The sequence below is a fragment of the Sorangium sp. KYC3313 genome, from assembly GCF_052075895.1.
Classification (GTDB): domain Bacteria; phylum Myxococcota_A; class Polyangia; order Polyangiales; family Polyangiaceae; genus Sorangium; species Sorangium cellulosum_B.
Genome location: NZ_CP197255.1, coordinates 4016494 through 4939239 on the forward strand (window position 1 = coordinate 4016494; position 922746 = coordinate 4939239).

Consider the following 922746-nt stretch of genomic DNA (forward strand, 5'->3'; position numbering starts at 1 on the left):
CCGCGACGGGCGCCGGGATCTCCGTGTCTGCCTTGTCGGTCGCAACCTCGAGCAGCGGCTGCTCGCGCTTGACGAAGTCGCCCTCGCGCACGAGCCACCTCGAGACGGTTCCCTCGACCACGCTCTCGCCGAGCTGTGGCATGCGAACTTCGACCATCGCTTCTCGCGCCTCCAACGCGCGCCGCCGTGAGCGCCCGTTTCACCTCTCCGAGCAAGGCGGCACGGTCGTATACGCCGCCCGCCCTTCGAGAGCAACGACACAGTGTTCGTCCGGTGTGCATCCTTTTTTGTGGGTCGCGTCGGTCGCGTCGGTCGCGTCGGTCGCGTCGGTTGCGTCAGTCGCGTCGGCTGCGTCAGTCGCGTCGGCTGCGTCGGCTGCGTCGGTCGCGTCGGTCGCGTCGGTCTCGACCACGGCGAGCCGCCTCCACCGAGGCACGCCTCCACCTGGGCGCCCCGGCGCAGAGCGGCTGGGATCGAATGTCGACGCACGTAGACGCTGGCGGGCCCCAGCCGGTACAAGGGCCCCGTGCGTGACGCCGCGCCGGATGCGACCGCAGCCCCCGTCCCCCTGGCCCCCTCGAGCGAGAGCGCGCGCGAGCGCCTCGCCGCCGGGCCGCCGCGCGTCGTCGGGGCGCGGGCGATCCGGGCGGCCTCGCTCGGCGTCATCGCCTTCCTGCTGCTGCAGGTGCTGACCTACGGCTACGGCCGCGATCAGGGCATCTACGCCATGGTCGCGCGCGCGGTGCTCGACGGCGGCATGCCTTACCGCGACGCGTTCGACTTCAAGCCGCCCGGCATCTTCCTCATCTACGCGCTCGCCCGCGCCCTCTTCGGCCCCGCGCAGTGGGGCATCCGCGTCCTCGAGGTCCTCGGCCTCGCCGGCATGTGCCTCGCGATGGCGTCGCTCGCCGCCCGCCTCTTCGGCGACCGGCGGATCGGGGTCGTCGCCGCGGCGCTCGCCGTGCTGGTGCACGCCCAGCTCGATTTCTGGCACACGGCGCAGCCCGAGTCGTTCGGCGGCATGCTCACCATCGCCGCGCTGCTCGTGGCCACGCCGCGCGGCCGCGACGGCGCGCCCCGCCCGGCGCCGCGCGGCGCCGCGCTGGTCGTGTCGGGCGCGCTCTTCGGCGCCGCCGGCCTCCTCAAGCCGCCCCTCGCCGGAGGCGGCGTCGTGCTCGCCGTCGCGCTGGCCGCGCCCGCCCTCGCCGAGCTCGCGCGGCGGGGCGCGGCGCGGGCCGCCGTCCAGCGCGACGGCGACGCCGGTCCGACCGCGCTCCAGGGCGAGCCGGCGCGCTCTGCGCCGCCTGCGTCCGGGCCGCTCCGATCGACGGCGGCCGCGCTCCTCTGGGCGGCGCTCCGGCCCGCCTTGCTCATCGCGCTGGGCGGCGTGCTCCCCGTGCTCGCCTGCGCCGCCTGGTTCGCCCTGAGGGGCGCGCTCGGCGATCTGTGGGAGGTCCTCTTCGTCTTCACGCCGCACTACACCGCGCTCGGGTGGCGCGGCGCGAGCGTGCTCGGCATGGCGTGGTACGGCGCCTGCGAGTGGCTCGTCCACTACTCCGGCCCGCTCGCGCTCGGCCTCGCTTGCCTGGTCGCGCTCCACCCCGAGCGCCACGAGCGGGCGGGCGTGGCGCTGCTCTCGGGCGTGATCGCCATGCACCTCGTCGGCGTCGTGATGCAGGCGAAGTTCTTCCCCTACCATTACGGCGCGACGTGGCCGCTCACCGCGATGCTCGCCGCGCTCGGCCTCTGGAAGGCGTGGCAGCGGTGCACCCGCTCCGGCGCGAAGGCGGCCGCGGCGGCGCTCCTCGCGGCGCTCCTCGCGACCGCCTTCGCCCGCTCCGCGACCAAGGACGTGGCCGACGACTACATCGCGCGCTGCGCCAAGCGGATCGCGGTGCTCGCCACGGGCGCGAGGGACCAGGCGCGCCTCGACCGCCTCGCGTCGGTCGCCGACGTCAACGCCGCGGCGAACCGGGAGGTCGCCGCGTGGCTGCGCGAGCGCGTCGCGCCGGGGCGCCCCGTGTTCGTGTGGGGCTTCGAGCCGGTGATCTACGACCTCGCCGATCGACCGCCGGCGACGCGCTACCTCTACAACGTCCCGCAACGCGCGGCGTGGGCCCGGCAGGAGGCGCGCGACGCGCTGATGCGCGACCTCGCCGCGAGCCCACCGGCCGCGATCGTGGTCGAGCGCCACGACGTCTTCCCCTCGGTGACCGGCGACGTGATCGACTCGCGCGACACGCTGAACGGGTTCCCTGAGCTCGCGGGGCTCATCGAGGAGCGCTACGAGCTCGCCGTGAGCATCGAGGATTTCGAGATCCACCTCGAGCGCTGAGCTCCGGAGCCCAGCCCCGGGCGGCGGCGGCGCGGCGCGCTGCCAGCTGCGCCGCGCCTTCAGGGGCAGGGCAGGGTGTTGGGCCTGCGAGGGGTGGGCGCCGCCGCCCCGAAGCGGCGGCCGTCGCGGAGGCCGTCGGCGCAGCGCTGGATCGACTGCGTCTGAGACAGCGCGGAGGTCGCGCCCTCGCTGACCTGGACGCGCCCCGGAGCGCCGGCGATCAGGGCGTTCAAGAGCTGCGCGTCCGGCTCGGCCGCCGGTCCGTAGACCAGCGCGTCGATGAGGCGCGCCGCCGTGGCCGGCGTGGACGTGGGGAACGCCGCGGGCAGCCCCTGGTACAAGGCGACCGCGTCCGGGCCGTTCCGCAGGGTGTTGGCCGGGAAGACGAGGGCGGGCGTCGGTACGACGCCGCTGGTGCCGACGAGCAGGAGCCCGCCCCCGTCCGTCGTGCCGTCGAGCTCGATCGCGAGGTAGGAGCCGTCGGTGTCCCCGTTGTAGAGCACGAGCGTGTAACCGGCGAGGCTCACGTACCGCCAGCCCGTGCTGATCTCGATGAACTCGAGCAGGTCGCCGCTGTCTGCCGTGTCGGCGTCGACCTCGGTGATCTGGAGCTGGATCACCGTCACCGGGAACGACGTCCACCGCGCCCCCGGCCGGTTCACGACGATGTCCGCCGGGCCGATCGGCGTCGCGTCCGAGAGCGCGGGGATCGTGATCTGCGTGTCGGAGTCGATCGTGAAGGGCTGCGGCGCGAAGCCCACGGTCACCCCCGTCGCCCCGGTGAAGCCGGAGCCGGTGAGCACGAGCGCGCCGCCGACGGCGATGATCGGATAATCGACGGAGGTCACGCTGGCCGGCGCTCCGCATGCAGGGCAGGACCTGCCGCCGCAGTCGATGCCGCCCTCGTCGCCGTTGTGCAGCCCGTCCTCGCACGTGGCGGCCTGGCAGACGTAGTCGGTGCAGACCCCGGTCGGGCAGTCCGAGCCGACGAGGCACTGCACGCAGACCCCGGCGGGGTTGCACAGCCCGCCGTCGGCCAGGGAGCACCAGGTGCCGGCCTCGACCGGGTCGTTGATCGGCGAGCCATCGCGGCAGGAGTCGACCGTGCACTGGCTGTGGTCGTCGCGCAGATCGTCGTCGTCGTCGACCTCCGTGACCGCGCCGTCACCGTCACAGACGCGCTCGCGACAGTCGCCGGCGATCTGCTCCTTCACGGGCGTCCCCGAGGCCACGGGCTCGGTCGTGCATCCACCGTCGACGCACCTCGCGACCGCGCACTCGCTGTCAGGCGCGGGGCAGTCGGTGTCGCCGGTGCACGAGACGCCGCCGCCGCCGCCGGAGCCGTCGATGCCGCCCGCTCCGCCGCCCCCGCCGGCTCCAGCGTCGCCTCCGTTGCCGCCGTTGCCATCGACTCCGCCGGCGCCACCATCGCTCCCGCCGTTGCCACCGCCGGAGCCACCATCGCCACCGCCGGAGCCACCATCGCCACCGCCGGAGCCACCATCGCCACCGCCGGAGCCACCGCCGCCGTCGCTGCTCCCGCCGCCGCCGTCGCTGCTCCCGCCGCCGCCGTCATTGCCGCCGGAGCCACCACCGCCGCCCCCTCCGCCCGTTCCTCCCTGTCCGCCGCTCCCTCCCGTGTCCTCATCGATGAGGCTGCGATCGGGCATCGTGACCATCTGGCAGCCCGCGGTGGCCACCAGCGAAAGGCTCAACACGAGCGCGGAAGCGTAACGATTCGATCTCGAAGTCATTGACCACCTGTGTGCAGATTGGCAGGGGCGCTCGACGCTTCCGGCGCTGCCCCGCGCTGCCCCGCGCGCGGGAGCGAGCGGGAAGGCGCATCCTAGACGCACGGGACGCCTGAAGAAAGCGCCGCGCCGCCGCGCGCCGGTCCGGATCGCGCTGGCCTGGCGGGCGCCGCGCTGCGCCTGCTGCGCAGCAGCTGTCCTCGCGCGCTCCCTCGGGCGGGCAGGTGGGGAGCAGCCCGCTGGCATGCTCGTTGATGGGTCTCGAGCGCGGGGTTGCGCTCCGCTGCGAGCGGGGGCGAGCATGGCGCCCCGGTCGCGGCGCGGCGACCGAGGAGCAAAGAGCATGCGGATCGCGATCGTTTCCACCCCGTTCATCCGGGTGCCTCCCTCCGGGTACGGCGGGACCGAGCTCTTCTGTCACGAGCTGGCCGAGGGGCTGTCGGCGCGTGGACACGAGGTCACGCTGTTCGCGACGGGGGATTCGGTGGTCAGCTGCCGCCGCCGGTCCCTTTACGGGAGCCCGAGCTGGCCTCCGGCGCCGGAAGACGAGGTCAACCACGTCGCCTGGGTCTTCTCGGAGATCGCCCGCGAGGACGGGTTCGACGTGATCCACGTGAACAGCCCGATCGCCGTCCCGTTCACCCGCTTCGTCCACGTCCCGGCGGTGCACACCCTGCACCACGCGCCCTGCGGCGAGAGCTCGCGCATCTACGCGCGCCACCCGGAGGTCGCGTACGTGGCGATCAGCGCGCGGCAGCGCGCCCTGGAGATCCCGCTCCCGCGCTCGTGCGTCATCCATCACGGCGTCACGCCGGCGCGTTATCCGCCGAGCCTGAGCGACGAGGGCTACCTCGCGCACCTGGGCCGTTACGCCGAGGAGAAGGGGACCCACCTGGCGCTCGACATCGCGAGGGCCGCGGGCCTGCCGATCAAGCTCGCGGGCCGCGCGCACCCCAAGGACCGGATCTATTATCTCCAGGAGGTCGCCCCGCGCCTCCGGGAGAGCGGGATATCGGACCTCGGGGAGATGGGCCACGACCGCAAGGTCGCGCTCCTGCGCGGGGCCCGCGCCGTCCTCTGCCCGCTCCAGTGGGAGGAGCCGTTCGGGCTGATCGCCATCGAGGCCATGCTCTGCGGCACCCCGGTGCTCGGCTTTCGCCGCGGCTCCTTCCCCGAGATCGTCGACGAGGGCGTCACCGGCTACCTGGCGCCGCCGGGCGACCTGTCGCGCCTCGCCGCGCTCGCGGCGGGCCTGGCCCGCTTCGATCGCGCCGCCTGCGCGCGCCGCGCGCGCGAGCGCTTCAGCAGCGCCGTGATGGTGGGCAAATACGAGGAGCTCTACCGGACCGTGACCGGCCCGCGGCGCGCCGAGGGCTCCCGGGCGGCGTGATCGCTGCGCGGGAGGTCGAGGGGCTCAGTTGACCTGGGGTGGGATGGCCACCTGGCACTCGTTGGCTGGCGTCATCCATTTGATGGCGTTCAGCCAGAAGCGCTCGACCTGATACTCGGGATGATCGACCCACTCGCTGTTGTAGGTGATCCACTCGTCGCCCCAGACCAGGACCCGTCCATCGCCTACCTCCAGCGCCTTCAGCACGTCGTTGCCATCGCCGGTCGCCAGCGTGGTGCCCTCGCCGACCACCGGGTAGCCGGTGTCCACGCCGACAGCCTCGATCCCGTCGAGCACCGGATGCCCTCCGCTCCACTCCGTGATGGGGACCGTGGCGCCGCCTCGCCTCGGGAGGATCTGCGCTGCGTCGTAGCCGACGCCGAGCGGAGCGAGCAGCGTGTTGACGTTCTCGCGCTCCCGGGTCTGGCCGTACCCGATCAACGTCATGAGGCCGCCGCCCTTCGAGATCCAGTCGCGGAGCGCCTCGACCTCGGCGTCCGAGTACGTGCGCCCGATGTCGCTCACGTCCTGGATGACGATGACCTGGTGCTTCGCGAGCTCCTCCGCGGTGAGCTCGGCGTCGTTCAGGCCGAAGGCGCCGTTGATGCTGCGCTCGTTCAACCAGGACTCGAAGACGTCGCCGTCGCCCCACCGGCCCGGCTTGCCCAGCGTGGCGATGCGGAGGCAGTCGCAGACGCCGTCGCCGGCGACGTCGACGTCGTCGACGATGCCATTGCCGTCGTTGTCCAGGCCATCGCAGGTGTCCTCGTTGCTGGGCGTGCCGCTCCCCGAGCTGCTGTTGCCGCTGCCGGCGCCCGTGGCCAGGCTGCCGAAGTCGTCTCCGCCGCTGCTCGAGGCCACGCCCCCGAGGTCGTCTCCGCCGCTGCCCGCGCTGCCCGCGCTGCCCGCGCTGCCCACGCTGCCCGCGCTGCCCGTCCTGCCGCCGCTGTCCCCGGTGCTGCTGGCACTGTCATTGCTGGAGCACGCGGCCGCTTGCAGCGCCGCAGCGATGCACGCGACCCGCAGCAGATGTCCGGCAGGGACCCGACCGAAGGACGACAGGCGAGATCTCGAGTTCATGGCTCTCTCCACGAAGTTAGGCGTCGATGGCGGCGAACCCTGGCGAGCCGCCGAAAGCATTCGAGCGAAGCTGCATGGTGTCTTCCGGGCGGGGCTTTGCGCAACGCGAAATAGCGGTTCGCATGACGAACATTGGGGTCGACCGTGGGAGCCATGGCCTCGTGGTGTGACGTCGCACAACGAGGCATTGTAAATTTCAAGCCCGACGCGGTCTTCGAGAGAGCTCGCGCCCAGGACCTCGTCGCCCAAGTTCATTCATGGCCGCGCGTCTCCGGTGGGCCCGCTCCCAGGGGGCCGGGCAGCTCGGCGGGACCTCACGCCCGACCAGGAAGGACCTGGCCTCGCGCGGCCAGGGCTCCCCTCAGGGTTGCACGAGCTCGACGCCGCTGAACTCGATGGGAAAGGTGATGACGGTCGTCACCCCGCCTTGCGGCGAGGGGAACTGCATCTTCTCGAAGGCATCGGCCACGCAGCGATCGACCTGCTGATTCTTCGCCGTCGACCTCACCACGTCGGCCCTGTTCACCCTGCCGGTCGGACCGATCGTCGCCTTGACGGTCACCTTCCCCGTGAACTTCGGCGAGCTCTTGACGCCGATCTTGTAGCACTCGTCGAACAGCTCGCCGTGCTTCTCCACGACGTCGCGGACCTGCGATTCGGAGATGTTGCCCCCCAGCGTGCCGGTCGCGGTGGCCGCGCCGGGCCTCACGTTGCCGTCCGGCCTCGAGGCGGCCGGCCGCGGCGGGGGCGTCTCGACCGGCGTCGCCGCCGCGGGGGCCTGCGCGTCCGGCGGGGGCGCCGCGGGCTTCGGCTCCGGGGGGGCCGAGGTCGTCGGCTCCGGGGACGCCGCGCCGGTCGGCCCCTCCGACGCGGGCTGCGCCGGCGACTGGGCGGCTGGCGGCGGGGCGCCGCAGCCCGCCGCGAGCGCGAGGATCAGAACCAACCCTGTTCCGCGAGAGCTCATGCCCGAAGGTAAAACCCGAACGCGGGGCCGTGTCCACGGGGATAGCGGCGCGCGCTCGCTCAGCGCAGCCGCAGGACCTCGACCTCCGACGCGCCGCCGCGATCCACGAGCTTCGGCGCTCGGCCGCGCTCGCGCGCCGTCATGGACGCCCAGAACACCTCCGTCCCTGGCCGCTTCCGGATCGGCACCGGATCGGCATAGAGGAAGCCCGTCCTCCAGCGCTGCGGCGAGATCGCCGTCGGCGGTCCGACCTCGCGGACGACCGGGTCCGCCATCGTCGTGGACAGCGGGGCGCGCTCGACGACCCGGGAGCGCACAGCGAGCACCACGTCGCTCGCCGCCGGGCCCCCCGCGCGCACGAAGATCGTGAGGAGCGAGCGGGCGCCCTCGTGGAACGTCGTCCCGAGCAGCTCCGTGCCGTCGTCGAACCGCGCCCCGATCGGCGCGAGCGCGGCGCGGATCTCCGCGAAGAGCGCCGCCGCGCGCGCGCCGTCGCCCGCGCCGAGCGCCATGTTGTGCGCGATCCGCTTCTGCTCCAGCGTCTCCGGCGGCGCGGCCGGCGGCTCCGCCGGCTGTCCGAAGTGCACGCGGAGCTCCCACGTGAGGAACGGATCCGGCACGATCTCGCGCTCGGGCTCGGTGCCCGAGACGAGGTACCAGGCGAGGAGCCCCGGCTCTCGCTCACGGAACGAGAACGCCTCGATGCCGTTCGCGCCGCTTGCCGAGAGCGTGCGCGCCCCGGCGCCCGCGCCGAGCACCCAGAACGGGCCCACCGCCGTCACGTCGAAGCGCTGCGCGAGGCTCGCCTGATCCCGGTCCAGCATGAACCGCGTGTCCACGAGGTAGGCGCCGCGCGGCGGCGCTTCCTTCGGCGGGGGTCGGCTGGGCGTCACGACGCGCCCGCCGAGCGCCCAGACCTGCGCCCAGGTGGCCTTCATGCTCTCGTGCATCGCGACGGGCGCGTCGGTCGGCGTCCCCGGCAGCCTCGGCGCGAGCCACCGCAGGAACGCCGTCTTCTCCCCGTCGGAGTCGATGAGGTGCCCCCGCTCGTTGAAGCGCCCGCCTGTCTCGCGCGCATAACGCAGCGCCGGGAGCCCGTCGCGCAGGACGGCGGCGAGCGGCACGAGCCACAGCGCGAGCGCCGCGAGCGCCGGCCCGCCCGACGGCGCGTCGAGCGCCGCCCCGGCGGACGGCGTCGCGACCCGGGCGGCTCGCCGCGCGGCGGCGGCGCGCTCCAGGAGCGCCGCGCCGGTGTCGACGAGGGCGGCGGCGGCGAGGGCGAAGTAAGCCGCGAAGTAATGCGGCCAGAAGATGTGGATGTCGGCGCCTTGCCGGAACACGACGTACTGCACCGCCGCGGTCGCGAGGTAGAGCAGCGGCAGCGCGTCGTGCTCGCGCCGGAGCAGGACGAGCCGCGCCGCGCAGACGATCGCGGCGAGCTTTCCGGCGGCGATGGCGATCGGCGTGAACGAGAGCTCGAGCCAGTACCGCCGGCCCTCGAGCACCTTGCCGAGCGGCTCGGCGTTCCCCGAGGAGCGGAGCCCGTAGCTCGCCAGCAGGTCGCCGAGCTTGCCGGCATGCTGGAAGAGGGCCAGGTAGAGCCCGGCCGTCAGCGCGACGATCGAGGCGGTGAGCACCCACCACGCGGCGTAGCGCCGCTCGGGGAGCGGGCCGAAGACGCGCCTCGGGAGCAGGTAGGCCCGGATCGCGCCGAACGCGAGCAGCCCGCCCGTGAGCACGAACGCGGGCCAGTCGGCGTGCATCCCGAGCGCGAGCCCGAGCGCGCTCACCGCGAGGTAACGGCGCCTGGATGTCTGTAACAGGCGGACGTAGCCGAAGAGCCCGAGCAGCGTCCAGGCCATGACCGGGACCTCGAGCGCGTTGAAGTTCGCGAACGACAGCGTGATCGGCAGGACGACGAACGACGCCGCCGCGGCGGCCCCTGCGGCGGGGCGGTAGACGCTCCGGCCGAGGGCGTAGAGCAGGGGCGGCGTCGCGGCGCTCAGGAGGACGGCGGGCAGGCGGCAGATCACGTCGTGCCGCCCGAGGACCTTCATGAACGCGGCCGTCGTCCAGAAGATCCCCCACGGGTGGTGGCAGTAGTACATCCCGGGCGGCGGCCGGCTCGCTGTGTACTCCCACACGGGTCCGGGGATCTTCCAGCGGAGCATGTTCTCCGCGATGATGCCGACGCTCGCCGACGACGCGTAATGTCCGGCGAGGACGGGTCCGAACATCTCCCACGCTGCCGCGAGCGCGAACCACGCCGTGGCGAGCGCGGTGACGGCGAGCGCCGCGCGGGCCTCGCGGCGGGACGCGGCGGGGAGGCCGCGCAGGTCGGTCGGATGGGGGGCGAGGCGCGGGGGCAGCAACGTGGGCGCAGCCTATCTCGTCGGCGGCGCCGCGCGGGCAGGCGGAGCGCCGAGGAGCGGGCGCCGCGCGCCGCAGCGGCGCGGGTCGATGCGCGCGCCCCGGTCGGGTAGGATGGGGACATGTCGACCGAGGCGCACAGGCAGGTTCATCGGCGGGCGCACCGTGACGGCAAGGAGCGTGATCCGACGTTCTATCCCGTGGAGAAGAAGATGGGGGAGGACTCCCTTCAGACGTGGATTGTGGAGCTCCTCCGTCCACTCATCGAGCGCTGGTACGAGGCGCTCGGTCGGCCGAGGTTCGTGGGGGCGGACCAGTTCATCTATTATCGGCAGTTCGATCCTTCCAAGGTCGTGGCCCCGGACGTGTACGTGCTCCCTGGCGTGCCGCCGGGCCGGCGCGTGCGGAGCTGGAAGGTGTGGGAGACGGGCATCGCCCCGAGCTTCGCGCTCGAGGTCGTCTCGTCCGACGAGCCGTACAAGGACTACGTGGACGCGCCCGAGCGCTACCGGGAACTCGGGGTGAAGGAGCTCGTGATCTTCGATCCCGACTGGGAGCGGGGCCGCGATCGGGTGCGGTGGCAGCGCTACCGGAGGCTGAAGACGCGCGGCTTCGTCCGGGTGGAGACGACGAACGTCGACCGGATCCACGCGCGCGTGCTCGGCTGCTGGCTGCGGGTGATCGGCGCGGGCGAGGAGGCGCGCCTCCGGCTGGCCACGGGGCCCGAGGGCGAGGAGCTCTTCCCGACCGCCGCGGAGGCGGAGCGCGCGGCGAAGGAGGCGGAGCGCGCGGCGAAGGAGGCCGCGCTGGAGCGCGTGGCGGCGCTCGAGGCCCAGATCGCGAGCGCCGCCGGGGCGAGGGGCAAGGGACCCGGGGCGCCGTGAGCCTCGCGCCAGACGTTGAGCTCTGGCGCCGCGCCTTGTGAGGCTTCTCCTTCGGTTTCGGAACAACACACGCCACTGACGAGGCGGAGCCGGCATATCGCGACCTCTGTGCACGGGCATCCGAGGCCTCTTTTCTGGTTCCGAGTCGATGGATCCCCCTCGGAGAGGGGAAGCCAGCACATCGCGACCTCTCCCGGCGGGCATCCGAGGCCCCATTTTCGGTTCCAGATCGACCGAACCCCCCCTCGGGAGGGGGAACCGGTACATCGCGACCTCTCCAGGATGGCCTCCCAGGGCCTCGGCTCGGTTCCGAGATGATAGCTTCCCGCCACCTTGGGTACCCCGTCCCCTCCGGCGGAGCCTCTGGCGGCGCCCGCTCCCGAGCGTCGCGCGCTCTCCGGCCTGCTCCGTCGCGGCGCGTGTCGACTGCGCGCCGCGGCGCGTGTCGACCGCGCGCCGCTCGGCGTGGCGCTCGCTCTCGTCGTCGTCGCCGCGTCCGTCTACGTGATCGCCGTCCCGCTCGCGGTCGTCCGCTACCCGCCGATGACCGACCTCCCATTCCACGCGGCCGAGACGGCGGCGTTCAGGCACTACCTCGACCCGGCGTGGCACTTCCGCGAGCAGTTCACGCTCCAGCCGCTCGCCGTCCCGTACATGTCCATGTACGCGCTCGGCGCCCTGCTGATGCTCGTCCTCCCTCCCGTGGCCGCGGTGAAGGTCGCGGCCGCGGCGATGCTCGCGCTCCTGCCCGCGGGCCTCGCCGTCCTCTTCCACGGCCTGAAGCGGAGCCCGCTCCTCGGCGTCCTCGGCCTGCTCCTCGTCTGGTGCAACCTCACCCACTGGGGCTTCCTCAATCACATGGGCGCGCTCGGCCTCTTCGCGATGGTCATCGGCCTGACGCTCCTGCTCCTCGATCGCCCCTCGCGCGGCCGGCAGATCGCGCTCGCGCTCGCGCTCGTCGCGCTGTTCTTCACGCACATCTTCCGCTTCCCGTTCGCGCTCGCCGCCGTCGTCGGCACGGCGATCGTCGTCTTCCCGGCGACGCGGCGGCTCCGCCCCATCGCGCTCCCGCTCGCGCCCTCGCTGGCCCTCTTCGCGGCGTGGCTCGTGGTCCGGACCGACACGCTGCACGCGGCGCCCATCGCGCCCGCGCTCCACTGGGAGCGGCTCCGCGAGGTCCCGTCGCTCCTCTTCACGAGCTTCACCGACCCCGCCGAGGCGGCGGCGGCCGGCCGGGCAGCGCGCTTCGTGCTCGCCGCGCTGCTCGTTTGCGCCGCCGGCGCCGCCGCACGGCTCGCCGGCGCCGGCGCCGATGCGGCGCGCTCACCCGAAGGCGCCAGCGCCAGCGCCGCTGCTGCGCGCTCACCCGCCGGCGCCGGCGCCGACGCGGCGCCCTCGCCCGCGGTGGACGCGCAGCAGCGGTCCTTCGCGCGCCTCGCCGCCCTCGTCCCGATCGCCTGCGCGATCGTGTTCCTGGGCCTGTTCCTGAGCCTGCCGCTGCAGATCGGCCTCTGGTGGTACGTCTACCCGCGCGAGATCGTCGCCGCGCTGTTCCTGGCGCTCGGCGCCTTCCCGGACCTGCCGCGATCACCCTGGCTCAAGGTGCCGGCCGTGCTCGCGCTGTCGGCCGCCCCGGTCTTCCTCGGCGCCGTGGTCCGCGACAACTACCGCCGATTCGACCAGAGCACGCGCGACTTCGACGCCATCATCGCCCGCGTCCCGCAGGCGCCGAGGCTGCTCTACCTCGTCTTCGATCACGGCGGCTCGACCCGGACGACGACGCCGTTCATCCATCTCCCCGCCTGGGTGCAGGCCACGCGAGGCGGCTGGCTCAGCTTCCACTTCGCCGTCTGGGATGCCTCGCCCGTCGCCTACAGGCCCCGCGAGGAGCCGGGCGCCGTCGTCCCGCCGTCCACGCCGCTCCGGTGGGAGTGGACGCCTTCGATATTCGACGTGCGCCGCCACGGCGCCTTCTTCGACTGGTTCCTCGTCCGCCGGCGGGCAGGGGCGGATCACCTCTTCGCGAAGGACCCGAGCATCGTCGCCGTCGACCACGTCGGAGACTGGTGGCTCTACCAGCGCAGCGGCGGGCCCTAGTGGGCACGCCGGCTCCGACTTTGGGTTACGATGTCGCCCATGCGCACCTCGACTGCGTCTGCCCTCGTCGCCGCCGGCATCGCCCTCCTCGCCGTGTGCGCCTGCGGCTCCGAGGACCCCGTCGGCCCTGGCGGCGCGGAGGGCGGCGGGCTCCCCGCCGGGCCCGTCTGCCCGGAGCCCACGCCGGTGCCCTGCGAGGACGAGGTCTTCCAGCAGATGAACCTCCAGGACACCGTGGCGCCCGGGGAGATCGTCAACGAGCAGGACGGCGCGGGCATCCGCTCCATCGTCGACGCCACCGCGGGCGGCCCCTTCGCTTCCGAGCCCGACGCCTACGTCTATGCCCGGTTCACGGACGCCGGCCTCGAGAAGGTCGAGATCTCCGACGAAGCAGCGCTCCAGTCCATGGACTGGGACATCGCCTTCCGCCGCTACATCGTGCGCATCAACAGCGGCCACTCCGGGCCGTCCTGCGTCACGGCGGCGCGCCTCCCGGGCACCCCGGACTACGATGGGATCATCGAGGCGCCCGGCGAGCCGAGGCTCCGCAGCGACGAGTATTTCACCGAGAGCTGCGAGCTCATCCCCGACGGCTCCGGGCTGGACTCCCCGGCGACGGCGCTCTCCGGCTACTGGACCTATCCCGGGTGCGTGAAGATGACCGGCCTCGTCTACGTGCTCCAGCTCGCCGACGGCCGGAGCCTCAAGCTGACCGTCACGCACTTCTACAACGAGCAGACGCAGGCGCAGTGCCAGGAGAGCGGGATGGTCCCGATGGAGGACACCGGCTCCGCCAACTTCCAGATCCGGTGGGCGTTCCTGCCGTGACGCGGACCGCCGGCGCGGTGCCCGCGCGGCGCGGCGGCCCGGCCCGCGCCGCGGCCCCGTGGCGCCGCCTGGGCCGCGCGGCGGCCGTGCTCGCGCCGACGCTCGCGGTCTGCCTCGCGCCGGCGCTCGCCGGCTGCGGCGCGGACGACGCGGCCGCGGCGCCGCTCGACGGGCCCGCCGCGGCGCCGCTCGATCGGCCCGACGCGCGCGGCACGAGCCTCCAGTTCCGGTTCGATCCGGACGACGTCGTCGAGACCTTCGCGTCGGCGTCCGGGAGCTTCCTCGTCCATTTCGCGCGCGAGGGGCGCTGCGCGGTGCCCGCCGAGGACGGCGACGCGACGGGCGTCCCCGACTTCGTCGAGGAGGTCGCCGCCGTCTACGACGAGGTCATCACCCACTACCGAGACGTCCTCGGCTTCCGGCCGCCGAGGAGCGACGAGGACCTGCCCGACAACGGCGGCGACGGCCGCTTCGACGTCTACCTCGTCGACTTCGCCGGCGTCGGCGACGGCGCGTTCCGGGTCGACGCCTGCGCCGAGGACGCCGGGGACCGCTGCGCCGGCTTCATGACCCAGGAGAACGACTACAGCGGCTACGGCTATCCGTCGACGCTGACGGCGAACCGGATCCTCGGGAGCCACGAGCTCTTCCACGCGGTGCAGGCGGGCTACGACCACGGCCAGGACACCCTGATCACGGAGGGGACCGCGGTCTGGGCGACCGAGTCGTTCGACCCCTCGCTGAAGGACTTCGAGGGCTTCGTCGACGGCTACCTCGCGAACGCGGATCGGTCGCTCGACGTGCCCTTCACCGGCCCCGTGGACCCCTTCAGCTACGGGAGCGCGCTCTTCTTCCAGTTCCTCGAGGAGCGCTTCGGAGACGGCACGGTCCGCGCGCTCTGGGAGCGCCTCGAGGACGGCGCGAACGGCGAGGCGGATCCGGTGTGGTTCGAGCAGCTCGACCCCTTGCTCTCGTCGCGGGCGCAGACGACGTTCGCCGAGGCGTTCGTGGAGTTCGCCGCCTGGAACCTGCTCACCGGATCGGCCGCGGATCCCGAGCGCTCCTACGCCGCCGGGTCCGGCTACCGCGGGCTCGCCCCGGAGGAGGTCGCCGCGCCCTACGCGGACGGGCTGCGCGTCTTCCACGCGTCGGCGCAGTACTTCAGCGTCTCCCCCGCCGGGCGCGCGACCATGACGGCCGCGCTCGCGGCGCCCGCGGACGATCCGGCGCAGCTCTCCGGCCTCGCGCTGCTGCTCGCGGCGCGGCGCGGCCGCGTGTACGGCGAGGTGGTGCGCGCCGGCGACGTCGCCTCCGGCGCGGCGCTTGTCGACATGGCGGGCGCCGATGACCTCGCCGTGATCGTGGTGAACGGCCTGCAAGATGGCGAATCGCGCAAGCCGACGCTGTGCATCGGCGCGCCGGACGAGGTCGCCGCGTGCCGGGCCGCCGCGGAGGCCACCGGCGGCGGCGGCGGCGCCGGTGGCGAGGCGCCCGCCGAGGGCGCAGCGGGCGGCGTCGACGACGGCGGGTGCGGCTGCCGCGTCGTGGCGCCGGCCGCCGCGGTCGCGAGCTCCGCCGCGTCCTTCGGCTGCGCGCTGGGCGCCTCGCTGCTCGCGCTGGCCGCGCGCCGGCGCAGGCGCCGAGCGGGGGCCTACGCGCCGGGCGACGCGCGCGGCGCGGCGCCGAGCGGCGCTCGGTGAGGCGCGTCACCCGGCGAGCGCGCTCCCCCGCCGACCCCGCGAGCGCTCGTCACGCCGTCAGCCCGATGCGCTACCCTGCAGGAGATGAGCGAGCCCCGTTCCGACGACGCATGCCCTCTCCTCCGCGAGGACGCCGAGGGCATTCTTTGTTTGGCCATCGAGGGCGATATCTCGGACGAGATCGCGCGCTCTCTCTGCGCCGTGTTCAGGCGCGTGGCGGACAGCGGCCGCGAGGTCCTGGTGCTCGCCGACGCCCGTGGCGTCGGGACCCTGACGGCGGCGGCGCGCAGCGCGCTGGCGGAAGAGCTGCGCGGCGTGCGCTTCAGCGGGGTCGCGGTCTTCGGGGCGAGCTTCTCCCTGCGCGTCGTGATCACGCTCGCCTCGAGGAGCGTGCAATTCTTCACGGGCGAGGTCTATCCGCTGGCGTTCTTCGACACGGAGGCCGAGGCGCGCGCGTGGCTGCGCTCCCAGCGAGACGCGCTCCGGGCCACGCAGCGGCAGGGCGCATGACGCCCGCCGCCCTCCGAGGCGCGCGGGCGACCCGGCGCATGCGCGGCCCCGAGCCGCGACCCGCGCGCTCGATCGGCCGCTTCACCGGTCGTCGCGCGGGTGGCGTCCGTGATCGAGCGAACGTCGTACCGCCACGCAACGAGCTACCGTGCAACGCCATGAGCGACCCCCGCATCGACGACGCAGACCCGGTCCTCCGCGAGGACGCCGAGGGGATCCTGTGCACCGCCATCGAGGGCGATATCTCGGACGACACGGCGCGCGCGATCGCCGCCGCGTGCAGGCGCCTGTCGGAGAGCGGCCGCGCGGTCCTCGTGCTCTCCGATGCGCGCCGCACCGGGGCCATCTCGGCGTCGGCGCGCAAGGTGATGGCGGACGAGCTCCGCAGCGTGCGCTTCGACGCGATCGCGCTGTTCGGCGCGAGCTTCGCCGTGCGTGTCGTCTCCACGCTCGCCGCGAAGAGCGTGCAGCTCCTGACGAGGCAATCCTATCCGGTCGAGTTCTTCGAGACGGAGGGCGAGGCGCGCGCATGGCTGCTCGCCCGGCGGGATGCGCTCCGGGCCGGGCGGCGGCCCGGAGCGTGACGTCCCCCTCAGCGGCGCGCGCGGGCCGCGCCGCGCCGGCGCGCCGCCGCGGCCAGGCCGAGGAGCGCCGCCGCCGCGAGGCCTCGCCGCTCGCCTGAGCCCGCGCCGGCCGGAGCGCACGCGCAGCCGGCGCGCTGGTCGCCGGCGCCCTCGCCGCCTCCCGAAAGCGACGGCGGCTCGTCCCCGAGCACCTCCCTGAGCGCCGCGACAGGGTCGATGATCCCGTGTCCGAAGATGGGATCGTGCCCGCTCTCGTCGGGGACCGCGTAGGGCGCCAGCCGCGCCGTCCGGATCATGACGTCGTAGAGCTCGCCCGCGGTCCGCTCGGGCGCGGCGCTCACCAGCAGCCCCGCGACGCCGGCGGCGACAGGGCACGCCGACGAGGTGCCGCCGAACCGGTCGGTGTAGTCGCTCGCGTCGTCCCCCTCGCTCCCGGCGATGTCGGTGCTCAGCGTCCCCGTGGGCGCGACGAGATCGATGGATCTCCCGCGGTTCGTGAACGGCGTCGCGTCTTCCAGGTGGTTGACGGCGCCCACGGCGAGGACGCCCCGCACGGCCTGGAGCTCGTCGTCGAGGATCTCCCGGTCGTCGTTGCCGGCGGCGAACAGGACGAGCGCCCCCTTCCCGCTGCGCCCGGCGTCGAACAGGCGGTTGATCGCGGCCTCGACCACCCTGGGGACGGGCATCGGGTCGGCGTACCCCCAGCTGTTCGACACGACGGCGGCGTTCACCTGCAGGGCGAACTCGAAGGCGTCGACCGAGGCGGAGATCGGCCGCGGCTCGTCGTCGATCAGCCGCACGCACCGCAGCCTGCAGGCGGGGCAGCCGCCCGCGATGCCCACGCCGTTGTTGGTGTCGGCGGCGATCAGGCCCGCGCAGGCCGTCCCGTGGTTCACGCTCTGCTCGCCCGGCTTGTAGGTGGGGTCGTCGTCGTCGTCGATGACGTCCAGGCCTGGATCCACCTTCGCGGCGAGGTCGGGGTGATCGAGGTCGCACCCGGTGTCGATGACGACGATGGACGTGGCCGCGTCTCCCTGCGTTCGCCCCCAGGCCTCTTGCATCCGGAGGTCGTCGAAGTACCACTGGTCCGGCAGGCGCGGGTCGTCCGGCGCGAACGGCGCGCCGTGCGCCTGGAGGCGCACGTGGAGGTCCGGGATCACCTCGCGCACGGAGGCCGGCCGCGCCGCGCCCTGGAGCCGCTGAGCGAGGTCGAGGCCGTCGCCGCCGCCGGTGTCCCTGACGAGCCACAGCCCGATCGAGGGCATCAGCGGCCTCACCACCTCCACGCCAGCGGCGCCGAGCGCGTCGAGCGCGTCCAGCGCGCCGGGCTCGACCTCCACGATCGCGGTCGCGCCGACGCTCGCCTCGACCGTCCGGCCGCCTGGATAGCGGAGCCGCACCGGCGCGAGCGCGCGCGGCGTCGAGGACGCGCCCAGCGCGGCCGGACCGAGCCGCTCGACGTCGACGCGGCGCCCGCCGTCCATGAATGACCGGGCGCTCGCTGCCGGACGCGCGCTCGCGAGGGCGTCGCCGGTCCCGGCGGCCGCGAGGAGGAGCGCCGCCGAGGAGAGCACGATCGAGGGCTTGTGTCGCATCGCTCTCCTGGATCTACCGGAGCGCGCGGCGTCCTACCAGGGCCGCCCTGGAGCGGCGCTCGGGCGAGAAAGATGAGACCGTCAACCGGTGCTCGGACAAGGAGGATACAGACCGCCAGGACGCCAGAAGACGCCAAAAAGAGAGATGTCTCCGGGGTCTCTTGGCGTCCTTGCCGCCTCGGCAGTTTCTCGCTTCGAGCGCCAGGGACTCTATCTCTGCTTCAGGTCCTCAGCGCGTACGGGGTCGCTCCGGTCGTCGCAAATGTGCTGCAATCTTCTCCGGAACAGCGGCCGACTGATAGGCATAAATTTGTGCGAATGAGGCTTCATCGATTGATGTTCGGTGCCGTGCTCGGCGTTTCGCTCGGATGCGGCGGGGGCAGCGTCGAGCCCGCTGGAGACAGCGGCGGCGCACCGCTCGGCGAGTTCGAGTGTCGGGTCGGGGCGGATTGCAACAACGACACGTGCAACCGGGTCAGCGATGCCGTCTGTTATGAAATACGAGGTGCCTACTGCGGATCCGACGAGGACTGCGCCGGCATCGACGGCGAAAGCGGCGGCGGGGGAGCGGGAGGCGGCGGCGCAGGCCCGCCGATCATCTGCGAGCTGCCGCATTTCACGTGCCCGCCTCTCCAGAGGCTGTCCACCTGCGTCCGCGGCTGCGAGACGGACGCCGACTGCCCTTCGACGCTGGCGTGCGCGCCGGATCATCGGTGTCGGGCGAGGTCGTGCGCCGCCGAAGCGGACTGTCCGAAGAACCACGTGTGCGATACGACCAGCGCGTGCGCCCGCACGGCGTGCTCGAGTGACGCCGATTGCGAGGGCTTCTGCGTGCTCGGGAGATGTGAGGAAAAGCCGGGGATGTGTTTCCTGAACTGACCCGCTTCGACGGAGTCCCAGCGGGGCTCCCGCAACGTCGTCCCTGATTCCGCGCCGCGCGACGACCCCCTCCCCGGGGGCCGGACGCCTCGGCAAGACCTCCCGCGCAGGACGACCCTGGGCGGCTCGCTGCTACCCCTTCCCCGGGCCCCGGATCACCATCGACACGAGCAGGTCCCTCATCTTCGAGAGCTCGTCCCGCACCGCTCCGTCGTCGGGGAGCGACGTCAGACGCAGCGTGACGCGCTCCAGGAACTGCTGCCTCGCCCTCTCGAAGCCCGGCACCTGCTGGTCGTGCAGCGCGCAGGTCACCAGCTCGTGATCGAGCAGCCGCCAGAAGAACTTGCCGTCGACGGTCGTGGCGCCGAGCCTCCCCGTGAAGCCGACCACCGCCCGCGCTCCCGCGTCGAGGAGCCTGTCGAACAGCGGCCCGTTCGCGGTCTCGCCACAGCAGAAATAGAGCACGCGACCGCGCGCCCAGAGCTCGATCTCCTGCGCAGGGCTCTCGTGCGAGAGCAGGATGCCGTCGGGCGACTCGTCGTCCACAACGCAGCTCGTCTTGCCGTGGGACGACACCACGATCGCCCGGAAGGGATTGCCGGTGCTCTCGGCGCGCGCGATCTGGCGGAGTAGCCTCCTCCGCTCCGCGCTGGCGCGTCCGAACGGTACGATGGAGAACTGCTCTCCCATACGCCCGTAGAGCTGCGTGCGCCCGGCCGCGAACCACGCGCTGTCCGGGTCGAAGGATGTGTCAATCGAGAGTACAGGTCGAGCCGTCATCCTACCTCCGTCGAAGATCCCCCGGTGAGCGTTGGACATCGCTCGTTCGCGCGCCGGACAGCGCCCGCTGCGCCGAGCAGCTGGCGTACGGCATCAGGCCCTGTCCATCGGCTTCTCCGCAGCATGCTCTCTTCCCGCGGCCATTCCGGACCCCTGCCACGAGACTCTCCGCAGGCTAGAATAACAACCGTAGGGACGCTCCTACTAGAAAAATCGCATTCGCTCCGACGAATTTCTCAGGTTTCGCTGACTTGTAGGGTGGCGCTGGGGCGTGTGTGCGGCTCAGGCTTTTTACGTCCGGCTTCAGCACGCGCGTGTTGCGTGAGGGTATCGTTTCTAGCAGTCGTCCAGTTGTCCAGGCGTCTCTGCGCTGGGTGTCCGGGCGCTCACGGCACCGGGGGCCACCGGGGAGAGGGGGGCTGGAGAGGCGGCGCATGGTTCAGGGGAGGGGCGCTGCGGCGTCGGTCTGGCCCAGGACGAGCCTGCGGGGCTCCCCCTGCTGCAGCGCGCGCATCCTCCCGTGCATCTGCTGCCCGAGCGCTTCGCGCGCGCCGTCGTCAAGGAGCTTCCTGACCTTGGGGAACAGGTGCTCTTCCTCCTCCTTGTGGTGGTGCTCGAGCTGCTCGGCGAGCACATGGATCTTGGCCCCGAACGTCTCGTCCGCGGCGTCGAGGGCCACGAGATCGGCCAGCACGCGCTTGATGGACAGGTGCTCCTCCAGCGACTCGAGGAGGATATCCTCGGTGCGGCGAGCCCGGACCGCCGGGTAGAAGTCCTGCTCTTCGATCGTGATGTGGGTGGCGAGGAGGTCGGCGGCAGCGGAGAACTGCGCCGCGGTGACGGAAGAGGCCTCCTTCAGCTCGGAGAAGCGCTGCTCGAGCTCGCGGTGGTGGCGTACGAGGAGATCGATGGCGTCCATGAGATCTCTATGGAGCGGATGCCGCCTGCGAGCAAGCGGGAGAGGCGCGCAGAGCCTGCCAGATCGAGACTCGCGGATTCAGCTGCCCCCTGGCGTCGGATCCGCAGCGCGGCGGCGACATGGCCCGTCTGCGGGGGTCGAGCGAAGAGGGATGACGATCCTGCGGTGGTTCGAGCCGCCGCCCGCAAGGTGCCTGTTTGCCCCAGGGAGCTCCCTTGCGGGCGGAAGGCCTCTCCTGACGCCGTGGATCATGGGCGCGATCTCCCGCTGTCTCTTTCTGTCTCATCGAGCCGCCGGCGAGCGGAGCGCGCGAGAGCCGCCCCTCAGGCGAGGTCGAACAGCAGCACCTCGCCCGCGCCCTTCCCGACGAGGTGGAGCGACTGGCCTGCTCCTCCCGCGCCGGGGGCTCCGATGGCCGCCGCGTCGCCGGCCTCGAGCAGCGTCCCGTTCAGCTCGACGCTCCCGCGCGCGACGTGGACCCAGGCGTTTCGGCCGGCCGGGAGCTCGTAACGCGCCTCTTCGCCTTGCCCGAAGAGCCCCGCGAACAGGCTCACGTCCTGGTGGACCGTGACCGAGCCCTCGCGCCCGTCCTGCGAGGCGACGAGCCGCAGCTTGCCCTGGCGCTCTTCCTTCGAGAACGCCTTCTGCTCGTAGCTCGGCGCAATCCCGCGCCGATCCGGCACGATCCAGATCTGCAGCAGGTGGGTCGGGCCCGCCTCCGAGGTGTTGTGCTCGCTGTGGTACACGCCCGTCCCCGCCGACATGCGCTGGACCTCGCCAGGGCGGATGATCGACCCGTTCCCCATGCTGTCCTTGTGCGCGAGCTCCCCCTCCAGGACATAGGTGACGATCTCCATGTTCTGGTGCGGGTGCATCCCGAACCCCCGCGACGGGGCGACGCGGTCGTCGTTGATGACCCGCAGCGCGCGGAAGCCCATGTGCTCCGGATCCTGGTAGTCGGCGAACGAGAACGTGTGGAACGACTGCAGCCACCCGTGGTCGGCATAGCCCCGCTCGCCAGAGCGCCGGATCACCATCGAAGAAGTGTTGTTGGCCATGACCTCAGCATGCGCCCGCCGATCCATCTTGTGAATCGGCATTGTTCTCATGGGGACCATCTACAAAGTAGATGGATGCCCCTGGGACACGGTCGCGTCAGACGACCTCGAGGTTGGTCGTCTCGGCGTCCAGCCAGGGCCCGCCTTTCGGGTGGATCACGAACGCGTCGAAGGTCGCGGCCGTCGCGCGCACGCCGGCCGGCCTGAGCTGGTCCTGGGGGACGATCGCCAGGTTCGGCGCGCTCACCGCCGGTGCGGTCGTCTTTCCGCCGAAAGCCTCCGACGCCGCGCGCATCACCGCCGCGAGCCGATCGGCGGTCGGCTCCGGCAGGAAGAGCGCGCCGAGCGTCGCCACCCGGTCGATCCCCCGGGCGGTCGCGATCTCCGACAGGAACACCACCGCGGCGCCGACGGCCCGGCCCGCCTCCTCGACGAGCAACAGCCGGCGCGGCCGTGGATCGCGGAGGGCGTGCTCGAGGTGCGCCGCGTCGGGCGCCGCCCACAGCACGCGCTCGCCGCTGCACGCCGCCATCACGGCGAGCACGTCCTGCACGGCCGATGCCGGCGCGGCCACGGCCCGCGGCGGCGCGGCGCTCGCCCGGGGGAGAAAGCCGTGGTTCCGGCACGCGGTGAGCTGCTTCAGCTCGAGACCCACCGCCGCCACCGCCTTGAAGAGCACGCGCTGCGCGGGCGCGGACCGCGCCTCCACGAACACCGCGATGGGCAGGCCGGTCGCCCGGAGGCCGGCGAGGAGCTCTGTGTACAGCCGGCTCGCCAGCCCTTGCCCCTGGAACTTCGGCCGCACGCTCACGAACGAGAGGACATATCCCTCCGACGCGGCGCCCCGGAACCGGAAGCGGCGCGGCGCGACGCCGATGAAGCCGGCCGGCTCGCCGCCCTTTCGCGCGAGCACGGCCTGCGGCGCCGGGCCGGGGAAGCCGAACTGCCACCTCAGGTAGCCGGCCGTGTAATGGAGGGTCGGCGGAGGCCACGCCTCGCGCAGGACGAAGCTGGCCTCGTCCGCCGCCGCGACCGGATCGACATGCTCGAACTGCATGGACACGAAGCCTCTCAGTGCCCCCAGGAAACGGACGTGCGAGCAAGCGGCGAAGCGGCGATGCGCCGCGCTACAGGGTCGCCATCTCGGGAGCGCGCCGCACGGGTTCGGGCCAGCCGCTCGGATCGTCGCCGTGCTGGGCCAGGAACGCGTAGACCCACCGCTCCAGGCCGAACGCGATGCACACGCTGTGCATCGGGCCCGCGCCCTCGACATCGCAGCTGAACGCGCGGCCGAAGAAGTCGGTATGGTAGTTCAGCGAGCCGGCCGCCACGCGCTCGCCCTCCGGGAGCATCAACGAGATCTCGTATTTCGTCTCGCTGCTGATCTGGAAGTACGTCTTGGCGGCCGCGTCCGGCGCGATGAAGAACGGGTCGCTCGCCGTCCGGATCTCGCCGGCGAGCCGGTGCTCGTCGAGGTAGCGCGCCACGATCTCGTTCCCCTGCTCGCGCAGCGCGAGCACGTTCTCCCGCGACCCGAGGAAGACGATCTCCCGCATCGTGAACTCCCAGAGCCGCCGCAGGTCGACCATCTTGCTCGACTCGTAGCGGAAGCAGCGGCCCGCGAGGGCGTAGCGCGCGCCGCCAGCCGGCAGCACCCGGTCGCGATTCGCCGCGTACACGTGGTAACAGACCGCCGGCGAGAGGCACACCTCCGGCTGCGCCATGTCGCTCAGCGCGCGCTCGTCGAGCGTGTCCCGGTCCTGATGCCGCGCCCGGAAATCCTCGATGAGCGGCATGTCCTCCGGCAGATGGCACGTGAACGTGACGATGTGCGGGAACGAGCGGAAGTAGTCGCACTTCGCCAGCGTCGCCGCCGGGATCAACGTCGGCACGAGGATCGGGCTCGGCGAGAACGGCGCGCCGAGCGCCTCCAGCGAGCGATCGAAGTAGCGGTAGAGCCGCAGCGGGATGCCCTCGAGGGCGACCTGGCCCTGGCCCATCTGCGTGATCCCGGCGGGGAGCGCGCCGCCCCGGAACTCCACCCGATCGCACGCCGGGCTGCGGTACACGAGCTTCCGCGTGAGCTGGCGCAGGCTGCGCTGCATGGTGCGCGCGAGGCCCTCCGCCGCCTTCGCGAGGTCGGCCGCGCGCTCCTCGGGGGCCTCGAACTCCAGCGCGGCGCCCTCGCGGACGAAGCGGATGTTCGCGATCTCCTTCGAGAGGAAGGCGATCTGCTTGGGTATCTCCTCCTGCGCCATCTCGGTCGCAGGCGCCGCGAGCTCGACGGTGACGACCCTCCTCACGGCGCGAGCTCCTGGATGAGGGAGCTCAGCGCGCGCGGCGTGCGGGCGACGCTGAACCGGTCGTCGGGGAGCGCGACGTTGAACTGGTCCTCCAGCTCGGTGAGCAGCTGGAGCGCTCGAACCGAGGAGAACCCCGCGTCGTAGATGTCGTCATCAGCCTTGATCGCGGCGGGCAAGCGGCCGACCGTGACGATGACATCGATCACCTTCTCCACCTCGATCACCATGAAAAAACTCCAGGGTTAAGATGCGCTGTCGGAGCCCGAGCGACGCGGAGCGTCGTCCGCGCCGTGCCGCCTCGCGCTCGCATCGGCGCGGTCCGCCGCGGGCGGCGGCGGCGGCTCGGTCCGCAGTGATGCCACCCGCCGGGCCGGATTGCCAGCGACGACGGTGTACGGAGGGACATCGGCCATCACGATGGATCCCGCCGACACCACGCTGCCCTCGCCCACCGTGACTCCAGGGAAGATCGTGGACCGGGTCCCGAGCCAGACGTTGTCCTCGATGACGACCGGCCGCACCTCGGCGTCCGAGGGAGGCAGGCCCCGCCTCCGGGCCTCCGGATCGCTCGGATGCCCGCTCGAGTCGAGGATGAAGACGCCCGCCGCGATCATGCAGTGCTTGCCGATGGTGACCGACTTGCCGACGACGATCCGGCAGCCGTGCCCGATCCCGGTGTTGTCGCCGATCCGCAGCGTGGGGCGGTCGCAGAACCGGGCGGCGAAGATGAAGTCGGTCTTGCCGTCGAGCACCACGTTATCACCGAGGATGATGTCGCCCCGCCCGTTGATGAAGTGGATGAAGGTCCCCGTCCGGACACCCTTGCCGTACTGCGCGCAGTGCGACTTGAAATGCGGCTCGCAGACGAGCACACGCGCACCGAAATAGTACACCTCGCGCGCGGCCTCGAACGCCATGCGCATCGGGACCACGAGCGGCCGCGGCGCGGGCAGGGTGAAGCTGCGGACCTGCCGGCGCACGTGGCGCATGGCGCGGGCGACGTCGTGATCGGAGGAGGCGAGGAAACGAACCAGATTCTTCATAGAGGGTCGCTCGGCGCGGACTGGTCCAGTCTGCGATGTTCAGCGGGTCGCACGCGGCCAGAAGGACGAAACGAACGCAGGGGGCCGGAGACTATAACCCGAAACTCGTCGCGCCGAACCTGCTCTTGAGCCGACCTATCTCTCTTGGGCCTCTCTTGGGTCTCTGCAGGGCCTCTGTTGAGCCGCTCTTCCGCCGCTCTCACGCTTCGTGGCAAACCATGCGCCAATCGACGTTGGCGAGTCGCCTGGTTGCAAGATTTTCAAATACCGTGACGGCGAGCGGACTTGGCGTCCTTGGCGACTTGGCGGCTTTTCTACCGCTCCGGGGCAACTTCCCGCAGCAGCGTCAGGTCGCGTCAGGGCCGGACGGAAGAGCGTCGGTGGGGCATTTTGCCTCCATGTGGGGCAAAACGCCCCGGAGCAGGGCCAGGCCCAGCGCGGCCTCGACAAGGGTGAGCGCCACGGCCCACGTCGTCGTCGAGGCGGCGATGGCGGCCAGGCGTGCGTCGCGCGTCGCGCCGGCCGCGAAGCCCTCGAAGAGCGCGGCGGCGAGCACGTCGCGCGTGCCGAAGCCTTGCGGCGTGATGGGGAGCGTCACCGCCACCATCAGGATCGGGATGTACGTGAGGGCGGCTCCAAGGGGAATGCGCACGTCGAAGAACCAGAAGGGGAGCCAGGTGCCGGCGAACAGGACGAGGAGATGCGGGATGCGCGCGGCGAGGGCGACGAGGTGGCCGCGCACGCCCGCCTCGAAGAGCGGGGCGAGGAGCTTCGCGCGCGCGAGCCGGGCGGGGCGGAGCGCGAGGATCGCGAGGTAGAGCGCGCCCGCGGCGAGGAGCAGGGCGGAGCCGGCGAGCGGCCCGCCGTTCGCGGGCACGGCGACGGCGCCGAGGAGGAGCAGGCAGCCGAGCCACGACGCGTACACGACGAGCGTCGCGCCGGCGACGCGCGCGAGCGGCACGGCGTGCACGCGCGCGAGGAAGACCGTGATGAAGGCTTGACCGACGTGGTGGTTGAGCAGCGACGGGAGGTAGGAGGCGCCGCGGAGCACGAGGAAATCGCGGAAGGCGACGGGCGCGATCAGGCGGCGGTAGACGAGGACGGTCGCGAACGTGTCGGCGCCGAGGAGCGCGAGGACGAAGAGGGCGGCGAAGGCGACGAAGAGCGGGGCATCGACGCGCGACAGGGCGGCGCCGAAGGCGTCGAAGTCGAGCCGGCCGAGGACGAACGCGACGAGCGCGGCCGCGAGCGCGAAGGGCAGGGCGCGGCGCGCGCGCCCCGCGAGCCGCGGCGCGGGACGCTCCTGCAGGTCGCCGTCGCGCGGGCGCGGGCTCGGTGACGGAGCGTCGGCGAAGGTTCCTGTGTGGGTCGAGGAGCGCAACGGCGGGACGGTAGCAGAATCCCCGCGCCGGTGGCCGAGCCGAAGCCGCAGGGAGCGGCGCGCAGCGACCGCACGGCGCGGCGACCGCGCCCGACATGGGGCATAGTCGTCCGCCATGTCCAAGTACGATTACGATCTGTTCGTCATCGGCGCCGGCTCCGGCGGCGTGCGCGCAGCCCGCATGGCCGCTTCCTACGGCGCCCGGGTCGCCGTCGCCGAGTCGCGCCACCTCGGCGGCACCTGCGTCAACCTGGGGTGCATCCCGAAGAAGCTCCTCGTCTACGCCTCGCACTACGCCGAGGACTTCGAGGACGCCGCCGGCTACGGCTGGACGATACCCGGCCACGGCGCGAGCGGGGACGGGCACGCCGGCCCGTCGTTCGACTGGCCGACGCTCCTCCGCAACAAGGACAAGGAGATCGAGCGCCTGAACGGCGTCTACGAGCGGCTCCTGAAGAACTCGGGCGCCGACGTTCGGCGGGGGCACGCCCGGGTCGTCGACCCCCACGCCGTCGAGATCGACGGCGTCAGGATCACCGCCGAGCGGATCCTCGTCGCGACCGGCAGCTATCCCTGGATCCCCGATCTCCCCGGGCGCGAGCTCGCCGTCACCTCCGACGACCTGTTCCATTTCCAGGCGATGCCGCGGCGGGTGGTCATCGTCGGGGGCGGCTACATCGCGGTCGAGCTCGCCGGCATCCTGCACGGCCTCGGCGCCAACGTGTCGCTGATCCACCGCGGCCTGCACCTCCTGCGCGGCTTCGACGACGACATCCGGGCGTTCCTGGCCGCCGAGATCCAGAAGAAGGGGCTCGACCTCCGCCTGGGCGCGAGCGTCGAGAGCCTCGCGCGGCAGGGCGACGCGCTCGTCGCGACGCTCGCCGACGGCACCGAGCTCGCGGCCGACTGCGTGCTGTACGCGACCGGGCGCCTGCCGAAGACAAGGGGGCTCGGCCTCGAGGAGGTCGGGGTGAAGCTCGACGAGGAGGGCGCGGTCGTGGTGGACGACGCGTTCCAGACGTCGGTCCCGTCCATCTATGCGCTCGGCGACGTGATCTCGCGCGTGCAGCTCACGCCCGTGGCCATCGCCGAGGCGATGGCGCTGGTGAAGACGCTCTTCCGCGGCGAGCGCGCGCGCGTGGACTACGCCGGCATCCCGACCGCCGTCTTCAGCCAGCCGAGCGTCGGCACCGTCGGCCTCACCGAGGCGCAGGCGCGAGAGCGCCACGACGTCGCCATCTACCTCTCGACCTTCCGCGCGCTCAAGCACACCCTCTCCGGGCGCGAGGAGAAGACGATGATGAAGCTCGTCGTCGACCGCGCGACCGACCGGGTGCTCGGCGTCCACATGGTCGGGCCCGACGCCGGCGAGATCGTCCAGGGGTTCGCCGTCGCGCTGAAGTGCGGCGCGACCAAGGCGCAGTTCGACGCGACGATCGGCGTCCACCCGACCGCGGCCGAGGAGTTCGTGACCATGCGCGAGCCGCTGCGGAACGCAGATCGCAGCCCCACGCCGATGGGGATCGCGCCGAGCTCCGCGTAGCCCGGGGTCACTCGGGGCGGCGTCGTCCGCGCCCGTCCGCTTCGGTCCGTCTGCGAGCGCTGGCGGTCGTCTCCGTCCGCTTCCGTCCGCTTCCGTTCGCTGATCCGAGGTCGCCCGCTCGCGTTCGCGCTCGGCGCGCTCCTCTGGTATGGACCGCGCGATGTCGTCCCACGCCTCGAGCCACTTGAAGCCGGTCGGCCTGCTCGCCCGCACCAGCGACCGATCGTTCTACGCCTTCAATGCCGTGCTCTCCGCGGCCGCGCTGGCGTTCCTCGCCTACATCCTCATCATCCGGCGGGGCGCGGGCGGCGCGGATCTCCGCTTCATGCCGCCGCTGAACGCCGCCTTGAACGCGACGGCCGCCACGCTCCTCGTCGCGGGCTGGATCGCGATCAAGCGCCGCGCGATGGTCGTGCACAAGTACCTGATGGTCTCGGCGTTCGCCGCCTCGTCGCTGTTCCTCGTCGGCTACCTCGCCTACCACTTCGTCCACGGCGACACGAAGTACCAGGGCACCGGGCCGCTGCGCGCCGTCTACTTCGCCGTCCTCATCTCGCACATCGTGCTCTCGGCGGGCATCGTGCCGCTCGCGCTGACGTCGTTCTACTTCGCCTACAAGGCGAACTTTGCGAAGCACGCCAAGGTCGCGCGGGTGACGCTGCCCCTCTGGCTCTACGTCTCCGTCACGGGGGTGCTCATCTTTTTCATGCTCCGCGGGAGCTCGCCAGCGGTTCCCTGAGCGGGGGCCCTCGCCGCGCGCGTGGTGGCCGAGCCAGTCGAGCTGGCTGTACCCGTCGAGGCGCTCGTCCCGCGACGGGTTGAGACGCCCTGAGAGATGCTGTCCCCGATGGTGAAGAGCCTCATGATGCCGTCCTCACGCGTTCCGCGTCGGAGCCCCATGGTATCCGAACGCGCGACGCCGGCGCTCAGCGCCGCTCCGCGCGTCTGCGCAGGACGGCGCTCGCGATGCGCACGGCGAACAAGAGCGCGAGCAGCGCCGCGTAGATCATCGGCTCTGTCGCGTCCTTCTTCACGCGGAGGAAGAAGTGCACGATCCCGAGGACGGCGGCGGCGTAGGCGAGGCGGTGCAGGCGCTTCCAGCGCGCGGCGCCGAGGCGCTTCAGCATGCGCGCGGTCGACGTCGCCGCGAGCGGGACGAGCGCGAGGAGCGCGACGAAGCCGGCGAGGAGGAAGGGGCGCTCCGTGATGTCCTCGACGATCGCGCGCACGTCGAGGCCCTGATCGATGAGCGCATACGTCAGGAAGTGGGCGCACGCATAGAAGAACGCGAGCAGCCCGAGCGCCTTGCGGATACGCAGCGGAAAGGTCCAGCCCGACACGAGCTTGAGCGGCGTCGCCGTCAGCGAGGCGACGAGCAGCAGGAGCGCGAGCAGGCCGAGCTGGTTCAGCGCCTCGGCGACGGGGTCCGGGCCGAGCGCCCCGGCCCCGGCGCGCAGGCCGAGCACGACCAGCGGGACCAGCCCGCCGGCGACGACCGCGGGCGGGAGCCAGCCGAGCTTCCGGCCAGCCGGCGCGCCGGCGGCCGCAGCGCGCGGCGGCGACATCGTCCTCGCTGGCGCGCGCATCATCAGAAGCTCTCCCGCAGGTCCATCCCGCTGTAGAGGCCGGCGACCTCCTCCGCATAGCCGTTGAACGGCAGCGTGGGACGGCGACGCAGCTCACCGATCCTCCGCTCCGTCGCCTGGCTCCAGCGCGGGTGATCCACCGCGGGGTTCACGTTCGCATAGAACCCGTACTCGTCCGGCGCGGCGCGGCTCCAGGTCGTCGCCGGCTGCCGCTCGGTGAGCTTGATGCCGACGATCGATTTGCACCCCTTGAAGCCGTACTTCCACGGCACCACCAGGCGAATGGGCGCTCCGTTCTGGCCGAGCAGCGATTTGCCGTAGAGGCCCACGGCCAGCATCGTGAGAGGGTGCATGGCCTCGTCGAGCCGGAGCCCCTCGACGTAAGGCCACTCGAGCACGTCGCTCCGCTGGCCGGGCAGCTGCTCTCGATCGAGCAGCGTGGTGAACTGGACGTACCGGGCGCGAGAGGTCGGCTCGAGGCGCCTGAGCAGCGCGCCCAGCGGGAACCCGAGCCAGGGGATCACCATCGACCACGCTTCGACGCAGCGCATTCGATAGACGCGCTCCTCCAGGGGAAACCATCGGAGGAGGGTGTCGAGGTCGATGACCTCGGGCTTCTTCACCTCTCCCTCGCACGCGATGGCCCAGGGGCGGAGCCTGAGCCGGCCGGCGTTCTGGGCCGGCTCCGACTTGCTCAGGCCGAGCTCGTAGAAATTGTTGTACGAAATGATGTCCTCGTAGGAGGTCCGCGCTTCGTCGGTAACGAACGGGTCTCTCGAGCTCGTCCCGGAGGACGACGCGCCGGCGGCCGGCGGCGCGGCCACGCTGCCGAGCGGCGCGGCGGCGCTGCCGAGCGGCGTGGCCTCGCCGCCGGGGGCGCCGCCCGCCGTGAGGCGCGCCGCGCCGCCCGTGAGCCAGACGAGGCCGCCGCCGATGGTCGACGCGGTGCCGGCGAAGAGCGCCGCGTTCTTGAGGAGCTCGCGCCGCCGCAGGTAGAGCGCTGGAGGGGTGATCTCGCCGGCGGGCGGTTCCTTGGGCAGCTTGCTCATGCCCCCATTCTACGATCGGGCGGGGCTCCGGTTGCGGTCGGCCGCGATCACGCGGCCCTTGACAGGAGGCGGAGCGCCGTGTGCGGCGCCTGGTGGAGCGAGGGCAGCGCGAGCATCTGGGCGATGCGCGTGGAGCGTCGCTCGATCCCGCGGCAGATCGCCGCCCGCTCGCTCCCGCCGCGCGCGGCGAGGAGCGCCAGGACGTCGTCCCAGACCCGCTCGCGCCACCGCGAGAGCATCTCCATGGACACCCAGACCGCGACCTCCGGCGCGGTCTCCAGGAAGAACGCGCTGAGGGGGCAGCCGTGCCGCGCGGTGAGGCGCGCGAGCGCCTCGATGACCGAGGCGCGGAGCAGCGTATTGACCTGATCGTGATCGTGCTTGAGCCGCGCGAGCATCGCCCGGTCGGCGCCGTGCCCGAACTCGACGATCGTCGCGTGGATCCCGAAGATCAGGTCGTAGTTGATGTGGGCGCTGAAGCCGAGCAGCGCGTTCTGCACGGGGGGCGTGAACCGCGACGCCGTGCTCGCGTACGCGATGTGCCAGGCGCCGCAGTCCTGCGCCGCGCCCCGATCGTCCCAGCCGAGCGTCTCGAGGTACCGCTCGCAGAACCGGCCCGCGAGCCGCGAGATCCACGCCGGCTCGAGGAACATGCCGTCGCGTCGCCCGACCTGGGCCGCGACGGCGCGCGTGACGATACCGTAGACGTCGGTGAAGGCCGCTCGCCGATCCCCCGCGGCGAGGAGCCGATCCGTCACGGTGTCGAGAGCAACGGCAGCATCGTGGACGCTCGTCGGATGCAGATTAAGGCCGTCGATGCAGCACCTCATGAAGTTCCCCTCCTACTTCTTCGCTCGTCCAAGAGACATGTCTGATGTTCGAACTCCCGCATCCGACCAGCCTCGCAGACCCCGGCGCGCGCCGGCGACGCGCAGCACGAACAGTGCAGCAGGGCGCCGTCAGGCGATCTGCCCGGCCCCGGTCGGTCTGGTTTGCGGTCCCGGTGCGCGTCGTTCCCATGTGGAAAGCGGATCTCCTGACCCGCCGGGAGAAAGGTCGCCGCGGCCGTTGCCTCTGGCTTCTCCTCCTGCCGGCCCTCCCCTCGAACCGGCTTCCGCAGAAGAGCGATACTCGATGCGATCCTTGACGCGCTCGCCGCGGGATGCCCCCCCCTCGCTGCGGCGCTCTAAGTTCGACCTAGTCTACGACATGGTGTGGGGTGACCACAATTGTCTTATGACGACTGATCCCGTTCAGGACAATTTCGAGGTTATTCCAACTCGTAACCTCGAACAAGTGCCTGTTGACCCTGACACGTTTCATTGCGACGCGGGAGAGCGCCACGGCATCTTCGCGGTTGCGCTGCTACTGGAGCGACGGCTCGTCACGCTCGGAAACCCCCCACTGGCATGGGCGCGAGTCGCGACGAGATGTTCTCGAAACATGCCGAGTGCTTATCCCACGTTGACTGTACGGTTGGAGCTCGCGATGTGAAGGTCGTTTAGGAAGTACCTGAGTCGGTGATCAGGAAACTCCTGGCCGGTTTTCCACAGGTAGCTCGCGAAATCTTGCGTTTTTGGTGAAAAATTGTACGAAAACACGCGATGATGGCGGTCTCGTGCCACACCCGCGGCGGCCGTCGGGATCGTGCTGGCGCATCCGCGGCACCAGGGCTCGCCTGTCATGCCGCGGGGCCCTGCTCGGGTGAGCCTCGTGCCGAGGCGCTGCAGCCCGCGCCTGCAGGCACCGGGGGCCGGCCGCACCGGCGGTGAGGGGCCGAAGGGCCGGCCTGACCCCGCGGACCCCAGGCGCACCCGTGGCGCGGCGCGTCGGGGCGGCGAGCCGGTGGTCAATCCGGGGCGCACCCGCCTTGACGGCGGGGTGACGGCGCCGGAGCGCCGCCGTTCATGACGTGCGGGAGGAGGGCGTTCGCTGTCGAGGAGAGGGGAGGGAGGGGAGGCGCCGCCGGCCTTGGGCGAGGCCGGCGGTGCGGCGCCTCAGCCGGTGCCGCCCTTGGCATGCACGTCGCGGTGGATCAGCGTCGCGCGCAGGTAGTCGCGGTTCATCTTCGCGATCATGTCGAGGGGGATCTCCTTCGGGCAGACCGCCTCGCACTCGCCGACGTTCGTGCAGTGGCCGAAGCCCTCGACGCGCATCTGGGCGACCATGTTGAGGCTCCGCTGATCGCGCTCCGGCTCGCCCTGCGGCAGGAGGTTCAGGTGCGTGAGCTTCGCCGCGGTGAAGAGAGAGGCGGACGCGTTCGGGCAAGATGCGACACAGGCGCCGCAGCCGATGCACGCCGCCGCGTCCATGGCGCGCTCGGCGACCACCTTCGGCACCGGGATCGCGTTCGCGTCCGGCGCGCTGCCCGTCGACACCGAGACGAAGCCGCCCGACGCGATGATCCGGTCGAACGCGCTGCGGTCCACCGCGAGGTCGCTTACCACCGGGAACGCCTGGGCCCGCCACGGCTCGAGCCACAGCACGTCGCCGTCCTTGTAGTGACGCATGTGCAGCTGACACACCGTCGTCCCACGGAGGGGGCCGTGCGCCTGGCCGTTGATCATGAAGCCGCACATGCCGCAGATGCCCTCGCGACAGTCGTGATCGAACGCGATTGGCTCCTCACCCTTGAGGATGAGCCGCTGATTGAGCACGTCGAGCATCTCGAGGAAGGACATGTGCTCGCTGACGTCGGGCACATCGTACGTGACGAACCGGCCCGCTTCGTACTTGCCCTTCTGCCGCCAGACATGGAGGGTGAGGCGCATTATTTGTAACTCCGCTGCGTGGGGTGAACCTCGTTGAACTGGAGCGGCTCCTTGTGGAGCTCCTGGGCCTGACCTTCGCCTCGCCATGCCCAGGCGGCGACATAGGAGAAGCGCTCGTCGTCGCGCTTCGCCTCGCCCTCGGGCGTCTGGTGCTCCTCGCGGAAGTGCCCGCCGCACGACTCCTCCCTGTCGAGCGCGTCACGACACATGAGCTCCGCCAGCTCGAAGAAGTCGGCGATGCGCGCGGCCTTCTCGAGCTCCTGGTTCAGGCCGGTGCCGGTCCCCGAGACGCGGACGTCGCGGTGGAACTGCTCGCGGAGCTCCGGGATCCGCGCGAGCGCGCCCTTGAGCCCGGCCGCGTTGCGCGCCATCCCGCACTGCTCCCACATGATCTTGCCGAGCTCGCGGTGGAACGAGTCGGCCGTGCGCGAGCCGTTCGCGCCGAGCAGCTTGTTCAGCCGGGCGCTCGCGTCGCGCTCGGCGTCCCTCACGGCGGGGTGCAGGTCGTCGACCCGCTCGAGCTTCGTCGACGCGAGGTAATCGCCGATGGTGTAGGGGATGATGAAGTACCCGTCCGCCAGGCCCTGCATCAGCGCGCTCGCCCCGAGCCGGTTCGCGCCGTGGTCGGAGAAGTTCGCCTCGCCGAGCACGTACAGGCCGGGGATCGTGCTCATCAGGTTGTAGTCGACCCAGAGCCCGCCCATCGTGTAGTGGATGGCCGGATAGATGCGCATCGGGACGCTGTACGGGTCGTCGCCGGTGATGCGCTCGTACATGTCGAAGAGGTTGCCATAGCGCTCGGCGATGGCCGGCTTGCCGAGGCGCCGGATGGCGTCCGAGAAGTCGAGGTACACGCCGAGCCGCGTCGGCCCAACGCCGCGGCCCTCGTCGCAGACCGCCTTCGCCGCGCGCGACGCGACGTCGCGCGGCACGAGGTTGCCGAAGCTCGGATAGCGGCGCTCGAGGTAATAGTCACGCTCGCCCTCGGGGATGACCTCCGGCGGGCGCGTGTCGCCCGGGTTCGTGGGCACCCAGATGCGGCCGTCGTTGCGGAGCGACTCGCTCATGAGCGTCAGCTTCGACTGGTAGTCGCCCGAGACCGGGATGCACGTCGGGTGGATCTGCGTGAAGCAGGGGTTGCTGAAGAGCGCGCCGCGCTTGTGGGCCCGCCAGATGGCCGTGGTGTTCGACCCCTTCGCGTTCGTCGAGAGGAAGAAGACGTTGCCGTAGCCGCCCGACGCGAGGACGACCGCGTCGCCGAGGTGCGTCTCGAGCGCGCCGGTGATCAGGTTGCGGGTGATGAGGCCGCGCGCCTTGCCGTCGATGACGATGAGGTCGAGCATCTCGGTGCGCGGGTACATCTTCACCTTGCCGAGGCCGATCTGCCGCTCGAGGGCCTGGTAGGCGCCGAGGAGGAGCTGCTGCCCCGTCTGGCCCCGCGCGTAGAACGTGCGCGACACCTGCGCCCCGCCGAACGAGCGGTTCGCGAGCACGCCGCCGTACTCGCGCGCGAACGGCACGCCCTGCGCGGCGCACTGGTCGATGATGTTCACGCTGATCTGCGCGAGCCGGTACACGTTGGCCTCGCGCGCGCGGTAGTCGCCGCCCTTCACGGTGTCGTAGAAGAGGCGGTAGATGCTGTCGCCGTCGTTCTGGTAGTTCTTCGCGGCGTTGATGCCGCCCTGCGCGGCGATGCTGTGGGCGCGGCGCGGAGAGTCCTGGAAACAGAAGCTCTTCACGTTGTAGCCGAGCTCGGCCAGCGTCGCGCTCGCCGCGCCCCCGGCGAGGCCGGTGCCGACGACGAGGACCGTGTACTTCCGCTTGTTCGCCGGGTTGACGAGCTTCAGGTTGAAGCGGTGCTGGTCCCACTTCTTCTCGATGGGACCTTCGGGGATCTTCGCATTGAGCTGCATGATGACGGAGGCTCCGGGCTCAGCGGACGATGCCGAACAGGACGGCCAGCGGGACGGATGAGAAGCCGGCGAAGAGCAGGATCGACGACGCGGCCGCGAACTTCTTGAGCGCCGGCGTGTAGCGCGGATGGCTGATGCCCACCGACTGGAACATGCTCCACGCGCCGTGGTAGAGGTGCAGCGCGAGCAGGCCCATCGCCACGACGTACGCAATCGCCGCGGGCGCCGAGCTGAAGCCCTTCACGACGTTGTCGTAGGCGTCGAGCGGCACGAAGTCGGGGTGCAGGGTGCCCGTCGTCAGGTGGAGCAGGTGATAGACGATGAAGGCGGCGAGGACGCCGCCGCTCAGCAGCATCGTCCGCGCGGCGACGTTCGGGTGCCGCTGCCCCTTCACCTGGTAGGGGACCGGCCGGGCAGCGCGGCTGTGCTGCGCGAGCGTCACGCCCGTGTAGACGTGGACGATGAGGGCGGCGAGGAGGACGATCCGCGTCCCCCAGAGCAGGGAGGGCGTCCCGTGGAGGAAGGCGGCATAGTCGTTGATCTTCTCCCGGCCGAGGAAGACCTGCAGGTTGCCGGTCATGTGGCCGATCACGAATCCGAAGAAGATGACGCCGCTCAGCGCCATCGCGATCTTCTTGCCGACGAGGTCCCGGTAGAAGGTCGCGGCGCGCTGGGCCCTGGCGGGGAGAGTCGATGGTGCAGCGGTGGGGCTCATCGCTCCCCTCCTTTAGTGGGGTGTGAACGCGTTCGCCAGAGGGAATCTTGAGCTCGATCGCCGAAGAATTTGCGGGCGCTCGCCGCAGATCTCGGTCTCGGCGCGGACGAGCGCGCCGCGCGCCTCATCCACATCCCGCGCGCGGGCGTCAGGCGGCGCAGGGGCCGAGCGAGCGCCGTACCTTGTGGCCGTAAAAGGCGAGCGCGAGCTCAATCGCGAAGATGCCGATGGCCTGCTCCTCCTGGCTGGTGAACGCCGGCAGGCGCTCGTCCCGGAGCACCACGAGGCCGCCAAACGAGCTCTCGCCCAGGCGGAGCGGCGCGACGATGGCGGCGCCGAAGCGATCGCCCTCCGCGGTGCAGAGCAGATCCGGCGCGTCGTCCGCGGACAGGCGGACAGGCGCGAGCGCGCCCTCGATGCGCCGGGCGAGCCGGGCGATGAACGCCGCCGACACCTCGGCGCCGGAGGTCGCCTGGTACAGGGTGGCCCCCTGATCGAGCGCCAGCGAGAGCGCCGCGCTGGTCGTATAGACGACCTTCGCCGCGAGATCCACGGCGCGCTCGGGGAAGTCGTCCCGCGAGAGGGACGCGACCAGGGCGGCGCTCGCCTGGTGGACGGCCGCCACGGCGTCGAGGTGGGTGCGCAGCATCGCCGCCTCGAGCAGCCGCTTCAGGTCGTCGACGTCGTAGGGCTTCTCCAGCATGTCGTATGCGCCGCGCTCGATGCACTCCACGGCGGCCTGCACGCTCGAGCAGGGGGCGCCGACGACGATCTCGAGGTCCGGCCCGAGCGCCTTGAGCGCGGCGACGGTCCCGGCGCCCTCGATGCCGAGCGCCCCCACATCGGCGACCACGAGGTCGAAGCGGCGCGCCTTGACGAGCTCGATCGCCGCGAGCCCGCTCTCGGCGCAGGTGACGTCGAAGCCGCCCTGGTTCAGCTCGAGCGCGAGCCTGTCGAGGACCCTCTTCTCGGCGTCTACCACCAGCACATGGGGTCGGGCCTGGCTCACTGATGCCTCCTCCTCTGGTCTACAACGGGTGCGCCGCGCCGCCTCGCCATCCGGCGCTGCCGTGATCGCGTGGCGACCGCGGCGGTCGTGGTGGAAGTCGCTCCGCCCGGCGGAGCCCTCTCCGCCCTCTACCACCCGTCCGAAGTCCGCCTAAGGTCCAATAGAACCGGTATTCCAGCGAAACGGAAGTCGAAGCGGCGTTGCCGCAGTCCTCCGTTAACAGGGGGCGGCGCCGCGCGCCCGGCGCAGATGTGCTCCGGTATGCCGACTCCTGTGGAGCGTGAGCGTTTCTCGCAGCGCTCCTCGCAGCGGGAGGCGCGCGATAGAGGCCTATTTCGCGGGAGGCGCTGTGGTGGTCGCGCGGCGCATGGCGGAGAGGATGTGGTCAATGATCTCGGGGACTCCTTGGCTCCGGTTGCACTGGGCGAACAGGAACGGCCCGTCGCCCCGCATCCTCCGGGCGTCCCGCTCCATGACGCCGAGGTCGGCGCCGACGTGCGGAGCGAGATCGGTCTTGTTGATGACGAGCAGATCCGACTGCGTGATGCCCGGTCCGCCCTTGCGCGGCACCTTGTCGCCGCCGGCGACGTCGATCACGTAGATCGTGTAGTCGACGAGCTCCCGGCTGTACTGGGCGGCGAGGTTGTCGCCGCCGCTCTCGACGATGAGGAGCGCGGGCGCGACGTGATCCATGAGGTCGTCGAGCGCGACGAGGTTGTGGCTGATGTCCTCGCGGATCGCCGCGTGCGGGCAGCCCCCGGTCTCCACCGCGCGGATGCGCTCCGGCGGCAGCGCCTCGTTGCGGTGCAGGAACTCGGCGTCCTCCTGGGTGAAGATGTCGTTCGTGACGACGCCGAGCGGCATCCTGTCGCGCAGCGCGCGGCAGAGCGCGAGCACGAGCGCCGTCTTGCCGCTGCCGACGGGCCCCCCGATCCCCACCGTGAACGCGCGCGCCGAGAAATCGCGGTCCTTCGGCGCATCCCGCTCGCTGAAGAGCCCCGGATGCGCCCAGTGCTCGTGCGTGTGCCCGTGCTCGTGCGTGTGCCCGTCTCCGTGCGCATGCGCGTGCCGATGGCCACCCCCGTGAACGTGGTCGTGGTCGTGGTCGTGAACGTGGTCGTGGTCGTGGTCGTGGCCGTTGTGCCCGTGCCCGTGCTCGCCGGGGTCGTGCATGCTGTCACCTCACGATTGAAAGAGACGCGAGTAGAGCCGATCCTGCGTGGCCCCGAAGAGATCGAGGAGCGGCGCCGGCTGCGCGAGCTCATCGATGCCGTGATCTTCACACTCATGGAGCACCGCGTCGAGGAGCGGCGCGCTCTCGAGTTGCAGTCGCTGTGCCTCCAGCGGCCCGATGAGCCCGAGGCGCACCGCCGCCGAGACGACGCCGCGGAGCGAGGCGTGCAGGTACACGGCCTGCGCGTCCTCGCGCGGGACGCCGAGCGCCGCGAAAGCCGCGCCGAACGCCGGCGCGTGGTGGCCCAGCGCCTCCCGCGCCCGAACGGCGGCGTCGAGGCGGCGGATCTCGGCGGAGGGGAACACGCGCGCGCTCGTCGCGAGGAACGCGCGGCCCTGCGTCCGGCTCGCCCGGTTCGCGACGTGGTTCACGAGGAAGGCGTCGCAGGCGTCGTCGACGGCCGCGATGTCGAGCGGGCGCTCGTGCGCAGCCCGCACGAGCGGCAGCGCGCCGAGGCCCACCTGCCAGAGCGCGCTCGCGACGAACGACGAGAGCGCGCTCCCGGGCCCGACCTCGCCGAGCTGGACCGCTGCCTCCAGGCCCGCGGAGTGCGCGAACCCTCCGACCGGGAACGCGGAGTCGGAGAGCTGGAGGAGGAGCCACCTGTTCATGCGCGCGGATGGAAGCGGACGGAAGCGGACGGGAACGGACGGGAACGGACGGAAGCGGACGGGAGCGGACGGGAGCCAACGGAAGCAGGCGGAGAGACGGGTGAACCCGCGGGCGCGGAGCGGCCTCCCCGCCTCAGAAGAGGCTGTACCTCTGCGCGAGGGGCAGGATCTTCGCGGGATCGCAGCGGAGGAGCTCGCCGCCGGCCCGCACCTCGTACGTCTCGGGATCGACCGTGATCGGCAGGAGCGTGCTGTTGAGGCGCATGTCGGCCTTGCCGATCCGGCGGCACCGGCGGACCGCCGAGAGGCGCTTCTTCAGGTCGAGCCGGCGGATGCTCCCCTCGTCCATGGCGCGGCTCGACACGAACGCGATGCTCGTCTCGCCGACCGCCGTGCCAAGCGAGCCGAACATCGGGCGCATGTAGTACGGCTGAGGCGTCGGGATCGACGCGTTCGGATCGCCCATCTGCGCCCAGGCGATGAGGCCGCCCTTGATCACGAGCTCCGGGCGCGCGCCGAACATCTGGGGCCGCCACAGCACGAGGTCCGCGAGCTTGCCCGGCTCGACCGACCCGATCTCGTGGGACATGCCGTGCGCGATGGCCGGGTTGATCGTGTACTTGGCCACGTAGCGGCGGATCCGGAAGTTGTCGTTGTCGCCCTGCTCCTCGGGAAGCCGGCCGCGCTGATCCCGCATCTTGTGCGCGGTCTGCCAGGTCCTCGTGATCACCTCGCCGACGCGGCCCATCGCCTGGCTGTCGCTCGAGATGATGCTGATCGCGCCGAGGTCGTGCAGGATGTCCTCGGCCGCGATGGTCTCGCCGCGGATGCGGCTCTCGGCGAACGCCACGTCCTCCGGGATGTTCCGGTCGAGGTGGTGGCAGACCATGAGCATGTCGAGGTGCTCGTCGAGCGTGTTGACGGTGTACGGGCGCGTCGGGTTCGTCGAGCTCGGGATGACGTTCGGCTCGCTGCAGATGCGCAGGATGTCGGGCGCGTGCCCGCCGCCCGCGCCCTCGGAGTGGTAGGAGTGGATCGTCCTGCCCTTGAACGCCGCGATGGAGTCGTCGACGTAGCCCGACTCGTTCAGCGTGTCGGTGTGGAGCGTGACCTGGATGTCCTCGTGCTCGGCGAAGCTGAGGCAGCAGTCGATGGCGGACGGGGTCGTCCCCCAGTCCTCGTGCAGCTTCAGCCCGACGGCGCCGGCGCGCACCTGCTCGAGCAGCCCCTCGGGCGACGAGGTGTTGCCTTTGCCCGTGAGGCCGATGTTGAGCGGCAGGACGTCCGTCGCCTGCAGCATCAGGGAGATGTGGCGGGCGCCCGGGGTGCACGTGGTCGCGTTCGTGCCCGTCGCCGGGCCCGTGCCGCCGCCGACGAACGTGGTGACGCCCGACGCGAGCGCCTCGTACCCCTGCTGCGGGCAGATGAAATGGATGTGCGCGTCGACGCCCCCGGCCGTGACGATGTGGCCTTCGCCGGCGATGACCTCCGTCGTCACGCCGACGACCATGCCCGGCGTGACGCCGGCCATCACCTTCGGGTTGCCGGCCTTGCCGATCGCCGCGATGCGGCCGCGCTTGATGCCGATGTCGGCCTTGTAGACGCCGGTCCAGTCGACGATGAGCGCGTTCGTGATGACGCAGTCGAGCGCCTCGTCGTTCGAGGCGCCGGGCATCTGCCCCATGCGATCGCGCAGCACCTTGCCGCCGCCGAACTTGCACTCGTCGCCGTAGGACGTGTGATCCCGCTCGACCTCGGCGATGAGGCCGGTGTCGCCGAGCCGCACCCGGTCGCCGACCGTCGGCCCGTAGATATCGACATAGTGCCGCCGCTGCATCCTGTGGCTCATGCCTGCTGCTCCTCCCGCGCGGCGTGCGCCGCCGCGTGCGGGTCGACCTGCACCAGCGTGATCGTCTTCTCGTCGCCCGGCTCGAAGCGGACCGCGGTGCCCGCCGGGATGTCGAGCCGCATCCCCGCCGCCGCCGCCCGGTCGAACTCGAGCGCGCGGTTCGCCTCCGAGAACGGGTAGTGGCTGCCCACCTGGATCGGCCGGTCGCCCAGGTTCTTCACGGGGAGGGAGAGCCGCCGCCGGCCGGGGGAGAGCTCGATCTCGCCGGGCTTCACGAGCACCTCGCCGGGCGTCACGAGCACCTCGCCGGCGGTCACCTCCCCCTGGCCCGCGGGCTGGAAGAGCGACACGTCGGGCACGGGGAGGAAGCTGCCGTAGAGCGCGAGCGCGAGATCGCCGTGCTCGAGCGCGATCGGGTGGTGGACGGTGACGAGCTTCGTCCCGTCGGGGAAGGTCCCCTCCACCTGGACCTCGGCGACCATCTCGGGGACGCCGGCCATCACCTGCGCGCGCCCGAGCAGGCGCCGGCCGACGTCCATGAGCTCGGCGACGCTGCGGCCGTCGCGGATCAGCTCGAGGATCTGCGTCGCGATGAGCGCGACGGCCTCCGGGTAGTTGAGCCTGACCCCGCGCGCGAGGCGCTTCTGGGCGAGGAAGCCCGCGCCGTGCAGCACGAGCTTGTCGAGATCACGAGGCGCAAGGTGCATGTTCGCCCTCTCTCCGGCGCGGCGACGCCGCGGCTTTGCCGGCGCGGCGCGACGCTACCACTTTCGTGCGAACGGATCATCACCGAGCTCACCCGCGAGGAAGCCGAGCGCGCCGCGGACGAAGCCGGCCACGCGCTCGACGCTCGTGCCCGCGACGCGCACGACGGCGCCGCCGCCCCGGAGCGGGCTGGCCGACGCGACGAGCTCGGCGCGCCGCTCGGGCGGCGGCCGCGGCGCGAGCAGCGCCTCCGCCGCGCTCGCGGCGCGCGGGCCGAGCGCGACGAGCGTCGCGAGCGCGTCGAAGCGCCCCATGCGCTCGGGCAGCGCGCCGTGCGCGGGATCGAGCCGCGTCGCGTCGAGCAGCACGGCCCGCCCGCCGCGGCTCACCCGGATGCGCGACGCGTACCGGTCGAACGCCCAGCGCTCGCCCCGCGCGCTCCGGCCCGAGGACAGCGCGTCGACGAGCACGAGCGACGCGTCGTCCGCGAGCGCGACGTCGATGTCCTGCTCGTACCGCGAGCCCGCGAAGCAGACGACCGGATCGGGGATCGCGACGAGGAGCCCGCCCGCTTGGACCTCGGCCTCGAGGCGCTGGCGGCTGACGAGGGGCGAGCGGTAGACCTTGGTCGAGGCCTGGGTGCTGAGCAGCGCGGCGGCCCCGCGCCCGACGCGCGCGTGGAGGTGGAGCTCGTCCCCGCCGACGAGGCCGCCGCCGAAGCTCGCGACGAACACCCACGCTGCCTGCCCGTGGTTGTTCGGAGCGAGCAGCTTGAGCGGGCTCCTGGCGAGCGCCTTCTCGAGCGCGGTGCGCGCTCCGACTCGCGCGAACACGAGCTCACCGCTGCCGGCCTTCCCTGCGCGCCGCGCGGGCGGCGGCGGGTCTCGCTGGGCGGCGGGAGGATCGCTGGGCGTGGTCACGGGCCGGCGTGCGTACCACGGACCGCGCCCCGGCCGCGAGGGGGCGCAGCGCACACAGGAGATGGGTACCTCACGCGACCAGGAACACGACCAGGGAGGTGGGGAGAAATTCGAATCATCTTCCCGATTTCCCTCCTTCGCCTGGACATGAAACATCCCGGACATGTGAGCATGCTGTCAGGACTCTCCCGAACATCACCACGGTGTTATGAGGGAGCCAGCCACTGCGTTCCTCCTGTCCCCGACGACAGCGCGTGTCCGGGGTGTCCGCCGGCCGCTGTGGGCGTTCCGTGACTCGCTGTGATGTCGTTTGCATGGATGACATGTTGCTTGACGGGAAAGCGCAGCTCGGGTCAGCTCGTCGGGCGGCCGGGGGGCCGCGGAGGGGGTCCGATGTTCATCGTCAGGAAGGGCGAAATGCCGCCGTGGTCTCGTCGATTCAAGGAAACGGCGTCGCGCCTGCTGGAGCGCCACGGCGAGACCCCGTTCGAGCTGCGCTTCTGGGGCGGCGAGCGGCTGCGCTTCGGCGCGGGCGCGCCCGAGTTCGCCGTGACGTTCAGGACGCGTCGGTCGCTCTGCGAGACGGCGCTCCGGGGCACGCTCGGCCTCGGTGAGGCCTATGTCCGGCGCGAGGTCACGTTCGAGGGAGATCTCGAGGACTCGCTCGCCGGGCTGTTCCAGCTCGCTCGGTCCGTGGAGGCGCGCCTGCCGCGCCTCGTGCCCGCGTCGTTGTCGTTCGACCGCGGCGTCTCGGGCGTGCTCGACGCGCTCCGGCTCGGGCTGCTCTCCGGGGCGGCGAAGCGCGAGAGGCTCGCCGTCGAGCGCCACTATGGGCTAGGCAACGACTTTTACCCTCTTTACCTGGACAGGCGCCTCCAGACGTCCTGCGGTTACTTCAGCTCTCCGGGCGAGACCCTCGACGACGCGCAGGCGCACAAGATCTCCCTCGTCGCGCGGAAGCTCGCGCTCCGGCGCGGGCAACGGCTCCTGGATCTCGGCTGCGGATGGGGGCACCTCATGTTCCACGCCGCGGAGGCGTACGGGGTGCAGTGCCTCGGCATCACCCTCTGCGAGAACCAGGCGAGGTACATCCGCGAGCAGGCGGCGGCGCGGCGGCTCCCGGTCGAGGTCCGCGTGATGAGCTGCGACGAGCTCGAGGACGAGCCGCGGTGGGATCGGCTCGTCTCCCTGGGCTCGATGTGCCATGCCGGCGAGCGTCGTATCGAGGTGTTCTATGACAGGGTGAAGGCGCTGCTCGCCCCGGGCGGCGTGTGCCTGCTCGAGAGCGTCACCAGAGAGCAGGAGTCGTCGCGGACCGACCCATTCCTGCAAAAGCACATCTTCCCGGGATACTGGCCTCCTTCGCTCCAGGGGATGGCGACGCGCGCCTCGGCGCGCGGCCTCGACGTGCTCGACGCGGAGAACCTGCGGCGCCACTCCGCGCTCACGGCGCGCTGCTGGCGCCGTAACTTCCTGGAGAACAGGGAGAAGATCGAGCGGGTCACCGGCTTCGACGGCACCTTCATGAGGACGTGGGAGTTCTATCTCGCGTGCGCGGCCGCCGCGTTCCGCAGCGGGCACCTCGGCGCCATCCAGATGGTGCTGGCGAACGGGGCTCCACGCGACTACCCCCTCGCACGCGAGCCCCTGTATGCCACGGAGGAGCCCTCGCCGCGGGAACGCGCGCCGATCGTCCCGGCCGTGCAGCTCAGTTCGTGGGGGGCGGCGCTGCCGTCCTGATCGGTCGGGCGCGCCCCGCGCGCCCCACGCGCCCCACGGGTGCCGGTGGGGCGCGCGTCCTCTGCGCGGAAGAGCTTGTTAAGCACGCGCGGCCAGCTATCAGCTAAGGATGAGCGAAAGGCTTGCGGCCAGCGCCCGTCGCGGCGCCGCGCCCTCGTGGTCCATGTCGCGCCCTCGCTCCACGGCGCGCCTGGTCTGCGCCGCCGCGGGGCTCGTTGCGCTCTGTCTCCTGCTCGCATCGTGTACCCAGGTCCGCTACATCGCGCAGGCGGGCGTCGGCCAGCTCTCGATGGCCTGGCGCGCCGAGTCGCTCGAGGACGCCGCCTTCGACGCCCGCAAGCCGTGGCGGACGCGCGCGCTGCTGCGCGAGGTCCCGCACATCAAGCGCTTCGGGGAGCGCCACGGGCTGACCCCGACCGGCAATTACAGGACGTATGTCGAGCTCGATCGCCCTGCCGCGGTCTGGGTGGTGAGCGCGTGTGAGCCGCTGCGGTTCCGCTCGAAGACATGGAGTTTTCCTATCGTGGGTACCGTCCCCTACATGGGGTGGTTCGATCTCCAGGATGCCAAGGCGTTCGCGGCGCCGCTCAAGGCGGCCGGCTGGGACGTCGACGTGCGTCCGGCGGGCGCCTACTCGACGCTCGGCTGGCTCGAGGATCCGGTCCTGTCCACGATGATCTCGGACGGGGACGAGGCGCTCGGCGACCTCGCCAACGTGGTGCTCCACGAGTCGCTGCACGCGACGCTGTACGTGAAGGGGCAGACGAGGTTGAACGAGAGCCTCGCGAGCTTCGTCGGGGACGAGCTCACCAAGCATTACCTGGACGAGCGGGTGGGCCCCTTCTCCGCGGAGAAGACGGCCTACATGAGGGAGCTGGAGAGGAGCGAGGTGCGGACGCGCGCGCTGCACGCGGCCTACGTCCACCTCAATCGGCTGTATGCGTCCCCGGCGCCCGACGCCGAGAAGCGGGCGGAGAAGGATGCGGTGCTGGCCCGGCTCAAGGCCGACATCGGGGCGCGCCGTCCGATCAACAACGCGTCGCTCGTGCAGTTCGGTGTCTACAACTCGGGGACTCCGGAGCTCCGGGCGCTGCTCGCGACCTGCGGTGGCAGCTGGCCGAGGTTCCTGGGCGCGTTGCGGAGGCTCGAACGCCACAGATTCTCCGCGCCCCAAGAGAACATCGCCCGTGTGGTCGAGCCGCTGATCGAGGCCGGCTGCAGGTAGCCCAGCGAGCTGCGCTGTGCGCCGCGAGCTACGCTATGTGCCGTGTGCTGCGCCGATGTGGGGTGAGCTGCGCGCCGCGCTGCGTATTGCGGGCTGCGCCGCGTAGCGCGCTGCGCCTTTGGCGGGGGGCACGTCGTCGAGATACGACGCAAAGCGTCGGTGGCAGCCGTCCCGCCCTCTTGCACTTCTTCGCTTCCACGGTGCAATGCGGGGCGTCCAGCGGCTCGATGATGAACGTATTCATGTCCAGGTAACGTTTGCGTTCTGGATCTGAACCCATCCCTGGATCGGACCAGTCCCTGCGGAAATGTATGACCGGTGCTGGCCTCCGGGGTCGCGCGCGCGCCTCGGAGGGAGGGTTTCAGCGGCAATTTTGGCTGCTGGGCGCCAGGGCGGCCGCCCCTCCGCCGTTGGCCCGCCGGTTGCTCTATGTATCCACCAGATGTCGCCCCTGCTTGTCGTCCTGTTTCATGAGGACTCGAAGAGGGGGGACCCTGGCATGACCTTCGCAATGCAGCCCCGGTCTTCGGGGGGGACGCCAAGCGAGGTGCTCTGCGACGCTGGCCGAGCGATCGCGACCCCGCCGTCACCCGAATGCCATGGCTCTTGCGGTATCGGGCTCCTTGATTGACTTGTCGCCGGGTGCCGGCGGAGAGCTTCGGTTCACGTGACGACAGACGCCTCACGAGGCGATTAAGGAGGGATGGTCGAGGCACGCGCGACGCGCGTCGCCCGTTGCGTTGGCTTGGTATGATCAGCTTGTCAGACCTCGGTCTGAGCTTTTCTTATCCGTTGTGCCGCTCTCGATGTTGACCCTGCTTCCCGCTTCGCTTCAGCTTCTCCCCTGCTTCGCTTGAGCTTGCCCGTCCGATTCCGGTTTGCGCTTTGCACTTCGCTTCAGCTTCATCTTTCGGTTTGACTGGCTTCTCGGATTGTCTTAATGTCCCGCCCGTCTTCGCTTTGTCTTCGCTCTTTACTTGTTTGCGCTTCGTATTGCTTTCCTGACTTCTCTCTTCTGACTTCTGATCTCTTCTGATCGCGGGCCTCTCCAGGACTCCGGTGGACTCCCCTCCACCGGCGCTTCTGTGCGGTCCCGGTGGGTCCGCGCAAGCGGGCCTCAGGCCGGCGGGTTCTTCCCGACCGGCCTTTCTTTTTTTGTGCGCACGAGCGCTTCCCCGGCGCGCCCTCGACGCCGCGAAGCTCGCTGCTGGCTGCGCCTCGGGCCTGAGCGCGGTTGTCAGCGGCCGTCGTCGCCGGGGGTGTGCCTGGGGTGGACGGTGGCAGAGACGATCTTCCACTCGCCGTCGATCTTCTCGAGCCGCAGCACCACGGGCAGCTCGTCGCGCCGGACCTCACGCCCATGCCGGGCGCCCGTGACCGTCGCGGTGGCGGTCACCTCCGCCGTCATGCCGGCCGGGTCGACCTGGATCTCCGTGCCACCCAGGCTCACCTCCGCGGTCTGATAGACGACCACTGCCTGGGTCGCCGCGTTCGCGAGCTCGTCGCGGCCGCGGAGGCTGTCGCCGATCTCGACGATGCGGGCGCTCGCCTCCTTCGCGAAGATCTCGGCGAACTCACCGCGAATGCGGCCGTGGCGCACCAGCGGATTCCGCTCGCCGTCGTCGATGCGCACCGCGTTCTCGAGCTGGGTGAGCCGGTCGCGGATCCGTTCCTCCTCGGAGGGCGACAGCAGCAGCGCCGCCGCGCCGAGGACGGCGCCGGCGGCGATGAGCCCGAGCGGGATCCAGCGTTTCATGCTGCAAGTATAGGCGAAGGCGCCGCGCGAGCGCGCGGGACCGCGGAGCCGCGGGACCGATCCCGCTGGCGCCCTCTGTCGGCCATCGCGGCCATCGCAGCTATCGCCCCACGATCGGCTCGAGGCACCGATCGCGCGCCTCGCGCAGGGCGCGGAGCTCGACGTCGATCCCCTCGCCGCTGCCCGCGTCGATGGTGAGCCGGTCGCCGCCGGTCGTGCCGAGCTCGGTGCAGGGCACGCCCGCCGCCCCGGCCTGCCGCGCGACCTCGGCCGCGTCCTCGGGCCGGACGCTCACGATGATCCGGCTCGGCGCCTCGCCGAACAGCGCCTCGGCGAGCGGCTCGCGCGCGCCGCCGTCCGGCGCGCCCGGCAGCCGCACGCGCGCGCCCACCAGCGCCGCCGGATCGTCGGCGGCGGCGCAGCACTCGCCGAGGGCGATCGCCAGCCCGCCCTCCGAGACGTCGTGCGCGCTCCGGAGGAGCTGCGGCCGCGAGCGAGCGAGCGCGAGGCAGAGCCCCTGGAGCCGCGCCTCGCGGTCGAGATCGAGCGCGGGGGGCGGCCCCTTCACCTCGCCCGTGTGGCGGGCGACGTACTCGGAGCCGCCGAGCGGGCCGCCGCGCGGATCGCCGAGCAGCAGCACGGTCAGGCCGGCGGCGGGGAACGAGGCCCGCAGCACGTCCCCCGCGTCCGCGACGAGCCCCACCACCGCGACCGTCGGGGTCGGCAGGATCGCGCGGCCGTCGGTCTCGTTGTAGAGCGACACGTTGCCGCTCACGACGGGCACCGACAGCGCGCGGCACGCCGCCGCCATGCCGTCGATGGCGAGCGCGATCTGCCGCATGATCTCCGGCCGCTCCGGGTTGCCGAAGTTGAGGCAGTCGGTGAGGCCGATCGGCTCCGCGCCGGCGCACACCACGTTGCGGCACGCCTCCGCCACCGCCATCGCCGCGCCCTGGAACGGGTCGAGCTCGCAGAGGCGCCCGTTGCAGTCGCTCGAGAAGGCGAGGAGCTTCTGGATCCGCTGGCCGTCCTTCTCGCAGGGGACGCGCACCACCGCCGCGTCGCTGCCGGGCCGGACCTCGGTGCCGCCCCGCACGATCTGGTCGTACTGCCGCCACACCCACGCGCGCGAGCCGAGGTTCGGGGAGCCCGCCATCTCGAGGAAGAGCGCGGACCACGAGGCCGGCGCCGGGAGGGAGCGCGGGTCGAACGCCCGGCGCGCCGGCAGCGAGGCGTCGTCGCGCTGGGGGCGGTCGTACTTCGGCGCCGCGTCGGTCAGGAAATCCACGGGCAGGTCGCAGACGACGACCGGGTTCCGGGCCACGCCGGCGGCCGCGCCGCCGAGCGGGTCGTAGCCGGGCGTGGCGCGCACGACCCACCGGCCGGTGTCGGTCACCTTGCCGATGATCGCCGCGTCGAGCTCCCACTTCGTGCAGATCTCGATGACGCGCGCCTCGCACCCGGGCTTCGCGACGAGCAGCATGCGCTCCTGGGACTCGCTCAGCAGCATCTCGTACGGCGTGAGCCGGGCCGCGCGCCGCGGCACGAGGTCGAGATCGAGGTCGAGGCCGCTGCCGCTCCGGCCCGCCATCTCGACCGATGACGAGGTGAGCCCCGCGGCGCCCATGTCCTGGACGCCGACGAGCAGGTCCTCCGCGAAGATCTCGAGGCACGCCTCGAGCAGGAGCTTCTCCATGAAGGGATCGCCGACCTGCACCGTGGGGCGCTGGCTCGGGCCGCCCTCGGAGAACTCGTCGGAGGCCATGGTCGCGCCGTGGATGCCGTCGCGCCCCGTCTTGGCGCCGACGTAGAGCACGTTGTTGCCGACGCCGCTCGCGCGCCCGTAGAAGATGCGGTCGGCGCGGACGACGCCGCAGGTGAAGGCGTTGACGAGGATGTTGCCGTCGTAGGCGCGATCGAAGAAGAGCTCGCCGCCCACGGTCGGCACGCCGATGCAGTTGCCGTAGCCGCCGACCCCCGCGACGACGCCGCGCAGGAGCTGCGGCGTGCGCGGGTGCTCCGGCCGGCCGAAGCGGAGCGAGTCGAGGTTCGCGATGGGGCGCGCGCCCATCGTGAAGACGTCGCGCAGGATGCCGCCGACGCCGGTCGCCGCGCCCTGGTAGGGCTCGATGTACGACGGGTGGTTGTGCGACTCCATCTTGAAGACGGCCGCGAACCCGTCGCCGATGTCGACGACGCCCGCGTTCTCGCCGGGCCCCTGGATGACCCGCGGGCCGGTCGTGGGCAGCCGGGCGAGGTGGACGCGCGAGCTCTTGTACGAGCAGTGCTCGCTCCACATCACGCTGAGCACGCCGAGCTCGGTGAACGTCGGCTGCCGCCCGAGGCGCTCGCGCGCGCGCTCCCACTCGCTCGCCGAGAGCTTGTGCGCTTGCGCGAGCGCGGGGTCGACCGGCGGATCGCCGGGGAAGGGGGAGGGGGCGTTGACAGGGGAGGCAGCGGCGGCGCTCATCGCGGCCTAGCTAGCGCAAGGACGGGACGAGGGGAAGAGCGGGTGGGCCCGTCTCCTGTGCGGGTGGGTCCCGCTCCGGGTGGGTCCCGGTCGGGGTCGCTCTAGGCGTCGCGCTTCACGAGCAGCGCGGTGAGGTCGTCGATCTGCTTGGCCGAGCCGGCGAAGCGGCGCACCTCGGCGAGGAGCGCGCCCAGGATGTCGGACGTGGGGCGCGCGTGCAGGCGGTGGATGAGGTCGCCGACGCGCTCCTTGCCGAATACCTGCCCGGCGGCGTCCTGGTACTCGTAGAAGCCGTCGGTCAGCAGCACGAGGAGATCGCCCGGCGCCATCACGAGGGGCGGCATCGGGGGCAGGTCGAGATCCTTGAACATGCCGAGCGGGACGGTCGACGGATCGCGCCACACGATCTGGCCCTCGGCCGCCCGGTAGTGGAGCAGCGGCCCCTGCCCGGCCGAGTGGAAGCGGAGCTGGTGCGTCGTCGGGTCGAGGATCCCGAGGAACGCCGTGATGAAGCGGTCGTTCGGCAGGTCCTCGAGGAGCTGCTGGTTCACGTGGTGCATGAGCGCGTCCATGTCGGCCGAGAGGCGCAGGCCGATGCGGAGCATCGCGCGGAACTGGGTCACGCTGAGGGCGGGGCCGATGCCGTGCCCGGCCGCGTCGGCGAGCAGCAGGAGCATCGGCGACATGTCCGCGCGCTCGTCGAGCCGGATGACGTCGTAGATGTCGCCGCCCGTGTCGTCCGCCGGCTTGCTGAACGCCGACAGCGAATAGCCGGGGCAGCGCGGCAGCCGCCGCAGGAGGATGTTCTGCTGGATGTCGCGCGCGATGGTGAGGTCGTGCTCGAGCTTCAGCTTGATCATGCGCTCCTCGAGCAGGAGCGTGCGCTGCACGGCGACGGCCGCCTGCGCCGCGAGCAGCTCCGCCACGTCGCGCTCGTCCGGGCCGAAGTGGTCCGCCTTCGAATTCAGCATCTGGAGCACGCCGACGAGCTTGTCGTCGAGCCCGATGAGCGGCACCGTGATGAGGGATTTCGTATGATACCCCGTCCGGCGGTCGATCTCCTGATTGAACCGCGGGTCGGAATAGCAGTCGTCGACGAGGATGGTCTGGCGCTTGCGCGCGCACTCACCGGCGATACCCTTGTCGATGCTGACGCGGATCTGGGCCTCGCCCGTGGCGACACGGGAGTAAAGCTCCTTGGCCTCCTCGTCGTAGAGGAAGACGCTCCCGCGGTCGGCGCCTATCACCTCCCGCCCCGTCTTGATGATGAGCTCGAGCAGCTCGGTGAGATCGCACGGCGCCGCGAGCTTGCGCGAGACGTCCAGGATCAGGATGAGCGACGACGCATCGATCAGGGAGGGAGTGCCCACGCGCATGCGGCCGGAGAGTTTGGGCTACGTGGAAATAGGGGTCAAGACATGGTCTCGCCCCGGGTGCTCATGACGACGTCGTCGCCAGCGCGTGCCCACGCCGCCGTTCCGCCGTTCCGGCAGGGTTTCGCCGCGCCGCCGCGCCGCCGCGCCGCGTTCCGGCGCTGTGGGGATCTCCGGCGTCCCTGGGCGTGCCCCGGCGCGCGTCGGTGTTCCTGACCTCGGCGCGGCCCAATTTTCGAGCGACGACGGTCGCGAGCGCCCCGGTGACGCTGCGAGATCGCCGTCGATGCCGCCGGCGCAGGGACCGGGGCGGTGGAGGTCGGCGCTACCACCTCGGCCCTACCTGTCCTAGAACACGCGGCGCACTCTCCTTGAAAGCGAGCTCTTCGATGAACCGCCTCCGCCTCGTCGCCCTCGTCCCGGCCGTTGCCCTGGTCGTGGCGGCCTGCGACGCGCCGCCCGCTCCCGCCGGCGCGGCGCCCGACGCCTCGCCCTCCGCCGCGCAGGCCCTGCCGCAGCCGGCCGCCGCGCCGCAGCAGCCGGCTGACGCGCCGCCGCAGGCGAGCGCCCCCGCGGCGGCCCCCGGCGCGGGCGCTCCGACGACGGCGGACGCGGCGGCGGGCGGCGGTGCGTCGGCCGACGCGGGCGCGCCGGCGGAGGACGCGGGCCGGAAGCGCGAGGACGCTGGCGCCGCGACGGCGGCGCGCGACGCGGGGACGGTCGTCGCCGACGCGGCAGCGCGCGACGCGGGCGGAGGGCGCGCCGAGGCGCCGGCGGCGACCTCCGCGCCCGCGCCCGGCACGGCGGCGCCGCCCGCGGTGCCGCCCGCCGAGGCGGGATCCGCGGACGCCGTCGCGGCCGAGGTCGACGCGATCTTCGTGGGCAAGAAGACGTACTCCGCCCGCTTCAAGCAGGAGCACACGCAGAAGGTCTCGGGGGCCGTCAAGAAGCAGAGCGGCGCGCTGTCGGTCCAGAAGCCGGACAGGATCTCGTTTCGCTACGATCCGCCGAACCAGAACCGCATCGTCTCCGACGGCGTGTCGCTCAAGGTCTACGTCGCCGAGGACCGGCAGATGTTCGTCACGCCGGTGCAGAACTCGGAGTATCCGGGCGCCCTCTCGTTCCTCATGGGCCACGGGCTCCGCCCGTCGTTCACGTTCACCTTCAACGACAAGGCGAAGTTCGAGGGCGGCCCCGTGCTCGTCGGCAAGCCGCGGGCGCCGACTCCCCACTACGAATTCGTGATGTTCTATATCGACAAGGCGCTCCTCGCGAAGAAGGACCCTGGCGTCGTGCGCCGCGTCCTCATCGTCGACGCGCAGGGCAACCGGAACCGGTTCGACTTCGAGGACGCGTCGCAGCCCGCGTCGATCGCTCCGGCGGAGTTCCAGTTCACGGCGCCGCCCGGCACCGACGTCAAGCAGAACGGATGACCCCGCACCTCTCGCTCTCGGAGCTCTTTCCCGACATCCATCCGGAGTGGATCCTCGCCGAGGACGGCGATCTCCTCGTCGTCGACAAGCCGGCTGGCCTGTCGACGCACGCGCCGGAGGCGGACCGGATCGACGACATGGTGACGCGCCTCCGCGCCTTCCTCCGCGGCCGGGGCGACGCGGAGGCGTACCTCGGGATCCACCAGCGGCTCGATCGCGACACGTCGGGGGTCCTGCTGTTCACGCGGCGGCGCGAGGCGAACGCGGCCATCGCGCGGCAGTTCGAGGGGCGCACGGTGCAGAAGACGTACGTGGCCGCGGTCTCCGGCTTCGGCGATCGGCCGCCGCGCGGCACCCTGCGGCACCGCCTCGTCCCGGCGCCGGGAGGTGCGATGCGCGCGCTCGCCGAGACCGGCGGGGCGCGGGAGGATCGGGCCGCGGGGCGGGAGGATCGGGCCGCGGGGCGGGAGGATCGGGCCGCGAAGCGGGAGGATCGGGCCGCGAAGCGGGAGGATCGTGCCGCGAAGCGGGAGGATCGTGCCGCGAAGCGGGAGGATCGTGCCGCGGGCGGCGTGCTGGCCATCACCCGCTACCGCCTCCTCGAGCGCCGCGGCGACCGCGCCCTGCTCGAGCTCCGGCCCGAGACAGGCCGCACGCATCAGCTCCGGGTGCAGCTCGCGGCGATCGGCCTCCCCATCGCGGGCGATCCGCTCTACGGCGGCCCCGAGGCCCCGCGCCTGCTCCTGCACGCCGCCGAGCTCCGCCTCGATCACCCGGCCACGGGCGCGGCCGCGACCTTCCGCTCGCAGCTGCCTGCAGTCTTCGAGGCGTGGCTCGCGGCCGCGCCGGCGGACCCGTACGCGGGCGGCGTCGCGGCCGTCGAGCGCGCCATGCGCGAGGCCGCCGAGCGGCGGTACGGGATCGCGCGCGCGGGGGACACCACGGCGCTCCGGCTCGTCCACGGCGCGGGCGACGGCCTCCCCTCCGTCTCCGTCGACCTGTACGGCGAGCACCTCGTCGTGTCGCTGTCCGGCGCGGGCGAGGGCGAGCCGGGCGCGCCGCCGCGGGATCTCGTGCTCGACGCGGCCCACCGGCTCGGGGCGAAGGGCGTCTACCTCAAGGCGCGCCCGAAGCACGCGAGCGTCATCGTCGACGCGCGGCGCGAGGAGTTCGCGCCGCGGCACGCCGTCCGGGGGGAGGACGCCCCGGAGGAGCTCACCGTCCTCGAGCACGGCTTGCCGTTCAAGGTGCGGCTCGGCGACGGGCTCTCGACCGGCATCTTCCTCGACCAGCGCGAGAACCGGCGGCGGGTGCGGGAGCTGGCCCGGGGGGCCCGGGTGCTGAACCTGTTCGCCTACACGGGGGCGTTCACCGTGGCGGCCGTGGCGGGCGGCGCGCGCGAGAGCGTGACGGTCGACGTGTCCCGGGGCGTGGTCGCCTGGGCGCGCGACAACCTCGCCGCGATCGGCGCGGACCCGGCGGCGCACGTCGTGGTCGAGGCCGACGTGTTCCCGTGGCTGAAGGCCGCCGCCCAGTCCGACCGGCGCTTCGACCTTGTCGTGCTCGATCCGCCGAGCTTCGCGACCACGAAGAAGAGCCGCTTCAGCGCGGCGAGCGATTTCGGCGCGCTTGCAGCGCTCGCCTTCCGCGTGCTCGCCCCGGGCGGCAGGCTGCTCGCCTGCACCAACCACCGCGGCATCGCGCGCGCCAGGTTCCGGCGCCATTTGCACGAGGCCGCGCGTGAAGCAGGATGCGACGTCGTGCAGATGAAAGATCTCCCCGATCCCGTCGATTTTCCCAGTGAACCAGGCGCGGAGTCCCACCTGAAGAGCGTCCTCGCCAGCGTGGCCGCGCCGTCCGCGAGGGCCCGAGAGGGCGCGCCGCCCGCGAAGGCAGGGAAGGCCGCGCCGTTCGCGAAGGCGGGGAAGGCCGCGCCGTTCGCGAGGGCAGGGAAGGCCGCGCCCACCCAGGGCGCGCGCCGAGGGCCCGCTCCGGCCCGGACGACCCGCCGAGGTGCGCGATGAGCCAGCGGCGTTTGCTCATCACGATCAGCTCGTACAGCTACCTCGAGGCTGCCTTCCTGGCCGCGGGCGACTTCGAGCGCGGCCTCGTCGAGCGCAAGAGCTTCCCCGACGGCGAGCGCTACCTGCGCGTCGCGGTCGACTGCTGGGGGCGCGACGTGGTCCTGCTCGGCGGCGCCCCTCGGGACCTCGACTGGCTGGAGATCTACGACCTCGGCTGCGCCATCTCGCGCGCAGGCGCGCGGTCGCTCTCCATCGTGATGCCTTATTTCGGCTACGCGACCATGGAGAGGGCCGTGAAGCCGGGCGAGGTGGTGACCGCGAAGACGCGGGCGCGGCTCATCTCGGCGATCCCCTCGTGCGACGCGGGCACGCGCATCTTCCTCTTCGATCTGCACACCGATGGCATCGAGTTCTACTTCAGCGACTCGCACGTGACACGCCACCTCTACGGCGCTCCGCTCATCACGCAGGCGGTCCGCGAGCTGATGGGCGATCGCCCGTACGTGCTGGCGGCGACGGACGCGGGCCGGGCCAAATGGGTGCAGAGCCTCGCCCGCGCCCTCGGGGTCGAGCCGGCGTTCGTGTACAAGGAGCGGAGAGGCGATGGCGTCGGCGTGACCGGCATCAACGCCGATGTCTCCGGCCGCGAGGTCGTCATCTACGATGACATGGTCCGCACCGGCTCATCGCTCGTCCAGGCGGGGCGCGCCTACCTCGCCGCCGGCGCATCCAAGGTCCACGCCGTCACGAGCCACCTCGTCTTGCCGGGCGACTCGCTCGAGAAGATCAGGAAGGCCTCCGTGTTCACGACGCTGCTCGGGACCGACTCTCACCCTGGCAGCCAGCAGCTCGCCGATGCGCCCGGCGCCCTCCGCTCGGTGGCGCCGCTCCTGGTGCGCGCGCTCGAGCGGGAGACCTAGGGCACCTCCGGCCCTACGTGAGGTTCGTGAGCGGCCCGGTGCAGTACTCACGCAAGCCGAACGTGGTCCGGGGGTCGCCGAACAGGTTCAAGATCGAGACGAGCAGGTCGTTGTGCGGGAGATTCGGGTACCGGACCCAGCGCCCGGTGCGCAGGCCCCCGCCGCCGCCGGCCAGCAGGAACGGCATGTCCGTCTTCCTGTGGGTCGGCGGATCCGAGATCTCGGAGCCGAAGAAGACGACGCTCTCGTCGAGCAGCGAGTGCCCGCCCATGTCGACCTTCGCCATCTCCTGCAAGAGATAGAGGTGCTGCTCCGAGTACCAGGTGTAGATGAGCTCGCACTCGGCCGGCCTGAATCCGCCCATTTCCTGGTAGAAATGGTGGTGCTCGGTCAGGTTCAGCCACGGCAACGTGTGCTTCGCCTCGGTGTCGCTCCACTGCAGGGTGCCGACCGCGGTGATGTCGCAGGCGAGCGCCATCACCAGCATGTCCGTCATCAGCTTGCCCACCTTGGGGATCGCCGCGTCGGTCGAGCTGTCCACGATGACGCCGGCGTCGTCCGCGTCGAGCCCCGCGCTCGGGTTGTAGTCGGACGTGTCGACCCTCGTCGGGGCCCGGCAAGCGCTCGTCGCAGCCGGCGTGCTGGCGAGGCTCTGCTCGATCTCGCGGATCTTCGTCAGGTGCTGGTCGAGCTTCTGCTTGTCGGCCGCGCCGAGCCTCGCGGAGACGGCGGCGTAGCGCCGGTCGACGAAGTCGAGGATCGATCGCTTCCGCGCGAGGCGGAGGGCGGCGTCGTTGCTGGCGCCGGGGTCCAGCGTGCCGAAGAGATCGGTGAAGATCTCCACCGGATCGAGGCGCGGCGGGATGGGGTTGTACGGCGCGGTGTCCTCGAAATTGGCGATGTTCATCGGCGACATCAGGCCGTGGGACTTGCCCGTCGCCCAGCGCACCGCGAGCTGGAGGCTCGCCTTCGCCCTCTGACCGGCGGAGATCCGGGAGGCGATCACCTGATCGATGGACGGCCCCCTCGCGTAGCCGGTCGAGGTGATCATCTGATCCGTGCCCGTGAGCCAGGCGATGATCCCGCTCTGGTGCTGCTCCCCGCGCGCGCTCTTCATGTCGAGGCCGTCGACGACGAGCAGCCGGTCCTGCACCGGCGCGAGCGGCGCCAGGATGGGGCCCAGCGTGAAGCTCGCCTCGGTGCCGGTCGGACGCCAGCGGTCGATCAAGGTCCCGCCGGGCGTGTAGACGGCGAGGAAGCGCCTGGCGGGGGCGGGTTGCGCGCGCGCCGGGCGCTCGGGTCCCATGATCTCCAGCCACGGGAGCGCGACGGCGATGGCGCCGGCGCCTCGCAGCATGGCACGCCGGCTCAAGCGGAATCTCGACATACCCTTCGCTCCTTTCAGGCAGCCATGTGGAGGAGACCGTCCGTCTGGGTGAGCTCGACGAGGAGCGCAGGTTCGTGACTTGCGGACCCAGACACGGTTCTCCCCCCTCACCCGCATCGGCCAAGCCGAGATCCCCTGATTCAACAACACCTTTTACGAAATGGCCAGGGGGATTGTCGTGCGGGGCCCACCACGATGCGGCTCACCACGAGGGCACATGCCGCCGCGCTGGTGCGAGGGGCGTGCGAGGGGCCACGTCGTCGAGCGCGCAGCGCGCAGCGCGCGGCGCCGAATTCCCTTGCCGGCGTCGATCGGCGCGTGGATGCTCGCCCCGGATGCGCGGCTCGCGCAGAAAGGATGAGCGTCGAGGCCATGGACGAGCTCGTACGACAGGTCGCAGAGAAGGTTGGCATCTCGGAAGACAAGGCCCGCGTGGCCGTGGAGACGGTGGTCGGCTTCCTGAAAGAGAAGCTCCCCGCGCCGCTCGCCGCCCACGTCGACACCGCGCTCGGCGCGGCGGCCCCCGCCATCGCCAACCTCGACGTCGGCAGCCTCGCGGGCTCGCTCGGCGGCCTTTTCGGCAAGAAGTAGCGGCATCTCCGCCGAGCGCGCCGCCGGAGCGCTCTCGACCGAAGTCCATCTCTCCTCTCCTGCTCCTGACCTGGACGACGCCGCCTCCACGCTTCGCGCGCTCCGGGTGGAGATGCGCTCATGTCCAGGACGTGCTCGCGCTTCGCTGCCTGGCGCGGCGTGAGCATGCGCCGATGGCGCCCCGGCACGTCACGGCTCCGTCCTGGTCCGGCGCGCGCGCGACCCGGCGCCGCGACCGCGGCCCCGATCTGGGTTGAGTCTTCGCATCCCCGCGAGCGCGGGCCCTCTAGCGGGCCGTCTCGGGCGCGGCGGCGGTCGACAAGCGTGGAGAACCGCGGGTTTCCTGGACGACGCGCGCGCAGCGATGGATAGCGGCTGCACAGGCGGGCTCCGGCACCGGGCTTGCGAGCATCGAACGCCTGGAGAAGCACCCGCCCACCTCCGTCTTCACGCGGGCGGTCCGCTTCCGCGAGGAGAGGAGCGATATTCCATGGCGTCCGTGATCGGCGGCGAAGCCGCGTTCATCGGGTCCTTGACCGAACTGATCGAGCTCAACTGGTCCACGGTGGACGCGCTCGCAGCAGCGCTCTCGCGGATGAGCCGACCAGGTGACAAGAGCCGGCTCGCGAGCTTCCTTCACGATCACGAGCGTCACCTCGAGGTGCTCGCCGCCCTGGCCCACGAGCTCGGCGAGCCGCCGGTGGAGAGCGCCGTCCGACCCAAGCTGAAGAGCAAGGCGCTGACGAACGGGATGGTCGGAGATCGCGCGATCCTCGAGGCGATGAGGCATTACGAGGAGGACAGCTGCGCTGCTTACGAGCGGATGATATCGTTCCGCGAAGGCCTCTCCGAGCGCGCGCGCGACGTCCTCCGGCACTCGCTCGCGGTGGAGCGGCGCCACCGGGACTGGTTCTCCGAGCAGCTCGACTCGCGACAAGGGCTTTTGCTGCTGCCGCTGTAGCGCGCGAGCGCCCTTTGGAAGACGCGGCTTTCTTCCGTCGTCTCGTGTATCATCGCGGCGATGATTCGCCCTCTCGTCCTTGCATCCCTTGGCGTCGCCCTTCTCCTCCTCGGCTGCGACGAGCCCCCGAAGCCCGTTACGGGAGCGGCCTCGGCCGCGCCTTCTGCTGCGAAACCCGCCGACGCGCCTCCCGCCGCGAGCCCCGCAGCCACGGCCAGCGCGCCGCCGAAGAAGCAAGAGGTGGTGTGCACCAAGAGCGATCCGGTGACCTTCTCTCATCCGGCGCTCGAGGCCAGGGTGCGGCAGCAGCTCCAGAAGCCCGAGGGGCCGATCAAGCGCGCCGAGCTCAAGAACATCAAGACCATGAACCTGTCGGACGCCCAGGGGCTCGACGAGCTCGATCCGTGCCTCTTCCCCGAGCTCACGGGTGTCAAAGGGCTCTACCTGCCGCCGGGCAAGATCGACGACCTCCGCCCGATCAAGGGCCTGCTCCGGCTGGAGTCGCTGCGCGTCTCGGCGACCCTGGTCAAGGACCTCTCGCCGCTCTCCGGCCTGGTCAAGCTCGACCGGCTCGACATCGGCCGCACGCCCGTCGCCGACCTCTCGCCGCTCGCCGGCCTCACCAGCCTCACCGAGCTCCAGCTCGATGAGACCGAGGTGACCGACGTGGGCCCGCTCGCCGGCCTGAAGAAGCTCGAGATGCTCCAGATGAAGCGGACGCGGGTGAGCGACGTGTCGCCGCTCCGCGAGCTCAAGAGCCTGAAGAACGTCTACCTCGAGGGCTCGCGGGTCGAGGACGCGAGCCCGCTCCGGTCGATCCCCGGGATCAAGATCCACGAAGGCTGAGGCGGCCGGCCCTCGCGCCGCCGCCGGCGTGCCGCGCGGAGCACTGCCGCGCGCGGGCCGCGCCGAGCGCCGCCATCGCGAGGAGCCCGAGCTGCCAGCCCGCCCCAGCGGAGCCCGCGGCGCCCGCGCCGGCCGCGCCGCACTCGCAGCGCAGCTGCCCGTGAACGCCGACGTTCGCGCCGGGCGCGCCCTCCTCCGCGTCTCCGGTGGCTGGAGCGCCCCCGGAGCCGGCCTCGCCAGCCCCGCCGGCGCCCGTGCCGCCGCCTTCGCCTGGCAGCGGCGGCGCGTCGATGACGTGGGGCACCGGCCCGGAGCCCTGCACCAGGAACGGGCGCGGCCGCAGCGCCGGCCCGAGCGGCAACGCGGCGAGCCTCGCTGCCGGCCACACGACGGCCTCGCCCGGATCGAGGTGCCACGCGCCGGCCACCTCGGCGTCCGGCACGGCCCGCCGCTCGGCGCCGTCGATCAGCCAGAGGGAGGCCGCGCCGTCGTCGCCGCGCACGAGCAGCGGCGACGATGGGAACGCGTCGCCCTCCGGCAGCGCCTGGAGCGCCGCGTCCGGCGCGATGGCGATGTCCCAGAACCGCGAGAACCCCCAGGCGTCCAGCGCGCCGTCGCCGCCGAGCGGCCGCCTCACGCCGGAGGGCAGATCGAGCGGGCACTCGAGGGCCCTCGGGCTCCCCTCGAGCTCCACCTCCTCGCCGCTCGATCCGTCGACCCCGTAGGCGTGGACCGCGTGGTCGCCCCCGAGCAGGCTGAGCGGCATCGGCGCCTCGAAGCCGTGCGCGCACGAGCCGAGCGGCTCGCAGAGGTCGTCGCGGCGCAGGTCCGCGGGGAAGCTGTAGCCCTCCGCGCCCTCCTCGGTCGCGGGCACGTCGAAGTAGAGCCGCGCGTCGCCCGGCGCGCTCTCCGCGTCCGGGTCGCGGGTCCACCCCGCGATACCGCTGCAGCCGGCGGCCTCGAGGGCGCCCTCGGGGGGCTCGTTGAGCAGCGCCTCGTACGAGGCGACGAGCGACGTGTAGGGCGGCACGTAGACCACGCCGACGCCGCTCACGGACTGCCGCACGTTGAAGTGCAGGTGAATGGTCGTCGGCGTGCTCCCGTAGACGTTGGACACCCGCCCGATGCGCTCTCCCCGCGACACGTCCTGGCCGGGCGAGACCTGGACATTCGACATGTGCAGGTAGTCGTAACGAGTCCCGTCCTCGCCGGTCAGGTAGACAGAGTAGCCGCCGACGCTCGTGATGGTGCCATCCACCACCGCGACGACCCAGTGTCTCCCCGCCTCGCACGTCGCCGGCCGGATGTCCTGCCCCTGGTGCCCTGTGCCGGAGGGGCAGAGAGGCATCTCCCACGAGCGCGACTCGCAGTAGTTGTCGTGCCACGGATAGGCGTAGTTGTCCGTATCGCACTGTCCACCGGCCGGGCCCGCGCTCCCGCCTTTGCCGTAGACTTGGGAGTTGGCGAACGCCGGGCCCTCCTCGAGCGGAAAGCGCATGGAGGGCGCATACACGACGTCGTCGGCGCGCCCCTCTCCCGAGCCTGAGAGGAGCTCGCCGGCCGGACGGTACGAGAACGGATCGGCCGCGGCGGCGCGCGGCGGGAGCGCGAGCGCGAGCGCGGCTGTCGCGATCAGCGAGGCCAGCGCGGCGGGGCGGGGGCGCGGCGGGCGGAGCGGGCGGAGCGGGCGGAGCGGGCGGAGCGGCGAGATCATGGCATGTCTCCCGCGGCCCTGGGCTCGTCGCCGCCCACATAGACGAGCCCCGAGGCGAGCTCGAGGAGGAGCGCGTCCGAGGCGCAGGCCGGCGCCTCCGGGGAGGCGCACTCGACGTCGAGCGCGTACGAGACGCCGTTCTCGATCCACGACGCGCTCCAGATACCCTCGTTCGCCGTGACGAACGCAGGCGCCCCGCGCACGGCGCGGGGCCCCCGGAACGGTGGAATGCTTGGATACTTGCGCGATAGGCGGGTCATCGTGAGCGAGACGGTGATCGCGTCCGTCTTTGCCCAGAACGAGGTCCAGTGCTCCCTGGCGACGAGGACGGGCGCCGCGAGGAGCTCGCGCCGCGACGGCACGAGCACCGGGACCCGCGAGGCCCTGGCGGCGTGGGCCGCCGTCTTCGGCAGCGCCGCGAGCGCGGTCCGGTCGACCGAGGCGGAAGGGGGCCAGGTAACGGCGGAGATCACCGGGGTTGCCGCCGCGGACAGCGGCTGGGCGGCCGCAGGGGCGGGCGGCGTCTCGGCGGGAGGCGCGGCCTGGTCGCACGCGGCGATCGCAACAGAGAGGAGGATAACAACAGCAGTGGGCGCGCCGCGCATGAGGCCTCGCGGAAGGGGACCCTCTATTCTAGTCGAAAATCGGCAGGTCTGCCCAAGAGGCGGTGGGGGGCGCGCAAGATGTCGCCAGGATGTGACCGGGACGCCTTGATGCTTTGCGTGATGGCGCCGTGGGAGAGCTGTCCGAGGGGGCTTCGGCTCGGCGTCCCCCCGTTCAGCCGCCGCTCGCCATCGTCAGCATGTCGTCCAGAAGGAGCTTGAGGTGCGGGCACTTGGCGTAAGCGACGCCGGGATCGAGCGCCCGGAACAGGTTGGTGCCGTCGATCACCTTTTTGTATCCCCTCTTCAGCTTCTCGCGATAGAGGCGATCAAGGAGTTTCGCTGGCGGCATGTCGAAGTTGACGGCCTCCGGCTGCGCGCACTTGCCCGGGAGCGCGCCGCGCACCTCCGCCGGAAGAATCGAGGGATTGGACAGCAGCCATGCCTCCGTCTCGTGCACCGCAAAATGCTGGCGGTACCTCGGATTCCGCACCTTGCTCTCGATGTCCTTTTTAAACCACGCGTATCGCTCGAGCGCCGTGGTCCTGTCCGCAGGGTAGATGGTCGGGCCGTACAGATCGAGCAGGCCGACCGCTCCCACGACACCCGCGCCCACTTTGCCGGTCAAGTTCAGCTCCACCTTCTTGGCGATCTCGTCATAGAAATCAGGCCAGCCCTCGAAGCGAACAGTCTTGATGCCGATGGGTTGCGGGACCCGTGGGTCGAGCCACCGCTTCAGGAACTCGGGTAATGCCTTCTCGGTGCGGCCCTCGACGAAGAGGACGATCTTCATACCATCCCCTCGAGCTCTCTCGAGCGGAACAGAGCGCCAAGCGTATATTGATCGAGCCACCGGCGGAGCTCATCCCCATCGATGATCGACAGACGTGTCTCGCCGTCCTGCCAGCGCGCCACCGTGGTCACTGGAGGCTCCCCGCCGAAGGCGTCTAGGAGCTGGTCAGAGTGCGTGGTCAAGACGACCTGGGAGCGCTCGGCCGCGTCGGCGGCGAGCTCTGCCACGATGGGCAGCATGCTCGGGTGGAGGCCCACCTCCGGCTCGTCGATCGCGATGAGATCGGCGGGACTGGGGCTTGCGAGGATGGCGAGCAGAAGGAGAAAGCGGACCGTGCCGTCCGACAGATCTGCGGCCGACTGCTCTGTTCGCAGAGACCTCCACCGGACACGGAGCTGTACACGCTGGTCCGCCGCCGGCGGGAAGACGAGCTCCTCGTAATCCTGGCTGAACGCCGCCCGCATCGCTTCATCGACCACCCTCTTGAAGTCGCGACTCCCCGTGTAGAGCGTGTGGAGCACCGGGATGAGGTTCTGCCCGTCCGCGGCGATACGGCGGTCCATCCTCGCCACGGCGGCCTGCCTGAGCGACGCCTGCTGATCGACGTGCACGTCATGATAGATCGACCAGCCCGATAACACGTCGCGGAACCCCAGCACCTGCGCGTTCCCAAACGGTCCTGCCAAGAGCGACAGCAGCGTCTGGTCGTCTGGTACGCTTCCCTCGTGCGCGGCCAGCTTGCGCTCCCGAGAATCGAACATCACAGCGTGGCCAGGACGCCTTTCAAGGAATTTCTTTGGTTCAGCTTTCTGGCCAATCTCCTTGAGATGATAGTTCGCCAGCTGCTCGTGCTCGATCCTGTACGCGCTCGTCCCACCGAGCCTCCGGAGGCGCAGCTCGTACGTCAGCGCCTCCTTGACGCGGTCTCGTCCTTCGCCGAGCGGGTCCGTCTTCATCGTCCAGGAGATCTCCTGCGCCGCACCATCCCAGAGGAGAGGAGCGATGCCACCCCACCGCAGCACCTCCTGAGGCAACTCGCCCAGTGCGCTTCTCTGGAGCAGTGCGAGCGCACGAAGCAAGTTTGACTTGCCAGAGCCATTGGGGCCGATGATGACGTTCAGTCGACCAGGCTGCCACGTCACGTCACGCAATGAGCGGAATCCAGCGATACTCAGCTTCTGGATACCCACGGTACGATCCTTTCTGTGAATTCGCTGTGCCGGGCGTGCTGGTCTGCGGGACAGGAGCTGCCGCCGGTGCCATCATCGAAGCGGCCGGCGTGTTCGAGCGCGTTGTAACACCGCCCCCTGGAGTTCGGCCAGCGCTGGACCCTCTCTGCCGGCCGACCGCCCCCTCAGAGCGTCGTCCCGCCCGCCGCGCGCGCGAGCGCCTGGTCGATCGCCCCCGGGCTGAACCCCACGAGGATCTGCCCCCGCACGTCGATGATCGGGATGCTCCCCCCGCGCTGGTGGCTCTTCGCGAGCTTGTCCTGCATCTCCGCGGCCGCGCCCGCGTCCTCCTCGATGTCCTTCACCACCGCGGCGATCCCCTTCGAGCGCAGGTAGTCCGCGGCCTGGTGGCACGGCTTGCACCACGAGGCGCCGTAGATGATCACCGTGACCCCCGCGAGGTGGCTCGGCGCGCCCGGCGCGCCAGCGCCCGCCGAGCCGCCGGGGCCCGGCGCCGCAGGCGGCGGCGCCGTCTTCGCGATGTGCTCGGCGCGCCGCTTCTCCAGCAGCGACTCCCATTCCCTCCGCGGCATCGTCCGGACCGCATACGTGCCGTCCGGCCGCTTCTGCGTCAGATCCGCGACGTAGAACGCGTCCCGCGTCCCCTCCGTCCGGTCCGAGAGCATGGCGCGGACGAGCGCGCGGCCCTCGGCCGGCACGTCGGCCGGATGCAGCTCGACGTGCGTGTCGCCCTTCTCGTCGATCCACGTCAGCATCAGGTTCGCCGTGTCGTCGCGGAGCTCGAGCGGCGGCAGCTCGGCGACGGCCTGCGCGGGCGTGGTGCCGTCGTCGCGCTTCTCCTTGCACGCCGGGCCGAGCGCCGCCGCGGCGAGCGCGAGCAGCACCCCCGCGACGCGAGCCCCCGCGACGCGCCCCCCCCGCGCGCCCCCCGCCCGCCGCTTCACGCCTCGCCTCCCGCCGTCGCCGAGGCCCCGAGCTCCTCGCTGAGCGCCATCCACTCCGCCATCGCCGCGTCGACGCGCTTCGCGAGCGCCTGCTCCTCGCGCGCCGCCGCCGCGAGCTTCGCCCAGTCGCCGCCCGGGTCCTGCTTCAGCGCCTCGCGCATCTCCGCGAGGTTCGCCTCGCCCGCCGCGATCTCCGCCTCCAGCTCCTTGACCCGCTTGCGCTTGCGCTCCGCCGCCCGCGCCGTCGCCTTGTCGCTCTCGAACGCCCGCCGGCGCGCCGCCGCGTCGCCCGCGCCCGCGTCGGGCGGCGGCGGCATCGTCGCGCCGCTCCGCCGCACCGCGCGGCCAGGCGCCTTCGCGCCCCGGTCCGCCGCCTCCGCCCGCGGCTCCTCGCGCGGCGGCGGCGCGCTCGCCGTCTTCCGCGCTCCCCGCGCGCCCTTCGCCCTCTCGCCCTCCTCGCGGGCGCGCTCCGCCGCCTCCGCCTCGGCCGCGAGCTTCTCGAGGTTGTCGCGGTAGTCGCGGAAGCCGCCGGGGTAGATGTCCACGCGCCCCTCGCGCACCGCGACGACGCGCGTCGTCACCGCCTCCAGGAACCTGCGGTCGTGCGAGACGAGCAGCACCGTGCCCTCGAAGCCCGCGAGCGCCTCCTCGAGGATCTCGGCGGCGGGGATGTCGAGGTGGTTCGTCGGCTCGTCGAGGAAGAGCAGGTTGCGCGGCTCGAGGAGCAGCTTGCCGAGCGCGAGCCGGCTCCGCTCGCCGCCGGAGAAGCCCTGCACCTTCCGGAGCGCGTCGTCCCCGTAGAACCGGAAGCGCGACAGGTACTGGCGTGTCGCGTCGACGTTCATGTCGGCCCGCACGCTGCGGATCTCCTCGACCGCGGTCCTCGACGGGTCGAGCGAGCCGAGGTGCTGGTCGAAGTAGCCCTGGCAGAGGTTCGTCCCGCGCCGCACGTCGCCCGCGTCCTCGGGCGCGCCCGCGCCGGCGAGCAGCTTGAGCAGCGTCGATTTGCCGGTCCCGTTGGGCCCCACGATGCCGACGCGGTCGCCGCGCCGCAGGAGGAGGTCCACGCCGGAGAAGAGCGTGCGCCCGCCGCGCGAGGCGCCGAGGCCGCGCGCGTCGAGCACGATGTCCCCGCTGCGCGGCGCGGGCGCGAACCGGAACCGGACCCTCTCGGCGGTCGCCCACACGTCCTCGGGCCGGTCGATCGTCTCGAGCTTCTCGAGCATCTTGCGCCGGCTCTGCGCCTGCTTCGTCTTCTGGCCGGCGATGTTGCGCCGGATGAAGTCCTCGGTCTTGGCGACGAACGCCTCCTGCCGCTCGGCGAGCTCCCGCTCCCGGGCGAGGTCCTCCTCGCGGGCGACGGCGTAGTCGCTGTACTTGAGCGGGTAGGCGCGGAAGCTGCGCTGCCCGAGCTCGAACGTGTGCGGGCAGACGGCGTCGAGGAACGCGCGGTCGTGCGAGACGCAGAGGAGCGCGCCGCCGAGGCCCGCGAGGTGCTTCTCGAGCCAGGTGATGGTCTCGATGTCGAGGTGGTTCGTGGGCTCGTCGAGCAGCAAGAGATCGGGCTCGATGGCGAGCACCACGCCGAGCTGCAGGCGCCCGCGCTCGCCGCCGGACAGGCTCGAGACGGGGCGATCCATGTCGGCGGGCGAGAACCCGAGGTGGGCCGCGATGATCTCCACGCGGCGCTCGAGGTCGTCGCCGCCCGCGATGTGGTAGCGGTCGGTGAGATCGCTGAGGCGGGCGAGATCGGCCTCGCTGCCGCTGGCGGCCGCGTGCTGCGCCGCGGTGAGGGCGTGGCGCAGCTCGAGCACCTCCGAGAACCCGGAGAGGAAGGCGTCGAGCACCGTGCCCTGGGCCGCGAGCTCGTGCGACTGCCGGAAGTACGCGAACCGGATCCCCTTGCGGATCACGACCGAGCCCGTGTCGGGGGTGAGCTCGCGGGTGACGAGGCGGAGCAGCGTCGATTTGCCCGCGCCGTTCGGGGCCACGAGCGCGGCGCGCTGGCCTTGCTCCAGGGAGAAGGTGATGCCCTGGAAGAGCCTGTCCGCGCCGTAACCGAAGCTGAGGTCGGCGACCTGGAGGACCGTCATTGCGGCCGAGTTCTAGCATGTGTCCGGCGCGCGCAAGGGCGCTCGGGGCGCGGGGCCCACGCCGCGCGGCCCACATCGCGTGGACAGCGTGGATGATCGTGGGCGCTCGCCGCGCAGGCGATGAAGAGGCGGGGGCGCGCCTCGCCCGCCCGGGCAGGCGAGGCGCTCGGGCTCAGCCCTCGGCCATGAGCGCCTTCACGGCCGGGCGCTCCATGATGCGGCCGAGCCATCCCTTCAGGTTCTTCAGCTCGGAGATGTCGATCTTGGCCGCCTGGAGGCCCCAGCCGAGCACGGACGCGAGGTCGAGATCCACCAGGGTACAGCGCTCGCCGGTGACGTACGGGCGGCCGTCGAGGCGGCCGTCGAGGATGCGGAGCAGGCCGCGCGCCTCGGTCATCGCCGCCTCGGCCTGCTTCGCGTCCTGCTGCTCCTTGGGGAACCAGTCGCTCGTGTTCTTGATGTAGCGGAACAGGGCGCTGGTCAGGTTGACCTGGCCCCAGACGAGCCACGTGAGGGCCATCAGCTGCTCGGGCGAGCCGGGGGCCGGCCACAGGCCCTTCTCGACGCCGTAGCGCTCGCCGAGGGCGATCTGGATCGCCGCCGACTCGAACATCGGGGTGCCGTCAATGACGAGGGTCGGCACCTGGCCATTGGGGTTGAGGGCGAGGAACTCCGGCTTCTTCTGGTCGCCGGCGCGCAGATCGACCCGGACGGCCTCGTGGGGGACACCGAGCTCGGCGAGCGTCAGGCGGATGCGCCCAGCGCTCGATTGGGGGGAGTAATAGAACGTGATGGTCATGGTTCGCCTCCGGCGCCCCTTCTAGTGGATCCGATTCGCCGCCGTCACGCTCATCGTGCATGGGACCGCCACGTTTCCTCGGGGCCCTGTCGAAACAGCGATGTTCCCACTTTGTCATGGGAAGCAAGAAATCGACAGAATCGGGCGGGGAGCGCGGGTGAGCGAGGGGGGTCGCTCAGGCGTCGATGGGCGTGAAGCGCGAAGAGGACAGTCGTCAGGACAACACGAGCGCTTCTTCTCTCCGGCCGTCTTCACGGTTTCACCACGCCCTCTCCGCGCGAAGCACAGACCTCGAACGACCGGACCTGATCCCGGCGCGGTGACATCACGTCAGTTCTCCTCAGCGGCGCATCCATCGCGATGGTGTCGTATCCTGCTGCACTGGAGCAGATCTTTCCTGTTGCGGGCGAAGAGGGGAGCGCGCCTCGCTCCCGCGGCACCGTCCTTGCCCGCAGCGGGGGCGCCGCGCCCCGCGCACTGCACTGGAGGCGCGCTCTGGAAGGAAAACACGATGCGCAAAATGCTTCTTCACTTTCACGTCGTTCCGATCCTCCTCGCCCTCGCCGGCGGCTGCTCCGGCGAGAGCAACCAGCAGCCCGACACCGGCGGCACGCAGACGGGCGGCACGCAGACCGGCGGTACGCAGTCGGAGCAGCCGCCGGGGCCGCTCGGGCCCGAGCAGCAGGCGGAGCTCAGCGCGCTGCTCGACGAGCAGGAGTCCTCGGCGAACATGACCGCGGAGGACTTCGCCTCGAGGTACGCTGTCCCCTTCGCCTCGGGCCTGCCCTACGCGCCTGCGGACGCCGAGGGCCTCTCGGTCGTCCAGGGCACCTCGCTCGCCCTCGACCAGGACGAGCTCGCGAAGCTCTCCGCGAACGGCTTCGTCATCTCGGAGAAGAAGACCTTTCCGACCTTCGCTTACGGCTACGCGAGCATCTACGCGCTCGACCTGCCGCTCTACGTCTCCGCCGACTCCATCCTGTACGCGGTCCACCGCTCGTACGACGCGATCCTGAAGGGCGTGGAGCTCGCCGCGCTCGCGCCCGAGCTAGGGGCGATGCTCGAGGAGATGCGCGCGCAGCTCGCCGCAGGGGCCGGCGGCGAGCTCGGCGCCGAGGCGCGCGCCGACGCCGACCTCTTCACGGCCGTGGCGCTCTCGCTGCTGAACGACGCGCCCGTCGCGCCCGTGGCGGGCGCCGACGCCGCGAAGATCGACGAGCTCGTCGCGGGCGCCAAGGCCCACCAGGGCGCGGGCAACGTGCGCCTCTTCGGCTCCGAGCGGATCATGGACTTCTCGCAGTTCGAGCCCCGCGGCCACTACACCGACTCGCCGGTGCTGCAGCGCTACTTCCGCAGCATGATGTGGCTCGGCCGCGTCGACTTCCGCTTCCTCGAGACCCAGCAGGACGGCACGCAGGTCCTGCAGCGGCGGCAGCTCGAGGGCGCCTATGTGCTGCGCGCCCTCGCCGACGAGAACACCCTCGCCCGGTACACGCGCATCGACGACACGGTCCAGGCCTTCGTCGGCGAGAGCGACACCATGACGCTGCCCGAGCTCGACGTCCTGCTCGCGGACCTCGGCCTCGCCGACGCAGCCGGCCTCGCCGGGCTCTCGGACGAGCAGATCATCGACGTCGTGGTGAAGAAGGGCCACGGGACGCAGCGGATCTCGAGCCACATCATGATCAACGGCCTCGGCAAGGGCACGATGCCCCTCTCGTCGAGCTTCGCGCTGCTCGGCCAGCGGTACGTCGTCGACTCGCACGTCTTCTCGAACGTGGTCTACGACCGGGTGAAGGGCGGCACCGTCAAGCGCATGATGCCGAGCCCGCTCGACGTGGGCTTCGCCGCGCTCGGCAACGATCAGGCGGGCCTGTTGCTCGCGCCCGAGCTCGGGCAGTTCCCCTACGCGCCGGACCTGCACATGATGCGCGTGCTCGTCGACGCGCACCCCGGCGACTTCTGGAGCAAGAACCTCTACAATCACTGGCTCGGCGCGCTGCGGGAGCTGTCGCCGTCGAAGGCGCTCGCCGACAACGCGGGGCTGCCGGCGGTGGCGAAGACCGAGGCGTGGGGCCGGCGCCTCCTGAACACCCAGCTCGCCTCGTGGGCCGAGCTCCGGCACGACACGCTGCTCTACGCCAAGCAGTCGTACACGGGCGGCGCCACGTGCGAGTTCCCGGACGCCTACGTCGACCCGTACCCGGCGTTCTTCGCGCGCATCGCCGATCTGGCCGAGCAGGGCGCCCGCGTGGTCGAGACGCTCGATCTGTCGGGCGGACCATCGCTGCCGGGCGCGCCGTCGTCGTCGCTGCTGGAGCAGCGGGTGCCGGCGTACTTCGCGCTCCTGCAGCGCGTCGCGCGGACGCTCGGCGAGATGGCCGAGAACGAGCGCGCCGGGGTGCCCCTCACGGCGGAGCACCTCGATTTCATCAACCAGGCCGTCCGGATCCAGAGCGGCTGCGGCTCGGACGTGGGGGCGGATGGCTGGTACGCCGAGCTCTTCTTCGACATGTCCCAGACCGTGATCCAGGACCCGACGATCGCCGACGTGCACACGCAGCCGACCGACGCGGGCGGGGCGCCGGTCGGGCGCGTGCTGCACGTGGGCACCGGCCTGCCGCGGCTCATGGTCGTCACCGCCGATCCCTGCGGCACGCCGCGCGCCTTCGTGGGGCTCGCCTCCTCGTACTTCGAGAAGATCACCGGGGACTTCCAGCGCATGACCGACGAGGCGTGGGCCGACGAGCTCCACCAGGCGACGCCTGACGACGTCGCCTGGATGAAGGACCTCGTCTCCCGCTGACCTCGCGTTCAGGGCTCGCGCCCGCAGGATCGAGCCCTGAAGTCTGTGCCGTGCTGTGCCGGCCAACCCGCCCGCGTGTCCGTGGGATCACGCCGAGCTGTGGAGGATCGCCGCCAGATGGCACAAAACTCTGCCCGGCGGCTCCGGACAGCCTCCGGGTTGAGTTTCAACTCTCCCGGCGGCTCCGGACAGCCTCCGGGTTGAGCTGAACGCAGCCGCCACGGTGGCCTCGCGCGCCGCTCCCCGGCGGCGCGGGGCGCGTCTCACGCGGCCGCGGCCGCCGCTCTCACGCGGCCGCGGCCGCCGCCAGGAACGCCTGCGAGAGCTCCGACGGCGCCGGCAGCGCCGCGCTCGCGAGCCCCCGCCGCGCCACCGCGAGCCAGCGCATCGGGTCGGCGACCGCGCCGCTCGCGATCGCCGCGAGCAGGCGGCGGCGCATCCAGTCCTTGCGGCGGTAGAAGCTCGTGCCGTGCTCGGCCGTCGGGCGCGGGACGTAGCTCGCCAGCGAGACGTGGGTCTTCTCGTGGAGCAGGAGATCCGCCAGCGCCGTGAAGGCGACCGCGTCGTCGCGCAGGAGCACCGCGGTGAGCAGCGCCCGCACCCGGGCCGACGCGAGGTTCACGCTGATCCCGCTCCCGTCGGTGTGCGCCATCTCGTCGGGGCCGTAGAGGTCCTGGTGCACCCAGATCGGCGACGCCGGGAGGTCCGCGGACTCGGAGATCGCCGCGTCGAGCCGCTCGATGATCGTCATGGCCGCGGCCACGGCGCGGACGCCGGGCACGTCGAGCGCGGTCTTGAGGAGCGCCTCGCGCGAGGTGCGGGGCATCGGGCACGGCGCGGCGCCCGGCGCCCGCGGAGGCGCCCCGGCGGCGGCCTGGAGGGGCTGCGACGCCGCGCCCTCGCTCGCGAGGCGCCGCCAGAACGCCTGCGCGAGCGGCTCGTCGAGCGCGAGGTACACGAGATCCCCGGGCCGCACGCCGGCGGCCTCCCGCCCCACGGCGGCGTCCGGCCCCGGACCGGAGGCGCCGAGCGGCCAGCGGGCGGTGCTGCGGACCTGGCTCGACGACAGCGACGGCGCGGCCTCCAGCGGGCGGAGCACGCCGGTCCGGTGCGCCTGGAGCAGCTCGCGCAGCGTCAGCGGCGCGCTCCGGTAGTGGACCTGGCCGAGCGGGGAGAGCGCCGCCCCCGAGGGCCGCTGGCCGGTGTCGACGACGATCGACCGGAAGAGGGGCGCGTCGAGCAGCCCGCTCGCGAAGCGGATGACCTGCTCGGGCGCCGCCACCGTGGGGGTGCGCGCGACCGGATCGAGCTCGTCCACCGCCTGCGCGGACGCGATCGTGATGCTCTCGCCGAGCAGCGCCGCGTGGAGGAGCCGGTCGAGGACCGAGGAGAGGCGGTGATCGACCGCGCGCAGGAGCTCGCGGTCGTACAGGGCGTCGCGCAGGACGAACCGCTCGAAGGCCGCGACGAGCGCCGCCTCGACCGCCGCGGACGCGGTCGCCGCGACCGCCGAGCGGCCCTTGTTGAGCGGCACGCCGAGCGGCAGCTCCGCGACCAGGCCGAAGCCCGCCGCCGTGATCGCCCGCGCCAGCTCGCGGTGAAGCCCGAGCTCGGGGCCAGGGAAGGGATCGATCCGCGTCGCCACCGTGAGCCCCTTCTGGGTGATCGTGAGCTGCGGCTCGATGCCGTCGCCCCGGCCCACGAACAGCTCGACCGCGCCGCAGAGCCCGCCCGACGGCGGGAGCCGGAGCGGCACCTCCGCGGCGCGGCGGAGGCGCCCGCGCGCCGTGTTGACGAGCGCGCCGTCCACGTAGATCCGCGCGACGGTCGCGTCGACCAGCCCCACCGCCGCGGTGACCTCCGCGGCGAGCGCGGGCCGCGAGATCGGCTGCGAGAGCGACAGCCTCACCGAGGTGCCCGTCGTCGGGCGGCGCGGCGGCTCGGAGGCGCGCTCGTCGACACGGCGCGCAGCGGCGCCCGCGCGGCCGCCGTCCGCGTACGGCGCGGGCGGGGGGCGGGGCAGGGACAGGAGCGTCCACGAGAAGTCCTCGTAGGGCGGCCCCCCGCCGAGCGGCGCGACGAGCAGCCGGTGCCCGCCCGAGGGCGTCGCCGTGACCACCTCGATCCACGGCGCGATCTCGAGCACGGAGAAGAAGCCGATCCCGTGCTCGCCGATCGCGTCGGGCTCGCCCGCCTTGCCGCTCCGGAAGGGCACGAGCAGGTCGGCGAGGAGCTCGGTCCGGCTCATGCCGCGGCCTTGATCGGTGACCGAGATCTCGCGCCCGTCCTCGGACGAGCGGACGTCGATGCGGGCGCCCGGCGGCGACGCGTCGAGCGCGTTCTGGAGCAGCTCGCGGAGCGGGCCGATCCGCGACGACGCCTGCGCGTAGATGGTGCGGGAGAGGATGCGCTGCGCGAGGTCGGGCACCGTCGCCTCGCCGCGGCAGGCGGCGACGAGCGCGAGGCGCTCCGCGCTGCTCGCCTGCAAGTAGGCCTCGGCGCGCCCGTGGATCCGCACGAGCAAGAGCTCCGAGAAAAGCCCGTACGAGATCTGGGTCATGGCTCGCCTCCAGACGTCCTTTCGCCGGGCCGGGGCGCCGCGAAGGCCGCCCCGTCCACGGGTTCGCCGACGATGAGATCGCGCTCAAGATCGGCCTCGCGCACCCCGGAGGCCCGGTCGAAGGCGGCCCGCAGCGCGTACCAGTCGCTCCAGCCCGAGGGGCGCCGCACCGCCGCGCTGTCGTCGCGGATGAGCAGGAGCCGGCGCGTGCCGAGGCACGGCAGCGGCCCCGCCGGCCGCCGCCCCGGGGCGTCGGGGAGCGGCGGCACGCCCGGCGCCCGGCGCGCCGCCGCGCCCGCGCCGCGGTCCGGCTGGAGCCGGCTCCGGCAGAGGGCGACCATCGTCGTGTGCGGGCTCGTCGCCCGCGCGACGAGCAGCGGCAGCCCGGAGAGGTCGCCGCGGCGCCGCGCCAGGGCCGAGAGCGTCTCCGGCGCGTCGATCTCGAGCTCGTCCTCGAGCAGCTCGCGCTCGCCGGGCAGGTGCGGCTGCCACTCGCGCTCCGCCCAGAAGCTCTCCGGCACGAACAGCCGCTCGGCCACGCTCGGCCCGAGGAACCCGAGCAGCGCCTCGCGCCGCTCGGGGGTCACCATGCAGCGCCCGGGGCCGAGCAGGGCGCGCGCGAGATCGAGGGCGACCTCGTCCCAGCCCGCGGATTGCAGCATGAGCGCGCTGATCTGGGCGGCCATCTCGGCGAGCCTGTCGCGCGTGCGCCGGCCCTCGCCGCTCGCCGCGGCGAGCTCGATGAGGCGCCGGTAGAAGGCCGTCGCGACCGCGGTGAACTCGGGCCCGACCTTGAGCGCGTCCCGCCCCTCGGTCAGCTCCACGGCGGCCGGGAAATCGATGAGCGCGAGCTCGGCGAGGGCGAGGCAGGCGTCGACCTTGACCCCGGCGTGGAAGGTGGCCGCCGAGATGCTCGGGAGCAGCCCTCGCCCGCCGACGTGGAACCGCGCGAGGAGCGCGTCGCCGCGCTCCCCCTCGAGGTGGGCCCGCGCCTCCAGCGCGGCCGCGCCGGGGGGCTCTGGCGCGACCGCGACCCGCTCCTGGATGAGCTGCCCGCCGGAGATCAGCCGGCCGTCGTTCACGGCCGCGCCGTCGAGCAGCACGAGGGCGCGGCTCGCGGGGAAGAAGTGGAGCGCGTCGCGCAGGTACGCGCGGACCGTCGCCGTCTCGAGCAGCGCCGAGGTGACGCGCACGCGCGTCCCGAGCAGCGGCGCGATCCGGCGCACCGAGCACATCAGGGCGGCGGTGAGCTCGGGCGACGCGCGGCCGCTGGCTTGCCCGAGCTCCTCCGAGGCGCTCGCAGGCGCGCTGCCCGCGTCGCCCGCGCTGGGCCAGGCCACGACGCGGATCGCCCATCCCTCGACGCCGTCGCCGGTGGTGACGTGCAAGCTGAAGCTCTCCGGATCCGAGAGCCCCAGCCCGAGCACGGAAAAGAACCCGACCCCGAACCGGCCGAGATCGATCCCTGGCCGCTTGTCCGTCGCGAACGGGATGAGCAGCCGTGAGAGGATTGCCCGGAGCCCCATGCCGGCGCCGGCGTCGCTGACCTCGACGCGCCCGTCGGTGACGGCGACGTCGACGACGGGCTGCGGCGCGCGGGCCGCGTCGGCCGCGTTGAGCACGAGCTCGATGAGCGGCCGGAGCGGATGCCCGAACTGCCGGCAGATCTCCTCGTCGAGGATCTTGAGCAGGTAGGCGCGGTCGATGGGCGGCTCCGCGAGGTCGCGCTGCCCCGCGCACAGCGCCTCGAGCGCGGGGCGGTGCAGGCCGACGGCGACGAGCTCGTGCAGCGCCCCCAGAAAGTACAGCCCGGCGTCGCCCGGCAAAGGCGCGGCGCGTCGGTTGCCGCCCCCGTCACCCCCCGCTCCGTAGTGCGCGTGCACGCTCGACTGCTCCCCCTCACGCCCGCCCTCGACATGCCCCTGCGCGAAGTGCGCGCACCCACCGTGCGAATGCGCGCCGAGTGAGCGCCGAGTGGCGGACGAGCGACGGCGCTTTCACCGCCCGTGCCGAGCCGAACCGTCGGGCGTCGACCGTCCGTCCTTCAGCGCGCGGCCGCCGGGGGCGTCGGCCTCCCGCCGCCTCGGCCTACCCGGCGGCTTGGTGCTCGCGCGGCGAGCTCGGCGCGCCGCGCGCTTCGTCCTCGTCCGCGCTGCCCGCGCCCTGGGCGTCGCCGAGCCGCGCCGCTGCCCCGCGGGGGAGCGCTGCGCCCTGGGGGAGGGTGGTGCTCAGGGGCAGCGGCGTGACGCTCTGGGGCGGCGGCGTGACGCTCTGGGGCAGATCGGAGAGCTCGGTCAGATCGGAGAGCGCGAGCGCGCTCCACTTGCCGGGGGGCGGGATCGACATCACCCCGTCGCGCTCCCGCTCCAGGCGCGCGTTCAGCTCGCCCCCGATGAGCAGCGCCAGCGCCAGGAGCCACAGCCAGAACAGGAAGATCGCGACGGTCGCGAGGCTCCCGTAGAACGTGGCGTAGCGGCCGAGCGTGGCGACGTAGAGCGAGAAGAGGGTCGACACGGCGGACCAGAGCACCACCGTGAGCACCGCGCCCGGGAAGATCCGGCGTCGCTCGATGTTCGGGCGCTGGATCGAGATCCTGAAGAAGGCGGCGACCATGCAGATGACGAGGCCCCCGGGGAGGGCGAAGGCGACGATGCGGGCGCCGGTCGATCCGGAGAGCGTGCCGATCAGCACGCCCACGCCGGCGACCACGGGCACCACGGCCAGGCTGGCCATCACGCACGCCGCCGCGATCGCCCTGCGCACGTACCAGGGGCGCTCGCGCGTGTTGTAGATCGTGTCGAACACGCCCATGGCGGTCGAGATCCCGGAGGACGTGATCCAGAGGAAGCCGGTGATGCTGATCGGCGCGACCGCCGACGACTGCGAGAGCCGGATGAGCTCCTCCGAGACGAGCTTCGCGACGTCCGGGGGCGCCGCCTGCAGGATGGGCCGCACCACCACATCCGACCACTGGTGGATCCGGCTGAGCACATAGCCGGCGAAGGCGGCCAGCGGGATCAGGCTGAGGAACGCGTCGAAGGCCATCGCGCTCGCGGCCCGCGGCCCGTTGTGGCGATCCAGGCTGACGATGACGCTCCACACCGCCTTCGCTGCGTGGTGGCGCGCGATCTGTTGCCGGATCGGAGCAGGCACGGAGGGCAGCGTCGCTCTCCCTCGTGCGGGGCGCAATACCATCCGCCCCGCCGCCGCGCGCGGCCGATCTCGGCACAGCGGCGATGTCCGTGCAGCGGGGCTCTGGCGCGCGCGCGCCTAGGCGTCGGTGCTCCTGTCGGCGGCGAGGAGGCTCTGTACGGCGTAGGGCACCGACTCGACGCCGGCGAGCTCGGCGAGGGCGTAGGCGATGTGCTCGCGGCTCGCGTGCGGCGGGATGCCGACGATCGCCCAGGAGCCGCCCTCGCCGCGCTGCAGGTTGCGCCCGCGCTCGACGCGCATCGCGGCGAGCGCGGGGTAGACGGCCACCGTCATCCGCTTCGGCCGGAGGCGGTCCAGCGTGCGCATGGCGAAGGCGATCCGGTCGAACTCGCTGGGGTCCCGGTACTCGATATGCCGCGCCCGGTCGATCTCCACATGATGGGCATCACGCTCGCGCACGTCGTGAGCATAGCCCAAGCAGGCCGCCGCGCCGCTCCGGCCTGCGGCCCCGGACGGCGGTTCGAGCTGGCTCGAGCGAGCCGCGGATGCCGGCGCCGGCCGGCCATGCTACGCGCCGAAGCGCCATGGACAGCCTCCCCCTGCTCGCCGATCACCCGTACGCCTCCTTCCTCGATCAGGTCGAGAAGCCCGCGCGCTACGCGGGCGGCGAGGTCGGCTCGGTCGTGAAGGACTGGGCGTCGGTCGAGGCGCGCGTCTGCCTGGCATTCCCGGATGTCTACGACATCGGGATGAGCCACCTCGGCTTCAAGATCCTCTACAAGCTGCTGAACGACGACCCGCGCACGCTGGCCGAGCGCTGTTATACCCCCTGGGTCGACATGGAGGCGCAGCTCGTGAAGCGCGGGCTGCCGCTCGTGTCCCTCGAGTCCGCGCGCCCGCTCAGGGACTTCGACGTCGTGGGCTTCTCCCTGCAGTTCGAGCTCACGTACTCCAACATCCTCACGATGCTGCACCTCGGCGGCGTCCCGCTGCGCGCGGCGGACCGCGGCGAGGACGACCCGATCGTGATCGCGGGCGGCCCGACGGCGACCCACCCCGAGCCGATCGCCCCCTTCCTCGACGCCATCGTCATCGGCGACGGGGAGGAGAAGGCGACCGAGGTCGCCCTCGCGTGGGCGCGGCTCAAGCGCGAGGGCGTGCCGCGGCGCGAGCGGCTCGTCGCGATCGCGCGCCTCGGCGCCGTCTACGTGCCCTCGCTCTACGCGACCCGGCTCGATCCCGACACCGGCTTCGAGGTCGTGGACCGCCCGCTCGCCTCCGGGATCCCGTTCCCGATCGAGCGCGCCCTCGTCGACCTGAACAAGTACCCGTTCCCCGACGAGAGCCCCACCGGCGGGCCCGAGGCCATCTTCGACCGCATGTCGATCGAGATCGCCCGCGGCTGCACCGAGGGGTGCCGCTTCTGTCAGGCCGGCATGATCTACCGGCCCGTCCGCGAGCGCGATCCCGAGCAGATCGTCGACACCGTGATGCGCGCGGTGCAGAGGTCCGGCCAGGACGAGGTCTCGCTCACGGCGCTCTCGACCGCCGACGTCTCGTGCATCTCGCCGCTCATCAAGAAGGTCACCGAGCGCCTCACCGCGGAGCGCATCTCGCTCGGCGTCTCGTCGCTGCGCGCCTACGGGCTCGAGCCCGACCTGCTCGACGAGCTCAAGCGCGTGCGCGCGACCGGCCTCACCTTCGCGCCGGAGGCGGGCTCCCAGCGGATGCGCGACGTCGTGAACAAGAACGTCACGGAGGAGCAGCTCCTCGAGACGGCCGAGCGCGTGTTCAGCCGGGGCTGGGGCAAGATGAAGCTCTACTTCATGATCGGCCTGCCGACCGAGACCGACGAGGACGTGCGCGGCATCGTCGAGACGGGCGCCCGCGCCGCCGGCGCCGGGAAGAGGGCGGCGGGCAGGGGCAAGCCGGTCGACGTGACGGTCAGCGTCTCGACCCACGTGCCGAAGCCCCACACGCCCTTCCAGTGGGCGGCGATGGACACGCTCGGCGAGGTCGGGCGCAAGCAGCAGCTGCTCAAGGATACCGTGCGGCCGTATCGCGCCGTCACGCTGAAGACCCACGAGGCGCACGCCAGCGTCCTCGAGGGCATCTTCGCCCGCGGCGACCGCCCCCTCGCCGACGTCCTCGAGCGCGCCTGGCGGCGCGGCGCCCGCTTCGATTCGTGGGAGGACAGGCTCGATCTCGCCGTGTGGGAGGAGGCGTTCACGCACGTCGGCGTCGACCGCGCGAAGTACCTCGGCACCCTCCCGGTGACGGCGCGGCTGCCCTGGGATCACATCGACGTCGGCCTCGAGGAGGGCTTCCTCGCGAAGGAGTACAGGAAGGCGCTCCAGAGCCGCCTCAGCCCGCCGTGCGGCAAGGTCGCCGGCACGTTCGTCCACCACACGAACCTCGACGACGCCAAGGCCGACGCGCGGCGGCTCGTCTGTTACGACTGCGGCGTCGCCTGCGACATGACGCAGATGCGCGAGGAGCGGCTCACCTTCCTCGATCGGCTCGGCGCCCACCGGCGCTCGCTGCCGGTGCTCACCGACGCAGGCGCCGCGCCGCCCGCGGCCGCCGCGGGTCCCTCTGGCGCGCCGGCGAGCGACGGCGGCGCGGAGCGGGCGAGCGTCGTTGCCACGGAGCAGGAGAGCGGCGGCGGCAGGGAGCCCCCGCGCGCCGAAGGGGAGGCGCCCCACCGCGCGCGGCGGATCGCGCCTGCGCCGAAGGGGCGCGGCGGCTTCCGCTACCGCTTCCGCTTCGAGAAGGCCGGGCCGATGGCGCTGCTCGGCCACCTCGACGTCGTGCGCGAGCTGCCCCGCGTGCTCCGGCGCGTCGGCGCGCCGATGACCTACACCGCGGGCTTCCACCCGAAGCCCGACATGACCTTCTCGCCGGCGCTCTCGCTCGGCGTGATCAGCCTCGATGAGTACGTCGACCTCCGCCTCGAGCGCGACCTCGATCCCGCCGCGCTCGACGCGCTCGTCGCCGCGATGTCGGCCGCGAGCCCGCGCGGGCTCGTGTTCCGCGGCGCCGTCCAGCTCGGCCCGGAGGACCCTTCCCTGAGCAAGCTCATCGCCGGCGCGCGCTACGCGCTCGCCTTCGCGCGCTCTGCGATCGGCGGCGACGCGGAGGCGCTCCTCGCCGCCCGCTGCAGCGCCGCCCTCTCGGCCGCGTCGCTCCCGATCCGCCGGGAGATCGACCGGCTCGCCAAGATGGTCGACGTGCGCCAGTACCTCGTGCGGGCCGAGGTCGGCGGGCCCGAGGTCCACGCGGCGCTCGCGCGCGCCGGGCTCGTCGGCGATCTCGTCGCCCTCGAGGTCGAGGTCGATATCCGCGGCTCGGGTGCGGTGAAGTCGTCCGAGGTCGCGGCGGTGATCACGGGAGAGCCGGGCGAGGCGCCGGGCGCGATCACGCCGCCGCCGCACCGCGCCGTGCGGCTTCAGCTGTTCGGCCGTACCCCGCCGGCGGGCTCCGCAGCGGGCGAGCGCTTCTCGCTCTTCGATCTCGAGCGGGCGCGCCGCGTCAAGCCGGCTCCGGAGCGAACACCGGCCCTCCCGCTCGCCGCGGACGCCGAGTGAGCCAGCCCGGGACGGCCGTGTCGTAAAGATCCTCCCGGCGGCGGTGGCGGCGGCGGTGGTGGAGCGCGGAGCGCGCGCGGGCGATCGCTCGGGGATCGGCTACGCTGCGCTTTGCTTTATGGAAAAGGAGGCTCACGAGACGGCGTGCTGCGCGGCGCGCCTGGCCGCGGCGGGGGCGGTCGGCGCGAGCGTCGCCCACGAGCTGCGCAACGCCCTCGCGGTCGCGGAGTCGTCGCTCTACCTGGCGCAGCGCGACCTCGACGATCGGCCTCGCCTGCTGCGCCACCTCGACCGGGTGACGTGCGAGATCCGCAAGGCGCACGAGGTCATCGGCAGCGTCCTCGGGCTGGCGCGCGGCGAGCCGCTGCGGCGCGAGCCGGCGCACCTCGGCCGGCTCATCGAGAGCGCGCGGCACGCGCTGGTGCTGCCCACGGCGGTCCGATTCGAGGTCGCCGTCGCGCCGGCCGACCTCACGCTCCTGTGCGACCCGATCCTGCTCGAGCGCGTCTTCTCGAACCTCTACCTCAACGCGATCGAGGCGTTTCACGAGGGGCCCGGCGGCGTGATCGTCACGCGGGCGTGGAGGGGCGACGAGCGCACGCACCTCGAGATCGAGGACAACGGCCCCGGCGTTCCTCCGTGCGTGGCCGACCACCTCTTCGAGCCGCTCGTGACCGCCAAGGTGAAGGGGACCGGCCTCGGCCTCGCGCTGAGCCGGGTCATCGTCGAGGCGCACGGCGGCGAGATCACCGCGACGGCGGGCCGGTGCGGGGGGGCGGCGTTCCGCATGTGGTTGCCGAACGCGTGACGGGCGCGGAGCGTGGCGAGCTCCCCGGGGCGAATCCCCGGCGTGCTATCGTCCTCTCATGCAGGTGAAGCACCGGACGGGGGAGCGGGGCCCTTTCCGCGCGGAGCACCTCCGCGCGGGGGATCCGTACGAGCTGTCGAACGGCCACCCCGTCTACTGCGCCCCCACGGGGGGGCGTGCCTCGGGGCCGAACCACCTGGGCAGCTCGGTCGTGGGGTGGGACCCGGCGGTCAAGGAGGTGGGCGTGGACACGGGGTACTCCCCGGATCCGGGCACCCTCCGGGCGCCGGACGTCGCGGTGGGGAACGTGCCCGACAGGCCGGGCTGGGTGAAGGGCGTGCCGGAGCTCGCGATCGAGTACGCCGACGTGGGGCAGGACGAGAAGGCGCTGAAGGAGAAGATCGCCGACCTGCTCGCGGCCGGTACGAAGCTCTTGTGGGTGGTGCGCCTCACCGGTCCACGGCGGGTCGAGGTGCACGAGCCGCGCCGGAAGGTGCGCGTCGCGCTCCCCGGGGAGCTGCTGAGCGCGCCGGGCATCCTGAAGAACGCGGTCCGGGTCGAGGCGCTCTACGACCGAAGCGAGGCGGAGAAGAGCACGCTGACCAACCTCCTCCAGCGGCGCGGATACGAGGATCTCGACGCCGTGCTCGATGCAGGGCGCGAGGAAGGCCGCGAGCAGGGGCGCGAGGAAGGCCGCGAAGCGGGGCGCGAGGAAGGCCGCGAAGCGGGGCGCGAGGAGGGGATCCTCGAGGGCAAGCGCGACGCGCTGAGGCGTGTCCTCGCTCGGCGAGGATTGCGGCTCACGAAGGCGGCCGCGGCGAAGATCTCGTCGTGCAGGAGCGAGCGGGAGCTCGACCGCTGGCTCGACCGCGCGCTCGTCGCGTCGGCCACGGCGGAGGTGTTCCGCCGCGCGGGGCGTTGACCCGGGCCCGCGCGCGCGCCGCACGGCTCAGGCGCGGCCGCGACCGCGGACGAGCTCGGCGATGGCCTCTCCCAGGCCCTCCAGCGTGAGCGCGAACATCGGGAAGATGGTCTTGATCGCGTCGACGGTCGGGTGGGGGTAGGGGCCGATCCCGTCGGGGTTCAGCCACACGGCGCGGTCGAAATGGTCGCGGAGCATCGTCAGCCAGGCGACGCCGGGCAGCCGCGCGTCGGGGTCGAACGAGGAGCCCGCGCCGCCGCCGGAGCCCGACGAGCCGAGCAGCTCGTAGGGCGCCATCGAGGCGTCTCCGACCATCACGAGCTTGTGGTGCTTGCCGCACTCGCGGAGGAGCTCGCGCACCGGGACGGGGTCGAGGAGCCCCTCGGTCCTGAAGACCCTCTCGTAGACGCAGTTGTGGAAGTAGTAGCTCCTCAGCTCCTTCCAGTGCGTCGCGCGCTTCGCCGCGCTGAAGAGCTGCGACACGAGCGCGGCGCTGGGATCCATCGAGCCGCCCACGTCCATCATCAGGATCACGCGCGTGTTCGGCCGGCGCGGGGGCCTCGTGACGATCTCGATCTCGCCCGCGTTCCTGGCCGTCGCGTCGATCGTCGCCTCGATGTCGAGCTCGCGATCGCCGCCCTCGCGCGCGAAGGCGCGCAGCTTGCGCAGCGCCACCTCGATCTGGCGCACGTCGAGCGTGAGATCGCTGCGGTAGGGGCGGTAGCGGCGGGCGTCGGCGTTCTGCACGGCGCCGCTGCGCCCGCCCGCGGGGCCGCCGACCTGGATGCCGCTCGGATGGAAGCCGCCGCGGCCGAACGGCGAGGTGCCGCCGGTCCCGATCCACCGGCTCCCCCCGTCGTGGCGCTCGCGCTGCTCGCGGAGGCGCTCCTCGAACCGCCGGAGCACCTCCTCCAGATCGAGCTCCTCGATCATCGCCCTCTCCTCGTCGGAGAGGGCGCGCATCTTGATGGGATCCCGGAGCCACGAGAGGAGCTCCTCCGTCACCGCCTTGGCCTCCACGTGCACGCCGCGGAAGTGCTGGGCGAACGCCAGATCGAAGTCGTCGAGGTGCGCCTCCGAGTGGACGAGCATCGCCCGCGCGACGTGGTAGAAGCCCTCGAGCGAGCTCTCGTGGAGGCCCGCGGCGAGCGCGCGCGCGAGGCCGACGGCCTCCTGGGCGCCGACCGGGACCTTGCGGGCCCGGAGCTCGTAGAGGAACGCGACGAACATCGCTAGGACCGGAACCGCCTGCCGCCCGCCAGCTGATCGGCCAGCGCGACCAGGTCCTGCTCCTTCTTGAGCAGCGCGCCGAGGAACGGCAGCGCCTTGTCGAGCTTCACCTCGCCCACGCCCGCGCTCCGCAGGACGGCGATCCAGTCGATGAGCTCGCTCGTCGAGGGGCGCTTCCGGATCCGCGTGTTCTTCCGGATCTCGTAGAAGACCTGCATCGCCTGGTCGGCGAGCGTCCGATCGAGATCGGGGTGGTGGACGCGGAGGATCTCCCGCATGAGCTCGGGCTCCGGGAAATCGATGAAGTGGAAGACGCAGCGGCGCAGGAACGCGTCCGGCAGCTCCTTCTCGTTGTTGCTGGTGATGATGACGACGGGCCGCTCCCGCGCGGCGATCTCGTCGCCGGTCTCGGCGATGCGGAAGCGCATCCGATCGAGCTCGTGGAGGAGATCGTTCGGGAACTCGAGGTCCGCCTTGTCGACCTCGTCGATGAGCAGCACGACGCGCGCCGAGGCGTTGAACGCCTTGCCGAGCGGGCCGAGCTTGATGTACCGGCGGATATCGCGGACGTCGCCGTCGCCGAAGCGCGCGTCGTAGAGCCGCTGCACGGTGTCGTAGACGTAGAGCCCGTCCTGGGCCCGCGTGGTGCTCTTGACATGCCACGTGATGAGCTCGGCCGACAGGCTCCGCGCGATGGCCTCGGCGAGCAGCGTCTTGCCGGTGCCGGGCTCTCCCTTGACGAGGAGCGGCCGCTCCAGGACCAGCGCGCAGTTGACGGCGGCCTCGAGCGCCTCGCTCGTGAGGTAGCGTTCGGTGCCGCGGAAGCGGCGGAAATCGGACATGCCGGAACGGTAGCACCCCCGCCGAGCGCGGCGGACCGCGCGGGATCAGAGCCAGTCGCGCGCGAGGTAGGCCGTCCACGAGGCGGCCCGCTCCCAGAGGGGGCGCTCGGCCCAGCGCGCGGCGGTGATCTCGTGGCAGTGGGCGAGGTCGTCGGCGAACATCCGCTCCATCGCGCCCGCGAACCCGCGGTGCGCGACGACGGCGTTCACCTCGAGGTTCATGCGGAGCGACTGGCTGTCGAGGTTGGTGGAGCCGACGGTGGACCAGAGGCCGTCGATGACCGCGGTCTTGGCGTGAAGGACGCGGCCGTGCCACTCGAACATGCGGGCGCCGGCGTCGAGGAGGTGGCCGTAGATCGCGCGCGACGCGAGCAGGACCGCGGGCACGTCGGTGGTGCCGGCGACCATGATCCTGACGTCGACGCCGCGGCGGGCCGCGGCGGAGAGCGCGTGGATGATCCGGAGCGGCGGCAGGAAGTAGGCGTTGGTGATGAAGATCCTGCGCCGGGCGCGCTCGATGGCGTGCCGGTAGGCGTCGCGGATGCCGTGGCGGTGCCTGCGGCGGGGGAGGTCGTTGCTGATGATCTGGACGGCGGGGTCGGGCCTGCGCGCGGCGTAGACGTAGCGCTCGTCGTCGATGGGGGCGCCGCCTGTGCGCTGCCACGTGCGCAAGAAGAAGTACTGGAGCTCGGCGGCGGCGGGCCCCTCGATGCGGAGATGGGTATCGCGCCAGCCGGCGCCGCCGTCCTCCGGAGCCGCGTAGTCGTCGGAGAGGTTGAGGCCGCCCGTGAAGGCGATCGCACCGTCGACGATGAGCGCCTTGCGGTGGTCGCGGCGGGCGACCTTCCCGAGCGGGGCGGAGAGGTCGAGGGGGCGGAAGGCGAGGGACCGGACGCCGGCGCGGCGGAGCCCGTCGAGGAAGGACGACGAGACGGAGGAGCCCCAGGCGTCGAAGAGGACGTTCACCTCGACGCCGGCCGCCGCGCGCTCCATGAGCGCCTCGGCGAAGCGCTGGCCGGTGCGATCGACCCGGAGGATGTACGTCTCGAGGCAGATCGTGCGCCGGGCGCCGGCGATGGCCTCGAGCATGGCCGGGTAGGTCTGCGCGCCGTCCTTGAGGAGCGCGAGGCGGTGCGCGCCGACCGTCATCTCGGCGAACGCGGGCGCGGGAGGGGGCTGGGACATGCGGCGGAGGCCAGGCTGCCCGGGACGAGGCGGCGCGATGATAGCGCGGACGAGCGCGTGACGCCCCGGCGTGATGCTTGGCCGGCGCCGGTCTCCTCTCGGCGACCCTGGCGCCTCGGTGATCCGGGCTGTCGAGCGCCCCGATCAGCCCGTCTTCTCGACGTACGTCATCACCAGGTACAGGATGACCTGCCGTTCTGATTGCCCTCCACGGGCAACGATGCGCCGAGCCCATCGCCGGAGACCAGCCCGGGCGAGCTTCGTGGCGTGTTCTGACGGACGGATTTCATCGCACCTGCCAGACGGGCATCCACGTCCAGATCGGGAACCACCAGAGGGCGACCGGCATGGTCAAAGAGCTTCCCGACGATGTCGGCCTGTTGCTCTCGGGAACATGCTCGTTCCGAGCCGCCCGCCGCCGCTGCCGGTATTCCTCGAGGTCGATCACTTGAGCACTCTGGGGGCGCATCCGCTTCACCTCCAACCCGTAGACACATCATCCGTTATAACGGATTGTCTGTCAAGCGACAGCTCGGCCATGACGCACGTGGGGCGGCACGCTGCGTTGACCCGAGGACGGCAGGGCGCCCTCGCGTCCGCGGCGCAAGGCTGCCGCTTCTTCGTTTATGCCGAAGAAATCGAGCTTCTCATCCCCCCTTTCCATGTTCACGGCGTCCGATGATGAGGTCGCTTGGCGACGACGCGTTGCGTCTTTTTTGAGATGGACGGATCAAAGCGCATCCGAAATAGTGGACGATGCGGAGGGTGGGCCACCCGAGGGATCGCTCGTCGCGCTCTTCCTCGTCGGCATCGCCGGCGCGGCCCGCCCGCGAGCGGTTCACCCGTGGCGGGGGAGAGGACGTTGGTGCTTTCCAGGAACATCCGGCGCGCGCCGCGCTCTGTCCTCCTATCGCAGCGCGGCCGCGGAGCTGGCGAGTGCGCCGCGACAACACGAACACACAAGGAGGCAGCCATGGCGGGCGTCGACGTGGGAGGTGGCGAGAGGCGGGCGCGAAACAGCGAGATCAACATGATTCCGTTCATCGATCTGCTGATGGTGACCATCGCCTTCCTGCTGATCACGGCGGTGTGGGTCACGAACTCGCGGCTCAGGACCAGCGCGGAGGTGCCTGCCGCCGCGGGGTGTGGTGAGGAGTGCCAGAAGGAGCCTCTCAGGACGATGCATGTCCATGTCGGCGAGGACCAGTTCAACCTCGTGTGGAAGCAGGGCGCGACTGTCCTGAGCGAGGTGAGCGTCCCCAAACGTCCTGTCGAGATCGGCGGGGCAGGTGCCACCGCGATCCGTTACAGAGAGCTCGGCGAGGCCATCCGCCGCGAGTGGGAGCGGAGCGGAGAGCACCGCGCCCCGAGCGACCGCCGCGCCGACCAGGCCGTGCTCCACAGCGACAACAAGACGCCGTTCCGTGAGCTCGTCGCCGTGCTCGACGCGATCAATGCCCCGCGCCGAACCGTCCTCCTCAATGATGGCCGTAGCGCCGAGATGCCAGCCTTCCTGGCCACCTTCTCGGCACGTTAAGAGCGGTGGTTGAGCGACGGGGGAAACGCGTTACGCGGTGAACTCGGTCGTCAGCGCTACCCAGTTCGAGGGCGGGCGGACGGCGTAGCTCAGCGCCAGGACCTCGATCAGCACCACCCGGTAGATCGCGTGGACGTCGTCGACGTCGACCTCGTGCGCGTTCGCCTCGAGCGCCGCGTCGAGGTGCTCCTGCACGAAGGCGAGGACGTCGGGCTGCTCCATCGCGATGACGTCGTCCGAGTCGACCGCCTCGGCAGGATCGTGGAGGCGGATCTGCTCGTCCAGGTTCAGCGACTCCTCGACGCCCGTGAGCGCCGTCTCGGTGACCTCGTCGAGGTCCTGACCGAACAGCTCGTCGAAGGCGAGCCAGATCGCCAGCGTCAGGAAATAGCCGAGGGCGAGCGCCGTCTCGTCGAGCGGGCCGGACAGCACCGAGGAGATCCGGTCCGCGAGCGCAGGCTGCGTCTGCTCGAAGCGCGTGAACGCGTCGTCGAGCTGCTTGCGCGAGTCGTCGTCATCCTCGGCGAGCTGATCCTCGATCTCGGACAGGACGCGCGCCGGCACCTGAGCGTACGAGGGGACGGGGCGAATGGCTGCGCGGCGTACCCACACGGGGACAACCTAGCACACGATGGCGCGGCTCATGGAGCGAGCAGCCGAATGCTCGACGCCGGGACCCATCCCTCCGTGGCGCCCCAGCGGACCTCCGCGAGCCCGCCCGATCTCCTGCCGACCTCGACCGACGCACCCTCGGGGATCGCGCTGTGCTCCGCGCGGGGCAGCGCGCGCCCGTCCTCGTCGAGGAGCCGGACCTCGGGGACCACCACCACGCCAGCCCGGGTCGTGAGGCGGAGGTGCCGCGCCGCATAGGTGAGCGGCACCAGCGCGAGCAGCGCGGCGAGCGCCGTCGGCGCAAGGACGCTGCCCGCGACGTGCGCAGGGCCGGCGGGGCGGCGCCGCAGGACCATGCCCAGGGCGAGGAGCAGCGACGCGAGGAGCGCGGCCGCCGCCCAGGTGCGCTCCGAGGCGAGGCCGACGATGACCCGGCCGAGCGTCGGGCGCACGTCGACCGCATCGGTGGCGCGGCGCGAGCGCCGGCGGGTGATCTCGGCGCGCACGAGATCCAGCGCGCGATCCGCGTCGGCGTCGCCCGGACGGAGCCGCAGCGCCTCCTCGAACGCGGCCGCCGCCCGGCCGAGGTCTCCGGGGCGATCCGCGCCCTCGCGGACGCGCGTGAGGTAGGCGAGCCCGCGGTTGTAGCTCGCGTCCGGGTGCACGAAGCCGCGGTCGGCGAGCAGCTCGAACGTGTCGATCGCCGCGCCGTACTCGCCGCGGCCGAGCGCGGCCGTGCCCTCCTGGAACAGCACCTCCGGGGGCTCCGCCGGCTGCGCGCGCGCCTCGCTCGACGGCAGCGCCGCCGCGAGGCCGGCAGCGAGGAGGAGCGCGCCGGCGAGGGGGCGCCTGCGGCGGCCGTTCACGCGGGCTTCCATCGCGAGAGCTCGGTCACGACGGCGCGGCCCTGCTCGACGAGCGCCGCGGCGGCGGCGCCGCCGCCCTCCTGCGCGGTCGGCTCGAACCGGATCGCCTCGCACGCGGCCAGCGCCTCGCAAGCGCGCGACGAGAGCGGCCCGGGGACGCCGCGCCTGCCAAGCTCGCCCGGGAGCTCCGCGAGCAGGACGCCGCGCGAGCGGAGGCCCGTCGCGGACTCGATCGCCCGGTGCACCGCGCGCTCGACCGCCGCGGCCGTCGCCCCGAGATCCCCCTGCGCGGCCGCCTCCTCCGCTTCGCGCTGGGCGATCGCCGCGAGCCGGGCGGGCGAGGTCGCGCCCGCCGCGCGGCGATCGCGCGCACGGCGCAGGAGCCGATCGCCCGCGCCGAACAGCGTCACGACGAGCGGCGGCGCGGCCAGGAGCAGCCAGAACGGCGCGCCGTCGAGGGGCAGCGTCGCGGGCGGGGCGTGCGGGCCGAGCGACGTGCGGAGCCCCGGCATGCCGGCGAACGGCTCGCCCCGGCCAGCGCCGTCGCCCTCGGCTCGAGGCGCCCCGGACGGCGGCCCGGACGACGCCGGAGGAGCCACCGGGCTGACCTGGACGACGCCGAGCTCGGCGCGCTCGACCACGTAGCGCTTCTGCGCCGGATCCCAGTAGGGGAGCTCGATCTTCCCGAGATTGACCGCGCCGCTCTCCTGGATCCGGACGACGTAGCCGAACGATCGGGTGCCGCCGATCGCGCCGCCGCGCGGCTCGATCGCGTCGCGCTTCTCCGGGTCGAGCCACTCGAGCCCGGTCCGCTCCGGCACCCGGAGCGACTGGGGGAAGTTGCCGGTGCCCGCGACCTGCACGGTCACGGCGACCGAGCCGCCCTGCTCGATCTGGCGCGGCTGCACCGTCGCCTTGAGCGTGAACTGACCGACGTCGCCGACGACATAGCCGGACGGGCGGCCGGCGAGGGGCGGCTCCGTGACCTTGACGACGACGTCGTTCGATTCGCGCAGCACGCGCGCGCCGATCCGGCGCGCGGTGATGCGCGTCTGCATGCTGCCCGTGTGCAGCTCGCCCGTCTTCAGCGGGAACAGCGCCAGCTTGTCGACGAGGCGGGCCGCGTAGCGGTGCCCGCCGACCCGCGTGTACACGGGCCGCTCGTTGCGGGGGTCCTCGAGGAGCGGGTGGCGAAGGAAGTCCGCGGCGGGCGCCGCGCGGGGCTCGGTCATCTCGGCGTTCTCGCGGAAGTACAGGTAGAACGAGACCGTGACCTGCTCGCCGACCACCGCGGTCGTCTTGTCGGGGATGGCGCGCAGGAACACCACCGGGTCCGGCTCGCGCGGCATCGCCAGCCCTGTCGCCTCGGGCTCGGGCTCGTCCTGGGTCGCCTCGTCGTCGAAGAGGCCGCCCGAGCCGCCGAACGGCCACGGGAAGCCCTGCAGCGGGCCGCCGGGCAACAGGAACGGGTTGTTCGGCCGGCGAGGCCGCCCGCTCGCCGGCGCGACCTTGATCATGATGGGAGCCGCCGGCAGGCGCCTGCCGTTCCACGAGATCGTCGGCCCCGGGATGGTGTAGCGGCCGGGCTTGTTCGCGACGATCTGCCACGTCGCGCTGATGCCCAGCTGCGTGATCATGACGCCGCCCCCGAGCTGGGTCTTCATCTGCGTCCCGATGCTCGGGCCGGAGACGATCGAGAGGTCGGGCGGGACACGCAGCTCCGGATCGGAGGGCATGCCGGCGCCGCGCTCGACGAGCGCCTTGACCTCGACCGTGAACGGCTCGCCGACCTCGACGTCGGTGGAGCTCGCGCGGGCCGAGAGCTCCGGCTGCTGCTGGGCGCGCGCGCGGAGCGGGGCGAGCAACGCGAGCAACGCCACGAGCAGCGCGGTCGCGAGCGGCGCGAGGCGCGGGGGGGCGAGCGCGAGCGGGCGCGTCACTTGTCCTCCATGCCGCGGCCGCGCCGCATGCCGGCCTTGTTCTTCGCTTCCTGCTCCTGATACGTCGGCGCCTCCTCGAGCTGGTCGAGGATGCGATCGTCCTGCCGGCCGGTCTGCGGCGGCTCCTGGGGCTGCTCGCGCGGCGGCTCGGGTGGCTCGGGTGAGCCGGCGTCGGGCGTCTGGTCCTGCGGGCCAGCGTCAGGGCTCTGATCCTGGTCGCCGCCGTCGTCGCCCGCGTCCTGGTCGCCGCCGTCGTCTCCCGCGTCCTGGTCGCCGCCGTCGTCTCCCGCGTCTCCCGCGTCCTGGTCGCCGCCGTCGTCGCCCGCGTCGGGCTCGGCGTCCGGCGGCGCATCGGGCTCGGCATCGGGCTCGGCGTCCGGCGGCGCGGCGTCCTTCTGGTCCTCGATGCGCCGCAGAGCGATCGCCCGGTTCCAGGCGGCGTCCCGGCCGACGCCGTCGCCGCCGGCCTCCTCGAGGACCCCGGGGATGATGGCCAGCGCCTGATCGTAATACGTCACGGCGTCCTCGTACTTGCGCCGCAAGAACTCGAGGTTGCCCGAGAGGTAGCGGGCCCGCGCGCGCAGATCGGCCGGCACGCTCGGATCGGCCCCGATCGCCTTCAGGAGGACCAGCGCGCAGTCGATCTCGATCCCGCGCAGCGCGTCGCTCTGCTCCTGCTCCGGCCCGCCGTCCGCGAGCTCCTCGTCACCGAACCGATGACCGTAGCGCTCGGCCAGATGGAACAGCGCCAGCCCGAGATCGAACGAGCCGTTCGGCTTCTGGCGCACGGAGTCCGGCAGCCCGATGCCGGCGTCGCTGCACGGGCCCGTCCCCAGGTAGCTCTGGAGGGCCTGCTCGGCAGACTCGAGGTTGCCCGCGTCGAGATCGCGGATCGCCTGGTCGACCGCCGGCGCGTTCCGCTCGAACGGGGACGTCGGATCCCACCCGCTGCACCCGGTCGCCGCAGAGAACGCGGCCCCGGTGAGGCACGCGGCGGCGAGCCCGATCGCGATCCAGCGCCCGCGGCGAGCGAAGAACCCGGCGAGATCCACGCGCTTGCGATCACGACGCGGCATGCCGCCCTCCCGCGTTCCCCCCGGAAGCCTGCCCCGCTCCCGCCCCGAGCGGGCGCCCCTTCAGCAACGCGGCGCGCTTCGGCGCGGCCTCGGGGCGCGTCGCCACGAAGCGACGGCGCGGAGCGTCCTTGAGGAACACCTCGGCGATGAGGAGCAGGATCGCGAGGCCGAGCGGGTAGAAGTAGACGTCCGCGTAGACCGTCTCGACCCGCTCCGAGAGCTCGCTCTTCATCTGCCGCCTGAGCTCCGCGGCGATCGTCTCGATGCCCGTGGTCCCCTTCTCCGCGCGGATGATCTGCCCGCCCGGCGTGGCCTGCGCGATCGACGCGAGCTGCTGCTCGCCCGACAGCGACAGCTCGGTCGTGAGCGGCTTGCCCTGGCGATCCGTCCGCCACCCGACGATGCGGCCGTCCTGGCCGATCTCCGGGATCGGCTCCGGCGTGCGCCCGCCGATCTGAACGACGTGGATCGTCGTGCCCTGGGCGCCGATCGCCTGGGCGACGCTCAGCGGGTAGCCCTCGAGGTCCTCGCCGTCCGTGACGAGCAGGATGATCCGCTTGTGCTCGGCGGACTTCGGATCGCGCCTCAGGAGCTCGTTCGCCTGGTCGAGCGCGCGCGCGATCGCCGTGCCGCCGATCGGCATGTCGTTCGGGTCGAGCTGGCGGAAGAACTGCGCGATCGCCGCGCCGTCGGCGGTCAGCGGGAAGCCCATCGGCTCGCCGGCGAACGCGACCGCGCCGAAGCGCGCGCCCTCGAGATCCTTGATGAGGCGGGCGACCTCGACCTTCGCCCGGAAGATGCGGGACGGCTCGACGTCGCGCGCGTACATGCTCTTCGAGTAGTCGAGCACGACCACCACGTCGACGTTGGTCGCCGGCACGAGCCGCGTGCCCTTGCCGTACTGGGGGCGCGCCGCGGCCACGAACGCGAGCGCCGTCGCGAGCACGAGCAGCACGCCCTTCCAGGCGCGGCGCTTCGCCGGATCGGCGGTCGTGAGCGCCTTCACGCGATCCTCGTCGCCGAAGCGCTTGATGGCGCGCGCCACGCCGAAGCCGCCCAGGATGAGCAGGAGGCCGATCAGCGCGGCAAACGCCGTCCCGAGCAGGAACCAGGGGGCCGCAAAGTTCACGGGAACCTCCGGAGCAGCCAGGCGCGCAGGAGCGCGTCGAGCCCGATCAGGAACACCCCCGGCAGGAGCAGGAACGGGAAGAGATCCTCGTACGCGGCGCTCGACGCCTCGAAGCGGGTCTTCTCCAGCCGGTCGAGCACGTCGTGCATGCTGTCCGCGAGCCCCTTCGCGTCGGTCGCCACGTACGACGCGCCGCCGGTCTTCTGCGCGATCTCCTGGAGCAGCGCGGGGTTCACCGGGAAGCGGTGGCGCACGTAGCGCGGCTGCCCGAAGAGATCGATGCCGTCCTCGACCTCGACCTCGTCGTCGGTGCCGATCTGGATCGTGTAGACCTTCGCGCCGAGCGAGGTCGCGAGGTGGGTCGCGTACTCGGGGGAGATGGCCCCGGCGTTCGAGTCGCCGTCGGTCAGGAGGATGACGACCTTCGACTGCGCGTCGCTCCTGCGCAGGCGCGCGACCGCGGTGCCGAGCGCGTCGCCGATCGCCGTCGCGCTGCCGTCGATCACGTTGAGCGTCATCTGCGAGACCATCTGCGTCAGCAGGTGGTAGTCGAGCGTCGGCGGCGACAGCACGTAGGCGGCCTTGCCGAAGACGACGACGCCGAGGCGATCGGTCCTCCTGCGGCTGATGAAGTCCTGGAGGACGAGCTTGGCCGTGTCGAGCCGGGTCAGCCGCTTGCCGCGCGGCAGCTTCGGCTGGCCAGGGAGGTCGCTCGCCCGCGCGTCGAGGATCGCGCGCATCGAGCCCGACAGGTCGAGCGCCACGACGATGTCGATGCCCTTGTCGTCCGAGCGCTGCTCGCGGAGCACGCTGACCGGCCGCCCCATCGCGAGGACGAGCAGCGCGAGCGCCACGGCGCGCAGCACGCCCGGCAGGTCGCGCAGGTGGCTGCGCAGCCCGCGCGGCCCGCGCGCGAGCGGCGCGACCGTGCCGAGCCGGAGCCGCGGCCTGCGCGCGTCCTCCGCGAAGATGCCCCAGTACCAGACGACGGGCACCGCGACGAGCGCGAGCAAGAACCACGGGTTCTGCCAGCTCGCCGAGGACCAGGCGTCGCGGCGCGCGAGGTAGGGGTACACGCAGGCGAGCGCGGCGACGACGAGCGTCGCGAGGAGGGCGAGCGCTGCGCGCTTCGTGCGGCTCAAGGCGCCTCCTCTCCCTCTGGCGCCCGGGACGGGCGAGCGGGCGGCTGCTGCCCGCCGGCGGGCGAGCTCCGGGGGCCGGCGCCGTCGCCCGGACGCGCCGCCGGCGGGGTCGTGCGGTGCACGATGCTCTCGCCGTCGTCGAGCGCCGTGAGGCAGTCGGCCTCGCTCGGCTGGAGGCGCGCGAACTTCACGAGATCGCAGTCGGCGAGGAACCGCGCGATCTGCGGCAGCACCGGCACGGGCGGGCGCACCCGCGCGAGCAGGTCCCGCATCTCGTCGCTCGTCGTCTCGAGGCCGTCGAAGCCGTACCGCGCGCCGAGGTACCTGCGCACGCAGTCGCTCACGAGGTCGAAGTACTCACCGGTCCGCCCCTCGCCGAGCAGGTCGGAGCGCCGGAGCGCCTCGAGCTCCTCGAGCGCGGCGACCCACGGCAGCTTGGGCGGCGGCGCGACCACCACGCGGGGCCGGCGCAGCCAGCGCCGGACCAGCCACGCAACGAGCAGCCCGAGCGCCGCGCCGATGAGGATGCCGGCCGTGAGCTGCTTCGCGAGCACCCACTCCTCCCGCTGCGGCCGCGGCGGCGGGTTCGGCTTGACCTTGGGGTCCCGCTCGTTGGCGATCGGGTCCTCGATCACGATCTCGTGCGGCCGGGTGCAGACGGTGACGAGCTCCCCGCTCGCGCGGGACACGGCGATCGGCACCGGCGGCAGCAGGAGGGCGCTCCTCCCGGGCTCCTTGGGCAGCGGGACGAACGGGATGACGAGCCTGGTCGTGGCGCCGGCGTCGGTGGCCGTCGTCGTGCTGGTCGGCCCCGCGCCCGCGTCGGCCTCCGGCAGGACGAACCCCGCCTTCTGGATCGCGCGCGCGGCGTCGCTGTCGCCCTGGACCTTGAAGCCCTCCGGCAGCACCGTCTCGCCCTTGCCGTGCGTGACCGTGATCTCGAGGTGGGCCGCGTACCCGCTGAACCCGTTCTTCGGGAACGTCTCCTCGATCCGGGGGCGCGTCGCGCCGGGCGGCACGTGCTCCGCGCACGAGGCCCACACGCTCTCGCCGCGCTCCGTGGCCGCCGGGGCCGGGGTCGGAGGCGGCGGCGGGGTGTCGTCAGCGGCGGGCCCTCCGGCGCCGCCGGCGTCCGGCTGCGATCGTGCCGGCGACGCGCACGCGAGCGCCGCCGCCAGCGCGGCCCACGCGAGCGGGCTCGCGCCGCGCGCGGCGCGGACCGCCGAGCGACGCGCCCTCATCGCCTGAGCCTCCGCGCCCGCTTGGCGAACAGGTCGCGCAGCGGGCTCACGAAGCTCTCGCCGGTCTTCACCACCACGGCGTCGAGCGCGAGCTTCTTGAACAGCTTGTCGCGGTCGCCCCGGAGCTTGCGCATGGCGGCGCGGTAGTGGTCGCGCACCGCCCGGTCGCCGGTGTCCACCACGACCTCTTCCCCGGTCTCCAGGTCCTCGAACGTCGCGAGCCCCACGTCGGGCAGCTCCTCGTCGCGCGGGTCGACGAGCATCACCGGGATCACGTCGTGCTTGGCGCTCGCGAGCGAGAGCGAGCGCTCGAAGCCGGAGGCGAAGAAATCGCTGATCACGAAGGCCACGCTCCTCCGCTTGGCGACCTTCACCAGCGTCTCGAGCGCGAGCTTCAGGTTCGTCCCGGTGTACTTCGGCTCGTGCCCGAGGATCTCCCGGATGACGCGCATCACGTGCTTGTCCCCCTTCTTCGGCGGGACGAGCTTCTCGATGGCCTCGGTCGCGAGCACGAGGCCCACGCGGTCGTTGTTCTTGATGGCGCTGAAGGAGCAGAGCGCGGCGATCTCGGCGGCGACGCGCGCCTTCGACGCGCGCCGCGTGCCGAACTGCTCGCTCTGCGAGGCGTCGACGACCAGCATGACGGTCATCTCCCGCTCCTCGACGAACACCTTCACGAACGGCTCGCTCATGCGGGCCGAGACGTTCCAGTCGATCCAGCGCACGTCGTCGCCGGGCAGGTAGGCGCGCACCTCGCGGAACGAGAGCCCTTGCCCCTTGAAGACGGACGAGTACGTCCCGGAGAGCTGCTCGTTGGCGAGCCGTTGCGTCCGGATCTCGATGCGCCGGAGCTGCTTCAGGAGCTCCGGCGGCAGCGGGTTCTTCGAGCCGGAGGCCTTGCTCACGGCACCTCGACCACCTCGAACACGCGCCGGACGATCTGCTCGGACGTGACCTCCTCGGCCTCCGCCTCGTAGGTCAGGACGACCCGGTGCCGGAGCACGTCGGGGCCGATCGCCTTCACGTCCTCCGGCGTGACGTAGCCCCGGTGGCGCAGGAAGGCGTGCGCGCGCGCCGCCAGCGCCAGCGCGATCGAGGCGCGCGGGCTCGCCCCGTACTCGATGAGGCTGCTCAGCTCCCGCATCCCCTTCTGCCCGGGCTCGCGCGTCGCGAAGACCACGTCCACGATGTAGTCCTTCACGCGATCGTCCATGTACACGTCGCGCACGACCTTGCGCGCGGACACGAGCTCCTCGGGGGTCGTCACCTTCGCGGCCTTGCCCTCGACCACCCCCGTCGTGCGGTCGATGATCTGCCGCTCCTCGGCCCGCGCGGGGTACCCGACCTTGACCATGAGCATGAACCTGTCGACCTGCGCCTCCGGGAGGCGGTAGGTCCCCTCCTGCTCGATCGGGTTCTGGGTCGCCATGACCACGAACGGGCTCGGCAGCGGGTAGGTCGTGTCGCCGATCGTGACCTGCCGCTCCTGCATCGCCTCGAGGAGCGCGCTCTGCACCTTCGCCGGGGCGCGGTTGATCTCGTCGGCGAGCACGAGGTTCGCGAAGATCGGGCCCAGCTTCGAGGTGAAGTCGCCCTTCTGGTGGTTGTAGATGACGGTGCCGATGAGGTCGGCGGGCAGCAGATCGGGCGTGAACTGGATCCGCGAGAACTTCGCGTGGATGGCGTCGCAGAGCGTCCGCACCGTCAGCGTCTTGGCGAGGCCCGGGACGCCCTCGAGGAGGACGTGGCCCCCGGTGAGCAGCCCGATGAGGATGCGCTCGATCATGTACGTCTGGCCGACGATGACCTTGCCGACCTCGCTCAGCAGGGTGTCGATGAAGGCGCTCTCTTTGGCGACCAGCTCGTTCAGGGCGCGTACGTCGTGCATAACGGGTGGGAGCTCATAGCAAGCCCGGCCGCCCGAGGACAACCGGCGCCTCTCGAATATTCCTCGGCGCGAGGCGGGGCCGCGGCGCGCGCTAGAAGCCGGGCTCGCGGAATTTGGCGCGCCCGGTCTCGGCAGGCGATCGGGAGCGAGGCGGGCTCGCGCTCGCGGCGGGGGTGGAGGACGGCGGCGCCGCGGGCGCGGTGGACGGGGCCGGCTCTGACACGTGCGCGGGCTCCGGGGCGCGCGGCTCGGCGGTGGCGACCCCCGGGCGCGGCTCCACCGTGACGGCCGGCGCCGCCGGCACCGCCACGGGCGGCGCGCCGGGGCCCTCCCCGAGGCCGATCCACAGGAGCGTCGCCGCCCCGAGCAACGCGCCCGAGGCGACGAGCGCCGCCGCGGTGGCGATCGTCCGGGCGCGGCGGCGCGGGTCCAGGCGCGAGGGGGTGCGCCCCCGCGCCCTGCCCTCCGCGGCGCGCAAGGCGTCCTTGATCAGCGCCGTGCGACGCGACGCGCGCGCGGCGAGCGCGTTGCGGATGTACCCCGTGACCTCGCCAGGGCGGCTGCCGAGGGTGGCGTCCACTGCCTCGAGCGCGTCCGCGAGCTCGGCCATCGTCGCGAAGCGCTCGGCCGGATCCTTGGCCAGCGCGCGCATCACCGCCGCCTCGAGCGCGGGGGGGTACCCGGGGACGAGGGGGCCCGGCGGATCGACCGGCTCGGGCCGCGCGATGCGCGCCATCGTCGCGAGGTCGTGGCTGGCGGCGAACGGGTGCGTGCCCGTCGTCAGCTGATAGAGCACGATCCCGAGCGCGAAGACGTCGGACCGCCGGTCCAGCTGCTCGCTATAGACCTGCTCGGGCGCCATGAAGAGGATCTTGCCCTTCATGTGCCCGGTGTTGGTCGTCGGGTTGTCCACCTGCGCCATGGCCTTGGCCACGCCGAAATCGGCGATTTTGACCGAGCCGTCCCGCGTGATCAGGATGTTGTGCGGCGAGACGTCCCGGTGAACGAGCCCGACCAGCGCCCCGTCGTCGTCCCGTAGCTCGTGGGCCGCATGCAGCCCGCGCGCCGCCTCGATCGCGATCCTCACCGCGACGGGCAGGGGGAGCGGGCTGCCCTGCTTGCGGGTGCTGCCGCCGAGCAGCGCCACGAGCGCGTCGCCGTCGATCCACTCCATCACGAAGTAGAGCACCCCGCTCTGCTCACCTTGATCCAGGATCGCGCACACATTGGGGTGCTTGATCCGGGCGGCGATGCGCGACTCCGTGAGGAACATGCGCTTGCAGCGCGGATCGCTGGAGAGCGCCGGCAGCATCGTCTTGACTGCAACGATCTTGTCGCCCGCCGCCCCGCCGCGCTCTCGGGCCGCCCACACCGTCCCCATTCCGCCCTGCGCGATGGCGATCAGCAGCTCATAGCGGCCGAGAAGCTGGCCTGGCACAAGATCGACGGGCGCTATCACAGCTCGTACCTGCGACTCCTGTGTCGTCGTGAGTCCGACCATGCTGAAGCTCTCACCGACAGTGGGAGAGCGTTCCAGGCGGGTCGTGCAAGAGCGTTCCAGGATCGGACGCCAATCTCAAACAATTTTCCAGTTGTCGAGGATCGGCCGGCGTGAGTACGGTTAGACTGCCTCTATCGCTTGGTGATGGAAGGAGGCGCGGGTGAAGCATCGGATCACCATCGGCGGAGTGGTATTCTTCGCCTTGGTCGGCGTCGGTCCGGCTGCGTTCGCCGAGCCTTCCCCGGAGGACGCCGGCCGCGCGCCGCCGGCCGCGGTCGCGAGCGACACTGCGGCTGTCGTTGCGCCCCACAAGCCGAGCGCCGCGGAGCTCGCGTCCGCGCGGCGCCTCTTCGCGCTCGGCCTCGCCGCGGAGGACAGCGGCCGGTGGGCAGAGGCGCTGGAGACGTACGAGCGCATCCGCAAGATCGTCGTGTCCCCGCCTCTCTGGTATCACCTCGGCGTCTGTCACGAGGCGCTCGGCCACGTCGTCGAGGCGCTCAACGCATTTGAGCTCGCCGCGTCCGGCGCGGCCGCGCGGAACGAGATCGCGCTCGCCAGGGAGTCGCGGGCACGACTGGAGAAGCTTCGCGTGAAGACGTCGCAGATCGTCCTGCAGCTGCCCGAGGACGCGACCGGCGTGCACGTCGAGATCGACGGTGAGCCGATCCACGCCGCGCTCGTCGGCGCGGCCATCCTCGTGAGCCCCGGGGCGCGGCGGGTCCTGGTGGCGGCCGAGAACTATGCGGCGCGGTTCGAGGCGACGGTGCAGGCCGAGACGGGCGCGGTCGTCGAGCTGCGGGCCGAGCTCGGCCGCAAGCGCTCGCCCGCGGTCCCGCTGTCGAGCGCGCCCGCGCGCCAGGCGCTGCCCAGCGCGCCCGCGCCCGGGCCGCGCGTCTCGCCGGTGGTCGTCGTGGGGACGGCGGCCGCGCTCGCCGCCGGCGCCGTGGTCACGGGCGCCCTGGCGTACGACGTGCGGCACAGCTTCCTGAAGAAGAACGAGAACCCTGCCCCGGGCTCGCTGGGCGAGCGGCAGGCGCTGCGCGACCGCGGGCAAGCGCTCGCCGTCACGAGCACGGTGCTCACCGGGGCCGCCGTTATCGCGGGCGGCTTCGCCACCTACCTCTTCTGGCCCTCGTCCTCCTCGCCTGCGGCTCCTCCGGACGCCGCCGGGCGGCGGCCCGCGCCCGCGCTGCGCGCCCCCCGCCCGGCGGCGCTCGCGCCATGGGTCGGCGCGGACGGCGCCGGGGTCGCCGTGCGGGGAGTGCTGTGAGCGGCGCACCTCGCCCCGGAGCGGGCGTCGTCGCCGCGCTCGCCCTCGCCTGCGCCGGCCTCGGCGCGTGCGCCTTCATCGCGCCGTTCCCCGACGTCGCGGCGGATCCCGTGCCGGTGGGCGAGGGGGGAGGCGGCGGCGGCGGCGGCGGCGGGGCGGGCGGCGGCGGCGAGGTTCAGGAGATCTGCGTCCCCCTCACCGAGGCGGCCTGCTACGCGGGGCCGCAGGGCACGCAGGGCGTCGGCCTCTGCGTCGCCGGCGTCGCCGCGTGCAGCGACGACGGGACGGACGTCGGCGCCTGCGTCGGCCAGGTGCTGCCCGCGTTCGAGAACTGCGCCACGCCCGAGGACGAGAACTGCGACGGGCGAGCGTGCACGGGCGACCCCGTGCACAGCGTCGCGCTCGGCGGCGCCGGCGCTCAGCAGGGCCTGGGCATCGCCGCCTCCGCCGACGCCGTCGTGGTGGTCGGCTCGGCGTCGGGCAGCACCGATCTCGGCGCGGGCCCGTCGGACGAGCTGGGCGCGCTCGGCGAGCCGGACGCTTTCCTCGTCTCGTTCTCCCGCGACGCCTCCAGGCGCGAGGGGCGGTTCCGGTTCGGCCGTCGCTTCGCGGACAGCGTCGCCCGGGCGGTCGCGCTCGCGCCGGGGGGCGATGTGGTGCTCGCGGGCAGCGCGGCCGGCGACGTCGATTTCGGCGGCGGCGTGCTCGAGGGCGCCGGCCGCCGCGCCGACGTCGTCGTGGCGCGGTTCGACGCGACCGGGGCGCACCAGTTCAGCCGGCGGTTCGGCGACGACGCCACGCAACACGCGGCGGCGGTCGCCGTGGACCAGGCGGGGAACGCCTTCATCACCGGCGAGTTCTCGGGCACGCTCGACTTCGGCGAGGGCCGCCGGGGCGAGCGGTTCACCCTGGAGAGCCACGGCAAGAGCGATGCCTTCCTGGTCAAGCTCGACGCTGCCGGCCACGTCGACTGGGCCAAGCGGTTCGGCGGCCAGGGAGATCAGGCCGGTACCGGCGTCGCCGTCGACGGCGACGGCGACATCGTCGTCGTCGGCTGGTTCAGCCGGGAGGTCGATTTCGGGGGCGAGAGGCCGCTCACCACCGACGCCATGACCAACCTGTTCGTCGCGAAGCTCGACCCCTCGGGCGACCACGTCTGGAGCAGGGCGGCCGACGCGACCAACGCGGCCGAGGCGGTCGGCGTGGCGATCGATGGAGCGGGCAACATCCTCGTGACCGGCTCGTTCCGGAGAACGATCTCCATCGGCGAGTCGCTGCTCACGAGCAATGGGGACAAGGACGTCTTCCTCATCCGGCTGGACGAGAACGGCGTCCTGCAGTGGTGCGAGGACTTCGGCGACGACGCCGACCAGGAGGGCGCCTCCGTCGCGGTCGATCTCGCGGGCAACATCCTCCTCACCGGCTCCTTCCTGGGGAGCCTCGACATCGGCGAGGAGGCGCACTCGGCCGTGGGCGCCGCCGACGTGTTCGTGGCGAAGCTCGACCCCGCCAGCCATCCGATCTGGTTGCGCTCGTTCGGCGACTCGGGCGAGCAGCGCGGCGCGGCCGTCGCCGTCGATCTGCTCGGCGATGGCTGGGTGACCGGCCGCTTCGACGGCCTCCTCGATCGCGGGGCAGCCACGGCCGCGAGCCAGGGCGCCGGCGATGCGTTCCTCGTGCAGATCGGGCCGTGAGCGCCGCTCGCCGGCGGCTCACTCGCCGGCGAGCGGGTAGATCGGCCGGATGTCGATCGGGATCCCCTCGAGGCCGCCGAGCGCGTGCTGCATCGGCTCCGAGACCTCTCCGTATCTGGCGAGGAGCTCGCCGGCGGCCTGCCTGTCGCCGCGGTGCTGCACCATGCAGAGGTCGCGGACGAGGCGGGTGATGGCGGCCTCGAGCTCCTCGGCGTCGACGGTGAAGCGCCGTGTCGCCGGGTCGAAGCGGGCGGCGCGCTCCTCGAGGAACCGGTTGATCTGGAGCGCGGCCCCCTTGCCGTGCGCCTCGGCCACGCCGAAGCGGGTGCTCCTGAAGAGCCCTGCGAAATAGGAGATGAGGAGCTTTCCCCTGAAATCGGCCGCGAAGTGGCCTCGCCGGATCATGAAGAGGACGTTGTAAGCGCCCATCACGTCGGCCTTGGCCTCCTCCAGCGCGGAGTACGTCGGGCCGAGCGCGATCCGCACCTCGACCCGCTCCCCGCCCACGGTCGTGAACGCAGGGCCGAGGCTGTGCGAGAGCTCGTGGAAGAGCGTCTCGTTGAAGAACGCGTCGGAGGACAGGTGATCGAGCTGCGCCGGGTCGAGGATGCGCTCGGCGATAGGGCGCATGATCAGCTCGAACTTCGTCTCGATGACGTTGCGGAGCAGGACCTTCTTGGCCCCCTTCTCGGCGCGGACGCGCTCGTCGTTCGGCAGGTTGAACGCGATCGTCTGGACCGATTTGCGGGCGTCGCCGGCGCTGAACACGAGGTCGACGACCTGGATGGGGCTCTCGCCGCCCCGCGCGGTCTTCACGTCCTCGGGGACAGGCAGGTTGCGCTCCATCTCCGGGAGGAGCTCCTTGTACTTCGAGAGCTTCCGGGAAGCGTCGGGGTCGCTCACCGTGACGAACGACTCGAACGAGGCCTTGAGGCCGAGGAGCTCGTCCTCGTAGGTCTCGTAAGGGCCGATGGTCACCTCGACGCGGCTGTCGAGGTCCATCCAGTCCTTGTCGGATGCATAGTAGTCGTCGGAGCGGAACGCGGCGGCCCGGGACCTCAGGAACCGTCTTAGGCTCTCGCTCGCGGTGAGCGCCGCGGCCTCCTCGAGGAGCGCGCCGGCGGGGCCGAGCCACGCGGCGTAGGCCTGGCTGTACGGCACGGCGACGAGCCGGCCCTGGTCCCGGCGGATGAGCGTGAACAGGCTCTCGAAGGCCTCCTTGTCGCCCGGGTGCTGCTCGACCCACGCGTTGAGCTCGTCGGCCGAGAGATCTTCCGGGTAGAAGCCGGCGCCGGGAGGATGGGGCCTGTCGATGGCGAAGGGGCGGTGGTGATCCTGCCTGTCCCACGGGCCGCGCATGATGTCGAAGTAGGCGAGCCTGTCCCGCCCCTCCGGGGTGCCGTCCGCGACGAGCTTCTCGCGGAGCTCCGGGTTCCCGGCGTAGGCCTGCCGATCGAACACGGGATCGAGCTGCCGCGAGGCCTCGATGAGCTTGCCGAGCGCTCTCCTCTCCGGCTCGGGCAGAGCGCCGATGTCCGCGGTGAGCCTGGCCGGCGCGAACTGCTTGACCTTCTCGGACAACATCGGGACCTCCTTATCTCGTGAGATGAGCTCCCCGGCTCAGGGGCGGCTCGCTGGGACCGGGTGGGCGTCGCGGTACTCGCGGATCGCCTGGGCTTCGTCGACGGCGTGCTTGAACCCCGTGGCGGCGCGGAAGGCGGCGCCGTCCACGACGACGGGGTACTTGATGTGGGTCAGCGCCGCGCGAGGGAGCTTCGGCAGGCCGAAGCGGCCGAGCGCGTTGCGCAGCACGAACTCGGGGAGGGGCACCGCCACCCGGCCCGCCGCCCGGATGATGAGCGACAGGGGCACAGGCTGCGGGCCAGAGACGTTGTAGACGCCGCGGATGCGCTTCTCGAGGGCGAGGCAGATGGCGGTCACGACGTCCCGCTCGTGCATGAACTGGAACAGCGGGTCGAACCCGAGCACGTACGGGACGCGGGGGCCTCGGAGGAAGCTCGCCAGCGTGCCGTGGCCTGTCGGGCCGAGCGTGTAGCACATGCGGAGAACGGTCGTGCAGAGCTCGGGAGCGCGCCAGAGCGCCGTGCAGGCGTAGAGATCGGCCGCGACGAGGTCGGCGAGCTCGGGGAAGGTGGACACCGCCATCGGAGGATCCTCCTCCGTGTGGTAGAGCGGCGATTCGGGGCCGGCGCCGTAGTAGGTGTGTCGGCCGACGAAGATCACGTGTTCGACCCCGCAGGCGCGGCTGTTGTCGAAGACGACGCGCGTGCCGCCGAGGTTGATCCGATACCGCTCCTCCGTCTGTTCCACGAGGTGCGTCACGGTCGCCATGTGGATGACGGCCTGGGGCCGGGTCTTGCGGAACACGTCCTCCGCGGCGCGCTTCTGCAGATCCACGTTGTGCATCTCGATGCCGGCCGGGGCGGTCGGCCACGGCCGCCGGTCGATGCCGATCACCTCGTGCCCCTCCTCGAGGAGGCGCGTCGCGACCATGCGGCCCAGCGGGCCGGTGATCCCTGGGATGAGGACCCTCATGCGTGCTCCTTCGATGAGGCGGGCCTGGGCGGCGTGGCGCCGCGCCAGTCCACTGCCAGCTTCCCGCGGCGCCGCTTTCGCCCGGCCTCGATGAGCTCGGCGATCCTCGCCTTCACCTGCTCGACGTGGCCCAGGATCACCTCGTCTTCCTCGGCGCCGGTCCCGGCGAACGTCATCGGCTCGCCGTACGTGATCTCCAGCTGGACCGGCAGCGGCGCCGGGATGAGGTACGGGGTGATCGGGATGTACGGCACGCCGAACAGCCGGCCGATCGTGTACGAGTTGGCGATGGTCGGCACCGCCTCGCCGCCGCCGACGAAGCCGAAGGGGATGACGGGCGTCCTCGTCTTCATCGCGAGCCGGACGAACCCCGATCCGAAGTGCACGAGCGAGTTGCGCTCGCTGTAGAGCTTGGCGGTGCCGCGCGCTCCCTCGGGGAACACCATGAGCAGCCGCTCGTCCTCGAGGAGGCGGCTCGCGTGCTCGGGGAGGCCGGTGAACTGCCCTGTGCGGCTCGACCAGAGCGAGGTGAAGGGGAGGCGATTGATGAATTTCTCCGCCATCCCCTCGGCCAGACGCGGAGGATCCATGGCGAAGAACATCGACGCGACCACCATCGCCCCGTCGATGGCGACTCCCCCGCAGTGATTGCCGACGAGCATCGCCCGCCCGCGCGCGGGGACGTTCTCCAGGCCCGTCACGCCCACCGAGAAGTAATGATGATAGAAGAAGTCCAGGAGGGAGAAGAAGAGACCCAGGTGCTTCCGGGAAATGCCGTACGGATCGACCCCGAAGCTGTTGAAAGGGATCTCCAGCCGCTGGACGCGCTGGGCAATCGAGTCGCTGACGAGCAGAGTCAAGGGTCACCCTCCGGGAGGCTTCGGCGCCCGGAGGGTATGCGCGATCGGGCGAGGAGCACAACCTCCGCCAACCGGCACAAGAGGCAGCCGGCGCGGCGGAGCCATGGACCACGCGCCGCGCGCCGGGCGCGCTCGTCGAGGATCGCTCCTCGAAACATAACGCGCCGCGGCGAACAACCGCCTGTACGTGGAGACCGCGAACGCGCGAGCGCAGTCGACGTATGTCGCGCTCGGAATGCGGCGTTCGCACGCGGAGCTCTACGATCTCGATTTGGCCTTCGGCTCGTCCTGAGGGGGCCGGCTCTCCTGGTTCGAGCCAGGGGGGACGACCGCGGCCATCGACGGCCAGGAGCCCTTGACGAGGGCTCGCATCGCGGCCGTCTTCAGCGCCACCTCCCCGGGATCGAGGAAGACGCCGAGGGCCTGGCGGATGTGAGGGAGCGTGCGGATGAGATCGGCTGGCGTCATCGCTTCGGGCGGTGACACATCGCTCCGCTCGCAGGCCTCCTGGATGAGCTTTCTGGCGAACGCGGGTGCGAGGCCACAGCACTCGACGACCTGCTCAAAAAGCGAGCGCATGAGCTGGTTCCCCCCGGGTAACGTCCGACGCGCGGCGCGTCTTTCACTTGGGCGAGCACATACCGCCCTACGACAAGAATAGCCTACCTCCCCTATCGCGCTCGTGAGGCGACCACTGACGTTCTGCTGTCTTCCGTGAGCATGTAGGCGATGCCGCGCGTTCAATGTGCGATAGCGCGACCCGGCGTCGCGCTATCGGCGCCGAGGTCGCGGGTGCTCGCGGTCGTCGGGGTGTTGGACGTGTCTCCATGGTCGGAGTGTTGGACGCGGCGGCGAAAAGGATCATGGCTCGGCCCGGGAGGCGCGCTGGATCCATGCGCACGTACCGTCTTGGGCTATCTCCGCGGTGACGTCGTGCGTCACAGCCCTGTGCGCGTCACAGGCCGGATGGCTTGAAGGGCGTCCGGGAGGACGTCCGCGGAGCGCTCCGCTTCGGCTCTGGCGCCTTTGGCGCGGTCTTCGGCGCCGCGCTCCGAACGGTCGATGAGCGGGTGGCCGGCTTCGCGGTCGGGGCCGCGGATCCGCTGGTCGCGCGCGTGTCGGGCCGGCTCGTCCTCGGCTTGACGGCCGCGGGCGGGGTTGCTCGGGAGATCGGCCGCGGGGCGGGGCTCGTCGCACGGTTGGCGGTGGGGGCAGGGACCTGCGCGGGCCCACCGGGCGTGGAGCCGTGGGTGGACCGGTCAGGGGCGGAGCCCTGGGCGGCTCCGCCGGGAATCACGCCCCGAGCGGAGCTGTCGGGAACAGCGCCCCGAGCGGAGCCGCCGGGGACCGGGGACCCGGCCGGGTCGCCGGGATGCCCGGGCGAGGCCGCCTGGACCGGCCCGCTGGCCGCCGCGGCCGCGGGGAAGAAGGACGAGATCCGGGAGACAGAGGCGTTCTCCGCCGTGAAGGGAACGGCTGGCTCTTGCTGGCCGGCGGCGAGAAAGGCGCCCGCCCCGACCGCGAGCGCGACAGCGCAGGCGCTGGCGAGCACGCGGCGGCGCACGATGTGGTGCCGGCCGCGGGAGACGGCCTCGGAGACGACGGCGCCCAGCCCCGGCGCGCTGCTCTCGGCGCCCGAGTTGTCCTGCGCCGCCCCGACGCTCCGCTGGGTCAGGGGAGCGCGCTGGCTCAGGGGCAGACGATCGCTCAATGGAGAGCGCGGGCTCAGGGGCAGAGGATCGCTCAACGGAGAGCGCTGGCTCAGCGGCGATCGCGCCGACCGGGGCGCCGACGCGGGGCCGCCCCGCGCGCTGAGCGGCGCGGTGAGGCTCTCCGGCGGCCCGCGCAAACCGACCTCCTTGATGAGCGCCTCCACCGCCCGGGGCGACGACACAGCGAGGCCCGGCGTCTGCGTGGCTGCGTCTTCCAGCGCCTCGGCGAACGCCGCGGCGGTCGGGAAGCGGTCGTCGGGGTCGGTGCGCAGCGCGCGCAGGCAGATCTGGTCGAGCGCGGCCGGCACCGACGGGACCACCCCGCGCGGACCCGCGGGCGCGCCCTGGAGGATCTGCGCGAGCAGCGCGCCGTCGTTGTCGGCCTTGAACAGGCGCTCTTCCGTGAGCATCTCCCAGAGCACCACGCCGGCCGAGTACACGTCGCTGCGACGGTCGACGTTCGCGGCCCGGATCTGCTCGGGGGCCATGTAGGCGAGCTTGCCCTTGAGCGCGTTGCCCCGCGTCGACATGAGCCGCGTCTCGGCGCGGGCCACGCCGAAGTCGGTGATGCGCGCGATGCCGTCGACGCCGACGAGCACGTTCTGCGGCGAGACGTCGCGGTGCACGAGGTTGAGCGGCTCGCCCTCGCCCCCCGTGAGCTCGTGCGCGGCGTGGAGACCCGCGAGCACGTCGAGGAAGATGCGGAGCACGATCCCGAGCGGGACGGGCCGCTTCGCCCGCGCGCACGTGCGGAGCAAGCTGTGCAGCGACGGCCCCTCGATGTACTCCATGACGAGGAACAGCGGGTCCTCGACGAGATCGAACGTCGCGACGACATTGGGGTGGCGGACCCGCGCCGCGAGGCGCGCCTCGTCGAGGAACATCGCGACGAACTCGGGCTCCGCCGCGATGTGCGGGTGCATCATCTTCAGGGCGACGAGGCGCTCGAACCCGCCGGCGCCCAGGGCCCGCCCGAGATACACCGTCGCCATGCCGCCTGACGCGATGGCGCGCAAGCTCTCATAGCGGCCCGCGTGCAAGGTCACGTGACCAGACTACACCATGCGTGATGCGTTCTCCACGACTCCCGCGCCGCTCGCGCGAGCCTCCTCCCACACGGCCGCGAGGAGAACCGGATTCTGTGTCGATGTGAGGTGCCCTGCGACCGAGCGCCGAGCCCAGGGGCGCCGAGCCCAGCGGCTCACGTGACCTGTCTCTCGGCGATCCAGGGCCGCGCGCGGCGCGGGAGCGCGATCAGCTCACGATCGGCAGCCGCCTGGCCGCCCGCCGTGGGCGCGCGCCGCCCTGCTCGCGCTCGCGCAATGCAAGGTCGTGCTCGATGATCGTCAGGGGGTTGTCGTAGGCCGGCAAAGGAAGATCCTGATTCTTCGCATAGACAGGGTGCCTGCCGTGCTTTTTGTACCACTCGGCCACCGTGGCGTTGGCCTTCATCTTCTCGAGGATATTCCGCCACCCAGCCCCGGTGTTGTACGCACAGAAGCTGATCTCGCCGAGCTGTGTTCCGTACGGAATGATGCACATCTCGGTGCGACGGAAGTCGTAATTGAACAGGTCCTGGAACCACATGCCCGCGACGAAAAGGACCCGCCACTCGTACTCGCGGGCGTCGCCCTCGCCGGCGTGCGCGGCGCCCGTCTGGCTCATGAACTGCTTCACGAGCGTCGCGAGGTGGAAGCCGGGCGGCGCGTTCTCCGGCTGGTAATGGCGCAGCAGCGCGGCGACGACCTGCGCCTTCGTGAGGGCGCGGCCGCGCCCCGCGTCGAAGATCGCGCGCAGGTCGGAGAGCAGCCCTTCGACATCGATGAAGTCGAGCAGCGGGACCATCTGCTTCGTCTTCTTGTGGACGAACAGCACGGTCCCGATCCCGCAGTTCGGGTGGCAGCCGCAGTTGATTTGCCCCCAGTCCTTGTCGGGGCCGTCGAGGAGGTCGGTCACGTTGCCGAAGGGGCTGAGCGCCGACAGGGGGAACCAGTCGCGCAGCGGGTCGGTCACGCCGGTCTGACGGGCGATGTCGTGCGCGAGGTGGCTCAGCGTATAGCGCTGCTGCTCGCGCAGCTCGTCGGAGATGTCCTCGTCGCGGCCGGTGAAGCTGACCGGCTGGAAGCTGACGACGGTGATCTTGTCGGCGTTCTGGACCGCAAAGTCGATGATGGGCCCCACCTGATCGTTGTTGACCCCGTTGACGATCGTCACGACCAGGATGACGTCGATCCCGGCGGCCGAGAGCTCCTCGATCGCCCGCAGCTTCACGTCGTAGAGGTTCCCGATCTTCCGGTGGCCGTTCGCGGCGTTCGTGACCCCGTCGAACTGCAGGTACGCCATCCGGAGGCCCGCTTCCTTGGCCTTCCTGGCGAAGCCCGGCTCGTCCGCGAAGCGGATCCCGTTCGTCGCGCACTGCACCGCGAAGTACCCCTTCTCGCGCGCGTACCGGATCGCGTCGAGGAAGTGCGGGCTCAGCGTCGGCTCGCCGCCGGAGAACTGGATCGACATCTGGCGGCGCGGGCGCACCGCCGCCGCGTCGTCCAGGATCCGCGTGATCTCCTCCCAGGAGAGCTCATGCACGTAGCCGACCTGATTGGCATCCATGAAGCACGGGTCGCACATCATGTTGCAGCGGTTCGTCAGGTCGACCGTGAGCACCGCGCCGCGACCGTAACGGATGGTGCTCGAACCGTGGTCGTGGATCCTGTCCTTCGTCATCTCGACGTCGCGGCCGCCGAAGAGACGCTCGATCCGGGCCAGGAACGCCGGGTCGATCGAGATCGTGTCCGAGAAGAAGCCATGCTTCGGGCACGTCTTCTCCATGACCACGCGCCCTTCGCGCGCGACGATGCTGGCGCGGATCTCCCCGGGCTTGTCCGTGATGAGCTTGGTCCAGTCCGCCCTGCCACTCAGGATCTCGGCGCGCGCCTCCTTGACGCAGCGCGGGCACAGGCTGTCCGTCTCGCGAGGCCAGCCGAGCGGGGGCTTCGTGCGCTCGCCGCCCCTCGGGATCGGCTTGTCGCTCCACTTCGGGTGAAACGGCCTGGGCTCGCCGCCGAGGCGGCTCAGTCGCTGCAAGATCGGCCACGCCTTGCCGGCGGAGACCGTGATGGCCTTTTCCAGTATCCGTACCAGGTCGATCAAGCGTCACCTCTCTCACAGCCGCATTTCGCGGCTGCACGGTAGGTCGACCTAGCGCGTGCTTCCATCAAATTCCAGGCTATCACGCGGCGCTGACACGGCTCGGCCTGGGGCGTGACAGCGGGCCGTCGATCGCGGGATAGTGCGGCGCAGCGAATGCGATTCCTCCCTGGAACCCCCCGCGCCCTGGGCCTCGCCGCGGCGCTCGCGGCCACCGCGATGGCGGGCCCGGCGGCGCCTCAGCCGGCTTCGCGGACCGCCCGGGCGCCGCGGGCCGCGGCGGAAGGCGGCAAGGCGCCCGCGGGGGCCGCGGCCGGCGCGACGCCGCTGCGCGGCAGCGTCGGCGTGCCCGTCGGCGAGCGGCTGCTCTCGTCGAGCGACCCGGCGGCGCGGCTCCGCGGCATCGAGCGCCTCGGGGCGATCGGCACCGAGGAGGCGGTGAGCGCGCTGCTCGCCGCGCTCGAGCAGCACGGCGCCCCGGGGGCGCGCGATCCCAGGGCGCGCCTCGCGGCGGTGCGGGCGCTCGCGCCGCACGCGCAGCGGGACAGCGTGCGCCAGCTCCTCGCGCGCGAGCTCTCGGAGAGCGCGCCCGCGCGCGGCGCCGCCTCGCCGCTCGGCGAGGTGCTGCGCGGCACCGCCGCCCTCGCGCTCGCGCGCACGGGCGAGCGGCGCGCCCTCGGCGTGCTCGTGAACGCGATCGTGCAGGGCGGGGCCGCGGGCGAGGCCGCCGCGCGCGCGATCAAGGCGCACCCGCCCGCGTCGCTCCAGCTCCTGCTCGGCAGCCGCAAGCGGCTCGAGCCGGCGCTCGCGAGCTTCCTCGGCGATCTCGGCGATCTCCGGGCGATCGCGGCGCTCCGGCCGATGCTCGAGGGCGGCGACAGGGCGGCGCAGGTGGCCGCGGCGCGCGCCCTCGCGCGCCTCGGCGACGAGGCGGCGCTGGCGAAGGCCCGCGCGTGGCTCCGCAAGCCAGAGCCGGGGCTCTTCGAGCCGACGGCGGAGATCCTCGTGTACCTCGGCGCGCCGGAGGCGGCGGACGCCGTGGCCGCGCTGCTCGGATCCGAGCTCGGGCGGATGGAGGGGCTCAGGCTGGCCGAGCTCGGGCCGGCGGAGCGGCTCGCGCCGGCGCTCGCGCGCGCCCTCCCGCTGCTCCCCGACGACGCGCGGCCCCGCGCGGTCGCGGCGATCGGCCGCGCGGGCGGCGCGGAGGCGGCGCGGCAGCTGCGCCGGGTCCTGAACGAGCGCCCCGAGCTCGCGACGGCGGCCGCGTTCGCGCTGGCGACGATGCCGGGGGCCGAGGCGCGGGCCGCGGTCGCGGAGCTCTTCGATGGCCCGCGCGCCGCGAAGGACGCGGACCTCCGCAGGCTCGGCCTGCGCGCCGGGGTGGTCCGCGGGCTCGTGCTGCGCGACGCGCCCGAGGCGCTCGAGAAGCGGCTGCTCGCCGCGCTCGCCGCGCCGAGCGGGTCGAGCGATCGCGCCGTCGGGGTGTTCGGCGCCGTGGCGCTCGGCCTCCGCGACGCGGTCGATGTCGTCGGCGCCTGCTCCCCGTCCTCGTGCGATCGCGCGGCGGTCCACGCGGCGGCGCGCGGCGCGCTCGCTCGGGGCGAGCGCGCCCTCGCCGCCCTCGCGCCGCTCTTCGCGGCGCTCGCCGCGCCGGGCGCCGGGTCGCCGCCCGGCGACGCGAGCGCCGCGAAGAGCGGCGACGCAGCGCCCGACGCGGCGGCGATCTCCGCCGGCGTCGCGCTGCTCGCGGAGCCCGGGGGCGGGGCGATCGCGACCTCGCGGCTCGCCGCGCTCGCGGAGGCGGGCGGACCGCTGTCGCCGCTCGCCGCCCGCGCGCTCGCGCACCGCGACGACGAGGTGGTCCGCGGCAGGATCGAGCGGCTGCTCGAGGGGGGCGATCCCGTCGTGCGCGCGCACGTCGCGCTCGGCCTCGGGAGCGACCCCATGCCCGACAGCGTCTCCCTCCTCGCCCGCGCGTACCGCTTCGAGGACGACCCCGCGGTGCGCCGCGCGATCGTCCGCGGCCTGTCCCGGCGCACCGAGGTGCAGCGCAGGCGCGTCCTCGTCGCGGCGCGGGATCTCGATCCTGACGAAGGGGTGCGCGCGCTCGCGCGGGCCGCCCTCTCCGGCGCCGACGCGCGGGCGCTCGATCGGCCCCGCTCCGCGCTGGCGACGGGCGTCGTGTGGGTGGCCATCGTCCCGAACGACCGGAGCGCGTCCGGGAGCGCTTCCTCGCGCCCGGCGCGGCTCGTCCGGCCGGATGGGCTGGCGGTCCCCGTCGTCGCCGATCCCGACGGCGTGCTCCTCGTGCCGGCGGTGCCGCCCGGCGTGAGCGCCGTCCTGCTTGCGCCGGCCGCACCCCCGGGGGACGCTGGCTCATGACGACGATGAGCAACGCGACGGACGAGGGCGCGGGCGTGGAATCACGCGCCGAATCACGCGCCGAATCGAGCGCGGAGCCCGGCGCCGCCGGGGCGCCGGCGAAGGGCGAGGCCGACCGCGCTCCGCGGAGCGGCGACGCGGGCGCCGGCGCGATGTCGTTCGAGGAGTCGACGCGCCGCCTCGCGAAGATCGTCGCGGAGCTCGAGGGCGGCGACCTGCCGCTCGAGCGCGCGCTCTCGCTCTTCGAGGAGGGCATCCGCCTCTCGCGGTCGGCGCAGGAGCGCCTCGATCGCGCGGAGAAGCGCGTCGAGGAGCTGCTCGGGCTGGACGCCGACGGGCGCTCGGTGACGCGCGAGTTCGAGAGCTGAGCGGAAGAAGGGCGACATGAGGACGGCGGCGGCGCTGATCATCGGCAACGAGCTGCTCAGCGGGAAGATCGCTGACGAGAACCTGGTCGTGCTCGCGGGCACCCTGCGCGCGCTCGGCGTCAGGCTGGAGCGGGCGGTCATGGTGCTCGACGAGCTCGAGGTGATCGCCGCCGAGGTGCGGGCGCTCGCGGCGTCGCACGACTGGGTCTTCACGAGCGGCGGCGTGGGCCCGACGCACGACGACCTGACGATCGCGGGCGTCGCGCGCGCGTTCGGCGTGCCGGTGGTCAGCGCGCCCAACATCGAGAGCCTCCTGCGCGATTACTACGGCGATCGGCTCACCGAGGGGCACCTGCTCATGGCCCGCATCCCGGAGGGCGCGCGGCTCGTGACCGGCGGCAGCGCCGCGTGGCCCGGCGTGGTGATGCGCAACGTGTGGATGCTGCCCGGCGTGCCGCAGATCTTCCGGGCGAAGCAGGCGCTCATCCAGGCGGAGCTCTCCGGCGGGGCGCCGTTCGTCTCGCTCGCGGTGTTCACGACCCTCGACGAGGGGCAGCTCAAGCCGATGCTCGACCGCGTGGTCGAGGCCCACCGCGACGTCGACATCGGCTCTTATCCGAGGTGGTCCGGCGTCGAGTACCGCACGAAGCTCACGTTCGACGGCCTCGTCGAGGCGAGGGTGCGCGCGGCGCGCGACGCCTTCGCCGAGAGCCTCCCCGCGGAGACGATCGTCCGCGTCGAGTGACGCGCGCCGCTCTCGCTCCGCTCGGCGGCGTCGGCGGCGCGGTGGCGCTCAGGTCGAGCCATCTGAGCGGCGCGCTCGATGCAGTCCGTGGCGGTGCCGTCTGTCCAGGCGATGCACCAGGTATCCATTGCCTTATCTCGACGTGTTTTCTCATGCCTTGAGGGTTTCTCCCCTCTCCGCTTCCCTGTCGCTCCAGCCCCCGCGTCGTTGCAGGCTCGTACTGCGGCCGTATAACGTTGGCCGCCATGAAACGCGGTTTCGCGGGCGCGTCGGGAGCGTCGATCACCGCTCTCGCGCTGAGCTGGGCGATGATCTCGTGCGGCGCCGCCGTCGGTTATTCCGACGACTGCGCCGAGGCCTTGAGCTGCGAGCCGCTGCCGGCCTCCCCGCTTCCGTGTGCCGGCGACCCTGCCACGGCGCCAGCGAAAGAGGAGTGCGGGGTGTTCGTCGCGAGCCACGGAGACGACGCCCGCACGGGGACGAGACAAGAGCCCGTGAGGACCTTGCAGCATGCGGCCCAGAAGGCGCTGCTCGAGGGCAAGCCGCACGTCTATGCGTGCGCCGAGGACTTCCACGAGGCGGTGCGCCTTCCGTCGGGCGTCGAGATCTGGGGAGGTCGCGCCTGCGGGCGCGAGGACTGGGCCTACCTCGGCGCGGAGCACCCGACCGTCGTCGCGCCGCCCGCCGGCCGCGTGCCGGTCCTGGTACACGCCCACGGCGCCGTCCTCTCGGACCTCTTTTCCAGCGAGCCGCGCTCGCTCCTGTTCGGCGTGCGGCTCGTGGCGGCGGACGCGACCGAGCCGGGCGGCTCGTCGATCGCGCTGGTCGTGACGGACGATGCCGACGTGGAGGTGAGGTGGAGCGAGATCCTCCCGGGCAATGGCGCGCCCGGCGCGCCCGGCGAGGACGCCCCGCTCGAGGTCGCGGAGGACGGCGCGCCTGGGAACCACGGCGCCGCGGTCTGCTCGGCGGAGCTCGTGCACGGCGCCTTGCCTACGGTGACGCTGTGCCCCGACGGCAGCACGTCGATTGGCGGTCGCGGCGGCATCGGCGAGCGCGGTTTCGGTGGCGATGGCGAGAACGGCGCGGTGATCGAGCGTGATCTCGCGATGGCTCCGCTGGCCGGCGGCCAGGGCGGGAAGGGGGTAGCCGGGACCGACGCGTGTGACGCGGGCGAGGCCGGACAGGACGGCGCAGCGGGCGCGTCGGGCGAGGGCGGCGAGCAGAAGGCCGCGCGCGCCAGCGCCGAAGGGTGGCACGGCGCCTGGGGCGAAGTGGGGACGCCTGGCACGATCGGCCGGGGCGGCGGCGGCGGCGGCGGAACGCGGGGGCGCGGTGTCTGCGCGAGCACGGAGCCCCAGGGCGGCGCGTCCGGCGGCTCGGGCGGGGGCGGCGGCTGCGGTGGTCGCGGGGGTGGCGCCGGGCAGGCGGGCGGATCGAGCATCGGCATCCTCACCGTGGGGGCGGAGGTGGTCGTCGAGCACTCGTGGATCGTTGTGGGGGCGGGGGGCGACGGCGGGTCCGGCGGACGCGGGCAGGCCGGGGGCTACGGGCGGGCGGGCGGCATCGGCGGAGCGGCCGGGATGAATGATCGGGGACAGGAGGAATATGCCTGCGAGGGCGGCCACGGAGGGCGGGGCGGCCCCGGCGGCGGCGGCGGCGGCGGGCTCGGGGGGTACTCCCTCGCCGTCGCCCGAGTGCACGGCGGCATCGATCTCAAGGCGAGCACCGTCGTTCAGCTGAACTCGGCGGGCAAGGGAGGGGCGGGTGGCGGCTCCGACCGACGGCTCGGCCGAGGAGACGATGGCCTCGCCCAGGAAATCTGGTCGTTGGAGCAGCTGATCGAGCCACCGCGGTGAACCGCGGCGTGCCCATGCCGAATCGCCGATTCACGAGGGAGAGCGATGCAACAGAGGGTGGTGGCGGGGGTGGTGGTGCTGTTGGCGGTCGCCTCTGCGGGGTGTGGAACGGCCGATCGCTGCGAGGGCGGGGTGGAGTGTGGTGGGGCAGCGCCGACGGAGGCCGACTGCCTCGAGGCGCTCGCCGCGCACAGGGCGGTCGACGGCTGCGGTGTCTTCGCCATCTCCGCATCGGTCCGGAGCGGGGATGGCACGATGGCGAGCCCGGTGACGTCGCTGGAGCGCGCGATCGAGCTCGCACGCGGCGGCCGGCGCCGCGTGTTCGCGTGCAACCGAGTCTACCGAGAGATCCTGACCATTCCCTCCGGGATCGACATCCACGGCGGGTTCGATTGCGATAGCGGCTGGCAGTACGACGCGGACTGGTCGCGGACGGTAGTCCAGGTCACGTGGACACAGGCCCCGCTGACCATCGTGCCGGACGAGGGCGAGCGCCAGGGATTCGACGACGGCGTCACGACGCTCACGGATGTGAACTTCAGACAAATCGGCCCGTTCGACACTCTCGATGGCGGCCAGACCGCGTACGGGATCGTCGTCGAGTCGAACGCGGCGGTGGAGCTGATCCGGAGCGACATCGTGGTCAGCCACGGCGCGAGAGGGCCCCACGGGAACAGCACGCGCGTCGACCAGCCGGAGCGAGCGCGCAACGGAGCGCCCGGGAACCCGGGGAACGACGCCTGCTCGGCCGGCACCGTGGCTGGCGGCGCGCCGGTCACCACGGTCTGCGACGACGGCTCCGTGTCCACGGGCGGCAAAGGGGGCGATGGCCACGCAGATCGCGGCGAGGCCGGGAGCGACGGGACGCCGCTTCCAAGCCCGAACCCTGATGGCCATGGCCTCGGAGGCAGCGGGGCGAGCGCGGAGGAGAGCGGGTGTAAGCGCGGGGAACCGGGGCAGGATGGGGATCCCGGCGCGGACGGCCGGAGCGGGCGCGGTCCGGGGCGGATGACCCTGGCGGGCTGGGTGGGTGAGAGCGGAACCGAAGGCAAGGCCGGCGCGCCCGGAACGCCCGGCGGGGGCGGGGGATCTGTCGGCGGCGCGGCCGTATGCGGCGCGTCCCCCAAAGGCGGCGCATCCGGCGGCTCCGGCGGCTCCGGCGGTTGCGGCGGCAACGCGGGCGGCGGGGGCGGCAGTGGGGGTGCCAGCATCGGCATCGTCGTCTTCGCGGGCGCCAGAGCGACGTTGCGCGAGGTCGCGATCCAACCGGGCAGCGGCGGGGACGGCGGCCGGGGTGGTCGCGGACAGAACGGCGGGTATGGCGGGCGCCGTGGAGATGGAGGGCAGCTGCAGGCAGATGGTTCTCGGGCCTGCGCGGGCGGCTCGGGTGGTCGCGGGGGTGACGGGGGGCACGGCGGCGGCGGTACGGGGGGGCCATCGATCGGCATCGCCTATGTGTCCGAGGATCAGCTCACCCTGGAAAACATCACCATCGAGCTCGGCGCGCCGGGCGAGGGCGGCTTGACTGACAAGCTGGACGGCGACAAGGGCGACGACGGCTTCGCCGTCGAAACGTACCGCTTCACACCGTGAGCCCGGCCGGCGTCGCGCCCGTCGGGCTCGTTCGGGATGGGGCAACCGGCGGATGGAAGCGGTAGTGGAGCCCATCGGGCAAGCGGATGACGACGGGTCTCCGCCGGATGACGACAGGTTCCACCTCGGATGACGAGGAACCCCCCGTCGGATGACGGCGGGTACCCGCCCCGATGACGACGTCTCCAGGGCGGATGACGATGGCTCGCCGCCCGATGCCGATGGGTTTCGTCCGGACGCTGATGGGCTCCAGCCACGTGCCGGCGGGTCCCGGCCCCGATGCCGATGTCTCCGCGCCGGACGACGATGGCTCCCGGGCGGATGACGACGACATCCACCTAAGCTGACGATGGTCCCCTCCCGGAATGACGACGCCCTATGCCGCGATGCCGACGATTGCGAGCCGCGCGCTTGCGGGGCGCATATCGTGCCTCGCGCTGTCGCCATTCACAGGCACGCTCCTTCTGGCGCTCGCAGGCGCCATGGGCCGAGACGATCCCCTCGACATCCCGCTCCCTGTGCACATAGCCTGCGCTGATGGTCAAACCTACCTCTCCTCCCGAAGAGACCATCGACAACGATCCCACGCTCGAATCCCTGGCCGAGCGGCTCGGCAAGCCGGAGCCCGGCATCATCGAGGCCTTGCTCGATGGCACGACCGAAGTCCAGCTCGTCGAGCGAGGGAGGCAGATCGCCTCCTCGCGTGTCTTGACGGACCTGCGCCGCCTGTACGCGACGGCGCACGCGTGCTGGTCGGGCGCGTCGAAGGACAAGCGGGAGAAGCTGCGCGGCTTCTCGCCGGAGCTGCTCGCGCTCGCGGTCGAGCAGGCGCTCGCGCTGGAGCGGCTGCTCGAGGCGCACGAGAGCGCGGGGCAGAAGAAGGACGCGGCGCGCGCCACGACGGACGCGGCGCTGCGGGAGCGGCACTCGCGCGCGCTGCTCCTGCGCGACCAGGCCTATGAGGTCCTTCGCGGCGTCGCCGGCTCGGGCAAGGAGGCGCGTGAAGAGCTCGCGCAGGCCGTCGGCACAGCGGAAGATCCGGGCGCTCTCGCGCGCGGGCTCACCCAGCTCGCCGCGCTCGGCAAGCGCTACCTCGCGCAGAAGAAGGGCCCCGTTGCCGTGCGCGCCAAGCTGATGCGGCTCGATCAGGACTACGTCGCGCGCCTCGAAGAGACCGCCGAGGAGCTCACCCAGGCGGCGAAGACCGCGGCCGCGCGCCCCGCAGGCCAGAAGGTCACGAGCGGCGACCTCGACCGGGCCGACGGCATCAACCTGATCCTGCTCGAGCAGATCGTGCGGGTGTTCGAGCGCGCCAACGAGCAGGATCCGACCATCCCGCGACTCGTGCCCATCGCGACGCGGCGGCTCTTCAGCCGGAGCACCAGGAAGAAGGCGACCGAGACGCCCGGCGGAGGCGGCGCGGCTGGCAGCGGCAGCGCCGGAAGTGGCAGCGCCGGCGGCGCGCCGCCGGACGAGGAGGATCCGGTCGAAGGCGATGACGCGCCGGTCTGAGCCGAGAGCGCTCTGATCGGAGCTGAGCGTCGACCGAGGGCTCAGGCTGCAACCTGGGCCCTCTTCCTTTTTGTCACGCCCTCGCCTGCGACGTTACGGGCGGACCCTCGCCGGTGGCCAGCTCGCATTCATTTCCCATGGATTTCCGTGGATCTGCGTGGCCGGCCAACATGCTCCTCGGCCGAACAATGTCCTACTGCTTTCGTGAGGACGCTTGCGCCTGAAGAACGGGCGGGCGAGCGTGCCCGGGCGAGAAAAATCGCGGGGTGGAGGCAATGAGATGAGAACGGTGCGATTGGCGACGATCGTCGCGGCGGCCCTTGCCGTTCTGACGTACGGGGCAGCGTCGTCCGGCTGCCTGTGGGATCGCGAGGACGAGCCCCTGAGCGGGAGGATCTGCGCGATACCGAACACCGGTGTTGTCGAGCACTGCGTCGATGCGAGCGAGGGCCCGGCCAGCGCGTGGAGCAAGGCCGAGGCGGACGGCGAGCTGCCGATCTTCATGTGGGCGCGGTGGTCGGGTCGCGTGAGGCCCGACGAGCTCATTGCGAGCGAGGCGGAGCTCGGGGCCTGGTTCGATACCGTCGATCGGGTCGTGTCCTATGTGCGCGACGAGAAGAAGCATGCCGAGTCGCTCCGGGCGACGCTCCACGGCGAGCTCGGCAAGCTGCTCCGGCTGATCAGGGATCGCCAGGAGGAGGCCCTCCAGGCAGAGCCGATCCATGCGGCCGACAGCTTCAAGGAGGCGATGACCGGCAAGGCGAGCGCCGAGCGGGAGCCGCTCATCGCCGCGATCGCGGCGGACAAGCAGGCGATGGCCGCCGTGCGGGGCATCCTCGATCGAGCCAGGGACGAGGGCGCGCCGCTGCAATCCAGGTACGCAGGCGCGGCGGCGCGCTTCGCCGCCTACCGCGCGACCGAGGCGGCGGAGACGGCGGCGTACGCGGCGCTCTCGGCGCAGGCGTCGCGATCGGCGATCGACGAGCTCGACGGTGTGGAGCAGGCGGTGCTCGCGGCGGCGCGCGAGGCGAGCCGCGCGCCGGGCGAGCTCGCCGCGGAGGTGATGACGCTGTCGGCGGAGCTCCAGGCGTTCGCTGTCTCGTCGGAGGAGGCGCTCGCGCCGCACAGGGAGTTCCGTGCGACGCACGGCGCGGTGGTGCCGGACATGACGTCGGGGGCGCTGCGGTCGCTGAATGCGATGCTCGGGTATGTGCAGCGGCGGGTCGCCCGGAGCGACGCGACGGCGACGGCGCTGCTCGGCGGGATCGCGCTGCGCCGGCAGGCGCTCGTCGCACTCCAGGGGGACGAGGGCGTGCGCGAGGCGAGCGCGCGGGCACGGAGCCGCAAGGCGTCCGAGGTGTTCGGCGAGGGAGCGCGCGCGCGGGTCGCGGCGCTCTCCGCGGCGCCGCCGATGAGCGAGAAGGTCGGACTACCGCTCCTGGCCGAGCGGTGCGGGGAGCTCGTGGCGCTGGTGCAGATGCGGCCGCTCTGCGAGGCGGCGTCGTCCTCGTGGCGAGAGGCGGGGTGCGCGGCGCTCCGAGGGCGGTTCGACGCCGCGGAGGCCGAGCTCAGGACGGGCTTGCCGCAGAAGATCGCGGCGGGCCTCGCGGCGCTGCGGGAGAAGGGGATGGGCGCGGCGGAGCTCGACGCAGCGCAGGCGAGGCTCGACGCGGGTGACGTGAAGGGCGCCGCGATCGCGTATGACGCCGCTGTGCGCGGCGCGGAGGGGACATGAGGAGCTCGAAGGACGTCGCGCTGCGCGGCCGGAGCTCCGTGGTGGTCCAGAAGCTCGTCGCGCTTGTCACGGCGCTGGCGGTGCTGGCGGTGCTGGCGCCGTCGTTCGCGTGGGCCGGCACGCCGTACACCATCCTCTGGAGCAGCCGCCAGGACGTCGACTCGTGCGCGAGCGGCGAGCTGGAGACCGAGGGCGACGCCATCTTCGAGGTGAACCAGACGCCCCTGCCCACCTACGGGATCCCGGGCGCGCTGCAGGTCGAAGGCGACGGCTCGCTGAGCAACACGCTCGAGGCGGGGTTCGACTCGGTGCTGCTCCGCACGGGTACCAACGCGTTCTACTTCGGAGTCCACACCGCGAACGGCAGCGATTGGTGTACCCACGCGCACGACGTGGTGCACCTCGTCTCCGAGCCGCTCGGGCTCAACAAACCGCTCTTCGACATCCGCCGCGATGGGACCGGCTTCGAGGGCAGCACCGTGGCCGACCTGGGCCTCGCGGAGATCAACCCCGCGCTCGCGCGCGACATCGCGGAGCTGGAGGTCGCGCTCGGCAAGCTGATGGAGGCGATCCTCCGGAACGCCGCCAGGGTCGCGGACCTTAGGGCACGGATGGACCTGCTGCGGCAGCTCGACACCGAGCTGCACGACCTGGTGAGCCGGCCGCTCGACGAGATCTCGCGGACCGACCTCGACGCGATCCTCGACCGGTACGAGGACGTGGTCGACCCGGCGACGCGGGCGGCGATGGAGCAGCTCGTCGACGACCTGAAGAAGAGCGTCAGCGACCTGGAGGGCGAGCTCGCGCGGCTGATGGACGAGTTCGGCGCGCAGGCGGACGAGGTGGCGGACCTCGCGACACAGGATGCGCGCGCTGAGGGATGGAACCCGGACGATCCGTGGGCGTACGCGCTCGGGGAGAGCGAGGTGCCGTGGGTCGAGGTGCCGGCCATCGCGGAGGTGGAGGGAGCGTTCGACGAGGGGAGAGACCCCTACGCGGCGTATGCGGACGGCGTGATCGCGGCGCTGGAGAAGGACGTGAGCGGCGACGTGGTGGTCGCGCGGGCGGACTTCGTGGCGAACGTGCGGGCGTGGCGGGCGAACAGCGCGGCGCTGGAGATCGCGCTGCGCGACCGGATGGGGGTGTCGCTTGCGGAGACGAACGCGTTCCTGAAGGCGCAGAACCGGATCACCGGGTTCGTGCGGAAGTTCATGGATGCGTCGGACTGGTTCATCGACACGCCCATCCCGGCCGACCTGCGGGCGCAGGTGGACACGGTACTGAAGCCGCGGTTCGATGCACTGGCGGACCAGATGAAGGACAGCCTGAACCAGTGGACGGGGGACGGGCTCGACCTGGAGCAGACGCAGCTCTACCAAACGATCAGCGCCTTCGCGGGGGCGATGTCGACGGTGGGCGAGGGGTTCGAGGCATACGCGGAGGTGATGCAGACGCTGGTGCACGCGACGACGCGCATCGGGGTGGGGTTCGTGCCGGTGGTGGGGCCGGCGCTCGACCTGTGCGAGGCCGTGACGGGTAAGGCGTGGTGCCTGCCGTCGGGGCAGGAGCTCAGCGACGAGGAGCGGATCTTCTCGGGGATGGGGTTCGGGCTCGGCGCGGTCGGGCCGATGTGGCGCGCGGTCAAGACCAGCAGCGGGCTGCGGCCGGCGGCGATCCGGGTGGCCGGGGAGATTGCCGAGATCGAGGAGGTGTTCGCCAAGATCGTGAAGACGAACCGCGTCCGGGGGTACAAGAACCTCACCGGGGCGATCACGAAGTTCGAGGTGAACATCTTCGAGAAGAAGGCGGCGAAGTTCCTGGTGGACGACGGCCGATCGCTCGTCGGAGTCGGCGACGACGGCGTGCGCACGGTAGTCGGCATTCCGAAGACCTCGCGCCCCAAATCCAAGGAAGCGATGGCTCCCGACTTCGTGTCGATATCCCGGGGGCACAAGCTGATCATCAGCGAGGCAAAAGGCGGAAAGATCTATGTTGACGACGTGCGCAACCAGCTGTCAAACGCGATGAAGGCCCTGAAGAAGAAGAGGCTCGATGGAGACGTGGAGCGGGTCGAGCTCATCATGGAGCAGGGGGCGGAGTTCGAACCGAAAAAGTACACGGTCAAGGATGGCTACCTGTTCGATTCGGACGAGGGAAAGACCGTGCCCCTGATAGACTTCGACAAGTTCATCATGGTGATCCGTCTATGAGCGAATCAGGCCCCCACTTTTTTGCGTGGTGTGACGAGGTAGAACGGCTCGATGCGTTCGCCGCGGCGCTATCGGCCCTCGTCATCCCGGGGGATCTCATCGGCCTGATGATGAGCGCGAGCATATCGTGCGAGACGCATTCGGTCGACGAGGTTCTCGCCATGGTCCGCGCCCACTTCGGAGGTTTGAAGAGCGCTCACATACTGTCCGGCGTGAATCTGCGCGATTCCGAGCGCGACATCTGTGCCGGCATCGCGTGCTACCCCGAAGAGAGCGAACGTCGCTCTCCAAGCGGCCCTCTCAAGCTGCGAATGTGCGAGAAGCGGGATTTCTTCCCGTTCGAGATCGCCGTGGGCAGTTACAGCCCACGCTTCGTGGAGGCCGAGGCCGCGGTCGCCTGCCACATGGTCCAGGGCGACATCGAGGATCTCCTGCTCCGCCTGTGTGCGTCGGACACGAGCGGGCGCGTGCCGACCGGCGCCTGCACGGACAAGGAGGACTGGATCGCTCCGGTCGAGATGTGCGCGACCTACAACGCGAACGCCGCGGAGCTCGCGCGCGACCTCGCCCTCTCGTGGGTGAGCCTCCACCATAAGGAGAGCGTCTCACGCATAGCGGGCATGTCGCTGGAGGCGCTGCACGCGCGCGTCGACGCCGCGCCGTGCGGCGCGCGCGTGCCGATGAAAGGGGGCAGCGAGCTCACGCGTTCCCTTTCGCGAGAGACCGTGCTCAAGGCGTTAGCGACACCGCCGGCTGCGCTGCTCGAAGCGCTCGAGGCCGCGGCGGTGCCCGACGAGGCGTGGCGCGCGGCCGAGCCACAGGCGCGCGAGATCATGGAGCTGCTCCGCCAGCTCGGGGAGGCGGCCGAGGGAGAGGGTCCGCCTGCCTTCCGGGCAAAGGTCACGTCGCGCGGGCACACCCGTTTCCTCGAAGAGCACGCGCCCTTCCACGTCCGCCGCCTCCCGAACGGCGGCGTGATGCTAGCGACCCACCCCTACCGCACGCTGTGGCCGCTCTGGTCCGACGCGCTCTTCGTGCTCGGCCTGATGTCCTGACAGTGGCCGCGAATGCTCTCGGTCCTTCGGGCGTCGCACCCAGGCGCGCATCTGCTGGACGGCGCACCCCTCCCTGAGCGCGCGGAGCGCGCGATTAGGGAGGGGCGGACCGCGCGCAGGCGCGGAGCGCCGAGCACGGGTCGGGGGTGGGCATCCGCTCTTTCGGAGCCGTCCGCCGCCGTTTCAGAACCTTCATCATCGACGATCAACACCGAGGGGTGGAACCCGGACGATCCGTGGGCGTATGCGCTCGGGGAGAGCGAGGTGCCGTGGGTCGAGGTGCCGGACATCGCGGAGGTGGAGGGAGCGTTCGACGAGGGGAGAGACCCGTATGCGGCGTATGCGGACGGCGTGATCGCGGCGCTGGAGAAGGACGTGAGCGGCGACGTGGTGGTCGCGCGGGCGGACTTCGTGGCGAACGTGCGAGCGTGGCGGGCGAACAGCGCTGCGCTGGAGATCGCGCTGCGCGACCGGATGGGGGTGTCGCTGGCGGAGACGAACGCGTTCCTGAAGGCGCAGAACCGGATCACGGCGGTCGTGCGGCGGTACATGGATGCGTCGGACTGGTTCATCGACACGCCCATCCCGCCGGACCTGCGGGCGCAGGTGGACACGGTGCTGAAGCCGCGGTTCGACGCGCTCGCGGACCAGATGAAGGACAGCCTGAACCAGTGGACGGGGGACGGGCTCGATCTGGAGCAGACGCAGCTCTACCAGACGATCAGCGCGTTCGCGGGGGCGATGTCGACCGTCGCCGAGGGGTTCGGGGCGTACGCGGAGGTGATGCAGACGCTCGTGCACGCGACGACGCGCATCGGGGTGGGGTTCGTGCCGGTGGTGGGGCCGGCGCTCGACCTGTGCGAGGCCGTGACGGGCAAGGCGTGGTGCTTGCCGTCGGGGGAGGAGCTCAGCGACGAGGAGCGGATCTTCTCGGGGGTGGGCTTCGGGCTCGCGGCGATCGGGCCGATGTGGCGGGTGATCAAGACTGCCAGCGGGCTGCGGCCGGCCGCGATCCGGGTGGCCGGGGAGATCGCCGAGATCGAGGAGTTTTTCGCCAAGATCGTGAAGACGAATCGCGTCCGGGGGTACAAGAACCTCACCGGGGCGATGACGACCAAGCCGGTAAACATCTTCGAGAAGAAGGCGGCCAAATTTCTAGTGGACGACGGCCGGTCGCTCGTTGGGGTCGGCGACGACGGCGTGCGCACGGTGCTCGGCATTCCGAAGGAGTCACCGACCGGCACCATCGAGGGGAAGGCTCCCGACTTCCTCTCGGTGTCCAGCGGGCACAAGCTCATCCTGAGCGAGGCAAAAGGCGGAACGATCGACGTCTTCGAGGTGCGCAATCAGCTCACGAACGCGATGGAGGCGGTGAAAAAGAAGGGGCTCGCTGGAGACGTGCAGCGGGTCGAGCTCATCATGGAGCAGGGGGCGGAGTTCAAGCCGGATAAGTTCATCGTGAAGGACGGCTACCTGTTCGACACGGACAAGGGGAAAACCGTAACCCTGAAAGGCTTCGACACATTCATCATGGTGATCCGGCTATGAGCGAATCAAGACCTCACTTCTTCGCCTGGTGTGACGAGCCAGAACGTATCGATGCATTCGCGGCGGCGCTATATGCGCTGGTGATTCCAGGGGATCTCATGAGCGTGGACCTGAGCACCGATATTTGGTGCAAGACGTCCTCCATGGACGAAGCGCTCGCGATGGTCCGCGCTCACTTCGGAGGAAGGAACAGCGCTCACGTATCGTCCGGCGTGATGCTGAGCGATTCTGAGCGCGTCATGGTGTTCAGCGCCGCGTGCTACCCTGAAGAAAGCGAACGTCGTCGTCCCTTCGGCCCGCTCAGCATGGCGGCGGGTGAACGCAAGTGGGATTTCTACCCGTACGAGATCGCCGTGGGCAGCTACAGCCCGCGCTTCGTGGAGGCCGAGGCGGCGGTCGCCTACCACATGGTTCAGGACGACGTCGAGGACCTCCTGCTCCGCCTCTGCGCGCCGGACGCGAGCGGGCGCGTGCCGACCGGCGCCTGCACGGGCGAGGAGGACTGGATCGCCCCGGTCGAGATGTGCGCGACCTACAACGCGAACGCCACGGAGCTCGCGCGCGATCTCGCCCTCTCGTGGGTGAGCCTCCATGACAAGGAGAGCGTCTCACGCATCGCGGGCATGTCGCTGGAGGCGCTCTGCGCGCGCGTCGACGCGGCGCCGCGCGGCGCGCGCGTGCCCATGAAGGGCACGCGCGAGCTCACGCGTTCGATCTCGCGCGAGACCGTGCTCAAGGCGCTCGCAACGCCGCCGGCAACGCTGCTCGAGGCGCTCGAGGCCGCGGCAGTGCCCGACGACGCGTGGCGCGCGGCCGAGCCAAAGGCGCACGAGATCATGGATCTGCTCCGTCAGCTCGGGGACGCTCCCGAGGGCGAGGGCCCGCCTGCATTTCGGGCAGACATCACGACGCGCGGGCACACGCGCTTCCTCGAAGAGCACGCGCCCTTCCACGTCCGCCGCCTCCCGAGCGGCGGCGTGGTGCTGGCCACCCACCCCTACCGCACGCTCTGGCCGCTCTGGTCCGACGCGCTCTTCGTGCTCGGCCTGATGTCCTGACGCGCATCGGGACTGGCCAGACTCGCAACTGCCTGGCGGCCGCCACCCTCCGCCGCCGCTCCGCCGCCTCGCCGGCGCGCGCGCCCCCGCGGCGCCCCGGGTCGGCAGGCCGGCCCGCCGCGTGCTTGTCGCCCGCGCATGAGCCCGTGGAAGCGCGCCGCCCTGCTGTCCGATCACCTCCCCGAGACGTGCACCGACGACCCCTCGGCGCTGGCCGCCTTCGTCGGTCCGCGAGAGCGAGCGCTCGAGGAGGGGATCTGGTCGCTGGGCGACGCCGACCTGCTCGCGATCGTGCTCGGCACAGGGCTGGTCGGCACCCCCGTGACGCTCGTCTCCGCCGCGCTCCTCTCGCGCTTCGCCGGGCTGGAGGGGCTGGCGCGGCTCGGCCCGCACGCGCTCGCCGAGCACCCCGGCCTCGGGCTCGCGAAGGCGCTCCGGATCGCCGCGTCGCTCGAGCTCGGGCGGCGCGCCTTCGAGCGCGCGGTGCGCCCGCGGCCTCCGGTGCGCACCTCGGCCTCGATCGCGGCGTGGTGCGCGGCGCAGCTCGGCCCGCTCGATCACGAGCAGATGTGGGTGATCTCGCTCGACGGCCGCAACGGGATGAGGGGAGCGCGCAGGGTCTCGCAGGGCGGGCTCCACGGGTGCTCCGTCACGGCCAGGGACATCCTGCGCGCCGCGCTCTCGGACGCGGCCTCGGCGCTCGTCTTGGTGCACAACCACCCGAGCGGCGACTCGGCGCCGTCGCCCGAGGACGTGGCCATGACCAACGCGGTCGCCGCCGCCGGCGAGGTGATCGGCGTGCCGCTCGTCGACCACGTCATCCTCGCGCCGGACGGGCACTACTCCTCGCTGCTCGATCTCGGGATGATCGCGCCCGGCGACGCGCCGCGCGCCGCCGCCCCGCCGAGCCGAGGCTAGGCGCGCTGGCCGACCAGGAGGCCGTGCCGCTCTCCGCCGGGCGCCCCGCCGGTGCCTGGCACGCTCGCGAACCGCAGCGTCGCGCCGCCCCAGTCGACCGAGGGGCTCCCCTTCAGCAGCGAGGTATAGAGCGCGCTCGCCTGCGTCATCGGGCAGCCGATCGCCTCGCGCACGAGCGTGAGCGACGCGCCCGTCGCGTAGCTGACCGGCGCCTGCCGGCCGTCCTCGCCGATCACCGTGACCTTGAAGACGTCGTCCTCGGCGCGCGCGGCGCGGTCCGGATCGGTCAGCGCGAGGTGCAGCGCCTCGATCGTCCCGCTCCCGGGGCCATTGTTCGGGGAGTCGAGGGTCACGTGGAGCTCGAGGAGCGGCGCCGTGTAGCGGACGATCTGCCGCGCCGCCGCGCCCTCTGCCGTCGCGGGCGCCGCGCGCGCCTCGCGGCGCCTGAGCTGCGCCTCCATGACGAGCGCCGACCGCGCGAGCTCCCGCTCCGTCTTGCCGAGCAGCCGGCGCGCGCGCATCTCGGCGAGCGCGCGCTGCAGCACCTCGCGGTTCCTCGCCGCCTGCTCGTGACTCCGCTCGCGCGCGAGCAGCGCCTCGAGCTCGCCCAGGGCTCGCTCGTGCTCCCCGATCGACGCGAGCGCGTCCGCGAGCGTGAGCCGGGCGTCGGCGAACGAGGGCGCGCGCCTCACCGCCTCGCGGTAGGCCGCGATGGCCGGCGCGATCTCCCGCCGCGCCTCGTGCGCGAGCCCGAGCGCGAAGGCCGCCCGCGCGTCCTCCGGCGCCGCGTCGCACGCGCGCGCGAGCCAGCGCGCCGCCTCGTCGTAGAGCCGCAGATCGTACAGCACCACCCCGAGCTCGCGCTGCGCCCGCGGATCGGGCGGCTCGATCGCCGCGCCCCGCCGGAGCTCCGCGGCCGCCTCGTCGAGCCGGCCGAGGCGGACCAGGGCGCGGGCGTAGGCGAGGCGCGCCTCGATCAGCTCCTCCCCTCCGCCGAGCTCCACCCCGCGCGCGAGCGCCCTCGCCGCGTCCGCCCAGCGCTCTTCCGCCGCGTACGCGGCCCCGAGCGCGAGCCACGCCCCCGCGTCGTCCGGCGCGCCCGCGACGTGCCCCTCGAGCTCGGCGATCCCGCCCGCCATGTCTCCGCGGCCCAGCAGATCGAGCGCGCGCGCTCGCCGCGCTCCGGACGACGTCATCGCGGCAGCGTACGCCGGCGCGGCGGCGCGGGTCGAGCGCCCGAGCGGGCGGGGCCTCACCCGCGGCGAGGCCTCACCCGCGTCTTCGGCGTCAGTAGCCCTGCGGGAGATCGCCCGCGAGGCACGAGACGGTGTTCGGCGCCCCGCGCGACGACCACTTGGCGCCGGTCGGCACCTCGCCGTCGAAGCGCACGCCCTCGCGTGGATCCCACGACGGCGTCTCGCCCGGGCGCAGGGAGTGCGTCCCGCTCTGGTAGAACGCGATGATGTACGTATGCCCCGCGACGCGGCAGCCGAGCCGCCTCGCGAGCGCCTGCGCGAAGGACCGGCCGGTGTGGCCGAAGGCGCTGCAGCAGCGGAGCCACACGAGGGCGTCCGGCCCCGCGAGCTCGGCCCTCACGGCGTCGAGCGCCTCATCGAGCGGCGAGCCGGGTCGGAGCGCGGCTTCGTCGAGCCGCGTCGCGCCCATGCGCATGTACCCCCAGCCGCCGTGCCCCCAGGCCTGCAGCGACGCGATCTTCCGGCCGCGCTCCCGCGCCGCGCGCGCCGCCCAGCCGAGCGCCTCGGCCCAGCTCGTGGCGGACTGCCATGCGTCGGCCGCGCCCGTCATGCGGTGCAGCAGCGCGCCGGCGCGCCAGATCGGCGTGAGTCCGATCGTCGCGCCCACGGCCTCGCCCAGGACCTCGAGGTCCCCGGTCTCGGCGGAACCGGCGGAGTCGACCGCTGCTGGGTGCGCGCGCGCCGCCGCGCCATCGCGCCGCCTCGCGCCGTTCGCCCGCCGCGCGCTACCCCACCCGACGTCGGTGTTATCGAAGAGAACGAGCCGCATTCAACCCCCCATTCTACGCGCTCCGAATGTACCGCCGCTCGCAACCGCGGCCACGCGGTCGATTCCCCACCCGCCCCCCGAGCGTCTCCCGACGCCGCACGCGGCGCGTCGCACGCGCCGCACGCGCCGTACGCCGGAGGCACGCCCCGGGCGCGGCGAGGGCGCGATGGATGGGAGGAGGTCGTCCGTCGACGTCCTCCACCGTCTAGTTCGCGGTGGGCGCAATCGGTAGTGATTTCCTCCCGCGCCCTCGGCTAGCCTGCCCGAACCGATGGGCCTGTCCGAAAACATCAGGTTTTATGCGGCGACCGACGTCGGCCGCATGCGGGACCACAACGAGGACAACTACCTCGTCGACAAGAAGCTCGCGCTCTTCGTGGTCGCCGACGGGATGGGCGGACACGCCGCAGGCGAGGTCGCGAGCGCCCTCGCCGTCCGCATCATCCACGAGGAGCTGAAGAAGGAGCGGGACCTCATCGAGAACCAGGCGCGCAGCAACGTGCGGCGCGCCGCGATGAAGGAGGTCCTCAGCCTGCTCGAGCACGCCGTCCAGCGCGCGTGCGCCCGGATCCACGAGGAGGCGAAGGCCGACACGACGAAGCGCGGCATGGGCACGACGCTCTCCGCGCTCCTCATCGCCGGCTCGCACGGCTACATCGCGCACGTCGGCGACAGCCGCATCTACCTCCTCCGCGAGGGCCGCATCCAGCAGGTCACCGAGGACCACACCGTCTACAACGAGCTCATCAAGCGCGGGAAGCTCACGCGCGATCAGATCGAGAAGGTCGCGCAGAAGAACGCGATCACGCGCGCCGTCGGCGTGTACGAGCGCGTCGAGGTCGACACGCTCACGATCGAGGTGCTCCCGGGCGACCAGTTCCTCCTCGCGTCGGACGGGCTCCACGGGTACATCGCGCACACCGCGGAGCTCGAGCCGTTCTTCGAGGAGGAGAACGGCGAGGTCGCCGCGAACGGCCTCATCGATCTCGCGAACAGGAAGGGCGGCAAGGACAACATCACCGCGATCCTCGTCCGGCTCGGCCAGGGCGACCACCGCGACAGCGTCCGCGCCCGGCTGCTCGCGCTGAAGCGCGACGTGCTCGCGAAGATGCCGCTCTTCGCGCGCCTGCAGGAGCGCGAGATGCTCCGGGTCATGCAGGTCGCCGAGGTGCTCTCGTTCGAGCCCGGCCAGATCGTGGTGCGCGAGGGCGATCGCGGCGACGAGCTCTTCATCGTGCTCTCGGGCCTCGTCCGGATCATCCGCGGCGAATCGGTGCTGAGCGAGGTCGGCCCGGGCGAGCACTTCGGCGAGATGGCCCTCATCCGCAGCATGCCGCGCTCGGCCACCGTCTCGGCCGTGGAGCAGAGCGAGCTCATCGCCGTCCGGCGCGCCGATTTCTTCGAGATCCTCCGCAAGGAGCACGAGCTCGCCGTGAAGCTGCTCTGGCAGTTCCTGGGGGTGCTCGCCGACCGGCTCGACCAGACGTCGCGCGACTTGAGCACCGCCCGCGAGGAGCTCGCCGCGGAGGACATCACGAGCGAGATCTTCCCCGACAGCGAGGAGGGGAAGAGCCCGTTCGCCCCCGAGGAGCGCTCCTCGGCGCGCTGAACGGCGCCCCCGCGGCCGCGCCCCCCGCGGCCGCGCCCCCGCGGCCGCGGCCGCGCGGAACGGAGCGAAACGGAGCGGAACGGAGCGGGATTGCTGCGGCGTGAGCGGCGGGGAGGGGCCGCGCGAGCCGGGCGAGCGATTCGCGGATTGACACCCTCCTACCCCGGCCGGTAGCGTCCGTCCGACGGATAACCATGAGCATGCACGGCAGAAGGTACTGCGAAGGCCATCTCGCTCGCGTCGCCATCAACGTGGCTGGGGGCTCGGCGTTCGCGTCGCTCGCGGCCCTAGCGGCGGCTCTCCTCGCGGCGTCCCCCGCGGCCGCCGACGAGCCGCGGAGCGCCACCGAGCCGCGGCTCATGATGGAGACCGGCGAGATCACGAGCGTCGTCGACGCCTTCGACGACGGCGACACCTTTGATTTGAACTTCAGCTTCGGCTTCGAGTACGCGTCGAAGAGCGCGAAGATCCGGCGCGAGACGAGCATCGCAGGGCCGGGGCTGTCGTCGGGCGGCTACACGTCGAACCTGCTCAACGTGGCGACCTACAACGAGGCGACGTCGAAGCTCAACTTGCGCCTCGACGTCGGCCTCTACCGGGACCTGGCGCTCTACCTCAGGATGCCGCTCATCCTGAACCACGCGCGCGAGCTCACCGATCTCAACGGCAGCGCCGGGGCGGAGGCGCAGGCCGTCGCGCTCGCGGGGGCCCCCGGGGAGCAGCTGTTCCAGATGCCCTTCACGTCGCCGAACCGGAGCGGCATCGAGTACCTCGCCGTCGGCCTCGACGTGAACATCATGAACCAGGCGCGCGACCGGACGAAGCCGACCTGGCTGTTCGGGATCGAGGGGCGCTTCCCCGTGAGCGAGCCGATGCACGCCTGCACCGAGTCGCCGAAGAGCGGCCAGGTGAAGTGCGCCGATCCGACGGACGTCAACCGGAACAACAGCAGCGACAGCGAGTTCGATGGGCAGAGCGTCGCCCAGCGCGACCCCGGCGTGTCGCGCGGCACCATCGGCCTCGAGGTCCACACGTACCTGTCGAAGCGGATCAAGTACGTCGAGCCGTACGGCGGGTTCAAGGCGCTGTTCGAGTTCCAGCAGGAGTCGAGCGACTACGGCCTCACCGACCTGAAGACGTCGCTGGTGAACCACCCGCCGCTCGTCGGCAGCGTGATGCTCGGCGTGCTGATCGTCCCCTGGGAGAACCGCGAGAAGTACACCGGGCTCACGCTCGATCTGCGCTTCACCGGCGAGTACCACTCCGAGGGGCGCGACTACTCGGAGCTGTTCGACGCGCTGGGCTCGAGCGACGCGGGCTCGCTGCGCCAGCCGCAGTGGGCGGCGTTCCGCGACAACGACGCGTACGACCCCGACATGTGCAGGACGGGCGATGCGAGGGCCTGCTCGCCGTCGATCGTCGACGTGGGCTCGCAGCGCACGTACTTCACGGGGCTCAGCGACGTCCAGCCGTACGGCTCGTACCGCGCCTCGGCGAGCGTGACGTGGCGGGCGGCCGAGCTCGTGAAGTTCCAGATCGGCGCGGGCTTCCGCCACGACGGGGGGCACGGCATCGGCGGCGACCAGCCGTGCAACTCCCAGTTCAAGGACAGCCTCGGGGCTGCAGGGCCTTGCCGCCGCCAGGACGCGGACGGGCGCCTCACCGTCACCGGCAGCCCGAACCCCAACTACCGCCCGACCATCAACGCGGTCGGCCGCCGCTTCTACGTCAACGACAGCAACACGTTCGACCTCTTCGCGAGCGGCACGTTCATGTTCTGATCGACGCCCCGAGCGGCGTGGCCACCGCGGCGAGCGCCGCCTCTGGCCGAAGCAGCAACCCCATGATCGACCCCTGGCACCTCCGCGGCGGCGCGGGCGCCCTGGCGCTCGCCGCGGCGCTCGCCGCGGCGCTGCCAGCGTCGGCTCAGCCTGAAGACGCGGCGTTGCCTGCGCGCTCCGGGGGAGACGAGCGACCGGCGCAGCCGCCGCGACCCGATCGGCCGTCGCGATCGGCCGTGGTGCTCGCGACCGCGGTCGCGCCCGGGGCCGACGAGCGCGCCGCGCCGCTCGCCAGCGCGCTCGACGCGCTCCTGTCGGACACGGCGCAGGACCTCGGCCTGTCGGTGGATCTGGCGGGCCGCGTCGCCTCGCGATCGCGCCCCGACGAGGCCGAGCTCATCGAGCGCGCGCGCTCCGGCGACGAGCTCCTCATCGCGCCGAGCCTCGAGCTGCACGGCGACGAGGTGGAGCTCAGGCTCGCCGTTGCGTCCGGCGGATCGAGGTCGCTGAGGGTGCGGGTCGAGCGCGTCGCGCGGGACGACCTCGCGGTGCGCGCCGCGGTGATGCTCCGTGATCTCCTGGCCGAGCTCGACGCCGGCGCCGCCGTGGCCCGTGCGTCGGCCCGCGAGGCGCCGTGCCCCGAGCGGTGCCGCGGGCGCCTCGCCACGCCGGCGCGCAGCATGGGCAAGGCGACGCTCGCGGCCAACGCGACGCTCTACGGAGGCCTCGTGGGCTTCTCGATCCAGCGATCGAGCGGCTCGGACGATCCGCGCCTGCTCTATCCGCTCCTGGCGGTCGGCGCCGGGATCGGGCTCGGCGGCGCGATCATCATCGCGGAGGAGTGGGACGTCGGCGTGGCCGACGCGTGGTACCTCGGGTCCGGCACGTGGTGGCCGACGATCGCGGGGCACCTGATCTACCAGGGCCGCTTCGCGCAGCACGCGGCGGATCCGGCCCAGGAGCGCTGGGCGTCCGGGCTGATCGGCGGGACCGCCGGGATCACGCTGGCGGCGCTCGGGCTCTCGCTGGGCCGGATGTCCGAGGGCGGCGCGCTGATGGCGCAGTCGGGCGGCGGGCTGGGGCTCATGCTGGGCGGGCTTGTCGAGTGGGCGGGGCGGGGCGACGTGCAGCGGACGCCGATCGCGGGGATGGGCTACGGCGCGGCGCTCGGCTGGCTGGCGGCGGCCGCGGCGGCCACGCAGCTCGACGTCACGCCGTCGGAGATCCTGGCGATCGACGTGGGCGCGATGCTCGGCGGGCTGGGCGCCGCCGCGCTGGCCAGCCCGCTCGTGTTCGAGTCCCCGACCGAGGCGCAGCAGCGGGCCTGGGTCGGCGCCACGGCCGCGGGCTTTCTGCTCGGGGCGGGCGTCGCGTGGTGCGTGACCCGCCCTGCCGACGCCGGAGCCCGCAGCGCGGGCCCCTCGTGGAACCGGTTCGGCCTGCCCATGTTGGGAGTGATAGGAGAGAGCGTGGTCGGGAGCCGGCGAGCGCCCGCGCTCGGCCTCGGGTGGCAGGGGGCGATTCCGTAGGAGCTATGAAGATCACGATCACCGAGCTGGATGCAGGGACGCGCCTCGACAAGCTGCTCGTGCAGCTTCTCCCCGGGCTGGGGCGCGCGGGCGCGAAGCGGCTGTTCTCCGAGGGGCGCGTGCGCGTCCTCGGCGTGGGGAAGAGCGGCGCCGGCCGGCGCGCGTCGAAGGGCGACGTGGCGGCGGCCGGCGAGGTGCTGGAGGTCGACGTCGAGCCGACGGAGGCCTCCGGCGCGGCGACGCCGGATCCTTCCGCGCCGCTCGACGTGGTGCTCGAGCGCGACGACCTGGTGGTGGTGAACAAGCCCGCCGGGGTGCCGACGGCGCCGCTCCATCCGGGCGAGCGCGGGACGGTCGCGAACGCGCTCGTCGCGCGGTACCCCGAGATGGCGGGCATCGGCTTCTCTCCGCGGGAGCCGGGGCTCTGCCACCGGCTGGACACGGACACGAGCGGCCTCGTGCTCGCGGCGCGAACGGCCGCGGCGTTCGCGGCGCTCGGCGCCGGGCTGAAGGAGGGGCGGCTCGACAAGCGCTACCTGCTGATCTGCCAGATCGGCGATCTTCCCGAGATGGGCTCGATCGAGGTGCCGCTCGCGCCGCACCCGAAGGACAAGAAGCGGGTCTACCCCTGCATCCACCCGCGCGACGTGGCGCGGTACGCCCCGAGGCCGGCCGCGACGATGTACAAGCGCGTGCGGCAGGTGGGGCTCTGGGAGCTCGTCGAGGCGCGGGCGCCGCGGGCGCTGCGGCACCAGATACGGGCGCACTTCGCGTCGGTGGGGCACCCGCTGGCCGGCGACGTGCTCTACGGCGGGCCCGCGGTGGAGGGGCTCAGCCGCCACGCGCTGCACGCGCACTACATCGGGTGGGGCGGCAGCGACGCGGTGCCTGCGTTCGTGGTGACGTCGCCGCTGCCCGCGGACATGGCGGCGCTGGTCGGCGAGGCCTGAGCCGCGCGCCGCGTCGCCTCAGGGCGCGCGCGCCTCGACGACGTGGCCGTCGACGTCGCGCGCCCGCGCCGTGATCTGGAGGTCGTTGGCCGACGCCGTCCCGTCGAGATCGCTGAAGCGGAACGCGATCACGTATGCCGCGGACTGCGCGTTGAACTTCGCCGGCTCGATCCGGATGCCTCCGAGGCTCTGTTCGTCGATGGTCGCGGCGTCTCCCTCCCCGGTATATTTGCGGTTCCACTCCTCGTAGTTGAACACGCGCTCCTCGATGACCTCCCCGGTCGATCGGCTGGACGTCGCGACCGCGAGCTCGACGAGGCCCGGGGAGATGCCTGGCAGGGTGGCCTCGACCTCGACCGAGACGCTCGACGTGGAGTCCTCGTCGGTGCGGCGCACGGAGAGCGCCGGGGGCAGCCCGTCCGGCGTGGGGAGGAAGCGGAGCGGGTGCACGCAGTACACCTTCTCGTGCCCTCCCTCGCGGATCTCGAAGTGCAGGTGGGGGAACAGGCTGCTGGCGGCGAGCCCGGTATAGCCGATGTGCTGACCGCGCCCGACCTGATCGCCGGTCTCGACGAGCGGCATCGCCAGGTGGATATAGGTGCTGTAGAGGCACGCGCCCGGCTGATCGCAGTGCTCGATCTGCACCACGACGTCCTCGAAATCCTGGTAGCGGCCTGCGCGGATCACCTTTCCGTCGGCGACCGCGTACACCGGGGTGCCCATGACGGTGGGGATATCGATGCCGCGGTGGAAGTCGTAGACGCCATCGCGCGAGGCCTGCAGGCGGGGACCGAAGCTCGACGACATCGGCTGGATCTCGTCCGTCCCCCCGATCGGCCACACGAGGTCTGGGCCTTCAGGCTCCGAGCCGCAGCCGGCGACGATCGCGGAGAGGGCCAGCACGGGCGCGAGAGACGATGGCTTCATGGTGGCGAGTCCGTGGCGCGCGGGCTCCGCGCAGGTGGCGAGTCCACGGCGCGGCGCCCACACGCAGGCTATCGAAGCAGCGCGCGGAAGTCGAGGTCAGGTGTGCTGTGATGGATCCATGCGGCGCCGCCATCGACGCCGCTCGACTCTTCGCCTGCGGAGCAGCGGGGTCCAGCTCGGGATCGCGCGCGTCGTCTCGGGGCGCGCCGATGGGCTGCGGCTCGCGGGCGGCTTCGCCCTCCGCCCTCGCCGGCCGCGGCGGCGCGCTCAGGGCGTCGCCGGGGCCAGCGCGTACGACCGGTGCGTCATCGTCACGCCGAGGCTCGTGAGCGCCGGATCCGCGGCGGTGCAACGCACGAAGCTCCAGTTGTTCGGCGTGGCGAACGCGAACCCGAGGGAGCTGTCGGCGACCGTGCCCTCCCACTCGATGAGCGACACGTCGTCGAGGAACGAGGTGGCCTCGCCGCTCGCCGGCACACCCGCCCTGAAATAGAACCGGACGGAGCCCGCGTTCGCCGGCGGGGTCAGGTCGACGGTGAACGGCTGCCAGCCGTAGGTGCCGGCCGCGCGCGTGAAAACGATGCTGTTCGACACGCTGGTCCCGCCGCTCGTGTACCAGTAGACCTGCACACGCATCGGGCCGGCGTTGTTTCCCTTCATGTAGCCGGTCAGGGTCAATTGGCGGCCAGGCTCGAACTTGACGCGGTTGTTCATGTAGGTCGAGGCCTCGGTCGTGTTGCTCGACTTGCGCAGGAACACCATCGCGCCGGTCCCGCCGTGGACGACGCTGTTCTCGATGTAGCGGTACTCGCTCATCGACCACATCGAGCCTTCGTGGGAGGTGTCGTCGACGTCGCCGTCCTCGAAGTCGCCGTAGAGCATGATCTCCCGGCCGTAATCGCAGCTCGCGGCGGCCGTCGTCCGGACGGCGGCGAGCGAGTCCGCCGGGTTCGAGCGCACGTGCGCGAGGGGGCCTGTGCGGCGGCTCGTGAGCGGCACGGTCCGCGTCTCGACGGCATCGCTCGTCGTGTACTGCGAGGGGCTGCTCGCCGCGGCGGCCCGCGGGCCGCTCGGGAACACGACCGCGCCGGTCAGGCCGTCCGCCGCCTCGCCGGGCGCGGGCGCCGCCGGCAGCGTGGTGGAGAGGTGGCCGATGTGGCGGATCGCCCGGCCGAGCCAGGCGCCGCCCACGAGCTTCGGGACGTAGTCCTCGTTCTGGAACGGGATGAGCTGCACGCGGTGCACCGCGCGGTTGCCGCTCGCGTCCTCGTCGATGTCGATGGCGGCGAGGTACGACTGGAACGTCTCGAAGACGTCCTGATCGAAGACCATGTTCCCGAGCGACATGAAGATATAGCGGGGGCCGGCGCCGGCGTTGTACAGCCCGATGCCGTGGATCGTGTGCGGGTGGTGCGCCACGACCATGCCGGCGCCCTTCTGGACGAGCTGGGTGAACCGCCTCCGCATGCCGGACGACGGATAGTCGCTGTACTCGATGCCTCCGTGCAGCACCGGGATGGCGAAGCGCCCGACCGCGTCCTCCGCCATGAAGTCGCTGATCTCCGTGAGGCTGAGCTCGAGCGCGCCGGCCTTGGGCGGAGGCCCGTCGGAGGCGGTGAGCGTGTACGCCGGGAGCGTCGTCCCGTCGTTGACGAGCTGGTTGAACCCCTGGAAGGCCACGTCGACGCCGCCGAGCGTCCGGTAGAGCACGGTGCCCTTCGCCATCGTCTTGTCGAGCCCTGCGCCGAACCAGTCGAGGCCGGCGTTCGGGACGGCGGTGAGCGTGTCGGCGACGCCTGCCCCCAGGTAATCGAACATGTGGTTGTTGCCGAGGCTCACGGCGTCGACGCCGGAGAGCGCGAGCGCCCTGACCGTCTCGGGGTAGGAGAAGAACGTGAACGACTTGTAAGGGTGGGGCGTCTGCGGGTTGGCAGTGACGGGGCACTCCAGGTTGACCTGGGTGTAGTCGGCCGACGAGAGGACGTCGCGCAGGAAGGCGAGGACGGCGCTCGCGTCGGCTTGCCGTGTCGCGGGGCGGATCAGGTCGCCCACCTCTCCCTCGATGCCGTCTTCGTCGCTGTCGATGAAGCGCCGGCCGAACATCGTGTCGCCTCCCACGAGGATCCGGGCGCGGCCCGCGCGCTGCTCCGTCAGCACGACGCGGCCGACCCCGGCGGCCGCCTCGGCGAGCGGCAGGTGCAGATCGGCAGGGACGATCTCGCTGGTGTACCCGTCGACCTCGACGCGCAGCAGGACCGAGCGCCGCGCGAGCGCCGCCAGCGTGAACGCGCCCGCGCCGTCGGTGAACGCGATCTCGCCGTGGTTGACCGCGCCGCTCCCCCAGCCGATGGCCGTCACCTCCGCCCCCGCGATCGGCGACCCCGCCTCGTCGACGACGACGCCGGTCACGTCGATGGGGGCCGCCGCGTAGGTCGCGTCGTACGCGGCCTCCGTGGCGTCGAACTGGAACGCCGCCGACGCATCGCCCGCGGCGAGCCAGGCGCAGGCCGCAGCGCACACCGACAGCGGCGCGGAGGTGATGACGCGGACAAGGGGTCTTTCTGCCATGTTCGCTCCCGATCGGTTGGGGCCTGTTCGAGGACGGATGACCTCGACAGGCGTGATGGGCGCCAGAGCTCCTTCAGGGCCGGCTCAACACGTGCAAAACGTACAGCGCGCAAACGTGTAAATGTGCCGTGTGACCAAACTCCGAGGTGACCAAGGCCGACGATGGGGTCGCGAGCGTCGACTGGCCGCTCAGCCCTCGCTGGAGAGGCCACGAGAGCGCCGACCCATGCACGATTCGATCCGTTTCAGCGATGGCGCTGGAGACAAGGACGATGATCTCGAGACTATCATGCTTCGATCATCGCTCGCTATACGCTCGCGTGGAGCGGCCGGCGATTTGTCCTCTTGTCCTCTAGTTTTCTTGCGGTCTTGTGGTCTTGCCGGCGTAGCAAGGTGTTCCTGCACGTGAAGGCGTGTGCATGGACGGTGCGCTGTGGCGATGCGCGCCTGTGTCGTATAGCGGCGTACTGCCCTGGGCTCGCTACCCGACCAGCGCCGAGCCCTTGGCGAGCTGCGCGCGGCCGATCACGGCCAGGAGATCGGTTTGGGTCACGATGCCGCGCAGGCGCATCCTGGCGTCGACGATCAGCGCTTCGTGCACGCGCCCGCGGGAGAGGAGCTGGAAGAGCTCGTTGATCGGCGTGTCCTCGCCGGCGGTCTCGAAAAAGATGGACGGCAAGTCGCGCACGGTGGCCTCGGGCATGGCCGGCGCGATCGAGACGTCGATCGCGCCGTGCACGACGCCTCGCTCGTCGACCACCGCGCGAAGTGATAACCCAGGCTCGTCACGGCCGGGCCGCCGATGACCGCCGTGAGCGCCACCGCGCCCGCGGGCGGGTGCAAGCACCGGAGCAGGCTCGTGACGGCGATGGTGACCGCGACCGCGACGGCGCCCGCGCACAGCGGATCGGGGATGACGCGCGCCGCCGTGACGCCGATGACGGCCGCCAGCACGTTGCCGCCGAGCACGGACCAGGGCTGGGCGAGCGGGCTCGCGGGGACCCCGAACACGAGCACGGTCGACGCGCCGATCGGCGCTATCAGGAGCGGCGCCGGCGCGGTCGGCCCCAGGCAAGTGTTCATCACGGCCCCGGTCACCAGCAGCCCGAGCAACCCCCCGACCGCGGCGCGCGGCGCGAGCGGGATCGGGACGATGGGCCGCGGCAGGGCGCCAGCGGTGCGCGCGAGGCGCTCGTGCTCGCGCCCCTTGAGCGCGACAAGGGCGCTGGAGTGTTATCCTGGTAGGGTGTGCGTCTCTCGCCGAGGCGCCGGAACACCGACGATGGTTGGCGAGGGCGATTGAGGAGGGCGATCGAGCGTGCCTCGTCGGTCTATCGGCGCGACCTCAGCCCGCCGACCAGGCTCGCCAGCGCCACGATGCCCCCGAGCGGGAGAGCGAGCAGCCCCGCCGCGGCGCAGTTCAGCAAGGTCGCGAGGGTCTCTGCCAGCAGCTGGGCCTTCTGCGCGGCGTCCGCGCTGCCTGATGCGATGGCGGACGCGAGCGCGACGGGCAGCGCGCCGCACGCGACGCCTCCCGCCGCGGCGAGGAGGCCGAGCGTCGTTCCATGACGCCAGCGGCGTTGCAGCAGGGCACGAAGGCCGAGCACGGCCGCGCCGAGGGTGACCAGGCCGAGGAGGATCATCAGCGCGCAGAGCGCGTGCGTCATGGCGTCGTCCTGCTTCGTTGCGTGGCGGCGGTCATCGCGGCGCGAGCCAGGCTGATGCGAACACCCGTCGAACGAAGCCGCCCGGTCGTCGAGGTGGCGGCGTCATCCTTTGGGCTCAGCTTTCTGGGCCTCTTCAGGCCCCATCCATTGGTCCCAGCCTCCGGCAGGCTCGCGGGCCCCGTACGCCGCGAGCCAGTCTCGCGCGGCCTGCACGATCGGCGCGGGCGCCTCGAGGCTCCACTCCCAGGTCTCGAGCAGCGCCCGCAGCCGGCGCGTCGCTTCCTCGGTGCGCAGAAATTCATGATCCTGGATGTTGGTGGTCGTGGGTTTCCAGTAGTCGAGGAGCGAGATGTACTTGTCGAACAGCCCGAGGAGCTGCTCCGGCGTGGGGCGTACGGCAGGGTTTCCTTGTGCGAGGTAGCGCGGCGCCGCGAAGGCGGGGATGAGGTTGAGCACCCCGAACAGCGTGCCCATCACCTCGCCCAGCTTGTCCCATGACGCCTTCCACCGCTCGGGCTCCTTGGTCGCGAATTCGTGGGCTGCTTCCAGGGCGGCCCTCCACTGCTCTTCGTCCGTGTGCTGAGGCATGGTGTTTCCTCACGGGGCCATGCAGATCGGCCCTACGAAGCCACCGAACAAGGACGAGAGGCCTCTCGCGCCGACGGCGATCGGCTTGCCGTCGAGCACTCCCAGCTCCAAGCAGACATACGCGCACCAGGAGCGAATCGCGAGATGGGACAGGAGCTCGCCGACCCAGGCGGGGCACGTGCTGCACCTGGCGTCGCCGCAGTCCGTGACGAAGCAGCGGTGCTTCACGGAGGGTAAAGTGGTTCCCCACGCGGCGTACTTGCAGGGGGTGGAGTAGGCGCACCCGAACTCGTCCGTGCACTCATAGCGAGGCGTGATCCCGAGGGGCAGCGTCGAGGGATCGAGCGTCGAGAGCCACCGATCGGCCTCCTCGGCGGCCGCCGGCATGTACTGCGTCATGAGCTCGCCGAGTGCGGCCTCGTCGAGTGTCGCCGGGTCCAGGCCGAGCGACTCGATCATTCCGGCCAAGGCGTACGTTGTGAACGTCGCCTTCGTGGACGCGAGGGCGAGCTCTTGCGGGTCACCCCGCATGAATGCCTCCTCGGCCAGCTCCTCCGGTGTCTTCGTCTCCTGGTCCGGCTCCTCCACGCTCTGGTCCGGCGCCGGTTCCTCCGGGACCGGGACGCCGTCCGGCGCCGAGTCGTCATCGCCTCCCGTGCCTGGGCCCACCCGGATGACACAGCCCGGGACCATCGCGTACCCAACGATCGCCAGCCCCATCGCCGCAAGCAGTCTGCTCAAATGGCGCCTGCTCATTGCCTCCTCCCCTTGTGTGGTCTCGAACCGTAGACTCGCCAGGCGCTGCGGCGCAACGTGGAACGGCGCGCGCTCAGCGGCGGCGCTCACACCGATCCTGAGAGGAACGAGAGCACGCCGGAGGGGCCTCGCTGCGTCTGAGGTGAACTGTGCGGTTCGAGGGGTCGGCTGAAGGCCGGCGGGCAGCGTGACGGGGCGACCGGATCGGAGGAGAACGGCGGCGTCATCGCGTGACGGAGGCGCCGGCCGCTCCCTTGGCTGGCCACGCCGGGCGCGCGGCCCTTAGATCGGCTCGGGCTCGCTCTCGTCGTTCTTCTTCTTGGCGGCGGCGCGGGCCCGCTGGTGCGCCCGCCGCTCTTCCTCGGCCGCGTCTTCATACGGTGAGAGCAGGCGATCGCGCAGGAGCGCGTGGGCCTCGTCCCTGTCGTCGTCGTACTCGGAGTGCACGTGGACCATGAGCGCGCCATAGGCCTCGTGCCACGCCTCGACCGCCTTGACGGCCGGATCCGCGCCCTTGGCCTCGGTGACGCCGAGCTTCCCGCCATAGAGTTCGGTCCAGCGCCGGAGCCGGCCTACCTCGGCCGAGAGCCCGAGTCGCTCCACCGCGGCGTTCACCTCCTTGCGGTCGAGCGCCTTGACCATCGCGCTCATGCGCACCCATTGCTGGGAGTGGGCGAGCCGCAGGAAGTCGGTGCCTGACGACAGCACCTCGGAGCGCACGAGCTCCGCGTCGCCGCGGCGCGCGGCCTCCTCGTCGGAGAGCGGCAGGATGCCCTCGTGATCGAACGCGCGCACGATGCTGTCGAGCTCACTGCCGAACGCCCCGATGCACCGGTCGGTGCCGCGATCGATCTCCGTCATCGTGGCATCGGTGCTCCCGAGCGCCTCGAGGACCTCGGTGGCTGCGAGGACGGACTGGATCGCGGTCTCGACCTTGGCGGAGAGCTTGATCTTCTTCGATTTCAGCGCCTCCCGGTGGGCGGCGAGCTTGGTCCCTGCGACGATACACCCGCTCGGCGGGAGCCGGCGGGCGAGAAATGCGGCTTTTCCCATGAAGCCTTGCTATCGCAACCTCGGGGGCAGGGCCAGGCGATGGCCAGATGCCGGCGCACGTCGGCGGCGGTCCCCCCACCGGGCGGAACCTGTCGGCGGCGGTCCCCCCACCGGGCGGAACCTGTCGGCGGCGGTCCCCCCACCGGGCGGAACCTGTCGGCGGCGGTCCCCCTACCGGGCGGAACCTGTCGGCGGCGGTCCCCCTACCGGGCGGAGCACGCCGGGAAGCGCACGCTCGCTGTACGCTACGCCGCAGCGGAGACGGCCTTCTTGCGGGGGCGCGGCGCGCGGGTCGCCCCGGCCGCGCCGGCGCCGGACGGCTTCGTCGGCATGGCGCCCGCGGGCGGGGTGGACACGGCGCGGACCAGCGCGGCGGCGATGGCCGCCGTCATCCTCGCGGTCGGCAGGCGCGGCGTGAACGCGAGCACGCGCTCGCCGGGGCGCCGGCCGCGCGAGGAACGGCCGCTCTTCGCGAGCCCCTCGACGGCGCGCTCGCACGGCGAGCCGGGGGCGACGCGCAAGAGGACCTCGGGCAGCCCGATGGCGCCGCCGGCGCCGGGCGCGTAGACGACGCCGACCTCGATCCCGACGAAGCCGGGGAGCGCCGCGCGCGGCGAGAGGCCGAGCCGGAGCTCGTCGGCGTCGGGGCTGCCGTCCGGGATGCGGAGGCGGCCGACGACGCGGAGCTCCTGCGCCCCGGCCGCGGCGCCGGCGGGCGCCTTCCGCAGGCGCCGCACGCGCCGCGCGACGTCGCGCAGGAACGCGACCGGCCGCGCCGCCGGATCGGCGGGGAGCTCGGCGAGCCGGCCGGTGCAGAAGATCGCGAGCAGCGCCGTCGCGTCGAGCGCGAGCAGGTGGGCGTGGTACGGCGAGGCGGCCGCCACGGCGTGGACGCCCGCGCCGAGCCCGGCGAGCAGCGCGACGAGCAGCGCCTTGCCGGCGCGCGTCGAGACGTCGAGGTAGACGCCGCGCGCCCGCGGCGGCTCGCGGAACGCCTCGGCCTCCGCGATGGGGAGCCACTTGCCAGGGCGCCGCAAGGTCGCGGCGGCGCGCTCCGGGCGGGGCGTGCGGTGCGCGGCGAGCGCGGTCGCCGCCGCCACGAGCGCGGCGCCCGGCGTGCCGTCCCTGAGCAGGAGCTCCAGCGCGACGCCGGCGACGAGCGCGAGCCCCGCGAGCGCGGCGCGCGGCGCGAGCGGGATCGGGACGAGGGGCCGCGGCAGGGCGCCCGCGGCGCGCGCGAGGCGCTCGTGCTCGCGCGCCTTGAGCGCGACGAGGGCGCTGTAGAGCGCGAAGAGGACCACGCCCGCGGCCACGTAGAGGGTGCGGCTGCGATCGGGGCTGCCGGCCGCGGCGTCCGAGAGGCGGCCGAGCGTGTCGGCCCCGGGCTTCGCCGCCGCGGGCTCGGGCTGGAAGGCGCGCGCGTCGGCGCGGATCGCCCACCGGATCGGCTCGGCCTTGGGGGCGTACGGGCGGAGCAGCTCCAGCTCGTCCTTGTCGAGCGCGCGGCGGAGCGTGGAGAGCGTCGTCGGCGCCGGGAGCGCGTCGGGGGACGCCTCGTCGGCCTGCGCCTCGTCGACGCGCGGCTCGTCGGGCGCGGCCGGGAGCGCGACGGTGAGCCGCGCCGAGTCGTAGCCGTCGTCCCAGACGGGGCCGCTCCAGGAGACGCGGGAGCTCGGGCCGTCCTGCCGGATGAGCCCGCGCTTCATGAGGTCCGTGCGGTAGCGGAAGAAGAGCACGAACACCCCGCGGCTCAGCCCCTTGCCGTCGAAGCGGGCCCGCATCGCCGCCGGGCGGCGCGTGCCGTCCTCGCGCGGCCGGAGGTCGGGCGGCAGGAGCTCGATCGCGACCGGCGTCGCGGACGCGAGCGAGCCCGCCTCCGCGGCCTTGAAGGGCACGGCGTAGCTGCCCTGATCGAGCTGGGCGTCCGGGTCGACGCCCTGGATGTCGAGCCCGCGGAGCGGCCCGCCCGAGATCTTCAGCGTGACCTTGTGCTCGACCGTGGCGGCGCCGGCCCGGTCGATCGACAGGCGCACGTCGTCTCCGGCGATGTGCACCTCGACCCACGCGCGCGCGGGGAGGGCGAACGCGATCGACATGAGCGCCGCCAGGAACGGGAGCAGCAGCGCCGGCCCGGGGCGGCGGGCGATGCGAGAGGGCATGGTGCAGGAGTCCCACGTCGCCGCGCGCGGGGCCAAGTTCCAGGGACGCCGCCGGCCGTCCCGCGCGGCCGCCGCGCTCACCCGCCGGGCCGGCGTCGCGCGCGGACTGGCGACTGCAAGGCGAGGGCGTCGATCAGAAGACGACGCCGAGCGAGAGCGACCCCATGAGCTTGATCTTCCCCGCCTTCTCGTAGAAGGAATACTGGTAGGGGCCCGCGGTGATCGTCACGGGATCGGCGAGCGCCACGCCGAGCCCGAAGCCTCCCGACATGGCGAACCCGCCGTCTCGGCTGAGCACGTTCGTGCTCCCCACCATGCCGCCGAGGACGACGCTGCTCACGTCGCCGCGGCCCTCGAGCCGCCCGGGAGGGGTGATGACCGCCTCGAACGACTCGTAGCCGATGCGGCCTTTCACCCAGAAGCCCCGCAGCGCCTTGCCCTCGACGTAGACACCGACGTCCGCCGCGAGCGCGTAGCCGGTCGTGTCGAGCGACGCGTCCTCGAGCGAGCCCCAGATCCACGACGGCGCGATCCCGAGGGTGAGCGGCCCGATGACGGCGACCTCGCCCTCGAAGGTCATCTTTCCAAACAGGAGATCCAGCGCGTTGTAGCGGACCGACCAGCGGCAGCAGGTGGACTCGGGGGGCTTCGGGGGCGGCGGGGGCCCGGCCGGCAAGGCGTAGCCCGGACCATAGCCGGGCGGCTGTTGAGGATAGCCTTGCTGAGGATAACCCTGCTGAGGGTAACCTTGCTGGGGGTAGCCCTGCTGAGGATATCCTTGTTGCTGCGGGTAGCCTTGCTGCTGAGGATACCCCTGCTGCTGGGGGTAGCCCTGCTGAGGATATCCCTGCTGCTGCGGGTAACCTTGCTGCTGAGGATACCCCTGCTGCTGAGGATATCCTTGCTGAGGATATCCTTGCTGCTGGGGATATCCTTGCTGCTGCGGGTAACCTTGCTGCTGCGGGTAACCTTGCTGCTGAGGATACCCCTGCTGCTGCGGGTAACCTTGCTGCTGAGGATACCCCTGCTGCTGAGGATACCCGGACGGCGCCTGGGCAGCTCCGCCGGGCTGCGCCTGGCCCTGCGGGAGCGGCTGAGCGTTCTGTTGCGCTGTCGCCGCTGGGGCGAGGAGGAGCGCGCCGAGGCCGAGAAGGAGGCCGCAAGCTGCCGGGCGGAGAGCTGCCCTGGACAAGGGCGCGCGCGCGGGGCCCAGACCCGTGGTGAAAGCGCAATCCATGGCGGTGGACTGTACCGAATCCCGAGCACGCCGGCTACACGCGCGCCGCGAACCGTCGCCGCGCTCGCGCGCGCGATCTCCAGCCTGTAATCTCCGTCCCGATGCCGCCAGTCCCCGAAGTCGTCGCCGTCACAGAACTCGCGCCCGGAAGCGCCGCCTCGAGCGGCGCCGCGGCCGTGCCGGCGGTCGATCCGAGCGCCGCGCGCGGCGCCGAGACACCCTCGGCCGAGCTCGATCGTGCGCTGTCCACGCTGGGCGACGCCGCGCTCGGGTTCGCTCGCATGCCGGCCCTCGAGAAGGCCTTCCTGCTCCGCTCGTCGCTCCCGGACCTGCTCGCCGCCGCGCGCGCCGAGGTCGAGGCGTCGTGCGCCGACCGGGGGCTCGATCCCGGCTCGGCGGCGAGCGGGGAGGCGTGGCTCGCGGGGCCTTGCGTCACGCTCTCGCAGGTGCGCCGCCTGGCCGAGGCGCTCGAGGACATCGCCGCGCGCGGGCGCCCCCAGCTCGGCCGCGGGGCGGTGCGCGCCCGCGCGGACGGTCGGATCGAGGTGGAGGTGTTCCCGGCGCGCCTGAAGGACACCGCCCTGCACGGGCCTCTCCGCGCGCGCGTGCTGATGCAGCCCGGGGCGACGCGCGAGAGCGTCCGGGAAGAGCAGGCGCGCTTCTACCAGCAGCGCGACCCCGAAGGGGGCGTCGCGCTGGTGCTCGGCGCGGACGACGTCGCCCGCGTCCCCCTCCGGGAAGCGCTGCACAAGCTCTTCGTCGAGGGGCGCGTCGTGGCGCTCGCGATGAGCCCGCGGATCGCGCCCCTCGGCGCGCTGGTCGAGCGCGCCCTCGCGCCGCTCGTCGCGCGCGGGCTCCTCCGCTTCGTCTACGGCGGCGCCGCGTCGGGCGCCTACCTCGCGGCCCACCCCGCCGTCTCGGAGGTCCACGTCACCGGCCCGGCGAGCGCGCACGACGCGCTCGTCTGGGGGCCGCCGGGCCCGACGCAGGCGCGCCGGCGGGCGTCGGGAGCGCGGCTGCTGGACAAGCCCGTCTCCTCCACGCTCGGCGGCGCCAGCCCGGTCCTCGTGATGCCGTGGCTCTACGGCGGCGACGAGCTCTGGTTCCAGGCGAGGTGCCTCGCGAGCCAGATCGTGAGCGGCGCGTCGCACGGCAGCCACGCCGCGAGCGTCCTCGTGCTGCCCAGGGGCTTCGCGCAGCGGCCGCTGCTCTTCCGGATGCTGCGCCGCGCGCTCGCCGCCGTGCCGCCGCGGCGCGCCGCCCACCCGGAGGCCGAGGCGCGGTACGCCGCGCTCACGGCCGGGCGCGCGCCGATCGAGCCCGAGCGCCTCGAGGCCTCCGCCGACGTGCCGCTGCCGTGCGGGGTCGCGCGCATCGGCGCGCCAGGGCCGGGCGAGCTCCCCTGGACGCTGATCGCCGGGCTCGCCGCGTCGGACGCCGCCGAGCCGCTGCTCTCGACCGAACCGCTCGGCGGCGTGCTCTCCGTCGTCGAGGTCGGCTCGAGCGATCCGGTGGAGTTCCTGGAGGCGGCGACCCGCTTCTGCAACGACCAGCTCCGGGGCAGCCTTGGCGCGACGATCGTGGCGCACCCGATGAGCGAGGAGGACCCCGCCGTCGGGGCCGCGCTCGACCGCGCGCTGCTCGATCTCCGGTACGGCGTGATCGCGGTGAACCAGGCGCCCGCCGCCGCGCACGCGGCCGTCGTCCCGCCCTGGGGGGGCCACCCGGGCTCGACGCTCGCCGACATCCGGAGCGGGCTCGGCTTCGTGCACAACACAACGATGCTCGCGCAGGTCGAGAAGACCGTCCTGCGCGCGCCGCTCACCGCCTTCCCGCGGCCGCCCGGCTTCTACGATCACCGGCGCTCCCACGTCGTCGGGGAGAGGCTCGCGGCCTGCGCGGTGGATCCAGGGTGGGGGAGCGTCGCGCGCGTCGTGGCCGCCGCGCTGCGGGGCTGATCCGGCGTCGCGCCCCCACCGCGATCTCGTCGCGTTCCCGCCTCGCCTCGATTCCGCCTCGATTCCGCCGCGCTGGCGCGGCGATCAGGAGGGGAGCGACGAGCGGAACTCCTTCACCTTCTCCACGATCTCGCGCAGCGCCTTCCGCGAGGCCTCCGAGGCGTCCTCGGCCAGCTTCTCGGCGTCGAGGAGCCTGGGCTCCAGCTTGTCCCAGGCGTCCTTCGCGTCCATGCCGGCAAGGTGGAGCCTGACGCGGATCTCGTCGCGCAAGGTCTGGAGCGACTCCAGGCTCTTGTTCAGATCGCTCTTCAGTTCCGATGTGATGTTGCCCATTCTTGTCCTCCCGAGGCTACGAGTGTCGATCGCTCCTCTCTGCTCGTGATGCATTGGCCGCGCCAGTTGGCGCGCTTCGACGCGGCGCGCGACGTTCACGCGTCCTGACCGGATCCGAGCCCATCCATACCGGGCGCAGCCGCCGCGCCCTCCTCGCGAGGTGTGGCAAAAGCGCCCAGGGACGTGCGTTTTGCCGCACCTCGGACGCGAGCGCGCGTGCGGGCGCTCAGGCGAGTTGCGCCTGCGCGCAAACGATGCCGTCATGATCGGCATAGACGAGCTCGCCGGGAACCCACGTGACCCCGGCGAACGTCACGGCGATGTCGCGGTCCCCCGCGCCCTTCTTGGCGCTCTTCCTCGGGTGCGTCGCGAGGGCCTTCACGCCGATCGGGATCTGGCCGATCGCCTCCGCGTCGCGGATGCACCCATGAACGATCACACCGGCCCAGCCGTTCTGGTGGGCCATGGCGGCGATGTTGTCTCCGAGGAGCGCGCAGCGGAGGGAGCCGCCTCCGTCCACGACCAGCACCCGCCCCTGGCCGGGCTCTTCGAGCGCCTTGCGGACGAGCACGTTGTCCTCATGGACCTTCACCGTGGTGATGCGCCCGTGAAACAGCCGAGCTCCGCCGTAATCCCGGAAGATCGGAGCGGCGACGAGGACGTCCGGGTGCTCGTCGCACAGATCCGTGGTCTTGATCGATGAGCTCATGAAGACTCCCTGTCCGCCTTCCTGGGTTGTCGACCGCCGGATTCAACCGCTCATCCGCCGCCGGTCACGAGGGCTCGTGGCGCTCGCCGTCCTTGGCGGAGGGGAGGGAGGCGCCGCCCTTGCGCCTGCCCGCGCCGGCGAAGGCCGCCGAGTCGACGCCATGCCGGGCGAGCCACCGGCGCAGCTGGTTCCGGTGCATCCCGAGCGAGCGCGCCGCCCGCGTGACGTTCCCCTGCTCGCGCCGCAGCGCCGTCTCGATGGCGAGCCGCTGCATCTCCGGCGGCGCCGGCGTGCGCCTCGCGACCTCCGTGATGTCGAGGCCCGCGGACGGCGCGAGATCCGCCACCTCCACGCCGGTGCGCCCGGCCGCGAGCGCCGCGAGGCCCGCCTGCCTCACCTCGCAGAGCAGCTCCCGCACGTTGCCCGGCCACGCGCGCAGCGCGCAGCACTCCAGGAAGCTGGCCCCCGGCGCGAGCCGCGCGCCGGTGCGCCTGAGCTCCGCCGCCACGAGCCAGGGGATCTCCTCGATCCGCTCCGTCAGCGACGGGATCCGCACCTCGGGCCGGCCGATCCGGTAATAGAGGTCGTCCCGGAACCGGCGCGCCGCGACCTCGCCCTGGAGATCCTTCAACGTGGCCGCGCACAGGCGGAACTCGACCTTGTGCGGGCGCGTGTCGCCGAGCGCGACCACCTCCCGGGTCTCGAGGACGCGGAGCAGCTTCGGCTGAACCGCCGGATCGAGCTCCGCGACCTCGTCGAGGAACAACGTGCCGCCGTGGGCAGCCTGGACATAGCCCTCGGCGTCGGCGGTCGCGTCCGAGTAGGCGCCGCGCCGCGCCCCGAAGAACAGCCGCTCCGCGAGGCCCTCCGGGATCGCGGCGCAGTTCACCGCGACGAAGGGGCCGCCCCGCCCCGTCGCCGCGTGGTAGGCGCGCGCCGCGAGCTCCTTGCCCGAGCCGCTCGGCCCGGTGAGCAGCAAGGTATCCCCACGCATCCCCGCGCGGTGGATCGCCTCGCGGACCTGCCTGAGCGTGGGGCCGACCAGCCCGTCCTCGTGCTCCAGGACCCCGCCGCGCTGGAACGGCTCGATGTCCGCGGTGAAGCGCAGCAGCGTGCTCCCGAGCCGGATCACGCGCGGGGGCGACGAGAAGACCTGATCCTCGATCTGCACCCCATCGACGAAGGTGCCGTTCCTGCTGCCGAGATCGGTGATCCGGAGACCCGCGCCCGACAGCGCGACGCGGACGTGCCGGCGCGACACCTGCTCGTCCTCGACCACCACCGTGTCGTCCGACGCTGCGCGGCCCAGCACGACCGCGCCGCCCTCGAGCGGGATCGGCGCGCAGGCAGGCTGGCCGCGGGCGAAGATGACCACCAGGCCAGGCGTCGCCCCCTCCGGCGACGCCGACGGCGCGGTGTCGGACGCCCTGATCGTCGACTGATCGTCGGCACCCACACCTCACGCATACATGATCCCACGCCGGCCCTGAAGGCTCTCGGGTATCGGCCAGTGTGGTTGAAAAAATCTATCGAAGCGCGATACCCGCGCCTCACTCGTCGTGGGGGTGCGGCTGCTCGTCGTGGGCGTGCCTCTGGCCGAGGCGGTCAGTACCGCAGCACCGAGGGGTCGACCTCTTGCGACCACGCATCGATTCCGCCCTGGAGGTTGTAAAGGTTCCTGTAACCCTTCGCGAGGTAGTGCTCGGCGGCCGCCTGGCTGCGGCCGCCGTGGTGGCAGTGGAAGACGATCCGCGCGTCCTTCGCGAGCGTCTCCAGGTACCGCTGCCCTGCCTGATCGAGGTGACGGGCGCCCTCGATCGTGGCGATCTTGCGCTCCTGCTCGGTCCGGACGTCGAACAGCTCGATCGCCTCGCCGCTGTTCAGCAGGGCCTTGAGCGCGGTCGACGAGATCTGCTTGACCTTCGGCGGCTCGTTCGGGCTCTCCAGCTTGAAGCCGCCGCCGGAGGGGCCCTCGACGAAGTCGATCGACAGCCCCTCGGCGCGCCGCGCGCTCGCGCGGTCGAGCAGGAACACCGCCCCGCCCGCCTGGGCCTCGACGTCGCCTGCCTGCCGCGGGCCGAAGTAAAGGCCGTAGTTGTAGGACGGGTCGATCTCGATGTGGACGAAGTCGGCCTCCGACTCTTTCGCGGCCGCGAACGCCGCGAGCGCCGCCGCGGTCACGCGGAGCGTGGGCGGCGCCTGCGCCTCGCCCTGCGAGAGCCCGAGCGCCTTCACGAGCTCCCCGGTCGCGTGCAGCTCCTTCACGATGTCGCAGCCGCCGACGAACTCGCCGCGGATGTAGAGCTGCGGGATCGTGGGCCAGCTCGAGAACTCCTTGATGCCGTCGCGCAGCGCGGGATCCGAGAGCACGTCCACCGTCTGGTACTCGGGGAGGTGCTCGTCGAGGAGGGTCACCACCGTGGCGGAGAACCCGCACTGCGGCATGGTGCGCGTGCCCTTCATGAACAGGACGACATCGCTCTCGCGAATGATGGTGGCGATCCTGGCCCGCATGGGCTCGCTGAGGCTCATGTGATTGCTCTCCCTGCGCGGCGGTGGCGGTGCGGTCGGCTCCCGCGCTCGTCCGCGGGCCTCTCGCTAGCATGAGCAAAGCACGGCAGCGAGGCCCTCCAGCCGGCCCCGCCCGCGTCGACCGAGGGCGGAGCGCGCCGCCTCCCTGCGCGCTCAGCGGCCGAGCAGGAGCCCGAGGACCGCCGCGATCGCGGCGAGGGTCGCGATGACGGCCGGCGCGCCGAGCTCGGCGCCGAGCGCCCGGAAGCGCCCGCCGCTCGTCGCCGGAGAGCGCGCGAGCGCTTCCGACGGGGGCGGCGGGACGCGGCGCACGCCCGGCGACGCCGCGCTGTCTTCGCGGAGCTCGACGAGGAGCTGATCGAGCGGGGCGTGCTCGCCGAACGGGCGCACGAGGCGGAGCGTCACGCCGCCGCCGAGATCGGGGGGGAGCCGGAGCCGCAGCGTCCTCGCGGCGATGTCCGCCGGGGCGCGGTGGGCGCCGCTCCGGGCGCAGCTGTCGCAGCCGCCGCCGTCGCAGCGGGCGCAGGTGACGCGGGCGGGCACGGCGATCTCGATGTCGGCGCCGTCGCGCGCCCACGCCGCCGGGACGGCGATCGCGAGGCGGCCTCGCGAGCCGTCCGAGGCGTCGAGGCCATCGCGGTCGATCAGCTGCGCGAGCTCGGCTCTGCCCATGGACCTTGTGTGCCGCACCCGGGCCCCGGCGCCAAGCGCCGGCGCTGGGTGAGACCCGCCGCCGCGCCGCGGATCACGCCACCCGACCGGCGCGCAGGACGCCCACCGCCGAGAGCAGGCACGCGATGGCGAGCAGCAACCCGCCGAGCGACCCGGGCCGCGTGCTCTCCTTCAGCCCCACCACGAGCACACGCGCGAGCTCGCCGTCCGGCACCTTCGCCGGGTCGGACAGGTAGCTGAACACCGCGCCGAGGTCGATCCACGTCGCGTGGATCGTCGCGACCAGCGTCGTCAGCCCCATGGCCGCGATGAACCCGAGCTTTCCGGGCTCCGGCCGCCGGGCGTACTGCAGCCCCGCGCCGACCGTGACCATCCCGAAGACCAGGATAGGCCACATCCCCCAGCCGCCCTCGACGAAGAAATCGAACATCGGTGCCTCCCTCTCGTCTGCTCTTCTCTGCCTGCCGCGTCTCGTCGCCGCCGCCGTGCGCGCCGGCCTTCACGAGCCCCAACGCGGCGCCGCGGATCCCGTGACCGGAAAACTTCCTTGTCACGCCTGCAGCCCTCGCGCGTTATGTCGGCGTGGAGAGGGAGGGCGCAGCAGCTCCGTCCGACGCCGAGCTCGCGGCGCGCCTGAGGCGCCGCGATCCGCGCGCCTTCGACGCGCTCTACGCGCGCTACCACCCCCGGATCTTCAGCTTCCTCGTGCGCCTCTCCGGCCGGCGCGACGTCGCCGAGGACCTGTTCCAGGACACCTGGCTCGCCGTCGCGCGCCACGCCGGCCGGCTCGCCGAGGACACCGATCTCGCCGCGTGGCTGTTCACGATCGCCAGGAACCGCTACCGGAGCCACCGCCGCTCCGCCTTGCTCGACCTCGCCCGCGCCGCGCTGTTCTCCCGCGAGCCCGCGCCGGCCGCGCCCGAGCCCGAGGGCGCGGCGGACGCCCGGGCCGACGTGGCGGCGCTGGAGGCGGCGCTCCGCGATCTCGCGGCGGCGCACCGCGAGGTGCTGCTCCTCGGGGCCGTCGAGGGGCTCGACACGGCGCAGGTCGCCCAGGTGCTCGGCATCCGCGAGGACGCCGCGCGCAAGCGCCTGTCGCGCGCCCGCGCCGAGCTTGCGGCCCGCCTGGAAAGGCGAAATGCTGAGCGGCCCCGGCGGGGATCGACGACCTCGATCTCCGCCGCGGACGCCGCGGACGCGCCGGATAGACACGCGCGAGGAGGTTCTCGATGAAGCCGTTCTCAGGAGAGGATCCTCTGGCGAGGGGCCTCGCCGATCTGCCGCCGGTCGCCCCGCTCGACCCGGCACGGGCCGACGCGGTCCGGCGCATCGCCCGCGCCGCGCTGGTGGAGGCGGAGCGCCCCGCGCCGAGCGCGCGGCTCTCGCTCGCGTGGTCGGCGGTGATCTTGCCGGGGCTCCTGCTGAGCTCGGGCTGCGTGTACGTGTGGGATTCGGTGCAGAAGATCGGGCAGATCTACGGGGGAGGGTAGCGGCCGGGCGGCGCCTTCGCCGCGCGGCCCGTGACGAGCCGCGCGGGGTGAAGCGGCGGCGCGCGGATCAGTCGCCGAGGTCGACGACCTCCAGCCCGTGGTACCAGAGCGCGCAGAGCGCGTTGTCGCCGGAGATCGTCACCTGCGAGACGTACGACGAGAGCTCGCCCTTCATCTCGAGCGTCAGCTCGTCGAGGTCGGCCGCGTCGAGCACCGAGAGCCCGGGCGGGTTGTAGCCGGCGAGGAGGAGGCGCGTCCCGTCCACGGCGCGCGGCCAGCCGGCGTCCGGGCTCGAGAGCTCCTTCGTCGCGACATCGATGCTGCCTTCCTCGAGCCCGCTGGCCACGAGGATCCCGGACGAATGCGCGCCCACGCCCACCGCGTCGCCCACGGCGTAGTACCCGGAGGTGTACATGAACACGCGGTCATCACCCACGAACACCTGGTCCAGGCGGGTGCCGTCGTCGAGCGTGTGCTCGTCCCGGAGGCTCGCGCTCGCGCTGCCGACGTCGAGCAGCTTGAGGGTGTGGCGCGTCCCGCGGCAGACGCCGGGGCCTTCGTAGTTCTGCCGGTTCGCCGGCACGAACTCGGCGTAGTAGCTGAACGCGCTGTGGCACTCCTCGTAGCCCGCGACGTTGAACTCGACCGTCTCGTAATCGGCCGTGAGCGCGCGGCCCGACGCGCCATCGAAGGCCAGCAGCGAGCCGGGCACGTTGACCGGCGTCCGCACGACCGCCGATGAGGGGTCGGCCACGTCGATGCGGTCGATGTAGAAGCGCGCCCTGGACGGGTCGTTCTGCAGCGGCACCCAGTGCGACGTCACCACGGTGGTGCCGTCGAGCTGGAGGCCTGTGTAGCCGGCGCCGTTGGGCAGGCGCAGCGAGCGGTGCGTCGGGCTCGACGGGTTCGAGAGATCGATGATCTCGAGCGACGGATCGCGGCGCAGCGGCGGCGGGGCGCCGCTGCCGTCCTCGTAGTAGTAGTACTCGTCCTCGACATTGCGGAGCACGAGCGTGCTCCCTGCCTGGACCACGGCGGCGCCCGTGGAGACGATCCCGCCGTAGTACCCGTAATAGTAGAGCGCGTTGCTGGTGAACGGCAGATCGCGCTGGCTCGCGATCCGCGGGGCTTCGGGGTTCGTGAGATCGATGACGGCGAGGTTCGTCTTCGTCGTCGTGTCGGTGTACGAGGGCCAGAGCAGGTAGGCGTACTGCCCGTGCGCGAAGAGCTGCGCGCTGTCGAGGCCGGACCCGTAGCAGTCGCTCTTCGCGCCGGAGGCCAGCGTCGAGAGGTCGAGCTTGCCGATCGGCTCGGCGCGCCCCGGGTCCGCGGCGTACACGACCTCGAACTCGGCGGCCTGTGTCCACCAGTCCGCGCCCATGCGGACCACGAGATCGCCCGTGGCGACCGTGTTGCTGACGACGGTTGACAGGGCCAGGTCGGCGGCCTTGACCGGGGCGTCGCGATCCTCGATGTTGAACGTCCCGACCTCCTGGTCGGAGACCGCGAAGAGCCGCGTGTCGTGGACGAAGGCGCGGCGCGCCTGGCCGCGCGCCGGCGCCGAGCCGCGCCTCGTGAGCGTGTCGGCCGTGAAGTCGATCAACTGGACGCCGCTCTGGTACAAGCCGCAGCCCTCGGCCTCGTCGATGTCCCAGCCGCTGTACGGCACGAGGATGGTGCCGAGATCGTCGAGGATGGTGAAGGCCTTGTGGATCTGGTCCTGGCCCTCGGCGAGGTTCGCCCAGTCGCCGCCGAAATGGACGCGCTCCAGCATCGTGGGCTTCGCGAGGTCGGAGACGTCGAAGAGCGAGACGTGGAGCGAGCCGCCCGTGGCGGCGTTGTCGAAGCCGACGGCGAACAGCCGGTCGCCGCGCGGCTCCATGTGGTAGACCCAGCCGGGCATCTCGAGCTCGCCGAGCTGGGCGGGGTGCTCCGGATCGCTGAGATCGATGGTGAAGAGCGGGTCGGTCTGCTCTGCCGTGATCGCGTAGGCGCGGTCGCCGTCGAAGCGCACGGAGCGCAGCGTCTCGGGCCTGGGCAGGGTGAGCTCGACGAAGCCGAGGGGCGTCAGCTCTTGCGAGGACGCGACGGCGAAGGTCTGGACGCCGGGCCGTGCGTTGGTCCGCCAGAGGCCGGGCTGGCTGACGACGCGGAGGACGCCCTCGTGCTCGTCCATCTGCCAGCGGCTCTGGATCTGGCCGACGGCCTCGACGCTCGCGCCCTCGACGAGCGCGCCGCCGGGATCGGAGATGTCGACGACCTGGATGGTGGAGTGCCCCTCGTCGGTGCCGTCCCACTCGATGCCCGCGATGTACATGCGGTCCTGGGTGACGCTCACGCTGCGCTGCCACCCGTAGTCGTTGGGGTCGTCGTCGTAGCTCAGCTGATCGACGACGGCGATCTCGGCGGGGGCGCCGACGGCCAGGGAGGTGATCGTCGTGTTCCGCGACTCCTTGCACCCCCAGCAACCGCCGTCCTCGAACGTGACGGTATAGAGCACGTCGCCCACGATGCGCGAGTCGGAGATGGCGCCCGGCAGGTCGAACGAGCCGATCTGCTGGATATCCGCCGGGTCGGAGACGTCGAGCGCCTCGATGTGGCTCGATTGCTCATAGGAGTACTCGCCGGTGGCCGCGTCGTAGATGTACTGGGTCCACGACGAGAACATCGCGTAGACGACCCCGTCGCGCAGGTACATCTCGAAGGGGATCCCGCTCGCCCGGTAGTGCCCGAGGAGGCTCAGCCGGTCGCGCTTGGAGATGTCGATGATGCTGAGCCCCGAGTACTGCGAGAGCGCGTAGAGCTTGCCGTCCTTGACCTGGATGATGTCGGCCTCGGTGATCGCGCGCTCGGCGTCGCCGTCGGCCGGGGGCGCGGTCGGGGCGCCGTCGCCTCCGGTGCCCGCCGAGCCCTCGCCTCCATCGTTGGCCGTATCTCTTCGACCGCCGGCCCTCGGATTGTCAGAGATGAAATCGGTCGAACCGGTTTCGGAGGAAGGCCCTGTCGAGCCTTTCCCGCAGCCGGTGAGTCCGGCCGAGGCCGCCGCCGTCGCGAGGACGAGCCAGCCGACGTAAGTTCGAGACAGGAAGGTCATGGTTCACCTCGTTGAGGACGAGACACAGGGCGTCATGTCTCCGCCGGTGCGCGTGCACTGTTCAGGTCCCGTGCCCGGCGCACTGAGCAAGTAACGGGCCACGCGGAACCCCGCGAAAAATCCAAGGAATTTGCCGGTATTCCCGTGGCTTGTGCCAGAGTGTGCGGCCGGCGGGCTGCCGGCGGTCATGGGCCTGCCCGCAAGGCGTGCGCCGTGGTGATGTTCGATGCCCTGGTCCCGGGGTGAGCTCTCATGACCTGGAGGCGGCTCACGCGGCTTGTGGGCAGCTGCTCGCCACCGCGGGAGCATCGCGCCTGCGCGCGTGGATGCGTGGGGGGCGCCGGCGCCGTGCTTGGCACGAGGTGTGAATCCTGGCGCCTGCGGCTGCCGAATGGCAGGTTCGTCTATCTCTTGATAGGAGGCTTGACGATGGATCTTTTCAGCAAACGTCACCGGCTTGTGGTTGCGATGCTCATGCTCTTCGTACCTTTGCTCACCGGCGCCAAGGGCAAAGGCTGTCAGGGCCCGATCGAGGGCGGGGGGGCTGGCCCTGGGGGAGGTGGGGTGGCGGGCGGCGAGCCGGCCTCGTGCCAGGTGACCGGCTGCAGCGGCCAGGTCTGCGCGGACGAGGACGTGGTGACGGACTGCGAGTACCGGGAGGAATATGCGTGTTACCAGGAGCACAGCGTGTGCGAGCGGGGCGCGTCGGGCGAGTGCGGCTGGCGGGCGACGCCGGAGCTCGAGGCGTGCCTTGGCGGCGGCGAGCCTGCGCCGTGCGTGGTGACCGGCTGCAGCGGTCAGGTCTGCGCCGATGCCGATGAGGAGGTGGTCACGACGTGCGAGTGGCTCGAGGAGTACGCGTGTTACAAGGAGCACGGCGTGTGCGAGCGGGGCGCGTCGGGCGAGTGCGGCTGGCGGGCGACGCCGGAGCTCGAGGCGTGCCTTGGCGGCGGCGAGCCTGCCCCGTGCGTGGTGACGGGCTGCAGCGGTCAGGTCTGCGCGGACGAGGAGGTGGCCACGACCTGCGAGTACCGTGAGGAATACGCGTGTTACAAGGAGCACGGCGTGTGCGAGCGGGGCGCGTCGGGCGAGTGCGGCTGGCGGGCGACGCCGGAGCTCGAGGCGTGCCTTGGCGGCGGCGAGGCTGCGCCGTGCGTGGTGACCGGCTGCAGCGGTCAGGTCTGTGCCGGCGCCGATGAGGAGGTGATCACGACGTGCGAGTGGATCGAGGAGTACGCGTGTTACAAGGAGCACAGCGTGTGCGAGCGGGGCGCGTCGGGCGAGTGCGGCTGGCGGGCGACGCCGGAGCTCGAGGCATGTATCGGGGCGGCTTCGGGCGACTAGGATGAAGATCGGCTGACCGCTGCGGCGGTGATGCTCTGCCATGATCACCCGCCGAGCGAAGGAATCTCGACCTGTGACCGCCTGAGCCCGGTGGTGGTCTGCGGGGGTGTGGACGGCGCCTGCTCTTTCTGGGAGTGAGGCCGCCAGTGGACCTCGAAGCGCGCAAAAGGGTTTTCCCTACTCGCTCACAAGCCGCAGCCCCACCGGCAGCCCCTCTCCAAAGAACGCCGCGCGCTCGGACTCCTCGACGGCCACCACCTCGCGCACCGCGTTGACCCACGCCTCGGGCGCGCCCACCTTGACGAGCCGCCGCTCCACCTCGCCGCGGACCCGGTCAGAGACGTCGCGCGCCCGGTCGCCGGTCCTGCGCGCGAGCTGCACCGCGGCCGGCGCCGCCGACGGCAGCTCGTGCCACTTCTCGCGCAGCAGGTGGTCTATCCACCGCTCGGCCGCCGCCGGCGACACCACATGGTGGACGCTCGCGTAGGCCGGAACGCGCGCGCCGAGGCGGCCGATCGCCGCCCAGAGCCGCGCGTCGCGGTCGGTCCATGTGCGCTCCAGGATCCACGCGCCGAGCTCGCTCCGCCGGCCGGCGGGCACGCGCTCGAGCGACGCGCAGAGCTCGAGCAGATCGTCGAGCGCCTCCGGCTTCACCCCCTTCGGCTTCTTCAGCCGCTGCTCGGCCGGGGCCAGGAACGGATCCGCCAGGTCCCGGATCGCGACCTGCAGCGGCTCGTCGAGGCCGCCCGCGATGCGGCGCCAGGCGATCCAGAACTGCTGCCAGGAGCGCGCCTCCTGCGGGAACGCCAGCCGCTCGGCGAAGAGCGGCGCGAGCGCGGCGACGCGCGCCGGGTCGCCCGCGTCGCCGAACCCGGGGCGGAGGCAGTAGCCGGCGAGCGACCAGAACACGCGCTCGTGATCGGCCGAGCGCCGCCGCGAGCGCGCGCTCGGGACGAGGGTGTCGAGCAGCGCCCGCGCGGTCTCCGTCGTCCAGGTGGCGCGCTCCCCGAGGACGCGCTCGAGCTCGCGCACCAGGTTCTTCGCCTCCCGCGGCGCCACGTCGGGCCGCCCCTTGCCGAACACCCGCTCGATCGCCTCCCGGGCCTCGTCGAGGCGCTTGCCGCCCGGCGCCGCCGCGGCGTGAGGCCTCGCCTGCGCCCGCTCCGCCGGGGCGCCGCCCTCGGCCTCGGCGGCGCGCGCGCCGCGGCCGTCCTCGCGCAGCTGGAACGCCAGCCGGAAGCGGCGCGGCGCCGCGGCGTCCACCTCGACGCAGGCGAGATCCAGGGTGCCGATCGCGGTGAGCTCTCCCTCGATCTGCACCCGCACCTCCGCCTGCTTGCCGGTCGCGGCGCGCGCCGCGTCCCCCGCGTCGAACGCCACCGCGATCGGCGGCAGCGCCTCGAACCGGTCGTCCTCGAGGGGGACGAGGTCGCCCGCGCGATCGACGCGCGCGTCGTCCGACGCGAACAGGTCGAACCGCACCGGGCGCCCCACGACGAGCGCGAAGGTCCGCCCGGCCGCCGCGTGGACGCTGCCCTCCTTCGCGCCGCGCGGCACGACGCAGACCGCTGGCCGCGGCCCCCCGCCGGCGGGCGGCTCGAGGCCGACGTAGTAGCCGCGCGCCGCGCCCCCCTCGATGCGCACGCCGCGGCCCGCGAGGGCGAGGCCGTACGCGACCGCGCCCCGCGCCACCGCGAGGTCGGGATCGGCGTGCGGGAGCAGATCGAGCGGCGGGCCGCCCCAGCGCTCGACGACCCGCGCGAGGCGCTCCGCGACGCGGCGGGCGCGGAAGACGCCGCCGTTCAGGAGCAGCGCGGTCGGCCCTCGCGCCTCCGGGGCGTGGCGCGCGAAGAACCAGGCCACGTGCCGGGTGATCGCGACGTCCCGCTCGTAGGGCAGGCCGAACGCGACGAGCCCGCTCCGCCCGCGCTGCGGCCGGGCGTCCCGCGGCGCGTCCGGGAAGAAGCCGTCCAGCACGACGCCCTCGACCTCGTCGCGGCCGAGGCGCGTCGTCAGCGCGCCGCCCACGAGCCGCGCGCCGTGCGAGAGCACCGTGACAGGCGCGTCGTCCGGCGGCGAAGGCGCGGCGCCGCCGGACGAGGCCCCGCCGGCGAGCAGGCGCTCCTTGGCGGCGCGGCAGGCCAGCACGAGCTGGCCGAAGCGCGCCGGGTCGAGCTTCTCCCCCGCGCCCACGAGGCGCGGCTCGCAGAGGTGGGCGAGCGCCAGGTCCATGTTGTCGCCGCCGAGCAAGAGGTGGTGGCCGACCGCGACGCGGGAGACCTCGGGGTTGTCCTTGGCCGCGCCAGCGCCCCGAGCGACCCGGATGAGCGACAGATCCGTCGTGCCGCCGCCGACGTCGCAGACGAGGACCATCGCCTCGCCGCCCGAGCGGTCGAGCAGGGCGTCGAGGCCCTCGGCGCCGGCGAGCCGCATGAAGTCGTAGAACGCAGCCTGCGGCTCCTCGAGGAGGCGCACCGAGAGGCCGGCGCGGCGGGCGGCCTCGACCGTGAGCTCGCGCGCGACCTCGTCGAACGAGGCTGGCACGGTGAGCACGACCTCCTGCGCCGCGAGCGGGCGCTCCGGGAAGGCGTCGTCCCAGGTGCGCCGCACGTGGGCGAGGATCCGGGCGCTCGCGTCGAGCGGCGAGACGCGCGGCAGGGCGGCCGCCTCCTCGGCCGCGCCCCACGGCAGGATGGGCGCCGTGCGGTCGACGGCGGGGTGGCAGAGCCAGCTCTTCGCCGAGGCGACGAGCCGCCCGGGGATCTCGCCGCCGCGCCGGCGCGCGTGCTCGCCGATCGCGAAGGGCGCGTCGCCGAACGGATCGGCGGGCGCCTCGCCGGGGAGGGGCGCGTAGAGCAGGGACGGCAGCAGCGGGCGCGCCTCGATCTCGGTGGCGGTCACGAGCTGCGGGATCGAGAAGACGCGGATCGCGCCGGGATCGGCGTCGCGCTCGGCCCACGCCACGACGGTGTGCGTGGTGCCGAGGTCGATTCCGACGATCAGGCTCGGGCTCTTCGCGGGGGCGGACATGCGTGCGCGCAGCAACGATACTGGATCGCCGCGGCGCATTCCGCAGGTCCGGCGCGCCGCCGCGCCGGCTCGCGCGCGCCGCGGCGCACTTCTTCCGGTTCTTCCGGGCGATTCCCCGTGCTAGAGCCGCGAAATGCGAGCGAACCGAGCGATCTGGCTTGTGGTCCTGGGCGCCCTTGCGGCGGGGTGCGGGTCGGCGACGACCGAGATGTCGGTGGCGGCGAGCGCGGCGCCGCCGCCTCCTCCTCCTCCCGTGGCCGTCCAGCCGGCGGCGCCTGCCGAGGCGGTCATCGAGGGGGATCGCATCAAGATCGCCCGGCCGATCTTCTACGACCTCGACAAGGACGAGATCCGGCCGGAGTCGTTCTCGGTCCTCGACGCGGTGGCGAACATCCTGCGGACCCACCCGGAGATCACCGCGCTCACGGTCGAGGGGCACACGGACAACCAGGGCAGCGTGGAGCACAACATCAAGCTGTCCGAGCGCCGCGCGAACGCCGTCGTCCGCTACCTCGTCCAGCGCGGCGTCGCGACGCCGATGACGGCGCCGGGGTACGGCGCCGGCGCGCCGCTCTGCTTCACGAACGACGAGGGCTGCCGCGCCATGAACCGGCGCGTGGAGTTCCGCATCAAGTCGAAGTGACCGGCCGGCGGCCGATCGAGGCCGCCCGCTCGTCGCTCCGGCTCCGACACGCCCCTCCCCGCGCCTGTACCCGAGCCACCCGGGCGCCGGAACAACAGGCCAGGTTACCACAGACCCTCAATCGAAATCGACTGATTTCGTCGGCGTATGACGCGTGTGACGCGTGTGACGCGTGTCACGCGTTGTGCGGGCGGCGGTCGCGAGGTTTGTTGTGAGGATGCCTGTCCTTCTGTGCGCCTGTGGGACAAGGGACTCCCAAAGATGCTTGTGCTGCAAATTTGTGTTGAACGGCGCCTCTCGATCGTACTTAATCTATCACGGGAATCCGCGCGCTGACTGCGACGCGCCAGGTCGAGCAACTCACTGCATTGCAAGGTGGATCATGGCGAGCGTTCGTCGTCGTATGCTGGAGATCGCTTGTCTCGTCCTTCCGGGGCTCGCGTGGCTTTCGCCGCGCACCGCCGATGCGCATCACGCCGACCATCTCAGGTGGGCGGAGAGCCTCGTGGACAACATCAGCCCTGAGAACAACGAATACAACTCGAGCCCCAGCTTCATCAGCTGGGCTGGCGTGGCCGGCGCGCGGCGCTACGCGAACCGGACGCAGTGCGCCACCTTCCTGACGGAGCTGCTCAAGCGGGGCTACGGCTTCACCGAAGCGTCGCTCGACCGCTGGCTGGGCAGCCGGAGCCCGAGCGCGGCCGCCTACTACGACGCCATCGTCGAGGAGAACGGATTCGAGAGGATCCACGACCCCAAGGACGCGCGCGCCGCCGACATCATCGCCATCCGCTACCCCGCTGGCGACTCGTCGACCGGGCACGTCGCGATCCTCCGCCGGGCGCCGAGGGCGAAGCTCCCCGTCAGCCCCCTCGTCGCGGGCACATTCCAGTTCGAGGTGAGCGTCGTCGACTCGACGAGCACGCACCACGGCTCGTCCGACTCCAGGTACGCCTCGAGCGGCCGGGGGGCCTCCGGCGCCGGCTACGGGACGATGCGGCTCTACACGAACACCTCGGAGACCATCGTCGGGCACACCTGGAGCACGGCCGCCGTCACGGCCTATTACCCCACGACGGTGCGCCAGGTGGTGATTGGCAGGCTGGTGTTCGAGGACGACGAGCGGTCGGATGACGACGACGCCGACGACCGGTGGTAGCGAGGGGCCGACGGCCACTTCCGCGTGTTCAAGGCTCGTCGCTGACGGATGCCCCTCGCTCGGCTGCACGCTGAAGACGGCGTCCGCCCCCCCGGGCCGCGGCCCCGATGAGGAGAGCGGCGCACCCGCCGCCGCTCGCCCGAGCCGTGGGATCTGCGTGGATCCCGGCCTCGGTTTACGTTCGACCCGTCGGTTGGTAGAGTCCTCTCCAGGAGGGCCGTATGCGCGAGCCGAGCGAGACGGGAAGTGCCGACGGTGGCCGTCGTGGCGTGCTGGGAGCGGTCGCCACGACCGCAGCGGCCGCGGCGATCGGGGCAGCCGGCTGCCCGTCGCCGGCGGCGCCTGCGGCCGGCGAAGCGCCGGCGCGCACGCTCGGGCGGACCGGCGCGCAGGTGGAGCCGGTGTCGCTCGGCGGCGAGGGGATCCTCCGGACGACCGGCCGCCACCGCGAGGCGGTGCCCGTGATCCTGGAGGCCCTGCGCCTCGGGGTCAGGTATTGCGACACCTCGCCTGCATACCAGCAGAGCCAGGACTACTACGGTGAAGCCTTCCGCGCCGCCGGCCCCAAGGCGCGCGAGCAGGTCTTCCTCGCCTCCAAGACCCACGCGCGCGATCGCGACGGCGCGCTGCGGCTGCTCGACGACAGCCTGCGTCGGCTCGGGACAGACCACCTCGATTCATGGCAGCTGCACGATCTGCGGGAGCTCGAGGAGCTCGACGCCATCTTCGGCAAGCGAGGCGCCATCGAGGCCGTGGAGCAGGCCAGGGCGGACGGCCGCGTGCGCCACGTCGGGATCACCGGCCACCACGACCCGCGGATCCTCCTGGAGGCGATGCGGCGTTATCCTGTGGATACCGTGCTCTGCGCGGTCAACCCCGCAGATCCGGCGCGGCTCCCGTTCCTGACGACCGTGGTCGAGGAGGCGCGGCGGCGCGGCGTCGGCGTCATCGGCATGAAGATCATGGCCGCGGGCCGCCTGCTCCAGGATCGCGCCGCGAGCGCGACCGAGCTCATCCGCTACGCGGCGAGCCACGCCGACACGGTGATCATCGGCTGCTCGTCGATCGCCGAGGTGCGCGAGAACCTGGGCGCGCGGTCCCTCTCCCTCCCGATGCCGCCCGCCGAGCGCGCCGCGCTGGAGGCGCGCGTCGCGCCGCGCGCCGGCCGCTACGACACGTTCAAGGCCGGTTGAAGCGGCGGATACGCGGCTCCGCGAGCGAGGCGCGGCCCGCGGAGCTGCGGTGTGTAAAATTTTCCCTTCACTGCAATCTTGGGTTGTCTGCCGCACACGAGCCATGCGCCAGCACGCAACAGAGCGCAACGGAGCGCAACAGAGCGCAACAGAGCGCGACGGAGCGCGACGGAGCGCGACGGAGTGCGACGGAGCGCGGCGTTCTTCCTGGCAAAACGCCGGCGAGCGCGCCCCCAGGCCCCGTTGACAAGCGGAGGTGCCGGGGTCTAGAGTGGCGGCCCTCTGAGCTCGCTCGGAGGCCCCAGGCCTGACAATCATCGGCTTATCCGACCCGGGGCAGCGCAGCCTCCGGGTTTTTTTCTGTCGCTATCCACGGAGACCGCGCGTCCATGAGCAATCAGTACGGCCACTTCGACGACGAGAGCCGCGAGTACGTCATCACCCGGCCCGACACGCCGCTGCCCTGGCTCAACTACCTGGGCTCGGACGAGATGTTCGGCCTCTGCACCAACACGGCGGGCGGCTACACGTTCTGGAAGGACGCCAAGCTGCGCCGGCTCACGCGCTACCGGTACAACAACGTGCCCATGGATCTCGGCGGGCGCTACCTGTACGTGAACGACGGCGGGGTCGTGTGGAACCCCATGTGGAAGCCCCTCAAGACGGCCCTCGATCGTTACGAGTGCCGCCACGGCCTGGGCTACACGAAGATCACGGGCGAGAAGAACGGCGTCGAGGTGGAGGTGCTCTACTTCATCGTTCCCGGCGAGAACGTGGAGATCTGGCGCACCCGGGTCACCAACAAGAGCGGCTCGAAGAAGGACATCCAGCTCTTCTCCTATCAGGAGTTCTGCTTCTTCGAGGCGCTCAACGACATGACGAACTACCAGCGCACCTACTCCATCGGCGAGGTGGAGATCGAGGGGAGCGCCATCTATCACAAGACCGAGTTCCGCGAGCGCCGCTCCCATTACACGCTCTTCGCCTGCACGCGCGCCATCGACGGGTTCGACACGAGCCGTGACGCCTTCTGCGGCAGCGTCCACCACGGCCTCCACGAGGCCCAGGTGCCGGCCAGGGGGAAGGCCACGAACTCCAAGGCGTTCGGCTGGAACCCGATCGGCAGCCACCAGGTGAGCCTCTCGCTCGAGCCCGGCGCGAGCGAGACCATGAGCTTCGTGCTCTCGTACGTGGACCACGGGGACCTGCCCAAGTTCAAGGCGCCCTTCGTCCTGAACAAGCAGAAGGGCAAGGAGATCCTCGCCAAGTACTCGGCGCCCGGCGTCGTGGACGGCGCGTTCGCCCAGCTGAAGGCGGACTGGGCCGGGATCCTCTCGAACTTCCAGGCCGACTGCCCGGACGAGCACGCGACTCGCATGCTCAACACCTGGAATCAGTACCAGTGCATGGCGACCTTCAACCTCTCTCGGTCGGCCAGCATGTACGAGACCGGCATCGGCCGGGGCATGGGCTTCCGCGACTCGAACCAGGATCTCCTGGGCTTCGTGCACCTCGTCCCCGAGCGCGCCCGCCAGCGCATCCTCGACATCGCGGCCACCCAGCTCAGCGACGGCACCTGCTACCACCAGTACCAGCCGCTGACGAAGAAGGGGAACGCCGACATCGGCGGCGACTTCTACGACGATCACCTGTGGCTGATCCTCTCCACGTGTGCGTACATCAAGGAGACCGGCGACAAGGGCATCCTCAAGGAGGCCGTGGGCTACGCCGACAAGCCGGGCTCCAAGGAGGACCTCCTTCACCACCTGGAGACGTCCATCGCCTACACGATGAAGAAGCGGGGCCCGCACGGCCTGCCGCTGATCGGCCACGCGGACTGGAACGACTGCCTCAACCTGAACTGTTTCAGCACCGAGCCGAACGAGAGCTTCCAGACCGCGGGCGACGTGAAGGACTCGAAGGCCGAGTCCGTGATGATCGCCGGCCTCTTCCTCTATGCCAGCCGCGAGATGGCCGCCCTGTACGACTGGATGGGCCAGAAGTCCGACGCCGCGCGCATGCGTGAGCAGTACGCCGAGATGCTGGCCGTGGTCGAGAAGGAGGCCTGGGACGGCGAGTGGTACCGCCGCGCCTACGACGCCGAGAGCCGGCCGGTCGGGAGCAAGGAGAACGAGGAGGGGAAGATCTTCATCGAGAGTCAGGGCTGGTGCGTCCTGGGCGGCGCCGGCGCGGACAACGGCCGCGCCAAGCAGGCGATGGAGAGCGTGCACAAGCACCTCTACACGAAGAACGGCATCGTTCTGCAGCAGCCCGCGTACTCGACCTATCACCTCGAGCTCGGCGAGGTCACCTCGTATCCGCCGGGCGTGAAGGAGAACGCAGGCATCTTCTGCCACAACAACACATGGATCCACCTCGGCTGGTGTCTCCTGGGCGAAGGGGAGCGCGCGCTGGAGTACTATCTCTCCATCTGCCCCTCGGCCAAGGAGAGCCAGATCGAGACCTATCGCGCCGAGCCCTACGTCTACGCGCAGATGATCGCCGGCAAGGACGCCCCGGTCTTCGGTGAGGCCAAGAATGCCTGGCTCACCGGCACCGCGGCCTGGACGTTCGTGTCCGTCAGCCAGGGGATCCTCGGCGTGCAGCCCCAGTACGACGGCCTGAAGCTGGATCCCTGCGTGCCCAAGGCGTGGAAGAGCTTCTCCATCTCCCGCCGCTTCCGCGGCGCCACCTACGAGATCAGCGTCAAGAACTCGGGGGTGTGCAAGGGCGTGAAGAAGCTGACCGTGGACGGCAAGACCGTCGCGGGGAACGTGATTCCCCTGTCGCTGGCCGGCTCGACGGTGCGCGTCGAGATCGAGATGGGCTGAAGGCCCTCTGTCGGAGCGCGCCGCGCGATGGCGGCGGCGCGCTCCGCGTGCGCTCGTCCTGTCCGCGCAACTGCACGTAACGCGCGCCGAGCCCGCGGCGGCGAGCGCGCCTGCGGCTCAGTCGGCCTGGGCTGGGCCGACCCACCTCCCGTTCAGCATGACCCGCTTCACGCGCCGCATCGCCCGGATGTCCGCGAGCGGGTCGCCTTCGATCAGGACGAGATCGGCGAGCTTGCCCGGCTCGACGCTGCCGAGCCGGTCGTCGGCGCGGAAGTACCTGGCGTTCTCCAGCGTGCCAGCGACGAGGACCTCCATGGGCGAGAGGCCGCTCTCGACGAGCAGCTCCATCTCGTGCTGGTAGGCCCACCCTCGCTCGGCGCCCGGCGCCTTGCCGTGGGAGCCGACGACCACCCGCACCCCGGCGCGGCGCGCCGCGAGGGTGAGCTTCATCATGTTCTCGAAGCCGCGCACCTGGGTCTCCGTCGCGCCCGCGTCGCCGGCGCGGCGCTCGAAGATGGCGAGCGTCGGGGTGAGGAAGGTGCCCCGCGCCGCGAGCAGCCCGAGCAGCGCTCGGGTCCGCGGCGCGCCGAGGGAGATGCCGCGAAAGACCTCGAAGCGCCCCGGAAAGCGCGCATCGTTGTCGGCGATCACCGACTGGCGGTAGCGCTCCGCCTCGCGCGGGGGCACGAGGGCCGTGCCGAGCGACGTGATGTGCTCGATGCCGTCGAGCCCGGCGCGGACCGCGGCCGCGGCGTCCACGGTCTCGAGGTGCGCGACGGCGATCACCCCGCGCGCGTGCGCGGCCTTGGCGACCTCCTCGACGAGCCCGAGGGGCAGGCGGAAATAGACCTTGATCGCCGACGCCCCGCGCTCGACCAGCTGATCGACGGCCCAGCGCGCCTCGGCCGCGTCGCGCACCAGCATCGCGCTCTCCGGATAGGCCGGATACGGCGCGTCGAGCAGCGGCCCCGCCAGGAAGAGCCGCGGCGTCGGGCCGAGCTTGCGGGCGGCGTCGTACGCCTCGATCCAGTTCCCTGGCTCGCGCAGCGAGGTGACGCCGCGCTGCAGGACGACGCCGGGCAGCCCGTCGTCGCCGTCGAGGTGGAAGTGCGCGTCGATGAGGCCGGGCAGCACCGAGAGCCCCGCGCCGGGGACGACCTCCGCGCCGGCCGGGACGTCGGTGGCGCCGCGGGCGCCCGCGGCGACGATGCGATCGCCGCGGATCACGACGATGGCGTCGCGCACCGGCGGCCCTCCCCGGCCGTCGATGAGCGTGGCCCCGACGATCGCCGCGCAGCGCGCGGCGTCCGGCCGCGCGACGGCGTTGATCTCCCGTGGGGGCGGGGGCTTCGGCTGCCCTTCCGGCGAGGGCCACTGCACGGACGTGCTTGCGCAGGCGCACAGGCCCGCGAGCGTCGCCGCCAGACACACGCGCAACACGCGCAACACGCGCAACACGCGCAACACGCGCAACACGCGCAACCGAATGCCCATCGTGCCCTCCCCCCGTGACGCGCGACGAGCCCCGCGCGTCGCCGTCGCTCCGCGGCGCGCGTGGGGCCGTATCGCTGGCGCCCGTCGCGCGCGATCGCAGCGCGAGGCCGGGCTCTGCGATCGCGCGCGACGCAGGCGCCGCGCCTCTGATCGTAGCAGATCCGTGCTCCAGGGCCGCTGTCACGAGCGCTTTCCAACTTCCACCTTCAAGTCGTCGAAGTCGAAGGCGCGCGCGCTCCCGGCGACGTCCGCCGCCATCTCCAGATTCGCTCGAGGCATCGAGATGGCGCAGCGCTGCGGTCAGCGCGCGGCGCGGGCGGCGGCGATCCCGGTGACGGCCTGGCGTTCCGTGGAGCACAAGGAGGCTCGGAACTCGCGACTTGCGGGATTCGGTGCCACGCTCGCGGCGAGCGTGAGCCGTGAGCCCCCCGCCACGGCGATGCGCGCGGCGCGCGGCGCGCGATTTCGGTGCTGTTCCGTCAGGACGTCGGAGTCAGGCGATCCCCGAGCCGCGGGCGCTGGTCGGCTCGTCCTCAACGCGCATGCCATGGTGTTTGGGGTCGCTCGACCGGGCGAGGCGCGGACAGCTGTTTTCGCGCGTCGCATGGAAGATAGTTGAGCGTCACAGCCTGGGTGGAGTAGTGTGCCGCCGCCGGCACGCGGGGGTTGTCGCGACCGGCGAGTCCCCTTGGGACTGACAGACGAAGCGACGATCGACGACGGGCGCTCGTTCGAGCGCGCCGGAGGACACCATGCGTAACATGAATCTTGTCAGCATTGGCTCGATGGCCCTCATCCTTGGCGCGACCGCCTTCTCCGCGGGGTGCGGGGACGACACCGAGACGACGGGCTCGGGCGGCGGGGCCACCGCGAGCAGCACGACCGGCGAGGGCGGCGGCGGCGGCACGGGCGGCAGCGGCGAGGGCGGCAGCGGCGAGGGCGGTGCCGGCGGCACGGGCGGCGGCGAGGACTGCGTGACCTGCTCGGCGCCCCTCCTCACCGAGGCTGATCCGGCGGACCTGTGCGAGTCCTCGATGCCGAAATACCAGGCGGTTACGCAGTGTATCTGCGAGACGTGTGGCGCGGCGGAGGGCGACCCCTGCTTTGCCGCGTGCGACCCGGAGACGGACGTACCAGCGGACGCCGAGTGCCAGGCGTGCGGCACCGCGGCGGCCACCACCGCTGAGGGCGCGTGCATCGAGCAGGGCACCGACTGTCTCCAGGACGGCCAGTGATCGCGACGCGCCGAGGTCTCGCGGATCCGTCCGCGCGACCTTCGGCGATTCGCGCTGCGGCCGCAGGGAGGGGCGGGAAGCCTGCCTCGCCCGCGGCCGTCGTTTCGCGCTCTCCGCTGTCGCTGCGGGCGCGGTGCGACAGGCGCCTGTCGGTGCGCGGGCGATCCCGCGGAGAGACCTAGTCGACCTCGCTCACCGTCACATCCACGTTCATTGTCTCGGCGGCGGCGGTGTAGAGCGTCCCCGCTGTCGGCGTTGCGTCCATGTAGTTGCGGCCGTAACCGACCCGCACGTGGTCGAGGCTGGCCAGCACGCCGTTCGTGGGGTCGAACCCCTTCCAGCCGATGTTCGGGATGTAGAGCTGCACCCACGCGTGGGTCGCGTCGGAGCCGGCGCGGCTCGCGCCGACGTTGCCGGTATAGACGTATCCGCACACGTAGCGCGCCGGAATGCCGAGCAGCCGCGCCATGCAGATGAACAGGTTCGCGAAATCCTGGCAGACCCCGCGCCGGTTCACGAAGACGTCATACGGGGTGGTCGCGAGGTTCGTCGAGCCCGGCACGTACCGGTATTCGCGGAAGAGCGTCAGGTTGAGCGCGAAGAGCGTCTCCATCAGGTCCGCGTCGTTCTGCTCGACGAACGACATGGCGTAATCGAAGAGCTCCTGGAGCTGGGTGTCGGGGAGCTCCGCCGGGCGCACGTACGGCGCGATGAGCGCCTGCTCCCAGGGCATCCAGACGAGGGGGAACGCGGGCCGGATCGTCTTCTTCGCGAACGCGAACGGATCGGCGTCGCGGAGCTCCACGATCGAGTCGGCCGAGATCGTCAGCGCGGTATACGGGGCGGTGATCTCGAAGCGTGTGACCCGGTTCCCGAAGACGTCCTCGAACTCCACGGTGGACACGTTGGGAGCGATCGTGAGCGTGTGCGAGAGCACCCGTTGATCCCAGTCGTGCACCGGGCAGAGATGCAGCTTGTGCACGCTGCGCTCCACCGGGCGATCGTAGGTGTATCTCGTCGAATGGACGACCCGGAGCCTGCGAATCGTCGGTGCCATGTCGGGCACCCCCGCGCTCACGCCTCGGCGCGCACCGACAGCTCGATCCGCCAGCGCTCGTTCGGCTTCTGCGCCTCGCGGGGGATCGCCTCCAGGAGCAGCGTCCCCACCTCGGTGACCGACGCGCGCAGCCGCACTGGCACCATGTCGCCCTCCCGGCGGCCCTCCGCGGGCAAGGTGACCTCGATCGGCGAGAGCTCCTCGAGCTCTCCGGGCTTCCAGTCCTCGAGCTCGGTCCCGGCCTGGTCATCCCGGCGCACCGACGAGCTGAAGAAGCGGAAGCGCACCGGCTCGCCGACCACCACGCTGAACTCCTGCGGCGGCAGCGTCGCCTCGGTGCCTTCCTCCATGCCGAACGGCGCGAGGCAGAGCGCCGTGATCGGCGGCTCCAGGCCGGGCACCGCGGGAACGGCCCCCTCGATGCCCACGTAGTAGGCCCGCGCCGTCCCGCCGCGGATCCGGAGCCCGCGGCCGCGCCGCGCGAGGCCGTAGGCGGCGGCGCCGCGCGCGACGGCGAGATCCAGGTCGTCGCTCGGGAGCACCCGCGGCCGGGGCGCGCCGTCCTGCTCGAGCCACGCGCCGAGCGTCGCGACGAGCCGCTCGCGCAGCGCCGCGCTCTTCATGACGCCCCCGTTGAAGAGCACCGCCGTCGGGTGCAGGAGGAGCGGCGCGCGGCCGGGCTCGGCGTTCGCGCCTCCCTGTGGGGCGAAGCCCGGAAGCTTCGACGTCGCGCCGGCCTGCCGCCCCAGGAACGCGGCCAGGTGGCGGGTGATCGCCGGGTCCTGCGCGTACGGGAGGCCGAGCTGCGTCAGGCCGGCGCGCGCGCGGGTCGCGGGGCGCGCGGACGAGGGGACCTCGGGGAAGAACCCGTCCACGAGCGTCCGGGTGATCTCGTCGCGCGTGAGCTCGGTCCGGATCGCCGCCCCGAGCAGCTTCGAGCCGCGGCCGGCGATCGCGATCGGCGCCTCGCTGATCGACGGATCGCCGAGCAGCCGCTCCTTCGCGACGCGCGCGGCGTGGGTGAGCGACGTCATCTGCCAGCGATCGAGCTCCTTGCCCTCGGCGGCGAGCTTCGCCTTCACGACGTGCGCGAGCGCGAGGTCCATGTTGTCGCCGCCGAGCAGGATGTGGTCGCCGACCGCCACGCGGACGAGCTCGAGCGAGCCGTCGCGCGGGACCGCGGCGATCGCGGAGAAGTCGGTGGTCCCGCCGCCGACGTCGATCACGAGCAGCACGTCGCCCGGGTGGAGGTGCTTGCGCCACGCCTCGCCGGCCGCGTCGATCCAGGCGTACACGGCGGCCTGCGGCTCCTCGAGCAGGGTGAGATCCTCGAACCCCGCGGCGCTCGCCGCCTCGACGGTGAGATCGCGCGCGGCGGCGTCGAACGACGCGGGCACCGTGATCACGATCTCCTGCTTCGCGAGGGCGAGCGCCGGATCGTCCTTCGCGAACAGGTGATCCCACGCCTCGGTGAGGTGCTCGAGGTACCGCCACGACGCCTCGACGGGCGAGATCTTCTCGATGTCCTCGGGCGCGCCGAGCGGGAGCGTCGATCCGCGCCGGTCGATGCCAGCGTGGCTGAGCCAGCTCTTCGCGCTCGAGATGAGGCGCGCCGGCGCGTCGACGCCGCGCGCGCGGGCGTGCTCGCCGACGGCGAAGCGCCGCTCGGCGTCCCAGGGCAGCGCCTGGGGGCCCTCGCTCTCGTGGGGGATGTACATGAAGGAGGGCAGGAGCGGTCGCGCCTCGAGCGTCCCCTGCGCCACGAGCTGCGGCGCGGCCATCACCTCGGGCGACGGCGTGAGCCGCGCGTCGGCTCCTTCCTCGGGCAGGCGCGCGTAGGCGAGCGCGCAGTGGGTGGTGCCGAGATCGATGCCGATGATGTAGCGCGCGCTCATAGCTCGACCTCCGCGGGGGCGATGATGCTGGCGTCGTGGCCGGCGACCGGCGTCGGCAGCGAGACGTCGTCGGCGCGCCAGCCCCGGTGGCGCAGCACCCCTCTGTAGGGCGCGGTCCCGGACACGTTGCCGATCAGCTTGATCTCGGAGGGGTTGTAGCCGGCCTCGAGCGTCACCTTCTCCCCCTCGTCCTCGCGCCGCACGGGCGCGAGCTTCGCGTGGCTGCGCAGCGCCTTGCGGCAGCCCTCGTGGACCATCCTCGCCGCCACGCCGACGTCCGCGTCGCCGAACGAGGCGATGTCCTGCTCGAGGAAATCGACGAGCCGCCCCTCGCGCTGGAGCAGCGAGAGCAGCTGGAGCGCCGAGCTCACCGCGGGCGCGGCGTGCGGCGCGGGGGCGGCGACCGGCGCGGGGGCGGGCTCGCTCGCCGCAGCCGCGGCGGCCTCGGGGGCCGCGGGCGCGCCGCCTGCGCGATCTCGCTCGAGCCGTCGCGGCTCAGCGCGCTCGGCCGGCGGCAGGGCGGCGACCGCCCCGCGCGCCTGCCAGGCCCGCGCGGCGAACTGGGAATCGAACAGCACGCGGAAGAAGCAGGCGAAGGCGAACCAGAGCCGCGTGGACCAGGGGAGGGGAGGATCGTGGAGGTCGGCCACGGCGAGAGCCTAACGCCGAGCGTGGGGATCGGCACAGAGACCGGCGCGCGGGGCAGGGGGGCGCCTGCCCCGCGCCGCCCGGGGCGACCCCGGGCCCCTCAGAAGGTCGCCCGGAGGACGGGGACGCGGACCTCGTGCCCCTGCGCCACGCCGAACTTGAACATCTCGTCCTGCGAGTAGAGCGGCTTGAACGAGAGCGCGGGCACGCCGAGCGCGACCCGGCGCGGCGTGATGTCGACGAGGCCGAGCCGGGGCGCTTCCCAGCGGGCCCGCCGGAGGATCCGCGCGGCGTCCGTCGTGAGCTGGACGTTGATCCCCGGCTGCGGGGGCTCCGCTGCCGGCTCGTTGCGGATCGGCTCGCTCTGGTCCGAGTCGGGGGGCTTGTACGCGGTGGCGTTCAGGGTGACGACGAGGGTCGGGATGACCAGCGCCATGCCGCCGGCGAGCATGTAGAGCGGCACCTCCGCGGGCGGATCCGCCGCCTCGACGAAGTAGCCGGCGACGCCGCCGCCCACCGCGCCGAGCCCGCCGAACACGAGGTACGGCCAGGCGCGCTCGACCCCGATCGCCCCCATGGTCAGCATCACGACCTCGCCGCCGAGCAGCGCGCCGCCGACGATCCCCTTGCCGTCGACGCTCACCGTGTCGCCCTCGCTCGCCTCCTGCGCGCTCGCGCGCCCGGCAGCGCCGGCGAGCACCGCCGCTGCCACCGACGCTCCTGCCAGACAATGCGCTGCCTTTCGATTCAAGCGGTTCATCGGCATCGTATTTTCCCCGTGTCGACTGTCGCGAAGCCTGCGAGGGCTCAAGCCATGGATCACCGCCGGCCTCATCCGAGCCTGGCGTCCGGGCCGGCCGGCTGGCGATCCCGTTTGGGCCGTCGAGCCGTTCTTGATTTGTGAACCGCTGGCGGAGTGAGCGGGTGCACACGCGCCTCGTCTCTCCTCCAGCGAAGCCGGTGCGCGAGCCTAGCACGGGTCTCAGCGCTTCGAACCGCTGCATTGCCGGTGCGGAGGATGGGTGGTATGGCTCCGACGCAAACCGGGCCGTGGCCCGCCGACCTGCCGCCGAGCGCGCGGCAGCCTTCAAGGGATCAACGCTATGGGCCGCATCGGACCGCTCGAAATCGCTCTCCTCATCGGCCTCGCCTTGCTCCTCTTCGGCGCGGGGAGGATCGCTGACATCGGGAAGGGGATCGGCGAGGGCATCCGGAATTTCAAGAAGGGGATCCGCGACGAGGACGACGAGGATCCCGCCAAGCAGCTGCCGGCGAAGCCCGAAGAGAAGCCAGAGGACACGCAGAAGCCCGTGTAGCGCCCGCGCTGGAACGCGGCGCTCGGGGGCGATCGGGGCGAGCGCGCACCGACGTTGGTCGACGCTCGCTGGAGCGCGTCTATACTCGATCGCCGTATGGCTCACCGACCCATGGAGCGCATCGCCAAGGCGCTCGTCGTCTCCGCCGCGTTCCCGCTGGCAGCGTACTTCGTCCTTCAGTTCGGCCCTGGCGGGCTCTGGCGCGGGTTCGAGCCTGCGCTGGCGGTCACCGGGCAGGTGGCCAAGGCGCCGTACGACCTCACGCGCCTCGAGGCCGTCAACGAGACGCTCAAGATGATCCGCGACAAGTACGTCGAGCCGGATCGCGTCAAGCCGAAGGAGATGCTGCTGTCGGCGCTCAACGCCGTCCAGCGCGACGTCGCGCAGGTGATCGTCCTCAACGAGGATCCCAACGAGGTCACCGTCCGCGTCGAGACCAGCGAGAAGAAGTTCCGGATCGACAACATCCAGGGCCCCTGGGACGTCTCCGCGCGCCTCCGTGAGGTCTTCACCTTCCTCCAGAAGAACCTCCGCGGCACCGAGGTCGATCTGCGGGACGTCGAGTACGCCGCGTGCAACGGCATGCTGCACACGCTCGACCCGCACTCGTCGTTCCTGAGCCCCGAGGCGTACAAGGAGATGAACCTCTCCACGTCGGGCGCGTTCGGCGGGCTCGGCGTCGTGATCTCGATCCGCGACCAGATGCTCACCGTCCTGAACCCGATGCCCGACACGCCCGCGGGCAGGGCGGGCCTCAAGCGGCTCGATCGGATCGTGAAGATCAACAACGAGTCGACGCTCAACATGCCGCTCGACGACGCTGTGCGGAGGCTCCGCGGCGATCCCGGCACCCCGGTCACCGTGTGGGTGACCCGCGACGGCGAGGGAGGGTGGCAGGGGCCGAAGGCCTTCGAGCTGACGCGCGAGGTGATCAAGGTGAGGTCCGTCGAGTCGCGCGCCCTCGAGGGCGGCGTCGGCTACGTCCGGCTCAAGACGTTCCAGGCGACCTCGACCGCGGAGCTCGACGCGGCGCTCGACGGGCTGCGCAGCAAGGGTCAGCTGAAGGGGCTCGTGCTCGATCTGCGCGGCAACCCGGGCGGCCTGCTCGACCAGGCCGCGCGCATCGCCGACAAGTTCCTCGCCGACGGCGTCATCGTGTCCACGGTCGGCGCCTCCGAGGGGCGCGAGGAGAAGCGCGCCAAGGGGCCGGGCACCGAGCCGCTGTACCCGATCGTGGTGCTCGTGAGCGGCAACAGCGCGAGCGCGAGCGAGATCGTGGCCGGCGCGCTGAAGAACAACGATCGCGCCGTCATCGTGGGCTCGCAGACGTTCGGCAAGGGCAGCGTGCAGCTCGTCTTCCCCGACGTCACGGCCGAGAAGGCGGCCCTCAAGCTCACGATCGCGCAGTACCTGACGCCGGGCGACATCTCCATCCAGGGCGTCGGCGTCACGCCGGACATCGAGCTCGATCCGATGACGGTCGACGATCTCGAGATGGATCTCACGGTCCAGAAGGACGGGCTCCGGGAGCGCGATCTCTCGGCGCACCTCTCGAACGCGCGCGCGGCGGCCGCGGGCAAGCCGTCCGAGGTCGTCCGTTACCAGCTCACGAGCGCCGAGCGCGAGCGGATGCGGGAGCGCGGGGGCGACATCGACGAGGACTTCGCCGTCGACTTCCCCATCCGCTTCGCGCGGGATCTCGCCGCGCGGATGCCGCCCTCCACGCCGAGGCTCCTGCAGCTCCGGGCGATGCACGACTACATCGAGCAGGTCGGCAAGGAGGAGCTCGGCAAGGTCGCGGCCGAGCTGACGAAGCTCGGCGTCGACTGGTCCGACGCGCCCGAGGGGGCCACGCCGGCGGCGAAGTCCGAGCTCGACGTGAAGGTCGAGACCGATCGCCCCAATGCCGAGGTGACCGCGGGGCAGCCGATGGAGCTCCGGGTCACGGTGAAGAACAACGGAAAGCAGCCGGTCTACCGGCTCCGCGGGACGACGGAGAGCGACAACCCGTACTTCGACAGCAAGGAGCTCATCTTCGGCAAGATCGGCCCCGGCCAGACGAAGAGCGCGAAGGCGCCGCTCGGCTGGTGCGAGGTCGAGGGGCGGAAGGTCGGCTCGACGAAGCCGAGGAAGGCGAACGAGAAGCGCGTCTGCACGATCCCGATGGACGCCCTCTCGCGGAGCGACGGCCTCAAGGTGAAGTTCGAGGTCGCCGCCGCGCCGGAGCCGCCGGCGGTCGAGATCCGGCCCACGGTGCGCGCGCTCGACCGGCCGCTCTTCCAGTACGCCTATCAGATCGCGGACGACCGCGAGGGCAACGGCGACGGGCTCATCCAGAAGGGAGAGCGGGTCAGCATGTACCTGACCGTCAAGAACGTCGGCAAGGGGCCGTCGTACGAGACGCAGGCGAACATCGCGAACCTGTCGGGAGACGGGCTCATGCTGCACGCGGGGCGCTTCGACATCTCGAACATCAAGCCTGGCGACGTGCGCAAGGTGGTCTTCAGCTTCGACGTGGAGCAGCACCTGTCGGAGCCCGAGGCGACCCTCACGCTCTCGGTCGGCGATCGCGATCTCCGCGAGTTCGCCAGCGAGAAGGTGAAGATCCCGATCTCGCCGCGCATCCAGCTGAGCGGCGGCGGCTCCACCATGAAGGCTGCGGCGGAGGGGGCGACCCTGCTCCCGTCGCCCGAGGCGAGCGCGCGCGGCTTCGGCCGGCTCCCGGCGGGCGCCGTGGTCAAGGTGCTCGGCGAGGCGCCGGGCGGGTTCCTCAAGATCGACCTCGGCGCGGGGCGCTTCGCGTTCGTCGCGGCGCGCGAGGTGGCCCCTGGCGGCGGGCCGGCCCCGGCGGCGGTCGCGTTCGAGGACCTCTACTCGCACGCGCCGCCGACGCTGGACATCGCCGCGGCGGCGCTGGCGACGACGGCCGGCACCGTGAAGATCACGGGGACGGCGTCGGACAGCGAGCGGCTGCTCGACACCTTCATCTTCGTCGGGTCGCGGAAGCTCTACTACAAGTCGAACCGCGACGGCGCCGACCCGAAGAAGGCCGAGTTCTCGTTCGAGGCGCCGCTCCGGCCGGGGGTCAACGTGATCTCCGTGGTCGCGCGCGAGACGCCCGACACCACGACGCGGCGCACGCTCGTCGTGCGCAAGGACGGGCCTGACGGCTCGATCCTGAAGACCCCGAAGTCCGACAACCCCGTGGACGATTGGATTGCGGACCGCGGCGGTGAGGAGTAGGTCGCTGGCAAATGGACGAAGGCGACGACAGCCAAGGCGACATGGACCACCGCGGTGACGGGCGTACAGGGCAATGCTCCGCCGGGCTGCCCTGCCCGGCGAGGATCTGGTAGCCTCATCACGTGGGACTCCTCGCCTGGCTCGGCCTGAAGCAGGGAGGCTCGTTCCCGAACCTCGACGCCCTCCTGACGGAGCTCCGCGCGGCGCTCCCGGACGACGAGGCGGTCGTCCTCCGCTACATCGCCACCGTCATCGTCCTGCTCGGCAAGGTCGCCTGCGTCGACGGCCGCTTCTCCGACAAGGAAGACGAGCTGCTCCGCGAGCTGCTCACGCACGTCGACGGGCTCGCGCCGAGCGGCGTCGAGGCGGTGTTCAACGCCCTCCAGGGCAAGCTGCCCGCGCTCCAGGAGGGCGAGGTCGACCGCTGTTACCGCGAGCTCAAGGCGCTCTGCAACGCGAGCGAGCGGGTGGAGGTCGTGCGCCTCTTGATCCGGCTCGCGGCGGCGGACGGCGCGCCCACGCCGGCCGAGCGGGCCGAGATCGAGCGCATCGCCGAGGAGCTCGGCGTCTCGCTCACCGACATCGAGCCCGACCTCGCCGTCGAGGCCGTCCATCAGGCGGGCTCCCTGGCGCCGCCGGACGACCGGAGCGATCCCGGCGGCGAGCCCCCGGCGTGAGCCGGGCGCAAGCGCGCTCGTCTGCTCCGTCTGTTCCGTCGCGCTCGATCAGTCGCGCGCGTCGCGCTGCTCGGCGCTGCCCTCGGGGCTCGGAGCGCGGCTCGCGAGGCCGAGCGCCCGTCGCTGCTTCAGCGCCGTGAGCGCCACGAACAGGACGAACAGGACGGCCCCGAGCACCGCCACGAGCACGCCGAAGTTGAAGAGGTAGTGCGCGCCCTGCGCGCCCCCCACCCCCATCAAGAAGATGCCGAGCAGCGCGATGCCCGCGCCGATGACGGGATCAGGGCCGACGTCGTTCTCCGACGTCGCACGCGAGAGCCCGCTCCCCTGGACCCCGGAAGCCTCGTTGCTCATCGGATGGCTCACACGGAGGAGCTTAGCAAACTGGTCCACCGCCCGAAACCCGCCCGCGCCGGACCCGGGCTATGCTGCGCGGGTGAGCACGCCCACCCACCCACGCAACGACCGTCCTTCTCCGCCCGCGCCGTCTGACTTCGCCGGGCGCCGCGTCATCTGCTTCGAGAGCCGCCGCGCCTCCGAGATGGCCTCGCTGATCCAGCGGTATGGCGGCGTGCCCGTCACGGCGCCCACGCTCCGCGAGGTGCCCATCGACAGGAACGAGCGCGCCCTCGACTTCGCGCGGCGCCTCGCGGGCGCCGAGTTCGACCTCGTGATCCTGATGACCGGCGTCGGGACCCGGGCGCTCGTGGCCGAGGCGGCGCCTGCGCTCGAGCCGAACCAGGGCGGCGGGGCGTCCGATGGCGACGGTGGCGCGGACGCCCAGGGCGTATCTCTCCTGGCGGCGGCGCTCTCGTCCGTGCAGATCGTCGTGCGCGGCCCCAAGCCGGCCGCGGCGCTGCGCGAGCTGGGCCTGACCCGCTTCACCACCGTCCGGGAGCCGAACACGTGGCGAGAGATCGTCGAGGCCGTCAGCGCGCTCGGCGACCTGCGCGGAAAGCGCGTCGCCGTCCAGGAGCACGGCGCGCCGAGCCACGAGCTCTACGCGAGCCTTGCGGCGGCCGGCGCGCAGGTCACGCCGGTGCCGGTGTACCGCTGGGCGCTCCCGGAGGACACGGCGCCGCTCCGGCAGGCGCTCCGCCTCATGGCGGACGGCGGCGCGGCGATCACGCTCTTCACGAGCCGCGCGCAGGTCGAGCACGCGCTCCTCGTGGCGGCCGAGGAGGGGCTCGTCGAGCGGCTGCGCGCCGCGCTCGCGCGGGGCGTGGTGGCGTCCATCGGGCCGGTCTGCACGGAGGCGCTGCGCGCCGAGGGGATCGAGCCGGATTTCGAGCCGGAGCACCCGAAGATGGGCCACCTGGTCAAAGCGGCGGCCGCGCGCTCGATCGAGATCCTCGTCGCGAAGGGAAATCAGGGCGACGCGCCCCTGCCGGCTCAGTCTTCGTAGTCGTCGTACGCCTCGTCCTCGTCGGTGGAGCGCGCCACGGTCGCCGGTCGGGGCGCCAGGCTGGGCTCTGCGCCGGCGGCCGCGCGCGCATCCATGTCGGCGTGGCCCCTGTCGATCAGCTCGGCGCGGTAGAGCACGCGCCCGTCCTCCGCCGTGATCTCACCGCCCACGTCGCCCCAGGTGAAGTCGTCGCTCTGGAGCGTGCGCATCGTCGCTTTCGTCTTGCCGATGCGCACGCGGAAGCTCGTCCGCTGGCACGGGATGGAGGCGCCGCCGACCTCGACGTTCACCGCCTCGCTGCCGAGCACGTCCTCGTTCTCGTCGGCGGCGAGCGCGGTCTTGGCCATCATCGCGTCGTAGGCCGAGAGGGTCGCCGGCCGCTCCGCGCCGTCGTCGATCCACGCCGCGCCGAGGATCTCACCGCGCCTGCTGGGCTCGTCGCTCATGCGGACCCGCAGCGCCTCGGCCTGCTTGCCGTCCTCGAGGGTCACGTCGACCACGAGGACGTCCCCCTCGCGCGCGACGACCCGCTGCGTGAGGAGCAGCGGCGTCTTCCTGAAGCTGCCCGAGAACCGGTAGGCCACATAATCGCCGGGCTTGCGCGCGCCCGGCGCCTGCTCGGCGATCAGGCCGCGCTCGCCCGGGCCCTTCGCGCGCTGCGGGACCTCGCGCCGCGCTTGCGCCGCCACCTTGGCGGAGGCGTCCTGCGGGCGACCGGAGCGAGCGTTCGTCTCGATCCCGGCGCCGCAGCCGGCAGCCAGGACCGAGGTGAGGGCGGCGAGGAGGAGCGGTCGGTTCATGCTCGTCCGGTACCGGAGAGCGCCCGCCGTGGCCCAATTTCTGGCGGTTCCAGGGCGCACCCGCGCGACCGCGCGCGGGCGGTGTTCAGGGCAGCTTGCCGCTCGGGAGCATGTCGTCGAAGGCGGCGTCGAACTCGTCGGCGATCATCTCGGCGCCGACGGCGCGCGCGGCCGGCTTCGGGACGTCGATGCGGCGCAGCCGCTCCGCCACGCTGCCGCGCGGGTCGCTGTAGCTCGGGCTCATCCTGGCGACGCGCTGGAAGTAGTAGAGCGCCTGCTCGGGGACGCCGCGCATCTCGTAGGCGTTCGCGATCTCGTAGGTCAGCGCGAGCTCCTGCTCGACCGTCTTGTGCGAGGCGTGCAGCCCGCGGATGAGCGCGTCGATGCCTGCCTCGATGTTGCCCATCTGGAGGTGGGTGACGCCGATCATCGATTGGCAGACGCACTCTCGCCCGGGGTCGCGGGAGGCGAGCTCGAACTCGCCGATGGCGTCGGCGTAGAGGCCCATCTCCTTGTAGGCGACGCCGAGATCGTAGTGCGTCGACGCGTCGGACTCGGAGATCTGCGCCGCGACGCCCGCCTTGAACTGCTCGAAGACGCTCTCGACGCTGATCTGCCGAGGATCGTCCTGGACGCCCGTCACCGAGCCCGGCACGACCTCGAGCTCGTCGATCATCTTGAGCGACTCGGCGATGTCGAACGCGCGATCCTCGTCCGGCCGCTCGCTGCCGCGCGGGACGGCCCGGGTGCCGCTCTCGTTGTCGGTCGCCGCCCGCACCACCACCCGCGCGTCCGAGGCCAGCTCCGTGACCTCGCGCAGCCGTTCCATCAGGAGCGGGTGGTTCGGCAGCCGCGCCAGCTGCTCCTCGAGGATGTTCCGCGCCTCGTCGAACATCCCGTGCTGCGCGAAGAACTCGACCTCCTCGAGCGCGTCCTCGTCGAGCGCGTCCGCGCGCCGCAAGGAGCCCGGCGGCACGGAGCGGCCCGACACCGGCCGGACCGACGCCGGTCGGCCCGACACCGGGCTGTACAGGGCCGGCGGCGGCGCGGCGAGCACGGGAGGGGGAGGTATCGACGACGCCGGGGGCGGAGCCTGGGACGCAGCGACGGCGAGGGGGTGCTCGGGCGCGCGGCTCGGGTTGACCGACGCCGTCTCCTCCTCCTCGTCGTCGATGGCCTCGAGCTCCTCGACCTCCTCGAGCTCCTCGACGTCCTCGATCGGGAAGCTCGGCAGCGGCGGCTCGTTCGCGAATGGATCGTCGAGGTGCGTGACGAGCTCGGGCCGCCGGGGGAGCGCCTCGACGACGCCGTCTTCATCGAGGGTGTACGCGGGCAGCGGCGCGTCGGGGTCGTAGAGGTCCTGGCTCGGCACCTCGGACGCATAGGCGTCGTTCTCACCGGCCGTCGGTGAGGCTTCCGGCCCGGCGGTGTCTTCCTCCGCGAGCTCCTCCTCCTGCGGCACGGCGTAGCCGAGCAGGTTGAGCATCTCCGTGGCCTGGGCGTTGCCGGGATCGAGGAGCAGCACCTCGTCGAGGAGCCTCGCCGCGTCGTCGACGGCGTCCTCGCTGGCCAGCTGCTGCGCGAACGCGAGCATCTGCTCGACGGCGGCGTCCTGGTCGCCCGCCTCGATCAGGACATCGCAGAGCTTCTCGCGCAGCTCTCGAGCGGCCGGCAGCCGGGCGACGCCGCCCTGGAGGAGGGCGATCGCCTTGTCGTACTGCCGGTCGCGCCGGAGGCTCTCGGCGTGCGCGACGAGCTGCCTCGGGCTCGCGATCGGCGACGTCGAGGGCTGCGACGCGCGGAGCGGGATCGGCACCGCGGACGCGGGCTCGTCGTCCTCGACGTCGAGCTCCTCCGCCTCCTCGTCCTCCTCCTCCTCGAGCTCGACGTCGATCGACGCGCGCGTGTTCCTCGACGAGGGCGCGATCTGGGAGGCGAGCTGGCGCACGCCCTCGTCGTTCGGGGCGCGCGTGATCAGGGCCGAGACGAGCGCGGTGAACTGGTCGACCCGCCCGGCCTCCTTGGCGATGCGCGCCGACTCCTTCTGCACCTCGATCGCCTTGGCCGGCTGCCCGAGCAGGTCGAAGGCGCGGGCGAGGAGCGCGAGCGTCTCCAGGTCCTTCGGGTTCTCCTTGAACGCGATCTGGAGCTTGGTCAGGGCCGACATCCCGTCGCTCGGGTCGCCGCGGTCGAGGTAGATCTCGGCGGCCATGCGGGCGAATCGGGCGTCGGGGCGGTGCTGCAGCAGGCGCTCGACCACCTTCAGCGCGTCGTCGCGCCGCCCGAGCTTGAGCAGGAGCTCGGCCGCCGTCCCGAAGCGCTGGATCGCGGCGTCGTAGTCGCGGACCCGGATCAGCGCCTCCGCGAGGCGGAGATAGGCGAGGGGGTTGTTCGGGTCGAGGTCGACGACCCGCTTGAAGATGTCGATCGCGTCGCGGTCGCGCCCCGCGCGGAGCAGGCGCGTCGCGACCTCGTCGTAGGCGGCGAGCGCGTCGCTCGTGAGCCCGAGCTGCGTGTAGATCTCCGCGAGGCGCGGGACGATGTGGCCGAAGCGATCCTCGTACTGCGGGACGTGCTTGTGGATGATCTCGCGGATCTGCTTGTAAACGGCGATCGCCTTGAGCGCGAAGCCCTGGAGGGAGTAGAACTGGCCGACGCGCTCGTAGGTGGTGATCGCCTCGACGTACTCCTCCGTCTTCAGGTAGAGGTCGCCGATCTTGAGCAGCGTGCGGACGTCCTTCGGATCGTCTGCGACCAGCTTCTGGTACTCGGCGATGGCCTTGTCGAAGCGCTTCCGCTCGACAAGCTTCTGCGCGGTCTGGAGTACCTTGTCGCGATCGACCGCCACGGCGATGGGAATCTCCTGCTGAGGGCAGCGAGGCGTTGCTCGGGCGCCTCGCCGGCATCCCTCACCTCGCCTAAAAAACACCTAGCCAATCCCGCCACCACGTACAAGCGCGCGGCACCGGAAGTTCCGGAAGCTACCGCGAAGGTGCTTGTTTGCAGTGTGCGGCCCCCCGGGGGCCCTGTCTGACGACGCGGCGACCGCCTGGCGCGGTGGCCGCGAGCCCCCGCCCCGGTCGGACGCGGGCGGTCCGGTCGAGGCGCGTCGAAGAGCGCGCCCTACCCTGTAGGAACGCGCTGAACGGCCGGGGATTCGCGAAGATCGCGGGGAAGGTGGCGAGCGCCGCCATTCCCGCGAAGACAGCGTTAAGCCTAGCAGTCGAGCGGCCTTGTTGCACATTTCGTGCGATCTTCTACGACCCGCCGACCCGCGGCCGCTTCGCTGGAGGTCGCGCGACCCCGCGATCGCCGGATGCGCCTGGTACGCCTGGTACGCCTGGTACGCCTGGTACGCCTGGTACGCCTGGTACCCATCGCGCGCGGGTGATGTACGCGCGCCGCGCCGGCGATGTACGCGCGCCGCGCCGGATGAAAGGGCAGGGGGTAGGTCGCGAGCTCGGCCGTCGCCGGGGGCGAGCGCGGGCGCCGGCGGGAGGGCGCTCCGGAGCGCCGCCGTTTCTCGACCGTCACGGCGAATGGACCTAGAGTTGGGCACCATGTCGCGCAGCCAGGCCTACCGTGCCCCGTTCGCTCCTGGAGAGGAAAATGCCGTCGATGCCGCGCTTTGCGAGCGGCTCCTCTCGGTCGCCCTGTCCAAGGGTGGTGATTACGCTGACCTCTTCTTCGAGTACCGCGCCGGAGGCGGGTTCACCTTCGACGAAGGGATCCTCAAGGCGGCCTCGCGCGGGGTGTCGATGGGGGTCGGCGTCCGCGTCCAGCGAGGCGACGCGACCGGGTACGCGTACACGGAGGACCTCACCTGGGAGGCGATGCGCCGCGCGGCCGAGACGGCGGCGCAGATCGCGACGGGCTCGGGCGGCAAGGAGAAGATCGAGCTCAGGCGCCGCGAGCTGCCGACCCGCTACGAGCTGCCCAGCATCTCGCTCGACGCCCCCGGGCTCGCGAAGCGCGCGCTGCTCGAGCGCGCGAGCGCCGCGGCGCTCGCCTACGATCCCAGCATCGTCAAGGCGGAGGCGAGCTTCGTCGAGGAGGTGCGCGAGGTCCTCGTGGCCACGAGCGACGGGCGGATGGCGCACGACGTCCAGCCGCTCATCCGCTTCGGCGTGCGGGCGCTCGCCGAGCGCAGCGGAAAGCGCCAGGAAGGCTCGAGCGGCGGCGGCGGGCGCATGACGACGGCCTACTTCGAGGGCAAGTCGCCGGAGTGGCACGCCGAGGAGGCCGCGCGGCAGGCGGTCGCGATGCTCGACGCCCGCGACGCGCCCGCCGGCGAGATGAACGTCGTGCTCGCCCCGGGCGACAGCGGCATCCTGCTCCACGAGGCGGTGGGGCACGGGCTCGAGGCGGACTTCAACCGCAAGGGGACCAGCAACTACGCGGGTCAGATCGGCAAGGACGTCGCGAGCCCGCTCTGCACCGTGGTGGACGACGCGACGCTCCTCCAGTCGCGCGGCACGATCAACGTGGACGACGAGGGCCACGAGCCCGAGCGCAGCACGCTTATCGAGAACGGCAAGCTCGTCGGGTACATGCACGACCGGCTCTCGGCCCGGCACTTCGGGCTCACGCCGACCGGCAACGGGCGGCGCGAGAGCTTCGCCGCCGCGCCGATGCCCAGGATGACGAACACCATCCTGCTCGCGGGCCCCCATGATCCCGAGGAGATCGTGAGGTCCGTGAAGCGAGGCGTCTTCGCGAAGAAGTTCGGCGGCGGCCAGGTCGACATCTCGAACGGCGATTTCGTGTTCTCGCTGACCGAGAGCTACCTCATCGAGGACGGCAAGCTGACCGCGCCCCTCAAGGGCGTGAACCTCATCGGCAACGGCCCCGAGGTGCTCCGGCGCGTCACCATGCTCGGCCACGACGTCGCCGTCTCCGACGGCATCTGGACGTGCGGCAAGGACGGACAGAGCGTCCCCGTGGGTGTGGGCTGCCCCACAATCAAGATCGATCTCATCACGGTCGGCGGAACGCGGATCGGCTGATTTTCAAGACTGGAACGTCAGGCGGAAGGTAAGCCCCGCAGCGGTGTTGGTGGGTTTAGCGCGGTGCGTCTTGCCGGCCCGTCGTGACACCCGTATACGGGGCGTTCATGGCGCGTCGCTCGTTCATAGCCATCGTTGGACACGGACCGGATCTGGAGCGCGACGAGGGTGCCGCATCGGTCTTGCGCTCGCTGGGCGCTGACGTGCGAACCCTGGATCTCTGGGACGATCCCCCGCGGCTCTTCCACGACGACGAGAGCAAGGCGCGGGCGATCGTCGTCGAGGCGCTCGACAGGCCGGACCTGGCCGCCGCGGCGCTGCGCGCGCTGCGCCGCGAGCCGCGCCTCGAGGAGGTCGGCGCGCTGGTCGCCGTGAGCGTCGCGCAGATCGCGCGGATCGAGCCGTCCAGCGGCTTCGACGACTTCCTGCTCGTGCCGTACGTGCCGGCCGAGCTCTACGCGCGCGTGCGCCTCGTCGAGTGGCGCCGCAGCGAGTTCGCGACCGAGGAGCGGGTGAAGGTGGGCGCGATCGTCATCGATCGCGCGGCCCACGACGTCTCGGTCGGCGGCATGCACGTGCCGCTCACCGCGAAGGAGTTCGCGCTGCTCTCGTACGTGTGCGAGCGCCGCGGAAAAGTTGTGTCGCGGACAGAGCTTCTCCGCCGTGTCTGGGGCAGCCAGTACGAGGGCGGCGCGCGGACCGTCGACATCCACGTGAGGCGTCTCAGGGCGAAGCTCGGCGCGGCGCTGCCGCTCGTCACGCTGCGCGGGGCCGGGTACCGCCTCGAGTCGCCGAGCCCCGGCGCCGGTGGTCCCGAGGGCGGCGATGCGAGCAGGGCGCTCCAGCGGAGCGGGGCCGGCGAGGAGGCCCAGGGCGACGAGCGCGGGGAGCTGCGCGACGAGGACGAGGACGAGGACGAGGACAGCGACGACGAAGGCGACGAGGACGAGGGCGACGAGGAGGAGGACGCGCAAGCCAAGCGGCGAGCGGCGCCCTCGGCGAGTGACGCCGCGCCGCCCGGGCGCGAGCGGCGCATCACCCGATGACGCCGCCGGTTCGCCGCGGCGGCGCGCGAGCGACCGCCGCCGGTGCGGCGCGCGGCGGCGGTCGCTCGCGCCCCGCCGGGCCGCCGATCGTCGCGATCAGCGTCGGGTGCCCCAGCGGGGTGGGCCCCGAGGTGGCCGTGGCCGGCGCGGCGTCCGTCGAGGGCGCGCGCTGCGTGCTCGTCGGCGATGAGGCGATCATCCGGCGGGCAGCGAGGCTCGTCCGGGTCGCGGCCCGGCGGCTCGTCGTCGTCGATGGGCGCGCCGCCATCGAGGAGCTCGCGCCCGGCGCGATCGGGCTCTGGGCGGGCAGCGCGCGGCTCTCGCGGCCGAGCGCGTTCGGCCGGCCCGAGGCCGAGGACGGCGCGGCGCAGCTCGCGTGGATCGACGCGGCGACGGATCTGGTCCGCGAAGGCGTCGCTGCGGCACTGGTCACGGGGCCCGCGTCGAAGCACGCGATCGCCACGAGCGGCGCGCCGGGGTCCGCGGACTTCCTCGGGCACACCGAGCACCTGGGCCGGCGGCTCCGCGCGCGCGAGGTCACGATGGCCTTCGCCTCGGGCAAGCTCGTGACCGCCCTCGTGACGACCCACCTGCCGCTGCGCGAGGTGCCGGAGGCGGTGAGCCCGCGCGAGGTGGCGCGCGCCGCGGTGTGGCTCGCGCGGCTGCTCGGCGATCTCGGCCGCGAGAGGCCGCGCGTGGCCGTGGCCGCGCTCAACCCGCACGCAGGCGAAGGCGGGCTCCTCGGCGACGAAGAGCAGGTGCGGATCACGCCGGGGATCCGCCTCGCGGCGCGGCGGCTTTCGCGCTCGGGCCCGGCGGCGGAGCTGACCGGGCCCGTCGGCGCGGAGACGGCGTTCCGGCTCGCGGCGCGCGGCGCGCTCGACGGGGTCGTCGCCATGTACCACGACCAGGCGACGATCCCGAGCAAGCTCCTGGGCTTCGGCGAGGCCGTGAACGTCACGCTCGGCCTGCCGATCGTGCGCACGAGCGTCGACCATGGCACCGCGTACGATCTCGCGGGAACGGGGCGCGCCGACCCGCGCGGCATGCGCGAGGCGATCGCGCTCGCGGCGCAGCTCGCGGCCGCGCGCGCGCGCTGACGCAGCGACGCGCCAAGCCGCGCGCGGGAAGCCGCGGCTCAGCGCGCCCGTGGGCGGCCGCCGAGGTGCGCGAGCAGCCGCTCGAGCGCCGGCATGCTCACGCCGCGCTCTCGGCCCATCTCGAGGACGGCGGCGCCCATCGCGAGGTGCTGCGCGTGGAGCTTGGGGCCGAAATGCACGTCGAGGAACCGCAAGAACTCCGGGGCCAGCAGGCGCACGAGCGCGATGCCCGGCTTCAGCGTGAGCGGCCCGATGCACCGGAGGAGGAGCTTCGTCCACGGGGCCACCTTGCCCAGCCGGTCCGCGAGCGCCACGGACTCCCTCGTGGCCTCGATCACGGTGCGGAGCACGCCGTCGTTCTCGAGGAGGGCGCTCGCCCCGCCGCCCGCGTCGATGGCGACGATGAGCGGGAAGAACGCGGTCGTGGTGGCCACGTTCTGCGCGCCCACGTCGGGCTCGAGCCGCGCCGGGACACCGGCGCTCGTGAGGCGGCGCGCGAGCTCCTCGAGCGGCGGTCGCTCCGCGGGGGCGCCTCCCTCTTCGTCGATGAGCGTGGGCGCGAGCTCGGTGATCCAGGCGCGGACCACGCCGCGCTCGTCGAGGTAGCCCGAGACGCCCGGCATCGCGGGGGTGATGCGGCGCTGGGCGGCCTCCTCGAGGTCGGCGCGCTGCCTTGGCAGGAGCGGCGTGAGCACCACGGCGGGCGCGGCCGGGGGGGCGCCGCGGAGCAGATCCGCCACCGACCTGCCGCCCGCCGCGCGCTGCGCGGCGCCGCCGAGGTCAGCGCGCGGGACGAGCTGATCGAAGCGCACGGTGATCAGGACGACGTCCGCGTCGGCCGGGATCTCGGTCGCGAGGCGCGGGCGATCGAGCGTGTCGCGCCGATCGGCGCCGTTCACCTGCTCGACCACGAACGGCCGTACGTCGCCGGCGCGCTCGGGCCGGACCACGAACGTGACGTCGTCTCCCTGGGCGGCGAGGCGCACGCCGTAGACCCGCCCGAGCGCCCCCGCGCCCACGATGGTGACCCGCATGGCTCTCCCGTAGCCTGCGCGGCGCTCGGAGAGAAGGGGGCCGTCGCCGCCGATCGCGGCCGATCCCTCAGAACGTCCGCTTCGAATCGATGAGGATGGTGACCGGGCCGTCGTTCTCGACGAACACGCGCATGTCGGCGCGGAAGCGGCCCGTGGCCACCGCGAGGCCGCGGGCCCGCAAGGCGGCCACGAAGCGATCGTACAGCGCCTCGGCGCGCACGGGCTCCATGGCGCCGTCGAAGCTCGGCCTCAGGCCGCGCCGGACGTCCCCGAAGAGCGTGAACTGGCTGATCGCGAGCACGCCGCCGCCGCGCACGTCCGCGAGCGCCCGCGACATCTTGCCGGCGTCGTCGCTGAACACGCGGAGGCCCGCGATCTTGCTCGCGACGTGGTCGGCGTCGGCGTCGGCGTCGTCCTTCGCGGCGCCGACGAAGGCCACGAGGCCGCGCTCGATCGCGCCGACCACCTGGCCTCCGACCTCGACGCGCGCGCCGAGCGCGCGTTGAACGACCGCGCGCATCGCTAGCGCTGCGCGGCCGCGCTTCGACTCGGCGCGGCGGCGGGCTCCGCCCCGGTGCCCGCGCTCAGCCCGAGCTCGCGCATCAGCTTGGCCGTGAGCTTGAAGTAGGTGCCGCGATCGTACGGCTGGTTGAGGATGTGGAAGTCCTTCCGGACGAGCCCCACGCAGCCGAAGCAGTAGGTGCAGCCGGTGCAGTCGACCGAGCGCACGAGGTACGACGACTGCGTGCACCGCTCGGACGCGACGCAGTGGCTGCACGCGATGAGATCGCGGCAGCCGCGGCAGTGCGTGCTGTCCGAGGAGCGCTGGGTGTCGACGCAGTAGTGGCACCGCTGCAGCGCCTTCGAGTTGCGGCAGAACGTGCAGTCGACGCAGCGCTCGCACGACACGCACGCGACGCACCGCTCGTTGCCGGTGCCCGTCTCGAACGTCTGGATCAGCTTGCGGAGCTCGGCCTCGAATTCCGCGCGCGTCATTCCGCCTCGCCGCTCGCTTCGGAGATGTCGCCGCCCGCGCCGCGCCGGGGCGCGCCGTCCGCGGCCGGGGCCTCGGGCCTGCCGCTCACCTGGCGGCGCAGCCGCTCGGCGGCCTCGCGCGTCGCGGGCTCCTCCGCGAACTCCTCGATGCGGCGGAGCCGCGACTCGAGCACGGCGCGCCGCTTCGGCAGCTCGCCGACGAGGATGCCCGCGAGCTCGTCGATCGCCTCCTGGATGCGCTGCTCGTCGCTGTGCTCGAGCAGCTGCAGGTACACGTCCTGCTCCGCGGGGAAGGTGTGGCCGGCGCGGAGGAACTCGTTCGCGGCCTTGGAGATGTTGGGCCGGCCCGACGCGCAGAGCAGCTTCGACAGGAGCCGCTGGCGCTCGATGGCCTTCGGGTCGCTCTGCGGAGGCGGCGCGAGGACGATGCGCCCCGGCGCCTTGGACGCGGCGTCGCGTCCGGACTTGACGCGCCCGCCCTTGCTGTCCTCTGCCTCCGGCTCCTTGCGCGGAGAGAACAGCGCCTCGAGCGCGGCGCGGTGTTGCTTGGCTGCCCGCCGGTCCTCGCCGCTCTGCGTCGGACGCGGCAGCCCCGCGCTGTTCGGCTGACCACGGCCATAGGCCGTGTGGAGCTCGGGATTGTGCCAGACCTTGGTTGCGTCTCTACGAATTCGCCGCATGTCGTGCCCCTGGTGACCTCGGAGCGATCATGGACGCGCCACCAGGTTCGGCTTCCGCATCCCGCGTGTGGCGCCCCGCTTGCATCGATGTTGTGGTGAATGAGGCTGGTGCGTGTTGGGCCGGGCGCTTCCCCCGCGATCCGCGATGGCCCGGACGATGTTGCGCAAGGGACGCGACGCCTATCTCCGCGCTGATCACGCTGGCTGCGTTGATCGTGAAGGTAGGGCCACGCCGCAGTGCATGGTGCGCCAGGCGATACCTGACCGCGGACCGCGTGACGAGGGGCTCTGCCCCCATGCACCCCGGAGCCGCGCTCACGACCCGACCGCGGTCGCGAGGCAGCTGGGTTCCTACCACAGCCTTTGGTCAGCGCCGCAGAAAATTGGGCTGCCCTCCGCACTTCATGCCATTCCTGTCCTCAGGGTTCGGTCCCTTCTGAGCTTGCCTTCCAAGTCTCCCTTCGGAGGTTGCCTTCCGAGCTTGCGAGCTTCCGCGAGGGGCGTCTCGGAGACGCTGTTTCGAGGTTGCCGGTCTCGTCCCAGGTCGATTCAAGAAGCGGACCGCTGACTGCCCTTCCCAATCCCACATCCTGCGGACGGGCGGCGACGCCGTGTCTGGGAGATCCGCTCCTTGACGGATGGCACTCGCACCCGACCCGACTGGAGCTTTCCATGATGAGCCTTCGATCCGTGAGCAGTGAAGGCGCGGCGCCGCGGGACGCAGGGGGAGCTGTGCGCAGGGGAGAGCCGCGTGCGCGCCTGAGGCGTGCTCGCGCGGCCGCGCTCTCGGTGCTGGTGAGCATCGCGGTGCCGGCGATCCTGGCGGGGCCCGTCTGCGCGGAGCCGCTGCCCAGGGCGCACGCCGCTGCCGGGAGGTCCGGGGAATCGAGGGAAGAGAAGAGCGAGCAAACCCGTCGGGATCGGGCGCCGGCGAGCCCCGCAGGCGTGGAGCAAGCTCCGCGAACGAAGACGCGGGAGAGCTCGCCCGATCGTCGCGCGAAGAGCGCCGCGGCGGCGACCGGTGACGAGAAGACGAGCGGGGCGGGGGGCCGGAACCGGAAGGGGAAGGCCCGTACCCGCAGGGAGGCGCCGCACGCGGCTGCAGCCGCGGAGGAAAACGCGGGCGGCTCGGCGAAGGCGGGCGGCGGGAAAAAGGGGGTCGCCAAGAAGAAGGCGGGCGGCGAGAGGAAGAAGGAGAAGAGGCGGGCGGCGCGCACGGCCGAGAGCAAGCGGCGCGGGGCGAAGAAGGGGGTGGAGCGGGAGGCGCCTCCGAAGCCGTGCCACGGACCGGTGCTCTCGATGGATCGCAGCGGGCTGGAGCCCGAGCGCCTCGAGCTGGTCGACTGCAAGGGGAAGCCGCGCGAGGAGGCCCGGCGTGCCCTCTCCTTGCTTGCGCGCCCGTGGGGCACGCCGCGGCCGATCCTGTCCGACGAGGGCGCGCCCGCGCGGAAGCCAGAAGCGGCGAGCCGCAAGGGGCGGCGCGCCGGCGATGCGCCGCGCGCCGCCGGGGGCAGGGCGAGCGGGGCGCAGGCAGGGGAGATCGCGCCCGGGGTGCGGCTGCTCGACCCCGGGCTGCTCTCCCGCATCGACGCGCTGGCGCGGCGGTACCCGGGCCGGCTCGTGTCGCTCGTGAGCGGGTACCGGCCGCAGAGCCAGGGCAGCCTGCACCAGACGGGCCGGGCGCTCGATCTGCGTATCGCCGGGGTGCGGAACGACGAGCTCGCAGCCGCCTGCCGCGCGCTCGCCGACACGGGCTGCGGGTACTATCCGAACAGCTCGTTCGTGCACGTCGACGTGCGCGCGCCAGGGACGGGGAGCGTCTCGTGGATCGATGCGTCCGGACCCGGCGAGGCACCCCGCTATGTGACCGCGTGGCCGCCGCCGCAGGACGAAGGGCGAGGGGCGACCGAGCGGATGCCCGGCGAGGACGCGGAGGAGGTGCTCCGGCGGGAGCGCGGCGAGAAGGAGAAGTCCGCGAGCGCGGCGCCGGAGAAGATGGCGGGCCCTGCGTCGGACAAGGTGAGCGCGGCGCCGGAGACGGCGGCGAGCGCGGCGCCGGAGAAGGCGAGCGCGACGCCGGAGAAGGCGGGAGCGTCGGAGACGGCGAGCGCGACGCAGGAGAAGGTGGGAGCGTCGGAGACGGCGAGCACGACGCCGGAGAAGGCGGGAGCGGTGCCGGAGAAGACAGGAGCGGTGCCGGAGAAGACAGGAGCGGTGACGGAGAAGGCGGCGAGAGGCACGCCGTAGTAGTGAGGCGGGATGGGTATCACGATTCCTCGCCGGCACGCCTCGGCGCTCGCCGGTACGTTCGGTCCGCTCGCGATCCATCGCCATGAAATCATGGCCGCGGGCGCGTCTTATCCCGCCTTCACGCTGGAGCTCGCCGACTGGATCTCGGTGGCCGCGATCACGGATGAAGGTCAGTTCGTCCTGGTGCGGCAGTACCGGCACGGGGTCGACGCGGTGACCATCGAGACGGCTGGCGGCCTCGTCGATCCAGGGGAAGAGCCGGCGGCCGCCGCGCCGCGCGAGCTCCTGGAGGAGACGGGGTATGCCGTGGAGTCGCTCGAGACGCTCGGGTGGGTGCACCCGAATCCTGCGCTCCAGGCGAACCGCTGCTTCCTCTACCTGGCGCGCGGCGCGCGGCGGGTCGGCGAGCCCGAGGGCGACGAGCACGAGAGCACCGAACCGGTCGTGATGAGCGCAGACGATGTGAGGGCGGCGATGCAGGACGGCCGGATCAGCCACTCGATCGCCGTGATCACCCTGCTGCGGGCGCTCGCCGTCGCGCGTGATTCGTGAGAACGGCCTGTCTGCCGACTCACGCGATAAGCTGCATTATCGACGCCCTGCGTGAGCGAGAGCGCTCGCGTCCTTGCGGGCCGGTTGACACGGTCGGACCCGTCGCTTCTTGATGCCCGTCCTTCGCGGGGCGCCCCTGGAGATCGGGAGCGGCGCGGCGGAGCGCAGCAATGGACCTCACGGCGAAGCCATGGAGACCCGATTGATGAGCCGTGTTCTTCGGCCGACCGCTTTCTTCTGTTCTTGTACTGGCGTTGTCCTGCTCGCGGGGTGCACGAGCTCCACGCCCGCTCCGCTCGACATGGTGGCCACCACGGACGACGAGGGCCGTGGGAGCGTCGGAGTCGGGAGCGCCGCCGCTGGACCTGGAGGCTCAGACCCTGCGCCGCGCGCCGGCTGTGACGAGCTCTCGGTCGAGCTCCAGAGTGCGCTCGACGCGGCCGTGGAAGCGCAGCGGCTCCCCGGCGCGGCCGCCGCCGTGCATCTCGGCGGGTGCAGCTGGCTCGGCGCCGCGGGGGTCGCGGACACCGAGGCCGACGTGGCCATTCAGCCCGGCGATCTCTTCCGCGCAGGGAGCATCACGAAGACCTTCGTCGCCACGCTGGCGCTGATGCTCCGCGCGGAAGGCCGGCTGTCGCTCGACGACGCCGTCTCGGCGTACGTCGGCGGTGTCCCCCGCGGAGAGCAGATCTCCGTGCGACAGATCCTGAACCACACGAGCGGCGTCGTCGACTACACGGCGCTCGACGAGTTCTGGACGGCGGCCTTCGACGACCCGACGCGCACGTGGACACCCGCGGAGCTCATCGAGCTCGCGGCGTCGAAGCCGCCGTATTTCGAGCCAGGGCGCGGCTTCGCCTACTCCAACACGAACTACATCATCGCCGGCCTGATCGTCGAAGCGGCCTCGGGAGAGCCCATCGGCGAGCTGCTCCGCGCTCGCGTCCTCGAGCCGGCGGGGCTCGCGCACACCTACCTCGACGGCGCCGAGGAGGCCCTGCCCGGCCTCGTGCACGGTTACGGGCGGAGCCGAGGGGAGCTCGTCGAGATGACCTCCGCGATCGACGCGTCCGCGGCCGGCGCGGCGGGCGCGCTGGTCTCGACCACGGGCGACCTCACGCGCTTCTACCGCAAGGTGCTCGACGGCACGCTGCTCGGCCCCGCCGAGATCGAAGAGATGACCGCGTGGGTCGACGCGCCCCTCGGCGAGGTCACCGGGTACGGCCTCGGGCTGTCGCGCCGGGAATCTCCGCTCGGCGTCCAGGTCGGTCACGACGGCGGTATCTGGGGCTTCACGTCGTCGTCTTATTACGCGGTCGACAAGGATGCTTCTATCACCGTGCTCGTCAATCTCGACGGCGGCGATGTCGGCAGGATCGTCGATGATCTGTCGAATGTCCTGATCACGCCCTGAGCCGGGAAGGGGGCCGTCGCGTCGATATCGACGCGTACGCGCGCAGGCCGGTACCGGCCGCTGTCCGCCGCGCGCACACGCGACGCCCCGCGGCGTGCGAGGCGAGCGCGCGGCGCCGATCCACGGTTATCAGGAACCCGCGCCGCCGTGCGTGGCACAAGCGGTCCGCCGCGAACGGGCCTCACGCTTGCATCGCCATGGACGCAGCCCGCACGGGATGACGCCCGGCAAGACGCTCGCATCGCGAAAGGATTCCGTGATGAAGCTGATGAAAGCGCTCGGGGTCCTGGCGCTGTCCGGAATGGCGCTCGGCACCGCGCAGATGGCTGCTGCGGGGAGCACGACGCCCATCCAAGATCTCGTGCTCGTCGAGGAGACAACGAGCGCGGACTTCCCCGGCGCCAGGATTCCCCCGGACGATGCCCCATATCATGGGAATTTCCGGCCGTTCAGGCCCTTCGGGCCGCACAGGCCGTATGGGCATTTCCGGCCGTTCAGGCCCTTCAGGCCGTATGGGCATCTCCGGCCGTTCAGGCCCTTCAGGCCGTACGGGGGCTTCTCTCCCTACGGGCAGCCCCGTGACCCCGGGCGATCCGAGGCAACGCCGGCAGAGGACCGCCCCGGGCCGATCATGCGCCTCGGAGAGCCTCGCTGACCTCGATCCGGAGCGGCGCCGGGGGCGGGTGGGTCCCCGTTCCTCGCGCCGCGGCGCGCCCGGCCCGATGGCGTATGCTGCGCCCGATGCGCTCTCACGACGCGGGCCGCCCAGGCGCCCCGCCCGCCGCCCCCTCGCCCGCCCAGCTCTTCCACCGCATCTTCGCGCTGCTCGCCGCCATGGAGGGAGCGCAGAGGGCCAAGGTCATCGACCTCGCGCGGCGCCTCATCCCGACGCTCACGGCCGAGGACATCCGCAACCCGCACGACTTCCCCGGCCTCGACGACCCCGACTGGCACTTCGAGGACGGGCAGCTCGCCGGCATCGAAGCCGTCCGGTTTGCACTCCGCGGCCTCGCGAGCGATGTTCTGGGGGATGGCGAAGGGCGCGAAGCGCGAGAGAGACACGAGAACGACGGCCAGCCCGGAGCGAGCCGCGAAGGCGGCGGCGCGCAAGGCGAATGAGGCGTTTTATCAGCCGTTCTCCACGCTCCGGCAGCTGAACAAGGCCAAGCCGGCGCCCGAGGCGAGGCCCAAGGCGACGGCGGCCTCGACCGAGGCGAGGCCCAAGGCGACGGTGGCCTCGACCGAGGCGAAGCCCAAGGCGAGATCGCCCGCGCCCCCGGGCGCAGGCGCGGCGCCGCGGGCAGGCGCCGAGCCGGCGCCGCGGCCCGTCGACCCCGAGACCTTCGCCATCTACATGGCGGGCGTCCGCGTGCTCGAGGATCGCGCGACCCGGATCCCGGTCACCGCCAGCCGCGTCGAGCGGGCCGCGCTCCCGACGATCGCGTTCGATCCGGACGAGGACGCGCGCTCGCGCATGCGCTCGCTCGTCATCGAGGGGATCAAGTTCGAGACCACGGACGACAGCGAGCGCATCGAGGGCCGGCGCCTCGACGTCGATCCGCGCGAGCTCAGGCGGCTCCGCCGCGCCCGCTACGCCGTCGACGGCACCCTCGATCTGCACGGCCTGAGGCTCGAGGCGGCGCGCGAGGCCGTCGAGGCGTTCGTCTGCAAGCGCCAGCGCGACGGCGACCGCGTCGTCGCCATCGTCCACGGCAAGGGCAACCACTCGCCCGGCGGCCACGCCGTGCTCCGCGGCGAGATCGCCGCCTGGCTGAGCAACGGCCGCGTCGCCCGCCACGTCGCCGCCTTCGCGACGGCCCCGGACGCGGAGGGCGGCGCAGGCGCGTTGCTCGTCCTGCTCACGCGATGAGGCCGGAGCCGCGCGCCGAGCCCGAAGGAGCGCCGGGGAACGGGCCGCAGCCGAAGGCGCGCGCGCCGCGCCGCGCCCTCGCGCCGGCCGCCGCGCTGCTCGCCCTGATACCCGCGTGCGCGCCGGCCCCGGCCGCGCCGCCCGGGCCGCCGAGGCCCGCGCCGCCCGCGCAGGCGGCGTCGACGCTCGGCGACGGCGAGCTCGGAGAATACCGCTCGGATCGCTTCGATCTCCGGCTCCCCCTGCCCGACGCGCGCGGCTTCCGCGTCGAGGACGGCGAGGGCCCCTGGCTCGTCGCGACCCACGCCGCGTCGTCGACGTCGCTGCTCGTGCGCACCTGGCGCGAGGACGGCCGCGCGAGCCGCGCGGCGTGCGAGGCGCGCGCGCGGCTCTGGCGCGATCTGCCGCGCCCCGTAGACGGCCTCACCGCCGTCGAGCGCCGGATCGACGTGCCGGAGGGGTTCGACACGGTCGTGGCGATCGGCGTCGCCGACACGCACTCATCGCCGCGAGCGCCGATCGACGGCTTCGCGGTCGCCTTCGGCGGCTCCGGCCGGCGCTGCTTCGCCTTCGTCGCGGAGACGCGCGCCGCGGGGCCCTCGGCGGAGCAGCTCGTGGCGGAGCGGCTCGCCGCGGTGGTCGAGATCTCGCTCGGCGGCCTCCGCCTGCTGCGCGAGATCGCGCCCGCCGTGCCGCGCGAGCCGCCGCCGTGAGCGGCCGCCGTGCGCCGCCGCGGTGAGCCGCCGGTTCAGCGGTAGACGCCGCCCCGCGCGCGGGATTCGAGCGCCGCGGCGAGCTCCTCCTCGCCGATCGACCAGGCCTCGGCCGACAGCGCGCGCGCCTCGACGGGCTGGAGCGCCTCCAGCGCGTGCGGCGCGAAGCGCAGCCGCGACAGCGACAGGAGGCGCTCGAGCGCCTCGGACGCCACGCCGCCCTGGAGCTCCTGCCGCCACGCGCGATCGATCGCCTCGAGCCGCGCGGGGCTCTTCCACGCGTCGGCGATCACCACGCGGCCGAGCCGCGCGTCGATGGCGTCGATCCCCGTGGGCAGCGCGACGATCGCCTGCTGCGCCGCGCGCGCCGGGTCGCCGAGGCCCAGCGAGAGCAGCGCGCGGGCCGCTTCGAGCAGCCGCGCCTCGTCGGGCCGGAGCGCGGCCCGATCGACCGACGGGAGCCGCTCCAGCGCGGCCGCGTAGCGCTCGCGGCGCGCGTCGTCGATCACCGCGGCCAGCGCGCGCAGGACCCTCGCCGTCGGGGGCGAGAACCACGGATCCGCGCCGGCGCGCGGGCGCTGCGCCGGGTCCTCGAGGTCGAGCGCGGCGGCGCGCCACACGGACGCGCGCGCGTCGAGGACGGCGCGCGTCGCCTTCACCGCGAGCGCGAAGAACAGGGCGGCCGGGAGCAGGCCCTTCACGCCCCAGATCTCGCTGAGGAAGTAGCTCGCCGCGACGAGCGACGAGAGCGCGAGGAAGAGCAGCAGCCGCCGCCGGCGCCTCGCGTCGTCGCCCGCGGCGCCGGCAGCCCCGTCCGTCGCGCCGACGAGCTCGGCGCACCACTCGAGCAGCCACGTGAAGGCGGATCCCACGTCTGCGGGATCAGGATGCCCTCCGCTAGGCCTCCGCGCGAGGCCTTTCGATCTCCGCGCAGAGCGCCCGGGTGAAGTCGCTCGTGCTCGCGGCGCCGCCAAGGTCGCGCGTGCGCACCTCGCCGGCCCGGTAGAGCGTCGTCAGCGCCCGCTCGATCCGATCGCCCGCGTCGTGCTCGCCGAGGTGCCGCAGCATCATCACGGCGCTCTGCACGAGCGCCGTCGGGTTCGCGTAGCCCTTGCCCGCGATGTCCGGCGCCGACCCGTGCACCGCCTCGAAGACCGCCGCGTCGTCGCCGATGTTCGCGCCGGGCACGATCCCGAGCCCGCCGACCAGGCCGGCCCCGAGGTCCGAGAGGATGTCGCCGTAGAGGTTCTCCGTCACGATCACGCCGAGCCGGTTCGGATCGCGGACCATCGTCATGGCCGCCGCGTCGACGATCATCTCGCCGAGCTGGATCTCGGGGTGCCCCACGGCCACCCGCCGCGCGCAGTCGAGCGCGAGGCCGTCGGAGATCTTCATGATGTTCGCCTTGTGGACGATCGTCACCTTGCTCCGGCCGTGCTTCTTCGCGTACCGGAACGCGAACTCCGCGATGCGCGTCGAGCCCCGCTCGGTCGTGAGCTTGATGCTCTGGGCCACGCCGGGCAGGATCATGAGCTCGAGCCCGGCGTAGAGCCCCTCGGTGTTCTCGCGCACGATGACCATGTCGACGTCGAACCGCGGGTCGACGCCCGGCAGGCTGCGGATCGGCCGCACGTTCGCGTAGAGGTCGAGCGTCTGCCGGAGCGTGACGTTGACCGAGCGGAACCCGCCCCCGATCGGCGTCGTCACCGGGCCTTTCAGGGCGATCCGGTTCTTCCGCACGGCGTCGATCACGGGGAGGGGGAGCGGCGAGCCCGTCAGCTTCGCGACCTCGATGCCCGCGTGGTGGATCTCCCAGTCGACGGCGACGCCGGCGGCGGAGACCACATCCTGAGTCGCCGTCACGACCTCCGGGCCGATGCCGTCGCCCGGGATCAGCGTGATGCGATAGGCCATGGGCCGTCCCATTAGCAGGTGCGCAGGCGGGAACAACGGACAAGCGCGCCTGTGTTGCGATGGCGCAACCACGCGCCGCGTCAGCGCGCCGCGCCTGGCGGAAGCGGGGACGGGGCCCGGCGACGGCGAGAGGCGCGCGAGGCGGCGGGTCGGGCGGCTCGATACGGCCTTTTACAATCGCGCGCGACCTCGGTAGGGTACGCGTCCGCACGGCCTGACAGGCCGCTGTCCCCTGGAACCGGGCGCGGGCCGGGCCATCGGCCCCAGCTCATGTTCACCAACTAGAGTGTAAGGAGCGTGCTCATGCACCCTCGTGTCTTGAAAGGTCGCAGAACCGCTTTCGCGGCCTTCCTGCCTGCCGTGATCGCGTCGTCCTCGCTGGGGTGCGGCTACTCCGAGGAGGAGTGGAAGGCCCAGCTCGACAAGTACAACCGCCTTCAGAGCCAGCACCAGACCACGGAGGGCCGCCTCGCCCAGACGCAGCAGGAGCTCGAGGCGGCCCAGGCGAGGGTCGCGGAGCTGACGAAGCAGCTGGAGGCGGCCGGCATCGACATCAGCAAGCTGAACGAGAACCTCCAGGCGACGAGCACGCAGGTGTCGCAGCTGAGCTCGACGCTGGAGGAGCGCGAGAAGGCGCTCGCGGAGTTCAAGGCCCGCGCCCGCCAGCTGGAGGCGATCAAGGCGCGGTTCGAGACGCTCAAGAAGAAGCTGGACGAGCTCACGAAGCTCGGCCTGGCGGTGAACATCCGGAACAACCGGATGGTCATCTCGCTGCCGGGCGACGTCCTCTTCGACTCCGGGCGCGAGTCGCTGAAGAAGGAGGGCAAGGAGATCCTCCTCAAGGTCGCGACGGTCGTCAAGAACGACAAGTCGCTGCTCCAGCGCGACTACCAGGTCGCCGGCCACACGGACAACAAGCCGCTCGCGGGCGGCCAGTTCCGCGACAACTGGGGCCTGTCGCTGATGCGCGCCCGCGAGGTGCTCGTGTTCCTCGTCAGCCCGGCCGACGTCAAGGGCGGCGGGGGCGCGCTCCCCGTCGCGAACTGGAGCGCGGCGGGCTTCGCGGACACCGATCCGGTCGCGACCAACGACACCGACGAGGGCCGGCAGAAGAACCGCCGCTGCGACCTCATCGTGGTCCCGAGCGTCGAAGAGATGCTCGACCTCCGGGCGATCACGCAGTAGCCCTCGACCTCGCGGCGCGCGCCGCCGTCCGCGGCGCGCTCTTCGACGATCGCGTCCGCGCCGTCAGGTCCGCTCAGGTCAGCTCGTGTGTCCACCGCCCGGCGATGGTCGGGCGGCCCTGCGAAACTCGCTCGGCGTCTGGCCGGTGACGGCGCGGAACGCGGCGGCGAACGCGCCGAGGCTCTGAAAGCCGACGTCCAGCGCGACCTGCGTGACGCTGGCGCTCGGGCTGGAGAGCAGGTCGATCGCCCGGAGCACGCGCGCGCGCGTGACGAAGCCGCGCCACGTGACGCCGGTCTCCTCGCGGAACCGCCGCCGCAGCGTGCGCTCGGTCGCCCCTGCGAACGCGGCGGCCCGCGGGAGATCGGCGCTGGAGACGTCGCGCAGCGCGCACTCGATCGCGCGCTGCACCGGCCGCGTCTTGCCGCGGGGCAGCCGGTACGTGGCGCCGCGATCGAGGAGCGGGCCGATGATATCCGCCATCGCCGCGAAGAACGTGTTGGCCGCGGCGTCGTCCGGACGCCGCGCGACCGGCCAGCGGCGCGCGTAGATGACCATCTCGCGCAGGAGCGCGGGGATCTCGAAGATCCTCACCGCCGCGAGGGGGGAAGGGAACGCGGCGGGCTCGAAATAGATCGAGACGATGGACGCGTCGCGGCAGGTGGTGGCGTGCCGCTCGCCCGCGGGGATGAGCGCGGCGAGCTGCGGGGGGAGCAGGAAGGACGCGTCCTCGACCTCGAGGCGCGCCGTGCCGGCCAGAGGGCAGAGCAGCTGGTGCCGCGCGTGGGTGTGCCAGCCGTACACGGCTCCCGGCAGCTCGTCTTCGTAGGAGAACGCGCGCGCGCCGGCATGATCGAGCCCGAGGCGCGCGAGGTGCTCGGTGGTCTCCGTCGGGGTCAGGACGCGGGCTTGCAAGGCGTGGCCTCTCGGCGGTGATCTTTGTCCGATCGCCGGCAGCCGTAAAGCCGGAGCGCGTCCATCTTCGAGCGCCATGAAGCAAGCGGCTCCCGCGGCGCACGATGCGTTGATACAGGAACAGTTCACCCGCCAGGCCAGGCCGTTCGCCGAGGTCCGGGCCCACTCGGCGGAATCCGCCATGGGGCTGCTGCTCGACGCGCTCGCCCCGGCGCCGAGCGACGCGGCCCTCGACGTGGCCTGCGGGCCGGGGATCGTCGCCTGCGCGCTGGCCCAGCGCGTGGCGAGCGTGCGGGGGCTCGACATCGTCCCGGCGATGCTGGACGAGGCGCGGAAGAGGCAGGCGAGCCTCGGCCTCTCCAACGTCACCTGGGAGCTCGGCGACGCGAGCCGGCTGCCCTATCCGGACGAGAGCTATCGCCTGGTCACGACGCGCTACAGCTTCCATCACCTGCTGGAGCCGCTCGTGACGCTGCGCGAGATGGCCCGCGTGTGCCAGAGGAGCGGGCGAGTCGCCGTGATCGACGTGGCGCCGGCCGAGGACAAGCGGGCGGCGTACGACGCCGCCGAGAAGATCCGCGATCCGTCGCACGCGAGCGCGCTCACCGAGCGCGAGCTCGACGCCCTGTTCGACGCGGCGGGGCTGGAGATCGAGACGACGACGCGGTACCGGCTCGAGGTGGAGCTCGAGGCCACGCTCCGGGCCTCCTTCCCGGAGCCCGGCGGAGCGGACCGGCTCCGGGCCCTCTACCGCGCCGACGTCGGCGTCGACGCGCTCGGCGTGGGCGCGGAGCTCCGGGGGGACGAGGTCCACTTCGCCTATCCGATCGTCATCCTGGTGGGCCGGAAGCGCGGCTGAGCCGAGAGGCACCTTCTGCCCGGCGACTCGACTCGAGGCGCCAGGGCTCCGCAGCTCAGGGGAGCGCCGCGGCCGGGCACGAGGGATCGGTCGTCGCCTCGACGTCGTCCACGTGCAAGGCCTCGTCGTCGAGCGGCGCATCGCAGGTGCCGCTGGCTCTTATCTTGAAAGAGATCGGCTGAGGCATGCCCGCCGTGCGCGGATCCAGGCAGATCGTCTGTTGCGTCCAGCGCTCGCTGGCAGCGAGGGCGCCTCCTGGCATCGAGGAGGCGGTCGCTGCGAGGAGGTGGCTCGTGCGGTACCAGAACTTCAGCGCCGGACCGGCGGTCCCCTGAGGCTCGGGGACGGTGAACACGGTGGAGGCCGAGGGCTCGCGGCACGGCTTTCGCACGGACAGCGAGAGCGAGACGTCGCCGGCGTGCGCGGCCGCCGCGTCGACCGCGAGCCTGGCGCTGCCGCGCGCAGGGTCCTCCGCGTTGAGGACCCATGTCGGCGAGAGGCCCGCGTCCGCGCCGGGGTTCTCGAAGCCGGGGTCGAAGAGCGGCGCGTCCCCGGGGCAGCGGTCGTCGGAGACGATGGCGAGATCATCCACCGTGAAATCCCGCTTGTTCTCCTCCATGCACGGCTGGCTGTGCCGGTTCCGGAACGCGAACGCGAGGCGGTGCGCCATGCCGAGCGCCCACCGGGGCAAGCAGGCATGCGAGACCTGCGCCTCGCCCGTGCCCGTCAGGGCCGTCAGCCGGTGCGTGCTCAGCATCACGTCGACGATCGCCCCCGGGCTGCCACGGCTCCAGATGCGGAGCGCCGGGCTCGGCAGCGCGGCGGACGGCAAGGGCGCCGAGAGCGTGCCCTCGAGCGAGGGAACCTGGCAGAAGAGCGTGGTGGCGAGATGTCCGCCCTTGCCGCCGCCCTGGCCCAGGCCGCCCTCGATCTCGGAGACGCCGCCCTCGGGGGTCGCCTTCCAGCCGGCGGCGCCTGCTTCGAAGTCGCCGTTCAGCACCTGGCCAGGCGGCGGGCACTCGTTCATTTCATCAGGCCGAAGGGCGACGTCATCGAACGTCAGCGTGAAGTCCTGTCCGGTGTCCTCATCGCACAGGGGAGAACGCCGGGCGGGCCCGAGGAGCAGCTCGATCGGCCTGCCGTAGGCGCGCTCTCCCAGGCACACCCGTTGCGGGGAAAAAGACGAAGAGGGCATGAGATCGAGGTCGGTGATCCCTCCGTCGATCCGGACCCCGACCCCCGGCGGGCCGAGGCAGTCCATCGCGAGCTCGCAGCCGACGCGCGCGGCGAACGTGAGGAGGAGCGGCCCGGCGCACGCGAGGTCCGGCATCGAGAGGCGCTGATAGAAGCCCGCCATCTGGCACACCGCGTCTCTCCCGATGATGCCGGCCCCGGGGTTGCCGTTGCCCTCGACCTCGGGGGAGACGAGCGCTGCCCCCGTGGTGCCCCACGTATCCGAGCGCTGGAATGAGGGGTCCTCCGGGCCTCCCCGCCAGTCGCAGTCGCAGTCGCCGTCGACCATCGGATCATCATCGGCGCTGGCACACTCCGAAACAACACATACGCTGTCTGCGCAGCGGAGCCCGCCGTCGCACTGGCCCAGAGGCCCACACGGACAGCCTTCCTCACCAGGAGGGCAGTCGGCGCCCCCGCCCGCCGCGCTCCCGGCGCTGCCGTCGCCTCCCGCCCCGCCTGCGCCGGCCGCGCCTGCCGCTGCGCCGGCAGAGCCCTGCTCCGTCCCGGAGCAAGCGCTCGCGAATGCGCCAAGCACGGCAGCGATACAGCAGGTCAGCGGGCGCGACCATCCCATCATCAATTCAAGCTAGCGGGGGAATCACGAGATCGCAAGGTAGACAGGATGTTTCCTTTTTCCTGGAGAGACATCGAGATAAGGAGAACTCTCAAGTCGTATCGGGCGAAGCCGGAGACGCGGACGTCCGCACGCTGAACTCGGGCTCATCAGCTCATCGGCGCATCGTGGCGCGGGCAAACATCGGTTGAGGAAGCGATGCGAGCGCGAGCGTCCGAGAGGCGGGCGCGCGTCTGACGGCCCGCGCGGCTCGTCGTGCGAGCGCAGGCGGTGTCCACGAGAGCTCCGCGGCGCGAGCCGGGCGACGACGCGCCGCGTGCTTGGCCCCGCGCCGAGCGCGTCAGCCGCCGGAGGCGGCGCCGAGCGCCGCGGAGGGCACGAGGCTCGAGACGGGGGTCCCCCCGGCATCCGCGCCAAGGAAGGCCCGCAGCTCGGCGAGCAGCGGACCTGACTCGCCGATGAAGGGGAGGTGATCGTCGCCCGGCAGCTCGACGTGGCGCGCGCCGCGGATGCGGCCGGCGAGGTCGCGCCCGGCCGCCGCCGGGACGGCCCGATCGCCCGCCCGGTGCAGCACGAGCGTCGGGGCGCTCACCCGGCCCAGCGCGGGCCGGACGTCGGCCGCCGCGTGTGCCCGGAGCATGCGCGCCGCCCCGCCAGGGCTCGCGCCGTGGCGCAGGTACGCGGCCCAGAAGCGCCGGAACGCGCCGTCATCCGCCGCGGACGGGGCCAGGCGATCGAGGAAGAGCGGCTCGCCCCAGCCGCTCCGCAGCGCGCGCTCGGCCTCCTCGGCGTCCTCGCCGGCGAGCCCGAAGAGGCACCCCGGCCAGGCAGACATCTGCGCCGCGCTCCCGAGCGCGATCAGGGCGCGCGCCCGCGCCGGGTGCGCCGCCGCGAGCAGCGCGCACGGCGCGAAGCCGGCGCCGACGCCGAGGAGCGCGGCGCGCGCCACGCCGGCCGCGTCCAGCACCGCCAGCAGATCCTCCGCCTGCTGCTCGGCCGGAGCGCCCGCGCCCTCGCGCTCGCTCATCCCGGTGCCGCGCTGGTCGAGCACGATGAGCCGCGCCCACGCGCCGAGCTCGGCGAAGAACCGGGAGATGTGCGCGCCCTCCCACGCGGCCTCCACGTGCGTCACCCACCCCTGGACCAGCACCAGATCGATCGGCCCGGCGCCCGCGGTCCTGTAGGCCAGGCTCGCGTCGGCGCTCGTGGCCAAGCGGGTCTCCGCGGCGGGCAGGCGCGCGGGCGCCCGCGTGGAGGAGACCACCCCCTCCCGCGCGGCCTCGAGCCCGCGCCGCATCGCCTCGGCGACCTGCGCGTACGCGCCCGCCCAGGCCCGCGCGGCGGCGGGCGACCAAGCGTCCCCTTCGAGCTCCTCGAGCGCCTCGAGCAGCGCGCGGCCCATGGCGTCGAGATGCTCGGGCAACGCGGCGTACGCCGCGTGGCGGCGACCGAGCGCCTCGAGCATCTCGACCAGCTTGTCCGGCGCGCGCAGGTTGTCGACCACGAGCTGCAGCGCCGCGGCGAGCTTGCGCCGCTGCTCGCGCATGTCCGGCGGGAACAGCGCCCGGAGCGCCGGCTCGCGGGCGAAGAGCCGCTCGTAGAAGCGCGTCACGAGCGCCTCGGCGCGCGGGGCGAGGCGCTCGAACGAGGCGCGCACGACGTCCGCGCCCGCGTCCTGCGCGCTCGCGGGGGACGACGCGGAGCGGACGATCTGGAACGCCCGGCAGAGCGCCTCGGTCTCCTCGAGCGCGGCCTGCACCTCCTCGGCCGACGCGAAGCGCGCCTCCGGCTCGCGCAGGACGCAGCGATCGATGACGGCCGCGAGCATCTCCGGGATGTCGGGGCAGAGCGAGCGCAGCGGCGGGAGCGCCCGCGCCGTCACCCAGCTGGCGATCGCGTGCACATCGAGCCCCGCGTGAGGCAGCCGGCCCGCGCACAGCTCGTAGAAGACCAGCCCGAGCGCGTAGACGTCGGAGCGGGGCGTGCCGGCGGTGCCCGCCCAGAGCTCGGGCGCGAGGTAGAGCGGCGTGCCCATCATCGTGCCGCCGTCGGTCAGGCTCGCGGTCTCGAGCGTGCCGACCGCGTCGAGCGCCACCGGGATCGCGGTCGTCAGGGCGGACATGTCCGTGAGCGCCCACGGCGCGGGCGCGACGGCGGAATTCGGCGCGGCGCGATGGCCCGCGTCGACGGCGGGGGCGCCGGGCCGGTCGGCGAGCTTGGCGAGGCCGAAGTCGAGCAGCTTCACCTCGCCGCTCGCGTCGAGCATCACGTTCGCCGGCTTGATGTCGCGGTGGAGGACGCCTCGCCGGTGCGCCGCGGCGAGCCCGCGCGCGAGGCCGAGCGCGAGGCGCAGCGCGGCGGGCCACGGGAGCGGCTTCGGGAGCAGCTCGAGCGGCTCGCCCTCGACGAACTCGTAGGCGATGTACGGCCGCCCGCGCACCTCGCCGATCCGGTAGACGGCGACGACGTTGGGGTGCTGGAGGCGCGCGATCGCGCGGGCCTCGACGCGCAGCCGCTCGATGGTCCTGGGATCGGGGCTGTCCGCCGCGACGAACTTGAGCGCGACGGGCCGGTCGAGGACCTCGTCGTGGGCGAGGTACACCTGCCCCATGCCCCCGCGGCCGAGCGGCCGCACCACGCGGTAGTCATCGAAGGCCGAGGGCGGCGCCCACGAGAGCGGGGGCGACGGCGGCCGCTCGCTCTCGCCGAAGCGCTGGTGCGTCGCGTGGAGGAAGAGCGGCGCCCCGAGGTCGCTCTCGCTCGGGCGCGTCGAGAGCCGCGCGCGACAGCCGTCGCAGCCGGCCACGTGCCCGCGGATGCTCGCCGCGTCGTCGTGCGGGAAGTTGCCCGCGAGCCAGGCGGCCAGGGCGTCGTCGGACGGGCACGGGATCATGCGCTGCTGTTCTCCGGAGCGGCATTGTCCGTGCGCGCTGTGGACAGCGCAATGGCCGCGCGGTCTGTGCCGCGCTGCGCTGCCCCGCCGCCGTGAGAGGCAGCACCTGTGCGCCTGCCCTGGCCGTGCGGTGCTGGAGCGCGCCGCGAGCCCAGCGCGCGAGCGCGCTCGCGCGCTGGACCGGCGCCGCCGCGGTGTCACGCTCACGGAGCGCGATGAGCGACCCGAAGCCACCGCCGAGCCCAGCGCCCCGGTCGGAGACGGTGCGGCAGGCGCTCCTGGAGGAGCTCCGCAGGGGAGCGGCGACCGCGTGGGAGCTCTCCACCCGCCTCGGGATGCGGGAGCGCGAGGTGGCGCCGCACCTCGAGCACCTCGCGCGCTCGTTGCGCGCGCGCGGCGAGCGGCTCTCGGTCGCGCCGGCGCGCTGCCTGCGCTGCGGCTACGCGTTCGACGAGCGGCGGTCGCTCGCGAAGCCGAGCCGCTGCCCGGCGTGCCGGGGGGAGCGCATCGAGGCGCCGCGGTTCCGGATCGACGCGGGCGAAGGGTGAGGCTCCCGGGCGGCGGCGCTCCTCACAGGGCCGGTCGCTCGGGCGGCTCCGGGCGCCCGCGCCGCGCGGCGCGGGCCTCCACCTCGCCGAGCAGCCGCGGGCCCGCGCGCTCGCCCGCGCCCGCGAAGAAGGCGCGGGCCTGGGCGAGGTCGCCGTGCGCCGCGTAGAGCTCGACGAGCTCTCGCTCCGCGGCCTCGTCGATCATCGCCTCCAGCGAGCCGGCGCGCGCGGGGCCGAGCTGCACGATGGCGCGCAGCGCCCTCATGGCCCCCCCGGTGGCGCTTCGGCCGCCGAGGCCCCGCAGGCTCCACGACTTCACGTAGAGCGCGCGCTTGCGGAGCGGCGCCCCCACGGCGCCGCGGAGCGCGCCGTCGCAGGCGCTCACCGCCTCGTCGAGGCGCCCCGCGGCGAACGCCAGGTCGGCCAGCGCGAGGTAGGCCTCGGCCGCCTCGCCGGACGCCGGGTGCTCGAGCGTGAGCTGGCGCAGCCGCGCCTCGGCGCCGCCCGCGTCCCCGCCGTCCTGGAGCGCCCGCGCGAGCGCGAGGAGCGCTCGGGGCCGCTGCTCCGCTGCGCGCAGCGCCGGCGCGTCGACCAGCGCGGCGTAGGCCGCCGCGACGCCCGCCCGCAGCCGCGCGGCCTCGGCTTCGAGCGCCGCCCGCCGCGCCTCGCCGTGCCCGCCCGCCGCGCCTGCCTCCGCGGCCTGGTCGAGCACGAAGAGCTGCACGCCGATCACGCGGTAGCGCCCCGCGAGCGACTCCGCCTCACGGAAGATCGGCTCGGCCGCCGCGCTCGCGCCTGGGTCCGCGCCGCCGCGCGCGGCGGGCGCCGGCGCTCCCACGCTCGCGCCTGGGTCCGCGCCGCCGCGCGCGGCGGGCGCCGGCGCTCCCTGCGCGGCGCACCCCGCCGAGGCGAGGGTGAGCGCCATGAACGCGGCGACCCGCCGCGCTGCGGCCCTGCGCCGCTCCGTGAGACTGCTGGTGGCCTTCGCTGCGCGCTCCACAACCCGTGACACTTCTTCTCCTCGTCACTCGCCGCCGGCAGAGAGGGCGAAACGCCGCGCGCCTCGTGCCGAACGGCGCGGGAAGATAACCGCGGGCGCCCCAGGGACCAGGGCAATCCACGGCGGACGCGCCGATTCTCTCCCTGAGCGGCGCGGAGAACAGCGCCTTTCGAGCGCTTTGCGCGGCGGCGCACACGCCGCGCGCGCGGGCGGGGCGATGCGCCGCAGAGCACGCACCTCCAGCACGCTCCGCCTCGGCCCATCCATTGCGTCTCGGCCTTCATCGCTCCGCGCCCGGACCAGCGCTTCACACCGGGCGGGGGCGCATCCGGATGGAGAGTCACGACATGGCGACAAAAGTGAACTGCCTCCCGTTCACGATCCCCACGATGCCGCGCCTCGGGCTCGCCGATCTGAAGGCGCGCTTCCGACGCCTCTCGCTCCTCATGTACGACACGAAGGTTCCGATCGCGACGCTGGAGAAGGAGGTCTATCCCTACCTTGCCCGTGGCATCGAGTTCGTCAATCCATGGCGGCGCGTGCGCGGGATCGAGACGTACCAGGTCGGCCTCTCGGGATCTCGCGTCGGCGGCCGTTTCGACCTCGACGTCTCTCAGTTGAGCGTCCGGCTCTCCGAGCCGAGTGACGCAGGCCGCGCCCTGGTCGACAGCACCTTGTACCTGAGGTTGTTCCCGCGCTGCGCGTACCCCGTGCGGGTGATCCTGACCTACGATTTCTGCATGATCGACGGCGGCGAGAGCTTCGAGATCACGCGCCACGAGGAGATGTGGCGCATCGGGGACATTCTTCGGTGCGCTCCGCTGCTCGGCCGCTCCTACGATGTCTTCCGTTCCTGCTCGGGTTACCTCTTCACCGGCGCGCTGCTCCTGTCCCGCGCGGTCGCTGTCCGTCCGTGAATCGTATGTAACCCGTATGTAACCAGGGACGTCCGGCTTGACGAGATCTGGACGCCGCGATGCACCTGTCCACGTGAGCTCCGGCTTCACCGCGACCACGACGACCACTCCCCGCACCGGCGGGGTTGGTCTCGTGTGCGTGCGGTGAGCTGACGAGCATACGAGGAACCAAGCCCCGCCGGGATCCGGACGGGGCACGTCGCTTTGCAGCGCTCCGTCTGGCCGGCCACCACCGACGGAGACTGACATGCTCGACGAAGACGATCATCGGTATCTAGGCCAGCGCCACGACCTGTTCCACATCCAGGAGGAGGCGCCAGGCATGGTGTTCTGGCACGCGCGCGGGTTCACGCTCTATCGCGTCCTCGAGGAGGCGGTCCGGCGCCAGATGATGCGTGACAGCTATCGAGAGGTCCGCACGCCGCTCCTCCTGCGGCAGGCGATCTGGAAGGCCAGCGGCCACTGGGACAATTTCTCCTCGAACACGTTCCGGCTGCAGGAGGACGATCACGCCGCCGCGCTCAAGCCCGTGAACTGCCCGGGTCACATGCAGATCGTGGCGCGCATGGCGCCGTCGTACCGGGATCTCCCGCTGCGGATCGGCGAGCTCGGCATGGTGCACAGGGACGAGCCGAGCGGCACGCTCCACGGCCTCTTTCGCCTGCGCCAGTTCACGCAGGACGACGGCCACATCTTCTATGTCGAGGAGCAGGTCGAGGCCGAGGTCGTGCGCTTCGCGAGCGCGCTGCGCGACTTCCATGCTGGCTTCGGCTTCCGCGACATGGTGGTCGGCTTCTTCCCGAGCAGATCGTCGTCGTTCCTGTGACGGACGCGCAGCGCGCCTATGCCGAAGAGGTCCTCCTCGGCTTCCAGCGGAAGGGGGTGCGCGCGATCCTCGACGCGGGGGACGACACGCTCTCGCGGAAGATCGCCCTCGCGCACGCGGCGGCGATCCCGCTCGTCGCGGTGATCGGGAGACGCGAAGCCGAGCGCCGCTCCGTGGCGATCCGTGAGCGAGAGGGCGGGCAGCAGCGCGAGCTGCCGCTCGACGAGGCCGTCGTCGAGGTGGCGCAGCGGTGCGCGCCGCTCGCCTGAGCGCGGGCCGGCGATCTCTCGGAATCGACGGGACCGACGCAACCGAGGGAACCGAACGCCGGTCCGCGTGTCGGAATGTCCCCGGCGCCCTGGTCTTCTCTGGCCGGGGACCTCCCGACAACCCTCGTTCACTCACGGAGCAGCTCGATGGGAACTCTGCCGCCCGGGCCGAAGTCGCTCAGCCTTGTGGATACCGTTCGCGCAGGATTCATTTCCTCCGAGCCCGTCTTCAGGCGCTACGCCGCCGAGTACGGCCCCACCTTTCGCCTGAGGTCGCCGAACGGGATACTGACCATCACGGGCGATCCGGAGGCGATCCGCGCGGTCTACACGGCCGACCCCGACGAGTTCGAGGTCTGGGGTGTCCAGCTGACGGAGCCGGTCTTCGGGACCTCGTCGGTGGTCGTGACGGCGGGCGCGCGGCACCGGCGCGATCGGCGGCTGCTCGCCCCGCCGTTCAGCGCCGGCGCGATGCGGGGTTATGGCGGCGCGATCGCGGACATCAGCCTGGACGTGGCGTCGCGGTGGCGGCCGGGCCGCTCGTTCTCGATGCTCGCGGCGACCCAGGCGATCGCGCTCGACGTGATCGTCCGCGTGGTCTTCGGCGTGAGGGGCGAGGCGCGCGTCGGCAGGACCCGCGAGGCCGTGCTCGGGCTCATCGAGTCGCTGAGCCCGAGCTTCATGATCATCCCTGCGCTCCGCCGCGACTTCGCCGGCTTCGGCCCCTACGCGCGCCACAAGCGCGCGGCCAGGGCGCTCGACGCGCTGCTCTTCGAGGAGATCCGGGCAAGGCGCGCGGAGGGGGACGCTTCGCAGGACATCCTGGGCCTGATGATGAGCGCCCGCCACGACGACGGCGCGGGCATGAGCGACGTCGAGATCGCGGACCAGCTCCGGGCGCTCCTGTTCGCTGGCCACGAGACGACGGCCATGTCGCTCGGGTGGGCGATGTACTGGCTGCACCGCGAGCCGGCCGTGCTCGCGCGCCTCCTCGACGAGCTCGACGCGCTCGGTCCCGCGCCTGAGGCGGACGCGCTCGCGTCGCTGCCGTACCTGGAGGCGGTGTGCCTGGAGGCGCTCCGCCTCCACCCGCCGGTGGTGGACGTGGCCCGCGTCGTGAAAAGGCCGTTCCAGCTCAAGGATTATACCATCCCGGCCGGCGAGGCGATCGCCGCCTCGCCGCTGCTCCTGCACGGCCGCGAGGATCTCTACCCGTCGCCTGAGCGATTCCGCCCTTCGCGGTTCCTCGATCGGAAATTCACACCCTTCGAGTTCATCGCCTTCGGCGGCGGCGCCCGCCGGTGCCTGGGCGCGGCGTTCGCGATGTACGAGATGAAGGTCGTCCTCGGCACGATCCTCAGGAGATACCGGCTCCGGCTCGAGAGTCAGGCGCCCATTCAGCACGTGCGCCGCGGGCTGACGATGGGGCCGAGCGGGGATGTGGCGATGATCCTGGAAGGGGAGCGCGAGCGAGCGAGGGTGGAAGGCCGCCCGGCTGCGGTCCAGGGCAACCCGGCGGAGCCGGCGCTCCGGTCCGCCGCGTCGCAGCCGGCAGGGCGGTGCCCCATGGGCTTCTCCTGAGCGTTGCTCACCGGGTCTCCTCACGCGCGGCCGGCCGGCGGTGCGCTCTGGCCTCATTCCGTCAGCTCATGCTCGCGGGGGCGCGGATCTGTCTGCCGGCGGCGCTCCACGACGAGCGGCAGCCCGTCCCGCGGCACGAGCGCCCGCTGGCCGCCTGCGCCCGCTTCGTACCCTGCGGGCAGGTCGAACCGGAACTCCCGCACCAGCGCCGCCAGCATGAGCTTCCTCTGCAGCACGGCGGTCCGCTCGCCGATGCACTTGCGCATCCCGAGCCCGAAGGACGGGCGGGTACAGCCGCAAGGTCTCCTGCACCACCGTCGACAGGATCGAGGCGCGCTCCACCTCCGCTCCCCGCCCGCCCATCCCCTGCGCGCCGATCGCGTCGAGCTCCTCCTCGAGGCGCCTTCGCACCTCCGTGCGCTGCGCGAGCTCGTACAGCGCCCATGCCGACGCCGCGGCCGTCGGCACGTGCGTCACCAGCATCATCACGACCTCGTCGATCAGGGCTTGTTCGTCGATCTGGCCGGCGTCCACCGCGCGCACGAGCGGATCCAGCAGATCGGTTGTCCCGCGGTTCCCGGCCGCCTTGCGGCGCTCTGCCGCCGCCAGGATGGACGCCGCGAGCGCATCCCTCGCCTGGCTATAGGCCATCTCGTCGTCTGCGGCGTGCCCGAGCCACGCTTCCACCCGGGGCAGCTCGGTCGCGATGCGCTCCACGACCTGCTCTCCCGACTCCCCGAGCAGCAGCATCGACGCGCTCCGCAGGGGGTCCGAGAACACCCTCTGGATCGCGGCCGGATCCGAGACGGCAAAGCACCGCTTGAGCCCCAGCCGGAACCGGAAGAAATCGCCGTACGCCAGGGTGCCGTCGAGCAGGAAGGCGAGGGGATCCGCGCGGAATTCCGGCCAGGAGCCGTGCAGAGGGTGCGCTTTCGGACCAGGGGATCGAATCATGGCCAGTTCTCCTGAGGGCACGGAGCCGTGATTTGCACGCAACGTGGTGAGGACGGCGCCAGCGTTCCGCGATCGAGGGCGCGGGAGTCGTTCAGGAAGACAGCTGGGCGCCGGGGCCCGAAGGCGCGCGGAGGCTCAGGTACACCGCCGCGTGGCTCAGGTCCGAAGGCGCGCGGAGGCTGAGATAGACCACCGGATACCCGAAGTCATAGGCTGACGCGCCGGGTTGCGCGCGCACGTGCTCCTCGTACGCCCTCGCGAGCTCCTGCGCGGTGCACGGGCAGCCCGCCTCGGCGGCGATCGCGAGGATGCGCGTCATATCCTCCCCAGAGCAGATCCCGCGCCAGCGCCGCGGGCAGGCGAAATGGCCGGCGATGGCGGCCCTCGAGAGGCCTGTTGTGCGCGTCCTCGCGCGGGTTGCGCGAGCGCTCGCGCAACTCGCGCAGCGGCGCCTCCCTCACGCACGGACGGGGCGCCGGTGTCGCTCGACAGACGAGAGGACCGGGCGCCGCCCCCTCGTCGCATGCTCCGGCGCGGCGAGGGGACTCTCGCCGGCCCTGCGATCCCACTTGATAATATTAGTTAGCCTTACTAACTAGTGGGGTGACCGACACGCTGACCGTCTTCACCACGTTGCTGCTCGCGCGGATCGCTCGCGTGGATCGCACCGCCTTGCAGCTGATTCAGGAGCGCCTCGCTGAGAGGGGGGTCACGCTCGCGGAGTTCCGCCTGATCGGCGCGCTGGTCGGAGAGCGCGTGGGGCTCACCCAGCGCGAGCTCGCCGAGCGGCTGCAGATCACGGCCGCGTCGCTCTCGGCCCTCGTCGGCCGCCTCGAAAAGAAGGGTCTCGTCGAGAGGACCCCCGACGAGAGCGACGCGCGCGCCTTCCGCGTGCGTTGCACGCCTCAGATCGCAGAGCACGACTGGGTACAGGACGTGGTGGTCGAGGTGGAGCACCGCGCGACGCGGGGCATTCCGGCCGAAGAACTGGAGACCACGGGGCGTGTCCTCGCCGCCATGATCGGCAATCTCGAGATCGACGACACGCCCGTTCCATCATGAGGAGAGAAAAATCCCTCTCCGTGTGCTTCCGCTCGGCGCGCCGCAGGATCGGCGCATGCGCAGGTCGCGTCTCATGATCTGCCCCCTCTGCGCGGGATGTCCGCCTCGCGATCGAGCAGCGCGCCGAGCGCGTCGAGCTTCTTCGCCCAGAATCGCTCGTAATGAGCGGCCCAGTCGTGGACCGCGCGCAGCGGCGCGGCTTCCACGTGGTAGAGCCGCGAGCGCCCCTCCCGGCGGGGCGCGACGAGCCCGGCGTCCCGCAGCACCCTGAGGTGCTGCGAGATCGCCGACTGGGTCACGTCGAACATCGCGCACAGCTCGGTGACCGAGCGCTCCCCGCCGGCCAGCGCGTCGAGGATCGCGCGCCGCGTGGGGTCCGCGATCGCGCGGAACGTCTCGTCCGGGGAGCGCGCGTTCGTCACCTCACGTCACCTCGCGCCACGTCGCACGACCTCACGTTGCCGCGGGGAAGTGCTTCTTGGCGCCGGCGTCCAGCTCCTCCTGCGTGGCCGCCTTCTTCCGTGTCGCGAGCGACCAGCGGTGGCCGAACGGGTCGGTCACGATGCCGTATCGATCGCCCCAGAACATGTCCGCGAGCGGCATCTCGACGCTGGCGCCCGCCTCGACCGCGCGCTTCCAGGTCGCGTCGACGTCGGGCAGGTCGAGGTGGAGCGTCACCGCGGTGCCGCCGAACGCCTTCGGCGTGCGGCTCACCCCGCCGCACTGCTCCGGGAAATCGTCGCTGAGCATCACGAGGCCGCCGTTCACCAGGAGGGCCGCGTGGATGAGCTTCTTGCCGTCCGGCGTCGGCTGTTCGGCCACCACCGTCGCGCCGAACGCGCGCCGGTAGAAGTCGATGGCCGCGCGGGCGTCGTCGACCGTCAGGTAGGGCGAAACAGGGGGAGGAGCGGGGGGTTCGTGGTTCGTGGCCATGCGCCGCATCCTATTAGTGGTCTCTAATATGTCAACCGACCGGCACGGCGGCGAGCTCGCCCGCTCGTGGACGGATCACGACCGTCCTTGGTGACGGGATCGCGGGCGCGCTGCACGGAATCGCGGGCGCGGCGCGCGGGAGCGGGCGAGCGGAGCCGGGGAATTCGCGTGCGAGGAGGTCTGATCACCCTCTACGCTGAGCGCCTCCTCGAACCGCGAAGGTTGCCATGAGCGATGACATCGTCGAGCTGACCACGAAGCACACGTACGGCACCTGGCGCGCCCAGCGCGGCTGGAAGCCGATCCATGTCACCCGCGCGGAGGGCTGCGCGTTCTGGGACGCGTCCGGCAAGCGCTACCTGGACCTGTCCTCGCAGCTCATCTGCTCGAACCTCGGCCACCAGAACGAGGCCGTGATCGAGGCCATCTGCGCGCAGGCGAGGCAGCTCGCCTACATCAGCCCGGCGCACACGTGCGAGGTGCGGGCCAGGGTGGCGCAGAAGCTCCTGGAGGTGATGCCGAAGGGGCTCGACAAGTTCTTCTTCGCGACGTCGGGCACGGAGGCGAACGAGGCGGCGTTCAAGATGGCCCGGCTCTACACCGGCAAGCACAAGATCATCGCGCGCTACACGTCGTACCACGGGTCCACCGCGGGCTCGGTCGCGGCGACCGGCGACTTTCGCCGCTGGTTCATCGAGCCGGCCGGCAAGATCCCGGGCGTGGTGTTCGGCCCGGAGGTGAACTGCTACCGCTGCCCGCTCGGCCGGAGCCACCCCGAGTGCGGCGTCGCGTGCGCCGACTACCTGGCTTACATGATCGACCACGAGGAGAACGTCGCGGCGGTGATCGTCGAGCCGGTCGTGGGCACCAACGGCGTCCTCATCCCACCGGCCGACTACCTGCCGAAGATCGCCGAGGTCGCGCGGAAGCGCGGCGTGCTCCTCATCGCGGACGAGGTGATGAGCGGCTGGGGCAGGACCGGAAAGTGGTTTGCGGTCGATCACTGGGGCGTGGTGCCGGATATCCTGACGACGGCGAAGGGCGTGACGAACGCGGCCGCGCCGCTCGGGGTCGTCGCGACCTCCCGCGCGATCGCGGACTACTTCGACGACAACATGTTCGCGCACGGCCACACCTACGAGGCCCACCCCCTCACGCTGGCCCCGGTGATCGCCGCGATCGACGAGTATCGCCGGCTGGACCTCCTCGACCGCGCGACGAAGATGGGAGACGTGGTGGGCGCGAAGCTCCGCGCCCTCAAGGAGAAGCACCCCTCGATCGGCGACGTGCGCGGGATCGGCCTGTTCTGGGCGGTGGAGCTCGTGAAGGACCGCGCGACCAAGGAGCCGTTCAACGTGCCGCAGGACAAGGCGGCCCGGCGGCCCCTGGTGGTCGACGCGGTGGTCGCCGAGGCGGCGAAGCGCGGGGTGTCCCTCATGGGGTGGGTGAGCCACCTGCTCGTGGCGCCGCCGCTCATCATCAGCGAGGCGGAGATCGACGAGGGGATCGCGGCGCTCGACGCGGCGCTCGACGTGGCGGATCAGCGGCTCTCGGGCTGAGGACCTCGGGCGCGAGGCGGCCCTTCACGGGCCGCCGGAAGAGCACGTCTGTGGCTGCCGCGAGGCGCGCCCGGCGAGGGGGGCGCGGCGACGTGCTAGGATCGTGGGCATGACTGCACGCACGAACGGCCTGCCGACCCGTCCTCCCCGGAACACGGGGCCGATCGAGCTGCGCGATTTCGGCCCGACCGGCCGCCGTCTGGGCACGCCCGACGATTGTTACGACGGCAGCCCGTGGGAGCTGCACCGCGGGGAGCTGATCGAGCAGATGGGGAGCAAGGATATCCATGGCATCGTGATGGCGCTCCTCGCCGCCCTCTTCCGCACGCACGCGCGCGAGGGCGTCACGGTGATGACCGACGTGTACTGCGATCTCAGCGACCCGGCAGGGCCGTCGCTCCGGGCGCCGGACGTGGTGGTGGTGGGCGATCTCTCGTCGCCGCGGAACGACGCCTACCGGGGCACGCCGGTGCTGGCCGTGGAGATCCGGGGCACGCAGTCGAGGCGCTACCTCGAGGAGAAGGTGAAGCTCTACCTGGAGCACGAGTGGCCGTGGGTGTGGATCGCGCACGCGGAGCGGCGGGAGCTCGAGGTCGTGCGGCCTGGGACGGCGTCGATCACCTACCGTCCGGGCGCGGAGGTGCCCCTCCTGCCGGAGCTGGGCAAGCACGGCCTCGGCGCCGTGCCGGTCGCGGCGCTGTTCGAGGAGCGCGACGCGGCGCGGTTCACGGACGAGTGGGTCGAGGCGCGCACCCAGGCGCGCACCCAGGCGCGCGCGATCCTCGCGGTGCTCTCGGCGCGGGGGCTCGCGGTGCCGGAGGCGGTGCAGGCGCGGGTGCTCGCGTGCGACGAGCCTGCAGCGCTGGAGCGATGGCTCGTCAGCGCGGCGACGGCGGCGAGCGGGGCGGTGTTCGCGGCGGCCGTGGATCGAGGGTGAGCCGGCGGCTGTCGGCCGCTCGGTAAGGGCGGCGGCCGAGGGCCGTGCGCTCCGGGGAGCGCTCCTCGGCGCGGAGCCAGCCCGTCACCGCGGCGCCGACCCCGCCGCCATCACCGCGACGGCGGCGCCGAGCCGCCCGCGCACGCGGCGGCGCGCGCGAGGAGCAGGTCGCGCTCGCGCGCGTTGCGCGTGAGCGACGCCGCGCGCTCGAGCTCCGCGCGCGCCTCGTCGAGGCGGCCGAGCTTCACGAGGAGGTCGCCGCGCACGCTCGGCAAGAGGTGGTAGCTCTCGAGGGAGCGCTCCGAGGTCAGCGCGTCGACGACGGCGAGACCCGCCGCCGGGCCGAACGCCATCGAGAGCGCGACGGCGCGGTTCAGCTCGACGACGGGCGACGGCGTGACCTGGGCGAGCGCCGCGTAGAGCGCCGCGATGCGCGCCCAGTCCGTCTCCTCCGCGGTGCGCGCGCGCGCGTGGCAGGCGGCGATCGCGGCCTGGAGCGCGTAGGGACCGCGCGCGCCGCCGAGCGCCTCGGCGCGCTCGAGCGCCGCGAGGCCGCGGCGGATCAGCAGGTGATCCCAGCGCGCGCGGTTCTGATCCAGGAGCAGGATGGGCTCTCCCGACGGTCCGACCCGCGCCCTGGAGCGCGAGGCCTGGATCTCCATCAGCGCGACGAGGCCGTGGACCTCCGGCTCCTGCGGCGCGAGCTCGGCCAGGATGCGGCCGAGGCGGAGCGCGTCCTCGCAGAGGGCAGGCCGCATCCAGTCGCCGCCGGCCGTCGCCGAGTAGCCCTCGTTGAAGACCAGGTAGATGACCTGCAGCACCGACGAGAGGCGGGGCGCGAGCTCGGCGCCGCGGGGGACCTCGAAGGGGACGCGCGCCTCGGCGAGGGTCCGCTTGGCGCGGACGATCCGCTGGGCGACGGTCGGCTCCGAGACGAGGAACGCGCGCGCGATCTCCTCGGTCGTCAGGCCTCCGAGCAGGCGGAGCGTGAGGGCGACCTGCGCCTCGGTCGAGAGGACCGGATGGCAGGCCGTGAACACGAGGCGCAGGAGGTCGTCGCCGACGTCATCGTCGAGCGCGGCGTCCAGATCCGGCGCTGCCAGCGCGTGCTGGGCCTCGATCTCGTGGCCGAGCTCCTCGTGCTTGCGCTCGAGCCGCTTGCTCCGGCGGAGCTCGTCGATCGCGCGGCGCTTCGCGGTGGCCATGAGCCAAGCGCCCGGCCTGTCCGGGACGCCCGACTCCGGCCACCGCTCGAGCGCGGTGACGAGCGCGTCCTGCGCGAGCTCCTCGGCGAGGCCGACATCGCGCACCATCCGCGCGAGACCGGCGATGAGCCTGGCCGACTCGATGCGGAAGACCGCGTGGATGGCGCGATGCACCTCGGGGGCCGTCACGGCGCCCGATCAGAACACCTTCCGCCGTCGGCGCAAGCCCCCCGCCGCCGGCGCAAGCCCCCGAGGTGCGCGGGGCTACTTCTTCTGCGCCGCCTGCGCGCGCAGGCGCTCCTCCTGCTCCCTGAGCTCGGGCGTGAGCGCAGGGCCGAAGTCGTCCGCCGTGAACACCTGGCGAATCTCGATCTCGGAGTCCTCGTACATCGGGTTGGGACAGCGCTTCACCCACTCGATGGCCTCTTCCTTCGACTTCACGTCCCAGATCCAGAAGCCCGCGATCAGCTCCTTCGTCTCGGTGAAGGGCCCGTCGACGACGGTCCTCTTGTCGCCCGAGAACCGGATGCGCGCGCCCTTCGCGCTCGGGTGGAGCCCCTCGCCCGCGACCATCACGCCGGCCTTGACGAGCTCTTCGTTGAACTTCCCCATCTCGGTGAAGAGCTGCTCGCTCGGCATGACGCCCGCTTCGCTGTCCTTGGTGGCCTTGATCAGGATCATGAATCGCATGGTCGTGTCTCCTTGCTTCCTTGGTGGAGCTGGGCTCCGGAGGGGCTCTTGCCCGGGGCGAACCGTGGCTTCATCGTCACGACGAACGGCGGGGCGCGGGATCGACACGCCGGGCGATCTTTTCTTGAGATACTTTCAAGTATTCGTAATTGTTGATGATTAGAGCGATTGGCCCGCCCGCCGCGCCGGTCCGGGGCCTCAGAAACGGCTGCGCAGCAGCGCGCCGCCGCCGCCCGGCAGGATCGCGGGCGCGAGGGCGACCGAGCTGCGCTGCTCCGGCGCCGTCAGGAGGAGCACCAGGCGGAGGGGATGGCGGGCTGCTGCGCCATGGTGGGAGGAGAGCGTAGCGGGGAGGTGGTGCGGAGTACAAGAGGCGGGCGGCCTCGATGGCCGCTCGCGAGCGCCCGACCCGGGAGGGCTTGCGCGATGACGGAGTCGACGCGATCCGCTCGCGACGTCCGCCGGAGAGCGCCTACGGCTCGGCCTCGATCCGCGCGGCGTCCTTCTTCTGCTGGAGCCTGTGCTTGATCGCCCCGAAGAGGACCGGCGCCACGGAGACGAAGATGATCAGGTAGACGACCCGCTCGATCTGCTTGGCGTCGAAGACCTTGCCAAGGAAGTAGCCGAGGAAGGTCATCGAGAAGACCCAGAGCACGCCGCCCACCACGTTGAACATCGCGAAGCGCCGGTACTGCATCTGCCCCACGCCCGCCACGACCGGCGCGAACGTCCGGGCGAACGGCATGAAGCGCGCGAGGATGATCGTCTTGCCGCCGTGCTTCTCGTAGAACTTCTGCGTCGCGATCAGGTGATCCTTCCGGAACAGGAGCGACTGCTCGCGCGTGAAGATCTTCGGGCCGGCGCGCCGCCCGATCGAGAAGCCCACCGCGTCGCCGATGATCGCCATCGCCATCAGCGTGACGTTCATCAGGAGCAGGTTCTGGAAGTTCGGTAATCCGAGCGGGTTGATGAGCCCCGCGTTGACCAGCACCCCGGCGGTGACGAGCAGCGAGTCCCCGGGCAGGAAGAACCCGATGAGCAGCCCCGTCTCGGCAAAGATGATGATCATCAGGACGGGGTAGCCGCCCCACTGGAGCAGCGACTCGAGCTCCCTCAGCCTGCTGAAAAATTCACGGAGGAGATCCACGGCCGCTCGATAGCTCACCCCGGCGGCCGCGTCGAACCCCGCGTGCGCCCCGGCCGCCGGCGCCGCCGTTCACACGGGCGCCGCCGGCGGTGAGTCGCCCTGCATCGCTGGCTGCCCCGTCGGGCTGCTCCCGCGGGTGAGCCCCTGGGCTCCCCGGAACCCCGAGGGCGAGCTCCCCCGGCGCGCCGCCCGTGGCCGCGCGCGCTACGGCGTATAGCGCGCCAGGTACTCCTTGAGGTGCAGCTTCCGGGCCGTGTTCTCGGACGACATGTAACGTATCGTGCCGAAGATCTCCCGCTCTGGACCCCAGGCCCGATCGTAGCGGCCGAGCACCCAGAAGATGCCCGAGGTCGAGTTCGGGTCGCGGCCGTCGAGCGCATACCGGTCGTTGAGCTCGATCATGATCTCGAGCGCCTCGCGCGGCGTCCGCGACCACTCCAGGATCTTCTTGCCCCAGAGCATCCGGAGGTAATTGTGCATTCGCCCCTCGCGGAGGAGCTCGACCTGCGACGCGTTCCAGATCCGGTCGTAGGTCGCCGCCGCCGCGAGCGCCTCGATCGGGTAGACGCGCGGGCGCCTGTCGCGCGCGTGCTTCTCGAGCGTCGCGAGCGCCCAGTCCGGCAGAGACTCGTACTCGGTCGGATCGCGCTTCCACGAGGGGCGCGGCCCGTCTCCCTCGCTCGCCCCGAGCGCGAAGGCGTTGAACCCGAGCTCCCGCCAGGTGACGAGCTGCTCGAGGAACGCCTCGGCCGAGGCGCTCATCCCCCAGAACCCCTCGCGGCTGCCGCTCGGCCGCTTCACGCCGTCACCGGGGCGGCCGAGTTGCTCGACGCGGAAGGCTTCGCGCCGCGCGACGGCCGCGAAGACCTCGTGCGCCGCGAGGTGGCCGAAGTGCAGGTACGGCGACAGGCCGCTCGTCGCGCCGGCGTCGGGGTGATCGCGCTCTTCCAGGTAGCGCGGCAGCCGCTCCGAGACGAAGCGCGCGAGCGCCTTGCCAGCCGCCTCCGGGCCGCCCCGGCAGGGCGCCGGCGGGACGGCGTGATCGATGGGGATCGCGGAGAGCGCCGCAGGATCGCCCCCGAGCAGCGCCGGCGAGGCCGCCGGCCACCTGCGCGCGATCGCGCGGGGGAGGGGAGCCGCAGGCCGGAGCTTCGCCCGCTTCAGCGGATCGGCCGCCGGTTGCGCGCCGAGGTGCTCGCCGAGCACCCGCTGCCAGAAGATGCGGAACGAGCGCGCGGTCGTGAACACCCGATCGGCCGCGCGCATCGGCAAGAGGCCGTTCGAGTCGACCTGCTCGAGGCGGACCGGCGCCTGCCGCGCCGCCGAGGCGACCATGCGCGGGAGGAAAAAGCAGGGGTAGTCGTCCGTGACCACCACGCACGCCCGCGCCGCGAGCGCGCCGAGCAGGCCCTTGCCGGCCCCGTCGGCGGGCTCGACGTAGGGGTGATGCGCGACGCCGGCGGCCGCGAGGCGGCGCGCGTTGTCGGCCATGCCGTCGATCACGAAGCGATGGATCCTGTCGCTCGCCCAGCGGTAGCCGCACCGCAGCGCCTCCAGCACGACGAGCGGTCGATCGAGCGCCATCGACCAGGCGATCGCGCGCTCCAGACCGAAATTGTACCGTGTCCGGCGACTCGCGATCATCCAGTAAAGGACGTAGTCGCCGCCCTCGCGGACAGGCATCGCGTTGCGGGTGCGGAGACGGAGCTCTGGGACGCTGCTGGAGATCACGACACCTCCTCCACGACCGGCCCGCCAGCGCGCCGCCGCGGCCCCGGCGCTCTGCTCTCTCTTCAGGACGAGCGGCGCTCTAGAAGCGCCAAACGGGTTGAAATTGCCTGAAAAACACGAAATTTCGAACCGCCAAGACGCCAAGAAGCCAAGAGCGCCAAGAAGAGAATCTCATCTTGGCGTCTTGATGTCTTGGCGGTTTATTTCTCGCTTGATCAACGTGACCGCTGCTCTAGCACGGCTCGGACACGGGCGCGCACATGCGTCTGGCGGTTTCATGTGGGAAAGGCCGGCGCGCGGCCCCGGCCGCTCGGGATATGCCCGCGCTTGCGCCGTGGTGAAGGCGGCTTCAGGTACCGCCGCAGCGGTCGTTCATCGGCGCACGAGCACGACGCGCGAGGAGGGGCAACATGGCTCTTGATCTCCATCATGGCGGCCGAGCAGCAGACGCACAACTACTACGTCAACGTCGGGCCGTTCTTCACGGACCCGGTGGCGCGGCTTCTCTACGCCGAGATCGCCTCGATCGAGGAGCAGCACGTCACGCAGTACGAGGCGATCATCGACCCCGAGGAGACCTGGCTGGAGAAGTGGGTCCTCCATGAGGCCACCGAGGTCTACAACTACTGGAGCTGCCTCCAGCAGGAGCAGAACGCCCGCGTGAAGCGGATCTGGGAGCGGTTCCTCGACTACGAGCTCGGGCAGCTCCACGTGGCCATCGACCACCTCAACCGGATCGAGGGGCGCGACGCGGCCGAGATCCTACCCGCCTCGCTCCCGGACCCGGTCTCCCACAAGAGCCACCGCCAGTTCGTGCGCGACGTGCTGTCCAGGGAGGTGCATCTGCGCGCCGTCGGCGAGGACATCGTCGATCCGCGGGTCGTCCCGGAGAGCGCCGCGACGATCGCCTACCGGCAGCAGATGAACTCCGCCGGCTCCCCCTCCGAGATCGTGGCCGCGGGCTACCGGTTCACGCCGGGCACAGAGCTCTCGCGGCGCGCCGAGCGCTCGGGCACGCGCCTCTACGAGGCGATGATCGCCAAGCACGACGCGGAGGGGAGCTTCGAGGGCGGCCCGACGCGCGCCGACCTCGAGGCGATCCGCGACGACGAGCTCCGGCACTTCGCGCTGCTGAAGCGCGCGATCGAGCGGCTCGGGGCCGATCCGACCGCGATGACGCCCGGCGCCGACGTCATCGGCCTGGCGTCGTCCGGCGTCCTCGCGGTCGCCGTCGAGCCGAGGATCAACCTCGGGCAGAGCCTGCAAGCATTGCTCGTCGCCGAGCTCACGGACAACGACAGCTGGCGGATGCTCATCGACCTGGCGATCGCCTGCGGCCAGGACGAGATGGCCGCCGAGTTCCGCGTGGCCGAGCAGCACGAGGCGCTCCACCTCGAGCGCGTGCGAGCGTGGCTGTCGAGCAAGCTCGCGCTCGACGCGCGCGGCGAGCCCACCAGCACGACACCGCAGCAAGCCGCCTGACACCGAGCCGGCACTCCGCCCCCGGATCGGGTGATCCGAGCTGGGCGGATCGCGGGCGCCTTCGGCGCGGCCCCGTAGACCGGCCTCCGGGATCTCGGTTATGACGCTCGGCGCGCGGGCCCGGCGCATGCGGGGTGCCGCCAGCGGCTCCGCGCCCCGGGTGAACCCATGGACTTGCCCCAGAAGCTCCGATCGCTGTTCCTGCTGCCCTTGATCGCGCCGCTCGCCTGCGGCGGCGCTCCGGCGTCCGCGCCGCCGCCTCCCCGACAGGCCGCCGCGCCGGCCCCTGCAGCGCCCGCGGCCGCGGCCGCCGGGGCCCCGGCCGCCGCGGCCCCGGCGGCGCCGACGAAGGCCGGGCCGCGCGTCGACGCGACGCTCATGCCCCGGCGCGTGCTCTTCGGCAACCCCGATCGCATGTCCCCCCAGATCAGCCCGGACGGCCAGCGGCTCGGGTTCCTGGCCCCCTCCGACGGCGTGCTCAACGTGTGGGTCGGCCCGGCCCAGGCGCCGGCGTCGGCCAAGCCGGTCACGAAGGAGCAGAGCCGCGGGGTGCGCACCTTCCTGTTCCCCTACGCGGGCGACTACGTCCTCTATCGCCAGGACAAGGCCGGCGACGAGAACTGGCACATCTACGCCGTCGAGCTCAAGACCGGGCAGATCAAGGACCTCACCCCCTTCGAGGGCATCTCCGCGATGTTCGAGGGGATGAGCCCCAAGATCCCGAACGAGATCCTGATCGGCATGAACGATCGGGACAAGAAGGTCCACGACCTTTACCGCGTCGACGTGCGCACCGGCGAGCGCAAGCTCGTGCGGCAGAACGACGGGTTCGTCGGGTTCGTCACCGATCATAACTTCAAGGCCCGGCTCGCGTCGCGGATGACGCGCGACGGAGGCCAGGAGTACATCGATCTGACCGGCAAGGAGCCGAAGCCCTTCGTCGCGTTCGGGCCCGAGGACGCCGTGACGAGCGAGGCGATCGGCTTCGACGCGGCCGGCAAGACGCTCTATTTCCGGGACAGCCGCGGCCGCGACACCTCCGCGCTCGTCACCCTCGATCCGCGGACCGCGAAGCCCGCCGTGCTCGCCGAGGACGCGAAGGCCGATGTCAGCGCCGTGATCGTTCACCCGAAGACGGGCAAGGTCCAGGCGGCGGCCTCCGAGCGCGAGCGCAAGCGCTGGCAGGTGCTCGACAAGAGCATCCAGCCGGATCTCGACGCCCTCCGCGCGGTCGCCGACGGCGAGCTCGACGTGCTGAGCCGGTCGCTCGACGACAAGCGCTGGACCGTCGGATACACCGTGTCGGACGGCCCGGTCCGATACTACCTCTACGACCGTGACGCGAAGAAGGCGACATTCCTCTTCACGAACCGCGCCGCGCTCGAGTCGCAGCCGCTCGTGAAGATGCGGCCCGTGGTCATCAAGGCGCGCGACGGCCTCGAGCTCGTGAGCTACCTGTCGCTGCCGCGCGCCGCCGACCCCGACGGCGACGGCAAGCCGGACAGGCCGCTCTCGATGGTGCTCCTCGTCCACGGCGGCCCCTGGGCGCGCAGCTCCTTCCGCCTCGATCCGATGCACCAGTGGCTCGCGAACCGCGGCTACGCCGTGCTGAGCGTCAACTTCCGGGGCTCGACGGGCTTCGGAAAGAGGTTTGTCAATGCGGGCGACCTCGAGTGGGCGGGCAAGATGCACAACGACCTGCTCGACGCCGTGGAATGGTCCGTCGCGCAGGGCATCGCCGACAGGGCTCGCGTGGCGATCATGGGCGGCAGCTACGGCGGCTACGCGACGCTTGTCGGCCTGACCTTCACGCCGGAGACCTTCGCCTGCGGCGTCGACATCGTCGGCCCCTCGAACCTCGTGACCCTGCTCCAGTCCATCCCGCCCTACTGGGCGCCGATGCTCGAGCTCTTCGCGAAGCGGGTCGGCGACCCCCGCACCGAGGACGGCCGCGATCTCCTGCGCACGCGCTCGCCGCTCTACCGCGCCGACCAGATCAAGCGGCCCCTCCTCATCGGCCAGGGCGCCAACGACCCGCGCGTGAAGCAGGCCGAGAGCGATCAGATCGTCAAGGCGATGACGAGCAAGGGCATCCCGGTCACGTACGTGGTGTACCCCGACGAGGGCCACGGCTTCGCCCGCCCGGAGAACTCCATGTCGTTCAACGCGATCGCGGAGACCTTCCTCGCGCAGTGCCTCGACGGCTCCTACGAGCCGGTCGGCGGCGACTTCAAGCGGTCGAGCGTCACCGTCCCCGTGGGCGCCGAGGTCGTCCACGGGCTCTCCGCGGCGCTCCCCCGGCCCTGAGCGCTCCGCTACGTCCGCTGCGTCGACGCGGTCCGCGTGCGCCGCCGCGCGTCTGGTTCGCTCACCGGGGGCGCGCTCGTCAGGTCGTCGAGCGTCTCCAGCAGCTGCTCCAGGTCGAACGGCTTGTTGATGATCCTCGTCGCGTCCGGGTGGTTCGGATCGATGCAGAAGCCGGGATCGCTGAGCGCCGTCACGAGCACGACCGGCGCCGCTCTCCCCTCGGCCACGAGCGTCTCGATGAGGCGCGGCCCGTCCAGGAACGGCATCACGCAGTCGATGACGATGGCGTCGGGCGGCGCCTGGGAGCGCAGCCGCTCCAGGGCTTCGAGGGGGTCGGTGTACCCCTCGACCTCGTACCCTTCCGCCAGCAGCACCTCCGCCAGCGTCTCGACGATCGCGTCGTCGTCGTCGACGACGACGATGCGCCGCTGCCTTCCTCGCTCCGAGTCTCCTTGGTCGTCTCGCTCGTCGCTCACGCTCACGCTCACCTCGGTGGAGAACCCCGGTGTCACTTCTGGGACCGGCCGCTCTCGCCGTCGACCCTCGTGGACCACCTCTGTGCGAATTGTTTACAGGCTCTCCCGGTGCTCGCTCCAAGCGCCCCGGCCTCCGCCGCCTCTCCGGCTCTTCCGCGGAGATCCCGGCGTAAAACTCAGCTCCGTGCCGGAGGCTGCTCGTGCGCCGGCGAGAGATCCGGAGAGCTCCCCATCCTCGTGCGCAGCTGGACGGGCCGCTGGCGCACCCGGAGGCGCATGTTGATGAGCTCGACGCCGAGCGAGAAGGCCATCGCGAAGTAGATATACCCCTTGCTGATGTGCTGGCCCATGCCGTCGGCCAACAGCACCACGCCGATGAGGAGCAGGAAGCTCAGCGCGAGGATCTTCATGCTCGGGTGGCGCTGGATGAAGGCGCCGATGCTCCCGGCGAAGACGAGCATCACGCCCACCGCGATGAACATGGCCACCATCATGATCGAGATGTGCTGCGCCATGCCGACGGCGGTGATGACCGAGTCGAGCGAAAAGACGATGTCGAGCAGCACGATCTGCGCGATGACGGAGGGGAACGACGCCTTCGCCTTCGGCTGCTCTTCCTTGGGATCGTCGACCTCGAGTTTATCGAACATCTCGTGGGTCGCCTTGCCAATCAAGAACACACCCCCGGCGAGCAGGATCAGATCACGCCCGCTGAAGTCGTGTCCGAGCAGGCTGAACAGGGTAGCCTTGAGTCCCATCACCCATGAGATCGCGAGCAGGAGGAGCAGCCGCATCCCGAGGGCGAGCACGAGGCCGATGCGACGGGCGAGCGGCTGCTGCGCCAGCGGCAGCTTCGCCGTCATGATGGAGAGGAAGACGATGTTGTCGATTCCAAGCACGATCTCCAGCGCGCTGAGGGTCGCCAGCGTGATCCAGCCGTCGGCGTGCAGAAAGGCGCTCATGTCGGGCATCGGGGTGGCGCTTTGTAGCATGGACAGCCGTGGCCGCCCGCCACGCCCGGACCATCGCCCCGCGCTCCGGTGGATCCTGGGCGATCTTGCTCCCGTGTTCAGGGCGCAGGGCGGCGGCGATTACGACGGATGCGTGAACGCAAAATACGTTGGCGGCGTTGGCGGCGTTGACGGTGGCGACAACGTCGACGGCGGCGACCCTGCACGGGCGACACACGTCGGCGAGCGCGGCACGGGCGGCGCTTGACGCGGGATGTTCACATCCGGTACAGAGGATATGGAAGTACGCGCAAGTGGATCTGCCTCCTTCCCGGCTTCCAGGTGAGCTCCTGCGGGGTGTTGGCGAGCTCGCCGAACAGCGCCGCGCTTCCTCGCCATGCTGGCGAAGCCGCATCGTCGCCTGTTCCTCACCTGGAACGCGTGGCCTCACGACAGAGGGGGCGCCCGCGTGACCGTGGTTCCGAAGGTCGGCTTCGGGCAGGACGCGCGCTGGGCCGCCGGCGGCAGCGCTGACGGGGGGCCTCTGGATCGGGCGCTCCTCGGGGGGGATCCGGCGGTCAGGGTGCCGGAGGCGTGCTGGCTGGACGGCGGCGCTGCCCGGCTGCGCATCGAGGGGCGCGAGCTGAGCTACCCGATCGTCCTGCTCGGCTCGATGGGCGCCTGGATCGAGCCCGACTATCGGACCTCGTTCCCTTTCGGCAGCGTCGTCCGGGTGCGCCTGTACGCCGGCGACGTCGAGATCGGTCCGCTCTCCGCCGTGCTGGTGCTCCAGTCGATGGGCCTGCGGGGGCCGCTCATCGGGCTGTCGTTCGAGGACGGAACCCCCTCGCGCGCGGCGGGGCAGATCCGCGACGTGCTGCGCGCCCTCGTCGACGCGGGCACGGCCAAGGCGGCCGCGGCGAGCCTGTTCAGGCCCTCGGCCACGGACGCGGGGCAAGTGCGCGAGATCATCGACGACCCCAGGAGGGTGCGCAACATCCTCGGCTTCCTCCTGCGGAGGAAGGGCGTCGTCTGCCGCGCCGAGAGCGCGCCGCCCCTCTGCGTGATGCTCAGCGAGGTGGGGGCCGGGACGGTCACGTGGTTCGGCATCAAGGGCTGGAGCGAGGACGCCGCGGTCGAGATCGCCGGTCAGAACTCCGTCTTTCGCTTCAACGTCCGCGCGGACGAGGTGCGCCCGGGCGAGCTCGTCTCCGCGCTGCCGGCGCGCGTGGAGCGCCTCCGCAAGAACCTGCTGCAGCGGGGCGTCGAGGCCGATCTCACCGCGCGCTTCCTGCACCCCCAGTGGCTTCACCTCCCGCCGATCGAGGCCGAGGTGGTCGACGTGTCCTTCTCGGGCCTGCGGATGGCGCTGACGAGGGGACACCCGCCGCTGCTCCCCAGGCACAAGCTCTCGCTGGAGCTCCCCGACGGCGACGACGGCGTCGTCCACCTGCGGGGCGAGGTGCGGTCGGTGTCGGTCGTGGAGGGCGCGGACACCCAGCTCTGCAGCGTGCACGTGACCGCCGCGCGGCGCGAGGACGAGCGGCGCTGGCTCAGGCTCGTGTCCCGCATCCTGCACGCGACGACCTACGGCGGGACCGCGTGGCAGGCGGAGCTCTGGGATCTCTTCGACTCGTCCGGCTATTTCAACCTCTCCGGGCGGCGGCCGGAGCACTTCGACGCCATCAAGCCGAGCTTCCTGACCATGGCGCAGAAGGCCGCGGCGGTGCCGCACCTCCTGTACAACGTGGCGTGTCTGTCCGAGCACGGGATCGAGGGCAATTTCTCGATCATGAAGCCATACCACAGCACGTGGATGATTCATCAGCTCGCGAAGCGGCCAAAGTCCGCGTCGAACCTGAGCTCCCGGCAGGTGCTCCGCGACATGTTCACCCGCTGCTTCGAGCACGCGATGGCCGACCCGGAGTGCCGCTGGATCATCGCCTACGCGGAGGCGCACGTCGCGTGGAACGAGCGATCGCTGTTCGAGTTCGCCCGCGCGCGCCACGAGACGGGCCACGTCCTGTCGCTGCCTTTCCGCCTGATGGGGGTGGACGCGCGCGCCGCGCCGCGTGCGCCGCGCGAAGCCGGCGGGCCGATCGAGATCGGCGAGCCGACCCCCGGGGAGCAGGCGGCGCTGCTCGGCCTCCTGTGCGCGACGTCGCCGCGCATGTACGTGGAGGCGCTCGATCTCGTGCCCGGCAGGCTCGGGATGGGGCCCTGCGTCGAGCGCTGGCGCAGCGCGGGCCTGGAGCGGGAGCGCGTGCTCCTCGTGGCGCGCCAGCACGGCGAGCCGCTGGCGGTCGCGATCCTCGAGCTCGGCGAGCTCGGCACGAACCTCTTCCGCCTCCTCGACTCGGTCCGCATCTTCCCGATGCGCCCCGGCGGAGACGCCGCGCTCGGCCCGCTGCTCGACGCGGCGTGCGGCTGGTTCCGCAGCCACGACAGGAAGTCGTTCATCTACTTCGGTGAGCGCGGCAAGCTGACGTTCGATGGCCCTGCAGGCTTGCACGACCTCGGCGAAGGACGGCTGTGGATCGTCGCCAGGGAGCTCGTCCCGGAGTTCGTGGAGCATGTCTACCGGCTCACCGAGCCGAAGCTGCGATAACGGCCTGGATCAGCGGCGGCGCGACGCTATGGTCTCTTGGTCTCGGTCCTCCAGGTGAAGCGGCATGTACCAGCTCAAGATCGACCTCATCAACGCGCTCATCGAGGTCACGTTGCAAGGCGTCGTGCGCGCGGAGGAGGCGCAGGCGTACGCCGCGGAGTACAAGAAGGCCCTCGGCTCGCTCTATGGCCGGAGGATCCGCGTCCTCGTGGACTTCCGCGGCTTTTCCATCGCCTCCGAGGAGGCGACGGAGCTCCTCCGCGACATCGCGGCGACCTCGACCGCGATGGGGGTGATCAGGGCCGCCGAGCTCGTGCAAAGCGATCTCGCGGCGCTGCAGGCGAGCCGGATCGCCCGTGAGGCGGGGACCGCGCAGCTCGTGCGGGTCTTCAAGGACGAGGGGGCCGCGCGCAGCTGGCTCTTCGGCGATCGCCCGGCGCCGTGAGGGCCGGCTGCGCGCGGGCCGCTGCGGCGCGCCGTGCGGGCCGCCCGCTCAGCGCACGACGAGCACGTCGTCGACGGGGCGGCGGAGGGAGCGCGCCGACACGGGGCCCGCGAGCGACAGGCGGAAGAGCAGGACCTCCGCCGTCGCGTCGGTGACGTCGAACAGCCGGAGATAGCGCTCCCGGAGCCCCGTCGCGGCCTCCGCCGTCTCCGCGTCGAGCCCCTCGCCGCCGCCCCGGATCAGCCGCGCGAACAGGTAAGGCAACGTCGTCATCGGGTAGACCGCGATGCCCAGCTGCGTCGCGGTGAGCCATGCGCGCTCGACCGCCCTGCCGCCCTGGAAATAGTCGGTGAGCCGGGCCCGCGGCAGGGTGATCAGCCCGACGGCCATCGCGCAGCGGACCGCCTTCTGCGCCATCTTCTCGAGCCCCCGGCCGCCGCCCCAGCGCCGCACGAGCTCCAGGGCGCGGTAATCCCGGCAGATCTTGAACCCCGCGAGATCGGTCGGCGAGAGCTCGAGCGTGCCGACGAACAGCCCGTCCCGGCGCGCCTCGGCCTCCGCCTCGGTCCAGCGGACCTCCCTCATCATGTCGGCGTGGGTCTGCCTCGCGAGCATCCGGAGCCGATCGCCGGCGCCGATGAGGGCGCCGATCTCGTCGAGCTCCGCCGGCGCCTCGAGCAGCCCGAGGCGCGCCCCGGGGATGGACTCGACCGCGGCGCGGAGGGCGGCGCGGTGCTCCTCTGCGAGCGGCGCCCGCTGGCCAGGGCGCCGGTTCGTGTGCCGGAGCCCGATGGCGTCCGCGAGGCCATCCATGGCGTGCTCCTCGGCGCCGGGGGGCGGCGCGCCGAAGAACGTGAACGTGGCGGCCAGGTCCTCGTCGCCCTCGCGCGGGAACGGCGTGACGCGCACGCTGAGCCCCTCGCGGTGCGCGGCGAGGACGACGTTCTCGGCGGCCGCGCCGAGCGCGACCACGCCGCCCGCGCCCTGGAAGTCGGCGAGCGACTCGGAGCGCGCGCGGTCGTGGAAAAGCCCGAGGCGACGGCCGTCGTGGACCCAGAGCCAGGGCTGGCAGTTGCCGCCCGAGGGCGCCGCGACGCCCGCCGCGACGAGCCGCCGCAGCCGCGCCGGGTCGAGGGCGACAGCGCCGGCCTCGGCGGCCGGGAGCGGGCCCGCCGCCGCGGCGAGGGCAGGGCCCGGCGCGCGCGGCGCGTCCGCGGCGGTAGGCTCCCCCTCGGGGCCGCTGATGAGCTGCTCCAGGTCGACATAGTACCGGCCCGACCGCACCGGCTCCCCGAGGGCGATCCGGCGCGCCGTGTCCGCGGCCGCCGCCCCGCCGTGGACGACCGCCGACCCGAGCTGAGGCCATGTGCTCACCGACTGCTGCACCTCGATGAGCGACGCGCGGAGCCGGACCGAGATCGCGTCTTGCCCGATGATCTGCATGACATAAGGCACCTTGTCCTCGGTCGACAGGCCGCGGAGGCGCTCGGGCGTGAGATCGCCGACGAGCCCATGGAGAATCGGCCGATCGCCCTCCAGATCGAAGCGCTCGACGTCGATGAGCCCCCGGTCGCTCGTCTCCATCACGACCGGTATGCGGCGGGCGCGCGCGTTCGCGCGGAGCAGGAGCTTGATATCGAGGCTGTCGCACTCGTCCACGAGGACATCGAGCTTGCCCCCGTCGAGCAGGAAGCGCTCGATATTGTCCTCCGTGACCCCCTCGGGGAAGCACGTCACGTGGAGGAACGGGTCGAGCTCGGCGATCTCGCGCGCCGTGGCGACGACCTTCGGCAGGTCGAGGTTGTGCGCGCCGGTCCGGATCCGGTTCAGGTTCGAGAGATCGAGGTGGTCGAAGTCCGCGAGGCGCAGCTCGCCGGCGCCCCGCTCGAGCGCGATGGTCATCGCCACGGACTGCCCCACCGAGAGGCCGACGACGCCGATGCGCCGGCGGGCGAGCGCCGCCTGCTCCTCGCCGCTGATCTTGTGCTTGTTCCGGTCGGTCCGCAGCTCGACGAACTCGGCCTCATCGAGCAGGTGCACGAGGCGGTGCGACCACGGATAGTAGACCCAGACTCCATAGGCCTCGATGGGGGCGCCGTTCAGGTGCTCTCCCACGAGCCGCGCGACGTCCCGCTCACCGAGGCGCTCCCGGGGGTGGCGTGTCTTCACGAGATCGGCGAGCTGCCGGTCGATCGTGTCGAAGATCTCGACCCGGGCGTCGTCGTGGAGCAGGCGGCCGAGCCCCTCCGCGTCGTCCTCGCGCGCCGGCCGGAAGAAGCGGGGCCGCCACGCGCCGTTCGGGGCCTCTCGCGAGGAGATGAGCTGCTGCCAGCGGGTCGTGTTCATCGCGGTGGTCCGGTCCCCTCCTGCCACCGTCCTACCACCCCCGCGCCCCGGGCGTCGCCACGATCTTCCCGGCGGCCCCGGGTCAGCGCGGCGCGCGGGAAGGCCGGCCCTCGATCTCGAGTCTCATCTTCGTGACCTTGTGTTGCACCAGGGCGGCCTCAGGCCCGGTGACCTCCAGATAGCGCAGCGCGGCCACGACGTCGCTGCCACGGAACGCCTTGACCCGCGGGTTGAACCAGCTGAGCGCAGTCCCGATCTGCCGGACGAGGAGCGCGTCCGTGCAGATGGCCACGGTGAGCGCGGTCTTGCTCACGTAGTCGTTGATGGATGCTCGCTGCTTCGCGTTGGGGCCCCCCCCGGCGGTCACCACGAGAGTCTTCGTGCAGCTGGGCGGGAGACTGCCCGCCGCCTGCATATACCCTTCCCATTCCTCGTCGCTCGGCGGTTCCCTGCCGTGGACGGCGATGAGCACGTGCTCCGTCGTGTCGAACAGCATGCTGGGTTTCGTCATCGTCTCACCGAGCGCGCACCGATCTTACGTCTGCGCACCGCCGAGCCGCCAGCGCGCACAGCCATCCCCTGGGATAGTCCTGCGTCTGGCCATCGGGCAAGGATCCGCGAGGTCCATGGGGTGCACCTAGGACGGTTCGATCGACGGAGCAACGACCACGAGCGACTTTCGATGCGGTGCTCCGGTGGACGGACCGCGCGCGTCGCGTCGCGCGCGACTCCTCCCTGACCGCGCGGACCGCGCGCGCGGCGCGACCGCGCCGGGCCGGCTCGACGTGGGGCGTCGCGGCGGATGGAGTCGCTCGAGCGGCATGGTCCTCTCGTTCGCGTCGTTCACGCCGCCCACCCAGGGCATACCCGAGTTATTTCCAATGTATTTCATGACGTGCTGCTGGGCAGTTGCACGGTGGGCCGCCAGCTGCTCTGTGGTCTATACTACGGGATGTGCGCTGGGGATCTTCCGCAGGCGGGTGCGGTGCGCGCCGCGTCGCACCGAGGCTTGACGGATGGCCCCCACCGCATGTAGCGCTCGATCGGTGGGCTGTGATGCCCTGCAGCCAGGGGCGGCGCCCGGCCTGTGGGTCGGGGCTGCCGAGTGACGACCTCGCCGGGGGGAAAGGTTTTTCACGATGCGTGTGCTGGAAAACTTCGTCGGCGGAGCCTGGTCTCGAGCTTCGGGGGCGACGCGCCTCGAGGTGAAGAACCCGGCGACCGGGGAATCTCTTGCGGAGGTGCCCCTCTCGACGGCGGCCGACGTCGACGCGGCGGTGAAGGCCGCGCAGGCGGCGTTCCCCGGCTGGAGCGCGACGCCGCCGGTGCAGCGGGCGCGCTACCTCTTCAAGCTGCGCGAGATCTTCGACGCCCATCGCGACGAGATCGCGGCGATCTGCACCTCCGAGCACGGCAAGACGCTGGCCGAGGCCCGGAACGATTTCGGTCGCGGCATCGAGAACGTCGAGCACGCGGCCGGCATCCCGGCCCTCCTGATGGGGCAGGGCCTCGAGGACGTCGCGTCCCGGATCGACTGCCACACGATCCGCCAGCCGCTCGGCGTCTTCGCGGCGATCACGCCGTTCAATTTCCCCCCGATGGTGCCGCTCTGGTTCTTGCCGTACGCGATCGCGACGGGGAACACGTTCGTGCTCAAGCCGTCGGAGCAGGTCCCGCTCTCGCAGCAGCGCATCTTCGAGCTGATCGAGCAGGCCGGGCTGCCGCCCGGGGTGGTGAACCTGGTCCACGGCGGCCGCGACGTCGTGAACGCCTTCTGCGCGCACAGGGACATCGCGGGCGTGTCGTTCGTCGGCTCGTCGGCGGTCGCGCGCCACGTGTACAAGAGCGCCGCGGAGGCGGGCAAGCGGGTCCAGGCGCTCGGCGGGGCGAAGAACTTCCTCGTCGTGATGCCGGACGCCGAGCAACAGATGACGGTCGCCAACGTGGCCGAGTCCATCTACGGCTGCTCCGGCCAGCGGTGCCTGGCCGGCAGCGTCGTCGTGTGCGTCGGCGACGCCTACGAGGCCGTGCGCGACGGGCTCGTGCGCCGCGCGAAGGGGATCGTGCTGGGCGACGGATCGAAGCCGGGCGTGACCATGGGCCCGGTGATCTCGGCGGCGCACAGGGACCGGGTGCTCTCGTACATCAACCAGGGCGTGGCGGAGGGGGCGACGCTCCTCCTCGACGGCCGGGACGCCAGGGTCGAGGGGTATCCGAACGGCAACTGGGTGGGGCCGACGGTCTTCGACGACGTGCGGCCAGGGATGGTGATCGCGACCGAGGAGATCTTCGGGCCGGTCGCGTGCCTGATGCGCGCGAACGACCTCGACGAGGCGATCGCGATCGCGAACCGGAGCGAGTACGGCAATGCGGCGTCGATCTACACGTCGAGCGGCCGCGCGGCGCGCGAGTTCCAGCACCGCGCCGCTGCCGGGATGGTCGGCGTGAACATCGGCGTCGCGGCGCCCATGGCCTTCTTCCCCTTCGGCGGCCAGAAGGGCAGCTTCTTCGGCGATCTGAAGGCGCACGGCCCGACGGCCATCGACTTCTACACGGAGCGCAAGATCGTCATCACGAGGTGGTTCTGATGGCAAGGAATGTACTTGGCGGGCTGATCCAGTGCTCCACCCCGATCGGCGACGACGGCGCCTCCGTCATGGCCATCCGGGACGCGATGTTCGAGAAGCACCTGCCGTTCATCGACGAGGCGGGGAAGAGGGGTGTGCAGATCCTCTGTTTGCAGGAGGTCTTCAATACACCTTACTTCTGTCCTTCGCAGGACGCGAAATGGTGCGATGTGGCCGAGCCCGTCCCCGGCCCGACGGTCGAGCGGCTCGCGGCGTACGCGAAGAAGTACAAGATGGTGATGATCATCCCGATCTACGAGCGGGAGATGGCGGGCGTCTACTACAACACGGCCGCCGTGGTCGACGCCGACGGCACGTACCTCGGCAAGTACCGGAAGACGCACATCCCGCACACGAACGGGTTCTGGGAGAAGTTCTTCTTCAAGCCGGGGAACCTCGGCTATCCCACGTTCCAGACGCGGTATGCGCGGATCGGCGTCTACATCTGCTATGATCGCCACTTCCCGGAGGGGGCGCGGCTGCTCGGCCTGAACGGCGCCGAGATCGTGTGGAACCCCTCGGCGACGGTCGCCGGGCTCTCCCAGTACCTCTGGAAGCTCGAGCAGCCCGCGCACGCCGTGGCCAACGGCTACTTCATCGCCGCCTCGAACCGCGTCGGCACCGAGGCGCCGTGGAACATCGGCAAGTTCTACGGGACGAGCTACTTCTGCGACCCGCGGGGCAGCTTCCTCGCGACGGGGAGCGAGGACAAGGACGAGCTCGTCGTCGCGGAGATGAACCTCGACCTGATCGAGGAGGTGCGGAGGACGTGGCAGTTCTACCGCGATCGCCGGCCCGAGACGTACGGCGAGCTCACGGAACAGCTGCCCTGAGGGCCCGGGGCGGCGGGAGGACGGCGAGGTCAGCCAACGAGCGCGACGAGCGCGACGAGCGATGCGAAGTCCACCGCGAAGACATCAGCAGCGCCGGGGCGCTGGTCGCGGCCGGCTCTCTCCCCCGGCGTTTCCCCCGCCATGGCGGCGCCGCCCCCCGGAGGGGACCCGCCGCGCGGCGCTCACCCGCGGAGGAGCAACATGGGCATCCTGATCAAGAACGGCGAGATCATCACAGCGAGCGACCGGTTCGTCGGCGACGTCTACTGCGAGGACGGGAAGATCGCCGCGGTCGGCGCGGGGCTGTCGAAGGAGCGCGCGGGGGACACCGTGATCGACGCCTCGGGGCAGCTCGTCTTCCCCGGCGGGGTCGACGCCCACGTGCACATGGAGTTGCCGTTCATGGGGACGGAGAGCTCCGATGATTTCGAGACCGGCACGGCCGCGGGCGTCGCCGGGGGCACGACCTCGATCATCGATTTCGTGATCCCGGCCCGAGGGCAGGCGCTGCTCGACGGGCTCGCGATGTGGAACGAGAAGGCGAAGAAGGCGGTCTCCGATTACGCCTTCCACATGGCCGTCACCTGGTTCGGCGACGATACCCTCAAGGAGATGGCCGTCTGCACGCGCGAGCACGGCATCCCGTCGTTCAAGACCTTCATGGCCTACCGCGGGGCCATCGGCGTCGACGATCCGGAGCTCATCCAGGTGATGGAGGCCGCCAAGGGCCTCGGCGCGCTCGTGACCGTCCACGCCGAGCACGGCGACGCGGTCGTCGCGCTCCAGAAGAAGCTCCTGAAGGAGGGCAAGACCCACCCGCGGTACCACGCGCAGAGCCGCCCCGCGCCGATCGAGGGCGAGGCGACGGGGCGCGCGATCATGCTCGCCCGGATGATCGGCGAGCCGATCTACATCGTCCACCTCACCTGCAAGGAGGCGCTCGCCGCGGTCACCGAGGCGCGGAGCCGGGGCCAGGTGGTCATGGCCGAGACGTGCCCGCAGTACCTCCTGCTCGACGACTCGGTGTACGAGAAGCCCGGCTTCGAGGGGGCGGCCTACGTGATGAGCCCGCCGATCCGGCCGAAGGGCCACCAGGACGCGCTGTGGGCCGCGCTCTCGTCGGGGCTCATCCAGACCGTGGCGACCGACCACTGCCCCTTCAACCAGGCCGGCCAGAAGGACATGGGCAAGGACGATTTCTCCCGGATCCCGAACGGCGCCGCCGGCATCGAGAACCGCCTCGCCCTGCTCTGGACCTACGGGGTGCTCGAGGGGCGGATCGACGTCCACCGCTTCGTCGATCTCTTCTCCACGCAGCCGGCCAAGATCTTCGGGCTGTACCCGCGCAAAGGCTCGATCGTGCCGGGCGGCGACGCGGATCTCGTGGTCTTCGACCCGAAGGGGAGGAGCACGATCTCCGCGAAGACCCACCATCACCGGTGCGATCGGAGCATCTTCGAGGGCTTCGAGGTGAAGGGGAAGCCGACGCACGTCATCGTCAACGGTCGGGTCCAGTGCACGGACGGCAAGCTCGACGTGCAGCGCGGCGCAGGGCGCTATCTACCCCGCCGGCTCGGCCCGACCCAGGGAGCCCAGGCCTTCTAGCCACCACCCACCATTCGAGAGGAGCCGCGCGAGCGCCAGCATGACCCGAGCCCCGATACGCCTCTCAGCCCTCCCGTCCGGCCGGATCGAAGAGCGATTCGAGGACAAGAGCCCGCGCTACACCGACGCCGAGGCGATCGCCGAGGCGAACCGGTGCCTCTATTGCGTCGACGCGCCCTGCATTAAGGCGTGCCCGACGGCGATCGACATCCCGAGCTTCATCCGGAAGATCGCGGCCGGCCAGGTGAAGGGCGCGGCCCGCACCATCCTCACGGCCAACCTGCTCGGCCAGTCGTGCGGGCAGGCCTGCCCCGTCGAGGTGCTCTGCGCGGGCGACTGCGTCTACAACGCGTGGGGGCGCGAGCCGATCGCGATCGGCCGCCTCCAGCGCTACGCGGTCGAGTCGGCCCTCGCGCGCGATCCGCGGATCTTCCGGGCGAAGCCGCCCACCGGCAAGAGCGTCGCGCTCGTGGGCGCGGGGCCCGCGTCGATCGCCGCGGCGGGCTACCTCGCCCTCGAGGGGCACCGCGCCGTGATCTTCGAGCGGAAGGCGATCCCCGGCGGCCTGAACACGCTCGGGATCGCGCCCTACAAGATGAAGGGGCACGAGGCGCTCCACGAGCTCGAGTGGGTCCTGTCGCTCGGCGACGTCGAGCTCCGCGCCGGCGTCTCGGTCGTCGCGCAGGCGGCCGGGCCGGGGGAGGTCTCCGCGCGCGACCTGGTCGCGGAGTACGACGCGGTCTTCCTGGGGCTCGGCCTGGGCGCCGATGCGCGCCTCGGCCTCCGCGGGGAGGACGGCGACGGCGTGGTGGGCGCGACCGCGTTCATCGAGCGGCTCAAGGCCGACCCGGGCCTCGACCTCGCGGGCGTGCGGCGCGCGGTCGTCATCGGCGGCGGCAACACGGCGCTCGACGTCGCCCACGAGCTGGCCCTGCTCGGGGTCGACGTGGCCGTTGTGTACCGCCGCTCCGAGGCCGAGATGTCGGGCTACGCGCACGAGCTCGAGGGCGCGCGGGTCGCCGGCGCGCGCCTCGTCGAGAACCGGGTGCCGGTTGAGGTGGTGCGCGAGGGCGGCAAGGTCGTCGCGTTGCGGATCGCGCCCGCCGACGCGGGGGCGCGGGGCCCCGCGCCGGGGCCGGCCGAAGAGGAGCTCCTGCCCGCCGACCTCGTCGCGGTCGCGATCGGGCAGAGCCGGGCGACGCAGGTGGCGCTCGCGTTCGAGGGGGTGGTGCTCGACCCGAGGGGGCGCGTGGTGGTCGACCCGGCGACGCACCGCACGGGCAACCCGAAGGTCTACAGCGGCGGCGACTGCGTGAACGGCGGCAAGGAGGTCGTCAACGCGGTCGCCGAGGCGAAGATCGCCGCGCGCGCGATGCACGAAGCGATGACGACGTGGGCGGGCGGCGCGGCGCCCGTGCCCTCACCGCAAGGGAGCTGAGCGATGGCCGACCTCTCTATCGACTTCGCCGGGATCAAGAGCCCGAACCCGTTCTGGCTCGCCTCGGCGCCGCCGACCAACACCGGAGATCAGGTCCGGCGCGCCTTCGACGCCGGCTGGGGCGGCGCCGTCTGGAAGACGCTCGGGAACCCGATCGTCAACGTGTCGAGCCGGTTCGGCGGCATCGACTACGGCAACACGCGGCTCATGGGGCTCAACAACGTCGAGCTCATCACCGATCGCCCGCTCGACGTGAACCTCAAGGAGATGCGCGAGATCAAGCGGCGTTACCCGGGCCACGCGCTCATCGCCTCGCTGATGGTCGAGACGAAGGACGAGTGGCGCGAGATCATCCGCAAGGCCGAGGACACGGGCGCGGACGGGCTCGAGCTCAACTTCGGCTGTCCGCACGGGATGTGCGAGCGCGGCATGGGCTCGGCCGTCGGCAACGAGCCGGCGGTCCTCCAGGAGATCGCGCGCTGGGCCGTCGAGTTCGCGACGACGCCGGTCATCGTGAAGCTCACGCCCAACGTCGGCGACATCCTGGAGCCGGGCGAGGCCGTGCTCCGCTCCGGGGCGCACGGCGTCTCGCTGATCAACACGGTCAAGTCGCTCATGGGCGTCGATCTGGAGCGGATGGTCCCGCTCCCGCGGGTCGGCGGCGCGTCGACGAACGGCGGTTATTGCGGGCCCGCGGTCAAGCCGATCGCGCTCCACCTGCTGAGCCAGCTGGCGCGCCACCCCGGCGTCGGCCGGCTGCCCATCTCCGGCATCGGCGGCATCTCGAACTCCCGCGACGCCGCCGAGTTCATCGCGCTCGGCGCGACGAGCGTCCAGGTCTGCACCGCGGTGATGCATTACGGCTACCGCATCGTCGAGGAGATGATCGAGGGGCTCAGCGACTGGCTCGACGATCACGGGATGCGCTCGGTGAACGAGCTGCGCGGCAGGGCGATCCCGCAGGTCCAGGAGTGGGGCGAGCTCGACCTCTCGTACCGCGTTGTCGCGGACATCAGCGCCGACAAGTGCATCGGGTGCCAGCTCTGTTACGTCGCCTGCATGGACGGGGCGCACCAGTGCATCCACCTGCCGGGGAGGACGGAGGCGGAGGCGCGCGCGGCGGGACACACCCACCTCCCGAAGGTCCTCCCGGATCGCGCGGTGTCGGCGGATCCGAGCGGGGACGCGGCGCCGTCGCGCGTCCCGTTCGTCGACGAAGAGGAGTGCATCGGCTGCAATCTGTGCGCGCTGGTGTGCCCGGTGCCGGGGTGCATCACGATGAGGGAGGTGCCTTCAGGCAAGCCCCCCGAGACGTGGAACGACCGTGTCCAGAAGGGGACGGACTTCGTGCCCGGCGGGCTGGAGTCGACCGCCCGCGCGCGGAGCTCGTGATCCCGGGCTCCTGGCCAGGCGGCCAGGAGCCCGCGACGACCGCGACCGCGCCGGGGCGCTGCCCGGGCTACGGGGCGAGCTTCACGACGATCGCGTCCTCGTGGTCGTACGTGCCCACGCCGATCACGTTGCCGGCGCTGTCCACGGCCAGATCGAAGATCTCGCCGCGGTCCGCGCTGCCGATCGGGTCGACCGACCACAGCACGGCGCCCGACGGCGAGAGCTTCGCGATGGCGCCGCGGGGGTTGACGAACACAGGTGTCGCCGTGGAGCGGGCGCGTGTTCCATGCCCCGTACCCCGCGGGGTCGAGCTTCGCGAGGAACTGGGTATTCCACAGCTCCATGGGGGCCGGCGCGCCGTTCTCGGCGAAGTCGATCGGGCCATAGGCGTAGCCGCCGAAGATCACGTTGTCCGCGCCGTCGACCGCGACGGCGCGCGCGCGCATCGACTCGTACCAGCCGTTGACGAAGCGCCTGCTCCAGAGGACGCTGCCGGGGGCGCACGGCGCGCAGCTCGGGCCCCCGCAGTCCACGCCGGACTCGGCGCCGTTCTGGATCCCGTCCTCGCAGGTGTCGTGGTAGCAGACCGTGAGCGCCGGCCGCTCCGTGGCGCTCGCGCTCTCGCTGCTCCGCAGGGTGCTCCGGGTCACCGCGTCCTCCTCGATCAGCACGCCGTGGTTGGCGAGCTCGCCGCTCACCCAGGCCTGCGCGAGCGCGGTCACGTCGACGTTCCGGAAGCCAGTAAGGCCGCGCCGGAAGGTCACGCACCGCGGGGCGCACGCGTCGCCATGCCCGTCGGCGTCGCTGTCCACCTGCGACGGGTTCGCGGCGCCTCATCGCAAGGTCCGCGCCCTCGCCGCCGACGGGGGCCGCGCCCCGGGCGGTCCTCCGTCGGCCGCGAGCGGGCGCCCACCGGGGCGCCGCGGGCTCGCCCCGGTGCAGCGCCGCGCGGCCGGCGTTTGCGAGCGACGCGCGGCCGCGTCCGATTTCGTGACACGCGCGGCGCGGTGACCGGAACAAACAACACGGAGGGCAGGAGCCCTCGCTGGAGGAACATGGTCCCGAAAGACGCAGCGACGATCACCCCGCGGAATCGCGGTCTCACGCCGAACGCCCAGGCGAAGCAGAGGCGGGCGGGCATGTCCGATCACGAGGAGCGGGCCGAGCTGCTCGCCGATCACCGCCCGGAGCTCGCGCGCCTGCTGCAGAGCCTCCCGGCCCGCAGCAGCGCCCCAGCGCCGCTGACGGGCTATCTCCTCTCCTTGCGAGAACCGACGGGCTACCTCATCGCGATCGGCCTGCAGCAGCGCGACCCGGCTCTCGAACCCGAGCGCATGCTCCGCGCCGCCCTGGCCGCGGGCGAGCGCGCGCCGATGCTGGTCGGCGTGATGGCGCGCTCGGCGATGGCCGAGAGCATCGCGCCGCTCGCGCCGGTCACGCGCGCGGTCGCCGCGCGCCTGAAGCGACCGGCCCCCTCCGGAACGCTGCGGGTCGTCGTCGCTGCGGCCGGCGGGGCGGAGCTCTTCACCGTGAAGCTCTCGGAGCTCACGTCCCCCTCGTCCGGCTCCGGCTGAGCGAGCTGCCCGCTCCGGCGCTCACTCGCTGGCGTAGACGCGCCGCTCCATCGCGTCGAGCCCCAGGTACACCACCCGGCCGTCGAGGCTCGCGCCCCCGCGCTCGGCGCCCTCGGGCGCCGGCCGGCGGTCGGCGGCCTCGTCGCCTTTGCGCAGCGCCTCGTACTCCGCGACGGAGACGCGACGGCACCCGTCGAGCGGGGCGTCGATCTCGAGGGCGGCCACGAGCGCCCCGGCCTCCGGCCCGATCCTGCCCGCGAAGAACTCGGCGCAGCAGCCCGAGCCGTAGCTGAACAGCCCGACGCGCTGCCCCTGGAGCGCGCGGGCCTCCGCGTTCAGCAGGGACGCGAGCGCCAGGTAGAGCGAGCCCGTGTAGATGTTGCCGATGCGCGACGGCAGATCGAGCGACGGCTCCACCTCGACGGCGAAGCTCTCGTCGGCGGCCTGCTCGGTCAGGCCGTCCATCGCCAGCCGGTGGCGGTGGGCCTTGCGGGCCATCTTGCCGTAGGGGACGTGATAGCAGGTGCGCGCGAGGGGATCGCCGTCGCCCGCCACGCGGCGCCACTCGCCGTAAGCCCCGGCGAGGGCGTCGAGGTAGCACTGCACCGAGTAGTGACCGTCGACGAGCGCCTCCTTGTGGTGGAGCGGCCGCCAGAAATCGTAGACGTCGCGCGCGTACGTGCCGGTCTGGCCGACCTCGATCTCGACGAGGCGCGGGCGCTCGCGCACGAGCAGCGCCACGGCGCCGGCGCCCTGGGTGGGCTCGCCCGCGGAGCCGAGCGCGTAGCGCGCCACGTCCGAGCACACGACGAGCGCGGCGCGGCCGCGGGCAGAGCCCGAGGCGATCCAGTCCACCGCGTTGAGGAGGCCCGCGGTGCCCCCGAAGCAGGCGTGCTTGGCCTCGAAGACCCGGCACGCGCTCGGCAGCCCGAGCAGGCCGTGGAGGAAGGAGGCCGCCGGCTTCGCGTGGTCCACGGCGGTCTCGGTGCCCACGACGCAGAGCCCGATGTCCGCGGGGCTCGCGCCCGACCGCTGGAACAGCCGGCGGGCCGCGTTGGCGCCGAGGGTGATCGGATCCTCGTCGGGCGCAGCGATCGCCATCCGGCGGGTCCCCAGGCCGGTCAGGTACTTGGAGGGGGCGATGCCCCGCGCCTCGGCGAGCTCGGCGAGCTCGACGAAGCGGCGGGGGACGGCGAGCGCGATCGCATCGATGCCGATGCGAGGAAAGTCATGACGTAGGCTCATACCTGCATCCTAGGGGCGCATTGTGCAGAGACCATCCAGCCCACGCGGAGCGTCCGAGGAGCCGAGGCGCCCGCCGCGCCGCGGCGCCGCGTTCCAGCTGGCGCCCTCGCTTCGCGCAACCGGTGGCGCGTGGCGCGTGGCCGCGCCTCCATCCACCGCGCCTCGCCGTGCGCACCACGTGGAATGACAAAGACGCTTCCATGATACATGTCATGGAACAGCCTCCGAGAAAAATCGCGGTCAGGTCAAAATCGTCACCACATCGCGTTGCAATTGTGCAATCTGAAATAGCGCGTTCATGCGCCCTAGCGGTCGAGGTTCATGTGAAGCTCTCCCGGTCTACCATGTTGGTTCCGCTTCTTGGGTTGGGTGTTCTGGTGATGACCGGCGCCGCAGGGTGCTCCTGCAGCTCCGGGGCGGAGGGCGACGCGGACGCGACGGCTGGAGCGAACGTCGGTGGAGCCGGCGGCGCGGGTGGGGGCGGCGAGGGCGGCGCGGGCGGGGGCGAGGGCGGCGCGGGCGGTGACGACGGGGGGATGATCGGCAACGGCTCCAGCGGCTCCAACACGGGTGGCAGCGGCCCCGTGACGCCCGATACGGCCTGTGTCGCCACGGTCGCCGAGGCCACGCTCACGAAGCGGCCGGTCGACATCGTGTTCGTCATCGACAACTCGCCCAGCATGGCGAACGAGATCATCAGCGTACAGAACAACATCAATGAGAGCTTCGCCTCGATCATCGGCGAGAGCGGCATCGATTACCGCGTCATCATGATCTCCGCGCACGGCGCTGCGGAGGTCGACGACTCGATCTGCGTGGGCGCTCCGCTCAGCGCCGCGAGCTGCACCCCGGTGCCGGAGGCGCCGGGGAACAACCCGCCCGTCTTCTACCATTACAGCCACGAGATCAGGAGCAACGACGCGCTCTGCGTGCTCCTCGGGAGCTACAACGGCGGCATGCCCGACCAGTACGACGTGGCGCCGTCCGGGTGGTCGGAGTGGGTGCGCGAGGACTCGTTCAAGGTGATCACCGTGATCACCGACGACCACGTGGGGTGCCAGACGACGCACCTCCCCCGCAACATCTATATCGACGACACGCGGCAGCCCTGGGAGGAGGTCGCCACGGACTTCGAGGAGCTGCTGTTCGGCCTGGACCCGGCGGTCTTCGGCGACGCGACCGTGCCCAACTACGTCTTTCACAGCATCGTCGGGCTCCACGAGAACACGGTCCCCACGGACGCCTACGCGCCCGACGCGGACGTGGTCGAGGAGACGTGCGGCACCGCCGTGGCGCCGGGCACGGGCTACCAGACGCTCAGCAAGAGGACGGGCGGCCTCAGGTTCCCGCTCTGCCAGACGGACTCTTATGACGTGGTGTTCCAGGCGATCGCGGAGGGCGTCATCACGGGCGCGGTGGTCGCGTGCGAGTTCGCGGTGCCGGACTCGCCGCCGGGGGAGATCATCGACCTCTCGACCGTGGTCGTCCAGTACACGCCCGGCGACGGGAGCGAGCCGCAATCGTTCGCCCAGGTGGCGAGCGCGGCAGCGTGCGCCCCGGGCTCCTTCTACATCGAGAACGACATGATCACGCTCTGCCCCGACGCGTGCCGGCTGGTCCAGGACGACGCCATGGCGGCGGTCGACGTCCTCTACGGCTGCGATCCCGAACCGGCGCAGTGAGCTCGTCGGCCGGGCGGCGGCGCCGGTGAGCGCGGCCGCCGCCCGCTTTGGGCCGGCGCGGGGCGCGTCGAGCGCCCTGCGCGGCGGCCTGGCGCGTCTCCCGCGCGAACGCTCAGAGACAGCAGCGGAAGCCGATGTCCGCAGACGGGGTGAGGCGATCCTGGTCCAGGAGCGCATCGCACCTGGCCGCCTTCAGCGTGTCGCGCGTGATGTCATCCTCGTCCTGCTGCGAGGCCCGCGAGCCGCCGCGGACGAGGCAATTGCCCTGCGCGTCACAGGAGTTCTCCCACTCCGCCACGTTGCCGCTCATATGAAAGAGGCCCGTGATTCCGCCTTCGCAGGGCGAGATCGGCGGGAGCGGGTTGGGGGGCACGGGCTTCCTGGCGAACTCGCCGCTCGAGTCGCCCACCTTGCAGGTCGCCTCACTATAGAGATCGCTGTACGGGTATTCGTTCACGCCCTGGCCGGAGCACGCGTTGAACCACTCGCTCCGCGTCGGGCTCGCGAAGTCGGCAGGCGAGTTCGCGCCTCCGCCGATCCTGCCGCAGAGGTGTTTGCCCATGTAGGAGCAGTACGCGTAGGCGTCGCACCAGTCGACGTGGGTGACGGGCACTCGCCCCTCCGTGTAGGGCCACCCGCTCGAGGGACGGTAGATGTTCCCCGCGCACTCCGCCGGCATGCCGGCGAGCACCGGGTTCGCCTGGAGGAAGAGATCGTACTCCTGCTTCGTCACCTCGTATTGATCGATGCAGTAGCTCCCGCCGCCGCTCACGGGCGAGATCACCATCCACGCCGGGCACGCGCAGACGCGGTTCGTGGCGTTGCAGATCGACGTCGCGCAGTCGGCGTTGGCGCTGCAACGCTGCCCCGCCGGGCACCGGGCGCTGCACCCCTCCGTGCCGCCGCAGTCGATGTCGGTCTCCTTGCCGTTCTTCACGCCGTCGCTGCAGGTCGCGGCCTGGCAGACCTGCTCGTGGCAGACGAGCTCGATACAGTCGGTCGATTTGGAGCACGCGTCACCGGGCGGGCAGCCGGGGCAGATCCCGCCGCAATCGACGTCGGTCTCCTGGCCGTTCTTCACGCCGTCGCTGCAGGCCGGCTCCAGACACTGGCCATTCACGCAGCTCGACGACTCGCAATCCGAGCCCGCCGCGCAGCCCTTGCTGGTCTTGCACGGCGGGCACGCCGGGTTGCCGTCGCGCGGCGCGGCGGCACCGCCGCAGTCGGTGTCCGTCTCGTCGCCGTCCTTCACGCCGTTGTCGCACCGCGCCGCCACGCACGCGCGCCCGGCGCCGCCGCTGCCCCCGCCGCCCTCCTCGCACCGCCCTGAGAAGCAGTCCGCGGCCTCGGCGCACGCCTGATCGACCCGGCACGGCGTTGCGCAGGCGCCGCCGCAGTCGACGTCCGTCTCGTTGCTGTCCTTCGCGCCGTTGGAACAGCTCGGCATCTCGGCGCCGCCTTGCCCGCCGGTGCCGCCCTGTCCGCCGGCGCCGCCCTGCCCACCGGCGCCGCCCTGCCCACCGGCGCCGCCCTGTCCGCCGGTGCCGCCGCCCTGTCCGCCGGTGCCGCCGCCCTGTCCGCCGCTGGTCGTGACGCCGCCCTGTCCGCCGCTGGTCGTGACGCCGCTCGAGGGCAGGTCCCCCGTCGTGGGAGGCCGGTATCTGTCTTCGCTGCTGCACGAGACAGACGCGGCGAGGGCCACGAGGGGAATCAGAACGACGGACGACCTGAGCATGGAGGTGCCTCCCTGTGTTCGAACACGAGGTCAGAGATAGAGGCTCAGCTTACTTGCGACGTCGCCTGTCCCGGGTGACAAAAAGATGCTCCCGCCCGGCGGCCGGAGTCACCGCCATGTGGGCTCCCCCGGACGGCGGATGGCCTCTCGCTCTCGCCCCAGCGCGGCTGGCGCTTCAGGGCGGCGCGTGTCCGTCGAGCCAGCCTTGCGCGAGCTCCAGGATCCGCGCGTTGTCGGGGACATCGCGCAAGAAGCGCTCGCGCCAGACAGGATCGCCGATCCTCCCGGCCCGCACGAGCAGCCCGTTGCGGGCCAGGGCGATGGCGCCCTTGGCCTCGGCCATCTGGCCCGTCGCGGCCAGCGCCTCGGCGTGGACCAGGCGCACCAGCGGGCCCTCCTCGTCACGGGGGCCCGACTCGAGCAGGGACAGGGCCTGCGTCGTGGCGGCGAGCGCCTCGCCGGCGCGCCCGAGATCGAGCAGCGCGCGCGCGCGCGCCGCGATGGCCACGGGGAGCCGCTCCGGCACCCCCCGCGCGAGCGCCTCGGCCGCCTGCGACTCCGCCTCGGCGAGCGCGGGCTCCCCCGCGAGGAGCAGGACGCGCGCGAGCTGGAGCCGGCTCTCGCACTCCCGCCGCCGGTCGCCGCGGCGCGTGAGCGCCTCGATCGAGCTCCGCAGGGCCGCCCTCGCCGCGTCGACCTCGCCCGCGTGGGCCAGCGCGAGGCCGAGGTTCTGCAGCGCGTTCGGGACCCGGTCGTCGAGCGCCATCCGCTCCGCCTCCTCGAGCCCGGCGCGGAGGACCCCCGCCGCCGCCTCGAAGTACCCGAACTGGACGTAGCAGAGGCCCATGTTGAGCCGCGCCCGGCACGCCTCGCGGCGATCGCCGATGTCCTCGAACGCGGCGAGCGCCGCGCCCATGCTCGCGATGCAGGCGCTCGGATCGCCGTTGTGCTGCCGGAGGAGCCCGTGCAGGTAGAGGAGCTTCGCCTCGATCATGAGATCCGCGGCCGACGCGTCCTCCGTCGCGCGCTCGACCGCGTCGATCAGCGCGTCGACGCAGGCGTAGCGGCCGCCGAGCAGGAGCACGATCGCCCCCTCGAGCAGGCAGGCGTTCCTCGCGATGCGCGCGCCGTCGAGCGGCTCCGTGCCGAGGACGACCATCATCCAGCGCTCGACGCGCTCGTAGTGGCCCTGCTTGTGCCCCGCCCCCGCGAGCTGCGTGAACGCCGAGAACCACGCCACGGAGCCCGGCGCGAGGTGCCGCGTCGCCTCGATCCCGCGCTGCTCCGCGAGGGCCGGCTCGCCGCGCCAGAGCAGCGCCTCGGCCTCGACCAGGCGGAGCGCGCCCACCGCGGCCGGATCCGGCCTGCAGGCGATGCCGCGCTCGGCGCAGGCGATCGCCTCGGCGAGGTCGTTGCCGCGGAGCGCGTTGTCGGCGGCGCGCAGGTACCACTCGGCGGCCTTCTCGGGCTCCTCGCCGCGCTCGAAGTGCTCGGCGAGCGCCCTCGGATCGCCCTCGCCGGCCGCCTCGAGGAAGCTGCCCGCGAGCGCGTGGCCGATGCGGAGGTCGCGCGCCGTCAGCATGCCGTAGGCCGCCTCGCGGACGAGCGCGTGGCGGAAGCAGTACTCCGCGTCGTCCCGCGGCCGCCCCTCGCCCCGCCGCGCGATCACCTCGCGCCGGAGCAGCTCCGCGAGGACCTGCGCGATGTCGGCGCTCCCGAGGAGCGCGGCGACCGCGCTCGACCTGAACGTCTCGCCGAAGATGCTCGCCGCCCGGAGGAGCCGCCGCGCCTCGGGGTCGAGCGTCTCCAGCCGCGCCTGCACCATGGCCACGACCGTCTCCGGCTGGCCCTCGCTGTTGCCCTCGGCGGCCGCGCGGATCTGCTCCTCGAGGAAGAACGCGTTGCCGTCGGCGCGCTCGACGAGCCTCCCCACGAGGTCGTGCGTCGCGTGCGCGCCCAGCGCCTCGCGCACGAGCCGCTCGCTCGCGCGGCGCGGGAGCGGCGTGAGGTGGAGCTCGTGGGCCAGCCGGCCCTCCCAGAGCTTCGGGAAGAGCCGGCGCACGTCGGGCCGTCCCAGCGCCAGCACGAGCAGCGGCATGTCCTTGAGCTGGCGCAGCGCTTCGTCGACCATCGTGACGGTGGGGAGGTCGCCCCACTGGAGGTCCTCGAGCACGAGGAGCACGGGCCCCGCGCGGCACGCCGCCTGGAGGAAGTCCTCCCAGGCGTGGCGGAGCTGGTCGCCCATCAGCACGGCGTCGCGCCGCGCGAGCCGGAGCTGCACGTCGTGCTCGTCGGGGAACGGCGCGCCGACGAGCTCGCCGAGGAAGGCCGCGACGCGGGGCGCGTCGATGCCCCCGTGCTGCTCCACGCGGCTCCGGACCTTGCGCTGCCGCGCCTCCAGGGGCTCGCCGTCGGCGACGCCGAGGGCGTCCCGGAGCGCGCTCGCGAGCAGGCCGAAGGCCGCGCCGGCGCCCATGGGGTCGCCCTGGCCGAGCCAGACCTCGATCCTGTCACCCCGCTCGCGGAGCTTGCGGATGAGCTCCTTTCGCAGGCGCGACTTGCCCATCCCGGCCTCGGCCGTCACGAGCACCGCGCCCGCGGCGCCCTCGTCGATGCAGCGATCGACCTCGGCCACGAGCATGGCGAGCTCGCGCTCGCGGCCCACGTAGGTGGTCGGCTTGCCGAGCAGCTGCGCGGTCCGCTCGTCGCGCGCCCCGTGCAGGACGCGGCCCGCGGCGTCCTCGGTGACGTCGAACCGCATGCCGATGAGGCCCGCGGTCACCTCGTCGATGCGGACGCCCGCGGCGGGGGAGCGGTCGTCGTGGGCGGCGAGCATCTGGAAGGCGCGGTCGATGAGCTCGCCGACGGGCACGCGCGCCGAGAGCTCCGCCCGGCCGGTGGCGAGCGCGACGGGCGCGCCGCCGAGCAGCTCCTGCAGCGCGAGCGCGCACCGGGCGGCCCGCGCCGCGAGGTCGGTCGGCGCGCCCGCGCCGGACAGCACGATGAGCGGCGAGCGGCCCTCGAGGAGCTCGAGCTCGCCGCGGTACTGCTCGGCCACGTCGTGCAGCTGCCAGAGCTCTGCCTGGCGCGGCTCGGCCGCGGCGCTGGAGCTGACGGCGCGCTCGCGGGTGACCACGAGGCAGGTCACGCGCCGCTCGCCCGTCGTGAGCTCCACAGCGCGCGGCGGGAACGAGCGGGGCCCGCCGACGCTGCTCTCGGGCGCGTCGATCGCGGCGAGCTCGGCCGCGACGGCGCTTCCATCGGCCGGCCGGTCCAGCGGGGATTTCGCCAGCATGCGGGCGACGAGATCGTCGAGCGCGGCGGGGGTGCCGGGCCGGAGGTCGCGCGCGCGGGGCGGCTCCTCGAGGAGGACCTTCATCAGCACGGCGAGCCCGGCGTTGCCGTGGAAGGCGGCGCGGCCGGTGAGGCAGCGGTAGAGGATGCAGCCGAGGGCGAACACGTCGGCGCGGGCGTCGACGCTGAGCTCGCCGCGCGCCTGCTCGGGGGCCATGTACCCGGGCGTGCCCAGGACGAGGCCCGCGGCCGTGAGCGGCTCGTCGGTGACGGCGCGGGCGAGGCCGAAGTCGATGAGGTGCACGCGCTCGAGCGAGCCGCCTTCGAGCAGCAGGTTGCTCGGCTTCAGGTCGCGGTGGACGAGGCCGAGCCTGTGGATGGCGCCGAGCGTCCTCGCGACGTGGAGGCCGAGCTCGAGGGTCTCCTCGAGGGTGAGGCCCTGGCGGGTGAGCCGGTCGGAGAGCGTCTCGCCGTCGAGCCACTGCATGGCGAGGAACGGCTGTCCCCACGCGGTGGCGCCGTGCGCGACGTAGCGCACGACGCCGGGCACCCGGGCGGCCGCGAGCGTGTGGGCCTCGCGCTCGAAGCGGACGAGGTGCTGGGCGCTCTCGGTGGTCAGGAGCTTGATCGCGACCGCCTCGCCGGTCTCCTGATCGCGGGCCCGGTAGACGGCCCCCATCCCGCCCGAGGCCGCGAGGTGCTCGATGCAGAACCGGCCGTCGATGATGTCACCTACCTGCATCGCTCACCGAGGACCCGGACGAGGAGCCTCGCCGGCGCGCAGCCTGCCAGCGGGGTGAGCGCTGCGTCCAGTGCTCATTGGAGCGGCGCGTCGCGGCCAAGCGGGCGTACGTCTTAAGGAAAAACCCGATCGAGGGGAGCGGTGGCGGCCGTCCGTCGGGTGGCGCGCGGCGCGCGGTGCGGTCCTGGGGCCCTGTGCGGCGGGGCTGGGGACCTCGCGCGGCGACGCGCGCTCGGGCCGCGGCGCTGCCGCGCCTTGGCGGCGTGGCTGTCGGCGCGGCGGGCGCTGCGCACCGGCCGCGCGCCGGCGTGGTAGGCTGCGACGCCGGTCGACTGGCCGACGGTGACCTCCATGCGCAACCCCCTGAGCTCCTCTCTCGTGCCCACCGTTCCCCCGGGAGCGGACGAGCTACCTTGCGACGATGGTGAGCCGATGGAAACCGAGCGCCACCGCAAGCAGATGACGCTGCTCATCGAGACGCTCGAGTCTGCGTGGCGGGACCGCACCGACTTTTACGTCGGCGGCAACATGTTCATCTATTTCAGCGAGCTGCAGGCGAAGAAGAACGACTTTCGCGGGCCTGACGTGTTCGTCGTTCTGGACACCGAGCGCAGGGAGCGGAAGTCGTGGGTCGTCTGGCAGGAGGGCGGGCGGACGCCCGACGTGGTCATCGAGCTCGTCTCGCCGTCGACCGAGGCGATCGACCGCGGGGAGAAGATGCGCACGTACGCGAAGCTGCTTCACGTGGCGGCGTATTACCTCTTCGATCCGCTGAGCGGCGTCATGGAGGCCTATGCGCTGGACATGGCGTCACGCTCGTACACGGTGGCGCCTCCTGACGCCGATGGGACGTTCCCGTGTCCGCCGCTCGGCTTGAAGCTCGGTGTTCGGCGCGGCGTCTACCAGGGCCTCGAGGCGGACTGGCTGCGATGGCTCGACGGCGAGGGACGGGTGCTGTCGAGCGCGGAGGAGGACGCGCGCGCGGCGCGGGAGCAGGCGCGCGCGGCCGCCGAGCAGGCGCGCGCGGCCGCCGAGCAGGCGCGCGCGGCCGCCGAGCAGGCAGAGGAAGAAGCGCGGCGCCGGGGGGACATGGAGCGGCAGCTCGCGGCGGCGCTCGCGGAGATCGAGCGGCTCAAGCGGGGGTGACGGTCCACGTAGGCCGTCGCCGCCGTAGGCCGTGGCCGCCAGACGTCGCGCCAGGGGCGGTGGGTGGCTTCGGGCCGCCCTGTCCCGAGGCGTTGAGCGCGTCCCTGCGCCGCTATCCCAGCAGCCGCTTCCACTGCTCCGTGAGCCGCTGCGTCGAGACCGGGACAGCCGCCTTCAGCTCGGGCGCGAAGAGCGACACCCTGAGCTCCTCGATCAGCCAGCGGAACGACTCCAGCTCTTCCGCGGGCACCCCCTTGTCGCGCAGCCCCTGCTGGTGCTTGAGGTAGTCCTGCCAGAACGGCAGCACCTGCGCGGCCTTGCTCTGGTCCTTCTGCGGCCCGTTGGGCAGCCGCTCGAGCCGGATCTGCGCGGCGCGCAGGTACCGGGGCAGGTGCGCGAGCCGGTCGACCGGGGCGCGCGAGAAGAGCCCGACCGGCAGCAGGAAGTCGACCTGCGTGCGCACGTCGTCGAGCGCCGGCCTCGACGCGCCCGGCTTGCCCGTCATCGACCGGAGCATCGCCTGCACGCGGTCGAGCTCGACGCCGATCTCCCGCGCCAGCCCCGCGAGCTTCCCGAGCACGCCCTGCAGCGACGCGCGGCCCTTGTCGAGGCGCGCCTGGAACGCGGCCTTCGTCCTCGGAAAGGCGCCGGGATCGCCGAGCTGGAACGCCTCGTCGAGCGCGCGCAGCGCGATCTGCCGGGCGAGGCCTGGCTCGCCCGGGGCCACCTTGGCGCCGAGGCCGCTCACGGCCACGGCGCTCCGCAGCGGCTGCTCGAGCTGGCTCATCTTGCCCCCGAGCTGCAGCAAGAGGAGCCGCCGCAGCCCGGCGCGCGTCGCCTCGGCCGCCGCGGCCCGCGAGGCGAGCACGCGCACCGACACGGACGTCTCGCCGTCGACCAGCGCCGGGTAGCCGAACACCTTGTGGCGCCCGGCGTCGACCTGGACGCGCTCGGGCAGCGCCTCGACGCTGAACGACGTGAGCCCGTCCCGCTCCAGGCCCGCCTTGCCGACCCTCGCCCAGGCCTCGCGCGCCCGGCCGGACAGCCGCTCCTTGAGCTCCCGGAGCTCGCGCCCCTCGCCGATCACCCGGCCGTCCTCGTCGAGCACGCGGAAAAAGAAGCGCAGGTACGGCGGCAGATCCTGGGGCCGGAACGCGTCGGCGGGCACGCGCTCGGCGGTGCGGTCCTCGACCGCGCGCGCGAGGACGGCCCGCAGCGGGCCCTGGAACGGCCGTAGCTCCGCCGCGATCTCCCGGGCGACCTCGCGGAGGGGGGCGAGCGGGACGAGCGCCTTGCGGAGCGATTTCGGCAGCGACTCGAGCAGCTGCGCGATCTTCTCGGCGTGCCACCCGGGGATCATCCACTCGAGCTCGTCGGGATCGGCCTGCGGCAGGAGCACGAGCGGCAGCGAGACGGAGATGCCGTCGTCGTCCTCGCCCGGATCGAAGCGGTAGGAGAGGGGCACGGCGGCGCCGTAGAGGTCGAGCGCATCGGGGAAGCGCTCGGGCGTGAGGTCCGCGGCCTCGTCGAGCAGGACGTCGGCGAGCGACAGGTGGAGCGCCCGCGGGTCCTCCGCCTCGGCCTCCTTCCGCCACGCCTCGAACGTCTTGCCGCTATAAACGCCCTCGGGCACGCGCCGGTCGAAGAAGAGCTCGAGCGCGTGCTCGTCGGCCAGCATCTCGCTCCTCCTCGCCTTGTCGCGCAGCCGGCTGACCTCCTCGAAGAGCCGCCGGTTCGCCTCCATGAACGGCGCGCGCGTCGTGTACTCCTGCCGGACCAGCGCGTGGACGAGGAAGATCTGGCGCGCGGACTTCGGGTCGATCGCCCCGAAGTCGACCCGTCGATCCTTTGCGATCGGCAGCCCGTACAGCGTCACCTGCTCCCGGGCCATCACGGCCGCGGGCTTCGCGGCCCAGTGCGGGTCGCTGTGGCTGCGCTTGCAGAGCGGCCCGGCCGCAGCCTCGATCCACGCGGGATCGAGGGCCGCCGCCATCCGGGCGAAGAGCTGCGACGTCTCGACCAGCTCGGCGGCCATGATCCACGCGGGCGGCTTCTTCGCGAGGCCCGACGACGGGTGGAGCTGGAAGCGCGTCTGCCGGGCGCCCAGGTACACCTTGTTCTCCTGGTTCCACATGCCGATGCGGCTGAGCAGGCCGGGCAGGAGCGCGCGGTGGATGGCGTCGCCCTTCGCGGGCGCGTCGCTCGGCGAGAACCCCATCTCCTTCGTGATCCGGCTGATCTGCCGGTGCACGTCGGCCCACTCGCGCATGCGGAGGTACGAGACGAAATGGTCGCGGCAGGCCTTCCTGAGCTGGTTCTGGGTCAGCCGGCCCTGCGCGTCCTGGTAGAAGCTCCACAGCTTCAGGAGCCCCACGAAATCGGAGGCCTCGTCCTTGAACTTCCGGTGCGCGTCGTCGGCCTGCTTCTGGGCGGCGAGCGGCCGCTCCCGCGGATCCTGCACGCCGAGCGCCGCGGCGATGATCAGCACCTCGGCGAGCGCCCCCTCGCTCTCGCCGCCCAGGACCATCCGGCCGAGGCGCGGGTCGAGCGGCAGCCGCGCGAGCTTCCTGCCGGTGTCCGTGAGCTCGCCCGCGCCGTCGAGCGCGCCGAGCTCCTCGAGGACCCGGTAGCCCTCGTCCACGGCGCGCTTCGACGGCGCGTCGAGGAAGGGGAAATCCTCGATGGCGCCGAGCCCGAGCGCCTTCATCTGGAGGATGACGCCCGAGAGGCCGACGCGCAGGATCTCCGGATCGGTGTACGCGGGCCGCGCCCTATCGTCCTGCTCGTCGTAGAGCCGGAAGCACACGCCGCTCTGCACGCGGCCCGCGCGCCCCTTGCGCTGGTCGGCGCTCGCGCGCGAGATGGGCTCGATCTGGAGCTGGGTGACGCCCGTGCGCGGGCTGTAGCGGTTGACGCGGGCGAGCCCGGAGTCGATGACGTACACGATGCCCGGGATGGTGAGCGACGTCTCCGCGACGTTGGTCGCGAGCACGATCCGCCGCCCCGGCAGGGACTGGAACACGCGCTGCTGGTCGCCCTGGGGGAGCCGCCCGTAGAGCGGCAGCAGCGTGGTGTGCGGCAGGCCGTGGCGCGTGAGCTCGGCCATGGTGTCGTGGATCTCGCGCTCTCCAGGGAGGAAGACGAGGATGTCCCCGCGCGGATCGATCGAGGTGATCTCCTCGACCGTGGCGGCGACGGCGTCGGCGACCTCGGCCTCTCCGCTCTCCGGGCGGCGGTGGATGACCTCCACCGGGTACGTGCGGCCGGAGACCTCGATGACCGGGGCGCCGCCGAAGTAGGCCGCGAACCGGTCGGTCTCGAGCGTCGCGGAGCTGACGATGACGCGGAGATCCGGGCGCCTCGGCAGCAGGCGCTTGAGGTAGCCGAGCAGGAAATCGATGTTGAGGCTGCGCTCGTGGGCCTCGTCGATGATGAGCGTGTCGTAGCCCGAGAGCCGCGGATCGCCCTGGATCTCGGCGAGGACGATGCCGTCCGTCATGTACTTGACGTAGGTGGCCGCGCTCGTCCTGTCCGAGAAGCGGATCTTGTAGCCGACCTCCTTGCCGAGCTCGACGCCGAGCTCCTTGGCGACGCGGGCCGCGACGCTGGTGGCGGCGATGCGGCGCGGCTGCGTGACGCCGATCCGGGCGGAGAGGCCGCGGCCCATGGCCAGGCAGATCTTGGGGAGCTGCGTGGTCTTGCCCGAGCCGGTCTCGCCCGCGACGATCACGACCTGGTGCGCCTCGATGGCCCGGGCGATGTCGCGCACCCGCGCCGAGATGGGCAGCTCCTCGGGAAAGCGGACCGGGCCCCCCGACGCGGGCGGGGACGAGGCCCGGCCGCCGGGGGCGGGCGGAGCGGGGGGTTGCTCTTGCGGAACGCGGTGGCTCACGGTGCGCGAGGGGGTAGCACCTCCCGCCGCGGGATGCCGTCCGAAGCGGCGCGCTCGCCACCCCGCGCGCCCGTCGACGGACCCCTGCGGACGAAGATGGAGGGATGCGCGCAGTACGGCGCGACACACGAGCGCGCGGCGCGGAATCGTCGGCATCGCCGCGGAGGGCGTCGTCACGCCGGGAGGGAGCGCGCAGGCAAAAGAAGCCGGATCGCTGCGTGAAGGTCAGAGCGGCTCGGTGGGTCGGTGGCGCGAACGGATGGTCGATTGGCGCCCGTTGCGAGTGTGGGCACGGTCGGCGGCGCCTACGTTGGGTCGCAGGAGATTCACCACATGACCAAGACGATTCTCATTACCGGAAGTTCGAGCGGAATCGGCCGCGCCACGGCCAAGTCGCGCGAACCGAAGCGGCGTCATCGTCAGCATCTCCTCTGGGGGCGGCCGCGTCACGTTCCCGCTTGGCACGCTGTACCACGGGACGAAGTTCGCGGTCGAAGGGCTCTCCGAGTCGCTCCACTTCGAGCTCGCGCCGCTCGGGGTTCGCGTGAAGATCGTCGAGCCGGGCGCGATCAAGACGGATTTCATGAGCCGCTCGCTCGACTTCAGCAACGACCCGCAGATCAGCGAGTACCAGCCGCTCGTGCAGAAGGTCTTCGCCGTGATAGGCCCCATGATGGAACAGAGGGCGCCGCCAGAGCAAATAGCCGAGGGCGTGTACGCTGCGACCACCGACGACTCGAAGCAGCTCGCCGGCAACGTGCTGCGCCGTGCTGGCCTCGCGGAGGATCTCCTCCAGCAGCCTTCCGTGCGGCTCGCGTCCGAGGACTACTACCGGCTCTGGGACGGCATCGAGGCTGAGCTGGGCGACGCGCACCTCCCGCTCCGCCTGTGCGAGGCGATCCGCAGCGAGTCGTTCTCGCCGCCTCTGCTCGCCGCGCTGCTCGAAGGGCTCCCAAGCGGCCTCGTTATGATGGAGACGATCGCGCGGCGCCTCGGGCTCAGCAAACGGACGCTGCAACGGCGGATCGACGACGAGGGGACGAGCTTCCAGCAGATCTTGAAGGAGACGCGCGAGGCGCTCGCGCGCCACTACCTGGAGGAGACTTCGCTGCCTGTCGCAGAGATCTCCTTCCTGCTCGGCTTCTCGGAGCCGAACTCGTTCTACCGCGGCTTCCGAGCATGGACTGGAACCACGCCAGACCAGGCATACTTCGGGCCACAAACTGCACCGCGACCACCTCCACCTCGATCTGGCGCGGCATCGGGTGGATGGCACGAGGCAGCACTTCATCGCGCATCGGGCTCATTGTAACGGGGCGTGACAATCGACCAATCGTGGTTGGCGCGGATCCAGATGCGTATGCCCTCCACGTAACGCGCCAGGTTCCGGTCGATGGTCGCAGAGAACGTAGGCAGGTGCTTCACCAGCTCCAGGAAGTGCTCGACTTGAGCATCGTGGATACCGGCGGCGCGCGCGTACGCTGCTTCGAGCTCGATGCGCTCTTCGTGCATGAGCACGACAACCAGATTGTGCACGTCGCGGTTGCTCGTCTCTTTGCGCAGCGAGTAAATGTCATTGGCAAAAGACGCGATGGCGTTGCCGGCGCGACGCACCTCCGCCACCAAGGGATGTTCTACGACCTCATCCGGCAAGAACAGGTCGCCGGCATATTCGATGAAGTCCCAGAACTCGTACATGGTGGACGTGTGCATGCGCATACCCTCGAACACCGCGCGGCTGGGTACGCGGTCGAGCTGGCGGTTTTGCGCTTCCCAGACACAGCCATCGATGTAGTTTTCGACGTGGCGGATGAGGCGCCGCCGCCAGAACGCAGGACAACCATCGCCGATGCGTCGCCAGATGTCCGCCAATGCCTGGGCAAATGGCGCATGCCCAACGGCAGCCGTGGGCCCTCGCAGCACCTCGTACACATCGAACAGCAGCCTCGAGACAACCTTCGGTCCGGCGCCGTTCAGTGATGTGTTCTCGCACACATCATCGAAGAAGAAGAGCCAGCTGTAGTAGTCGCAAATCGCCTGAAGCCGCTCGAAATACGCATCGGGGTAACAATGCGCGGCGAGCGCCGAATAGCTGCGCACCTTGTCGAGCGTTCGTGGCGATTCATCGGGGAGCAGGCCGCACTTGCGAGTCCATTCGAGGCAATCGTTCGCGAGCTGTGCCGCCTGCGGGTGGGGCGGCGTGGCGGGAAAAGGACAAAGTAAAGCTCTGTGCACAGCTTCCTCCTCGACACGGATTGGAAGCTGCTTGGCCCATGCGCTGGAACCGTTGGCGCTCCCACTCCGAGAGACGCTCCTACCACGAATCGCTTCCGACCGCAGCAGGTGGCAGGCGCATTGAATGAATTACCATGCCGCCCAACGTCGAGGCGATCCTGCGCAGGTTTCCGCGGAGCCGACGTCGGTGAACGACACCAGCAGGGTACAGCTGTACGGTAGGATGCCTTCCGCTTGGTGCTAAATATCTGTAATTACATGACTTTTATGCGTGAAAGACCTGCATGGCCGCATAAGGCGCGCTCTGTCAATGAGCTCGTACAGTCGGACTGCACGAGCCAGGAACGGCTCCGAGAATCTTGACTGGGCGTCGCCTGGGCCCGGCGGGAGGTCACCCATTTCGAGCGCGGCGTCCGCGCGTAGGTAAAAAAGCCGGATCGCTGCGCGAAGAAGTGTGGCGCGGCGAACCGAAGTGGTGGGACCGCGCGCGTCGCGATGCCTCGTTCATGGGTCGAAAGAGCGGGCCCCGCGCGGCGCAGAGCGCGCCAAGGGGCGCATCGGCGTGCCGCGCCCGCGATGCCGGCGCGTAGGTAAAAGAAGCTCGACGCTCCTGCCCCGGGGCCTCGCCGTGCTCATGGACGAGACCGTCGAGCGAGCGCTCGTGACCGACCTGCTCGTCTCTGCGGCCGTGCTCTCGACCGCGGCGCTCTTGATGAACCGGACCGCCGATCCGTCGGCGGGGTTCTGCGCGGCGGGCGCGGTGGCCGCGGCGGTCCTGCCGGCGCGCGTCCGGGATCTACGCCGCGGCGATGCTGGGTTCGCTGGCGACCGCGATCCTGCCGTGGCGGCGCGAGTCCGCGCCCCGCGCCGCCCAGGCGTCTCAGGATCGCGTCAAAGGGTCGTGATCGTCACGTCGTCGAAGCGCACGTCGCTCATCGCCCACGAGAACAGGGCGACCGAACCCCACGCGTACGTCACCTCGCTCGGCACCGCCAGCACCACCTGATCATTGACCTTGATCCGGTGCGTCGTCCCCTCGCGCTCGACCCGCACCGTCATCCATGCGTTCTGCGGCGGCACATAGCTCGTGTTGACCGCGAGCTCGGTGAAGACGCCGTTGTCCACCCGGACCAGGCGCGCGACGCTCAAGCTCGCGTCGAACATCACCCGGTAGTAGCTCGAGCCGGTGTCGTTGATGGCGTACATGAGGCCGAAGCCGTCGGGGTCGCCCGCGTAGATCTTCGCCGAGAGCGCTCCCTGCCCGAAGGCCGTGTGGGGCGCGACGAGGTAGGTCCCGCGCATGTCGACAGCTCCGTCGGCCGCGGTCTGGGGGTAATCGAACGCGCTGCCCGTCTCGGTCGCCGCGCCGCCTACCCCCCTCCAGCTCGGCGAGCTGTCGGTGATGCCCTCGTTGATCACGGTCCAGACGCTCGGCGCGACGCCTTGATCGAACGTCTCTCTGAAGGGGATGGTGCCCAGCTTGGCCACGTTGACCGAGCTCAGGTCCACGGTGACGACGGAGGCGGCCGCCTTCCCGCATGAGGTGGTCTTGATCTCCTCCCAGAGGACGTAATCGTGGGAGACCCAGGTGTGCCGCACCGACTGCAGGTTGACGTTCTCCACCGGGTAAAGCGACTGATCCTGGAGGCTCGCCGCGTAGACACCCTCGTATTCCTCCGTGAGCGTGCTCTTGGCGAGGTTGGGCAGGCCGTAGAGCCCGCCCCACGTGTCGTTGTGGAGGTCCTCCCATTTCTTGTAAGAATGCCCGCTCACCGAGGCCAGCTTGTATTGCCAGCCGAAGATCGAACCCGAGGAGAAATCGATCACGTCGAAGTCGTTCAAGGACTGAGAGGCCTGCTCGCTCACATCGAATCTGAAGCTCGTGGACGGCCCCTCGGCGCCCACGCCCGCGCCGACCGAGAACCCGTTCGACGTGGTGAACGTCGAGGACTCGTTGGCCGAGTGGGGCCTGTGGGCGTAGGGCGAGAGCCCCCCCGACAGGGGGCGGATCGAGTGCTGGAGGGTCTCCTGGAAGTAGCCGCGGTTGTTCCCCGAGTTCCACTTGAGCCCGCCGGGGTTGTACTGGGTGCCATTGCCCGCGAAGACGACGTATTTGCCCTCCGGCGCGTTGGAGGCGAGGAGCGTCACCGTGAAGTTGCGGTCGATGACGGAGCGCTGGCCGTCGTCGCCGCACTCCCAGTTGATGGAGGTGGGCGTCACGTTGTACGAGCGGTAGGTGCCCTCGGGCAGAGGCGCGGTCACGACCTGGGCGAGCGCGTAGGCCTTGTGGTCCGCGAGCAGGCCCTTGATCTCGGCGAGGAGCTCGCCCCGGGCAGGTAACGCCGTCTGCGCGACCTCGGACCTCGAGGCGATCCGCGGCTTTGCGTCGATGGTGATGGGCTCGGCCTCGGGCGCCGCGTCGAACAGCGCGTCGAGCTCGGCCTCGCTCCTTTCGAGCTTCTTTCCGAGCTCGGCCCGCTCGTCCGCGGTCATCCGGGCGTACCTCGCCTTCGCGGAGGCCGGCAAGCGCACCGAGCTGTGCTCCTCGGTCTCCTCGCCGGTGACGTCGCCAAAGACGCGCACGTCGAAGCGCTGGCCGCCCGGGCTGGGCGCCGCGTAGACGACTTGCGCGGACATCCCGATGCCCAGCGCCAGCGCGACCTTCTCGGCGTCGCGCGCATTCTCGAGGATCACAGGCACCCCCGCGAGGCGCGCTGCCCGGAGCAGGGACGCGTAGGAGCGGATGTCGTCGGCGCTCGCGGCCTCGGCGTCGATGAGCACGGCGGACGCCTCTGCCAGGCGGCTCGCGGGGCTCGGATCCGCGATGAGGTCCGCCCGGAACCTCGAAGGGGCGCCGTCCATGAGCTCCGCGAGCAGAGGGGCCTTTTCGCGTTGAATGGACGTGAGAGCGACGACAGGGCCCGTCGTGGCAGCGGCGGGCTTCGCGGCCGGGTCGCTGGGCTCCTCGGCGCCCGGCTCAGGGTCAATGAAAGGATCCGCCTGGGTCTCTGGGGCAAGGCCCCCGCAGCCCGCGACGGCGAGGAGGGTGAGGGCCAGGGGAGAGAGGCGAGCCAGAAAGGTGAATCGTCGCATGGGGGTCCTCCCGGAACATTCGTTGCAGGGTGAGGTCGGACGCGCGGGCGGTGGGGGCGCCGATGCCCCTCGCTCCACACGCCTCAAACCTTTTCCGTAAACGGAGAGGAAGACCCGACACGGGCTCGGTCGATTTCTGGATCGACCGAGCCCGCGCTCTCCGAGCCCCGCGGCGCGCTCGGCCAGGAGGGCGGTAGCGACGAGGGGTCCACCGCCGAATTCACGCGCCCGCGCCGGGCGGCGTCAACGTCCGCCTTGCCCGCGCGCGAGGCGCGCAGGGCGCGGACCGATCACGGCGGCGGTCACCGCTGCTCGCGAAAGAACTCGATGCTTTGCCTCATCGCGTCCGGCACGGAGGTGAAATGATCCCCTGCGACCGGCACCACCTTGACATCGAGCCCGCAGCGGCGCGGGCTCCGGCGCCGGCTCGGCGGTCTCCGCCGCGATCGGCGCGGCCGGCGCCGGCTCGATGCCAGCTGGCGCGGTGGGCCCGCGAGCTCCTGGGGCAGCGCGCGGCACCTCCTGGCAGGCGAGCGCCGTGAGCGCCGTGAGCGCGATGATGGGTCGAAGCCGAGGGCGCGTGATGAGGGGCATGTCCAAGCCATGATCTATATCAACCATGGTAGTTCGTGAAAGCCCCTCAAATGAGGCGCCATGCGGGCGTACCTGCCCACACGCGCTGCGCCGTCCCGGGCGCTCGAAGGCCTCGTGATGCCGAGCGGAAGACGAAAGAGGGAAGGTGAAGGTCGTCCCTCCCCGGTTTGAGCGAGGACGGTGCAGACTTTTCCTTCGCGCTTCAGGGCCGACAGCTGTTTTCTGAGCGCGTCCTTCTGCTTCTCGTTCGCGGCTGCATACGAGATGAATACGTCAATCGGGACAACCGCAGGAACCGCGAGGATAGCGTGACAGGAAGGAGCCAGGCGGACGAGCGGAGCGGGCTCTCATCAAAGCCTTTCCTTGTCATCCAGATGCTGGCGAGTCTGTACATCGAAGCGGGCTGGCTCCGAGGTGCAAGGCTTGCCCTCCGGTATCCGTCGTGTACGAGGGCCGGCTGCATCCGCGCCGGTCGAATGGCATGGAGCGCTGGAGACGCCACCGCGTCGTCCCAGACCGAACGCATCGACGAGGCGCCCGTCCCCGCCGGCCCTAGCCGGCCGGCGCGACCAATTTGCCGAGGGTGGGGAAGGAGACTTCAATCCTGTTCGTGGTAGGTTCACGCATTGCGCGCCTGCCCGATGGACGATGCAGCCCCGCTCGCATCCTTCGGCGGAGCCGTCCTCGAGCGCCGCGTGGACACGCAGGTGAACATTCTCGTTGATGGAGGTCCGATGATACGGATGAAGCTTCTTGGATTGTTGATGGCCGGCCTCTCGCTCTCGCTCGTGGCATGCGGCGATGGGGAGGGGAGCAATGGGGGCAAGGCCGGCGACGACACCGACACCGGCGGCGGAAGCGACACCAGCAGCGGAAGCGACACCGGCGGCGGAAGCGACACCGGCGGCGAGACCGACACCGGCGGCGAGACCGACACCGGCGGCGGAAGCGACACCGGCGGCGAGACCGACACCGGCGGCGGAAGCGACACCGGCGGCGGCACCGACACCGGCGGCGGAAGCGACACCGGCGGCGGCACCGACACCGGCGGCGGGACCGACACCGGCGGCGGAAGCGACACCGGTGGCGGGACCGACACCGGCGGCGGGACCGACACCGGCGGCGGGGATGCTCTCGACGGCGAGCAGCTCGGCGAGCTGACGGCCGCAGAGGCCCAGCAGGTGTGCGACGACGTCACCGAGGCACTGGATCTCTCGAAGGAGGACCTGTGCGACCTCACCGGGGTGCTCGCCAGCGTCGTGGATGGAACGGACTGCGAGACCGCCAGGGCGGATTGCATCAGAGCTCCGGAAACGCCCGAGTCGACCGGCTCGTGCGATACGGCCGGCTTCGTGGGGTGCACCGTCACGGTCGCGGAGCTCAAGGCCTGCATGATCGCCACGGGCGACGCCTTCGAGGCGATCACGTGCGAGTCGTCCATCGATGACTTCTCGCCGCAACCCGCGGCGTGCGCGGCCGTCTACGTGAAGTGCCCGGGGCTCCTCGCAGGCGGCTGAGCGCTCGTGAGATCGCCCCCACGGGGACGGCGGTCCTTCGGCGTGTCCATGGACGAGCTGACCGGTCGCGTGGTGACGATCGCGCCGCAAGTCTTCGTCAGCACGCTGGATGAGCGTTGGCTGGGGAAGGACACCTATGAGCACAAGCACATCGAGCGCGAAGGCCGACCAGTCTCCCAGCGTTGACGGCGAGCGCGACACGCCGCAGCGAGCGTATTGCTGCGCCTGCCGGTAGAGCGGCATCGCGTCCTCGAACTTCTCGACGACGATGCTGGCGAGCAGCCCCGGCCCCCCTCGTCGCCATCGCTTCCTCCTTGTCGCGATGGGGACTGGTGACCGGACCCGACGGGCTGGTCAGGATGGCGTTGGTCGGGCGGTTACAGCGCGACGCCGCCAAGCCCATCGAGCTCAAGGTTCTCGCCGAGGCGCGGCTCGTGCCCAAGGAGACGGCGAACTTCGTCCCGTAGATCCAGGCGTTTGCCATCGTCGCCGCCAACCGCGGGCGTTTCCGGCTCGACGATCTCGACCCGGTGGATCCGTTCGAGATCGGCGAGGTCGCCGTCCCTGCGGGGACCGAGGTGCGCACGATCGCCAAGGCAGCCGGCGTCTCCGTCGAAATGGTTGGCGATGGGCTCGAAGAGATACCCTCGCCCGCAGGGGAAAGCGCCGACCGTCCCCGGAGGCTCGAAGCGCTGGTGCCGCGCTGCGGGGAGGTTCGCTAGGCGTGAAGGCTCACTCGCGGGAGTCGAATTCGAATTCGTTGCCCTGCGTGACGATCCGCAGGCGGTCCTCTCTCTTGGGCCACATCTCGAGATCGATCTCGGGGAAATAGAGCCCCATCATGTTGTTGTTCGCGCCTCCCGAACCCTCGTCGTCTACACGGAAGTTGATGCAGAGGTGCTCTTCGCTGATGACGGGAAGCGTGACGCCAAAGCCGCTCAGCTGTCCGAATTCGATGCGGCACAGCCCGAAGCGGAGCTCATCGGGGTTGCGGGCCGTGACGGTGACGCGAAACGGCTGACCGAAGAACGTCGCGGAGAAGTGCCCCCAGTCCGCCGACTCCCACGCCCCGACCATGAGCGGCTGGTAATGCGTGAAGGGGAGGCCGTCGATTCGCTTCTTCAGATCGATGAGGCGCCCCGAGGTCCAGGCCGTTCCATGGGGAACGGTGATCGGGGCTCCGTCCACGAATCGGAAACCGTATTTGAGGATGAACTTGTTCCAATGTGAGATCTCGCCGTTGCGGTATGCGGCCTCGGCCGAGCCAGGTGCGGAAAAGACGCAGAGGGCAGTGAGTGCAATCCCAGCATGCAGGATGACGCGCCGTGGAGCGGAATTGGCGGAGCGGATAGCCGAGGTAAACATGTTCTCTCCCCTCGATTGGCGGTGGCGTCTGGGCTGACGCTCACCCTTCGATGTGAGCTTGGTACAACGCATGACAAATACTCCCTCTGTCGAACGGTTGCCGAGCGTTGCCCCGGTCCCGCCGGGCCATCGCCCGAGGGGGGTCTACAGCAACCTCCGATCCAGCAGCGCGAGGCCAGGAATGGCGCGGGCGCGGGACGGAGGCCTGCAAGCCCTCGGGCAATCGGTTGCGCGATCGAGCAAGAGGCGGGCGGGCGGCGTCCCTGGTCCGTGTCTCGGGTGACCTCGCCACCGGACGCAGGGGCTCGGTCAGAGCGCGTAGGTAAAAGAAGCCCGATCGCTGCGTGAAGAAGTATGGCGCGGCGAACCGAAGCGGCGGGACCGCGCGCGTCGCGACGCCTCGGTCACGGGTCGAAAGAGCGGGCCCCGCGCGGCGCAGAGCGCGCCAAGGGGCCCATCGGCGTGCCGCGGGCACACATCGCCCCCCGGGCGTTGGTCTGGCCCGGGATGTTCTTGCGGCTAGGGGGCGTCCCCGAGCGCCTTGCGGCGCAGGACGGTGCTCTTCATCGATGCCGGGTCGCGAAGGAGCGGCGAAGCTCGCTACGCAGCCGCTCGCCCCGGTACCCCGGCGGGAGGCGAGGCGCTCCGAAGCAGCGCGAGCATAGCTCACAGTTCCTCGCCGCCGACGAGCGCCACATCGCGGAATTGTTGCCGTTTTCGACCGGCCCCTGGGGTATAGCCTGCCAGCAGGATGGTAATCCATCTGCGATGATGGCTGGATGGCTGGATGGCCGGATTTTCCTCCGTCCGGCGCCATGCCCGGACGCCGCCGTCCACACGGCTGTAGGGCGTATCGGTACAAGGTCTGTCGTGAGTTGGCGTAGCCCATCATCGAATTGATTGTTGCGGCGCGCGGCCGAGCTGTAGGACAATCGTTCCGTGAATACGCTCGGCTCACATCTCCACGGGTTCGCGTTGTTCTCCCTGATGCTCGCCCTCGCTGCCGGGTGCGGCAGCTCGTCCGACGACGCCGACGCCCCGGCGAGCGGCGAGGGCGACGACGAACCGCCCCGGATGGTCGGGATGACGGCGGCCCACAACGCGGCGCGCGCCGCGGTCGACCCGCCTGCCGATCCGCCGCTGCCCCCGCTTTCGTGGTCGTCCGAGCTCGCCGCGGTGGCTCAGGCCCATGCCGATAAGTGTGTGTTCCGCCACAGCGCGAACGGCTACGGAGAGAACCTCTTCGCGACGTCGAGCGGCGCCTCACCGGCCCCCGAGAATGTCGTCGGCTCGTGGATCAGCGAGGCGGTCAGCTACGACCTCGCGAGCAACGCCTGCGGCGGCGCGACGTGCGGCCATTACACCCAGGTGGTCTGGGCCGACTCTCTGCGGCTCGGCTGCGGGATCGCCAGCTGTGCGGACGGCTCACCGTTCGAAGGGGTCAGCGCCTGGCAGTTCTGGGTGTGCACTTACGATCCTCCCGGCAACTTCGTCCCCTCTGTGCCAACGTCGGGTGAGACAGGCTCCCCCTGGAAATCTGTGGTGAGAGGGCGGAGAATGGACCTGACCCGTGCCGAAGCCTTCCCATCTCCGATCCGTCGATCCTACCCCCGCCCCAGCGGCGCAGGGCGCTGCTCCACGCCCGAGTGGCGTCGCCGTCGAGACTGTGCCGAAGCCGGGTAAGAGGCGGAAGTTCTCGGCGGCGGAGAAGCTGCGCATCGTTCGCGAGGCGGCCGCATGCACCCAGCGCGGCGACATCGAGGCGCTGCTGCGCCGCGAGGGCATCTACAGCTCCCTGCTGACGGCGTGGCGCAAGCAGCTCGCCCTCCACGGCAGCGAGGCTCTCGCGGGGCGTAAGCCCGGCCGCAAGCCGAAGCAGGACGCGAAGGATCGGCGCATCGCCGAGCTCGAGAAGCGCTCGGCCCGGCTCGAGGAGAAGCTCGCGCTCGCTGAGAAGCTCATAGATCTCCAAAAAAAAGTCTCTGCCATTCTGGGCATCAACCTCACGAACGACGAAGAGCGCTGATGGACGTCATCGAAGAGCTCGATGACCCGCACGTCCCCATCGCGCAGGCGTGTGCGGCACTCGGCATCAGCCGCGCCACGCTCTACCGGCAGACCCAGCCCGCGATGCCGCGTGCGCTGCACGGGAGCGCTCCGAGCCCACGCCGGCTCAGTGACCCCGAGCGGCAAGCCGTGCTCGATGTGTTGCACAGCGACGAGTTCGTCGACCAGCCCCCGCCGGAGGTCTACGCGACGCTGCTGTCGCGCGGCGTCTATCTCGCCTCCATCCGCACGATGTACCGCCTGCTCGCGGCGTCGGGCGAGAGCGGCGAGCGACGCGCGCAGCGTGGGCCGATGAAGCATGCCAAGCCGACGCTCACCGCCACGGCCCCCAACCAGATCTGGACGTGGGATATCACCAAGCTGCGCGGGCCGCTGCCTGGGGTCTTCTACTGCCTGTACGTCGTCCTCGACCTGTTCAGTCGCATGACCGTTGGCTGGCTGCTCGCCGAGCACGAGAGCGCCGAACTCGCCGAGCAACTCTTCGCAGAGACGGTCGCCCGCCACGGCGTCGAGCCCGGCTCGCTCACGGTGCACGCCGACCGCGGCTCCGCGATGAGGTCGGAGGGGCTCGCTCAGCTCCTCGGCTCGCTCGGCGTCGTTCGAAGCTTCAGCCGGCCTCACGTCAGCGATGACAACGCCTTCTCCGAGTCGCAGTTCAAGACGCTCAAGTACCAGCCCGACTATCCGGACCGCTTCGCCTCGCCGGCTCATGCACGAGCGTGGTGCCAGGAGTTCTTCGGCTGGTATAACGACCTTCATCAGCATTCTGGCCTTGCGCTCTTCACACCTGCTGATGTATTCTACGGCCGAGTCGAAGATGTCGCGGCTCGGCGCCAAGTCGCCCTCGACACAGCGTACGCCGCGCACCCGGAACGCTTCCCGAACGGTCCGCCCGTTGTGCGTCGGCCGCCCGCTTCGGTAGCCATCAATCCGCTGTCCGTTGACGACGCTGCCGACGAGGCCGCGGGGCCGCACACGGGCACGACCAGCGCCGCGGCCGAACCTGGCGCAACGCCCGCCGCTGTGACGCGGCCGCCCCGACCTCGACTGGTGGGGGCCCTGTGCCGGAACGCGCCCCTCAGCGCGATCTCCTCATAGGATTCTCGTCCGGCCTGTCTCAAACCCGTTGGCAACTTCCGACCCGAAGCGCGCCCCCTTGACCTGGCGTGCGCCGCCGCGTAACCATCGCCTTCGGTGGCTCCCGAGTGGAGCGTGGGTTCTCTAGGAGAAGATGGTCATGCAGCTGTATTACTTGCTCCCGCTCGTGTTGATGGCGGCCGCTTTCGCGTACTCGATGCACGTCCGCAAGAAGGCCATGGCCGAGGCCGCCAACATGACCCCGGAGCAGATCGAGCAAAAATTCAGCGATTTCTACGCCCCGTATTACGAGCTCCAGCCCGGCGAGCGCATCATCGGCAACTGGAGCGGAGTCGAGTACCAGGCGCCCGCCGGCACGGCCCGCCGCATCGCCGGCGGAGTCCTCAACGCCGCATCTGCCGCCGTGATCGGCGTCTCCAGCTACGTTCCCAACGTTCACGTCGGCCTCACCAGCAGCGGCCGCGTCCTCGTCTCTCGCGAGTACAGCGACTTCGGCAAACGCGGCAACTACAAGCACCTCGTCGCCTTCGATCAGGGCACCCGCGCCTTCAACCAGGACGCGACGTATCCCGGTCAAGACATCGGCCCCCGCCCCGGCAACCCTTTCAACCCTCTCGTGAGCCTCGAGTTCATCCAGCTCCGTTCGCCGAGCGGCGAGACATACGAAGCGTGGCTGTCCCCGCAGGGCAGCCGCCACGGCCAGCACGGATTCAGCTCGATCTTGCAGTCGCTCGGTTGAGCGCAGCGAGGGGGGCGCCGCTGACCAAACCACTCATCCCCGCCAGTTTGCCGCCTCATGGGGCCACCTGACGGCCTTTTTTGCAGGGTCATGGGGCCACCCCAAACGCAGGAGGATGGGGCCACCCGCGCGGGGGCGCCGCGGCGGCTCGTGCGGCCGGGCGGCGAGCTCATCGTGCTCCTCAACCAGAGCGTCTTCGACGACCGGCCGTATGCGGCGCGGCTCGGGCTCCCCGAGCTCCCCGAGCTGTCGGACGCGCGGAGCGAGGACGCGCTGCGCCCGGCCTACCACGCCGCGGGGGTCGAGCTCCGGGAGAGCGCGCTCGTGGAGGGGGACATGCCGCACCAGACGAGCTGGGGCCAGCACCTCACGCTCGCGTCGGGCCGGCGGACCCGCCTGCTCATGGCCGAGGCGATCGGCTGAGGGAGCATTCCTCTGCACGCCGGGGGCATCTTCTGGTACGGCGACCTGCTCTACGTCGCCGACACCAACAACGGCTTTCGCGTGTTCCGCCTCGACGACATCATGCAGGTCTCGACGGCGGCCGCGTGCGCCGCGACCGCCTCGGCCGCCTTCCTCGGGGGCCCGCCGTCGCCGCCCTGCCCGGCATCGGATGTCTCGATCTCGCTATCGCGCACGGTCAGCTTGGCATGAAGCGCGATGATGCCGATCGACGGATAGCCGTTCTCGCCACCTCGGCCGCCTCGAGCGCCGCAGCCGCCGGCGCCGCGGCCGGCTCCTCCCTTCGACCCCGCACCGCACACGGCGAGCCCTCCCCGATGGCCGCCACCCTAGCCGCCGACGCCGACGCCCGACGCGCCGCCCAGCGCCGCGTTGCCGCAGGCGCTCCGGCCGCCCGGTGCGCCGCCGCCCCCGCCGCCCACCTGGCCGGCTGCGCCGGGCGCGCCCGGCGTGCCGTCTCCCCCACGGCGTCCGTCCGCGCACCGGGCGCCGTCCTTCGCGCCCGCGCCGCCCAGGCCCGTATCCCTGGGGTTCAGGGCCGTCGGCGGCTTGCCGTCCTCGGCATCGCCACCGCGGTCCGGGCGCCCGTCGCCGCCTTTGCCGCCCGTCGACACCATGTCGCCGCACACGGTCGTCACGGCGGGCGCGCCAGTCATGGTGGCTGCCGAGCAAGCGTCCTGTCATTCGGATCGCCTCCGCCGCCGAGCCCCCCAGCGCCGGTTTCTCCGGAGGTCCAGGTAGCGCTCTCCGTGAGGTGAACGCTGCTGTCCGCGCGTCCGACGGCGACGCCTGCGCGCGACACCTGGCCCTTCGAGTCAGTTTCCGACCGGCTCATCAACATTTCCGCCGAGCATGCGCGTCACCCAGGGCGGCGGAGGCTTTCCACGCACTGAGATCTTTCCATCTGGCTCAAGCTCGATGGAGGTCCCCCGGAAGATTGGGGGAAGGGGTTGCCCGAATGCGGCAGCGTCCGAACGCGGCCCGGCAACTGGTCTGGAGTACCATCCGATCTGTCGATCAGGAAACTTTCGCCCGATAATCAGTCCGTCGCCGTCGGCCGGCCATTCGTCGGGTTCATAGATGCCGATCGTTCCATCCGTGCGCCGGACGATCACGGCCTCGGCGTCGCTCCCCAACAGCTCACGATTGCGTCTGACCTCTGGAGACTCAAATTCTTGAGGATTGGGGGTAGACGCGTCAGGGACGTCATCCGGCGCGGGCGCGGGAGCCCGCATGCTGGTGGCCATGCAGATAGCCAGTTGCACCTTCGTGGAGGCAAGCTCAGTGCGTTCAGCGTTGCAGTCATGGACGGCGGGCGCCGTGTCAGGCGCGGGTGATGCGCTCGCGACCGTTTGGGCTCTAGGTGCATTGCGCGGCACTGCGCGTCCGATGAAGGCGCCGGCGATGCCGGCAATGAGTGCGAGCGCAAGGGCGATGTGGCGAGGAATCGTCATGGCGCATCTCCCCGCTTCGGCTTCACCCTTCCGCCAACCATGCGCTGCACGACAGGATCAGCAGGCTCGCCATTGACCATGATCGTTCCGTCAGGCGCAGTTTCGATGATGGGCTCGATGAAATCGGACGACGCGGAGAAGGTGTGGAATGCGGCAGGATCCGAGCGTGGTCCGGCATCGGGCCCAGAATACCATCCGATGTCTCCGCTTGGTGACTTTCTCGCGACGATTATTCCATCACCGTCGATAGGCCACTCGTCGGCTCGATAGACACCGGTCCTCCCGTCATGGTGTTGCACGATCACGGCCTCGGGATAGCTCTTCAAGAGCTTGCGATTTCGCTGGATCTCGTCGGCTCTCGACCTGCGTTGCGGGTCTGTGGGTTCGGACGGCTCGGGAACGTCGGACGGTTCAGTCTCGGAAAAGCGCGTGTCGAATGCCATGCAGATAGCCAGTTGCGCTTTGGTCGACACGAGCTCGGCGCGTTCGGCCTTGCAGTTATGGCCGGCAGGCGTCGCGACCGAAGGCGCGGATGACGTGCTCGGCGCCGCTTGGGCGTCGGGCGCATCGTGCGGCATGGCGCGTCCGATGAAGGCGCCGACAACGCCGGCAATGAGTATGAGTGCAACCGAGCTGCGAATTGTCATGGCGCATCTCACGGCTACATCGGACAGCCTGGGGGCACAGGCTGGCAAACTTCATGGTCCTGATTTGGCCACTCCTGGGGAATTATGCCAATCTGGCACGGCGTCAAGAACGTGAATGGATCGGCTTGGGTGCACAGGTGAATGTCCTGGTTTAGTTGCTCCTGATAGAGGCTCATTACCTTTAGTTCGAATAGGATTTCCAGCGTGTCGGCGCCGATGTCCGAGCACTCGTCCCTGAACGTGACGCTATCATAACCAGAGCAATATGCGGCGCAGAAGATGGGCGGGTCCGAATGACAGAAGGGCAGGCCCGAGTTTTGACTGGAAGCTCCGGTGCCGGGAGTGCATTCCTTTCCTCCGATTGAGCAAAGAGCAAACACGAGCACCACAGCGCGCAAAACGAATCGTTTCATGCGAATCTCCTTCGGGGGTCAAGCTCACGTTCCGCGCCCCGCACGCGTGACGGGCGGCGATGCATGGCCCATGCGCGGGTCGCTCGCGTCCAGGGAAGCGGCGTTGCGTCCCGACCCGACGCGGGCGCTGTCCTGGCGAGCGGCACCACACCGCAGAACGGGCATGGTGAGCGATGTGAGTCACGAAACGCAGATGGATCGCCTTGTGCATTCCGAACTTGGCTATGGTTTTCTCGCTGAAGCGCGGCGTCAATGGTGATCTGGGGCACGCAAATGTCCTTGCGTTGCCTTCCCGCCCCGTGCCCGTGCTCCCAAGGTAGTATTGCGCTCCTGGGCGGAGTACGCGCGGCGCGCGCTCGACGGAGTGCGTCGACGTCACCAGGGCCGCGGCGTCCGCGCTGGCGGTCGTCTGGACGGATCTCGGCGTCGCTGTCGAGGTGGCGGCGGCAGCGCGCCTGGACGCAGGTGGATCGCTATGGCGAGAAGCGCATCGTCTCGGCGGAGAAGCCGTCGCTGCCTCGGTTCGCCTTGTCGCGCGTCTCGTCGAACACATCCGCGATGCCGCCCCCGCCCCCTTCGCCGATCTCGAACATGACGCGATCCAGGGTGAGCTGCTCGTCGTCGGCATAGGCGATGCCGATCGAGGGCCCGCCGGAGCCCCCGCCGCCGTAGCCGCCCGTGCCGCCCCGGCCGCCGTAGCCTCCCCGGCAGGCATGCTCGCCGCCCAGGTCCGACGCCTGCCCTGGCGGGCCTCCTTGCACGCCCTGTCCGCCCAATTGGCCTTTGCCCCCCCGGCCGCCGTAGCCGCCCTGGCCCGTGATGACCTGGGTCTCCCGCAGCGTCAGCTTACTGCCCGCGTGCGCGAAGATCGCGATACTCGCGCCGCCCGCGCCGCCGCCGCGGCCGCCCGTGCCGCCGCAGCCGCCGCCGCCGCCCGAGCCGCCCGACGCGCCGCCCAGCGCCGCGTTGCCGCAGGCGCTTCGGCCGCCTGGCGCGCCGCCGCCCCCACCGCCCCCCTGGCCGGGCGCTCCCGTGCCGCCCTGGTTGCCGGGCACGCCTTCCCAACCGGCCTCGGTGAGGCGTCCACCCTGGCCGGCTGGGCCGGGCTCGCCCGGTGCGCCGTCTCCCCCACGGCGGCCGTCCGCGCACGGTGCGCCGTCCTTCGCGCCCGCGCCGCCCAGGCCCGCATCCCTGGGGTTCGGGGTCGTCAGCGGCCTGCCGTCCTCGGCATCGCCACCGCGGTCCGGGGTCCCGTCGCCCCCTTTGCCGCCCGTCGACACCATGTCGCCGCACACGGTCGTCACCGCGGACGCGCCGGCCACGGTCGCGGCCGAGCAAGCGTCGCTGCCGATCGCTCCGATTTCCCCGTAAGCTGGCTGCGGATCAACGTAGACCGCATCTTGGCCGTCCTCGCCTTTTTGGGCGCGGTCCGACTGGATCTCGCTCCGGAGCACCTCCACGACCGCGCCCGGCGCAAGCCTCATCGCGATCGAATGGATGCCCTCATCCAACCTCCACCGCTGCTCCACGCGCATGTCCACGATCGTGGATACGCCGTCGGTGGCCCCCTCGCCGTCGTGCTGCGCCGCCACCACGGTGATCAGTGCACTACCCCCGGGGTCTGGAGAAACGAGCAGTGCCGGCTTGTTGGTCGGCCCTTCCGTGTAGTGTCTCCATCTCGACCAGCAAGCGAAGCCGCCCCACAGATCGATGCCGGACGGCAGCGTGACGGCCTCGAGATAAGTGTCGACGCAGGCGAACACCCGCCCGCGAGTACGCGGCGCGAGCGCGACCGCGCGGGCGAGCGTCTTCACCGGCTTCTCCATCGTGCCGGGATTGCTGTCGTCTCCCCACGCCCGGCTCGCGAACACCCCGCACCCGGCCTGCACGCGCAGCGCGGCGAGACCCTCGAGACACTCCTCCTCCGAGGGCGCGGACGCAGGCTCTGGGTCGCAGGTGCCCCCCTCCGCACACGGTGGGGTGAACGGCTCCGTCCCGCACCCCAGGGCGGCCGGCGAAGACAGCAGCACGATCCATGCAGCGGCTGTGAACTTCATGTTCTTCTCTCTGCGCCCATCCCCGTGCGAAATCCCTCATTGGGGCGGCACAAGCAGCTCCGGGAACTCCCAGAGAACGGCGGTCTGGCCGTCCTCCCCTTTGGCGTTCGTGTCGATAGGATCGCCTCCGACTCCCCCGGCACCAGGGGCTCCCCAAGTCCAGTCGGCGCTCTCCGTGAGGTGAACGCTGCTGTCCACGCGCCCGACGATGACGGAAACGCCTCCGAGTCCTCCGCCGCCATCGCCGCCTTTGCCGCCATCGCCGCCCATCCCGCCCTCGCATGCACGGTAGCCCGTGCCTGCGATGGCTCCACGGGGACCCTCTGGCCCGCCGAAGCCACCGTCTTGCCCCCTCCCTCCATTGCCGCCGCGCCCCCCATCGCCGGTGATGATCTCGGTCTTGTCCACCAGGACGTGAGCATGCAAGGCGATGATGCCGAAGCTACCGCCCCCGTAGCCGCCGCCTCGGCCACCGCGCCCCCCGCAGCCGCCGCCCCCGCCCGAGCCGCCGGACGGTCCGCCCTGCGGATCCACCGGGCGGCACTTCCCGTTCGGTCCGACGCCGCCCCCGCCGCCGCCCCCCTGGCCGATCCCCCCGTTCTTGCCGTCCCGTCCCGAGAAGCCCTGCCAGCCGTGGGCGCTGATACTTCCGTACTTGAGCGGCTCGTCCACGCCCGTCCCTCCTCCGACTCCGTGCGCGCCGGACGCTCCAGCGCCGCCGTTCTCGCCGGGCGTGCAGGTCATCGGCCCGCCCTTTCCCCCTTCGCCGTTGTCGACTGAGTCAGGCCCCGGCGCCGGTACGCCTTGCTCGCCGTCGCCGCCCGCAGCGACGTCGCCGTCGCCGCCTTCGCCGCCGATCGACGTCGTCCCGTCCTCGCACACGGTCACCGCCGGCGGAGCGCCCTCGGTCCAGTCCGCCAGGCACCCGTCACCCCCCTTTTGGCCACCTGCCCCACTCGGCGCCTGGAAGGGCTGCGGAGCGCTCTCCCCATCCGCCCCATCGGCCCCGTTCCCCGCCAGGATCTCGCTCGACACCACCTCCACCGCGGCGCCCTCGCGCACGATCATCCCGATGGCCGACCCGCTCGGCCGCACCGCGTCCGCCGCCACGAGCCGCACGCCGAACACAGCCGACGTCATGCTCGCCTCGCGCGCCTCCACGACGAGCGGCACCCGCTCCGGCGCCGGCGCGATCCCGGTGAAGCGGTCCTTGCCGGCCCAGGTCCACGCCGCCGTGGCGCAGTCCCGGCCTCCCCAGATCGCGACGCCCGACGGCAGCGTGACCGCCTCCGCGAAGTCCTCCGCGCACGCGTACACCCGCCGCGTCCCCCCGGGCACGGACGCCTTCTCCACCGCGCGCTGCAGCGTCCTGACGGGCGCTCCCCTCGTCCCGTCGCTCGCGTCGTTTCCACCCCGCGCGACGAACACCCCGCACCCGTTCTTCGCCGGGCTCGTCGCGGGATCGCCGTCGCATGGCGAGGTCGGGGACGACGGCTCCGGGGGCGGCGGCTCATCGCACGTCTGCTCTTCCCAGCAATGGTCCCCCCCGTACATGCTGCACCCCGCGACGGCGCTGGCACCGCACGCGCACAGCGCGGCGACCGCGAGCGAAACCGACACCCTCCGCGCCGCCCGAGCCCACCTCATCGTCGCCTCCAAGCCCTCCATCCGGCCCCCGCAAGCCCTTTCACCACGCCCCGAACGCCACCACGCCGACCTGCTGCGCCGTCGTCACCGGGACGAGACGCAGCCCGCTCCGCGCCGGCGTCGATCGCAGGAACGAGAGGTCCACGAAGAAGGACGCGGCGGTCACGGCGCCGACCACGGCCCCCGTCGCGACCAGGGCGGTCCCGACGACGCCGGACCGATCGCGCTGCTCGCGCATCCAGCGTAGCTCCGGGCACACCGAGGGCTGCGGCGCTTCGCGGCACGCGCCCGAGGTCCACGCCGGATCGCGGTGGAGGCCGTCGATGCGCTCGCGGAGATCCCCGTCGAGGCGGTTCGCCCGGAGCATGAAGACCGCCCCCGCCGACACGGCGGCCGTCGTGACCGCGATGCCCGTGATCCGCAGCGTCCCCGGCCATGACGCCCAGGGCCCCGGCGCCGCCGGGGGCGCGGCCGAGGCCGCCGCCGGCTTGACCGGCTCGCTCCGCGCCGCGCCCGGATCCGGCGCGCGCGCGGGCGCGTCGGCCGCGCGCACGAGCTGCAGCGCTGCGCTGACCGTCTCCCCCGCATCGACCTCGACCCGCTGCGAGCCCTCCCCGTGCCCGGACAGCCGGGCCCGGAGCGTGTACGTCCCCGGCGCGACGAACAGCTCGTGGACCGTGGCGCCCGTGCCGACGGGCTCCCCGTCGAGGAGGATCTCGGCGTCGGGCGGGGAGGCCGCCACGTAGATCCTGCCGACGTGCTCGATCGCCCTGTTGAACGCCCGCGTGAACCTGTCGAGGAGCGCGCGACTCAGCGCGGCGTCCTGCTCGAGGCTCTTCCCCAGGTGCTCGGCGGCCTCCCGGTGCTTGCCCTGCTCCAGCTCGCAAAGCCCGAGATAGCCGAGCACCTCGGCCCGCTGCACCGCGGTCATTCCGGCGTCGGGCGCCGCCAGGACGGCTTCGAAGCTCGCTTCCGCCTCGGTCCACTTCCGTGCGCCGAAGGCAATCCGGGCCTTCTGGCGCGCCTTCATCGCTGCCGCGCTCTCGGTCGCCAGCGCAGGTGCAGCGCGCGCGAGCCCGATGCCGCTGCCCAGCACGCCGAGAAGGCAAATCCCGGACAGGGCCGAGCGCAAGAGCGTCACGCGGCCCACGTTATCAACGAGCCTGTCAGCCCAGCAAGCGCGCTTGGATACCGAGCGCGGCTTTTTTTGCATGATAAATCAGACGTCGCCTGCGCAATGATTCCACGGAGCCGTGGCCTTCTCGTTATCCCTCTGCGAACGCACCTTCGCGCACCGTTCTTCGTCGCACCGGTCGATTGGGTCACCTCTTTTCGCGCCTGAAGCATCTGGACGTGCATGGATGTGAGCACCTCGGCGAGCCTGGCCATCGCAGCCCCTGGCCCGCTTGCTTCCGACCGCTTCCGCCGGCTCGCGCGCGCCATGCGCGTGCCGGCTCAGGACGTCGACGACGTACTCCAGGACGCGTGGCTTCGCATCCTGGAGAACCGCGCGCGCATCGGCCTGGTGAGGGACGCCGCGGCGTATGTGGACCAGCTCGTCAGAAACGTGGTGCGCAGCAGCCGGCGGCGATCGCGCCGCCGGCACGAGGTGATCGCACCCCTCCAGGACGAGGATCCTTCGGACGAGCGGCCGGGCCCGGAAGCCTCCTTGATCGCCCGCCAGCGGGCTTCCGTCCTCTGGCGCTTCATCGACAAGCTCGACGACGCACGTCGCACGGTCTTCATCGAGCACGAGCTCCTGGGCCGGACGCTCGCCGAGATCGCCGGGGCGCACGCGCTCCCCGAGAACACCGTCAAGTCACGGCTCGCTGCCGCCTGGGACAGGATCGAGCAGGAGGTCGGGCGCTGGCAGGCGGCGCAGCACCGGCGCAGGCAGCCTGCGGTGCCGTGCTTCGTGCCCTTCTTCTCCGGTGCCTGGCTTCACGACGCCTTGCGCGGGCTTCGCCGGTTCAGGCTGCATGGGACGGCGGCAGCGGGGCTCGTGCTCGGGGCGGGCGCTGCCTGGCCCGGCCCAGCGGCCGGCTTTGCCGAAGCGCCCCTGCTCCCGACCTCGGAGCGCGCGCGGCCCGCGCTCGAGATGCCGGCGGCGCCTGCTGACCAGCGCGGCGTGGGGCCGGGCCGACCCGAGAGCGCGATCCGGCGAGAGGCCGTCACGGCCTCCGCCGTGTCCGCCCATCAGGGCAGCACCACGACGGCTCGCGTGGTCTCCGCCGCGGGCAAGGTGTCGCCCCGGGCGCACTCCGGCGCGGCGCATGCTCGGATCGATCCGATGCTCGAGCGCGCGCGAGCGATGCTCGAGCTCGGGACCACCGAGGGACAGCTCTCGGCGTGCCGTCTCCTGCACGAGCACCGCGAGCGTCGTGGTCGCGGAGAGCACGCCGCGGACCGCGACGCGCTCCTCCGGCGGGTTCGCTGCGAGCGCCACGGGTCGATCGGGGCGCAGAGGTGATCGCGTCGCGCGTGTCTCGAGATCGAAGAGCTGGGCAAGCCGATCTCCGGCCGAAGAGCCTGTCGATTGGCGGATCGGTCGAGTCTGAGGGGAGGCTGCCGGCAGCCCTGCCGGCAACGGAAGCGGGTGGTGCCCTAATTGGGCTTCCGCTGCCCTAGTTTGACTCCGGACCTCGCATGAGCGGCTAAGTTCTGCCGGAAGTAGTGCAGCCCGCGGTGATTCGCGTCGCCCGGGCAGCGTGGCCGAACCCCGATCCACGAGGTCCGACATGCTGACCGTAGTCCGTTCGCCTTCGGGCGAGCAAGAAAGCAAGAAGGCGAAGGTGCGCCCAAGCGCCGCCGCCTCTGCGTCACCCGTTCCCTCTCCGACATCGAGCGCATGCGGCTCCGCGCCGCCCTCCGCAACCTGCGCGGCCTGTACGGCACCTGGGCCTGCTTGGCCGAGGTCATGGGCATGCAGTCCCGCACGCTTCGCGCGATCGCCTCGGGCAAGTACGCCGGGTCGCCCGGCACCGCCATGAGTGCCGCACGTGCGGCTGGAACCACCATCGAGCGGCTCTTGGGCCGCCCCGTGGCCGCCGATCGCTGCCCGAACTGCGGCCGAGGTGCCCCATGACCTGGCGGGGCCCGCACGTTGGCCCCGCTCGCGTCCTGAACATCGCCGAGATCGCCGCGCAGGAGCCGTTCATCCGGAGCGTCCTGCGCGGCCTCGGTGTGCCCGCCGTCGACGTTGGCGACGTGCTCCAGGACGTGATGCTCGGTGCATGGGCGAGCTCCCAGGCCGGGCGCTACAGACCGGACCCTGTGCGCGAGCCCCTGGACGCGCTCAAGCGCTGGCTCTTCGGCGTGTGCAGGTTCCACTGCACCCACTACCACGAGCGGGCGTTCCGACGTCGGGAGGTACCGGTCGCCGACCCGTGGGCGGCCACGGGCGAGGAGCGCGTCGACCCCTGGCACGTCGGCGAACGCATCGACGCTGCCGAGGCGCTCATGGCGATCGCCGCGATGCCGCTCTGGGCCCGCGAAGAGCTCGTCTTGGCCGCGCTCGGCCACGGCGGCACCGAGATCGCGGACATACTGGGCATCCCGCTCGGGACGGCGGGCAGTCGCCTGCGGCTCGCACGGGCCCGCCTCGCTCGCAAGCTCCGAAGGCGCCGAGGAACAAGCCCGCCCTGACCAAAGCGGATCTGACCCACGTCTCGGAGAAGCTGCGCATCTTCGATGCCTGCCGCGGTGGGTGCCCGTGGAACCGCGACCGGCTTTGGGCCGCCGCGCTCGACGCCCAGATGAGCGCGAGAACACGAGCCGAACGCGAGGCCGTTGCAGAGCCCCGCGGCGCCTTGCAGATCCTCGACGCCATCAAGCGGCGCTTCGTCAGCAAGTAGCTGCCGTCCCCGGGCCTCGACGGCCACGGGAAACCATCCAGGCCACGACGAAGATCCCCCGGGCGAAGCATCGCGTAAGATCGCCGCGCAGGCTCAGCAAGAGGACCGCGGGCGCGTCGCTGCGCTCAAAGGCCCCCGGCTTGACGCCGGGTGCCTGCTCGGCCAGCGTGCACCCCATGGGCGTCAAGCTGAAAGTCACCTTCGACGGGGACGAGCCTGGGCTGGCGCAGCACCGCCTGAGCCTCTCGTCCTTCGGGGAGTCCCTCAAGCTCCTGCTGTCCGCGCTTCAGCGGACGGCATCGGGGATCCTTGCGTCCGCGCTGGATGATACGGAATACGGCACCAAAGGGGGCCGGCTAGCCGCCGAGGCCAAGCTGCTGGACCTCGAGCTCGCTTCCATCGAGCAAGGATCCGCCGCGCCGACCTTCGTGTGCGTGGCCAGGCCAGGATCTCAGCTGCACCTACAGAGCTTCGACACGTTCGGCGAGCAGACTGTCCAGCGTCTGGTCCAGGATCTAGACGCCGAGCGCCAGGGTAGGCCGGCCAACGCCTCCGTGCGTCGATACCTTCGGTCGCTGCCGGCAGGCGTACGCGCTCAGCGCTACACGGCCTGGACCAATGGAACGGTGCTCGCTGATGTACAATTCGGTGAGCTATCGTTGTTAGAGGTTCCAGCCCAAGGCGCTCGTCTGGTCAAACTTCTTGGCCGGATCTTGAGCGTCGGGTTCGACCCTGGCGCAAGCTACATTACCCTGAAGACGAGCAGCCGCACTGTGCGGTGCTCGGCGTCGTCGGAGCAGGTAGAGCGCGCACTTCCGCTGCGTCACAAGGACGTGGCTGCCGCTGTCCTCGACGGGCAGAAGCCATCTCTGGTCTGGATTCTAGATGCGGCAACCCCACCACCCCGCGTACCGATCGAGAGCACGATAGAGCACCTGCGCACGAATTGGGCGGAGACAATGAGGATCCTTGCCCAATGAACGATGATTTGAGCTGGGCCTTCGTGGAGGTCGAAGACGTGCTTCACTTGCACGCGGCCGCTATCCGCCACTATGGCGGGGATCAATCCATTGCACCAAAGGCTGGGTGCGTTGAAGGAAGCATCGGGGGCGCTGTCACCGCTTCGATGTACGTGGCGGAGGACGGAGAGCCCGATCTGCTCGTCGCTGTCGCCTATCTGCTCGTGTACCTCGCCAAGAACCACTGTTTCGTGGACGGGAACAAGCGCGTCGCCTGGAGTGCCCTATTACGTGTCCTAGATGCAAACGGCATCCAGATTATAGCGAAACAGGATGAAGCAGCGGCGTTGGTCAACGACGTGGCAAGCGGCGTCATTGATGCGCATGGTGTTTTGAACTGGCTCTCGTCGCCGAACCGGATTGGAGCCGCCCCTGGATGGGCAGATACCACCTGAATCTCCGTCAGGTGACCATTGCTCTGCTGCTAGAACATCCCGGCAGCGGTTTCCGGCCGAGAAACCGAAACATCACTCGGATTCGCTGAACAAGCTCAGCTCTACCATCCTGCGCGGCCCTGGCGCTGGCGGCGGCTCGGACGGCGGCGGTGGCTCCGGCTCCGGATGGGCCGCCGTGCGCGCCGCGGGTGGCGGCTGCGGTGTGGACGGCGTCGACGGGGTACCACCGCCCGAGACGAGCCGGAGCCACCCTGCCCCCGTCTTGAGCTGCCGGACCCGCCCTGTCTGCGCCGGCAGGGTGAGCGCCTGCGGGACGGGCGGCGCGGCGGCAGGTTCCGCCAGCGCGGCCCGGATCAGATCCTCGACCGACCAGAGCTCCGAGACGACTGCAAGGTAGCACGGAAAGCCTATGTTTCTCGGCGTTTCTGCGCGGATAGGACAGTATCCGTCATAGCCGACGCGCGCGATTACAACCTGTTTAACGGCCCTTTCGCGTCATGGCGCGCGAGCGCTGACGGGCTACGCAACGCGCGTAGCGGCGTCAGCACTGGCCCGTGGCGGTTCGGAGGTCCGCCTCGATCACGGCGTTGTCGCCATCCCGATCGGTGATGCGCACGCGGAGGCAGCTCGCCTTCAGCGCTCGATCGATCCAAGCGTCGAGACTTTCGCCGTCGAGCTTCTCCCCGTCGTACGGTTCGAGGCTGACCGGGCCGATGTAGACCCACCCGAGGAACCTATTCCCGTGCTCGTCCAGAAGCCAGCGGCCGACGAGCTTCGCTTGCATCGTCGGCACGACGGGTGGGCGTGCCGTCCGGTCGATGCGAACGCTGCTGTTGAGTTGGGGGGGAACTCCTCGCCTTCTCGCGTCGGCGGTCGGTGGACTTCCGTCTTGAGAGCTTCGTCGAGCAAGTCGGGATCAGGTGTATCGATGGGTTCCATGGCGCAGGTCTCCGTCGCAGCGCCATGCCGCAGGGGCATGGCGGGGTAGAGCGCTCGCGAGTCAGGGTGGAAGCGCGTCTTCCACCTTGGGCGTAAAGGCGCAGCCGTGCCCTCCAACAAGCGCGTCGCGAACACGGCGCGTGATCGGGTGCCCCGCGGTGCGAGAACCCCCGGCGCGCCGGGCTCTGGGGAATCATGGATCGCCGCGGATGAAGGTCAAGATCGCGGCCGACAAAAATCAAACGATTTCAGGTAGATACAACTACGATCGTAGAGCTCCGGCAATCCGATGCGTGCAAATGGCCGTCGAATGTGCGTGCAAGCGCTCGAAGCGCCGGCACGCGCGGGCAACGGTGGTGTGGGCGGGGGGGGCGATGGCGCGCGGGCCATGGAGCAGCCGGACCCCCCGCGCTTTCGGCGAGGTGGTCGCAGTTGGATCGGGGTGGTCGCGTTTCAGGCAAACGCGACCACTACCCGGAAACGGTCTTGGGGAGGCTGCCGGCAGCCCTGCCGGCAACGGAGACGGTCGGCCGCGAACCGCCACACGTGGATGGCACGGTGCGTGCCGACATGCGTGCTGACAGCTACCAGACGCCGTGACGAGAGCAGCACACTCCACGCCACCCCGCCGCGCGCCGGGCACATGACACCTTCAGGCGACTTCTCGCGAGCCTCGCGGGGCCCAGACCATGACGCAAGATCGCGACGAGGGCGGCACGCCGTCGGAAAATCAGCCGGCATGTCGATTGACGGGTGCGCGGGGGTGGTTTCCCTGCCCGGAACGTTCGGCGTGCGCCTGACGTTCTCAACACGTCCAGCGCGCGGGGGTGGAGCGCGTCGTACCTGTTCTCCGCTGCTCCGCGACGACGAACAACGAGAGGTCATCCCCTCATGACGAAGCCTTCTCCGCTCAAGAAGAAGCCCGCTCCCAAGAAGCCCGCGGCCCCGCCCCAGGCGGCGGCGGCGTTCGACAAGATCCTGCCCGAGATCGAGGCGCTGAGCCCGGATCGGCTGATCGCCATCAACCTCGATATTCCCCGGGTCGTCTCCCAGGTGCTGGGCGTGCTGCCCGGCCTCCTCGCGCTGCGCTCCGCCATCGTGGAGCACGTGCCGACGCACGATGTCGCGTTGCTCGACCGGCTCGAGACCTACGCGCTGGCCGCGTGGTACGCGCACCTCGCGTGGCTGTCGAGCGGAGGCGCCGAGAACGCGCTGAAACCGCTGCTCGCGGAGGCGGCGCCGCTGCGCGAGAACCTGCTGAGCGACGCCGAGGCGCTGGCCCGGCGCGTCCTGCTCGACGCGGACACGGTCGCGGAGATCCGCGCGGGGCTGGGGCACATCGACACGGCGAACGACCTGGTCGCGCTCTCGGCGCTGTTCACTGCGAGCTGGGCGGAGGTCGCCAACAAGACGGCGGCGACCGAGGAGGAGGTGAGGCGCGCCGGGGAGATCGGGCCGCAGCTGCTCGCGGCCCTCGGCGTGCGGGAGCACGGCAAAGGCCCCGGGCCGACCGAGGCCGCGGACAGGAGGGCGCGGGCGTTCTCGCTGCTCGTCCACGCCTACGACCAGACCCGCCGCGCCGTCGCGTACCTGCGCTGGGACGAGGAGGACGCCGATACGATCGCCCCCTCTCTCTACAAGGGCCGCACCGACCGCGCGACGGCGCACAGCGACACCGTCGCCGCCCCGGGCGACGAGGCGCCGGCTGAACCGGCGGCGCCCGGCGCTGCGACCCCCGCAGCGCCGAACGGCACGGCGGCGCCTGCTGCGCTGAACGGCGCGGCAGCGCCCGCGGTGCCCGGCGCCGCACCGAACGGCACGGCGCCTACCGGCTAGACACCGCCGCCCGCCTCCGCGGCGAGCGCTTCCCGCTCCCAAGGATCGGCTGCCCAGGCGAACGCACCGGCGGAGAGCAGGCAGACTCCCCCGCTTGCGGTGCTGTTCTCGAGGCGGGATCGAGCTAGTGGCTATCCACACACGCCGGCTTGGGGCAGCGGCCTTCCAGGATGTCGCGGCACACCTTGTCGCGCGCCTTCTTGTCGACTGCTCCGAGCGCGGCGTAGATCTGCTGCGTGCTGCACCCGAGCGACCCCTCGACCGCGAGCGAGCCGCACGCCTCGAACACCTGCGGCGCCGGCAAGGCCGCGCAGAGGGCCTCGCAGGCCGCGATGTCCGCGAGCTCCATCGGGCACACGGCCGCGTAGAGCGTGCACATCGCCTCGCACCGCCCGACGCACCCGGCGCCGCCCTCCGGGCCGAGCGGCCCGGCCGCGGTGCAGCCGGCGGGATCGCCGGTCTCCGGCGCGCGGCACCCGGCATAACCGCCGGGCGACGGCATCACCTCGCAGACGGTGCAGCACGCCTCGACCGACGGGTACTGCGGCGTGAGCTCGCAGAGATCCATCGATCGGGCGCAGTGGGCCGAGCACGCGGCGATCTCGCACGGGCCGGCCTCCTGCGCGGGCGGAGCCCAGCTCTCCGGGCTCCCATCGCCGGCGTCGCCCGCGCCGCTGTCGATGCCGTCGCCCTCGGCCGAGGTGGCGCCGTCCTCGCCGTCGGGCAGCGGGGCGACGACCTGACACCCGGCGACCCACGCGGCGAACGCGCAGGCGGCAGCGCGGCGCGCCCTCACAGCGTCCCTCGCATGCTGATGTAGCCCGGACCGACCGCCCAGGTGACGCTCGAGGCCGGGGCCTTCGAGCGCTCCAGGCCGAGGGTGATGCCGCCGACGGCCGCGCCGGCGATGGCGAGGCCGAACCCCACGTTCGAGACCCAACCCAGGGCGTTCGCGTCGCCTCGCGCATCTGCGGAGCAACCCGAGGCGCCCTGCCGGCACGCCTCGGCGAGGTCGTTCCTCGCGCTCAGGTAGGCCGCGCCCACGCCGAGCCCCACCGCCAGGCCGGCGCCCGAGGCCACGAACCCGCCGATGGCCCACGGCGAGACGCCGTCCGGGCGGGGCGCCGGGGTGAGGGTGACGTCGATCGCCGTGATCTCCCGCTCCGGGACGTAGACCCGCTGCCGGGCGCCGGCGTAGCCGTCGGCCTCGACCTCGACCCAGTGGTTGCCGGGATCGATCAAGGTCCCCTCCGAGGAGACCTTCACCTCCTGGCCGTCGATCCTGAGCCTGGCCCCGGCGGGGCTCGGCACGAGCCGCACCTTCAGCCGGGGGATGCGGTCGTCGAGCTCGTCGCGCAGGGCGCCGGCGCGGCGCCGCGCCTGCATGAACGGCCAGGGCTCCCCGGGGAGCGCGCGCGACGAGGCGATCGTGGCCGCGAGCTCGCGCGCCTCGCTGAGCCGGCCGATCGCGGCGAGCGCCTTCGCCACCTCGATGGAGGTCGAGGGCACGCGGACGAGCTGCTCGGCGCGCTGGTAGGCGCGGAGCGCCTCCGCGTACCTCCTCAGGATGAACAGCTCGTCGCCCAGGTACACGAGCTCCCGGGCGTCGCGCCGCGCCTTCTCGTCCGCGGCGCCGCCGGCGGTGTCCGCCGTGTCGCCGGCGAGCGCCGGCGGCGACGCGAGGATCAGGCTGGTGATCATCAGCAGCGTGCTGGGCCGGGGGCGCATGGGTCTCCTCTCCTGTCAGAAGCCGAGATCGCGGCGCCAGCGCGTGCGCGTCGCGACCGTCTTGACCGGCGTCGCGGCCGGCGCGGCGAGCGCCGCCGGCAGGGCGCTCCGGGCGCCAGACACGGCCGGCACCCTGGCGTCGGCGGCCGCCCGGGTCGCAGGCCGCGCCGTGGCCGCAGCCTGCGCCGTGGCCGCAGCCCGCGCCTCGGCCTGGTGTGGCCCGGCGTCGTCCTGCGCCGTGGCCGCAGCCTGCGCCTCGACCTGCGGCGCCGTGGCCACGGCCCGCGCCTCGGGCAGCGGCCCGCTCGTCGCGCACTGGGCCGCGGGCTCGACGGCGGGGGCGGCGCGCCCGGGCGCGCCGCCGGCGACCATCGCGAGCGACGCGGTCTGCGCTGCCGGCGCGGTCCGGGCGACGCCGGAGGCCCCCGCCCACGCCAGGGTGCTGAGGCCCATGACGGCGCCCGCGGCCAGGGCCCAGGTGCGCGCCCGCGCCCGCTGCCGGGGCGAGCTCGCGCCCAGCGTGCCGAACGGCAGGAGCGTGGTCACGAGCGACGAGAAGCCCTCGCCCGAGCCGAGGGCCTCGCGCGGGGGCATGAGCTCGGTCTGGGCGGGCCGCGCGGCGCGCGGGGCGGCGACGGCTGCGTCCAGCGCCTCGAGGACGGCGCGCGCGCTCCGGGCGCGGCGCGCCGGGTCGGGCTCGAGCAGCGAGAGGACCCAGGCGTCGATCGCGGGCGGCACATCCGGGGCGAGCCGGGACGGCGGCGGGGGCGGCCCGCGGTCGATCGCCACGGCCACCGCGGCGACGGTGGCGCCGCCGAAGGGGATCTGCCCGGTCAAGCAGAAGTAGGCAACGACGCCGAGGGCCCAGAGATCGCTGTGCGGTCCGACCCGCGCGCCGCCCGCCATCTGCTCGGGCGACATGAAGTGCGGCGTCCCCAGGATGGCGCCCGTGACGGTGAGCCGCTCGGCCTCGTCGGCGGTGTTCTTGGCGATGCCGAAGTCGAGCACCTTCACGAAGGGCTCCCCCTCGCCGTCCACGAGGAAGATGTTCTCGGGCTTGATGTCGCGGTGAACGATCCCCGCCTCGTGCGCCCTGGCCAGCGCGGCGCAGAGCTGGCGGAGGATGGACACGGTCTCCTCGAGCGAGAGCCGCCGGCGGCGCTCGACCCGATCTTGCAGCGTCTGCCCCTCCAGGTGCTCCATCACGATGTAGGGGACCCCCTGGTCGGTGAAGCTCACATCGAACACGCGCACCACGTGCGGGCTCTGGATGCGGGCCGCGGCCTCGGCCTCCCGGTGGAGGCGCACGACGGCCAGCGGGTGGTCCATGTACATGTCGCGGAGGAACTTCACCGCGACATGGGTCCTGAGCGCGACGTGCTCGGCGAGCCAGACGCTCCCCATCCCTCCCTGGCCGAGCGCGCGGATCAGCCGGAGCTGAGAGCCCACGTGCATCCCCGGCAGCGGCCCGCGCTCCGAGCTCGACGCGGTGTGGCAGCCTGCCTCAGCTGGGGCGATCAGGCAGGGCGATGGCTGGGTGGCCTCGCCTATTCCTAACGTCTTGCTCATGCCGGAGCTGGCTTGCACGCCGCGAGCCATCGCTCCGGCCGAAGGGTTGCGGGGACATGCGCCGGCGTGGGGGTGTCCCGTCGTGGCGTGGAGCCGCGCTGCGCAGCGCCCTCGTGACAGTTCGCTACAGGCGCGGTCGCGGCTGCGGCGCGCGCTGTCGACACCGGCTCACGGACGGTTCACGGCCTCCGTCGGCGCGCGCTCCACGCGGCGCCCTGTCGCCGGAAACCGTGACGTAACACGAACGGCGCTGTCAGTGGACGTCAGTGGACGCGGCGGGGGACGCGCCGAGGGCGCAGGTCGAATCAGGGCTTGTCGTCCGCGCGCCGAGTCACCAGGGTAGGCCCGGCGATGCAGCCTCTCCTCCTCTGTTCCCTGCTGGCTGGCGTCGGCCTCCTCGCCGCGGCGTGCGACTCGCGTCCCGCGGAGGCGCCCAGGCCGGTCATTCTTCCGCCCGTCGCCCCGGGCGAGCTCCGCAGTCCGGAGGCGTTCGCGGCGATCCGGGACGACGACGCGCGCGCGGCCTCGCTCTTCCTCGAGGCGAGCAAGGTGCTGCTCCACCCGCGCTGCGTGAACTGCCACCCTCACGACGGCGTCCCGCGCCAGGGCGACGCCGGCGAGCGCCACAGCCCGCCGGCCGAGCGCGGTCCGAACGATCGCGGGGTGGCGGCGATGGAGTGCACGTCGTGCCATCAGGCGCAGAACCTCGAGCTCGCCCGCGTCCCCGGGGCGCCGGGCTGGCACCTCGCGCCGGCGGAGATGGCGTGGCTCGGGCGGTCGCCGGCGGCGATCTGCGCGCAGATCAAGGATCCGGCGCGCAACGGCAAGAAGACGCTCGCGCAGATCGTCGAGCACTCCAACCGCGACGAGCTCGTGGCGTGGGGGTGGGCGCCCGGCCACGGCCGCACGAAGGCGCCCGGCTCGCAGGCGGCCTTCGGCGCGCTCGTCGACGCGTGGGTGAAGGCGGGCGCGGCGTGCCCGCCCGAGGAGTCCCGACCATGATCATCCTGAAGGTGAACGGCGCGGAGCAGAAGCTCGACGTGGATCCGGACATGCCGCTCCTCTGGGTGCTGCGCGACGTACTCGGCCTCACGGGGACGAAGTACGGCTGCGGCCAGGCGCTCTGCGGGGCGTGCGTGGTGCACCTCGACGGCGAGACGGTGCGCGCCTGCGTGACGCCGGTGAAGCGCGCCGCGGGCGGCTCGGTGACGACGATCGAGGGGCTCAGCCCCGCCGGCGATCACCCGCTCCAGCGCGCGTGGGTGGAGCTCGGCGTCCCGCAGTGCGGCTTCTGCCAGGCGGGGCAGATCATGAGCGCGGCCGCGCTCCTGCGGAAGAACCCGCGGCCCTCGAACGACGACATCGACAGGTCGCTCGCCGGCAACATCTGCCGGTGCGGCACGTACACGCGCATCCGCGCCGCGGTCCGCAAGGCCGCCGGCCTTCCCACGGAGTGAAGATGGAACAGCAACGGGTCGTCCTCCTCCGCCGCTCCTTCCTCGCGGGGCTCGGGCTCGCGGTGGGCGGGCTCGCGCTCGGGGTCGCCGAGGCCGCGCCGCCCGCGCCGGCTGTGCCGCCCACGCCCAGCGGCGCGCAGGCGCAGCCGGGGCTCCGGACCGGGGTGTTCCTCCACATCGCGCCCGACGGGACGGTGTCGATCGTCTGCCACCGGTCGGAGATGGGGCAGGGGATCCGCAGCTCGCTGCCGGTCCTCGTCGCCGACGAGCTCGGCGCGGACATGGCGCGGGTCAAGATCGTGCAAGCCGACGGCGACAAGGTTTACGGCGATCAGAACACCGACGGCTCGCGCAGCGTGCGCGGCGGCTACGAGCCGATGCGGCGCGTGGGCGCGACCGCGCGCGCGATGCTCGTCGCGGCCGCGGCCCGGAAGTGGCGCGTCCCCGCCGCGGAGTGCGTCGCCCAGCAGCACGCGGTCCACCACGCGAAGTCGAAGCGCTCGCTGGACTTCCGCGAGCTCGTGGCCGACGCGGCGAAGCTCCCGGTGCCCGACGCGGAGTCGGTCGCGCTCCGCCCCGCCTCGGAGCTCGAGCGCGTCGGCGGCCCGCTCCCGCTGCTCGACGGCCCGGCCCTCGTCACGGGCGCGGCCCAGTTCGGCGCGGACGTGCGCCTGCCCGGCATGCTCACCGCGGTCATCGCGCACCCGCCGGTCGTGGGGGGCAAGGTCGTGCGGTACGACGGAGCCCGCGCGCTGGCGGTCCCGGGCGTGAAGAAGCTCGTGGAGCTGCCGGCGCCGAAGGGCGGCGGGGTGGGGTTCCAGCCGCTCGGGGGCGTGGCGGTCGTGGCGGACACGACGTGGGCCGCGATGCGCGGCCGCGCGGCGCTGGAGATCGTGTGGGATCACGGCGCGAACGCGTCGTACGACTCGGCGAGCTACCGCGAGGCGCTCTCGCGCGCGGTGCGCGCGCCGGGCAAGGTCGTGCGCAAGGTCGGCGATGTCGACGGGGCGCTCAAGGCGGCGGCGCGCACGGTCGAGGCCGAGTACTACGTGCCTCACCTCGCGCATGTGGCCATGGAGCCGCCCGCGGCCGTGGCGAAGGTCGACGCGGGCGGCTGCGAGGTGTGGGCGCCGACGCAGAACCCGCAGGCGGCGCGCACCGAGGTGGCGCGGGCGCTCGGCGTCGACGAGGCCAAGGTCACCGTGCACGTGACGTTCCTCGGCGGCGGCTTCGGCCGGAAGTCCAAGCCGGACTACGTCGCCGAGGCGGCGCTGCTCGCGCGCGAGCTGGGCGCGCCGGTGCGCGTGCAGTGGACCCGCGAGGACGACGTGCAGAGCGGCTACTTCCACAGCGTCAGCGCGCAGCGCCTCACGGCGGGGCTCGACGCGAGCGGCAAGGTGACGGCGTGGCTGCACCGGACGGCGTTTCCGCCGATCCCGTCGACGTTCGACGCGAAGGTGAAGACCCCGAGCGACAACGAGCTCGGCCTCGGCGTGCTCGATCTCGCGCTCGCGGCCCCGAACGTCCGCGCCGAGGCGTGCGACGCGCCGGCGCACGTCCGGATCGGGTGGCTCCGGTCGGTCTGCAACATCTTCCACGCCTTCGCGGTGCAGAGCTTCATCGACGAGATCGCGCACGCGCGGCAGGCGGATCCGCGCGAGGTGCTGCTCGAGGTGCTCGGCCCTGCCCGGAAGGCGACGCCCGCCGAGCTGGGGGTCGACAAGGTCCCGAACTACGGGGCGTCGATCGAGCAGCACCCGGTCGACGTGGGCCGCCTCCGGCACGTCATCGAGCGGGTGACGGAGCTCTCGGGGTGGGACGCCGCGCGCAAGGCGGGCCGCGCGCTGGGCCTCGCCGCGCACCGGAGCTTCCTCACGTACGTGGCGGTCGTCGCCGCGGTCTCGAAGGACGCGCTCGGCAAGGTGAAGGTCGACGAGGTGTGGCTCGTCGCGGACCCCGGCACGGTCATCAACCTGGACCGCGTGCGCGCGCAGATGGAAGGCGCGGTGGTCTTCGGGATGAGCATCGCGCTCCACGGCGCCATCACGATGAAGGGCGGCGCGGTCGAGCAGACGAACTTCCGCGACTACCCGGTGGTGCGGAGCCCGGAGGTGCCGGCGCGGATCCACGTGGAGATCGTGAAGAGCGACGCCCCGCCCGGGGGCGTCGGGGAGCCCGGGGTGCCGCCTGTCGCGCCCGCGATCGCGAACGCGGTCTTCGCCTTGACGAAGACGCGCGCCCGGGAGCTCCCGCTGCGGCGCCTGGGGCTGTGACGGCGCTTCGGGCCGGGCAGCGCGCCGCTGCTCACGATGTCCCCGTTTCGCCCTGCCGTCGATAGATGTCCCTGACGTGATGTACCTGCTCGTCTTCCGGCGCTGAGGTCGCCATCGCATGACGCACGCCCTGACACCGGACATCGCCTCGCGTCTCGCCGCCATCGCGCTCGGGCACGTGACGCGGGAGTATCCGAACAAGCTCGATCACGTCATGGCCGGCCCCGAGGACGTGAAGGGCCCGCGCGACCTTCACCCCATCTTCTACGGCAGCTTCGACTGGCACTCGTGCGTTCATGGCCACTGGCTCTTCGCGCGGATCCACCGCCTCTTCCCCGGCGTGCCCGGCGCCGCGCCGGTCCGCGGGCTGCTCGACGCGCAGCTCACGGGCGAGAAGGTCGCCGGCGAGCTGGCCTATCTGCAGCGGCCGTCGAGCCGCGGCTTCGAGCGGCCTTACGGGTGGGCGTGGCTGCTGATGCTGGCGGCCGAGCTCTCGCGGTACGAGACCGAGGAGGGGCGGCGCTGGGCGGCCGCGCTGGCCCCGCTCGGTGACGCGTTCGCCGGGCGGCTCCTCGAGTACCTGCCCAGGGCCACGTATCCGGTCCGCGCCGGCGCGCACACGAACAGCGCCTTCGCGCTCGCGCTCGCGCAGGAGTACGCCGCCGTGAAGCGCGATGAGCGGCTGTCGCTGCGCTGCGCCGAGGCCGCGCGCGCCTGGTACGGCCGCGACGCGGACTGCCAGGCGTGGGAGCCCTCGCAGGACGATTTCCTCTCGCCCGCCCTCGTGGAGGCCGAGTGCATGCGCCGGGCCCTGCCCGGACCGGAGTTCCGCGGCTGGTTCGCGCGGTTCCTGCCGCGGGCGGCGCGCGGCGAGCCAGCGACCCTGTTCGAGCCCGCGACGGTCAGCGATCGCAGCGACGGCAAGATCGCCCACCTCGACGGGCTCAACCTGAGCCGCGCCTGGTGCTGGCGCTCGCTCGCCGCGGCGCTGCCCGAAGGGGACGCGGTCCGCGCCCGCGCCCTCGACGCGGCGGAGCGGCACCTCGACGCCAGCCTGCCGCACGTCGCCGGCGACTACATGGGCGAGCACTGGCTGGCGAGCTTCGCCCTCCTCGCGCTGGGCGAGGGCGTTGATTGACGCGTCACGGGGCCGCGGAGCGGTGCTCAGCGGCGTCCGGTGTTGCAGCGTCTATGTCGTGGAGCGGGAGACGGGATTTGAACCCGCGACGTCAACCTTGGCAAGGTTGCACTCTACCACTGAGTTACTCCCGCAAACGGCGATCCCATCGATCAGGAAATCTCATTCCTGTGCGCATGTCAGCGAGGAGGCTGAGCACGCCGGGACATCCTTGGAGGTCGTCTCCGTCGATGGGGGCGGAGGAGTACCAACCGACGTCGCCCTAGTCAAGTACCGATGTGCGTGGTCGTGGCGCTTCTCACGGACGGAGATCCAGGCGCCGTGGTTTTCCGGGTTCCGGCACCGGCGGGGCCCGGTTGTCGTCGGGGGGACACCTCGCCCACCACTATCCCTTGCCGCGGGCGTACCTCCTGAGCTTCCGGTAGAGCGTCGACGCGCCGATCCCGAGCTCCGCGGCGGCGCGGGCCTGGTTGCCGCCGTGCCGCTCGAGCGCCGCGAGGATCGCTCGCCGCTCGACGCCCTCCAGCGTCCGCGCGGCCGGCTGCTCGCCCGCCTCGCCGCCGGCCGGCACGGCGCCGCGGACGTCGTCCGGAAGGTCCTCCAGATCGGCGGCGCCTCCCTGCGCCAGGGCGACCGCGTGCTCCACGGCGTTCTCCAGCTCGCGCACATTGCCGGGCCACCCGTGGCGCTCCAGCGCGCCTTCGGCCTCCGGCGTGAAGCGCGCGACGGGGCGATCGAGCCGTCGCGACGCCGCCCCGAGCAGCGCCCGCGCGAGCGGCAGGATGTCCTCCCGGCGCTCGCGGAGCGGCGGAAGGCGGATCTCGATGACCCGCAACCGGTAGTAGAGGTCCCGCCGGAAGCGGCCCGCCGCGACGTCGGCCGCGAGATCGCGGTTCGTCGCCGCGAGGATCCGGGCGTCGACGGGGCGGCTCGCGTTCTCGCCGACGCGGCGCACCTGCCGCTCCTGGAGCGCGCGGAGGACCTTCGCCTGCACCCCGGGCGGGGCCTCGCCGACCTCGTCGAGCAGCAGCGTGCCCCCGCGCGCCGCCTCGAACAGTCCGGCGCGGTCGTGGGTCGCGCCGGTGAACGCGCCGCGCGCGTGCCCGAAGAGCTCGCTCTCCAGCAGCGTCTCGGTGATCGCCGCGCAGTTGACCGCGACGAACGGGCCCGCGGCGCGCGTCGACGCGCCGTGGATGAGCCGCGCCACCCGCTCTTTCCCGGCGCCGCTCTCGCCCGTGAGCAGGATCGTCGAGTCCACCGGCGCGACCCGCCGCGCGCGGTCGAGGGCCCGCTGCATCGCCGGGCTCTCCGCGACGAGCGGGGTCGGCGGCTCGCCCCGCGGCGCGGCGAGGGGCAGGGCGCTCGCCCTCGCGCCGAGCGCGCGCCCCGTCGCCCTCCGCAGCGGCGCGGGCTGCGCGGCCTCGCCGAGCGACGGGTCGAGCGCGCTCTCGCGGAAGAACGGCAGGTGCTCCTCGAGCGCGCCGCCCCACGCGGCGCGCGTCCGTCCCTGGAAGTGGCAGACGTCGTCGCCTCGGGCGATGCACCGATCCTCGATGACGTAGACCGCCTCGCCCGTCGCCCGGGTCATGTAGCCGCTCGCGATGCCGGCGAGCATCCAGCAGACCGGCTCGTCCGCGCGGCCGAGGTGCAGGAGGTGCTGCTCGGCCTCGTACGACGAGAGGAGCGTGGCGCCGCGCGAGGCGAGGGGCGTCGTGTCCCCGGGGGCGAGCCGGATGAAGCCTTGCAGCGTGTGGAGCAGGGCGCCTGCGCCGTGCAGCTCGGCCTCGCTGTCCCAGGCGAGCCGGGACGTCATCGCCTCCGCCATCCTGGCGCCGTGCTCGACGCCGAAGCGCGTGAGCACGGCGCGCGCCCCCGCGTACCCCGCGAGCCGGACGAGCTCCTCGCGCAGCGTCCCGAGCGCCCCGGCGTCGAGGATGACCGCGCGCTCCCCGGCGAAGCGGACGACGCCGCCGCGCGCGTCGACGTCGAGCAGCTTCCGGATGTCGAGATCGGCTGCGCGCATGGGACGACCTTTCAGGGCGACAGGAGCGACCGGTCACCCTGACCGGCGGGCTCGCGAGGCGCCACGGACGAGCCCCGGATCTCCCGTGGAAAGCGGCCTCTCCCGCGCGGGCCCGGCGTGTGCTCGGGGCCGTCGCGGGAGGTCTCTTCGCATGAGCGAGCGCGTGGACATCATGACACCCGCCTTCCGGGCGGATCCTTATACGCCGTACGCAGCGATGCGCCGCGAGGCGCCGGTCTGCCAGGTAGATCCCGGCGGGATGTGGGCGGTGAGCCGGTACGCCGATGTCGCAGCGGTCCTGCGGAGCCCGGAGCGGTTCTCGTCCCAGGGGTTCCGGGCCGCCTGGCAGCCGGCGTGGGTGGGGCACAACCCGCTCGCGAGCTCGATCCTGGCCATGGATGGCCCGGATCACGCGCGGCTCCGCGGCCTGGTGAGCCGGGCGTTCGGGGCGCCGGCGATCGCGCGCATCGAGCAGCGGGCCCGGGATCTGTGCGAGCGGCTCGCGGGCCGCCTCGACGGCGAGGTCGACTTCATCGCCGCGGCCGCGGCGCCGCTGCCGGCGTTCGTGATCAGCGAGCTGCTCGGCCTGGATCACGCGCTCGAGCCGCACTTCAAGCGGTGGATGGACGACCTCCTGTCCGTGACGCCCGAGCCGGCGAGCGCCGAGCACGCCGCCCGCGTCCGCGCCACGATCGCGGAGCTCGATCGGTACATGGCCGACGTCATCGCGGCCCGCAGGCGCTCGCCCTCCGACGACCTCGTGAGCGAGCTCGCCCGCGCCGGCGAGCCCCTCGGCGACCGCGAGATCATCGATCTGCTCGTCAGCATCCTCGGCGGCGGCCTCGAGACCACGACCCACTTCCTCGGCAGCTCGATGCTCCTGCTCGCGGAGCGCCCCGCGGAGCTCGAGCGGCTGCGCGCCTCGCCGCAGCTCATCCCGAGGTTCATCGAGGAGATGATGCGTTATGACGGCCCGACCCAGTCCGTCCCCCGGCTCACGACGTCGGACGTCGCGCTGGCCGGCGTGACGATCCCCGCGGGCTCGCTCGTGCTGGCGCTGGTCGGCTCGGCGAACCGCGACGAGCTGCGCTTCACGGATCCCGATCGGTTCGATCCGCACCGCGGGCAGCCGAGCCTGACGTTCGGGCACGGCGCGCACTTCTGTCTTGGCGCGGCGCTGGCCCGGATGGAGGCGAAGGTCGCGCTCGAGGTGCTGCTCCCGAGGATCGGCGAGGTGACCCGCGCGCCCGGCGAGATCCCCTACAACCGCACGCTCACCGTGCGTGGCCCCGTGTCGCTCCCGCTCCGCTTCAGGCCGGCCTGAGGGCGCGGATCGCTGCCATTCGACCTCGCCGTGGGCGGCCGAATGCGGGCGTCGTCCACGGTCCCTAATTTTTCGAGAAAATTCACAGGGAGTCGGGGAGTCGGGGAGAGAAATCCCATCAATCTCCCTGTCTCCCCGCCTCCCTGTTCAATTTCCGCTAAAATTCCAACGAAATGAGGGGATTTGTCGAGTCCTGTTCTGCACAATGGCTGTCCATGCGACATCGAGCGTTCCTGCCGCTGGTCCTCGCTCTGCCGGCGTGCGGCCCTGCGGCCGCGCCCTCGCCTGCAGCGGGCGCCGCGCCCGCCGTGGCCAAGGCGGCCCCCGCGGCGCCGTCTCCGTCGGCGCCCGCCGCGGGCGTCGTGCCCGCGCCTGCCGCGAGCGCCGCGCCGGCGCCGCAGAGCGCCTGCGCGCTGGAGCGCGGCTTCCACGGCACGATCGGGCCGAAGCTCGAGGTCTTCGCGCGGATCGCGCGCGACGGAGGGACCGTGCGGGGCCGTTACTTCTATGCCCACGTCGGCGTCGACATCCCGCTGGCCGGGACGGTCACCGACGCTGGCGACATCGCGCTTGTCGAGGGCAACCCGGCGCGTCCGACGGGTCAGTTCGCGGGCACCTGCCGGGCGGACGGCCACCTCGTCGGGACGTGGACGAGCCCGCGGGGCGCCTCGCTGCCGTTCGACCTCGCCTCGGTGGGCGCCCGCGATGTGCTGCTCGTGGCCACGAAGAAGAGGGCGCGCCGCTTCCCGCCGCAGCCGAACCCCGATGGCCCGTCCGAGGGGATCGGGATCCCCTTCGAGCCTGGCGAGGCGTGCAGCGAGGAGCTCGCGTGGCCCGAGATCTTCGGCGCCGCGACGGCGAAGAGCGAGGCGGCCCTCAACCGCGCGCTCGAGAGCGGCGCGTGGGTGTTCGGGCAGGGGGACGAGGCCAGTCTGCGCGCGTGCAAGACGGGCGAGCGAATGGCCGCCTCGCGCACCTTCGAGATCTCCCTCAACGAGAAGGGCCTGCTCGCGGTCCGCTCCCACGATGCGATGCGGTACGAGGGCGGCACGCACCCCTGGGACCCTGGGCCCGAGCGCTGGCAGGTGCTCGACGCGCGCACCGGCGCGCCCGTGACCCAGCTGCTCGACCGGTCTGCCGCGTCGAAGAAGGCGCTACGGCCCTTGCTGGAGCGCTGCCTCGCGCCGCTGGCCGGCGGCGACGCGACCGTGCTCGAGCTGCTGCGGGAGCGCGTGAGCCTCGACAACCCGGATCTGCTCCTCCTGCCGACGCCCGCCGGGCTGAAGCTCGCCGCGACCGGATATCCGCCGCCGCTGCGCGTGCTCGAGGGCGATGGCCCCATCCTGACGTGGGCGGCGCTCGCCGGCGCGGGCGCGGTCGACCCGATGAGCCCTCTCGCTCGTCTCTGGGCGGGCCGCAGCGCGGCCGCGGCGACGGACCCGTGCGCGAAGCAGGGGTCGCCCTGAGCCGGACCCGATCGGGCCTGTGAACCCGACCCAGGTTGAGCCGACAACCGACAATCCGACCCGGGTCGAGGCGATCATCGGCAATCCCATGGTGAGACGAGCCCGGGAACCTGGCCGGACCTCACCGAGCTGGACAGTCGGATCCGCCGCGCCACCGTGATCAGCGATGCAAGTGAGCGCCTCATCCTTCGGACGTCCGCCGGGTTGAAGCTCGCCGCGACAGGAGATACAACGCTGTGCGCCCCCTGGCGGCGCAGGCCGTCGTAGTATCCTCAATTCGCCTGTACCGCGCTTGTTGGAAGCGACCCAGCTCACACCAGGGTCGTTTTTTCCGGGGAGGATGCTCGTCACGAGCATGCGGATCGAAAGAACATGGAACAGAAGACAACTCCGACGATCACCGAGCTCGAGCGTGAGATCGATACGCTGCGCCGACGCGTCGCCGAGCTGGAGGCCCCCGCGCGCCGTTACAAGGCCCTGCTCGACGGGGGCATCGTGAGCATGATGATCTACGATGGCGAGAGCCGCGTGCTCGAGGTGAATCGTCGTTGGGAGCAGCTCTGGAGCTTGCGCATCGGGGATCTCGCCGGGTGGCGGTTGCTGAAGGACGAGCAGGTATCCGCCAATGGGTCGATGCCCCTCGTCGAGCAGGCGTTCTGGCGGGGCGAGGCCACGGCGTTGCCCACCATTCGCTACGATCCGGTCCAGGCAGACACGCTCCAGAAGGGAGTGGCCCGCTGGGTGGCCTCCTCGCTCCATCCCATCAGCGACGGTGCGGGCAACGTGCGCGAGGTGCTGCAGATCCACGTGGACGTCGGCGAGCTCAAGCGGTCCGAGGACGAGCTGCGGGTCCAGACGGCGCAGCTCGAGGCCGCGGTCGCCGAGCGGACCCAGCGGCTCGCGGAGCAGCTCCGCGTGAGCGAGGAGCAGCAGCGCGCCATCACCGAGCTGTCCACGCCCGTGCTCAGGCTCTGGGACGGCATCCTCGCGCTGCCGCTCATCGGCCAGATCGACGCCAAGCGCGCCGCTCGCATCCTCGAGGTGCTGCTGCAGGCGATCGTGGACACGCAGGCGGAGCATGTGATCATCGACGTCACCGGCGTGCCTTTCGTGGACGCGGAAGGGGCACGTCACCTCAGCGACACGGTGCGCGCTTCCTCGTTGCTCGGGGCGCAGTGCGTCATCGCGGGCGTCTCGCCGGCGATGGCGAGATTGCTGATCGACTGCGATCTCGGCTTCGACGGCGTCCCCATCGTCGCGAGTCTCCAGGACGGGCTCCGGCGCTTGTTGCCCGGCCGCGACGGCGATCGCGCCATGGGCGCTGCTGGCCAGCGCTGCCCTCGGCCCGTCGAATGACGGGCCAGGCGCGTCTTTCGGAGGGCAACCCGCCGGGTGATGCTGGGCCGCATGCGCCCGGCCATCGTCCTGGAGATTGCCCCTCTCGCGGCGCTCGCCGGGGTCGACGACACCGATGCAACGAACGCATCACGTCATCCTGGCGAACCAGCGCTCGAGGATGGTTTGCGCCCGCGCGAGCTCCGAGAGCTCCGTCACCTCGTTGAGAGCGTGCATCGTCCGCTCCGCGCCCGGTCCGAAATTCGCCGCCGGGATCCCGAGCGTCGTGAAGCTTGCCACTTCCGACCAGGTTTGCCGGGCCTCGACGCCTTGAACGCCGCTCTGTTCGAGAGCTGCGATGAGCGCGTGGTTCCGGTTCGGCGGCGCCGGACGGGAGAGCTCCTCGAACCGGACGGCCCCCACGCGGTCTACGAGCGCCATCAGCCGCTCTTGCGAGGTATGGGAGCTCGTGCTGGGGCCGTACGTGTGGTGCACGTTCACTTCCAGGTGGTCTGGCACGACGCTGCCGGCGCGGCCCCCGTGCGCCGAGGTGGCGTTCATCATCTCGTACCAGGTGAGGCCGTCGACGACGTCGGGTACGGGCTCGAACGCGGCCAGCTGAGAGAGCACGCGCGCGAACTTGTGAATCGCGTTCACGCCGGCACCGGGCAGCCCGCTGTGCCCCGTGCGGCCTGCAAACGCCAGCGTCGCGTGCGTGGAGCCTCCCGAGCCGAGCTGAAGCTTGTTGTCCGTGGGCTTGAGCACCAGGGCGAAGTCGGCCCCTCGTAGCTCGGCGTCCTGCTTCATGACCACCCTGAGCTCGCTCGCGTCGAAGCCGCACGCCCCGCGGGCGTGAAACACGAGGGTGAGCTCGGCGTGCACCTGCGGCCGGCGCTCGGCCAGGTCGAGCATCAGGCAGAGGCCGCTCTTCTCGGCGGCGCCAGCGCCGAGCACGCGGTTGTTCTCCGTCCGCGCTTCGCCTCGCTGCCCCGGGGTCGCCACGTCGAGCTGCCCGACGAGCAGAATCTTGGGGCCTCCCGACCCGCGCGTCAGCGGTGCGACCAGGGAGTCCCCGTAGCGGCGCGGCGGTGAAGCCAAGGGGAGCGCCGCGAGCCGTTGAATCAGCTCGTCGGCCAGGTTGCGTTCCTCACCCGTCGGCGAGGGGATTCTGCACAGCCACAGCAAATTCTCGAGTAGCTCCACGTCGACCTCCGATCAGACCCAACGATGCGCGCTGGCTCCCCCTCAGTCGTACCGGAATTTTCGGTACCAGGACACCAGCCAGAAGGCGACTATCGAAGGAGCGCCTCGCACAGCGCCGGGGAGAAGGTCTTCCGGGCGAATGGGCGGACGACAAGGATCTCCCCCACATGCGCCGGATCGAAGCGGGCGTCGCGCTCCAGGAGCCTGCCGTCGTTCCACCACGCCGCCCGCTCCAGCCATCGTGCGGAGCCCGCGCGTGGATGGGCGCATGGGGGACGTCCTGCGAAGCACGGGTAAATACCCTGGATGCTCAAACGGATGCTTTGCTCGCCTCGCGGCAGGGTGCGCGTCGCACGCCAGTCATAAGACGCCTGGCGGGGGGGCGCATGCGCTCTCGGCGCGGTCAGCCTGATGAGAGCCGTCCTCGCGTCCAGCCCTGCACGGTGCTTCTTCCTCCGGGAGCTCGCGCGGAGGCGCTGGCTAGCTCGCGGGGCGCACTGGCGCAGCAAGATCGAAGTCACCGTATACCCAGATCCCGGCGGCGTCGTAGAGCTTCGTCAATGCTGGTTTGGAAACGCCGTTCTTCCCCCACGGCTGGAGATCCCCGTTGAGCTCGCAGAACGAGAGATCTGTTGCCCCAGCGGCCTTCAGCCTCTCGGCCCGCACCAGCACCGCAGCCAAGATCGCTTGGTCGAACGGCTTGACGAACTCGAGCTCGCCGCCGCTCAGCTCGATCGCGCGCTCCAGCATGGCGTCGTCGAGCGCGAACACATCGAGCCCTGGGTGCTTGCGCAGCGACGTGAGCGTCGTGTCGAGCTGCTTGAGCTCCTCTTTCACTCTGCTCTCGAACATGCTGAGCACCCGTAACGCAGTGGCATCGTCGTCGATCGAGATTTTTCCGTTCGCCTTGCCCCAGCGCAGAAACTGGCGAATGGCATCTGCTTCATGCCGAGGCTTGAGCTCCTGGATTGGACGACGTGCCTCGTTCAGGCAAATGGACGGAAGATAAAGCTTGAGCTCTCCCGCGGCTGCACGGTCGAGAAGATCAACCGCTGCTTTTTTCTTGTGATGCGCAGGCGCAGCATAGTCCACGACCCAATTGGTCTCGACGAAGACGTGCCGCATCGTTCAGGTCCCGGTGCGCCTCAGGCTCGCACGCGGCCCAGCCGCACGCACCTCTCCTTGCTCCAGAGCGGGCACCACGTGATCCTCGACGGCCTCACGCAAGTCTGGCGCTAAGGCGGCCAGATTGGATGGATTCTTGAGCCCTTCCAGCCAGCGCTGGACTTCGTCCTCGAATTGAACCCCGCGCAGTCCTGGCTCTTCAATCGCGCGAATCGTCGACGCAACGCCGGCTTCGAAGATGCCCGCCGTCGAGAACGCCCCGACCAGCTCCACCGATCCTTTCTCGTAGCTCGCAAACGTATCGCGGTAGATGCGCACTGCGTCCGGCGTAACGAGCATCCCGGTAGCGTAGCCATGGCGCACCATGTACGCCTTGAGCTGTTGTTCCGACGCCTGGAGATCGTGGATCGACAGCTTCACCTCGACGACGAGCGAGCGGCTCGTTCCGTCGCGGGAGGTGACCAGAATGTCCGGAGCGAACGACATGCACGCATTGTAGCACGTCGCGCGCCCACGGAAAAACGCCGGCTCCTCAGCGAGATCGCGCAGCTCCGGCTGCCTTCGGCTGGCCTCCGACGAACGCCGCCAGGTGCTCGCCGGTCAGCGTCGACTTCGCCGCCACCAGGTCGGCCGGGGTGCCTTCGAACACGATCCGCCCGCCGTCGTGGCCCGCGCCCGGCCCGATATCGATGATCCAGTCGGCGTGCGCCATCACCGCCTGGTGGTGCTCGATCACGATGACCGACTTGCCGGAGTCGACCAGCCGGTCCAGCAGCCCGAGCAGCTGCTCGAGGTCGGCCAGGTGCAGCCCGGTTGTCGGCTCGTCGAGCACATAGACGCCGCCGTCGGCGCCCATGTGTGTCGCGAGCTTGAGCCGCTGCCGCTCGCCGCCCGACAGCGTGGTGAGCGGCTGGCCGAGCCGCAGGTAACCGAGCCCCACGTCGGCCATGCGCTGCAGGATCGCGTGCGCGGCCGGCGTATGCGCCTTGCCAGCGCCGAAGAAGCCGACCGCATCTTTGACCGGCAGATCGAGCACCTCGGCGATGTTGAGCCCGCCGAGCCGATAATTCAGCACCGACGCCTGGAACCGCCGGCCCTCGCAGTCCTCGCAGACCGTGGTGACGCCGGCCATCATCGCGAGATCGGTGTAGATCACCCCGGCGCCGTTGCAGGTCGGACAGGCGCCCTCGGAGTTGGCGCTGAACAGGGCAGGCTTCACGTTGTTCGCCTTCGCGAACGCCTTGCGGATCGGCTCCAGCAGATCGGTGTATGTCGCCGGATTGCTCCTCCGGGAGCCACGGATCGGGGTCTGGTCGACCGACACCACCCCGTCACGGCCGGACACCGAGCCGTGGATGAGTGAGCTCTTGCCCGACCCCGCCACGCCGGTCACCACCACCAGCACGCCGAGCGGGATGTCGACGTCGACGTTCTTCAGGTTGTGCGTGCGGGCCCCGCGCACCTTCATCACACCCGACGGCTTGCGCACCGACCGCTTCAGGGAGACCCTGTCGCTCAGGTGACGCCCGGTGAGCGTGCCGCTCGCCCGCAGCCCGTCGACGGTGCCCGTGAAGACCACCTCGCCCCCGGCGGTGCCGGCGCCGGGGCCGAGGTCGACGACGTGGTCGGCGATCGCAATCGTCTCCGGCTTGTGCTCGACCACGAGGACGGTATTGCCCTTGTCGCGCAGCCGCAGCAGCAGCTCGTTCATCCGCTGGATGTCGTGGGGGTGCAGCCCCACCGTCGGCTCGTCGAAGACGTAGGTGACGTCGGTGAGCGACGACCCGAGGTGGCCGATCATCTTGGTGCGCTGCGCCTCGCCGCCCGACAGCGTGCCCGACGGCCGGTCGAGGCTGAGGTAGCCCAGCCCGATCTCGACGAACGAGTCGAGCGTGTGCCGCAGCGTCGCCAGCAGCGGCTTGACGGACGGCTCGTTCAGATCGCGCACCCACTTGGCCAGGTCGTTGATCTGCATCGCGCAGGCGTCGGCGATGTTGATCCCCTTGATCTTCGAGGACCGGGCAGCCTCGCTGAGCCGCGTGCCGCCGCACTCGGGACAGGTGGAGAACTTGATCGCGCGCTCCACGAACGCCCGGATGTGGGGCTGCATCGCGTCGACGTCCTTGGACAGCATCGACTTCTGGATCTTCGGGATCAGCCCTTCGTAGGTCAGGTTGATGCCGTCGACCTTGATCTTGGTCGGCTCCTTGTGGAGCAGGTCGTGGAGCTCCTTCTTCGTGAACTTGCGGATCGGCTTGTTCGGGTCGAAGAAGCCGCAGCCGCCGAAGATGCGCCCGTACCATCCATCCATCGAGTAACCGGGGATGGTGAGCGCGCCCTCGTTGAGCGACTTGCTGTCATCGTAGAGCTGAGAGAGGTCGAAGTCGGAGACGGAGCCCATGCCCTCGCATCTCGGGCACATGCCTCCGTTGACCACGAACTCGCGCTTCTCGGTCTTCTTCCCGCCGGCCTTCTCGATCGAGATCGCCCCGACCCCCCGGACCGACGGGACGTTGAAGGAGAAGGCGTTGGACGAGCCGATGTGCGGCTTGCCGAGGCGGCTCCACAGCACCCGCAGCATCGCGTTGGCGTCGGTCGCGGTGCCGACCGTCGAGCGGGAGTTCGCGCCCATCCGCTCCTGGTCGACGATGATCGCGGTCGTCAGCCCTTCCAGCACGTCGACCTCGGGCCGGGCCAGCGTCGGCATGAACCCCTGCACGAACGCGCTGTACGTCTCGTTGATCAGCCGCTGCGACTCCGCCGCGATGGTGCCGAACACCAGCGACGACTTGCCCGATCCCGAGACGCCGGTGAACACGGTCAGCCGCCGCTTGGGGATCTCGACGCTGACGTCCTTGAGGTTGTTTTCCCGGGCGCCCTGGACGCGGATCCAATCGTGGCTGTCTGCGGCGTGCTGCCTGTCTGCGGCGTGCTGCCTGTCTGCGGCTTGCTGCTTGGAGGAGGCCATGTTCACGATCATGTCATCAACACCGACGGCGTGTGAAGGGGTTCCGGCAACCTGCGCGAGTCCGGCCGCAGCGCCCACGACGTCACCGCCAGCGCGAGGACCACGAGCGGCGCGAGGATGTGGCCAGCGTTGCTCGTGGAGTCGCTGGCGCCGACGGCGGCCCAGGCGAAGGCGGCGCCGGTGAGGTCGAAGGCGAGGCCCGCGTACGCCCACTCCTTCAAGCGCGGGAATCTCGGCGCCAGCAGCGCGAGCGCGCCGAGGATCTTCCAGATGCCGAGGAGCGTGACGAAGTGCAGCGGGTAGCCGAGGCGCACGAAGCCGTCGACGCTCGCTGGGGCGTGGAGGACGTGGGCCACGCCGCCCGAGACCATGGACGACGCGACAAGGCCTGTGGTCACCCAGTAGGCCACGAGCCTCGCCCGGCTCATGAGATCCTCTCGAGCAGGTCGACGAGCTTCCCGCCCATCATCTTCCAGCCGTAGCGCGCGCCGCCGAAGTTCTGCTTTTGGTCAGGCTTGAAGCCCGATTGCACGAGGGACAGGCGCGTGCCCGACGCCGTGGGCGTGAGCGTGAAGGTCACGACGGTCTCCAGGAAGGGGACGCTCCACGTGTAGCTGAGCTTCCGATGCGCTTCGATCTCGACGAACCGGCAATTCACGGTGCCGTCCCAGCCGGGGTACGGCTGCGTCTTGAGCGTGAACGCCGCCCCCGGCTCGAGCTGGAGGCCGATGGTGGGCAGGAGCCACTCCGCGAGCAGCGCCGGTTCGGTGAGCGCGCGCCACACCTTCTCCGGCGCATGCTTCAAATCGAACTCGAACGAAATGGATTCGGTTTGCGATTCTGCGGTCGTGTCGGTGGGGTTCATTCGTCCATTTTCTCCAGCAGTTGTTCTAGGCGATCGACGCGCTCCATCCAGAAGGCGCGGTAGTGCGTGATCCAGTCGACGAGCGGTTTCAGCCCGCGCGGCTCCACCCGGTAGTAGACGCAGCGCCCCTCGCGCCGGCCGCTCACGAGGCCGGCGTCCTTCAACGTGGCGAGGTGCTGCGAGATCGCCGGCTGCGAGATGTCGAAGCGCGCCGTGAGGTCCTTCACGGCCGCTTCGCCACGCGTGAGCGACTCGAAGATCGCCCGGCGGCTGGGGTCCGCCAGCGCCTGGAAGATCCTGTCTTCGATCACGGCCGCGCTCTGCATCCACGACGTATAAGCCGTGGCTTATTGATTGTCAAGCGCGCGGATCGGGCTGCCTGGACGCGTCGGGGAAATAAGGCATGATTCTTGCGTTGCTTCTTGAGCGGCACGCGGAGCTCGAGAGCGCGTGGCCCGAGCTCGCCGAGGGGCTCGCTCCGGCGAGCGCCGGGGAGAGGCGGTGGCTCTGTTCGCGGCGAACGAGGCGGCGCCGACGAGGTGTTGTGTTGGGTGTGCGCCGGCGAGGCGTGGGCGTGGCGCGCTTCGAGGCGGCGAGCGGCCGCTACGTCGCCGGCGACGCGCTGCTCTGGAGCGCCGATCGGCCGGCGTGCGGCGAGGATTGGAATCCTCCCGGGAGGCCGCCGGCGCTCTCCGGTCTGAGGGTCACGTGTGCCCTGGTGCTGTACGAGGGACTTGTGGAGCGCCGGGCGTCGACGCGACGCGGTGCGCGGCGGGGATCACCAGGGATTCCGCGGGCAGGCGATGAGGCTACAGTTCGTGAAGGTGTACCCTTCCGAGGTCGTGTAGGTGTTGCAGAGATCGCACGCGGGGAGCAAGGGATTGTCGAACGTGGGGCAGTCGAAGCGGCGCTGCTTGTAATAACGCGATGTCTCGCCGTCGGCCTCCCGGTAATTGGGGTCGCACTCCCAGTTCACCCAGCCCACGACCGTCGTGTAGGACGCGTCGCTGTAGTACGTGCGGAAGTAGCCGCTCGACGGCAGCGGCTGCTGCGCTGACTGCACCAGCTCGCCCTCCTCTCCGGCGAGAGCCTCTCCGGCAGGATCGGCGCTCATCACGCAACCGCCGATGACGGCGGAGGCGACGAGCGAGGCGAGGACCAAGCGAATCTGCTGAATCATGGGTAGCTCCTTCTTGCAAGGCGAGAGGCACAGAGAGGGCGCGATGGCTGCGGCGATGACCGAGCCGCCGTCGCGCCGGGGGGCATTGCAAGGAGGAGACCACGCGGCGACGCGCGTGCTCCCCCGGCGACGCGCGGCGCTGGCGCGCGCCGGGGAGCGGCGGATTGAGCGATCCTTGCGCAACTTGCGCCGAGGGCGCTCAAGGCGCGTCGTGACCGGCCGACGAACGCCACGGGCGAGGCCCGTTGCAGCTCTCGCCGGGGTCGCCGAGAGCCGTGCGGCTTACTGCCCGGCCGTTGGATCCATCCACACCACCTCCCAGTGGTGCCCGTCGAGGTCCTCGAAGCTCCGGCTGTACATGAACCCGTGGTCCTCCGGCGGCCCCGCCTCCTTGCCGCCGCCGGCGAGCGCCTTCGCCACCATCGCGTCCACCTCGGCGCGGCTCGCGCACGAGAGCCCGAAGGCCCCCTCCACGTGCGTTGCGGTGTCGCAGATCTCCTTCTTGGTGAGCGTCTTGAAGAACGGCTCGACGAGCAGCATCGCGTAGGCGTGCTCGCCGATGAGCATGCAGGCGGCCTGGTCGCCCGTGACCTTCGGGTTGAACGTGAGGCCGAGGGCCTTGAAGAACGCCACGGTGCGATCGAGGTTCTTGATGGGCAGGCTGACGAAGAGCTTGTGGGACATGAAATTGTCCTCCTTCGGCTCCATGGACCCCCCGCCCGCGGAGAAATCATCGGTCGCTCGAAAAAAATCTTCGCGCCCTGCTCCGGCAGCTCCATGGGCGCGGCCTTGCGCCGCTCGCCGAGCTGCGCCTCGTGCAGCCCCTCGCGGCGAAGGAGCTCGCCGAGCTCCCCGCCCGGAGAGCGCGGCCGCCTCCGTCACCGCGCGCAGCTCCTGCTGCCCACGAGACCATCGGGCGGCTGCTCGGTGCAGCACGGACAAGGAGGTCGAGCGCTCCGGCGCGTGAACGGTCTTACATCTTGGCGCTTGGCCGCGGGGATGCCGTGGGCTCGGCCTTCTTCGGATCGAGCACCACGGCGACGCCCATCCCGAACCCGTGACCGCCCCGGAAGAGCGGCATGCCTCCCACTTCAGCCGTGGCGCGCTGCTGCTCCGTGAGACGGTTGGAGGTCATCAAGGCGAGAGTCTCGGGCCGCAGGATACGCACGCCATCCACGGCGCCTGCTCCCAGGAAGATGCGCGAGCTCGTCACCGCCAGGATCCTGGAGGGCGACAAGCCCTGGTATGCGGAGCGCCTGCCTCTGGTCGAGGCTCGCCTCCGCGCTCGGCTCGGCCAGCTTTCCGTTCGCCTGGGCGACGCCGGCTGGCTCGATGGTGCCTTCAGCGCTGGCGACTTGATGATGGTGTCGGTGCTGCTCAGGTTGAGGTTGTCGGGCATCCTGGACGAGTACCCAAACCTGGCCGCTTATGTCGCCCGCGGCGAAGCGCGGCCCGCCTACAAGCGAGCCTTCGACGCTCAACTGGCTTCAACACCGGCAAGCCCTCGACCGCCTGATCGCAGCCTTCTCTGGCAGGGCTGAGAAGTCCGCGAGGAGCAGCCCGCGAGACAGCCGCACCTCGCGCTCTTCGCCGCGTTGCGGCCGATGAGCACGACGAAGCCCTCTACCCCTCCTCTCCGCGGCCGCGTATGCCGCTCGGTGATCTGGGGCTCGACGTGGGACCTGCGTGATCGGTTGCCCTGAGTTCCTCGTGCGCCTTCACAGCCAACAACGCGCACGGACCTTGACATCCTCGAATTGTGTTGCTTTTCCTTCCCCCTCAATGCGCTTGGTCAAGATCAACCCGCCCGACGTCCACCAAACTCCCGGTTATCACCACGTTACAATCGTCGAGGCCGGTCGGCTGGCCTTCCTCGCCGGCCAGTGCCCACTCGACCTCGACGGCAACGTGGTCGGCGCGGGCGACTACCTCGCGCAGGCCGACCAGGTGGCAGCGAACGCGCTGGCCGTCCTGAACGCGGCCGGGGCGCAGCCCGCCGACGTGGTGCGCTCGGTGATTTACGTGGTCAGCGACGACGACCAGGTGCTGGGCGCGGTGTGGCAGCGACTGAACGACTCGGCGCTCGGCCCGGCCTTTGGTGCGGCCAGCACCCTGCTCGGGGTCGCTTCGCTCGGCTTCACCGGTCAGCTGGTCGAGCTGGACCTGACCGCCGCGCTCCCCGGTTGATCCAGCGGCGGCCGGCATCGACGGCCCCACTTGAGGCCCGCAGCCTGGAGCTCCCCGCCGACGTGCGGGAGCGCATCCTCGACCTCCGACCTCAGGCGCTCGGGCTGAGCGGCAAACCAGACCACGACGTGCGTATCGAGAAGCCACTTCAAGGCCCGTCTCCCTCGAATGCTCGCCGAACGTCGTCAGGAAGAGGGGCGTCGAAGTCGTCTTTGATCTGGATTTGTCCACGCAAGCCACCTGCAACCGGGGCGACGGATGCCTGCGGCTGCGCCTCGCCGAGCGCGATGATCTCGACGCGCTGACCGCGGAGCGGCGAAAGGGCTGGCAGAGCACGAACGACCGTGTCCGGTCCGTCCCGAGTTTCAGGCGCCGCCGCGGATGGTCAGATGATGGTCAAGAGCAATGCGCGTCACGTGCGCGGGCCGGCGTGGCAGGCGCCAGTTGCGTCGGTATCTACCGGCCGGCCAGGCGCTCGGCGAGCGTCCATAGCTCGATCCCCAGGGTGCAGTCGTTCAGCAGGGGAGAGCCCGCCGCGGGCTGGTTGCTCACGAAGTACTTGCCGTGGATGTCATGCTCGCCCATCGCCAGATGCACGAGGCGCTGCGCGCCCTGGGCCGGCGTGTCGAGGAACGGCGCGGCGAGGACCTTCAGGGCGGCGCCAGCGGCGCCCATGTAGCGGCCGAAGTCGGAGGCGATGATGCCGGGGTGGAAGTCCGCGACCACCACCTGCGGGTGTCGCCGGCCGAATTCGCGCAGGAGGATCCCCGACGCCAGCTTGGCGCGCGCGTAGACCTTGTGAGGCCCCAGTCCCGCCGTGCTGGTTGAAATGCGGGCGAGGGTGTCGGAGGACAGCGTAGCCCCGGTGTGGGAGCGCGAGGACGTGGCGATGACCCTGCCGCCCGTCAGGCGCGGCGCGAGCAGGCGCATCAGCAGCCACGGGCCGAGGGTGTTTACCTGGAAGATGGGCTCGATACCCGAGCTGGTGGGTTGCCTATCGGCGGGGATCCCGCCGGCGTTTGCGGCGAGCACGTCGATGCGCGGCAACGTGCTGAGGAGGTCGTGGGCGAGGCGCCGCACCTCGTCGAGGCGGGTGAAATCGACCGAGTGGCCGCGCACGCCGAGCTCGGCGCAGAGGGCCGCGGTCTTCTGCGGCGAGCGCCCGACGGGGACGACGCTTGCGCCCCGGCGCCGCAGCTCTCGGGCTGCCGCCGCGCCGACGCCCGAGCTGGCGCCCGTGATCACGACGATCTTGCCATCGAGAGAGCTCATCTCAGGTCCCTCGTCGAGAGGCGCCGTTGAGGACCACCCGGCGGCCAGCGAAGGCGTCGTCTTCCGCGGCGGAGACCAGAAACTGGGCGACGTCGTCGCGAGCGATCGCGAGCTGGCCGGGAGCGCGGAGCTCCGCGGAGACGCTCCAGCCCGAGGAGGGCGCCGCGTCGGTCAGCCGGCCGAAATACGCCACCGTCCACGCCAGACCCGAGCGCGCGAGGATCTCCTCGGCAGCGTCGAAGTCGCGGTAGTCGCGGCGGATCAAGATGCGAATGGCCGCGCGGACGAGGGGCGATGCGTGCGCATTGCTCTGGCCGGTGCCCCAGGCCAGCGGCATGACGATCCGCGATATGCCCTGCTCGCGCATGGCGGCGACCAGGTTGCCGGCCGCGGCCGCGACGATCGCCGGGCCGCGCTTGCCCTTGAGCCACAGCGGGTTACCCAGCGCCGAGAGCACCGCGCCGTGCCCGGCGATGGCCTCGCGAACCCGCGCTGGCTCGTCGGCGACCGCGCCGATTCGAACGGACAGCCCGGGTCGCCCGACGATCGCCCCTGGATCTCGCACGAACGCGGTGACCTCGTGGCCGCGTCGTAGCGCCTCCGCGACGACCCGCTGCCCCAGGCGCCCGTTGGCTCCGACAACGAAGATCCGCATACCTATCTCCTCGCCCCGGGGCGATGCTCGCATCCATCCAGGTGAACCCTAGAGATGCCAGTGGCATCACGCCGTCATCGCGCGGCATATGGCACAGCCGGGATATGGCACAGCCGGGACGGTCCCGCGAGGGGCGTTCGTGCCAATCTTCGACGCCTTCTGGCCAGCCCAACGTCCCGAGCCCGCGCCGGATCATAAAACCGTTGGCATGAAGTGGAACATCAAGCATCTTTCAGCCATGCACGTCGTGGCTGTGGTCGCGATGGACGGGGTCGTCCCGTTCGACCTGTCGACGCCCTGCGAGGTGTTCGGGTGTGTCCGGCTGCCCGGGGGTCGGGCCGGGTATCAAGTCCGTGTTTGCGGGGTGACGCGCGAGGTGAGCGCCCGAGCGTTCGACCTCCGGGTGCGCTGCGGCCTCGACGAGCTGACGCGAGCGGACACCATCATCCTTCCGGGCGTCGCCGACGCGAGCGTTCCGGTCCCGGAGGCGCTCTTGCACGCGGTCCGCGCCGCGGCGGCCTCGGGCGCCCGCGTCGCCTCCATGTGCACCGGGGCGTTCATCCTCGCCGCGACCGGGCTGCTCGACGGGCGCCGCGCCACGACCCACTGGCTCGCGACGGACGAGCTCGCGCGCCGCCACCCGTCCATTCGTGTCGACCCGAAGGTGCTCTACGTGGATGAGGGGCAGTTTCTGACGTCGGCGGGCGCCGCGGCGGCGCTCGACCTCTGCCTCCACATGGTGCGGCTCGACTACGGCTCGGCCGTGGCCGCGGACACGGCGCGGCTCTCGGTGATGCCGCTCGAGCGCGACGGGGGGCAGTCGCAGTTCATCCTCCACGAGCCGCCCGCGCCGGACGGGTCGTCGCTCGAGCCGCTGCTGCGGTGGATCGAGGAGGTCCTCGACAAGCCGCTCACGCTCGAGGACATCGCGCGGCGCGCGGCCCTCAGCGTGCGCACGCTGAACCGCCGCTTCCGCGAGCAGACCGGCACCACGCCGCTCCAATGGCTGCTCCGGGCCCGCGTGCGCCGCGCGCAGCAGCTGCTCGAAACGACGGAGCACTCGGTGGAGTCGATCGCGGCGAGGGTCGGGTTCGGCTCGCCGACCGCGTTTCGCGAGCACTTCCAGCGGCTCGTGACCACGAGCCCGCAGGCGTACCGCCGCGCCTTCCGCGCCGCGCCGATCAAGGCGAACGGACGCCGGGGGGCGAGCGTGAAGTCGAGCGCTTCTTGAGCGCTGGATCGGGCGAGGCGCCCCGCGCCCTCCCGGTCAGGCGCCCTTCCACCCGAGCCGCTGCCGCCGCTCTCTCGGTGACCACCGCCCCGACGAAGTTGAGCGCGGTGCGCTCCGGCAGCTCGACGCCCGCGGCGAAGATGCGGCGGACGCCGAAAACCAGCGTGTCGATCCAGCGAGCAGGCCTTGCTCGACCAAGTCGAACGCGCGCGGCGACGGCGAGCTACGTCCGCACCTCGTTCAGCGGAGGAGCTCCCGTAACTGCTTTCGCCCGCGGTGCAGCCGCTTGTTCGTCGTGCCTGGATGGGCACCAAGCTCTGCCGCGATCTCCTCAGCGGTATCGCCCACGGTCGACTCGACGTGATGTGCGCCTATGCTCCGCCACCGCTTCCTTGCGTGTCATCGACGTGCTCATTCTCCTGGCCCGACGCAGGGCGGATCTCGGCCTGAGGTCGCTCAAGGACGCCGGCTCCACAGCCGGCTATCTGTCGCTAGGGCCGCCGCCGATTCATCGAAGTTGCAGCAGCAGCGCCTCGCGCTCACGGGCCAGCTGACCCCGAGGGAACTCCATGGCGTGCATGTCGAGCAGGCGTCGCGCCTCGACGTCAGCCCTGGCGTTGTAGGCTTCGATGGCCTTGCGCGCCTGGAGGATCAGGTCCTTCTCGCGCTCGCTCGCGACCGTGCCTACGGCGCGGACGGGCGGTGAGGAACGTGCAGCTGTTGCGGCCGGTGAAGCAGGCTTGCCGTTCATTGCGGCCGGTGCATTCTCGCCGGGGGCCGGGATGCCGCCCTGCACTGGGGGCGAGGCCGTGGCGACCGCACGGCGTGCGTCTGGCTGGTCGAGGGGCGGTGCGGTGTGCTGCTGCGCGGGCGTAGCCGCACCGGCGTGGACCGCTGCTGGCCGTAACCACGGGGTCGCACTGGCCGAGCCTGACGAGCGTGGAGCTGTCGCGACGACGGCGCCCGTCAGCACGACGAACGCCGCCTGCGCGAAGACCTTTGCCCCGACCTTCTGCAGGCGCAGGGCGGTCGTCCACCACGAGCGACGGAGCAGGCCGAACGCCACCGGAACGCAGGGCTCCTTGTCCCAGCCACGGAATTCTTGCTGCGCCATCCAGCGCCGCTTCGCCTCCTCCAGCTGCTCGCGTGCCCTGCGGTGCTGGCTCCTCACGGTGTCCAGCTTGAGCCCCAGCCCAGTCCCGCAGGAGCGCTTCCTGCGCGAGGTCCTCGGCGTGTCGCGCGGTGACACCGACCCGCCTGATGAGGCGGCGGAAGCGCTCGAAGTGGGGGGGAGTTCGTGCTGGCTTGCCCACAGCTGGTAGCACCCCTGAGCTGGCCGGAAGGGTTCAAGAAAGAGCAGGGTGGGTCAACTTTGGTAGGATACTGTGCGCTTTGTGATGTGCGTACCTGGGCGGCTCCACTGCTCGGAGGGTCGACGGCAGCTTTGCGTCGCCGGGTCGATCTTTGCCTGGCAAAACGTTCATTCCCTGCGAATTCGTCGCGGTTGACGCCGCGCGCTTCGCGTAAGTACGGTCCCCGCATGCGTGATGTTGCGCCCTCGTTGCTGTTCTGCTTGATGCTTGGCGCCGCCGCTGCCTGCACGAGCCCAGCCAGCGCGGAGGACATCTATTCGACGCTGGAGCTGAGCGGCAGCTCGACGGTGAAGGACCATGTTCGCCGTGCACAGAGAGCCCGCGATGCAGGTCGGTGGACCGAGGCGCACGCGGCCTACAAGGCGGCGTTCGAGGCGACAGACCCGGCGTCGAGCACCGAGAAGGAGCGCGCGCAGTTGGATGCGCTTGCCGTCGGGATCCTGCGCAAGAAGGTGAACTGGGTGCTCGATGCCGACATCCGTGATTTCTTCAACACCATCGATCACGGATGGATGGTCAAGTTTGTCGAGCATCGCATTGCGGATCGGAGGATTCTGCGCCTCATCCAGAAGTGACTGAGCGCAGGGGTGATGGAGGAAGGTCGCTGGACCGCAAGCGAGCAGGGGTCCCCCCAGGGGGCGACGGTGTCGCCCCTTCTGGCGAACATCTACTTGCACTACGTCTTCGACCTGTGGGTCCAGCAGTGGAGAAAGCGGCACGCGCGCGGCGAGGTGATTGTGGTGCGCTACGCCGACGATCTCCTGGTTGGATTCCAGCACAAGCCGGATGCCGTGAAGTTTCTCGACGCGATGCGCGGCCGGTTGCAGCGCTTCGCGTTGACTCTTCATCCCGACAAGACGCGGCTGATCGCGTTCGGCAAGTTTGCGAACGCGAGACGGCGAGAGCGACACTTGAAAGGAGCAGCGGAGACATTCTCCTTCCTTGGCCTCATGCTCATCTGCTCGAAGACCAGGGCGGGAAAGTTTCTGCTGGAACGGCATACGGTGAAGAAGCGGACGCAGGCGAAACTGCACGAGGTGAAGGCCGAATTGCAGCTCCGCCGGCATCAGCCCATCCCCGAGCAAGGGCGTTGGCTCGGCCATGTCGTGCGCGGGTACTTCGCGTACCATGCCGTGCCGACGAACATCCATGCGCTATCGTCCTTCCGCACCCAGGTCATCCGTACATGGCACCGCGCCCTGCGACGTCGAGGGCAACGTGACCGGACGGACTGGGTGCGGATGGCAGCCCTAGCGCAGCGGTGGATCCCACCCGCCCGTGTGCTGCATCCCTGGCCTGACGAGCGCTTTGACGTCCGTACCCGAGGCAGGAGCCCAGTGCGGTAGCGATGTCGGCCCCGAGCAACCGGGTGACCAGGCCACGCCACGTCCTCGGATCGGGGACGTCCCCGGACAGATCGACCCGGAGCCGCTTCCCGCCGGCCTCCTCGGCCACGGCCCAGGAGACCGGACCGCGCGGGCCCAGGAACGCGCGCAGGTAGCGATGGTCCGCGGACCACACGTCGACCGGGTTCTCGGGGCGCCTCTGGAGCGCGGCGACGGTGAGCGCGAGGCGGAAGGGCGGGTGCACCGGGACGGAGATCCTCATGGTTCAGTCCGGCTGGAGGCGCTCCGAGAGGCAGAACCTCATGCTGCACGATGGAGCGACGAGACGTCCGGATCCAGCGGCCGGCGAGCTATGGCAGCGCCCCCTCCGGACGTACATGGCCACCTCGACCAATGCGGCGGCTGCGCTCTCTGGCGAACTCCTTCAAATGGAGCACTGGACGAGTTTGTGGTGAGAAGGAGAGCACGTATGCCACCAGAGCCCACCGATCCGCCATGTCTGGGACCGCGTAAGAATAGGATCCCATCGGGGTACCGTTCAGTCCGCCAAAGATCGTGCGATAGATATCGGCGGGCGCGAAGCCGTTCTTGAACGACCATTTGTACGTGAAGTCCGCCGGCGGATCTGGGTGGCCCCAGTCGTCGGTGAGCGCGGGGGCGGTTTCCCCGTCACCTCGACCTTCAACCCCGTGACACTGGAGACACAGCAAGACCCGCGCGATCTTGTGTCCACGATCCGTCAAGGTGGCCAGATCCGATGGCGGCGCTGGGATCTCGAGCTTTCGAGGTGCCGCGTGAGAACGATACGCCTCGACGAAGCGCGGGGAGAACACGATCAGGTAGAGGGCTACCTCGTGCACCTGTTGCTCGCTCAGGAACGGCGCCCACGCCGGCATCGCGGTGCCGGGCACGCCGTTTCGGATCACGCGCTCGACGTCGTCGAGCGTGGGCAATTCATGAAATTCGGTCGTGCGAAACTTGTAATTCCCCTGGCGAAAATCACGAGGCTTCACGTCGAAGCTGGAGGCTTCGGGGCCAGCCCCGTCGCCGGCATCCCCGTGACAGACGGCACATTCATGAAGGTACACGGTCTTTCCGCGCGTCGCGGCCTGCGCGTCCGGCAGATCCAGCGGTACGTCCGGAGCCGCTGCCGGCGGCGGTGAGCGAGGGGATGGCGGCACCGCCGTGCCAGGCTGAAAACCATACGCGCCAGCGTAGCCAACATGTGAGAACACGTCTTGATGCTTGCTCTGTAGCGCCCAGTTTCCGCGTGCGGCAAAGCCGGGGCCGAACAGGTCGTACATCTCGAAGAAGTCCACGGCCTTGCAATCGGTCAGGACCGCCCCCACCTCGTATCGATACCGTTCGTACGTATAGCTGAACGCCACGCCCTGACCCGCGGCGAGCAGGATTCGGTGCATGAGCGGGTCGACGATGGCCGTGTGGTGAAACAAGTACCGCGCGTACGGGCTCCGCGCGCAGTAGCCCAGAAACTCGACCCAGGGATCGATTGATCTCGGAGCGATCTCGGCCAGTCGATCCTTGACGTTGACTCCGAACACGCCGCCATATCTCTCGAAGAAATCCGGGAACATCGTGTCTGTCCATCGATGCGACCCGACGATGTGGCCAATGTACATGCCGAAGCTCATGAGGACATGCCGCTCCCACCGGGAGCCGGGAGCGAAGTGCAGGAGCACCCCCCCCTTCGGGCCTGTCCACCCCGTGCCGCCGTACGCCTCGCCCTGGTGCTCGTTGATCTTGTTGTTCACCGACCAATATACGAAATCGAGCCATCGAGGATCGCCAGGCGCGATCGTCAGCTCGGTATCCGAAAGGTCGGAGCTCGGGTTGTAAGAGGTCCGGACGCCCCGGCACCTCTGGCGCCAGCGCTCATCGCTCCACGCCATCGGGCCCAGTCCCCCAGGGAGCGCTCCACGCGCGCCTCCTCCCTCGCGCTGGTGCGCAAAGGGTGGAGCGCTGGCCTGCTCTCCGGAGCCGCTCTGCGCCGAAAGGACGCCGGGCCCCCCAACCGTTCCGGCAACCTCGGCACGCCCGTCAGCGATAGCTGCGGCGATCGAGCCGCTGGGATCGAGTCTGCCGAGCCCGCGCGGCGTCCCTCCAACGTCCACGTCTGCTCGCGCGCGCTCGGCTGGAGCCTTACAGGTCGCGGCGCAGGCCGCGCCACATGCAATGACCAGCACCGGCGCGGCGCGCCGCGCCCACCCTCGATGACGAACGGGACGCTCGCTCGACGCCGTCATATTTGTTCCCTCGTGACGCTTCGATGTTCACCATCGGCGGCGCGTTCCAACGGGCCGGCCCCCCAGCCGCGCTCGCGTGCCCGGCGGCGCGTGCCAGGCGGCGAGGGCTTCCCACTTGGGTCACGTGCGCGATAATGCACACCTGAACGGAGGCGATGTCATGGATACGATCGGCGGCCCTTTCCTCTCCGCGGCGGCAGACACTCCCGACCTTCCCGAAGAAGACTTCGACCGGGACCCCATCCCGGAGCCGGGCGAACCCGGCCGTGCCGATGCCATCGAGAGGATCGCGCGGGAGGCCGACCCGCGATCGAGCGCGCAACTCTCGGAGGAACTCTGACGCGGCGTGCGCGGCTCAAGCCGTGCGCCCCCCGCCGCCCAGTGCCGGCTGGGAGGCTCCCCGCCGGAGCTCGGCCAGCGGCTCGCGGCGTTGGTGCCGCTCCTCCTCGGGGCGGTAGCGCACTTCGATCATCCCATTGCGAACCACCGCATCGAAGCACGGTTGGGGGGTCGTGGCCGGCCCGTCGATGACACAGCCGTCCTCGAGCCTGAACCGGGAGCCGTGCCAGGGGCAGACGATTCCGCCGTCGGCGAGTGAGCCTTCGCTCAGCGGGCCGCCGAGGTGAGCGCAGACCTCGCCGAGCGCGTAGATGCGGTCGGCAGTGCGGACCAGCACGATAGGGATCCCTTCGGCCTCGACCCGCCTCGGCTTACCCTCGGCGAGCTCGGCCGCCGGAAGGACCGGCACGAAGCCGCGCGGTCTTCGGCTGTCATCCGCGTGGTTGACGCCGATGCGCTCGCGATAAACGAGATCGCCGCCGAGGTAAGCAGACGCAAGCACGACGGCGCCGCCGATCGTGGACAGGACGCGACCCGCAGCGCGGCGCCCGCGACCGCGGAGGAGAAGCGAAGAACCGAAGAGCGCGAGCGCAGCGGTGTTGAGCGCGCCGTGCACGAGGCCGAGGCGCTTGCCGCGCGCGCCCGTGTGTCGCCAGTCGGTCAGGCCCGACGCCGCTGCGCCGAGGGCCCCGATGATCCCGAGCGCGATCGCGCTGTCGGCCGCTCGGCCGTAGCCGCGCCGCCTCCGCGTGGACACGTCGATGAGGTCCAGTACCACGGCCGTGGTCCAAGCGCCGATGGGGACGTCCGTGAGGACGGGGTGGAGCGGATGTCCGAGCCAGGTGCCGTGTAGCAGGTTTTGCAGAGGTCGGCTCATCGGGCCGAGCATCCTGAACCCCCCTGTCACCGCACGTTCCACCGCCCGACCGACGGCATCGAGCCGGTCCTGGCGCTCGATCGCGGCAGCTACGCGCCTGCCGGCTTCACGGATCGGTTGCATCTCCATATGTGTCCCCCTGGAGCCACGTGAGCTGGGCTGTTCGTCGCGACACCGATTGATCTGCTGGTCTCACCGCGAGCGCGCACGCGAGCCAGTCTGCCTCGCGGGCGGCACCCTTCCTCGAGCACGCATCTTCTTGGCAGCCTGAGCCCGGCCCCTCGATGAGGTGGGGGCGGAACGCCGCGACGCGGGAGCTCGGCTTCGCGCCCGCGTCGCGGCCTCGGCCGTGGTGCGCACGGCCGGAGCACGGACGCGCGCCCTGCCGCTCATCGTTCGCCGTGTCGTGTCGGTCATGCGCTCTCGCTCCTCCACTCCACTGCAAGTCCACTGCAAGCCTCGGGCCTCCGCGACGTGGGCGGATCACGGAGGGGCCCGGTCGATCAGGGAGAGGAACTCGGTCCTCGTCGCGTGGGACTCGCGGAAGCTCCCGAGCACCGCGGAGGTCACCATCACGGAGTTCTGCTTCTCGACGCCGCGCATCATCATGCAGAGGTGGCGCGCTTCGATGACGACCCCAACGCCCTTCGGCTTGATGAGCTCCATGATCGATCCGGCGACCTGATCGGTCATGCGCTCCTGGATCTGCAGGCGCCTCGCGTAGGCGTCCGCGATGCGGGCCAGCTTGCTGACGCCGCACACGGTCTTGTCGGGCACATACCCAATGTGGCATCGGCCGAAGAATGGCAGCAGGTGATGCTCGCAGAGGCTGTAGATTTCGATGTTCCGCACGAGGATCATATGGTTGGCCTCGAGCGAGAACTTGGCGTCCTTCACCAGGGACTCGACATCGACCCCGTACCCCGACGCGAAGAACTCGAACGCTCGCGCCACCCGCTCGGGCGTCCTCCGCAAGCCCTCGCGATCCGCGTCCTCCCCGAGCTCGCTGATGATCTCCCGGACGAGCCTCTGCACCTTCTCGCGGTTCATTGCCGCGCCTCCTCCGTCGTCGGCTCAGGCCTCCTGCTCCGAGGCACCTCGATCAACTGCCTCGTATAGCCAGGCAGTGGCACCATGGGGTACCCGGCTGTCCGCGCAGCGACGTCGGTGATCCGGCGCTCTGAGCCGGGCAGCGTCAGCCCCGGGGCGAGCTCGGCGAGCGGGACCGCGACGAACGGTCTGGCCAGCGCATCGGGATCGGGGACGGGGCGCCCGTCGACGAACAGCGGCGAGTCTCCGTAGACCAATAGATCGAGGTCGATGGTCCGAGGCGCGTATGCGTCGGCGGTGCGCCTTCTCCCCAGCGCATCCTCGATCCGCCGGAGGATCGAATGTTTCAACGACGCGGCGTCGATGTCGACCTCGATCTCGACGACGCCGTTGTAGTAGTCCGGCTGCGGGCGGACTCCGAGCGCGGCCGTCCGGTAGAACGTGGAAACCGCGACGATGCGGCCCTCTTGGTCCAGCCGCCGGAGGGCCTCACGCACGTTGTCCTCCGGATCGATGTTGGAGCCCACGCCGACGTACGCTCGTGTCATGGCTGCCCGGCCCGCTCGCGCGAGATCTCGACGGCGACGCCCCGCGTGAAGCGGAGCTCCGTGGGCTTCTCCACGGTCACCTCGACCTTGTGTACGGACGGCGTCGTCAAGCAGAGCTGCGCGATCGCCTCGGCCAGCGCCTCGATCAGATGATACTCGGATTCCTCGGTCATTTTCAGGATCTTCTTCTTCAGTGAGCGATAATCCATCGCGTCTTCGAGCCGGTCGGTTCGGGCCGGCACCCGGATGTCGGTCCAGAGCGCCAGGTTGATGACGATCTCCTGCTTCTCGCGCCGCTCCTCGGGGGTGACTCCGAGGACGCAGCGAGCGAGGAGGTCCTTGATCAGGATCCGGTCCATGATCGCTCCGAGACGAGGTGCTGCCCACCATCGACGTGAACGATCTCCCCGGTGATGAAGCTGCTCTTCGCGAGCGCCACGACCGCTTCCGCGACGTCCTCCGGGCGGCCATGCCGCTTCAGCGGGAGGTGCTCGGCGAGACGATCGATGTAGGCCGCCGTCTCGCCCGGAGGGGGCAGCATCGCGCCCGGCGCCACGCCGTTCACCGTGACCCCTGGAGCTAGCTCGACCGCGGCCATGCGGGTCAGCACCGCGAGCACGTGCTTGCTGAGGAGGTAGCCTACGTGCGAAGGATCGTAGCCATCGATCCTGGTGTCGAGGAGGTTCACGACATTGCCCCTACCGCTACCGACGCGGCGCGCGAACTCACGACACAGGACGAGCGGGGCCCACGCGTTGACCCGAAGGCTGGTGAGGAAGCCTTCGAGCGTGAGCTCGGAAAAGCGTTCGTGGGGGAAGATCGAGGCATTGTTCACGAGAACGTCCAGCGTTCCAGCGATCTGGAGCGCTCTCTCGATCAACCCGCCAGCCTCACCAGGGTCGCTCAGGTCGGCACGGATCGGCCATGCCCTGACCCCAGGCCGGAGCAAGTCGTGGCAGAGATCCTCCGCCTCCCCCGCGGAACGATTGTAGTGGACGACGACGCTCACGCCCTCCGCGGCGAATGCGAGCGCCGTCGCCCGTCCGAGGCGCTTCGCTGCTCCCGTGATGAGCACTGTCTTGTGCCCGGCGGCTTCGGCCATGGCTCGGTGCTTCCTCCTGCATTTGGCTTGCGCTCCATGGCCCGAACCGCAAGGCTCCACGCAAGGCGACACGGGCGAGGTCAGCCCGGCCCGTTGCCACGCTCGCCCGCCTCCCGCCGGGCGGCCCGGAGCGCGTGGAGATAGTCGCCGTTCATGCGGACGATGTCGTCGATGCTGATGACCTTCGGGCATGCCTCCTGGCACTCGCCGTGGAAGGTGCAGCCTCCGAACCCTTCTCGATCCATCTGCGCCACCATCGTGAGGGTGCGGCGGCCACGCTCCGGCTGCCCCTGCGGGAGCATGCCGAGGTGCGTGATCTTCGCGGCGGTGAAGAGCGACACCGATCCGTTCGGGCACGCGGCCACGCAGGCGCCGCACGCGATGCACGCGGCGGCGTCCATCGCGCGCTCGGCCCAGGTCTTGGGAACGAGGATGGTGCTTGCCTCGGGCGCGCTGCCGGTGGGCGCCGTGATGAAGCCTCCGGCGGCGATGATGCGATCGAGCGCGCTGCGATTCACCACGAGGTCCTTGATGACGGGGAAGGGCCTGGCCCGCCACGGCTCGACATAGATCACGTCGCCGTCGCGGTACGCTCGCATGTGGAGCTGGCACACCGCCGCGCCGCTCCAGGGGCCGTGGGCCACGCCGTCGATCATCAGGCCACACGAGCCACAGATCCCTTCGCGGCAGTCGCTCTCGAATGCAATGGGATCCTCCCCGTGCTCGATCAGGCGCTCGTTCACGACGTCGAGGACCTCGAGGAGCGCCGACATCTCGTGGCGACGAGGTGTTCGCCGGCGTGCGTGACTTGCGCGGAAGAACCGTCGGCGAGTTGAGGGAGCTCGGCGTGACGCCGGTCGTGATCGATGTCACCGACGACGTGGCTGTCGAGCGCGGTGTCACCCAGGCGCTGGCGGCAGGCCCGCTCGACGCGCTGGTCAACAACGCGGCGATCTTCCTGCACGCCACGGTCGAGGCGCGCAGCCATTCGAGGCCATCGAAGCGATGATCCAGCAGACGCTCGGGCTCGGGTCAGCGTCGTAGATCGCGCGAAATGCACCACCTCCGAGACGCGCTGCCGCCGTCCTCGGCGTCCTTCTCCTCCTCTCCGCGGCCGCGTATGCCGCTCGGCGATCTGGGGCTCGACGTGGAACCTGCGTGATCGGTTACCCTGAGCTCCTCGTGCGCCTTCACAGCCAATAGCGCGCACGGCCCTTGACACCCTCGAATTGGTTTGCTTTTCCTTCCCCTCAATGCGCTTGGTGAAGATCAACCCGCCCGACGTCCACCAAACTCCCGGTTATCACCACGTCACGATCGTCGAGGCCGGCCGGCTGGCCTTCCTCGCCGGCCAGTGCCCACTCGACCTCGACGGCAATGTGGTCGGCGCGGGCGACTACCTCGCGCAGGCCGACCAGGTGGCAGCGAACGCGCTGACCGTCCTGAACGCGGCCGGGGCGCAGCCTGCCGACGTGGTGCGCTCGGTGATTCACGTGGTCAGCGACGATGACCAGGTGCTGGGTGCGGTGTGGCAGCGACTGAACGACTCAGCGCTCGGCCCGGCCTTCGAAGCGGCCAGCACCCTGCTCGGGGTCGCTTCGCTCGGTTTCCCCGGTCAGCTGGTCGAGCTGGACCTGACCACCGCACTCCCCGGTTGATCCAGCGGCGGCCGAGGCTGCTCGGTGCGCCCTCGAGCGCATCCCGGTGCACGTGCGCGCGCTCCGACGTCACGCTCCCTGACCGAGGACCGCTCGTTCAGCGGAAGGCGAAGCGGTCGACCGTGATCTTGTAGCTGAGCTGTTCGCCGCGCTCGATGCGGCCACCGAGCGATATGTTGTGCTCCTCGCCGCTCGTCGCCACGTACTTCGCGTCGGCCGCCACGAACGTGCACGCACCCTCTATCGGCTGCGGGCGCTCGGAGAGGCAGCCGTAGCCGTCCTCGGCGACGGGGCGACAGATGCGGGGGTCGATCTTCAGCGCCTCGACCTCCATGCACGTCGTGGCTGTGGTCGCGATGGACGGGGTCGTCCCCTTCGACCTGTCGACGCCCTGCGAGGTGTCGGGTGTGTCCGGCTGCCCGGGGGTCGGGCCGGGTATCAAGTCCGTGTTTGCGGGGTGACGCGCGAGGTGAGCGCCGGAGCGTTCGACCTCCGGGGGCGCTGCGGCCTCGACGAGCTGACGCGAGCGGACACCATCATCCTTCCGGGCGTCGCCGACGCGAGCGTCCCGGTCCCGGAGGCGCTCTTGCACGCGGTCCGCGCCGCGGCGGCCTCGGGCGCCCGCGTCGCCTCCATGTGCACCGGGGCGTTCCTCCTCGCCGCGACCGGGCTGCTCGACGGGCGCCGCGCCACGACGCACTGGCTCGCGACGGACGAGCTCGCGCGCCGCCACCCGGCCATTCGCGTCGACCCGAAGGTGCTCTACGTGGATGAGGGGCAGTTTCTGACGTCGGCGGGCGCCGCGGCGGCGCTCGACCTCTGCCTCCACATGGTGCGGCTCGACTACGGCTCGGCCGTGGCCGCGGACACGGCGCGGCTCTCGGTGATGCCGCTCGAGCGCGACGGGGGGCAGTCGCAGTTCATCCTCCACGAGCCGCCCGCGCCGGACGGGTCGTCGCTCGAGCCGCTGCTGCGGTGGATCGAGGAGGTCCTCGACAAGCCGCTCACGCTCGAGGACATCGCGCGGCGCGCGGCCCTCAGCGTGCGCACGCTGAACCGCCGCTTCCGCGAGCAGACCGGCACCACGCCGCTCCAATGGCTGCTCCGGGCCCGCGTGCGCCGCGCGCAGCAGCTGCTCGAAACGACGGGGCACTCGGTGGAGTCGATCGCGGCGAGGGTCGGGTTCGGCTCGCCGACCGCGTTTCGCGAGCACTTCCAGCGGCTCGTGACCACGAGCCCGCAGGCGTACCGCCGCGCCTTCCGCGCCGCGCCGATCGAGGCGAACGGACGCCGGGGGGCGAGCGTGAAGTCGAGCGCTCCTTGAGCGCTGGATCGGGCGAGGCGCCCCGCGCCCGAAGCCGTCGAGAGCAGTGTCCGGATCCATGCTCGCGGGGCACACGGAGGTCACACAGCGGCGAACGAGCCCAGGCCGATACTCGTAACGAGGAGGTAGGTGTCAACGCAAGATCCGTTCAGGGCATACCTGTCGCGAATGACTGGCTCGAGCCGAGCTCGCCGGCCCATGCTCGACATCACGACCCGGGGTCGGTGTTGTGTCGAGGGCCCTCGCGTACCCGCTACTCGGAGCGGGGCTTGCCCGGCGTCGGCTTCGTCAGGTGCGGGATCGCCGGGAACCAATGCCAGTCGTCCCCCTGGGCGCTCACTTGACCCAATTCACCAAGGCTGTCCATCAGCATCGGTATCATATGTAGCGCGCCATATAGCGCTTGAAAGGCGTCGAGCCCTGAACCGTGGGAGCGCGTGACCTCACTTCCTGGTCCTTGGATTTCGAAATCAACTTCCCAGCCGCGCTCATGCCTGAACTCCGGCTTCCACAGCAGAACACGGATCGCTTCTTCGGTACCGTCCGGCCGCTTCAGCGTGAGCTCTCGCTCTGCGATGGGAAGCTGCATGCGCCGATGGTGCCACCGTCCTCGGCATCGTCAAGCGTCCGTCCTCTGCATACGGCGAGACATCTGCCGTTGCCGAACGTGCGTGCTCTGTCGCACACTTTTCGGTGCTTACGTAGAATTCTCTCCGAGCAATACAGATCCCATCGTTCGTCGAGCGTTCTGCAGGCGTTTTCGCAAGTGGCAAATCGGCAAGCAGCTACAGCCTTTGCGCGACCTTCGTTGTGCTCGGCATGGCATTGCTGTTTGGTCTGAGGAGGTGCCACCAAAGCGCCGCACATGAGCTGCCACACGTCCGCTCCATCGTTTACCGCATTGTCGCATCGCCCTTGTGGTGTACGTTCGGGTTCCGGATCCTCTGCTGCGAGTGCTCCAGGTCGAAGGGCAAACAACAGCGTAGACGTTACGAACGCGGCTTTGAGCATCACCTGCCCCCCGCTCGCCTATATGAAGCGGCCGTGGGAGAGCGGAAGGGGCGTGCCGATGTGTAGCGTACCCTGGCTCAGTACGTGTGTCCTCGCGAGAGCGCCTGGCGATCCACTTACGACCCGCAGGCTGGAGATCTTCACGGCACTCGGCAGCGCGGGAGCACCTCCTCGCGAGCACCGACCTGCAGAGCTGGACCGCCGGGTCGCCGTTGTCAGCGACGCCCGGGAGCTCCTCGCCCACGCCGGCCTCGCAGAGGCAGCCCCGTGCCCTGACGTCGGGGCACACGGAGGTTACACGGCGCCAGCTCCCGTTTTTGCCGACGCTCTACGAGACCGGTAGGTGACGTGCACGTACGTCGAACTCTGCTGCCGCGTGCATGCGGCACGTACAATTCGCTGTGGGCTATGTGTGCATTCCGTAGTTTTAAGTTGGTATCTGACGGCACCCTTATGACGAGGTTGGCTGATTCGAGCGGCATGGGCATGGCAAGACGCCGGCAGGGAACCGGCGAGCCGAGAAGCTAAGAGCACCTAACAAAAGCCCGTGCACCCCGCTTGCTTGAGGGAAGCCGATGGTGCGGCAGAATACAGCGTGGGCAAGCTGTTGGTGCCGGACGAACTCTGGGAACGAATCGTACCTCTATTGCCGAAAACGGAGCCGAAGCCGCAGGGGGGCCGGCCGCGTACGCCTGATCGGATCGCGCTGACCGGTATCTTGTTCGTGCTCAAGACCGGGATCTCTTGGGAGTATCTCCCGCAAGAGCTCGGCTGCAGCGGCATGACGTGCTGGCGCAGGTTGCGCGACTGGCAGCAGGCTGGCGTCTGGGATCGGCTCCACGAGGTCTTGCTCGATGAGCTCGGCGAAGCCGATAGGATCAACTGGGAGCGTGCTGCGCTGGATGCCTCGCTGGTTCCGGCAAAAAGGGGGGTGAAAAAACTGGCCCGAACCCCACGGATCGCGGCCGGCCGGGCACGAAATATCACCTTCTGGTCGATCAGAATGGTATCCCGCTCGCCGTCGAGATGACGCCGGCGAACGTCCATGACTCGAGGATGTTCACTCCTATGGTGGACGCGGTGCCGCCGATCGCGCGTCCTTGCGGCCGACCGCGGCGCCGCCCCAAGAAACTGCATGCCGATAAGGCCTACGACGACCCGGCCCTGCGGTTGGCTTGTCATCTGCGCCACATCGTGCCCCGCATCGCTCGCAAGGGCATCGAGTCGTCGGAGAAACTCGGCCGTTACCGCTGGGTCGTCGAACGGACGATCGCTTGGCTCCGGCGCTTCCGGCGCTTGACCGTGCGGTATGAGCGCCGTGCCGACATTCACCGAGCGTTCCTCCTGCTCGCCGTATGCCTAATCTGCCTCAACTATACCCCGACGGGCTTTTGTTAGGCGCTCTAAGTGCGCGAAACCGCGTCAGGCAGACGAATCGCGGACGAAACCGGCCGACCCGCGGACGGTGCTGCTCGGCCAGCTCGCGGAAGGCATGAGGGCGGCGCTCGCGGCGGGCGACGTCGAGGCGGCTCGCATCGCCTACGAGACCATCGGGCGGCTGCTCGGCGCGGTGGAAGCCGATGCTGCCGGCGTCATTGACCTCGCCGCCGAGCGCGTTCGCCGCGGCGGGTAGCGCCGGCCGGAGCGGCGCTCGCGGCGGGCGACGTCGAGGCGGCTCGCATCGCCCACGAGACCATCGGGCGGCTGGTCGCTGCAGCAGAGGCAAGGAGGTCCAGCACTCCGGCGCGTAATCGGCCTAACGCCTTAGCGCTGTGCTGCCGCGCCGCAGGCGCGGTCAGCATCAGCGCCTCGTTGGGCGGCGCCACGTCACTTCGGCGGAGCGGCCATGATGCGGTCGTAGAGTTCGGAAGCGATCGGCCATGACTCGGCTGCGAGTTGAGAGGCGAGCTTCGCAAAAGAGTCGCCCTCCTTCGGGAGGATCCTTCCAAGGCGGCAAGAGCACTCTGCGTTGCGCAGGTCGAGGTTCCTCTCCTGGGCCAGCGCACTCAGCAAAGGAAAGTGACGGCGCTGCGTTCGAATATTCGCAAAAAGCTTTATCGGATTGCCGTTTTCGGAGGTCTTCCACAGGGCGAACGTTATCCAAGCCTCCCATGCGTTGCGAATGAGAAGAGGTACATCGGTGTAAGTTCTCTCCCAGATGGTGTCTCGCCGGCTCTTGTTTTTCTCGAGCGTCGCCCTATTCTTGGCGTCACCGGCCGCACTGAGAAATGCTTGACGGCACGCAAGCAAAAGGTCCACGTACGAGTCTCTTATGTGTGGCGTGATCAACTCAATCGCCTCCCGCTCCTCCGGCTTCAGTTCAGGAATCTCCTCTGTTGCGAACAAAATCGACTCCGTGAATTCGCCGTTCTCGAGAACAAACGCGAATGCTTTACTTACAACTTCGATGCTCACGTGGACTCCACCTCGGATTCAAGAAACCGTAGTGCGTTCCTTTGCGTTCGGAGTGACCAGTAATCGAAGGTGTCCGCCTCCGCCAGGCCATACAAGTGGACCGCCACAATTTTCAGGTACATTGACAAATACATGTGCTCCGACGTTCGTCCTGAAATCGCCACCGGGAGCCATAGCCTGAGAAGATCGCGGAAGATGATGTGTCGCGCAGCTTGTTTGACGCTAGGCCGTTGCTCCGGGTCTTGTGTTAGGAACACGAGGATGCCCTCGCGAGCGCCTTGTGCGCAGAGCTCGCCGAGAGCCGCGGCGTAGTCCGGTACCTGTTGAAGCCCCTCCGCCGCGTCGACCTTGACCTCAATGAGCACTACGGCACGAGGTGATTCGATACTGATATCGACTCTACCGTGCTTCCCGAGGTGGCGCTCGGTGCGCACTTCTGCGCCGACGAAGTTAAGGGCCTCCGGAATGGCCCCCTCTTCTTCCTCACTGGTCGGATGTATGAGAAACGTTCCGAATGCAGCTCGGCAGGCCGTGCCAACATCCCCGCTCTTTCGTGGATCGAGAAAGTGGGCGACGAGCGCCGAGTGCACTACCTCGACATGCGCCTGACCGAGCGGGCCAAGAAGGTCCGGACGCGTTTCCAGAACGCCAAGCATTGCGCGACGGGCAGAAGGCAGCGCTTTCCGTCTTTCCACACTGGCTCCCGCCACGCGCCACAGTATATCTTTGGGGCTCGCCATGATGACGCGCTCAAAGATCTCAGTATTAGCGGGGGACGCCGGCACAGGACCATGCTGGGCCGCGAGATCCTTCGCGAGAGCGACGAGCTGCCCAAGGTAGGTTTGCCGGCGACGCAGCAAATCCTCCGATTGAGCCTGAACGTCCAACGTAGCCGCGAGTGTCACCAGAGAGTCGAGATAGTCCTGCCGGTTCATGATCGTTCCGCGCTGCCCCAAATAGGTGACAGTTGCGCCTAGTGGCTCCAGTTCCGGACCGCCCAACATCGCAATCAGTTGCGTTGCACGGCCTAGCGGCGGGCTATGTCATGTAGGCGGCGAGGCACCGCGGCCAATCTCCGTATTCCCGCGAATAGGTTGCGACGCTTCGCGGCAACTATGCGTGTTCCCGTGAATAGGCAGCGACTTCCGCGACCTATCCACGCATCTCCGAAGATAGGCCGCCGCTGCGGAGACCCGGCGAGGGGGGCCTCGGCGACCCCTCGGATCCTACTACCTGGTGGGGCGAGGGCGGCGTCGCGGTCGAGACACTCCAGGGGCGCCATGCGCGATGGTTTCCCTTTGGCCGTTCTGTGGAGGGTGCGGGCGGCGTCGTCATGCTTGGAGTCCAGAACGTTCGCGATGCCCGACAACGAGACGAGCATCTCGTTGACAGAAGACCAGGTGGCGCAACCCCACGCGCCGACGGGTGCGGTCCGCGCCGAGAGAGCGTCTCTCCGGTCCGCTTTGCCGCTCGATCCACCCCATGGCCAACTCTCTCTGCGAGGTCAGCGGAGATACCGTCCCGTGTCAAGAAGAGCCCGCTCGGCAGACTCGTCTCGGGTGGGTAGGGAGATCGGGGTCGCCGCCGGTCCACCTACATCCGGTCCTGCTCCACTGGTCCCGGTTTCCAGCAGGGCGGACCCGGGATCCGGGTCGCGGGCCCCCAGTCGGCCATCCCACCCCGTTCCGTTCCGCCCGTTCGGCTATGGCTATCCGCTACCGGTGCCCTGCTTCACAGCGCCCAGACCCCGCCAAACTTTATCAGGTCACACGCAGATCCCACAAAAGCAGAAGACACGGCTCTCGCCGTGTCTTCTTGGTGGAGGCGCCGGGAATCGAAACGCCTGCCGAGGGTGGGAATCCGCAGGGATCGCGTAGGTTTCCGCATGAGTCGGGAGAGGCAAGCATGCCGTTGACGGCAGCTAAGTGCGCGAAACCTCGTCAGCCGGACGAATCCCGGACGAAACCGGAGGACCCGCGGACGGTGCTGCTCGGCCAACTCGCGGAAGGCATGCGGGCGGCGCTGGCCGCGGGCGACGTCGAGGCGGCTCGCATCGCCCACGAGACGATCGGGCGCCTGCTCGGCGCGCCAGGGGCCGACGCGGCCGGCGTCATCGACCTCGCCGCCGAGCGCACCCGGCGCGGCGGGTAGCGCTCGCGGCGGCGGCGCTCGCGGCGGGCGCCGTGGAGGCGGCGCGCATCGCCCACGGGACCATCGGGCGCCTGCTCGGCGCGCCAGGGGCCGACGCGGCCGGCGTCATCGACCTCGCCGCCGAGCGTAGCCGGCGCGGCGGGTAGCCGAGGGCGCAGCGGTTGCGCGCATTTTCGAAGCAGCCAATCGACTGCGGTAGCAACTATTCGTCGGTATCATCATGGTCATCGGCGAGAGTCGGATCAAGTTGGGGCGCATTAAGTCCAGCAGCAGCTATCAGCTCTTCGAAGAAGCGACGCTTTTTGATGATTCTCTTCGCCTTATTTGCTGCATTCTTGCCAGCGATGTACCGAAGCAGTTGCTCACTTACCCGGCCAAGCGCCTCGCCGGCAACTCCGTCCTCAAACGAGTTGGCGACTTGAATGACTTCCTCAGGCCCCCATTTTTGGCGACCGAGAACGAGCGCGACATACAAATACGCGGCAAAGGGCAAGGTTAGATGCAGATGGCCCCTATTGAACTCTGCGGCAGGAACCTGCCCAGTCTTCCCTAGGCGCTCAATGTTCCGGGCGATTAATAGGCACGCAAGATATACGTCAAGCTTCCAGCTCGAATTAAAAACCGTGTTGTAGACCTGGTCACTTCGAAAGATATTGCTCTTGGAGGACAACGACCCTAACGGATCGCAAAGAGCAATGGCACGAACATATTTCGCGAGTTGGCGAGGGCTTACGATTCGATCCGCCGATTTGCCGTGGTTCTGCCAGAACCCATTGCGCCGCTCGTAATACCAGTCTCTGCCCTCTAGGTATGCCTCTATGTCTCTTTGGATCTTGTCTGTGGCTCGCAGGAACGCAGCATCGACGGGCGTCTGATAGTTCGACGCCTTTATGATGCGATCGAGGACCGCGCGGTCTTCGGTTACGATGATCTTCACCAGGATCGCGCGGTCATCAGTCTTAAGGCTCGATCCATTGTCTTGCTGCTTTAGTTGAGAAAACCAGTTGTAAATCGTCTCTGTGGTCTGAAGGCCGTTGACGATCTGCACGTTCTCTAGGTGCATTTCTTTGCCGACTGTACTGGCATAAGATGCCAAGAACGTCACGCCATTATTTAGCCACCAAAAGTCAACGGTGTCTCCATCGGTCCCGCGCCCGCTAAGCGTTGCCGCAATGTCTTTGTTGACGGCAGTTTTTCCTCCAAGATAGTCGCGAATATTCGACTCGAACAGATGGCGCCGGAGGGAACCGTCCTCCGCGCTAACAAACCTGTAATAGTCGTACAGGCGACAAAGGATAGCATAGTTTGTTTTGCCGCGTGAGAGAACGGATTCAATAAAGGGGAGCTTGATTGAGTAGTCTGGTTGTCGCCGCGCGAGATCAAGTAGCTCAGACGCACCAACGAATGTAACGCTGCAACTGATGGTTTCTCTGATTTGTCTCTGGATTAACTTCTCTAACGTTGTCGCCCGAGCACGGAGGTCGTCGCCGACGGCTCTTGCATCGCCCCGGCACATATACAGAATCTGAGCGCGGAACTGAAACCTCTTCCCAGCATTGTCCAGGAGTGCTTGTCTAAATATTTCGCGCGCCTCAAGAACAGAGTCGTTGTATGGGTATTCAAGTGCCGAGTCGTCCTTGCTGAGATCGAGTAACTCAGCAAGTGACGCATGTAGTTGGTCGAGTGGTGCCTGCTGAAAGGAAGATCTGTGCTTTACGGTGCATACGACGATTTCGATCGTTGGGTGGTGTTTGTGCGCATCGGGAATCTCATCGATCGTGGCCAAATTGTCGTCGACAAGCGTAAAAAATCCGTCGATGCCGCCGTCGCGGCCGCCGTCGACCCATCCGGTCCTAAGATCTTCGTATGTTAAAGCGTACCGCTTAAGCCCTTGCTCGAGGCAAAACAGCTCAAACAGCTCGTCGTCCGAAAGGGTCGTGCCAAGCCTATCCTTTGATTTTGCAACGAGCGCGTCCAGTAGAACGATGTCATTCGCTGTCATTGGGTGTCTCCGGTTGCCATCTTGCTTAGGTGTGCGAGCGAGCCTGGCGACAAGCGATGAATTGAGAACTGGATGCCGCTGATGCGCCGTCACGCTGAATGTGTGACGAGCGCCGCCAACGAGGCCGCGCTCGCGTCGGCGATTGTCAACGAGACGACCGTCTCGTTGTCAGAAACTCGGACGGTGCGATCCGTTCATCGTCGAGCATGGGTATCGATTGCCATTCTCATGCTGACCACGTAAGCTCGCCGGGCAAGCAAAGTGCCGCCCGCGGGTGCTGGTAACACCCCGGGCGGCGTGGCCGAACCCCGAAGCAACGAGGTCCGACATGTCCGTTGTATACTTACGCCCTTCGAGGGGCCAAGGAACCGATCCGCCTTCAGGACGGGCTCCTCGCCCGTCCGCTTCCCGTGCCGCTGAAGAGCCCGCCGGCCCGCGAATTTCCCTCAAGACGCGTAGGAGGAGCAGGTGAAGCGCCCGCGGAAGGGGGCCAAGCGCCCGCCTGCCGCGCGACATCCCCGGAAGCGCCCGACGATGCAGGCGATCCTCGCCGAGCGCGGCATCGTGCTCGCGACGCTCGCGGGCATCCCGAAGCGCGACGTCGCCGACGTGGAGCAGCAGGTGCTCATCAACGCCTGGAACGCCATCCGGCGCGGGCTCTACCGGCCCGACCCGCGAGACGAGCCGCGCGCCGCGCTCCGGAAGTGGCTGCACGGGATCGCGTGGCGCCTCGCGTCGCACTACATCCACAGCGCGTACGTGCGTCGCGCTGTTCTTCATCCGTCGCCGCTCGGTCTGCTCCCGGAGGTCGTCGGCCCGAACCTGCACGCGCAGATCGAGGCTCGCGAGATGTTGCAGGTGCTGGACGAGCTCCCGGGCTGGCTACGCGAGGCGCTCTTGGCCGTCGATGCGCCCGAGCCGCTCACCGAGCACGCCCGGCAGCGCGGCATGAGCCCGTCCACGGCCGCGAGCCGGCTGCGCATCGCCCGGAAGGCGCTGGCCTTGCGGCTCAGGAGGTGGCGCCGATGAACGACCGAGCCGAAGCGCGCCGCCTCCTCTCCGCCGAGGACGTCTCCTACCTCGTGGAGCAACTGCGCATCTTCGACCGTTACCCCGGTGTGGTCCCCTGGAACCGCGCCGAGCTCTGGGCCGCCGCGCTCGATGCTCAGATGAACGCCACGACGCGCGCCGAGCGCGAGGCGGTCGCCGAGGTGCGCGGCGCCTTGCAGGTGCTCGACGCCATCGAGCGGTTCTTCGTGCGCCGCGAGGCGTAGACGGCCGCCCCCCGCGAACGCACGCCCGGCAGAAGCGCGGCGCGTAATTCGCCCATCCGAGCTCTATCACCGCCGACAAGACCGGGGCGTCAGATGGCTGCCATGGCGCGCGGCTCTCGGAGCGCTCCGGCCCGTGGAGCGCGCTTTCACCATCGCCGGGCTCGCCCGAACGCTCGCCCCGCATCCGTTCGGCGGGGAGCCGAGCGCCAGCGGCTCCGCACCTTGCTGACGGCGATCGCCCCCGGTTCACCGAGGAACGCGTTAGGATCAAAAAGTGCGGCCGGCGAGGGTAGAGCCTCCCGGCCGCGGACAATCACGGGCGAGGTGACTGTGGCATCGAAAAGGGTAGACGCGAGTGCAGGTAAAGGCAAGGAGACGAAGCGCAAGGGCATCAAGGCGAGCAGGGCTGCCCCCACCCGCGAGAAGGCGGGAGCGGCGCCGCAGCCGCCCGAGGCTGATCCGGCGCCGGCTCAGCTTTCGCCCGAAGAGTTAGCGGAAGAGTTCGCGGATACGCTCACCATGCTCATGGTGTCGATCGACAGTCCTTATACAGCGCACCGCGCGCTCCAAGCCTACAACATGGGACTTAACTTCTTTATTCAGGGGACGAACCCGGGCTACCCCTATCCTGAGATGAGGGGGATTCTAACCGCGCTGGAACGGGCGCACGGAGATATCGCACGCCATGGTCAGGATGGTGGGGCGCGCCAGGCAAAAGGCTTTCTTCAAGCCATGGTCAAATTGGCCTGGCACTACAAGAAGCAACGGAGACCTACGCACCGGGAGCTGGTGCTGGGCGCCCTACGGTCGCCCGGTCATGCTCTGACCCAAGATGGGCGTACGATTCAAGTCCCCTCCTATTTCTTCCTTGCGAAGGCAATTCTCCACAACCGGCGCTCACGGGCGGACTTTGACCAGCAGGTCTCGGTTCTGGAGGCACGGCTTGCCGAATACTTCGGACCGGATGGCATCGATCCGGAGAGCGACCTCGAGGAGGTTGCGAGGCAGGCATTCAAGGTCGCCGGGATCAACCCGCACAACGCGCTCGACGCTCCGGAACGCATGAGGGCGGTTCGGGAGCGCCGGCGACGTCGGGTCTAGCCGGCGGGGGGCAGGTTATAACGGACGAGGGGGTGCGTTATGTGGCGGCTTGCTCGTCGTCGGGCCGTGCGGTTCGATGTGCGCGCAGATGAACAGCAACACGCATAAGAACGCTGGTCGACAGGGGCGGCCCCGGCGCCGGCCCTCGAACCTGACGATCCCGATCGACCTTCGCGAGCGGCTCCGCGCGCTGTCGGAGGCGACGGGCATCCCGCAATCGAGGATCGCAGAGCAGGGCATCCGAATGCGGCTGGCGCAGATCGAGCGCGCCCAGTCCACACCGGAGCGTACGCCGTGAGCGCCGTGGTTCACCTCCCGACGCTGTTGCCCTTGCTGGCGGACACCCTGGACGTGCTCGCCCGCACGATGCGCGCGCACGCGGATGCGGTCGAAATAGGGGGCGCCATCGCACAGCCGACGCCGCGCTACGCAACGGCGAAGTCGAACCCACTCGGCTCCGCCCGGACGTTTCTGGAGGCTGGGCGCCGCGGGCACTTCGCCACGTTCAAACGCGGGCGCGAAGTCGTCGCGCTCTGGACCGACGTGGAGACCTGGATCGAGAGCCGAAAGCTGGCACCGCGTGAACGCAAGCCCGGAGACGACGCGGACGACGATCGCACCCTGCTCCGAAGGGCGGGTGTTCGGCTCCAGCCGGCGAACGACGCCGCAGCCGCACGGCACCGAAAACGCTCCCGCGGATGTTGAGGTGCGGCGTGGCAAGCGCAGCCAGAGAGGGCCATCTGAGCGCCCCCGGGGACGCTTTCGCCGACCGGGGGGACGCTTTCGCCGGCCGGGGGGACGCTTTCGCCGGCCGGGGGGACGCTTTCGCCGGCCGGGGGGACGCTTTCGCCGGCCGGAGGGACGCTTTCGCCGGCCGGGGGGACGCTTTCGCCGGCCGGGGGGACGCTTTCGCCGGCCGGGGGGACGCTTTCGCCGGCCGGGGGGACGCTTTCGCCGGCCGGGGGGACGCTTCGCCATCCGGCCCATCCGGACAAGAAGGCAGCGAGCTTGCAGCCCTCGGCAAGCGAAATCCCCGGGTTCTCGTCAAGTCTTTGGCCCTACACCCATCGCATGGATCCGCTGGCTCTCAACGCCTCGGTACGGACCGTGACCCCTCAGTCGCCTTACTTGATAGCGGTCTCCGCTTCCCCCTCTCTACGCCCGATGACACATCTCCCGCTCTGCACTTCCCTGGAGACGCGGATGACGGCGCCGCCCCCTGGGAGCTCTTCGTGCGCCTCTGGCCGATCCTGCTCGCATGCCGCGGGCAGTCTCTTACCCTTGCGAGCGCGTCCCTCACGGTGCGCGATGACCGGCATGTGCGCGACTACGCCGCACCATTCACCTCCCTCATCGCGGCACGCCCGGGTGAGGGGGCGGTCCTCGTGATCGACCGTGGAAAAGAAGGAGCGGAGCATCTACACGGGCTCGTCTTGACGTGCGACGCCGCAGCGGCGCGCGGCATGTGGTGCCGCCGGACAGGCGCCCGCGCATCGTCATGCACCCTTAAAGAGGTGACGGGCTGGGGTGAGCACCAGCAAGGATCGTCTCTCGAGCTCTTTGGTGAAGTGCCGAAGGTGCTCCGGTACGCGTTCAAGCCCTGGCCGATCGAGTACGGCCGTCGGCGCCTCGACGCGGACGTGTTCGCTTCAGGGCCGCTCGCCGCTGCTTGGACGAGCGTTCTCGAAGTCCTCAGAAGGCAGCAGCCCGACGAAAGCGCCTCCGCGCAGAAAGCGTCCCTCCCCGCAGAGGAGGCGTCCGCGCGGTGCGCCCTGTGCGAACGATCGATGCCGGAGAACAGGCGGCGTCACGCGCGATGGTGCTCGATCAAGTGCCGAAAGGCAGCCCATCGGCGCCGTGAGCGGGAGCAGAAATATCTTGACAGGACGCAGCTAGGACATTGTTCTTCCGACGTCCCCCGCACGCGGCATGCCGGCCCCGGCTGATTTACCGCGAGTAAATCAGCCGGGGCCGGCATGCCGCGTGCTGGGGGACGTGAGGCTTTTCCCATGGACATCATCGTGATCGGCTTCGACCCTGGCGCTGCCCGCGTGGGATGGGCGGCGCTCGACGTGGGCGCGGCAGGCGCGCGGCACCTGGGCTCCGGCGTGCTCCCCATCGACCTGGCCGGCGACTCCGGGCTCGAAGCCCTGCGCGCGGCCGCGGGGGCGCTGCTCTCGCGCTACCGCCCGGCGCTGGTCGCCGTCGAGCGCGTCGTCCGAGTCTTCCCCCGCCCGCGGTTCGGCCCTGCGATGGCCGGCGAGCTCTGTGGCGCCTCGTGGGTCGGAGCCGAGCTTGCCGGCCTCGCGGCGGCGCGCGGTCTCGTGGTGCGCACGGCGACGCTACACGCGGTGCGTTCGGCCCTGGGATGCGCCAGAGCAGGGGACGCCGCGCTCGCCGCCGCCATCCGCGCGCGGGTCGCTGGATGGCCCGTCCGGTCGAGCGAGCATGCGCGAGATGCCGCCGCGGTCGCGTGGAGCACGACCGTCGAGACGGTGCACGCGCCCGCGTCGCAGTCGTGGGCGACGCCGGCAGAGCTCGATCGCAATCTCCCTTGACTGAGTACATATTGAGATACATAATGTACATATGGGCGAGCGGACCAGGGCGATCGGTTACGTGCGGGTCTCGACCGAGCATCAGGCGGACGGCGGCGTGAGCCTCGCGGCGCAGCGGACGAAGCTCGAAGCCTACGCGACGGCCATGGATCTCGACCTCGTGGACATCATCGAAGACCCTGGCGTCAGCGCCAAGACGCTCGACCGCCCCGGCCTGCAACGCGCCCTCGGCATGCTCGACGCTGGCCAGGCTTCCGCGCTGCTCGTGGTGAAGCTCGATCGGCTCACGCGCAGCGTGCGCGACCTCGACGCGCTGATCGCCGGGTACTTCGCCGATCGCTTCTCGCTCCTGTCGGTCGCCGATTCGATCGACACGCGCTCTGCCGCGGGTCGCCTCGTGCTGAACGTGCTTGCGTCGGTCTCGCAGTGGGAGCGCGAAGCGACCGCCGAGCGCACGCGCGATGCGCTGGCCCAGCTCCGCGCCGATGGCGTGCGGCTCGGCGGGGCGGCGCTCGGGTGGGTTCACACCGGGGAGGCCGATGCAGACGGCCGGCGCATCATCGCCCGCGTGCAGGATGAGGCTGCGACCGTGGATCGGATCCTCGCGCTCCGCGCCGATGGCCTCTCGCTGCGCGAGATCGCCGCGACCCTGACCGACGAGGGGTATCGGACGAAGCGGGGCGGTAGCTGGGCGGCTGAAACCGTGCGAAAGGTGCTCGCGAGGTCGAGAGAGTGAGTTTCTCCATCGCGTGCAAGATATGGGGTAGCGCAGCGGTCCGGCATGCCCTGGCCGAGCCGAACCCCGACCCGGCGACCCGCGAGCTCTGCCAGAAGATCCTGAAGCACGCGGACCCGCCCGGCGCTTTCCGCGCGTGGGCGCTCGCGCAGCCCTGGCCGCGGTTCTGCGCGATCGTTCGCATCGTCTCCGGAGAAGAGCGTCGAGAGGTCGACGAAGCTGTGAAGGAAAGGATCAAGAGCATGGCACGCATGGGCCGCCCCCCGAAGGAAGACCGCAGCACCGTCGCCGGTGTCATGGTCCACGTCCGGCTCACCCCGGGAGAGGTCGAGACCGTGGATGCCGAGGTCGAGCGCCAGCGCGCCATCGCGCCGCCCGGCCTCGCGGACAAGGTGTCGCGGTCGTCGGTCATCAAGGGCTTGATCTCGACGCTGCGCCAGCCTGCCGCAGAGCCCGCGCCCGCGGCTCCGCCCGCGCGCTCTCCCGCTCGCGAGAGCAACGAGAGCGACGTCCGCGAGCTTATGGCCCGCTGTTTCGAGCGGGGCCTTACCCAAGCCCAGCTGGCGAAGCTCTCCGGTGTCGAGCGGTCCCAGGTCAGCCGCTTTCACACGCAGAACGCCACGAAGCCGCCGTTGCCCCCCGAGAAGGTGGCAGCCCTCGCCCGAGCCCTGCGCGCGTGGGAGGCGAAACAGAAGTAGACCGCGCCTGCCGCGCCCTGACGGAGACACCGACGCATGCCCCGACCTCCCACCGGAACGATCGAGCGCCACCGCGACCACTACGATGCGCGTTTCACGCTGGCCGATGGCTCGCGCCCGCGGGTCTGCATGCCCCCTGGCCTCTCGGAAGCTCGCGCCCGCGACCGCGCCAAGCGCCTCGCGGAGATCGCCCGCGCCGAGGGCGCCACGAAGCCGCGGCGGGGCCGCACCGCAGCGGCTCCCGCGGGTGAGACGGTGGCCGCGTGGGTCGAGCGCTGGACCGCGGTGCGAGAAGAGCGGGGCCTGACGTCTGCGGCGGGCGACCTCGGACGCCTGCGGAAGTGGCTGTTTCCTCAGTTGGGCGACAAGCCGATAACCGCCGTGACGCGACGTGATGTCGAGGCGTTCGTCGAACATCTCGATACCTCGGTGCGAGCCGGCGAGCAGTCGTGGAAAACCGCGGTGAACACCTGGGGGCTCGTCTCCAAGCTGTTCGATGACGCCTGCAACGCCAAGGCGCTCTCGCTGCGCGTCCTCGCCAGCAATCCGGCCGCGGAGGTGCGCGGGCCGGACCGGGGCATCAAGAAGGCGAAGGCGTACCTCTACCCGTCGGAGTTCCTGCCGCTCGTGTCGAGCCCGAACATCTCGATCGAGTGGCGCCGCGCCGTGGCGCTCGCGACCTACCTCTATGTGCGGGCGAGCGAGCTCCGCGCCCTGACCTGGGACGACATCGACCTCGAGCGCGGCATCATCCACGTGCATCGCAGCCTGGACCGCGAGGGCGGCGCCAAGTCGACGAAGACGGGCACCACCCGCCGCTTCACCATCGAGCCGGCCTTGATGCCCCTGCTGCGCGCCATGCACGCCGAGTCAGGCGGCCGGGGCCGCGTCATCCGGCTCCCTGACGATCGCCACCTGGCGCGCGCCCTCCGCGGGCTCATGACCGCGGCGCGCCTCGACCGCTCCGACCTCTTCGCCGCGGACGCGACGCGGAAGAACATGACGTGGCACGACCTCCGCGCCACGGGCATCACCTGGCTGGCCATCCGGGGGGACGAGCCGCTCAGGATCATGCAGCGCGCCGGCCATGCCGGTTTCCAGACGACGCAGGGCTACATCCGCGAGGCTGAAGCCGTCCGCGCGGGCTTCGGTGACGTCTTCCCGCTGTTACCTCTCCCGCTGTGGGAGGGTGGTGTTTCGTCTGTCAATCGTCCGGAAGTCGCGCAAGTGCGCGGAATCATGGTGGAGGCGCCGGGAATCGAACCCGGGTCCGCAAGGCATCCAGTCTACCTTCGTTCACGTGCGTAGTCGCCATGCGCCGGCGACGGCGTTCGTAGATTCGGCTACGACCTATCCCTCACTGAATCTCGGCCGCGTTATCGAGGGCGTCCTCACGCGACCCAGCCCTGTGGTTGACACCCTTAGAGTACTAGGACGACCTTCTCCTCGGATGGCTTAGCGGTTATTAGGCCGCGACAGCGTATGCGTTGTCGTTCGCACTTGTAACGTCCCGCTTGATAGGCGGAGCAGGAGCCGCCAGCACGCAGACAGACCTTCAGTCCCCACGTCGAAGCCGATCGCCCCCTCGTGGTTCGTTCAGACGGACCGAATATTGCTAGAAACCGTGCCGCCGTCAACCCTTCGGTGTCAGATCGTTCCGTCGCTGACGCCGTCGCGGACGGCGCCGTGCGCCGGCCAGGGCCGATTCGTCCGGTTCTTCCGGCTTTCCTGCCTCCTGCTGCCTCCACGCGCCTCCGCCGGCCTTGCCCGTCTCCAGCTGCCCCAACCTGGTGCCGTCCGCTCGCCCGCCTGGTCTGGTCGGGCCGCTACCTGGTCCCCCCCCCGTGGTCGCCCCCCCTCGCTGACCACGCCTGCGCGCCTGCCGCTCTCGACGGCTCCTCGCAGCTCGGCTAAGAAGCCCGCGAAAAGGAAAAGGAGTCGGGCAACTTATGGCGAGGATGGTCCAGTGCGTGAAGCTCGGCCGTGAGGCGGAGGGGCTGGAGAAGCCGCCGCTGAAGGGCGAGCTGGGCAAGCGGATTTTCGACAACGTCTCGAAGGAGGCGTGGCGGATGTGGCTCGAGCACTCGAAGATGCTCATCAACGAGTACCGCCTCGACCTCATCTCCGAGGCCGGCCAGCGGATCTGGATGACCGAGCTCGACAAGTACTTCTTCACCGGCGGGGACGAGGCCGCGCAGCTCCCGCCCGACTACGTGGCGCCCAAGGACAAGCCGGAGTAGCTGATCGCGACCGCGGTCCCCCCGCGACCGCAGTCCCGCCGCCCTCCATCGGCCCGGCGGCGCTCCCGCCCACCCCCTCCGGGAGCGCCCGGCCCGCTCGCCGCGTGCCGCTCGGCTCGCTCGGCCCGTTCGGCCGCCTGGCCTCGCCCTCCGTCTCCCTCCGCTCACCCCCGCTCGCCCTCACCCCCGCCTCGCCCGCCGCCCCTCAGGGCAGCGGCCCCGGCGCCGGCAGCGCTCCGCCGTTGCGCACGTACGCGATCAGCGCCGCCGCCATCTGCTTGTCGACCTTCTCGCACTTCGCGGTGACCGCCCCCATCGTCGCGCCCTTGCACTCTCTCTTCCGCTCGATGATGAGCTTGCCCGTCTTCTCGTCGGCCAGGAACGCGTCCTTCGTCTTCTGATCGAGGCTCTTCCACGGGATCGCCGCGAACTTCGGCTTCGGCGGCACGTGCTGCCGGACCTCCTCCGCCATCAGCGTGGCGCACGTCCCGTCCCATCGCAGGACCTCGTATCCGCCGCCGGCGCCGCTCACGACCATGCCCCCCGTCTCCGGCTCCCGGTGATAGAGGATCAGCACCTCCTCATCGAAGACCAGCTTGTCGTTCGAGGACGACCCGCCAGAGGCGTTCACCGCGTCGGTGTCCCGCGTCAGGTACCCGCGCGTGAACGGCGACCCCTTCGCGAACAGGGTGAGCGCCACGTCCGGGTGGAACCCGCTGCAGAGCCGCTTCACGAACGCCACCGGCGGCAAACACTCGTTGCCCCGCTGCTCGCACGTCGTCGGGATCTGCCGTGACGCTTCCGCCGCGGCGTCCTCCTCCTTCTTCCCACCTTCACCCTCCGCCGCCTCACCCTCCTTCGCGGCCGGCGCCGCAGCAGCCACCTCGGCCTCCGCACGATCCGGCTCCGACGGAGGAGGCGCCGCGCCACCGCAAGCGGCCAGGGTACCCACCAGGACAAGCGCAAACGAGCTCTGGACAGATCGCATGGCCCACGAACCTACCGGAGCCGGCCCGCCCCTCCGCATGGAAAAATAACGCCGGTCCGCGACGCAATGCGCCAGCACGGCGTCAAAACACGCGCTGCATTGGCAGAAGGCCCGCCGCTGCCCGCGACGCAATGCGCTGCACGCCTCGAATGGTTCAAATTTCCGACAGCGCTTGACATCAGCATCCCATCAGCAGAGTCTGAGCTGATTCCGGCAGGAGGTGGTCGTGCTGGATCTTTCTTCGTAAGCATCCTCGTCATCGCCTGTTGGTGGTTCGCGTAAGTGCAAGTCTCACACGGGGGCTCGTCAATGCGACAGTGGGTGATCGCTGGTCTCGTAGGGTGTGCGATGGTCGTCTCCTGTGCGCTCCTCGCGGGCTGCAGCGCGGCCGGGGAGCAGTTCGATCCGCCGGCGAGCACCGGTGACGTGCTCACGGGCGCGGGCGGCGGCTCCGCCTCGGGCGTCTGGACGAGCTCGTCGGGCTCGTCGGGCGACCCGGGCGAAGCCGGCGGCGGCTGGCCGTCAGGGAAGCTCGGCCCGCCGTATCCCATCGTGTTCGCTCACGGCTTCTTCGGATTCGAGGACTTCGCGGGCGCGGGATACGTCAGCTACTTCTACAACGTCAAAGAGACCCTCGCCGAGAGCGGCGAGACGATCTTCACGCCTGCCGTCGACCCGTTCAACAGCTCCGAGGTCCGCGGCGCGCAGCTGCTCGCGCGGATCGAGCAGATCCTGGACGCGACAGGCCACGAAAAGGTGAACATCATCGCCCACTCGCAGGGGGGGCTCGACGCGCGCGTTGTCGCGCACGACAGGCCCGATCTCGTCGCCTCCATCGTCACCGTCGCCACACCCCACCTGGGCTCGAAGGTCGCCGACGTGGCGCTCGAGCTCGTCGCCCACGAGCGCCTGCAGGACATCCTGGACGATCTCATCAACGCGATCGGCGCGCCGCTCTACGATCAGATAGGCAACGAGACGAGCGTCTTCGCGGCGCTCGAGCAGTTCTCGACGCCCGGCATCGCGGAGTTCAACGCGAGGTTCACCGATTCCCCCGGGGTGTTCTATGCCTCCTTCGGCGGGCGGACGAACCGCGCGCGCGGCGGCAGGGACTGCACGACGCTCACCCCCGCGCCCTTCGTCGCGCAGTTCGACGACGGGCTCGATCCGGTCCACCCGCTGCTGTCGCTGACCGAGACCCTCCTCGACGGCGGCATCGGCGAGTCGTTCCCGAACGACGGCCTGGTGCGCGCGCGGGACGCGCGGTGGGGGGACTTCTGGGGCTGTATCCCGGCCGACCATTTCGACGAGATAGGCCAGCTCTTCGGACAGAGTCCGGGCGACGGGAACCCCTGGCTCTATATCGACTTCTACCGCTCCGTGATCGCGCGGCTCCGGCAAGAAGGCTTCTGACGAGCCCGCGCTCACCCGCGCTCACCCGCGCTCGATTCATCGAAAACCGCCCCGAGCGGCGCCCTCTCCACTACCATCACCCGCCGATGCCCAAGGCGCCGCTCACCTGCTCGCTCCCGCTGCTCGCCCTGCTCAGCGCGGCGTGCAGCGGCGACGTGCGCCGGTTCCCCCTGCGCGATCCGGTCTGGCGCGACGCCGACCTGAGCCCCGTCTCGTTGCCCTGCCGGCCCGATCCCGAGGCGCCCAGCGACGATCCGCAGCACCGCCTCTGCTCGCCCGCGCCCTACGAGTCCTCGTTCGCGTGGGACGCCGCCGACAACCTCGTCTTCCGCCCGGTGTCGCGGTTCTTCGCCGTGGATCCGGGGGGCGAGGCGGCCAACGTGAACAGCGTCGACGAGGTGCCGGACTCCAGCTGGTTCACGAACCGGATCGGCAAGCGGCCGCTCTCCGTCGAGGAGCTGGTGCGCGGGCCGTGCGGCGACAGGACGCTGGATCCCGAGGCGCCGGACGGGTCCTGGGTCATCGACATGGGCAAGCCGAACGGCGCGAACCCCGGCTTCCGGATCAAGGTCGAGGGCGTCGGCAAGTTCATGCTCAAGGCCGACCCCTCGGACCAGCCCGAGCGGGCCACCGGCGCGACCGCCATCGCGGCGCGCCTCTACCACGCCGCCGGCTTCTGGGCGCCGTGCGACAGCGTGGTCTACCTGAATCCGTCGATCCTGAAGCTGTCGTCCGGGCTCACCGTGACCGACAACAGCGGCGTCGCCAGGCCCTTCGATCAGGCGGCGCTCGACGGCGTGCTCGCCAAGGCCTCGAAGCGCGGCGACCGGGTCCGCATGGTCGCCTCGCGCTGGCTCCCGGGCCGCGCCCTCGGCCCGTTCAGGTACGAGGGGACGCGGGAGGACGACCCGAACGACGTCATCCCGCACGAGGACCGGCGCGACCTGCGCGGCGGGCGCCTGCTCGCCGCCTGGCTCAACCACTTCGACTCGCGCGAGCAGAACTCGATGGATGTCTGGCTCGCCGAGGACCCGGAGGACAAGGACGCGTCGCCGGGCCACGTGCGCCACTACACCATCGATCTCGGCGACTGCTTCGGCAGCGAGTGGGAGTGGGAGGAGATCTCGAAGCGCCTCGGCCACGCCTTCTACTTCGACGCCGAGTACGCGCTCCTCGACCTCGTGACGCTCGGCATCCCCGAGCGGCCCTGGGACCGGGCGAGCCACGATCCGCAGGGCGACATCTTCGGCTTCTTCAGCGATCGCGATTTCCGGCCGGAGGCCTGGCGCGGCGGCTACCCCAACCCGGCCTTCGGGCGGATGAGCGAGCTCGACGGCGCCTGGGCCGCCCGGACGCTCGCGCGCTTCACGCCGGAGCTCGTCGAGGCCGCCGTGCGGACCGGCGACTTCACGGCGCCGCGCCACACCGCGTTCCTGATCGGCAAGCTCCTCTCGCGACAGCGCGCGATCATGGCGCGGTACCTGACGCGCCTGTCACCCATCGCCGACGTGGCCCTGGCCTCGCCGGCGGCGCTGTGCGGCGTCGATCTCGCGCGGCGCACCGGCGTCGCGCGCCCGCAAGACCTCCGCTACGAGGCCGCGATGTACGCCGGCGAGGCGCTCGCCCTGCGCGCCCGGCCGGTCGTCCGCCCCTCGCCGGACGGCCGCGTGTGCCTCTCGCTCCCCCACATCGCCGCGGACGGCGGCGCGCCCGACGACGCGCCCTCGCGCTACGCCATCGTCGATGTCCTGAACGGGCAGGCGCCCGGTCCGCTGCGCGCCCACCTCTACGACCTCGGCCCGCGCCGCGGCTACAAGCTTGTCGGCATCGAGCGCCCCGACGACGCCGAGCCGCCCGACTGAGGTCCTCACCCTGAGAAATCCTTCATTTGGGGTGAGAAATTGAACAGGGAGGCATGGAGACGGGGAGATTTTTGGGATTTTACTCCCCGTCTCCCCGCCTCCCTGTGAATTTCCCTGAAAAATTCGAGGGGATGCTTCAGGTCCCCGCAGGACATTCGCAGCCGCTCGATCAAAAACCGTGGGTCGCGCCCACCATGAACCGCAGCTCCTGCAGGCCGGCTCCCTGCTCGAAGGTCTCCGTCGCCGAGCCAATCAGGACATCGATGGAGTGGTCTCGCTCACCGCTCGTGCGCAGGCCGAGCACGAACGACATGCGGAGCAGGTCGAGATCGAAATCGCGGAGGTGCTCGCCGAACACGTTGCCCGCGGCGACCTGCACCGTGCCATCGACGAACGCCCAGACCGGATAACGGTACTCGAGCGTCGCCGCGGCGGCGCTCCGGCCGCGGAGGCGCCCTTCGCGGAAGCCCCGCATCGGCGCGTCGCCGCCGAGCTCGGCGAGCTCGGTGAAGGGGACCTCCGCGGCGCCGAGCGGGTCGGCGAACGCCGCCGAGAGGACGAGGCTCACGATGCGGTCGTGCCCGGTGAGATCGACGAACCCGCCCAGCGAGCCGCCGTAGCGGATCCACCGGCTCTCCAGCGGCCGCTCCAGGTCGGCGGCGTGCTCTCCGGACAGCTCCAGCCGGACGCCGTGGCCCCGCGCCGGGCGCGGCAGGCGCGAGTCGAGGCCGGCACGGCCCCCGATCCGGTAGGCCGTGGTTCCCGTGTCGTACGACGGCGGCATCGGATAATGGCCGCGCGCGACCCGGAAGCCGACCGTCGGCTTGCAGCAGATGTCGTGGAAGTCGACGGTCTTCGCGCCGGTGGTCGCCTCGACGAAGCTGAACGCGCCGAAATCGGCGTGGAGCGTCGCGGTCCCCTCGACGCTGCGGGCGTTGTAGCGGGCCCAGCTGCGCTCCAGCGAGCGCGGGCCGATCCCGGAAAACAGCCAGTCAGGCCGGGTGTCCGCCTCGCCGCGGACCTTCAGGTGAGCGCGCCCGCCGAGGGGGATCCGGTCGGCGATCGTGAGCCTCCACCAGTCGACCCCGCCGGTCGCGGCGTGGACGCGGAGCTCGTTGCCGGGGACGAACAGGTCATCATAGAAGAAGTAAACGCCGACGCTCGCGCGAAAGCCGAAGTCGAGGAGCGCCGTCGGGACGACGCCGATGCTGTTGTTCGGCCCGAAGGTGAAGATGTCCTTGAGCTCCTTGATCCACTCGCCCTGCTCCGCCGCGACGGTGAGAACGCCGAGCGGCCGCCGGACCAGGTACTCGCTGGCGAGGTAAGCGGGGAAGAGCACGACGCGCGGCACCCAGAGCAGCGCGTCGCCGGCGCTCGTCGCCTCGTCCGGGCGACCGTCGTAGTCCGGCACAGGGCGCTTCGCGCCGGGCGAAAGCGGCGCCGCGGCGGGAGGCCGTGGCGGCGTAGCAGGCTCTGCCGGCGGCGCCTCGCGCGCCGGCAGAGCCCCCGGGACCACGGGCGGCGGCGCGTCAGCCCCCGCCTGAGGCGCGGCCTGTGCCTCGGCGCACAGCGACAGCGCGGCGCAGCCCGCGAGCGCGGCCGCGCGCCGCCGGAAAGCCGTGCCGAGCGCGCGCGTCGGTCCCTCCTCGTTGGTGCCCAATCCGCCTCGCCTCTCGCACGGAAACACGTCGCGGCGCGGGAGCATAGCGGAGTTCCCGACCCGAGAGACGCCTGTCTGCGCGGCGCGCCTGTCGAGCGTCCACGCGACGGCGCGCCACGCGACGGTGCGGCGGTTCACACGCCCGGCGGCGAGAGGGAGGTTGCCGGCCGGGACCAGGCTCGATAGCCTCCCGCGTTCGGCATCGGTCCTGTGCCGGTGCCGCCAGAACAGCGGTATTCCGGGCATGGAGCGGCGGGTGGCGAGCTCAGGCGAGAACGAGACACGGGCCCGGGGCGTGCTTCACAGGCTCCTTGCGATCTTCGCCGAGGTGAAGCCGCGCGAGGTCTTCAGCGTCCTCGTCCTCACGCTGAACGTGTTCCTCCTGCTCACGGGCTATTACCTCCTCAAGGTGGTCCGCGAGCCGCTGATCCTCGCGGGCGGCGGGCTCGAGATCGGCGGGCGGCGGCTCGACCTCGACGGCCCCGAGGTGAAGGCCTACGCGGCGGCGGGCCAGGCGCTCCTCCTCGTGGGCGTGGTCCGCGCCTATGGCGCCCTGGCCCGGCGCTTCGGGCGCATGCAGCTCACCACGGCGCTCACGCTCTTCTTCGCCGCGAACCTCGTCCTCTTCTTCCTCCTCGCGCGCCTCGGCGTCCCCCTCGGGGTGCCCTTCTATCTTTGGGTGGGCTGCTTCAACCTCACCGTGATCGCGCAGTTCTGGTCCTTCGCCAACGATGTTTACACGCCCGAGCAGGGCAAGCGGCTCTTCGCCATCGTCGGCATCGGGAGCTCGCTCGGCGCCATGTTCGGCGCGCAGATCGCGAAGCGCGTCTACGTGCCGATCGGCCCCTACAACATGATGCTCCTCGCGGCGGGCGTGCTGCTCGCCTGCCTGGGGCTCACCTACCTCGTCCACCGCGACGACCTCGCGGGCTCGAAGGGCGCCGCGGACAAGGCCGACGCGCCGCCCGGGGGCGCGGCCGGCGGCTTCAAGATCATCGCGGGTGACCGCTATCTGCTCCTCATCGCCGGCCTGACGCTCGTCCTCAACTGGGTGAACTCGACAGGCGAGTACATCCTCGATCGCACCCTGATCGAGTCCGCCACGAGCGCGCTCGACCCGGGGAGCGAGCAGCGCGGCGCGCCGGACGCGGACCCCGCCGGCGCGGCCCCGGGCGCGCCGCTCGCGGCAGGCGCGCCGGTCTACCTCGTCGATCCACAGGCGTCGCGCCTGCTCGAAGGGACGATCACCGCCGTCGAGGGCGGTGCGTTCGACGTCGAGGCAGGCGGCAAGCTCGTCGAGGGCGCCGGGGCGGGGCTCGTCCACCCGCGCACCGAGAAGGGGAAAAAGGCGGCGCTCGGCGCGATCATCGGGACCTTCAAGGGTGATTTCTTTTACTGGGTCAACACGTTCGGCGTCGTCCTGCAGCTCTTCTTCGTCTCCCGCATCTTCAAGTACCTCGGCGTGCGATTCGCCCTGTTCATCCTCCCGGCCATCGCTCTGCTCGGCTACGCGTCCCTCGCCGTCCTGCCGGCGCTCGCCGTCGTGCGCGTCGCGAAGATCGCCGAGAACAGCGCCGATTACTCCATCCAGAACACAGCGCGGCAGGCGCTCTTCCTGCCGGTCGGCCGCGACGCGAAGTACAGCGCCAAGGCGGCCATCGACACCTTCGTCGTCCGCGCGGGCGACGTGCTCGCCGCCGTAGGGGTGATCGCCGGCCAGGTGCTCGCGCTCTCCACACGCCACTTCGCGATGGTCAATATCGCCCTCGCGCTCGTGTGGCTCGGCGTCGTGGCCGGCATCGCCCGGGAGCACAGGCGGCGCGCCGCGGACGAGCCGGCGGCGCCGAAGTCCGACGACCTCGAGGCCGCGTAGCCTCAGGGCCGCGCGGCGTTCGCCTTCCAGCCCTCGTAGGCGTCCATCAAGGCCAGGTACAGCCAGCGGCCGATGACCTCGGCCCCCGCGCCCGACGGGTGCGCGAGATCGGCGCCGCCGAGCCCGCGCCGGACCCAGATCCCCATCGAGCCCGAGCCGCCCATCGCGCCGAAGGTGTCGAAGTAGCCGCAGCCGACCTGCCCGGCCACCCTGCGCTGGATCGCCGCGAGCTTCGGGATCACCGGGCGGCTCCGGTACACCTCGCCCTTCTTGTCGGCGCGGTCCATCGGGCCCACGAGCAGGCACGACGACCCGGGCAGCGCCGCCGTCACCTGCTCGAGCACCGCCTTCATCGTCGACTCGTATTGATCCAGCGGGAACAGCTCGCCGTCCTCGCTCTCGTTCATGCCGTAGTGGAACACCGTCAAGGACGGGCTCCGCGCGCGCAGCTGCTCGGCGAAATGGGCGTCGTCGCTCTTGTCGAGGAAGCGGATGCGGCAGCCCTGGATGCCGATGGCGTCGAGCACCACCCCCGGCGTGTCCCGCTCCATCCACACGCCGAACGCCCGCACCCCCGGGCTGTGCGCCCGCACCTCGATGGAGTGCGGCCCGTCCGGGACCTCGTAGGTCGCGATCGCCGAGCTGGCCGCGTCGGCGCGCGTGTCGATCATCTCGCGGCTCTCGCCGTCGATCTTGACCTCCATCCGCCCGCCCTCGGGGTGCTTCAGGTAATCGACGGCGAACCGCGAGACCGCGCGCCCGTAGGTCCCGGACTCCGCGGTGGCGAACCGCGAGAACACCCCCGCGCCCTGCGAGCGGAACGACACGCCGCCGAGCCCGTAGAGCCCGTCCTTGGCGAACGGGCCCACCACGCGGCTCACCTGCCAGCCTGGGCCGGCGAAGCGGACGACGTCGTTGTGGAAATATCCCGGCCAGGCGTTCGCCATCAGCATGAACCCATGGCCGGCGTCCCCGAACCGCTTCTGCAGCTTGCGCCGCAGCGTCGCCGTCACGAAGTCGCTCGCCACGATGGAGTCGCCGAAGTAGGTGATGCGCGCGATCGACTGCGGCGCCTTGCGCTCCACCGCCGCGAGCGCGCGGAAGAACGGCGTCATCGCCTTGCCGCTCGGGTCCTCGATCGGCCGCGGCGGCTTGCCCTCGGAGGCGACCGCCGCCGGCATGAGCTCGGCGGCCGCGGCCGGCAGCGCGACCTCCTCGGGCTGGCGCAGCTCGGCCTGCTCGGTGGTCTCGGTGACGAGCGTCGTCTCGCCGACCGACGCCACCGGCGCCGGCGTCGGGACCACGACGAGCCCCTCCCCCTCGGGCAGCGGCGTGAGCACCCGCAGCCGCGACAGGCTCGGGTGCGCGTAGGGGACGAGCACGAGCAGGGCGAGCGTCGCCATCGCCCGGGCAGCCGGCGAGGCGAGCCCGTTCCGCGCCGGCGAGCTCACGGTCACGGAGCCTCCATCGCGCCCAGCCGGAGGCCCATCACGCCCGCCCGGCGCGGGCGCCTCGTGGACGTGCGGGACGCGCGCCTCGCGGACATCCGGCGCGTGGACGGCCGGCTCGTGAGCCCTGGTGCTGCTCCTGGAGGTCATCGACGCACGTGGGAAAGAAGGATGAAGCGGCGGCTACAGGCCCTTCTTGTCGAGCTTGTCCAGGGCCGCCGTCGCCTTGTCGCGGCAGACCGCGTCGCCCTGGTGGATGCAGATCGCGCGCAGCAGCTTGATCTCGCTGGCCGACGCCTTCCCGTTCCAGACCTTGGGCTCGAGCGCCCGCCGCTGCGCGGGGTACGAGCTCGAGTCGAGGCCAGAGCTCGCCGGCGCGGCGCCCGAGGCCGAGGGCGCCGGCGCCGAGGCCGAGGCCGAAGGCGCGGGCACAGGCGCAGGCGCAGGCGCGGGGTGCGGCAGCCAGGGCGCCGGCGAGCCGGCGTGCTGCGGCACCGGCTCCGGCTCCGGCTCGGGCGGCGCCTCCGGGTCGACCTGCCGCCGCACCTCGGCCACCCGCGCGCGGAGCGCCGTCGGGACGCCCGTCGTCTTCGCGATCTCGTTGAGCAGCGCGAGCTTGTCCTCCTTGGTCGCGGCCTGCTCGACCTGCCGGAACATCCCCTCCGCCCAGCGCTCCTCGATCTCCTTGAAGCGCGGCGTCTCCCGGACAGGCGACGTCTCGGCGATCTCCTGCAGCTTCCGGTGCGCGGCGTCGATGTCCCCCGAGCGGAGGTGCTCCTGCGCCGCGTCGAGCATCTTCGCGTCGTCGCCCGCCGGCGCCGCCACCACGGGCCTCACGTCCGGCTCGGGCGTCGTGGACCCGTGCGACCGGGCGCGCGTGGCCACGATCACGGCGATGACGACGAGCAAGGCGACCGCGAGCAGGAGCCCCATCGCCTTGCTCGCCCCGCCGAGCGAGCGGGACGACTGCGCGGAGGGGGCCACGCTCCCGTAGGCGCCCGGCGCCACGCCCGGCCCGCCGTCCGGCCCCGCGCGAAAGATCTTGCCGGCAGCGACGAAGCGGAGGCGGACGTCGCCGAGCTCGAGCGCGTCGCCCGCCTCGAGCAGGCCCCGCTTGAGCTCGACGCCGTTGATGCGCACGCCGTTCGCGCTCTGCTTGTCGACGACCTCGTAGCGGCCGCTGCCGAGGCTGATGAGCTCGGCGTGCAGGCGGCTCACGGAGCTGTGGTTGATCGAGATGGTCGCGTCCTCGGAGCGCCCGATCGTGAAGCGCTCGCCGTCGAGCGGGAACTCCGCGCCGGGGGTCGGGCCGACGACCATGACGAGCCGGTTCGGGCGGGTGTGGAGCGGCAGGTGCGCCGTGCTGCGGCTGCCCGGCGGCGGCGTCGGGCTCGTCACGGCGGACGAGAGCGCCTCATCGACGATCTCGATGCGGTAGTCGCCGAGCTGCACGAGGTCGCCGTGGCGCAGGTGCTGCTCGCCGTTGACGCGCCCGCCGTTGACGTACGTGCCGTTGTAGCTGTCGAGATCCCGGATGACCCAGCCCTGGCCGTTCTTGGCCAGCGTGGCGTGGGTGCGCGAGACGTTGCGATCGGTCAGCCGGATCGAGTTCGACTCTCCGCGTCCGAGCGCGTACTCCTCATGGGCGAGGGGGAGCCCCGTCTGTTTCCCCTCGTCATCCTCGATCGTCAGCTTCCACATAGCGGGTTCGGGGTACTCGGGCGGGGCCAGGCTCGCCCCGCGAGCCCCGGTGGATCCGTGGCACCCACCGCTCGCCGTGCGAGCCTCCTCAGCGAGGCGGGACTACTTTAGCGAGTCCGCCTCCGGGAAGGCAATGACGGCGCGCCGGCCCATGGCGGACGGCCGGGACCGCGCCGTCGCCAGCGCCGAAATCCACGAGCGCGTCTCGGAGCGTCGCGCGCGCCGGGCAACCACCGGGCGGGCCAGGCAGGCCGCCCGCCGGCGCGGCGATCCCGGAAGGCCTGGTCGGACCACCGGCGGCACGAGCTAGTGGCCTCCGCCCACGGGCCGGAACGGATGGAGGAACGCCGAGAGCGCCCCCGGGTTCCGCGTCTGCAGCCAGAGCCTCCCGTGCCCCTGGAACTCGCAGACGAGCCCCTCGCCGGACAGGAACAGGCCCTTCAGGCCGGCCAGCTTGCGCACCTGGTACCTCAGGCCCTCGGTGAACGCGAGCAGATGGGTGTTGTCGCAGAGATATCCCTCGTGCTGGCGGCCGACGTCGATCGCGTGGATACCGCCGTAGCTCGAGAACCAGATCAGCCCTTCGCCATACGCCCGGAGCAGCGACAGGCCGCCGGCGAAGAAGCCCTTGGCCCCCTGCCACGTCGTGTCGAGCGTGATGCCGGGCGTGGAGGCGAGATAGGCGCCCGACTGGAGGAACACCTCCATGCCCGAGCGCAGCACGAGGCGCTCGATCGAGCCCTCGGGGGCCGGCGCGAGCCGCATCGACTGCATGGGCGCCGTCGCCGTGAAGGTGCTCTGGAAGAGGCTCTCTCCGGCCGTCATCCTGCGCTTGAGCGCGCTGGCGAGCCCGCCCTGCAGGCTGGTCTTCATGTCGATGGCCGCGTCGCGCGCGACCATCGCGCCGCTCTCCGCCACGATCTGCTCGCCGGCGTGCTCGAAGGTCACGTGGAGCACGCCGAACTCGGGGTTGCCTCGGATCTCGTCGCGCACGCCGTCCCCCGATCTCTAGGGCTGCCGCGGGGCGAGCCGCGCGCCGATCGCCGCGCCGTACCTGCCGGCGTTGCGCGACTGGACCCACAGGCTGCCGCTCCCCTCCACGTGGCAGACGAGGCCCTCGCCCGAGAGCCACGTGCCGAGCCACGTCGACGTGCTCTTGCCGATCCGGCAGGCGAGCGTCGACTCCCACGCTGCGATGTGCCCCGTGTCGATGACGACGTGGCCTCTCACCTCGAGCTCCTCGAGCGCGCCGAACGCGCCGATGATCATCCGCCCCTGCCCCGCCGTCTCCAGCGCGAAGAGCCCCGCCCCCGAGAAGAAGCCGCGCAGGCCGGACGAGCGCGTCCTCACCTCGACATCGGGGCTGGACGCGACATAGGCGCTGCTCTGGACGCACCATTGCCGGTCGCCCACCTCCAGCACGGCCATGTCCCCGGACAGCGGTGTCGCGAACAGCACCTCTCCGCGCCCGCCCTCCGCGGCGAACGCGTTCCTGTAGAAGGACTCTCCGGCCAGCATCCGCTTCAGGCCCGACATGATGCCGCCCGACTGCGTCTCCACGCGCACGTTCGTCGACATGCCCACGAGCGCGCCGCTCTCGGCGAACACGCGCTCGCCCGGATCGAGCCAGCACTGCGCGAGGGCCTGGGAGGGACGGTAGAGGAGATTCACCTGCATCGGACGTCTCCGCCGCTCCCTCAGGGCGGGAGCAGCGGCGCGAGCCACCCCACGAGCGCGCCGGCGCTGCGCGACTGGATCAGCACGCGGCCGCGGCCCGAGAGCTCGCACACCACGCCTTCGCCAGAGACCATGAGGCCCATGAGCCCGCCGCCAGGGCTCCTGATCGTGAGCGCGAGCGACGCGTCGAACCCGACGAGGTGCCCGCTGTCCACGACGAGCGAGCCGTCGCAGGGGAGCTCCTCGATCGCCCCGTAGCTCGTGATCCAGAGATCCCCGACGCCGGAGGCCTCGATGAAGAAGACGCCCTCCCGGGCGAGGATGGCGCGCAGCCCACCCCAGCGCACCTTGACGTCGACGTCGCCCGCGCTCGCGAGGTACGAGCCCGCGCCGAAGAGCACCGTCTCTCCCTGGAGGCGGACGTGCTTGATGCCGCCGCTGAGCGGCGGGGCGAGCCACACCCACCCGCCCTCCGGCGCCTCGATCCGGTTCACGAAGAACGTCTCGCCCCCCGCGAGCTTCCGGAGCAGCGCGATGAAGAGCGCCTTGAGCCGCCCGAGGAGCCCGGCCCCGCGGCCCGCGTTGAGCCGGACCTCCGTCCGCAGGCTCGGCGACCGCGCGACCATCGCGCCCGCCTCCGCGAGCAGCGCCTCGCCCGGATCGAGGCTCACCTCCAGCAGGGAGGACGACGGCTCATGCTTGGTGCGATGCTGCATTCGTCCACCCGCGGAGCGCGTACATATAACGGAGCGACGCCAGGAGCGGAAGCGGGAAGAAGGTATGTCGAGGTGAGCAGGACGCGGCGAATTTCATGTTTTCTGTCCGGTGGTTCGCACGCGCTGACTTCTCCCCTTCAGCGTGGGTAGACTGAGCGGGTGAGCGACAGGCGACTTACGGCCTCCGAGCCGACGCCCCGCAGCGAGCCGAGCCATGGGTCTGGCTTCGTCGCGGCGCCTCAGCGCATCGCCGGGCGCTACGAGATCCTCGGCCTGCTCGGCAGCGGCGGCATGGGCAGCGTGTACCGCGTCCGCGACGTGGAGCTCGACGAGGTGGTCGCCCTCAAGATGCTCCGTCGTGATCTCGCTGACTCCGCCGGCATGCTCGAGCGCTTCCGGCAAGAGGTGAAGCTCGCGCGTCGCGTCACGCACAGGAACGTGGCGCGGACGTTCGACTTCGGCGACCACGACGGCGAGAAGTTCCTCACGATGGAGTGCGTCGAGGGCGAATCGCTGCACAGCGTTCTCGCGCGGACGGGCCCGATGCCGTCGCAGCAGGCCATCGGCATCGGCTGCTCGCTCTGCGACGGGCTCGGCGCCGCGCACGCGGCGGGCATCGTGCACCGCGACCTCAAGCCCGAGAACGTCCTCATCGACAGGAACGGGCGCGTCGTCATCACCGATTTCGGCATCGCGCGCACCTCGTCCGGGCCGAGCGCCGGCGAGTCGCAGGGCTTCGTGCTCGGCTCCCCCGCGTACATGTCGCCGGAGCAGCTGACCGGCGAGCCCGACCTCGACGCCCGCACCGACATCTACGCGCTCGGCATGATCCTCTTCGAGTGCCTCACCCACCGGCGCGCGTGGCCGGGCGCCGGCGCGATCGCGGCCGCCATGTCCAGGCTCAAGTCCCCGCCGCCCGACCCGCGCTCCGTCCGTCCGGACGTGCCCCTCCCCGTCGTGGACGTCGTCCTGAGGTGCATGGCGATCCGCCGTGAGGACCGCTACGCCAGCGCGGCCGAGGCCCACCGCGCGCTCCTGCTCGCGCGCTCGCGCCTGTCGATCGCCCCGCAGCCGGCCCAGTCGCTCGTGTCCGCCATCGCCGCGTCCTCCGCCATGGCCGCGCCGACGGCGCCGCAGCCGATCGAGCAGAACCCGACCCGCGTCGCCGCGTCGCCGCCGGTCGAGGCGGTGACGGCGCCGCAGCGGCGCCTCAACTCGCCCACGCTGGCGGCGCCCGCGCCCACGCCCGCGCCCACGCCGACGTCGACGTCGTCGCTGAAGACGGTCGCCGTGCTCCCGTTCCGCAACGTCGGCGCGCCGGACGACGAGTACCTCGCCGACGGCTTCACCGAGGACCTCACCGACACCCTGTCGATGACCGCCGGCCTCAAGGTCCGGCCGCGCGCAGCGGTCTCCCGGGTGCGGCTCGACGGCCGCGATCCCAGGGATGTCGGCCGCGAGCTCGGCGTGCAGGTCGTCGTCGAGGGATCGATCCGCCGCACCGGCGCCGGCGGCTACGCCCCGGATGGGCCGCGCTCGCAGCCCTCCGCGCCGTACTCGCGGCCGGCGTCGCGCGTGCCGCCCGGCGGCGTGCGCGTCACCGTGCGCGTCATCGGCGTCGAGGACGGGTTCCAGCTCTGGGCGAAGCGGTTCGACAGCTCGCCCGAGGCGTTGCTCACGGTGAGCGACGACGCGGCGAGCGCGATCGCCGCGGCGCTCACCGTCGACGCCGCCAGCCGCGAGCGAGAGTCGCCGAGCGACCCGCGCGCGATCGACCTGTACCTGCGCGCGCGCCACCAGATGCGGCGCCTCTGGTACGGGGACGCCGCGCCGGCCGTGGCGCTGTTCGAGGAGGCGCTGTCGTTCTCCCCGAACGATCCGAGCATCCTGTCCGGTTACGCGATCGCCTTCGCGCGGCTGATGGGCGCGCGGGGCGAAGGCGCGGCGCAGTTCGCGAAGGCGCAGCAGGCCGCCGAGCGGGCGATCGCGCTGGCCCCCGCGCTCGGCGAGCCGTGGGTGGCCCTCGCCACGGTCCGCTTCAGCGCGGGCGATCCGGTCGGCGCCGTCCCGGCGCTGCGCAAGGCGCTCCAGTGCGCGCCGAGCCTGGCCAAGGCGCACGAGCTGCTCGGCCGCATCCTCCTCGAGGCGGGGCTCGTCGACGAGGCGATGTTCCGGCTCGACACGGCGCTGGCGCTCGATCCGAGCGAGCCGTTCCCGCGCTGGGAGCTGGCGCGCGGCCGCGCGCTGCTCGGCGACTGGCCGGCGGCCGGCGTGCTGCTCGACCTGCCGGCGGAGGACCCGTCGAGCCGCTTTCACAAGGCGGTGATGCGCGCCCGCTTCGGGCTGTGGCGCGGCGCCGCGTTCCCCATCGACGATCTCTCGCTCGCGACGGAGACCATCCCGATCCAGTACGCGCGCATCTACCGCGACGTGCTCGCGACGTCGCGGCTCTCGGACGAGCAGCGGGCGTTGCTGAGCGCGAAGGCGGACAGCTCCGAGCCGGGCAGCCGCCTGCGCCCGCTCTTCTTCCAGATGTACGCCGAGATCCTCGCCTTCCTCGGCGAGGACGACGCGCTCTTCCGCGTGCTCGCCGGCGCGGTGGACGCAGGGCTCTTCGACGCCTTCTGGATGCAGCGCTGCGCGGTGCTCGACCGCGCGCGCGCGGACGCGCGCTTCGCCCCCCTCCGCGTGCGCGTCGAGGAGCGGGCCGCGGCGATCATCGCCGCGTTCCGGGGCTGAGCGCCGCGGCGTCGCGGCGCGCGTCTCGGCGCGCAGGGCCCTGCGAGCTCCTCGCGCGCCGCGCTCAGCTCCTGCGCGCGTTCTTGGCCGCCTTGGAGACGGCGGGCATCAGCAGGTCGCCCTCCACGTGGCCGGAGACGTCCAGGATGGTGCGCCCCTCCGCGTCGCGCCCGGGGCGCTCCCGCGTGTAGCGCTCCGCGGGCGCGGCGAGCACCACGCCGAGGTCGCGCGCGGCGCCGGTGAGCTCGGCCGAGAGCGCCTCGTCGACGAGGCGGGCCCGCTCGCCGCTCGACGAGCCGGCGGGGATGGCGACGGCCACCGAGCCCGCGACGACCCCGTCCTTCGCGAGCAGCCCGTGCGGCGAGCCGGTCGTCTGCGCGAGCTTCAGCGCGACGCGCGCCGCCTCGCAGCGGTCGCGCGCGGCGGCGAGCGACGCCGCGCCGCGGCGGAGGATCTCGCGCGCGTCCTCCGCGGGAACGCCGCGGTACGCCTCGGCGAGCTGCGCGTTCTCCTCCCTGATCCGCGTCACCTCGGCCTCGGCGGCCGCGACGTCGGCCTCGTACTGGGACAGATCGATCGAGCTCATGGCGTGTCGTCACCCTCGGTTCGTGAACAGGAGGCTCCCTGCGAGCAGCGCGCCGGCCGCAGCGGCGCCGTAGAGGCAATAGCGCGCGAGCGCCGCCTGGCCAGCCAGGTACAGCTCTAGCCCGGCGAAGCCGGCGGCGATCGCGAGCGCCGCGTAGATGAGCTGGCGCACCCCCGTATAGACGAGCGACGCGGCCTGGGCGAGGCCGCGGATCTTCACCTCGGCCTCGCCGCGGTTGGCGCGCGTGAGGTACTTGCGCAGGTCGTCCGGGATCGTCAGCGCCTTGATCCCCATGTCCTTCGCCGCCTCGAGGGCGATCTGGGCCCAGTCGCGGCTGCCGAGGACGAAGTCCTGCAGGTAGGGGCGCACGACGTCCATCGGGTTCAGGTCCGGATCGAGCTGCGTGCAGACGCCGGTCAAGAGGAGGAGGGTGCGCTCGAGCAGCACGAAGTCGCGCGGCACGTGGAACGCGCCGGAGAGCTCCTTCAGCCCGATGTTCATGCGCCGGAGGTCGATCAGGCTCTCGATGCCCTTCTGCGGGTCGAGCTTGATGTCCTTCAGGTTGAACGACTCGAGCTTCACCTCGTCCTGGAAGCGCTGGTGGAAGAACTCGACGACCTTCTCGCTGACGTCGACGGCGTCCCGCCGCGAGAGGAAGCGCATCTTGCGCAGCGCCTTGATGATCCCCTCCGTGTCGCGGCGGATCACGGCCTCGAGGAACTCGGGGATGCCCTCGCGCATCTCCTGGGAGAGCTCGGCGACCGCGCCGAAGTCGAGCAGGACGAGCTCCCCGCCCGGCCCGACCAGCATGTTCCCCGGGTGCGGATCCGCGTGGTAGATGCCGTCGATGAAGATCTGCTGGCAGAAGACCTGCACGATCTGCCGCGCGAGGGCCTTGCGATCGACGCCGTGCGCGTCGAGCGCCGCGACGTCGCCCACCTTGATGCCCTCGACGAACGTCGTCGTCATCACCCGTCGCGTGCAGTAGGCCTCGATGGGCCGGGGGAACCGGACCTGCGGCTGCTTCGCGAAGTTGTCGGCGATGCGCACGATGTTCCTGGCCTCGCGCACGAAGTCGAGCTCCTCCAGGATCATCGAGCGGATCTGGTGGTGGTAGGCGTCGAGCCCCTGCACGGGGACGAACTGCGCGACGATCGCCATGATGCGGCGGATGGTGCGCAGGTCGAGGCGGACGATCTCGTCGATGTCGCGGTGCTGCACCTTCACGGCCACGCGCGTGCCGTCCATGAGCCACGCCTCGTGCACCTGGCCGAGCGACGCGCTCGCGAGCGGCTCCCTGTGGAAGCGGGCGAAGACCTCGCCGATGGGGCGCCCGAGCTCCTCGGCGATGCGCGCCTCGATCTCCTCGTAGGGGCGCGGCGGCACCTGGTCCTGGAGCCCCTCGAGCCCCGCGCGCAGGGTCGCGGGGACGAAGTTCGCCATGATGCTGAGCATCTGGCCGACCTTGATGAAGAGGCCCTGGAGCTCGACGATCGTGCGCTCGATGCGGCGGGCGTTCTTCGCGTGGACCTCTTCCACGCGGTTGTTCGCCCACGTCTCTCCGAGGAGGCGGCGCAGGAAGAAGAACCAGAGGTAGCTCGCGAGGACGGTGAACGTCGTCAGGTACGCGCGGATGAAGCGGCCGCTCTGCGCGGCGTTCTGGCGCAGCGAGCTGGGCCTCGCGGCGGGGGTCTGCGCGCGCCGCGGCGCCCTGGCGGATCCGGGCGGCGGGGCGTGGTCCGCGTCGGGAGGCCTCGGCGCGCCGTCCGCGTCGCGCGCGCCGTCGTGCTCGCGCTGGACCGCGCCGGGGCGCGGCTCGCCGTCCGCGCGCGGCGGCTCTGCGGGCGAGCGAACCAGCCCGGAGGAGGGGCCCAGCTCTTCGGGGACGGCGCCGTGTGACACCGCGGCAGCCTAGCATCGCTCCGCGCCGGCCCGCGAAAACGCGGGACCGATGCGGCGCGCCATCCGTCCTCGCGTCATCGCGCCCGCGCCATGGCCTCCGCGATCGCGTCGTAGACGGCGGGCCGCGCGCGACGGATCGCGTCGGAGGCGCGCGTCGGGTGGACGCGGTTCGTGAGCAGCACGCCGACGAGCTCCGCTTCCGGATCGATCCAGAGGCTCGTCCCGGTGAAGCCGAGGTGGCCGAAGGTCTGCGGGCCGAAGCGCGCGCCGGAGCTCGGCCTCTCGCCGCTCCTGCCGTCGAACCCGGCGCGCAGCGACCCGCCCGGGCGCGGCGCGATCAGCCGCCGGACCTCGTCGCGCGAGAGCCACTCCGGGCGCTCGCCCGCGAGCGCCTCGAGCAGCGCGACCCCGAGCCGCGCCACGGACATGGCGTCGCCGAAGAGGCCCGCGTGCCCGGCCATCCCGTCGCGGGCGATCGTCCAGGCGTTGTCGTCGTGCACCGCGCCGCGGAGCACGCCCCCGCGGAACGCGACGTCCTCGGTCGGGACGGCGCGCTCGTCGAACCGCGGATCGCGCCGCCGGAGCGCGCGGACCGGCGCGACCGCGAGCCCGAGCGGGCCCGTCACCTCCCGCGCGACGACCTCGTCGAGCTCGGCCTCGCCGCGCCGCGCGACCGCCGCGCCGAGCAGCACGTACCCGAGGTCGCTGTACACCGGCGGGAACCCGCCGGCGGGCGGATCGCCCTCGCACGCCGCGCGGCGCCCGTTCGCGCACTCGAGCAGCGCGCCGAGGGGATCGATCGGCGCGTCGTCGCCGGGCGGATGGAGCGGGCGGTGCGCCTCGAGCCCGGCGCGGTGGGCGGCGAGGAGCTCGAGCGGCACGCGCGCCGATCGCGTGCCGGCGAGCTCCGGCAGCACCTGCCCGAGCGGCTCGTCGAACCTCACCTTGCCGGCGCGGGCGAGCCGGGCGAACGCGAGCGCGGTGAACGGCTTCGTCACCGACGCCAGATCGAAGATCGCGTCGCCCGTCGCCGCGGCCGGCGTCGCGCCGCGGGCGCCGGCGGGCGGGCTGTCTTCCAGCCACAAGCGCCCTGCGGCGCCCGCTCCGTACCGGACGTTGTCTCGCGTGCGCACGGCTGCGGCGACACACGCGCACGGCGCGGCGCGGTGCGTTTCGATCGCGAGCGCTGCGATCGGCGTGAGATCGACGGGGGTCATGGCCGAGGATGAGGAGGGCGGGGCGCCCGTGTCAAACGAGCTCTGGCGGCCGGTCGGATGAGCCGGGCGACGCGTGGACAATCGCGACGCGTTCCCCGAAAGATCGAGCCGCGCGGGCGCTCCTGCTTCAGGATCTCCCCGTGACTTCTCCCGTGGGCACCGAGATACGTGCGGCGGTTGCGCCGCTCGCCGCGCTCGCGGCGAGGTACGACGATCGCCGGCCCGATCGCTGGGAGCCGGTCCCCGAGCGGCTCGACGCGGCCATCGCGTGCGACGTCGAGCTCGCCGAGGCCGGGCGTGTCGCGCGGGCGCCGCTCGTGGCCGAGCTCGCGCGCCGCTTCGAGTTCCTCGCCCACTACCTGGACGCGATCCTGCTCGTGCCGCGCGAGCGCTTCGTCCTGCCGGAGGATCTCGCCGCGTCGGCGGACGACACGCCGTTGCCGCTCGACCGCGCGGGGCACGCGACGGTGAGCGCGCCGCACGCGTACCTGCTCACGTACAGCCTGCTCGATCTCGGTCCGGGCGATCGCCTGCTCGAGCTCGGCACGGGCACCGGTTACGGAGCGGCGCTCGCGCGGCGCATCGTCGGCCCGACCGGGCACGTCGCCTCGATCGAGATCGACCCCGCGCTGCACGCGCGCGCGGTGCGGCTGCTCGGCGCGCGGCCGGATCGCCAGGAGGGCGACGAGGCGCTCGCGGCCAGCGCCGCCGCGCCGTCCGACGAGGGCGCGGGCGTCACGCTGCTGTGCGGCGACGGGCGCGCGCTCGCCGAGCGCGTGCTCGCGGGCGAGCGGACGTCGCCGTCGGAGCGGCCCTGGAAGGTCGCGGTGACGTACGCGCTGACCGAGCCTCCCGCGGCGCTCGAGGCGCAGCTGAGCGACGGGGGCGTCCTTGTCGCGCCGGTCGGCGCGTGGGAGGGCCACCAGGAGCTCGTGCGCGTCGAGCGCCGGCAGGGCGCGCTCCTCCGCGAGGTGCACGGCGCGGTCCGCTACGTGGCGGAGCGCGGGCGCGGGTAGGCTTCTGTACCCGGCCCCGATCTCGGGTTAACGAGAAAGCGGCGATGCTGACGGAAGCAAACTTCAAGAATTTCAAGCTGCTTCGAGACGTGAGGCTGCCTCTCGGACGGCTCAACGTGCTGGTCGGCGCGAACGCCGTGGGGAAGAGCACCGTGCTGGAGGGGATGCACTGCCTGCTCCAGCTCGCCGGCGCGAAGCCCGGGTGGTCCGCGAACATCCGTCCGGGGGCGCTCTTCGGGGGCAAGAGCGCGATGAAAGACCTGGTCGCGAAGCCGGACGCCACCGAGCTCGAGCTGGAAGCCGTCCTGGAGGACGGAAGGCGGTTTGGCCTTCGCGCAGGGGCCGCGAAGGAGAAGAAGACTGAACCTGAGTGGTTGCACCTGTGGTTCGGCAAGGAAGGGCAAGAGACGGAGCTCGGCGTGCCCTGCGACGACCAGGAGGAAGAACGGCGCTTCTTTCAAGGCCCCCGCGAGGCGAAGCTCGGATCGGTCGTCCGGCTCAAGCTGCACGCCGAGACGCTCGCCGCGGAGCACTACTCTGAAGAGGAGATCCCACGCGTCGAACACGACGGTGAGGGTCTGGCTTCCGTGTTGCAATACCTGCAGGGGCTGCGTGACGGAACCCTGGAATCGATCGAACGGGATCTGGCGATCATCGTCCCCGGCGCACGGCGTATCCGCGCGCTCCCCGCCCGCGTCCGGCGCCGCGAGAGGCAGCGGATCTCCGTCGATGGCCAGGACTTCTGGGCCGATCAGGTGCACGACCGCACCGGCGCCCGCGTCGAGGTCGAGTGGGAGGGACTGGGGTGGGTGCCCGCCGACCAGCTCTCCGAAGGGACCCTGCTCACCCTCGGGCTCATCACGGTCGTGCGCTTCAACGCGCCGAGCCTCGTCCTGCTCGACGACCTGGACAAGGCGCTGCACCCAGTTGCGCAGCGCAGGCTCGTCGCGCTCCTCCGTGGCGTCCTCGAGGCGACGCCTGAGCTGCAAATCGTGGCGACGAGCCACTCGCCGTTCATCCTCGATGAGCTGCGCATGGAGGAGGTCATCGTCATGAGCCGCGCCGGTGAGCGGGGGGCGGCCCTGTGCCGGCTCGACGAGCACCCGACAGCGCAGAAGCGGGGCGCCTATCTTCGCCCGGGTGAGCTGTGGAGCCTCGTCGGCGAGGGATGGGTGAGCGAGGCGCGAGAGTGAGCGCTGTCGGCATCGGTATCGCCGCCGAGAGCGCCGGCGATGCGCGGATCATCCAGAAGCTCGTCGACCGCATGCTCATCGACCGGATCGCGTGGGTGAAAGAGACCGTCGAGGCGTGTCAAGGCTCGATGACGGATCCCCTTTCACCGTGCCGGAGCTGGCAGGGGGTGGAGGGCTCTGGCTGGCTCGACCTGCACGGCGCGTGGAAGCGAGCTCGGGAGCGCGGCCTCCGCATCTATGGTTCCTTCGAAGGAGAGCGGGGCGAGGACGACGCGCAAATGCACCGAGCCGCGCTCTTGCTCTTCGCGGAGGAGGACGAGCCCCCGAAGGCCGTGGTGATCGCGCGGGATGTGGACCGCACATCGGAGCGCGTGAGGGGCTTCGCCCAGGCTGTGGCAGACAAAAGGAGGACGTGGCCGTTCGAAGTCGTCGTCGGTGCGCTTCCCGAGCCCGAGATCGAAGCCTGGTTGGTCGCGGCGTGGGTCCCCGAGGACGACGCGGAACGCCAGCGGCTTGATGCGCTCCGCCGCGAGCTCCATTTCGACCCCTGCGTGCAGCCCGAGCGACTCACCTCGAAGAACGAAGCGGACCGCAAGGATGCGAAGCGGGTCCTCGCGGTGCTGACGACCACGGGGCGAGATGCGGACGCGCGCTGGGCCGATGTGTTCATCGAGCGCCTCGAAGCGAGCGGTGCGGCGTGCGGCCTCGCACGCTTCGTGCGCGAGGTGAGGGAGCATCTCGTGCCGGTCGTGGAGCGCGGCGGAGCCTCGGCGTCCGGCCTGCGGTGACCCACCCGGACCAGACGCCCCGTCCTCCGGACAACGGGAGCCATCTCACGATCCCGTGCCGGCGATCCCGTTTCGTCCGATGAACCTGTGCCATGCCCATACGACACACCCTCGTGTCCAGATGGCACACTCTCGTGTCCAGATGGCACACCCTCGTGTCCAGATGACCCACCTGCCTGTCCAGATGGCACACCTTCGTGTCCAGATGACCCATCTTCCTGTCCCGATGACCCGCCATCGTGTCCGTGTGCGAGCGGTTGTGATCCGGGCTCATGGCTCGGGGCCATCGCGATCGGATGGAAGCGGCAGGGCTGGATCGAGGTGAGCGCCGGCGGGGGTCTCCGCGCGGCGGGGGCGGGTGGGCGCGGCGAGCACCGACCGAGGTGCCATTCGGTCTCAGGGAGCGCGACGTCTCAGGCGCGCCTTGTGTGGCGCGCGACGAAACGTTCCAGGTGGCATGGCCCGAAGGGAGACATGCCGGGCGGTGTTCTCAGCGCAAGCGCTTCGGTCCCCGTCTTGGCGGATGGCCGAGCGCCCGCCCGCCCCCGCCGCGCGGAGACCCCCGCCGGCGCGTGCTGCTCGGCGTGGCGCCCTCTCCCTCCCTCCCTTCCTTCCCCGTCCCGTCGCACCGCCCCCACCGCCCCCCTGCCGGATCAGAGAACGCGCCACCGTCTTTGACCCTGGACCGCCTGGAACTTTATCCTGGCCTCCCCGATGCGGGGCCGCCCCTGCGCGTCGGCTAGGCCCGTCGTGGACCAGGGAGAAGACCGGGAGCACTATGGCGGAGTTCGTTTGGGAGGCGCGCGGCCGCTCCGGAGAGATCCGGAAGGGCACCATGGAGGCCGAGAACGAGGCGGCGGTGCAGAACCGCCTCCGCGCTCAGCAGCTCAACCCCACCCGGGTCAAGAAGAAGGGGGCGCAGCTCAGCCTCAGCCTGACCTTCGGCTCGGGCGTCGAGCCGAAGGACCTCGTCAAGTTCATCCGCCAGTTCGCGACGATGATCGACGCGGGCCTGCCGCTGGTCCAGTGCCTCGAGATCCTGGCGAACCAGGAGCCGAACAAGATCTTCCAGGCGGCGCTGAAGGACATCAAGAACACGGTCGAGCAGGGCGCCACGTTCAGCGACGCGCTCCGGCGCCACCCGAAGATCTTCGACGACCTGTTCGTCAACCTCGTCCAGGCCGGCGAGGTGGGCGGCATCCTCGACAGCATCCTGAACCGGCTCGCGATCTACATCGAGAAGCGCGTGAAGCTCGCGCGCCAGGTGCGGGGCGCGCTCGCGTACCCGATCGCCGTCATCGTGATCATGGTCGTCGTCATGGTCGTGCTGATGTCGTTCGTCATCCCGTCCTTCGAGACGATGTTCGCGGAGTTCGGCGCGAAGGACGCGCTCCCGCAGCTCACGAAGATCGTCATCGCGGTCTCGAAGACGTTCGTCACGTACCTCCCGCTCATCGTGGTCGTGGCGGTGGGCGCGGTCGTCGGCGCGACCTACTTCTACCGCTCGCCGTCCGGCAAGCGGATGGTGCACCGCCTCATCCTCAGGCTCCCCATCATCGGCCCGGTCATGCAGAAGATCGCCGTCGCGCGGTTCTCGCGCACGCTCGGCACGCTGCTCGGCTCCGGCGTGCCGATCCTCGACGCGCTCGACATCGTCGCGAAGACGGCCGGCAACGTCGTCGTGGAGGAGGGCCTCATGTACTCCCGCCAGAAGATCTCCGAAGGGAAGAACATGGCCGAGCCGCTCGGCGAGATGCAGGTCTTCCCTGGCATGGTCGTGCAGATGGTCGCGGTCGGCGAGCAGACCGGCGCCCTCGACACGATGCTCAACAAGATCGCCGACTTCTATGAAGAGGAGGTCGACGTCGCCGTCGCCGCGCTGACGTCGCTGCTCGAGCCGCTCCTCATGGTCATCGTCGGCGGCATGGTGGGCGTCGTGCTCATCTCGATGTACCTGCCGATCTTCGATCTCGCCGGCAAGATCAAGGCGGAGTGATGTCGCCCGCGGCCTCCCCGGCGAGCCCGGGCGGCGAGGCCGGGGCGCCGCGAGATCACGCCGAGGCCGCGCCGTCGCGCGGCGCCCGCGCCTCGACGCCGGCGATGCTGCTCCCGTCCGGCGCTCCCGGCGGCGCCGAGGCGCCGCTCGCGAGCCGGCTCACCTGGCTCATCGCGCTGCGCCTCGCGGTGCTCACGGTCTTCCTCGTCGTGACCGCGGCGGTGTACCTCGGCGGCTTCACCCCCGGGAGCTTCTCCAGCAACGTCGCGCTGGTCACGGTCGCCGTCGCGTACGGCGTCTCCGGCGTCTACGCCGTGTTCCTGCGCATGAACCGCGCCCTCCGGGCGATCGCGCGGGCGCAGCTCGTGACCGATCAGATCACCTGGACCGCGCTCGTGTACATCACCGGCGGGGCCTCGAGCGGCGCGACGTCGCTCTACGGCCTCACCTGCCTCACGGGGGCGATCCTCCTCGGGCTCCCCGGCGCCATCGTCGCCGCGGCGTCGGGGGCGGCGGCGTACCTCGTGCTGTGCGCGGCGCTCGGGCTGCACCTCGCCGGGGTGCCGCCGGATCAGCCCGCCGGGGCGTACGCGACGCAGTGGGGCGAGCTGCGGTACCCGATGTTCGTCAACCTGCTCGCGATCGTGGTGGTCACGCTGCTCGCGAGCTACCTGGCGGAGCGGCTGCGCGCGACGGGCGGCCGGCTCGTGCAGGCCACCGCGCGGGCGGAGCAGGCCGAGCGGCTCGCGGCGCTGGGCCGCCTCGCCGCGGGGCTGGCCCACGAGATCAGGAACCCGCTCGGCTCGATCGCGGGATCCATCGAGCTCCTCCGCACGGGCGGCACGCTCTCCGACGAGGACCGCAAGCTCTGCGAGATCATCGAGCGCGAGACCGCGCGCCTGAACGACCTCGTGGGCGACATGCTCGATCTGTCGCGCCCGCGGGTGCCCGCGCTCGAGGGCGTGGACCTCTCGGCCACGGCCCGCGACGTCGTCGTGCTCGCGGGGCGCTCGGGCCGCGGCGTCGATGTCGAGGTGCGCTTCGACGGGCCGCCGTCCGCGCCGGTGACCGCCGACGCGGCCCAGATGCGCCAGGTCGTCTGGAACCTCGTGCGGAACGCGATCCAGGCGAGCTCCGCGGGCGCCGTCGTGACCGTGCGCCTCTGGCGCGACCCGGGCGCGTGGCTCCTCGAGATCCGCGATCAGGGGCGAGGCATCCCCGCGGGCGCCCGCGATCGCCTCTTCGACGCGTTCTTCACGACCCGCACGCACGGCATGGGCATCGGCCTGGCCGTGGTGAAGCGGATCCTCGACGATCACGGCTTCGCGATCGAGGTGGACAGCCGCGAGGGCGAGGGGACCGCGTTCCGGGTGAGGGTCCCGGACCGGGCGCCCGGCCGGGAGATTGCGGCCGAGCCCGCCCCCGCGCGTGAATAGGCCGCCGAGGCCGCCGTCTGCCCCTGGGGAGCGGGCCAGTGAAGGCGGATTGCTGTCTCTTTTCGCGATGTTCATGGAGAGCAGGGGCGGGGCGTCGCCGGGCCACCGGGCCCCGCGTTCGGCCTGGCAGGCTGTTTGCCATGCCGTTTGCGGAGCGACAGGGTGAGCAGTAGAAGCGTCCCGAGGCGCGCTCGCGGCCCGCAGGTACAGAAGGAGAACCAGACGTGACACGCAGGATGAACCATCTCTTCGCGGCGGCGTTCTCGCTGCTCGCGCTCACGCTCGGCCCGGTAGGCCTCGCGAGCGCCGGGACGGCGACGGACGTCGTCAAGGCCAGGCAGACGGCCCTGTTCGACCTCCTGAAGAAGGGGGGGGGCGAGAACCAGAAGAAGGTGGGCGCGGTCTTCGACGAGATGCTCGATTACTCGGCGCTGGCGGAGGCCTCGCTGGGCAGCGAGTGGGCCGCGCGGACCGACGCCGAGAAGCAGCAGTTCAGCGAGCTCCTCAAGCAGCTCGTGCGCAAGGCCTACGAGCGCAACCTGAAGAAGACGCTCGACTTCAACGTCGAGTACCTCGGCGAGACGGCGAGCGGCAGCGCCATCACGGTCAAGACCAAGGCCGTCTCCAGGAAGGATGCGCGCGAGGAGCCGGTCGAGATCGCCTTCAAGCTCGCCGAGAAGGGCGGCGCCTGGCGCGTGCAGGACATCGTCACCGAGGGCGTCAGCCTGGTGGGGAGCTACCGCGCCCAGTTCACGAAGATCATCAAGAAGGATGGGTTTCCGGCGCTCATCCAGAAAATGAAGGACAAGCTCGCCAAGGGCGACGTCTGACCCGCCCGGCCGCGTCTCGTCCGGCGCGATCGCCGTGAACTCGCCTGACATGCCGCCGGGTTGATACCCTTGGCGGGTATGGCTGCTGGACAGAGGCGCGGCCGGCCGGCGCGCGCGCTGGGCCTTGCGCCGTCGATCCGCGCGCTCGCGCCCGGCGGCGGCGCGGCCCCGCGCCCGCCCGACGACCGCCCTGTCCTCCGGCTCGCCGTCAGCAAGGGCGCGCTCGCCATCGAGCTCGGGGAGCCGTTCGCGCTCGGTCCGCTCCGCGTCACCGAGCTCGTGGTGCGGCTCGCCGGGATCCGGTTCCCCGTCGACCTCTCCGGCGGCGTGGCGCGCTTCCGGCACCGGCGTGGCCAGCTCGTCCGGCTCGCCGTCGAGGCGCAGGGGACCGAGCTCGCCGGCTGGGCCGCGCCGCGGCTGCGCGGCCTCCTCGGCGACGGCGCGCCGCAGCTCCTCATCGCGCCCATCGAGGACGGCGCGCTGGTCGCGCTGCGATCCGGCGAGACGGCGCTCGCGTTCGACGTCGCCGTGGCCCCGGGGGAGCGCGCGCTCAGGCTCCTGCCGGCGCGCGCCCGCGGCATCGGCCTCGCCGCCCCGCCGCACGCGCTCGCGCTGCAGGCGCTGTCGATGATGGCGGGCGCGCACGGGCGCCTCGTCGAGGGCGCGATCGTCCTGGACGCCGCGGTCGAGCGGATCGTCCGCCTGCTCCTGCCCGCGGCAGGCGCGAGGGCGCCCGCGGTGGAGGGGGTGCAGTGGGCCGTGGTCACCGCGGAGGCGGGCCGCTTCCGCGCCGAGGGCGCGCTCGGCGCGGCGCCTCCCGCGCTGGGCGACCGCGCGCTCAGGGCGCTCGAGGCGGCCGAGCTCGCGGGCGCCGCCGACGAGCTCGCGTCCGCGGGCGGGCTCGACGAGGCGCGGCGCGCCTACCTCGCCGCGCTGGAGCGCGCCCCGCGGCACCCCGAGATCTCCTCGCGCCTCGCCTGGCTCGACCTCGTGATCGGCGAGCGCGCCGAGGGGGCGCTCTCGACTGTCGTCGACGCCATGCCCGCCGTGGACGCCGGCCTCCTCGGCGGCGCGCTCCTCGAGGCGGTCGGCGATCATGACGGCGCGTTCTCCGCGCTCGCGCGCGCCGCGCACGCGGAGCCTTACGGCCCGCTCGCCGCGCTCGCGTGGCTGCGCGCGGCGGCGCTCGCGGACACCGTCGACGTGCGCCTCGACGCGCTGAACCTCGGCGTCGCGCGCGCGCCCGGGATCGAGGCGCTGCGGTGGGCGCGATTCCATGCGCGGCTCGACGTCGCCGACGTGCGCGGCGCGCTCGCGGACGCCGAGCACCTCGAGGCCTCCGCGCGCGGCGCCGAGGCGCGCCACGCCGTGTCTCGCAGGGCCGCGGAGGCGTTCCTCGCGCGGGGCGACGCCGCCGACGCGCGGGTGCTCTTCGAGCGGGCGCTCCGCTACGCGCCGGAGAGCCCCGACGTGGTCGCGGGCCTCGGGCGCTCGCTGCGGGCGGCCGGGGAGGGGAGGCGCGCGCTCGACCTCCTCGCCCGGGCGCGCGCCCTCGCCGCGCGCAGCGGCGCGCCCGCGTGCGCGCTCGACCTGGAGCTCGGCCGAGGCCTCGCGGAGATCGCGGGGGATCTCCCGGCGGCGATCGCGCGCGTGCGGAGCGTCCCGCCCGGCGTGCCGGAGGCGCTGGAGGCGCGGCTGCTCGAGGGCCGCTGGTGCGCCGGGCTCGGCGATCTCGGGGGAGCGTCGGTCGCGCTCGGGCGGCTGCGCGACGCGGTGGAGCTCGCCCTCCAGGGCCGCGCGGACGACGCGGGCCCCGCTCGCGCGAGGGGAGCGCCGTTCGGCGACGGCGCCGCCGCCGTCGCGGCCCTGCTCGCCGAGGCCGCCGAGATCGAGGAGCGATCCCGGGGGGATCTCCTCGCGGCGCAGCGACAGCTAGGCCTCGCGCTGCGCCTCCGGCCGCGCGATCCAGGCATCACCGCCGCGTTCCGCCGCGTCTCGGGCGAGATCGCGCCGCCGGTCGCGCCTGCCCCGGCGCCGCCCGGCCCGGTCCAGCGGCCCCGCGCGGCCGAGCAGCGGATCGAGGTCCACGTCGCCGCCCCGCGCCGGCGCACGATCCCGCCCGAGCCCGTGGTGATCGCCCCGGCGCCGATCAAGCCTCCCCCTGTCCCCCGCGCGCCGGCCGCCCCGCCCGAGGCCGCGCCGATCGATCCCGGGACCATCGACGAGATGCCCACGCTCGATGGCACCGACACGTCGACCGACCTCACGGCGCCCATCCCCAACAGCGTCACGCTGGCGGAGGGGCAGGTGCCGCTGGCCCGCGCGTTCGGCGTCGACGACGAGCTCCTGGCCGAGCGGCTGGCCGATCGGCTGCGCGCCGATCCCGCCGACCAGGGGGTGGCGATGGCGCTCGCCGATGTGCTCGATCGGCTCGGCCGCGATCTCGATCTCCTCGCCCTGCTCTCGGCGCGGATGGAGGAGGGGGACGACGCCGTCCGTCTGGAGGTCGCGCCGCGGCGGCGGAGCGTGCTCGCGCGGCTCGCCGCCCGGGCGCGGGCCGAGGGGCGCGACTCCGAGGCGGAGCTCTACGAGATGCTGCTCCAGAGCGAGCTCGCCTGAGCGCGCCGCGCGGCCCGCGCCCTCGCGGCGGCGGCGCGCGCTTGGCCCACGCGTCGCGCCCGTGATAGCCCGAGCTCTTGCGCAGCGCGCGCAGCGCTTGGAGGTGCAGCATGGCCGAGCAGCCGTCGAACCGCGCCCAGCAGGAGGGCTCGCCGTGCGAGCCGGGCGCCCCGTCCGCGAAGGCGGGCCGTCCGATCATCGTGCAGAAGTACGGCGGCTCGTCGGTCGCCGACGTCGACAGGATCGGCAAGGTCGCCGAGCGCGTCGTCGCCGCGAAGCGCGCCGGCAACGACGTCGTCGTCGTGGTCAGCGCGATGGGCAAGACCACCGACGGCCTGCTCGCGCTCGCCCGGCAGGCGGCGAGCGCGGCCGCGGATCCTCCCCGGCGCGAGCTCGACATGCTGCTCTCGACCGGCGAGCGCGTCTCGATGGCGCTCCTCTCGATCGCCATCCAGGCCCGCGGCTTCGAGGCGATCTCGTTCACGGGCTCCCAGTCCGGCATCCTCACGAACGATCGCCATTTCGACGCGCGCATCATCGAGGTCCGCCCGTTCCGCATCGAGGACGAGCTCGCGCGCGGCCGCATCGTGATCGTCGCCGGCTACCAGGGGATGAGCTACCGCCGCGAGATCACGACGCTCGGCCGCGGGGGCTCCGACACCACGGCCGTGGCGCTCGCGGCGGCGCTGGGCGCCGAGCGCTGCGAGATCTACAGCGACGTCGACGGCGTGTACTCGGCCGACCCGCGGGTCGTCCCGGACGCCCGTCACCTGCCCGAGCTCGACTGCGCGGTCCTCCAGGAGATGGCCGAGTGCGGCGCGAAGGTCGTCTGCGCCCAGGCGGTCGAGTGGGCGCGGCGCTCCGGCGTGGCCCTGGTCGCGCGGTCGACCTTCGACGCCGGCCCCGGCGCGCGGGAGACGGTGGTGCGCCGGTTCGCGCCGGGCTCGGCGCCTCCGGCGATCGCGGCGCGCGCGATCGTCGCCGAGGGCAACGTCGTCCTCGCGCGGGCTGACGGCGGGCTCCGGCTCGACGAGGTCCTCCGCGCGGCGGGCGAGCTCGGGCTGGGCTTCCGGGATCTCTCCTTCGGTCACGGCGGCGGCGCGTTCGTGATCCCGCTCCTCAACGTGCCCGAGTGGCAGGGGGCCAGGCGAAAGCTCGCCGCGCTGCTGCCGTCGCTCGAGCTCGTCGAGGGGCTCGCGGCGGTCAGCGTCGTCGGCGACGGGCTCTCCGCGACGGCGGAGCCGCTCGCGCGCTTCGCGGAGGTCCTCGCGCGCGCCGGCATCGCGCCTCGGTTCACGGTCGCGGGCCCCCTGCGCCTCGGCGCCCTCGTCGACGCCGCGGACGTCGCGTCCGCGCAGCGCCTGCTGCACGCGTCGTTCGTCGGCGGCTGAGCGCGACGCGCGAGCGCCGGCTCGCCGCGCGAGCGCGTCGCTCGCGCGGCGGAGGACGACCGTCAGTGCTTTCTCTGTCGCGTGAGCGCGACGAGCCCCGCCCAGCACGCGACCCACACGACCTCGCGCGACGCGTCCCAGGCGATCGCCGCCGGTCCGATCGACGCGGCCTCCTCCTCGGGGGCGCCGGGGGGCGTCGCGCCGAGCTCGGCGACGAGCGTCGGGGCGGCGTTCGACGGCACGTGGACCAGCTGCGCCCGGCGCTCGCCCTCGCGCGCGACGAGCGCGAGCAGCGGCGAGGTCGCGTGGTCGCCCGCGAAGGCGAGGGCGACGACCACCGCGAGCCCCTCCAGCACGCGGAAGGTCTCGCCGCCGTTGCGCGACACGCAGAGGAGCCCGGCGCCGGAGATCGCGATCGCGCGCCCGCCGGCCGCCGCTGCGAGCCTGCAGTCGTCGGCCTCGGCCGCGCGCCGCGCCGCCCCCGACAGCGGCACGACCGGCGAGCCTTCGTCGTCGCCGCGGAGCCGCTCGAGCTGCGGTCCTTCGGCCGCGCTCGTGAGCGCGACGATCACCCCGTCGCTCGCGCTCATCCGGAGCACGCCGTCCCGCAGCGCGGGCCCGGGCGACAGGGAGAGCGCGCCCTTCGACGGAGACGGCGCGCCGTCGCGGCGGGGCGAGCCCGCGGCCACGGCGGAGCCGGTCTCCGGCGGCGAAACGACCGCGCCGGCCGCGGGCGACCACAGCGTCTTGCCGGCCAGCACCCACAGGCGCCCCGGCGTCGTCGCGAGCGTCACGGGCGCGCCGCCCGAGCCCCACGCGCCGAGCGTGCTCGCGCTCTTCCCCCGGTCGTCGCTCCGCAGCAGGTTGCCGCGGCGCGTGGCGATGAGGATCGCGCTGTCCGACAGCGCGATCGAGGACGCCGACGTGTCGATGCCGGCGCGGCGCGCGGAGAGCGCCCCCGCGTCGATGACGAGCACGGCCCCGCGCTCGCCGCCCGCCCGCTCCGCGCGGCGCGGGCGACCCCCCGATCGCGCGGCGGGCTCGCTCGCCAGCCCGGGCTCTGCGCCGGCGCTGCCTGCGACGACGTAGCCGCCGGCCACCGCGAGCGTGCTGCACGGGACGGCGGCGCCCGCGTCCTCGACGACGACCCAGGGCAGCGCATCCCAGACGGGGGCGTGATCGTCGGGGAGATCGGGCAGCTCTGCGAGCAGATCTTCGCCCTCGTACGCGCCGTCTTGATCCGCGTCGAGCGCCGGCAGCTCCCCCTCGTCCACGTCGTCCGCCGGGTCCTCTCCCGTCCCTTCCGCGCCGCCGTCGTCGCCGTGCGCCCCGCCGTGATCGTCGAGATCGTCCTGCTCGGCGTCGCTCTGCTCGACGGCCTCATCGGACAGCCATGTGCTCGCGTCGGCCTCCGCGATCCCCTCGTGGAGCGCCCCGACGTCGACGCCTTCTTCCGCCGGCTCGTCCTCCCCGGTCCCGCCGTCGTCCAGAGCGAGCTCGACGCCGATCTCGAGGTCGCTCGCGTTCGCGTCGTCGAGCCCCTGCTCCGCGTCGTCGAGCGTCTGCAGGAGGTCGTCGAAGCCCTCGTCGCCCCCTTCTTCCTCGTCGTGCCCGAGCGGCGGCAGATCGAGCAGCTTGCCGTCGTTCTCGTCGTGCTCGTCGTGCTCGCGCTCGTCGTCGACGGCGGTCTTCGGCTGCGGCGCCGGGCACGTCTCGCGGCGCTCCTCCATTCGCTCGCTGCAGGCTCGTGAGGCTGACATCGGCGGGAGTGTAGCGCCCCTCGCGGCGCTTTCGCCCCGCGCGGCGATCCTCGAGCGCTCCGTGGCCCCAGAGCCCGCCTGCCCCGGCTCGCGGCGGTGGCTCTCGTCGGCCCTCGTCTGGTTCGGGCCCGCGGCCCGTCGCCTCCGGACGACGCCGCCGGCGAGCCGCCAGTGCAAATCATGACGGATGGAGGTGAGCGGCCCGACGATCTCGCGCCGCTTTGGTGAGCTCGAGAACGCCGCGGGGCCCGCGGATCGAGGGAGGGACGCGGCCTCTTGACGCGGCGAGGAGGCTGGCCATCCCCGCCGGGTGTGCCCGCTGGATCCCTCCGGCGAGCGGTGCTTAGCTCCGCCGTCCATGGGCCGGAACGACAGCAATTCCAGGCGAGTCGCGTCCGCGCCTCTGGCCGGCGGGCAGCCCTCGGGGGCCGAGGAGCAGCTCGGGCCCGCGCGCGGCCCCCTCTCGATCGCGGATGCGAGCGCCGGGATGCTGGTGCAGCACGTCCTGGTCCATCCCGCGGACGTCGTGTTCGTGAAGAGCATCGTCGAGGCGAGCGACGGCGTCGCGCTCCTGTTCGCGGAGCGCGGCGGAGAGCTCACGCTCGCGGCGCCGCTCGGACGGGGCGACGAGTTCGCCGAGCTCCTGCGCGATCTGGAGCGCGACGTCGGGGCGCGTCGCCGCGACGCGCTGCGCTGAGGGTGGCATGACGGAGCGCCGCGACCCGAGTTCGGTCGATCTCCTCCAGGAGCCCTCGCTGGACGCCGCCGCGCCCGACGGCGCGGCGCAGGGCCTGCCCGCGTCGTCGGGCGCGCTGCTCGACCCGCGTATCCTCGCCGCCTGGCGGGAGTGGCTCGCCGCGCTCGCGACCGACGCCGAGGCGGCCATCGCCGCGGCCCACGTGTACGGGGAGCTCGGCCCCGAGGCGCGCGAGGCGTGGCTCGACGTCCTCGCGGAAGACGCGCCCAAGCTGCAGGTGCCCGCGGTGGCGATCTATGCGCCGCTCCTGTCGGTCGAGAGCGACGCCGGGCGCCGCGAGCGGATCGAGGTCGCGATCGAGGGGGGGGAGCGCGCACCGCGCCCGGCGGGCGGCTTCGCGCTGCGCGGCGTCGCCGCGGGGGGCGATCGCGTGGTGGCGCTGGTGACGCCGCTCTATTTGCGCTTCGTGCGGGTGCTCTGGTGTCGCTATCTCCCCGAGGATGGCATCGCCTGGGCGCGGCACGATCCCCTCGTCCGCGCGGAGGACGCCCCGGGTCCGGGGATCCTGCTCGACGGCGCGCAGCTCGAGGCCACGCCGATCAAGCTGGTCATCGAGGAGCTGTGCCATGCCGTCCTGGCGCAGCGGCGCAAGGGCGCCGAGCTCCCACCCTCGCTGCAGCTCTGCGCAGATCTCTTCGACGCCCACCTGGAGGGTGATCCGCTGCCATGAGGTCGCTCGCGCCTGTCTGCACGCCGCTCTTGCTGCTCGCGATCGGCTGCGGCGGGGGCGGCGACGCCGTCCGGGAGCCGGCGGCGGGGCCGCCGGTCGCCGCGCCGGGCCGGGCGCCCGGCCCGGTGCGGAGCTTCTCGTACGAGACCCTCGACGGCCGCGAGCTCTCGACCGGGTCGCTCTCGGGCAGGTTCAGCGTGATCGGCTTCGTCGCGACCTACGATGTGGCGTCTCAGGCGGAGGCGCGGTTCCTCGCGGGGCTGTTCCGCGATCACACGCCGCGCGTCAACGCGGCGCTCCTGGTCCTCGAGGCGAGCGAGAACCGGCCGCTCGTCGAGGCCTTCGTCGCGGCGCTCAAGCTCCCGTACCCGGTGGCGCTCGCGGACGCCCCGACGATCGCCGGAGAGGGGCCCTTCGCCGGGCTGCACCACGTGCCGAGCGTCGTCGTCCTCGACGCAGGGGGCCGGGAGGTCTTCCGGCACGTCGGTCTCATCACCCAGGAAGCGCTCGAGGAGGTCCTCCGCGGCCTCGAGCGCGAGAGCGCGCGGCCCGCGCGGTAGGCCAGGCGCCTGCGTCGCGAAGACGCGGGCCGACGTCGACGCGTTCTACCGGGCCGCGCTCGCCGCTGGAGGCGTCGACAACGGTCCGCCGGGGCTACGGCCGCAGTACCACCCGGGCTACTACGGTGCGTTCGTGCGTGATCCTGATGGGCACAACATCGAAGCGGTCTGTCACGGCGGGTGACGGCTGACGGAGCGCGGCGAGCGCTCCTCTCCGGCGCTCGCCGCCCGCTCCTCCTCGCCCTCGGCGATTGTCCTTATCCTCGTGCTCAGAGCCTGCCGAGGAGTTCTGTCTTCTTCGCAGCGAACTCCTGCTCGGTGATGAACCCCTTTTGCCGCAGATCGGCGAGTCGCTCGATGGCGGAGAAGATATCCCCTTCCTGCGCCGGAGCAGGGCGGGGGAGGGCGGCGTCCGCCTGCGCCGGAGCGGCCGCTTGCGCCGGAGCGGGCGGGGCGATCGGCGCCTGCTTCACGGCAAGGTCGCCGGAGAGGATTGGCAAGCTCAGCACGCTCACCACGCCGTACTGGCTGGTGAACGTCACGGACGCCCCCGACCCTTGCTGCTGCGACACGCCGCCGATCTGATGATCGAGCGTGTCATAGACGCTGACGCGCCCGTCGACCTCGACGGCCAGGCGCCGCGCGCCGGGGAAGTAGGCATATCGGACGTTGTTCTGCGATCCGCTGGAGCTCGGCACGCCGAGCTCCCCGGGCCACCAGCTGCCCGAGCCCCCTCCCGACCCCGGGACGAACAGGCTGACCGGCGAGCCCCCAAAACCTCCACTGCCACCTTGCTGCTGCTGCTGACCGCCCTGCGACGGATAGCTCGGGGGCGCTGGAACGAACGGCTGGCTGGACAGCAGGCTGGACAGCTCGGAGCACAGGCCGTCCACCTTGGCCTTGAGGCCGTTGTTGAACATGTCCCCGACCATGGTCATGCCGCCCAGCATCCACTGCCCGCCGCCGCCCAGCTCGGGGTGGTAGAACTGCGCCATCGTTCCATGGCCGTTCACGAGCGCCTGCAACAACGTCATCACCGCGTCGGTGCTGACGAAATAGCGCTGTGACAGGTCGGAAACTCTCTGCTGACCTTCGAGGGTGAGTTGCTGCATGGTGAGGCGCTCCGAGAAGGAGCGCCCACCCTTGCACTGCGGTGCGTCGATCGCAATGCGGGCGAGCGACGATGACGGCGATGACCGCGATGACGGCGATCAGCCAGCGAGCTTGCGGACGCTCGCGAGCTGGACACAGACCGCGACGACATCCATCGCGACGCGGATCTGATCCAGCGGCGGCATCGAGGGCGCGACCCGGATGTTGCGGTCGCGAGGATCGCGGCCGTACGGGTACGTCGCGCCGGCGCCGGTCAGCTTCACGCCCGCCTTGTTGGCCAGGCGCACCACCTCCTTCGCACAGCCGTCGAGGGTGTCGAGGCTGACGAAGTAGCCGCCGCGCGGCGAGGTCCAGGTGGCGATGCCCTTGCCGCCGAGCTCGCGCTCGAACGTGGACGTCACCGCCTCGAACTTGGGCCGCATGAGCTCGGCGTGCCGCTGCATGTGGCTCAGCAGGCCCTTGAAATCCTTGTAGAACCGCACGTGCCGCAGCTGGTTCACCTTGTCCGGACCGATGGTCTGGATGCCGAGGTGCTTCTTCGCGTCCGCCACGTTCGCGGAGCTGGACGCCATGGCGGCGACGCCGCTGCCGGCGAACGAGATCTTCGACGTGGAGGCGAAGACGAACGGCCGGTTGGGGTGGCCCGCGGACTGGCACGCAGGCACGATGTTCGCGAGCGGGTCGCCCTCGGCGTAGAGGTCGTGGACCGCGTAGGCGTTGTCCCAGAAGAGGCGGAAGTCGGGGGCCGCTGTCTTCATGGCCGCGAGCCGGCGCACGACCTCGGGGCTGTACGTGGTGCCCGTGGGGTTGGAGTACTTCGGCACGCTCCACATGCCCTTGATGGTCGCGTCCTCGGCGACGAGCTTCTCGACCTGATCCATGTCCGGACCGTCGTCGCGCAGGTCGACCGTGATCATCTCGATGCCGTGGTGCTCGCAGATCGCGAAGTGGCGATCGTAGCCGGGGCTCGGGCACAGGAACTTCACCTTGGGCTGCTTCACCCAGGGGCCGCTGCCGTCCGGCACGCCGTGGACGAGCGCGCGGACCACCGCGTCGTGCATCATCGTCAGGCTGCTGTTTCCGCCGACGATGACCTGCTCCGAGGGGACCTCGAGCATCTCGGCGAAGATGGCCTTCATCTCGGGCAGGCCGTCGAGGCCGCCGTAGTTGCGCGTATCCGAGCCGTCCGAGGCGACGACGTCGCCCGCGCCGGGCAGCGCGAGCATGCCGTTCGCGAGGTCGAGCTGCTCGGACGACGGCTTGCCGCGCGTCATGTCGAGCTTGAGGCCGCGGGCTTCAAAGGCAGCAAAACGCGCCTCGAGCTCACGGGTGAGCGAGGCAAGAGCATCGGGAGACAACGAGCGCAGTTCGGTCATGGCGCGCGATATCTAGCAGAATTTCGTGCGTGCGTCGCGGCCGGACGGCGCGCGGCGGGCGGGGTGGCGCGGCGCTCGCGGAGAGGCTGAGGGTGCCGCCGGGCGAAGCTCGCCCGGCGGCGTCCGCCTCGTCCGCCTCACTCCGCGGCGATGGGCTCCACGCTGTTCTCCGCGTGGCTCACGTGGCGCACCTCGGGGTTGTTCTCGAAGTACGCCTTGCCGGCCAGGCGCTTGACCAGCGGGCTGAACCGCTCCGCGGCCTTGCCGCCGACGATGTCGCGGATCAGCGCGACGTCCTCGCGCGCCCGGGCGAGCGTCTCCGGAGCCGTGAGGAACTCCGCCGCCGCCTTCGCCTTGGCCGGGGCGGCCATCACGGCGTCGCGGAGCGCGCCCGCCGCCGCCCTGGCCTTGCCCACGGCGCGCTCGGCGGCCGTCTGCTTGATGAGCGGCGCCACCTCGTAGACCAGGTTGGCGGCCGAGCCGGCGACGCGGTGCGGCGCGTGGTGGAGCGGGCTCGCGTACTTCGGGTTCCTCTCGAGGAACGCGCGCACCTCGGCCTCCGTGACGCCGGCCTCCTCGTAGGCGCGGGTGAGCTCCTGCTCGGCCAGGATGCGCGCCTTGAACATGTACATCTGGATGCGCGAGTAGAAGTTCGTCGCGCCGTCGCCGCTCGTCTCCACCGCGCAGAAGATCGTCCCGGGGTAGCGCGACGTGATCAGCGACTGGACGCCGTCGGAGACGCCCGAGGAGGGCATGCAGCCGAACGGCTTCACGCTCACCGTCACGTGCGCCTTCGACTTCACGGCGTTCACGATGAGCTTGCCGACCTCCATGTGGCCCTCGCCGCCGCGGAGGTCGTTCGAGTAGTAGTCCTTCGCCACCTCCGCCACGAGCTCCATGTCCGGAAGGTGGTAGTCGAGCAGGCCGAGCGGCAGCGCGAACGCCTGGAAGCCGACGCGCAGCGCGCCCTCGGCGAGGCGCATCGTCGCGAGGCGCTTGGCCACGCCGAACTCGTCCAGGCTGGCGAGGCCGTAATTGCCCTCGTCGGCGCCGCGCAGGTCGTGCCGCTCGCGGGTGTCCCGGGCGCACTCCCAGATGTTGTAGAGCAGCCACGCCGTCGTGAGCTGGATGTCGTTCTCGCCGCCCTCGCTCTCGAGGAACTTCTGCAGGGCGTAGTTGCCGTCTCCCTCGGTCGTCATCGCCCAGAACTCGCCGATGATCGACGTCTTCGCCTTGGGCCGGAGCTTGTCCACCCGGACGCCCTCGAACTCCTTGCGCGCCTCGTAGAGCGCCTTGAACACGTTCGTCTGCTCGTAAAGAGCCTTGTAGAGGATGCGCTTCGCGCTCTCCATCGCGCGGTTCGTCGCGCCCGGCTCGACCTCGTAAGGCCGGATCCGGTAGCCCAGCGCGTTCAGCGTGTCGCCGCAGACGATGGCCTTGATGATCGCGATGAAGAAGGCGGGGTTCATCTCGAGCCCGACGTCGTCGCCCGTCGCCTGCGAGAGCCCGCCGGTCTGCTGGAAGAGCATGACCCGGAAGCCGTCGAAGCCGGCGTCCCGGAGCGCCTTCCTGTACTCGGTCACGTACATGCCGAACCGACAGGGCCCGCACGCGCCCGCCGTCAGGAACACGTAGTTCTTGATGATGTCCTCGGTCGACATCCCCTGCTTGTCGCGCAGGTCGATGAGGTGCTTCACGAGGCCGCCGACCGTGAAGTACGTCGGGTTGCACTGGCCGCGGTTGCCGAACTCCTTGCCCGTCTGCAGCCCCGCGCTGTCGCTCATCCCGAAGTAGTGGACGTTGTAGCCGAGGCCCTTCAGCGCGCCCTCGCACAGGAAGTCCTGCGCGGCGGTGAGGCCGCTGATGAGGAGCGTGACGCTCTCGCGCTCCTTCTTCGTCATCTTCGGCTTGAGCATGTTGTCGACCCACTGGCGCCGCTCGGCCTTGAGCCCGAGCCGCTCCCGCTCGGCCTCCTCGAACGCCCTGAGCTCCGCCTCGATGTCGACGTCGGTCTTGTTGGATCGCGCCTCGCCCACCAGAGGAAGGCGCGTCTTCTGCGTGGTCGTCGTGCTCGTATGTTGCATGGCGTGGCTTCCCTTCGCTTGGATGCTGGAAGGGGCGGCCCCGCCGTCCCCCCCTCGACCTTCGACGTGGTTCAGGCTTCCAGGGGGACGACGGTCCCGTCGGACTGCTTCTTCTTGAGCTGCACGAGGCCCGTCTTCGGCACCTCGGGGGGCGAGACCGGCGCGACGTAGCTCCGGACCTTCTCGGCGAGCGCGGCGATCTCCCGCTCGAGCGCGGGATCCGTGATCTTGCGCGCCGCCTGCTGGTCGCGCTTCAGCTGGAGCAGCTCGAGCCGCTTCTCCTCGATGCGCTGGACCAGCTGCGCCTTCTTCTTCGCCGCGTCCTCGAGCGCCTCCTCGTGCAGCTTGAGGCTGTGCGCGTACGTCTTCACGCGGATCTTGATCGACCCGCCCGGCTTGTTGGCGTCGATGTCGTGCAGCGCCGCGTACGGCGTGGCGCTCGAGCTCACGATGCTGTCGATGATCCCGTACGTCGGCGCGTCGTGGCCGCACTTGAAGCTCGAGAGATCGAGCAGGACGACGTTCGGGTGGCGGGCGGCGAACTTGGCCGCCCAGACCTTCTGCGCGCTGTTGGCCGAGTAGTTCTCCGGCCAGACGTCGTTGATGTCGAGCGGGTGCTGGCCGCTCGCGATCTCGTCCTTGAAGTACCGCGCGAGGTACTCCATGTCGCGCGGGATGGACCGCACCGAGAGGATCGGATAACCGAGCACCTGGAACTCCTCCGGGATGCCGTGGTTCAGGCCCGGGTCGGAGTGGTACGGCCGCCCGATCATCAGGATGGCGACCCGGTTCTCGGACTCGACCGTCTCGAGGATCGCCCGCCCCTTGTCCTGGAGGTCGCGCTCGAACTGCGAGAGCGCCCGCATCCCCTCGCGGTGCGCGTGATCGCTCTCGTCCTCGGTGACGCCGAGCCGCGGGCCCCAGGTCTCGAACATCCGGCGCGCCGTCAGCGTCATCTCGGAGAACGTGAGCGCGGGATCGAGGTACTCGATGCCGCGCGTCTTGAAGAAGTCGACCTCCTTCGTGAACGCCGCCTTCATGACGTCCGGCACGCCCGCGACGATCGGGCAGCTCGTCTTGTCCATCACCCCTTCGCCGAAGCTCGGCACATGGGTGAGGATGGGGAAGAAGATGTAATGGAGCTTCTTCTCGTCGCTGTGGTGGTGGAAGAGCAGGTTGTGGACGTGGGCCTGCGCCACCTTGGACGGGAAGCACGGATCGATGGAGCCGTATTTCCCGCCCTCGACCCACATCTCCTCGCTCGTCGCGTCGCTGAAGACGACGTTCTGCTTGGGGATACCGAGCGCCTCGAAGTAGGCGCGGTAATACGGGCCGGTCGAGTAGATGTTGAGGACGCGCGGGATGCCGATGCGGACGCGGCGGAGGCGCTCCCGCACCCCGGTGCCGCTCCGCCGGAACGGGCGCGTCGTCTCCACCCGGCGGATGCCGAGGAAGCCCTTCTTGACGACCGTGTCCTTCACCGGCGCGCCGTCCTCCGGGAGCGGGGCCGTGTCGTAGAAGTGCCGGAAGGCGAGCTTCGACTCGTAGTCGACGAGGTTCGGGAACTGCTTCGCGATCTTCTTCCGCTCGGCGACGAGCGCGAGCATCGCCTGCTCGCTCTCGACCGTGCCCTTCTCGCACGAGAAGCCCGAGATGTAGCGGCTCGTCGTCCCGTCAGGCCGCTTCGTGTCGATGAAGGTCCGCTTGCACTCGTTCGGGCAGAAGTGGCAGACCGTCTCCTCGTCGTTCTTCGTCGTGTACTCGAGGGCGATCGCCGCGTCGATCCCGATGAACGTCGACCGGCCCTTGCGCTTCACCACCCGGAGCGTCTCGAACGCGGCGCCGAGCGCGCCGGCCTCGCCGGTGTGCGGGTGGACGAACACCTCGGCGCCGGGGACGCGCTCCTTGATGTAATCGACCTGCGCCTTGACCGCCGCGAGGTTGTACTGCGTGCCGCCCTGCAGCACGTAGCGCGTGCCGAGCGCCGCGAGCCGCGGGATCTGCACGACGTACTGCCACACGTTCTTCGGCAGCACCTGGGCGAGCCCGGCGAGCAGCTCCTCCTTCGAGAAGCCCTCCTTCTGGAAGTTCACGCGGTCCGTGTCGAGGAAGACGGCGCAGCCGTAGCTGAACTTCGGCGCGAGCTCGGCGCCGAACGCCGTGTCGGCGTACTCGGTCACCTTCAGGCCGAACTGGTCGGCCATCGCCTGGAGCAACATGCCGTTGCCCGCAGAGCACGAGTTGGAGAGGCGGAAGTTCGCGATATCGCCGTTCTTCATGAACAGGACCTTGATGTCCTGTCCGCCGATATCGCAGATGACGTCGACGTCGCCGAAGAACTTCACCGCGCTCATCATGTGGGCGACGGTCTCGACGATGTTGACGTCGGCGCGCATGCACTCCTGGAGCACGTCGGCCGCGTACCCGGTGCCGCCGAAGCCGAGCACCTCGAGCGTCGCGCCCTGATCGAGCACGTACTGCCGGAGCTGGGCGAGGAGCTCCTTGGCGTCCTGGATCGGGTTGCCCTTGGAGAGCTGGTAGGCCTTGCAGACGATGTTCCCGTCCTCGTCGATGAGCACCGCCTTCGACGAGGTGGAGCCGCCGTCGAGGCCGATGACCCCGCGCACCACCTGGCCGGGCGCGAGCTCCATCGGCCTGAACCTCGGGATGCTGTAGAGCTTCCGGAACTCGTCGACCTCGTCCCGGGTCTTCACGAGCGGCGGGCCCGCGCTCTCGCCGAGCCGGGCCTTCCTGCCGTTCGTCATGTACTCGACGAGCCCCGACTTGCCGGCGTAGCGGCCGACCTCCGGCGCCTCCTTGAGCCCGTACACGCACGCGCCGAACGCCGCGTAGTACTGCGCGTTCGCCGGGACGAAGATCGTCTCCTCGACCGGCTGGTCCTTCGGCCAGCTGTAGCCGCGCTCGTCCCAGGTCTCGGGGATCCGCTTGCGCCAGCACTCCTGGAGGAAGGGGAGGTAGGTGTTGGGGCCGCCGAGCAGGATCACCTTGTGCTTCAGCGTCGAGCCGCGCGTCAGCACCGACAGGTTCTGGAGGACGATCGCGTCGGCGAGCGAGCAGAGGATCTCCGTCGAGGGGATGCCGCTCTTCACGAGGTTCACGATGTCCGTCTCGGCGAAGACGCCGCACTTCGCGGCGACGTGGTGGAGCTTCGAGTCGTCGAAGTGGATCTTCACCACCTCCGTCGACGGCAGGCCCACCTTGATCATGCACTTGTCGATGGTGGCGCCCGTGCCGGAGGCGCACTTGTCGTTCATCGACGGCGCGGCGGTCTTGTCGCCCGTCTTCTCGTCCCGCTGGAAGATGATGATCTTTGCGTCCTGCCCGCCGAGCTCGATGACGCTGCCCACGTCCGGGTGCAGGTTCTCGACCGCGAGCGTGACCGCGTTGACCTCCTGGACGAACTTCGCGCCCAGGCCGGGGCAGAGGGGCGCGGCGCCCGAGCCCGTCATGAACACCCGCCAGCTGTCCCTCGGCGACGCGGGGAACGACGCCTCGATGGTCTCGAGGAGCTCGAGCACCTTCTCCGGCTGCTTCGTCTGATGCCGCTGGTAGTCGCTCCAGAGGATCTCGAGCGTCTGCGGGTCGAGCACGACGGCCTTCACCGTCGTCGAGCCGACGTCGATGCCGACCACGACCGGTTCCTGGATCTGCCTTCCCATCGGGGCTCCTCCCACCGCCGTCGCCGGTCCCCAGCGTCCGACTGACTGGCTGGTCAGTCGTGATGGCTACAACGGGGTGCCTGGGAAATCAAGCAATCCGGTGCGTCTTGGTCGCCGCACGACGCCGTTTTTCGGCCATCTCGGGCCATCGCTGCGTCCAGGGTGCAAGGTTCCGACGTCGCGCTCGGTTGCGACCGGTTGCGACCGGTTGCGCTCGGTTGCGACCGGTTGCGACCGGTTGCGTCTGACGGCGCGTGGCGCCCTCCAGCGTCCGCGTGTCGTGCGCTGTGCCGCGAACTTTCCGGGACTTTTCGGGCGGCGGGCCCGCTCGACGCCGGCGGGGGAGACATCGGTCCCCAGATGGCGGGCCGGTGATGGTAAAGCGACCGGCCCATGGACAAGGCCGAGCGCCGCCAGGCGCTCCTCCGCGCCGCGCGTACCGTGTTTTCCGAGAAGGGGTATCACGAGGCGAAGGTCGACGACATCGTCGCGCTCGCGAAGGTCGCGAAGGGGACGTTCTACCTCTACTTCCCCGACAAGCGCTCGGTGTTCGGCGAGCTCGTGCGCGGCCTCTTCTCGCGGCTCGGCGGCGCCATCCTGCGCGTGGACCCGTCGGCGGACGTCGAGGCGCAGGTCAAGCACAACATCCGCGCGATCGTGGCCGTCCTGCTCGACGATCCGGCGCTGACGAGCATCCTCCTGTCGCACGCGGCCGGGCTCGACCCGGCGTTCGTCAAGGAGCTGCGGGCGTTCCGCCAGGAGGTGAAGCTCCTGCTGCAGCAGAGCCTCGCGGAGGGGCAGCGGCTCGGCGTCATCGAGCCGGGGGACACCGAGCTGTACGCGACGTTCACGATCGGCGCGCTGAAGGAGGTGCTGTTCGAGAACGCCCTCGAGGAGCAGGCCCGCCCGCGCGAGCGCATCGTCACGGCGCTCCACGATTTCCTGCGGCGCGGCTACCTCCGGATGGACCCCGCGGCCGGGCTCGCGGCGCGGGGCCCGGAGGGCGAGCGCGCCGCGCCCGCGGCGGGGGACGCCCCCGGCGAGGCGCCGGAGCGGGCGAGCCCGTCGCGCGGCCGGCGGGCCAGGCCGAGAGGCGACTGACCGGCGCGTCAGTCAGGGCAGGGACTACCCAGGTCAGGTCGGCGCCGTAGGGATCAGGCGCCGCGCACGACCACGTGCCGGATGAAATTGTGCAGCGTCCGTGTGCCGAGCTGATCCGGCGCGATGGGGGCGAGGAGCGCCGGGACGTCGTGGCCCTCGGCCTGCAGGATCTCGCGCCGCCACGCGATGTAGCCGGCGATGACGTCGTGGTCCATCTCGGGGTGGAACTGCACGCCGTAGCACGTGCTCGTGAAGCGGATGACCTGGTGGTCGTCGAGCTCGGTGAACGCGAGGCTCACGGCCCGCTCGGGCAGCGTGCCGACCGTGTCGACGTGGGTCGCGTGCGCCTCGAAGCTCGACGGCAGGCCGTCGAAGAGCGGGTCGTCGGCGCGGCGCTGGACGCGGATCCTGCCGATCTCGCGGCCGCGCGGGTTCCGGACGACCTCGCCGCCGAGGGCCTGGGCGAGGATCTGGTGGCCGAAGCAGATGCCGAACGTGGGGGTGCCGGCGTGCACGACGCCGCGCAGCCACGCCTCGCAGCGGAGCATCCAGGGCTCGCGGTGGGGGACGTTGGCCGACGAGCCGGTGACGACGAAGGCGGCGGTCTCGGGGGCGCCGGGCGCGGGGAGCTCGTCCGTGCGGGCGTCGACGGCGGCGTATCCGCCGCCCCAGCTGGCGCCGATCGTCTGCTCGATCAGGTCGGCGAACTGGCCGCGTCGCTCGAGGACCGGGGGGACGGGCTCACCGGTCTTCACGATGACGATCTTCTTGCGATGTCGCACCCTTCCAACATAGCGCAGCGCCGCCGCCGGGCGAGGGCGGGGGCTTGGCAGCGCGGGGCCGGGGCGCGAAGATGCGCCCCGATGTCCGCATACGTCGTGTCTCGCCCCGTCTGGCGCCGGTTTCGCCCGCGTTTCCTGAGCCGCGCAGCGGCGCACGTGAGGGCCGGCGGGCACGCGGCCATCGTGCTGCCGGACGAGCGGGTCGACCTCCTGCTCTCCATCGGCGAGGACGGGAAGCTCACGGAGCTCGGGCTGTGGTCGCTCCTGTCGATCGAGCAGCAGCGCTTTCGCCGCGTGGGCGAGGGGCCGGCCAAGGGGCTCGCGACGGCGCGGGTGAAGCGGCAGTACGAGGGCTCGGTCCTCGACTGGTGCGAGCGCGACAGCACGCACCCGGGGGCGATCCGCGAGGTGGCGCTCGACTGCCTTTCGTGCGGCGCCTGCTGCCACGACGCCAACGTGCTGCTCGACGAGGTGGACCTCGCGCGCTTCCGGGGCGCCGGCCGCGGCGACCTCACGGGGCGCGCCTACGTGCGGCGGGCGCGGGACGGCAAGATCACGCTGCGCTTCGCGGCGAGCGGGCGGTGCCAGCACCTCTGCGAGGATCTGCGCTGCGCCATCTACGAGATCAGGCCGGACAACTGCCGCGCGTTCGTCGTGGGGAGCGAGGCGTGCCTGTCGGCGCGCGAGGAGACGCTCGGGCTACGGGACGGGGCGCCCGCGGAGCCGTGAGCGGCGGGCTCGCCGCGGGGGCCGCGGTCACGTGACGGCGGGGGGCGGCGGGGCGCGCGTCGCACGCCTTCAGAACAGGAGCCGGACGCTTCCGCCGAGCGGACCGAGCTGCAGCTCGGCCCGGGTCGTGGCGCGATCGAGCTTCATCTGACCCGTGATCCAGAGCGGTACACCCGTGAGGGTCATCGCGCCTCCGACGCTCATGAGCACGGTGGGAAAGACCCATGCGCGAGACGCGCAACCGCAGGAATCGTCGCCGCTCGGCCGGGTGAGGAAGAACATGCCTGCTCCGACGGAGCCGAGGACCAGTCCGCCCACGGAGAGGCCGGTGCCCACGTCGCGCCGGGTGGTGTCGACGGCGGGCGCTTGCGCCGTCGGCTCGGCGTGCGCGTTGCCCACGAGCAACAGGGTCACCCCGAACGCGGCGAGACGCATGCCAGCGAGGATCCCTGGTCGCGGCGCGCCCGTCAAGACGAGGAGCGGTTTCTCGATCGGTCGGTCGAGGCGTCCCAGGGCGTCGAGCCCCGTGACGATGCTGCGCACGACGGACGCGCGAAAGCCCGACCCGATGTGAATCACCGCCGAGTGGGACACGATGCCATCCGCTCGACCGACGCGAACACACGGGGGCACATGAACGAACGATCCTGTTGTGAGGCTCCGGAGGGTCGGTACGATGCCAGGTGATGCGGCTTGGATGCTGGCTCGTCGTTGGAATGGCGATGTTCGCGGCGCCCTCGGCCAGGGCAGAGGCGCCGAAGACGGACGCCGCGATCCGGAAGGCTCTCATCGCCGAGTCGCGAGCGGCGTACAGCGGGAGCTGCCCGTGTCCTTACGATACCGATCGAGCGGGCAGACAATGCGGCAAGCGCAGCGCTTACTCGCGGCCGGGAGGCGCGGCGCCTCTCTGTTATGATCGCGACGTGACGAAGGAGATGATCGCCGAGTACCGCGCGCGCGACGCGGGGCGCACCCGCCAGGACTCCGCTTGTTCCGGCACGAGCAGCGGGGTACCCGTGCTCGACGCGACTGGAATCAGGGGTCTCCGGTCCCTGCTTCATCACGGTCCTTCCATTCCGTGATGGTCTTCGCCTGAATCGACGGCTTCCTCGTCATCGCCCGCGGAATCATATACACGGCACGCATGAGCCACGTCGTGATGCAGGCAGCGGAGTTCTCGACGGTCGCCGCGGCGGAGCAGGCCGCTGCGGAGCTGCGGCGGCTCGTCGCGGACTACGTCACCTACGAGGAGACCGCCGACGCGCCGTGGAGCGAGGGCGCCGTGCCCGCGCCGCTGGTCGAGCTCGGCCGGCGGCACGGCGTGCCGTGGCCGGGCGACGCAACGTCGCGGTTCCTGCTCAAGGGCCTGTTCAACGACGAGGCGAACGTGCTCAGCGTCGATCGCCTGGTGTTCTTCTGGGGCGGCGGCTTCGATCTCGGCGGCGCGTGGCTGCGTGAGGTGCTGCTGCGCGGGCTCGGCGCGGTGCACTGCACCGACCTGCCGCGGCTGGTGGTGCGCGTGGACGATCCGCAGGCTCGCGCGGCGGCGTCGGGCGAGTTCCTCGTCGAGGAGGACTTCGAGGAGCAGTTCACGACGACGTCGGACGACGCCGTGCTCGACCGTGCGCTGTTCACCATCACGTTCGAGCGCGACGGCGACCGCGTTCACCTGACGTTCGACGACTCGGGCGTGCAGGAGTGGGCGTTCGTCGCGATGCTGCCCCAGCTCTCGGGCGACGATCCCGCGCTGCGCGCCCCCGCGCGGGGACCTTGGGTTAAATAGGGTTCCCTCGGAGATTCGGCTCCCTCACCCGCCGAACCTCGGCCCAAAGCACGCGCGATTCGACGGCGCCTCAGAGGTACGCGCAGGCCTTGGGGCAGGTCATACGGTACGGGCACTCATCCAGCGTGCTGCAGTACGTGTCCTCGGGGCACTCCAGGGAGGATTCGCACAAGAACAAGCAGCTACCGCGGTAGCAGGTGGCGCCCGCCACACACGCCGTGTCGGAGACGCAGCCCGTGTTCGCCTGACACACGCCGGACGTGTCGATCGTGGAGCCCTGGCAGAGCTGACCCGCGGGGCAATCGCTGTCGGCGGCGCACGTACCGGGCGTGCTGCACTCACCCGGGTTGTTCGTCCCATACGGGAAGACGCAGATCAGGCCTTCATTGCACCAGTCGTTGTCTTCGCACTCCTCGCCCAGCGGTCTCGTCGGCGCCTCTTGCAAGAGCAGGCACCCTCCCGGCAGCAGAAAGAGCAGCGCAGCACACAGCGTGCGGAGCAACATCAGAACGTCCCCATGATGGAAAGTGAGGTGAGCCCGATGCCGGGCGCGCCGACACCGGCGGCGAAGGTGCGGCCCGGCGTCGAACGCCCCCCGGTCGCGGGCGGCTTCTTGTCCGGCGCAAAGACGTACGAGCTCAGCACCATGCCCGCGCCGAGCCCGGCGACGGCCCAACCCACGGTGTTCCAGGTGCGGAGCGTGCCGAAGCTGGAGGGCGTACTGCCGATGTTCAGGAGCGCGGTCGTGCCGACCGTGGCGCCGCCGGCGACGAACGCCACCCAGCCCCAGCCGTTCGCCTGCCCGACCCAGCCCGGCGTCTTGCCGGGCGCGTCCTTGCCCACATAAAACCAGGGCGGATCGGGCTTGTCGGCCACGCCGCCGAGCGCGAGCCCGCCCGACACCGTCGCCGTTTTGCGCTCGACTTTGAGCGCCCCGGTCGTCTCGCCGAAGCTCAGCCCGAGCGACGAGAGCGCGGTGGCCGAAGGCACGCCGAAGCCCAGGCCCTCGATGCCCTGCCCGGTCGCCTTGAACGTCATGATCGCGACCACCTGACCCTTGTCGTCGACCAGCGGCCCGCCGCTGTTGCCTGGGCTGATGCTGGTGTCGGTCTGGATCAAGCTGTTGCCGTCGAGCGTGCGCTGGCCGCTGACGATGCCGCGGGTCACGGAGAACGACAGCCTCTCGCCGCCGGGCGCGCCGAGCGCGAACACGTCGTCGCCGGTGCTGGGGGGCGGCATGCGCAGCGTCAAGCACGGCGTTTCGCGCGCGCCATCCTTCAGCTGCAAGAGCGCGACGTCCGACTGCTCGTTGACGCGCATCACGGTCGCCGGAAACTCCTTGCCGTCGCGGAAGCGCACCACCACCTCGGGCGTCGTCGCCACGTGCGCCGCGGTGAGCAGCAAGCCATCCGGAGAGATCACGACCGCGCTGCCGACGCCGTCGTCGAGCTTGACCAGCGCCGTGGCGTTCAAGACGTCCTCGCTCATCTTCGGCATCGCCAGGGTGCGGGCCGGGCAGCCGCGCATCTCCCCGGGCGGAAACTCGGGCGCGGCCGGCGCCTCCACCGGGGCGCCCGAGCCCCGGAGGGCCTGCACGAACATCGGCCGGGCGAGCAGCGAGCGCAGGCTGCCGAGCAGCAGCGCGTTGCCGGCCGCCGCGCGGTCGAGCTCGCGCATCTCCATCTCCTCGTGGTTCGACGTCATCTGGTAGACCACGGTCTTGGAGGCGCGATCGAGCAGCTCCCACTTGATGGTGATGCCGCAGGTGAGGCCTCGCTCGTCGGCGCAGTCCGCCGCCGTCATCGTCCCGGCAAGGACGAAGGCTGCCTCGCTCGAGCGATCCTGGTTCAGCGCCAGGTTCTCGCGGCCGAGCGCGCGGTAGCCGAGCTCGCGCATCTCCTCCAGGAACATCACCAGGAACTTTTCCTTGACGATCAGCACGTCGTCCAGGTTCGGCGCCTTCAGGATCACGTTCGAGATCGTGATCGTCCCGAGCTCGCCGCCGTTCACCTTGATCGGCTCCACCGGCCGCACCGACGTCGCCTCCGCGAAGCGCGGCGCGAGCAACAACGCCGAAACGCCGAATCCGAACCGCAACGCGCAGCGCAACCAAGCCCTGAGGGTCCGCAATTGGTTCATCCCGTGCTCACGAAATCCTGAAACCTGGCCTCTGAGCTGCCTCTCCGCGTTCGCAGCTCCGGCTGGAAGCCATTTCCAGCGACCAAGAAGCCCTATGCTCCTCGGTAGCGCCCACGATATCTACCTCAGGCGCGGTGTCGAGCCCCATTGCTCAGCCCGCCGCCGCAATCGACGCGGAAGTTTCTGCTGTCAAAGGACAGGCAGTCTCGCGCCCGTGCTCGGATCGTAGCGGGTCCAGACACGCCGAGTGTCGTTCCGGCCGGGCACCGGGGCCCCGCCGATGCATGGATCGTATCCCGATCCAACACCCTTCAGGGGCTAGGCATCCTAGGAACCTGGCGTCCGCGAGGTCAATCCTGCTGCGGGTTGACGCTGGCTGAGCAAAATGCGCTCTGGATCCTGATCTTTTGCCTCGCTGCCTTGCTCGCCGGGCGCGGGCACCCCCCGGAGCAGGCGCACGCGGGACGCGGCGCCTGGACGACGAGGGCTACGCGTCTTTGGCAAGAGACTTTCCTTCTGCTTCGAGGGCAGCCTTGATGACCCCGATCGCCTTGGGGCCCACGCCATGAAGCGCCATGAGCTGGGCTTCCGTGAGCCGAGCGACCTGGTCCAGGCGAGAGACGCCGGCCGAGGCGAGCGCCCGCAGCGCCGGCTTCCCGATGCCCTTCGGAAGTGCAGATTCCGGTCGTTCTTTCGTTCTGCTCGCCATGCGCCTCATCCCATGTCGATCGTCGCCTGGGTGGCTGGCGTTCAGCTTCGCCGGCGAGCCCAAGCGTCATGAACGCGTACAGCATGCCGAGGACAGCGACCGTGGTACAACATCGCAGCATTCCCGGGCCGGGGTAGCAGCGGCCGGGGCCGTGCCGCGCCCGGCGAGCGATCCTCTACGGCTATGGCGACCCGTGCGTGGCGCGGGTGGGCGAGCGCGCATGGCGCTTGCTCGTGACCTCGAACGACGCGCCGAACGCCTTTCCCATCCTTGCCTCGAGCGACCTGACGACCTGGCGGCTGACCGGCTTCGTCTTCCCGGAGGGGCGCGCGCCGGCCTGGACGCTGACCGGCTGCAACCGGGCGGATTTCTGGGCGCCGGAGCTGCACCGGGTCGGGAATGAAGTTTGGCTCTGCTTCACGGCCCGCATGCAGGACCGCTCGCTCGCGATCGGCCTCGCCCGAGGCGCGAGCCCGGACGGCCCGTTCGAGGCCGAACACGCGCCGATCGTCACCGGGGACGTGATCGACGCCCACCTCCTCGTGGACGCCCACGGCACGGCCTGGCTGGTCTGGAAGAAGGATGACCGCACCTCATCGAGGGCGTCTGGATCACCCAGGAGGGCGGGCGCTATCACCTGTTTTACGCCGGCAACGACTTCTCGACCGCGTACTACGGCATCGGCGCGGCCGTGGCGGACGGCCCCACGGGCCCGTACCGCAAGTCGTCGGAGGTCTTCCTGAGCTCCAGTGAAGAATGGTGGGGGCCAGGGCACCCGTCCGTGGCCGTGGGCGCCGACGGGCGCCACCACGTGTTCCTGCACGCCTTCCGCCCGGGGGTGGCAGGGTACAAGGCGTTCCGGGCGCTGCTTGCCGCGCCGATCCGCTTCAAGGGCGGCGTCGTCTCGCTGGACACGTCGGTGTGGCCGGCGGCGCGACCCGACCCAGGTTGAGGTGATTGCCTGCTCCGTGTGCGGCGCGTGAGATCACGCCGAGGTCTCGCGGCGCGTCCTCGGCCTCTGCGCCCCACGTCTCCACTCGCCGGGCGACTGTCCGGTCTTCTGCCGGAAGAGCTTCGAGAAGTGCTGCGGGTGCTCGAATCCGAGCGCGTAGGCCACCGCGCTCGCCGCCCGCGCTCGGACCTCGAGCTGGCGCGCGTACGCGCGCTGGCAGTACGTGAAGAGGAGCTGGAGCTGCGCCGAGAGCACGTCCGGCGCGAACGCGTCGGGTGGGACCGAGGACTCGCGCTCGAGCTGCCGGACGAGGCCCGTGAACGTCTCTCGCTCCGGCCGTGTGAGGTGGAGCGCCTCGTGCGTCGCGTAGCCGAAGAACCGGTACTGGTGCATCGCGTCCGAGAGCGGCGTGTCGCGCAGCACGTCGGGGTGGAAGACGACGGTCCAGCCCTCCCCCTCGTGGGCGAGCTCGCTCTCGCCGCCGATCGGCGTGATCACCTGGCCCGGTGACGCGAAGACGATGATGCCCGCCTGCCCGTCGTGCACCTGTCGCCCGAACTCGGCGTGGCATTCGTCCCCGCGCTTCAGGCTGATCACGTAGAGCCCGGACTCGATGGGGCGCCCGATGATCGGGATCTCGATGCGCAGCGGCTCCTGCCACGACGCGGCGATCACGGAGACCAGCGGATGCGCTGGCGGCGGGCGCCCGATGAGCCCGTGGATCTGCTCGATCGACCCGAGCCTCAGCGCACCGCGTGTGCTCACGCGAATCGGGGTATCACGCGCCTACCTCGATCACAACGTTGCCCCGCTTGCGTCGCGTCTCGACGTACCTGTGCGCATCCGCGATGGCCGCGAGCGTGTAGCGCCGGTCGATGACCGGCCGGAGCGCTCCGCGCGCGACGAGCTCCGAGACCTCGGGGAGCGCTGTCTTCTTGTCGACGGACATTCCGAAGACGAGCTTCCTGCTCCCGAAGATCCGGCTCCATGCATCGCGCAGGTAGAGCTCGGCGCCCCCGACCGTGATCAGATATCGGCCTCCGCGCGAGAGGCAGCGCCGCGCGCGCACGAACGAGCTCGCGCCGACCGTGTCGAACACGACGTCGAACGCGTCGGCGCGCGCCGCGTAGTCGTCTCGCGTGTAGTCGACGATGTGGTGCGCGCCGAGCGAACGCACGAGCTCGGCGTTTCGCCCGCTGCAGACCGCCGTCACCTCCGCGCCGAGGTGCCGCGCGATCTGGACGGCGGCCGTGCCGATGCTCCCGGATGCGCCGACGATCGCGATCCGCTCGGCGGTCCGGAGCCGCGCCCGGTCGCGGAGGAAGTAGAGCGCGGTGGTCGGTCCGTCGACGAGCGAGCACGCTTCTTCGTGGCTCAGGCCGGCGGGGGCGTGCGCGATCGACGCGTTTTCGGACAGGCACACGTACTGCGCGTACCCGCCGGAGCCGAACCCGGTGAAGCCGAACACGCGATCGCCGGGGCGGAACCGCGTGACGCGCCGGCCGACGCGCTCCACGGTGCCGGCGACCTCGATCCCGAGCACCCGGAAGCGCCGCCGCGGCTGGAAGAAGCCGAGCACGACCCGCGCCATGAGCGTGTCGCCTCGCCGCATCATCTGGCACGCCGCCGTCGCCGTGGTCGCGTGCACTCGGATGCGCACCTGATCGTCCCGCGGCTCCGGCGCGGGCATCTCGCGCAGCTCGAGGACCGAGGGAGAACCGTATCGCTCGTAGACGGCTGCCTCGGCCACGCTCCGGCGCTCACCAGAACTGATGGGACGACGATGTCCGCGCGATCCCTGCTCGGCACGCGCCAGCACCGCAATCCCATCGTGGACGGTGGCGGCGTGCAAGGCGATCGATGATCCCATTGCCTCTGCCAGATGCGCAAAATGTTCTATCGCTTTCCTGGGTGAATGAATGAACTTAGAATTTCCTCCTGTGTTTCATCGACGACATGTGAATCGGTATTCGTTGTGATTGCTGTTCCATGGCCTCTCGCTTCCATGGTCAGAATAGATTCCGGGCGATAGTAGGCCCATGGATGCTGCTTGTTGTAGTCTGATGGAACGTTCGCGCCGCGTCCGTCCGAATTGCGAGTCAGTCGAATGAATGACGTCAAATCAAGCTGAGCTATGAGTTTGTCGATCGGATCGACCGTGTCGAGACCTAAAAATGGGGTACCGATGTGGGTGTCCAGGCCTAACCCCGGATTTCTCGGGACAATCGCATGGATCGTGTCCCGATCCAGCACCCAATCGTATCTAACTTCCGATCCGCCTTGTCCGGCGGCACATTGCGCGAAAGACACCGGATGCGCGATCGGGCATGCTCTCAGTACAGCCTCGGCCGGTAGGCCTGCAAGCTTGACTGCGCCGTGTAATTCAATGGTTCCGTTCTGGTCCGTTAGGAAGCCTTTTATTCGGTTTGCCCGAAAAAATGCTCGACCGTCTTTGGTCTGAGCGACTGTCATGTTCGTCGTCCAGTTCGGCTCGATCTGGTCGCTGTGCACGCTCTCCCGGCTGTCGAAGGTGTAAACATAGGTGGATGAACCTTCGAGGGGAGACGCTCCGAGCAATCGCTCGCGACGAAAGTAAATGGCTTGTCCTTCGTTGCTGTGAATGCAATCGAATGTCTCATCGGGAAACCTGGCCATCAACTCGCTGGGCGACTCTGCGGCCATGTAATCTCGGCCGCTTGACGTGTGGACCGTCGTTGCGTCGTTGACATTCGTGATGTACTCAATTGCGCTGAGGCGAATGTATCCCCATGCGTGTATCGAGTTCTTTGAGAATGGAATTTTTACGAATGGATCATCCCCTTGGATGGCGCTCAACAAGGGTTCGATCGGACGACTTTCCAGGTAGCGTCGTCCATGAAGTTCATTGAGGAGCGTTCCCTTCTCCTCTTGTAATAGAAATTCGATGGCGAGAGGCCGAATGTAAAGAGGCGGGCGGTTGCGCGAGGAATGTGCCAGCGTGATGAATGTCATTGATGGTCCTCCTGGAATTTCAGGGGCCAGGCATCATAGGAACCTGGCGTCCGCAAGGTCAATCCTGCTGCGGGTCGATGTCGGGCTCCTTCGAGTTCTACTCGGAGGCGGTCTTCGACCTCAGCGGCCACCGGCCCTGAGGCGCTGCCGCGCCCGGCGCTCTGCCACCACGGGCGCCCGTGCTCGCGCGCGAGCACCCGGAAGCCATCATCCCTTGTTCGGCGGGCTGTACCGCACACGGGATCGCGGCCTGATCTGGCAGCGCATCAACGACATGGTCCGCGTCCGCCAGGCTCGCACGCAGGGGCTGGTGCCCTTGCCTCACCCATGGTATCGGTCTCTGCGCAGCGCTCCGTCATGGTGTATCTCATCGAATTGTCGCTGCGCGAAGGATCGTAGATGCGAAGAATTCACATCGCTCTGGGCGTGCGTTCACTGACGGACTCCATTGCGGATTACACGCAGCGCCTGGCCGCCCAGCCGCACGTGATCGTGCCGGACCAGTACGCGCTCTGGCGCACCGACACGGTGAACTTCTCCATCCGTCAGATCCCCGCCGGCGAAGCTCCGCCTGGGCTCGGGTCGATGACGGACATCTCGGAAGCCGCCCGCCGCCGCGGGTGGGCTGGGGTCCGGAGCTCACGTTCTTCAGCGGCAGAGAATGGACCGTTCGGTTCGCCTTCGCGCCCGGCGCGGGCGAGCTAGGCACTCTCGTCACGTTCGACGGCGTGCACGTCACCGGCGCGGACGACCTCGCCGACGCCGAGCTCGTGGACTGACCCCATCGCCCGCTTCCTCACCGCGCTCGGCGAGTCGACCGACGTTCCAGGTCGCTCACACGACGGCGCGATCGTGAGCCCGGCGCCCGGCGATCGCCTGGAGATCCCCTGAGCGGCGCGCTCCTCGCTGGCCCCCTCGCGCTGACACGCGGAGATGACGCCTGTCATGGGAGCGTGACAGCGAGGGTGTCATGAGCGTGTGACGGCGAGGGTGTCATGAGCGCGTGACGGCGACGCGCAGCAATCCAGTCGCCGGTCGCGGCCGGCGTGTCGCGATCACGGCCTGATCGCGCCCGATCCGGCGTCTCGCCCCCGGAACAGGAGGCAGCGCCATCGCTGGAGGCGCCGGGTGGTCGCGCGCGGCATGCGCGTTGCACATTGCAGTCACCTTGTCGCGGTCGCGCCGGGGCAGCGATGGCCGTTATCCAACATCGAACTCGTGGAAAGGAAGCATGTCATGAAGAGCAAGGCACTGCTGCTGGGGTCGCTCGTCGTCGGTATCATGGGCGCAGGTTGCGCCGTGGCGTACGAGGCCGAGGAGGGCGAGGTGGGCGACGCCCAGCAAGCGTTCGTGTCCCGTGCGTGGGCGTACGCGTGGGCGCACCAGGCGACGGGCTCGTTCACCGCGAGCTCGAGCTACTCGCGGAGCTCCTCCGGAGACGCATCCGGGCAGGGCGTGAACAACACCGTCACGCAGCTCGGCGCGGGCCAGTATCGCGTGCGGTTTCCGGACGTGGGCGCGGCGCCGGGCGGTCATGTCCAGGTCACGGCCTACGGCGCGGGCGCCGAGCGCTGCAAGGTCAATTCCTGGGTCAGGAGCGGCGATGACGTGGATGTTTATGTCAACTGCTTCACCGCCGGCGGCGCGCCGGTCGACACCCAGTTCAGCGTCGCCTATGTCCACAAGTCGGGCACCGGATCCTCGGACGAGGCGTACGTCTGGGCGAACAACCCGACGGCATCGGCGTACACGCCCGCCGCGACGTACCAGTTCAACTCGAGCGGCGTGAACAACACGATCGCGCGCGAGGGGGTGGGCTACTATGCGGTGACCCTGCCGGGGCAGACCGCGGGCGGCGCGACGGTCGAGGTGACGGCCTACGGCCCGGGCAGCGAGCACTGCAAGGTCGGCAGCTGGGGGCAGTCCGGAGACGACGCGGTGGTCCGCGTGCGCTGCTTCGACAGCTCGGGCGCCCCGTCGGATAGCCAGTTCACCCTCAACTTCGCGCGCTCGAGGCAGGTGAACGGCGGGCTCTCCTACAGCTACGCCTGGGCGAACAACGCGACGGCGGCGGCGTACACGCCGAGCCTCTCCTATCAGGAAGGCTACATCGCGGGGGACCTGGGCGAGGTGGAGACCGACATCACCGCAGGGCGCACGTCCGCAGGCCGCTACTCCGTCAGCCTGCCCGGCATGTCGGCGTCGGGCTCGAACGTGCAGATCACGGCGTACGGCACCGGACCGGAGTACTGCAAGGTCGTCGGCTGGTCCGGCACCGAGACGAACGCGAACGTCAACGTCGCCTGCTTCGATGCCAGCGGCGCGCCGGCGGACACGCGCTTCGTCGTCGTGTACACGGACGACAAGTTCATCGTCCTGTGAGCTGCTGGGCGGAGACCCCATGTCGATCGACGTCAAGGACTGACGACGTGAGGTGATGCTGCGGGCTCACGCCGAGCCGCGGCGACACGCGCCGGCGCGCACCATGCCGCGGCGCGGTCCCGCCGCTTCGCTTCGCCGCGCACCACGTTGTCCCGCCTTGCCCCGCCGCCCCACCCCGGGCAGGCTTCGCCCATGGGGCAGCCCGCCGAGAAGCAGCGCCGCGCCACGTACGCCGACCTCGAGGCCGTCCCGCCGAACAAGGTGGCGGAGCTGATTCGCGGCACGCTGCACGTGTTCCCCCGTCCGGCGCCGCGGCACGCGCGCGCAAGGGATCTCGTCGTGGTCGGTCAGCTGGGGCGGCGGCTCGGCGCTGACGGAGCGGGGGCCCCGGGATCAGCGGCATCGAGACATTTCATCCAGGAAACTGGCTAAATATAGACGGAATTTAGAGAATAAATTCTGTATTCTGGCTAAATGGAGGCTCCGCTCAGAGTTGAATCTCTCGGATCCAGATGATGGAAAGCCACATCGAGAGAATCGACTCTGGGAACCAGATCAATCTACCCAGGATCCAGAGAAAACGCTCAGGAATCGAGCGAATCGAACCGCCCGGGCCCTGTCGGATCGGTGATCCGTGGACGCGCGGCGCCGGATCCGGCCACGCCGCGCTTGAGGACGAGGGGCGCGGCGCTTCAGCTCAGGGCGCCGCCGCTCCCTGCTCGCCCGGCGCAGCCTGCTGCGTGGCGGCGTCCTCCGCCGGCGCATCCATGGCGCAGCGGAAGCCGATCCAGGCGTGCGCCGTCACGGGCGCGGCGGCGGTGCGGTAGGTGGCGGAGAGCTTCTCGGGGCCGTCGAGGAAGCTGCCGCCGCGCACCACCTTGAGCGGGAAGGAGGGGTCGCCCTGCGGGTTCTCGCCGCCGGGCGGCGGGAAGACGAGGCCGTCCGAGACCCACTCGGACACGTTGCCGGCGAGATCGTAGACGCCCTCCGGGGTGCGATCGCTCGGGTGGGCGCCGGAGGCGCAGGTCGAGACGTCGGCGCCGCGCGCGAGGCAGCCCTCGTTGCGATCGTAGCAGGCGCGCTCGCAGGCCGGCGCCTCGTCGCCCCAGACGAACGCCCGGCCGGCCGCGCCGCGCGCGGCGACCTCCCACTCCGCCTCGGTGGGCAGCCGCCGGCCGCGGAAGCGGCAGTAGCTCTCGGCCTGGGAGTAGTCGACGCAGTTGATCGGGTGCCCGGTCGCGCCGCGGGGCTCGTTGCAGCGCCGCGTCCAGAGCTCGACCTCCCGCTGCTCCTCGGGCGCCGCCGGCGCCTGCGCGCCGGGCAGGAGCTCGGGCGTCAGCGAGACGTGATCCGCCGTGGAGCACATGCGCTGCTGCATGCAGGCCCGGTAGGCGCGGACGGTCACCTCGTTGCGATCGATGTAGAACCCGCGGGTGAGCGTCACCTGGCGCGCCTCGCCCGCGGCGCCGATCGTGGTCGAGATGGGCCCGATGAAGACCATGTCCGCCGGCGGCGCCGCGGGCGCGGCGGGCTCGGCGGAAGGCGCCGAGGCCGAGGCGCTCGCGGTCGGCGCGGCGCTGGCGGGCGCCGGCACGCCCGCCGCGGCCGTCGCGGCGCGCCCGGCGGACGACGCCGCGGTGGCGCGCGCGGCCGGCGCTTTCGCCGGCTTCTTGTCGGGCGCCCGCGTCAGGACGTACGCCGTCGCGCCGGCGCCGCCGAGCACGAGCGCCGCCACGAACCAGGGAAGCGCCGCGCGCCCGGCGCTGCGGCGCTGCGGCGGCGCTGCGACCGGCGGCGCGCCGTGCGGCGGTCCGCCCGCCGCGGCCTGGGGGTGCGGGGCCGCGCCGGCCGCAGGGGGGCTGGCGGGCGCGACCGTCTCGATCATGGAGTCCTCGACCTGCGCGGTCCTGGAGCCCCCCGTCGCCAGCGCGCCGCCCCCGTCTCTCGCGCGAGGCGCCGCGCCGCCCGTCGCGCCGGCGGCCTGCGGCCCGCTCGCGCCGTGGCTCACCTTGACGACGGCAGGCCGCGCCGGGGCGGGCGCGTGCGCGTCGGCGAGCATCGTCGGCTCGCTCGGCCCGACGGCCATGCCGAGCCCCTGCGCGGCCGCGTACTCCGCGGTCGACTGCCCCGCCGCGTGCTCCGCGGCGGGGCCGCCGCGGCCCGCGAACGACCCCGCGCGCTCGCCGTGCGCCGCGGCCGAGAGCGCGTCCCAGAACTCGCCTGCGCTCGTGAAGCGGTGCTTGGGCTCGATCGCGAGCGCCTTGTCGAGCACGCGCTCGATCGCCTCGGGCGCGTCCGGGAGCCCCCGCGCGCGCAGCGTCGGGCGCACCGCCGGGTCGGCCGAGGCGACGTAGAGCTGCGTGGGGTCGTCCCCCTCGAGCGCGCGCCTGCCGCTCACGAGCTCGACGAAGATGAGCGCGAGCGCGAACACGTCGGTCCACGGGCCCGTCGCGCCGCGGGCCTTGTTGAACTGCTCGGGCGCGCCGTAGCGCGGCGTGAAGGCGCTCGGCCCCTGCCGGGTCGCGGCGAGCGCCTCGGTGAACGTCGGATGGTCGGACAGCACCTTGGCGATGCCGAAATCGAGCACCTTCAGCGTCCGCGCCCCGCCGACCTGGGTGAGGAACAGGTTCGCCGGCTTCACGTCCCGGTGCGCGACCTTGTGCGCGTGCGCGACCGCGAGCGCGCGCGCGGCCGGCGTGAGCAGCTGGATCGCCTCGGCGATCGACATGCCGGCCTCGCCCCGCTCGCGCCGCTCCCGGAGGTATTGCCCGAGCGTCTGGCCCTCCAGCCACTCCAGCACCAGGTAGGGCACCCACACGCCGGCCTGGGTGGTGAACGCGCCGACGTCGAGCGCCTGCACGATGCCCGAGGTGGCCCGCGACAGCCGGTGCAGGATCCGCCCCTCGCCCCGCAGCGTCTCGAGCAGCGCGTCGCGCTCCGCGGCGTCGAGCGAGGCCGGCAGCTTCAGGCACTTGATCGCGATGAGCTCGCCGAAGCCCTCGTGCATCCCCCGGTAGACGACGCCGAACCCGCCGTCGCCGATGACGGCGGCGACGCGGTATTTCCCCTCGATGGTCTGCCCCGAGAGGCCAAACGGATCGTCGGACGGCTCCGCCATGCCCCGCTCCTAGCGCGTCGCCGTGCCCAGGCAAAGGGGCTTCCGCGCCGCCCGCCTCGGCCGGCGCGCGCACGCGCTCGCGCGGCTCGATCCTTGATCTGCTCGCATGCGCTCGCTCAGCCTGCGTCCGGCTTGCGCCCCCCAGCGCCCTGTGCGCGTCCGGCTTGCATCCGGCGGCCCGCGGCCCCATGCCGGCGCCCATGAAGACGCCGCGAGCGCTCGTGATCCTCGCCGAGGGAGCCGAGGAGATGGAAACGACGATCCTCGTCGATGTCCTGCGCCGCGCCGAGGTCGAGGTCGTCCTCGCCGGGCTCGATGGCCCGGGCCCGGTGCGCTGCAGCCGGGGCGTGCGCCTCGTGCCGGACGCGGATCTCTCGGCGGTGACGGGCGACTTCGACGTGGTGGTCCTCCCGGGCGGCAAGGGCGGGGCCGACCGGCTGGCCAGCTCGCCGGCCGTCGGGGAGCGCCTTCATGCGCAGGCGCAGGCGGGCCGCGTCGTCGCGGCGATCTGCGCCGCGCCGATCGCGCTCGCGGCGCACGGGCTCTTCCAGGGCCGCAGGATGGCGTGCCACCCGTCCGTGAACGACGTGGTGTCGGCGCACGGCGAGCTCCTCGCGAGCCCGGTCGTCGAGGACGGGCTGCTCGTCACGAGCCAGGGGCCGGGCACCGCGATGGCGTTCGCGCTCGCGCTCGTCGCGCGGCTCCGGGGCGAGGAGATCGCCGCGAAGGTGCGCGCGCCGATGATGCTGCCGGCCTGAGCGAGATCGGCGCTCCGCCGGCCGAGGTTCCTCCTGGCGATCAAGGATATACTGGATCTGCTTTCCGCAGTCACGGAGGTCGAGATGAAGCTTATTTCCAAGAGCGCAATTGTCACCGGGGGTGGTCAGGGGATCGGTCTCGAGATCGCGAAAGACCTCATGCGTCGCGGCAGCGACGTGCTGCTCTTCGGCCGGACGGCGGCGAAGGTCGAGGCGGCGGCCGAGGAGCTGAACCGCGCGGCCGGCGGCGCGGCGCGCGCGCTGCCCTTCCCGGGCGACGCGTCCCGCGCCGAAGACGTGTCGCGCGCCGTCGAGGCGGCGACGTCGGCGTTCGGGCTGCCGGGGATCCTCGTGAACAACGCGGGGATCGCCACGCTCGCGCTCCTGACGGACCTGCCGGAGGAGGATTTCGACAGCGTCCTCGGCACCAACCTGAAGGGCCCCTTCCTCTTCATGAAGGCGGTCGCCCGCGGCCTCATCGCCGCGAAGCAGCCGGGCGCCTTCGTCAACATCACCTCGATCAACCAGGTCCTGCCGACCGACGGCCTGTCGCATTACTGCGCCTCCAAGGCGGCCCTCGCGCAGCTCACCAAGGTGGCCGCGTCCGAGCTCGGGCGCCACGGCATCCGGGTGAACGTGGTGGCGCCGGGGCTCGTCCGGACCCCGCTCGTCGACGCCATCGGGCTCACGGCGGGGCTCAGCGCCCAGCGGTTCCTCGAGCGCACGCCCCTCGGGCGGATCGGGGAGACGGCCGACGTGGCGCCCGTGGTCTCGTTCCTCTGCAGCGAGGAGTCGCGCTGGATCACCGGAGATACGGTGTTCGTCGACGGCGGGAACAACCTCCGCGGCCTGCACAGCTACTGGGACACGCTGAACGCCAGCCGCTGAGAGCCGCGCGTACCCGAGGGGGCTCCTCCGGACGGACCCTCGGGCTCTGGCGCCGTGATGGGCGGGGGCCTGTACCCGTCCGGCGACCCACCGCCGCCCTTCCCCTTCGTTTGCCGGATCACTGTCGCCCGCGGAAGGCCTTATACTCCGCCGCGTGCTGCCGCTGCTCGCCCTGACCGTCATCGTCGTGCTGTGCCTTGGCTACCGCTTCTACGGGCGGCTCGTCGCGCGCAACTACGCGCTCGACGACGGCGCCGTGACGCCCGCGGTGAAGGTGAACGACGGCGAGGACTATGTCCCCACGAAGCCGTTCTACCTCTTCGGGCAGCACTTCAGCGCCATCGCCGCCGCCGGGCCGATCGCCGGCCCGATCCTCGCCGGCCAGGCGTTCGGGTGGCTCCCGTGCATCCTCTGGATCGCGATCGGCGTCGTGTTCATCGGCGCTGTGCACGACTTCTCCGCGCTCATCGCGAGCGTCCGCCACGAGGCGGAGAGCGTCGCCGAGATCGCGAAGCGGCACATCGGCCGGCGCGCCTGGCTGTCGATGATGATCTTCATCTGGCTCGCGCTGTCCTACGTGATCGTCGCCTTCACGGACATCACGGCGAGCACCTTCGTCGGCAAGACCGAGGAGTTCGAGGGCGGCACGTTCCAGTTCAACCCCGGCGGCGCCGTCGCCGCGGCGAGCGCCGCTTACCTCGGCCTCTCCCTCGTCATGGGCGTGGTCGAGCGGTACCTCAAGCCGCCGCTCTGGCTCACCACGCTCCTCTTCGTGCCCGCGACGCTCGGCGTCGTCTGGCTCGGCACGAAGATCTCGACAGCGTTCGTCCTGCCGCTCGACAACCCGCAGCGCGCGTTCGGCCTCATCATCCTCGTCTACTGCCTCATCGCCTCGCTCCTGCCGGTCTGGCTGCTCCTCCAGCCGCGCGGCTACCTGGGCGGGTTCGTCCTCTACATCGCGCTCGCGGTCGGCGTGATCGGGATCTTCTTTGGAAACCTCCGTTACCCGGGGGAGTTCGAGCTGCGGCAGCCCGCGTTCACCACGTTCGACGCCGGCGGCGCGACCGGCATGCTCTTCCCGTTCCTGTTCGTCACCATCGCCTGCGGCGCCTGCTCCGGCTTCCACGGGCTCGTCTGCTCGGGGACGACGTCGAAGCAGATCTCGAAGGAGACGCACACCCACCCGGTGGGCTACGGCGCGATGCTGGCCGAGGCGTTCGTCGCGCTGATCGCGCTCGCGACGCTCGTCATCGTGGCGCAGGGGACGAAGCTGGCCGGGCCGGGCAAGATCTACGGCGACGGGATCGGCAAGTTCCTCACCGTCATCATCGGCAAGGAGCACTTCCTGTTCGCCGCGACGTTCGGCGCCATGGCGTTCTCCACCTTCGTGTTCGACACGCTCGACGTCTCGACGCGCCTCAGCCGCTACATCCTCCAGGAGCTCTTCAACTGGAAGGGGCGCGTGGTGTCCGCGGCCGCGACCGCGATCTCGCTGGCGCCGCCCACGCTGTTCATCATGACCGCGCGCCCGCCCGCGCCCGGCGTGCGGCCCGCGTACCTCGACTTCTGGACGCTGTTCGGCACGAGCAACCAGCTGCTCGCGGCGCTGACGCTCCTCGCGGTCACCGTCTGGCTGCACCGCGAGAAGCGGCGCATCTGGTACACGGCGATCCCGATGGTGTTCGTCATGACGATCACGGTGTGGGCCCTCATCCTCCAGGTGCGGACCGCGTTCGCCGCGGTGCGGACCGAGGGGCTCGCGCTGAACGCGACGACGATGAACGGCGTCGTGGGGCTCGCGCTGATCGGGCTCGCGGTGTCGCTGATGGTCGAGTCGGTGAAGGCGCTGAAGAACGGCCCCGCCGCCGAGCCGCCGACCGGGCCAGGCGTGCTGACGCGGTAGCGATCACGTTGCCGCGGCGCGCTCCCGCAGGCGCGCCGCCTTTGCGTTGAACTCTCTCTCTCCGGATCCCAGGCGGGGCGACCCAGGGCGGCGGGGCCCCCCCCTCCCTCACAGGTCCGAAAAGCGCCAGATGCGCGGCGGCGCCCGCGCTACGACGCCTGCATGCGGATCGACGAGGACGCGTGCTACCGCGCGCTCGAGACCCGCGACCGCCGCTTCGACGGTCGCTTCTTCACGGGCGTGCGCTCGACGGGCATCTACTGCCGCCCCATCTGCCCCGCGCGCACGCCGAAGCGGGAGCGCTGCGTGTTCTTCCCCTCGGCGGCCGCCGCGCAGGAGGCCGGCTACCGCCCGTGCCTGCGCTGCCGCCCCGAGGCCTCGCCCGGGACGCCCGCGTGGCTGGGCACGTCGGCCCTCGTCTCGCGGGCGCTCCGGCTCATCGCGGAGGGCGCGCTCGACGACGCGGACGCCCCGGCGCTCGCGGCGCGGCTCGGCGTGGGCGAGCGCCACCTGAGGCGGCTCTTCCTGCGGCACGTCGGCGCCTCCCCGCTCGCGGTGGCGCAGACGCGGCGCCTGCTCTTCGCGAAGAAGCTCCTCGACGAGACAGCGCTCTCCATGACCGAGGTGGCGCTCTCGTCGGGCTTCTCCAGCGTCCGCCGCTTCAACGACGCGATCCGCGCCGCCTACGAGCGCTCGCCGCGCGAGCTGCGAAAGGCCGTGTCGAAGCGGGGCGGGGGAGGGGCGGGTAGGGGCGTGGAGGGTGGAGGCGGGGCGGGCGGCGCGCCGGACATCGCGCTCCGCCTCCCGTTCCGGCCGCCGCTCGACTGGGGCGCGCTCGCGGGCTTCCTCGCGGCGCGCGCGATCCCCGGCGTGGAGTCGGCGGGCCCCGGCGCGTACCGCCGCACGGTGCGCGTCGCCGGCGGCCACGGCGTCGTCGAGGTGCGCCCGGCGCCCGGCGAGCCGTACCTCCTCGCGCGGCTGCGGCTGCCCGGCACCGAGGGGCTCATCCACTGCGCGGAGCGGCTGCGGCGGCTCTTCGACCTCGGCGCCGATCCCGACGCGATCGCCGCGCACCTCGGGGCCGATCCGCGGCTCGCCCCGCGGGTCCTGGCGATGCCGGGCGTGCGCGTGCCGGGCGCGTGGGACGGCTTCGAGCTCGCGGTGCGGGCGATCCTGGGCCAGCAGGTGAGCGTCCGCGCCGCGACGCAGCTCGCGGGGCGCCTTGTCGAGCGGCACGGCGAGCCGCTCGCGGTCCGCGGGGGCCTGCCCGAGGGCGCCGAGGGGCTCCGCTTCGTCTTCCCGGCGCCCGAGGCGCTCGCCGCGGCCGATCTGGCGGGCCTCGGCCTGCCGCGCGCCCGCGCCGCGACGATCGCGGCGCTCGCGGCGCGCGTGGCCTCCGGCGAGGTCGCGCTCGACGCCTCCCGCGGCCTGGAGGAGACGGTGCGCGCGCTCTGCGCGGTCCCTGGCGTCGGCGCGTGGACCGCGCACTACATCGCGATGCGCGCGCTGCGCGAGCCGGACGCGTTCCCGGCGACGGATCTCGGCCTGCGGCGCGCGCTCGGCGGCGTCTCCGGCACGGATCTCGCGGCGATGGCGGAGGCGTGGCGCCCGTGGCGGGCCTACGCCGCGGTGCTGTTGTGGACGGCGGACGCGCAGGGCGCGCGGCCCGCAGACAGGGAGGTATCGGATGGATCTTTCGCTGGATGAGGTGGAGTCGCCTCTCGGGGGCATCCTCTTGGCCGTCGGGGGCGGCGCGATTCACGCGCTTGAATTCGCCGACTACGCGCCGCGCCTCCGCGGCTCGCTGGAGGCGCGGTATGGCGCCGTCGCGCTCCACGGCGCCGCGGATCCCTGCGGCTTCTCCAGCCGGATGAGGGCTTATCTGTGCGGCGATCTCGCCGCGCTCTCCGACATCCCCGTCGAGCCCGGCGGCACTGCGTTCCAGCGCCGTGTCTGGGCGGAGGTCCGGCGCATCCCTCCTGGCGCGACGCGCGCTTACGGGGAGGTCGCGGCGTCGCTCGGTCAACCGTCGGCGTCCCGCGCGGTCGGCCTGGCGAACGGCCGGAATCCGGTCTGTCTGATCATCCCGTGCCACCGGGTCATCGGGGCCGGCGGAGAGCTCACGGGTTATGCCGGCGGCCTCGCGCGCAAGCGGTGGCTGCTCGCGCACGAGGGCGCCTCATGGAAAGCAGGAGAGAGGCTGCTCCGCCTCTAGGATGTAGACGCAACCCGTCAAGGTGAGGCAGCTCTGGTACTCGTCCAACTCCACCGAGCAGCGGGACTTGCACGTGCTGTCGAACCTCCCGCCGCAGCGCTCCTCGATGCAGCAGTACGTCGCCGCCTGGATCGTCCGGCACATCGTCCGCGACCCGCAGGCCTCCATCTGGTGGTCGATGCAGTCGCGGCAGTCGAAGGATTGGCCGGCGAGCGAGCCGGGGGGGGTGGTGTCCGCTTCGAGGCAATCGGGAATGCACCCGTCCCCCTCGCACGTCTCGACGCACGCCCGCGTCTCGGCCGTGCACCGCGGCAGGTGCGTGGCCGGCAACGCTTCGAACGGCTCCGAGCACGCCTTCGCGACGCACGTGCCGCGCTGCCCGCACTCGGTGAAATCGTCCTCGCAGCGCACGCCGCCGCAGCAAGGCTCGTCGAGCCTGCCGCACGGCGCGCACTCGCCGTCGGTGCAGTTCTCCTCGTCGTCACAGGCGGCGCCGCAGGCGCCGCAGTGGTTCCGGTCCGCGGAGAGGTCCGCGCACGCGGACCCGCACAGCGCGAGGCCCCCCGGGCACGTGCACTGCCCGCCCTCGCAGGTCGTGCCCGCGGGGCACGACGCCCCGCAGGCGCCGCAGTTCTTCGGGTCGGACTGCACATCGATGCAGTGAAACCCCGAGGAGACCTCCAGCGGGCAGTAGCCCTGCCCGGCCGGGCACTCGCAGCGCCCCTTCACGCAGCTCGCGTTCTCTGCGCCGCAGAGGGCGCTGCCCTCGCCGTCGTCGACCGCGCCATTGCAGTCGTTGTCGGCACCGTCGCACCGCTCGTCGAGCGCGGAGGCGTTCCGCGGATCGTCGTCGTCGCAGTCCGTGCCGCCGCAGATCGCGGGCAGCTCGTCGTCGTTATCGCCGTCCAGCCCATCGAAGACGCACTGGCGGAACGACTCGTCACAGCGCTCTTCCTGGGTGCACGGATCCGTGTCCACGCAGTCGAGCGACGTCGCGCACGGCCTGTCGGTGACGCAGGCGCCCTTCGCCGGATCGCAGCGCCCGCCCGGACAGCGGGTGTCGTCCAGCTCCGACGCGCACCGATGGCCAACGCAGCGGTCGACCGTGCAGGGGACATCGTCCGCGCAGTCCGCCGCGCTGTCGCAGTACTGGCCAGACCCCTGCACCGGGGCGTCGCCCTCGCTCTCACAGCTCGCGATCAGGAGCGCCGTCGACGCGACCAGCGAGGACAGGCGAAAGAGAAAAAACCAATGGCGTCTTCGCGTGGTCGTCCTCATAAGCCCCTCTTTCAGCATGAGCAGGATCGCGGCGCCCCCCACAAGCCGCGCTCGCGGTCTGCTCCTTCGCGAGGGGACGCTACGAAGAGAGCCGCCTCGCTCGGATCGTACACCGGAGCTCGATGTCCGGACGCCCCTCGCGCACGATTCCGTCGCATGGACGCGGGCTTCTTCCGCCCTCTTTCGCGGGCCTCATTCGCCCTCTTTCGCCGGGGTGCGGTGATGGCTCCCCGCGGGCGTCGGGGCGGTGGGAGGCGGAGAGCCGCCGCCTACTTCTTCCCCCCGAGCAGCGCCGCGATCGTCGGATAGTCGCTGTCCTCGACGGCGCCCTGGATCACGCACGTCACCTGCCCGCTCGGCGCCGCGATGGCGTGGATCGGCAGCTCGGTCGTCTCCTTCACGCCGAGCGCCCGCAGCCACCCGGCCCGCTGGGGCCCGTCGGGCAGCCAGTACGAGGCGCGCACCCCCGTGCCCGGCTGCGCCTCCAGGAACCGCGACAGCTGCCGCTCGTCGTCGTCGATCGAGACGAACGCCAGGTCGACGAGCACGCCGGCCGCCCGCAGCTTCTGCTGCCACCCGAGCAGCCGCGGCATCTCCTCCAGGCACGGCTTGCACCACGCCGCCCAGAAGTTCACCCACACCCACTTGCCGACGCCGAACCCGATGTTCGCCGGCAGCTTCTCCGCGCCGCTGGCGGCGACCGCCGTGAGCCCGCCCGCCGAGGGCGCAGGCCGCGGAGACTGCCCCGCGCACAGGAGCCGCGGCGCGGCCGGCGCCGCCTCCGCCGCGGCGCTCGCCGGCGCCCTGGCGCTCGCGGTCGAGGCCCCTCCCGGCGCCGTCACGGCGTTGCTCCGCCCCTGGCCGGGCGTCGGGGGCGGCGGCAGATCGGCCTTCCTGTCCCCGTCGCACCCGCCCGCGAGCCCCGCGGCCACGGCGAGGGCCGCGAAGGCGCCCCGGAGGGCGCCGCTCCTCCTCGCGGGGCTCACAGCTGACAGTCCACCCACGAGACGAACGCGCTCCGGTTGATGGCCTCGGCCGTACATGCCTTGTTCTTGCGCGAGACGTTCCATTGGCAGTATTCCGCGCCGAGCTGCGCGAACTCGTTCCCGAGCCACAGCATCCCGACCTTCTTGTCCAGGTCCTGCTCCTTGAACTTGTCGGAGATGTCGAAGAACGCGCTGTTCGCGCGCTTGTGCGACAGCGTCCGGTTGAACTCCGGCGTCCCCGTCTTCGACGCGCGAGCGACGATGAAGAAATAGCGGGCGCCGCGCCGATCGAGCCACATCTCCTCGATCATCTTCCTGCCGTCGTCGTCGAGCTTCTCCGAGCCGTCGTCGAACATCACGACCCCGCCGCGCTGCTTCAGCGGCGTGAAGAGCGCGTTGAAGTCGTCGTCGCTGATCGACGCGAGCGTCTTCACGTCGGCCGGCTGGCACCCGCGCCGCGCCTCCGCCCCGACCAGGCCGCACGCGTTGAGCACCCGCTGCAGCACCGTCTTGAACGCGGGCGTGCAATACGGCGCCTCGGCGTCGTCGGCGATGGCCACGGCCGGCTTCACCGCCGCGGCAACACCCGTCTTCAGGCGCTGCGACGCGGCCTGCACCTCGCTGTGCACCGTCACCCCGGACGCGACCAGAAGCGCGCACCCGGCCACGATCCCGATGATCCCTGCGCCTCTCATGATCTCCTCACTTCGTCCGGAGCGCCGGCGCGAGCTGCCTTATCGCGTACGACATCCCGATGTCCGTATCTTCGTCGCAGAGCCGCGTCGTGCCCAGGAACATCTGCGGCGTCGAGACAGGGAGCTTGTTGTCCACGATGTAGCGGAGCATACGGTTCAGCCGCAGCGCCGTCTCCTTCGAGTCCATGCATGCGTCGAGCCCCGGCCAGCGCTGCCGGATCGCCGCCTGCACGTTCGCGGTGCCCGCGCCCGCCTTCGCGCCCTCGAGCAGCGTCTCCTGGTTGTCGTAGGCCCACTCGAGCACATCCATCGCCCGGTGATCGCTGCACAGGATGGCCTTCGAGAGGAGGCACGAGCCCGGGTGCACCGGCCGGTCGAGCATCCAATTGCACTCGCTGTCCAGCGGGAAGAGCACCAGCGTCGTGTCCAGCTTCTCGAACACCCCCTCGGACACGAGCCGCTGGTGGAACGCCTTGCAGGTCGGGCAGAGCGGATCGACGAAGAGGGTCGCCGGCTGCACCGCGCCCGGGCGCGTCACGTGGAGCAGCGCGCCGTTCGGCTCGGTCGGCTTCTCCAGCTTGCCGCAGCCGGTCATGTAGCTCGCGTAGCTCGGCAGCGCGCTCGCGTAGAGCAGCGCCGGCGTCACCGTGCACACGGCGAGCGCGACGAGCCACCCCGGCAGGAGCAGCAGCGAGCCCACGCGGCGCGGGGGGCCGGCGGGCGCTGCGGCGGCGCCGCCCGGCCCGTCGACCCCGAGGGGCGCCCCGGGGATGGTGGGCCCCACCCCGGCCGCGCCTGCCGACGAGGGCGCGCGCGGCGCCGCGCCGGACCAGGCCGCGGCGCGGGCCGCCCTGCGGTCCTCGAGGAACGCCCAGACGCCGCCGGCCGCGAGCAGCGCCGACGCGACGTACATGCCGACGCACGTCTTGCAGAACACCCCGAGGCGCATCGCCGAGATGGTCGCCATCAGGAGCGACACGGCGAGCGGCGTGAGGCCCGCGACGAACAGGAAGTGCGCCGCGCGCCGCGGCGCGTGCTGGGCCGAGAGCAGCACATAGAGCGCGAACGCCGCGAAGAACGCGAACGCCCCCAGGGCGAACAGCGAGATGGGGATACCGCCCCAGAAGCTCTCGCGGAACAGGGCGGAGTAGGGGCTGTACATGGCCACGCGGCACGCGGTGTCTGCGCCCGCCTGCGCGCCGAGGCCCGGGACGAAGCTGCAGTGCAGATCGTGGACCTGCCGGTCGAGGTGCCGGATGTAATCGAACGTCGATGAGGCGCTGAACGCGAGCCCCAGGAGCGACCCGCTGAGCGCGAGCGCCGCAGGCCCGCGAGGTCCACGACTGCCTGACATGGTCGAGTGGATTACGCGACGCCGGGCAACGCGTCAAATAAGGACGCCTGTGCGCGCGGGCGTCGCCCGCGCGATGACGCACGCGCGCCGCGCGGCCGAGGGGGCGATCGCCCCCGCGCCGCGCGCGCGCCTCTCGTGGCGCGCACCGCGCTGCGCTGAGCCCGCCGGCAGGCTTCGCCGAGCCCGCCGGTCCAGCGCCGCGAGGCGCGAGGCGCCGGTCGGCGTTGCCCACGCGATCGGCCGCTGCTAGGAGCCGGCTCGGGGGGATTCGGGATCCCAGAGCCAACCGATGACGACCTCTGCACCCGGCGCGGCGAGCGGCGCGCCCCTTCCTGTGAAGCTCGGTCCGTTCGATGCCGAGTTCCTCGCGGACCTCCCTTACGACCCCTCGGTGCTCTTCTTCGACGAGCTCCTCGAGGTGGACGCCGAGAAGGGCCTCGTGCGCTGTCGTATGCCGACCGACAGGCCGATGCCGCTCGTCGACGCGCAGCGGGCGCATCCGCTGCTGCACCCGCGCCACGTCGCCGGCGCCATCATGGTGCACGCGACGGGGATGCTCGGCTTCGTGCACGCCTACCACCTGCTCGGGTTGCGCCACCGCGAGGGCTGGATCGGTTATGGCACCAACATTCACCGGGTGGTCTTTCGCAAGCTGGTCCAGCCGGGCGCGCCCATCGAGGCGACGTGCGTGGCGACGCGCTCCCGGCTCGGCGTCAAGCGGCACATGATCCGCTATTCGTTCGAGTTCCGTCACGAAGGCAGCGTCTGCTACGAAGGCGATCAGACCGCCGTGTGGATGCGCGTGCAGGACGTTCCAGCCATGGATTCTCGACCCGCGCTCGAGGACCCGGAGCGATCCCTTGCTTGACCCGCGCGTTCGTCTCGTCTACCGGCCCTCCCCATGCAGGATTTCGATGCAGGATCGATCGTCCCGTCCACACGCGATCTTCTCCAGGTGATCTCCACCCGCAGGAAGAACATGGCTCTTGTCGGGCTCGTCGGCTCGGAGGCGCCCGCGGAGGACGCGGCGCGGCTGCATGAGCTCAACATCTCGGCGCTCGCGTTCGCCGAGGCGGGGCCCGCCATGCAGGGGGCCGCGCGGGCGACGAGGACGGTGCCGTCGCTCTGCCTGTCGCGGGTGGGCGATCGCGACGGCGCCCTCGCGGCGCGCTACCACGGGGCGGACGGGGTCTGCATCGACGCGACGCTGCCGCTCGACGACTGGGACCGCCTCGCGAAGGGGGCGAGGACGATGCGTATGCTCCCGCTCGCGCTGGCGGAGAGCAAGGAGGGGGCCGAGGCCGCCGCGAAGGTCGGCGCGCGCGCGGTCCTGGTCCGGTGCGCGTCGGCGGACGCGGTGATCGAGGCCGTCGCGTCGCTCCCGAGGGCGCTCATCGTCGTCGCCGAGGTGCTCTCGGCCGACGTCGACGCGCTCCGCCGCCTCGTCGGCCACGTCGACGCGGCGATCGTCCCGCCGGGCGTCCACAAGTCGGCCGAGTTCCCGGCGCTCGTCGCCGAGGTCGATCCCTGAGCGCTGAAAGTTCGGGCCGCCCCTCGACGGCGCGGGCTCCCTCCTCCACGATCCGGCCTCGATGAGCAACGCTCACGGACTGGAAGAGCGGCGGCGCGCGCTCCGCGAAGGGGCGCTCGTGCAGGCCATGCCCGAGCTCGGGACGCTGATCGTCACCGGCTCGGACCGGCAGACCTGGTTGAACGGCCTGGTCACCTGCGATCTCGCGCCGCAGAAGCCGCTGCCCGCCGGGGCGAAGGCCGCGCCTCCCGCGGGCGGCGCGTACGGGCTCAACGTGGGGAAGACCGGGAAGATCTTCGCCGAGGTGTGGATCGTGATGGCGGCCGATCGCATCTACGTCGGCGCGCTGCGGGAGCGCGTCGAGCAGCTCCGCGAGCTCTTCGACCGCCACCTCATCATGGAGGACGCCGAGGTCCAGGACGCCTCCGCCGAGCACGCCTGGGTCTTCGTCCACGGCCCGCGGTCCGCCGATCTCGCGGCGGCCGGGCGCGCGGCCGGCGCCGAGGCCGCGATCGTCGACTGGACCGGCCTCGGGGGCGCGCTGCTCGTGGCGCCCCGGCAGGCCGAGGGCGCCGTCGTCGAGGCGCTCCTCGCCGAGGGTGAGGCCCGCGCGGTCCTGCCGGTGACGGCGGCGGCGTGGGAGGTGCTCCGGGTCGAGAACAACGTCCCGCGGTTCGGGGTCGACTTCGACGACCAGAACTTCCCGCAGGAGGCGTCGATCGAGGATCGCGCCGTCTCGTTCAGCAAGGGGTGCTACCTGGGGCAGGAGACGGTGTTCATGCTCCAGGCGCGCGGCCACGCCAAGAAGCGGCTCGTGCAGCTCGCCGTCGAGGGGGAGGGCGGCGTGCCCGCGGGCGCGGAGATCGCGCTGCCCGACGGCGCGGCCGTCGGCGCCGTCACGAGCCAGGTCGAGGACCCGCGCGGGACAGGGCTGCTCGCGCTCGGCTACGTCAAGTACAAACACGCTGTCCAGGGCACGGCGCTCCGGGTCGCCGGCCGGGCGGCCGAGATAACGCGCGCGCCGAGGGCGGGGGGCGGGGCAGGGGCGGGGGGCGGGGCAGGGGCGGGGGGCGGAGCAGGTCGGGCCAAGGTCTGACCGAGGGAGGCCTCGGCGACTGGGCACGAAGTCGACGGGTGTCCCTTGCCGTTTGGGGTGGACTCTCGGCGCGGAGGACGATGAATTCGTCCGATGGCCAATAAGAAGACATCACCGAAGGAAGACGTGCACGAAGCGCAGGATACGGAGCTGGAGGCGACTCACGCCCTCGAGCTCCTGGCCGCGACCGTCGGCGAGCCTCCCAAGACGTCTCTCAAGGCGATCCTCGCCGGCACGACCGACGCGGATCTCGTCGGCATCGGCAAGACGATCCTGTCGAGCAGGATCGTCACGGACGCCGCGCGGATCTACCGCAAGGCCTGGGATTTCCATCAACAGGCCACGGACGAGCAGAGGCGGAGGCTCCGTGGCTTCTCGAAGCCGCTGCTCGCGCTCGCCGTCCAGCAGGCGCTCGCGCTCGAGAAGCTCGATCGGCAGCGCGCGACGACGAACGCCGCGGCCGGCGTCGCGAGGGCGGGGCAGGACAAGGCGTCGGAGGCGGCGCAGTCGAGGGCGATCGAGCTCCGCGACCAGGCCCATGACGCCCTCCGCGACGCGTCGGGCCGGGACGAGACGCTGCGGGCGCAGGTCGACGCCGCGTTCGGGACCGCCGCCACGAGCGAGACGCTGGCAGGGGGGCTCCAGCAGACAGCGAAGCTGCTGCGCCGGTGGCTGAAGAGCGACGACGAGGCGCTCGCGGAGCGGCTCGAGCTCGCGAATCTGGACGAATCCTACGCCAAAGAGCTGGAAGACGCGGCCAGGGAGCTCCGCGTCGCGGTGGCCGGCGCGACGAACCGCCCTGTGGACGCGAAGGTGACCCAAGGCGTCCTCGACCGCGCCGACGGGATCAACATCCTGATCATGGGCCAGATCATCCGCGCGTTCGACGGGGCGCACGGCATCGATCCCACGATTCCGCGGCTCGTGCCGATCTCGACACGGCGGCTGTTCAACCGCAACACGAAGAAGAAGGCCGAAGCGGCGGAGCCGCCGCAGGTGGGCAGCGACGCGAAGCCCACCGGCGGGAGCGTGGAGCTCGCCGACGGTTAGCTCTGCTGCGGGAAGTTGCCCCGGATCAGCAGAGAAACCGCCAAGGCGCCGAGGCCGCCAAGAGAAGAGGGGGAGGGCCGTCCCGGCATTCCCCCTCTTGTTCCCCTGGTTTCTTGGCGCCCTTGGCGACTTGGCGGTTCGAGATTCCGCTCTTGACTCGACGTCAGGGCGATCAGTTTTTCGTGTAGTCCGGACGACGCGGCCGCGCGAGCGCCAGATGCGCCGGCTTGCCGTCGCTCTCGCCGCGCGTCCGTGGCGCGTTGGCGGACGGCGTGGTGTCCTCGCCGTCGTCCGGCGTCAGGAAGTTGGACCGCGTCCCGGAGGGCGGCGCGATGTCCTCCTCGTCTTCCCCTTGAGCGGCGCGCTCCGCTCTGCAGTCCTCGCAGTAGCGCGCCGCGTCCCACGCGATGTCCTCGAGACCCAGCTTTCGCAACCACGCGAGCTCCCACATCTCCCGCGCGCTCGCGTGGATCGCGTTTCCCGAGCGGGGCATGTTGGCGGTGCTGATCGGCCGGCGTTTGGACATGGGCGCTCCTTCTCGGACTCGGATGAGGCCGCCCATTCTGTCGTCGATGAAGCTGCTCGCCCAGGAGTCTCTCGCGCAAATCATCGATATTGCGCTTACTTGCCTTTGGCCGTCCGAGATTCTCACGGGGTGAGATGATTTTCTCACTGTCCGCAGCGCTCGCCGGTTGCGAAGTTCCAGCAGCTCTCACCGCTTCCCGGCACGTCGGCGCTCTCCGGCGGACCGCCGGGCGCGGCGCTGCCGCCGTCGCCGGCTGCGCCGGGGGTGAGCTGCACCGCCGGCGCTGCGTTCGGGGAGCCCGGCCATGCCGTGGGCGACAACGGGCGCCGGCGGCAAGACAACGGCCTCGCGGGGCAAGACAGCGGGTGCCGGCGGCAGGACAAGAGGCGCCGGCGGCAAGACAACGGCCTTGCGGAGCAAGACAACGGCGTCGCGGAGCAAGACAGCGCGTTCCAGCGGCAAGACAACGGCGTCGCGGAGCAAGACAGCGCGTCCCAGCGGCAAGACAACGGCGTCGCGGAGCAAGACAGCGCGTCCCAGCGGCAAGACGACGGCCTCGCGAGGCAGGACAACGGCCCGAGTGCGAGGCTCGGCTGCTCTCACCCGTGGCGCCCTACTCCCGGGAGTGTCGTGTTCAGGGGAGAGCGCTCTGCTTCCTCCCAATCGGACGCACTGGCAGCGCTCGTCCCCCCTTCGTCGGGCTGCAGCGGGAAGCTCGTCAGGGTGGCAGCGCGACGGGCGGGCTGTTCCCCCGCGACGGCGCGGACAGGGCGCGGTGGCCGGAGCTGCGGCAGGGGAGGCGGCGGGAGCTTCGCCCGCGGGCCACTGGCCGCGAGCTCGGGAGACGGCACCACGGGCGGAGGCGTGTCGAGCGCGCGGGGAGGTACCGTCGGCGGCGCCGGCGGAGTCGGCGGCGCCGGTTTCTCGCGCTCGGCGACGGGCTCGCCGACCCGGAACACCACGGTATCCTCCTCGTCCGTTCGGCGGTCGTCGTGCAGCCGCCACAGGCGCTCCCAGTACCGCGCCGGCGTGCCGGTGAAGGTCTCCAGCTGCCGCGCGAGGCCGGGCGTTATGGGCAGGTCGCTCCTCAGCAGCCGCTCCACCTCCCTCGGTTCCAACCCCGTGCACTCGACCAGCTTCCTCCTCCACGAAGGCGTCGTCGCGCAGAACGACTCGAGGACCCTTCCTGGCCAGGGGACGGGGCGCCCTCGGGCGTCTCTCCGCTCGGCGAGCGCCGCATCGACGTGACAGTCCAGGAGGCGCCGGTAGCGGTCCCGCTCCCCCGCTGCCTGCTCCTTCGCATCGGTGAGGGCTGCCTCCTCTTCATCACGCGCCTGCTCGCGCGCCTCGCGAAACCCCCGCTCGCGTCCCAGCGCTTCGCGCGCGGTGACCGCGAAGCCGATCGCGACGCACGCGATCATCGCGAGCCCGAGCGGCGAGACGAGCTACATCGCACCCAGCATGTCTTCCATGTTCCCTCCTGAACCGTGAGCACCCCTGCGGGCACACGCCCGCCGTGTCGCGCCGGAGCCGGCACGACCCGCACCCTGTTCGAGCCGTCCTTCGTCGCGCGCGGCGTCGCGGGCAGAGGTGCCCGCCACGCCCGCGTCGAGAGCGTGCGCGCGCTGCCGCGCGCCGGTCACGTCGAGCCGCACACCTCCGCGTGGGACCGCGCTCCGGCCGCACCGCCCGGGAGCGCTGCCTGCGGGCGCGGCGTCGCGGGGGCCGAGCGCCGCGCGACGGCGCTGCGCAGCGGAAGCGCAGCGAGGGTCAAGAGAAAAGGCGAGGAGGGAGTCGCTGTTCCTGGAGTGCGCGCCGAGCGCGGGGGTTGAAGACGATCCAGCCGTCCCTCGGCCAACCCGCCGGCATGATGGACCCCCTCCGCGCTGCGGGGGTGGTCCGCCGGTCGCCCTGCCGAGCCGTTTCCGGCCTCCTCTACTTGTCTAGTTCCGTCGAGCGGCCCCGGTTCGCTGCACAATCGTCCGCCGGTTGCATTTTTTTCTCCGCGGCCCCGGTGACGCCGTGCGTTGTATGACGCAGCGAAGCCGGGGCGGGGAGTTGTGCGACCGGGCTGTCGGAGGCTCACGGCAGCTTCCTGGGTGTCGGCGGCGAGGCCGTCCTGACCGGCGCCGGGGCCGCCCTTGCCGCCTTGACCGCCGGCGCAGCCGGGATTGGTGCTGCCGACACCGACGCCGCCCGCGCCGCCGTTGCCGCCCAGGCCTCCCGGCTGGAGGTTGAAGCCGTCCGCGCGGGCGCGCGGAGGCCGACGCAGCGCACCGCGCCACCAGCCCGGAGCGACGCGGCGCCGAGGAGTGCTCATCGCCATGGCTCAGCGCCCTCCGAGGCGTGCGAGCACGCACGTCACGTTGTCTCGGCCGCCGTGCTCGTTGGCGAGGTCGATGAGCAACTCCGCGGCGAAGCTCAGGTCGCGGTGCGCTTCGAGGATGTCGGCGATGCGCCGCTCGGGCACCGGGCCCCACAGCCCGTCGGAGCAGAGGAGGAAGAGGTCGCCCGGCAGGGTGGCCTCGACGCGCGATTCGATATCGACGTCGTCGCCGGCCCCGAGCGCGCGGGTGATGACGTTGGCCCGCTCGCTGAGCGCCTCGACCGCCTCCCGTGCTCCGCCGCCGTCGCGGAGCGTCTCTTCCAGCACCGTGTGATCCCGGGTCAGCCGCAGCAGCGTGCCGCCGCGCATGCGGTAGACGCGCGAGTCACCGACGTGCGCGATGTAGGCCATGCCGGGCGCGAGCAGGACGCCGGCGAAGGTCGTCGCCATGCCGCGCTGCTCGTCGTGCTGCTGGCTGGCCTCGTAGATGGCCCGGTGGGCGCGCCGCACGCCGAGCACGAGCCGCACCTCGTCGCGGTCGGCGGGGGTCGAGGCCGCGGCGGGCGCCGCGCCGCCGCGGGGCCAGATCCGTTCCAGGTCGGCGTCCTCCTCGAAGCAGCGCTGGACCACCTCGATGGCGATGCGGGACGCGACCTCTCCGGCCGCGCTGCCGCCGAGGCCGTCGGCGACCATGAACAGCCCCAGGTGCGGCAGGGCCGCGAAGCTGTCCTCGTTGTGGCGGCGGTGGCGGCCTACGTCCGATTGCGCCGCCGCCTCGATGGCGAGCTGTGGGTACACGATCGTCCTCCTCGCGTGCTCGTCGCCAAGACGAGCCGAGCCATGGCGCGCCGCGATGCGCGGCGCGCGTTTCGTTGTTCCTGCTCGAGCCGCGCCGCGCGCGGCCTTCGGCCTACGTCGGCGCGGCGAGCGCCGCGCGGTACATCCTCCCGAGCACGCCGAGCCCCGCGCCGCACCAAGCGCGCGGTGTGTGGCTCGGCCGTGCGGTCATCGAAGCTCCTGCTCTCCGGCCGTCGCGCCGTCCTGGCCGGCGTTGCCGGTGATGTTGTTGCTGCCGCCCGGACCGCCGGTGCCCGGGGCGCCTGGGGCGAGCGAGGTCTGGCCCTGCTGGACGACGGGCGTGCCGCGGAAGGCGATGGCGAGCGAGGGACCGCCGAGGCCGCCGCCGCCGGGGCCGCCGGGACCGCCCTTGCCGCCTTGGCCACCGGCGCAGCCGTCGCTGGCAGCCCCAAGCCCGACGCCACCGGTGCCACCCAAGCCGCCTGAGCCCCCCGGCTGGAGGTTGCCGCCCTTGCCGCCGTTGCCGCCGTGTCCGGCGGTGAGGGTGGAGTCGATGAGGGTGACGCTGGCGTCGATGCTGGCGAGGGCGATGCTGGCGCCACCCGCGCCGCCGCCCTTTCCGGCCAGGCCGCCGCAACCGCCAGCGCCGCCGCTGCCGCCGCTGGCGCCGGCGCCCGAGACACCGCCGGTGCAGACGGGGCCGCCCTTGGCACCGCCTCCGCCGCCGCCACCCTGACCGGGCGTGCCGGGCGTGCCGTCGCCGCCGGGCACGCCGGTGTAGCCGGCGGCGCTCAGCGCGCCGAGGCCGCTGGCTCCGGCGCCCGCGGGGCCGGGGGCGCCGTTAACGCCGGCGCTGCCACCGCCCTTGGTTGGATCGTTCGGGATGGCACCACAGCTCCAGCTGTCGCTCATCGACGGGGGCTCTCCAGCGCCAGCTTGTCCCTCTGCCCCAATCTGGCCAGCAACGCCTCCTGCTCCGTTGTCGACGTTCCCATTGCCACCGTTGCCAGCGATGGACAGCTCCTCGCCGCACGCGTTGACCACCTGCGCGCCGCCGTTGAGCGTCGCGTCGGGTCCCTCCACGTCATCGAGGTCGCTGCACGCATCGACGCCGTTGCTGCCGGCCGGCGCGCGCTCTGGCGCCGCGCTCGGCGCGTCGTCACCATCGGCGCCGTCGGCCGCGTTGCCGGCGACGAGCGCGCAGCGCGCGAGCTCTGCGGTGGCGCCATCGGCGAGCACGGCGATCGACGAGCCGCCTTTGGCCAGTGCGTCGGGCGCGCGCGCCTCGATGTCCTCGACGCGCGTGGTGCCCTCGCCGCGCGCGAGCGTCAGCGGGATCGCCTCCGCTTCCGGCGCGACGGTGGTCTTCGTCTGCGCGCCGATCCAGGTCCAGCCGTTCGCGCAGTCGAGGCCGCCGAAGAGGGAGACGCCGGCCGGGACCTCGGCCGATTCGGCGAACGGCTCGGCGCACGCGTACACGTCGCTGTCCGTCGCGCGGGCGCGCCGGAGCGCCTCGGCGAGCGTCTTGACGGGGTCGGCCTTGGTGCCCTTGCTGCCGTCGTTGCCGCTCGCGGCGACGAATACGCCACAACGATCCTCCACAGGGGCGGCTTCCTCGTTCGGCACGCAACCCGCAGCGCTGGCATCGCGGTCCCAGAGCCCACGGTACTCCTCACACATCAGCGTGCGCTTGCAGTCGCTCGCGCGATCGCTCCATACGCCGTCGCATCCGCCTAGGAGGGCAACGGTGAGCCCGACCATGCCGAACGGCGAGGTCAGCGTCCGGGGCGACCTTGATCGTTTGCGCGTCTTCATCACCAAGCTCCCTGCGCGATGATGCCGGCGCCACGTGCGCCGAGGTTGGGGACCAGTCGCATACTGTGCGCGCTCCCCGACCGTTTGACTGGCCACAGCGAGTACGTCAGCGCTCCAGCGAGCAGTAGCCCCGAGGTCACGTAGGCGACGCGCGCCGCGTTGGAGAACCCGTCCACGCGCCCTTCTCCATCACGAAGCTTGGCGCACGCTCCGCCCTGCTCGGCTGGAGCGTCGATGCAGCCACCGCCCGCATTCCAGATCGCGGTTCGCTGTGAGCTCGTCTCCGCGCTCGCCTTGTTCGCCGCGACGGTTGTCCCCACGCCCACGCCGAGCGCCACGGCGCTCGCGGCGCCGAGGGCGATCACCGGGACCCAGCTGCGCTGCTCGACGTGCGCCGGACCCGGGACGTGCTGCCCAGGCTTTGCCACAGGCTGCGCGGCGCTCGGCCCGTGCCCCTCCGCGTCGCCCGTCGGCGCTCGCGCCGCGTCGCCCGCCGCCGTGTTCTCTCCTGCCTTCACCGCCGCCTCGCTCTTCACCAGCGCCATCGCCAGCGTCACCGCGGCGGTCTCTCCCTTGGCGACGCGCACGGTCTTCTGCGCCGGCGCGTAGCCGTCGAGGCGCGCCTCGATCGTGTGCTCGCCGGGCTCGACGAAGATCTCTCCCGCGAGCGGCGCCTTTCCGGCGGGCTTGCCGTCGACTCGCACCTCGGCGAGCGGCGCGCTGACGGTGACGGCGAGCGCGCCGACCTGGGCGCGCGACATGGCGAGCCGCTGCTGGGCGGTGGGCTTGAGGTGGGCGACGGCGCTGAGCAGCGGCCAGTGCCGGAGCGCGAAGGAGAGGTGCTCCGCGGCGAGCGCGTGCTTGCCCTGCTGGTAGGCCGCGCTGCCCACGTTGTACGCCACGTCGAACGTCGGCCGCGCTTCGGCCCGGTCGCCGAGCGTGACGAGCGCGCTCGCGAGCAGCAGCGCGACCGCCGGCGCGACGCTGCGACAGGAGCGCCGTGGTGTCGTTCTTCGATCTCGTGCTCGTGTCATCGCCATCGTGTCACCCATGCCTCATCGCGGGCACACGCCCGCCGTGTCGCGCCGGAGCCGGCACAACCCGCACCGTGTTCGATCCGTCCTTCGTCGCGCGCGGCGTGGCGGGCAGAGGTGCCCGCCACGCCCGCGCCGAGAGCGTGCGCGCGCGCTACCGCGCGCCGGTCACATCGAGCCGCACACCTCCGCGTGGGACTGCGCTCCGGCCGCACCGCCCGAGAGCGCTGCCTGCGGGCGCGGCGCTGCGGGGGCCGAGCGCCGCGCGATGGCGCGGCTGCCGTGCGGAAGCGAAGCGAGGGTCAAGAGAAAAGGCGAGGAGGGAGTCGCTGTTCCTGGACTGCGCGCCGAGCGCGGGGGTTGAAGACGATCCAGCTGTCCCTCGGCCAACCCACCGGCATGATGGACCCCTTCCGCGCTGCGGGGGTGGTCCGCCGGTCGCCCTGCCGAGCCGTTTCCGGTCTCCTCTACCTTTCTAATTCCGGCGAGCGGCCCTGGATTGCTGGGCAATCGTCCGCGGGTTGCATTTTGTTCTCCGCGGCCCCGGTGACGCTGTGCGTTGGATGACGCAGCGAAGCTGTGGCGGAGGGCGGGGAGGGGAGCCGTGGGGTCAAGGTGTCGGGGGGTCACGGCAGCTCCTGCGTCTCGGCGGCGAGGCCATCCTGGCCGGCGTTTTTGGTGATGTTGTTGCTGCCGCCCGGACCGCCGGTGCCCGGGGCGCCGGGGGCGAGCGAGGTCTGGCCCTGCTGGACGACGGGCGTGCCGCGGAAGGCGATGGCGAGCGAGGGGCCGCCGAGACCGCCGCCGCCGGGGCCGCCGTTGCCGCCCTTGCCGCCTTGACCACCGGCGCAGCCGGGATTGGTGCCGCCGACACCGACGCCGCCCGCGCCGCCGTTGCCGCCCAGGCCTCCCGGCTGGAGGTTGCCGCCCGTGCCGCCGTTGCCGCCGCGCCCGGCGGTGAGGGTGCAGTCGATGAGGGTGACGTTGGCATCGACGCTGGCGAGGGCGATGCTGGCGCCGCCCGGAGCGCCGCCCTTTCCGGGCAGGCCACCGCAGCCGCCGGCGCCGCCGCTGCCGCCGCTGGCGCCCGCGCCGGGGACGCCGCCGGTGCAGACGGGGCCGCCCTTGGCGCCGCCTCCGCCTCCGCCACCCTGGCCGGGCTTGCCGGGCATGCCGTTGCCGCCGGGGACGCCGGTGTAGCCGCTGGCGCTCAGCGCGCCGAGGCCGGCGGCGCCGGCGCCGGCGGGGCCGGGGGTGCCGTTGGCGCCGGCGCTGCCACCGCCCTTGGTTGGATCGTTCGGGATGGCACCACAGCTCCAGCTGTCGCTCATCGACGGGGGCTCTCCGGCGCCAGCTTGTCCCTCGCCCCCGGTCTGACCTGATGCGCCGGCCGTGCCGTTGTCGACGTTTCCATCGCCGCCGCGCCCGCCGATGGACCGCTCGTCGCTGCACGCGTTGACCACCTGCGCGCCGCCCGGCAGCGTCGCGTCGGGTCCCTCGACGTCGTCGAGGTCGCTGCACGCATCGACGCCGTTGCTGCCGGCCAGCGCGCGCTCGGGCGCCTCGCTCGGTGCGTCGTCGCCGTCGGCGCCGTCGGCCGCGTTGCCAGCGACGAGGGCGCAGCGCGCGAGCTCGGCGGTGGCGCCATCGGCGAGCACGGCGATGGACGAGCCGCCCTTGGCCTGCGCATCGGGCGCGCGCGCCTCGATGTCCTCAAGGCGCGTGGTGCCCTCGCCGCGCGCGAGCGTCAGCGGGATCGCCCCCGCTTCCGGTGCGACGGTGGTCTTCGTCTGCGCGCCGATCCAGGTCCAGCCGTTCGCGCAGTCGAGGCCGCCGAAGAGGGCGACGCCGGCCGGGACCTCGACCGATTCGGCGAACGGCTCGGCGCACGCGTAGACGTCGCTGCCCGTCTCGCCGGCGCGCCGGAGCGCCTCTGCGAGCGTCTTGACCGGCTCGGCCTTGGTGCCCGCGCTGCCGTCGTTGCCGCTCGCGGCGACGAACACGCCGCAGCGGTCGTCGACGGCGCCCTCGGCTTCGCTCGGGATGCATCCCTCTACCGGCTCGCCGCTGCTCGTCGTCGGGCGGAAGTGCTCGCACGTGAGCATCAGCTCGCAGTCGTCGTGGATGTAGAACCAGAGCCCATCACAACCGCCGGCGCCGATGACGAGCGCCGTGGTCGTCGTGAGCGCGCGAATCGTTCGATGCGTCATCGCGTAACCTCTCCGGCTCATCACCACGCTCCCGTAACGATGACGCCGCTGCCCTGCAGGCGTACATCGGGTCGTACCGACAATCCTGTCGAGGTGGTCCCTGCTCGCCTGGGCCAGAACGCATACGTCACGGCGGCGAGTGCGGACACGCCGGACGCGATGTAACTGGCGAACGCGGCGGTACCCAGGCCGTCGGCCTCAGCTCCCAATCGATCCAGCTCAGCACACCGCGCGGTGAATGCGACCGACGGCACGATGCACTGCCCTCCGGCGCCCCGGATCGAGCGGCTCTGTGCGTGCGCTTCGTCATTCGCGTTGTTCGACGCGACGGTCATCCCCACGCCCACGCCGAGCGCCACGGCGCTCGCCGCGCCGAGCGCGATCACGGGGATCCAGCTGCGCTGCTCGATGCGTCCCGGAACCGCGACGTGCTGCTCCGGCTTTGCCGCAGGCCGCGCGGCGCTCGGGCCGTATCCCCCCGCCTCGCCCGTCGCCTCTCGCGCCGCGTCGCTGGCCGCTGTCTTTTCTCCAGCCTTCGCCGCCGCATTGCCTTTCGTCACCAACGCCAGCGTCACCGCGGCGGTCTCCCCCTTGTCGACGCGCACGGTCTTCTGCGCCGGCGCGTAGCCGTCGAGCCGTGCCTCGAGGGTGTGCTCGCCGGGCTCGACGAAGAGCTCGCCGGCGAGCGGCGCCTTGCCTGCGGGCTTGCCGTCGACGAGGACCTCGGCGAGCGGGGCGCTGACGGAGACGGCGAGGGCGCCGACGTGGGCGCGCGACGTGGCGAGCCGCTGCTGGGCGGTGGGCTTGAGGTGGGCGACGGCGCTGAGGAGCGGCCAGTGCCGGAGCGCGAACGAGAGGTGCTCCGCGGCGAGCGCGTGCTTGCCCTGCTGGTAGGCCGCGCTGCCCACGTTGTACGCGACGTCGAACGTCGGCGTGAGCGCCCAGGCTTCGAGGAAGACCGCCTCGGCCTCCTTCCACTTCTTCTCCGAGTAGAGCCGCACGCCCTGCTTGTAGAGCGCGTCGGCGCGCGCCGTCGCCTCGTCGGGCGCCGCGGCCTGCGGCGATGCGGGCGCCGCGCTCTGCGGCGGCGCGGGCTGCGCGAGCGCGCGGCCCGAGGGAGCGAGCGCGCACGCGAGGGCGAGCACGGAAGCGAGGCATCGTCGGTTCATCATCAAGAGCTCCAGACCAGAATGAGTGTCCTGGGGCGGGCCTGCGCCGTCCCGTTCAGTGCATGATATCCGCCGCGATCTCGGGAGGCGCCGGGGAGACCTCCGCCGGAGGCGGGCGGGCCCCGGCCGGCGCGCGCGGCGCCGGGACCGCAGGGCGTGCGCTCGCGCCTGCCTTCGGCGACGGCGCTTCGTCGCTCGCGCCTGCCTTCGGCGGCGGCGCTTCGTCGCTCGCGCCTGCCTTCGGCGGCGGCAGCTCGTCGCTCGCGCTCGCCTTCGGCGGCGGCGCCTCTTCGATCGCGCCTGCGTCCACGGCCGGCGGCGCCCCTGGGCGCGTGCCTGGCTGCGCCGCCGCCGGCGCCCCGGCGCTCGCGCCTGCCCCCGCCGCCTCGGCGCTCGGCCGCCCCGGCGCCGTCATCGCCCCCGACGGCGCCACCGGCGCCGCGGAGGCGACCGGCGCCTCGGAGCGCCTGAGCCGGGAGAAGAGCTGGTACGTCGCCAGCGGGCCCAGCACCGCGACGGCCAGGAAGACGGCGATGCGCCCGCGGGACATGCCGCGCCGCCGGTCACGCGGCGGCGCGGCGTCTCGCGCGGGACCCGCCCCGGTCTGCCCTCCCGCGACCTTCGCGGCCGCAACGGGCGCGACCGACGCAGCGGACCCCGGCGCCGGCGTCTCCGCCGGCTTGGGCGGCGCGACCACCACCGGGAACTCGAACGGCGCCTGCCCAGCCCCGTTCCCCTGCCGGAGATCATCGAGCGCCCGATCGAGCTCCGGGTTGTTGAGCGCCTCCCGGTACCGCTCCTCCGCCAGCGCCGGATCCGCCGTCCGCGCGATGGTCTTCAGATCCGGCATGTACTTGCGGATGTCGTCGTCGTCCCTCGCGCCCATCTACGGCCTCCTCGGGTGCGGCTTCGGCGCCGGCGCTTGCTTCACGGGGGCGCGCCTCGGCGGGCTCTTCGGCATCGGGTAGAAGTCGTCGGGATCCTCGCGGAGGCGCTCCGGCCAGAGGCGGTCGTCGCCGTCGCTGCGCGGAGACGACCGCCGCGCCGGCTGCGACGCGCGGTCGGCCGACAGCGCGGCCGGCGCGCTCCGGCGCGGGGCCGCGGGCGTTCGTGAAGCAACCGCCGCGGGCGTCGCGGCGGTCGCAACCGGCTCGGCTTCCGCCGGGGGCACGACTCCCGCGACCGCCACGGCCCCCCCGAGCTGCGCCGCGGCGGTCGTGGACGGCGCCGGAGGCGGCGGCGGCGGGACGTCGCGCGCGGCGAGCTCCGCCGCCGCCGTCGCCGCCGGGGCGGCCGGCGGCTGGCCGGCGCCTTCGGGCGCCTCCGGCGCAGGGGCGACCACGGCCGGGCTCGCCGCCGCGGAGCGCGCGAGCGCGGGCGCCGGCTGCTCGGGCGAATTCGCCTCGATCCCGCGTGCGACGAGGACGCCCGTCGCCGCCAGGGCGACGATGAATAGCCCCAGCGCCGGGGATGCCGCGAAGCGCCGCAGCGCGCCCGGGATGCGCCGCGCTCCTGGCGGGGCAGGCGCGCCAGGCTCGACGTGCGACGCCCGCTCGCCCACCTCGGAGCGCCGCTCCGGAGGCGGCGCCGCCGCCGACATCCACGGCGACGCAGGCGCCGCCCGCGAGGACGTCGCCGCCGCAGGCACCTCCTGGTGCGGCGGGAGGCCCTCGTGACTCTGCGGCAGGAGGCCCTCGTGACTCGCGCGCAGCGCGTCCGGAGGCGCACGGAACGCCTGCGTCGCGATGTCAGGCTCGGATCGGGCGCGCGCCGGCCACGCGGGCAGCGGCAGGGTCGTGGGCATCCGCTCCGTGAACCCCTTGCCGCGCAGCTCGCCCGAGGCGCCGCCGCTCGCCGGCGCGAACGGCAGCGCGCTCGCGAGCGGTACGAGGCGAAGGGGATCGAGCGGCTCCGTCGCGTGGACGGCGCCCGCCGGCGGGGCGGCCGGCGGCGCCGCGACGGCCGCCACCTCGGCGCCGGTCGGCCGGGCGGCGCTCGCCGTCGCGGCCGCCTCCGCCTCGCTCGCCGGCCGCGCGCCGGCGCCGCCCGATCCGTCCGATCGGTCGAGATCTGCCGCGGAGAACGCCGCCTGGCGCGCCACCGTCCACCGCCCGTGCGCGAGGTGCTGCGCGAGCGCATGGGCCGGCGGCACCTGCCGCTGCAGGACACACTCGTCCACCAGCGCGCGGAGCGCGCTCTCCACCTCCGTGAAGGTCTGGAACCGCGCGTTGCGGTCGATCGCGACGCACCGGGCCACGAGCGGCCACACGATCTCCGGGCAGTCGGGGACGAGCTCGTGCACCGGCACCGGCTCGGCGAGGAGATGCCCCGCGAGCGTCTCCTCGGCCGTCGGCGGATCGGCGTCGTTGATGAACAGGTGCGTCCCCGTCAGCACCTCGTAGAAGATCGCGCCGAAGGCGTAGATGTCGGCGCGGCTGTCCGGCTTCTGGTGCGGGATCTTCTTCGCCAGGCTGTAGATCGTCTTCACCTGCTCCGGCGACATGTACCGGATCGTCCCCACGTCCGGCATGTCGTCGGTGTTCATGCCCCCGTCGGCGAACTTGGCGATGCCGAAATCGAGCAGCCACACGTGCCCCCGCGCGTCGCCTTCCGTGCCGATCATGATGTTCTCGGGCTTGAGATCGCGGTGCCAGATCTTCTTCGAATGGACGAACCGCATCGCCTCGGCGACCTGGAGCATGATGTACAGCGCGTTCAGGAAGTCGAAGCGGTACGCCCTCGTGAGCAGCCGCCGCAGCGTCCTGCCCTCGAGGAACTCCATGACGATGAACGCGACGTTGTCCGGCGAGACGCCGGCCCGCCGCATCGACACGATGTGCGGGTGCCGGAGCTTCGGGTAGAACTTGCACTCCTGCCGGAAGCGCCGCGCGAAGTCCTCTCGGCTCCGGTGCCGCGGCGACATGCACTTGATGGCGACGATATCCTCGGAGTACTCGTCGACGGCCCGGTACACCTCGCCCATGCCGCCGCGATCGACGACATCGGTGATGCGGTACTCCAGGAAGGTGTCGCCCGGCCGGAGCGGCGCAGGGAGGCTCATGCGCGGACCTCCGGGCGGTCGCGCCGAGAGGGCGTATGGGGTCTCCTGACTGCGGAGGCGAGTCGCGGGGGGCGACGGCGGGGGCGCAGGACGACACGCTGGCTGACGAAGGTGAAGATCCGGTGATCGAGGCGTGCCTTCGAGACGCCCTGGCTCCCTACACGAAGGCGCTCTCGCCGGAGCAGCTCCTGGGCTACCGGCGTTATCTCACGGTGTTCATCAAGACGCACCCCTCGGCCGCCCCGCTGTACGAGCGGCTCCGCGGGCGAGCGGCCCTCGACGCGAGCGCCGCCGTGCCGAAGGAGAGCGACGGAGACCACGAGGACGGTGCCCTGGTGTGGCCGGATGGCACGTGGGGAGAGCGCGGGTGAGCGAATCTCGGCCCCCTCGCGCGCCGGACCCGCGCCGCGATCCACGCGTCGTACGCGCTCTCCCGGAGGTGCGCCGCATCGCGCGAACCGTCGCGCGCACCTACGGGGTGCGCCCGCGCGACGTGATCGAGGAATGCGAGCAGATCGCCTGCCAGGCGCTCGTCGAAGCGTTCTCCGGGTTCGATGCGTCCCGCGGTGTGCCCCTCGTCCACTTTGCGTGGAAGAGGGTCGTCGGCGCGGTGAGGGACTGGATCGCTCGCGAGGCGTCGCCCTCGCGTGCCGGGGTCGACGCCGGGGACCACGTCGCTGACGCGCTCCGCTTCGAGGGCGATCCGTTCGAGGGCGACGGCGCGACGCTGGAGCGGCTCTCAGGCTCCTGCCGAGCGCTCGCCTTCGCCTGTTTCCTGGGCGACTGCCCCGAGCTCCTCGACGCCGGGCCGCACGACGCGCTCGTGCGCGCCGAGACCCTGGACGCGCTCGCCCAGGCGCTCGATCGCGCCGACGAGCGCGAGCGGCGCCTGATCGCGCTGCGGTACGGAGGCGACCTCTCCTGGGCGAAGGTCGGCGAGGAGCTCAGCGTCCACGAGAAATTCGCCCAGAGGCTCGATGAGCGGCTCCGCGAACGGTTAGGACGAGCCCTCCGCCAGCAAGGGATCTGCGAGGCCCCGCCGGCGGAAGGGGAGTAGCGTACGGCTCAGGGGAAGATCTCGCGCTCTCCGTACACCGCGGCGAGCCGCTGCAGCGCCACGGCATACGCCGCGAGCCGCAGCGTGCACTTCTTCTGCCGCGCCATCTCGGTCACCTCGCGGTAGGCCCGCTTCATGGCCTTCTCGAGCCGGGAGTCGACCTCCTCGAGCGTCCATGTCTCCGAGCGCTTGTTCTGCACCCACTCGTAGTAGCTCACCGTGACGCCGCCCGAGTTGGCGAGGATATCGGGCAGGATATGGATCCCGCGCTCCAGGAGGATCTTCTCCCCCTCGGGCGTGCACGGCCCGTTCGCGCCCTCGGCCACGAGGCGGACCTGCAGCCAGCCCGCCTCCTCCACGCCGACCTGGTTCTCCAGGGCCGCCGGGATGAAGATGTCCGCCTTGAGCCGGAAGAACTCCTCGCGGCTGATTGGCTTGCCGGCAGGGTAGCCCGCGATCGAGCGGTTCTTCTTCACGTAATCCTGCAGCTTGTGCGGATTGAACCCTTCCGGATTGTAGAGATACCCGGTGTGATCGCCGACCGCGACGGTCGAGGCGCCGAGCTTCGACAGGAGCACGGCCGTGTTCGAGCCGACGTTGCCGAAGCCCTGCACGAGCAGCGTCGCGCCGCCGAGGTTCACGTCGTTGTCCTCGGCCCACTCGGTGATGCAGTGGACGACGCCCTGGCCCGTCGCCTTCTCGCGACCGTACGTGCCGCCCGACGCCACCGGCTTGCCCGTCACGACGCCCTTCACCGCCTGCTTGAAGAGCTGGCCGACCGTGTTCATGTACGTGTCCATGGCCCAGGCCATGGTCTTCGCGTCGGTGCCCATGTCGGGAGCCGGGATGTCCGTCTCCGGGCCGATGTTCCCGCCGAGCGCATGGAAGAAGCGGCGTGTGATCCGCTGGAGCTCGGCGCGCGACACCTCGTTCGGGTTGAACTTGATTCCCCCCTTTCCGCCGCCGAGCGGCAGGTTCATCAGCGCGCACTTCCACGTCATCATCGCGGCCAGCGCCTTGAGGTCGTCGAGCGATACCGTCTCGTGATATCGAATGCCCCCCTTGAACGGCCCGAGGAGGTTGTTGTGCTGGATCCTGTAACCCTTGAAGAGCCGGATGCTGCCGTCATCCATCCGTACAGGGAAATTGACGATGATCTCGTTCTTCGGCTGGCTCAGGATCGTGGTGATGTAGCCCGGTACCTCGATCAGCCGGGCCGCCTCGTCGAGATAACCCTGGACGACTTTGAAGAACTCGTATTTGTGCCTGTGGCTCGGAACAGCAGGGACGCTCACAGACGGAGTCGCGTTCTTGGTACTGAGTTGTTCTTCCATGGCTATGTAACTTTCTAGTGCGCCGAGCGCTTCCGTTCAACGTCGGGCGCAACCATGCGATGCGTCATCGCAGCTCCGGACGGGCGGGGCGATGCGTCAGGCCGCCAGTGTGCGAGGAGGCGCCGCGTTGACGGCGGGAGAGCCGCGTCGGGGGGCGAGGCTGCGGCGCGCGCGCGTGCGATGTGGGTGTCGCACATCGATGGATGCGCGGTCTTTGGACGACGCACGACGCACGACGCACGGCGCACCGCGCGCGGCGCACCGCGCGCGGCGCCGTTCAGGGCCTCGACCACAGGACATACAGATACGTGATGGTCCCGGTCACGAGCAGGGCATCGACGCGGTCGAGGATGCCGCCGTGGCCGGGCACGATCCCGCCAGAGTCCTTGATCCCGAAGGAGCGCTTGAACAGGGACTCCCCGAGGTCTCCCGCCTGACCGAGGCCGCCCGCGACGATCGCGAGCGCGAGCGCGTCCACGAGCGGCAGCGACCGGAGGAACCAGAAGTGAGCAAGGAGCGCGCCGATCACGGCGAAGAGCAGGCCGCCGAGCGCGCCCTCGACGGTCTTCTTCGGGCTCACGGCCTCGTAGAGCTTGCGCCGGCCGAGGAAGCGGCCGGCGAAATAGGCGCCGGTGTCGGAGAACCAGGAGAGCAGCATCGCCAGCACGACGAACGAGGGGCCGTCGGCGCCCCCGTCGCGGCGGAGGAGCGCCAGCGCGCCGAGCCCGCCGCCCACGTAGAGCGGGCCGAAGGTCATCGCCAGCACGCGCAGCGCCGCGGTGCGCATCTCGCCGAGGCGCACCAGCGTGATGAGCATCGCGACGAACGGGAGCAGGAAGATCAGCGCGAGGAGCGCGCCCGGCGAGCCGCTGAATCGCCAGATCACGCCGAGGACGGCCAGGGTGAGCGCGACGCCGATGGCCCGCGCGACGCGGTCCTCGGCGTGCGTCATCGCGAAGAGCTCGAGCGCGCCGATGGCGGAGGCGACCGCGACGAGCGCCGCCCAGCCCCAGCTCGGGCCGAGGTAGAGCAGCGAGAGGAGCAGGGGCGCGGCCACGAGCGCGGTGAGGACCCGCATCGTGAGGTTGGAGGCAGCCAATCTCAGACCCCCGTCCGTGAGCCGTCGTGGGAGGCATGCGAGGCGGGCGCGGCGAGCTCGCGCGCGCGCCACGGCCGCTCCGCGTCGAGCGCGCCCCGCGCGCTGGCGGGCTCGCCCCCGGCGCCGCCCTCCGCGTCGTGCGCGGCGGCGCCGCCGCGCCGCTGGTAGGCCGCGATGGCGGCGAACAGGTCGTCCTCGGTGAAGTCGGGCCACAGCCGCTCGGTGAACGACAGCTCCGCGTACGCGGCCCCGTAGAGCAGGAAGTTGGAGAGCCGCTGCTCGCCGCCGGTGCGGATGATGAGATCCGGCTCGCCCACGCTCAGGCTCGGCAGCCGCGCGGCGAGCAGCGCCCCGTCGATCGACTCCGGATCGAGCCTGCCGGCGACCGCCTCCATCGCGAGCTCGCGCGCCGCGGCGGCGATCTCCTCGCGCGCACCGTAGGACAGCGCCAGCGCGAGCGTCATCTGGCGGTTCGTCGCGGACGCCTTCCGGAGCGGGTCGAGCACGTCGCGCACGCCCTCGGGGAGCCGGCTGATGTCGCCGATCGCGACGAGGCGGATGTCGTTCTCGAGGATCTCGCAGCGCTCGCTCATCAGGTACTCGCGCAGCAGCCCCATCAGCGCGTCGACCTCGTTCCGGGGCCGCGCCCAGTTCTGCTCGCTGAACGCGTACAGCGTCAGCGCCTCGACGCCGAGCCTCCGGCAGACGCGCACGATCCGCCGCACGGCGGCGCTGCCGGCCTTGTGCCCGGCCTCGCGCGGCTCGCCGCGCAGCTCCGCCCAGCGGCCGTTGCCATCCATGATGATTCCGACGTGGCGCGGCAGATTTCTGGCTTCTACGAGGTTCATCGGCGGGGGCAGTTTCCTCTGTTGACTACCGACTGTCGACTGTTGAGTCTTCACGCCCATGAGCACAGGGGTTGGTCTCACGGTCACGCTGCGCGTCAGGATGGGCGCGCACGACGCACATTACGCGGGCGAGCTGTGCGATGGAGCGCGTATTCTCGCGCTCTTCGGGGACGTCGCGACCGAGCTCCTGATCCGCCTCGACGGCGACGAGGGGCTCTTCCGCGCGTACGAGGCGGTCGAGTTCCTCGCCCCGGTCCGAGCAGGCGACTTCATCGAGGCGACCGGGGTGGTCACCAAGGTCGGCGCCACGTCGCGCGCGATGGCGTTCGAGGCGCGCAAGGTCGTCGCCAGCGTCCGCGAAGCCGGGGTGGCGCCCTCGGCGGCCGACGCGCTGGCCGAGCCGGTCATCGTCTGCCGGGCGCTCGGCACCTGTGTCGTCCCGAAGGAGCTCCAGCGTCGGCCGCGCCTCGTCCTGCCGGCGCTGTCGGCGCCGCCCCCGGACCACGCGCAGCTCCCGGAGCCGCGGCCCATCATCACGCCGCCCCCCCGGATCCTGGTCACGCCGCCGCAGAGCGCCCTCATCCTGACGGCCGCGATCGTCGGCGCGGAGACGACCCGGGCGCAGACGCCGCACCTCCCCATCACGCCGCGCGAGCTCGCCGACGAGGCCGCCCGCTGCCGCGACGCGGGCGCCTCGGTGGTCCACCTGCACGTCAGGAACCCGGACGGGTCGCCGAGCCAGTCGCGCGCGCTGTTCGCCGAGGCGATCGCCGCGATCAACGAGAAGACGGACGTCATCGTCCAGACGTCGACCGGGGGGGCCGTCGGGATGAGCGTCGACGAGCGCGCCCAGCCGCTGCTCTGCAGCCCCGAGATGGCCACCCTGAACTGCGGGACGATCAACTTCGGCGACGGGATCTTCGACAACACCCGGCCCCTCATCCGGGACATGGCGGCCCGGATCCGCGCCGGGGGGAGCGTCGCCGAGCTCGAGTGCTATGAGGTCGGCCATATCCATGAGGCGCTCAGCCTTGTCGCCGAGGGGCTCCTCGCGGAGCCGCTCCACTTCCAGTTCGTCCTGGGGGTGCCCGGCGGCATCGCGGCGCGCGAGGACGTGCTCCGGTTCATGATCACCCAGATCCCGCAAGGCGCCGCCTGGGGCGTCGCCGCCGTCGGCCGCCACCAGCGCCCGATGACCGAGCTCGCCATGCAGCTCGGCGGGCACGCGCGGGTCGGGCTGGAGGACAACATCTACCTGGACAAGGGCGTGCTCGCCGAGGGGAGCGCGCCGCTCGTCGCGCGCGCCGCCGCCTTCGCGCGGAGCGTCGGCCGCGAGGTGGTCGAGCCGGACCGCGCGCGCCAGCTCCTCGGGATCCGCCCGCGCGCCGCGGCCCAGGCCGGCGCGGCCTCCGGAGGGAGCGCGCGCGCGCAGGGATGACGGACCGACCGCTCTCGCCGTGGATCGATCACCTGCGCGGCCGGCTCCCGATCGTGCTCGGCGTCGCTCTTCTCGGGGCCGTCGCGCGGCTCTCGACCCCGCCCCCGCCGGCGCGGACCGCGGACGCCATCGCCGGGATGCTCGGGGAGGCGATCGGCGGCGCCGTCGACCCGGACGACTTCGTCTGGGAGGAGCGCGGCGGGTTCTTCTCCGACGCGCTTCTGGGCCGCCGGGTGCTGTTTCTTGGTGTCCCGCGCCTCCCGCAACCGGGCGCCGCGGAGCGCGCGCCCGACGCGGAGCGCGCGCCTGACGGGCGCGGCGCCGCCGACCTGTACCGGGCGCGCGTGCGGCTCACCCGCTCCGGCCGGCCGGTGAGCCTGGACGGCGTGCGCAACCTGACCGGGACGCCCCTCGGCGACGATCGCGGCCTCGTCGCCCGCGGCAGCCGCGTCGCGGTGACCACCACCGCGTTCGGCGTCGTGCAGGGGATCACGCAGCTCGATCTGGGCGGCGATGGGCGCGCGGGAGCGCGGCCCGTCGGCGAGCGGCTCCGCGCGGCGATCGACGGCTGGCTCGAGACCGGGAGCGTGGACGGCGCGTCGCGCACCGAGATCTCGTTCGACAACCCGCCCGCGTCTGCGCAGCTCGACCTCGTGGACGAGGGCCTGGTGATGGCGCTCGGGCCGGAGGCGGTCCCGGCGGCGCTCAACGCCGGCACCGGCGAGGTCGACACGGGTGGGCGTGATCCGTTCGTCGCCCGCGCGCACCACCTCCCGCGCCGCGTGCCCTCGCTCGGCGAGCTCGCCGGGCCGTCCGCCGAGCGCCTGCTCGGTCCGAGGGCGGCGGCCGCGGTCGAGCGGCTCGCGCTCGCCGCGGATCGCGCGGCGGCGAGGCTGCGCGCCGCGCCGGCCGCCGCGTACGTGACCCGCGGCCCCGCGTCTGCCGAGCCCGCGCCGGAGGGGTGGCCTTCGCTCTGGCCGCCGCCGCCGGTCGCGCCGGCGGTCGATCCCCCGCTTCCGGGGGAGGGCGCCTGGGAGCTGGTGGCTCCCTCGCTCCCGCGCGCGCTCCCCGGCGTCGAGGAGGATCCGCGGCGCCCCTCCAGCCCGTTCGCCGCGACGACCCTCCGGCCCGATCCGCGGCGGCCGGAGTTGCGCGTCCACCTGCTCGCGATCGACACGCGGCACATCCGGTTCACCTTGCAGGCGGGATACGAGGCCCCCAGGCCGACCGTCGGCCCGCGCGGCACCGGGCAGCTCCCCGACGCGTCGACGCTCCGCGGCGCCATCGGCCTCGGCGCCTCCACGCGCGAGCCGGGCGCGCCCCCCGCCGGGACGGCGGCGCTCGGCATGGTCGTCGGCGGCCGCGCGCTCGTGCCCCCGCGCGACGGCGCGGCGACGCTCGGGGTCGACCTCTCGGGCCGGCCGTACTTCGGCGCGTGGCCGTCCGGCGGGGACGTCGAGCGCGTCCCCTGGGCGCTCTGGCAGCGCCCGGCGGCGAGCCCCGGCGCGCCCCGCGCGGAGGGATCCGCGCGCTTCCCCTGGGCGCTCTGGCAGGGCCCCTCGCTCTTCGAGGCAGGGAGCGCCGCGGCCCCGCTCGCCATCCTCGCCGGCCCTCCCGCGGAGCGCGCCCCGGCCGGCGCGACGCTCTCGCCCGGCGGCGGCGACGACCTCCTGGTCGAGCGCGCGGCGCTGTGCATGACCGACCGCGGCTTCGTGGTCCACGCGTGGGGCAGCGCCCTCGACGCGGCCGCGCTCCGGGCGGCGCTCGAGCGCGCCGGGTGCCTGGCCGGCGTCTCGCTGGGCAGGGCGCCCGACCCCCTCGGCGTCGCCTTCCTGAGCCCCCGGCAGGACGGCGTCCTGACCGCCGAGCGCCTCTCGCCCGCGATGTCGATCGCGCCGCCGGAGCACGCCGCGGCCGCGTCGCCGCGCCCCTTTCTCTTCTTCGAGTCGCGCTGGACGCACGTCCCCCCGGCGCCGGACCTGTCGCTGCCGGGCGAGCGCGTGGGCTGGGCCGAGGACGGCGGCGCGCAGCCGCCCCCGGCGTGGAGCCCGGCCGTGTACGCCGCCGACACCGTGCACCTCGGCGCGCAGGTCCGCGTCCACGCCTTCGCTCCGGACCGGTTCCTGTTCCGCCTCCGCGCCGGCTCGCGCGAGATCTCGCCGCGGAGCGCGCCGAAGCTCGACGCCGAGGTGCCGGCCGACGAGCGGCGGCAGGTCCTCGCGGCGATCGGCGTCGGCACCGGCCGGCGGCGGGGCCCGCGCGGGCTCGCCGTGGGCGGCACCGTCGGCCTTCGCTTCCGCGGCGAGGGAGGCTTGCTGCTGGTCCGCCAGGGCCGCGTCGAGATCCGCCCGGCGGGCGGCGCCCCGCTCGCGCCGGGCGCGGACGCGACCGAGCTGCCGCTCACCGCCGACGACGGCAGGCTGCGGCCGGAGGCGCGCGAGATCGGGACCATGCGCCGGCGCAGCGCTGCCTGCGTGCTCGACGACGGCACGCTGCTCGTGGCCACGACCACCTTCGACAGCGACGAGGCGACGACCGAGGCGCTGCTCGACCTCGGCTGCGCCCGCGTGGTCGCGCTCGATCGCGGCGCGCACCGCAACGCGTTCGTGCACCGGGCCTCCGGGGACCCCGCCCTCCAGCAGACCTACGAGGAAACCGCGCTCTTCGCGGTCGGCGTCGCGATGCCCGGCCGGGCGCGCCGGCTCGCCCCCTGAGCGCGGGCGGCGGTCAGGCGTGGGACAGCATGCCTCGCAGCATGCCGAGCGCGCGCGTGTGCAGCTGCGAGACGCGCGGCTCGCCGATCCCGAGCTCTGCGCCGATGTCCTTCAGCTTCGCCCCTTCGAAGTAGTACATGCCGATCACGCGCCGCTCCCGCTCCGGGAGCTGCGCGATCGCGAAGGACAGCGCCCGCCGGGTCGCCTGCGCCGAGATCGCCTCGATCGGGTCGTCTTCGCCGGACATGTGCACCGACTCCTCGGTCGGGGTCACCTCGCTCAGGCTCACGAAGACCGTCGCGCCGCCGACCCTGCTGGCGGCTTCCGCCTCGACCGCCTCGCGCGCTCGCCGCGAGAGCCAGTCCTGCGCGCGGAGCTCATCGACGATCGCGCCGCGGATCCGGAGCTTCGCGTAACCGGCGAACGTCTCGCCGTCGCTCCCGCCGTTCTTGCGGAGCGAGTCGACGAGCCCCAGCATCCCTGCGCTGAGCAGGTCGTCGCGCTGCACGTTGGGCGGCAGGTGGCGCGACACCTGCCGCACCAGCTTGCGGACGAGCGGGAAGTACCCCCGCAGCACCTCCGGGCGGAGCGGCGCGCACGTCGGCTCGTGGTCGCGCGGCCCGCCCGCGCAGGCCGCCCCGGGACAGCGCGGCAGGCTACACGGGCCGCCGTCCGGCTCGATGTCCGGCTCGCCGTTTGGATCCAGCAGCTGCCACGGACCCTCGTAGGTGCAGGCCGACGTGACCTCCACGGATTCCCAAATTTCGTGCGCGGATCTTGACGCGGCCTCCGCGGCCTCCCAAAGCTCGCGGGAGAGCGACGCCGCCGGCTCCTGCACCGCGACGCTCGGCGCTCCATCGAGGCCGAGCGCAGAAGGCGCCGCGATCAGCGCGTGCTCACACGGGACGACCGGACACGCCGCGCCAAAGGCGACCGGCTGGACGAACCCGCCCCCGTCACAGCACGCGGAGAGCGACATGGAAGGAGCGAGCCCCTCCCGCTGCAGTCGGGTCGATTGCTGCACGTGAGGTGGATTGGTGCCACAACTCTCGCAGCGTGCAAGGCAGAGCCGCGCAATTGTGTCTGGTGCGGATGTTCAGTGTGTGGATTATAGCCAGCGGCCGGGACAGCTCACCTTTTCGCGGGCGAAGTTTCAGGAGCAGGGGTGGGTGAACCTGACCCCAGGACCTTCTCCGTATCGCTGCCGCTGCGCGCCGTGTCCGAGTTTGTCCCTGTAGTATTCATGGTTTGCGGCTGAGTGGCACGGGGCTCGCCTGACCCATAGACCTCTTCTTCTGCGGACACGGGGACATCGCGCGCCGCTTCATCGGCCCCGACAGAACCCTTCGCTCCCGCGTAGCGCGGCGGCTCTCCAGGCCCTGAGTAATCCACCCAGTACACTTTATCTGATCTGACGTCCAGGTGAACGAACGTAGAGTTGGGATAATATCCGACACCTGCGTTGCGGAAACCTCGGCAGAAATCGCGGACCACGGTGTTGGGCACGCCCTCGACCATGAAATCGACGGCGCGACCGTGGTTGTGGTTGGAGTGCGGGGTGTACTGGGTGGGTGAGTAGGGGCGATAACCGCTGACGACGCGGAGGGTCCTGCCGCCGAAGTGGTCGCTCACCATGCCAATCAGCGTCGCGAGCCGCGGATCGATGGGAATCGAGGCGGTGGGGGACGCGCGCATCAGCCGGCTGAGCTTGGGGAGGGCCTTGGGCACGAGCCGCCCCTTCGGCGTGAGCAGCCGGATGTCCAGCCGCTCGGTGCCTCGCACCAGGCGGACCCATCCGGGGCGCTTGGGGCGCTGCGCATAGCGCTTGTTCGGCGGCATCGCCGCGTCGCTCTTCGTCGACCCCTTCCCCGGGGGACGGGCCGCGGCGCCGCGCTCCTTGGCGCCGGCGCCGCGGCTCCGCTCGCGCTCGTCGCGCAGCGCGGCGGCCCGGCCGGGCGCGCCGCGCGTGGACCGCGTGCGCGCGCCGGGCTCACCCCGCTCCGGGATCACGAGGACGAGGCCCGGGTGGATCCGCTGGCCACGCTTGAGCCCGTTCGCCTCGCGGAGCGCGTCGACCGTGATGCGGTACCGCTTCGCTATCTTGCCGAGCGTCTGGCCGGCGTAGACCGTGTGGTGCCCGTCCTCGGCGATCGCCGTGCCCGGCGCGGCGCTCACGAGCAAGGCCGCCGCGAGGGCGGCGAGGGCACATCGCAGCCGCGATGACCAAGAGGTGGGTTCCATCGCGGCCCCGGCGCGGGGGCCGATGCCGCAGAAACGGGAGAACTCCGGATGCATGAGGGGACTCTGACCTGATGTCATCCGTGCCCGACGACCGAGCCCCGGACGGTGCTACCCTGGGCTGGCGCGCGCTCGCCGGCCCGACCGGCGGCGCAGCACCGCATATCGAACTTCGATAGGCGGGCGGGAGGCGAGCGTAAAGCGGTTTTTTGCCCAGCGATCGCCGGTGGTGCGAAGCTTCGCCAGAAGCGACCAGAGGCGATCGCAGGGGATCGGGCGCCCGGGAGCCGGGCAACGCAGCCCGGGCTTCCCTTGCTTCACCACGGCGGGCGCGGAGCAGGACGGACGGGATGTCGGAAGGCAAGAACTTGATCGGGGTCGATATCGGGTCGAGCGCGATCAAGATCGCTCAGATCAAGGAAGGCCGCAGGGGCTATGGCCTCGTGCGGCTCGGTTACGCGCCGCTCGCGCCGCAGGCCATCGTCGACGGCCACGTCATGAACGCGCAGGCCATCGTCGAGGCGCTCGGCCGGGCCTTCTCCGAGGCCAAGATCCGCCAGCGCGAGATCGCGCTCAGCATCAGCGGCCAGGCGGTCATCATCCGCAAGATCACGGTGCCGCTCATGACCGCCGCCGAGCTGGACGAGCAGATCCAGTGGGAGGCCGAGCAGCACATCCCCTTCGACATCAAGGACGTCCACGTCGACTACGAGGTGCTGCGCCGGCGCCCCGAGGCCGGGCAGATGGACCTCCTGCTCGTCGCCGCGAAGCGCGACGAGATCAACGACTACACCCAGATCGCCAGAACGGCGAAGCTCAAGCCCATGGTGGTCGACATCGACGCGTTCACCGTCCAGAACCTGTTCGAGGTGAACCGCGGCATCCCGCCGGACCAGACGTTCGCCATCATCAACGTCGGCGCGAGCCTCGCGTCGATCAACATCGTGTCGCGCGGCGCGAGCGCGTTCACCCGCGACATCGGCAACGGCGGCAACTACATCACCGAGCAGATCCAGCGGAAGCTCGGCATCAGCTTCGAGCAGGCCGAGGAGTTCAAGTGCGCCAGCGTGACCTCGGGGCCGGGCGGCGTGCCCGCGCAGGTCATCGAGACCATCGAGCAGGTGTGCGACTCGATCGCGGGGGAGATCCAGCGCTCGCTCGACTTCTTCCTGGCGACGAGCGGTGAGGGCGACATGCACCGCATCTACCTGACCGGCGGCTCGTCCAACCTGCCGGCGCTGCCCGCCGCGATCGGGCGGCGCGCCCGGGTGGCCGTCGAGCTGATCCAGCCGATGGAGCGCATCACCGTGGAAGCGAAGGAAGTCAACCAGGAGCTGCTCCGGCTCCGGGCGGCGCAGTTCTGCGTCTCGCTCGGGCTGGCGATGCGCAAGGACCGGGAGAAGCGCTCGTGATTCGCGTCAACCTTCTCCCGCAGCGGCGCGGCACGCGCGGGGCCGCGCCCCAGGCGAGCCAGCGGTGGCTGCTCGTCACCCTCGGCGTCGTGATCCTCGAGATCGTCGCGCTCTTCCTCTTCCACCAGACGAAGGTCGAGGAGCTCGACGAGCAGAACCGGAAGAACTCGCTGCTGCAGAGCCAGATCCAGGACATCCGCACGCTCGTGGCGAACCACGAGGAGATCAAGAAGGCGCTCGAGGTGCTGCGCGCGCGCGAGGACGCGATCGCGAAGCTCCAGGCCGCGCGCAGCGGGCCGACCGCGGTGCTCCTCGAGCTCGCGCAGCTGCTCACGAACGGCAAGGGGCCGACCGCCGACCCGGACAAGCTCGCGCAGCTCCGCAAGGAGAACCCGCTCGCCGTCTACAACCCGTCCTGGGACAGCCGCCGGCTGTGGCTCACGAGCTACGTCGAGTCCGAGCGGACCGTGCGCGTCGAGGGGCTCGCGCGCGACGGCACCGACGTCTACGAGCTCGCCCAGCGGCTGAAGCTGTCCTCGTACTTCTACGACGTGCAGCTGCTCCCGGGGAAGAAGGAGAACGAGAAGGCGTCGCGGCTCGAGCTCGTCTCGTTCGCGCTGCAGCTGAAGGTGAGGTACTGATGGCCACGAAGCCCATGCCCGTGCAGGCCGGCTCGGCGCTCGACCGGCTGCCGCCGCTCGCCAAGCTCGGCGTCGGCGCGCTCTTCGCGGCGCTCGTCGGCATCCTGTACTTCGTCGGCTTCTACGCCGACGTCGACTCGCAGATCGAGGGCGCCGTGCAGAAGCAGGGCGTGCTCCAGGCGGAGCTCACCAAGGCGCAGGCGTCCAAGGCCGCCTACCAGAAGGACCTCGACGAGAAGACCCGCCGCGAGCAGATGAGCCGCGAGCAGAAGAAGATCCTCCCGGACGAGTCCGAGACGCCGGCCTTCCTCTCCGCCATCCAGGGCGTGGCGACCGTCTCCGGCGTCAACCTGACGTCATGGAGCCCCACCGAGGAGATCCCGCAGGAGTTCTTCTCCAAGGTGCCGATGCAGCTCACGCTCTCCGGCAAGTTCCACCAGGTGGCGAAGTTCTTCCACGGCGTGGGGCAGCTCGATCGCATCATCAACCTCGAGGAGGTCGAGATCAAGGAGCCGAAGGTCGTGGGGAGCGACGTGGAGGTCAAGGTGCAGTGCCTCGCGACCGCGTTCCGCGCCGTGCGCGCCGGGGAGACCGCGACGAGCGGCGTGAAGCGCCGCAGCGGCGGAGGTGTCCGGTGAAGGCCGGCCGGATGATGCTGCTCGCCCTCGGGGCGACCACCGCCGCCGCCCTCGCGCTCGCGGGGTGCGAGGAGGAAGCGCCGATGACCTCCTCCTCCCGGCCACGCCCGCCCGGGGCGCAGGCCTCCGCGTCGCCGCCGCGCGCGCCCGCGGCCGGCGCCGCGTCCGCGGACGCCGGCGCGCCAGAGATGCCGCCGCTGCCGCTCCGGGAGTTCCAGGAGGCCGACTTCTCCGAGAGCGACCGGAGCCGCGACCCGTTCCGGAGCTTCGAGTCGCTGTTCGCGACACAGGCCCGGGGTCGGGTGACGATCCAGCGCCAGGTCCTCGTGGATCGCTTCGCGCTCGACGAGCTCAGGCTGGTCGGCGTCGTCTCGCGCGCGCCCGCCCGCGCGCTGCTCACCGATCCCACGGGGCTCGGGTGGGTGGTGAAGGTGGGCGATTTCGTCGGCAAGGCCGAGATCGTGCACGCGGGCGGCCCCACGGGCGTCGACGTGGCCGTCAACTGGCGCATCGATCGGATCCGCGACTCGGACGTCGTCTTCATCCGCGAGGACCCGTCGCACCCGGAGATCCCGCCGACCACGCGCGTGATCGCGCTGAGGCCGCTCGGCGAGGAGAACGACGGGACCCCGTGACCGCCACGAATTGGGCCCGCGCCGGGCACCCGAAGTAGCCTCTCGACAGCGTGACGCAGATCTCGCGTCACCGCGAAGCGGGAGTGCAATGAAGAGCAATCGAGACTATCGCCCGAGGCGGGGCGCGCTTCGCCGTGCTGCGGCACTCGGGGTGATGTTGATCCTCGGCGCTCCTGCGGGAGACGCAGACGCCGCCGCCCCGATCAAGGTCAGCGACGTCAGGCTCACGGCACCGGACGAGGGCAAGGCCGAGATCGTGGTCGCGACGAGCGGCGAGCCGCGCTTCTCGGCGCGGGTCGCGGACGGCGGCAAGCGGCTCCTCATCGACCTCGAGGGCGCCGAGGCAGGCGGGGCTTCCGGCGCGATCACGAGCGGCAACGCGATCGTGGCCGGGGTGATGACGCAGGGGTTCGGCAAGGCGACCCAGCGGACGACGCGGGTGCTCGTGCAGCTCGCGCGCCCGGCGGCCTACCGGATCCGCGCCGAGCAGGGCGCGCTCGTGATCGAGCTCGCCGCCGCCGACGCGACGGCGCCCATGGCGGCGCGGGCCCCGGCCGGCCCCGCGGCGGCGGCGCCGGAGCGCGAGCCGGCGGCGATCACCGACGTGCGCTTCGAGCACCGGGCGACGCTCGATCGGGTCGTCATCGAGCTCTCGTCGATCCCGGGCTACCGCGAGTCGACCGGCAAGGGGGGGCGCCGCGTCATCGAGCTCAGCGGCGTCCGGCTCCCCGACGCCCTCCAGCGCAAGCTCGACGTCGGCGCCTTCGGCGGCCCGGTGCGGGCCATCTCGACGTACCGGCGCAACAGCGACGGCTCCAGGGTCGTCGTCGAGGTCGAGCAGGCCGAGGGCGCCTCGGGCGTGGTCGCGCGCGAGGGCAACGCGCTCGTGCTGAGCGTCGCGAAGGGCGCGCTGCCCACGGCGCTCTCGGGGATCGCCGCCGACGGCGGCGCGGCGAGGCGGACCCGCACGGTGGCGCGCGAGGCGCTCCTCGACGACGGGGCGCCGAAGGTGGAGACCTCGTTCGAGGGCGCGGACGGGGGTGTGGGGGCAGAGCCCGGCTACGCCGCGCGTGGCCCCCATCATCCGACGGAGAGCCAGGAGTCGCTCGTCGAGCCCGACCAGGCCGGCGCCTTCATGCCCGCCATCGCCGGGCAGCAGCGGCGGTTCACGGGGCGGCGCATCGACCTCGACCTGAAGGACGCGGACATCCACAACGTCCTCCGGCTGATCTCCGACGTGGGGCGGGTCAACATCGTGACCGCCGACAACGTGACCGGGACGGTCACCATCCGGATGCGCAACGTCCCGTGGGACCAGGCGCTCGAGACGGTGCTCCAGGCCAAGGGCCTCGGCGTGGTCCGGCAGGGCAACATGATCCGCGTCGCCCCGATCGCCGATCTCAACAAGGAGCGGGAGCTCGCGATCGCGCGGCGCAAGAGCGAGCTCCAGCTCGCGCCGCTCGAGACGCGGCTCATCCCGATCAACTACGCGGACGCGAAGGACCTCCAGGATCGCTCGAAGGACATGCTCTCGCCGCGCGGCTCGCTGGCGGTCGACGAGCGGACCAACGTGCTCATCGCGCGCGACGTCGCGGGGAACCTGAACCAGATCGAGGAGCTGGTCCGCTCGCTCGACACGCAGACGCCGCAGGTGCTGATCGAGGCGCGCGTGGTGGAGGCGACGAGCCGCTACGTGCGCGACATCGGCATCCAGTGGGGCGGCGACGGGACGTTCAGCGCGGCGACCGGCAACCCGACGGGGCTCGTCTTCCCCTCGGCGATCGGCATCGCCGGCGGCGCGACCGACTCGAACAGCCCGACCGGCGGCCTCTCGCCGTTCGCGAGCCAGGTCTCGAACCCGAACTTCGCGGTGAACCTGCCGGCCATCGTCGGCGCCGGGCAGGGCGGCGCGCTCGGCTTCACGCTCGGCTCGATCAACAACACCGTCAACCTCGGCGTCCGGCTCTCCGCGGCCGAGGCGAGCGGCATGCTGCGGGTCGTCTCGAGCCCGCGCATCCTCACGCTCGACAACCGGGAGGCGCGGATCAGCCAGGGGACGCTGATCCCGTTCTCGCAGATCAGCGCCCAGGGCGTGCAGACGACCTTCCAGGAGGCCAAGCTCCAGCTGCTCGTCAAGCCGCACGTCACGTCGGACGGCAGCGTCGCGATGCACGTGAAGATCAACCGCGACGAGCCCGACTTCAACCAGACGTCGGCCCGCGGCGACCCGACCATCCTGAAGCGCGAGGCGGAGACCGACCTCCTGATCATGGACGGGCACACGGCGGTGATCGGCGGGATCTTCACCCGCAACACCGGCCGGAACCTCGATCAGGTGCCGTTCTTCGGGGACATCCCGGTCCTCGGCCTCCTCTTCCAGCGCCGCCGCGCGAGCGACACGCGGAACGAGCTCGTCATCTTCCTCACGCCGCGCATCGTGAACCGCGCCGAGGCGCTCGGCCGCTAGCCCCCCGGGCGCGGCGCGCCTCGCCGCGCCCTGAACCCCTCAGGCGCGCTTGCGCCGGGCCGCTTCCCGCGGGCTCGGGGCGGTGTCCGTCACGACGCCCCGCAGCCACGCCCGCGCGGGATCGCCCTCGGTCCGGCTGTTCCACGCCATCGCGATCTCGATGGGCGGCAGCTCGAACGGCAGGTCGAAGCTGCGGAGCGGCACCAGGCTGGAGAACGCCCTGCCGAGGCGCGTGGCCACGGTGGCCACGAGATCCGACGCGGTGATGGCGTGCGGCACGAGGAACACGTGCGGCACCGACATGGCCTCGCGGCGCGCGATCCCGCGCGCCGCGATGAGATCGTCCGCGACCCCGTCGTGGGCGCCGCGCCTGGGGACGACGACGTGCTGGAGGGCCGCGTAGGTCTGGAGATCGACCTGCCCGCGCGCCGTGGGGTGGCTCATGCGCGCGAGCCCCGCGAAGCGATCGTCGAAGAGGGGCGCGCGGCGCAGGTCGGAGGGGAGGCTCTCCTGCGGGAAGACGCCGATCGCGAGATCGATCTCGCCGCTCCGGAGCGCGTCGACGACGCGGCCGTCGAGCGGGAGCAGGTGGATCGCGAGCCTCGGTCCGCCCTGCGCGAGCGCCGCGTTGAGCCGCGGCAGGAGGACGAGCTCCACGTACTCCGTGGCGGCGATCCGGAAGGCGCGATCGCTCGTCGCCGGGTCGAACGCCGGCGTCGTCTCGCCGAACAGGCCCGCGAGATCGTGGACGATCGCGGCGACCTGCGGCGTCATCGCCTCGGCGCGCGAGGTGAGCGCCATCTGCCGGCCGACCCGGATGAGCAGCGGATCGGAGAAGAGCTCGCGCAGCCGCGTCAGCGCGTGGCTCATGGCGGGCTGGCTGAGGCCCACCCGGCGGGCCGCGAGCGTCACGCTGCGCTCCTGCAGCAAGGCGTCGAGCGCGATCACCAGGTTGACGTCGATCGCCGAAAGATTCACTACAGGAATATACGATGAATTATATATTCACGGTATGGATATTTCGTTTTCTTGCGCGGGCGCGCCGCGTGCGCGGCGAGGATGCGTGATCCTGCGCCTGCGGGCGCTGTCGTGCGGCCCGCGCGGCTGCTAGGGTCGCGCGCGGCTCCCCCCTGATCGGCGGTGCCTCGCGGAGACCATGACATCGCCCGTTCTGCTCGGGGGGATCGACTTCTTCCACCTCATGAACGATCGCGCCATGCGATCGCGCGGCCAGGCGGGCAACCACTGCCTGTTCGTGATCGAGCTCGACGGTCGGCTCGATCTGGCGCGGCTCGCGGTGCGGCTCGAGCGCGCGACCCGGGCGCTCCCCGAGCTCCGGTTCCGGCTGGACAACAGCGTGCTCGGGCGGGCGGGGCGGCCCCGCTGGGTCGTCGATCACCACCGGCGCGCCCCCGGGCTGCGCCTCCACGAGGTGGCGGGCGAGCGCGAGCGCGCGGCGCGCCTCGAGGCGCTGCTCGCGGACCGGACCTCCGCGGAGCGGCCGTGGGCGCTCGACGTCGTGCGCGAGGTGGGCGACGGCGATACGGTCGTGCTCCGCCATCACCACGCGCTGACGGATGGCAGGGGCGCGGATCGGCTCGCCGCCTGGCTGGGCTCCGGGAGCGGCGACGCGCCCGACGACCCGCCGCCGCGGCAGGAGCGGCACGACGCGCCGGAGCGCCTGCTGGCTGCCATGGACCGCGACGAGCGGGTCGCGCTGGCGCGCGCGTACAAGGCCCACGTGCTGGCGCTCGGCCGCGCGCCCATCCTGTCGCTCGCGCGCGCCTGTCCTGGGGTGCGGCCCTCGGCCTCCCGCGTCCTCCGGCTGACGCTCTCGGCGGAGGAGACCCGCGCCTTCGATCTCCGGGTGCGCCAGCGCGCGCGGCTCGCCGAGACGAGCCTCATGCTGATCGCGGCGACGCGGCTCGCCGACCGGGCGCTCGCGGACCGCGGCTTCGCCCCGCCGCACCACGTGATCCCGCTGCCCCTCTCGCTCGACCCCAAGGGGGGGGCGCGGCGGCTCTTCGGCAATCACCTCACGATGGCCCTGCTCTCGCTCGGCCGCGACGAGCTCCACGACGACGCGCGCGCGGTGGCCCGCCTCGCCGAGCAGCAGCGCGCCGTGGTGCGCGACAGGCTCGATCTCGCCATGATCGCCGCGCTCGATCTGGCCCGCTGGCTCCCCGGCCCGATCTACCGCTGGCTGGGGGACCAGCCCTTCCAGGGGGAGCTCGCCTCGCTGATCGTCTCGAACCCCGGCGCGGTGACGGTGGAGCGGTTCGCGGGGCTCCCGGTGCGCTCGGCGTACCCGCTGCCCGCGGTCGTCGCGCCGCCCGGCTTCCAGGTGATCTTCAGCCGCTTCGGCGGCCGCCTCTCGGCGTCGATCATCCACGGCGACGGGCTGCTCCGCCCGGACGAGGCGGAGGCGATGCCCGGCGCGCTCCGCGCCGAGCTGCTCGGAGAGCCCGCGCCGCCGGGCGGGGGCACGGTATAAGGGCCGGCGTCATGCGCGCGTTCGATATCGTCATCATCGGCAGCGGCATCGCCGGCGGCTTCCTCGCGCGGCAGCTCCGCCTCGCGTGCCCCGACCTCGGGGTCCTCGTGCTCGAGGCCGCCGAGGCGATGGAGGACTACAAGGTCGGCGAGAGCACGGTGGAGGTCGCGGCGAACTACATGGTTCGCCGGCTGAACCTCGGCACGTACCTCTACCAGCACCAGCTGCCCAAGAACGGGCTCCGCTTCTTCTTCGACTCTCCGGACAGGGATCTCCCGCTGCCCCGGATGAGCGAGATCGGCTCCGACCACATGCCGTTCCACCCGAGCTTCCAGCTCGAGCGCGCGCGGCTGGAGCGGGATCTCGTGACCATGAACCGCGCCGCGGGCGCCGAGGTCGAGCTCGGCGCCAAGGTGGTCGACGTCGCGATCGACGGGCGCGGGCGGCACACGGTCGTCTACGAGCAGGGCGGCGAGCGGCGCGAGGTCGCCTGCCGCTGGGTGTGCGACGCCTCCGGGCGGCGGCACGTGCTCTTCCGCAAGCTCGGCGTGAAGGTGCACAAGGAGGCGCGGCTCAACACGGCGGCCGCGTGGGGGCGCTACCGCGGCGTCGCGGGGCTCGACGCGGTCACCGACGCGGCGTGGCGGTCGCGCGCGCGGTACACGTCGCGCCACCTGTCGACGAACCACTTCATGTACGACGGGTACTGGATCTGGTTCATCCCGCTCGCCGGCGATCTGATGAGCGTGGGCGTCGTGTTCGACAAGGACCGGATCGGCGCCGGGAACGCGCCGGCCGGGGCGCTGCCCGGGCCGCGCACGCGCGCGGAGTTCGAGCGCTTCCTGGGCGCCCACCGCGCCGTGCGCGAGCTGCTCGAGGGGGCAGAGCTCGAGGACTTTCAGGCCTACGCTCACCTGCCGTACCACGCGGAGCAGTACTTCTCGACCGACCGTTACGCCGTCACCGGCGAGGCCGGCGCGTTCACCGATCCCTTCTACAGCCCCGGCTCCGATTTCATCGCGACCGCGAACGAGTTCATCACGCAGATGGTCCTCTCCGACGTCCGCGGCGACCGCGCCGGGTTCGAGGAGAAGGCCGCGGCCTACGACGCCTACTACCGGTTCAAGTACGACAGCACGCTCCGGCTCTATGAGCGCATGTATCCGGTGTTCGGCAGCTTCGAGCTCTATCGGCTGAAGTACCTCCTCGACTTCAACAACTACTACAACCTCGTCGTCTGGCCGTTCATGGCCGACCGGGTGACGGACGTGGGTTGGATCCGGGAGGAGCTCAGGTTCACCGATCTCGTGCTGCGCGCCCTCTCGACGATGGGCGAGCACTTCGCGTCGCTGGCGAGCGACCTGCGCGCGCGCGGGGAGTACTTCGCGCAGAACGAGGGGCGCTTCGCCAACGGGCTGAACGGCGTCGCGCAGCTGGAGACGCGGCTCGGGCCGGCCATCGACGAGCGGTTCCGGCGGGAGCAGGTCGACCGTGCCTACGGGAGCGTGTTCGCGGCGCTCGTCGAGAGGCGGCTCGGGGAGCAGGGCCTCTCCGACCGCGCTCGCCTCGTCTCGGAGCTCACGCTCCCGCAGGTGCTCGTGTTCCGGGACATCACGCCGGAGCGGCTGGCGCGCCTCCTCCAGCGCATCGGCGAGCGGATGACCAAGGAGCTCCGCGACGAGCTCCCTGCCGCGGGCATCGAGCGGATCGAGCTCGGCGCGAGCGGCGTGATCTCCGTGACAGGGCCTGCCGAGGGGACCGAGGCGCATGCGGACGCCCTGTCCCGGGCGCAGGCGCTCTGGGCCGCCTCGGCGGGATCGCTCGCCCATATCGCCCTCTGAGCCCGCTTGTCGCGGGCACCGGGACCGCGGTCGTCGCCGCCGTCGGCGAGCGCCTCGCGGCTGCCTCGACGGGCTGCCCGCGGTTTCTCCTGTACGCGCGCCCGTTCCGCAGTATCACACCGGCCGATGCGGTGGAGAGCAGCAGGTGGGCGTCTGGGTCAGTGGGCGATCTCCGTGGCGCTGTCGATGGGCGCTGTCGGCGCGTGTGTCGGCGCGGTCGCCGAGGGCGGCGCCCCGCCGCGGCAGGAGCCGCCGGAGCAGGGGTGGATCACGGCGTCGGCGCCTGACGCGGGCGGCGCTCCGCGCTGTCCGCACGGCGCGCTGGAGGATCCGCACCGTGGCTTCGTGCGGTGCCTCGAGCCGGGCGAAGCGGATGCCGGCTGGCTCCCGCCGTCGCCTCAGCCCGAGCCGCCCCCTCCCGACGGCGGCGCCCCCCCGCCCGACGGCGGCGCCCCCCCGCCCGACGGCGGTGTTCCCGGCGACGCCGGCCCCATCGGCCCCATCGACGGTGGCGTGCCCGACGCATCGATCGTCTCGGCCCCGCTCCCTCTCGTGGAGATCAAGGAGCCCGAGTTCATGAACGGCGACGTCCCGAACGTGGCCAAGCGGCTCGAAAAGGTCGCCCCCGACCTGGCGAAGTGTGTTGCCGACCACGGCGGCCTCTCTGGCGCGTCGGGCAGCATCAAGGTCCAGTTCCTCGTCCGGGTGCGTGGCCGCGCCGAGGGTGTCGAGATCCTCGACGCTCGGGGTGTCACCTCCGACGCGCAGCGCTGCATCCGTCAGCTCCTCAAGAACAAGCCCATCGGCACGCCCAGCGCCGACCCCGTAGGTGTCACCGTCTCCCTCTCCCTTCGCGCCCCGAAATAACGATCCCCTTACAAACACCCGAGGCGAAGCATCCCGCGCGCAACGCTCCCAGGCTCACGACCCCCAGCGTCCGCCCCCGCCTCTTCCAAAAACCTCCTTACAAAGAGCCAGGGCGGGCGGGGGTGGTGCGCGAGCGGGCGGCGGGGGTGGGCCCCACGAACCCGAGGGCCGGCCCGCCCCGCAGCGCCCCCCTCTCTGACCGAGTCCCCCGTCCAGCGCGGCCATAGCCCCCCAAAAGGCCCGAGTTCGTGGGGGGACCCCCGCCGCCCGCTCGCGCGCCACCCCCGCCTGCCCTGGCTCCGTCGCCGCCCGCCCTGGCTCCGTTGCCCCTTGGGTTGACGCAGCCCCCACGGACTCTATCCTGCCGCGCCGCTGTGCCCGACCCGATGCTCACCCGCGAGATCGCCCGTCGAAAGACGTTCGCGATCATCTCCCACCCCGACGCTGGCAAGACCACCCTAACCGAGAAGCTCCTGCTTTACGGAGGTGCCATCCAGCTCGCCGGCGCCGTGAAGGCCAAGAAGGCGCGCGCCCACGCCGTCAGCGACTGGATGGAGATGGAGCGCGAGCGCGGCATCTCCATCTCCACCAGCGTTCTCCAGTTCCCGTACAAGGGCCGGCTCCTGAGCCTGGTCGACACCCCCGGCCACGCCGACTTCAGCGAGGACACCTACCGCGCGCTGATGGCGACCGACGCCGCCATCATGATCCTCGACTGCGCGAAGGGCGTCGAGACGCAGACGAAGAAGCTCTTCCGCGTCTGCAAGCTCCGGCAGATGCCGATCTTCACCTTCGTCAACAAGCTCGACCGCCCCGGGCGCGACCCGTTCGAGCTGATCGGCGAGGTCGAGGAGGTCCTCGGCATCGGCGTCTACCCGGTCACCTGGCCCATCTCGGCGGGCGGCAAGTTCCGCGGCGTCTATCACCGCGAGCGCAAGCAGGTCTTCCTCTTCGAGCTCGTCGCGCACGGCGCCGAGATCGCCCCGATGGAGGTCGTGTCGCTCGACGCGCCCGAGCTCGTCGAGGCGCTCGACGAGGAGGGCGCCCGCCAGCTGCGCGAGGACATCGAGCTCATCGACGCCGCCGGCGACGCGCTCGATCGCGACAAGCTCGCCCGCGGCGAGGTCACGCCCATGTTCTTCGGCAGCGCCATCACCAACTTCGGCCTGCCGCAGTTCCTGGACGCGTTCATCGAGCTCATGCCCCCGCCCGCGCCGCGGGGCAGCGACAAGGGCCCCATCGCCCCGGACGACGACCGCTTCACCGCGTTCGTCTTCAAGATCCAGGCGAACATGGACCGGGCCCACCGCGACAGGATCGCGTTCCTCCGCGTCTGCTCCGGCCGCTACGAGCGCGGGATGAAGGTGCACCACGTGCGCCTCGGCCGCGACATCCGGCTCACCAACCCGGTGCAGTTCATGGCCCAGGAGCGCACGCTCGTGGAGGACGGCTTCGCGGGCGACATCATCGGCGTCTTCGACCCGGGGCTCTTCCTCATCGGCGACTCGCTCTGCAGCGGCTCGCCGGTGAAGTACGCCCCGCTGCCGCAGTTCCCGCCGGAGCAGTTCGCCCGCGTCGTCATGATCGATCCCATGAAGCGCAAGCAGCTCAAGAAGGGGCTCGAGCAGCTCGCGCAGGAGGGCTCGGTCCAGCTCTTCCGGCCGCCCGAGGGGCGGGAGGGCGAGGCGATCCTGGGGGTCGTGGGCGAGCTCCAGTTCGACGTCGTGAAGCACCGCCTCGCGGCCGAGTACGGCGTCGACGCCCGGATCGAGCGGCTCTCGTTCAGCCTGGCCCGCTGGGTCGAGGGCGAGCCGGTGCCCCTCGCCGAGCTCGAGTCGAACCTCTACGGCTACGGCGCCCTCGACGTGCACGGGAACCAGGTCGTGCTCTTCAAGGGCGACTGGCAGCTCGAGTCCTGCCAGAAGGCGTTCCCCCAGGCGCGCTTCGTGGAGCTCGGCGGCTCGATCTCCCCAGTGTGACCTCCCGCCGCGCGCGGCCCTTCCGCCGCGCGCGGCCTCGCCGCTACTCCTCCGCGAGCAGCGCCGGGAGGTGCCGCACGGACGGCGAGCCGTGGCTGAGCAGGCGGTCGTGGTAGGCGCGCTCGGTGAAGCCCGGCTTGCGCTCGTGCTCGGCGCGCAGGCGCATCATCTCGGTGAAGCCGTGGAAGTACGTGGTGAGCTGCGCGCTCGTGAGCCGGGCGCGCCGCCACTTGCCGACGGCCTCGCCTTCCTCCTGGAAGGCGTCCTTCGTCATGAGCGAGAGCGCCTCCTCCTCGCCCATCGCGCCCGCGTGCACCCCGTGGTCGAGGAGGGCGTTCACCGCCATGCGCAGCACCATCTTCTGGCGCTGCATCCGCACCTTCGGGCCGCCGAAGCCGTGGTGCGCCATCAGCCACTCGGTGTAGACCGCCCACCCCTCGACGAACGGGCCGCTCGAGAAGACCGCGCGGACCTTCGAGGGGAACTTGTTGTTGTGCATGAGCTGCAGGAAGTGGCCCGGCATCGCCTCGTGGACGGTGAGGTCGGCGAGCATGCTCGAGTTGTACTCGCGGTAGAACGAGTCCACGCGCGCCTTCGGCCAGTCCTTCGGCGTCGGCGCGATCGCGAAGAACGTCTCCTGCTTCGCCTCGAGCGGGCCGGACGCGTCGCAGTAGGCGATCGCGACGCCGCGGCGGTACTCGGGCATCTCGATCACCCGGCAGGGCTCGTCCGGGATGCGCACGAGGTCGCGCGCGCGGACGAAGTCGGTCGCCTCCGCGAGGAGCTTCTCGGACGCCTTCACGATGGTCGCGTTCGTCGGGTGATCGGCCGCGAGCGCGTCGAGCACCTTCCGGATCGCGGCCATCTTCTCGTCCTGCGCCTCGACCTTCGGGAAGGGCTGCTTCCCGAAGAGCGCCGGCCAGAGCTCCCTCGAGGTCTCGAGCATCTCGGCGTGCGTCGCCGCGAGCAGGGCGCGGGCGCTCGCGACCACGCCGTCGACGTCGATGGTCGCGTCGTCCAGCGTGAACCGGAGCTTCTTCTCGAAGCGCGCGCGGCCCAGCCGGAAGTCGCCGTCGCTCCTCGGGAGCAGGTCCTTCTCGAGGAACGCCTGGAAGCCCTCGAGCGCCGCCGCCGCCGCCCTCGCGGCCGCGTCGAGCTCGGCCTGCTGCGCCGGGGCCGACGCGAACAGCGCCGGGAGCTCGGACCTGCAGAGCGCGATGAGCCCCTTGTTCTGCGCGATCGCCGTCTCGGTGTGGATGCGCGGCGGCGCCGCCGTGAGGCGCTGCTCGGCGGCGCGCACGAGCGCGGGGATGCCCGAGAGGCGACCCCCGAGGCTCCGCAGGCGCTCCTCGAGCGGCGCGAAGCTCCTCGTGATCAGGGGATCGAGCCCGTCGCCGACGAGGCCCGTGTACACCATCGGGTTCCACGTCGCCTCGCGGAGCTCGTCGATCGCGAACAGCCAGGAGCGCAGCTGGTTCTCGATCATCGCCGCGTCGACGCGGCTCTGGACGCCGAGGCGCGCCGCGGGCAGCGCCCCGAGCTCGGCCAGCGCCGCCTCGATCGTGCGCCGGCGCGCGGCCTCGCCCTGCGCGGTGACGTCCGGCCACACGGCGTCGTACCGGTGGTCCCCCGCCTCGGTGGCGCGGACCGGCTCGTCGCGCAGGTACTCCTCGAGCACGCGCGCCGACAGGGCCGCGAGCGCCTGCTCGGCGCCGGCCTCCGCGCCTGCTGCGCCGGATCGCGCGTCGGCCGGGCTCACCGCGGCCGCCTTCGTGAGGGGTCGCGCGGGCGGCGCGGCGCGCTCGGCCGGCCCGCACGCGCAGAGCAGCGCGACGAGCAGGGAGAGGTGGCCGCGGAGCGATCTGCGGGAGAAAGAGAGCTCATGGGAGAGATCATGGTGTCGCACCTGCGCCTCCTAGCGCCAGCCCGCCGAGAAGGGAACGCGCCGAGCGGTGGCGCCGGCCTCAGTGCGCGCTGCCGAGCGAGGCCTTCGCGAGGCGGGAGATGCCGTCCACGTCGCCGTGCACCGCGTCGAGCAGCGGGCCGAGCGCGAGGCGGAGCGGCTTCGAGTTCGGGTGCCGGAGGATGCGCGCCATGCTCTCGGCCGCCAGCTCGTTCAGATCCTGCTCTGCGTAGCGATCGATGTGGGCGCTCGACAGCGCGAGGCCCGGGAAGGCGGTGCGGCAGAGCGCGTCGATCAGCTCCCCCGCGACGCCCGCCGCGATGTTCGCGGCGCCCAGCGCGACCCGGGCCTTCTGCGCGCTGATCGCGCACGACTCCGCGCGCAGCTGGCTGATCACGGGCGAGCCGAGCACCGTGTGCCAGCGGGAGAGCTCGGCGGCCCGGCTCGCCTCGAACTCACCCGGCGGCGCCTCGGAGACCGGCAGCAGCGCGGCCAGCTGATCGGCGGCGCCAGGATCGATCGCGACGCGGCGCACGATGATCATATCGTGCGCCCGCAGGCATCCGAGGAGCAGCCGCGTGGACGCGTCGCGCAGGAGCGGCGCGAGCGCGGCCGCGATCACGGTGGGGGGCGAGCCGATGAGCCCCGGGCTCGACCCCCGCGCGGCGCCCGCTCCGGCGGCGCGGGCGCGCTGCGCGCCGGAGCTCGGCGGCGGGCGCACGCTGATGGGCGGCGGGATGCTCGACGGCGTGCTGCGCTCGGTCACGACGTGCAGCGCCGCGAGCTCGATCGCGCGGAGCCCCGGGAGGCCGCGCGGCGCGCGGGCCGCGATGGCCGCGGCGAGCTCCGCCTCCTTGCCGAGGAGCGCCTCGTGCTCTGCGGTCTCGCGCAGCAGGTCTCCGGCGATCTGCGCGCACCGCTCCGCGGCCCTGTCCGCGGCGCTCCGCGTCTGCGGCTCCTTGAAATAGAGCGTTAACTTTCCCCGCAGGGTCTCCCGATGCGTGCCCGCCGTGACAACCTGCGACGCGCTCTCGACGTTGACAGGTTCACGCCCCCCGAAAGGCCAGAATCCCATGAGCCCATTGTCGCGCGATCCTGGACCCGGGCGCGAGCGCCTCGAGCGCTCGCACCCTCACGCCCGCTCAATGGCGAGGCGGAACGGAGACATAGCGATTGCCGCGTTCGTAGAATCGCCACGGCTTCTTCGCCCACGCACCTGCATAGTCGACGTTGATGCGAGGCGACCTGCCGATGGGCCCAGCAGCGCCGGGCAGCAGCGAGAGCTGCGCTCCGCAGACATCCATCCCGTACGCGGAGCGGTCGAGCCCCAGCGCCTTGCACAGCTTCCCCGGCCCGTTGGTGAGCTCGATCCGCCCAGGCGCGACGCCCCGCCGGCGGCTCATGAGTTGGAGGCCGATCATCGGCTCGATGGCGCGGATGAGGACAGCGTGCGGCTCTCCCTCCGAGGCCACGACGATGTTGAACGCCCAGTGCATGCCGTAGAGCTGGAACACATACGCATAGCCCGCCGGGCCAAACATGACCTCCGTCCGCACCGTCCGCCGCCCGCCCGCGCTGTGCGCGGCGAGGTCTTCCGGGCCGCGGTAGGCCTCGGTCTCGACGATGCGTCCGGCGGCGGTGCCCTCGGGCGTCGTGTGGACGAGCACCTTGCCGATGCACGCCCGCGCGACGACGAGCGCGGGGCGAGCGTAGAAGTCACGCGGCAGCGGCGCCGCTCCTTCGAGGAGCGAGGCGCCTTTGCTGGGCGCGGGGGGCTCGGGGGCGGGACGCACGGCGGGCTCCGCGCTCATTCATTCCGCGCGGGGGCGCGCCGCCCGGAAGCGCTTGTCGATGAACGAGAGCACGTCGTCGCGGTGCTTCCTGGCCTGGAACTCGTGGTGGAAGACCGCCGCGATCTCCAGGGCGGGCGTGACGACGTAGGTGATCCGCCGGGCGAGGCCGATGAGCGGCCAGAGGACGCCGTAGGCGCGGCACACGCTGCGATCGCGGTCGGCGATCATCGGGTAAGGGACCTTCTGCGCCTCGGCGAACCGGCACTGCGTCCTGTGGTCGTCGGTGCTGACGCCGACGATGCCGGCGCCCGCGAGCGCGATCTCGGCGTGGTTGTCGCGGAAGAGCTGGGCCTCGACGGTGCAGTTGGGCGTGAAGGCCTTCGGGAAGAAGTACACGACCGTGCAGAGCCCACCCTGCGCCGACAGCACGAAGCGCTGGCCGTCGATGGCCAGCGTGTCGATCTCCGGCGCGCGCTCGCCGACCTTCAGCATGCCGACGCAATCTGCCGCAAGTCGCCCCCGGCGTCGACCGTGGCCACGCGCCGCGGCGCCCCGGCGGGCCGTCAGCGACCGTCGGGTGCCGTCAGGGAGCGCCGGCCCTCGTCGACCGTCTTCGACCGTCTTCGACCGTCTTCAACCGTCTTCAACCGTCTTCAACCTTCGATTCCGAGCCGCTTCAGCCTGTAATAGAGGGTCGTGCGCTGCATGCCGAACTGCCGCGCGACCTCCGCCTTGTTCCCTCCGCAGCGGTCCAGGGCGGCGAGGAGCTCCCGCCGCTCGATGTCGTCGAGCTGGGAGCTCAGGTCGAGCCTTGGCCGCGCGCACGCCGGCGCGGCGGGCTCTTTTCCGGCCGCGTCCGCCTCCGGCTCCGCCGGCGCGGCGGCCCTGGGCGCGCGCGCGGGCGGTTCGGCCGGCTGCGCGCGCGCCGTGAACGCGAGGTGCTCGGGCAGGATCACGTCGCCGCGCGACAGGATGGCGGCGCGCTCGACCACGTTCTCCAGCTCCCGCGCGTTCCCCGGCCACGGGTACGCCGCGAGCTTCGCGATCGCCTCCTCCGACAGCGCGGTGGCCGCGCGGGCGTTGCGCCGCGCGACCTTGCGCAGGAAGTGCTCGGCGAGCGCGCGGATGTCCTCGCGCCGCTCCCGGAGCGGGGGCAGCCTGAGCGGGAACACCGAGAGTCGGGAGACGAGCTCGGGCAGCACGCCCGCGCGCGCCCAGGCCTCGTCGATGCCGGGCGTGAGCGACAGCACGACGCGCACGTCGACGCGCGTGGTCTCCGTCGACCCGAGCCGCTCGATCTCGCCGTCGGTGAGCACGCGGAGCAGCCTCGCCTGGAGCGAGGGCGTGAGCGGCGCCGGCTCGTCGAGGTAGATCGTCCCCCGGTGGGCGAGCTCGAGCCGGCCTGCGCGCTCGGCGAACGCGCCGTCGAAGGCGCCTCGCCGCCAGCCGAACAGCTCGCGCTCGAGCGTGTCGCCCCGGAACGCGGCGCAGGTCACCTTGACGAACGGCTGCTCTTCCCGCGGGGAGCCCACGTGGATCGCCCGGGCGACGACCTCCTTCTCCGCCCCTTCCTCGCCCTCGATCAGCACGTGCGTCGCCGCCTTCGCCACCTCGCCGATCCGGGCGGCGACCTCGCGCATGGCCTCGCTCTCGCCGGCGATCTCGCCGAAATCGATCGGGTCGCGCTGCTCGCGCTCGAGGTAGCCCGCGTACTGCGCGAGCTGCTCGCGCAGCCGCCGGTTCTCGCGGAGGGTGGCGACCCCGGCGATCGCCTGCCGGAGGATGACGGCGAGCTCCCTCGAGTTCCAGGGCTTCTGGACGTACCGGTCGACCGCGCCCGAGTTGACCGCGTCGATGAGCACCGTCATGTCCGCGTAGGCGGTGAGCAGCACGCCCGCCGCGTCAGGCCGCCGCTCCTTCGCCTGCTTGAGGAACTCGATACCGCTCATCCCCGGCATTCGCTGGTCCGCCACGATCACCGCAGGATCGAGGCGATCGAGGAGCGAGAGGGCCTCGGCGCCGCCCAGCGCATAATGGATCTTGAACGACTTCCTGAAGGCGAACCGGAACGCGTCGAGGTTGTCCTGCTCGTCGTCGACGACGAGGACGTCGAAGCTGTTCCAGTCCAGATCGCGCATCGGGTCGCCCTGCCTCCCAGAGTTACTACAGCTCGGCACGATCGCGACAGTGGAGGTGGCGCGCTCGGCGGCCTTCGCCGCCCTCCCGCCGCGCGCCTCCCGCGCCCTCCGCGCTGGGCGGGGGGGACGGCGCGGCGGCGCTCGGACGCGCGCGCGTCCGCCTGCGCCCAGGCGGACGCGCGCGTTCTTCCGACCGCGACGCCGGCGAGGTCGGGCGGATCGATTTCTCCGCCGGCCCGGAAATACGCGGTAAGCTCCGCCCCCGCCCGCGAAGAGGGCGGGCTGGGCGAGCCCCACACGGAGGAAGCCGGATCATGCTCGAGGACGTCATCAAGGAGCTGCGCGAAGGGATCGAGAAGGCCATCGAAGCTCTCCGGCGAGACCTGGCGAAGGTGCGCACCGGGCGCGCGAACGCGGCCATGCTCGACGGCATCCGCGTCGACTACTACGGCGTGCCGACGCCGATCGTGCAGATGGCCACGGTGTCCGTGCCGGAGCCGCGCCTCATCAGCGTCAAGCCCTGGGAGAAGAACCAGGTGAAAGCGATCGAGAAGGCGATCCGGGAGAGCGATCTCGGCCTGAATCCCCAGGTGGACGCGGATCTCATCCGACTCCCGATCCCGCCGCTGACGGAGGAGCGGCGCAGGGAGATGGTGAAGCTGACGAAGAAGAACGGAGAGGAATGTAAAGTTGCCATCCGGAAGCACCGCCGGGACGCGAACGAGATGATCGACTCGCTCGAGAAGGACGGTGACGTCAGCGGCGACGAGGCCGATCGGGCCAAGAAGAAGGTCGACGACGTGGTGGCCGAGGGGACGAAGCAGGTCGACACGGTGATCGCCGGCAAGGAAAAGGACATCCTGGACGTGTGAGCGGGCCCTCGGCCGGGCGGGCGTCGGCGACCGAAGCTCGGTAGGCCGGAGCGCCCTGCGGCCGCCCCTCCCCGCGGCCCGCGATGGGGCCGGGCCCTTCGAGGAGGGCGGCGCGGCGGCGGCGTGCGATGCGCGAGACATCGCCTGCCGGCAGCAGCCCCCCAGCGCGTCGTGATGCCGCGTGTGCCGAGCCCGGCCTGGCCTGGCGATGCTTCGCAGCCCTGTTGTCCTGCCCGCGCGCGACCCGCGCGCTGCCGCCCGCGCCGGCGCTTGCGTCCGAGCGCCACGGGGCGAGGCGTGCCCGGGACCAGCCCAGCTCACAATGGACCGTCCCGTGAAGCGAAGAAGTGAAAAAGAGGCTTGCGGTCCCCCCGGTCGGAGTCGGTAGCATCAGGAAGGTCGGCGGTTGGGCGTGCGCAGGCGTGAGGCGTGCGCAGGCGTGAGGCGTGGGCGTGAACGGCGTGAACGGCGTGAACGGCGTGAACGGCGTGAGAAGACGCGAGAAGACACGCGAAGGCTCTGAAGACGCCCATTCGGGGCCGAGAGGCCCTGCTTGACAGGTTTTCGCTAGCGTGAAATGGTTGGTGTTCGAAGCCGAAGGCCCGGAGCCGTCTCAAGGATTCCCGAGGTTATGCGAGCGATCGCTTCAGGAATGACGGACGTTGGTCTCCAACGCGACCACAACGAGGACAGCTACGCCGTCCTGTCGGAGTACGACCTGTTCATCGTCGCGGACGGCATGGGGGGCCACCGCGCGGGGGACGTAGCCAGCAAGCTGGCGACCGAGTCGATCGCGGACTTCTTCCGGTCCACGTCGCGGGAGGACGCCACCTGGCCATTCCACTTCGACACCAGCCTGTCGGAGGAGGAGAACCGGCTCCAGGCGGGCATCCGGGTCGCGAACCGCCAGATCTTCGAGCGCAGCATCCGGTCGCGCGACTGCGCCGGGATGGGCACGACGGTCGTGGGGGCGCTCTTCTCGAAGAAGAAGAACCGGATCTACGTCGGCCACGTGGGCGACAGCCGCGCGTACCGCGTCCGCAAGGGCTCGATCAGCCAGCTGACGCGCGATCACTCGCTGTTCAACGACTACATCATGGCGATGCCCGAGCTCACCGAGGAGCAGCGGGCCGAGCTTCCGCGCAACGTCATCACCCGCGCGCTCGGGATGCACGACAGCGTCTCCGTGGATCTGATCAGCGATGAGCCGCAGCCCGGCGACGTCTACCTGCTCTGCTCCGACGGCCTGAGCGGGATGCTCTCGGACGACCAGATCCTCCACATCGTGAGCTCGACCGAGGAGGTCCCGGAGATGTGCCGCCGCCTCATCGCCAAGGCGAACGAGAACGGCGGAGAGGACAACATCACGGCGCTCGTGATCCGGATCGACGATCGGGACGACGCCGAGCTCCCGAACAGCGCGACGATCGGTCCGCCCGCCGACTCGCAGCAGGTCAGCATGGGCGATCGATCGACGGTCCCGGCGGTGTCGGCCTCGCGCTCCGAGAAGAGCTGACGCGCGGGGGGCGCCCCCCGCGCGCCCGCCTTTGTCAGCAGCCAGCGGCCAGCTGCCAGCGCCGCTCAGCCTCCGCAGCTGTCGAAGGCCAGGACGCCCAGCCTGATCTGGCATGTCTCGCCTTCGTTCAGCATCGCCGGGCACTCGAAGCCGACCCAGATCTTGCCCGCGTCGACCCCCTGCTTGCCCTCGAACCAGAACTTACACGGGGTCGCCGTATCGGAGTAGAAGGTCTGGCCGCCCGTCTTCGCCGAGGAGAAGCTGATGCTGCCGGAGGCCGGCGCGTCACGGGTCGCCGCGGGGGAGATGGCGTCGATCTTGACGTGGACCTCCGCCGCCTCGGCGGGGTTCTTGGCCACCGCCGAGACGGAGAAGGTGCCCGAGCCGGACACGGAGCAGTCGACCGAGGCGCTGTCCTCGCCGTCGGTGACCAGTCGGGCCTTCTGGATATCGGTCACCTCGCCAAGGGTCGCGATATGCCCCGGTGCGGAGCAGGCGATGCCCGGGTCGGCGAAGTTCATCTTGTATGCGCCGCGCGGGGTCGGCGGCTCCGCGCCGCTGCAGCCGAGGCCGAGGAGGGGGAGGAGGCCGAGCACGGGCACGAAGCTGAGGCGAGCGAGACGCATGGAAAGCTCCGGTGGTAGGTGGCGGCCCCGAGGCCGCTCCTCGCTTCTATCGTACTCGGGGGTCCGCGATCAAACGGCGGCAGCGCCGCGCGCGCTCACGCGCCCGCCGCGCGCCCCTGCGCGCCGTCCAGCGCCTGGGCGACGTCGTTCCAGAGGTCCTCGCTGGCCTCCAGGCCCACCGAGAGCCGGAGGAGGCCGTCGGCGATGCCGAGCGCCTCCCGCGCCGCCGCGGGTACGGAGGCGTGGGTCATGAGGGCGGGGTGCTCGGCGAGCGACTCGACGCCGCCGAGGCTCTCGGCGCAGGCGAAGATCGCGAGCCGCTCGAGGAACCCCGAGGCGACGGGGAGGCCGCCGCGCACGACGAACGAGATCATCGCCCCGGGCGCGCGCATCTGCCGCGCGGCGAGCGCGTGGCCGGCGTGCGTGGGGAGGCCGGGGTAGTGCACCGCCTGGACGGCGGGGTGCCCGGCGAGCCTCCCGGCGATGAGCGCGGCCGACGCGCACTGCTGGCGCACGCGCACGCCGAGCGTCTTGATCCCGCGGAGCACGAGGTAGCAATCGAACGGGCTCGGGACGGCGCCGATCGCGTTCTGCAGGAACCCGACCCGCTCCGCGAGCGCGTCCTCGGACGTGACCAGCGCGCCGCTGACGACGTCCGAGTGCCCGTTCAGGTACTTCGTGCTCGAGTGCGCCACGACGTGAGCGCCGAGGTCGAGCGGCCGCTGGAGCACCGGCGTGGCGAAGGTGTTGTCGACGACGAGCAGCGCCCCGTGCGCGCGCGCGATCTCGGCGAGCCCTGCGATGTCGAAGATCTTGAGCATCGGGTTCGTCGGGGTCTCGATCCAGATCATCCGCGTGGCCGGGGTGAGGGCCTTGCGGACGACGTCGAGGTCGCTCATGTCGACCGAGGTCGAGGCGATGCCCATCGGCCGCATGACCTTGTCGAAGAGCCGGAAGGTGCCGCCGTAGACGTCATCGCCCGAGAGCACGTGATCTCCGGGGCGGAGCGTGTGGAGCAGGGTGGCGGTCGCCGCGGAGCCGCTGCCGAAGGCGAAGCCATGGCGCCCCCCCTCGAGCGCGGCGACGCACTCCTCGAGCGCCTTGCGGGTGGGGTTGCCGCTGCGGGAGTACTCGAACCCCTTGTGGTGGCCCGGCCGCTCCTGAGCGAAGGTGCTCGAGAGGACGATCGGCGTCATGACCGCGCCGCTCGTCGGATCCGGCGGCTGTCCGGCGTGGATCGCGAGCGTGTCGAGGCCGAGCTTGTCGTGACCTAGGTGGGGCTTCATGCGGGCGAGACTTATCTCGTGGGCCGCGTGCGTCCACGGTTTTGGCGCGCAGGAGGGCCGGGTCAGCGCGCTGACACGGCGCCGCCCTCGGCCCGCGGAGCGGCCGCGTCGAACGCGTCGAGCAGCGCCCGCGCCGTCCCGGCGCGGCGCTCCGGATCGCGATCGAGCGCGCGAGCGAGCGCTCGGCGCTGCCCCGGCGAGAGCGCGTCCGTGACGGAGAGCGGGTCGAGGCAGAGGCCGGATTCGCTGATCTCGACGAGCGCCGCGGCCTGCTCGCGCGCGCGCGTGAGGGGCGCGCCGGTGGCGAAGGAGACGAGGGTCGCCGCCATGGAGTAGACGTCGCCGCGCTGGGTCGGCGGGGATTCGCCGCGGGCGATCTCGGGGGCAACGAAGGGAACCGTGCCCCGGTCGGCGGTCTCGAGGTCCGGCTCCATGCCGCGGAACCGCGCGGCGCCGAGGTCGACGAGGCCGATGTCGCCGAGCGGACCCAGCAGCACGTGATCAGGGCCGAGATCGCCGTGAACGAAGCGGATCGGGCCTCCGGCGTCCTCGATCTCCTGGAGCTCGGCGAGCGTCTCGAGCGCGGTCCTGACGACGTGGGTGATGAGCGACGCGGGCGGCGGCCGGCCGCGGCCGCGCCATCCGTCGAGCACGTCGCGGAGGGAGGTGCCCTCGCGCCGGGTCTCGAGGAGGAATGGGCCGTGGCGATCGGCGCCGACGCGCGCGAGCGCGGGCAGGGCGGGGTGGCGAACGAGGGAGAGGACCTTCGCCTCGCGGACCATGGCGGCCCGCCCAGCGTGCTCGTGGAGGACGCCGGGGACGAGGCGCTTGCACACCAGCGTGGGGCCGGGCGGCGAGCCTCCGAGCCGCACCAGCGCGACGTCGAACGTGGCGCCGGCGCCGAGGTGCTCGATCAGCTGGGCGCCGTCGGGAGCGGGGTAGGGCATGCCGGCCGCCTGTGGCCTCTCACGCGTCCGCGCGCTGCGCGGCGACCAGCTCGTCGCACTCGCGAAGCCACGCCTGCGCCTCCTCTGCGCCGGCGCCGCCGCGCAGGGCGAGCGGCCACCGCGCGTCGCGCCAGCGCGCCGCAAACTCGGCCCAGCGCGCCGGTGCCTCGCGGCGCCCGGCCAGGGCGGCGACCCTTTCATCGATGCTCTCGAACGGAAACACCGGCTTGCCGAGCCCGAACCGCGCCTGCGTCCAGTGGACCACGCCGATGAGGAGCCCGTACCGGCAGCGGCGGCGCTCCTCGTCGACGCCCACCACCGGCGACCGCCAGTCGAGGTGGATGTCGTCGAGCTCCGGCGGCCGCGGCTCGTGCTTGCCGACGCAGAGGTGCACCGCCTCCCGATCCGGCCGGTGCACCTCGCGCCAGCTGTCCGCGTCGAGCGGCTCGCCGCCCCGGAAGAGCTCCGCCATGCTCGCCGCGAGCGAGCCGAGCAGCGCGCCCCGCTGGTGCTCGAGCCCCCCGAGGATCGTGTCGCGCGCCACGCGGCGGCCGCCCGCTCCCGCGAAGTGGCGGTCGAGGCGCTCGCGCATGGCCGCCGGCTCCACGTAGACCACTTTGAATCCGGCGCTCCCGCCGCACCAGACGTTGCGCAGATACCTGATCTGCATCCACAGGCCGAGCGTCGGGTCGATGCCGCGGATACGCTCGAAGATGCGCACAACGACGTTGACGCACGTCGGCCCGAACCGGGTGAGCGCCTCGCCGAGGTCGCGCGGCTCGGGGGCGCCCCAGAACGCGTTGTCCAGGTTGAGCTCCGCCCCGGGGCGGCGCGCGAGCCGGTCGGCGAGGCTCCTCCCCAGCGCCTCGCGCAGCGGGCCCGCGAGCCCATCCAGGTGCGGGCCGGCCCCGGCGTCGAGTGAACCGGTCATGCGGACATCCTATCACGCCTGCCCGCGCGGCTCCGAGCGCGGCCACGGCCGCCTGTAGGATGACGGCGCACCTGCACGGGAGGAGGGCGGCGGCCAACTTTTCTCCGCATCCTCCGGCAACTCGCTGCGTTCAGCGCGAACGTGATAGAAGTCGTGGGCACCGGCATGGATCCCAAGATCTTGGAGATGCTCTTCATCGCCGTCAGCAACGGCGTCGCCCTCTTCATCGGCGCTTACCTGGCGCGGAGATCGGCGGATCTCAGCGCGGAGCGGCGGGCCGAGCACGAGGAGAGAGCGGAGCTCCTGAGACAGCGGCGAGAAGCGCTCTTGGAGCGACTGGCGCTCCAGCGGCGCGCGCTCGACGACTACGCGCGGATGATCGTCCGGTGGTCGTCGGTGCCCCCGTCCGGAGCGCCGCGCACGAAGGAGGAGGACCTCGCGGCGGACCAGGAGTCCATCGCGATGTACGCGCAGATGGCCAACGCGTACGGGAGTCGCCAGTTCGCCGAGCAGGCCGCCGCGACGCTGCACGCCGTGCGCGCCGGCCGGGGCAACGTCCAGGTGTTCCCGTTCGCCGTGCAGATCGCCTCCGCCTGCTACCAGGAGATGATCCGGGCGATCTCCGAGCTCGAGAAGGAGATCGGCCTGCCGGCGCCGCGGTCGCCCGCGCGGCCGTTCCTCCCGGACGAGGAGCTCGCGAAGGAGGCGACTCGGCTGTTCTCCAGGAACGTCGTGGAGCGCTCCGGGATCGATCTCGGCATGGTCGACCAGATCCTGGAGCGCGTCAGGGTGAACCCGTCGCCCGAGGAGACGGACAGCCCCCGATAGCGCTCATGCCGCCGGCTTCACTGGCTCCATCCCGCCCGGATGAGCGCGTAGAAGAGGAGGAGCCGGGGCACCCGGAACAGCACCATGGTCAAGAAGTAGCGCAGCGGGATCCGGTACAGCCCGGACAGGTAGCAGAGCATCGAGAAGGGGATCGGCGAGATGCTCCCGATCGCGATCGCCCAGTGGCCGTAACGCTCGAAGAGCCGGTCTATCCTGGGTCGCGTCCGCTCGATGCGCGCCGCGAAGAGGCGGAGCCGCGCGAGGCGGCCGGCGAGGCGATACCCCGTGCAGCCGCCGACGAGCGAGGCGGTCGAGATGGCGATCAGGGGCGCGACCTGCGAGCCACCCGAGGTGATCGCGGTCAGCATGTAGAACTGCGGCGGGATCGGGAACGAGAACGCGTCGGCGAGGAAGGTGCCGACGAACATCCCGGCGAGGCCGAAGCGGTCCACGAACGCGCGGCCGAGCGCGTCGAGCTGCTCGCGGGCGAGGTGCGCCGCGAGCGCGATCCCCGCGAAGAGCGCGGACAGGCTGAGCGCCAGCTGGGCCAGCGTGCGCCACAGATCCCGCCGATCGCCGCGCGGGCGCGGCTCGCCCTGCCGAGGCGTCAGACCGCCTCCAGCCGGCGGCGCTGCAGCCGCTCGATGATCCGCCTGCTGCGGAGGGTGCTTTGAAATATCCGCGTCGCCTTCTCGAGGGCGTCGAGGAGCTTTTGCTCCGCGCCGTGCTTGTCGACATAGGCGAAAGGCCGGTGCGCGTTGATGACCTCGAACGAGTCCTTCTCGTCGTGATGAGCCGAATAGAAGATCACGGGCACTTCGGGCTGCACCTTGCGGATCTGGTCGCAGACCCAGAATCCCTCCAGCCCTGACATCCGCGCATCGACGATCACCGCGCACGTGTCCTCGGTGAAGGCGGCGACCCCGTCCACGGCCGAGGAGCATACGACGAGGCGATATCGCCTCGAGAGGAGCGCGCCGAGCGGCTGCCAGATGCTCCTGTCCCCGTCGACCAAGAGCACGAGAGGGAGCCGCGCGGGCTCGGGCTTCTCGCGATCCGGTCGCTCGGCTGGATCGGCTTCGAGCAGGGTGTCGGATTCCTTGGAGGGCATTCGTCGTCGATCGTGGAGGGCGCGTCAGGACGCGCGATGACGCAATGTACCACGCCCGGCGCGTCGAGCCAGCGCGGGGGTGCGGCAGCGGGAACGGAGATGACGTCGGCGCGGGGCCGAGGTCTTCGCGTCATCTCGTCCTCTCCGTTCCCGCTGCCGCCGCGCGGTGGGCGGCGGCCAGGGATTCGTCTATGCTCTGCGCGGAGGCGTGGCCTCGTGGTGAGGCGCGCTGGCCTTCTGCAAAGCGCTGCTACCGTGCCGGGTCGCGCGCTCGCCTTCTTCTCGTGCGCTGACGCGGGCTGCCGGTCGGCAGCGGGTCGCTCGCCGGGGAGAGTCTCCGTTCCACAACCGAGGTGAGCTGCCCATGAAGAACGCAGAACTCCGATCGATCCCGCTCGTCATCGCCGCCGTCCTCGGCCTCTTGGCCGCGGGGGCCGCAGGGTGCAAAGACGAAGAGATCCTGAACGCATGCAGTGAGCTCTGCAAGCACCGCATCCTCTGCGCGGAGGAGAACGACGCTCCGCCGCCGAGCAAGACCAGCTGCGAGACCGCGTGCCTTGGCCTCGAGGGGAATGACCTCGTGGCGCGAACCGAGGAGTGCGTGAACGAGGCGTCCTGTGATTACGTCGCGTGCGCGGACCCTTGAGCGCGGCGTCCCCGCCTCCCCGCGCGCGGGGAGGCGGGGGCGCCTGGCCTCCCGGACGGATGGCGCGATGAGGGGCGGCGCGATCAGGGCTCCGCGTCGCACTCGGGCGCGTCGCGGAGCGGGCCCGAGGCGCGCGGTCCGTCGAAGTGGAGGAGCTCGAGATCGACGAGCTCGAGGCGCTTGAGCGTCAGGTCCAGCGGGCCGACCGACACGCCTGCCACCGCCTCGGCGTAAGCCCGCACGCCGCCGTCGACCCGCGCGTCGTACGCGCAGTAGGGCGGCGCGGTCTCCGCCGTGACGCGCGCGTACGCCTGGACTCCGACGTTCGGGCCGACGATGCCGTAGAGGCGCGCCCGGAGCTCCGCGCCGGCGCTCACCTCGCCGGACGCCGTGATCGGGCCGGGCGCGCCGATCGAGGCCGAGCCCGAGGCCGAGCCGGAGGGCTCCCAGATCGTGCTCCACGTGCCATTCCTGTAGTCGACCCCGGCCTCGATCTCGGCGGTCGCCTGCGCCTCGGCCTCCACCTCGGCGGCCGTGAAGGACAGCCCCAGATCCGCAGTCGCCCTCGGCACGACGTTCGTCGTGACGATGACGGGGACGGGGCCCACCCAGAAGGTCAGCGTCGGCAGCGGCAGGCTCGGGACGCCCCCGGCGAGCTCCAGGAGATCGACCGAGCAGCTCCCCGTGACCGTGCCGGTGCCCTGGAGCCTGGCGCTCACGTCGAGCTGGCCCGACGCGACGAGGCGGAGCTGCTTCAGCTCCGGCACCGGGTTGAGCTTACCCCTCGGGCCGATGTGGACCTCGAGATCGAGCGCCGGCGAGAGCTCGGCCGTGACGTCGAGCGCCGCCGTCCCGTGCGCGGTGACCCCGCACGACGCAGGGAGCGAGGCCGACGAGAGATCGAGGAGCTTCAGGGAGGCGCCGGACGAGATCTTCAGGGCCTCCGCCGCGCTCGCGATCTGCTCGCCGTCCTCCACGCCGAGCTCGCGGGTGCGCGCGACGTGATCGTCGATGGCGCGCGCGTACTCGCGCGCGTCGTAGTGGACGCGGAAATGGCCCTCGGTGATGAACTCCGTCAGAGGAGCGGGCGCCGTCGCGAGCGCCACCCGCGTCGCGTCGATCGTGCGTACGCGCACGACGCGGGCGAGGTAGCCGCCTCCCTGCGTGCCGCCGAGCACGTCGCCCGCGGCGAAGGGCGTCATGCTGCCGTCATGGGTGATGACGAGCTCGTGGTCCCCCAGCGCCGCGGCGACGAACCCCGGCTCCTTCTCGGGCACACGAGCGCGCTCCGAGAGCGTGAGCGGGCGGACGACATCGACGGCGCCGGGGGCCGGCAACTCGGTAGGATCCAAAACATCGCTCGAAGAATCCGCGGCGCACGCCGCGAGCTGAGGTGCGTTGAACGCGATGAAAACGGCGGAGATGAGGCGCGCCGTCGACGCGCGGCTCCCGGGGAGAGTGGTCTTCATGCGCGCGGACGCTACGCGGGCAGTGTGGCGAGTCGGTTACAGAGATGAGACTTGCTGTCTCCGTGAGAATGGATAACGGCTCACTGCGGTGGACGGATATCCGTGAATCGATAGCTCCGAGGCGCGAAGGGCGCTTATCGAAGCGAGCGGTTCGCGACGCCGTGCGAGCTCGTCCATGATGGGGTGTCCGAGCGCGCTCGTGATGGCGCGCGAGCGCGCTCGTGGTGTGGCGCGCGGGCGCGCTCGTGGATGGTCTCGGGCGGCGCCGAGCCTCGGACCGGGGTCGGGCCGCGCTCGCGCGGCGTCGGCCAAGGGGTAACGCCGTTCGGCTCGTGAGGGATGGAGGAAGGGAGGTCGCGGAGAGCGCGCGTCGCTTTCCCGTGGGCAGGGCGCGGCGGCTCGGCACCGTCGCGCCGGGGCTCGGGGCCCGAGGCCACGGCGCGCGTCAGGTGTCAGCGGATCGAGCGCCAGCGTCGCGGTCCCTCGCGATGCGCCGCTCGACGCTCGCTCCCTGTCGACGCGTCGCGGTCGAGCTCGTGGAGCGCCAGCGAGGAGGCCGGCGGGCACGCATCAGCGGGCCTGCCGCGCCGCCTTCGTGCTCTCGCGCAGCCGAGACCCCGAGGCTGCCGCTGCTGGGCGGCCTCGGCCTGTTCTACCTGGGGTGAGTAACGGGAATCGAACCCGCGACAACTGGAGCCACAATCCAGTGCTCTACCAACTGAGCTATACCCACCGTTCTTCGCGGCCCGTGGGCTGCGAAGGCCTGGCAGAATACTCAGCTCCGCGCAGAGTGCAATCACGGAAACGCACCGCGTGTCGCTCTTCCTTCTGGTCCGGCGTCCGGCGGCCCCGCCCCGGCCCCGTTCACGCCTCGGCCGCGTCCCGGCGCGTTCCCGGGCGCGCGCCGCCGGTCGCCTCGGTCAGAGCGTCGTCCACCGGCGCAGCGCGGCCCGGCGCGCCCGGTCCAGGTCTGCGCGGTGGCGGGTCGAGATCGGCGCGCGCTGCGCGGGCTGCGCCGGCGGCACCGACCCTCCAGCCGGGTCGTCTGCTGCCTCGCGGCCGGACGCCGCGAGCAGCGCCGACGCGAGCGAGCTCTCGAGCGCGGCCAGGTCGTAGCCGCCCTCCAGGAAGATGGCGAGCCGCCCCCCCGCCTTCGCGGCCGCCATCGCCGCGAGCCGGCGGCCCATCGCCGCGTACGCGGCGCGCGACAGCTTCATCGCCGCCATCGGATCGCGCTCGTGCGCGTCGAACCCCGCCGAGACCAGGATCAGCTCGGGCGCATACTCGTCGAGCACCGGAAGGAGGAGCTCGTCGAACGCAGCCTCGTAGACCGCGTCCGTCGCGCCGTCGGACAGCGGCACGTTCACGGTGTAACCCGCGCCGTCGCCGCCGCCGAGCTCGCCGGCGGCGCCGGTGCCGGGATAGAACGGCCACTGGTGCAGCGAGCAGAACAGCACCCGCGGATCGTCCCAGAAGATGTCCTGCGTGCCGTTGCCGTGGTGCACGTCGAAGTCGACCACCGCGACCCGCGAGAGCCCGCTGCTCAGCGCCGCCCGCGCCGCCACGGCGACGTTGTTCAGGAGACAGAAGCCCATGCCGGCGTCGCGCGTGGCGTGGTGGCCGGGCGGACGGAGCAGCGCGACCCCGAGCCGGCCGGGGCCGGCGAGCACCGCGTCGACAAGCGCCACCGCGGCGCCCGCGGCGCGCCTCGCCGCCTCGACCGAGCGCGGGACCACGTACGTGTCCGGGTCGAGCGCGGCATAGTGGCCGCTGAGCCGGCCGAGCGACTCCAGGTACCGCGGGGCGTGCGCCCGGGCGAGCTCTTCCTCGGTGGCGTCGCGCGACGCCACGTGCTCCAGCGAGAGGCCGGCCGCGGCGCAGCGCTCGATGGCGCGGCGGGCGGCTTCGAGGCGCTCCGGGCGCTCAGGGTGCGCGCCTCGCGAGCGATGTTGCTCGAACAGCGCGTCGTCGACGACGTAGAGGCGCGGGGCTTCGGAGTGCGGCTGATTCAAGTGCACCATGAGCTGGGTGGAGAGTTGTAGCAGCGCCGCAGCGGATGGTAGCTTGCCCTGAGCCCCGGAAAGAAGGAGTGGAGACGCAGGATGCGCGGAAAGATCATCGCAGTCTTCGCCGTGATTGTCCTCATGGTCGGAGGGCTTTTTTACGCCCTCACGCGCGCCTCCCTCGCGGAGATCGGGCGCCCCGGCGAGGCGCCGCGCGCGCTCGCGGCCGCCATGGCGCAGCTCCAGGTGGACGGCCTCGTGCTGGAGCGGTGGCTCGACTCCTACGCGAGCGACCCGAAGCTGCGCGAGCCGTTCAACGCCGGCACCGCCCCGGCCCGCGCCGAGGCGGCCACCAGCGCCGCCAACGCCATCCGGGAGGCGGTCGCCGCCTCGCCCGAGCTGGCCAGGACCCCGCCCTCGCTCGTGGTCCTGGTGGACACCAAGGGCGTGGTGCTCGGGCGGAACGCCTCCGCGCTCATGCGCGGAGACAACCTCGGCGCCGTCTACCCGTCGCTGAAGCTCGCCATCGAGCAGGGGGTGACCGGCTCGGACGTGTGGGTCAGCCGGGCGCGCAACGAGCAGCTGCTCGCGTCCTACGCGCCCATCCGCAGCGACGCCGGGCAGATCATCGGCGCCGTCGCGGTGGGCACCGCGCTGAACGACGAGCGGCTGACCAACGCGAGCGAGCGCACGAGCGGGCGCGTCCTCGTCGTCGCGACGCAGTCGGGCGACGGGCTCGACGTGGTGGCGAAATCGCGTGACGCTTCCCCGCAGCTGGTCGCGGCGCTCACGGCGTCGCCGGCAAAGGACGGCGCGCTGAAGGCGCTGCGCTCCGGCCAGACGGTCGACATCGGCGGGCTGTCCGGCGAGTACAGCGCCGTCGGGCACGCGCTCGACGGCTACGGCGACGGGCGGCGCGCGGTGCTGCTCAGCATCGCGCAGCTCCGGACGCCGGGGCTCGCGAGCGCGCTGCTCTGGCCGCTCCTCGGCGTCACCGCGCTCGGGCTCGTGCTCGTCGTGATCGCCGCGTATTTCCTGGACGCGTACATCTCGCAGCCGGTCTCCGAGATCGAGGACGGCCTGCTCGCGATCATGAACGGCCGGACCGACCTCCGGTTCCAGATCGAGCACGCCGAGCTCGGCGGGCTCGTGTTCCGCCTGAACTCGCTCCTGAACCAGCTGCTCGGGGTGCAGGAGGACGAGACCGACGCCGAGGGGCGCCCGTCGCGCGCGCCGACGTCGGCGTCCTTCCGGGACGCCCTCGAGGTCGACGAGCGGATGGCCGCGCTGTCCGCGGGCGAGATCCCGGCCGACGCCAAGGCGCTGCTCGAGGAGCCGGAGGACGTCTACTACGCGCGCATCTTCGCGGAGTACATCGCCGCGAAGAAGTCGCTCGGCGATCCGGTGGACCACATCACCCGCGACGCGTTCGTCGCCCGCCTCAAGGCGAGCGAGCAGGAGCTCGGGCGGAAGCACGGAAAGCCCATGCGCTACAAGATCGAGGTCCGCGGCAAGGAGGTCGTGCTCCTCGCCGTGCCGCTCGCCTGACGCGCGCGGCGCAGGAGCCCGGGGGCGGAGGGAGGCGCGGCGCCGCCCGCCGCTCGGCGACGTGCCGCGCCGCGCCGCGTGTTTCAGTGCAGCACGGCGTCCGGGCCCTCGTGCAGCTCGACGCGCCCCGACGAGGGCTCGCGGCGGAGCGCGATCACGTCGGAGAGCTCGCAGCCGAGCGCGATCGCCGGCGATGAGGTCGTGACGATCCACTGCACGTTGGGCAGCGCGGCGCGCAGGCGCGCGGCGAGCGATCGCTGGCGGTGCACCGGCTGCTGCGCCTCGATGTCGTCGATCAGCACGACGCCCTCGGCGAGGCGCGGATCGCCGCTCGGGTGGGCGGACGCGAGCGCGCGGAGCGCGAGCGCGCCGAACGCGACGGTGTGCCGCGCGCTCCGCCCGAGATCGTCGAAGTCGACGCGCTGGCCGTCCGCGCGCTCGAAGATCGGCTCGAGCCGGAGCGGATCGACGCCGGCGTACGTCACGCCGTGGCCGTCGAGCAGCGCCTCGAGCACCTCCTTGAGCGCCCGATCGAGCGCGCCGAGCCGCTCTGCCTGGGCGCCCGGCCGGGCGTCCGGCTGCACGTCGGAGAGTACCTCCGGCCGGCTCTTCCGCCCCTCGCGCGCGATCGCCGCCGCGATCGGGACGAACGAGAGCACCTGCTTCGTCTCGCGGGCGAGGTCGGTGCGCGTCGCGTCGTCGAAGCTCGCGGCCGCGCGCACGTCGTAGCGGAGGATGCTGCGCTCGGGCGCCGTCAGCACGATCGCGCTGCGGGAGAACCAGCGCGCCCCCGAGAGCGCGACCAGGACGAAGCCCCCCTCGGCCGCGCGCCGCTCGAACAGCGACTGCTCCCTCCGCCGCAAGATCGCCGCGTCCTCGGGCTCGTCGAGGCGCGCGTTCGGGCTCATGACCCGCAGCGGGTGCGCGCGCGCCGGGTCGTCCGCGCCGAGCATCCAGTCGGCGACGACGAGCGGCTGCGAGCCGTCGTCTCCGCGCGGCCTCGGCTGCGCGACCGCGTACCCGGGCCGGGTCGACGCGATCGCCGACAGGATCGAGGTCTTGCCCACGCCGTCGCCGCCGAAGAGGACCACGAGCCGGCGCGGCGCGCCGGCGGCGTCCTCGAGCGAGAGCGAGAGGTCCTCGAACGGGCCGACATGGACGAGGCGGATGCGGGAGAGCAGCACCGCCCGCGAAGCTACCACCGCGCAGCGCACGTGGAGCGCCGCCATGGGCGTGGAGCGCGCCTCCGACGCGCCGTGGCATGCCGCGCGCGCCCCCGCGCCCCCGCGCCCCCGGTGGCGCGTGGTGGCGCGTGATGGCGCGGCAGCCTAGATTCGTGGTCCGGGGTCGTCACCGTGCTGCGCAAGCTGCCTCCGCCGGATTTCCGCTACGTGTGGCTCCACCCGGAGCCCGGCTCGACCGGCGCGCTCGCCGCGGCCGGGACCGCGGGGCTGGCGGGCGCCTCCGCGGCCGTCTGGAGCGCCGGGAGCCACGCGCTCTCGCTGGGGCTCATCGCGATGGGGGGCGCGCTCGGCTTGCTCGCGCTGGTCCGCGCCGAGCACCGCCCCCCGATCCAGCGCGGCGCCCGCGAGGTGACGATGGCCGTCGTGCCCTGGGGGATCGTCGTCGACCCGGACACGGAGCCGCGGGTGCTGCGGTGGCCCGCCGTCAAGCAGGTGAGCGTGGACGTGTCGCACACGATGCGCGGCGGGACGCCGGCCATCGTGTCGAGCCTCGTGACGGTGCACACCGAGCGCGAGGTGCTGGCGGGCCGCGCCGCGGGCGCGGTGGACCTGGAGCGGCTCCTCGCCAACCTCGAGGGGTATGCGCAGGAGGCGTCGCGGCCGGTCGCCGCCGACGTCGAGGGGCTGACGGCGCTCGGCGACGGGGTGACCGAGCCGATCGCCTCGGCGCTGCTGCAGGCGGCGGACGGCATCTGCGCGACGAGCCGCGGCGACGCGCAGCTCGCGCTGCCGGTGGGCGGCTACCGCACGGCCGCGGCGCGCGCGGCGGCGCCCGAGACGATCGCGGTGCTGCGCTCGGCGCTGTCGTGGAGCTACGACTGCCCCGCCGATCCGCGGCCGCTGGCGGCGGTCCTCGCGGGCGCGTTCGGGGCGGTGGAGCTCGTACCCGAGCTCCTGCGGCTCGCGAGCTCGCCGCACCCGGTGGTCGCCGCGTTCGGCAAGGCCGCCGCGCTGCGTCTGGGTGCGCCGCCGAACCGCGCTGGCTCGCTCGACGAGGTCGCGGCCTTCCTGTTCGAGGAGGACGTGGAGATCGGGAAGCGGTGGATCGCGTCGGGCCCGACACTTTGTTTGCGACCCCGGGCCCAGGCTTGCTAGCTAAAGGGGTCGGCAGCGCGTGCGCTGCGGTTCGAGCGGCCTGCGCGCGGAGGCCGTCGTTCCGCGGGGCTCCGTCCTCAGGGCGCGCTGCCGGCGGGTCGTCCAACGCGCCGGGTCGGCTATGAAACGGGCTCCGTCGCCACCGAAGCCGTCTTCAGGGGGAGCGCGCCGCCGGCTGGCCGTCGCGTGGGTCCTCGGCCTCTCGCTCTCCGCGTGCGCGGAGCACCACGCGGCCGGGCCGCCCCCGTCGCAGAGCACCGCGCGCGCCGCGCCGCCCGCGGGTCTCGCCCTCGCGCCGCCCGCGGGTCTCGCCCTCGCGCTGCCCGCGCCGTCCCTGGTGGACGGCGCCTGGGTCGAGTCGGTGCGGCTCGAGCGCTGGGCCGAGGCGGCGGCGCGGCTCGACGCCCTGCCCATGGAGCAGCGCGCGCTGCCTTCGATGAAGTACGCGCGGGCGCGCGTCGCGTTCGAGCTCGGGGATCACGGCAAGGCGGTGGAGCTGCTGCATGGCCTGGAGCAGGAGCTGCCGCTCCTCTCGCGCGAGGTGGCGCGCTACCGGGCGGAGGCGGCGTTCGTGGCGGGGCCGTTCCTCGAGGCGGCGGCGTACTTCGAGCGCTCGGGCAGCGCGCCCGGCCTCGCGCGCGCCGCGCTCGCCACCATGAAGGGCGGCGATCTCAAGCAGGCGCGCGCGCTCGCCGACCGGGCCGTGGCCGCGGCGCAGCGCGCGCGCAGGTCGCGCGACGAGGCGGCGGCGCGGATGGCGCGGGCGCGCGTCCAGCTCGGCGTGCGCGACGCCGCCGAGCGCCCGGGGGAGAAGGCCGCCGCGGCGGCGCTCGCGCACGCCGACCTCCGGTGGATCGTGAAGAGCGCGCCGTCGTCGCCCGACGGGCGCGAGGCCGCGGCGCTCCTCGCCGCCTTGCCGGGGCAGCTCTCGCAGGCGGAGCGGCTCCAGAAGGTCGACGCCATGGTCGCCGGGGGCAGCGCGGCGGAGGCGATCGCCGAGCTCGACAAGATGTCGGGCGTGCCGGCGCCGGAGCTCCACCACCGCAGGGCCACGGCGCTCTACCGGGCGCGCGACTACGAGGCCGCGGCCGCGGCGTTCCTCAAGGTCGCCGCCGCGCCGTCGGCGCGCCAGGCCGAGCAGCTGCACCTCGCGGCGCGCTCGCTCTCGCGGCTCCGGCGCGAGGCGGAGGCGATCGAGCGGCACCTCGCCGTCGCGCGCAGGTTCCGGAAGACCCGCTGGGGGGAGCTCTCGAGCCTGCTCGCCTCGCGGCTCCTCATGCAGGTCGGGCGCTACGCGGAGGCCGTCGCGCAGTACGGCCGGTTCCTCGACGCCTATCCGCGGAGCGATCGGCGCGACGACGCGGTCTACGAGCGGGCGCTCGCGACGCTGTCGACGGGCGGCGCCGCGCGCGCGCGGCGGCCGCTGGAGCAGCTCGCGCGCGACGCGAGGCCGGCCGACGCGGCGCGGCTGCGCGAGCTCGCCGGGCTCGCGGCGCTGCGCGGCGGCGACCGTGACGGCGCGGTGCGGCTCTGGACGCAGGTGATGCGGGAGCAGCCGCTCTCGTGGGGCGCGCTGCTCTCGCGCTCGCGCCTCGCGGCGGTGGGCGCGCCCATGCCGCCGCTGCTCGTCCCGGCGTCTCTCGGGGACGCCAGGGCGGTGGAGGTGAAGCTGCCGCCGGCCGCGGCGCTGCTCGCGTCGATGGGGCTCGACGGCGACGCGGAGAGCTACCTCGCCGAGAACGAGCGAGAGGCGACCGCGGCCTATGCCGGGCAGGAGAGCGAGGCGCTCTGCCGGATGTACGGCATGCTCTCGCCCGCGAAGCGCCGCTACCGCGTGGGCACGCAGGCGGTCTCCGCGGCGGCGCTCCAGCGCGCGCCCTCGCAGGCCGATCGCTGGACGTGGGAGTGCGTCTATCCGGAGCCGTACGCCGGCGAGGTGCGCGCGCTCGAGGCGCAGCACGGGCTGCCGAGGGGCCTCGTTCACGCGCTGATGCGTCAGGAGAGCGCGTTCGACCCTGTCGTGGTGAGCCCCGCGAGCGCGGTCGGCCTGATGCAGCTCATGCCGTCGACGGCCGAGAAGGCTGCGAGCGAGCTCTCGCTCGGCTTCGACCTCGGGCAGCTCAAGAGCGCGCCGCTCAACCTGCGCCTCGGCGGCTTCTACATCGGCAAGCTGCTCCGGACGTTCGAGGGCAGCCTGCCGCTCGCGACGGCGGCGTACAACGCCGGTCCGAAGGCGGTGTCGCACTGGCTCGGTGGGGGCATCGACCGGGACACCGACGTGTGGGTGGCGCGGATCCCGTACAACGAGACGCGCGCCTATGTGGGTCGCGTCCTCTCGAACCTGGCGCGGTATCAGTGGCTGGCCGGCGGCGACGTGGCCGTGGAGATGCTCCCGCTCACGCTCCCCGCGGACGCGCGCGCGCCGGCGGACGCGTACTGAGCGCGGTCGCCGGGGACGGCAGCGCAGGGGTTCCTCCTGCGTTGAAATTGCGCTGTGCGCTTGAACTCGCAAGCGGGTGCCTTCACCGTGGTGGGGTGGCAGGGACCGCTGGAAGCGACGGCGTGTTCAAGCGGTGTGGGGTCCTCATCCAGCCCTACGCCGATGCTCGATCCATCGGCCGGCTGCTCTCGTCGGCGCTGGCGTGGCTCCTCGTCGTCTTCTCCGTCGCGTCGCTCGTGGAGCCGATCGCGGGCCCGATCGTGGCGGCCGTCATGGTGCCGTTCGCGCTGCTCGGGTCGTTGCTCGCGCTGCTCTGCCTGGCGTGCCTGCTCTACACGCCGATCGCCTGGCTCTGGGCGGCGGTGGGCTCGTCCGGCGCGGCGGTCGTCCGGGTGAGCAACGCGCTGTGGATCGAGCGCCCTGGCGATCGGCGCGCGTTCCCGCTCCTCTCGCTCACGCGCGCGCGGCTCTCGAGCTCCGGCGGTGAGGTCGCCTTGAAGACCGACGACGGCGATGTCATCCGGGTGCGCGTCGACGATCCGGTCGACGCGGAGCGGCTGCTCGGCGTGATCGCCGCCGGGCGCGCGCGGGGCACGTGGAGCGCGCGGCTCTACGACGACGCGCCGTCGCTGCCGCGGCGCCGCCTGTTCGTCGGGGTCGCGGCGCTCATGTCGCTGCTCTGCTGGTCGGTGCTCGATTTCGACGTGGCGCTCTCGCTCGGCGTCGTCACGGGCGCCTCGGCGTGGGTGCTGGCGGCGCTGCTCAGGGAGGGCTCTGCGCGCCGCGTGCTGGTGGCGGGCAGCGACGGGCTCTCGCTCCGGGACGACGCCGGCGAGCGCTTCATCTCCTTCGGCAGCATCGAGCGGGTCGAGGAGACGGCGCTCGGGGTCGAGCTCGCGCTCACCGGAGGCGAGGAGCTCTCGCTCACCCTCGTGCCGCCGCAGCTGCTGCGTGATCCCAGCGAGACGGGGCTCAGCATGGTGCTCGCCGAGCGGCGCCGCGAGCACCTGCTCGCGCTGCTGCGGGAGCGGAGCGGGCGCGGCGCCCACGAGGCGGGGCGCGCGGTGGCGCTCCTCGGGCGCCGCGGCCTGCCTGCGCCCGCCTGGCGGGCGGCGCTGCGCCGCCTCGTGGGCGAGGCCGGCGCCGACTACCGGACGGCGAAGCTCACGCGGGAGCAGGCGTTCACGGTGCTCGAGGACGGCGGGGCGCCGGCCGAGCTCCGCATCGGGGCCGCGCTCGCGCTCGCGGGCTCGCGCGACGGCCAGACCGAGGAGCGGCTGCGGATCGCGGCGGAGGGGTGCGCGAACCGAGACGTGCGGCTCGCCCTGGAGCATGCGGCCGAGGGCGACGTCGACGACTGGATGCTCGAGCAGGCGCTCTCGTCCTCGAGGGCGGAGCAGGCGGCGGCGCCGCCGCGGTCGACGGCGCGGGCGGCGTGAGGCTGCTCGCGGCGTGCTAGCCGCCGGCGCGCTGTGCGGGCGAGCGGGCGAGCGGGCGAGCGGGCGAGCGGGCGAGCGGGCGGGGCGGGGCTGGTCGATACTTCTCGCTCTCCGGCCTTCCAGTTCTGGGTACTCTCTGTGGAGGACGCGCGGCTCCTCGGGTCGGTGTCCAGCCGAGCCGCCGCGGGCGCCTGCTGCGCGCCCGTGTTCCTCCAAGGTAGACCCCTCCGATGGAAGGCCCGATCCAGGACCCCTACGCTTCGGCCGCAGTTCACGCGCCGCGCCCGCGCGCGCAGGTGGGCCGCGCCGCGCGGATCGCGCTGCTCGTCGTGGCGCTCTTCGCGTCGGTCGGGTTCGGCGCGCTCGTGGTGGCGCCGCGCCTCGGCGCTCCGGCGCCCGCGCCCTCGAGCGTCGTCGTCGCGCGGCCGTCTCCTGCGCTCCTCATCGCGATCCGCGACCTGTCGCGGCTCGAGACAACGGAGGTGCACGTCGAGAAGGTCGTGGATCTGGCCGACCGGCAGAGCCGCCTGTTCGGTCTGGTGCAGGCCACCGACGCCCTCCTGCTCGTCGCGGTCGGCCACGTCACGATCGGCGTCGATCTCGCGCGGATCGGCGAGGGCGACATCGCGATGGATCCGGAGACCGGGGTCGCGCGGCTCACGCTGCCCGCGCCCGAGGTCTTCTCGACCCGGCTCGACGAGGACGAGACGTACGTCTACACGCGGTCGACCAGCCTGCTCGCGCGGCGCAACGAGCAGCTCGAGGCGCGGGCCCGGAAGGAGGCGACGGCGGCGATCGAGAAGGCCGCGCTCGAGGGGAACGTGATGGCGCGCGCGAAGGCGCAGGCCGAGCGGCAGATCACGGCGCTCGCGACGCAGCTCGGCGCGAAGCGGGTGGAGATCCGCTGGCGCGAGGTCGGCGGCGGCGGGGGCTGATGGGCGGGCGCACGGCGCGCGCCGTCACGCCGCGGGAGAGCCGTTTGCGCTTGTCGTGGTGGTGGTTGAGCGCGTGTCGCGGGCTTGGTCCGTGGCGCTGGCGGCGGACGGGCCCCGTGGCGAAATGGCAGATGCGGTGGATTTAAAAGGCGCTCTGGGGCGGGGGAACGGGGGCGAACTGGCGAAATTGTTGGGGAATTTGGAGGGGGTGGCGACGGATCAACGCGGTTGGAGCGGGGGTGTGACGATTCGGAGGGGGCGCGTGGCGATTCGATCGGGGGGAGTGGGGCGGGGGGAGAGCGCTGCGGGGAGGGGGCGAGGGCGGCGTCGGTGAGGGCGATGCTGCTTGTGCAACTCGGGGAGGGGCTGGCGGCCGCTATTGTGGCGGGCGATGTTGAGACGGCGCGCGTCGCGCATGAGGCCATCGGGCGGCTGCTCGCAGGGCCGACGCCGCCGCAGGGCGAGGTCGCGGCCGAAGTGCTCGACCTCGCCCGCGAGCGTGAGCGGAGGGGGCGATGAGATCCGGCTCGGCCTTGAACGCAGGGGCATTGCGATCGGATGCCGTGCCGCCAAGCGGCTACGAGTGAGGAGGAGTTCCTGATGAGGTGCCACGATTCCACGCTCGATGTCCTTGTGCGCATGTGAGCGCTCGGAATTCGCGGACTCAGCACGTATCGCGCCACCACGGGCAGCCTTTCGAGACGCCGAGCAGGCGTGTGCAGCCCTCAGCGTCCTCATGGCGACGGTGCCGTGGGTTTCGGGGGCGTGGATACCTGCAAGACCTGCTGCGCTGGCCAACAAAGCGCACGCCCGAGCTGGCGATGCGCGAGGATGACCGGATGCTGCTACTCGCCCCGTGATCCCTGCACAGGCGTAGCGCCACTTGTCAACGTAGGCCCAGGTGAAGGGCACTGAGCCGGACGAACTCGCGCCGGCCGACCCCACTCCTCGGCTGCCGGGGTCGCTTCGCTCGCGAACACCCCGCGCCACGCTGTTGCGCTTGCGGATGACAAGGCGGCTCGGATCGTTCGTGAGGCCATCGGCCGGCTGCTCGGCCAGCCGCGAGCCCTCCTGGAGGCTCCGTCCGCCCCTCGCCCGCGCGATGCGGTCTTCGGGGCGCTCAGGCGCGTCAAGACCGGCGTAGCTGCTAAGCCCCGTGAGGGAACCCTTTGGGTTGCCCTCCAGACTTTGCAACCGCCGATGTACGAATCGTGATTCAGCGCTACCAGCTAATATCAAAATATGGAACCGCGCCGCCGCCGCCATCCGTCCTCGGCCATTCATTCCAGCCCTTCCACGGCGCGTCAGCCTTGGGCTGCATTCGGGTATGCACTCGCACAGACTTCAGTCCTCGGTCAATTTCGATTAAATTATACAGCCGAGGTGCAGACTCGGGGCGGTCTTCGGCCGGTGCACCGAAACTACCCGAGCTAACCACGTGAAGGGCCCTCGCATGCCAGTGGGCGACGAGCTCTCTCCTCATCTCATGGACATCGCCGTGTAGAGCGATTTTTACGTTGTTCTTCTGAAGATTGCCAAGAAAGTCCGTGTTCTTCATTTGCTCTGGTCCGGTCACCGCATGGTGCCATACGGCAATGCGAAGGAGCGGCGCGTCCGACGCGAGGCGGCCATCAGCGCGAGCATCTCTTTCCTGCGTTTGGGCCATGCGCAGTGCGTTCGCTATCGCACTCGGATGGACATTCGAGCGTTTTCGGTGAAACCTGTCGATCTGCCAAGAGGAATTAAATGTCAGGAACTGGAGGCCGGTCTCCCAGAACGGGATGGAGATCCCTTGGGCGACGTAGTCGGTTGGATAAGGTTGCTGCAGAAACTTGTGGTAGAAGTTGTCCGAAAACGACTTTAGCCGCAAAAGATACTTCTCTGGAAAAGGGACAAGGTATATGTCACCTTGTTTCACGTAGTCGTCGTCCTTCAAGCCTGCGACGCTATCTCGGGCTTCATAGGCGCTAAGCATGTCGCGCACATCGTGGTTCCCAGGAACGAAGATGCATCGCTCCGCCGAGAGACCGAAGTCGCTCGTAAGGCTAGAAACAAAATCGTAAGCTCGCTCATGCCCTTCGGGAGTGCCCTTGTCGGTAAAGTCTCCCGAGATTACTAGATAGTCGAGTCGATCGATCCCATCTCTTCCCCAATCATCGCCATGCCGTAGGTCGTCCGATAGCCATTGCAGCCTGGTGCGAACCGGCGTCTCGGCGCGGAAGTGCAGATCACTGAGATGAAGCACGCGGATCGGATCGTTTGTCACCTTTTTTTGCTCCTCCCTCTCCATCGCCTGCACTACCTCTTCGGACAACTCGCGGCGAGCCTTCTCGATGCGAGTCTTTAGTGCCCAGGTTCTCTCATCGAGCTTTGGGTTCCGTTGACGTGCTTCCGTGGCGCCGTCGACTAGACTATGACGCAATTCACATACCGGACAACTAACGTCATTGGCGCCACGCGCAATGCGCATGCGTATTGTCTCTTCATCGAGCCTCATGCTACATTGGCATGTCAAGACAACATGTTCGCGGATCTCTACGCCATGCTGGCGTAGATGCTCCTCGACAAAGCTAATGAATAGCTCCTGCTGGCTCGACGGGGTATGTGCACCGAAATACACGTCTACATGGGCAAACCCACCAGCGCGCCCCACTTTTCGGAGACCACAAATGCCGCAGTCGGCAATCTCGAATTCCGCCCGATCCGCCCAAAGTCGGACTCGACCGAAGTCCCGGGCCAGTACCAGCCACGCAACCAATGAAGCGTAGATGTTGTCGATGGCCCCAGAGAAGTCATAATAGAGTGATACTGCATGAGATAGCTCGATGTCCGTGGGATGGGGCGAGGGGGTAAATAGCGTAGGAAATATAAGGAGGCCTTCGTGTTTGAAGCAAATGCCATGGTCTAGTAGCAACTCTACGGTGCACTCCAGCACTGGCAGTTCCTGAACACGCGGCAGGCGACTCTGCATGGCGATCCCTGGCATTTCGAACCCGGGCTGCGCGATCGCAAGTAGGTCGAGGGCCGGTACACCACGGGGGTTGTTGCGCGCCGCCACGATGAGCGATCCGGCATACCGTTCGATCTCTTGCACCTGGAGCACTAACACAGGTTCTCCTGTGAACACGTGCGAGCGAGCGATGACGCCCTGCATGGCAAGCTGCTCCGCCACGGCGAGAACAGCACGCTCGTCGTCCTGCGTCGGCGTTTGAGCAGCCAGGGCGCGGAGCAGGTCTTGCACATGAACAACCACATCGCCCCTCTTCCGTCGCGCCTCGATCTCTTTACGGATGCGCTGAAAGAGCTCAGGGCGGCTCGTCTTACCCAGGTTGTCCCAATCGATGGCTCTGGCAATAGCCTCGCGCAATTTCGATATTCCGCGACCCGTGAGCGAGCTAGTCTCATAGAAGCCAACGAAGCCACATTCATTCTGCAGTCGCGTTAAGCCTTGCCGGTCGATGGTGTCGCTGGGGACATCCAGCTTGGTCCCTACAAGCAGTCTAACTGCGTTGCGGCCCTGGAGCTGCTTTGCGAGGTATCTGTTCCAAGCTTCAACCTCCTTGAACGCTGTGTTGCCCCGTGTAGGGTCGAGCAACACAAGTGCGACCGTCGTGTCATCAAGAAATAGCTGATGAATAAGTCGGTACTCCTCTTGACCACCCATGTCCCAGAGCACTATGTCTCGTTGCTGGTTCTCGGGTGGATCTGCTCCAGGGCTCAGTTGCTCCGGTTCAAGAGGCCAGAACTGCATGCCATGGGTGCTATGAATGGTGCCGTCGCCAGGCGCTTGTCCAGTCGCAACCCGATGTGCAAGATAGGACTTTCCGACGTTACTCTCTCCCACCATCACAATTTTTGCACTGGTATACGTGACAGTAAGCGACGGATCGCTATCTACCAGATCGACATAATCAAAGTCCCATATGTGGATAACACGGTCGCGGGAATTTGAGTCTGCCGAATCTGCTCCCACAGTCGCAAGCCTGGGAAGAGTCGGATGAAAGGCAAGGCCAGACGGCCAGTATGGGGAGCTCGGTGCGGGAATGATAGCCACACAGGATCCTGTGTCTTTGTGCCAAATACGGACGGTATCGTCGCTACCCTTCGAAGCGACGATTCGTCCGTCGGACGAAAATGCGACGCACCTCACCGTTCCTGTGTGTCCTTCGAACGTGCGGAGTAGCCTCCCGGTAGATAGATCCCAAGTTTTGACTGTGTTGTCTGCAGATGCGCTGGCTAGGATTCTACTGTGCGGCTCGACGGCAATGCTGCCAACCCCGGCTCTATGCCCCTCGAGTCTGTGGAGCAGTTTGCCGTTAGCCGAATCCCAAAGTATGATGGTGCTATCCAGAGATGCGCTGGCCAATATATTGCCGGAGTCAAAGGCGACACTCCTGACCATGTCTAGATGGCCTATTAGCGTGCGGTTGCGGTGCGGCTGGTGGCCAGTCATGCTCCACAGCTTGATCGTCCTGTCATTAGACGCACTAGCTAGGATGCCGCCACTGGGTGCGAAAGCGACGCTGGTTACCTGTAGCTCATGCTCCGCAAACGTATGGACCGCATTTCCTGTGTTCGTGTCCCATAGCTTAACTGTCTTGTCGCTGCACGCGCTGGCTAATCGGTTGCTTGTTGGATCGAACGCGACTGAGAATACTACGTCTGAGTGACCTCTCAATATTCTCTGGCTGTCATTGACATCAGTGTTCCATAGGCGTATGGTTTTGTCGGCAGAGGCCGATGCTAGCCATCGTCCGTTCGGCGACCACGCAATACGTCCAATCCAGTCGGTGTGTGCCCGGAGTGTGCGCAGAAGTGTCAAGCCGCGTGACAGCTCGGACTTTCCAGGTTTCGACACGAGCTTTGCGCCGCCTTTCATTCCTGTATCCATCGTAATTGCGCTTGCTTCCAGCTAGTTGTTGCACGGCGCATGTGCATGTGCGCTCGCGATCCCCAGCGCAGCGCCAATAACGCCCATGTACCAAGGTTGTCCCACCTTTAACCACTGTTTCTCACGCTTGTGCCGCCCCGCATCCCTCTAAGGATCCGGATGACAGATCGAATCGTACATCGCCATGCTGTGGGCGCGCTAGCCCGGTGCGAGCCCTGCCCGGCCCTTGGTTGCGTCTGCTGATGCAGAATTTTGCCCGAGCCGTTGCAACCGTAAGCGCTGCGCGAAGCGCCGTAGCCCCCACCCTCGATCGGCTGGTGCAGGATGGGCGCCATGGCCCCGATCCCGGCAGCTCGTCGCACGCCGCCCTTGCGCCTGAGGCAGAGGCGTGGCGGCGATCGGCCCGAGGAGCAGCTTCATCTTCTCGGCGGCGAGGCGAGCATGGGTCCGCGAGCACTACTTGGGAGCGAGCTCGACGTTGCGCTCGCGCGGCCAGTGGGGCATTACGCGAATGACGTCGGCGAGGTACGCGTCGGGGTCGAGGTGGTGAAGCTTTCAGCTCTGCACGAGCGAGACGAGGTTAGGCGGCGCAGGCGTGGTCGTCGCTGCCGAGGAAGAGCCACGCGGCTCTCGCAGGAGCGATTTGCCGCAGAGCCTGCTCGTTCGCGTTAGTTTTCAGGCGCAACCGACCACCATCCACCGCGTCACGCTGGAGGGCCCCTCGCGCCGCAAGGGCAAGGAGACCAACGAGATCACAGAGACCTGAACCCCAGACCCCGACGGACCAGCGTCGCCTCGCTCCGAGGGCGATCATGATGCGTGATCGCGGTGATCACGATCGCGCGATCTGCGTGATCACGATGGGCGGTGCCCGCACCCGGCGTTCGAGAACGTCGCCTCGATTGAGGCGTTGTCGCCGCGAGGCGCACTCGTCGTCGCGCTCCCGATGAAGATCCGCGCCGGCTCCGGCGGACCGCTGCGCATCGTGGCCGTGCTGCCGCGGTGATCGGCGAGCGGCTCCTCGTCACGGGGAACGGGTGCTCATGATCAGTTCTTCTTCCCGAAATCGACGGACCATTCATCGGAATGGAGGTGGTCAATGTAAGCGGACCGCTCATCCACTGAAGATCCGGACCGGCCGCGCCGATGACGCGGGCGCCCCCGGCCTTAGACTGGTGCGGACGGCAGGGGGGCGGGCTCGCCTTCTGCGCTGTGCGTTCATTCGAACGCACCGGTGACGTCGCCGCAGAGCACGAATGCGAGCGGATCGATGCTGCCGTCATCGGCGTACCGTGCGTCGCGCAAGGCCTCCGCGACAGATGTTCCTCGAAGGATTCGCGGTAAGCAGCTCTTCAAAAGTCGCATTGCGCTGCCATCATCCACTGACCAGAGCGGCCCGATCACGGCTGCGGCTCCCTGCTCGATAAACGCATCGAGGAAACTAACAACGGCACCTCCCAGATTTTGCGATGAAGCTCCGGCGTCACAGACGTTAAGTATGACGATAGCTGTCCTGAGCGCCTCCTTGTGCTCGCCCCGGATTTCTGCAGTGTTTACGTACTCGTCTCCGAAGTCCAATTTGGACAAGAGTGGCCGCCCTCTATCGAAATGACCGTGTGCGGCGACATGGAGGACCGAAAGCGCATCCGCAGTCGGGCCCAGGGACGCGAGGAATGCTTCACGCGACACGGGAGCAAGGCGCTGGGCGCCCAGCGTCTCAACAAGCCATGCGGACTCTTCCTGTGCTCGCGGTAGAGCTCGCTTTCCAAGATACGAAGGTGCCACGGTGAGGATTGCGCCGTTTTTGGCCAAGCGCTTATGCACAAGATCGTCCCGGTAGGCGTGCCAGCGCGCAACTGGATGGGTCTCACAGATTATGTTTGTGCGTCGTCCATCGAACCGGGGTCGTGCGAGCTCCCATGGGAATCCAGGATCGTCACTGACGAACTGAATGGCGAACATGTCGTTCGAGCGTCGACGGATCGCGCAGTAGGCTTGATGAAACGCCGGAGGAAGGAGGTCGTAGATCAGGTCGCCTAGCCCATGCAGCGTAGCTCTCGCCTGGTCTGGGTTAGGTACATGGGCAATGTGATCGAGGACCTCAAGAATATGATCGAGTTCGCCTTGTGGAAGTCGACAATGGCCATGAAGACAATCCGGCATCCCCAGTATGTGTCTCAGTTCTTCGGGGACCGATATGTTAAATCCATACATATGTTCGACGTCGCCACGTACCAGACGGAGCGTTAGCGGGGGGACTTTCGCCTCCAGTGCGATTGCGACATGTCCAGCATGTTGCGTTTCGTCTGGTTGGAGATCCGCTCCCACTATGGGCACCTTCGCTCGTGCCCAGCCGCAGTTCCTTCCGCGGAACGAGAAGAGCGCGACTATGGTGAGCAATTTTTCATCATCACCTGGGTCGATCAGCCCCTCGACTTCGAATGGCGTTGAGGACCCATCGCAGTGTAGTGCGATGGTGCCCTCGTCATCTTTGCTAGCGAACGTGATGCCGGTGGAAACAATCGATACGTCCACTGTTAATGTGTCCCATCCAGGTGAGACGCTATTCAGCCGTATATCTGCGTTCTCGTCAGCTAGTCGCTTGAGATCGATTGTAATGCGTATGCGTTCGTTTCTTGTTACGACCGCTGGTACCAACAGCTTCGCCTGGTAGAGCAGTACGTCAGTGCCGCTCTCCTCAGTTGCATTTGTGGTCGACGGGATGTCCGGTGGTGGGCCGCCTCCTCCCCATGTTGGTATGCCGAGGCCCACGTTCCGGCGGGCGAGCTCAATGAACTCGGCGGCGAGGCGGCGCAGCTCGGGGTCGGTAGAAACTAACGCCTCGCGGGTAGCAACCAGTACCTCCCGGGGACTTGTGTAAGCGGCGGCAGCCGGGAGCTGAGCCTCCGTGTAAACGTGCTTCTGAACCTCTTCGCAGTAGAGGCGAAATAGTAATTCTACGTCGATCCCTACCGCATGATCGATAATTCTGCCGACGAGAATGAACATGGTCTGACCGCCGTCGGCGACGAAGCCATCAATCTCATTGCCGTAGGCGAATGGCTCTCTGCTCGGTTTGCTTCGCAAATACGCGAACTGGTGAGCAAACAGCCCGGACACAGCGCGACCGCGAAGCCTCGGGTCGACCTGGGAGAAGTTAAGGTTTCTTTCATGGAGGAGCTGTGGATCGTGCTCCCAGTCGGGCATCGACAATATCCAACGACTCACGACGCGCTCCGCCTCCTCCGCCTCCGCGTATCGTGCAATTCCGTCAGATGCCGTGTGGGGCACATCATCAGCGAGCTTGGCCTTGATCTCGGTGCCTGCTGTCATCGCGGGCAAGCGAAGCTCGCGAAGGAGCGATTCGGCCGGGTCGCTCCTTTGCAGCTTGACGGAGCCCAATGCTCGTCGCACCTCCTCAGTGAGAAGCTGCTTCCGCTCGTGAAGGATGAATCGCTCGGTGTCGTCATCGGCGATCACGTCGCCCCAGACATACCAACGCTCTGGCCGCGACTCTTGGAAGAACATCAACAGCGGAGCCGCATTGCCTCCCACTGCGAGGGCGAGCGCAATCCAGAAACGAGCAGTGGCATCGTTCTCCCGTGCGAGATGTTTCAGTAGAATACTGGAATCAACGTTCGGAAATGCTGACAGATCCCTCGCAGCGGCCATTCGGCGCGTGGCAAGCTCATGTTCCAGTTCATGGAAGAGGTGGCGCAAGATCCGGGGTTCGCGCTCGCGCGCTAATGCGGCGAGGAGGGCACGTCGAGGGCGACCGTCAAGCGGACCGTCCAGCAGGTCGATCAACGTATCTTTCAGGCTGCCGTCGGGGATCCTGCAGCTGGCAGCGAGGATATCTGCGTATGTGCCGTCGTCGTAGTTTGCCGCCTTGGGAAGTAGTGCCCGGGCCTTGGACGCCGCTCGCGACCATGCCTGCGGGGTCAGGGCAAGCCGGACGAGCGCTCGCAGCGACTGCTTCGCCACCGTGGGATACTCGTCGAGGACGTTCTCTGCCAGTGCATGGACCTCGTCTTCTCGGAGCGGCTGCTTCCAGCGCAATTCAAGCAAATGGGATCCGCGGGTAGGCACAATGAGGAACATCGCCCGGCGTTGTCCATCTGTCAATGCTCCTCTCCGCCGTTGAGCCGCAGCGTTCAGTCAGCGCTTGGGCCGGCTTGATGGGCTCAATGACACGGTGTTGTGCCCGATCCACCGAGAACCGGAAGTGCCTCAACCCCACGTCGTCCAGGATGCCCCAGAGCCGGGCAGGGCCTTGCGCATTTGCGCCGGGACGCCCGAAGTGCTCTGGAACGCCGCTCAGAAAGACTCCGCGATGCCGCCCGGAGCCACTGTCCATTGCAGCGCCGGGGGCGTGGTCAGCGCGACGCACGACGACGTGTAGCGCGCGTTGGAGGCGATCGCGTGCAGCTCGACGGGCGGACCGCTGCGCGCTCCCAACGCTCCTGCGCTGCGATGGCGTCGTCGGCGGCTCGGACGCCGGCAACGAAGAACGCCGCGTCCGTTGGATCGTTCAGGTCGAGGCCGAGCCGAAGCAGCAGCGCGCGGTCGCGCGGTGGCACCATGCGGACGATCTCAGCGGCAAGGCGACGCGTGGACGGCATTGGGAGGAGAGTAGCAGCCCGGAGCAGGGTCGAGGCGCATCCGCGAACGCGACGGCGTTGCGGCCCTGGACCTGCTCGGCCGAGCGCGTCGTGGAAGCAGCGACAGTGTCATGGAGATGGTCGCCGGTTTCCCTGGCGAAACAAGCGCAGCGTTTGAACCGTTGCGGTCATCACGTTCGCCGGGATTCCGAGGGGTGTGAAGCCGGATTGCGGATCGCACGTCCTCGAAGTTGGGCTCAAGCGGCCCCGCCGCGAATCCCTGCGCCTCGACGAGCCGGGTCGACCAGCCCATCGCCACGGGTCGCCGTCGCATCGCTCACGAGAGCACCCTGAGCCGCGCCCTCGCCCTCGGGGATGCAGTCGCGGAGCTCGTCCGCGGTCCTCGGCAGAGGATCGGCTGGGGTCGTCGCCGGTTGCGTCGGAAGCGAGCGCGTGAAGCGGGCGGGGCCGTAGGGCCGAGGCGAGCACTACGGCGTTCACGTCCAGTTCGGCCTCGACGACCTCCTCGACGGCGAGCACGTCGGGCGCGCGCTCGACGGGTCGTGCCCCGGAGGGATCCGAGGCCTGCGCAGCTACTTCTCGTCCCTGATCCCGCGTGCGCGCCGCTCGCGGGCACGACCTTCGGCCAGCCAGCACTGGCCGAAGATGTACAGGTAGACGGGTAGGCCGGCGCGGAGCCAGCCGAGGGGCGGGAAGGTCCCCTCAGGGACCGGCGCGTCGAGCCACGCCGCGGCGACAATCGCCACGCCGGAGGCCAGGATGCCGATGGTCCTCAGCTCTTTGCTCATGGCTCAGATGAAGCTGCAGAGGACGCCCAGGGTGCCGAGCTCCGCACCTGAGTAGTTGGAGCAGCGCTGCGCATCCCGCGGATCCCTTGCCCTGGGGCAGATCGCGGAAGTTGCGACCATGCCGGCCCCGAACATGAAGATGCTGCACCCCAGGCCGATGGGGCTCCACGGCTCCTGAGCCGCTCCGATCGGCTCGCCGCTCTCATCCTGGCTCGGCGCGCCGCCGCTCTCGGCGTCGCAGACCATCGAGGCGCAGGGCACGTCAGCGAAGTCGCCGGGGTCGAACGGGTTGAAGATGCGGAGCGCCGCGTCCGGGCGATCGGCGCAGGCCGCGGCGAACTCGTGCCGACCGGCTTGGACGATCTGCGGGATCGCGCTCTCCGCCGTCGTGTCCTGACTCAGCTCCACGTAGAAGCTCCGCGGCGGCACCTCGACGCTACCATCGGGGTCCGCCAGTGCCTCGGTCGCCTCGTCGGCTGTGCCACAGGCCGACGCTCCGACGAGCGCGGCCATGGTCAGGCCGATCCTGGTGTGCATGTGCCACCTCCACGAGACGCGATCCGTCGCTCGCGGAATTGCGCTGCGAGGGACATGCCAGCGCGCGTCACATCGGCGGGCCGCAGACGGGGCCGTCTACCGGCCAGCCGCGCCGCTCGAGCGCCGCCCGCCGGCGCGCCTCGACCCGCTCGAGCCGGTGCAGGCAGAGCAGGCGTAATCACCGCAGATCAAGGTGCCTTGCCACCCCCCGTCGCCATCAACGCGCGCCATGGCGCGATGACCTGCGCGAACTCACGCCGGATCATGAGGAGAGGCTCGTGTGTACCGCGACCACGGGGAGCGGTTCGTGTATAGATCCTGGCGGTCCGAGAAAGTGCGGTGAGCGTGTCGCGTCGACGAGGATCCGGTCCCTGTTTCCAGTCCTCCCGGAGCAGGGACCTGTAGCTCAGGAACGTGTCACCGCAGCTCCAGGTCAGAAGTGTTACCAGGGCTCCGCTCGTACACTGCGCAGCCCCGGCGCTCCTGCTGCGCGGTCCCGGCTGCCCTCCTGTGCGGACTCGGCGCTCTCCTGCGCAGCCCCGGCCGCCCTCCTGCGCAGCGCCGGCGCTCCTGCTGCGCGGTCCCGGCCGCCCTCCTGTGCGGCCTCGGCGTCCTCCCGCGCAGCCCTCGCGACCCTCCTGCGCACCCATTCGGGTGTCCTATCGTACGATCACGTGCTTCCTACGCGGCCCCGGCAACCCGCCTGCGCATCCACTTTGGTGTCCTATCGTACGATCGCGCGCCTCCTACGCGGCTTTGGCGCCCTCCTGCGCAGCCCCGGCGCCTTCCTGCGTGCCCAGTTGGTGCGCTGCGTTACCATGGCTCGATGCCTGCGCGTGGCCGTCGCCGCTGCTGCGCAGCCTCGGCGTCCGTCTGCGCGGCGCCTCTGTCTCCTTGCGACCTTGCGACCTTGCGACCTTGCGACCTTGCGACGAAAGCGTCGGTATCGTGCTCTCCTGTGACCCGAAGCCTCGGCGGCGCCGATTTCCTCATTGAGCGACCGCCCCTCTGCTCGGAGGGGCGCTGACCTCGACAAGGAGACATCTCATCGCCATGGCACCGAAGGCACCCACCGCCGCTTCATCCAGGACCAAGAACGCCCAGAACACGCGCGCTTCGAGCGACGCCGGAGGCGCGCACCGCTCGTCGGGCGGTGCGCCCGAGTTCACGCTGAGCGCCGAGCGAGAGGCCGAGCTGCTCCGAGAGGCCGAGTCGCTCGGCGATAACACCTCGCTCTTTCCAGGCAAGCTCGCTCGACGCGTCATCTGGTCGAGCCGCATCCAGCTCGCCGCCGAGCGCGACGCGGCGGATCTCGTGCGCACGCCGTTCCCCGACGACGAACCCCCGCTCACGCGCGAGGAGATCCACGGGCTTCGTGAAAAAATCGAGCTCCTGCGCGTCGTGCAATCGCGCTGGCAAGCGGCGCAGCAGCGCCAGGAGCGAGCCGCCGCGGCCTTCGCGAAGCCGGCCGCCGAGGCCGTCCAGATCAAGCAATCGCTCCTCCGCTTCTTCGATCTCCGCTTCAAGAAGAGCCCCGAAGGGCAGAAGCGGCTCATGGCGATCCGGGCGGGCAGCGGCGACGCGGATCTGGTCCAGGACGTCTCCGATCTCCTCTTGCTCTGCTCCGAGCACGCGGAGGCCGTTCAAAAGGCGCCTCGCGGCGAGGCCGCCGCGGCGGACCGCCTCCGCGAGCTCTCGCCGGTGCTCGCGCGCATGCTCGCCGACAAGATGCTCTCTGTCGAGGCGGTGCGCTCGCGCAAGCTCCGCGACGCCGCGTACACCCTCGTCGTGAACGCCGAGCGGAGGCTGCGCACCGCCGCGGAGTACTGGTACGCGGGCACCGACAAGATGAAGGACTATGCGCCGTTCCCCGTCTCCCGCGGCGCCCACGGCGGAGGAGAAGAGGAGGGGGCGGATGGCGGCGAGTCGGAGGAGGCCGAGCCGGAAGACGGCGAGTCGGAGGAGAGCGAGTCGGGAGACGAGCCGGGCGATGAGGGGCAATCGCCCTGAGCTCGCGCATCACGATCGCCAGCGCCCTCAGCCGCGCCGTCGTCCTCGGGGATCACGTTGCGGCTCGTGGCGTGCACGAGGCGATCGGCAGTCGCGCAGCGCGCCGAGGGCCTTTGTGCGTCGCTTGTAGAGCGTAGAGAGAGGTAGCCCCGCGTCTTCTGCCACCTGGCCCATCGGGATCCCATCCAGATCGTGTGCCACGAGAACAAAGCGCAGCTGCGGATCAAGCTCGTTCACCGCGTCGATGGTGCCCGTTCTGATGCTGTGGGATTCCATCGCAGCAAAGGCATCCGGTGCTGGATCGGGCACATCGATCAAATCGACGAGCTCCTCCCTGCGGTGCTGCAACCGCTCGTGGTAGTGCGCGGCGACGTGTACGGCGATCGCGTTCAACCAGCGTTCAGGCCTGCCGCGCTTCGGATCGAACCTGGGCCAGCTCTCCCAGGCGTTGAGCCAGACTTGGCCTGCGACGTCGGCACGATGCCACAGCGGGACCCCCAGCCTCGCCAGCCAGCGCGGTACGGCACGAACCAGCGCCGGGCAAAACAAGCGCGCGTGCGCGGCGGCACGCTCGTCTTCATCCGACGGACGACCCATGGCTTCACCCTCTCTCGCGGGAAATCGCCCTTCATCGGATGATGTCGCGTACCCGCACTCCTGCGGCACCGATTCGCGGCCTTCCCCGCACCGCCGATGACGCGGGACGCGCCGAGCTCTCGCGCTTGGTCACGGGCTCGCCGACCGGGATCACCACGGTCTCCTCTGCGTCCGTTCGGCGGTCGTCGTGCAGCCGCCATAGGCGCTCCCAGTACCGAGCAGGCGTGCCGGTGAAGGCTTCCAGCTGCCGCGCGAGGCCGGGCGTCATGGGGAGATCGCTCCTCAGCAAGCGCTCCACCTCCCTTGGTTCCAACCCCGTGCTCTCGGCCAGCTTTCTCCTCCACGAAGGCATCGTCGCGCAGAACGACTCGAGGACCCGTCCTGGCCAGGGGACGGGGCGCGCGCGCGCGTCCGTCAGCTCCGCGAGCGCCGCGTCGACGTGACAGTCGAGAAGGCGCCGGTAGCGGTCCCGCTCCCCCGCTGCCTGCTCTTTCGCATCGGCGAGGGCGGCCTCCTCGTCATCGTGCGCGTGCTCGCGCGCCTCGCGAAGCCCCCGCTCCCGTCCCAGCGCTTCGCGCGCGGTGACCGCGAAGCCGATCGCGACGCAAGCAATCATCGCGAGCCCGAGCGGCGAGATGAGCCACATCGCGCCAAGTAAATCCTCCATCCCATCCATCGCGTTTCGTCTCCTGGACGTGAACATCCTTGTCGGGACGCAAGGCAGATCTCGGCCTTGTGCTGTCCGACGACATCACCTGCGTCACCGCCCGCCAGCTGTCGGAGTGACGACGAGGAGTCAGCGAATTCGCGTCAGGAGCGCTTCACGCTCCGCGGCGAGCTGTCCTTGCGGGAACTCCCGTGCGTGCGTCTCGAGCGATCGGCGCGCCTCTGCGACCGCGTCATGATCCTCGATGGCCCTTCGGGCCTCGTCGATGAGGCGCTGCTCGCGCTCGCTGACGGCTGGGACCACGGCGCGGACGGAGAGCGGGCTACGACGAACCGGCGCGCCTGAGGGAGCGAGCCCCCGTGCGTCCCGGTCCTGCGCGGGCCGCGCGATCTCTTGCGCGGTCGGCGAGGCCGCCGCGCGCATGGGAAGTTGGGCCGGCGGCGGCGCGACCTCCTCCACGGCCGGCGCGGGCGCAGGAGCGCGCGCCACCACCGCCCGCAACCACGACTCCGGACTGAACGAGTCCGGCAACGTCGAGAGAACGGCGCCGGTCAGCACGACGACCGCTCCCTGCGCCAGGATCTTGATGCCCAGGCGGCCCAACCTGCTCAGCCACCCCTCGCGGCCGCGCAGACCGAAGGCGAACGGGACGCACGCGACGTCGTCCCCTCCGTGCGGGTGCTGCCGCGCCCTCCGCCGTTTCACCGCCGCATCGAGGTCTTGCAGCGCTCGGCGGTGATGTGTCCTCACCGTCTTCGGGTTGAGCCCCAGCTCGGAGGCGATCTCGACGAGCGGCACCTCCTCGAGCTCGTGCTTGATCAAGACGTCGCGGTACCTGGGGTCGACCTGGCTGATCAGCTCGCGGAGGAGCGCCTCCCGCTGCTGCCTGCGGAGCATCTCCTCCGGCGTCGGGCCCTCCGCCTGAAGCTCGTGGTCGTCGAACGAGGTCAGGACCTCCCCCCGACGGCGTGCGTTCCGGACGTGGTTCCGCGCCTGGTTCCGGACGATGGTGGCACCGTAGGCCGCCCGGCCCTCCCCGAGATCGAGCCGCTGATCCGCTTCCAGTCCGCGCAGCAACGCCTCCTGCGCGACGTCCTCTGCGTGTCGCGCAGGGACACCGGATCGTCTCGCGAGGCGCCGGAGGAACTTGAAGCCGGTGGGGGTGCTGCCTGGCTCGCCCATAACCGGTAGAACACCTGAGCCACCTGGAAGGCTTCAAAAAAATGCAGGGCGCCCCAGCGTTGGTCGGGTAATGTGCGACACGCGGGGGTGCGGCATCCGCGACCGCAGGAGCAGCGAAGCTTCATTCCCCGATGGGGTGGGATTTTCTCATCTAACCGTTCAGGTCATGACACTTTCCGTGCCGTTGACGCGCCACCGCTGGCGCAAGTAGGGTCCTTGCATGCGGTTTGTCGGGCAATCGCTCTGGGCATGCCTGGTGCTTGGCGTCGCGATCGGCACGACGCATCCGGTCCGTGCGGAGGACAGGAATCCAGCCCCCGCACGAAGCGGCGATTCGATCGCAAAAGATCACCTTCGCCGCGCCCGGCAAGCTCGGTCGTCGGGCAAGTGGTCCGAGGCGCACGCTGCCTACACGGCGGCCTTCGAGGCGATCGACGCGACATCCGTCACAGAGAGGGAGTCCGCCGAGATCGCCGGAGAGCTGGGCCTCTGCGAGCTCAAGCTGCGCAAGTTCCGTGACGCGGCGGAGCACCTGGCCTGGAGCCTTGAGCGGCGCAAGGCGCTTTCTCCCGAGCAGCAAAGAGGCTTCGCGGACGGACTGGCCAAGGCCGTTCCGTTCCTCGCCACCCTCTATCTCTCGGTGGATCCGCCGGATGCCGAGGTGTTCGTCGGCGGCAAGTCCATCGGCCGGCCCAGGCGGACCTACACACTGTTCTTCGAGCCTGGCAAGCACATGGTGCGGGCCCAGGCACCGGACCGCGGGGAAGGCACCCAGACGCTGGACGCGCGGGCGGGGACCGAGCCCATCATGACGTTCCAGTTGCTGCGCTCGGCCGAGAGCAGCGCCAAGGACGACACGCCCGTCGTGCCCAAGCCCTCGAGCGCGCCGCCCGTTGCGCGCCCGCAGGCTCCCGGGCAGCCGGCGTCGTGGCCGGCGACGCTGCGCATCGCGGGGATCGCCGCCACGACGGCCACCCTGTCGGTGGGCAGCCTGCTCATGATCCGGGCCACGAATCTCGACGGCGATCTGAGCGAACGCCGCGACGGGCTCAACGGCGGCGCGACGCCGAGCGGGTCCAGGTGCTTTCAAGCGGCGGACAGCCCGGCATGCGCTGACCTGCTCCGCCTTCGAGACGAGCGCAACCTGTCCGCGGGCGTGGGCACGGCCCTGCTCATCACCGGCGGTGTGATCGGGGCGGCGACCGCCGCTTCCTTCTTCACGGACTTCTCCTTCCTGGGGCTCACGCCGGCTCAGGATCGGATCCATGCGTCGCCCGTGGCGACCGGGCGCGAGATCGGCGTGATGCTCGAGGGGTCGTGGTGAGGACGTCGGGGGCCGAGCAGATGCGTTCGAAGGAAGGCCGGCGCGCGGCGCGGGGTGTCGTCGCGCTTGCGATCTGCGTGTGCGGCGCGAGCACGCTGACAGGGTGTCCATACTCCGACCCTTGCTGGGAGGTGGAGGCGTGCGAGCCCGATCCGGTGCCTCCGCCCGGTCCGTGCGAGGGAGAGCCCGGCACGGCGCCGGCGCTGGATGAATGCGGGGTGTTCGTCAACCCGTTATCGGGTGACGACAACAGCCCCGGCACGAAGGACTCGCCGGTGAAGAGCCTGCAGCACGCGATCGGGCTCGCCGCGCACGGGAGAAGCCACGGCGAGGAGCCGACCCGGCGCGTGTACGCGTGCGGCGGGGAGTTCGCGGAGACGATCTCGCTGCCCTCGGGGGTCGACCTCTGGGGCGGGCGCCTGTGTGACGGCGGGGATTGGTCGTACGAGGGGTCATTCGGCGGGCCGGATCACCCGACGATCATCGCTCCGCCGAGGGGGATCCCGCTGCGGGTCCTCGGGGTGAAGGGTACGGCGCTCGCGGGGAACAACGCGACGTCGGTGATCGCCGGCGTACGCGTCGTGGCGGCGGACGCCTCGGCGCCGGATGGCAAGTCGTCGATCGCGGTGATTTTGAGCACGGGGGCCACGGCGATCGTGCAGGACAGCGTGATCGTCGCGGGCGACGGCAAGGACGGGGAGCCGGGAGGGGACGCGGCCACCGAGCGGGCGACGGACGGCATGGTGGGGAACGACGGCGTGGACGCCTGCACCGCGGACTCCCCGACGGGCGCCCTCCCGGTCGTGACCGCGTGCGACGACGGCATCGAGTCGACGGCTGGCTACGGCGGCGATGGAGGTCTCGAGACGGGCGGCGACGGGACCTCGGGAATGCCGACACCCTCAGTGATTTCTGAGCGCGATGGCCACGCGGGGCTCGGCGCGGACCTCATGCGATGCAGCGAAGGGGGCGATGGCGCACATGGTGCCGACGCCGGTCGCGCGGACGGCGCGGTGGGCTTGGGCCACCTTGGTAAGGACGGATGGATCGGCGTCCGGGGCGACGACGGGAAGCCAGGCGGCACCGGCCAGGCGGGCGGCGGCGGTGGCGGCAGCAAGTCGCGTGGGGACATGGTCGCGTGTCGGGCAGGCCTGCCCCAGGGTGGCGCCGCCGGCGGCTCGGGAGGGAGCGGCGGCTGTGGTGGTCGGGGCGGCTATGGCGGCGGCTATGGCGGGGCGGCCATCGGCATTGTCGTGCTGGACGGCGCGGAGCTGACGATTGGGGCCAGCGACGTGATCACGGGCAAAGGCGGCCAGGGCGGCGTGGGCGGGAAGGGCCAAGAGGGGGGCATCGGGCGACGTGGCGGACCTGGTGGTGCGGGGCTTGGGCCCGAGGGGTGGGACGCATGCAAAGGTGGCACGGGAGGCAACGGCGGTCGCGGAGGTGACGCCGGCGGCGGGCTCGGAGGCGCAACCATCGGCATCGCCTACGTGGCGCCCAACTTCGCCATTCGACCCGGGACCTACATTCAGGTCGGAGACCCCGGTGATGGCGGCTATGCGGGGAACGCCGGTGCCAGTAATGAGGTGGGCCAAGGGCAGCAAGGCCCCACGGGTGAAATCCATGCTTTCAGCGTGGGGAACGAGCCGCCCCATTGACTCGTGCTGACTCGTGCCTTGCGAGATGTCGCCAACGAGGGATGCCCATGAGCCTGAATTCCGCGATCCTCCTGCTCTTCGTTCTTCCGCTCGCCGCAGCCGGTTGCGGGACCGCGCCGGGGGTGGACGGCCCTGGCGGCGCGCCGCCATGTGACGGTCCATCGACGTGTGCAAGCGATCCCGTCCCCGAGTCGGTCTGCCTGGAGCATCTTGCGGCGGGTCGGGCGATGGACGGCTGCGGCGTGTTCGTCATCAATCCATTTTTCGGCGGTGACGACGCGAATCCCGGCACGAAGGACAGGCCGGTTCGTTCCGTCCGGCGCGCGATCGAGCTTGCGCGCGCCGGGCGCGGTCGCGTGTTTCTTACCGACGATGCGTTTCAGGAGACCGTCACGCTCCCCTCCGGGGTGGATATCTACGGAGGCTTCGAAACCGCCATTGGATGGGAACGCCAAAGAGACCTGGAAAACCCGGTGCACATGATGGCCAAGCTCGGTCCCGCCGAGCCCGGGCTCATCGCGCTGACCGTCGAGCCGGCGCGCGCCGGCGACACAGGGGCTGCGGATGGGGTCTCGATCATCGACCACGTGCACGTCAACAGCTCGACGCGTGTCGGCATGTTCGTTCGGTCGGGCACCGCGGTGGAGATCATCGGAAGCTGGATCAAAGCCATGGCGGGAGTGAGGGGCGACGATGGGGAGAGATGGCCGGGCCGGGCAGCGACGGGTCCGGACGGGCAGTATGGGGAAGACGCGTGCTCCGCAGCGACGGTCCCGGGCGGGGCTCCGCCAGTGAACTCCTGCGACGGAGGGATCCCGAGCGTCGGTGGCAAGGGAGGCGACGGGCTCGCGGACGGTGCTCGAGATGGGGAGGACGGCGAGCCCGTACCCCAGCCGAACCCCAACTACGATGGGGAAGGAGGACGTGGCAACCGGGCAGACGGTGGTTGTAGCAACGGCGTCGCCGGGAGGAGCGGTATGTGGGGTGCCGTCGGCGCACCAGGCAAGGGTCGCGGGCGGATCGATGAGACCGGCTGGCATCCCGACAAGGCCGGCGACGGCGCCCGGGGGATGCCGGGCCAAGGCGGCGGCGGGGGCGGCGGCCGCAGGGGCGGGCTCGCGGTGTGCGACGTGGCCTCCAAGGGGGGCGCCGGCGGCGGCTCCGGAGGTGCGGGCGGTTGCGGGGGGCGGGGCGGCCGAGGGGGCGAGAACGGCCAGCCGAGCATCGGCATCCTGGCGCTCCATGCCAAGGTGACGGTGCGCGATAGCATCATCACCGCCCGCGACGGAGGCCAAGGCGGCGACGGCGGGGAGCCGGAGCAAGGTGGCAAGGGCGGCTGGGGCATGCCAGGCGGCGCCGTGGGGGACGGCACGTGGTCCTGCAAGGGTGGCAGCGGCGGCCTCGGAGGCGACGGCGGCTACGGCGGCCCCGGGCGCGGCGGCGACTCGATCGGCATCGCCTACCTCGACGAGGACCAGCTCACGCTGGAGGGGGTCACCTTCGAGATCGGGCTCCCCGGCCCAGGCGGCACGAGCTGGGAATGGACTGGCGACGTGATCACAGGGGAGGACGGCATCGCCGTCGAGACGCAGCGCTTCCCTGAATAGGAATCAGGGACGCGATCGCGTGTGGATCGAGCGGCGGACCGCTGCGCGCTCCCAGCGCTCCTGCGCTGTGATGGCGTCGTCGGCGGCTCGGACGCCGTCGACGAAGAGCGCCGCGTCCGCTGGATGGTTCAGGTCGAGGCCGAGCCGGAGCAGCGCCGCTCGGTCGCGTGGTGGCACCATGCGGAGGATCTCGGCGGCAGAGCGGCGCACGGAGGGCATGGCGGGAAAGTTGCAGCCCGGGGCAGCGGCGGGGCGCCCCGCGAACGAGACGGCGAGCCGGGTGATGACGGGCAACCGCCCTGAGCTCGCGCATCACGAATCCCTGACGGGACTGTTTTGCGGGCATCAGCAAGTACGTGAATACTGCCCGGAGCTCAACCTCGTCGAACCGCTGCGGGACCATGCGTGCGAGCACTGTTTGCCAACCGCATGACCCCGACCATTGCACGGGTCGAGAGGCGTCTCTGTCAAGCCTTCAGGGAGCTTGATTCGGATCCAAACCTGGTCCGATCCATCGCTGAATTCGACGGATCAGGGCGGCGGTCAACGCCGCTTCCTCCGGCGCGCGCCGGGCTGCTTCTCCGCCGCGTCGTCCAGCCGCTCCTCCGGCCCCGGAGGCTTCTCCGAACGCGCTGCCGGCGACTTCTTCTGCCGCGGGCTCGACTGCTTCTTCTGCGGCCGCCGCTCGCCTCGGGCCCCGGCCGGAGGTTCGGGCGCGCCGCCGCGCGGTCGACCAGGCAGGCCGGAGACGTCCTTCCGCGCCAGCGACAGCTGCGTCATCTGCAAGAGCGGGAGCCGGCTGCTGCTGAGCGTCGGGAAGAGCGTCAGCGTGAAGTGGAACGAGCCGTCGGCCGGGTTGTTCTCGGCGAACCAGCGGCCGACGTAGCCCGCGGCGTTCTCGGCGAGCGTGGTCGCGCCGTCGAGCGTGACGCGCGTCGGCACGCCGAGGAAGATCGGCGCGACGGCCGGGGGCAGCCCGGCGCCGATGGTCTGCGCGTACTCGCCGTCGAGGCGCACGAGCTGCTCCGTGCCGGGGGCCGTCCCCTCGAAGAGCAGCGCCAGCACGCGCCGGATGTGCGTCGCCAGCGTCTGCAAGGGCGGCGACGAGAGCGCGGCAACGTCGAAGACGCGCGTGCGCAGCAGCATCGGCGTGACGCGCGAGGCGAAGCGGATCTCCGGCGTCGCGTAGATGAAGTCGAGCGTCGTCGGGATGGTCTTCCCCTGGGCGTCGCGCACGAGGTCGCGGTTGCGGGAGACCTGCACGGCCGACCAGCCGTTCTGGTAAGCGGCTATATCGAGCCCGTCGGCCAGCCCTCTGAAGATCGCCCGGCGCTGGCGCAGCCCCTCCGCCGCCTGGTAGGTGAGCGTCTGGCCGTCGCTCGTGAACTTGAACAGCTCCGGGTCGGGCGAGCCGTAGGGTGTGGCCGTCCAGACGGTCGCTCCGTCGTCGATCGTCAGTTGCGGCGGCGGCAGCGGGACGAGCTGCTTCGTGGCCGAGTCCCAGACCTGCGCCGTGCTCTTGCCCAGCGTGCGGCGCGCGACGAGCAGGCCGTCCACGTCCTGCTCCTGCACGGAGAAGGCGAACTCCGAGACCTGCGGCCCGGCGACGCGCGCGGCGAGCAGGCGCCCGCGCTGCAGGCGCGCTTGCCAGAGCGCCCACGCGGCGGGCATCGGCTCCAGGAGCTTGTAGAAATCGCCGACGAGCGTGCGCGCGCGCTTGTAGGCGTCGCTCGCCGGGTCGAGATCGATCTTCTCGGGGACGAGCACGTCGATCATCGTGCGGAGCATGTCCGGCCAGACCGAGACGAAGCGCGCGAGGTAGTCGAAGAGGTCGAGCTGGCGCGCGCCGAGCGTGCCGGACGGTGACACGTCGTCGAGGTTGAAGCTGACCGAGCAGTCGATGGTGTCCTGCGCGACAACGTCCTTCTCGTAGGTGAAGGCGTAGCTCCAGCGCTTCGCGTCCTCGAACGCCTTGACCAGATCCTGACTGTCGTCCGGCGTCGGCAAGGCGTCCTGCGCGACGAGCGACGGGGCGGGCGGGATGACGCGCAGGACGACGGGGATGTCGACCGCGCCGATCTGCGTGTCGACCCTCGGCGCTTGCGGCGGCTCGCGGTCGAACGGGATGACGAACGCGAGCCACGACGAAGCGAGGTACTCGCCGTCCACGCCCTTCGAGATGTCGTGCTCGATGTTCGAGAGCTTGAAGTCGAGCTCGAGCGGCAGGTGCGACTGCACCGTCGGGTCGACCACGGTCAGCGCCGTCGTGACGAAGGCGCCCTTCGGCGCGAGGACGGGCCGCGCGACAGTGAACGACCACGGGCGCGACTCGGGCGCGCTGCCCGCCGCGCCGCCGGGCGCGGGCCCGAGCGCCGCGCCGATGCTCCCGTAGAAGCGCGGCGCATAGAGGTCCTTTTCGGGGTCATTGACGTACTTCGAAGAGACGTCGGCGCGGAACTGGCAGATGGCCGAGACGATGTAGGCGTTCTCGGCCTTGGCGAGGATCTGCTGGCGCATCGTCTCCGACGCGTCGTCGAGCGGCGCCGGATCGTCCGGATCGAGCGGCGGGATCTGGAGGATCGGCTCGAGCGTCTGCGAGATGTCGGCGGCGAGGTTGGCCTTCACCTGGAGGAGCTTTTGCAGGTAGCCGTTCTCGTCCGGATCGACGTAGTCGATGAGGAAAGCGGCGCCGGCCAGGTCGGGCGAGAGGAAGCGATCGAGCGCGGCCAGCGCCGTCCGTCCCCACGTGTCCATGGCGATGCCGGAGAAGGCCGTCTCCTTCGGGCTGTCCCAGTCGACGCCGGTCCGCGGATCGTAGGCGAGGATGGGGACGTCGCCGCGCGAGACGAGCACGTTCGCGAGCGGGCGCGGGGCGTAGTAGCGCGCCGGCCCCGTGGCGGCGAAGCCGATGCCCGGGTCGTCGGGCGAGCCGGGCTTCGTCCGCAGGCGCACGATCCAGACCGTCGGGGCGTCGGCCGTGTCACGCTGCGAGCGCCCGCTCGCCACCTTGAGGAACACGTCGCCGTCGACGTAAGCCGTTTCGAGGTCCCGCGCGAAGGCGGCGAGCGCCTGCGTCTCGGCCCCCTCCTTGGCCGCCGCGCGCGGCGAGACGAGCGTGGAGATGCGCTCGGCGGCCGTGCCGACGAAGGCCGTGTCGACCTGCGAGGTCGGGCGCTCGACGACGATCGAGACCTCCAGGGCGAAGATGTCGGCCGGGTTCGAGGGCGCCACCTCGAACTCCGCCTTCGGCACGACGGGCAGCGGCGGTGTCTTCCCATCGGCGACGCCGGCGAGGTAGTCGGCCGCGCTCTGCGCGAAGGCGGCGAAGGCGGCGGCGTCCAGCCCGTGCGCCGCGCCGCCGTCCATCGTCGTGCTCACGTAGAGCGAGACGCCGGGCGCGGAGAGCTGGCGCGCGACGGTCTGGAAGGCGACCTGGTCGGCCAGCGCGCGCTGCTGCCATGCCGGCACGTCGTTCGGATCGTGGGAGGGCGACGGCGGCGAGTCGGGCGTGTAGCGGCTCGCGTCGAACGTGAAGGCGAGCGAGAGGACGCGCCGGCTCGTGCCTTCGGGGCGGCAGAATCGGTACTCGGCGCCGACGCTCGGCCAGGAGCCGGGGCCGAGCAGCGCATCCGTGTAGGCGACGCGCAGCGGCGCGTCGCTCTGCGGCTGCGGCGGCGCGAGCGAAGGCTCCGTGATGGCCGACGCCGCGAGGTTGCCGAACATGTCGCGCAGGTGGAAGGCGATCTGGACATAGGAGCCGGCGCCCGCGTAGGGGTCGCCCGCCTTCGCGCCCTTGGCGGCGGCGGCGACGTACAGCGCCTGCGTGTATTTCCAGCTGGGTGCGTCGGCGAAGGCGTGCAGCTCAGCGCGCGTCGCCGCGCCCGTCTCCAGGGTCGGGCCGAGGGGGAGGGCGTCCGCCGTCGGGTTGAAGGCGACGTTCTCGGCCACGGCGAAGCCGAGCAGGTTGAACTGCGCGGCCAGCGTCGTCGCCGGGTCGCCGCCGGAGCCGGGGTTGTCACGGGTGAAGACGAAGCCGACGTTGCCCGGCGGCAGCGTCGGGACGCGGTCGACGAGCTGGTCGTCGAAGGTGAACGTGTTGGGCGCGTTCACGGACGAGGCGGCGAAGAGGTTCGGCAGCGCGCGGTTCGTGAGCGCGAGCGCCCCGGCATCGACGCCGAACGCGTCGGTGAGCGCCGAGAGGCTCGCGAACTGCGCGCCCGTCCGCGAGATGTCGGGGATGTGCAGCAGCGTGCGCGCGGCGAGCGGGTCGAACGAGACGCCGGGGTTGAGGTCCTCGATCTGCTGCGCCGTGACGCCGTAAGCCTGCGCGATCTGCGCAAGCGTCTCGGTCGCAGGGTTGCCCTTCGTCGGGCCTTGCACCTGGTGGACGATGCCGCTGATCGTGAGCGTCGCCGAGGGCGAGAGCCGCGCCCGCGCGGCGGCGACGCCGAGCGACGTGACCGGGATACGGTAGGCCGCGACGATGTCGTCGAGCGACTCCGTCCCCTGGGCGACGTAGTCGACCTGCAGCGCGGCGGAGACGGCGGCGAGGTTGTAGCGCGCCGGGTCGAAGCCGTCGCCGACGAGCACGGCGTTCGCGCCGCGGTGGACGACCTCGCCGTCGGCCGCGTGCAGGATCATGAAGGTGATCGTGGCGGACTCGCCCTGCGCGAAGATCGACGCGGGGAGGCCCGTCCCGTCGTCGCGCCGGTAGGTCAGCGAGAAGCCGCCGCTGCGCGTGACGCTGGCCTCCCAGAGCAAGCGCACGAAGTCGAGCGGGTCGTTGAGGATGCCGGTCAGCTTCGGCTGCGCCCGGGCCGCGAGCGCGCCGCGCGCCGCGCGCGGGTTGGTCTCCGTCGAGAGGTTCGTCTTGACGAGATAGGCGCGCACCTTCGAGAGGCCCGCGTCGGTGTAGCCGGTCGGCACCTGCCCCGTCGCGTTCGCGCCCGTCAGCAGCGCGATGCCGGCGATGGCCGCCTTCGCGCCGGGCGTGATCAGGGCTTCGAGCAGGGCCGTGCCCGCCTCGTCGCTGCCGAAGACCTCGTAGGTGTCGGGCAGGCTGGCGTGGCGCTTGATCTCGACATCGACGACCGTGGCCCAGCCGTAGCGCTGGGGGGCGGTCTTCTCCGGCGGGTTGCCTGCCGAGGTCGCCTCGAGCGTGAAGGCGGGCAGCAATCGCTTGGGCTCGGCCAGCGCGCGCGCCATGGCGTCGGGCACGAACCAGAGGCGCGGCGTCGCGGCGGCGGAGGAGGTGTTGCCGTCGAACGGGTAGGAGATGGGCTCGGCCGCCTGCACGAGGGCCGTGCGGCGCAGCGTGAAGCGGCGCGGGTCGTCGTGGAAGGTGGGGAGCGGCGTGATCGAGTCCACGTGCGCGGGGACGCCCTGCGCCGTGACGACGGCGGTGAACTGGCCGGCGAGCGACTTCGCAGCGGTGATGTCGAGCTGCACGGAGAGCGGCGACGGCCCGCCGCTGAAATCGATCCACGGCTGCGCCGCGTCGATGGAGAGCGTCGCCTGATCGACCGAAGGCAGGTCGATCTGCTGCGCGTCGAGCTCGTAGAGCGCGGCGGGCGCGCCGAGCGGTGGGGTGCCGGTCACGGGTGAGGGCGGCCGCATCCCGTAGAGGAGGAAGCGCGCGTTCACGCCCGCCAGGTTGGCCGCGGCCTCCTTCGAGCGCATCCGCCCCAGGACCATCGCCGGCGAGAGCGCGATGAGATCGGGCACGGAGAGCTCGAGCTTCCCGTCGGGGTCGGCGTAAAGATTGGGCACATCGGCCGCCGCGCCGGCCACGTCCGCCGGGTCGAGGCCGAAGGAGTTCGCCACGCCCGTCAGCGTGTCCTCTTCGGCCGTTGTGTACCTGACGGCCGGCAGGACGAGGAGCGAGAGCGGGAGGATGGCGTCGGGCGCAGCCTTCAACGCGTCGGCGAGCGCCGCGTAGCCCCACCCCGCCTCGCCCGTGGCGATGTGCGCGAACGTGTCGCCCGGCTGCGTCGTGTAGCTGAGCGCTCCGGAAGCGAGCTGCACGCCGGGGCGCAGGACGCCGCCCTGCGTGGCGTTCGCCGCGTCGGAGAGGACGGCGGCCGCGTCCGTCACGCCGAAGCGCGTGATCACGCTGGCGAACGTGTCGCCCGCGGCGAGCTGGTAGTGGACGCGCGCGAGCGCGAGCGAGACGCCGGCGGTGAACGGCACGGTCTTGTTCGCCTCGGCGAGCTGCGCGACGGTGAGCGGGTTTCCGAGCGCGAAGAAGTCGCTGACGATGTCGGAGAGCTTTCTGCCGCCGTACGGGTAGGCGTAGGCGTCCATCACGTCGAGCGCGGCCCTGGTCATGCCGCGCGCGAGCATCAGCACCACGTCCTCGAAGATGGCCGCCGCGTAGGAGGTCTGCGCGGACGTGCGCGCTGTCAACCGTTGCGGCGCCGGGGGCCCGCCGTTGTACTTCTTCTGGAGATCGTTCTGGTAGCGGGCGGCGAGCTGCTCGAAGTAGGCGCGGAGCGCGCCGAGGTAGTCGTCGCCGACCGCGAGGCCGTCGCCAAAGCGGCGGTTGATGTCGCCCGCGACGAGCCGCAGCTCGGGAAGGACGGGGAACGGCGCGGCGTTCTGGACGCTCTGGCCGGCCTTGACGACGAATTTCAGGTGCGGGTAGAGCCCCGGCACGATGTCGTCGTCGTAGGAGATGGGCCGCTTGTCGGACGCGCCGGTCAGGTAGGCGTAGGCCGCCGCGATGCGGGCGCGCGTCACGGTCGTCTCAAGGAACGCGCGCCGCGTCGTGCCCGCGCCGCCGAACGAGGCGACGACCCACAGGAAGACGGCCTCGGCGAAGCGCTCGAACGAGGTGGGCGCGGGCGGGAGCGGCTGGTCGGGCGGCGGGAGCGGCGGAGGCGGCGACGTCGGATCGGGCGCGTCGAGGTAGAGCATCGCGGCGAGCTTGCCCCTGGCCGTCGTCGCGTCCGACGGGTCGCTCGCCACGCTCGGGTGCATGACGAAGGTGAGATCGACCTCGGCGCGATCGTCGTCGGCCGCGGCGAGCGCGCGGAAATCGGGCGCGGCCACGTGGGCGGCCATCGCGGCGCGCTCCGCGAGGAGCGCGGACGGCGGCGGCGGCCCCAGCGTGCCCCAGGGGGCCCCGGTCGCCTTGCCGAGCGTGAACGACTCGCGGATCGTCGTCGTGAACGAGAGGTGGATGGTGATCGAGAAGAGGCCGAGATCGATGGAGACCGAGAGCGAAACATCGACGCTCGCCGTGATGGCGACCAGGAGCGGCTGGTGCGCCTCGATGACGGCTTGCAGCCAGATGGTGATCGTCAGGTTCAGGCTGGCCTTGATGATGGCGAAATCGATCGTGCCGTAAACCGTGCCGATGATCCCGAGGGTGCCCGAGAGTTTGTAGTAATAGGCCTTGCCCACGTCGTGTGACGCGTTCGGGTCGTCGTCCGCCGCGACGAGCGCGCGGGCGTCCGACGCGTGCGCCGTGCCCGTCGCGCTCGCCGGCACCCAGCGGGCGAGGATGCCCTCGACGATGCCGAAGACGGTGATGCTGATGCCCGCCTCCAGGACGCCCGCCGAGATGTCTTTGCCGAGGCCGAGCTGGAGCCCCACGCCGAACTGGATGACGGGGTCGAACGTGCCGGGGACGGACGGCTTGCCGATGGCCGTCTGCGTCGCGCCCGAGAGCTTGGCGAAGTAGAACCCGCCCGCGCCCGTGAACGGGAAATACTGCACGCCGAAGGAGCGCGAGAAGTCCATGTTCCACGGGAAGCCGAAGTCGATCTTGAAGTCGCCGTTGGTGTAGATATCGAGCCCGACGATGGGGAGCGTGATGGCGAGCGCGCCGAACTGGAGGAAGCGCATCCTGTCGGGCAGCGTGAGCCTGATCTGGTAGACACCGATGGTGTCGGTGACGCGCTTGTAGAGGATTTCGAAGTCGAGGCCCTTGAAGGGGCCGGCCTTCTCGCCGTTGAGCGCGACGCGCAGCCCGTAGAGGAGCGGATCGACGAAGACGATCTCCAGCTCCACGGTCGCGCCCATCACCAGCAGGTGGAGGCCGATGAGCCACGGCGAGGAGGCGCTGAAGACGGGCCCAACCGGCAGGCCGCTGCCCGGCGTGCCGGTGAACGAGGCGAGCAGCCGGATGGCCGCGTCGATGTTCTTCGACGTCTCGATGCCGGGGACGGTGACGCGCTGACCGAGCGCGAGCAGGCGCAGGTCGATGGGGGCGCCGCCGGGCACGTCGGGCGGTTTGTCGAGCGGGTCGAAGGCGGGCACCTTCTGCCCGCCCACGAACGTCGCGTCGAACGCGACCATGACCCTCTCCTTCTTCTGGATCGAAAGGCCGTTGATCGTCAGGAATCCGAGGTGGATCGGGCTCGGCAGGCTGTAGTCGACGCTGACGGTCTTGGCGTTGAGGTCATAGACGATCTCGAGGCCGCGCAGGCTCAGCTCGTTGAGCGCGCTCCAGGGCGGCGGGAGGCGATAGCCATCGTCGCCGAGGAGCAGGCCGACGATTTGGCCCAGCAGCCCGCCGAGCGTCGCCTCGCCGACCGAGAAGGTGAGCAAGCTCTTGGTGATGTCGTAGTCGGCCTCGAAGGCGCCCCAGGTGACGCTGACGACCTTGCTCGCGCCGCTCGTGAAGGCGTAGCCGATGGTGACGCGCGCGCCGATGCCCGGGAGGGTCGTGGCGAAGGAGAAACCGGCGCTTGTCGTCGGCGCGTCGCCGCCGACGTGCTGGAGGCGGAAGTTCGCGTTGACCGTGTACGTGCCGAGCGGGCCGAGGCCGACGTCGCGCAGCTGGATTGTCGCGGACGTGTCGATGGATCCGGGCGCGCCTCCGCCCGTGTGGGCGGCGAGCCGCGCGTTGCTCAGGCCCACGTGTTCGAGGAAGGGCGGGACAGCCGCGCTGGGGAAGAGGCGCTGCAGGAAGTCCTGGAGGGAGACGGTCGCGCCGGCCGGCATGGCGGCGAGGAAGTCCCAGCCCGCGCCGGTCGCGTACGTGGCCGTCACGCCGAGCGGGAGCCCGGCCATGGCGAGCATGGCGCTCAAGCTCGCGCCGTAGGTGCGCCCCGCCGCCGACGCGTTCGACGAGATCGAGAATCCGACCGAATCGAGGACGAGGAGCCCCGAGCCGAGCGGGTCGAAGGTGCCGCTGCCCGCGACATCCAGCGAAAAGCTCTTGCGCGGGATGTCGAGCGCGACGCTGAAATCGGTCAGCGCGAAGTCCGTGCTCGAAGGCGGCGACACCGCGCCATGGGTGATCGTCGAGAGCAGCTTGGCGAGCGAGACGCTGCCGGCGTAGGAGCCCCAGATTTGCAGGTCGGTCGAGATGCCGATCTTGAACTCGCCCTCGAACAGCTCCGGGTAGAACTTGAACCATGCGACGAACTGGAGCCTGCTGTCCCAGGTGTCCCCGTGGCGCTCGAGCACCCAGACCACATCGAACTCGTCGAGCGTGAACTGGTCGAAGAGCTGGAGCGGCCTGGTCGAGCCGACGCGCGTGGTGAGTGTGGTGAGCGCCGGCGGCGTGGCGATGGTGGTGCGCGCTTCGAGGTCCTTGAAGGCGACGCTCTGGAGCGCAGAGCGCAGCGGGCCGGGGACGGCGTCTCCCCACGACTGGCCCCCGACGAGCGCGAAGAGCGCGTCGGGCGTCATCGCATGATCGGGGATGGCGGCGACGCCGATGACCATCTCTATCGGCTTCTCGAAGATCTGCGCCGTGAATTCGACCGAGATGCCGGGGCCGATCTCGAGCTGCATCCCGAAGACGAAGACGATCGAGCGGCGGCCCGTCTTCGCGCCGTACTGCACGCGCAATTCGACGAACGGCGAGCTGACGCGCAATGGCCCAAGGGCGACGAGCGTGCCGGCCAGTCGCGCGCGCGCGCTGAGCGCCGGGATCACGTCCGACGCGGTCACGTCGATCGGCCCGAAGAACGGGAGGGTGTCCTGCGAGAGCGAGACGAAGCGGCGGATCTGAGCGAGGACGCCTTCGATCCGGAGCCTGCTGGCGAAGTTCAATCCGGCGTCGAGCGCCACCGTGGCGGGCGCGGCCTTGTAAGAGTCGACGTGCTCGGAGGCGAAGACGAAGGCGGGCGTCTCGTAAGGGACGCTGTCGAACGGGTAGCCGCCCATCCGCGGGAAGCTCGAAGTGAACCTCCAGTCGCCGAGCGCGATCTCGGCCGTCACCTTGAGCGTGGACGAGTCGGCGTCCGCCGAGAAACGCAAGTCGAGCGTGGCGGCGTCGAGGTTGAGCCGCGGGAAGGTCGAGGTGCCGGCCGTGATGCGCAGCTCGTTGCCGGACGGGTCGGGGATGTCGCCGGGCTTGACCGAGAGCACCCACGACTCGCCCGCGGCCAGCCCGTAGGCGCGGCGCACGAGCGCGTCGAAGGTGTCGGGCAGCGTGAGGCCGGTGCCGGTGGTCAGCGCGGCGCGGTCGAGCGTGACGCCGCCGGAGGAGGCGAGCGCGCGCAGGCGTGTGGCGAGTTCGGGCAATCCCATCGCGTTAGAAGTCAAAGACCAGCGGGAGGTGGTCGCTCACGCCGTAAACGAGCCCGTAGTTGACGATGTCGAGGAACCATTCGGTCTCGTCGTCGAAGTCGTCCCCGGCCGGGTCGTATCCCTTGGGCGAGTTGAGCGACTTCGGGTCGCTGAGGGCCGAGGCGTAGGTGAGCGTGCCCGGCGGCATCCCCGCGGGCACGGGCATGACGGCTGTGTACGGCGCGCCGGTGATGAGATTGGCAATGGTCGCGCTGGCGACCGCGCCGTTGCGGACGAACGCATTGTCGATGGAGTCGTACTGTCCGTACGCATCCAGTTCCGACATGTAGCCGAAGGCCGGGTAGCCCCTCGCGTTCGAGGGCGTCGCGTGGTTGTCCGAGACGATGTGCGTGGAGAGGTAGCCCCGGGCCGGGTAGCCGGCCGGGAGAGCCGCCCCCCCGACCGTGTTGATGACCTGCACGTAGTTGGCGGCGAACGGCGCGTAGGCGACGGCCGTGGCCGCCGCCACGAAGAGGCTCACGTTGAAGTCGCCGACGACGACGATGGTCTCGTTGGCGCCGATGTTCTGCACCTCGTGGAGGTTGCCGATGGCCTGCGTGGCGAGCGTCGAGGGCGCCGTGGCCGGGGTGGGTAACTGGCTGGGCGCGGCGTGGCAGGCGAGGATGCTGTAGTTCCGCCCCGGCGTTGTCGCCGAATCATAGAACGTCGTGCGGAATGGCGAGCGCGTGCCGTCGCCGCCGAAACCGATCGGCGCGGGGGCCGCCCCTGCGCCCCCGCCGCCTCCTCCTCCGCCACCCCCGAAGTAGCGCCACTGGCCGGCGAGCTTGCGCTCGATCTCCCCCGCGTTGTACAGGTTGTTCCCGCCGGGCACCGTGCGGTTGTCGACCGGGTTCGAGAAGGCGTCTTGGTACTGCGACCGGTAGTCTCCGACCATGACGCCCGGCGCGGCCGGCCCCGCGCCGCCGGGCCAGCGCCACGGCCCCGTGAAGTAGAGCGTCGCGGTGCGGCGGAAGTAGACGGCGATGCCCTCACCGGCGTTGCCGAGCCCGCTGATGACGGGCGGGACGAGCGCCCACTGCGCGCTGTCGTTGGCGCGCAGGTAGCGCAGCAGCTGCATCGCGCCGCCGTCGCTGAGCAGCGTCCCTTCGCCGGTGTTGCTGCCGGGCCGCGCCTCGACGATGACGATGAAGTCGGGGTTGTTCGCCGTGATGGCGTTGAAGAGCACCTTGAGGTAGTTCTGCGCGGCGTCCTCGCCCCAGGCCTCCTCCTCATCGCGCTTGCGCTCGCGCTCGCGGATGAAGAACTTGTCCTCGCTGAATACATTGACGTTCCAGAAGATCATTCGCGGCATCAGCGTTCTCCCGTGGGCGCGAGCAGCTCCGGCTTCTTTTCGCGGTTCACGGCCGCGTACCAGCCGACCACGTCGCGCTGGCCCGGCGCGGGGTTCCCGTAGACGATGAAGGCGGTCGTGGTGCCCGGCGGAAGCGAGACGCCGAGCAGCGAGAGCGCGACGTTCATCAGGCGCAGGACGAAGGTGGCCGAGACGGGATCGCGGTAGAGCAGGATGCGATCGATGGTCAGCTTGAGCACGCCCTGGAGCGAGAGCGCTCCCGTGTTGCCGGCGCCTGTGCCCGGCAGCGCAAGCCCGACCGAGACGCGGAAGGACGGGGCGGCGCTGCCCGGCCCCCACGCGACGAGCAGCCGCGCCGTGAAACCCACCTTCGCCGCGAGCGCGCCGGCCGTGCCGAGGTCGAGCGTATAGACGAGCCCGTACCAGGCGTCGCCGAGCGGGTCGGCCGGCAGCGACGGCACATTGACGGCCAGGTAGCCGAGATCCCGCGGTGTGCCCGCCCCCGACGTGATCCCGGCGAGCGTGAGCGGCATCCGCGCGTAGAGGCTCGCCGCGCGCGCCTGCTGGGCCGTCGGCGCGAACGTCATCTGGTCGATGACGAAGGCGAAGGACGGCGAGCCGGGCGCGGCCGTGTCGAACGTCATGTCGAGGTGAAGCCCCGAGAACGGTAGGCCCGACCCGCGCGGGTCGTCGCCCGCCCCTTCGCCGCCGAACGAGAGCAGGTCGAACGGGGCGCTCGTCTGGCCGTCGGAGGTCGAGAGCACGGCGAAATCGAGGTAGCCGGCGAAGGTGAAGCGCGAGAGGACGGTGCCTGTCGCCGGCGCGCGCAGCGTGGCGAAGCTCGCGCGGTCGGTCTCGAAGCCGCGCCAGAGATTGCTCACCAGCAGGAAGCGCGCCTTGGCGTTGGTCTGGAAGACGTAGGTGCCGACGCCATCGTGGCTCTGGTATTGGCCGTCGAGGACGACCGAGTGGCTCGGCGCGACGACGCCGTCGAGCGCGAGCGCGCCGACCTGCTCGCCGAAGACGCGGTTGAGCGTGATTTGCGACTTGCTCGAGAAGGCCGCGATCTCCGCGTTGACGAAGAGCGCCTTGAGCGTGAGGACGCGGAAGGCGTAGTCCACCTGCGCGGCGACGGGGATCGGCAGATCAGGGCTCGCGCCGGCCGCGAGGTTGCCGGCGTAGACGGGATCGACGTAGTAGACGGTCGCGAAGACCGAGCTGTTGCCGTCGGGCTTGAACCCACCGCCCGACGTGTCCACGAAGCTGATGTCCACGCCGATGTGGTGCGCATCGAGCTGCGTCAGGTCGATGCCGGCGACCAGGCCGCGCAGCTCCTGCGGCAGGGCGGAGGCGTCCACGTTCACGCGCAGCGCCAGGATGCCGCGCCACGCGTCGTTCTTCACGGCGTCGACGAAGCGCTGGAAGTAGGCGCCGTCCGGCCCTCGCGCGAGCTGCTTGGCCTCCTCGACGTAGGCGCGCAGCCACGCGGCGACCGAGTCGGGATCGGCATTGAATTCCGCGGCGGCCGTCCAGCGCGCCGCGTCGTCGATGCGTGAGTCGAGCGAGCCGTCGCAGAACTTGAAGATGAGGACGTTCCGGAAGTCGCCCGGGTTCGAGCCCTCGCCGACGCGGAGGTCGAAGGGCCACCCCTGCGGCGCCAGCACGCTCTCGAAGACGGTGCCGGCCGCGCCCGCCGCCCCGTCGAGGGTCCAGGGCACGCGCGGCTGCGTGACGACAAGGAGCTGCTGGTTCGTCTGGAAGGCCGCGCGCAACGTGTCGTCCACGTCGTCGAAGGCGAGCGTCATCACGGCCCTGGGCACCTTCGCCGGGTCGGGCGACCAGGAGGTCTGCGCGAGGTGGAGCCGCTTCCACGCGCCGCTGCCGTCGGTCGCCAGATCGACGACGAAGCCCTGCGGCGTCGTCGCGTGCGGCGGGGTGTCGCCCTGCGGCCTGGCGGCCGACTCCCGCGTCGGCAGTCGCCCGTGCGCCGTGAGGCGCGCGCGGCGCTCGACCGAGAGGACGTCCGATTCGAGCCGCGACACGTCGCCCTGGCTGAACGTGTCGTGGTGCGCGCCGAAGACGACCGCGCCGTAGCCGACCATCGGGAACGAGGCGTCGGCCGAGGCGTCGGTCAGCACGCAGGCCGGCACCTCCCGGTGCTCAAGATACGTCGTCGGGCTGCCGCCCGAAGCGAACAGCGCGCTCCCCTGCGGCTGTGCGAGGTAGGTCGGCGCGGGGCCGGGCGCCGCGCCGACCTTGGCCGTGATGGTGGCCCAGGCCGTGACATACCGATCCGTCAGGCGCGGCGCGCCCTGCGCGGCCGGCGCGTTCGCGAGCAGCGGCGAGAAGGCCGGCTGATCCGGGTGAAAGGTGATGACGGAGCCGGGCGGATCGAAGATCACGTTCTCCGTCGGCGACAGCCCGCACATGACGCGCGTGGCCGGCGGCTGCGAGTCGCCCGCGGCGAGCGCGAACGGCCCTGACGGCACGAGATAATAGAAGTCTTGCTGCGGGCCTCCGGGCGAGGCGACGGCCACAGTGTCCCGCTGCAGGACGAGCGCCGCCGCGCCGGCGGTCGGGACGAGGTTCACCCCGTGGACGAACGTGTCGCGCAGCGCGCTCTGCATGGGCGCGCACGTCGAGCCGTCGCCCGCGAAGGTGAAGGCCGTGCGGCCGTGCGCGAGCGGGCGCAGCGGGTCGAAGCTGACCTTGAAAGGGACGGGCGAGCCGTCGACGGTCGGGCCGAAGACAGGGTAGCGCTGGCTGAGGATGCGCCCGCCGCGCTCGGTGAAGTATTTGAGCCCCACGTCGAGCAGCGTGAAGTCGTCGTTGGCGGGGACGTTCGAAGAGAGGAGTGTGACGCCGAAGCCGAAGGCCCCGGCCGCCGCGCCATCGAGCGGGAAGATCACATCGGAGGTCAGCGTCGTGATGTTCTTCGGGGTGTATTTGCTCGAGAGCAAGGAGATGAGCGCACCCCCGTAGGAGGCGAGGCGCAGCGACGACGTGCCCACGTCGCCGTAGACCCGGACGCCCTGCGCGAAGACGAGGCCCACGTTGCGCGCCGCGACCGTCGTTGCACTCGTGATCTGCCCGGGCTGCGAAGGGTCCGGCGAGGTCGTGAAGAAGGGGATGACGCCGGGGTAGGCCGTGGGGTCGCCGGATGTCGGGTCGCCGATGAAGAGGTAGCGGTAGGCGAAGTTGCCAGTCTGCGTGTTGAGGGTCTGGACGACGTGGAGGAAGGCGGCGAGGTAGGCGGCCGGATCGGCCGGGCGCGAGGCGGCGACGACGTAGAGGCCGCCGTTCTCGCCGCGCCGGGGGTCGCCCAGGTAGCTCGACCAGGATCCAGCGAAGGAGAGGGCCTCGGGCTGCGGGGGCGCGGCGAAGGCGACGAAGGCGAACCACCCGCCCGCGCCGGGGGCGGCTTGTCGCTCGTAGAGCGTCGCGGTCGTCTGCTCCGCGACGCGCGAAAAGAATGGCTGCTCTACCGCGGAAGCTCGCATCACTCACCCCATGGACGGACGTCGGAACGAAAGGCCCCCCGCATGAAGTCCGACGGCCTCGCAATTTCAAAGCCGTTTGACGAAATCCGATCATGCCGGTGCAGGGGTACGGATCAGCCCCCCTGGCCCGCGGACTTGCCATCGCAACAGAACAGCGTCCCGGTCGCCCCCGACCGGGCGAATTCGGCAGTCAGTGTACCCTCGACAACGCAGACCGCGAGGGTGACGGCGAGGCGCTGACTGGCGATCGCGCAACCGCTGTCCGGCGCCGTCCGCAGAGGGAGCGCGGAAGTCCGGGCCGTACCTCGACGCGGGCGCCCGCGCGGCCCCGCCGACTGCCGGCCGTTTACCAGAGACCGATGGCGCCGCTGAACGTCTGCTGCCCGGTGGTGGGGGCGTCAAAGCTCAGGGGTTGCGCGAGCAGTGTTCCCGTCGTCCCGCTGGAGTTGAAGGCGGCGATCAGCAAGCCGTCCACGGAGAAAGTCCCGTCGGATCCGCTCACGCGCTGCGTGGCGGTGTCTGGCGTGAACGTGTTGCTCGTGAGGAGAGAGCCGCCTGCCGTGATGGTGACAGCGATCTCGGCGCACGTGGACGACGGCGTCCACGTCACCGTGAACGACTGGGCGAACGTGCGCGACCCGCTCACGGTACCGGCGAATGGGACCGGGTCCGCTTTCCTCGCTGGCTTCGAGGCGCCCCTCGAAGACGTCGTTTTCTTCTTATCCATCAATCCTCCGTTGCCTTGAATGGCAGAGAGTGTGAGGAACGGGTGCCGCATCGCGCAGCCCGGCGAGCGCCTCTTTCGCCACCCGTTTGCCTAAGATCCTATCCCAGTAGGCAGGCGCGCGCCAGGTGATGACCCCGCAGGCGAGGTGCAGAAGGGCGAGGTGGGAGTCCGCGCGCTTCGACCACCGGATGAGAATCCCCCGAAAGAATGGTTCATGAACCTACCATGGAATCCGTCTTGGATGCGACGCCGCAGGCCGCGCCATCGGTCGCCCGTCGATGCCTGGATCCGCGCGCACGAGCCGGTCGTGCTCCTCGGTCTCTGACGCCGCACGCCGGCATGACATAGAACGCGAGAGACGGCCCTGCGCTGACGTTGCCGTCCTTCCACGCGTACCCGATGTCAACCGAGGTCTGGTTGTAGACCCCGGGCCCGTCCTCCTGGGTCGGGGGTAGGATCGTGCAGAGGTCGTGCACCGTGAACAGGATGTCTCGCTGAATGAGTCACGAGTTGCCCGCATGCGGCCCCGCCGCGAGGCGCGGAATGGTACCGGCCTGGAGCCACCCGCGGCTCACACCGGCGCTCAAGCGTGCAGCACTCGCGGCTGCCTGCGCGGCTCGAGTGCTCGTCCACCGGCTGGCGCCGGCCGCCGGTCCATGTCGCTGGGAGAGCGCGCTGGCCGCTCGACGCCCGCGAGCTCTCGGACGGCACGGCGCGCTATCTCTGCCTCCTGGCGGCGCTGCTGAGCCCGAGGCCACCGCTGCTGCTGGCGCTGAACGAACCGGAGACGAGCCTGCATCCGGATCTGCTCGGGCCGCTCGCGAGCTGCTTCGGCGTCGCGCCCACGGCGCGCCTGAACCGCTTCTCGAGCGCACGCCGAGCACGAGCCCCAGCTCGGGCAGACGCACGTGCGTCGTCTCCTCGTCGACCTCCACGAGCATGAACGCGCGCACGAACGGCGCGAGCGCGGCGCTGGGTGCGACGAGCTTCATCGCCTCTGGATCGTACTGGATCGGGGAGCGCCCGCCGAGCAGATCGATGAATTCGTACAATTGGGTCAAGCGCGTCGTCCCACGCGAGCGGCCCGCGAGGAATGCATCTTGCTGAGAAGTCGCCATGACGAACATCTATGCCAATTTGTGCCAGTTGACGCTACTCACCACGCTCGTCCTCGCTTGTGGCCAGACGACGAGCGACGGCGCTAGCGAGACCAGTAGCACGGGTTCGACGGGCGGCAGCGCAGGCTCCGGCGGGACTGGGGGGACCGGGGGCTCTGGTTCGGGCGGGACTGCGGGTCAGGGCGGTGCTGAGCCGGAATGCTCGGTCGACGAAGATTGCAGACTGGCCTCCGATTGCTGCACCTGCGGCGCCTATCCCGCTTCGGCGGAGGCCCCCGAAGCCTGTGCCGAGGACTGTGACCAGTATCGTTGTGAGCGCTACGCGGTCGAGCGCGCTATGTGCTTCGCCGGTCGCTGCACCGTCGCTACCTCCCACAACTGTAGTCCCCTTTTCGCCGAGTGCGACGCCCTGCCCCCCGAGTGCCCGGAGGGAACGCTGCCGAGCGTTGCAGACAACCGCTGCTGGACCGGGCAGTGTGTGCCGATCGAGCTTTGCGGCGTCCGACCCGATTGCACCGGCTGCGATGACGACCACGTCTGCTTTCGCGGTTTCAACGACGCCGCCGGTACCCCGTACTATTGCCAGCCTCGTCCGCTCGCGTGCGAGGGTCAGGTGACCTGTGCTTGCGCGAGTGCGCTGTGCAGCTCGCTCGGATTCCAGAGCTGCACGGACGCGGACGACGGCGTCATGCAGTGCTCACCGTAGGAGACCCACGCAGGCTGTGGAATGAACGCGGCCCCCTGGGGAGAAGGCCGCGGCCCCGCCAGGCCGAAACAGCGCGAGCATGATTCGGCCGCTCGCGCTGGTGCGCATGAGCCGTGAGCGTCCTCGTCACCGGAGCCACCGGGAGGTGCTCCATCACCGCGCGCACACCTCGGCGGCCGCGCGCACGCTCGACATCGCAGGCGCACGCGTCAGCGCGAGGACCTCGTCGACCGACCACTGATCGCCCGCGTGCTCGCCGTACTTGCTCGCGAGCACGCAGCCGTCGGGGGCGACGAGGAAGTCGGCCGGGAGCCCGAAGCGACCGCCGGTCGGGAGCGGCGCGCACCTCCGCCGCGCCCTCGCGCCCGCTCCCGGGCAGGTCCGGCGACCTGGTGCGCGGTGAGCGCGGTTCGGCGACCTGGGTCGTCTGGGTAGCAACACACGCTGCATTCGGAGAGGAACGCTCCGCTTGCTACGGTAGGGGCATGCGCTCCTGGCTTCTCCTCTTTGCGTTGAGTGTTTCAGCGGCCTGCGGATCCTCGAATCTCAGCGGTGAAACGACGAGCGGCGCTGGCGCAGCGGGCGGCTCCGGAGGCGCGGGCGGCTGCGGGGGGCGGGGCGGCCGAGGGGGCGAGAACGGCCAGCCGAGCATCGGCATCCTGGCGCTCCATGCCAAGCTGACGGTGCGCGATAGCATCATCACCGCCCGCGACGGGGGCCAAGGCGGCGACGGCGGGGAGCCGGAGCAAGGCGGCAAGGGCGGCTGGGGCATGCCAGGCGGCGCCGTGGGGGACGGCACGTGGTCCTGCAAGGGTGGCAGCGGCGGCCTCGGAGGCGACGGCGGCTACGGCGGCCCCGGGCGCGGCGGCGACTCGATCGGCATCGCCTACCTCGACGAGGACCAGCTCACGCTGGAGGGGGTCACCTTCGAGATCGGGCTGCCGGGCCCGGGCGGAACGAGCTGGGAATGGACCGGCAATGTGATCACGGGGGAGGACGGCATCGCCGTCGACACGCTGCGCCTCCCCGAGTAGGGTCGACGCAGAGGCTCTGTGAACACGCCCCGGTAGCGCGTTGGCGGCGACGCGCCCGGGCCTGCGGGACACCGCACATGAGGCCGATACCAGCAAGGCGGACGGTCACGCCGAGTTCCAGGAATCTCACTCCAGGCCGCGATGCCGAGCGCGCGCGTGAGGAGGTCGCCGTCGACGTGGCCGAGCTCGACCAGGTGGACGGCGACGGCCACGAACTCGCGCGGCGCTTCTACCTGGAGGAGATGATCCACTGTTGTCTTCGTGGCATACCCAAGAGTGACTGCCGTTCGATCGTAGACCCCGATACCTGCCCCTGGAACGATGCTGAACATGTTGTGGACTTCGAGCCGGAAGTCCCCCTCGCTGCGCCAGAGCCATCCGGCGAATGGGCTCACGGCAAGCCTGGGTTCGGTCCCGATCTGGATCCCGCCCACGCTCACGCCGCCGTGGAACTCGAGTGCCTGGGCCGGCGCCGGAACCACGACGAGCGCACCGACGTAGAGCAAGCCGATCTTGCCGAGTAAGCGCATGGACATGGTGGAAGCCCTGGCCGAGCCGCGACAGGCGTTATGAGAGCGCGCACGATCTTTCTGGGCATGACGTGGGCGTCAAAGAGAGATTCGGCGAGCAGAGCCCGAGTCTCTGGGATCGACGCGTCCCGGACGGCCGCGCCGACGTGCGCCTCGACCTCCGATGGTCCGCGCCGAGCTCGGCCGCGACGATGTGCAACCCGCTGCGCTCAGCTCGAGCTCGGCTTCGGACCGGGGCGAAGTTGACAAGCCGTAGCCGCAGGGACGCAACCCATGCCCTGAATCACAGTTGACGCCGCCCCTCCGCACACGCATCTGGAAAAACTTGGAGGGGGAGCATGCGCCACAGGCTGAAATTGAAGGCGATCCCTGTTCTTATTCCTCTCGGTCTCACGGTGTGGGCATGCAACTACGACGTGGGCGAGTGCTATCTTAGGGGGACGGAAGGCACAGGGGCTGGAGAACCATACCCACCGGGGTCAGCAGCTACGGGGGACTGGTTCGGGAACGGTGGCGACGTGGGGAGCGGCGCCACTGAAGAGATGGCTGGTTGCACTCCAGATAGGTCATGCACAGGCATGTACGTCGACTGTCAGGACAAAGGCTATCCGTGTAACCGAATTGTCGATGGCGGCAAATCTCTTTGCGCAGTCTGTCGGCGCGACTGTCAGCTCAAAAAAGATACACGTACGACGAGTGCTATCGGTGTGGGTTTGAATGAACACGACGATCCAGAAGTCCATTCGGGACGCAACGCATGTTACCTTCGACACACCGACAACAGAGCGCCTGGTACGACTCGGCGCGGGTAATACGGTGCGTGCGTCCGACTGCCTTATTATCGGGCCGAGTCGAATGGATGCCATGGAGCATGCCCGGGCGCGTGAGGCATGGTGGTCTTCGTTCGAAGAGTGGGACCGGCTCTATTCATCGGATATCCGCTGGGATCTGCCCGTTGTCCTGTGGGTGTCACCGAGTCTCCACGAGCGAGTTAACCTCTGGAGGGCCTGTAGCTGGTTGCGTCACCTAGGGATCGCGCGTCACAATGTCTTTGTCGTCGATTTTGATCCAGTACACCGCTCAAGGATCCCCGAGGAACCGCTGCCTCCGTTCGACTGCTCCGCATCGGTGTCTGATCATCCTGACGAGGTTCTTCTGGAGCGCCTCGACAAGGCGCGCCCCTGGCCACGGGAACGCTACGATCGTGCCGTCCGCCTCTGGGAGAGGTACGTCGATACGAATCCATTGCCTTTCGTCGAAAGGTGCACACGTGGCGTCAAAGGGTTCCCAGAGCTCGCTCCCTTGTGGGCGCTTCTCTCTTCCTTCTTTCCAAGAAGGAGCACGAGAGGAGCCATACGCCTCAGCCGATTCGACGAGCTCATATTGGCTCTTCTGTCGACGGAGTGGCAGACTCCGTTGGTCGTGTGCGGCCAAAAATCGCAATTGGGCGCCGAGTTGTGGGAGTTCCTCGACTGCACGGGCGATCTGTTCCTACCACGCCGGCTGGAGCAATGGGCAGATCACGATTCGAGTGCGGTTGTGGAGCGGGCGACGGGACCGAAGCCGGCTGATGGCTACCCGATGCTATCGCTGGTCTATCGGCTCACCGATCATGGCATGAAGCTCCGAGAAGGACTCGATCGGCTCGCGGATGCACCAAGCCTGCCGATTGCCGGGACCGAGGCGTATTCGACGTCATCTCCATGGGTGGTGCTCGATGATGGACGGCTAGCTCGGCTGTGATGGCCAGTCTGCGCCGTCCGCTGACGAGGGAACGCCCCTCAGGTTGAGTGTTCGTCAACCAAGTGGTCAGCTAGGGGGCCGAGCGGCGAGGCCCACGAGACGCTTCGCCGAAGCCGAATAGCCGCGGTCACGTCTGGGGGGACGGCGCCGGCGAGGCCAGGTTCGAGGCGAAGCGGAGGGGACCGCTCGTGGCGGAGTTCGACGGGTTCAATGTGTAAGCTGCGGTACGGATCGAGAGCTGGGACGATGAAGGGCGGGAGCGGCTCGTCTTCCTGGCTACGACTTCAAGCAGACCGTCGAGGTTGTCGTTGGCCGAGCCCTCGGGTGGCTCCATCACCGCGCGCACACCTCGGCGGCCGCGCGCACGCTCGACACCGCAGGCGCGCGCGTCAGCGCGAGGATCTCGTCGACCGACCACTGATCGCCCGCGTGCTCGCCGTACTTGCTCGCGAGCACGCAGCCGTCGGGCGCGACGAGGAAGTCGGCCGGGAGCCCGAAGCGACCGCCGGTCGGGATCAGCGCGGGCGGCCGCTCGCGTCCCCGAAGGATCGCGATCGCGCTCCGCGCCACCGAGCGGACGATGGTGGGCCACACGCGCGGATCGAACACCGAGAGGAGCGACGGCTCGGCGCCGAGCTCCGCGTACAGCCGCTTCTCGGAATCGGGCACCACGGCGAAGGGGAGCCCGTCGGCGTGGAGCCGGAGCTCGTCGGCGCTCGAGTGGAACACGACCACCTCGCGGATCCCGGCCGCCGCGATCTCGTCGTGACGGACGGTGATCGAGCGGAGGTGGAGGTTGCACACCGGACAGCCTGCGAAGCGACGGAGCTGGAGGTGCACGATCCGCGTGGGATCGGGGATGTGGATCCGCTCGCCGTGGACACCCACGAGCTCGCGCGCGCCGAGCACGGCCCCGGGCGCGAGCCTCGTGACACGGCGGCGCAGGTCGCCGATCAGGCCGAGGGCCGCGATCGCGGTGATCGCCGCGGGGACGATCTGCCCGGCGCCGGTGATCTCGAAGAAGGCATCGCTGGGGAGCTCGTAGGTGGGCGGCGGGAACATCCGGAGGAGCAGGTCGCGAGGCGCGCCCGCGAAGAAGAGGACGTTCTTCGCGAGGTGGTTGTATGCGCCCTCGAAGAGCCCGATCGACGTCACTGGGAACGCGAGGGCGAGCGCCGCGAGCGAGCCCCCGGAGATGCGGCCGGCGCGCGTGCCCGGGCTCCGCCGGTGCCCCGCGTACGCCAGCGCGATGGGGACGCAGAGCGCGAGCGCGACGGCGGCGCCGTGGAGGCGCCACGGCGTCGCGTACCGAACGCCGCCGTAGACGTGGTGGACCGCGGTCGCGACGAGCGTCGTGATCGCTCCGAGGATGACCGCCCGGGCGCGCGGGCTGGGAGAGGTGGCGTCGACGTTCACGGTGCTCATGCAGGACACCGTGGCTCGTGCGCGCGGCGCAAACCATCGCCGAAGGCGAACAACTTTCGTGCATGATACGCATCAATCGAGGTGCGACATGGACCGGCTCGCAGCGATCGAAGCGTTCGTCGAGGCCGCGGAGCTCGGGAGCTTCACGCTCGCCGCGCGCCGGCTGCGCGTCACGCCGTCCGCGGTCAGCCGCCGCATCACGCAGCTCGAGGGTGAGGTCGGCGTGCGGCTCTTCCACCGCACCACGCGCGCGGTGACGCTCTCCGACGAAGGGCGCGCGTTCTTCGAGCGCGCCCGCGCCGCGCTGCGCGAGCTCGACGACGCGCAGCGCGCCACCTCGGGTCTGCGCGATCGACCGGCCGGGCTCCTCCGCGTGGAGGCGCCGACGGTGATCGGCCGTCACGTGATCGTGCCGGTGCTCGCTCGCTTCGCCGAGCGCTACCCCGACGTCGACGTCGAGCTCGTGCTGCGCGACGACCCCGCCGATCTCGCGTCGGAGCGGATCGACGTCGCGGTCCGGCTGGGCACGCTGCCGGACTCGGGTCTGATCGCACGCCCGGTCGGCCGCTCTCGGATGCTCGTCTGCGGCGCGCCCGGCTACCTGCGCGAGCACGGCCGGCCTCGCACGGTCGACGACCTCGAGCGCCACGTGCGCCTCGGGTACGCGCTGCACGGCCGGCTCATCCCGTGGCGCCTCCGCGACGGCGTGAAGGTGCGCGAGATCGCGCCCACGCGGCGCCTCGTCGTCGACGACGGCGAGGCGCTGATCGAGCTGGCGCTCGAGGGCGCCGGCCTCGCGTGGCTCTGCGACTTCATGCTGGCGCGCGCGGGCAAGGCGCGGAAGCTCGTCGAAGTGCTCCCGGACACCGCGTGCGATGCGGTCGCGATCTCGGTCGTATCGCTCCCGACCCGCCACGTCCTGCCGAAGGTGCGCGCCTTCACCGATCACCTCCGCCGCGCCCTCGCGCCCGCTCCCGGGCAGGTCCGGCGACCTGGTGCGCGGTGAGCGCGGTTCGGCGACCTGGGTCGTCTGGGTAGCAACACACGCTGCATTCGGAGAGGAACGCTCCGCTTGCTACGGTAGGGGCATGCGCTCCTGGCTTCTCCTCCTTGCGTTGAGTGTTTCAGCGGCCTGCGGATCCTCGAATCTCAGCGGTGAAACGACGAGCGGCGCTGGCGCAGCGGGCGGCTCCGACGGCGCGGGAGGTGCGGGCGGCGCGGGCGCGGCGGGCGGTTCCAGCGGCGCGGGCATGACGCCAAGCTCCAGCGGCGCCGGCGGGTCGGGCGGCTCATGCTGGACGGCACGGCGTGTCCGGAGCACGTCGGCCTCGAGTGCCCCAAGGCGCCCGGCAGCACCTCCGTGGGCTGCACGTGCGCGCTGAATCCGGAGACGGGAACCGCCTTGTGGCAATGCCTCACGTTCCCCTGCTGAATGAGCAGCGATGCCCCATGGAGTCATCGACGGGTCAAGGAGCACGCGAATCGTCGCAAGCGCGTCTATCAACTCCTCGTTGCGGAGGACTCCATCCGTCTCCACCACGCAGTAAAAAGCGCGCGCCGCCGAGGCAGGCGGCAGAGAGATCCCGAGGCGGGCGGCGCAAGTCGAGCGGCTCCGGTGGCGACGTAGATCGAGACGCGGCCCGGGCTCATCGCACGCCTCCGAGTGCGCGAACGACACGCGCCAGCGTATCCTCATCGAACGTCGGTGGCACGCGCACGACCGCCCCGTCCGGAAACACGATCTCCAGCGCCGTGTCCGGCGAGCACGCTGTAGCGCTCGACGGGGCGACCACCGCAGGCAGCAACGCGGGCAGCGTCGCCTTCTCCGAGCGCTGCCGGTACTCGCTCCGCTTCATCCCCAGCCGGCGGCTCCAGGAGTAGAGCGTGCCTGCGTTGACCCCCTCGCGCTCCGCGAACACGCGGGCGGACTGCCCGCTCTCGTGCCAGCGCGCCACCCGGTCGCGCCAGACGCGTCTGCTCTCGGCCATCACACCTCCGGCGCGGATCGCTGTGCAGCGCAGAGGCTCCAAGACAGCATGCAGGTCACCGAACGCGACCTGGTGAGGGGGCCGAGCGGCGAGGCCCACGAGGCGCTTCGCTTCGCCGAAGCCGAATAGCTGCGGTCACGTCCGGCGGCTGCCTCGATACTCGGCGTCTCGTCCAGAGACGTCCGCGTCCAGGGAACACCGGCCACCTCTACGCCACTCGGTTCTACACGAGGTGGCTGAGGGCCTCACGCTGTGCCGTGGTGAGCCGGTCGAGTCTGGCGGTGACGGCGTAGGTGCCGGGCGCGGTGCGCCGGAGGGCGACCGGATCGATGACGTCCGGGTGTTGTTCGGCGTCGTGCAGGGCGCTCGTTACACGGTCCGCGGGCCAGCCGAGCGCGGTGGCCAGTTGCTCGACGGTCACCGGCGCGCTCGCGTGCACGAGCGCGGCCAGCACCGTCAGCGCGTCACCGGCGGCGGGCGCGGCGGGGCCGCCGGCCATGTCGTCGCCAAGGCGTCGGAAGAACCTGCCCATGCGGTTCAGCCGGACTCCGGCGGGCGTGACGGGACCGAGGATCCCGGCTCCCCGCCGCGCGGCATCTGCCCACATCTCGTGCGAGCGAGCGCTCGTCGTCCACGCCCGCTCCCAGACGTCATCGTCGATGACGTAGCGCTCGCCCCGCCGGGGGCCGCGTTCACGCCGGACCACCTCGAGCCCTTCGAGATAACCGATGGCCTTGGAGACCGACGCGGGGCTGACCCGCAAACGCTTGACCAGCTCGGCGGCCGTCAGAGCCCCGGAGTCCGCGGTGTACAGCGAGGCGAGCACCCGGCCTGCCATCCGTGGAAGCCCGGTCTGGACCATCAGCGCCGCGAACTGCTCGACGAAGGCGCGCACCGCCTCGGGGCCCCGCCCGTCCGCACCGGCGGCGACCGGCAGACCGGGCGGCGAGGCCGGCCTGCGCCGGCGCGCGCGCCGCCCGGTGGCCTCGTGGGCGTGGTCCGCCCGGTAGCCGCCGGGCCCGCCGTTGCGGGCCACCTCCCGGCTGATGGTCGACGTCGGCCTGCCCAGCCGCCTCGCGATCTCGGCGTACCCGAGCCTCTCGGCCAGCCCCGATGCGATGTGCCGGCGGTCCTCGTCGCTCAGCCTGCCTCCCGGCATCCTCGCCCGCTCCTGTTGATCGATGGTCGAGGCCAGTGTGCATTCACAATCAGCACATTGCAACGGTCGATCGCCCAATCGTTGCATTCATCCACAAGGCCATTGCAATAGCAGTCATGAATTCGCAGCGCGGAGCGATGAGTCCATTGCTTCGCCGTTGACTGCACATGAAACGCAACGTAGCTTTCGTGACCGTTCAACGAGCCACGGCGAGGAGCCGGCGTGTGCGCCCGTTTCGCGGGACGGCGCAGCCGTGCACCCCGCGCATGCGGGTGATGTTCATGGACCTTGCCAGAAGCGCCCAAACGCCTGCCGACGTCACCCGTCGATCCCTGGCGCCGGACCTGGCCCGCGGCTTCATGTTGCTGCTGATCGCCCTGGCGCATGCGCCGGCGTTCGTCAGCAATTGGGACCTCGGACCCGCCGATCTCAACATCATCGCCAAGCTCGTGAGATCGCTCTTCGCCGAGAACCAGGCTCGCGCGATGTTCGTGTTCCTCTTCGGCTACGCGCTGGGGCAGCTGACCGAGCGGCAGCTCGCTCGGGGCGGCGACTGGACCTCGATTCGCAAGCTGCTGCGGCGCCGGAGCCTCGGGCTGATCGCCATCGGCTTCGCGCACGGGGCTCTGCTCGTGCCGCTCGACATCGTCGCTGTCTACGGGCTGACGCTGCTCCTGCTCGCGCCGATGGTCCGGGCCCGGGACTCGGTCCTCTGGTGGACCAGCGTCCTCACGCTCGTCCCCGCGACGCTCGTGCTCACATGGCAGAGCGTCACCGCACAGACCACCGCGGCCATGGGCATTCCCATGACCCTGGCGGCGCTCATGGCCCCCGATTATGTTGCCCACGTCCTCGCCGAGCTTCCGTTCTGGCCGCTGAAGACGGCCGTGTCCACCATCGTGGTGGTGCCGGCCATGCTGCCGGGCGTCTGGGCCGCCAGACGCCGTATCCTCGACGAGCCCGAGCGCCATGCGGCGATGCTGTCGCGGGTCACCGTGATCTGCATGGCGGTCTCCGTCATCGGCCGGCTTCCCATGGCCCTGCAGCTGACCGGCGCGTGGACGACGACCATGACCTGGACGGTCGCCGGCGCACACGCCATGACTGGATACGCTGGCGGCATCGGCATGGCCGCCGCCGCCGGGCTCGTCTCGATCAGGATCGGATGTGACCCTGGGCGCCTGACTGCGGCCCTCGCCGCGCTGGGTCGGCGGTCGTTGACGTTCTACCTGTTCCAGTCGGCTGTGTGGCTCGCGCTGTTCTACCCGTTCACCCTGGACCTGAGAGATGACCTGGGCTTCACCGCCAGCTGCGCGGTCGCCGTCGCCCTCTGGATCGTGTCGATCCTGCTGGCCGACCGGATGCGCCGCGCGGGCCACCGCGGCCCGGCAGAGGTGCTCCTGCGACAGATGTCCTATGGCCGCAGTGCGCCTGTCAGCGCGCCGTCTCTTTCAAAGGAAAAAGACTGAATTCACCGCTCCGTGGTGGCCCTGCTCGTCGCCGCCGCTTGTTTCTGGACTCCAGCTATCTACCCAATGCAGCGGACCGCGAACCTGTTTGATGCGTTCGCCGTATTGGCCGGATGACCGGCGGTGCTGCCCGAGGCCGGGTACCGCTGGGAGCGTACAGCCGAGATGCGGTGTTCATCGCCTGGCTCAAGACGAAGCTCGACGCCGTCCCTGCGCTCGCGGCGCGCAGGGCGAAAGATGCCCGAGCACGGTCCCGCCGGCATGGCGGTGAGGCTCCATGAGGTCGGCCTCGCGCTCCCCCCCACGCTGGCGGCCACCGCAGGCGTGAGCGCGGCCGCGAATCGCGGTAGAAGACGGGGCGCCATGCCCCGCAAGCCCACCGGGTCGCTCTTCCGCAACGACGCCGGTCGGGTCTACGCCTGCGTCCTCGTCGGCGACAAGGACCGGGAGAGCTTCCCTCTCGACCCCAAGCTGACCGAGGAGCAGGCCGAGCAGCGCAAGGAGCTCGTCGCCGACCTGGCTGTGCGGCTGCGCGCTTCGCGAAACGTCACGCGCGACGCGATCGTCGCCCTACTGGAGCGTGCCGCGGTACACGAGGGCAGGGCGCTCCGCGACGTCATCACGGCGGTCGACGTCATCTGCAAGGGCGGCGCGCAAGCGAAGGTCGTTCCCGGCGTCAGCTCGGTACCGAAGCAGGTCACCCTCCAGCAGTTCGGCCAGCTCTGGACCTCGGGCGAGCTCGCTCGCATGTACCCCGACCACGTCAAGCCAAAGCGCAGCGTGGAGCAGGACGTCTATCGCTCGACCGCCACATCTGCCCGATCGCCGGCTTCCCGTGCCGTCTCGTCGCGATGAATGCGCTCCCCCGCGGCTTCCTCCCGAAGCTCGGCCCCGCGAAGGCGAAGGCCTGTCTCTACCCCGACGGGGACGCGCGCCTGCTGGCCTACTCGGCGATCCCGCTGTGGTGGCGCGTCCTCTGGGGCTTTCTGAACCGCGAGGGCCCGCGCATCAGCGAGGCAGCGCGCCTCCAGGTGCAGGACGTCGACCTCGATCGCGGCGCGCTGCGCCTCGAGAAGAACAAGACGAACGACCCGCGCGCTCGGGTGCTGCAGGTCCGCGCCCACGACACGCGCTCAACCTTCATCACGGTCGCCCTGGCGAACGGCCGCAGCGAGACCTGGGTGGCCGACAGAACTGGCCATCGATCGAGCGGGATGATCCAGAGAACCCGCCGAGCCGCCAGGACGTTTGCAGAGCTGGGCCTTGGCGAGCTAGCTTCCCTCGCCCAGGCGATCCCCGAGCTCGCCGGAAACGGCACGGGAAACCGCACAGAAGAGGGAGAACGCGGGTCCCAAAAAGTAAAAATCAAAGTAATATCAGCATCTTGGCCCCGTGGCGAAATGGCAGACGCGGTGGATTTAAAATCCGCGGCCCTCGCGGGCGTCCCGGTTCGAGTCCGGGCGGGGCTACCAGGCAGGGGAGGTGCTCGTCGGCAGGGTCATGCTCTTCGACGAGAGCAGCGGTCGTACCCGAGCAGCTCGCTGCGAGGAGGGCCCGGCCAGAAGGGCCTGGCCGGCAGGCATGGACGATGGACCGGTCCACAGGCGCCACGTACATCGCACCGCTGGCAGGCTCCGCCGGCGTGCTGACCGTTCTCGCTACGTTGGGCTTTTCCTTCTGAGCCGGACTGTCCCGTCGTCTCCGACCGTCCGCGGGCCCATGGCCGGCGGCTACACCCTGCGCTCCGGCCATGTCAGCTCACACGGTCCGATGATCGCCGCGCCGACTTGCCCTGGACGCCGCGTGCCCGTCACGGGTTGATGGAACCCTGTGGCAGTGCGATGAAAGACAAGAACCCGCTCGCCTCCGCTCCTCTGGGCTCGACAAGGCTCTTGGGTTCGAGTAAGGGGGAGCGCCATTACATGGATCTGGACATCGACTGTCTGCGCGAGGCGAAGGTAGAGAACGTAGAACGTCTTGCTCACGCTCTGGGCGTCAAGCTTCCCGAGCACAAGCGCCACGACAGGCGCGCCTACAACCGTGAGCTCATCCGCGTGGTGATGCAGGGCATCCGGCGCGACGCCGAGCGGTCGCGTGGCCGCAGGTTCTTCGGTCGCAGCTGACGATTCCAGCCCCACAGTAGGCCACGGAAGGACGCTGGCCGGCACTGTCCCTCTCCCGCTCCTGGCAAGACGGCAGTTCTCCGCATCGTTCGGAGAACCGCGCTCCAGCCGCCTACCGCCCCTGCGGCTTGCTCCGCAGCGTCAGCCGGCTCCCGGTCACCCGGCTCCGGGCCGCCATCAGGAGCGGCGCCGCCGGGGTGAGCGGATCCACCAGGTCGTTCACCTGGAGCATCGCCCTGTCCGCCACCTTCCACGCCGCCGACAGCCCCGACGCCCCCTGCTGGGGCGACCCGGCCAGATCCAGCGCCCGGCTCAGCTCCTTGCCCACCTGCGCGATGCGAGCGAGCTCCTCCCGCGACGACCCCCCCTCCTTCGCCGCCGCGTAGATCGTCCGCACCACCCCGAGCAGATCCCGCACGGCATCGAAGGGAAACGGCGGGACGCTGACCGGAATCGGCACTGAGCCAATGTACAGCAACTCGCCCCGCAATGGACCGATCGCATTCCCTTATCTCGCGTAAGATTTCCTCTAAATCGTCTCGGATGTAACTTTGGTAACAGAAATAATCAGTTGAGCGGCCCCACCGCCTCCTCCACCGCGGCGATGAGCGCACCGCTCTGGATGAGCTCCGCGGCCGCCGCGATGTCGCGGTAGAGGGGGCGGTCCTCGGTGAGCCCGGGCACCACGCGGCGGATGGCGGCGTGGGCGGCGGCGACGCCCGCGCTGGGGCGGAGCGGGAGCCGCTGGTCGACGCCCTGGGCCGCCGTGATGAGCTCGATCGCCAGCGAGCTCCGGACGTTCTCGATCACCTGCGCGAGCTTTCGGGCGCTGATGCTGCCCATGCTCACGTGGTCCTCGCGGCCGGCGCTCGACGGGATCGAGTCGACGCTCGCCGGGTGGCAGAGCACCTTGTTCTCGCTCACCAGCGAGGCGCTCGCCACCTGGGCGATCATGAACCCCGAGTGCAGCCCGCTGTGCGGCGCCAGGAACGGCGTCAGCCCGGTCGAGAGCGCGGGGTTGACCAGCTGCTCCACCCGCCGCTCGCTGATGTTCGCGAGCTCCGCCGCCGCCATCGCGGCGAGATCCAGGGCGAGCGCGACCGGCTGCCCGTGGAAGTTGCCGCCCGAGATCAGCTCGGCGCCGCCATCCGGCCCCTCCCCGAGGAACACCGTGGGGTTGTCCGTGACGCTGTTGACCTCGCGGGTCAGCACCTCCGCGGCCCAGGCGACCGCGTCGCGCGTCGCGCCGTGGACCTGGGGCATGCAGCGGAGCGAGTAGGCGTCCTGCACCCTGGGGCAGTCCGCGTGGCTCTGCATGATCTCGCTGCCCCCGAGCAGCGCGCGCAGGTTGCCGGCCGTGCCGGCCTGACCCGGGTGCGGGCGGACGCGCATCAGCCGCTCGTCGAACGGGCGCTTCGAGCCCATCAGCGCCTCGAGGCTCACCGCGCCGGCGATGTCCGCGACCGTGCACAGCGCGGCCGCGTCCCGCAGCGCCAGCGCGCCGAGCGCGGTCATGTACTGCGTCCCGTTGATCAGCGCGAGCCCCTCCTTCGCCGCCAGCTCGATCGGCGCGAGGCCGGCCTTCGCGAGCGCCACCGCGCTCGGCAGGAGCTGCCCCTCGAAGCGCGCCTCCCCCTCGCCGATGAGCGTCAGCGCGAGGTGCGCGAGCGGCGCCAGATCGCCCGACGCGCCGACCGACCCCTGCGCTGGGATGCGCGGGCTCACGCGGCGCTCGAGCAGGGCGGCGAGCAGATCGAGCACCTCCGTGCGCACCCCCGAGTGCCCCAGCGCGATCACCTGCGCGCGCAGGACGATCATGGCGCGCACCTCGGCCTCGCCGAGCTCCGGCCCGACCCCGCAGGCGTGGCTCCGCACGAGGTTGCGCTGGAGCGCCCGGATGTCGTGATCCGCGATGCGCGTCTCCGCGAGCGCGCCGAAGCCGGTGTTGATCCCGTACACCGCCGGCGCAGCGTCGCCCGCCGCCGCGATCGCGTCGATCGCCCGGCGCGAGGCCGCCGCCCGCTCGCGCGCCTCGGCGCAGATCGCCACCGGACGACCGCGCCGCGCGACCTCCTCGAGATCCGCGAGCGAGAGCGATCGACCGAGGAGCAACGGACGTGACGGACGTGACGGACGTGACGGACGCGACGGACGCGACGGATCCGACGGAGGAGGCGGCGAAGAAGGAGAACCAGCGGCGGCGCTCGGCGTGGAAAGGGTCACGAAGGCGCACGCTAGAGCGGCGGATGCCCCGCGAAAAGCCAGCTGCGCGCCATTGGCGGAAGAATCCAGTGCCCCGCGGGGATCGAACCGCCTATCCTTCGGGCGCGCGTTCCCGGCCGGGCGCTGGTGAGCGGCTGCTTGCTTCCGATGCGCTTCGCCTTCGTCACCCTCGCCCCCCTTGCGTTTGCTGTCGCGCTCGCCTCGCCGAGCGCCGCTCAGCCCGTCGAAGGAGCGAGCTCCACGCAGGACTCTCCACCAGCCGCGCCAGCCGCGCCGGCCGCTCCGGCCGCCGACGACTTCGAGGAGCGGCTCGTGCTCGACACCGGCCGCAAGCCGCCGCCGCCGCCGGATCCCACCCGGTCGACGTTCTCGTTGCAGGGCGAGTACCAGCTCCGCTACCGCGCCATGAGCGATCTGCCGCTCCGGGCGCCGCCCCTGTCGGCGCCGGGCGCGGCGACGCTCGGGCAGAGCCAGTACATCGCCCACTGGCTGCGCCTCTCGCCGCGCTTCCACTTCAAGGACAAGGCCTCGATCGTGGCGCAGATCGACGTCGTCCGGGGGCTCATCGCCGGGGACACCACGCGCGACGTCGAGCAGGTGCGCGACGCGCGCGCCGCCCTCGCGTGGTACGAGGTGCACCCGCGCTCCCTCTACCTGGAGCTGCCGTGGGCGCTCGGCGTCGTCCGGGTGGGCCAGCAGAGCGCGCACTGGGGGATGGGGCTCGTCGTCAACGACGGCGAGCGCGCGAGCGTCTTCGGCGACCACGAGCGCGGATCGCTCATGGAACGCGTCCTCTTCGCGGCCGCGCCGATGGGGAAGGGCGGGCCGCTCCACGTGACCGTCGCGGCCGACCTCGTGTTCGAGGACAACGCGGCCGACCTGCTCGGAAACGACGTCGAGGGGCAGGACGAAGGTGAGGGCGATCGCGCTTTCCAGGCGGTCGTGTCCGCGCTCTGGCGAGAGCGGTACGGCGAGATCGGGATCTACGGCGCCATGCGGCGGCAGGCGCGCGAGCGCCGCGCGAAGACGAGCTCGGCCCGGTTCAACGAGATGCTCACGGCCGGCATCCTCGACATCGCAGGCAAGTTCAACGCGCCGGTGCCGGGGGGCGGCGCCCACATCTACGGCGAGCTCGAGGCCGCGGTGATCCTCGGCGCGGCGTCGTTCGCCCCGAGCGGGCCCCCGCCGCCTTCCGGCCACGGGTTCGGGCGCTCGCCCGTGGCGGTGCGCTCGATCGGCGGCGCGGCGACGCTCGGCGCGGTGCACGTCGCGGGCCGCGGGGGGCGGCCAGCCGAGCGGTGGGGGCGCGTCGTCACGGAGATCGAGGCCGGCTACGCCTCGGCCGACGACGACCCGACGGACGGCGTCTCGCGGCGCTTCACCTTCGACCCGAACCACAACGTCGGGCTCCTCCTGTTCGACGAGGTGCTCGCCTGGAAGACCGCGCGCGCCGCCACGATCGCCGAGCGGGAGCTCTTCGCCGCGTCCCCCGAGCCAGGCATCAGGTCGCTGCCGTCCAAAGGGGGCGTGCCCGGCGCCGCCTACGTGAACCCGCGCGTCCTCGTGCGGCCGGCGCGCTGGCTCGACCTCAAGGCGGGCGCGGTCATCGCCGAGGCGACCTCGGATCTGGTCGATCCTTACGGCGCCCCGCGGGCGGGCGGCAGCCTGGCCAACTACGACGGCGGCGACAGCCGCCGCCGCGATCTCGGCGTCGAGCTGGACCTCGGCGTCGACGCGCGCATCGCGATGGGCAGGCTCGTCACCCTCCAGTTCGGCACCGAGGCCGGGGTCCTGTTCCCCGGCGGCGCCTTCGACGACGCCGCGGGCGCCGAGCTCCCCGATCAGTACCTGCTCACGCTCAAGCTGGGCGTGATCCACTGAGCTGGCCAGGGCGCGCCGGGCCCCCGGTCGAGCCCGCGCGGGACACAGCAGACGAGGGCCGCCCAGGGTGCTAGAGGGCGGTTGCGAGGGCCGCCCGCCCGCGCGCCGCAGCGGGCGCCCCTGGCAGACAGCAGGGAGAAACGATGCGCAAACGACTCGCGCTGAGCCACCTTCCGACACCGATCCAGCGCCCGCAGCGGCTCGCCGAGGCGCTCGGCGTCGACCTCTACGTGAAGCGCGACGACATGACGGCGGGCGCGGAGGCCGGCAACAAGATCCGCAAGCTCGAGTACCTGCTCGCCGCCGCGCGCGAGGAGGGCGCAGGCTGCGTCATCACCTGCGGCGGCCTCCAGTCGAACCACGCGCGCGCGACCGCGCTGGTGAGCGCCTCGCTCGGCCTGCGCTCGGTGCTGTTCCTGCGCACGAGCGATCCGACGGCGGCCGCGCCGCTCGAGGGCAACGTGCTGCTCGACCGGCTCGCCGGCGCGGAGATCCGGCTGATCTCGCCCGAGGCGTACAGGGAGCGCGGTGCCCTCATGGCCGAGGCGGCCGCCGAGATCCGCGCGGCGGGCGGCCGGCCGTACGTGATCCCCGAGGGCGGCTCGAACGGCCTCGGCGCGCTCGGCTACGTGCGCGCGATGGAGGAGATCCGGAAGCAGCTCGATCTCGGCCTCGCGGGGGGCAAGCCGTTCGACGTCATCGTGCACGCGTGCGGCTCCGGCGGGACGGCGGCGGGCACCGCGCTCGGCGCGGCCCGCTACGAGGTCGCCGGCGAGGTGCGCGCGATGGCGGTCTGCGAGGACAGGGCGACGTTCGCGCGGATCGTGGTCGGGATCATGGACGACGCGCGTGCGCTCGAGCCGCGCCTCGGCTCGCCCGCCCGCCTCGTGATCGACGACGCGGCGAAGGGCCCTGCCTACGGGGTGTCCACGCCGGAGCAGCGCGCGCGGATCCTCCAGGTGGCGCGGCTGTCGGGCCTCGTCCTCGACCCCGTGTACACGGGCAAGGCGTTCTCCGGGCTCTGGGACCTGGCCGAGCGAGGCGAGCTCTCGGGCAAGCGGGTGCTGTTCCTGCACACCGGCGGTCTCCCCGGCCTCCTCGCCCAGGGCGCGACCTTCGCCGACGCCCTCTAGAGCAGATCAGCGCCTCAGGGCGCGCCGCGCCACCACGCGTCGGCCATCGACGCGTCTTCCAGGGTGTCGATCTCCATGTAGCCGCCGTGGGTGTCGAGCTTGTGGAGGTCGGCGCCGGACTCGATCATGTACTCTAGCAGATCGATGAGGTACGCCCGCTGGAACGTGCGGCCCTCGCGGAACTCCGGCCGCTCCGAGAAGGCGTCGCGCGCGGCGTCGAAGGCGGCCAGGAACTGCCCGGCGCCCCGCGCCGAGAGCTTCATCACCCCGATGAACTCGCCGGTCGCGGCCTCCGAAGGGATGCGGCGCGAGATCTGGAGGACGCGATCCCCCCCGGCGCCGCCGGCGCGGAGCTTCTCGGCGTCGGTCTCGGGGTGCTGCGAGCGGCCCACGTAGCGGCGCCGCCAGTCCGTGTCGCACGCGAGCGCGATGTCGTGCGGGGAGCGGACCAGCCCCGCCACGATCTCGGGCCGGTAGACGATGTCGGCGTACGTCGAGACGAAGCCGCCCTCGAGGTGCTCGCGCGCGCAGAGGAGCGAGAGAAGGATGTTGTTCTGCTCCCAGTCGCGGTTCTCGACGTACGTCAGATCCGGGTAGGCGGCCCGGATGACGTCGGCCTTGTAGCCGCAGACGAACACGATATCCGACCGCCGGAAGCCGCCCGCGGCGAGCGCCTCGAGGATGCCGTCGAGCATCGGGCGCCCGAGGATCGGGACCAGCGTCTTCGGCAGCTCTTCGGTCAGGTGACGCAGCCGGCTGCCCCGGCCCGCCCCGATGATCACGGCCTTCACGACACCGCTGTTAGCATGAACGGAGTCGGTTCATCACGGACAATCACGGGGATTCCCGCGGAATCCCGCGAAGATAGAGGCGACCCGAGGCCGCGCGGACCCGGCGCCCGTTACGGAATCGTGACCGTGAGCTGACCCCCTGCCGCGCGCCCCCGGGTTAGGACGCGAACATGGAGATCGCGATCGTCCTCATCGCCCACTCTACGCTCTCGGTCTTTTTCCAGACCTTCTTCCTGCACCGGTACGCCTCGCATCGGATGTTCACGATGTCGAAGCCATGGGAGCGGATTTTCCACTTCCTCACGTACCTCACGCAGGGCTCGTCGTACCTCGTCCCCTGGGTTTACGCGATTTTGCACCGCATGCACCACGCGTACAGCGACACGCCGAAGGATCCGCACTCGCCGCGGTACTACTCGAATGTCGTCCGGATGATGCTGGACACAGCGCACCGCTACGACGAGATCTACGCCAGCACGGCCAACGTGGAGCCGCGGTTCCTCGGCGGCTACCCCCAGTGGCCCACGCTCGACCGCATCGGCAACGCGTGGATCGGCCGGCTCGCGTGGGGCACCGGCTACGTGCTCTTCTACGTGGCCTTCGCCTCGCACTGGTGGCAGTTCCTGTTCCTCCCGCTCCACTGGACCATGGGCCCGCTGCACGGGGCGATCGTGAACTGGTGCGGCCACCGCTACGGCTACCGCAACTTCGACAGCGACGACGACTCCCGCAACACGCTCGCCCTCGATCTCGTGACGCTCGGAGAGCTCTTCCAGAACAACCACCACAAGTACGCGATGAGCCCGAACTTCGCGGTGCGGTGGTTCGAGATCGACCCGGCCTATCAGGTCATCCGCGTGCTTGCCTGGGTGGGGATCATCCGGATGTCCGACAAGGTCCAAGTCGCCCGGCTGGAGCCCGAGGTCGCGCGGGCCGAAGGGTAGAGCGGTCCGCCGGCCGCGCGCGCAGCGCGGCCGGCCGTGAAGCGCGGCGCGCGGAGCCGAGGCCCCGCGCGCAACGGCTCACGCGAACAGCTGCCGGAACGCGCCGGGGACGTCCTTCGGGCCGATCTGCTCCTTGCGCTTGTTGAACTCCGGCAGACACGCCTGGTAGGCCGCGTCCACCCGCAGATCGCTCCCGTCCCAGCCCGGACGCCAGATCTCCATCGTCTCGCCCGCGAGATCGATGACGTCCTTGAACTGCCCGCGCTCCTTCAAGATCTGCGTGCTGAGCCCGTACATCAGCAGCCCGCCGGGGATCGCCCCGAGCGCCGTCGTGGCCAGGGCCGGATAGCAGATGCGCGCCGTCTTCGCCCCGAACCGCTCCCGGATCTCCGCCATCGTCTTGCGCTGGAGGATCTTCGCGCCGGCGAGCGGGCCCATCGCGTAGACCGGATCGTCGCTCGGGTAGTCGTAGTCGCAGAAGGACACCACGCTCTCGCCCTTCGCGATGAGCCCCGCCGCGGCGAGCGGCTCGACCCACAGGAGCGACGACGTGCCCATGAACTTGTTGGTGCGCTCGATGTCCGCGTCGTTCGCGACGTCCACCTCGACGAGGCCGAGCTTGCGGATGTTCTCCGGGCGCGAGAAATCAGGGATCTGGAGCACCGGATCGAACGCGACGTCGAGGTCCTTCACCTTCGTCGGCCCGTGCTCCGCGTACCGCTTCATCGCGCCGGCCGCGATGCCGTTCACGAGGTGCACCGCCCGATACCGCTCCTTCAGCGCGGCGACGACCTCGTCGATCACCTGCGGCCTCGTGGCGTCGTTGTTCCAGAAGCGCGCGGTGAGCCCCTCGGCCGCCGCCGCGTCCGAGATCGCCTTCACGTGGTGCGGGCCGATCTGCATCTTCTCGCTGTCGAAGTGCACGGCGAAGACCGCGGCCCGCTCCCCGAAGAGCAGCTGCAGGGCGAGCGCCCGGGTCATGCCGTTCGAGCCGCCCAGGATCAGCACCGCCGTGTCCGGCGCGATGCGCGCGCCCGCCGGGCTGATACGGGCGCGGTGCGCCGCGAGCTGCTCGGTCGCCACGCGGGCGCCGTGCTCGGCCAGCGAGCCCACGAGCGCGCGGCGATCGAGGCCGCCGAGAGGAAGCTTCTTGAAGGTCTCTAGGTCATCCATCACGTCCGGGGTCTTACCGTCTCCAGCGCTCGGCGTCACGACTGGACAGCTGCAGGCCGTCCGAGCGCTCCCTGGGCGGCGCTCGAAGGGAAGCCCCGCCTCCGTCCGAGCCGTGATAGATAGATCGCGTGAAGACGGTTCTTGTCACTGGCGGCAGCGGGTTTATCGGGCGCGGTCTCGTGAAGGAGCTGCTCGCGCGGGGTGATCGGGTCACGGTGCTGACGCGCGACGTGGCGCGGACGCAGGCGGCGCTTCCCGGGGCGCGCGTCGTGTCGTGGAGCTCGGACGCCCCGGGGCCGTGGTTCGAGGAGGTCGACGGCGTGGACGCGGTCGTCCACCTCGCGGGCGAGACCATCGTCAAGCGGTGGACCGAGGAGGCGCGGCGCGAGATCCTGAGGAGCCGCGTCGACACGACCCGCCTCATGGGCGAGGCGATCGGCAAGGCCAGGCGCAAGCCCAGCGCGTTCCTCTGCGCGTCCGCCGTGGGCTACTACGGCCCGCAGCCGGGCGACAAGGTGCTCGACGAGGACGCGGCGCCCGGCGAGGGCTTCCTCGCCGACGTCGTCGTCCGCTGGGAAGAGGCGGCCCGCGCCGTCGAGGAGCAGCACGGCGTCCGCTCGGTGCAGCTGCGCATCGGCGTCGTGATCGGCGAGGGCGGCGGCGCGCTCGACAAGATGATCGCCCCCTTCCGGTTCTTCCTGGGCGGGCCGGTCGGCGACGGCAAGCAGGTCATCTCGTGGATCCACCGCGACGACGTCGTGGGGATGACCCTGCTCGCCCTGGACAACGACGCGGTGCGCGGCCCCTTCAACATGACCGCGCCGCACGCGCAGACCGGCGACGAGGTCGCGCAGGCGATCGGCGCGGTGCTCCACCGGCCGTCGTGGCTCCGCGTGCCCGAGGCCGTGGTGAAGCTGGGGATGGGCGACGCGGCCGAGATCGTCACCACCGGGCAGCGCGTCTATCCCAGGCGGGCGGAAGAGCTCGGATACCAGTTCCGCTACGCCCGCATCGCGCCCGCGCTCGAGTCGATCCTCCGCAGCTGAGCACCCCCGCGCGGGCCGAGCGCCGGCCGCCCTGCGCCAGGGCGCGGCCGCGCTCCGGCCCCGTTGAAGCGGCGCCGCGCTGGCGGGCAGCTGGGCGCCGCGGCACGGCGCCCAGCTGCTGCCTGCACGAGACAAGAGCCGCCGGTGGCGCGCTGAGAAGTCGACCTGTGTCGAGCAGCGCACCATCGGGAGCCCGGACGGCGGTTTCCCAGCGCTCCCCCAAGCGCTCCGTCCGCTTCCATGCTTACGTCATCGCGCTCCGAGAATCTCTCGGGATGAGTTGGATTGGCGCGTGCAGGGTATCCCGACTGGATGTCGACGTGTACCCCTCCAGAAGCGCCGCGAGAACCAAACTCGTTAGGGGAATCCCTTTGCCGCAGCGCACAATCGCGGGGTTGCTCGTCCTCCTTGTCGGAGGCTCGTCCGAGGCGCGGTTTTTGGTGCGTGAGAGAGGGGAGGAGCCAGGCGCAGTCTGCGCTCGCTGCCCGGACAGCGGATCACCCCCGCGCTGTGCCGTTGTGGTTCGTCGTGGAGCCCCGGCACGGCCGGCGGGCGCGCGGTCGTGCAGGCGCGCTCAGGGGCTGAGGCCACGACTCTGGAGGATCTCTCGCACCACCGCCTGTGCGGAGCCTGTCAGCTCGGAGAGCGAGCCGCGGGCGAGCTCCACGAACTTCATGCCGCGCACGCGCTTGAGCGCCTCGACGGCCACGGCGCGCTCCTCGGCGCCCTCGTGCTGGAGGATGCCGAGGAGCATCTCGCCGGCCTCGAGGGTGTCGATCTTCGCGATCGCCCGCACGGCGCTGGCGCGCACGGCGGCGGCCTGCGACTCGCGGTAGATGCGGGCGAGCGGATCGAAGGCGTGAGCGAAGCGCAGCTCTTCCAGCGCGCGGGCGGCCTCGTGGACCACGGTGGGGTCGGGATCCACGAGCGCGTCGCGGATGGTGATGAACGTCCGCTTGTAGAGGAAGTGGGAGAGCGCGCGGACGACGGCCACCCGGATCTTCGGCTCGGCGCGGCGGAACAGGCGCTCGAGCGGCGAGAGGATCGTGTAGAGCTCGACCGTCGCGAGCTGCTCCGCGAGGCTGATGAGCTGCTGCGCGGGGGCGGCCTCGGGCGTCGCGCCCTCGACGGCGAGCGCGGTGAGCCGGGCGAGCATGGCGCGGCGGCGGGTGACCTCGGACCACTGCGCCGGGTCGAGCACGATGTCGCCGCACGCCTGGGCGGCGCTGCCGGCTTGCTCCCACTCGACGAGGTCGATGTGCCAGACGTCGGGGAAGCCGAGCTCGTGGCGGAGGTGCGCCGGCAGCGGAGCGGCGTCGATCGGCAGGTCCTGCGCGTTCACGTAGCGGCGGCCGGCGCGGGCGTAGTGCTTCTTCCGGGTCTCCTCGAGCGGCAGCTGCGTCAGGGCGCGGTAGACGCCGCCCACCTTGCTGTACTGCCCCGCCTCGCCGAGCGCGATCACCGCGGCGAGCAGCGCGTTCTCGGCGATCTCGGGGGGGGCGGCGCGCTTCTGCGAGACGGCGGACACCTCTTGCCAGAGGCGGGCCTGCGCGAGCACGGCGAAGTTGGCGACGGCGACGAGCCCCTCTTTCCGGGCGTACGCGGCCATCTCGCGGGCGAGCGTGGCGGCGGCGGAGATCTCGCCCTGCTTCTCGGCCGCGGCGACGGCCTCCTCGTAGGACTGGAGCGCGTAGTAGCGCAGGTGGTCCTCGCGCAGGATGCGGATGACGTTCACGTAGCCCTCGAGGACGTGCTCGAAGGCGCGGCTCTCGCGCCCGACGGCGATGAGGACCTGGTAGCAGTCGAAGGCGCGCTCGCGCTGGCCGATGGTCTCGTACCTGTCGGCGGCCTCCTCGAGCAGGTGGACGGAGGCGAAGACGGCCTCGCGCGCCGCCGCGGCGTCGCCCGTGCGGAGCGAGGTGCGGGCGAGGTTGAAGCGGGCGAGGCCGGCGGCGTAGAGGTCGCTGCCCGACGAGGAGAGCAGCTGGGCGAGGCGCGACCAGAGGGCGCGGGCGCGGGCGAAGTCCTGCCCGCGCTCGCGGGCGATGGCGGCCTGCGCGACGAGGCCGGCGGCCTCGTACTCGTCGGCGGCGCGGCCGTAGAGCCGCCTCTGCCGCTCGGGGTCCTGCTCGCGCTCGGCCCAGGCGAGCACGGTGCGCGCGCGGTCGATGTGCGGGACCTTGGCGATGAGCGGGCGCTGGCTCTGCTCGTTGCCGCCGTACCAGGAGACGGTGAGCGCGCTCCGCGCGTCGCCCAGCCGGACCAGCACGTCGCGGAGCTCGTCCGTCATGGCGACGTACTCCTCCTCGCGGGCGATGGTGTGCTGGAGGGCGCTGAAGAGCGCGTCGCGCGCGCGCGTGAGGTCGCTCCTGGCCAGCGCGGAGCGGGCCTCGTCGCGGAGCTCGTGCAGGGGGCGGACGCCTTGGGTCATGCCGGGAGCGAGCGTAGTACACCGGCCCAGGCCGAGGGGGCGGCGTGTGGGGCGAGGGCTCGAGGCATCCCCTCGAATTCTTCGGAAAATTCACAAGGAGACGGGGAGGCGGGGAGGGAAATCTTCAAAATACTCCCCGTCTCCCCGCCTCCCTGTTCAATTTCCCCGCTGAAAAGGGCTGCAAATAAGGGGATTCCTTAGGGGCGCGGGGATGGAGTAGCCGTCAAACGGCGCATCGCCGGCTCGGCGTGAGCCAGCCCGCGGAAGCGTGAGAACCGGGCGGTCGATGCGGCGGCGGGCTGCTAGAGCGCGGCCGATATGAAGCTGTTTCACCAGACTCTGATGCTCGCCTGCTCCGCCGCGTTCTCCGTCTCTTGCGGCGGCGCGGCCGAGCGCGTGACGCTGCTCGACGAGGTGGGGAGCGCCGAGCTCTCCGCGTCGGCCGCGCCCCGCGCGCGGCGCGCGAGCCAGGCGACGCGCGCGCCGGGCGATCACCGCTTCTGCGGGTGGCTGCACGAGTTCCTTGGAGATCCCGAGTCGACGGAGCTCGGATACGACACCTTCGCGGCCCACGCCGGGGCGTTCGACGCCGTGCACCCGAAGTGGTGGCGCGTCGCCTCGCCGACCAGCTTCGAGAACCACCCGCGCGGCCGGGAGGCCCCGTTCGCCGGCTTCCACGACCGGCGCGTCCTCGACGGCACGACGGCCGGCGGCGCGCGGACCCGGCTCATCCCCCTCATCGCCGCCATCGACCGGCCCGACGTCGCCGCCGTGCACGCCATGCTCCACGATCCCGCGCTCCGGGCGCGGCACGTGGCGGGCGTCGTCGCGCTCGTGATGGAGAACGGTTACGACGGGATCGACATCGATTACGAGCACCTCTCGTCCGTCCTCGGGCCGGGCGAGACCGTCCGGGCCGAGCGGGCCGCCTTCTCGGCGTTCGTCGACGAGCTCGCGCGCGCCCTCCACGCGCGTGGAAAGGAGCTCTCGCTCGCGGTGCCGGCGGTCGCGTCCGCGAAGGGCGTGTTCGACTACGAGGCGCTGAGCGCCTCGGCGGATCACGTGCACGTGATGAGCTACGATTACCACTGGCACGGCGGAGCGCACGTGGGCCCGGTCGCGCCGCTCGGTTGGCTGGAAGAGACCGTCTCGTACATCGGGTCGCTCGACGGCGGCGCGCGCCGCGAGAAGTTCATCTTCGGGCTGCCGAACTACGGTCTCCTCGGGCCGGAGGCGCCGGCGAGCGGGGGAGCCGTGGTGGGGTGCGAGCCGCTCAGCAAGTGCCTGGATCTCGCGGGCGACGGCTACGAGACGAGCACCGACCACATGAGCCGGTGCCCGGACGACGAGGGCGGGCGGCTCGCCGCGGGGAGGTCGCCGAACCGGCTCCTCTCGAGCGGGGAGCGCCTCTTCTTCGAGGACCTCGCGTCGCTCGAGGAGAAGGTCGCCGTCGCCGAGCGGGGTGGGCTCGGCGGGGTGACGTACTGGAGCATCGGCGGCGAGCCGGGCGGGGCGGCGTTCTTCTCGATGATCGAGCGCCACTTCCCGAGGTGATCGCCGCGCCCTGCGGGCGCCCCATGTCCCTGCCGGGACAGGCGCTCAGACCTCGAGCGCGCCCCGGCGATGGAGAGGGCAGGGGAGCGCGAGCCGCGCGAGCCAGAGGACGGCCGCCGCGGGCGCGGGGGCGGGGGAGGTGTTCAGCGGCGAGGGCCGCGGCGTGGTAGGGTGCGCGCCGTTACAGCGAGAGGAGAATCCTGTCATGGCACGCACCCCGTCCACGATGCTTGAGCTGGGCACCCCGGCGCCCGACTTCAGGCTGCCCGACTTCACAGGCAAGCAGGTCGCGCTGTCGGATTTCAAGAGGCAGCGGGCGCTCCTCGTGATGTTCATCTGCAATCATTGTCCGTTCGTCAAGCACATCCGCCACGAGCTCGCCCGGCTGAGGCGCGATTATGGTGCTGACGACGTGGCCATCGTGGCCATCAACTCGAACGATGTCGTCGCGTATCCAGCGGACAACGCCGAGGCGATGGCGCGCGAAGCGCGCGAGGTCGGCTACACGTTCCCTTACCTCCTCGACGAGGCGCAGCAGGTCGCCAGGGCGTACCGGGCCGCGTGCACGCCGGACTTCTACCTCTTCGGCCCCGATCGCCGGCTGGTCTATCGTGGCCAGCTCGACGACAGCCGCCCTGGCAACGACGTCCCCGTGACGGGCCGCGATCTCCGCGCCGCCATCGACGCGGTGCTCTCCTCGGCGCCCGTCGCCTCCGAGCAGCGCCCGAGCATCGGTTGCAACATCAAGTGGAAGCCCGGCAACGAGCCGGCGTATCACGGCTGAACGCCGTAACGATCCCGAGGCGCGCGAGGCGAGGTCGCCCTCCGCCGCCCCCCGCTCTGGGCAGAACTGGCGCCGAGGGGCGGCGGGGGAGACGCATCGGCAACGTGGTGCCGGGTGCGTGTTCAGGCGACACGGACGCGCTGGAGCCGCCCGGCGGCAGGCCCAGGAGCGCCGAGGCGCGGGCCACACCATGTGCGGTGATCGCACCGCTGCAGGCGGCGTTTGTCATGGAGCATAGACCGTCAGAACACTGATACTATGGAGACGCAGCACGGGGGAGTGAGACCGCATCTCGGGGGCGCGTTCCTCGCGATGTCCTACATTCGCCTGCATGGTGAGTGGATCGCGGCATGGGGCCGAGGTCAACTCCAGTCACGCTCTCAGATCAACAAGCGCGGTCCGAAGGCGGTCTGCTCTCCCACTTCGTGAGCACCCATGCGACATAACACGGCCAAGGCCAAGGAAGAGGACCTCCTATGCAGAGCTGGATCGGCCCGGAGCGCCAGGCGCTGGCGAAGAGCGCGGCGAAGGTGCTCAAGGACAACGCCGTACACAACCGCAGCGGTCTCCCACCATTTCGATTGCCGCAGGTCGCGCAGCAGATCCTCGACGGGCTGTTCCATTTCTCCTCCGCCGGCGACACGGCGTCCGTCCTGTCGTTCGGGCAAAAGCTCGGGCAGCAGGGGCTCGGGCTGCGAGCTCTCCTCGGGCTGAGCCGCGTCCTCTTGCGCGAGGTGCTGGCGCGTCTGCCCGCAAGCACGCCCGAAGCGCTGGACGCGGCGGCGTTCGTGAACGACTACCTGACGCTGCTCGTCGACGCGGTGGCAGAGCAGGAGAAGCGCGAGGTCGGCGTCCAGCGTGACGAGATGCAGCTCGCGCTCGAGCGCGCCATCCATAACCGCGAGCGCGAGCTGCGCCGGGTGATCATCGAGCTCTCGACGCCGATCATGCCCGTGTACGATCATATCCTGGTGCTGCCGCTCATTGGAAAGCTCGACACCGAGCGAGCGGGGAGGATCACCGAGTGCCTGCTGCGCGAGGTGGTGGACCGGCAAGCGCGCACCGCGATCATCGACGTGACCGGCGTGCCGGCGATGGACGCCGAGGCCGTCGACGCGCTCGTGCGCACCGCGCGCGCGCTCGACCTCCTCGGCACCCACCCGGTGCTGGTCGGCATCCGCCCTGAGGCAGCCCGCGCGCTGAGCGATCAGGACGCTCACCTCGCGGGCATCGTGGTCCTGGCCAATCTTCAAAGCGGCATCCTCTACGCGCTGCGGCGGGAGGGGCTCGAGGTGTGTGGCAGTCCGACCCCGCAGCGAGGGGCTGCTCGCTTGCATCGCGGCCGTTGACGAGCGCACCGTGAGCTCACGCTGGGAGGAAACCATGGAGATTGACACGACCAAGCCGCACGTCGGTCGGGTTTACGACTACGTTCTTGGAGGGCACCACAACTACGAGGTGGATCGCGTCGCTGCCAGGGCGATCCTGAAGCTCGTACCCACCTATCCGAAAGTTGCGAAGCTCAACCGCTGGTTCATCCAGCTCGTGGGGCAGCGATGGTCCGAGGCGGGTATCACGAACGTGCTCGATCTCGCCTCGGGGCTACCGACGCAGGGCCATCTCAACGACTACCTGCCTGATGCGCGCATCCTGTTTTCGGACGTCGACCCGGTGAGCGTGATCTACGGCGAGCAGATCCTGGCTGACAAGCAGAACATGCGCTACATCCAGGCCGATCTGCGAGACCCGTCGCCGTTGCTCGCGGCGGCTGCGCAGTTCTTCGGCGCGGAGCGCCGCATCGCGGTCGGAGGCATCGGCATCTTCTACCTGATGGACGATGAGAGCTCGCGCGACATCCTGCAGAAGCTGCACGCGTTCTGCGCCCCTGGCAGCGTGCTGTCGCTCAGCTTCGTCATGTCGCGCGGCGCCGCCGCGGCGGGCCAGCTGAGCAGCGCCGGATCCCTCGCCGGGGTCAAGGTCTACCCGCGCACGCCCGAGGAGATCGCTGCGCTCGTGGCCCCATGGAAGGTGGATGAATGCCGGCCTCTGGCGGAGTGGCTCGGCATCGACGACTTCATTACCGAGGAGGAGTACGAGGTGAACCCGTTCGAGATGCGGGGCTTGATCGCGCATCACTGAAGGAACTGCCGCTCCCCATCTCCCCATCTATTTCCGTAGGCCCGAGGAGGGAGGTTCTGCCGCACGGCGCCTGGGGGATGGCCCGTTCCCCATCTCCCCATCTCCCCATCTCCCCATCTATTTCCGTAGGCCCGAGGAGGGAGGTTCTGCCGCACGGCGCCTGGGGGATGGGCCGATGTCTGAGCACGTGGCCTGAGCCTTGCCCAGCGGGCAAGGCTCAGGCCACGTGCGAGTTCGGCGGGGCCCCCAGGCGCCGTGCGGCAGAACCTCCCTCCTCGGGCCGGTCCTGCCGGTCTTGCCGGTCTTTCTCCCCAAGGATCGCCTTGGCCGCACTAGCCCGAGCCGCCCCACTCGCCACCGTCGCGTGGTCCACCACCCAGTGTGCATCCAGCAGATCCAGGTACTCGAGGTCCAGCTCCCCCCCGGAAGGCAGCATGAACACCGCCGAGATGTGCGCGTGGCTCTGCACCGCCTGCACCATCTCCCGCGGGATGTAGAGCGCCGCGTGCGTGAAGAGGTGCACCACCGGCGTGCGCGGATCGTGGTGCCGCGTCAGATCGAGATCCGTCGCGAGCTCCGCGAACACGCGCGCCGGGTTCCTGCCCCGCTCCCCCTTGAACGACAGGAGGTGCGCCGTCGGCAGCTGCCCGTTCTTCGCCCGGTAGAGCTCGTACAGCCGCGCGTCGAAGAAGCGGAACGCCACGTCCTCGCCCTCCAGCAACAGCCGCTTGCCCGTCGCGATCGCCATCCCCCGGGCGAACGTCTGGCGATCGCCGCGCATCGACGCCGACGCGTCGATGAGCAGGTAGTGGATGCGCCGCTGCTCGTCCCGGCTCTGCTCGCGCGCGAAATACAGCACCTCGTTGTCCGCGATGCGGCGCGCCAGCTCCATGTCGTCCCACGCGAGCTCGGTCAGCACCATGCTATCGATCGAGCCGCGCGTGCCCAGCCCCGAGTAGCCGTGCGCCGCCGTCGTGCCCGCGGCCGGGCGCGTCTTCGTCTCGAGCACGCTCGGCAGGATCTCCAGCGAGAAATTCACGATGTCGTTCGCCTCCGGCGATGAGAGCGCCGCGAGCAGGTCGACCTGGGCGAGCGCCCCGGCCGACGCCTCCGAGCCCAGCATGCCGAACAGGCGCAGCGTCTCGATGTCGAGCGCGTCCGACATCGTGAGCACGTACAGCCGGGAGACGTCGAGCGCCTCCAGCGCCCGCTGCTCGAACTCGCGCCGCGCCGACAGGAACAGCCCGCGGAGCTGCGGCTCGATCCCCTCGAAGAGCGCCGCGTCCGCGGGCAGCATCGCGCGGTAGGCCGGCGGCGTGTGGGTCCGCGCCGCGACCGCGCCGAAGAGGCGCGACAGCACGACCGTGATCAGGTCGTCGCTCATCCGGAGCTGCGCCGCGCACCGCGCGGCCTCGCTCTCCGCGAGCTCCCGGAGCACCGCCCGGTACCCCTCCACGATGCGCTCCGCGTCCCGGAGCCGGCCCGCGAGCTCCTTCGGATCGCAGCGCGGCCCGAGCTCCAGCTGCTCGCGCGGCGTCGAGAAGAGCAGGCCCGCGTCGTGCACCAGCGCGAACGGCAGGACCACCCCGAGCCGCTCCAGGCTCTGGTGCCACCGGATCGCGCGCAGCGCGAGCGACGAGCTCAGCGGGCGCACCTGCGAGAACGCCAGCGTGCCGAGCGGGCCGGCGATGGAGGGGTTCGCGAGCTGCGACGTGGGGACCGGCACGGCTACAGGCGCGCGGCGCAGCGGAAGCCGATGCCCGGCGCGCTCGCCGCCGCGAGCTGGTGGTAGCGGAACGCCGGGTTGAGCCAGAGCGCGAAGCCGCCGTTGTAGGCGCCGCCCCGGATCGCCTTGCGATCGCCGGCCGGCGCCCCCTTCGGGTTCACCTGCTCCTCGTCCTTGTAGGTCTCGAACCAGTCCGCGGTCCACTCCCACACGTTGCCGACCACGTCGTCGGCCCCGAACCGCGTCCTGCCGTTCGGGAACGAGCCGACCGGCGCCGTGCCGGAGAAGCCGTCGTCGGCCTCGTACATGCGCTCGCTCGGCGTGAGGCCGCGCGCCTTCTCCCACGCCGTGCACTCGGTGCCGCACGCGTTCATGAAGGTCTGGTCGCCGGGCTTGTCGCCCCAGGGGAATTTGCGCCCGTCGGAGCCGCGCGCCGCGTACTCCCACTCCGCCTCGGTCGGCAGGCGCTTGCCGTGGACCTCGCAGTAGGCGTTCGCGAGGCCCCACGGCAGGCAGTTGATCGGGTGCTTCGCGAGCTCGGGCTTGCCGAAGGTGCACTGCTCGGCGAGGACCGCCAGCGTCTTCTGGTGCGCGGCGGCGGGCGCGCCGCTCGTGTTCGGGAAGTCGGGCGTGGCCGGGGGCCGCTTGCACTCTCCCTTGTCCGAGCACGCCTTGTAGTCGCCCGCGGTCACCTCGTGGACGTCGATGCAGAACGTGTCGATCGTCACCTTGTGCGCGGGCTGCCACAGCTTGAACTCCGGCTCGTCGGAGCCCATGAAGAACTTGCCGCCCGGGACGAGCACCATGCCTGCAGGGCACTCGGTCCGCCGCTCGGGGAGCGAGGCCGCCGCGGCCGTGGCGCTCACCGCCGGCGCCGCCGCGGTGGCGGACGCTGTGGCGACCGGGGCGCTCCGCGACGCCTCTTCCGCGGGCGGCGCGCCGCGCACCAGGCTCCAGGTGATCGCGCCGCCGGCCGCGAGCGCGAGCGCGACGCCGCCGAAGAGCAGCGCGCCCTTCGACCTCGGCGCCGCCGCGCCGCCCGCGGCGCTCGAGCCGCCCACGGCGACCGGCTGCGACGTCGGCGTGGGCGGCGGCCCCGGGGCCGTGGAGGGCGCCGCCATCGTCGGCGCGGTCTGCGCCTGCAGCGAGATCCGCGGCGCGGACGGGAGCCGCGGCGCGGACGCGCGGGGCGACGGCGCGCCGGACGGGGGCGCGAGCGAGCCGCCGCCCGCGGAGAGCGCCCAGGCCGGGTCCTCGGGGAAGACCGCCCGGTGCAGCGCCGACCAGAAGCGGCCCATGGTGGGGAAGCGGTCCGCCGGCGCGACGGCGAGCGCCTTCGCGAAGACCGCCTCGACCTCGTCGCTGACCGTGAGGCCGAGCGTCCGCGGGGTCGGCCGGCGCGACGGATCGCGGCTCGCGACCGCGAGCTGGAGGTAGTCGTCGCCTTGCAGCGCCGGCGCTCCGCCGAGCATCACCTCGATCATGATGAGCGCCATCGCGAAGACGTCGGTCCAGGGCCCGGTCGCGCCGTGGGTGCGGCTGAACTGCTCGGGGGCGCCGTAGCTCGGCGTGAACGCGGTGATGTCCTTGCCCGTGTGGGCGAGCGCCGTCGCCGCCGCCGCGTGGTCGGCCATCACCTTGGCGATGCCGAAATCGAGCACCTTCACGAACGTCGAGGCGTCGCGCGGCTGGCCGATGACGAACAGGTTCGCCGGCTTGATGTCGCGGTGCGCGATGCTCCGCGAGTGCACGAGATCGAGCGCGATCGCGGCCGACTCGAGCAGCGCCATCGTCGCGCGCAGGTCGCGCGCCGGCGCGCCCTCGCTCGTCTCGTCGAAGAGGACCCGATCGAGCGGCCTGCCGTCGAGCCACTCGAGGACCATGTAGGGCAGCCACTGCCCGTCCGGCGCGTTGAACGTGCCGATGTCGCGGGCCTGGACGATCGCGGCCGAGCGGCTGGAGAGCTCGGTCATGAGCTTGCCCTCCTGGATGAACGCCTGGAGCAGCTGCTCCCGCTGCTCGGCCGGCGCGCCCCCGAGGAGGGTGAAGCACTTGACGGCGACGGGCTGCTTCCAGATGACGTGCTCGGCCCTGTAGACGACGCTGAAGCCGCCCTCGCCCACGGCGTGCTCGATCCTGTACTTGTCGGCGATCAGGCTGCCGGCGATGTTGAGCGGATCGCTGCGGTCCGGGTTCTGGCTCATGAGATCCCTACGCCTCGCGGCGGGGCCCCGAGCGGAGCGCCTCGCGCGTGCGTCGGGCCATCTTAGTTGCCTCGCGGTCGGTTGGAACCCTTTCGCGCGATCCGGCGCCCTCCCCGATCCGGACGCGCCGCCCGCTCCGGGTGTCCGGTATGGCGGATGTTCCAGGGCCCCTTGGATGGTGAGGGAGCCAGCATTCAGGGATTCTTGTGGGCGCGATCCATCTCTTGACAGAGATCTTCGTCCGTTATATTGGATGACACATTCGGTGGTTCCCTGCTGGCGTCGCTGCTGCCCAGCCGGGTGCTCCTGACCGCGGCCTCTCGTCTGCGTTTCGTGCGTGGGACGCGGAGCGCAGGCCGGGGGGCGATGGTCCGCCGCCAGCGAGGGCGTGGTGTGCCTTTGCGCCGGCGGCCGGTGTTGGCCGTGCGCGCCGCGCGTAGAGCGCCGTGCGCTGTCAGCAGCTGGTTTGATTCGAGGAACAACGCGCTTGAAATCGATCAACGGAAAGAAGTCGCACATGGTCCGCGCGGCAGCGGCGCTCTCGCTCGTCGCCGCCGCGCTCCCCTCCCAGGCGTCCGCTCAGCAGCCCGCGGCGCCGCCCCAGGCCCCGGCGCCGCCCCAGGCCCCGGCGCCGCTTCCGGCCCTCGCGCCGCAGGAGACCGGGGCGGCGGCCGGCGTCGAGCCGCTGAGCCGCCGGGTCGCGGAGCTCGAGCAGCAGCAGCGCGCGCTGATCGAGCGCCTCGAGGCCGAGCGCAAGGCGGCCGCCGAGGAGCGGGCCAGCGCGGCGAAGGACAAGGGCAGCGGCGTCAAGGTGACGGCGGCTCCTGGAAAGGGCTTCACCGTCAAGACGGCGGACGACAAGTTCTCGTCCACGATCCGGGCCCGCGTGCAGCTCCGCGAGACCATCACGCACACGGAAGAGGACGATACGCACGAGATCAACGTGAGGACGGTGCGCCTCACGACGAGCGGGCATATCCTCTCGCCCGATCTCAAGTACAACGTGCAGCTCGCCTTCGGCGGCAACGATTTCGAGAAGGACAGCCCCTCTCCCATCCTCGACGCCTTCGTCGAGTACACCGGGATCCGCGATCTCAACGTGCGTGTCGGCCAGTTCCTCACCCCGTTCAACCGGGCGCGGACCCTGCGCGAGCCCTCCCTCCAGCAGACCGAGCGCCCGATCGCCGTCCGCGAGTTCAACCTCGATCGCGACGTCGGCCTGATGTTCTCGTCGCCCGATCTCTTCGGCTTCGGAGGTAAGCTGTCGTACAACCTCTTCGTCGGCGGCGGCGAGGGGCGCAATCGCTTCGGCGGCCAGAAGCACGGTCCGCTCGCGGTGGCGCGGCTCGCCGTCCGCCCGTTCGGCGCGTTCGACGACGACCAGGACGCCGACCTCGCGCGCGAGGCGAAGCCCCGGCTCGCGGTGGGCGTCACGGGCGCCTACAACCACCAGACCAACCGCCAGAACAGCACCTTTGGCACGACCCTCACGCTCGGGGCGGCCGACTACCTGCACGGCGCGGCCGATCTCGTCTTCAAATACGCCGGCTTCTCGCTCTCGGCCGAGGCCGTCGTGCGCCACGCCGAGCGGGATTCCTTCGAGGGCGAGGCCGACGGCGCGGCCGTGCGGGAGTGGACCCGGTCGGGTTACGGCTACTTCGCCCAGGCGGGCTACCTGCTGACCGACCGGGTCGAGGTCGCCGCGCGCTGGGACCAGATCTTCGCGGAGCGCGGCACCGATCCGAAGCTCGTCGGTCTCGTCGACGCGCAGGGCAAGCAGGTCGGCGGCGGGCTCAATGTGTACCTGAACGGCTATGCGCTGAAGATCCAGGGCGATTATTTCTACATCTTCGGCAAGGAAGGCGCCGACGCCCGCCACGTCGGTCGGCTCCAGCTGGATGCCTCGTTCTGAAGGGCAGGGGGCGCGCCCGGGGAGCGCGCTCTCCGGAGAGCGGCAGCGGAGAGGTCGGCGCGGCGCGCTGGTGACGGCCTGCGCGCTGGCGCGCGGCGTGGCCGGCCAGGTCAGGCCTGGCCGGCCACGCCAGGCCTGATCTGGCCGGCCAGTAGCATCTACAGCGCGCTGGAGAGCGCGAACCCCTGGGGTCGCGCGCGGCTCCATTCTTGCCATGGCGTTCGCCCCGGCACAATCGACTGTGCCGTCTCAGGGAAGGAGTTCACCATGGCTCGTTCATTCACCTCCCAGGATCTCGTCGCCCTCCCGCGCCTCAACGCCGCCGAGTCGGTCGTGCTCGCCACGGAGCTCATCACGGTGGCTGACGCGAGGGAGAAGCGGCTCAAGCCGAAGAAGCTCCCCGAGGCGATCGGGCGATCGAAGGGACGGCTCGTCGCCGCGGTGGCCGTGCTCGAGGCGCTCACCCGGCCGCAGGGGGGCGATCCGGTCGAGACGAAGACCAAGCCGAAGGCCGATCGCATGCTCGACAACGCGTGGAGCGCGACGTTCGACTGGCTCGGAGGCTGGTGCAAGCTCCCGCCGGAGCGGAACCCGAGCCTCGATGACGCGAAGGAGCTCTTCAAGCTCCTTTATCCGGACGGCCTCTCCTTCACCCGGCTCCCGTACAAGCTCGAATGGAAGGAGTCGAAGGCGCGCCTCGACGCGATCCGGAGCGCGCGGCACGACAGGACGTTCAAGAAGCTGGGCGGAGAAGGCTACCTCGCTCACCTGGAGGAGGCGCACGAGGCCTATGGTCGGGCCCTGCACATCACCGCGCCGAAGCCCGAGAGCGCTCCGACGGGCGACGTGCGCGCCGCGTTCCTGGCGACGCTCGCCGCCCTCCGCGACTATGCCGCCCGGGTCGCCGCGCACGCGGACCCGGACGTCCCCGGCAGCGAGGAGGTCAGCGCGGCGCTGCTCGCGCCGCTCGCGGCGTGGGAGTCGCGGCCGGCTGGATCGAGCGGCGAGGCCAGGGATGCCGAGGAGGCGCCCGCGGCGCCGGTGGAGGCGGCGGAAGAGGAGCCGCTGGCCGATCCGGCGTGAGGTGAGCCCACGATCGTGATCTGGCTTGCGTTCTCTTGAAAAGCCGAGCGGTATTCACAGGATACAACTCCGCGGACCACGACGCGTTGTGGTGGCAGGCGAGCGCGCTCGCGATGGACCAGGACGCGTTGTGGTTGTGGGGGAGCGCGCTCGCCGGGGGACCAGGACGCGTTGTGGTTGTGGGGGAGCGCGCTCGCCGGGGGACCAGGACGCGTTGTGGTTGTGGGGGAGCGCGCTCGGTGGTGGCCTTCTTTGGAGAAGACTGGCCTCGTTTGACCTCGGGCCTCGCGTGAGCGGCTAAGTTCGGCGCAAGTGACCCCCGCGAGCGCGCCAACGCTCCGGGGGTCGTGGCCGAAACCTCACAGCGCGAGGTCCCGACAGTGCAACTGTACTTGATCCCCCCGGACGGTGGGCAAGGCGAACGTGCGCCCAAGCGCCGCCGCCGCTCGATCCCCTGCCTCTCCCTGACCCACACGCAGCGCAAGCGCCTCCGTGCCGCGCTGAAGAACCTGCGCGCCGCGTACGGATCGTGGGCCTGCCTCGCCGAAGTGATGGGCGTGTCCGTCACGAGCGTCGAGGCGATCGCCAACGGCCGCAACCCCGGCTCCCCCGCGACCGCGCAGCGCGCCGCCAAGGTCGCCGGCCTCACCATCGAGCGCCTCCTCGGCGGGCTCACCGCGGCGGACCGATGCCCCACGTGCGGGAGGTCCGGGTGAAGCCCCGGCGGAAGGGGGCTCGCCGCCCGCCTGCCGCTCGACACCCCCGGAAGAAGCCGACGATGCAGGCGATCCTCGCCGAGCGCGGCATCGTCCTGGCGACGCTCGCCGGCATCCCGAAGCGCGACCGTGCCGACGTGGAGGCCGAGGTGTTGCTCAACGCCTGGAACGCCGTCCGTCGGGGGCTCTACCGTCCCGACCCACGGGACACGCCCCGTGACGCGCTGAGGAAGTGGCTCCACGGCATCGCGTGGCGCCTCGCCTCGCACTACGTCAACAGCGCGTACGTGCGCCGCGCCGTGCTCCACCCGTCGCCGCTCGGGTTCCTGCACGAGCCGGTCGGCCCGAGTCTGGAGGCGCAAGTCGCCGCGCGGCAGGTGCTGGAGGCGATGACCGAGCTCCCGCCGTGGCAAGTCGAGGCGCTGCTCTCTGTCGATGACCCGGAGTCGCTCGCCGCGTACGCCAAGCGGCGCGGGATGAACCAGAGCACCGCGGCGAGCCGGCTCCGCATCGCCCGCGAGGCGCTGGCCTTGCGGCTCAAGAGGTGGCGCCGATGAAGCATCGCGACCCGCAGCGCCGCATCCGCGTGACCGTACCCGGGAAGCCCGTCACGCACTCGATCACGCCGGCGCAGATCGACCGCTACCTCGAAGCCATGGGGTGGGTGGACGACGGCCTGCTTCCCGCCAGGACCGACCGGAGCGTCCCCCTCACCCGGATCATCGCTGTGATCGCGATGCGCGAGCGTCGCTCCCCCGGCGAAGTCCTCGCTGATATCGCAGCCGGCAAGGGTCCGGAGCGCCGGATCCGGTCGCGGAGGGTTTGGCGGACCTGGGACTAGGCCGCGCGCTGCCCACGGCGGCGCTTCGGCGTACGCCCGGCAGCGCGGCATGAGCCCGCACACGGCGCCAGCCGGCTCCGCATCGCCCGGGAGGCGCTCGCCCTCAAGCTCCGGAGGTGGCGGCGATGAGCGACCGAGCTGGGAAGCGCCGCGTCCTCACCGAGGAGCACCTCTCCTAAATCGCCGAACGGGCCGTCACGATGCGCTTGGCCGGACGCCTAAGTTTCCCCGCGCGCCCGCTCCTCCTAGCCGCCATCACAACCCGTATCCGTGCGGTTTCAGATCGTGGAGGTAGGTATCGCACAAAGAGGCGCGATGCTAAAATTGGAATTTGATTTTGAAGGGGCTTCCTTGAAATGACAGAACCTTCAGGGCTGTAACCTGGGCTTCAAAGCAGTTTCCCACACGTAGGGCTCGGTCCCGTTCGCCGGTTACATAAATGACCTTCGCACCATGGTTAACGTTGGGTGGAGAAACACTCACATCCGCAATGGCATGTGTGATTCCGGTCAAATCGTCACCGTAGGTACGTTTGCAAGCGTCAAGCCGCTCTCGGGCCTGTCGTTCGAAGTCGATGCGAGCCATCTCGGCGGTGGGCATGCTACCAGACGTTAAAGGTGGATATATATCGGCTGGTTGTGGGGACACAGGACGTGCAACTGACGGAACTGAAGTGGTCAACGGCGGTACCAGCGGAGGCTTTGTCGATGGATCTGGCGGCGGTCCTGTGATGTCTGGTATAGACGTGAATACGGTGGGAGGCTTATTGATTGTGACTGGACTGATGCGAACAATAAGCGGGCTAAAGTTGAGGTTCCGACAGAGCGCCACACTGTTGGCCGCGATCCATGCTGCGCAGACAGTGACGACTGCTGCAGAGCTAACAATTGCGCCTGCCAGCCACTTTGACAACGGCGCCAACTGGCTTGCGAGTATGCCTTTGAGACCAACGAACGCGAGATAAATGACTATGACTATAGTGGGCATAGCCCACCACGGTTTAACCAGAAGCGACGAGCCGAGCAATCCAGGCCCTATCAGAGCCACCGATAATAGGCTTCGATAGCGAAATTGACTTCTTGAATGACGAGGCCCCCTTTGTGGGTATCGGGGTTCAATTGCAGATTGATGAGGATGGGTTGATGGCTCAGTCGAAAAGATCGATGATTCGGAATCCTCGTCCTCCGAGAAAATTCCTTGTTCGCCATCCTTCTCGACTATAAATGTCGAAGTAGCTTGGGATACTTGGAGAGAGTCATCGTCGAATTTGGTGGTCTTGTCATCCACAAAGTTTGACAAGCCTGGGTCGGTCTGCGCTGGAAGCAGATTTGGGGGCGGGGTGACTTCCTCGCCCAGTGAAGGTCCCGCTGGATTCACTGGGCTGGGCGGAAAGGGCTGTTGCCGTATGGTTTGCGCGTTGGAGTGATGGGTCTGTCCAGCAAGAAGTGCTTGGCGAATTCTGCCGCAGCTGCGGCGGCATATTTGTGCCAGCGGTCACCCTTGCTAGAACTCGCGTCATCGCAGATACCCCGGATATCGAGGTGATGGACCCGCTCGAAGCTCTCCCAGACGGCCCGACTGAAGCCGTAACCCTCCATCTCGACCGCGAGAATCTTCCTGTGCCCGGACGCGATCTCGTCCCGCACCGCTGCATTGGCGATGACCTTCTCCCCCGAGGCGATAACTCCCAGATGAACCTTCGTCCCGCTTCGCTTTCGATCGGGTCTTTTGACTGGCACAGTTCCACCCCAATTCGCCATCCCGACGAAGTGTTTCAGTAGAGCCGCATCGGCCGGAATCATCTCTGGCTGGGGCTTGGTTCCTTCCGGCGTGACCTTGCCGTGCTCGTAGTACCAGACGCTCTTGCCCACCACGATGTCACCGTGCTTCACCTTGTTGGGGTCGGTGGAGGCGGCGATGCCGACCAAGAGTGCGGCGTTGGGGCTCCAGTGCCGGATCACATCCGAGGCGAGGATGGCAGCCTCGACCTGGCCCATGTCCACCGGCTGGGCGACCACGATCTCGTAGGAGTCTCCCCCACGAAGGGGTAGCTTGCCGCGCCAGTACCACCGGCCGCCCTTCTTTACCCTATCCTTTTCGGTCAGCCCGAAGGCTGCACATACAGCCCGACGCTCGACCTCGATGGCGGTCAGGATGGCAAAATCGATGTCCGGTTCTCCGGCTGCTCGGAGGTCCTGAGTCCCATGTGCAGGAGTCCCTCGGGGCGCAGGTGATAGATTTGACGCTCTTTGATTCTGGAGGAAACTTCCGGTCGGAACATTAGCCGTTCCGCTAGCACCAGCGCGCTCTCCGGCTGAAAAAGCAGCAATTGTCGAGTTTTCAATTTGAATATTATAAACTGACCCTTGCTCCGACTTGGTCGCGCGACGCTGAAGCCTGTGGAGTGTGAAGCGAACACGGGCATCATCGATCTGGAACCCGTTAGGGTCATCCTGCGAAGCATGACCCAATCCGTCGGCAATCAATCGTTCGACGCAAGCGTGTACCACCGTTACATCAAGGCCAGCCGTCCGCGCCACTTGGGATGGGTTGATGGCGGCACCTAGGGGAAGCTGGCCATCTTCAAATTGGGCGGCCTCCAGGAAGGCGATGAATACGTCGTCAGTAATCAGCATCGACATGCCTCGCCAAATCATTCACCCAGTAGCCTGCTAATCACAGTGGCTGTCGCCGGGTGCTTAGCGATAGCTCCTACGACATCCAGGGTCTTCGGAAGCACTTGCGGCCGGAGGCCCTCCGCCGCTTTCTGAGCCCATACCTCATCCAGAGCCTCCTTCATCTTGACCTGAACTTCGGCCAGGCTCTTCTGCTCAACTTGGATGTCACGAGCGAGACGAAGGAACTGTCCGAGCGCTTCATAAACAAGGGGTTCGAGTTTGTCCTCGTCATCGATCAACGCCTTCTGAGCTTCCTTGATGGCGGCTCGGTGTTGCCCTTGTGTCAGTTCGCTTGCCACGTTAGCCGTCAGGCTTCCACTCACGTAAACATTGTCACCTTGGCCGAAGGCGCCGATATTCGAGTCGCTGATGCTGGTGATGAACTTGGAGCCACCCATGATAAAATCCCCCTGATAATAATGCGCGATGGGTTGACCTTGGCTGACCCGTTCCAGAACCGCTGAGTCTTGCGTGGGAGCTGACGGCAGATTCAGTAAACCGTCTACGAAGTGGAGAATATTGTTCCTGGTTGCCTCGGCAAGCTTTCGGTCCTCGCGGTCCTTCCGAGCATCCGCCTCAGCCCAATTATTCCACTTCGGGCCACCCCAACGACCTCCGCCACCAGAGGCGTATACCGGGAAGTACCAGTCTGGCGCAGCCGCCACAGCTTTGAATTCCTCGAAGTGCTCGCTGAAGTGCGACTTGATCAGCGGCTTGGCCGACGCGAACCATGCCTCAATAGTCTCCCATGGGTAGGGTTCCAGCTCGGCGAGGCGCTGTCGTAAAAGGCGGAGCTTGTCTTGAGCCTCTCGGTTCACGTCTTCCTCGTGGGCGGCTGCTTCCTTCGCCGACGAACCTGTGCCTCCTCGGCTCGCGTGCCTGATGGCTGCGTGGCCATGGAGGTGTGCGGGTAGAGGTTACGCCCACCTCCGACGGCGGATCAAGCCGGGCCGGGCGTCATAGGGGACGTAGCCGGGAGCCCCCCCGTGTCGACCCGTCAGCTGGAGGCAAGGGGTCACCTCCAGGAGATCCGCCCATGCCGCTCGCCAAGACGACGCAGCTCGAAGCTTACACCCACATTGTTGCACCGGGTTGGGACGGCTTCGCTGTCAACCCTGCCGACGCCGACGGCGGCAAGGTCCTCGGGATCGCCGACCTACTTCCGGATGGGGCCCACGGCCGGCGGGAGACCTGGCGGATCACGGTCGAGTTCGAGCCGGCTCAAGCGAGGCACCAGGCGGGATGAGCCCCTCCGGCTCAACACGCTGCCTAGAGGACCTCGTGCGTGTGCTGCGGGACCGCGTATGCGCCAGCTTCTGGGGCGTTAGGGAGGACGAGGAGGCATTCGGGGCCGGCGTGCGGCAGTTGATCGCCGCCCTTCGTGCGCCCGACGTGGCGCTCTGGTGCCCGTCGACGCCGCCGGAGCCCTGACGGTCGCCTCGGGGATTGCCGGACCGGCGCCCCCGGGCGACACTCCGAGGCCGTGCGACCCTCCGGCGATCGACCACTGCAGCTTCTGGTCTGCTTCAGCCCCAAGGACCAGGAGCTGAAGGACCAGCTCGCACGGCACCTTCAAGTGCTCGTTCGCTTCGCCCGCATCGAGCTGTGGAGCGCCGAGCAGATCCGAGCTGGAGCCGAGACCCACCGGGAGATCGAGCAGGCGATCGACCGAGCGGACGTGGCCCTCATCCTCCTCTCCTCGGAGCTCCTCGCGTCCGACAAGCTGCTGAACGTGGAGCTACCGCGGCTCCAGCAACGCCACTCCTCGGGCAGGTTGCGGGTCATTCCGGTCCTGCTCGGGTCCTGCCTGTGGGAGCTTCACCCCTGGCTCAAGGAGTTGCACCCGCTGCCCAGGGGCGGCAAGCCGATTGGTTCGTTCTCGGGCGAGGGGCGAGACGCAGTGCTGACTGAGGTGGCGAGGGAGATCGTCGGGCTCGCGGCGACCCCGATGGGGAGCGCGACCGCGAACGGGAACGACGAGCCCATACAGGCGAGCGCGCCGACGCCCAGGGCCGGCGGCGACACCTACAACATCCAGATCCATGGCTCGATCATCGGCGCGCTCGGCGCTGGGACCGGCGTCAAGGTTACCGGTCAAGCCTTCGGGCACAGGCCGACTCTGGCCGTGGCGCAGACACCCGCTGAGGGCGATTGGCGGCCCCTCGTCGTGCTCGGCCCCCACGTGATCGCCGAGGGGGAGCGCATCGCGGCTTCGGGGAGCACATGGACGGTTCGCTTGCGCCGCTTCCTGCTCGGCGACACCTCGACCCTGAGCCAGGTCGGCGAGATGAATGGGACTTTACCGCCCGACGACCGCTTCATCGTCCTGAATGACCCCGGGGAAGCACGAGCGATTGCTGAAAATCTTCGGTGGCAGGCGAAGGAGGGCTGCATCGACGTGCACGTGCCGGTCGCGCCATCACCTCCGAAACGGTCCGTTGTCGAGCTGGAAGCGACGGATATTGACACCCTGCGCCTCGTGCGGGGCGTGGCGGCGGGTCGGACGTTTCTCCAGACCTGGCTCGGCACGGCAATCGGCCTCATGGAAGCTCAATTCGGCACTTGGATCCCGGAATGGCAACGGGTGCCGGACCTCGCGGCTCGGCTCGGCGATCTCGTGCGTATCGAGATTCTCCGGCTCTCTTCGGTGCCGCATCTCAACGAATCGACGGACGAGGTTCTCGCTCCCCTCGGATTCGTGGACAGGGTGATCTCGGTGCAACCTCACGTCGAGCGAGCGAATGATCACATGATCCCTGTGGACATCGAGCTGATGTTCTTCAGAGGCGGCGCCTGGAAGGGCGAAATCGGGATCGCAAGGCAGCCCGTGGATCCTGACGCTCGCGGCAAGATGCTGCACGAACTCCTGGATGGGATCCAGCGGTCGTAGCAAGGGAGAGATCGATGTGCCAGCCAGCCTCCACAGCCAGATCCTTCGCGTTCACGCCGCCGCCGTGACGGTCGGCCTCCCGGCGAAACGGGGGGCCCTCCTCGCCGGCCTGCCTCGGGATCTCGTCGTTGGCCTCCCTGATGCTCCCAGCCCCGACGCGCAGCTCCTCAGCAACGTTAACGAATGCTGCCCGACGCATGGGCGAGAGTGTCGCGCGCTGCTTCCGCAACAGGTTACGCCGAGCGTCCTGAGCGACGCGGGTCGCGGTCGTCGACGCGGACCGAGGCTGCCTCGCAGAGCACCGTCCCACACTCTGGGTCGCGGGCAGACACCGCCTCGCGCCCAGCATCGTCGACCGCGACGAGTGCCGCAACGGGCCATGTCTATGGCGATGGTCGGCCGGCTACTCTTTGACGGCCGTACCCGAAGCAAGAGCCTGATACGGTAGCTCTGCTCGCTGCCCGGGCTCGATGGGGCCACGTACCGCCCCCACCGCAACCCGAAGGCGATGCACATTCCACAGTCATTTTCATGCATTCGCTCGTGGCTGTTGAGTGGGACGTGTGCGCTGCCTAGGTGCCGACTCGTCGGGCACTCTGCATCGGCTGCCGACGATCCCAGCGCGGCCTCCGTCGTCCGCCATTCCGGCTTGCACCGGAGTAGCGCATCACCTTAGCCACTCGTCGGCTGACAGTCGCTTGCCGGTCACCTGTTCGATGGTGGTTACCGCCAAGACAGCACCGACCGTCGTCGGTTGCAGAACATAGAACCCGACCTGTTCCGATAGTTCGCACAGGCGGTTTAGAACGGGCGACTCGCGCTCAATCACGGACCGCACGAACTTGGACACGTTCAGCTTTTCGACCTTGTCAACATCAAATAGAGCGCTGTATTTGCGCGCAATGGCACTATCAAATGGGCTCACAGGGCCACGCATGAGCGTAGCACAGCCCGCGTACTCGATATGAAGAAGATCGCCCGCCGACATCTTCGAAGACATAAACGGCACAATCATTTCCCGCAGGAAGGCGTTTGCCGCGCTCCATACAACAGGACCATGGAACCAGTCGGCGTACATAACAAGGAAACACAGTGCCAGAATATGGAGATGGTTATTGGCCAACCTCCCAGCAGCCAAGACGGCTTCTCCAAGCGCTAGGCTCTCTAGAGCGTCATCGTGGCTATGCAACCTTCGCAAGATCAAGCCCGCGAGAACTTCCCTCAGGCGTGGACTGTTCCGACGAGCGCTGCCCTCGACCGCAGCGTTCAATACGAACTGCACGTCGGGTTCAGACAAATTGGCAAGTTGCTCCGCGGTCACCTTCTGGGCCGCGGCCATCCGCATAAAGGTCGCCGTGAATTCATCGACCCGCCGCCTGGCCTCTTCCCGTGCTACCTCCGCCAGTCGCGGAAAGTTCTGCTCGAACAGAAGCCCGAAGAGCCGTTCGGCCTCGGTGAAGGAGAGGCCATGGTGGTGGACGACTGTGATGGCACGCGACCGTTCGCCTACGGCCAGGCTGTGGACATGGCTGTCAGTAACGTTCGAGCCGTAGGGCGTGTGCAGCGCATCGCTCGGATCCGAAGGTCCGCCAGCTCTGCCACCGGCGCGCCATTCCTCTCCGCCCTCCGCTTCGGTGGTTGCAACATCGTCGGGCTTGATGGCGTCGCCGCTCATTAATACCTCAGGCTGTCAAGAATGTCGGCCACTTCGCTTTCCAATGACTTCACGACAGCTTGACCCAAGAAAAAGTTTCTCAAGCCAGCAACTTAATCCCACTTGTCGTACCCAACGCATCGCGTCACGCGCCATTAGCCCGCAAGAAGATGCTTGACGACCTCCGCCATCGCTGGGTGCTTAAGCAGAGATTCGGCCACCTCCAGGGTCTTTGGCAAGACCTGTGGTCGAAGTCCCTTCGCTGCCTGCTGCGCCCAAACATCATCCAACGTTTCCTTCATCTTGGCTTGAACATCGGCAAGGCTCTGCTGCTCGACCTGTATCTTGCGCGCCATGGTAAGAAACTGGTTGAGTGCTTCGTACAAGCGTTCGTCGATCCGTTCCAGGGCGTCCTGATCGTGGACCAGCGCGGCCTGAGCATCTTTGATGGCAGCCTTGTGCTGCTGCTGAGTAAAGGGGATGGCCGCGCCGCCGGTAACATGCCCGGTAACCACTGCGTGATCTCCCTGCGAAAAGGCCCCTATTGTGGAGCCCGAGATGTTTGTCGTGAACTTGGATCCCATCTAAACGTCTCCGTAGTGATGATAGATACGCGGCGCGGCAAATCTTCCCAGAAGCGCATCGCCCGCCGGCCGCGGGCCAAGGGAGCGGAACGCCGCCGCTCGCCCGCCTCCCTCCTCCTTATAGCGCCTGAGGTCCGCCGGCCGCAAACGCTGGCCGGCATCGCCTGGAGCTCGCCCGCACTCCTGCGACGCGCCCCGCGCACCCCTGGCGCGCCCGCGCAGCGCACCTTTCGCTACAGTCTGCAGAAGGAGGGGGCGACGAGCCCACCTGCCGCGTGACCTCCTCGGAAGAAGCCGACGATGGACGCGATCCTCGCGGAGCGCGGGATCGTCCTGGCGACGCTCGCCGGCATCCCGAAGCGCGACCGCGCAGACGTCGAGCAGCAGGTGCTCCTCGGCGCGTAGAGCGCCGTGCGCCGGGGCATGTACCGGCCCGACCCGAGCGACAAGCCCAGGGGCGCCCTGCGGAAGTGGCTCCATGGCATAGCGTAGCGGCTCGCCTCGCACTACCTCAAGAGTGCCTGGACGCATGCCGCGGTTCTCCATCCGTCGCCGCTCGGCCTGCTCCACAAGTCCGTCGGGCCGACCCTGGAGGAGCAGATCGCTGCGCGCGAGGTGCTGGAGACCGTGACCGAGCTCCCGCCCTGGTAGGTCGACGCGCTCCTCTCCGTCGACGACCCGGAAAGCATCTCGGTGTACGCGCGGAAGCGCCGCATGAGCCCGCACACGGCGCTTAGCCGCTTGCGCATCGCCCGGGAAGCCCTGGCGCTGCGCCTCAAGCGCTGGCGGCGGTGAAGCCCGCCTGCCGCCCGTAGCCTCGCTCCTTCCCGCTATCACAGCGCCCTCCTCGCGATCATCCCGCCACAGCCACATCCTGAACGCCCGCCGCTGGGCTTGCGTCTAGTTACTGATGCGCGCCGAGTCGGTGTACATCCTCGTATCAAGGTGGTGACATGAGCCAAAGCAACACATCTGATGCCCAATTCGTGGAACGGATCGAGTACGTGTACGCACGTGTCATTAAACGCCTGACTGCCAGATGGCCGAAGATGGCTCATGGCACAAGGCCAATACCAGACAGCGACATTGTGGATAGTCTGCGTCGAATCCCAGGTACTGACAACATGGTTTGCGACAAGCACGGCGAAGTGTGCGCATTATACTTTGTTGAAGTGGACGGCGCCCGGGTCGACGTGGATGTTCGCGCGCACAATAGATGTGGCAATGGTATCGCCGTCGAGTTGCTGCACACGCCCCTGTCTGCGGGCGGCAACATGAAAGAATTTCTCGACGGCGTGCATGACTCACTTCTTCAGATGCTTTCCATCGTCATCTGACGCGCGTCTGTACCCGATGACGCGATTCTCGTACCAAATTGGAACCCACCGACGCACGTCGCCATCGACCGGCATCAGTCCCATTATACCGAAGCTTGCCCATGTCGGCAGGTATCCGCAGCGCCGCGTCATGTAGTCCTCGATCCGAGAAAGCATCTCCTCTCTGCTCGGAAGTGGACAAATCATATAGTCGTCACGTCCGTCCGCTTCGTCGGGTCTAGCCATAGCGGCCTCCTCCACCGCGAGGTGGTCGGACTGCGCCGGCTATGACATACCCCGTCCTGTCGGCATCTGCCGCGCACTGATCCGAGCGGTTTTCCTCGGCAAAAGCGCTATAATCGAAGGACCTTAGACGAAAGCGCCCCGTCTTGGCTGGCACCAAGACGGGGCTGCGGAACACCGGACGGTGGCCCGTCCAGCGCACTACGCACCGCGCAGCATGCGGCCACGTACGGGGGAAGGCAAGGGTCCCGTGGCGAACGTGCTCCCGGCGGAGAAGCGGCTTGCCGTGCTCGCGGCCTTGGTGGACGGCAACAGCGAGCGCGCGGTCAGCCGGATGACCGACGTCAGCCGAGCGGCGATCAGCCGCTTCGGGCTCGCTCTCGGCGCCGGTGCGCAGCGCCTGCATGACCGGCTTGTGCGCGGGCTCCGCTGCGAGCTGATCCAGGCCGATGAGGTGTTCTCCTACGTCGGCAAGAAACAAGCCCGTGTGACCGAGAAGGACGCGCCCGGCATCGGCGAGACGTACTCCTTCACGGCGCTCGACACGGCATCTCGCCTCGTTATCGCCTGGCGCGTCGGCAAGCGCGACATGGAGACGTGCGGCCCCTTCATCGCCGATCTGCGGTCGCGTCTGCTGGTGATGCCGCAAATCACCACAGACGGATTCGCGCCGTACATCGCCACCGTCGCGGAGCACTTCGGGCTCAGCGTTGACTACATGCAAACTGTCAAAAACTACCGCACTGGCTCCTACCGTGGACCGGACCATCGGTACGAGCCACCGCGGGATCCGTTCATCACGAAGCACACGATCTACGGCGCTCCGGACGCGAAGAAGGCGTCGACAGCCTACGTGGAGCGCCTGAATGGCACCACGCGCCACCTGCTGGGTCGCATGAGAAGGCTCTGCTACGCCTTCAGTAAGGCGCCGGAGCACCACCGCGCCGCTGTTGCCTTGCACTACACCTACTTTAATCTGTGTTGGACCGTGCGCACGCTGCGTGTGACCCCCGCAATGGAGGCTGGACTCACAGGGCACGTGTGGGACCTGGAGGAGCTCCTGGACGCCATCATGTCCGAGCCCGCTGGCGAGAAGCCGGAGCCGCAACCCCTGGAGCACCGGCAGCCGGAAGCGCCCTCCAGGCCGTTGCCCGGCGGCCGTGGCTTCCTGCGGCTCGTCACCGCCCCGACGCCTGCACTCCGCCGTCCGACCGTACAGCCGGACCCGCCGCCCCTCGCACCGGTTACGCCCGCTCATGACGCACCTCCACCCGGCCCGGTGCAGCTCGATCTCCTGTCCTGGCGACCGAAGCCGAGGGCCCCCGAGCAGCTCTCACTCTTCCCTGAACCCCCGCCCGAATGAAGGCCACTTTTGCAGAGTGGCCTTTGAAGGCCACCACCGCGCGCTCGCCGGGGGACCAGGATGCCTTATGGTGGCGGGCGAGCGCGGTCGCTGGGGGACCAGAACGCGTTGCGGTGGCGGACGAGCGCGCTCGCTGGGGGACCAGAACGCGTTGCGGTGGCGGACGAGCGCGTTCGCGAGGGGAATCAAGGCGCGGTGCCTTGGTCGTCGCGCGCAAGCCGCTACCCACTCCCTCATCCGACTTCCCGCAGTAGTTTCAGGCGAGATCGTCGCGCGCTGCTTCGATCGCGGGCGACGCCGGCGCGCCTGAATAACGTGAGCCTCGGTCGGCGACGCAGGCGGAGGCCGCCTCGCCGAGCCCTCCTTTCAGCACCTCCGCGCCCGCGCCGAGTAGTTGGTCGACTCCGCCACGTGCTCTGCATCGTCGACCCCGACGAGAGCCGCAAGGTGCCGTGCCCATGGCGATGACCGGGTGGTTACCTCGGGTGTGGGGCACTCAGTGGATCTTCGTGTCTCCCGAATTGTCAACGGTTACAGTTCCTCAGGTACGAGGCCCGGGCGCCAATCTCACTGTTCACGTACACCTCTGACCTCCACCGGCACCAATTGTAATGGCTCCCGTAGTCCGAATGCCACCGCGATCCGGATGCGCCGCAGGCTCGTCTGAGGTTCTGCTGATTCTGCTCGACGGAAATGCGGGCGTAATTGTGGCATGTCGCCTCATCAGCCGCATGGGCTGCTGACGCCTGTGATCCTGAAACAGCGATGCCGAACATTGCGGAGGTCGCGATCTTGATGATGTTTGTATTCATTGCGTGTTCTCCTTTTCAGTCGGCAGTGGATGAGAGTACTCATAGCGCCGTCACCTGCGACGCCTCGGACGTATGATTGCAATGCGCGTGCCATGTAGCTCGCCGCTTCCGAAGGACCTGCCGCGCGAAACCGGCGCGATCCTCGTTTCCGAGTCCGAGCGAAGCCGTGGAGAGTGCGGCGGGGAGAACGTGTGTACCGGCTACCGGAGCAGCGAGATGCTTGAATTTGTTCCAGAACACTTCCGTGTCATCGAAGAGAAGCGTGAGAAGCTCGCCTGTCCGACCTGCCAGGAAGAAGGGATGGTGACCGCGCCGAGCGACAGGTTTTAAGCGCTGCATGAAGCGCCGTTCCTCCCGGGCCGCCACGTCCAGCGCATGATGGCGCGCATGAGGAAGGCCTCCTCGAGGCGGCGATGGACTGCTGACGCCCCACGGGCGTCGAGCGGTTCACCTCCTCAGCGCTCGGTGCGCCATCGCGCCACGAGGTCGCGCGCCGCCGCCGACCACTCGGTGAAGGCGAACGTGAACCCGGCCTCGCGCAGGCGTCCGGGGACGACGCGCCGGCTCTTCAGCACGAGCTCGGTGTCCGTGCGCATCACGAGCGCGCCGACCTCCAGCATCCATTTCATCGCGGGCAACCCGAAGCCGATGCCCCAGGCCTCGCGCAGCGCGCGCATGAAATCGCGGTAGGGGAGCGGCCCCGGCGAGGCGAAGTTGACCGGCCCGGAGAGGTCGTCCCGCTCGATCAAGAACCTCGTCGCTCGCACGAAGTCGCGATCGTGGATCCACGACACGAACTGCTGCCCTCCGCCGGCCGGACCGCCAAGGCCCCGCCGGGTGAGCCCGAGCAGCACGTCGAAGATGCCGCCGCGATCAGGGCTCATGACCATGGAAGCGCGGATCGCGATCTTGCGTGTGCGCGGTGTCCTGGCCTCGTCCAGCGCCTGCTCCCACGCCCGGGCGATCTCGACGCTGTTGCGCCAATACGAGGGGACGTCCGGCTCGTCGCCGCCGAGGAGCCCGGTCGCCTCGTCGTTGGGCGCGTCGTGGCGGTGCGCGTAGATCGTGGCCGTGCTCATCTGCAGCCACACGCGCGGCGGCTGTGAGGCGGCGGCGATCGCCTCGCCGACGGCGCGCGTCGAGTCGACACGAGAGCTCCTCATCGCGCGGAGGTTCTCGTCCGTGTAACGGCAGTTCACGCTGCGGCCAGCGAGGTTGAACACCACGTCGGCGCCGTCGAGCTCGCGCGCCCAGGGGCCGAGCGTGCGTCCATCCCACGGCACGACCCGCCCTGCGGGCACGCTCGCGCTGCGGCACAGGACGATCACCTCGTGCCCGTCGGCCGCGAAGGCGCGCGCAAGGATCTGACCTACCTGTCCGCTCCCGCCCGGGAGGACGATCTTCATGCCGCGAGCCTATCCCGGGCCGCCGCGAATGCACAGCCCGCTCCTTCTCCTCGTCCAGGGCAGGGGCGCCGCGAAGGAGATGGGGAAATCATGATCACTTCTGCCGAGCGCCCGCGCGCGCTACGCCGGAGTACGCGCTACGCCTGCGTGCGCGCGTCGCCGAGGTAATGGTCGCGCTGCGCCGGATAGTAGTCGGCGAAGCTGGGCAGCGGATCGCCGAGCCTGGAGGCGACGAGCATGTCGAGGTAATACTCCCAGCCCGGCCCGACATCGCCGGCGAGCGCTGGATCGGCGAGGCGCTGGATGAAGGTGAGCTCGGTGATCTCACCCTTCGCCGCGAGCGACAGCTCGAGCCGCCACCCGCCGTGATCGTCCTTGGCCGTGAGCGCGAGGCGATGCGGCGGCTCGCATGCATCGATCGACATATCGCACCACGGTGCCCCCTGCTCGAACGCCATCTGGAGGCGCACCGTCTTGCCGGGCCCCGCTTCGCCCTCCCACGGGCCGATCCAGCGCGCCGTGCTCTCGGACGCGGTGACGCTCTGCCAGACATCCTCGATGGGGGCGCGAAAGCTGCGCGTGATGACGAGATCGGCGCCTGTCGCCGTGCTCCGGACGTGGCCTGTGGGTCGGGGGCTCATGCGGTCTCCTTCCTTCGTTTCGCTTCGTTGCGGGGCGGGGGGGCGGTCGCCATGCGCCGCTGCCGGCCGACGCGGTGCACCTCGGTCTCGAGGGCGTCGAACCGGCGATGCCACGGGCTCTCCGCGCGCAGCCCTCGCAGGAACGCCTCGAGCTCGGCGAGCGCACCGAGCTCGATGCGGTATTCGCGCTCGCGACCGCACTGGACGTCGCGCACCAGGCCCGCCTCGCGCAGCACGCGCAGGTGCCGGCTGACCGCCGGGCGGCTGACCGGAAACGCGCCGGCGATGGCGCCCGCCGTGGCGGTGCGATCGCGCAGCATTCGCAGGATCTCCCGCCGGATCGGATCCGCCAGCGCCTGGGCAACAGCGTCCATCGGCGTGATGTGTAACCGATATGTTACGCATTTGTCAAGCCGCGCGGCCGAGCGCGTAGGTAAATTTCGTCCAATACGCGGTCGGCGCGATGGTCCAGGATGTGCGCCGACCCGGATCGCCGAGGCGACGGGCGCCGGGAGAGGCTCGCCTTCCCCCTGGCGCCCGGGCGCGCGAGGCGCGCTGCACGACCGTCAAGGCAATACCCGCCGTTCCCCCGGGAAAGGTCACGACTCGATACGAGCACGAAGGAGCGCGACGATGACGAAGAGCAAGGTCCACCCCGTCCCGGAAGGCCAGACGTGCTTCCCCTACCTGAGCGCGCGGAGCGCCGCGGAAGCCATCGAGTTCTACAAGCGCGCGTTCGGCGCGCGCGAGGACTTGCGCATCCCGATGCCCGACGGGCGGATCGGGCACGCCGAGCTGTCCATCGGCCCCGCCCGGTTCTTCCTGTCGGACGAGTATCCCGAGCTCGGCGCCGTCAGCCCCGAGACGCTGGGAGGCAGCAGCACGGCCGTCGTCGTCTACGTGGAGGACGTGGACGCGCTCGTCGCGCAGGCCGCGGCGGCAGGCGCGACCATCGATCGCCCGCCGCAGGACAAGCCGTTCGGAGACCGGACGGCCTGGCTCCGCGATCCGTACGGCCATCGCTGGTCCTTCGCGAGCCGGATCGAGGACGTCTCTCCCGAGGAGCTGCAGAGGCGCCTCTCGGCGATGTAGCGAGCCGCCACAAGGGCGGCCCGGAGCGGGCGGGGAGGGCGAGCGCGAGAATTGCGGCGCTTCACGAGGGGGAGCTTGCTAGGGTGTGCGGACGTCCATGCTCCCTGACGAACGCGCTCCTCTCCCGCTGCCGGCTCCCGCTCCGCTCACGCCTCCGGAGGGCTTCGCGGAGCGCCTCGCGGCGATCGGTGTCACCCTCGACGCCGCGGTGATCGCCAAGCTCGGCGATTACCTCGCGCGCCTGCTCGCGATGAACGAGCTGATGAACCTCACCTCGATCACGGATCCGGTCGAGGTCTGGGAGAAACACGTCCTCGACTCGCTCACGCTCCTGCCGCTCCTGGAGGAGCTGAGCGCGGGGGCGCGCCTCGCCGACATCGGCTCGGGCGGGGGCCTCCCCGGCCTTCCGCTCGCCATCGCTCGGCCCGATCTGAGGGTGACGCTGGTGGAGGCGACGCAGAAGAAGGCTTCGTTCCTCGTCGCGGTGGCCGCGGGCCTCGGGCTCACCAACGTGTCGGTGCGCGCCGAGCGCGCCGAGCAGCTCGGCAAGGGCGATCTCCGCGGCGCGTTCGACGCGGTGACGGCGCGCGCGGTCGGGCGCCTGGTCATGCTGATCCCCCTGACCGTGCCCTTCGTGCGGCCGAGCGGGATCGTGCTGCTGGTGAAGGGCCAGCGCGCCGAGGAGGAGCTCGCCGAGGCGAGCTGGGTCCTCGGGCGACAGCGGGCCGCGTTCGTGAAGACCGTGGTGACGCCGACGGGGAAGATCGTGATGCTGCGGAAGTCGGGGGAGGAGCCGAAGCGCCATCCCGGGCGGTGATCGCCGGCGGTGTTCGGTTCGCCCCGCTCAGCGGTCAGGCAGGGCCACGATCCCGACATAGGTGGGCTCGGGGACCTCGGTGACACGGCCTGTCGGCTCGAGGGCGCCCGTCGCCTCGTCCACGCGAAACGCGACGATGTTCCCCGAATCCTCGTTCGCGACGAGCATCAGCTTGCCTGTCGGCGAGATCTGGAAATGGCGCGGCGTCATGCCCTGCGTCGAGGCATGGCCGGCGGGCATGAGCGTGCCCCGCTCGGGATCGACCGCGAAGATGGCGATGCTGTCGTGGCCGCGGTTCGACCCGTACACGAACTTGCCCGACGGGGACACCTGGACCTCGGCGGAGACGTTTCCCTCGGCGCTCACGCCGTCGGGCAAGGTCGAGACGGTGGCCATGGCGGTGAACGTCCCGCGCGACGCGTCGTAGCTCAGGGTGGTGATCGAGCCGGCAGACTCGTTGATCACATAGGCGAACCGGCCGTTCGGGTGGAACTCGAGGTGTCGAGGCGTCGTGTCCGCGGGGAGCGAGAGGGCTTTCGGGTCGTTCGGCTCCATCTGGCCCGTGTCCGCGTCGAAGGTGAGCTGCGCTATCTCGTCGAGCCCGAGGTTGGTGACGAACGCAAACCGGTTCGCCGGATCGGTCATGGCGTGGTGCGGCCTCGTCCGGCGACCGAAGGACACGTCGAAGGCCGCCTGGCCGAGCGCGCCGTCCTGGCCCACGGGGAGCACCGCCGCCGTTCCGCCGCCGTAGTTGGCGACGAGGACGAAGCGCCCGGAGCGATCCGTGGACAGGTGGGCGGGGCCCGCGCCCTTCGAGGACGCCCTGTTGATGAGCTCGAGCGTCCCGCCCTGGGGATCGATCCGGAACGCGCTGACCGCGCCTGACGGCTCCCCGTCCACCTCGCTCAGCTCGTTCGCCGCGAAGAGGCGCTGGCGCGCGGGGTCGACGGCGAGGAAGGTCGGGTTCATCTCGGCGTCGAGCGGGCCCTGCACGGCCGAGAGCGCGCCGTCGGCGCCGTCCAGGCGGAAGACGAAGAGCCCCTCGTGACCGCCGACATAGACCACGAACGCGCGTTCGGCCTGCGAGCCGCCGCCCCCCGCGCCGTTGCCGCCCGCGCCGTTGCCGCCCGCGCCGCCGCCGCCGCTCGTGCTGCCGGCGCTCGTGCTGCCGGCGCTCGTGCTGCCGACGCTCGCGCCGTCACCGCCGCCGGCGGTCACGCCCGTCGTGGCGCCGTTGTTCGCGGCTCCGGCGCCGGAGCTGCCGCACCCGAGCCACAGTCCCGCCGCCAGAAAGAGGAGCGCGCGCCGCATCGACCTGGTTTCTCCTGCCTCCTGCGTTAGACCTGGCCAGCGCCGCGGCGCAAGCGCCACGGCGCGATCCGCTTCGCGGCGCGCTGCGGCAGGTCCGCGGCGGTCGCGCCGCCTCGCGGCGGTCGCGGCGCCTCGCCGTGATGGCGGGGAGGGGGACGCGCGACGCCGCGCGGCGCCTCAGGCTCGCCCGCGCAGCGCCCCGGCGGCGGCGCCGAGGAGCGCGCCGGCCGCGATGGGCACGCCGTGGGCCAAGGCGACGTGGACGACCTCGTCGAGCGAGCAGTGCGCGTGGATGCCGATCGCGGCCCCGAGCCCGCACAGGGCCCCGATCGCGGCGCCCCGCCACGCCGGGGCCGAGAGGAACGAGCGGCGCAGCACGAGCGCCGCCAGCGCGAACGGCACGAGCGCCATGCTGAGCGCGACCGCGCTGCACTCGAGGTGCACCACCAGGGGCGCCAGCACGTCGTCCCCACGTGACGTGACGACCGCCGAGGCCAGGAACCCGAGCGCCACCGCGGCGACGAGCGCCTGGAGCGCCCGCACGCCGGCCGGCAGGCCCCGGGCACGCGGCAAGAGCGCGAGCAGCAGGCCGAGGCCGGAGAGCGCCGCCAGGAGGACGAGCGGGAGGGCGACCCGGGGCGATCCGAGGTCGTCGCGGAAACCCTCCATCCACGTCCGGAGCAGGATCCACGCGAGCCCCGCCAGGATCGCGCCCACGACGAGGCGCTCGCGCGCCGGGCGCGTCGGCGACGGCTCGGCCGGCGCGTCGATCCGGGCCGGCGGCGGGCGGGCGGCGAGGTGGGCCGCGGGATCGGGGATGTCCTTCAGCCCGCTCAGCAGGTCGCGCTCATTCGACATTGGCACCTCCCCGGACGCTCCCCTGGCCCTTGCCCCGGCGGCGCTCCTCCGCGCCGCCTGGCTCCGCCTCGGGCCGCCGCTTGAGATCGTCGAGCGCCGCCCGCAGCGCCTCGTAGGCGCGGAACGCGCGGAGCTTCACCGCGCTCGCGGTCGTCCCGAGGATCGCCGCGGCGTCCTGCACGCTGAGCCCCTCGTACCGGAGGAGGATGAACGCCTCGCGCTGCGAGGCCGGCAGGCTTGCCAGCGTCCGCTCCACCGCCCGCGCCGTCTCGGAGGCGATCGCGACCGCCTCGGCGTCCGCGCCGCGCGCGTCCGGCGGCTCTGCGCCCGGATCGCTCGGGAGGCGCTCGGTGCCGCGGTGCTTCTGGGCGCGCGCGTGATCCAGGTAGACGTTGCGCGCGATGGCGTAGGCCCACGGCGCGACGGCGCCGCCGCGGGCGAAGCTCGAGCGGGCGCGGTGCATCCGCAGGAACGTCTCCTGCGTCAGGTCGCCCGCCAGCGTCTCCGAGCCGCTCATCCGGGTGAGGTACGCGAGGAGGCGCGCCGCCAGCGCGCGGTGCAGCTCCGGAAACGCGCGCGCGTCGCCGCACGCGTACCGGTCCATCGCTTCGTTCAGGGCGAGCTCATCCATCGCGGTCCTGGCGGCATACACCGTCTGCGCGCCGGCGATCATCGCGGCGGCGCCGCCGATGATGGCCCGAGCAGCGCCCCGCGCTCGGCGAGGTCGCTCAGCAGGGCCGCGGTGCTCTCCAGCACCGGCCCGTCGACCGGGTGTCCCAGCGCGGCGCAGCCGGCGACCACGGCCTCCCCGAGCGCGGCGCCCGCGAGGAGGCGGCCCAGGATCTCGGCCGCGAGCGGCGTGAGCTCGAGGAAGCGCACGTCGTGCGCGGCGTCGCGGTACACGAGCAGGCGGGTGGGCTCGCGGGCCGGCACGTCGCGCGCCGACGCGTCGCCCTGCAGCCTGTGGACCGCGTGCTCGTAGCGCACGAGCGCCGCGGCCCGCTGGAAGCGCGCCCCCCGGTCGAGCGACAGCGCTTCGCCCAGGGGTCCCGGCGCCGCGTCGCCCGGTGTTGCCGGCGCCGCGTCGCCCGGTGTTGCCGGCGCCTCGTCGCCGAGCGGCCCTGACGCCCCGACCGCGGCGGCCTCCTCGTCTTGCTCGGCGCAGGCCGCCGCGAAGGCGGCCAGCTCGTGGCGCGCGAGATCCGCGAGGTACGTGGGGACCTCCGGATCCCCGGCCCAGCGCGGCGCGGCGAACCCCACGAACTCGAACGCGACGTCGCGGAGGTAGCGCGACCGGGGCGGCTCCGCTTCGATGAAGCGCGCGACGTCCGCCTCGAACCGCGCGCCGAGCCGCGCCGCGGCCCGCGGGATCCCGGCGCGGATCGCGCCCGCCAGCCCGCGGCGGATGAGGCTCCGGTAGAGCAGCAGCCGCTTCGGCGGGAGCGCCGCCATCGCCTCGAGGTCCGGCCCCTCGAGCCCGGCGCGGGCGAGCCACGCGCGCGGATCGGCCGCGATCGCCTCGCCGTCGGGCGCGGTCACGCTCCGCAGGAGCGCCCGCTCCAGCGCCGCGAGCCCGGGCGGCGGCGTGCTCGACGTCTCGCTCGTCTCGCGCGCCTCGCGCGGCTCCTGCGCCTCACCCGCCCCGCGCGCCCCGCTCACGCTCGCGCCTCCCGCGCGGCGAGCCCGCGCCGGTACGCCGCGTCGACCTCGGCGAGCTCGGCGAGCAGCGCGCCGAGCGGCGGCACGTCGTTGTCCCGCTCGAGCACGACCGGCACCGGCCCGGTCCGCGCGACCGCGCGGGCGAGCAGGTCGAGCACCGGGGCGATGGCCGGCGCGCCGTGGGTGTCGACGAGGACCTCCGCGTCGTCGCGCCATTCGTGCCCCGCGACGTGCATCGCGGCCACGCGCTCGGGAGGGATCTTCTCCAGGAACGCGACCGGGTCGAAGCCGTGGTTCCGGGCGTTGACGTAGACGTTGTTCACGTCGAGCAGGAGCCGGCAGCCGGCGCGCTCGAGCACCTCGACGAGGAAGTCGGCCTCGTCGAGCGAGGCGCGGCCCGGGACCAGGTAGTAGGTGATGTTCTCGATCGCCATCGGCCGCTCGAGCCGCTGCTCCGCCTCGCGGATGCGGGCCGCGGCGTGGGCGGCGGCCGCGGACGTGTGCGGGAGCGGCAGGAGGTCGTGGAGGAACGCGCCGTCGACCCCGGAGAAGCAGAGGTGGTCGCTGTGGAAGGGGGGATCGAGCCGCTCCAGGAACCCCCCGAGCGCGCGCAGGTAGCCGGCGTCGAGCGGATCGAGCCCGCCGACGGACAGGGTGAGCCCGTGCGTCAGGATCGGGCGGTGCTCCCGGACGCGCTCGATCGCGGCGGGGAAGTAGCCGCCGCGCCGCATGTAGTTCTCGGGGGAGAGCTCGAAGAAGGGGACGGGCAGCGCCGCGTCGCGCGCGCCGTGATCGGGCGCGTCGAGCGCCGCGAGCACCTCGTCGAGGAACTCCCATCGGAGCCCGAGGCCGACGCCGGTGAGCGCGCTGCCGGTCATGGGGGTACGGGAAGGGCGCGGGAGGCCGCGATCAGCCGCAGGTGCCCTGGCCGCAGCCCGCGTGGCCGGGCTTCTTCGCGGCGGCGCCCGTCTTCTTGGCGGCGGGCTTGGCCGGGGCGCTGGTGGGCGGCGCGGGGGGCGCGGCCGTGGCCGCCGGGGTGGCCGTGGGGGCGACCTGCGGCGAGGTCGCGGCGGACTGCGCGTCGCTCGGCGGCGCGGGCTCGGCCGGGGCGGCGGGGACGTTCGCGCCCGCGGCGGCGTCGCCGGAGGTGGCCTCGGCCGGCGCGGGCGCCGGCGCCGGCTCGGCCGGGGCGGGCTGCTCCGCGGGGACCTCGCTCGCGTTGACCGGCGCCTGCGCGCCGGCGCAGCCGCTCATCACCATGGCGCCGGCGCTCAGCGCGGCGAGGGTCTCGTAAATGCTCTTCTTCGACAGCATCGTGTGGCTCCTCTGGTTCTCGTCTCGACGGGCCCGCGCCCGCCGTTGTCGTCTCGACGGGCCTGCGCCCTCCGGCGGGCGAGGCGTGATCCGGCTTCCGGCGGCTTCCGGACCGCCGTGTCATCTCAGAGCCGCTGCGTCGCCGCAACGGCCCACTTGCGGGCGGCGCGCCGCGCTCACCGCGCACCGCCGTCCGCCGCCGGCGCCGCGGGGGCCGCGGGGGCCGCGCCGGCGGTCGCGGTCAGCTCGAGCGTCACCATCGCCTCCTTGGCGACCTTGGGCGAGAGCACCTCGAGCGTCTTCTGGGCGAGCTTGCCGAACGCCTCGCGCGGGCGGACGTCGTGCTCGGCGAGCCCCACCGGGAACGGCTTCGCCGTCTTCACGGTGACGCTGGCGGGCCTTTCGCCCTCGTACCTGAACGTGGCGATGAGCTCCACGGTCCTCGGGGACTGCCGCTGGTGCAGCAGCAGGTCGCCCGACGCCGTGACGGTCACCGTCCGCTCCGCGCCGGGCAGCTTCGAGAGGTCCTTCTCGCCGGAGGTCGAGATCGACCGGATCGCGAACTGGGCCTTCTCGTTCTTCGCGCGGACGTCGTCGGGCGTGTCCTTCGAGATCTCGAGCCAGGTCCGCGCGTGCTGGTTCTGCAGGTCGCTCTTCTTCTCCTCGCCGGGCTTGCCGTCGTCGCCCACGGCGGTCTGGAAGAGCTCGATCGTGGAGAGGTCGACCGTGATGAGGCCCGTCGTCCTCGTGATGTCGGCGGGGTCGACCTGGAGCGTCCCCGCGGCGGCGCCCGCGATCCGCCCGCGGATCTTCTCCTGCGGCGCATCCATCACGAGCTCGACCTTGCTGCCCGCGCCGTCGATCGCGAAGGCCGCCGCGGCGGGCGCCTTCGGCTCCGGCGCCTTGAGCTCGGTCGCGGCGGGCGCGAGGCTCGGCTGCTCCCCCTGGCACGCGGCCGCGCCCAGGCCGGCGGCCGCGAGCGCGAGGAGGAGCAAGGTCCCTGTCCGGATCGTCTTCACGCTCGCCTCCTGGCTCTCTCGGGTTGTTGCGCGCTCGCGCGCGAGGGCGCGCGGCGGTCTCCACTTGAACAGGAAGGCCGGCGTCCGGGAAGGGCGATCGGGGTCATCCCCCTCGCTCGCCCGCCCGCTCGGCGCCTCGGTGCCATGAGTTCCATGTCCGGGATACGAGCGAGCGGCGCCGTGGTTTCGGTGGCGGCCGCCGGTGCGGTGCAGGGCGCAGCCCGCCGGACCTGCGCTGCACAGCCGCGTGTGGCCTGCGGTGTGCACGAGGCGGTCGTCGAAGACGGAACGAGCCAACCGGAGACAACTGCAATGAGCACGCGACGACTCGCGGCGGCCGCCATGACCGCCGCCGGAATGATGGCGCTCGCCGGCGCGGCGGAGGCGCAGGGCGCGGCGGGCCGGGATCAGCACGCCCGGCCGACAGGCAACCTCCCTCCGGCGGATCAACCGCTCATCCGGCGCATCCCCGAGCCGACCATCGCGGTCGAGGGCGGCTTTGGCGTGCTGGGCTACGTGGGCGGCGCCGCGGGCGTCGGGCCGAGCTGGAACGTGCGGGTGACCGGGACCATGTCGCCGCGCGTGGCCGTCGAGGGCAACTACACCGGCTCAGTGAACCAGCGAACGATCGCGGGGAAATCGCTGGTGATGACCGCGCTCGACGCGGGCCTGCGTTACAACATCCTGCGCGCTGACGAGGCGATCGTGCAGCCGTTCGTTGTCGCGGGCGTGGGCTACGTGGGCTGGGCGGGCCGCGGCGGCGACCCGTTTGCGGTATCGGTGCCGCTCACCGCGGGCGTGGAGCGGCTCGTCACGCGCAACGTCAAGGTGGGCGCTCGGTTCAACTTCCGCCCTGCGTTCTTCGACGATCTGACCATCGGCGGCGTGACGAACCGGACGGGCGGCGACAGCTGGTCGCTGCTCGCGCACGGCGGCGGCGCGTTTTGACCAGGGCCATCGGGTCTTGACCTCGGCCGCGCCTGCGGGACGAGGCGAATGTAGCCGGGCCCCTGTCGTCCCGTGGACGTGGAGTGGAGTACGCTGCCGCCCGCTCGGGCGGGGACCCGCCTTCAGGGGTCTGCGGCCGGACTTGATCCACGGAGAACGACGGTATGCACACGCGCAGCGACTCGCCCCGCCGGGGCCTGAGCCTCTTCTTCACGGGGCTCTTCTTCACGGGGCTCACGCTCGTCTCGAGCGCGGCTTGCTCCAGCCAGCAGCCGGCGACCCAGGGGACGTCGACGGCCGGCGAGCCGCGGGAGAACGGCTGTTCGACCGGGCCGCTCCTCGAGTGCCCCGAGGGCCAGCTCGACGGCTGCGCGAACGGGACCACCACGGAGCATCGATGTGTGGACGCGGGGCGGGGGAGTTGCCTCGATATCCGGGCTGCGCTGGTGAAGTGCCTGGACGGCGAGATCCTGACGCACGACGGCTGCCCCGAGCCGGCCTACATGCAGCGGTGCGCGCCCGCGCGGCGGCCGTGACCGGTGGCTGCGGGACGTCGGAGGGCCTGCTCAGGCTTGTCGTCCTACGCCGGAAACTTGGGCCGGAGGGTGGCGAGATGTCGCCCTCGGACTCCCCGCCCTAGGCTTGCGTCTGCGCCCGCGCCACCCTCTTCGCCCGCGTCCCCGAACAGCTCGCCGGTGCGCTTGTGTCACCGACCGGCTTCAATCCGGCAGCAAGAAGGAAGAACGAGAAGCAGAAGGATGGATGCCCACCCCCGGCCCGTGCTTGGCCCTTCGGGCCTGCGCGCGGCCCGCCCCTCCCAAGTCCCGCGCGGAGCGCGGGACTTGGGAGGGGAGCGTCCGTCGCCGGCGCTTCGGTCGTCATGGACAGGTCTGAAGGCTGCATGGTCGCGGTCCTCATCTCGATCGCTCCTTCGCGCTCAGCGGTCGTCGAAGCGGCGCAGCCACGCCTCGCTGCGGTCCAGATCGAAGCGAAGACCGGGGCCGCCATACTGGAAGGGTCGGTGCTCCGTGATGCGGATCGGCTTCACGTACTTCGACAGCTTGACGTACAGCTCCGGCCAGACGTTACGGCCGGCGTCGCCTAGCTGCGGGCGTGGACCTGCTTGGATCATCATGCCTCCGTCGAACCGGTGGACAACGAATCTCCGATCCAACGCGCGCAAGTCAGCTTCGATCTTGTCGGCTCCTCCCATCTCCACGACCCATCTCTCCCCCAGCACCGTGAGCCAGTTGACCCCCTTGATGCCGCCGCCGTTTCTTCCTTTCCGCAGCCAGATAGAATGAGATATCGGATAATCCGCCTCCAGTCCGGGGAACTTCTGGGCCCAATCGTAGACGACGGGCTCATGTAGGCTGCTAATCGAGCTGTCGGGCGACTCGACTACGCCGATGCCCCCATAGCCGCTCATCGGCTTCAACTTGCGGCACATCTCAAGCATCACATCCGGAAACGACTCCGATGAGTCCGCAAACCAGAGGAGCGGAAACGCAGCCCGAAAGAACCCCAGGTCGACAAATGGCCGCTTCTTGGCACCCAGCGCGTGCGCGAGGAAAGAGCTTGCCCCTCGGTCGTACTCCGCTCCGTGGTAGATGAGCGAAAAACTCTCGTCTTCACCGAACCCCAACAGCCACGCGCGAGGGATCGACCCTTTTCCCTTGCCATACGGCTCCATCAACCGCTTCTCCGGGTGCAGCGCCCAGCGCAGATGAGGCCCACAGCGCCGGAAGTAGTCTTCGCAACACGAGACGACCGCCTCCCGCACCTCCCGCTTGTGGGCGTCCTCGAAGTACAGCGTTGCCAGGAGCGCGACTTGCAGGACCGTGCGCCCCTCGTCGTCCTTGACCCTTAGATGCTCGTCGAGCACCTCCATCATCTCGCTCGTTTCGTCGGACATCATTTCCTCCGTCATGGAACAACGACAGGACCGCGGAGAAGCGGCGCGAGCTTGGCGAGGATCCGGGCGACTGCGGGCGGGATGGCCACGTCGTCGGCCTGCGCGCCTGGCACCATGTCATCCAACACCAGCGCGATCACGAGCAACGTCAACGCTGCCACTTCCGCCACGTCACCGGCCGTCATCGCCTGCGGTTGCGGCTGCGGCTTCTGGCGCGGACAGCCACACCGATCGGGCCCAAGCTCTTCAAATCGGGCTTTCCCGGCGATTTCGGTATATTCCCTTCGGTGATCGTCGTCGAGCTTGTCTGAAGGGAATTTGATCTCGATCACCTCCTTGATGTTGTCCTGGGTCGGCGGCTTCGTGCCGTCTTTGACCACCACCACGTCCGGTATTCTGCTCTCCTTCGGGCTGCTCCGAGTGGCTCGTCGCGGGTCGTTCTTGCTCATGATGGGCTCAGGTGGATCCTTGCTCATGTCGTAGGGCACCTCGGCCTTCAGCGGGCTCGTGTGCGCCGACGCGTCCTCGAGCGCCCGGATGTGCTGGGTCACGCATCGCTGCCGCAGCTGCTCCTCCTTGCACCGGCAGATGAAGCCGCACACCGCCCCTTCCTCCGGCGTGAGCGGTGCACCCCCGCCGCCGAGGCCCCCGGCTTGCATCGGCGGCAACCCGCCCGCGAAGCCGAGCAGCGGCAGCCGCACAGGATCCGCCCGTACCGGAGCGCCGGCCGGCAAGAGCGGCAGCGCCGGCCGCGCCGCCGGCGCTCCGCCGGGCGCGCCGCCCTGCTGGATCTTCACCGCGCCGCCGTCGATCGACACCCCGCTCGCGTCGATCCGGATGAAGCCCCCCGGTCCCCGCAGCGTCACGTCGCCCGCCGCGATCACGATCGCCCCGCCGGCCTTCAGGTGGATCGCGCCGCCCGCCTCCAGCGCCGCCACCCCGCCGATCCGCTCGTGCCGGTCGCCGTCCGCCGTCAGCGACCGCGTGCCGCCGACTCGCTCGCGTAGCTCCCCGTCGACCGTGACGTGCGCGTCTTTTCCCACATACGCCACCATGCGCCCTTCCGTGCGCGCGCTCTCGTCGCCCCCGACGCTTTTCGCGCGGCTCCCGCGCACCACGAGCGCCTCGTCGCGCCCAACCTCGGTTCGCAGCTGCCGCTCGGCGCGCAGCGACACGAGCTCCGCTCCCTTGCGGTCCTCGAAGCGCAGCTCGTTGAAGCCGCCACCACCCGGCGATGATGCGCTGCGCCACAGGCTCTGCGTCCGCTCCTCGGGCAGCTTCAGCGGCACCGGGTTGATCGCGTTCGAGAGGCGCCCGATCACCACCGGCTGGTCGGGGTCGCCTTGCAGGAAGGCGACAAGCACCTCCTGGCCGACGCGCGGCAGCGCGAAGAGCCCGTAGCCTGCGCCTGCCCAGCCCTGGCAGACGCGCAGCCAGCACGAGCTGTGCTCGTCGTGTCCGCCGAGCCGGTCCCACGGGAATTGCACCCGCACCCGGCCGTGCGCGTCGGTGTGGATCTCCTCGCCGGGCGGGCCGACCACCACGCCGCTCTGCATCCCGTGCACGACCGGCTTCGCCGTCCGCCGCGCCGGCCGGTAGGGCGCCGACGCCGGCACCGCCGTGCCGCTCACCGACCAGCCGCCGCGCAGGCTGCCCTCGATCGACAGCGACGTCACCAGCAGCCCCATGCGCGGGTCGAGCTCCGGCCGCGGGTGGCCGCCGACCGCGAAGACCGTGCCGGGTCGCAGATCGAGCGCGTTGGAGTGGAACGAGATCGAGCACGCGCCCGTAAGCTCGGTTTCCAGCGCCCGCGCAGCGAGCCTCGCCGCGTGGCGGTCGTCGTGCGAGGCGGCGCCGTCGCGCTCGACGACGCACGCCCCCGGCTGGTAGCTGTGCCGCTCGGTCCGCGCGTCGGTGCAGGCCGCGCTCCGCGCCTGCCCGAAGAGGGCCCACGTCGGGCGCGCGAAATCGTGGTCGCGCAGCGTCACCGCGTCGGCCCGCGCTTGCTGCTCCACGGCCACGCGCGTCACCCAGGCGTGCGCGCGCACGTCGAGCGGCTGGTCGATGTATGCGATCGACGCCTCGCGCCGCGGCGCGCTCTGGCCCAACGCGTCGGTCAGCACCGGCCGCGTGCGCTCCCCGTCGTCGAGCAGCGCGTACACGATCCCCGCCTCCTCCAGCAGGCGCTGGAAGAAATCGAGATCCGTCTCCCCGTACTGCACCTTGTACGAAAGCCGCGGGTGCTCGGCCGCGTCGAGCCGCCACGTCGCGTCGAGCCCCCACGCGTCGAGCATCTCGGCGGCGATCTCGGGCACCGACTGGTGCTGGTAGATCCGGTGATCGGTGCGCAGCGACAGCCGCCAGAGCGCCGGCACGATCGTCAGCGCGTACGTCGAGACGCCGAGCTCGCCGCCGCGCAGCTCGAGCGCGTGCACCTGCCGGACGTGGCTGCATACGCCCGACCAGATCCGCTCGCCGGAGAGGCCGCTGCCTTCACCGGCCTCGATCCGCAGCGCCGCCGCCTGCCCGGCGATCCCCTCGAGATCGACGCACGGCTCCGGCGACACCGCCTCCACCTCGACCGAGAAGAGCGACGACACCGCCTCGCGGATCGCCACCCGCTCGACGCGCAGGCGCTCGCCGCACGCGAGCGACAGCTCCAGCCGCAGCACGTCGCCGCCGCGCACGTCACCCGCCTCCGAGGCGCGCCGGTACGCACGTCACGTCCATGCCAGGTCCGAGCGGGACGCCGGCGAAGGTGGTGGCCATGCCGCGCGTTTCTTCCTGCTGCTGGCTTGCCTCGTAGATCGCGCGGTTGGCGCGGCGGACGCTGAGCACGAGGCGCACCTCGTCGCGGTCGTGCGCGCTGCCCGTGTCGTACGGCCACGTCTCCTCGAGATCCTCGTTCACTTCGATGCAGCCCTTGACGACCTCGATGGCCATGCGGGAGGCGACCTCTCCGGCGGCGTTACCGGCGAGTCTCCTCCACACGGCGCCTGCGCCGCGAAATCCCAGCAACTCCCACCGCATCCCGGCACGCCGGCGCTCTCCGGCGGACCGCCGGGCGCGGCGCTGCCGGTGTCGCCGGCTGCGCCGCGGGTGAACTGCACCGCCGGCGCTGCGCTCGGGGAGCCCGGCCACGCCGTGGGCGACAACGGGCGCCGGCGGCAAGACAACGGCCCCGCGGGCAAGACAGCGGGTGCCAGCCGCAAGACAGCGGTCTCGCGCGCCAGGACAAGAGGCGCCGGCGGCAAGACAGCGGCTTTGCGGAGCAAGACAACGGCGTCGCGGAGCAAGACAGCGCGTCCCAGCGGCAAGACAGCGGCCTTGCGGAGCAAGACAACGGCGTCGCGGAGCAAGACAGCGCGTCCCAGCGGCAAGACAACGGCGTCGCGGAGCAAGACAGCACGTCCCAGCGGCAAGACAACGGCGTCGCGGAGCAAGACAGCGCGTCCCAGCGGCAAGACGACGGCCTCGCGAGGCAGGACAACGGCCCGAGTGCGAGGCTCGGTTGCTCTCACCCATGGCGCCCTACTCCCGGGAGTGTCGTGTTCAGGGGAGAGCGCTCTGCTTCCTCCCAATCGGACGCACCGGCAGGGCTCGCCCCGCCTCCGTCGGGCTGCAGCGGGAAGCTCGTCAGGGTGGCAGCACGACGGGTGAGCTCTTCCCCCGCGACGGCACGGACAGGGCGCGGTGGCCGGAGCTGCGGCAGGGGAGTCGGCGGGAGCTTCGCCCGCGGGCTCCTGGCCGCGAGCTCGGGAGACGGCACCACGGGCGGAGGCGTGTCGAGCGCGCGGGGAGGTGCCGTCGGCGGAGCCGGCGACGCCGGGCTCTCACGCTCGGTGACGGGCTCGCCGACCCGGAACACCACGGTCTCCTCCGCGTCGGTCCGGGGGTCGTCGTGCAGCCGCCAGAGGCGCTCCCAGTACCGCGCCGGCGTGCCGGTGAAGGTCTCCAGCTGCCGCGCGAGGCCGGGCGTCATGGGCAGGTCGCTCCTCAGCAGTCGCTCCACCTCCCTCGGTTCCAACCCCGTGCACTCGGCCAGCTTCCTCCTCCACGAAGGCGTCGTCGCGCAGAACGACTCGAGGACCCTTCCTGGCCAGGGGACGGGGCGCCCTCGGGCGTCTCTCAGCTCGGCGAGCGCCGCATCGACGTGACAGTCCAGGAGGCGCCGGTAACGGTCCCGCTCCCCCGCTGCCTGCTCCTTCGCATCGGTGAGGGCTGCCTCACTTTCATCATGCGCCTGCTCGCGCGCCTCACGAAACCCGCGCTCGCGTCCCAGCGCTTCGCGCGCGGTGACCGCGAAGCCGATCGCGACGCACGCGATCATCGCGAGCCCGATCGGCGAGACGAGCCACATTGCACCCAGCATGTCTTCCATGTTCCCTCCTGAACCGTGAGCACCCCTGTCCGATGCACCGCGGAGCCCGGCTTTGTGCTGCCCCGACCCAAGGCATCCCCTTACATCCGCCGTTCGTCGCGCCTGCCACGGCGCGCCGTCTCGCCCCGCCTCCCGGGCGCGCCAGCACGCACTTCACGTTGTCGGGCCCGCCATGCTCGTTCGCGAGGTCGACGAGCAGCTCCGCCGCAAAGCCCAGGTCGCGATGCGCCCCCAGGATCCCGGCGAGATGGCCATGCGCGACGCGACCTCTCCGGCCGCGTTACCCCCGAGGCCGTCGGCGACCATGAACAGCCCCAGGCACGGCAGCGCCGCGAATCTGTCCTCGTTGTGGCTACGGCGCCGCCCCACGTCCGACTGCGCTGCTGCCTCGATGGCGAGCTGTGGATACACGATCGTCCTCCTCGCGCGCTCGTCGTCGGGACGAGCCGAGCCATGGCGCGCCGCGGACGGCGGCGCGCTCAATCCTCCACACGACCACCTCAGCGCACGAGGCGCTGCTTGCTGCTCGGGGCGCGTGGGCCACGCCGGCGCACGCACGCGCGCCCGTCCCCGTCAGGCGCCTGGCCCCAAAGGGGTCCGCTTCTCCCGGGCTGCTGCCAATGGCCTTTGGATAGATATCCCGACTATAGGCCTGACGAAGCAGTGGAGGATTTCAGCAGACCATCGGCCCACCCGCCCGACACCCACGCTTTCTCAGCAGTGTTGTTAGCCCCGAGCAGCCCACCGACCCGCGTTGCCGCAGCACGCCGGACGGTACTGCCTGGGCGCTCTCCACGTCCAGCCTCCTGAAGCGATGTTGCCCTTGATTTCTCGGGAGAAGCTCATTGCCTCCAGGGCTCTTCAATTCTCACACGATCGACCTGACCCGAAATTCCAGCAGAGCCCAGCACTGCCCGGCGCCCCGGCGCTCTCCGGCGGACCGCCGGCCGCCGGACTACCGAGCGCGGCGGCGCCGCCGTCGCCGGCTGTGCCGGGCCTGAACTGCACCGCAGGCGCTTCGCTCGGCGCCGCCGCATAGGCGATGCCCACGGCATGGCCGCCTCGACCGCCACCGCCGGGGCCGCCCCAGCCGCCATCGCCGCCATCGCCACCCCAGCAGCCGTAGTGTGAGGAGCCGAGTCCCGAGCTGGCGCCGCCGGCACTGCGACGGCCCCCAGCGGCACCGCTCTGTCCGAGCACTCCCTCTCCCCCCTTGCCCGCCTTGCCCACGGCGACGGTCACGTCGGTCAGGAGCAGGTTCGTTCCGAGGCTGACGATCCCGACGCTCGATCCGCCGGCCTTGCCGCCGCCGCCGCCTTTGCCCCCGCACCCGCCGGCTCCGCCTCCGCTGCCGCTCGCCCCGACGCCCCCCACCACCTCCTCGCCGACCGTGCAGAACGGCCCCGCCTTCGTGCCGCCGCCGCCTCCTCCCCCTTGACCTCGCTTGCCCGATGTACCCGTGCCGCCGTCGCCGCCCGCGATGCCCGTCAGCGTCAGCGTCGTGGCGATGCCCGCGGCGCCGGCGGTGCCGGGGTCGCCGCGCTTGCCCTCCTCGCCATCTCTGCACTCCTTGGTATCGGTTTCACCGATGCCGCCGAGCCCGTATTCGTCAGGATTCTCCTTCGGCAACGGCGCGCCGTCCTCCCCGCGCAGCCCGTTGCCGTCCTCAATCCCTGGGCTTCCTCCGCGACCGCCTCGGCCGCCGGTCGTCTCGCCGTCCTCGCACGTGGTCGTGCCGGGTTCGCCGCCTCGGACGGCCGCGGGTAGCTCGCACGCGTTCGTCGCGCTCATCATCGTCGCGCTCGCGCCTGCCTGCGACGCTTCCGCTGGCGTTTCGCCCTTCGCGCCGTCCATCGCGTCGCCTGCGGTCACGTCCACCTGCGAAAGCTCCGCCTCGATGTCCGCGACCGCCACGCCGATGGACGACCCGCCCGCCTTCGTCGCGCTCGCAGCGCGCACCGCGAAGCTCCGCACCTTTGCCCCGCTCGCTCCCTCCCCCAGCGTAAGCGCGATCCGATCCGCCGGTCCCTCGATCGCGCTCCGCCCCTCTTCGCTCCACGTCCACCCCGTGTCACAGTCGAAACCGCCGATCACCTCCACCGCCGCATCGATCGTCACGCTCTCCGCGAACGCCCCGCTCGCGCACGCCAGCACTCGCTTGCCGTGCGCGTGGACGATCGCCTCCGCGAGCGAAGCGTACGGCTTCTCCTTTGTCCCGTCCCCGCCAGGTGCCGCGTTTGCGCTCGCGAATACCGCGCACTCATCTGTCACCGTGCTCGCGTCCTCCGTTGGGCCCGCCTCACACGCGGGGCCCACGTCGCCATCACCGCCTCCGGCGCCCTCCGGCGGGCACGTCAGGTTCAGCGCGCAGTCCTCGCTGCGCGTCGCGCAGCTTGCTTGCGGCAGTGCGCACGCAGCAGCGATCAGGCTCAGCGTCCACGTTGCGAGCGTTCGCCCTCGTTTCATCGTTCTCCCTCCGACCGCCATCTGGTGACGCATGTTCAAAACCGACCAATCATCACCACACCACCGACACTCGCCCCGATGACCGGCGCCACGCGCGTCTCCGTTCTCGCTCGCGGCCACAGCCAATAGACCAGCGTCGCAGCGCCAACGACGCCTGCGCCGACGAAGCCCGCAACGGCCAAGTCGTGGAATGTATCGCTCTCCGTGTTCAGGTCGTTCAGCGCGGCGCACCTCGGCGTTATGCGTGACCAGCACGCCGACCTGCCGCCGTCGCGGGCGAGTTCCGCGGCCAGCGCGTCCGCGTCCGCAGCCTTGCTGTTCGACAGCCCCGTGAACCCCACGCCCGCGACCACCGCCGCCCCCATTGTCGCCGCGCCGCCGATCAGCACCGCCCTCCTCGGCCTGCCGGCGTATTCCTCCGCGCTGCGGGCCGGCCACACCACGGCCGTCTCCGGCAGCTTCGCCGTCCCCGCCGCGTTCGTCGTCGGCCGTTCCACCAGCACCAGCGTCACCACCTGGCGCGTCCCCGCCGCCACCGTCACGACCTTCTCCGCCTCGGCGTACCCGTCGCGCCGCGCCGTCACCCGGTGCGTCCCCGGCTCCAGGTAGATCTCCTCCGGCTCCTCCTCCTCCGGCAGCGGCTTACCATCGACGAGCAGCTCGGCCCCCGGCGGCGCGCCCCTGACCCGCAGGATCGCGACGCGCCGCTGAGCCTCCTCCAAGCGTTCGGTGAGCAGCTTTCGCAGCGCGGGCGCCTCGTCGGCGGGGAACTCGCGCAGCGCATAGGCCAGATGGACTGCGGCGCTGCGTGGGTCGCCGAGCATCAGCTCGACGTCGCCGAGGTTTGCGGCCACGGCATAGCTCTTCTTCAGCGCCCATGCCTCGAGGAAAACGACGTGTGCCTCTGCCCACCTGCTCTGGTCGTACAGGCGGACGCCCTTGTCGAAGAGGGCACGTTGCCTCGCGGAGGCGTCGGCGGGCGTGTCGGTCGCCAGCGCGTTTGGGCTCCACGCGAGCGGCGCCGCGAGCGCCGAGCACAACACCAGGACACTGGATCTCCTCATGACGCTACTCTTCACCTCCGCCTCCGCTGCGGTCTCGTCGTCCATGTCCATCGTTTCACCCTCGTTCATGGCGTCACCCGCCTCCCAGGCGTGCGAGGACGCACGTCACGTTGTCCGGGCCGCCGGCCTCGTTGGCGATGTCGACGAGCAGGGTGGCGGCGAGGCTGAGGTCTCGGTGCCTCCCGAGGACGCCCTCGATGCGTGCCTCTGGGACGGGCCCCCACAGCCCGTCGGAGCAGACGAGGAAGATGTCTCCCGGCGCCGTCGCCTCGACGCGCGACTCGATGTCGACGCTCTTGTCGCAGCCGAGGGCCCTTGTGACGGCGTTGGCGCGTCCATTCAGGGCTTCGAGTGCGGCGAGTGCGGCGTCGCCGGCGCTGAGGAGCTCTTCGAGGAGGGTGTGGTCTCGTGTGAGGCGCTCCAGCTTTCCAGCGCGCATGCGGTAGACGCGGGTGTCGCCGACGTGAGCGATGTAGGCCATGCCAGGTCCGAGCAGGACGCCTGCGAAGGTGGTGGCCATGCCGCGGGTCTGGTGGTGCATGTGCCCCGCCTCGTAGATGGCCCTGTTGGCGCGGCGGACGCTCATGACCAGGCGCACCTCGTCGCGGTCGTGCGCGCTGCCGGTGCCGTAGGGCCATGTCTCCTCGAGGTCTTCGTCGACTTCGAAGCAGCCCTTGACGAACTCGATGGCCATGCGGGAAGCGACCTCTCCGGCGGCGTTGCCGCCGAGGCCGTCGGCGACCATGAAGAGGCCGAGGCAGGGGAGAGCGGCGAAGCTGTCTTCGTTGTGGCTGCGCCGCCGGCCCACGTCCGACAGCGCAGCTGCCTCGATGGCGAGCTGTGGATACACGATCGTCCTCCTCGCGCGCTCGTCGCCAGGACGAGCCGAGCCATGGCGCGCCACCGTGTGCGGCGCGCGTTCGTTTCCATCTGAGAAGGCCGCGCGACACGCGGCCTTCGCTACGTCGCTACCTCAGCGCTGCCAGCGCCACGCCGCCCACGACTGCCAGCACGAAGAGCACCGCGCCGAGCCGTGCCAGGCGCGCGCTGCGCTGCTCGACCTCGCGCTTCACCGGCAACGTGCTCGCCCTCGGTGGCTCCTCGTGCTCGGCCGCACGCGCGGAGGCGGACAGCTTCTCCGCCCAGACCGTCATGTCTACGAGCGCCGCCTCGTCCCTGTGGTCATCGAGCCCGTATTTCGCCATCACACGTCGTGCCCCCAGCTTGGCGAGCCGCGTCTTCTCCGCCTGCGGGGTCGTCGCGCACCAGCCCGGATTGGTCCACGGCGTGAGAAACGTTTGCAGGTCGTCCAGAGAGATGTCCAACCCCGTAGGGCTTTTCATCGCGCTCATCCTCCGCACGGCGCCAGCGCCGCGAAATCCCAGCAAACCCCGCTCGCCCCCGGCGCGCCGGCGCTCTCCGGCGGACCGACGGGCGCGGCGCTGCCGCCGTCCCCTGCCGTGCCCGGGGTGAATCGCACCGCCGGCGCTTTGCCCGGCGCCGCCGCATAGGCGATGCCGACGGCGTGGCCGCCTCGACCGCCGGCACCGGGGCCGCCGGCGCCGCCTTGGCCGCCATCGCCGCCTCGGCAGCCGATGGATCCACCGAGGGGCGACGCAGCCCCCCCGGTCCCGCCGCTGCCCCCAGCGGCACCGCCTCTTCCGCCAGTCCCATCGCCGCCCTTGCCCGCCTTGCCCACCGCGACGGTCACCTCGGTCAGCACCAGCTTCGTCCCGAGGCTGAGGATGCCGACGCTCGACCCGCCGGCCTTGCCGCCGCCGCCGCCTTTGCCGCCGCAGCCGCCGGCCCCGCCTCCGCCGCCGCTCGCGCCGGGGCCCTCCACCGGGGCCGCAGCGGTCCCGCAGAACAGGCCGGCCTTGGCGCCGCCGCCTCCTCCTCCTCCTTGACCACGCCTGCCCGATGTGCCGGTGCCGCCGTCGCCGCCGGCGATGCCCGTCAGCGTCAGCATCGTGTCGCTGCCGGCGGCGCCGGCTGCGCCGCGAGCGCCGCTCTTGCCGTTCGTGCCGGGCTTGCAGTCGCCGTCAGGATCTGTCTGTCCGGCTCCGCCAAGCCCAGACGCATCAGGGTTCGGCTCCGGCAACGGCGCGGCGTCCTCCCCGCGCAGCCCGTTGCCGCCCTCGGTGTCGGTGATCCCGCCGAGCCCCCCCGCTCCGCCGCGTGTCTCTCCGTCCTCGCACGTCGTCACACCGGCCTCGCCGCCCCGCACGGCAGCGGGGAGCTCGCACGCGTTCGACGCGCTCATCGCCGGTGCGCTCGCGCCCGCCACGGGCGCCTCCGTTGGCGTGGTTCCGCTCTCGCCGTCCATCCCGTCGCCCGCGGTCACGTCCACGTGCGCCAGCTCCGCCTCCACATCCGCGACCGCCACGCCGATCGACGGCCCGCCCGGCTCCGTCGCGCTCGCCGCGCGCACCGCGAAGCTCCGCACCTTCGCCCCGCTCGCGCCCTCCGCCAGCGTCAGCGCGATCCGATTCGCGGGCGCCTCGATCGCGCTCCGCGCCTCGGCGCTCCACGTCCACTCCGTCGCGCAGTCGAAGCCGCCGATCACCTCGACCTCCGCCCCGATCATCACGCTCTCCGCGAACGCTCCGCTCGCGCACGCCAGCACCCGCTTGCCGTTCGCGTTCGCGATCGCCTCCGCGAGCGACGCGTAGGGCATGGCCTTGGAGCCGTCGCCTCCTGGCGGCGCGTTCGGGTTCGCGAACACCGCGCACTCGTCCGTCACCGTGCTCGCGTCCTCCGTTGGATCGGCGTCGCACACGGAGTTGCTGCCGCCGCCACCGGTTGCGCTGCTCGTCGGGCGGAAGTGCTCGCACGTGAGCATCAGCTCGCAGTCGTTGTGGATATCGAACCAGAGCCTATCGCAGCCGACGGCGGCGATGACGAACGCCGTGGTTGCCGTGAGCGCCTGCATTCGTCGAAGTCTCATGACGTGACCCCTCCGGCTCATCACCACGTCCCCACGACGAGGATGCCGCTGCCATCCAGGCGGACGTCGGGTCGTACCGACACCCCCGTCGAGCCGGTCCCTGCTCGGCTGGGCCAGAGCACGTACGTCGCCGCGGCGAGAGCGAACACGCCCGATGCGATGTAGCTGCCGAACGCGGCATAACCCAGAGTGCTGGCCTCCAATCCCCGCCGATCCAGCTGGGCGCACGGCTCCGCGAACGCGGTCGATGGCCCGACGCATTGCCCTCCAGCGCCCCGAATCGACCGGCTCTGCGCGCGCGCCTCGTCATTCGCCCCGTTCGACGCCACCGTGAACCCCACCCCGACGCCGAGCCCCACCGCGCTCGCCGCCCCGAGCACGACCACCGGCACCCAGCTCCGTTTCGCCTCGGGTGCGAGATGCGTATGCGCCGCGGGGGACCCGCCGCTCGGCGCCGGCAGCGCGGTTGCGGGCGGCGTGGCCGGCGCCGCCGTGCGCCCCAGCGTCAGCGTGACGTCAGCCGCCCCACCTGCCTTCGCCTCGACCTTTGCCGTCGCGCCGACGTACCCATCTTGCTTCGCGAAAAGCTCGTGCGCGCCGGGCTCGACGAACACCTCGTCATCGATCGGCGCATATCCGATCGCCCGGCCATCCACGAACACCTCGGCCCCTGGTTTGCTCACCTGGATCCGCAGCGCGCCCACCAGCCGCCGCGCTTCGTCGAACCGCTTCGTCAGCGTCGCCCGCAGCGCCGGCTTGCCACCGGCGGGGAACTCCCGCAGCGCATACGCCAGGTGCTCCGCCGCGCTCCTCGCCTCGCCGAGGAGCAACTCCACGTCGCCCAGGTTGGCAGCCACGTCGTAGCTCCTCTTGAGCTTCCAGGCCGCAAGGAACGCGTCGCGCGCCTCGGACCACCGCTGCGCATCGTACAGCGTGTTGCCTTGCTCGAAGAGCACACGCTGCTTTGCGACGATGTCGGCGGCCGGCTCCACCGCGCGCGCGTTGGGGCTCCACGCGAGGGGCGCCGCGAGCGCCGCGCACACGATCCCGATAGCCGTTCTCTTCATGATTCCACTCCGAACATGCGCGTCCGTTGCTCCACGGGTGGCATCGCTGGTGTCGTCGTTGCGGTCGATGTCGTCGGGGGCGCAGCGGCGGGAGGCCCCGCCGTGGTCGCCGGCGCCGGCGTGGTCTCTTGCTTCTCCTCAGGCGCCTTCACCGTCTTGCGTGGCGCCGGCGGCCGCCTCATCGACGGCGCCGCCGCGGACGACACGGCGCCGCGCGCCGCCGCCGGTGCGCTCGCGTCCGGCGTCGCCGACGCTGCGCCCGCGCCCGCATTTCCCGGCGCGTCGGCGGCGCCCGCGCTCTTCTCCGCGCCGCCCGCTTTCACCCCCGCCGCCATCTCCGCCACGCGCGCGCTCACCCCCTCGCGCGCCCACGCCGCGGCCTCTCCCGCGCCGCACCGTCCCATCATCCCCGCCGCGCCGGCCACGCCGAGCCCCACGACCGCCACGCCCACCGCCGCCCGCGCCAGCCGCCGCCTCTTCTCTCGGGCCGCCGCCTCGGCTCCGGGCAGCGCCCTCGGCGCCACGTACACCCGGACGTTGCCGATCCCCCGCTCGCTCGCTCCGTCCGGCTCCGCTTCGAGCCGCTTGGCCTCGACCTCGTAGAACAGCGGATCCATCGCCTCCGCCCGCCCGCCGAGCTCCCGCAGCTGCGTCACCGCCTTGTCGAGCGACACGTCGTCGCCCGGCTGCTTCACCGGATTGTCGATCTTGCGCGCGAACGGCCGCAGCTCCCGCGGCACCCCCTTCAGGGCCGGGTCGGTGTCCGCGCGCCTGCGCCCGTCCTCGCTCATGCGCCGCCTGCGCGCTGCCGGCTCGCCTCGGCGCTCGCCTCTTCGCCCGCGTCCCCGAACAGCTCGCCGTGCTCTCCGCGGAACCACTCCGGCAGCGTCGTGACGCCCGCCCTGGCGAGCCGTGTCCTCAAGAGCTCCACCAGCTCCTTCATCCGCCGCCGCATCGTCCGCGAGCTCATGCCGACCTGCGCCGCGATCTCGTCGAGCTCCGCGTCCTGCTGGAACCGCAGCGCCAGCATCGTTCGTTGCGTGTCCGGGAGCTCGCGCATCGTCTCTTGCAGCACGCGCACGGCGGTCGCCGCTTGCTCGCGCTGCGCGACCGCGACCTCTCCGCCGCCGTGCCACGTCGCCCTCAGCGCCTCGTTCACGAGGTCGTTGCAGAACGTGGCGACCTTCTTGTGGACCGGATCCTCGCTCATGGTGAAGACCTCGAGCAGGTGCTCCTCGTCGGGCGCCCCGCGCCCGCCGGCGAGCCACCCGAACATCGCCGCGCGCGCCTTCTTCCTCAGCGCCTCGTGTTTGCCCCCGGCCTTCGCCGCGTCGAGGATCGCGTGGCACGCCTTGTAGAACGCCCACCGCCCGAACGGCCCGAGCGCCGGGTCGTAGGACCGCGCCGCCAGCACCACGGCCAGCGCCGCTTCCTGGAGCATCTCCTCCGGCGGCATGAGCATCCCGTACCGCTTGACGACCGCGCCCACCGCGCGCCGCCTCAGCTCCGGCTCGCTCTCGACGAGCCGCCGCTGCTCCGCGGTCAGCGGGCGCTCGCGCGGCAGCGCCACGATCGCCGCGGTCACCGCCGCCTCCGCTGCGCGTTATCGCTCTTGGCCGGCGCGGGCTCCTGGCCAGGGCGCGCCGCGCGCAGCGCCCGCACGTCCACCTTGTCGCTCTCCTTCACCGCCGGCCTCGCCACGCTCGCCCGCAAGAGCCGCTGCATCTCCGGGTCCGTGTCGAGCGCCACCCGCAGCATCCGCCGGATCTCCTCCTCCACCTCCGGCGGGCACAGGCCCTCCACGCGCCTCATGGCCTGCCTCACGTGGGCCTCGATCATGTCGTCCAGCGTCGGCGAGTCCGTCATCGTTCCACCCTCGTAGGGAGATATCGGAGATGGGTCCGCGGAGCGGCCAGGAAATCGACCATCGCGGGCGCTCACTCGAAGATCTCCGGCGGCAGGCGGCGCGCCGGCGGGCGTCGCCGCTGCGGCGGCGGCGCGCCGGTGCCTGCCGTGCCCGCCGGCCGCGCCGCGGCGTTGCTGCCCGTCGCGCTCGGCTGCGCCGCGGGCGCCGCGGGCGCCGGCGCGCTCGCCCCGCTGTCCGCAGGTGCCGGCGCGCTCGCGGCGGTCTCCGCGGGTACCGGCGCGCTCACCGCGGTGGCCGCGCTTGCCGCGGGTGCCGGCGCGCTCGCGGCGGTGGCCGCGCTTGCCGCGACCGCCGGGGCCGCCTCGGCAGGCCGGTCCCCGCCGGCGAGTCGGCGCTCCAGGACCATCATGGTCACCCCGTACGCGATGCACACCGCCCACCAGAGCGCGATTCCGATCACCAGCCACCTCGGCGCGGCTTCGATGAACCCCGTGACCAGGTCCACGAAGAAGGCAACGATGCGGGGCAGCTTGCGACCGCCCTCCCGCGCGTCGCCGTCCCTTTCGGCCTCTCGGGCCTCGTTCTCACCCGCCCCTTCCCGGGCGGCCCGGATCGCCGCCCGCGGCACCGGCTCCGTCTCCGCGTGGCGCGACCAGTACTCCGCCACGATCTCGCGGGTGTCGAGCTGCGGCGTCCGCGACGTGGGGCGCACGGCCGGCGGCGGCGGTCGCCACGCCCTGTCCCGGTCCCGCCCGTCGCCCGCGCTCCGCCCGTCCGCCGCCGGCCCGGTCGCCCCCTCGTCCGCGGGCGCCGCCTGGTCCGCCGGGCGCGGCGCCTGCGAAGGCATCCGTTCCGTGTGCCCGCGCCCACGCGGCGGCGTGCTTTCCGCCCTCGCGGGCGGCAGCGAAGGTATCCGCTCCGTGTGCCCGCGCCCCCGCGACCCCGGCAGGGGCGCGGTCTCGCCGTATCCGGGCGCCGCCGCCTCGCCGAGCGCCGCGGCCTCGCCGCCCTGCGGCGGCCGGCGGAACGCGTCCGGCAGGGAGATCCGTGTCCCGAGCAGCCGGAGCGGCGGCAGCTCCCCCATCTCGTACTCCATGCGCCGCAGCGCCGCGTCCAGCGCGACCGCGAGCTGCTCCGCGTTGTCCTGCCGGTCCGCCGGGTCCTTCTCGAGCGCCTGCGCCACGATCTCGCCCACGGCGGCGGGCACCCAGGGTGCCGCGCCGAGCAGCGGGCGGGGCGGATCGTGCGCGATCGCGAGCCCGATCTTGTTCTTGTGGACCAGGTCGTCGCGCGAGGCGAACGGGTGCTGCCCGCTGAGCAGCTCGTAGAGGACGATCCCGGTCGAGAAGAGGTCGCTCCGCGCGTCGACCGCGTCCGGCGTCATGAGCTGCTCGGGCGACATGTACGCCACCGTCCCGATGGAGAACCCCCCGGTCGTGATCACGCCGAGCCGCTGGAACTTCCCCGCGCCCAGGTCGAGCACGCGCACGTGGCCCTGCTCGTCGACGTGGATGTTGTCCGGCTTGATGTCGCGGTGGACGGCGAACGGGTGGACCGCCTGGAGTCCCAGGCATACGTCGCGCGCGATCGTGAGCGCCCACGGCACCGGCAGCTTCCCGAGGCGGTCGAGGAGCTGCCCCGCCGTCCAGCCCACGAGGAGCTCCATCACCATCCACACCAGCCCGTCGCTCCGCAGGCCCATGGCGTGGACCGGGACCAGGTGCGGGTGTCGCAGGCTCCGGAGCACGATGGCCTCCTCCTGCGTCCTCCGCACGACCTTCGGGTCGTCCGCCCGCCCCATCCGCATGCACTTCAGCGCGAAGCGCACGCCCGTGCCCTCGCGCTCGACCTCGTACACCTCGCCCATGCCGCCGCGGCCGATCAGGCGCACGACCCGGTACGTCCCGCCGTCGTCCCCCGGGTCCACGAGCGCCTCGCCCACCTGGAGCGCGCAGGGCCCCCAGGGCCACGCGCTCACCCGCTCCGTCGGCAGCCATTCTCCGAGCGCGGAAGCTCCGCCCGACGCGGCGAGGTCCCACGTCGAGGCCGTCGTCCGCCGCGTCCCCGAAGGCGGCGCGCCATCGTCCTCTTCATGATCCAGCATGTGACGTCCACGGGCACCGTCAGGCGTGACGGCGGCTGCCAGAGTAATCGAGAAACGGGCTCACCGGCGGCCAGGAAATCGGCGCTCCTCGCCGATCCTGGCGTGGCGCGGTGGGCTGAACGGGTGGTGCCCTGACGTGGGCGTGGACGGGGGTGGTGTACTTTGCCTGAAGCTGGGGTCTTCTGAACTGCCAGGCGCCGAGGACGCCAAGAGAAACACAAGAATCTTGGCGTCTTATGGCGCCTTGGCGGTCTTGTCGTTCCGGCAGGGCGGGGGAAATCCCCCGATGACTCGTCCACGTTGATGGCTGTGAAGACTTGATAAGTTCACTGGATCATCGGGCGCCGCGAGCTGCACCAGGTGGTGCAAGTGTCCTCGCGACCCGCTTTCAGATGGTGCAAGCCCGATCGCGACCCGCTTTCAGATGGTGCAAGCCCGATCGCGACCCGCTTTCAGGTGGTGCAAGCCCGGTCGCGACCCCCTCGCAGCACCTGCAAGCCCGGTCGCGACTTGCTTTCAGGTGGTGCGAGCCCGGTCGCGACCCCCTCGCAGCACCTGAAAGCCTCCCAGCGACCTGCTTTCCGCTGCTGTAAGGTGAACGATCCGCTCGTCCTCGGGTGCGACCCGAAACGCCGCGTTGTCAAGCCTCAACAGCTCATCTCTCGGGTGTGCCGCCGCGCCAAGCGCGGTCGGCACCAGCCGCTTGTTGAGCGGCGTATCCAGCGTCGAACCATCAATCATCGCATCGTGCGAGTACTCCTTCGGCGTCACCACGCCGCCATCTGCTCGCCCAGCGCCATCACCGTTTCAGGACTCACCGGGCGCTTGGCTGCCGTCCGCAGGTGTCTCAACGCGTCTTTCGTCCTCGAAGACGTGTGTGTGATGCGCAATACTTGCCTCGCCAGCGTCACCAGTTCCCGCATGTCGCGCTGGAAGTCCTTGTTCGGCTTGTCCGGCTCGCCAGGGTCGAGGTCGCAGAACATCGGCCGGGGGTCCTCGGCGTCTCCCGTGATCAGGATGTTCTCTCCGTGAGAGTCGCCAACCGCGAACCCCAACACATGAACACGACCCATGGCTTCGGCGATTCGGTGGAGCAGGTGCAGCGCGTGCGTCTCAGTCAAAAGTCGCTTCTTGCCCACGTCGGCTAAATAGTATTTGAGAATGGGACCATTGAGCCGTTCAAAAACAAGGTAGAAGAGGCCCTCGTTGTCGTCAAGGAACCACTGTCCCATGTGGTAGTATCTTGCGACCGACCGGCTCGATGCGACCTGTTCGAAAAACCATGCCGTGTGCGTGACGTGCCGCGCGCTGTCGACGTTCTCCCGGGAGATGAGCTTCATGGCCCGCTCCGCCTCGGTGGGGACCTCCTTGACGGCGTAGACCTCGCCTTCCCAGCCGCGGCCAAGAGGACGGACGATCCGGTAGCTCCCAACACGGGCGCCTTCCGGCAGTCTCAGCGACTTCACCTTGCCCATGGGTTCGTCGGGCGGGTCTACACCCGAAATACGTGGCCACAACTCGGGCATCGCCTGAAGCTCTTCGCGCCCAGGAAGCCGATGATGCCACCGGCGATCGCGAACGGAACCGTCGCCGCAATCGCCGTGCCCCCCGTCGCCAAGCCGACTCCCGCACCCAAGAACGCGCCTCCAACTCCACCTGCCGCGGTCGCGGCCAGCGGCGTCGCACGGTTGGTCGGGTCAGAGCTGTCGAATGACTGCCTGCACTTCGGACAGGTGATATGTGCCATGGGCCTGCTCCCTCGTTCTGTTACTTCTCCCGGGAACCTCATCCAATTGACGTGTCGGTCACGCATTCCAAATCATCGGTTCTCGCCGCCCGACTACGGTTCGAATGCGGAACCCTCTCGAGCGCGGACTCGCCTAAACGTGCCCCGCCAGGTCTGTGTAGTCCGCCCTCTTGACCGGTAGGTTCCCACGAATTTCCGGCGATTGGCAACCGTCCTCCGCACCCCAGCGCGATCGGTCTCGCCCTCCCGAACCCACCGGACTGCACCATTCGGCCCGCCGACCGCGGCCTTCTCGCGCTCGTGGACCGCCGCGTGCCCGGCGAGCGCGGCAGGCCCCTTCACCGGGTCGGGCGCGATCCGACGCGGCCACCACGGAGGCGCCTGACGCACGGGGCGCACGATCCGCGTCACCTTCCCCACTTGCTGCGCCCGCGCCCTTACTGTACACCTGTGCAAGTCATGAGCGACGGCAGCACCATCGAGTGGACGGACGCGACCTGGAACCCCCTCCGCGGCTGCACGAAGGTCAGCCCCGGCTGCAAGCACTGCTACGCGGAGATCTTTGCAGAACGCTTCCGGGGCGTGCCTGGCCATCCGTACGAGCAGGGCTTCGACCTGCTGCTGGTGCCCGACAAACTCTTCGAACCGTTCCGATGGAGCCGCTCGCGCAGGATCTTCGTCAACTCCATGAGCGACCTCTTCCAGGACGAAGTCCCAGAGGAGTATGTCCGCCAGGTCTTTGAGGTCATGGCCTCTGCGGATTGGCACATCTACCAGATGCTCACCAAGCGTGCGGCACGCCTCCGCACGCTCACGTCGCAGATGCCGCCCGAGATCGTTCGCCGCAAGCACATCTGGCTTGGGGTGAGCGTGGAGGACCGGGCTTACGGCCTCCCAAGAATCGACGAACTCCGCCGGACTCCAGCCGAGGTACGCTTCCTCTCCATCGAGCCGCTGCTCGAAGACCTGGGCCGGATCGATCTTCAGGGCATCGACTGGGTGATCGTGGGCGGTGAGAGCGGTCCAAGGGCTCGTCCCATGGAGGAGCGTTGGGTAATTTCGCTCCGCGACCAGTGCAGGGAGGCGGGCGTCCCGTTCTTTTTCAAGCAGTGGGGAGGGGTCCAAAAGTCACGCGCCGGCAGGGAGCTTGGAAAGCGAACGTACGACGAGTACCCTACAATTGAACCGGCCGCGCCGCCGCCCGCGGTTGTACGCGCGCAGCGCCTTGCAATGATTCGGGACCAGTTCCAGCGTGGGGCAATGGCGGCGGAGTAGGAGCGCGCCGTGGCGAAATACGATTGGTCCGACGGCCCAGCGACGCTGGGGGCCCACAGCTTGGCGAAGCATACAATCCTGAGGGAGTACATAGAGCGGTATATTCCTATCTTGACGAGGGGCGGTACTGTTCCACTCAAATTGATGCTCATCGATGGGTTCGCCGGAGGCGGGCAATACGTCGTCGAAGGCCAGGGCAACACGCTCCACCCCGGCTCACCGCTCATCCTGATCAACGCTGTCCGGACCGCGGAGGCGCGGCTCAACGCCGTGGGGGGCCGTAAGAAGCCGTTCTCCGTCGACGCGAGCTACGTCTTCATCGAGAAGGACCCTAAGACGCACGCCTACCTGAATGCGACATTGAAGGAGCAAGTCGGCGAGAGCTTCATCCGAGAGAAGGTTGATCTCCGGCGTGGAGCATTCGAGGCGGAGCTCGGTAGTGTCCTGGATCGGATCAAGGTTACTACCCCGAGGCGCCCGCGCCCGATCTTCGTGCTCGACCAGTACGGTTATAGTGCCATCCCCGTCGACTTGATCGCGAGGATCATGACGGAGATTCCCACGGCGGAGGTGTTTCTGACCCTGGCGGTGGACCACATCTCCGCGCACGCGAAGACGGCCGGAGAGGCGCTCGGCAGACTGAAGGACGCGCGGCTGGTCGAGCCCGAAATGGATGCGTTCCTTTCCGGTTGCCGGGACATCGACGAAGCTGCGACGCTGTCCACCGAGGACCGCGGCCGGTTGATGCGCTTGATCCAGCTCCTCCTGCACGAGACGTTCGCGAAGCGCGCGCATGCCGAGTGCTATACGCCGTTCTTCATCAAGTCAAAGCTCAGCCACCGATCGTACTGGTTCCTGCACCTTGCCAATAACTCCAAGGCGAACGACGTTGTCAAGGCCCTGCATTGGTCGGTGAGCAACCACTTCGAGCATTTCGGCCGCGAGGGCACGATGATGCTGGGCTTCGATCCGACCAAGAACAGGGACCAGATCCTCTTGCCGTTTCCGTTCGAGTTCGACGACTCGGCGAAGACGCGGACGGTCAGAGCGCTCGTCGAGGAACTGCCGGCGATCTTCCACGCCAGGCACCAGGATGGCGTCTCCCTCAAGGATCTCTACAGCGCCCTCTGCAACGAGACGCCAGCGGATCTAGAGACGCTCGGCGACGCCGTCAACCGGCTGTGTGCTGACCTCGAGCTCGAGAAGCGCGGAGCGAAGGGTGAGGAGCGCGAGATGTCGACGAAGGTAAAGAATTCGGATATCATCCGCCCCGCCAGACAGGGACGTCTGTTCCAGAAGTGAATTGGTAGTATACCATGGGAAACGGGATGACGTGTGCCGGGTGTCCCCCTCGAGTGCCCGCTTGCCCGCCGCCGGCTCGGGTGAGGGTAATGTAAGCGGGTTGATGCGCTGGGTGGTGCGCCTCGCACGCGGTGTAACGCCGCCCGCCTGCATCCCGCGCGATTCGCCGATGGGCACACGGCCGCTCATGGCGCGGCATTCCGCTTGGCCCGTATTGAGTCGACGCCCATCCGCCCAACGCGGTCTCGGCAAATGGCGCGCCTCCTGATGAAAGGCGCGACGCGAGATCGCGCTCCCAGCAGCGCCGATCCTGCTCCGCTGACCCAACGCCCCGGTCCACAGACTCGAGCGCGGGCGCTCGCGAGCCTCGAACTCCGCCCTGCGACCGGAGCACCCTGCGCCGCTACGTCGGTTTGCGCTCCGACCCCCTTCCGGAGATCTTCGTAGTCGAGATGATCGGCCCCCCCGCGTACGAGCCGGCGCCGCCTTCGCTGCCCCAGCTATCGACCTCGTCGGGCGGCGTGTCCTCGCGCTCGCCAGACGGCGTGACCGGCCCGCGGACGCCCGGGACATCCGCCTGCGGCGGAGGCCGCTTCTCCTGGCTGACCTCGTTCCCGGAGCGCGGCGCGCTCGGCGGATCGTGCGTCTTCTCGACTCCCATGCTTCCTCCTTCCCGAGGGCTCCTGGGACCGGCGCGCTCGATCGTCCACTCCTCCCCTGCGGCGGCTGCCCTGCCTGCCCGCCGCCCCGGCTCACCCCTCGTCCATGACGGGGATCGTGAACCTGAACGTCGTCCCCACCCCCACGCGGCTCTCCACGTGGATCGTCCCCCCGTGCGCCGCGACGAGCTCCCGGGCGATGGCCAGCCCGAGCCCGGTGCCCTTGTAGCCGTTCCGCTCGCCGCGCCAGAACCGCTCGAAGAGGTGGGGCAGCTCGTTCTCCGCGATCCCCGGCCCCGTGTCGGCCACCGAGAAGACGACGTGCTCCTCCCCGCGCTCGCACCGCAGCGTGATCGCCCCCTGGGCGCCCGTCACCTGGAGCGCGTTGCTCAGGAGGTTGGTGAGCACCTGGAGCACCCGATCGCGATCACACGTGACGAGCGGGACGTCGTCGGCCGCCACGACCCCCAGCTGGACCCCCTTCTCCTGGGCCTGCGGCTCGAACGTCTCCACCGCCTCCCTGCCGATCTCCCGCGGATCCTGCGGCTGCCGGCGCAGCGCCAGCCGGCCGGCGCGCAGGCTCGCGAAGTCGAGCAGGTCGTGGAGCAGCCGATCCATCCGGTGCGCCGAGCGCTGGATCGCCTGGATCGCCTTCGTGTCGCCCTTCTCTCCCCGCGTCGCCGCGCGCTTCGTCATCACGGCGGCCGCCGTGAGGATCGCGCTCAGGGGGTTCCTGAGGTCGTGGGACACCGTGGCGAGCACGTTGTCCCGGAGCTCGATCGCGCGCTGCGCCGCCTCGTACAGGCGGGCGTTGTCCGCCGCGAGCGCCGCCCGCTGCGCCAGGTCGTGCGCCACCGCGAGGTCCGCCTCGTCGTAGACCCGGCCGGACCCCGCCGTCGCCAGCGTGATGCAGCCGAAGGTGCGGCCCCGCGCGACCAGCGGGACCACCAGGGCCGACGTGATCCCGAGCGCCCGGACGAACCGGCGGAAGGCGCCGTTCTCGTCGAGCGAGGCGACCAGCGGGTGCGACAGATCCCCGATGAGCTCCGGGCGCTCGCTGCAGAGGGCCCGCTCCAGCAGCGCCGTCAGCGGCGGCGGGGGATCCTGCTCGCGGAAGAGCGCCCGCGCCCGCTGGAGCTCCTCCGGGCGCGCGTGCGTCACCGTGACCCCGCGCGACTGCTCGAGGTCCGGGAGCGTCTGGATGAAGCACCAGTCTGCCAGCTCGGGGACCGTCAGGTGCCCCACCCGGTCGAGCGTGCCCTGGAAGTCGAGGGTGTCGCTGAGCGCGGCGCTCGCGGCGGCCAGGAAGCGCTCCCCCCGCTCGGCGCGCGTCCGCTCCGTGATGTCGAAGAAGGTCATGACGGCCGCCATCACGCGCCCGACCGGATCCCGGACCGGCGCCGAGCGCACGAGGATCCGCCCCCGCGCGCCGTCGTCGCGGACGATGTCGATCTCCTCGTCCATCACGACCTCGCCGGTCGTGACCGTCCGCGCGAGAGGCCAATCCCGGGCCTCGTACGGCCTGCCCGACCGGGGGTCGGAGCCCCGGCAGACGGCGTATCCGCCGATGTCGTGGATGTCCAGGAGGGGTAGCCCGAAGATCGCCCCGGCCTGGGGGTTCGAGAGGAGCACGCGCCCCGTCGGCGGCTCGGCGATGACCAGCCCCGCCGGCATCTGCTCGACCACGGTCGCGAGCAGGGCGCGGGCGTCGTCCGCCTGGCGCCGCGCCGCGCGCTCCTTCGCGACGAGCTGCGCCTGCACGATGATGCCGGTCGCCCGGCTGGTCATCGTGCGCAGCATCAGCGCGTCGTCCTCGGAGAACTCCTCGGCGTTGCGGGAGCCGAGGATCGCGACGCCGATGGAGTGCCCCTCGTGGATCAGCGGCACGCCGTAGACGGCGCGCAGCCCCCTCGCCCGGATTTCCCGCGCGGTGACGGGCAAGCCGCCGGCCGCGGCGTCGAGCGAGGTGGGCCCGCGCAGCGCGAGGACCGCGCGGGCGAACTCCCGCGCCGCCTCGAGCGGGGGCCCGGGCAGCGGCCCGTCGTCGATGCCCGCGGTCGCGTGGACCTCGAGGGCGTCCCCGTCCCCGAGCAGGACGAGCGCCACGTCCACGGCGGCCGCCGCCTCCCGGGTGGCGCGGAGGAGCGCCTTCAGGAAGGTGTCCAGATCGCTGCTGCCGAGCGCGGCCGTCGAGATGGCGTCGAGCCCCTGGAGCAGGCGCACGCGCGCCGCCTGGTAACGGGACACCGCGTCCGCGATCGCCTCGTCGATCGTCCCGTTCAGCTGGATGACCTCACGCCCCCCGTCCCCGCCGCCGTCCCGCTCCCAGAGCTCCAGGATCACGGCGCGGAGCGCCGCGTACTCCATCACGACGTCGGCGAGATCGTACCCGTGGGCGAGCCGGCTCAGCGCGTGGAGCCCGGGGAGCCCCCGGTCGACCGCGGCCGCCGTGCCCGCGCTGCGCGTGCGCTCGGCGATGTAGGCGAGGATGTCCGGGAGGTGATCGATTGGCCTCGGCGCCGGCAGCCGCCGCGCCGGGCTGAGCGCCTGGACTCGGTGCTTCCAGGCATCCAGGAGCGCGTCGTGGTGGCGCTGGATGAAGTCGGAGAGCCGCTTTGGGTTCGGTCTACCGAGCAGATCCATCGGGGACCTCACGATAGCGCGAATCCTTGAGCGCGTGTTCACCTAGCATCGACTCGAATCGACGAAATCGACGAGAGAGCGCCGCTCCCAGGCGGAGCTCGCTCGCACCGCGCGCGCGCCACGTCGGCGCGGGTCAGCTCCGGATGCCCGGCGCCTCGTGTCCGCTCTGGGCGACATACTCCAGGTATCCCCCGCCGTACACGCGCGGCCCGTCGGGCAGGAGCTCCAGGACGCGGTTGGACAGCGCGGCGAGGAAGCGGCGATCGTGCGAGACGAACAGCATGGTGCCCTCGAACGAGGAGAGCGCCTCGACGAGCATCTCCTTGGTCGCCATGTCGAGGTGGTTCGTCGGCTCGTCGAGCACGAGGAAGTTGGGCGGATCATAGAGCATGATCGCGAGCACGAGGCGCGCCTTCTCGCCGCCCGACAGGATGCGACAGGGCTTGTCGATGTCGTCGCCGGAGAAGCCGAACGCGCCGGCGAGCGTGCGGAGCGAGCCGATCGAGGCCTGCGGGAAGCTCGCCACGATGGACTCCCAGACGGAGCGGGTCGGGTCGAGGAGCTCCATCGCGTGCTGCGCGAAATACCCCAGCTTCACGCTCGCGCCGACGTTCACCCCGCCTGCGTCCGGGGCGGAGGCCCCCGCGACGAGCTTGAGGAGGGTGGATTTGCCGGCGCCGTTTACGCCCATCACACACCAGCGCTCGCGGCGGCGGATCAGGAGGTCGAATCCGTCGTAGATGGAGCGCCCGCCGTACGACTTCTTCACCCCGCTGAGCCGCGCCACGTCGTCGCCCGAGCGCGGCGCGGGCTTGAACTCGAAGCGGATCGTCCTCCTGCGCTTCGGCGGCTCGACCTTGTCGATCTTCTCCAGCTTCTTCACGCGCGACTGGACCTGCGCCGCCTTGGCGGCCTGGGCCTTGAAGCGCTCGATGAACCGCATCTCCTTCGCGAGCATCGCCTGCTGGCGCTCGTACTGCGCCTCGGCCTGCTGCTCGTTGATGGCGCGCTGCTGCTCGTAGAACTCGTAGTTGCCGGAGTAGCTGGTGAGCTCGCCGCCGTCGATCTCGATGATCTTGGTGACGATGCGGTTCATGAACTCTCGGTCGTGCGAGGTCATGACGAGCGCCCCGGCATACTGCTTCAGGTACCCTTCGAGCCAGATGATCGACTCGATGTCGAGGTGGTTGGTCGGCTCGTCGAGCAGGAGCGCGTCCGGCCTCATGAGGAGGATGCGGGCGAGCGCGACGCGCATCTTCCACCCGCCCGAGAGGGCGCCCACGTCGCCGTCCATCATGGCCTGGCTGAAGCCGAGCCCGGCGAGGATCTCGCGCGCCTTGGCGTCGAGCGCGTAGCCGCCGAGCTCTTCGTAGCGGGCCTGGGCCTGCCCGAAGCGCTCGATCAGGCTCTCCATTTCATCCATCCGCTCGGGATCGGCGAGCGCGGCCTCGAGCTCGCGGAGCTCCGCGGCGACGTCGGAGACCGGGCCGGCGCCGTCCATGGTCTCGGCGACGGCGCTCCTGCCCTTCATCTCGCCGACGTCCTGGCTGAAGTAGCCGACGGTGACGCCGCGATCGATGGCGACCTGGCCGCCGTCGGGCGCCTCCTCCTTGGTGATCATCCGGAAGATGGTCGTCTTGCCCGAGCCGTTGGGCCCCACCAGGCCGACCTTCTCGCCGCGGTTCACCGCCGCGGAGGCCTCGAGGAAGAGGATCTGCTTGCCGTGCTGCTTGCTGATGGAGTCGAGACGGATCACGAGGCGCGCTGCCGCTGGGGGCGGCTCCTTTCCGCGCCCCCTATACCAGACGGCCCGTCGCGCGATGCGGCATTTCGTCCGCCGCCGCCGGCGCGCGCCATGAACCACCCGCGCTCAATCGGTGCGCTGCTCGTCTTCGGGCGCATTCCGGGCGCATTGCACAGGAGCCCTTTTTTTTCTCTCCTGCCATGGGAGCTTTCCATCTCTTTTTCGCGCTCATCCGCGCTTGATGTCGCGCGGCCGAGGGGGCAGAAGGCCCGGCATGAGCAAGGTCCAGATCCTCTCTTATGCCGGCTGCAGCACCTGCAAGCGAGCGCTGAAGTGGCTCGGCGAGCGCGGCGTCGACGTCGCCGTGCGCCCCATCGTCGATGAGCCGCCGACGGCCGCAGAGCTCGCCCGGTGGGTCCCGGCGAGCGGGCTCTCGGTGCGCCGGTGGCTCAACACGAGCGGGCAGAGCTACCGCGCGCTCGGCAAGGCGCGGGTGGACGCCGCGAGCGACGACGACGTCACGCGGTGGCTCACCGAGGACGGGAAGCTCGTGAAGCGGCCTGTGCTGGTGAAAGGAAGCCGGGTGCTCGTGGGCTTCCGCGAGGACGACTACGCCGCGCTGTTCGGCTGAGCCTCAGGGCGCCGAGGTGAAGCGGCCTCCCCGGACCTGGCTCAGCTCGAACGAGCTCTCCGGGTCCAGGTTGTTGTCCGTCGTGCCGTTGCGCGAGCGGCGGATCACGACGTCCACGTCGCAGCTCTCGGGTTCTTGCGAGCTGGTCGCCTCCAGCTCGCCCGCGTCGATGGTGTACGTCCCCGGGTCGCCCCCGACATCGAACGTCTTGGAGAAGATGCAGCGGCCCTTCACGTCGATCACCATGTCGTCTCCGGACGCGCTCGGCGACCAGGCGATCGTGAGGTCCTCGCCGCGCGGGACTGGCTCTCTGGGCAGCGCCTCGAGGTCGAACGGCTCGGGGAGCGTCCCCACGTTGTTCGTCGCGTCGTCGTCGTCCTCGTCGTCGCGGTCCAGCAGCACCCTGATCTCGGTGCCTCCGGCGCCGATGTTGACGTCGCCCTCGTAGACCCCGGAGCTCTCGGCGGACATCGCGACCGCCTCGCCGCCCACGGTCGCCGAGATCCGATCTCCCGCGCTCAGGATGACGTACGTGTTGCTCTCGTCGCCGCCGGCCTTGAGGGTGGCCCGCACCGTCGTCGATGACGCGCTCTCGGCGATCGCCTCCAGGGTCGCCGAGATCCCTCCGGTCTTGATCTGCTGCGAATCGAGCGTCTCCGTGCAGCCTGCGAGCAGACCGGAAGCTGCGACCCCGAACATGGCCATCGTGGTCTTCGTGATCATGAGTTGCCCTTTCCTCACCGCCTCACCCGCCAGGGCGCGTCGGCCTGTAGTTTTCCATGGGATACTACGCTCGGCCGCGCCCCAGGACGAGGCGCAAGGTTCCGACGGTGCGCGCCGCGCTACCGTGCGCGCGCGAAGGCGGCGGCAGGCGCGGGCTGGTTCACCACTGGCTGCGCACCACGACGCCGCCGCCGGTCGGTCCCGCGAGCAGCGACCAGCTCATCGTGCCTGCCGGGGGGTAGGGCGCGGCGCCGGCCTGCGCGCCGGTGGCTGCGCTGGCCTGCGAACCGGACGAGGAGGGCTCCGTCAGGAAGAGCACGAGCGCCGTGCCGGCCAGCGCCGCTCCGGCGCCGAAGCCGATCGTGCTCACCAGCCCCAGGTCCTTCGCGCGCTTCCCAGCGGCCTTCCCTTCGGCGGTCTTGCATACCGCCCTGCCGGAGCCGACGTCGTCGCAGTCCTCATCCGCGTGGCGGCTCTCGCTGAGCGCCAGCGCTCCCGTCACTCCCCCGGCGATCAGCCCGCCCAAGGCGAGCCCGCCCGTCACGTACGCCAGCACGCGCCGGCCGCTGGTCCCGGTCGGCGCCGGCGTCCGCGACGCGCCCTCGTCGTGCTGCGACGGCGGCAGGGCGGCCTGCTGGGGCGGCTGATCCGCCGGCGTCGCGGGCGGCGGCGCCTCGGGGAGCTTCACCTCGAGCTCGATCGTCTTCTGCTCCGACTTTTCGATCGAGAACCGCACCTCGTGCGTGGGCCCGCCCGGCGCCTTCGTCGTCACGACGTGCTCGCCCGGGTTGACGGGGAGCGCGATCCCGAGCGAAGGCCCCTCCAGCGTGATGCCGTCGCGCTGCACCAGCGTCCCGGCGGGCGCGTCGGCCGGCAGCGACAGCGTGAGCTGTGGCACGAGCGGCGCGAGCGCGTCGCGCTGCTCGAGCACGAGCTTGTAGCGATCGTACTGCTTGAGCTGCTCGGACTCGGACAGGCGGGAGTAGAGCGAGAGGAAGTCGTTGTAGCGCGCGACCGCGGTCGCGGTGCGCCCCCACTTGGCCTCGCACTCGGCGAGCGTGAACAGCCGCCCTGCGCGAGGATCGAGCCGGTAGCTCTCGGTGAGGGCAGGGCAGCCGGTCTGGAACTTCCCCGCCAGCATGTCCGCGAGGCCGCGGTTGAAGAGCGACTCGGCCACGGCCACGGCGTCAGGCTGCGCGTTCGCCGGCGCGGTGACAGCAATGCAAAGTAGTCCGCTCAAGACGGACCCGGGCCAGAAGGTTCGCATTGGAGGTAACATGAGATACCTCCTTTGGGACCGCCCCAGGCAAAAAATCAGCGCGTTGTGGGGCCGCGCTCAGTCTGCCCCGTAGAGCGACTCCCGGGGCTTCGCCGTGTTCGCTGCGGGCGAGGCGGTCGGCGCGCTCTTGCGCCAGCCGCCGGACGGCGGCGCCGGGGTGCGCGGCGCCGGGGTGCGCGACGCCGGCGAGGCCTTTGCGTTCGCCAACACCTCGGGATCGATGGCCAGGCCGCCGTCCGCGGGCGGCGCGGCGGCGGAGCTCGCTGCCGCCGCGAGGTCGGTCGAGCTGGGCGTGCCGGCCGCCTCGGGGCGGGCGGCGCCCGGGGCGGCCTCGGGCGGCGTGGAAGGGGGCGCGGTGGGCGGCGTGGACGGCGGCGTGGTGGGCGGCGTGGACGGCGGCGCGACGGCCGCCGCCTGTGTCGCCTGCGTCGCCTGCGCGTGCTCGGTGTGGCCGGGGGCCGGGGAGTTGCCCTTGCTGAACGCGGCGAGAGCGATGGCGCTGCCGCCGACCAGGGCGATGGCCGCGACGACGAGCGCGGATCGGCTCCGCGGCCCCGCGGTGGTGCCGGCGCCGGTGCCGACCCGGGTCTCCACACCCGTGCTGGACGACTGGGCGGCCACCGGCATCGACGACCCGGGCCCCTGGCCGACATGGCTGAACCGCGGGAACGGCGTTTCCGGCGCGAGCAGGCGCGAGGACCTGACCGTCATCGGGGCGATGTCGAAGACCTCGGCGAGCGCCTCCACCGTGGACGAAGCGGTCGGGAAGCGCGCCCCGGGCTCGCGCGCCGTCGCCTTCGCGAACCACGCGTCGAAGCCCGGGGGCAGCTTCACCCCCTCCTTCTCCGCGCGCACGGACGGGGGCTCCTGCGGGCCGTGCATCGCGATCACCGCGAACGCCAGCGAGTTACTGTACTCGCGCATGTCGTTCAGCCAGTAGGCCTTGCCGACGAGGGTCGTGTACGCGATCATGCCGAGCGCGAAGAGGTCGACCGCCCGCGTGATCGTCTCGCCGCTGAACTGCTCGGGCGCCATGTAGAGCGGCGTCCCGAGAGCGGCGGTGTTCGCCCCTTCGATCGCGGTCTCGGCGACCAGCTTGGCGATGCCGAAGTCAAGCACCTTGATCCGGATCTCGTCGTCGTCGTCGCTCGCCGCGAGGAAGAGGTTCGCGGGCTTCAGATCGCGGTGGACCACGCCGGCCGCGTGCGTTTTGTCCAGGGCGTGCGCGGTCTGGCGCAGGTAGGCGATGGCGTTCTCCGGCGGCAGGCGGCCGCCGCGGCGGATGCGCTTGCTGAGCTCCTCACCGCGGAGCAGCTCCATCACGAGGAACGGCATGCCGGTGTCCAGGTCGATCCCGGCGTCGAACACCTCGACGATGTGCTCGGTCGCTATGCGCGCGGCGATGCGCGCCTCCAGCTTGAACCGCGCGTGGAACTCGGGGTTCTCGGCGAGGTGCGGGTGCATGACCTTGAGCGCCCGCCGCCGATCCGTCTCGACGTGGACGACCTCGTAGACCGCCCCCATCGCACCCGTCGCGATGCTGCGCACGACGCGGTACCTACCTGCGAACAGCATCCCCTCGTGGAAGTTCAGCGACATAGTCTCACCCGCGTCGAACGAGGTTACACCACCTGGTCGGACGACCGCACTCGTTAACTTGCAGACCTTACAAACTTGTAGGCCGTAAGACTCCCCACATCGGCATTCCGATGTAGGGCGCGTTCGTTCGATCTGCGCGTACCAGGTAACAGGTAAGCGCTCTGCGCTGATCGTCGCCGCTCGCGCGAGGCCTCGATCGTCGTTGCTCGTCGTTGCTCGTCGTTGCTCGTCCGCGCGAGAAGATCCCGTGATTCCGTGGCTTACGGGGCGCTGCCGCGGTGATGTGGCGCCCGTCCGTTCTGATCGTTTTTCACGACAGACACATCGACATCGTCAGATGCACGGGCGGAGCGTGGGCGCCGCCTGTCCCGTCAGAGCACGAGCACCGCCAGCCGCCGGGGCCCGTGGAACACGTCGAACCCGCCGAGTTCGAGCGTGCGACCGAACGTGCAGATCGTCTCGTCTCCGCGTCTGGCCGCGCGGATACTTGATAGGATATCCTGACCGATCGCCTCGCGTCGCCTCGCGTCACAGGACAGCTCGGTGAGCAGGCGGAGCCGGCCGAGGCACGAAGTCAAGCGGAGCCGGAGCCCCACCGACACATTGCCGGAGAGCGCGATCCTCGTCGCCTCGTCGACCTCGCGCGGGCGCTCGCCGCCGGAGGAGCCCGCGCTCGCGCGCTGGCGCCACGGCGGCCCTGTCGCCGGGCTCGTCCCGCGCCACCCGCCGGGCCTGCTTCACGACGTGCGGCGCCGCGGCGAGCGCGGGCTCCTCCGGCGGCGAGCGCCCGCGCGTCGCGTGCGGACTAGACGCCGCGCCGCCGGCCTGCTCAGAATGCGCGCCCGTGGCTCCCAGCCGACCCAGCGAGATCGACGGCGCGCGGGCCTGCGGCCTGCGATCCGCGGCTCGCGGCTTGCTGATACGCCGTCCTGGCCGCGCAGCACGGCGGTCGCTGGCGGCGAAAGAGCCACGTGTGAAGGAGAAGAACCGGGATGAATGATGCCACATCCAGCTGCGACATCGGCATGATCGGGCTGGCCGTCATGGGCGAGAACGTCGCGCTCAACATGGCCGACCACGGGTTCAAGGTGGCCGTGTACAACCGCACGGTGCAGGTCGCGAAGGACTTCGTCGCGAGGAACCCGGGCACGCCCGGCGGCCTGGTCTACTGCGAGACGCTGAAGGACTTCGTCCGCGCGCTGAAGAAGCCGCGCAAGGCGGTGATCCTGGTCAAGGCCGGTCCGCCGGTGGACATGGTGGTCAAGCAGCTCATCGAGGCGGGCGTCGAGCCGGACGATATCGTCGTCGATCTGGGCAACTCGCTCTGGACCGACACCATCCGCCGGGAGCAGGAGTACGCGAAGCAGTGCAAGTTCTTCGGCTCGGGCGTCTCCGGCGGCGAGGTGGGGGCGCGCTTCGGCCCCTCGCTGATGCCCGGCGGCGATCCCGCGTCCTGGCAGCATCTGGAGCCGATCTGGCGTGCGATCGCCGCGAAGGTCGATCCGGCGACCGGCAAGCCGATCGAGGGCGCGTCCCCCGGCAAGCCGGTGGAGGGCGGGGTCCCCTGCACGGCGTACATCGGGCCGAACGGCGCGGGCCATTACGTGAAGATGGTCCACAACGGCATCGAGTACATCGACATGCAGCTCATCTGCGAGGCGTACACGCTCCTCGACGGGCTGCTCGGGATGTCGAAGGACGAGATGTCCCGGGTCTTCTCCGAGTGGAACAGCGGAGATCTCGACTCGTACCTCATCCAGATCACCGCCGATATCCTCCAGCAGAAGGACCCTGTCCAGAAGGACAAGCCGTTCGTCGATTTCGTCCTCGACACGGCGGGGCAGAAGGGCACGGGCAAGTGGACGAGCAGCAACGCGCTCGACATGGGCATCCCTGCGAACGCCATTGCGGAGGCGGTGTTTGCGCGTTGCCTCTCTGCGCTGAAGGACGAGCGCGTCGAGGCCTCGAAGCACCTCTCTGGCCCGACCCCGACCCCGATCGCGGACCGGCAGGGGACGATCACGGCGATCCGCGACGCGCTGTATTGCTCGAAGATCTGCGCCTACGCGCAGGGCTTCCAGCTCATGGCGGCGGCGCAGGCGGAGTACAAGTGGACGCTTGATTTCGGCACGATCGCGAGCATCTGGCGCGGCGGCTGCATCATCCGCGCCCGCTTCCTCCAGAAGATCACGGAGGCGTACACGCGCAATCCTGGCCTGACGAACCTGCTGCTCGATCCGTACTTCAACGATCAGATCAAGCAGGGGCAGGCGAACTGGCGCAAGGTGGTGTCGATCGCCGCGCAGAACGGCGTCTGGGCGCCCGCGTTCATGTCGGCCCTGTCGTATTACGACGGGTACCGTGCGGCCCACCTGCCCGCGAACCTCCTGCAGGCGCAGCGAGACTACTTCGGGGCGCACACCTACGAGCGCACGGATCAGCCGCGTGGGAAGTTCTTCCACCTCGACTGGCCGCACCCCTCCCGTCCGCAGCTGGACATCAAGGGCACCGGCGGCGGGCACTGACGCCCGGCGCGATTCCCGTCCTCAGGGCACGAAGCCCGTCTTCCTCCCCCCCATCCCCCTGTTCCCCGGTTTTCTTGGCGGCCTGGCGGTTCGCTTCCCCGGCCGACTTCCCGCAGTGGAGGTAGCGTCTCCTCGGGCCGGGCTCCCGCCGGGGCCACGCCTCAGGTGAGGCTGATCCGCGGCCGCAGGTTCTGCTCGCGCAGGAACGGCTCGATGTCGTCCACGATGTCGAGCTGCACCCCCGCCAGGCTCATCGCCGCCGCGATCGTCTGGATCCCCATGCGCCCGAGCTTGTTCATCTCCGGGGGCGGGCGGACGACGATGTGCTCGATCTTGTCGCGCACGTTGAGCCCCCACTGGGTCAGGATCACCCGCGCCTCGCTCTCGTACCGCACCATGAGCGCCATGTCGTAGATGAAGAACGCCCGCTCCCCCGGGCGCATGACGCCCACGAGCTTCTGGTACGCGTCGACCGAGATGAACCGCGCGATCTCACCGGTCGCCACCGTCTCCCGCAAGAGCTGAACGACCATGCCCGCCGGCTGCGTGATCCACACGCCGACACTCCCGGTGTCGTCGAGCAGGTGCGGCTGCCTGCGGAACGCGAGTCTGCGGTTCGACGGGAGCATCTCTCTAAAGACAATAGCCATTCCGGCTACCGGGGCCCGCCCGCGACGACCGGAAGCGCCCCACCCGCCCGACCGGTCCGGTCGAGCGGAAGCGCGCTGTTGTTTCACACATCACCGGACGAGCTCCTCCCATGGGGTCAACGCTGCGTCATGGTGGTCGCAAAAAACGGATTCGGCCAGAAATGTGTGATCCTGCCGCCTCGGACCACCCCCAGGGGCGCCATGCAGCCAGGCGGACGCGGGCCTGGCCGCGCTCGACCGGCCCCGCGAGGGCAGGCCCTGGCGAAGATCCCCGGGCATCGCTGTGCTCCCGCCTGGCCGGGCAGCTCGCGCGCCCGGAGGCCCGGCGCCTCCCGCGCGGCCCAGCGAGCGGCGAGGGGAAGCGGCGCGCGGGCGCTCAGGCGAACAGCGCGGCGCAGGCCGACCCGATGAGGTTGACGTGCTCGAGCCGGGCGAGCCGGGGCTCGACCCGGGAGCCGACGAGGGCGCGCAGCGTCTCCTGCACCCGCGGCGCATAGAGGGGATCGCCCCAGAAGAGGCTGCCCTCCGCGAGGATGCCGACCCCAGGAGGGCTGTCGAGCACGTCGGTGACGGCCGCGAGCCCCGCCGCCACGAGGTCGGCCGAGCGCTGGAGCAGGTCGCCGGCGACCCGCCGCGCCTCGTCGGCGCCCTCGTCGCGGAGCCGCACGAGATCCGCGGAGCTCGTCAGCGGGGCATGGTCCGGACAGAGCCGCCCGAAGAGCCGGGGCAGGTAGGCCCCGGACACCGCCTTCTCGAACCGCTGCGCGCCGGGGTTCTCGGAGCCCGCGTCGAGCTCCGCGTCGAACGGCTGGAGGTGCGGAGGGTTGAAGTTCCCGTTCTCGAGGTTGACCGCCATCGGCGCGACGAAGTGACCCGTCTTGAGCTTCGGGATCCGGCCGGCGGGGAGGAACGTGGCCATGTTGGTCCCCGTCCCCACGATGAGCCCGATGAACGCCGCGGGCTGCGACCCGCCGTGCGCGAAGGCACCCCCGAGCAGGCTCGCCACCGTGTCGTTCAGCACCCGGACCGGACCGGGCCGGAGCCTCCGCGCGCCGAGCGCCCGGCCGAGCCGCTCGCCCACGCTGGTGCCCTCGACCCCGGCGACCTGGACGCCCTTGGTCCAGCGGAGCAGCCGCGCGTCGAGCGACGGCAGCGTCTCCGACGGGTACGAGAAGCAGTACCCCACCGGCAAGCCGTGCACGGCGCCCAGGCGCTCGACCAGCTCCGCCTGCACGTCGAAGAAGGCGTCGCCCGCGATCTCCGGCCCGCCCGGGAACTTCGCAGGCACGGGCCCGGCGACGATGCGCGACGCGCCGCCCGGCAAGAGCTCCACGATGGCGGCGCGCAGGTTCGTGCCGCCCGCGTCGACCACCACGGCGCGGCCCATCATCCCTCCCGGCGGCGGCGCGAGATAGGCAGGGAGCGCGGCGATCTCGGTGCCGGGCGTGGAGAGGCCGAAGACGATGCGCGCCGCGAGCGTGCGGCGGATGTCCTGGAGCTCGGTGAGCGAGAGCTTCATCGGCGGAATGCTTACCCTCAGGCCCCTGAGAAGGAAATAACTTTGCAAGTGGCGCAAGTGAGGCTGAGCGTGCTTGGCGTCGGCCTCGCCCGGACGGCAAGGGGCCAGCGCCTCGCTGCCGCGATTGCGCTGTGCGTCACCTGGCGGAGGTCGCTGGAGAGCGGTTGTCGTCCACACCGAAGACGACGGGATAGACCACCGTGGCAACGCTCTTGCGGTCTGCGGCGGAAGGGAATCGGAGGCCGCGGAAGACGTCGAGCACACAGCCGACGACCTTGGCGTCGCGGAGCGGGGGAGCAGGCGACGACGGCGGCGTCGCGCCGGGCGAGGGCAGCGCGATGAGGAGCGGCGCGTCCTCGGGCGGGCGGTCGGCGTCACCCGCGTAGGTGACCTTCCCTTCGCCATCGACGACGAGGTGTACGGGCAGGCGCCCTCGGAGCTTGGGGTTCAGGCGAAGGCCCTTTTCAAAGCAAGCGCGCATCTCGCCGAAGCGCTCCTGGACGACGCTCCGCACGACGTGAGGCGGGATGTGGGCTTTGCCCTTGATCGGGTCATAGGGGTTGCTCTTGCAACGGGCGGCAATGCCCCTCACGGCCTTGGCGTCCTGGTCGAGCTCCCTCTCCAGGCCGGCGCGGGCGAGACCGGCCTTCTTGCGGTCGTGAGCGCCGAGCGACGCCTGGAGCTTGCGGGCCGCGGCGCCCGTCCGGGCGAAGCTCTCCCGGATGTCCTTGGCGCCCTGGGCGAGCTCCGGATCGGAGGCCTGGACGGCGGCCGCGCGGGCCCAGAGGTCGAGCCGATCCGCGATCCTCCCGAGCACGTCGGGCGGCGTGTTCAGGTCGGATTGCCGGAGCACCTCGATCATCCTCGAGGCCTTCTGGACCTCCGGGCCGAGCGCCTTGCAGTCGGCCTCGATCGAGCGCACGGCGCCGCCTTTCCCGGGGAGGGGGATGGGGGTGGGGTGGGAGATCGGGGTGGGGTGGGAGATCGGGGTGGGGCGGGAGATCGGGGTGGGGCGGGAGATCGGGGCGCGCTCCTTCACGGGCGGGCGGTTGTTCCCGGCGGAGCTGGCAGGCGCGCTCGCCTTGTCGGACAGCGGGATCGGGGCGCGCGGCTTGGGGGCCTCGGGCGCGGTGTCGCGGGCGCGCGTGCTCCTGGGCGGGCGCAGGGCGGCGCGCTCCTTCTCCTCGGGCGAGCGCAGGGCGGCGCGCGCCTCGCGGGTCGGGCCCTCCGGGACGGCGCTCGGGGCAGCGAACCCGGCGTGCGTGGGGTCGGCGCCGGCGGCCGGCTCTCTCCGCGGCGCAGCCCCGCAGCCCAGCAGGGCATGAACTCCGACGAGGACGAGCCACGCGCTTCGCATCCGTTCCTCCGAGGTGCGTCCGACGTGCGAGCCGCCGTTTTGATACAGTACACCGGTCCGAACATCGCTTGCAGGCGAAACAGCGGGGCCTCCCAGGAGGTGGACAGGCAGCGCAGGGAGTGCGACGTGAACAAGCGCGAGAAGAACGGCCGCGGGGGCGGGAAGGACGAGCACGGCAAGGGCGGGGGCGAGCTCGCGGAAGCGGCGTGCGCGCTCGAGCGCGAGCTCGTCCGCTTCGAGGAGCTCGCGGAGTCGGCGCGGCGGCTCTCCCTCGACACACGCAAGGGGATCGAGCGCGCGGCGAAGTCGACGACCGAGGCGGCCGAGGCGCAGCAGCGCGTGAGCATGGCGCTCGGGTCGCTCATCGCGGCGATCGCGGCGGCGCGGGATCGCCATGAGGCGACCGCGACGGCGCTCGCGGCGCGCGGCGAGGAGATCAAGCGGCGGGCGGAGCAGCTCGGGGAGCTGTTCCAGCGCTTCGCGGCGCTCGGGGAGGAGGGGCGGAGCATCAACCAGCTGGTGCAGGAGACCGCGGCGCGCCAGCGGGAGGCGACGACGCCGGAGCAGATCCACGAGGTGGTGGCAGCGATGGACGAGGTGGAGGGGCGCATGGGGCGCCTCGCCGACGAGGCGCGCGCCCTCGCCCAGGCGGCGACGGCCGCGGGGATCGTCGACCTCGCCGAGCAGGCGGACGGGATGCGGCAACAGGTGACCGCGATGCGGAACAAGGTAGGGCTCCTGCGAAAGGGGATGCTGGCGCGGCTGGGCGGGGGGACCCAGCCAAACTAGCGGGGCACAGCGCTACTGCGGGAAGCCGGAGGGGGAAGCGAGCCGCCAAGGGCGCCAAGGGCGCCAAGAAACCAGGGAAATGAGAGGAAAAGATGCCGGGACGGCACTTCTTCTTCTCCCTTGGCGTCCTCGGCGTCTTGGCGGTTGTTCTGCCGCTCCGGGGCAACTTCCCGCAGTCGTGCTAGGCGGACGGCGAGCGGCAGAGCGTGAAGTAATGGTCGAGCGAACGCTCGCCCTTGAACGCCGCGCCGATGGACACGTCCTTCGAGACCCGACGCATGAAATCACGGGTTCCATTGTAGACGAAGAACTGGATTCCTTTGCTGTTGGGCACGACCCGGGGCCAGCCGTCAGGTACGGGGCCGTCAGGGACCTGGAAGTAGTCGATCACGATGGCGCCACGCTCCTGCCACGCAGGATTGCCGGCCGTCGGGACCGCGACGAAGAAGCCCGGGCCAATCCAGGGACGCGTGAGCCCCTCGTTGTAACCGAAGAGCCGCGCGCTTCCGTCCTCGGGCAAGGCAAAACGCTTCTCGAAGAAGCGGAATGTGGACGGGAGAGGAAGGCTGTTCCTGCCCTCGTGACGAACCGCCACGCGGGGCGGTGTGCCGTCCGGGACGAAGAAGTCGAGCGTGAGCGGGGGGGCGTGGCTCGCGGCGGCATAGAGCGCCCGCTGATCCGCGCGCGTCGTGGTCGACAGGGCGCTGCGGCGCTCCTCGTGCGTCAGGCCATCGAGGTGCTCGGCGATGCGAGCAATCGGGGCGTTCTGGCGAAGAAGTTGGACGAGCTCCGACATGGGGAGCGGAGCATAGCAGCGTTCGGTTGCCGCGGAGAGGGCCGGCCTCGCCATGGAGCGAGGCCGGCGGGGGAGATGTGATGTCGTGGCGAGCGAGCGTCAGAGGCAATGGACCGGAGAGCGCAGCAGCTCGGCGGTGGTGTCCGCCACGTCGGCGCCCTCGATCCCCGCGGCGAAGCGGTGGAATGCCTGCCCGTCACCCCTCGTCAACGCGAACGCCGCGCAGACGGCGGCGGGGTGGGCCGAGCGGGCCGCGGGCGAGCGGAGCACCCGGGCGAGGCCGTCCAGCGCTCCCTGGTTGCCGGCCGCCGTGGGCGCGGCGGAGGCCACCACGGCGCGGAGATCCGCGGCGAGGACATCGGAGACGTCGGTCGCGCCGAGAACGCCGGCGAAGAAGGCGCGGAAGGCCGAGAGGGCAGCCGGGTCGAGCCCGTCCACGTACGTCGCGAGGTGCCGGATCGCGAGCACGCGCGCGCGCACCGAGCTCGCCATCCGCGCGACCCTGCCCCACGTGCGGAGCGCCGCCTCGGGCGGCAGCCTGAACTTGGACAGGTACTGGAGCCGCACGTCGGAGACGCCGCCCGAGGCGAGCCCGGCCTCGAGCGCGGACCAGTCCTCGGCGAACAGCGCTTCGGGGGACACGACGGCGCTGCACGACGCGTAGCTTCCGACGTAGTCGAGGCCGTAGCTGTAAGGCGCTCCAGCGAGGAGGCCGGTGAGCACGCTCGACCACGCGCCGCGGACGCCGGCGTCGAGGCCCGGCGCGCACGCGACGTCGCACGCCGCGGCGAGCGATACCGCCCGGGCCGCCTCGCCGTCGAGGCCCTCGACGAACGCCTCGAACTCCTCGGGCGCGAGCCCCTCGGGCAGGCCGCCCTGGAGCGCGGCGAGCTGGTGGGCGCCGCCCACGTCGAGGAAGCGCGAGACGCCCTCGGGGTCCGCGGGGACGCGGCGCGGGGCGAGCGTCGCGGCGTAGGCCTCGAGATCGCGGTCGGTGCTCAGGAAGGCCCACTCGGGGTGGCGGTCCTGGGGATCGACGACGAGGAGCTCGCCCGGGCGCGCGGGCGCGACCTCGACGCGCTCGCCGGGCGCGAGCGTCTGCACGCGGGCCGGGCCGTCGCCGGCCACCCACGCGAGCTCCAGGGGCGCGACGAGGGCGCCCTCCGGGTCGTGCACCGTCACGAACGCCCCGCCGGAGGGCGCGGGGTCGACCGTGAGCCACGGGAGCGCCCTGGCCACGACCGCGCGCCGCGCGCGCGCAGCCGCCTCCGGGCCGAGCGCCGGCGCGAAGGCGTCGAGGAAATCGTCCGTGCCGATGGTCCCGAACCGGCGCTCCTCGAGCACCCCGCGGAGCGCCGACCAGAACGCCTCCTCGCCGGCGAGGCTGCGGATCTGGGTGAGCAGCCACGCGGCGCGGCCGTAGGGGCCGCTCGTGTACTTCTCGCCCGGCGCGAGCGACGGATCGCGGACGGCGTCGCCGTCCCGGGGGTCGAGCTCGTCGCCGTTCAGCGTCCCCGCACCGCTCTCGTCCGTGTAGACGCGGGCGCCCTCCTGCTCGAGCAACGTCGCCATGCCCTCCTTGATCCAGAGGTCGTCCCAGGTCTCCACCGTCACGAGGTCGCCGAACCACTGGTGCGAGAGCTCGTGCGTCGTGAGCAAAAGATCCGAGGCGAGCGCGGGCTGCGTGCTCCGCTCCTCGCGCTGGAAGCTGATGCTCGCGTGCTCGATCCCGCCCACGGAGAAGTCCGGCAGGAGCACGAGCGCGTACTTCTCGAAGGGGTACGGCACGAGCAGCTCCTCGAAGCGGCCGATGGCGCGCGCGAGCTCGTCCACCATCCTTCCGTGATCGCCCGGCAGCCCGCGGCGATGCCAGACCGCGATGGGGAGATCGCCCTTCGTCCCGCGCTCGACCTCGAAGTCGCCGATCGCGAACGCCATGAGGTAGGGCGGCAGCGAGTAGGCGGTCTCGTACCGGACGATGTGGCCCGACGCCCCGAGATCCTCGTCGCCGACGAGATCGCCGTTGGCGATCAGCGTCTCGCCGCCGTCGACGCGCATGGCGATCGAGAAGATGGCCCGGTCCGAGGGCGCGTTGTGGCACGGCATCCACCGCGACGCGCCGAGCGGCTCCGACACCGTGTAGACGGCGCGCACGGCGACCGGATCGCCGATGCGCGCGGGCACCGCGCGGAGGGCGTCGCCGGAGAGCGCCTCGTAGTCGATCTCGAGCGCGATCGGCGCGCCGCTCATCGCCTCGGGCTCGCTCGAGAGGTCGATCGCGAGCGCCTGGCGCTGCGGATCGAGCGCGTGCGGGAGCGCCCCGCCGCCCTTCCGCCGGACCTCCTTCACCTCGGCGACCGCGCTGTCGAGGACCACCGTCCTCGGGCCGTCTCCGGTGAGCGACAGCGTGAGGCCCAGCGTCGCCACGAGGCGGCTCCGCTCCCAGTCGAACTCGCCCCGGAGGTCGTAACGCTCGACGTCGAACGCGCTCCCCTCGAGCGGCGCGGGGCCCTCGTCCGAGCACGCGGCGGCGAGCGACCCAAGCAGCAGGCAAGCCACGCGGAGCGCTCCGGGGCGGTGTTTCTGGAGTGTGCAGTGCATCGCGGTTCCTTCGATCGGAAGAGGGATTCGTCTCGCGAGGCCAGGCACCAGCGCTCGGACCCCCGAGCCCACGGCGGCACAGCGACGCGTAACTGACCGCGGGACAGTTACAGAACCAGGGCGCGTGGCCAAGCCAGGTGATCGCGCCGGAGGCCCCGGCGCGCCGCTCGGCGACGAAAAGAAGGGATGATCGGTCGCCCGCGTCACGGTCGCTCGGCGCTCCGGGGCGCCGCGCGCGGAGGCCGCGCCTCCGGCGCGCGCGATCGCCCTCCAGCGTGCTCTCCGCGCTTCGCTCGCGTGCGGGGAGTGAGGAGGAGGAGAGGAGCGATGATCAGCTGGCCAATCGGCACGGAGCGTGAGCGCATCGACATCGCATCGACGGTGAGCGCTTCTCCGGCTTCCCGCTCGCGCGCGAACGAAGGTGTGGATGCATGGTATTGCAGGCGCGCACCCTTGCGCACTCTGGGCGCGAATCGCCTTTCATTTGTAAGGGTTGCGGCGACCTGTGCGAGGATGCTCCCCGCCATGGCACAACACAAAGATGGGTGCGCGCGGGGGCGCTCGTGGGTCGCGCCGCTGGCTGTGGGCGCGGCGCTCGGCGTCGCGCTCCTTCCGAGGAGCTCGTCCGCTCAGACGTGGACGGGCGGGCGGATGACGCCGGTGCTCGACGAGATCGTCGCGATCGACAGGACCGGGGAGCCGCGGTGGCCTTACGGCGACGAGGACGTCGCGGGCGACGGCGAGGCCTTCGACGCGCCGGAGCGATCGATCGACTTTCGCTCCGCGTACGCGGTCGCCGCCGCCGGGCGGTTCTGGGTGCGCGGGTATGTGTCGGAGACGGCGGCGATCAGCCGGGAGGCGACGCTCTTCGTGTTCATCGACACCGACAGGAACCGGCAGACCGGCGGCACCGCCGCGACGGCGGGGATCGACGACCGGTTCACGGACGATCGGTCGCCGGGCGGCTACGAGGTCGTGCTCGGCGTGAAGGGTGACGGCACGCTCGTGCGGGTCTGGTCCTTCGCTGGGGCGTCGGGGCGGTACGAGCCCGTCGACGTGACGGACGCGCAGGTCGCGACCGAGGCAGGGACGGACATGGATCCCCTGCTGATCAACGACGCGACGCGGGGGTACGCGCAGGCATCCATCGCGCTCGACGTCGTGGGCGTCGGCGTGGCGTGCGAGGCGAACCTGTACTTCCGGTCGGTGAACGACGCGGCGGCGCTCGGGCCGGGCGATCTCGACATCGGCATCTCCGCGCCGTGCGTGGCCGGCGACGCGGACGGCGACCGCGTGCCCGACGTGATCGTCCCGCCCTCCGGCTGCGCGCGCGACGCGGACTGCGCCGGCAGGGGCATCTGCGTGGACGGCGACTGCATCCTGCCGGTGTCGTGCGTCGACGATGTCGACTGCGACGCGGACGAGGACTGCTCCGCGGACCACCGGTGCGTCCCCACGCCCGGGGACACCTGCTCGTCGAACGCCCAGTGCGGCGACCTCGCGTGTGTCAGCGGGCAGTGCGGCCCGTGCTCGCCGGGCTCGTCCGAGTGCGGCGCGGACCTGCGCTGCGCGCCGACCGGGCGCTGCGTCGACGGCGGGGCGTCGAGCGGGGCGGGCGGCCCGGGCGAACCGGAGCTCGCGCCGGGGGAGGCGGTCCAGGGCGGCGCCTGCGCCTGCGCGGCGGGGCCGGCGCCGTACGGAGGGGGAGCCCTGTCGCTGCTCGCCGCCGGCGGGCTCGCGCTCCGGTTGCGGAGGCGCCCGCGCCGCGGGCCCGGAGCCGGCCGATGAAGCCGATGAAGAGGAGAACCATGCGCGCACCGATCCTCGCCGCCATCACCTGCGCTGCCTGCGCGGTCCTCGCCGCCGCGACGCCCGCGTCGGCGCAGAGCACGGACATCGACGTCGAGCGCTTCAAGCCGGCCGTCACCCACGACGCCTTCGTCGTCACGGAGGGCTCCGGCGTCCGTGAGCCCGGCGATCCATGGGCGTTCGGGCTGTTCCTGAACTACGCGCGCAACCCGCTGATCGTCGCGACGGGCGACGGCGAGGTGCGGAGCCAGATCGTGAGCGGCCGCCTGGGCGCCGATCTCATGGCGTCGGTCACGATCGCCGAGCCGTTCGCGCTCGGCCTCGACATCCCGTTCTTCCTCGCGCAGTCGGGCGAGGGCTCTCCGTCGTTCGCGGGCCTCGGCGACATCCGGCTCGTGCCGAAGCTGCGCCTGCTCGACGACCGCGACTCCATCGGCCTCGGCCTCGTGGCCGAGCTGCGCGTCCCGACGCACACCGGCGATTTCGCGGGCGGCGCGCGCAACGTCGTGTTCTGGCCGCGCATCGTGCTCGATCACCGGTTCGCGCCCGGCCTCAGGTTCGGCGTCAACGCGGGCGTCGCGATCCGCGAGGGGACGACGTACGCGAACGTCGAGGCGGGGAGCGAGCTGACGTACGCCGCGGCGCTCGGCTACCGCTTCGGCGGCATCGACGGGAAGGTCGAGATCGGCGCCGAGGCGAACGGCGGCATCGGCATCGCCGCGGACGACCTGAACGAGGAGGAGACGCCCCTCGAGGCGCTCGGCTACGTGAAGATCAACCCGAGCGAGCAGTGGGAGATCACCGCGGGCCCGGGGATCGGCGCGCTGGCCGGCTACGGCGTGCCGATCTTTCGCGTGTTCGCGGGCGTGAAGTACACGCCGACCTCGCACGACAGGGACCACGACGGCGTCGACGACGAGCGCGACCAGTGCCCCGACGTCCCGGAAGATCGCGACGGCGATTACGACAGCGACGGCTGCCCCGAGGAGGACGCCGACGACGATCAGGACGGCGTGCCGAACGCGGACGACGAGTGCCCGGACGAGAAGGAGACGATCAACGGCGTCGAGGACGACGACGGCTGCCCCGACAAGGGCGAGCCGCGGGTCGCGTACGAGCAGGGTGAGTTCGTGATACGGGACACCATCCGCTTCCGGACCGGCTCGGCCGAGCTCGAGCAGGACTCGTACAGGACCCTGGACCAGGTGGCGCTCGTCATGAAGGCGAACCCCGAGATCGAGCGGCTGCGGGTGGAGGGGCACACCGACGAGACCGGCACGCCCGAGCTGAACCAGGAGCTGAGCGAGCAGCGCGCCGAGACGGTCCGGAAGTACCTGATCCGGAAGGGCGTCAGCCCGGGCCGGCTCACGGCCGAGGGCTTCGGGTCGGACAGGCCGGTGGCCGAGGGCACCGACCCGGCGAGCCTGGCGAAGAACCGCCGCGTGGAGTTCGTGATCGACGAGTGAGGCGCGCTCGCCCCGGAGCGGCGCGTCGCGCCCTCCCGGGCACGGCGGCTGGCCCGCAGCGGGGCCGGCCGCCGCCGCGGCGCGCCGCGGCGCCGGGCGCGGCCGGGGGTCAGAAGCGGCCGTGGATCGCCAGCCCGCCGCCGGTCGTGCCGACGGCCGGCGCGACCACGATCCGCGCCGCCGCGGGCTCCGTGTCGCCGAGCGACGTCACGAACAGCGCGACGCCGGCCGCGAGCCCGACCCCGCCGACGATGAAGCCGGCGGTGGACAGCTTCGCGGCGCTCTTGGCGTCCTCGACCAGCGCCACGCCGCGGGCGTCGCAGAGCGTCTCGGTCCGGCAGTGCTCGTCCTGCGCCCGGTTCCACCGCGAGCTGGCGAGGAGCCCGAAGATCGAGCCGGTCACGACGCCGGCGACGCCGACGCCGCCTGCCACGAAGGCGAGGGTGCGGCGGGTGCCCGCGCCGCCGTCTCCGTCACCGCCAGCGGCCGGCCAGCGCGGCGCAGCGAGCGGACCGGGCGGCGGGGTCGCCGCGGTCGCCGCGGGGGCGTCCTCGAGCGGCGGGACCTCCACGGTGACGACCTGGCCGGGGCCGGCGGTCTGCGCCTCGACCGAGAACGGCTTCTTGCCGGGCGCGGTCGCCTCGACGCGGTGCTTGCCCGGATCGACGGGGAGCGGCGCGCCCCACGCGCCGGCGTCGAGGACCGCGCCGTTGCGCCTCACGACGAGGCCGTCCGCCGGCGTGGTCACCGTGACCGCGAGGCGCTCGAGCTTCTGCTCCAGATCGGCCGCGCGGCGGGTCGCCTTGGCCTCGCGGTCCGCCTGGCCGGCCCGGCTCGCCATGTCCGCGGCCTCGCGGAACGCCGCCCAGGCGCTCGCGGTGCGGCCGAGCCGCTCGAGGCAGTCCGCCAGGTTCCACTGGGTGCCATAGCCCGGGTCCAGCCGCTGGCTCGCCGCGAACTTGGGGCACGCCTCGGCGAGCTTGCCCTGCGCGACGAGATCGCGCCCCTCGCGGAAGAGCGCCTCGGCCGCGGCCGCCTGGTCCGCGGACGGCTCCGCGCGGGCGACCCCCGCGGAGAGCGACAGGAGCGCGGCGACACACCACGCGACGCGGCTATTTCCTCGATGTCTCGTCATCGTCATTCCTCGGGGGCCTCTGGGACGGTGGCCTCGGCGCGGGCGGCCTCGGCGCGGGCGGTCGAGCGACGGCGCTCGCCGGCGCCGACGCGGCGGCGCGCGCGGTCGTCGCAGCAGAGGGCAGCGCGGCGGGCGCCGACGAGGCCGCGGCCGGCGGATCCACCGGCGTGTCGGCGCGCGGCGGCTCGGCGCTGGCGGACGGCGTCGGCCTGGCCTCGACGCCGGCGGACGGAGGCGGCGGCTCGGCCTCGGCGCGCGCAGGCGGCGCCGGCTCGGCCGAGGGCGCGGGCGCGGCCGGCGGCGCGCTGCGCACCGCGAGGTAGACGCCCGCCCCGCCCGCGAGCGCGGCGGCCAGCACGCCGCCGGCGATCAGGGCGACGGGGGGGCGCGACGCCGGACGCTCGGGGCCGCTCGACAGCCGGACGCTCGTGGCGGGCGCCGTGCCCGACAGCGCATACGGTCCGGATTGCCCGCCCGGCGGGCGCCCCGCGGCCTCGAATGGCGCGGCCGACGCGCGCGGCGGGGTCAGCGCGGCGCCGAACGGCGCGCTCGAGGCGTGCGGGGGGGCCGAGATGGCGCCGAACGACGCGCGCGACGCGCGCGTGGCGGCGTCGAGCGGCACGAGCATCGCCTCGACGATCGCCTCGCCGCCCGGCAGGAACGCGCGCAGCGCGGCCGCGAGCTCGCTGGCGCTCGCGGTGCGGCCCGCCGGATCGATCACCAGCGCCCGGTGCACCACGCGGGCGACCTCCGGCGGCACCCAGGGCGCGATCTCCTGGATCCAGCGCACCGGGGTCGTGCAGATGCTCAGGACGAGCTCTCCGAGGCCGGTCAGGTGCTCGTTGGGCCGATGCCCCGAGAGGGCGTGGTACAGGCTGATGCCGAGCGACCAGATGTCCGAGCGCGCGTCGATGGCGCCGCTGCCGCGCGCCTGCTCGGGCGACATGTAGAGGGGAGAGCCGAGGAGCGCGCCGCTCTTCGTCATCCCGCCGTTGCCGAGGCTGTTGTCCGTCACCTTGGCGACGCCGAAGTCGAGCACCTTGACCACGCGCTGGCCGCCCTGCTTCCTCGCGAGGAACAGGTTTGCCGGCTTGATGTCGCGGTGGACGATGCCGGCCTCGTGCGCGCGCTCGAGCCCCAGGCACGCCTGCAGCCCGATGCGGAGCGCGAGATCGACAGGGAGCGGGCCGAGCCGCTCGATGAGGGCCTGCACGTCCTCGCCCTCGAGGAACTCCATCGCGATGTACGGCGCGCCGGTCTCGCGGTCGCGCCCGGTGTCGAACACCTGCGCGATGTGCTCGGACTCGACCGCGCCGACCGCGCGCGCCTCGCGCTGGAAGCGGCGGACGAGCTCGTCGTCCGCGGCCTGGCCGAGGATGACCTTCACCGCGACGCGGCGGCCGGTGCCCGCGTGCCGGGCCTCGTAGACGGCGCCCATCCCGCCCTGGCCGAGGAGCCGGAGCATCGTGTAGCGGTCGTCGAGGGTTCGGCCGATCATGGCGCGAGGCCCGGGCCATGCGCGCCGGCGGCGGGCGCGTCGGCGATGCGGGAGGCGGCTGGAAGGGGAGGCCTCTTCACGGCCGCAGGCTAGAGCAGCTCCAGCCCCGCGTCATCCCTCGCCGCAAACCTTGCACCAGGGCAACCGCACGAGCGTGTGGTGCGATGTCTCGAGCGTCGCGAGGTCCTGGATCAGGAGCCTGCCCCCGAGCCTGGAGGGCGTGTACGCCGAGAGCACCTTGAGGACCTCCATCGCCACGAGGTGGCCGAGCAGCTGGCCCATCGTGCCGGCGTGCGGCGCGGGCTCGGCCAGGGAGCGCGCCTCGGGCGAGGGGTTGAGCGCCTCGGTCGTCGCGCAGATCCGGCACGCCGTCTTCCCCGGGAAGACGAGGGGGCCGAGGACGGCCGTCGTCCCCGCGAGGTGCGAGAAGAGCGAGGCGATCCCTGCGCGATGGCCGAACCGCGCGACGCGCTCCAGGAGCTCCGCGTCGTCGCCGCGCACCGCCGCGACGAGGAGGTGAGGGCGCCCCTCCGGCGAGAGGAGGTCATCCCCCTCCAGCGCGGCGGAGGAGCTCTCGTCCACCCGGCAGAGCGGCGCGTGCTCGCGGATCAGCGCGGCCACGGCGCCGCGGCGGGGCGCGCCGAGCGCCGCCGACCCGCGCGCGCGGACCACCGCGACGTCGCGCGGGCCGACGGCGCCGCCGTCGATCAGGCGGAGCGCGGAGACGCCCGCCCCCGCGAGCGCCAGGGCGGCCGAGGCCCCCCAGGGCTCGAGGCCCACCACGAGCACGCGCGCGTTCGCGATCCGCTGCGCCGCCTGCTCCGGGCCCGACGACCACTTGCGGAGGAACTCGCGCTGCCCGCGGAGGCGCTCGCCGTCGCCGGACGGCGCCTCCGCGGGCACCGGCTCGACCAGCCCGCGCGTCTCGAGCAGGTCGAGGAACGCCGTCACGCTCTGCCGCGAGTAGTCCGCGAGCGCCTCGACGAGCGCCTCCCTGTCGCGCGACCCGTCGAGCAGCGGCACCATCCGCTCGACGAACGCGCTCACGTCCAGGCCGGTGAGCTGGAAGGTGCCGAGATCGGAGCGGAGGATGACGCCCACGTCGGTGGGCGTGATGCTGGCCGAGCGGCTGAGTCGAATGCTGGTCATGGTGCTCTCCGACGCTTCTGGTTCAGGCACGCTAAGGCCCGCTCCGGACCCCGGCCGGCGCGGGCTGACCGACGCAGACGATGTACAGGGTGTCTTCCTCGGCCGGCAGCGCCAGGAAGGCCTTGAGCTCCTCGTCGTAAAATCCGCCGATCGCCACCGGGCCGAGGCCCATGGCCGTCGCGACGAGATAGAGGTTCTGGCCCAGGTGCCCGGCGTCCAGCCACAGGAAGCGATATCCGCGCTGGCCGTATTTCCACATCGTGCGGAACGGCACCGCCGTGATGATGACCACGACATTGGTGTTCAGGATCATGTCCTGACCCACCGTGAGATCCACGAGCGCGGCGTGCGCGAGGCCTTCCCGGCGGAGCTCGAGCTCGTGCGCACGGGGGTCGTAGTGGTACAGGCCGTCCGGGACCCCCTCGACGGCCTGCGTCGCGACATAGATCTCGAGCGGATACCGGCCGCCGGCCGAGGGCGCCGGGCGATCGCAGGTCCACGCCCCTTCGACGTTGCGCGTGCCACGGACGCCGTAGCTCGCGTGGAGGAGCCGCCCGAGCGCCTCGATGGACATCGGCCTGAGGGAGAATTCGCGCTGCGACCGCCGCTGCTCCATCACCGCGCCGAGCGGGGCGTCGATCGCGAAATCGCGCCCGGGCAGCGGCGTGCGCGCCGCGCCGACGTAGGTGCGGAAGTTGAGCGGCTGGAGATCCCCGTCGAACGGCGGCTCCAGCGGTCGCGACCTCACGTGGGAGGACTGGAGATGATAGAGCCGCGCAATGTCCGCCTCTTTGCTCCTTGCCATGGTGTCCTCTCTCAGGCCATCGGGTGAGGGTCAGGGTTGATGCCGTGGGGGGTCATCGAACGGAGACGCGGATTACCGAGCTGAGCGAGCTGGTGGCCGAAATGGATCTGCTGGAAATCGGGCCCGAGGGCCCGGGCGACACGGAACGGGGTCGCCGCGAGGTCGGGCGACGTCACGTCCACGATCGCGATGCGCAGCCCCGCGGCCTGCACGCGCCGGGTCAGCTCGGACAGCGACGCCTCCTCGGGCTCCTCGAGCTCCTCGAGCTCGGCGGCGGTGACCGTGCCCCCTTCGCGGAGGAAGGCGAAGGCCGCGGCGCGGCTCGCGGGGAGGTAGTAGATCGCGTGATCCTCGAGCGTGAGCACGTCCTCCGGACGCTCGGGGATGACGAGCGCCTCGCCCGTCATCAGGCGGAAGACGTAATTGCCTATCTGGCCTTGCTCCAGGATCGCTTTCCTGATCGCGTCGAGGGGGCTCAGGTGGGCGGAGATCGAGACCACCGCGCCGGGCCAGCGCTTGCCGTCGCCGTAACCCACGCACATCACCACGGGGACCGAGACGCCCGCGTCGAGGAGATACAGCTCGATCCGGGCGCCGCGCTCCTCGAGCTGCCGGGCGATCTCGTGCAGCTCGGGGTCGAGCGAGTCATCAGGCAAGATCCGCCGCCCGGGCCGGCGAGCGAGCCACGAGATCATGAAGGCGTCGCGCTCGATGAGCTCGAGCGCGGCCCCCATCGCCGCGCCCTCGAGCGTCGCGCCCGCCGCGAGCCCGTTCGAGGTCACCTGGCAGAAGTGCGCGTCGTGTCCTGCGCAGTAGCCGTAGTAGGTCGGGAGCGCCGGCACATACACGGGCGCGCCCGTGTCCATCCAGCGCCCGAGGGCCCAGTCGATGGGCGCGGCCGGATCGACCCGCGCGTAGCGGAACCCGGGCGTTGCGTACTGCTCTTCGCTGTAGAGACAGAGGCGCTCGGGAGCGATGAAGTCGCTCTTCATCCCGGCGACCGAGGAGCGAAGGAGCTCCTTTCGGTCGACGAGCTCGGCGGAGTAACGCTCGACGGCCTCACCGGTCGCCCTGATCAGGGCCTCGACGGCCGTGACGCCCTTCCCGGTGCCGACCTGCGGCTCGCTCGAGCGGTGGGCGTGCGGCGAGCCGTCGGTGTAGTCGCCGAGGAACGCGGTGGCCGTGATGCACGCTTCGGGGGCGAGCGCCGGGCTCGTCGCGTCCAGCGTGAGGCGGTGGACGATGCCCGCCCGTGCGTCGACGACGCCGGCGAGCATCCGCCGGAGCGCCGCGGGGTCGGGTGCGTCGCGTAGGTGGGCGCTCGATCCCCGACGTGCGCTTCCGGTGCGGAGGGCCTCGGCGGCGCCGCCGCAGACCCGGCACCAGGGCATCTGCAAGACGGTGTGGAGCGACGCCTCCGGGTCGACCAGGTTCTGGACGATGAAGCGGCCCGCGAGCCGCGACGCGGCGCGGTTCACCAGCAGATCGAGCGCCGCGAGCGCGACGGCGTGGCCCAGGAACGCCGGCATCGGCGCGAGGTAGGTGCGCGCGCGGCGCTCCGGGCGCGCGGCGAGGAGCGACGCGTGGAGCGCGTGATCCGCCTCTCCCTGCGTGCTCACCGCGAGCCTCCGCAGGCGGCAGCAGTCCCAGCACGCGGTCTCGCCCGGCACGACGGCCGGTCCGATCACCGCGTCGAGCCCCTCGAGGTGCGCGCTGAGCGACAGGACGGACGCCGCGTGGGCGAAGCGGGCGACGCCCTGAAGGACGAGCAGATCATCGCCGGAGACGCAGGCGAGGATCAGGTCCCAGCCGGTGTCCTCCTGGACGATCGGGCGATCCGCGGCGGCGAGCAGCGTCCCGGGCGTGATCGCGCAGCCGGGGGCGAGCCGCGACAGCGCCGTGGAGAGCGAGCGCGCTCGATCCTTTCCGAGATCCGCCTCGGCGAAGGGGCCGAGATCGTCGGCCGTGACCTCCCTGTCGTCGAGGACGTGGAGCGCGCCGACGCCCAGACACGCGAGCTCGGTGGCCGCGACGGCGCCCCACGGTTCGAGCCCGACGACGAGGACGCGTGATCGCGCGAGCTCCTCGCGCGCTTCCGCCGACGCAGGCGGGGCGGTCCCCTCTGGCGAGGGCGCGGTGATCGCTGAGCTGGGCAGTTGGGTGGCCACGCGAGATCTCCAGGAAAGCGCAGCGCGGCGGCACCTCGATGAGCGCCGTCCTGCACTTTCGGTAAAGAGGTTGAGTTCTGGTGCTCGGGGAGCGGCGCTCCGACAAGCAAAGGAGAGAAGAAGCTCGCAAGCTCACCACGACCGCGCGACGTCGCGCGGTCGTGGTGAGCCGGGGAAGACGGGAAGTTGCCTTTCTCGAACTCTCGCGCTCCTCGTCTCCCTCCAGAGCTCTATCGCTCGGCCTCGACGGCCTCAGGGCTAGCTACAGCGGCACCTGCACCCGCCGCACCTGCACCCGCCGCACCTGCACCCGCCGCAGCCGCAGCCGCCGCAGTGGCCGCAGCCGCCGCAGCCGCAGTGGTAGCTGGCCGGAGTCGCTGTTGCCATGTCGTCCAGCCTGGCCGACAAATCGTTGATGGCGTTGCGCAGCTCCTTCACGGTCACTTCCAGATCTTTCGGAGAATTGTTTTCGATTTTCGAATCACTCATCGCAGAGCCTCCCACGAGTAGGTGAGGCACGCAAAGGGTCTTCGTCAATACGGTGGCTCGTCGCCGGACGACGGAAGTTCGGTTGGACTCCCTATCATTCCAGGGCGCCCCGAACTGTGGACAGTGCGAGAGATGCCGTCGCCAAAGGGGTTGTCCGCGAGCTCCTTTCTCTCGCTCGCCCACACCGGCGGCTCTCCCGGGTGGCCAGGATCGCCGCCGGAGCAGCAGAGAAGGCCGGAACAACATCGGGAGCTCCTTCCTGCGCTCCCTCCGTGGGCTCGAACAGCGGCGCCTCCGAGATAGGCCTATTTGTCAAGCTCGACTGCGATCCGGCGCGGTCTCCCGCTCGGCCGGAGAGCCGAGGGGGCGTCGGGGACGGAGCGCCTCGCTCGCGCCGCTCTCCTCGGCGCGAACAATCCTGGATAACGCGGCACGCTGCGGGCGCGCGTGCACGGCTCTGTGCACGCCGCCTCATTCGATTGCTTTTCGTCGCTGCCTCCGGTACCCGGTCCGCCTCTTCTCGGGTGCCAGAGGCGCCCATCGATAATGGAGTGTCATGCGTCGTACTTCGCTCGGCTTGGCGATGGGTCGCCTCGCTTTGTGGTTCGTCGCCGCGTCAACGTGGCTCGTAGGCTGCGGCGTCGCGGAGAGCCCCTCGACGCCCAGCGCGACCGAGGTGGGGTGTGCGGGCTGCACCGTGCTGAAGGGAGGCATGGTGTTCGACGGCACGCGCGCGGCCAGGGCAACGGTGGTGATCGAGGGCGACAGGGTGAAGCAGGTCGTCTTCGGCGACGCCGAGCCCCGCGTCGAGGCCGGGAGCGGCGAGGTGGTGGACGTCGCTGGCAAGACGGTCCTCCCCGGGCTCATCGATCTCCACGTCCACTCGCTGAGCGTCGCCGGACCCTATGCTTATGATGACGGCGACCTCCACCTCGAGGACCACACGAAGGCGATGCTCCGGGCGGGCGTGACCTCGTACCTCGACCTCGGCTCATCCCAGCGCGTCATCTTCGAGCAGCGATCGCGCATCGACGCCGGCGACCTCCTCGCGCCGCAGCTCTTCGCCGCCGGGCCGCTGCTCACGCCGACCGGAGGGCACCCCTGCTATCAAGGCAGCCCGCCCGGCGACACCTGCGTCTTCATCGACTCGCCCGCCGACGTCGATGGGGCCTTCGAGGCGCTCCTCCCGAGGGCGCCTGATTTCATCAAGATCGTGCTCGAGGGGGGCGGATCGCTGCCGCTCCCGCGCCTGACGCGCCCGTCGGTGGCGGCGATCCAGGAGGCCGCCGCGGCCGCGGGCGTCCGGGTGATCGCCCACGCGACGGCGGCCTCGGACATCGAGGCCGCGCTCGACGGCGGCGTGACGCTCTTCGCGCACATCCCGGACGAGGACCGAATCTCACCAGAGCTCGCGCGGAGGATGGCCGCCGCCGGGGCCGCCGTCGTCCCCACGCTCGCGGTGGCGGATGGCCTCTACCGCACGGCCCACGGAGCGCTGACCGAGCTCGACGACCCCGCCCTCGTCGACGACGTGCCGGTCGGCGTGATCGCGGCCCTGCGCGATCCCTCCTTGCTCGCGGAGCTCAGGACGGCGCATTTCCTGGAGCTCGCGGAGCGGCGGCGCGACCAGGCGATCGCGAACTTCGTCACCTGCTACCAGGCCGGGGTCACGATCGCCGCCGGCACCGACGCCGGCAACCCGGGCGTCTTTCACGGGCTGAGCCTGCGCCGCGAGGTCGCGCTCCTCGTCGAGGCCGGGATGCCGCCCCTCGAGGCGCTCGCCGCCGCCACGCGCCGCGCCGCGGACGTGCTCGGGCGGCCCGATCTCGGGCGCCTCGAGCGAGGGGCGCTCGCGGACGTGCTCGTGGTCGACGGCGATCCGCTCGCCGACGTCCGCGCGCTCGAGCGCGTGTCGCGCGTCTACAAGTCGGGCGTCCTCCTCGATCGCGAGGCGCTCGCGTTGCCGCGCAAGACGAGCCTCGCGCGGGAGCCCAGGACGGGCGCCGGCCCCGGCGAGACGTGCCTCGCCGCGTCGGAGTGCGCGCCCGCGCAGTCGTGCAACCCGGCTCTGGTCTGCGCCGCGACCTGCAGCGCCGCCTCGGACTGCGCGCCGGGGAGCGCGTGTTTCGTCGATGGCGGCTCGTTCACGAGGGGGGCCTGCATCGACGGCGACGGCTGCGATCTCTTCGCGCAGGACTGCGACAACGGCGCCGCCTGCGTGTTCTGGGGCAACGGCTCGACGTCGTGCTGGAACGCGGGCGCGGGCTCGGACGGGCAGCCGTGCGACGCGTCGTTTGCGTGCGCGCCCGGCAGCATCTGCGACCCCTCGAACACCTGCAGAGCGCTCTGCGATCCGCGCGGTGAGCGCGCCGCGCCGTGCCCGGGCGGCGAGCGGTGCGCGGATCACACCGCGCTCGCAGGGCTCCCCGTGGGGACCTGCGAGCCGGCCGGGCGCCGCCGAGCGCGCGACGACGCCGGGCGCGCGCGATGACGCCGCGCGCGCTCAGCGCGACGCGATCAGCCAGGCGATCACGCTCCCGATCGCGAAGAACACGATGCCAGCGCCGGCGATCACGGCCCGCGACGTCCGCCGCTCGATGAAGCTGGCCGCGGCCCGGAGGCTGGACGGGGCGGCGAGGGCGATGCCGCTTTCGGGCGCGCTCATCTTCTGGACGGCGGCGTCGAGCGCCACGAGCACGGCGCGCGCGTGGGGGAAGCGGTCGTCCGGGTCCTTGGCGAGCAGGCGCATCACGACCGCCTCCAGCGCGGGCGGGACGACGACGCCGGGGGAGCGCTCGGCGATCGGCGGCGGCACGGCCGACCGGTGCTGCGCGAACAGCGCCGACGGCTCGACCGCCGTGAAGGGGTGCTTGCCCGCGAGCATCTCGTAGAGGATGACCCCGAGCGCGTAGAGGTCGGCCCGCCGGTCGACGGAGCGCATGCCGAGCGCCGCCTCGGGCGCCATGTACGCCACCGTGCCGAGCAGCACGCCGGCGTTCGTCAGCGAGCGGCGCGAGCCGTCGTCGGTGATGGAGAACTGCTCGATCGGCACCTTGGCGAGGCCAAAGTCGATGAGCAGGACGCGCTCCTCCGGCCCGTCGAGGACCATGACGTTGAGCGGCTTCACGTCCCTGTGCACGATCCCGAAGTCGTGCGCCGCGTTGAGCGCGCTCGCGATCTGGCGCGCGATGTTCGCCGCGCGGAGCGGCGGGACGGGGCCCTGGTCGATGAGCTTCCGCAGCGTGATGCCGCGGATGAACTCCATCACCATGAACCACGCGCCGTCGTCGAGCTGGTTGATCTCGTAGACCGCCGCGACGTTCGGGTGGAAGATGTGGCGACCGGCGAGCGCCTCGCGCTCGAAGCGCTCGATGAGCTCCGGCAGCTCCTCGGCGTCCGGGTGGAGCACCTTGACGGCCACGTCCTCGCCGGTCGCGAGCTTCTTTGCCCTGAAGACGGCGGCGATGCCGCCCATCGCGACGAGCTCCTCGAGGCGATAGCGGTGGACGAGCGTGCGCCCGACGAACGTCATCGCGCGCTCACGCGCCGCGGAGCTCGCCTGGCCTCCCGCGATGAACACGGACTCGCTCATGCGTTCGCGCCTCCAGGCCGAGCCTCGCGCGCGGCGTCGTCGAGGAGGCCGCAGCGCAGGGCACGCACAGCCGCGCCGCGCGCTCCCCCGTGACCGCGCGCCACGCGGCGGAACAGCGGATTCACCCTGGATGACATCATGCGCTCACACACGCGGCGTCCGGAGGGTAGCGCCCCTGCACGCCCAGCGCCATCTTCCCGGTTGGGCGCGGGGGCGAGGCGCTCGCGAGGGAGCGGGCGGGCGGCGCGCGCTGAGGCTGGAGCTCACGAAGCGCGCGTGAGCCAGGCCTCCCGAGCGGCCTTCGGGAGATCGCACCCACCGCCGCGGCCGCACGCGCTCTCTCGAGATTCCACCGCTCCGCCGTGATCGTGAGTCGCCGGGCCACGCCGTCTCCTGCGCTGATGGCGCGGCCTCATCGTGTCTCCGGCCGGGGCGTGCGGAGACCCCTCATCGCGTGTGCCTCACGGCCGCGCGGCGGGGAGCGCCGGCCGCGCGAGGTGCGGAGTCGCGCCCGGCCCCGACGTGGCGAGAGCCCGTTGCGCGCTGGGCGGCGCTCGCCCGTCGCCGGCGGAGCGCGACCACTTGTCGGTAGATCCAGCGACATTGCCGGAGCTCCGGCCGCGCGCGCCCGCGCCGGGCGGCCGAACCAGCGCGCCCGCGCCGAGCCCGCTGTCCTGCCGCGAGCGCCCTCGCCCGCGGCATCGGCGTCCTCCTCCTCCTCCGGATCCGCACGAGGCGTGCCCGGTCGTGCGCGGACGAATTAGGTTTGAAAACACATCAAGTTCACAGATGCGTTTTTTCGATAGGCTCGTGTAGCCTGTATGGGTGGAGGTTTCCATGCACAGCACAATGCGTCGCACCGTTCTCCTCGGGCTCGTTTCCGGACTCGCCGTAGCAGCTTGCTCCACGCCTGATGCGTCGAACCTCTTCGTTGCCGGCGGGTCCGGTCCGGGGAGCACGGCTTCCGCGGGAGGAGGCGAGGGCGGCGCGCCGGGCGATGGGGGCGCGGCGGGCGTGGGCGGCCAGGGCACCGGGGGCGAGCCGGGCGTGGGAGGAGCGACGGCGGGGAGCGGCGGTAGCGGGGGCGTGGGGCCCATCATCGACGAGCCGCCGGTCTGCGGGGACGTTTACGTCGATTGCGACGCGGATGCCGAGAACAGCTGTGAGGTCAACGTGACCAACGACGCCCTCCATTGCGGCACCTGCCCCGTCGAGTGCGATGGCACCTGCCGCGACGGCACGTGCGTCCGCACCTCGATCCACATCTCGGGCCAGCGGGATCCGCTGTACCTCGCTGTCGCCAACGGCATCGTGTTCTGGACCAACGGGGAGCAGGGCGTGGTCAGGCAGTGGACGCAGGGCGAAGCCGTCGCGATCAACATCGCCACCGCGCAGGTCCAGCCGGCCGATATCAAGGCCGACGCCACCCACGTCTTCTGGGCCAACCAGGGCGTGTCCGGCGAGAACGACGGCCAGGTGATGAGGGCGCGGGTCGGCGGCCAGGAGGCGCCGGTGGCGATCGCCGCAGGGCAGGCCGCGCCGTTCGGCGTGGCGATCGACGAGGTGTTCGTTTACTGGACGAACCGCGAGCGCGGCGGCTCCGTGGTCCGCGCGCGGAAGGACTCGGACGGCAACGGGCCGTTCACCGTCATCTCGGACAGGGGCGGGACGACCCACGCCCTCGCGGTCGACGAGACGCACGTCTACTGGACCGTGCGCGACGAGCGCGGCATGGTGATGTCCGCGCCCAAGGACTCCACGGGCGAAGGCCCGTTCACCACGCTGGCGGCCGATCAAGGCCAGGTGCGCGAGATCGCCGTCGATGCGACGCACGTCTACTGGACGACCAGCAGGACCGGCAACGTGGTGCGCGTGGCCAAGACCGGCGGAGAGCCCACGGTGATCGCGCGCGGGCAGGGGAACCCGAGGGGCATCGCCGCCGACGCGACGGGCGTTTACTGGGCGGACCCCACGTCGCCGAACGTCATGAGGATGCTGCCGAACGGCATCATCGGGGCCGTGGCGGCCGGCGAGCCGTCGCCGTACGGCATCGCCCTCGACGCGACCCGCGTCTACTGGACCAACGGACTCGGCATGAACGGCACCATCGTGAGCGCCCCGAAGTAGCGGTCGCGGGCGGCCAGCGCGCCCGGGATCGAGCACGCGAGGAGCCGAGGTCTCCGCGCGTCTTTCAGCGCCGCAGCGCCGCGCGCTCCGGGCGGTGGTCGGCGGTAGTCGACCGGCGCTCGCGGCGCCGCCTCGCCGACGATGTCGCGCGTGGAGGTCGGGGCTCCGCGTGCTACAAGCTCGCCCTGTGCTGCTCGAGACGTTCTCCGTAGGTCCGCTGGGGTGCAACTGCTCGATCCTCGTCGACCCCGTGAGCAAGGGCGCCGTGGTCATCGACCCCGGGGGCGATTTCGACAAGATCCGCGCGCGCGTCGAGCAGGCCGGTGCGAAGGTCGCGGCCATCGTGCACACGCACACGCATATCGATCACGTGGGCGCCACGGCGCCACTCCAGCGCTGGTCCGGCGCCGCGGCCCGCATCCACGAGGCCGACCGCTTCCTCTACGACATGCTCCCCGTACAGGCGGCGATGCTCGGCATTGCGCTGCCGGAGCGGTGCGAGGTCGACGGCGACCTGAACGACGGCGCGGTCGTGAAGGCGGGCGGGCTCGATCTGCACGTGCTCCACACGCCGGGGCACACGCCGGGCAGCGTCTCGTTCCTGGTGCTCGCGGAGGCGGGCGCCGTCGCGTTCACGGGGGACACCCTGTTCCGGCGCAGCATCGGCCGGACCGATCTGTGGGGCGGCGACTCGCGGGCGATCGTCTCATCCATCCGGGGCAAGCTGCTCACGCTCGATCCGTCGACCCGGGTCGTTACCGGACACGGCCCTTCCACGACGATCGGCGAGGAGCGCGACAGAAATCCCTTTTTGCGGTCGTGACGCGCCGCTCGCACGCTCGCTCGCGCGCCCGCTCGTACGCGTCGCCGCGGTGCTTTCTCGCGAGAAAGTGCTTGCATCCTGCCAGGATTCTTTCGAAAAATGCCGCGCGACGATGACGCGCGTCGGCCCACTCGAGCCGGGTCGACCGCTGTCCGCCGCGGAAGTCGAGCACGATGAGCACCGAAAGCGCGCCTGCCACGAAGGTCGATCTCGAGATCCTAGCCACGCCGCATCCCCTCGGGGACGCGGAGCGCGCGCAGCGCATGCAGAACCCTGGCTTCGGGCGCGTGTTCACGGAGCACATGGTCGTGATCCCGTACGCGGCGGACAGGGGCTGGCTCCGGGGGCAGATCCGGCCGTACGCGCCGATCACGCTCGATCCTGCGGCGATGGTGCTGCATTACGGTCAGGCGATCTTCGAGGGCTTCAAGGCCTATCGGCAGCCGGACGGGCGCATCAAGACGTTCCGGCCGGAGGCGAACGCGCGGCGCTTCAATAGCTCTGCCCGCCGATTGGCGATGCCGGAGATGCCGGTTGATCTGTTCGTCGGCGCGGTCGACGCCCTGATCCGCCAGGATCGCGCATGGGTCCCCTCGCCCGTGGGCGAGAGCCTGTATGTCCGACCGTTGATGTTCGCCACCGAGGCGGCGCTCGGGGTGAGGGCGTCGCGCGACTACGATTTCCTGGTGATCGCGTCGCCTGCGGGCGCGTATTTCCCTCAGGGCGTGAAGCCGGTGACGGTCTGGATCTCGGAGGATTTCGTCCGGGCGGCGCCGGGCGGCACGGGCGCGGCCAAGTTTGCGGGCAACTACGCCGCGAGCCTGCTCGCGCAGATGAACGCCGCGGCCGAGGGCTGCGCGCAGGTGGTCTGGCTCGATGCCGTCCAGCGCAGGGTCGTCGAGGAGATGGGGGGAATGAACATCTTCTTCGTCTACGAGGAGCGGGGGCGCCCCGTGATCGTGACCCCCGAGCTGACAGGCACGCTCCTGCCGGGCATCACCCGCGACAGCATCCTCCAGCTCGCCCGGGATTTCGGCTATGCCGCGGAGGAGCGCAGGGTCACCTTCGACGAGTGGCGCGCGGCGGTGCGCGAGGGCCGCATGACCGAGGCGTTCGCGTGCGGAACGGCCGCGGTCATCACGCCCATCGGCGCCGTGAAGTCCCGCGAGGGGACCTTCTCCATCCACAACAACGAGACGGGCCCCGTGGCGGCGCGCTTCCGCGAGGCGCTGCTCGACATCCAGCACGGCCTCGCGCCCGATCGCCACGGCTGGATGCACGACGTGGTCTAGCCGCTTCGGATACGGGCCCACCTCGGCGTTTTCGGTGCTCAGCGCACCGGAGTGCGCTTGCGCGCCGAAAACGCCGATCTGGGCCCGTCTCCTGTGCGGGTGACCGTCCGCTCTGCTCTGCATGGTGCAGAGGGTGACCGTCCGCTCTGCTCTGCTCTGCATGGTGCAGAGGGTGACCGTCCGCTCTGCATGGTGCAGAGGGTGACCGTCCGCTCTGCTCTGCATGGTGCAGAGGGTGACCGTCCGCTCTGCTCTGCATGGTGCAGAGGTGGGCGGAGGCCGCTCTACTCGGCCGCCGGCGGGCGCTTGGACTTCGCCGTCAGGCCATATTCGTGCAGGCGGTACTGGATGGTGCGTATGCTGATGTCCAGGAGCTCGGCCGCGCGCGTCGTCGAGCCGTTCGTCGCCTCGAGCGTCGACAGGATGGCATAGCGCTCGATCTCCGCCATGGTGGCGCCCGGGATCCGCAGGGCCCCCTTGGCGACCGGCGCCGCGTCGATGGGGAGGTGCTCCGCGTCGATGCGCGTGTCGTCGCACAGGACGACCGCCCGCTCGATCGCGTTCTCGAGCTCCCGCACGTTCCCCGGCCACCGGTGCGCGATGAGCTTCGCCCGGGCCTCGTCGGTGAACCCCTCGATCTTGCGGTGGTTCTCCGCCGCGAACCGGCGCAGGAAGTGATTCGCCAGGAGCAGCACGTCGGTGTCGCGGACGCGCAGCGGCGGCATGTCGATGTGGACGACGTTGAGCCGGTAGTAGAGGTCCTCCCGGAAGTGGCCCTCCTGCACCGCCGCCGCGAGATCGCGGTTCGTCGCCGCGATGAGCCGCACGTCGATGGTCACGGCGTCGTTCCCGCCGACGCGCTCGAACGTCCTCTCCTGGAGGACGCGGAGCAGCTTCACCTGCGTCGAGGGGGCGATCTCGCCGACCTCGTCGAGGAAGAGCGTCCCGCCGTGCGCCTGCTCGAACCGCCCGATGCGCCGCTTGTCGGCGCCGGTGAACGCGCCGCGCTCGTGGCCGAACAGCTCGCTCTCGAGCAGGGACTCCGCGAGCGCCGCGCAGTGAAGGGTCACGAAGGGCCCTTTGGCGCGCGAGCCCTTCGCGTGGATCGCGCGCGCGAGCTCGCCCTTGCCCGTGCCGCTCTCGCCGGTGATGAGCACCGTCGCCCGCGCGCCGGCCACCTGCCGGGCCATCCGGTAGACCTTCTGCATCGCCGGGCTCGTCCCGATGAGCCCCTCCACGCCCTCGCCCTGGCGCTCTCGCAGCTGCCGGCGGAGGTTCTCCGCCTCGACCCGGAGCGCGCTCCGCTCGAGGGCGCGCTCCAGCGTGAGGAGGAGCGCGTCGAAGTCGACCGGCTTCGTCAGGTAATCCTCGGCCCCCGCCCGCATCGCCAGCACCGCCGAGCTCACGTCCCCGAACGCGGTGACGACGATCACCGGCAGCGCCGGATCCTGCTCGCGCAGCTTCCCGAGCAGCGCCACCCCATCCATCCTCGGCATCTTCAGATCCGTGACGACGACGTCCGGCGGCCGCTCCGCCGCGACCTCGACCGCCTCGACGCCGTCCGCCGCCGCGTCGACGGTATAACCCTCCTGGCGCAGGAGCTTCTCCAGCCCCGAGCGCGCGCTCGCCTCGTCGTCCACGACGAGCACCCTCGAGCTCTGCCTCTTCTCAGCGTTCATATCGTTCCTTCCGAACATACCGTGTCCGCGAGGCGCTGCGGCACTCGTTCGGTGGCGGCGCGGCCGCGCGCGGCTCGAGGACGCCGGCGGGAGGCGCCGCGCCGGGGCAGGCGACGGGCGCCGCAGCCGTTGCGCGCGGGCGCAAGCCGTTCGCCGGGCCTAGCGCGCCCCCCTGCTCAGGCCGGGGGAGGGAAGGGGGAGCTCGGCCGCGTGGCGCGCGAGGCGTCGGAGAGCGCCGCGTCCACGGTGGCGCGGAGCTCGTCGCTCAGGGCGATGTAGTCGATCGGCTTCGTGTGTACAACCGCCGCGGGCTCCAGCCCTCGCCCGAGGCGCGCCACGAGGTCGGGGTACCCGGTGAAGAAGAACAGCGGGAGACCCGGCCGGAGCGATCTCGCGTAGCGCGCGACCGCGATCCCATCGGCGTGGGGCATCCGGAAATCGGTCACCAGGATGTCCGGGATCGGACGGCGGGCCAGCCGCGCGATGGCGAGCGCGCCGTTGGTGGCCAGCTCCACGCGGAAGCCGTCCTCCTCGAGCAGGCGCTCGAGGAGGCGAGCGGTCTGCACGTCGTCGTCCACGAGCAGGATCAGCGGCTGTTCGGTGCTGCGCGGTTCCACGCCGGGATCTCTACCAAGTTGCGTGCCAGCCCTGGAGCTGCGGGCGCGCGCGCCCCGGGGAGAGCGGCGGAGGTCAGCCGGAGCGGCGCAGCGGGAGCGTCACGCGGAACAGCGTCTTCCCCGGGCGGCTCTGGAACTCGATGGTCCCCTCGTGATCGGTGACGATGCGGTGCGCGATCGCCAGCCCGAGCCCGGTGCCGTTCGGCTTCGTCGAGAAGAACGGATCGAAGATCGGCGCGTCCGGGCTCGCGATCCCGGGGCCGTCGTCCTCCACCTCGACGACGGCGTGGCGCGGCTGCCGCCGCGCGCGGAGGGTGACCGTGCCGCCTCCGGCCGCGTCCACCGCCTCGATCGCGTTGCGGAGCAGGTTCAGCAGGACCTGCTCGATCTTCGCGGGATCGAGGTCGAGCACGATGTCGGTCGAGGGCAGATCGACCTTCACCGCGGCCTGCGCGCCGGCGCCGTCCGACGACGCCGCGACGCGCGCCGCGCGCTCGCAGAGCGGGACGACGGGCGTCGGCCGGAGGTGCAGCGGCTTCGGCCGGGCGAAGTCCAGGAACTCGCTGACGAGCGCCGAGAGGCGGCGGATCTCGTCGCGGACGACCTGGATCGCCTCCAGCGTGTCCGGGTCCTTCAGGCCGGCGCGCGCGAGCCCCCGCTCGAGGAAGGTCACGTGGAGCTGCGCGCCGTTCAGCGGGTTCCTGATCTCGTGCGCGAGGCCGGCCGCGAGGGTCCCCACCGCGGCGAGCTTCTCGCTCTGGCGCACGCGCGCGGCGAGCGCGTTCTCGTCGGTCGTGTCCTGCCCGATCGCGAACAGCACCACCTCGTCGTCGGCCGCGGAAGGGGCGTACGCGAGCTGCCAGCGCAGATCGCGGATCTTGCCGGCGCGCGTGCGCACGATGCTCTCCAGCAGATCGACGCTGGGGCGGCGGCCCGCGGCGACGTCCGCCACGAGCGCGCCGTGATCCGCGCGGATCTCCTCGGGGAGGAGCGCCTCGACGAACGGCACCCCGAGCACGTCCTCGCGCGCGAGCCCCGTGATCCGCTCGGCTTCCCGGTTGAAGAGCCGCACGATCGCCTGCGCGTCGAGGCCCACGACGAGGACGCGGGCCAGCTCGACGGCGCTCTTGTACCGGTGCTCCGTGCGCGCGAGCGTGCGGCCGACCTCCTCGCGATCCAGGCGCTCGGCGCGCTGCGCGCGCGCGAGGAAGTCGTCGCGGTACGTCTCGAGCATGATGGCGAGCTCGAGATCGAGCACCTTGCTCACCGCCGCCTTGACCGGGATCGCCTCCGCGCCGATCGCGCCGTCGGCGATCTCGTGGAACGCGAGCCGGATGAGCGTCATCGCCGTGAACATGTACCGCTGGGGGAGGCCCACCCGGACGTGGATCCGCCCGATCTTCGCGCTCTCGTCGAAGTACGCGGCGTCGTAGGGCCCCGTGCAGATGCGCGTCATCCAGCGGACGAGCGATCGCTTGAGCCGCTCCACCTGCTCCTCGCCGGTGAAGACGTCGTGCGCGCCCTCGTGCTCGCGGATGCGATCGTAGAACTCGTCGGCGATGCGGGGGAAGTGCGGCTCCGCGTGCGCGCGGAGCGCGGCGAGCCAGCGCTCGTCCTGCTCGCTGAAGCGGACGTACCGCTTGATCTCGTCGAAGAGCGTCTCCTGCGCGGGCACGAGGACCGTGTCTATCACGGCCCTGCCCCCGCCGACGCGGACCAGGATCTCGCGCGCTCGAGGAGCGCCGCGAGCGCCGCCTCGTCCTCGCCGCCGCGCGCGACGAGCTCCGGCGCGAGCGGCGCCTCGTAGTCGGCGCCCGCGCCCGGGAGCGCGCCGATCTCCCCGGCGCCGGCCGCGTGGTAGAGCCCCTTCGGGTCGCGCTCCCTGCAGGTCGCCGGCGCGACGTCCACGTAGACCTCGATGAACCCGGGCGCCAGCGCGCGGGCGCGCTCCCGGTAGGCGCGGCGGTGCGCCGTCGCCGCCACGATCACGATCGGCCCCTGGCGCGCGAGCAGCGCCGCGAGGCGCGCGAGCGTCTCGTAGAAATCGTCGCGAGCGCGCGGGTCGTAGCCGGGCCGCGGGACCAGGGCGTCGCGCACCTCGTCCCCGTCGAGGAGACAGCTCGCCCTCCCCTCGCCGACAAGCGCCCGGTGCGCCCGCGCGGCCAGCGTGGATTTGCCCGACGACGGGAGCCCCGTGATCCAGACGACCCCGCCGCTCACGTGAAGAGCTTCTCGGCGTCGTCCGGATCGAAGCGCGGGGCGTCGAGGGCGCGCTCCACGAAGGAGAGCAGCGCGTCCCTCGCCCGCGCCGTGACCGCGGGGTACCACCCGGGGTTGGCCAGCACGAGCGCGCGCCACGCGAGGAACGGCGCGGCCACGTCGAGCAGCCCCGCGGAGCCGCTCCAGCCGAGGTAGACCTCCCAGAGCCGCCGCCACAGCGCGCGGAAGCCGCCCTCCCACGCACCAGGCGCGTCCAGCGCGAAGAAGACGTAATTGATGGCGAGGCAGGTGACGTCGTCGGCGGGATCGCCCTGGGACCCGCGGCTCGTGTCGAGCAGCGTGAGCCGCGACGCCTCGTCGAACACGATGTTGAACGGGTGGAAATCGCCGTGCGTGCGGGCCAGCCGATGATCCCGGCCGCGGAGCTTCCATCGCCACGCCACGCAGCGCCGCTCGATCGCCTGGAGCCGCTCGGGCGGCGCGCCGGGCACGTCGTCCGGATAGCCGTCGATGATGCCGAAGATGCCTTCACCGTGGCCCACGAGATCGCGCACCGCGCGGCGGTAGCTGCCCGGCGGCGCGCCCTTCGCGCCGTGGAGGGCGATGAGGTACCTGGCGAGCGCCTCGCAGCGCGCGAAATCCTCGGGGCCCGCGCGCCGCTCCTTCGCGATCCGGCGCAGATCCGCGGCGTAGACGTCTCCCTCCGCGTACGTGGTCAGGAGATAGAACTCGCCCGCATCCCGCAGGGACAGGAAGCGACCGTCGCGCGTCAGCGAGCCGACGTCCACGACCTCGACGTGCGCCGGGATCGACCCGAAGGTGTCGAAGGCGAGCAGCGCCTCCGCCGCGCGATCCGCCCGCCTGTCGTGGCCGAACGCGTCCGCGGTCGACGTGTGCAGGACCAGCTTCTGCCTTGAGCCATCGGGCCTCACCGCCGTGATCCGGCGGGGTACGCCGTAGCCGGCGGCCTTCTCGGTCTGGTCGTGGCCCGAGCGGCTGTCGGGTCCGAGGGGGGTGATCTCCTCGACGCGCGCATCAGGAAACGCTGCATCGATGAGCTGACGGACCGGGCGTGCGGGATCGGATTCAGGCAGGACCGACGGGGCGCTCATGGTCTCCTCGGATGTCGCGACGTGCTCGCGTGACCATGCGCGCAGCAAGAAGCAGACCGCATGGCTGACGAGCCTGCTCGAGCAGCACCTCGAGGAGCGGTCGGATCCTGAATCTCGCGGGGCCTTCGGCGGGCTGATGAGCGCGGGCGCGGCACCGGGACCGGGCCGGACGCTCCGCAGGACCTGCGCCGCCGCGCGAGGCGTGCGCTGGGCCGCGCGACGTCGCGCAGCGTGAGGCGGGGCGGGATCAGCGGGTCGGGATCCCGGGCGGCGGGTGGCCGATCTGGTAAGGCCGCATCATCTCGTTGTCCTCGTGCTCGAGGATGTGGCAGTGCCACACGAACCGGCCAGGCTTCTCGAACTTCGCTTTGATGCGCGTGATCTCGAGCGGCAGCGCGACGACGGTGTCCTTGAAGCCCTCCTCGCCCGCCTCGGGCGGACGCGGCGGGGGCTGCGGGAGCGGCGGGGTGGCGAACGGCTGGCGTTCGACGACCTGGAACAGGACCTCATGGATGTGGATCGGGTGCGCATCCATGGTGAAGTTGTAGATCTCCCAGATCTCGGTCGATCCAGGGGCCGGGTTCTCCGTGATGGGATCGTCCCAGAAGAGCGCCTTCGGCGTGTTGGAGCCCGGCGGCGAGAACGTGCCCAGCACGACCGCGAGCGGGCCGGCCTCGGGGGCGCTCGCGAGGCTCAGCTCGTTGAGGGACACCCGCCGCACCGCGTCCTCGTCTCCGAGCGGCTCGAACCGCGGCAGCCTGAGCCGAGAAGGGGGCGTGCTCGTGTCCCTGCTCGTCGCCCGCACGACGCGGAACTGCATCACCTGTCCTGTCGTCGCCGGGTCGGCCGGGGGCTGCACGCCGCCGTTGAAGGGCACGTCCGGACCGAGGTTGAGAAGGATGATCTCGGTGCCCGCGCGGACATCGCTGAAATCCACGATCACGTCCGCGCGCTCGGCCGGGGCGAGCAACAGGGTAGCTCGCTCCACCGGGCGGGGGAGGAACCCGCTGTCCGAGCCTATCTGCCAGAACGAGCGACCGTCATCCATCTTCAGGATCAAGAACCGCGAGTCGCTGCCGTTCAGGATGCGGAAGCGGTAACGCCGCTGCTCGACCTCGAGGTAAGGCCACGGCCGGCCGTTGACGACGATGACATCGCCGAAGAACTCCGGGACCCAGATCGGCGGGAAGGGGCCATTCGGGACGTACAGGTTCGCGAGCTCGGGAGGGAGCCCGCGTGTCTTCGGGTAGAAGAGCGACCCGTCGTCGTTGAAGGAGCGGTCCTGGATCACGATCGGGATCTCGTACGGCCCGCATCCATGGTGGTGGCCCGGCCGCGGAGCCGAGCCGGGGAGCACGCCGGGCGGGAGATCGCCTGGGCCGCCGCGGAGCAGGTAGAAGCCGGCCGGCCCCGCGTAGACGTTGAGCCGGGTGATGCCGAGCGTGTGGTCGTGGTACCAGAGCGTCGCTGCCCGCTGGTCGTTCGGGTACTCGAACACGGCCGCGCCACGCTCCCACAGATCCCCGAGCGGCGACGTGCCCTGGTAATAGTCGTAGAAGGTGCCGGTCTCCGCATATCCCTCGGGGATATTGTTCGCCGCGGGGAGGAACCAGGCTTCCGGGTAGCCGTCGCTCTCCTGCGCCACCCCGGCCATCCCATGGAGGTGCGTGACGATCGGCACCGGGCCCTCGTAGGGCCCCGGCGGGCAGTCACCCGTGAACGTGGGCCGGCTGTCGCGGCCTTCCTCGCCGCCAGGCGGGTTGGCCCAGTGGAGGGTGGGGTCGACCGGGAGCAGGTGAGGGAGGAAGCGGCCGGTCGCGGGGTCCTTGAGATCGTTGATCCACTTCACGCGCACCGGCCTTCGCCATGTCGCCTCGATGGTGAACGCGGGATAGCTGAACGTTTCTGGGTGGCCCACCGCTCCATATCCCCACACCTTCGTCAGGGGCAAGCCCAGCTCGGGTGGCAGGACCTGCTGATCGAACTGCCGGACGGCGATCTCGTAGTAGTCGAATCGGGCGCCGGCGTCGTGGCGCCTGTTCGCCTTGGGCATGACGGGCGGCACGAGCAGCGGGCGGCGGTACTGGTACTGGGCGATGACGGTGCCGGGGAGGGTCGGTTCCTCGGGCGGGAGGACCGTGCACGCGTCGAGGGACGCCCTGGCCAGAACGCCGCGCCGGAACACCAGGAGCCCGCCTGTCGCGGCCAAACCATGTTTCAGGAGCTCTCGTCGTTTCATAGAGGACACCCCATCTCCCTGGATCACAGCCCGCGCCGTGAGCGCGGGGCATCATGACGGGCGAAGGGATTCGAGCAATCCAGGAAGCCCCGGATTTGTCGTCACGCATGATCATGACAGATGCTCCGGAATCACCAGCCCTCCCGCGAGGCACGCGTATCGGCATGGATCCGGGCCCGTCCCGGGCGACGAGCCGTACGCGCGGCTCGCGTCCTCGCTTGTTCTTGAGAGGGAGCGTGGATCGGCGGGGCGCGCGGCGCGGCTACCGCCCCGGGATGTCGTCCGGCGTCGAGCCGATCTGGTAAGGCCGCATCATCTCGTTGTCTTCATGCTCGAGGATGTGGCAGTGCCACACGAACCGGCCAGGGCTCTCGAACACCATCTTGATGCGCGTGATCTCGAACGGCAGCGCGACGACGGTGTCCTTGCGGCCCTCCTCCCCGGCCTCCGGCGGGCGCGGGGCGCCGTCGAACGGCTGGCGATCGACGATCGCGAAGTGGACCTCGTGGACGTGGATGGGGTGCGCGTCGACGGTGAAGTTGTAGATCTCCCACACCTCGGTCGATCCCAGGGCCGGGTTCTCGGTGATGGGATCGTGCCAGAAGAGCGGCCTCGCCGCGCGGGAGCCCGGAGGAGGCTCCAGCGTGCCCAGCGCGGCCACGCTCAGGCCGGCGTCGGGCCGGAGCGCGGAGCTCAGGTCGTTCAGGGACACCTGGCGCACGAGCGCCGCATCTCCGAGGGGGGCGAGCCGCGGCAGATCGAGCCGGTGCGGTGGCGTGCTCGAGTCCGCGCCCGTCGCCGGCACGACGCGGAACTGCATCACCTGCCCTGTCGTCGCCGGATCGGCGGCGGTCTGCGGGCCGCCGGTGAACGGCGCGTCCGGACCGAGGTTGAGGAGGACGAGCTCGGCGCCGGCGCGGACGCCGCTGAAATCCACGATCACGTCCGCGCGCTCGGCCGGAGCGAGCAGGAGGGTTCCGCGCTCCACAGGGGAGGGGAGGAATCCGCCGTCCGAGCCGATCTGCCAGAACGGGAGGCCGTTATCCATCTTCAGGATCAAGAACCGCGAGGCGCTGCCGTTCAGGATGCGGAAGCGGTACCGCCGCTGCTCGACCTCGAGATAGGGCCACGGCCGGCCGTTGACGACGATGACGTCGCCGAAGAACTCCGGGACCCAGATCGGCGGGATATCGCCCTTCGGGATGTACACGTCCGCGAGCTCGCGGGCGAGCCCGCGCGACGCTGGATAGAAGAGCGACCCGTCGTCGTTGAAGGAGCGGTCCTGGATCAAGAGCGGGATCTCGTACACCCTCGCTCCTGGGCGGTCTCCCGGTCGCGGGGCTGGTCCGGGCAGGACGCCCCGCGGCAGATCGTCCGGCCCGCCGCGGAGCAGGTAGAAGCCGGCCGGCCCCGCGTAGACATTGAGCCGGGTGATGCCGAGCGCGTGGTCGTGGTACCAGAGCGTCGCGGCCCGCTGTTCGTTCGGGTACTGGAACACCGCCGCGCCCGGCTCCCACAGGTCGCCGAGCGGCGACGTGCGCCGGTAGTAGTCGTAGAAGGTGCCGGTCGCCGCGTACCCCTCGGGGATGTCGGTCGCCGCGGGGAGATACCAGGCCTCGGGATAACCGTCGCTCTCCTGCCCCATCCTGGCCATCCCGTGGAGGTGCGTGACGATCGGCACCGGGCCCCGGTACGGTCCTGGCGGGCAATCGCCAGGGAACGCGGGCCGGCTGTCGCGGCCCTGCGCCCCGCCGGGCGGGTTGGCCCAGTGCAGGGTGGGGTCGACGGGGAGCAAATGAGGGAGGAAGCGGCCGGTCGATGGGTCCCTGAGATCGTTGATCCACTTCACGCGCACCGGCCTGCGGTACGTCGCCTCGATGGTGAACGCCGGATAGGCGAACGTCTCCGGGTGATGGACGGAGCCGTAGCTCCAGACGGTCGTCGGGGGCAAACCCAGCTCGGGTGGCAGGATGTGCTGCTCGATCTGCCGGACGGCGATCTCGTAGGCATCGCGACCCGCGCTGCCCGCGCCGAGCCCCGTGGCCAGGGGCATGACCTGCGGGATGAGCAACCGGCGCGTGTACCTGGGGATCGCGGCGCCGGAGAGGGTCGGGGCCGAGCCCGGGACGGCCGGACACACACCCACGGCCGCATTCACCACGCCACCTCGCTGGAGCGCCGTGAGCCCCGTCTCGGCCGGACCGTGCTTCCGTGGCCGTCGTCGCTTGATGGAGGACATCGCGTCTCCTTGCCTCGCGCGGCGCTGCGAGGGCGCAGCATCATGACCAGCGCACAGCTCCGGTCCACGCAGGAAGCTCCGGATTCGAGGAGCCCCTGGATCACGGAGGATCGCCGTGACCGAAACGCCCCCGGCGACGCGCGGCGTTCAGCCGTGCGGAGCGGGGTTGCCTCGGACGATGCGCGGCCCGGGGGCCGTGGTCGAGAGGGGATGTGGCGTGCCGGTGGCTCTCCGGGCGAAGAGCTTCATTGAGGATCGCGGCCGTCGAGACGGGCGCAGATGGGGCAGGGGCGGACCCGACCCGGCGGCTGGCCGCCTCGCGGCGGCCGGGGCGCTCGCCGGGCCTGGGATGTCCAGCTAGGGGCCTACTTGGCCGGCCACTGGTCCTTGGGGAGGTCCTTGTAGACGTCCTCGACCTTGTGGAAGCCGTCCGCGATCACCGTCGAGGCGAGGTTGTCCTTGTCCACGGCGATCGGCGTGATGAGCACGCTCGGGACGTCCTTCTTGCCGTTGTTGACCGTCTGCGTCTTCTCGCCGACGGGCTCCTTCTTCGCCAGCTTGACGGCGAGCTCGGCGGCCTTCTCGGCGAGCAGCTTGAGCGGCTTGTAGACGGTCATGCTCTGGGTGCCGGCCGCGATCCGCTGGCAGGCGGCGAGCTCGGCGTCCTGGCCCGAGACGCCGACCTTGCCGGCGAGCTTCTGCTCGCCGAGGGCCTGGACCGCCGCGCCCGCGAGCCCGTCGTTCGACGCGACGACCGCGGTGACGCTGTTGTTGTTCTTCGTGAGGGCGTTCTCGGTGATCTTGAGCCCCTCGACCGGCTGCCAGTCCTTGGCCCACTGGTCCGCCACCGTCTTGATGTCGCCCTTGTCGATGAGCGGCTTCAGGATGTTCATCTGCCCTTCGCGGAAGAGCTTCGCGTTGTTGTCGGTCGGGGAGCCGCCGATGAGGATGTAGTTCCCCTTCGGGAACTTCTTCACGAGGGCATCGGCCTGGAGCTCACCCACCTTGACGTTGTCGAAGGACACGTAGAGGTCCAGGTCGGAGTCGAGGATGAGCCGGTCGTACGCGATGACGGGCACGTTCTGCTTGTGCGCCGACTCGACGATGGTGGCGGTCGTCTTGGCGTTGTGGGGCACGACCACGAGCACGTCGACGCCCTGCGTGAGCAGGTTCTCCGCCTGCGAGTTCTGGAGGGCGTCGTCGCTGTTCGCGGACTGCACGAGCACCTGGGCGCCGAGCGCCTCGGCCTTCGCCTTGAACAGGTCGCGGTCGCGCTGCCACCGCTCCTCCTTGAGGGTATCCATGGAGAAGCCGATCGTGATCTTGTCTTTCTTCTTCTCCGGGCCCTTGGCTTCCGCACCCTTGGCGGCTGTTGCCTCGGACTTGCTCGCGCTTGCGCCGCCTTCATCCGGCTTCGAGCAGCCGGCCGAGAACGCGAGCGAGAACAACGCCATGAGAAAGGTGGAGCGACGAATCAAGGTGACCTCCGCGTGAGATGAATGGGATAGGGGCTCTGTTATGGCCGCCGGCGCTACTGCGTCGAGTTGAGCTGGTCGGCGTAGCTCATGATAAGATTCAAGGTTTCCGTGTCGTCATCGTACACCGAGTACCACCCCTGGAGCTCATGGGGCGGATCGCCGATGTAGTCGTTCCCGAGGAGCCAGTAGTCGTTGCCGTCGTCCGACGGCCTCCCGGTCCCGGCCCAGGCCCAGAAGTTGACGCCGGCGAGCTCCGGGTTCTCGACGACGGCGTCGAACATGGTGGCGTAGTACTCGTTCCGCTTGGCGGCGGGCGACGAGACCGGCTCGGACTTGTCGTCCCGGGCGAGCCCGAACTCCTCCACGACGATCGGCTTGTTCAGCGCCCTGGCGTGTGCGAGCTGCGCGTCGATGTACCCGTTGCTCTTGGTGATGGCGGCCAGGAGCCCCTTGTCGGCGGCGCTGTCCATCGGCAGCGACGGGTCGTACCACTCCCAGTTCTCGGGCCACACGTGGAAGGTGAGGTAATCGATGCCGGGCACGTCGTGGAACGCCCTGTAATCGCTGTTGGCGTAGTCGCCCCAGTTATAGGACAGGTCGCCCTCCGACCCGATGGAGACGAGGTGGTTCGGGTCGATGTCCTTGATGAACTTCGCGTTCCTCTCGACCCAGAGCTTGAAGAGCGGGCCCCAGCCCTTGAACGATCGCGGCTCGTTCCCGAGCTGCCACGCCATGATCCCCGGATGGTCCTTGAGCTTCTCGATCAGGACCTTGGCCCGGCTGAAGTAGAACTCCTGGGCCTTCTTGTTGCAGAAGAACAGCGACGAGAGATCCATCTGGTCGGGCCACGGGTTCGTGTTCGGATCGAGCGTGCCCGAGTGAGGGATGGCCCACTCGCCGATCGCCACCGCCTGGCAGTCCTGGCCTGTGCCCTCCTGGAACCGGATCGAGCCGGCGAACGGCACGTGGTGGTCCGCCGCGAGCAGGGCAGCGCCCGTCGTGGGGTGGGTCAGGCCGACCTGGTACGCGCTGAAGTCCTCTCCGCAGGAGAGGGCCGGCTGCTCGTGAGCCCACTTCATGTACTGGGGCATACCGCCGGACCAGTGCCAGAAGTCGTTCAGGGTCATCACCGCCTTCATCCCGCGGCCGTGCATCTCGTCGAGCACCGTCACCAGGTTGTCGGCGAACGCCTCGAGCTGCGCATCGGCGCACGGTTTGTCGGACGATGCCGGAAAGATCCGTTGTGGGCCGTACTGCTGATCGTTCTGCTGCGCGGCGGGGATGTCGCCCTCGCTGAGCGCCATGATCCTGAGGTTCAGGGCGCCGTGGGCCTCGAGGATGTCGAGCTCGGTGCGCAGGCGCTCGCGGCTGATGTAGGGAGCCGACCAGAAGTTCGTGCCCATATACCTGTACGGTTTCCCGTCGAGCGTGAGCTTACTACCTTCGGCGCGGACGTAGCACTTTTCCGGTTGCTGGGCGCAGTCGAGCTCCTGGCCGCCGCCGGTTCCGTCCCCGCCGCCGGTTCCGTCCCCGCCGCCGGTGGCGTCGCTTCCGCCGGTGGCGCCGCTTCCGCCGCCGCCGGTGGCGTCGCTCCCGCCGGTGGCGCCGCTTCCGCCGCCGCCGGTGTTGCCGGACCCGCCCGTGCCGCCGGAGGGCGCGGGGTCCGCCGGGTCGGAGGAGGAGCACGCGGCGAGGGAGAGCAAACCCAAAGCGAGCAAGACGGTCTTCTTCATGGTCGGTTCCTTATGTGGTTCGAGTGTCGTTCCTCACGGATCGCCGAGCCCTGCCGCCCGGAGCGCGCGTCCGGTTCGCAGGGATCTGCCGAGCTGCTGCGCCGCCGTCGCGGGGCGGCATCGCCGGCGGCAGCGGTGAGCTCCCCCTGATTCCGCGACGATACAAATCTCCGCTCCGGGTGGTCGGTCGCGCGCCGGCGTGGCTCGTGGCAGACCACTTAAACGGTTCAGCGTCAACAGGGAAGAGGTCGGCTGGTGTGGCGCCTTTCGCGTGGTGCGTCTCCGGGCGCGCCGGGAGAGGTCCACGCTAGACTGGGCGGACGCGAGCCGATCCGCCGCGCGGCGGCTCCATGGAGGACGGGGGATGTCGCCGAGCTTGATCCTGTTCGCGGTGCCGGCCTTCTTCGCGCTCATCGGCGTCGAGCTCTGGCTCTGTCGCCGCCGCGGGCGCCGCGGCTACCGCTTCTCCGACGCGCTCGCCAACCTCGCGTGCGGGGTCGGGGAGCAGGTCATCGTCTCCGTCGTGAGCGGCGGAGTCCTCGTCTATCTCTTCCTGTTCGAGCGCGCCGCGCTCGCGCGGCTGCCGGAGGGCGCCTTGTGGAGCTGGGCGGCCTGCTTCGTCGCGGTCGACTTCTGCTACTACTGGGCGCACCGCGCGAGCCATCGGGTGAACTTCATGTGGGCCGCGCACGCGGTCCACCACCAGAGCGAGGACTACAACCTCTCGGTCGCGCTGCGCCAGAGCTGGCTCCAGCGGGCCTTGTCCTGGCCGTTCTTCTGGCCGCTCGCCGTGCTCGGCTTCCCCACGGGGATGGTCGTCACGACGTATACGCTGAACATCCTCTATCAGTTCTGGATTCACACGCAGCTCGTCGGCCGCATGGGGCCGCTGGAGTGGGCGCTGAACACGCCATCTCATCACCGCGTGCACCACGGCGTCGACTCCGCGTATCTCGACAGGAACCACGGCGGCGTGCTCATCGTCTGGGATCGGCTGTTCGGCACCTTCTGCGCCGAGGGGGCGCCCCCGCGGTACGGCGTCGTTCAGCCGCTGGCCAGCTTCAGCGCGCTGCGCGCCAACGTCGACCCGTGGCGGAGGCTCGCGCGGATGGCGGCGGCGGAGCCGCGCCTCTCCGGCAAGCTGCTCGTCTGGTTCCGGCCGCCGGAGTGGCGGTCCACCGCGACTTCGCCCGACGAGGGCCCGCTGCGCACCGACCCGGATTACGTCCTTCACGACGTGGCGCGCCCCCGCCGGGCGCGCGCGCTCGCCGCGGCGCTCTTCCTCGCGGCGCTGCTCGGCGCGATCGCGTACCTCCACGCGTCGCCGGGCATGGCCGCGGGCCCGCTGTGGGCGGGGGCGGTCGTCCTCCTCGCGGCGCTCGCGGCGGTCGGAGCGCTGCTCGACGGGCCGAGCCTGCCGGCGCCGGGCGCGGCGGCGCTAGACGCCTCGTCGTCCCGTGGAGCCCCCCTCGTCGACCCACGCGCGCGCTAGCTCGAGCGTGCGTGCGTTCTCCTCGACGCGCTGGAGGAACTGCTCGCGCCGCGCGGCGTCGTCGAGCTGGGCGGCGACGTCGAGGAGCCTCGTCCGGGCGTGCGCGATGGCGGTCCGGGCCGCCGGGAGGTCGCCTGCCGCGAACAGCGCCTCGGCGTGGACCACGCGGGCGAACGCCGAGCCCTCCTCGACCATGCCCAGCCGGTCGAGCAACGCGACCGCCGCGCGCGCCTCGGCGAGCGACTCGGAGGCCTCGCCGCGCGCGAGCAGGACGGCCGCCAGCGTCGCCCGCGCCAGCACGACGAGCGGACCTATCCTCTCCAGCTGCGCCACGGCGCGCCGGGCCTCGGCCTCGGCGCCGGCGAGATCGCCCGCGCGCATCAGGCAGCCGGCGAGGTAGGTGCGCGACGCGCCCGCGAGCCGGCAATCCCCCTGCGCCTCCAGGAACACGATGGCCTTCATCAGGGCCTCGCGCGCCTCGTCGAGCGCGCCCAGGCGGCAGAGGGGCGCGCCGAGGGTGCTCCACGCGACCGCCATGCAGCCGTCGAGGCCCATGCGCTCGGCGTCCGCGAGCGCGGCGCGGAGGATGGCCTCCGCCTCGGCGTACGCGCCGAGCTGGTGCTCCTGGAAGCCGAGATCGAGCCGGCCGAAGCAGGCCAGGCGCAGGTTCCCCGCGCGCTCGTGGGAGGCGACCGAGCGCGCGAACAGCGCCCGGCCCGAGCCGTGTCGGCCCGCGTACAGCTCGCGCCAGGCGCGCTCGCGGAGGACGACCCCGCTCACGGCCGGGTCGTCGCAGAAGCGCTCGGCCGCGGCGTCGATGAGCGCCTGGAGCGGCGTGGCGTGCGCGTAGAGGCCGCTGATCGTCAGGTAGAGCGCCGTCCCCGCGGACGCCGCCAGGAGCGGGCCCGTCGCGCCCTCTCCGGTCCAGGCGTCCGCGAGATCGCCGCTGAGGCTGGCGAGGCGGTCGTGCTGCCCCAGCCGGGCCAGCACGACCGCGGCCTCGCGCACGGCGGCGTACCAGGGCGCGCTGCGCCGGGGCAGCTCCTCCACCGCCATCGTCGCCCAGCGCGCGGCCTCGACGAGCTCGCCGCGCCAGTGGTGCGCCTCGGCCCGGTGCAGGAGGACCTCGCCGCGCGCCTCGCCGCTGATGCCGAGCTCGATGGCGCGCCCGGTCCACGAGAGCACCACGACGAGGTCGTTCGCGGCGAGCGCCTGCGCCGCGGCCTGATGATAGAACGCGGCGGCGCGCAGCGGCTCGCCGCCCCGATCGAAGTGCTCCGCGATCACCGCGGCCGAGGGCTCGGCCGCGCGCTGGAGCCACTCGCCGGCGAGCCGGTGGCCGAGCGCGCGATCCTGGTCGGTGAGCATCCCGTAAGCCGCCTCGCGCACGAGCGCGTGGCGGAAGACGAGCTCCCGCTCTCCCTCGAACCTCGCCTCGTCGCGCGCGCCGATCCATTCCAGCCGCTCGAGGCGATCGAGGTGATCCGCGAGCCCGGAGACGCCGCCGGGGCCGCCGAGCAGCGCCTCCACCGCGCCCCGCCAGAACACCCGCCCGAAGATGCTCGCCGCGCGCAGCACCTGCCGCGCCGCGCTGTCGAGGCGCTCCAGCCGGGATTGCACCATCGCCAGCACGGTCTCCGGAAGCGCGCCCTGGCTCCCCTCGGACGTCGCCCGGATGAGCTCCTCCAGATAAAACGCGTTGCCGTCGGCCTGCGCCACGAGCTGCGCCACGGTCTCGGCGCTCACCCCGTCGCCGAGGACGTGCCGCACGAGCCGCGCGCCCGCCCGGGAGCTCAGCTCCTTGAGCCGGAGCTCCTGGAGATCCCTGTGGGCCCAGAGCCCTGGGAACAGCGTGTACACCTCGGGGCGCGCCAGGGCGAGCACCAGGAGGGGCTGGTCCACGAGCCGGCGCAGGGCGTCGTTGATGAACTGGACCGTGGGCAGGTCGCCCCAGTGCAGGTCCTCCAGCACGAGGAGGAGCGGCTGCGCGGCGCACGCGGCGGCGGCGAAATCGAGCCAGGCCCTGCGCATCTGATCGCCCATCAACGGGGCGTCCTTGCGGGCGGCGCGGAGGGGCGCGCTGTCCTCGTCGGGGAACGGCGTGCCCAGGAGCTCGCCGAGGAACTCCGCCACGCGCTGCGCGTCGGCCGCGCGGACGCGCTCGGTCACCCGCGCGAGCAGCTTCTCCCGGCGCGCCTCGATCGGCTCTCGGTCGCGGATCCCGCACGCGCCCTGGAGGGCCTGCCGCAGCATCCCGAACGGGGTGCCCTTGCGGAGCGGGTCGCCGCGGCCGATCCAGACCGCGACGGGCTCGTCGCGCTGCCGGACGCGGCGGATGATCTCGTAGGCGAGGCGCGACTTGCCCAGCCCCGCCGGCGCGGTGACGAGCACGGCGCGCGCCCGCGACTCCTCGATGCACCCGGCGAGGAGGGCCTCGAGGGTGGCCACCTCCCAGTCGCGCCCGACGCAGGCCGTGGGCTTGCCGAGGAGCATGCGCGCGCCGCGGGCGAGCGGCTCTTCTCCCCGGAGCCACAGGCCCGCCTCGGTCTCGACGACCTCGAAGCGGGCGTCGAGCAGCGCGGCGGTCACCTCGTCGATGCCGATGGGCGTCCCGCGTCCCGCCGCCGGCGCGCCCGGGAGCGCCGCCGTGGGCTGCGCCAGCATCCGGACGGCGCGGTCGATCACGTCGCCGACGGGCCGGCCGCCCGTGACCTCCACGCGGCCGGTCGTCAGGACCACCGGCCGGTCCACGCCGGCGGCGCGGAGCAGGAGCGCGCAGCGGGCCGCCTGCGCGGCCTGATCCGTCGCCACGCCGGTTCCCAGGAGGATCACCAGGATCGACCCGTCCGCCATGAGCTCCAGGCACGCGCCGAGCGCCTCGATCTCCCGGCGCAGCTCCGGCGACACGACAGCGACCACCGCCTCGGGGTCGGCCCGGCCCGGGGAAGCGGCGAGCCGCGGCCCGGGCCCCATCAGCGCCACCGAGAGCACCCGCCGCTCCTTGTGGGTCAGCGAGGACTGGCGGCGCCGGTTCGAAGGCGGCGGCTCCAACGGCGCGCGCGCCAGCGGGGAGACGCCCATGGCCTCGAGCGCCGCGGCGATCTCCGCGCCGTCGCGGGGGCGGTCGTCCGGGTTCTTGGCGAGCATCCGGGCGCAGAGCACGTCGAGGGCGGGGGGGACGCCGGGGCAGAGGGAGCTTATCCGCGGCACCTCGTCGAGGAGGATCTTCGCGAGGACGGCCATCAGGTGAGCCCCGCAGAAGGCCGGCTGGCCGGTGAGGCACTCGAACAGCACGCAGCCGAGCGCGAAGACGTCGGCGCGCGTGTCGACGTCCTGCCCGCTCCGGGCCTGCTCTGGCGCCATGTACGCCGGGGTGCCGACGAAGGCGCCCGTCCGCGTGAGCCGCGTGGCCTCGGGGACCCCGGCGATGCCGAAGTCGAGCAGCTTCACGCGCGCGGCGTCGCCGTCCACCAGGAACAGGTTGCTCGGCTTGAGATCGCGGTGAACGATGCCGCGCGCGTGGACCGCCGCGAGCGCGGCGGCGGCGCCCACCGCGAGCGAGATCGCCTCGTCCACGGTGAGCACCCGGCGCTGGAGCCGCTGCTCGAGATCCTCGCCGTCGAGCCACTCCATGGCGAGCCACGGCGCGCCCGAGGCGCCGAGCCCGTGCGCGACGTAGCGCACGATACCTGGGCAGGAGAGCTCTGCGAGCACCCTGGACTCGCGAGAGAGGCGCGATTCATCGCCGGATTTCTGTTCGTCGAGGCACACTTTGACGGCCACGACCTCGCCCGAGCGCCGATCGACCGCCTGGAAGACCGCCCCCATGCCGCCGGCGCACGCCCGGCCCACGATCTCAAAGCGGCCTCCGAGCACTTCCCCTGGTTGCATCCCCTCGAGTATCGGCGTCCTCGGCCGTGAAAGTCCACGGCGAGCGCCGGGGCTGGCCGCCGAGGCCGACATGGGGGCAGGTGCGGAGCGTCGCCCCCGTGTCCGTGGCCAGCTTCACCGCCGTCCGTCCAGCAGGGGCGAGGAGCCATTGGGCGATTTCTTGTGACGGATTCTGCGTCCTCTCTCCCCTCAAGGCCTGTCTCGGTTCCCCGAGACCGGTGTTCCGATCCTCCGCAAGCGGCTCAGATCAAGTGACGACTTCTCTGACATGGGGGGACGACGTGTGCCGGCGCGCGCTGGCGTGTCACGCGGCGCTTGGCTCTGCAGCATCGCCCCGCCGGGGGCGAAGCCGGGTCGACGTGGACGAGCGTCCGCAGGCTGTCGAGTAGGTACAAGGAGGCCCCTTCGACGGGTGCGTGAGCTGTTGATTGGGTGTCGCTTTCCAAGGAGAGCGGAAGACGTGGTTCTAAAGAATGCTCTCCCACCGTAAGCGGCAGGCCTCCGCTGACCGTCGGCTGCCCGAAGCGCCTTGAACGACGCGGGCCCGCCCCGGGCAGCGGTCACCTCGACGAGCGTGCCCCTCTGCCCCTCGTTGGGCGACGGGCAACGCCCCGTGCCAGATGGACAGGACCGACGCCGCCCCGCCCCCGGCGATACCAGCTCGCGCCCCGAGCGGTTTCCGCCATGACGATGTCAACCGGTCACAAGGCTGCTCCGTCGCTGCCGGCGAGGCGCCGCCCCGTCAGGTGCACGCGGGTGCACGGTGCGTGCCAGCAAGCCGCGCTGCAGCGGCCAGAGGGGCTAGCGGGGCCAGAGCGGCTAGAGCTAGACGTGGAGCACGAGGGAGGCAGCGGGAATCCCAAACTATTCAAAAAAATCGAACATCAACTTGCCACCGAACCCCGACTTGCTATATCTTACATGAAGTATGATGCGCCTAGCTCTCGCATATTCTTCATCTTTGTAGCAGAGCCACTGCATTCGAGGCGCGCTTCTTCTGTCTCTGTGTCACCTGCTTGGCTGGTAAAAAGCCACGAAGAATCTCTGCTCAAGGCCGCTGTACATCCTCGCTGAATTGCTCTCGACGAACCGTCGAGATGGCGCGGGCCAATGGGTTCGCTGAAGTGGTTGGTGTTGTCATCGTCACGGTATGGCGATTCGTCCGGAGCGACGGGCGCCATCACATGGCCTTGAACGAGCGGAGCGCGACGATCCCATGCCTCGTCGCGCTCCGGTCCGCTGTACTCGTGGGATTCGGGATCGAGGCTCCGAATCGGCACCCGACGGTGGAGGTTCATCCGGCATAGGGTTTCTGAAGTGAGAGGGAGCAGTCCATCGTGAACAAGAACATTCTATCTGGCGCTGCCTTGGTAGCAGCCATTTTCGTTGGTGTTGCCGCAGGGGCTCCCAGCACCACCTATGGTGCGACCGCCTCCGTCGGCGTTCCCGCCATCGACGTATCTGAGCTCACGATCGCGAAGGTGCAGTGGGCGTACCTGATGCGCCGTTACACGGCGGAGGCGCTGACGAACGCCTATCTCTCGAGGATCGCGCAGTACGAGTCGTCCTACAACGCGTTCACCTCGTTGAACCCGAACGCCGTCGCGCAGGCGCGCGAGATCGACAGGAAGCGGAGGAACGGCGTGGCCCTCGGCCCCCTGGCCGGGATCCCCGTTGTCATCAAGGAGTCGATGGATCACGTCGGCTTGCCGTCGACGGCGGGCTGGGCTCCGCTCAGCTCGCAGGTCGCCGGCGGTGTCGATCTGCTCCCCATCAAGAACTCCGTCGTCGTCGATCGGTTGATCGCCGCCGGGGCCATCATCCTCGGGAAGACGAACATCCCGGCCTTCAGCGACGACGGCACCCGGGCGAACAGCAGCTGGGCGGGGCCCACCTACAACGCCGTGGACCCGACCCTGGTGCCCGGGGCGAGCAGCAGCGGCACAGCCACGGCGGTGGCCGGCAACTTCGCCGTGCTTGGCCTCGCGGAGGAGACGGGGGGATCCATCCAGAACCCTGCGGCCGCGCAGAGCCTCGTCGGAATCAAGCCGACGTTCGCCCTCGTCCCCACGGCTGGCGTCGTGCCCCTGGCCGCCAGCACGAGGGACGTGGTGGGCCCCATCGCGCGGACTGTCCGCGACGCCGCCATGGTGATGGATATCCTCGCGGGCTACTCCCCGGAGGACCCCAAGACGAGCCTGTCCAATGGACACCTGCCCGTGGGGGGCTACACGAGCCAGCTGAGCAAGACCGCCCTCTGCGGAAAGCGAATCGGCCTGTACGGCTCAGGGTGGCGCAACGGCGGCCTGTCTCCCGAGACGCAAGCGCTGTACGAGCAAGCGATCGAGGAGCTGGAGGATCAAGGCGCGATCGTCGTCGAAGATCCCTTCGCCGGGAGCGGCTTCGCCGATCTGGCCTTGCCCGATGAGCCCTATGACATGCGCGGGACGGAGTCTGTGGCCTACGACTTCCAGCGTTACCTCAAGGGGGTCAAGGTCGGCGGGACCATCGTCGGCTCGATCGACGGATTGGCGTCCTTCACGGGGATATCTCCGTTCGATCCCGTCGGCGGGCCGCTGTCCTGGTACGTCGACAAGCTCCCCGTGCTGGCCGCCTCGCTGCTCGTCCCCGAGGTCGCGCCCGATCTGTCTGGCTTCTGGGCCCTGCGGGACCAGTACGTGAACGTCTTCGATTCCGTGATGGCGACGCACGATCTGGACGGCCTCGCGTTTCCGCAGACCTATGACACGCTGCCGGAGCTCTGTGGCTCGGACACCTATCCCGCGACGACGGAGTCCGCGATCAACATCGCGGGCTTGCCCGGGGTGGTCGTGCCCGCTGGTCAATACAGCGACGGGGCTCCCTTCAGCCTGATCTTCGTCGGCCCTCACTGGAGCGAGGCTGAGCTGCTGGGGTTCGCCTACGATTACGAGCAGGCGACTCAACACAGGATCGAAGCTCAGCTGACCACGTGGTGAGCTCGCGCCTCGCACCTCCGGCGCTGCCCGAGGCGCGAGGGACGAGCATGGGCGGCGCGGCCCTCACGGGCCGCAGCCGGCGCGCTCGTACCCGAGAGCGAGAGCGTTGAGCCCGCAGGCCGTGGGGTGAACGGGGCCCGGCGGGCGGCCAGAGGTCGGCCGGGCTTCGACGCCGCCAGGCTCGAGGCGCGCGCGGACGCTCAGCCCTCATCGTGGTGACGATGCCCTCCGGAGACGCCAGGAAGCTGGCGGCACAACCGGAGGACGGTGCCAGCGCGTCAAGGCGCACGCTGGCACATCCGCGGCACAGGTCGCGTGTTGCACCGTCGTTTTGCCGTGGTTTTGGTCTGCCATCAGGTTGGCGCTGGTCGTGCAGTGGTGGACGCCATGACGACGAAGAACGCTTCCATGCTGTTGGTCCTGGCGCCCCTCCTGCTGGCCGCCTGCGACGTGAGCTTCATCGAGGGCGCGATGAACGACGGCGGCGCGAACGACCCCGCCGATCCGCCGCGCGAGAGCGGCGCGAACGACCCTGCCGATCCGTCGATCGGGAGCGGCTCGATCGACACTGCGGGCAGCGGCAGCTCCGGGGGCGCCGCTGCGCCAGGTGATGCGTTGCCGGCTGTCGCCTTGACGCGCGCTCAGATGGAGGTGCTCTGGGACCGGTACTGGGAGAGCCAGGGTGACGTCGGAGGCAGCAGCGGGTCGGGCGGCGGCGGTCCGGCGCTCGATCCCAACGACCTCTTTCTTCGTGCATCGGATCTCGGTGTCTCGTGCGGCTCCCCGACCACGCATCTCACCTGCGGCGGGCACTGGGCGCTGAGCATCGTGTTGCCCAGCGCCTACCAGCAGGTCGGCGTCTACGATCTCGAGGATCCCGCGCTCGTCAGCTATAGCCACATGAGCGAGACGGGCGAGCCCTACTCGCCGCGGCCGGACGACTGCCCGTGGGGCGGTGGGTCGTTTGGACCGGGCACGCTCGAGATCCTCTCCATCGACGAGGCCGAAGTGCGCTTCCGTCTCGGCGTGGGCTCGCTCTGGGAAACGGATCCGAGCGGCGAGTACACCGCTCCGCGCTGCCCCTGAGGCGCAGGCGTCCTGGGGGGCGGGCTCGGCGATGGTCGCTTCGCTGAGCTCGCCGTCGGTGCTCGGAGCACATTGGAGCTGGCAGGCTCGAGCGCTTGGCGCCGGCGGGCGTAGCCAGGCACGCGCGCGGAGCGCCGAAGACGCCGAGAAGGGCCTGGTTCCGGAGCGGGTTACCACGGCTCTCGCGACACGGTGTCGATCAGCCTGTCGACGGGCTGCCATCCTGGCAAGCCGCCCTCCTGGCCAGGGTGGGTGAAAGCGCGGCTCTCCGCCGCGCTCTCCGGGCACGGAACGTGAAGCGCGTGCTCGCATGGCCATCGAGACGATACCCATCGATCGCGAGGACCGCCTCGCCGGCGTCCTCCTTGGGACGGCGGTCGGCGACGCGCTCGGCTTGCCCAGAGAGGGCCTGTCGCGCCGCCGCGCCGCCCGCCTCTTCGGCGCGTCGCCGCTCGAGCACCGCTTCGTGCTCGGCCGCGGGATGATCAGCGACGACGCCGAGCACGCGTGCATGACGGCCCAGGCGCTCCTGGCCGCGCCGGAGGACGCGGCGCGGTTCGCGCGCGCGCTCGCGTGGCAGCTCCGCGGCTGGCTCGCCGCGCTGCCGGCGGGCGTCGGGTACGCCACCTTGCGGGCGATCCTCAAGCTGTGGCTCGGGTTCTCTCCGGAGCGGAGCGGCGTCTTCTCCGCGGGGAACGGCGCCGCGATGCGCGCGCCGATCCTGGGCGCGGCCCTCGCGCTCAGCCCTTCGCGCATCGATTCCATGGTGCGCGCGTCCACGCGCCTCACGCACACCGATCCACGCGCCGAGGAGGGCGCGCGGATCATCGCGCTCGCGGCCGCATATGCCGCGGTGCGCACGCCGGAGCAGGTGAATCCGGCCGAGCTGCTCGCGCTGCTCCGCGGGCGCGTCGCGGACGAGGAGCTCCGCCGCAGGCTCGACCGCGCGGCGGAGCTCCTCGGCCAGCGCGCCTCGGCGGAGGAGTTCGCCGCGGCGATTGGGCTCCAGGAGGGGGTGAGCGGGTTCATCGTCGACACGGCTCCAGCGGCCCTGTTCTGCTGGCTCGCGCACCCGGGCGATTTCCGGCGCGCGGTGGAGGACGTCATCCTGCTCGGCGGCGACGCCGACAGCACCGGCGCGATCGTCGGTGGCCTCGCGGGCGCGGCGCTGGGGGCGCGCGGGATCCCCGGAGCCTGGCTGGATGGGATTGCCGAATTCCCGCGGTCGGTCGCGTGGATGCGGCGGCTCGGCGCGCGGCTCGCGCGGGGGTTCCGGGGCGAACGGGAGCAGGGCGTCGCGGCGGGGGAGGAGCGAAATGCCGGAGCGGACGGGCCTCTCGGCCTCTTCTGGCCCGTGTTGCCGCTGCGCAACCTGGTCTTCCTGGTGCTGGCGCTGGGGCACGGATTCCGGAGGATGCTGCCGCCCTATTGAGCTCCGAGCGCCCCTCCACGAGACCGCTCCCGGAGCCGTGCGCGCGCTGGCTCGATGGAGCAGGGCGTCTGCTCGACCGCGGTACGGCTCGATCGGAGCGGCCTTTACGCGCCGCGCGTCCTCGGCCATGGCATGCTGTGCCTCCACGGGCCGCCCCATGCGCTTCGTCACGTACACCCCGCCTCCCCCCCTCGGCCGCTTCGTCCGCCTGCTCTGGTACTACGCCGCCCCCGAGCTCCCCGACCTGCTGGAGCGCGTGCTCCCCAGCGGCGCCATGAGCCTCCTCATCAACCTCGCCGAGGACGAGCTGCGCTGGTATGACGGCGCTGCCGAGCACGGCGCTGCCGAGGGCGGCGCCGCTCGCTGCCACCGCCTCTCCGGCATCGCCGTCTGCGGCGCCCACGCCGAGCACTTCGCGATCGACACGGCGGAGCAGCGCGCGATCGTGGGCGCGGAGCTCTCCCCGGGCGGCGCGGCGCCGTTCTTCGGCCTGGACGCCGCGGCGCTCGGCGGCGCCCACGTCTCGCTCGACGCGCTGTGGGGCCGCGAAGCCGCCCTCGTCCGCGAGCGCGTGCTCGAGGCGAAGACCCCCGAGGAGAGGCTCCGCGCGCTCGAGTCCGCCCTCGCGTCGCGGCTCCTCCGCCCGCGTGCGCCGCTCGAGCGCGATCCCTCGGTCGATTTCGCGCTCGCCGCGTTCGCGGACCCGTCCCGCGCGTGGACCGTGGCCGACGTGACAGGGCGGCTCGGGATGAGCTCGAAGCGGTTCATCCGGAGCTTCACCGAGCGGGTCGGCCTCACCCCGAAGCGTTATTGCCGTGTGCGGCGCTTCCAGCAGGCGGTCTCCGCGATCGAGCGCGGCGAGCGCGTCTCCTGGGCGGGCGTCGCGGCCGCGTGTGGCTATTACGACCAGGCGCACTTCATCCACGACTTCCGCGCGTTCGCCGGCCTCACGCCCACCGAGTACGTGACCAGGCGCCGCGAGCGGAACCATGTCCCGCTCGACGGCTGACCACCGGCGATGGCTGCGATGGCTGAGCCGGCGCTGGCCGAGCCGGCTCGGCAGGCCGGCATGTTTTTACAATACCCGCTCCGGTCGCGTGGGCATCCTTCGCGCATGACCCTGCGACCGCACCCCATCGCCCCGCCCCCGTACCACGCCGTCGTGCCGCACCTCGTCGTCGCCGGCGCGCCCGACGCCATCGCGTTCTACAAGAAGGCGTTCGGCGCCACCGAGAAGCTGCGCCTCGCCGACCCGAAGCTCGGTGGCGCCATCGTCTGCGCCGAGCTCGTGATCGGCGACTCCGTCATCAGCATCGCCGACGAGGCCCCCCAGTGGAACGCGCGCGGCCCGAAGGCGCTCGGCGGCTCACCGATCGTCCTCACGCTGAACGTCGAGGACCCCGACGCGGTCGCAGCGCGCGCCGTCGAGGCGGGGGCCAAGATCATCTACCCGATCGCGGACCAGTTCTACGGCCGGCGAGAGGGCAGGGTCGAGGACCCGTTCGGGCACCAGTGGATCCTGTCGGCCGTCATCGAGGACGTCTCGGTCGAGGAGATGCAGGTGCGCATGGCGAGGTGGTGGGAGGAGCAGGGCCCGAGCGGCGCCTGACCCGCTCCGCGTCGGCCGCGCCGCCGCCCGCGGGCGCCGGCGCGGCCGCAAGCTCACCGAACCCATCGCTTCCTGGCGCGGAGCGCGGACACGGCGGCCCTCGCCGGCTCCGGCTCGTGCGGCAGATCGTGCGGCGTGGCGCCGCACGTGACGCAGGCCTCCAGCCTCGTGGATCTCGGCGCGTGCGACGACTCCGGCGCCATCCCGGCGTCGGGCCAGCCGCACGACACGAGCTCGCTCCCGGCGTCCGTCGGCGTGAGCGAGTCCGCCATCGAGTGGACCGAGCGCTTCATCTCGGTGAGGCGCGCCAGCTGAAGGACGAGCGCCGTGAGCCGGGCCGGATTGAACGGCTTGAGCAGGACGTGGTGATACACGGCCTCCTTCGAGCGCGTGTACTCCTCGGCGCCGGTGATGAGGAGACAGCTCGTGAACACGGGCATGTTCGCCACCCTCCGGAGCAGCTCGTCCCCTTTCATCCCGGGCATCACGACGTCGGAGCAGACCAGGTGAAACTCCCTGGTCTCGAGCAATACGAGCGCCTGCTCCGCCGACGTACATTCCACGACGTCGACGTCCCCGGAGAGGACTGCAGAAATGGACCTCAGCGCCCTCTCGTCGTCGTCGACGACGAGGACGCAATACCTTCGTCGGGAAGACGAGATCGTGGCGCCCCTGTGCTGACCCTGCGAAGAGGTGCGATGGGCTCTTGCGATCGATGACACGGTGCTGCCTCCCTGCGACGATCGCGGGCCCGCATCTCCTGCCGCTGTGCCGCGGAAGTGCGCGAGCGCGCTTGCGTGGTGTCGATGGCCTGCACGGCGGGACCCCCCGGCGCCGACGGCCTCTTCCATCGAGGTGTACACGACGATGTTTGTTCGAGTCAACCGCGCAACATGCCCTCTCGACAGGCCAACACGAAGATCTCGAGTTCCGTTCGACCTGCTTGGATGGTGCCGCGGAGGCACTCGGGACGTCGAAGATGCAACGCGAACGGCCCAGCTCAGCGCGGCCGCGGGCGCGCGCCTCGGCTCACGGTCGCGATACACGGCGGAAACAACTGCAACTTGTTCGAATCTTCACATCGTTAGTGTGTGAGGTGCGGTGCTCGCGGTGCCCTTCTTTTCTTCTTCGCACGGCCGGCACTTACGGGCTGATCGGGGCTTCCCTGTTTCTGTCGGGACTTCCCCTGTCCCAGCTGCCCTGTTCGTGTGGAGCTGGCGTTTTCGTGCTCTGCAGCTTGCGTCGGCCGGTGCGAGCGCCCGCGTCGGACCGCGGGGCGAACTGCGGCAGCGACGGGCAGGTGTCTCCAACACGACGGTTGAGCCCGCCGAGCGCTGGCTCGTGAAACGGCTCCTGCTCGGGGCGAGCTAGGTCTGCGGCGATTACCGCTGTGCTGGCGCCCTCTCCGCTCCTTCGCCCAGGGGAGCGCCGACTACGACCCTTTCCTCCGCGTCCTCCACGCGCGGCCAGGCGCGGCCGCGCGTGGCCAGACGCGGCCGCGCGTGGCTCCGGGACGCGCGGGTCTTCGCGTTTTGCGAGGCCATCGCCGGCGAGATCGTCCCCGCGAGGGCGACGCGCGCCTCGCGGTCGAGCGTGCCCCCGCAGACAGCGCCCTGGCCCCGGCGCCGATCGCCCACGTCGCTGGCGGCGCGGCGCTCGGAGGGCCCTGCCTCCACGGGAGCTCGCGCCGACGGCCGGCGCTCTCCGCCGCGCCGCCGCGGCCGCGCCGCGATCCCGCCACGCAGCCCGATCCCGTGCGCGCTCTCGCGCACCTCTGGCCCGCGTGAGGGTAGACTCGGCGCAATGTTCTGGTTCGATGCCGTCCTGCTCGGGGTCCTCGAGGGGCTGACCGAGTTCCTTCCCGTCTCGTCCACCGGTCATCTCATCCTGCTCGGCGCGTGGCTCGGCCACCAGAGCGAGGCGGCGAAGACGCTCGATATCGTGATCCAGCTCGGCGCGGTGCTCGCCGTCGTCGTCTATTTCCGCGAGCGCCTCTCGACCACCGTGCGCGGCATGGTCCGGCGGGATCCGGACAGCCTCCGCCTCGCGCTCGCCCTCGCGTTCGCGTTTCTCCCCGCCGCCGTGATCGGCCTGCTCTTCCACAAGGCCATCAAGGCGCACCTGTTCGGGCCGGGGCCCGTCGCGGTCGCGCTCATCGTCGGCGGCTTCCTGATGATCGGCGTCGAGTCGGTCCGCCGCCGCCGGCCGGATCAGGGCGCCCCGCGCGTCGAGGACGTCACGCTCCAGCGCGCGCTCGCGATCGGCTTCGCGCAGTGCTTCTCGCTCTGGCCCGGCGCGTCGCGCTCGATGACCACCATCGTCGGCGGGCAGCTCTCCGGCCTCAGCACCGCCGCGGCCGCCGAGTTCTCGTTCCTCCTCGCCATCCCCACGCTCGGCGCCGCGACCGTTTTCGATCTCGTCAAGAACGGCCGCGCCTTGCTCGACGCCCCCGGCGGGATCGTGGCGCTCGTGGTCGGGCTCGCCGTCTCGTTCGCCGTCGCCCTGCTCGTGATCGCGGTCTTCCTGCGTTACCTGAAGCGTTATGGCCTCGCGCCGTTCGGCTGGTACCGCGTGGCGCTCGGCGCCCTCGTCCTCTGGCTCTGGCTCGCCAGCCGCTCCGCCCCCGCCGAGGCCGGCGCCGCCGCGGCCTCACCCGCGCCGCGGGGGGACGTCGCGGCCGCAGCGGACGCCCTCGCCCGCACCGGCGATCACCCGAGCCGCCCGTAAGCATGCAGCCAGCTGGCGCGGCGCGGCGAGCAGGAGGCCGCGTGGAGCTGGCGCGCGCGAGGCGCGAGGCGCGCGGTGACCTCGACCGCGGTGGCCGCGGTGACCTCGACCGCGGTGGCCGCGGTGACCTCGACCGCGGTGGCCGCGGTGGCCCCGACCACGGACGGCCCGCTTGCGAAAGACGGCGGATCGGGCTAGGATGCTTCTTCTCACGAACGTCCCTGGCCCTCGATACGACGCTTTCCTGTTTCCCTCTCGTGAGGGAGCCTGCAGCTCGCTCGGACGACTGGACGACGCACCGTGTGACCGCGCGGGAGTTCCGCGCGGCACGTCTCCGTTCGATCCGTTACGGCTTCGTCGGATGGCAGGCCGAGAGCGCCGCAGCGGCGCACCAGAAAGCCGTAAAAAAAGCAGGATGGCATGGGAAATCGTCTCTACGTAGGAAACCTTTCGTTCAGCACCACCCGCGAGACCCTCGAGTCCGCGTTCGCCGCGGCCGGCGAGGTCCGTGAGATCGCGATGCCGACCGACCGCGAGACGGGGCAGCCGCGCGGCTTCGCGTTCGTGACCATGGGCTCGGCCCAGGCCGCGAACAGCGCGATCTCGCAGCTGAACGGCGCGGTCCTCGATGGCCGTGCGCTCAAGGTCAACGAAGCGCAGGAGCGCCCGGCGCGCGGCTTCGGCGGTGGTGGCGGCGGCGGCTTCGGCGGCGGCGGCGGTGGTGGCTTCGGCGGCGGCGGTGGCGGCTTCGGCGGCGGCGGTGGTGGTGGCCGCGGCGGTCGCGGCGGCTCCGGCGGCCGCGGCGGTCGCGGCGACCGCTACTGACTGATCGCGGGCGCGGCGCGGCGCCGCTCGTGCGCCGCGCCTGCGCCTTCAGGACGCACCACGAGGTGCCGAAAGACGCGCCGTCCGGAGGCGCGCTGAAAGGCCTGGCTCCCTATGCAGCAGAAACAGGCAGCAATGAAGCGGCAAAAAGAGCGCGCCCGGCAGGAAAAGCAGCGCGAGAAAGACGCGAACCGCCTCGCGCGCCGCAAGGAAAAGGGCCCCGGTGATGGCGGGACGCCGGGCGAGGATCCGGACATCGCAGGGATCGTCCCGGGGCCACAGCCTCCCATCACCGAGTGAAGCGTTGAGAGTGAAGCGCTGAGCGCGAGCCGAGGTGCGGACTGCGCCCGGGACGCCGCTCGCGACGTACGCCGTCCCGGGCGATAAGCGCCCGCCCTACGCCTCGGGGCTACGGTACGTGGCCGTGGCGACGTAGCGGAGGACCCGCGAGCAGCACTCGCCACCGCAGCTCCCTCGACAGGCGCATTCCCCCTCGAACCGCGCCGTGCGCGAAGCGAGGCCGCTCAGGATCTCCTGCGTCACGTCGTAGCCGCCGTTGTCACAGGAAGAGTACGAGCACGGCATTTCGAACAGCGCGTGCGCATGCTCGACAACGACGCGGCGGATGTACTGCGTGTCATTCGTGGACGCATTGGGCCGGCTCTCTCGAATTTCCAGGTTCAGGCTCGTGAGCTCCGGCACCTTCTGAAGGAGCTTGCCGGCCGCCTGCTCCCGCCTCTCGCGGAGGAGCATGCGCTCCTCCCGCTCGATATTCCGGCGACGATTCGCTGAGTACATCGATCACCTCTGTCCTGCCGCGGAGGAATATAACAATCCCTCTAACCCCTGGTTCAGTATAGCGCAGGCGACCGTGCGGCGCATGCACAATCTGGGCTCTCCATGCTGTCGGCGCTCTGCATTCGCGGCCTCAACCACGGAGAAAGAGCATGACGGAACACCGCCTGGATCAGGATCTGGCAATCCGGGAGCTCGTCGAGCGAGCGGGAGCGTACGTGCACGACCAGCGTACGCGCACGACCGGAGAGAGGACCTTCGTGAGAGGCAATGAGCGCCCGCCGCCGGTTCTCCGGGCGAGCGGTTCCATCGCCGGAAAGAGGCCTTAGGTTGCTCCCGACATGCACGAAGAAGCCCTGCGCGACCCGCCGAGGTCGCCTTCAGAGGAGGCTCCACACCAGCAGGAGCAGCGGCTCGCGCGCGCCGCGGCGCTCGCGGCGTGCGCGCCTGTGCCCGCCCGCGTCGGCAACGCCCTCGCCGGGACCGCCGGGTGGACGGACCCGACCCTGGTGAAGAGCCATCGATTCTACCCGAAGGGCGTGTCGAGCCCGGCGCAACGGCTGAAGTTCTACGCGTCCCAGTTCCCCGTGGTCGAGGTCAACTCGAGCTATTACGCCCTCCCGAGGCCGGGGACGGTGGCGCAGTGGGTCGAGCGGACTCCGCCTGATTTCGTGTTCAACATGAAGGCGTTCGCGCCGCTCACCCAGCACCCCGTGGAGCCCGTCCGCCTTCCCCTGGACGTCCAGGGCGCGCTGCCTGCCTCGCTCTTCGACCGGCGGCGCCTCTACCCGGCAGACCTGCCGGCCGAGGTCAGAGACGCGCTCTGGGAGCGCTTCCGGATGGCGCTCGATCCGCTGCGCCAGGTGGGTAAGCTGGGGTATGTGCTCTTCCAGTTCCCTCCGTGGTTCACGGCGACGCGCGGCAACGTGCGTGTCATCGAGGAGTGCCGGAGGCGCATGGACGGGCTCCCGTTCGCCGTCGAGCTCCGGCACGGGTCATGGGGCATGCCCGGACGCATCGAGCGCGTCGCGGACCTCCTTCGAGACCTCGGCGCATTCTACGTCATCGTCGATGAGCCGCAGGGCAAGGACAACAGCATGCCTCCCACCGCCCTCGTCGCCGATCCTCGCCTCGCCGTGGTGCGCTTTCACGGCCGGCGCGAGGAGACCTGGGACGCGCCCGTCGGCGTGAACGAGAAGTTCAGGTACGTCTACGATCCCGTGGAGCTCGCTCCCTGGGCGGAGACCGTCGCGCGGCTCTCCCAGGAGGCAGAGCAGGTCCACGCGATCTTCAACAACTGCGTGTCCGATCATGCCGTGGTCGGCGCGAGGGGGCTCATGGCCCTCCTCGCCCGCAGGGCAGACGCGCTGGAAGACGAGACTGCCCCCGTCCCGGCGGGCGCGGCCGTCCACTGAGCCTCACGGCGGCCGCGGCGGCCAGCGAATCACGGTAGTCTCGGCCCCGATGATGCAGTCCAGAGCGGCGGGCGCTCCCCGCCTCGCAGCGCCACCGCGCAGGTCGCGGCGCGCGGCCGCGCTCCTCGCTGCGCTCGCGCTCGCCCGCTGCGGCGGCGCGCCGGCCCGACCTGCGCCGCAAGAGCGCGGCGCGCCCGCGGCGGCGCGCCCCCCGCCGCCCGCGCCCGTGCCCGCCCGCTGGGTCGACGCGAGCGGCGCTACCGTGATCGGGCCCCGGGTCGCCGGCGGCACGCTCGCGCTCGTCGGCGGCCAGCGTGTCCTCGTCGGGGCCGACGGTGTGGCACGGCCGGAGACCGCGGCGTGCCCGGAGCCCCTGATCGAGCTCGTGCTGGTTCCGTCCGCCGCCGGCCCGCGGCTCGTCGGGCGCGGAGTCCGCGGCGTCTACCGGTTCGATGATCCGCTCGGCGCGCCCGCGGTCCTCGCCCGGTCCGAGACGGACCTCCAGCGCATCGGCGGCGGGCCCGCCGCCGTCGCCGTCTGGGACGCCATCGCAGACTCCCCGATCTTCCTCGACATCGAGACGGGACAGCCGCGCGCGCTGCCGGGCTTGCCCGCCCTGCCGCTGCGCGCCCTCGCGTTCCGCGACGCGCGGCACGGCGCCGGGCTCTTCGAGGCGGCAGGGCTCGCGGTCACGGCCGACGGCGGCGCGTCGTGGCGCCCCGTCGCGCCGCCGCCGGGTGGGGACGGAGAGGGCGCCGACCCCGCCGCGCTGCTCCGCGTCGCAAGCGTCCGTCTGCGCGACGGCGAGCTGATCGCCGTGACGCAGGGCAGGGCCTCGTCGTCCGGGCAGCGCGAGGCGCGGATCCTGGTCGCCGAGGCGCGGCTCGGGCCCGCGCCCGCGCCCGTCGACGACGCCCCCGAGCCCGGCCCAGGCGCGCCCCTGCTCCGCTGGATCCGCGCGACGGGGCGCCACCCGCTCGAGGCGGCGATCTCGAGCGGCGCGGCGTGGTCGTCCGCCGCGATCACGGCGAGCCACGGCGTCCTCGCCCGCGTGGATCTCGCCACCGGCGCGCTCCACGAGGTCGCCCCCTTCGGCCGCGGCGACTGGCTGAACGTCTGCGGCGTCGGCCGCGCGGGGCGAGCGGCGTGGGTGGCCTGCGCGCTCGGCGAGGGCGGGCCGGACGGCCGCCACGATCCGTTCGGCGTGCTCCAGGTCAAGCCCGACCTCCCTCTCGGCGGCGAGCCCCCCGTCCTCGTGCGGAGCGGCGAGGCCGAGCTCCGCGTGTCCCCGAGCGGCGGCGCCCTGCTGCTCGCGCCGTGCGACGCGGAGGACGAGGGCAGCGTGTGCGTGCGACAGCCGAGCGGCCGGTGGAGCACGGTCCGCCCGGGCGCGGACGTCCGCTGGCGCGGCGCCGGCGCGCTCGCCGACGGCCGGATCGCGATCCTGCGCGGGCTCTGGGACAGCGACGTCGCGCCCCGCGACGAGCCCGCGCCGCGCGGCGACGGCCGCGAGGGCGCCTCGCCCGGCGCCCATGTCGCGGTGATCGACGCCGGCGGCAGGGAGGCTCCGCTGCTCCCGCTCCGCTGGCTGCGCGGCGGGGGCGACGACGTCAACGTGGTCAGCCCGATCGAGGAGGGGCAGGACGGCGCGCTGTCGTTCGTGGTGGCCGACGAGGCCGGAGAGCTCACCGCCGTCGTCCTTTCCCCCGGTGGCGAGGTCTCGCGGGCTCGCCTCGCCGGGGCCGCGCACGCCGTGGTCCACGCCGGCCGCGGGATCGCCGTCGGGGAAGGGATGGTGCTCGCGTCGGATGACGCCGGCCGCACGTGGTCACCCGTCGAGATCCCACCCCAGGCCGCGGCGGAGGTCGCCCGGACAGGCGACCTGCTCGCCGAGCCCGGGATGCTGGCCGTGAACGAGGCCGGCCTGAGGATCTCGACCCACCTCCGCGTCGGCTGGGGGCCGCCGCTGCCCGCGCAGGGAGCGCCGTCCGGCGGCCCTGCGCTCGGGGCCGCGCCGCTCCTGCCGCTCCGCCCGCCGCCGGCCCCTGCGCTGCCGGAACGCGCGCTCGCCTGCACGACACAGCCGGGGCCGCCGCTCTCGCCGGCGGGCGTGCCGCCGCCGCGCAGCACCCAGGAGGCGCTCGCGCTGCTCGCCCGCGACGCGAAGCCCGGACCGGACGGCCAGCGGCGCGTCTCGTCGGTGAGCGCCAGGCGCTGGGGCCAGCTCTCCACCGTCGCCGCGCTCGAGGTGCGCTCGCCCGACGGCGCCGCTGCCAGAGGCGCCGGCGCCGATCTCCAGGCGCGCGGCGCCTCCGCCGCGCCGCGGGCGACGTGGACGCTGCGCTGGCTCGACCCGACCGAGCTCCAGGCCAGGGTCCGCTCGTGGACGGGTCCGGCGCCCGAGGGCGTCGGCCGGGACGCGATCCTCGCCCGGTTCGCGGCGTCCGGCGGCCGGATCCTGTTCGGGGTGCGCGCCTCGGGCCGCGACGTGCTGATCCAGGTGAGGCCGGGCCGCGGCGCCGAGGTCGCCGAGGTGCCGCTGGAGCTGATGCCCGAGGCGGAGGTCGCCTTCAGCGAGGCGCCGGATGGCCCCGTCGCGTGGCTCCGCGGGGCGTCGCTCGTCGCGTGGTCCTCCGGCGAGGCCCCGCGGGCGATCGCCTCGCTCGCGAACCTCGGCGAGCCCGCGCTGGGGCAGCCGACGAGCGCCGGCGTGCCGCTCTTGCTCAGCTTCCGCGGCCTGACGCTCGGCCGGACGGTGCCGATCCCGCCCGCCGCGACGACAGCGCAAGGTGCGACCGCGAAGGCGCCGCCGCTGCTGCCGCTCGACGGCTGGGAGATCGTCCCGAATGTCCGCACCGAGCTCACCCGCATGCCGGCGTGCGCCGCGCGCCCGCCCGGCGCGCGCTTCCTGCTCGATCGCTCGAGCGCGTTCGCGACGGTCGATGGCCGCCGCGCGCCCGCGAGCACGGCTGTCTATGACGTCCGTGTGTCGGGTCGTGACGCTTGCGTGGCGAAGATCGCCGCGCTGATGGAGCCGGAGCGGCGGACCGACGGCCAGCCCAGCGCGGGCCCGCTCGCGTTCGTTCGCGCCGATCTCGCGGCCCGGCGCGCCGAAGGCGGCGATCGCGGGATCGGCCAGGGCGCCGGGAAGCTCGGCGGAACGGAGGGCGCGGCAGCGGACAGACCCGCGCGCCGCCTCGCGTGCTCGCTGCCCGTCCGGCCCTGAGTTTGCCCCTCTCGCGGGGAGCTTCGCGCTCGACGGCCCACCCTCCGCGCGGGTATATGTTCGCGCCCTATGTCCTCTCCGAAGCATCCTCGTCCCTCGCACCGCCAGCTCGGCGACGGCGTCGAAGACCAGCTCGTCCCGCTCGCCGCGCTCGACCCGCTGAAGATTGACTCGTTCGACGATCTGCTCCGCGCGATGAGCAGGACCGCGTTCAGCGGCCGCGCGCTCGGCGAGGCGTGCGACGTGCTCGAGGCGATGGTGCGCGACGAGGACTGCCTCGTCGTGGCGACGTTCTCCGGCGCGATGACGGTCGCCAAGATGGGCGTCGTCATCGTCCGGATGATCGAGGCCGGCATGATCGACTGCATCATCAGCACGGGGGCGCTCATGGCGCACGGGCTGAGCGAGGCGGTCGGCCTGACCCATTACAAGGCGAACCCGGGCATCTCCGACGAGACGTACTTCGAGAAGGGGTACAACCGCGTCTACGACACGCTCGAGATGGAGAAGAACCTCAACGCGATCGAGGTCTTCGTCCGGAAGGAGCTCGACAAGCTGGACCCCGGCTCTCCCTGGTCGAGCGAGATCATCTGCCGCCAGCTCGGCAAGGCGCTGGCGGAGATGGGCGACTCGCCGGGCGTGCTCCGGAGCGCGTACCTCCGCGACGTGCCCGTGTACGTGCCGGCCTTCACCGACAGCGAGATGGGCCTCGACGTGGCGACGTGGATGCTGCGCAAGGTGAAGGCGCAGCACGGCGACAAGCCGGGCTTCGACCTGTGGCGCGAGGCCGTGCCGCCGCCGTACAATCCGTTCCTCGATCTGCTGAGCTACGCCCGCCTGGTCCGCAAGAAGAAGCGCCTCGGCATCTTCACCATCGGCGGCGGCGTGCCGCGCAACTGGGCCCAGCAGGTCGCGCCGTTCTACGACATCGTCGGCGATCGCCTGGACATCGAGGTCGATCACCCGCGGTTCCAGTACGGCGTCCGCATCTGCCCCGAGCCCGTCCACTGGGGCGGCCTGTCCGGCTGCACGTACTCCGAGGGCGTGAGCTGGGGGAAGTTCACCCCGCCGCAGGAGGGCGGGCGCTTCGCCGAGGTGTACGCGGACGCCACGGTCGCGTGGCCGCTCCTCGTGCGCGCGCTGCTCGAGCGGCTCGGCAAGATGCCGAAATGAAATAAAGTAGGGCGAGGAGGTCACCGTGCTCGCCCCCAAGCGCCGCTCGCCGCGCACCCACTGGGTGCTCCTCTCCCTGGCCGCCGTCGGCGGCGCGCTCGTGTCCGCTGGCTGCCCCTCGCCCGAGGAGCGCGCCTGCGACCGCATCTGCGACTGCTCCGGCTGCAGCGAGGCGAGGTACCTCGAGTGCGTCGACAAGGCGGAGACCGCGCGGGCGGCCGCGGCGGAGGCGAGCTGCACCGCTTCCTTCGACGAGTACGTGACGTGCGTCGAGGAGGAGCTCGAATGCAAGGACGAGAATTACCTGTTCGACGGCTGCGACGGCCAGCGAGATCGCCTCCGTGGCTGCGGCATCTCCCTCTTCCGCACCGTCTGCGAGGACGCCAACGACGTCTTCATGGCGTGCGGGCTGGGGTTCCCGTTCTCGACCAACCCCGACGACTGCGTCGGGGCGATCGTGTGCAACGCCCGCTGCATCATCGGGATGTCCTGCAATGGGCTGAACGGGATCGATTTCGAGGAGTCGCAGCGCTTCAACGAGTGCACGAGCGACTGCTTCAACAAGCCTCCGCCCCCGCGATGAAGCTGTCCTGGTAGCCCGAGTCCTCCACCGCGAGCGCGGCCGCGGTGGCCGAGAGCGGGCGGGTCGTGTCGAGCATGACCGCGAGCTCGCTCGTCTCGCGGGCCCCGAGGCTCGCCTCGTACGCGCCGGGGTGCGGCCCGTGCGGCACGCCGGCCGGATGGTGCGAGATGCTGCCGGGGCCGACGCCGCGGCGCGAGGTGAAGTTGCCGCGGCAATAGAACAGAAATTCGTCGCAATCGACCGACGCGTGGGGGTACGGGCACGGGATCGCCTCCGGGTGGAAGTCGGTCGGGCGCGGCACGAAGCTGCAGACGAGGGCGCCGCGCGCGGCGAACGTCCCGTGCCAGTCGGGAGGCAGGTGCACGAGCCCGACGCGCGCCTGGAAGCGCTGGATCGGGAACGCGAACGGGTACACCGCCCCGTCCCAGCCGACGACGTCGAGCGGCGAGCGCCCCGTGGCGAAGCCGTGGAAGGCGCCGCCGCGCTTCACGACGAGCGCGCGGAGGCCCTCGTCGAGGGGGCCGACGAACGTGGGCCGCCGGAAATCACGGTGCGAGTACGGCGCGTCCATCCGCAGCTGGCCGACCTCGTTGCGCCACCTGCGCGGGAGGTGGATGTCCGCGGCCTCGATCGAGAGCCACCGCTGGGGCGCGGCGTCCGGCAGGAAGCGGTAGAAGAGCCCCTTCGGGATGACCACGTAGTCGTCCTGCTCGAAGCGGAGATCGCCGAGCATCGTGCGCAGGACGCCGCCCCCGTGGAAGATGAAGAACAGCTCGTCGGCGTCCGCGTTCGCGAAGTACACCGGGTCGGCCGCGTCCGGCTGGACGAGCCCGATCACCACGTCGTCGTTGAAGAGCAGCGGCACGCGGCAGTCGACGGCGGGCCCGCCCCGCCGCGGCAGATCCTGCGACCGGTAGTGCCGCTTCGCCAGCGGGCGCGCCGGCGCGGCGACCGGCAGCGTGAAGCCGTGCGCGGCCTGCGCGATCCGGTGCTCGTGCGGCCGGCGCTCGTGGTAAGCGATCGTGTAGGGGCCGTCGAAGCCCGCCCGCGTCAGGCACTCCTCGTAGCGGAGCTCCCCCGCCTCGCTCCGCAGGGCGATGTGGTGCTTGGGCGGGACGATCCCGGCGACGACGCGATCGAGCATCAGCCGTGCCCCGCCTTCTGCTGCCGCTCGATGCTCTCGAACAGCGCCCGGAAATTGCCGGCGCCGAAGCCGCGGTCGCCCTTGCGCTGGATGAGCTCGAAGAAGAACGGCCCGGCGTCGGGATCGCGGTGCGTGCCCGACGATTCCTTGAGGAAGATCTGGAGGAGGTAGGACCTCGCGCCGTCGCCGTCGACGAGCACCTCGAGCTCCCGCAGCGCCGCCACGTCCTCGTCGATCTGCCCGATGCCGAGCCGCTGCAGGCGCTCGGGCAGCATGTCGTAATAGGCGGCCGGGGTCGGCATGAACTCCACGCCCCGGCCGCGCATCGCGCGCACGGCGGCGAGGATGTCCTCCACGGCGAGCGCCGCGTGCTGCACCCCGTCGCCGCGGTGCTCCTCGTTGAAGACGTTGATCTGCGAGCTCTTGAAGTGCGGCCGGTAGGGCTCGTTGTTCGCGAACTTCACGCCCGAGGCCGGGTCCCACATCACCGCCGAGCGCAGGCCCGAGCCGTGGTCCGTGGCCTTCGCCACGTCGTTCGTGTGGAACGCGATCTGCCAGAACGGCTCGAGCCCGAGCACGTGCTCCATCCAGAGAAGGGCGGGCGCCATCGTCTGGAAGTTCGAGGTGATGTGATCGAACCGGGCGATCCCGAAGCGGTTCTCGCCGCCGCGCGGCGCGTCGTAGGCCACGCAGCCGGGGAACAGCGCCCGGTACCCGCGCCGCTCCACGAAGCGGAAGGTGGTGTCGCCGAACGGCGTCGTGATCGAGAACGACGCGAACGCGCCGCCCTCGTCCGTCGCACGCTGGATCTCGTCGATCGGCGTGCCCCCGCGGCCGTCGAGCAGCCGGAAGGCGCGGTCGATGTCCTCCACCTCGAAGATGACCGTGCCCACGCCGTCGGGGTGCTTGCGCAGGTAGCGCCACGCCCGCCCGCCCTCGCCGATCGGCTGCGAGCAGACGATGACGCACTCGCCGGCCTGGAAGACGACCGACTGCTGCGCCGCCGCCGCCGTGAGATCCGGCGAGCTCGCGGCGATCTCCTGGAAATCGAGCTTCTCCGTGTAGAACCTGCGGCTCCGCTCCAGGTCGCGCACGTAGTAGTGCAGCGCCTCGACGCGCTTGATGCCGATCGACTCCACCTTGGCCATCCGAATCCTCCTTCGTGAAGGGGTAACGCAGGGGCGAGCTAGGCGACCGCGTCGGCCTGGCGGTCGGCGTGGGCGGCCTGGAAGGCGGGCAGCGCCATGCACTCCGCCTCGATCCGCACAAGGGTCGAGAGCGGCGCGAGGTCGACCTCGTAGCGCCGCGCGTTGTAGAGCTGGGGCACGAGGAACACGTCCGCCACGGTGACCTGGTCGCCGACGCAGAACCGCCCGGAGAGCTCGCTCGCCGCCGCCTGGAACGCGGCGAGGCCCGAGGCGATGAAGCGCCGGCCGAAGGCCTTCTCGTCGCCGCCGAGCTCGTCCCTCACGTACTTCAGCGTGGCGGTGTTCTGCATCGGCTGCGTGCCGGAGTTGATCATCTCCACGAGCTGCCGCGCCCTGGCGCGCAGGTACGGATCCGCGGGCAGGAGCGGCGGCGCGGGGAAGAGGTCCTCGAGCAGCTCGATGATGGCCACCGACTGGGACACACGCCGGACGGCGCCGCCCTGCTCGAACTCGAGCAGGGGCACCTGCGCCATCGGGTTCTTGGCCCGGTACTCGTCGCGGAGCTGCTCGCCGCCGTCCCGGACGAGGTTCACCGGCCGGTACGCGTGCTCGATGCCCTTGTGGGCCAGCGCGATGCGCACGCGCCAGCTGCACGAGCTGCGCCAGTAGCCGTAGAGCGCGAGCCCCTTCACGGCGGCGCTCATCTGGCCACCACCCGCTGCGCGATGCGCCCGAACAGGCTCTCTCCCACGCGATTCAGCATCTCGATCATGATCGTGTCTCCTGGCTTCATGAACGGCGTCCTGGCCGCCCCGTCCGAGAGGATCTCGAGCATGCGCCGCTCGGCGAGGCAAGACACGCCGCGCGCCGGATCCCGGTTCGAGACGGTGCCGCTGCCGAGGAGCGTCCCCGCGGTGAAGCTGCGCGTCCTGGCGATGTGCTCGATGAGCTCGAAGAACGAGAAATGCATCTCCGGGCCGGCCTCGGGATCACCGATGAGCGCGCCGTTGTAGGTCGAGCGGAGCCGCAGATGGACGCGCCCGTCGCGGAGCGCGTCCCCGAGCTCGTCGGGCGTGATCGCGAACGGCGAGAACGCGGTGGCGGGCTTGGAGCAGAAGAAGCCGAATCCCTTCGCGAGCTCGGCGGGCACGAGGTTGCGCAGCGTCACGTCGTTGGCCAGCAGGAAGAGGCGGATGTGCCGGTGGGCCTCTTCGCGGCGCGTGCCCTGCGGGGTGTCGCCGAGGACGACGCAGACCTCGGCCTCGAAGTCGAGGCCCCAGGCCTCGTCGCGCAGGACGATGTCGTCGGTCGGGCCGAGCAGGACGCCGGAGCCGCCCTGGTACACCAGCGGATCGGTCGTCAGCGTCGCGGGGGGCTCGGCGCCGCGCGCCCTGCGCACCAGCTCGATGTGGTGGATGTACGCCGAGCCGTCGACCCACTCGTAGGCGCGCGGAAGCGGCGCGGCGAGCTCTTCCATGACGAGCGGGGTCACCGCCGCGTCCCCCCGCTCGATATCGTCGGCGATGCGGCGGAGCGCGGGCTCGGCGCGCTCCCAGTCGTCGAGCGCGGCCTGGAGCGTGGGGAGGGCGGCGCCGGCGGGCGCGTAGGCGAGGCCGTCGCGGCGGACGACGACGAGCGTGCCGTCGCGGCCGGGGCCGCGGAGAGAGGCGAGCTTCATGCGGGTGCGAGCTCCTCGTGGTCCTACGGTGGTCTCATCGTCTCTGCTTGACAAGCACGAGCCCGCTCACGCCTGCTACGGGATGCGCCCGCCCGCACGCGCGCTGCGCAGCGAGCGAGCGGCTGAACGGATCTGCATGACTACCGGACTGGACGTTTTCTCGACTCTCCACGACCTTGTGCGGCGAGCCATGGAGGGCCTCCCGGGCGCGCGGCGCGGGAGCCTGCTGATACGTACCGGCCGGCGCCTCTCGTACAGGGCGATCGTGGGGCTCGACGGCCTCCTGCCGGGCCGGGTGAACGTGCCATCCGACGGCGGGGCGCTCAGCGCGTCGGCCCCGTTCGGCCCCGCCGCGGCGCCCGAGGCGGCGCACGGCCCGTGCGTCGTCCCCGCGACCGCGTGGTACCGGGCGCACCTGCCCGAGCTCGCGGAAGCGCCCGGCTGGCTGCCCGACGGTGTCTACGTCCACGTCATCGCGGTGCCCATGTTCGGCGCGCCGGGCGCCTACCTCGCCCTGGAGCAGCAGGACGCGGCGCCGCTCTCGGGCCCGCGCCGCGCGCTCGTGGAGTCGGTCGCGGCGAGCGTGGGCGCCGCGCTCGAGCGGCGCGGCCTCTTCGAGGAGAAGGCGCAGAGCGCCCAGGAGCTGCGCCTGCTCGAGGAGGTGCTGAGCTCCGTCGCCGAGTCGGTCGATCCCCTCGAGCTCATCGAGACGCTCGCGGACGGGATCCGGAGCGTTCAGACCGGCCCGCGCTGGAGCGCGATCGACCTCGCCGTCCTGGAGGATGCTGGGGGCGAGGGGCGCGTCGCCGATGGGTGGCGCGGATCGTACGACGCGAGCGGCGCGCCAGGCCGGCCGATGATCCGCGTCTACAAGGCTCCCCGCCGGCCGCTGACGGCGTACTGGAACAACCTGCGGGACGGCGCGCTGGCGGCGGGGCGCGATCTCCGGGCCGGGGTCGAGTTCAGGAGCGTCTTGTCCGCCGACGCCGCGGCTCAGGAGGCGCTCCTCGAGGAAGGGATCCGCCGGCGGGTGGACGGGATCGCGATCGCGCCCATCGACCCCGTGGCGCTCGAGCCGGCCATCGGCCGCGCGATGGCGGCGGGCATCCCGGTCATCACGATCGACACGCCGGCCGCCCCGGGCAGCCGGTCGTTGCTCTACGTCGGGACCGACAACCGGGCCGCCGGGAGGATCGCGGGCCAGGCGATGCTGCGGTGCTTGCCGCAGGGAGGCGAGATCACCATCCAGGCGGAGTCCTTCGCCGTGCCGAACGCCCAGGGGCGCATCGAGGGCTTCCGCGAGGCGATCGCCGGCTCGGCGGTCCGCGTGAGCTCGCTCTCGGAGAACCATTTCGACGTGGAGCGCGCGATCGCGCTCGCCGTCGACGCGGTGCGTTCGAACCCCGGCCTCGCCGGCGCCTTCGGGGTGTGCAGCGAGAACGGCCCCAGCCTGGGGCAGGCGTCGATGAAGCTCGGGCGGTCCGGCGATCTCAAGGTGGTCGCCTTCGATCTCGTCACCGCCACGGTCGCGATGCTCCAGGACGGCGTGATCCACGCGGCGGTGGTGCAGCGCGAGTACGACATGGGGTACCGCGGCGTGCAGGCGCTCTACGAGATGGCCACGCGGGGCGTCGCGGAGGCCCTCGCGGACCTGCCGGCGTCGCGCTGCATCGACACGGGGGTCGACCTCGTGACCCTCGAGCGCACGCCCTTCTCGAGCGCCCTCTCGGATCACCTCGCCTCGAGCTCCGCCCGCAGGATCGCGAACCGCAGGCTGGGCGCCGGGGGGCACGAGCGCGCGCTCGATTTCCTGGTGATCGGCATGGCCCAGCGCGAGAGCCTCGCCGACGACGAGCGCGCGCCCGTCGCGGACGATTCGCTGGTGGGCCAGGTGATGCGCTCGTGCAGCTCGCTCGTCATCGACACCGCGTCGAGCGAGTACCAGCGCTTCGACGACGTCGCCGAGGCGCGCGGGCGCGGCGCGCGCACGCTGGTCGGCGTGCCGTTGCTCTCGCGGGAGGCGGTCCTCGGGGTCCTCGTCCTGGCCAGCCCGCAGCCCGACGCGTGCTCGGCGACCGACCTGGCGCTCATCGAGCGCGTGGCCGCGGTGGCCGCCGTCGTGATCGAGAACGCGCGGCTCCTGTCGCGGATCAAGGAGCGGACGAGGGCGCTCGAGTCGCTGAGCCGCCGCCAGGAGGCGCTCCTCGAGACGATCGCCGCGATGTCGAGCCCGGTGGTGCCGATCGCGCGCGGCGTCCTCGTCATGCCGATCGTGGGCGCGCTGGACACGCACCGCTCCGGCCGCTTCATCGAGGCGATGCTGAAGGAGATCTCCGACCACCAGGCGCGCGTCGTGATCATCGACGTCACCGGCATGGCGGTGGTCGACGCGAGCGCGGCGAACCACCTCGCGCAGGCGGCGCGCGCCGCCGGGCTGCTCGGGGCCGAGGTGGTGCTCGTCGGGATCGCGCCCGAGGCCGCGCGGCTCATGGTGGAGCAGGGGCTCGATCTCGGGGCGATCGTCACCCGCTCCACGCTGGAGCTCGGGTTCTCGTACGCGCTCGGCAAGACGGGCGGGCGGGTCGTCCACGGGCGCCGCTGAGCCGCGGGCGCGGCCCTCGCGCCGCGGCGCTCCGCGCGATCCTCACCGGTCCCGGTGGAGCGCGACGGCGGCCGCGACCAGCGCGGCGATCGCGGCGACGTCCACGTCCTTGGCAGAGCGGATGTGGAGGTTCCTGGCCTGCTTGGCTTCGCCGGTGAGCAGGCCGTTCGGATCCGGCAGCTCGGCGCCGCGCTCGAAGCCGAGGGTCACGCCGAAGCGCTGCGGGGCGAGCCAGCAGATCTTGTGTTGGTCGCCGCTGCCCATCCGGAAGCTGACGAGCCGCCAGCCTGGATAGACGTGCTCGTGGAGGTCGGGAATGATGCGGAGGAGCAGCTTGCGCACGTGCAATGTCAGCTGTTGCGCAGCAGGGGGGTACTCGCTCAGCAGAGCGGCCACGGCCGGATCGTCCGACACAATCAATGACGGTAAGTCGACGTTCACGGAGACGCAACCGGCCGTGCATCGTCGCGTGACGTTGCGTGGCGTCGCGTGGCGTCGCGTGACGTTCCGGCCTGGGGCGTGGCTTCCGCTGCGGGCGGTCAGGGGTGGAGGCGCTCGCGGAAGAAGGCGAGGACGCGCGAGAGCGCCTCGCGCGTCGGGTGGCCTTCGCGGTCGACCAGATCGCGGGTCAGGACCGAATGGGCGGTGCGCGGGATCCCATGGGGGTTGCCTGGGGACGAGTCGATCTCGATCCTCTCGAAGCCGTCGCCGAGCTCGGCCCGGAGGCGGTCGAACCGCTCCTTCGGGCACATCGGATCGTGGGTGAAGCGGAGCCCGAGCACCGGGGTACCGGCGGCGACGCGCTCCTTGACGGCGCGGAGGCCGTCGTCGGAGAGGTGCAGCCCGGCGCGGCGCTCGCGCGAGAGCGGGAAGGGCAGCGACGGCTGGCTCAGCACGGGCGCCGCGATGGCGGGGTCGACCATCAGCGCCAGCGCGAAGTTGCCCGTCAGGCACATGCCGATCGCGCCCACGCCCTTGCCCCCGAGCTCCGCGTGGACGTCGCGGCAGAGCGCGCGCAGCCAGTCGGTGATCGGACTCGCCTGCCTGGACGCGAGCACGTGGAACTCGCGGCTGACGCAGGCGCGGCCCAGCTGCTCGACGATGTAGAGGGGCGTGTCCGGCTTGCCGGGCGTCCCGAAGAGGTGCGGCACGAAGACGGTGAAGCCGGCGTCCGCCACGCGCTCGGCGAACGCCGCGACCGACGGGGTGATGCCCGGGATCTCGTGCATGACGACGACGCCCGGGCCCGCGCCGCGGCGGTAGACCACCCGCGCCACGCCGCCGTGCGAGAACTGCGTCTCGGTGAAGCCGGGGAGCGACATGGCCGCCATCATCGCCCGTCGCAGGGCGCCGGGGAAGCGGCGGCCGGACGGCTGGCCGGATCACTCGGATGCTGGCAGGCCCCTCGGCCGTTCGTCCTTGGCGATCCAGACGGTCTTGACGTTCACGAACTCGCGCAGGCCGTACGAGGAGAGCTCGCGGCCGTGGCCGGACATCTTGATGCCGCCGAACGGCAGCCGGGGATCGGACACGACCATGCCGTTGATGAACACCTGGCCGGCATCGAGCTCGTTGATGAGCCGCTCGCGCTCGTCGGCGTCGCGGGTCCAGGCGCTCGCCCCGAGGCCGAACCGGGTGGAGTTCGCCATGTGGATGGCCTCGTCGAGGTCGGTGACGCGGAAGACCGCCGCGACCGGGCCGAAGAGCTCGTCGTCGGCGGCGGGGGAGGGGCGCTGGACGTCGGTGAGCACGGTCGGCGGGAAGTAGTTGCCCGGCCCCCTCAGCCGCTTGCCTCCGGTGAGGAGGAGCGCGCCCGCGGCCACCGACGCCCGCACCTGCTCCTCGAGCTCCGCGGCGATCTGCGGCGTGGCGAGCGGCCCGACGTCGACCGACGGATCCATCGGATCACCGACCCGCAGGCGCCGCATGGTCGCGACGAAGCGCTGCTCGAACTCGGGCGCGATCGACTCGTGGACGATGAAGCGCTTCGCCGCGATGCAGGACTGGCCGTTGTTGATGATGCGCGCGCGGATCGCGGTCCCCACGGCGGCGTTGAGGTCGGCGCTCGGCAGGACGATGAACGGATCGCTTCCGCCGAGCTCGAGCACCACCTTCTTGAGGTGCTTGCCGGCGTGGGCGCCGACGCTGCGCCCCGCGTTCTCGCTGCCGGTGAGCGTCGCGGCCGCGATGCGCGGGTCGGCGAGGAGGCGCGGCACGACGTCGGTCCCGGTGAGCAGCGCCTGGAAGACCCCTTCCGGGAAGCCGGCCCGGCGGAGGATGTCCTCGATCGCGAGCGCGCAGCGGGGGACGTTCGAGGCGTGCTTGAGGAGGCCGACGTTGCCGGCGACGAGCGCCGGCGCGGCGAAGCGGAAGACCTGCCAGAACGGGAAGTTCCACGGCATGATGGCGAGCACCACGCCGAGCGGGTGGAAGGCCACGTAGCTCCTGCCCGCGTCGGTGGCGACCTCTTCGGGGGCGAGCAGGCGCTCGGCGTTGTCGGCGTAGTAGCGGCACGCGGTCGCGCACTTCTGGGCCTCGGCGACGGCGGAGCCGATGGTCTTCCCCATCTCGAGCGTCATGAGCTGCCCGAGCTGCTCCTTCTCGCCGTCCAGGATGTCGGCTGCCCGGCGCAGCTTCTGGGCCCGCTCGGCGACGGGGGTCTGCCGGAAGCCGCGGAACGCGGCGTGCGCGCGCGCCACCTTCTGCTCCAGCGCCGCTGACGAGAGGGGTTCGAACGTCTCGAGCGTCTCTCCGGTCGCTGGATTGATCGTCGCGATGGCGGTGTTCACGGATGTGCCTCCTCTTCGAGCGTCGGGCCGCGGCTCGTCGCCAGCCAGCTCGGGGCGCGCCGAGCGGCCCCGGCAGGCGAGCTTGAGCCAGACCCGCCACGTCGTGCAATGGTCAGCGAGGACGAGCCCGCTTCTCTTCCTTCGTTCGCGTCGTTCCGGCGCCTTCCGACGTGGTCCACGCGGTCGACGCGGTCCACGCATATTCCACGCATATTCCGCGCATGTTCCGGGCGCGTGAGGGGGGAGGGGGGTCGCCATCGCACGTCCTGTTCATTACGCAGAGGGGGATGGTGCGCAGCGGATCCCCTGTCGCAGGCGACGCGGAGCACGCGCTTTCAGCCCGGGCGACGCGCGCAGGCGAGCGCGCGGCGCTCGCTCCTCCGGCCTTCGACGACCCCGCCGGCCAGCTCTCCCGCGCGGGCGAGCTGGAGGTGAGGGTGAGGGCGATGGAGGCCCTCCTCTGCGCCGGCGTGCCGTTCATGGTGGCGGGGGCGTATGCCTTCTTCGCATACACGGGCATTTTCCGGGACACGAAGGATCTCGACGTGATGCTGGACGAGCGGGAGGTGCCGGCGGCGTTCAGGGCGCTGGAGCGGGCCGGCTTCGAGACGGAGCTCATCGATCCGCGGTGGATCGGGAAGGCCTATACGGGCGATCGCTTCATCGATCTCATCTTCTCGTCGAGCAACGGCCTGGCCGTGGTGGATGGCGGCTGGTTCGAGCATGCGCGTCCGGCCACGATCCTGGGGCACTCTTGTCTGATCGCGCCGGTCGAGGAGATCATCTTCACGAAGGCGTTCGTGGACGAACGGGAGCGGTACGACGGCGCCGACGTGAACCACCTCATCTACGCGTGTGGGGACGAGATGGACTGGGAGAGGCTCCTCGCCCGGTTCGGTCCCTACTGGGAGGTCCTGTTCGCGCACCTGACGCTGTACCGCTTCGTCTATCCGGGCGCGCGGAGCCGGGTGCCCGGGTGGATCATCGACGAGCTCTGCCGGCGTACGCTGGCGCAGACGCGGGCCGGCGACGCGCCGCTCCGGGTATGCCGGGGCAACCTGATCAGCAGGCAGCAGTACGTGCACGATTACGAGAAGCTCGGGCTCGTCGTGGGACCCGCAGCGCCCGCGCCCGAGGCGGCGCGGGGGGCGCTGTGCCGGAAGCGCCGGCGGTCTGCGGCGGGGCGGCCTCGCCCCGGCAAGGGGAGGCCGGGCCGTGACGGGGCTCCGGGCGGCGCGGAGGGGCCGGGGGTGGAGGCCGAGGCGGCGCGGGTCCGCAAGCCGGGATCATGAGCGCCGCCGTCGCCGGAGGGAACGGGGAGCCGGGCAAGCGCCGCATCGCGGCGTCCTCGGATCTGCACTGCCGGCCCGAGCACGGCGCCAGGATGCGCGAGCTCGTGAAGGCGGTGAACGCGGAGGCGGAGCTGCTCGTGCTGTGCGGCGATCTCACCGATCGCGGCCATCCCGAGGAGGCGAAGGTGCTGGCCGACGCGCTCGCCGGGCTCTCGATGCCGTGCGCCGCCGTGCTCGGCAACCACGACCTCGACCGGGGGGCGGGCGTCGAGATCGCGAAGCTCCTGGGCGACGCGGGCGTCGCGGTGCTCGACGGGGATCACCTGATCTTGTGCGACGACATCGGGGTCGCCGGCGTGAAGGGCTTCATGGGCGGGTTCGGGAGCGCGACGCTTCAGGCGTTCGGCGAGGGCCCGCTCAAGGCCTTCGTGCAGGAGGCCGTGACCGAGGCGCTGAAGCTCGAGGCGGCGCTGTCCCAGCTCGACAGCGAGAAGAAGATCGTGATCATGCATTACACGCCGATCCTCGAGACGACCGTCGGCGAGAACGTGGAGATAAGGCCCTTCCTTGGGACGAGCCGCCTTGCAGCGCCGATCGATCTGTACGGCGCCGACGTGGTCTTCCACGGACACGCGCACCACGGGGCGCTCGAGGGGCGCATGTCGAACGGGACTCCGGTCTACAACGTGGCGATGCCGCTGCTCAGGAAGCTCACCGGCAAGCCCTTTCTGCTGTTCGAGGTGTAGCGGGCGAGCGCCGCTCGGCGCCTTCGCTCAGTGCTTCTGCAGGAAGGCCCGTATCGCTCCGAAATAGGCGGACGCGAAGAGGAGGATATCGTTGTGCCCGGCGCCGTCGATGAGGTGCAGGGCCTTCCTCTCGTGGGGGACGGCCGCGTGGTTCTCGCGGGCGTGGTCCGGCGGGAGCAGCGTGTCGCGCGCGCCGTGCAGGACGAGGACCGGGATCTCGACGTGCCTCAGGAGCTCCGGGTTCGAGAAGCTGCGGTGCGCCTCGTCGCGCAGATCGCCGAGGTCGATCTCGAAGAGGGCGAGCAGGTGCCGCACGTCGCTGAACCCGCTCTCGAGGAGGAGCGCGCGGTACGCGTCGCCGCGGTGCGCGGCGATCCGCGACGCCGGGGAGCTGCCGAGCGAGCGGCCGAAGAGCACCGGCTTCGGCGGCTGTTCGAGGCCTGCGGCGCGGCTCGTCTCGGCGAGCTCGCGCTCGAAGAAATCGGAGACCTTCAAGGGATCTTCATGGAGCGAGCGCAGCGTCGGCTGCCCGCTGCTCCAGCCATAGCCGCGGTAATCGACGATGAAGAGGTTGAGCCCGATGTCGTGCCAGCCCTCGGCGATGTCGTCGTAGTCGGGGACGGTCTCGCCATTGCCGTGGAACGCGAGCACGGTGGGATTGCCCGGGTCGGACAGGTGCCAGCGCGCGCCGAGCGTCACCCCGGGGGCAACGGGGATATCGTAGTCCGTCGCGCCGGCGGGCGGGCTCGCGTTCACCTGCCTTGGATAGAAGACGTCGGTCGCGCGGGGGTTTGCGTCGAGCGCGCGAAGGAGCTCGTCGAGCTGGCTGTCGGGGTCGTTCGTCGGCATGGCGCACCGTTCTGCCGCGGTCGGCGGGGGAGTGGCGCGCAGGATACATCGTGTCGGGGCCGGATGGTCCGTGGGATGGACGCCCGCGAGCGCGGTGGGGCGGCGGGGAGCCGGGGCGCGCGGCGCGATGGTGGTCTACGCGGTCGCGATGACGCCTTGCACCGCGGGCTCGCCGTACTCGGCGCCGCCGGTGCGCACGACGAGGTTCGGGAGGATCTCCGCCACGCCGGCGCCGTGGGTGTGGCCGCAGAGCACCTCGAGCCGCCGCTCCGGGTGCCGCAGGGCGGCCTCGCGGAGCACCTCGCCTGTGGCCTTGCAGGTGAAATGGGGGAGCCAATCGTCGTTGGAGATCTGGCCTTCGTGCCAGCAGGCCTCCTTGAACGGGGGGACGTGCGTGGCGACGATGACGCGCCGGTACCGCTCGAGGGCCTGTGGCAGGACGCGGCGCAGGTACGCCGCGGCCTCGTCGCCGAGGCGGTGCAGGGCCTCTCTCCGGCGGCGCCGGTCGAGGGAGGCGAGATCCTGGATGAGCACGTAATCGTTGAGCATGACGGGCGATCTCTCGTAGTCGCCGAGGCGGGCGTCGGCCCAGCCGTCGTGGCCGACGAGGGCCGTGTCCGGGCCGAGCTCGACGTGGGGGATCGACGGGAGCCACCTGAGCCAGGGGGAGGTGGCCGAGAGCTCGGCGGCCATCGTGCGCACGGCGGCGATGCTCCCGCGGTAGAAATCGTGGTTGCCGAGGACGAAGTAGAGCGGGCGCTCAATGGCCCGGGCGACGGCCTCGAGGAGGGGGCGGAGGCTCGTGGCTTCGGCGATGTCGCCGGTGAAGAGGACGGCGTCGGAGGCGGTGGCGGCGAGGGTGGAGCAGAAGGCCGCGAGGTCCTCGCGGGAGAGGAAGTTGAGGTGGACGTCGGTCGCCCAGGCGAGGCGGAGCGGGGTCGGCGCGGCCATGAGATCAGGATAGGAAGCGCTGCGGCACGGTCGTCCTTATCGTAGCGCCGGACGCGGGCGTGGCCACCTGGGCGGCGGAGAACATCGACCTCGGCTGGGGCTGGGCCACGTCGAGCCGCTGGTGCTCGGTCCGGCCGTGGTTCCCGAGATCACCGACCCTGCTGAAGCCGAGAAAGAGATCGAGCTCGCATCGCGGCAAGCTCGAGGGCTTGCGTGAGGGCGAGCTCAAGGCCAAGAGGGGCACGCTGCTCCGGCTGCTCGCGCGCGCAGGGATCGTGCTCGCCGAGCGCGAGAGCGCGCGCATCCAGGCATGCACGGACATCACGACCCTCGACCGCTGGATCGATAACGTTTTCGGGGCGAAGGATGCCACGGAAGTGCTCTCCTGACGGTGGGCGAAAGCGGCCTGACGAGGCGATGAAACACGGTCTCCAGATGTCTTCGTGAGAGCGTGAGCGGCCAGCGGTGGAGAGCTGGATCAGCGCATCAAAGCCGTGATCATGTCCGGAGATGCTTCAAAGAGGCCGCCCTCTCATCTTCTCTTCCGCGCCTCTTTTCCGCTTCGCGAGTCCTGCCTTCTTGGCCTCTTCGCGCAGCATCGCGCCCTGCTCCGCGGCCCCTCTCACGCTGAGCATCGTGCGGAGCTCGATTCCATCGGGGAGAGCGCGCCTGGGCTTGGCAGCGATCCCATCGCCCCGGCGCGCCGCCCTCCGGCTACCGGCTACTCCCCCGTGCCCCCGTCCACCGCCGGGACGAGCTCGATATCGACGTTCTGAGGCACGAAGCTCTCGCACTCCTCGTTCATGACGGGCGCGAGCGTCTGCTCGAAGTCGTCGTAGCCTGTCCCCGAGATCTTCACCCACGTCACCCCGGCCGTCCACAGCTCGCAGACGAGCGTCTCCAGCGCTTCAGGAGGAGGCTCGGCGCGATCGACGGCGCACACCAGGTTGGCCTCGTCGAGCGTCTTCCAGGTGGTCGGATCGCTCAGGACGAAGATCGGCTCGTCCGCGGCGCTCCACGCGATGTGAACGGTGGTATCCGGCGGGACGGTGGCGCCCCTCGCGCGCACGGTGATCGTGAACAGCGCCTGTCTCGGCCCCATCGGACAGCCGCTGGCGTCGCCCGTACTCGAGCCGACGGACCCGCCGCCCCCCGCGCCTTTACAGGCGCCCACCACGGAAGCGCTCCCGATCGCCGCCGCGGCGATCGCCGCGAAGACCGTGAGCGATGCGATTCGACCGGGAGCAAAAGGAGGGCGTCGTGCCACAAGGGCGACAGGGTAGGGGCGACATGCCAGCAAATCCAGCGTGAGCAAGTTTTTGCGCATGTGGAGCGCGCTCCTCCATGCGCCCTGCCCCCTCGCAGGCGGTCGCGGCGTTCAGGCCTGGGCCTTGAGCTCCGCGATGTCCTTGAGGAGGGCCTGCTCGTGCCCGTCGGGCTTCACCTTCAGGTAGGTCCTTCGCAGCACGCCCGACGGATCGATGACGAATGTCGTCCGGTCCCAGTACAGGGTGCCTTTCCACTCGCTCTGTCCGACGCCCGCGGCCTTGAGCAGCTCGTGGCGCGTGTCGGCGAGCAGGTCGATGGTGAACGAGAACTTGTCGCAGAAGCTCTTGTGCGACGTGACGTCGTCCTCGCTGACGCCGACCACGGCGATGTTGGCGTCGTCGAAATCGGCCTTGGAGGCGGTGAACGACTTGCCCTGGATCGTGCATCCCGGCGTGTCGTCCTTCGGATAGACGTAGAGGACGAGCCATTTGCCCGCGAAATCCTCGAGCTTCACGGTCTTGCCGTCCTGGTTCGGCAGGGCGAACCGCGGAAACGGCTTTCCAATCTCGACGCTCATCTTCTCTTTGCCTTTGCTGTGGGCCGGAGGAACGCTCCCCCTGGCCGGTGACGGGTCATGGGATGGGACGGATGGGACAGCGCAGCGGCGCGGACGTCACGTCGCTGGTCTGGCCTACCCACGCGCGATCTAGCGCGGGATGAGCCCCCGGAACCAGGCCGTAACCGAGGACGAGGACTCGTCCTGGAGCGCGTCCGGGCCTTCCAGCTCGTCGGCGAGCCCCCCGAGCGGCCCCTCGCTGCGCGGGGGCGGCGAGCTCGGGTGCTCGTCCCCGTGCGCCAGGATCGTGGCGCCCTCCAGGGTGGGCAGCAGGCTCAGGCCGCTGCCGCCGGCGGTCGGCTCCTTCGTGAGCGACTTGAACTCGAGGAGCATCATGTCGATGAGCTCGGCGATCTTCTGCGTCCCGTCGACCGCCCGCGCCGGCCCGCCCTTGGCGCGCTCCACGAGCGCGGCGACGTCGTCCTCGCTCACCGGGCGGCCGTAGCGGTAGAGGAAGCGGGTCAGGTCGTGGCCGAGCTCGCGCGCCGACAGGTAGCGCGCCGCCGGGTCGCGGGCGAGCGCGCGGCGGATGATCTGCTCCAGCTCGCGCGGCACATCGCTGTTGATCTGCTGGAGCGAGGGGACCACCGCGTCGCGCACCAGCCGCACCGTGATGTAGTCGGAGTCGCCGAGGAACAACCGGCGCCCGGCGAGCATCTCCCAGAGGATGATCCCGAGCGCGAAGATGTCCACGCGCTGGTCGACGCCCTGCTCGAGCACCGTCTCGGGCGCCAGGTAGCCGAACTTCCCCTTGATGATGCCCGCGTCGCTCTCGGCGAGCTGGCTCGACGCCTTCGCGAGCCCGAAGTCCACGATCTTCACCTCGCCGTAGCGGGTGATGAGCACGTTGGCCGGCGTGATGTCCCGGTGCACGATCTGGAGCGGCTTTCCGTCCGCGGTCGCGAGATCGTGCGCGTAGGCGAGGCCCTGGCACATCTTCGCGGCCATGAAGGCGGCGACCTCGACGGTCATCGGCCGGCCCACCTTCTTCTGGTGATCGAGGAGGGCCCTCAGGTCGGCGCCGTCCACGTACTCCATCACGATGAAGTAGGTGCCGTCGCCGACGCCGATGTCGAACACCGACACGACGTTCGAGTGCGAGAGGTGCGCCGAGAGGCGCGCCTCGTCGAGGAACATCGCGATGAACTGCTCCTTCTTGCTGAGCTGCGGCAGGACGCGCTTGATCGCGACCTGCTTCTTGAACCCTTCGATCCCCGCGCTCTCGGCGACGAAGACCTCCGCCATGCCCCCGGAGGCGAGGCGCTTGATGACCCGGTACCGCTGCTGCTCGGACATGCCCTGTCTATCGTCCTCCCGCCCCGTGCCGCGTGGCCGTCCAGTCTAGCGGCTCGGGACCCGCCGCGGATCAAATCCACGAGGCGGCACGCGCCCTCGGGTCATCGGAACGTGGCGAGCGCCGCGACCGCCGCGAAGGAGAGCCCGACGAGCGCGGCGAGGGCGAGCGCCGACAGCAGCGGCTCCGCCCGCACGGCGGCGAGCAGCCGGTCGCGATCCTCCCTGGACAGCGGCGCGCCATGGGCGCCGTCCTGGCCCTCGCCGCCCGAGGCGGCCGCGACGTGCGCCTCCAGGCGGCGCCGCGCGGTCCTGGATCGCAGCGCGAGCAGCAGCACCTGCGCCGCCGCGGACGCGGCGAGGACCGCGAGGCCAGCGCGCCGCGCATGCGAGGCGCGGGCCCGCTCGCGCGCCTCGGCCGCCGGCATCCCGTCCGCGAGCAGCGCCACGCGCCGCGGCGAGGCGGACGCCGCCGCGGGCGCGATCGGCCAGGCCACCGTGCCCGCGCCCTGCTCGTAGGGGTCGCTCGCGACAACGGCCCAGTCCGCCTCCCCGGGCGCGGGGCTGTCCGGGAGCGCCGCCCTCCCCGAGAAGAAGCCCGCGCCGTCCCCCGCGAGCGGGACGATCGTCCCGCGCGCACGGCCGCGCGCACCTCCGATCGAGACGTAGGCGCGCGGCCTCGGCGTCGGGGAGATCAACCGGAGCTCGGGCCGTTCGCCATCGAGGCCGCCCGGATCGAGCCAGATGGCTCCCGGGATCACGGGCAGCTTCCCTTCCCATGTGCCGCTCGCGGTCCGTGCCCCTGGCGGTGCGCTCCCCGGGTGGGTCGCGCGGAGCGTGAGCTCGACCGTGTGCGCCAGCGGCTTGAGCGTGAGCTCCGCGGCGCCGCGCGCATCGGCCGTGATCTGCGCCGGACCGCCGCCGTGCCCCGCGAGCTCCGCCCCGACGGCGCTCGCCTCGAGGCGCGCCCCTGCCGCGGGCGTTCCGTCCTGCGTCTCGATCGCGACGCGCACCCGCTCCGGGAACGGAGCTGCCAGGGCTCCCCGCGCCGCCGTGACCTGCAGGCGGAGCTCCCCGTGCGCCGCGCCTGGCAGCGCGGTCGCGTGCGCCGCGCCTGGCAGCGCGCTCGTGTCCGCCGCCGGGAGCGGCGGCAGCAGCGGGAGCTGCCGCTCCAGGAGCGTGTCGCTGCCCAGCGTGATCCGCACGGTCACCGGCTCCCGCAGCCCCGCCGGCGCGCGCAGCAGCGCCTCGCCGATGCCGTCCCTGTCGAGCGAGCCGGTCCATGGTTCGAGCGGCGCCCCTGCAGACGCAGCGCTGACCTCGATCTGCGGGATCGCCGCCGGATCGTCGGCGCCGTGGAGGCGGCGCACCCCTTCGATGCGGAGCGCCAGCGCCTCGCTTCCGGCGATGGGCGTCCCCCACACCCGCACGCCGGTGGCCATGCGCGGCGAGCCTGGCCCCAGGATCGCGAGGGCTGCCAGCCCGATGCCCAGCGCGGGCAGGACGTACGTCGCTGCGTTGGGCATCGAGAGCATCCTGTCCCAGCATACCTCTCCGTCCTTGCGGCGCGGGCGGGCTGCGGCTCCCGCCTGGCTGCTCGCGCGGAGCGCTGGCCTGGGCTGAGCCCCTTTGCGTCCGGGCGTCTCCTCCGATAGGAAGCCGCCGATGGCAGCCGACAGACCGGTGAAGCGCAAGCGCAAGGGTTCGGGGACCACGGGGCAGGGCGGTGAGGTCGTGCTGCGGCAGCGGACCGATCCGCGGAGCGAGCGGCGCTTCGAGCCGAAGGCGTCGCTCGAGCTCGGCCTCACGATGCTCGGCATGTCCGTCGCGGCGCTGCTGGCCGGGGCGGGCGTTTACGGCCAGTGGTTCCGGGGCGAGGACGCGGGCGCGCACCCGGCAGCCACGTACCTGCTCCTCGGCGCCTTGCTCCTCGGGGCGGCGGTGGGGCTCTTCGGTCAGTGGTCGATGAAGTCGCTTCGTGTCGGTGACGCCGGGGTGGGGCTGGAGAGCGGGCCTGGCGAGATCGAGCGCATCGGCTGGCACGACGTGACGGGCCTGTTGCTCACGGAGACCGCGCTCACGGTCCAGGGCAGCGGCACGGCGATCGCCATCCCGCTGCGAGCGCACCTCGCGGCGGCCGCGCGCGTGCTGGCCGAGGCGAGGGCGCGTATCCCCGCGCGTGCGGCGGACATCAAGGAAGGCGCGCTGCCTCCGCCCGACGATGCCGCCGGCGAGGTGCGCTCGCTGGAGCCGCCGCAGGTCGCCGGCCTCCGCTGCAAGGCGACCGACAAGCTGATCGCCTTCGAGGCCGACGCTCGTCTCTGCGGCCGTTGCGGCGAGCACTACCACAAGGAAGGCGTCCCCCAGCGCTGCACCACCTGCGCCGCCCCCCTTCGCTGAGCGCCTTGATTTCATGGGGGCCGGGCAGCCGGCACCCCCTTCCGGGCGCTCCGCTCTACGCCCTCAGATCGCGAATCGCCCCGCGTGCTCCCGGAGGAACGCGATGTAGACGTCCGCCTCCTGGTGCGACGCCACCTCGCCCGCCTCGACCGCCTCCTCGAGCGCGCGCTTGAGCTCGCCGATCCGCCGCGACGGCGGCAGCCCGAACGCGTGCATGATGGCGTCGCCGATGCCGCTCGGCAGCGGCGGCACCACCGCGTCCTCCGCCTGGACCTGGAGCACCCGCTCGGCGAGCTCGCTGATCTGCTTCAGCCCCTTCCGCTTCTTCTCGGGCCGCTTCGTGGTGATGTCCGCCCGCGACAGGTCGAGCACGTCCTTCAGGCAACCGCCCATCTCCTTGGCGAACCGGCGCACCGCGCTGTCGGTCCACGACGCGTCGTACTGGCTCGCCCGGAGGTGGTGCAGGATCAGGAAGCGGATGCTGCTCTTCAGCGCATCCTCCTTCGTGAAGAGCGGCAGCCGCCGGTCGATCTTGTCGAACATGCGCGCGCCGACCTCGGCGTGACCGAAGAAGTGGACCTCGCCCGTCGGCGAGATGGAGCGCGTCCTCGTCTTGCCGATGTCGTGGAGCAGGGCCGCCCAGCGGACCTCGAGCCTCGGGACGGCCTGACGCACCACCTGCTTCGTGTGCTTCCAGACGTCCTTGTGGCGCCACTCCCCGTCGCCGAAACCCACCATCGCCTCGACCTCGGGCAGCATCGCGGCGAGGGCGCCCGACTCGAGCAGGGCGTCGAGCCCGGCCTCGGCGTCGTCGCTCATCATGACCCGGTCGAGCAGCTTGCGGACGTCGGGCAGGTGGGTGGCGGCCGCGGCCTTGAAGTCGGCGGGCCGCCCGGAGATCACCCTGGACGAGGCACGTGGCTCGGCGCCCGCCTCGGGCTGCTCGGCCTCCGCCTTCTCTGCTCGCTGGACGGCCCACTCGAGGGCCTCCATCGCCCGCTTCGGGCTCGCTTCCTGGGTGAGAATCTCCTGCACGCTGGCCTTCCACACTTTCGAGGTTACGGGGTCGCCCACGGGGCGCCGGCTGGCGCGGCCCGAACGGGGGTTCGCCGGTTTAGAGCCAGCCGCACCTTCGCGCAATGGTTCGTCGCGTTCGTCGCGTTCGTCGCGTTCGTCGCTCGACACGCCGCCGGATGACGTGCGTCCGCAGGCGATGGATGCGTCAGGTGCGGAGGAGCCGCCCCACGTGGTCCTTCTCCCAGGCGAGGGAGCGCTCGTAGTCGCGGAAGAGCCGCTCGCGGGCGAGGAACTGGGGCGGATGGAGCATCCGGCGCCCGTGGCCGTGGCTCGCCGGCATCACGTGGTGGAGCATCTCGTGGTAGATGACGTAACAGATGAAGTAGCGGGGGACCCAGGGCCGGTCGAGCACGGGGTGGATGCGGATCAGCCGCTCGACCGCCGAGTAGCTCCCGAGCTTGATGGTGCGCCGCGGCTTCCGCGCCTTGGTCCGCTTGCCCCAGGTGATCAGCGCGTCGACCCCGCCGCCGAAGTACCCGTGGTTCAGCTTCTGGAACAGGATCAGCAGGTCGTGCGTCCGCCCCTGCGTCGAGAGCGGCGTGCTCACCGGCCGGCTCGCCCGGATGCGGTGGCCGTTCTCGTCGATGTACTGGCCGACCACGAGCGAGGCGGCCCGGTCCTGCGTCACGACGTACCGGACGAGCGCCTCCTGCACGACCGTCGGCGCATCCAGGAACATGTGGTGGACGCGCGCCTGCAGGATGCCCTCCCGGAACGAGGAGGAGATCATCTGCCGGTAGTTGTCGGTCACCGAGAGGAGGACCGGCCGCTTCTGGGCCAGCTCCAGCCGCCGGATGAGCGCCTGGCGCGCCCCCTCGTGCACGTAGATGTGCGGCTGGCCCGGCGGCAGATCGATGTCGATCGGATGATGACGGGGGTCCGGCACCCGGACGACCGCCCGGGCGACACGCGGCAGCAGGGAAGTACGCGCCGCGCCCTTCCCACCGCTGCGCGACAGACGGCCTGGAGGGGGTTGAGCGAAGGGGAAGGCCATCTGTCCCGCCATCTCAATCCTCCTTATTTGGGCGTATTCTCGGGTGGGATCCTTGTCAAGCGAGCGGCCGAGAACATCGAAATCATTCGGATTTGTGACTATGTAAGCGGGGGGCCGGCCCCACCGGAGGGAGACGGACGGCGTCCCGGCCGCCGCTCGCCGGTGATCTGGATTTCCTTTGTAAATTCATGTGGTTGGTGTGAAGGCCACGAGCGCCTGCGCCGGTCGGGCCGCCTTCCGCCTCGGACGCGCGTCTTCTGCTCCTGCTCTCTCTCCCGCCATGACAGGGCGCCGTGCGCAGCGCCTCGCTCATCGCGAGGCGAGCGCCCGGGGATCGAGGATCTGCGTCATGCGCCAGCGGCCCTGCGCGCGCCGGGAAGGCTCCGGCTCGAGGGCGACGACCAGGGCAGTACAGAAGCCGGCGGGGAGCAGCGCTGTCGCGCCCCGGCCGGGCGTGTCGACGAGCGTACGGACGAGGTGCTCGACGTTCGGCTGGTGCCCGACGAGCAGCGCGTCGGCGCCGCCTCGGGCGAGCACGGCGACCAGCGAGCTCGGGAGCCCGGCGTCGAGCGCGAGCTCGTCCCGGAGCGCGACCTCCGGCGCGCCGCAGATCGGCGCCGCGATCTCGGCGGTCTCTCTCGCGCGCGCGAGGGGGCTCGCGAGCACCAGCGGCAGCGGGGCGCCGCCCCGGAGGCGGTGGAGCTCGAGCGAGACCCGCGCCACGCGCTCGCGGCCCTCGGGGGTGAGCCTCCGGTCCGCGTCGCGCCCGCTGGTCGCCCGCTCCTCCGCCGGGCCGTGCCGCATCACGTAGAGGTGCATGGCGTCGGTGGCGGCCGGCGTCAGTTCGTCTTGCCCGGGGGACGGCGGGCGTCCTGGCCGGACGGGGCTGCCTCACCGCGACCCTTCGCCTGCGCGGGGGCCTCGGCCGCGGCTCCGCCCTTCGGGCCGGGGCTCGCGGCGCCGTTCGTCGGGGCGGCCCCGCCGACGCGCGAGATGCCGTGCTTCGCGAGGACCATCGACTCGATCTTGTCGAGCACCGCCGGGTGCTGCTCGAGGTAGGTGCGGGCGTTCTCCCGGCCCTGGCCGATGCGCTCGCCCTGGAACGAGAACCAGGAGCCGCTCTTCTCGATGATGCTCGCCTCGGTCGCGAGGTCGATGACGTCGCCGCTGTGGCTGATGCCCTGGCCGTACAGGATGTCGAACTCCACCTCGCGGAACGGGGGAGCCATCTTGTTCTTCACGACCTTGACGCGGGTCCGGTTGCCGACGACCGCCGGCTCCTTGCCGCCCGCGGCGGCCTCCTTGATGGCGCCGATGCGGCGGATGTCGAGCCGGACCGAGGCGTAGAACTTGAGGGCGTTGCCGCCGCTCGTCGTCTCGGGGCTGCCGAACATGACGCCGATCTTCATCCGGATCTGGTTGATGAACATCAGCAGGCACTGCGAGCGCGAGGTCGTGCCGGTCAGCTTGCGGAGCGCCTGGCTCATCAGCCGGGCCTGGAGGCCGACGTGGCTGTCGCCCATGTCGCCCTCGATCTCGGCCTTGGGGACGAGCGCGGCGACCGAGTCGACGACGATGATGTCGACGGCGTTCGAGCGGACCAGCATGTCGGCGATCTCGAGCGCCTGCTCGCCGTAGTCGGGCTGGGAGATGAGCAGCTCGTCGGTCTTCACGCCGAGCTTCTTGGCGTAGTTCACGTCGAGGGCGTGCTCGGCGTCGATGAACGCCGCCGTCCCGCCCGCCCGCTGGACGGCCGCGATGGCGTGGAGGGTGAGGGTCGTCTTGCCGCTCGACTCCGGCCCGTAGACCTCGACGATGCGGCCGCGCGGGTAGCCGCCGATGCCGAGGGCGATGTCCAGGCCGAGCGAGCCGGTCGCCACGGCCGCAACCTCGTCGTGCAGCGTCTGCCCGTCCTTGAGGCGCATGATCGCCCCCTTGCCGTACTCCTTCTCGACGCTGGCGATCGCGAGCTCGAGGGCGGCAGACTTCTGCTTGGTGTTCTTCTCGTCACTCATGCGTACCTCGGGAGGGAGCGATGGGAGGGGGCGACGGCGGGGGGACCGCGGAGGTGGACCCACGACGCGCGGGGCAACAGTTTCCGGCAGCTTTACTGTCCGGTTGTTCAGGAAGCAAGACCTCCGCATCCCGGATAGGACCGAAAACGTCCGAGCAGCGGGCTGGCCCGGCAGGCGCCCCGAGGGCGGTGATGTCGCGGTCGGAAGCGGTTCCTGGTTGAGGTCGAGTCTCACAACCAGGGCAACAATCGTGATCGTCGCACACAGGGAGCACTGGCGGGCTCTTCAACTGTGCGCCACATCTTCCACGTGGGGGGCGGGGGGCGCTTTTTCCCGGGGTTTTCCCTGGGTCGGTACGAGCTCGTCCTGCGGGTGGCCGCAGGCGACGTGGGTGAGGTCTGGGCGGCGCGGCTGAGGCGGGAGCACGGGTTTCAGCGGCTCTTCGCGATCAAGGTGCTTCGCCCGGAGCTCTCGCCCGATCCCGACGCCGTCCAGACATTCCTCGACGAAGCCGCGCTGGCCGCGCGCATCAGGCACCCGAACGTGGTGCCCGTCGTGGATCTGGGCGAGACGGACGGCACGTTCTTCTACGTCATGGAGTGGGTGAGCGGGGAGCCGCTCTCGTCGGTGCTGCGCGCCGCGCGCGGGCGCCCGGCGCCGGTGCTCGTCGCGGCGAGGCTCGCCTACCAGATCTGCGCGGCCCTCGACGCCGCGCACGAGCTGCGGGACGAGGGCGGCAATCCCCGGGAGCTCCTGCACTACGACGTCTCGCCGGACAACGTCCTCATCACGTCCGAGGGGCTCGTCCGCATGGTCGATTTCGGCATCGCGAAGCTCGAGGAAGGGCGGATGTCCGAGCGACGGCCGCAGGCGCTGCGCGGCGACGGCGGGCGCGCTTCAACGGTGGGCGCGGCGGGCGGCGAGGGGGGCGCGTTCCTGTTCCGGAGCAGCGCGCCGTACATGGCGCCGGAGCACATCCGGGGGCAGCCGTGCGATCGGCGGTCCGATCTCTTCGGGGTCGGGGTGCTCCTCTACGAGCTCCTGTCGGGCGCTCACCCCTTCCAGGCCGACGACAGCGAGAGCACGATGACCCACATCGCGAGCGAGCGGCCTGCCGCGCCGCTGTCGTCGCGGGCGGCGCCGTCCCGGCGCGGGTTCGCGGAGCGCCTGAGCGCGCCGCCGCCGCCCGAGCCGATCCCGCCCGCGCTCGATCGCCTCGTCTCCGAGGCGCTCGCCAAGTCGCCCACCGCGCGCACGGCGACGGCCGCGAAGCTCATGCGCGCGCTCGAGGAGGCGATCCCGGGCGCCGCGAACCCAGGCAACGACGCGCTCGTCGCCGGCTGGCTCGGACAGATCCTGGGCGACGCGTCCCACCTCCGCACGCAGCAGCTGCGCGCCGCGCTCGAGTCGCTCGATCCCGGGGATCGCTCGGCCGACGACGAGGCGGAGCCCCCGCCCGCCCCGCGGCGCTGGCTGCAGGCGCTGCTGGTGTTCGGGGCCGCCGTCCTCGGGGTCGCGCTCGCCGGGATCGCGGCGGTGAGGGACAGCCCGCTCCCGCCCGCCGCCGTCTCCGCGCCGGCCGGGCCGCGCCCGAAGGGCGCCGCGGCGAGCGTCAGCTCGCCCCCACGTCGCCGAGGAGCGGCGACCACGCCGCTCCCGAGATGAGCCAGAGCTGGTGCGACGTCCGCGTCACCGCGACGTGGAGCCGCCGGCGGGCCTCGTGGTTCATCGGGTACGCCGCCGCGGTCGCGTCGGGCACGACGACGTAGTCGAACTCGAGCCCCTTCGCGCTGTCCACGTCGGTGACGTCGATGCCCGGCTCGAACGAGAACGCTCCCTCCAGCACGAGCCTCGCCTCCGGCAGCTCCGCGATCAGCGCGTGGAGCTCCCGCGCGGCGCCTGCGTCCCGCGCGATGACGGCCACCGAGGCGCGGGGCTCCCGCCCGACGAGGTCGCGGAGCGCGCCGGCGAGGAAGAGGTGCGCCTGCGCCTCGCTCGGGAAGCGGAAGAGCCCGACCGGCGCGCCGTCCCGGGCCGCGCGCGCGGGCGCCTCGGGCGCGAGCTCGCCGAGGAGCCGCCGCGCGAGCTCCGCCACCGGCCGCGGGCACCGGTACGACACAGCGAGGCGGCAGGTCGCCGCGTCGCCCACGCCGAGCGCCGCTCGCGCCGCGTCCCACCCGGCGAAGCTCGAGGAGGTCTGCTGCGCCTCGTCGCCGGCGAGCGTGACGCTGCGCGTCTCGCCAAGGAGCTTCCCCAGGACGAACAGCTCGAACAGCGAGAAGTCCTCGGCCTCGTCGAGCACGAGGTGCGACCACCCCGCCCCGTCCAGGCCGCGGCGAGCGGCGCGAAGGAAGAGCAGGATCGGCAGATCGTCGACGTCGAGCGTCCCCGCGAGCTCGTCCGGCGTCCCTTCCGCGATGGCGCGGCCGTCGAGCGCCCGCTTCCTCTCGGCCACGGTGATCGAGGCGAGCTGCCGGTCGAGCGGCTCGGCGATCTGCAGCAGGGTGTGCCGGACGGTCTCCTCGACGGCGCTCCTGGGGAGGTCCCCGCCCGAGGCGGCGACGACGCCCTCGAGGAACCCTCGATCCGTGAAGACGTCGGCGAGGCGGCGGCGCAGCCGCGGGAGCGTCGTGTTCGCCGGGGCGAGCCTGGCGAACCGCTCGCGCAGCGCACTGTAGAGCGCCGGGTGGCGCTTGAGGCTGGAGACGAGCGCCGGGGGATCGTCGCACAGGGCGATCGGCTTGCCGAAGACCTCGCGCGCGGTCGCCGACGACCAGGCGTCGAGCGTCTTCACCTGGGCTTCCCCCGCGCCGAGCGGCGAGAGCAGGCGGCGCGACAGCCGCGCGAGGCCCTCCTCGGGGACGACGACGTTCATGGCCGAGAGCGGGCAACGCGCCGGATCGAGCGCGGCGATCCGGGCGAGGCGGTGCAGCGCCACGGTCGTCTTTCCGCTCCCGGCGCTGCCGAGCACGAGGAGCGGCTGCTCGGGGGGCGCGCACACGGCGGCGTACTGGTCGGCGTCGAGCAGGGCGGTGACCTCCGCGGCCTTCGCGTGGTCCGTGGCGCCGGCGCCGACGCCGAGGCTCCCGGGGCGGGCGGCCGTGCCCGCGCCGCCCGGCTGCATGGCGAGCGCCGCGCGCTCGGCGAGGGTCCATCGCCCGTCGCCTCGCCGCGTCAGGACGAGGCCGTCGCCCACGATCCGGGTGAGGGCGCCGCGCTCCACGACGACGATGCGGCGCGCCTTCACCACGCCCTCGGCCACGCGCCCCGGGAAGACCTCCTCGTACTCGTCGCCCTCGCGGTACCGGTAGAAGATCTGCGCCACCGGCGCGACGCGCCAGTCGAGGATGCGCACGTCGGCCGACGGATCCAGGAACGTCGCGTGGCCGAGCAGGTAGTCCTTCGCCCCTTTGCCCTCGTCGACCCGAAGGTGGGCGAGGTACGGGCAGAGCGGGTCGGGCAGCGCCTCCCTGGGCTCCTGCTCGATGAGGCGCTGCCGCACGCTCATCTCGAGGAGCACCGCCGGCAGATCGTCGGCCGAGGCCGCGGCGGCCTCGTCGCGGAGCTCCCGGAGCGCCGCGACGGACCTGAGCTCGCGCGGCGCGCGCCCGCCGACGCGCGCGGCGCGCTCCTGGGCCCTGTCCAGCGCGGCGCGCACGCGCTCGAGGAGCGTGGCCTCTTCCTCGAGGACGGCGCGCGCCTCGACGGGCAGATCAAGCGTGCTCTCCAGCATGATGGGCCTCCTTGCGCCCCTCGCCTCCGCGAGGGGTCGAGCTCGATGGGTGAATGATGAATGGTTCGTTCACTTTTGAGGCGAGGCAAAGCGAAGGTTACGCGAAGAAGCTCCTGAGTCCGGCAAGGTGGTATTTCGAGTAACCGTGGACCGCTTCCTGGATGGCGTCCTCGTCCTCGAAGCGGGCGAGGGCGTTCACCATCGTCCTGACGAAGCCCTGGTAGATCTGGTCCAGGTTGAACCGCATCGCCTCGGTCACCGAGAGGCACGGGTCGAGGGCGCGGAAGTGCTCGATCGCCAGCGCGATGAGGCGTTCGACGGTCTCCTCGGAGAACCGCTCGTACCTGGAGCCGCCGGCCCGCCCCAGGAGGATCACGACGCGCAGCCGGTTCTCGATGCAGAAGCGGAGGAGCTCCTCGGAGATCAGGTGGTAGGCGGCCGTCGGCGGGAGCGCCCGGACGTCCTCCACGCCGTCGAGCGCCTTCACGCGGCGGCGCAGCAGGATCGTGAAGGCGCGGGCGAAGCCGTCGTCGACGATCCCGTAGAAGAGCGCGTCCTTGTTCGCGAAGTACCGGTAGATGTTGCCCGTCGAGACGCCCGCCGCCCGGGCGATCTCGGCCATGGTCGCGCTCTCGTACCCCTTCCGCGCGAAGATCGTCAGCGCGGCGGAGGTGATGCTCTCCTGGACGTCGTCTTTGAGGTACTGCGCCATGGCGAATAATGAACGTTGCGTTCACTTATAGCGACGGGCGCCGGCGCGTCAAGCGAGCGGGCGGATCGCGGCCTCAGGGGTCGACGGTGCCGTCGAGGATCGCGCGCGGGCCGTCGAGGAGCATGAAGCTCGCCTCCTCCTCGCCGACCCTGGCGAAGAGGGCCTTGATGCCGTCGCGCACGTCGGGGACGTCCTTGGCTGCGTGGGCGTCGCTGCACGCGGCGTAGTAGTAGCCGGCCTCGAGCAGCTGCTCGGCGGCCCGGCGGGGGGTGCGCCCGTACTTGCCGGTGAGCGCGGCGACGTCGAGGAGGAGCACCGCGCCCGCGTCGAGCAGCGGATCGAGCGAGGCGATGTCGTCGAAGACGGGCTCGTAGCGCTCCGGGTGGGCGATGACGGGGCGGAGCTTGCGGCGGCTGAGGTCGAAGAGCCGCTCCGCGGCCCGGGCGGGGAAGCTCCGGGTCGGGAACTCGACGAGCGCGGCGCGGCCGCCCGGGAAGGGGAGGGCGCTGCCGTCGAGGAGGCGCTGGAAGACGATGTCGTCGAAGAAGTGCTCCGACGAGAGATCGAGCGCGGGCAGGTCGCGCGCGCCGGCCGCGGCCCGCAGCGCGGCGCAGGTCGCGTCGTAGGCGGCCTGGAGGCCCTGCCGGGTGTTGTCGAACATCCCGGGGCGCATGTGCGGCGTCGCCACGACGGTGTCGAACCCGGCGCCGCGGAGCGCGGTGAGGAGGGCGAGGCTCTCCTCGACGGTGCGGGCGCCGTCGTCGACGCCCGCGACCCAGTGGGAGTGCAGATCGATGAAGCCGCGCATCGTCGCTCCGAACTTAGCAAAGTTGGCCGCCCTCGTGCGCTGCGACCATCCTTCGCGTCGAGGAGGTGTTCGTGTCGCTCTCGTTATCGAACCAGCAGCTTGTGCCTCAGCTCGCGTCGGATGGCTGCGCTGGCGGCCAGCGCGGCGGCAGGCCGGGAGGCCGCGCAGAGCGCCCGGTCGATCCCGGCGCGCCCTCGGTCGAGCAGGGCACACCGGCCCAGGATGAGGGGATCCCCACCTCCGAGCGGCGGCGCCGCCGCAGCGACGATCCGGTCACCGCGCTGCACTACCAGCTCTCGACGACCCGCGCGGAGGCGAACCTGGACGTCGTGGTCCTCGTGGACGACAGCGGCTGCCTCGTCGCCGGGGCGGGCGCGTGGCCGGCGTGTGAGGAGCTCGCCGCCTACGCCCCGCTCCTCGCCAACCCGGACGCCGTGCAGAGCGCGGCGGTCGGCTCGCGCATCGCCACGCTCACCGCCGACGTCGAGGTCCAGAGCCTCTCGGTGTCAGGCGGCGAGGTGCTGCTCTGCGGCCGTGGCGGCACGGCGGAGCGTGGCGCCTCCATTGCCCGGGCCGCTGCGGGGTGCTTGCGCATCCTCCGCGCCGCCTGAGCGGTCGCTGCGCCGCAGGCTGGACGGTGTCGTGACGCAGCTGGGCGCTCGCGACGCCGCAGGCTGGGCGCTCGCGCCCCCCGGGTTCGTGCTACAAGGGGCCGCGGCCTCAGGTCGCGCGCAATGCCCGGCTCGCTCGCACCCCCTCGGAACAGCCCGCCCGCCGTCGACGCGTCCCTTCAGGCAGACCACGCCGGTCTGGCCCCGTTGCTGGCCTCCAGCAGGGTCATCCTCTGCGTCGGCTGCGGCGGCGTCGGCAAGACGACAACGACTGCAGCGCTCGGCCTGGCCGCTGCCCGCCGCGGCAAGCGCGTCCTCTGCCTGACGATCGATCCGGCGCGCCGCCTGTCCCAGAGCCTCGGGCTCGAGGAGATGACGACGGAGGCGCAGACGATCGAGCCCGTCCGCTTCGCCAGGGCGGGGGTCGACGTGCCCGGCTCGATGACGGTCATGATGCTCGACACGAAGTCGACCTTCGACGGCCTCGTCGCGTCGCTCGCCCCCACGCCCGAGCAGCGCGACCGGATCCTCGGCAACGTCCTCTACAAGTACATCTCCACGTCGCTCGCGGGCACGCAGGAGTACATGGCGATGGAGAAGCTCTACGCCGTCAGGAGCGACCCGAGCTACGACCTCGTCCTGCTGGACACGCCGCCCACGGCGAACGCGCTGGATTTCCTCGACGCGCCGGAGCGCCTCGTCGGCGCCATCGACGGCGCGGCGACGCGGTGGTTCGTGCAGGCCTTCCAGAGCTCCGGCAAGCTCTCGCTCAACCTGCTGGCGCGCTCGACCGCCGCGGTGCTGCGGGGCATCGGCAAGCTGACCGGCAGCGGCTTCCTCGAGCAGATCGCGGGGTTCATCAGCGAGATGAACGCGGTCTTCGGCGGCTGGAAGCAGCGGGCGGACGCGGTGGCGTCGGCGCTCCGCGGCCCCGACGTGGCCTACGTGCTCGTGACGACGCCCGATCCGCTCTGCGTGCGCGAGGTGCTGTACTTCGCCGATCGCCTGCGCGAGCAGCAGATGCATCGCGACGCGTTCGTCGTGAACCGCGTCCACCCGGTGTACGGCGCGCTCCCCGGCGTCGGCGAGATCGCCGCCGCGCTCGACGGGAACAGCCTTGCGCTCGCCCCCGGCGCCGCGGCGCGCCTGCTCCAGGCCGCCAAGGACGAGAGCCGCATGGGCAAGCTCGATCAGCTGAACCTGATCGCCCTCGAGGCGGCGCTCGAGGACGAGCAGAGCGCCGGCAGCGTCCGCGTCGACGTCCCGGCGTTCCCGTACGACATCCACGACGTGGCCGGGCTCGCGAGGATCGCCGACGTGCTGGCGCCGCTGCCCGGGGCGGCGGGGTAGCCCGGGGCAGCTCGTCGGTTCTTCTGGCTGCCCCGGGGTAACCCGGAGCGGTCGGTGAGGAGGCAGCTGGGCTGTCCCCGGCTTATCCCCGCCTATCCCCGCCGCCTGCGCTCCTTGTACTTCACGCGGACCGGCACGCCCTCCAGCGCGAACGCCTGCCGGAGCTGGTTCGCCACGTAGCGCCGGTAGCTGAAGTGGAGCTTGGCGGGATCGCTCGCGACGACGACGAACAGCGGCGGCGACGTCTCGGCCTGCGTGACGAAGAACAGGCGGGGCGCGCGGCCGCCGTGCGTCGGCGGCGGGTGCGTGAGCAGGATCTGCTCGAAGAAGCGGTTGAGCTCCCCGGTGGGCACGCGCTTCCGGTAGGCGTCGGCCACCTGGGCCACGGTCTCGATGAGCTTCGCCACGCCGCGCCCGCTGCGCGCGCTCACGTGCACGATCGGCGCCCACGATACGAACGAGAGCTTGTCGCGGGCGTCCTGCTCCGCCTTGGCGAGCGCCTTGCGGTCGAGGAGATCGATCTTGTTGAGGCCGATCACGACGCCGCACCCGCGATCGACCGCGAGGCCGAGGATCTTCGCGTCTTGCTCGGCCACGCCCTCGGCCGCGTCGCAGAGCAGGAGCACGACCTCCGCCCGCTCCATGGCGCGGATCGCGTGGATCACGCTGACCGCCTCGACGGCGCTGTCCTCCTTCGTCACCTTCGACTTGCGCCGGATGCCGGCCGTGTCGATGAGCAAGAACCGCTTCCCGTCGCGCTCGGCCAGCGTGTCGATCGGATCGCGCGTCGTGCCGGGCGTCGCGTCGACCAGCATGCGCTCCTCGCCCGCGACGCGGTTGACGAGCGACGACTTCCCCGCGTTGGGCCGCCCGATGATGGCGATGCGGAGCGCCCCCGCGGCCGACTCCTCGGGCGCCGCGGGCTTCGCGGGGAGCGCCGCCTCGATGGCCATCTCCAGATCCGAGATGCCGCGGCCATGGAGGGCGCTGATCGGGAGGAGCCGCTCCATCCCGAGGCGATACAGCTCCACCGCCTCCGCCTCGGCCTTCGGCGAGTCCGCCTTGTTGGCGACGTAGATCACGGGCTTGCCGGCGCGGCGCAGCAGGCCGAGCTCGGCGTGCTCGGACGGCGTGACCGGCGTCACGGCGTCGAGCACGCACACGATGACGTCGGCCTCGGCGATGGCGAGGTCGATCTGCCGCTTGATCCCCTGCCGCATGGGATCATCGCTCTCGGGGTCGAACCCGCCCGTGTCGATGAGCGTGAAGCGCCGTCCCCGCGAGGTGACGTCGCCGTAGTGGCGATCGCGGGTCACCCCGGGCTCGTCGTGCACGATCGCGACGCGCTTGCCGATCAGCCGGTTGAACAGCGTGCTCTTGCCGGTGTTGGGCCGCCCGACCAGCGCCACGATCCCGGCCGACGGGGGCGGCGCAGGCGCATCGGCCGCGGCGTCCTCGGCGGCCGCGATGACCTCCTCGGCCAGGTCCGCCGCGAGCTCCTCCCTGCCCTGCGCCGCCTCGTGGCCGATCGGCTCGGCGAGAGCACGGACCTTGCTCGGGCCTGATCTGCTGCCCTTCTTCGATCCGGCGGCGCTCTTGCCGGGCGCCGCCGCCTTCTTTCCGGGAGCAGCAGCGCCCTTGCCGGGCGCCGCTGCGCTCTTTCCGGGAGCGGCAGCGCCCTTCCCGGAGGCGGCAGCGCCCTTCCCGGAGGCGGCAGCGCCCTTCCTGGAGGCGGCAGCGCCCTTCCTGGGAGCGACGCCGTCCCTCTTCTTCTCGGGGGCGTCGCCCTTCTTCGCCGTCCGCCCGCCTCCGGCGGCTCCCTGGCTGCGCTTGTTCGATCTGGAAAGGGCTGGCTTTGCCGCGCTCACGAGGTTTCTCCCTTGTTGTAACCGAGCTCGTCCAGCCGCTCCCGCGACTCACGCCACTCCGGCGTCACCCGGACCCAGAGCTTGAGGTTCACCTGCCGGCCGACGAGCTCCTCTATCCGGAGCCGAGCCTCCGTGCCGATGCGCTTCAGCTGCTCCGCGCCGGCGCCGATCAGGATCTTCTTCTGCCCGGGCCGCTCCACGTGGATGGTCGCGTCGATGTGCAGCGCGCCCTCGCCTGTCGGCTCGACGTAGCGCTCGATCTGCACGGCGCTCGCGTGGGGCACCTCGGCCTTCGTCGCGCGCAGGATCTGCTCGCGCACGTACTCGGCGGCGAAGAAGCGCGTCGGCCTGTCGGTGAGCTCATCGGGCGCGAAGCCCCAGTCGCGCTCGGGGCAGAGCCTCGCCACCTCGTCGAGCACGCGCTGGACGCCGTCCTCGCGCAGCGCCGAGATGGGGACGATCGCCGCGAAATCCCGGAGCTTGGCGAACGCGTCGAGGAGCGGCAAGAGCAGCGCCTTGTCCCGCATCCGGTCGACCTTGTTGAGCACGAACACCACCGGCGCGTCGCTCCCCAGGTCCGCGAGCAACGTCAGATCGCTCGGGTGCGGCGCGAGCGGCGGGCCGTCCTCCCCCTCCTTCACGCGCCGCGGCAGGCGCGCGGGATCCGGCGCTTCGGTCACGAACACGATCACGTCGGCGCCCCGCGCCGCCTCGCGCGCCGCCTGGTTCATCACGCGCCCGAGCTCCGTGCGCGGCCGGTGGAGGCCGGGCGTGTCGAGCAGCGCGATCTCCGCCGGGCCGTGGTGCACGACCCCGAGGATCGCGTCGCGCGTCGTCTGAGGCGTCGGCGAGACGATCGCGAGCGGATGGCCGAGCGCCGCGTTCAGCAGCGTCGATTTGCCCACGTTGGGGCGCCCGACCAGGGCCACGCGCCCGGATCTTTTCGGCAGCGAGGCGTCGGTCTCCTCCGTCCGCCTCGGCTCGGCCGCCTTCCTGCGCTGCTGCTGCGCGGCGCCTCGCGCGCCTGCCGTCCGGCCCGCCCGCTCCGAGAGCGGTCGCCCCTTCGTGTCGCCACCAGGGCGGGATCCACGTCCCGCCTGGCCGCGGGCCGCGCCGGACGAGCGCGCCGTGGGGCTTCGCTTCTTGCTCGTCCGGGGCTCTTCGCCGGACGGCGCTCCCCGGCGGCTGCCTTCGCTACCTTTCTTGGCAGGACGGGGGCCACCGGCGGCCGGGGCGGGCTTCGGCGCCTGCGGGCGCGCTTTCGCGCCCTGGGGCGCGCTCTGGGGACGGGCTTTCACCACGCCGCGCGCGATAGCAGACGCCCAGGGAGGCTACAAACGCTTCCCCACGATCCGTGGTCACGCGCGCGCGAAGGCGGTAAGGGGATGCCCTGCATGTCGAGCGTCCACCGAGGGGACCCACAGCGCGGAGCCCCGCCCGCCGCCCCCGACCCGCACGCGAGCGGAGCCCCACCCCGCGCCGAGGCGCCCGCTCTCGAGGCGGGCTCGGCTGAGATCGGTGACGCGCCGGCCACGGACCGCGACCGCGCGGCCGCCGGGAGCGGGCGCGCCGGCCTCGCGAGGCTCGCGGCCCTCGCGCTCGTGGCCCTCGCGTTGCTGCCGCTCATCGGCAAGAGCGGCATCTGGGACCCCTACGAGCTCGACCGCGCCGATCTGGCCCGCCGCATCGCCATCCACGTCTTCGGCGCGCGCGGCGTGGATTTCCCCGACGCTCCCGGGCAGCTGCCGACCCTGACCGATCTCGGCATGGGCGAGCTCGGGTTCACCTCGATGGCGCTCGGCTTCCGCGTGTTCGGCCTGCACGACTGGGCCGGGCGCCTCCCGCTCGCGCTGTGGGGGCTCGCCGGCGCGCTCGTGCTCTACGAGTTCCTCGCCCGCCTCGTCGATCGAAGGGCCGGCCTCTACGGCGTCGCGGCGCTCGTGACGATGCCGCTCTACGTGATGCAGGCGCGCACCCTGCTCGGCGACATCGTCACGATGGCCGCGCTCACGATGGCGTTCTGCGGGCTGACCGGCGCGCTGCTCGAGGGCGGGCGAGGGGCGCAGCGCGGCGCCCTGCTCGCGTCGGCCGCGTGGCTCGCCGTGGGGCTCCTCGGCGTCGTCGCCGGATACCTCAGCCGCGGCTTGCTGATCGGGGTCGCCGTCCCCGCGCTCGGCGCCGGCCTGACCTGGCTCCTGCTCCGGACGTCCGGCGCCTGGCCTGCGCCGGAAGGCCGGGGGCCCACGCTGGGCGACCTCGTGGGCGCCGCCGCGCTGGTGCTCGGCGTCGCGGCGGCGGCGCAGGGCGCCCTCGTGCTCGCGAGCTCGAGCGCCGGCGAGCCGCTCCCCCGCGCCCTCGGCGTGGCGCTCCTCAAGAAGCCGCCGGTCGAGTCCACGTTCGATCTCACGCTGCGCCAGCTCGGCCACGCCCTCTTTCCATGGAGCGCCTTCCTGCCGTTCGCCGTCGGCCGGCTCTTCCGGGCCCCCGCCGCGGACCGAGCGGGCGAGGTCGTCGCCCCCTGCCTCGATCGCGAGGCCGGCGTCCGGATCGCCCTGATCGTCACGTCTGCGCTCGCGTACGGCGCCTTCGCGGTCCTCGCGCCGCACGCCGGGGCGCTCCCGTTCAGCGGCCCCGCGCTCCTCGCCGCCATCGCCGCGCTCGCCATCCGCGATCTCGAGCGCGGCGCCCCCTCCTCGCGAGCGCTCGCCGTCGGCTGCGCCGTGCTCGCGTTCGTCCTCTACCGCGATCTCGTCACCTCACCGGACAGGGCGCTCAGCGTCTTCTCTGTCGACAAGCCCGTCTTCCCGAAGAGCTTCGAGGGCGAAGCGGCCTCGGCGATGCGCTTCGTCCTGCTCGCGTTCGCCGGCCTCGTCTCGCTCACCTGGTTCGAAGAGCAGCCCCGCGAGCTCGATCGCAGCTTCGGCGCGTGGGCGCGGCGCGTCCTCGACGAGGTGAACGCCGGCGCCGCGGAGCTCGCTCGCATCTGGAACGGCAACCTGCTCTTCCTGCTGATCGTCATCGAGGCGGCGCTCGTCGGCGTCGGCGCGATGCTCTTCGTCGGCAAGCGCATCGGGTGGGGCACCGTGGCGAGGATGCCGGACCACCTCGCCGCGTACGGGATGAACGCCTGGTGGGCGCTGCCCATGGTGATGGCGGCGAGCCCCGTGCTGCTCCTCGTGGCGCGCGACGCGTTCCGCCACGCCGTCGCGCGCGCCTCCCTCCCACGCGCCGTCGGCACGCCGCTCGCCGGCCTCGTCGCCGGCTTCGCGCTGAGCTTCTGGTACTATCCGGCGCTCGCGGCCCAGCTCTCGCCGAAGGAGGTCTTCGCGTCCTACGAGTCCCTTCACAAGCCCGGCGAGCCGCTCGCGACGCTCGGCGTCCGGAGCCGCACGGCGGCCTATTACCAGGGCGGCGAGGTCACCTCGTTCACCGATGTCCTGCAGGCGTTCGACTGGCTCACCGCCGCGGGGAGCCCGGTGGACGGCGCCGCCGCTCCGGTCGTTCCCGCCGCTCGCCGCTGGCTCGTCGTGAAGTCCGACGATCTGCCCCGGTTGAACAGCCTCTTTCGCAAGCGCTACCGGCGCAACCTGCCCGTGCTCGACGGCCGCTCCAGCCAGATCCTCCTTGCGTCGAACGAGCTCGGGGGCAGGCCGAACGAGAGCTGGCTCGGCCGTATCGTCCTCGACGAGCCCGCCGCTCCCGAGAACCCGCTCGACGCGATGCTCGAGGATCAGCTGGAGGTGCTCGGCTGGGAGCTCACCGACGACGACGGCCAGAAGGTCTCGAGCGTCGTCCCTCAGAAGAGCTACCACCTGCGGACTTACTTCCGGGTCCACCGGCCGATCACCGGCAACTGGAAGATGTTCGTTCACATCGACGGGTTCCAGCGCCGATACAACGGCGACCACCCCGTGCTCGAGGGGCGCTACCCGCTGAGCCTGTGGCAGCCGGGCGACGTCGTCGTGGACGACCACGAGCTCCAGCTCGAGCCCAACTTCACCCCGGGCGACTATACGCTCTACTTCGGCCTCTTCGCCGGTGAGACGCGCTTTCAGGTGACGCGCGGGCCGGAGCACGAGGACCGCATCCGCGGCGGCGTCATCCGCGTGCGGTGAGCTGCCCTCGTGAGGGGGCCGACGCATGCCGCGGTGCGCGGCTCGTCTTGCGCGGCCCGGCGACGCACGCGTGCTCCTCCTCGTCGAGCGCCCTCGACGCGCGTGCGGAAAGCGGCTAGTCGCAGACTCATGACCGGGGGCCGTGGGGACTCGAACCATCCGCCCGACGCGCCGGGCGGTACGTCGCCGTCCTGCGCGCAAGCCGGCGCCTACGGCGACGCCCATCGCCCCGGCGAGGACGCCGAGCACGAGGTCCCCGCCCCGGATTCGCTCGACCGACGCTCGTCCGAGCGCCTCGACGTCACCTGGCTCGTGGACTGCGAGACCGATGACACGTTCCTCTACGCGTCCATCACCAACATCTCGGAGATGGGCATCTTCGTCCGCACGACGCAGCCCCTCTCGATCGGCACGCGGCTCACGCTCCGCTTCTCGCCGCCGGGGAACGACGGCTCGTACGTGCTCGAGGGGACGGTGCAGTGGATCAACGAGGTGCGCCCCCTCCACGACAACCCGAACCCGGGCATGGGGATCCGCTTCGTCGAGCTCACGCCGGACGATCGCGAGCGCATCGTCGGCACGATCAGGACGATCGCCTACATCCGCGACGCGCCGGTGAGATCGAATTGACGCTGGCGCCGCCGCGGCGGGCGCGGTGAGGTCGAGGCGCCGGGGACGGCGGAGGCGCGGGCCGCGCCGGCGCCCGCAATCCGTCAGCGGGACGTCGCGGTGTCGGCGGGCGCCGCCTGCGAGGGGCCCGCGGCGCCTTGCTCCGCAGCGCCTTGCTCCGCGGCGTCGCGCGGCGGCGCCGCGGGCATCGCCGCCTTGGGCGCAGCGCGCCGCGCCGCAGCGGCGGGGGCGGCGGCCGCCGGCGCCGAGTTCTGCGCCTGCGCGCCGGCGGCGTTCGCCTCGAGGCCCGCGAGCTGCTGCTCGGCGCGGTCGCCGTAGCCCTTCGCGGAGCGCAGCGCGAGCAGCAGCTCGCGCGCCTTCGCTGTGTCCCCGGAGGCCTGGTAGCAGCGGGCCGCCTCCCACATCGCGGCGTGCGCTGACGGCGTGCCCGGGTACTGCGCGCCGACCTCGTCGAGCTTGCCGACGGCGGCCGCGCAGCCCGACTTGCGCTGCAGCGCTTGCGCCTCGTGCAACGCGGCGCTCGCGCCGTCGTCCGGGGACGCGGGCGCACGCGCGCTCTTCTCCTTCGCCGCCTCCGCCCTGGGCGCCTCGTTCGCCTTGGCTTCGGCCGAGCGCCGGCCGTCGCCTTCCTCCATCGCGACGGCCGCGGGGGTGGGCGCGGCGGCGCGGGGCGCCTCGTGCTGATCCGACGACGCGGGCTGGCCCCACTCGGTGACCCGCACCGGCGCCACGCCCGTCTTCGGCCGCAGCAGCAGCAGGCTCGATCCGATGACGAGCACGAACAGCGCCGCCATCGCCAGCTGCGGCCGCATCGCGTGGCTGCCGGCCCAGGCCAGCGCGCGGAGCGCCTTGCGCCGGAACGGCGTCTTCTTCTGCGCGACCTCGACGGCGTCGAGGATCCGCGCCTCGAGCTCCTCGCTCGGCTCCTCGAACGGCAAGGCGCCGACGTCGCGGGCCGCGCGCAGCCCCGCGAACGCCGACGCGCACCGGGCGCAGCTGTCCATGTGCCGCTTCATGGCCGCATACGTCAGCTCGTCGAGCTCGTCGTAGAGCGCGTCCATCACGTGCTGGTCGAACTTCTCGCAGTCCATAGGCAGCTCTTCCGGAGCGCTAGCGCAGCGCCCTCGCGTAATCCTCGTACTCCGAGAGGGCCTCCTGGAGCCGCTCCAGGGCGTAGCGCATCCGGCTCTTCACCGTGTTCTCGGGCACGCCCACGATGTGGGCGATGTCCTTGAACGGCACGTGCCCGATCTCCCGGAGCAGGAAGACCTCCCGCTGCTCGTGCGGGAGACCCTCGACGGCGCGGACGATGCGCTGCCCCATCTCGGTCCCGATCGCGACCCGGTCCACCGCGGCCTGGGGGGCCGGGTCCGCGGTCCGTTCGCCGAGCGTCGGGCCGTCGCCGCCCTCCCCGGAGCCCTGGTCGAGCGACGGGTGGCGCCGGAGCGACATCTTGCGCAGGTGATCGATGCAGACGTTGCGCGCGATGGCGAACGCCCAGGTGGTGAACCTGGCCTCGTGCTTGAAGTCGGAGGCGCTCTGCACGATCTTCACGAACACATCCTGCACCAGATCCTCGGCGATCGCAGGCCCGCGGACCTGTCGCAGGATGAAGTTGTAGATGGACGTTTTGTGCCGCCGGACGAGCCCGGCGAACGCCGCGCGGTCGCCGCCCTGGAAGCGCATCATCAGGGCTTCGTCCGTGACCTCCTCTCGAGAAATCGGGACCATCCTAGCTCCCGGCGCGGCCGAGCCTCTGCGGCGCTCCTTCGGCGGCCCGGGCGGCGGGGTGTTCGCGGCGGCGGCCGCGGCGTCGGATCGGACGCGCGGCGCGGCTCGAAGATCTGAGGAGCACTCCTTCCCCTGACACAAGCGCACCTTAGCGGATCCGCCCCCGAGCGAGCGAGCCCCCTTCGCCCGTGGCGCCCGCGGCCGGGGGAAGGGCAGGGGGCGGGCGCGCGCGCCGTGCGCTGCGCGCCGCCGGTGGGGGGGAGCCGGTCGCGGTCGCGTGACGTTCTCGGGGCAGCGCCCTGCGGACCGGCCGAGGCCGCGGTCCGCGCCCGCCGCGGAAGGGCCCTCACACGATTTCGGCTGCGCCGTGCTGTGCTTGCTGTGCTGTCTTCGCGCCGTCAGCGACGGGAGCCTGCGCCGGAGGAGGAGGCAGGTGCCCAGGTCGTTGCGCTCGGAAGCCCGCCGCCACTAGACTCCCCGGCACCGGGCGTGAGGTCGCCCCCCTCTGCCGACGAGGGTTCAACCACGAGGTTACCTTTCGATGCGACTTATCAGGATGATGGCAGTGGGGGTGGGGGCCTCGTTCTTGATGTCGATGCCCGCCTTCGCGCAGACCCCGGGCGGCGCGGCGGGCAAGGTCGCTGTTCCCGCCGCCTCTGTGGCGCCGGCGGCCTCCACAGCGCCCGCTGTCCCCGCAGCGCCCGCGCCTGTCAACGGAGCGCAAGCGGCTCCTGCGCCCGCTTCGGCGACGGTCGCCCCCGCTGCGGGCGCGACGGCGGCCCCCGGCGCGACGGCCGCCCCGGCGGCGCCTCCTGCCCCGACGAGCGCCCCGGCTGCGGGCGCGGCCGCCGCTCCGGCGATGGATGGTCCGACCTACGCGGTGCGGCTGCGCGATCTGGAGCAGCGCATCGACGAGCTCAAGGAGCAGATCCGCCGCAGCCACACGCGGCTCTCGCTCCTCAGCGACACGATCCTCTCCGGCGGCGGCGCCGGATCGCGCGCCTCGATCCGGTTCAACAACGAGCTGTCGTCCGCGTTCCGCGTCACGCGCGTGCTGATCGTCCTGGATGGCGCCGTCCAGTACAACAAGACCGATCAGTCGGGCGCCCTCGCCGAGCAGACCGAGATCCCGATCTTCAACGGCTCCGTTCCGCCGGGGGATCACACGCTCCAGGTCCTCGTGAACCTGCAGGGCAACGGCTACGGGGTGTTCTCCTACCTCCGGGGCTACCGCTTCGAGGTGCGCTCCAGCCATTCCTTCACGGCGGTCGAGGGCAAGACCATCAACCTTCAGGCGGTCGCGTTCGAGAAGGGCGGCGTCACGACCCCGCTCGAAGAGCGGCCAGCCGTCCGGTTCGTCGAGAAGATCGTGAGCGGCCTCTCGGATTCTCCCGGGCAGCCGTCCGGCGCCGCGGGTGGGAAGTAGGCTCGAGCTCGTTAGGACAAGCCACCATGACCTGGGACACCGGATCGCGGGTACTCCCTGCCTTGCTTGGCGTGCTCGCGCTCGGCGCGGCGACGACCGCGGCCCCCGCCGAAGCGTGGGCCCTGGACGCTGAGCGCGCCTACACGGGCGCCTCTCAGCAGATCGGCAGCGTCACCTCCGGGCTGGGCGCCATCCAGGCGGCGATCCACAAGTCCCGCGGCGAGCAGCGCACGCCGGCCCAGCGCATCGCGGACGCCCAGCTCCTGATGGGCTCCAGGGATTACGAGCGGGCGGCGAACGTGCTGAACCAGGTGGTCGAGAAGTACCCCGACCACCCGACGGCGTACCCGGACGCGCTCACGCTGCTCGGGGAGACGTACTTCCGCTCGAAGCAATACCTCTCCGCCCGCCGGGTCTTCCAGCGGGTCGTCGCGAGCGGCGCCGAGCCGCGCTTCGCCGCCTACCAGGCGAAGGCGCTCGGCCGGCTCGTGGACATCTGCCTCCGGATCAAGGACTACGACGCGCTCGACGCCGTCTTCGCGTCGATGAACGGCGTCCCGGCCTCCACGGCGGGGAGCGCCCTCGCGTACGCGCGCGGCAAGGGCCTCTACGTGAAGAAGGACTTCGGCGGCGCGAAGGCCTCGCTCGGCGCGGTCGACCCGCAGAGCGAGTACTTCCACCAGGCGAGGTACCTGCTCGGCCTGATCGCGGTGAAGGAGGCGACGCCCCCGCCGGAGCCGCTCAAGGAGGGCGAGGCGCCCCCGGCGGTGCCCAAGACCCGCTACGTCGCCGCGATCGATCTGTTCCAGAAGGTGACGCAGCTGCCGGCCGACACCTCGGAGCACCGGCGCGTCATCGACCTCGCGTGGCTCGCGATCGGGCGGCTCTTCTACGAGGCCGATCAGTGGTCCCAGGCCGTGCAGGCCTACGGCCACATCGACCGCGTCTCGCCCGAGTTCGGGACGATGCTCTACGAGCTCGCGTGGGTGTATGTCCGCCTGGGCGACGTGGATCGCGCCCAGCGGTCGCTCGAGATCCTCGCGATCGCCGAGCCGGACAGCCAGAACATCGCGGACGGCTCGCTGCTCCGCGGCGACCTGATGCTGCGCGCGGGCCGCTTCGAGAAGGCGCTGAAGGTGTACGAGGGGGTCCGCGCCACGTACGACCCGATGCGCGCGCGCGTGGACGCCTTCCTCGGCTCGACGAGCGATCCGGCGGTCTACTACGACAAGCTGAGCCAGGAGCAGATCGAGGCGCTCGACACGACCACCTCGCTCCCGCCGCTCGCGGTGCAGTGGGCGCGCGAGGCCGAGGACGGCCCGGCCGCGTTCGCGGTGATCGACGACATCAACCACTGCCGCGAGCTGATCAAGCAGTCGAACGAGCTCATCGAGAAGCTGAACGCCGTGCTCAGCTCGCCCAACCGGGTGCGCGCGTTCCCGGAGCTCAAGGCCGGCGAGGAGAAGGCGCTCGCGCTGCTCAACCGGGTCGCGCTGGCGCGCCTCGCGCTCGGCCAGGGCATGGACGACGTGGAGGACGACTCGCTCTCGGGCGAGATCGGCGGCGTGCGCGCGAGGCGCAGGGCGCTGGAGAAGCGCCTCGCGCGGGTGCCCGTCACGGACGCCGACTTCCAGGATCGCGAGGCGCAGGCGCTCAAGCAGTGGAACACCCAGTCGCAGCGCCTGCAGCAGCTCACGCTGCAGATGGACTCGCTGCAGGCGACGGTCAACGGCCTGAGGCGGCTCCTCCGCGATGGCCCGCACGCCGGGGTCGTCCGGGATCCCGCGAGCGTCGCCCGGTTCGAGGTCGAGCTCGCTCAGAACGAGCGCGACCTCGCGCTCTATCGCCAGCAGGCCGACGTGCTCCGCAAGCAGATCAGCGCGGGCCGGGTCCAGGTCGGCTTCGGCGATCAGCGCTTCATCGAGGACGCGCAGGTGCGCAAGGCCCACCGCGACGCGTTGACGCGCGAGGCGCAGCTGGCCGCGGCGGGCGCCGGCGGCGCGGAGCTCGCGGCGTACGCGCAGCGCATCACGCCGGTGCTCCGCGCCGGCGACGCGGCGGACGCGAAGGTCGAGGCGGCGCTCCGCGACATCGAGGGGGAGGTCGCCCAGAAATCCGCGGGGCTCCGGCAGATCGTCGGCCGGGAGACGGCGAACGTCGTTCACTACTCGGTGCAGCTCGATGGGCTCGACCGGGAGGCGCGCCTCGTCGTCGGCGAGGTCGCGATGCGAAACTTCGGCCTCGTCCGGGACCGGCTGAAGAACATCATCCTGCGCGCCGACGTCGGCATCACCGAGGAGGCGTGGGAGGTCCGCGAGGAGCAGATGACGCGCGTTCGCAGCCTGCAGGTCGAGCGCGCCCGTGAGGATCGGGTCCTCAAGGAGGAGCTCAACGAGGTCCTCGACGACAGCGGCGATCCGGAGGACGAGAAGTGAGCAAGGAGCGTGGTGGCGCGGACGCGCCGCAGATCTCTGGCGCGCCGCGCGGAGGGGCAGGGGCGCAGCTCCTCGGATCGGCGGTCGCTCGCGCGCCGCTCGGCGCTGTGCGAACGGTGCGCCGTCGCCCGCGCGGCGCCCTCGGGTTTGCCAGCCTTGCCCTGGTGCTGGCGGTCGCGCCGCTCGCGCTCTCTCAGCCGGGCGGCCAGCCAGCGCCGGCGGCGTCTGCCGTTCCCGCGGCCGCGCCGACCCCGGCTGCGCCTGGCGCGGTGGCCGCGCCGACCACGACTGCGCCGACCCCGGCTGCGCCTGGCGCCACGGCGCCGGCTGCGCCAGCGGTGCAACCCTTCGCGCAGCCGATGTCGGTCGGGCGCAAGCAGGCGCCGCCGCCTCCTCCTCCGACGCCGGCCCAGCTGGCGGCGCTCGCCGCGCTCGAGAAGGAGGCGGCCGCCTACGAGAAGGCGGCGCGCGACTACCGGAGCGCCATCACCCGCATCGTGCAGCACCACTACGAGGACCGGCGCCGCCGCATCCTCTCGTCGCTCGACCGCGAGATCGAGATCGAGAGGAAGGGGCTCCGCGACGCCCGGGAAGAGGCGATCCGCCGGCTCGAGGTGTTCGTCGAGCGCTACAGCGGCCCCAACGCCCACCCCGAGAACACGCCCGACGCGATGTTCCGCCTGGCCGCGCTCTACGAGGAGCGCGCGCGCACCGACAACGACGCGAGCGAGGATCTCAGCGTCGCGTTGCTCCCGGCCATCGCGCTCTACAAGCGCGTCATCCGCGAGTTCCCCCAGTACCGTGAGCTCGCCGGGATCTATTACTATCTCGGCCATGCGTTGAACGATTCGGTCCGGTTCCCCGAGGCGCAGCAGGTGTGGCGCTCGCTCGTGTGCCACGCCAAGTATCCCTATCCCGTCGAGACCGACCCGACGGATCCGACGCGCGACACCGTCGGCAAGCTCCCGCAGGACCACGACAACGATTACTGGACCGGCTGGGAGGCGCGCCACCCGACGCCCATCGGGTCCACGCCGGGCGGCCGGGCGCTCCAGGCCACGCGCAAGGGCGCGCGGGGGCGGGCGCCCGTCACCGAGGACGAGACGGCGTACGTCGATCCGTATCCGGACGATTGCCAGCCGATCCCGCAGAAGACGGCGCTCGGCGCGGAGCCCCGCTACGTCGCCGAGGTCTGGTGGCAGATCGGCGACTACCATTTCAACGAGATCGACCGCGCCGGCGGCCCGTTCAACTACAACAGGGCGGAGTCGGCGTACCGGCAGTCCATCAAGTACAAGAAGCCTCCTGTCCACGGCGTCGCGATGTACAAGCTCGCCTGGACGTACTTCAAGCAGCAGCGTTACGAGACCTCGGTACGCCAGTTCATCGAGCTGCTCCGCTACACCGACGAGCAGGAGAAGCTGACGGGCGATCCTGGCGCGGATTTCCGCGCGGAGGCGTACACCTACATCGCCGGCTCGCTCACGTACCTCGACTTCGTCGGCCCCGGACCGGACGAGCCCTACGTCCCGCGGAACGACGTCCTCGACGTCGAGACCGACCCGCGTATGGCCGAGCAGAAGATGCGGATCGCCATCGAGCGCGTCCAGGATCCCAAGCTGATCCCGCAGGATCAGAAGTGGACGGTCGAGATCTACAAGGCGCTCGCGCTGGAGTTCAAGGAGCTCAATCAGTACCGGAACACGATCGAGGTAAGCGAGATCCTCCTCAGGAAGTGGCCGATGCACCGCGACGCGCCCGTGGTCCAGAACCAGATCGCGGACATCTACGACACGCTCACCTCGCAGTCGCGCGAGGGGACGGCCGAGCGGGCGATGAACTCGGCGAAGGCGCTCGAGGCGCGCACGAAGCTCGCCCAGTACGTCGGGACGACCCCGTGGGTCGAGGCGAACAAGGACGATCCCGAGGCGATCCAGACCGCCGAGCGGCTCGTGCGCGGCGGGCTGCGCCGCGCTGCCGCCGATCACACGAACGCCGGAAGCGCGCTCGTGCAGCAGGCGCTGACGGTCGGCGACAAGGAGACGCGCGACCCGATCTTCGAGCGGGCGCTCGGCGAGTACCGCCTCGCCGCGCAGGGCTGGGCCGGCTACCTGGCCCAGGACGAGAACGCCCCGGATGCGTACGAGAGCCGGTACTGGCTCGCCGACGCGCACCACATGGTCGTGGTCATCACGGTGGCGATGGATCGCTCGCCCGCGACGCACGAGATCGAGCAGGCGAGGAGCTCGGCGGTCGGTGTGCGGGACTCCAACGAGGACGACAAGTACCTGCAGCCCGCGGCGTACATGGTCGTCGACACCGCCCACCAGGCGCTCCTGGATCGACACAAGCTCTTCCAGCGGACGAGCGGCGCCGAGGGCATCGAGCCGCGCGAGAAGGTCAAGATCGTCGGCGAGGGCGACCAGCAGCGCGTCGTCGCCGAGCCGCTGCCCCCCCAGGTCCAGGCGGCCGTCACGGCGCGGGACGAGTACATCCAGCGGGTCCCTCCCGCGCTCGACGCCCCGAAGAACATCGATCTCTACGCGTTCCAGGCGGCCGACTACTACTTCCTCTACGGCCAGTTCGCCGAGGCGCGCAAGCGGATGGAGCCCATCTACGAAGCGCAGTGCGGCAAGACGGAGTTCGGCTACAAGGCGTGGGAGCGGCTCACGACGATGTCGAACCTCGAGAACAACGTCGAGCAGAGCCGCAAGCTCGCCGAGGCGGCGCTCACGCGCAGCTGCGCCGTCAGCGAGGAGCAGAAGCTGAAGGAGGGCGACATCGCCCGGCCGACGATCTCCCGCGGCTATTACATCGACGCCGCCCGGGCCTTCGAGAAGGCCGAGAAGATGCCGGACGGCCCCGCGCGCGTCGCCGCCTGGCGCGAGGCCGCGGCGCTCTACAAGGTCGCGCTCGAGAAGGCGCCGGCCCGCGACGAGGCGCCGGAGGCCGCCATGAACGGCGCTTACTGCTACAAGCAGGTGGGCGACTACGACCAGGCCATCGCGATGTACTCCCTGTTCATCAAGGAGTACGGCAGCGAGGAGAACCTGTCGAAGCTCGAGAAGGGCGATCCGGGCGCGAACCCTCCGAAGAACCCCGACCCGAAGCGCTACGCCGAGCGGGTGAAGTACCTGAAGCAGGCCTACGACGCGCTCTCCGCCGCGTACGTCCTCTTCTTCAACTACCGCAGCGCGGCCGAGACCTACGACACCATCGCTCGCAACGGCCGGTTCGAGCAGGCGGCGCGCCGGGACGCCGCGAGGAACTCGGTGCTGCTGTACGCGAACATCGGGGAGCGCGACAAGATGACCGCCTCGCGCGCGACCTTCATGAGCCTGAACCCGCCCCCCGAGCAGAAGGCCGACATCGATTTCCTCGTCGCCTCGGCGGACCTGAAGGCCTGGGACGAGCGCGGGGCCGACGAGGGCCCGAACCGCGCCGCCCGGACCAAGGCCACGCAGTCGATGGAGGCCTATTACGCGGCCAACAAGAACAACCCGGCCGCGAGCGGGTATGTCGTCCAGGCGGCGTACCACGCATCCAAGATGCGCGCCGCCGGCGGCGACCCGAAGGCGCGGGATTGGTGCAAGAACACCATGACGGCGTTCACGTCCTTCCGGAGCTCGGCGACCGGCGACAAGGTGAAGGCCCTCGGCTCGGTGCAGGCCGACATGGCGGCGGAGTGCGCCTACAAGGCCATCGACGATCGCATCAAGGCCGAGTTCGACTACGACACCGGCCATCACCGCTACGAGGGGGTCATCGATCAGGTGAAGCGGGCCTTCGAGGCGGATGTCGCCAAGGCCAACGACAGGTACTGGAAGGAGCTCCAGGAGGTCATCACCGCCTACGAGTCGCGCCCGTGGTCGGTGGCCGCGCGCGCGCGTCAGGGCTCGCTCTACGATTCCTGCCGCACCGGCCTCTACAACGCCCGCCCGCCGGGGCTGAGGCTGTACACCGACAAGGAAGAGAAGCTGCTCAAGCTCGCCGAGACGAGCGATCGCGAGGATCTCCAGGAGACGGCCGACGCGCTCCGGCAGAACCGGCGCGAGCAGTGGCGCGCGGCGCGCGAGCGGCTCCTCAACGATGCCGACAAGGCGATGGTCAAGTTCTACGTCGAGTCCGTCGTCTGGGCGAAGGCGTGGAAGGTCCGGAATCCAGCGGTCGACCTCGCGATCCAGCGGCTCGCGTTCTTCACGGACATCCTCGGTGACGCCAAGCTCCGCGAGTGGAGCCAGGGGGTCATCGATCCCGAGACGAAGCGCCCGTTCGAGTACAAGGATGGCCTCTTCCTCCGGACGCGGCCCGGCATGACTCCGCCGCTCGCGCCCGACGGCCTCCCCCTGCCCCTGCCGGTCGTCCCATGATGCGCCGCCTCCCTGTCTCCCTCTTCGCCAGCCTGCTCGCGGTCATGTCGCCGTTCGCCCTCGCGTCCTGCGGCGAGGAGGCGACGCCGCCGCCCAAGGTGCCCACGGTTCCAGCGGGGCCCGCCGCGACCGCGCCCGTCCAGGCGCCGTACGGCATGAACGACATGCCGAGCTCGGCGCGCCCCTACGATCTGCCCGCCCAGACGGCTGCGCCGGCCATGAACGCCCGGGCGGCGGCGCTCTACCAGAGCGGCCTGCAGGCGTTCGCGACCGGCGATCTCGTCAGCGCGAGGGCCCAGTTCGGCCAGGCGACGCAGGCCGATCCGCGCGCGCACCAGGCCTTCTATTCGCTCGGCGTGGTGCAGGAGCGGCTCCGCGACGCGGGCGCCGGCGCGAGCTACCGCCAGGCCTTCACGCTCGTGCCGGACTACGAGCCCGCCATCATCGCGTACGCGATGCTGCTCGCCAGGAAGAACCAGCTCGGCGAGGCCGAGCGGCTCCTGAGCGAGAAGCGCGGCCAGATGCCGAAGTCGGCGGCCGTCGCGGCGACGCTCGCGGAGGTCAAGTCGCTCCAGCGGGATACCGGCTCTGCCCAGCGGATCGCGCAGGAGGCGCTGAAGATCAACCCCGACTACCGGCCGGCGATGGTGATCATCGCCCGCGATCACTACAGGAACCGGCGCCTCGATCTCGCGCTGTACGCGCTCCAGGCGATCCTGGACGGGTTCGAGCCGGTCAGCGAGAACCCGCCGCGCGACAGGGACAACGCCGAGGCGCTGCTGCTCCGCGGCCTGATTTACCGGGAGCAGGGGCAGCGCGCCGCGGCGCTGGAGGAGTTCCGCAAGGCGGTGACGCGCCGCCCCGATCTCGTCGAGGCGCGGGTGCAGCTCGCGACCTACCTGCTCGAGGCGGGCAGCGCCCAGGAGGCGCTGCCGCTCCTCGAGGGCGCCGTCCGCTTCGATTCCGAGCACGTCGCCGCGCACCTCAACCTCGGGGACGCTTACCGCCTGCTCGAGCGCTACGCCGACGCGAAGCGCGAGTTCGACTGGGTGCTCGCCCGCGACCCGAACCTGCCTCAGGTCCACTACGACCTCGGCCTGCTCTACCTGTTCGCCCCCGCCGTCCCTGGCATGACGCCGAAGCAGCAGGTGGCGGAGGCGATAAAATCGCTGACGAGGTTCCAGGAGCTGCGCAACAAGGGCCAGCGCGACGACTCGGAGGAGCTCCTGAACCGCGCCAAGCTCAAGGAAGGGGAGCTCAACGCGGCTGCCGCCGCGGCCCAGCCCGCGGCGCCTCCTCCTGCCGCCGCGCCGGATGGAGGCGTCGCCGACGCCGCGACCGACACGTGAGGGAGACCATGAGCATGTACAAGGCACTTGCGCTGGGTTCGGTCCTGCTCGCGATCCTCGGCCACGGCGCGCCGGCGGGCGCGCAGGAGAAGGGCAAGCAGCGCGGCGTCATCACGCTCGCGGAGGTGACGATCACGGGCCGCATCCAGAAGCCCATCGCGGCCGTCGACGTCAGCCGGATCCAGCCGAAGCTCACGCTCGCCGAGCTGCGTCAGCCGTTCCTGGACCGCATCGAGCAGGCGATCTTCAAGGAGCCATTCTAGGCGGCCGGTGTGTCCGCCGCCGCCGTGCTCTTGAGCGCGCTGTCGATCGCGTCGAGCGCCGCCTGCGCCGCGATCTCGTGGAAGCACCCCGCGCAGGTCGCGCGCGCGGCCGGCGGCGACCTGATGTCGCTCGCGCGCTCGCTCCGCGCGCTGCCCCGCGAGGCGCGGCTGGCGGAGCTCGCGAGGCGGTCGCCGCCGGAGAGCTGGGAGCGCCGCCTCGCGATCGAGGTCATGGCCGTCGCCGACCCGCGCGCGAAGATCGCGGCGGCGAACGAGCTCCTCGCCGAGATCGAGCAGCGGCTCGACGCCGGCGCGGGGTGGCCACGCGCGGCGGCGCGCCTGTCGGCGCTCGCCGCGCTGTTCCTGGCCACGCTCTCGTACCTCGCGCAGGCCGGCCCCTCGGTCATCGCGCTCGTCCTGGGCGCGGGGGGCGCCGGCGCGATCGCGTCCGCGGCCGCTGGGCGGGCCGGCCGCGCCGCTGCCGCGCGGGGGCGCGAGGCGATCGACGGGCTCGTGCGGGTCGCCCTGGAACCGCTCGATAACGCCGATAGCGCCGGTAACATCGACGATGGCGTCGGGGGCCCCGGGCGCCCTTCCGGATCGCCCCGACGCGCTCGCCGGGCGCCCCGGTGAGCGCGGCGCGCTCTCCTGGACCGCCCCGAGCTGTCCGTGTACCCTCGCAAATTATGGTGCCCTCCGCTGCGCGGCGCGTCGCTCGCGGATCCGGGCCCGGGGCCTGCGGGGCCCCGGAGCGCGGCCCCGCAGGCCGCGCGCGATCGCGATCGGCGCCCGCTTCGTCCCCCCTCTCCCGGAGTCCTTTGGAATGACCCAGCAGCACCCGCACCCCACCCCGTCGCGCCCCGGGCAGCCCGGGCAGATGACCGCGGTCATGCGGGCGGTCGCACCGGTGACCGGCCCGAAGGTGCTCAGGATCGGCCTGGTTCAGGGGGGGAAGGTGATCGAGGAGCGCGTCATCAAGCAGCGCACCCACGTCACCATCGGTCCCAGCGAAAAGAGCATGTTCGTCATCCCGAGCAAGAGCATCCCGCCGAACTTTCGGGTGTTCGAGCTCGTGGGGGGCGAGTACTTCCTCAATTTCCTGGACGGGATGACCGGCCGTGTCGCCTTCAAGGCCGGCGTCTCCGAGCTCTCCGCGCTCAAGTCGTCGGCCAAGCGCGTGGCGGTCGGCAATGTCCAGGCCTACCAGGTCCAGCTCAGCGAGGAGGCGCGCGGCAAGCTCGTCGTGGGGGAGACGACGTTCCTCTTCCAGTTCGTCGCGCCGCCGCCGGTGCAGCCCAAGCCGCAGCTGCCCGTCTCGGTGCGGTCGGGGATCGCGAACGACATCGACTGGACGACCACGATCATCGCCGCGTTCTCGTTCCTGTTCCACTTCGGCGCCGTGGGGTCGATCTACTCCGACTGGATGGACCCGGTGGTCGACGATGAGATCGACGTCGCGCAGCTGCTCGAGTCCGTGAAGCAGCTGCCCCCGCCGCCGGTGGAGCAGCCGAAGGAGGACGTCGAGGCGCCGGCCGCGACGGCGGCGCCTGCCGCCGAAGCGCCCAAGGCCGCTGGCGGTGGGAACAAGGGGGCGGCGGCCGCCAGCCCGGGGAAGGGCTCTGGCGGGATGAGCGACGCCCGCGCGTCGGCGCTCACCAACGAGCTCGCGCAGCTCGACATGCAGATGCTTGGCGCGCTCAACTCGAGCGGGAACGCGACCGCCAGCGTCCTGAGCTCGGGCGACGTGCCCACCGGCTTGCTCGAGAACGCGGCCGCCTCAGGGGCCGGCGTCGGCAAGGGCGGTGTGGCGGGATTGAACATGGGCGGCGCCGGGAGTGGCACCGTGCGACCTGGCGCGGCCGGCGGTGGCGGCCTCGCCACGATTGGCAATACCGGGACCAGCGGCCCTGCGACGGCCGGCTCGGCACAGACGGTCAAGGGGCCGGTGGGCAACGCCCAGGTGGGCGGCGCCGCGGTCTCCGGCGGGAGCGTCTCGAACGCGCCCTCCGTCGTGGCCGGGATGACCGCCGGCTTCCGTCGTTGCTATAACAAAGGTCTTCAAGAGGACCCGAGCATGAAGGGATCGGTCCGGATCACCGCGAAGATCGGCCCCAACGGCGAGGTGCTCTCGGCGACCCCCTCCGGCGGCGGCGGGCTGTCCGGTACGGTGGTCTCGTGCGTCGTCGCGCGCGTCCAGAGCGCGCAGTTTGCGCCGCCCGAGGGCGGCGGCGCGACGGTTGTGATTCCTGTCACTTTCGTGAGCCAATAGCCCCCGATGCTCTCCGGGTCTGTGAACAAGACGCAATTCTCTCTCCTCGCTTGCACGTGAATGGCGTGCTGACGTCGCGCATCGAACCGAGAGAGCGCCGTACGGGGGCTCCCGACGGACGCGCGCTGCTGGCTGCTCGGCATGTTCATTGCGTTTTGACAATTACGTCTACCCGCACCTATACTGCGCGGGTCTGACTTCCGGAGGCTTCGATGAAGCGTGAACAGATCCCTGGCTTCGCCGCAGTGGCGCTGATCTCGGTCGTGGTCGGCCACGGGATCGCCGCTGCGCAGGCGCAGACGGCGCCTCCGCCGGACGCTTCCGCCGGCCTCGCGCGGCAGGTGACGCTCTCGCCCGCAGAGCAGCTCGCGCAGAGCGAGACCTACCTCGCCCGGATGGACGGAGCCCGCACGTCGGTTCGTCGCCAGCTGGAGACGGCCCGGTCGCAGCGCGACGTCGTGAAGACGCTCTGTCTTGACGACAAGCTGAATCAGATCGATGTCGCCATCCGCTCCGCCCGCGAGCGGCGGCAGGGCCTGGAGCTCGCCGTGAATCGGCGTGACGTCGATCTCTCCAACCATGAGTTCACGATCCTGACGGTGCTGCGGCAGCGGACTGAGCAACTGACGGCCGAGGCCAACCAGTGCATCGGACAGGAAGCGGGCTTCATCGGCGATAGCGCCGTGACGGCGACGATCGATCCGAACCTCCCCAAGGACGATCCTTCCGAGTATCCCGTCAGCCAGATCATCATCGAGCCGCCTGCGTGCAGTAGCTGTTTTCGGTAGGCGACCGCCTCTCTCGGATTGCCACTGCCCAATAGGCGATGAAACTTCGTGAAACCATAGCCGCTGCTGCAGTCACACTCACTCTGTCCCCGGCGTTGGCCCTGGCGCAGGATCAGCCGTGGCTCAAGGATCGGCGCTACACCGAGGGCATCGGGATACGCACCGGCGATCTCGAGCTGCATCCCGGAGTCGCTGCGGAGTTCGGCTATGACTCCAACTTCTTCCGCCGAGACGAGAAAGACGATGCCAGCCGGTATGGCATCGATGGTATCGCGGATATCGAGGATATCGGACCTGTCGGCTCGTTGCGGCTCCGGATCACACCGTCGTTTTCGCTCTCGACGCTGAGCCAGCAGCGCTACGAGGTGACGCCCGACGCGCCGCCGCCAGACGTCGAGTTTCGCGCCGGCATCGCCGCGACCTATGAGGAGTTCTTCCCTGTATCCGGCGACGAGCTAGGGCAGGAGCGGCTGAGGGATCAGCGGAACATCGGCGGCCTGCTCGACGCCAAGCTGACGATCCTGCCCCGGCGCCCCTGGTCCGGGATCCTCGATGCGTCGCTCGGTCGGACCATCGCCTCTTCGGATCTCGGGATCTCCAACCAGAGCTTTCGGCGCGTCCATGCCGACGCGGGCGCGGAGCTCGTGTGGACACCGGGCGGGGGGCTGCTCGACTGGCGGCTCGGCTATCGCTTTCTGGGCACGTTCTTCGAGGTCGATGAGTTCGACAGCCTGACGAACTTGCACCACTCGATCAGGACGCGGGGTCGCTGGCGCTTCTTGCCGCGCACCGCGCTGATCTACGACGCGTCGCTCGGGTTCGTGAACTACCCGAACCAGCCGAACCCGCCTGCCCAGCTCTCCTCTCATCCCCTGCGCGCGCAGCTCGGCATCAACGGCCTCGTGACGTCGTCGTTTGGTCTCCTCGCGATGGCCGGCTGGGGCGCGAGCTTCTACACGTCAGACAGCCAGGCCGAGGTGCACGACTTCGACAGCGTCATCGGCCAGCTCGAGCTGAAGTGGTACCTGACGCCGAACCCGTCGGCCGATCCCGAGGCGGCGACGCTCGCGCTGTCGTCGCTGTCGGCCGGCTTCACGCGTGATTTCCACGACAGCTATGTCGCGAGCTACTACGAGCGCAATCGCGGTTACCTCAAGCTGACCTACTTCTTCGGTGGGCGCTTTCTCGTGATCGCAGATGGTGGCGTGGCAGCAAACGTGTATCCCGAAATCCCGGAAAGGAACGGCAGCGTCACCCTGCCGCACGCCCCCTGGACAGATGTCCGCATCGATGCCTCGCTGTTCGGCGAGTACCGGATCGGGGACTCGCTGGGCATCAACTCGACGCTACGTTACGGCAACAACATCAGCAGTACCGCTCTGACGACTCGCGACCAGTCAAACGTCAATCCCCCCGACAACCACCTCGGATGGCAGCAGTTCGAGGCGTACCTGGGCGTGCGCTGGTTCATGTGATGCGGCGTCCTGGTCGGTGGACCGCCGCCGTGCTCGCGCTGGCCCTGGCTGCGTGCTCATCGCGAGCGCCCCAGCCAGCGAACCTGCCTGCGCCGGTGGAGGCGACGACCATCGGGGTCGGCGACGTGTTCGAGCTCCGCATCGTCGGAGAAGACAAGCTGCCCTCGACGTTCACCGTCGCGCCGGATGGCACCGTCGACTTGCCCTACCTGAAGCGGCTCAAGGTGTCGGGCCTCGAGCCTCAGGAGGTCGCGGAGCTCGTGCGCGCGAAGCTCATGGAAGGGCAGGTCCTCACCGACCCCAGCGTGAGCGTGAGCATCAAGGAGTACAACTCGAAGCGGGTCGAGGTGCTCGGCGAGGTGCAGAAGCCCGGGTCCCTGCCGCTCCAGCCCGGCATGACGCTGCTCCGCGCCATCTCGATGGCGGGAGGGTTCAACAGCATCGCGGACAAGGATCGGATCACGATCCGCAGGAAGTCTCAGGGCAAGACGGTGTTCACCACCGTCTCGGTCGAGGACATCATCGACAACAAGATCCCCGATGTGCCGCTCCAGGCAGGGGACTCGATCCACATCGCCCAGCGGGTCTTCTGAGCGCGCAGGCGCCGTCCGCCACCTCTCGACCGAGGTGGCGCGGTCGCTCTCAGTTCTTTCGCGCGAGGCGGAACTGCTTCCTGCCTGTCGCCGCGTCGACGGTGGGAGGCTCGATGCGGAGCATCGTCAGCGAGACCTCGCGCACGCGGCCGTCGCGCTCCTGGCGGAGGCGGATCCGCTCGCCATCCGAGCTGATCACGGTGCAGTCGCCGAAGTGAAAGTGGGTCACGCTGTCGCCCACTTCCGGATAGGGCTCGTCCTCCTGGCGAGGACGGATCGGGCGTTGCGGTAGCGGCGTGGCGGCGAGCTCCGCGGAGCCCGTTGAGGCCGCGCGCGGCGGCTCGATGGCGGGCGCCGGAGGCGTCGCGCGCGGCGGCTCGATGGCGGGCGCCGGGGGCGTCGCGCGCGGCGGCTCGATCGCGGGCGCCGGGGGCGTCGCGCGCGGCAGCTCCGCGGCCTGCGCCGGAGGCGCCAGGCGGGGCGGTTCACCGGCGAGCGCGGGGATGGCGGACGACTGGGTCGCGAGCTGCATCGCGCCCGTTCGATCGTCGAACACCCGCACCAGGGGCAGATCGTCGAACGCCGTGACGCGGAGCTCGAGCCCGTAGACGCGCGCCCACACGAGCTCGCCGGCGGCGAGCTGGAGGCCGACGCCCGACTCGCGGGCGAGCGTGGCGGACAGCCGAAGCGAGGTCTCTCCCTGCTGGAGCGCGATGTTCCCCGAGAGCGCCACCACGTCGCACGGGCCGTCGAGGACGCGCGTCTTCGCGTAGGTGCGGGAAGCTTGATCGAACAGCGCCACCTCGGCCTTCTCCAGCGAGCCTACCCCCTCGATCCAGCCGGAGCGCGCCTCGGCCTCATCGAGGGCGCGCACCAGCGCTGCAGGGAGCTCCTCGCCCCGGTCGAGGCGGATGATCAAATGGCGGGCACGGCGTGCCTCGAGGACATTCATCTCTGTTTCTTTTCTCCGGTCGTCGAGGGGGCTGCGCCTGGAGCACCCGGGGCTCCTTCAGAGCGCCGAGCGCGGGTCGCCGTCACCTCGATCTGGGGCGCGCCAGGCGCGCGCTTGGCTGATGGGTCGCCAGCGGCGGCCGTGATCCGGTCCGCCGGCAAGCCCGCGGTTGCAAGGAACTCCTTGACGGCGCTAGCGCGCGCGCCCGCGAGCTCGAGGGCGCGCGTGGACTGATCGCCCTGACGATCGGCGTAGGCCTCCACGATGACGATGTCGAGGGGCATGCGCCCGCGCATGAGCTGGGCGATCATGCCGAGCTGCGCCGCGAGGGCCGGCGGCACGCGGGCGCTCGCTGCCGGGAAGCGGGCCAGGCCGTCGAGGACGACCTGATCGCCGGACCACCGCGGCAAGGACCTGCCGGCCGGCTCAGGGCAGCCGTCGGCGTCGTTCGTGCCGTCGATCGTCTCGGCGGTCATGGGGCATGCGTCGGCCGCGTCGACCACGCCGTCCTCGTCGTTGTCGGGATCGGGGCATCCGTCGTCGTCCTGGAAGCCGTCGCGATCCTCGGCGTTGTCCGGGCACTGGTCGCTGGCGTCAGGGACCTGGTCGATGTCGTTGTCGGGATCGGGGCATCCGTCGTCGTCCTTGAAGCCGTCGACGTCTTCGGCGCCCATGGGGCACATGTCGCGCGCATCCAGGATCCCGTCGCCATCGTTGTCGGGATCGGGGCATCCGTCGCTGTCCTGGAAGCCGTCGCGGTCCTCGGGGTCGTTCCGGCAGGCGTCGGCGTCGTCCGGGACGCCGTCGCTGTCGTCGTCCGCATCCGGGCATCCGTCGCCGTCCTGGAAGCCGTCGATCGTCTCGGGCTCGTCCCGGCACCTGTCGCGACCGTCGGGGATCCGATCGCCGTCGTTGTCGGGATCGGGGCATCCGTCGCCGTCCTGGAAGCCGTCGCGATCCTCCGCGACGAGCGGGCACTCGTCGTCGCGATCGAGGACGCCGTCCGCGTCTGCATCGCGCCCCGTCGGCGCATAGCGGAGCCCCAGGTTGAACCGGAAGCGCGGCGCGGTGAGCGCGCCGCCGGAGGCGAACGGGATGGCGCCGCCGCCGCCCGCGGACAGCGAGACGTCGCCCGCGAGCAGCGGGGCGCTCGTGGCCGAGAGGATCCACTCCGCCGGCACCAGCGGCGGGGCTCCGGCGGGCTGCTCGGCGAGCGTGTAGAGGGCGAACGCCTCCGCGGACGCCGTGAGCCAGCGGCCGGGGAGCACGTCGACCGAGGCGCCGAGGGCGCCGAGGAGCTGGGGGCCGACCTCGGTGTCGATCAGCGTGCTCGAGCCACGGAGCCGGGCCCCGACCTCGGTCGCGAGCAGGAGCTTGCCGAGCCGGTACGCCGCGGTGACGCTCGGCGCGAGCGTCACGGTCCCGGCGCTGGCGAACACCGACCCGTCGCCGGTGGGCACGCCCAGATCGAGGCGCGCTGCCAGCGAGAAGCCATCGAGCGGACCACGCCGGGCCGGCGGCACGATCGCGAACGCGGCGCCCAGGCGAGCGTCGCGCATCACGCTGCGCTGGAGCTCCGTGTCGGTGCCGAGGACGTCGGAGAAGCCTGCCCCGTCCTGGTACAGGGTCACGGGAGCGGCGACCGTGACCTCCAGGCGATCGGTGAGCCCGAACGACGCCAGGAAGGTCGCGTCGACCATGTTGTCCAGCGCATGGATGACCGTCCCCTCGGGGTCGGGCGAGGCGGTGCGCAGGCCCACTGGCCGCGACAAGTAGCTCGCCACGAGGCCGAACGAGGCCTTCGCGCTCGGAGCCGTCCCTGTGCTCCCCACGGCGAAGAAAGGGCCGCCGCCTGCGTGAGGCCAGAGGTTGTCGGCATCGATACACCCCGACAGCCCGCTGGCCGGCGCGCACTCGTCCGCGCGCGCCGGCGCCGGAAGGAGGGCCGCCATGAAGACCCCGGACACCGCCAGCAGCGGGAGGCTCGATCGTGCAGGCTCCCTCCGGTTGGCGCGCATCGCGCCCGACCCTCTACTACTGCCGGGGGGAGAGTCAAAAGAGCAATCGACGCGCCGCGATCCGCTGGCGCCCGCGGCTCGGTTTGCATCGGAATGCGTCGTGCTCCGCGGTCGCGCTGCCGCCGTGCTAGGACCACGCCCGGCCGGGGCCGGCGCCGCCGGCGTCCGCACGACCATGATCGACGACTCACACCCGCTCCTGCTCGGCTCCGGCTCGCCGCGCCGGCGAGAGATCCTGACCACGCTCGGCCTGCCTCTCCGCGTCGCGGCAGCCGAGGTCGACGAGGCGGGGCGCGCCGCCGAGGACGCCGCTGCCTACCTGGAGCGCGTCACCCTGGCGAAGCTCGCGGCCGCGCGGCGCCTGCGCCAGGCGGCCGGGGCGGGCGCGATCCTCGTCGCCGACACGTCGGTCCTCCTCGGCGATTCCATCCTCGGCAAGCCGCGGGACGAGGTCGACGCGCGCGCCATGCTCCGCGCCCTCTCGGGCCGCGAGCACCAGGTCTGGACGAGGTTCGCGATCGCCGGCGGCGATCGAGCCGACGTCGCGACGGCATCCGCCCCGGGCCTCGCCGAGGCGCTCCACGCCGAGACGGTCGTGACGCGGGTGCGCTTCCGCGAGCTCGACGACGTCGAGGTGGCGTCGTACGCGGCGACCGGCGAGGGGCTCGACAAGGCCGGCGCCTACGCGATTCAGGGCATCGGCGCGTTCGCCGTCGCGCGCATCGACGGCTCCTATTCGAACGTCGTCGGTCTGCCCGCGTGCGAGGTCGTCGCTGCGCTGCGGGCCACCGGCTTGCTCGCGCGCTTCCCGCTGTCGCTCGCGCGCTCGTCATGAGCGACGGCGCCTCGGTCGTCGCGCGTCGGCGCGACGCGGGCGCGATCTTCGCGCTCGCCCTCGCCGCGCGGCTCGCCACGGTCGCCTGGGCGGCCGGGCGCTTTCCGCCGACCGCCGACGGGACGTACTACCAGCGCATCGCCGAGCGGATCGCGGCGGGGCTCGGCTACACGTGGCTATGGCCGGACGGCGCCGTCACGTACGCCGCGCACTACCCGGTGGGCTATCCGGGCGCGGTCGGCGCGCTGTACGCGCTGCTCGGCGCGCACCCCGCGGTCGCGATGCTGCTGAACGCCGTGCTCGGCGCGCTCGCGGCGCTCGCCGTCCATCGCCTGGCGGCCCGCGCCGCGCCGCGCTCGCGCGCCGTGCCGGCGCTCTCCGGTGGCCTCGTCGCCCTCCACCCCGGGCTCGTGGCGTATACCCCGGCGCTCATGACCGAGGGCGTCACCGGTTCGCTCGTCGCCTGCGCGGCGTGGGCGTCCGCGAGGGCGCGCGAGCGCCGCCCCGCGCTGGCCCCGTTCGCCGTCATCGGGCTGCTCATCGGCGCCGCCACCCTCGTCCGCCCGCAGGCGCTCCTGCTCGCGCCCCTGTTCGCCGGCCTCGCCCTCTCGGGCGCTCCGCCCGCGGGCGGTCCCCGGCTCCTCCCCCCGTTCGCCGCGCGCGCGGCGCCCGTCCTGCTGGCCGTCATCGCGGCGCTCCTCGTGTGCGCGCCCTGGACCGCGCGCAACTGCCTGCGGATGAACCAGTGCGCCCTGGTGAGCGTGAACGGCGGATGGAATCTCCTCATCGGAGCGGACCCGGCGTCCACCGGCGCCTGGGCGCCGGTCCAGGTCCCCGAGGCGTGCCGCGAGGTCTTCGACGAAGCCGGCAAGGACGCCTGCTTCGGCCGCGAGGCGCGCCGGTACATCGCGGAGCACCCGGGCGAATGGCTCGGCCTCGTGCCCAGGAAGCTCGCGGCGACGTTCGACTACTGCGGCGCGGCCGGGTGGTACCTCCACGCCTCGAACCCGTCGGCGTTCAGCGAGGCCGACAAGGTCGCGCTCGGCGCCGTCGAGACCGTCTTCGAGCGCGCCGTCCTCCTCGCCGCGCTCGTGTGGGCGGCGCGCCGGCCCGCGCAGGCGCCCGGCGCAGCTCGCCGTCCCCTGCTCGCGCACCGCGCGCTCGACGTCGCTCGGCTCGCGCTGTTCGCGCTGGGGGTCGTCGCCGCGCTGCACCTCCACGCATGGGTCGGCTACCTCGCGCTCCTCGGCCTCGCGCTGCTCAAGGGCCGCGCGCTCCTCCGGGCGCCGGTGCTCGCAGGCGCCGCGCTCGCCGTCCTCGCTGCGACCGCGGCGACGCACGCCGTGTTCTTCGGTGCCGGGCGTTACGCGCTGGTCGCGTTCCCGCTCCTCTCGGGGCTCGCCGCCCTCGCCGCGGCGCGCCAGGAAGCGGATCGGCCTGCCGCCGGCGCGCCCCGCGCGACCACCCACATGCCCGCCGCGCCCCTCACGCCGCCGGGCGGGCGCCGGGGCGGGCCGTCGGACGACGAGCTACTTTGACAGCGCCGCCTGGGCTGCTGCATCCTAGGCCCCCGTCGGCTCGGGAGCGCGTGCCCCCGGCTGGCGAACCTGGAGGAGAGACGGATGCCCTTGATTGAAACGGAAGAGGCGGCGCGCCGCCTCGCGCGCGCCATCGCGAGCGATCTCTCGCTCTACAACGAGGAGAAGATCGTGCAGGGCATCCAGCAGGATGACCTCTTCACGGTCTTGTCCGAAGAGATCGAGGAAGGGCGCGCCCTCTACAAGAGCCGCGTCTCGCCGGACCTCTACCAGAAGAACTTCTACGACCGCGCCCTCATCGACATCCTCATCAAGTCCAAGGGCCACATCAAATCGAAGATCTGGTAGCGAGCGCCCGCAGCTGGTCGAGCGCCTTGCGCATGTCCGCTGGCAGCGCGCTCTCCCAGCGGACGGGCTTTTGCGTGGCGGGGTGGATGAACCCGAGCACGCGCGCGTGGAGGGCTTGCCGGCCCAGCTCCTCCGCGATCGCCCGTACCGCCGGCTTCTTCGGCGGCTTGCCGTAGAGGGGGTCTCCGAGGACGGGTGTCCTGCCGCGCTCGGCGAGGTGCACCCGGATCTGGTGGGTGCGGCCCGTCTCGAGCGAGCACGCGACGACGGTCGCCGCGTCGCCGAGCCTCTCGAGCACGCGGACGTGCGTCACGGCGCGGCGCGGCGCGGCGACGCGTGAGCCGGGCGCGCCGGCCCCGGAGCCGGGTCCGCCGGCACCGCCGCGGATCCACGACGTGAACCGGAGCCTGTCGGTCGGGTGCCGGCCGTGGAGCGTGTCGTAGGTGGCGTCTCGCGCCTCGCCGGCGACGATCGCGGCGTACTCGCGCTCGATCGCGTGCCTGGCGAACCGATCTTTCAGCGCCTCGCGGGTGGGCTCGTCCTTCGCCACGACGAGCAGGCCGCTCGTCCCTCGGTCGAGCCTGTGCACGATCCCCGGGCGGACGTGGCCCATGGGATCGCGCGGATCGGCGGGCGCCAGGGCGAACCCGGGCAGGGCGAGCAGCCCGTTGACCAGCGTGCCGGACGCGTGGCCGCGGGCCGGATGCACGACGAGCCCGGCAGGTTTGTCGATGACGAGCAGGTGCTCATCCTCGTACACCACCGGGATGACCACGTCGGGCTCGGCCGCGGTGGACGAGGGCGGCGGCTCTTCGGGTCGGACCTCGACCAGCGCGCTCGCGCGCACCGCCACCGACGCGCGCGCGGGCTCCCCGTCGACGAGGACCCGACCGGCGGCGATCCACCGCTGCACCGCCGCGCGAGAGGCCGCATGGCCGGCGCGGTCGAGCAGGTGGACGACGAGCTTGTCGAGCCGGTCACGAGGGTCGCCGTCGTCCACCCGGAACCGGAAGTGGAGCGCTTCTGCACCGGCAGCCATCGCGTTCGTCACGGACGTCGTGCGCGGCCGGGCGATGCCAGGGTGAGGGCGCCGCGGCCGCGCGATCAATACTCCGTGTCGCCCTCGTCGTCCTCTTCGGCGGCCCCGAGCTCGGGGTTGAGCGCCACGTGCGACTCGAGGTCCTCGAGCCGCTGCGCTTCGCGCAGCTTGATGAGGCCGCACTGCTCGGCGAGGTACAGGTCGAACGCGGTGTAGCGCGGGAAGACCCGGACGTTCGTGTCCTCGTTGTCGAGGCCGAGGATGACGAGCTCGCCGTCCCGCCTGGCCTCCCCGAGGTAGAGCGCGTTCCATGGCTGACCGGGGAGGTTGGGCAGCCTCACGACCTTGGCCCGGAGTCGCGATTCGGTCCAGCCGAGGTCGGTCTTCGCCTCGGCCAGCTTGCGGACCGAGGTGAGCTTCGGTCGAGGCGCCGACGGGTCCTGGCCGAAGCGATGCTTCCCCTTGAACCGCGGGCCCAGGCTATCGAGCCTGAAATCGAACTCGAGGAACGCCCGCAGCGTGGGCGGCAGCTCGACCATCAGCCTCGACTCGAGCGCATCGAGAGCCGCCTGGCTCGCCCCCTCGGCGGTATGGCTGGAAGGGCGCTTCTTCAGTTGCGCGATCACGCGATGCACAAGCTCAACGCCACGTTCGATCGGTGCCATGTGTCCACGGGCCGCGGTTACGCGGTGTTCTTCAGGACCCAAAGGGCCTCACTGGGGCCGCGTCTCTGGGCCCCGGCTGTTGCAGGCTCGCCGCGCGCTCGGTCGGCTCTCTACATCGGCCGACCGGGTGCGCATCCCTCTATGGTGCCTACCGGTCCGGTCCGCTCGGTGTCAACCTGCGATCGCACTGCGATCGATCATTCCTCTTCTCCCTGAAGTGCTCGCCTGGTTTCCAGTTTCCCGTCATCCTCGTCTCGAGGAGCGCGGTCCGCCTCTCCCGCGTGCGCTGAAGGCGCGCCGCGCTCGCCAGATCAGGACGGCGGCTGCGATGAGCACCACCGCGGCGCCGATCCCGAGGATGACCCATTGTGGCGCAGGGTAACGCCCGCGCTGAAGGCCGGGGGGCGGCCGCTCGTACTCGATCTGGAGCTGCGCGCCCACCGGCCCTCGTTACACGCGGATGCTCCGACCCGCAACTGATCCCGTGGCGCGAGCTGGCCAGCTCGGCGTGCAGGCCAGCTCGTGAGCAGCCCTCGCGGCTGCTCGGGCCGGCCGCGCAGAGCGAGGAAGCGCGCTCCAGACCAACACCTCGCCGAGCGGCCAGCGCCAGCGGATCAGAACTTGCTTTCCTGGAAACTCGGGGTTGTCAAGTGGACCAAAGCGCGGGCACCGTGCGGCCGGTGCGAGAGATGAAGCCGGGCTCTTCAGCGTGGGTCGAGGGGGCGCTTCCGCGGCCTTCCCGGATTCGACGGTACCTCATCGCGCTCGGCGCATGGGCGGCGCTCGGCGTCCTGGCGGGAGCGTGCGGCCGGACGAGCCTCCCCGACCTCTCGAACGCCGGCGCTGGAGGGGGCGGCTTCGGTGGCGCGACGAGCGGCAGCATGTCGACCTCATCGAACGGAGGCGAGGGCGCCGGAGGCTTCGACGCGTGCGGCGGCCCCACGGACTGTGACGATGGCGACGACTGCACGAGCGACGACTGCGTAGGCGGGCGCTGCGACCATCGCCCCCGCGACGACGATCGGGACGGCGTCGGCCCGACGTTCTGCGGCGGGAGCGACTGCAACGACCTCAACCCGTCCGTCTTCCCGGGCGCGCCGGAGATCTGCACGGACGCCGCGGACAACGACTGCAACGGCGTCAGCGACTGCTTCGATCCCGCGTGCGCAGCGGGGGAGATCTGCGGCTGCACCCCGAGCCCTGCCGGCGAGCGCTGTCAGAACGGCGCCGACGACGACTGCGACACGATCGTCGACTGCTTCGACGCGGACTGCTCGGGGACGCCGGCCTGCGGCTGCTCCACCTCGGAGGCCGGGAAGTGCGGCAACGGCGTCGATGACGACTGCGATCTCGCCTTCGACTGCGACGACGCCGACTGCGGCTCCGACCCGCTCTGCGCCTGCAGCTCCCAGCGCGAGCGCTGCGACAACCGCGAGGACGACGACTGCGATCTCCTGGTCGACTGCGGCGATCCGGACTGCCGCGGCATCTTCCCTTGCGCGTGCGAGCCGCCCGGCTCGCCGGAGCGGTGCGACGACGGCGTCGACAACGACTGCGACGGGCGCGTCGACTGCGCGGACCCGCAGTGCGTCTCCGCGCCGGCCTGCGCGCGCTGCGTGCCGGAGATCTGCGACGACGGCGTCGACAACAACTGCGACGAGCGCGTCGACTGCGCGGACAGCGCCTGCGCCTTCGCGCCGAACTGCGAGCCGACGCCGGAGCGGTGCAACAACCACGTCGACGACGACGGCGACGCCCTGGTCGACTGCCAGGACCCGGACTGCGCGAGCAGCCCGGTGTGCGTGCTCGAGCAGGCCAACTGCCTGTCGCCGAAGCGCATCCCCGGGACTGGCACGTACACGGGGGACACCACGGGGCACGTGAGCGAGACCCGGGGGGAGTGCGGCGGCGACGCCGGCGAGGCGGTCTTCTTCTTCGTGCTCACAGCGCCGTCGCGCGTGCACGTCGACTCGCGCGGGTCGGCCTTCGACACGGCGCTCTACGTCCGCACGGGCGTCTGCAGCTCCGGCCGGGAGATCGGCTGCGACGACGACAGCGGCGGGTCGCGGGCCTCCCTGCTCGATTTCGGCATCCTGTACCCCGGCACCTATTTCGTCTTCCTCGACGGCTTCACGATCGATCCCGCGAGCGGACCGAACGAGGGCCCCTTCGTGCTCAACGTCGAGATCGTCCCGAACCCGCGCGAGATCTGCGACGACCACCTCGACAACGACGGCGATCACTACGTCGACTGCGCTGATCCCGGCTGCGCCACCTTCGGCTCATGCCGGAGCTGCGCGAAGGGCGCCGCGCCTGGCCCCGAGTTCGGGACCGCCGCGTGCACCGACGGGATCGACAACGACTGCGACGGCGCGCTGGACTGCGCTGACGAGGACTGCAGCGCGAGCGACGTCTACGTGACGGAGTGCTGTAACGGCCTTGATGAAAACGGGAACGGGTTCCCTGACGATTTCACCTGCCGATGCGCCTCCGACGCCGATTGCGACGAGGGGCAGATCTGCTACACGCACACGTCATTCACGTGCGGTTTCCCGTGCGAGAACTTCCTCGGGAGCATCTGTCCCTTCGTGGCGCCGGGCTCGCACTGCAACGACGCGACCCATCAGTGCGAGTTCTGATGGGCGTCGAGGTGGCGCCGCCGCCCCTTTCGCGCGGACGGCGCTCCCCGGCTGGCGCTCGTCCAAGCTAAGGTCAGGTCATGGAGATCCTGATCATTCGCCACGGCCACGCCGTGGATGACGCGCCGGACCTCGGCGACGCGGGTCGCTGGTTGACGGGCAAGGGGCGCAAGCTGACCCGGCGCGTCGCCAAATGGCTCGCGAAGCAGGAGGACCGCTGTCCTGGGGTGATCTGGACGAGCCCCCTCGTGCGCGCGGTGCAGACCGCGGAGATCATCGCAGCCGCCGCCGGGCTGACCGACGAGGTGTCGGTGGTCGCCGAGCTCTCTCCCTCGCGCGACACGGCCGAGATCCTTCGCCGGCTCTCGCAGCACCAGGGGGCTCAGCCGCTGGCGCTGGTGGGGCACGAGCCTTCGTTGTCGGCGCTCGTGACGTCGCTGCTCGGCGATGGCGGCTGGGCCGGCCTGAGCCTGAAGAAGAGCGGCGTCGTCGCGGTGAGCTGGGACGGGCGCGGGCCGGGGACGCTGCGCTTCGTGTTGGATCTGAAGGCCATGAAGGCGGTCACGCCGGTGAAGGACGCGCAGCAACAGGCGCCCCGCGCGCGGTGATGGCGTCGACGGGCGCCCGCGCCGCGGCGCCGTCAGCGCACCGCTCTCTCCACGGCGCTCAGCACGTCGACGTCGCGGACGCCGTCCGCCTCGGCGCGGTACGACAGCACGATCCGGTGCCGCAGCGCCGGGATCAGCAGCGCCCTCACGTCGTCCACGTCTGCGGCCGCTTCGCCGCGGAGCGCAGCGCGCGCCTTGGCCGCGATCACCAGCGCCTGGCTCCCGCGCGGCCCCGCGCCGTAGCGCACGTAGTCCCGGACCTCCTGCGCCGCGCGCTCCGCCCCCGGCCGCGTCGCCCGGGCGAGGCGCACCGCGAGGTCCACGGCCTCGTCGGTCACCGGGATCCTCGGGACGAGGCGCCCGATCGCCAGCACCTCTCTCGCCTTGAGCACCGCCGCGATCGCCGGCGGCTTCCCCGAGGTCGTCCGTCGCGCCACCTCGCGCTCCTCGGCCTCGCTCGGGTAGGTGACGTGAATCTCCAGCAAGAAGCGGTCGAGCTGCGCCTCTGGCAGCGGGTAGGTCCCTTCCTGCTCGATCGGGTTTCGCGTCGCGAACACCTGGAACGGGTCGGGGAGGGCGTGCGTGGTGGTCCCGACGGTCACCTTGCGCTCCTGCATCGCCTCGAGCAGGGCGGCCTGCGTCTTCGGCGGCGTCCGGTTCACCTCGTCCGCGAGGACGAGGTTGTGGAAGATGGGGCCGGGCTGGAAGCGCAGGCTCCGCGACCCGTGCTGCTCGTGCAGCACGTCGGTCCCCGTGATGTCGGCGGGCAGCAGGTCAGGCGTGAACTGGACGCGCCCGAAGCTGAGGTCGAGCGCCCTCGCGAGCGACGACACGAGCAGTGTCTTGGCGAGCCCCGGGACGCCGACGAGCAGCGCATGCCCGCGCGCGGCGAGCGTGATCAGCATGGCCTCGACGACGTCGTCCTGCCCTACCACCGCCGCCGCGATCGCCGAGCGGAGCCGCCTGGCCCCCTCCGCCGTGCGCTCGAGGAGCGCGGCATCCGAGAGGGCGGTCGATTCCTCCTCGGCGGTCGTCTCGGCGTCATTCCTGTGCTCGGGATCGCTCATACGGGCAGGGCTCGTACCCCGAGGCCGCGATGCCGACAAGGACCCGGCGGAGCCGGCTCTCCCCGCGGCGCCTGTCCTGGCCCGTGGAGGTTTGCTCGGACAGGTGAGCCGGTGTTAGCAATCGATCGCAAATGGCGCAGAGCTCTGAGGCCCGGGAGAGGAGGGGGGCGCACGCGGCGGACGTGGAGGCGCAGCGCGAGCTCGAGGTGAGCGAGCCAGCGGACGAGCCGGGCAGCGGCAGCGCTGGCGCGGCGGAGGACGGCGCGGAAGCGGCCGCGAGCGGCGGTCGGGGCGGCCCTGGGCAAGGCGGCGCGGAGAGCGGTGAAGCGCCGTCGGCGCCGCTCGAGTCCCTGAGCTTGCACGACGGGCCGATCCCGCACGCGCCGCTCCCGCCGGTCGCGGCGCCGTGGCGCTCCTACAAGGAGATCCTCGCGAGGCTGGCCCAGCGCGTGCTCGACGCGCAGCGGCCGATCCGCATCCTCCAAGCGCTCCGCTGGGAGGCGGACGTCGAAGAGCAATTTGTCCGCTCGAAGCAGCGCGAGCTGCCGAAGGTCGCCTACTCGGACGATCTGGGGTTCGACCCGGAGGCCAAGCAGCGCGAGCTCGAGGAGATCCTGCGCGACGCCGAGCGGGAGCTCGGCAAGCGCGATCGGCTCGGGCAGATCCTCCGCGCGACGGCGGACGAGTACCGGAAGGTCGTGAGCATGCTCATCGGGCGGGGAACGAAGGCGTTCTACGCGCTGTCCCGCGAGCTCTACGGATCTCCGAAGGACAAGCTGCCAGACGGAAAGACGAGCGTGCGGGACATGGGGTTCGTGCTCTACGACCTCCTGACGGCGATCGGCGGTGAGCGGCTCGGCCCGTCGCAGCAGCGGGAGATCACGGCGGAGATGGCGGCGCTCGATCTGAACGCCCGCTTCGACCGCTTCTTCGGCGGCGCGTCGATCCGCGTGCAGGTGGACGACTCGCTCCTCGCGGACGCCGCCGCCGGCAGCGACTACGTGAAGATCCGGAGCGGCGCGATGTTCTCCAAGAGCGATGTCGACATCCTCGAGGCGCACGAGGGGTGGGTGCACGTGGCGACCAGCCTGAACGGGCAAGCTCAGCCGGTGGCGCGCTGGCTCGCGAAGGGGCCTCCGCGCACCACGGCGGTGCAGGAAGGGCTCGCCGTTCTGGTGGAGATCCTCACCTTCAGGAGCACTCCGCGTCGCGCGAAGAAGCTGAACGACCGCATCCTCGCGGTGGACAAGGCGGAGGACGGGGCGTCGTTCCTCGACGTGTTCGAGTGGTACCGCACCGAAGGTTACGAGGAAGACGAGTGCTTCCAGAACGCCAGGCGCGTCTTCCGCGGCGGCGTGCTCGCGGGAGGGGCGCCGTTCACGAAGGACGCCTGCTACTGCAAGGGGATCGTCCTCAACTACGCCTTCATGCGCGCGGCCATTCAGCACGATCGGGCGATGCTGATTCCCTTCTTGTTCGTGGGGAAGGTCGCGCACGAGGACGTCCCTGTCCTCCATGCGCACATGACCGACGGGATCATCCGCCCGCCTCCGTATCTCCCGCCGATCTTCGACGACATGAACGGGCTGGCGATCTGGATATGCTATTCTTCCTTCTTCTCCCGCCTGGGGGGGACGGCGCTCGCCGAGCACTACGGCAGGATGCTGGAGCGCTGAGGGCGGCCGACGCCGGGGCCTCGGTTGCGCCGGCCTCCTTTCGGTGCGCGCGGCGGTCGCCTACGGAGCTGGCGCGGCGCAAGCCGCGGCGCTCGGGCCCGCCGCGTGCGCCTCGGCGATCGCGCGCGTGACCGCGAGCCAGATCCTGCGCCGGGTAGCGTCCGGCACCTCGGGGATGAGCCTGGCGGTGCTCATGAGCGACTCTTCGTCCGCCCCGCGGGAGCGCTCGGCGACCTGGAGGCTCAACGGATCGTGGAGTGCGCGTCGCTCCTCGGCGTTCATGCGCTTCACCGCCACGCGGAAGTCTTCGCGGGCCAGCCGGAGGCGGTTGCGCACCGTGTTCTCCTTCACGTCCAGGTCGCGCGCGATGTCGGCGGTCGTCACGTCGAGCAGATCGTGCATGATCAAGACCACGCGTCGCTCGGAGTCGATCGCGCCGAGCAGCCTGCCGACGAGCTGGCCGCTTTGCTCGCGCGCGAGCAGCTGTTCCGAGGTCAAGCCGGGGTCGGCGAGCTCGAACGGCCAGCTCGCCCCGGCGCCGACCGCGATCTCTCGGCGGCGGTGGGCGCGCCCGCGATAATGGCCGACCTGTCGCCACGCGATGCCGAACAGCCAGCGCCTGAGGGGCTCGCCGAGCGGGCTCGCCGTCGGTGGCGCCCCGCGTTCCAGGCTCGGGGCGCGGTCGCAGGGGGGATGTCTGGCGCGCGCCTCGTCCGAGCAGCGCCTCGGATCGAAGCGATCCAGCGCGTGATACGCAGCGATCAGGACGTCTTGCAGGACGTCGTCGACGTCGCGCTCTGCCACCCCGAGCCAGCGGAGCGCTTGTCGGAGGAATGACAGCCCGACAGTGTACACGGTCTCGAAGCTGGGCCGCTCCAGGAGGGGCCCATGCTCAACAAGCTGTTGCATGCCTGAACTTACGTGCAGCAGCCCCCTCTGATTTGAAAATCGTCCACCCCTCCGACGTCACCATTAAAAAGTAACTTCTATCACATTTTAGGCGGCGTCAGCCTGGTCCGGCTGCCCACGGAGAAGAACGGCGAGGCAGCGCGCTGGTCGACGTGCGGCGTGCGCTCGGTTTGCGCTCGGTTTGCGCTCGGTTTGCGCTCGGTTTGCGCTCGGTTTGCGCTCGGTTTGCGCTCGGTTTGCGCTCGGTTTGCGCTCGGTTTGCGCTCATTTGCCTTGGAACACCGGCTTCCGCTTCTCCATGTACGCGGCGAGCCCCTCGCGCGCGTCCTCCGACGTGAACAGCTCGGCCTGGAGCTCTCGCTCGAGGGCGAGCCCCTGTTCGAGCCCTACCTCGAAGCCCGTCTGAACGGCGCGCTTGATCCGCCCGACCGCCAGCGCCGCGCGGTCCGGCAGCGTGAACGTGTGGCTGTACGCGAGGATCCGGTCGATGAACTCGTCATGGGAGGCCGTCTCCCAGACGTCATTGATCAGGCCAACCGCGAGCGCTGTCTCGAAATCGAACGTCTGCCCCTCGCACATCAGCTGGATCGCGCGTGATTTGCCGATGAGCCTGGCCAGGCGCTGGGTGCCTCCGGTGCCAGGCAGGACGCCCAGCGTGACCTCGGGGAGGCCGACCTTGCCGGCGCCTTTTCGGGCGATGCGGAGGTCACAGGCCATCGCGATCTCGAGACCACCGCCCACCGTGTGGCCGTTCAGCGCGGCGATGCAGAGCTTCGGCGTGTGCTCGAGGCGGCTCAACGTCTCGTTCGCGTGGAGACAGAAGTAGTATTTGAACGTCGGGTCCGACTCGCGGAGCATGTTGATGTTCGCTCCTGCGCAGAAGAACTTTTCGCCGTGCCCGGTGATGACGATGACATGGACATCGTTGTCGAAGCGGGCCTCGAGGATGGCCGCGTCGAGGTCCTTCATCATCTCGTGGGTGTAGCCGTTGACGGGCGGATCATTGAGCGTGAGCAGCGCGACGCCTGCAGAGGTGGCGTAGTCGACGAGGGCCATGGGCGCTCTTTACCAAACCGTCAGAAAAAGCGCTGCCCCCTGGTGGAAAGGCGCGGGGTTGTGCTACCCCGCAGGGACGTGCTCATGAACGCGCAGGACGTGCGGCAGAAGTTAAAAGAACTCATGGTCGAGGAGCTGAACCTCGAGGGGAAGACGCCGGCCGACATCGACGACGCCGCGCCGCTGTTCGGCGCGGGGCTGGGCCTCGATTCGCTGGACGCGCTCCAGCTCGCCATGAGCGTGGAGGAGCGCTTCGGCGTCCGCATCCCGGAGGGCGACGAAGCGAGGCCGATCTTCGCATCGGTGGACGCGCTCGTGGCCCACATCGTCAAGTCGACCGCGGCGGCGTGAGCGCGCCGCAGAGGGCCGTTCGGGCGTGCGAATCTGGGTGACGGGCATCGGGGTCGTCTCGCCCCTGGCGCGCGGGGCGAACGAGACGATGGACCGGCTCATCGCAGGAGAACGGGCCTTCGCGCCGCTCTCCTTGTTCGAGATCCCCGGGACGCGCGGGCGCATCGCCGCGGAGGTCCGCGACCTCTCCCCCGAGGAGGTCGCTCCGCCCGGCGAGGCGGAAGGGTGGTCTCGGACCGATGCGATGGCCGTGCTCTCGGCCCGCGAGGCGCTCGCGCACGCGGGCATCGACCCGAGGGGTGTTCCGGTCGACCTGGTGGTCGGCGGGACGACCGCCGGGATGTTCGAGACGGAGGACTTGCTCGCCTGGCTATCGCACGACCCCAGCGCGATCGCCCCCCTGAAGCGGATGCTCTCGCACCCCCTCTCATCGACGGCCGACCACGTCCGCGCCGCCGTCGGTCCGTTCCGTCGGGTGAGGAGCGTCTGCAGCGCCTGCTCGAGCGGCGCGAACGCCATCTTGCTGGGCGCGGCCTGGCTCCGCGCCGGCCTCTCCACCCGCGTGCTCGCCGGGGGCGCCGACGGCCTGTGCCGGCTGACGTACACCGGCTTCGGCGCGCTCGCGGCCGTCGATCCGGCGCCGTGCCGCCCGTTCGATCGGCGGCGCGCCGGCCTGAACCTCGGCGAAGCGGCGGCGTTCCTGCTCCTCGAGTCCGAGGACGCCGCGCGCGCGCGCGGGGCGGAGCCGATCGTCGAGCTCCGCGGATGGGCGACCGGCGCCGAGGCGCATCACATCACCAACCCCGAGCGCGAGGGGCGCACCGCCGCGCGCGTCATGCGCGATGCTCTCCGGTGCGCGGCGCTCACGCCCTCGGATCTCGATTACGTCAACGCGCACGGCACCGCGACGCCGCTGAACGACGTCATGGAGAGCGCCGCCCTGCGCGCCTGCCTCGGCCTTGAGGTGAACCGCATCGCCGTCTCCTCATCGAAGGGGCAGATCGGGCACACGCTCGGCGCAGCGGGCGCGGTCGAGGCCGCGATCACCGCCCTCGCCATCGCGCGCGGCGTGATGCCCCCGACCGGCGGCCTCGAAGAGGTCGACCCGGACTGCCAGCTCGTGCACCTGAAGGAGGCGCGCGAGGCGCCGATCCGGTCGGCGATGTCGAACTCCTTCGGCTTCGGCGGCACGGACAGCGTGCTCGTGCTCGCGCAGCCAGGCCGCTTTCCGCCGCCGCTCGACGCCGGCAGCGCGCCCCGGCGGCGCTCGGTCGTCGTGACGGCGGCCGCGACGATCGGCCCGCTCGGCGTCCTCGCGTCCCGCGGCGGCGCCGCGTATCTCGAGCCTGGCCCTCCGCCGGCGGAAGGGGCCATCCCCTTCAACACGGCCGCGCACCTCGATCTCGCGCGGGCGAGGCGGCTCGACCGCGCTGGCCGGCTGACGACGGCCGCGATCCTCACGGCCCTCTCGGAGGCCGGGCTCGGCGGCGCGGTTCAGGCCGAGGCCGGCGCGGGCGATCCAGCGGCCGACGTCGCGCCGAGCCGCACCCTTCCAGGCGCCATCGTCGGCGCGTCCTTTGGCAGCGTCGACGCCTCGACCGCGTACATGCGGCGCATCTACGACAAGGGCGCGAAGTACGCGAGCCCCGCCGATTTTCCGAACCTGGTCCCCTCGTCGCCGGTCGGGCATGCCTCCATCTACCTGGGCCTCCGTGGCCCGGTGTTCGCGATGGCCGATCTCGGAGCGACCGCGGAAGCGGCCATGGTCACGGCCATCGAGCTCATCACGGCCGGGGAGGGGGAGGCGCTCGCCGCGGGCAGCGTCGAGGAGACGAGCCCGATGATCGAGCGGTGCCTCGGTCCGATCTGCTCGCAAGTCGTCAGCAGCGGTGTCCGCAGCGAGGGCGCTGCCGTGCTGCTCTTCGAGAGCGCCGCGCGCGCGCGTGAGCGAGGGGCGCGCCCGGTGGCGATGGTGTCCTGGTGGAACTCCTGGCGGGGTGACGGCGTGGGGATGCTGGCGGGAGCGCCAGCGCCGGCGCGCCTCGGCGCTCCGGGAGAGGTCGCCCTGCGAGCGCAGGCCACCGTCCCGTCGCCGGCCGCCGTCTTCGTCGGACGGGAGGAGGAGCGTCTCGTCGCCTGCCTGCAGGGCTCACCGTGGGCCGAGGTGCCGCGCTCCACGCTCGCGTCGCGCTCCGGCGATCACGAGGGCGCCGGCGGGTTCGCCGCTGCTGCGGCGGTCGCGGCGCTCGCCAGCCGCGACCTCGCGAGCGTGCTCGTCGTGGGCGGCGCACCCGACCGGGGATACGCCATCCTGCTGGTCGCTCCCGGCGACGCGTGACGACATCGCTGCCCGCTCCCCGCCGTCGTGCGCGGCGCCTCGTCAGCGCCGGGCGCCTCCTGCTCTTGCTCGCGAGCCTCCCGGCCTGCGCCGCGGGCGCCCCGCGGCGCGGCGGCGCGCTCGACGCCGAGCTGGCGCGCCTCCTGCCTGGCCCATCGGCGGGCACGTCCACGGCGCGGCTCGACCCCTCCACGTGGCGAGAGGGGCGCGAGCGCCTCGCAGGTCTCCGCCGCGAGGTCGAGGGGGCTGGCCCGCGCACGCTCCGCGTCCGCCTGGCATTGCGGGAGCCGCGCACAGGCCACGTGCTCGAGGCGCGCGGCGCGATCGCGGTCTCCCCGCCGGCGATCGAAGGGCGCGCACGCGCGGCGGGGAGCGACATTCTCGAGCCCGAGGGCGCGCTGCGGATGATCCTCCTCGGCCCCGGCGGCACCACCGCGCTCGACCTGTGGGCCCGCGGCGATCGCTTCCGTTTCGCCGTTCCCGCGCTCGATCTGCTGAGGCGCGGCGACGCCTCGACGCCACGGACCGCGCTCCGCGGTCTGCCGGTAGATTTTCTGCGCTGGTGGATGCTCCACCCGGCAGCGGGGACGCTGCTCTGGTACTCGCGCGTCGAGAGCACGGATTCCTTCGTCCTGCGCGACGGCGACGCCGTGATCGATCTGCGGGTCGACGACCGGGGCGTGATCGGCGCGCGCCGCACCACGTGGTCGACGGCGGAGGGCGCACGCCGGCGCCGGCTCGACGAGGAGGTCGTGATCGCCGAGGGTATGGGCTGCGGCAACGTCCGTTACGCGCAGGCCTCGACCGGGCTGCTCATCACGGTGATCTGCGAGGCCGAGGAGCGGGATCGCGCGCCGGATCCGCGCGCGTTCGTCGATCCCGACTCGCTCCGGCCGGGAGGCGGCCCATGAGCGACGCCTGCGTCATCGCCTCGGGCGCTGTCTCGGCGCTCGGCCTCGGCCCCCTCGCCTACCGCGTCCCTCGGGCCGGCGAGCCTGCGCCTGTCGCGATCGCGCGCGACGCGGAGCTGGCTCGCGCCGGCCTGCTGCGGCCCTTCGCCGCGCGCGCGCCCGCGGAGCTCGGCGTCGCTCCAGGCGCCGATCGCGCCGCGGACCTGCTGAAGGCGGCGCTCTCCCAGACCCTCGCGGCGCTGGAGGGCGTGCGTCCGGGCTTTCGTGGCGAGCGCATCGGCATCGCCCTCGGCACCTCCAGCGGCGGCATGCTCACCGCGGAGCGGTTCTTCGCCGCCCGCGCCGAGGGCGCCGACGCCGGATCGCTCGCCGCGCTGGCCTCGCGCGCGACCTATTTCGCGCCGTTCAACGACGCGCTCGCGGCGTTCGGGCTCGAGCGGACCCCGCTGCGCACGCACCTGCTCGCGGCGTGCGCGGCGAGCACCCTGGCGATCGGCCTCGGTCTCCGCTGGCTCGATCGCGACGCCTGCGATCTCGTGCTCGCCGGCGGCTACGACGCCCTCAGCATCTTCGTCGCCGCCGGCTTCGAGGCGCTCCGCGCGACCACGGCGTCCAGGTCGCGCCCGTTTCGGGTCGGCCGTGACGGCATGGCGCTCGGCGAGGGCGCCGCCGTCGTCGCCCTCGTCCGCGAGGACCGCCTCCGCGGCGCCCCGGTGATCGTCCGCGTCGCCGGCTTCGGCGCGTCCACGGACGCGGTGCACATCACCGCCCCGGATCGGACCGGCTCGGGGCTCGCGCGCGCCGGCGCCGCGGCGCTCGCTGACGCCGGGTGGCCTGCCTCGCGCGTCGGTCTGATCAGCGCCCACGCCACGGCGACGCCTTACAACGACGCGATGGAGTCGCGCGCGATCGCCGCGCTGCTCGCGCCGCGCGGCGCCGCGGAGGGCTCGGGCGCGCCGCCGGGCGCGGATGCGCCTCCGCCGGTGGTCCACCCGTTCAAGGCTCAGATCGGGCACACGCTCGGGGCCGCGGGCGTGCTCGAGGCGCTCGCCGCAGCAGCCGCCCTCCAGGCGTCCATCGCGCCGCCGGCGGCCTCCGAAGGCGAGCTCGACCCCGACGCGCCGGCTCACCTGCTCGAGCGCGCCGAGCCCCGCCCGCTCTCTTCGGCGCTCAAGCTCTCGGCGGCGTTCGGCGGCGCCAACGCCGCCCTCTTGCTCACGTCCTCCGCCAGCGGGCGCCGCCCGCGTCGCCCGCGCGCCGTGGTCCTCCGCGCGCACGCGCACGTGACGGGCTCCGATCTCGGGCGCCTCGCCGAGGCGACCGGCATCGCGCGCGATCGCCTCGCGCGCCTCGACGCGCTCTGCCGGCTCGGCCTGACCGCGGTGGCAGCCCTCGCCGCCATCGTCGGCGCCGATCGCTTGCGGGGCGCCGGCATCGTCGCGGGCCACGCGCTCGCCACGATCGACACCAACGACGTGTACGACGCCCGCCGCCGCGCCCGCGGAGCCCGCTTCGTCGAGCCGCGCCTCTTCCCTGCGACGTCGCCGAACGCGATCGCGGGCGAGTGCGCCATCGCGTACCAGCTCACCGGGCCGAGCTTCGCGGTAGGCGCCGGGCTCGGCGGCGCGCAGGAGGCGCTCCGCGCCGCGGTCGAGCTCGTCGCGTCCTCCGACGCCGACCGCATGGTCGTCCTCGCGGCCGACGACGCGGGGCCGGTCGCGCGCGAGCTGCTCGGCCTCACCGGCGCCCAGCACCGCGCGCTCGCCGGCGGCGCCGTCGCGCTCCTCCTGCAGGCGGATCCCGGCGACGAGGAGCGCCTGCGCAGGGTCGATCCGGACCTTCCTGTCGACCACGAGGGGCCGGTCGGCCATCTCGCGCTCCTCCGCTGGCTCGAGGAGCACGCGTAGCGGCGCGCCCGTCCCCGTCATCCTTCGGTGGTCGCGATCGCTTCGCTTGCCGATCCGCGCCTCGATCTGGCAAGGTTCCCAGCTGGAATCAGCTGCTTCCCCCGAGCGTTGTCCTGCCCGCGTATGTTCTGCCGCCAAACAAAAGCTGTCGCTTCGCTCCTCGTCGTTGCTTCGACCGTCCTCGCCGGGTGCGCGACGCACTACATCCCGAACACGGACGTGGAGGACAACGACGACAACCGCAAGATCATCTCGTTCTGCGAGAAGTACCGCAACGCGGTGGAGAGCAAGAACGTGGGCGAGCTGCTCAAGCTCGCGTCGCCCAAGTACTACGAGGACGGCGGCAACATCGATGCGGCGGACGACCTCGATTACGCTGGCCTGCGCGCGTACCTCACCGGCAAGTTCCAGGACGCTCGCGCCATCCGCTACGAGATCCGCTACCGGCGCGTCCTCAAGGGCGATGACGTCATCTACGTCGACTACACCTTCAGCGCGAGCTACCGCATCCCGGGGGGCAAGGGCGAGGAGTGGCGCCGCAAGGTCGACGACAACCGGCTGGAGCTGGTGGAGTACCAGGACGGGTACCGCATCGTCGCGGGGATGTAGCGGGCGGTCGCTGCGCGACGGCGCGGTCGACGTACGCCAGGGCGTGCGGCGGGAGCTCCGCCCGCTCTAGTTCAGCGCGCTCCTCGAGGAGGGGGCGTCGAACACGCCCTTCTCCTTCGCGGCGGCGAGGATGCGGAGCGCGGTGCGGTAGCCGCGCAGGACGAGCGGCTTGGCGGCGAACCGGTTCATGTAGCTGTACCGGCCGATCGCGGGCGCCACGTCCAGGAAGGTGACGTTCGGGTAGAGCTTGGAGAGGAGCTCGACGCCGCGGCGCTCCTTCTCGGCCAGAAGGATGCTGAGCGACTGCCGGACGACGCTGGGCGCGCCGCTCCTCGCGATCGAGCGCTGCGACTCATCGCGCTCCTCGGGACGGTAGATGTTGGAGATGATCACGATGTTCGCGCCGGCATTCACGGCCACGTCGGCGGAGAGCGTCCGGATCACCTCGCCGCTCAGGTGATAGCGGCCGTTGATGCGGTAGGGCCGGAACAGGCCGGGCACGCAGCAGCTGGCGGCCACCGCCTGGCTGATCGGCGTGGCCTCGTCGTGGCCCGGGCCGAACACGACGCGCTTGGCGCTGTCCACGTCCACCGCCGTCACGTAGACGGCGTGCGGCAGCTGCCGGAAGTCGTTGATCGGCAGCGTCCGGCGCACGTAGCGCTCGAGCCTGTCGATCGAGAACACCCCCGAGCAGAGGTATCCCGGGTCCAGCAGATCGCGCAGGGCGGGAGCGCCGAAGAAGCTCGACACGTGGAGGCGAGGCCCGCGGTGACGTCGTCTCCAGGGGAGGCGGTAGGCGTCGAGCAGCACATCGAGCGGGATGTCTTGCCCGTACGTCGCGCTGACCAGCGCGCCCGCTCCCGCGCCCACGTAGATCTCTGGATGGATGCCCAGCTCCTCGCAAGCCTTCAGCACGCCGAGGTGCGCAAGGCCGCGCGCCGCTCCCCCGGAGCCCACGAACGCGATCTTGAGGCGGCTCATCGAGCCCCGATCTTGTCGGAGAGTTGGCACAAGCGCAAAGCCTACTGTAACTGGAAGTCCTCGAGCAGCCGATAGATCCTGAATCGCGGGCCGTCGCGGCGCAGCCAGACGACGATCTCGTCGCCGAGCAGGCGATCCGTTGCGACCCGCGCGGTCGCGATCGGCACGCGGATCACGACGTCCTGGTCGTCGAGCGTCTCCGGCTGGATCGCGGGGTGTTGCGGCGTCGCGAGCACGTCCTCGGCGCGGAAGATCTGGAGCTCCGACTCCCGATAGAGCGGTTCTCCGGCGAGCTTTCCGTACTCGAGTCGCCGGAACCGCTGCTCCCACCAGAGCCCGGCGCTCGGCGGCTGCCCCGATCCACCCGAGCCGGTGTGGATCGCGAGGGCATCGCGCGTCAGCAGCTCGCTCAAGGCTTCGCTGTCCTCGGCGACCACCCGCCGGAAGAACTCGTCCACGACGTCCAGCGCGGCGCCGATGCCGAGCGGTGTCCGGAGGGTCACGACGCTGTCCTCGACGTCTGCCTGGTTCGCCGGTGGCGGCGGGGTGCTCGCCGGATCGAGCGCCACGCCGTCGGGGCGGCGGCGCTCGTCGGAGAGCTCGGCGGCGGTGGGAAAGGAGGCCGGTCCTCCGCGAGCGCACCCCAGGAGCGACCCGCCCGCGATCACGGCGACGAGCAGCGACGGACACGCTCGCGACGGCCGAGAGGTGTCCGGAGCGCCGGCCGGCGGCGCATGGGCCCTGGGCTCCTGCGGGCCCTCCGGGCGTTCAGAGCGGCTCGATCGCGGGAGCATCGGCGCGGGTGAACGTCACGATCGCACGCTCGCCAACGTGGGTCCACCCCGCGGGGGCCTGGTCGTCATCGAAGTCCGACGCGACGAGCGTCAACCGGCTCGCGGCATAGTCGGGCATGCGCATCCGGCCCAACCCGCCGTCGCTGAGCAGCCGCTCCATGTCGTCGCTGCCCTGGTAGATGCGGTACGCCATCGACGTGCCGCCGTGGGCGGCGAGCAGGTACTCGGGGTTCGTGACCACGATGTTCATCGCGCTCGGCCCCGCCCCTTCCTCCGCGCAGAGCCGGTCCACGAGCGCGATGGAGGACCGCAGGGCCGTCCGCGCGCTCGCCGCGTCCACGTTGGGTCGATCGAGCTGGCCGCTGTCGTGGAGGAAGGACAGGAACAGGTGGAAGAGGATCTCGCTGTCCGTCTCGCCGCGAACGTCGCGCTGGAGAAACTGCGGCAGCGAGTCGCTCAGCTGGCTCCGCAGGCGGGCGAACCCTTCGACCGTGCCCGTGTGGGCGAACAGCCACTGCCGATAGCGGAACGGGTGCGTGTTCTCGGTGCGCAGGCTGCCGACGGTCGCAGCCCGGACATGCGCCACGAGGATGTCGGCGCGCACGTCCTTGGTCATGTCGGTCAGGCTGATCTCGGGTCGATCGTCGATCGGCCTGCGCTTGAGGAGAATCTCTCCTCCCTGGTAGAAGCCGACCCCCCAGCCAGGGATCACGCCCTCCCTTCGGCGAACCGTGAGGGCACGTTCTTCGAGCTCGATCGCACGCGCGCCGAGATCCGGACGGTTACCGATAAAGCCGACGAGACGAGCCATAGCTTTGTCCTCGCGAGTTGGGTCGGGGAGGCGGGGGCAGGGTCCGGCTCGCCGGTAGAGCGCTCCCTCATCTGCAAGCAGGGGTGGCTCCGTCGGTCGGCCGAGTGAGCGTGGGTCGCGGGTTGCGCCCTATGCTTTCTTGATACGACAGAGTCGCCCTGCAAGCAGAGCAAAAACGGATCCCCTGCGGCCAGGCGGGGCGCGGGCACGGCCTGACCACACTGCCCGCCGTTGTCGCGCGTCGCGTGGGCTTGCCTATCGCGTTACCTCTCACTCACGCTCCTCGCACAGCGTCGCGATTCCGACGCGTGGGTGCGCGCGAGGAGCGGCTAGCCTCGTCTGCTCCCACGCTTCCACGCTCGCACGCGACGGCCCGCCGCGTCGGCGCCGTGGCGCATCGCGCCGTGAACGAGGCGCTGCCAAGCGGCGCCCGGGATTTCCGGCAGGATCTCTGACGCGCGGCACTAAGGCGAGAGCCGATTCAGCATGCGCGGGAACGGGATCGTCTCGCGCACGTGCGGCAGACCGCAGATCCAGGCGACGCTCCGCTCGACGCCGAGCCCGAAGCCCGCATGCGGGAAGGTGCCATACCGGCGCAGATCCAGGTACCAGCCGAACGCCTCGGGGGGCAGCTGATGCGCCTCGATTGCCCGCTCGAGGGTGGCGAGATCATCCTCGCGCTGCCCGCCCCCGATCACCTCTCCATAACCTTCCGGCGCCAGGACATCGACGCAGAGCGCGAGCCGGTCGTCCGTCGGATCGCGCTTCATGTAGAAGGCTTTCACCCGAGCCGGATAGCGGTGAATCATGACGGGGCGATCGTACCGGCCGGAGATGATCGTCTCGTCCTCGCCACCGAAGTCTTCTCCCCAGGGAAAATCGGGAATTTCGGCTTCTCCGGCCATTTTACGTTTCTCCGCGCGCGCCTCGTTCAGGATGGCGACGGCCTCGTCGTAGTGGATGCGCGGGAACGGCTTCTTGACGGCCTCGAGCTTCCCGACGTCGCGCTCGAGCACCGCGAGCTCGGGGCGGCGCCGCTCGAGGACCCGCTCGACGATGAAGCAGAGGAAATCTTCCGCGAGGTCCATGTCGCCCGCGAGGTCCATGAACGCCACCTCGGGCTCGACCATCCAGAACTCGGCCAGGTGGCGGCGGGTCTTCGACTTTTCCGCGCGGAACGTGGGCCCGAAGCAGTACGCCTTCCCGAACGCGGCCGCTGCCGCCTCCATGTAAAGCTGCCCCGACTGGGTGAGGTACGCCTTCTCGCCGTGGTAGTCGGTCTGGAACAGCGTGCTCGTCCCCTCGCACGCGTTCGGCGTGAAGACCGGCGCATCGACGAGCGTGAACCCGCGCCCGTCGAAGAAGTCGCGGATGGCCTGGATGATGGTGTGGCGAACGCGCAAGATCGCGTGCTGCCGCTTCGATCGCAGCCAGAGGTGGCGGTGATCCATGAGGAAGTCGGTCCCGTGCTCCTTCGGGGAGATCGGGTACTCGCCGGCGGTGGGGCCGAGCACACGGAAGCCGGACGCGGCGATCTCGTAGACCCCGGCGCGCTTCGGGTGCGCCTTCACCTCGCCGACGACATCGATCACGCTCTCCTGGGTGACCTTGTCGGCGGCCGCGAAGACCTCGTCGCCGACGTCGCTCTTCGCCATCACGCACTGGACGGTGCCGAAGCCGTCGCGCAGCTCGAGGAAGTGGAGCTTGCCGCTCGATCGCTTGTTGTAGAGCCATCCGCGGAGCACGACAGTGCTGCCGACGTGCGCGCTGAGGTCGCTGGTAGCAATGACGGGCTGATCCTGCATGGGCGCCCGAAATAGCACGGTTTAGTTGCGGCTGACGCCGGCTCCGGCCAAAAATGGCGCCATCTTGGACCTCCAACGGCATCGCGCGCTATCGCTCTGCTTGCCCGCGTTCATCCTGCTGCTCGCTGCAGGTGGCACGCCGCTCGCCGCGGGCGGCTGCTCGGCGCTCTATCCCGAGCTCTCGACCCGCCTGCACGAGCCTCCTTCAGGCCAGGAGCTGCATCCTCCGCCGCCCGAGAACGTCCGATGGCTGCGGGTCGTCCGGGCGAGAATCCCGGAGCGCACTCGGGACGGCCGAGCCTGGGATTCCGGCGTCGGTGGCCTCCCGGACCCCTATGTCCGCGTCTTCGTCAACGGCGCGGAGATCTTTCGGACGGCGGAGCAAGCGAACACGCTCGAGCCGACCTGGCCCGAAGGACCCAGCGGCAACTTCCTGATCTTGCCCGAGGACCGGCTCCGGGTGGAGGTCTGGGAAGCGGATCCGCTCATCGACAGGCCGATCGGGGTGCGCGACATCGGCCGTCCGAGCGATACGCACCGGGCCGCAGGCGAGATCGAGATCGAGCTCGACGCGGGCGGCTCGCTCACGCTCGCGTTCCAGCCGGCGCACGCCAAGCTCGGCCTCGGCCTCTGGTACCAGCTGCATTCCGGCTCGGCATTCATCTCGCGGACCATGGAGGGCGGACCTGCAGAGCGCGCCGGGCTCCGCAAGGACGACGAGGTGCTGGAGATCGCCGGGCAGCCGCTGCGGCGCATGTCCGTCGCGGCGATCCGGGGCGCGCTCGACGCCGTGCCGCGCGCCGGGCTCGTGCTCCTGGTCAAGCACGCCACGGGCACGACCGAGCGGATCAGGGTCCACGAGGGGCCCATCTATCCGCTGTTCGATCGTTTCGCCGCCGAGTAGGGGAGCCAGCGCGCCGTGAAGATCCCGCCCTTCGGGCTCACCACCCGGGAGATCCGCGAAGAGCTCGCCCCCTTGCGGAACGACTTCTCCATCGCCGTCTGCCGCGCGAAGAACCCGTTCAACATCGGCGCCATCATCCGCGTCGCGCACTCGTTCCTGGTGCGGGAGATCTTCCTGATCGGGACCGAGCCCTACTACGAGCGCGCTTCGATGGGCATGCAGAAGTACGAGACCATCGTCGAGTGCCCCGACGAGGCGAGCTTCCTCGAAGCGGCGCGCGGCCGCCCGCTCATCGGCGTGGAGCGCGATCACGCGCGGCGCACCCTCTGGGAGGCGCCGTTCCCCCGCGGGCTCGTGTTCCTCTTCGGCAGCGAGGATGACGGGCTGCCGCAGGCGCTGCTCGACGCGTGCGAGGACGTGATCGCGATCCCCATGTACGGGATCAACCACTCGTACCCCGTGGCGATCGCGGCGGGCATGACCCTGTGCGAGTGGGCTCGTCGGCGCGACCCGCGCGGCGGCGTGAGCCGCGCAGGAGGGTGAGCGGCGCCGGGGCGGGCCCCGTCCGTGGACGGAGGGGCGCTACTCGGGGTAGCGCTCGAAGACGAGGAGCTCGCCCAGGAGGTCGTGATCGAGCGTTCCAGCAGGGCGCATCCCGAGCTTCTCGATCACCCGGAGCGACGCGCGGTGCCAGGCCGGCGTGGTCGCGATGACGCGCCTCACGCCCGGCTGCTGCAGCGTCCAGCGCAGGACGGCGCGCGACCCCTCCGTCGCGTAGCCTTGGCCCTGGGACTTGCCCTCGACGCCGTAGCCGATCTCCACCGTGCCGGTCGCGTCGGGCCGGCCGTTCAGCACCACGCTGCCGACGACGACGCGCTCCTCCTGCTCGCGCGTCACCATCAGCCGCGTGCCCCACAGGAACGCCTCTGGATCGTCGCGCAGCCGGTCGAGCGGCGAGCTGAAGGCGCGCTCGACGAGCGCGCGCCCGGGCCAGGCGCCAGGGAAGCGCGCGCCGGACAGGGCCTCGGCCTCGGCGCGATCTCCGCGGATGACCGCCTCGAGCAGGGGCAGCGAGACCGGGGTGAGCGCCAGGCGCTCGGTAGTCAGGGTGCTCATCGCGAACCTGCGCCGGATCAGATCATGCGCCGCGGCTCGCCGGAAGTCGAAATGGCGAAGGGCCGACTTCCCGAGGAGGAAGCCGGCCCTCGCCCGCCGGGCTTAGCGGTCAGCGCGGCGCGCCGCGATCAGAAGTCGTGGCCGTGGCCCGCGTGGCCGCCACCAGCCGCCGCCTTCTCCTCCTTCGGCCGCTCAGCGATGAGCGCCTCGGTGGTGAGCATCAGGCTGGCGACGCTGGCCGCGTTCTGGAGCGCCGACCGGACGACCTTGACCGGATCGATGACGCCCATATCGAGCAGGTTGCCGTAGTCGCCCGACGCGGCGTTGTAGCCGTACGAGTCCTTGCCGTCGCGCACCTTCTGCACGACGATCGAGCCCTCTTCCCCGGCGTTGGCCGAGATCTGGCGGAGGGGCTCCTCGATGGCGCGGCGGATGATGTTCACGCCGAACCGCTGCTCGTCGTTGACCTTGAGCTTCTCGAGCGAGCTCTGCGCGCGGATGAGCGCCACGCCGCCGCCCGGGACGATGCCCTCCTCGACGGCCGCGCGGGTCGCGTGGAGCGCGTCCTCGACGCGGGCCTTCTTCTCCTTCATCTCGGTCTCGGTCGCGGCGCCGACCTTGACGACCGCGACGCCGCCCACGAGCTTCGCGAGCCGCTCCTGGAGCTTCTCGCGGTCGTAGTCGCTCGTCGTGTTCTCGATCTGAGCGCGGATCTCCTGCTGCCGGGCCTTGATCTTGTCCTTCTTGCCCTGGCCGCCGACGATCGTGGTGTTGTCCTTGTCGATGATGACGGTCTTGGCGCGGCCGAGATCGCTGATCGTGACGTTCTCGAGCTTGAGGCCGAGCTCCTCCGCGATCACCTGGCCGTCCGTCAGGGTGGCGATGTCCTTCAGCATCTCCTTGCGGCGATCACCGAAGCCCGGCGCCTTGACGGCCGCGCAGTGCAGCGTGCCGCGGAGCTTGTTCACGACGAGGGTCGCGAGCGCCTCGCCCTCGACGTCCTCGGCGATGATGAGGAGCTGCTTCTGGCTCTTGGCGATCGCCTCGAGCACCGGGAGCAGGTCCTTCATGTTGGAGATCTTCTTCTCCGAGATGAGGATGTAGCAGTCCTCGAGGTTCGCCTTCATGGCCTCGGGATCGGTCACGAAGTACGGCGAGAGGTAGCCGCGGTCGAACTGCATGCCCTCGACCACGTCGAGGGTCGTGTCGGCGCTCTTGGCCTCCTCGACCGTGATCACGCCCTCCTTGCCGACCTTCTCCATGGCGTCGGCGAGGAGCTTGCCGATCGTCTCGTCGCCGTTCGCGCTGATCGTGCCGACCTGCGCGATCTCCTTCGCGTCCTTCGTCTGCTTGGCCGAGCTGTGGAGGTGCGCCACGATCGCCTCGACCGCCTTGTCGATGCCGCGCTTGATCTCCATCGGGTTGTGCCCGGCCGCGACGAGCTTGGAGCCCTCGCGGTAGATCGCCTGGGCGAGCACCGTCGCGGTGGTCGTCCCGTCGCCGGCGATGTCGCTCGTCTTCGAGGCGACCTCGCGGACCATCTGGGCGCCCATGTTCTCGAAGCGGTTCTCGAGCTCGATCTCCTTGGCGACCGTCACGCCGTCCTTGGTGACCGTCGGCGAGCCGAAGCTCTTCTCGATGACGACGTTGCGCCCCTTCGGGCCGAGGGTGACCTTGACCGCGTCGGCGAGGGCGTTGACCCCCGCGAGGATCATGCTGCGGGCGGACTCGTTGTAGATGATTTCCTTGGCTGCCATGGTGTCTCTCCTAAGTTCCTTCTGTCGCCCGCGTCACTTCTCGATCACGCCGAGGATGTCGTCCTCGCGGAGGATGAGGTGCTCCTCGCCGTCGATCTTGACCTCGGTGCCCGAGTACTTGCCGAAGAGGACGCGATCGCCCTCCTTGACGTCGAGCTTCCGCACGGTACCGTCCTCGGCGACCTTGCCGTTGCCGACGGCGACGACGGTCCCCTCGATCGGCTTCTCTTTCGCGGTGTCCGGAATGTAGAGACCTCCCTTGGTCTTCTCTTCTTCCTTCACGCGCTGAACGATCACGCGGTCCTGGAGCGGTCGAATCTTCATCTTTGCAAGTCCTCCGGGGACGAGCGCCGCGTCCCACGAACGGCGAGACCCAGCCGGCGCGACGGAGCGCGCCGGAAGGCCCCCTACGGTTGCAGTCTGGGCACTTTGCTAGCACTCACCTGAGGCGAGTGCTAGCGAGCGCGCGGAAGATAGCCACCCCCTGGAGGGTGTCAAGAGTGGCTCCAGGCCGGCACTTTGCGTGTTGGCAGCCAGGCGCAGAGGTGGCTGTAAGTTCTGGAGATCGCAGGGGAAGGTGCGTGGCACAAGGCTGGGCTCGGCGGAGCCCCTCGGCTAAAATACGCTTATGAGGGCAAAGCTGCGGCAGCACAGTGACGCGATGCCCTCAGGGCCTCCAGCCCGAGGGAGGCCGTCAGGACGTGTCTGGTTGACCTGAGCGCGCGGTGGCCCGGGTTACGTCGGTATCCAGGGCACCCGCAGAGGTGAGGTGCCGCTGTGAGCCAAGCGATCTCTCTGTCCCCGAGCATGACCCGCTATTTCCAGGAGGTTGTGGACGAGGCGCTCCGAGTTCGGAACGTCGCCGCCACCGAGGCGGCGTCGAGCTACCTCGTCGGTCTGCTCTGTGCTTTTGCTCACCCGGACGAGCATGCCGAGTCTGCCTTCAACCAGCCCCTGACCTTTCTTCTGCGCGACGCGCTGGAAGCCTCCGGAGCCGAGCGCTTCCAGCGGCTGCGTAACCTGGGAGACAGCGTGCTCTACGTGGTCGGTTTCTTCGGCGGCCACATCGAGCTCAAGGGGGTCGATCGCGGCTACGTGGTCGGGGTCGGGTCGACCGCCTACCACCATGCGGCCGCTATGCTGCGCCTCAATGCGCGCGTCGGCCAGGGGCCCGATGTTCTTTCGGAGATGGCCGAGAAATTCGAGCGGTTCGTGAGCGTCCTGAACGATGTGGCCGACGGTACGCTCGCGTCGGGGGCCCGGGACGAGCGCTCGGTGCTCCGGCTGTACGAGCGCTGGGTTCGTACGGGATCGAGCCGCCTCGCGGATGAGCTCGGGGCACGAGGGCTCGTGCCGAGCCGTGGTACGGGCGGGCTCAACTGATGCGGGGGGCGACCTTCCCGTCCCGGATCCAGCAGCACCTGGCGCGCACCTATGCGCTCGATGACGCGCCCGCGGTCGACGATTTCATCCGGCTGACGGACGGCAGCGCACGCGAAGCGCTGCTGATCCGGTACGCCGACGGGGATATCGAGATCGCGCTGCACCTGCCCCGCCGGGCGATCGCGCGGGGGCGAGAGCGGACGTTCGACGAGATCTGCCAGATCGTCGAGGGCGTGAGCCACTTCCTCTATGTGGCCGAGCGGGCCCGCAGGGAGCTGCCGGCGACCCAGCTCGAGCTCGAGCTCCAGGCCGAGGTCGACAAATACGTGCTGCTCGTCCATGGCGATCTGGCTGACGAGGTCGAGCCGCCAGGCCCGCCGCTCCGGCGCCGCCACGAGGCGGCCCCGCCGGGGGCGGGGCGCTTCGAGCCCGAGCGCGCCGCGCGGATCCGCGCCCATCTCTTCGAGCGGGTCACCTTCATGGATCCGCCGGGCACGGAGACCGGCGACCGCTACCGGATCGCGAACGATCTGGCGGCGCGGTTCGCGGGCCGACTCGAGGCCGAGTTTGCCCGCCACGGGCGTCATGCCGAGCTGCTCGCGGCGCTGCGACGCTTCTACGCGGCGGGGCAGACGGAAAAGATCGCCCTCGCGCGCGCCGCGTGAGCGCATCCTCCCGGGCGCTCGGGGTCGCTCGGGAGGCTGGCGAACGGGCGGCGGCGACGAAGAGCGCTCGCCGCGGCCGCGCGCTCTCGTTCTCTCTTGACCGGTTCGCGCGCACGTACTCTCATCCGCATCCACGATGCCTTCCGCGAGCACGATGCCGCCCCGGGTGCTGGTGGCCGAAGACGAACCGGCGATGTTGAGCCTCGTTGCGCGTCACCTGAGGAACCTAGGGTTCTCTGTGATCGAGGCTTCCGAGGGCGATGCCGCCTGGGAGCTCGCGCGTGAGCACCGGCCGGATCTGGTGATCCTGGACGTGATGATGCCCGGCATGAGCGGCTGGGAGATCTGCAAGCGGCTGAAGAGCGACACGTCCGACGGACGGCCGTTCGCGAGCACCGGCGTCATCATGCTCACCGGGATCGGCGAGAACCTGAACGAGATGACCTCGCCGCTCTTCGCCGCGGACGCCTGGTTGAACAAGCCGTTCGATTTCGGGGAACTGGACGCGCGGGTGCGCGAGACGCTCGCGCGTTATGCGAAGCAGGTTCCCGATGCGAACGGCGCCAGGGCTCAGGCGAGCGCGGTTGGCGAGGAGCGTGAAGCCGCGGAGCTGCCGTCTTCCAGAGAGCGGGCGACGGGGGCGAAGAGGTCGGCGGCAAACGGTGCCATGGCGAGCAGGGCGGCTGCGAAGCGGTCGGCCGTGACGAAGAAGCCGGCCACCAAGGCGGCGAAGAAGCCGGCCGCGAAGGCGGCGAAGAAACCGGCCGCGGCGAAGAAGCCGGCCGCGAAGGCGGCGAAGAAGCCGGCCGCGAAGGCGGCGAAGAAGCCGGCCGCGAAGGCGGCGAAGAAGCCGGCCGCGAAGCCGGCCGCGAAGGCGGCGAAGAAGCCGGCCGCGAAGCCGGCCGCGAAGGCGGCGAAGAAGCCGGTCGCGGCGAAGAAACCGGCCGCGAAGGCGGCGAAGAAGCCGGCGGCCACGAAGGCGGCGTCCAAGAAGAAGTCGATGAAGTGATCCAATCCGAGGCGGGCGCCGTGCGCAGTGGCCCGTCACCTCGTTCCCACGCAACGTACGCGTGCCGCCGCCGAGCCGGGCGCAGAAGAGCCGTCCGAGCAGCGCCCCGAGGGAAGACCCCCACCCACCACCGGCAGCGCGCATCCATGCCGGCGGCGCGCTCATGCCGGCGGCGCGCTGAGCGCAGAGGCTGCCCTGCACGGGAATCATCAGGGCTCGCCGCGCGTCATTCGCACGTACGTCGCGCGCAGCCTCCCACGTACGTCGCGCGCAGCCTCCCAGGAACTTTCGGGCGCCTGACCCGTCAGCAGGTACAATGCTGCGACGTTTCCCCTTCGAGGGCCCCCGCGGGGGGCGCCCGGAGCGCTGAGCACCGTGAGCGACTCTCGCACGAAGCAACTGGACCGCATTCGCAGCGCCGCGCTCGCGGTTGAGCTGAGGCTCCGGTTCGGGCGCGCGCTGCGCGCGCTGCCGAGCGCGCTGACCCTCGCGCTCGCGCTCGCCGCCGGGACGCTCGCGGTGCACAAGGCGCTCCCGGCGTACCTCGGCGAGCCGCGCGCGCGCCAGCTCCTCCTCGGCGCGGGGCTGCTCGTGCTGGCCACCCTCGTCGTGGCGATGCTGCGCCGCTTGCCTCCCCGCGCCGGCACCATTGCCCTCGATCGGCACCACAGTCTCCACGACCGGCTGACGATCGCGCTCGCCTTCGACGCGCTGCCCGCAGCGCAGCGCACCCCCCTGATGGAGGCGGCGATCGACGACGCCTGCGAGCACGCCGCAGGGCTGCGCCCCGCCGGCGCCGCGCCGCTCGCGCTCCCTCGCGAGCTGTGGACCTCCGCCGCGGTCGGGCTCGGCGTGCTCGCGGTGGCGCTGCTGGAGGTGCGCACCCCGCGGAAGCAGGCGCCCGTCGCGGCGACCATCGACGCGCTCACCATGTCGCCCGACGACATCGAGCTCTTCAAGGACGCGGCGAAGGCGCTCGATCGACAGGACCAGAGCCCGGAGATGAAGTCCGCGGTCGAGCGGTTCAACCAGCTCATCGAGGACATCGCCAACAAACGCCTCGATCGCACCGAGGCGTTCCGCCGCATGGAGGCGCTCGAGCGAGAGCTCCTCAAGGGCGCGGAGGCCGACCTGAAGGCGCTCGAAGAGGCGCTGAAGGAGACGGGGCTCGACCTCAAGAAGAGCGACCTGGCGAAGGGCGTGGGGGAGTCCCTCGAGAAGAAGGATCTCGAGAAGGCGAAGAAGGACCTGAAGGAGCTCGCCGAGAAGCTCCGCGACAAGAAGCAGAAGTTCGACAAGGCCGAGATCGAGCGGCTGCGCAAGGCGCTCGCCGAGGCGGCGTCGCGCCGCAAGGAGGCCCTCGCCGCGATCAACGAGAAGCGCGCCGAGGCGCGCGAACAGCTCCTCAAGCAGAAGCAGAAGGCCTCCGCGAACGATCGGCAGCGATCCGAGCAGGAGAGGCTGCTCAAGAAGAAGGAGCGCGAGCTGGAGCGGCTCGACCGCGAGGCCGAGCAGAAGGAGCGGACCGGGCGCCAGCTCGACCGGCTCGATCGCGAGCTCGCCAAGGCCGCCGAGGATCTGATGCGCGACCTCGGGATGTCAGCGGACGATCTCGAGCAGGCGGCCGAGGACATCAACCGGATGCAGCAGGAGGAGATGTCCGAGCAGGAGAAGGAAGAGCTGCGCCAGCGGCTCGAGGAGCTCCGGGAGCTCGTGCGCCAGCAAGGGCAGGGGGGCAAGCAGCGGATGGCCAGGATGCTCCGCTTCGGAAAGCGCGCGCGCGGCAGCCAGGGCGGCGGCGAGGAGCAGCAGGGGCAGGGCCAGCAGGGGCAGGGCGACGGCGAGCAGGAAGGCCAGGACGGTCAGCAAGGCCAGGGCGGTCAGGGCAAGGGCGGTCAGGGCAAGGGGCAGGAGCTGGTGATCGGGCCCGGCGGCAAGAAGATCCTGATGCCCGGCGGCGGGCAGGGGCAGGGGCAGGAGGGGCCGGGGAGCGGCCAGGGCAACAGCAACGGCGGCAACCAGCCCGGGGGCGACGGCGTCGGCTCCGGCCGTGGCGGCGAGATCGCGGGCAAGCGCACCGACCCGAAGATGGGGACCCAGGACGTCCAGGCGCAGGGGCTCGACACGCAGCAAGGGCCCTCGAACAGCGAGGTGATCCTCAGCGCGGCCGAGCGGGGGTTCAAGGGGACCGGCTACAAGAAGGTCTTCACCGACTATCACACGGTCGCAGAGCAGCAGATCAACAAGGATCAGATCCCTGATGGATACCGGTTCTACGTGAACCGGTATTTCCAGCTCATCAGGCCGCGCGAGTGAGTCGAGCCGGCGGCTCGAACGCGACCGCGCCTCACCAGGCGCCCCGCGACAGCGGGCGCGAAGCAGGAAGTCATGGCCGAGAAGACGAAGGAAGCAGCGCGGGCCGAGGTGGACGAGTTCCGCGCGAGCATCGGAGAGCTGCGCGAGGAGGTGGGGAAGGTCATCGTCGGCAACCGTGAGGTGGTCGACGGCGTGCTGACGTGCATGCTCGCGGGCTCGCACGCGCTGCTCGAGGGCGTGCCGGGGCTCGGCAAGACGATGCTCGTCCGCACCATGGCCGAGGCGCTCGAGCTCCAGTTTTCGCGCATCCAGTTCACGCCCGACATGATGCCCGCGGACATCATCGGCACCACGGTCATCGACGAGAACGCCGGCGGGCAGCGGTCGTTCTCGTTCCGCAAGGGGCCGATCTTCGCGAACATCGTCCTCGCCGACGAGATCAACCGGGCCACGCCGAAGACGCAGAGCGCGCTCCTCGAGGCCATGCAGGAGCACCGGGTCACGGTCTCGCGGCAGAGCTACACGCTGGAAGAGCCGTTCTTCGTCCTGGCGACGCAGAACCCCCTCGAGAGCGAGGGGACGTACCCGCTGCCCGAGGCGCAGCTCGATCGGTTCTTCTTCAAGCTGCACGTGCCGTTCCCCAGCCGCGACGAGCTGAACTCGATCCTCGAGCGGACGACCGGCACCGACGCGATCGAGGTGCGGCCGGTCCTGAACAAGGAGCGGATCATCGCCATGCAGCGGCTCGTCCGCGAGGTGCCCGTGGCGAAGCACGTCCAGGACTACGCGGTGCGGCTCCTCCAGGCCACCCACCCCGCCGAGGGAGGCAGCCTCGACGAGGTGAAGCGGTTCGTGAAGTTCGGCGGGTCGCCGCGCGGGGCGCAGGCGCTGCTGCTCGCCGCGAAGATCCGCGCCCTCTTCGAGGGGCGGTTCGCGGCGTCGGTCGACGACGTGCGCGCGTGCGCGCTCCCCGCCCTCCGGCACCGCGTGCTGCTCAACTTCGAGGGCGAGGCGGAGGGCGTGAAGACCGACGAGGTGCTGCAGGCGATCCTCAAGCACCTTCCGGAGAGCAAATGAGGCGCCGTCGAAGGTAGCATGGGGCTCTTCGACGCGTTCAAGAGGGCCGCCGCGCCGCTGCGCCGCTTCTCCGCGCTCTCCGCGAGCGCCCCCGACGAGGAGCTCTTCGACGACGAGTTCCAGCGCAAGCTCGACTACCTCGCGATGGTGAGCCGCCGCGTCTTCTCGGGGGCGATGCGCGCGGAGCGGCGAACCAAGAAGACCGGCTCCGGGGTCGAGTTCGCCGACCACCGCGACTACGCGCCCGGCGACGATTTCCGTTACCTCGACTGGGCCGCGTACCAGCGCTTCGACCGGCTCCTCATCCGGCTCTACGAGGAGGAGGAAGACCTCTCGATCTACTTCATCCTCGACACCTCGGCGTCGATGGCGTTCGGCGACGGCGAGAAGCTGCGGCACGCAAAGCGCCTCGCCGCAGCGCTGGCGTACGTGGGGCTCGCCAACCTCGACCGCATCGCGATCGTCACCGCGACCGACGAGATCAGCGGGCGCATGCAGTCGACCCGCGGCAAGGCGCGCATCTTCAGGATCTTCCGCTTCCTCGGGCAGGCGCGCGCCGAGGGCCCGACCGACCTCGGCGAGGCGATGAAGACCTTCGTGGCGCAGCACAAGCGGCGCGGCCTCGCCGTGATCCTCAGCGATCTCTATGATCCGGCGGGCTTCGAGCGCGGCATCAACGTCCTCCGGTACAACCGGTTCGAGCCGTTCGTGCTCCACATCGTCGACGCGCGCGAGGCCCGGCCCGCGCTGCGCGGGGACGTGCGCGTCTACGACTGCGAGACCGGCGACGAGCGCGAGGTCACGGTGACCCCCAAGGTGCTCGAGCGCTACGCCGAGGCCTACGAGCAGTACCTCGACGAGATCCGCCGCTTCTGCACGTCGCGGCAGGTGAGCTACTTCCGCGCGGACGTGTCCGTGCCCTTCGATGAGCTGATCCTTCGCGTGTTCCGCAGAGGCGGCTTCCTCCGGTAGCGATGCTGCACTTCACCGGCGTTCCGCTGCAGACACTGCTCCAGATCGGCGCCCTCGCCGGGGCCGTGGTCGTCGTCTTCTACATCCTCAAGCTGCGCCGGCGGCCCGTCGCGGTCCCCTTCTCGAGGATCTGGGAGCGCATCCTCCGGGACAAAGAGGCGACGAGCCTGTTCTCGCAGCTGAAGCGGCTCCTGTCGCTGTTGCTGCAGCTCGCGCTCCTCGCGCTGCTCCTGCTCGCGCTGGGGGATCCGCGCCCGCAGGCGAACCTCGTCGAGGGGCGCAACATCGTCGTCCTCATCGACGCGAGCGCGAGCATGCAGGCCATCGACGTCGCGCCCTCGCGCATCGAGCTCGCGAAGGAAGAGGTCAGGAAGATGGTCCGCGGCCTCTCCGGCAGCGACCGCATGCTGCTGGCCCAGATGGACGCGGCCATCACGCCCCTGTCGACGCTCACCGGAGAGATCTCGGAGCTCGAGGCGGCCGTCGCGGCGGTGAAGCCGACCGACGCCACCGCCGACTTCGCGCGCGCGCTCCGCTTCGCGAGCGACACCCTGAGCGGGCTCCCGTCGCCGGAGGTCATCGTCGTGAGCGACGGCGCGCTCGGCGAGCCGACCGACGCCGGCGGGCAGGTGCGCCTCGGCGACATCAAGCTCTCGTACCTGCCGATCGGCAAGGGATCGAGGAACGCCGCCATCACCGAGTTCTCGGTGCGGCGCTACCCGCTCGACAAGAGCCGCTACGAGGTGATGCTCGAGGTCACCAACACGAGCGACGAGCCCCTCGATCTCGAGCTGTCGCTGCTTGGCGACGGCCAGCTCACGGATCTGACGCGCATCCGGCTCAAGCCCAGGGAGAAGCTGCCCCGCTTCTACCCGAACCTCTCCGGCGCGTCGAAGACGCTCGAGGCGAAGCTCGCGCTGGCCGACGGCAGCTCGGACGACCTCCCCGCGGACAACCGCGCCTACGCGCTCCTCCCCGAGCGGCGCCGCGCGCGCGTGCAGGTCGTCTCCGCGGGGAACATGTTCCTCGAGGCGGCGCTGCTCCTCGACGAGTACCTCGACGTGACCTTCGTCGATCCGCAGCGGTACCCGGCGGCCTCCTCGTTCGACGTGACCATCTTCGACGGCGTGGCGCCGAGCGTCGCGCCGGGGAGCGGGAGCCTGCTCTACCTCAACCCGACAGGGACCAGCGTCCCGTTCGAGGTGGGCAAGGAGGTCCTGGACGACGACCCGAACTACCGCCTGGGCTTCGACGAGCTCGACGCGAAGCACCCGCTCCTGCGCTACACGGCGCTCAGCGACGTGAACGTCGCGCGCGCCCACGTGCTCAAGGGCAACAAGGAAGACAGGGTCGTCGGCCGGAGCTACAAGGGCCCGCTGCTGATCGAGGGGCGGCGCAGCGGCGTGAAATTCGTCGCGCTCGGCTTCGACGTTCGCGAGAGCGATTTCCCGCTCCGCATCGCCTGGCCGCTCTTCCTGCTGAACGCGATCAACAACTTCGTCGAGGAGGACACGAGCTACATCTCCTCGTTCCGCACGGGCTCCGTCTGGCACATCCCGGCGTCCTCGTCCGCGGAGGTGGCCAGCCTGGAGCAGCCCGACGGGACGACGCGCGCGGTCCCCGTCCAGGAGGGGCGCGCCGTGTTCCTCGGGCAGCACGCCGGCTTCTACACGCTGCGCGTCGGCGCCGCGGGCGCGCAGGAGGAGAGCATGTTCGCCGCGAACCTCTCGGCGCCGGAGGAGAGCGCGATCGCCCCGGCCGCCGAGCTCAAGGTCGACGGCCGCGGCGCGGGCGCGGTGAGCGAGTTCAAGATCGGCGTTCGCCGTGAGCTCTGGGTCTACCTGCTCGCGGCGGTGCTCCTCGTGACCGCGATCGAGTGGTTCACGTACCACAGGAGGGTGACGGTGTGAGCGCGTTCCGTGGTCGCAGGCTGCGCATCGCCGCGTGGGCCATCACATGCGCCGCCCTCGGCGGGATCCTGTTCTGGGCGTACCGGAGGTATGTCCTCCTGCACCCGGATCCGACGCTGACGTGGGTGCGCGAGGGGGTGACGTACGAGCTCCTCAACCCGAAGATGCTCGGCGCGATCCTGCTCGCGCCCTGGTTCGTCGGGGTCCTCGCGGGATCCCTCGCCGACCTCCCCCTGCCGCAGCGCGTGCTCTCGGTGCTGCTGCGGGTCGCGTTCGTCGCGCTGATCGCGCTCGGGCTGTCGCGGCTCGCGAGGTCCGCGACCACGGAGAAGGTCGCCACCATCTACCTCATCGACGTCTCCGAGTCGGTCACGGACGAGGCGCTCGACGACGCGCGAGCGACGCTCGACAAGGCGTTCGCCGAGAAGCCCGAGGACGGCGTCATCAAGGTGATCACCTTCGCGCGGCGGCCGCGGCTCGCCGAGCGCGCGGCCGGCGGGGCGGCCGGTCGCGAGGAGGAGCGGCGTGCGCCGCCCATCGGCCGCCACGTCGACGCGAACGGGCAGCGCGGCGATCTCGGCGCGGGCTCGAACCTCCAGGCCGCGCTGCAGCTCGCGTACGGGCTGTATCCGCCCGGCTACCTCAAGCGCGCCGTGCTGATGTCGGACGGCGTGCAGACGGACGGCGACGTGCTCGCCGAGGCCAACCGGGCGCGCGACGTCGGGGTGCGGCTGTTCTCCATCCCGTACCGGCGGCCCGCGCCGCCCGAGGTCGCGGTGCGAGAGCTCAGGATGCCCGACCGGGTCAAGGTCGGGGAGACGTTCGAGATCCACGCCGACATCTACGCCAGCCGCGCCACCAAGGCGCGCGCGCGGCTCTTCCAGGGGGAGGCGCTGAACGGCCTCGAGGGCATCCGGGACCTCGAGCTCAAGGCAGGGCCGAACGACGTCGTGTTCAAGAGCGTCGTGCGCATCGCGGGGCAGGTGACCTACGCGCTCGAGCTCGACCAGATCGCGGACGACAAGTTCAAGGAGAACAACCGGTACGCGACCACCATCGACGTGCCTGGGCGGCCGTCGGTGCTCTACGTCGAGGGGACGCCGCAGCACGCCGGCCCGCTCTCGAGCGCGCTCACCGCGCAGCAGCTCGACGTCGACGTCAGGCCGCCTGCAGGCTTCCCCGGCTCCCTCAAGGAGATGGAGCGCTACGACTTCCTGATCGTGTCCGATACCCCGAAGGAAGCGCTCAGCCTGCAGGGGCAGGAGATCATCGAGAGCTACGTGCGGGATCTCGGCGGGGGGTTCCTCTTCGCCGGCGGCGAGTCGGGGTACGGCCTCGGCGGCTGGTACCGCACCACCATCGAGCGGATCCTGCCGGTGCGGATGGACAACGAGCGAAAGAAGGACATGCCGAGCGTCGCGATGGCGCTCGTCATGGACCGCTCGGGATCGATGACCGGGCTGCCCCTCGAGATGGCCAAGGCCGCGGCGAAGGCGACCGCCGGTGTCCTGTCGTCGGACGATCTGATCGAGGTGATCGCGTTCGACTCGGCGCCGACCCGCTACGTGAAGATGCAGCCCGCGCGCAACCGCTCCCGGATCGCCGGCGAGATCGCGCGCATCCAGCCGGGCGGCGGGACCGAGATCTTCTCCGCGCTCGACGCCGCCTACCAGGACATGACCGTCACGCAGGCGCGCAAGAAGCACGTCATCCTCCTCACGGACGGCAAGGCGTCGACGGGCGGCATCCGGGACCTCGTGTCCGCCATGATCGCCGAGTCGATCACCGTGACCACGGTGGGGCTCGGGAACGACCTCGACGAGCAGCTGCTCAAGATGATCGCCGACGTGGGCGGGGGGCGCTTCCACGCGGTCCCGGATCCGAACAACCTGCCGCGGATCTTCACCAAGGAGACCGAGATGGTGGCGCGCGCCGCCGCCGTCGAGGAGTGGTTTCCGGTGACCCAGGTCGGCGACGCGGCGTTCCTCCGCGGCGTCGACGTCCGCACGGCGCCCAACCTGCACGGCTACGTCTCGACCAAGCTGAAGCCGCCGCCAGCCCAGGAGCTGCTCACGAGCGACACCGAGGAGCCGATCCTCGCGCGCTGGCGCGTCGGCCTCGGGTGGACGCTGGCCTGGACGACCGACGTCAAGGCGCGCTGGGCCGTCGAGTGGCTGAGGTGGCCAGGCTTCGAGAAATTCTGGGGGCAGCTCGTCCACGAGCACATGCGCCAGAAGCACCGGCGCGAGCTCGACATGAAGGCCGAGATCGTCGACGGCGAGCTGCGCGCGTCCGTCGACGCGTTCGGGGCCGACGACCGGTTCGAGAACAACCTGACCTCCCGGCTCAGCATCATCGGGCCCGAGCCGGGCGGCGCGACGCGGGTCGTCGACATGCGTCAGACCGCGCCGGGGCGCTACGAGACGGCGCTTGCGCTGGATCGGTACGGCTCGTTCCTCTTGCGGGCGGAGCACCTGCGCGAGGCCGAGGACGGCTCGCTCCGGCCCGTCGCCGTCAGCTACGGCCACGTCTCGAACCCGTACCCCCGCGAGTACGCGAGCTTCGAGCCCGAGCTCGCGATCCTCGAGAAGGCCGCGACGTCGACGGGCGGGGCGGTCGATCCGAACGGCGTGGCGGCCATCTTCGACCCGGCAGGGGAGAAGGTGACGTTCCACGAGGAGCTCTGGCAGCAGTTCATCTACGCTGCGATGGTCGTGTTCCTGCTCGATCTGTTCGTCCGCCGGGTGCGGCTCTTCGACCGGAAGTTCGTCGCGCGCCGGGGTCGAGGGGTGGGGGGCCGGCGCCTCCCGGCCACATGACGGGTCATGGCAAAGCGGAGCCCCTTGTGACGGCCGATCCCCCGTTTCTCCCCGGTGCCGCGCCGAGCGCCGGTGCGCGTCCGTCAGGTTGTCCCCGACTCCGCTGCGTGGAACGCTGTGCTCCAGCCCGCTGGCCTGCACCATTTCGCGACGCGGAAGGGCCGTCTTGGGCTAGTTTCCCCTTATAGACCGGTGGTAGAGGAGCCCTGGAAAGCAGCGAAGGACGTGAATGCGCTCGAGGCCTCCACCTCTCGGCCTCCCGTGGGTCGTCCGCTCATCATCAGCGGCGATCCGCTCGCTTCGCTCCGTGGACGAGGCACCGCAGTCTCCTCCACCGCCGCCCTCGGCCGGCTGCTCCGCGAGTCGCCGCGGGCGATCGCTGAGCTTCACGAGCAGGAGATCGCGCTGGGGATCGACGTGGTCCGGGCGCTCACGTCCGCGACGACGACGCGCGCCCTGGCGCCCATCGGCATGGCGTTCCGCGCCGCCGCGCTGACCGGAACCGCGGTCGAGCTCGCTACGGAGGCGGCGGGCGCGGCCGCGCGCCGCGTGGCGGTGGCGGGTATCCTGGGCCACACTGCTGCCGCGCCCATGGCCGACCGGATCGCGGAGGATTACGCCGTCCATGCGGCCAGGCTGGCGGCGGCAGGCTGCGAGATCCTCGTCGCGTGCGGCTTCGATCCAGTCCAGGCAGCGAGCGTGGGCCCCACGGTCGCGCGGCTCGCGCGCCGCGCGGCGGTGGTCAGCGCCAGCACGACGCAGCTGGCGACGTGGGCGTTCGTGGAGCTCGACGGCGCAGGGCGCACCGCCGATGGCGAGGGGTTCGAGGAGGTCGCCCGGTCGGCCCTCGACAGCGGCGCGGACGCGCTGCTCTTCGAGGTGCCGTCGGCCGAGCTCGGGCTCAACGTGCTCCGGCGCCTCGAGGGCGTCGCGCACGAGGTTCAGGTCGGCGTGCTGCTCGGCGCGGAATCTGTGCAGGCGGACGGCGCCGAACGCATCGCGCCCGCCGAGATCTGCGATGCTTGGGCGGTGTCGGCGGCGCGGCTCATCGAGGCGGGCGCGCGAATGCTCGGGGGAGGGACGGGGACAACGCTGGCGCACCTGGGTGCGCTCGCGAAGATGCTCCGTACGACGCAGCGCGCGCCCCTTCTCAGGCGCGCGCTCTAAGCGAGAACGAAACCCAACCGGAAACGTGATGATGGCCGATGCAAGCCACGGGAGTGAGTCGAAGTCTCAATCGCTGGAGACGTTCGACGATCTGCTGTTTCCCTTCCACGAAGCTACGAAGCCCGAGGACCTTCACCGGATCGGCGCCGAGGCGGAGAAGTTCGGGGTCGACGCCAGGACGGGCGCTACCCTCCCCTACGAGGGCGAACGGAGCGTCCTCACCGTGCTCCAGGCGCTCGTCGAGCGGCACGGGTGGACACCCGAGCACGAGACCCCCGGCGGTCCGCTGATCGCGCTCGCCCGGGCTGGCGCCTCGGTGACCCTCGAGCCTGGCGGGCAGCTCGAGCTGTCCGGAGCGCCCCTCGAGAACATCCACCAGATCTGTATGGAGATGAGCGGGCACCTCGCGGAGCTGCGCGACATCTCCGCCGAGCTCAAGCTGACCTGGCTCGGCATCGGGTTCCACCCCTTCGCGTCGCAAGCCGATCTCTCCTGGGTGCCCAAGGCGCGCTACGCGGTCATGCGGCGCTACCTGCCGACGCGCGGCGCGCACGGCCTCGACATGATGCGCCGCACCGCCACCGTGCAGGCGAACTTCGACTACGCCAGCGAGGAGGCGGCGATGCGCGCGCTCCGCGTGTCGCTCCGGCTCTCCCCGCTCGTGACGGCGATCTTCGCCAACTCCCCGTTCTACGAGGGGGCGCTGTTCGGCGGGCGGAGCTACCGCGCCAAGGTCTGGCTCGACGTCGACGCCGCGCGGCAGGGGCTGATCCGCAACGTGCTCGAGCGCGGGCGTCGCTTCTCGGACTACGTCGCGTGGGCGGTCGACGCGCCCATGTTCCTCTTCAAGCGCGACGGCGAGGTGATCGAGAACACGGGGCAGACCTTCCGCGACTTCCTGCAGCACGGCTTCGAGGGGCACCGGGCCACCCGCGGCGACTGGGAGATGCACCTCAACACCCTCTTCCCGGAGGTCAGGCTGAAGCGGACCCTCGAGGTCCGCGGCGCGGACTCGCTGCCGGCCAACCTCGTCTGCGCGCTCCCGGCGCTCTGGGCGGGCATCCTCTACGACGCGCGCGCGCTCGACGAGGCCGACGCCCTGTCCGAGAGCTTCAGGTTCGACGAGCTCGAGGCCGTGCGCCCGAAGATCGTCGAGCGCGCGCTCCGCGCCACGTTCCGCGGCAAGCCGCTCGCGGCGCTGGCCGAGCAGCTCGTCTCGATCGCCTCGGGCGGCCTCGAGCGGCGTGCGCGCCTGAACAAGAACGGCAAGGACGAGCGCGTCCACCTCGATCGGCTCAGCGCGCTCATCGCCAAGGGGCAATCCCCGGCCGATGCTCTCGTCGATGGACTCAGCAACGACGACCCGGACCTGCGAAGCAAGATCCTCGAACGTGCGAGGATCTAGCCGCGGCTCGTCGCCGAGGAGGCGCGGGGCGGCGGGCGCACCGGGGGGAGGACGGCGACCGGCATGACGTTCGTCTACCTCCTGGGCACCTTGCTCCTGGTGCTCCTCAACGCGTTCTTCGTCGCGTCCGAGTTCGCCATCGTCAAGATGCGGCCGACGCGGCTGGAGCAGCTCGTGCGCGAGGGGGACGCGCGGGCGCGGCTCGCGCTGCAGATGTCGCAGCGGCTCGACGCGTACCTGTCCGCCAACCAGCTGGGCATCACGCTCGCGTCCCTCGGGCTCGGCTGGATCGGCGAGCCGGCCATCGCCCAGCTCATCGAGCCGTTGCTCGCGCCGCTCGACGCCTGGTCGGGGATCGGCGCGCACGCCATCTCCATCGGCATCGCGTTCATCCTGATCACGTCGCTCCACACCGTGATCGGAGAGCTCGCCCCGAAGTCGCTCGCGATCCAGCGGACCGAGAAGGTTACGCTCTGGGCGGCGCGGCCGCTGCACGGGTTCTTCGTCCTGATGTGGCCGGTCATCTGGGTGCTCAACTCGATGGCGAACGGGTTCGTCCGGCTCTTCGGGCTCCGGCCTGTGGGCGAGGAGGAGATCGCGCACACGTCGGAGGAGCTCCGGCTGCTCTTGACCAAGAGCCCCGCGGGGCTCGATCCGGCGCTGCGCAGCATGCTCGTGCGCATCTTCGACCTGCGCCGGCGCACGGCGAGGCACGTGATGTCGCTCCGCTCCGACGCGGCGACCCTGCGCGCGAACATGACGATCGACGAGGCGGTGCGGATCGTGGCCGACGCCGGGTACTCCCGGTACCCGGTGCTCGACGAGCAGGGCAAGAACGTGCTCGGCTACCTGCACCTGCGCGACCTGTTCGACGTGCTGAGCCAGCGCCGCCGCGCGTCGCGCGTCGCCGAGCTGCTCCGCAAGCCGATCTTCGCGCGCGAGAACACCTCGGTCGAGCGCCTCCGCCTCGAGATGCAGGCGCGCCAGGTGCCGGTGGCGATCATCACGTCGGCCTCGGGCGAGTTCATGGGGCTCGTGACGATGGAGGACCTCATCGAGGAGATCGTCGGCGAGATCCGCGACGAGAACGACGAGGAGGTGCCGCCCATCCACCGCCGCGGCGGCGGCATCGTCGACGTCGACGGCCGCGTCCTGCTGACCGACCTGGAGCGCGACGCGCACATCGTGCTGCTGCCCGAGGTGAAGACCGTCGAGACGGTCGGCGGCTACATGCTCGGCCGGCTCGAGCACCCACCCGAGGCGGGCGAGCGCGTCGAGTGCGAGGGCTACACGCTCGTGGCGATGGACGTCGCCGGCCGGCGGGTACGGCGCGTCCGCATCGTCCCGACCGACGCGGCCGGGGGCGAGCGGTCATGACGAGCGCGGCTCCCCGCTCCGCGGATCCGCGCGCCGGCGCCGTCCGTCAGGGGCGCCGCCTCCGAACGTACGCGGCGAGGCGCGCATCCTGGAATCCGTCGCCCCGGGGACGAACGGCGCGCGGATCCAGGTACAAACTTCGGCGGACCGGTACTACCCTGGCTTCGTAAGTGGAAACGCTTGCAACTCGGATCTTGCGCGATGGCCCGGTGAACGAGCTCGACGCCGTCGGCTGGGCCATTCGTCTTGCGAAGCGGATCGAGGCGCTTCACGCCCTCGGCGTCGCGCACGGCGCGATCTCGCCGGAGTGCGTGCTCACGACCGCGGTCGATCGCACCTCGAAGGCGATCCTGGCCGACCTGCGCCAGACGCCGAGCCGCATCGCCTACCAGTCGCCCGAGCGGGTCGGGGGCGGGACGCTCTCGGCCGGCGACGACGTGTGGGCCATCGCGGCGACGCTCTACGAGGTGCTGACCGGGGCGAGCGCCTTCGGCGGCGGGAGCGACGCCGAGACGCGGCAACGGATCTCGAGCTCCTCGCCGGCGCCGCTCGCCGTCTTCGACGTGGGCGACGACGATCTCCAGCGGGTCCTCGACGATGCGTTCCAGCGCGATCGCTCCGCGCGCACGACGAACGCCGCCGCGTTCCGGCGCGCTCTCGAGGAGTGGCACCCCGATCCCGCGGTGCGCACGCTGCTCCCGCTCGACGACGAGGACGCGACGAACGACGAGGACGACGACGAGGTGCGCACGCTGATGCGGGTCTCGCCGTTCAGCTCGAGCCAGCTCGACGAGGTCATCGCGCAGCGCGCGGCGGCAGCGGCCGCGGGTCAACCGGCGCCGCCCCTCCCGGCCGAGCGCGCGCGGCCCCCGGCGGCGCAACCCGGCGCGCCGGCCTTCAGGCTGGGCGCCGCCCCGATCCCCAGGGCGCCCGCCGCGGCTCCGGCCGCGCAAGGGCGCGCCCCGGTCGCGCGAGCGCGCGTCCCGGGCGTGGGGGCGGTCCCGGTGACCCAGACGTCCGGCGACGCCCGCGAGGGCTCGGAGCCCAGGATGGCCATGCGGGAGGCGACGCCCCTGAACCTCCGCGGGCCCGCTGGGCCAGCGGCCGCAGCGCCTGCGCGCTCCGGAGGAGCGGCGCCCGCCGCGCTCCGCGCGCCCGACGCGGGGCGGCCCGCGCCAGGCGCCGCGCCGCCGGCTGGAGGGCCTCGGGAGCCGCCCGCGGTCGGGGCGCCGGCGCCGGCGTTCCCGGGGCGCGAGCGCCCGGACGCGGAGCCCGAAGCTGTCGCGAGACCTCGGCCCCGGAGCGGCGAGCTACCTTTCCTCGGCGATCTCGACGGGGAGATGCTCGACGAGCCCACGCTCGATGCGCCCACGGTCGTCGACGACCGCGACGACGACGATGACGACGACGTCCCCACGCGGACGCGGGAGGCTCCCACGCCGGTCGTTCCGGCCCCGGTCGACGCGACGCCGACGCTCGGCGCGCCCCCGGCGCTCGCCGATGCGTTGGCGACAGGTCGCTCCGCTGCGGCGCCGCTCGAACGAGCCGCGGGGGCGCCCGCGGCCGCGTCGTCCACGAGGGCCGACGCGGGGGGCGGCGCGCTCCTCGGGCCGAGCGCCGCCGCGGCCGGCGCGCTCAGCCCGTCGGAGCAAGCCTCGGCGGCCATGCGCGGCGCCGTCGCCGCGCAGCAGAGCGCGGCGCCCGCTCGGAGCGCAGCGCAGGGCTCAGCCGCGCCGGCGCCGTCGCCCCTCGGCGCTGCCGAAGGTTTCGGCCTGATCACCGACGCGCCGCCTGACCGCTCGGGGCGGCTCGGGATCATCATCGCGGTGGCCGTGGCGCTGCTCCTGGCGGGGGGGGCGATGCTGTTCGCCGCGCAGCTCGGCCTGCTGGGGGCCGCGCCCACCGCGCCCGGCAGGGGGGTGGTCGAGCCGGTCCCCGCGCTGGCCGTCGCGTCGATCGTGGCCCGCTCGCGGCCGGAGCGCTTCCTTGTGGAAGCTCTGGATCTGCGCGTCGAAGCCGCCCATGTCCACGCGCAGGAGCGTCTCGGGCCGGAGGCCTGAGCGGCGCGCGACGGCCTCGGTCCGCTCGGGGAACGGCGAGATCCACACCATCCTGCCGCCCGGCGCGAGCGCGCGCGCGGCGCCCTCGACGAAGCGCTCGAGCATGGCGTCGAGATCTCCCGTGCGCTCGACGCGCCGCCCGAGGGGCGGGTTCGTCAGGATCAGCGTGGGCGCCTCGCCCGGGGGCGGCGCGCCGCCCGCGTCGCGCTGGAGGAGCTCCGCGCCCCGCGCGCCCGCGGCGTCGAGGTTCTCGCGCGCGATCTGCAGGGCTCGAGGATCGCGATCCGAGCCCACGAGCCGCCGGTACGGTCCGAGCAGGGCGCGCTCGCAGAGCTCGAGGCCCGAGCCGACGAACGGATCCCAGACGACGTCGTCGCCGCGCGCCCCCGCGATGCGCGCGAGCGCGGCCGCGATCGTCGGGTGCGACGCCGCGGGCACGTCGCCCCGGCGGTACGCGAACCGTGGGTCGGGCAGGCGCGGCGCGAGCTCGACCCGCACCCGGCCCGCGCCCTCGTAGACGACCACGTCCCACGTGCTCTGGGTCGGATCGTTCACGAGCTCCGGGGCCTCCGCCTCCACGGCGGCCGCGGCGCGGAACACCGCTGCCCGGCGCTTGCCGCCGCCGGCCCAGTCGATGCGGTAGCGGATCGCGCCCTGGGTGAAGCGGCGCAGGATCTCGCGCGCCTCCCGCGAGAGCAGCCGCTCCGCGACCGCCGCGGCGAGGTCGGCGCCCTGGTCGAGCTTCCGCAGCGGCAGCGGGAACGCGAACGACAGCATCGTGCGCGCCCCGAACAGGGCGTCGAGGCGGCCGCTCAGCGCCGCCTCGACCCGCGCGCCGCCGCACGGATCGCTCCGGAGCTCGGGGACGAGCGCCCCGCCGGGAGAGCCCGCGTCGAGCGCCGCGAGCTCCTCGGCGAGGATCGCCTCGAGCCCGCGCCGGCAGCGCACCGCCACCCGGAGGGGGCGCTCCGGCGCGCGATCGCCGGCGATCTCGGACGGCTCGCCGCGCGTGAGGGTCCTCCTGGCCAGGAGCTCGGCGCGCGCGCGCACGCCGGCGATGTCGTCGCCGTCGAGCTCGGCCAGCGCCTCGAGCGCGGCGCCGCCGCCGACCTTGCCGAGCGCGTCGATCAGCGCGCGGCGGACGTCGGGCGAGCGCTCGCTGCGCGCCGCCTCGGCGAGCGCCTGCTCGACGAGCGATCGCCCGGCGTCCGCCGCGCGCGGCTTGCCGAGCGCCACCGCCGCCATGCGGCGCGTGCGGCGATCGTCGTCGCCGAGGCAGGTGAGCAGGTAGTCGCGCGCCCGCTCCGAGACCTCGGGATCGATCGGCCCCGCGGCCATCAGCTTGCCGACGAGCCGGGTGAGCGGCGCGCGCAGCGCGGGCGGCGCGCCGGCCGCGCGCTCGAGCGCGGCGGGCAGCGCCGCCGCGCCAGCGCGCCGCAGCGCCCGCTCCGCCAGCTCGGCGGGCTCGTCGGCCGTCTCGAGCAGATCCATCAGGGCGGCGAAGTGGCGGCGGCCCGGCGTGAAGCCCGGATCGGAGAGGGCGCGCCGGAGGTCGGGGTCGAGCGGGGCGGGGGGGGTCATCGTGGCTTGTAACTCCGCGTTTCTATGTGGATCCCGCGGTCACGGCGGACCGGGATCTCGGGGGACGCCTGCGCCGCTCTCCGAGCGCGCTCGACTTTCGCGACAAGCGCGGCGTTCCAGCAAGCTCTTTCGGCGCCGGGGCTCTCGGCGCTCTCGTTTTCGGTCGCCGGGTCGCTAGAGTCTCCATCATGCCGGATCTGAGCCAGGTCATCCCGAGGACGGCGTTCCCGCACGACGTGCTTCGGGCGGCCCTGGACGCGCTCGAGGCGGGGCGGCGGGTGGTGCTCGCCTCGGTGGTGGCGCGGCACGGCTCGGCGCCGTCGACGCCGGGGCAGAAGCTCTGCCTCTTCGACGATCTCACCGCGATCGGCACGATCGGCGGCGGCGCCGTCGAGCGGGCGGCGCTCGGCATCATGGGGCGCGCGCTCGACGAGCTCGCCAGCGCGCCGAAGCTCGAGACGTTCCGCCTGGGCCCGACGCTGGGCATGTGCTGCGGCGGCTCGGTCGAGGTCCTCATCGAGCCGATGCTGCCCGCCGTGCACGTCCTCGTGATCGGCGCCGGGCACGTGGGCGCCTTCGCGGCGCCGCTCCTCGCGTCGCTGGGCTTCCGCGTGACCCTCTGCGACGCGCGCGCCGCCGCCGCCGACCCCGCCCGCGTGCCGGCGGCGGCGCCGCTCGCCCGCGCGCCGTCGGCGTACGACGAGGCGCCGCGGGATCTCGCGCCGGCGCCCGGGGAGCAGGTGCGGCTCGTGCTCGCCGAGCACGACGACCCGGAGGTGCTGACGGGCCTGCCGAGGGAGCTCGGCGAGGCGGCGGCGCTCGTGATGACGCACGACCACGCCCTCGATCAGGAGGCGCTCGCGTGGGCGCTCGCGCGCGGCTTCGGGTACGTGGGCGGCGTCGGGAGCCGCGCGAAGGCCGCGCGCACGCGCGCGCGGCTCGAGGCGAAGGGGGTGCCGGAGGGCGACGTCGCGCGGGTCAGGATGCCGGTCGGGCTCGACATCGGGGCGCGCACGCCGGCCGAGATCGGCGTCGCCATGGCCGCGGAGCTCGTCGCGTGGCGCGCGGGGCGGCAGCGCGCTCGATGGTCATCGGCCGGCGCGACGTCCGCCGGAGAGGAGCAGGCTGGATGAATCGAGTGACCACGATCGTGCTCGCCGCGGGCGCGGGCAAGCGGCTCGGGGGGCCGAAGGCGCTCCTGGCCTGGCCGTCATCGACGAAGGGCGGGGCCGAGCGGCCCCTGGCGATCGCGCACGCGGAGGCTCGCCTCTCGGCCGAGAGCGCGCGGGTGCTGGTGGTGGTGCGCAGCTCCGTCTTTCACGCGCTGCTGGCCCATGTGCAGCCGGGCATCGACCTGGTCTCGTGGTCCGCGCCGGACGATCTCGGGCCGGCGGGCTCGCTGGCCGTCGCCGCGCCGCGCATTGGCGACGCCGACGCCGTCATCGTGACGCCGGTCGACGTGCCCCCCGCGCGCGCCGCGACGGTGGCGCGGCTGCTCGCCCGGCTCGAGGCGGGCGCCTCCTCGACGCCGCCGCCGCTCGCGGTGCGGCCGCGGCACCTCGGCCGCGGCGGGCACCCGGTGGTGCTGCGCACCGAGGCGCTCCAGCGTTACCTGGAGGCCGATCCACCGCCGCTCCGGGATCACCTGAGGGCGCTCGGCGACAGGTGCGTCGACGAGGAGGTGGACGATCCAGGGGTGCTGCACGACCTGAATGTCCCGGTCGATGTTATCCGCGTGCTCGGCGGCCCGCCGCGCTTTCTCGCCTGAAGGCGGCCCGCGATCGTCCCCCTGCGCGGATCACGCCGCGCGGCGCGCTCGTATCGACGCGTCCCGGGGGACCGGGCTATCGTCGGTGAGGAGGAGCATACGAATGGCGACGAGCCCTCCAGCGTCAGCGAGCACCGTGGGGAGCAGCGTGCCCCGTACGGACGGCCCTCCCAAGGTCACGGGGGCGTCGCGTTACGTCGACGACATCCCGGCGATGCCGGGGGAGATCTTCGGGCGCACCGTGCGGAGCCCCGTGCCCCGCGGGATTTTGCGGGGAGTGCGGCTCGACCCCGCGTTCGACTGGAGCGACGTCACCGTCGTGCTCGCCGAGGATGTCCCGGTCAACGTGGTCGCGCTGATCCTGGACGATCAGCCGATCCTCGCGACCGGAAAGGTGAACCACGCCTACGAGCCGATCGTCCTGCTCGGCTGCGCGGACCGGCTGAAGCTCGCGCGGGCGGTCCAGGCCGTCGCGCTCGACATCGATCCGCTGCCGCCGGTGCTCGACGCGCGCGCCGCGCTCGATGGCGGGGAGATCATCTGGGGCGCCGACAACGTCATCAAGCGGTACCTCATCACGAACGGGCGCGCCGACGCCGCGCGGGAGCGCGGTGAGGCGAGCGAGGCCGCGATCGACGCGGCGCTCGCGCGCTGCGAGGTGGTCTTCACAGGGACGTACGCCTCGCACCACCAGGAGCAGCTCTACATCGAGCCGCAGGGGGTCATCGCCTGGTGGGACGAGGCCGGCGCGCACGCGACGGGCTCGATCCAGTGCCCGTTCTACGTCCACAAGGCGTTCCTGAAGGCGTTCGGGCTCCCTCCCGATCGGATCCACATCACCCAGTCGGTGACGGGGGGCGGCTTCGGGGGCAAGGAGGAGTACCCGTCGATCATCGCGCTCCACGCGGCGCTGCTCGCGAGGAAGAGCGGCCGCCCGGTGCGCATGATCTACGACCGGACGGAGGACATCGAGGCGACGACGAAGCGCCACCCGGCGTCCTGCGAGATCACGAGCGGCTGCGATCGCGACGGCGCGCTGCGCGCGCTGAAGATCCGGATCCTCATGGACGGCGGCGCGTACGCGACGCTGACGCAGGTGGTCCTGTCGCGCGGCGCCCTCCACGCCGCGGGCGCCTACCGCTGGGATGACGTGTGGATCGAGGCGACCGCCGTCGCCACGAACACGCCCCCGAACGGCGCCTTCCGCGGCTTCGGTGCGCCGCAGACGATCTGGGCGATCGAGCGGCACCTCGACCGCGTCGCGCGGGAGCTCGGCTGCGATCCGCTCGAGCTGAAGGCGAAGAACGTGCTTCGCCCCGGCGACTCGACCGCGACGGGGCAGGTGCTCCGCGTGAGCGTCGCGGGCGAGGAGTGCATCACGCGGGCGATCGCGGCGAGCGGTTACCGGCAGAAGCGCGCGGCCGGGCCGGTCGTCCGCGGGCGCGTGGCGCGCGGGATCGGGCTCTCGGTGTTCATGCACGGCGCGGGCTTCACCGGGTCGGGGGAGCGCTACTACAAGGGAAAGGTCGCGCTGGATCTCGCGCCCGGCGGGCGGCTCCGCATCCGCACGGCGTCGACGGACATCGGCCAGGGGACGGAGACGGTGTTCCGGCAGATCGCCGCGGACGCGGCGGGGCTGCCGCTCGATCGGGTCGAGTTCGCGGTGCCGTGCACGACGACGGTGCCCGACTCGGGCCCGACGGTGGCGTCGCGTACGGTGATGGTGGTCGGCTCGATCGTCGAGGCCGCAGCGCGGGATCTGGCGAGCCGCGTGCGCGCGGAGCAGGCGTCGGCGCAGGAGCCCCGCGTCGCCGGGGAGGGCGGCGCGGGCGCGGCGGCGGGGCCGCCGGCGCTGAGCTTCGAGGAGGCGGCCGACCGGCTGCTGGCGCGCGAGGGCCAGGTGACGTCGCTGAAGCAGTACGAGCCGCCCGGCTACGTGCGCTGGGACGACGAGGCGTACAAGGGAGACGCGTACCCGTGCTTCGGCTGGGCGTGCGACGTCGCCGAGGTCGAGGTGGACCTCGACACCTTCGAGGTGACGGTCGTCGACTTCTGGTCGGCCACCGACGTGGGCAAGGCGATCCACCCGGTGATGTGCAAGGGGCAGATCGAGGGCGGCAGCCTCCAGGCGATCGGCTGGGCGCTCTCCGAGGAGATCGTCTGGCAGGGCGGCAAGATCAGGAACCCGCGGATGACCAACTACATCATCCCGACGTCGCTCGACGCGCCGCCGTTCCACGTCGTCCTGGTCGAGGAGCCCTTCCCGTTCGGTCCGGGCGGCGGGGCCAAGGGCATCGGCGAGATGCCGATGGACGGCGCCGCGCCCGCGATCGCCGCGGCGGTGGAGCATGCGACGGGGATCGCCGCGCGCGCGCTGCCGCTCACGCCGGAGCGCCTGTTCGAGGCGGCGCGCGCCGCCGCAACGCCGCGGCAGGCGGCAGGGGGAGGGGATCGCGCATGAAGGTATCGCTCGTCGTCAACGGCTCGCCGCGCGAGGTCGATCTGCCGCCGCTCTCGCGGCTGCTCGACGCGCTCCGGGGGCCGCTCGGGCTCACGGGCACGAAGGAGGGGTGCGCGGAGGGCGAGTGCGGCGCGTGCACGGTGCTGCTCGACGGCGATCCCGTGAACGCGTGCCTCGTCGCGATCGGGCAGTGCGAGGGGCGGCACGTGACGACGGTCGAGGGGCTCGCCTGCGCCGGACACCTGTCGCCGCTGCAACGCTGCTTCGTCGAGGAGGGGGGCGCGCAGTGCGGGATCTGCACGCCGGGCATGCTCCTCTCGGCGGAGGCGCTGCTCGCGCGGAGCCCGGATCCGTCGGAGCTCGAGGTGCGCGAGGCGCTCGCTGGCAACCTGTGCCGCTGCACCGGCTACCAGCGGATCGTCGAGAGCGTCCGCGCCGCCGCCGCGCTGCGCCGCGGCGGGGGAGGGGCGGCGCCGTGAGCCTCGCCGATCTGCGCCTGTTCGAGATGCGGCGCGTCGCCGGGCTCGGTCCGCTGTGCGAGATCGTGGCGGAGCGGGCCGCGCTCGGCGCGCCGGTCACGCTCCTGGCCGGCGGCACCGACTGGGTCGTCGAGCAGGAGCTCAGGCCTCCGCTCGAGGTCGCGGCAGGGAGCTCGGCGGCACCGCTCGTCGTCGACGTGTCCCGGCTCCCGGAGCTGCGAGGCGTCTCGCTCTCCGGCGACACGCTCCGGGTCGGTGCCGCGACGACGTACCTGGAGATGCTCCGGAGCGACGCGATCGCCGCGCGGGCGCCGCTCCTCGCGCGGATGAGCCGCGACGTGGGCGCCGTGCAGATCCAGGCGCGCGGCACGCTCGGCGGCAACCTGGCCACGGCGTCGCCGGCCGCCGACGGCGTGGCCGCGCTCGCCGCCTACGACGCGACCGTCATGGTGCAGAGCGTCCGCGGGGAGCGGCGCATCCCGGTGAGCGCCCTGCAGACGGGCTACAAGCGCACGTCGCGCGCGCCGGACGAGGTGATCGTCGCCGTGGAGATCGCGCTGCCGGCGCCCGGGTCGCCCTGGTACTGGCGGAAGATCGGCGCGCGACGGGCGCAGGCGATCTCGAAGGTCGCGCTCGCGGGCGTGGCCGAGGTGCGATCCGGGCGCGCCGCGCGGCTCGGGCTGGGGATGGCGTCGGTCGCGCCGACGACGGCGCTCCTGCCGAGCGTGCGCGCGCTCTGCATGTCCCGTCCGCTCGCCGAGCTCACCGCGGCGGAGATCGACGCGGCCGTCGCGCAGGACATCTCGCCCATCGACGACGTGCGCTCGACGCGCGCCTACCGGGAACACTGCGCTCGCGGGGTGGTGCGGGAGCTCCTTCGCCAGCTCGGCGCGCCGGTCTGATCATTCCATCCAGTCGAGCTGCGCGGCCTCGGCCCTCCGGCCGCGCCCGCCGGGGAATGCCGGCCGCTCGTACGACGGTGGCGGGAGCGGAGCCTCCGCGTCCATGTCGTGGCAGCGCGCGCATCGCCGCGGGGTGGTGGCGCCGGCCTGGAAGATGGTGACGCAGCCGCAGGCTGGGCAGATCATGCCGATGTCGTAGTTCATGAGCACTCCTCGATGACGAACGCTCCGGGGCGATCCGAGCGGCGGGAAGATGCGCTGAAGAGGCGACGTGGTTGCGACGGCGCGGCAACATCGCGCGGAAGCTTCGGCCCTGCGGCGCAGCCCATCGGGGCGCGTCGTCGACGAGACGCCCGCCCTCTTCCATTCCGAGCGCGCTCCTGCGCCTGAGGACGAGGCGGCCTCTCTCGGACCGGCGCAGACCTCCTGTGGCTGCGCGGACGGCGGTGCGCGCTCCTTGTCGCCTGCGCTGCCGTCTGGCGTGAGCGCACGTCGGCATGCGCTGTTCAAGGGCTACTCGATGTTGACTTTCATTTGTAGTAGGCCCCTGATGACCGTGAGTTCGACACGCCGAGAGCCCACCAAGCTCGCGATGCGGTGTGATTCGGTAGATTCGTAATATATATTACATGTCAACGCAGACCCGTCCCTTCCGGGCCCGTCTTGGGCTCGCTGTTCCCGTGCTTCTGATCACCGTGGCCGGGGTTGCTCATGCGCAGTCTTCTGAACCGAGCGCGGAGGCCCCGGGGGATCCAGCGATGCCGGGAGCGCCTCCGGGCACGGGAGCGCCGGTGGCGGGCCGGGACGCACCTGCACCGGCGACGGCGGCGCCTCCCGGCGATGCGCCGGCGGCGCCTCCCGGCGATGCGCCGGCGGCGCCTCCGGGAGATGCGCCGGCGGCGCCTCCCGGCGATGCGCCGGCGGAGGACCAGGATGCTGCTGCGCCAGCGCCGGCGGCTGCTCCCGGCGGTGCGCCGGCGGCGCCCCCCGCGCCGGCGGCGCCCCCCGGCGGCGGGCCGGCAGCGAGCCAGGAAGGCGCTGCACCGGCGCCGGCGGCGCCTGCAGGCGATGCGCCGGTGGAGGTGACGGTCGCGGGCACGCGCGTGACGCGGACCGCGGGCTCTGCTCATGTGATCAAGAGCCGCCAGCTCGAGCGCTTCGAGCACGACGATCCCCACGCCGTGCTGGTCGGCGTTCCCGGCGTGTACGTGCGCGGCGAAGACGGGCTGGGCCTGCGGCCGAACATCGGTGTTCGCGGCGTCAACCCCGATCGCAGCAAGAAGGTCACGCTCATGGAGGATGGCGTCCCCATCTCTCCTGCGCCGTACTCCGCGCCAGCCGCTTATTACTTCCCGCTCATCACCCGCATGTCGAACGTGCGCGTGATCAAGGGGCCAGGGGCCATCGCCTATGGCCCGCAGACCGTGGGTGGCACCGTGGATCTCGTCACCCGCTCCGCCCCGTCGCTCGCGTCGGGCGCGCTCGATCTCGCCCTGGGCCAGTACGGCTACGGCAAGGCGCACGCCTATCTCGGGACGAGCGACGGGCAGATGGACTTCCTCGTCGAGGGCGTGCACCTGCGGAGCGACGGCTTCAAGGAGCTCCCGAGCGGCGCGGACACAGGGTTTTACCGCAACGAGGTGATGGTCAAGGGCAGTTACCTCGTCGACCCGGCCGCCCGCATCAAGAACGAGCTCCGCCTCAAGCTCACCTACTCGGAAGAGCTCTCCAACGAGACGTACCTCGGCATCACGGACGGGGATTTCGAGGAGAACCCGCTCCGCCGTTACGGGGTGAGCGGGCTCGACCGCATGCGCAACCACCGCACCGCGGTCGCCGTGACCCACGTGATCGAGCCGTCGCGCGACCTGTCGGTGACGACGACCGTGTACCGGAACGACTTCTCGCGCGTGTGGCGCAAGGTGAACGGCTTCCGCGGGGCCAACCTGTTCGACGTGCTCGCCGCCCCGGACACGCCGCAGAACGCGGTGTACTACGCCGTGCTGACCGGGCAGCTCGACAGCTCGACGCCGGGCGAGGCGCTGCTCATCGGCCCCAACGAGCGCGACTTCGTGTCGCAAGGCGTGGAGACCCGCGTCCGCTGGAACGTCGCCACGGGGCCCGTCTCGCACCGCGTCGAGTACGGCCTGCGCCTGCACCACGATCGGGTCGAGCGCCGCCACAGCGAGAACGGGTTTCTCGTGCTCGGGGGCGCGCTCGTGCCGGACGGCGGACCGACCATCGTGACCCAGTTCAACGAGGCATGGACCGAGGCGGTCGCGCTCCACGCGAGCGACGCGATCACCTGGAGAGCGCTCACGGTGACGCCGGGCGTCCGGGTCGAGCTCATGCGCTCTGCCCTCGTGGATCGCGCGGCGGGGCGCGAGCAAACGCGGCTCGCGCAGGCGCTCCTGCCCGGCGCCGGCGCCTACCTCGCGCTCACCGAGGCGCTCGGCCTCCTGGCCGGGGCCTACCGAGGATTCAGCCCCCCGGCCCCGGGGAGCGACGAACACGTCGAGCCCGAGCTCAGCGTGAACTACGAGGGCGGCGCTCGCTTCGCCGACGGGCCGCTGCGCGCGGAGATCATCGGCTACTTCAACGATTACTCGAACATCACGGATGTCTGCACGCTCTCCAGCGGCTGTCTCGACGCGGATCTCGACCGCCAGTACGACGCGGGCGAGGCCCGGATCTACGGAATCGAGGCGTATGCGGAGCACGAGGTCCCGCTCGGCCAGCTGAAGCTGCCGATCACCGCGGCCTACACGCTCACCCGGACCGAGTTCCTCTCGAGCTTCGCCTCGGACGACCCCATCTTCGGCCGCGTCGTGAAGGGGGACGAGATGCCCTATGTCCCGCGGCACCAGGCGAGCCTCTCGGTCGGGGTCGAGCACGAGCGCGCCGGCGTCGCCGTGGGCGCCACCTACATGTCCGCCATGCGGGAGAAGGCCGGCAGCGAGCCGATGTCCCGGGCGCTCGCCACCGACGAGCAGCTCCTCTTCGACGCGAGCGCCAGGGTGCGCGTCGTCGGGCCGCTCGTGCTCTACGCGAACGCGCGGAACGTCCTCGGCTCCCAGTACATCGTGTCGCGCCGGCCCTTCGGCGCCCGGCCGAACGCGCCGCGCTGGATCCAGGTCGGCGCCAAGGCATCCTTCTAGAGCGGGCGGATGTGGGGGGGAGGCCCCTCTGGAGCTGGAAGGATGTAGGGCGCCGGGCCGAGGCCGTCGCGGACCGCAGCGAGATCGACGCCGGGATCGATGAGGCGCGCGATGCGGCGGCCGTTGAGCGAGACGAGGGCGTCGGCGCGCACCTCCACCGGCCCGCGGCCGCGGCGCTCGAAGTCCTCGCGGATGTGATGGGAGAGCTGCAGGATGAGATCGGGCTGGCCCGCCATCTCGCGCTCCTGCAGGCGCGTCAGGTACGCCCGCGGGCTCACGTGCCATGTCCGGCCGGTCTGCCTGCTGCGGACGATGAAGGTGACGCTCCCGTTCTTCTCGCGCACCATCACGCGCCAGGAGAAGCGCATCCCCTGCTCGTGCCAGCGCACGTTGCCGCCGTACGCCAGGAAACGGAGCGGCATCGCGAGCTGAACCGCGCAGTACGCGGCGCCCAGCGCGAGCCCGAGGGCGCGCAGCGATCGCGAGGGCGGCGCCGCCGGGAGGAGGGCGGGTTCGTCTGTGGTCGCTTGCGGCGCTTGCGGCGCGCCGCCGCCGCCGCGGGCGGGGAGCGCGCGCGCTCGGAGCCTGGAGAGGACCCGCCGGGGCCACTCCGGGGGGAAGAACACGAGCGCGGAGAGGACCATGATCACCGGGAACATCCCGATCGGAAACAGCGCGCGCGTGACGACGTGGAACAGGATCACCGCGGCGTACCCGAAGGGGCGGAGCCTCCGGCAGAGGAGGAGCCAGACGATGCTGGTGTCGAACAGGAAGCCCGCCCAGCTCATGAGCGGCGCGGCCCACGGGTGCGTGAAGAGCGGGCCGAGGACGGGCATGTCCGTGCGCGAGCCGAGCCAGATGCGGAGCGGCTGCGCGTGCAGGAGCCAGTCGGCGTGGGCCTTGGCGAGCCCCGCGAACGTGTACACGACGCCGACCTGGAAGCGCAGCAGGTAGAGCCACGCGGCGGAGACGGAGCGCTCGCTGCGCCGCGAGAGCAGCGCGTCGATGGACCAGGCGCGGTGCGCCGGCGACGCCGCGAGCAGGAGGCCCAGCAGGCTCGCCAGGTAGTAGTGGTTGAGGTACGTCGTGACGTCGATGACCTGCAGGTAGGTGAAGCCGACGACGAACAGGGGCGCCGCGACGCGGAACATGAAGCCGAGGGCGAGCGCCAGGGCGAGCGCCGCGAGCGCCCAGAACAGGGCGTGCATCCCGGCCGGCGAGAGCGGCTCGACCCAGGCGAGGCCCCAGTACCTGAAGTGAAAGCCCGGCTTGACGAAGAACTCGTCGATCCAGCCATACGCGATGAAGCGCGCCATGCTCACGCACATCGTGAGCCCGAACAGGGCGCGGAACGCCGCGAGCCAGGCGATGTCGATCGGGCGAAACAGCGCTCGATGCAGCGCCGCGGCCGCGCGCGACCACGCCGCCGCGAGCCCCAGGGGGCCCGCGCACCCAGGGGGATCAGTCGTTGTCACCTTCGGACGACTGGGGCAGCTCGAGGTTCAGCGCGCTGACGAACTCCGTCTTGAGCAGGTCCGTCAGGGCCTTCACGGCGGTGTAGACCGACTCGACCTTCGCCCTGTCGGTCGAGAGCGCCTGCTCCATCGGCAGGCCGAGCGCGTCCACGGCCGACTGGGCCTCCGACAGCGCCGCCAGCATGCGATCGGCGAGATCGGCGGAGTCGACCGCGCGCAGCCAGTCGTCGAACCCGACGCCCTCGCCGCCCTCGCCGCAGCCCTGGAACAGGCGCCGGAAGCCGCGCAGGTTGGCCCGGATGTGCGCCGCCGAGGCCAGGGCGAAGCGGGACTCGAGCGCCTCCGGGCAGGTGGGCGTGACGCAGTCCTCGGTGAAGCCGAGCGGGCGCCCGAGCTTCCAGTCCTTCAGCTCCTTCTCGACATAGAACATCGCGTCGCTCACCGCGTTGAGCGCGTCCTGCTCGGTCGCGAAGACGGGGCTCCCCTGGCCGGCCTGGGTGAGCTTCTCCCGGAAGCTCCCCGCCTCGGGCGCCCATGCGCGCGCGAGCGCGCCCGCCTGGGCGAGCACGTCGGTGGCCGCCGCGGCCGCGTAATCGGCCTTGCGCTGCGCGAGCTCGCCCGCGCCGAGCGCCGCCCAGGTGCGGTTCGCGTTGATGGGCGAGTACTGCGAGCAGGCGTTGTCGCCGCCGCCGTGGAAGACGAGGTACTCGAGCGACGCGAGGCCGCGCCCGTTGATGAGCGACGAGGAGAAGCTCGGCTGCGCGTAGGCGCGGCTCACGATCTGCTCCTCGACCTTGCACCGGCTCACGAGGGGCCAGGAGTAGATCTGATCCCGGAGGTCCTGTCCTCCGGGCTGCGTGGAGCTCGCCGCGGGGCCGAAGCGGAAGAGCTCTGCCTCCTGCCAGACCGCCATGGCGGCGAGCCAGGCGCCGCGCGCGGCGGCGGCGCTCGGCTCGCCCGGGCCGCGGGCGAGGGCCGCGGCGCTCTCGTGCAGCGCGCGCGCCTGCGCCTCGAACTCGCAGGCGCGGTTCAGCGCGCAGTCCGCCGCCGCGGTGAGCAGCTTGGCCTTGCTGAAGGGGCCTTCCGCGACGGGGACCGGGGGGCACACGTCGCCGGGGACCGGCTCGCCGCCCCCCGCGCCCCCGGCGCCAGCGGTCGTGGCGATCGTGGAGGAGGCCGCCGTGGTGCTCGTGGCGCCGCTCCCGGTCGAAGGCACGGGCGCGGACCCGCCGCTGCCCGGCGGCTGCGCGGCGCCTGGCCCCGCGCCCTGGCCCGTATAGACCACCTCGTCCGGGGGCGGCTTGCGGCACCCGGCGGCCGCGGCGACGCCGACGAGCGACAGCAGGAGCGCTGTCGAGAGGCGGCGGCCCGCCCTCTCGCGCCGGGCGCGGTTCATTGTCGGCCTCACGCTGTTCATGCAGCCTCTCCGAGATACGGGCGCTCACCCGGGGCCCGCCGGCGTCGCGGCGGCCCCGAGCTCATTTCGCGCGAGAATCGTCCGTCGTACCCTGCCCGTCAACACGCAGGGAGCGCTCCGCCGCCTGTCCGCACGGCGCGGCGGGGGGCGCCTCCCGGCGCGCGTCGGTCGTGTGAGCGTCAGTCCCTCTGGGCCGGGACCGGCAGCAGGACCAGCGTCGCGTCGTCGTCCTCGGGCCCGTCGCCGTCGGACCGGTACCCGGCGGCCGCGAGCCACGCGCCGTTCGGCGACAGCGCGACGCCGTAGAGCGAGTCGTCGGGGCGATCGAAGCTGTAGCGCCGGTATCCGCTCGGATCGAAGCGCGTGTCCAGGGCGCCGTCCTTGTCGAACAGGGCGATCATCCCGTCGATGTTGCCCGTCGCGGGGGTGGCGCTCCCGACCATCACGACGCGATCGCCGGGCAGGACGAGGAGGTTGCGCCCGCGGTCGTTGTCGCCGGCCACGTCGAGGAGGACGCCGCCGCCCACGCCCCAGGAGGGGTCGAACCCGCCCGTGGCCGTGACGCGGAAGGACACGAGATCCACGGCCCCGCTCTCCTCGGAGCGCCCGTATCCGGTGGTCACGTACTTGCCGTCCGACTGGCGAGCCGCGCCGTAGGCCTCGGCCATGCCGACCGGGAACGGCGAGAGCCTCACGACGCCGTCCGACGAGAAGGTCGTGTCCGGGGTGCCGTCCTGGTTCAGCCGCAGCAGCACGATCTGGTTCCTGCCGCCCACGCTCGTGTAGCCGGAAGAGAAGATCTTGCCGTCGGCCTGCACGAACCCGTTGCGCGGGTTGTCGCCCAGGTTCAGCCCGTCGACGTCGAGCGTGTGGACGCCCTCCGTCGCGAACGTGGTGTCCAGGGCGCCGTTCGCGGTGAGCCGCACGATCGCGCGATCCCGATCGGCGCGGGCCGCCGCCTTCCTGCTGGCGAAGAGGACCAGCCGATCGCTCGCGTCGCGGTCGGCGCCCCAGAGCAGATCGCCCGTGTTGCCCTCGCCGGCGCCGAGATCGTGGATGGCGATGCCCCCGGTGCCGAACGTCGTATCCAGCGTGCCGTCGGTGTTGAACCGCACGACCGCGAGATCCGCGTCCGACGGCGTGGCGCTCGGGTCGTGCTCGACCTGGCCGGCGAGCACGATCTTCCCGTCCGACTGCAGGACGATGCCGCGCGCGGTCTCCGTGGTCTTGCCTGCGACCACGTTGACCCTCGCGACCCCGTTCGTGCCGAAGGTCGTGTCGAACGAGCCATCGGTCTTGAAGCGCGCCACCGCCATGTACGTGTCGCCCGCCACGGCCACGTGCCCGGCAGCGTAAGCTCTGGACTCGGCGTCGAACGCGACGGCCCAGAAGCGGTCGTCCGTGGCTTCGTCGAGCGCCACGACCCCTGCGAATCCCGTCGACCAAGGCTCCTCGCCTGTGTCGCTGCCGCCGGTGCCGCCGCCCTCGCCTGCGCCGCCGCCTGTGTCGCTGCCGCCGGTGCCGCCGCCCTCGCCTGCGCCGCCGCCTGTGTCGCTGCCGCCGGTGCCGCCGCCCTCGCCTGCGCCGCCGCCGCCTGTGTCGCTGCCGCCGGTGCCGCCGCCCTCGCCTGCGCCGCCGCCGCCTGTGTCGCTGCCGCCGGTGCCGCCACCCTCGCCTGCGCCGCCGCCGCCTGTGTCGCTGCCGCCGGTGCCGCCGCCCCCGGAGCTCGCTGCGTCGCCGGAGTCGTCTCCGCACGCAGCCACTCCGCCGAGCAGCACGCACCAGGAAAGTCCGAACGTCGCGAGCACGGTCCGCTGCGCGGACAACCAGGTTCTCTTCACAGGCATGGTCGGCAATTCCTTCATGAACATGAAAATGAAAGTCGTTATCTTTGTTGGATATAGTCTTGCATGCCGTCCACGCTGTCAAGAGGTTCCGCTGTTGCCATCCCGCCAAGGCCTTTCCTTGCTGGAAATGCCGCCTGGACGTGAAGGTGTGGGAATGGCGCGGTGGGTTGGAAGCGCGGCGTGTGACGCGCCTTTGACGATGCCCGCACCGCGCTGCGCGACGCTGTCTGGGGCACCTCGCGCGCGGGCAGGCCTGCTCGGCGATCCATGACCGCGCGGCGCGCAGCGGCGGAGCGACTTCGCCTGGGGGGGCGGTTTCCCTCCGGAGCACGGAGGATCGCGGCCGGCCGGCCGGAGAGGGCGGCCGGCCGAGGTCGCAGCGGGAGTCCCGGCGGCGGCCGGGCCAGCGGCGTTCGGGCGCCGCGCAGGCTGCGTCAGAGCAAGGTCAGGAGGCGTCGGGCGCGGGCCTCGGCCGCCTGGATGATCTCCGCGGACTCCGGCTCGGGGAGCTCGAGCTTCTTGCTCAGCGCGGCGATGTACTGCTTCTCCGCGTCGTGCTGCTCGCCATCGACGAACGTGAGCAGCACGGCGTGCTGCAGCAGCGCGCGGCGATCGTCGCCGCCGAGCTCGCCGAGCGGCACGTCGTCCAGGGTCCTTCGCTGGGAGGCGTAGGCGCGGATCTCCTTCGCCTGGTCCTCGCTCGCCTCGAACGCCGCGATCAGCCCCTCCACCATCTCGCGCTCGGCCTCGTGGAACTCGCCGTCCGCCCACGCCACGCTCACGAGCGACTTCACGATCGCCATGCTCTGCTCTTGCATGGCGACGAGTGTCGTCGCTCCCCCGGGGCAACGTCAATCGTGAGGGGAGGGCGCCCTCGCCTCGGCGCGCGGGACGATCTGGAGCGCTCCCCGTGCGAGCGGCTCCGTCAGCGAGGCGAAGACCTCCGGCCGCAGCGTTCCAGCGAGCCCGGCGCAGAGCAGGGCGAGCGCCAGGAGCGCAAGCCACAAGGACAGACCTCGCCGGCGCGGAGCCACCAGCGGCACAGGCGGCCTGCTGCCGTCGTCCATCAGGGCGACCGGAGCGGATCCGGGCGTGGCGCGCTCGGACGCAACGGGGCTCAGCGCCCCGGCGAGCGGCGCGCGCGCGCCGGGGATGGCGCGCGCGGAGGTGCCGGAGACAGCAGCGACCGGCGGCGGCGTGAGGGTGAGGTCGAGGCCAGCGAGCGCCTTCATGCTGCGCGCCGCGCGGCGCTGCGCGCTGCGCTCGGACTGCGCGGCGAAGCGCGCGACGAGCTCGTCGACCCGGGAAGCGCCTGCACCGACGCCATCCGCGGGAGGGCGCGCGCTCCGGGATCGCCGCGAGGCGTTCCACACGATCGCGTCGATGGGACCGAGCTCGGCCGGGCACGGCGTCTCTTCCGGCTCTGCGTCGGCGGGCGGCTGCTCGGGAGCTGCGTCGGCGGGCGCGAGGTCAGCGGGAGGCTGCTCGGGAGCTGCGTCGGCGGGCGACTCCTCGGGAGCCAGATCGGCGCGCGGTTCCTCGGGAGCTGCTGCGTCCGCGGACAGTCCCTGGGGAGCTGCGTCCGCGGGCGGCGCGCCGGCGTGCGCGGTTTCTGGGCCGTCTGCCTCCGCAGCCAGCAACGGCTCGATCGACGCGGCCGGAGCCGTCGGGTGCGGCGCAGCCGGAGCGTCGCCGTCGCGCTGCGCCGGAAGGGGCCAGGGCAGCGTGTGACGCGCCGCGGGCGTCTCGTCGAACGGCGCGACGGCCGCTCGAGGAACGACAGGCCCGGCGAGGTCTGCCCGACGAACGAGCGGCCAGGCGCCATAGGCCGGTGTGACCTGGAGCGCGGCGTCTGTCGCCATGAAATGGATGGCGGGCGCGCGCGACGTCTCGATGGACTCCGGGACCTCGCTCGCGCTGGCAGGCGCGTCCGCCAGGTGCGAGGGCACGGCCCTTTCGGCGGCCTCCCTCTCCTCCCAGACGGCCGTGGCCACGGTCGGCGTCGGCTCCTGCGAGAGCGGCGCGACCTCGGCGGGATCGGGGGAGAGCTCGACGAGGATCGAATCGGTCGGCGTCGGTTCCCGGGAAGGCAGCGCGGCGGCGGTGGAATCCGGGGAGAAATCGACGAGGAGCACCTCGATCCCCTCGGGGCTCGTGAGCGCTTCGCCGCAGGCAGAGGGGCCGCAGGCGACGGGCGATGGCGCGGGCCGCGCTTCTTCAGGAGCGATCTCCGCCGCCGCGCGCGCGAGCGGCGCCACCGGCGCGATCGTCCGAGCAGGCTCGATGAGCTCCGGGACGACCGGGATCTCGGCCGGCGCTGCGGCCTCATGGAGCTCAACCACCGCCTGCACGACGGTCGGGGTCGGCTCCGGCAGCGCCTCGACCTGCTCGCCGGCGTGCGCAGGCGCCGGCGGGCGCTCGGGACACGGCTCGACAGCTACCGCCCCGGCAGCATCGCCTGCGCTCGCAGGCGCGGGGAGCGCCACCCCGGCGATTGCACTCGCGACGAGCCCGGGGCTGAGCGTGAGCTCCACGACCGCAGGTGCGACCGGGCCGGGGCTGAGCGTGAGCTCCACGATGGGATTCGGCAGCGGGGCAGCGGGGGCGTCGCTGCGCGCGGCGGCGGCGGTCGGATCGCGCCGCGCTTGCTCCGCTTGCGGCGGCTGCATCTCGTCCGCTTCCGGCGCCGCAGGCTTCGCCTGGACCCCCGGGCGCGGGCGCCTCAGCCGGCCGGCCTCCTTGGCGCGCAGCGTCTCACGGGCGAGCCGCGCCAGCGCCCGCCGGGCGGCGTTGCGGTTCACCGGGATCAGCGCGGCCTCGAGCTCCCGCGCGACCGCCTCCGGGTCCTGCTCGTGCGCGGGGCGCGGGCGCGCGGTCGCCGTGAGGTTGGGCATGCTGCCGGCGGACGCGGCGAGGAGCCGGGCGAGCAGGTCGCGGAGCAGCCGCGCCGCCTCGGCCGGCGCCACCGCGTCGCCGCGCGTGCGCACCGTGACGGTGCCCTCGGTCGTGAGCAGCAGCGCGCGATCGTCGAGCCTGAGGGGCAGGCGCGACGTCGCGTCGCTGACGGCGAGCGCGAGGTAACCCGAGGTCTCCGGCGCCAGCGAGGCGCTCCGCGCGTGCGCCGCCGCGACGACCTCCTCCAGCGTGACGCAAGCGCTCACGAGCGCCCCCGGCCCGCCGTGTCGCCCGGCCCGCCCGCGCGCGCCGGCCTGACCGGCACCCCCGCCGCCTCGAGGTACGCCTTCGCTTCGCCGATCGTGTACTCGGCGTCGTGGAAGATCGACGCGGCGAGCGCGGCGTCGGCGCCGCCCTCGACGAGGCCGGCGCGCAGGTGATCCAGCGTCCCGACGCCGCCCGAGGCGATCACCGGGACCGGCACGGCCCGCGCGATGGCGGCGGTCAGCAGGAGGTCGTAGCCGTCCCGCGTGCCGTCGCGGTCCATGCTCGTGACGAGCAGCTCGCCCGCGCCCGCCCGCGCGATCTCCTCGGCCCACGCGACCGCGTCGCGCCCCGTGTCCCGGCGGCCGCCGTGGGTCACCACCGTCCAGGCCACGCGCGAGGGATCCGCGATCCGGCGCGCGTCGATCGCCACGACGATCGCCTGCGCACCCCAGCGGTCCGAGGCGCGCCGCACGAGGTCGGGATCGTCGACGGCGGCCGTGTTGATCGCGACCTTGTCCGCCCCCGCGTCGAGGAGCGCCTTGATGTCCTGCTCGGACTTGACGCCGCCTCCGACCGTCAGCGGCGTGAACAGCACCTCCGCCGTGCGCGCCACGACGTCGAGGATGATGCCGCGCTTCTCGTGCGACGCGGTGATGTCGAGGAACGTGATCTCGTCCGCGCCCTCGGCGTCGTAACGGCGGGCGGCCTCGACGGGATCGCCGGCGTCCCGCAGCCCCACAAAGCGGACGCCCTTCACGACGCGGCCGTCCTTGACGTCGAGGCACGGGATGATGCGCTTCGCGAGCATGCGTCCCGCGTTAGCCTACCTGCCACGCCAGGGCCAACTGTTGCGCTGTGCGCCCGCTCCGGCGCCGCGGGGGGTGTCCTCGCGCGCCTCTCGCACGTTTTGCCGGCATTTCCGGCCGCCGGGGAGGCGCCGCGCGCCGGCCGCAGCGCCCGGAGCCTGACCGCGCCGCGGTTCCTCGCTACCATGGCGCCATGCACTGCCCGCACTGCGGGAGACCCGTACCCGAGGGCTCGATCGCGTGCCCGCACTGCGGCGCCGCGCTCGCGCCGCCGGGCGGAGCGGCCGGCTACTACGGCATGAGGCCCGCGGCCCGCACCATGGTCGGCGTCACGCTCCCCGACCTGCTCCGACAGACGCCGTCCGCCCCCGCTGCTCCGGGCGGCGCGGGCCCCGGCCAGGCCGCGCTGCCGCCCATGGCCGGCGGGCCGGCCGCCGCCTCGCGCACGATCGTCGGCATGCCCGCCGCGATCTTCGGGGCGGCGCCGGCGCCGGCGCCGGCCGATCCGCGCCTGGCCGGGGGCACGCTCGTCGTCGGGACCCCGGCTGCAGTGGCCCCGGGCGCGCGCCTCGACGCGCACGCCGCGCCGCTCCACGCGGCGCCGGCCTCACCGCTCCACGCAGCGCCGGCCGCGCCGCTCCACGCGGCGCCGGGCGAGCTGCGCCTCGACCACACCGTGCCGATCGGCCCGGGCCTCGCGGCGCCGCGCGCCCCGGCGCCGCTGCCCGCCGTGTCGCGGACGCTGGTCGGCGTCGCCCGGCCGGGCATCGCGCCGCTCGCGCCCGGCGCCCCGGCCGACCCCGAGCCCGATCCCGAGCTCGACGCGCGCTACCAGCCGGCCGGAGAGCTCGGCGCCACGATCGCGCCGGCGCGCTTCCGCGCCCCTCCGCTGCAGAACCCGGCGCTCATGCGCCCTCATCGCCTGAAGCAGCGGCTCCCGCCGCCGAAGGGCGAGAGGCGCCCGCGCACGTCGCGCCGGGCCGTCGCCGTCGTCGTCGCGGGCGGCGTGCTCGCGCTCGGCGCGGTCCTGTTCGCGCTCCTCTGGCCGAGCGCGCCCCCGGTGACCGCGCGCGCCCGCGCCGACGCCGGGGGCCGCGAGGTCATCGAGCTCCGGTGCGACAGCTGTCCGGACGGCACCGCGGTCTCCATCGGCGAGGGGCGCGCGACCACCGCCGGCCGCGTCGCGCAGATCCCGCTCGCGAGCCCGCTCTCCGTCGGCGAAAACCGGATGAAGGTCGCCATCGACCGCCCCGGCAGCGGGCGCGACGAGACGGTCGGCGTCTCCATCCACGTCGCCTACCGGATCCGGCCCGACCTCGGCACGCTGCAAGGGGAGCGGCCCTCGATCCAGGTCGTGGTCGAGGCGAGCAAGGGCACGCAGGTGCTCCTCGACGGCAAGGAGGTCGCGCTCACGAGCGGCCGGGCCATCGAGTCGATCGACGTCACCGACGCGGTCGCGGGGCCCTCGGACGAGACGAGGACGCTCAGCCGGCAGGTGCCTTACGCCGTCACGCCGCCCGACGGCCCGCGCGAGCAGGGCATGGTGAGCGTCGCGGTCGGCATCGTCCCGCTCACCATCGAGTCGCCCGGCCCGAGCGTGGTCATCGACAAGGAGAGCTTCGTGCTCGCCGGGCGCACGGCCCGCGGCGCGCAGATCTTCGCCGGCGCGCACCCGATCGCGGTTCGCCCCGACGGCACCTTCGCGCACGTGATGAACGTCTCGTCCGTGGGCGCGACCCAGTTCGAGGTGCGCGCGAAGATGCCGGGGATGGCGCCGCGCATCGCGAAGCTCGCTGTGCGCCGCGTCGACCGGCTCGACACCGCCGCGAAGGAGTTCGCCGCCCGCGGCGCGATCGGGTACGCCGAGCTCGCCGCCGGCGGGAAGGACCCCATCGGCAAGCCGATCGCGCTGACCGGCGAGGTCCTCGAGGTGCGCCGGCAGGGATACTCGACGCTGATCCTGCTCTCGATCCCGCCCGCGTCCGGCTGCGCGGGCGGGAAGGCGAGCGGCGCGGCCGCCGCGCCGCGCCCTCCGGAGGCGTGCAAGGTCCGCCTCGTCCATGGCGCCGACAACCCCGCCCAGCGCGGGGACACCCTCACCGCCTACGGCAGCGTCGCGCCGCCGTTCGTCGCGCCGGGCGGCGCCGAGATCCCCGAGGTGCAGGTCGAGTTCACCGTGAAGGGCGGCCGATGAGCGCCGCGCGCACCACAGCGCCCGGCCCTCGAAGGCCGCGTCGCGCCCGGACGGCGGGCCTCGCCGCGGCCGCGCTCCTGCTCTCCGCCGCGGCGCCGCTCGCCTTCGCCGACGCGGTCGACACGAGCCGGCCGCACACGATCGTGGTCGGCGCGCCCCGCGGCTTCGCCCCGAGCGAGCGGCTCGACGCGCGCCGCACGGGCCGCTCCGCCGCGCGGCTGCCCTTCCCGGCGCGCGAGGCGTGGCGAAAGCAGCTCCGCGGCGGGATCGACGCCGCGCCGCTCGTGGACGCCGCGGGCGATCTCCTCCTCACGCTGACGGTCCCGGAGGTCGTCAAGCTCGGCGCGGACGGCCGGGAGCGCTGGCGCGTGCGCATCGGCGACAGCGCGCCGCTCGCGCCCGCCGTGCTCACGAGCGACGGCACCCTCGCGCTGATCACCTCGTCCGGCGTCGCCGTCGGGCTCACGCCTGCGGGGAGCGTGCGCTTCGCCGTCCCCCTCGGCCTCCGGGGGCGCGACGCCGACGTGACGCCCCTCGCGCTCGACGACGGCGGGCTCGTGGCGGCCCTGGGGCGCTCCCTTGTCGAGCTCGCCGCGGACGGGACCGTGCGCGCCCGCGCCGAGATCGCGGAGCGCGCGACGGGCGCCTTGCTCGCGGGTCCTGAAGGCACGCTCGTGACCACCGAGTCGGGCGCGGTGCTGACCTGGCGTCCGCCCGGCGCGCCGAGGCGGCTCGGCTCTCTCGGGGGCGTGCCTCGCCGCGGCGCGGCCCTCGCCGACGCCCGCACGCTGCTCGCGGTCGTCGACGCCCGCCGCCTGGTCGCGCTGGATCTGCCGACAGGGACGGCCGGGGTCCGCGCCGGCGCGGCCTTCAGCGCGCTCGACGGGCCGCCCGCCATCGGCGCCGGGGGCGTGGCCGTGGTCCTGTCGACGACCGGGCTGCTCCTCGGGGTCGACGCGTCGGGCGACCTGGCGTTCCGGGTCGCGATCGACAGGCCTCCGGGGTCCCCGCCCGCCGACGGCGGCCTCTCCGGCTTCTTCGGCCCGGTGGACGCGAAGCCGAGCCCGCCGGTGGTGATCGATCGCACCGGCCGCGTCGGCTTCGTGCGCGCGGGCGGACGCGCCGGCGTCGTCGAGGCGGACGGCAATGTCTCCATCGCGGCCGAGCGCGTCTGCTCCGCGCCGATCGCCGTCCTCCCTGCCGGCGAGGAGCGGATGGCGATCGCCTGTCGCGACGGCACCGTGGTGATGCTGGCGCGCTAGCGCCGGCCGTCGCTCGTGCCCAGAGCTGCGTGCCGACGGCCGAGCTGGCCGGCAGCGCTGGCCGCCCAGCTCGGTCGATGGATCCTGCGTCCTAGCTTGCGGTGCCCGGGCTCCACTGCTTCCAGGTGCCCCCGTCCTCCCAGTACAGCCCGGACTCGGCCGCCGTCGTCTTGTACCGCGCGATCGTGATCTGCTCGTCGAGCGCCGCCGCGCCGGTCTCGTCGTACAGGGGGGCGGCGAGCGCGTCTTCGGGGATCATGTGCATGCTCACGACGAACTCGTCGGCATTCGCCTCGACGACACAGAACCCGTTGCTCGTGGTGTTGCTGAAGGCCAGGTGCGGATTGGCCTTCTGCATGCTCTCGTCGAGGTCGATGTCCTCCGCCCCCAGGACGTCTTTCAGCGTCGGATGGCTCGCCAGCTGCTTCGCCAGCACCGAGCGGTACGTGGTCGACGAGATCGCGGCGCCGCCGAACTCCACGATCTCGGCCGTGGCGCCCTCCACAGCCGCCGTCCCTGCGAGGAAGGCGCCGAGATCACCGGTGATCGACACCACGTTGCCCTCGACCGCGGCGAGCATCCCGATGAGCTCGTCCCGTTCCTTGCGGAAGCCGTCCCAGCCGTCACAGCTCAGGTAGAAGTGCCGGGTGAGCGTCTCCTCCTCGAGCTCCGTGGTGTGGGCGAGGACGAGCTGTGAAAGGGGGTGTTCGTTCCCCCATACCTTCCAGGTGCTCCGGGAGTCCTCCATCGTCTTCTGGAACCACGCTCTCTGCGCGTCTCCCATGACGACCCCGCGCGCCACGTCGGCCTCGACAGCGATCCTCGAGATCGGGTCGAAGGACTCCTTGACGACGAGGTAACGCGACCCGAATGCGCTGTAATAGTCCGTCTTTCCGAGATCGGCGTAGGCGAACCCGACCTCCATGAAGCTCATCTCGGTTGCGCTGATGAGGGGCACCGGGGCCATCTCGGGCCTCTGCGCGTTCAGCTTCGCGACGATCTCGTTGACGACGCTGGCGCTGATGGGGCGCAGCGACTCGTTCTGAGCGAACCCGAGGAGCGGGTCGAAGCCGAACAGGTCCGCAGCATCCTCCAGCGCCTTCTCGTAGCGATCCCAGGTGGGGCTGTTGATGTCCCCGATGTAGCGGCTCGCATAGGGCAGCAAGCTGGTCGAGCTCGCCCCGAGATCCAGGAACTCCGGCTGCTGAACGATGACCTTCCCCGGGAAGGCGTCCTCCGGGATCAGGTGATCCGCGCGGTAGGAGCGGAGATCCGTCATCACGAGGTGGACGTGCTTCCCGAACGGGAAGTCCCGGTAGATGGTGATGTCGCCCGGGTACTCGACCGCGCTGTCGTAGCGGAACTCGTCGCCCTTCGGAGCATTCGGGTATTCGGCCGGCATGTACTCGAACCAGGCCTGGTTCGCCGCCTTGCGCCGGTCCTCGTCCGTCTCCGGCTCTCGACCGTCCAGGTAGGTCGCCGTCGCGCCGTGGCCATCGTCGGAGAACTCGTGATCGCCCCAGACAGCGATCATGGGAAAGAGCTCGTGTACCCGCTGCAGCGCCCGGTCGGACCGGTACGCCTTGTAGAGCTCCCGGTAATTGCTCAGCGACTTGGCGGCGTGGTAGGCCGCGCCCTCCGCCGGCTGGAAGGCGATGGCGCCGTCCACGTCGGAGAAGGAGATGCCGCGCTCCCCCGGGGGGGCCTGGAGGCTCGGGTTCCCGGTCGTCTCGTGGATGTAGCCACCGAGGTGGACGACGAAGTCGAGCTCCTCTTTCGCCAGGGCCACATACGCGTTGTAGTAGCGACCGATGTAGTCCTGGCCGGACACGAAGGCGAAGCGCACCGGCACGTCCGCGTCGAGCGCGGGCGCCGTCCGCGTCCGCCCGACGCGCGAGCTGACGCAGCCATCATCTGGCCTGTAGTAGAAGCGGTAATAGTACGTGGTGCCGGGGCTCAGGCCGCTCACCTTGACCTTGACGCAGTGATCGAACTCCGCCCGGGCGGTCACGCGGAGCTGCGTGCTGCCCGACCCCGCCGTGACCACGTTGTCGGAGCTCGGTGTGAGCTCCACGAGCTGCGTGAACCCCTCGTCGAGCGCGACCACGAGCGCCAGGTTGAGATCCGACTGCGGCTGCTTTCTATCGATGAGCCGGGTCCACAGCACGACGCTATCGTGCCGCGGATCGCCGGAGGCCACCGACTGCGGGAAGAACGCGTCATCCTGGTGCACGTCGCATGCGCCGATGGCGTCCCCCTCATCGGAGCAGGCAGTCGGCACGACCACCGAACCAGCGGTCACCAGGGTGGCGCGAAGAAAGTCTCGGCGTCTCATCATCGATTCAAGTCCTCCAACGACGGATACACCCCGAGCGCTGCGCGCGCAACGGCGGCGCCGGCGCCGCCGTTGCGCGCGCAGCGCCGCCGCCGCGCGCGGCGCTCCTCGCGCTCGCTCGAGCGGCGCGGGTCGCAGCATGGCGCCTCCTCGCGAGGAGCGCGAGCGCCACTTGACGTGCCGAGTCAGGCGGCATCTCGTGTGCGCCCCACCCGCTGAAGGCACACCATGTTCCAGACGAGCCTCTCCTCCGAAGCGCTGCGCGGCGCGCTCTCGCGCCTCCGCAGCGGGCGTTCTGTCTTCGACCACACGGGCGCGCGCCAGCCGGTCCACACCGTCTATGGCGGCGCCCACCTGTTCAAGGCCGACACGGCCCGGAAGCTCGGGGCGGTGGCGCTCCGCGCCGTCGAGGAGCACGCGCCCGACTTCGCCGCCTTCGCGCGGGCGATCGGCCTGCCGGGGGCCGAGGGGCTCCCGGAGGGGCGCGCCGACGCCCTCGCGCTCGCGGCCGCGATCGAGGCGGGCGGAGGCGCGGCCGAGGGCGCCTCCGGGGCTGCGCGGCTCGCGCACGCGGTGCACGCGCGCGTGCTCGACAAGCTCCGCCGCGAGCCCGTGGAGGACCTGCGCATCGATTTCGAGGACGGGTACGGCGTGCGCCCCGGGAACGAGGAGGACGCGCACGCCGCCGCCGCCGCGCGCGAGGTCGCCGTCGGCATGGCCGCGCGCAGCCTGCCTCCGTTCCTCGGGATCAGGATCAAGCCGCTCGGCGACGGGTGCGCGGAGCGGAGCCTGAGGACGCTCGACGTCTTCTTCTCCGCGCTCATCGCCGCGTCGGGCGGCGCGCTCCCGCCCGCCTTCGCGGTGACGCTGCCGAAGGTGGTCGCGCCCGAGCAGGTCGCCGCCCTGGCCGACGCCCTCGACGCGCTCGAGGGCGCGCTGCGGCTGCCGGCCGGCTCGATCCGGATCGAGCTGATGGTCGAGACGCCGGCGTCGATCATCGGCCCGCGCGGCGAGATCGCGCTGCCCGGGCTGGTCGAGGCGGCCCGCGGGCGGTGCGTGGCGGCGCACTTCGGGGCCTATGACTACACCGCGAGCTGCGAGATCACGGCCGCCCATCAGCACCTCGCCCACCCGGCGTGCGACTTCGCGCGGCACGTGATGCAGGTCGCGCTGGCCGGCTCGGGGCTCTGGCTCTCCGACGGCGCGAGCAACCTCCTGCCCGTCGGCCCGCACCGCGCGCGCCCCGGCGGCGCGCCGCTCACGCCGCAGCAGAGCGAGGAGAACCGTCGCGCCGTCGTGGGCGCGTGGCGGCTGAAGTACGGCCAGGTTCGCCGCGCGCTCGAGGGCGGCTACTACCAGGGCTGGGACCTGCACCCCGGGGAGCTGCCGGTCCGCTACGCCGCCACGTACGCGTTCTTCCTGGAGGGCGTCGATGCGGCCGCCGCGCGGCTGCGGAGCTTCGTCGAGCGGGCCGCCCAGGCGACCGTCGCCGGGACGGTGTTCGACGACGCCGCGACGGGGCAGGGCCTCCTGGGCTTCTTCCTGCGTGCGATCGGCGCGGGGGCGATGACGGAGGGCGAGGCGGCGGAGAGGACCGGGCTCACGCCGGACGAGCTCAGGGGCCGATCTTTTCAGGCCATCGTGGCGCGCCGGAGCGCGTGATAGGAGAGCACCGGAATGGCCCGGTTCGCGGAGGGCCCGAGCGGCGAGGAGGACCGATGAGCGCGATCACGACGCACGTGCTGGACACGTCACGGGGCTGCCCGGCGAGCGGCGTGCTGGTGGTGCTGGAGGTCGGCGACGACGGCGGCTACCGGGAGGTCGGGCGGGGCACGACCGACGGCGACGGCCGGCAGAAGGGGCTGCTGCCGCCCGGCGAACGGCCCCTCCAGGGCCGCTACCGCCTCACCTTCCACACGGGCGCCTATTACGCGGCGCTCGGATGCGAGAGCTTCTATCCCACGGTGTCGATCCTCTTCGAGATCCGGGACCCGGCGCAGCACCATCACGTCCCGCTGCTGCTCAGCCCTCACGGCTACACCACGTACCGAGGCAGCTGAGCGCGTGTCCGCGCGAGGGCGCCGTCCCGCGCGGCGAGCGCGACGCGTGCGCCTGCCGTCCGTGGTGCGCCCGGAGGCGCCGCGAGGTCGACGGTCGGGCGGGGTGAAGGAGGTGTCCCACATGATACGATGGCAGGTGCCCGTCGGTGGGCGACTGTGAGGGTGAACGGTGGGCGCTCTACGGATTCGTTCGGGTGAAGCTCGGGATCGCCGGCGCGGTGCTGGCTGGCTGGCCGTCGCGATGGCCGCGCTCGGGCCGGGCTGCGAGCAGCAGGTGCGGAGCTTCGTCGACGGCGACGGCGGCGCTGGCGCCGCTGGCGGCGGAGCAGGTGGTGGGTCGGGCACGGCGGTCGGCGGCGGCGGGGCTGGCAGCGGCGGCGCTGGCAGCAGCGCGACGGGGGCCGGTGCGGCTGGCGGCGGCGCGACCGGCGGCGGCGCGAGCGGCGGTGGCGCGGCGGGTGGTGGGGCGACGGGTGGCGGCGCGAGCGGCGGTGGCGCGGCGGGTGGTGGGGCGACGGGTGGCGGCGAGGCCGGCGGCGCAGCGGCTGGCGGCGGCGAGGCCGGCGGCGACGCAGGCGGGGGCGGCGGGACCCCTGTCGAGTGCTCTCCCGACGAGGCGCGCTGCGCCGGCGATCGCATCGAGGTGTGCGGGAGCGACGGGCGGTGGGGTCTCGCCGGTTGCGCCGGGTGGTGCGGCGCGGGCCGGTGCGTCCTGCCGCCGAGCTGCCGCCTAGGCGAGACCGGGGCGGGCGAGACCTGCGGGCCGGAGCGGAACCAGCCCTGCTGCGCGAGCCCGCGCATTCCGGGTGGCCGGTACGACCGGAGCGACGACGCGGCGTATCCGGCAGAGGTGAGCGACCTGCGCCTGGATCGCTACGAGGTCACCGTCGGACGGTTCCGCAAGTTCCTCGAGGCGTACCCCGCGAGCCGACCCGCGGCCGGCGCTGGAGCTCACCCGGCGATCCCGCGGAGCGGCTGGGACGCGGCGTGGGACTCCCGTCTGCCCGCGAGCCAGGCGGCGCTGAGGGATGACTTGAAGTGCAACCCGGGATTGCACTCGTGGACTGACGACGCGGGCGGGAACGAGCTCAAGCCGATCAGCTGCGTGAGCTGGTTCGTCGCGTTCGCCTTCTGCGCCTGGGACGGCGGGCGGCTCCCGACAGAGGCGGAGTGGAACTACGCGTCGGCTGGCGGGAGCGAGCAGCGGGCGTATCCGTGGGGCAACGCGTTTCCGAACTCGACCTACGCCGTGTTCGACATGACGGGCAGCGCCGTCGTCGGCTCGAGATCGCCGAGGGGTGATGGCCGGTGGGGGCAGGCCGACCTCGCGGGGAACGTGTGGGAGTGGACCCTGGACTTCGAGGGGGCCTACCCCCAGGCGTGCCGTGATTGCGCGAACGTCGAGCGTGGCTCCGCGCGGGTGATCCGCGGCGGCAGCTGGTGGCAGCCTGAGCCGGAGGACCTCGCCGCTCGCTTGCGGACCGGCTGGGACCCGACCGACAGGACGGACGCGCTCGGCGTGCGTTGCGCAAGGAAGCTGTAGGGCACGCAGCCCCTCGTGGGGCCGGCGCGCGCCGGGGAACGGGCGGACGCGCGCCGTTCAGGGAGAGATGAGGTAGATGACCGAGAAGGCCACGAGGAGCGTCGTGAATGCGAGCGCGATGAGCTTGGGCATGGTCCAGTCGTCGTTGTCGGTCTTCGAGATCTCTGTGCTCATCGTGTGCCTCCGCCGTGCTCTCCGCGCGCCTCGCGCGCGTCCGTCTCCTGGCAGAAGGCGGACTCGTCGTCAACCCTGAGCCCCCGCCCGCGACGGACCGGGCGTGCTCATGCGCATGCCTCCACCGCTGCTCTGGCCGCGCCCGCGGCCTGTCCGCCCGCGTGGAGCCGGGGCCGCCTCGCCACCTCGCGCAGGCGACGCCGATCCCCGCGTCGTGTGCTGATCCGGGTCCGCTGTCCGCCTCTCTCTCTCTCCAGCGCGCCTCGGCGATCGGGGCGAGTCGCCGTGTCCGTCGCGGCCTCCTCGCCGCCCCCGCGATCGACCGACGTGCGGGGCGGCTCGCGGCGCGTCGGCGGCGTCGTCTTTGCTCTTCGTGGCGCCCTCGAATCGCACATCCCGTGATGTGCAGGAGGGAGACATGCAACACCTCACGATGCTCGCGCTGGGCGCCGGCCTCCTCGCGACGGCGCTGGCGCGCGCGGCGTTGCCTGAGCGCCCGGTCCACCCGCTCACGGCGGCGCTCACGGGGCAAGACGAAGTGCCCGGCCCCGGCGACCCGAAGGGGAGCGGCACCGCGCGCGTCACGCTCGATCTCGACCGCGGCGAGGTCTGCTTCGACCTCGCGGTGGCCGGCATCGCGCCGGCGACCGCGGCGCGCATCCACGAGGGCCCCGCCGGCCGCGCGGGCCGCGGGATCATCACGCTGATGCCGCCGACCGGCGGCAGCTCCAGCGGCTGCGTGAGCGCGGCCCGCGACGATCTGAGCGCGTTGCTCGGTGATCCGGAGAGGTATTACGTCGCCGTGCGCACCGCCGATTTCCCCGACGGCGCGCTGCGAGGACAGCTCTCGCGCTGAGCGCCCCACGCCCGGACACCCGATCGCCCGGACACCCGACGCGCTCCCTCCTCGGGGGCCGCGCCCCGGGGCTCTATCCGCCCCACAGGAGCTTCGTCAGCCGGATCGCCGTGATCTTCCGCTGCTCGTCCGCGGCGATGGGCAGCTCCTGCTCCGGCGTGTGCTCGAGCCGCGCGCGCAGCGCCTCCAGCATCTCGTCCGCGCTCTTCCCTGTGGCGCAGACGATGTAGATGAACCCGAACTTCTCGTCATAGACGCGGTTCAAGCGCGCGAGCGCCTCCCGCGTATCCACCGCCGCGGCGCTCATCCCCGCCTGTTCCTGGCTGGAGAAGCGCGTCGCCGCCGCGCTCGCCTCCGCGGCCTCCGCCTGCGGCCTGGCCTCTCCGATGCGGGGGTGCGCGCGGAACGCCTCGAGCCAGTCCTCCGGCGCGAGCCGCGCGAAGGCCTGCGCCGCCGCCGCGGAGAGGTGCTCCTCGCCGCGGAACGGCCGCGCCGCCGCCATCTGCGACGCCCACGCCGACGCGCCGCACGCCACGCGGAGCTCCGCCTCGGCCTCCGGCTCCGTGAGCGCGTTGAGCCAGCTGAGCCGCTGCTCGGCCGCCCCGCTCCGGGTCGCCTTGCCGAAGATCCGGAGCCGGCTCACGCCGCCGTCAGGATAGATGTTCAGGCGCACGTGCGTGAACGGCCCCGTCGCGCGGAGCTCGTCCTCGAAGAGATGACGCGTGTGCGCCTGGAGCTTCGTCCGCGGCACGATCTCCCGCCACTCGCCCGCGCCGGCGAGCTCCGCCGCGGAGCGCCCCGCCGCGTCGATCCCCTCGAGCATGCAGCTGTCGGGGTAATTGCCCTTGAAGTGGTTCGTGTCGACCTCGATCCGCGCGATCTCGCCCTGCGCCGCGAGCGCCACGAGCGCCCAGTCGTACCCGGGCCCCCTCCGGCGCCGCGTCTCCCAGCCCTCTCCCATGTTCGCCGCCCGGCCGGGCATGATGAGGTTGTGGCGCACCCCGAAGAACATGTCGCTGCACGAGAGCACGCGCCCGCCGTTTTCCGCGGCCGCGAGGTCGATCTCCGCGCCCGGGCGGCCCTGCCGGCGAACGTCGGGGAGGGCGTCGCCGTGCACCCGGAGCCGCGCCACGCCGCCGTCCGGGTAGATGTTGAGGCGGAGGTGCGTGAACCGCGAAGAGCTGCTCAGCTCGAACGCGTTCTGCGCGTCGCCGGCCAACGGCGAGCGCGGCAGGATCTCGACCCAGTGCGTCCGTGGGTCGAGCAGGTCCTCGACCCGCGCGTCGGGCCGCGCCGCGCACGCCTCGATGGAGCAGTGCTCGGGATAATTGCCCCGGAAGAACGCCGTATCGACGATGACCCCGCGGAGGATCCCTGGCAGCCCCAGCCGGACGAGGCACCAGTCGAACCCGGGAGTCCGGCGCCTGCGCGTCTCCCAGCCATCCATCCACTTCCCGCGATCGGTGTACTCGTGCTCCAGGAACACCGCTCTCCCTGCCTTGAGCAGGTTCTCCTTCGGCGCGAAGAACTCGTCGTTCGCCGCGAGCACCGCGCCGCCCAGCCGCTCCGAGGCCAGATCGAGCGCCTCCGTGAACGCCGGCCCCGTCACCCCTCTCGCTTCAGCCATCGCCCTCTCGCCTCCGCGGGGAAGCTCCCGCGCTCATGGACCTTCTCGCCGCGAAGGTAGGTGGCCTGGACGACGCCGTGGAGCTCCTCTCCGGCGTAGGGCGTCACCTTGTGCCGGTGCTGGAGGAGCGGCGGTTCGACCCGGAAGCTCGCGTCGGGATGCCAGAGCACCAGATCGGCGTCGAACCCGCGCGCGATCTCCCCCTTGCGGCGCAATCCGGCGAGCCTCGCGGGCCCGCGGCACAGCCAGTCCGCGAGCCGCTCGAGCGGGATGCCCCGGCGGCGGGCGTCGGTCCAGACGATCGACAGGCCGAGCTGCAGGCTCGAGATCCCGCCCCAGGCGGCGTCGAAGTCGCCGGCCTCGACCCGCTTGAGCTCGGGGGTGCACGGGGAGTGATCGGAGACGACGAAATCGATGAGGCCTCCCGCGAGCGCGGCCCAGAGCTCCTCGCGGTTCTGCCGCTCCCGGATCGGCGGCGCGCACTTGAAGGGGGTCGCGCCGTCCGGGATCTCCTCGGCGGCGAAGTGCAGGTAGTGCGGCGTCGTCTCGGCGGACAGCGCGGCGCCGCCGTCGCGCGCCCGCCGCAGGATGTCGAGCGCCGTGGCCGACGAGAGGTGGACCACGTGCGCCGCCGCGCCCGTCGCCTGGCAGAGCGACGCGAGCAGGGCGATCGCCTGGTCCTCCGCCTCTCGCGGGCGCGAGCGCAGGTAGGCCGCGTACGTGCGCGGATCCAGGCCGGCGATCGCCGCGCGCGCCGCGTCGATGGGGCCGGGGAGCTCGGCGTGCACGAGCAGCGGCGCCCCCGTGCCCGCGAGCACCTCGAGCGCGGCCCTGAGGTCGGCCTCGGCGACGTGGCCGAACTCCGCCACGCCCGAGTCGACCATGAAGCACTTGAAGCCGAGCGCGCCGGCCTCGAGCAGCGGGACCAGCTCTCCCGCGTTGCCCGGGACGGCGCCGCCCCAGAAGCCCACGTCGACGAGGCACCGGCCCTCCGCCGCGCGCGCCTTCTTCTCGAGGTGCGCGACCGTGGTCGTCGGCGGGATGCTGTTGAGGGGCATGTCGACGAGCGACGTGACGCCGCCCGCGGCCGCGGCGCGCGTCGCCGTCTCGAAGCCCTCCCACTCGGTCCGCCCGGGCTCGTTGATGTGCACGTGCGCATCGACCAGCCCGGGCATCACCACCGCGCCCTGAGCGTCCACGACGGGGCAGCCCTCCGGCACCTCGTCGTAGCCGGCGACGGAGACGATGGTGCCGCCCTGGATGTGCACCGAGGCCGGCCGCAAGGCGCCCCCGGTGACGACCCGCAACCCGCGAACGATGAGGTCCGGCGTCATCAGGCACGCGATCGTACCACGGCGCCCGGCGGACCGAGGCGGGTCGCTCGTCGGCCTGCCCGCGCGGGGCCCGCGCGCACGTCGAGGCGCGTGGGCCTGTCCGCGCGTCACGCCCTCTTCATGCGATCGATGAGCTCGGCGAGCTCGGCGCGCATGGCGTCCTCGGAGGGAGCGCGGTACCGGCGGAGGTGGCCGGGCAGGACCCACGTGAACCGGTGCTGGAGGAGGCGCTCCATCGAGCCGATCTGCTCCGCCCAGGAATACCAGCAAACGTCGCGCGACGCGTCGAGTCGCCCGAGCTCGCCGGAGAAGAAGAGATGGTCCCCGGTGAAGAGGTACCGGTCCCGGAAGAGGAGCGCGACGCTGCCCCGCGTGTGGCCCGGGACGGGGATCAACGTGAGATCGGGCGCGAGGGCCACCGGGGCGAGCCCCTTGATCTTCACCTCGGCGAGCGCTGTTCCGTCGTCGATGTCGTCCTCGTGAATCACGCGATCGCACCCGAAATTGTCGCGGAAGATCCGGTGATCGGCGACGTCGTCGCGGTGGGTGAGCACCAGGGTCCGGACGCCGCCGAGCTCACGGATGCGCTTCGTGAGCGGCCTGGCGGCGCGGGGCGAGTCGACGAGCACGTTGCCCTCGGGTCGCACGATGAGGTAGCTCGCCGCGCCATAGGAGGAAGACGAGGTATAGCCGCAATAATAGACATCCTCGTCGATCGGCTCGGGGAAGGCGAAGGTGGCGGCGGCCATCCCCGCCGCCGGCGCGGTGGTGCCGATGGAGGCGGTCGGACACGACACCAGCGCCATGGCCGCGCGGAGGTGCTCGTCCGGCGTCGCGGGCTGGCGAGCGACGATGCTCTGATCGACGGCGGGCGCGCGCGCGAACACGGAGGGGGCGAGCTGGCGGCATACGTCGCAGTCGATGCACGACCGGTCGACGAAGTAATCGCCGGGGGCGTTCTCTGGCAGGCGATCCTCGAGGCGGGCCATCTCGTTATCTCAGGATGACACGCGGGCGGCGGGCGTGGGGGCAGATCCGTCGTAACCACATCCATGGCAAACACCTATCCTTCCAGGCTTGGCGCGAGTTCTCGTTGCGTGATGTTCGTGGGATGGCCAGCGTGGATATCCAGGAAACCGGGTGAGACGAAACAGGGAGTCTCGGGATACCGGCGCCTTGCCGTCCAGCTCGGAGCGCTCGGTGCACCGCGGGCCTGTCGGGCGGCCGGCGGCGCTGGTCCCGGCGCGAGGCCGCCGCCTCGCGCTCGGCGCGTCCCGGCGCCGCCTTGCGCGCGGCTTGAGCTCCCGCCGCGCTGCACCTACGCTGCGCCGCGTGAGCGCCGCCGGCCGAGCTGCGCCGCACCCGAGCGGCGCGCCAGGGAGCACCCCCGTTCCCTGGGAGCCGCTCTTCTACGAGAAGAGCCGGCTCTACTGGCCGATCCGCCCCCTGGCCGAGGCGTTCGCGGGGTGCGCCGGCTGGCCGCCGGTCGAGGACTACAACCGGGCGCTCGGCGAGGGGTTCCCCGTGCGCTTTGCGGAGCAACAGCCGCGGCCTCGCCGGCGCGGGCGGCGCGGGCCCGTCGACCCCTCGGCGCTCTACGACGCGCGCATCCACGTCGAGGGCCGCGTGCCCACGCGTCCGAGCAACTGGCACGACTTCCTCAACATGCTGGTGTGGGCCGCCTTCCCGCGCGCGAAGGCGGAGCTCCACGCGCGCCAGCACCGGGCGATCGCCGCGCGCATCGATCCGGGCGCGGAGGCGCTCCCTCCGGCGCGCACGCGCGAGTTGGACGGGCTCGCGCTCCTCGACGAGGGCGGGCTCCTGCTGCTCTACGACAACGCGCGCGAGGCGCCCCTCCTCGGCGATGCCTCCGATCTGGAGCGCTGCGCCGGCGAGGTGCGGGACGCCGTGCAGCGGGGCGAGGCCGCGGCGCTCGTCTTCGGCCACGCGCTGTACGAGAGCCTCCTCCAGCGCGGCCCGATGGTCCACGCGATGGTGCAGCCCATCCCGTGCGACGGGCCGCTGCCCGCCGCGCCTGCCGCACTCGTGGCGCTGGCCGACGCGCGCCTCGGCGACGTGCTGCGGTCGCCCGACAGCTTCGCGCGCCCGGAGCGCAGCCCGCGCCTCCCCCTGGACGAGCGCGTCCTGTGCCCGTGATGGCGAGTGACGGGAGCGCCCGTGTCGCGCCCCGCAAGACCCGACGAAACAAGGAGACGAAACGTGAGCGCCCCCGAGCTCCACCTGGTTATCGGCAGCAAGCGCTTCTCTTCCTGGTCGCTCCGGCCGTGGCTCGCGGATGTCCCACGCGGCGCCGCGGGGGGAGCGACCGCGCCCTGAGCGTGCGAGGGGCGCGCGCCGCTCTCAGGGCCGCCGCCGCGCCGCCAGCGCATAGACGAGCGGCAGCCGGCGCTCGAACTTCTTCATGCGGAACTGCCCTGGTGGTCCTTCCACCATGTCCGGAAAGATGTCGTAGGGGGACCAGTCGAGCTCGCGCAGGCGCTCCAGCGTGAGGCCCGCGTCGAGGAGCGCCGACACCACCGTCCCGATCCCGTGGTTGAAGCCGACCTCCTTCAGCCTCACGGGCGCGCTCCTGTCGGCGTACGTGCCTGTCTCCTCGGTGACGATCGGCTCCCCGTGTCCGTCGTAGGCATAGGCGATCTGCTCGAATGCATCGTCGAAGGTCCACACGAGGGGGTGGAACTCGACGAGGTGCAGGACGCCCCCGGGCTTCAGGCACGCCGCGGCCGCGCGCGCCCAGCGGGTCATGTCCGGGAGCCACCCGAGGACGCCGTACGAGGTGAAGACGACATCGAACGTCTCGCCGCCGAGGGCCGCGGGGGCGTCGTAGACGTTGGCCTCGACGAAGCGCGCGTCCACCGAGAGCTCCTTCGCCAGCGCGCGCGCCGCCGTGACGGCCTCGTCGGAGAGGTCCAGCCCGGTGGCGCGGGCGCCCAGCCGCGCCCAGGAGAGCGTGTCCTGCCCGAAATGGCACTGCAGGTGGAGGAGCGTCTTTCCGCTCACGTCGCCGACCTGCTCGAGCTCGATCGGCTTGAGAGAGCTGGCGCCGGCCCGGAACGAGGCCAGATCGTAGAATTTGGACGCCATGTGCACGCGGGTGCGCGCGTTCCAGGCGGCGCGGTTCAGCGCAAACCAGTCGGCTTCGGACATGAGGAACTTGTTATCACGACGTCCGTCGCGCGGGCCGCGTCGGATCTCCGCCGCGCTCGGGCGCCGCCCCTGGGCTGGAGCGTGCGCCGCTGGCCTCATCGCCGCTTCCGCCCGCCGTCACGCCGCCACGACGGCGCTCACCTCCTCGACAGCCGCCTTCGGGTCATACCCCAGGTTCGGCGACAGCCACCGTTCCACCTCCTCGACCGTCATCCCCTTGCGCTTCGCGTAGTCCGCGACCTGATCCCTGCCGAGGCGCCCCACCATGAAATACCGCGCCTTCGGGTGCGCCAGGTAGACGCCGCTGACGCTCGCCGCCGGCGTCATCGCGCAGCTCTCCGTCAGCTCGATGCCGACCGACGGCGCGTCGAGCAGCGCGAACAGCTTGCGCTTCTCGGTGTGATCCGGGCACGCCGGGTACCCGAACGCCGGCCGGATCCCCCGGTACTTCTCCTCGATGAGCTCCTCGCTCGTCAGCGCCTCTCCCGCGCCGTACCCCCAGTCCTTGCGCGCCCGCTCGTGGAGCAGCTCGGCGAACGCCTCCGCGAGCCGGTCCGCCAGCGCCTTCGCGATGATCGCGCTGTAGTCGTCCTTGTCCTTCTCGTACGCGCGCACGATCTCGTCGAGCCCGAGCCCCGCCGTCACCGCGAATGCGCCGACGTGGTCGGCGAGCCCGCGCTCCCGCGGCGCCACGAAGTCGGCCAGCGACAGGTGCGGCCTCACCCCGCCCGCGGCCTTGTCGCCGCCGTCTCCGTCCTCCTCGGCGCCGCCCTGCCCCTTCACCTGCTGCTGGCGCAGCATGTTGAACCGGAGCAGCTCCCGCTCCCTCGCGTCGTCCGCGTAGAGCACGATGTCCCGCTGCTCGCCGCTCGCCGGCCAGAAGCCGTAGACGCCTCGCGCCGTGAGCAACCGGCCATCGATGATCCGCTGCAGCACCTTCTGCGCGTGATCGAACAGCTCGCGCGCCGCCTCGCCGTACTGCGGGTGCTCCAGGATCTGCGGGAACGGCCCCCTGAGCTCCCACGCGGTGAAGAAGAACGTCCAGTCGATGTACCTCGCGACCTCCGCGAGCGGCGCCTCCACCACGCGGCGCCCCGTGAACGACGGCCTCGCGATGTCCTCCGGCCGCCATGCGATCTCGAGCCGCCCCCTGTCCGCCGCCGCGAGCGTCACGAGCGGCTTCGCCCGCTTCCTCGCGAAGAGCTCGCGCAGCCGGGCCTGCTCCTCCCGGTTCTGCGCGTCGAAGGCCGGCCGGTTCGCCCGATCGAGCAGGCTCGACACCACGCCCACGGCCCGCGACGCGTCGAGCACGTGCACCACCGTCCCGCTGAACTCCGGCGCGATCTTCACCGCCGTGTGCTGCCGGCTCGTCGTCGCCCCGCCGATGAGCAGCGGCAGCCGGATTCCGCGCCGCTCCATCTCGCGCGCCACGCTGACCATCTCGTCGAGCGACGGCGTGATGAGGCCGCTCAGCCCGATCATGTCGGCCTCCTCGCGCAGCGCCGCCTCCAGGATCCTGTCCTGGTGCACCATCACGCCGAGGTCGATCACCTCGTAGTTGTTGCACCCGAGCACCACGCCCACGATGTTCTTGCCGATGTCGTGCACGTCGCCCTTCACGGTCGCCATCACGATCTTCCCCTGCGACGACGAGCCCCCGGCGGCCTTCTCGGCCTCCATGAACGGCAGCAGGTGCGCGACGGCGCGCTTCATCACGCGGGCGCTCTTCACCACCTGCGGCAGGAACATCTTCCCGGCGCCGAACAGCTCGCCGACGACCTTCATCCCGTCCATCAGCGGCCCCTCGATGATGGAGAGCGGCCTCTCGTACTTCCTCCGCGCCTCCTCCACGTCCGCCTCGATGAAGTCGACGAGCCCCCTCACGAGCGCGTGCGACAGCCGCTCCTCGACCGGGCCGTCGCGCCAGGCGAGGTCGAGCTCCTTCTTCTTGCCCTTGCCCTTCACCTGCTCGGCGAGCTCGACGAGCCGCTCGGTCGCGTCCGGGCGCCGGTTGAAGAGGACGTCCTCCACCCGCTCGAGCAGGTCCCTCGGGATGTCCTCGTAGACCGCGAGCTGCCCCGCGTTCACGATGCCCATGTCCATTCCGGCCCGGATCGCGTGGAACAGGAAGGCCGAGTGCATCGCCTCGCGGACGACGTTGTTCCCGCGGAACGAGAACGACAGGTTCGACACGCCGCCGCTCACGCGCGCCCCCGGGCACGTCGCCTTGATGATCCGCGTCGCCTCGATGAAGTTCTTCGCGAAGTCGCCGTGCTCCTCGATGCCGGTCGCGATCGCGAGGATGTTCGGGTCGAAGACGATGTCCTGCGGATCGAAGCCCGCCTCCTCGGTGAGCAGCCTGTACGCGCGCTGGCAGATCGCGACCTTGCGCTCCACCGTCTCGGCCTGGCCGATCTCGTCGAAGGCCATCACCACGACCCCCGCCCCGTAGCGCCGCACGGCGCGCGCCTTCTCGAGGAAGTCCTCCGGCCCCTCCTTGAGGCTGATCGAGTTGACGATCCCCTTGCCCTGGATGCACTTGAGCCCCGCCTCGATGACCGACCACCTCGAGCTGTCGACCATGATCGGGATGCGGGCGATCTCGGGCTCGGTGGCGACGAGGTTCAGGAAGGTCGTCATCGCCTGCTCGGAGTCGAGCATGCCCTCGTCCATGTTCACGTCGAGGAGGTTCGCCCCGCCGCGCACCTGATCGAGCGCCACCTCCAGCGCGGTCGTGAAGTCGCCCTTCTTGATGAGCTCCATGAACCGGGCCGAGCCGGTCACGTTGGTCCGCTCGCCGATCATCAGGAAGTTCGTGTCGGGCCGGATGACGAGCGTCTCCAGGCCGGCGAAGCGCCCGAAGCCGTCGCGCTCCGCGGGCACGGGCCTCGGCCGCAGCTCCGCCGTCGCCCGGGCGATCGCGCGGATGTGATCCGGCGTCGTCCCGCAGCAGCCGCCGACGATGTTCACGAGCCCGCTCTCCGCGAACTCCGCGAGCAGCCGCGACGTCGTCTCCGGGAGCTCGTCGTACTCGCCGAACGCGTTGGGGAGACCCGCGTTCGGGTAGCAGCTCACCCGCGCCCGGGCGAGCTTCGCGAGATCCACGAGGTAGGGCCGCATGTCGCTCGCGCCGAGGGCGCAGTTGAGGCCGACGCTGAGCGGGCTCGCGTGCTCCACGCTCGTCCAGAAGGCGTCGATCGTCTGGCCGGAGAGCGTCCTGCCGCTCCTGTCGGTGATCGTCACGCTGAGCAGGATGGGCAGGCGCCGCCCCTTCTCCGCGAAGACCTCCTCCATCGCGACGAGGCACGCCTTCATGTTCAGCGTGTCGAGGAACGTCTCCGCGAGGATCACGTCGACCCCCCCGTCGACGAGCCCGCGCACCTGCTCCGCGAACGCCCGCCGCAGCTCGTCGAAGCCGACGGCGCGGAACGACGGGTCGCTCACGCTCGGCGAGATCGACAGCGTCTTCGGCGTCGGCCCCATCGCGCCCGCGACGAAGCGCGGCTTGCCGGGCGTGCGCGCCGTCCACGCGTCGGCCGCCTTCCGGGCGATCCGGGCCGCGGTCAGGTTGATCTCGTAGGCGAGCGACTCGAGCCGGTAGTCGGCCTGGGCGATCGAGGTGCCCGTGAAGGTGTTCGTCTCGATGATGTCGGCGCCGGCGTCGAGGTACGCGCCGTGGATCTCGGAGACGACGTCCGGCCTCGTCAGCACGAGGAGATCGCTGTTGCCCTTGAGGTCGATCGCATGATCGCGGAAGCGCTCGCCGCGGTAGTCGGCCTCGCCCAGGCGGTAGCGCTGGATCATCGTGCCCATCGCGCCGTCGAGGCACAGGATCCGGTGTTCGAGGATCTCCTCGAGGCGCGCGGGGCGTTCGCTTCCGTTCATGGCTCTGCTCATCTCCTGGGCTTCTTTCCGTGGGCGCTGCGGCCGCAGGGCAGCCGTTCTGCTGCGAGGGCCGGGCGGCCCGGGGCCCGCCCTCGCCCGGCTCGCGGTCCGGAGGGCCGTCGAGGCCGGTCCCGCGCGGCGGTGGGGACCGAGAAATTGATCTCTTAATCCGGATTAACAGATTGAAGCCTGCCGGGCCTGCCAGCCGGCGTCAAGCGTCGGCTGCGAGCGGGCGACGGCGGCGGTCCCTGCGGCGGGCTCATCTGTGCCCACTGCGCGATGCTGCTGGATGAGCGGCCGGGTGCTCGCGTCTGGGCCCACGGCAGCAGGGCGCGCGCGGGGCGAACGGCGAGCTCGTGCTCATCCCTGGACAAACGGGTGGCCAGGGCGCCGCCTGATGCCGCTCCGGCTGAGGCACTGGCGGACATCGCTGAAGGTGCGTATCTTTGGCGAGCCCTGAGCACCCCACCCCAGGGCACGGCCGGCCGGGCTCACCGCATGGTTCGCCTTGCTGCGGGCGAGCGCCCCTCGAGACAGGACCTGCCGTCCCCCGCCGACAAAGCACGCAGAGGAGATTCCAGGATGATCACGATCACAGAGAAGGCAGCCGAGAAGGTGATGGAGATCGCGACAGCGGAGGAGCTGCTGGGGCAGGGGTTGCGCCTGCGCGTCGTGGGCGGTGGGTGCGCCGGCTTCTCGTACGACCTCTACTTCGAGGACAAGCCGACGGAGTTCGACGAGGAGTTCGAGGACAGGGGAATCAAGCTCTACATCGACCCGCTGAGCTTCCAGTACCTGGACGGGACGGAGATTGATTACGTGGAGGGCCTCCACGGCTCGGGCTTCAAGTTCAGCAACCCGTCGGTGAAGAGCACCTGCGGCTGCGGCTCCTCGTTCTCCGTCTGATTCCGTTCGTTTCCGTCAGATTCCGTCTGATCGGGGGCCCGCTCTCTTCGCGGGCTTCGCTTCCCGTCCTGGCTCGCGCCGCTCGTCTCTCGAGCGGCCTACGCGAGATGCACACGGGCCGCGTGAGCGCGTCTGCCCGGAGCATCGCGGCCCTCCTGGCTCTCTAGCGCCTTCGGTTTGGCTCGTCCTTCGCCCGGGCGCGCCTGAGGCGCGTGCGCCAGCGCTTCGCAGCCATGGTGTACAAGCTGCCCGCCCGGGGCGGCATGCCAGCTGCATCGCAGCCTGGGTGGGCTGCTCTCTTCGGAATCTCGAACCAACCACGTCGGCGGCAAGTGCCGGCGAAGCGATCAACGCGATCGAGGTCCGGCCCCGGCCGACCTCGACAGCAGGAGACGGGGTCCGGCGTCGGCCGGCCTCACCAACCGAACCGGGGTCTTCGGACCTCGAAGGAAACCCTGTGCAAACGTCCCGAGATCAGGCCAGCGCGGTTTCGCGCTACATCACGCATGTTCGGCAGATCCCGGAGCTGTCGCGCGAGGAAGAAGTCGAGCTCGCTCGACGGTGGCGGGACCATGGCGACGAGCAGGCCGCAGCCGCGCTCGCGCTCGCAAACCTGAGGCATGTTGTCTCGATAGCGATCAGCTACCGGCGTTACGGGATCCCGCTCGCCGACCTCATCGCCGAGGGGAACTTCGGGATCGTCCACGCGATCCGCAAGTACGACCCGGACCGCGGAAACCGCTTCGTGACCTACGCGGCCTACTGGATCCGGGCGTACATCCTGAACCACGTCATCCACTCCTGGAGCCTGGTCGGCGTCGGCTCGGGCCCGCTCCGCTCGAAGATGTTCTTCCGGCTGCGGCGGGAGCGGGCGCGCATCGCGGGCCTCGTGGGCGAGGGGGAGGAGGGGGATCGCCTGCTGGCCGAGAAGTTCGGCGCGCCCGCGGAGAAGGTGCTGGAGATGGCTCACCGGCTGGAGGCCCGGGATGTCTCGCTCGACACGAAGGTGTTCGAGGACGGCGCCCGGTCGCTGGTCGACACGCTGCCCGCGGACGATCAGGACCAGGAGGAGCGCTTCTCGCGCGCGGAGGAGGGGGCCCTGCTCCGGGAGCGGCTGACGCAGGCGGTGGAGAACCTGGATCCGCGCGAGCGGTACATCGTCGAGACCCGGATGATGGCGGATCCCGAGGAGGAGCTGTCGCTCGCCGAGATCGGGCGCCGCCTGGGCGTATCGCGCGAGCGGGCTCGGCAGCTCGAGGCGCGCGCCAAGAAGAAGCTGCGCGACCGCCTTCAGCCGCTGGCGGCGTAGCGACTTGCCACAGGTGAGCGGCGGGCGAGCACAAAAGCACGAAGCCCCGCCGGGGCGGAGCTTCGTGGTCGCAGGAGACGTAAGCCGAGTTCTGTTGCGCGGGGAGTCGCCCCCCTCGCGCCGGCGATCATTCCTCTAGGACGCGCGTCGCCGCGCGCCTCAAGCAGCCAACCCGGAGGCCTGGGGCGGGCAACCCTTGCCGCGGCGGCTGTCGCCGTCGCGGACGCCTCCCTACGCGGCCTTGCTCCAGGTGGGGTTTGCCGTGCCGCCCTTGTTGCCAAGGGCGCGGTGGGCTCTTACCCCGCCGTTTCACCCTTGCCGCGCGGCGAGCCAGCGGAGGCTCGTTGCCCTCGCGAAGCGCGCGGCGCGGCGGTCTGTTCTCTGTTGCACTTTCCTCGAGATCGCTCTCACCGGGCGTTACCCGGCACCCTGCCCTGCGGAGCTCGGACTTTCCTCCCGCGGCCGGGTTTCCCCGTCCGCCGGCGATCGCCTGTCCCGCTGCGACGCGGCGAACATAGTCAAGAGTCGGCCGAACGCCAACACCTGAGGTCGGAGAACGGGCGCGACTGCATGCGATGGAGTGTCCCGCCTTGTACTTTCAACGCCAAGCTCCGGCGGTGACACTGCGCGCGGCGCGGCGGCTCCCCTGCTCGTGGTCAGCATTCGGGGACAGGCCCGCTCCTTGTCGGGTTCAGGTGCGGCGGAGCTTCTGCGCCATCTGGGCGCCGAGCTCCGCCGAGCGGTTGGACGCCGCCTCGACCGCGTCGATCAAGGTGCGGCGGAGGCCGCCAGCCTCCAGCGTGTGGAGCCCCGCGATGGCCGTGCCGCCGGGGCTCGTCACCATGTCCTTCAGGCGGCCAGGGTGCTCGCCGGTCTCGAGCTGGAGCTTGGCGGCGCCGTACACCGTCTGCGCGGCGAGCAGCAGCGCCGCGTCCCGGCCGAGGCCGACCTTCACGCCGCCGTCCGCGAGCGCCTCGATCATCAGCATGACGTAGGCGGGGCCGCTGCCCGACAGGCCGGTCACCGCGTCGAGCAGCGACTCGTCGAGCACGACGACGCGGCCGACCGCCTGGAACAGGGTCCGCGCGATCTCGACGTCCTCGCTCGTGGCGTGGCTCCCGGCGGCGATCGCCGTGGCGCCGGCGAGCGCGATCGCCGCGGTGTTCGGCATGCTGCGGATGACGCGCGCTCCCTCGGGCAGGCGCGCCTCGATGGCGTCGATCGGCACGCCGGCCGCCACCGAGATCACGACGTCCGAGCGGCCGAGCCCCGACGAGATGGGGGCGAGGATGCGATCGACGACCTGCGGCTTGACGGCGATGACGAGGACGTCGGCCCACCGGCAGAGCGCGTCGTTGTCCTCGGTGGTCTCGATGCCGTAGCGCCCGTGGAGAAAGGAGAGCCGCTCGCTCTTGAGATCGCTCGCGCGGATCTGCTCCGCGCCCACGGCGCCTCCCTGGACGAGGCCGCGGATGAGCGCCTCCGCCATGTTTCCGCCGCCAAGAAACCCGATCTTGCGCCCTCGCAGCAGACCCTCATCGCTCGCCATCGCTCGCCTCGCTTCCAGGAGCGCGCACCCTAGCAGCCTTGCCGAGCATGCGGCTCAAATCTCGACGGACACCGCCGCGCGGCTGCGTGCCGCGCGTGCCGCCGTGGACGTGCAGACAGGCGCGGGGCCCGCTCGCCCGGACCGAGGCGAGCGCCCTTGTCAGCCGAGCCTGCGGCGTTATTGGTGCGGCGGAATGAACGCAGTCGGTCCCATGTTCGTCGATGGCAGGACGGGACCCTTCGACTGCCCGACGGAGATTTCATGATTCAAGCGGTTTTCTATCGCCCTCGCACTTCGGTCCTCGCGCTGCTCACGGCAGCGGGGCTGGCCCTCGGCGGCTGCGGTCAACAGGCCCACGCCACGCCTCCTTCCACCCAGGCCGCCGCCTCGCCGCAGGCCGCGACGCCGCCGGTCGCGACCGTGACGCTCCCGCCGACGACGGCGCCGGTGCCGGCCACCTTCGATGTCGCCGCCCTGTCAGAGCGGGTCAAGCCGATGGTCGTCAACATCACGACGACGCATGAGGTCAAGGGGCCCGAAGGGCTCGACCCCTTCCAGTTCTTCTTCGGCCCGCAAGGCGGCGGACGGCTCAACCCGCGGGGCCAGCAGCCGACGCAGACGGCGCTCGGGACCGGCTTCATCATCGACCCGAGCGGCTACGTCGTGACGAACGAGCACGTCATCCACGACGCCTCCGGCGTCCGCGTGCGGCTCGCCGACGAGCGGGAGTTCGAGGCCGAGGTCGTCGGCCGCGATCCCAAGCTCGATCTCGCGCTCCTCCGCCTGAAGGGCGCGAGCGGCCTGCCTGTGGCGCCGCTCGGGGCGAGCGAGCAGCTGCGGGTCGGCGAGCACGTGCTCGCGGTCGGCAACCCCTTCGGGCTCGGCCACACGGTCACGCTCGGCATCGTCAGCGCGAAGGCGCGGGCGATCGGCGCGGGGCCGTACGACGACTTCATCCAGACCGACGCGTCGATCAACCCGGGCAACAGCGGCGGCCCGCTGTTCAACTGGCGGGGCGAGGTCGTGGGCATCAACACCGCGATCCGGGCGGGCGCGAACGGGATCGGCTTCGCGATCCCGATCGACGCGCTGAAGGATGTGCTCCCGCAGCTCCGCGAGAAGGGCTTCGTCGAGCGCGGCAAGCTCGGCCTCCTGTTCCAGCCCGTCACGCGCGATCTCGCCGCGGCGCTCCAGCTCGACGGGCCCCGGGGCGCGCTCGTCGCCGAGGTCGAGCCGGGCGGCGCGGCCGCGCGCGCCGGCATCAAGCCGGGCGACGTGATCGTGAACGTGAACGGCGTCCCCATCCACCACGCCGAGGAGCTGCGGCGCAACGTGGCGCGCAACGCGCCCGGCTCGGAGATCGCGGTGACGCTGGTGCGCGCCCAGAAGCAGCAACAGGTCGTGGCCAAGCTGGACGCGCTCCAGGACGAGGAGGGCGACGCGGCGGGCCGCGCGCGGCCGAGCCAGGGCGCCCGGCCCGAGCGCCAGCTGAGCGCCGAGAAGCTCGGCATCCAGGTCTCCGAGGCCCAGGGCGGCGGGGTGCGGGTCGACGGGTTCGCCTCGGGCAGCAAGGTCCAGGAGATCGAGGTGGGCGACGTGATCCTCGAGGTGAACGGCGCCCCGGTGAAGGACGTCGCCGGCCTCCGGGCGGCCATCGCCAAGCTCAAGGACGGGTCCGTCGCCCTCCTCAAGGTGCGGCGTGGGAAGCTCGTCCAGTTCGCGGCCGTGCCGATCTCCGCGCGCTGATCCTGCGCCGGGCGCGGCTGGCGCGAGCCGGCCTGCGCCAGCCGCCCCGACCCCGTTCCCGCGTCACCCCACGCCTTGCTGCCGGTCGGTGGTGTCCTCCCCGTCTAGCGGCGCCCTCCCGGCGCGCGCCGCCTCCGCGAGCGCGCGCTTCTCCGCCTCCGTCTGCTTGACGCGCTCCTCGAGCACGTCGGTGCCGAGGTAGCGGAAGACGTAGACCCCCCCGACGAACATGCAGAGGAACAGGGTGAGCACCCGCCAGAGGACGACGTACGGCACCACGAACGCGCCGTGGACCCAGGGCGACATGAGCGCGTTCGAGCCGAGCTCGGCGACGCCGCTCGCGCCGGGCGTGGGGGTCATGTAGAGCGCGAAGTTGAGCAGCGTCTGGATCAGGACGACCTGCACGATCGGCGGGCCCACCGAGACGAACGTCGAGGGCGAGGTCGGAATGCCGAGCCCGAGCAGGATGAAGTAGGCGACGGCGAACCGCGAGCAGAAGAAGCCGAACGTGAGCAGCAGCGCGGCGGCGTAGGCGCGCTTGCCGCGGCGCATGTAGATGCGGAAGCCGTGGTGGAACTCGTCCACGCCCAGCAGCAGGCGCGCGGTCGTGGCGCCGGGGGCGGCGAGCGCGGCCTCGGCGCGGGCCCGCAGCCGGGGCACGCGCCGGGCGCCCAGCAGGGCGGCGCGCAGGAGCTTCCCGAGCGGCACCGACAGCGCGCGGACGATCCCCTTGAGGAGGGGCGGGTACGCCGCCGCCGCGATGAGCGCGACGAGGGCCGAGCCGAACATCGCGACGGTGAAGAGGAGCAGCCACTCGATCTGCGGGCCCGCCTGCACGACCAGCATCCCGTTCTGCTGCAGCACGAAGATGACCACGGCAGACAGGAGGAAGAAGGTGATCGTGCACGAGGCGGTGAGCAGCTCCGCCGTGGCCACGTCGACGAGCCGCATACCGCCGTGCACGAGCACGGCGGCCTGCGACGGCGCCGCGCCGGCCTGCCCGGGGGTCACCCCGGCGCAGAACATCAGCACGAACTCCGAGGTCACCGCGGTGCGGACGCGGAGCTCGGGCCAGAGGACGCGCCCGAGGGTCCAGATCCTGAGGCCTCCGAACACGCCCTCCTGCAGCGCCAGCACGGCGCCGACGAGCAGCCAGCCCGGGCGCACGTGCGCGAACGCGGCGGCGAGGCTCGCCTGCTTGTCGTGGATCTCGCTGTAGAGGACGTAAGCGAACGACGCGAGCGTGAGCGTGACGATGACCTGGATGCCTCGGATCAGGGTAGCGCGGTTCATACAGGGGCACGCAGCCGGGGTGATCGCATGCGCACGCCCCTATACCCTGCCGCCGGCGCTCGCGACCGTCATGCCTGCGCTCCTCCGGATCGACACCCCTCCCGTGGCGGCCCCGACCACACGGCGCACGCGCGCCGGGTGCGAAGGCCGCTTCGCGCAGGCGCTCCTCGCTCGCCGCGCTCCCCGGGCTCATCCAGCGCGCCGCTTTCGCCGCCGTCCGCCGCCGTCGCTCCGCCGGATCGTCACGCGCATCCGGGCCTTTCGAGGCCAGGTCGAGGAGATGCCTATTGCGTCGCCGGGGGCGGCTCGCGATGCTGCGAGCCTCATGGCGGCACGAAAGATCGCTATCAGTACCGGCGGAGGCGACGCGCCGGGGCTCAATGCTGTGATCCGCGCGGCCACGCTCGGCGCGCTCGAGCGTGGCTGGGAGGTCTGGGGGATCCGGCAAGGGTACCGCGGGTTGCTCGACGACGCTCCGGACGGGCTCATCCGCCTCGATCGCGAGCGGGTCCGGGGCATCGCGCACCTCGGGGGCACCATCCTGGGCACCGCGAACCGCGGCGACCCGTTCCACTACCCGACGCCTGGCGAGCACGGGCTCGTCCCCCGGGATCGATCTGAGGATCTCGTGCGGCGGTTTCGCGCGGAGGGGTTCGACGCGCTCATCTCGGTGGGCGGAGACGGATCCATGTGGATCGCGCACCAGCTGCTCCAGCGCGGGCTGCCCCTCGTCATCGGCGTACCGAAGACGATCGACAACGACGTCTGCTGCACGGACCTCACGTTCGGCTTCGACACGGCGGTCTCCATCGCGACCGAGGCGCTCGACCGGCTCCACACCACGACCGAGGCGCACGAGCGGATCATGGTCGTGGAGGTGATGGGGCGGCACGCGGGCTGGATCGCGCTCAACGCCGGGATCGCCGGCGGAGCCGACGCCATCCTGATGCCGGAGATCCCGTTCCGGTTCGAGGCGATCGCCGAGAAGATCCGCCTGCGGGAGTCGCGCGGGCGCCGCTTCTCCATCGTCGTGGCGGCCGAGGGGGCGTACGCGCAAGGCGGTGAGCTGATCATCAAGGACGCGGGCGACGCGTTCCGCCGCACCGCCGTGCTCGGGGGCGTGGCCGAGCGCGTGGCCAAGGAGCTCGCGGCCCGCACCGGCAAGGAAGCGCGCTCGATGGTGCTCGGCCACCTCCAGCGGGGCGGCGGACCCACGACGGCGGATCGCTTGCTCGCCCTCCGCTTCGGCGCGGCCGCGGCGCGCTGCCTCGTCGAGGACTGCGGCAGCGGGATGGTGGCGCTGCGATCGAACCGGATCGAGCTCGTCCCCCTCGAGGAGGTCGCCGGCAAGACGAAGACGGTGCCGCTCGACTCGGACACGGTCGTCACGGCCCGTGAGATGGGGCTGTGCTTCGGAGACGAGGCGCCCGGCCACTTCGTCGCGCCCTGATCGGCGAGCGCGCGGGTCTTCCGCTGGCTCCCTGCTCCTCGGCAAGCGTTATGTAGGATTGTGCGGTGTCGCCCCCGGGCCGGGCGATTTCCGCTCGGCGCCCCGCCGGCAGGATTGGCGGGCGGACGGCGGCCGCGCGATCTGAGCTGCGCCGCCAGCCTCGTGTTTGACACTCGTTGAAGGGGGCCGATATCTTGGTTTCCCCTCCGAACCCGCGCACACCCCGGAACATGACGAAAGTCCTCGTATTTGAGAGCGATCCGGCGTTTGCCGGGGAGCTCCGCACGGAATTGGGCCGCCTCGGCTGCACCGTTCAGGTGGTCGACGACGGCAACGTCGGCCTGCAGGCGGCCGCGGCCGAGCGCCCCGACCTCATCCTGCTGTCGATCGAGCTGCCGCGCATGAACGGCTTCTCGGTCTGCAACAAGCTCAAGAAGGACGTGCAGCTCAAGGACGTCCCGCTCGTCATCATGTCGAGCGAGTCGAGCGAAGAGACGTTCGAGCAGCACCGCAAGCTCAGGACGCGCGCGGAGGACTACATTCACAAGCCGATCGCGTTCGGCGAGCTCCTCGAGCACATCCGCAACTACGTCCCGATCGACGGGGACGACGCCGAGGCCGATCCGATCATGATCGACGAGGCCGAGGTGCTCGAGGCCGACATCGACGAGGACTCCGGCGATCCCACGATCATCACGGCCGCCGTGGGCTCGGACGGCACGCCCGGGAGCGCCGCGCCTCCGCACGCCGCTGCGCCGTCGGTCCCACCGCCGGTGCCGAGGCCGCCGTCCGCGGCGCCGCCGCCTGCCGGAGCCGCCATGCCGTCCGCGGTGCCGCCGCCCCCCGCGCCGAGGCCGCTGTCCGCGGCGCCTCCGCCCCCCGCGCCGAGGCCGACGTCCGCGGTGCCGCCGCCTGCCGGCACACCGCCCGCCGTGCCGTCGGCGCCCCCTGCCGCCGCTGCGCAGGATCGCGCTCGGGCGTCAGCTCCGCCGAGGCCCCCGCAGGGCGCCGCGGCACGCTCGGACGCCCGCAAGTCGGACGAGGACATCGAGGAGTTCATCGGCGGCGCGTTCACCCGGCTGATCCGCGACGAGGAGGAGGAGCGCACCGACGTCAGGCCCTCGGTCGCGCCGTCGTCTCGGACGCTGGCGCCCACGAAGACGCCCGTGCCTGCCTCGGCGCCGCCGCCCGTGAGCTCGTCGCCGGTCGCCGCGTACCGGGCTCCGGTCTCCGAGCGCGGGGCCGCGTACCGGGCTCCGATCTCCGAGCGCGGGGCCGCGTACCGGGCTCCGATCTCCGAGCGCGGGCGGCTGACCCCTGCGCCGCCCGCGCCGCATCGCTCCGACGCCGACGCGGCCGAGCTCGAGCGTCTGCGTGGCGAGCTGGACAGGTCCAAGGGAGAGATCGTCCGCCTCACCAAGGAAGTCGCGGCTGCGCGCGCGACCTCGCTCCGCCTCGAGGGCGAGCTCTCCTCGGCGAACGACGGCAGCCAGGAGGCCGCCCGCCTGCGGCGCGAGCTCGACGAGCTCAAGGTGAAGCTCGCGTCCGGCACCGGCACCGGCTCCAGGCCCGGCGGCGTGTCGAGCCGCGACTTCCTGGATCTGCGCGAGGCGCTGAACAAGAAGGACAAAGAGATCCTCGCGCTCCGCGACCAGATGTCGCGCAAGGACAAGGAGCTGCTGGAGCTCCGGGATCAGTCGCTGTCGCTCGAGCGGGAGAAGGCCGACCAGGTCGACAGGATCCTGGAGCTCGAGCGCGCGAGCGAGGATCTCGACGGGCAGGTCGCGTCGCTCCGCGCAGACAAGGAGCTCGCCGCGAAGCGCGCGGACGACTTCAAGGCGCGCTCGGAGAAGCTGCAGGGGCAGATCGCGGCCCGCGACGCCGATCTCTCGTCGGCCAGGCAGGCGCTGATGGACGCGGAGGCGGCGCACACGGAGGCGCTGCGCGCGGCGGCGGACGAGAAGACGCAAGCGATCGCCGCCGTCGAGGCCTCGGCGCAGCGCGAGCTCGAGGAGAGCGCGCAGGCGGAGCGCGAGCGCTTCGAGCAGGCGGCCGCGGGGCACCGGGCGGAGGTGGAGCGGCTCAACGCCGAGCACGCCGCCCGGCGCGAGCAGCAGGCCGCCGAGCACCGCGCCGCCATCGAGAAGCTGACCGGCGAGCACGCCACGGCGCTGGACCGCCTCCGGGCCGAGCACGCGGCGGCGGCGGAGGGGGCGAAATCCGAGCACGCCGCCGCCATGGAGGGGCTGCGGGCCGAGCACGCCGGGGCGCTCGACGCGTCGAGGCGCGAGCACGAGGCCGCCGTCGAGGCGCTGCGACGCGAGCACGAAGCCGCGACGGAGCGGCGCGAGCGGGAGCACGCCGCTGCGCTGGACACGGCGCGAAGCGAGCACGCCGCCGCCCTGGAGCGCGCCCAGGCGGAGCACGCCGCCGCGCTCCAGGGGGCGCGCGACGAGCACGCCGCCGCGATCGAGAAGCAGCAGGCCGCGCATGCGTCCGCGCTGGAGTCGCTGCGGGGCGAGCACGCGAGCGCCGTCGAGGGGCTCCGGAGCGAGCACGCGGACGAGATCGGACGGCGGGATCGCGAGCACGCGGGCGCGCTGGAGCGCCTCCAGACCGAGCACGCGCGCGCCCTCGAGGGGCAGGCCGAGGAGCATGCGCGGGCGATCGCGCAGCAGACGGAGGAGCACGCGAGGGCGCTCGCGGCCGCGCGCGAGGGCTTCGCAACGCAGCTCGCGGCGCGGGAGCGCGAGCTCATCGAGGAGCGCGAGCAGGCCGTCCGCGACGCCGAGCAGGCCCACGCGAAGCGCGTGGCAGAGCTCGAGGCGGGCGCCGCCGAGCGGCAGGCGCAGCTCGAGGCCGCGCACGCGCAGGCGCTCGCCGACACGCGCGCGGCGCACCAGGCCGAGACCGCCGAGCGGGAGGCCGCCTGGGCGGCGCAGCGGCGTGAGCTGGACGAGGTCGCCCGCGGGCTCTCCACGGAGCTCGGGCAAGCGCGCGGCCAGATCGCGGACCTCGAGGCCCGGACGCAGGAGCTCGATCGGCAGCTGGAGCAGCGCGCGGGCGAGCTCTCCGCGGCTGCCGCGGAGCGCGAGCGCTTGCTGGGCGAGCTCGCCGAGCGGGCGCAATCCATCGAGGCGCTCCAGGGCCGGCTCGCGGAGGCCGACCGGCGCGGGAGCGAGCTCGGCGCTCAGCTCTCGCAGCGGACCGAGGAGCGCGACGCCCTGCGGGCGCACGGCGAGCAGCTCACCGAGCAGCTGGCCGTCGAGCGCGCCCGCCTGCAGAAGGCGCGCTCGAAATGGGGTGAGGACCGCGTCTCGCTCGAGCGCGCGCGGGAGGCGCTCGCCGCGGCGCTGTCGCAGATCGATCAGGCCGAGGCGCTCTCGCTCGAGTGAGCCCTCGGTCCTCCCTGGAGGGCGCTCGGGGCGATCAGCGCGAGAGCGCGGCCGCCCCGAACGCCTCGGGGAGCAGCGCCGACAGCGAGGTGGTCCGCGGCGCCACGCCGCCGGCCTCGGCGGCGATGAGGCGGATCGGGAAATCCACAGCGAACTCGGCGAGGGTCTGCCTGCACATCCCGCACGGGCTGCCGAGCACGGGCCCGCTGGTGGCGACGGTGAGCGCGATCGGATCGCGCTCGCCGGCCGCGACCATCTGCACGATGGCGGAGCGCTCCGCGCAGATGGTGAGCCCGTACGAGGCGTTCTCGACGTTGCAGCCGGTGAACACGCGGCCGGATCGCACGAGGATCGCCGCGCCCACCCGGTAGCTGGAGTACGGCGCGTGCGCCCGCGTCCGGACGGCGAGGGCGGCCTGGTCGAGCGCGTCCCAGTCGATCGCCTGCGCCGCCTCATCCGAGGCGAGCGCGTCGCCGGCGTCGCGCGGAGGGCGGCTCACGACGCCGAGCTCCCGGCCGCGACGTCGGCGCCGACGCGGCGGACCCACGCCGAGAGCAGCGCCGTGAACCGGGCGCGCGCCTCCCGGGCGGTCTCCTCGACCTCCTTGTGGTCGAGCTCGCGCTTGGTCAGCCCCGCGGCGAGGTTCGTGACGCACGAGATGGCCGCGGCCGGCACGCCCATGTGCCTGAGCGCGATGATCTCCGGGACCGTGCTCATCCCGACCGCATCGGCCCCGAGCGTGCGCAGCATCCGGATCTCGGCGGGCGTCTCGTACGTCGGCCCGAGCAGCGCGGCGTAGATCCCCTCGCGCAGGGCGACGCCCGCGTCGCTCGCCGCCGTCCTCGCGAGCTCGAGCAGCCTGGGATCGTGCGCGTAGGTCATGTCGGGGAAGCGCTTGCCGAGCGCCTCGTCGTTCGGCCCGACCAGCGGGTTCGCTCCCATCAGGTTCAGGTGATCGGTGAGCAGCATGAGATCACCGGCGGCGAACCCCGGGTTGATGCCGCCGGCCGCGTTGGTCAGGAGAACGGCGCGACAGCCGAGCCGGGCGAGCACCCGCACGCCGAACACCACCTTCGCCGGCGGGTGCCCCTCGTAGAGGTGCGCGCGCCCCTGCAGGCAGGCGACCTGCACGTCCCCGACGCGGCCGGCGCAGAGGAAGCCGGGGTGCCCGGCGACGGCTGGCCGGGGCATGCCGGGGATGTCCGCGTAGGGCACCTTCACGAGCTCGGCGAGCTCGTCGCCCCAGCCGCCGAGCCCTGATCCCAGCACCACACCGACGCGCGGAGGCGCTTGAATTCGTTCGCGAATGACGCGCGCGGCTTCGTCGAGCTCAGGCAGGAGGGTCACCGTGACAAGCTACCCCAGGGCGGCGCAAAGGGTAAACGTCGCAGCGTAAACGTCGCAGCGTAAACGTCGCGGATGCACGGCGGCGCCGCGCGTGGTAGGGTCGCCGCCCTTTCGGGGCAAGTGACGACGATGGGCACCAAGATCGAAGATTTCTTGAAGGAAAAGAAGATCGACCCCCGCCGCATCATCGCGGCGTCGGTGAAGATCGAACGGCTGCAGCCGGAGGATCGGGCGATTCGCCTGATCAAGCGGCTGGCGCGTGGCAGCGAGGACGCTGCCAAGAAGAAGGAGGCGTCCAGCGCCAAGAAGCCGCGCAGCGGTCGTCCCGTGACAGACCGCACGCTGAGCGCCGCGCTGCAGGGCAAGCCGATCAGCGGCCCCGCGAAGACGCGCGTGCTTCGCGCGGTCAACCGGCTCCTCGAGCAGAAGAAGCAGGAGAAGGTCGAGCTGTCGGCGCTCTTCGAGCTGCCCAAGAAGGGCGGCGCGGCGGGGGCCGAGGCCGCGGGCTGAAGCCGACGGGGACGACCCGGACGGCGCCGCGATCTCCTCGACTCGCCCGGCTGGAGCGCGCGTCGGCCTGAGGCCGGCGCGGGCTCCAGCCTGGCCCCTTTTTGTCAGGGGCTGAAGCGCTCGCTACACACGCTCGCGGCGGCGGGAGCCCAGATCGAGCAGGTCGGCGGCGACGAGGGCCACGGTCAGCGATACGGCGATGAAGATCATGCGCCGAAAGGTCGCGCCAATGTGGCTCAAGGAACAACTTTTCTACGTTCGGCGTAACCGCCGCCTGGGAGAGCAGCCGTGCGGCGTCATGAATGATCCGGCGGCTCGGCGCATCAGAGCCCTCCGTGCATACCGTGGCGGTCGAGACGGGGGCGCTGTGGGTGCACCTCTCGCGGTCGTTCTTCCCGGCTGATACGGCTGCGCCGGACGGCCGTGGCGACGAGCTGCCCGAGTGCGCTGCCAGAGACGCCCACGCGCCGCTCCATGTCGCGTTCGCGGGCGGTGACCGCTCTCGTCGTCTGGCGCTCCTCGTCTCTCCGTCGAGCTCCATGAGCGCCGACGAGGCGGGTAGGCTTCCGCAGGTGGCTCAGCCCGACGACGTGGGCGAGTGGATCCGCCGCTTCCAGAGCGGCGACCCGGCGGCGTTCGCGGAGATCTTCCGCCGCTACCGCCGCGACGTCGCGCGCCTCGTCTTCAGGATGCTCGGGCCGACCGCCGACGCAGAGGACGTCATCCAGGAGGTGTTCATCCAGGTGCACCGGAGCCTGGGTGACTTCCGGGGACAATCGAAGTTCACGACGTGGCTCCACCGGGTGACGGTCAATGCCGTGCTGATGGCGCGGCGCGCTGCGCGCTGCCGGCCGGTGTTCGTGGGCGAGCTCGGCGTCGATACCGAGGCGGACCGCGGCATGCTCCCGGACGAGGACGCCGCTCGCGCCCGCAGGATCGACGCCTTTCGGCGGGTGCTGGAGCGCCTCCCCGAGAAGAAGCGGGTCGTCTACGTCCTGCACGAGCTCGAGGGGATCCCGCCGAACGAGATCGCGGAGATCGTCGGCGCGCCGGTGCTGACGGTGCGGACGCGCCTGTTCTATGCGCGCCGCGAGATCGAGGCGATGATGCGCGCCGAGCCCGCGCTCGCCCAGCTCGCCGCCGAGCTGGCCGAGGGCGGCGCGGACAAGGCGGATGGCGCCGAGCCGGCAGCGGCGCGCGCGCGCGTTTCCGTGGGGGGCGCCGCCGTGGGATACCCCGCGGCGGATCCATCGGCTGTCGACGCGGAGGACGCATGAGCGGCGCAAAGCACTACGACCGGGCGCGCGAGCACATGGAGCGGCTGCTCCGCGCCGAGCAGCCGCCCGAGCCGCGCTGGGAGACCATCGAACGCGAGCTGTTCGCGCGGATCGAGCGGGCCGCTCCGGTCCACCGCGCCGCGCCGCCGCAGCGCTCGCCGCTCGGGCGCGCGCTCGGGTTCGCGGCGGCGGCGGCGGCCATCGCGTTCGCGGTCCTCGCGGCCGGGCGCTCCGCCCCGCCCGTCACGGCGACGTCGACGCCGCCGCGTGCCCGCGATCTCGCCGAGGTCCCCGCGGCGGCCGGCGGCGACCGGGCGTCCGGCGACCTGGACTTTCGCGCCCTCCGGCCTGGCGACTCCGTCGAGTCCGCGGGCCACGCGGTCTCGTTCGTCGATGTCGGCTCGGTGCGCTGGACGCTCCTGCCGGACAGCCGCGCCGTCGTGCGCGCCGTGGGCGCGGCAGGGGTCGGCCACGTGATCTCGCTCGAGCGGGGCTCGGTGCGCGCCGACGTCGTCACGCGCGCGCCCGAGGAGGGGCTCGTCGAAGCGTTCGCCGTCGAGGTGGACGGCACCCGCGTCGCGGTGCACGGCACGCTCTTCACCGTGACCCGTCTGGAGGGCCGCGTGGAGGTCGACGTGGAGCACGGCTCCGTCGCGGTCGGCCCTGCGGCGTACCGCGGCGCGACCACCGCGCACCTCCTCGTCGGCCCGTCGCGCGGCACCTTCTCGCTCGACGGCGGCCGCGAGGCGCGCCTCCTCGATCGCCTCGCGCCGCAGGAGGGCGCCGCCGCGGTCGCGTCGCCGGAGCCTGCGCCTGCGCCCGCTCTGTCCCAGCCGGCCGTCGGCGCGCGTCCGCCGGGCGGAGCCGTTCTGGCCCCGGCGGTCGTGGCTCGCGCGGAGGAGCCCGCCGCCTCTGCGGCCGCCGAGCCGACTGCGCTGCTGTCGCCGCTGACGACCGAGCCCCCGCCTGTCGCCGCGCCGCCGGTCCCGGAGGCGCAGGAGGCGTCTGCCCCGACGGCGCTCACCCCGGCCTCCGCGCAGTCGCTGCTGTCGAGCTGCTTCGCGCGGGAGAGCGCGAGCGGCAGGTCCTCGGTCCGCCGGTCGATCGTCTCGACGCTGCACGTCTCCGTGCGCCCCGACGGCAGCGTCGCCGCCCTGCGCTTCAACCCGCCGCTCCGGCCGGCGCTGCAGGCTTGCGCCCAGGGCCTCTACCGAGGGCGCTTCGCGGGAGGCCCGAGGCAGCTCGAGATCCCCCTGACCATCGACGACTGAGCGGGTGACCGCCGCTCTTCCTGAGCGGGTGACCGCCGCTCTAGAGGGAGCCGAGGAGCTGCGTGAGCGCGTAGGTTTCTCGCGCGCCCATCACGCCGAACTGTACGCCCATCCCCTCAGGGGTGGTCCATCGCACCACCGACGGGATCACGGCGACCTGCTTCAGTCCTTGCAGGGACAGCAGCACCTCGACGGTCGCGCCGAAGGGAGCCGGCGAGCTCGTCTCGATGAACATCCCGCCGAGGCTGAGGTCGCGGCATATCGCGTCGACGCGCGGGCCGTCACCGATCCGGAACGCGATCGAGAGCTCGATTTGCTTGCGCGGGTGCTTCCGGTGATCTCGCACGTTCCTCGCTGGCTAGCTGCGCGGCGCTGAAGCGCGCCGCGTGGGGTACTCTGGAGCGCAGAGGAGACGATCAATGTCGCGAGCCGAGAGCGTCGCTGTCAAGCGCCGGGAGCCACGCTCGAGTTCTTCTTCGAGTGGCTCGAGTGGCTCGAGTCGCTCGATCCGATCGAACAACAGCCGCAGCAACACCCCCGTGGTCGCGGTCGCGTCGTCTGCGAGGGGCGACGCGGGGGCGCGCCGCGGCTGGAAGCGGCACCTCGAGGGCTGGGAGCCGGGGCTCGTGGCCGTGTTCATCGCGGGCTCCGCGGCGATCCTCGCCGTGCCGCGGTCGGTCGAGCCGGCCGAGCTGCCGCTGCCGCTCGCCGACGCGCGAACCCTCGCGCGCGTGCGCGACGCGGACATCACCCGCGCGCGCGAGGCCGAGGAGCTCGGGCTCGACGCCGAGGTGCGCGAGCTCGGCTCCGCCGTCCGCGCGTTCGGGCTCGTGGACGCCGACGCGGATCACACCGAGGCCGAGCTCCTCGCCGCGCGCGCGCGGGTGATCGACGCCGTGGGCCGCGCGCTCGCCCAGGGAGACGAGGCGGTGCTCCGGCTGCGCGCCTACCAGCTGAGGGCGTTCGTCCGCGAGGTGCGCCGCTTCGAGGCGACCGGCGAGGAGTCCGACGAGCTCCGCGAGCTCGGCGGCGACTTCCTCGGGCTGCTCCGCCGAAACGCCTGGCTGGGGCAGGGGGACGCGGCGCAGCGCGGCGGCGCGGAGGGGGCCCGCCGCGTCGCCATGGATGGCGTCGTGCTCGGTGTGCTCTTCAAGAAGCGCTGGAGCGCCATCGTCGGCGTCCAGCGAGATCCGTTCGCCCCGGCGCTCGACGAGGAGCGCGCGCTGTTCAAGTTCTTGCTCGCGCACCCGCTCGTCGCCGCGAGGAGCGCGCAGACCCTCCCGGCACCTCCCGACGAGGAGACGGCGGCGCGCCTTGCGCAGGCGGGCGGGTCGGGGCCGCGCTCGCCCGCGGCGGCGCTCCGCGCCGCAGAGGCGCGGCGCGCCGAGGAGCAGTATCGGCTGAAGAAGATCGACGAGCTCGCCGCGCTCGACCCCTCCTATCCCAGGCACCTCGCCCGCGGCGTCAGCCTCTATCGGCTGGGGAGCTTCATGCAATCGGCGGAGGCGTTCCGCAGCCACCTCGAGCAGCACCCCGACGGGGCGTACACGCTTCGAGCGCAGAACTACCTGCGCGCCGCGCTCGAGCGCGCGCGCGAGGAGCAATTCTAGGAGCGGCCTTCCGTCGGCCGCGCCGATCGATCGCGCCCGCGGCGCACCCCGCAGGGAGCCTACGGGCCCCTGCGCATCCCGCCGGGGCGGTAGGGGCGCCCGCTGATGCCCTTGGCCGGATTGCCTTGCCCGCCGCGCCCTCGGCGCGTCTCCATCTCGTTCCAGATCCCCTGCCTGGCCGAGGCCTGCAGGAACCGGCGAGCGGCCGGAAATACCTCCTGCTCCTCGCTCTCCACGTGGCGCTGGTGCGCAGCGCGCAGGTCCTCGATGAGCTGGGGGATCGTCTCCACGACCTCGGGGCCGCCGTCTCTTTCGATCGCCGCGCGCAGCGCATCGATCGCGCGCTGTTGCGCCTTGTGCTCCTGCCGGAGGCGCTCGAGGGTCGGCGCGATCGCCTCGAGCACCGCGAGCCGCGGGTACAGCGAGCGCTCCTCGTCCTCGCGATGCCGGCTCATCGACCGCTCGAAGTAGGACACCACGCTGGAGAGACCCTCGAGCGCGGCGGCGCGCCCGCGGGGATCGCTGAGCGCGCGCGCGGCGCGCGCGAGGTCGTTCAGGTTCTCTTCCAGGCTCCGGTGAGCGGCGGCGAGCTTCTCGAGCGGATCGATCCGGTCATCGGACATTCATCGATGATCGAACGACAAGGCGCAGACGTGGAAGCCCTTTATTCCTTCCGCGCGCGATTGGCGCTCCGCGTCGCGCGCGCGGCGTCGCGCGCTGGTCATCCGACCAACTCGCCACCTGACCAGCGGAGACCGTATCGCACCTCCGGCGCCGGCCATCCCGCGCGGGATCGCCGGCGCGTTCTACGGAAGGCCCGCGTTGCGGGGCAGATCGAGGTGCAGCGCGGGCGCCAGCATCTCGCGCGCGAGGTGCACCTCGAGCAGGTCGATCACGGGGCTCTTCGACACCGCGCGGAGCCGCTCGTCCGCGCCGGCATCCCCCGCCGCCTTCCTGGCCATCGCGGTGTAAAATTGCGCCTCCACCCGCTGCGCCGTGTTCCGGGCGAGCCTGCCGAGATCCGCGTCGCTGAGCCCACCGTTCGCCCAGGCCGCGAGCTTTCCCGTCCAGGACGCGCGGCTCGTCGCGCTGTCCAGCGCGCGGACCGCGGTGCCGTCGGTCGCGACGCCGAGGGCGCGCTCCAGCAGCAGGACCCAGAGCCCGCCGTAGATGAGATCGTCCTCGTCCACGTTCGCCTCGAGCCCGCGCTTCAGCGCCCGCCGCGCGGCGGGGAGATCGCGCTCCACGAGCGCGCGCCCCACGGCGTCGAGCATCGTGGCGCCGAGCTGCGGCGGTTCGGCCGCCACCAGGGCGAACGCCCGATCGTACGCCCGGGTCGCGCCCTTCTCGTCGCCATAGCCGTCGAGGATGCGCCCGAGCAGCCGCTCCGTCCGCGCCTTGGCGCCGGGATCCCGGGCGCGCTGCCGGGTGTCGAGCGCGGCGGCGAGCGCGGCGTCGAGCGACTCCTTCGCCCGGTCCTGCGTGCCGGCGTCGCGGTGGAGCTCGAAGGCGAGCAGGTGCGCCTGGATGATCTCGAGCGGCGCGCTGCGCGCGTCCGGCGCTCCCAGCGCGCGCCGCACGTCCTCAAGCGCGGCCTGGGGCTCGCCGGACTGCCGCTCGGCCATCGCGAGCACCGTGAGCCCGTTGACCGTCGGCTCGGCCGCCGTCGCCGCGCGGAGCAGCGGCAGCGCGGCCACGAGGTTGCCGGCGCGCAGCTCGAGCGACGCCATGAGAGAACGGACGCGGGCGCCCGACGGATCGAGCGCGCCGCCGCCGCGCGCCGCCCGATCGGCGAGCACGAGCAGCGGCCCCGCCGCGTTGTAGGTGCGCCGGGCCGCGTCGAAATCGTCGTTCGACGCCTCCTCCGAGAGCGCGCTCAGCACGAGCCCGAGCGCGGCCCCGAGCGCGCCCGGGCTCGGCCGGTCGCCGAGCGCGCCGGCGATCACGAGCGGCGTCGCCTCGGACATGCCGAGGCGGATCATCACCTGGGAGAGGCGCGTCGCGCTGTCGTAGTTCTGCGGGTCGCGCCGGTAGGCCTCGAGGGCCGCGCCCCAGATCGCCCCGTCGAGCAGATCCTGCCGCATCCCGGTCTCGGCGTCGCGCTCCTGCGCCTCGTGCTGCGCGAAGGCGGCGGCGAGCGCCTGCCACGAGACCGCGTCGTCGTCGGAGGCGGCGGCCTTGAGCCGCTGGTACAGGCCGGGCGGGATCACCCGGCGCACGCTCGTCCGGTCGATCTGATCGATCGCGCCCTTCGCGTCGCCGAAGCGGAGGAACAGCGCCGCCAGGCTCGCGCCGCCCGACTCGAGCGCGCGCGCCGCCTCGACCGCCTCCTCGCGCTCCGGCCTCGCGCCGCCCTGCCGGTACTCGATGTTGAACTCGATCGCCCGATCGATCCACGCCACGGTGGCGGCGGCCGCGCGCTGGATCGACTCCGCGCGGCCGTCGACGAGGGCGCGCGAGACGGCCGCGCGCTGATCCGCGCCGAGCTGCTCGAGCGGCCCGCCGGTGCGCGTCTCCTTCATCCACTGCTCGAGCGCGGCGAGGTGCTCGTCGCTCTCGGCGCGGGCACGGCTCCCGCTCGGCAGCGCGGCGGAGCGGAGCTCCATGAGGGCCCGCACCCGCCCCTCGTCGCCGCGCGGGCTGAGCCGCTCGATCGCGCCGGCGATGGCGCGCTCGCCCACGGCGTCGATCATCTCGGCGCGCCCCTCGCCGGGACGGACGAGGGAGAGCGCGCCCAGGACGCTCTCGACGGCCCGGTCGGGCTGCCCTGCGTTGAAGCGCCCCGCGGCGTGCGCGAGCTGCCTGCGGACCACGCCGATGAGCAGGCCCGTGCGCTGCGGGCTCTGCTTGCCGTCGCGCACGACCGCGAACAGGCTGGCGGAGAAATCGGCGTCGCGGACCTCGACGGCGGCGACGCGGCCCTCGGCGCCTGGCGGCCCCTTCGCCCCCGGCGAGCCAGAGGCCCCGCAGGCGACGGGAGAGAGCGCGAGGGCGAGCGCGGCGAGACCCCGAGCGAGACGGCGCCGAGGGAACAGGGGCGGCAGCGACATTGCGAGCCAGTGTACACGGGGGGAGCGTGAGCGCACCCCTCGGAGGCGCTACCGCGAGCCGTCGCCGAGCTTGCGGCCGAGCAGCTTGGAGGCGAGCGTCTCGCCGAGCTCGCTCATCATCAGCTGCTCGACCACCGCCTCGGTGGCGGCGCTCTCCTCCTCGCTCGCGTACTGGAACTCGATCCCCATCCCCGCCGGAGCCGACTCCGTCGCCTCGGCGGTCGTGACGATCCACTTCACCCGCCCGCGAAGGCGGAGCGGCTCGGCCAGGTTCCGGATCGAGAGGGCGAACACAAACTCGGTGCCGATCGCGAGCGGGCGATCCGTCCGGATGAACGTCCCGCCTTTCGAGATGTTGCGTGTGTAGTCGGCGAAGAACGTGTTGAGCCGTTTGTACTCTACGCTCAGCTCGATCGCGGCACGCTGGGCTGAGCGGCGGTCAGCTTCCGTCACGGGACCCACCCTACCACGGCGCATGCGGGCCAATGCGGGCCAGAGTAAAGTCGCTGGCCATGCGACTCGGAGGGGTCAGGGCCGCGCTGGCGAGCGGGCGAGGCACGATCGACGCGACGCTCGCCGCCGGGCGGGCGGTGACGCAGGCGGGGCTGCTCGCCGCGCTGCGTTGGCCGGGGCTCAAGGTGCTCGCGCGCGAGCTCGCGCGGGGCAAGGCGAACCCGTCGCTCTTGTTCCGTTTCCACGCCGAGAACAGCCCGCACCGGATCGCGGTGATCGAGCCGCTGAGCCTCGCGCCCCGCGCGGCGGAGCGAGGCGCGGGGCCCCCGGCCGAGGATCGGGTCTACTCCTTCTTCGCGCTGAACGAGGCCATCGATCGGCTGGGCTACGCGCTCGACCGGCGCGGCGTCGGCCCGGGCGTCACCGTGCTGCTCGCGCTCAAGAACCGCCCCGAGTTCCTGACGTGCCAGGTCGCGCTGGCCCGCGTCGGCGCGTCCGTGGTGGCGGCCTCGTGGCGGTCGACCCCCGCGGAGCTCGCCTACCTCGCCGGCCACTCCGGGGCGCGCCTGCTCCTGTTCGACTCCGACATCGCCGGCGTGATCCGCGAGGCCGCGCCGCGGCTCGAGGGGATCCCGCCCGGGGAGATGATCGCGATCGGCGAGCGCGTCCCGGGCTTCTCGCACCTCGACGACCTCCTCGCCGAGCGCGGCGCCTCGCCGGATCGGAGCGAGCGCGCCGCGGTGGTGATGTACACGTCCGGCACCACCGGCAAGCCGAAGGGCGCGGTGCGCGGCTTCGGCGGCGGCATCGTCCTGCCGGCGCTCGGGGCCATCGGCGCGACCCCGATGCGCGCGGGGGACGTGCACCTCGCCGTGTGCCCGCTCTACCACCTCACGGCGCTCGGCTTCGTCAACCTGTCGCTCATCGTCGGCGCCACGATCGTGATCCTCCCGGAGTTCGAGCCCGAGCTCTTCCTCGAGGCGATCCAGCGGTACCGCGTGACCACCACGGCCGTCGTCCCGACGATGCTCCACCGCGTCCTCGAGCTCGGCGAGGCGCGGCTCAGCGCTTACGACACGTCGTCGCTCACCGCGATCTTCGTTGGCGGCGCGCCGCTCTCGCCGGCGCTCGCGGCGGAGGTGATGGCGGCGTTCGGCGACCGGCTCTTCAACTTCTACGGCGCGACCGAGACGGGCATCGTGACGATCGCGGGCCCCGGGGATCTGCGCGCCTCGCCGGGCACCATCGGGCGCCCCGTCGCCGGCAGCGAGCTGCTGCTCCTGCGCGAGGACGGGACGCCGTGCGAGGACGGCGAGGTGGGCGAGCTTTACGTGAGGAGCTCGTTGCTGGTCTCCGGCTACCACAGGGACCCAGGCGCCACGCGCGAGTCGACGCGCGACGGCTACTTCTCGGTCGGCGACCTCGCCCGCCGCGACGCGCGCGGCTGCTACCACCTCGAGGGCCGCAAGCGGGAGCTCATCATCTCGGGGGGCGTGAACGTGTACCCCGCCGAGGTGGAGTCGGTCCTCCACGAGCACCCGGCGGTCGCCGAGGCCGCGGTGGTGGGCGTCCCGGATCGCGCCTTCGGGGAGCGCGTGCGCGCGGTCGTCGCCCTGCGCCCCGGCGCGACCGCGAGCGAGGGCGACATCCGGGCGCACTGCCGCGCGCGGCTCGCGGGCCCGAAGGTCCCGCGCGAGGTCGTCTTCGTCGACGCGCTGCCGCGCAACCCGACGGGCAAGGTGATGAAGCGCGAACTCGCCGGGCCCGAAGGGAAATCAGCGGGTTAGGCGGCCCGGTAGCCGCTGTCCCGGGAGGGCGATCGATGCTATTTCGCACGTCGTGCGGGATCCGTACGAAGTATTGGGCGTCGAGCGTTCCTCGACGCAGGATGAAATCAAGAGCGCCTTCCGGCGGCTCGCCGGCCAGCACCATCCCGACAAGAACCCGGGGGATCAGGGCGCGCACGTCCGCTTCAAGGAGCTGAACGCGGCCTACCAGATCCTGAGCGATCCGCAGAAGCGCGCGGCGTTCGATCGGTTCGGCCCCGCCGCCGTCGGCGCCTCCGCCGGCTCGGGGGTCCCGGGCGTGCCCTTCGACATGCAGGACCTCAACCTGGACGCCATCTTCGGCGATCTCCTCGGCGCCCTGGGCATCCGGGTCGGCGACCGCGGGACGCTGCAGAAGGAGGTGCGGATCACGTTCGAGGAGGCGGCGTTCGGCTGCACGAAGGAGATCACCTACGATCGCGTCGAGCCGTGCGGCGACTGCGCCGGCTCGGGCTCCGCGCCGGGCGCGTCGACCGAGCGCTGCTCGGCGTGTTCGGGCCGCGGCCGCGTCCGGATGCAGCAGGGGATGTTCCCCATCGCGATCGAGCGCCCCTGCGGGCGGTGCCGCGGCACGGGGCGGATCGTGACCGACCCGTGCAGGACGTGCCGCGGCGCCGGCCTCGCGGCGAAGCAGAAGACCATCGAGGTGACGATCCCTCCGGGCGTGGAGAACGGCGCGACGCGGCTCGTGGAGCGCGGCGGCAACGCCGTCCGCTCCGACCGGGGGCCGGGCGATCTGGAGCTCACCATCCGCGTCTCGCCGCACGAGCTCTTCCGACGAGTCGGCGACGACGTGGTGTGCTCGGTGCCGATCTCGTTCGCGCGCGCGGCGCTCGGCGGCGAGCTGGAGATCCCGACCCTGGAGGGGAAGGGCCGGCTCCGCATCCCCCCGGGCACGCAGCCCGGCGCGGTGCTCCGGATCAAGGGCAAGGGCATACCGCGTCGCGTCGTGGGCGGGCGCGGCGACCAGCTCGTCGAGGTGAGCGTCGAGGTGCCGACGCAGCTCACCGCGACGCAGCGGGAGCTCATCGCGCAGCTGGCGAAGGACCTCGGCGAGAACGTGCAGCCTCAGCAGGCCACCTTCATGGAGAAGCTGAAGGGGCTGTTTGGTTGACCTGGCGCGCGGCCGCGCGCGATCCTCTGCGCTCTGCTGAACGCCGAGGCACGAGCCCTGCCTCGAGCGCCTGAGCCGACATGGCGACGGAGGCATCGGACATGGACAAGGCGAAGTTCATCGACGTCCTGAGCGACTCCACCGGAGAGACGGCGGAGAAGGCCGTGCGGGCCGCGCTCCTCCAGTACCCGGACGCGGGGGTGCAGATCCGCCTCCACACCCGGGTGCGCACGCCGGAGGTCGCGCGGCCGGTGCTCGAGCGCGCGGCCCGGGAGGGCGCGCTCGTCGTGTTCACCGTGGTGAGCCCCGAGCTGCGCGAGTTCGTGCATGCGTCCACCGCCGAGCTGAACATCGAGGCGATCGATCTGATCGGCTCGCTCATCGTCCGGCTCGGCACCTTCCTCGACCGGGAGCCGATCAACCTGCCGAGCGCGATGCTCCCGCTGAGCGAGGAGTACTTCCGGCGCATCGAGGCGGTGGAGTTCGCGGTGAAGAGCGACGACGGCAAGGAGCCGCGGAACTTCAAGAGGGCCGACATCGTCCTCGTCGGCGTCTCGCGCACGTCGAAGACGCCGCTGTCGACGCTGCTCGCGCAGCGCGGCCTCAAGGTCGCGAACCTGCCCCTGGTGCTCGGCGTCCCGCCGCCGCTCGAGCTGATGGAGGCCCCCCAGGATCGGGTCGTCGGGCTGACCATCGGGCTCGATCAGCTCTGCGAGATCCGGCAGGCGCGGCTGCGCCAGCTCGGGATGCCCTCCGAGACCAACTACGCGATGCGCGAGCACGTCCGGCAGGAGCTGGACTTCGCGAACCGCCTCTTCGCCGCGCACCCCGAGTGGCCGGTGGTCGACGTCACCAAGCGCGCCATCGAGGAGACGGCGGTGATCATCCTCGAGCACCTGAAGGAGCGCGACGAGCGCGCCAAGGTCGCGCGCTCCTCGCTCGTGTGAGGCCGCGGCTCCAGCGAGATCAGCTCACGATCTTGAGGGCGCGGCCGACGAGGACCTCGTTGTGGCTTCCGGTCCTGTACCCGCCGAGATCGAGCGTCACGTACCGGAAGCCGTGCCGCTTGCCGGCGGCCACGATCTCGGCGCGCACGGGCGGATCGGCGGCGCGCGCGAGCTCGCCCGCGTCGAGCTCGATGCGCGCGAGGTCGTCGTGGTAGCGCACGCGGACCTGGCGGAACCCGAGGCCGCGCAGCGCCGCCTCGAAGCCGCCGATCTGCGCGAGCCGCTCGCGCGTGACGCTGGTCCCGTAAGGGATCCGGCTGGAGAGGCAGGCCGCGGCCGGCTTGTCCCAGATGGGCAGGCCGACGCGCGCCGCGCCGGCGCGCACGTCGGCCTTGCTGAAGCCGAGCTCGACGAGGGGGCTCAGCACGCCCGCCTCCCGCGCCGCCTCCAGCCCGGGGCGGTAGTCGCCGAGGTCGTCGGTGTTGGTGCCGTTCACGATCGCCGCGAGCGCCCACTCGGACCGCCTTCGCGCGGCGATCCGGTAGAGCTCGCTCTTGCAGTGGAAGCAGCGATCCGGGTTGTTCGCGACGTAGCGCGGATCGTCGATCTCCGACGACTCGACGAGCCGGTGGTCGGCGCCGATCAGCCGGGCGATCGAGGTGGCCTCTTCCTTCTCGGCCGGCGCGAGGCTCGGCGAGACCGCGGTCATCCCGACGGCCCTCGGGCCGAGCTCCTGGTGCGCGACCGCGAGGACGAAGGCGCTGTCGACCCCGCCGGAGTAGCAGACGAGGACCGATCCGAGCTCCCGGAGCCGGGCGCGCAGCCCGGCGAGCTTGGGATCGATGGGCGAGCCCTCGGGCGTGGACGGCAGCGCGGACATGGCGATCCTCTTACCATAAGCCGCGTCCCGCGCCGGTCGGCCCGGCGTCCGCCAGGTTACTTGCGGTCCGAGCGCCGGTTCTGACACCCTGCAGGGCGAGATGGACCCGAAGAGGAAGCAGGCCGCCCGCACCTCCTTGCCGTTCGCGCTCGCGGCGGCGCTCGCGGCCGCCGCGTTCGCCGGCCAGGGGTGCAGCGACAACCGGCTGCCGCCGCGGGAGCTGCCGCGCGCCGAGGAGCAGCGGGCGCTCCCGCGATGGTACCCGGAGAAGCCCTGGTCGGAGCAGGGCGGGGAGAGCCAGGTCTACATCGAGGGCAAGATCGTCTTCGACACGAGCAAGGCGACGATCCGGCCGGGCAGCGAGAAGACGCTGGAGACGCTGCTCCAGTTCATCAAGGAGCACCCCGAGGTGACGCGGCTGCGGATCGAGGGGCACACGGACGCGCAGTCGAGCGAGGAGCACAACCAGTCGCTCAGCGCCCGGCGCGCCCTCGCGGTCGCCGACTGGCTGGTCGATCACGAGGTCGAGAGCGACCGGCTGATCGCCGTGGGCTTCGGCGAGTCGCGCCCGCTCGGGCCGAACGAGATCGCGGCAGGCCGCAGCGAGAACCGGCGGGTCGAGTTCCACGTGGCCGAGGTGAACGGGCGCCCCTTCCTGGGGCAGGATCCGTACAGGGGCGGCCTGGCGCTGGAGGTGCTGAGCCTCGAGCAGCGCAAGCAGCGCGCGGAGCAGGCCGCGCAGCTCAAGGCGCCCCCGCCCCGCAAGGGCTTCGTGGCGACGGGCGACGAGATCAAGCCGGTGCAGGTCAAGCCGCGGGCCACGTCGGAGGCGCAGGAGGGCGAGCCGAGCGCGCCGGCCAAGGAGAGCGCGCCGCCACGTGACGGCGGTGGCGCGGCGCCCGCGGGCGGGGGCTGAGCGACCTCAGGGCGCGAGGTGCCGCGCGCGCGGCGCCCGCGTCCTGTAACGCTCGAGGAGCGCGAGCGTCGCGTCGAGCGACGCGCCGTACGGGAGCACGTTCCCCTTCGGCGTGGCGTACTCGAGGTAGAGGTTGTCGTCCGTGGACAGGATCGCGCCGCCGTCCTCGGCCGCGTCGGCGATGAGGCGGTCGAGATCGTCGCCCGAGGTGACGAGGGCGTCGAGGAGGTCCTCGAGCCGCGCGCCGGCGAGCGTCGCCTGGAGCGACGGGCGCGCGTCGAGCCCGGCGAGGCGCGCCCCCGAGGCGACGAGCGGCGCGCCGCTCGCGACGAGGATGCCCTGCGCGCCGCCCACGAACAGCGCGACGTGCGGGAACGCGCTGCGCATCGTCCTCACCACGACGGCGAGCTCGCGCCGCCGGATGTGGTGGAGCTGCACCCACTGCTGGAGGACGCCGCCCTCGGTGAGCCGGGACCGGGCCAGCTCGTAGAACTCGCGGCTGTAGAGGCTCGCGGCGCCCGCGAACCAGACGCTGGTGAGCTCGATGGCGATGAGATCGTAGCGGCCCGGGGCGGCGACGAGCAGCTCGTTCCTGCCGTCGTTGAGCGAGAGGCGGACGCGGGGATCGTCGAGCGCGCGGAGGCTCGGGCCGGCGAAGAAGCGCCGAGACGCATCGACGATCGCGGGCGAGATCTCGGCGACGTCGATGCGCTCGAAGGGGTAGGCCGCGATGGTGCCGGTCGTCGTGCCGGTGCCCAGGCCGATGACGAGCGCGGCGCGCGTGTCGCGGAGGAAGAGCGAGGGGAAGTGCGCGAACCGCCGCTGCGCCGTCATCTCGGGGCCGTCGTCGCCCTGGAACTTGCCGTTCGTGTACATGGTCGTGACGCCGGCGAGGTGCGCGACCGTGGTGACGCCGCCGTGCACGTCCTCGCGCACGAAGTCGATGCGCTCGGGGCGCGGCCCCATGGCGAAATAGACGTTCGCGCCGCTCGTGAGGCGGGCCATGTCCCAGCGGGGCGCGAGCACGGCGAGCGCCCCGGCCGCCGCGGCCAGCGCGAGGGCGCGGGGGAGCTCCGCGCCGGCGCGCGCGGCGGCGAGGACGGCCGTGAGGGCGAAGGCGAGCGCGATCGCCAGGAGCGCACGCTCGGAGCCGAGCGCGGGCAGGATGAGGTAACCGGTGACGATGGATCCGGCGATCGTGCCCAGGGTGTTCGCCGAGGTCAGCCTGCCGACGCGCGCGGCGACGTCCGCGTGCGCGGCGGCGCGCGCGAGGAGCAGGGGGAAGGTGGTGCCCATGCACAGCGTGGGCAGCGCGAGGATCGCGAGGGCGGCGAGCGCGCGGCACGCCTCGCGGCCGGCCCACCCGTCGACGTGCTTGCCAGCGAAGGCGAAGAGCCGCGGGAGCTGGTCCCAGAGCGGGACGGTGGCGGCGAGCGAGAGCGCGGCGGCGGCGAGCCCCCGGGAGAGCGCGCCCTCGCCGTGGCGGCGCGCGAAGGCAGGCGAGCGCGCGGCGCCGGCCGCGAGGCAGACGAGGAAGACGGCGAGCATCAGCCCGAAGGCGTAGGCGCTGTTGCCGATGAGCAGCGCGAGCAGGTGCGTCTGGACCACCTCGGCGGCGAAGACCAGGAAGCCCGACGCGAACGCGAGCAGGAGCAGGAACGGCGGTTCGGCCCGGCCGGCGGCCGCAGGGAGCGGGGCGTCCGCGGGGCGGGCCTCGGGGGAGCGCGCGTCGGGAGCGGCGGCAGCAGGCGCCGGGCCGCGCAGCCCGGCGGAGATCGCGACGACGCCGAGGACGAGGTTGGCGATCGCCGCGGACCAGAGCGCGCCTCGGATGCCGAGGTGCGGGAGGACCACGTAGGCGCCGGAGAGCGCGCCGGCCGCGCCGCCGGCCGTGTTGATGGCGTAGAGCGAGGCGAGGCGGCGCGCGGCGTCGTGCTCGGCGGGGGGCGCGCCGGCGTCCGGCGCGGCGCCGGCGCGGAGGATGCGCGAGAGCACCGGGAGCGTGGCGCCCATCGCGACCGTGGGGACGACGACCACGAGCGCGGTCAGCGCGGCGCGCGCCGCGGTGAGCAGCGCGAGCGAGTCGGGCGCGGCGCGCGCGACGGCGACGTAGGCCGAGGTCAGCGCCTCGAACAGGAACGGCGAGACGGCGCAGATCGCGCCGACGATCGCCTCGAGCGCGCCGTAGACGACGAGCGGGCGGCGCGCGGACGCGGCGTGGCGTCCGCCGAGGTGCGCGCCGAGGGCGAGGCCGCCCATGAAGGCGGCGAGGACCGTGCTCACGGCATACGCGGTGGCGCCGAAGACGTAGCCGAGCAGCTTGGAGAAGGCGACCTCGTAGAGGAGGCCGGTCGCGCCGGAGACGAAGAACAGGGCGGCCACGAGCGGGAAGCGGGAGCGCACGGGCGCGCACGCTAGTACAGGCGCCCGACGAGCAGGCACCTCAGAGCGCCGAGGACGACATCCCTCGCCAGGCGGCCGAGGGCGGGCGCGACGCGCCGCCCCGTCACCAGCCGAGCCGCTGCAGCCGCTCTCTGGCCCCCTTCACCCCGAAGATCGTCTCTTCGCCGGGCGGTACCACGGGCGCGAGCAGCACCGCCGCGAGCACCGCGGTGACGACCAGGGGCGCTCGCGCGTCGTCGCCGGCGATCGGCGGCTCTCGCACCTGCCAGACCCGCCGCGCCCGCGCGAGCAACGCGTCGAACCCGCGGCCGCCGATCGCCCGCACCCCCGCCGCGGCCGCCGCGCGCACGAGCGGCGCGCGATCCAGCGGCACCGTCATGACGAGCACGCGGCTCGGCGTGCGCGGCGTCGAGGAGGTGCGCGCGATGTCCACCTCGACGGCGTCGGCCATCGGCGTGGTCCCCGACGGGTACGCCTTCTTCTGCACGAGCGTCAGCTCCGCGCCGAAGAAGACGCGCGCCTGATGCGCCCAGCGGTGCTCGTCGATCCGCGCCTCGGGCTCCGGCGACAGCAGCGACCACCCCTGGCTCGGAGGCAGCAGCTCGATACGTCCTTCCGCCCACCCGCTGCCGTCGAATTCCATATGCACGCCCGCTGCCACGGTAATCCCTGGTTTGACCTGGTCCGGATCGCACGAACGCGCGGCCGGTGGTCTATAGTTCGTGCCATCTAGGGTAAAGGTGAGCCCTGCATGCCGAAGTCCGATCAGGCGTCGGAAGAGCAAGGCCGGGCTGCCCTGAGGGCGGCCCTCTTTGTACACCGGCGCGCGCCGCTGTCCCGTCTGCTCGCGCGCCGCGGGCTCGGTCCGTACCGCGGGTACGGCGAGCTCCTGGAGGCGATCGAGCGCCTGGCCGACCGCGGGGCGCAGGTCACGTTGATCGGGCGCTCGATCCGGGGCGAGCCGCTGCTCGCCGTTCAGCTGGGCGCAGGCAGCCTGGCCGCTGCGCGCGGCGAGAGGCAAGCCGCGGGCCTCCTGGCGCTGAGCGCCCAGGGAGGACGGAGCGTTGCGAACGGCGTCTCGCTCCGTCCGCTCGATGGCACGCCGGATAGCACGCCGGATGCCGATGCGGATGCCGATGGCGGCCGCGCGCCGGGCGGCGCGGACGACCCGGCGCCGAGCGACGCCGCCATCGCTTCGTTCGCCGAGCGCGCCGAGCGCGCCAGCCTGCGCCCCTCGACGGGAGCCGGGTCGCGCGAGCGCGTGCGGACGACGGTGATCCTGTCCGGGATCCACCCCCTCGAGTGGATCGGCATCGAGGCCCACCTCGCGCTGCTCGATCGCCTCGCGACCCAGGACCTCGGCGGCCGGTCGATCCTCGCCGTCCCGATCGTCAACCCGGATGGGCTCCTCCGCGTCGAGATGAACCTCCGCGCCGGGCGGCACCGGTACGTGCGGGGCAATGCCCGCGGCGTCGACCTGAACCGGAACTTCGACGCGGGATGGTACGAGCGTGGCCTCATCCAGCGCTTCATCGGGCTCCTCTTCTCGCCCGGCAGCCGCCCCGCCAGCGAGCCGGAGGTGGAGGCCATCGCGCACGCGCTGTCGTCGCGCCGGATCGACCGCGCCTTGTCGCTGCACAGCGCCGGCGGCGCCGTGCTGTACCCGCCGGCGCACAGCCTCTGGCCCGTGGCCGACGCCGCCGAGCACCGCGCCTTCGCGATGCGCGTCGCGCGCGCCGCGGACCGCAGGCCGTACCGCGCCATGTCCTACGTCCGCTTCGCCTGGGGCGTCCGCAAGGCGGGCCTGGAGATCGACTGGCTCCACGATCGCCACGGGGCGCTGTCGCTCCTCGTGGAGTGCTCGCGCGGCGAGCTCGGTTTCCGGCCGTCGCGCCTCGTCGAGCCGTTCGCCTGGCACAACCCCCGGCGGCTCGACGACGCCACGCCGCCGCTCGTCGACGCCCTGCTGCCCTTCGTGAAGGGGGCGCGCGCCTGAGCAGGCCGCTCAGAGCTCGATCGGCTCGCTGACGGGGAGCTTCTGCAGGCCGAGGAGGACGCCGATGGCGGCGAAGCTCGCCGCCATCAGGCCGTAGGCCGCGAGCGCCCGGTGCTCGATCAGCCAGCCGGCGCCGATGGGGCCGATGATCTGCGAGATGCTCGCCAGCGACTGGCTCACGCCGAGCGCCGCGCCCTGCTCGTCGCGGCCGACGCTCTTCGTGAGGAGCGTGGTGACGGCCGGCCGCACCACCGCCGCGCCGAACGCCGCGATCCCCACGAGCGTGAGCAGCACGGGCAGGGTGTACGCGACGCCGAGCAGGCCGTAGCCGACCACCATCGTGCCGAAGCCGAGCAGCGCGAGCCGCTCCTCGCCGTACCGCTTCGCCAGCCGGCCGATCAGGCCGCCCTGGATGCTGCCGCCGATGAGCCCGGAGAAGGCGTAGAGGTAGCCCGTCTCCTTGACGCCGAACGCGAAGCGCCGCTCGAGGAAGAGCGCGAGGCCGCCGATGAGCGTCGAGAAGGAGAGGGAGAAGGCGAAGAACTCGAGCAGCCTGCGGCGCGGGAGCGGCCGGTCGAAGTACCGGCGGAAGGCGTCTCCGCGGCGCATCGACGCCGGCCGGGCGGCCCCGGCGGCCGCCCCTTCCTGGGCCGCCGGCAAGGGCGGCTTCGCCGGGAGCAGCGTGGCCGTGAGGAGGACCGACAGGAGCGACAGCGCCGCCGCGCCGTACGCCGGCGCGCCGTAGCCGAAGCGGCTCGCGAGCTCCCCCGTGATGGCCGGGCCGAGCAGGAACCCGGAGCCGAAGGCGATGCCGATCAGGCCGAACGCCTTGGTGCGCTCCTCGGGCCGGGTCACGTCGCTGATGTACGCCTGCGCGATCGTCAGGTTCCCGGCCGTGAGCCCGTCGATGATCCGCCCGAGGAACAGCATCCAGAGCGAGCTCGCCGAGCCGAGCACCAGGAACCCGAGGAACGTGCCGGTCTGGCTCGCGAGCAGCGTCGGCTTGCGGCCCACCCGGTCCGAGATCCGGCCGAGGATCGGCCCGGAGATGAGCTGACAGACGGCGTAGCTCGCCGCGAGCACGCCGACCACGAGCTCGCTGGCGCCGAAGTGCTCGGCGTAGAACGGGAGGAGGGGGAGGACGAGCGTGAGGCCGAGGACGTCGACGAAGACGGTAAGGAAGATCGGCAGGAGCGGCGAGCGGCGCATGGTGGCTTTCGGTGGCGATGGACTGCGGTGACGGCCGCTGGCGACCGGGCCGGCGATGGCCGGGCCTCCGGACGGGCGCCTGGACGGCGTTGTCCTCATGACGCATCTGCGCCGCGGCGGGTACCCTCCAGCGCGCGTCCAGCGCTCTTGCGGGGCACGGGCCTGGCCGCGGGCGGGCCCAGGGACGCCCGCGCCGCGGCTCAGCGCTCCGACGGGGCGGCCGCGCGCGGGTCGGGAGAGCGGAGCGCGAGGGTCATCTGGATGTCATCCAGGATGGCGCCGTCGACCCGGAACGCGTCCTCCCGGGTGCCGATCGGGACGAACCCCATCCCCGCGTAGAGCCGCCTGGCGCGCTCGTTGTTGGCGAAGACGCCGAGGTCGAGGTACTCGAGGCCCGCCTCGTCGCGGGCCCACGCGATCGCGGTCTCGAGCAGGCGCCGGCCGTGGCCCTGCCCGGTGTGGGGGCCGAGGATGCCCATCGCGACGACGGCGCGGTGGCCCTCGGACCAGACGCGGCCGCCGCGGAGCTCGATGTGCCCGATGATGCGCGCCCGCGGCTCGCTCGACCGGAGCAGCCAGGCCCGCCCCCAGAGCGGCTCGTCGAGCCCCTTGCCCCAGCGGTCGCGCGCGCTGTGCTCGACCTCGTCGGGGGCGAGCGACGTCGCGATGGCGAAATGGGGCACGCCGCGCCTGCCGGACTCGGCGATGTGCTCGATGAGGTAGGCCGCGAAGGCCCGCGCGTCCGAGCGGTGGGCCGGGGCGATGGCGTGGAGGGCGGGGGAAGGGATCATGCCGCGGCGCGCGCAGCGCCACGGCGAGCGTAGTGCCGCCCTGGCGCCCGCGCGACCTCCAACGGCGGCAGGGCGGGGCCGGCCAGGCGATCTCGGGCCGGAAGGCCCGGACGTCCGGACGCCGCGCAGGGCGTCACCAACGTGAACGTTCGGATGCAGGAGAACGCGGCGTGAAGCTTGGTTGACGCTGATGAGGGGGAGAGGAGAAGAGCGGAGCGCGGGGCCCCGGCGCGGGGCCCCGGCGTGGGGAGGCGCGGATCAGTCGAGGAAGAGGCCCAGCTGCTCCGGGTCGGCGAGGCCGAACTGGGCCATCATCTTGAGCAGGTAGTCAGGCACCGACTTGTAGCCCTTCAGCTCGTACGCGTGGTGGTTCTTGTAGATGGTGAGCTGGGTGCAGCTCTCGTTGATGTTCTGATCGCACGCCGGCACCTCCTTGAGCGGGCCGACCGCGGGCACGTCCTTGATGGCCGGGTCCGGGATGATGATCGCGGTGCCGTCCGGGTGGTACGTGATCATCGCGCGACCGTACTTGTTGAAGCCGGGGCCGTAGTTGGCGACGTACGCGGGATCCGCGGGGATGCTGTCGGTCGGGTTGCCCGGCTGCGCCTCGTGCCTCGTGTCGAGCTGGTAGCCCTTCGCGGTGAGGGTGTTGGCGTACTCGAGCACGCGGGCCGCGATGCCCTTCTGCACCCACCTGCCGCCCGTGTCCTCGCAGGCCGCCCTGTTCTTGCCGGCCCCGAAGAGGCACTCCATGCCGTACGTGCGGGCGTAGTAGACCTGCCCGGACGTCGGGTCCTGCCACTCGATGCGCTGCTCGAAGCCCGGGTCCGCGTCGCTGCCGAGCCGGTAGACGCGCATCATGTCGAGCCAGTTCGTCTTGCCGTTCGCGGGGATGTTCGCGAGCGTCCACGCGATCAGGAACTTCTGCACCTCCCAGCCGATCTGCGGATCGACCGCGATGGTCCGGTCCACGACGGCCGAGTCGAAGTCGTCGCCTGCGTAGTTCGTGCAGAGGTTCTTCCCGTCGGTCGGGAAGCAGACCTTCGGCCCCTCGTTCGGCCACCAGCTGACCCAGCCCATCGGGCGCGCCGGGAACTCCTTCGCCAGCGGGTCGGGATCCTTGCTCGCCTCGTCGAGCACCGGGAAGCCGTCCGCGCCGGCCTCGAGGCGAGGCGCGAGGAGCGAGCGATCGCCGGTGAGGGCGTTGGCGAGCACGCGGCGGTAGCCCTCGGGCAGCACGTCGGCCATGCCGACCGCGCGGAAGCGGGCGTCGTAGAAGTCGCGGCGGGACTGGCTCACGAACCGGTCCTCCGACTCGGAGAGCAGGATGGCCGTGTGGATCTTGTCGTAGTAGCTGCCCGCGTTGAACGAGTAGTCGGTGTCGAAGTCGCCGTTGGTCTCCGAGTTCCTGTTCTCGAGCGGGTGACCGCCGAACCCGATGTCCTTCAGGTAGCCGGTCGAGCCGTTCGGGATCTGCACCAGCACCGGGGTGTTGACCGTGCCGCCGAAGCCGCGGAAGTCCTCGCCAGCGCCGTAGTCGTCGCCGTCGAGGTTCGAGCGCAGGACGTTCCACTCGGACCACGGATTGCTCCGATCGGCCTCCCAGTTGCGCAGGTAGTGCGGCCCCTCCTCCGGGCGGGCGAGCTGCCTCGTGAAGTGATCGAACGCCACCGTCGCGGCCACGACGTTCTCCTGCAGGCTGCCCTCGACGAGGAGCGGCCACAGCGTGTCGAACGACAGGCCCTGGTTCGTCGCGAGATCCTGGTAGATCGTCCCGTAGAACCCGATGCCGCCGGCGATGCCGAGCATCTTCTCGTTGTAGCGGCTGTAGGACCTGTCCGCCGCGGCGCGGACGCTGAACGTCGTGCGGTTGCGCCGGAAGTTGTCGAAGATGTGCCTGTTCTCCTGGGTGGTGAGCAGGAACATCAGCTGCTCGTACGGGTCGGCGCCGTTGTCGTGACGGAAGACCGAGACGTTGCCGGTGTCGGCCCAGTTGTCGGTCGCGAACCCGTACGGCACGCGGACGCGGCTCTGGGCGTCGACCGCCGGACCGCCGCGGAAGGCGCCGATCGCGGTCTCGCTGTCCTGCGGCTTGCGCAGCTGCTTCCAGCCGACGTAGTCGACCGGCTGCTGGCGGCAGCGCTTCGTCTCCCCGCCGACCGTGACGATGCCGCCGTCGAGGAGCGGGTGCCACTTGCCGTCGAGCTGCTCGTTCCACGTCGCGGGCGGGGTCGCCTCCACGTCGTAGCAGTCGCGGATGACCTCGTACTGCGATTGCAGCTGGGAGTAGTGGAAGTCGTTGACGCTGGGCGCGTTCGTGGCGTTGCCCTTCGCGAACATGCCGTACTTGATGCCGGCCAGCCCGCCGAAGTTGTCCGTCGCGGCGAGGAGCCCGCCGCCGATCCTGCCGCCGGCGAGGTAGTTGCGGTTGCCGTTGTCGTAGACGCTCACGTTGTCGCCGTAGAAGAAGCGCGCCGCGGCGAAGTCGTAGACGCCCAGGCCGACCAGGTCCTGCGAGACGTCGCCCGGGTAGTCCATGACCGTGGAGTGCTGGAACATCCAGATCATGTTCTTCTGCTCTTCGTCCGTGATCGCGTCGAAGTAGCGGGGGCCGACGCACTCCTCCGGGCTCTCGCCCGCCTCACCGGTGCACGCCGCCTTGACCTTCCCGTTCTTCGTCCTGAGCTGCCAGTACTGGGGCCGGAAGAAGAGCGAGGCGTAGCTGCTCACGAAGTTGTGCCGGAGGCCGATGGAGTGCCCCATCTCGTGCGCGATGACCGCGTACTGGTAGCGGCGCTGGATGTACTTGAACATCTTCTCGTAGCGCCCCCGCTTCTCGTCGGCCGTCTCGCCGTCGCCGGCGGGGAACTTCTCGCGGAGCGCCTCCGCGAGGCCCGTCATCGCCGAGGCCTCAGGGGCCTCGTGCAGGATGCAGGCGCCGCGCTCGGCGAGCGCGTTGTCGTGCATGCGGCGGAGCTGCGAGTGCATCTTCGGGTTGTTCATCGCGAACGGCGACGCCGCGTCCGCGAGCGGGCCCTCGATGGGCAGGCCGGCGGGGACGCCCGCCCGCTTCAGCATCGCCGGGTTCAGGAGCTCCGACTCGGCGAGGCTGCCCCGGGCGGCCTTCATGCGGGCGCCCACGACTGCCTGCTGCGGGGACGGGACGTCGCCCCGCACCGCGATGTCGGCGACCTTCGCCTTCATCGGCTCGATGAGCGCCTTGAGCTGGGGGGAGACGCCCTGCGCGACGAGGCCCGCGTACGCCTCGGCGTCGAGCTTCGTGGCGCTCGCGAGCCGCGACGTGACCTCCTGCTTCGTCATCGTGGGCCCCTGGCCGCCGCCGGACACACGGCTCGCCTGCGCCCAGTCGCGGACGTACTTGCCGTCGGTGATCTCGGAGGTCGGGATCTCGCCGTTGATGTAGCGGACGAGGTCGACGAGCTGCTGCGCCGCGGAGTCGGTGACGTGGCTCCAGATGTTGATGCTGGCGGCCACCTTCTCGCCCGTGAGCGGGTCGTCGGCGTCGACCATGATGCCCCAGGGCGACGGGGTCTGCGGCTTCTCGACGATGAGCACGCTGTTGTAGCGGAGGTCGCCGAGCCGCGGGGCGACGCGCTCCTCGAGGGGGACGCTCGTGTCGCCGCAGGCGGGGTGATCGCCCTCCACGATGGGGTTGTGGCAGAGCACGATCACCGAAGGCTGCGTGACGACGCTCCCGATCGCGAGCGTCGCCGGGTCGCCGCCGCGCCGCTGAGAGAGCTGCTCCACGGCCTGCCTGGCCTGGTCGTCGCACGCCGGCGCGTCCCAGCCCTGCTCGCGGCGGCACGCGTTCAGCGCGCGCGAGAGCGCGACGGCCTCGTCGATGTCGTCCTGCTGGCCCTTCCACATCGGGAACTTCGCGTCGCAGTCCTGGCCGCCCGTCTTCCGGCACTCGACGAGGCGCGACGTCTGGATCGCGGTCTTCATCGCGAGATCCCACTCCTCGGTGGCCCACTCGGTCGCCTCGAAGATGTCCTCCGACGTGTTGCCGCCGACGTACCAGGGGATGACGACGGCCTTGCGCTCCGCGTAGGGCAGCGTGCACTTCTGCTTGTACACGTCGCACTGCGAGCCCGCGCCGGCCGCGGCGCACGCGTCCGCGGTGCCGTCCCCGTCCTCGTCGAGGTTCGGATCGGCGGCCTGGGCCGCCTCCTCGGTCGCGCAGGCGATCGCGCCCTCCATCGTCTCGGGGCTCTCGTAGAAGTGGCTGCGCTCCCAGAGGTTGTAGCGGGCCGCGAAGCGCCGCCACTGGTTGTCCACGATCCCGTAGTTGCGCTCGTAGCCGTAGCGGGAATCGGCGGTGAAGTTGCCGAACGCCTGGAACCTCACGCCGTCGACGTCGACCGGCTCGTAGTCTCGGTCGACCACCTTCTTGAACGACTGCCGGATCGTGATCTCGACCGGGTTGCAGTTGCCGTACGGGTCGGTGCCGCCGGCGAAGTCGCCCGGGAGCATGCAGGCCGGGAACTTGTCGATGCCCCAGCCGAGGCTCGAGAGGTCGAGCAGGACAGGCGTGGCGAACGCCTTCGTCGTGACGTCGAAGTAGCCGTTCTCGGCGTCGAACTGCGGAGCGTCGGCGGACGCGGGATCGCTGACGTAATAGGCGAGCGGCTCGTACTCGACACCTCCGTAGAGGCCGACCTGCGACAGGGTGTCGAAGTTGTAGGCGTCGGTGGCCAGGTTGCGCGACCAGTCGACGCGGAAGTACTCGCGCTCGTACCAGAGCCGGTCGCTCGTGTTCTCGACGATGACGTTCGACTCCTCGCCGGTCGACGGGTTGTAGTCGCGCACGATGTCGAAATGCGACTCGATCGCGTAGCTCGCGACGATCTGGCCGTCGTTCGTCGTCTTCTTGGCGAGCCCGTTGTAGTTGTTGCCCTTGCCGTCGGTCCCCTCGATGCGCTCGTAGGCGAGCCGGGCGTTGAGCTGGTGCTCGGTGATCTCCCACTTGATCCGGGAGACGGGCTGGGCGTAGGTCGACGTGAAGAGGCCATCTTGGGCTGCGCCGTACCCGACGTCGACGACCGTACCCCGCATGTAGAACTCGGGGTCATCGACGATGTCTTTCAGGTCCCCTCCGGCGAAGAAGGACTTGGCGAGCGCATCGCTCTGCACCCTTCTGATGGACGGCCGCTCCTCGGCGCAGCCCGCCCCCACGACGGTCAGCGCGACGGTGCCGAGGAGCACCGCGCGCCTAAAAATTCGATTCATCAACGATCCTCCGGAAGCTGCCTGTCGAGATCGACGCACAAGCTGACCCTTCACGGCGCACAGGGCGCAGCGCGAGGTAGTCCCCCTAAGGCAAGAACGTTGCCAACGCTCGCCAACGCTCGAACGCGAGCTCTTTCGATAAGTTAAGCCCCTGTCGCACATGCGCACCAGGGGCGGCGTTAAAGAGTTAACTGTTGCCGGACGAGCTTGCGGCCTGCGCCCGTCTCCGGGGTGACGGCGGCCGGAGCGGCGCTCGGGACGGTCGGTGGCGCGGGCGCGAGGGCGCGCGGCGCGCCGCGCGCCGTCGACCGCGCGCCGCCGGGGGTCGACAAGTCGTCGGCTGTCGAGTTCTTTGGTATGGTCGCCGCGTGCACTCTCCCTCGCATCGGACGCGCGGGTCGCGCGGGCGCGCGGACAGCCATGGGCGCAGCGCTCTCCTGCGCGAGGGGCACGGCCGCCCTGGGGCGGGCGCGCGGTGCGGCCGCCCGGAAGCGGGCGAGCGGGGCAGACGCCGGCAGGTGCCGGGCGCATGAGGCATGAGGCGCTCCTCGGCCGCAAGGTGGCCGGGCGGTTCACGATCACCCGCTTCCTCGGCGAGGGCGGCATGGCCAGCGTCTTCATCGCCGAGCGCGACGCCGAGCCCCGCCGGGTGGCGATCAAGATCATGAACCCGGAGTTCACCGGGGACCGCGCGTTCATCCGGCGCTTCCAGCGCGAGGCGAAGGCCGCGGCACGGGTGAAGCACCCGAACTCCGTCAAGATCTTCGAGTACGGGGTCGAGGGCGCCCTCAGCTACATCGTGATGGAGCTGCTCTCGGGGGACGACCTCTACGTCCTCCTCGAGCGCCACGGCGCGATCGGCCAGGCGCGGGCGGTCCGCATCCTCTCGGAGGTGTGCGAGGCGCTCGCGGTCGCCCACGAGATGGGCGTCGTGCACCGCGATCTGAAGCCCGAGAACGTCATGGTGGTCCCCGATCCCATGCACCCTCACGGCGAGCGGGTGAAGGTGCTCGATTTCGGGATCGCCAAGATCCTCGACACCGGCTCGTCCGGCGAGGAGCCCGAGCTCCACGGCGACCCGCTGTCCGTCGTGACGCGCGCGGGCACGTTCGTCGGCACGCCGGCCTACATGGCTCCGGAGCAGTGCGGGCTGCTGCCGGTGGATCAGCGGGCCGACCTGTACACCTGCGGGGTCCTCTTGTTCCAGCTCGTCACGGGGCGGCTGCCGTTCGAGGGCGAGACGCCGCTCCACACGGCGACGCTCCACATCCATGCGCCGGTGCCGGCGCCGAGCAGCTGCGCGCCCGGGATCCACCCGCGCCTCGAGGCGCTGATCGTGAAGGCGCTCGCCAAGGAGCCGGCGGACAGGTACCAGACGGCGCGCGAGCTCGGGTACACGCTGCACTGCCTGCTGGCCGAGCTGCCCGACACGGCCGTGGGGCTCGGGCCGATCTCGCGCCGGCAGCCGAGCTCGCTGTTCTCGCGGGACGCGTCGCTGCAGCGGGGGCCGATGTCGCTCCCGCCGCTGACGTCGCTGCCGAGCTCGACGTCGGCGCCGATCTCCGGCCAGGCGCCGAGGGCGGAGCTCTCGATCGAGTCGGCCAGGACGCTCGTCTCCGGGGGGGCGGGCGCCGAGGTCGCGCGCACGCCGCCGGTGGTGCTTCACCATGCGCCGCCCCCCTCGGAGCTCCCGCAGACGCTCGATCCGCAGGCGGTCGCGCCGGGGGAGGGCGCCGAGCCGCAGCGCTGGGCCGGGGAGTCGGTGCCGGAGATCTCGCTGCAGCTCCCGTCCTGGTCCCACGGCCCCAGCGAGGCGCTGCTCTCGGGGAACGGCCTGGCCGAGCCGGGCGCGTACGACGACGCGAGCGGGGACGACGACAGCACGCTCACCATGGTCCGTCGCGACGAGCTCCTCGGTCCGGCGAGGGTGCGAGTCCACACGGCGGCCTATGACGAGGGCGACGAGCTCGACATCACGCCTCCTGGCCGCGAGGTGAAGGCGACGCTCCGCTCCGCCGAGGACTTCGGGCTGGGCACGCCCGAGAAGCGGGCCGAGGTCGGCCTGGTGCGCGTCGATTCCGTGCCGGTCCCGGCGACGCCGCAGAGCCCGCTCGACGGGGGGGCGGCGGGGGCGTGGGACAGGAGATCGCCGCGCGCCGCCAACACGCTCCGGCTGGTCTCGTCCCACCCCCCGGCCGAGAGCCAGATGCCCACGGTGACGCCCGGCGAGCTCCAGGCGGCGAGCCCGCAGGGGTTCGGGGCGATGGGGTTCGGCGCGGCGAGCGCGGAGACCGCCGGGGACTCCGCGGCGGTCGTGCGGAGAGCGCCGGCCGCGGCCGACAGCGCCTCGCCGGAGGCCCCGGCGGCGTCGCTGCCGTTCGAGCTCGCCACGACCATCGCAGAGCAGCGCACGGCGCTGGAGCGCCGCGCGACGATGCCCGATCACGTCGTCGTGCCCCCGGCGCCGCCTGCGCCTGCGCAGGCGCGGGAGCCGAGCTGGCTCGCCGGCAAGCGGGGGCTCATCATCGGCTTCGTCGCCGGGATGCTCCTGACGGCGCTGGCGATGTTCCTTGTGATGCGCCTGCTCTCCTGACGTCTCGCACGTCTCGCACGTCTCGCACGTCTCGCACGTCTCGCACGTCTCGCACGCGCCTTCCCGCGCGGCGCGCCCTCTCCGACGCCGCGCGCCGCTTCAGGGGATGTCGTACGTCAGCAGCCGGCACTCGATCGGGCCGTTGAACACGGTGAGCGAGCGCTCCGGCCTCCTGCGCATGGCGCGCTCGATGTCCTCGGTGCCGGCGAGGATGGCGACGCGGTGGCCCGCGAGCCGCGACAGCGCCGCCGCCATGTCGCGGTAGAGGGCCAGCGTCCCGGGCAGGCGCTCGCCGTACGGCGGGTTGGTCAGGACGTGGCCCGGCGGCGCGGTCGGGGCGAGCGCGGTGATGGACTGACAGCGGACCTCGATCTGCACGCCGGCCATCCGGGCGTTGCCGCGGGTGATCTCGGCGGCGCGGGGGTCGATGTCGGCGGCGACGATCGCGGGGCCATCCGGCCGGATCCGCGCGCGGGCGGCGTCGCGGAGCTCGGTCGTGCGCCGCGCGGCGGCCTGATCGTGGCACGCCCACCGCTCGAAGCCGAAGCGCTGCGCGCGCAGGCCCGGGGCGATGTCCCGCGCCCAGAGCGCGGCCTCGAGGGCGATGGTGCCGGCGCCGCACATCGGGTCGACGAACGGGCGGGCGCGGTCCCAGCCGGAGAGGCGGAGCAGCGCGGCGGCGAGCGTCTCCTTGAGCGGCGCGCCGCCGATGTGCGTGCGGTACCCGCGGCGGTGGAGCGCGGCGCCGCCGAGGTCGGCGTAGAGCGTCGCGCGGTCGTGGACGAGGTGGAGGAAGAGGGCGAGATCCGGGTCGTCGAGATCGACCGACGGGCGGGCGCCGACGCGGCGCCGGATCTGGTCGACGATGGCGTCCTTGGTCCGCTGCGCGATGAACTGGGTGTGGGTCAGCGCGCTCGAACGGCAGGAGGCGCGGACGGCGAGCGTGTGGACCGGGCTCAGGTAAGGGGCCCAGTCGACGCGCGAGACGCCCTCGTAGAGCGCGTCCCCGCTGGGCGCGTCGAACGAGGCGAGCTCGACGAGCACGCGCACGGCGGTGCGGAGCTCGATGCACGCGCGGAAGCCCTCGTCCGGCGGGCCGGAGAAGTGGACGCCGCCGCGATCCGCGCGGACGCCGCGGAACCGGTGCTCGCGGAGCTCGTCGCGGAGGGCGGGCTCGGTTCCTTTGGCGGCGGTCGCGAAGAAGTCCATGGCGACGGGGCTTCTAGCCGAACCGCCGCGCGGCGGCCCTCCTGAACGCGGCCTCTGGCCGCGCGGCCGCTCCCGGGGCGGAGCGCGTGGCACTGGATTCGCACGGCGTTCGCTGAGCTCTGGAGTGTGTGGACCGGGCGCAGGGACGCCGGCGCTCGGCAGGTGGGGTGAGCGGGCCCGGCGATCGACGGGCCGAGGCTGCTCGGGGCAGGACGCCTGGCCCGAGGCCGCGGCGAGCGGGCAGGGCGAGGGAGCCAGGGCGTCGCGCGGCGGAGGCGCCGGCACGGCGATCCGCCAGGGAGGGAGGCCAATGGAGCATCGGATGGCGGCTTTGCGTGGCATCAACATCGCGCTCGGGATCTGGCTCTTGATCTCCGCGTTCCTCTGGCGCCACGGCCGGGACGAGTTCACCAACACCTGGGTGGTGGGCGCGCTGTGCGTCGTCTTCGCCCTGATCGCGCTCTGGGCGCCGAGGGCGCGTTACGCCACCGCGATCCTGGCGGTGTGGCTCTTCGTCAGCGCCTGGACGATACCGGCGCTGCTGATGGCGACGGTGTGGAACAACGCGCTCGTCGCCGTCGGCATCCTCGTCGTGTCGCTCCTCGCGACCGACGTCGCGGTGCGGGGCTCGCGGGCCGCGCGGCGCGTGTAGGCGCCGAGCGGCCGCGCCGCGCGGGGAGCGCCGCCGCGGCCGGAGCGCCGGCCCGGGGGCGCCTGCGGCGCGCCCCCGGCCGCGCGCTCCCGGCCGCGCGCCGGCGCGCGGCGTGTTCGCCTCGTGGCGTCGATCGTGTATAGCGGCGTCGCGAGCGCCGCGCACGAGCCGGCGAGAGGATGTCCCATGAAGCTCAGCGTCAACGTGAACAAGATCGCGCTCCTGCGGAACTCGCGGGGACACGATGCCCCGAATGTCCTCTCGTTCGCCCGGAAGATCGTGGACTACGGAGCCCACGGCATCACCATCCATCCGAGGGCGGACCGGCGGCACATCACGCCGGACGACGCGCGGGCGGTGACTCGCCACATCACCACGGTGGAGACGAACTTCGAGGGCGATCTCCGCGAGGAGTTCCTGGACCTCACGCTCGATCTCAGGCCGACGCAGTGCACGCTGGTCCCGGTCTCGCCGGGCGAGCTCACCTCGCACCGCGGCTGGGACGTCGCGAAATGGCGCTTCGTCCTCCAGCCTGTGGTGAAGCGGCTCAAGGACGAGGGGATCCGGACTAGCCTCTTCGTCGAGGCCGACCCGGCGGTGGTGCCCGTGGTCGCGGAGATCGGGGCCGATCGCATCGAGATCTACACGGGGCCTTACGCCCAGGCGTTCGATCGCGGCGATCACCGCGCAGAGCTCGACAAGATCGTCGCGACCGTGAGGGCCGCCGTGGCGGCCGGGGTCGGGATCAACGCGGGGCACGATCTCACCGTGGAGAACCTAGCGCCGCTCGTCCGCGAGGCGCCGCAGATTCAAGAGGCGTCGATCGGTCACCACCTCGTGGCGCATGCGCTCGAGGTCGGGATGAAGCAGTCCGTGCGCGACTACCTCGCGGCCGTCGAGGGGCGCGCCGCGCCGGCGCCGTAGCGGGTCGGGGGGGCCGGCCGAGCGCGCCGGCCAGCGCTGCGCCGGCCGGGGCCGCCCCGCCGCGATCGCGAAGCCGGCGGCGCCAGCCCTGGTCAGCTCCGGTGTTTGCTCGGCGGAGCGACCGTGACGTCATCCACCGGCGCGGCCGCGGACGGGCGGGACGCGGGGCTACGCACCGGCAGCTCCACGATGAACTCCGCGTGGCGCCCCTTCCCGGTGCTCCCGAGCCGGATCGCGCCTCCATGGCCGTGACGCACGATCTCATAGCAGATGGAGAGCCCTAGCCCGGTGCCCTGCCCGTTGGGCTTGGTCGTGAAGAATGGGTCGAAGATCCTCTCACGGATGAGCTCCGGTACCCCGGTGCCGTTGTCCCAGATCCGGATCTCGGCGATCGACCCGACCCGGCGCGTCGACACCCGGATGCGAGGTGGCTCCGCCGCGGCGCCGCTCTCCGCCCGCACCCGCTCACCCACGGAGTAAAGCGCGTTGTTGACCAGGTTGATGATCACGCGAGCGAGCTCCTGATCCATCACCTCGACCGGCGGGAGCGAAGCGTCGAACTCCTTCTCGACCACCACGTCCAGGGCGGGCGCCGCGGCGAGCTTGCCGACCATCGCGAGCTCGACCGCCTTCTCGACGAGCGCGTTCAAATTCACCGGCTCCCGGACGCCCGACAGGACACGGGAGTGCAGCAGCATGTTGTTCACGATGGCGTTCGCGCGCTTGCCGTGCTCCGCGATCTTGTTCGCGTTGACCCTCAGCATGGGGAGCACCTCCCTGATCTTCGCCATGACCTCGCCGGTGTGCAGGTCGTCGAGATGGGGCTCGGTCGAGAGGCTGACGAGCTCATCCGCGAATCGAACGGACAGCTCAGCGAAGTTGTTGACGAAATTGAGCGGGTTCTTGAGCTCGTGAGCGACCCCCGCGGTGAGGTTGCCGAGCGACGCCATCTTCTCCGCCTGGATCAGCTGCTGCTGGGTCTGCTGGAGGTGCTCCAGCGTCGACGCCAGCGCGATGTTCTTGCGCTTGAGCTCCTCGGTCCGCTCGTCGACCTTCCGCTCGAGATCGTTGTAGAGCCGCGCGTTCTCGATCGAGATCGCGACCTGCGACGAGAGCAGGCGGAGCACCTTCAGCCGGTCCGAGGTGAACGTGTCGGTGATGAGGTTGTTCTCGAGATACAGCACACCGACGAGCTGTCCCTGATGAACGAGCGGGGCACAGAGCACCGACCTCGGCTGGCAGCGCACGACGTAGGGGTCGCTGACCAGCCGCTCATCCCGCGCCGCGTCGCGCAGCACGACGCTCTCCCGCGTCCTGGCGACGTAGTTCACCAGCGCGTGCGGGAGATCCGGGCTCTGGTCCATCGGGATCGACTGAAGCACGGTGACCTCGCCGGACGCGATCGTCCCCTTGGCCTCGATCACGAGCTGGCCGGCTTCCTTGATGAGGAGGACTCCCTTCTCTGCGCCTGCGTTCTCGAGCATGATCTGCATGATCCTGTCCAGGAGCCGACCGAGCATGATCTCGCTGGAGAGCACCTGGGACGCCTTGACGACCGTGGTCAAGTCGAGGTCCTGGGGCGTCGGCGACACCGTCACGGCGGTGCCGCTCTGATGCTTCACCTGCGCGGGAGGCGACCGCATGAGGAGCACGGGATACTGCTCGTCGAGCGCGCGGACCTTGGTGTGCGCGCCCCAGGTGAGATAGCAGCCGCGCGCCTCCTGGAGGTAGGAGCCGGCCAGCTGCGGCTTGCCCCTGTTCAGATGGAACAGCGCCGCGCGCTCGCACGCCAAAGCCACCTCGTGGAGGTACTCGCTCTTCCGCGCGGCGGAGATCGCGTCGTCGTAGAGCCTCGCCGCCTGCCTGGATCGGCCCTCCACGCGCGCCTCCTCGGCCAGCACCAGCGCAACCTTGTGGCGGGCGTTCACCGCGCTGTGCTCGGCCCACTTGTGCAAGATCCGCTTTGCCTTGTCGATCTCGCCGCGCAGGCGGCGCCTGTCCGCGCGGTCCGCGTCCGGAACCAGCGAGAGCGCCGCGAGCGCCCGGTAAAACGCGTGGTGCGGAACGAACGCCGAGCTCGGGTCCAGCATGTCCTTGTAGGCCTCGAGCCGCGACGCGATCTCCACCACCTCGTCATAACGCTCGAACAGGTAGCCGATCTGGAGCGCCAGCAGCAGGTGCTGCGCGCGCTCCATGTCCTCGGTGACGTACGCGTCCGGCTCGAGCGAGTGCTCGTTCGAGCGCAGCGCGGAGGGGTCGGCGTCCTGCAGCTCCCGCGTCCAGCGCAGGGTGATCTGCATGCACTGGACCACCTTCTGGGCGTCGGTCCGTCGTCCGAACTCGAGATACCGGCGGGCCTGCGCGGCCACCTCGGCGATCGGGGTGTCGACCAGAGAGGTCCAGTAGATGCTCAGGCACATGCAGTACGACGCCTGCACCAGGTTGCCGGAGTCGACGGCGCACTGGATCGCCTCCGCGAGCAGATCGAGCGCCTCGCGCAGGTGGGACGAGAACACCTCCAGGAAGCTCGCGATGACGAAGAGCGTTCTGCACGTCACCGATGGATCATTGAACTTGCGCGCCAGGACCAGGGCGAGCTTGCCGTACGCCGCGCCCGTCTTGGGATCGCGGAACGCCGAGCTGTTGAACATGCCGAAGCAGGCGAACGCGAACGAGGAGGCCTCGGTGTTGCCGTAGGTGAGCGACAGCTGCACGAGCTTGAGGATGATGAGCCCGATGAGCTGCTCGCGCTGCAGCAGGTAGGCAGGGAACCAGAGGGAGATGAGCAGGCCCATCGCCGCCCGGATCTCGGGCGTCATGCGGTCCGGCAGCGCGCTGAGCTCGCTGATCTGCCTGCCCCGCAGCTTCCAGCGAACCTGGGCGAGCTCGAGCAGCACCTCACCGATGTGCGGCTTGGACGACAGCCGTATGCCGAGCAGCTGCAGCGCGAGCAAGCCGGTCTCCACGGCCTGCTCGTACCGGCACAGGTGCAGGAGCTGCGTCACACGGGCGGTATGCACGGCGACCCGCTCGTCGTCGGCGCGGGCGTTGCGGAGCAGGAGCGCGAACCGCTCATCGGCGTCCGCGAAGCGGGTCATGAGATAGTCGCACTCGGCCCTCTCGAGGTGCAGCGCGAACGTCAGCTCATGACAGCGGCTCCACCCCTCCGCCCCGACGAGCTCGGTGCCAGCGGCGAGGTAGCGCAGCGCCGGTTCGTAGGCGGCCGACGCCTTTGCCTTGCGACCGGCGGTGAGATCGAGCCGCGCGATCTCCTGGCGCTCCGTCGCGTCGCGCACCACCTCGGCGCCTGCGTTCAGGTGATTGACCACCTCGAAGAGCCGCTCCGCGAGGCGCTCGGCCGGGAGGCGCTGCCGGAGGAGGCGGCCGATGTCGAGGTGGGTCTTCTTCCGGTCCTGGTCGGGGATGAGCGAATAGGCTGCCTGCTGCACGCGGTCGTGCAGGAACTCGTACGGGACGGCGAGCTCCTCCAGCGACGCATCGAAGGGATCTCCCGGCTCGGCGCCGAGGAGCAGCTTGTACGACTGATCCGTGGGCAGGATGAGGCCCGCTTGCACGGCCTCCCACAGGGCGTCGGCCGTCTCCCGCGGAGAGCGCTCGTACACGATGGACAGGATGTTCGAGTCGAAGCGGCTCCCGACGCAGGCCGCCAGCTTCACCGCGCTCTGCGCCGCGAGCGGGAGCTTCTGCAGCTTGCCGACCAGGAGGTCGACCACGTTGTCCGTGACCCCGACGGACCTGAGCTGATCCATGTCCCAGCGCCACGCGCCCACGCCGCGCTCGTCCGAGAGCGCCGGGTCGAACACGAGCAGCCGCTCTTGATGGAGCGTCTTCAAGAACTCCATGACGAAGAACGGATTGCCGTGGGTCTTGCTGGCCAGGAGCGACGCGAGCGGCCCCGCGCGCTCTGCCGTGCACGAGAGCACGTCGACGAGCCACCCCGTGAGATCGTCCTGGGAGAGCGGCGCCAGCGCGAGGTGGGTGACCCTCGTCGCCTCCACCTGGAGGCGCTCGAACGCGCGGCCCAGCGGGTGGCCGTCCGTGACCTCGTTGTCCCGGTACGCGCCGATCAGCAGCAGGTAGCCGCTGGCCGGGTTTTCGCTCAGGTACCGGAGCAGATCCAGGGACGCAGCGTCGGCCCACTGCAGGTCGTCGAGGAAGAGCACGAGGAGGTGCTCCTTCTGGGCGAAGGCCTGAATGAAGCTCTGGAAGACCTGACGAAACCGGTTCTGAGACTCCGCTGGGCCGAGCTGGGGCACGGCCGGCTGCTGGCCGAGGACCAGCTCGAGCTCCGGGATCACATCGACGATGATCTGGCCGTTGGGGCCCAGCGCGCGTCCGAGCCGCGCCCTCCAGACAGAGAGCCGCGCCTCGTCCTCGGTGAGCAGCTGGCGGATGCTCTGCTGGAACGCCTCGATGAGGGAGCTGTAAGGGAGACCCCGGTTGAACTGATCGAACTTGCCGGAGAGGAAGCTGCCGGTCTGGCCGACGACGAGCCTGTGGAGCTCGTTGACCAGCGTCGATTTGCCGACGCCGGAATAGCCATGGACGAGCACGATCTCGGTGGCCCCTCGGGCGACGCGCTCGAAGGCGCCCGTGAGGGCGGCGACCTCCGCGTCGCGCCCGTAGAGCTTCTGCGGGAACTGCAGCCTCTCCGAGCGATCCTGCCTGCCTGTCGGAAACGGCGCTATCTCGCCGGCGGAGCTCCACGCGGCGAGGCAGGTCTCGAGGTCGATGCGCAGCCCGCGCGCGCTCTGGTAACGGTCCTCGGCCGCCTTGGCCAGCAAGCGCATGACGACGCTCGACAGCGGGGCAGGCACTCCCGGCCGCACCTCCTCCGGCAGCGCCGGCCGCCGGGCGATGTGACAGTGCACGAGCTCGAGCAGATCGGTGGCCAGGAACGGCGGCCGGCCGGTGAGCATCTGGTACAGCGTCGCCCCGAGCGAGTAGAAATCCGTGCGATGGTCCAGGGCCCGGTTCATCCGGCCGGTCTGCTCGGGTGACATGTAGGCCAGGGACCCCTCGATCCGGGCGACGCTCTCGATCGTCTGGCTCTCGCGAGGCAGCCGGGAAGCGATGCTGAAATCCGTGAGCTTGGCGCGGCCGGTCTCCCGGTCGAACAGGATGCTCCCCGGATGGATGTTCTTGTGGGTGATCTCCCGTTCATTCAAGGCTTCGAGCGCTCGGCAGAGCTGGATCGCGACGTGGAGGAGCAGCTCGATGTCCAGCCCTTCGGCAGGGATGACGGAGTGCAGCGGTTCACCCGCGAAATCCTCGAAGACGAGCGCCGGCGCGCCCTGGTGCTTCTCCAGCCGCTGTACCTTCAGGATGTACGGGCTGTCGAGCATCTGGGCGAGCTGGTGCTCGTGCTTGATGCGCGTGATGTCGAGCAGGGTCGGGTAAGCGACGTGGAGCGCCTTGATCAGCGCCGGCTGCCCGTCGGCGGATCGGATGGCTCGATAGATGGCAGTCCGCGTCTCTTCGACGACGGTCGCGGTCACATCGTAGCCCAGGAGGATCTGCATGAACTCGCCCTTCGCGTGCGGCTACTTCCGTTGCTTCGGCCGAGCGTCGGCCGCGGCCGCGCTCGTCATTCCGTCGGCCGGCCTGCCGCCCGCCGGGGCGGCCTTCGGTCTGGCCTTCTTCTCATAGCTCAGCAAGAAATCACCGCTGCCGCGCTCTCTCCACGTGATGGTATCCTGCGACCTTTCCCTGGCGATCCTCGCGCTGGAGTGGCAGCCCATGCAGCTCGACGTGTGGAATATCCGGGTCGCCTCGGGGCGCAGAGCGCGGTTCACCTTGGCAGCGACCGTGTTGCCCTTCTGCATGTATGTCTCCAGGACAGTGTTCACGAGGTAAGGTCGGTACGGCCGGCCGCCGGACTCGTTCACGACGGCATCGGGGAGCTTGTCCGACGGCGACGGCTCGCTCACGCCGTCCGTCGGCCACTGCGTGCCGACGAGCTCGTAGAACTGCAGGGCAGAGCGGTTCTTCTTGAGCTGCGCCTGGACCTCGCTGTTCAGGGCGGCCGTGTCCTCCCGGATCGGCTGCTGCCGGTGCACCTGCGTGCGGGGGACCCACGGACCCTTCGAGGGCGGCCAGGCGCGCTCATCCGGCGGCTCGTTGACGGGGCACAGCGGGCAATCCGGGTTGTTGAACGAGGGCTTGAGCGGCTTGCCATTGTGCGTCTCGAGCGGGTTGACATCGACGTTGTCGATGTGCTCGAACGCAGCCCAGACCCATTGCTTCTTGGCCGAGAGCGTCTTGATCATGACGTTCGCGCCCACGAGACCGAACGTCCGCAGCGACGAGCCTGCGCCCGTGTCGACGTACGCCTTCCGCAGGATGAAGCGCCCCTCGAGGTGACTCTCGCTCTCGTCCAGCAGCTTCCACGCGAGCTTGAGCGCGATCGATGGCGTCTGATCCTCGTTCCGCGGGTTGCCCCAGGGCGCGTCGGGGTTGGTGCAGTCTTCCTCGGGGGTGGCGCAGTTTTCCGCGCTGTAGGCGATCTGTCCATCGATACTGTACAGCTCGTTGTCGTTGAGGTACTTGAACAAACGCTGGCTGTACAGCACCTCGTAATACACCTTGTTGCCGTTCTGGTCCCAGAGGATGAACGAATCGGCCTGTTTGTCGTCCTGCAGCGTGCGGGAGGCATTTGTCGGGAAGCTCGCGTCCGGAGCGCGCCGCTTGGCCTGCTGCTCGGCAGGATTCCACGCGTCGGGTGCGCCGCCGCCCGGCTTGAAGATGTCGTAACTGGTCTTCCAGGTGTCCCACTCATGGGCGCCATCGTCCGCGAGGCGAGGCAGCGCGCGGCCGTCCCTGGTCACCGGCCATGCCATCGCGATGAAGGACTGCCATGCCAGGATGTCGTATAGACGGTTGCCTTCGGCGTATTTCCCCTTCTCTATGGTTCTTTTTTGCAGCTCGGGATCGATGTCTCGGGGGAGGGCCGAGCACAGCTTGTCGGTGAAGCTCGGGAATTTGCTCCACAGCTCCCTCCGGCATGTCTCGTCGTCAACCGGTGAGGACACGCCCGTGTCCTCGGGAGGGGAGGGCGGGGGAGAGGAGTTCTGCCGGTGGGCTGTCGCGGTGCACGACAGGTGTGTCGCGCTCGCCAGGATCATCAATGCCGATCTGTAGATGGAGGACGAAGGGCGTTTCATGGTGCGACGCTCCAGAGTACAGCGTGTGTGTCGGTTCTCAGGCGAGGGAGAAGCAGCGTAAGACACCAAGGTAGGCTTTGGCCGACAGCGCTCGATCCGGGCCGAGGACGATCTTCAGGTCGATCCAGCGGCGCACGCGGGACGGCCATTCGTGCTCCCGGCAGCGCTCGCGCGAGGACCCGGGCCACGCGGTGAGCGCGTCGCGCTGCGAGGGCGTGCAGAGGCCGAGCGACGAGAGGCGCTCGAGCGTCGCGCTCCGGCCCGGGTCGAGCTCCCGGGTCGCGAGATCGAAGAGCTCGATCCCGAGCCGAGGAGCGACGTTGTCTCCGATGGTGACGTCGATCGTGACGCGCTCGTCATCGACGCGCAGCGCTTCCAGCAGCTCCTCCGCCTCACCGGGCTTGCCCGGCCAGCCCACCCCGAGCAGGTAGCCGATGAGCCGGTCGCGCGGCAGCGAGACGTTGAGCTTGAGCGTCACTGGCTGCCTGGCGCTCATGACGGACAGATGAACGACGTGGCCGCCGTCCGGCAACAGGGAGAATCCGCGGAGCAACGCGGCCCGGGTCGCCGCCGGGACAGGCCCATCGAGGAGCACCGAGAGAGCCGCCTCGACGAGCCGGAGCCGGCCGCTCGGGCTGAAGTCGCGCTCTGCCTCCGGGGCCTCCAGGTTCGTGAGGGGCCTCGGATCCAGGCAGAGGAGCACGGACGGCTCGACCGGACCACGACGCGCGGCCGGCTGATCGAACTCGAACCAGAGCAAGGGAACCTGCTCGAACAGGAGGGTGCCGGGCGTGGTCCACGCGGCGAGGAGACGCCCTGGAGGGCCCCGGAGCGGATCGGCGCCTTCCGCCGGCGGAGGGCCGCCGGGGGCGACCGGACCTTCGCGGCGCGAGCGCGGGAGCCGAGACGCGAGGAGCTCTCTCCCTTCCGCCAGAATACAGGCAAGAAAGTCGACCCGCGCAGCGGTCGCCCCCAGATGACATTCGAGGGTCAGGACCGAGGCGGCGTCCAGCAGGGCCGGGGCGCAGCGGCCGAAGGCGCGCCAATCTCGCGGTGACACGAGCGTCGGCGGGACATGAGGCTCGACGAGCTCCAGCGTCTTCTCCATCGACCGAACGATCATGCAGCCACCTCTCGTCCTGCCGGGCCGTGCCCGCGTGATGACCACCGACTGCCGCGGTCCGCCTTCGCGCAGCGCCCGAGGCTACCCGCTCACCAGGCCTTGTACCAGGCGTCGCCGTTGAGCTCGGAAACGGCGAGATCCAGCAGGGCCTCGAGCGAACCGTCGTCGGACGGGCCTCTTGCGATGAGGTTGTCGAGCTTCTTCTTCTGCCGCTCGCTCAGCTTGAACTCGCTCATCAGCGAGTTTCTGGATTCGTTCTTGTGCGCTTCCTCGTCGGGGTGGAAGCGATTGTAGACCTCCGCGGTGTGCACCAGATGATAAAGGAAGGACAGGAGACCCGGCTTGCGCGCCCCGCCGCTCGCCGACGGGGCGGGCGCCTCGCCGCTCGTGTTCTTGAAGAGCCTCTCGTTGACCTCATCCTTCGTGAGGTAGAGGACGTTCGCGACGCAGTCGTCGTCGGGGCGCCCCATGTCGCCGCACTTGTTGAACACCTTCTTCTCGGTGGCGCTCAGGCGAAAGTCTTTCAGCACCTTGTTCTTGTCCGAGTTCACGCTGAGGCCCGTGTACCTCAGGTGATAGAGCAATGACAGGACGCCAGGCGGATACTTCGTTGTCTCTGTGGGCATTGTCGTTATTTCCTCGCGTGCTGGTATTGAAGGGCGCTGCGCGCGTCGCAGCAGGCGCGCGCGGTCCGGTGAGTCGCGTGCTCTGCGAGCTCTCCGGGGCCGTCGCTCGCTGGAAAGCGCCGCCTGCTCCGAGCCGCTCGATCCAGTCGAGAGAGACATCCGGGATGGAACCGAACCGTCTGCGAATGGGAATTGCACGGCGCGTACCAGCCGTGCGTGCATGTCCGCCGCCCAGCCGACGTGCGGGGATGCGGGCGTTTCCATGCCGCGATGTGACGGCGGCCGCGGGCGTTCCGTCGAGCGCGTGCGGCAACGTGTCGACCGACGTGTCGGCCGACGTGTCGGCCGGAGTCCCGGCGCCGTGCCGGCGGACATGCCGGCGCCGTGCGGCGCCCTGCCGGCCGACACGATGTCAGCGCGGCGCCTACGCCGGCCTGGGCTCCAGGGAGATCTGGACCGTCTGCTCCCCCTCGAGCAGCGGCCGCGTCACGTCGCGCCCCGCCACCCTGTAGACGGTCGTCGATTCGGCCCTGGGCCAGATGCTCCGCGCGCCGGCGCTCTCGAACTTGAACTCCTGCCGGGCGGCCCGGCAGACCGCCTCGTCGACGAGGATCTCCCCGGACAGCGCTGCGCGCGCGAGGTGGGAGGCGGCGTTCACGGCCTGCCCGAGCACCGTGTAGCCGAGCCGCGCGCAGGCGTGCGAGCCGACCTCCGCCGCCAGGACGCTGCCGGTCGAGACGCCCGCGCATACCCCGTGAGCGTAAGGCGAATCCTTCCCCGTACGCCGAGCGACCGTCTCGAGCTGCTCGCGTACGGCGATGCACGCCGAGAGCGCCCGGTCGAGGTGCTCCGGCCCGTGGAACACTGCCATGACGGCGTCGCCCACGAATTTGTCCACGATGCCTCCGTGCGCCAGGAGCTCCGGGACGATCACCTCGAAGTTGGCGTTGAGCAGCCGCGTGGCCTCGGCGGGCGGCCTCTCTTGCGCCACGCGGGTGAACCGGAAGACATCGATGAAGGCGATGGTCGCCTCCTGCGCCTCGCTCGCGGCCGCGCCCGCGGGCCCGAGCGCCCGGAGCCGCTCCACCAGGGCCGCGTTCGTGAACTTCCGCAGGATATCGTTCTCCTCGTTCGCCTGGGCTTTCTGTCGCTGCTGCTCCGCGGAGCGGAGGGACTTCTCCAGCGTGGTCTCGAGGTCGACGAAATCGAGCGGCTTGAAGAGGAAGTCGAACGCCCCCCGGTTCATGGCGCGACGGATGTTGGTCATGTCGCCGTACGCGGACACGATCACCGTCCTCGCGAGCGGGTTCACCTCGGGGATGTGCTCGAGCAGGGTGATCCCGTCCATGACCGGCATGTTGATGTCGGCGACGACGACATCGATGTCCGGGTGTCGCCGGAGCTCCTCGAGGGCGTGCTGGCCGTTGTCGGCGAAGATGAGCTCGTAGGCGGAGCTCTTCTTGTTCTGCCGAAAATGCATCTTCAGCAGGAGGTGCATGTCGGGCTCATCATCGACGATGAGGATCTTGGCGGGCTTGCTCCCCGCGTCGCACACAGCGGCGAACGCCGAGATGAGCTCGCGGGACGACTGGAATCTCCGGGTCCTGTCCTTTGCCAGGGCGCGCTCGAAGAATCGATCGAACCCGGGGAGCAGGGCGGCGTCGAACGCCGACGGCGGCGGGAACGGATCCGTGCAGATGCTGATGATGAGTCCTGGCAGGTTTTCTGTCGAGAACGGAAAACGGCCGGTGAGCGCGCGGTACGCGATGACGCCGAGCGACCAGAGGTCGGCCAGGGGGTGGGGAACGGCGCCGCGGACCTGCTCCGGGCTCATGTACGCGGGGGTTCCGATGCGCGAGCCGTTCCAGTCACGCGCATCGAACAGCCGCCACCCCACCCCGAAATCGAGGATCTTCACGGACTCGCCGGACGCACCCCGGGCGAGGAAGATGTTCGCGGGCTTGAGATCACAGTGGACGATGCCTGCCGCGCTCGCCGCCTCGAGGCCCGAGCTGAGCTGCCGGAGCAATGACAGCACGGCCGCCGCCGGGAGCTGGCGCGTGCGGCGGAGCCGGCTCTCGAGGTCTTCCCCCTCGAGCAGCTCCATGACGATATAGGGAGAACCCTCATCGATTCCGTAGTCGTGGACTTGGACGATGTGCTCGTTGCGGAGACGAGCGACAGTCGTCGCCTCCTGCTCGAAGCTGCGCCTTGCGTCGAATGAGACGACGTTCTCGGGCATCATCCGCTTCAGCGCCACCGGCCGGCGGAGCATCTGATCGAAGGCCTCCCAGACGATGCCCATGCCGCCGCGGCCGATCTCACGCAGCAGCGCGTATCTCCCGCCGACCGTTTGGCCCTTCACAAAGGAAAAATACTACGCGCGAGCCCACATCGTGTCAACTGGCGTTACGGTATCCGCGCCCAGGCGACGACAGCGCCAAAGCGGTTCGGTGTGTTCGAATGTGCGTATCGCGCGAGGTCAGGAGGGACCGAACGCTGGCTCCGCTGAGCTTGCAAGTCTTTTCGGTGGGCGCGTATTCTCCCGCCCCATGGTGACCGAGCGAACAGGGCTCACCACGATCGCGAACGCGACGACGCTGCACCCCGAGACCAGCCCCTCACGGCGGGCATGCACACGCCTCGCTCCGTCCCTGTCCGTCCTCTACCATCCTCGTCTTGAGCGCATCGGTGAGCGCGCCGTCCTCGCGGACCTCGCGCTTCGCGATGCGGTCGCGCTGTCGCGAATGGAGCCGTATTTCGGTCCGCCGGGTGCGATCGGCGACGCGCCGCTCGGGGATACCCACCTGAGCCGCAAACCTCTGCGCATCATCGCGCTGCCCGACGACCGGATCCGGCTGGACGCGGCGGAGCGCGGCTCCCACGTCGCCGTGGACGGCGCCCCGCTGGAGGGGAGCCGCGATTTCTCGCTCGACGAGGTGACGCGGGGGGTCGTCATCGAGCTCGCCAGTCGCGTCGTCCTGCTGCTCCACATGGTCGATCCGTCCCCGCGCGCGCCGGGGGAGCGCCTCGGCCTGGTTGGCGATAGCGACCTTCTGGAGCGGACGCGGTGGCATATCCGTCGCGTCGCCGATCTCGGAGCTGCGGTGCTCCTCCGCGGCGAGACGGGCACCGGAAAAGAGCTCGTCGCGAGGGCGATCCACCAGGCCGGCAACCGGCGCAATCAGCCCTTCGTGGCCGTCAACATGGCGGCGATCCCTCCGTTGCTGGCGGCCGCGGAGCTCTTCGGCGCCGAGCGCGGATCGTATACCGGCGCCCTGCGCGACCGTCCCGGTTACTTCGGCTCGGCCGAGGGCGGGACGCTCTTCCTCGACGAGATCGGCGAGGCGCCGCCCGACGTGCAGGCGATGCTCCTCAGGGCTCTCGAGACGGGCGAGATCCAGGCGGTGGGCGCCCAGCAGCCGAAGAAGACGCGCATTCGACTCATCACCGCCACGGACGCCGATCTGGAGGCCAAGGTGGCCGAGGGGGCTTTTCGCGCTCCGCTGCTCCACCGCCTGGCCGGTTACGAGATCGCGCTCCCTCCGCTCCGCGAGCGCCGCGACGATCTCGGGCGCCTGCTCCTTCACTTCCTGCGCGAGGAGCTGGCGGCCTCGGGCGACGCGCACCGGCTCGACGCGCCGCGGCCCGACGGCGCCCCGTGGTTGCCGGCGTCCGTGGTGGCCCGGCTCGCGCGGTACGACTGGCCGGGGAACATCCGTCAGCTCCGGAACGTGGCGCGGCAGCTGGTCGTGGGGAGCCAGGGCGCGGCGCGCCTGGAGGGGGCGCCGGCGCTCGAGCACCTGCTCCAGCGGGCAGCCCCGGAGCAGCGGGGCCACGCCGACGGCGATCGCGCGGCTGCGGCGAGATCGGCGCGGCCGGAGACCGCCGCGGCTGCGCGGGCGAGCTCGGGCTCGGGGAAGGGCGCCGGCTGGCGCAAGCCCTCCGACGTGCGGGAAGAGGAGCTGATCGACGCGCTCCGCCGGAGCCGGTGGGATTTCAAGGCCGCCGCCGAGCAGCTCGGGATCTCGCGGACATCGCTCTATGCGCTCGTGGAGAGCTGCCCGCAGGTCCGCCAGGCGAGCCATCTTGCGCCGGACGAGGTCGCCCGCTGCTACGCGGAGTGCGGTGGACACATCGACGCGATGGTGGAGCGCCTCATGGTCTCCAAGCGGGCGCTTCAGCGCAGGATCCGTGAGTTGCGTCTGGCATAGTCGACGCGGCGCCGGAACGAGAGCGCCGGATCGAGAGGCGGTCTGCGCGCCAAGAGAGACGTGAGAGAGACGTGAGCGGTCGGCCCGCGCATCGATCTCTCGATGTCGCGCGCCGGCGCCGGCGAGTGAGATCTCCCTCTCGGCGCGCCCGCCGGGCGAGCGCGTCTCGGGACGTCATGAGCCCGCTCGGGCGCTTCCCGCGCAGGATAACCAGCATCGCTTCATCTGGCGATATGGAATTTGAGATCGATTTTGATGTGCCCTGTCGCACGGATTGGCAATTGATGATTGCCATCGGTGAATCGAGTCCTGTAGGGTCACCACAGTACGGCTTGCGGTTAAGAGCGCTGGTCAAGACCTCCTGCGCCAGGCAGCCGAGGGCGGGCCCATCGCGTCGCTGCTCCGCGTCGCCCTGTTTCATCAGGGCACATCGTCGCGCCTAGCGCCGCGCCCACCCTGGGCTTCCTTGTTCGATCCGGTCTTGTTCGGCGCCTGATACGTACGAAAGGGGAACGAGACACATGGCATTCCTTCCTACTTGCTCTTCCATCGGCGCACAGGGTCTCCGCCGCTTCGGCTGCGCGGTCGCCGCGGTCTCTGCGCTCACGGCGATATCGGCTCCAGCCAGCGCGCTCCCGTCGTTTCCGGGGGCAGAGGGCTTTGGCGCCGTCGCGACCGGCGGGCGCGGCGGGCGCGTCATCAAGGTCACCAACCTGCGCACGAGCGGGTCGGGGAGCCTCCAGGCGGCCCTCGACGCGAGCGGGCCTCGCATCATCGTCTTCGACGTGAGCGGCGTGATCGAAGGGGATGTCGTCATCCGGAACGGCGACGTGACGATCGCGGGCCAGACGGCCCCCGGCGCGGGCATCACCATCCGCGGTCGCTTGACCGCCAGGTACTCCACCGCGGTCAACAACATCATTGTACGGTTCTTGCGAGTCCGGCCCGTGCACAACGGCTCGGCCGGAGAGCAGTTCGACGCGACGCAGATCTCGCGGAACTCGAAGGTGATGCTCGATCACATGTCGATCGCCTGGGGCGTCGACGAGACCGTGGACCTCTATGAGGCAGATGACGTCACGGTCCAGTGGTCCACCATCGAATCGTCGGCGACCACGGGGCATCCAGAGGGGATGCATAATTACGGTCTCATCAACGGCCCTGATGGCCACCGGATCACGCTCCACCACAACCTGTTCGCCCATCACAAGGCGCGTTGCCCCGCGGTCGCGAACGGCCCGGCCGACATCCGCAACAACGTGGCCTACAACGTGAGGCACGGGTTCGTGCACCACAACCGGGCGAGCGGCCAGTTCAACATCGTGGGCAACACCTACATCAAGGGGCCGAGCGATCAGCTGATCCCGTTCTACTTCGACGGCAGCGCCGGCGCGGGGCTCAAGTACTTCCTCGGCGACAACTACATCGACGATCCCGGGAAGTTCACGGGCACCGTCGAGAACCCCTGGAAGCAGCCATACCTCCACCCGAGCTTCAGCAAGCTCAACAAGGCCGAGTCGTACCGCTCGGCGACGCAGTTCAATTTCACGCGCGATGTCCCGGGGTACATCCCGGTGACGACGCAACGCGCGCAGGACGCGGCTCGGCTCGTCGTCGCGCAGGCGGGCTCGCTGCCGCGCGACGTGGTGACGAAGGGCGTCTTCAAGAACATGGAGCGCCGCGACGGCTCGTGGGGCGCCCGCTACGTGAGCAACCTGATGGACGGCCTCAGCCCGGGGACGGCCCCCGCGGACGCCGACCGCGACGGCATGGCGGACGCGTGGGAGCGGGCGCACGGCCTCAGCTCGTCGAACGCGAGCGACCACACCAAGGTGATGCCGTCCGGATACACCGCGATCGAGGAGTACATCAACGAGCTCGCCGCCGCGCTGATCAGCCGGGCGGCGGGCAGCTCGTCGATGCTCCAGGGCGAGGGGGAAATCGAGGAGCCGATCGAGTAGCGAGCTCCAGGAGAGCGCGATCGAGAGGCCGATCGAGAGGCCGATCGAGAGGCCGCGGCGTGGTCCAGCGTCCGGCGCCGCTCGCCCAGCGGCGCGGGAGCGGCGGCGACCGTGCGGCCCCGCGGCGCGGCGCCGCGCCGGCCTGCCTGTTGCGCAGGCCGGCGCCGCTGCTAGGTTCCCCGCGGCGCTCCTTGACAGGGCGTCCCGGACGAGACGCGCCGTACCCGGTCAGGACAAGACGACGCAGCCGCATCACGAGGAGAGTCGTCATGTCCTGGCTGGCGTTGCTCCTGGCAGGCCTGCTCGAGGTCTGCTGGGCTATCGGTCTCAAGTATACACACGGCTTCACGCGCCCGTTGCCAACGGCGCTCACGATCGGCGCGATCATCACGAGCATCGCGCTCCTCGAGAGCGCCTCGCGGACCTTGCCCATCGGCACGGCGTACGCCGTCTGGGTCGGCATCGGCGCGTTCGGGGCGGCGGTCGCGGGCATCCTCCTGTTCGGCGAGCCCGCCACGGCCGCGAGGCTCGGTTTCCTCGCGCTGCTCGTTGTGTCCATCCTCGGCCTCAAGCTGGCGAGCCCCTGAGCCCTCGTCGCCCGGCGCGCGACCGGCCGCCTCGGGTCGACTAGCCTTCCCTCCATGCACGGAACACCCGAAGCCCGCGCCCTGCACGCGCAGTACCCCGCCATCGATCTCCACGCCGACAGCCTCATGTGGGCGCGCTGGGTCGGTTACGATCTGCAGGCGCGGCACGAGCCGCCGCTGCCGCTCGCGGCCCTCGGCGGGCACGTCGACGTCCCGCGGCTCCGCGAGGGCGGCGTCGGCGCGCAGTTCTTCGGGCTGGTCTCGCTGCCCATCGGGCAGCGGCGCGGGCTCGCCGCCGTCGTCGAGGAGCAGATCGATCTCCTGGAGCAGGCCGTCCGCGCGCGGCCCGGCCGCCTCGTGAAGGCGCTCACGGCCGAGGACATCGAGGCGGCGAAGACCCGCGGCGCCGTCGCGGCGCTGCTCGGCGTCGAGGGGGCGCACGCGCTCGAAGGCGATCTCGACACCCTCGCTCGCTTCGCGCGGCGCGGCGTGCGCTACCTCGGGCTCTGCCACTTCAGCGCCAACGAGGCGTGTTATCCCGCCTACGGCAGCGGCCGCAGGGATGGTGAAGGCCTCACCGCCTTCGGCCGCGACGTCGTGCGCCTCGCCGAGGACCTCGGCGTCATCGTCGATCTCGCGCACATCAACCGGGCAGGCTTCCTCGACGCATGTGCGCTCGCTCGCCGCCCACCCATGGTCAGCCACACGGGTATCGCCGGCGCGTTCGATCACTGGCGCAACATCGATGACGATCAGCTCCGCGCCCTCGCCGATCGCGGCGGGTGCGCCGGGATCATCTTCTGTCCGCTCTATCTCGGCGGAAACGGGCTCGCGCCCGTCGTCAAGCACCTCGTGCACATCATCAACGTTGCCGGCGAGGACACGCCGGCGCTCGGATCCGATTGGGACGGTTTCATCATTCCCACACGTGAGCTGCGTGATGCGGCCCATCTTCCGCTCTTGACGGATGCGCTGCTGCGAGCTGGCTTGAGCGAGCGTGTGATCGCCAAGGTGCTTCGAGAGAACGTGATGCGCATTTTGAGCGACAACCCGCTTCCAACGCGGCTCCCGGTTGCGTAGCCTCTCTCGATGGGCCGTCGGGGTGGGTGGTCCCTCCGGCGCTGCGCGAGATCCTCCTTAACTCGGAGCGGATGCAGGCCATGACTCTCCATCGCCTCGCTGCACAGGGCTACGCGACTGCAGCGGATGCTTACGAGAAGGGGCGCCCGGACTACCCGCGCGGCGCGATCGAGCTCCTGCGCGACACGCTCCGCATCGACGCGACGAGCACGGTGCTCGATCTCGGCGCCGGCACCGGCAAGCTCACGCGCCTCCTGGTGCCCACGGGCGCGCGGCTGCTCGCGCTCGAGCCGGTCGAGGGGATGCGGCGCAAGCTGGGCCAGATGGTCCCGTCCGCCATTCCGCTCGATGGGGTCGCCGAGGCCATCCCCTTGCCCGAGACATCGGTCGACGCCGCGGTCGCCGCGCAGTCGTTCCACTGGTTTCACGGTGATCTCGCGCTCGCCGAGATCCACCGCGTGCTCCGGCCGAGAGGGCGCCTCTCCCTGCTCTTCAACCTGCGCGACGAGCGCGTCGACTGGGTCGCCCGCATCTCCCACATCCTCGACCGCCACGGCCGGGATGCTCCGATACACAGGTTCGGCGCCTGGCGCCGGACGTTCTCGGACTCCCGCCTCTTCGCGCCGCTCGGAGAGCACGAGTTCACCCATACGCAGGAGCTCGACCTCGACGGGCTGCTCGAGCGCGTCGCGTCGATCAGCTACATCTCGGCGCTCCCCCTGCAGGAGCGTTATGCGGTCCTGAACGAGATCCGCGAGCTGGCCGCGAACCACCCGGACCTCGCGGGGAAGAGCGTGTACCTCTTCCCCTACCGGACGCTGGTGCCCCTGTACGAGCGGCGGTGAGCGTCCGGGGGAGCCCGCCGACGGAGGCGCCGTGCTAGAGCGGCCCCCGCATGGCGGCGCATGAAGTCGTGATCGTCGGAGGTGGGCCGGCGGGCGTGAGCACGGCGCTCTTCCTCGCCCACCATCGCCCGGCCCTCGCCGAAAAGATCGTGGTGCTCGAAAAGGAGCGCTACCCGCGGGACAAGTCCTGCGCGGGCGGCCTCGGCGAGCGAGCGGACAGGGCGCTCTCGTCGATCGGGGTGACGATCGACGTGCCCTCGGTCGTGGTGCACGGCATCAGCGCGGCCTTCCAGGCCGGCGAGGTCGCGGTCCGCGAGGGCAACATCGGGCGCGTCGTCCGGCGCGCCGAGTTCGATCGCGCGCTCGCGCTCGCCGCGCGGGCGCGGGGCGTCCGGATCGTGGAGGGGGCGCGGGTGACCGGCGCCACGCCGAGCGAGCGCGGCGCCCGCGTCGAGAGCTCGGCCGGGGTGTTCGACGGCCGCGTCGTCGTCGGCGCGGACGGCGTCGGCAGCGTCGTTCGCCGCGCGATGGGGCTGCCGTTCGGCAGGCTGCGCGCGCAGGCCGTCGAGGTCGACACCGAGCCCGTCGCGGGGGACCGGGCGCGCGACCTCCTGCACTTCGAGATGCGGGACCGCTCGTTCGCCGGCTACCTGTGGGACTTCCCCACGCTCGTCGACGGGCGCGAGCTCGTCTGCCGGGGGGCCTACGTGCTGCACGAGGGCGCGCTCGGCGTGGCGCGCCCCGCGCCCGACGCCGAGCGCGTGCTCCGGAGCAGGCTCGAGGCGCTCGGCCTCGACCCGGAGCGCTACCGGCGAAAGCGCTTCGCCGAGCGAGGCCTCGACCGGCGGGCCGTGATCGCGCGGCCCGCCGCCCTGCTCGTCGGCGAGGCCGCGGGCATCGATCCGATGCTGGGAGAGGGGATCGCCCAGGCGATCGCGTACGGGGCCCTCGCGGGCGAGTACCTCGCCGAGAAGCTCGACGCCCGCGATCTCGGGTTCCACGACTGGGGCCGGCGCGTCGAGCGATCGCTGCTGGGCCTCGACCTGCGCTTCCGGCGCCGGGTGATGCGCGCCTTCTACGGCGCGCCGCGGGAGCGCGTCGAGCGTTACCTCCTCGGCGAGCCGTCGTTCCTGCGCTTCGGCGTCCGGCACTTCGCCGGCAGAGCCCAGCCGGCGCGCGACGCGCTCCGCGCCGCGGCGACGGGCGCGCTGGTCGCGGGCCGGATCGGGATCGAGCGCCTCGTCGCGTCGCTCCCGCCGCGCGCGCGCAGCGCGGGCGGCGCCGACGGCGCGCACGCCTAACGAGGCAGCGAGGGGCAACGTGCGCAAGGCGCAACGTGCGCGCCGCGCCCGTGAGCCCCGACACCCCCGCGACGGCCACCATGCTAGCATCGCCCGCCATGGTCGCGCCGTTCCAGCCGGCGGTCGGGATGCTCTTCGGAGAGTTCCGGCTCGTTCGGCCCCTCAGCGCCGGGGGCATGGGCGCCGTGTACATCGCCGAGCAGGCGAGCACGGGCAAGCTGCGGGCGCTCAAGCTCATGCACCCGCAGCTCTGCGCGGACGCCCGGCTGCGCGAGCGCTTCGAGCAGGAGGCGCGCGTCGGCGCGCTGGTGGAGAGCGATCACGTCGTGCAGGTGATCGGCGCCGGCGTGGACGCGGCCAGCGGCGTGCCCTGGCTCGCGATGGAGCTGCTCGAGGGGGAGGACCTCGCGCAGCGGATGAGGCGCAGCGGGCTGCTCTCGGCGCAGGACGTGCACGAGATCTTCCGGCAGCTCTGCCACGCGCTCGGCGCCGCCCACCGCGCGGGCGTGGTCCACCGGGACATGAAGCCGCAGAACGTGTTCCTCGCGAAGACGCAGAGCGCGACGGCGCGCTGGTCGGTCAAGGTCCTCGACTTCGGCATCGCGAAGATCGCCGCGGAGGCGAGCACGATGGCGACCGCCTCGCTCGGCACGCCCCTCTGGATGGCGCCCGAGCAGACCGACGCGCGCGGGAAGATCTCGCCGGCGACCGACGTGTGGGCGCTCGGGCTGATCGCGTTCTCGCTGCTCACGGGGCGCATGTACTGGCGCGCCGCGAACGACCCGATGGGCACCGCGATGCCGGTGCTGCTCCGCGAGATCCTCTTCGAGGCGATCGACCCGGCGTCGGTGCGCGCGATCGCGCTCGGGCGCGCCGGCTGCATCGTGCACCCGTTCGACGCCTGGTTCGCGCGCTGCGTTGCGCGGGAGCCGTCGCAGCGCTTCCAGACGGCGCAGGAGGCGTTCGACGCGCTCGGCCCGGCGCTGTTCGTCGATCCGCTCGACCCGCGCAGCGTGCGCGCCGCGGTCGGCGCGATCTCGGTGGTGCCGTTCAGCGCCGCGGCGGCGCTCACCCCGGCGGGGCGTACCTCGCGCCTGTCGATGAGCGGACCGACCGAGATGGCCTCGGACGCGCAGCGCGCGCCGTCGTCGCCCGCCGGCGCGGGCGCATCGTCGTCGCCCGTCAGCGCGCGCCCCCCGGCGACGCCCGCGCCCGTCCTGGCGAGCAGCGCGCCGCCGGAGGCCCCTCGCAAGCCCGCGCGGTGGGGGCCGCTGCTCCTCGCGTGCGGCCTGGCCAGCGGCGTCGCGACGGCGGCGATCGCCTTTTACGCCGGCCGCGCGCAGAGCGACGTCCGGCTGGTGCAGCGCCTGCCGGTGCCGGCGCACCCGACGGTGGTCAGCCCAGGCCGCGGCGGCGAGGCGCGCTCGCCGGCGCCGGCGGGCGACGCGAACGACACGAGCGGCGCGGGCGAGCGGCAGCCGTCGCCCGGCCCTCGCGACGCTCCGGCGCCGGCGCCCGCGCCGAGGTCCCCGCGCCCCATGCGCGGAGGCACCGCGCCGGCGGCGGCGGCGCAGCCCAGCGCGGCGAGGCCGTTCGATCGCGGCGCGGCCCACGCGGCGCTGCAAGCGAAGGGCGCCACCGCGCGGATCCACTGCAAGGGCAGGGCGGGGCCGAAGGCGGTGACGGCGCGGGTGTTCTTCAACCCCGCGGGCGCCGTGCAGCGCATCACGATCGAGCCGCAGGTCGCGATGACCCCGGCCGGGAGCTGCGTGCAGATGCTGCTCGGCTCCGCGCGGGTGCCGGCGTTCGACGGGGGCGAGCTCCAGGACGTCACGACGACGGTCGGGATCGAGTGATCGCCGCGGGCGAGCGCGCCGCCGGCCCCGTCACGGGCCTTCGGAGACGCACTCGCCCTCGCCGCGGAAGTGCCCGAGCGTGCGCGAGAGCGCCGCGACGAACGCCCCGAGATCATTGATGTTTCCGGCGCTGCCCGTCCCGTAGGGGCCCTCCTCGATCGCGACGAGGCGCACCGCGGCGAGCTCCTCCAGGGTGACGGCCCCGTCGTCGTCGGCGTCCGCGGCGGCGATGGGCGCGAACCGGCGCGCGGCGGTCGCGGCCTGGAGGTCGTCGTAGAAGAAGTGGTCGCCGTGGATGGTGAGCTCCACGTCGTCGGTGCCGCCGTTCGTGACGAGGACGCCGTCGGTCTCCTTGCCGGCCTTGTCGCCCTTGCAGTCGGCGTAGCGCGTCGCGAGCGAGAAGGTCCAGTCGAGGCGCTTCTCGACCTCGCCGCCGCCGTCGCTCTTCCGCGCGATCGCCTCGATGTGCACCGACGCGCCCGCCGCGAGCATGAGCGCCTTGTCCTCCTCCGTCGCGCCGTCGAGCGCGGTGTCCGCGTCCGCCGGGCCGATCTCGTAGGAGACGGCCTCCCAGGGCTTCGCCTCGAGGTCGTCGAAGGTCACCACCGGCTTCGCGCCGGCCTTCGTGTGGTCGAACAGGATCGAGCCCTGCATGCGCGCTCCGACGTTCCCCTCGCGATCGGCGACGGTGACGTTCCGGACGACGAACAGGAACTTCTCGTACTGGATGCTCCAGCCGTCCGCGAGATCGGCGGCCGGGATCTCCTGCTCGATGTACTCCTCTCCCCACGTCGAGAACGCCACGCTCCCGGCCCCGGCCTCGTCCTCGCCGCAGCCGGCGAGCGCCGCCGCGGCGAGCGTCGCCGCCGCAACCCACGGTCCTTTCGTGATCCTCATCGTCCTTCTTTCTCCTCCGGGGAGCCGGGCGCGAACGAGAGCGCGTAGGCCGTCCCCTTCTTGAGGCCCCGCGTGAAGCCGCGCTGGGCCTGGCTCTCGGGCTCGAGCTCGACCGGCGCGCCGTCCTCGCTCGCGGCGACGGCCTCGAAGTCGACCTGATCGAGCCAGACCGCCGGCTTCACGACGAGCGTGACGACACCGGGCCCGTCGAGGAAGACCTCCTCGAAGACGCAGCCCTCCACCGACGGCTCGCCGGTCGCGTCGTCGGCGACGTCGGCGGCCAGCGCGCGCGCGCGGAACACCCGCGCGAGGTCGCCCTTCTCGGCGCGGCCCTCGACGGCGACGACGTGCCCGTCGAGCGCCGCGGCGAGCGGGCCCGAGGGCGGCGCGCCGAACGTGAAGCGCGCGGATCGCGCGGCGCCGCTCACGGCGTCCGCGTCCGCGAGCGCCGTCGTCCCCCGCAGCAGGTCGACCGACGTCGGCTGGGTCATCTGGCCCCTCGCCTCGCCGGCCTGGTAGTGGCCCGGGTGCGCGTGCGCCTCGGGCACGGCCCACCGGGCGAGCCGCTCGAGCAGCGAGGGGCCGCCGCCCGGCGAAGGCCGCCGCGCCGTGAACGGGGCGCCCTCGAAGTAGTGGAGCGACCCGATCGCCAGGTGCGCCTTCGACAGCGTGATGGTCCAGCCGAGCGCGTTCGTGAACGGCGCGACCGACGCCGCGTCGGGCGCGACCTGCGTCGCCAGGGTCAGGCGCTTGCCGGAGGTCGCGCCGTCGCCTCCGGCGCCGCACCCGGCGGCGAGCGCGCCCGCCGCGAGCGCCGCGGCGAGGCGCCCCGCCGCGGCGAGGGCGGCGCGCCGGGGGGATCGGGTCTGTGGGGTGGTGGATGTCATCGAGAGCCTCAGCCGATGTAGAGGGAGAGCGAAGCGAGGAAGCTGCGCGGGGCGCCGACCGTCACGTGCCGCGCGGGGAGGAGGTCGGGCGTCGCGCCGCGGGTGAAGCTCGAGGGGTAGACGAACTCGCCGTCGAACCACGACGCGTCGAGGAGGTTGTAGACGTCGAGCCCGAGCTCGACGCGGTGGTAGCGGACGTGCGCCGTCACGTCGGTGACGAGCGCGTCGTGGCCGACCTCTCCGAACGGCAGCGGGCGGCCGTGGAGCAGCGTCACGCCCGCGCCGGCGCGGGCCTCGAGGCGCCGGCCGAAGAGCGCGCCGAGGCGCGGCGTCACCGCGAGATCGGCGCGGGCGACGACCTGGGGCACGAAGGGGAGGAGATCGCCCGCCGCGTAGCGCCCCCCGGAGGCGGTGAAGGCGGCCCGGGTGTACGTCAGGCCGACGCTCGACACGAGCCACGGCGCCGGGTGCGCCACGGCGTCGAGGGCCACCCCGGTGCGGGCCGTGGCGGGCACGGGCTCGTTGCGGGCGGTCGCCTCGTCGAAGACGAGATCCTCGCTGAGGCGCGTGTGGAACAGCGCCGCCGACGCCCGCACGAGCTCGTCGGCGTAGCGGAGCCCGGCCTCGGCGGAGAGCACCCGCGTGAAGGGGGTCCGCTCGCCGTCGCCGAGGCTGCGCGCCTGGGGCGAGCGGAACCCCTGGCCCACGCTGGCGAGCGCGCGGAGCCCGGGGAACAGCGCCACGTCGACCGTGCCCTTGCCGCCCATGTGGACGCCCTGCGCGCTGCGCGCCTGGGCCCCCTGGCCGGCGTTGTCGACGACCTGGTACGCGAGGCCGTCGGCGCGCAGCCCGCCGCGCAGCGTGACCCGCCGCGCCGGCCGGATCGACGCGTCGAGGTAGCCGGCGATGTCGGTCGCGCGGACCTTCGCGTCGACGAGCGTCGCGGTCGGCCTGTCGTCGACGGCCGCGAGGCGCCGCTGCGACTGCTCGATCCAGTCGGTGCGGGCGACGACGCCCGCCTCGAACGAGTCGCGGTCGGAGAGCAGCGGGAAGGTGAGCCGGTACGATGCGGTGGCGCCCGCCGTGATCGCCTCGTTGAGCTGCTGGGTGGCGTCGCCGTTCGTGGGGTCCGCGAGGTAGCCGGTGAAGTTCGAGCGCAGCCGGAGCGCGCGCAGGACGACGAACGGCGTGAGCGAGAGGCCCTCCCCGCGGGCGGCGCCGTCGCCCGAGCCGCGCAGATCGACGACGAGCTGCGCGCGCGACGAGTCGCCGCCCTGATCGGGATCGTACGAGGCGAAGCGGTCGACCTTGCCCGACGCGATGTCGCAGAGGCGCAGGACGCCGGCGGAGCCGCAGCGGGAGGCGAACGCCGACGCCATCACCCGGGCGGAGACGCCGGCGAGCGGCCGGTAGACGGCCTGCGCGACGAGCGAGGCCCGGCCGGCGGCGCGGGCGGGCCCGAAGCCGTCGGTCCCGTACGCCTCGAACGCCGCGAACGTGGCGTCGTCCGCGTTCTCGGGGTGGTAAGCGAGGAAGAGCCGGCGCGCGCCGAACGAGCCCGCGGAGGCGGTGGCGGTGATCCCCGGCTCGCCGTAGGCGAGATCGAAGCGCATCGTCCCGGCGACCGCGAAGTCGCCCTGGCGCGGGTCGTATGATCCGGGCTGCGCGCGGAGCTCGCCGATCACCTCCGGCATCACGAAATGGAGGTCGGTATAGCCCTGGCCGTGGACGTTGGAGACCTCGTTGACCGGCGCGCCCGCGACCCAGATCTCGAGGTCCTGTCCATGGACCGCGTCGAAGCCGCGGAAGAAGATCTGGTGCGCCTTGCACTCGCCGCTGTGCTGGGAGGTGAACACGCCCGGCACGAGCTGCAGCACGTCGCTCGCCGTCCGGTGGGGCGCCGCCCGGATCTCCGCCTGCCCGCGCACCGACTCCGAGGCGCTGCGCGGCGGCGCCGCGCCCTGCACCACGACCGTGATGGGCGCGGCGTCGGACGCGGGCGAAGCGGCGCCCGCCGCACCGGAGGCGGGCGCCGCTGCGCCGGCGCCGCCGGAGGCATCGCCGCCCGCCGACGTTGCCGCCCCGGCCGCGGGCGGAGGCGCGGCGCCTGCGCTCGCAGCCGCGGCGCTGTCGCCTGCGCGCGCAGGCGCGGCGGACGCGATGACAAGAAGCAGCGGGAGCGCCGTGCTCAGGGAGCGGATCACAGGTGGGCTGGCCAGTAGCACGATTTTATCGGTTCGTGTTATCATGCGGACGCGTGCGCTCGCCCGGCGGGCGCGCCGGCGGTTTGGTCGACGTCGCAGGCGGCGAGCGCGTTCGTGTGTTCGTCGGCGGCGTCGCTGTCTGCTGGCCGCCGAAGATTGCTCTGAGGCCGTCAGCGAGCCCTCTTCCGACGCCGTATCGACTCGCGCTCTCGGGCGGATCGCGATAGCGACAACATGTCGCATTCAGGCGAGGTGCGGCGCGGCCTATCGTGGCGCGCATCGTTCCTCGGGAGGACGCACATGGAATCCGGTCTTCGTGCATCACGGCTCTGGTTCCCGCTGGTCGGGGCGGCCCTCGCGCTCATGGCGTGCGGCGACGATGACGGGGTGACCCCTGTCGACGGCGCGTCGACCTCGACGGGCGGCGGGGCTGAGACGATCGCTGTCGAGCTGCAGTTCGAAGGCCGCGTCCGCGACGAGGTGTTCTCCTGCAGCGAGACGTACGCTGTCGGCAGCGCCTCGACGGACGTGGGGCTGAACGATTTCCGCCTCTACATCCACGACGTGCGCCTGCGCCGCGCGGACGGCGAGGAGGTGCCGCTCTCGCTCGAACAGGACGAGCTGTGGCAGTACCAGGACGTCGTGCTCCTCGATTTCGAGGACCGATCGGGCACCTGCGCCAACGGGACGGAGGAGACGAACGGCGTGGTGCGCGGGACGGTCCCGGCCGGGGACTACGACGGGCTGTCGTTCAAGCTGGGCGTCCCGTTCGACCTGAACCACGGCGACGCGTCGAGCGCGCCGTCGCCGCTGAACCTGACGGGGCTGTTCTGGAGCTGGAACGCCGGGTACAAGTTCCTGCGCCTCGACAGCGTCTCCACGGCGGACGACAAGCCGTTCCTCGTGCACATCGGGAGCACTGGCTGCATGCCCGGCGCGGACGGCGGGGTGGCCGCGTGCGATCGCCCCAACGTCGCCGAGATCGTCTTCGAGGGCATCGACCCGCTCACGACGAAGGTGCTCGTCGACTATGCGGCGCTCGTCGCGGACAGCGACCTGTCGGCGAGCGCCGACGACATCCCCGGCTGCATGTCGGATCCGTCGGACTCCGAGTGTCTGCCGCTCTTCACCCATCTCGGCATCGACAGCACCGACGGCTCGCCGCGCCCCGATCAGCAGTCGTTCTTCAGGATAGACTAGGCGCCATGGCGATGTTCGCTTCGATGACCGCTCTCCGCCGCTCGGCGATCTCCTCCGCCCTCGCCGCGCTCGCGGCCCTCTGCTGTGCCTGCGGCGACGACGATGGCCCGGGCGGATTGACGGGGGAGGGCGGCGGTGGGGGAGGCGGCGCGGGCGCCTATGCGTGGGGGCTGCCGACGGGCTTTCCGGTGCCCAAGGTCCCCGACGACAACCCGATGTCGCCGGCGAAGGTCGAGCTCGGCAGGCGGCTGTTCTACGACGTGCGCCTGTCCGGCAACGGCACGTACTCGTGCGGCTCGTGCCATCGCCAGGAGCTCGCGTTCACCGACCACCTCGCGAACGCCAAGGGCTCGACCGGCCAGCTGCACTCGCGCAGCTCGATGAGCCTGGCCAACGTCGCTTACCTCACGACGCTGACCTGGGCGAATCCGCTCATCGAAGCGCTCGAGGAGCAAGCGCTCCTCCCCATGTTCGGCGAGACGCCGGTCGAGCTCGGGCTCGCCGGCATGGAGGACGATCTCCTGGAGCGGCTCCAGGGCGAGCCGCTGTACCAGGACCTCTTTCCCGAGGCGTTCCCCGGCGACGACGAGCCCATCCGCCTCGCGAACATCACGAAGGCGATCGCGTCGTTCGAGCGGTCGCTGCTCTCCTACCGCGCGCCCTACGACCGTTACCGCTACGGCGGCGACCCCTCCGGGATGTCGGATGCGGCGCTGCGCGGGATGGATCTCTTCTTCTCCGAGAAGCTGGAGTGCTTCCATTGCCACGGCGGCTTCAACCTGTCGGACTCGGTGGAGCACGACGGCACCACCTTCACGGAGGTGATGTTCCACAACACGGGGCTCTACAACATCGACGGGAACGGCGCTTACCCGGACGGCAACGGGGGAGTCTACGAGATCTCCCACAAAGCGGCGGACATGGGCCGGTTCCGCGCGCCCACGCTGCGGAACATCGCCGTCACGGCGCCGTACATGCATGACGGCAGCATCGAGACGCTCGAGGGCGTGCTCGACCATTACGCCGCCGGAGGGCGCACGATCGAGGCTGGCTTCCCCAACGCCGGTGTGGGCAGCGAGAACAAGTTCAAGAGCGAGCTCATCAGCGGGTTCGATCTCACAGGAGAGGAGAGAGCGGACGTGATCGCCTTCTTGCAAACCCTGACGGACGACGAGTTTCTGAAGGACCCGCGCTTCGCGGATCCCTGGGCGGAGGCGCCGTGAGCCGGAGGCCTTTCCTGAGCCGGGCGCTCCTCGTGCCCGCGCTGGCGGCGCTCGCGTCGGCCGCGATGTACACCGGGGCGTGTGGTCACAGCCACGACCACACGTCGGGCGGGACGGCGTCCGACCCGAGCCTGAGCGACGTCCTCTTCGAGGGCGGCGCGACCGACGAGGCCCTGGAGGCGCTGCTCGCCGTGGAGCCGAAGGACGAGCCCTCGCAGGGCACGGTGTTCGACGCGCCCGAGGACGGCGCGATGCTCCCCGGCGACGCCGCGCCGGAGCTGACCTTCCACGTCGCGGGCGCGGCGCAGCGGACGGCGCCTCGGGCCGCGCCGGAGCTGCGGCTCGCGGCCGCCGCGGCGCCGGGGGCGAGGGCGCTCGCCGCGCCGGGGGCGTCGATCGTCGCGGAGCTCGGGGCGCTCCTTGGGCCGGCGCGCGCCGCCTGGGCTCACGGGACGCCCATCAACGGGCGCGCTTACTTCCTGGTCTTCACGACGGCGGAGCGCGATCTGCTGCTCCGGGTGTTCACGACCAAGCTGAGCTACACGCCGGACGCGGCGGCCTGGGACAAGCTCCGCGCTGCCGGCGCGCCGATCACGGTCAGCGTGATCAGCGCGCTGTTCGAGAACAACCGCATCGTGCAGGGCGGCGGTCCCTTCACGGGCGCGCCGGTCACGTTCACCATCCTGCCCTGACCGGGGGCGAGCTGAAACCCGAGGTGGCGGCGCTCGCGGAAGGAGCGCTGGCAGAAAGGGCGCTGGCAGAAAGAGCGCCGCCGGCCGGAGCGCCGCAGGCCGCGAGGAAGGCCGCGGCCACCAGGGAGGTTCGCGGAGTTCGCATGGGAGCATCTTACCGGGCTCCGAGAGCTCCTGTTCAGCGCGGCGCTCCGGAGCGGCCGAGCGGCTCCCCGGCCGGGCCGCGGCCGCCCCGGCGGCCTTCCGAGGGCTACCCGCGCCCAGGGCGCTGACCCATGTTGCGCAGCGCGCGACGTGATGAGCGAGGGGCATCGTGTCCAGACGGAAGAGAAAACCTGGGGGAGCGAGCTCGGTGAGCCGTCGCGAGCGCGATGACGCGATGCGGGAGCGCGATGACGAGCGAGCTCGGCTCGCCGAACGCGACATGCACGGCACGCACGGAGAGGGGGCCTTCATCATGACCATGAGGACGAGCGGGCGGGCGGAGCACGACGCCACCGCAGGACACGCGGAGTCCGCGATCACCAACAGCCTGGAGCAGGTGCGCGACATCCTGTGCGGCGCCCAGTTCCGCGAGCTCGCTCGCCGGCTCTCGCACACCGACGCTCAGGTCGCCGCCCAGGCGGAGGAGCTGCGGAGTGAAGCGTGGCGGCGTCTGGACATGCTGGAGGCGCACATGCGCAGGGAGATCGAGGCGCTCGGCGCGTCGATCGAGGCCCAGCGCGCGGCCGCCGACGGCGCGCTCGGCAGCGCCTCCCGCGAGTCGCGGGAGGCGCTCGAGCTGATCGCGCAGCGGGTCCAGCGGCTGGAGGAGCTCGTGGCGCGCACGCAGCGCGAGCTCCGGCAGCAGATGCTCGACCAGTCCAAGGCGTTCGCCGACGAGGCGCGGCGCACGCGGAGCGATCTGAGCGCGATGCTCGAGCGCGAGCTGGCCGCCGTGTGGGCCGACGGCGCCGAAGCGCTCGCGCCGGACGCGCCGGCGCACGAGGCGGCCGCGGAGTCGGAGCGGTACCAGAGGGCGGAGCGCCGCTCGGACGAGGCAGCGTGAGGCGGCCGCGCCGCTCCGCCCAGCGGAGCGGGCGCGGCGGTCCGGGGAAGAACGATGCGAGAGCCGAGAGCGCGCCGCGAGGCGCCTCCGCCGAGAAAGACGCTCGAAGACCTCCGCCCCCTGCTCGTGGGCCCCGAGCAGCACCGGATCCAGCGGATCGAGGAGCGGCTGGACCAATCCATGGTCGAGATGGTCGCGGGGGCGCTGCCCGAGGCGGTGATCGAGAGCCGCAAGACGGGTGAGGCGCTCTCGTGGGCGCTGGAGCCGCTCCTCACCAGCGCGATCCAGGAGCGCGTGCGCCGGGACCCGGGGGCGTTCGCGGACGCGATCTCCCCCGCCATGGGGCCGGCCATCCGCAAGGCCGTGCGCTGCGCTCTCCGGGCGATGATCCAGCGCCTCAACGAGGCGGCCGCCCTCGGCCTGTCCTGGCGGAGCATGCGCTGGCGCGTCGAGGCGCGCCGCACGGGGCGCCCCTTCGCGGAGGTGGTGCTGCTCCGCTCGATGGTCTACCGGACCGAGCAGCTCTTCCTTGTCCACCGCGGGACGGGGCTCGTCCTCGAGCACCTCAGCGCCGACGAGATCCCCTACAGGGATCCCGATCAGGTCACGGCGATGCTCACCGCCATCGACGCGTTTGCCCACGACGCGTTCCGGACCGACGCGCGGCTGGAGCGCTTCCGCGTCGGCGATCTGACAGGGTGGGTCGAGCACGGCCCGTCGGCGCTCCTCGTGTCCATCGTGCGCGGCGTGGCGCCGCCCGCGTACGGGCTCGTCCTGTGCGAGACGCTGGAGCGCGTCCACCTCGCGTACGGCGGTGAGCTCGCCGGCTTCCGCGGCGATCGGACGCCGTTCTCGGGCGCCCGCGAGCTGCTCTCGCGCTGCTTCCAGCAGCAGCGCCAGCCGGTCCCGCGCCGAGCGCGGGCCGTGCTGATAGCGGCCGCCCTGCTGGCCGCGGTCGCCGCGGCCGCGCTCGTCTTCTCGGTGCGCGCCTCGCGGGAGGAGCAGCGCCGCGTCGACGGCTGGGGCGAGGCGCTGCAGCGCGAGCCCGGCCTGCTGGTCACCGCGGCGGAGCGGCGCGCCGGCCAGGTCGTGTTCACGGGCCTCCGCGACCCGCTCGCCGCGGACCCGAGGGCCGTGCTCGAGCGCGGCGGCCCCGTGCGCCAGGAGGTCATCCTGCGCTTCGAGCCCTTCGCCTCGCTCCATCCGCAGATCGTCGAGCGCCGGGTGGCGCGCGCGCTGGCGCCGCCGCCCGGGGTCACCCTGGCGCTGCGCGGCGGCGCCGTCGTGGCCAGCGGGGTCGCGCCCGAGCGCTGGATCGAGCGCGCGCGCTGGTCGGCGGCGGTGCTCCCCGGCGTCTCGGGGTTCGACGGCGAGGCCCTGACGGCGCAGGAGTCGATCGACCGCGCGCGCGCGGCGGCGCGCTCCCTCGAGGCGATGGAGCTCTTCTTCCGCCGCGGCGCCGCGCGGCTCTCCGGCGAGCAGGCCGCGCGCCTCGACGAGGTCGCGGCCGCTGCCGGGCGGCTGATCGCCCGCGCGCGCGAGGCCGGCATGACCGCCGAGATCCGCGAGATCGGCTATGCGGATCCCGTCGGATCGGACGCGTCGAACCGAGCGCTCAGCCAGGCCCGCGCGGAGCACGTCGCGGCCGAGCTCGTCGCGCGGGGGATCCCGGCCGATCGCCTGCGGGCGAGCGGCGGGGGAACGCGGCGCGAGGTCGTGCCCCCGTCCTGCGCCGGGGGCGCGGCGCGGGCCGGGTGCCTCGCCGGCGCGGCCGAGCGCCGCGCGCGCAGCGTGATCTTCCTTGTGGACCTGCGCGCGGAGAGCAAGGACTGAGTCATGGCGGAGAAACGCAAGGTCTGCGTGCTGGGCGCGACGGGGGTCGGCAAGACAAGCCTCGTCGCCCGCTTCGTGCGCAGCATCTTCTCCGAGTCTTACCGGACGACCATCGGCGTGACGATCGAGACACGGCGCGTGAGGTGCGATGAACGCGAGCTCGACCTCATCCTCTGGGACCTGAGCGGAGAGGACGAGTTCCAGGCCGTCCAGACGTCGTACCTGCGCGGCTCCGCGGGCTGGCTCCTCGTCGTCGACGGCACGCGGCGCCTCACGGCGGAGACCGGGCTCCGCCTCTACACCGCCGCGCGGACGATCGTCGGAGAGGTCCCGGCCGTCGTCGTCCTGAACAAGGCCGATCTCACCGCGGCGTGGGACATCGACGACGCCACCGAGTCCAGGCTGAGGAGGGCGGGCCTCTGGATCACGAGGACGAGCGCCAAGACCGGCGCCGGGGTCGAAGGCGCGTTCAACGCGCTGACGCGCGCCATGCTGGCGAGCGAAGCGCCTTCGTTGCGGGGTTGATGGACGTGGACACGTGGCTCCTCGCGGCGCTGGACAAGCTCGTCCTCGAGCGTTTGCACGACGGGACCTTTGTCATCCGCGGCGAGCCGCCGCCGTGGTTCCGAAGGCTCGGGTTCGCGCCGCCGTGGCGCGACTCGCCGCTCCCGATCGATCGCGCGCTGCCCTTTCTGGAGGTGTTCCTCCCCGAGGCGGAGCGGGCCTGGTCCGCGGAAGGCGCGCCGGGCGTGCAATCCGACTTCTGGACGCAGATGATCGGCGACGAGGCGCTCCACCTCGAGGCGACGGCGCTCCGCGTGGGCTCGTCGCGGCTGCTCGTGATCACCCGGAACGACGCGCTGTTCCAGGAGCGCCGCCGCGTCCTCCAGCGGGCGCGCGAGCTCCGCCTCGTCCACGAGGCGCTGTCGCGCGAGGTCGAGCGGAAGGATGTCCTCGTCCACTGCATCGTCCACGACCTCTCCGGCCCGCTGAACAGCCTCCTCGGCGCGCTGTCCCTGCTGGGAGAGCAGCCGCTCCCGGAGAAGAGCGGCGCGCTCGCCGCGGTCGCGCTGAAGGCCGCCCTGCGGCAGCGCGAGCTGATCCGGGAGATCCTCGACGTGTTCACCGCCGAGGGCCAGGCGTCCGACGCCTCCAGCGGCGACCTCGCCGCGGCGGTCGACGTGTGCGGCACCGTCGCTCGGGTCGTCGAGGCGCTCCTGCCCATGGCGCGCAGCCGGGGGGTGTGCCTGGAGGCGCCGCCGGAGATCGGCTGCGCGCGGACGTGCACCGTCGTCGGCGAGGAGCGCAGGCTCGCGCGCGTGGTCTCCAACCTCGTCGAGAACGCGCTCCGGTTCACGCCTCCGCGCAGGTCGGTGCGCGTCGCAGTGCACGATGAGCCCCGGTGGGCTCGCGTGACGGTGGAGGACGACGGGCCTGGCGTCTCCCCTGCCATCGCGCCGCGCCTGTTCCAGAAGTTCGCGCACGGCGGCGACCCCGGCGCGGGCAGCGGCCTCGGGCTCTATGGCGCCCGGATCGCGGTGGAGCGGTGGGGCGGGGCGATCGGGTACGAGGCGCGGCCGGAAGGAGGGGCGCGGTTCTGGCTCCGGCTGCGGCGCGTCGGCGCGGCGGGCGAGGCGGGTGGCGGCGAGGCGCAAGGGGAGTGATGCCATGGCCAAGCTCATGCTGGTCGACGATGACTCGGGGACGCTCGCGTGGATGGCCGAGGCGCTGCAAGGCGCGGCGTACGACGTCCGGACCGTGCGCGGCGGGAGCGCGGCGCTGGAGCTCCTCCGGACGTGGACGCCGGACCTCATCCTGGCCGATTTCCTGATGCCCGAGATGGATGGCTTCGCCTTCAACCGGCTGGTGCAGTCGCGCGAGCGGGTGCCCGTGATGCTCGTCTCCGTCGTGAACCAGCCGGCAGAGGCGATCCTGCGAGGGGTCGCCGGCTACGTGCGCAAGCCCGTCACCGCGGGGGAGCTCCGCGCCGCCGTCGAGCGCGTGCTCGGCGCCGTCGAGGGGGTCACCCTCCTCGTCGTGGACGACGACGCGGACATCCGGGCGTGCTACCGGCTGATCCTGGAGCCGCGCTTCAGCGTGCTCGAGGCCGAGAACGGGCGCGACGCCCTGGCGCTGCTCGCGCGCGAGCCCGTGGCGCTGGCCATCGTGGACGTCCACATGCCCGTCATGAACGGGGTGGAGTTCATCCGCGCGATGCGCGACGACGCGAGGTTCTGCACGATCCCGGTCGTGGTGCAGACGAGCGACCGGGCCGCCGCGCGCGCGCCCGTCTGGACCGATCTGCACGTGGCGCAGACGATCCTGAAGGACGAGTTCCTCGACTGGCTCATGACCCAGATCGACGCGCACCTCGCGCCGGCGTCGCCGCGCGAGGCCGAGCGCGCCTGGTCGACCGCGAGCCGGTGAGCGCCGGGCGCCGCTCCTTCGGCGAGCGCGAGCGCGGCCCGCCCGGGCGCCGTCAGCCCGGCGTCCACTGCGGGTTCGCGGTGAACAGCCCGGACCCGAAGCTGATGTCGTAGGCCAGGAACAGGCCGAACCCCACGCTGAGGAGGCTGGCCACGGCGCCGAAGGCGTAATGTATCCCGCTGGTGCGAGCGCGCGCGTAGGCGAACGGCAGCGCGAGCACCCCGGTGATGAGCGTCATCCCGGCGATCGTGCCCACGCCGAACAGCGCGATGTAGCCGATGCCCCACCGCGGGTCGCGCACCGTGGTGAGCACGAGGAGCGCCACCGCGGCCGAGCCCGCGAGGCCGTGGACCACGCCGATGAGCAGCGGCCGGAGGCTCGCATAGACGCGCGAACCGCCGAACACGCGGTCCGCCCAGCCGAGGTCGTGCCGGTGGCCGTCGTGGTGAGCAACATGCGCAACATGAGCAGCGTGCTCGACCGGAGCGACGTCGGGCGCCGGCGGCTCGCCCCGCCGGACCGCCCGGTAGAGCCGCGCCAGGTGGTACACCCCGAGGCCGATCAGCATCAGGGCGACCGCGAGCTCCATGGCCAGGCCGACGTGCGGTGGCACCACGAGCCCGAAGAGCAGGATGGCGCCGCCGATCACCATCAGCGTGAGCGTGTGGCCGACGCCCCACATCGCGCCGATCAGCAGCGCCGTCCCGAGGCTCCGCACCCGGCTCACGACGGTCGCCACCGCGATCACATGGTCCGCGTCGGTCGCGTGGCGCATCCCGAGAGAGAAGCCGAGGAGCAGCAGCGGAAACGCCGAGGCGAACATGTCCCTCTCGTAGCACGGACGGCGCGCATCGTGTCACGCTGTGCGTGGCCGCCTGCTTCCGCCTCCGGCCGGCTCGCTCCGGCCTGTCGCGGCGAGCGCCATTTCAGCTCAGCATGTCAGTTCGCGCGGTCTCGACTGAGCGCGTCGATGGCCTGCTGCATCCAGACCGCGTCTTCTTCGGCCTGCTTCAGGCCGTGCATCATCTGCTGGCGCAGCACACCCGTGGTCTGACGGATACCCCGCCGAAAGACATCGGCCGCGCGCTCGTGGACGACCTTGAGCCACGGGGCGAGGTCGCGCTTGTCGAGCGGCCCTGGAGCGTCCAGGACGGTGATGCAGGCATCGATGGCCTCGCGCATGGATCGGGACTCGAGCGCGTCGGCGAAAGCGGAGAACTGGAGCAGCGACTCTCGCAGCGCAGCGCGTCCGGTCGATGAGACTCTGTCTGTCATGGCCGCGCTCAGCCTACCACCTGGGCGACGCCTCCGCCCGTGCGCGCGCTGCGATTGCGCGTCAGCGCAGGCGGGATCGCCCCGCCGTCTCCAGCAACATCGCGAGCACGAGCGGATCGCCGAGGCCTTGCTCTGCGCCCATGTGCGCGCGGAGGCGCGACAGGCGCGCCGCGTCCTCCAGGAACAGCGGTTCGTTCAGCCGGGTCGCGGCCTCGTGCAGGATGCCCTCGCGCTCGGAGAGGAGCGCGGCGGCGCCGGCGCGATCGCCGCGCGCCACGCGGGCAGCGGCCTCCGCGAGCGACTCGCCCGCGGCGAAGCCCTGGAGCGCGCGCGTCATCGACGCGTCGATGGACGCCGCGCTGGCGGCGTCGCTGTCCGCATAGCGCACCTCGATGGGGATCTCCTCGATCACGTTCCTCTTGGCGAGCCGATCTTTGTACTTGAGCTCGACGATCGCGACGGCTCGCTTCCCCGCGCCGGGGCCGGCGCTCAGCTTGAGCAGCAGCGCGTGCCGATCATCGCGGGCGAACACGGGCATGAAGAAGCGCATGCCCCCCTCGGCGTCGTCGCGTCGGTCGGCCGCGATCCCGTCCCGCGACTGGGCGGCGACGTCGGCCGCGATCTCCTGGGCGCGGACGCGGGAGGCCTCGGCGCCGTCCAGCCGGCGCGAACCGTAGACGCGGAGCAGATCGACGCCCGCCTTCAGGCGCACGCGCACCTCGACCGCGGTCGCGACAGGGTCGAGGCGCTTGTCGAGCTCGGTCGACAGCGCGGGCGCGATCTGCTCCGGGTGTCGCAGGTAGTAGTAGCCGCCGGCCCCGTCGCTCGCGATCGAGCTCATGAGCTGGCCGTCGAAGTCCTCGCCGAGCCCGAGCGCGCTCGTCTGGATGCCGCGCTGGAAGGCGTCGAGGGCGAGCCACGCCAGGCGCTCGCGGTGGGTGAGGCCGCTCGTCGCCCGGCCGTCGGAGACGAGCAGCACCACGCGCACGGCGTCCTCGGGGATGCCCGGCCGGCTCGCCTGCGCGTAGCCCAGCGAGAGCCCCGCGCCGAGGTTGGTGCCGCCGCCCTCGCGGAGCCCCTCGATGGCGCGGCGGATCGCCGCGCGGCGCGGGCCGACGGGGCCGTCCTCGATCACCACCTCGGCGTCGCTGGAGAAGGCGGTGAGCGAGAAGTCGTCGGTCGGCGCGAGCCGATCGACGAGCGCCTGCGCGGCGCGGCGGGCGCTGTCGATCGGCGCGCCGGCCATCGAGCCGCTCGTATCGAGGACGAGGTGCACCGAGAGGTGCGGCCGCGCGGGCGCCGCCGCCGCCGCGGAGCGGAGCGCGAGGCGCAGGTGGAAGGCGCCGCCGCCCGGGCCGAGCGCGGCGCGCTCCAGGTCGGCGCGCAGGCCGAGCGCCTTGTCCGGGGCGAGCGGCACCTCCGGGGCGTAGCGGGCGGCGACGTCGCCGACGAGCTCGCGCTCCGCCGCGGGCACGACGCCGCGCGCGAGGGCGGCCTCGAACGCGGCGAGGTGACCGCCCCCGGGCCGGTACGTGGTGGCGAAGCGGCCGTTCGGATCGAGGGCGACCTCGGGCTCCGGCGCGTAGGCGGCCGCGCTCCGCGCCGAGACCGGCGGCGAGTAGGCGAAGGCGCGCCCGTGGCCGCTCCCGAAGCCCTGGCCCGACCCGGCGCCCGCGCCGTGCCCGAGCGTCCCGATGGATCCGGGCCCGAGCGGCGCGCTCTCGCCGGCGAGGCCCCCGTAGCCGGCGAGGGGGAGGCCCGCGCCGCCTGCGGGCGACGCGGCGCCGTCGAGCCCCCACGGCGCCGTGGGGGCGCCCGGATCGCCGCCGCCCCCGGCGTTGAGCAGCCCGATCATCCCGAACTCGGCCGAGTCGCGCAGCGCCTCCTGCCGCGTCACGTGCGGATCGGGGCTGTCGCTCGGGCCCTGGACCCCCCACCTGTTCCCCGTCGCCAGCGCGCGCGGCGTGGACGACGATGGGTGGCCCATCGACCCTTCCTCGCCCTTGGCTCGCGTCCCTGTGCCGCCCTCCTTCGCGTCGGAGGCGGGCTCGCCCTCGCGCTCGAGCGCCGCGCCCAGCTCGCGCTCATCGGCGGACGCGAGGTACTGCTGCACGAGCGCGATCCGATCCGCGCTCATGCCCGTGGACGGGTCGACGAGGGGCGGCGCCCAGCGAGCGAGGGCGCCGAGGAGCCCGAGGTGCAGGGCCGCCGAGACGGCGTGGAGGGCGAGGCTCTTCCGGCTCACGAGCGAGCGGCCCACGCGCTCGCCGGCGGCGGCATCGGCGCGGATCTGGATCCGCACGCCCGCGATCTCGACGTCCACGCGGCCCTGCGCGGGCAGGGGCACGAGCGTGGCCCCGGGGATCGCCGCGCGCGCCGCGCGCTCCACGCCGACATGCAGCTCCCGCGCCGCGGCCGCGGACAGCGGCGCGCCGCCGGGGGTGAGCGAGAGCGTCCCCGTCGCGGCGCCCAGCAGGACGAAGCCGACGCGCCCGGCGCCGTCGACCTCGAGGAGCGGCGCGCGGCGCGCGCCGAGCAGGCGCCCGGGGAGGAAGCAGTCGCACGGGCGACCGTCGTCGCGCCCCTCGCCGACGTCGAACGCGCGCGGCGGCGTCAGGTGCTGGACGAAGAGCACGGTCGTGCCCCAGGAGATGACGATCTCCACGGAGCGCACCGGCCCCTCGGCCTCGCCGGCGCTCGCCGCGTCGGGCTGCCTCGCGGCGGTGAGGTTCGGATCGGTGGCGGCGCCGCCATCCACGGCGTCCGTCGTGTTCGCGCTGGGCATAGATCTCCCCTGTGCGCCGCGCGGAGCGGCGCGCTCACGTCTCCTGGAACCGCGCGGAAGACGCGCGGATCCGCGTCCTTCAGGCGGGCGCTCGGCCGCGCTGGCCGGCTGTCCGTCGTGCCTGCGGAATGACAGCGGCGGCGCGGCGAGGTTCCGGGGGCGAGGGGGGTTGGGTGAGGCGGGGGCGCTGCCCCCGCGATGGCCTGCTCGAGGACGGCGTGGTACCGCCCGCTGGGCGTAGCGATATCGTCGCGGTCGTCGCGGTCGTCGCGGTCGTCGCGGTCGGCCATGCCGCCGCCGCGCCCAGCCCGGCGGAGCGCAGGGCCGGAAGCAAGGTCACGAGGTGGATTCGATGAAGGACGCAACCAGGGTGGATCCCTCTCCCCACGTCGAGCTACCCCCCGTCCCGCAGCTCCCTGGCGGCCCCGACCCGGCGCAGCCGGTGCCGCGATCGCCGGTCGAGGGCGTCGATCTCCCCACCTACGCGCGCATCTCCGCCGAGCTCGCCGAGGCGCCTGCCGAGCGGGCCAGCGTCCTCTCCTCGCACGGGCTCGACGAGATCCGCTGGATGGACGTCGAGAGGACGTGGCTGCTCCGCGTCGCGACCGCCGCGCTCAAGGCGGATCTCTCGCTCGGGCAGGATCTCGACCGCGCCTACGCCGCGGCGCAGGCGGCGCTCGGCCCACCTGCGCCCGCGATGCCGCTCGAGGACTACGCGCGCCTCGCCGCGCGCATCGAGGCGGGCGAGCCGCCGGGCGTCGTGCTCGCGGGCGCCGGGCTCTCGCTCGCAGCCTACGCCCGGCTCCAGCGCGCCTGGACGGCGCGGCTCGCGGCCGACCCGGCGCTCGCGCGGACCTACCGCGCGATGGTGGCCGCGGCGCGGCCCGGGCCGGACGCGCCCAGGTGAGCCGCCGGCGCGCCGGCGGCTCACCGCGCCGCGCCCGTCAGACCTCGACCTCCTCCGCCGGCGGCGAGAGCGCTTGCAGCACCTCGAAGAACCGCCTGGCTTGCTCCGGGGCCGCCGCCATCGCGCGCGCGAAGTGGCGCGAGAGGCGGAGGTAATCGGCGGTCGACAGCCCGCGCGCCGCGAGCGGCTGCGCCGGCGAGCCGGCCGCCTGGATCGCGGCGACCAGCGCCGCATACCCCTCGACGTCCATCGCCGGCAGCGGCCTGAGCGCGTCCTGCGCCTTCGAGAAGGCGTCCGAGTAGACGAGGGGGATGCGCGCGCGCTCGGCGTGGTCCATCACGTCGTCGCCCATGCGCTGCGTCCAGTACAGCGTCACCTCGTGCCACTGCGCCTCCGTGAGCCCGCGCGCCTCGAGCAGCCGCGCGAGCGCGCGGTCTCCCTCGGCGATCTCGGCGGAGATCTGCGCGTGATCGAACAGCGTCACGCCGTGCGGCGCGCCGCGCGCCGCCGTCTCCTCGTCGTCCTCGTCCCTTCCTCCCGCCGGCACCCGGGCATCGTCGCCGCCCTCACGGCCCGCGTCCAGCCCGGGCCGGCGCCGCTGCCCGCGAGGGCGCGCTCAGGGCGCCATCGTGAACTGCAGGTCGGGCAGCATGGCGTTGAGCTCGTTGAGGACGACCTGGATATGGCGGCTGCGCACCTGACGGCCGATGTTCATCAGGCTGTCGGTATCGGCGAGGTGCGCGTGCCCGGCGCTGTATTCGTCGTCCACCGGCAGCGCGCTGCCGGCTGCCGTCGGCAGCGTGTGCCCGAACTCGTGCGGCAGGGTGTAGAACCGGTTTCTCGTTTGATTCGCGGCGTTCCCGACCGCGTGCGGGATCCCGTCGAGGTGATCGAGCTGGATCTGGCGCGCGCCGAAATCGACCCAGCTCCGCGGCGAGGGGGTCCCCGGCGCGAGCTTCTTCACGTTGACCGTCCAGTGGCCCCCGGAGAGGACCCACCGAACGTCGAACTCGACGGGGAGGTCGCGCGCTGGATTGGACAGCGGGTGCGCGCCCGTCGGCCGGACCCGGAGGCGGCGGCTCCACGTGCCCCAGACGTGCCTGTCGACGGTGCCGTGGAACCGCCGCCGCTCCCTCAGGGTCCACGGCTGGGCGCCGGGGTCGATTTGCCAGACATAGCGCCACTCTTCCTGGACGAAGATGTGCCCGGTTCGCGTATCGAGATCGATGACTCCCCAGGTCGCGCGGCGGACGATGTGGCCCATAGCGACATCGATGGTAGCGCCGGCCCTGCCTCCGGGTCGATCGCCTCGCGGCGCGCCCTGCGCCCGGGGCCTGGCCGGGGTTGAACGGCGCGGGGCGACACGGGCAGCATGGCGTCATGCAGGTGCGCTGACGTCCGGCCGATCTGGAAATATCCCTGGATGAAACCTGCCGTTGCCGGTGTCGTGCGCGCCATTCGACGGGTGCGTGGCGGCGCGCGCCTCGTGTATCCTCGGGTGGATAGCGCGGGGCGCGAGGCTTCTTCAGGAACACAGGAGGACCGCATGACGGTGCGAGCGAAGCGGGCTGCGGCGGTGCGAGCGATCGACGTTCCTCCCCGCCGGGCGGGCGCGCCGGCCGCGGATGCGCCGCCCGCATCGCAGGAGCAACCGGCGCTCGCCGGGCTCCTCGCCGCGCGGCTCGTCGCCTTCGACGCGCAGGCCCGCACGGCCCGGCTGTCGCTCGGCGGCGCCGAGATCGATGCGGTGCTCGACGAGGCGCTCTCGCCGGCCGTGCTCGCCACGGCGCTCGTCCGCGGCGAGCGGCTCGTCGTCCAGCGCGAAGGCGAGGGCTGGGTCGTGCTCGGCGCCCTGCGCACCGCGCCCACGCCCGGCGTCGACGAGGGGGACGAGTTCCTCATCAAGGCGCGCCGCGTGCTCGTCGCCGCAGAGCACGAGTTCGCGATCGCGAGCGGCGCGGCGAGCCTGGTCGTCCGCGCCCATGGGCTCATCGAGACCCTCGCGCACGACATCACCGCGCGGGCCTCGGGCATCCACAAGATCGTCGGCCGCATCATCCGGCTCAACTGAGGCTGACGGTGGAGCAGCTCCTCTCGCTCTCCCTCGAGTGCGGCGCGATCCCGGGCGGCCTCGCCGCGACCTCCGCGGTCGTCGTGGAGGCAATCTCGCAGCCGACCCACGCCACGGTCGAGCTCGTCGGCCCCGACGACCTCGACCTCGAGCGGCCCGTCGGCGAGAAGGCCCACCTCTCCCTCGCCATCGACGGCGCGCCGGTGCGCCATTTCCACCTCGTCGTGTCCGCGGTGCGGTTCGACGGCGTGCAGCACGGCCATCAGCGTCGCTATGTCGTCGAGCTCGTCCACGAGCTCGCGCTCCTGTCCCTGCGCAGCGACGTGCGCATGTTCCAGGAGAAGGACGCGAAGGCGATCGTGTCCGAGGTGCTCGAGGGCGCCGGCGTCCCCGGCAGCGACGTCGCGTGGTCGCTGCAGCGCGCGCTCGGCGAGCGCACGTACTGCGTCCAGTACCGCGAGACGGACCTGAACTTCGCCTCGCGGCTGCTGGAGCACGAGGGCATTCATTACTTCATCCACGACGACAGCGGCGGGACGCACGTCACCTTCGCCGACGCGCAATCGAGCTTCCCGCCCATCGAGGGCGTCGCGCAATGGTCCATCGTCGAAGGGCGCGAGCACGGCGCGGGAGTGCTCGATTTCGAGCTGGAGACGATCGCGACGCCCGAATCGGCGGCCGTCGGCGATTACAACTTCGAGACGCCGCAGATCGACCTCACGTCGTCCCACGCCGGCGCGGCGTCGCCGCGCGGCGAGCGCTTCGAGTACGCCGCCGGCCACAGGACGCCGGACGAGGGCGCGGCGCTCGCGAAGATCCGCTGCGAGGAGCTCCTCGCCCGGGCCCGCGTCGGCACCGGCCACAGCGATCGCTGGACGTTCCGCGCCGGCTCGTGGTTCGAGCTCGAGAACACGGCCGCCGCGTACCTGTCGCAGAAATACCTGCTCACCTCGGTGCGGCACGAGATCGTAATCCGCGGGCTCGACGGCGACGACAGGCGCTCTTATATCAACCGCTTCACCGCCACCCCGCACGCGGCCACGTTCCGCGCGCCGCGGGCCGCCGCGCGCCCGCGGCTCCGGGGCGCGCACGCCGCGGTCGTCACGGGGCCCGGCGGCGAGATCCACACCGACCAGCTCGGCCGCATGAAGGGCAAGTTCTTCTGGGACCGCCTGGGGAAGGACGACGACACGAGCTCGTGCTGGATGCGCGTCGTCCAGCTCCCCATCGGCGGATCCATGGCCCTCGCGCGGATGACCTGGGAGATGTCGATCGTCTATTTCGACGGCGATCCCGACCGGCCCATCGCCGTGAGCCGGATGTACAACGCCGAGAAGGCGTCGCCCTACGCCTATCCGGCCGCGAAGACGCGGATGGCGCTCCAGACCGCGTCGAGCCCGGCGAGCGGCAAATCCAACGAGATCCGGATGGAGGACGGCGGCGGTGGGCAGGAGTTCTTCGTCAACGCATCGAAGGACTTCGACGGGCAAACGAACAACAACAAGACCGAGAAGGTGGGCGTCGACGAGCAGGTGGAGGTGGGCGTCGACGAGGAGATCACGATCGGCGCGAGCCAGACCGTGTCGATCGGAGCGAACCAGACCGCCACCGTGGGCGCCGACCAGGGCGTCCAGATCAAGAGCGATCGCACGGTGTCGATCGGGGCGTCCGAGACCGTGTCGGTGAGCGGCAACATCAGCCAGCTCATCGCGGGCAGCGACACCGAGACGACCGGGGGCAGCCACACGACGCTCGCGGCGCTCGGCATCGACAAGACGGCCACGTCGAGCTACGCGCTCACGGTCGGCGGGTCGATGATCTCGGCGGCCGGCATGGGCGTCTCGGTCGCGGTGGCGGGCGCCAAGTCCGAGACGGTCGGCGGCGCGAAGATCACCGCGTCGGGCAGCTCCGTCACCGAGTCCGTCGTCGGCGCCTACGCCGCGACGGTCGGCGGCGCGTGCGTGCACGCCGCGGCCGCGAACCGGGTCGCCGGCACGAAGGGCCCCGCGGCGGTGACGGTCGGCGGCCTGGCGTCGATGAACGCCGCGGGCAAGATCGCGATCAAAGGGAAGAAGATCAACCTCCTCGTCGGCGGGGTGGCGAACCTGCTCGGCGGCGGCGGCGTGCTCACGCTCACGCCCGCCTCCGCGAGCTTCGCGGGCCTCATCACCCTCGACGCCTCGGGGAGCATCAAGATCTCCGGCAACCCGAACCTGGTGGGCTGATGGCGCGCGTCGTGGAGCTCTCCGTGGACGGCGCCGCGCTCGAGGTCGCGCGGCTGACGGGCACCGTCGCGCTGTCCTGCCCCTACGAGCTCTCGGCCGACGTGTTCACGCAGGGCGGCGCGCCGCTCCCCGGCGATCTCCTGGGCAAGCCCTACGAGCTCGTGCTCACCGACGGCTTCGGCGCGGCGCTGCCCGTCCGCGGGGTGGTCCTCTCGGCCGTCCGCCACGTCGGCGACGTCGTGGAGGGCGCGCGGCTCGAGCTCACGCTGGGCTCGCCCGTCGCGGCGCTCACGATCGGGCGCGACAGCCGCGTGTTCCAGGAGATGACGGTCGTCGAACTCGTGAAGCAGGTCCTCGCGCGCGGCGAGGTGACCGACGTCGAGTGGCGCACGAGCGCGGCGTACGCGAAGCGGCCGTACACCGCGCAGTACCGGGAGAGCGACTGGGACTTCGTCCAGCGGCTCCTCGACGAGGAGGGCATCTATTACTGGTTCGAGCACGAGGGCGGCGCGACGAAGCTCGTCTTCGGCGACGACTCGACCGGGGCGGCGCCGATCGACGGCGGCGCGGAGCTCTCGTACCGGGACGACGCGTTGCTGCTCGAGGCGGAGGGCGCCGTCTACCGGGTGACGAAGCGCGCCGCCGTGACCCACGAGTCGGTCCGCCTCCGCGACTACAACCACGAGAAGCCGCGTCTCCGCCTCGACGAGAAGGCCGGCAGCGGCGCGCGCGAGCTCTACGACTTCCCGGGGCGGTTCGCGGTGCCGGGCGACGGGGAGCGCCGCGCGCAGGTCCGGCTGGAGTCGCTGCGCGCGCGCCGCGTCGTCGTCGCAGGCGAGACGACCACGACGCGGCTGCGCGTCGGCCGCACCTTCGATCTCGCGGAGCACCCGGTGGAGGGGCTCGACGGCAGCTACCTCGTCGAGCGCGTCACGTACATCGTCTCGGACCAGCGCGGCGCGTCGGCCGGCGAGAGCGAGCCGGTCCGCCTCGCGTGGGTCGCGATCCCGAAGGCGACGCCGTACCGCGCGCCGCGCCGCGGGCCGGTCACGCGCGATCCGGCCGGCCCGGAGACCGGCGTCGTCGCGGGCGCGCCGGGCGAGGAGATCCACCCCGACAAAGCCGGCCGCGTCCGCGTGCAGTTCTACTGGGATCGCGAGGGCCAGCGCGACGACAAGGCGTCGACGTGGATGCGCGTCGGCCAGTTCGCGCTCGGCGGCTCGATGGTCCTGCCGCGCGTCGGCTGGGACGTGCTCGCGCACCACGCCGAGGGCGACATCGATTCCCCCTACGTGAGCGCGCACCTCTACGACGGGCGGTTCCCCGTCCCGTACGGCCTGCCCGGCAACAAGACGCGAACCGCGTGGCAGACCGCGACGACGCCGGGCGGCGGCTCGTCGAACGAGATCCGGTTCGAGGACAAGAAGGGCAGCGAGGAGATATTCATCAACGCGTCGAAGGACATGAACGTCGTCGTCGGCGACAACAGGATGGAGAAGGTCGGCGTCGACCTGGAGGAGACGATCGGCGCGAACCTCGACGTGAAGGTCGGCTCGAACCGCAAGGTCGGCGTCAAGTCGAACCAGGACGTGACCATCGGCGCCGCGGAGTCGCTCACCGTGTCGGGCGGCCGGTCGGTGGTCGTCGGCGGCTCCGAGGCGACGACGGTGGGCGCCTCGCGCAGCGTCACCGCGATCATGGGGTCGAGCCTCGACGCCAAGGGGGGCCGCACGGTGACGATCGGCGGGACGATGATGGCGATCTCGGCGCTCGGCGTGAACCGCCTCGTGCTCGGCACCGCGAACGTCACCGTGGGCGGCGCGTGGGTCAGCGCCGCGGCGACCGGGCTCGCGACCCTGACGGGCGGCGCGTGCGCCGAGACGGTCGGCGGCGCCAAGATCAACGCGGGCGCCGCCGGCTGCGCCGTCTCGGTGAAGGGCGCGGCCGCCGAGACGGTCGGCGGCGCCTACGTGATCGCCGCCGGATCGAACGTGGGCGAGAGCGCGACGTCGCGGCTCGCCTTCACGGTCGGCGGCGCGATGCTGGCGAACGCGCCGACGATCGAGATCGAGGCCGAGAGCGAGATCTCGCTCCGCGTCGGGGGCGCGTCGCTCACCATCAAGCCGTCGAGCGTCGAGGTGAAGGCGCCCGCGATCGCCGCGCCCGGCGCGACGATCACGAAGAAGGCCTCGAAGATAGAGCACAACGGATGAGCGACGCGACCTCCCTCCACCAGGCGTTCTTCGCGGCCGAGGGGCTGCCGCCGGAGCTCGCGCGCGTGCGCAGCATCGTCGCCCACGAGGGGCTGAGCTTCTCGTACCAGGTCGAGGTCGAGCTCGAGCTCTCCGCGCCCGACGTCGACCCCGGTGGCTGGATCGGCGGGGGCGCGACGGCGATCGTCGCGGCCGGCGAGGGCGGCGCGCCGCGGCTCTTCTGCGGCATCGTCACGCGCGTGCGCGAGCGCGCGAGCCGCAGCCAGGCGCGCCGGATCGCGGCCACGCTCGAGTCGCCGCTCGCGGTCCTCCGGTGGACCACGGATCACCGCATCTTCCAGGAGCAGACGACGCAGGAGATCGTGACGGCGCTGCTCGAGGAGCGAGGCCTCGACGCGTCGCGCTGCCGCTGGCGGCTCTCGGGCAGCTACCCGAAGCGCGAGGTGTGCACGCAGTTCGGCGAGGACACGTTCACCTTCGTCTCCCGCATCCTCGAGGAGGACGGCATCTTCTATTTCCACGAGCACGGCGACGACGGCGCGATCGTCGTCTTCGGCGACTCGAGCGCGGCGTACACGGAGCCGCAGCCGCCCGCGGAGGTCCCGTTCCGGCCCGAGAGCGGGCTCACCTCGGGTTACGCCGTCACCGCGCTCGCGCTGTTCGAGCGCGCCCGCCCGGCCAAGGTCACGCTCCGGGATCACGACTTCAAGAAGCCCGCGCTCGACCTCGAGGCCACGGCGAGCGGCAAGGCGCCGCTCGGCCGCGAGCACTACGATTACCCCGGCCGCTACGTCGACCCCGCGGAGGGCGCGCGGCGCGCGCGGATCCGCCTCGAGGCGCTCGATGCCGCGTCGCAGGGCGCGCGGGGCGCGGGCACCGTGACCTCGCTCGCGCCGGGCCACACCGTGACGCTCGCGGAGGTGCCGGAGCAGGCGCTCGAGGGCGAGTGGGTCGTCCGCGAGATCGAGCACGTGTGGGAGGACGCGCCCGCGGCGGGCCCCTCGCCCGGGGCGGGCTCCTACAGGAACCACTTCCACCTCCTGCCGAAGGACCTCCCGTTCCGGCCGCCCGCGTCGGCGCCGGAGTGCGACGTGCCGGGGCCGCAGCTCGCGACCGTGACCGGCCCCGCGGGCGAGGAGATCCACACCGACGCGTTCGGGCGAGTGAAGGTGCAGTTCCCCTGGGACCGGCGCGGCACGGGCGACGACAAGAGCTCGTGCTGGGTGCGCGTCGCGCAGATGCACTCGAGCGGCGCGGTGGCGATCCCGCGCGTCGGCTGGGAGGTCGTCGTCGATTTCGAGGGCGGCGACCCGGACCGGCCGATCGTCCTCGGCCGCGTCTACAACGGCAAATACGGCCCGCCGTACAAGCTCCCCGACAGCAAGACGCAATCGGCGCTGCAGTCGTCGGTGAGCCCGGGTGGCGGAGGATACAACGAGATCCGCATGGAGGACGGCGGCGGCAGCGAGCACGTCCATGTCTACGCGGAGAAGGATCTCAACGCCGTCGTCGCCAACAACAAGACGGAGAAGGTCACGAACGTCGCGACGCTCGGCGTCGGATCGAACCACAAGCAGACGGTGGGCGCGAACGTCACGCTGGACGTCGGCGCGCAGGAGGGGACGGAGATCGGCGGATCGCAGACGATCTCGATCGGCGCGGCGCGGACCGAGACCGTGAGCGGCGACGAGAAGGTCGATGTCAAAGGCTCGCGCTCGCTCACGATCGGCGGCAGTCACACGACGATGACGCCCATGTCGGTGAGCGCAAGCACGCCGGCCTCGTTCAGCGAGACGGTCGGCGGAAGCGCGATCGAGGCGGCCGCGCTCGGCGTCGGGATGGCGGTCGCCGGCGTCGCCAGCATCACCGTGGGCGGCGCCGAGATCGCGGCGTGCGCGACCGGCGCGAGCTCGTTCACGCTCGGCGCGCACGCGACGACCGTGGGCGGCGCCTTCATCTCGGCGAGCGGCAAGGACGTCGCGCTCAACGTCGGCGGCGCCAAGGCCACGACCGTCGGCGGCGTCTGGGCGGCGCAGGCCGGCGGCGATATCGCCATCTCGAGCGGCTCGACGCTCAACATCACCGTCGGCGGCGCGCTGTCGATGAACGCCGCCTCGATCGCGCTCAAGGTCGGCGGGTCCAACGTGACGATCTCCGCCGGCTCCGTCGTCATCAAGTCCTCCACGATCAAGCTCACCGCGACCGGACCTCAGCCCGAGCTCGCCCCCATGGTGGCGGACAAGTAATGGCTGCCCCCCAAGCAGGGGAGCCTCGATCCGCAGGTGCTCGATGTGGTCTTCGTCGCACGTGAAGAGCTGAACGCCGCGGCCGTCCACGGGGGGGCGAGGGTTCCGCGACGGCCTCCTGAGATCAGGCGACGCGCTTCTCGAACCGCGTCAGCCAGGCGGCGATGCCGGCCTCGTCCCAGGGACCCAGAAAGGCGATGCCGGCAGGGTCGGACGCCCGGATCGGGCGGACCATCGCATCGGCTTCAACATAGGAGCGGGGGAAGCTCAGGCGGTTGACGTCGCCCGGCTCCGGGCGGTCCCCAGCGCGCAGCACCACCCCGCCGGCGCCCGCGGCGGCGACCCCGACCAGCCGCGACGAGGAAAGGGACCGGCCGCTTCGCCGCAACGCGTCCGTCAGGCGCGGTCCCAGGTACGTCAGCCAGTTGACCGTCCGGATCCGGTCCAGGAAAGCCTCCAGATTGCGGTGGTAGTAGCCGACGTCGAACCCGGGGAAGCGGCGGGCATGAGCATACAAGGCCTTCGAGGAGGCCTCCCAGCCCTGCACGTTCCAGGTCGAGTAGCCGAGGCCCGCGGTCGCCCAGCGGAACCGCAGGACGGCCGCGAGCTCGTGGACGCGGGCGGCGAAGTCCGCGAGCGCCACGCTCGTGGGGACCGTCAGCGCGACGACCCCGAGCGGGCGGAGGACGGTGCCCTCGTCCACCTCGGGGATCTCCGCCCAGAACGCGAACGACCAGGGGGAAGCGTCGACCTTCGTGCGCCCGCCCTTGAGCATCACGCCGTAGTCTTCGCGCCCGAGCTTGATGAGGTTGCTGGTCACGATCTGCGATTCGGCGTCGGCGGCCTGAGGAACCTCGAGATCCTCGCAGTAGGTGGACATGTACTCGAAGTCCACCGGTCGAAACGGGGCGATCTCGTCCGCGAAGGTGAGCCACGACCAGCGGAGCTCTGGGCCGATCCAGGCCCGCACGATCTCGCCGGCGCGCTCGAGCCTGCCGGCGTCCTCGTGTCCGAGCGGATCGAGGTGAAAGTGGACAGCGAGCGTGGCGAACGCGGCAGGCACGTCGCCGTCCAGCGCGAGGGGAGCGTCCGACGACACGATCACCGTTGTCTGCCTCCGGGCTGCATGGGCGGCGGGAATGTACCGACGATGGGCGCGGCGCGCACCCTAGACGATGTGCTTGGCGACCACGGTGACCCGCGCGAGCATCTCGTACTTCCGTGGCATGGGGACGGCCGCGCGCCAGGTGAGCTCGACGCGCCCGCGATCGGCGTCCACGAGGATCGTGTCGAGGTGCGTGCGGTGGGACGCCTCGCGGCCTGACGACGGCTGGCTCGTGAACCCGGGCTCGACGCGGGGCAGCTGGAAGCGCCAGACGCCGGCGGGGGTGGCGTTCGTGACCTCGATCGGGACGTCGCTGCGCAGCGGCGTCGCGGCCCACTGGTCGTGGGGGACGCACACGTTGAAGCGAGGGTCGAAGTCGTCCGGCAAGAGCGGCGCCTTGGTCTCCATCCACGCCGCGTCGTACGTGCCGGCGAACGACGCGCGGGGTTGCCAGTGCCGGTGGATCGCCCCGAGGCCCCAGGGCTCGTTGTCGTGTCCCCCGAGCGGCCTGTCGGGGCGCTCGATCTGCGCTGCAGGCTGCCCGATGAGGCTGCGCCAGTCTCGCACGGCGCCGCGGCCGACGGTGTTCCTGGGGTCGCCGTACGGGTGCTGGGGGTCGGAGAGGTCGAGCCCTCCCCACGCCAGCTCGTAGAGGATGGGGATCGGCTCGCGGAGGGGGCGCGCCGGTCCCGCCGCCAGGCCGCCGAGCGCGGCCGGCTGCCAGACGCGCAGCCCGTGCACGCGCGCGGCCTTGGCGATGGGTCCCACGCGCAGCGAGACGTCGACGCAGGTGACGCTGTCTCCGCCCCTGGGCGGGTGCGCGTGCCCGACGAAGACGACGTCGGTTCCGGGCTTGAAATCGAAGAGGTCCGAGGGCCGCAGGATGCTCCCCGCGCCCCCGGCTCCGCCGGCGTCGGCCCACTCGTCGACGAGCCGGGGCTCCGCGGTGTCGTCGTCGACGGGCTCGATCTTGCCCGCGGGGCTGACGGCGAAGACGAGCTTGAGGAGGACCACGAGGTGCTCGCGGCCCGCCTTGTCCTTGATGGGGACGGCGAAGTGCCGCCCCTCGGTCTCGTTCACGACCTCCAGCACGGGCTACACGGCGATCTCCGCCTCCGCGATCTTCGCGACGCGGTGGTGGAACCGGACCAGCATGTTGGAGAGGACCGCGCGGGAAGGCTCGCGCACGTGCAAGAACTCCTTGAAGCTGGCCCTGAACTCGGTCTTGGTGCGGCCGAACGTGGGGAAGCGCAGGTCGATCCGGTGGAGATCGACCTGCTCGCCGTCCTCGTCGACGTAGTCGTCGACGGCGTTCAGCCACGCGTAGCTCAGCACCTCGAGATCTTCGCGGAGCTTCGGCGTCAGGCCCTTCGCCAGGACGACGCGAAGCTCGGCGGTCTCGTCCGTGCGCCGCGCCTTCAGCGGGAAGGGGATCTCGGGCCAGGCGCCGCAGTGCGCCGTCGGGTCATCGAGCCACGCGCGGACGTGGCCCTCGTGGACCGAGAGCGGCGATGCGTCCGGCGCGAGGGACCCGAGGATGCTCATCGACTTGACCTTGCTACGAAAACCAACCCCGCGCAGGTTCTCGACCATGCTGCGGATGTACAGCGGCGACGCCGCCGCGACGCGCAGCCGGTACGAGAGGCTGGGACCGAGCGACTCGGGCGGATCCCAGGGGCCGCTTATGAGCTCGGCATCTCCCAGCCAGGGAGCGAACTCCGCCCCGCCGGCCGCCCCGAAGGTGATCGTGTCGATGAGCGACGCGACGATCTGCGGTGCGCGTTCCTTGCCCGCCTTGCGCGCCAGCTTCACGTCGATGGACAGCTCCTGGGGCTCGGCGCTGGCGCGGTAGCGCACGACGAGATCCGTCTTCACAAAATCGAGGGCATCCAGAAGAGGCATGGGTGGTCTTCAGTCTCCCGGGCAGCCGCCGCCGGGGCCATTGGTGCAGTTGGCGTTGCACGCCGCGCAGCTCAGCACGATCGGTTGCTTGGGGCTCGAGATGGTCTGGTAGTCCGCTGCCTGGGACGGCTTCCGGAAGTAGTCGGCGGGGCCCTTGATCTCCACGACCTGGCCGTTGAGCATCGCGTCCGGGAAGCGCGGGTAGAAGCGGCGGTTCCCGATGCCCTTGTACGCCGCGTAGGCCGCGTCTCGGGCCGCGTCCCAGCCCCGGGTGCTGCTGAACGCCGCCTCCATCGCGGAGGCGATGATACGTGCCGGGCCCGGCGGACCCTTCGCGAGGTCGGCCGTGGTGCCGACGAGCTGCCCCGCCCTGCCTGCCCACCGCATCAGGAAGGGCACCTCGCGCTGCATCTGCTTCGCGAGCTTGGGATCGATCTTCCGGAGGTGCTTGAAGAACTTGTTGTTGAACTTGCCGCGCTTGCCCTTCGGCTTCTTGCAGTACTCCGTCACCGCCTTGCGGAACGCGCGGCACATCGGCGTCTTGACGCCCGACGTCGAGAGCCCGCCGCCCCCGTTCATCAGCTTGGCCGCGGCCTGGGGCGTCATGACGCTAGATATTGCTGTTCGTCTGGTCGAGCGTGCGGGCGACCCCGCCGCCCTCGGCCTCGACGTCGTTCGAGGCCATCACGATCTCGCACATGCCCATGATCTTGTTGCTCATGACCCCGAGCGCGACGCCCGGCTGGTCGCCGTTCGACACGGCGCTCTTGCCCTTCTTCGTCCACATCGGCGTGGCCATCACGAGCGTCTTCGTCGTGTAGCCGGGGCCCATGGTCGTGGAGAGCGCGACGTTCGGGTACGGCATCGGCACCGGCCCCCCGGGCGTCGGTGTCTTGCAGACGTCCGTCGGCCCCGTGGAGACGGACGTGTGTCCGCTCGCCACGCTGGCGACGAGCTTGTTCTGGTTGAGAAGGGGCATGCGCTGAAATCGAGTGTACCCGGGCGCAGCACGGCTACTAGAGGGAAGCGCCGCTCCACGCCGCGCCGCTCGGGGACGCTTCACCGTGGCTGCGCCAGCGCTGTTCCCGCTGATAGGATGCGCTGGCCATGGCCGCCGCCTCGCCCACCGCCCGGCACCCGCCGCTGCCGGTCTCCGACGTCGTCGTCGTGGGCGTGGGGGCGCGCGCGCCGAACGGGCTCACGGCCCTGCAGGTGACGATGAGCGTGCGCGCGCTGAAGACGGACCCGCGCGCGTCTCACCTCATCGATAAGCACGGCGAGCCGATGGGCCTGTGCCGGCTGCCCTCCATCGGCGATAGCGTGATGGGCATTGACCGCTTCGTGGCGCTCGGCGGGCCGGCGCTCACGCAGGCGGCGTTCGGGTGGCTGGCCGCGCAGCGCAGGAATGGGCGGGCCGCGCGCCCGTTGCCCGTCCTCGTGGCGCTGCCGAGCCGGCGCCGCCCCGGGCTCGACGCGCGTCTTGAGCCGCACCTCCTGCTCGGCCTCGAGGCGCGCTCGCAGGTCCCGATCGACCACGCGCGCTCGGGCCTCGTCTTCGGCTGCCGCGGCGGGGGCGTCGAGGCCTTCCGGCTGGCGATCGAGCGCCTCCGCGCGGGCGAGCACGAGGCGGTGGCCGTGGGCGGCGTGGACAGCTGGTTCGATCCCGACGCGCTCGAATGGCTCGATCGAGAGCTCCGGCTGCACTCGATGCAGACCGAGAACGGATTCATCCCGGGCGAGGGCGCGGGGTTCGCGCTGCTCACCGCCCGGCGACGCGCGGCGTCGCTGCCCCCCCTGGCCCAGATCCTCGGCGCCGGCGTGGCGTCCGAGCCGCGACCGTACGGCTCGGACGAGCCCTGCCTCGGGCAAGGGATCACCGAGGCCGTGAAGCGCGCGGTCGCCCCCGTGGGCGCCGCCGCGCGCCGGATTCCATGGGTGATGACGGACGTCGTGAACGAGCGGCACCGCATCGACGAATGGACCTACGCCGTGGCGCGCGCCCACGAGGCGTTCACGACCGACGTGATCCACGATCAGCCGCTGCTGAAGACCGGCGACCTCGGCGCGGCGAGCGCCGCGGTGCTCCTCGCGATCGCCGCGACGCGCTGGCAGACCGGCTGCGCCGCCGCCGACTGCGTCCTCATCGGCGCCCACGCCGAGGGCCCCGAGCGCGGCGCGCTCCTCGCGAGCCTCGATCCGGTCCGATGAGCTCCTCGAGCGCGCCCCCGCCCCCCACGCCCGGGAAGAACGCGGCCGTGCTGGCCCAGCGGTCCATCGAGGACGCGCTCGCCCTCGTGCCCGAGATCCCGTTCCAGATGGACCGCGCCGGCGTCGGCGACCGGCTGCGCCGGGCCGTGCAGTGCGCCTACGCGGTGCTCGACAGCGACGTGCTCGCGCCGGTCCACCACGACGGGCTGACCGAGGCGGCGGCGCTCGTGCGCGAGGCGCGCGCGCTGCTCGTGCAGGCCGGCGATCGCCGCGAGGCGGCGGCGCTCGACCGGGCGATCGGCGGGCTCGACCTGGCGGCGTCGGCGCTCGCGATGGGCGCGACCGCCGTCGCGCAGATCCAGCTCGCGCGCCGGAGCGAGCTCTCGGGCGGCGGCCCCCGGTCGAGCGAGCCGCCGCGCGAGCGGCCCTTCCGCGCGAGCCAGGGCACGCCGTCGCTGCACGCGTTCGCGCGGCGCCCGCTCGTCCCGGAGCTCCCGCTCGACCCGGTCGTCCCGCTGCGCGAGGCGCAGCCGCCGCCACGCAGGCTGAAGCAGCCCGCGACGCTCGACGCGCTGAAGGCGTTCGCCGCGGCGGCCGCGACGGGCGAGCTCGAGAAGAAGCTCGGCGAGGACGGCGACGGCGCGGCCTCCGGCGCGGCCTCCGGCGCGGCCTCCGGCGCGGACCGGGCGCCGGAGGCCGCGCCGGAGGCCGCGCCGGAGGCCGCCGCCGAGGAGCCGCCGCGCTTCGTCCACGAGCCCGCGGTCGAGGAGGCGGAGATGCTCCGGCGCCTCGGGCGCGACTGCCTTGACGACATCGCCATCCACCGTGACCTGCGCAGGCCGAACGCCATCGAGACGTGGCTGGATCAGGAGCCGTTCGAGCAGCGCCTGCTCGACAACCTCGACTGCTTCGCCAGCGTCGGTGCCGCGGCGCTGCCGCTCGTGTCGCTCTACTTCGCGGAGGCGAAGGCGCCGGATCCGGGGCGCGCGTTCGCCGTCGCGCTGGCGCTCGGCGCGATCGAGGGCCGCGACACGGTCGACGCGGCGGTGGCCACGCTGAAGCACAGCGCGCCGGAGACGTACCCGGGGTGGATCGAGGGCCTCTGGCTCGCGCCGAACCCCGAGATCGACGCGGCCATGGTCGAGCTCGCGGCCGGCCCGCGCGCGCCGCTCGCCGCCCTGGCGCTCGATGTGCTCGCGCTCCGGCAGGCGGTGCCGTTCGAGCTGGCGTCGCGGCTCGCGTGGTCGGAGCGGCCCGAGCTCGCGGAGCGCGCGGTCCGCGCGCTCGCGGCGGCGGGCCCGCGCGACGAGGCGATCGCGGTGATCGAGGGCGTGCTGGCGCGCACGGCCAGCGACGCCGTGTTCCTCGCCGGCGCCGAGGCGGCGATGCGGCGGGGGCACGGCCCGGCGCGCGCGCTCCTGCGCGCGACGCTGGCGGATCGGGCGAGCCCGGCGCGCGCCGCGGGCGCGGCGTGGCTCCTGTGCCTCGGCGGGAGCGCGGGCGACCTCGGGCCGCTGCTCTCCCTCGCCGGCGCGGCGCCGAGCGCGCGGCTCGCGCGCGGCCTCGGGCGCTTCGGGCACGTCGAGGCGCTCGGCTTCCTGGTGAGCCTGCTCGGCTCCGGCGACGAGCCGCTCGTGGAGGCGGCGGCCGAGGCGCTCGAGCGGATCACGGGCGCGGGCCTGCGCGAGACGGTCGAGGAGCCGTGGGAGGTGGAGCTGCCCCCCGAGGTCGAGGCGGCGTCCCTGGGAGAGGCGCTGCCGATCCCCGTGCGCACGGTCGAGAAGATCGTCGCCGACCCCGCGCGCTGGGAGGCCTACCTGCGGCGGAGCGCGCGCCGGCTCGATCCGGAGGTGCGCCTGCGCGGCGGGAGGCCGTTCGCGGTGATGTCGATCGTCGACGAGCTCGAGGCGAGGTCGACGCCGCCGCCGCGCCGCCACGAGGCCGCGCTCGAGCTCTGGATCGCGACGGGGATGGGCTCCGCGTTCTCGCCCGACGACTGGGTCGCGCGGCAGCGCGCCCACCTGGCGGAGCTCCGCGAGCGCGTGAGCGACGAGGGCTTCCCTGCGGGCAGGTGGGCGTTCGGGCTGACGCGCAGCCGCCCGGCCCCGCCCCCTCCCGCGAACGTGCCGAGAGCGTCGTTCGCCTCGACGATCGCGGTCTCCAGGCCGGCGGAGCTGGCGGGCGCGCTCCCGTTCGCCCCGCCGCCGGGCACGGCGCCGCCGCCCGCGCCGCCGGCCGCGTGGCCGACAGGCGACAGGGCGCTGCCGTTCGTCCCGCCGCTGCCTGTGCCGCCTGCGCTCTCCCCGCTCGCGCCGCCTTCATCGCGGGCGCCGTTTCCTTCGGCGCACGCCGCCCCGCCTCCCGTGGCGCCGGCGGAAGGGGCGCCCTCGCCGGGGCCTGCGTCGGTGTCCCGCGCTGGCTCCTCGGTTCCTCCTGCCGGCGCTCCTGCCGGCGACGTGCCGTCCTTCGCCACGACGCAGATCAGGGTCCTGCGGCCGATGGAGGAAGCGCCTGCGCCGCCGCTGTCGGGCGGCGCGCCGCACGTGCCGCGCGACGTCCTGCCGTTCAAGAGAGCCGTTGCCGCGGAACCGGCGCCCGCGGGCGCGGACGCGAGGCAGTCCCTCGGCGGGCTGCCGTTCAAGCCGGCGGCGCCCGCAGGAGCCGAGAGCGCGGATGCGCGGCAGTCCCTCGGCGGGTTGCCCTTCAGGGCCCCGGCGGACGCTGGCGCAGCGGCCGCTGCGCCGGCCCTCACGCTGGAGCAGCACGCGTGGATCTCGGCCCGGCGCCTCGTCGAGCCGGCGAGGGCCGCCGAGATCCTCGCGGCGCAAGGCATCGCGGGCGAGGACGCCTGGCTCGCGGCCGACCGCGCGTGGCAGCAGCGTCTGCGCTCCGACCGGCCGCTCTATGAGCGCTGGCTCCAGCTGATGGCCTATTACCGGGGGCCGGGGCCCCGGTGACGTTCTGCGCCTGTCTCGGAGTTCGAACGACCCCAGGGCCGAGGCGCCAAGTACGCCGGCCGGCCCCGTGAGCGCGGGTTGGTCTCCTCCGCGCTCGGCTACGCCCTCAACCAAGAGCAGCCCCTGCGGCGTTTCCTCGACGACGGTCGCCTCCGCCTGGAGAACAATGCCAGCGAGCGAGCGCTGCGATCCATCGCTGTGGCGAGAAAGTCCTGGCTATTCTTCGGCAGCGAAGAGCACGCCTCTGCCGCCGCCAACCTCTTCTCGCTCGTGGCAAGCTGCAAGCTCCACGGTCTCGACCCCGAGGTCTACCTGGCCGACGTCATCCGCGTGATGCCCTACTGGCCGCGGGACCGCTACCTCGAGCTCGCCTCCAGGTACTGGGCGCGCACCCGCACCCGGCTCGTCGCCGACGAAGCTGAAAGTCGCCCTCGGGCCGATCACCATCCCGCCCCCATTTCCCGCGGAAGAGCAGCGCACGACGAGCTGACCGACCCGGTTCCATTGCCCCCATCTTGCACCAGCCGACCGCGGTTGGGGCCGCCGGCGCTTCATGCAGCGGTCACGACTTACGAAGCGCCTGCACCGGCAGCACAAGCCTGGTCATTGGGCGGCTCGTCGGGGCGACCATCGCGTTGGCTTCCGCCTTTCACGAACGAGCCGCATGCCTCAAGCAGCCGAGCTGTCGAAGGCGCGCGTACGTACACGGCCCGCTGGACTCCGCCCCGCGCTCGCGGTAACCGGCTGCTCATGAAGCGCTCCTGGAAGGTCCCCAAGGGCCCGCCTGTGCAACTCACCAACGACGAGCGCGCGCTCGCCGAGGATATCCGCCAGCGGCTCACAACAATCCTGACAAGTCTTCGGCAATATGCAGAGATCGACCCCAAAGACATCGACGCGATGGGGGCACAGGCTCATAAGCTGCACATGTCCTTGAAGGGACACGGCCATGAGCCTCAGCATCATAAGTACATGCTGAAGAACCGTGGCGTTCCGCCGACGGATCCCGAGTTCTACAAACATGTTCATCCTGTGGAGGACTTGCTGGGATTTCTGGCGAATCAAAATGCGAACGACAACCCTGTAGACCTGACGATTGGCCAGCCGTTCGAGTTTCCCGTCTACTCGAGGCGCTGGGGGCACGCCGATCCCTATAAGGTGACGCGGACCTCGTCCGGATGGACCTTCCATCATATGCAGGACGTTCCCACCGGTCGCGACGCACGCGTTGGTGGTAAGAGTGGTACAGGTCTCTTTCACCTTTTGGACCACGACTCGATCAACTACCCCGAGGCGCTGCCCGGCTATTTTGAGTGGCTCTGGGAGCAGGCAGCTGATAGGGGTCTCGATGCCGCTGAGGTACAACGCGCGCTCAGCGACCTCGCTAACTGGGTTTCTCTTTGCGAGAAGAACTCCCCCGGAGGCGTGTTCGAGTCGTTCAAATGATGTCTCCTGAGCCGACTACGGCTAGCGATGCGACCGTGGAGACCGGAGTCGCCGCACCTCCGGATCAAGTGTCTCAGCCCAGCATGCGCCCTGGGACCGTGACATTTATCGACGTCCTCGGATGGAAGGGGATCTGGCTCCGACGCACTGGTCCAGAGGTTGTTCGACATCTTAAAAAACTCGTAGACACCGCTGAGATGATGGTGCGCGGTGCGGATGAGACAAAGGTGTTGAGTATCTCTGATACGATTGTGCTGCTCACTATTGGCGAGCCTAAGATCGGGCTTCAACTCCATGGCGACGTCACGGCCCAGATGATTTGTGACTCGATCTCTTACGGTCTCCCTCTACGTGGCGCCACGGCGTGCGGCCAATTCTTCGTGGAGCCTCCCTCGATACTGGTCGGACCCGCTGTGGACGAGGCTGCCAGCTGGCACGAGGCCACCGACTGGATCGGCGTCATTCAGACGCCGTCCGCATTTCTTGCCTACGACGGGATTGGACCGTGGCGTGAAGAGCACGCCCCCGTAAAGGGCGGAGGAGTGAGGCCGTTCAAAATTCCTTGTGTTGATTGGCCCAGAGTCTGGCGCAAGCAGGGTCGCACGCGGCAAGAACTTCAGCGATACTTCTCGGCTATGGGGCCGTTCGATACATCCGTCGCCACGAAGTATACGAATACCCTGCTGTTTTACGGCGACGATCTTCAAACGCTAGTGCCTTCAGGAGCATAGGCCGCCCAACCAGGGCTTGCAGGCCGACGGTGACTCGCGATTCGCGCGCGTCACCGTCGGCCTGCAAGCCCAAGCTGTTCGGCTCGCGCCCGCCACGGGCGACTGCGCGCCTCGTGAGCCTAGCGCGGCGGCCGCACAAGGAGGCCGTCGCGGCGCGGCGCGTGGATCGCCTGCCGCCTGCCGTCGCGCGGAGTCGCGAGCCCTCGCGCAGCGGCGCGCCGCTTCCACCGAGTGCGCTCGCGGCGCGCGCCCTCGGCGCAGGCGCGGTCTCCCTGCCGCTCCCGCCCGCGTCGCGCCCAGGCCGAACACCCGCGCCGCAGCCCCTCGCAGGCGCTTCCGAAGCGGCCAGCGCGCGAGAACCTGGCGCGGCTCGCCGGCTTCGTGCGGTGCCTCGCGCGGGGCGCGGAGTAGGTCAACCTGGTCGTCCCGGAGGGGAGCCCGGCCCTGGCGGAGCGCGACCGGCTGAGCCAGGCGCTCCTGCCGGCATGACAGATGGGTTGCGGCGGGTCCGCAGCGCTAGCGCGCCGCGTCCTCGATCCGGCGCGGCTTCAGACCGGCGCGCCTGTCGGCTCGAGCGGCGCAGGCTCGGGCGGCGCCGGCTCGTCCGGCGCGGCGGCGCTGCCGCGGCGCTTCGGGCGGAGCCGCCGCAGGGCGTTGCGGAACGAGGTGGCGCTGAAGCGGCGCTTGACCTCGGGCATGTCCCAGCAGGCGTTGATGCCGGCGGCGCGCGCCTCGTTCCCGAGCAGCGTGGCATACGTCACTATGGAGTTGCGGAGCACCATCGCCTCTTCCCGGTTGCGCAACCCGAGGATGCCGAGCAGGTCGCGGCCGCTCACCTCGTCGAGCAGCGTGCTGCCTTCGCGCAGGAAGTCTTCGGTGAGGCCGACGGGCGCAAGGCGGGCCTGGTGCTGCTGGGCGAGCCGGAGCAGCATGGCGAGATCGCTTGTCTCCTCGGTGAGCGTGCCGCTCGTGTTGACGTCGGCGAACTGCTCGGCGACGTCCGGCTCGAACGCGAACGCCTGGTCGGCGAACGCCTTGAGACGCGCGCGCCAGGGCCGGCTCGCCTTGATCACCTGGTCGATGGGCCGCACCTGATACGCGCCGGTGCGCTTGCCCTCGCCGAACCAGATGTTCGCCGTGTCGAGGAGCTGGATCGCGCCCGGGGGCCGCCATCTTCCTGGCGCTACTCAACGAGATCCAGCGCCGGCACGGTGAAGGCCCGGCCCGTCGCCACATCGACCGGGTCGCCGGCCGTCGTCTGCCCGCCGCGCCCGTGCGCGGGGTTCGGGCAGCCGCCGCCCGAGCCCTGGCCCGACGCGCCCGCGCCCCGCCCGCCCTCGCTCGCGCTGTCGCCCCCGTTGCCGCCCTTGCCGGCGCCGCCCTTGCCGCCGCCGGGGCCGCCGCCCGTGATGAAGACGCCGGGGTTCATGCCAGGGATGGCAGGGATGTTGGGGACCGGAGCCGTGCGCGCCATGGCAGCATGCTCGCGGCGCGAAACACGCGGCGTCAACGTGGCTGTGGTGGTGCGCGTGAGGCTGTCGTGACGCGCCGGCCGTCCGTGGAACGTCCGTGGCGGCACGATGACGAGGTTGCAGCGCGTGTGCCTTGTGGGCGGAAGTACAAGCATGGTATTGGCGGCCACGTTTCCCGCGCTGGGTGCCGCCGGCGCGACGGTGAGGTTCCGTCGGATTGGGCGAGGCGAACCGTGGCCACTTCTCTCTTGCGAACGTGTTCATCGCACGCAGCGGCGATCGCCGTGGTCCTCGCGTCCTTCCACCTGCGCGCCGCCGAGCCGCCGCCGAGGTCGAAGGAGCTGGACGCGCTGTACAAGCAGGCCGAGGCCGCAATGAAGCGCCTCGACATGGGGGAGGCGCGGCGCCTCTGGGCACGCATCCACCACCTCGATCCTTCGATCATGGCGCTCTGCCAGCTCGGGGTGGTGGATACCCGTCTCAGTCGCTGGGACATGGCCGCGGAGGAGCTCTCGGAGTGCGCCGCGCGGATGCCGCCGCCGAAGAACGCCCTCGAGCGCCGCCGCTGGGAGGTCCGGCACGCCGACCTCGCGCGGGTGCTCCAGGAAGTGGGCGTGCTCGACATCTTCACGGCTCCCGGGGTCGCTCCGGAGCGGATCCTCGTGGATGGCCGCAAGATCGAACGCGCCGATCGGGTCTACGTGCTGCCAGGCCGGCACGAGATCGTCGCCATGGCGCACGACGGACGCCTCGCCCGTGTGAGCGTGACGGTGAAGGCCGCCGAGTCCCAGGGCGTGCCGATCGTGTTCGAGCCGATCGAGAGCCGGCCCGCGGGGCCCGCCGGTGCCGTGGGGGGCCCGCTCGCGCCGACGCGGGAGGCCTTGGCAGGACCGGCCCCGCCCGGCGTGAAGCCGTGGGTCGTCGCCGGCGGCGCCACTGCCGCGGTGGGGCTGCTCGTGACGGGCATTGGGCTCCACGTCGCGGCCAACAGCGCGGAGACCGAGCGGCTGGCGGCGTTGTGCGATTCAACGTCGGCAGACCGCGCTGCTCAGGCACCGGCTTCGGTCGAAGGCGTGAGCACCCTGAGCCACCTGGGAACGGCTTCGCTCACGGCCGGCGCGCTGCTGGGCGTCGCTACGCTGGTCTATGTCGTCGTCGCAGACGACACCCAAGTGCGGCCGCGACCCGGCGGCGCGGAGGTCAAGGTCACATGGTGACGGGGCGCGATCCGCGGCACAGGACAGGCCACCGAGCTCGCTGCGCGGTGCCTCTGCACGGCCCCGTGCTGGCGCTGATGCTGTCGCCTCCGCTGGACAAGGTCGACAGGAGCCGCGATCGTCTACGTTCTGGCTGGAGGTTCTAGAGATGCGACTTGCCGCATTGTTCGCTCTTGCATCGCCCGTGCTGCTCGCCTGTGACGTGCCGGAGCTCTCCGACGAACCGCATGCAGGCTGCCCGGCGGTCTGGCTCTGGGAAGGACCGCAAGACGACGCGCCGGCATGTCCCGAAGAGCGCGAGACGTTGTGGGAGGGATGGAAGGGGGCGATCGTGCCGCAGGCGTGTGGCGCGTGCGAATGCGGTCCTGCCGCGTGCGTGCTCCCGTCCTCGGTGACGACACACGCGTCCGTGTGCCCTGGGATCGAGGATTCGACGACCCTCGATGCCGGCGCGGGGTGGGACGGCACCTGCACGCCGGCCGGCGCGCCGAGCCCGGGGGAGGCGTTTGCCTCGGTGACCTTCGAGGCGCCGGCGCTGGGCGCGTGCACGCCCTCCCCGGCGCCCGAGCCGCTGCCGGTTGTCGCGACGTTCGCGAAGGCCTGCGCCGGCTACATCGGTCAGCCGCCCGAGGGCTATGACCTCTGCATCCGGACGAAGACGGATGGCTCGTGCTGGGACGGCTACCCGGAGAAGCGCGAGTTCACCGAGGAGCTCATCGATCACCGCTCGTGCTCTGCCTGCGAATGTGGTCCGCCGGAAGGAGGGAAGTGCAGCGCCGATGTCTTCCTGTACGGGGACGCCGCGTGCAGCGAGGAGATCGTGGCCTCGGAAGGCATCGGTCATGCAGAGGCGCGGTGCAGCGACGTCACCTCGCCGTCGGCGGTGGTCGCCATGCGCGCCGAGCTGACGGAGGCGGAGCCCGGCTCCTGCACGCCGAGCGTGTCCAGGGTCACCGGCACGGTGGAGAAGGGCGAGATGCACATCGTGTGCTGTGCGCCGCGCCGCTCGCCGACCAACCAGACCCTGGCGTATACCTGTCCACGGTTCTAGTCCCGGATATGCCATGCACAAGACCGTCCTTGCCCTCGGGGTTGCGTCACTGACTGCATCGCCCGGATGCGGTTCCAACGATTCGGACATCGCGGGAAAGGCGATCGTCACGATCAAGAACGAAACGCTCACGCTGGACACGGGCAACAATGGAACGCGTGTCGTGAATGAGGATGATGACTGGGGAACGTTCTGCGGAATGGAGAACGGAGCGCAAGCAGTATTCTTGATGGAGCCGAGTGGAGAGGTCAGATTCCCGTGGATATGGGTGTCAGCCATACCAGATGCCATCAATGTCTCCGCTCGGATCGACGGCAATGACTACAACGCCGTCTGCCATGTAACGCACACGATCACGTCGGAGGAGCCTTACGAGGCCGATTTCTCCGTGGAGCCGTGCGGGCTGAAGCGCGTCTTCGACGACGCGCCCGCGCGCCTGGAATCGGCTTTCTTCCATGTGGCGTCGTGTGAAGAGGACGGCTCGGGGGGATGAACGGCCCGCGTGCCTGCGCCCGGCGCGAAGGCTCCGCGCGGGGCGCCTGCCGCACCTCGGCACGTCCTGATGAATCGGCGCGACGAACTGCTCGCCGCTGGAGGCGACCGCTGTCTGCAGCGGCTTGAAGCGGTACGCCGATGGATGTCGCGCGCTTGCGCCACCGCGTCCGTGCCCGCACCATGGCGGCGCCGGATGCCGTCCTGCGACGCCTCGCACCCGCGATGCGGCTTGGCAGCGTTGTTTGGGCGGTGAGAGGGGTTGCGGCGGCTCCGCAGCGCTAGCCCGCCGCATCCTCGATCGGGCGCGGCGTCAGACCGGCGCGTCTGTCGGCTCGCCCGGCGCAGGCTCGGGCGGCGTCGGCTCGTCCGGCGCGGCGGCGCTGCCGCGGCGCTTCGGGCGGAGCCGCCGCAGGGCGTTGCGGAACGAGGTGGCGCTGAAGCGGCGCTTGACCTCGGGCATGTCCCAGCAGGCGTTGACGCCGGCGGCGCGCGCCTCGTTCCCGAGCAGCGTGGCATAGGTCACGATGGAGTTGCGGAGCACCATCGCCTCTTCCCGGTTGCGCAACCCGAGGATGCCGAGCAGGTCGCGCCCGCTCACCTCGTCGAGCAGGGCGCTGCCTTCGCGCAGGAAATCCTCGGTGAGGCCGACGAGCGAAAGACGGGCCTGGTGCTGCTGGGCGAGCCGGAGCAGCATGGCGAGATCGCTTGTCTCCTCGGTGAGCGTGCCGCTCGTGTTCACGTCGGCGAACTGCTCGGCGACGTCCGGCTCGAACGCGAACGCCTGGTCGGCGAACGCCTTGAGGCGCGCGCGCCACGGCCGGCTCGCCTTGATCACCTGGTCGATGGGCCGCACCTGATAGGCGCCGGTGCGCTTGCCCTCGCCGAACCAGAGGTTCGCCGTGTCGAGGAGCTGGATGGCGCCGCGGAGCAGCGCGCGACGCTCGGGGCCATAGGCCTTGCTCGCGAGCTGCGCCTGATGCTGGACGACGGCCAGATAGAGGTCCCGGAGCTCCGTGAGGGTGGTCGAGACGGGTTGGCTCGGCTCCATGACCTCGCGGACGATGCGGTCCATCTCGGGGCGCGCGGTGTCGAGGAGGGCCTGGAAATCCGCGGGGGTACCGACCGCGCGGGTCTCCTTCAGGACTGCGTGTTGTTCTTGTGAGAGTTCGATTCCCATAACCTACCTCCAGTGGGGGTGGCGAGCGGGCGAGCGTAACACTGCGGTTGAGCCCGGGGCGGTCCGGACAGGCTCGGCCGTCCGGAGAGCACGTTGTCGACGCCGGGGAGCTGCTCCGGCGCGCCAGGGGCGCGTCCCAGCAGGCCGGGGCGCGAATCCAGCAGACCGTGGAGCGCGGCCAGCGGGCCGAGCGCGCGTCCAGCGCCGCCGAGACGCCCGGGAATCGTGCCAGCAGATCCGGGGAGCCGTACCAGCAGATCCGGGAATCGTGCCAGCAGATCCGGGGAGCCGTACCAGCAGATCCGGGGAGCCGTACCAGCAGCTCCGAGGAGGCGCACCGGCAGGTCCGAGGAGCCGTACCAGCAGGTCCGAGGAAGCGTACCAGCAGCTCCGAGGAGCCGTACCAGCAGGTCCGAGGAGGCGCACCAGCAGGTCCGGGGAGCCGTACCAGCGGGTGCTGGCACGCGTCCCGGGGTCGCTGGGGAGCCGCCGGCAGGTGTTGGCACGGTGCCGGGCCACGCGGCGCGAACAGGGTAGAGCGCGCTTCGCCTCCGGCTCGGAGGTGGGGAAGAGGACGCCCCCCACGGGCGGGGCGATTCCCACCCCCGAGCCTCCGGAGTGAGATCATGCGACGCCTGCTCTACAGCCCGATCCTCGCGCTTGTGCTGCTGCTGGGGGGCCCATCGCCTGCCGCGGCGGAGCCGCCGCTCCCGCGGCGCCCCCCCGCCAGGAGCCCTGCATGGCGTCGAGCGGATAGCGCGGCCGCGGAACAGCGGCCGTGGAGGTCGAGGTGCGCGTCGGCGAGATCGACGAGGCCATGGGCTCATGACAGCGAAATGTCGATCTCCGGGAACCCGACACAATCCATTTCGAGCCGCGAGAGACGGCCACCTGCTTCAACTTTGGATAGCATCGTCGGGATCAAGTAGAGCGCGCCATACAACGCCTGAAATGCATCGACGCCGGCTCCATGGGACTTGTGTCTGTCTCCCGCCCCAGCGACTTCAACGTCAGCTTCCCAGCACAGGGCTGCTGGCCTGTACTCGGGCGCCCAGAGTCGCACATGGATGTTTTCTTGGCTCCCGTTCGGTAGTGTTAGCGTGAGGGTGCGTTCAGCGATCGGGTCCGGCATGACCCCCAGCTAGCGACGGTGCCGTGCGGCGTCCAGGTCAGGGGGAGCGACGCGTCCCCCCTGGCCCGAGCACGGCGCGCTGCCGGCAAGGGATCGAGGCGAGCTGGGCGGCGCCTTCTCTGCGGCAACGCGGGCGCGGAGGTCGAGGTGGGCGTCGGCGATCTCGGCGCGGGCACCGTTCACATGGTCGGGCTCGCCCCCGAGGGCGGAGCGGCCGGCGTCGGCGGCACGGGCGCGCCGCGCGTGCCGTCATTTCCCTCATCGGCGAGCTCGCCGCCATCGAGGTGGACGCCGGCGCGCGGGGCCGCCGTCTATGTCCAGCTGGCGATCCCATCGGCTTGATAGCGCGAAGCATGCTGTAGGCCAGCTGGAACACTACTTATTGTGGCCAGCGGTTCGCCCTTGGCCGGCCGCGTTCGCGCGTCAGCGCGCCGGAGTCATGGCTCAGTGAGTTTGATCTCTGGGAACCCGAGCCACTCCGCATCGAGCCACGAGAGCCGGCCATCTTCCTTGTAGTGGTCGAGCATCACCGGGATTAAAAAGAGCGCGCTGTACAGCGCCTGGAAAGCATCGATGCCGGTTCCGTGGGTCTTATGGTTGTGCCCCGCTCCAGCGACTTCCACATCCGCGACCCAGCTCCGAAGAGATGGACTGTACTCGGGTGCCCACACTCGAGTTCGGATGCTTTCTTGCGTCCCGCTCGGAAGTGTCAGCTCGATGGTACGTTCCGCGATCACGTCCGGCATACCCCACCAGCTGGCGCCCTCTTCAGCGATGTCAAGCGCCCTAGCTCAACAGGAGCTCAGGTACTTGCTCTGCCCGTTCTGACGCGCCTGTTCGCAGATGCTCTTCATGAGGAACGGCGAGCGCTCTTCACAGTAAAGCTCCCATCGCGTCGAAAGCGCGAAGCATGCCGTAGGGCAACTGGAACGGCACTTCTTGTAGCCCGCGGCTCGTCCTTCGTTGCTCTCCGAATGGCAGTGACCTGCCTGTGGACGTGTTAAATAGATATCTACCGCTGCGCCGCACATGAGAGTCCAGATGTTGACGCCGTCGTCTACCGCGTTGTAACACCTTTCTTCTGCTGTGATCGACTCTTCAGACTCCAGGGCCTCCTCGTTCAATGCGGTCTATGATTCTGGCGTTGGGTCAACCGTGCATGAAGGGGCGGAGCAGAGAATGAAAGCTGTTGTGATGGCGGTGGTGATTGTTCGCGTGCCGCGTCCATTGCGATCGGCGTGCCGGGCTCATGTGTGCTTCCCTGAGGCGTGTCGCACCTCTTCCGAACTAGAAACCAAAGATTTTAGGACATGAACAGGTCACGTCGGGAACCGTCCTCTCGGTTCTCACAGCGGCTCCCACCAGCCTCTTTCCACGTCGACCGCCCTTCCTCTATCTGCTCCTCTGCGTAGGTGACGACGTGCGATGTCCTGGAGGGAGCTGTGGGCCGAGCTGGAGCAGTTCCGCGGCCGAGGCGTCGAGAGGTGCGTCGGCGAGCTCGGGTCCGTCGCTGGCGTCGAGGCGTGCGCCGGGTCCGTCACCGGCGGGCGGAAGTCGGCCCGCTCAGCGCTGGCGTCTGCGCGGCGTACATGGCGCCCGTGCAGGTAAGGCAGCCGCGGCGTCGAGGTCACCTCGCGGTGAACAGCCCCGCCTCCGCCGCCTCCCCCACCGCGCCATCACCCCGAGCAGCGCCGCGCCCAGCGCCGCGCCCGCGCCGCGAGCGCCGGACGCGCTCCGCGGCTCGGCGCCCGCGGCCTCGCACGCGCAGCCTCCGCCCAGCTGGAGGATGAGCGGGGCCTGCTGCGGGCCTTCGCACAGGTCCACCGTGAGCGGCCGCGGCGCCGTCCGCGCGACCCCTTGCCCGAGCGGCGTGTCGAGGTTGCCCGTGTTCTGGTTGTCGTGATGGAGGCTCTCCCAGGCGATGAGCGCGCCCGTCGTCGCCTCGGTGTGCCAGGCGAAGAGCCAGCCGTCGCGCGTGCCCACGGCGATCTCCAGCGTGCCGTCGCCGTCGAGGTCGCCCACGGCGGGCGTCGTGGTGATCGACTGGCCGGTGAACTTCGGGAACCCGCGCGGCTCCCGGCCGCACCCGTCGAAGGCGTGAAGGAAGTAGCCGCTCGATCCGCTCAGCACCTCGGGGTAGCCGTCGCCGTTCAGATCGACGACCGCCTGGCTGCCCGAGATCGCGTAGTCCTCGAGCACGAACGGGGCGCGAGGCAGCATCGCGCCCGACCTGCCGCTCCAGATGGCGAGCAGGTGAGGCCCCGGCTGCGTCGCCCCCTGCGCGCCCGCGAGGGCGAGCGCGGCCGCGCTCGAGGCGCCCGCCGCGATGACGTCGGGGGTGCCGTCCTGATCGATGTCGCCGAGCGCAGGTTGCGACAGCAGCGGGATCATCGTCCGTGCGCCGGCGGCGGGCGAGAGGGGACCGAACGTCGGGTCGAGCCCGGCGGGCGAGCCGCCGCTCGCCCGCGGCAGCGCGCCCGCCGGCGTCGCCAGGAGCTCGCGCTGCTCGCCGGGTGAGGCCGGGAGGACGAGCGGCGGCGCGCCGTTGCCCTGGACGACGCCCGCCAGCGCGCCGTCGAACCGCCCGACGACGCCCGAGGCCGTGATCCCCTCCGCGGCGAGCGGGTCGAACGGGAGCGACGGCACCGTGATGGGCCACCCCGCGAGCACGGGCCCGGAGGGCGCGGTCGTGCCTCGCCCATCGATCATGTAGACCGCCCCGGCCTCGCCGTCCTCGCCGAGCCGCTCGCTCGACGCGACCAGCAGATCCGGCAGCGCGTCGCCGTTGAAGTCGGCCACGGCGGGCGTCGCGAGGAGGCGGCTCCGCGCCGGCTCCTCGGCGAGCGGACCCGCGTAGTGCACCTCGACGGGAAAGCCGCGCAGCGCGTTGCCATCCCTGTCGAACGCGTGGACCGTGCCGTCGAACGCCGCCTGGATCACGTCGAGCCGCCCGTCGCCGTCGAGATCCGCGAGGACCGGCGAGGCGAAGGCCCCGCGCGCGATCCGCGCGGCGGCCGACATGCACGGCGCGCTCGCCGGAGTCCCGGGATCGAGGGGGCAAGAGGGGATCTCGGGGAGGCGTACCGGCCACCCCCGTCGGACGATGCCGTTCGCGCCGACGACGTAGATCGTGCCCGGCCAGGTGGAGATCGCGATCTCCTGCCTGCCGTCGCCGTCGAGGTCCGCGATGGCGGGCGCGCTCAGGATCGGCTCGCGGCCGAGCTCGCTGTTCACCTTGCTGTACGCGGGGGCGCCCAGGTAATCGGGCGTGGCCGGGGACGCCGGCTGATCGAGCAGGCCGTCGGTGGCGCCGGTCATGAACGGGAACCCCGGCAGCGGCTGCGGCCCCTTGGGCGTCACCTTCAGCACGTGCAGCGCGCCGCCGGCCGTCGGGTAGACGAGCTCGCGGACGCCGTCGCCGTCGATGTCGGCCATCTTCGGGCTGCCTTCGCCGCTGTCGCCGACGTGGAAGGGGAAGCCCTGGACCAGCGTCGGATCGCTGCCGACGTGGATCGTGCGCCGCGCCTCGCTCTCCACGTTGCCGGTGGCGTAGTGGGCCCTCGCGCGGACGCGCACCGTGATCGCGCGATCGTCCTCGCCGTGGGGGCTGTCGGGGTCGCGGAGGTGAGACGTGTCGATCGTGCGCACGTCGAGGGAGGCGATCGGGCCCTCGGCGCCGGTGACGACCGTCGGCGCGACGTTCGTCTCCTTGTGGATCACCTTGAAATCCGCCGCGAGCGGCTGCGCGCCTGCCGCCCACTCGACCCAGTAGTCGTAGGCCATCGCCCGCTTCGCCGAGATGGTGCCCTCGATCGGCACCGGGCCCTGGACCTGATCCTTGTAGACGACCTCGAACCACCGCGGCGACGTGATGTCGACGGCGGGCGGCACGCGCCCCTCCAGGAGCGCCTTCACGGCGCGGTTCGCGTTGACGCGGCCGTGGCCGAACCGCTGCTCGAACCCCGCCTGCGAGAAGCGGTACAGCGACCCGGGCTCCTGCGACTCCGGCACGGCGATGTCGTCGGCGGTCGCGACGAGCAGGCCCTGCACCTCCCCCGGGGACAGGGACACGCCGCGGTCGAGGGCGACGGCGTAGAGCAGCCCCGCGACGCCGGCGAGCTCGGCGGTCGCGTCGCTGGCGCAGCCGGGGCTCGACACGGCGAGCACGTTGTTGCCGCCGAAGCTCGAGCACGGCGACGCGTCGATGAACGTGGTCGACGTCGCGACGCTCTGGCCGTCGTAGCGGACGGCGCTCACGGGCAGCGCGTGGTTGCTCGTCGCGGGCACGCTGTGGTGGCGCGAGCCCGCGTTGCCCATCGACGCGACGACGAGCGTCCCCTGGGCGTGGGCGTAGTCGAGCGCCGCCTGAACGAAGCCGGTGTTGTCGACCGCGGTCACCGGGCACTGCACGACGTTGGCCCGGCTGTCGGCCGCGTAGAGGAGCGCCTTCGCGAGGTCCTGCGCGTCGGCGACGTGGCTCTCGCCGACGCGCAGCGGGATGAACCTGCACTGCGGGCACACGCCCGCCCCGCCCAGCTGGTTGTTCGTCTGCGCGGCCGACGTCTTCGCGCCCTCGGTGCCGTGGCCGTTGCGGGCGTCGTCGAACGGATCGTTGTCGTTCTTGAAGAAGTCCCAGCCCGCGATGTCGTCGACGTAGCCGTTCTGATCGTCGTCGATCCCGTCCGAGAAGTTGAGGATGAGGTCGCCGGCGTCGAGCTGGCCGTTCCCGTTCCGATCGCCCTGCGGCCGCCCCTCCGACGCCGCGGGCGTGAGCTCCGGCGTGTCCCTGTAGTCCGCGACGGAGAGGACCCCATCGCCGTTGCAGTCGAAGCCCGCGAGCGCGCCGTCGCCGCCGCACGCCGCGCCGTCCGCGTGCCGTGGCTTGTGGGCCGCGAGCTCGCCCTGGTTGAGCCACACCTTCTCCAGGAGATCCCCCTCTCCCCAGAAGATCCCGGAGTCGGCGACGGCGATCCTGACGCGCGGGTCCCCCTGGGTGAAGCGCCAGGCGAGATCGATCGCCATGCCGGCGGCGGACTCCTCCGGCCGGACGTACCCGCTCGGGGCCGGGATGAACGAATAGAAGCCCCACTGTCCGCTCTGCGTGACCGACGTGCCGTAGTCCGGGTCGTTCGGCCAGTGCTCGGGCTCGGCCATGTCCGCTGCGCTGGCCGACTCGGGCGGGGGCCAGCCGCCGGACGCGTCGGATGAAACGAGCGCGCCCGCCGCGGCGCCGCCGAGCGCCCCCAGAAGAGCAAGCGAGGGAAAGCAAGTGCAGCGCATGCCGAGACCCTACCATCGGTTCGCGCGCGCGAGGCAACCGCCGCCTCCAGCAGGAAACCGGCGCTTTCACCGCGCCCGGGCCCGGATCGCGGCGGCCTTCACGCCGCGCGCGACCCGACGCCGCCGCGGCGCTGCGGCGTTTACCGCGCGCAGGCCGCCGGCGTCGGGTGCTCGGCGCAGTACGCGCTGTCGTCCGGCGGGCCGATGCGCAGCACGAGGCTCTGCGACGCGAGGCGCGGCCGCGCGCCGCAGACGTCGGCCGTCTCGGCCTCCGACGGCGCGCACACGCCGGCCTCGTTGGGCACGGTCCAGGCCTGACCGGTGCCGTAGATGAGGCTGAGCGCGTAGCTCCCCTCGGGCAGGCAGCCGAACGCCACCTCGATCGTGCGCCCGAACTGCCGGCTCAGCGCCTCCTCGACCCGGGCCACGTTCCGCTCCGCGATGATGTCGTTGCCTTCCTTGTCGGTCCTGTGGCTGAGCACGAGCACGCCCCCCCGCTCCGGCTCGGTCGGGTGCATGCACAGCGCGGCGGGCCGGACGCCGATGAGCGCGCTCTCTCGCGGCTCGTTCAGCGGCTCCGGGCCGAGCGTGGCCGTGGTCGCGAGATCGTCGTAGATCGTGAGCCCCTGGAGGAGCACCGCGGGCGCGGCCTGGCTGGTCAGCGGCTCCCTGTCGTCCTGCTTCGCGAACACCGAGATCGGGAAGAGCGCCGGGATCAGGGCCGAGTCGGGGACATGATCGTCGCCGTCGATCGCCCCGTCGCCGTTCACGTCCTGCCGCGCGTAGGTGAGGGTCGGCGCGGGCTCGCCGCCCACCGGCAGCGAGAGCGGGGGCTTCGCCGCGCGCGCGACCTCGCTGTCCGGCACCCCCGCGGCGAGCCGCAGGCGCAGCAGCGACGCCTCGGTGCCGGCGGGATCGGCCGGGCTGAACGTCTCCAGCTGGAAATCGGAGGCCATGACCACCTCGCTCGGGCTCTGCGTGACGCCGGACGCCGGCGCGAGCACCTCGGCGACGTGGAAGAGCGGCCGCTCCAGCGGGAGCGGGAGGCCGAGGGTGACGGCGATGCCGCTGACGCGCGTGCCCGTCTCGGGGATGGGGGCGGCGATCGTGATCGCGCGGTACCGCGGCGCGGCGCCCGCGAGCACCTCGGTCGCGTTCTCGATCGCGCCGCCGACCACGTCGCCCCGGGTCGGCAGGTTGGCGATGCTGAAGGTGGGGTCGAAATTGCCGTCGTGGTCGTAAAATCCGCGGACCTGGTAGGTGCCTGCGGCCAGGGGCGAGAGCCTCCAGGGGACGCTCACGGTGACGTGCGGCGCGTCCGGCTCGGGGCAGTGGAGCGCGCCGTCCTCGGAGCGATCGAGCGCGGCGCCCAGGCCTCCGAAGAGCTCGTCGCCGGGGATCACGTCGATGCTCGCGGCCGAGGTGCCGAGCCCCTCGGGCGGCGGCAGCAGGTGCGTGTCGAAGCCGAGCACGATCGCGGCGCCGACGACGTGGCCGTCCTTCGTGCAGGGCCTGGGTCCGGCGTACGTCACCGTGCCGTCGAGCACCCCGGCGGGGCCGCTCTGGTCCGGCAGCGGGACGAAGACCTCCACGTCGTCGCAGCCCGTGAGGGCCGCGAGGAGCGCGCCGAGCAGGAGGGGACCGGTGCGGGGGCTGGGTCGGAGCATGGCCTTGCCTAGAGCGAGTAGCTGAAGAATCCCATGAAGCGCCGGCCGATGCGGTTGCCGAACGGGTGCATCTGCAGCGCGTTGTCGCCGAGCCCGTCGAGCGCGTTGAACACGGTCGCGGAGATCTCGGCGCGGTCCAGGAAGCGGTAGCCGACGCGCGCGTTGAGCAGCGTGTACGCGGGCAGCTCGTACTGCTTCGTGGCGATGACCGTCCCCGTCGGGACCTGCTCGGCCCACACCTGCGAGGACTGGTAGTGAAGCGTGACCTCGCCGTCGACGCCGATCGGCGTGCGGACCTGGACCCCTGCGTTCACCTTGTGCCGGCTGGTTCGGGCGTCCTCGAGCGCGTCGCGCCCGTCCGGGCGCTGGTGCATCGAGCGGTTGAGCGCGTAGTTGGCGAAGATGTCGAGCCCCTCGGTGGGGTAGACGCGGCCGCCGAGCTCGCCGCCGAAGACGTGGTAGACGTCGCTCTGGTTCTCGAAGCCGCCGAAGCCGGAGGTGTATCTCCCCGTCTCCGGGTTCAGCCCCCCGGACCCGCGGGCGCGCTGCGAGAGGGTCGTGCGCTGCGGCTCGGCGAGC

725 protein-coding genes, 3 tRNA genes, 2 other RNA genes, 18 pseudogenes and 1 riboswitch (2 of these 749 cut by a window edge) are annotated in these 922746 nt (G+C 71.6%); of the genes and pseudogenes, 351 read left to right on the forward strand and 397 right to left on the reverse strand.

Annotation, left to right across the window (positions count from 1 at the left end; genetic code table 11):
• Both ACSRUE_RS15615 and ACSRUE_RS15620 read right to left on the reverse strand, forming a co-directional pair.
• A protein-coding gene (locus ACSRUE_RS15615; RefSeq protein ID WP_441291689.1) for a dihydrolipoamide acetyltransferase family protein crosses the window boundary here: on the reverse strand, positions 1 to 157 show its 5' end (the start). The gene continues 1178 nt to the left of window position 1, outside the view; 157 of the gene's 1335 nt are visible here — the first part of the coding sequence; the start codon lies at positions 155 to 157; its stop codon lies off the left edge, out of view.
• A 42-nt stretch (positions 158 to 199) separates the two neighbouring features.
• Positions 200 to 412, reverse strand: coding sequence for a hypothetical protein (locus ACSRUE_RS15620; RefSeq protein WP_441291690.1), 213 nt, complete (start codon positions 410 to 412; stop codon positions 200 to 202).
• Positions 413 to 526: 114 nt separating this feature from the next.
• Between ACSRUE_RS15620 and ACSRUE_RS15625 the strand changes: the two genes are divergently transcribed.
• Positions 527 to 2335, forward strand: a complete 1809-nt coding sequence (locus ACSRUE_RS15625; RefSeq protein ID WP_441291691.1) for a glycosyltransferase family 39 protein — start codon at positions 527 to 529, stop codon at positions 2333 to 2335.
• A 59-nt stretch (positions 2336 to 2394) separates the two neighbouring features.
• Here the strand turns inward: ACSRUE_RS15625 and ACSRUE_RS15630 are convergent, their stop codons facing one another.
• The gene (locus tag ACSRUE_RS15630; protein WP_441291692.1) at positions 2395 to 4053 is read right to left on the reverse strand and encodes a hypothetical protein; all 1659 of its coding nucleotides are present in this window, start codon (positions 4051 to 4053) and stop codon (positions 2395 to 2397) included.
• Positions 4054 to 4429: 376 nt separating this feature from the next.
• Between ACSRUE_RS15630 and ACSRUE_RS15635 the strand changes: the two genes are divergently transcribed.
• Positions 4430 to 5476 carry a glycosyltransferase family 4 protein gene (locus ACSRUE_RS15635; protein WP_441291693.1) on the forward strand — a complete coding sequence of 349 codons (1047 nt, stop codon included), beginning with the start codon at positions 4430 to 4432 and terminating at the stop codon, positions 5474 to 5476.
• 24 nt (positions 5477 to 5500) lie between these two features.
• On the opposite strand, the gene ACSRUE_RS15640 is transcribed toward ACSRUE_RS15635, so the two are convergent.
• The 3 genes from ACSRUE_RS15640 to ACSRUE_RS15650 all read right to left on the reverse strand — a co-directional run bounded on the left by ACSRUE_RS15640 (position 5501) and on the right by ACSRUE_RS15650 (position 9892).
• Positions 5501 to 6556 (reverse strand): hypothetical protein, encoded by a 1056-nt coding sequence (locus ACSRUE_RS15640; RefSeq protein WP_441291694.1) that lies wholly within the window; start codon positions 6554 to 6556, stop codon positions 5501 to 5503.
• Positions 6557 to 6917: 361 nt separating this feature from the next.
• A complete protein-coding gene (locus ACSRUE_RS15645; protein WP_441291695.1) occupies positions 6918 to 7520 on the reverse strand; it encodes a TonB family protein in 603 nt (200 codons plus the stop codon).
• A gap of 59 nt (positions 7521 to 7579) precedes the next feature.
• Positions 7580 to 9892 (reverse strand): ArnT family glycosyltransferase, encoded by a 2313-nt coding sequence (locus tag ACSRUE_RS15650; protein ID WP_441291696.1) that lies wholly within the window; start codon positions 9890 to 9892, stop codon positions 7580 to 7582.
• A gap of 120 nt (positions 9893 to 10012) precedes the next feature.
• On the opposite strand from ACSRUE_RS15650, the gene ACSRUE_RS15655 reads away from it, so the two are divergent.
• The 6 genes from ACSRUE_RS15655 to ACSRUE_RS15680 all read left to right on the forward strand — a co-directional run bounded on the left by ACSRUE_RS15655 (position 10013) and on the right by ACSRUE_RS15680 (position 16493).
• Entirely contained in the window at positions 10013 to 10774 is a 762-nt protein-coding gene (locus ACSRUE_RS15655; RefSeq protein ID WP_437324431.1) for a Uma2 family endonuclease, read from the forward strand.
• Positions 10775 to 11239: 465 nt separating this feature from the next.
• Positions 11240 to 12871: a hypothetical protein gene (locus ACSRUE_RS15660; protein ID WP_441291697.1), complete on the forward strand. Its 1632-nt coding sequence runs from the start codon at positions 11240 to 11242 to the stop codon at positions 12869 to 12871.
• A 39-nt stretch (positions 12872 to 12910) separates the two neighbouring features.
• Complete coding sequence (locus ACSRUE_RS15665) at positions 12911 to 13699, forward strand: HmuY family protein (RefSeq protein WP_441291698.1); 789 nt, start codon at positions 12911 to 12913, stop codon at positions 13697 to 13699.
• On the forward strand, positions 13696 to 15399 hold the full coding sequence (locus tag ACSRUE_RS15670; protein ID WP_441291699.1) for an MXAN_6640 family putative metalloprotease: 1704 nt from the start codon (positions 13696 to 13698) through the stop codon (positions 15397 to 15399). The genes ACSRUE_RS15665 and ACSRUE_RS15670 overlap by 4 nt, the downstream gene beginning before the upstream one ends.
• 84 nt (positions 15400 to 15483) lie before the next feature.
• Positions 15484 to 15909, forward strand: coding sequence for an STAS/SEC14 domain-containing protein (locus ACSRUE_RS15675; RefSeq protein WP_441291700.1), 426 nt, complete (start codon positions 15484 to 15486; stop codon positions 15907 to 15909).
• 158 nt (positions 15910 to 16067) lie between these two features.
• The gene (locus tag ACSRUE_RS15680) at positions 16068 to 16493 is read left to right on the forward strand and encodes an STAS/SEC14 domain-containing protein (protein WP_441291701.1); all 426 of its coding nucleotides are present in this window, start codon (positions 16068 to 16070) and stop codon (positions 16491 to 16493) included.
• An 8-nt stretch (positions 16494 to 16501) separates the two neighbouring features.
• Here the strand turns inward: ACSRUE_RS15680 and ACSRUE_RS15685 are convergent, their stop codons facing one another.
• A complete protein-coding gene (locus ACSRUE_RS15685) occupies positions 16502 to 18088 on the reverse strand; it encodes a S8 family peptidase (RefSeq protein WP_441291702.1) in 1587 nt (528 codons plus the stop codon).
• A gap of 318 nt (positions 18089 to 18406) precedes the next feature.
• Here ACSRUE_RS15685 and ACSRUE_RS15690 point away from each other — a divergent pair, with 318 nt between their 5' ends.
• Entirely contained in the window at positions 18407 to 18967 is a 561-nt protein-coding gene (locus tag ACSRUE_RS15690; protein ID WP_441291703.1) for a hypothetical protein, read from the forward strand.
• 132 nt (positions 18968 to 19099) lie between these two features.
• On the opposite strand, the gene ACSRUE_RS15695 is transcribed toward ACSRUE_RS15690, so the two are convergent.
• The 8 genes from ACSRUE_RS15695 to ACSRUE_RS15730 form a co-directional block, all read right to left on the reverse strand.
• Positions 19100 to 19747 (reverse strand): hypothetical protein, encoded by a 648-nt coding sequence (locus tag ACSRUE_RS15695; RefSeq protein WP_437764990.1) that lies wholly within the window; start codon positions 19745 to 19747, stop codon positions 19100 to 19102.
• Between the two features lie 439 nt (positions 19748 to 20186).
• Positions 20187 to 20666 carry a hemerythrin domain-containing protein gene (locus ACSRUE_RS15700; protein ID WP_441291704.1) on the reverse strand — a complete coding sequence of 160 codons (480 nt, stop codon included), beginning with the start codon at positions 20664 to 20666 and terminating at the stop codon, positions 20187 to 20189.
• Positions 20667 to 20989: 323 nt separating this feature from the next.
• Positions 20990 to 21703: a pirin family protein gene (locus tag ACSRUE_RS15705; RefSeq protein ID WP_441293092.1), complete on the reverse strand. Its 714-nt coding sequence runs from the start codon at positions 21701 to 21703 to the stop codon at positions 20990 to 20992.
• A gap of 118 nt (positions 21704 to 21821) precedes the next feature.
• The gene (locus tag ACSRUE_RS15710; RefSeq protein WP_441291705.1) at positions 21822 to 22781 is read right to left on the reverse strand and encodes a GNAT family N-acetyltransferase; all 960 of its coding nucleotides are present in this window, start codon (positions 22779 to 22781) and stop codon (positions 21822 to 21824) included.
• Positions 22782 to 22851: 70 nt separating this feature from the next.
• A complete protein-coding gene (locus ACSRUE_RS15715; RefSeq protein WP_441291706.1) occupies positions 22852 to 24027 on the reverse strand; it encodes a hypothetical protein in 1176 nt (391 codons plus the stop codon).
• Positions 24024 to 24254, reverse strand: a complete 231-nt coding sequence (locus ACSRUE_RS15720; RefSeq protein ID WP_437764994.1) for an acyl carrier protein — start codon at positions 24252 to 24254, stop codon at positions 24024 to 24026. Before ACSRUE_RS15720 ends, ACSRUE_RS15715 begins: the two co-directional genes overlap by 4 nt.
• Before the next feature lie 15 nt (positions 24255 to 24269).
• The gene (locus tag ACSRUE_RS15725; RefSeq protein WP_441291707.1) at positions 24270 to 25070 is read right to left on the reverse strand and encodes an acyltransferase; all 801 of its coding nucleotides are present in this window, start codon (positions 25068 to 25070) and stop codon (positions 24270 to 24272) included.
• 346 nt (positions 25071 to 25416) lie between these two features.
• Positions 25417 to 26451 (reverse strand): lysylphosphatidylglycerol synthase domain-containing protein, encoded by a 1035-nt coding sequence (locus ACSRUE_RS15730; RefSeq protein WP_441291708.1) that lies wholly within the window; start codon positions 26449 to 26451, stop codon positions 25417 to 25419.
• A gap of 115 nt (positions 26452 to 26566) precedes the next feature.
• On the opposite strand from ACSRUE_RS15730, the gene gor reads away from it, so the two are divergent.
• On the forward strand, positions 26567 to 27994 hold the full coding sequence (gene gor, locus ACSRUE_RS15735; protein WP_441291709.1) for a glutathione-disulfide reductase: 1428 nt from the start codon (positions 26567 to 26569) through the stop codon (positions 27992 to 27994).
• 148 nt (positions 27995 to 28142) lie between these two features.
• On the forward strand, positions 28143 to 28733 hold the full coding sequence (locus ACSRUE_RS15740; protein ID WP_441291710.1) for a DUF420 domain-containing protein: 591 nt from the start codon (positions 28143 to 28145) through the stop codon (positions 28731 to 28733).
• A 187-nt stretch (positions 28734 to 28920) separates the two neighbouring features.
• Here ACSRUE_RS15740 and ACSRUE_RS15745 read toward each other — a convergent pair whose 3' ends face one another.
• The 12 genes from ACSRUE_RS15745 to ACSRUE_RS15800 all read right to left on the reverse strand — a co-directional run bounded on the left by ACSRUE_RS15745 (position 28921) and on the right by ACSRUE_RS15800 (position 42356).
• Entirely contained in the window at positions 28921 to 29580 is a 660-nt protein-coding gene (locus ACSRUE_RS15745; RefSeq protein ID WP_441293093.1) for a protein-methionine-sulfoxide reductase heme-binding subunit MsrQ, read from the reverse strand.
• A 2-nt stretch (positions 29581 to 29582) separates the two neighbouring features.
• The gene (gene msrP, locus ACSRUE_RS15750; protein WP_441291711.1) at positions 29583 to 30629 is read right to left on the reverse strand and encodes a protein-methionine-sulfoxide reductase catalytic subunit MsrP; all 1047 of its coding nucleotides are present in this window, start codon (positions 30627 to 30629) and stop codon (positions 29583 to 29585) included.
• Between the two features lie 47 nt (positions 30630 to 30676).
• The gene (locus ACSRUE_RS15755) at positions 30677 to 31387 is read right to left on the reverse strand and encodes a DUF5995 family protein (protein WP_441291712.1); all 711 of its coding nucleotides are present in this window, start codon (positions 31385 to 31387) and stop codon (positions 30677 to 30679) included.
• A 1239-nt stretch (positions 31388 to 32626) separates the two neighbouring features.
• Positions 32627 to 33400 (reverse strand): succinate dehydrogenase/fumarate reductase iron-sulfur subunit, encoded by a 774-nt coding sequence (locus ACSRUE_RS15760; RefSeq protein WP_441291713.1) that lies wholly within the window; start codon positions 33398 to 33400, stop codon positions 32627 to 32629.
• Positions 33400 to 35313 carry a fumarate reductase/succinate dehydrogenase flavoprotein subunit gene (locus ACSRUE_RS15765; RefSeq protein ID WP_441291714.1) on the reverse strand — a complete coding sequence of 638 codons (1914 nt, stop codon included), beginning with the start codon at positions 35311 to 35313 and terminating at the stop codon, positions 33400 to 33402. The genes ACSRUE_RS15760 and ACSRUE_RS15765 overlap by 1 nt, the downstream gene beginning before the upstream one ends.
• 19 nt (positions 35314 to 35332) lie before the next feature.
• Positions 35333 to 36028 (reverse strand): succinate dehydrogenase cytochrome b subunit, encoded by a 696-nt coding sequence (locus ACSRUE_RS15770; protein WP_437765004.1) that lies wholly within the window; start codon positions 36026 to 36028, stop codon positions 35333 to 35335.
• A 148-nt stretch (positions 36029 to 36176) separates the two neighbouring features.
• Positions 36177 to 37037 (reverse strand): response regulator, encoded by an 861-nt coding sequence (locus tag ACSRUE_RS15775; protein WP_441291715.1) that lies wholly within the window; start codon positions 37035 to 37037, stop codon positions 36177 to 36179.
• Between the two features lie 330 nt (positions 37038 to 37367).
• A complete protein-coding gene (gene ureG / locus ACSRUE_RS15780; RefSeq protein WP_437765006.1) occupies positions 37368 to 38210 on the reverse strand; it encodes an urease accessory protein UreG in 843 nt (280 codons plus the stop codon).
• Between the two features lie 9 nt (positions 38211 to 38219).
• Entirely contained in the window at positions 38220 to 38882 is a 663-nt protein-coding gene (locus tag ACSRUE_RS15785) for an urease accessory protein UreF (protein WP_441291716.1), read from the reverse strand.
• A 133-nt stretch (positions 38883 to 39015) separates the two neighbouring features.
• Positions 39016 to 40731, reverse strand: coding sequence for an urease subunit alpha (gene ureC / locus ACSRUE_RS15790; protein WP_441291717.1), 1716 nt, complete (start codon positions 40729 to 40731; stop codon positions 39016 to 39018).
• On the reverse strand, positions 40728 to 41438 hold the full coding sequence (gene ureA / locus ACSRUE_RS15795) for an urease subunit gamma (RefSeq protein WP_441291718.1): 711 nt from the start codon (positions 41436 to 41438) through the stop codon (positions 40728 to 40730). The genes ureC and ureA overlap by 4 nt, the downstream gene beginning before the upstream one ends.
• Before the next feature lie 54 nt (positions 41439 to 41492).
• On the reverse strand, positions 41493 to 42356 hold the full coding sequence (locus ACSRUE_RS15800; protein WP_441291719.1) for an urease accessory protein UreD: 864 nt from the start codon (positions 42354 to 42356) through the stop codon (positions 41493 to 41495).
• Positions 42357 to 42749: 393 nt separating this feature from the next.
• Here ACSRUE_RS15800 and ACSRUE_RS15805 point away from each other — a divergent pair, with 393 nt between their 5' ends.
• On the forward strand, positions 42750 to 44096 hold the full coding sequence (locus ACSRUE_RS15805) for a class I SAM-dependent methyltransferase (RefSeq protein WP_441291720.1): 1347 nt from the start codon (positions 42750 to 42752) through the stop codon (positions 44094 to 44096).
• Positions 44097 to 44205: 109 nt separating this feature from the next.
• The gene (locus ACSRUE_RS15810; RefSeq protein WP_441291721.1) at positions 44206 to 45321 is read left to right on the forward strand and encodes an aminopeptidase; all 1116 of its coding nucleotides are present in this window, start codon (positions 44206 to 44208) and stop codon (positions 45319 to 45321) included.
• Positions 45322 to 46558: 1237 nt separating this feature from the next.
• On the opposite strand, the gene ACSRUE_RS15815 is transcribed toward ACSRUE_RS15810, so the two are convergent.
• From ACSRUE_RS15815 to ACSRUE_RS15825, 3 genes are all read right to left on the reverse strand, one after another.
• A complete protein-coding gene (locus ACSRUE_RS15815) occupies positions 46559 to 47077 on the reverse strand; it encodes a nuclear transport factor 2 family protein (RefSeq protein WP_437765013.1) in 519 nt (172 codons plus the stop codon).
• 100 nt (positions 47078 to 47177) lie between these two features.
• Positions 47178 to 49547 carry a phosphoribosylformylglycinamidine synthase subunit PurL gene (purL, locus tag ACSRUE_RS15820; RefSeq protein ID WP_441291722.1) on the reverse strand — a complete coding sequence of 790 codons (2370 nt, stop codon included), beginning with the start codon at positions 49545 to 49547 and terminating at the stop codon, positions 47178 to 47180.
• Positions 49548 to 49648: 101 nt separating this feature from the next.
• Positions 49649 to 50923 carry a SpoIIE family protein phosphatase gene (locus ACSRUE_RS15825; RefSeq protein WP_441291723.1) on the reverse strand — a complete coding sequence of 425 codons (1275 nt, stop codon included), beginning with the start codon at positions 50921 to 50923 and terminating at the stop codon, positions 49649 to 49651.
• 386 nt (positions 50924 to 51309) lie between these two features.
• Here ACSRUE_RS15825 and ACSRUE_RS15830 point away from each other — a divergent pair, with 386 nt between their 5' ends.
• The 3 genes from ACSRUE_RS15830 to prs are packed head-to-tail and all read left to right on the forward strand — an operon-like array spanning position 51310 to position 55297.
• A complete protein-coding gene (locus ACSRUE_RS15830) occupies positions 51310 to 52353 on the forward strand; it encodes a LolA family protein (RefSeq protein ID WP_441291724.1) in 1044 nt (347 codons plus the stop codon).
• On the forward strand, positions 52350 to 54377 hold the full coding sequence (locus tag ACSRUE_RS15835; RefSeq protein WP_441291725.1) for a class I SAM-dependent methyltransferase: 2028 nt from the start codon (positions 52350 to 52352) through the stop codon (positions 54375 to 54377). The genes ACSRUE_RS15830 and ACSRUE_RS15835 overlap by 4 nt, the downstream gene beginning before the upstream one ends.
• Complete coding sequence (gene prs, locus ACSRUE_RS15840; RefSeq protein ID WP_441291726.1) at positions 54374 to 55297, forward strand: ribose-phosphate diphosphokinase; 924 nt, start codon at positions 54374 to 54376, stop codon at positions 55295 to 55297. The genes ACSRUE_RS15835 and prs overlap by 4 nt, the downstream gene beginning before the upstream one ends.
• Before the next feature lie 13 nt (positions 55298 to 55310).
• Here prs and ACSRUE_RS15845 read toward each other — a convergent pair whose 3' ends face one another.
• Positions 55311 to 56654, reverse strand: coding sequence for a DUF1552 domain-containing protein (locus tag ACSRUE_RS15845; protein ID WP_441293094.1), 1344 nt, complete (start codon positions 56652 to 56654; stop codon positions 55311 to 55313).
• Positions 56655 to 57056: 402 nt separating this feature from the next.
• Here ACSRUE_RS15845 and ACSRUE_RS15850 point away from each other — a divergent pair, with 402 nt between their 5' ends.
• From ACSRUE_RS15850 to ACSRUE_RS15860, 3 genes are all read left to right on the forward strand, one after another.
• Positions 57057 to 57275 carry a hypothetical protein gene (locus ACSRUE_RS15850; protein WP_437524272.1) on the forward strand — a complete coding sequence of 73 codons (219 nt, stop codon included), beginning with the start codon at positions 57057 to 57059 and terminating at the stop codon, positions 57273 to 57275.
• 490 nt (positions 57276 to 57765) lie between these two features.
• On the forward strand, positions 57766 to 58236 hold the full coding sequence (locus ACSRUE_RS15855) for a ferritin-like domain-containing protein (protein ID WP_437324392.1): 471 nt from the start codon (positions 57766 to 57768) through the stop codon (positions 58234 to 58236).
• 240 nt (positions 58237 to 58476) lie between these two features.
• Positions 58477 to 59082, forward strand: a complete 606-nt coding sequence (locus ACSRUE_RS15860; RefSeq protein ID WP_437765019.1) for a leucine-rich repeat domain-containing protein — start codon at positions 58477 to 58479, stop codon at positions 59080 to 59082.
• On the opposite strand, the gene ACSRUE_RS15865 is transcribed toward ACSRUE_RS15860, so the two are convergent.
• The 7 genes from ACSRUE_RS15865 to ACSRUE_RS15895 form a co-directional block, all read right to left on the reverse strand.
• Positions 59063 to 60796 carry a M23 family metallopeptidase gene (locus ACSRUE_RS15865; protein WP_441291727.1) on the reverse strand — a complete coding sequence of 578 codons (1734 nt, stop codon included), beginning with the start codon at positions 60794 to 60796 and terminating at the stop codon, positions 59063 to 59065. The two genes, ACSRUE_RS15860 and ACSRUE_RS15865, sit on opposite strands and share 20 nt — an antisense overlap.
• Positions 60793 to 61269, reverse strand: coding sequence for a hypothetical protein (locus tag ACSRUE_RS15870; protein WP_441291728.1), 477 nt, complete (start codon positions 61267 to 61269; stop codon positions 60793 to 60795). The genes ACSRUE_RS15865 and ACSRUE_RS15870 overlap by 4 nt, the downstream gene beginning before the upstream one ends.
• A 304-nt stretch (positions 61270 to 61573) precedes the next feature.
• The gene (locus ACSRUE_RS15875; RefSeq protein ID WP_437765022.1) at positions 61574 to 62191 is read right to left on the reverse strand and encodes a DUF4276 family protein; all 618 of its coding nucleotides are present in this window, start codon (positions 62189 to 62191) and stop codon (positions 61574 to 61576) included.
• On the reverse strand, positions 62188 to 63381 hold the full coding sequence (locus tag ACSRUE_RS15880) for an AAA family ATPase (protein ID WP_441291729.1): 1194 nt from the start codon (positions 63379 to 63381) through the stop codon (positions 62188 to 62190). The genes ACSRUE_RS15875 and ACSRUE_RS15880 overlap by 4 nt, the downstream gene beginning before the upstream one ends.
• Before the next feature lie 164 nt (positions 63382 to 63545).
• Complete coding sequence (locus ACSRUE_RS15885; RefSeq protein ID WP_441291730.1) at positions 63546 to 64325, reverse strand: glutaredoxin domain-containing protein; 780 nt, start codon at positions 64323 to 64325, stop codon at positions 63546 to 63548.
• A complete protein-coding gene (locus tag ACSRUE_RS15890) occupies positions 64322 to 66418 on the reverse strand; it encodes an ABC-F family ATP-binding cassette domain-containing protein (RefSeq protein ID WP_441291731.1) in 2097 nt (698 codons plus the stop codon). The genes ACSRUE_RS15885 and ACSRUE_RS15890 overlap by 4 nt, the downstream gene beginning before the upstream one ends.
• Positions 66419 to 66590: 172 nt before the next feature.
• Positions 66591 to 67217 carry a glutathione S-transferase family protein gene (locus ACSRUE_RS15895; protein WP_437765026.1) on the reverse strand — a complete coding sequence of 209 codons (627 nt, stop codon included), beginning with the start codon at positions 67215 to 67217 and terminating at the stop codon, positions 66591 to 66593.
• Positions 67218 to 67728: 511 nt separating this feature from the next.
• Between ACSRUE_RS15895 and ACSRUE_RS15900 the strand changes: the two genes are divergently transcribed.
• On the forward strand, positions 67729 to 70023 hold the full coding sequence (locus ACSRUE_RS15900) for a DUF3160 domain-containing protein (protein ID WP_441291732.1): 2295 nt from the start codon (positions 67729 to 67731) through the stop codon (positions 70021 to 70023).
• A gap of 286 nt (positions 70024 to 70309) precedes the next feature.
• Here the strand turns inward: ACSRUE_RS15900 and ACSRUE_RS15905 are convergent, their stop codons facing one another.
• The 4 genes from ACSRUE_RS15905 to ACSRUE_RS15920 all read right to left on the reverse strand — a co-directional run bounded on the left by ACSRUE_RS15905 (position 70310) and on the right by ACSRUE_RS15920 (position 76195).
• Entirely contained in the window at positions 70310 to 72583 is a 2274-nt protein-coding gene (locus tag ACSRUE_RS15905) for an ATP-binding protein (RefSeq protein WP_441291733.1), read from the reverse strand.
• Positions 72580 to 74466, reverse strand: coding sequence for an ATP-binding protein (locus ACSRUE_RS15910; protein WP_441291734.1), 1887 nt, complete (start codon positions 74464 to 74466; stop codon positions 72580 to 72582). The genes ACSRUE_RS15905 and ACSRUE_RS15910 overlap by 4 nt, the downstream gene beginning before the upstream one ends.
• Positions 74467 to 74671: 205 nt before the next feature.
• Complete coding sequence (locus ACSRUE_RS15915) at positions 74672 to 75736, reverse strand: YihY/virulence factor BrkB family protein (RefSeq protein WP_441291735.1); 1065 nt, start codon at positions 75734 to 75736, stop codon at positions 74672 to 74674.
• A gap of 117 nt (positions 75737 to 75853) precedes the next feature.
• Positions 75854 to 76195, reverse strand: a complete 342-nt coding sequence (locus ACSRUE_RS15920) for a hypothetical protein (RefSeq protein WP_437765040.1) — start codon at positions 76193 to 76195, stop codon at positions 75854 to 75856.
• Between the two features lie 125 nt (positions 76196 to 76320).
• Here ACSRUE_RS15920 and ACSRUE_RS15925 point away from each other — a divergent pair, with 125 nt between their 5' ends.
• The 3 genes from ACSRUE_RS15925 (at position 76321) to ACSRUE_RS15935 (ending at position 81053) form a co-directional block, all read left to right on the forward strand.
• Positions 76321 to 79323, forward strand: coding sequence for a TIGR03960 family B12-binding radical SAM protein (locus ACSRUE_RS15925; RefSeq protein ID WP_441291736.1), 3003 nt, complete (start codon positions 76321 to 76323; stop codon positions 79321 to 79323).
• 118 nt (positions 79324 to 79441) lie between these two features.
• Complete coding sequence (locus tag ACSRUE_RS15930; RefSeq protein ID WP_437765042.1) at positions 79442 to 80131, forward strand: sensor histidine kinase; 690 nt, start codon at positions 79442 to 79444, stop codon at positions 80129 to 80131.
• Between the two features lie 58 nt (positions 80132 to 80189).
• Entirely contained in the window at positions 80190 to 81053 is an 864-nt protein-coding gene (locus tag ACSRUE_RS15935) for a Uma2 family endonuclease (protein WP_441291737.1), read from the forward strand.
• A gap of 27 nt (positions 81054 to 81080) precedes the next feature.
• On the opposite strand, the gene ACSRUE_RS15940 is transcribed toward ACSRUE_RS15935, so the two are convergent.
• Genes ACSRUE_RS15940 through ACSRUE_RS15950 form a run of 3 tightly spaced genes read right to left on the reverse strand, consistent with a single transcriptional unit; the run spans position 81081 to position 84310 of the window.
• On the reverse strand, positions 81081 to 82283 hold the full coding sequence (locus tag ACSRUE_RS15940) for a vWA domain-containing protein (RefSeq protein WP_441291738.1): 1203 nt from the start codon (positions 82281 to 82283) through the stop codon (positions 81081 to 81083).
• 2 nt (positions 82284 to 82285) lie between these two features.
• Complete coding sequence (locus ACSRUE_RS15945; protein WP_441291739.1) at positions 82286 to 83125, reverse strand: AAA family ATPase; 840 nt, start codon at positions 83123 to 83125, stop codon at positions 82286 to 82288.
• A 45-nt stretch (positions 83126 to 83170) separates the two neighbouring features.
• Positions 83171 to 84310, reverse strand: a complete 1140-nt coding sequence (locus tag ACSRUE_RS15950; protein ID WP_441291740.1) for a phospholipase D-like domain-containing protein — start codon at positions 84308 to 84310, stop codon at positions 83171 to 83173.
• Positions 84311 to 85283: 973 nt separating this feature from the next.
• Here ACSRUE_RS15950 and ACSRUE_RS15955 point away from each other — a divergent pair.
• Positions 85284 to 85847, forward strand: a complete 564-nt coding sequence (locus tag ACSRUE_RS15955; RefSeq protein ID WP_441291741.1) for an ExbD/TolR family protein — start codon at positions 85284 to 85286, stop codon at positions 85845 to 85847.
• A 30-nt stretch (positions 85848 to 85877) separates the two neighbouring features.
• On the opposite strand, the gene ACSRUE_RS15960 is transcribed toward ACSRUE_RS15955, so the two are convergent.
• The 10 genes from ACSRUE_RS15960 to ACSRUE_RS16005 all read right to left on the reverse strand — a co-directional run bounded on the left by ACSRUE_RS15960 (position 85878) and on the right by ACSRUE_RS16005 (position 97179).
• Positions 85878 to 86459, reverse strand: coding sequence for a hypothetical protein (locus tag ACSRUE_RS15960; RefSeq protein ID WP_012239127.1), 582 nt, complete (start codon positions 86457 to 86459; stop codon positions 85878 to 85880).
• A 29-nt stretch (positions 86460 to 86488) separates the two neighbouring features.
• A complete protein-coding gene (locus ACSRUE_RS15965) occupies positions 86489 to 87337 on the reverse strand; it encodes a hypothetical protein (protein ID WP_441291742.1) in 849 nt (282 codons plus the stop codon).
• Positions 87322 to 89265: a BatD family protein gene (locus ACSRUE_RS15970; protein ID WP_441291743.1), complete on the reverse strand. Its 1944-nt coding sequence runs from the start codon at positions 89263 to 89265 to the stop codon at positions 87322 to 87324. The genes ACSRUE_RS15965 and ACSRUE_RS15970 overlap by 16 nt, the downstream gene beginning before the upstream one ends.
• Complete coding sequence (locus ACSRUE_RS15975; protein ID WP_441291744.1) at positions 89262 to 90341, reverse strand: tetratricopeptide repeat protein; 1080 nt, start codon at positions 90339 to 90341, stop codon at positions 89262 to 89264. Before ACSRUE_RS15975 ends, ACSRUE_RS15970 begins: the two co-directional genes overlap by 4 nt.
• Positions 90328 to 91470, reverse strand: coding sequence for a vWA domain-containing protein (locus tag ACSRUE_RS15980; protein WP_441291745.1), 1143 nt, complete (start codon positions 91468 to 91470; stop codon positions 90328 to 90330). The genes ACSRUE_RS15975 and ACSRUE_RS15980 overlap by 14 nt, the downstream gene beginning before the upstream one ends.
• The gene (locus ACSRUE_RS15985; RefSeq protein WP_441291746.1) at positions 91467 to 92612 is read right to left on the reverse strand and encodes a VWA domain-containing protein; all 1146 of its coding nucleotides are present in this window, start codon (positions 92610 to 92612) and stop codon (positions 91467 to 91469) included. Before ACSRUE_RS15985 ends, ACSRUE_RS15980 begins: the two co-directional genes overlap by 4 nt.
• Complete coding sequence (locus tag ACSRUE_RS15990; protein ID WP_441291747.1) at positions 92609 to 93853, reverse strand: hypothetical protein; 1245 nt, start codon at positions 93851 to 93853, stop codon at positions 92609 to 92611. The genes ACSRUE_RS15985 and ACSRUE_RS15990 overlap by 4 nt, the downstream gene beginning before the upstream one ends.
• Positions 93850 to 94758 (reverse strand): DUF58 domain-containing protein, encoded by a 909-nt coding sequence (locus tag ACSRUE_RS15995; RefSeq protein ID WP_441291748.1) that lies wholly within the window; start codon positions 94756 to 94758, stop codon positions 93850 to 93852. The genes ACSRUE_RS15990 and ACSRUE_RS15995 overlap by 4 nt, the downstream gene beginning before the upstream one ends.
• A complete protein-coding gene (locus ACSRUE_RS16000) occupies positions 94755 to 95741 on the reverse strand; it encodes an AAA family ATPase (RefSeq protein ID WP_437524192.1) in 987 nt (328 codons plus the stop codon). Before ACSRUE_RS16000 ends, ACSRUE_RS15995 begins: the two co-directional genes overlap by 4 nt.
• A 91-nt stretch (positions 95742 to 95832) precedes the next feature.
• Entirely contained in the window at positions 95833 to 97179 is a 1347-nt protein-coding gene (locus tag ACSRUE_RS16005) for a serine/threonine-protein kinase (RefSeq protein ID WP_441291749.1), read from the reverse strand.
• A gap of 223 nt (positions 97180 to 97402) precedes the next feature.
• Here ACSRUE_RS16005 and ACSRUE_RS16010 point away from each other — a divergent pair, with 223 nt between their 5' ends.
• Both ACSRUE_RS16010 and ACSRUE_RS16015 read left to right on the forward strand, forming a co-directional pair.
• The gene (locus ACSRUE_RS16010; RefSeq protein WP_441291750.1) at positions 97403 to 98512 is read left to right on the forward strand and encodes a hypothetical protein; all 1110 of its coding nucleotides are present in this window, start codon (positions 97403 to 97405) and stop codon (positions 98510 to 98512) included.
• Positions 98509 to 100206, forward strand: coding sequence for a hypothetical protein (locus ACSRUE_RS16015; protein WP_441291751.1), 1698 nt, complete (start codon positions 98509 to 98511; stop codon positions 100204 to 100206). Before ACSRUE_RS16010 ends, ACSRUE_RS16015 begins: the two co-directional genes overlap by 4 nt.
• Before the next feature lie 18 nt (positions 100207 to 100224).
• Here the strand turns inward: ACSRUE_RS16015 and ACSRUE_RS16020 are convergent, their stop codons facing one another.
• From ACSRUE_RS16020 to ACSRUE_RS16045, 6 genes are all read right to left on the reverse strand, one after another.
• Positions 100225 to 101790, reverse strand: coding sequence for a dipeptidyl-peptidase 3 family protein (locus tag ACSRUE_RS16020; RefSeq protein ID WP_441291752.1), 1566 nt, complete (start codon positions 101788 to 101790; stop codon positions 100225 to 100227).
• Positions 101791 to 101826: 36 nt separating this feature from the next.
• Entirely contained in the window at positions 101827 to 102762 is a 936-nt protein-coding gene (locus ACSRUE_RS16025) for an SDR family oxidoreductase (RefSeq protein WP_437765058.1), read from the reverse strand.
• Entirely contained in the window at positions 102759 to 103622 is an 864-nt protein-coding gene (locus ACSRUE_RS16030) for a lysophospholipid acyltransferase family protein (RefSeq protein WP_437765059.1), read from the reverse strand. The genes ACSRUE_RS16025 and ACSRUE_RS16030 overlap by 4 nt, the downstream gene beginning before the upstream one ends.
• Positions 103623 to 103880: 258 nt before the next feature.
• The gene (locus ACSRUE_RS16035; RefSeq protein ID WP_441291753.1) at positions 103881 to 104201 is read right to left on the reverse strand and encodes a hypothetical protein; all 321 of its coding nucleotides are present in this window, start codon (positions 104199 to 104201) and stop codon (positions 103881 to 103883) included.
• Between the two features lie 376 nt (positions 104202 to 104577).
• Positions 104578 to 106380 (reverse strand): protein kinase domain-containing protein, encoded by a 1803-nt coding sequence (locus ACSRUE_RS16040; RefSeq protein ID WP_441291754.1) that lies wholly within the window; start codon positions 106378 to 106380, stop codon positions 104578 to 104580.
• Positions 106381 to 106588: 208 nt separating this feature from the next.
• Positions 106589 to 108481 (reverse strand): radical SAM protein, encoded by a 1893-nt coding sequence (locus tag ACSRUE_RS16045; protein WP_441291755.1) that lies wholly within the window; start codon positions 108479 to 108481, stop codon positions 106589 to 106591.
• 153 nt (positions 108482 to 108634) lie between these two features.
• On the opposite strand from ACSRUE_RS16045, the gene ACSRUE_RS16050 reads away from it, so the two are divergent.
• From ACSRUE_RS16050 to radC, 12 genes are all read left to right on the forward strand, one after another.
• Entirely contained in the window at positions 108635 to 110860 is a 2226-nt protein-coding gene (locus ACSRUE_RS16050) for a HEAT repeat domain-containing protein (protein ID WP_441291756.1), read from the forward strand.
• Positions 110857 to 111228, forward strand: a complete 372-nt coding sequence (xseB, locus tag ACSRUE_RS16055; RefSeq protein ID WP_441291757.1) for an exodeoxyribonuclease VII small subunit — start codon at positions 110857 to 110859, stop codon at positions 111226 to 111228. The genes ACSRUE_RS16050 and xseB overlap by 4 nt, the downstream gene beginning before the upstream one ends.
• A gap of 16 nt (positions 111229 to 111244) precedes the next feature.
• Positions 111245 to 111973, forward strand: a complete 729-nt coding sequence (locus ACSRUE_RS16060; protein WP_437294310.1) for a competence/damage-inducible protein A — start codon at positions 111245 to 111247, stop codon at positions 111971 to 111973.
• Positions 111974 to 112218: 245 nt separating this feature from the next.
• The gene (locus tag ACSRUE_RS16065) at positions 112219 to 113832 is read left to right on the forward strand and encodes a hypothetical protein (protein ID WP_441291758.1); all 1614 of its coding nucleotides are present in this window, start codon (positions 112219 to 112221) and stop codon (positions 113830 to 113832) included.
• Between the two features lie 45 nt (positions 113833 to 113877).
• A complete protein-coding gene (locus ACSRUE_RS16070; RefSeq protein ID WP_441291759.1) occupies positions 113878 to 115425 on the forward strand; it encodes a hypothetical protein in 1548 nt (515 codons plus the stop codon).
• Positions 115426 to 115962: 537 nt separating this feature from the next.
• Positions 115963 to 116937 carry a hypothetical protein gene (locus ACSRUE_RS16075; RefSeq protein ID WP_441291760.1) on the forward strand — a complete coding sequence of 325 codons (975 nt, stop codon included), beginning with the start codon at positions 115963 to 115965 and terminating at the stop codon, positions 116935 to 116937.
• A 280-nt stretch (positions 116938 to 117217) separates the two neighbouring features.
• Entirely contained in the window at positions 117218 to 118672 is a 1455-nt protein-coding gene (locus ACSRUE_RS16080; protein WP_441291761.1) for a hypothetical protein, read from the forward strand.
• Positions 118669 to 120882, forward strand: coding sequence for a hypothetical protein (locus ACSRUE_RS16085; RefSeq protein WP_441291762.1), 2214 nt, complete (start codon positions 118669 to 118671; stop codon positions 120880 to 120882). The genes ACSRUE_RS16080 and ACSRUE_RS16085 overlap by 4 nt, the downstream gene beginning before the upstream one ends.
• Before the next feature lie 311 nt (positions 120883 to 121193).
• Complete coding sequence (locus ACSRUE_RS16090) at positions 121194 to 121937, forward strand: hypothetical protein (RefSeq protein ID WP_441291763.1); 744 nt, start codon at positions 121194 to 121196, stop codon at positions 121935 to 121937.
• Between the two features lie 264 nt (positions 121938 to 122201).
• The gene (locus tag ACSRUE_RS16095) at positions 122202 to 123485 is read left to right on the forward strand and encodes a hypothetical protein (RefSeq protein WP_441291764.1); all 1284 of its coding nucleotides are present in this window, start codon (positions 122202 to 122204) and stop codon (positions 123483 to 123485) included.
• The gene (locus tag ACSRUE_RS16100) at positions 123482 to 124543 is read left to right on the forward strand and encodes a hypothetical protein (RefSeq protein WP_441291765.1); all 1062 of its coding nucleotides are present in this window, start codon (positions 123482 to 123484) and stop codon (positions 124541 to 124543) included. The genes ACSRUE_RS16095 and ACSRUE_RS16100 overlap by 4 nt, the downstream gene beginning before the upstream one ends.
• A 138-nt stretch (positions 124544 to 124681) precedes the next feature.
• A complete protein-coding gene (gene radC, locus ACSRUE_RS16105; RefSeq protein ID WP_441291766.1) occupies positions 124682 to 125461 on the forward strand; it encodes a RadC family protein in 780 nt (259 codons plus the stop codon).
• Here radC and ACSRUE_RS16110 read toward each other — a convergent pair.
• Positions 125458 to 126657, reverse strand: coding sequence for a tetratricopeptide repeat protein (locus tag ACSRUE_RS16110; RefSeq protein ID WP_441291767.1), 1200 nt, complete (start codon positions 126655 to 126657; stop codon positions 125458 to 125460). The two genes, radC and ACSRUE_RS16110, sit on opposite strands and share 4 nt — an antisense overlap.
• A gap of 91 nt (positions 126658 to 126748) precedes the next feature.
• Positions 126749 to 127486, reverse strand: coding sequence for a hypothetical protein (locus ACSRUE_RS16115; protein ID WP_441291768.1), 738 nt, complete (start codon positions 127484 to 127486; stop codon positions 126749 to 126751).
• Positions 127487 to 127757: 271 nt separating this feature from the next.
• On the opposite strand from ACSRUE_RS16115, the gene ACSRUE_RS16120 reads away from it, so the two are divergent.
• From ACSRUE_RS16120 to ACSRUE_RS16135, 4 genes are all read left to right on the forward strand, one after another.
• On the forward strand, positions 127758 to 129095 hold the full coding sequence (locus tag ACSRUE_RS16120; protein ID WP_441291769.1) for a Stp1/IreP family PP2C-type Ser/Thr phosphatase: 1338 nt from the start codon (positions 127758 to 127760) through the stop codon (positions 129093 to 129095).
• A 200-nt stretch (positions 129096 to 129295) separates the two neighbouring features.
• Positions 129296 to 130876, forward strand: a complete 1581-nt coding sequence (locus ACSRUE_RS16125; protein WP_441291770.1) for a hypothetical protein — start codon at positions 129296 to 129298, stop codon at positions 130874 to 130876.
• A 62-nt stretch (positions 130877 to 130938) separates the two neighbouring features.
• Positions 130939 to 132405, forward strand: coding sequence for a hypothetical protein (locus ACSRUE_RS16130; RefSeq protein WP_441291771.1), 1467 nt, complete (start codon positions 130939 to 130941; stop codon positions 132403 to 132405).
• A 5-nt stretch (positions 132406 to 132410) separates the two neighbouring features.
• Positions 132411 to 133355, forward strand: a complete 945-nt coding sequence (locus ACSRUE_RS16135; RefSeq protein ID WP_437524143.1) for an RluA family pseudouridine synthase — start codon at positions 132411 to 132413, stop codon at positions 133353 to 133355.
• Positions 133356 to 133373: 18 nt separating this feature from the next.
• Here the strand turns inward: ACSRUE_RS16135 and ACSRUE_RS16140 are convergent, their stop codons facing one another.
• The 10 genes and pseudogenes from ACSRUE_RS16140 to ACSRUE_RS16185 all read right to left on the reverse strand — a co-directional run bounded on the left by ACSRUE_RS16140 (position 133374) and on the right by ACSRUE_RS16185 (position 143749).
• Positions 133374 to 134282, reverse strand: coding sequence for a M23 family metallopeptidase (locus ACSRUE_RS16140; protein ID WP_441291772.1), 909 nt, complete (start codon positions 134280 to 134282; stop codon positions 133374 to 133376).
• Between the two features lie 267 nt (positions 134283 to 134549).
• On the reverse strand, positions 134550 to 136850 hold the full coding sequence (locus tag ACSRUE_RS16145) for a CapA family protein (protein WP_441291773.1): 2301 nt from the start codon (positions 136848 to 136850) through the stop codon (positions 134550 to 134552).
• Between the two features lie 481 nt (positions 136851 to 137331).
• On the reverse strand, positions 137332 to 137610 hold the full coding sequence (locus tag ACSRUE_RS16150; protein WP_441291774.1) for a CBS domain-containing protein: 279 nt from the start codon (positions 137608 to 137610) through the stop codon (positions 137332 to 137334).
• 56 nt (positions 137611 to 137666) lie between these two features.
• Positions 137667 to 137933, reverse strand: a pseudogene (locus tag ACSRUE_RS16155) (HPP family protein); the annotation flags it as partial.
• A gap of 248 nt (positions 137934 to 138181) precedes the next feature.
• Positions 138182 to 138517, reverse strand: coding sequence for a hypothetical protein (locus tag ACSRUE_RS16160; protein ID WP_441291775.1), 336 nt, complete (start codon positions 138515 to 138517; stop codon positions 138182 to 138184).
• Between the two features lie 102 nt (positions 138518 to 138619).
• On the reverse strand, positions 138620 to 139105 hold the full coding sequence (locus tag ACSRUE_RS16165; RefSeq protein WP_441291776.1) for a hypothetical protein: 486 nt from the start codon (positions 139103 to 139105) through the stop codon (positions 138620 to 138622).
• A gap of 9 nt (positions 139106 to 139114) precedes the next feature.
• Positions 139115 to 139846, reverse strand: a complete 732-nt coding sequence (locus tag ACSRUE_RS16170; protein WP_441291777.1) for a hypothetical protein — start codon at positions 139844 to 139846, stop codon at positions 139115 to 139117.
• A 297-nt stretch (positions 139847 to 140143) separates the two neighbouring features.
• A complete protein-coding gene (locus tag ACSRUE_RS16175) occupies positions 140144 to 140914 on the reverse strand; it encodes a phosphoenolpyruvate--protein phosphotransferase (RefSeq protein WP_441291778.1) in 771 nt (256 codons plus the stop codon).
• A 245-nt stretch (positions 140915 to 141159) separates the two neighbouring features.
• Positions 141160 to 143073 (reverse strand): hypothetical protein, encoded by a 1914-nt coding sequence (locus tag ACSRUE_RS16180; protein WP_441291779.1) that lies wholly within the window; start codon positions 143071 to 143073, stop codon positions 141160 to 141162.
• Between the two features lie 133 nt (positions 143074 to 143206).
• On the reverse strand, positions 143207 to 143749 hold the full coding sequence (locus tag ACSRUE_RS16185) for a hypothetical protein (protein WP_437765074.1): 543 nt from the start codon (positions 143747 to 143749) through the stop codon (positions 143207 to 143209).
• A 30-nt stretch (positions 143750 to 143779) separates the two neighbouring features.
• Between ACSRUE_RS16185 and ACSRUE_RS16190 the strand changes: the two genes are divergently transcribed.
• Positions 143780 to 144400, forward strand: a complete 621-nt coding sequence (locus tag ACSRUE_RS16190) for a hypothetical protein (RefSeq protein WP_441291780.1) — start codon at positions 143780 to 143782, stop codon at positions 144398 to 144400.
• Between the two features lie 11 nt (positions 144401 to 144411).
• Complete coding sequence (locus tag ACSRUE_RS16195) at positions 144412 to 146268, forward strand: hypothetical protein (RefSeq protein WP_441291781.1); 1857 nt, start codon at positions 144412 to 144414, stop codon at positions 146266 to 146268.
• A gap of 84 nt (positions 146269 to 146352) precedes the next feature.
• On the opposite strand, the gene ACSRUE_RS16200 is transcribed toward ACSRUE_RS16195, so the two are convergent.
• From ACSRUE_RS16200 to ACSRUE_RS16225, 6 genes are all read right to left on the reverse strand, one after another.
• Positions 146353 to 146601, reverse strand: a complete 249-nt coding sequence (locus ACSRUE_RS16200; protein ID WP_437765077.1) for a hypothetical protein — start codon at positions 146599 to 146601, stop codon at positions 146353 to 146355.
• A gap of 226 nt (positions 146602 to 146827) precedes the next feature.
• Entirely contained in the window at positions 146828 to 147310 is a 483-nt protein-coding gene (gene rraA / locus ACSRUE_RS16205) for a ribonuclease E activity regulator RraA (RefSeq protein WP_441291782.1), read from the reverse strand.
• A 64-nt stretch (positions 147311 to 147374) separates the two neighbouring features.
• On the reverse strand, positions 147375 to 148766 hold the full coding sequence (locus ACSRUE_RS16210; protein ID WP_441291783.1) for a sigma 54-interacting transcriptional regulator: 1392 nt from the start codon (positions 148764 to 148766) through the stop codon (positions 147375 to 147377).
• Between the two features lie 149 nt (positions 148767 to 148915).
• Positions 148916 to 149842, reverse strand: coding sequence for a Grx4 family monothiol glutaredoxin (gene grxD / locus ACSRUE_RS16215; protein WP_441291784.1), 927 nt, complete (start codon positions 149840 to 149842; stop codon positions 148916 to 148918).
• Between the two features lie 153 nt (positions 149843 to 149995).
• On the reverse strand, positions 149996 to 150514 hold the full coding sequence (locus tag ACSRUE_RS16220; protein WP_441291785.1) for a hypothetical protein: 519 nt from the start codon (positions 150512 to 150514) through the stop codon (positions 149996 to 149998).
• A 73-nt stretch (positions 150515 to 150587) separates the two neighbouring features.
• A complete protein-coding gene (locus ACSRUE_RS16225; protein ID WP_437765082.1) occupies positions 150588 to 150944 on the reverse strand; it encodes a hypothetical protein in 357 nt (118 codons plus the stop codon).
• A gap of 152 nt (positions 150945 to 151096) precedes the next feature.
• On the opposite strand from ACSRUE_RS16225, the gene ACSRUE_RS16230 reads away from it, so the two are divergent.
• Together ACSRUE_RS16230 and ACSRUE_RS16235 are read left to right on the forward strand one after the other, a co-directional pair.
• A complete protein-coding gene (locus ACSRUE_RS16230; protein WP_441291786.1) occupies positions 151097 to 151747 on the forward strand; it encodes an RNA polymerase sigma factor in 651 nt (216 codons plus the stop codon).
• Positions 151744 to 152004, forward strand: coding sequence for a hypothetical protein (locus tag ACSRUE_RS16235; RefSeq protein ID WP_441291787.1), 261 nt, complete (start codon positions 151744 to 151746; stop codon positions 152002 to 152004). Before ACSRUE_RS16230 ends, ACSRUE_RS16235 begins: the two co-directional genes overlap by 4 nt.
• A gap of 67 nt (positions 152005 to 152071) precedes the next feature.
• Here the strand turns inward: ACSRUE_RS16235 and ACSRUE_RS16240 are convergent, their stop codons facing one another.
• Positions 152072 to 155098 (reverse strand): beta-propeller domain-containing protein, encoded by a 3027-nt coding sequence (locus ACSRUE_RS16240; RefSeq protein WP_441291788.1) that lies wholly within the window; start codon positions 155096 to 155098, stop codon positions 152072 to 152074.
• A 474-nt stretch (positions 155099 to 155572) separates the two neighbouring features.
• On the opposite strand from ACSRUE_RS16240, the gene ACSRUE_RS16245 reads away from it, so the two are divergent.
• Positions 155573 to 156442, forward strand: coding sequence for a hypothetical protein (locus ACSRUE_RS16245; RefSeq protein ID WP_441291789.1), 870 nt, complete (start codon positions 155573 to 155575; stop codon positions 156440 to 156442).
• Positions 156443 to 156619: 177 nt separating this feature from the next.
• On the opposite strand, the gene ACSRUE_RS16250 is transcribed toward ACSRUE_RS16245, so the two are convergent.
• The gene (locus tag ACSRUE_RS16250) at positions 156620 to 159472 is read right to left on the reverse strand and encodes an Hsp70 family protein (RefSeq protein WP_441291790.1); all 2853 of its coding nucleotides are present in this window, start codon (positions 159470 to 159472) and stop codon (positions 156620 to 156622) included.
• A 133-nt stretch (positions 159473 to 159605) separates the two neighbouring features.
• Between ACSRUE_RS16250 and ACSRUE_RS16255 the strand changes: the two genes are divergently transcribed.
• From ACSRUE_RS16255 to ACSRUE_RS16270, 4 genes are all read left to right on the forward strand, one after another.
• Positions 159606 to 160115, forward strand: a complete 510-nt coding sequence (locus tag ACSRUE_RS16255) for an OmpA family protein (protein WP_438038748.1) — start codon at positions 159606 to 159608, stop codon at positions 160113 to 160115.
• Between the two features lie 505 nt (positions 160116 to 160620).
• Positions 160621 to 161274, forward strand: coding sequence for a hypothetical protein (locus ACSRUE_RS16260; protein WP_441291791.1), 654 nt, complete (start codon positions 160621 to 160623; stop codon positions 161272 to 161274).
• Between the two features lie 221 nt (positions 161275 to 161495).
• The gene (locus tag ACSRUE_RS16265; RefSeq protein WP_441291792.1) at positions 161496 to 162467 is read left to right on the forward strand and encodes an aldo/keto reductase; all 972 of its coding nucleotides are present in this window, start codon (positions 161496 to 161498) and stop codon (positions 162465 to 162467) included.
• A 389-nt stretch (positions 162468 to 162856) separates the two neighbouring features.
• Entirely contained in the window at positions 162857 to 165298 is a 2442-nt protein-coding gene (locus ACSRUE_RS16270) for a GH36-type glycosyl hydrolase domain-containing protein (protein WP_441291793.1), read from the forward strand.
• A gap of 117 nt (positions 165299 to 165415) precedes the next feature.
• On the opposite strand, the gene ACSRUE_RS16275 is transcribed toward ACSRUE_RS16270, so the two are convergent.
• Positions 165416 to 166678: an amidohydrolase family protein gene (locus tag ACSRUE_RS16275; RefSeq protein ID WP_441291794.1), complete on the reverse strand. Its 1263-nt coding sequence runs from the start codon at positions 166676 to 166678 to the stop codon at positions 165416 to 165418.
• Positions 166679 to 167577: 899 nt separating this feature from the next.
• Between ACSRUE_RS16275 and ACSRUE_RS16280 the strand changes: the two genes are divergently transcribed.
• Complete coding sequence (locus ACSRUE_RS16280; protein WP_437943230.1) at positions 167578 to 168027, forward strand: hypothetical protein; 450 nt, start codon at positions 167578 to 167580, stop codon at positions 168025 to 168027.
• A gap of 178 nt (positions 168028 to 168205) precedes the next feature.
• Here the strand turns inward: ACSRUE_RS16280 and ACSRUE_RS16285 are convergent, their stop codons facing one another.
• From ACSRUE_RS16285 to ACSRUE_RS16300, 4 genes are all read right to left on the reverse strand, one after another.
• Complete coding sequence (locus ACSRUE_RS16285; RefSeq protein WP_441291795.1) at positions 168206 to 169084, reverse strand: transglutaminase family protein; 879 nt, start codon at positions 169082 to 169084, stop codon at positions 168206 to 168208.
• A 17-nt stretch (positions 169085 to 169101) separates the two neighbouring features.
• The gene (locus ACSRUE_RS16290; protein ID WP_441291796.1) at positions 169102 to 170979 is read right to left on the reverse strand and encodes an Hsp70 family protein; all 1878 of its coding nucleotides are present in this window, start codon (positions 170977 to 170979) and stop codon (positions 169102 to 169104) included.
• On the reverse strand, positions 170976 to 171629 hold the full coding sequence (locus ACSRUE_RS16295; protein ID WP_437765098.1) for a DUF2760 domain-containing protein: 654 nt from the start codon (positions 171627 to 171629) through the stop codon (positions 170976 to 170978). Before ACSRUE_RS16295 ends, ACSRUE_RS16290 begins: the two co-directional genes overlap by 4 nt.
• Before the next feature lie 98 nt (positions 171630 to 171727).
• Positions 171728 to 172339, reverse strand: a complete 612-nt coding sequence (locus ACSRUE_RS16300) for a hypothetical protein (RefSeq protein WP_441291797.1) — start codon at positions 172337 to 172339, stop codon at positions 171728 to 171730.
• Positions 172340 to 172730: 391 nt separating this feature from the next.
• Between ACSRUE_RS16300 and ACSRUE_RS16305 the strand changes: the two genes are divergently transcribed.
• From ACSRUE_RS16305 to ACSRUE_RS16315, 3 genes are all read left to right on the forward strand, one after another.
• On the forward strand, positions 172731 to 172943 hold the full coding sequence (locus ACSRUE_RS16305) for a twin-arginine translocase TatA/TatE family subunit (protein ID WP_437765100.1): 213 nt from the start codon (positions 172731 to 172733) through the stop codon (positions 172941 to 172943).
• Positions 172944 to 173039: 96 nt separating this feature from the next.
• On the forward strand, positions 173040 to 176186 hold the full coding sequence (locus ACSRUE_RS16310) for an MXAN_5808 family serine peptidase (RefSeq protein ID WP_441291798.1): 3147 nt from the start codon (positions 173040 to 173042) through the stop codon (positions 176184 to 176186).
• 122 nt (positions 176187 to 176308) lie between these two features.
• Entirely contained in the window at positions 176309 to 176863 is a 555-nt protein-coding gene (locus ACSRUE_RS16315; RefSeq protein WP_441291799.1) for a TerB family tellurite resistance protein, read from the forward strand.
• A gap of 48 nt (positions 176864 to 176911) precedes the next feature.
• Here the strand turns inward: ACSRUE_RS16315 and ACSRUE_RS16320 are convergent, their stop codons facing one another.
• Positions 176912 to 177217, reverse strand: coding sequence for a hypothetical protein (locus ACSRUE_RS16320; protein ID WP_044966374.1), 306 nt, complete (start codon positions 177215 to 177217; stop codon positions 176912 to 176914).
• A gap of 82 nt (positions 177218 to 177299) precedes the next feature.
• Between ACSRUE_RS16320 and ACSRUE_RS16325 the strand changes: the two genes are divergently transcribed.
• Positions 177300 to 178268, forward strand: coding sequence for a uroporphyrinogen-III synthase (locus tag ACSRUE_RS16325; RefSeq protein ID WP_441291800.1), 969 nt, complete (start codon positions 177300 to 177302; stop codon positions 178266 to 178268).
• On the opposite strand, the gene ACSRUE_RS16330 is transcribed toward ACSRUE_RS16325, so the two are convergent.
• Both ACSRUE_RS16330 and ACSRUE_RS16335 read right to left on the reverse strand, forming a co-directional pair.
• A complete protein-coding gene (locus ACSRUE_RS16330; RefSeq protein ID WP_441291801.1) occupies positions 178256 to 179068 on the reverse strand; it encodes a hypothetical protein in 813 nt (270 codons plus the stop codon). The two genes, ACSRUE_RS16325 and ACSRUE_RS16330, sit on opposite strands and share 13 nt — an antisense overlap.
• Positions 179069 to 179153: 85 nt before the next feature.
• Entirely contained in the window at positions 179154 to 181916 is a 2763-nt protein-coding gene (locus tag ACSRUE_RS16335; protein WP_441291802.1) for a tetratricopeptide repeat protein, read from the reverse strand.
• 712 nt (positions 181917 to 182628) lie between these two features.
• Here ACSRUE_RS16335 and ACSRUE_RS16340 point away from each other — a divergent pair.
• The 3 genes from ACSRUE_RS16340 (at position 182629) to pdxA (ending at position 186220) form a co-directional block, all read left to right on the forward strand.
• Complete coding sequence (locus ACSRUE_RS16340) at positions 182629 to 184074, forward strand: TldD/PmbA family protein (RefSeq protein ID WP_437294273.1); 1446 nt, start codon at positions 182629 to 182631, stop codon at positions 184072 to 184074.
• Between the two features lie 203 nt (positions 184075 to 184277).
• The gene (locus tag ACSRUE_RS16345) at positions 184278 to 185120 is read left to right on the forward strand and encodes a winged helix-turn-helix domain-containing protein (RefSeq protein ID WP_441291803.1); all 843 of its coding nucleotides are present in this window, start codon (positions 184278 to 184280) and stop codon (positions 185118 to 185120) included.
• Positions 185117 to 186220: a 4-hydroxythreonine-4-phosphate dehydrogenase PdxA gene (pdxA, locus tag ACSRUE_RS16350; RefSeq protein ID WP_441291804.1), complete on the forward strand. Its 1104-nt coding sequence runs from the start codon at positions 185117 to 185119 to the stop codon at positions 186218 to 186220. Before ACSRUE_RS16345 ends, pdxA begins: the two co-directional genes overlap by 4 nt.
• A gap of 38 nt (positions 186221 to 186258) precedes the next feature.
• Here the strand turns inward: pdxA and ACSRUE_RS16355 are convergent, their stop codons facing one another.
• The 4 genes from ACSRUE_RS16355 to ACSRUE_RS16370 all read right to left on the reverse strand — a co-directional run bounded on the left by ACSRUE_RS16355 (position 186259) and on the right by ACSRUE_RS16370 (position 188930).
• The gene (locus ACSRUE_RS16355) at positions 186259 to 187254 is read right to left on the reverse strand and encodes a ketopantoate reductase family protein (RefSeq protein ID WP_441291805.1); all 996 of its coding nucleotides are present in this window, start codon (positions 187252 to 187254) and stop codon (positions 186259 to 186261) included.
• 67 nt (positions 187255 to 187321) lie between these two features.
• Entirely contained in the window at positions 187322 to 187774 is a 453-nt protein-coding gene (dtd, locus tag ACSRUE_RS16360) for a D-aminoacyl-tRNA deacylase (protein ID WP_441291806.1), read from the reverse strand.
• Between the two features lie 2 nt (positions 187775 to 187776).
• Positions 187777 to 188250 carry a hypothetical protein gene (locus tag ACSRUE_RS16365; protein WP_437324313.1) on the reverse strand — a complete coding sequence of 158 codons (474 nt, stop codon included), beginning with the start codon at positions 188248 to 188250 and terminating at the stop codon, positions 187777 to 187779.
• Positions 188247 to 188930, reverse strand: a complete 684-nt coding sequence (locus ACSRUE_RS16370) for a hypothetical protein (RefSeq protein WP_441291807.1) — start codon at positions 188928 to 188930, stop codon at positions 188247 to 188249. The genes ACSRUE_RS16365 and ACSRUE_RS16370 overlap by 4 nt, the downstream gene beginning before the upstream one ends.
• Before the next feature lie 789 nt (positions 188931 to 189719).
• On the opposite strand from ACSRUE_RS16370, the gene ACSRUE_RS16375 reads away from it, so the two are divergent.
• The 6 genes from ACSRUE_RS16375 to ACSRUE_RS16400 all read left to right on the forward strand — a co-directional run bounded on the left by ACSRUE_RS16375 (position 189720) and on the right by ACSRUE_RS16400 (position 195729).
• On the forward strand, positions 189720 to 191177 hold the full coding sequence (locus ACSRUE_RS16375) for a YcbK family protein (protein WP_441291808.1): 1458 nt from the start codon (positions 189720 to 189722) through the stop codon (positions 191175 to 191177).
• A 12-nt stretch (positions 191178 to 191189) separates the two neighbouring features.
• Positions 191190 to 191732 carry an NUDIX hydrolase gene (locus tag ACSRUE_RS16380; protein ID WP_441291809.1) on the forward strand — a complete coding sequence of 181 codons (543 nt, stop codon included), beginning with the start codon at positions 191190 to 191192 and terminating at the stop codon, positions 191730 to 191732.
• 301 nt (positions 191733 to 192033) lie between these two features.
• Positions 192034 to 193146 (forward strand): serine hydrolase domain-containing protein, encoded by a 1113-nt coding sequence (locus tag ACSRUE_RS16385; protein ID WP_441291810.1) that lies wholly within the window; start codon positions 192034 to 192036, stop codon positions 193144 to 193146.
• Positions 193147 to 193887: 741 nt separating this feature from the next.
• Positions 193888 to 194265: a hypothetical protein gene (locus tag ACSRUE_RS16390; protein WP_441291811.1), complete on the forward strand. Its 378-nt coding sequence runs from the start codon at positions 193888 to 193890 to the stop codon at positions 194263 to 194265.
• Positions 194177 to 195016: a Smr/MutS family protein gene (locus ACSRUE_RS16395; RefSeq protein WP_441291812.1), complete on the forward strand. Its 840-nt coding sequence runs from the start codon at positions 194177 to 194179 to the stop codon at positions 195014 to 195016. The genes ACSRUE_RS16390 and ACSRUE_RS16395 overlap by 89 nt, the downstream gene beginning before the upstream one ends.
• The gene (locus ACSRUE_RS16400; RefSeq protein ID WP_441291813.1) at positions 195013 to 195729 is read left to right on the forward strand and encodes a hypothetical protein; all 717 of its coding nucleotides are present in this window, start codon (positions 195013 to 195015) and stop codon (positions 195727 to 195729) included. The genes ACSRUE_RS16395 and ACSRUE_RS16400 overlap by 4 nt, the downstream gene beginning before the upstream one ends.
• Before the next feature lie 35 nt (positions 195730 to 195764).
• Here the strand turns inward: ACSRUE_RS16400 and ACSRUE_RS16405 are convergent, their stop codons facing one another.
• Together ACSRUE_RS16405 and ACSRUE_RS16410 are read right to left on the reverse strand one after the other, a co-directional pair.
• Positions 195765 to 196601, reverse strand: a complete 837-nt coding sequence (locus ACSRUE_RS16405; protein WP_441291814.1) for a hypothetical protein — start codon at positions 196599 to 196601, stop codon at positions 195765 to 195767.
• Between the two features lie 25 nt (positions 196602 to 196626).
• A complete protein-coding gene (locus ACSRUE_RS16410; RefSeq protein WP_438032561.1) occupies positions 196627 to 197643 on the reverse strand; it encodes an isocitrate/isopropylmalate dehydrogenase family protein in 1017 nt (338 codons plus the stop codon).
• A 360-nt stretch (positions 197644 to 198003) separates the two neighbouring features.
• Between ACSRUE_RS16410 and ACSRUE_RS16415 the strand changes: the two genes are divergently transcribed.
• Positions 198004 to 198828, forward strand: coding sequence for an OmpA family protein (locus tag ACSRUE_RS16415; protein WP_441291815.1), 825 nt, complete (start codon positions 198004 to 198006; stop codon positions 198826 to 198828).
• 78 nt (positions 198829 to 198906) lie between these two features.
• Here the strand turns inward: ACSRUE_RS16415 and ACSRUE_RS16420 are convergent, their stop codons facing one another.
• Entirely contained in the window at positions 198907 to 199743 is an 837-nt protein-coding gene (locus ACSRUE_RS16420; RefSeq protein ID WP_437765123.1) for an AraC family transcriptional regulator, read from the reverse strand.
• A 76-nt stretch (positions 199744 to 199819) separates the two neighbouring features.
• On the opposite strand from ACSRUE_RS16420, the gene ACSRUE_RS16425 reads away from it, so the two are divergent.
• The gene (locus ACSRUE_RS16425; RefSeq protein WP_441291816.1) at positions 199820 to 200602 is read left to right on the forward strand and encodes a class I SAM-dependent methyltransferase; all 783 of its coding nucleotides are present in this window, start codon (positions 199820 to 199822) and stop codon (positions 200600 to 200602) included.
• Positions 200603 to 200657: 55 nt separating this feature from the next.
• Here the strand turns inward: ACSRUE_RS16425 and ACSRUE_RS16430 are convergent, their stop codons facing one another.
• Positions 200658 to 202124, reverse strand: coding sequence for a hypothetical protein (locus tag ACSRUE_RS16430; protein WP_441291817.1), 1467 nt, complete (start codon positions 202122 to 202124; stop codon positions 200658 to 200660).
• 628 nt (positions 202125 to 202752) lie between these two features.
• On the reverse strand, positions 202753 to 205305 hold the full coding sequence (locus tag ACSRUE_RS16435) for an alpha/beta fold hydrolase (protein WP_441291818.1): 2553 nt from the start codon (positions 205303 to 205305) through the stop codon (positions 202753 to 202755).
• 215 nt (positions 205306 to 205520) lie between these two features.
• Between ACSRUE_RS16435 and ACSRUE_RS16440 the strand changes: the two genes are divergently transcribed.
• Entirely contained in the window at positions 205521 to 205853 is a 333-nt protein-coding gene (locus ACSRUE_RS16440) for a transcriptional regulator (RefSeq protein WP_437765127.1), read from the forward strand.
• Positions 205854 to 205875: 22 nt separating this feature from the next.
• Here ACSRUE_RS16440 and ACSRUE_RS16445 read toward each other — a convergent pair whose 3' ends face one another.
• The gene (locus ACSRUE_RS16445) at positions 205876 to 206865 is read right to left on the reverse strand and encodes a hypothetical protein (protein WP_441291819.1); all 990 of its coding nucleotides are present in this window, start codon (positions 206863 to 206865) and stop codon (positions 205876 to 205878) included.
• Positions 206866 to 207200: 335 nt separating this feature from the next.
• Between ACSRUE_RS16445 and ACSRUE_RS16450 the strand changes: the two genes are divergently transcribed.
• The 4 genes from ACSRUE_RS16450 (at position 207201) to ACSRUE_RS16465 (ending at position 210446) form a co-directional block, all read left to right on the forward strand.
• Positions 207201 to 207770, forward strand: a complete 570-nt coding sequence (locus ACSRUE_RS16450) for a hypothetical protein (protein ID WP_441291820.1) — start codon at positions 207201 to 207203, stop codon at positions 207768 to 207770.
• A gap of 247 nt (positions 207771 to 208017) precedes the next feature.
• Positions 208018 to 208596, forward strand: a complete 579-nt coding sequence (locus ACSRUE_RS16455; RefSeq protein ID WP_441291821.1) for an aminoacyl--tRNA ligase-related protein — start codon at positions 208018 to 208020, stop codon at positions 208594 to 208596.
• A complete protein-coding gene (locus ACSRUE_RS16460; RefSeq protein ID WP_441291822.1) occupies positions 208593 to 208865 on the forward strand; it encodes a His/Gly/Thr/Pro-type tRNA ligase C-terminal domain-containing protein in 273 nt (90 codons plus the stop codon). Before ACSRUE_RS16455 ends, ACSRUE_RS16460 begins: the two co-directional genes overlap by 4 nt.
• A 147-nt stretch (positions 208866 to 209012) precedes the next feature.
• A complete protein-coding gene (locus ACSRUE_RS16465) occupies positions 209013 to 210446 on the forward strand; it encodes a cytochrome P450 (protein ID WP_441291823.1) in 1434 nt (477 codons plus the stop codon).
• 53 nt (positions 210447 to 210499) lie between these two features.
• On the opposite strand, the gene ACSRUE_RS16470 is transcribed toward ACSRUE_RS16465, so the two are convergent.
• The 3 genes and pseudogenes from ACSRUE_RS16470 to ACSRUE_RS16480 form a co-directional block, all read right to left on the reverse strand.
• Positions 210500 to 210712 carry a hypothetical protein gene (locus ACSRUE_RS16470; protein ID WP_441291824.1) on the reverse strand — a complete coding sequence of 71 codons (213 nt, stop codon included), beginning with the start codon at positions 210710 to 210712 and terminating at the stop codon, positions 210500 to 210502.
• 70 nt (positions 210713 to 210782) lie between these two features.
• A pseudogene (locus ACSRUE_RS16475) lies at positions 210783 to 211400 on the reverse strand (cytochrome P450); the annotation flags it as partial.
• A gap of 91 nt (positions 211401 to 211491) precedes the next feature.
• Positions 211492 to 211719 carry a hypothetical protein gene (locus ACSRUE_RS16480; RefSeq protein WP_441291825.1) on the reverse strand — a complete coding sequence of 76 codons (228 nt, stop codon included), beginning with the start codon at positions 211717 to 211719 and terminating at the stop codon, positions 211492 to 211494.
• Positions 211720 to 212033: 314 nt separating this feature from the next.
• On the opposite strand from ACSRUE_RS16480, the gene ACSRUE_RS16485 reads away from it, so the two are divergent.
• Positions 212034 to 212462 carry a MarR family winged helix-turn-helix transcriptional regulator gene (locus tag ACSRUE_RS16485; RefSeq protein ID WP_441291826.1) on the forward strand — a complete coding sequence of 143 codons (429 nt, stop codon included), beginning with the start codon at positions 212034 to 212036 and terminating at the stop codon, positions 212460 to 212462.
• Between the two features lie 71 nt (positions 212463 to 212533).
• On the opposite strand, the gene ACSRUE_RS16490 is transcribed toward ACSRUE_RS16485, so the two are convergent.
• Together ACSRUE_RS16490 and ACSRUE_RS16495 are read right to left on the reverse strand one after the other, a co-directional pair.
• A complete protein-coding gene (locus ACSRUE_RS16490; RefSeq protein ID WP_441291827.1) occupies positions 212534 to 212884 on the reverse strand; it encodes an ArsR/SmtB family transcription factor in 351 nt (116 codons plus the stop codon).
• 31 nt (positions 212885 to 212915) lie between these two features.
• The gene (locus tag ACSRUE_RS16495) at positions 212916 to 213395 is read right to left on the reverse strand and encodes a VOC family protein (protein WP_441291828.1); all 480 of its coding nucleotides are present in this window, start codon (positions 213393 to 213395) and stop codon (positions 212916 to 212918) included.
• A gap of 227 nt (positions 213396 to 213622) precedes the next feature.
• Between ACSRUE_RS16495 and ACSRUE_RS16500 the strand changes: the two genes are divergently transcribed.
• Together ACSRUE_RS16500 and ACSRUE_RS16505 are read left to right on the forward strand one after the other, a co-directional pair.
• A complete protein-coding gene (locus tag ACSRUE_RS16500) occupies positions 213623 to 214954 on the forward strand; it encodes an aminotransferase family protein (protein ID WP_012239035.1) in 1332 nt (443 codons plus the stop codon).
• A gap of 109 nt (positions 214955 to 215063) precedes the next feature.
• Positions 215064 to 215891: a Uma2 family endonuclease gene (locus ACSRUE_RS16505; RefSeq protein ID WP_441291829.1), complete on the forward strand. Its 828-nt coding sequence runs from the start codon at positions 215064 to 215066 to the stop codon at positions 215889 to 215891.
• 110 nt (positions 215892 to 216001) lie between these two features.
• On the opposite strand, the gene ACSRUE_RS16510 is transcribed toward ACSRUE_RS16505, so the two are convergent.
• The 4 genes from ACSRUE_RS16510 to ACSRUE_RS16525 all read right to left on the reverse strand — a co-directional run bounded on the left by ACSRUE_RS16510 (position 216002) and on the right by ACSRUE_RS16525 (position 220664).
• Positions 216002 to 217285, reverse strand: a complete 1284-nt coding sequence (locus ACSRUE_RS16510) for an RNA polymerase sigma factor (protein ID WP_441291830.1) — start codon at positions 217283 to 217285, stop codon at positions 216002 to 216004.
• 75 nt (positions 217286 to 217360) lie between these two features.
• A complete protein-coding gene (locus tag ACSRUE_RS16515; protein ID WP_441291831.1) occupies positions 217361 to 217786 on the reverse strand; it encodes a YciI family protein in 426 nt (141 codons plus the stop codon).
• Positions 217787 to 218258: 472 nt separating this feature from the next.
• Positions 218259 to 218951 (reverse strand): VTT domain-containing protein, encoded by a 693-nt coding sequence (locus ACSRUE_RS16520; protein WP_441291832.1) that lies wholly within the window; start codon positions 218949 to 218951, stop codon positions 218259 to 218261.
• Positions 218952 to 219137: 186 nt separating this feature from the next.
• Positions 219138 to 220664, reverse strand: a complete 1527-nt coding sequence (locus ACSRUE_RS16525; protein ID WP_441291833.1) for a deoxyribodipyrimidine photolyase — start codon at positions 220662 to 220664, stop codon at positions 219138 to 219140.
• A gap of 420 nt (positions 220665 to 221084) precedes the next feature.
• Here ACSRUE_RS16525 and ACSRUE_RS16530 point away from each other — a divergent pair.
• Together ACSRUE_RS16530 and ACSRUE_RS16535 are read left to right on the forward strand one after the other, a co-directional pair.
• Positions 221085 to 221669: pseudogene (locus ACSRUE_RS16530) on the forward strand (hypothetical protein); the annotation flags it as partial.
• Positions 221670 to 222314: 645 nt separating this feature from the next.
• The gene (locus ACSRUE_RS16535; RefSeq protein WP_441291834.1) at positions 222315 to 224453 is read left to right on the forward strand and encodes a S9 family peptidase; all 2139 of its coding nucleotides are present in this window, start codon (positions 222315 to 222317) and stop codon (positions 224451 to 224453) included.
• Positions 224454 to 224461: 8 nt separating this feature from the next.
• Here the strand turns inward: ACSRUE_RS16535 and ACSRUE_RS16540 are convergent, their stop codons facing one another.
• Complete coding sequence (locus tag ACSRUE_RS16540) at positions 224462 to 224929, reverse strand: response regulator (RefSeq protein WP_437765143.1); 468 nt, start codon at positions 224927 to 224929, stop codon at positions 224462 to 224464.
• A gap of 176 nt (positions 224930 to 225105) precedes the next feature.
• Positions 225106 to 225891: a TerC family protein gene (locus ACSRUE_RS16545; protein ID WP_441291835.1), complete on the reverse strand. Its 786-nt coding sequence runs from the start codon at positions 225889 to 225891 to the stop codon at positions 225106 to 225108.
• A 457-nt stretch (positions 225892 to 226348) separates the two neighbouring features.
• Between ACSRUE_RS16545 and ACSRUE_RS16550 the strand changes: the two genes are divergently transcribed.
• Positions 226349 to 228487 (forward strand): hypothetical protein, encoded by a 2139-nt coding sequence (locus tag ACSRUE_RS16550; RefSeq protein ID WP_441291836.1) that lies wholly within the window; start codon positions 226349 to 226351, stop codon positions 228485 to 228487.
• Positions 228488 to 228551: 64 nt separating this feature from the next.
• The gene (locus tag ACSRUE_RS16555; RefSeq protein WP_441291837.1) at positions 228552 to 228932 is read left to right on the forward strand and encodes an STAS/SEC14 domain-containing protein; all 381 of its coding nucleotides are present in this window, start codon (positions 228552 to 228554) and stop codon (positions 228930 to 228932) included.
• A gap of 48 nt (positions 228933 to 228980) precedes the next feature.
• Here the strand turns inward: ACSRUE_RS16555 and ACSRUE_RS16560 are convergent, their stop codons facing one another.
• The gene (locus tag ACSRUE_RS16560; RefSeq protein ID WP_441291838.1) at positions 228981 to 231278 is read right to left on the reverse strand and encodes an Rv1355c family protein; all 2298 of its coding nucleotides are present in this window, start codon (positions 231276 to 231278) and stop codon (positions 228981 to 228983) included.
• Positions 231279 to 231360: 82 nt separating this feature from the next.
• Positions 231361 to 231789, reverse strand: a complete 429-nt coding sequence (locus ACSRUE_RS16565; RefSeq protein WP_437765148.1) for a hypothetical protein — start codon at positions 231787 to 231789, stop codon at positions 231361 to 231363.
• A 628-nt stretch (positions 231790 to 232417) separates the two neighbouring features.
• On the opposite strand from ACSRUE_RS16565, the gene ACSRUE_RS16570 reads away from it, so the two are divergent.
• The 5 genes from ACSRUE_RS16570 (at position 232418) to preA (ending at position 239173) form a co-directional block, all read left to right on the forward strand.
• A complete protein-coding gene (locus tag ACSRUE_RS16570; protein WP_441291839.1) occupies positions 232418 to 233866 on the forward strand; it encodes a CoA-acylating methylmalonate-semialdehyde dehydrogenase in 1449 nt (482 codons plus the stop codon).
• Complete coding sequence (locus ACSRUE_RS16575; RefSeq protein ID WP_437324274.1) at positions 233866 to 234738, forward strand: nitrilase-related carbon-nitrogen hydrolase; 873 nt, start codon at positions 233866 to 233868, stop codon at positions 234736 to 234738. The genes ACSRUE_RS16570 and ACSRUE_RS16575 overlap by 1 nt, the downstream gene beginning before the upstream one ends.
• A gap of 201 nt (positions 234739 to 234939) precedes the next feature.
• Positions 234940 to 236343, forward strand: a complete 1404-nt coding sequence (gene hydA / locus ACSRUE_RS16580) for a dihydropyrimidinase (RefSeq protein WP_441291840.1) — start codon at positions 234940 to 234942, stop codon at positions 236341 to 236343.
• Between the two features lie 40 nt (positions 236344 to 236383).
• A complete protein-coding gene (locus ACSRUE_RS16585; RefSeq protein ID WP_441291841.1) occupies positions 236384 to 237781 on the forward strand; it encodes an FAD-dependent oxidoreductase in 1398 nt (465 codons plus the stop codon).
• Positions 237782 to 237784: 3 nt separating this feature from the next.
• Complete coding sequence (preA, locus tag ACSRUE_RS16590) at positions 237785 to 239173, forward strand: NAD-dependent dihydropyrimidine dehydrogenase subunit PreA (RefSeq protein ID WP_441291842.1); 1389 nt, start codon at positions 237785 to 237787, stop codon at positions 239171 to 239173.
• Between the two features lie 67 nt (positions 239174 to 239240).
• Here the strand turns inward: preA and ACSRUE_RS16595 are convergent, their stop codons facing one another.
• A complete protein-coding gene (locus tag ACSRUE_RS16595; RefSeq protein WP_441291843.1) occupies positions 239241 to 239429 on the reverse strand; it encodes a hypothetical protein in 189 nt (62 codons plus the stop codon).
• Positions 239430 to 239581: 152 nt separating this feature from the next.
• On the opposite strand from ACSRUE_RS16595, the gene ACSRUE_RS16600 reads away from it, so the two are divergent.
• From ACSRUE_RS16600 to ACSRUE_RS16610, 3 genes are all read left to right on the forward strand, one after another.
• Positions 239582 to 239755, forward strand: a complete 174-nt coding sequence (locus ACSRUE_RS16600; protein WP_441291844.1) for a hypothetical protein — start codon at positions 239582 to 239584, stop codon at positions 239753 to 239755.
• 6 nt (positions 239756 to 239761) lie between these two features.
• The gene (locus ACSRUE_RS16605; protein ID WP_441291845.1) at positions 239762 to 240184 is read left to right on the forward strand and encodes a hypothetical protein; all 423 of its coding nucleotides are present in this window, start codon (positions 239762 to 239764) and stop codon (positions 240182 to 240184) included.
• A 128-nt stretch (positions 240185 to 240312) separates the two neighbouring features.
• Positions 240313 to 240747, forward strand: coding sequence for a hypothetical protein (locus ACSRUE_RS16610; RefSeq protein WP_441291846.1), 435 nt, complete (start codon positions 240313 to 240315; stop codon positions 240745 to 240747).
• Positions 240748 to 240768: 21 nt separating this feature from the next.
• Here the strand turns inward: ACSRUE_RS16610 and ACSRUE_RS16615 are convergent, their stop codons facing one another.
• A complete protein-coding gene (locus tag ACSRUE_RS16615) occupies positions 240769 to 241992 on the reverse strand; it encodes a hydroxymethylglutaryl-CoA synthase family protein (RefSeq protein ID WP_437765155.1) in 1224 nt (407 codons plus the stop codon).
• Between the two features lie 380 nt (positions 241993 to 242372).
• Between ACSRUE_RS16615 and ACSRUE_RS16620 the strand changes: the two genes are divergently transcribed.
• Positions 242373 to 243674 (forward strand): hypothetical protein, encoded by a 1302-nt coding sequence (locus ACSRUE_RS16620; RefSeq protein ID WP_441291847.1) that lies wholly within the window; start codon positions 242373 to 242375, stop codon positions 243672 to 243674.
• 112 nt (positions 243675 to 243786) lie between these two features.
• Here ACSRUE_RS16620 and ACSRUE_RS16625 read toward each other — a convergent pair whose 3' ends face one another.
• Complete coding sequence (locus tag ACSRUE_RS16625; RefSeq protein WP_441291848.1) at positions 243787 to 245409, reverse strand: SUMF1/EgtB/PvdO family nonheme iron enzyme; 1623 nt, start codon at positions 245407 to 245409, stop codon at positions 243787 to 243789.
• A gap of 175 nt (positions 245410 to 245584) precedes the next feature.
• Positions 245585 to 249445, reverse strand: coding sequence for a serine/threonine-protein kinase (locus ACSRUE_RS16630; protein WP_441291849.1), 3861 nt, complete (start codon positions 249443 to 249445; stop codon positions 245585 to 245587).
• 432 nt (positions 249446 to 249877) lie between these two features.
• Here ACSRUE_RS16630 and ACSRUE_RS16635 point away from each other — a divergent pair, with 432 nt between their 5' ends.
• On the forward strand, positions 249878 to 250591 hold the full coding sequence (locus ACSRUE_RS16635) for a Uma2 family endonuclease (RefSeq protein ID WP_441291850.1): 714 nt from the start codon (positions 249878 to 249880) through the stop codon (positions 250589 to 250591).
• A 112-nt stretch (positions 250592 to 250703) separates the two neighbouring features.
• Here the strand turns inward: ACSRUE_RS16635 and hrpA are convergent, their stop codons facing one another.
• Positions 250704 to 254483, reverse strand: coding sequence for an ATP-dependent RNA helicase HrpA (gene hrpA / locus ACSRUE_RS16640; protein WP_441291851.1), 3780 nt, complete (start codon positions 254481 to 254483; stop codon positions 250704 to 250706).
• A gap of 424 nt (positions 254484 to 254907) precedes the next feature.
• Here hrpA and ACSRUE_RS16645 point away from each other — a divergent pair, with 424 nt between their 5' ends.
• On the forward strand, positions 254908 to 255795 hold the full coding sequence (locus ACSRUE_RS16645) for an SDR family NAD(P)-dependent oxidoreductase (RefSeq protein WP_441293095.1): 888 nt from the start codon (positions 254908 to 254910) through the stop codon (positions 255793 to 255795).
• Here the strand turns inward: ACSRUE_RS16645 and ACSRUE_RS16650 are convergent.
• Together ACSRUE_RS16650 and ACSRUE_RS16655 are read right to left on the reverse strand one after the other, a co-directional pair.
• Entirely contained in the window at positions 255771 to 256718 is a 948-nt protein-coding gene (locus tag ACSRUE_RS16650) for a terpene synthase family protein (RefSeq protein ID WP_441291852.1), read from the reverse strand. The two genes, ACSRUE_RS16645 and ACSRUE_RS16650, sit on opposite strands and share 25 nt — an antisense overlap.
• Positions 256719 to 257609: 891 nt before the next feature.
• Positions 257610 to 259811, reverse strand: coding sequence for a hypothetical protein (locus ACSRUE_RS16655; protein ID WP_441291853.1), 2202 nt, complete (start codon positions 259809 to 259811; stop codon positions 257610 to 257612).
• Positions 259812 to 261148: 1337 nt separating this feature from the next.
• Between ACSRUE_RS16655 and ACSRUE_RS16660 the strand changes: the two genes are divergently transcribed.
• The 3 genes from ACSRUE_RS16660 (at position 261149) to ACSRUE_RS16670 (ending at position 262644) form a co-directional block, all read left to right on the forward strand.
• Complete coding sequence (locus tag ACSRUE_RS16660; protein WP_441291854.1) at positions 261149 to 261922, forward strand: hypothetical protein; 774 nt, start codon at positions 261149 to 261151, stop codon at positions 261920 to 261922.
• A gap of 48 nt (positions 261923 to 261970) precedes the next feature.
• Positions 261971 to 262108, forward strand: a complete 138-nt coding sequence (locus tag ACSRUE_RS16665) for a hypothetical protein (RefSeq protein ID WP_441291855.1) — start codon at positions 261971 to 261973, stop codon at positions 262106 to 262108.
• A 344-nt stretch (positions 262109 to 262452) separates the two neighbouring features.
• Entirely contained in the window at positions 262453 to 262644 is a 192-nt protein-coding gene (locus ACSRUE_RS16670; protein WP_441291856.1) for a hypothetical protein, read from the forward strand.
• Positions 262645 to 262654: 10 nt separating this feature from the next.
• On the opposite strand, the gene ACSRUE_RS16675 is transcribed toward ACSRUE_RS16670, so the two are convergent.
• On the reverse strand, positions 262655 to 263287 hold the full coding sequence (locus tag ACSRUE_RS16675; RefSeq protein ID WP_441291857.1) for a hypothetical protein: 633 nt from the start codon (positions 263285 to 263287) through the stop codon (positions 262655 to 262657).
• Between the two features lie 1083 nt (positions 263288 to 264370).
• Here ACSRUE_RS16675 and ACSRUE_RS16680 point away from each other — a divergent pair.
• The 4 genes and pseudogenes from ACSRUE_RS16680 to ACSRUE_RS16695 all read left to right on the forward strand — a co-directional run bounded on the left by ACSRUE_RS16680 (position 264371) and on the right by ACSRUE_RS16695 (position 267614).
• Complete coding sequence (locus ACSRUE_RS16680) at positions 264371 to 264970, forward strand: CAP domain-containing protein (RefSeq protein ID WP_441293096.1); 600 nt, start codon at positions 264371 to 264373, stop codon at positions 264968 to 264970.
• A pseudogene (locus tag ACSRUE_RS16685) lies at positions 264948 to 266287 on the forward strand (IS3 family transposase); the annotation flags it as partial. The gene ACSRUE_RS16680 and the pseudogene ACSRUE_RS16685, both read left to right, overlap by 23 nt.
• A gap of 298 nt (positions 266288 to 266585) precedes the next feature.
• The gene (locus tag ACSRUE_RS16690; RefSeq protein ID WP_441291858.1) at positions 266586 to 267191 is read left to right on the forward strand and encodes a hypothetical protein; all 606 of its coding nucleotides are present in this window, start codon (positions 266586 to 266588) and stop codon (positions 267189 to 267191) included.
• Between the two features lie 90 nt (positions 267192 to 267281).
• Positions 267282 to 267614, forward strand: a complete 333-nt coding sequence (locus tag ACSRUE_RS16695) for a hypothetical protein (RefSeq protein ID WP_441291859.1) — start codon at positions 267282 to 267284, stop codon at positions 267612 to 267614.
• A 368-nt stretch (positions 267615 to 267982) separates the two neighbouring features.
• Here the strand turns inward: ACSRUE_RS16695 and ACSRUE_RS16700 are convergent, their stop codons facing one another.
• The 7 genes from ACSRUE_RS16700 to ACSRUE_RS16730 form a co-directional block, all read right to left on the reverse strand.
• Positions 267983 to 268309, reverse strand: a complete 327-nt coding sequence (locus ACSRUE_RS16700; protein ID WP_441291860.1) for a hypothetical protein — start codon at positions 268307 to 268309, stop codon at positions 267983 to 267985.
• A 159-nt stretch (positions 268310 to 268468) separates the two neighbouring features.
• Positions 268469 to 269107 (reverse strand): hypothetical protein, encoded by a 639-nt coding sequence (locus ACSRUE_RS16705; protein ID WP_441291861.1) that lies wholly within the window; start codon positions 269105 to 269107, stop codon positions 268469 to 268471.
• A complete protein-coding gene (locus tag ACSRUE_RS16710; protein WP_441291862.1) occupies positions 269104 to 269754 on the reverse strand; it encodes a hypothetical protein in 651 nt (216 codons plus the stop codon). The genes ACSRUE_RS16705 and ACSRUE_RS16710 overlap by 4 nt, the downstream gene beginning before the upstream one ends.
• Before the next feature lie 14 nt (positions 269755 to 269768).
• Positions 269769 to 270167, reverse strand: a complete 399-nt coding sequence (locus tag ACSRUE_RS16715) for a hypothetical protein (RefSeq protein WP_441291863.1) — start codon at positions 270165 to 270167, stop codon at positions 269769 to 269771.
• A 473-nt stretch (positions 270168 to 270640) separates the two neighbouring features.
• A complete protein-coding gene (locus tag ACSRUE_RS16720) occupies positions 270641 to 272224 on the reverse strand; it encodes a hypothetical protein (protein WP_441291864.1) in 1584 nt (527 codons plus the stop codon).
• A 36-nt stretch (positions 272225 to 272260) separates the two neighbouring features.
• Positions 272261 to 273844 (reverse strand): hypothetical protein, encoded by a 1584-nt coding sequence (locus ACSRUE_RS16725; RefSeq protein WP_441291865.1) that lies wholly within the window; start codon positions 273842 to 273844, stop codon positions 272261 to 272263.
• A gap of 67 nt (positions 273845 to 273911) precedes the next feature.
• On the reverse strand, positions 273912 to 275012 hold the full coding sequence (locus tag ACSRUE_RS16730) for a PEGA domain-containing protein (RefSeq protein WP_441291866.1): 1101 nt from the start codon (positions 275010 to 275012) through the stop codon (positions 273912 to 273914).
• 216 nt (positions 275013 to 275228) lie between these two features.
• Between ACSRUE_RS16730 and ACSRUE_RS16735 the strand changes: the two genes are divergently transcribed.
• From ACSRUE_RS16735 to ACSRUE_RS16750, 4 genes are all read left to right on the forward strand, one after another.
• Positions 275229 to 276341 carry an RNA polymerase sigma factor gene (locus ACSRUE_RS16735; protein ID WP_441291867.1) on the forward strand — a complete coding sequence of 371 codons (1113 nt, stop codon included), beginning with the start codon at positions 275229 to 275231 and terminating at the stop codon, positions 276339 to 276341.
• Between the two features lie 611 nt (positions 276342 to 276952).
• Positions 276953 to 277516, forward strand: a complete 564-nt coding sequence (locus ACSRUE_RS16740; protein ID WP_437765180.1) for a sigma-70 family RNA polymerase sigma factor — start codon at positions 276953 to 276955, stop codon at positions 277514 to 277516.
• A 385-nt stretch (positions 277517 to 277901) separates the two neighbouring features.
• Entirely contained in the window at positions 277902 to 278705 is an 804-nt protein-coding gene (locus tag ACSRUE_RS16745) for a hypothetical protein (protein WP_441291868.1), read from the forward strand.
• On the forward strand, positions 278702 to 279139 hold the full coding sequence (locus ACSRUE_RS16750) for a type II toxin-antitoxin system death-on-curing family toxin (RefSeq protein ID WP_441291869.1): 438 nt from the start codon (positions 278702 to 278704) through the stop codon (positions 279137 to 279139). Before ACSRUE_RS16745 ends, ACSRUE_RS16750 begins: the two co-directional genes overlap by 4 nt.
• A gap of 541 nt (positions 279140 to 279680) precedes the next feature.
• On the opposite strand, the gene ACSRUE_RS16755 is transcribed toward ACSRUE_RS16750, so the two are convergent.
• Positions 279681 to 279923 carry a hypothetical protein gene (locus ACSRUE_RS16755; protein WP_441291870.1) on the reverse strand — a complete coding sequence of 81 codons (243 nt, stop codon included), beginning with the start codon at positions 279921 to 279923 and terminating at the stop codon, positions 279681 to 279683.
• Positions 279924 to 280969: 1046 nt separating this feature from the next.
• Here ACSRUE_RS16755 and ACSRUE_RS16760 point away from each other — a divergent pair.
• Entirely contained in the window at positions 280970 to 281914 is a 945-nt protein-coding gene (locus ACSRUE_RS16760; RefSeq protein WP_441291871.1) for a hypothetical protein, read from the forward strand.
• A 124-nt stretch (positions 281915 to 282038) separates the two neighbouring features.
• Here ACSRUE_RS16760 and ACSRUE_RS16765 read toward each other — a convergent pair whose 3' ends face one another.
• From ACSRUE_RS16765 to ACSRUE_RS16775, 3 genes are read right to left on the reverse strand one after another with little or no spacing between them, the layout of a single operon-like run.
• The gene (locus tag ACSRUE_RS16765; protein WP_441291872.1) at positions 282039 to 282710 is read right to left on the reverse strand and encodes a hypothetical protein; all 672 of its coding nucleotides are present in this window, start codon (positions 282708 to 282710) and stop codon (positions 282039 to 282041) included.
• Complete coding sequence (locus ACSRUE_RS16770; protein WP_441291873.1) at positions 282707 to 283642, reverse strand: PEGA domain-containing protein; 936 nt, start codon at positions 283640 to 283642, stop codon at positions 282707 to 282709. The genes ACSRUE_RS16765 and ACSRUE_RS16770 overlap by 4 nt, the downstream gene beginning before the upstream one ends.
• 15 nt (positions 283643 to 283657) lie before the next feature.
• Complete coding sequence (locus ACSRUE_RS16775; RefSeq protein WP_441291874.1) at positions 283658 to 285097, reverse strand: serine/threonine-protein kinase; 1440 nt, start codon at positions 285095 to 285097, stop codon at positions 283658 to 283660.
• A gap of 465 nt (positions 285098 to 285562) precedes the next feature.
• Here ACSRUE_RS16775 and ACSRUE_RS16780 point away from each other — a divergent pair, with 465 nt between their 5' ends.
• From ACSRUE_RS16780 to ACSRUE_RS16795, 4 genes are all read left to right on the forward strand, one after another.
• Positions 285563 to 286213 (forward strand): Isoquinoline 1-oxidoreductase subunit, encoded by a 651-nt coding sequence (locus ACSRUE_RS16780; RefSeq protein WP_441291875.1) that lies wholly within the window; start codon positions 285563 to 285565, stop codon positions 286211 to 286213.
• The gene (locus tag ACSRUE_RS16785; protein ID WP_437765188.1) at positions 286210 to 286668 is read left to right on the forward strand and encodes a (2Fe-2S)-binding protein; all 459 of its coding nucleotides are present in this window, start codon (positions 286210 to 286212) and stop codon (positions 286666 to 286668) included. The genes ACSRUE_RS16780 and ACSRUE_RS16785 overlap by 4 nt, the downstream gene beginning before the upstream one ends.
• 2 nt (positions 286669 to 286670) lie before the next feature.
• Positions 286671 to 288941, forward strand: coding sequence for a molybdopterin cofactor-binding domain-containing protein (locus tag ACSRUE_RS16790; protein ID WP_441291876.1), 2271 nt, complete (start codon positions 286671 to 286673; stop codon positions 288939 to 288941).
• Positions 288942 to 289059: 118 nt separating this feature from the next.
• The gene (locus tag ACSRUE_RS16795; protein ID WP_441291877.1) at positions 289060 to 290079 is read left to right on the forward strand and encodes a DUF2891 domain-containing protein; all 1020 of its coding nucleotides are present in this window, start codon (positions 289060 to 289062) and stop codon (positions 290077 to 290079) included.
• A 59-nt stretch (positions 290080 to 290138) separates the two neighbouring features.
• Here the strand turns inward: ACSRUE_RS16795 and ACSRUE_RS16800 are convergent.
• A tRNA-Gly gene (locus ACSRUE_RS16800) sits at positions 290139 to 290213 on the reverse strand.
• A 251-nt stretch (positions 290214 to 290464) separates the two neighbouring features.
• Positions 290465 to 292102: a sigma 54-interacting transcriptional regulator gene (locus tag ACSRUE_RS16805; protein ID WP_441291878.1), complete on the reverse strand. Its 1638-nt coding sequence runs from the start codon at positions 292100 to 292102 to the stop codon at positions 290465 to 290467.
• A gap of 151 nt (positions 292103 to 292253) precedes the next feature.
• On the opposite strand from ACSRUE_RS16805, the gene ACSRUE_RS16810 reads away from it, so the two are divergent.
• The 3 genes from ACSRUE_RS16810 (at position 292254) to ACSRUE_RS16820 (ending at position 296248) form a co-directional block, all read left to right on the forward strand.
• Positions 292254 to 293426 (forward strand): cytochrome P450, encoded by a 1173-nt coding sequence (locus tag ACSRUE_RS16810; RefSeq protein WP_441291879.1) that lies wholly within the window; start codon positions 292254 to 292256, stop codon positions 293424 to 293426.
• 215 nt (positions 293427 to 293641) lie between these two features.
• On the forward strand, positions 293642 to 294892 hold the full coding sequence (locus ACSRUE_RS16815; protein ID WP_441291880.1) for a hypothetical protein: 1251 nt from the start codon (positions 293642 to 293644) through the stop codon (positions 294890 to 294892).
• Between the two features lie 372 nt (positions 294893 to 295264).
• Positions 295265 to 296248, forward strand: coding sequence for an STAS domain-containing protein (locus ACSRUE_RS16820; protein ID WP_441291881.1), 984 nt, complete (start codon positions 295265 to 295267; stop codon positions 296246 to 296248).
• Positions 296249 to 296377: 129 nt separating this feature from the next.
• On the opposite strand, the gene ACSRUE_RS16825 is transcribed toward ACSRUE_RS16820, so the two are convergent.
• From ACSRUE_RS16825 to ACSRUE_RS16870, 10 genes are all read right to left on the reverse strand, one after another.
• Positions 296378 to 297430 carry a peptidase dimerization domain-containing protein gene (locus ACSRUE_RS16825; protein ID WP_441291882.1) on the reverse strand — a complete coding sequence of 351 codons (1053 nt, stop codon included), beginning with the start codon at positions 297428 to 297430 and terminating at the stop codon, positions 296378 to 296380.
• A gap of 480 nt (positions 297431 to 297910) precedes the next feature.
• Positions 297911 to 298555: a hypothetical protein gene (locus tag ACSRUE_RS16830; protein WP_441291883.1), complete on the reverse strand. Its 645-nt coding sequence runs from the start codon at positions 298553 to 298555 to the stop codon at positions 297911 to 297913.
• A gap of 3 nt (positions 298556 to 298558) precedes the next feature.
• Positions 298559 to 299041, reverse strand: coding sequence for a hypothetical protein (locus ACSRUE_RS16835; protein ID WP_441291884.1), 483 nt, complete (start codon positions 299039 to 299041; stop codon positions 298559 to 298561).
• A gap of 46 nt (positions 299042 to 299087) precedes the next feature.
• A complete protein-coding gene (locus ACSRUE_RS16840) occupies positions 299088 to 301523 on the reverse strand; it encodes an ATP-binding cassette domain-containing protein (protein WP_441291885.1) in 2436 nt (811 codons plus the stop codon).
• Positions 301524 to 301531: 8 nt separating this feature from the next.
• Positions 301532 to 301951, reverse strand: coding sequence for a DoxX family protein (locus ACSRUE_RS16845; RefSeq protein ID WP_437765200.1), 420 nt, complete (start codon positions 301949 to 301951; stop codon positions 301532 to 301534).
• Positions 301948 to 302388 (reverse strand): SRPBCC family protein, encoded by a 441-nt coding sequence (locus tag ACSRUE_RS16850; protein ID WP_437765201.1) that lies wholly within the window; start codon positions 302386 to 302388, stop codon positions 301948 to 301950. Before ACSRUE_RS16850 ends, ACSRUE_RS16845 begins: the two co-directional genes overlap by 4 nt.
• The gene (locus ACSRUE_RS16855) at positions 302385 to 302714 is read right to left on the reverse strand and encodes an ArsR/SmtB family transcription factor (RefSeq protein WP_437765202.1); all 330 of its coding nucleotides are present in this window, start codon (positions 302712 to 302714) and stop codon (positions 302385 to 302387) included. Before ACSRUE_RS16855 ends, ACSRUE_RS16850 begins: the two co-directional genes overlap by 4 nt.
• Positions 302715 to 303166: 452 nt before the next feature.
• Positions 303167 to 303568, reverse strand: a complete 402-nt coding sequence (locus ACSRUE_RS16860; protein WP_441291886.1) for a hypothetical protein — start codon at positions 303566 to 303568, stop codon at positions 303167 to 303169.
• Between the two features lie 282 nt (positions 303569 to 303850).
• On the reverse strand, positions 303851 to 304252 hold the full coding sequence (locus ACSRUE_RS16865) for a VOC family protein (RefSeq protein ID WP_437765203.1): 402 nt from the start codon (positions 304250 to 304252) through the stop codon (positions 303851 to 303853).
• Positions 304253 to 304541: 289 nt separating this feature from the next.
• Positions 304542 to 304703, reverse strand: coding sequence for a hypothetical protein (locus tag ACSRUE_RS16870; RefSeq protein WP_441291887.1), 162 nt, complete (start codon positions 304701 to 304703; stop codon positions 304542 to 304544).
• A gap of 67 nt (positions 304704 to 304770) precedes the next feature.
• Between ACSRUE_RS16870 and ACSRUE_RS16875 the strand changes: the two are divergent.
• Positions 304771 to 305109: pseudogene (locus ACSRUE_RS16875) on the forward strand (glutathione S-transferase C-terminal domain-containing protein); the annotation flags it as partial.
• A 241-nt stretch (positions 305110 to 305350) separates the two neighbouring features.
• Entirely contained in the window at positions 305351 to 305755 is a 405-nt protein-coding gene (locus tag ACSRUE_RS16880; protein ID WP_437765205.1) for a RidA family protein, read from the forward strand.
• A gap of 456 nt (positions 305756 to 306211) precedes the next feature.
• Here ACSRUE_RS16880 and ACSRUE_RS16885 read toward each other — a convergent pair whose 3' ends face one another.
• Complete coding sequence (locus ACSRUE_RS16885; RefSeq protein ID WP_441291888.1) at positions 306212 to 307027, reverse strand: SDR family NAD(P)-dependent oxidoreductase; 816 nt, start codon at positions 307025 to 307027, stop codon at positions 306212 to 306214.
• A gap of 1 nt (position 307028) precedes the next feature.
• Positions 307029 to 307682: an NAD(P)-dependent oxidoreductase gene (locus tag ACSRUE_RS16890; RefSeq protein WP_441291889.1), complete on the reverse strand. Its 654-nt coding sequence runs from the start codon at positions 307680 to 307682 to the stop codon at positions 307029 to 307031.
• 238 nt (positions 307683 to 307920) lie between these two features.
• Between ACSRUE_RS16890 and ACSRUE_RS16895 the strand changes: the two genes are divergently transcribed.
• A complete protein-coding gene (locus ACSRUE_RS16895; RefSeq protein WP_441291890.1) occupies positions 307921 to 308913 on the forward strand; it encodes a GlxA family transcriptional regulator in 993 nt (330 codons plus the stop codon).
• A gap of 240 nt (positions 308914 to 309153) precedes the next feature.
• Here ACSRUE_RS16895 and ACSRUE_RS16900 read toward each other — a convergent pair whose 3' ends face one another.
• Together ACSRUE_RS16900 and ACSRUE_RS16905 are read right to left on the reverse strand one after the other, a co-directional pair.
• Positions 309154 to 309261, reverse strand: coding sequence for a sigma factor-like helix-turn-helix DNA-binding protein (locus ACSRUE_RS16900; protein ID WP_441291891.1), 108 nt, complete (start codon positions 309259 to 309261; stop codon positions 309154 to 309156).
• Between the two features lie 160 nt (positions 309262 to 309421).
• The gene (locus ACSRUE_RS16905; RefSeq protein WP_441291892.1) at positions 309422 to 310084 is read right to left on the reverse strand and encodes a hypothetical protein; all 663 of its coding nucleotides are present in this window, start codon (positions 310082 to 310084) and stop codon (positions 309422 to 309424) included.
• Between the two features lie 369 nt (positions 310085 to 310453).
• Here ACSRUE_RS16905 and ACSRUE_RS16910 point away from each other — a divergent pair, with 369 nt between their 5' ends.
• Entirely contained in the window at positions 310454 to 310861 is a 408-nt protein-coding gene (locus ACSRUE_RS16910) for a hypothetical protein (RefSeq protein ID WP_441291893.1), read from the forward strand.
• Positions 310862 to 310930: 69 nt separating this feature from the next.
• Positions 310931 to 311632 carry a reverse transcriptase domain-containing protein gene (locus tag ACSRUE_RS16915; protein ID WP_441291894.1) on the forward strand — a complete coding sequence of 234 codons (702 nt, stop codon included), beginning with the start codon at positions 310931 to 310933 and terminating at the stop codon, positions 311630 to 311632.
• A gap of 350 nt (positions 311633 to 311982) precedes the next feature.
• Here ACSRUE_RS16915 and ACSRUE_RS16920 read toward each other — a convergent pair whose 3' ends face one another.
• Positions 311983 to 313404: a c-type cytochrome gene (locus ACSRUE_RS16920; protein WP_441291895.1), complete on the reverse strand. Its 1422-nt coding sequence runs from the start codon at positions 313402 to 313404 to the stop codon at positions 311983 to 311985.
• Between the two features lie 652 nt (positions 313405 to 314056).
• Between ACSRUE_RS16920 and ACSRUE_RS16925 the strand changes: the two genes are divergently transcribed.
• Positions 314057 to 314236 (forward strand): hypothetical protein, encoded by a 180-nt coding sequence (locus ACSRUE_RS16925; RefSeq protein WP_441291896.1) that lies wholly within the window; start codon positions 314057 to 314059, stop codon positions 314234 to 314236.
• A 15-nt stretch (positions 314237 to 314251) separates the two neighbouring features.
• Here ACSRUE_RS16925 and ACSRUE_RS16930 read toward each other — a convergent pair whose 3' ends face one another.
• The 6 genes from ACSRUE_RS16930 to ACSRUE_RS16955 all read right to left on the reverse strand — a co-directional run bounded on the left by ACSRUE_RS16930 (position 314252) and on the right by ACSRUE_RS16955 (position 318585).
• The gene (locus tag ACSRUE_RS16930) at positions 314252 to 315112 is read right to left on the reverse strand and encodes a DUF2231 domain-containing protein (protein ID WP_441291897.1); all 861 of its coding nucleotides are present in this window, start codon (positions 315110 to 315112) and stop codon (positions 314252 to 314254) included.
• 483 nt (positions 315113 to 315595) lie between these two features.
• Positions 315596 to 316147: a GTP cyclohydrolase I FolE gene (gene folE, locus ACSRUE_RS16935; protein WP_441293097.1), complete on the reverse strand. Its 552-nt coding sequence runs from the start codon at positions 316145 to 316147 to the stop codon at positions 315596 to 315598.
• A gap of 11 nt (positions 316148 to 316158) precedes the next feature.
• Positions 316159 to 316689 (reverse strand): 2-amino-4-hydroxy-6-hydroxymethyldihydropteridine diphosphokinase, encoded by a 531-nt coding sequence (folK, locus tag ACSRUE_RS16940; protein WP_441291898.1) that lies wholly within the window; start codon positions 316687 to 316689, stop codon positions 316159 to 316161.
• Positions 316690 to 316706: 17 nt separating this feature from the next.
• Positions 316707 to 317069 (reverse strand): dihydroneopterin aldolase, encoded by a 363-nt coding sequence (locus ACSRUE_RS16945; RefSeq protein WP_441291899.1) that lies wholly within the window; start codon positions 317067 to 317069, stop codon positions 316707 to 316709.
• Positions 317054 to 317812: an SDR family oxidoreductase gene (locus ACSRUE_RS16950; RefSeq protein ID WP_441291900.1), complete on the reverse strand. Its 759-nt coding sequence runs from the start codon at positions 317810 to 317812 to the stop codon at positions 317054 to 317056. The genes ACSRUE_RS16945 and ACSRUE_RS16950 overlap by 16 nt, the downstream gene beginning before the upstream one ends.
• A gap of 80 nt (positions 317813 to 317892) precedes the next feature.
• Positions 317893 to 318585, reverse strand: coding sequence for a succinate dehydrogenase/fumarate reductase iron-sulfur subunit (locus ACSRUE_RS16955; protein ID WP_441291901.1), 693 nt, complete (start codon positions 318583 to 318585; stop codon positions 317893 to 317895).
• A 14-nt stretch (positions 318586 to 318599) separates the two neighbouring features.
• On the opposite strand from ACSRUE_RS16955, the gene ACSRUE_RS16960 reads away from it, so the two are divergent.
• Together ACSRUE_RS16960 and ACSRUE_RS16965 are read left to right on the forward strand one after the other, a co-directional pair.
• Positions 318600 to 318821 carry a hypothetical protein gene (locus ACSRUE_RS16960; protein WP_441291902.1) on the forward strand — a complete coding sequence of 74 codons (222 nt, stop codon included), beginning with the start codon at positions 318600 to 318602 and terminating at the stop codon, positions 318819 to 318821.
• Between the two features lie 244 nt (positions 318822 to 319065).
• Complete coding sequence (locus ACSRUE_RS16965; protein ID WP_441291903.1) at positions 319066 to 319470, forward strand: RidA family protein; 405 nt, start codon at positions 319066 to 319068, stop codon at positions 319468 to 319470.
• Positions 319471 to 319567: 97 nt separating this feature from the next.
• On the opposite strand, the gene ACSRUE_RS16970 is transcribed toward ACSRUE_RS16965, so the two are convergent.
• On the reverse strand, positions 319568 to 319804 hold the full coding sequence (locus ACSRUE_RS16970) for a hypothetical protein (RefSeq protein WP_441291904.1): 237 nt from the start codon (positions 319802 to 319804) through the stop codon (positions 319568 to 319570).
• On the opposite strand from ACSRUE_RS16970, the pseudogene ACSRUE_RS16975 reads away from it, so the two are divergent.
• Positions 319803 to 320794 (forward strand): annotated as a pseudogene (locus ACSRUE_RS16975) (GlxA family transcriptional regulator). The gene ACSRUE_RS16970 and the pseudogene ACSRUE_RS16975 sit on opposite strands and share 2 nt — an antisense overlap.
• 253 nt (positions 320795 to 321047) lie before the next feature.
• On the opposite strand, the gene ACSRUE_RS16980 reads toward ACSRUE_RS16975, so the two are convergent.
• Positions 321048 to 321383: a DUF6968 family protein gene (locus ACSRUE_RS16980; protein ID WP_441291905.1), complete on the reverse strand. Its 336-nt coding sequence runs from the start codon at positions 321381 to 321383 to the stop codon at positions 321048 to 321050.
• A 1017-nt stretch (positions 321384 to 322400) separates the two neighbouring features.
• Between ACSRUE_RS16980 and ACSRUE_RS16985 the strand changes: the two genes are divergently transcribed.
• A protein-coding gene (locus tag ACSRUE_RS16985; protein WP_441291906.1) for an IS5 family transposase occupies positions 322401 to 323203 on the forward strand; the annotation gives its coding sequence in 2 pieces (ribosomal slippage) (positions 322401 to 322725 and positions 322725 to 323203; 804 coding nt in all).
• A gap of 67 nt (positions 323204 to 323270) precedes the next feature.
• Positions 323271 to 323438, forward strand: coding sequence for a hypothetical protein (locus ACSRUE_RS16990; protein ID WP_441291907.1), 168 nt, complete (start codon positions 323271 to 323273; stop codon positions 323436 to 323438).
• Positions 323439 to 323632: 194 nt separating this feature from the next.
• Here the strand turns inward: ACSRUE_RS16990 and ACSRUE_RS16995 are convergent, their stop codons facing one another.
• Positions 323633 to 324220, reverse strand: coding sequence for a hypothetical protein (locus ACSRUE_RS16995; protein WP_441291908.1), 588 nt, complete (start codon positions 324218 to 324220; stop codon positions 323633 to 323635).
• On the reverse strand, positions 324217 to 325155 hold the full coding sequence (locus ACSRUE_RS17000; RefSeq protein WP_441291909.1) for a PD-(D/E)XK nuclease family protein: 939 nt from the start codon (positions 325153 to 325155) through the stop codon (positions 324217 to 324219). Before ACSRUE_RS17000 ends, ACSRUE_RS16995 begins: the two co-directional genes overlap by 4 nt.
• Positions 325156 to 326203: 1048 nt before the next feature.
• On the opposite strand from ACSRUE_RS17000, the gene ACSRUE_RS17005 reads away from it, so the two are divergent.
• Complete coding sequence (locus tag ACSRUE_RS17005) at positions 326204 to 326371, forward strand: hypothetical protein (RefSeq protein WP_441291910.1); 168 nt, start codon at positions 326204 to 326206, stop codon at positions 326369 to 326371.
• Between the two features lie 202 nt (positions 326372 to 326573).
• Here the strand turns inward: ACSRUE_RS17005 and ACSRUE_RS17010 are convergent, their stop codons facing one another.
• Positions 326574 to 328373, reverse strand: a complete 1800-nt coding sequence (locus tag ACSRUE_RS17010) for an AIPR family protein (RefSeq protein WP_441291911.1) — start codon at positions 328371 to 328373, stop codon at positions 326574 to 326576.
• 468 nt (positions 328374 to 328841) lie between these two features.
• On the opposite strand from ACSRUE_RS17010, the gene ACSRUE_RS17015 reads away from it, so the two are divergent.
• The 9 genes and pseudogenes from ACSRUE_RS17015 to ACSRUE_RS17055 all read left to right on the forward strand — a co-directional run.
• On the forward strand, positions 328842 to 329402 hold the full coding sequence (locus ACSRUE_RS17015) for an RNA polymerase sigma factor (RefSeq protein WP_441291912.1): 561 nt from the start codon (positions 328842 to 328844) through the stop codon (positions 329400 to 329402).
• On the forward strand, positions 329399 to 329647 hold the full coding sequence (locus ACSRUE_RS17020) for a hypothetical protein (protein ID WP_441291913.1): 249 nt from the start codon (positions 329399 to 329401) through the stop codon (positions 329645 to 329647). Before ACSRUE_RS17015 ends, ACSRUE_RS17020 begins: the two co-directional genes overlap by 4 nt.
• Before the next feature lie 324 nt (positions 329648 to 329971).
• Entirely contained in the window at positions 329972 to 330748 is a 777-nt protein-coding gene (locus tag ACSRUE_RS17025; RefSeq protein ID WP_441291914.1) for a hypothetical protein, read from the forward strand.
• Positions 330749 to 330797: 49 nt separating this feature from the next.
• Positions 330798 to 331046: a ribbon-helix-helix domain-containing protein gene (locus tag ACSRUE_RS17030; protein WP_441291915.1), complete on the forward strand. Its 249-nt coding sequence runs from the start codon at positions 330798 to 330800 to the stop codon at positions 331044 to 331046.
• Positions 331043 to 331453 carry a hypothetical protein gene (locus ACSRUE_RS17035; RefSeq protein WP_441291916.1) on the forward strand — a complete coding sequence of 137 codons (411 nt, stop codon included), beginning with the start codon at positions 331043 to 331045 and terminating at the stop codon, positions 331451 to 331453. The genes ACSRUE_RS17030 and ACSRUE_RS17035 overlap by 4 nt, the downstream gene beginning before the upstream one ends.
• 1304 nt (positions 331454 to 332757) lie before the next feature.
• The gene (locus tag ACSRUE_RS17040) at positions 332758 to 333306 is read left to right on the forward strand and encodes a crossover junction endodeoxyribonuclease RuvC (protein ID WP_441291917.1); all 549 of its coding nucleotides are present in this window, start codon (positions 332758 to 332760) and stop codon (positions 333304 to 333306) included.
• A 31-nt stretch (positions 333307 to 333337) separates the two neighbouring features.
• Positions 333338 to 334042 carry a recombinase family protein gene (locus ACSRUE_RS17045; protein ID WP_441291918.1) on the forward strand — a complete coding sequence of 235 codons (705 nt, stop codon included), beginning with the start codon at positions 333338 to 333340 and terminating at the stop codon, positions 334040 to 334042.
• Positions 334039 to 334740 (forward strand): helix-turn-helix domain-containing protein, encoded by a 702-nt coding sequence (locus ACSRUE_RS17050; RefSeq protein ID WP_441291919.1) that lies wholly within the window; start codon positions 334039 to 334041, stop codon positions 334738 to 334740. Before ACSRUE_RS17045 ends, ACSRUE_RS17050 begins: the two co-directional genes overlap by 4 nt.
• A 129-nt stretch (positions 334741 to 334869) precedes the next feature.
• Positions 334870 to 335808: pseudogene (locus ACSRUE_RS17055) on the forward strand (tyrosine-type recombinase/integrase); the annotation flags it as partial.
• A gap of 172 nt (positions 335809 to 335980) precedes the next feature.
• Here ACSRUE_RS17055 and ssrA read toward each other — a convergent pair.
• Positions 335981 to 336325, reverse strand: a transfer-messenger RNA (tmRNA) gene (gene ssrA, locus ACSRUE_RS17060).
• 364 nt (positions 336326 to 336689) lie between these two features.
• Here ssrA and ACSRUE_RS17065 point away from each other — a divergent pair.
• On the forward strand, positions 336690 to 336980 hold the full coding sequence (locus ACSRUE_RS17065) for an oxidative damage protection protein (protein WP_012238889.1): 291 nt from the start codon (positions 336690 to 336692) through the stop codon (positions 336978 to 336980).
• 205 nt (positions 336981 to 337185) lie between these two features.
• Here ACSRUE_RS17065 and ACSRUE_RS17070 read toward each other — a convergent pair whose 3' ends face one another.
• Positions 337186 to 337968 (reverse strand): hypothetical protein, encoded by a 783-nt coding sequence (locus tag ACSRUE_RS17070; RefSeq protein WP_441291920.1) that lies wholly within the window; start codon positions 337966 to 337968, stop codon positions 337186 to 337188.
• Positions 337969 to 338316: 348 nt separating this feature from the next.
• Here ACSRUE_RS17070 and ACSRUE_RS17075 point away from each other — a divergent pair, with 348 nt between their 5' ends.
• Both ACSRUE_RS17075 and ACSRUE_RS17080 read left to right on the forward strand, forming a co-directional pair.
• On the forward strand, positions 338317 to 339381 hold the full coding sequence (locus tag ACSRUE_RS17075; protein ID WP_441291921.1) for an esterase/lipase family protein: 1065 nt from the start codon (positions 338317 to 338319) through the stop codon (positions 339379 to 339381).
• An 86-nt stretch (positions 339382 to 339467) separates the two neighbouring features.
• Positions 339468 to 341243, forward strand: a complete 1776-nt coding sequence (locus ACSRUE_RS17080) for a hypothetical protein (RefSeq protein WP_441291922.1) — start codon at positions 339468 to 339470, stop codon at positions 341241 to 341243.
• Positions 341244 to 341412: 169 nt separating this feature from the next.
• On the opposite strand, the gene ACSRUE_RS17085 is transcribed toward ACSRUE_RS17080, so the two are convergent.
• Complete coding sequence (locus ACSRUE_RS17085) at positions 341413 to 342903, reverse strand: BamA/TamA family outer membrane protein (RefSeq protein WP_441291923.1); 1491 nt, start codon at positions 342901 to 342903, stop codon at positions 341413 to 341415.
• Positions 342904 to 343159: 256 nt separating this feature from the next.
• On the opposite strand from ACSRUE_RS17085, the gene ACSRUE_RS17090 reads away from it, so the two are divergent.
• Positions 343160 to 344776: an NTP/NDP exchange transporter gene (locus ACSRUE_RS17090; RefSeq protein ID WP_441291924.1), complete on the forward strand. Its 1617-nt coding sequence runs from the start codon at positions 343160 to 343162 to the stop codon at positions 344774 to 344776.
• Between the two features lie 2 nt (positions 344777 to 344778).
• On the opposite strand, the gene ACSRUE_RS17095 is transcribed toward ACSRUE_RS17090, so the two are convergent.
• From ACSRUE_RS17095 to ACSRUE_RS17115, 5 genes are all read right to left on the reverse strand, one after another.
• Entirely contained in the window at positions 344779 to 346374 is a 1596-nt protein-coding gene (locus ACSRUE_RS17095; protein ID WP_441291925.1) for a GDSL-type esterase/lipase family protein, read from the reverse strand.
• 33 nt (positions 346375 to 346407) lie between these two features.
• Positions 346408 to 347925: an FHA domain-containing protein gene (locus tag ACSRUE_RS17100; protein ID WP_441291926.1), complete on the reverse strand. Its 1518-nt coding sequence runs from the start codon at positions 347923 to 347925 to the stop codon at positions 346408 to 346410.
• A gap of 306 nt (positions 347926 to 348231) precedes the next feature.
• Positions 348232 to 348918 (reverse strand): TIGR00266 family protein, encoded by a 687-nt coding sequence (locus ACSRUE_RS17105; protein WP_437765228.1) that lies wholly within the window; start codon positions 348916 to 348918, stop codon positions 348232 to 348234.
• 15 nt (positions 348919 to 348933) lie between these two features.
• Positions 348934 to 349602, reverse strand: coding sequence for a TIGR00266 family protein (locus tag ACSRUE_RS17110; RefSeq protein WP_437765229.1), 669 nt, complete (start codon positions 349600 to 349602; stop codon positions 348934 to 348936).
• A 20-nt stretch (positions 349603 to 349622) separates the two neighbouring features.
• Positions 349623 to 350318: a TIGR00266 family protein gene (locus tag ACSRUE_RS17115; RefSeq protein ID WP_441291927.1), complete on the reverse strand. Its 696-nt coding sequence runs from the start codon at positions 350316 to 350318 to the stop codon at positions 349623 to 349625.
• A 159-nt stretch (positions 350319 to 350477) separates the two neighbouring features.
• On the opposite strand from ACSRUE_RS17115, the gene ACSRUE_RS17120 reads away from it, so the two are divergent.
• Positions 350478 to 353057, forward strand: a complete 2580-nt coding sequence (locus ACSRUE_RS17120; RefSeq protein WP_441291928.1) for a protein kinase domain-containing protein — start codon at positions 350478 to 350480, stop codon at positions 353055 to 353057.
• A gap of 64 nt (positions 353058 to 353121) precedes the next feature.
• Here ACSRUE_RS17120 and ACSRUE_RS17125 read toward each other — a convergent pair whose 3' ends face one another.
• The 3 genes from ACSRUE_RS17125 to ACSRUE_RS17135 form a co-directional block, all read right to left on the reverse strand.
• Positions 353122 to 353643: a hypothetical protein gene (locus tag ACSRUE_RS17125; RefSeq protein WP_437943208.1), complete on the reverse strand. Its 522-nt coding sequence runs from the start codon at positions 353641 to 353643 to the stop codon at positions 353122 to 353124.
• Positions 353644 to 353652: 9 nt separating this feature from the next.
• Positions 353653 to 355545 carry an ABC1 kinase family protein gene (locus tag ACSRUE_RS17130; RefSeq protein ID WP_441291929.1) on the reverse strand — a complete coding sequence of 631 codons (1893 nt, stop codon included), beginning with the start codon at positions 355543 to 355545 and terminating at the stop codon, positions 353653 to 353655.
• Positions 355546 to 355619: 74 nt separating this feature from the next.
• A complete protein-coding gene (locus ACSRUE_RS17135; protein WP_437943207.1) occupies positions 355620 to 356762 on the reverse strand; it encodes a serine hydrolase domain-containing protein in 1143 nt (380 codons plus the stop codon).
• A gap of 140 nt (positions 356763 to 356902) precedes the next feature.
• Here ACSRUE_RS17135 and ACSRUE_RS17140 point away from each other — a divergent pair, with 140 nt between their 5' ends.
• The 8 genes from ACSRUE_RS17140 (at position 356903) to ACSRUE_RS17175 (ending at position 368031) form a co-directional block, all read left to right on the forward strand.
• The gene (locus ACSRUE_RS17140; protein ID WP_437765235.1) at positions 356903 to 357778 is read left to right on the forward strand and encodes a protein-L-isoaspartate O-methyltransferase family protein; all 876 of its coding nucleotides are present in this window, start codon (positions 356903 to 356905) and stop codon (positions 357776 to 357778) included.
• Positions 357779 to 357822: 44 nt separating this feature from the next.
• Positions 357823 to 358971: an AAA family ATPase gene (locus ACSRUE_RS17145; protein WP_437765236.1), complete on the forward strand. Its 1149-nt coding sequence runs from the start codon at positions 357823 to 357825 to the stop codon at positions 358969 to 358971.
• Between the two features lie 296 nt (positions 358972 to 359267).
• Positions 359268 to 359759: a hypothetical protein gene (locus tag ACSRUE_RS17150; protein ID WP_437765237.1), complete on the forward strand. Its 492-nt coding sequence runs from the start codon at positions 359268 to 359270 to the stop codon at positions 359757 to 359759.
• 778 nt (positions 359760 to 360537) lie between these two features.
• Positions 360538 to 361755 (forward strand): type II secretion system F family protein, encoded by a 1218-nt coding sequence (locus ACSRUE_RS17155; protein ID WP_437765238.1) that lies wholly within the window; start codon positions 360538 to 360540, stop codon positions 361753 to 361755.
• Positions 361755 to 363191: a sensor histidine kinase gene (locus tag ACSRUE_RS17160; RefSeq protein WP_437765239.1), complete on the forward strand. Its 1437-nt coding sequence runs from the start codon at positions 361755 to 361757 to the stop codon at positions 363189 to 363191. The genes ACSRUE_RS17155 and ACSRUE_RS17160 overlap by 1 nt, the downstream gene beginning before the upstream one ends.
• A 236-nt stretch (positions 363192 to 363427) precedes the next feature.
• Positions 363428 to 364021 (forward strand): MlaC/ttg2D family ABC transporter substrate-binding protein, encoded by a 594-nt coding sequence (locus ACSRUE_RS17165; RefSeq protein WP_441291930.1) that lies wholly within the window; start codon positions 363428 to 363430, stop codon positions 364019 to 364021.
• Positions 364022 to 364099: 78 nt separating this feature from the next.
• Positions 364100 to 366640 (forward strand): tetratricopeptide repeat protein, encoded by a 2541-nt coding sequence (locus ACSRUE_RS17170; protein ID WP_441291931.1) that lies wholly within the window; start codon positions 364100 to 364102, stop codon positions 366638 to 366640.
• A gap of 110 nt (positions 366641 to 366750) precedes the next feature.
• Positions 366751 to 368031, forward strand: a complete 1281-nt coding sequence (locus ACSRUE_RS17175; RefSeq protein ID WP_441291932.1) for an aspartate kinase — start codon at positions 366751 to 366753, stop codon at positions 368029 to 368031.
• Between the two features lie 62 nt (positions 368032 to 368093).
• Here the strand turns inward: ACSRUE_RS17175 and ACSRUE_RS17180 are convergent, their stop codons facing one another.
• Entirely contained in the window at positions 368094 to 369791 is a 1698-nt protein-coding gene (locus ACSRUE_RS17180) for a hypothetical protein (protein ID WP_441291933.1), read from the reverse strand.
• Between the two features lie 358 nt (positions 369792 to 370149).
• Here ACSRUE_RS17180 and ACSRUE_RS17185 point away from each other — a divergent pair, with 358 nt between their 5' ends.
• The 4 genes and pseudogenes from ACSRUE_RS17185 to ACSRUE_RS17200 all read left to right on the forward strand — a co-directional run.
• Positions 370150 to 370488 carry a DUF4911 domain-containing protein gene (locus ACSRUE_RS17185; protein WP_437765244.1) on the forward strand — a complete coding sequence of 113 codons (339 nt, stop codon included), beginning with the start codon at positions 370150 to 370152 and terminating at the stop codon, positions 370486 to 370488.
• A 7-nt stretch (positions 370489 to 370495) separates the two neighbouring features.
• Positions 370496 to 371218 carry a hypothetical protein gene (locus tag ACSRUE_RS17190; RefSeq protein WP_441291934.1) on the forward strand — a complete coding sequence of 241 codons (723 nt, stop codon included), beginning with the start codon at positions 370496 to 370498 and terminating at the stop codon, positions 371216 to 371218.
• Positions 371215 to 371778: a TlpA family protein disulfide reductase gene (locus ACSRUE_RS17195; protein ID WP_437765246.1), complete on the forward strand. Its 564-nt coding sequence runs from the start codon at positions 371215 to 371217 to the stop codon at positions 371776 to 371778. The genes ACSRUE_RS17190 and ACSRUE_RS17195 overlap by 4 nt, the downstream gene beginning before the upstream one ends.
• A 7-nt stretch (positions 371779 to 371785) precedes the next feature.
• Positions 371786 to 371962, forward strand: a pseudogene (locus ACSRUE_RS17200) (VOC family protein); the annotation flags it as partial.
• 85 nt (positions 371963 to 372047) lie between these two features.
• Here ACSRUE_RS17200 and ACSRUE_RS17205 read toward each other — a convergent pair.
• From ACSRUE_RS17205 to ACSRUE_RS17220, 4 genes are all read right to left on the reverse strand, one after another.
• The gene (locus tag ACSRUE_RS17205; RefSeq protein ID WP_441291935.1) at positions 372048 to 372890 is read right to left on the reverse strand and encodes an SHOCT domain-containing protein; all 843 of its coding nucleotides are present in this window, start codon (positions 372888 to 372890) and stop codon (positions 372048 to 372050) included.
• Between the two features lie 99 nt (positions 372891 to 372989).
• Positions 372990 to 374267 carry an aminotransferase class I/II-fold pyridoxal phosphate-dependent enzyme gene (locus tag ACSRUE_RS17210; protein ID WP_441291936.1) on the reverse strand — a complete coding sequence of 426 codons (1278 nt, stop codon included), beginning with the start codon at positions 374265 to 374267 and terminating at the stop codon, positions 372990 to 372992.
• Positions 374268 to 374404: 137 nt separating this feature from the next.
• A complete protein-coding gene (locus tag ACSRUE_RS17215) occupies positions 374405 to 376351 on the reverse strand; it encodes a 2-hydroxyglutaryl-CoA dehydratase (RefSeq protein ID WP_441291937.1) in 1947 nt (648 codons plus the stop codon).
• A gap of 71 nt (positions 376352 to 376422) precedes the next feature.
• Entirely contained in the window at positions 376423 to 380031 is a 3609-nt protein-coding gene (locus tag ACSRUE_RS17220; protein ID WP_441291938.1) for a BadF/BadG/BcrA/BcrD ATPase family protein, read from the reverse strand.
• 393 nt (positions 380032 to 380424) lie between these two features.
• Here ACSRUE_RS17220 and ACSRUE_RS17225 point away from each other — a divergent pair, with 393 nt between their 5' ends.
• Entirely contained in the window at positions 380425 to 381132 is a 708-nt protein-coding gene (locus ACSRUE_RS17225) for a TetR/AcrR family transcriptional regulator (protein ID WP_437765251.1), read from the forward strand.
• A gap of 53 nt (positions 381133 to 381185) precedes the next feature.
• On the opposite strand, the gene ACSRUE_RS17230 is transcribed toward ACSRUE_RS17225, so the two are convergent.
• The gene (locus ACSRUE_RS17230) at positions 381186 to 381914 is read right to left on the reverse strand and encodes a glutamine amidotransferase (RefSeq protein WP_441291939.1); all 729 of its coding nucleotides are present in this window, start codon (positions 381912 to 381914) and stop codon (positions 381186 to 381188) included.
• A gap of 81 nt (positions 381915 to 381995) precedes the next feature.
• Here ACSRUE_RS17230 and ACSRUE_RS17235 point away from each other — a divergent pair, with 81 nt between their 5' ends.
• A complete protein-coding gene (locus ACSRUE_RS17235) occupies positions 381996 to 382643 on the forward strand; it encodes a YkgJ family cysteine cluster protein (RefSeq protein ID WP_441291940.1) in 648 nt (215 codons plus the stop codon).
• Between the two features lie 69 nt (positions 382644 to 382712).
• On the opposite strand, the gene ACSRUE_RS17240 is transcribed toward ACSRUE_RS17235, so the two are convergent.
• Positions 382713 to 383237 carry a hypothetical protein gene (locus tag ACSRUE_RS17240; protein ID WP_441291941.1) on the reverse strand — a complete coding sequence of 175 codons (525 nt, stop codon included), beginning with the start codon at positions 383235 to 383237 and terminating at the stop codon, positions 382713 to 382715.
• A 122-nt stretch (positions 383238 to 383359) separates the two neighbouring features.
• On the opposite strand from ACSRUE_RS17240, the pseudogene ACSRUE_RS17245 reads away from it, so the two are divergent.
• Positions 383360 to 383602, forward strand: a pseudogene (locus tag ACSRUE_RS17245) (hypothetical protein); the annotation flags it as partial.
• A gap of 185 nt (positions 383603 to 383787) precedes the next feature.
• Positions 383788 to 384426, forward strand: a complete 639-nt coding sequence (locus tag ACSRUE_RS17250; protein ID WP_441291942.1) for a hypothetical protein — start codon at positions 383788 to 383790, stop codon at positions 384424 to 384426.
• Positions 384427 to 384496: 70 nt separating this feature from the next.
• Here ACSRUE_RS17250 and ACSRUE_RS17255 read toward each other — a convergent pair whose 3' ends face one another.
• From ACSRUE_RS17255 to ACSRUE_RS17265, 3 genes are all read right to left on the reverse strand, one after another.
• Positions 384497 to 384931 carry a hypothetical protein gene (locus ACSRUE_RS17255; RefSeq protein WP_441291943.1) on the reverse strand — a complete coding sequence of 145 codons (435 nt, stop codon included), beginning with the start codon at positions 384929 to 384931 and terminating at the stop codon, positions 384497 to 384499.
• Positions 384931 to 386496 (reverse strand): S1C family serine protease, encoded by a 1566-nt coding sequence (locus ACSRUE_RS17260; protein WP_441291944.1) that lies wholly within the window; start codon positions 386494 to 386496, stop codon positions 384931 to 384933. Before ACSRUE_RS17260 ends, ACSRUE_RS17255 begins: the two co-directional genes overlap by 1 nt.
• Before the next feature lie 556 nt (positions 386497 to 387052).
• Positions 387053 to 387274 (reverse strand): helix-hairpin-helix domain-containing protein, encoded by a 222-nt coding sequence (locus ACSRUE_RS17265; RefSeq protein ID WP_437765258.1) that lies wholly within the window; start codon positions 387272 to 387274, stop codon positions 387053 to 387055.
• A gap of 233 nt (positions 387275 to 387507) precedes the next feature.
• Between ACSRUE_RS17265 and ACSRUE_RS17270 the strand changes: the two are divergent.
• Positions 387508 to 388226 (forward strand): annotated as a pseudogene (locus ACSRUE_RS17270) (family 43 glycosylhydrolase).
• 33 nt (positions 388227 to 388259) lie between these two features.
• Here the strand turns inward: ACSRUE_RS17270 and ACSRUE_RS17275 are convergent.
• The 3 genes from ACSRUE_RS17275 to ACSRUE_RS17285 form a co-directional block, all read right to left on the reverse strand.
• Positions 388260 to 388991, reverse strand: coding sequence for a helix-turn-helix domain-containing protein (locus ACSRUE_RS17275; RefSeq protein WP_441291945.1), 732 nt, complete (start codon positions 388989 to 388991; stop codon positions 388260 to 388262).
• A 13-nt stretch (positions 388992 to 389004) separates the two neighbouring features.
• Positions 389005 to 389976, reverse strand: coding sequence for an NAD(P)-dependent alcohol dehydrogenase (locus tag ACSRUE_RS17280; protein ID WP_441291946.1), 972 nt, complete (start codon positions 389974 to 389976; stop codon positions 389005 to 389007).
• 146 nt (positions 389977 to 390122) lie between these two features.
• The gene (locus ACSRUE_RS17285; protein WP_441291947.1) at positions 390123 to 391217 is read right to left on the reverse strand and encodes a hypothetical protein; all 1095 of its coding nucleotides are present in this window, start codon (positions 391215 to 391217) and stop codon (positions 390123 to 390125) included.
• Positions 391218 to 391837: 620 nt separating this feature from the next.
• On the opposite strand from ACSRUE_RS17285, the gene ACSRUE_RS17290 reads away from it, so the two are divergent.
• From ACSRUE_RS17290 to ACSRUE_RS17300, 3 genes and pseudogenes are all read left to right on the forward strand, one after another.
• Positions 391838 to 391996 (forward strand): hypothetical protein, encoded by a 159-nt coding sequence (locus ACSRUE_RS17290; RefSeq protein ID WP_441291948.1) that lies wholly within the window; start codon positions 391838 to 391840, stop codon positions 391994 to 391996.
• A 457-nt stretch (positions 391997 to 392453) separates the two neighbouring features.
• A complete protein-coding gene (locus ACSRUE_RS17295) occupies positions 392454 to 393599 on the forward strand; it encodes a hypothetical protein (RefSeq protein ID WP_441291949.1) in 1146 nt (381 codons plus the stop codon).
• 192 nt (positions 393600 to 393791) lie between these two features.
• A pseudogene (locus tag ACSRUE_RS17300) lies at positions 393792 to 393992 on the forward strand (Uma2 family endonuclease); the annotation flags it as partial.
• A gap of 304 nt (positions 393993 to 394296) precedes the next feature.
• On the opposite strand, the gene ACSRUE_RS17305 reads toward ACSRUE_RS17300, so the two are convergent.
• Complete coding sequence (locus tag ACSRUE_RS17305; RefSeq protein WP_441291950.1) at positions 394297 to 396717, reverse strand: SUMF1/EgtB/PvdO family nonheme iron enzyme; 2421 nt, start codon at positions 396715 to 396717, stop codon at positions 394297 to 394299.
• Between the two features lie 200 nt (positions 396718 to 396917).
• On the opposite strand from ACSRUE_RS17305, the gene ACSRUE_RS17310 reads away from it, so the two are divergent.
• The 5 genes from ACSRUE_RS17310 (at position 396918) to ACSRUE_RS17330 (ending at position 402481) form a co-directional block, all read left to right on the forward strand.
• Positions 396918 to 397475, forward strand: a complete 558-nt coding sequence (locus ACSRUE_RS17310; protein WP_437765267.1) for a DJ-1 family glyoxalase III — start codon at positions 396918 to 396920, stop codon at positions 397473 to 397475.
• A gap of 84 nt (positions 397476 to 397559) precedes the next feature.
• Positions 397560 to 398363, forward strand: a complete 804-nt coding sequence (locus tag ACSRUE_RS17315; protein ID WP_441291951.1) for an SDR family NAD(P)-dependent oxidoreductase — start codon at positions 397560 to 397562, stop codon at positions 398361 to 398363.
• 154 nt (positions 398364 to 398517) lie between these two features.
• The gene (locus ACSRUE_RS17320; protein ID WP_441291952.1) at positions 398518 to 400266 is read left to right on the forward strand and encodes a carbon starvation CstA family protein; all 1749 of its coding nucleotides are present in this window, start codon (positions 398518 to 398520) and stop codon (positions 400264 to 400266) included.
• A 162-nt stretch (positions 400267 to 400428) separates the two neighbouring features.
• On the forward strand, positions 400429 to 401973 hold the full coding sequence (locus tag ACSRUE_RS17325) for an AlkA N-terminal domain-containing protein (protein ID WP_441291953.1): 1545 nt from the start codon (positions 400429 to 400431) through the stop codon (positions 401971 to 401973).
• Entirely contained in the window at positions 401954 to 402481 is a 528-nt protein-coding gene (locus tag ACSRUE_RS17330) for a methylated-DNA--[protein]-cysteine S-methyltransferase (protein WP_441291954.1), read from the forward strand. Before ACSRUE_RS17325 ends, ACSRUE_RS17330 begins: the two co-directional genes overlap by 20 nt.
• Here the strand turns inward: ACSRUE_RS17330 and ACSRUE_RS17335 are convergent.
• From ACSRUE_RS17335 to ACSRUE_RS17350, 4 genes are all read right to left on the reverse strand, one after another.
• Entirely contained in the window at positions 402446 to 403759 is a 1314-nt protein-coding gene (locus ACSRUE_RS17335) for a hypothetical protein (RefSeq protein WP_441291955.1), read from the reverse strand. The genes ACSRUE_RS17330 and ACSRUE_RS17335 overlap by 36 nt on opposite strands.
• 269 nt (positions 403760 to 404028) lie before the next feature.
• The gene (locus ACSRUE_RS17340; protein WP_441291956.1) at positions 404029 to 404745 is read right to left on the reverse strand and encodes a TlpA family protein disulfide reductase; all 717 of its coding nucleotides are present in this window, start codon (positions 404743 to 404745) and stop codon (positions 404029 to 404031) included.
• The gene (locus ACSRUE_RS17345; protein WP_441291957.1) at positions 404742 to 405440 is read right to left on the reverse strand and encodes a hypothetical protein; all 699 of its coding nucleotides are present in this window, start codon (positions 405438 to 405440) and stop codon (positions 404742 to 404744) included. Before ACSRUE_RS17345 ends, ACSRUE_RS17340 begins: the two co-directional genes overlap by 4 nt.
• Before the next feature lie 7 nt (positions 405441 to 405447).
• Entirely contained in the window at positions 405448 to 406794 is a 1347-nt protein-coding gene (locus tag ACSRUE_RS17350) for a vitamin K epoxide reductase family protein (protein ID WP_441291958.1), read from the reverse strand.
• A 289-nt stretch (positions 406795 to 407083) separates the two neighbouring features.
• On the opposite strand from ACSRUE_RS17350, the gene ACSRUE_RS17355 reads away from it, so the two are divergent.
• The 4 genes from ACSRUE_RS17355 (at position 407084) to ACSRUE_RS17370 (ending at position 410471) form a co-directional block, all read left to right on the forward strand.
• Entirely contained in the window at positions 407084 to 407662 is a 579-nt protein-coding gene (locus ACSRUE_RS17355; RefSeq protein ID WP_012238819.1) for a hypothetical protein, read from the forward strand.
• A gap of 111 nt (positions 407663 to 407773) precedes the next feature.
• The gene (locus tag ACSRUE_RS17360; RefSeq protein WP_437765278.1) at positions 407774 to 408325 is read left to right on the forward strand and encodes a hypothetical protein; all 552 of its coding nucleotides are present in this window, start codon (positions 407774 to 407776) and stop codon (positions 408323 to 408325) included.
• A gap of 61 nt (positions 408326 to 408386) precedes the next feature.
• A complete protein-coding gene (ygfZ, locus tag ACSRUE_RS17365; protein WP_441291959.1) occupies positions 408387 to 409421 on the forward strand; it encodes a CAF17-like 4Fe-4S cluster assembly/insertion protein YgfZ in 1035 nt (344 codons plus the stop codon).
• A gap of 93 nt (positions 409422 to 409514) precedes the next feature.
• Positions 409515 to 410471, forward strand: coding sequence for a hypothetical protein (locus ACSRUE_RS17370; RefSeq protein WP_441291960.1), 957 nt, complete (start codon positions 409515 to 409517; stop codon positions 410469 to 410471).
• 172 nt (positions 410472 to 410643) lie between these two features.
• Here the strand turns inward: ACSRUE_RS17370 and ACSRUE_RS17375 are convergent, their stop codons facing one another.
• The 9 genes from ACSRUE_RS17375 to ACSRUE_RS17415 all read right to left on the reverse strand — a co-directional run bounded on the left by ACSRUE_RS17375 (position 410644) and on the right by ACSRUE_RS17415 (position 423410).
• Positions 410644 to 410997, reverse strand: a complete 354-nt coding sequence (locus ACSRUE_RS17375; RefSeq protein ID WP_441291961.1) for a hypothetical protein — start codon at positions 410995 to 410997, stop codon at positions 410644 to 410646.
• Between the two features lie 599 nt (positions 410998 to 411596).
• A complete protein-coding gene (locus ACSRUE_RS17380; protein ID WP_441291962.1) occupies positions 411597 to 412418 on the reverse strand; it encodes a helix-turn-helix transcriptional regulator in 822 nt (273 codons plus the stop codon).
• Between the two features lie 908 nt (positions 412419 to 413326).
• Positions 413327 to 414121, reverse strand: a complete 795-nt coding sequence (locus ACSRUE_RS17385; RefSeq protein WP_441291963.1) for a PP2C family protein-serine/threonine phosphatase — start codon at positions 414119 to 414121, stop codon at positions 413327 to 413329.
• 207 nt (positions 414122 to 414328) lie between these two features.
• Positions 414329 to 415723 carry a PGRS family protein gene (locus ACSRUE_RS17390; protein ID WP_441291964.1) on the reverse strand — a complete coding sequence of 465 codons (1395 nt, stop codon included), beginning with the start codon at positions 415721 to 415723 and terminating at the stop codon, positions 414329 to 414331.
• 212 nt (positions 415724 to 415935) lie between these two features.
• Entirely contained in the window at positions 415936 to 416970 is a 1035-nt protein-coding gene (locus ACSRUE_RS17395; RefSeq protein ID WP_441291965.1) for a PEGA domain-containing protein, read from the reverse strand.
• 626 nt (positions 416971 to 417596) lie between these two features.
• Positions 417597 to 419180: a PGRS family protein gene (locus ACSRUE_RS17400; RefSeq protein WP_441291966.1), complete on the reverse strand. Its 1584-nt coding sequence runs from the start codon at positions 419178 to 419180 to the stop codon at positions 417597 to 417599.
• A 20-nt stretch (positions 419181 to 419200) separates the two neighbouring features.
• On the reverse strand, positions 419201 to 420352 hold the full coding sequence (locus ACSRUE_RS17405; RefSeq protein WP_441291967.1) for a PEGA domain-containing protein: 1152 nt from the start codon (positions 420350 to 420352) through the stop codon (positions 419201 to 419203).
• Positions 420353 to 420404: 52 nt separating this feature from the next.
• Positions 420405 to 421235 (reverse strand): hypothetical protein, encoded by an 831-nt coding sequence (locus ACSRUE_RS17410; protein ID WP_441291968.1) that lies wholly within the window; start codon positions 421233 to 421235, stop codon positions 420405 to 420407.
• Positions 421236 to 423410: a serine/threonine protein kinase gene (locus tag ACSRUE_RS17415; protein ID WP_441291969.1), complete on the reverse strand. Its 2175-nt coding sequence runs from the start codon at positions 423408 to 423410 to the stop codon at positions 421236 to 421238. It abuts the gene before it with no gap.
• A 35-nt stretch (positions 423411 to 423445) separates the two neighbouring features.
• Between ACSRUE_RS17415 and ACSRUE_RS17420 the strand changes: the two genes are divergently transcribed.
• On the forward strand, positions 423446 to 423781 hold the full coding sequence (locus ACSRUE_RS17420) for a hypothetical protein (RefSeq protein WP_441291970.1): 336 nt from the start codon (positions 423446 to 423448) through the stop codon (positions 423779 to 423781).
• 68 nt (positions 423782 to 423849) lie between these two features.
• Entirely contained in the window at positions 423850 to 424467 is a 618-nt protein-coding gene (locus ACSRUE_RS17425; RefSeq protein WP_441291971.1) for a sigma-70 family RNA polymerase sigma factor, read from the forward strand.
• An 8-nt stretch (positions 424468 to 424475) separates the two neighbouring features.
• On the opposite strand, the gene ACSRUE_RS17430 is transcribed toward ACSRUE_RS17425, so the two are convergent.
• The 3 genes from ACSRUE_RS17430 to uppS all read right to left on the reverse strand — a co-directional run bounded on the left by ACSRUE_RS17430 (position 424476) and on the right by uppS (position 427748).
• Positions 424476 to 425762, reverse strand: coding sequence for a Glu/Leu/Phe/Val family dehydrogenase (locus ACSRUE_RS17430; protein ID WP_044966251.1), 1287 nt, complete (start codon positions 425760 to 425762; stop codon positions 424476 to 424478).
• A 316-nt stretch (positions 425763 to 426078) separates the two neighbouring features.
• Positions 426079 to 426900, reverse strand: a complete 822-nt coding sequence (locus ACSRUE_RS17435) for a phosphatidate cytidylyltransferase (RefSeq protein ID WP_437765290.1) — start codon at positions 426898 to 426900, stop codon at positions 426079 to 426081.
• A 2-nt stretch (positions 426901 to 426902) separates the two neighbouring features.
• Positions 426903 to 427748, reverse strand: coding sequence for a polyprenyl diphosphate synthase (uppS, locus tag ACSRUE_RS17440; protein ID WP_441291972.1), 846 nt, complete (start codon positions 427746 to 427748; stop codon positions 426903 to 426905).
• Between the two features lie 58 nt (positions 427749 to 427806).
• Between uppS and ACSRUE_RS17445 the strand changes: the two genes are divergently transcribed.
• Both ACSRUE_RS17445 and ACSRUE_RS17450 read left to right on the forward strand, forming a co-directional pair.
• The gene (locus ACSRUE_RS17445) at positions 427807 to 429186 is read left to right on the forward strand and encodes a 3-keto-5-aminohexanoate cleavage protein (protein ID WP_441291973.1); all 1380 of its coding nucleotides are present in this window, start codon (positions 427807 to 427809) and stop codon (positions 429184 to 429186) included.
• Positions 429183 to 431900: a hypothetical protein gene (locus tag ACSRUE_RS17450; protein ID WP_441291974.1), complete on the forward strand. Its 2718-nt coding sequence runs from the start codon at positions 429183 to 429185 to the stop codon at positions 431898 to 431900. Before ACSRUE_RS17445 ends, ACSRUE_RS17450 begins: the two co-directional genes overlap by 4 nt.
• Positions 431901 to 431913: 13 nt before the next feature.
• Here ACSRUE_RS17450 and ACSRUE_RS17455 read toward each other — a convergent pair whose 3' ends face one another.
• Both ACSRUE_RS17455 and ACSRUE_RS17460 read right to left on the reverse strand, forming a co-directional pair.
• A complete protein-coding gene (locus ACSRUE_RS17455; RefSeq protein WP_441291975.1) occupies positions 431914 to 432879 on the reverse strand; it encodes a sigma-70 family RNA polymerase sigma factor in 966 nt (321 codons plus the stop codon).
• A gap of 152 nt (positions 432880 to 433031) precedes the next feature.
• Positions 433032 to 434141, reverse strand: a complete 1110-nt coding sequence (locus ACSRUE_RS17460) for a DUF882 domain-containing protein (protein WP_441291976.1) — start codon at positions 434139 to 434141, stop codon at positions 433032 to 433034.
• A 347-nt stretch (positions 434142 to 434488) separates the two neighbouring features.
• Here ACSRUE_RS17460 and pilM point away from each other — a divergent pair, with 347 nt between their 5' ends.
• From pilM to ACSRUE_RS17485, 5 genes are all read left to right on the forward strand, one after another.
• A complete protein-coding gene (pilM, locus tag ACSRUE_RS17465) occupies positions 434489 to 435550 on the forward strand; it encodes a type IV pilus assembly protein PilM (RefSeq protein ID WP_012238809.1) in 1062 nt (353 codons plus the stop codon).
• Positions 435547 to 436191, forward strand: a complete 645-nt coding sequence (locus tag ACSRUE_RS17470; protein WP_012238808.1) for a PilN domain-containing protein — start codon at positions 435547 to 435549, stop codon at positions 436189 to 436191. Before pilM ends, ACSRUE_RS17470 begins: the two co-directional genes overlap by 4 nt.
• Complete coding sequence (locus tag ACSRUE_RS17475; RefSeq protein WP_441291977.1) at positions 436191 to 436829, forward strand: type 4a pilus biogenesis protein PilO; 639 nt, start codon at positions 436191 to 436193, stop codon at positions 436827 to 436829. The genes ACSRUE_RS17470 and ACSRUE_RS17475 overlap by 1 nt, the downstream gene beginning before the upstream one ends.
• Positions 436826 to 437464, forward strand: a complete 639-nt coding sequence (locus tag ACSRUE_RS17480; RefSeq protein ID WP_441291978.1) for a pilus assembly protein PilP — start codon at positions 436826 to 436828, stop codon at positions 437462 to 437464. Before ACSRUE_RS17475 ends, ACSRUE_RS17480 begins: the two co-directional genes overlap by 4 nt.
• Positions 437465 to 437618: 154 nt before the next feature.
• Positions 437619 to 439931, forward strand: coding sequence for a type IV pilus secretin PilQ (locus ACSRUE_RS17485; protein ID WP_441293098.1), 2313 nt, complete (start codon positions 437619 to 437621; stop codon positions 439929 to 439931).
• Between the two features lie 39 nt (positions 439932 to 439970).
• On the opposite strand, the gene ACSRUE_RS17490 is transcribed toward ACSRUE_RS17485, so the two are convergent.
• A complete protein-coding gene (locus ACSRUE_RS17490; RefSeq protein ID WP_437943194.1) occupies positions 439971 to 440909 on the reverse strand; it encodes a LysR family transcriptional regulator in 939 nt (312 codons plus the stop codon).
• Between the two features lie 178 nt (positions 440910 to 441087).
• On the opposite strand from ACSRUE_RS17490, the gene ACSRUE_RS17495 reads away from it, so the two are divergent.
• From ACSRUE_RS17495 to ACSRUE_RS17510, 4 genes are all read left to right on the forward strand, one after another.
• A complete protein-coding gene (locus ACSRUE_RS17495; protein ID WP_441291979.1) occupies positions 441088 to 442425 on the forward strand; it encodes a wax ester/triacylglycerol synthase domain-containing protein in 1338 nt (445 codons plus the stop codon).
• Between the two features lie 11 nt (positions 442426 to 442436).
• Entirely contained in the window at positions 442437 to 444266 is a 1830-nt protein-coding gene (locus tag ACSRUE_RS17500; RefSeq protein WP_441291980.1) for an NAD(P)/FAD-dependent oxidoreductase, read from the forward strand.
• 186 nt (positions 444267 to 444452) lie between these two features.
• Positions 444453 to 445133 (forward strand): hypothetical protein, encoded by a 681-nt coding sequence (locus tag ACSRUE_RS17505; protein ID WP_441291981.1) that lies wholly within the window; start codon positions 444453 to 444455, stop codon positions 445131 to 445133.
• A gap of 386 nt (positions 445134 to 445519) precedes the next feature.
• Positions 445520 to 447112 carry a peptide chain release factor 3 gene (locus tag ACSRUE_RS17510; RefSeq protein WP_441291982.1) on the forward strand — a complete coding sequence of 531 codons (1593 nt, stop codon included), beginning with the start codon at positions 445520 to 445522 and terminating at the stop codon, positions 447110 to 447112.
• A gap of 43 nt (positions 447113 to 447155) precedes the next feature.
• Here the strand turns inward: ACSRUE_RS17510 and ACSRUE_RS17515 are convergent, their stop codons facing one another.
• From ACSRUE_RS17515 to ACSRUE_RS17535, 5 genes are all read right to left on the reverse strand, one after another.
• On the reverse strand, positions 447156 to 449018 hold the full coding sequence (locus ACSRUE_RS17515; RefSeq protein WP_441291983.1) for a DUF885 domain-containing protein: 1863 nt from the start codon (positions 449016 to 449018) through the stop codon (positions 447156 to 447158).
• A gap of 58 nt (positions 449019 to 449076) precedes the next feature.
• The gene (locus ACSRUE_RS17520) at positions 449077 to 450090 is read right to left on the reverse strand and encodes a hypothetical protein (RefSeq protein WP_441291984.1); all 1014 of its coding nucleotides are present in this window, start codon (positions 450088 to 450090) and stop codon (positions 449077 to 449079) included.
• Between the two features lie 67 nt (positions 450091 to 450157).
• Complete coding sequence (locus tag ACSRUE_RS17525; protein ID WP_441291985.1) at positions 450158 to 450826, reverse strand: DNA-3-methyladenine glycosylase; 669 nt, start codon at positions 450824 to 450826, stop codon at positions 450158 to 450160.
• Complete coding sequence (locus ACSRUE_RS17530) at positions 450827 to 451300, reverse strand: peroxiredoxin (protein ID WP_441291986.1); 474 nt, start codon at positions 451298 to 451300, stop codon at positions 450827 to 450829.
• A gap of 161 nt (positions 451301 to 451461) precedes the next feature.
• Positions 451462 to 452946 carry a sigma-54-dependent transcriptional regulator gene (locus tag ACSRUE_RS17535; protein ID WP_441291987.1) on the reverse strand — a complete coding sequence of 495 codons (1485 nt, stop codon included), beginning with the start codon at positions 452944 to 452946 and terminating at the stop codon, positions 451462 to 451464.
• A 314-nt stretch (positions 452947 to 453260) separates the two neighbouring features.
• Between ACSRUE_RS17535 and frr the strand changes: the two genes are divergently transcribed.
• Both frr and ACSRUE_RS17545 read left to right on the forward strand, forming a co-directional pair.
• On the forward strand, positions 453261 to 453818 hold the full coding sequence (gene frr, locus ACSRUE_RS17540; protein WP_437765308.1) for a ribosome recycling factor: 558 nt from the start codon (positions 453261 to 453263) through the stop codon (positions 453816 to 453818).
• Between the two features lie 652 nt (positions 453819 to 454470).
• Positions 454471 to 455334, forward strand: coding sequence for a Stp1/IreP family PP2C-type Ser/Thr phosphatase (locus ACSRUE_RS17545; protein WP_437765309.1), 864 nt, complete (start codon positions 454471 to 454473; stop codon positions 455332 to 455334).
• Positions 455335 to 455399: 65 nt separating this feature from the next.
• On the opposite strand, the gene ACSRUE_RS17550 is transcribed toward ACSRUE_RS17545, so the two are convergent.
• The 4 genes from ACSRUE_RS17550 to ACSRUE_RS17565 form a co-directional block, all read right to left on the reverse strand.
• Positions 455400 to 455960: a hypothetical protein gene (locus ACSRUE_RS17550; RefSeq protein WP_441291988.1), complete on the reverse strand. Its 561-nt coding sequence runs from the start codon at positions 455958 to 455960 to the stop codon at positions 455400 to 455402.
• A 95-nt stretch (positions 455961 to 456055) separates the two neighbouring features.
• A complete protein-coding gene (locus tag ACSRUE_RS17555) occupies positions 456056 to 457246 on the reverse strand; it encodes a cystathionine gamma-synthase (protein ID WP_437765311.1) in 1191 nt (396 codons plus the stop codon).
• A 62-nt stretch (positions 457247 to 457308) separates the two neighbouring features.
• Positions 457309 to 458193: a protein kinase domain-containing protein gene (locus ACSRUE_RS17560; RefSeq protein WP_441291989.1), complete on the reverse strand. Its 885-nt coding sequence runs from the start codon at positions 458191 to 458193 to the stop codon at positions 457309 to 457311.
• Positions 458194 to 458212: 19 nt separating this feature from the next.
• Positions 458213 to 459124: a hypothetical protein gene (locus ACSRUE_RS17565; RefSeq protein ID WP_441291990.1), complete on the reverse strand. Its 912-nt coding sequence runs from the start codon at positions 459122 to 459124 to the stop codon at positions 458213 to 458215.
• A gap of 141 nt (positions 459125 to 459265) precedes the next feature.
• Here ACSRUE_RS17565 and ACSRUE_RS17570 point away from each other — a divergent pair, with 141 nt between their 5' ends.
• On the forward strand, positions 459266 to 459952 hold the full coding sequence (locus tag ACSRUE_RS17570; RefSeq protein WP_437765314.1) for a hypothetical protein: 687 nt from the start codon (positions 459266 to 459268) through the stop codon (positions 459950 to 459952).
• Between the two features lie 17 nt (positions 459953 to 459969).
• Here ACSRUE_RS17570 and ACSRUE_RS17575 read toward each other — a convergent pair whose 3' ends face one another.
• Together ACSRUE_RS17575 and ACSRUE_RS17580 are read right to left on the reverse strand one after the other, a co-directional pair.
• Positions 459970 to 460404 carry a YqaA family protein gene (locus ACSRUE_RS17575; protein WP_441291991.1) on the reverse strand — a complete coding sequence of 145 codons (435 nt, stop codon included), beginning with the start codon at positions 460402 to 460404 and terminating at the stop codon, positions 459970 to 459972.
• Between the two features lie 155 nt (positions 460405 to 460559).
• Positions 460560 to 461063: a response regulator gene (locus tag ACSRUE_RS17580; RefSeq protein WP_441291992.1), complete on the reverse strand. Its 504-nt coding sequence runs from the start codon at positions 461061 to 461063 to the stop codon at positions 460560 to 460562.
• A 364-nt stretch (positions 461064 to 461427) separates the two neighbouring features.
• On the opposite strand from ACSRUE_RS17580, the gene ACSRUE_RS17585 reads away from it, so the two are divergent.
• Positions 461428 to 461709: a hypothetical protein gene (locus tag ACSRUE_RS17585; protein ID WP_441291993.1), complete on the forward strand. Its 282-nt coding sequence runs from the start codon at positions 461428 to 461430 to the stop codon at positions 461707 to 461709.
• A gap of 83 nt (positions 461710 to 461792) precedes the next feature.
• Here ACSRUE_RS17585 and ACSRUE_RS17590 read toward each other — a convergent pair whose 3' ends face one another.
• The 3 genes from ACSRUE_RS17590 to ACSRUE_RS17600 all read right to left on the reverse strand — a co-directional run bounded on the left by ACSRUE_RS17590 (position 461793) and on the right by ACSRUE_RS17600 (position 465199).
• The gene (locus tag ACSRUE_RS17590) at positions 461793 to 463178 is read right to left on the reverse strand and encodes a hypothetical protein (RefSeq protein WP_441291994.1); all 1386 of its coding nucleotides are present in this window, start codon (positions 463176 to 463178) and stop codon (positions 461793 to 461795) included.
• A gap of 657 nt (positions 463179 to 463835) precedes the next feature.
• Positions 463836 to 463911, reverse strand: a tRNA-His gene (locus ACSRUE_RS17595).
• Positions 463912 to 464098: 187 nt separating this feature from the next.
• On the reverse strand, positions 464099 to 465199 hold the full coding sequence (locus ACSRUE_RS17600; protein ID WP_441291995.1) for a histone deacetylase family protein: 1101 nt from the start codon (positions 465197 to 465199) through the stop codon (positions 464099 to 464101).
• A 123-nt stretch (positions 465200 to 465322) separates the two neighbouring features.
• On the opposite strand from ACSRUE_RS17600, the gene ACSRUE_RS17605 reads away from it, so the two are divergent.
• Complete coding sequence (locus ACSRUE_RS17605) at positions 465323 to 466729, forward strand: MXAN_5187 C-terminal domain-containing protein (protein ID WP_441291996.1); 1407 nt, start codon at positions 465323 to 465325, stop codon at positions 466727 to 466729.
• 83 nt (positions 466730 to 466812) lie between these two features.
• Here the strand turns inward: ACSRUE_RS17605 and ACSRUE_RS17610 are convergent, their stop codons facing one another.
• Positions 466813 to 467958 (reverse strand): hypothetical protein, encoded by a 1146-nt coding sequence (locus ACSRUE_RS17610; protein WP_441291997.1) that lies wholly within the window; start codon positions 467956 to 467958, stop codon positions 466813 to 466815.
• Between the two features lie 126 nt (positions 467959 to 468084).
• Here ACSRUE_RS17610 and ACSRUE_RS17615 point away from each other — a divergent pair, with 126 nt between their 5' ends.
• The 5 genes from ACSRUE_RS17615 (at position 468085) to ACSRUE_RS17635 (ending at position 474401) form a co-directional block, all read left to right on the forward strand.
• Positions 468085 to 469068 (forward strand): hypothetical protein, encoded by a 984-nt coding sequence (locus ACSRUE_RS17615; protein WP_441291998.1) that lies wholly within the window; start codon positions 468085 to 468087, stop codon positions 469066 to 469068.
• Between the two features lie 121 nt (positions 469069 to 469189).
• Positions 469190 to 471508, forward strand: a complete 2319-nt coding sequence (locus tag ACSRUE_RS17620; RefSeq protein ID WP_441291999.1) for a transglycosylase SLT domain-containing protein — start codon at positions 469190 to 469192, stop codon at positions 471506 to 471508.
• Between the two features lie 122 nt (positions 471509 to 471630).
• Positions 471631 to 472947, forward strand: coding sequence for a hypothetical protein (locus ACSRUE_RS17625; RefSeq protein WP_441292000.1), 1317 nt, complete (start codon positions 471631 to 471633; stop codon positions 472945 to 472947).
• A gap of 230 nt (positions 472948 to 473177) precedes the next feature.
• Positions 473178 to 473882: a DUF4230 domain-containing protein gene (locus tag ACSRUE_RS17630; RefSeq protein ID WP_441292001.1), complete on the forward strand. Its 705-nt coding sequence runs from the start codon at positions 473178 to 473180 to the stop codon at positions 473880 to 473882.
• Positions 473883 to 474221: 339 nt separating this feature from the next.
• Positions 474222 to 474401, forward strand: coding sequence for a hypothetical protein (locus ACSRUE_RS17635; protein WP_441292002.1), 180 nt, complete (start codon positions 474222 to 474224; stop codon positions 474399 to 474401).
• A gap of 703 nt (positions 474402 to 475104) precedes the next feature.
• On the opposite strand, the gene ACSRUE_RS17640 is transcribed toward ACSRUE_RS17635, so the two are convergent.
• The gene (locus ACSRUE_RS17640; RefSeq protein WP_441293099.1) at positions 475105 to 477936 is read right to left on the reverse strand and encodes a metallophosphoesterase; all 2832 of its coding nucleotides are present in this window, start codon (positions 477934 to 477936) and stop codon (positions 475105 to 475107) included.
• Positions 477937 to 478011: 75 nt separating this feature from the next.
• Positions 478012 to 478773: pseudogene (locus tag ACSRUE_RS17645) on the reverse strand (WD40 repeat domain-containing protein); the annotation flags it as partial.
• Positions 478774 to 479368: 595 nt separating this feature from the next.
• Here ACSRUE_RS17645 and ACSRUE_RS17650 point away from each other — a divergent pair.
• Positions 479369 to 479539: a hypothetical protein gene (locus ACSRUE_RS17650; RefSeq protein WP_441292003.1), complete on the forward strand. Its 171-nt coding sequence runs from the start codon at positions 479369 to 479371 to the stop codon at positions 479537 to 479539.
• Between the two features lie 111 nt (positions 479540 to 479650).
• Positions 479651 to 479779, forward strand: a pseudogene (locus ACSRUE_RS17655) (cyclase family protein); the annotation flags it as partial.
• 212 nt (positions 479780 to 479991) lie between these two features.
• Here ACSRUE_RS17655 and ACSRUE_RS17660 read toward each other — a convergent pair.
• The 3 genes from ACSRUE_RS17660 to ACSRUE_RS17670 form a co-directional block, all read right to left on the reverse strand.
• Positions 479992 to 482874: a CHAT domain-containing protein gene (locus ACSRUE_RS17660; RefSeq protein WP_441292004.1), complete on the reverse strand. Its 2883-nt coding sequence runs from the start codon at positions 482872 to 482874 to the stop codon at positions 479992 to 479994.
• Positions 482875 to 483967: 1093 nt separating this feature from the next.
• Complete coding sequence (locus ACSRUE_RS17665; RefSeq protein ID WP_441292005.1) at positions 483968 to 484183, reverse strand: hypothetical protein; 216 nt, start codon at positions 484181 to 484183, stop codon at positions 483968 to 483970.
• 3 nt (positions 484184 to 484186) lie between these two features.
• Positions 484187 to 484720, reverse strand: a complete 534-nt coding sequence (locus ACSRUE_RS17670; protein ID WP_441292006.1) for a hypothetical protein — start codon at positions 484718 to 484720, stop codon at positions 484187 to 484189.
• A 1053-nt stretch (positions 484721 to 485773) separates the two neighbouring features.
• Here ACSRUE_RS17670 and ACSRUE_RS17675 point away from each other — a divergent pair.
• Positions 485774 to 486730 carry an ATPase gene (locus ACSRUE_RS17675; RefSeq protein ID WP_441292007.1) on the forward strand — a complete coding sequence of 319 codons (957 nt, stop codon included), beginning with the start codon at positions 485774 to 485776 and terminating at the stop codon, positions 486728 to 486730.
• A 27-nt stretch (positions 486731 to 486757) separates the two neighbouring features.
• Here ACSRUE_RS17675 and ACSRUE_RS17680 read toward each other — a convergent pair whose 3' ends face one another.
• The 3 genes from ACSRUE_RS17680 to ACSRUE_RS17690 all read right to left on the reverse strand — a co-directional run bounded on the left by ACSRUE_RS17680 (position 486758) and on the right by ACSRUE_RS17690 (position 489176).
• Entirely contained in the window at positions 486758 to 487327 is a 570-nt protein-coding gene (locus ACSRUE_RS17680; protein WP_441292008.1) for a sigma-70 family RNA polymerase sigma factor, read from the reverse strand.
• A 31-nt stretch (positions 487328 to 487358) separates the two neighbouring features.
• Positions 487359 to 488003: a helix-turn-helix transcriptional regulator gene (locus ACSRUE_RS17685; RefSeq protein ID WP_441292009.1), complete on the reverse strand. Its 645-nt coding sequence runs from the start codon at positions 488001 to 488003 to the stop codon at positions 487359 to 487361.
• 120 nt (positions 488004 to 488123) lie between these two features.
• Positions 488124 to 489176: an RNA polymerase sigma factor gene (locus tag ACSRUE_RS17690; RefSeq protein WP_441292010.1), complete on the reverse strand. Its 1053-nt coding sequence runs from the start codon at positions 489174 to 489176 to the stop codon at positions 488124 to 488126.
• Between the two features lie 220 nt (positions 489177 to 489396).
• Here ACSRUE_RS17690 and ACSRUE_RS17695 point away from each other — a divergent pair, with 220 nt between their 5' ends.
• Genes ACSRUE_RS17695 through ACSRUE_RS17705 form a run of 3 tightly spaced genes read left to right on the forward strand, consistent with a single transcriptional unit; the run spans position 489397 to position 493765 of the window.
• Positions 489397 to 490500: a hypothetical protein gene (locus tag ACSRUE_RS17695; protein ID WP_441292011.1), complete on the forward strand. Its 1104-nt coding sequence runs from the start codon at positions 489397 to 489399 to the stop codon at positions 490498 to 490500.
• Positions 490501 to 490520: 20 nt separating this feature from the next.
• Positions 490521 to 492158 (forward strand): hypothetical protein, encoded by a 1638-nt coding sequence (locus tag ACSRUE_RS17700; RefSeq protein ID WP_441293100.1) that lies wholly within the window; start codon positions 490521 to 490523, stop codon positions 492156 to 492158.
• 47 nt (positions 492159 to 492205) lie between these two features.
• Positions 492206 to 493765, forward strand: coding sequence for a hypothetical protein (locus ACSRUE_RS17705; protein WP_441292012.1), 1560 nt, complete (start codon positions 492206 to 492208; stop codon positions 493763 to 493765).
• Positions 493766 to 493768: 3 nt separating this feature from the next.
• On the opposite strand, the gene ACSRUE_RS17710 is transcribed toward ACSRUE_RS17705, so the two are convergent.
• The 4 genes from ACSRUE_RS17710 to ACSRUE_RS17725 form a co-directional block, all read right to left on the reverse strand.
• The gene (locus tag ACSRUE_RS17710) at positions 493769 to 494059 is read right to left on the reverse strand and encodes a hypothetical protein (RefSeq protein ID WP_441292013.1); all 291 of its coding nucleotides are present in this window, start codon (positions 494057 to 494059) and stop codon (positions 493769 to 493771) included.
• Positions 494060 to 494308: 249 nt separating this feature from the next.
• On the reverse strand, positions 494309 to 504253 hold the full coding sequence (locus ACSRUE_RS17715) for a LysM peptidoglycan-binding domain-containing protein (RefSeq protein WP_441292014.1): 9945 nt from the start codon (positions 504251 to 504253) through the stop codon (positions 494309 to 494311).
• Between the two features lie 4 nt (positions 504254 to 504257).
• Entirely contained in the window at positions 504258 to 505604 is a 1347-nt protein-coding gene (locus ACSRUE_RS17720; protein WP_441292015.1) for a hypothetical protein, read from the reverse strand.
• Entirely contained in the window at positions 505604 to 509104 is a 3501-nt protein-coding gene (locus ACSRUE_RS17725; RefSeq protein WP_441292016.1) for a hypothetical protein, read from the reverse strand. The genes ACSRUE_RS17720 and ACSRUE_RS17725 overlap by 1 nt, the downstream gene beginning before the upstream one ends.
• 359 nt (positions 509105 to 509463) lie before the next feature.
• Here ACSRUE_RS17725 and ACSRUE_RS17730 point away from each other — a divergent pair, with 359 nt between their 5' ends.
• Positions 509464 to 509850 (forward strand): hypothetical protein, encoded by a 387-nt coding sequence (locus ACSRUE_RS17730; RefSeq protein WP_441292017.1) that lies wholly within the window; start codon positions 509464 to 509466, stop codon positions 509848 to 509850.
• Positions 509851 to 509946: 96 nt separating this feature from the next.
• Here the strand turns inward: ACSRUE_RS17730 and ACSRUE_RS17735 are convergent.
• Positions 509947 to 510036 (reverse strand): annotated as a pseudogene (locus ACSRUE_RS17735) (IS5/IS1182 family transposase); the annotation flags it as partial.
• 474 nt (positions 510037 to 510510) lie between these two features.
• On the opposite strand from ACSRUE_RS17735, the pseudogene ACSRUE_RS17740 reads away from it, so the two are divergent.
• Positions 510511 to 510651: pseudogene (locus tag ACSRUE_RS17740) on the forward strand (AAA family ATPase); the annotation flags it as partial.
• 1157 nt (positions 510652 to 511808) lie between these two features.
• On the opposite strand, the pseudogene ACSRUE_RS17745 reads toward ACSRUE_RS17740, so the two are convergent.
• Positions 511809 to 511991: pseudogene (locus ACSRUE_RS17745) on the reverse strand (AhpC/TSA family protein); the annotation flags it as partial.
• 221 nt (positions 511992 to 512212) lie between these two features.
• Here ACSRUE_RS17745 and ACSRUE_RS17750 point away from each other — a divergent pair.
• The 3 genes and pseudogenes from ACSRUE_RS17750 to ACSRUE_RS17760 all read left to right on the forward strand — a co-directional run.
• Positions 512213 to 512689 (forward strand): annotated as a pseudogene (locus tag ACSRUE_RS17750) (hypothetical protein); the annotation flags it as partial.
• A gap of 77 nt (positions 512690 to 512766) precedes the next feature.
• Positions 512767 to 513213 (forward strand): hypothetical protein, encoded by a 447-nt coding sequence (locus ACSRUE_RS17755; RefSeq protein WP_441292018.1) that lies wholly within the window; start codon positions 512767 to 512769, stop codon positions 513211 to 513213.
• Between the two features lie 723 nt (positions 513214 to 513936).
• Positions 513937 to 514962: a hypothetical protein gene (locus ACSRUE_RS17760; protein ID WP_441292019.1), complete on the forward strand. Its 1026-nt coding sequence runs from the start codon at positions 513937 to 513939 to the stop codon at positions 514960 to 514962.
• A gap of 333 nt (positions 514963 to 515295) precedes the next feature.
• Here the strand turns inward: ACSRUE_RS17760 and ACSRUE_RS17765 are convergent, their stop codons facing one another.
• Positions 515296 to 516387 carry a peroxiredoxin-like family protein gene (locus ACSRUE_RS17765; protein ID WP_441292020.1) on the reverse strand — a complete coding sequence of 364 codons (1092 nt, stop codon included), beginning with the start codon at positions 516385 to 516387 and terminating at the stop codon, positions 515296 to 515298.
• Positions 516388 to 516475: 88 nt separating this feature from the next.
• On the opposite strand from ACSRUE_RS17765, the gene ACSRUE_RS17770 reads away from it, so the two are divergent.
• Positions 516476 to 517393: a LysR substrate-binding domain-containing protein gene (locus ACSRUE_RS17770; RefSeq protein ID WP_441292021.1), complete on the forward strand. Its 918-nt coding sequence runs from the start codon at positions 516476 to 516478 to the stop codon at positions 517391 to 517393.
• Positions 517394 to 518033: 640 nt separating this feature from the next.
• Here the strand turns inward: ACSRUE_RS17770 and tnpA are convergent.
• Together tnpA and ACSRUE_RS17780 are read right to left on the reverse strand one after the other, a co-directional pair.
• Positions 518034 to 518375, reverse strand: a complete 342-nt coding sequence (gene tnpA / locus ACSRUE_RS17775; protein ID WP_441292022.1) for an IS66 family insertion sequence element accessory protein TnpA — start codon at positions 518373 to 518375, stop codon at positions 518034 to 518036.
• Between the two features lie 223 nt (positions 518376 to 518598).
• Positions 518599 to 519534, reverse strand: coding sequence for a MarR family transcriptional regulator (locus ACSRUE_RS17780; RefSeq protein ID WP_441293101.1), 936 nt, complete (start codon positions 519532 to 519534; stop codon positions 518599 to 518601).
• Between the two features lie 224 nt (positions 519535 to 519758).
• On the opposite strand from ACSRUE_RS17780, the gene ACSRUE_RS17785 reads away from it, so the two are divergent.
• The 4 genes from ACSRUE_RS17785 (at position 519759) to ACSRUE_RS17800 (ending at position 523126) form a co-directional block, all read left to right on the forward strand.
• The gene (locus ACSRUE_RS17785) at positions 519759 to 521003 is read left to right on the forward strand and encodes a DUF418 domain-containing protein (protein WP_441292023.1); all 1245 of its coding nucleotides are present in this window, start codon (positions 519759 to 519761) and stop codon (positions 521001 to 521003) included.
• Between the two features lie 363 nt (positions 521004 to 521366).
• Positions 521367 to 521858, forward strand: a complete 492-nt coding sequence (locus tag ACSRUE_RS17790; protein ID WP_441292024.1) for a hypothetical protein — start codon at positions 521367 to 521369, stop codon at positions 521856 to 521858.
• A gap of 531 nt (positions 521859 to 522389) precedes the next feature.
• A tRNA-Leu gene (locus tag ACSRUE_RS17795) sits at positions 522390 to 522475 on the forward strand.
• A gap of 369 nt (positions 522476 to 522844) precedes the next feature.
• Positions 522845 to 523126 (forward strand): hypothetical protein, encoded by a 282-nt coding sequence (locus ACSRUE_RS17800; RefSeq protein ID WP_437765400.1) that lies wholly within the window; start codon positions 522845 to 522847, stop codon positions 523124 to 523126.
• A 112-nt stretch (positions 523127 to 523238) separates the two neighbouring features.
• Here ACSRUE_RS17800 and ACSRUE_RS17805 read toward each other — a convergent pair whose 3' ends face one another.
• Together ACSRUE_RS17805 and hutH are read right to left on the reverse strand one after the other, a co-directional pair.
• Complete coding sequence (locus ACSRUE_RS17805; protein ID WP_231864341.1) at positions 523239 to 523586, reverse strand: hypothetical protein; 348 nt, start codon at positions 523584 to 523586, stop codon at positions 523239 to 523241.
• Positions 523587 to 523693: 107 nt separating this feature from the next.
• Positions 523694 to 525238, reverse strand: a complete 1545-nt coding sequence (hutH, locus tag ACSRUE_RS17810; RefSeq protein ID WP_441292025.1) for a histidine ammonia-lyase — start codon at positions 525236 to 525238, stop codon at positions 523694 to 523696.
• A gap of 258 nt (positions 525239 to 525496) precedes the next feature.
• On the opposite strand from hutH, the gene ACSRUE_RS17815 reads away from it, so the two are divergent.
• Both ACSRUE_RS17815 and ACSRUE_RS17820 read left to right on the forward strand, forming a co-directional pair.
• On the forward strand, positions 525497 to 527230 hold the full coding sequence (locus ACSRUE_RS17815) for a hypothetical protein (protein ID WP_441292026.1): 1734 nt from the start codon (positions 525497 to 525499) through the stop codon (positions 527228 to 527230).
• Positions 527231 to 527373: 143 nt separating this feature from the next.
• Complete coding sequence (locus ACSRUE_RS17820) at positions 527374 to 528363, forward strand: D-cysteine desulfhydrase family protein (RefSeq protein WP_441292027.1); 990 nt, start codon at positions 527374 to 527376, stop codon at positions 528361 to 528363.
• Positions 528364 to 528377: 14 nt separating this feature from the next.
• On the opposite strand, the gene ACSRUE_RS17825 is transcribed toward ACSRUE_RS17820, so the two are convergent.
• A complete protein-coding gene (locus tag ACSRUE_RS17825) occupies positions 528378 to 529154 on the reverse strand; it encodes an NTP transferase domain-containing protein (RefSeq protein WP_441292028.1) in 777 nt (258 codons plus the stop codon).
• A gap of 170 nt (positions 529155 to 529324) precedes the next feature.
• Here ACSRUE_RS17825 and ACSRUE_RS17830 point away from each other — a divergent pair, with 170 nt between their 5' ends.
• A complete protein-coding gene (locus tag ACSRUE_RS17830) occupies positions 529325 to 530098 on the forward strand; it encodes an acyl-CoA desaturase (RefSeq protein WP_437765405.1) in 774 nt (257 codons plus the stop codon).
• Between the two features lie 78 nt (positions 530099 to 530176).
• On the opposite strand, the gene ACSRUE_RS17835 is transcribed toward ACSRUE_RS17830, so the two are convergent.
• A complete protein-coding gene (locus ACSRUE_RS17835) occupies positions 530177 to 531271 on the reverse strand; it encodes a hypothetical protein (RefSeq protein WP_437765406.1) in 1095 nt (364 codons plus the stop codon).
• Between the two features lie 128 nt (positions 531272 to 531399).
• Here ACSRUE_RS17835 and ACSRUE_RS17840 point away from each other — a divergent pair, with 128 nt between their 5' ends.
• Positions 531400 to 532317: a TIGR01777 family oxidoreductase gene (locus tag ACSRUE_RS17840; RefSeq protein ID WP_441292029.1), complete on the forward strand. Its 918-nt coding sequence runs from the start codon at positions 531400 to 531402 to the stop codon at positions 532315 to 532317.
• A 574-nt stretch (positions 532318 to 532891) separates the two neighbouring features.
• Here ACSRUE_RS17840 and ACSRUE_RS17845 read toward each other — a convergent pair.
• Positions 532892 to 534748 carry a HEAT repeat domain-containing protein gene (locus ACSRUE_RS17845; RefSeq protein ID WP_441292030.1) on the reverse strand — a complete coding sequence of 619 codons (1857 nt, stop codon included), beginning with the start codon at positions 534746 to 534748 and terminating at the stop codon, positions 532892 to 532894.
• A 342-nt stretch (positions 534749 to 535090) separates the two neighbouring features.
• On the opposite strand from ACSRUE_RS17845, the gene ACSRUE_RS17850 reads away from it, so the two are divergent.
• The 4 genes from ACSRUE_RS17850 (at position 535091) to ACSRUE_RS17865 (ending at position 539225) form a co-directional block, all read left to right on the forward strand.
• Positions 535091 to 536302, forward strand: a complete 1212-nt coding sequence (locus tag ACSRUE_RS17850) for a glycosyl hydrolase family 18 protein (protein WP_441292031.1) — start codon at positions 535091 to 535093, stop codon at positions 536300 to 536302.
• Between the two features lie 205 nt (positions 536303 to 536507).
• On the forward strand, positions 536508 to 537086 hold the full coding sequence (locus ACSRUE_RS17855; protein WP_441292032.1) for a thioredoxin family protein: 579 nt from the start codon (positions 536508 to 536510) through the stop codon (positions 537084 to 537086).
• 476 nt (positions 537087 to 537562) lie between these two features.
• Positions 537563 to 538435, forward strand: a complete 873-nt coding sequence (locus ACSRUE_RS17860; RefSeq protein WP_441292033.1) for an STAS domain-containing protein — start codon at positions 537563 to 537565, stop codon at positions 538433 to 538435.
• Positions 538436 to 538469: 34 nt separating this feature from the next.
• A complete protein-coding gene (locus tag ACSRUE_RS17865; protein ID WP_441292034.1) occupies positions 538470 to 539225 on the forward strand; it encodes an SAM-dependent methyltransferase in 756 nt (251 codons plus the stop codon).
• Positions 539226 to 539442: 217 nt separating this feature from the next.
• On the opposite strand, the gene ACSRUE_RS17870 is transcribed toward ACSRUE_RS17865, so the two are convergent.
• Together ACSRUE_RS17870 and ACSRUE_RS17875 are read right to left on the reverse strand one after the other, a co-directional pair.
• Positions 539443 to 540951 carry a hypothetical protein gene (locus ACSRUE_RS17870; protein ID WP_441292035.1) on the reverse strand — a complete coding sequence of 503 codons (1509 nt, stop codon included), beginning with the start codon at positions 540949 to 540951 and terminating at the stop codon, positions 539443 to 539445.
• A 2-nt stretch (positions 540952 to 540953) separates the two neighbouring features.
• Positions 540954 to 543155, reverse strand: coding sequence for an SUMF1/EgtB/PvdO family nonheme iron enzyme (locus tag ACSRUE_RS17875; protein WP_441292036.1), 2202 nt, complete (start codon positions 543153 to 543155; stop codon positions 540954 to 540956).
• Positions 543156 to 543642: 487 nt separating this feature from the next.
• Between ACSRUE_RS17875 and ACSRUE_RS17880 the strand changes: the two genes are divergently transcribed.
• The 5 genes from ACSRUE_RS17880 (at position 543643) to ACSRUE_RS17900 (ending at position 547707) form a co-directional block, all read left to right on the forward strand.
• Entirely contained in the window at positions 543643 to 545067 is a 1425-nt protein-coding gene (locus ACSRUE_RS17880; RefSeq protein ID WP_441292037.1) for a porin, read from the forward strand.
• A 267-nt stretch (positions 545068 to 545334) separates the two neighbouring features.
• The gene (locus ACSRUE_RS17885) at positions 545335 to 546150 is read left to right on the forward strand and encodes a hypothetical protein (protein WP_441292038.1); all 816 of its coding nucleotides are present in this window, start codon (positions 545335 to 545337) and stop codon (positions 546148 to 546150) included.
• A gap of 380 nt (positions 546151 to 546530) precedes the next feature.
• Positions 546531 to 546866 (forward strand): transcriptional regulator, encoded by a 336-nt coding sequence (locus ACSRUE_RS17890; RefSeq protein WP_441292039.1) that lies wholly within the window; start codon positions 546531 to 546533, stop codon positions 546864 to 546866.
• 62 nt (positions 546867 to 546928) lie between these two features.
• A complete protein-coding gene (locus ACSRUE_RS17895) occupies positions 546929 to 547423 on the forward strand; it encodes an RNA polymerase sigma factor (RefSeq protein ID WP_441292040.1) in 495 nt (164 codons plus the stop codon).
• Positions 547420 to 547707, forward strand: a complete 288-nt coding sequence (locus ACSRUE_RS17900) for a hypothetical protein (protein WP_441292041.1) — start codon at positions 547420 to 547422, stop codon at positions 547705 to 547707. The genes ACSRUE_RS17895 and ACSRUE_RS17900 overlap by 4 nt, the downstream gene beginning before the upstream one ends.
• 1373 nt (positions 547708 to 549080) lie before the next feature.
• Here the strand turns inward: ACSRUE_RS17900 and ACSRUE_RS17905 are convergent.
• Entirely contained in the window at positions 549081 to 550349 is a 1269-nt protein-coding gene (locus ACSRUE_RS17905) for a 5'-methylthioadenosine/S-adenosylhomocysteine nucleosidase family protein (RefSeq protein ID WP_441292042.1), read from the reverse strand.
• An 11-nt stretch (positions 550350 to 550360) separates the two neighbouring features.
• Complete coding sequence (locus tag ACSRUE_RS17910; RefSeq protein ID WP_441292043.1) at positions 550361 to 551203, reverse strand: hypothetical protein; 843 nt, start codon at positions 551201 to 551203, stop codon at positions 550361 to 550363.
• 218 nt (positions 551204 to 551421) lie between these two features.
• Here ACSRUE_RS17910 and ACSRUE_RS17915 point away from each other — a divergent pair, with 218 nt between their 5' ends.
• Entirely contained in the window at positions 551422 to 551631 is a 210-nt protein-coding gene (locus tag ACSRUE_RS17915; RefSeq protein ID WP_441292044.1) for a hypothetical protein, read from the forward strand.
• A gap of 237 nt (positions 551632 to 551868) precedes the next feature.
• Positions 551869 to 553275: a toll/interleukin-1 receptor domain-containing protein gene (locus ACSRUE_RS17920; protein ID WP_441292045.1), complete on the forward strand. Its 1407-nt coding sequence runs from the start codon at positions 551869 to 551871 to the stop codon at positions 553273 to 553275.
• 667 nt (positions 553276 to 553942) lie between these two features.
• Here ACSRUE_RS17920 and ACSRUE_RS17925 read toward each other — a convergent pair.
• Both ACSRUE_RS17925 and ACSRUE_RS17930 read right to left on the reverse strand, forming a co-directional pair.
• Complete coding sequence (locus ACSRUE_RS17925; RefSeq protein WP_441292046.1) at positions 553943 to 554950, reverse strand: LPO_1073/Vpar_1526 family protein; 1008 nt, start codon at positions 554948 to 554950, stop codon at positions 553943 to 553945.
• A 134-nt stretch (positions 554951 to 555084) separates the two neighbouring features.
• Positions 555085 to 555513, reverse strand: coding sequence for a hypothetical protein (locus tag ACSRUE_RS17930; RefSeq protein WP_441292047.1), 429 nt, complete (start codon positions 555511 to 555513; stop codon positions 555085 to 555087).
• Between the two features lie 953 nt (positions 555514 to 556466).
• Here ACSRUE_RS17930 and ACSRUE_RS17935 point away from each other — a divergent pair.
• The 3 genes from ACSRUE_RS17935 to ACSRUE_RS17945 all read left to right on the forward strand — a co-directional run bounded on the left by ACSRUE_RS17935 (position 556467) and on the right by ACSRUE_RS17945 (position 559577).
• The gene (locus ACSRUE_RS17935; protein WP_441292048.1) at positions 556467 to 556850 is read left to right on the forward strand and encodes a hypothetical protein; all 384 of its coding nucleotides are present in this window, start codon (positions 556467 to 556469) and stop codon (positions 556848 to 556850) included.
• 472 nt (positions 556851 to 557322) lie between these two features.
• Entirely contained in the window at positions 557323 to 558435 is a 1113-nt protein-coding gene (locus tag ACSRUE_RS17940; protein WP_441292049.1) for an IS1 family transposase, read from the forward strand.
• Positions 558436 to 559463: 1028 nt separating this feature from the next.
• On the forward strand, positions 559464 to 559577 hold the full coding sequence (locus ACSRUE_RS17945) for a hypothetical protein (RefSeq protein ID WP_441293102.1): 114 nt from the start codon (positions 559464 to 559466) through the stop codon (positions 559575 to 559577).
• A 125-nt stretch (positions 559578 to 559702) separates the two neighbouring features.
• Here the strand turns inward: ACSRUE_RS17945 and ACSRUE_RS17950 are convergent, their stop codons facing one another.
• The 3 genes from ACSRUE_RS17950 to ACSRUE_RS17960 all read right to left on the reverse strand — a co-directional run bounded on the left by ACSRUE_RS17950 (position 559703) and on the right by ACSRUE_RS17960 (position 561668).
• A complete protein-coding gene (locus ACSRUE_RS17950) occupies positions 559703 to 560653 on the reverse strand; it encodes an epimerase (RefSeq protein WP_441292050.1) in 951 nt (316 codons plus the stop codon).
• 137 nt (positions 560654 to 560790) lie between these two features.
• Positions 560791 to 561294, reverse strand: a complete 504-nt coding sequence (locus ACSRUE_RS17955; RefSeq protein ID WP_441292051.1) for an SRPBCC family protein — start codon at positions 561292 to 561294, stop codon at positions 560791 to 560793.
• The gene (locus tag ACSRUE_RS17960; protein WP_441292052.1) at positions 561291 to 561668 is read right to left on the reverse strand and encodes an ArsR/SmtB family transcription factor; all 378 of its coding nucleotides are present in this window, start codon (positions 561666 to 561668) and stop codon (positions 561291 to 561293) included. Before ACSRUE_RS17960 ends, ACSRUE_RS17955 begins: the two co-directional genes overlap by 4 nt.
• A gap of 259 nt (positions 561669 to 561927) precedes the next feature.
• Here ACSRUE_RS17960 and ACSRUE_RS17965 point away from each other — a divergent pair, with 259 nt between their 5' ends.
• Both ACSRUE_RS17965 and rsmG read left to right on the forward strand, forming a co-directional pair.
• Positions 561928 to 562386, forward strand: coding sequence for a VOC family protein (locus tag ACSRUE_RS17965; protein ID WP_441292053.1), 459 nt, complete (start codon positions 561928 to 561930; stop codon positions 562384 to 562386).
• 97 nt (positions 562387 to 562483) lie between these two features.
• On the forward strand, positions 562484 to 563203 hold the full coding sequence (gene rsmG, locus ACSRUE_RS17970) for a 16S rRNA (guanine(527)-N(7))-methyltransferase RsmG (RefSeq protein WP_437765423.1): 720 nt from the start codon (positions 562484 to 562486) through the stop codon (positions 563201 to 563203).
• A 27-nt stretch (positions 563204 to 563230) separates the two neighbouring features.
• Here the strand turns inward: rsmG and ACSRUE_RS17975 are convergent, their stop codons facing one another.
• The 7 genes from ACSRUE_RS17975 to ACSRUE_RS18005 all read right to left on the reverse strand — a co-directional run bounded on the left by ACSRUE_RS17975 (position 563231) and on the right by ACSRUE_RS18005 (position 569364).
• Positions 563231 to 564514, reverse strand: a complete 1284-nt coding sequence (locus ACSRUE_RS17975) for a lactonase family protein (RefSeq protein ID WP_441292054.1) — start codon at positions 564512 to 564514, stop codon at positions 563231 to 563233.
• Between the two features lie 177 nt (positions 564515 to 564691).
• Positions 564692 to 565372 carry an NrsF family protein gene (locus ACSRUE_RS17980; protein WP_441292055.1) on the reverse strand — a complete coding sequence of 227 codons (681 nt, stop codon included), beginning with the start codon at positions 565370 to 565372 and terminating at the stop codon, positions 564692 to 564694.
• Positions 565362 to 566045, reverse strand: a complete 684-nt coding sequence (locus ACSRUE_RS17985) for an RNA polymerase sigma factor (protein ID WP_441292056.1) — start codon at positions 566043 to 566045, stop codon at positions 565362 to 565364. The genes ACSRUE_RS17980 and ACSRUE_RS17985 overlap by 11 nt, the downstream gene beginning before the upstream one ends.
• Positions 566042 to 567031 (reverse strand): HvfC/BufC N-terminal domain-containing protein, encoded by a 990-nt coding sequence (locus ACSRUE_RS17990; RefSeq protein ID WP_441292057.1) that lies wholly within the window; start codon positions 567029 to 567031, stop codon positions 566042 to 566044. The genes ACSRUE_RS17985 and ACSRUE_RS17990 overlap by 4 nt, the downstream gene beginning before the upstream one ends.
• Positions 567028 to 567909, reverse strand: a complete 882-nt coding sequence (locus ACSRUE_RS17995) for a DUF692 domain-containing protein (protein WP_012238681.1) — start codon at positions 567907 to 567909, stop codon at positions 567028 to 567030. The genes ACSRUE_RS17990 and ACSRUE_RS17995 overlap by 4 nt, the downstream gene beginning before the upstream one ends.
• A gap of 31 nt (positions 567910 to 567940) precedes the next feature.
• Positions 567941 to 568345, reverse strand: coding sequence for a hypothetical protein (locus tag ACSRUE_RS18000; protein ID WP_441292058.1), 405 nt, complete (start codon positions 568343 to 568345; stop codon positions 567941 to 567943).
• 176 nt (positions 568346 to 568521) lie between these two features.
• Positions 568522 to 569364 carry a hypothetical protein gene (locus ACSRUE_RS18005; RefSeq protein ID WP_441292059.1) on the reverse strand — a complete coding sequence of 281 codons (843 nt, stop codon included), beginning with the start codon at positions 569362 to 569364 and terminating at the stop codon, positions 568522 to 568524.
• Between the two features lie 312 nt (positions 569365 to 569676).
• Here ACSRUE_RS18005 and ACSRUE_RS18010 point away from each other — a divergent pair, with 312 nt between their 5' ends.
• Both ACSRUE_RS18010 and ACSRUE_RS18015 read left to right on the forward strand, forming a co-directional pair.
• Complete coding sequence (locus tag ACSRUE_RS18010) at positions 569677 to 570312, forward strand: hypothetical protein (RefSeq protein ID WP_441292060.1); 636 nt, start codon at positions 569677 to 569679, stop codon at positions 570310 to 570312.
• A 164-nt stretch (positions 570313 to 570476) separates the two neighbouring features.
• Positions 570477 to 570848, forward strand: a complete 372-nt coding sequence (locus ACSRUE_RS18015; RefSeq protein WP_441292061.1) for a hypothetical protein — start codon at positions 570477 to 570479, stop codon at positions 570846 to 570848.
• Between the two features lie 401 nt (positions 570849 to 571249).
• Here the strand turns inward: ACSRUE_RS18015 and ACSRUE_RS18020 are convergent, their stop codons facing one another.
• From ACSRUE_RS18020 to ACSRUE_RS18100, 17 genes and pseudogenes are all read right to left on the reverse strand, one after another.
• Complete coding sequence (locus ACSRUE_RS18020; RefSeq protein WP_441292062.1) at positions 571250 to 572242, reverse strand: type VI immunity family protein; 993 nt, start codon at positions 572240 to 572242, stop codon at positions 571250 to 571252.
• Positions 572239 to 574914 (reverse strand): type VI secretion system tip protein TssI/VgrG, encoded by a 2676-nt coding sequence (gene tssI, locus ACSRUE_RS18025; RefSeq protein WP_441292063.1) that lies wholly within the window; start codon positions 574912 to 574914, stop codon positions 572239 to 572241. The genes ACSRUE_RS18020 and tssI overlap by 4 nt, the downstream gene beginning before the upstream one ends.
• A 1-nt stretch (position 574915) precedes the next feature.
• Complete coding sequence (locus ACSRUE_RS18030; protein WP_441292064.1) at positions 574916 to 575170, reverse strand: hypothetical protein; 255 nt, start codon at positions 575168 to 575170, stop codon at positions 574916 to 574918.
• 574 nt (positions 575171 to 575744) lie between these two features.
• On the reverse strand, positions 575745 to 576608 hold the full coding sequence (locus ACSRUE_RS18035) for a helix-turn-helix transcriptional regulator (RefSeq protein WP_441292065.1): 864 nt from the start codon (positions 576606 to 576608) through the stop codon (positions 575745 to 575747).
• A 246-nt stretch (positions 576609 to 576854) separates the two neighbouring features.
• Positions 576855 to 577019 (reverse strand): annotated as a pseudogene (locus tag ACSRUE_RS18040) (PP2C family protein-serine/threonine phosphatase); the annotation flags it as partial.
• Positions 577020 to 577469: 450 nt separating this feature from the next.
• On the reverse strand, positions 577470 to 579074 hold the full coding sequence (locus tag ACSRUE_RS18045; RefSeq protein ID WP_441292066.1) for a hypothetical protein: 1605 nt from the start codon (positions 579072 to 579074) through the stop codon (positions 577470 to 577472).
• A 35-nt stretch (positions 579075 to 579109) separates the two neighbouring features.
• Positions 579110 to 580183, reverse strand: a complete 1074-nt coding sequence (locus ACSRUE_RS18050; RefSeq protein WP_441292067.1) for a PEGA domain-containing protein — start codon at positions 580181 to 580183, stop codon at positions 579110 to 579112.
• A gap of 28 nt (positions 580184 to 580211) precedes the next feature.
• A complete protein-coding gene (locus tag ACSRUE_RS18055) occupies positions 580212 to 580988 on the reverse strand; it encodes a PP2C family protein-serine/threonine phosphatase (RefSeq protein WP_441292068.1) in 777 nt (258 codons plus the stop codon).
• 118 nt (positions 580989 to 581106) lie between these two features.
• A complete protein-coding gene (locus ACSRUE_RS18060) occupies positions 581107 to 581490 on the reverse strand; it encodes a hypothetical protein (RefSeq protein WP_441292069.1) in 384 nt (127 codons plus the stop codon).
• Entirely contained in the window at positions 581487 to 583085 is a 1599-nt protein-coding gene (locus tag ACSRUE_RS18065; RefSeq protein ID WP_441292070.1) for a hypothetical protein, read from the reverse strand. Before ACSRUE_RS18065 ends, ACSRUE_RS18060 begins: the two co-directional genes overlap by 4 nt.
• 20 nt (positions 583086 to 583105) lie before the next feature.
• On the reverse strand, positions 583106 to 584152 hold the full coding sequence (locus ACSRUE_RS18070; RefSeq protein ID WP_441292071.1) for a PEGA domain-containing protein: 1047 nt from the start codon (positions 584150 to 584152) through the stop codon (positions 583106 to 583108).
• The gene (locus ACSRUE_RS18075) at positions 584149 to 584943 is read right to left on the reverse strand and encodes a hypothetical protein (RefSeq protein WP_441292072.1); all 795 of its coding nucleotides are present in this window, start codon (positions 584941 to 584943) and stop codon (positions 584149 to 584151) included. The genes ACSRUE_RS18070 and ACSRUE_RS18075 overlap by 4 nt, the downstream gene beginning before the upstream one ends.
• Positions 584940 to 585737 (reverse strand): sigma-70 family RNA polymerase sigma factor, encoded by a 798-nt coding sequence (locus tag ACSRUE_RS18080; protein WP_441292073.1) that lies wholly within the window; start codon positions 585735 to 585737, stop codon positions 584940 to 584942. Before ACSRUE_RS18080 ends, ACSRUE_RS18075 begins: the two co-directional genes overlap by 4 nt.
• Positions 585734 to 586018 (reverse strand): hypothetical protein, encoded by a 285-nt coding sequence (locus ACSRUE_RS18085; RefSeq protein WP_441292074.1) that lies wholly within the window; start codon positions 586016 to 586018, stop codon positions 585734 to 585736. The genes ACSRUE_RS18080 and ACSRUE_RS18085 overlap by 4 nt, the downstream gene beginning before the upstream one ends.
• A 71-nt stretch (positions 586019 to 586089) precedes the next feature.
• On the reverse strand, positions 586090 to 588123 hold the full coding sequence (locus tag ACSRUE_RS18090; RefSeq protein WP_441292075.1) for a serine/threonine protein kinase: 2034 nt from the start codon (positions 588121 to 588123) through the stop codon (positions 586090 to 586092).
• A 516-nt stretch (positions 588124 to 588639) separates the two neighbouring features.
• Positions 588640 to 588897 carry a hypothetical protein gene (locus ACSRUE_RS18095; RefSeq protein WP_441292076.1) on the reverse strand — a complete coding sequence of 86 codons (258 nt, stop codon included), beginning with the start codon at positions 588895 to 588897 and terminating at the stop codon, positions 588640 to 588642.
• Entirely contained in the window at positions 588891 to 589598 is a 708-nt protein-coding gene (locus ACSRUE_RS18100; protein WP_441292077.1) for a protein kinase domain-containing protein, read from the reverse strand. Before ACSRUE_RS18100 ends, ACSRUE_RS18095 begins: the two co-directional genes overlap by 7 nt.
• 731 nt (positions 589599 to 590329) lie before the next feature.
• Between ACSRUE_RS18100 and ACSRUE_RS18105 the strand changes: the two genes are divergently transcribed.
• Both ACSRUE_RS18105 and ACSRUE_RS18110 read left to right on the forward strand, forming a co-directional pair.
• Complete coding sequence (locus ACSRUE_RS18105) at positions 590330 to 591145, forward strand: DUF5131 family protein (RefSeq protein ID WP_441292078.1); 816 nt, start codon at positions 590330 to 590332, stop codon at positions 591143 to 591145.
• 9 nt (positions 591146 to 591154) lie between these two features.
• A complete protein-coding gene (locus ACSRUE_RS18110) occupies positions 591155 to 592447 on the forward strand; it encodes a three-Cys-motif partner protein TcmP (protein WP_441292079.1) in 1293 nt (430 codons plus the stop codon).
• Positions 592448 to 592850: 403 nt separating this feature from the next.
• Here the strand turns inward: ACSRUE_RS18110 and ACSRUE_RS18115 are convergent, their stop codons facing one another.
• From ACSRUE_RS18115 to abc-f, 3 genes are all read right to left on the reverse strand, one after another.
• Complete coding sequence (locus tag ACSRUE_RS18115; RefSeq protein WP_441292080.1) at positions 592851 to 593108, reverse strand: hypothetical protein; 258 nt, start codon at positions 593106 to 593108, stop codon at positions 592851 to 592853.
• A 91-nt stretch (positions 593109 to 593199) separates the two neighbouring features.
• On the reverse strand, positions 593200 to 595761 hold the full coding sequence (locus ACSRUE_RS18120; RefSeq protein ID WP_441292081.1) for an ATP-binding protein: 2562 nt from the start codon (positions 595759 to 595761) through the stop codon (positions 593200 to 593202).
• Positions 595762 to 595882: 121 nt separating this feature from the next.
• A complete protein-coding gene (gene abc-f / locus ACSRUE_RS18125; RefSeq protein WP_012238670.1) occupies positions 595883 to 597505 on the reverse strand; it encodes a ribosomal protection-like ABC-F family protein in 1623 nt (540 codons plus the stop codon).
• 262 nt (positions 597506 to 597767) lie between these two features.
• Between abc-f and ACSRUE_RS18130 the strand changes: the two genes are divergently transcribed.
• Positions 597768 to 598124 carry a Spx/MgsR family RNA polymerase-binding regulatory protein gene (locus tag ACSRUE_RS18130; protein ID WP_437765436.1) on the forward strand — a complete coding sequence of 119 codons (357 nt, stop codon included), beginning with the start codon at positions 597768 to 597770 and terminating at the stop codon, positions 598122 to 598124.
• Between the two features lie 3 nt (positions 598125 to 598127).
• Here ACSRUE_RS18130 and ACSRUE_RS18135 read toward each other — a convergent pair whose 3' ends face one another.
• The 3 genes from ACSRUE_RS18135 to ACSRUE_RS18145 form a co-directional block, all read right to left on the reverse strand.
• Positions 598128 to 598847, reverse strand: a complete 720-nt coding sequence (locus tag ACSRUE_RS18135) for a hypothetical protein (protein ID WP_437765437.1) — start codon at positions 598845 to 598847, stop codon at positions 598128 to 598130.
• A 160-nt stretch (positions 598848 to 599007) separates the two neighbouring features.
• Positions 599008 to 600114 (reverse strand): hypothetical protein, encoded by a 1107-nt coding sequence (locus tag ACSRUE_RS18140; RefSeq protein WP_441292082.1) that lies wholly within the window; start codon positions 600112 to 600114, stop codon positions 599008 to 599010.
• Between the two features lie 69 nt (positions 600115 to 600183).
• Positions 600184 to 601725: a serine/threonine protein kinase gene (locus ACSRUE_RS18145; RefSeq protein ID WP_441292083.1), complete on the reverse strand. Its 1542-nt coding sequence runs from the start codon at positions 601723 to 601725 to the stop codon at positions 600184 to 600186.
• A gap of 992 nt (positions 601726 to 602717) precedes the next feature.
• Here ACSRUE_RS18145 and gndA point away from each other — a divergent pair.
• Positions 602718 to 604250 carry an NADP-dependent phosphogluconate dehydrogenase gene (gndA, locus tag ACSRUE_RS18150; RefSeq protein WP_441292084.1) on the forward strand — a complete coding sequence of 511 codons (1533 nt, stop codon included), beginning with the start codon at positions 602718 to 602720 and terminating at the stop codon, positions 604248 to 604250.
• A gap of 161 nt (positions 604251 to 604411) precedes the next feature.
• Here the strand turns inward: gndA and ACSRUE_RS18155 are convergent, their stop codons facing one another.
• The 3 genes from ACSRUE_RS18155 to ACSRUE_RS18165 form a co-directional block, all read right to left on the reverse strand.
• A complete protein-coding gene (locus tag ACSRUE_RS18155; protein ID WP_012238663.1) occupies positions 604412 to 604900 on the reverse strand; it encodes a hypothetical protein in 489 nt (162 codons plus the stop codon).
• Positions 604901 to 605276: 376 nt separating this feature from the next.
• On the reverse strand, positions 605277 to 606419 hold the full coding sequence (locus tag ACSRUE_RS18160) for a hypothetical protein (protein WP_437765442.1): 1143 nt from the start codon (positions 606417 to 606419) through the stop codon (positions 605277 to 605279).
• Positions 606420 to 606555: 136 nt separating this feature from the next.
• Positions 606556 to 607776 (reverse strand): hypothetical protein, encoded by a 1221-nt coding sequence (locus ACSRUE_RS18165; RefSeq protein ID WP_441292085.1) that lies wholly within the window; start codon positions 607774 to 607776, stop codon positions 606556 to 606558.
• A gap of 126 nt (positions 607777 to 607902) precedes the next feature.
• On the opposite strand from ACSRUE_RS18165, the gene ACSRUE_RS18170 reads away from it, so the two are divergent.
• The gene (locus tag ACSRUE_RS18170; protein ID WP_437765444.1) at positions 607903 to 608565 is read left to right on the forward strand and encodes a hypothetical protein; all 663 of its coding nucleotides are present in this window, start codon (positions 607903 to 607905) and stop codon (positions 608563 to 608565) included.
• A gap of 181 nt (positions 608566 to 608746) precedes the next feature.
• On the opposite strand, the gene ACSRUE_RS18175 is transcribed toward ACSRUE_RS18170, so the two are convergent.
• Entirely contained in the window at positions 608747 to 609361 is a 615-nt protein-coding gene (locus tag ACSRUE_RS18175; RefSeq protein ID WP_437765445.1) for a hypothetical protein, read from the reverse strand.
• A gap of 99 nt (positions 609362 to 609460) precedes the next feature.
• Entirely contained in the window at positions 609461 to 611962 is a 2502-nt protein-coding gene (locus ACSRUE_RS18180) for a M1 family aminopeptidase (protein WP_441292086.1), read from the reverse strand.
• Between the two features lie 525 nt (positions 611963 to 612487).
• Between ACSRUE_RS18180 and ACSRUE_RS18185 the strand changes: the two genes are divergently transcribed.
• Together ACSRUE_RS18185 and ACSRUE_RS18190 are read left to right on the forward strand one after the other, a co-directional pair.
• Positions 612488 to 613750 (forward strand): hypothetical protein, encoded by a 1263-nt coding sequence (locus ACSRUE_RS18185; protein WP_441292087.1) that lies wholly within the window; start codon positions 612488 to 612490, stop codon positions 613748 to 613750.
• 20 nt (positions 613751 to 613770) lie between these two features.
• Positions 613771 to 615237, forward strand: a complete 1467-nt coding sequence (locus ACSRUE_RS18190; protein WP_441292088.1) for an OmpA family protein — start codon at positions 613771 to 613773, stop codon at positions 615235 to 615237.
• A gap of 109 nt (positions 615238 to 615346) precedes the next feature.
• Here the strand turns inward: ACSRUE_RS18190 and ACSRUE_RS18195 are convergent, their stop codons facing one another.
• From ACSRUE_RS18195 to ACSRUE_RS18215, 5 genes are all read right to left on the reverse strand, one after another.
• Positions 615347 to 616372 carry a hypothetical protein gene (locus tag ACSRUE_RS18195; protein ID WP_441292089.1) on the reverse strand — a complete coding sequence of 342 codons (1026 nt, stop codon included), beginning with the start codon at positions 616370 to 616372 and terminating at the stop codon, positions 615347 to 615349.
• Positions 616350 to 617870, reverse strand: a complete 1521-nt coding sequence (locus ACSRUE_RS18200) for a protein kinase domain-containing protein (RefSeq protein ID WP_441292090.1) — start codon at positions 617868 to 617870, stop codon at positions 616350 to 616352. The genes ACSRUE_RS18195 and ACSRUE_RS18200 overlap by 23 nt, the downstream gene beginning before the upstream one ends.
• 111 nt (positions 617871 to 617981) lie before the next feature.
• Positions 617982 to 619019, reverse strand: coding sequence for a TOMM precursor leader peptide-binding protein (locus ACSRUE_RS18205; protein ID WP_441292091.1), 1038 nt, complete (start codon positions 619017 to 619019; stop codon positions 617982 to 617984).
• Positions 619020 to 619050: 31 nt separating this feature from the next.
• Complete coding sequence (locus ACSRUE_RS18210; protein WP_441292092.1) at positions 619051 to 619824, reverse strand: SagB/ThcOx family dehydrogenase; 774 nt, start codon at positions 619822 to 619824, stop codon at positions 619051 to 619053.
• A gap of 11 nt (positions 619825 to 619835) precedes the next feature.
• Complete coding sequence (locus tag ACSRUE_RS18215) at positions 619836 to 621992, reverse strand: TOMM precursor leader peptide-binding protein (RefSeq protein ID WP_441292093.1); 2157 nt, start codon at positions 621990 to 621992, stop codon at positions 619836 to 619838.
• A gap of 1045 nt (positions 621993 to 623037) precedes the next feature.
• On the opposite strand from ACSRUE_RS18215, the gene ACSRUE_RS18220 reads away from it, so the two are divergent.
• Entirely contained in the window at positions 623038 to 624972 is a 1935-nt protein-coding gene (locus ACSRUE_RS18220; RefSeq protein ID WP_441292094.1) for an amidohydrolase family protein, read from the forward strand.
• Positions 624973 to 624984: 12 nt separating this feature from the next.
• Here ACSRUE_RS18220 and ACSRUE_RS18225 read toward each other — a convergent pair whose 3' ends face one another.
• Positions 624985 to 626073, reverse strand: coding sequence for a serine/threonine-protein kinase (locus tag ACSRUE_RS18225; RefSeq protein ID WP_441292095.1), 1089 nt, complete (start codon positions 626071 to 626073; stop codon positions 624985 to 624987).
• A gap of 837 nt (positions 626074 to 626910) precedes the next feature.
• On the opposite strand from ACSRUE_RS18225, the gene ACSRUE_RS18230 reads away from it, so the two are divergent.
• The 3 genes from ACSRUE_RS18230 to ACSRUE_RS18240 all read left to right on the forward strand — a co-directional run bounded on the left by ACSRUE_RS18230 (position 626911) and on the right by ACSRUE_RS18240 (position 630315).
• Positions 626911 to 628200, forward strand: coding sequence for a hypothetical protein (locus ACSRUE_RS18230; RefSeq protein WP_441292096.1), 1290 nt, complete (start codon positions 626911 to 626913; stop codon positions 628198 to 628200).
• A gap of 169 nt (positions 628201 to 628369) precedes the next feature.
• Positions 628370 to 629023 (forward strand): MBL fold metallo-hydrolase, encoded by a 654-nt coding sequence (locus ACSRUE_RS18235; RefSeq protein WP_441292097.1) that lies wholly within the window; start codon positions 628370 to 628372, stop codon positions 629021 to 629023.
• Between the two features lie 173 nt (positions 629024 to 629196).
• Positions 629197 to 630315 carry a branched-chain amino acid aminotransferase gene (locus ACSRUE_RS18240; RefSeq protein WP_441292098.1) on the forward strand — a complete coding sequence of 373 codons (1119 nt, stop codon included), beginning with the start codon at positions 629197 to 629199 and terminating at the stop codon, positions 630313 to 630315.
• A gap of 284 nt (positions 630316 to 630599) precedes the next feature.
• Here ACSRUE_RS18240 and ACSRUE_RS18245 read toward each other — a convergent pair whose 3' ends face one another.
• The 9 genes from ACSRUE_RS18245 to ACSRUE_RS18285 all read right to left on the reverse strand — a co-directional run bounded on the left by ACSRUE_RS18245 (position 630600) and on the right by ACSRUE_RS18285 (position 643302).
• Positions 630600 to 631994 (reverse strand): sigma-54-dependent transcriptional regulator, encoded by a 1395-nt coding sequence (locus tag ACSRUE_RS18245; protein ID WP_441292099.1) that lies wholly within the window; start codon positions 631992 to 631994, stop codon positions 630600 to 630602.
• Between the two features lie 176 nt (positions 631995 to 632170).
• Positions 632171 to 632611, reverse strand: coding sequence for a response regulator (locus ACSRUE_RS18250; RefSeq protein ID WP_441292100.1), 441 nt, complete (start codon positions 632609 to 632611; stop codon positions 632171 to 632173).
• A 73-nt stretch (positions 632612 to 632684) separates the two neighbouring features.
• Positions 632685 to 634304: a protoglobin domain-containing protein gene (locus ACSRUE_RS18255; RefSeq protein WP_441292101.1), complete on the reverse strand. Its 1620-nt coding sequence runs from the start codon at positions 634302 to 634304 to the stop codon at positions 632685 to 632687.
• Positions 634301 to 634831 (reverse strand): adenylyl-sulfate kinase, encoded by a 531-nt coding sequence (locus tag ACSRUE_RS18260; protein WP_441292102.1) that lies wholly within the window; start codon positions 634829 to 634831, stop codon positions 634301 to 634303. Before ACSRUE_RS18260 ends, ACSRUE_RS18255 begins: the two co-directional genes overlap by 4 nt.
• On the reverse strand, positions 634828 to 635943 hold the full coding sequence (locus ACSRUE_RS18265) for a phosphotransferase family protein (protein ID WP_441292103.1): 1116 nt from the start codon (positions 635941 to 635943) through the stop codon (positions 634828 to 634830). The genes ACSRUE_RS18260 and ACSRUE_RS18265 overlap by 4 nt, the downstream gene beginning before the upstream one ends.
• A 247-nt stretch (positions 635944 to 636190) precedes the next feature.
• Positions 636191 to 638182: a multicopper oxidase family protein gene (locus ACSRUE_RS18270; protein ID WP_441292104.1), complete on the reverse strand. Its 1992-nt coding sequence runs from the start codon at positions 638180 to 638182 to the stop codon at positions 636191 to 636193.
• A 262-nt stretch (positions 638183 to 638444) separates the two neighbouring features.
• Positions 638445 to 640421: a multicopper oxidase family protein gene (locus ACSRUE_RS18275; RefSeq protein WP_441292105.1), complete on the reverse strand. Its 1977-nt coding sequence runs from the start codon at positions 640419 to 640421 to the stop codon at positions 638445 to 638447.
• A 365-nt stretch (positions 640422 to 640786) separates the two neighbouring features.
• Positions 640787 to 641875, reverse strand: coding sequence for a D-xylose ABC transporter substrate-binding protein (gene xylF, locus ACSRUE_RS18280; RefSeq protein ID WP_441293103.1), 1089 nt, complete (start codon positions 641873 to 641875; stop codon positions 640787 to 640789).
• A gap of 77 nt (positions 641876 to 641952) precedes the next feature.
• Entirely contained in the window at positions 641953 to 643302 is a 1350-nt protein-coding gene (locus ACSRUE_RS18285) for a glycoside hydrolase 5 family protein (RefSeq protein ID WP_441292106.1), read from the reverse strand.
• 694 nt (positions 643303 to 643996) lie between these two features.
• Here ACSRUE_RS18285 and ACSRUE_RS18290 point away from each other — a divergent pair.
• The gene (locus ACSRUE_RS18290) at positions 643997 to 645124 is read left to right on the forward strand and encodes a sterol desaturase family protein (protein ID WP_441292107.1); all 1128 of its coding nucleotides are present in this window, start codon (positions 643997 to 643999) and stop codon (positions 645122 to 645124) included.
• Here ACSRUE_RS18290 and ACSRUE_RS18295 read toward each other — a convergent pair.
• Positions 645071 to 649015 carry a serine/threonine-protein kinase gene (locus ACSRUE_RS18295; protein ID WP_441292108.1) on the reverse strand — a complete coding sequence of 1315 codons (3945 nt, stop codon included), beginning with the start codon at positions 649013 to 649015 and terminating at the stop codon, positions 645071 to 645073. The genes ACSRUE_RS18290 and ACSRUE_RS18295 overlap by 54 nt on opposite strands.
• A gap of 1481 nt (positions 649016 to 650496) precedes the next feature.
• Here ACSRUE_RS18295 and ACSRUE_RS18300 point away from each other — a divergent pair.
• From ACSRUE_RS18300 to ACSRUE_RS18320, 5 genes are all read left to right on the forward strand, one after another.
• Complete coding sequence (locus tag ACSRUE_RS18300; RefSeq protein ID WP_441292109.1) at positions 650497 to 651993, forward strand: amidase; 1497 nt, start codon at positions 650497 to 650499, stop codon at positions 651991 to 651993.
• A 408-nt stretch (positions 651994 to 652401) separates the two neighbouring features.
• Positions 652402 to 653079 carry a hypothetical protein gene (locus tag ACSRUE_RS18305; RefSeq protein WP_441292110.1) on the forward strand — a complete coding sequence of 226 codons (678 nt, stop codon included), beginning with the start codon at positions 652402 to 652404 and terminating at the stop codon, positions 653077 to 653079.
• A 310-nt stretch (positions 653080 to 653389) separates the two neighbouring features.
• Complete coding sequence (locus ACSRUE_RS18310) at positions 653390 to 654511, forward strand: ADP-ribosylglycohydrolase family protein (RefSeq protein ID WP_441292111.1); 1122 nt, start codon at positions 653390 to 653392, stop codon at positions 654509 to 654511.
• A 157-nt stretch (positions 654512 to 654668) separates the two neighbouring features.
• Positions 654669 to 655520 (forward strand): helix-turn-helix domain-containing protein, encoded by an 852-nt coding sequence (locus ACSRUE_RS18315; RefSeq protein WP_441292112.1) that lies wholly within the window; start codon positions 654669 to 654671, stop codon positions 655518 to 655520.
• Positions 655521 to 655625: 105 nt separating this feature from the next.
• Positions 655626 to 656120, forward strand: a complete 495-nt coding sequence (locus ACSRUE_RS18320; RefSeq protein WP_441292113.1) for a VOC family protein — start codon at positions 655626 to 655628, stop codon at positions 656118 to 656120.
• A 53-nt stretch (positions 656121 to 656173) separates the two neighbouring features.
• Here the strand turns inward: ACSRUE_RS18320 and ACSRUE_RS18325 are convergent, their stop codons facing one another.
• Complete coding sequence (locus ACSRUE_RS18325) at positions 656174 to 656782, reverse strand: response regulator (RefSeq protein WP_441293104.1); 609 nt, start codon at positions 656780 to 656782, stop codon at positions 656174 to 656176.
• 1141 nt (positions 656783 to 657923) lie between these two features.
• Here ACSRUE_RS18325 and ACSRUE_RS18330 point away from each other — a divergent pair.
• Positions 657924 to 658847 carry an undecaprenyl-diphosphate phosphatase gene (locus ACSRUE_RS18330; RefSeq protein WP_441292114.1) on the forward strand — a complete coding sequence of 308 codons (924 nt, stop codon included), beginning with the start codon at positions 657924 to 657926 and terminating at the stop codon, positions 658845 to 658847.
• Here the strand turns inward: ACSRUE_RS18330 and ACSRUE_RS18335 are convergent.
• Positions 658829 to 659008, reverse strand: coding sequence for a hypothetical protein (locus tag ACSRUE_RS18335; RefSeq protein ID WP_441292115.1), 180 nt, complete (start codon positions 659006 to 659008; stop codon positions 658829 to 658831). The two genes, ACSRUE_RS18330 and ACSRUE_RS18335, sit on opposite strands and share 19 nt — an antisense overlap.
• Before the next feature lie 259 nt (positions 659009 to 659267).
• Between ACSRUE_RS18335 and ACSRUE_RS18340 the strand changes: the two genes are divergently transcribed.
• Both ACSRUE_RS18340 and ACSRUE_RS18345 read left to right on the forward strand, forming a co-directional pair.
• Positions 659268 to 659672 carry an RNA recognition motif domain-containing protein gene (locus tag ACSRUE_RS18340; RefSeq protein WP_441292116.1) on the forward strand — a complete coding sequence of 135 codons (405 nt, stop codon included), beginning with the start codon at positions 659268 to 659270 and terminating at the stop codon, positions 659670 to 659672.
• 114 nt (positions 659673 to 659786) lie between these two features.
• Positions 659787 to 659972 carry a hypothetical protein gene (locus ACSRUE_RS18345; RefSeq protein ID WP_012238616.1) on the forward strand — a complete coding sequence of 62 codons (186 nt, stop codon included), beginning with the start codon at positions 659787 to 659789 and terminating at the stop codon, positions 659970 to 659972.
• 96 nt (positions 659973 to 660068) lie between these two features.
• Here the strand turns inward: ACSRUE_RS18345 and ACSRUE_RS18350 are convergent, their stop codons facing one another.
• Entirely contained in the window at positions 660069 to 660425 is a 357-nt protein-coding gene (locus tag ACSRUE_RS18350; RefSeq protein ID WP_441292117.1) for a hypothetical protein, read from the reverse strand.
• A gap of 383 nt (positions 660426 to 660808) precedes the next feature.
• On the opposite strand from ACSRUE_RS18350, the gene ACSRUE_RS18355 reads away from it, so the two are divergent.
• From ACSRUE_RS18355 to ACSRUE_RS18370, 4 genes are all read left to right on the forward strand, one after another.
• Positions 660809 to 661882, forward strand: coding sequence for a DUF72 domain-containing protein (locus ACSRUE_RS18355; protein WP_441292118.1), 1074 nt, complete (start codon positions 660809 to 660811; stop codon positions 661880 to 661882).
• A gap of 49 nt (positions 661883 to 661931) precedes the next feature.
• Positions 661932 to 665108 carry a hypothetical protein gene (locus ACSRUE_RS18360; RefSeq protein WP_441292119.1) on the forward strand — a complete coding sequence of 1059 codons (3177 nt, stop codon included), beginning with the start codon at positions 661932 to 661934 and terminating at the stop codon, positions 665106 to 665108.
• A 69-nt stretch (positions 665109 to 665177) separates the two neighbouring features.
• A complete protein-coding gene (locus ACSRUE_RS18365; RefSeq protein ID WP_441292120.1) occupies positions 665178 to 666281 on the forward strand; it encodes a deoxyhypusine synthase family protein in 1104 nt (367 codons plus the stop codon).
• 25 nt (positions 666282 to 666306) lie between these two features.
• The gene (locus ACSRUE_RS18370; RefSeq protein WP_437765484.1) at positions 666307 to 666864 is read left to right on the forward strand and encodes a hypothetical protein; all 558 of its coding nucleotides are present in this window, start codon (positions 666307 to 666309) and stop codon (positions 666862 to 666864) included.
• On the opposite strand, the gene ACSRUE_RS18375 is transcribed toward ACSRUE_RS18370, so the two are convergent.
• The 4 genes from ACSRUE_RS18375 to ACSRUE_RS18390 are packed head-to-tail and all read right to left on the reverse strand — an operon-like array spanning position 666839 to position 670834.
• Positions 666839 to 668008, reverse strand: coding sequence for a homogentisate 1,2-dioxygenase (locus ACSRUE_RS18375; protein ID WP_441292121.1), 1170 nt, complete (start codon positions 668006 to 668008; stop codon positions 666839 to 666841). The genes ACSRUE_RS18370 and ACSRUE_RS18375 overlap by 26 nt on opposite strands.
• Entirely contained in the window at positions 668008 to 669156 is a 1149-nt protein-coding gene (locus tag ACSRUE_RS18380; protein ID WP_441292122.1) for a 4-hydroxyphenylpyruvate dioxygenase family protein, read from the reverse strand. The genes ACSRUE_RS18375 and ACSRUE_RS18380 overlap by 1 nt, the downstream gene beginning before the upstream one ends.
• 38 nt (positions 669157 to 669194) lie before the next feature.
• Positions 669195 to 669860, reverse strand: coding sequence for a maleylacetoacetate isomerase (gene maiA / locus ACSRUE_RS18385; RefSeq protein ID WP_437765487.1), 666 nt, complete (start codon positions 669858 to 669860; stop codon positions 669195 to 669197).
• Complete coding sequence (locus tag ACSRUE_RS18390; RefSeq protein WP_441292123.1) at positions 669857 to 670834, reverse strand: fumarylacetoacetate hydrolase family protein; 978 nt, start codon at positions 670832 to 670834, stop codon at positions 669857 to 669859. The genes maiA and ACSRUE_RS18390 overlap by 4 nt, the downstream gene beginning before the upstream one ends.
• 190 nt (positions 670835 to 671024) lie before the next feature.
• Between ACSRUE_RS18390 and ACSRUE_RS18395 the strand changes: the two genes are divergently transcribed.
• On the forward strand, positions 671025 to 673436 hold the full coding sequence (locus ACSRUE_RS18395) for a substrate-binding domain-containing protein (RefSeq protein WP_441292124.1): 2412 nt from the start codon (positions 671025 to 671027) through the stop codon (positions 673434 to 673436).
• A 42-nt stretch (positions 673437 to 673478) separates the two neighbouring features.
• Here the strand turns inward: ACSRUE_RS18395 and ACSRUE_RS18400 are convergent, their stop codons facing one another.
• The 3 genes from ACSRUE_RS18400 to ACSRUE_RS18410 form a co-directional block, all read right to left on the reverse strand.
• Positions 673479 to 673832, reverse strand: coding sequence for a DUF1801 domain-containing protein (locus tag ACSRUE_RS18400; protein WP_437765490.1), 354 nt, complete (start codon positions 673830 to 673832; stop codon positions 673479 to 673481).
• 143 nt (positions 673833 to 673975) lie between these two features.
• Positions 673976 to 674758 (reverse strand): dienelactone hydrolase family protein, encoded by a 783-nt coding sequence (locus ACSRUE_RS18405; RefSeq protein WP_437765491.1) that lies wholly within the window; start codon positions 674756 to 674758, stop codon positions 673976 to 673978.
• A 60-nt stretch (positions 674759 to 674818) separates the two neighbouring features.
• Positions 674819 to 676225, reverse strand: coding sequence for an NAD-dependent succinate-semialdehyde dehydrogenase (locus ACSRUE_RS18410; RefSeq protein WP_441292125.1), 1407 nt, complete (start codon positions 676223 to 676225; stop codon positions 674819 to 674821).
• Positions 676226 to 676512: 287 nt separating this feature from the next.
• Between ACSRUE_RS18410 and ACSRUE_RS18415 the strand changes: the two genes are divergently transcribed.
• Positions 676513 to 677517: a hypothetical protein gene (locus tag ACSRUE_RS18415; RefSeq protein ID WP_441292126.1), complete on the forward strand. Its 1005-nt coding sequence runs from the start codon at positions 676513 to 676515 to the stop codon at positions 677515 to 677517.
• On the forward strand, positions 677514 to 678263 hold the full coding sequence (locus ACSRUE_RS18420; protein WP_441292127.1) for a metallophosphoesterase family protein: 750 nt from the start codon (positions 677514 to 677516) through the stop codon (positions 678261 to 678263). Before ACSRUE_RS18415 ends, ACSRUE_RS18420 begins: the two co-directional genes overlap by 4 nt.
• 27 nt (positions 678264 to 678290) lie before the next feature.
• Here ACSRUE_RS18420 and ACSRUE_RS18425 read toward each other — a convergent pair whose 3' ends face one another.
• Together ACSRUE_RS18425 and ACSRUE_RS18430 are read right to left on the reverse strand one after the other, a co-directional pair.
• On the reverse strand, positions 678291 to 679112 hold the full coding sequence (locus ACSRUE_RS18425; RefSeq protein WP_441292128.1) for an alpha/beta hydrolase: 822 nt from the start codon (positions 679110 to 679112) through the stop codon (positions 678291 to 678293).
• A 135-nt stretch (positions 679113 to 679247) separates the two neighbouring features.
• Positions 679248 to 680063: a metallophosphoesterase family protein gene (locus tag ACSRUE_RS18430; protein ID WP_441292129.1), complete on the reverse strand. Its 816-nt coding sequence runs from the start codon at positions 680061 to 680063 to the stop codon at positions 679248 to 679250.
• A 59-nt stretch (positions 680064 to 680122) separates the two neighbouring features.
• On the opposite strand from ACSRUE_RS18430, the gene ACSRUE_RS18435 reads away from it, so the two are divergent.
• On the forward strand, positions 680123 to 680452 hold the full coding sequence (locus ACSRUE_RS18435) for a hypothetical protein (protein ID WP_441292130.1): 330 nt from the start codon (positions 680123 to 680125) through the stop codon (positions 680450 to 680452).
• Between the two features lie 332 nt (positions 680453 to 680784).
• Here the strand turns inward: ACSRUE_RS18435 and ACSRUE_RS18440 are convergent, their stop codons facing one another.
• From ACSRUE_RS18440 to ACSRUE_RS18455, 4 genes are all read right to left on the reverse strand, one after another.
• A complete protein-coding gene (locus ACSRUE_RS18440; protein ID WP_441292131.1) occupies positions 680785 to 681165 on the reverse strand; it encodes a hypothetical protein in 381 nt (126 codons plus the stop codon).
• Positions 681166 to 681441: 276 nt separating this feature from the next.
• A complete protein-coding gene (locus tag ACSRUE_RS18445; RefSeq protein WP_012238595.1) occupies positions 681442 to 681909 on the reverse strand; it encodes a peroxiredoxin in 468 nt (155 codons plus the stop codon).
• Positions 681910 to 682038: 129 nt separating this feature from the next.
• Positions 682039 to 683244: a serine/threonine protein kinase gene (locus ACSRUE_RS18450; RefSeq protein WP_441292132.1), complete on the reverse strand. Its 1206-nt coding sequence runs from the start codon at positions 683242 to 683244 to the stop codon at positions 682039 to 682041.
• A gap of 101 nt (positions 683245 to 683345) precedes the next feature.
• A complete protein-coding gene (locus ACSRUE_RS18455) occupies positions 683346 to 684767 on the reverse strand; it encodes a hypothetical protein (protein WP_441292133.1) in 1422 nt (473 codons plus the stop codon).
• 139 nt (positions 684768 to 684906) lie between these two features.
• Here ACSRUE_RS18455 and ACSRUE_RS18460 point away from each other — a divergent pair, with 139 nt between their 5' ends.
• Positions 684907 to 685641, forward strand: a complete 735-nt coding sequence (locus ACSRUE_RS18460) for a hypothetical protein (protein ID WP_441292134.1) — start codon at positions 684907 to 684909, stop codon at positions 685639 to 685641.
• A 63-nt stretch (positions 685642 to 685704) separates the two neighbouring features.
• Here the strand turns inward: ACSRUE_RS18460 and ACSRUE_RS18465 are convergent, their stop codons facing one another.
• The 4 genes from ACSRUE_RS18465 to recA form a co-directional block, all read right to left on the reverse strand.
• Positions 685705 to 686676 carry an HDIG domain-containing metalloprotein gene (locus ACSRUE_RS18465; RefSeq protein WP_441292135.1) on the reverse strand — a complete coding sequence of 324 codons (972 nt, stop codon included), beginning with the start codon at positions 686674 to 686676 and terminating at the stop codon, positions 685705 to 685707.
• Between the two features lie 187 nt (positions 686677 to 686863).
• Positions 686864 to 687604, reverse strand: coding sequence for a hypothetical protein (locus tag ACSRUE_RS18470; RefSeq protein WP_441292136.1), 741 nt, complete (start codon positions 687602 to 687604; stop codon positions 686864 to 686866).
• A gap of 417 nt (positions 687605 to 688021) precedes the next feature.
• The gene (locus ACSRUE_RS18475) at positions 688022 to 688531 is read right to left on the reverse strand and encodes a SixA phosphatase family protein (RefSeq protein WP_437765514.1); all 510 of its coding nucleotides are present in this window, start codon (positions 688529 to 688531) and stop codon (positions 688022 to 688024) included.
• 20 nt (positions 688532 to 688551) lie between these two features.
• Positions 688552 to 689727 (reverse strand): recombinase RecA, encoded by a 1176-nt coding sequence (gene recA / locus ACSRUE_RS18480; protein WP_437765515.1) that lies wholly within the window; start codon positions 689725 to 689727, stop codon positions 688552 to 688554.
• 372 nt (positions 689728 to 690099) lie between these two features.
• Between recA and ACSRUE_RS18485 the strand changes: the two genes are divergently transcribed.
• Positions 690100 to 691392 carry a protein kinase domain-containing protein gene (locus ACSRUE_RS18485; RefSeq protein ID WP_441292137.1) on the forward strand — a complete coding sequence of 431 codons (1293 nt, stop codon included), beginning with the start codon at positions 690100 to 690102 and terminating at the stop codon, positions 691390 to 691392.
• On the opposite strand, the gene ACSRUE_RS18490 is transcribed toward ACSRUE_RS18485, so the two are convergent.
• The 3 genes from ACSRUE_RS18490 to ACSRUE_RS18500 all read right to left on the reverse strand — a co-directional run bounded on the left by ACSRUE_RS18490 (position 691340) and on the right by ACSRUE_RS18500 (position 694980).
• A complete protein-coding gene (locus tag ACSRUE_RS18490) occupies positions 691340 to 693460 on the reverse strand; it encodes an ATP-binding domain-containing protein (RefSeq protein WP_441292138.1) in 2121 nt (706 codons plus the stop codon). The genes ACSRUE_RS18485 and ACSRUE_RS18490 overlap by 53 nt on opposite strands.
• A 97-nt stretch (positions 693461 to 693557) precedes the next feature.
• Complete coding sequence (locus ACSRUE_RS18495; protein ID WP_441292139.1) at positions 693558 to 694172, reverse strand: TetR/AcrR family transcriptional regulator; 615 nt, start codon at positions 694170 to 694172, stop codon at positions 693558 to 693560.
• 73 nt (positions 694173 to 694245) lie between these two features.
• On the reverse strand, positions 694246 to 694980 hold the full coding sequence (locus ACSRUE_RS18500) for a tyrosine-protein phosphatase (RefSeq protein ID WP_441292140.1): 735 nt from the start codon (positions 694978 to 694980) through the stop codon (positions 694246 to 694248).
• Positions 694981 to 695051: 71 nt separating this feature from the next.
• Here ACSRUE_RS18500 and ACSRUE_RS18505 point away from each other — a divergent pair, with 71 nt between their 5' ends.
• Both ACSRUE_RS18505 and ACSRUE_RS18510 read left to right on the forward strand, forming a co-directional pair.
• Positions 695052 to 695591: a hypothetical protein gene (locus ACSRUE_RS18505; RefSeq protein ID WP_437765520.1), complete on the forward strand. Its 540-nt coding sequence runs from the start codon at positions 695052 to 695054 to the stop codon at positions 695589 to 695591.
• Between the two features lie 123 nt (positions 695592 to 695714).
• Positions 695715 to 696941 (forward strand): ArsA family ATPase, encoded by a 1227-nt coding sequence (locus ACSRUE_RS18510; RefSeq protein WP_441292141.1) that lies wholly within the window; start codon positions 695715 to 695717, stop codon positions 696939 to 696941.
• Between the two features lie 92 nt (positions 696942 to 697033).
• Here the strand turns inward: ACSRUE_RS18510 and der are convergent, their stop codons facing one another.
• The gene (gene der / locus ACSRUE_RS18515) at positions 697034 to 698809 is read right to left on the reverse strand and encodes a ribosome biogenesis GTPase Der (protein ID WP_441292142.1); all 1776 of its coding nucleotides are present in this window, start codon (positions 698807 to 698809) and stop codon (positions 697034 to 697036) included.
• Positions 698806 to 699738 carry a GTPase Era gene (gene era / locus ACSRUE_RS18520; protein WP_441292143.1) on the reverse strand — a complete coding sequence of 311 codons (933 nt, stop codon included), beginning with the start codon at positions 699736 to 699738 and terminating at the stop codon, positions 698806 to 698808. Before era ends, der begins: the two co-directional genes overlap by 4 nt.
• Before the next feature lie 465 nt (positions 699739 to 700203).
• Between era and ACSRUE_RS18525 the strand changes: the two genes are divergently transcribed.
• The gene (locus ACSRUE_RS18525; protein ID WP_441292144.1) at positions 700204 to 702924 is read left to right on the forward strand and encodes a glycosyltransferase family 39 protein; all 2721 of its coding nucleotides are present in this window, start codon (positions 700204 to 700206) and stop codon (positions 702922 to 702924) included.
• 129 nt (positions 702925 to 703053) lie between these two features.
• Complete coding sequence (locus tag ACSRUE_RS18530; protein ID WP_441292145.1) at positions 703054 to 703554, forward strand: TIGR02266 family protein; 501 nt, start codon at positions 703054 to 703056, stop codon at positions 703552 to 703554.
• A gap of 83 nt (positions 703555 to 703637) precedes the next feature.
• On the opposite strand, the gene ACSRUE_RS18535 is transcribed toward ACSRUE_RS18530, so the two are convergent.
• Positions 703638 to 704645: a zf-HC2 domain-containing protein gene (locus ACSRUE_RS18535; RefSeq protein ID WP_441292146.1), complete on the reverse strand. Its 1008-nt coding sequence runs from the start codon at positions 704643 to 704645 to the stop codon at positions 703638 to 703640.
• Between the two features lie 19 nt (positions 704646 to 704664).
• On the reverse strand, positions 704665 to 705285 hold the full coding sequence (locus ACSRUE_RS18540; RefSeq protein WP_012238576.1) for an RNA polymerase sigma factor: 621 nt from the start codon (positions 705283 to 705285) through the stop codon (positions 704665 to 704667).
• A gap of 541 nt (positions 705286 to 705826) precedes the next feature.
• Here ACSRUE_RS18540 and ACSRUE_RS18545 point away from each other — a divergent pair.
• The 10 genes from ACSRUE_RS18545 to ACSRUE_RS18590 all read left to right on the forward strand — a co-directional run bounded on the left by ACSRUE_RS18545 (position 705827) and on the right by ACSRUE_RS18590 (position 720253).
• On the forward strand, positions 705827 to 706711 hold the full coding sequence (locus ACSRUE_RS18545) for a hypothetical protein (protein WP_441292147.1): 885 nt from the start codon (positions 705827 to 705829) through the stop codon (positions 706709 to 706711).
• Between the two features lie 26 nt (positions 706712 to 706737).
• Positions 706738 to 709146, forward strand: a complete 2409-nt coding sequence (locus tag ACSRUE_RS18550) for a tetratricopeptide repeat protein (RefSeq protein WP_441292148.1) — start codon at positions 706738 to 706740, stop codon at positions 709144 to 709146.
• Positions 709143 to 713516 carry a tetratricopeptide repeat protein gene (locus tag ACSRUE_RS18555; RefSeq protein ID WP_441292149.1) on the forward strand — a complete coding sequence of 1458 codons (4374 nt, stop codon included), beginning with the start codon at positions 709143 to 709145 and terminating at the stop codon, positions 713514 to 713516. The genes ACSRUE_RS18550 and ACSRUE_RS18555 overlap by 4 nt, the downstream gene beginning before the upstream one ends.
• Positions 713513 to 714865: a tetratricopeptide repeat protein gene (locus ACSRUE_RS18560; RefSeq protein WP_441292150.1), complete on the forward strand. Its 1353-nt coding sequence runs from the start codon at positions 713513 to 713515 to the stop codon at positions 714863 to 714865. Before ACSRUE_RS18555 ends, ACSRUE_RS18560 begins: the two co-directional genes overlap by 4 nt.
• Before the next feature lie 14 nt (positions 714866 to 714879).
• On the forward strand, positions 714880 to 715128 hold the full coding sequence (locus ACSRUE_RS18565) for a hypothetical protein (RefSeq protein ID WP_437765531.1): 249 nt from the start codon (positions 714880 to 714882) through the stop codon (positions 715126 to 715128).
• A 9-nt stretch (positions 715129 to 715137) separates the two neighbouring features.
• A complete protein-coding gene (locus ACSRUE_RS18570) occupies positions 715138 to 715761 on the forward strand; it encodes a hypothetical protein (RefSeq protein WP_441292151.1) in 624 nt (207 codons plus the stop codon).
• A 190-nt stretch (positions 715762 to 715951) separates the two neighbouring features.
• Positions 715952 to 717397, forward strand: a complete 1446-nt coding sequence (locus ACSRUE_RS18575; protein ID WP_437765533.1) for an AgmX/PglI C-terminal domain-containing protein — start codon at positions 715952 to 715954, stop codon at positions 717395 to 717397.
• Between the two features lie 212 nt (positions 717398 to 717609).
• Complete coding sequence (locus ACSRUE_RS18580) at positions 717610 to 718185, forward strand: hypothetical protein (protein ID WP_012238568.1); 576 nt, start codon at positions 717610 to 717612, stop codon at positions 718183 to 718185.
• A 38-nt stretch (positions 718186 to 718223) separates the two neighbouring features.
• On the forward strand, positions 718224 to 719660 hold the full coding sequence (locus ACSRUE_RS18585; RefSeq protein ID WP_441292152.1) for a hypothetical protein: 1437 nt from the start codon (positions 718224 to 718226) through the stop codon (positions 719658 to 719660).
• Positions 719660 to 720253 (forward strand): polysaccharide biosynthesis/export family protein, encoded by a 594-nt coding sequence (locus ACSRUE_RS18590; protein ID WP_441292153.1) that lies wholly within the window; start codon positions 719660 to 719662, stop codon positions 720251 to 720253. Before ACSRUE_RS18585 ends, ACSRUE_RS18590 begins: the two co-directional genes overlap by 1 nt.
• A 49-nt stretch (positions 720254 to 720302) precedes the next feature.
• On the opposite strand, the gene ACSRUE_RS18595 is transcribed toward ACSRUE_RS18590, so the two are convergent.
• Both ACSRUE_RS18595 and ACSRUE_RS18600 read right to left on the reverse strand, forming a co-directional pair.
• A complete protein-coding gene (locus tag ACSRUE_RS18595) occupies positions 720303 to 721205 on the reverse strand; it encodes a PPC domain-containing DNA-binding protein (protein WP_441292154.1) in 903 nt (300 codons plus the stop codon).
• Positions 721202 to 723223, reverse strand: coding sequence for an OmpA family protein (locus ACSRUE_RS18600; protein ID WP_441292155.1), 2022 nt, complete (start codon positions 723221 to 723223; stop codon positions 721202 to 721204). The genes ACSRUE_RS18595 and ACSRUE_RS18600 overlap by 4 nt, the downstream gene beginning before the upstream one ends.
• Between ACSRUE_RS18600 and ACSRUE_RS18605 the strand changes: the two genes are divergently transcribed.
• The 3 genes from ACSRUE_RS18605 to ACSRUE_RS18615 all read left to right on the forward strand — a co-directional run bounded on the left by ACSRUE_RS18605 (position 723156) and on the right by ACSRUE_RS18615 (position 725944).
• Positions 723156 to 724058 (forward strand): Maf family protein, encoded by a 903-nt coding sequence (locus ACSRUE_RS18605; RefSeq protein ID WP_441292156.1) that lies wholly within the window; start codon positions 723156 to 723158, stop codon positions 724056 to 724058. The genes ACSRUE_RS18600 and ACSRUE_RS18605 overlap by 68 nt on opposite strands.
• On the forward strand, positions 724055 to 725596 hold the full coding sequence (locus tag ACSRUE_RS18610; RefSeq protein WP_441292157.1) for a hypothetical protein: 1542 nt from the start codon (positions 724055 to 724057) through the stop codon (positions 725594 to 725596). The genes ACSRUE_RS18605 and ACSRUE_RS18610 overlap by 4 nt, the downstream gene beginning before the upstream one ends.
• Positions 725597 to 725680: 84 nt before the next feature.
• Positions 725681 to 725944 (forward strand): hypothetical protein, encoded by a 264-nt coding sequence (locus ACSRUE_RS18615; RefSeq protein WP_437765540.1) that lies wholly within the window; start codon positions 725681 to 725683, stop codon positions 725942 to 725944.
• Here ACSRUE_RS18615 and ACSRUE_RS18620 read toward each other — a convergent pair.
• Both ACSRUE_RS18620 and ACSRUE_RS18625 read right to left on the reverse strand, forming a co-directional pair.
• Positions 725925 to 726983, reverse strand: a complete 1059-nt coding sequence (locus ACSRUE_RS18620) for an RluA family pseudouridine synthase (protein WP_441292158.1) — start codon at positions 726981 to 726983, stop codon at positions 725925 to 725927. The two genes, ACSRUE_RS18615 and ACSRUE_RS18620, sit on opposite strands and share 20 nt — an antisense overlap.
• 65 nt (positions 726984 to 727048) lie before the next feature.
• The gene (locus ACSRUE_RS18625) at positions 727049 to 727609 is read right to left on the reverse strand and encodes an SMI1/KNR4 family protein (RefSeq protein ID WP_441292159.1); all 561 of its coding nucleotides are present in this window, start codon (positions 727607 to 727609) and stop codon (positions 727049 to 727051) included.
• A gap of 689 nt (positions 727610 to 728298) precedes the next feature.
• On the opposite strand from ACSRUE_RS18625, the gene ACSRUE_RS18630 reads away from it, so the two are divergent.
• A complete protein-coding gene (locus tag ACSRUE_RS18630) occupies positions 728299 to 730287 on the forward strand; it encodes a MopE-related protein (RefSeq protein ID WP_441292160.1) in 1989 nt (662 codons plus the stop codon).
• A gap of 80 nt (positions 730288 to 730367) precedes the next feature.
• The gene (gene sixA, locus ACSRUE_RS18635; RefSeq protein WP_441292161.1) at positions 730368 to 730895 is read left to right on the forward strand and encodes a phosphohistidine phosphatase SixA; all 528 of its coding nucleotides are present in this window, start codon (positions 730368 to 730370) and stop codon (positions 730893 to 730895) included.
• Between the two features lie 32 nt (positions 730896 to 730927).
• Here the strand turns inward: sixA and ACSRUE_RS18640 are convergent, their stop codons facing one another.
• Positions 730928 to 731962 (reverse strand): AAA family ATPase, encoded by a 1035-nt coding sequence (locus tag ACSRUE_RS18640; protein ID WP_437765545.1) that lies wholly within the window; start codon positions 731960 to 731962, stop codon positions 730928 to 730930.
• 131 nt (positions 731963 to 732093) lie between these two features.
• Here ACSRUE_RS18640 and ACSRUE_RS18645 point away from each other — a divergent pair, with 131 nt between their 5' ends.
• A complete protein-coding gene (locus ACSRUE_RS18645; RefSeq protein ID WP_441292162.1) occupies positions 732094 to 733638 on the forward strand; it encodes a flavohemoglobin expression-modulating QEGLA motif protein in 1545 nt (514 codons plus the stop codon).
• A gap of 60 nt (positions 733639 to 733698) precedes the next feature.
• Here the strand turns inward: ACSRUE_RS18645 and ACSRUE_RS18650 are convergent, their stop codons facing one another.
• Both ACSRUE_RS18650 and ACSRUE_RS18655 read right to left on the reverse strand, forming a co-directional pair.
• Entirely contained in the window at positions 733699 to 734547 is an 849-nt protein-coding gene (locus ACSRUE_RS18650) for an RNA polymerase sigma factor (protein WP_441292163.1), read from the reverse strand.
• Between the two features lie 264 nt (positions 734548 to 734811).
• Positions 734812 to 735603: an enoyl-CoA hydratase/isomerase family protein gene (locus ACSRUE_RS18655; protein ID WP_441292164.1), complete on the reverse strand. Its 792-nt coding sequence runs from the start codon at positions 735601 to 735603 to the stop codon at positions 734812 to 734814.
• Between the two features lie 60 nt (positions 735604 to 735663).
• Between ACSRUE_RS18655 and ACSRUE_RS18660 the strand changes: the two genes are divergently transcribed.
• From ACSRUE_RS18660 to ACSRUE_RS18680, 5 genes are all read left to right on the forward strand, one after another.
• A complete protein-coding gene (locus ACSRUE_RS18660) occupies positions 735664 to 735954 on the forward strand; it encodes a phosphopantetheine-binding protein (RefSeq protein WP_272094852.1) in 291 nt (96 codons plus the stop codon).
• Between the two features lie 25 nt (positions 735955 to 735979).
• Positions 735980 to 738292 carry a beta-ketoacyl synthase N-terminal-like domain-containing protein gene (locus ACSRUE_RS18665; protein WP_441292165.1) on the forward strand — a complete coding sequence of 771 codons (2313 nt, stop codon included), beginning with the start codon at positions 735980 to 735982 and terminating at the stop codon, positions 738290 to 738292.
• Positions 738289 to 739203, forward strand: coding sequence for a hypothetical protein (locus tag ACSRUE_RS18670; RefSeq protein WP_441292166.1), 915 nt, complete (start codon positions 738289 to 738291; stop codon positions 739201 to 739203). The genes ACSRUE_RS18665 and ACSRUE_RS18670 overlap by 4 nt, the downstream gene beginning before the upstream one ends.
• Positions 739200 to 741110 (forward strand): beta-ketoacyl synthase N-terminal-like domain-containing protein, encoded by a 1911-nt coding sequence (locus ACSRUE_RS18675; protein ID WP_441292167.1) that lies wholly within the window; start codon positions 739200 to 739202, stop codon positions 741108 to 741110. The genes ACSRUE_RS18670 and ACSRUE_RS18675 overlap by 4 nt, the downstream gene beginning before the upstream one ends.
• A gap of 123 nt (positions 741111 to 741233) precedes the next feature.
• Positions 741234 to 741719: a hypothetical protein gene (locus ACSRUE_RS18680; RefSeq protein WP_437765552.1), complete on the forward strand. Its 486-nt coding sequence runs from the start codon at positions 741234 to 741236 to the stop codon at positions 741717 to 741719.
• 66 nt (positions 741720 to 741785) lie between these two features.
• Here ACSRUE_RS18680 and ACSRUE_RS18685 read toward each other — a convergent pair whose 3' ends face one another.
• The 4 genes from ACSRUE_RS18685 to asnS form a co-directional block, all read right to left on the reverse strand.
• Positions 741786 to 742700, reverse strand: coding sequence for a patatin-like phospholipase family protein (locus ACSRUE_RS18685; RefSeq protein WP_437765553.1), 915 nt, complete (start codon positions 742698 to 742700; stop codon positions 741786 to 741788).
• A gap of 41 nt (positions 742701 to 742741) precedes the next feature.
• Entirely contained in the window at positions 742742 to 743368 is a 627-nt protein-coding gene (locus tag ACSRUE_RS18690; protein WP_441292168.1) for a hypothetical protein, read from the reverse strand.
• A gap of 100 nt (positions 743369 to 743468) precedes the next feature.
• Positions 743469 to 744206 carry a class II glutamine amidotransferase gene (locus ACSRUE_RS18695; protein WP_437765555.1) on the reverse strand — a complete coding sequence of 246 codons (738 nt, stop codon included), beginning with the start codon at positions 744204 to 744206 and terminating at the stop codon, positions 743469 to 743471.
• 563 nt (positions 744207 to 744769) lie between these two features.
• The gene (asnS, locus tag ACSRUE_RS18700; protein ID WP_441292169.1) at positions 744770 to 746110 is read right to left on the reverse strand and encodes an asparagine--tRNA ligase; all 1341 of its coding nucleotides are present in this window, start codon (positions 746108 to 746110) and stop codon (positions 744770 to 744772) included.
• 64 nt (positions 746111 to 746174) lie between these two features.
• On the opposite strand from asnS, the gene ACSRUE_RS18705 reads away from it, so the two are divergent.
• Positions 746175 to 747014 carry a PDZ domain-containing protein gene (locus ACSRUE_RS18705; protein ID WP_441292170.1) on the forward strand — a complete coding sequence of 280 codons (840 nt, stop codon included), beginning with the start codon at positions 746175 to 746177 and terminating at the stop codon, positions 747012 to 747014.
• 15 nt (positions 747015 to 747029) lie between these two features.
• Complete coding sequence (locus tag ACSRUE_RS18710) at positions 747030 to 747557, forward strand: TrmH family RNA methyltransferase (protein WP_437542947.1); 528 nt, start codon at positions 747030 to 747032, stop codon at positions 747555 to 747557.
• A gap of 39 nt (positions 747558 to 747596) precedes the next feature.
• Here the strand turns inward: ACSRUE_RS18710 and ACSRUE_RS18715 are convergent, their stop codons facing one another.
• The 3 genes from ACSRUE_RS18715 to groES form a co-directional block, all read right to left on the reverse strand.
• Complete coding sequence (locus tag ACSRUE_RS18715; RefSeq protein ID WP_437765558.1) at positions 747597 to 748130, reverse strand: GNAT family N-acetyltransferase; 534 nt, start codon at positions 748128 to 748130, stop codon at positions 747597 to 747599.
• A gap of 128 nt (positions 748131 to 748258) precedes the next feature.
• Positions 748259 to 749887, reverse strand: coding sequence for a chaperonin GroEL (gene groL, locus ACSRUE_RS18720; protein ID WP_441292171.1), 1629 nt, complete (start codon positions 749885 to 749887; stop codon positions 748259 to 748261).
• A gap of 33 nt (positions 749888 to 749920) precedes the next feature.
• On the reverse strand, positions 749921 to 750211 hold the full coding sequence (groES, locus tag ACSRUE_RS18725) for a co-chaperone GroES (RefSeq protein ID WP_012238539.1): 291 nt from the start codon (positions 750209 to 750211) through the stop codon (positions 749921 to 749923).
• A 453-nt stretch (positions 750212 to 750664) separates the two neighbouring features.
• On the opposite strand from groES, the gene ACSRUE_RS18730 reads away from it, so the two are divergent.
• From ACSRUE_RS18730 to ACSRUE_RS18780, 11 genes are all read left to right on the forward strand, one after another.
• Positions 750665 to 751270 carry a hypothetical protein gene (locus tag ACSRUE_RS18730; protein WP_437765560.1) on the forward strand — a complete coding sequence of 202 codons (606 nt, stop codon included), beginning with the start codon at positions 750665 to 750667 and terminating at the stop codon, positions 751268 to 751270.
• Complete coding sequence (locus ACSRUE_RS18735) at positions 751270 to 751935, forward strand: hypothetical protein (RefSeq protein WP_437765561.1); 666 nt, start codon at positions 751270 to 751272, stop codon at positions 751933 to 751935. Before ACSRUE_RS18730 ends, ACSRUE_RS18735 begins: the two co-directional genes overlap by 1 nt.
• A 193-nt stretch (positions 751936 to 752128) precedes the next feature.
• Entirely contained in the window at positions 752129 to 752944 is an 816-nt protein-coding gene (locus tag ACSRUE_RS18740; protein WP_441292172.1) for a response regulator transcription factor, read from the forward strand.
• Between the two features lie 375 nt (positions 752945 to 753319).
• Positions 753320 to 755260, forward strand: coding sequence for a hypothetical protein (locus ACSRUE_RS18745; protein ID WP_441292173.1), 1941 nt, complete (start codon positions 753320 to 753322; stop codon positions 755258 to 755260).
• A gap of 72 nt (positions 755261 to 755332) precedes the next feature.
• Positions 755333 to 756337 (forward strand): AAA family ATPase, encoded by a 1005-nt coding sequence (locus ACSRUE_RS18750; RefSeq protein WP_012238534.1) that lies wholly within the window; start codon positions 755333 to 755335, stop codon positions 756335 to 756337.
• Positions 756338 to 756355: 18 nt separating this feature from the next.
• On the forward strand, positions 756356 to 757309 hold the full coding sequence (locus ACSRUE_RS18755) for a DUF58 domain-containing protein (RefSeq protein WP_441292174.1): 954 nt from the start codon (positions 756356 to 756358) through the stop codon (positions 757307 to 757309).
• A gap of 2 nt (positions 757310 to 757311) precedes the next feature.
• Entirely contained in the window at positions 757312 to 759219 is a 1908-nt protein-coding gene (locus ACSRUE_RS18760) for a vWA domain-containing protein (protein ID WP_441292175.1), read from the forward strand.
• Positions 759216 to 762038, forward strand: a complete 2823-nt coding sequence (locus ACSRUE_RS18765; protein ID WP_441292176.1) for a VWA domain-containing protein — start codon at positions 759216 to 759218, stop codon at positions 762036 to 762038. Before ACSRUE_RS18760 ends, ACSRUE_RS18765 begins: the two co-directional genes overlap by 4 nt.
• Before the next feature lie 117 nt (positions 762039 to 762155).
• Positions 762156 to 763205, forward strand: coding sequence for a homocysteine S-methyltransferase family protein (locus ACSRUE_RS18770; protein WP_437765566.1), 1050 nt, complete (start codon positions 762156 to 762158; stop codon positions 763203 to 763205).
• 28 nt (positions 763206 to 763233) lie between these two features.
• Positions 763234 to 764610 carry a glutamate--cysteine ligase gene (locus ACSRUE_RS18775; RefSeq protein WP_441292177.1) on the forward strand — a complete coding sequence of 459 codons (1377 nt, stop codon included), beginning with the start codon at positions 763234 to 763236 and terminating at the stop codon, positions 764608 to 764610.
• Positions 764611 to 764673: 63 nt separating this feature from the next.
• The gene (locus tag ACSRUE_RS18780) at positions 764674 to 765987 is read left to right on the forward strand and encodes a hemolysin family protein (RefSeq protein ID WP_441292178.1); all 1314 of its coding nucleotides are present in this window, start codon (positions 764674 to 764676) and stop codon (positions 765985 to 765987) included.
• A gap of 1724 nt (positions 765988 to 767711) precedes the next feature.
• Here the strand turns inward: ACSRUE_RS18780 and ACSRUE_RS18785 are convergent.
• Complete coding sequence (locus ACSRUE_RS18785) at positions 767712 to 769628, reverse strand: HEAT repeat domain-containing protein (RefSeq protein ID WP_441292179.1); 1917 nt, start codon at positions 769626 to 769628, stop codon at positions 767712 to 767714.
• A gap of 188 nt (positions 769629 to 769816) precedes the next feature.
• On the opposite strand from ACSRUE_RS18785, the gene ACSRUE_RS18790 reads away from it, so the two are divergent.
• The 5 genes from ACSRUE_RS18790 to ACSRUE_RS18810 all read left to right on the forward strand — a co-directional run bounded on the left by ACSRUE_RS18790 (position 769817) and on the right by ACSRUE_RS18810 (position 775238).
• Complete coding sequence (locus ACSRUE_RS18790; protein ID WP_441292180.1) at positions 769817 to 770761, forward strand: XdhC family protein; 945 nt, start codon at positions 769817 to 769819, stop codon at positions 770759 to 770761.
• On the forward strand, positions 770758 to 771396 hold the full coding sequence (locus tag ACSRUE_RS18795; protein ID WP_441292181.1) for a nucleotidyltransferase family protein: 639 nt from the start codon (positions 770758 to 770760) through the stop codon (positions 771394 to 771396). The genes ACSRUE_RS18790 and ACSRUE_RS18795 overlap by 4 nt, the downstream gene beginning before the upstream one ends.
• Before the next feature lie 103 nt (positions 771397 to 771499).
• Positions 771500 to 773857 (forward strand): xanthine dehydrogenase family protein molybdopterin-binding subunit, encoded by a 2358-nt coding sequence (locus ACSRUE_RS18800; RefSeq protein ID WP_441292182.1) that lies wholly within the window; start codon positions 771500 to 771502, stop codon positions 773855 to 773857.
• Positions 773854 to 774336, forward strand: a complete 483-nt coding sequence (locus ACSRUE_RS18805) for a (2Fe-2S)-binding protein (protein ID WP_012238522.1) — start codon at positions 773854 to 773856, stop codon at positions 774334 to 774336. Before ACSRUE_RS18800 ends, ACSRUE_RS18805 begins: the two co-directional genes overlap by 4 nt.
• Positions 774333 to 775238: an FAD binding domain-containing protein gene (locus tag ACSRUE_RS18810; RefSeq protein WP_441292183.1), complete on the forward strand. Its 906-nt coding sequence runs from the start codon at positions 774333 to 774335 to the stop codon at positions 775236 to 775238. The genes ACSRUE_RS18805 and ACSRUE_RS18810 overlap by 4 nt, the downstream gene beginning before the upstream one ends.
• On the opposite strand, the gene ACSRUE_RS18815 is transcribed toward ACSRUE_RS18810, so the two are convergent.
• Positions 775239 to 775442: a hypothetical protein gene (locus ACSRUE_RS18815; protein WP_441292184.1), complete on the reverse strand. Its 204-nt coding sequence runs from the start codon at positions 775440 to 775442 to the stop codon at positions 775239 to 775241. It lies immediately after the preceding gene.
• Positions 775443 to 775996: 554 nt separating this feature from the next.
• Here ACSRUE_RS18815 and ACSRUE_RS18820 point away from each other — a divergent pair.
• Positions 775997 to 778396: a TonB-dependent receptor family protein gene (locus tag ACSRUE_RS18820; protein ID WP_441292185.1), complete on the forward strand. Its 2400-nt coding sequence runs from the start codon at positions 775997 to 775999 to the stop codon at positions 778394 to 778396.
• Here the strand turns inward: ACSRUE_RS18820 and ACSRUE_RS18825 are convergent.
• The 6 genes from ACSRUE_RS18825 to hisF all read right to left on the reverse strand — a co-directional run bounded on the left by ACSRUE_RS18825 (position 778393) and on the right by hisF (position 787105).
• Positions 778393 to 779871 carry an HTTM domain-containing protein gene (locus ACSRUE_RS18825; RefSeq protein WP_441292186.1) on the reverse strand — a complete coding sequence of 493 codons (1479 nt, stop codon included), beginning with the start codon at positions 779869 to 779871 and terminating at the stop codon, positions 778393 to 778395. The genes ACSRUE_RS18820 and ACSRUE_RS18825 overlap by 4 nt on opposite strands.
• Positions 779858 to 781288: an imelysin family protein gene (locus ACSRUE_RS18830; protein WP_441292187.1), complete on the reverse strand. Its 1431-nt coding sequence runs from the start codon at positions 781286 to 781288 to the stop codon at positions 779858 to 779860. Before ACSRUE_RS18830 ends, ACSRUE_RS18825 begins: the two co-directional genes overlap by 14 nt.
• A gap of 179 nt (positions 781289 to 781467) precedes the next feature.
• Positions 781468 to 783135 carry a delta-60 repeat domain-containing protein gene (locus ACSRUE_RS18835; protein WP_441292188.1) on the reverse strand — a complete coding sequence of 556 codons (1668 nt, stop codon included), beginning with the start codon at positions 783133 to 783135 and terminating at the stop codon, positions 781468 to 781470.
• Positions 783136 to 783569: 434 nt separating this feature from the next.
• Positions 783570 to 783953 (reverse strand): TerB family tellurite resistance protein, encoded by a 384-nt coding sequence (locus ACSRUE_RS18840; protein WP_441292189.1) that lies wholly within the window; start codon positions 783951 to 783953, stop codon positions 783570 to 783572.
• Positions 783954 to 783986: 33 nt separating this feature from the next.
• Complete coding sequence (locus ACSRUE_RS18845; RefSeq protein ID WP_441292190.1) at positions 783987 to 786296, reverse strand: hypothetical protein; 2310 nt, start codon at positions 786294 to 786296, stop codon at positions 783987 to 783989.
• Entirely contained in the window at positions 786293 to 787105 is an 813-nt protein-coding gene (gene hisF / locus ACSRUE_RS18850) for an imidazole glycerol phosphate synthase subunit HisF (protein WP_441292191.1), read from the reverse strand. Before hisF ends, ACSRUE_RS18845 begins: the two co-directional genes overlap by 4 nt.
• 191 nt (positions 787106 to 787296) lie before the next feature.
• Between hisF and ACSRUE_RS18855 the strand changes: the two genes are divergently transcribed.
• On the forward strand, positions 787297 to 789297 hold the full coding sequence (locus tag ACSRUE_RS18855; protein ID WP_441292192.1) for a zinc-ribbon domain-containing protein: 2001 nt from the start codon (positions 787297 to 787299) through the stop codon (positions 789295 to 789297).
• Positions 789294 to 790559, forward strand: coding sequence for a hypothetical protein (locus ACSRUE_RS18860; protein ID WP_441292193.1), 1266 nt, complete (start codon positions 789294 to 789296; stop codon positions 790557 to 790559). Before ACSRUE_RS18855 ends, ACSRUE_RS18860 begins: the two co-directional genes overlap by 4 nt.
• A 91-nt stretch (positions 790560 to 790650) precedes the next feature.
• Here the strand turns inward: ACSRUE_RS18860 and ACSRUE_RS18865 are convergent, their stop codons facing one another.
• Positions 790651 to 792897 carry an alkaline phosphatase D family protein gene (locus ACSRUE_RS18865; RefSeq protein ID WP_441292194.1) on the reverse strand — a complete coding sequence of 749 codons (2247 nt, stop codon included), beginning with the start codon at positions 792895 to 792897 and terminating at the stop codon, positions 790651 to 790653.
• 225 nt (positions 792898 to 793122) lie between these two features.
• On the opposite strand from ACSRUE_RS18865, the gene ACSRUE_RS18870 reads away from it, so the two are divergent.
• The 4 genes from ACSRUE_RS18870 to ACSRUE_RS18885 all read left to right on the forward strand — a co-directional run bounded on the left by ACSRUE_RS18870 (position 793123) and on the right by ACSRUE_RS18885 (position 797527).
• Complete coding sequence (locus ACSRUE_RS18870) at positions 793123 to 794556, forward strand: DUF6986 family protein (protein WP_441292195.1); 1434 nt, start codon at positions 793123 to 793125, stop codon at positions 794554 to 794556.
• A gap of 56 nt (positions 794557 to 794612) precedes the next feature.
• On the forward strand, positions 794613 to 794954 hold the full coding sequence (gene uraH, locus ACSRUE_RS18875; protein ID WP_012238509.1) for a hydroxyisourate hydrolase: 342 nt from the start codon (positions 794613 to 794615) through the stop codon (positions 794952 to 794954).
• A gap of 241 nt (positions 794955 to 795195) precedes the next feature.
• A complete protein-coding gene (locus ACSRUE_RS18880; protein ID WP_441292196.1) occupies positions 795196 to 796497 on the forward strand; it encodes a formylglycine-generating enzyme family protein in 1302 nt (433 codons plus the stop codon).
• A 592-nt stretch (positions 796498 to 797089) separates the two neighbouring features.
• Positions 797090 to 797527, forward strand: a complete 438-nt coding sequence (locus tag ACSRUE_RS18885) for a CHRD domain-containing protein (protein WP_437765586.1) — start codon at positions 797090 to 797092, stop codon at positions 797525 to 797527.
• A gap of 73 nt (positions 797528 to 797600) precedes the next feature.
• Here ACSRUE_RS18885 and ACSRUE_RS18890 read toward each other — a convergent pair whose 3' ends face one another.
• From ACSRUE_RS18890 to ACSRUE_RS18900, 3 genes are all read right to left on the reverse strand, one after another.
• On the reverse strand, positions 797601 to 799154 hold the full coding sequence (locus ACSRUE_RS18890; RefSeq protein ID WP_441292197.1) for an allantoicase: 1554 nt from the start codon (positions 799152 to 799154) through the stop codon (positions 797601 to 797603).
• Positions 799133 to 800488 (reverse strand): allantoinase AllB, encoded by a 1356-nt coding sequence (gene allB, locus ACSRUE_RS18895; RefSeq protein ID WP_441292198.1) that lies wholly within the window; start codon positions 800486 to 800488, stop codon positions 799133 to 799135. The genes ACSRUE_RS18890 and allB overlap by 22 nt, the downstream gene beginning before the upstream one ends.
• A gap of 107 nt (positions 800489 to 800595) precedes the next feature.
• The gene (locus ACSRUE_RS18900) at positions 800596 to 801477 is read right to left on the reverse strand and encodes an MBL fold metallo-hydrolase (RefSeq protein ID WP_441292199.1); all 882 of its coding nucleotides are present in this window, start codon (positions 801475 to 801477) and stop codon (positions 800596 to 800598) included.
• Between the two features lie 343 nt (positions 801478 to 801820).
• On the opposite strand from ACSRUE_RS18900, the gene ACSRUE_RS18905 reads away from it, so the two are divergent.
• Positions 801821 to 802645, forward strand: coding sequence for a DUF3025 domain-containing protein (locus ACSRUE_RS18905; protein WP_441292200.1), 825 nt, complete (start codon positions 801821 to 801823; stop codon positions 802643 to 802645).
• A 204-nt stretch (positions 802646 to 802849) separates the two neighbouring features.
• Here ACSRUE_RS18905 and ACSRUE_RS18910 read toward each other — a convergent pair whose 3' ends face one another.
• Together ACSRUE_RS18910 and metH are read right to left on the reverse strand one after the other, a co-directional pair.
• Entirely contained in the window at positions 802850 to 803656 is an 807-nt protein-coding gene (locus ACSRUE_RS18910; protein ID WP_441292201.1) for a class I SAM-dependent methyltransferase, read from the reverse strand.
• Between the two features lie 117 nt (positions 803657 to 803773).
• Positions 803774 to 807541, reverse strand: coding sequence for a methionine synthase (metH, locus tag ACSRUE_RS18915; protein WP_441292202.1), 3768 nt, complete (start codon positions 807539 to 807541; stop codon positions 803774 to 803776).
• A 582-nt stretch (positions 807542 to 808123) separates the two neighbouring features.
• Between metH and erpA the strand changes: the two genes are divergently transcribed.
• Both erpA and ACSRUE_RS18925 read left to right on the forward strand, forming a co-directional pair.
• Entirely contained in the window at positions 808124 to 808447 is a 324-nt protein-coding gene (gene erpA / locus ACSRUE_RS18920; protein ID WP_061620261.1) for an iron-sulfur cluster insertion protein ErpA, read from the forward strand.
• A gap of 457 nt (positions 808448 to 808904) precedes the next feature.
• On the forward strand, positions 808905 to 809756 hold the full coding sequence (locus ACSRUE_RS18925) for a sigma-70 family RNA polymerase sigma factor (protein ID WP_012238497.1): 852 nt from the start codon (positions 808905 to 808907) through the stop codon (positions 809754 to 809756).
• Between the two features lie 66 nt (positions 809757 to 809822).
• Here the strand turns inward: ACSRUE_RS18925 and rnpB are convergent.
• Together rnpB and proC are read right to left on the reverse strand one after the other, a co-directional pair.
• Positions 809823 to 810258: RNase P RNA component class A (gene rnpB / locus ACSRUE_RS18930), an RNA gene on the reverse strand.
• Between the two features lie 189 nt (positions 810259 to 810447).
• The gene (gene proC / locus ACSRUE_RS18935) at positions 810448 to 811305 is read right to left on the reverse strand and encodes a pyrroline-5-carboxylate reductase (RefSeq protein ID WP_441292203.1); all 858 of its coding nucleotides are present in this window, start codon (positions 811303 to 811305) and stop codon (positions 810448 to 810450) included.
• A gap of 261 nt (positions 811306 to 811566) precedes the next feature.
• On the opposite strand from proC, the gene ACSRUE_RS18940 reads away from it, so the two are divergent.
• Positions 811567 to 813051 carry a Do family serine endopeptidase gene (locus ACSRUE_RS18940; protein ID WP_437765595.1) on the forward strand — a complete coding sequence of 495 codons (1485 nt, stop codon included), beginning with the start codon at positions 811567 to 811569 and terminating at the stop codon, positions 813049 to 813051.
• A 63-nt stretch (positions 813052 to 813114) separates the two neighbouring features.
• Here the strand turns inward: ACSRUE_RS18940 and ACSRUE_RS18945 are convergent, their stop codons facing one another.
• A complete protein-coding gene (locus ACSRUE_RS18945) occupies positions 813115 to 814344 on the reverse strand; it encodes a lysylphosphatidylglycerol synthase transmembrane domain-containing protein (protein ID WP_441292204.1) in 1230 nt (409 codons plus the stop codon).
• A gap of 325 nt (positions 814345 to 814669) precedes the next feature.
• Between ACSRUE_RS18945 and ACSRUE_RS18950 the strand changes: the two genes are divergently transcribed.
• The gene (locus tag ACSRUE_RS18950; protein ID WP_441292205.1) at positions 814670 to 815794 is read left to right on the forward strand and encodes a 6-phosphofructokinase; all 1125 of its coding nucleotides are present in this window, start codon (positions 814670 to 814672) and stop codon (positions 815792 to 815794) included.
• Positions 815795 to 816024: 230 nt separating this feature from the next.
• On the forward strand, positions 816025 to 819189 hold the full coding sequence (locus ACSRUE_RS18955) for a response regulator (RefSeq protein ID WP_441292206.1): 3165 nt from the start codon (positions 816025 to 816027) through the stop codon (positions 819187 to 819189).
• Between the two features lie 34 nt (positions 819190 to 819223).
• Here ACSRUE_RS18955 and ACSRUE_RS18960 read toward each other — a convergent pair whose 3' ends face one another.
• The gene (locus ACSRUE_RS18960) at positions 819224 to 819688 is read right to left on the reverse strand and encodes a cytidine deaminase (protein ID WP_441292207.1); all 465 of its coding nucleotides are present in this window, start codon (positions 819686 to 819688) and stop codon (positions 819224 to 819226) included.
• Entirely contained in the window at positions 819685 to 820536 is an 852-nt protein-coding gene (locus ACSRUE_RS18965; protein ID WP_437765600.1) for a purine-nucleoside phosphorylase, read from the reverse strand. The genes ACSRUE_RS18960 and ACSRUE_RS18965 overlap by 4 nt, the downstream gene beginning before the upstream one ends.
• Before the next feature lie 72 nt (positions 820537 to 820608).
• On the opposite strand from ACSRUE_RS18965, the gene ACSRUE_RS18970 reads away from it, so the two are divergent.
• The 3 genes from ACSRUE_RS18970 (at position 820609) to ACSRUE_RS18980 (ending at position 823594) form a co-directional block, all read left to right on the forward strand.
• Positions 820609 to 821046: a hypothetical protein gene (locus ACSRUE_RS18970; protein ID WP_437765601.1), complete on the forward strand. Its 438-nt coding sequence runs from the start codon at positions 820609 to 820611 to the stop codon at positions 821044 to 821046.
• A 335-nt stretch (positions 821047 to 821381) separates the two neighbouring features.
• Positions 821382 to 822323, forward strand: a complete 942-nt coding sequence (locus ACSRUE_RS18975; protein WP_441292208.1) for an RNA polymerase sigma factor — start codon at positions 821382 to 821384, stop codon at positions 822321 to 822323.
• Positions 822320 to 823594 (forward strand): FecR domain-containing protein, encoded by a 1275-nt coding sequence (locus tag ACSRUE_RS18980; RefSeq protein ID WP_441292209.1) that lies wholly within the window; start codon positions 822320 to 822322, stop codon positions 823592 to 823594. Before ACSRUE_RS18975 ends, ACSRUE_RS18980 begins: the two co-directional genes overlap by 4 nt.
• A gap of 40 nt (positions 823595 to 823634) precedes the next feature.
• Here ACSRUE_RS18980 and ACSRUE_RS18985 read toward each other — a convergent pair whose 3' ends face one another.
• Entirely contained in the window at positions 823635 to 823940 is a 306-nt protein-coding gene (locus tag ACSRUE_RS18985; protein ID WP_437765604.1) for a PilZ domain-containing protein, read from the reverse strand.
• Positions 823941 to 824133: 193 nt separating this feature from the next.
• Here ACSRUE_RS18985 and ACSRUE_RS18990 point away from each other — a divergent pair, with 193 nt between their 5' ends.
• Complete coding sequence (locus ACSRUE_RS18990; RefSeq protein WP_441292210.1) at positions 824134 to 825204, forward strand: hypothetical protein; 1071 nt, start codon at positions 824134 to 824136, stop codon at positions 825202 to 825204.
• 59 nt (positions 825205 to 825263) lie between these two features.
• Here the strand turns inward: ACSRUE_RS18990 and ACSRUE_RS18995 are convergent, their stop codons facing one another.
• The 3 genes from ACSRUE_RS18995 to ACSRUE_RS19005 form a co-directional block, all read right to left on the reverse strand.
• Complete coding sequence (locus tag ACSRUE_RS18995; RefSeq protein WP_437765606.1) at positions 825264 to 825827, reverse strand: hemerythrin domain-containing protein; 564 nt, start codon at positions 825825 to 825827, stop codon at positions 825264 to 825266.
• A gap of 183 nt (positions 825828 to 826010) precedes the next feature.
• A complete protein-coding gene (locus tag ACSRUE_RS19000) occupies positions 826011 to 828254 on the reverse strand; it encodes a hypothetical protein (RefSeq protein WP_441292211.1) in 2244 nt (747 codons plus the stop codon).
• A gap of 48 nt (positions 828255 to 828302) precedes the next feature.
• Positions 828303 to 828707: a PilZ domain-containing protein gene (locus tag ACSRUE_RS19005; RefSeq protein WP_437765608.1), complete on the reverse strand. Its 405-nt coding sequence runs from the start codon at positions 828705 to 828707 to the stop codon at positions 828303 to 828305.
• A 59-nt stretch (positions 828708 to 828766) separates the two neighbouring features.
• On the opposite strand from ACSRUE_RS19005, the gene ACSRUE_RS19010 reads away from it, so the two are divergent.
• From ACSRUE_RS19010 to ACSRUE_RS19020, 3 genes are all read left to right on the forward strand, one after another.
• A complete protein-coding gene (locus ACSRUE_RS19010; RefSeq protein ID WP_441292212.1) occupies positions 828767 to 830494 on the forward strand; it encodes a class I adenylate-forming enzyme family protein in 1728 nt (575 codons plus the stop codon).
• 73 nt (positions 830495 to 830567) lie between these two features.
• Positions 830568 to 831647: a molecular chaperone DnaJ gene (gene dnaJ / locus ACSRUE_RS19015; RefSeq protein ID WP_441292213.1), complete on the forward strand. Its 1080-nt coding sequence runs from the start codon at positions 830568 to 830570 to the stop codon at positions 831645 to 831647.
• 101 nt (positions 831648 to 831748) lie between these two features.
• Entirely contained in the window at positions 831749 to 832594 is an 846-nt protein-coding gene (locus ACSRUE_RS19020; RefSeq protein ID WP_437765611.1) for a pyruvate, water dikinase regulatory protein, read from the forward strand.
• Between the two features lie 19 nt (positions 832595 to 832613).
• Here ACSRUE_RS19020 and larE read toward each other — a convergent pair whose 3' ends face one another.
• On the reverse strand, positions 832614 to 833474 hold the full coding sequence (larE, locus tag ACSRUE_RS19025; protein WP_441292214.1) for an ATP-dependent sacrificial sulfur transferase LarE: 861 nt from the start codon (positions 833472 to 833474) through the stop codon (positions 832614 to 832616).
• Positions 833475 to 833574: 100 nt separating this feature from the next.
• Here larE and ACSRUE_RS19030 point away from each other — a divergent pair, with 100 nt between their 5' ends.
• Positions 833575 to 834390, forward strand: a complete 816-nt coding sequence (locus ACSRUE_RS19030) for an OmpA family protein (protein ID WP_441292215.1) — start codon at positions 833575 to 833577, stop codon at positions 834388 to 834390.
• A 6-nt stretch (positions 834391 to 834396) separates the two neighbouring features.
• Here the strand turns inward: ACSRUE_RS19030 and ACSRUE_RS19035 are convergent, their stop codons facing one another.
• Together ACSRUE_RS19035 and ACSRUE_RS19040 are read right to left on the reverse strand one after the other, a co-directional pair.
• Positions 834397 to 836793: a fused MFS/spermidine synthase gene (locus ACSRUE_RS19035; RefSeq protein ID WP_441292216.1), complete on the reverse strand. Its 2397-nt coding sequence runs from the start codon at positions 836791 to 836793 to the stop codon at positions 834397 to 834399.
• Positions 836794 to 836896: 103 nt separating this feature from the next.
• Entirely contained in the window at positions 836897 to 837436 is a 540-nt protein-coding gene (locus ACSRUE_RS19040) for a hypothetical protein (RefSeq protein ID WP_437765617.1), read from the reverse strand.
• Positions 837437 to 837544: 108 nt separating this feature from the next.
• Here ACSRUE_RS19040 and ACSRUE_RS19045 point away from each other — a divergent pair, with 108 nt between their 5' ends.
• Complete coding sequence (locus tag ACSRUE_RS19045) at positions 837545 to 838789, forward strand: M14 family metallopeptidase (RefSeq protein ID WP_441292217.1); 1245 nt, start codon at positions 837545 to 837547, stop codon at positions 838787 to 838789.
• A gap of 9 nt (positions 838790 to 838798) precedes the next feature.
• Here the strand turns inward: ACSRUE_RS19045 and ACSRUE_RS19050 are convergent, their stop codons facing one another.
• The 3 genes from ACSRUE_RS19050 to ACSRUE_RS19060 all read right to left on the reverse strand — a co-directional run bounded on the left by ACSRUE_RS19050 (position 838799) and on the right by ACSRUE_RS19060 (position 846039).
• On the reverse strand, positions 838799 to 839998 hold the full coding sequence (locus tag ACSRUE_RS19050; RefSeq protein ID WP_441292218.1) for an MFS transporter: 1200 nt from the start codon (positions 839996 to 839998) through the stop codon (positions 838799 to 838801).
• A gap of 200 nt (positions 839999 to 840198) precedes the next feature.
• Positions 840199 to 840789: an N-acetyltransferase family protein gene (locus tag ACSRUE_RS19055; RefSeq protein ID WP_441292219.1), complete on the reverse strand. Its 591-nt coding sequence runs from the start codon at positions 840787 to 840789 to the stop codon at positions 840199 to 840201.
• Positions 840790 to 841047: 258 nt separating this feature from the next.
• Positions 841048 to 846039, reverse strand: coding sequence for a zinc-dependent metalloprotease (locus ACSRUE_RS19060; protein WP_441292220.1), 4992 nt, complete (start codon positions 846037 to 846039; stop codon positions 841048 to 841050).
• A 529-nt stretch (positions 846040 to 846568) separates the two neighbouring features.
• On the opposite strand from ACSRUE_RS19060, the gene ACSRUE_RS19065 reads away from it, so the two are divergent.
• Positions 846569 to 848632, forward strand: coding sequence for a protein kinase domain-containing protein (locus ACSRUE_RS19065; protein ID WP_441292221.1), 2064 nt, complete (start codon positions 846569 to 846571; stop codon positions 848630 to 848632).
• Positions 848633 to 848731: 99 nt separating this feature from the next.
• Here ACSRUE_RS19065 and ACSRUE_RS19070 read toward each other — a convergent pair whose 3' ends face one another.
• Positions 848732 to 849841, reverse strand: a complete 1110-nt coding sequence (locus tag ACSRUE_RS19070; protein WP_437765623.1) for a THUMP domain-containing class I SAM-dependent RNA methyltransferase — start codon at positions 849839 to 849841, stop codon at positions 848732 to 848734.
• A 322-nt stretch (positions 849842 to 850163) separates the two neighbouring features.
• On the opposite strand from ACSRUE_RS19070, the gene ACSRUE_RS19075 reads away from it, so the two are divergent.
• Together ACSRUE_RS19075 and ACSRUE_RS19080 are read left to right on the forward strand one after the other, a co-directional pair.
• Positions 850164 to 850493, forward strand: coding sequence for an SPW repeat domain-containing protein (locus ACSRUE_RS19075; protein WP_437293756.1), 330 nt, complete (start codon positions 850164 to 850166; stop codon positions 850491 to 850493).
• A gap of 186 nt (positions 850494 to 850679) precedes the next feature.
• Complete coding sequence (locus ACSRUE_RS19080) at positions 850680 to 851417, forward strand: pyridoxine 5'-phosphate synthase (RefSeq protein ID WP_441292222.1); 738 nt, start codon at positions 850680 to 850682, stop codon at positions 851415 to 851417.
• Between the two features lie 92 nt (positions 851418 to 851509).
• Here ACSRUE_RS19080 and ACSRUE_RS19085 read toward each other — a convergent pair whose 3' ends face one another.
• From ACSRUE_RS19085 to ACSRUE_RS19105, 5 genes are all read right to left on the reverse strand, one after another.
• Positions 851510 to 856960 carry an AAA family ATPase gene (locus tag ACSRUE_RS19085; RefSeq protein WP_441292223.1) on the reverse strand — a complete coding sequence of 1817 codons (5451 nt, stop codon included), beginning with the start codon at positions 856958 to 856960 and terminating at the stop codon, positions 851510 to 851512.
• Positions 856961 to 856981: 21 nt separating this feature from the next.
• Entirely contained in the window at positions 856982 to 858469 is a 1488-nt protein-coding gene (locus tag ACSRUE_RS19090) for a hypothetical protein (protein ID WP_441292224.1), read from the reverse strand.
• Between the two features lie 169 nt (positions 858470 to 858638).
• On the reverse strand, positions 858639 to 859724 hold the full coding sequence (locus tag ACSRUE_RS19095; protein ID WP_441292225.1) for a hypothetical protein: 1086 nt from the start codon (positions 859722 to 859724) through the stop codon (positions 858639 to 858641).
• Between the two features lie 89 nt (positions 859725 to 859813).
• Entirely contained in the window at positions 859814 to 860350 is a 537-nt protein-coding gene (locus ACSRUE_RS19100; protein WP_441292226.1) for a hypothetical protein, read from the reverse strand.
• Positions 860351 to 860774: 424 nt separating this feature from the next.
• On the reverse strand, positions 860775 to 862715 hold the full coding sequence (locus tag ACSRUE_RS19105; protein WP_441292227.1) for a protein kinase domain-containing protein: 1941 nt from the start codon (positions 862713 to 862715) through the stop codon (positions 860775 to 860777).
• Positions 862716 to 862902: 187 nt separating this feature from the next.
• Between ACSRUE_RS19105 and ACSRUE_RS19110 the strand changes: the two genes are divergently transcribed.
• The 7 genes from ACSRUE_RS19110 to ACSRUE_RS19140 all read left to right on the forward strand — a co-directional run bounded on the left by ACSRUE_RS19110 (position 862903) and on the right by ACSRUE_RS19140 (position 872194).
• Positions 862903 to 864564: a sigma 54-interacting transcriptional regulator gene (locus tag ACSRUE_RS19110; RefSeq protein ID WP_441292228.1), complete on the forward strand. Its 1662-nt coding sequence runs from the start codon at positions 862903 to 862905 to the stop codon at positions 864562 to 864564.
• A gap of 521 nt (positions 864565 to 865085) precedes the next feature.
• Positions 865086 to 866525 carry a pectate lyase family protein gene (locus ACSRUE_RS19115; RefSeq protein WP_441292229.1) on the forward strand — a complete coding sequence of 480 codons (1440 nt, stop codon included), beginning with the start codon at positions 865086 to 865088 and terminating at the stop codon, positions 866523 to 866525.
• 180 nt (positions 866526 to 866705) lie between these two features.
• Positions 866706 to 866773, forward strand: a riboswitch (guanidine-III (ykkC-III) riboswitch).
• Between the two features lie 21 nt (positions 866774 to 866794).
• Entirely contained in the window at positions 866795 to 867112 is a 318-nt protein-coding gene (gene sugE / locus ACSRUE_RS19120; protein ID WP_437765633.1) for a quaternary ammonium compound efflux SMR transporter SugE, read from the forward strand.
• 54 nt (positions 867113 to 867166) lie between these two features.
• Positions 867167 to 868192, forward strand: a complete 1026-nt coding sequence (locus ACSRUE_RS19125; RefSeq protein WP_441292230.1) for a dipeptidase — start codon at positions 867167 to 867169, stop codon at positions 868190 to 868192.
• Between the two features lie 80 nt (positions 868193 to 868272).
• Positions 868273 to 869037, forward strand: a complete 765-nt coding sequence (locus tag ACSRUE_RS19130) for a class I SAM-dependent methyltransferase (RefSeq protein WP_437740223.1) — start codon at positions 868273 to 868275, stop codon at positions 869035 to 869037.
• A gap of 50 nt (positions 869038 to 869087) precedes the next feature.
• A complete protein-coding gene (locus tag ACSRUE_RS19135) occupies positions 869088 to 870338 on the forward strand; it encodes an NAD(P)/FAD-dependent oxidoreductase (protein ID WP_441292231.1) in 1251 nt (416 codons plus the stop codon).
• Positions 870339 to 870436: 98 nt separating this feature from the next.
• Entirely contained in the window at positions 870437 to 872194 is a 1758-nt protein-coding gene (locus ACSRUE_RS19140; protein WP_441292232.1) for a protein kinase domain-containing protein, read from the forward strand.
• Positions 872195 to 872224: 30 nt separating this feature from the next.
• On the opposite strand, the gene ACSRUE_RS19145 is transcribed toward ACSRUE_RS19140, so the two are convergent.
• Genes ACSRUE_RS19145 through ACSRUE_RS19155 form a run of 3 tightly spaced genes read right to left on the reverse strand, consistent with a single transcriptional unit; the run spans position 872225 to position 876203 of the window.
• Positions 872225 to 873091, reverse strand: coding sequence for a hypothetical protein (locus ACSRUE_RS19145; RefSeq protein ID WP_441292233.1), 867 nt, complete (start codon positions 873089 to 873091; stop codon positions 872225 to 872227).
• The gene (locus ACSRUE_RS19150) at positions 873088 to 873978 is read right to left on the reverse strand and encodes a hypothetical protein (protein WP_441292234.1); all 891 of its coding nucleotides are present in this window, start codon (positions 873976 to 873978) and stop codon (positions 873088 to 873090) included. Before ACSRUE_RS19150 ends, ACSRUE_RS19145 begins: the two co-directional genes overlap by 4 nt.
• 8 nt (positions 873979 to 873986) lie before the next feature.
• Entirely contained in the window at positions 873987 to 876203 is a 2217-nt protein-coding gene (locus ACSRUE_RS19155) for a TonB-dependent receptor (RefSeq protein ID WP_441292235.1), read from the reverse strand.
• A gap of 279 nt (positions 876204 to 876482) precedes the next feature.
• Between ACSRUE_RS19155 and ACSRUE_RS19160 the strand changes: the two genes are divergently transcribed.
• The 8 genes from ACSRUE_RS19160 (at position 876483) to ACSRUE_RS19195 (ending at position 884605) form a co-directional block, all read left to right on the forward strand.
• Positions 876483 to 877382: an MbnP family copper-binding protein gene (locus ACSRUE_RS19160; protein ID WP_441292236.1), complete on the forward strand. Its 900-nt coding sequence runs from the start codon at positions 876483 to 876485 to the stop codon at positions 877380 to 877382.
• Positions 877383 to 877387: 5 nt separating this feature from the next.
• Positions 877388 to 878605: an MbnH family di-heme enzyme gene (locus ACSRUE_RS19165; RefSeq protein ID WP_441292237.1), complete on the forward strand. Its 1218-nt coding sequence runs from the start codon at positions 877388 to 877390 to the stop codon at positions 878603 to 878605.
• Positions 878602 to 879297: a hypothetical protein gene (locus tag ACSRUE_RS19170; protein ID WP_441292238.1), complete on the forward strand. Its 696-nt coding sequence runs from the start codon at positions 878602 to 878604 to the stop codon at positions 879295 to 879297. The genes ACSRUE_RS19165 and ACSRUE_RS19170 overlap by 4 nt, the downstream gene beginning before the upstream one ends.
• Before the next feature lie 352 nt (positions 879298 to 879649).
• Positions 879650 to 880345 (forward strand): hypothetical protein, encoded by a 696-nt coding sequence (locus ACSRUE_RS19175; protein ID WP_441292239.1) that lies wholly within the window; start codon positions 879650 to 879652, stop codon positions 880343 to 880345.
• A 54-nt stretch (positions 880346 to 880399) separates the two neighbouring features.
• Positions 880400 to 882178, forward strand: a complete 1779-nt coding sequence (locus ACSRUE_RS19180; RefSeq protein WP_441292240.1) for an OmpA family protein — start codon at positions 880400 to 880402, stop codon at positions 882176 to 882178.
• A gap of 3 nt (positions 882179 to 882181) precedes the next feature.
• Positions 882182 to 882703, forward strand: a complete 522-nt coding sequence (locus ACSRUE_RS19185) for a Rab family GTPase (RefSeq protein ID WP_441292241.1) — start codon at positions 882182 to 882184, stop codon at positions 882701 to 882703.
• Positions 882703 to 883842, forward strand: coding sequence for an ATP-binding protein (locus tag ACSRUE_RS19190; RefSeq protein WP_441293105.1), 1140 nt, complete (start codon positions 882703 to 882705; stop codon positions 883840 to 883842). The genes ACSRUE_RS19185 and ACSRUE_RS19190 overlap by 1 nt, the downstream gene beginning before the upstream one ends.
• 4 nt (positions 883843 to 883846) lie before the next feature.
• A complete protein-coding gene (locus tag ACSRUE_RS19195) occupies positions 883847 to 884605 on the forward strand; it encodes a response regulator (RefSeq protein WP_441292242.1) in 759 nt (252 codons plus the stop codon).
• A gap of 52 nt (positions 884606 to 884657) precedes the next feature.
• On the opposite strand, the gene ACSRUE_RS19200 is transcribed toward ACSRUE_RS19195, so the two are convergent.
• The 3 genes from ACSRUE_RS19200 to ACSRUE_RS19210 all read right to left on the reverse strand — a co-directional run bounded on the left by ACSRUE_RS19200 (position 884658) and on the right by ACSRUE_RS19210 (position 888665).
• On the reverse strand, positions 884658 to 885428 hold the full coding sequence (locus ACSRUE_RS19200) for a high-affinity nickel-transport family protein (RefSeq protein ID WP_441292243.1): 771 nt from the start codon (positions 885426 to 885428) through the stop codon (positions 884658 to 884660).
• Positions 885429 to 885544: 116 nt separating this feature from the next.
• Complete coding sequence (locus ACSRUE_RS19205; RefSeq protein ID WP_231864310.1) at positions 885545 to 885787, reverse strand: hypothetical protein; 243 nt, start codon at positions 885785 to 885787, stop codon at positions 885545 to 885547.
• Positions 885788 to 885941: 154 nt separating this feature from the next.
• Positions 885942 to 888665, reverse strand: a complete 2724-nt coding sequence (locus ACSRUE_RS19210; protein WP_441292244.1) for a vWA domain-containing protein — start codon at positions 888663 to 888665, stop codon at positions 885942 to 885944.
• 352 nt (positions 888666 to 889017) lie between these two features.
• On the opposite strand from ACSRUE_RS19210, the gene ACSRUE_RS19215 reads away from it, so the two are divergent.
• The gene (locus ACSRUE_RS19215) at positions 889018 to 889572 is read left to right on the forward strand and encodes a hypothetical protein (RefSeq protein ID WP_441292245.1); all 555 of its coding nucleotides are present in this window, start codon (positions 889018 to 889020) and stop codon (positions 889570 to 889572) included.
• Positions 889573 to 889609: 37 nt separating this feature from the next.
• Here ACSRUE_RS19215 and ACSRUE_RS19220 read toward each other — a convergent pair whose 3' ends face one another.
• Together ACSRUE_RS19220 and ACSRUE_RS19225 are read right to left on the reverse strand one after the other, a co-directional pair.
• A complete protein-coding gene (locus tag ACSRUE_RS19220; RefSeq protein WP_441292246.1) occupies positions 889610 to 890119 on the reverse strand; it encodes a hypothetical protein in 510 nt (169 codons plus the stop codon).
• 69 nt (positions 890120 to 890188) lie between these two features.
• Positions 890189 to 890836 (reverse strand): hypothetical protein, encoded by a 648-nt coding sequence (locus ACSRUE_RS19225; protein ID WP_441292247.1) that lies wholly within the window; start codon positions 890834 to 890836, stop codon positions 890189 to 890191.
• Between the two features lie 282 nt (positions 890837 to 891118).
• Here ACSRUE_RS19225 and ACSRUE_RS19230 point away from each other — a divergent pair, with 282 nt between their 5' ends.
• Genes ACSRUE_RS19230 through ACSRUE_RS19245 form a run of 4 tightly spaced genes read left to right on the forward strand, consistent with a single transcriptional unit; the run spans position 891119 to position 898327 of the window.
• Positions 891119 to 891643, forward strand: coding sequence for a hypothetical protein (locus tag ACSRUE_RS19230; protein ID WP_441292248.1), 525 nt, complete (start codon positions 891119 to 891121; stop codon positions 891641 to 891643).
• Positions 891644 to 891651: 8 nt separating this feature from the next.
• Complete coding sequence (locus tag ACSRUE_RS19235) at positions 891652 to 893868, forward strand: type VI secretion system Vgr family protein (protein WP_441292249.1); 2217 nt, start codon at positions 891652 to 891654, stop codon at positions 893866 to 893868.
• Positions 893868 to 896081: a type VI secretion system Vgr family protein gene (locus tag ACSRUE_RS19240; RefSeq protein WP_441292250.1), complete on the forward strand. Its 2214-nt coding sequence runs from the start codon at positions 893868 to 893870 to the stop codon at positions 896079 to 896081. Before ACSRUE_RS19235 ends, ACSRUE_RS19240 begins: the two co-directional genes overlap by 1 nt.
• Positions 896078 to 898327 carry a type VI secretion system Vgr family protein gene (locus tag ACSRUE_RS19245; RefSeq protein ID WP_441292251.1) on the forward strand — a complete coding sequence of 750 codons (2250 nt, stop codon included), beginning with the start codon at positions 896078 to 896080 and terminating at the stop codon, positions 898325 to 898327. Before ACSRUE_RS19240 ends, ACSRUE_RS19245 begins: the two co-directional genes overlap by 4 nt.
• A 124-nt stretch (positions 898328 to 898451) precedes the next feature.
• Here ACSRUE_RS19245 and ACSRUE_RS19250 read toward each other — a convergent pair whose 3' ends face one another.
• The 5 genes from ACSRUE_RS19250 to ACSRUE_RS19270 all read right to left on the reverse strand — a co-directional run bounded on the left by ACSRUE_RS19250 (position 898452) and on the right by ACSRUE_RS19270 (position 902313).
• The gene (locus ACSRUE_RS19250; RefSeq protein ID WP_441292252.1) at positions 898452 to 899432 is read right to left on the reverse strand and encodes a type VI immunity family protein; all 981 of its coding nucleotides are present in this window, start codon (positions 899430 to 899432) and stop codon (positions 898452 to 898454) included.
• A 63-nt stretch (positions 899433 to 899495) separates the two neighbouring features.
• A complete protein-coding gene (locus tag ACSRUE_RS19255) occupies positions 899496 to 900524 on the reverse strand; it encodes a DUF2169 family type VI secretion system accessory protein (protein WP_441292253.1) in 1029 nt (342 codons plus the stop codon).
• Positions 900525 to 900527: 3 nt separating this feature from the next.
• Positions 900528 to 901334 carry a hypothetical protein gene (locus ACSRUE_RS19260; RefSeq protein WP_441292254.1) on the reverse strand — a complete coding sequence of 269 codons (807 nt, stop codon included), beginning with the start codon at positions 901332 to 901334 and terminating at the stop codon, positions 900528 to 900530.
• A gap of 9 nt (positions 901335 to 901343) precedes the next feature.
• The gene (locus tag ACSRUE_RS19265) at positions 901344 to 901940 is read right to left on the reverse strand and encodes a hypothetical protein (RefSeq protein ID WP_437765660.1); all 597 of its coding nucleotides are present in this window, start codon (positions 901938 to 901940) and stop codon (positions 901344 to 901346) included.
• A gap of 4 nt (positions 901941 to 901944) precedes the next feature.
• Positions 901945 to 902313, reverse strand: a complete 369-nt coding sequence (locus ACSRUE_RS19270) for a DUF4150 domain-containing protein (RefSeq protein WP_437765661.1) — start codon at positions 902311 to 902313, stop codon at positions 901945 to 901947.
• Positions 902314 to 902441: 128 nt separating this feature from the next.
• On the opposite strand from ACSRUE_RS19270, the gene ACSRUE_RS19275 reads away from it, so the two are divergent.
• From ACSRUE_RS19275 to ACSRUE_RS19290, 4 genes are all read left to right on the forward strand, one after another.
• The gene (locus ACSRUE_RS19275; RefSeq protein ID WP_441292255.1) at positions 902442 to 903542 is read left to right on the forward strand and encodes a beta-ketoacyl synthase N-terminal-like domain-containing protein; all 1101 of its coding nucleotides are present in this window, start codon (positions 902442 to 902444) and stop codon (positions 903540 to 903542) included.
• Entirely contained in the window at positions 903539 to 906499 is a 2961-nt protein-coding gene (locus tag ACSRUE_RS19280) for a hypothetical protein (protein ID WP_441292256.1), read from the forward strand. Before ACSRUE_RS19275 ends, ACSRUE_RS19280 begins: the two co-directional genes overlap by 4 nt.
• Before the next feature lie 78 nt (positions 906500 to 906577).
• The gene (locus ACSRUE_RS19285) at positions 906578 to 907945 is read left to right on the forward strand and encodes an IS66 family transposase (RefSeq protein WP_441292257.1); all 1368 of its coding nucleotides are present in this window, start codon (positions 906578 to 906580) and stop codon (positions 907943 to 907945) included.
• Between the two features lie 98 nt (positions 907946 to 908043).
• Positions 908044 to 908676, forward strand: a complete 633-nt coding sequence (locus ACSRUE_RS19290; RefSeq protein ID WP_441292258.1) for a hypothetical protein — start codon at positions 908044 to 908046, stop codon at positions 908674 to 908676.
• 548 nt (positions 908677 to 909224) lie between these two features.
• Here the strand turns inward: ACSRUE_RS19290 and ACSRUE_RS19295 are convergent.
• The gene (locus tag ACSRUE_RS19295) at positions 909225 to 909767 is read right to left on the reverse strand and encodes a hypothetical protein (RefSeq protein ID WP_441292259.1); all 543 of its coding nucleotides are present in this window, start codon (positions 909765 to 909767) and stop codon (positions 909225 to 909227) included.
• 92 nt (positions 909768 to 909859) lie between these two features.
• A complete protein-coding gene (locus tag ACSRUE_RS19300) occupies positions 909860 to 910150 on the reverse strand; it encodes a hypothetical protein (protein WP_441292260.1) in 291 nt (96 codons plus the stop codon).
• A 282-nt stretch (positions 910151 to 910432) separates the two neighbouring features.
• On the opposite strand from ACSRUE_RS19300, the gene ACSRUE_RS19305 reads away from it, so the two are divergent.
• The 3 genes from ACSRUE_RS19305 to ACSRUE_RS19315 all read left to right on the forward strand — a co-directional run bounded on the left by ACSRUE_RS19305 (position 910433) and on the right by ACSRUE_RS19315 (position 912909).
• Positions 910433 to 911365, forward strand: a complete 933-nt coding sequence (locus ACSRUE_RS19305; protein ID WP_441292261.1) for a hypothetical protein — start codon at positions 910433 to 910435, stop codon at positions 911363 to 911365.
• Between the two features lie 148 nt (positions 911366 to 911513).
• The gene (locus tag ACSRUE_RS19310; protein WP_441292262.1) at positions 911514 to 912416 is read left to right on the forward strand and encodes a hypothetical protein; all 903 of its coding nucleotides are present in this window, start codon (positions 911514 to 911516) and stop codon (positions 912414 to 912416) included.
• 13 nt (positions 912417 to 912429) lie between these two features.
• Entirely contained in the window at positions 912430 to 912909 is a 480-nt protein-coding gene (locus tag ACSRUE_RS19315) for a hypothetical protein (RefSeq protein WP_441292263.1), read from the forward strand.
• A 312-nt stretch (positions 912910 to 913221) separates the two neighbouring features.
• On the opposite strand, the gene ACSRUE_RS19320 is transcribed toward ACSRUE_RS19315, so the two are convergent.
• Both ACSRUE_RS19320 and ACSRUE_RS19325 read right to left on the reverse strand, forming a co-directional pair.
• The gene (locus ACSRUE_RS19320) at positions 913222 to 914088 is read right to left on the reverse strand and encodes a hypothetical protein (protein WP_441292264.1); all 867 of its coding nucleotides are present in this window, start codon (positions 914086 to 914088) and stop codon (positions 913222 to 913224) included.
• An 823-nt stretch (positions 914089 to 914911) separates the two neighbouring features.
• Positions 914912 to 915220, reverse strand: a complete 309-nt coding sequence (locus tag ACSRUE_RS19325) for a DUF6968 family protein (protein ID WP_441292265.1) — start codon at positions 915218 to 915220, stop codon at positions 914912 to 914914.
• Between the two features lie 147 nt (positions 915221 to 915367).
• Here ACSRUE_RS19325 and ACSRUE_RS19330 point away from each other — a divergent pair, with 147 nt between their 5' ends.
• The gene (locus tag ACSRUE_RS19330) at positions 915368 to 915562 is read left to right on the forward strand and encodes a hypothetical protein (RefSeq protein ID WP_441292266.1); all 195 of its coding nucleotides are present in this window, start codon (positions 915368 to 915370) and stop codon (positions 915560 to 915562) included.
• Positions 915563 to 915657: 95 nt separating this feature from the next.
• Here ACSRUE_RS19330 and ACSRUE_RS19335 read toward each other — a convergent pair whose 3' ends face one another.
• From ACSRUE_RS19335 to ACSRUE_RS19350, 4 genes are all read right to left on the reverse strand, one after another.
• The gene (locus tag ACSRUE_RS19335; protein WP_437765670.1) at positions 915658 to 915966 is read right to left on the reverse strand and encodes a DUF6968 family protein; all 309 of its coding nucleotides are present in this window, start codon (positions 915964 to 915966) and stop codon (positions 915658 to 915660) included.
• Positions 915967 to 916783: 817 nt separating this feature from the next.
• Positions 916784 to 920500 (reverse strand): FG-GAP-like repeat-containing protein, encoded by a 3717-nt coding sequence (locus tag ACSRUE_RS19340; protein ID WP_441292267.1) that lies wholly within the window; start codon positions 920498 to 920500, stop codon positions 916784 to 916786.
• A gap of 140 nt (positions 920501 to 920640) precedes the next feature.
• Complete coding sequence (locus ACSRUE_RS19345; protein WP_441292268.1) at positions 920641 to 922167, reverse strand: hypothetical protein; 1527 nt, start codon at positions 922165 to 922167, stop codon at positions 920641 to 920643.
• 8 nt (positions 922168 to 922175) lie between these two features.
• A protein-coding gene (locus ACSRUE_RS19350) for a TonB-dependent receptor domain-containing protein (RefSeq protein WP_441292269.1) crosses the window boundary here: on the reverse strand, positions 922176 to 922746 show its final stretch. The gene runs 2069 nt beyond the window's last position; only the last 571 of its 2640 coding nucleotides appear in the window; its start codon lies beyond the right edge, outside the window — the gene reads right to left on this strand; it ends in the stop codon at positions 922176 to 922178.

Excerpts from the sequence above, each read along its gene's own strand:
- ACSRUE_RS16930 (WP_441291897.1), bottom strand. The coding sequence starts at position 315,112 with ATGAGCCGACCTCTGCAAAACCTGCTACACGGCACCTGGCTCGGACAT.
- ACSRUE_RS17195 (WP_437765246.1), top strand. The coding sequence starts at position 371,215 with ATGAGGTCGCTCGCGCCTGTCTGCACGCCGCTCTTGCTGCTCGCGATC.
- groES (WP_012238539.1), bottom strand. The coding sequence starts at position 750,211 with ATGAAGATTCGACCGCTCCAGGACCGCGTGATCGTTCAGCGCGTGAAG.
- ACSRUE_RS18330 (WP_441292114.1), top strand. The coding sequence starts at position 657,924 with ATGTTCTGGTTCGATGCCGTCCTGCTCGGGGTCCTCGAGGGGCTGACC.
- ACSRUE_RS16620 (WP_441291847.1), top strand. The coding sequence starts at position 242,373 with ATGACCGGCGCCGCAGGGTGCTCCTGCAGCTCCGGGGCGGAGGGCGAC.
- ACSRUE_RS17545 (WP_437765309.1), top strand. The coding sequence starts at position 454,471 with ATGACGGACGTTGGTCTCCAACGCGACCACAACGAGGACAGCTACGCC.
- ACSRUE_RS16795 (WP_441291877.1), top strand. The coding sequence starts at position 289,060 with ATGACGCACGCCCTGACACCGGACATCGCCTCGCGTCTCGCCGCCATC.
- ACSRUE_RS16760 (WP_441291871.1), top strand. The coding sequence starts at position 280,970 with ATGACGAAGCCTTCTCCGCTCAAGAAGAAGCCCGCTCCCAAGAAGCCC.
- ACSRUE_RS18085 (WP_441292074.1), bottom strand. The coding sequence starts at position 586,018 with ATGACGGACTCGCCGACGCTGGACGACATGATCGAGGCCCACGTGAGG.
- ACSRUE_RS15990 (WP_441291747.1), bottom strand. The coding sequence starts at position 93,853 with ATGAGGGCGCGTCGCTCGGCGGTCCGCGCCGCGCGCGGCGCGAGCCCG.
- ACSRUE_RS16870 (WP_441291887.1), bottom strand. The coding sequence starts at position 304,703 with ATGACCTCCAACCGTCTCACGGAGCAGCAGCGCGCCACGGCTGAAGTG.
- ACSRUE_RS19055 (WP_441292219.1), bottom strand. The coding sequence starts at position 840,789 with ATGATCCCTTCCCCCGCCCTCCACGCCATCGCCCCGGCCCACCGCTCG.
- ACSRUE_RS17565 (WP_441291990.1), bottom strand. The coding sequence starts at position 459,124 with ATGACCGGTTCACTCGACGCCGGGGCCGGCCCGCACCTGGATGGGCTC.
- ACSRUE_RS15785 (WP_441291716.1), bottom strand. The coding sequence starts at position 38,882 with ATGAACAGGTGGCTCCTCCTCCAGCTCTCCGACTCCGCGTTCCCGGTC.
- ACSRUE_RS18645 (WP_441292162.1), top strand. The coding sequence starts at position 732,094 with ATGGCGCAGAGCTCTGAGGCCCGGGAGAGGAGGGGGGCGCACGCGGCG.
- ACSRUE_RS19045 (WP_441292217.1), top strand. The coding sequence starts at position 837,545 with ATGCCGAAGTCCGATCAGGCGTCGGAAGAGCAAGGCCGGGCTGCCCTG.
- ACSRUE_RS18100 (WP_441292077.1), bottom strand. The coding sequence starts at position 589,598 with ATGGGCAAGGTGAAGTCGCTGAGACTGCCGGAAGGCGCCCGTGTTGGG.
- ACSRUE_RS15965 (WP_441291742.1), bottom strand. The coding sequence starts at position 87,337 with ATGGAAGCCCGCGTGAACGGCCGCCGCAGGCGCCCCCTCGCCGGCGCG.
- ACSRUE_RS18355 (WP_441292118.1), top strand. The coding sequence starts at position 660,809 with ATGCACGAAGAAGCCCTGCGCGACCCGCCGAGGTCGCCTTCAGAGGAG.
- ACSRUE_RS16025 (WP_437765058.1), bottom strand. The coding sequence starts at position 102,762 with ATGAGGGTCCTCATCCCAGGGATCACCGGCCCGCTGGGCCGCATGGTC.
- ACSRUE_RS17760 (WP_441292019.1), top strand. The coding sequence starts at position 513,937 with ATGAACACGACGATCCAGAAGTCCATTCGGGACGCAACGCATGTTACC.
- ACSRUE_RS16000 (WP_437524192.1), bottom strand. The coding sequence starts at position 95,741 with ATGCACGACGTACGCGCCCTGAACGAGCTGGTCGCCAAAGAGAGCGCC.
- ACSRUE_RS16810 (WP_441291879.1), top strand. The coding sequence starts at position 292,254 with ATGAGCGAGCGCGTGGACATCATGACACCCGCCTTCCGGGCGGATCCT.
- ACSRUE_RS18655 (WP_441292164.1), bottom strand. The coding sequence starts at position 735,603 with ATGGCCCTCGTCGACTACGCCACCTCTGCAGGCGTCGCGCTGCTCACG.
- ACSRUE_RS17000 (WP_441291909.1), bottom strand. The coding sequence starts at position 325,155 with ATGAACCGGCAGGACTATCTCGACTCTCTGGTGACACTCGCGGCTACG.
- ACSRUE_RS17315 (WP_441291951.1), top strand. The coding sequence starts at position 397,560 with ATGAAGCTTATTTCCAAGAGCGCAATTGTCACCGGGGGTGGTCAGGGG.
- ygfZ (WP_441291959.1), top strand. The coding sequence starts at position 408,387 with ATGAGCAACGCTCACGGACTGGAAGAGCGGCGGCGCGCGCTCCGCGAA.
- ACSRUE_RS16050 (WP_441291756.1), top strand. The coding sequence starts at position 108,635 with ATGCGATTCCTCCCTGGAACCCCCCGCGCCCTGGGCCTCGCCGCGGCG.
- ACSRUE_RS15685 (WP_441291702.1), bottom strand. The coding sequence starts at position 18,088 with ATGCGACACAAGCCCTCGATCGTGCTCTCCTCGGCGGCGCTCCTCCTC.
- ACSRUE_RS16140 (WP_441291772.1), bottom strand. The coding sequence starts at position 134,282 with ATGAAGCCATCGTCTCTCGCGCCCGTGCTGGCCCTCTCCGCGATCGTC.
- ACSRUE_RS18785 (WP_441292179.1), bottom strand. The coding sequence starts at position 769,628 with ATGACCCCCCCCGCCCCGCTCGACCCCGACCTCCGGCGCGCCCTCTCC.
- ACSRUE_RS16755 (WP_441291870.1), bottom strand. The coding sequence starts at position 279,923 with ATGCAAGCGAAGCTCGTCGGCCGCTGGCTTCTGGACGAGCACGGGAAT.
- ACSRUE_RS18160 (WP_437765442.1), bottom strand. The coding sequence starts at position 606,419 with ATGAAGCTCTCGCTCACCGAGCTCCAGGACATCCGCCGCACGCTCGCG.
- ACSRUE_RS17375 (WP_441291961.1), bottom strand. The coding sequence starts at position 410,997 with ATGTCCAAACGCCGGCCGATCAGCACCGCCAACATGCCCCGCTCGGGA.
- ACSRUE_RS19125 (WP_441292230.1), top strand. The coding sequence starts at position 867,167 with ATGCACGGAACACCCGAAGCCCGCGCCCTGCACGCGCAGTACCCCGCC.
- ACSRUE_RS17115 (WP_441291927.1), bottom strand. The coding sequence starts at position 350,318 with ATGCAGCATCGCACCAAGCATGAGCCGTCGTCCTCCCTGCTGGAGGTG.
- ACSRUE_RS18430 (WP_441292129.1), bottom strand. The coding sequence starts at position 680,063 with ATGGCCGCGCCGACCCCGCTCCGCCTCGCCTGGGCGACCGACGTCCAC.
- ACSRUE_RS16225 (WP_437765082.1), bottom strand. The coding sequence starts at position 150,944 with ATGTTCGATTTCTTCGTCGAGGGCGGCTGGGGGATGTGGCCTATCCTG.
- ACSRUE_RS17010 (WP_441291911.1), bottom strand. The coding sequence starts at position 328,373 with ATGACAGCGAATGACATCGTTCTACTGGACGCGCTCGTTGCAAAATCA.
- ACSRUE_RS18740 (WP_441292172.1), top strand. The coding sequence starts at position 752,129 with ATGTTGAGCCTCGTTGCGCGTCACCTGAGGAACCTAGGGTTCTCTGTG.
- ACSRUE_RS18340 (WP_441292116.1), top strand. The coding sequence starts at position 659,268 with ATGGGAAATCGTCTCTACGTAGGAAACCTTTCGTTCAGCACCACCCGC.
- ACSRUE_RS18155 (WP_012238663.1), bottom strand. The coding sequence starts at position 604,900 with ATGGCTATTGTCTTTAGAGAGATGCTCCCGTCGAACCGCAGACTCGCG.
- ACSRUE_RS17370 (WP_441291960.1), top strand. The coding sequence starts at position 409,515 with ATGGCCAATAAGAAGACATCACCGAAGGAAGACGTGCACGAAGCGCAG.
- ACSRUE_RS15890 (WP_441291731.1), bottom strand. The coding sequence starts at position 66,418 with ATGACGGTCCTCCAGGTCGCCGACCTCAGCTTCGGTTACGGCGCGGAC.
- ACSRUE_RS17255 (WP_441291943.1), bottom strand. The coding sequence starts at position 384,931 with ATGTTGCTCCGCACGCTGTGTGCTGCGCTGCTCTTTCTGCTGCCGGGA.
- ACSRUE_RS16195 (WP_441291781.1), top strand. The coding sequence starts at position 144,412 with ATGCCGCCAGTCCCCGAAGTCGTCGCCGTCACAGAACTCGCGCCCGGA.
- ACSRUE_RS18475 (WP_437765514.1), bottom strand. The coding sequence starts at position 688,531 with ATGCACCTCTACGTGATGCGGCACGGCCCGGCGGAGGAGCGGGCGACC.
- ACSRUE_RS18115 (WP_441292080.1), bottom strand. The coding sequence starts at position 593,108 with ATGGGAGTCGAGAAGACGCACGATCCGCCGAGCGCGCCGCGCTCCGGG.
- ACSRUE_RS17350 (WP_441291958.1), bottom strand. The coding sequence starts at position 406,794 with ATGTCAGGCAGTCGTGGACCTCGCGGGCCTGCGGCGCTCGCGCTCAGC.
- ACSRUE_RS19080 (WP_441292222.1), top strand. The coding sequence starts at position 850,680 with ATGAAGCTCAGCGTCAACGTGAACAAGATCGCGCTCCTGCGGAACTCG.
- ACSRUE_RS16570 (WP_441291839.1), top strand. The coding sequence starts at position 232,418 with ATGCGTGTGCTGGAAAACTTCGTCGGCGGAGCCTGGTCTCGAGCTTCG.
- ACSRUE_RS19340 (WP_441292267.1), bottom strand. The coding sequence starts at position 920,500 with ATGCGCTGCACTTGCTTTCCCTCGCTTGCTCTTCTGGGGGCGCTCGGC.
- ACSRUE_RS15935 (WP_441291737.1), top strand. The coding sequence starts at position 80,190 with ATGCAGGTGAAGCACCGGACGGGGGAGCGGGGCCCTTTCCGCGCGGAG.
- ACSRUE_RS15835 (WP_441291725.1), top strand. The coding sequence starts at position 52,350 with ATGACCCCGCACCTCTCGCTCTCGGAGCTCTTTCCCGACATCCATCCG.
- ACSRUE_RS16270 (WP_441291793.1), top strand. The coding sequence starts at position 162,857 with ATGAGCAATCAGTACGGCCACTTCGACGACGAGAGCCGCGAGTACGTC.
- ACSRUE_RS16120 (WP_441291769.1), top strand. The coding sequence starts at position 127,758 with ATGGGCCTGTCCGAAAACATCAGGTTTTATGCGGCGACCGACGTCGGC.
- ACSRUE_RS16840 (WP_441291885.1), bottom strand. The coding sequence starts at position 301,523 with ATGGCCTCCTCCAAGCAGCAAGCCGCAGACAGGCAGCACGCCGCAGAC.
- tnpA (WP_441292022.1), bottom strand. The coding sequence starts at position 518,375 with ATGGCCGAGAGCAGACGCGTCTGGCGCGACCGGGTGGCGCGCTGGCAC.
- dtd (WP_441291806.1), bottom strand. The coding sequence starts at position 187,774 with ATGCGCGCGGTCGTTCAACGCGCGCTCGGCGCGCGCGTCGAGGTCGGA.
- ACSRUE_RS16830 (WP_441291883.1), bottom strand. The coding sequence starts at position 298,555 with ATGCGGCACGTCTTCGTCGAGACCAATTGGGTCGTGGACTATGCTGCG.
- ACSRUE_RS17400 (WP_441291966.1), bottom strand. The coding sequence starts at position 419,180 with ATGACGCATCGAACGATTCGCGCGCTCACGACGACCACGGCGCTCGTC.
- ACSRUE_RS16235 (WP_441291787.1), top strand. The coding sequence starts at position 151,744 with ATGAAGCCGTTCTCAGGAGAGGATCCTCTGGCGAGGGGCCTCGCCGAT.
- ACSRUE_RS17445 (WP_441291973.1), top strand. The coding sequence starts at position 427,807 with ATGAGCACAGGGGTTGGTCTCACGGTCACGCTGCGCGTCAGGATGGGC.
- ACSRUE_RS19135 (WP_441292231.1), top strand. The coding sequence starts at position 869,088 with ATGGCGGCGCATGAAGTCGTGATCGTCGGAGGTGGGCCGGCGGGCGTG.
- ACSRUE_RS16865 (WP_437765203.1), bottom strand. The coding sequence starts at position 304,252 with ATGTCCCACAAGCTCTTCGTCAGCCTGCCCATCAAGAACCTCGATCGC.
- prs (WP_441291726.1), top strand. The coding sequence starts at position 54,374 with ATGAGCCAGCGGCGTTTGCTCATCACGATCAGCTCGTACAGCTACCTC.
- ACSRUE_RS15665 (WP_441291698.1), top strand. The coding sequence starts at position 12,911 with ATGCGCACCTCGACTGCGTCTGCCCTCGTCGCCGCCGGCATCGCCCTC.
- metH (WP_441292202.1), bottom strand. The coding sequence starts at position 807,541 with ATGAACGGAAGCGAACGCCCCGCGCGCCTCGAGGAGATCCTCGAACAC.
- ACSRUE_RS18305 (WP_441292110.1), top strand. The coding sequence starts at position 652,402 with ATGCTGTTGGTCCTGGCGCCCCTCCTGCTGGCCGCCTGCGACGTGAGC.
- ACSRUE_RS17045 (WP_441291918.1), top strand. The coding sequence starts at position 333,338 with ATGGGCGAGCGGACCAGGGCGATCGGTTACGTGCGGGTCTCGACCGAG.
- ACSRUE_RS18145 (WP_441292083.1), bottom strand. The coding sequence starts at position 601,725 with ATGTCGCTGAACTTCCACGAGGGGATGCTGTTCGCAGGTAGGTACCGC.
- ACSRUE_RS18455 (WP_441292133.1), bottom strand. The coding sequence starts at position 684,767 with ATGCCCAACGCAGCGACGTACGTCCTGCCCGCGCTGGGCATCGGGCTG.
- ACSRUE_RS18010 (WP_441292060.1), top strand. The coding sequence starts at position 569,677 with ATGAGCACGCGACGACTCGCGGCGGCCGCCATGACCGCCGCCGGAATG.
- ACSRUE_RS16285 (WP_441291795.1), bottom strand. The coding sequence starts at position 169,084 with ATGGCACCGACGATTCGCAGGCTCCGGGTCGTCCATTCGACGAGATAC.
- ACSRUE_RS17215 (WP_441291937.1), bottom strand. The coding sequence starts at position 376,351 with ATGCAACATACGAGCACGACGACCACGCAGAAGACGCGCCTTCCTCTG.
- ACSRUE_RS17995 (WP_012238681.1), bottom strand. The coding sequence starts at position 567,909 with ATGACCGGCAGCGCGCTCACCGGCGTCGGCCTCGGGCTCCGATGGGAG.
- ACSRUE_RS17935 (WP_441292048.1), top strand. The coding sequence starts at position 556,467 with ATGAGCCAAAGCAACACATCTGATGCCCAATTCGTGGAACGGATCGAG.
- ACSRUE_RS18450 (WP_441292132.1), bottom strand. The coding sequence starts at position 683,244 with ATGTCCGAGCAGCAGCGGTACCGGGTCATCAAGCGCCTCGCCTCCGGG.
- ACSRUE_RS15695 (WP_437764990.1), bottom strand. The coding sequence starts at position 19,747 with ATGACGGCTCGACCTGTACTCTCGATTGACACATCCTTCGACCCGGAC.
- ACSRUE_RS17505 (WP_441291981.1), top strand. The coding sequence starts at position 444,453 with ATGGGCGCTGTCGGCGCGTGTGTCGGCGCGGTCGCCGAGGGCGGCGCC.
- ACSRUE_RS18415 (WP_441292126.1), top strand. The coding sequence starts at position 676,513 with ATGGTGCGCAGCGGATCCCCTGTCGCAGGCGACGCGGAGCACGCGCTT.
- ACSRUE_RS18050 (WP_441292067.1), bottom strand. The coding sequence starts at position 580,183 with ATGGACGACGAGACCGCAGCGGAGGCGGAGGTGAAGAGTAGCGTCATG.
- ACSRUE_RS16815 (WP_441291880.1), top strand. The coding sequence starts at position 293,642 with ATGCGACATCGAGCGTTCCTGCCGCTGGTCCTCGCTCTGCCGGCGTGC.
- ACSRUE_RS16175 (WP_441291778.1), bottom strand. The coding sequence starts at position 140,914 with ATGGGAAAAGCCGCATTTCTCGCCCGCCGGCTCCCGCCGAGCGGGTGT.
- ACSRUE_RS18880 (WP_441292196.1), top strand. The coding sequence starts at position 795,196 with ATGGCCGCGCTCGGGCCGGGCTGCGAGCAGCAGGTGCGGAGCTTCGTC.
- ACSRUE_RS18640 (WP_437765545.1), bottom strand. The coding sequence starts at position 731,962 with ATGAGCGATCCCGAGCACAGGAATGACGCCGAGACGACCGCCGAGGAG.
- ACSRUE_RS15675 (WP_441291700.1), top strand. The coding sequence starts at position 15,484 with ATGAGCGAGCCCCGTTCCGACGACGCATGCCCTCTCCTCCGCGAGGAC.
- ACSRUE_RS15855 (WP_437324392.1), top strand. The coding sequence starts at position 57,766 with ATGGCGTCCGTGATCGGCGGCGAAGCCGCGTTCATCGGGTCCTTGACC.
- ACSRUE_RS18685 (WP_437765553.1), bottom strand. The coding sequence starts at position 742,700 with ATGAGCCGCCTCAAGATCGCGTTCGTGGGCTCCGGGGGAGCGGCGCGC.
- ACSRUE_RS16505 (WP_441291829.1), top strand. The coding sequence starts at position 215,064 with ATGACTGCACGCACGAACGGCCTGCCGACCCGTCCTCCCCGGAACACG.
- ACSRUE_RS17665 (WP_441292005.1), bottom strand. The coding sequence starts at position 484,183 with ATGAGCAAAGAGCTGAGGACCATCGGCATCCTGGCCTCCGGCGTGGCG.
- ACSRUE_RS18820 (WP_441292185.1), top strand. The coding sequence starts at position 775,997 with ATGCCGGGAGCGCCTCCGGGCACGGGAGCGCCGGTGGCGGGCCGGGAC.
- ACSRUE_RS17580 (WP_441291992.1), bottom strand. The coding sequence starts at position 461,063 with ATGCCCTCCAAGGAATCCGACACCCTGCTCGAAGCCGATCCAGCCGAG.
- ACSRUE_RS15930 (WP_437765042.1), top strand. The coding sequence starts at position 79,442 with ATGGAAAAGGAGGCTCACGAGACGGCGTGCTGCGCGGCGCGCCTGGCC.
- ACSRUE_RS18265 (WP_441292103.1), bottom strand. The coding sequence starts at position 635,943 with ATGAGCGCCCCGTCGGTCCTGCCTGAATCCGATCCCGCACGCCCGGTC.
- ACSRUE_RS17715 (WP_441292014.1), bottom strand. The coding sequence starts at position 504,253 with ATGGGATTGCCCGAACTCGCCACACGCCTGCGCGCGCTCGCCTCCTCC.
- ACSRUE_RS16340 (WP_437294273.1), top strand. The coding sequence starts at position 182,629 with ATGTCGCGCAGCCAGGCCTACCGTGCCCCGTTCGCTCCTGGAGAGGAA.
- ACSRUE_RS17285 (WP_441291947.1), bottom strand. The coding sequence starts at position 391,217 with ATGACATTCATCACGCTGGCACATTCCTCGCGCAACCGCCCGCCTCTT.
- ACSRUE_RS16400 (WP_441291813.1), top strand. The coding sequence starts at position 195,013 with ATGAGGCCGGAGCCGCGCGCCGAGCCCGAAGGAGCGCCGGGGAACGGG.
- ACSRUE_RS16715 (WP_441291863.1), bottom strand. The coding sequence starts at position 270,167 with ATGAAACGATTCGTTTTGCGCGCTGTGGTGCTCGTGTTTGCTCTTTGC.
- ACSRUE_RS15635 (WP_441291693.1), top strand. The coding sequence starts at position 4,430 with ATGCGGATCGCGATCGTTTCCACCCCGTTCATCCGGGTGCCTCCCTCC.
- ACSRUE_RS17765 (WP_441292020.1), bottom strand. The coding sequence starts at position 516,387 with ATGAGCACCGTGAACGTCGACGCCACCTCTCCCAGCCCGCGCGCCCGG.
- uppS (WP_441291972.1), bottom strand. The coding sequence starts at position 427,748 with ATGAACCTCGTAGAAGCCAGAAATCTGCCGCGCCACGTCGGAATCATC.
- ACSRUE_RS18375 (WP_441292121.1), bottom strand. The coding sequence starts at position 668,008 with ATGCTCGATCGCGTCGTCGCCGGGATCGTCCCGCCCAAGCACCACATC.
- ACSRUE_RS18860 (WP_441292193.1), top strand. The coding sequence starts at position 789,294 with ATGAGCGCCGCGCGCACCACAGCGCCCGGCCCTCGAAGGCCGCGTCGC.
- ACSRUE_RS17690 (WP_441292010.1), bottom strand. The coding sequence starts at position 489,176 with ATGGGCGAGCCAGGCAGCACCCCCACCGGCTTCAAGTTCCTCCGGCGC.
- radC (WP_441291766.1), top strand. The coding sequence starts at position 124,682 with ATGAGCCCGTGGAAGCGCGCCGCCCTGCTGTCCGATCACCTCCCCGAG.
- ACSRUE_RS18420 (WP_441292127.1), top strand. The coding sequence starts at position 677,514 with ATGAGCGCCGCCGTCGCCGGAGGGAACGGGGAGCCGGGCAAGCGCCGC.
- ACSRUE_RS18445 (WP_012238595.1), bottom strand. The coding sequence starts at position 681,909 with ATGAGCGTCGAGATTGGAAAGCCGTTTCCGCGGTTCGCCCTGCCGAAC.
- ACSRUE_RS18595 (WP_441292154.1), bottom strand. The coding sequence starts at position 721,205 with ATGAATGTCCTCGAGGCACGCCGTGCCCGCCATTTGATCATCCGCCTC.
- ACSRUE_RS17800 (WP_437765400.1), top strand. The coding sequence starts at position 522,845 with ATGAAAGACAAGAACCCGCTCGCCTCCGCTCCTCTGGGCTCGACAAGG.
- ACSRUE_RS18525 (WP_441292144.1), top strand. The coding sequence starts at position 700,204 with ATGTCGAGCGTCCACCGAGGGGACCCACAGCGCGGAGCCCCGCCCGCC.
- ACSRUE_RS15770 (WP_437765004.1), bottom strand. The coding sequence starts at position 36,028 with ATGAGCCCCACCGCTGCACCATCGACTCTCCCCGCCAGGGCCCAGCGC.
- ACSRUE_RS16080 (WP_441291761.1), top strand. The coding sequence starts at position 117,218 with ATGAGAACGGTGCGATTGGCGACGATCGTCGCGGCGGCCCTTGCCGTT.
- ACSRUE_RS18045 (WP_441292066.1), bottom strand. The coding sequence starts at position 579,074 with ATGAAACGAGGGCGAACGCTCGCAACGTGGACGCTGAGCCTGATCGCT.
- ACSRUE_RS16075 (WP_441291760.1), top strand. The coding sequence starts at position 115,963 with ATGGTCAAACCTACCTCTCCTCCCGAAGAGACCATCGACAACGATCCC.
- larE (WP_441292214.1), bottom strand. The coding sequence starts at position 833,474 with ATGTCCGCGCTGCCGTCCACGCCCGAGGGCTCGCCCATCGATCCCAAG.
- ACSRUE_RS16060 (WP_437294310.1), top strand. The coding sequence starts at position 111,245 with ATGAGGACGGCGGCGGCGCTGATCATCGGCAACGAGCTGCTCAGCGGG.
- ACSRUE_RS18855 (WP_441292192.1), top strand. The coding sequence starts at position 787,297 with ATGCACTGCCCGCACTGCGGGAGACCCGTACCCGAGGGCTCGATCGCG.
- ACSRUE_RS18105 (WP_441292078.1), top strand. The coding sequence starts at position 590,330 with ATGAGCGACGGCAGCACCATCGAGTGGACGGACGCGACCTGGAACCCC.
- ACSRUE_RS17070 (WP_441291920.1), bottom strand. The coding sequence starts at position 337,968 with ATGCGATCTGTCCAGAGCTCGTTTGCGCTTGTCCTGGTGGGTACCCTG.
- ACSRUE_RS19265 (WP_437765660.1), bottom strand. The coding sequence starts at position 901,940 with ATGACGCCCCAGGCCGCGGCCAAGCTGATGAACGGGGGCGGCGGGCTC.
- pdxA (WP_441291804.1), top strand. The coding sequence starts at position 185,117 with ATGACGCCGCCGGTTCGCCGCGGCGGCGCGCGAGCGACCGCCGCCGGT.
- ACSRUE_RS19195 (WP_441292242.1), top strand. The coding sequence starts at position 883,847 with ATGGCCAAGCTCATGCTGGTCGACGATGACTCGGGGACGCTCGCGTGG.
- ACSRUE_RS18815 (WP_441292184.1), bottom strand. The coding sequence starts at position 775,442 with ATGAACTACGACATCGGCATGATCTGCCCAGCCTGCGGCTGCGTCACC.
- ACSRUE_RS15705 (WP_441293092.1), bottom strand. The coding sequence starts at position 21,703 with ATGGTGATCCGGCGCTCTGGCGAGCGGGGCTATGCCGACCACGGGTGG.
- ACSRUE_RS19030 (WP_441292215.1), top strand. The coding sequence starts at position 833,575 with ATGGACCCGAAGAGGAAGCAGGCCGCCCGCACCTCCTTGCCGTTCGCG.
- ACSRUE_RS15740 (WP_441291710.1), top strand. The coding sequence starts at position 28,143 with ATGGACCGCGCGATGTCGTCCCACGCCTCGAGCCACTTGAAGCCGGTC.
- ACSRUE_RS16610 (WP_441291846.1), top strand. The coding sequence starts at position 240,313 with ATGTCCGATCACGAGGAGCGGGCCGAGCTGCTCGCCGATCACCGCCCG.
- maiA (WP_437765487.1), bottom strand. The coding sequence starts at position 669,860 with ATGAGCGCCGCCGTGAAGGGGCTCGCGCTCTACGGCTACTGGCGCAGC.
- ACSRUE_RS17500 (WP_441291980.1), top strand. The coding sequence starts at position 442,437 with ATGCGCGCGTTCGATATCGTCATCATCGGCAGCGGCATCGCCGGCGGC.
- ACSRUE_RS18070 (WP_441292071.1), bottom strand. The coding sequence starts at position 584,152 with ATGAAGAGAACGGCTATCGGGATCGTGTGCGCGGCGCTCGCGGCGCCC.
- ACSRUE_RS19230 (WP_441292248.1), top strand. The coding sequence starts at position 891,119 with ATGACGGTGCGAGCGAAGCGGGCTGCGGCGGTGCGAGCGATCGACGTT.
- ACSRUE_RS17520 (WP_441291984.1), bottom strand. The coding sequence starts at position 450,090 with ATGGGATTCTGGCCTTTCGGGGGGCGTGAACCTGTCAACGTCGAGAGC.
- ACSRUE_RS17345 (WP_441291957.1), bottom strand. The coding sequence starts at position 405,440 with ATGAGAGGCGCAGGGATCATCGGGATCGTGGCCGGGTGCGCGCTTCTG.
- ACSRUE_RS17175 (WP_441291932.1), top strand. The coding sequence starts at position 366,751 with ATGGCCGAGCAGCCGTCGAACCGCGCCCAGCAGGAGGGCTCGCCGTGC.
- gor (WP_441291709.1), top strand. The coding sequence starts at position 26,567 with ATGTCCAAGTACGATTACGATCTGTTCGTCATCGGCGCCGGCTCCGGC.
- ACSRUE_RS17180 (WP_441291933.1), bottom strand. The coding sequence starts at position 369,791 with ATGTCAGCCTCACGAGCCTGCAGCGAGCGAATGGAGGAGCGCCGCGAG.
- ACSRUE_RS17265 (WP_437765258.1), bottom strand. The coding sequence starts at position 387,274 with ATGGCGAGCAGAACGAAAGAACGACCGGAATCTGCACTTCCGAAGGGC.
- ACSRUE_RS16635 (WP_441291850.1), top strand. The coding sequence starts at position 249,878 with ATGGAAACCGAGCGCCACCGCAAGCAGATGACGCTGCTCATCGAGACG.
- asnS (WP_441292169.1), bottom strand. The coding sequence starts at position 746,110 with ATGCAGGATCAGCCCGTCATTGCTACCAGCGACCTCAGCGCGCACGTC.
- xylF (WP_441293103.1), bottom strand. The coding sequence starts at position 641,875 with ATGGCGTTGTTCTCGCTCGCGTTCTCGGCCGGCTGCTCGAAGCCGGAT.
- ACSRUE_RS15955 (WP_441291741.1), top strand. The coding sequence starts at position 85,284 with ATGGCGGGCGTCGACGTGGGAGGTGGCGAGAGGCGGGCGCGAAACAGC.
- ACSRUE_RS17165 (WP_441291930.1), top strand. The coding sequence starts at position 363,428 with ATGAACCATCTCTTCGCGGCGGCGTTCTCGCTGCTCGCGCTCACGCTC.
- ACSRUE_RS17780 (WP_441293101.1), bottom strand. The coding sequence starts at position 519,534 with ATGCCGGGAGGCAGGCTGAGCGACGAGGACCGCCGGCACATCGCATCG.
- ACSRUE_RS16880 (WP_437765205.1), top strand. The coding sequence starts at position 305,351 with ATGCGCTTGGTCAAGATCAACCCGCCCGACGTCCACCAAACTCCCGGT.
- ACSRUE_RS16065 (WP_441291758.1), top strand. The coding sequence starts at position 112,219 with ATGAAACGCGGTTTCGCGGGCGCGTCGGGAGCGTCGATCACCGCTCTC.
- ACSRUE_RS16380 (WP_441291809.1), top strand. The coding sequence starts at position 191,190 with ATGGGTATCACGATTCCTCGCCGGCACGCCTCGGCGCTCGCCGGTACG.
- grxD (WP_441291784.1), bottom strand. The coding sequence starts at position 149,842 with ATGAGCCTCAGCGAGCCCATGCGGGCCAGGATCGCCACCATCATTCGC.
- ACSRUE_RS17250 (WP_441291942.1), top strand. The coding sequence starts at position 383,788 with ATGAGCCACGTCGTGATGCAGGCAGCGGAGTTCTCGACGGTCGCCGCG.
- ACSRUE_RS17720 (WP_441292015.1), bottom strand. The coding sequence starts at position 505,604 with ATGCCGCGAATGATCTTCTGGAACGTCAATGTATTCAGCGAGGACAAG.
- ACSRUE_RS17075 (WP_441291921.1), top strand. The coding sequence starts at position 338,317 with ATGGTCGTCTCCTGTGCGCTCCTCGCGGGCTGCAGCGCGGCCGGGGAG.
- ACSRUE_RS19150 (WP_441292234.1), bottom strand. The coding sequence starts at position 873,978 with ATGACATCCACCACCCCACAGACCCGATCCCCCCGGCGCGCCGCCCTC.
- ACSRUE_RS19165 (WP_441292237.1), top strand. The coding sequence starts at position 877,388 with ATGGCGATGTTCGCTTCGATGACCGCTCTCCGCCGCTCGGCGATCTCC.
- ACSRUE_RS17620 (WP_441291999.1), top strand. The coding sequence starts at position 469,190 with ATGAAACGGGCTCCGTCGCCACCGAAGCCGTCTTCAGGGGGAGCGCGC.
- ACSRUE_RS19145 (WP_441292233.1), bottom strand. The coding sequence starts at position 873,091 with ATGAGGATCACGAAAGGACCGTGGGTTGCGGCGGCGACGCTCGCCGCG.
- ACSRUE_RS18970 (WP_437765601.1), top strand. The coding sequence starts at position 820,609 with ATGCACGGCGGCGCCGCGCGTGGTAGGGTCGCCGCCCTTTCGGGGCAA.
- ACSRUE_RS16385 (WP_441291810.1), top strand. The coding sequence starts at position 192,034 with ATGGTGGCCACCACGGACGACGAGGGCCGTGGGAGCGTCGGAGTCGGG.
- ACSRUE_RS16440 (WP_437765127.1), top strand. The coding sequence starts at position 205,521 with ATGAGCGACCCGAAGCCACCGCCGAGCCCAGCGCCCCGGTCGGAGACG.
- ACSRUE_RS16770 (WP_441291873.1), bottom strand. The coding sequence starts at position 283,642 with ATGCGCCCCCGGCCCAGCACGCTGCTGATGATCACCAGCCTGATCCTC.
- ACSRUE_RS17395 (WP_441291965.1), bottom strand. The coding sequence starts at position 416,970 with ATGACACGAGCACGAGATCGAAGAACGACACCACGGCGCTCCTGTCGC.
- ACSRUE_RS16070 (WP_441291759.1), top strand. The coding sequence starts at position 113,878 with ATGCAACAGAGGGTGGTGGCGGGGGTGGTGGTGCTGTTGGCGGTCGCC.
- ACSRUE_RS15950 (WP_441291740.1), bottom strand. The coding sequence starts at position 84,310 with ATGTCCCAGCCCCCTCCCGCGCCCGCGTTCGCCGAGATGACGGTCGGC.
- ACSRUE_RS17535 (WP_441291987.1), bottom strand. The coding sequence starts at position 452,946 with ATGCGCGATCTGGACTGGAACAGCTTCGACGTCCTCGTCGTCGACGAC.
- ACSRUE_RS16925 (WP_441291896.1), top strand. The coding sequence starts at position 314,057 with ATGGATACGATCGGCGGCCCTTTCCTCTCCGCGGCGGCAGACACTCCC.
- ACSRUE_RS16950 (WP_441291900.1), bottom strand. The coding sequence starts at position 317,812 with ATGGCCGAAGCCGCCGGGCACAAGACAGTGCTCATCACGGGAGCAGCG.
- ACSRUE_RS17205 (WP_441291935.1), bottom strand. The coding sequence starts at position 372,890 with ATGCAGCAACTCACCCTCGAAGGTCAGCAGAGAGTTTCCGACCTGTCA.
- ACSRUE_RS17220 (WP_441291938.1), bottom strand. The coding sequence starts at position 380,031 with ATGGGAAGGCAGATCCAGGAACCGGTCGTGGTCGGCATCGACGTCGGC.
- ACSRUE_RS17355 (WP_012238819.1), top strand. The coding sequence starts at position 407,084 with ATGACGACCTCTGCACCCGGCGCGGCGAGCGGCGCGCCCCTTCCTGTG.
- ACSRUE_RS18940 (WP_437765595.1), top strand. The coding sequence starts at position 811,567 with ATGATTCAAGCGGTTTTCTATCGCCCTCGCACTTCGGTCCTCGCGCTG.
- ACSRUE_RS17475 (WP_441291977.1), top strand. The coding sequence starts at position 436,191 with ATGGCCACGAAGCCCATGCCCGTGCAGGCCGGCTCGGCGCTCGACCGG.
- ACSRUE_RS18195 (WP_441292089.1), bottom strand. The coding sequence starts at position 616,372 with ATGACGAGACATCGAGGAAATAGCCGCGTCGCGTGGTGTGTCGCCGCG.
- ACSRUE_RS17380 (WP_441291962.1), bottom strand. The coding sequence starts at position 412,418 with ATGATCGCGTGCGTCGCGATCGGCTTCGCGGTCACCGCGCGCGAAGCG.
- rsmG (WP_437765423.1), top strand. The coding sequence starts at position 562,484 with ATGCTCCCTGACGAACGCGCTCCTCTCCCGCTGCCGGCTCCCGCTCCG.
- ACSRUE_RS18190 (WP_441292088.1), top strand. The coding sequence starts at position 613,771 with ATGCGCGCACCGATCCTCGCCGCCATCACCTGCGCTGCCTGCGCGGTC.
- ACSRUE_RS16130 (WP_441291771.1), top strand. The coding sequence starts at position 130,939 with ATGATCGACCCCTGGCACCTCCGCGGCGGCGCGGGCGCCCTGGCGCTC.
- sugE (WP_437765633.1), top strand. The coding sequence starts at position 866,795 with ATGTCCTGGCTGGCGTTGCTCCTGGCAGGCCTGCTCGAGGTCTGCTGG.
- ACSRUE_RS16310 (WP_441291798.1), top strand. The coding sequence starts at position 173,040 with ATGGCTCACCGACCCATGGAGCGCATCGCCAAGGCGCTCGTCGTCTCC.
- ACSRUE_RS16450 (WP_441291820.1), top strand. The coding sequence starts at position 207,201 with ATGGCGACAAAAGTGAACTGCCTCCCGTTCACGATCCCCACGATGCCG.
- ACSRUE_RS18530 (WP_441292145.1), top strand. The coding sequence starts at position 703,054 with ATGACCGGGGGCCGTGGGGACTCGAACCATCCGCCCGACGCGCCGGGC.
- ACSRUE_RS19190 (WP_441293105.1), top strand. The coding sequence starts at position 882,703 with ATGGACGTGGACACGTGGCTCCTCGCGGCGCTGGACAAGCTCGTCCTC.
- ACSRUE_RS15745 (WP_441293093.1), bottom strand. The coding sequence starts at position 29,580 with ATGCGCGCGCCAGCGAGGACGATGTCGCCGCCGCGCGCTGCGGCCGCC.
- ACSRUE_RS18540 (WP_012238576.1), bottom strand. The coding sequence starts at position 705,285 with ATGGTCCCGATTTCTCGAGAGGAGGTCACGGACGAAGCCCTGATGATG.
- ACSRUE_RS16240 (WP_441291788.1), bottom strand. The coding sequence starts at position 155,098 with ATGACCTTCCTGTCTCGAACTTACGTCGGCTGGCTCGTCCTCGCGACG.
- ACSRUE_RS19070 (WP_437765623.1), bottom strand. The coding sequence starts at position 849,841 with ATGGACTTCTTCGCGACCGCCGCCAAAGGAACCGAGCCCGCCCTCCGC.
- ACSRUE_RS16470 (WP_441291824.1), bottom strand. The coding sequence starts at position 210,712 with ATGCGCAAGTGCATCGGCGAGCGGACCGCCGTGCTGCAGAGGAAGCTC.
- ACSRUE_RS18290 (WP_441292107.1), top strand. The coding sequence starts at position 643,997 with ATGTCGCCGAGCTTGATCCTGTTCGCGGTGCCGGCCTTCTTCGCGCTC.
- ACSRUE_RS16750 (WP_441291869.1), top strand. The coding sequence starts at position 278,702 with ATGAACGATGATTTGAGCTGGGCCTTCGTGGAGGTCGAAGACGTGCTT.
- ACSRUE_RS16910 (WP_441291893.1), top strand. The coding sequence starts at position 310,454 with ATGCGTGATGTTGCGCCCTCGTTGCTGTTCTGCTTGATGCTTGGCGCC.
- ACSRUE_RS18715 (WP_437765558.1), bottom strand. The coding sequence starts at position 748,130 with ATGAGCACCCTGACTACCGAGCGCCTGGCGCTCACCCCGGTCTCGCTG.
- ACSRUE_RS17730 (WP_441292017.1), top strand. The coding sequence starts at position 509,464 with ATGGCGCCGCTGAACGTCTGCTGCCCGGTGGTGGGGGCGTCAAAGCTC.
- ACSRUE_RS16290 (WP_441291796.1), bottom strand. The coding sequence starts at position 170,979 with ATGAGCGCGCGCTACATCATCGGCATCGATCTCGGCACCACCCACTGC.
- ACSRUE_RS17530 (WP_441291986.1), bottom strand. The coding sequence starts at position 451,300 with ATGCTGAAGGTCGGCGAGCGCGCGCCGGAGATCGACACGCTGGCCATC.
- ACSRUE_RS19240 (WP_441292250.1), top strand. The coding sequence starts at position 893,868 with ATGGCGCGCGTCGTGGAGCTCTCCGTGGACGGCGCCGCGCTCGAGGTC.
- ACSRUE_RS17585 (WP_441291993.1), top strand. The coding sequence starts at position 461,428 with ATGAAGAACGCAGAACTCCGATCGATCCCGCTCGTCATCGCCGCCGTC.
- ACSRUE_RS17885 (WP_441292038.1), top strand. The coding sequence starts at position 545,335 with ATGGCTCGTTCATTCACCTCCCAGGATCTCGTCGCCCTCCCGCGCCTC.
- ACSRUE_RS19275 (WP_441292255.1), top strand. The coding sequence starts at position 902,442 with ATGGCCGCCGCCTCGCCCACCGCCCGGCACCCGCCGCTGCCGGTCTCC.
- hisF (WP_441292191.1), bottom strand. The coding sequence starts at position 787,105 with ATGCTCGCGAAGCGCATCATCCCGTGCCTCGACGTCAAGGACGGCCGC.
- ACSRUE_RS17830 (WP_437765405.1), top strand. The coding sequence starts at position 529,325 with ATGGAGATCGCGATCGTCCTCATCGCCCACTCTACGCTCTCGGTCTTT.
- ACSRUE_RS18065 (WP_441292070.1), bottom strand. The coding sequence starts at position 583,085 with ATGAGACTTCGACGAATGCAGGCGCTCACGGCAACCACGGCGTTCGTC.
- ACSRUE_RS18495 (WP_441292139.1), bottom strand. The coding sequence starts at position 694,172 with ATGGCGCAGTACCTCAAAGACGACGTCCAGGAGAGCATCACCTCCGCC.
- ACSRUE_RS17960 (WP_441292052.1), bottom strand. The coding sequence starts at position 561,668 with ATGGACGCTGTTGCCCAGGCGCTGGCGGATCCGATCCGGCGGGAGATC.
- ACSRUE_RS19095 (WP_441292225.1), bottom strand. The coding sequence starts at position 859,724 with ATGATCGTTCGGTCGATGGAGAAGACGCTGGAGCTCGTCGAGCCTCAT.
- ACSRUE_RS17330 (WP_441291954.1), top strand. The coding sequence starts at position 401,954 with ATGGATCTTTCGCTGGATGAGGTGGAGTCGCCTCTCGGGGGCATCCTC.
- ACSRUE_RS19100 (WP_441292226.1), bottom strand. The coding sequence starts at position 860,350 with ATGCCCACAGAGACAACGAAGTATCCGCCTGGCGTCCTGTCATTGCTC.
- ACSRUE_RS17020 (WP_441291913.1), top strand. The coding sequence starts at position 329,399 with ATGAACGACCGAGCCGAAGCGCGCCGCCTCCTCTCCGCCGAGGACGTC.
- ACSRUE_RS18545 (WP_441292147.1), top strand. The coding sequence starts at position 705,827 with ATGCGACTTATCAGGATGATGGCAGTGGGGGTGGGGGCCTCGTTCTTG.
- ACSRUE_RS15865 (WP_441291727.1), bottom strand. The coding sequence starts at position 60,796 with ATGATCTCGCCGCTCCGCCCGCTCCGCCCGCTCCGCCCGCTCCGCCCG.
- ureC (WP_441291717.1), bottom strand. The coding sequence starts at position 40,731 with ATGAGCCACAGGATGCAGCGGCGGCACTATGTCGATATCTACGGGCCG.
- ACSRUE_RS16280 (WP_437943230.1), top strand. The coding sequence starts at position 167,578 with ATGGCCCTCATCCTTGGCGCGACCGCCTTCTCCGCGGGGTGCGGGGAC.
- ACSRUE_RS16125 (WP_441291770.1), top strand. The coding sequence starts at position 129,296 with ATGCACGGCAGAAGGTACTGCGAAGGCCATCTCGCTCGCGTCGCCATC.
- ACSRUE_RS15805 (WP_441291720.1), top strand. The coding sequence starts at position 42,750 with ATGTTCATCGTCAGGAAGGGCGAAATGCCGCCGTGGTCTCGTCGATTC.
- ACSRUE_RS16855 (WP_437765202.1), bottom strand. The coding sequence starts at position 302,714 with ATGCAGAGCGCGGCCGTGATCGAAGACAGGATCTTCCAGGCGCTGGCG.
- ACSRUE_RS17845 (WP_441292030.1), bottom strand. The coding sequence starts at position 534,748 with ATGACCCAAGGCGTCCGCCCCCTGCACGAGCTCCGCGACGAGGCCCGC.
- ACSRUE_RS16785 (WP_437765188.1), top strand. The coding sequence starts at position 286,210 with ATGATCATCCTGAAGGTGAACGGCGCGGAGCAGAAGCTCGACGTGGAT.
- ACSRUE_RS18395 (WP_441292124.1), top strand. The coding sequence starts at position 671,025 with ATGGAGGGCCTCCCGGGCGCGCGGCGCGGGAGCCTGCTGATACGTACC.
- ACSRUE_RS16980 (WP_441291905.1), bottom strand. The coding sequence starts at position 321,383 with ATGCAGCTTCCCATCGCAGAGCGAGAGCTCACGCTGAAGCGGCCGGAC.
- ACSRUE_RS16255 (WP_438038748.1), top strand. The coding sequence starts at position 159,606 with ATGCGAGCGAACCGAGCGATCTGGCTTGTGGTCCTGGGCGCCCTTGCG.
- ACSRUE_RS17670 (WP_441292006.1), bottom strand. The coding sequence starts at position 484,720 with ATGCACACCAGGATCGGCCTGACCATGGCCGCGCTCGTCGGAGCGTCG.
- ACSRUE_RS15810 (WP_441291721.1), top strand. The coding sequence starts at position 44,206 with ATGAGCGAAAGGCTTGCGGCCAGCGCCCGTCGCGGCGCCGCGCCCTCG.
- ACSRUE_RS17820 (WP_441292027.1), top strand. The coding sequence starts at position 527,374 with ATGCGCAAACGACTCGCGCTGAGCCACCTTCCGACACCGATCCAGCGC.
- ACSRUE_RS19060 (WP_441292220.1), bottom strand. The coding sequence starts at position 846,039 with ATGAATCGAATTTTTAGGCGCGCGGTGCTCCTCGGCACCGTCGCGCTG.
- ACSRUE_RS17040 (WP_441291917.1), top strand. The coding sequence starts at position 332,758 with ATGGACATCATCGTGATCGGCTTCGACCCTGGCGCTGCCCGCGTGGGA.
- ACSRUE_RS18650 (WP_441292163.1), bottom strand. The coding sequence starts at position 734,547 with ATGCAACAGCTTGTTGAGCATGGGCCCCTCCTGGAGCGGCCCAGCTTC.
- ACSRUE_RS17915 (WP_441292044.1), top strand. The coding sequence starts at position 551,422 with ATGCCGCTCGCCAAGACGACGCAGCTCGAAGCTTACACCCACATTGTT.
- ACSRUE_RS15690 (WP_441291703.1), top strand. The coding sequence starts at position 18,407 with ATGAGGCTTCATCGATTGATGTTCGGTGCCGTGCTCGGCGTTTCGCTC.
- ACSRUE_RS17460 (WP_441291976.1), bottom strand. The coding sequence starts at position 434,141 with ATGGAACCCACCTCTTGGTCATCGCGGCTGCGATGTGCCCTCGCCGCC.
- ACSRUE_RS17600 (WP_441291995.1), bottom strand. The coding sequence starts at position 465,199 with ATGGTGCACTTGAATCAGCCGCACTCCGAAGCCCCGCGCCTCTACGTC.
- ACSRUE_RS17190 (WP_441291934.1), top strand. The coding sequence starts at position 370,496 with ATGACGGAGCGCCGCGACCCGAGTTCGGTCGATCTCCTCCAGGAGCCC.
- ACSRUE_RS15765 (WP_441291714.1), bottom strand. The coding sequence starts at position 35,313 with ATGCAGCTCAATGCGAAGATCCCCGAAGGTCCCATCGAGAAGAAGTGG.
- ACSRUE_RS16780 (WP_441291875.1), top strand. The coding sequence starts at position 285,563 with ATGCAGCCTCTCCTCCTCTGTTCCCTGCTGGCTGGCGTCGGCCTCCTC.
- ACSRUE_RS18955 (WP_441292206.1), top strand. The coding sequence starts at position 816,025 with ATGACGAAAGTCCTCGTATTTGAGAGCGATCCGGCGTTTGCCGGGGAG.
- ACSRUE_RS18795 (WP_441292181.1), top strand. The coding sequence starts at position 770,758 with ATGAATCGAGTGACCACGATCGTGCTCGCCGCGGGCGCGGGCAAGCGG.
- ACSRUE_RS17555 (WP_437765311.1), bottom strand. The coding sequence starts at position 457,246 with ATGAAGCCCCACCTAGGTCACGACAAGCTCGGCCTCGACACGCTCGCG.
- ACSRUE_RS18900 (WP_441292199.1), bottom strand. The coding sequence starts at position 801,477 with ATGGCCCGCCTCGAGGATCGCCTGCCAGAGAACGCCCCCGGCGATTAC.
- ACSRUE_RS17325 (WP_441291953.1), top strand. The coding sequence starts at position 400,429 with ATGCGGATCGACGAGGACGCGTGCTACCGCGCGCTCGAGACCCGCGAC.
- ACSRUE_RS16820 (WP_441291881.1), top strand. The coding sequence starts at position 295,265 with ATGGAACAGAAGACAACTCCGACGATCACCGAGCTCGAGCGTGAGATC.
- ACSRUE_RS16085 (WP_441291762.1), top strand. The coding sequence starts at position 118,669 with ATGAGGAGCTCGAAGGACGTCGCGCTGCGCGGCCGGAGCTCCGTGGTG.
- frr (WP_437765308.1), top strand. The coding sequence starts at position 453,261 with ATGCTCGAGGACGTCATCAAGGAGCTGCGCGAAGGGATCGAGAAGGCC.
- ACSRUE_RS17550 (WP_441291988.1), bottom strand. The coding sequence starts at position 455,960 with ATGCGTCTCGCTCGCCTCAGCTTCGTGCCCGTGCTCGGCCTCCTCCCC.
- ACSRUE_RS15720 (WP_437764994.1), bottom strand. The coding sequence starts at position 24,254 with ATGGTGATCGAGGTGGAGAAGGTGATCGATGTCATCGTCACGGTCGGC.
- ACSRUE_RS18605 (WP_441292156.1), top strand. The coding sequence starts at position 723,156 with ATGAAGACCCCGGACACCGCCAGCAGCGGGAGGCTCGATCGTGCAGGC.
- ACSRUE_RS19210 (WP_441292244.1), bottom strand. The coding sequence starts at position 888,665 with ATGCCCAGCGCGAACACGACGGACGCCGTGGATGGCGGCGCCGCCACC.
- ACSRUE_RS16365 (WP_437324313.1), bottom strand. The coding sequence starts at position 188,250 with ATGACGCGCGCGGAATTCGAGGCCGAGCTCCGCAAGCTGATCCAGACG.
- ACSRUE_RS18295 (WP_441292108.1), bottom strand. The coding sequence starts at position 649,015 with ATGCAACCAGGGGAAGTGCTCGGAGGCCGCTTTGAGATCGTGGGCCGG.
- ACSRUE_RS18590 (WP_441292153.1), top strand. The coding sequence starts at position 719,660 with ATGCGGCGTCCTGGTCGGTGGACCGCCGCCGTGCTCGCGCTGGCCCTG.
- ACSRUE_RS18015 (WP_441292061.1), top strand. The coding sequence starts at position 570,477 with ATGCACACGCGCAGCGACTCGCCCCGCCGGGGCCTGAGCCTCTTCTTC.
- ACSRUE_RS19050 (WP_441292218.1), bottom strand. The coding sequence starts at position 839,998 with ATGCGCCGCTCGCCGCTCCTGCCGATCTTCCTTACCGTCTTCGTCGAC.
- ACSRUE_RS19280 (WP_441292256.1), top strand. The coding sequence starts at position 903,539 with ATGAGCTCCTCGAGCGCGCCCCCGCCCCCCACGCCCGGGAAGAACGCG.
- ACSRUE_RS15900 (WP_441291732.1), top strand. The coding sequence starts at position 67,729 with ATGCGCAAAATGCTTCTTCACTTTCACGTCGTTCCGATCCTCCTCGCC.
- ACSRUE_RS18500 (WP_441292140.1), bottom strand. The coding sequence starts at position 694,980 with ATGCGCGGCTTCATCGATCTGCACTCCCACTGGGTCGCGGGCGTCGAC.
- xseB (WP_441291757.1), top strand. The coding sequence starts at position 110,857 with ATGACGACGATGAGCAACGCGACGGACGAGGGCGCGGGCGTGGAATCA.
- ACSRUE_RS19200 (WP_441292243.1), bottom strand. The coding sequence starts at position 885,428 with ATGTTCGCCTCGGCGTTTCCGCTGCTGCTCCTCGGCTTCTCTCTCGGG.
- ACSRUE_RS16805 (WP_441291878.1), bottom strand. The coding sequence starts at position 292,102 with ATGCGCGCAGCCGATCTCGACATCCGGAAGCTGCTCGACGTCGACGCG.
- ACSRUE_RS18320 (WP_441292113.1), top strand. The coding sequence starts at position 655,626 with ATGACCCTGCGACCGCACCCCATCGCCCCGCCCCCGTACCACGCCGTC.
- ACSRUE_RS17875 (WP_441292036.1), bottom strand. The coding sequence starts at position 543,155 with ATGAGCCAGAACCCGGACCGCAGCGATCCGCTCAACATCGCCGGCAGC.
- ACSRUE_RS16465 (WP_441291823.1), top strand. The coding sequence starts at position 209,013 with ATGGGAACTCTGCCGCCCGGGCCGAAGTCGCTCAGCCTTGTGGATACC.
- ACSRUE_RS17695 (WP_441292011.1), top strand. The coding sequence starts at position 489,397 with ATGCGGTTTGTCGGGCAATCGCTCTGGGCATGCCTGGTGCTTGGCGTC.
- ACSRUE_RS15845 (WP_441293094.1), bottom strand. The coding sequence starts at position 56,654 with ATGCTGCGAGGCGCCGGCGCCATCGCCGTCGCGCTCCCGTGGCTGGAG.
- ACSRUE_RS15725 (WP_441291707.1), bottom strand. The coding sequence starts at position 25,070 with ATGAAGAATCTGGTTCGTTTCCTCGCCTCCTCCGATCACGACGTCGCC.
- ACSRUE_RS16690 (WP_441291858.1), top strand. The coding sequence starts at position 266,586 with ATGGTCATGCAGCTGTATTACTTGCTCCCGCTCGTGTTGATGGCGGCC.
- ACSRUE_RS18535 (WP_441292146.1), bottom strand. The coding sequence starts at position 704,645 with ATGGACTGCGAGAAGTTCGACCAGCACGTGATGGACGCGCTCTACGAC.
- ACSRUE_RS18205 (WP_441292091.1), bottom strand. The coding sequence starts at position 619,019 with ATGACCAGCATTCGACTCAGCCGCTCGGCCAGCATCACGCCCACCGAC.
- ACSRUE_RS18060 (WP_441292069.1), bottom strand. The coding sequence starts at position 581,490 with ATGAGCGCGATGAAAAGCCCTACGGGGTTGGACATCTCTCTGGACGAC.
- ACSRUE_RS16425 (WP_441291816.1), top strand. The coding sequence starts at position 199,820 with ATGAAGCAAGCGGCTCCCGCGGCGCACGATGCGTTGATACAGGAACAG.
- ACSRUE_RS15875 (WP_437765022.1), bottom strand. The coding sequence starts at position 62,191 with ATGAAGATCGTCCTCTTCGTCGAGGGCCGCACCGAGAAGGCATTACCC.
- ACSRUE_RS18285 (WP_441292106.1), bottom strand. The coding sequence starts at position 643,302 with ATGGGCACGAACTTCTGGTCGGCTCCCTACATCAGCCGCGAGCGCCTG.
- ACSRUE_RS18550 (WP_441292148.1), top strand. The coding sequence starts at position 706,738 with ATGACCTGGGACACCGGATCGCGGGTACTCCCTGCCTTGCTTGGCGTG.
- ACSRUE_RS18130 (WP_437765436.1), top strand. The coding sequence starts at position 597,768 with ATGAGCAAGGTCCAGATCCTCTCTTATGCCGGCTGCAGCACCTGCAAG.
- ACSRUE_RS17945 (WP_441293102.1), top strand. The coding sequence starts at position 559,464 with ATGCTTGAATTTGTTCCAGAACACTTCCGTGTCATCGAAGAGAAGCGT.
- ureG (WP_437765006.1), bottom strand. The coding sequence starts at position 38,210 with ATGCACGACCCCGGCGAGCACGGGCACGGGCACAACGGCCACGACCAC.
- ACSRUE_RS17125 (WP_437943208.1), bottom strand. The coding sequence starts at position 353,643 with ATGAGCTCGATCGATCTGTCCCAGTACGAGGCCGACGTCGCGGCCGCC.
- ACSRUE_RS16560 (WP_441291838.1), bottom strand. The coding sequence starts at position 231,278 with ATGAACACGACCCGCTGGCAGCAGCTCATCTCCTCGCGAGAGGCCCCG.
- ACSRUE_RS15975 (WP_441291744.1), bottom strand. The coding sequence starts at position 90,341 with ATGCCGCGTCGTGATCGCAAGCGCGTGGATCTCGCCGGGTTCTTCGCT.
- ACSRUE_RS18425 (WP_441292128.1), bottom strand. The coding sequence starts at position 679,112 with ATGCCGACGAACGACCCCGACAGCCAGCTCGACGAGCTCCTTCGCGCG.
- preA (WP_441291842.1), top strand. The coding sequence starts at position 237,785 with ATGGCCGACCTCTCTATCGACTTCGCCGGGATCAAGAGCCCGAACCCG.
- ACSRUE_RS16495 (WP_441291828.1), bottom strand. The coding sequence starts at position 213,395 with ATGGCCACGAACCACGAACCCCCCGCTCCTCCCCCTGTTTCGCCCTAC.
- ACSRUE_RS18675 (WP_441292167.1), top strand. The coding sequence starts at position 739,200 with ATGAGCGACGCCTGCGTCATCGCCTCGGGCGCTGTCTCGGCGCTCGGC.
- ACSRUE_RS16100 (WP_441291765.1), top strand. The coding sequence starts at position 123,482 with ATGAGCGAATCAAGACCTCACTTCTTCGCCTGGTGTGACGAGCCAGAA.
- ACSRUE_RS18490 (WP_441292138.1), bottom strand. The coding sequence starts at position 693,460 with ATGCTGGAGAGCACGCTTGATCTGCCCGTCGAGGCGCGCGCCGTCCTC.
- ACSRUE_RS17700 (WP_441293100.1), top strand. The coding sequence starts at position 490,521 with ATGCGTTCGAAGGAAGGCCGGCGCGCGGCGCGGGGTGTCGTCGCGCTT.
- ACSRUE_RS19085 (WP_441292223.1), bottom strand. The coding sequence starts at position 856,960 with ATGCAGATCCTCCTGGGCTACGATGTGACCGCGACCGTCGTCGAAGAG.
- ACSRUE_RS18615 (WP_437765540.1), top strand. The coding sequence starts at position 725,681 with ATGCCCTTGATTGAAACGGAAGAGGCGGCGCGCCGCCTCGCGCGCGCC.
- ACSRUE_RS16480 (WP_441291825.1), bottom strand. The coding sequence starts at position 211,719 with ATGACGCGCATCCTCGCGATCGCCGCCGAGGCGGGCTGCCCGTGCACC.
- ACSRUE_RS19315 (WP_441292263.1), top strand. The coding sequence starts at position 912,430 with ATGCACAAGACCGTCCTTGCCCTCGGGGTTGCGTCACTGACTGCATCG.
- ACSRUE_RS16435 (WP_441291818.1), bottom strand. The coding sequence starts at position 205,305 with ATGATCCCGTGCCCGTCCGACGACGCCCTGGCCGCCTGGCTCGCGGGC.
- ACSRUE_RS18755 (WP_441292174.1), top strand. The coding sequence starts at position 756,356 with ATGGGGCTCTTCGACGCGTTCAAGAGGGCCGCCGCGCCGCTGCGCCGC.
- ACSRUE_RS16700 (WP_441291860.1), bottom strand. The coding sequence starts at position 268,309 with ATGACTGGCGCGCCCGCCGTGACGACCGTGTGCGGCGACATGGTGTCG.
- ACSRUE_RS16165 (WP_441291776.1), bottom strand. The coding sequence starts at position 139,105 with ATGCCTCAGCACACGGACGAAGAGCAGTGGAGGGCCGCCCTGGAAGCA.
- ACSRUE_RS18185 (WP_441292087.1), top strand. The coding sequence starts at position 612,488 with ATGGCACAACACAAAGATGGGTGCGCGCGGGGGCGCTCGTGGGTCGCG.
- ACSRUE_RS17455 (WP_441291975.1), bottom strand. The coding sequence starts at position 432,879 with ATGTCGCTCTCCGCGTGCTGTGACGGGGGCGGGTTCGTCCAGCCGGTC.
- rraA (WP_441291782.1), bottom strand. The coding sequence starts at position 147,310 with ATGAGCTCATCGATCAAGACCACGGATCTGTGCGACGAGCACCCGGAC.
- ACSRUE_RS17135 (WP_437943207.1), bottom strand. The coding sequence starts at position 356,762 with ATGACCCCCGTCGATCTCACGCCGATCGCAGCGCTCGCGATCGAAACG.
- ACSRUE_RS19110 (WP_441292228.1), top strand. The coding sequence starts at position 862,903 with ATGGTGACCGAGCGAACAGGGCTCACCACGATCGCGAACGCGACGACG.
- ACSRUE_RS18780 (WP_441292178.1), top strand. The coding sequence starts at position 764,674 with ATGACGTTCGTCTACCTCCTGGGCACCTTGCTCCTGGTGCTCCTCAAC.
- ACSRUE_RS18350 (WP_441292117.1), bottom strand. The coding sequence starts at position 660,425 with ATGCTCCTCCGCGAGAGGCGGGAGCAGGCGGCCGGCAAGCTCCTTCAG.
- ACSRUE_RS17210 (WP_441291936.1), bottom strand. The coding sequence starts at position 374,267 with ATGACCGAACTGCGCTCGTTGTCTCCCGATGCTCTTGCCTCGCTCACC.
- ACSRUE_RS18945 (WP_441292204.1), bottom strand. The coding sequence starts at position 814,344 with ATGAACCGCGCTACCCTGATCCGAGGCATCCAGGTCATCGTCACGCTC.
- ACSRUE_RS17905 (WP_441292042.1), bottom strand. The coding sequence starts at position 550,349 with ATGTCGATGCTGATTACTGACGACGTATTCATCGCCTTCCTGGAGGCC.
- sixA (WP_441292161.1), top strand. The coding sequence starts at position 730,368 with ATGGAGATCCTGATCATTCGCCACGGCCACGCCGTGGATGACGCGCCG.
- ACSRUE_RS16705 (WP_441291861.1), bottom strand. The coding sequence starts at position 269,107 with ATGACGATTCCTCGCCACATCGCCCTTGCGCTCGCACTCATTGCCGGC.
- ACSRUE_RS16035 (WP_441291753.1), bottom strand. The coding sequence starts at position 104,201 with ATGCGCTCGCTTTTTGAGCAGGTCGTCGAGTGCTGTGGCCTCGCACCC.
- ACSRUE_RS17185 (WP_437765244.1), top strand. The coding sequence starts at position 370,150 with ATGGGCCGGAACGACAGCAATTCCAGGCGAGTCGCGTCCGCGCCTCTG.
- ACSRUE_RS16695 (WP_441291859.1), top strand. The coding sequence starts at position 267,282 with ATGGGGCCACCCCAAACGCAGGAGGATGGGGCCACCCGCGCGGGGGCG.
- msrP (WP_441291711.1), bottom strand. The coding sequence starts at position 30,629 with ATGAGCAAGCTGCCCAAGGAACCGCCCGCCGGCGAGATCACCCCTCCA.
- ACSRUE_RS16565 (WP_437765148.1), bottom strand. The coding sequence starts at position 231,789 with ATGACGAAACCCAGCATGCTGTTCGACACGACGGAGCACGTGCTCATC.
- ACSRUE_RS18980 (WP_441292209.1), top strand. The coding sequence starts at position 822,320 with ATGAGCGGCGCAAAGCACTACGACCGGGCGCGCGAGCACATGGAGCGG.
- allB (WP_441292198.1), bottom strand. The coding sequence starts at position 800,488 with ATGACGCCGGACCTCATCGTTCGCGGGTTGCGGGTCGTCACCGGGGGC.
- ACSRUE_RS15940 (WP_441291738.1), bottom strand. The coding sequence starts at position 82,283 with ATGTTCGTCGCGTTCCTCTACGAGCTCCGGGCCCGCAAGGTCCCGGTC.
- ACSRUE_RS16575 (WP_437324274.1), top strand. The coding sequence starts at position 233,866 with ATGGCAAGGAATGTACTTGGCGGGCTGATCCAGTGCTCCACCCCGATC.
- ACSRUE_RS16500 (WP_012239035.1), top strand. The coding sequence starts at position 213,623 with ATGAGCGATGACATCGTCGAGCTGACCACGAAGCACACGTACGGCACC.
- ACSRUE_RS17660 (WP_441292004.1), bottom strand. The coding sequence starts at position 482,874 with ATGTTCCTCATTGTGCCTACCCGCGGATCCCATTTGCTTGAATTGCGC.
- ACSRUE_RS16710 (WP_441291862.1), bottom strand. The coding sequence starts at position 269,754 with ATGACAATTCGCAGCTCGGTTGCACTCATACTCATTGCCGGCGTTGTC.
- ACSRUE_RS19205 (WP_231864310.1), bottom strand. The coding sequence starts at position 885,787 with ATGCGCGAGGCCATCGATGCCTGCATCACCGTCCTGGACGCTCCAGGG.
- ACSRUE_RS18995 (WP_437765606.1), bottom strand. The coding sequence starts at position 825,827 with ATGTCCGATGACCGGATCGATCCGCTCGAGAAGCTCGCCGCCGCTCAC.
- ACSRUE_RS17560 (WP_441291989.1), bottom strand. The coding sequence starts at position 458,193 with ATGCCCTACCCCGCTCCCGACGGCGCCCAGCTGATCGAGCACCTCGGC.
- uraH (WP_012238509.1), top strand. The coding sequence starts at position 794,613 with ATGAGCGCGATCACGACGCACGTGCTGGACACGTCACGGGGCTGCCCG.
- ACSRUE_RS17100 (WP_441291926.1), bottom strand. The coding sequence starts at position 347,925 with ATGTGGAAGCTGACGATCGAGGATGACGAGGGGAAACAGACGGGGCTC.
- ACSRUE_RS19245 (WP_441292251.1), top strand. The coding sequence starts at position 896,078 with ATGAGCGACGCGACCTCCCTCCACCAGGCGTTCTTCGCGGCCGAGGGG.
- gndA (WP_441292084.1), top strand. The coding sequence starts at position 602,718 with ATGAATGATGCCACATCCAGCTGCGACATCGGCATGATCGGGCTGGCC.
- ACSRUE_RS15655 (WP_437324431.1), top strand. The coding sequence starts at position 10,013 with ATGTCGACCGAGGCGCACAGGCAGGTTCATCGGCGGGCGCACCGTGAC.
- ACSRUE_RS18610 (WP_441292157.1), top strand. The coding sequence starts at position 724,055 with ATGAGCGACGGCGCCTCGGTCGTCGCGCGTCGGCGCGACGCGGGCGCG.
- ACSRUE_RS18775 (WP_441292177.1), top strand. The coding sequence starts at position 763,234 with ATGATGGCCGATGCAAGCCACGGGAGTGAGTCGAAGTCTCAATCGCTG.
- ACSRUE_RS19065 (WP_441292221.1), top strand. The coding sequence starts at position 846,569 with ATGAGGCATGAGGCGCTCCTCGGCCGCAAGGTGGCCGGGCGGTTCACG.
- ACSRUE_RS18220 (WP_441292094.1), top strand. The coding sequence starts at position 623,038 with ATGCGTCGTACTTCGCTCGGCTTGGCGATGGGTCGCCTCGCTTTGTGG.
- ACSRUE_RS19040 (WP_437765617.1), bottom strand. The coding sequence starts at position 837,436 with ATGGAATTCGACGGCAGCGGGTGGGCGGAAGGACGTATCGAGCTGCTG.
- ACSRUE_RS17450 (WP_441291974.1), top strand. The coding sequence starts at position 429,183 with ATGACGGACCGACCGCTCTCGCCGTGGATCGATCACCTGCGCGGCCGG.
- ACSRUE_RS18750 (WP_012238534.1), top strand. The coding sequence starts at position 755,333 with ATGGCCGAGAAGACGAAGGAAGCAGCGCGGGCCGAGGTGGACGAGTTC.
- ACSRUE_RS15945 (WP_441291739.1), bottom strand. The coding sequence starts at position 83,125 with ATGTCCGATTTCCGCCGCTTCCGCGGCACCGAACGCTACCTCACGAGC.
- ACSRUE_RS17955 (WP_441292051.1), bottom strand. The coding sequence starts at position 561,294 with ATGAGCCCCCGACCCACAGGCCACGTCCGGAGCACGGCGACAGGCGCC.
- ACSRUE_RS18735 (WP_437765561.1), top strand. The coding sequence starts at position 751,270 with ATGCGGGGGGCGACCTTCCCGTCCCGGATCCAGCAGCACCTGGCGCGC.
- ACSRUE_RS16535 (WP_441291834.1), top strand. The coding sequence starts at position 222,315 with ATGGACTTGCCCCAGAAGCTCCGATCGCTGTTCCTGCTGCCCTTGATC.
- ACSRUE_RS19345 (WP_441292268.1), bottom strand. The coding sequence starts at position 922,167 with ATGCTCCGACCCAGCCCCCGCACCGGTCCCCTCCTGCTCGGCGCGCTC.
- ACSRUE_RS18565 (WP_437765531.1), top strand. The coding sequence starts at position 714,880 with ATGTACAAGGCACTTGCGCTGGGTTCGGTCCTGCTCGCGATCCTCGGC.
- ACSRUE_RS19180 (WP_441292240.1), top strand. The coding sequence starts at position 880,400 with ATGCGAGAGCCGAGAGCGCGCCGCGAGGCGCCTCCGCCGAGAAAGACG.
- recA (WP_437765515.1), bottom strand. The coding sequence starts at position 689,727 with ATGAGTGACGAGAAGAACACCAAGCAGAAGTCTGCCGCCCTCGAGCTC.
- ACSRUE_RS17965 (WP_441292053.1), top strand. The coding sequence starts at position 561,928 with ATGACGAAGAGCAAGGTCCACCCCGTCCCGGAAGGCCAGACGTGCTTC.
- ACSRUE_RS17235 (WP_441291940.1), top strand. The coding sequence starts at position 381,996 with ATGTCCGCATACGTCGTGTCTCGCCCCGTCTGGCGCCGGTTTCGCCCG.
- ACSRUE_RS18225 (WP_441292095.1), bottom strand. The coding sequence starts at position 626,073 with ATGAGCGAGTCCGTGTTCATCGCGGGAGGCCAGGCGAGCTCCGCGGCG.
- ACSRUE_RS17590 (WP_441291994.1), bottom strand. The coding sequence starts at position 463,178 with ATGAAGACCACTCTCCCCGGGAGCCGCGCGTCGACGGCGCGCCTCATC.
- ACSRUE_RS16145 (WP_441291773.1), bottom strand. The coding sequence starts at position 136,850 with ATGGCAGAAAGACCCCTTGTCCGCGTCATCACCTCCGCGCCGCTGTCG.
- ACSRUE_RS18240 (WP_441292098.1), top strand. The coding sequence starts at position 629,197 with ATGAGCACCGAAAGCGCGCCTGCCACGAAGGTCGATCTCGAGATCCTA.
- ACSRUE_RS17815 (WP_441292026.1), top strand. The coding sequence starts at position 525,497 with ATGCGCTTCGCCTTCGTCACCCTCGCCCCCCTTGCGTTTGCTGTCGCG.
- ACSRUE_RS18680 (WP_437765552.1), top strand. The coding sequence starts at position 741,234 with ATGTTCTGCCGCCAAACAAAAGCTGTCGCTTCGCTCCTCGTCGTTGCT.
- ACSRUE_RS16090 (WP_441291763.1), top strand. The coding sequence starts at position 121,194 with ATGTGCGAGAAGCGGGATTTCTTCCCGTTCGAGATCGCCGTGGGCAGT.
- ACSRUE_RS18210 (WP_441292092.1), bottom strand. The coding sequence starts at position 619,824 with ATGGCAAGGAGCAAAGAGGCGGACATTGCGCGGCTCTATCATCTCCAG.
- ACSRUE_RS15825 (WP_441291723.1), bottom strand. The coding sequence starts at position 50,923 with ATGCGCGTGGGCACTCCCTCCCTGATCGATGCGTCGTCGCTCATCCTG.
- ACSRUE_RS16625 (WP_441291848.1), bottom strand. The coding sequence starts at position 245,409 with ATGCTCAGGTCGTCCGTCGTTCTGATTCCCCTCGTGGCCCTCGCCGCG.
- ACSRUE_RS18865 (WP_441292194.1), bottom strand. The coding sequence starts at position 792,897 with ATGATGAGACGCCGAGACTTTCTTCGCGCCACCCTGGTGACCGCTGGT.
- ACSRUE_RS16110 (WP_441291767.1), bottom strand. The coding sequence starts at position 126,657 with ATGACGTCGTCCGGAGCGCGGCGAGCGCGCGCGCTCGATCTGCTGGGC.
- ACSRUE_RS17680 (WP_441292008.1), bottom strand. The coding sequence starts at position 487,327 with ATGGGTCGTCCGTCGGATGAAGACGAGCGTGCCGCCGCGCACGCGCGC.
- ACSRUE_RS18140 (WP_441292082.1), bottom strand. The coding sequence starts at position 600,114 with ATGCGAACCTTCTGGCCCGGGTCCGTCTTGAGCGGACTACTTTGCATT.
- ACSRUE_RS18390 (WP_441292123.1), bottom strand. The coding sequence starts at position 670,834 with ATGAAGCTCGCCTCTCTCCGCGGCCCCGGCCGCGACGGCACGCTCGTC.
- ACSRUE_RS19300 (WP_441292260.1), bottom strand. The coding sequence starts at position 910,150 with ATGGCGCGCACGGCTCCGGTCCCCAACATCCCTGCCATCCCTGGCATG.
- ACSRUE_RS17925 (WP_441292046.1), bottom strand. The coding sequence starts at position 554,950 with ATGAGCGGCGACGCCATCAAGCCCGACGATGTTGCAACCACCGAAGCG.
- ACSRUE_RS16630 (WP_441291849.1), bottom strand. The coding sequence starts at position 249,445 with ATGCAGGTAGGTGACATCATCGACGGCCGGTTCTGCATCGAGCACCTC.
- ACSRUE_RS16845 (WP_437765200.1), bottom strand. The coding sequence starts at position 301,951 with ATGAGCCGGGCGAGGCTCGTGGCCTACTGGGTGACCACAGGCCTTGTC.
- ACSRUE_RS18345 (WP_012238616.1), top strand. The coding sequence starts at position 659,787 with ATGCAGCAGAAACAGGCAGCAATGAAGCGGCAAAAAGAGCGCGCCCGG.
- ACSRUE_RS17170 (WP_441291931.1), top strand. The coding sequence starts at position 364,100 with ATGGCTGCTGGACAGAGGCGCGGCCGGCCGGCGCGCGCGCTGGGCCTT.
- ACSRUE_RS18840 (WP_441292189.1), bottom strand. The coding sequence starts at position 783,953 with ATGCAAGAGCAGAGCATGGCGATCGTGAAGTCGCTCGTGAGCGTGGCG.
- ACSRUE_RS19075 (WP_437293756.1), top strand. The coding sequence starts at position 850,164 with ATGGCGGCTTTGCGTGGCATCAACATCGCGCTCGGGATCTGGCTCTTG.
- ACSRUE_RS17485 (WP_441293098.1), top strand. The coding sequence starts at position 437,619 with ATGTTGATCCTCGGCGCTCCTGCGGGAGACGCAGACGCCGCCGCCCCG.
- ACSRUE_RS16135 (WP_437524143.1), top strand. The coding sequence starts at position 132,411 with ATGAAGATCACGATCACCGAGCTGGATGCAGGGACGCGCCTCGACAAG.
- ACSRUE_RS18950 (WP_441292205.1), top strand. The coding sequence starts at position 814,670 with ATGGCGGCACGAAAGATCGCTATCAGTACCGGCGGAGGCGACGCGCCG.
- ACSRUE_RS15700 (WP_441291704.1), bottom strand. The coding sequence starts at position 20,666 with ATGGACGCCATCGATCTCCTCGTACGCCACCACCGCGAGCTCGAGCAG.
- ACSRUE_RS19310 (WP_441292262.1), top strand. The coding sequence starts at position 911,514 with ATGCGACTTGCCGCATTGTTCGCTCTTGCATCGCCCGTGCTGCTCGCC.
- ACSRUE_RS16790 (WP_441291876.1), top strand. The coding sequence starts at position 286,671 with ATGGAACAGCAACGGGTCGTCCTCCTCCGCCGCTCCTTCCTCGCGGGG.
- ACSRUE_RS16720 (WP_441291864.1), bottom strand. The coding sequence starts at position 272,224 with ATGAAGTTCACAGCCGCTGCATGGATCGTGCTGCTGTCTTCGCCGGCC.
- ACSRUE_RS18835 (WP_441292188.1), bottom strand. The coding sequence starts at position 783,135 with ATGCCTGTGAAGAGAACCTGGTTGTCCGCGCAGCGGACCGTGCTCGCG.
- ACSRUE_RS18600 (WP_441292155.1), bottom strand. The coding sequence starts at position 723,223 with ATGCGCGCCAACCGGAGGGAGCCTGCACGATCGAGCCTCCCGCTGCTG.
- ACSRUE_RS17755 (WP_441292018.1), top strand. The coding sequence starts at position 512,767 with ATGAGGCCGATACCAGCAAGGCGGACGGTCACGCCGAGTTCCAGGAAT.
- ACSRUE_RS17305 (WP_441291950.1), bottom strand. The coding sequence starts at position 396,717 with ATGGCGGAGCCGTCCGACGATCCGTTTGGCCTCTCGGGGCAGACCATC.
- ACSRUE_RS19115 (WP_441292229.1), top strand. The coding sequence starts at position 865,086 with ATGGCATTCCTTCCTACTTGCTCTTCCATCGGCGCACAGGGTCTCCGC.
- purL (WP_441291722.1), bottom strand. The coding sequence starts at position 49,547 with ATGAGCGCCGCCGCTGCCTCCCCTGTCAACGCCCCCTCCCCCTTCCCC.
- ACSRUE_RS18510 (WP_441292141.1), top strand. The coding sequence starts at position 695,715 with ATGCCCGGCTCGCTCGCACCCCCTCGGAACAGCCCGCCCGCCGTCGAC.
- ACSRUE_RS17835 (WP_437765406.1), bottom strand. The coding sequence starts at position 531,271 with ATGGATGACCTAGAGACCTTCAAGAAGCTTCCTCTCGGCGGCCTCGAT.
- ACSRUE_RS16970 (WP_441291904.1), bottom strand. The coding sequence starts at position 319,804 with ATGGAGGTCGAGGCGCTGAAGATCGACCCCCGCATCTGTCGCCCCGTC.
- ACSRUE_RS18020 (WP_441292062.1), bottom strand. The coding sequence starts at position 572,242 with ATGACGGAGGAAATGATGTCCGACGAAACGAGCGAGATGATGGAGGTG.
- ACSRUE_RS16660 (WP_441291854.1), top strand. The coding sequence starts at position 261,149 with ATGAAGCTTCTTGGATTGTTGATGGCCGGCCTCTCGCTCTCGCTCGTG.
- ACSRUE_RS18800 (WP_441292182.1), top strand. The coding sequence starts at position 771,500 with ATGGCGACGAGCCCTCCAGCGTCAGCGAGCACCGTGGGGAGCAGCGTG.
- erpA (WP_061620261.1), top strand. The coding sequence starts at position 808,124 with ATGATCACGATCACAGAGAAGGCAGCCGAGAAGGTGATGGAGATCGCG.
- ACSRUE_RS18405 (WP_437765491.1), bottom strand. The coding sequence starts at position 674,758 with ATGTCGCTCCCCGGCTTCACCGAGACGCAGTTCTCGCACGGCGGCGTG.
- ACSRUE_RS18180 (WP_441292086.1), bottom strand. The coding sequence starts at position 611,962 with ATGCACTGCACACTCCAGAAACACCGCCCCGGAGCGCTCCGCGTGGCT.
- ACSRUE_RS18165 (WP_441292085.1), bottom strand. The coding sequence starts at position 607,776 with ATGCGAAGCGCGTGGCTCGTCCTCGTCGGAGTTCATGCCCTGCTGGGC.
- ACSRUE_RS17080 (WP_441291922.1), top strand. The coding sequence starts at position 339,468 with ATGCCCAAGGCGCCGCTCACCTGCTCGCTCCCGCTGCTCGCCCTGCTC.
- ACSRUE_RS18365 (WP_441292120.1), top strand. The coding sequence starts at position 665,178 with ATGTCCTCTCCGAAGCATCCTCGTCCCTCGCACCGCCAGCTCGGCGAC.
- ACSRUE_RS17360 (WP_437765278.1), top strand. The coding sequence starts at position 407,774 with ATGGCTCTTGTCGGGCTCGTCGGCTCGGAGGCGCCCGCGGAGGACGCG.
- ACSRUE_RS16835 (WP_441291884.1), bottom strand. The coding sequence starts at position 299,041 with ATGTCGTTCGCTCCGGACATTCTGGTCACCTCCCGCGACGGAACGAGC.
- ACSRUE_RS16200 (WP_437765077.1), bottom strand. The coding sequence starts at position 146,601 with ATGGGCAACATCACATCGGAACTGAAGAGCGATCTGAACAAGAGCCTG.
- ACSRUE_RS17525 (WP_441291985.1), bottom strand. The coding sequence starts at position 450,826 with ATGAGCGCGGAGCCCGCCGTGCGTCCCGCCCCCGAGCCCCCCGCGCCC.
- ACSRUE_RS17155 (WP_437765238.1), top strand. The coding sequence starts at position 360,538 with ATGGCGGAGTTCGTTTGGGAGGCGCGCGGCCGCTCCGGAGAGATCCGG.
- ACSRUE_RS16775 (WP_441291874.1), bottom strand. The coding sequence starts at position 285,097 with ATGCACGTGGGCTCTCAGCTCCGGCTGATCCGCGCGCTCGGCCAGGGA.
- ACSRUE_RS16245 (WP_441291789.1), top strand. The coding sequence starts at position 155,573 with ATGCTCTTCGTACCTTTGCTCACCGGCGCCAAGGGCAAAGGCTGTCAG.
- ACSRUE_RS17790 (WP_441292024.1), top strand. The coding sequence starts at position 521,367 with ATGCCCCGCAAGCCCACCGGGTCGCTCTTCCGCAACGACGCCGGTCGG.
- ACSRUE_RS18275 (WP_441292105.1), bottom strand. The coding sequence starts at position 640,421 with ATGTCCTCCATCAAGCGACGACGGCCACGGAAGCACGGTCCGGCCGAG.
- ACSRUE_RS18890 (WP_441292197.1), bottom strand. The coding sequence starts at position 799,154 with ATGGCTGAAGCGAGAGGGGTGACGGGGCCGGCGTTCACGGAGGCGCTC.
- ACSRUE_RS18000 (WP_441292058.1), bottom strand. The coding sequence starts at position 568,345 with ATGCTGTCGAAGAAGAGCATTTACGAGACCCTCGCCGCGCTGAGCGCC.
- ACSRUE_RS17850 (WP_441292031.1), top strand. The coding sequence starts at position 535,091 with ATGCTCGCCTGCTCCGCCGCGTTCTCCGTCTCTTGCGGCGGCGCGGCC.
- ACSRUE_RS18620 (WP_441292158.1), bottom strand. The coding sequence starts at position 726,983 with ATGGCTGCCGGTGCAGAAGCGCTCCACTTCCGGTTCCGGGTGGACGAC.
- ACSRUE_RS17310 (WP_437765267.1), top strand. The coding sequence starts at position 396,918 with ATGAAGACGCCGCGAGCGCTCGTGATCCTCGCCGAGGGAGCCGAGGAG.
- ACSRUE_RS17900 (WP_441292041.1), top strand. The coding sequence starts at position 547,420 with ATGAAGCATCGCGACCCGCAGCGCCGCATCCGCGTGACCGTACCCGGG.
- ACSRUE_RS19260 (WP_441292254.1), bottom strand. The coding sequence starts at position 901,334 with ATGCCTCTTCTGGATGCCCTCGATTTTGTGAAGACGGATCTCGTCGTG.
- ACSRUE_RS18360 (WP_441292119.1), top strand. The coding sequence starts at position 661,932 with ATGATGCAGTCCAGAGCGGCGGGCGCTCCCCGCCTCGCAGCGCCACCG.
- ACSRUE_RS16745 (WP_441291868.1), top strand. The coding sequence starts at position 277,902 with ATGGGCGTCAAGCTGAAAGTCACCTTCGACGGGGACGAGCCTGGGCTG.
- ACSRUE_RS16410 (WP_438032561.1), bottom strand. The coding sequence starts at position 197,643 with ATGGCCTATCGCATCACGCTGATCCCGGGCGACGGCATCGGCCCGGAG.
- ACSRUE_RS17335 (WP_441291955.1), bottom strand. The coding sequence starts at position 403,759 with ATGAGGACGACCACGCGAAGACGCCATTGGTTTTTTCTCTTTCGCCTG.
- ACSRUE_RS18135 (WP_437765437.1), bottom strand. The coding sequence starts at position 598,847 with ATGATCACGAAGACCACGATGGCCATGTTCGGGGTCGCAGCTTCCGGT.
- ACSRUE_RS18030 (WP_441292064.1), bottom strand. The coding sequence starts at position 575,170 with ATGGCCATCGAGGTCGTCAAGGGCTGCATCGAAGTGAACGAGGATCTC.
- ACSRUE_RS18585 (WP_441292152.1), top strand. The coding sequence starts at position 718,224 with ATGAAACTTCGTGAAACCATAGCCGCTGCTGCAGTCACACTCACTCTG.
- ACSRUE_RS19130 (WP_437740223.1), top strand. The coding sequence starts at position 868,273 with ATGACTCTCCATCGCCTCGCTGCACAGGGCTACGCGACTGCAGCGGAT.
- ACSRUE_RS19020 (WP_437765611.1), top strand. The coding sequence starts at position 831,749 with ATGGACAAGGCGAAGTTCATCGACGTCCTGAGCGACTCCACCGGAGAG.
- ACSRUE_RS16680 (WP_441293096.1), top strand. The coding sequence starts at position 264,371 with ATGACGGCGGCCCACAACGCGGCGCGCGCCGCGGTCGACCCGCCTGCC.
- ACSRUE_RS17770 (WP_441292021.1), top strand. The coding sequence starts at position 516,476 with ATGGACCGGCTCGCAGCGATCGAAGCGTTCGTCGAGGCCGCGGAGCTC.
- ACSRUE_RS18830 (WP_441292187.1), bottom strand. The coding sequence starts at position 781,288 with ATGAACAGCGTGAGGCCGACAATGAACCGCGCCCGGCGCGAGAGGGCG.
- ACSRUE_RS16305 (WP_437765100.1), top strand. The coding sequence starts at position 172,731 with ATGGGCCGCATCGGACCGCTCGAAATCGCTCTCCTCATCGGCCTCGCC.
- ACSRUE_RS16860 (WP_441291886.1), bottom strand. The coding sequence starts at position 303,568 with ATGATTCAGCAGATTCGCTTGGTCCTCGCCTCGCTCGTCGCCTCCGCC.
- ACSRUE_RS17985 (WP_441292056.1), bottom strand. The coding sequence starts at position 566,045 with ATGATCGCCGGCGCGCAGACGGTGTATGCCGCCAGGACCGCGATGGAT.
- ACSRUE_RS15905 (WP_441291733.1), bottom strand. The coding sequence starts at position 72,583 with ATGACCCAGATCTCGTACGGGCTTTTCTCGGAGCTCTTGCTCGTGCGG.
- ACSRUE_RS15815 (WP_437765013.1), bottom strand. The coding sequence starts at position 47,077 with ATGAAACGCTGGATCCCGCTCGGGCTCATCGCCGCCGGCGCCGTCCTC.
- ACSRUE_RS19000 (WP_441292211.1), bottom strand. The coding sequence starts at position 828,254 with ATGTCGCTGCCGCCCCTGTTCCCTCGGCGCCGTCTCGCTCGGGGTCTC.
- ACSRUE_RS18035 (WP_441292065.1), bottom strand. The coding sequence starts at position 576,608 with ATGGAAGACATGCTGGGTGCAATGTGGCTCGTCTCGCCGATCGGGCTC.
- ACSRUE_RS17065 (WP_012238889.1), top strand. The coding sequence starts at position 336,690 with ATGGCGAGGATGGTCCAGTGCGTGAAGCTCGGCCGTGAGGCGGAGGGG.
- ACSRUE_RS18885 (WP_437765586.1), top strand. The coding sequence starts at position 797,090 with ATGCAACACCTCACGATGCTCGCGCTGGGCGCCGGCCTCCTCGCGACG.
- ACSRUE_RS18460 (WP_441292134.1), top strand. The coding sequence starts at position 684,907 with ATGGCAGCCGACAGACCGGTGAAGCGCAAGCGCAAGGGTTCGGGGACC.
- ACSRUE_RS16885 (WP_441291888.1), bottom strand. The coding sequence starts at position 307,027 with ATGAGCTCTCTCGATGGCAAGATCGTCGTGATCACGGGCGCCAGCTCG.
- ACSRUE_RS17895 (WP_441292040.1), top strand. The coding sequence starts at position 546,929 with ATGCAGGCGATCCTCGCCGAGCGCGGCATCGTCCTGGCGACGCTCGCC.
- ACSRUE_RS17510 (WP_441291982.1), top strand. The coding sequence starts at position 445,520 with ATGCTCACCCGCGAGATCGCCCGTCGAAAGACGTTCGCGATCATCTCC.
- ACSRUE_RS18200 (WP_441292090.1), bottom strand. The coding sequence starts at position 617,870 with ATGATCGGCCGAACCCTCGACGACCGCTACACGATGCTCCGGCTCCTC.
- hydA (WP_441291840.1), top strand. The coding sequence starts at position 234,940 with ATGGGCATCCTGATCAAGAACGGCGAGATCATCACAGCGAGCGACCGG.
- ACSRUE_RS16370 (WP_441291807.1), bottom strand. The coding sequence starts at position 188,930 with ATGCGGCGAATTCGTAGAGACGCAACCAAGGTCTGGCACAATCCCGAG.
- ACSRUE_RS18075 (WP_441292072.1), bottom strand. The coding sequence starts at position 584,943 with ATGAGCGAGGACGGGCGCAGGCGCGCGGACACCGACCCGGCCCTGAAG.
- ACSRUE_RS16675 (WP_441291857.1), bottom strand. The coding sequence starts at position 263,287 with ATGTTTACCTCGGCTATCCGCTCCGCCAATTCCGCTCCACGGCGCGTC.
- ACSRUE_RS18090 (WP_441292075.1), bottom strand. The coding sequence starts at position 588,123 with ATGCTGGATCATGAAGAGGACGATGGCGCGCCGCCTTCGGGGACGCGG.
- ACSRUE_RS16220 (WP_441291785.1), bottom strand. The coding sequence starts at position 150,514 with ATGGGCAGAGCCGAGCTCGCGCAGCTGATCGACCGCGATGGCCTCGAC.
- ACSRUE_RS16180 (WP_441291779.1), bottom strand. The coding sequence starts at position 143,073 with ATGCCCTCTCGCATCGCCCGCCGCCCCGGGCCGGCGCTGCTGCTCCCG.
- ureA (WP_441291718.1), bottom strand. The coding sequence starts at position 41,438 with ATGCACCTTGCGCCTCGTGATCTCGACAAGCTCGTGCTGCACGGCGCG.
- ACSRUE_RS17930 (WP_441292047.1), bottom strand. The coding sequence starts at position 555,513 with ATGGGATCCAAGTTCACGACAAACATCTCGGGCTCCACAATAGGGGCC.
- ACSRUE_RS16455 (WP_441291821.1), top strand. The coding sequence starts at position 208,018 with ATGCTCGACGAAGACGATCATCGGTATCTAGGCCAGCGCCACGACCTG.
- ACSRUE_RS16655 (WP_441291853.1), bottom strand. The coding sequence starts at position 259,811 with ATGCGACGATTCACCTTTCTGGCTCGCCTCTCTCCCCTGGCCCTCACC.
- ACSRUE_RS17610 (WP_441291997.1), bottom strand. The coding sequence starts at position 467,958 with ATGGCGGCGCTCCACGTGCGCTGCGCGGTGGTAGCTTCGCGGGCGGTG.
- pilM (WP_012238809.1), top strand. The coding sequence starts at position 434,489 with ATGTCGGAAGGCAAGAACTTGATCGGGGTCGATATCGGGTCGAGCGCG.
- ACSRUE_RS15645 (WP_441291695.1), bottom strand. The coding sequence starts at position 7,520 with ATGAGCTCTCGCGGAACAGGGTTGGTTCTGATCCTCGCGCTCGCGGCG.
- ACSRUE_RS16330 (WP_441291801.1), bottom strand. The coding sequence starts at position 179,068 with ATGAACCGACCGCTCCTCCTCGCCGCCCTCACCTCGGTCCTGGCTGCC.
- ACSRUE_RS19225 (WP_441292247.1), bottom strand. The coding sequence starts at position 890,836 with ATGGGCCACATCGTCCGCCGCGCGACCTGGGGAGTCATCGATCTCGAT.
- ACSRUE_RS17630 (WP_441292001.1), top strand. The coding sequence starts at position 473,178 with ATGGAAGGCCCGATCCAGGACCCCTACGCTTCGGCCGCAGTTCACGCG.
- ACSRUE_RS16250 (WP_441291790.1), bottom strand. The coding sequence starts at position 159,472 with ATGTCCGCCCCCGCGAAGAGCCCGAGCCTGATCGTCGGAATCGACCTC.
- ACSRUE_RS18870 (WP_441292195.1), top strand. The coding sequence starts at position 793,123 with ATGTTCCAGACGAGCCTCTCCTCCGAAGCGCTGCGCGGCGCGCTCTCG.
- ACSRUE_RS17405 (WP_441291967.1), bottom strand. The coding sequence starts at position 420,352 with ATGATGAACCGACGATGCCTCGCTTCCGTGCTCGCCCTCGCGTGCGCG.
- ACSRUE_RS18175 (WP_437765445.1), bottom strand. The coding sequence starts at position 609,361 with ATGTCGGAGCTCGTCCAACTTCTTCGCCAGAACGCCCCGATTGCTCGC.
- ACSRUE_RS16390 (WP_441291811.1), top strand. The coding sequence starts at position 193,888 with ATGCGCTCTCACGACGCGGGCCGCCCAGGCGCCCCGCCCGCCGCCCCC.
- ACSRUE_RS15640 (WP_441291694.1), bottom strand. The coding sequence starts at position 6,556 with ATGAACTCGAGATCTCGCCTGTCGTCCTTCGGTCGGGTCCCTGCCGGA.
- ACSRUE_RS17685 (WP_441292009.1), bottom strand. The coding sequence starts at position 488,003 with ATGGATGGGATGGAGGATTTACTTGGCGCGATGTGGCTCATCTCGCCG.
- ACSRUE_RS16955 (WP_441291901.1), bottom strand. The coding sequence starts at position 318,585 with ATGTCGGCGCTCCTCGAGGTCCTCGACGTCGTGAACGAGCGCCTGATC.
- ACSRUE_RS19010 (WP_441292212.1), top strand. The coding sequence starts at position 828,767 with ATGCGACTCGGAGGGGTCAGGGCCGCGCTGGCGAGCGGGCGAGGCACG.
- ACSRUE_RS17410 (WP_441291968.1), bottom strand. The coding sequence starts at position 421,235 with ATGGGCGCGAGGGACGACGACGACATCCGCAAGTACATGCCGGATCTG.
- ACSRUE_RS15830 (WP_441291724.1), top strand. The coding sequence starts at position 51,310 with ATGAACCGCCTCCGCCTCGTCGCCCTCGTCCCGGCCGTTGCCCTGGTC.
- ACSRUE_RS18230 (WP_441292096.1), top strand. The coding sequence starts at position 626,911 with ATGCACAGCACAATGCGTCGCACCGTTCTCCTCGGGCTCGTTTCCGGA.
- ACSRUE_RS17160 (WP_437765239.1), top strand. The coding sequence starts at position 361,755 with ATGTCGCCCGCGGCCTCCCCGGCGAGCCCGGGCGGCGAGGCCGGGGCG.
- ACSRUE_RS18440 (WP_441292131.1), bottom strand. The coding sequence starts at position 681,165 with ATGGGGCCGAGACAGGCGCTGTTCACGATCACCGTGCGCGCGAGGGGC.
- ACSRUE_RS16115 (WP_441291768.1), bottom strand. The coding sequence starts at position 127,486 with ATGCGGCTCGTTCTCTTCGATAACACCGACGTCGGGTGGGGTAGCGCG.
- ACSRUE_RS16895 (WP_441291890.1), top strand. The coding sequence starts at position 307,921 with ATGCACGTCGTGGCTGTGGTCGCGATGGACGGGGTCGTCCCGTTCGAC.
- ACSRUE_RS17110 (WP_437765229.1), bottom strand. The coding sequence starts at position 349,602 with ATGCAGGTGAATCTCCTCTACCGTCCCTCCCAGGCCCTCGCGCAGTGC.
- ACSRUE_RS18380 (WP_441292122.1), bottom strand. The coding sequence starts at position 669,156 with ATGGCCAAGGTGGAGTCGATCGGCATCAAGCGCGTCGAGGCGCTGCAC.
- ACSRUE_RS16665 (WP_441291855.1), top strand. The coding sequence starts at position 261,971 with ATGGACGAGCTGACCGGTCGCGTGGTGACGATCGCGCCGCAAGTCTTC.
- ACSRUE_RS17865 (WP_441292034.1), top strand. The coding sequence starts at position 538,470 with ATGGAGATTGACACGACCAAGCCGCACGTCGGTCGGGTTTACGACTAC.
- ACSRUE_RS16160 (WP_441291775.1), bottom strand. The coding sequence starts at position 138,517 with ATGACGCACGCGCTCTGCGCGCTGATGATCCTCCTCGGCCTGGTCACC.
- ACSRUE_RS15850 (WP_437524272.1), top strand. The coding sequence starts at position 57,057 with ATGGACGAGCTCGTACGACAGGTCGCAGAGAAGGTTGGCATCTCGGAA.
- ACSRUE_RS16585 (WP_441291841.1), top strand. The coding sequence starts at position 236,384 with ATGACCCGAGCCCCGATACGCCTCTCAGCCCTCCCGTCCGGCCGGATC.
- ACSRUE_RS17855 (WP_441292032.1), top strand. The coding sequence starts at position 536,508 with ATGGCACGCACCCCGTCCACGATGCTTGAGCTGGGCACCCCGGCGCCC.
- ACSRUE_RS18580 (WP_012238568.1), top strand. The coding sequence starts at position 717,610 with ATGAAGCGTGAACAGATCCCTGGCTTCGCCGCAGTGGCGCTGATCTCG.
- ACSRUE_RS16735 (WP_441291867.1), top strand. The coding sequence starts at position 275,229 with ATGGATGTGAGCACCTCGGCGAGCCTGGCCATCGCAGCCCCTGGCCCG.
- ACSRUE_RS18910 (WP_441292201.1), bottom strand. The coding sequence starts at position 803,656 with ATGTCCGAAGCCGACTGGTTTGCGCTGAACCGCGCCGCCTGGAACGCG.
- ACSRUE_RS19325 (WP_441292265.1), bottom strand. The coding sequence starts at position 915,220 with ATGCCGGACCCGATCGCTGAACGCACCCTCACGCTAACACTACCGAAC.
- ACSRUE_RS17635 (WP_441292002.1), top strand. The coding sequence starts at position 474,222 with ATGCTGCTTGTGCAACTCGGGGAGGGGCTGGCGGCCGCTATTGTGGCG.
- ACSRUE_RS16890 (WP_441291889.1), bottom strand. The coding sequence starts at position 307,682 with ATGCGGATCTTCGTTGTCGGAGCCAACGGGCGCCTGGGGCAGCGGGTC.
- ACSRUE_RS17295 (WP_441291949.1), top strand. The coding sequence starts at position 392,454 with ATGAAGAGCAAGGCACTGCTGCTGGGGTCGCTCGTCGTCGGTATCATG.
- proC (WP_441292203.1), bottom strand. The coding sequence starts at position 811,305 with ATGGCGAGCGATGAGGGTCTGCTGCGAGGGCGCAAGATCGGGTTTCTT.
- ACSRUE_RS18245 (WP_441292099.1), bottom strand. The coding sequence starts at position 631,994 with ATGAACGCTGAGAAGAGGCAGAGCTCGAGGGTGCTCGTCGTGGACGAC.
- ACSRUE_RS18575 (WP_437765533.1), top strand. The coding sequence starts at position 715,952 with ATGACCCAGCAGCACCCGCACCCCACCCCGTCGCGCCCCGGGCAGCCC.
- ACSRUE_RS17975 (WP_441292054.1), bottom strand. The coding sequence starts at position 564,514 with ATGCGGCGCGCGCTCCTCTTTCTGGCGGCGGGACTGTGGCTCGGGTGC.
- ACSRUE_RS16545 (WP_441291835.1), bottom strand. The coding sequence starts at position 225,891 with ATGAGCGCCTTTCTGCACGCCGACGGCTGGATCACGCTGGCGACCCTC.
- ACSRUE_RS16355 (WP_441291805.1), bottom strand. The coding sequence starts at position 187,254 with ATGCGGGTCACCATCGTGGGCGCGGGGGCGCTCGGGCGGGTCTACGGC.
- groL (WP_441292171.1), bottom strand. The coding sequence starts at position 749,887 with ATGGCAGCCAAGGAAATCATCTACAACGAGTCCGCCCGCAGCATGATC.
- ACSRUE_RS17225 (WP_437765251.1), top strand. The coding sequence starts at position 380,425 with ATGGACAAGGCCGAGCGCCGCCAGGCGCTCCTCCGCGCCGCGCGTACC.
- ACSRUE_RS18760 (WP_441292175.1), top strand. The coding sequence starts at position 757,312 with ATGCTGCACTTCACCGGCGTTCCGCTGCAGACACTGCTCCAGATCGGC.
- ACSRUE_RS16945 (WP_441291899.1), bottom strand. The coding sequence starts at position 317,069 with ATGGACCGGATCCTGATCAAGGACCTCCTCGCTCGCTGCGTCCTCGGA.
- ACSRUE_RS15680 (WP_441291701.1), top strand. The coding sequence starts at position 16,068 with ATGAGCGACCCCCGCATCGACGACGCAGACCCGGTCCTCCGCGAGGAC.
- ACSRUE_RS17705 (WP_441292012.1), top strand. The coding sequence starts at position 492,206 with ATGAGCCTGAATTCCGCGATCCTCCTGCTCTTCGTTCTTCCGCTCGCC.
- ACSRUE_RS16395 (WP_441291812.1), top strand. The coding sequence starts at position 194,177 with ATGGCGAAGGGCGCGAAGCGCGAGAGAGACACGAGAACGACGGCCAGC.
- ACSRUE_RS17980 (WP_441292055.1), bottom strand. The coding sequence starts at position 565,372 with ATGTCGAATGAGCGCGACCTGCTGAGCGGGCTGAAGGACATCCCCGAT.
- ACSRUE_RS16965 (WP_441291903.1), top strand. The coding sequence starts at position 319,066 with ATGCGCTTGGTGAAGATCAACCCGCCCGACGTCCACCAAACTCCCGGT.
- ACSRUE_RS15760 (WP_441291713.1), bottom strand. The coding sequence starts at position 33,400 with ATGCGCCTCACCCTCCATGTCTGGCGGCAGAAGGGCAAGTACGAAGCG.
- ACSRUE_RS15925 (WP_441291736.1), top strand. The coding sequence starts at position 76,321 with ATGGACAGCCTCCCCCTGCTCGCCGATCACCCGTACGCCTCCTTCCTC.
- ACSRUE_RS19215 (WP_441292245.1), top strand. The coding sequence starts at position 889,018 with ATGAAGGACGCAACCAGGGTGGATCCCTCTCCCCACGTCGAGCTACCC.
- ACSRUE_RS19185 (WP_441292241.1), top strand. The coding sequence starts at position 882,182 with ATGGCGGAGAAACGCAAGGTCTGCGTGCTGGGCGCGACGGGGGTCGGC.
- ACSRUE_RS17145 (WP_437765236.1), top strand. The coding sequence starts at position 357,823 with ATGCTGACGGAAGCAAACTTCAAGAATTTCAAGCTGCTTCGAGACGTG.
- ACSRUE_RS18805 (WP_012238522.1), top strand. The coding sequence starts at position 773,854 with ATGAAGGTATCGCTCGTCGTCAACGGCTCGCCGCGCGAGGTCGATCTG.
- ACSRUE_RS16740 (WP_437765180.1), top strand. The coding sequence starts at position 276,953 with ATGACCTGGCGGGGCCCGCACGTTGGCCCCGCTCGCGTCCTGAACATC.
- ACSRUE_RS19320 (WP_441292264.1), bottom strand. The coding sequence starts at position 914,088 with ATGGGAATCGAACTCTCACAAGAACAACACGCAGTCCTGAAGGAGACC.
- ACSRUE_RS16020 (WP_441291752.1), bottom strand. The coding sequence starts at position 101,790 with ATGTTGTCCGAGAAGGTCAAGCAGTTCGCGCCGGCCAGGCTCACCGCG.
- ACSRUE_RS17675 (WP_441292007.1), top strand. The coding sequence starts at position 485,774 with ATGGCACCGAAGGCACCCACCGCCGCTTCATCCAGGACCAAGAACGCC.
- ACSRUE_RS17860 (WP_441292033.1), top strand. The coding sequence starts at position 537,563 with ATGCAGAGCTGGATCGGCCCGGAGCGCCAGGCGCTGGCGAAGAGCGCG.
- ACSRUE_RS17495 (WP_441291979.1), top strand. The coding sequence starts at position 441,088 with ATGACATCGCCCGTTCTGCTCGGGGGGATCGACTTCTTCCACCTCATG.
- ACSRUE_RS17095 (WP_441291925.1), bottom strand. The coding sequence starts at position 346,374 with ATGACCTCCAGGAGCAGCACCAGGGCTCACGAGCCGGCCGTCCACGCG.
- ACSRUE_RS15895 (WP_437765026.1), bottom strand. The coding sequence starts at position 67,217 with ATGACCATCACGTTCTATTACTCCCCCCAATCGAGCGCTGGGCGCATC.
- ACSRUE_RS17415 (WP_441291969.1), bottom strand. The coding sequence starts at position 423,410 with ATGAGCCTCCCTGCGCCGCTCCGGCCGGGCGACACCTTCCTGGAGTAC.
- ACSRUE_RS18790 (WP_441292180.1), top strand. The coding sequence starts at position 769,817 with ATGCCGGATCTGAGCCAGGTCATCCCGAGGACGGCGTTCCCGCACGAC.
- ACSRUE_RS16850 (WP_437765201.1), bottom strand. The coding sequence starts at position 302,388 with ATGAACCCCACCGACACGACCGCAGAATCGCAAACCGAATCCATTTCG.
- ACSRUE_RS19270 (WP_437765661.1), bottom strand. The coding sequence starts at position 902,313 with ATGCCCCTTCTCAACCAGAACAAGCTCGTCGCCAGCGTGGCGAGCGGA.
- ACSRUE_RS19160 (WP_441292236.1), top strand. The coding sequence starts at position 876,483 with ATGGAATCCGGTCTTCGTGCATCACGGCTCTGGTTCCCGCTGGTCGGG.
- ACSRUE_RS19335 (WP_437765670.1), bottom strand. The coding sequence starts at position 915,966 with ATGCCGGACGTGATCGCGGAACGTACCATCGAGCTGACACTTCCGAGC.
- ACSRUE_RS15710 (WP_441291705.1), bottom strand. The coding sequence starts at position 22,781 with ATGCAGTTCGAGCATGTCGATCCGGTCGCGGCGGCGGACGAGGCCAGC.
- ACSRUE_RS16265 (WP_441291792.1), top strand. The coding sequence starts at position 161,496 with ATGCGCGAGCCGAGCGAGACGGGAAGTGCCGACGGTGGCCGTCGTGGC.
- ACSRUE_RS16615 (WP_437765155.1), bottom strand. The coding sequence starts at position 241,992 with ATGAGCCTACGTCATGACTTTCCTCGCATCGGCATCGATGCGATCGCG.
- ACSRUE_RS17420 (WP_441291970.1), top strand. The coding sequence starts at position 423,446 with ATGGGGTCTCCTGACTGCGGAGGCGAGTCGCGGGGGGCGACGGCGGGG.
- ACSRUE_RS16555 (WP_441291837.1), top strand. The coding sequence starts at position 228,552 with ATGTACCAGCTCAAGATCGACCTCATCAACGCGCTCATCGAGGTCACG.
- ACSRUE_RS18270 (WP_441292104.1), bottom strand. The coding sequence starts at position 638,182 with ATGAAACGACGAGAGCTCCTGAAACATGGTTTGGCCGCGACAGGCGGG.
- ACSRUE_RS16320 (WP_044966374.1), bottom strand. The coding sequence starts at position 177,217 with ATGAGCAACGAGGCTTCCGGGGTCCAGGGGAGCGGGCTCTCGCGTGCG.
- ACSRUE_RS16515 (WP_441291831.1), bottom strand. The coding sequence starts at position 217,786 with ATGCGATTCATGATCCTGATCAAGGCCACCAAGGACAGCGAAGCGGGC.
- ACSRUE_RS19140 (WP_441292232.1), top strand. The coding sequence starts at position 870,437 with ATGGTCGCGCCGTTCCAGCCGGCGGTCGGGATGCTCTTCGGAGAGTTC.
- ACSRUE_RS16430 (WP_441291817.1), bottom strand. The coding sequence starts at position 202,124 with ATGGTCGACGGCGACTGCGACTGCGACTGGCGGGGAGGCCCGGAGGAC.
- ACSRUE_RS18310 (WP_441292111.1), top strand. The coding sequence starts at position 653,390 with ATGGCCATCGAGACGATACCCATCGATCGCGAGGACCGCCTCGCCGGC.
- ACSRUE_RS17725 (WP_441292016.1), bottom strand. The coding sequence starts at position 509,104 with ATGCGAGCTTCCGCGGTAGAGCAGCCATTCTTTTCGCGCGTCGCGGAG.
- ACSRUE_RS18315 (WP_441292112.1), top strand. The coding sequence starts at position 654,669 with ATGCGCTTCGTCACGTACACCCCGCCTCCCCCCCTCGGCCGCTTCGTC.
- ACSRUE_RS17950 (WP_441292050.1), bottom strand. The coding sequence starts at position 560,653 with ATGAAGATCGTCCTCCCGGGCGGGAGCGGACAGGTAGGTCAGATCCTT.
- ACSRUE_RS18560 (WP_441292150.1), top strand. The coding sequence starts at position 713,513 with ATGATGCGCCGCCTCCCTGTCTCCCTCTTCGCCAGCCTGCTCGCGGTC.
- ACSRUE_RS17605 (WP_441291996.1), top strand. The coding sequence starts at position 465,323 with ATGGTCGGAGGGCTTTTTTACGCCCTCACGCGCGCCTCCCTCGCGGAG.